Source organism: Streptococcus mitis (assembly GCF_901542415.1).
GTDB classification, from domain to species: Bacteria; Bacillota; Bacilli; order Lactobacillales; family Streptococcaceae; genus Streptococcus; species Streptococcus mitis_BL.
On record NZ_CABEHV010000004.1, the window covers coordinates 172072 to 1094817 of the forward strand.

At 39.2% G+C, this 922746-nt stretch carries 855 protein-coding genes, 7 tRNA genes, 1 other RNA gene, 20 pseudogenes, 1 riboswitch and 4 other annotated features (2 of these 888 cut by a window edge); of the genes and pseudogenes, 402 read left to right on the top strand and 481 right to left on the bottom strand.

What is annotated here, in order from left to right; all coding sequences use genetic code 11:
• Positions 1-100 carry the final stretch of an SGNH/GDSL hydrolase family protein gene (locus tag FQT24_RS01040; RefSeq protein ID WP_143951910.1) on the top strand. It extends 536 nt beyond the left edge of the window, so the window shows 100 of its 636 coding nt (coding positions 537-636); the start codon falls outside the window, past its left edge; it ends in the stop codon at positions 98-100.
• 61 nt (positions 101-161) lie between these two features.
• Positions 162-509: a transfer-messenger RNA gene (gene ssrA / locus FQT24_RS01045) on the top strand.
• 142 nt (positions 510-651) lie between these two features.
• Here ssrA and FQT24_RS01050 read toward each other — a convergent pair.
• The 6 genes from FQT24_RS01050 to FQT24_RS01075 form a co-directional block, all read right to left on the bottom strand.
• Positions 652-1734, bottom strand: a complete 1083-nt coding sequence (locus FQT24_RS01050) for a tyrosine-type recombinase/integrase (protein ID WP_143951911.1) — start codon at positions 1732-1734, stop codon at positions 652-654.
• A gap of 129 nt (positions 1735-1863) precedes the next feature.
• The gene (locus tag FQT24_RS01055) at positions 1864-2460 is read right to left on the bottom strand and encodes a CD20-like domain-containing protein (protein WP_143951912.1); all 597 of its coding nucleotides are present in this window, start codon (positions 2458-2460) and stop codon (positions 1864-1866) included.
• Positions 2461-2687: 227 nt separating this feature from the next.
• Entirely contained in the window at positions 2688-3122 is a 435-nt protein-coding gene (locus FQT24_RS01060; RefSeq protein ID WP_143951913.1) for a type II toxin-antitoxin system PemK/MazF family toxin, read from the bottom strand.
• A 260-nt stretch (positions 3123-3382) separates the two neighbouring features.
• Entirely contained in the window at positions 3383-3793 is a 411-nt protein-coding gene (locus FQT24_RS01065; RefSeq protein WP_260665972.1) for a hypothetical protein, read from the bottom strand.
• Positions 3794-3798: 5 nt separating this feature from the next.
• Positions 3799-4230, bottom strand: a complete 432-nt coding sequence (locus tag FQT24_RS01070) for a hypothetical protein (protein ID WP_143951914.1) — start codon at positions 4228-4230, stop codon at positions 3799-3801.
• A gap of 13 nt (positions 4231-4243) precedes the next feature.
• On the bottom strand, positions 4244-4999 hold the full coding sequence (locus tag FQT24_RS01075) for a S24 family peptidase (RefSeq protein WP_143951915.1): 756 nt from the start codon (positions 4997-4999) through the stop codon (positions 4244-4246).
• Between the two features lie 153 nt (positions 5000-5152).
• Between FQT24_RS01075 and FQT24_RS01080 the strand changes: the two genes are divergently transcribed.
• Positions 5153-5365 carry a hypothetical protein gene (locus tag FQT24_RS01080; protein WP_143951916.1) on the top strand — a complete coding sequence of 71 codons (213 nt, stop codon included), beginning with the start codon at positions 5153-5155 and terminating at the stop codon, positions 5363-5365.
• Here FQT24_RS01080 and FQT24_RS01085 read toward each other — a convergent pair.
• On the bottom strand, positions 5341-6021 hold the full coding sequence (locus FQT24_RS01085) for a DUF4145 domain-containing protein (RefSeq protein WP_143951917.1): 681 nt from the start codon (positions 6019-6021) through the stop codon (positions 5341-5343). The genes FQT24_RS01080 and FQT24_RS01085 overlap by 25 nt on opposite strands.
• Before the next feature lie 56 nt (positions 6022-6077).
• On the opposite strand from FQT24_RS01085, the gene FQT24_RS01090 reads away from it, so the two are divergent.
• Positions 6078-6260: a hypothetical protein gene (locus FQT24_RS01090; protein WP_143951918.1), complete on the top strand. Its 183-nt coding sequence runs from the start codon at positions 6078-6080 to the stop codon at positions 6258-6260.
• Between the two features lie 16 nt (positions 6261-6276).
• Complete coding sequence (locus tag FQT24_RS10950; RefSeq protein ID WP_260665973.1) at positions 6277-6399, top strand: hypothetical protein; 123 nt, start codon at positions 6277-6279, stop codon at positions 6397-6399.
• A gap of 19 nt (positions 6400-6418) precedes the next feature.
• Here FQT24_RS10950 and FQT24_RS01095 read toward each other — a convergent pair whose 3' ends face one another.
• Positions 6419-6715 (bottom strand): hypothetical protein, encoded by a 297-nt coding sequence (locus FQT24_RS01095; RefSeq protein WP_143951919.1) that lies wholly within the window; start codon positions 6713-6715, stop codon positions 6419-6421.
• Between the two features lie 140 nt (positions 6716-6855).
• On the opposite strand from FQT24_RS01095, the gene FQT24_RS01100 reads away from it, so the two are divergent.
• From FQT24_RS01100 to FQT24_RS01410, 65 genes are all read left to right on the top strand, one after another.
• Positions 6856-7032 carry a helix-turn-helix domain-containing protein gene (locus FQT24_RS01100; RefSeq protein ID WP_033675869.1) on the top strand — a complete coding sequence of 59 codons (177 nt, stop codon included), beginning with the start codon at positions 6856-6858 and terminating at the stop codon, positions 7030-7032.
• Between the two features lie 12 nt (positions 7033-7044).
• Positions 7045-7251, top strand: a complete 207-nt coding sequence (locus FQT24_RS01105) for a helix-turn-helix transcriptional regulator (protein WP_143951920.1) — start codon at positions 7045-7047, stop codon at positions 7249-7251.
• Positions 7252-7284: 33 nt separating this feature from the next.
• Positions 7285-8100 carry a replication initiator protein A gene (locus tag FQT24_RS01110; RefSeq protein ID WP_260665974.1) on the top strand — a complete coding sequence of 272 codons (816 nt, stop codon included), beginning with the start codon at positions 7285-7287 and terminating at the stop codon, positions 8098-8100.
• Between the two features lie 11 nt (positions 8101-8111).
• Positions 8112-8924: an ATP-binding protein gene (locus FQT24_RS01115; protein WP_143951921.1), complete on the top strand. Its 813-nt coding sequence runs from the start codon at positions 8112-8114 to the stop codon at positions 8922-8924.
• Positions 8924-9091 carry a hypothetical protein gene (locus tag FQT24_RS10815; RefSeq protein WP_185952523.1) on the top strand — a complete coding sequence of 56 codons (168 nt, stop codon included), beginning with the start codon at positions 8924-8926 and terminating at the stop codon, positions 9089-9091. The genes FQT24_RS01115 and FQT24_RS10815 overlap by 1 nt, the downstream gene beginning before the upstream one ends.
• Before the next feature lie 9 nt (positions 9092-9100).
• Positions 9101-9391, top strand: a complete 291-nt coding sequence (locus FQT24_RS01120; RefSeq protein WP_143951922.1) for a hypothetical protein — start codon at positions 9101-9103, stop codon at positions 9389-9391.
• A 63-nt stretch (positions 9392-9454) separates the two neighbouring features.
• Positions 9455-10165 carry a ParB N-terminal domain-containing protein gene (locus FQT24_RS01125; RefSeq protein ID WP_260665975.1) on the top strand — a complete coding sequence of 237 codons (711 nt, stop codon included), beginning with the start codon at positions 9455-9457 and terminating at the stop codon, positions 10163-10165.
• 100 nt (positions 10166-10265) lie between these two features.
• Complete coding sequence (locus tag FQT24_RS01130; RefSeq protein WP_260665976.1) at positions 10266-10550, top strand: helix-turn-helix domain-containing protein; 285 nt, start codon at positions 10266-10268, stop codon at positions 10548-10550.
• Between the two features lie 13 nt (positions 10551-10563).
• Positions 10564-10887, top strand: coding sequence for a hypothetical protein (locus tag FQT24_RS01135; RefSeq protein ID WP_143951923.1), 324 nt, complete (start codon positions 10564-10566; stop codon positions 10885-10887).
• A 144-nt stretch (positions 10888-11031) separates the two neighbouring features.
• Positions 11032-11367, top strand: coding sequence for a hypothetical protein (locus FQT24_RS01140; protein WP_143951924.1), 336 nt, complete (start codon positions 11032-11034; stop codon positions 11365-11367).
• A 32-nt stretch (positions 11368-11399) separates the two neighbouring features.
• Positions 11400-11873 (top strand): siphovirus Gp157 family protein, encoded by a 474-nt coding sequence (locus FQT24_RS01145; RefSeq protein WP_143951925.1) that lies wholly within the window; start codon positions 11400-11402, stop codon positions 11871-11873.
• A 10-nt stretch (positions 11874-11883) separates the two neighbouring features.
• Entirely contained in the window at positions 11884-12507 is a 624-nt protein-coding gene (locus tag FQT24_RS01150; RefSeq protein WP_143951926.1) for an ERF family protein, read from the top strand.
• Positions 12508-12510: 3 nt separating this feature from the next.
• Positions 12511-12933 carry a single-stranded DNA-binding protein gene (gene ssb, locus FQT24_RS01155; RefSeq protein ID WP_143951927.1) on the top strand — a complete coding sequence of 141 codons (423 nt, stop codon included), beginning with the start codon at positions 12511-12513 and terminating at the stop codon, positions 12931-12933.
• 257 nt (positions 12934-13190) lie between these two features.
• Complete coding sequence (locus FQT24_RS01160; protein ID WP_143951928.1) at positions 13191-13616, top strand: RusA family crossover junction endodeoxyribonuclease; 426 nt, start codon at positions 13191-13193, stop codon at positions 13614-13616.
• Complete coding sequence (locus FQT24_RS01165) at positions 13606-13815, top strand: hypothetical protein (RefSeq protein ID WP_143951929.1); 210 nt, start codon at positions 13606-13608, stop codon at positions 13813-13815. The genes FQT24_RS01160 and FQT24_RS01165 overlap by 11 nt, the downstream gene beginning before the upstream one ends.
• The gene (locus FQT24_RS01170) at positions 13787-14113 is read left to right on the top strand and encodes a hypothetical protein (RefSeq protein WP_185952524.1); all 327 of its coding nucleotides are present in this window, start codon (positions 13787-13789) and stop codon (positions 14111-14113) included. The genes FQT24_RS01165 and FQT24_RS01170 overlap by 29 nt, the downstream gene beginning before the upstream one ends.
• Positions 14106-14633, top strand: a complete 528-nt coding sequence (locus FQT24_RS01175; RefSeq protein WP_143951930.1) for a DUF1642 domain-containing protein — start codon at positions 14106-14108, stop codon at positions 14631-14633. Before FQT24_RS01170 ends, FQT24_RS01175 begins: the two co-directional genes overlap by 8 nt.
• Before the next feature lie 116 nt (positions 14634-14749).
• A complete protein-coding gene (locus FQT24_RS01180; protein WP_143951931.1) occupies positions 14750-15226 on the top strand; it encodes a class I SAM-dependent methyltransferase in 477 nt (158 codons plus the stop codon).
• Positions 15223-15483, top strand: coding sequence for a DUF1372 family protein (locus FQT24_RS01185; protein WP_143951932.1), 261 nt, complete (start codon positions 15223-15225; stop codon positions 15481-15483). The genes FQT24_RS01180 and FQT24_RS01185 overlap by 4 nt, the downstream gene beginning before the upstream one ends.
• Positions 15484-15506: 23 nt before the next feature.
• Entirely contained in the window at positions 15507-16154 is a 648-nt protein-coding gene (locus FQT24_RS01190) for a DNA methyltransferase (RefSeq protein WP_391592440.1), read from the top strand.
• Positions 16155-16175: 21 nt separating this feature from the next.
• On the top strand, positions 16176-16562 hold the full coding sequence (locus tag FQT24_RS01195; RefSeq protein WP_143951934.1) for a YopX family protein: 387 nt from the start codon (positions 16176-16178) through the stop codon (positions 16560-16562).
• Positions 16559-16912, top strand: coding sequence for a hypothetical protein (locus tag FQT24_RS01200; RefSeq protein ID WP_143951935.1), 354 nt, complete (start codon positions 16559-16561; stop codon positions 16910-16912). Before FQT24_RS01195 ends, FQT24_RS01200 begins: the two co-directional genes overlap by 4 nt.
• A 76-nt stretch (positions 16913-16988) precedes the next feature.
• On the top strand, positions 16989-17435 hold the full coding sequence (locus tag FQT24_RS01205; RefSeq protein ID WP_143951936.1) for an ArpU family phage packaging/lysis transcriptional regulator: 447 nt from the start codon (positions 16989-16991) through the stop codon (positions 17433-17435).
• Positions 17436-18516: 1081 nt separating this feature from the next.
• Positions 18517-19002, top strand: coding sequence for a terminase small subunit (locus FQT24_RS01210; RefSeq protein ID WP_143951937.1), 486 nt, complete (start codon positions 18517-18519; stop codon positions 19000-19002).
• On the top strand, positions 18992-20248 hold the full coding sequence (locus tag FQT24_RS01215; protein WP_143951938.1) for a PBSX family phage terminase large subunit: 1257 nt from the start codon (positions 18992-18994) through the stop codon (positions 20246-20248). The genes FQT24_RS01210 and FQT24_RS01215 overlap by 11 nt, the downstream gene beginning before the upstream one ends.
• A gap of 11 nt (positions 20249-20259) precedes the next feature.
• The gene (locus FQT24_RS01220) at positions 20260-21687 is read left to right on the top strand and encodes a phage portal protein (RefSeq protein WP_143951939.1); all 1428 of its coding nucleotides are present in this window, start codon (positions 20260-20262) and stop codon (positions 21685-21687) included.
• On the top strand, positions 21656-23554 hold the full coding sequence (locus tag FQT24_RS01225) for a minor capsid protein (protein WP_185952525.1): 1899 nt from the start codon (positions 21656-21658) through the stop codon (positions 23552-23554). The genes FQT24_RS01220 and FQT24_RS01225 overlap by 32 nt, the downstream gene beginning before the upstream one ends.
• The gene (locus tag FQT24_RS01230; protein WP_143951940.1) at positions 23538-23849 is read left to right on the top strand and encodes a hypothetical protein; all 312 of its coding nucleotides are present in this window, start codon (positions 23538-23540) and stop codon (positions 23847-23849) included. Before FQT24_RS01225 ends, FQT24_RS01230 begins: the two co-directional genes overlap by 17 nt.
• 51 nt (positions 23850-23900) lie before the next feature.
• On the top strand, positions 23901-24083 hold the full coding sequence (locus tag FQT24_RS01235) for a hypothetical protein (RefSeq protein ID WP_143951941.1): 183 nt from the start codon (positions 23901-23903) through the stop codon (positions 24081-24083).
• A gap of 258 nt (positions 24084-24341) precedes the next feature.
• Positions 24342-24908, top strand: coding sequence for a phage scaffolding protein (locus FQT24_RS01240; RefSeq protein WP_143951942.1), 567 nt, complete (start codon positions 24342-24344; stop codon positions 24906-24908).
• A 26-nt stretch (positions 24909-24934) separates the two neighbouring features.
• Positions 24935-25849: a capsid protein gene (locus FQT24_RS01245; protein ID WP_143951943.1), complete on the top strand. Its 915-nt coding sequence runs from the start codon at positions 24935-24937 to the stop codon at positions 25847-25849.
• 16 nt (positions 25850-25865) lie between these two features.
• Entirely contained in the window at positions 25866-26126 is a 261-nt protein-coding gene (locus tag FQT24_RS01250) for a hypothetical protein (protein ID WP_143951944.1), read from the top strand.
• Between the two features lie 17 nt (positions 26127-26143).
• The gene (locus FQT24_RS01255) at positions 26144-26497 is read left to right on the top strand and encodes a hypothetical protein (RefSeq protein ID WP_143951945.1); all 354 of its coding nucleotides are present in this window, start codon (positions 26144-26146) and stop codon (positions 26495-26497) included.
• A gap of 1 nt (position 26498) precedes the next feature.
• The gene (locus FQT24_RS01260) at positions 26499-26855 is read left to right on the top strand and encodes a hypothetical protein (RefSeq protein ID WP_143951946.1); all 357 of its coding nucleotides are present in this window, start codon (positions 26499-26501) and stop codon (positions 26853-26855) included.
• Positions 26842-27270 (top strand): HK97 gp10 family phage protein, encoded by a 429-nt coding sequence (locus FQT24_RS01265; protein WP_050253783.1) that lies wholly within the window; start codon positions 26842-26844, stop codon positions 27268-27270. Before FQT24_RS01260 ends, FQT24_RS01265 begins: the two co-directional genes overlap by 14 nt.
• The gene (locus FQT24_RS01270; RefSeq protein WP_143951947.1) at positions 27260-27682 is read left to right on the top strand and encodes a phage tail terminator family protein; all 423 of its coding nucleotides are present in this window, start codon (positions 27260-27262) and stop codon (positions 27680-27682) included. Before FQT24_RS01265 ends, FQT24_RS01270 begins: the two co-directional genes overlap by 11 nt.
• Positions 27669-27869, top strand: a complete 201-nt coding sequence (locus tag FQT24_RS01275; protein WP_143951948.1) for a hypothetical protein — start codon at positions 27669-27671, stop codon at positions 27867-27869. The genes FQT24_RS01270 and FQT24_RS01275 overlap by 14 nt, the downstream gene beginning before the upstream one ends.
• Positions 27869-29152 (top strand): phage tail sheath subtilisin-like domain-containing protein, encoded by a 1284-nt coding sequence (locus FQT24_RS01280; protein ID WP_143951949.1) that lies wholly within the window; start codon positions 27869-27871, stop codon positions 29150-29152. Before FQT24_RS01275 ends, FQT24_RS01280 begins: the two co-directional genes overlap by 1 nt.
• Positions 29153-29170: 18 nt before the next feature.
• A complete protein-coding gene (locus FQT24_RS01285; RefSeq protein ID WP_143951950.1) occupies positions 29171-29635 on the top strand; it encodes a phage tail tube protein in 465 nt (154 codons plus the stop codon).
• An 18-nt stretch (positions 29636-29653) separates the two neighbouring features.
• Positions 29654-30055, top strand: a complete 402-nt coding sequence (locus FQT24_RS01290; protein ID WP_049512800.1) for a phage tail assembly chaperone — start codon at positions 29654-29656, stop codon at positions 30053-30055.
• A gap of 165 nt (positions 30056-30220) precedes the next feature.
• Positions 30221-32059 (top strand): tape measure protein, encoded by a 1839-nt coding sequence (locus FQT24_RS01295; protein ID WP_185952526.1) that lies wholly within the window; start codon positions 30221-30223, stop codon positions 32057-32059.
• 24 nt (positions 32060-32083) lie between these two features.
• Positions 32084-32662, top strand: a complete 579-nt coding sequence (locus FQT24_RS10820; protein ID WP_185952527.1) for a hypothetical protein — start codon at positions 32084-32086, stop codon at positions 32660-32662.
• A gap of 14 nt (positions 32663-32676) precedes the next feature.
• A complete protein-coding gene (locus FQT24_RS01300; RefSeq protein WP_185952528.1) occupies positions 32677-33231 on the top strand; it encodes a hypothetical protein in 555 nt (184 codons plus the stop codon).
• Positions 33232-33266: 35 nt separating this feature from the next.
• Positions 33267-34724, top strand: a complete 1458-nt coding sequence (locus FQT24_RS01305; protein WP_049550857.1) for an IS1182 family transposase — start codon at positions 33267-33269, stop codon at positions 34722-34724.
• Between the two features lie 223 nt (positions 34725-34947).
• Complete coding sequence (locus FQT24_RS01315; RefSeq protein ID WP_143951951.1) at positions 34948-35913, top strand: XkdQ/YqbQ family protein; 966 nt, start codon at positions 34948-34950, stop codon at positions 35911-35913.
• Complete coding sequence (locus FQT24_RS01320) at positions 35914-36210, top strand: DUF2577 family protein (protein WP_049500563.1); 297 nt, start codon at positions 35914-35916, stop codon at positions 36208-36210.
• Positions 36207-36605, top strand: coding sequence for a DUF2634 domain-containing protein (locus FQT24_RS01325; RefSeq protein WP_000106741.1), 399 nt, complete (start codon positions 36207-36209; stop codon positions 36603-36605). The genes FQT24_RS01320 and FQT24_RS01325 overlap by 4 nt, the downstream gene beginning before the upstream one ends.
• Positions 36602-37657 (top strand): baseplate J/gp47 family protein, encoded by a 1056-nt coding sequence (locus FQT24_RS01330; protein ID WP_143951952.1) that lies wholly within the window; start codon positions 36602-36604, stop codon positions 37655-37657. The genes FQT24_RS01325 and FQT24_RS01330 overlap by 4 nt, the downstream gene beginning before the upstream one ends.
• On the top strand, positions 37644-38162 hold the full coding sequence (locus FQT24_RS01335) for a hypothetical protein (RefSeq protein ID WP_185952529.1): 519 nt from the start codon (positions 37644-37646) through the stop codon (positions 38160-38162). The genes FQT24_RS01330 and FQT24_RS01335 overlap by 14 nt, the downstream gene beginning before the upstream one ends.
• Before the next feature lie 10 nt (positions 38163-38172).
• Positions 38173-39321 (top strand): hypothetical protein, encoded by a 1149-nt coding sequence (locus FQT24_RS10955; protein ID WP_143951953.1) that lies wholly within the window; start codon positions 38173-38175, stop codon positions 39319-39321.
• Between the two features lies 1 nt (position 39322).
• Positions 39323-39721, top strand: coding sequence for a phage upper tail fiber protein (locus tag FQT24_RS01345; protein ID WP_143951954.1), 399 nt, complete (start codon positions 39323-39325; stop codon positions 39719-39721).
• An 8-nt stretch (positions 39722-39729) separates the two neighbouring features.
• Positions 39730-40125, top strand: coding sequence for a hypothetical protein (locus FQT24_RS01350; RefSeq protein WP_143951955.1), 396 nt, complete (start codon positions 39730-39732; stop codon positions 40123-40125).
• Positions 40126-40131: 6 nt separating this feature from the next.
• Entirely contained in the window at positions 40132-40803 is a 672-nt protein-coding gene (locus FQT24_RS10905) for a hypothetical protein (RefSeq protein WP_221928338.1), read from the top strand.
• Positions 40796-40948 carry a hypothetical protein gene (locus FQT24_RS10835; protein ID WP_162837272.1) on the top strand — a complete coding sequence of 51 codons (153 nt, stop codon included), beginning with the start codon at positions 40796-40798 and terminating at the stop codon, positions 40946-40948. Before FQT24_RS10905 ends, FQT24_RS10835 begins: the two co-directional genes overlap by 8 nt.
• Positions 40949-40958: 10 nt before the next feature.
• Positions 40959-41396, top strand: coding sequence for a coiled-coil domain-containing protein (locus FQT24_RS01360; protein ID WP_061759909.1), 438 nt, complete (start codon positions 40959-40961; stop codon positions 41394-41396).
• 17 nt (positions 41397-41413) lie between these two features.
• Positions 41414-41899 (top strand): hypothetical protein, encoded by a 486-nt coding sequence (locus FQT24_RS01365; protein ID WP_143951956.1) that lies wholly within the window; start codon positions 41414-41416, stop codon positions 41897-41899.
• Between the two features lie 4 nt (positions 41900-41903).
• Positions 41904-42236 carry a hypothetical protein gene (locus FQT24_RS01370; protein ID WP_143951957.1) on the top strand — a complete coding sequence of 111 codons (333 nt, stop codon included), beginning with the start codon at positions 41904-41906 and terminating at the stop codon, positions 42234-42236.
• 5 nt (positions 42237-42241) lie between these two features.
• The gene (locus FQT24_RS01375) at positions 42242-42955 is read left to right on the top strand and encodes a phage upper tail fiber protein (RefSeq protein WP_143951958.1); all 714 of its coding nucleotides are present in this window, start codon (positions 42242-42244) and stop codon (positions 42953-42955) included.
• Between the two features lie 2 nt (positions 42956-42957).
• Positions 42958-43320, top strand: coding sequence for a hypothetical protein (locus tag FQT24_RS01380; RefSeq protein WP_143951959.1), 363 nt, complete (start codon positions 42958-42960; stop codon positions 43318-43320).
• 13 nt (positions 43321-43333) lie between these two features.
• A complete protein-coding gene (locus tag FQT24_RS01385) occupies positions 43334-43591 on the top strand; it encodes a phage holin (protein WP_143951960.1) in 258 nt (85 codons plus the stop codon).
• Positions 43592-43593: 2 nt separating this feature from the next.
• Positions 43594-44460, top strand: coding sequence for a CHAP domain-containing protein (locus FQT24_RS11175; RefSeq protein WP_143951961.1), 867 nt, complete (start codon positions 43594-43596; stop codon positions 44458-44460).
• Positions 44461-44621: 161 nt separating this feature from the next.
• The gene (locus FQT24_RS01395) at positions 44622-44828 is read left to right on the top strand and encodes a hypothetical protein (RefSeq protein ID WP_084865372.1); all 207 of its coding nucleotides are present in this window, start codon (positions 44622-44624) and stop codon (positions 44826-44828) included.
• A complete protein-coding gene (locus FQT24_RS01400; protein ID WP_143951962.1) occupies positions 44812-45243 on the top strand; it encodes a DUF2335 domain-containing protein in 432 nt (143 codons plus the stop codon). The genes FQT24_RS01395 and FQT24_RS01400 overlap by 17 nt, the downstream gene beginning before the upstream one ends.
• Before the next feature lie 575 nt (positions 45244-45818).
• Positions 45819-47153 (top strand): Nramp family divalent metal transporter, encoded by a 1335-nt coding sequence (locus FQT24_RS01405; RefSeq protein WP_101776655.1) that lies wholly within the window; start codon positions 45819-45821, stop codon positions 47151-47153.
• 118 nt (positions 47154-47271) lie between these two features.
• Entirely contained in the window at positions 47272-48729 is a 1458-nt protein-coding gene (locus tag FQT24_RS01410; RefSeq protein WP_049550857.1) for an IS1182 family transposase, read from the top strand.
• Between the two features lie 113 nt (positions 48730-48842).
• Here FQT24_RS01410 and FQT24_RS01415 read toward each other — a convergent pair.
• Positions 48843-48930 (bottom strand) — tRNA-Ser (locus FQT24_RS01415).
• A gap of 161 nt (positions 48931-49091) precedes the next feature.
• On the opposite strand from FQT24_RS01415, the gene FQT24_RS01420 reads away from it, so the two are divergent.
• The 4 genes from FQT24_RS01420 (at position 49092) to FQT24_RS01435 (ending at position 55078) form a co-directional block, all read left to right on the top strand.
• Positions 49092-49832, top strand: a complete 741-nt coding sequence (locus tag FQT24_RS01420) for a DeoR/GlpR family DNA-binding transcription regulator (protein ID WP_000920651.1) — start codon at positions 49092-49094, stop codon at positions 49830-49832.
• Positions 49829-50740, top strand: coding sequence for a 1-phosphofructokinase (pfkB, locus tag FQT24_RS01425; RefSeq protein WP_143951963.1), 912 nt, complete (start codon positions 49829-49831; stop codon positions 50738-50740). The genes FQT24_RS01420 and pfkB overlap by 4 nt, the downstream gene beginning before the upstream one ends.
• On the top strand, positions 50737-52689 hold the full coding sequence (locus FQT24_RS01430; protein ID WP_143951964.1) for a fructose-specific PTS transporter subunit EIIC: 1953 nt from the start codon (positions 50737-50739) through the stop codon (positions 52687-52689). Before pfkB ends, FQT24_RS01430 begins: the two co-directional genes overlap by 4 nt.
• 85 nt (positions 52690-52774) lie before the next feature.
• Positions 52775-55078, top strand: coding sequence for a DNA translocase FtsK (locus FQT24_RS01435; protein ID WP_084819646.1), 2304 nt, complete (start codon positions 52775-52777; stop codon positions 55076-55078).
• 44 nt (positions 55079-55122) lie between these two features.
• On the opposite strand, the gene FQT24_RS01440 is transcribed toward FQT24_RS01435, so the two are convergent.
• Positions 55123-55551 carry a DUF6556 family protein gene (locus FQT24_RS01440; RefSeq protein ID WP_143951965.1) on the bottom strand — a complete coding sequence of 143 codons (429 nt, stop codon included), beginning with the start codon at positions 55549-55551 and terminating at the stop codon, positions 55123-55125.
• A 138-nt stretch (positions 55552-55689) separates the two neighbouring features.
• On the opposite strand from FQT24_RS01440, the gene FQT24_RS01445 reads away from it, so the two are divergent.
• From FQT24_RS01445 to FQT24_RS01485, 9 genes are all read left to right on the top strand, one after another.
• Positions 55690-56832 (top strand): cysteine desulfurase family protein, encoded by a 1143-nt coding sequence (locus FQT24_RS01445; protein ID WP_143951966.1) that lies wholly within the window; start codon positions 55690-55692, stop codon positions 56830-56832.
• A gap of 8 nt (positions 56833-56840) precedes the next feature.
• Positions 56841-58055, top strand: coding sequence for a tRNA uracil 4-sulfurtransferase ThiI (thiI, locus tag FQT24_RS01450; RefSeq protein WP_070527918.1), 1215 nt, complete (start codon positions 56841-56843; stop codon positions 58053-58055).
• 135 nt (positions 58056-58190) lie between these two features.
• Entirely contained in the window at positions 58191-59015 is an 825-nt protein-coding gene (locus FQT24_RS01455; protein WP_143951967.1) for an alpha/beta hydrolase, read from the top strand.
• A 20-nt stretch (positions 59016-59035) separates the two neighbouring features.
• Positions 59036-59776 (top strand): esterase family protein, encoded by a 741-nt coding sequence (locus FQT24_RS01460; RefSeq protein WP_000546817.1) that lies wholly within the window; start codon positions 59036-59038, stop codon positions 59774-59776.
• A gap of 12 nt (positions 59777-59788) precedes the next feature.
• Positions 59789-60955, top strand: coding sequence for an ATP-grasp domain-containing protein (locus FQT24_RS01465; RefSeq protein ID WP_143951968.1), 1167 nt, complete (start codon positions 59789-59791; stop codon positions 60953-60955).
• A gap of 159 nt (positions 60956-61114) precedes the next feature.
• Positions 61115-62020, top strand: a complete 906-nt coding sequence (gla, locus tag FQT24_RS01470; protein ID WP_000348095.1) for an aquaglyceroporin Gla — start codon at positions 61115-61117, stop codon at positions 62018-62020.
• Between the two features lie 123 nt (positions 62021-62143).
• Complete coding sequence (locus FQT24_RS01475) at positions 62144-62869, top strand: CppA family protein (protein ID WP_143951969.1); 726 nt, start codon at positions 62144-62146, stop codon at positions 62867-62869.
• Positions 62866-63801 (top strand): serine hydrolase domain-containing protein, encoded by a 936-nt coding sequence (locus FQT24_RS01480; protein WP_143951970.1) that lies wholly within the window; start codon positions 62866-62868, stop codon positions 63799-63801. Before FQT24_RS01475 ends, FQT24_RS01480 begins: the two co-directional genes overlap by 4 nt.
• 8 nt (positions 63802-63809) lie before the next feature.
• Positions 63810-64706 carry a DMT family transporter gene (locus tag FQT24_RS01485; RefSeq protein ID WP_143951971.1) on the top strand — a complete coding sequence of 299 codons (897 nt, stop codon included), beginning with the start codon at positions 63810-63812 and terminating at the stop codon, positions 64704-64706.
• 43 nt (positions 64707-64749) lie between these two features.
• On the opposite strand, the gene FQT24_RS01490 is transcribed toward FQT24_RS01485, so the two are convergent.
• On the bottom strand, positions 64750-65448 hold the full coding sequence (locus FQT24_RS01490; protein ID WP_143953007.1) for a GntR family transcriptional regulator: 699 nt from the start codon (positions 65446-65448) through the stop codon (positions 64750-64752).
• Between the two features lie 141 nt (positions 65449-65589).
• Between FQT24_RS01490 and guaA the strand changes: the two genes are divergently transcribed.
• From guaA to FQT24_RS01545, 10 genes are all read left to right on the top strand, one after another.
• A complete protein-coding gene (gene guaA, locus FQT24_RS01495; RefSeq protein ID WP_000065710.1) occupies positions 65590-67152 on the top strand; it encodes a glutamine-hydrolyzing GMP synthase in 1563 nt (520 codons plus the stop codon).
• A 366-nt stretch (positions 67153-67518) separates the two neighbouring features.
• On the top strand, positions 67519-68805 hold the full coding sequence (locus tag FQT24_RS01500; RefSeq protein ID WP_000169104.1) for a peptidase U32 family protein: 1287 nt from the start codon (positions 67519-67521) through the stop codon (positions 68803-68805).
• Between the two features lie 315 nt (positions 68806-69120).
• Positions 69121-69321 (top strand): F0F1 ATP synthase subunit C, encoded by a 201-nt coding sequence (locus tag FQT24_RS01505; RefSeq protein WP_001054560.1) that lies wholly within the window; start codon positions 69121-69123, stop codon positions 69319-69321.
• Between the two features lie 33 nt (positions 69322-69354).
• Entirely contained in the window at positions 69355-70065 is a 711-nt protein-coding gene (atpB, locus tag FQT24_RS01510; protein ID WP_000392870.1) for a F0F1 ATP synthase subunit A, read from the top strand.
• A gap of 13 nt (positions 70066-70078) precedes the next feature.
• Positions 70079-70573 carry a F0F1 ATP synthase subunit B gene (gene atpF, locus FQT24_RS01515; protein ID WP_001103468.1) on the top strand — a complete coding sequence of 165 codons (495 nt, stop codon included), beginning with the start codon at positions 70079-70081 and terminating at the stop codon, positions 70571-70573.
• Positions 70573-71109 carry a F0F1 ATP synthase subunit delta gene (locus FQT24_RS01520; protein WP_143951972.1) on the top strand — a complete coding sequence of 179 codons (537 nt, stop codon included), beginning with the start codon at positions 70573-70575 and terminating at the stop codon, positions 71107-71109. Before atpF ends, FQT24_RS01520 begins: the two co-directional genes overlap by 1 nt.
• Positions 71110-71123: 14 nt before the next feature.
• Positions 71124-72629: a F0F1 ATP synthase subunit alpha gene (atpA, locus tag FQT24_RS01525; protein ID WP_000996629.1), complete on the top strand. Its 1506-nt coding sequence runs from the start codon at positions 71124-71126 to the stop codon at positions 72627-72629.
• 15 nt (positions 72630-72644) lie between these two features.
• On the top strand, positions 72645-73523 hold the full coding sequence (locus tag FQT24_RS01530; protein WP_143951973.1) for a F0F1 ATP synthase subunit gamma: 879 nt from the start codon (positions 72645-72647) through the stop codon (positions 73521-73523).
• 191 nt (positions 73524-73714) lie between these two features.
• The gene (atpD, locus tag FQT24_RS01540; RefSeq protein ID WP_084926883.1) at positions 73715-75121 is read left to right on the top strand and encodes a F0F1 ATP synthase subunit beta; all 1407 of its coding nucleotides are present in this window, start codon (positions 73715-73717) and stop codon (positions 75119-75121) included.
• A gap of 10 nt (positions 75122-75131) precedes the next feature.
• Positions 75132-75551 (top strand): F0F1 ATP synthase subunit epsilon, encoded by a 420-nt coding sequence (locus FQT24_RS01545; protein ID WP_000068037.1) that lies wholly within the window; start codon positions 75132-75134, stop codon positions 75549-75551.
• 44 nt (positions 75552-75595) lie between these two features.
• Here FQT24_RS01545 and FQT24_RS01550 read toward each other — a convergent pair whose 3' ends face one another.
• Positions 75596-76609, bottom strand: coding sequence for a lactonase family protein (locus tag FQT24_RS01550; protein WP_143951974.1), 1014 nt, complete (start codon positions 76607-76609; stop codon positions 75596-75598).
• Between the two features lie 195 nt (positions 76610-76804).
• On the opposite strand from FQT24_RS01550, the gene FQT24_RS01555 reads away from it, so the two are divergent.
• The 6 genes from FQT24_RS01555 (at position 76805) to FQT24_RS01580 (ending at position 83560) form a co-directional block, all read left to right on the top strand.
• Positions 76805-78787, top strand: coding sequence for a peptide ABC transporter substrate-binding protein (locus tag FQT24_RS01555; protein ID WP_143951975.1), 1983 nt, complete (start codon positions 76805-76807; stop codon positions 78785-78787).
• A 117-nt stretch (positions 78788-78904) separates the two neighbouring features.
• Positions 78905-80071: an AI-2E family transporter gene (locus tag FQT24_RS01560; protein WP_143951976.1), complete on the top strand. Its 1167-nt coding sequence runs from the start codon at positions 78905-78907 to the stop codon at positions 80069-80071.
• Positions 80061-81290 (top strand): tetratricopeptide repeat protein, encoded by a 1230-nt coding sequence (locus tag FQT24_RS01565; protein WP_185952530.1) that lies wholly within the window; start codon positions 80061-80063, stop codon positions 81288-81290. Before FQT24_RS01560 ends, FQT24_RS01565 begins: the two co-directional genes overlap by 11 nt.
• 140 nt (positions 81291-81430) lie before the next feature.
• The gene (locus FQT24_RS01570; protein ID WP_049487112.1) at positions 81431-82072 is read left to right on the top strand and encodes an amino acid ABC transporter permease; all 642 of its coding nucleotides are present in this window, start codon (positions 81431-81433) and stop codon (positions 82070-82072) included.
• A 9-nt stretch (positions 82073-82081) separates the two neighbouring features.
• Positions 82082-82711, top strand: a complete 630-nt coding sequence (locus FQT24_RS01575; protein WP_143951977.1) for an amino acid ABC transporter ATP-binding protein — start codon at positions 82082-82084, stop codon at positions 82709-82711.
• A 9-nt stretch (positions 82712-82720) separates the two neighbouring features.
• Complete coding sequence (locus FQT24_RS01580; protein ID WP_143951978.1) at positions 82721-83560, top strand: amino acid ABC transporter substrate-binding protein; 840 nt, start codon at positions 82721-82723, stop codon at positions 83558-83560.
• Positions 83561-84109: 549 nt separating this feature from the next.
• Here FQT24_RS01580 and FQT24_RS01585 read toward each other — a convergent pair.
• Positions 84110-85276, bottom strand: a complete 1167-nt coding sequence (locus FQT24_RS01585) for an IS30 family transposase (RefSeq protein ID WP_143951979.1) — start codon at positions 85274-85276, stop codon at positions 84110-84112.
• 281 nt (positions 85277-85557) lie between these two features.
• Between FQT24_RS01585 and FQT24_RS01590 the strand changes: the two genes are divergently transcribed.
• Positions 85558-93303, top strand: coding sequence for a Rib/alpha-like domain-containing protein (locus tag FQT24_RS01590; RefSeq protein ID WP_143951980.1), 7746 nt, complete (start codon positions 85558-85560; stop codon positions 93301-93303).
• A 205-nt stretch (positions 93304-93508) separates the two neighbouring features.
• Here the strand turns inward: FQT24_RS01590 and FQT24_RS01595 are convergent, their stop codons facing one another.
• Complete coding sequence (locus FQT24_RS01595; protein ID WP_049551447.1) at positions 93509-94765, bottom strand: ISL3 family transposase; 1257 nt, start codon at positions 94763-94765, stop codon at positions 93509-93511.
• A gap of 598 nt (positions 94766-95363) precedes the next feature.
• Here FQT24_RS01595 and FQT24_RS01600 point away from each other — a divergent pair.
• The gene (locus tag FQT24_RS01600) at positions 95364-103508 is read left to right on the top strand and encodes a Rib/alpha-like domain-containing protein (RefSeq protein WP_143951981.1); all 8145 of its coding nucleotides are present in this window, start codon (positions 95364-95366) and stop codon (positions 103506-103508) included.
• A gap of 111 nt (positions 103509-103619) precedes the next feature.
• Here FQT24_RS01600 and lysS read toward each other — a convergent pair whose 3' ends face one another.
• The 5 genes from lysS to FQT24_RS01625 all read right to left on the bottom strand — a co-directional run bounded on the left by lysS (position 103620) and on the right by FQT24_RS01625 (position 108084).
• Positions 103620-105110: a lysine--tRNA ligase gene (gene lysS / locus FQT24_RS01605; protein ID WP_143951982.1), complete on the bottom strand. Its 1491-nt coding sequence runs from the start codon at positions 105108-105110 to the stop codon at positions 103620-103622.
• A gap of 137 nt (positions 105111-105247) precedes the next feature.
• Positions 105248-105865 carry a histidine phosphatase family protein gene (locus FQT24_RS01610; RefSeq protein ID WP_143951983.1) on the bottom strand — a complete coding sequence of 206 codons (618 nt, stop codon included), beginning with the start codon at positions 105863-105865 and terminating at the stop codon, positions 105248-105250.
• Complete coding sequence (locus FQT24_RS01615; RefSeq protein ID WP_143951984.1) at positions 105865-106347, bottom strand: aminoacyl-tRNA deacylase; 483 nt, start codon at positions 106345-106347, stop codon at positions 105865-105867. Before FQT24_RS01615 ends, FQT24_RS01610 begins: the two co-directional genes overlap by 1 nt.
• Positions 106347-107189: a DUF368 domain-containing protein gene (locus FQT24_RS01620; RefSeq protein WP_000954112.1), complete on the bottom strand. Its 843-nt coding sequence runs from the start codon at positions 107187-107189 to the stop codon at positions 106347-106349. Before FQT24_RS01620 ends, FQT24_RS01615 begins: the two co-directional genes overlap by 1 nt.
• 94 nt (positions 107190-107283) lie before the next feature.
• Positions 107284-108084, bottom strand: a complete 801-nt coding sequence (locus tag FQT24_RS01625) for a GH25 family lysozyme (RefSeq protein ID WP_143951985.1) — start codon at positions 108082-108084, stop codon at positions 107284-107286.
• Between the two features lie 155 nt (positions 108085-108239).
• Between FQT24_RS01625 and glmU the strand changes: the two genes are divergently transcribed.
• From glmU to FQT24_RS01660, 7 genes are all read left to right on the top strand, one after another.
• A complete protein-coding gene (gene glmU / locus FQT24_RS01630; RefSeq protein ID WP_143951986.1) occupies positions 108240-109619 on the top strand; it encodes a bifunctional UDP-N-acetylglucosamine diphosphorylase/glucosamine-1-phosphate N-acetyltransferase GlmU in 1380 nt (459 codons plus the stop codon).
• Positions 109620-109628: 9 nt separating this feature from the next.
• Positions 109629-110174 (top strand): NUDIX hydrolase, encoded by a 546-nt coding sequence (locus tag FQT24_RS01635; protein WP_143951987.1) that lies wholly within the window; start codon positions 109629-109631, stop codon positions 110172-110174.
• An 11-nt stretch (positions 110175-110185) separates the two neighbouring features.
• Complete coding sequence (gene macP, locus FQT24_RS01640) at positions 110186-110497, top strand: cell wall synthase accessory phosphoprotein MacP (protein WP_049532083.1); 312 nt, start codon at positions 110186-110188, stop codon at positions 110495-110497.
• A 16-nt stretch (positions 110498-110513) separates the two neighbouring features.
• Positions 110514-111206: a 5'-methylthioadenosine/adenosylhomocysteine nucleosidase gene (locus FQT24_RS01645; RefSeq protein ID WP_143951988.1), complete on the top strand. Its 693-nt coding sequence runs from the start codon at positions 110514-110516 to the stop codon at positions 111204-111206.
• A 76-nt stretch (positions 111207-111282) separates the two neighbouring features.
• Positions 111283-111774: a chromosome segregation protein RocS gene (gene rocS / locus FQT24_RS01650; RefSeq protein ID WP_000021242.1), complete on the top strand. Its 492-nt coding sequence runs from the start codon at positions 111283-111285 to the stop codon at positions 111772-111774.
• 97 nt (positions 111775-111871) lie between these two features.
• Positions 111872-112462 (top strand): 3'-5' exonuclease, encoded by a 591-nt coding sequence (locus tag FQT24_RS01655; RefSeq protein ID WP_143951989.1) that lies wholly within the window; start codon positions 111872-111874, stop codon positions 112460-112462.
• Positions 112463-112470: 8 nt separating this feature from the next.
• Positions 112471-114234 (top strand): glycerophosphoryl diester phosphodiesterase membrane domain-containing protein, encoded by a 1764-nt coding sequence (locus FQT24_RS01660; RefSeq protein ID WP_143951990.1) that lies wholly within the window; start codon positions 112471-112473, stop codon positions 114232-114234.
• A gap of 72 nt (positions 114235-114306) precedes the next feature.
• Here the strand turns inward: FQT24_RS01660 and FQT24_RS01665 are convergent, their stop codons facing one another.
• The 3 genes from FQT24_RS01665 to FQT24_RS01675 all read right to left on the bottom strand — a co-directional run bounded on the left by FQT24_RS01665 (position 114307) and on the right by FQT24_RS01675 (position 116072).
• Positions 114307-114606: a YbaB/EbfC family nucleoid-associated protein gene (locus FQT24_RS01665; RefSeq protein WP_000981526.1), complete on the bottom strand. Its 300-nt coding sequence runs from the start codon at positions 114604-114606 to the stop codon at positions 114307-114309.
• Between the two features lie 192 nt (positions 114607-114798).
• Positions 114799-115041 (bottom strand): type B 50S ribosomal protein L31, encoded by a 243-nt coding sequence (locus FQT24_RS01670; RefSeq protein ID WP_000710764.1) that lies wholly within the window; start codon positions 115039-115041, stop codon positions 114799-114801.
• A 95-nt stretch (positions 115042-115136) separates the two neighbouring features.
• Entirely contained in the window at positions 115137-116072 is a 936-nt protein-coding gene (locus FQT24_RS01675) for a DHH family phosphoesterase (protein WP_143951991.1), read from the bottom strand.
• A gap of 103 nt (positions 116073-116175) precedes the next feature.
• Between FQT24_RS01675 and FQT24_RS01680 the strand changes: the two genes are divergently transcribed.
• From FQT24_RS01680 to FQT24_RS01705, 6 genes are all read left to right on the top strand, one after another.
• Positions 116176-116619, top strand: coding sequence for a flavodoxin (locus FQT24_RS01680; RefSeq protein ID WP_143951992.1), 444 nt, complete (start codon positions 116176-116178; stop codon positions 116617-116619).
• Positions 116620-116734: 115 nt separating this feature from the next.
• Positions 116735-117001, top strand: a complete 267-nt coding sequence (locus FQT24_RS01685) for a chorismate mutase (RefSeq protein WP_143951993.1) — start codon at positions 116735-116737, stop codon at positions 116999-117001.
• Positions 116998-117372: a fluoride efflux transporter CrcB gene (crcB, locus tag FQT24_RS01690; protein ID WP_143951994.1), complete on the top strand. Its 375-nt coding sequence runs from the start codon at positions 116998-117000 to the stop codon at positions 117370-117372. The genes FQT24_RS01685 and crcB (FQT24_RS01690) overlap by 4 nt, the downstream gene beginning before the upstream one ends.
• Positions 117366-117695 carry a fluoride efflux transporter CrcB gene (crcB, locus tag FQT24_RS01695; RefSeq protein WP_143951995.1) on the top strand — a complete coding sequence of 110 codons (330 nt, stop codon included), beginning with the start codon at positions 117366-117368 and terminating at the stop codon, positions 117693-117695. Before crcB (FQT24_RS01690) ends, crcB (FQT24_RS01695) begins: the two co-directional genes overlap by 7 nt.
• A gap of 118 nt (positions 117696-117813) precedes the next feature.
• Positions 117814-118161: a 50S ribosomal protein L19 gene (rplS, locus tag FQT24_RS01700; RefSeq protein ID WP_001068669.1), complete on the top strand. Its 348-nt coding sequence runs from the start codon at positions 117814-117816 to the stop codon at positions 118159-118161.
• Positions 118162-118203: 42 nt separating this feature from the next.
• Positions 118204-118275, top strand: a tRNA-Arg gene (locus FQT24_RS01705).
• Between the two features lie 167 nt (positions 118276-118442).
• Here FQT24_RS01705 and FQT24_RS01710 read toward each other — a convergent pair.
• The 3 genes from FQT24_RS01710 to FQT24_RS01720 are packed head-to-tail and all read right to left on the bottom strand — an operon-like array spanning position 118443 to position 121607.
• Positions 118443-119441 carry an SAP domain-containing protein gene (locus FQT24_RS01710; RefSeq protein ID WP_143951996.1) on the bottom strand — a complete coding sequence of 333 codons (999 nt, stop codon included), beginning with the start codon at positions 119439-119441 and terminating at the stop codon, positions 118443-118445.
• 42 nt (positions 119442-119483) lie between these two features.
• Positions 119484-120290 carry a sugar-phosphatase gene (gene yidA, locus FQT24_RS01715; protein ID WP_143951997.1) on the bottom strand — a complete coding sequence of 269 codons (807 nt, stop codon included), beginning with the start codon at positions 120288-120290 and terminating at the stop codon, positions 119484-119486.
• Positions 120291-120302: 12 nt separating this feature from the next.
• On the bottom strand, positions 120303-121607 hold the full coding sequence (locus FQT24_RS01720; RefSeq protein ID WP_143951998.1) for an HD domain-containing protein: 1305 nt from the start codon (positions 121605-121607) through the stop codon (positions 120303-120305).
• Positions 121608-121678: 71 nt separating this feature from the next.
• Here FQT24_RS01720 and FQT24_RS01725 point away from each other — a divergent pair, with 71 nt between their 5' ends.
• The 3 genes from FQT24_RS01725 (at position 121679) to ffh (ending at position 124063) form a co-directional block, all read left to right on the top strand.
• Positions 121679-122056, top strand: coding sequence for a YwiB family protein (locus FQT24_RS01725; protein WP_143951999.1), 378 nt, complete (start codon positions 121679-121681; stop codon positions 122054-122056).
• A 91-nt stretch (positions 122057-122147) separates the two neighbouring features.
• Entirely contained in the window at positions 122148-122480 is a 333-nt protein-coding gene (locus FQT24_RS01730) for a putative DNA-binding protein (protein ID WP_000402066.1), read from the top strand.
• Between the two features lie 11 nt (positions 122481-122491).
• A complete protein-coding gene (ffh, locus tag FQT24_RS01735; RefSeq protein WP_000863612.1) occupies positions 122492-124063 on the top strand; it encodes a signal recognition particle protein in 1572 nt (523 codons plus the stop codon).
• Positions 124064-124158: 95 nt separating this feature from the next.
• Here ffh and FQT24_RS01740 read toward each other — a convergent pair whose 3' ends face one another.
• Positions 124159-125442, bottom strand: coding sequence for a uracil-xanthine permease family protein (locus tag FQT24_RS01740; protein WP_185952531.1), 1284 nt, complete (start codon positions 125440-125442; stop codon positions 124159-124161).
• 203 nt (positions 125443-125645) lie between these two features.
• Entirely contained in the window at positions 125646-126359 is a 714-nt protein-coding gene (gene rsmG, locus FQT24_RS01745; RefSeq protein WP_143952001.1) for a 16S rRNA (guanine(527)-N(7))-methyltransferase RsmG, read from the bottom strand.
• 93 nt (positions 126360-126452) lie between these two features.
• Between rsmG and FQT24_RS01750 the strand changes: the two genes are divergently transcribed.
• Both FQT24_RS01750 and htpX read left to right on the top strand, forming a co-directional pair.
• Positions 126453-127013, top strand: a complete 561-nt coding sequence (locus FQT24_RS01750; protein WP_125443150.1) for a LemA family protein — start codon at positions 126453-126455, stop codon at positions 127011-127013.
• A gap of 1 nt (position 127014) precedes the next feature.
• Positions 127015-127914 carry a zinc metalloprotease HtpX gene (gene htpX, locus FQT24_RS01755; protein WP_143952002.1) on the top strand — a complete coding sequence of 300 codons (900 nt, stop codon included), beginning with the start codon at positions 127015-127017 and terminating at the stop codon, positions 127912-127914.
• 45 nt (positions 127915-127959) lie between these two features.
• Here htpX and FQT24_RS01760 read toward each other — a convergent pair whose 3' ends face one another.
• A complete protein-coding gene (locus FQT24_RS01760) occupies positions 127960-129519 on the bottom strand; it encodes an ATP-binding cassette domain-containing protein (protein WP_143952003.1) in 1560 nt (519 codons plus the stop codon).
• A 330-nt stretch (positions 129520-129849) separates the two neighbouring features.
• Positions 129850-130161, bottom strand: coding sequence for a helicase BlpT (locus FQT24_RS01765; protein ID WP_223339921.1), 312 nt, complete (start codon positions 130159-130161; stop codon positions 129850-129852).
• 186 nt (positions 130162-130347) lie between these two features.
• Between FQT24_RS01765 and FQT24_RS01770 the strand changes: the two genes are divergently transcribed.
• From FQT24_RS01770 to carB, 6 genes are all read left to right on the top strand, one after another.
• Positions 130348-130890, top strand: coding sequence for a YceD family protein (locus FQT24_RS01770; protein WP_000773209.1), 543 nt, complete (start codon positions 130348-130350; stop codon positions 130888-130890).
• On the top strand, positions 130890-131519 hold the full coding sequence (gene nth, locus FQT24_RS01775; RefSeq protein WP_000244445.1) for an endonuclease III: 630 nt from the start codon (positions 130890-130892) through the stop codon (positions 131517-131519). Before FQT24_RS01770 ends, nth begins: the two co-directional genes overlap by 1 nt.
• Positions 131520-131729: 210 nt before the next feature.
• A complete protein-coding gene (gene pyrR, locus FQT24_RS01780; protein WP_143952004.1) occupies positions 131730-132251 on the top strand; it encodes a bifunctional pyr operon transcriptional regulator/uracil phosphoribosyltransferase PyrR in 522 nt (173 codons plus the stop codon).
• Positions 132252-132269: 18 nt separating this feature from the next.
• Positions 132270-133193 carry an aspartate carbamoyltransferase catalytic subunit gene (locus FQT24_RS01785; RefSeq protein WP_004260121.1) on the top strand — a complete coding sequence of 308 codons (924 nt, stop codon included), beginning with the start codon at positions 132270-132272 and terminating at the stop codon, positions 133191-133193.
• 49 nt (positions 133194-133242) lie between these two features.
• Positions 133243-134322, top strand: coding sequence for a carbamoyl phosphate synthase small subunit (locus tag FQT24_RS01790; RefSeq protein ID WP_050278219.1), 1080 nt, complete (start codon positions 133243-133245; stop codon positions 134320-134322).
• A 311-nt stretch (positions 134323-134633) separates the two neighbouring features.
• The gene (gene carB, locus FQT24_RS01795; protein WP_143952005.1) at positions 134634-137810 is read left to right on the top strand and encodes a carbamoyl-phosphate synthase large subunit; all 3177 of its coding nucleotides are present in this window, start codon (positions 134634-134636) and stop codon (positions 137808-137810) included.
• A 69-nt stretch (positions 137811-137879) separates the two neighbouring features.
• Here the strand turns inward: carB and FQT24_RS01800 are convergent.
• The 3 genes and pseudogenes from FQT24_RS01800 to tacF all read right to left on the bottom strand — a co-directional run bounded on the left by FQT24_RS01800 (position 137880) and on the right by tacF (position 140991).
• Positions 137880-138689: pseudogene (locus FQT24_RS01800) on the bottom strand (LicD family protein).
• Between the two features lies 1 nt (position 138690).
• Positions 138691-139494 (bottom strand): LicD family protein, encoded by an 804-nt coding sequence (locus FQT24_RS01805; protein ID WP_143952006.1) that lies wholly within the window; start codon positions 139492-139494, stop codon positions 138691-138693.
• A gap of 9 nt (positions 139495-139503) precedes the next feature.
• The gene (gene tacF, locus FQT24_RS01810) at positions 139504-140991 is read right to left on the bottom strand and encodes a type IV teichoic acid flippase TacF (RefSeq protein WP_143952007.1); all 1488 of its coding nucleotides are present in this window, start codon (positions 140989-140991) and stop codon (positions 139504-139506) included.
• Positions 140992-141431: 440 nt separating this feature from the next.
• Here tacF and FQT24_RS01820 point away from each other — a divergent pair, with 440 nt between their 5' ends.
• The 23 genes from FQT24_RS01820 (at position 141432) to ftsY (ending at position 165528) form a co-directional block, all read left to right on the top strand.
• Positions 141432-142139, top strand: a complete 708-nt coding sequence (locus tag FQT24_RS01820; protein ID WP_000638496.1) for an IspD/TarI family cytidylyltransferase — start codon at positions 141432-141434, stop codon at positions 142137-142139.
• 4 nt (positions 142140-142143) lie between these two features.
• Entirely contained in the window at positions 142144-143166 is a 1023-nt protein-coding gene (locus tag FQT24_RS01825) for a ribitol-5-phosphate dehydrogenase (RefSeq protein ID WP_000609877.1), read from the top strand.
• 16 nt (positions 143167-143182) lie between these two features.
• Positions 143183-144052, top strand: coding sequence for a choline kinase LicA (gene licA, locus FQT24_RS01830; RefSeq protein ID WP_143952008.1), 870 nt, complete (start codon positions 143183-143185; stop codon positions 144050-144052).
• Positions 144042-144920, top strand: a complete 879-nt coding sequence (locus FQT24_RS01835; RefSeq protein ID WP_000791828.1) for a DMT family transporter — start codon at positions 144042-144044, stop codon at positions 144918-144920. Before licA ends, FQT24_RS01835 begins: the two co-directional genes overlap by 11 nt.
• 11 nt (positions 144921-144931) lie before the next feature.
• The gene (locus FQT24_RS01840) at positions 144932-145621 is read left to right on the top strand and encodes a sugar phosphate nucleotidyltransferase (RefSeq protein WP_143952009.1); all 690 of its coding nucleotides are present in this window, start codon (positions 144932-144934) and stop codon (positions 145619-145621) included.
• An 87-nt stretch (positions 145622-145708) separates the two neighbouring features.
• Positions 145709-146557 carry a DNA-processing protein DprA gene (gene dprA, locus FQT24_RS01845; protein WP_143952010.1) on the top strand — a complete coding sequence of 283 codons (849 nt, stop codon included), beginning with the start codon at positions 145709-145711 and terminating at the stop codon, positions 146555-146557.
• Between the two features lie 268 nt (positions 146558-146825).
• Positions 146826-148913, top strand: coding sequence for a type I DNA topoisomerase (gene topA / locus FQT24_RS01850; protein ID WP_143952011.1), 2088 nt, complete (start codon positions 146826-146828; stop codon positions 148911-148913).
• Positions 148914-149018: 105 nt separating this feature from the next.
• Entirely contained in the window at positions 149019-149378 is a 360-nt protein-coding gene (locus tag FQT24_RS01855) for a YbaN family protein (protein ID WP_004258004.1), read from the top strand.
• Positions 149379-149470: 92 nt separating this feature from the next.
• Entirely contained in the window at positions 149471-150103 is a 633-nt protein-coding gene (locus tag FQT24_RS01860; protein ID WP_020902796.1) for a copper homeostasis protein CutC, read from the top strand.
• 43 nt (positions 150104-150146) lie between these two features.
• Complete coding sequence (locus tag FQT24_RS01865) at positions 150147-150803, top strand: MmcQ/YjbR family DNA-binding protein (RefSeq protein WP_143952012.1); 657 nt, start codon at positions 150147-150149, stop codon at positions 150801-150803.
• A 313-nt stretch (positions 150804-151116) separates the two neighbouring features.
• Positions 151117-152679, top strand: coding sequence for a 2-isopropylmalate synthase (locus FQT24_RS01875; RefSeq protein WP_143952013.1), 1563 nt, complete (start codon positions 151117-151119; stop codon positions 152677-152679).
• Between the two features lie 11 nt (positions 152680-152690).
• The gene (leuB, locus tag FQT24_RS01880) at positions 152691-153728 is read left to right on the top strand and encodes a 3-isopropylmalate dehydrogenase (protein WP_143952014.1); all 1038 of its coding nucleotides are present in this window, start codon (positions 152691-152693) and stop codon (positions 153726-153728) included.
• On the top strand, positions 153725-153994 hold the full coding sequence (locus FQT24_RS01885; RefSeq protein WP_143952015.1) for a DUF1294 domain-containing protein: 270 nt from the start codon (positions 153725-153727) through the stop codon (positions 153992-153994). Before leuB ends, FQT24_RS01885 begins: the two co-directional genes overlap by 4 nt.
• Before the next feature lie 3 nt (positions 153995-153997).
• Positions 153998-155380, top strand: coding sequence for a 3-isopropylmalate dehydratase large subunit (gene leuC, locus FQT24_RS01890; protein ID WP_143952016.1), 1383 nt, complete (start codon positions 153998-154000; stop codon positions 155378-155380).
• A 9-nt stretch (positions 155381-155389) separates the two neighbouring features.
• Positions 155390-155983: a 3-isopropylmalate dehydratase small subunit gene (gene leuD / locus FQT24_RS01895; protein WP_143952017.1), complete on the top strand. Its 594-nt coding sequence runs from the start codon at positions 155390-155392 to the stop codon at positions 155981-155983.
• A 27-nt stretch (positions 155984-156010) separates the two neighbouring features.
• Positions 156011-156790 carry an L-threonylcarbamoyladenylate synthase gene (locus tag FQT24_RS01900; protein ID WP_000160498.1) on the top strand — a complete coding sequence of 260 codons (780 nt, stop codon included), beginning with the start codon at positions 156011-156013 and terminating at the stop codon, positions 156788-156790.
• A 198-nt stretch (positions 156791-156988) separates the two neighbouring features.
• Positions 156989-157975, top strand: a complete 987-nt coding sequence (locus FQT24_RS01905) for a GMP reductase (RefSeq protein ID WP_143952018.1) — start codon at positions 156989-156991, stop codon at positions 157973-157975.
• Positions 157976-158041: 66 nt separating this feature from the next.
• Positions 158042-158113, top strand: a tRNA-Arg gene (locus tag FQT24_RS01910).
• Between the two features lie 284 nt (positions 158114-158397).
• Positions 158398-159096 (top strand): ribonuclease III, encoded by a 699-nt coding sequence (gene rnc, locus FQT24_RS01920; protein WP_143952019.1) that lies wholly within the window; start codon positions 158398-158400, stop codon positions 159094-159096.
• Positions 159087-162611, top strand: coding sequence for a chromosome segregation protein SMC (smc, locus tag FQT24_RS01925; protein ID WP_143952020.1), 3525 nt, complete (start codon positions 159087-159089; stop codon positions 162609-162611). Before rnc ends, smc begins: the two co-directional genes overlap by 10 nt.
• Before the next feature lie 11 nt (positions 162612-162622).
• A complete protein-coding gene (locus FQT24_RS01930; protein ID WP_143952021.1) occupies positions 162623-163417 on the top strand; it encodes a Cof-type HAD-IIB family hydrolase in 795 nt (264 codons plus the stop codon).
• Positions 163417-164235: a Cof-type HAD-IIB family hydrolase gene (locus tag FQT24_RS01935; RefSeq protein ID WP_000763438.1), complete on the top strand. Its 819-nt coding sequence runs from the start codon at positions 163417-163419 to the stop codon at positions 164233-164235. The genes FQT24_RS01930 and FQT24_RS01935 overlap by 1 nt, the downstream gene beginning before the upstream one ends.
• Before the next feature lie 3 nt (positions 164236-164238).
• Positions 164239-165528 carry a signal recognition particle-docking protein FtsY gene (gene ftsY, locus FQT24_RS01940; protein ID WP_143952022.1) on the top strand — a complete coding sequence of 430 codons (1290 nt, stop codon included), beginning with the start codon at positions 164239-164241 and terminating at the stop codon, positions 165526-165528.
• A 44-nt stretch (positions 165529-165572) separates the two neighbouring features.
• Here ftsY and zwf read toward each other — a convergent pair whose 3' ends face one another.
• The 3 genes from zwf to FQT24_RS01955 form a co-directional block, all read right to left on the bottom strand.
• Complete coding sequence (gene zwf / locus FQT24_RS01945) at positions 165573-167060, bottom strand: glucose-6-phosphate dehydrogenase (protein WP_143952023.1); 1488 nt, start codon at positions 167058-167060, stop codon at positions 165573-165575.
• A gap of 150 nt (positions 167061-167210) precedes the next feature.
• Positions 167211-167951, bottom strand: a complete 741-nt coding sequence (locus tag FQT24_RS01950) for an amino acid ABC transporter ATP-binding protein (protein ID WP_023946889.1) — start codon at positions 167949-167951, stop codon at positions 167211-167213.
• Positions 167951-170116, bottom strand: coding sequence for an ABC transporter substrate-binding protein/permease (locus tag FQT24_RS01955; RefSeq protein WP_143952024.1), 2166 nt, complete (start codon positions 170114-170116; stop codon positions 167951-167953). Before FQT24_RS01955 ends, FQT24_RS01950 begins: the two co-directional genes overlap by 1 nt.
• A gap of 173 nt (positions 170117-170289) precedes the next feature.
• Between FQT24_RS01955 and FQT24_RS01960 the strand changes: the two genes are divergently transcribed.
• From FQT24_RS01960 to FQT24_RS01980, 5 genes and pseudogenes are all read left to right on the top strand, one after another.
• Entirely contained in the window at positions 170290-171243 is a 954-nt protein-coding gene (locus FQT24_RS01960; RefSeq protein ID WP_143952025.1) for a CPBP family intramembrane glutamic endopeptidase, read from the top strand.
• A 76-nt stretch (positions 171244-171319) separates the two neighbouring features.
• The gene (gene uvrB, locus FQT24_RS01965) at positions 171320-173308 is read left to right on the top strand and encodes an excinuclease ABC subunit UvrB (RefSeq protein ID WP_143952026.1); all 1989 of its coding nucleotides are present in this window, start codon (positions 171320-171322) and stop codon (positions 173306-173308) included.
• A gap of 156 nt (positions 173309-173464) precedes the next feature.
• On the top strand, positions 173465-174583 hold the full coding sequence (locus FQT24_RS01970) for an AAA family ATPase (RefSeq protein ID WP_143952027.1): 1119 nt from the start codon (positions 173465-173467) through the stop codon (positions 174581-174583).
• The gene (locus FQT24_RS01975; RefSeq protein WP_143952028.1) at positions 174576-175409 is read left to right on the top strand and encodes a hypothetical protein; all 834 of its coding nucleotides are present in this window, start codon (positions 174576-174578) and stop codon (positions 175407-175409) included. The genes FQT24_RS01970 and FQT24_RS01975 overlap by 8 nt, the downstream gene beginning before the upstream one ends.
• A 293-nt stretch (positions 175410-175702) precedes the next feature.
• Positions 175703-175937, top strand: a pseudogene (locus FQT24_RS01980) (DUF1697 domain-containing protein); the annotation flags it as partial.
• A 589-nt stretch (positions 175938-176526) separates the two neighbouring features.
• Here the strand turns inward: FQT24_RS01980 and FQT24_RS01990 are convergent.
• Positions 176527-177320 (bottom strand): annotated as a pseudogene (locus tag FQT24_RS01990) (IS5 family transposase); the annotation flags it as partial.
• A 46-nt stretch (positions 177321-177366) separates the two neighbouring features.
• Here FQT24_RS01990 and FQT24_RS11215 point away from each other — a divergent pair.
• Positions 177367-177648: pseudogene (locus FQT24_RS11215) on the top strand (hypothetical protein); the annotation flags it as partial.
• A 23-nt stretch (positions 177649-177671) separates the two neighbouring features.
• On the top strand, positions 177672-178139 hold the full coding sequence (locus FQT24_RS02000; RefSeq protein WP_143952029.1) for an 8-oxo-dGTP diphosphatase: 468 nt from the start codon (positions 177672-177674) through the stop codon (positions 178137-178139).
• Here the strand turns inward: FQT24_RS02000 and FQT24_RS02005 are convergent.
• A pseudogene (locus FQT24_RS02005) lies at positions 178136-178213 on the bottom strand (DNA-binding transcriptional regulator); the annotation flags it as partial. The gene FQT24_RS02000 and the pseudogene FQT24_RS02005 overlap by 4 nt on opposite strands.
• A gap of 133 nt (positions 178214-178346) precedes the next feature.
• On the opposite strand from FQT24_RS02005, the gene FQT24_RS02010 reads away from it, so the two are divergent.
• The 7 genes and pseudogenes from FQT24_RS02010 to FQT24_RS02040 form a co-directional block, all read left to right on the top strand.
• A complete protein-coding gene (locus FQT24_RS02010) occupies positions 178347-179324 on the top strand; it encodes a LacI family DNA-binding transcriptional regulator (protein ID WP_143952030.1) in 978 nt (325 codons plus the stop codon).
• A complete protein-coding gene (gene rbsK / locus FQT24_RS02015) occupies positions 179321-180232 on the top strand; it encodes a ribokinase (RefSeq protein ID WP_143952031.1) in 912 nt (303 codons plus the stop codon). Before FQT24_RS02010 ends, rbsK begins: the two co-directional genes overlap by 4 nt.
• A complete protein-coding gene (gene rbsD, locus FQT24_RS02020; protein WP_000759835.1) occupies positions 180207-180605 on the top strand; it encodes a D-ribose pyranase in 399 nt (132 codons plus the stop codon). The genes rbsK and rbsD overlap by 26 nt, the downstream gene beginning before the upstream one ends.
• A gap of 13 nt (positions 180606-180618) precedes the next feature.
• Positions 180619-182097, top strand: a complete 1479-nt coding sequence (locus tag FQT24_RS02025) for a sugar ABC transporter ATP-binding protein (protein WP_033685159.1) — start codon at positions 180619-180621, stop codon at positions 182095-182097.
• A gap of 1 nt (position 182098) precedes the next feature.
• Entirely contained in the window at positions 182099-183043 is a 945-nt protein-coding gene (locus tag FQT24_RS02030; RefSeq protein WP_004248623.1) for an ABC transporter permease subunit, read from the top strand.
• A gap of 103 nt (positions 183044-183146) precedes the next feature.
• On the top strand, positions 183147-184112 hold the full coding sequence (locus FQT24_RS02035) for a substrate-binding domain-containing protein (RefSeq protein WP_000789622.1): 966 nt from the start codon (positions 183147-183149) through the stop codon (positions 184110-184112).
• Positions 184113-184189: 77 nt separating this feature from the next.
• Positions 184190-184330 (top strand): annotated as a pseudogene (locus FQT24_RS02040) (DNA mismatch repair protein MutT); the annotation flags it as partial.
• Here the strand turns inward: FQT24_RS02040 and FQT24_RS02045 are convergent.
• The 5 genes from FQT24_RS02045 to coaB all read right to left on the bottom strand — a co-directional run bounded on the left by FQT24_RS02045 (position 184327) and on the right by coaB (position 187354).
• Positions 184327-184842: a transcription repressor NadR gene (locus tag FQT24_RS02045; RefSeq protein WP_033685158.1), complete on the bottom strand. Its 516-nt coding sequence runs from the start codon at positions 184840-184842 to the stop codon at positions 184327-184329. The pseudogene FQT24_RS02040 and the gene FQT24_RS02045 overlap by 4 nt on opposite strands.
• Before the next feature lie 11 nt (positions 184843-184853).
• Complete coding sequence (locus tag FQT24_RS02050) at positions 184854-185381, bottom strand: ECF transporter S component (RefSeq protein ID WP_143952033.1); 528 nt, start codon at positions 185379-185381, stop codon at positions 184854-184856.
• Between the two features lie 173 nt (positions 185382-185554).
• Entirely contained in the window at positions 185555-186118 is a 564-nt protein-coding gene (locus FQT24_RS02055; protein WP_004254189.1) for an ECF transporter S component, read from the bottom strand.
• Positions 186102-186653, bottom strand: coding sequence for a phosphopantothenoylcysteine decarboxylase (gene coaC / locus FQT24_RS02060; protein WP_004254190.1), 552 nt, complete (start codon positions 186651-186653; stop codon positions 186102-186104). Before coaC ends, FQT24_RS02055 begins: the two co-directional genes overlap by 17 nt.
• 11 nt (positions 186654-186664) lie before the next feature.
• Positions 186665-187354 carry a phosphopantothenate--cysteine ligase gene (coaB, locus tag FQT24_RS02065; protein ID WP_143952034.1) on the bottom strand — a complete coding sequence of 230 codons (690 nt, stop codon included), beginning with the start codon at positions 187352-187354 and terminating at the stop codon, positions 186665-186667.
• A gap of 229 nt (positions 187355-187583) precedes the next feature.
• Here coaB and FQT24_RS02070 point away from each other — a divergent pair, with 229 nt between their 5' ends.
• The 3 genes from FQT24_RS02070 to radC all read left to right on the top strand — a co-directional run bounded on the left by FQT24_RS02070 (position 187584) and on the right by radC (position 192536).
• On the top strand, positions 187584-189254 hold the full coding sequence (locus tag FQT24_RS02070) for a formate--tetrahydrofolate ligase (RefSeq protein WP_033687058.1): 1671 nt from the start codon (positions 187584-187586) through the stop codon (positions 189252-189254).
• A 267-nt stretch (positions 189255-189521) separates the two neighbouring features.
• Positions 189522-191813, top strand: a complete 2292-nt coding sequence (gene pcrA, locus FQT24_RS02075) for a DNA helicase PcrA (protein ID WP_143952035.1) — start codon at positions 189522-189524, stop codon at positions 191811-191813.
• A 42-nt stretch (positions 191814-191855) separates the two neighbouring features.
• Positions 191856-192536: a RadC family protein gene (radC, locus tag FQT24_RS02080; RefSeq protein ID WP_143952036.1), complete on the top strand. Its 681-nt coding sequence runs from the start codon at positions 191856-191858 to the stop codon at positions 192534-192536.
• Here radC and FQT24_RS02085 read toward each other — a convergent pair.
• From FQT24_RS02085 to FQT24_RS02115, 7 genes are all read right to left on the bottom strand, one after another.
• Positions 192533-193222 (bottom strand): gamma-glutamyl-gamma-aminobutyrate hydrolase family protein, encoded by a 690-nt coding sequence (locus FQT24_RS02085; protein WP_143952037.1) that lies wholly within the window; start codon positions 193220-193222, stop codon positions 192533-192535. The genes radC and FQT24_RS02085 overlap by 4 nt on opposite strands.
• A gap of 17 nt (positions 193223-193239) precedes the next feature.
• Entirely contained in the window at positions 193240-193881 is a 642-nt protein-coding gene (locus FQT24_RS02090) for a redox-sensing transcriptional repressor Rex (RefSeq protein WP_000653417.1), read from the bottom strand.
• Between the two features lie 82 nt (positions 193882-193963).
• Positions 193964-194179 carry a DUF4649 family protein gene (locus FQT24_RS02095; RefSeq protein ID WP_000462491.1) on the bottom strand — a complete coding sequence of 72 codons (216 nt, stop codon included), beginning with the start codon at positions 194177-194179 and terminating at the stop codon, positions 193964-193966.
• Positions 194180-194186: 7 nt separating this feature from the next.
• On the bottom strand, positions 194187-194534 hold the full coding sequence (locus FQT24_RS02100; RefSeq protein WP_143952038.1) for a DUF1831 domain-containing protein: 348 nt from the start codon (positions 194532-194534) through the stop codon (positions 194187-194189).
• Between the two features lie 4 nt (positions 194535-194538).
• Positions 194539-195654 carry a cysteine desulfurase family protein gene (locus tag FQT24_RS02105; RefSeq protein WP_143952039.1) on the bottom strand — a complete coding sequence of 372 codons (1116 nt, stop codon included), beginning with the start codon at positions 195652-195654 and terminating at the stop codon, positions 194539-194541.
• Between the two features lie 9 nt (positions 195655-195663).
• Positions 195664-196623: a ribose-phosphate diphosphokinase gene (locus FQT24_RS02110; RefSeq protein WP_001283818.1), complete on the bottom strand. Its 960-nt coding sequence runs from the start codon at positions 196621-196623 to the stop codon at positions 195664-195666.
• Positions 196624-196735: 112 nt separating this feature from the next.
• Positions 196736-197305 (bottom strand): CYTH domain-containing protein, encoded by a 570-nt coding sequence (locus tag FQT24_RS02115; RefSeq protein WP_143952040.1) that lies wholly within the window; start codon positions 197303-197305, stop codon positions 196736-196738.
• A 128-nt stretch (positions 197306-197433) separates the two neighbouring features.
• Here FQT24_RS02115 and FQT24_RS02120 point away from each other — a divergent pair, with 128 nt between their 5' ends.
• From FQT24_RS02120 to FQT24_RS02170, 11 genes are all read left to right on the top strand, one after another.
• A complete protein-coding gene (locus FQT24_RS02120) occupies positions 197434-198105 on the top strand; it encodes a GTP diphosphokinase (protein WP_000171684.1) in 672 nt (223 codons plus the stop codon).
• Positions 198089-198907, top strand: a complete 819-nt coding sequence (locus FQT24_RS02125) for an NAD kinase (protein WP_060805292.1) — start codon at positions 198089-198091, stop codon at positions 198905-198907. Before FQT24_RS02120 ends, FQT24_RS02125 begins: the two co-directional genes overlap by 17 nt.
• Complete coding sequence (locus tag FQT24_RS02130; protein WP_143952041.1) at positions 198904-199800, top strand: RluA family pseudouridine synthase; 897 nt, start codon at positions 198904-198906, stop codon at positions 199798-199800. Before FQT24_RS02125 ends, FQT24_RS02130 begins: the two co-directional genes overlap by 4 nt.
• Positions 199801-199842: 42 nt before the next feature.
• Positions 199843-200817, top strand: coding sequence for a phosphate acetyltransferase (gene pta, locus FQT24_RS02135; protein ID WP_042900725.1), 975 nt, complete (start codon positions 199843-199845; stop codon positions 200815-200817).
• A 187-nt stretch (positions 200818-201004) separates the two neighbouring features.
• A complete protein-coding gene (gene mutY / locus FQT24_RS02140) occupies positions 201005-202180 on the top strand; it encodes an A/G-specific adenine glycosylase (RefSeq protein ID WP_143952042.1) in 1176 nt (391 codons plus the stop codon).
• A 55-nt stretch (positions 202181-202235) separates the two neighbouring features.
• On the top strand, positions 202236-202943 hold the full coding sequence (gene yycF, locus FQT24_RS02145) for a response regulator YycF (protein WP_143952043.1): 708 nt from the start codon (positions 202236-202238) through the stop codon (positions 202941-202943).
• The gene (vicK, locus tag FQT24_RS02150) at positions 202936-204285 is read left to right on the top strand and encodes a cell wall metabolism sensor histidine kinase VicK (protein ID WP_143952044.1); all 1350 of its coding nucleotides are present in this window, start codon (positions 202936-202938) and stop codon (positions 204283-204285) included. Before yycF ends, vicK begins: the two co-directional genes overlap by 8 nt.
• 1 nt (position 204286) lies before the next feature.
• Positions 204287-205096 carry an MBL fold metallo-hydrolase gene (locus tag FQT24_RS02155; RefSeq protein ID WP_143952045.1) on the top strand — a complete coding sequence of 270 codons (810 nt, stop codon included), beginning with the start codon at positions 204287-204289 and terminating at the stop codon, positions 205094-205096.
• A 90-nt stretch (positions 205097-205186) separates the two neighbouring features.
• Entirely contained in the window at positions 205187-205429 is a 243-nt protein-coding gene (relB, locus tag FQT24_RS02160; protein WP_000208079.1) for a type II toxin-antitoxin system RelB family antitoxin, read from the top strand.
• A gap of 1 nt (position 205430) precedes the next feature.
• The gene (locus tag FQT24_RS02165; protein ID WP_004239453.1) at positions 205431-205685 is read left to right on the top strand and encodes a type II toxin-antitoxin system RelE family toxin; all 255 of its coding nucleotides are present in this window, start codon (positions 205431-205433) and stop codon (positions 205683-205685) included.
• A gap of 45 nt (positions 205686-205730) precedes the next feature.
• The gene (locus FQT24_RS02170) at positions 205731-206504 is read left to right on the top strand and encodes a potassium channel family protein (RefSeq protein ID WP_143952046.1); all 774 of its coding nucleotides are present in this window, start codon (positions 205731-205733) and stop codon (positions 206502-206504) included.
• Positions 206505-206541: 37 nt separating this feature from the next.
• On the opposite strand, the gene FQT24_RS02175 is transcribed toward FQT24_RS02170, so the two are convergent.
• Together FQT24_RS02175 and FQT24_RS02180 are read right to left on the bottom strand one after the other, a co-directional pair.
• The gene (locus tag FQT24_RS02175) at positions 206542-206889 is read right to left on the bottom strand and encodes a thioredoxin (RefSeq protein ID WP_000434637.1); all 348 of its coding nucleotides are present in this window, start codon (positions 206887-206889) and stop codon (positions 206542-206544) included.
• Between the two features lie 111 nt (positions 206890-207000).
• The gene (locus FQT24_RS02180) at positions 207001-208719 is read right to left on the bottom strand and encodes a phospho-sugar mutase (protein WP_000121686.1); all 1719 of its coding nucleotides are present in this window, start codon (positions 208717-208719) and stop codon (positions 207001-207003) included.
• A gap of 153 nt (positions 208720-208872) precedes the next feature.
• Between FQT24_RS02180 and abc-f the strand changes: the two genes are divergently transcribed.
• The 11 genes from abc-f (at position 208873) to FQT24_RS02235 (ending at position 225101) form a co-directional block, all read left to right on the top strand.
• On the top strand, positions 208873-210774 hold the full coding sequence (abc-f, locus tag FQT24_RS02185) for a ribosomal protection-like ABC-F family protein (protein ID WP_143952047.1): 1902 nt from the start codon (positions 208873-208875) through the stop codon (positions 210772-210774).
• Between the two features lie 2 nt (positions 210775-210776).
• Entirely contained in the window at positions 210777-211640 is an 864-nt protein-coding gene (locus FQT24_RS02190; protein ID WP_143953009.1) for an Rgg family transcriptional regulator, read from the top strand.
• 76 nt (positions 211641-211716) lie between these two features.
• Positions 211717-212895 (top strand): MFS transporter, encoded by a 1179-nt coding sequence (locus tag FQT24_RS02195; protein WP_143952048.1) that lies wholly within the window; start codon positions 211717-211719, stop codon positions 212893-212895.
• 91 nt (positions 212896-212986) lie between these two features.
• A complete protein-coding gene (gene ligA / locus FQT24_RS02200) occupies positions 212987-214945 on the top strand; it encodes an NAD-dependent DNA ligase LigA (protein ID WP_143952049.1) in 1959 nt (652 codons plus the stop codon).
• Between the two features lie 116 nt (positions 214946-215061).
• Positions 215062-217341: a type I pullulanase gene (gene pulA / locus FQT24_RS02205; RefSeq protein ID WP_143952050.1), complete on the top strand. Its 2280-nt coding sequence runs from the start codon at positions 215062-215064 to the stop codon at positions 217339-217341.
• 313 nt (positions 217342-217654) lie between these two features.
• Positions 217655-219583, top strand: a complete 1929-nt coding sequence (glgB, locus tag FQT24_RS02210; RefSeq protein ID WP_143952051.1) for a 1,4-alpha-glucan branching protein GlgB — start codon at positions 217655-217657, stop codon at positions 219581-219583.
• Positions 219573-220715 (top strand): glucose-1-phosphate adenylyltransferase, encoded by a 1143-nt coding sequence (locus FQT24_RS02215; protein WP_049550962.1) that lies wholly within the window; start codon positions 219573-219575, stop codon positions 220713-220715. Before glgB ends, FQT24_RS02215 begins: the two co-directional genes overlap by 11 nt.
• Positions 220705-221844: a glucose-1-phosphate adenylyltransferase subunit GlgD gene (gene glgD, locus FQT24_RS02220; protein WP_049550963.1), complete on the top strand. Its 1140-nt coding sequence runs from the start codon at positions 220705-220707 to the stop codon at positions 221842-221844. The genes FQT24_RS02215 and glgD overlap by 11 nt, the downstream gene beginning before the upstream one ends.
• Complete coding sequence (gene glgA / locus FQT24_RS02225; protein WP_143952052.1) at positions 221841-223274, top strand: glycogen synthase GlgA; 1434 nt, start codon at positions 221841-221843, stop codon at positions 223272-223274. The genes glgD and glgA overlap by 4 nt, the downstream gene beginning before the upstream one ends.
• A 58-nt stretch (positions 223275-223332) precedes the next feature.
• Positions 223333-223977 carry a phosphoserine phosphatase SerB gene (gene serB, locus FQT24_RS02230; RefSeq protein ID WP_143952053.1) on the top strand — a complete coding sequence of 215 codons (645 nt, stop codon included), beginning with the start codon at positions 223333-223335 and terminating at the stop codon, positions 223975-223977.
• Positions 223978-223985: 8 nt separating this feature from the next.
• Positions 223986-225101: a glycerate kinase gene (locus FQT24_RS02235; protein WP_143952054.1), complete on the top strand. Its 1116-nt coding sequence runs from the start codon at positions 223986-223988 to the stop codon at positions 225099-225101.
• On the opposite strand, the gene FQT24_RS02240 is transcribed toward FQT24_RS02235, so the two are convergent.
• Positions 225098-225544 carry a DUF1694 domain-containing protein gene (locus FQT24_RS02240; protein ID WP_143952055.1) on the bottom strand — a complete coding sequence of 149 codons (447 nt, stop codon included), beginning with the start codon at positions 225542-225544 and terminating at the stop codon, positions 225098-225100. The two genes, FQT24_RS02235 and FQT24_RS02240, sit on opposite strands and share 4 nt — an antisense overlap.
• A 163-nt stretch (positions 225545-225707) precedes the next feature.
• Here FQT24_RS02240 and eno point away from each other — a divergent pair, with 163 nt between their 5' ends.
• The 6 genes from eno to FQT24_RS02270 all read left to right on the top strand — a co-directional run bounded on the left by eno (position 225708) and on the right by FQT24_RS02270 (position 232423).
• Positions 225708-227012 (top strand): surface-displayed alpha-enolase, encoded by a 1305-nt coding sequence (gene eno, locus FQT24_RS02245; protein WP_000022821.1) that lies wholly within the window; start codon positions 225708-225710, stop codon positions 227010-227012.
• A 269-nt stretch (positions 227013-227281) separates the two neighbouring features.
• A complete protein-coding gene (locus tag FQT24_RS02250; protein WP_143952056.1) occupies positions 227282-228541 on the top strand; it encodes a UDP-N-acetylglucosamine 1-carboxyvinyltransferase in 1260 nt (419 codons plus the stop codon).
• 15 nt (positions 228542-228556) lie between these two features.
• Positions 228557-229108, top strand: coding sequence for a GNAT family N-acetyltransferase (locus FQT24_RS02255; RefSeq protein WP_143953010.1), 552 nt, complete (start codon positions 228557-228559; stop codon positions 229106-229108).
• Entirely contained in the window at positions 229101-230378 is a 1278-nt protein-coding gene (gene spxR, locus FQT24_RS02260; RefSeq protein ID WP_143952057.1) for a CBS-HotDog domain-containing transcription factor SpxR, read from the top strand. The genes FQT24_RS02255 and spxR overlap by 8 nt, the downstream gene beginning before the upstream one ends.
• Before the next feature lie 15 nt (positions 230379-230393).
• Positions 230394-231254 carry a methionyl aminopeptidase gene (locus FQT24_RS02265; RefSeq protein ID WP_084887236.1) on the top strand — a complete coding sequence of 287 codons (861 nt, stop codon included), beginning with the start codon at positions 230394-230396 and terminating at the stop codon, positions 231252-231254.
• Between the two features lie 251 nt (positions 231255-231505).
• The gene (locus FQT24_RS02270) at positions 231506-232423 is read left to right on the top strand and encodes a bifunctional riboflavin kinase/FAD synthetase (RefSeq protein WP_143952058.1); all 918 of its coding nucleotides are present in this window, start codon (positions 231506-231508) and stop codon (positions 232421-232423) included.
• Positions 232424-232513: 90 nt separating this feature from the next.
• Here the strand turns inward: FQT24_RS02270 and FQT24_RS02275 are convergent, their stop codons facing one another.
• The gene (locus FQT24_RS02275) at positions 232514-233359 is read right to left on the bottom strand and encodes a YitT family protein (RefSeq protein ID WP_143952059.1); all 846 of its coding nucleotides are present in this window, start codon (positions 233357-233359) and stop codon (positions 232514-232516) included.
• Positions 233360-233499: 140 nt separating this feature from the next.
• Here FQT24_RS02275 and FQT24_RS02280 point away from each other — a divergent pair, with 140 nt between their 5' ends.
• The 8 genes from FQT24_RS02280 (at position 233500) to FQT24_RS11180 (ending at position 245912) form a co-directional block, all read left to right on the top strand.
• Positions 233500-234339 carry a DegV family protein gene (locus FQT24_RS02280; protein ID WP_143952060.1) on the top strand — a complete coding sequence of 280 codons (840 nt, stop codon included), beginning with the start codon at positions 233500-233502 and terminating at the stop codon, positions 234337-234339.
• A 107-nt stretch (positions 234340-234446) separates the two neighbouring features.
• Complete coding sequence (locus FQT24_RS02285) at positions 234447-234722, top strand: HU family DNA-binding protein (RefSeq protein WP_001284640.1); 276 nt, start codon at positions 234447-234449, stop codon at positions 234720-234722.
• 212 nt (positions 234723-234934) lie between these two features.
• The gene (gene ccdA2, locus FQT24_RS02290; protein WP_143952061.1) at positions 234935-235642 is read left to right on the top strand and encodes a thiol-disulfide oxidoreductase-associated membrane protein CcdA2; all 708 of its coding nucleotides are present in this window, start codon (positions 234935-234937) and stop codon (positions 235640-235642) included.
• A gap of 11 nt (positions 235643-235653) precedes the next feature.
• On the top strand, positions 235654-236220 hold the full coding sequence (gene sdbB, locus FQT24_RS02295) for a thiol-disulfide oxidoreductase-associated lipoprotein SdbB (RefSeq protein ID WP_143952062.1): 567 nt from the start codon (positions 235654-235656) through the stop codon (positions 236218-236220).
• A gap of 122 nt (positions 236221-236342) precedes the next feature.
• Positions 236343-237734 (top strand): APC family permease, encoded by a 1392-nt coding sequence (locus FQT24_RS02300; protein ID WP_001020315.1) that lies wholly within the window; start codon positions 236343-236345, stop codon positions 237732-237734.
• Positions 237735-237876: 142 nt separating this feature from the next.
• Positions 237877-238794, top strand: a complete 918-nt coding sequence (gene adcAII, locus FQT24_RS02305) for a zinc-binding lipoprotein AdcAII (RefSeq protein ID WP_000744914.1) — start codon at positions 237877-237879, stop codon at positions 238792-238794.
• A 7-nt stretch (positions 238795-238801) separates the two neighbouring features.
• Complete coding sequence (locus FQT24_RS02310) at positions 238802-241933, top strand: pneumococcal-type histidine triad protein (RefSeq protein WP_143952063.1); 3132 nt, start codon at positions 238802-238804, stop codon at positions 241931-241933.
• Between the two features lie 211 nt (positions 241934-242144).
• Positions 242145-245912 carry a pneumococcal-type histidine triad protein gene (locus tag FQT24_RS11180; protein ID WP_143952064.1) on the top strand — a complete coding sequence of 1256 codons (3768 nt, stop codon included), beginning with the start codon at positions 242145-242147 and terminating at the stop codon, positions 245910-245912.
• Between the two features lie 35 nt (positions 245913-245947).
• On the opposite strand, the gene pepT is transcribed toward FQT24_RS11180, so the two are convergent.
• Positions 245948-247171, bottom strand: a complete 1224-nt coding sequence (gene pepT / locus FQT24_RS02320; RefSeq protein ID WP_143952065.1) for a peptidase T — start codon at positions 247169-247171, stop codon at positions 245948-245950.
• Between the two features lie 153 nt (positions 247172-247324).
• On the opposite strand from pepT, the gene hemH reads away from it, so the two are divergent.
• Positions 247325-248419, top strand: coding sequence for a ferrochelatase (hemH, locus tag FQT24_RS02325; RefSeq protein WP_143952066.1), 1095 nt, complete (start codon positions 247325-247327; stop codon positions 248417-248419).
• A 43-nt stretch (positions 248420-248462) separates the two neighbouring features.
• On the opposite strand, the gene mscL is transcribed toward hemH, so the two are convergent.
• Positions 248463-248843 (bottom strand): large conductance mechanosensitive channel protein MscL, encoded by a 381-nt coding sequence (gene mscL, locus FQT24_RS02330; RefSeq protein ID WP_143952067.1) that lies wholly within the window; start codon positions 248841-248843, stop codon positions 248463-248465.
• A gap of 65 nt (positions 248844-248908) precedes the next feature.
• Positions 248909-249361: a GtrA family protein gene (locus FQT24_RS02335; protein ID WP_143952068.1), complete on the bottom strand. Its 453-nt coding sequence runs from the start codon at positions 249359-249361 to the stop codon at positions 248909-248911.
• A 28-nt stretch (positions 249362-249389) separates the two neighbouring features.
• Positions 249390-249486: riboswitch (PreQ1 riboswitch) on the top strand.
• Here FQT24_RS02335 and FQT24_RS02340 point away from each other — a divergent pair.
• The 4 genes from FQT24_RS02340 to dapA all read left to right on the top strand — a co-directional run bounded on the left by FQT24_RS02340 (position 249484) and on the right by dapA (position 252613).
• A complete protein-coding gene (locus tag FQT24_RS02340) occupies positions 249484-249993 on the top strand; it encodes a QueT transporter family protein (protein WP_143952069.1) in 510 nt (169 codons plus the stop codon). Its footprint overlaps the riboswitch before it by 3 nt.
• Before the next feature lie 98 nt (positions 249994-250091).
• A tRNA-Thr gene (locus FQT24_RS02345) sits at positions 250092-250164 on the top strand.
• 380 nt (positions 250165-250544) lie between these two features.
• Positions 250545-251621 carry an aspartate-semialdehyde dehydrogenase gene (locus tag FQT24_RS02355; RefSeq protein WP_000542464.1) on the top strand — a complete coding sequence of 359 codons (1077 nt, stop codon included), beginning with the start codon at positions 250545-250547 and terminating at the stop codon, positions 251619-251621.
• Positions 251622-251677: 56 nt separating this feature from the next.
• Positions 251678-252613 (top strand): 4-hydroxy-tetrahydrodipicolinate synthase, encoded by a 936-nt coding sequence (dapA, locus tag FQT24_RS02360; RefSeq protein WP_143952070.1) that lies wholly within the window; start codon positions 251678-251680, stop codon positions 252611-252613.
• Positions 252614-252659: 46 nt separating this feature from the next.
• Here the strand turns inward: dapA and mnmE are convergent, their stop codons facing one another.
• Entirely contained in the window at positions 252660-254033 is a 1374-nt protein-coding gene (mnmE, locus tag FQT24_RS02365) for a tRNA uridine-5-carboxymethylaminomethyl(34) synthesis GTPase MnmE (protein WP_143952071.1), read from the bottom strand.
• A gap of 137 nt (positions 254034-254170) precedes the next feature.
• A complete protein-coding gene (locus FQT24_RS02370; protein ID WP_054369854.1) occupies positions 254171-254353 on the bottom strand; it encodes a 4-oxalocrotonate tautomerase in 183 nt (60 codons plus the stop codon).
• A 122-nt stretch (positions 254354-254475) separates the two neighbouring features.
• On the opposite strand from FQT24_RS02370, the gene FQT24_RS02375 reads away from it, so the two are divergent.
• The 44 genes and pseudogenes from FQT24_RS02375 (at position 254476) to FQT24_RS02590 (ending at position 296666) form a co-directional block, all read left to right on the top strand.
• Positions 254476-255075 (top strand): thymidine kinase, encoded by a 600-nt coding sequence (locus tag FQT24_RS02375; RefSeq protein WP_143952072.1) that lies wholly within the window; start codon positions 254476-254478, stop codon positions 255073-255075.
• The gene (locus tag FQT24_RS02380; RefSeq protein ID WP_143952073.1) at positions 255065-255544 is read left to right on the top strand and encodes a GNAT family N-acetyltransferase; all 480 of its coding nucleotides are present in this window, start codon (positions 255065-255067) and stop codon (positions 255542-255544) included. The genes FQT24_RS02375 and FQT24_RS02380 overlap by 11 nt, the downstream gene beginning before the upstream one ends.
• A 9-nt stretch (positions 255545-255553) precedes the next feature.
• On the top strand, positions 255554-256633 hold the full coding sequence (gene prfA, locus FQT24_RS02385) for a peptide chain release factor 1 (RefSeq protein WP_001028815.1): 1080 nt from the start codon (positions 255554-255556) through the stop codon (positions 256631-256633).
• Complete coding sequence (gene prmC, locus FQT24_RS02390; protein WP_143952074.1) at positions 256633-257469, top strand: peptide chain release factor N(5)-glutamine methyltransferase; 837 nt, start codon at positions 256633-256635, stop codon at positions 257467-257469. Before prfA ends, prmC begins: the two co-directional genes overlap by 1 nt.
• Entirely contained in the window at positions 257453-258055 is a 603-nt protein-coding gene (locus FQT24_RS02395) for an L-threonylcarbamoyladenylate synthase (RefSeq protein WP_049515276.1), read from the top strand. Before prmC ends, FQT24_RS02395 begins: the two co-directional genes overlap by 17 nt.
• Before the next feature lies 1 nt (position 258056).
• Positions 258057-258488: a GNAT family N-acetyltransferase gene (locus tag FQT24_RS02400; RefSeq protein WP_143952076.1), complete on the top strand. Its 432-nt coding sequence runs from the start codon at positions 258057-258059 to the stop codon at positions 258486-258488.
• Between the two features lie 59 nt (positions 258489-258547).
• Positions 258548-259804 (top strand): serine hydroxymethyltransferase, encoded by a 1257-nt coding sequence (gene glyA / locus FQT24_RS02405; protein WP_143952077.1) that lies wholly within the window; start codon positions 258548-258550, stop codon positions 259802-259804.
• Positions 259805-259811: 7 nt separating this feature from the next.
• The gene (locus tag FQT24_RS02410; RefSeq protein ID WP_185952532.1) at positions 259812-260786 is read left to right on the top strand and encodes a nucleoid-associated protein; all 975 of its coding nucleotides are present in this window, start codon (positions 259812-259814) and stop codon (positions 260784-260786) included.
• Entirely contained in the window at positions 260786-261400 is a 615-nt protein-coding gene (gene pmp23 / locus FQT24_RS02415; protein WP_023940692.1) for a cell wall hydrolase Pmp23, read from the top strand. Before FQT24_RS02410 ends, pmp23 begins: the two co-directional genes overlap by 1 nt.
• A gap of 73 nt (positions 261401-261473) precedes the next feature.
• Positions 261474-262448: a DUF1002 domain-containing protein gene (locus FQT24_RS02420; RefSeq protein ID WP_143952079.1), complete on the top strand. Its 975-nt coding sequence runs from the start codon at positions 261474-261476 to the stop codon at positions 262446-262448.
• Between the two features lie 73 nt (positions 262449-262521).
• Positions 262522-263883 (top strand): 23S rRNA (uracil(1939)-C(5))-methyltransferase RlmD, encoded by a 1362-nt coding sequence (rlmD, locus tag FQT24_RS02425; RefSeq protein WP_143952080.1) that lies wholly within the window; start codon positions 262522-262524, stop codon positions 263881-263883.
• 208 nt (positions 263884-264091) lie between these two features.
• Positions 264092-264265, top strand: coding sequence for a hypothetical protein (locus FQT24_RS02430; protein WP_000159602.1), 174 nt, complete (start codon positions 264092-264094; stop codon positions 264263-264265).
• Positions 264262-265041 (top strand): replication initiator protein A, encoded by a 780-nt coding sequence (locus tag FQT24_RS02435; protein WP_033680337.1) that lies wholly within the window; start codon positions 264262-264264, stop codon positions 265039-265041. The genes FQT24_RS02430 and FQT24_RS02435 overlap by 4 nt, the downstream gene beginning before the upstream one ends.
• 98 nt (positions 265042-265139) lie before the next feature.
• The gene (gene dcm / locus FQT24_RS02440) at positions 265140-266498 is read left to right on the top strand and encodes a DNA (cytosine-5-)-methyltransferase (protein WP_143952081.1); all 1359 of its coding nucleotides are present in this window, start codon (positions 265140-265142) and stop codon (positions 266496-266498) included.
• Positions 266482-266931, top strand: a complete 450-nt coding sequence (locus FQT24_RS02445; protein ID WP_000645896.1) for a hypothetical protein — start codon at positions 266482-266484, stop codon at positions 266929-266931. The genes dcm and FQT24_RS02445 overlap by 17 nt, the downstream gene beginning before the upstream one ends.
• Complete coding sequence (locus FQT24_RS02450; RefSeq protein WP_033680335.1) at positions 266924-267304, top strand: thioredoxin domain-containing protein; 381 nt, start codon at positions 266924-266926, stop codon at positions 267302-267304. The genes FQT24_RS02445 and FQT24_RS02450 overlap by 8 nt, the downstream gene beginning before the upstream one ends.
• Positions 267305-267316: 12 nt before the next feature.
• Positions 267317-267550 (top strand): transcriptional regulator, encoded by a 234-nt coding sequence (locus FQT24_RS02455; RefSeq protein WP_143952082.1) that lies wholly within the window; start codon positions 267317-267319, stop codon positions 267548-267550.
• Between the two features lie 2 nt (positions 267551-267552).
• Positions 267553-268140: a CPBP family intramembrane glutamic endopeptidase gene (locus FQT24_RS02460; protein WP_143952083.1), complete on the top strand. Its 588-nt coding sequence runs from the start codon at positions 267553-267555 to the stop codon at positions 268138-268140.
• A gap of 402 nt (positions 268141-268542) precedes the next feature.
• On the top strand, positions 268543-269352 hold the full coding sequence (locus FQT24_RS02465; protein ID WP_045611615.1) for a MurR/RpiR family transcriptional regulator: 810 nt from the start codon (positions 268543-268545) through the stop codon (positions 269350-269352).
• A gap of 4 nt (positions 269353-269356) precedes the next feature.
• Positions 269357-270058: an N-acetylmannosamine-6-phosphate 2-epimerase gene (locus tag FQT24_RS02470; protein WP_143952084.1), complete on the top strand. Its 702-nt coding sequence runs from the start codon at positions 269357-269359 to the stop codon at positions 270056-270058.
• Positions 270059-270082: 24 nt separating this feature from the next.
• On the top strand, positions 270083-271000 hold the full coding sequence (locus tag FQT24_RS02475) for an N-acetylneuraminate lyase (protein ID WP_045611612.1): 918 nt from the start codon (positions 270083-270085) through the stop codon (positions 270998-271000).
• A 27-nt stretch (positions 271001-271027) separates the two neighbouring features.
• Complete coding sequence (locus tag FQT24_RS02480; RefSeq protein WP_045611610.1) at positions 271028-272569, top strand: sodium:solute symporter family protein; 1542 nt, start codon at positions 271028-271030, stop codon at positions 272567-272569.
• A 25-nt stretch (positions 272570-272594) separates the two neighbouring features.
• Positions 272595-273053 carry a NanQ anomerase/TabA/YiaL family protein gene (locus FQT24_RS02485; RefSeq protein ID WP_000587140.1) on the top strand — a complete coding sequence of 153 codons (459 nt, stop codon included), beginning with the start codon at positions 272595-272597 and terminating at the stop codon, positions 273051-273053.
• 1 nt (position 273054) lies between these two features.
• Positions 273055-275379 carry a sialidase family protein gene (locus FQT24_RS02490; RefSeq protein ID WP_045611606.1) on the top strand — a complete coding sequence of 775 codons (2325 nt, stop codon included), beginning with the start codon at positions 273055-273057 and terminating at the stop codon, positions 275377-275379.
• A gap of 37 nt (positions 275380-275416) precedes the next feature.
• The gene (locus FQT24_RS02495) at positions 275417-276526 is read left to right on the top strand and encodes a Gfo/Idh/MocA family protein (RefSeq protein ID WP_000248712.1); all 1110 of its coding nucleotides are present in this window, start codon (positions 275417-275419) and stop codon (positions 276524-276526) included.
• A 156-nt stretch (positions 276527-276682) separates the two neighbouring features.
• Positions 276683-277573, top strand: coding sequence for an ROK family protein (locus tag FQT24_RS02500; protein WP_045611605.1), 891 nt, complete (start codon positions 276683-276685; stop codon positions 277571-277573).
• 24 nt (positions 277574-277597) lie between these two features.
• Entirely contained in the window at positions 277598-277921 is a 324-nt protein-coding gene (locus FQT24_RS02505; RefSeq protein WP_000185368.1) for a hypothetical protein, read from the top strand.
• Entirely contained in the window at positions 277911-279902 is a 1992-nt protein-coding gene (locus FQT24_RS02510) for a V-type ATP synthase subunit I (protein ID WP_143952085.1), read from the top strand. The genes FQT24_RS02505 and FQT24_RS02510 overlap by 11 nt, the downstream gene beginning before the upstream one ends.
• Positions 279903-279917: 15 nt before the next feature.
• Positions 279918-280394: a V-type ATP synthase subunit K gene (locus FQT24_RS02515; protein ID WP_000400484.1), complete on the top strand. Its 477-nt coding sequence runs from the start codon at positions 279918-279920 to the stop codon at positions 280392-280394.
• Between the two features lie 33 nt (positions 280395-280427).
• The gene (locus FQT24_RS02520) at positions 280428-281009 is read left to right on the top strand and encodes a hypothetical protein (RefSeq protein WP_045611601.1); all 582 of its coding nucleotides are present in this window, start codon (positions 280428-280430) and stop codon (positions 281007-281009) included.
• Positions 281010-281073: 64 nt separating this feature from the next.
• Positions 281074-282081, top strand: a complete 1008-nt coding sequence (locus FQT24_RS02525; protein ID WP_045611600.1) for a V-type ATPase subunit — start codon at positions 281074-281076, stop codon at positions 282079-282081.
• Positions 282071-282391, top strand: coding sequence for a V-type ATP synthase subunit F (locus tag FQT24_RS02530; protein ID WP_045611598.1), 321 nt, complete (start codon positions 282071-282073; stop codon positions 282389-282391). The genes FQT24_RS02525 and FQT24_RS02530 overlap by 11 nt, the downstream gene beginning before the upstream one ends.
• Positions 282392-282453: 62 nt before the next feature.
• Positions 282454-284229, top strand: a complete 1776-nt coding sequence (locus tag FQT24_RS02535; RefSeq protein WP_045611596.1) for a V-type ATP synthase subunit A — start codon at positions 282454-282456, stop codon at positions 284227-284229.
• The gene (locus tag FQT24_RS02540) at positions 284230-285615 is read left to right on the top strand and encodes a V-type ATP synthase subunit B (RefSeq protein ID WP_000111248.1); all 1386 of its coding nucleotides are present in this window, start codon (positions 284230-284232) and stop codon (positions 285613-285615) included.
• Between the two features lie 22 nt (positions 285616-285637).
• Positions 285638-286249: a V-type ATP synthase subunit D gene (locus tag FQT24_RS02545; protein WP_000251932.1), complete on the top strand. Its 612-nt coding sequence runs from the start codon at positions 285638-285640 to the stop codon at positions 286247-286249.
• A gap of 88 nt (positions 286250-286337) precedes the next feature.
• Positions 286338-286736: pseudogene (locus FQT24_RS02550) on the top strand (ATP-binding cassette domain-containing protein); the annotation flags it as partial.
• A 595-nt stretch (positions 286737-287331) separates the two neighbouring features.
• Positions 287332-287631: a hypothetical protein gene (locus FQT24_RS02555; protein ID WP_000869763.1), complete on the top strand. Its 300-nt coding sequence runs from the start codon at positions 287332-287334 to the stop codon at positions 287629-287631.
• On the top strand, positions 287621-288109 hold the full coding sequence (locus tag FQT24_RS02560) for a hypothetical protein (protein ID WP_061425195.1): 489 nt from the start codon (positions 287621-287623) through the stop codon (positions 288107-288109). The genes FQT24_RS02555 and FQT24_RS02560 overlap by 11 nt, the downstream gene beginning before the upstream one ends.
• A complete protein-coding gene (locus FQT24_RS02565) occupies positions 288109-289986 on the top strand; it encodes a VirD4-like conjugal transfer protein, CD1115 family (protein ID WP_143953011.1) in 1878 nt (625 codons plus the stop codon). The genes FQT24_RS02560 and FQT24_RS02565 overlap by 1 nt, the downstream gene beginning before the upstream one ends.
• Before the next feature lie 20 nt (positions 289987-290006).
• Positions 290007-290249 (top strand): hypothetical protein, encoded by a 243-nt coding sequence (locus FQT24_RS02570; RefSeq protein ID WP_143952087.1) that lies wholly within the window; start codon positions 290007-290009, stop codon positions 290247-290249.
• 16 nt (positions 290250-290265) lie between these two features.
• Complete coding sequence (locus tag FQT24_RS02575) at positions 290266-291120, top strand: VirB6/TrbL-like conjugal transfer protein, CD1112 family (protein ID WP_001054256.1); 855 nt, start codon at positions 290266-290268, stop codon at positions 291118-291120.
• Between the two features lie 53 nt (positions 291121-291173).
• Complete coding sequence (locus tag FQT24_RS02580; RefSeq protein ID WP_001097589.1) at positions 291174-291533, top strand: PrgI family protein; 360 nt, start codon at positions 291174-291176, stop codon at positions 291531-291533.
• Positions 291484-293841: a VirB4-like conjugal transfer ATPase, CD1110 family gene (locus tag FQT24_RS02585; RefSeq protein ID WP_185952533.1), complete on the top strand. Its 2358-nt coding sequence runs from the start codon at positions 291484-291486 to the stop codon at positions 293839-293841. Before FQT24_RS02580 ends, FQT24_RS02585 begins: the two co-directional genes overlap by 50 nt.
• An 11-nt stretch (positions 293842-293852) precedes the next feature.
• The gene (locus FQT24_RS02590; protein WP_143952089.1) at positions 293853-296666 is read left to right on the top strand and encodes a phage tail tip lysozyme; all 2814 of its coding nucleotides are present in this window, start codon (positions 293853-293855) and stop codon (positions 296664-296666) included.
• Between the two features lie 34 nt (positions 296667-296700).
• Here FQT24_RS02590 and FQT24_RS02595 read toward each other — a convergent pair whose 3' ends face one another.
• From FQT24_RS02595 to FQT24_RS10845, 3 genes are read right to left on the bottom strand one after another with little or no spacing between them, the layout of a single operon-like run.
• On the bottom strand, positions 296701-297309 hold the full coding sequence (locus tag FQT24_RS02595; RefSeq protein WP_143952090.1) for a hypothetical protein: 609 nt from the start codon (positions 297307-297309) through the stop codon (positions 296701-296703).
• Between the two features lies 1 nt (position 297310).
• Complete coding sequence (locus FQT24_RS10840) at positions 297311-297475, bottom strand: hypothetical protein (RefSeq protein WP_000201399.1); 165 nt, start codon at positions 297473-297475, stop codon at positions 297311-297313.
• Positions 297476-297530: 55 nt separating this feature from the next.
• The gene (locus tag FQT24_RS10845; protein ID WP_185952534.1) at positions 297531-297848 is read right to left on the bottom strand and encodes a hypothetical protein; all 318 of its coding nucleotides are present in this window, start codon (positions 297846-297848) and stop codon (positions 297531-297533) included.
• Between the two features lie 187 nt (positions 297849-298035).
• Here FQT24_RS10845 and FQT24_RS02605 point away from each other — a divergent pair, with 187 nt between their 5' ends.
• From FQT24_RS02605 to FQT24_RS02650, 11 genes are all read left to right on the top strand, one after another.
• Positions 298036-298338 carry a lactococcin 972 family bacteriocin gene (locus tag FQT24_RS02605; RefSeq protein WP_185952535.1) on the top strand — a complete coding sequence of 101 codons (303 nt, stop codon included), beginning with the start codon at positions 298036-298038 and terminating at the stop codon, positions 298336-298338.
• A gap of 69 nt (positions 298339-298407) precedes the next feature.
• Positions 298408-300429: a bacteriocin-associated integral membrane family protein gene (locus FQT24_RS02610; RefSeq protein ID WP_143952092.1), complete on the top strand. Its 2022-nt coding sequence runs from the start codon at positions 298408-298410 to the stop codon at positions 300427-300429.
• 1 nt (position 300430) lies between these two features.
• The gene (locus FQT24_RS02615; RefSeq protein WP_000571283.1) at positions 300431-301072 is read left to right on the top strand and encodes an ABC transporter ATP-binding protein; all 642 of its coding nucleotides are present in this window, start codon (positions 300431-300433) and stop codon (positions 301070-301072) included.
• Positions 301073-301269: 197 nt separating this feature from the next.
• Entirely contained in the window at positions 301270-301680 is a 411-nt protein-coding gene (locus tag FQT24_RS02620) for a thrombospondin type 3 repeat-containing protein (RefSeq protein ID WP_143952093.1), read from the top strand.
• Between the two features lie 47 nt (positions 301681-301727).
• Positions 301728-307970, top strand: a complete 6243-nt coding sequence (locus FQT24_RS02625) for a DEAD/DEAH box helicase family protein (protein WP_185952536.1) — start codon at positions 301728-301730, stop codon at positions 307968-307970.
• Positions 307971-308044: 74 nt separating this feature from the next.
• Positions 308045-308329: a DUF5962 family protein gene (locus tag FQT24_RS02630; protein WP_000969637.1), complete on the top strand. Its 285-nt coding sequence runs from the start codon at positions 308045-308047 to the stop codon at positions 308327-308329.
• 13 nt (positions 308330-308342) lie between these two features.
• Entirely contained in the window at positions 308343-308639 is a 297-nt protein-coding gene (locus FQT24_RS02635; RefSeq protein ID WP_000998890.1) for a DUF5966 family protein, read from the top strand.
• A 392-nt stretch (positions 308640-309031) separates the two neighbouring features.
• Positions 309032-310615, top strand: coding sequence for an ATP-binding cassette domain-containing protein (locus FQT24_RS02640; RefSeq protein WP_143952095.1), 1584 nt, complete (start codon positions 309032-309034; stop codon positions 310613-310615).
• A gap of 261 nt (positions 310616-310876) precedes the next feature.
• Positions 310877-311449 (top strand): HesA/MoeB/ThiF family protein, encoded by a 573-nt coding sequence (locus FQT24_RS10985; RefSeq protein WP_260666096.1) that lies wholly within the window; start codon positions 310877-310879, stop codon positions 311447-311449.
• A gap of 34 nt (positions 311450-311483) precedes the next feature.
• Positions 311484-311999, top strand: a complete 516-nt coding sequence (locus FQT24_RS10990; protein ID WP_260666098.1) for a ThiF family adenylyltransferase — start codon at positions 311484-311486, stop codon at positions 311997-311999.
• Entirely contained in the window at positions 311992-312498 is a 507-nt protein-coding gene (locus tag FQT24_RS02650; protein WP_050218058.1) for a M16 family metallopeptidase, read from the top strand. Before FQT24_RS10990 ends, FQT24_RS02650 begins: the two co-directional genes overlap by 8 nt.
• 153 nt (positions 312499-312651) lie before the next feature.
• On the opposite strand, the gene FQT24_RS02655 is transcribed toward FQT24_RS02650, so the two are convergent.
• The 4 genes from FQT24_RS02655 to FQT24_RS02675 form a co-directional block, all read right to left on the bottom strand.
• Positions 312652-313869 carry a tyrosine-type recombinase/integrase gene (locus tag FQT24_RS02655; protein WP_001291561.1) on the bottom strand — a complete coding sequence of 406 codons (1218 nt, stop codon included), beginning with the start codon at positions 313867-313869 and terminating at the stop codon, positions 312652-312654.
• 81 nt (positions 313870-313950) lie between these two features.
• A complete protein-coding gene (locus FQT24_RS02660; protein ID WP_000814511.1) occupies positions 313951-314154 on the bottom strand; it encodes an excisionase in 204 nt (67 codons plus the stop codon).
• Positions 314155-314614: 460 nt separating this feature from the next.
• Positions 314615-314845: a helix-turn-helix domain-containing protein gene (locus tag FQT24_RS02670; RefSeq protein ID WP_000857133.1), complete on the bottom strand. Its 231-nt coding sequence runs from the start codon at positions 314843-314845 to the stop codon at positions 314615-314617.
• Complete coding sequence (locus tag FQT24_RS02675; RefSeq protein ID WP_000804885.1) at positions 314842-315264, bottom strand: sigma-70 family RNA polymerase sigma factor; 423 nt, start codon at positions 315262-315264, stop codon at positions 314842-314844. Before FQT24_RS02675 ends, FQT24_RS02670 begins: the two co-directional genes overlap by 4 nt.
• 504 nt (positions 315265-315768) lie before the next feature.
• Between FQT24_RS02675 and FQT24_RS02685 the strand changes: the two genes are divergently transcribed.
• Positions 315769-316122, top strand: a complete 354-nt coding sequence (locus FQT24_RS02685; protein WP_001227347.1) for a helix-turn-helix transcriptional regulator — start codon at positions 315769-315771, stop codon at positions 316120-316122.
• A 59-nt stretch (positions 316123-316181) separates the two neighbouring features.
• On the opposite strand, the gene FQT24_RS02690 is transcribed toward FQT24_RS02685, so the two are convergent.
• From FQT24_RS02690 to FQT24_RS02765, 14 genes and pseudogenes are all read right to left on the bottom strand, one after another.
• On the bottom strand, positions 316182-316367 hold the full coding sequence (locus FQT24_RS02690; RefSeq protein WP_011058338.1) for a cysteine-rich KTR domain-containing protein: 186 nt from the start codon (positions 316365-316367) through the stop codon (positions 316182-316184).
• Between the two features lie 100 nt (positions 316368-316467).
• Entirely contained in the window at positions 316468-318387 is a 1920-nt protein-coding gene (gene tet(M) / locus FQT24_RS02695; protein ID WP_000691727.1) for a tetracycline resistance ribosomal protection protein Tet(M), read from the bottom strand.
• Positions 318388-318402: 15 nt separating this feature from the next.
• A pseudogene (locus FQT24_RS11220) lies at positions 318403-318450 on the bottom strand (hypothetical protein); the annotation flags it as partial.
• A 313-nt stretch (positions 318451-318763) separates the two neighbouring features.
• Positions 318764-319696 carry a conjugal transfer protein gene (locus tag FQT24_RS02710; RefSeq protein WP_001224319.1) on the bottom strand — a complete coding sequence of 311 codons (933 nt, stop codon included), beginning with the start codon at positions 319694-319696 and terminating at the stop codon, positions 318764-318766.
• Positions 319693-320694 carry a bifunctional lytic transglycosylase/C40 family peptidase gene (locus FQT24_RS02715; RefSeq protein WP_000769868.1) on the bottom strand — a complete coding sequence of 334 codons (1002 nt, stop codon included), beginning with the start codon at positions 320692-320694 and terminating at the stop codon, positions 319693-319695. The genes FQT24_RS02710 and FQT24_RS02715 overlap by 4 nt, the downstream gene beginning before the upstream one ends.
• Positions 320691-322868: a CD3337/EF1877 family mobilome membrane protein gene (locus FQT24_RS02720; RefSeq protein ID WP_143952096.1), complete on the bottom strand. Its 2178-nt coding sequence runs from the start codon at positions 322866-322868 to the stop codon at positions 320691-320693. Before FQT24_RS02720 ends, FQT24_RS02715 begins: the two co-directional genes overlap by 4 nt.
• Before the next feature lie 2 nt (positions 322869-322870).
• Positions 322871-325318: a conjugal transfer ATPase TcpF gene (tcpF, locus tag FQT24_RS02725; protein WP_000331160.1), complete on the bottom strand. Its 2448-nt coding sequence runs from the start codon at positions 325316-325318 to the stop codon at positions 322871-322873.
• Positions 325302-325694: a conjugal transfer protein gene (locus tag FQT24_RS02730; protein WP_000723888.1), complete on the bottom strand. Its 393-nt coding sequence runs from the start codon at positions 325692-325694 to the stop codon at positions 325302-325304. The genes tcpF and FQT24_RS02730 overlap by 17 nt, the downstream gene beginning before the upstream one ends.
• Before the next feature lie 88 nt (positions 325695-325782).
• Positions 325783-326280, bottom strand: a complete 498-nt coding sequence (locus tag FQT24_RS02735; protein WP_000342539.1) for an antirestriction protein ArdA — start codon at positions 326278-326280, stop codon at positions 325783-325785.
• A gap of 116 nt (positions 326281-326396) precedes the next feature.
• Positions 326397-326618 carry a hypothetical protein gene (locus tag FQT24_RS02740; RefSeq protein ID WP_001009056.1) on the bottom strand — a complete coding sequence of 74 codons (222 nt, stop codon included), beginning with the start codon at positions 326616-326618 and terminating at the stop codon, positions 326397-326399.
• Positions 326619-326660: 42 nt separating this feature from the next.
• Positions 326661-327866: a MobT family relaxase gene (mobT, locus tag FQT24_RS02745; protein ID WP_000398284.1), complete on the bottom strand. Its 1206-nt coding sequence runs from the start codon at positions 327864-327866 to the stop codon at positions 326661-326663.
• 177 nt (positions 327867-328043) lie between these two features.
• Positions 328044-329429 carry an FtsK/SpoIIIE domain-containing protein gene (locus FQT24_RS02755; protein ID WP_000813488.1) on the bottom strand — a complete coding sequence of 462 codons (1386 nt, stop codon included), beginning with the start codon at positions 329427-329429 and terminating at the stop codon, positions 328044-328046.
• A 28-nt stretch (positions 329430-329457) separates the two neighbouring features.
• Entirely contained in the window at positions 329458-329844 is a 387-nt protein-coding gene (locus FQT24_RS02760; protein WP_000985015.1) for a YdcP family protein, read from the bottom strand.
• A gap of 15 nt (positions 329845-329859) precedes the next feature.
• Positions 329860-330174, bottom strand: coding sequence for a YdcP family protein (locus tag FQT24_RS02765; RefSeq protein WP_000420682.1), 315 nt, complete (start codon positions 330172-330174; stop codon positions 329860-329862).
• A 305-nt stretch (positions 330175-330479) separates the two neighbouring features.
• Between FQT24_RS02765 and FQT24_RS02775 the strand changes: the two genes are divergently transcribed.
• The gene (locus FQT24_RS02775; RefSeq protein WP_001223336.1) at positions 330480-331193 is read left to right on the top strand and encodes an insulinase family protein; all 714 of its coding nucleotides are present in this window, start codon (positions 330480-330482) and stop codon (positions 331191-331193) included.
• On the opposite strand, the gene FQT24_RS02780 is transcribed toward FQT24_RS02775, so the two are convergent.
• Positions 331156-332040 (bottom strand): helix-turn-helix domain-containing protein, encoded by an 885-nt coding sequence (locus tag FQT24_RS02780; RefSeq protein WP_000583376.1) that lies wholly within the window; start codon positions 332038-332040, stop codon positions 331156-331158. The genes FQT24_RS02775 and FQT24_RS02780 overlap by 38 nt on opposite strands.
• A gap of 1177 nt (positions 332041-333217) precedes the next feature.
• Here FQT24_RS02780 and FQT24_RS02785 point away from each other — a divergent pair.
• The 16 genes and pseudogenes from FQT24_RS02785 to FQT24_RS02860 all read left to right on the top strand — a co-directional run bounded on the left by FQT24_RS02785 (position 333218) and on the right by FQT24_RS02860 (position 345610).
• Positions 333218-333859 (top strand): hypothetical protein, encoded by a 642-nt coding sequence (locus FQT24_RS02785; protein ID WP_050078401.1) that lies wholly within the window; start codon positions 333218-333220, stop codon positions 333857-333859.
• 9 nt (positions 333860-333868) lie between these two features.
• A complete protein-coding gene (locus tag FQT24_RS02790) occupies positions 333869-334954 on the top strand; it encodes a thioredoxin domain-containing protein (RefSeq protein WP_143952097.1) in 1086 nt (361 codons plus the stop codon).
• Positions 334955-335004: 50 nt separating this feature from the next.
• The gene (locus tag FQT24_RS02795; protein WP_000152422.1) at positions 335005-335238 is read left to right on the top strand and encodes a DUF5965 family protein; all 234 of its coding nucleotides are present in this window, start codon (positions 335005-335007) and stop codon (positions 335236-335238) included.
• On the top strand, positions 335235-335618 hold the full coding sequence (locus FQT24_RS02800; RefSeq protein WP_000159212.1) for a DUF5945 family protein: 384 nt from the start codon (positions 335235-335237) through the stop codon (positions 335616-335618). The genes FQT24_RS02795 and FQT24_RS02800 overlap by 4 nt, the downstream gene beginning before the upstream one ends.
• Positions 335619-335655: 37 nt before the next feature.
• On the top strand, positions 335656-335928 hold the full coding sequence (locus tag FQT24_RS02805) for a hypothetical protein (RefSeq protein WP_000495446.1): 273 nt from the start codon (positions 335656-335658) through the stop codon (positions 335926-335928).
• Between the two features lie 70 nt (positions 335929-335998).
• The gene (gene pezA, locus FQT24_RS02810; RefSeq protein ID WP_022524938.1) at positions 335999-336475 is read left to right on the top strand and encodes a type II toxin-antitoxin system antitoxin PezA; all 477 of its coding nucleotides are present in this window, start codon (positions 335999-336001) and stop codon (positions 336473-336475) included.
• A complete protein-coding gene (pezT, locus tag FQT24_RS02815) occupies positions 336475-337245 on the top strand; it encodes a type II toxin-antitoxin system toxin PezT (RefSeq protein WP_143952098.1) in 771 nt (256 codons plus the stop codon). The genes pezA (FQT24_RS02810) and pezT (FQT24_RS02815) overlap by 1 nt, the downstream gene beginning before the upstream one ends.
• Positions 337246-337496: 251 nt before the next feature.
• Entirely contained in the window at positions 337497-338180 is a 684-nt protein-coding gene (locus tag FQT24_RS02820) for a LexA family transcriptional regulator (RefSeq protein WP_061425188.1), read from the top strand.
• 2 nt (positions 338181-338182) lie between these two features.
• Complete coding sequence (locus FQT24_RS02825; protein WP_061425187.1) at positions 338183-339598, top strand: Y-family DNA polymerase; 1416 nt, start codon at positions 338183-338185, stop codon at positions 339596-339598.
• Positions 339595-339960 carry a hypothetical protein gene (locus FQT24_RS02830; RefSeq protein ID WP_061425186.1) on the top strand — a complete coding sequence of 122 codons (366 nt, stop codon included), beginning with the start codon at positions 339595-339597 and terminating at the stop codon, positions 339958-339960. The genes FQT24_RS02825 and FQT24_RS02830 overlap by 4 nt, the downstream gene beginning before the upstream one ends.
• Positions 339950-340240 (top strand): DUF5960 family protein, encoded by a 291-nt coding sequence (locus FQT24_RS02835; protein WP_001080186.1) that lies wholly within the window; start codon positions 339950-339952, stop codon positions 340238-340240. Before FQT24_RS02830 ends, FQT24_RS02835 begins: the two co-directional genes overlap by 11 nt.
• Positions 340241-340530: 290 nt before the next feature.
• Positions 340531-340887, top strand: a complete 357-nt coding sequence (locus tag FQT24_RS02840; protein WP_005590090.1) for an SAG1252 family conjugative relaxosome accessory protein — start codon at positions 340531-340533, stop codon at positions 340885-340887.
• A 4-nt stretch (positions 340888-340891) separates the two neighbouring features.
• Positions 340892-341257: a MobC family plasmid mobilization relaxosome protein gene (locus tag FQT24_RS02845; RefSeq protein WP_005590092.1), complete on the top strand. Its 366-nt coding sequence runs from the start codon at positions 340892-340894 to the stop codon at positions 341255-341257.
• Positions 341244-343073, top strand: coding sequence for an SAG1250 family conjugative relaxase (locus FQT24_RS02850; RefSeq protein WP_129312890.1), 1830 nt, complete (start codon positions 341244-341246; stop codon positions 343071-343073). Before FQT24_RS02845 ends, FQT24_RS02850 begins: the two co-directional genes overlap by 14 nt.
• Positions 343074-343176: 103 nt before the next feature.
• Positions 343177-343401, top strand: a complete 225-nt coding sequence (locus FQT24_RS02855) for a helix-turn-helix domain-containing protein (RefSeq protein WP_000919629.1) — start codon at positions 343177-343179, stop codon at positions 343399-343401.
• 457 nt (positions 343402-343858) lie between these two features.
• A pseudogene (locus FQT24_RS02860) lies at positions 343859-345610 on the top strand (recombinase family protein).
• 101 nt (positions 345611-345711) lie between these two features.
• Here the strand turns inward: FQT24_RS02860 and FQT24_RS02865 are convergent.
• Positions 345712-347238, bottom strand: coding sequence for an IS1182 family transposase (locus FQT24_RS02865; protein WP_143952099.1), 1527 nt, complete (start codon positions 347236-347238; stop codon positions 345712-345714).
• Here FQT24_RS02865 and FQT24_RS11000 point away from each other — a divergent pair.
• From FQT24_RS11000 to FQT24_RS02960, 20 genes and pseudogenes are all read left to right on the top strand, one after another.
• The gene (locus FQT24_RS11000) at positions 347199-347384 is read left to right on the top strand and encodes a hypothetical protein (RefSeq protein ID WP_143952100.1); all 186 of its coding nucleotides are present in this window, start codon (positions 347199-347201) and stop codon (positions 347382-347384) included. The genes FQT24_RS02865 and FQT24_RS11000 overlap by 40 nt on opposite strands.
• Before the next feature lie 260 nt (positions 347385-347644).
• On the top strand, positions 347645-348046 hold the full coding sequence (locus FQT24_RS02875; protein WP_260666117.1) for a hypothetical protein: 402 nt from the start codon (positions 347645-347647) through the stop codon (positions 348044-348046).
• Positions 348047-348048: 2 nt separating this feature from the next.
• Complete coding sequence (locus FQT24_RS02880) at positions 348049-349410, top strand: hypothetical protein (protein ID WP_143952101.1); 1362 nt, start codon at positions 348049-348051, stop codon at positions 349408-349410.
• 176 nt (positions 349411-349586) lie between these two features.
• Positions 349587-350255, top strand: coding sequence for a hypothetical protein (locus FQT24_RS02885; protein WP_143952102.1), 669 nt, complete (start codon positions 349587-349589; stop codon positions 350253-350255).
• A gap of 34 nt (positions 350256-350289) precedes the next feature.
• On the top strand, positions 350290-350523 hold the full coding sequence (locus FQT24_RS02890; protein WP_143953012.1) for a helix-turn-helix domain-containing protein: 234 nt from the start codon (positions 350290-350292) through the stop codon (positions 350521-350523).
• 12 nt (positions 350524-350535) lie between these two features.
• Positions 350536-353070: pseudogene (locus FQT24_RS11005) on the top strand (DUF4268 domain-containing protein); the annotation flags it as partial.
• A 24-nt stretch (positions 353071-353094) separates the two neighbouring features.
• Positions 353095-353355 carry a DUF7662 domain-containing protein gene (locus FQT24_RS11260; protein ID WP_419991812.1) on the top strand — a complete coding sequence of 87 codons (261 nt, stop codon included), beginning with the start codon at positions 353095-353097 and terminating at the stop codon, positions 353353-353355.
• 62 nt (positions 353356-353417) lie between these two features.
• A complete protein-coding gene (locus FQT24_RS02900) occupies positions 353418-353732 on the top strand; it encodes a TfoX/Sxy family protein (RefSeq protein WP_006153684.1) in 315 nt (104 codons plus the stop codon).
• Positions 353733-354202: 470 nt separating this feature from the next.
• Positions 354203-354532 (top strand): annotated as a pseudogene (locus tag FQT24_RS02905) (GIY-YIG nuclease family protein); the annotation flags it as partial.
• Between the two features lie 62 nt (positions 354533-354594).
• Positions 354595-354759, top strand: coding sequence for a DNA polymerase I (locus FQT24_RS02910; protein ID WP_143952103.1), 165 nt, complete (start codon positions 354595-354597; stop codon positions 354757-354759).
• A gap of 122 nt (positions 354760-354881) precedes the next feature.
• On the top strand, positions 354882-359402 hold the full coding sequence (locus FQT24_RS02915) for a DUF3883 domain-containing protein (RefSeq protein ID WP_143952104.1): 4521 nt from the start codon (positions 354882-354884) through the stop codon (positions 359400-359402).
• Positions 359403-359809: 407 nt separating this feature from the next.
• Positions 359810-360442 carry an SAP domain-containing protein gene (locus tag FQT24_RS02920; protein ID WP_143952105.1) on the top strand — a complete coding sequence of 211 codons (633 nt, stop codon included), beginning with the start codon at positions 359810-359812 and terminating at the stop codon, positions 360440-360442.
• Between the two features lie 26 nt (positions 360443-360468).
• A pseudogene (locus tag FQT24_RS02925) lies at positions 360469-361283 on the top strand (ADP-ribosylglycohydrolase family protein).
• A gap of 138 nt (positions 361284-361421) precedes the next feature.
• Complete coding sequence (locus FQT24_RS02930; RefSeq protein WP_143952106.1) at positions 361422-362303, top strand: diacylglycerol/lipid kinase family protein; 882 nt, start codon at positions 361422-361424, stop codon at positions 362301-362303.
• 63 nt (positions 362304-362366) lie between these two features.
• Positions 362367-362852 (top strand): phosphoribosylanthranilate isomerase, encoded by a 486-nt coding sequence (locus FQT24_RS02935; RefSeq protein WP_143952107.1) that lies wholly within the window; start codon positions 362367-362369, stop codon positions 362850-362852.
• Between the two features lie 182 nt (positions 362853-363034).
• A complete protein-coding gene (locus FQT24_RS02940; protein WP_143952108.1) occupies positions 363035-364807 on the top strand; it encodes a glycoside hydrolase family 13 protein in 1773 nt (590 codons plus the stop codon).
• An 88-nt stretch (positions 364808-364895) separates the two neighbouring features.
• Complete coding sequence (locus FQT24_RS02945) at positions 364896-365207, top strand: hypothetical protein (RefSeq protein WP_000420556.1); 312 nt, start codon at positions 364896-364898, stop codon at positions 365205-365207.
• Between the two features lie 4 nt (positions 365208-365211).
• Complete coding sequence (locus FQT24_RS02950) at positions 365212-365928, top strand: alpha/beta fold hydrolase (RefSeq protein WP_143952109.1); 717 nt, start codon at positions 365212-365214, stop codon at positions 365926-365928.
• Positions 365929-366115: 187 nt separating this feature from the next.
• Positions 366116-366352, top strand: coding sequence for an AbrB family transcriptional regulator (locus FQT24_RS02955; RefSeq protein WP_000260601.1), 237 nt, complete (start codon positions 366116-366118; stop codon positions 366350-366352).
• Positions 366349-366762 carry a type II toxin-antitoxin system death-on-curing family toxin gene (locus tag FQT24_RS02960; protein ID WP_143952110.1) on the top strand — a complete coding sequence of 138 codons (414 nt, stop codon included), beginning with the start codon at positions 366349-366351 and terminating at the stop codon, positions 366760-366762. The genes FQT24_RS02955 and FQT24_RS02960 overlap by 4 nt, the downstream gene beginning before the upstream one ends.
• A gap of 187 nt (positions 366763-366949) precedes the next feature.
• On the opposite strand, the gene FQT24_RS02965 is transcribed toward FQT24_RS02960, so the two are convergent.
• The 3 genes from FQT24_RS02965 to FQT24_RS11015 are packed head-to-tail and all read right to left on the bottom strand — an operon-like array spanning position 366950 to position 368802.
• Entirely contained in the window at positions 366950-367765 is an 816-nt protein-coding gene (locus tag FQT24_RS02965; protein ID WP_143952111.1) for a TIGR03943 family putative permease subunit, read from the bottom strand.
• Positions 367762-368667, bottom strand: a complete 906-nt coding sequence (locus tag FQT24_RS02970; protein WP_143952112.1) for a permease — start codon at positions 368665-368667, stop codon at positions 367762-367764. Before FQT24_RS02970 ends, FQT24_RS02965 begins: the two co-directional genes overlap by 4 nt.
• On the bottom strand, positions 368668-368802 hold the full coding sequence (locus FQT24_RS11015) for an SPJ_0845 family protein (protein ID WP_143952113.1): 135 nt from the start codon (positions 368800-368802) through the stop codon (positions 368668-368670).
• A gap of 256 nt (positions 368803-369058) precedes the next feature.
• Here FQT24_RS11015 and FQT24_RS02980 point away from each other — a divergent pair, with 256 nt between their 5' ends.
• The 6 genes from FQT24_RS02980 (at position 369059) to FQT24_RS03005 (ending at position 376495) form a co-directional block, all read left to right on the top strand.
• Positions 369059-370375: a DUF1919 domain-containing protein gene (locus FQT24_RS02980; protein ID WP_260666696.1), complete on the top strand. Its 1317-nt coding sequence runs from the start codon at positions 369059-369061 to the stop codon at positions 370373-370375.
• Positions 370376-370476: 101 nt separating this feature from the next.
• Positions 370477-372606, top strand: coding sequence for a Tex family protein (locus FQT24_RS02985; protein WP_143952114.1), 2130 nt, complete (start codon positions 370477-370479; stop codon positions 372604-372606).
• Entirely contained in the window at positions 372593-373042 is a 450-nt protein-coding gene (locus FQT24_RS02990) for a SprT family protein (RefSeq protein ID WP_143952115.1), read from the top strand. The genes FQT24_RS02985 and FQT24_RS02990 overlap by 14 nt, the downstream gene beginning before the upstream one ends.
• A gap of 58 nt (positions 373043-373100) precedes the next feature.
• Positions 373101-373373 carry a PspC domain-containing protein gene (locus FQT24_RS02995; RefSeq protein WP_001085044.1) on the top strand — a complete coding sequence of 91 codons (273 nt, stop codon included), beginning with the start codon at positions 373101-373103 and terminating at the stop codon, positions 373371-373373.
• A gap of 373 nt (positions 373374-373746) precedes the next feature.
• Complete coding sequence (locus FQT24_RS03000; RefSeq protein WP_000173372.1) at positions 373747-374505, top strand: ABC transporter ATP-binding protein; 759 nt, start codon at positions 373747-373749, stop codon at positions 374503-374505.
• A gap of 1 nt (position 374506) precedes the next feature.
• Positions 374507-376495, top strand: coding sequence for an ABC transporter permease (locus FQT24_RS03005; protein ID WP_143952116.1), 1989 nt, complete (start codon positions 374507-374509; stop codon positions 376493-376495).
• A 194-nt stretch (positions 376496-376689) separates the two neighbouring features.
• Here the strand turns inward: FQT24_RS03005 and FQT24_RS03010 are convergent, their stop codons facing one another.
• Positions 376690-377385 (bottom strand): VIT1/CCC1 transporter family protein, encoded by a 696-nt coding sequence (locus tag FQT24_RS03010; RefSeq protein WP_050280690.1) that lies wholly within the window; start codon positions 377383-377385, stop codon positions 376690-376692.
• A gap of 513 nt (positions 377386-377898) precedes the next feature.
• On the opposite strand from FQT24_RS03010, the gene FQT24_RS03015 reads away from it, so the two are divergent.
• The 4 genes from FQT24_RS03015 to FQT24_RS03030 all read left to right on the top strand — a co-directional run bounded on the left by FQT24_RS03015 (position 377899) and on the right by FQT24_RS03030 (position 381038).
• On the top strand, positions 377899-378663 hold the full coding sequence (locus tag FQT24_RS03015; RefSeq protein WP_033685101.1) for a hypothetical protein: 765 nt from the start codon (positions 377899-377901) through the stop codon (positions 378661-378663).
• Between the two features lie 16 nt (positions 378664-378679).
• Positions 378680-379312: a hypothetical protein gene (locus FQT24_RS03020; protein ID WP_033685100.1), complete on the top strand. Its 633-nt coding sequence runs from the start codon at positions 378680-378682 to the stop codon at positions 379310-379312.
• 149 nt (positions 379313-379461) lie between these two features.
• On the top strand, positions 379462-380163 hold the full coding sequence (locus FQT24_RS03025; protein WP_143952117.1) for a response regulator transcription factor: 702 nt from the start codon (positions 379462-379464) through the stop codon (positions 380161-380163).
• Complete coding sequence (locus FQT24_RS03030; RefSeq protein WP_143952118.1) at positions 380160-381038, top strand: sensor histidine kinase; 879 nt, start codon at positions 380160-380162, stop codon at positions 381036-381038. The genes FQT24_RS03025 and FQT24_RS03030 overlap by 4 nt, the downstream gene beginning before the upstream one ends.
• Positions 381039-381077: 39 nt before the next feature.
• Here FQT24_RS03030 and FQT24_RS03035 read toward each other — a convergent pair whose 3' ends face one another.
• The 3 genes from FQT24_RS03035 to FQT24_RS03045 all read right to left on the bottom strand — a co-directional run bounded on the left by FQT24_RS03035 (position 381078) and on the right by FQT24_RS03045 (position 383700).
• The gene (locus FQT24_RS03035; RefSeq protein ID WP_143952119.1) at positions 381078-381830 is read right to left on the bottom strand and encodes an ABC-2 family transporter permease; all 753 of its coding nucleotides are present in this window, start codon (positions 381828-381830) and stop codon (positions 381078-381080) included.
• Between the two features lie 10 nt (positions 381831-381840).
• Positions 381841-382749 (bottom strand): ATP-binding cassette domain-containing protein, encoded by a 909-nt coding sequence (locus tag FQT24_RS03040; RefSeq protein WP_143952120.1) that lies wholly within the window; start codon positions 382747-382749, stop codon positions 381841-381843.
• 141 nt (positions 382750-382890) lie between these two features.
• Complete coding sequence (locus tag FQT24_RS03045; RefSeq protein WP_143952121.1) at positions 382891-383700, bottom strand: Cof-type HAD-IIB family hydrolase; 810 nt, start codon at positions 383698-383700, stop codon at positions 382891-382893.
• Between the two features lie 219 nt (positions 383701-383919).
• On the opposite strand from FQT24_RS03045, the gene FQT24_RS03050 reads away from it, so the two are divergent.
• The 6 genes and pseudogenes from FQT24_RS03050 to FQT24_RS03075 all read left to right on the top strand — a co-directional run bounded on the left by FQT24_RS03050 (position 383920) and on the right by FQT24_RS03075 (position 404541).
• Complete coding sequence (locus tag FQT24_RS03050) at positions 383920-384591, top strand: CPBP family intramembrane glutamic endopeptidase (RefSeq protein ID WP_143952122.1); 672 nt, start codon at positions 383920-383922, stop codon at positions 384589-384591.
• Positions 384592-384721: 130 nt separating this feature from the next.
• The gene (rexB, locus tag FQT24_RS03055) at positions 384722-387997 is read left to right on the top strand and encodes an ATP-dependent nuclease subunit B (RefSeq protein ID WP_143952123.1); all 3276 of its coding nucleotides are present in this window, start codon (positions 384722-384724) and stop codon (positions 387995-387997) included.
• Positions 387994-391644 (top strand): helicase-exonuclease AddAB subunit AddA, encoded by a 3651-nt coding sequence (addA, locus tag FQT24_RS03060; RefSeq protein WP_143952124.1) that lies wholly within the window; start codon positions 387994-387996, stop codon positions 391642-391644. The genes rexB and addA overlap by 4 nt, the downstream gene beginning before the upstream one ends.
• Before the next feature lie 17 nt (positions 391645-391661).
• Positions 391662-392840, top strand: coding sequence for a hypothetical protein (locus tag FQT24_RS03065; protein WP_143952125.1), 1179 nt, complete (start codon positions 391662-391664; stop codon positions 392838-392840).
• Positions 392841-393083: 243 nt separating this feature from the next.
• Positions 393084-398861: pseudogene (locus tag FQT24_RS03070) on the top strand (ZmpA/ZmpB/ZmpC family metallo-endopeptidase).
• A 43-nt stretch (positions 398862-398904) separates the two neighbouring features.
• Positions 398905-404541: a ZmpA/ZmpB/ZmpC family metallo-endopeptidase gene (locus tag FQT24_RS03075; RefSeq protein WP_143952126.1), complete on the top strand. Its 5637-nt coding sequence runs from the start codon at positions 398905-398907 to the stop codon at positions 404539-404541.
• Positions 404542-404871: 330 nt separating this feature from the next.
• Here the strand turns inward: FQT24_RS03075 and FQT24_RS03080 are convergent, their stop codons facing one another.
• The gene (locus tag FQT24_RS03080; protein WP_143952127.1) at positions 404872-405213 is read right to left on the bottom strand and encodes a type II toxin-antitoxin system RelE/ParE family toxin; all 342 of its coding nucleotides are present in this window, start codon (positions 405211-405213) and stop codon (positions 404872-404874) included.
• Entirely contained in the window at positions 405203-405490 is a 288-nt protein-coding gene (relB, locus tag FQT24_RS03085) for a type II toxin-antitoxin system RelB/ParD family antitoxin (RefSeq protein ID WP_143952128.1), read from the bottom strand. Before relB (FQT24_RS03085) ends, FQT24_RS03080 begins: the two co-directional genes overlap by 11 nt.
• A 348-nt stretch (positions 405491-405838) precedes the next feature.
• Between relB (FQT24_RS03085) and ylqF the strand changes: the two genes are divergently transcribed.
• From ylqF to FQT24_RS03105, 3 genes are read left to right on the top strand one after another with little or no spacing between them, the layout of a single operon-like run.
• A complete protein-coding gene (ylqF, locus tag FQT24_RS03095; protein WP_143952130.1) occupies positions 405839-406690 on the top strand; it encodes a ribosome biogenesis GTPase YlqF in 852 nt (283 codons plus the stop codon).
• Positions 406677-407456 (top strand): ribonuclease HII, encoded by a 780-nt coding sequence (locus tag FQT24_RS03100; RefSeq protein WP_143952131.1) that lies wholly within the window; start codon positions 406677-406679, stop codon positions 407454-407456. Before ylqF ends, FQT24_RS03100 begins: the two co-directional genes overlap by 14 nt.
• A 16-nt stretch (positions 407457-407472) precedes the next feature.
• On the top strand, positions 407473-409023 hold the full coding sequence (locus tag FQT24_RS03105) for a ClC family H(+)/Cl(-) exchange transporter (protein ID WP_143952132.1): 1551 nt from the start codon (positions 407473-407475) through the stop codon (positions 409021-409023).
• 662 nt (positions 409024-409685) lie between these two features.
• Here FQT24_RS03105 and FQT24_RS03110 read toward each other — a convergent pair.
• A complete protein-coding gene (locus FQT24_RS03110) occupies positions 409686-410456 on the bottom strand; it encodes a hypothetical protein (protein WP_260666133.1) in 771 nt (256 codons plus the stop codon).
• Positions 410457-410569: 113 nt separating this feature from the next.
• Between FQT24_RS03110 and FQT24_RS03115 the strand changes: the two genes are divergently transcribed.
• The 5 genes from FQT24_RS03115 (at position 410570) to xerS (ending at position 414752) form a co-directional block, all read left to right on the top strand.
• Positions 410570-410965, top strand: coding sequence for a DUF6680 family protein (locus tag FQT24_RS03115; RefSeq protein ID WP_143952133.1), 396 nt, complete (start codon positions 410570-410572; stop codon positions 410963-410965).
• A gap of 136 nt (positions 410966-411101) precedes the next feature.
• Positions 411102-411569, top strand: a complete 468-nt coding sequence (locus FQT24_RS03120; RefSeq protein WP_143952134.1) for a hypothetical protein — start codon at positions 411102-411104, stop codon at positions 411567-411569.
• Positions 411570-411896: 327 nt separating this feature from the next.
• A complete protein-coding gene (locus tag FQT24_RS11020) occupies positions 411897-412631 on the top strand; it encodes a hypothetical protein (protein ID WP_260666136.1) in 735 nt (244 codons plus the stop codon).
• A 106-nt stretch (positions 412632-412737) separates the two neighbouring features.
• On the top strand, positions 412738-413397 hold the full coding sequence (locus FQT24_RS11025) for an LA2681 family HEPN domain-containing protein (protein WP_260666137.1): 660 nt from the start codon (positions 412738-412740) through the stop codon (positions 413395-413397).
• A 284-nt stretch (positions 413398-413681) separates the two neighbouring features.
• Positions 413682-414752, top strand: a complete 1071-nt coding sequence (gene xerS, locus FQT24_RS03130) for a tyrosine recombinase XerS (protein WP_143952135.1) — start codon at positions 413682-413684, stop codon at positions 414750-414752.
• Between the two features lie 73 nt (positions 414753-414825).
• On the opposite strand, the gene FQT24_RS03135 is transcribed toward xerS, so the two are convergent.
• The 16 genes from FQT24_RS03135 to dhaK form a co-directional block, all read right to left on the bottom strand.
• Positions 414826-415815: a lipoate--protein ligase gene (locus tag FQT24_RS03135; protein WP_143952136.1), complete on the bottom strand. Its 990-nt coding sequence runs from the start codon at positions 415813-415815 to the stop codon at positions 414826-414828.
• Between the two features lie 59 nt (positions 415816-415874).
• On the bottom strand, positions 415875-417578 hold the full coding sequence (gene lpdA / locus FQT24_RS03140; RefSeq protein ID WP_143952137.1) for a dihydrolipoyl dehydrogenase: 1704 nt from the start codon (positions 417576-417578) through the stop codon (positions 415875-415877).
• 45 nt (positions 417579-417623) lie between these two features.
• A complete protein-coding gene (locus FQT24_RS03145; RefSeq protein WP_143952138.1) occupies positions 417624-418667 on the bottom strand; it encodes a dihydrolipoamide acetyltransferase in 1044 nt (347 codons plus the stop codon).
• A 337-nt stretch (positions 418668-419004) separates the two neighbouring features.
• Positions 419005-419997 (bottom strand): alpha-ketoacid dehydrogenase subunit beta, encoded by a 993-nt coding sequence (locus FQT24_RS03150; RefSeq protein ID WP_000448714.1) that lies wholly within the window; start codon positions 419995-419997, stop codon positions 419005-419007.
• Positions 419998-420012: 15 nt separating this feature from the next.
• Positions 420013-420981: a thiamine pyrophosphate-dependent dehydrogenase E1 component subunit alpha gene (locus FQT24_RS03155; RefSeq protein WP_143952139.1), complete on the bottom strand. Its 969-nt coding sequence runs from the start codon at positions 420979-420981 to the stop codon at positions 420013-420015.
• A gap of 153 nt (positions 420982-421134) precedes the next feature.
• Complete coding sequence (pdrM, locus tag FQT24_RS03160; protein ID WP_143952140.1) at positions 421135-422496, bottom strand: sodium-coupled multidrug efflux MATE transporter PdrM; 1362 nt, start codon at positions 422494-422496, stop codon at positions 421135-421137.
• Positions 422497-422537: 41 nt separating this feature from the next.
• Positions 422538-423806, bottom strand: coding sequence for a dihydroorotase (locus FQT24_RS03165; protein ID WP_084924455.1), 1269 nt, complete (start codon positions 423804-423806; stop codon positions 422538-422540).
• A gap of 12 nt (positions 423807-423818) precedes the next feature.
• The gene (locus tag FQT24_RS03170) at positions 423819-424283 is read right to left on the bottom strand and encodes an NUDIX hydrolase (RefSeq protein ID WP_001135781.1); all 465 of its coding nucleotides are present in this window, start codon (positions 424281-424283) and stop codon (positions 423819-423821) included.
• 9 nt (positions 424284-424292) lie between these two features.
• Positions 424293-424946: a uracil-DNA glycosylase gene (locus FQT24_RS03175; protein WP_143952141.1), complete on the bottom strand. Its 654-nt coding sequence runs from the start codon at positions 424944-424946 to the stop codon at positions 424293-424295.
• 61 nt (positions 424947-425007) lie between these two features.
• Positions 425008-425700 (bottom strand): pyrimidine 5'-nucleotidase PynA, encoded by a 693-nt coding sequence (locus tag FQT24_RS03180; RefSeq protein WP_143952142.1) that lies wholly within the window; start codon positions 425698-425700, stop codon positions 425008-425010.
• 124 nt (positions 425701-425824) lie between these two features.
• Entirely contained in the window at positions 425825-426043 is a 219-nt protein-coding gene (locus FQT24_RS03185; protein WP_143953015.1) for a hypothetical protein, read from the bottom strand.
• A gap of 48 nt (positions 426044-426091) precedes the next feature.
• Positions 426092-426304 (bottom strand): hypothetical protein, encoded by a 213-nt coding sequence (locus tag FQT24_RS11030; RefSeq protein ID WP_143952143.1) that lies wholly within the window; start codon positions 426302-426304, stop codon positions 426092-426094.
• Between the two features lie 580 nt (positions 426305-426884).
• A complete protein-coding gene (locus FQT24_RS03200) occupies positions 426885-427616 on the bottom strand; it encodes a hypothetical protein (RefSeq protein WP_143952144.1) in 732 nt (243 codons plus the stop codon).
• A gap of 750 nt (positions 427617-428366) precedes the next feature.
• Positions 428367-428741: a dihydroxyacetone kinase phosphoryl donor subunit DhaM gene (gene dhaM, locus FQT24_RS03210; RefSeq protein WP_143952145.1), complete on the bottom strand. Its 375-nt coding sequence runs from the start codon at positions 428739-428741 to the stop codon at positions 428367-428369.
• On the bottom strand, positions 428741-429316 hold the full coding sequence (gene dhaL / locus FQT24_RS03215) for a dihydroxyacetone kinase subunit DhaL (protein WP_143952146.1): 576 nt from the start codon (positions 429314-429316) through the stop codon (positions 428741-428743). Before dhaL ends, dhaM begins: the two co-directional genes overlap by 1 nt.
• A gap of 21 nt (positions 429317-429337) precedes the next feature.
• Positions 429338-430327 (bottom strand): dihydroxyacetone kinase subunit DhaK, encoded by a 990-nt coding sequence (gene dhaK / locus FQT24_RS03220; RefSeq protein WP_143952147.1) that lies wholly within the window; start codon positions 430325-430327, stop codon positions 429338-429340.
• Between the two features lie 153 nt (positions 430328-430480).
• Here dhaK and dhaS point away from each other — a divergent pair, with 153 nt between their 5' ends.
• Positions 430481-431011, top strand: a complete 531-nt coding sequence (gene dhaS / locus FQT24_RS03225) for a dihydroxyacetone kinase transcriptional activator DhaS (RefSeq protein ID WP_143952148.1) — start codon at positions 430481-430483, stop codon at positions 431009-431011.
• Positions 431008-431997, top strand: coding sequence for a DhaKLM operon coactivator DhaQ (gene dhaQ / locus FQT24_RS03230; protein WP_143952149.1), 990 nt, complete (start codon positions 431008-431010; stop codon positions 431995-431997). The genes dhaS and dhaQ overlap by 4 nt, the downstream gene beginning before the upstream one ends.
• Before the next feature lie 142 nt (positions 431998-432139).
• On the opposite strand, the gene FQT24_RS03235 is transcribed toward dhaQ, so the two are convergent.
• The 4 genes from FQT24_RS03235 to FQT24_RS03250 form a co-directional block, all read right to left on the bottom strand.
• Positions 432140-432634 (bottom strand): ClbS/DfsB family four-helix bundle protein, encoded by a 495-nt coding sequence (locus tag FQT24_RS03235; protein WP_143952150.1) that lies wholly within the window; start codon positions 432632-432634, stop codon positions 432140-432142.
• A 57-nt stretch (positions 432635-432691) separates the two neighbouring features.
• Complete coding sequence (locus tag FQT24_RS03240; RefSeq protein ID WP_143952151.1) at positions 432692-433186, bottom strand: YkgJ family cysteine cluster protein; 495 nt, start codon at positions 433184-433186, stop codon at positions 432692-432694.
• Positions 433187-433319: 133 nt separating this feature from the next.
• On the bottom strand, positions 433320-435053 hold the full coding sequence (gene ptsP, locus FQT24_RS03245) for a phosphoenolpyruvate--protein phosphotransferase (RefSeq protein ID WP_143952152.1): 1734 nt from the start codon (positions 435051-435053) through the stop codon (positions 433320-433322).
• 5 nt (positions 435054-435058) lie between these two features.
• Positions 435059-435322: a phosphocarrier protein HPr gene (locus FQT24_RS03250; protein WP_000146947.1), complete on the bottom strand. Its 264-nt coding sequence runs from the start codon at positions 435320-435322 to the stop codon at positions 435059-435061.
• A gap of 350 nt (positions 435323-435672) precedes the next feature.
• Between FQT24_RS03250 and nrdH the strand changes: the two genes are divergently transcribed.
• The 4 genes from nrdH (at position 435673) to FQT24_RS03270 (ending at position 440199) form a co-directional block, all read left to right on the top strand.
• The gene (gene nrdH, locus FQT24_RS03255) at positions 435673-435891 is read left to right on the top strand and encodes a glutaredoxin-like protein NrdH (RefSeq protein ID WP_000259243.1); all 219 of its coding nucleotides are present in this window, start codon (positions 435673-435675) and stop codon (positions 435889-435891) included.
• Between the two features lie 80 nt (positions 435892-435971).
• Entirely contained in the window at positions 435972-438131 is a 2160-nt protein-coding gene (nrdE, locus tag FQT24_RS03260; protein ID WP_143952153.1) for a class 1b ribonucleoside-diphosphate reductase subunit alpha, read from the top strand.
• Between the two features lie 194 nt (positions 438132-438325).
• Positions 438326-439288, top strand: coding sequence for a class 1b ribonucleoside-diphosphate reductase subunit beta (nrdF, locus tag FQT24_RS03265; RefSeq protein ID WP_000451386.1), 963 nt, complete (start codon positions 438326-438328; stop codon positions 439286-439288).
• A gap of 143 nt (positions 439289-439431) precedes the next feature.
• Positions 439432-440199 carry a DeoR/GlpR family DNA-binding transcription regulator gene (locus FQT24_RS03270; protein ID WP_000917575.1) on the top strand — a complete coding sequence of 256 codons (768 nt, stop codon included), beginning with the start codon at positions 439432-439434 and terminating at the stop codon, positions 440197-440199.
• Between the two features lie 104 nt (positions 440200-440303).
• Here FQT24_RS03270 and FQT24_RS03275 read toward each other — a convergent pair whose 3' ends face one another.
• From FQT24_RS03275 to FQT24_RS03295, 5 genes are all read right to left on the bottom strand, one after another.
• Positions 440304-440561 (bottom strand): DUF3884 family protein, encoded by a 258-nt coding sequence (locus FQT24_RS03275; protein ID WP_143952154.1) that lies wholly within the window; start codon positions 440559-440561, stop codon positions 440304-440306.
• 41 nt (positions 440562-440602) lie between these two features.
• A complete protein-coding gene (gene lacG, locus FQT24_RS03280; RefSeq protein WP_143952155.1) occupies positions 440603-442009 on the bottom strand; it encodes a 6-phospho-beta-galactosidase in 1407 nt (468 codons plus the stop codon).
• A gap of 462 nt (positions 442010-442471) precedes the next feature.
• Positions 442472-444163 carry a lactose-specific PTS transporter subunit EIIC gene (locus tag FQT24_RS03285; RefSeq protein ID WP_045611530.1) on the bottom strand — a complete coding sequence of 564 codons (1692 nt, stop codon included), beginning with the start codon at positions 444161-444163 and terminating at the stop codon, positions 442472-442474.
• The gene (locus tag FQT24_RS03290; RefSeq protein WP_001078320.1) at positions 444163-444480 is read right to left on the bottom strand and encodes a PTS lactose/cellobiose transporter subunit IIA; all 318 of its coding nucleotides are present in this window, start codon (positions 444478-444480) and stop codon (positions 444163-444165) included. Before FQT24_RS03290 ends, FQT24_RS03285 begins: the two co-directional genes overlap by 1 nt.
• Before the next feature lie 35 nt (positions 444481-444515).
• Entirely contained in the window at positions 444516-445352 is an 837-nt protein-coding gene (locus FQT24_RS03295; RefSeq protein ID WP_143952156.1) for a PRD domain-containing protein, read from the bottom strand.
• A gap of 317 nt (positions 445353-445669) precedes the next feature.
• Between FQT24_RS03295 and FQT24_RS03300 the strand changes: the two genes are divergently transcribed.
• Positions 445670-446836, top strand: coding sequence for an IS30 family transposase (locus FQT24_RS03300; RefSeq protein WP_143951979.1), 1167 nt, complete (start codon positions 445670-445672; stop codon positions 446834-446836).
• A gap of 293 nt (positions 446837-447129) precedes the next feature.
• Here FQT24_RS03300 and lacD read toward each other — a convergent pair whose 3' ends face one another.
• The 23 genes from lacD to gyrA all read right to left on the bottom strand — a co-directional run bounded on the left by lacD (position 447130) and on the right by gyrA (position 470786).
• A complete protein-coding gene (lacD, locus tag FQT24_RS03305; protein ID WP_061364270.1) occupies positions 447130-448110 on the bottom strand; it encodes a tagatose-bisphosphate aldolase in 981 nt (326 codons plus the stop codon).
• Between the two features lies 1 nt (position 448111).
• Positions 448112-449041: a tagatose-6-phosphate kinase gene (locus FQT24_RS03310; RefSeq protein ID WP_143952157.1), complete on the bottom strand. Its 930-nt coding sequence runs from the start codon at positions 449039-449041 to the stop codon at positions 448112-448114.
• A 10-nt stretch (positions 449042-449051) separates the two neighbouring features.
• Entirely contained in the window at positions 449052-449567 is a 516-nt protein-coding gene (gene lacB, locus FQT24_RS03315) for a galactose-6-phosphate isomerase subunit LacB (protein ID WP_001216910.1), read from the bottom strand.
• Between the two features lie 148 nt (positions 449568-449715).
• Positions 449716-450141 (bottom strand): galactose-6-phosphate isomerase subunit LacA, encoded by a 426-nt coding sequence (lacA, locus tag FQT24_RS03320; protein WP_143952158.1) that lies wholly within the window; start codon positions 450139-450141, stop codon positions 449716-449718.
• A 285-nt stretch (positions 450142-450426) separates the two neighbouring features.
• Entirely contained in the window at positions 450427-451323 is an 897-nt protein-coding gene (locus FQT24_RS03325) for an aldose 1-epimerase family protein (RefSeq protein WP_143952159.1), read from the bottom strand.
• Between the two features lie 203 nt (positions 451324-451526).
• Complete coding sequence (locus FQT24_RS03335) at positions 451527-453002, bottom strand: PTS galactitol transporter subunit IIC (protein WP_143952160.1); 1476 nt, start codon at positions 453000-453002, stop codon at positions 451527-451529.
• 47 nt (positions 453003-453049) lie between these two features.
• Positions 453050-453355 carry a PTS sugar transporter subunit IIB gene (locus FQT24_RS03340; RefSeq protein WP_000590547.1) on the bottom strand — a complete coding sequence of 102 codons (306 nt, stop codon included), beginning with the start codon at positions 453353-453355 and terminating at the stop codon, positions 453050-453052.
• Positions 453356-453393: 38 nt separating this feature from the next.
• Positions 453394-453870 carry a PTS sugar transporter subunit IIA gene (locus FQT24_RS03345; protein WP_000521974.1) on the bottom strand — a complete coding sequence of 159 codons (477 nt, stop codon included), beginning with the start codon at positions 453868-453870 and terminating at the stop codon, positions 453394-453396.
• A gap of 260 nt (positions 453871-454130) precedes the next feature.
• Positions 454131-455954 (bottom strand): translation elongation factor 4, encoded by a 1824-nt coding sequence (gene lepA, locus FQT24_RS03350; RefSeq protein WP_001047207.1) that lies wholly within the window; start codon positions 455952-455954, stop codon positions 454131-454133.
• 78 nt (positions 455955-456032) lie between these two features.
• A complete protein-coding gene (locus FQT24_RS03355) occupies positions 456033-456761 on the bottom strand; it encodes a metallophosphoesterase family protein (RefSeq protein WP_143952161.1) in 729 nt (242 codons plus the stop codon).
• A 1-nt stretch (position 456762) separates the two neighbouring features.
• Entirely contained in the window at positions 456763-458430 is a 1668-nt protein-coding gene (recN, locus tag FQT24_RS03360; RefSeq protein WP_143952162.1) for a DNA repair protein RecN, read from the bottom strand.
• A 6-nt stretch (positions 458431-458436) separates the two neighbouring features.
• Entirely contained in the window at positions 458437-458868 is a 432-nt protein-coding gene (locus tag FQT24_RS03365; RefSeq protein ID WP_020900686.1) for an arginine repressor, read from the bottom strand.
• Positions 458861-459676, bottom strand: a complete 816-nt coding sequence (locus tag FQT24_RS03370) for a TlyA family RNA methyltransferase (RefSeq protein ID WP_143952163.1) — start codon at positions 459674-459676, stop codon at positions 458861-458863. The genes FQT24_RS03365 and FQT24_RS03370 overlap by 8 nt, the downstream gene beginning before the upstream one ends.
• Complete coding sequence (locus FQT24_RS03375) at positions 459669-460544, bottom strand: polyprenyl synthetase family protein (protein WP_143952164.1); 876 nt, start codon at positions 460542-460544, stop codon at positions 459669-459671. The genes FQT24_RS03370 and FQT24_RS03375 overlap by 8 nt, the downstream gene beginning before the upstream one ends.
• Positions 460541-460753, bottom strand: a complete 213-nt coding sequence (locus tag FQT24_RS03380; protein WP_000043226.1) for an exodeoxyribonuclease VII small subunit — start codon at positions 460751-460753, stop codon at positions 460541-460543. The genes FQT24_RS03375 and FQT24_RS03380 overlap by 4 nt, the downstream gene beginning before the upstream one ends.
• The gene (gene xseA, locus FQT24_RS03385; RefSeq protein ID WP_143952165.1) at positions 460731-462071 is read right to left on the bottom strand and encodes an exodeoxyribonuclease VII large subunit; all 1341 of its coding nucleotides are present in this window, start codon (positions 462069-462071) and stop codon (positions 460731-460733) included. Before xseA ends, FQT24_RS03380 begins: the two co-directional genes overlap by 23 nt.
• A gap of 127 nt (positions 462072-462198) precedes the next feature.
• Positions 462199-462837, bottom strand: a complete 639-nt coding sequence (gene udk / locus FQT24_RS03390) for a uridine kinase (RefSeq protein WP_143952166.1) — start codon at positions 462835-462837, stop codon at positions 462199-462201.
• 110 nt (positions 462838-462947) lie between these two features.
• Positions 462948-463826, bottom strand: a complete 879-nt coding sequence (gene truB, locus FQT24_RS03400; protein ID WP_143952168.1) for a tRNA pseudouridine(55) synthase TruB — start codon at positions 463824-463826, stop codon at positions 462948-462950.
• An 11-nt stretch (positions 463827-463837) separates the two neighbouring features.
• Positions 463838-465112: a DUF2130 domain-containing protein gene (locus tag FQT24_RS03405; protein WP_143952169.1), complete on the bottom strand. Its 1275-nt coding sequence runs from the start codon at positions 465110-465112 to the stop codon at positions 463838-463840.
• Positions 465113-465207: 95 nt separating this feature from the next.
• Positions 465208-466488: an O-acetylhomoserine aminocarboxypropyltransferase/cysteine synthase family protein gene (locus FQT24_RS03410; RefSeq protein WP_143952170.1), complete on the bottom strand. Its 1281-nt coding sequence runs from the start codon at positions 466486-466488 to the stop codon at positions 465208-465210.
• 145 nt (positions 466489-466633) lie between these two features.
• Entirely contained in the window at positions 466634-467431 is a 798-nt protein-coding gene (locus FQT24_RS03415) for a formate/nitrite transporter family protein (protein ID WP_050090939.1), read from the bottom strand.
• A gap of 143 nt (positions 467432-467574) precedes the next feature.
• The gene (locus FQT24_RS03420) at positions 467575-468318 is read right to left on the bottom strand and encodes a class A sortase (RefSeq protein WP_143952171.1); all 744 of its coding nucleotides are present in this window, start codon (positions 468316-468318) and stop codon (positions 467575-467577) included.
• The gene (gyrA, locus tag FQT24_RS03425) at positions 468318-470786 is read right to left on the bottom strand and encodes a DNA gyrase subunit A (RefSeq protein ID WP_143952172.1); all 2469 of its coding nucleotides are present in this window, start codon (positions 470784-470786) and stop codon (positions 468318-468320) included. The genes FQT24_RS03420 and gyrA overlap by 1 nt, the downstream gene beginning before the upstream one ends.
• A 194-nt stretch (positions 470787-470980) precedes the next feature.
• Here gyrA and FQT24_RS03430 point away from each other — a divergent pair, with 194 nt between their 5' ends.
• Both FQT24_RS03430 and FQT24_RS03435 read left to right on the top strand, forming a co-directional pair.
• Entirely contained in the window at positions 470981-471967 is a 987-nt protein-coding gene (locus FQT24_RS03430; RefSeq protein ID WP_023942623.1) for an L-lactate dehydrogenase, read from the top strand.
• Positions 471968-472063: 96 nt separating this feature from the next.
• On the top strand, positions 472064-472273 hold the full coding sequence (locus FQT24_RS03435; RefSeq protein WP_143952173.1) for a hypothetical protein: 210 nt from the start codon (positions 472064-472066) through the stop codon (positions 472271-472273).
• Here the strand turns inward: FQT24_RS03435 and pyk are convergent, their stop codons facing one another.
• From pyk to FQT24_RS11035, 5 genes are all read right to left on the bottom strand, one after another.
• Positions 472274-473779, bottom strand: coding sequence for a pyruvate kinase (gene pyk / locus FQT24_RS03440; protein ID WP_143952174.1), 1506 nt, complete (start codon positions 473777-473779; stop codon positions 472274-472276).
• 58 nt (positions 473780-473837) lie between these two features.
• Positions 473838-474845: a 6-phosphofructokinase gene (pfkA, locus tag FQT24_RS03445; protein ID WP_000820871.1), complete on the bottom strand. Its 1008-nt coding sequence runs from the start codon at positions 474843-474845 to the stop codon at positions 473838-473840.
• A gap of 82 nt (positions 474846-474927) precedes the next feature.
• Positions 474928-478029, bottom strand: coding sequence for a DNA polymerase III subunit alpha (locus FQT24_RS03450; RefSeq protein ID WP_185952537.1), 3102 nt, complete (start codon positions 478027-478029; stop codon positions 474928-474930).
• Between the two features lie 124 nt (positions 478030-478153).
• Complete coding sequence (locus tag FQT24_RS03460; protein WP_260666183.1) at positions 478154-491590, bottom strand: mucin-binding protein; 13437 nt, start codon at positions 491588-491590, stop codon at positions 478154-478156.
• A gap of 66 nt (positions 491591-491656) precedes the next feature.
• Complete coding sequence (locus tag FQT24_RS11035) at positions 491657-492796, bottom strand: YSIRK-type signal peptide-containing protein (protein WP_260666185.1); 1140 nt, start codon at positions 492794-492796, stop codon at positions 491657-491659.
• Between the two features lie 230 nt (positions 492797-493026).
• On the opposite strand from FQT24_RS11035, the gene FQT24_RS03465 reads away from it, so the two are divergent.
• Positions 493027-495309 carry a Xaa-Pro dipeptidyl-peptidase gene (locus FQT24_RS03465; protein WP_143952176.1) on the top strand — a complete coding sequence of 761 codons (2283 nt, stop codon included), beginning with the start codon at positions 493027-493029 and terminating at the stop codon, positions 495307-495309.
• A 466-nt stretch (positions 495310-495775) separates the two neighbouring features.
• Positions 495776-496246 carry an arginine repressor gene (locus tag FQT24_RS03470; RefSeq protein WP_001043024.1) on the top strand — a complete coding sequence of 157 codons (471 nt, stop codon included), beginning with the start codon at positions 495776-495778 and terminating at the stop codon, positions 496244-496246.
• Positions 496247-496289: 43 nt separating this feature from the next.
• Here the strand turns inward: FQT24_RS03470 and FQT24_RS03475 are convergent, their stop codons facing one another.
• The 12 genes from FQT24_RS03475 to FQT24_RS03530 all read right to left on the bottom strand — a co-directional run bounded on the left by FQT24_RS03475 (position 496290) and on the right by FQT24_RS03530 (position 506580).
• A complete protein-coding gene (locus FQT24_RS03475) occupies positions 496290-496448 on the bottom strand; it encodes a hypothetical protein (protein ID WP_001808548.1) in 159 nt (52 codons plus the stop codon).
• Between the two features lie 9 nt (positions 496449-496457).
• Positions 496458-497768 (bottom strand): GTPase ObgE, encoded by a 1311-nt coding sequence (obgE, locus tag FQT24_RS03480; RefSeq protein WP_004248745.1) that lies wholly within the window; start codon positions 497766-497768, stop codon positions 496458-496460.
• Between the two features lie 63 nt (positions 497769-497831).
• Positions 497832-497966 (bottom strand): DUF4044 domain-containing protein, encoded by a 135-nt coding sequence (locus FQT24_RS03485; RefSeq protein WP_000863852.1) that lies wholly within the window; start codon positions 497964-497966, stop codon positions 497832-497834.
• Positions 497967-498024: 58 nt separating this feature from the next.
• On the bottom strand, positions 498025-498216 hold the full coding sequence (locus tag FQT24_RS03490; protein ID WP_161800596.1) for a PspC domain-containing protein: 192 nt from the start codon (positions 498214-498216) through the stop codon (positions 498025-498027).
• Between the two features lie 14 nt (positions 498217-498230).
• Positions 498231-499556 carry a glycosyltransferase family 4 protein gene (locus tag FQT24_RS03495; RefSeq protein WP_143952177.1) on the bottom strand — a complete coding sequence of 442 codons (1326 nt, stop codon included), beginning with the start codon at positions 499554-499556 and terminating at the stop codon, positions 498231-498233.
• Between the two features lie 15 nt (positions 499557-499571).
• Positions 499572-500615, bottom strand: a complete 1044-nt coding sequence (gene cpoA / locus FQT24_RS03500; protein WP_221928341.1) for an alpha-galactosylglucosyldiacylglycerol synthase — start codon at positions 500613-500615, stop codon at positions 499572-499574.
• A 113-nt stretch (positions 500616-500728) separates the two neighbouring features.
• Positions 500729-501058 carry a metal-sulfur cluster assembly factor gene (locus FQT24_RS03505; protein WP_000331925.1) on the bottom strand — a complete coding sequence of 110 codons (330 nt, stop codon included), beginning with the start codon at positions 501056-501058 and terminating at the stop codon, positions 500729-500731.
• A 14-nt stretch (positions 501059-501072) separates the two neighbouring features.
• Positions 501073-502182: an RNA polymerase sigma factor RpoD gene (gene rpoD / locus FQT24_RS03510; protein WP_000256769.1), complete on the bottom strand. Its 1110-nt coding sequence runs from the start codon at positions 502180-502182 to the stop codon at positions 501073-501075.
• A gap of 2 nt (positions 502183-502184) precedes the next feature.
• Positions 502185-503945: a DNA primase gene (gene dnaG, locus FQT24_RS03515; RefSeq protein ID WP_221928342.1), complete on the bottom strand. Its 1761-nt coding sequence runs from the start codon at positions 503943-503945 to the stop codon at positions 502185-502187.
• A 308-nt stretch (positions 503946-504253) separates the two neighbouring features.
• The gene (locus FQT24_RS11040; protein ID WP_260666195.1) at positions 504254-504502 is read right to left on the bottom strand and encodes a hypothetical protein; all 249 of its coding nucleotides are present in this window, start codon (positions 504500-504502) and stop codon (positions 504254-504256) included.
• Between the two features lie 199 nt (positions 504503-504701).
• Positions 504702-505478: a hypothetical protein gene (locus tag FQT24_RS03525; protein ID WP_143952178.1), complete on the bottom strand. Its 777-nt coding sequence runs from the start codon at positions 505476-505478 to the stop codon at positions 504702-504704.
• A complete protein-coding gene (locus FQT24_RS03530) occupies positions 505471-506580 on the bottom strand; it encodes an AAA family ATPase (RefSeq protein ID WP_143952179.1) in 1110 nt (369 codons plus the stop codon). Before FQT24_RS03530 ends, FQT24_RS03525 begins: the two co-directional genes overlap by 8 nt.
• A gap of 143 nt (positions 506581-506723) precedes the next feature.
• Between FQT24_RS03530 and FQT24_RS03535 the strand changes: the two are divergent.
• Positions 506724-507280 (top strand): annotated as a pseudogene (locus tag FQT24_RS03535) (IS30 family transposase); the annotation flags it as partial.
• A gap of 24 nt (positions 507281-507304) precedes the next feature.
• Here FQT24_RS03535 and FQT24_RS03540 read toward each other — a convergent pair.
• From FQT24_RS03540 to ybeY, 20 genes are all read right to left on the bottom strand, one after another.
• Positions 507305-508063 carry an ABC transporter ATP-binding protein gene (locus tag FQT24_RS03540; protein ID WP_143952180.1) on the bottom strand — a complete coding sequence of 253 codons (759 nt, stop codon included), beginning with the start codon at positions 508061-508063 and terminating at the stop codon, positions 507305-507307.
• Complete coding sequence (locus FQT24_RS03545; RefSeq protein WP_143952181.1) at positions 508060-508926, bottom strand: ABC transporter permease; 867 nt, start codon at positions 508924-508926, stop codon at positions 508060-508062. The genes FQT24_RS03540 and FQT24_RS03545 overlap by 4 nt, the downstream gene beginning before the upstream one ends.
• Before the next feature lie 75 nt (positions 508927-509001).
• Positions 509002-509997, bottom strand: coding sequence for a tryptophan ABC transporter substrate-binding protein (gene trpX, locus FQT24_RS03550; protein ID WP_143952182.1), 996 nt, complete (start codon positions 509995-509997; stop codon positions 509002-509004).
• 217 nt (positions 509998-510214) lie between these two features.
• Positions 510215-510432: a binding site (T-box leader), on the bottom strand.
• A 96-nt stretch (positions 510433-510528) separates the two neighbouring features.
• On the bottom strand, positions 510529-513225 hold the full coding sequence (gene ppc / locus FQT24_RS03555; RefSeq protein WP_143952183.1) for a phosphoenolpyruvate carboxylase: 2697 nt from the start codon (positions 513223-513225) through the stop codon (positions 510529-510531).
• 24 nt (positions 513226-513249) lie between these two features.
• Positions 513250-514473, bottom strand: coding sequence for a cell division peptidoglycan polymerase FtsW (gene ftsW / locus FQT24_RS03560; RefSeq protein WP_000703371.1), 1224 nt, complete (start codon positions 514471-514473; stop codon positions 513250-513252).
• 160 nt (positions 514474-514633) lie between these two features.
• On the bottom strand, positions 514634-515572 hold the full coding sequence (gene prsA / locus FQT24_RS03565; protein WP_045597054.1) for a peptidylprolyl isomerase PrsA: 939 nt from the start codon (positions 515570-515572) through the stop codon (positions 514634-514636).
• Between the two features lie 66 nt (positions 515573-515638).
• Positions 515639-516352: an O-methyltransferase gene (locus FQT24_RS03570; RefSeq protein WP_080702856.1), complete on the bottom strand. Its 714-nt coding sequence runs from the start codon at positions 516350-516352 to the stop codon at positions 515639-515641.
• Between the two features lies 1 nt (position 516353).
• Entirely contained in the window at positions 516354-518156 is a 1803-nt protein-coding gene (pepF, locus tag FQT24_RS03575) for an oligoendopeptidase F (RefSeq protein WP_033686622.1), read from the bottom strand.
• 18 nt (positions 518157-518174) lie between these two features.
• Positions 518175-519128, bottom strand: coding sequence for a competence protein CoiA (locus FQT24_RS03580; RefSeq protein ID WP_033686623.1), 954 nt, complete (start codon positions 519126-519128; stop codon positions 518175-518177).
• 73 nt (positions 519129-519201) lie between these two features.
• On the bottom strand, positions 519202-520062 hold the full coding sequence (gene tehB / locus FQT24_RS03585; protein WP_143952184.1) for an SAM-dependent methyltransferase TehB: 861 nt from the start codon (positions 520060-520062) through the stop codon (positions 519202-519204).
• 15 nt (positions 520063-520077) lie between these two features.
• Entirely contained in the window at positions 520078-520545 is a 468-nt protein-coding gene (gene smpB, locus FQT24_RS03590; RefSeq protein WP_001051750.1) for an SsrA-binding protein SmpB, read from the bottom strand.
• Complete coding sequence (gene rnr / locus FQT24_RS03595) at positions 520508-522862, bottom strand: ribonuclease R (RefSeq protein WP_143952185.1); 2355 nt, start codon at positions 522860-522862, stop codon at positions 520508-520510. Before rnr ends, smpB begins: the two co-directional genes overlap by 38 nt.
• 100 nt (positions 522863-522962) lie before the next feature.
• Positions 522963-523196, bottom strand: coding sequence for a preprotein translocase subunit SecG (secG, locus tag FQT24_RS03600; RefSeq protein WP_000282517.1), 234 nt, complete (start codon positions 523194-523196; stop codon positions 522963-522965).
• A gap of 39 nt (positions 523197-523235) precedes the next feature.
• On the bottom strand, positions 523236-523385 hold the full coding sequence (rpmG, locus tag FQT24_RS03605) for a 50S ribosomal protein L33 (RefSeq protein ID WP_001809104.1): 150 nt from the start codon (positions 523383-523385) through the stop codon (positions 523236-523238).
• Positions 523385-524584 carry a multidrug efflux MFS transporter gene (locus tag FQT24_RS03610; RefSeq protein WP_143952186.1) on the bottom strand — a complete coding sequence of 400 codons (1200 nt, stop codon included), beginning with the start codon at positions 524582-524584 and terminating at the stop codon, positions 523385-523387. Before FQT24_RS03610 ends, rpmG begins: the two co-directional genes overlap by 1 nt.
• A complete protein-coding gene (gene coaE, locus FQT24_RS03615) occupies positions 524571-525176 on the bottom strand; it encodes a dephospho-CoA kinase (protein ID WP_143952187.1) in 606 nt (201 codons plus the stop codon). Before coaE ends, FQT24_RS03610 begins: the two co-directional genes overlap by 14 nt.
• Complete coding sequence (mutM, locus tag FQT24_RS03620) at positions 525176-526000, bottom strand: DNA-formamidopyrimidine glycosylase (protein WP_143952188.1); 825 nt, start codon at positions 525998-526000, stop codon at positions 525176-525178. The genes coaE and mutM overlap by 1 nt, the downstream gene beginning before the upstream one ends.
• Before the next feature lie 48 nt (positions 526001-526048).
• The gene (era, locus tag FQT24_RS03625; protein ID WP_143952189.1) at positions 526049-526948 is read right to left on the bottom strand and encodes a GTPase Era; all 900 of its coding nucleotides are present in this window, start codon (positions 526946-526948) and stop codon (positions 526049-526051) included.
• A 16-nt stretch (positions 526949-526964) separates the two neighbouring features.
• On the bottom strand, positions 526965-527360 hold the full coding sequence (locus tag FQT24_RS03630; protein WP_000378157.1) for a diacylglycerol kinase family protein: 396 nt from the start codon (positions 527358-527360) through the stop codon (positions 526965-526967).
• On the bottom strand, positions 527341-527838 hold the full coding sequence (gene ybeY, locus FQT24_RS03635) for an rRNA maturation RNase YbeY (RefSeq protein WP_143952190.1): 498 nt from the start codon (positions 527836-527838) through the stop codon (positions 527341-527343). The genes FQT24_RS03630 and ybeY overlap by 20 nt, the downstream gene beginning before the upstream one ends.
• A 104-nt stretch (positions 527839-527942) precedes the next feature.
• Between ybeY and pavA the strand changes: the two genes are divergently transcribed.
• Positions 527943-529598 (top strand): Rqc2 family fibronectin-binding protein PavA, encoded by a 1656-nt coding sequence (gene pavA / locus FQT24_RS03640; protein WP_143952191.1) that lies wholly within the window; start codon positions 527943-527945, stop codon positions 529596-529598.
• Positions 529599-529653: 55 nt separating this feature from the next.
• Here pavA and FQT24_RS03645 read toward each other — a convergent pair whose 3' ends face one another.
• The 26 genes from FQT24_RS03645 to FQT24_RS03770 all read right to left on the bottom strand — a co-directional run bounded on the left by FQT24_RS03645 (position 529654) and on the right by FQT24_RS03770 (position 552658).
• Positions 529654-531366 (bottom strand): glucosaminidase domain-containing protein, encoded by a 1713-nt coding sequence (locus tag FQT24_RS03645; protein WP_143952192.1) that lies wholly within the window; start codon positions 531364-531366, stop codon positions 529654-529656.
• Between the two features lie 97 nt (positions 531367-531463).
• A complete protein-coding gene (locus FQT24_RS03650) occupies positions 531464-532450 on the bottom strand; it encodes a dihydroorotate dehydrogenase (RefSeq protein WP_185952538.1) in 987 nt (328 codons plus the stop codon).
• On the bottom strand, positions 532413-533213 hold the full coding sequence (locus tag FQT24_RS03655) for a dihydroorotate dehydrogenase electron transfer subunit (protein ID WP_143952194.1): 801 nt from the start codon (positions 533211-533213) through the stop codon (positions 532413-532415). The genes FQT24_RS03650 and FQT24_RS03655 overlap by 38 nt, the downstream gene beginning before the upstream one ends.
• A gap of 248 nt (positions 533214-533461) precedes the next feature.
• Positions 533462-533842 carry a lactoylglutathione lyase gene (gene gloA, locus FQT24_RS03660; protein WP_000157153.1) on the bottom strand — a complete coding sequence of 127 codons (381 nt, stop codon included), beginning with the start codon at positions 533840-533842 and terminating at the stop codon, positions 533462-533464.
• A 58-nt stretch (positions 533843-533900) separates the two neighbouring features.
• Positions 533901-534260 carry a 50S ribosomal protein L20 gene (rplT, locus tag FQT24_RS03665; protein ID WP_000124834.1) on the bottom strand — a complete coding sequence of 120 codons (360 nt, stop codon included), beginning with the start codon at positions 534258-534260 and terminating at the stop codon, positions 533901-533903.
• Positions 534261-534311: 51 nt separating this feature from the next.
• The gene (rpmI, locus tag FQT24_RS03670) at positions 534312-534512 is read right to left on the bottom strand and encodes a 50S ribosomal protein L35 (RefSeq protein WP_001125943.1); all 201 of its coding nucleotides are present in this window, start codon (positions 534510-534512) and stop codon (positions 534312-534314) included.
• Between the two features lie 32 nt (positions 534513-534544).
• A complete protein-coding gene (gene infC / locus FQT24_RS03675) occupies positions 534545-535075 on the bottom strand; it encodes a translation initiation factor IF-3 (protein WP_000848180.1) in 531 nt (176 codons plus the stop codon).
• 15 nt (positions 535076-535090) lie between these two features.
• Positions 535091-535222: a sequence feature (ribosomal protein L20 leader region), on the bottom strand.
• A 72-nt stretch (positions 535223-535294) separates the two neighbouring features.
• Positions 535295-537535, bottom strand: coding sequence for a DNA internalization-related competence protein ComEC/Rec2 (locus FQT24_RS03680; protein WP_143952195.1), 2241 nt, complete (start codon positions 537533-537535; stop codon positions 535295-535297).
• Positions 537519-538169: a helix-hairpin-helix domain-containing protein gene (locus tag FQT24_RS03685; RefSeq protein WP_143952196.1), complete on the bottom strand. Its 651-nt coding sequence runs from the start codon at positions 538167-538169 to the stop codon at positions 537519-537521. The genes FQT24_RS03680 and FQT24_RS03685 overlap by 17 nt, the downstream gene beginning before the upstream one ends.
• Positions 538170-538235: 66 nt before the next feature.
• On the bottom strand, positions 538236-538805 hold the full coding sequence (locus FQT24_RS03690) for a GNAT family N-acetyltransferase (protein ID WP_143952197.1): 570 nt from the start codon (positions 538803-538805) through the stop codon (positions 538236-538238).
• 106 nt (positions 538806-538911) lie between these two features.
• Positions 538912-539916 carry a PhoH family protein gene (locus FQT24_RS03695; protein WP_143952198.1) on the bottom strand — a complete coding sequence of 335 codons (1005 nt, stop codon included), beginning with the start codon at positions 539914-539916 and terminating at the stop codon, positions 538912-538914.
• 85 nt (positions 539917-540001) lie between these two features.
• The gene (locus FQT24_RS03700; RefSeq protein WP_001232089.1) at positions 540002-540217 is read right to left on the bottom strand and encodes a YozE family protein; all 216 of its coding nucleotides are present in this window, start codon (positions 540215-540217) and stop codon (positions 540002-540004) included.
• A gap of 8 nt (positions 540218-540225) precedes the next feature.
• Positions 540226-541080: an RNA-binding virulence regulatory protein CvfB gene (cvfB, locus tag FQT24_RS03705; RefSeq protein WP_143952199.1), complete on the bottom strand. Its 855-nt coding sequence runs from the start codon at positions 541078-541080 to the stop codon at positions 540226-540228.
• A gap of 59 nt (positions 541081-541139) precedes the next feature.
• Positions 541140-541697, bottom strand: coding sequence for a ribosome recycling factor (frr, locus tag FQT24_RS03710; protein ID WP_001262225.1), 558 nt, complete (start codon positions 541695-541697; stop codon positions 541140-541142).
• 8 nt (positions 541698-541705) lie between these two features.
• Positions 541706-542443, bottom strand: a complete 738-nt coding sequence (gene pyrH / locus FQT24_RS03715) for a UMP kinase (protein WP_000002996.1) — start codon at positions 542441-542443, stop codon at positions 541706-541708.
• A gap of 83 nt (positions 542444-542526) precedes the next feature.
• Positions 542527-543861 carry a methylenetetrahydrofolate--tRNA-(uracil(54)-C(5))-methyltransferase (FADH(2)-oxidizing) TrmFO gene (trmFO, locus tag FQT24_RS03720; protein ID WP_143952200.1) on the bottom strand — a complete coding sequence of 445 codons (1335 nt, stop codon included), beginning with the start codon at positions 543859-543861 and terminating at the stop codon, positions 542527-542529.
• A 284-nt stretch (positions 543862-544145) separates the two neighbouring features.
• Entirely contained in the window at positions 544146-545015 is an 870-nt protein-coding gene (rsmI, locus tag FQT24_RS03725) for a 16S rRNA (cytidine(1402)-2'-O)-methyltransferase (RefSeq protein ID WP_143952201.1), read from the bottom strand.
• A 2-nt stretch (positions 545016-545017) separates the two neighbouring features.
• A complete protein-coding gene (yabA, locus tag FQT24_RS03730; protein WP_000358227.1) occupies positions 545018-545335 on the bottom strand; it encodes a DNA replication initiation control protein YabA in 318 nt (105 codons plus the stop codon).
• 39 nt (positions 545336-545374) lie between these two features.
• Positions 545375-546265, bottom strand: a complete 891-nt coding sequence (locus tag FQT24_RS03735) for a DNA polymerase III subunit delta' (RefSeq protein WP_143952202.1) — start codon at positions 546263-546265, stop codon at positions 545375-545377.
• Positions 546262-546900: a dTMP kinase gene (gene tmk / locus FQT24_RS03740; RefSeq protein ID WP_143952203.1), complete on the bottom strand. Its 639-nt coding sequence runs from the start codon at positions 546898-546900 to the stop codon at positions 546262-546264. Before tmk ends, FQT24_RS03735 begins: the two co-directional genes overlap by 4 nt.
• Positions 546901-547119: 219 nt before the next feature.
• Positions 547120-547917: a pyrroline-5-carboxylate reductase gene (gene proC / locus FQT24_RS03745; RefSeq protein ID WP_143952204.1), complete on the bottom strand. Its 798-nt coding sequence runs from the start codon at positions 547915-547917 to the stop codon at positions 547120-547122.
• Between the two features lie 3 nt (positions 547918-547920).
• Positions 547921-549183: a glutamate-5-semialdehyde dehydrogenase gene (locus tag FQT24_RS03750; protein ID WP_143952205.1), complete on the bottom strand. Its 1263-nt coding sequence runs from the start codon at positions 549181-549183 to the stop codon at positions 547921-547923.
• A gap of 9 nt (positions 549184-549192) precedes the next feature.
• Positions 549193-550302 (bottom strand): glutamate 5-kinase, encoded by a 1110-nt coding sequence (gene proB, locus FQT24_RS03755; RefSeq protein ID WP_221928343.1) that lies wholly within the window; start codon positions 550300-550302, stop codon positions 549193-549195.
• A gap of 109 nt (positions 550303-550411) precedes the next feature.
• On the bottom strand, positions 550412-551302 hold the full coding sequence (locus FQT24_RS03760; protein WP_143952207.1) for an RluA family pseudouridine synthase: 891 nt from the start codon (positions 551300-551302) through the stop codon (positions 550412-550414).
• Positions 551292-551753, bottom strand: a complete 462-nt coding sequence (lspA, locus tag FQT24_RS03765) for a signal peptidase II (RefSeq protein WP_143952208.1) — start codon at positions 551751-551753, stop codon at positions 551292-551294. Before lspA ends, FQT24_RS03760 begins: the two co-directional genes overlap by 11 nt.
• Positions 551750-552658 carry a LysR family transcriptional regulator gene (locus FQT24_RS03770; RefSeq protein WP_143952209.1) on the bottom strand — a complete coding sequence of 303 codons (909 nt, stop codon included), beginning with the start codon at positions 552656-552658 and terminating at the stop codon, positions 551750-551752. Before FQT24_RS03770 ends, lspA begins: the two co-directional genes overlap by 4 nt.
• Between FQT24_RS03770 and FQT24_RS11045 the strand changes: the two are divergent.
• Positions 552651-552725: pseudogene (locus tag FQT24_RS11045) on the top strand (AraC family transcriptional regulator); the annotation flags it as partial. The gene FQT24_RS03770 and the pseudogene FQT24_RS11045 sit on opposite strands and share 8 nt — an antisense overlap.
• Positions 552726-552900: 175 nt before the next feature.
• Here the strand turns inward: FQT24_RS11045 and FQT24_RS03775 are convergent.
• The 5 genes and pseudogenes from FQT24_RS03775 to FQT24_RS03795 form a co-directional block, all read right to left on the bottom strand.
• Positions 552901-553311, bottom strand: a complete 411-nt coding sequence (locus FQT24_RS03775; protein ID WP_143952210.1) for a DUF5301 domain-containing protein — start codon at positions 553309-553311, stop codon at positions 552901-552903.
• Positions 553312-553636: 325 nt separating this feature from the next.
• Positions 553637-553930 carry a 50S ribosomal protein L27 gene (gene rpmA, locus FQT24_RS03780; protein ID WP_000916509.1) on the bottom strand — a complete coding sequence of 98 codons (294 nt, stop codon included), beginning with the start codon at positions 553928-553930 and terminating at the stop codon, positions 553637-553639.
• A 16-nt stretch (positions 553931-553946) separates the two neighbouring features.
• A complete protein-coding gene (locus FQT24_RS03785; RefSeq protein ID WP_000613699.1) occupies positions 553947-554291 on the bottom strand; it encodes a ribosomal-processing cysteine protease Prp in 345 nt (114 codons plus the stop codon).
• A 15-nt stretch (positions 554292-554306) separates the two neighbouring features.
• A complete protein-coding gene (gene rplU, locus FQT24_RS03790) occupies positions 554307-554621 on the bottom strand; it encodes a 50S ribosomal protein L21 (RefSeq protein ID WP_000109141.1) in 315 nt (104 codons plus the stop codon).
• A gap of 36 nt (positions 554622-554657) precedes the next feature.
• Positions 554658-554745 (bottom strand) — a sequence feature (ribosomal protein L21 leader region).
• Positions 554746-554809: 64 nt separating this feature from the next.
• Positions 554810-555495, bottom strand: a pseudogene (locus FQT24_RS03795) (YoaK family protein).
• 153 nt (positions 555496-555648) lie between these two features.
• Between FQT24_RS03795 and FQT24_RS03800 the strand changes: the two are divergent.
• On the top strand, positions 555649-556626 hold the full coding sequence (locus FQT24_RS03800) for a Gfo/Idh/MocA family protein (protein WP_143952212.1): 978 nt from the start codon (positions 555649-555651) through the stop codon (positions 556624-556626).
• A complete protein-coding gene (locus FQT24_RS03805) occupies positions 556623-557705 on the top strand; it encodes a DEAD/DEAH box helicase (RefSeq protein ID WP_084928601.1) in 1083 nt (360 codons plus the stop codon). Before FQT24_RS03800 ends, FQT24_RS03805 begins: the two co-directional genes overlap by 4 nt.
• A 152-nt stretch (positions 557706-557857) precedes the next feature.
• Here FQT24_RS03805 and tuf read toward each other — a convergent pair whose 3' ends face one another.
• Entirely contained in the window at positions 557858-559054 is a 1197-nt protein-coding gene (tuf, locus tag FQT24_RS03810; protein WP_001040726.1) for an elongation factor Tu, read from the bottom strand.
• 247 nt (positions 559055-559301) lie between these two features.
• Here tuf and FQT24_RS03815 point away from each other — a divergent pair, with 247 nt between their 5' ends.
• A complete protein-coding gene (locus FQT24_RS03815; RefSeq protein ID WP_143951979.1) occupies positions 559302-560468 on the top strand; it encodes an IS30 family transposase in 1167 nt (388 codons plus the stop codon).
• 336 nt (positions 560469-560804) lie between these two features.
• On the opposite strand, the gene FQT24_RS03820 is transcribed toward FQT24_RS03815, so the two are convergent.
• Positions 560805-561914, bottom strand: coding sequence for an AI-2E family transporter (locus FQT24_RS03820; protein WP_049551951.1), 1110 nt, complete (start codon positions 561912-561914; stop codon positions 560805-560807).
• A gap of 102 nt (positions 561915-562016) precedes the next feature.
• Here FQT24_RS03820 and pbp3 point away from each other — a divergent pair, with 102 nt between their 5' ends.
• Positions 562017-563258, top strand: a complete 1242-nt coding sequence (gene pbp3 / locus FQT24_RS03825; protein WP_143952213.1) for a D-alanyl-D-alanine carboxypeptidase PBP3 — start codon at positions 562017-562019, stop codon at positions 563256-563258.
• A gap of 197 nt (positions 563259-563455) precedes the next feature.
• Here the strand turns inward: pbp3 and sufB are convergent, their stop codons facing one another.
• The 19 genes from sufB to parE all read right to left on the bottom strand — a co-directional run bounded on the left by sufB (position 563456) and on the right by parE (position 584920).
• Positions 563456-564868, bottom strand: a complete 1413-nt coding sequence (sufB, locus tag FQT24_RS03830; protein WP_143952214.1) for a Fe-S cluster assembly protein SufB — start codon at positions 564866-564868, stop codon at positions 563456-563458.
• 56 nt (positions 564869-564924) lie between these two features.
• Positions 564925-565365 carry a Fe-S cluster assembly sulfur transfer protein SufU gene (sufU, locus tag FQT24_RS03835; protein ID WP_004261446.1) on the bottom strand — a complete coding sequence of 147 codons (441 nt, stop codon included), beginning with the start codon at positions 565363-565365 and terminating at the stop codon, positions 564925-564927.
• Entirely contained in the window at positions 565352-566578 is a 1227-nt protein-coding gene (locus FQT24_RS03840) for a cysteine desulfurase (protein ID WP_143952215.1), read from the bottom strand. The genes sufU and FQT24_RS03840 overlap by 14 nt, the downstream gene beginning before the upstream one ends.
• 10 nt (positions 566579-566588) lie before the next feature.
• Positions 566589-567851, bottom strand: a complete 1263-nt coding sequence (sufD, locus tag FQT24_RS03845; protein WP_143952216.1) for a Fe-S cluster assembly protein SufD — start codon at positions 567849-567851, stop codon at positions 566589-566591.
• Between the two features lie 27 nt (positions 567852-567878).
• On the bottom strand, positions 567879-568649 hold the full coding sequence (gene sufC / locus FQT24_RS03850) for a Fe-S cluster assembly ATPase SufC (protein ID WP_000114489.1): 771 nt from the start codon (positions 568647-568649) through the stop codon (positions 567879-567881).
• Positions 568650-568799: 150 nt separating this feature from the next.
• The gene (locus FQT24_RS03855) at positions 568800-568994 is read right to left on the bottom strand and encodes a DUF3272 domain-containing protein (protein ID WP_001081602.1); all 195 of its coding nucleotides are present in this window, start codon (positions 568992-568994) and stop codon (positions 568800-568802) included.
• A gap of 27 nt (positions 568995-569021) precedes the next feature.
• Positions 569022-570677, bottom strand: a complete 1656-nt coding sequence (gene dnaX, locus FQT24_RS03860; protein ID WP_143952217.1) for a DNA polymerase III subunit gamma/tau — start codon at positions 570675-570677, stop codon at positions 569022-569024.
• A complete protein-coding gene (locus tag FQT24_RS03865) occupies positions 570677-571174 on the bottom strand; it encodes a GAF domain-containing protein (protein ID WP_143952218.1) in 498 nt (165 codons plus the stop codon). Before FQT24_RS03865 ends, dnaX begins: the two co-directional genes overlap by 1 nt.
• Before the next feature lie 85 nt (positions 571175-571259).
• Positions 571260-572462, bottom strand: a complete 1203-nt coding sequence (rpsA, locus tag FQT24_RS03870; protein WP_143952219.1) for a 30S ribosomal protein S1 — start codon at positions 572460-572462, stop codon at positions 571260-571262.
• A gap of 161 nt (positions 572463-572623) precedes the next feature.
• Positions 572624-572695: transfer RNA gene (locus tag FQT24_RS03875), tRNA-Gln, on the bottom strand.
• 9 nt (positions 572696-572704) lie between these two features.
• Positions 572705-572785, bottom strand: a tRNA-Tyr gene (locus FQT24_RS03880).
• Between the two features lie 49 nt (positions 572786-572834).
• Positions 572835-573065 carry a DUF2969 domain-containing protein gene (locus FQT24_RS03885; protein WP_143952220.1) on the bottom strand — a complete coding sequence of 77 codons (231 nt, stop codon included), beginning with the start codon at positions 573063-573065 and terminating at the stop codon, positions 572835-572837.
• A 97-nt stretch (positions 573066-573162) separates the two neighbouring features.
• Positions 573163-575130 carry a peptide ABC transporter substrate-binding protein gene (locus FQT24_RS03890; protein WP_143952221.1) on the bottom strand — a complete coding sequence of 656 codons (1968 nt, stop codon included), beginning with the start codon at positions 575128-575130 and terminating at the stop codon, positions 573163-573165.
• Positions 575131-575152: 22 nt separating this feature from the next.
• Entirely contained in the window at positions 575153-576175 is a 1023-nt protein-coding gene (locus tag FQT24_RS03895; protein WP_143952222.1) for a branched-chain amino acid aminotransferase, read from the bottom strand.
• Between the two features lie 141 nt (positions 576176-576316).
• A complete protein-coding gene (locus FQT24_RS03900; protein ID WP_143952223.1) occupies positions 576317-578338 on the bottom strand; it encodes a thiol-activated cytolysin family protein in 2022 nt (673 codons plus the stop codon).
• Between the two features lie 328 nt (positions 578339-578666).
• On the bottom strand, positions 578667-581147 hold the full coding sequence (gene parC / locus FQT24_RS03905) for a DNA topoisomerase IV subunit A (protein ID WP_143952224.1): 2481 nt from the start codon (positions 581145-581147) through the stop codon (positions 578667-578669).
• Between the two features lie 384 nt (positions 581148-581531).
• On the bottom strand, positions 581532-582092 hold the full coding sequence (locus tag FQT24_RS03910; RefSeq protein ID WP_143952225.1) for a nucleotidyltransferase family protein: 561 nt from the start codon (positions 582090-582092) through the stop codon (positions 581532-581534).
• Entirely contained in the window at positions 582089-582949 is an 861-nt protein-coding gene (locus FQT24_RS03915) for an aminoglycoside 6-adenylyltransferase (protein ID WP_143952226.1), read from the bottom strand. The genes FQT24_RS03910 and FQT24_RS03915 overlap by 4 nt, the downstream gene beginning before the upstream one ends.
• Before the next feature lie 27 nt (positions 582950-582976).
• Complete coding sequence (gene parE, locus FQT24_RS03920; protein ID WP_143952227.1) at positions 582977-584920, bottom strand: DNA topoisomerase IV subunit B; 1944 nt, start codon at positions 584918-584920, stop codon at positions 582977-582979.
• Positions 584921-585055: 135 nt separating this feature from the next.
• On the opposite strand from parE, the gene plsY reads away from it, so the two are divergent.
• Positions 585056-585697 (top strand): glycerol-3-phosphate 1-O-acyltransferase PlsY, encoded by a 642-nt coding sequence (gene plsY / locus FQT24_RS03925; protein ID WP_143952228.1) that lies wholly within the window; start codon positions 585056-585058, stop codon positions 585695-585697.
• Between the two features lie 37 nt (positions 585698-585734).
• On the opposite strand, the gene FQT24_RS03930 is transcribed toward plsY, so the two are convergent.
• The 8 genes from FQT24_RS03930 to FQT24_RS03965 all read right to left on the bottom strand — a co-directional run bounded on the left by FQT24_RS03930 (position 585735) and on the right by FQT24_RS03965 (position 593488).
• A complete protein-coding gene (locus FQT24_RS03930; protein ID WP_055387421.1) occupies positions 585735-586691 on the bottom strand; it encodes an ABC transporter permease in 957 nt (318 codons plus the stop codon).
• A 2-nt stretch (positions 586692-586693) separates the two neighbouring features.
• The gene (locus FQT24_RS03935) at positions 586694-587752 is read right to left on the bottom strand and encodes an ABC transporter permease (RefSeq protein ID WP_023946477.1); all 1059 of its coding nucleotides are present in this window, start codon (positions 587750-587752) and stop codon (positions 586694-586696) included.
• Complete coding sequence (locus FQT24_RS03940; RefSeq protein ID WP_143952229.1) at positions 587745-589280, bottom strand: ABC transporter ATP-binding protein; 1536 nt, start codon at positions 589278-589280, stop codon at positions 587745-587747. The genes FQT24_RS03935 and FQT24_RS03940 overlap by 8 nt, the downstream gene beginning before the upstream one ends.
• Positions 589281-589423: 143 nt before the next feature.
• The gene (locus tag FQT24_RS03945; protein ID WP_143952230.1) at positions 589424-590476 is read right to left on the bottom strand and encodes a BMP family lipoprotein; all 1053 of its coding nucleotides are present in this window, start codon (positions 590474-590476) and stop codon (positions 589424-589426) included.
• An 89-nt stretch (positions 590477-590565) separates the two neighbouring features.
• The gene (locus FQT24_RS03950; protein WP_143952231.1) at positions 590566-590955 is read right to left on the bottom strand and encodes a cytidine deaminase; all 390 of its coding nucleotides are present in this window, start codon (positions 590953-590955) and stop codon (positions 590566-590568) included.
• Positions 590942-591604: a deoxyribose-phosphate aldolase gene (gene deoC / locus FQT24_RS03955; protein WP_143952232.1), complete on the bottom strand. Its 663-nt coding sequence runs from the start codon at positions 591602-591604 to the stop codon at positions 590942-590944. The genes FQT24_RS03950 and deoC overlap by 14 nt, the downstream gene beginning before the upstream one ends.
• 19 nt (positions 591605-591623) lie before the next feature.
• Complete coding sequence (locus FQT24_RS03960; protein WP_143952233.1) at positions 591624-592901, bottom strand: pyrimidine-nucleoside phosphorylase; 1278 nt, start codon at positions 592899-592901, stop codon at positions 591624-591626.
• On the bottom strand, positions 592898-593488 hold the full coding sequence (locus tag FQT24_RS03965) for a class I SAM-dependent methyltransferase (RefSeq protein WP_143952234.1): 591 nt from the start codon (positions 593486-593488) through the stop codon (positions 592898-592900). Before FQT24_RS03965 ends, FQT24_RS03960 begins: the two co-directional genes overlap by 4 nt.
• Before the next feature lie 183 nt (positions 593489-593671).
• Here FQT24_RS03965 and FQT24_RS03970 point away from each other — a divergent pair, with 183 nt between their 5' ends.
• Positions 593672-594838, top strand: a complete 1167-nt coding sequence (locus FQT24_RS03970; protein ID WP_143951979.1) for an IS30 family transposase — start codon at positions 593672-593674, stop codon at positions 594836-594838.
• A gap of 404 nt (positions 594839-595242) precedes the next feature.
• Here the strand turns inward: FQT24_RS03970 and FQT24_RS03975 are convergent, their stop codons facing one another.
• Positions 595243-595647: a hypothetical protein gene (locus tag FQT24_RS03975; protein WP_143952235.1), complete on the bottom strand. Its 405-nt coding sequence runs from the start codon at positions 595645-595647 to the stop codon at positions 595243-595245.
• A 201-nt stretch (positions 595648-595848) separates the two neighbouring features.
• On the opposite strand from FQT24_RS03975, the gene coaA reads away from it, so the two are divergent.
• From coaA to FQT24_RS03990, 3 genes are all read left to right on the top strand, one after another.
• Positions 595849-596769: a type I pantothenate kinase gene (coaA, locus tag FQT24_RS03980; RefSeq protein ID WP_049501762.1), complete on the top strand. Its 921-nt coding sequence runs from the start codon at positions 595849-595851 to the stop codon at positions 596767-596769.
• A 67-nt stretch (positions 596770-596836) separates the two neighbouring features.
• Positions 596837-597073, top strand: coding sequence for a 30S ribosomal protein S20 (gene rpsT, locus FQT24_RS03985; protein WP_001274000.1), 237 nt, complete (start codon positions 596837-596839; stop codon positions 597071-597073).
• 52 nt (positions 597074-597125) lie between these two features.
• The gene (locus FQT24_RS03990; RefSeq protein ID WP_143952236.1) at positions 597126-597650 is read left to right on the top strand and encodes a DNA topology modulation protein; all 525 of its coding nucleotides are present in this window, start codon (positions 597126-597128) and stop codon (positions 597648-597650) included.
• Between the two features lie 26 nt (positions 597651-597676).
• Here FQT24_RS03990 and deoD read toward each other — a convergent pair whose 3' ends face one another.
• From deoD to rpiA, 6 genes and pseudogenes are all read right to left on the bottom strand, one after another.
• Positions 597677-598387, bottom strand: coding sequence for a purine-nucleoside phosphorylase (gene deoD, locus FQT24_RS03995; protein WP_143952237.1), 711 nt, complete (start codon positions 598385-598387; stop codon positions 597677-597679).
• 402 nt (positions 598388-598789) lie between these two features.
• The gene (locus FQT24_RS04000; protein ID WP_143952238.1) at positions 598790-600073 is read right to left on the bottom strand and encodes a chloride channel protein; all 1284 of its coding nucleotides are present in this window, start codon (positions 600071-600073) and stop codon (positions 598790-598792) included.
• A gap of 2 nt (positions 600074-600075) precedes the next feature.
• Positions 600076-600885 carry a purine-nucleoside phosphorylase gene (locus FQT24_RS04005; RefSeq protein ID WP_143952239.1) on the bottom strand — a complete coding sequence of 270 codons (810 nt, stop codon included), beginning with the start codon at positions 600883-600885 and terminating at the stop codon, positions 600076-600078.
• Positions 600882-601443, bottom strand: a pseudogene (locus tag FQT24_RS04010) (DUF1697 domain-containing protein). Before FQT24_RS04010 ends, FQT24_RS04005 begins: the two are co-directional and overlap by 4 nt.
• Before the next feature lies 1 nt (position 601444).
• Positions 601445-602656, bottom strand: coding sequence for a phosphopentomutase (locus FQT24_RS04015; protein ID WP_143952241.1), 1212 nt, complete (start codon positions 602654-602656; stop codon positions 601445-601447).
• Between the two features lie 23 nt (positions 602657-602679).
• A complete protein-coding gene (gene rpiA / locus FQT24_RS04020; RefSeq protein ID WP_143952242.1) occupies positions 602680-603363 on the bottom strand; it encodes a ribose-5-phosphate isomerase RpiA in 684 nt (227 codons plus the stop codon).
• Between the two features lie 231 nt (positions 603364-603594).
• Here rpiA and FQT24_RS04025 point away from each other — a divergent pair, with 231 nt between their 5' ends.
• The gene (locus FQT24_RS04025) at positions 603595-603780 is read left to right on the top strand and encodes a hypothetical protein (RefSeq protein WP_143952243.1); all 186 of its coding nucleotides are present in this window, start codon (positions 603595-603597) and stop codon (positions 603778-603780) included.
• Between the two features lie 24 nt (positions 603781-603804).
• Here the strand turns inward: FQT24_RS04025 and FQT24_RS04030 are convergent, their stop codons facing one another.
• The 5 genes from FQT24_RS04030 to FQT24_RS04050 form a co-directional block, all read right to left on the bottom strand.
• Entirely contained in the window at positions 603805-604656 is an 852-nt protein-coding gene (locus tag FQT24_RS04030) for an NAD(P)H-hydrate dehydratase (protein WP_143952244.1), read from the bottom strand.
• A gap of 14 nt (positions 604657-604670) precedes the next feature.
• Positions 604671-605492, bottom strand: a complete 822-nt coding sequence (locus FQT24_RS04035; RefSeq protein WP_143952245.1) for a phosphate ABC transporter ATPase — start codon at positions 605490-605492, stop codon at positions 604671-604673.
• Between the two features lie 136 nt (positions 605493-605628).
• Positions 605629-606486, bottom strand: a complete 858-nt coding sequence (locus FQT24_RS04040) for a bifunctional methylenetetrahydrofolate dehydrogenase/methenyltetrahydrofolate cyclohydrolase (RefSeq protein WP_185952540.1) — start codon at positions 606484-606486, stop codon at positions 605629-605631.
• A 176-nt stretch (positions 606487-606662) separates the two neighbouring features.
• A complete protein-coding gene (locus FQT24_RS04045) occupies positions 606663-607397 on the bottom strand; it encodes an amino acid ABC transporter ATP-binding protein (protein ID WP_143952246.1) in 735 nt (244 codons plus the stop codon).
• The gene (locus FQT24_RS04050) at positions 607397-608080 is read right to left on the bottom strand and encodes an amino acid ABC transporter permease (protein WP_001011641.1); all 684 of its coding nucleotides are present in this window, start codon (positions 608078-608080) and stop codon (positions 607397-607399) included. The genes FQT24_RS04045 and FQT24_RS04050 overlap by 1 nt, the downstream gene beginning before the upstream one ends.
• Before the next feature lie 190 nt (positions 608081-608270).
• On the opposite strand from FQT24_RS04050, the gene FQT24_RS04055 reads away from it, so the two are divergent.
• The 5 genes from FQT24_RS04055 to FQT24_RS04080 all read left to right on the top strand — a co-directional run bounded on the left by FQT24_RS04055 (position 608271) and on the right by FQT24_RS04080 (position 612695).
• Positions 608271-608501: a DUF1797 family protein gene (locus FQT24_RS04055; RefSeq protein WP_000443570.1), complete on the top strand. Its 231-nt coding sequence runs from the start codon at positions 608271-608273 to the stop codon at positions 608499-608501.
• 226 nt (positions 608502-608727) lie between these two features.
• Entirely contained in the window at positions 608728-610986 is a 2259-nt protein-coding gene (locus FQT24_RS04065) for an ATP-dependent Clp protease ATP-binding subunit (protein WP_143952248.1), read from the top strand.
• A gap of 131 nt (positions 610987-611117) precedes the next feature.
• Positions 611118-611570, top strand: a complete 453-nt coding sequence (locus FQT24_RS04070; RefSeq protein ID WP_020902950.1) for an NUDIX hydrolase — start codon at positions 611118-611120, stop codon at positions 611568-611570.
• Between the two features lie 58 nt (positions 611571-611628).
• On the top strand, positions 611629-611928 hold the full coding sequence (locus FQT24_RS04075; RefSeq protein WP_000767189.1) for a DUF1827 family protein: 300 nt from the start codon (positions 611629-611631) through the stop codon (positions 611926-611928).
• Positions 611929-612062: 134 nt separating this feature from the next.
• A complete protein-coding gene (locus FQT24_RS04080) occupies positions 612063-612695 on the top strand; it encodes a GNAT family N-acetyltransferase (protein ID WP_143952249.1) in 633 nt (210 codons plus the stop codon).
• 51 nt (positions 612696-612746) lie between these two features.
• Here FQT24_RS04080 and ezrA read toward each other — a convergent pair whose 3' ends face one another.
• The 7 genes from ezrA to FQT24_RS04115 form a co-directional block, all read right to left on the bottom strand.
• The gene (gene ezrA, locus FQT24_RS04085; RefSeq protein WP_143952250.1) at positions 612747-614474 is read right to left on the bottom strand and encodes a septation ring formation regulator EzrA; all 1728 of its coding nucleotides are present in this window, start codon (positions 614472-614474) and stop codon (positions 612747-612749) included.
• A gap of 81 nt (positions 614475-614555) precedes the next feature.
• Positions 614556-616502, bottom strand: a complete 1947-nt coding sequence (gyrB, locus tag FQT24_RS04090; RefSeq protein ID WP_143952251.1) for a DNA topoisomerase (ATP-hydrolyzing) subunit B — start codon at positions 616500-616502, stop codon at positions 614556-614558.
• A gap of 14 nt (positions 616503-616516) precedes the next feature.
• Positions 616517-617080 carry an HAD family hydrolase gene (locus tag FQT24_RS04095; RefSeq protein ID WP_185952541.1) on the bottom strand — a complete coding sequence of 188 codons (564 nt, stop codon included), beginning with the start codon at positions 617078-617080 and terminating at the stop codon, positions 616517-616519.
• A gap of 85 nt (positions 617081-617165) precedes the next feature.
• Complete coding sequence (locus FQT24_RS04100) at positions 617166-617720, bottom strand: DJ-1 family glyoxalase III (RefSeq protein ID WP_143952253.1); 555 nt, start codon at positions 617718-617720, stop codon at positions 617166-617168.
• A gap of 10 nt (positions 617721-617730) precedes the next feature.
• Positions 617731-618954 (bottom strand): FtsW/RodA/SpoVE family cell cycle protein, encoded by a 1224-nt coding sequence (locus tag FQT24_RS04105; protein ID WP_143952254.1) that lies wholly within the window; start codon positions 618952-618954, stop codon positions 617731-617733.
• A 36-nt stretch (positions 618955-618990) separates the two neighbouring features.
• A complete protein-coding gene (locus FQT24_RS04110) occupies positions 618991-621441 on the bottom strand; it encodes a bifunctional DnaQ family exonuclease/ATP-dependent helicase (protein WP_143952255.1) in 2451 nt (816 codons plus the stop codon).
• 203 nt (positions 621442-621644) lie between these two features.
• Entirely contained in the window at positions 621645-622574 is a 930-nt protein-coding gene (locus FQT24_RS04115; protein WP_143952256.1) for a peptidase U32 family protein, read from the bottom strand.
• 139 nt (positions 622575-622713) lie between these two features.
• Between FQT24_RS04115 and FQT24_RS04120 the strand changes: the two genes are divergently transcribed.
• Positions 622714-623001 (top strand): DUF3270 domain-containing protein, encoded by a 288-nt coding sequence (locus tag FQT24_RS04120; protein ID WP_143952257.1) that lies wholly within the window; start codon positions 622714-622716, stop codon positions 622999-623001.
• Between the two features lie 33 nt (positions 623002-623034).
• On the opposite strand, the gene ciaH is transcribed toward FQT24_RS04120, so the two are convergent.
• The 17 genes and pseudogenes from ciaH to FQT24_RS04205 all read right to left on the bottom strand — a co-directional run bounded on the left by ciaH (position 623035) and on the right by FQT24_RS04205 (position 640307).
• Positions 623035-624369, bottom strand: coding sequence for a two-component system sensor histidine kinase CiaH (gene ciaH / locus FQT24_RS04125; protein ID WP_084947592.1), 1335 nt, complete (start codon positions 624367-624369; stop codon positions 623035-623037).
• Positions 624359-625033, bottom strand: a complete 675-nt coding sequence (gene ciaR / locus FQT24_RS04130) for a two-component system response regulator CiaR (protein WP_000590639.1) — start codon at positions 625031-625033, stop codon at positions 624359-624361. The genes ciaH and ciaR overlap by 11 nt, the downstream gene beginning before the upstream one ends.
• Before the next feature lie 108 nt (positions 625034-625141).
• Positions 625142-627688, bottom strand: a complete 2547-nt coding sequence (locus FQT24_RS04135) for a M1 family metallopeptidase (protein ID WP_143952258.1) — start codon at positions 627686-627688, stop codon at positions 625142-625144.
• Between the two features lie 121 nt (positions 627689-627809).
• On the bottom strand, positions 627810-628250 hold the full coding sequence (locus FQT24_RS04140) for an ASCH domain-containing protein (RefSeq protein ID WP_143952259.1): 441 nt from the start codon (positions 628248-628250) through the stop codon (positions 627810-627812).
• Entirely contained in the window at positions 628210-629094 is an 885-nt protein-coding gene (locus FQT24_RS04145; RefSeq protein WP_185952542.1) for a putative PEP-binding protein, read from the bottom strand. Before FQT24_RS04145 ends, FQT24_RS04140 begins: the two co-directional genes overlap by 41 nt.
• A 41-nt stretch (positions 629095-629135) precedes the next feature.
• Positions 629136-629864, bottom strand: a complete 729-nt coding sequence (locus tag FQT24_RS04150) for a GNAT family N-acetyltransferase (RefSeq protein ID WP_143952261.1) — start codon at positions 629862-629864, stop codon at positions 629136-629138.
• A 7-nt stretch (positions 629865-629871) separates the two neighbouring features.
• A pseudogene (locus tag FQT24_RS04155) lies at positions 629872-630351 on the bottom strand (NUDIX hydrolase).
• Positions 630352-630360: 9 nt separating this feature from the next.
• Positions 630361-631059, bottom strand: a complete 699-nt coding sequence (locus tag FQT24_RS04160) for a 3-oxoacyl-ACP reductase (protein ID WP_143952262.1) — start codon at positions 631057-631059, stop codon at positions 630361-630363.
• Positions 631052-631288, bottom strand: coding sequence for a DUF2829 domain-containing protein (locus FQT24_RS04165; RefSeq protein WP_020900648.1), 237 nt, complete (start codon positions 631286-631288; stop codon positions 631052-631054). The genes FQT24_RS04160 and FQT24_RS04165 overlap by 8 nt, the downstream gene beginning before the upstream one ends.
• Before the next feature lie 99 nt (positions 631289-631387).
• Complete coding sequence (locus tag FQT24_RS04170) at positions 631388-632314, bottom strand: aldo/keto reductase (protein WP_143952263.1); 927 nt, start codon at positions 632312-632314, stop codon at positions 631388-631390.
• A 91-nt stretch (positions 632315-632405) separates the two neighbouring features.
• A complete protein-coding gene (locus tag FQT24_RS04175) occupies positions 632406-633653 on the bottom strand; it encodes a DUF6287 domain-containing protein (protein WP_143952264.1) in 1248 nt (415 codons plus the stop codon).
• 107 nt (positions 633654-633760) lie between these two features.
• Complete coding sequence (locus tag FQT24_RS04180; RefSeq protein ID WP_143952265.1) at positions 633761-634576, bottom strand: hypothetical protein; 816 nt, start codon at positions 634574-634576, stop codon at positions 633761-633763.
• Positions 634573-634899, bottom strand: coding sequence for a PadR family transcriptional regulator (locus FQT24_RS04185; protein WP_000665423.1), 327 nt, complete (start codon positions 634897-634899; stop codon positions 634573-634575). The genes FQT24_RS04180 and FQT24_RS04185 overlap by 4 nt, the downstream gene beginning before the upstream one ends.
• 132 nt (positions 634900-635031) lie before the next feature.
• Positions 635032-637029 carry a methionine--tRNA ligase gene (gene metG / locus FQT24_RS04190; protein ID WP_143952266.1) on the bottom strand — a complete coding sequence of 666 codons (1998 nt, stop codon included), beginning with the start codon at positions 637027-637029 and terminating at the stop codon, positions 635032-635034.
• Between the two features lie 123 nt (positions 637030-637152).
• Positions 637153-638412 (bottom strand): ABC transporter permease, encoded by a 1260-nt coding sequence (locus FQT24_RS04195; RefSeq protein WP_143952267.1) that lies wholly within the window; start codon positions 638410-638412, stop codon positions 637153-637155.
• Between the two features lies 1 nt (position 638413).
• On the bottom strand, positions 638414-639115 hold the full coding sequence (locus FQT24_RS04200; RefSeq protein WP_000811472.1) for an ABC transporter ATP-binding protein: 702 nt from the start codon (positions 639113-639115) through the stop codon (positions 638414-638416).
• Complete coding sequence (locus FQT24_RS04205) at positions 639099-640307, bottom strand: efflux RND transporter periplasmic adaptor subunit (RefSeq protein ID WP_185952580.1); 1209 nt, start codon at positions 640305-640307, stop codon at positions 639099-639101. The genes FQT24_RS04200 and FQT24_RS04205 overlap by 17 nt, the downstream gene beginning before the upstream one ends.
• Before the next feature lie 290 nt (positions 640308-640597).
• Here FQT24_RS04205 and gor point away from each other — a divergent pair, with 290 nt between their 5' ends.
• On the top strand, positions 640598-641944 hold the full coding sequence (gene gor / locus FQT24_RS04210; protein ID WP_143952269.1) for a glutathione-disulfide reductase: 1347 nt from the start codon (positions 640598-640600) through the stop codon (positions 641942-641944).
• Positions 641945-642140: 196 nt separating this feature from the next.
• Positions 642141-642677, top strand: coding sequence for a biotin transporter BioY (locus FQT24_RS04215; RefSeq protein WP_143952270.1), 537 nt, complete (start codon positions 642141-642143; stop codon positions 642675-642677).
• A 53-nt stretch (positions 642678-642730) separates the two neighbouring features.
• Here the strand turns inward: FQT24_RS04215 and FQT24_RS04220 are convergent, their stop codons facing one another.
• Positions 642731-642946 carry a YdbC family protein gene (locus FQT24_RS04220; protein WP_000807422.1) on the bottom strand — a complete coding sequence of 72 codons (216 nt, stop codon included), beginning with the start codon at positions 642944-642946 and terminating at the stop codon, positions 642731-642733.
• Positions 642947-643044: 98 nt separating this feature from the next.
• Between FQT24_RS04220 and FQT24_RS04225 the strand changes: the two genes are divergently transcribed.
• A complete protein-coding gene (locus FQT24_RS04225; protein ID WP_143952271.1) occupies positions 643045-643365 on the top strand; it encodes a hypothetical protein in 321 nt (106 codons plus the stop codon).
• A gap of 30 nt (positions 643366-643395) precedes the next feature.
• Here the strand turns inward: FQT24_RS04225 and FQT24_RS04230 are convergent, their stop codons facing one another.
• From FQT24_RS04230 to rpsP, 8 genes are all read right to left on the bottom strand, one after another.
• Positions 643396-643734: an ATP cone domain-containing protein gene (locus FQT24_RS04230; protein ID WP_001196038.1), complete on the bottom strand. Its 339-nt coding sequence runs from the start codon at positions 643732-643734 to the stop codon at positions 643396-643398.
• A gap of 11 nt (positions 643735-643745) precedes the next feature.
• Positions 643746-644465 (bottom strand): tRNA (guanosine(37)-N1)-methyltransferase TrmD, encoded by a 720-nt coding sequence (gene trmD, locus FQT24_RS04235; RefSeq protein ID WP_143952272.1) that lies wholly within the window; start codon positions 644463-644465, stop codon positions 643746-643748.
• On the bottom strand, positions 644455-644973 hold the full coding sequence (gene rimM / locus FQT24_RS04240) for a ribosome maturation factor RimM (RefSeq protein WP_057487241.1): 519 nt from the start codon (positions 644971-644973) through the stop codon (positions 644455-644457). The genes trmD and rimM overlap by 11 nt, the downstream gene beginning before the upstream one ends.
• A 30-nt stretch (positions 644974-645003) precedes the next feature.
• Positions 645004-645792, bottom strand: coding sequence for an alpha/beta fold hydrolase (locus tag FQT24_RS04245; RefSeq protein WP_143952273.1), 789 nt, complete (start codon positions 645790-645792; stop codon positions 645004-645006).
• A gap of 97 nt (positions 645793-645889) precedes the next feature.
• Positions 645890-646747 (bottom strand): alpha/beta fold hydrolase, encoded by an 858-nt coding sequence (locus FQT24_RS04250; RefSeq protein ID WP_143952274.1) that lies wholly within the window; start codon positions 646745-646747, stop codon positions 645890-645892.
• 149 nt (positions 646748-646896) lie between these two features.
• On the bottom strand, positions 646897-647799 hold the full coding sequence (locus FQT24_RS04255; protein WP_143952275.1) for a DMT family transporter: 903 nt from the start codon (positions 647797-647799) through the stop codon (positions 646897-646899).
• A gap of 437 nt (positions 647800-648236) precedes the next feature.
• Positions 648237-648476 (bottom strand): RNA-binding protein KphA, encoded by a 240-nt coding sequence (gene kphA, locus FQT24_RS04260; protein WP_000379617.1) that lies wholly within the window; start codon positions 648474-648476, stop codon positions 648237-648239.
• A 19-nt stretch (positions 648477-648495) separates the two neighbouring features.
• Entirely contained in the window at positions 648496-648768 is a 273-nt protein-coding gene (gene rpsP, locus FQT24_RS04265) for a 30S ribosomal protein S16 (protein WP_000268760.1), read from the bottom strand.
• A 699-nt stretch (positions 648769-649467) separates the two neighbouring features.
• Here rpsP and FQT24_RS04270 point away from each other — a divergent pair.
• The 3 genes from FQT24_RS04270 (at position 649468) to FQT24_RS04280 (ending at position 651380) form a co-directional block, all read left to right on the top strand.
• On the top strand, positions 649468-650046 hold the full coding sequence (locus FQT24_RS04270; protein ID WP_143952276.1) for a hypothetical protein: 579 nt from the start codon (positions 649468-649470) through the stop codon (positions 650044-650046).
• Between the two features lie 2 nt (positions 650047-650048).
• Positions 650049-650273 carry a helix-turn-helix transcriptional regulator gene (locus FQT24_RS04275; protein ID WP_001041099.1) on the top strand — a complete coding sequence of 75 codons (225 nt, stop codon included), beginning with the start codon at positions 650049-650051 and terminating at the stop codon, positions 650271-650273.
• Between the two features lie 303 nt (positions 650274-650576).
• Entirely contained in the window at positions 650577-651380 is an 804-nt protein-coding gene (locus tag FQT24_RS04280; RefSeq protein ID WP_143952277.1) for a peptidylprolyl isomerase, read from the top strand.
• Between the two features lie 55 nt (positions 651381-651435).
• Here the strand turns inward: FQT24_RS04280 and FQT24_RS04285 are convergent, their stop codons facing one another.
• The 7 genes from FQT24_RS04285 to FQT24_RS04315 form a co-directional block, all read right to left on the bottom strand.
• Entirely contained in the window at positions 651436-652977 is a 1542-nt protein-coding gene (locus FQT24_RS04285) for an ABC-F family ATP-binding cassette domain-containing protein (protein ID WP_143952278.1), read from the bottom strand.
• A gap of 1 nt (position 652978) precedes the next feature.
• Positions 652979-653461 (bottom strand): VanZ family protein, encoded by a 483-nt coding sequence (locus tag FQT24_RS04290; protein ID WP_143952279.1) that lies wholly within the window; start codon positions 653459-653461, stop codon positions 652979-652981.
• Positions 653461-654546, bottom strand: a complete 1086-nt coding sequence (rlmN, locus tag FQT24_RS04295) for a dual-specificity RNA methyltransferase RlmN (protein ID WP_143952280.1) — start codon at positions 654544-654546, stop codon at positions 653461-653463. The genes FQT24_RS04290 and rlmN overlap by 1 nt, the downstream gene beginning before the upstream one ends.
• Positions 654547-654566: 20 nt before the next feature.
• On the bottom strand, positions 654567-655097 hold the full coding sequence (locus FQT24_RS04300; protein WP_070842581.1) for a YutD family protein: 531 nt from the start codon (positions 655095-655097) through the stop codon (positions 654567-654569).
• Between the two features lie 156 nt (positions 655098-655253).
• Entirely contained in the window at positions 655254-655859 is a 606-nt protein-coding gene (sodA, locus tag FQT24_RS04305) for a superoxide dismutase SodA (protein WP_000974733.1), read from the bottom strand.
• Positions 655860-656038: 179 nt separating this feature from the next.
• Complete coding sequence (holA, locus tag FQT24_RS04310) at positions 656039-657076, bottom strand: DNA polymerase III subunit delta (protein WP_143952281.1); 1038 nt, start codon at positions 657074-657076, stop codon at positions 656039-656041.
• A 31-nt stretch (positions 657077-657107) separates the two neighbouring features.
• A complete protein-coding gene (locus FQT24_RS04315) occupies positions 657108-658043 on the bottom strand; it encodes a dihydroorotate oxidase (RefSeq protein WP_143952282.1) in 936 nt (311 codons plus the stop codon).
• Positions 658044-658269: 226 nt separating this feature from the next.
• Here FQT24_RS04315 and gdhA point away from each other — a divergent pair, with 226 nt between their 5' ends.
• The gene (gene gdhA, locus FQT24_RS04320; protein WP_143952283.1) at positions 658270-659616 is read left to right on the top strand and encodes an NADP-specific glutamate dehydrogenase; all 1347 of its coding nucleotides are present in this window, start codon (positions 658270-658272) and stop codon (positions 659614-659616) included.
• Between the two features lie 258 nt (positions 659617-659874).
• Here the strand turns inward: gdhA and FQT24_RS04325 are convergent, their stop codons facing one another.
• The 31 genes from FQT24_RS04325 to FQT24_RS04485 form a co-directional block, all read right to left on the bottom strand.
• On the bottom strand, positions 659875-661896 hold the full coding sequence (locus FQT24_RS04325) for a UvrD-helicase domain-containing protein (RefSeq protein WP_143952284.1): 2022 nt from the start codon (positions 661894-661896) through the stop codon (positions 659875-659877).
• Positions 661897-661899: 3 nt separating this feature from the next.
• On the bottom strand, positions 661900-664125 hold the full coding sequence (locus FQT24_RS04330; RefSeq protein ID WP_143952285.1) for an AAA family ATPase: 2226 nt from the start codon (positions 664123-664125) through the stop codon (positions 661900-661902).
• A gap of 12 nt (positions 664126-664137) precedes the next feature.
• Entirely contained in the window at positions 664138-664908 is a 771-nt protein-coding gene (gene pezT, locus FQT24_RS04335) for a type II toxin-antitoxin system toxin PezT (RefSeq protein WP_143952286.1), read from the bottom strand.
• A complete protein-coding gene (gene pezA, locus FQT24_RS04340; RefSeq protein WP_000579600.1) occupies positions 664908-665384 on the bottom strand; it encodes a type II toxin-antitoxin system antitoxin PezA in 477 nt (158 codons plus the stop codon). The genes pezT (FQT24_RS04335) and pezA (FQT24_RS04340) overlap by 1 nt, the downstream gene beginning before the upstream one ends.
• Positions 665385-665537: 153 nt before the next feature.
• Positions 665538-665765 (bottom strand): hypothetical protein, encoded by a 228-nt coding sequence (locus FQT24_RS04345; RefSeq protein WP_143952287.1) that lies wholly within the window; start codon positions 665763-665765, stop codon positions 665538-665540.
• A 45-nt stretch (positions 665766-665810) separates the two neighbouring features.
• On the bottom strand, positions 665811-665987 hold the full coding sequence (locus FQT24_RS11050) for a hypothetical protein (RefSeq protein WP_260666252.1): 177 nt from the start codon (positions 665985-665987) through the stop codon (positions 665811-665813).
• A 347-nt stretch (positions 665988-666334) separates the two neighbouring features.
• Positions 666335-666703: a 50S ribosomal protein L7/L12 gene (gene rplL, locus FQT24_RS04355; RefSeq protein ID WP_001196965.1), complete on the bottom strand. Its 369-nt coding sequence runs from the start codon at positions 666701-666703 to the stop codon at positions 666335-666337.
• Positions 666704-666777: 74 nt separating this feature from the next.
• A complete protein-coding gene (gene rplJ / locus FQT24_RS04360) occupies positions 666778-667278 on the bottom strand; it encodes a 50S ribosomal protein L10 (protein ID WP_042900879.1) in 501 nt (166 codons plus the stop codon).
• Positions 667279-667316: 38 nt separating this feature from the next.
• Positions 667317-667452: a sequence feature (ribosomal protein L10 leader region), on the bottom strand.
• Positions 667453-667528: 76 nt separating this feature from the next.
• Positions 667529-668788, bottom strand: coding sequence for a TRZ/ATZ family protein (locus FQT24_RS04370; RefSeq protein WP_143952288.1), 1260 nt, complete (start codon positions 668786-668788; stop codon positions 667529-667531).
• A 114-nt stretch (positions 668789-668902) separates the two neighbouring features.
• The gene (locus FQT24_RS04375; RefSeq protein WP_143952289.1) at positions 668903-670651 is read right to left on the bottom strand and encodes an ABC transporter ATP-binding protein; all 1749 of its coding nucleotides are present in this window, start codon (positions 670649-670651) and stop codon (positions 668903-668905) included.
• 1 nt (position 670652) lies between these two features.
• On the bottom strand, positions 670653-672377 hold the full coding sequence (locus FQT24_RS04380) for an ABC transporter ATP-binding protein (RefSeq protein ID WP_143952290.1): 1725 nt from the start codon (positions 672375-672377) through the stop codon (positions 670653-670655).
• Positions 672378-672437: 60 nt separating this feature from the next.
• Entirely contained in the window at positions 672438-673376 is a 939-nt protein-coding gene (msrB, locus tag FQT24_RS04385; protein ID WP_143952291.1) for a peptide-methionine (R)-S-oxide reductase MsrB, read from the bottom strand.
• A 98-nt stretch (positions 673377-673474) separates the two neighbouring features.
• A complete protein-coding gene (gene thrB, locus FQT24_RS04390) occupies positions 673475-674344 on the bottom strand; it encodes a homoserine kinase (protein WP_143952292.1) in 870 nt (289 codons plus the stop codon).
• A 1-nt stretch (position 674345) separates the two neighbouring features.
• Entirely contained in the window at positions 674346-675632 is a 1287-nt protein-coding gene (locus tag FQT24_RS04395) for a homoserine dehydrogenase (RefSeq protein WP_143952293.1), read from the bottom strand.
• 152 nt (positions 675633-675784) lie between these two features.
• The gene (mecA, locus tag FQT24_RS04400) at positions 675785-676522 is read right to left on the bottom strand and encodes an adaptor protein MecA (RefSeq protein WP_143953020.1); all 738 of its coding nucleotides are present in this window, start codon (positions 676520-676522) and stop codon (positions 675785-675787) included.
• A gap of 314 nt (positions 676523-676836) precedes the next feature.
• Positions 676837-677871: a teichoic acid biosynthesis protein TarQ gene (locus FQT24_RS04410; protein ID WP_143952294.1), complete on the bottom strand. Its 1035-nt coding sequence runs from the start codon at positions 677869-677871 to the stop codon at positions 676837-676839.
• Positions 677864-679333, bottom strand: coding sequence for an O-antigen polysaccharide polymerase Wzy family protein (locus FQT24_RS04415; protein ID WP_143952295.1), 1470 nt, complete (start codon positions 679331-679333; stop codon positions 677864-677866). Before FQT24_RS04415 ends, FQT24_RS04410 begins: the two co-directional genes overlap by 8 nt.
• A 15-nt stretch (positions 679334-679348) precedes the next feature.
• Positions 679349-680335: a glycosyltransferase family 2 protein gene (locus tag FQT24_RS04420; RefSeq protein ID WP_143952296.1), complete on the bottom strand. Its 987-nt coding sequence runs from the start codon at positions 680333-680335 to the stop codon at positions 679349-679351.
• A 1-nt stretch (position 680336) separates the two neighbouring features.
• Positions 680337-681440, bottom strand: coding sequence for a glycosyltransferase (locus tag FQT24_RS04425; protein WP_143952297.1), 1104 nt, complete (start codon positions 681438-681440; stop codon positions 680337-680339).
• Positions 681430-682275: a LicD family protein gene (locus tag FQT24_RS04430; RefSeq protein WP_143952298.1), complete on the bottom strand. Its 846-nt coding sequence runs from the start codon at positions 682273-682275 to the stop codon at positions 681430-681432. Before FQT24_RS04430 ends, FQT24_RS04425 begins: the two co-directional genes overlap by 11 nt.
• A gap of 120 nt (positions 682276-682395) precedes the next feature.
• Positions 682396-683706, bottom strand: a complete 1311-nt coding sequence (locus FQT24_RS04435) for an LCP family protein (RefSeq protein ID WP_143952299.1) — start codon at positions 683704-683706, stop codon at positions 682396-682398.
• On the bottom strand, positions 683703-684551 hold the full coding sequence (gene pheA / locus FQT24_RS04440; protein ID WP_143952300.1) for a prephenate dehydratase: 849 nt from the start codon (positions 684549-684551) through the stop codon (positions 683703-683705). The genes FQT24_RS04435 and pheA overlap by 4 nt, the downstream gene beginning before the upstream one ends.
• Positions 684548-685024: a shikimate kinase gene (locus FQT24_RS04445; protein WP_143952301.1), complete on the bottom strand. Its 477-nt coding sequence runs from the start codon at positions 685022-685024 to the stop codon at positions 684548-684550. Before FQT24_RS04445 ends, pheA begins: the two co-directional genes overlap by 4 nt.
• Positions 685017-686300, bottom strand: coding sequence for a 3-phosphoshikimate 1-carboxyvinyltransferase (gene aroA, locus FQT24_RS04450; protein ID WP_143952302.1), 1284 nt, complete (start codon positions 686298-686300; stop codon positions 685017-685019). Before aroA ends, FQT24_RS04445 begins: the two co-directional genes overlap by 8 nt.
• Positions 686301-686390: 90 nt before the next feature.
• A complete protein-coding gene (locus tag FQT24_RS04455; protein ID WP_000065980.1) occupies positions 686391-686729 on the bottom strand; it encodes a YlbF/YmcA family competence regulator in 339 nt (112 codons plus the stop codon).
• Between the two features lie 10 nt (positions 686730-686739).
• Positions 686740-687843 (bottom strand): prephenate dehydrogenase, encoded by a 1104-nt coding sequence (locus FQT24_RS04460; RefSeq protein ID WP_143952303.1) that lies wholly within the window; start codon positions 687841-687843, stop codon positions 686740-686742.
• Between the two features lie 9 nt (positions 687844-687852).
• Positions 687853-689019: a chorismate synthase gene (gene aroC, locus FQT24_RS04465; RefSeq protein WP_143952304.1), complete on the bottom strand. Its 1167-nt coding sequence runs from the start codon at positions 689017-689019 to the stop codon at positions 687853-687855.
• Positions 689020-689028: 9 nt separating this feature from the next.
• On the bottom strand, positions 689029-690096 hold the full coding sequence (aroB, locus tag FQT24_RS04470) for a 3-dehydroquinate synthase (protein ID WP_143952305.1): 1068 nt from the start codon (positions 690094-690096) through the stop codon (positions 689029-689031).
• An 18-nt stretch (positions 690097-690114) separates the two neighbouring features.
• On the bottom strand, positions 690115-690969 hold the full coding sequence (locus tag FQT24_RS04475; protein WP_143952306.1) for a shikimate dehydrogenase: 855 nt from the start codon (positions 690967-690969) through the stop codon (positions 690115-690117).
• Entirely contained in the window at positions 690959-691636 is a 678-nt protein-coding gene (gene aroD / locus FQT24_RS04480; protein ID WP_143952307.1) for a type I 3-dehydroquinate dehydratase, read from the bottom strand. Before aroD ends, FQT24_RS04475 begins: the two co-directional genes overlap by 11 nt.
• Positions 691633-692796 carry a class I SAM-dependent rRNA methyltransferase gene (locus FQT24_RS04485; RefSeq protein ID WP_185952543.1) on the bottom strand — a complete coding sequence of 388 codons (1164 nt, stop codon included), beginning with the start codon at positions 692794-692796 and terminating at the stop codon, positions 691633-691635. Before FQT24_RS04485 ends, aroD begins: the two co-directional genes overlap by 4 nt.
• 149 nt (positions 692797-692945) lie before the next feature.
• Between FQT24_RS04485 and FQT24_RS04490 the strand changes: the two genes are divergently transcribed.
• On the top strand, positions 692946-695063 hold the full coding sequence (locus FQT24_RS04490) for an LTA synthase family protein (RefSeq protein WP_185952581.1): 2118 nt from the start codon (positions 692946-692948) through the stop codon (positions 695061-695063).
• Positions 695064-695130: 67 nt separating this feature from the next.
• Here FQT24_RS04490 and FQT24_RS04495 read toward each other — a convergent pair whose 3' ends face one another.
• A complete protein-coding gene (locus FQT24_RS04495) occupies positions 695131-696765 on the bottom strand; it encodes a hypothetical protein (RefSeq protein WP_143952309.1) in 1635 nt (544 codons plus the stop codon).
• Complete coding sequence (locus tag FQT24_RS04500; protein WP_143952310.1) at positions 696746-697495, bottom strand: ABC transporter ATP-binding protein; 750 nt, start codon at positions 697493-697495, stop codon at positions 696746-696748. Before FQT24_RS04500 ends, FQT24_RS04495 begins: the two co-directional genes overlap by 20 nt.
• 177 nt (positions 697496-697672) lie before the next feature.
• On the opposite strand from FQT24_RS04500, the gene FQT24_RS04505 reads away from it, so the two are divergent.
• Positions 697673-699127, top strand: a complete 1455-nt coding sequence (locus FQT24_RS04505) for an alpha-amylase (protein ID WP_143952311.1) — start codon at positions 697673-697675, stop codon at positions 699125-699127.
• Positions 699128-699216: 89 nt separating this feature from the next.
• On the opposite strand, the gene alaS is transcribed toward FQT24_RS04505, so the two are convergent.
• The 37 genes from alaS to murB form a co-directional block, all read right to left on the bottom strand.
• Positions 699217-701835, bottom strand: coding sequence for an alanine--tRNA ligase (gene alaS / locus FQT24_RS04510; protein WP_143952312.1), 2619 nt, complete (start codon positions 701833-701835; stop codon positions 699217-699219).
• Between the two features lie 20 nt (positions 701836-701855).
• Complete coding sequence (locus tag FQT24_RS04515) at positions 701856-702341, bottom strand: LURP-one-related/scramblase family protein (protein WP_143952313.1); 486 nt, start codon at positions 702339-702341, stop codon at positions 701856-701858.
• Between the two features lie 567 nt (positions 702342-702908).
• Complete coding sequence (locus FQT24_RS04520) at positions 702909-704231, bottom strand: ISLre2 family transposase (RefSeq protein WP_143952314.1); 1323 nt, start codon at positions 704229-704231, stop codon at positions 702909-702911.
• 311 nt (positions 704232-704542) lie between these two features.
• Complete coding sequence (locus FQT24_RS04525; RefSeq protein WP_143952315.1) at positions 704543-705319, bottom strand: Fic family protein; 777 nt, start codon at positions 705317-705319, stop codon at positions 704543-704545.
• A 64-nt stretch (positions 705320-705383) separates the two neighbouring features.
• Entirely contained in the window at positions 705384-705605 is a 222-nt protein-coding gene (locus tag FQT24_RS04530) for a hypothetical protein (RefSeq protein WP_143953022.1), read from the bottom strand.
• A gap of 52 nt (positions 705606-705657) precedes the next feature.
• Positions 705658-706464: a ParA family protein gene (locus FQT24_RS04535; protein ID WP_143952316.1), complete on the bottom strand. Its 807-nt coding sequence runs from the start codon at positions 706462-706464 to the stop codon at positions 705658-705660.
• 87 nt (positions 706465-706551) lie between these two features.
• Positions 706552-708228, bottom strand: coding sequence for a helical hairpin domain-containing protein (locus FQT24_RS04540; RefSeq protein WP_143952317.1), 1677 nt, complete (start codon positions 708226-708228; stop codon positions 706552-706554).
• On the bottom strand, positions 708219-708560 hold the full coding sequence (locus tag FQT24_RS04545) for a plasmid mobilization protein (RefSeq protein ID WP_391592441.1): 342 nt from the start codon (positions 708558-708560) through the stop codon (positions 708219-708221). The genes FQT24_RS04540 and FQT24_RS04545 overlap by 10 nt, the downstream gene beginning before the upstream one ends.
• Before the next feature lie 248 nt (positions 708561-708808).
• Entirely contained in the window at positions 708809-709117 is a 309-nt protein-coding gene (locus tag FQT24_RS04550; protein WP_143952319.1) for a hypothetical protein, read from the bottom strand.
• A gap of 48 nt (positions 709118-709165) precedes the next feature.
• Positions 709166-713563: a PBECR4 domain-containing protein gene (locus tag FQT24_RS04555; RefSeq protein WP_143952320.1), complete on the bottom strand. Its 4398-nt coding sequence runs from the start codon at positions 713561-713563 to the stop codon at positions 709166-709168.
• Positions 713564-713574: 11 nt separating this feature from the next.
• On the bottom strand, positions 713575-714924 hold the full coding sequence (locus tag FQT24_RS04560) for a hypothetical protein (protein WP_143952321.1): 1350 nt from the start codon (positions 714922-714924) through the stop codon (positions 713575-713577).
• Between the two features lie 17 nt (positions 714925-714941).
• Positions 714942-716777, bottom strand: a complete 1836-nt coding sequence (locus FQT24_RS04565) for a VirD4-like conjugal transfer protein, CD1115 family (RefSeq protein ID WP_143952322.1) — start codon at positions 716775-716777, stop codon at positions 714942-714944.
• Positions 716774-717322: a DUF3801 domain-containing protein gene (locus FQT24_RS04570; protein WP_143952323.1), complete on the bottom strand. Its 549-nt coding sequence runs from the start codon at positions 717320-717322 to the stop codon at positions 716774-716776. Before FQT24_RS04570 ends, FQT24_RS04565 begins: the two co-directional genes overlap by 4 nt.
• Position 717323: 1 nt before the next feature.
• Positions 717324-718217 (bottom strand): hypothetical protein, encoded by an 894-nt coding sequence (locus FQT24_RS04575; protein WP_143952324.1) that lies wholly within the window; start codon positions 718215-718217, stop codon positions 717324-717326.
• Entirely contained in the window at positions 718210-718449 is a 240-nt protein-coding gene (locus tag FQT24_RS04580) for a hypothetical protein (protein WP_143952325.1), read from the bottom strand. The genes FQT24_RS04575 and FQT24_RS04580 overlap by 8 nt, the downstream gene beginning before the upstream one ends.
• Positions 718450-718459: 10 nt before the next feature.
• The gene (locus tag FQT24_RS04585) at positions 718460-719116 is read right to left on the bottom strand and encodes a hypothetical protein (RefSeq protein ID WP_260666271.1); all 657 of its coding nucleotides are present in this window, start codon (positions 719114-719116) and stop codon (positions 718460-718462) included.
• A gap of 36 nt (positions 719117-719152) precedes the next feature.
• The gene (locus FQT24_RS04590; RefSeq protein WP_143952327.1) at positions 719153-721984 is read right to left on the bottom strand and encodes a phage tail tip lysozyme; all 2832 of its coding nucleotides are present in this window, start codon (positions 721982-721984) and stop codon (positions 719153-719155) included.
• A gap of 10 nt (positions 721985-721994) precedes the next feature.
• Positions 721995-724358 carry a VirB4-like conjugal transfer ATPase, CD1110 family gene (locus FQT24_RS04595; RefSeq protein WP_143952328.1) on the bottom strand — a complete coding sequence of 788 codons (2364 nt, stop codon included), beginning with the start codon at positions 724356-724358 and terminating at the stop codon, positions 721995-721997.
• Positions 724300-724674, bottom strand: a complete 375-nt coding sequence (locus FQT24_RS04600) for a hypothetical protein (RefSeq protein ID WP_143952329.1) — start codon at positions 724672-724674, stop codon at positions 724300-724302. The genes FQT24_RS04595 and FQT24_RS04600 overlap by 59 nt, the downstream gene beginning before the upstream one ends.
• Before the next feature lie 56 nt (positions 724675-724730).
• On the bottom strand, positions 724731-725480 hold the full coding sequence (locus tag FQT24_RS04605; protein ID WP_143952330.1) for a TrbL/VirB6 family protein: 750 nt from the start codon (positions 725478-725480) through the stop codon (positions 724731-724733).
• Between the two features lie 9 nt (positions 725481-725489).
• Positions 725490-725717, bottom strand: coding sequence for a hypothetical protein (locus FQT24_RS04610; RefSeq protein WP_000402890.1), 228 nt, complete (start codon positions 725715-725717; stop codon positions 725490-725492).
• A gap of 81 nt (positions 725718-725798) precedes the next feature.
• Positions 725799-726218 (bottom strand): hypothetical protein, encoded by a 420-nt coding sequence (locus tag FQT24_RS04615; RefSeq protein ID WP_050267430.1) that lies wholly within the window; start codon positions 726216-726218, stop codon positions 725799-725801.
• Between the two features lie 88 nt (positions 726219-726306).
• A complete protein-coding gene (locus FQT24_RS04620; protein ID WP_143952331.1) occupies positions 726307-728874 on the bottom strand; it encodes a G5 domain-containing protein in 2568 nt (855 codons plus the stop codon).
• 11 nt (positions 728875-728885) lie between these two features.
• Positions 728886-733358, bottom strand: coding sequence for an SspB-related isopeptide-forming adhesin (locus tag FQT24_RS04625; protein WP_143952332.1), 4473 nt, complete (start codon positions 733356-733358; stop codon positions 728886-728888).
• Between the two features lie 162 nt (positions 733359-733520).
• The gene (locus FQT24_RS11225; RefSeq protein ID WP_143952333.1) at positions 733521-735185 is read right to left on the bottom strand and encodes an SEC10/PgrA surface exclusion domain-containing protein; all 1665 of its coding nucleotides are present in this window, start codon (positions 735183-735185) and stop codon (positions 733521-733523) included.
• A 190-nt stretch (positions 735186-735375) separates the two neighbouring features.
• Positions 735376-735690, bottom strand: coding sequence for a hypothetical protein (locus FQT24_RS04635; RefSeq protein WP_143952334.1), 315 nt, complete (start codon positions 735688-735690; stop codon positions 735376-735378).
• A gap of 311 nt (positions 735691-736001) precedes the next feature.
• Entirely contained in the window at positions 736002-737147 is a 1146-nt protein-coding gene (locus tag FQT24_RS04640; protein WP_143952335.1) for a replication initiator protein A, read from the bottom strand.
• A gap of 4 nt (positions 737148-737151) precedes the next feature.
• Positions 737152-737316 carry a hypothetical protein gene (locus tag FQT24_RS10860; protein WP_016397553.1) on the bottom strand — a complete coding sequence of 55 codons (165 nt, stop codon included), beginning with the start codon at positions 737314-737316 and terminating at the stop codon, positions 737152-737154.
• Positions 737313-737591 carry a hypothetical protein gene (locus FQT24_RS04645; protein WP_050112809.1) on the bottom strand — a complete coding sequence of 93 codons (279 nt, stop codon included), beginning with the start codon at positions 737589-737591 and terminating at the stop codon, positions 737313-737315. The genes FQT24_RS10860 and FQT24_RS04645 overlap by 4 nt, the downstream gene beginning before the upstream one ends.
• Before the next feature lie 3 nt (positions 737592-737594).
• Complete coding sequence (locus FQT24_RS04650; protein WP_050112807.1) at positions 737595-737795, bottom strand: hypothetical protein; 201 nt, start codon at positions 737793-737795, stop codon at positions 737595-737597.
• Between the two features lie 76 nt (positions 737796-737871).
• A complete protein-coding gene (locus FQT24_RS04655) occupies positions 737872-738189 on the bottom strand; it encodes a hypothetical protein (protein ID WP_391592442.1) in 318 nt (105 codons plus the stop codon).
• A 140-nt stretch (positions 738190-738329) separates the two neighbouring features.
• The gene (locus FQT24_RS04660; RefSeq protein ID WP_143952336.1) at positions 738330-738581 is read right to left on the bottom strand and encodes a hypothetical protein; all 252 of its coding nucleotides are present in this window, start codon (positions 738579-738581) and stop codon (positions 738330-738332) included.
• A 149-nt stretch (positions 738582-738730) separates the two neighbouring features.
• Positions 738731-739801, bottom strand: a complete 1071-nt coding sequence (locus FQT24_RS04665; protein ID WP_143952337.1) for an ABC transporter substrate-binding protein — start codon at positions 739799-739801, stop codon at positions 738731-738733.
• Positions 739798-740571, bottom strand: a complete 774-nt coding sequence (locus tag FQT24_RS04670; protein ID WP_000712740.1) for an ABC transporter permease — start codon at positions 740569-740571, stop codon at positions 739798-739800. Before FQT24_RS04670 ends, FQT24_RS04665 begins: the two co-directional genes overlap by 4 nt.
• A complete protein-coding gene (locus tag FQT24_RS04675) occupies positions 740568-741374 on the bottom strand; it encodes an ABC transporter permease (protein ID WP_000753801.1) in 807 nt (268 codons plus the stop codon). Before FQT24_RS04675 ends, FQT24_RS04670 begins: the two co-directional genes overlap by 4 nt.
• The gene (locus FQT24_RS04680) at positions 741355-742512 is read right to left on the bottom strand and encodes an ABC transporter ATP-binding protein (RefSeq protein ID WP_000742895.1); all 1158 of its coding nucleotides are present in this window, start codon (positions 742510-742512) and stop codon (positions 741355-741357) included. The genes FQT24_RS04675 and FQT24_RS04680 overlap by 20 nt, the downstream gene beginning before the upstream one ends.
• A 159-nt stretch (positions 742513-742671) precedes the next feature.
• Positions 742672-743577, bottom strand: coding sequence for a UDP-N-acetylmuramate dehydrogenase (murB, locus tag FQT24_RS04685; protein ID WP_143952338.1), 906 nt, complete (start codon positions 743575-743577; stop codon positions 742672-742674).
• Positions 743578-743782: 205 nt separating this feature from the next.
• On the opposite strand from murB, the pseudogene FQT24_RS04690 reads away from it, so the two are divergent.
• Positions 743783-744948: pseudogene (locus tag FQT24_RS04690) on the top strand (IS30 family transposase).
• A 283-nt stretch (positions 744949-745231) separates the two neighbouring features.
• On the opposite strand, the gene FQT24_RS04695 reads toward FQT24_RS04690, so the two are convergent.
• Together FQT24_RS04695 and budA are read right to left on the bottom strand one after the other, a co-directional pair.
• Positions 745232-745984: a YhfC family intramembrane metalloprotease gene (locus FQT24_RS04695; RefSeq protein WP_143952339.1), complete on the bottom strand. Its 753-nt coding sequence runs from the start codon at positions 745982-745984 to the stop codon at positions 745232-745234.
• Positions 745985-745993: 9 nt separating this feature from the next.
• Positions 745994-746725 (bottom strand): acetolactate decarboxylase, encoded by a 732-nt coding sequence (gene budA, locus FQT24_RS04700; protein ID WP_000360314.1) that lies wholly within the window; start codon positions 746723-746725, stop codon positions 745994-745996.
• A 141-nt stretch (positions 746726-746866) separates the two neighbouring features.
• Between budA and FQT24_RS04705 the strand changes: the two genes are divergently transcribed.
• Positions 746867-748138, top strand: a complete 1272-nt coding sequence (locus FQT24_RS04705) for an aminotransferase-like domain-containing protein (RefSeq protein WP_143952340.1) — start codon at positions 746867-746869, stop codon at positions 748136-748138.
• A gap of 125 nt (positions 748139-748263) precedes the next feature.
• Here the strand turns inward: FQT24_RS04705 and FQT24_RS04710 are convergent, their stop codons facing one another.
• From FQT24_RS04710 to FQT24_RS04815, 22 genes are all read right to left on the bottom strand, one after another.
• The gene (locus FQT24_RS04710) at positions 748264-749079 is read right to left on the bottom strand and encodes an ABC transporter substrate-binding protein (RefSeq protein ID WP_143952341.1); all 816 of its coding nucleotides are present in this window, start codon (positions 749077-749079) and stop codon (positions 748264-748266) included.
• Positions 749080-749236: 157 nt separating this feature from the next.
• A complete protein-coding gene (gene phoU, locus FQT24_RS04715) occupies positions 749237-749890 on the bottom strand; it encodes a phosphate signaling complex protein PhoU (RefSeq protein WP_000946459.1) in 654 nt (217 codons plus the stop codon).
• An 11-nt stretch (positions 749891-749901) separates the two neighbouring features.
• Positions 749902-750660, bottom strand: coding sequence for a phosphate ABC transporter ATP-binding protein PstB (gene pstB, locus FQT24_RS04720; RefSeq protein ID WP_000133484.1), 759 nt, complete (start codon positions 750658-750660; stop codon positions 749902-749904).
• A 12-nt stretch (positions 750661-750672) separates the two neighbouring features.
• A complete protein-coding gene (gene pstB, locus FQT24_RS04725; RefSeq protein WP_143952342.1) occupies positions 750673-751476 on the bottom strand; it encodes a phosphate ABC transporter ATP-binding protein PstB in 804 nt (267 codons plus the stop codon).
• 10 nt (positions 751477-751486) lie between these two features.
• Entirely contained in the window at positions 751487-752371 is an 885-nt protein-coding gene (gene pstA / locus FQT24_RS04730; RefSeq protein ID WP_000543046.1) for a phosphate ABC transporter permease PstA, read from the bottom strand.
• On the bottom strand, positions 752361-753278 hold the full coding sequence (gene pstC / locus FQT24_RS04735) for a phosphate ABC transporter permease subunit PstC (RefSeq protein ID WP_143952343.1): 918 nt from the start codon (positions 753276-753278) through the stop codon (positions 752361-752363). The genes pstA and pstC overlap by 11 nt, the downstream gene beginning before the upstream one ends.
• A complete protein-coding gene (locus FQT24_RS04740; RefSeq protein WP_000746329.1) occupies positions 753278-754156 on the bottom strand; it encodes a phosphate ABC transporter substrate-binding protein PstS family protein in 879 nt (292 codons plus the stop codon). Before FQT24_RS04740 ends, pstC begins: the two co-directional genes overlap by 1 nt.
• Positions 754157-754376: 220 nt before the next feature.
• Complete coding sequence (locus FQT24_RS04745) at positions 754377-755681, bottom strand: RsmF rRNA methyltransferase first C-terminal domain-containing protein (RefSeq protein WP_143952344.1); 1305 nt, start codon at positions 755679-755681, stop codon at positions 754377-754379.
• Positions 755682-756455 (bottom strand): inositol monophosphatase family protein, encoded by a 774-nt coding sequence (locus FQT24_RS04750; protein WP_125411201.1) that lies wholly within the window; start codon positions 756453-756455, stop codon positions 755682-755684.
• The gene (locus FQT24_RS04755; protein ID WP_124787277.1) at positions 756445-756723 is read right to left on the bottom strand and encodes a UPF0223 family protein; all 279 of its coding nucleotides are present in this window, start codon (positions 756721-756723) and stop codon (positions 756445-756447) included. Before FQT24_RS04755 ends, FQT24_RS04750 begins: the two co-directional genes overlap by 11 nt.
• A complete protein-coding gene (locus FQT24_RS04760; protein ID WP_000631259.1) occupies positions 756723-757124 on the bottom strand; it encodes a Spx/MgsR family RNA polymerase-binding regulatory protein in 402 nt (133 codons plus the stop codon). The genes FQT24_RS04755 and FQT24_RS04760 overlap by 1 nt, the downstream gene beginning before the upstream one ends.
• A 208-nt stretch (positions 757125-757332) precedes the next feature.
• Positions 757333-757950 (bottom strand): TIGR01906 family membrane protein, encoded by a 618-nt coding sequence (locus tag FQT24_RS04765; RefSeq protein ID WP_124787276.1) that lies wholly within the window; start codon positions 757948-757950, stop codon positions 757333-757335.
• Positions 757940-758713, bottom strand: a complete 774-nt coding sequence (locus FQT24_RS04770) for a TIGR01457 family HAD-type hydrolase (RefSeq protein WP_124787275.1) — start codon at positions 758711-758713, stop codon at positions 757940-757942. Before FQT24_RS04770 ends, FQT24_RS04765 begins: the two co-directional genes overlap by 11 nt.
• Positions 758714-758723: 10 nt before the next feature.
• On the bottom strand, positions 758724-759461 hold the full coding sequence (locus FQT24_RS04775; protein ID WP_124787274.1) for an acyl-[acyl-carrier-protein] thioesterase: 738 nt from the start codon (positions 759459-759461) through the stop codon (positions 758724-758726).
• Between the two features lie 4 nt (positions 759462-759465).
• Positions 759466-760596: a radical SAM family heme chaperone HemW gene (gene hemW / locus FQT24_RS04780; protein ID WP_124787273.1), complete on the bottom strand. Its 1131-nt coding sequence runs from the start codon at positions 760594-760596 to the stop codon at positions 759466-759468.
• 175 nt (positions 760597-760771) lie between these two features.
• Positions 760772-767710, bottom strand: coding sequence for a YPDG domain-containing protein (locus tag FQT24_RS04785; RefSeq protein WP_143952345.1), 6939 nt, complete (start codon positions 767708-767710; stop codon positions 760772-760774).
• Between the two features lie 357 nt (positions 767711-768067).
• Complete coding sequence (locus FQT24_RS04790; RefSeq protein WP_125411286.1) at positions 768068-768457, bottom strand: YtxH domain-containing protein; 390 nt, start codon at positions 768455-768457, stop codon at positions 768068-768070.
• A gap of 15 nt (positions 768458-768472) precedes the next feature.
• Positions 768473-768856, bottom strand: a complete 384-nt coding sequence (locus FQT24_RS04795; RefSeq protein ID WP_000895040.1) for a DUF948 domain-containing protein — start codon at positions 768854-768856, stop codon at positions 768473-768475.
• On the bottom strand, positions 768857-769645 hold the full coding sequence (lgt, locus tag FQT24_RS04800) for a prolipoprotein diacylglyceryl transferase (RefSeq protein WP_084927363.1): 789 nt from the start codon (positions 769643-769645) through the stop codon (positions 768857-768859).
• A complete protein-coding gene (hprK, locus tag FQT24_RS04805) occupies positions 769638-770573 on the bottom strand; it encodes an HPr(Ser) kinase/phosphatase (RefSeq protein ID WP_185952582.1) in 936 nt (311 codons plus the stop codon). The genes lgt and hprK overlap by 8 nt, the downstream gene beginning before the upstream one ends.
• Before the next feature lie 129 nt (positions 770574-770702).
• Positions 770703-770879, bottom strand: a complete 177-nt coding sequence (gene rpsU / locus FQT24_RS04810; protein ID WP_000048054.1) for a 30S ribosomal protein S21 — start codon at positions 770877-770879, stop codon at positions 770703-770705.
• A 150-nt stretch (positions 770880-771029) separates the two neighbouring features.
• Entirely contained in the window at positions 771030-771737 is a 708-nt protein-coding gene (locus FQT24_RS04815; protein WP_125411285.1) for a glucosamine-6-phosphate deaminase, read from the bottom strand.
• 150 nt (positions 771738-771887) lie between these two features.
• Between FQT24_RS04815 and queA the strand changes: the two genes are divergently transcribed.
• Positions 771888-772916, top strand: coding sequence for a tRNA preQ1(34) S-adenosylmethionine ribosyltransferase-isomerase QueA (gene queA, locus FQT24_RS04820; protein WP_125411284.1), 1029 nt, complete (start codon positions 771888-771890; stop codon positions 772914-772916).
• Between the two features lie 77 nt (positions 772917-772993).
• On the opposite strand, the gene FQT24_RS04825 is transcribed toward queA, so the two are convergent.
• The 5 genes from FQT24_RS04825 to FQT24_RS04850 form a co-directional block, all read right to left on the bottom strand.
• On the bottom strand, positions 772994-773854 hold the full coding sequence (locus FQT24_RS04825; RefSeq protein WP_143952347.1) for a YihY/virulence factor BrkB family protein: 861 nt from the start codon (positions 773852-773854) through the stop codon (positions 772994-772996).
• 133 nt (positions 773855-773987) lie between these two features.
• Positions 773988-776042, bottom strand: coding sequence for a cation:proton antiporter (locus FQT24_RS04835; protein ID WP_143952348.1), 2055 nt, complete (start codon positions 776040-776042; stop codon positions 773988-773990).
• Positions 776043-776053: 11 nt separating this feature from the next.
• The gene (locus FQT24_RS04840; protein ID WP_143952349.1) at positions 776054-776308 is read right to left on the bottom strand and encodes a hypothetical protein; all 255 of its coding nucleotides are present in this window, start codon (positions 776306-776308) and stop codon (positions 776054-776056) included.
• Positions 776301-776858, bottom strand: coding sequence for a tRNA 5-(aminomethyl)-2-thiouridylate-methyltransferase MnmM (locus tag FQT24_RS04845; RefSeq protein ID WP_033679920.1), 558 nt, complete (start codon positions 776856-776858; stop codon positions 776301-776303). Before FQT24_RS04845 ends, FQT24_RS04840 begins: the two co-directional genes overlap by 8 nt.
• On the bottom strand, positions 776842-777798 hold the full coding sequence (locus FQT24_RS04850) for a tRNA modification radical SAM protein MnmL/YtqA (protein ID WP_143952350.1): 957 nt from the start codon (positions 777796-777798) through the stop codon (positions 776842-776844). Before FQT24_RS04850 ends, FQT24_RS04845 begins: the two co-directional genes overlap by 17 nt.
• A 91-nt stretch (positions 777799-777889) precedes the next feature.
• Here FQT24_RS04850 and FQT24_RS04855 point away from each other — a divergent pair, with 91 nt between their 5' ends.
• Complete coding sequence (locus FQT24_RS04855; RefSeq protein WP_143952351.1) at positions 777890-778249, top strand: DUF3397 domain-containing protein; 360 nt, start codon at positions 777890-777892, stop codon at positions 778247-778249.
• A 75-nt stretch (positions 778250-778324) separates the two neighbouring features.
• On the opposite strand, the gene FQT24_RS04860 is transcribed toward FQT24_RS04855, so the two are convergent.
• From FQT24_RS04860 to FQT24_RS04955, 16 genes are all read right to left on the bottom strand, one after another.
• Positions 778325-778636 carry a hypothetical protein gene (locus FQT24_RS04860; protein WP_143952352.1) on the bottom strand — a complete coding sequence of 104 codons (312 nt, stop codon included), beginning with the start codon at positions 778634-778636 and terminating at the stop codon, positions 778325-778327.
• A 474-nt stretch (positions 778637-779110) separates the two neighbouring features.
• Positions 779111-785683, bottom strand: coding sequence for a S8 family peptidase (locus FQT24_RS04865; protein ID WP_143952353.1), 6573 nt, complete (start codon positions 785681-785683; stop codon positions 779111-779113).
• A gap of 585 nt (positions 785684-786268) precedes the next feature.
• Complete coding sequence (locus FQT24_RS04875; protein ID WP_045611242.1) at positions 786269-787054, bottom strand: ABC transporter permease; 786 nt, start codon at positions 787052-787054, stop codon at positions 786269-786271.
• Position 787055: 1 nt separating this feature from the next.
• Positions 787056-787874, bottom strand: a complete 819-nt coding sequence (locus tag FQT24_RS04880) for an ABC transporter permease (protein WP_045606003.1) — start codon at positions 787872-787874, stop codon at positions 787056-787058.
• Position 787875: 1 nt separating this feature from the next.
• Complete coding sequence (locus FQT24_RS04885; protein ID WP_143952354.1) at positions 787876-788868, bottom strand: ABC transporter ATP-binding protein; 993 nt, start codon at positions 788866-788868, stop codon at positions 787876-787878.
• 435 nt (positions 788869-789303) lie between these two features.
• A complete protein-coding gene (locus tag FQT24_RS04895; protein ID WP_001019006.1) occupies positions 789304-790185 on the bottom strand; it encodes a class II fructose-bisphosphate aldolase in 882 nt (293 codons plus the stop codon).
• Between the two features lie 140 nt (positions 790186-790325).
• Positions 790326-791654 carry a sensor histidine kinase VncS gene (vncS, locus tag FQT24_RS04900; RefSeq protein WP_143952356.1) on the bottom strand — a complete coding sequence of 443 codons (1329 nt, stop codon included), beginning with the start codon at positions 791652-791654 and terminating at the stop codon, positions 790326-790328.
• Positions 791651-792307 (bottom strand): response regulator transcription factor VncR, encoded by a 657-nt coding sequence (gene vncR, locus FQT24_RS04905; RefSeq protein ID WP_024057458.1) that lies wholly within the window; start codon positions 792305-792307, stop codon positions 791651-791653. Before vncR ends, vncS begins: the two co-directional genes overlap by 4 nt.
• A 159-nt stretch (positions 792308-792466) precedes the next feature.
• A complete protein-coding gene (locus tag FQT24_RS04910) occupies positions 792467-796225 on the bottom strand; it encodes a LysM peptidoglycan-binding domain-containing protein (RefSeq protein WP_143952357.1) in 3759 nt (1252 codons plus the stop codon).
• Between the two features lie 357 nt (positions 796226-796582).
• Complete coding sequence (gene vex3 / locus FQT24_RS04915; RefSeq protein WP_143952358.1) at positions 796583-797962, bottom strand: ABC transporter permease subunit Vex3; 1380 nt, start codon at positions 797960-797962, stop codon at positions 796583-796585.
• A gap of 161 nt (positions 797963-798123) precedes the next feature.
• Positions 798124-798771: an ABC transporter ATP-binding subunit Vex2 gene (gene vex2, locus FQT24_RS04925; RefSeq protein ID WP_000173725.1), complete on the bottom strand. Its 648-nt coding sequence runs from the start codon at positions 798769-798771 to the stop codon at positions 798124-798126.
• A 12-nt stretch (positions 798772-798783) separates the two neighbouring features.
• Positions 798784-800061 (bottom strand): ABC transporter permease, encoded by a 1278-nt coding sequence (locus FQT24_RS04930; RefSeq protein WP_143952359.1) that lies wholly within the window; start codon positions 800059-800061, stop codon positions 798784-798786.
• 139 nt (positions 800062-800200) lie between these two features.
• Positions 800201-800286 (bottom strand) — tRNA-Leu (locus tag FQT24_RS04935).
• Positions 800287-800366: 80 nt separating this feature from the next.
• Positions 800367-800942 carry a cysteine hydrolase family protein gene (locus tag FQT24_RS04940; RefSeq protein ID WP_143952360.1) on the bottom strand — a complete coding sequence of 192 codons (576 nt, stop codon included), beginning with the start codon at positions 800940-800942 and terminating at the stop codon, positions 800367-800369.
• Positions 800942-801730 (bottom strand): GTP-sensing pleiotropic transcriptional regulator CodY, encoded by a 789-nt coding sequence (codY, locus tag FQT24_RS04945; RefSeq protein WP_000940721.1) that lies wholly within the window; start codon positions 801728-801730, stop codon positions 800942-800944. The genes FQT24_RS04940 and codY overlap by 1 nt, the downstream gene beginning before the upstream one ends.
• A gap of 255 nt (positions 801731-801985) precedes the next feature.
• Positions 801986-803560, bottom strand: coding sequence for a degradosome RNA helicase CshA (locus FQT24_RS04955; protein ID WP_143952361.1), 1575 nt, complete (start codon positions 803558-803560; stop codon positions 801986-801988).
• Between the two features lie 329 nt (positions 803561-803889).
• Here FQT24_RS04955 and FQT24_RS04960 point away from each other — a divergent pair, with 329 nt between their 5' ends.
• The 4 genes from FQT24_RS04960 (at position 803890) to FQT24_RS04975 (ending at position 808640) form a co-directional block, all read left to right on the top strand.
• On the top strand, positions 803890-805206 hold the full coding sequence (locus FQT24_RS04960; protein WP_004255717.1) for an FAD-containing oxidoreductase: 1317 nt from the start codon (positions 803890-803892) through the stop codon (positions 805204-805206).
• Positions 805207-805304: 98 nt separating this feature from the next.
• On the top strand, positions 805305-806648 hold the full coding sequence (gene murT / locus FQT24_RS04965) for a lipid II isoglutaminyl synthase subunit MurT (RefSeq protein WP_143952362.1): 1344 nt from the start codon (positions 805305-805307) through the stop codon (positions 806646-806648).
• Positions 806648-807430 carry a lipid II isoglutaminyl synthase subunit GatD gene (gatD, locus tag FQT24_RS04970; protein WP_143952363.1) on the top strand — a complete coding sequence of 261 codons (783 nt, stop codon included), beginning with the start codon at positions 806648-806650 and terminating at the stop codon, positions 807428-807430. The genes murT and gatD overlap by 1 nt, the downstream gene beginning before the upstream one ends.
• Positions 807431-807557: 127 nt before the next feature.
• A complete protein-coding gene (locus tag FQT24_RS04975) occupies positions 807558-808640 on the top strand; it encodes a M24 family metallopeptidase (protein ID WP_143952364.1) in 1083 nt (360 codons plus the stop codon).
• A 415-nt stretch (positions 808641-809055) separates the two neighbouring features.
• On the opposite strand, the gene FQT24_RS04980 is transcribed toward FQT24_RS04975, so the two are convergent.
• The 8 genes from FQT24_RS04980 to FQT24_RS05015 all read right to left on the bottom strand — a co-directional run bounded on the left by FQT24_RS04980 (position 809056) and on the right by FQT24_RS05015 (position 814637).
• The gene (locus FQT24_RS04980; protein WP_000814989.1) at positions 809056-809517 is read right to left on the bottom strand and encodes an ECF transporter S component; all 462 of its coding nucleotides are present in this window, start codon (positions 809515-809517) and stop codon (positions 809056-809058) included.
• The gene (locus FQT24_RS04985) at positions 809495-810268 is read right to left on the bottom strand and encodes a bifunctional hydroxymethylpyrimidine kinase/phosphomethylpyrimidine kinase (RefSeq protein WP_143952365.1); all 774 of its coding nucleotides are present in this window, start codon (positions 810266-810268) and stop codon (positions 809495-809497) included. The genes FQT24_RS04980 and FQT24_RS04985 overlap by 23 nt, the downstream gene beginning before the upstream one ends.
• Positions 810258-811007 carry a tRNA pseudouridine(38-40) synthase TruA gene (gene truA / locus FQT24_RS04990; RefSeq protein WP_143952366.1) on the bottom strand — a complete coding sequence of 250 codons (750 nt, stop codon included), beginning with the start codon at positions 811005-811007 and terminating at the stop codon, positions 810258-810260. The genes FQT24_RS04985 and truA overlap by 11 nt, the downstream gene beginning before the upstream one ends.
• A 99-nt stretch (positions 811008-811106) precedes the next feature.
• On the bottom strand, positions 811107-812258 hold the full coding sequence (locus FQT24_RS04995) for an MFS transporter (protein ID WP_143952367.1): 1152 nt from the start codon (positions 812256-812258) through the stop codon (positions 811107-811109).
• 126 nt (positions 812259-812384) lie between these two features.
• The gene (locus tag FQT24_RS05000) at positions 812385-813014 is read right to left on the bottom strand and encodes a Pr6Pr family membrane protein (RefSeq protein WP_049486841.1); all 630 of its coding nucleotides are present in this window, start codon (positions 813012-813014) and stop codon (positions 812385-812387) included.
• A 2-nt stretch (positions 813015-813016) separates the two neighbouring features.
• A complete protein-coding gene (locus FQT24_RS05005; RefSeq protein WP_001061584.1) occupies positions 813017-813355 on the bottom strand; it encodes a zinc ribbon domain-containing protein YjdM in 339 nt (112 codons plus the stop codon).
• 131 nt (positions 813356-813486) lie between these two features.
• Positions 813487-814158, bottom strand: coding sequence for a (d)CMP kinase (gene cmk, locus FQT24_RS05010; RefSeq protein ID WP_143952368.1), 672 nt, complete (start codon positions 814156-814158; stop codon positions 813487-813489).
• Between the two features lie 8 nt (positions 814159-814166).
• Complete coding sequence (locus tag FQT24_RS05015; protein WP_143952369.1) at positions 814167-814637, bottom strand: SAG1386/EF1546 family surface-associated protein; 471 nt, start codon at positions 814635-814637, stop codon at positions 814167-814169.
• Between the two features lie 45 nt (positions 814638-814682).
• Here FQT24_RS05015 and FQT24_RS05020 point away from each other — a divergent pair, with 45 nt between their 5' ends.
• A complete protein-coding gene (locus FQT24_RS05020) occupies positions 814683-814889 on the top strand; it encodes a ferredoxin (RefSeq protein WP_000705155.1) in 207 nt (68 codons plus the stop codon).
• A gap of 50 nt (positions 814890-814939) precedes the next feature.
• On the opposite strand, the gene FQT24_RS05025 is transcribed toward FQT24_RS05020, so the two are convergent.
• The 6 genes from FQT24_RS05025 to FQT24_RS05050 all read right to left on the bottom strand — a co-directional run bounded on the left by FQT24_RS05025 (position 814940) and on the right by FQT24_RS05050 (position 822048).
• Positions 814940-815905 (bottom strand): glycosyltransferase family 2 protein, encoded by a 966-nt coding sequence (locus tag FQT24_RS05025; protein WP_143953023.1) that lies wholly within the window; start codon positions 815903-815905, stop codon positions 814940-814942.
• Between the two features lies 1 nt (position 815906).
• On the bottom strand, positions 815907-816926 hold the full coding sequence (gene galE / locus FQT24_RS05030; protein WP_143952370.1) for a UDP-glucose 4-epimerase GalE: 1020 nt from the start codon (positions 816924-816926) through the stop codon (positions 815907-815909).
• Positions 816927-817028: 102 nt separating this feature from the next.
• Positions 817029-818132 carry an NAD(P)/FAD-dependent oxidoreductase gene (locus FQT24_RS05035; protein ID WP_185952545.1) on the bottom strand — a complete coding sequence of 368 codons (1104 nt, stop codon included), beginning with the start codon at positions 818130-818132 and terminating at the stop codon, positions 817029-817031.
• Positions 818133-818148: 16 nt separating this feature from the next.
• The gene (locus tag FQT24_RS05040; RefSeq protein ID WP_143952372.1) at positions 818149-818946 is read right to left on the bottom strand and encodes a Nif3-like dinuclear metal center hexameric protein; all 798 of its coding nucleotides are present in this window, start codon (positions 818944-818946) and stop codon (positions 818149-818151) included.
• Entirely contained in the window at positions 818933-819610 is a 678-nt protein-coding gene (locus FQT24_RS05045; RefSeq protein ID WP_143952373.1) for a tRNA (adenine(22)-N(1))-methyltransferase, read from the bottom strand. The genes FQT24_RS05040 and FQT24_RS05045 overlap by 14 nt, the downstream gene beginning before the upstream one ends.
• A gap of 101 nt (positions 819611-819711) precedes the next feature.
• Entirely contained in the window at positions 819712-822048 is a 2337-nt protein-coding gene (locus tag FQT24_RS05050; RefSeq protein ID WP_143952374.1) for a cation-translocating P-type ATPase, read from the bottom strand.
• A gap of 132 nt (positions 822049-822180) precedes the next feature.
• Between FQT24_RS05050 and FQT24_RS05055 the strand changes: the two genes are divergently transcribed.
• Positions 822181-822930, top strand: a complete 750-nt coding sequence (locus tag FQT24_RS05055) for a lysophospholipid acyltransferase family protein (protein ID WP_143952375.1) — start codon at positions 822181-822183, stop codon at positions 822928-822930.
• Between the two features lie 39 nt (positions 822931-822969).
• On the opposite strand, the gene FQT24_RS05060 is transcribed toward FQT24_RS05055, so the two are convergent.
• From FQT24_RS05060 to rpsO, 6 genes are all read right to left on the bottom strand, one after another.
• Positions 822970-823662 carry an alpha/beta hydrolase gene (locus FQT24_RS05060; RefSeq protein ID WP_049546486.1) on the bottom strand — a complete coding sequence of 231 codons (693 nt, stop codon included), beginning with the start codon at positions 823660-823662 and terminating at the stop codon, positions 822970-822972.
• Entirely contained in the window at positions 823643-824653 is a 1011-nt protein-coding gene (locus tag FQT24_RS05065; protein ID WP_143952376.1) for an ABC transporter substrate-binding protein, read from the bottom strand. Before FQT24_RS05065 ends, FQT24_RS05060 begins: the two co-directional genes overlap by 20 nt.
• Before the next feature lie 19 nt (positions 824654-824672).
• Positions 824673-825428: an ABC transporter ATP-binding protein gene (locus tag FQT24_RS05070; protein WP_125456118.1), complete on the bottom strand. Its 756-nt coding sequence runs from the start codon at positions 825426-825428 to the stop codon at positions 824673-824675.
• Between the two features lies 1 nt (position 825429).
• On the bottom strand, positions 825430-826476 hold the full coding sequence (locus tag FQT24_RS05075; RefSeq protein WP_143952377.1) for a FecCD family ABC transporter permease: 1047 nt from the start codon (positions 826474-826476) through the stop codon (positions 825430-825432).
• Between the two features lie 235 nt (positions 826477-826711).
• Entirely contained in the window at positions 826712-827323 is a 612-nt protein-coding gene (locus tag FQT24_RS05080) for a CadD family cadmium resistance transporter (RefSeq protein ID WP_143952378.1), read from the bottom strand.
• 830 nt (positions 827324-828153) lie between these two features.
• Entirely contained in the window at positions 828154-828423 is a 270-nt protein-coding gene (gene rpsO / locus FQT24_RS05085; RefSeq protein ID WP_001018251.1) for a 30S ribosomal protein S15, read from the bottom strand.
• A 502-nt stretch (positions 828424-828925) separates the two neighbouring features.
• On the opposite strand from rpsO, the gene FQT24_RS05095 reads away from it, so the two are divergent.
• Together FQT24_RS05095 and thrS are read left to right on the top strand one after the other, a co-directional pair.
• Complete coding sequence (locus tag FQT24_RS05095; RefSeq protein WP_000422773.1) at positions 828926-829249, top strand: MazG-like protein; 324 nt, start codon at positions 828926-828928, stop codon at positions 829247-829249.
• 53 nt (positions 829250-829302) lie between these two features.
• Positions 829303-831246, top strand: a complete 1944-nt coding sequence (gene thrS / locus FQT24_RS05100; RefSeq protein WP_143952379.1) for a threonine--tRNA ligase — start codon at positions 829303-829305, stop codon at positions 831244-831246.
• 255 nt (positions 831247-831501) lie between these two features.
• On the opposite strand, the gene FQT24_RS05110 is transcribed toward thrS, so the two are convergent.
• From FQT24_RS05110 to FQT24_RS05125, 4 genes are all read right to left on the bottom strand, one after another.
• Complete coding sequence (locus FQT24_RS05110) at positions 831502-832551, bottom strand: DUF389 domain-containing protein (RefSeq protein ID WP_143952380.1); 1050 nt, start codon at positions 832549-832551, stop codon at positions 831502-831504.
• Between the two features lie 290 nt (positions 832552-832841).
• On the bottom strand, positions 832842-834353 hold the full coding sequence (locus tag FQT24_RS05115; protein ID WP_004242726.1) for an ATP-binding cassette domain-containing protein: 1512 nt from the start codon (positions 834351-834353) through the stop codon (positions 832842-832844).
• Positions 834354-835152: 799 nt separating this feature from the next.
• Positions 835153-836127 carry a sensor histidine kinase gene (locus FQT24_RS05120; protein ID WP_143952381.1) on the bottom strand — a complete coding sequence of 325 codons (975 nt, stop codon included), beginning with the start codon at positions 836125-836127 and terminating at the stop codon, positions 835153-835155.
• Positions 836120-836797: a response regulator transcription factor gene (locus tag FQT24_RS05125; protein ID WP_125410095.1), complete on the bottom strand. Its 678-nt coding sequence runs from the start codon at positions 836795-836797 to the stop codon at positions 836120-836122. Before FQT24_RS05125 ends, FQT24_RS05120 begins: the two co-directional genes overlap by 8 nt.
• Positions 836798-836952: 155 nt before the next feature.
• Between FQT24_RS05125 and FQT24_RS05130 the strand changes: the two genes are divergently transcribed.
• Complete coding sequence (locus FQT24_RS05130) at positions 836953-838026, top strand: DUF2974 domain-containing protein (protein ID WP_143952382.1); 1074 nt, start codon at positions 836953-836955, stop codon at positions 838024-838026.
• 125 nt (positions 838027-838151) lie between these two features.
• Here FQT24_RS05130 and FQT24_RS05135 read toward each other — a convergent pair whose 3' ends face one another.
• From FQT24_RS05135 to FQT24_RS05145, 3 genes are all read right to left on the bottom strand, one after another.
• On the bottom strand, positions 838152-839171 hold the full coding sequence (locus FQT24_RS05135) for a YdcF family protein (RefSeq protein ID WP_143952383.1): 1020 nt from the start codon (positions 839169-839171) through the stop codon (positions 838152-838154).
• Positions 839172-839239: 68 nt separating this feature from the next.
• Positions 839240-839677, bottom strand: a complete 438-nt coding sequence (locus FQT24_RS05140; RefSeq protein WP_143952384.1) for an Rrf2 family transcriptional regulator — start codon at positions 839675-839677, stop codon at positions 839240-839242.
• Positions 839678-839752: 75 nt separating this feature from the next.
• Positions 839753-840595 (bottom strand): metallophosphoesterase family protein, encoded by an 843-nt coding sequence (locus tag FQT24_RS05145; protein WP_185952546.1) that lies wholly within the window; start codon positions 840593-840595, stop codon positions 839753-839755.
• A 111-nt stretch (positions 840596-840706) separates the two neighbouring features.
• Here FQT24_RS05145 and FQT24_RS05150 point away from each other — a divergent pair, with 111 nt between their 5' ends.
• The 4 genes from FQT24_RS05150 to FQT24_RS05165 all read left to right on the top strand — a co-directional run bounded on the left by FQT24_RS05150 (position 840707) and on the right by FQT24_RS05165 (position 843152).
• Positions 840707-841357 (top strand): metal-dependent transcriptional regulator, encoded by a 651-nt coding sequence (locus tag FQT24_RS05150; RefSeq protein WP_033686832.1) that lies wholly within the window; start codon positions 840707-840709, stop codon positions 841355-841357.
• A gap of 119 nt (positions 841358-841476) precedes the next feature.
• Positions 841477-842187 carry a nicotinamide mononucleotide transporter gene (locus tag FQT24_RS05155; RefSeq protein WP_185952547.1) on the top strand — a complete coding sequence of 237 codons (711 nt, stop codon included), beginning with the start codon at positions 841477-841479 and terminating at the stop codon, positions 842185-842187.
• Positions 842188-842306: 119 nt separating this feature from the next.
• A complete protein-coding gene (locus tag FQT24_RS05160; RefSeq protein ID WP_143952385.1) occupies positions 842307-842720 on the top strand; it encodes a hypothetical protein in 414 nt (137 codons plus the stop codon).
• An 18-nt stretch (positions 842721-842738) separates the two neighbouring features.
• Complete coding sequence (locus tag FQT24_RS05165; RefSeq protein ID WP_143952386.1) at positions 842739-843152, top strand: hypothetical protein; 414 nt, start codon at positions 842739-842741, stop codon at positions 843150-843152.
• Between the two features lie 38 nt (positions 843153-843190).
• On the opposite strand, the gene dtd is transcribed toward FQT24_RS05165, so the two are convergent.
• Positions 843191-843634 (bottom strand): D-aminoacyl-tRNA deacylase, encoded by a 444-nt coding sequence (gene dtd / locus FQT24_RS05170; protein WP_143952387.1) that lies wholly within the window; start codon positions 843632-843634, stop codon positions 843191-843193.
• 29 nt (positions 843635-843663) lie between these two features.
• Complete coding sequence (locus FQT24_RS05175) at positions 843664-845886, bottom strand: RelA/SpoT family protein (protein ID WP_143952388.1); 2223 nt, start codon at positions 845884-845886, stop codon at positions 843664-843666.
• Positions 845887-846213: 327 nt separating this feature from the next.
• Between FQT24_RS05175 and FQT24_RS05180 the strand changes: the two genes are divergently transcribed.
• On the top strand, positions 846214-847671 hold the full coding sequence (locus tag FQT24_RS05180; protein ID WP_143952389.1) for an N-acetylmuramoyl-L-alanine amidase: 1458 nt from the start codon (positions 846214-846216) through the stop codon (positions 847669-847671).
• Positions 847672-847923: 252 nt separating this feature from the next.
• The gene (locus tag FQT24_RS05185) at positions 847924-848553 is read left to right on the top strand and encodes an MBL fold metallo-hydrolase (protein WP_000690841.1); all 630 of its coding nucleotides are present in this window, start codon (positions 847924-847926) and stop codon (positions 848551-848553) included.
• A 128-nt stretch (positions 848554-848681) separates the two neighbouring features.
• On the opposite strand, the gene pepO is transcribed toward FQT24_RS05185, so the two are convergent.
• On the bottom strand, positions 848682-850574 hold the full coding sequence (gene pepO, locus FQT24_RS05190) for an endopeptidase PepO (protein ID WP_143952391.1): 1893 nt from the start codon (positions 850572-850574) through the stop codon (positions 848682-848684).
• A gap of 178 nt (positions 850575-850752) precedes the next feature.
• Between pepO and FQT24_RS05195 the strand changes: the two genes are divergently transcribed.
• The 4 genes from FQT24_RS05195 (at position 850753) to tpx (ending at position 854193) form a co-directional block, all read left to right on the top strand.
• Positions 850753-851475: a metal ABC transporter ATP-binding protein gene (locus FQT24_RS05195; protein ID WP_000619162.1), complete on the top strand. Its 723-nt coding sequence runs from the start codon at positions 850753-850755 to the stop codon at positions 851473-851475.
• A complete protein-coding gene (locus tag FQT24_RS05200) occupies positions 851472-852320 on the top strand; it encodes a metal ABC transporter permease (RefSeq protein ID WP_000559791.1) in 849 nt (282 codons plus the stop codon). Before FQT24_RS05195 ends, FQT24_RS05200 begins: the two co-directional genes overlap by 4 nt.
• A 31-nt stretch (positions 852321-852351) precedes the next feature.
• Positions 852352-853281, top strand: coding sequence for a metal ABC transporter substrate-binding lipoprotein/adhesin PsaA (gene psaA / locus FQT24_RS05205; protein ID WP_000733069.1), 930 nt, complete (start codon positions 852352-852354; stop codon positions 853279-853281).
• A gap of 420 nt (positions 853282-853701) precedes the next feature.
• Positions 853702-854193: a thiol peroxidase gene (gene tpx, locus FQT24_RS05210; protein ID WP_143952392.1), complete on the top strand. Its 492-nt coding sequence runs from the start codon at positions 853702-853704 to the stop codon at positions 854191-854193.
• 96 nt (positions 854194-854289) lie between these two features.
• Here the strand turns inward: tpx and FQT24_RS05215 are convergent, their stop codons facing one another.
• The 17 genes from FQT24_RS05215 to pbp2b form a co-directional block, all read right to left on the bottom strand.
• Positions 854290-856998: an ABC transporter permease gene (locus FQT24_RS05215; RefSeq protein ID WP_143952393.1), complete on the bottom strand. Its 2709-nt coding sequence runs from the start codon at positions 856996-856998 to the stop codon at positions 854290-854292.
• A 1-nt stretch (position 856999) separates the two neighbouring features.
• Positions 857000-857701, bottom strand: a complete 702-nt coding sequence (locus FQT24_RS05220) for an ABC transporter ATP-binding protein (protein ID WP_143952394.1) — start codon at positions 857699-857701, stop codon at positions 857000-857002.
• Between the two features lie 235 nt (positions 857702-857936).
• Positions 857937-860348 (bottom strand): glycoside hydrolase family 95 protein, encoded by a 2412-nt coding sequence (locus tag FQT24_RS05230; RefSeq protein WP_143952395.1) that lies wholly within the window; start codon positions 860346-860348, stop codon positions 857937-857939.
• Positions 860349-860400: 52 nt separating this feature from the next.
• On the bottom strand, positions 860401-861093 hold the full coding sequence (locus FQT24_RS05235) for a phosphoglycerate mutase (protein WP_000240129.1): 693 nt from the start codon (positions 861091-861093) through the stop codon (positions 860401-860403).
• Positions 861094-861239: 146 nt separating this feature from the next.
• Positions 861240-864032 carry an isoleucine--tRNA ligase gene (gene ileS / locus FQT24_RS05240; protein WP_143952396.1) on the bottom strand — a complete coding sequence of 931 codons (2793 nt, stop codon included), beginning with the start codon at positions 864030-864032 and terminating at the stop codon, positions 861240-861242.
• A gap of 252 nt (positions 864033-864284) precedes the next feature.
• Entirely contained in the window at positions 864285-865160 is an 876-nt protein-coding gene (locus FQT24_RS05250; RefSeq protein WP_143952397.1) for a DivIVA domain-containing protein, read from the bottom strand.
• 8 nt (positions 865161-865168) lie between these two features.
• Positions 865169-865954, bottom strand: a complete 786-nt coding sequence (locus FQT24_RS05255) for a YlmH family RNA-binding protein (RefSeq protein WP_143952398.1) — start codon at positions 865952-865954, stop codon at positions 865169-865171.
• Positions 865951-866214, bottom strand: a complete 264-nt coding sequence (locus tag FQT24_RS05260; protein ID WP_000576496.1) for a YggT family protein — start codon at positions 866212-866214, stop codon at positions 865951-865953. Before FQT24_RS05260 ends, FQT24_RS05255 begins: the two co-directional genes overlap by 4 nt.
• A complete protein-coding gene (locus FQT24_RS05265; RefSeq protein ID WP_143952399.1) occupies positions 866214-866747 on the bottom strand; it encodes a cell division protein SepF in 534 nt (177 codons plus the stop codon). Before FQT24_RS05265 ends, FQT24_RS05260 begins: the two co-directional genes overlap by 1 nt.
• A gap of 9 nt (positions 866748-866756) precedes the next feature.
• Complete coding sequence (locus tag FQT24_RS05270; protein ID WP_143952400.1) at positions 866757-867428, bottom strand: YggS family pyridoxal phosphate-dependent enzyme; 672 nt, start codon at positions 867426-867428, stop codon at positions 866757-866759.
• 4 nt (positions 867429-867432) lie between these two features.
• Positions 867433-868689: a cell division protein FtsZ gene (ftsZ, locus tag FQT24_RS05275; protein WP_049511014.1), complete on the bottom strand. Its 1257-nt coding sequence runs from the start codon at positions 868687-868689 to the stop codon at positions 867433-867435.
• Between the two features lie 17 nt (positions 868690-868706).
• The gene (gene ftsA / locus FQT24_RS05280; protein WP_004257776.1) at positions 868707-870086 is read right to left on the bottom strand and encodes a cell division protein FtsA; all 1380 of its coding nucleotides are present in this window, start codon (positions 870084-870086) and stop codon (positions 868707-868709) included.
• A gap of 214 nt (positions 870087-870300) precedes the next feature.
• Positions 870301-871005 carry a YwaF family protein gene (locus FQT24_RS05285; RefSeq protein ID WP_023946156.1) on the bottom strand — a complete coding sequence of 235 codons (705 nt, stop codon included), beginning with the start codon at positions 871003-871005 and terminating at the stop codon, positions 870301-870303.
• A 94-nt stretch (positions 871006-871099) separates the two neighbouring features.
• On the bottom strand, positions 871100-872473 hold the full coding sequence (locus FQT24_RS05290) for a UDP-N-acetylmuramoyl-tripeptide--D-alanyl-D-alanine ligase (protein WP_143952401.1): 1374 nt from the start codon (positions 872471-872473) through the stop codon (positions 871100-871102).
• Positions 872474-872557: 84 nt separating this feature from the next.
• Entirely contained in the window at positions 872558-873601 is a 1044-nt protein-coding gene (locus FQT24_RS05295; RefSeq protein WP_143952402.1) for a D-alanine--D-alanine ligase, read from the bottom strand.
• 174 nt (positions 873602-873775) lie between these two features.
• Positions 873776-874372, bottom strand: a complete 597-nt coding sequence (recR, locus tag FQT24_RS05300) for a recombination mediator RecR (RefSeq protein WP_143952403.1) — start codon at positions 874370-874372, stop codon at positions 873776-873778.
• Positions 874373-874382: 10 nt separating this feature from the next.
• Entirely contained in the window at positions 874383-876440 is a 2058-nt protein-coding gene (pbp2b, locus tag FQT24_RS05305) for a penicillin-binding protein PBP2B (RefSeq protein WP_143952404.1), read from the bottom strand.
• 190 nt (positions 876441-876630) lie between these two features.
• On the opposite strand from pbp2b, the gene FQT24_RS05310 reads away from it, so the two are divergent.
• Positions 876631-877482, top strand: a complete 852-nt coding sequence (locus tag FQT24_RS05310; RefSeq protein WP_143952405.1) for a MurR/RpiR family transcriptional regulator — start codon at positions 876631-876633, stop codon at positions 877480-877482.
• 15 nt (positions 877483-877497) lie between these two features.
• On the opposite strand, the gene FQT24_RS05315 is transcribed toward FQT24_RS05310, so the two are convergent.
• From FQT24_RS05315 to FQT24_RS05360, 9 genes are all read right to left on the bottom strand, one after another.
• Positions 877498-878382: an ROK family protein gene (locus FQT24_RS05315; protein ID WP_143952406.1), complete on the bottom strand. Its 885-nt coding sequence runs from the start codon at positions 878380-878382 to the stop codon at positions 877498-877500.
• A gap of 17 nt (positions 878383-878399) precedes the next feature.
• On the bottom strand, positions 878400-879317 hold the full coding sequence (locus FQT24_RS05320; RefSeq protein ID WP_143952407.1) for a dihydrodipicolinate synthase family protein: 918 nt from the start codon (positions 879315-879317) through the stop codon (positions 878400-878402).
• Positions 879318-879489: 172 nt separating this feature from the next.
• Positions 879490-880134, bottom strand: coding sequence for a YesL family protein (locus FQT24_RS05325; RefSeq protein ID WP_143952408.1), 645 nt, complete (start codon positions 880132-880134; stop codon positions 879490-879492).
• 19 nt (positions 880135-880153) lie between these two features.
• Entirely contained in the window at positions 880154-880606 is a 453-nt protein-coding gene (locus FQT24_RS05330; protein ID WP_143952409.1) for a NanQ anomerase/TabA/YiaL family protein, read from the bottom strand.
• A 271-nt stretch (positions 880607-880877) separates the two neighbouring features.
• Positions 880878-881717: a carbohydrate ABC transporter permease gene (locus FQT24_RS05340; RefSeq protein WP_033676563.1), complete on the bottom strand. Its 840-nt coding sequence runs from the start codon at positions 881715-881717 to the stop codon at positions 880878-880880.
• A 15-nt stretch (positions 881718-881732) separates the two neighbouring features.
• Positions 881733-882599: a carbohydrate ABC transporter permease gene (locus tag FQT24_RS05345; protein WP_153193231.1), complete on the bottom strand. Its 867-nt coding sequence runs from the start codon at positions 882597-882599 to the stop codon at positions 881733-881735.
• A gap of 221 nt (positions 882600-882820) precedes the next feature.
• Complete coding sequence (locus FQT24_RS05350; protein ID WP_143952410.1) at positions 882821-884149, bottom strand: ABC transporter substrate-binding protein; 1329 nt, start codon at positions 884147-884149, stop codon at positions 882821-882823.
• A 228-nt stretch (positions 884150-884377) separates the two neighbouring features.
• Positions 884378-885895 (bottom strand): PTS transporter subunit EIIC, encoded by a 1518-nt coding sequence (locus FQT24_RS05355; protein WP_000477437.1) that lies wholly within the window; start codon positions 885893-885895, stop codon positions 884378-884380.
• Between the two features lie 18 nt (positions 885896-885913).
• The gene (locus FQT24_RS05360; protein ID WP_001135679.1) at positions 885914-886612 is read right to left on the bottom strand and encodes an N-acetylmannosamine-6-phosphate 2-epimerase; all 699 of its coding nucleotides are present in this window, start codon (positions 886610-886612) and stop codon (positions 885914-885916) included.
• A 252-nt stretch (positions 886613-886864) separates the two neighbouring features.
• Here FQT24_RS05360 and FQT24_RS05365 point away from each other — a divergent pair, with 252 nt between their 5' ends.
• Entirely contained in the window at positions 886865-887719 is an 855-nt protein-coding gene (locus tag FQT24_RS05365; RefSeq protein WP_049551296.1) for a hypothetical protein, read from the top strand.
• Positions 887720-887796: 77 nt separating this feature from the next.
• Here FQT24_RS05365 and FQT24_RS05370 read toward each other — a convergent pair whose 3' ends face one another.
• Together FQT24_RS05370 and FQT24_RS05380 are read right to left on the bottom strand one after the other, a co-directional pair.
• Complete coding sequence (locus FQT24_RS05370) at positions 887797-890940, bottom strand: SIALI-17 repeat-containing surface protein (protein ID WP_260666337.1); 3144 nt, start codon at positions 890938-890940, stop codon at positions 887797-887799.
• Between the two features lie 564 nt (positions 890941-891504).
• Positions 891505-892485, bottom strand: coding sequence for an acetylxylan esterase (locus tag FQT24_RS05380; RefSeq protein ID WP_143952411.1), 981 nt, complete (start codon positions 892483-892485; stop codon positions 891505-891507).
• A gap of 369 nt (positions 892486-892854) precedes the next feature.
• Here FQT24_RS05380 and FQT24_RS05385 point away from each other — a divergent pair, with 369 nt between their 5' ends.
• Together FQT24_RS05385 and FQT24_RS11265 are read left to right on the top strand one after the other, a co-directional pair.
• Positions 892855-893766: an Rpn family recombination-promoting nuclease/putative transposase gene (locus tag FQT24_RS05385; RefSeq protein ID WP_143952412.1), complete on the top strand. Its 912-nt coding sequence runs from the start codon at positions 892855-892857 to the stop codon at positions 893764-893766.
• A 4-nt stretch (positions 893767-893770) separates the two neighbouring features.
• A pseudogene (locus FQT24_RS11265) lies at positions 893771-893874 on the top strand (Rpn family recombination-promoting nuclease/putative transposase); the annotation flags it as partial.
• Between the two features lie 499 nt (positions 893875-894373).
• Here the strand turns inward: FQT24_RS11265 and recG are convergent.
• From recG to nrdR, 14 genes are all read right to left on the bottom strand, one after another.
• Positions 894374-896389 (bottom strand): ATP-dependent DNA helicase RecG, encoded by a 2016-nt coding sequence (recG, locus tag FQT24_RS05395; RefSeq protein ID WP_143952413.1) that lies wholly within the window; start codon positions 896387-896389, stop codon positions 894374-894376.
• A gap of 18 nt (positions 896390-896407) precedes the next feature.
• Positions 896408-897511: an alanine racemase gene (alr, locus tag FQT24_RS05400; protein ID WP_143952414.1), complete on the bottom strand. Its 1104-nt coding sequence runs from the start codon at positions 897509-897511 to the stop codon at positions 896408-896410.
• A complete protein-coding gene (acpS, locus tag FQT24_RS05405; RefSeq protein WP_185952583.1) occupies positions 897501-897863 on the bottom strand; it encodes a holo-ACP synthase in 363 nt (120 codons plus the stop codon). The genes alr and acpS overlap by 11 nt, the downstream gene beginning before the upstream one ends.
• Before the next feature lie 44 nt (positions 897864-897907).
• Positions 897908-898939, bottom strand: coding sequence for a 3-deoxy-7-phosphoheptulonate synthase (locus FQT24_RS05410; protein WP_143952416.1), 1032 nt, complete (start codon positions 898937-898939; stop codon positions 897908-897910).
• 1 nt (position 898940) lies between these two features.
• Entirely contained in the window at positions 898941-899972 is a 1032-nt protein-coding gene (locus tag FQT24_RS05415) for a 3-deoxy-7-phosphoheptulonate synthase (RefSeq protein ID WP_143952417.1), read from the bottom strand.
• Positions 899973-900052: 80 nt separating this feature from the next.
• The gene (gene secA / locus FQT24_RS05420; RefSeq protein ID WP_004258556.1) at positions 900053-902566 is read right to left on the bottom strand and encodes a preprotein translocase subunit SecA; all 2514 of its coding nucleotides are present in this window, start codon (positions 902564-902566) and stop codon (positions 900053-900055) included.
• Between the two features lie 145 nt (positions 902567-902711).
• Complete coding sequence (locus tag FQT24_RS05425) at positions 902712-902999, bottom strand: hypothetical protein (RefSeq protein WP_185952548.1); 288 nt, start codon at positions 902997-902999, stop codon at positions 902712-902714.
• A gap of 139 nt (positions 903000-903138) precedes the next feature.
• A complete protein-coding gene (locus FQT24_RS11065; protein ID WP_000977067.1) occupies positions 903139-903486 on the bottom strand; it encodes a hypothetical protein in 348 nt (115 codons plus the stop codon).
• Positions 903487-903551: 65 nt separating this feature from the next.
• Positions 903552-903887, bottom strand: coding sequence for a hypothetical protein (locus tag FQT24_RS05440; protein WP_143953026.1), 336 nt, complete (start codon positions 903885-903887; stop codon positions 903552-903554).
• A gap of 85 nt (positions 903888-903972) precedes the next feature.
• Positions 903973-905283: a ribosome biogenesis GTPase Der gene (der, locus tag FQT24_RS05445; protein WP_001207696.1), complete on the bottom strand. Its 1311-nt coding sequence runs from the start codon at positions 905281-905283 to the stop codon at positions 903973-903975.
• 13 nt (positions 905284-905296) lie between these two features.
• Entirely contained in the window at positions 905297-906010 is a 714-nt protein-coding gene (locus tag FQT24_RS05450) for an NADPH-dependent oxidoreductase (RefSeq protein ID WP_143952418.1), read from the bottom strand.
• The gene (dnaI, locus tag FQT24_RS05455) at positions 906007-906903 is read right to left on the bottom strand and encodes a primosomal protein DnaI (RefSeq protein ID WP_143952419.1); all 897 of its coding nucleotides are present in this window, start codon (positions 906901-906903) and stop codon (positions 906007-906009) included. The genes FQT24_RS05450 and dnaI overlap by 4 nt, the downstream gene beginning before the upstream one ends.
• Entirely contained in the window at positions 906904-908073 is a 1170-nt protein-coding gene (locus tag FQT24_RS05460) for a DnaD domain protein (protein ID WP_143952420.1), read from the bottom strand.
• Positions 908074-908547 carry a transcriptional regulator NrdR gene (gene nrdR / locus FQT24_RS05465; protein ID WP_001203672.1) on the bottom strand — a complete coding sequence of 158 codons (474 nt, stop codon included), beginning with the start codon at positions 908545-908547 and terminating at the stop codon, positions 908074-908076.
• Between the two features lie 139 nt (positions 908548-908686).
• Here nrdR and FQT24_RS05470 point away from each other — a divergent pair, with 139 nt between their 5' ends.
• From FQT24_RS05470 to gggC, 4 genes are all read left to right on the top strand, one after another.
• Entirely contained in the window at positions 908687-909052 is a 366-nt protein-coding gene (locus FQT24_RS05470; protein WP_020901665.1) for a GntR family transcriptional regulator, read from the top strand.
• A gap of 4 nt (positions 909053-909056) precedes the next feature.
• A complete protein-coding gene (locus FQT24_RS05475; RefSeq protein WP_143952421.1) occupies positions 909057-909752 on the top strand; it encodes an ABC transporter ATP-binding protein in 696 nt (231 codons plus the stop codon).
• 15 nt (positions 909753-909767) lie between these two features.
• Positions 909768-910535, top strand: a complete 768-nt coding sequence (locus FQT24_RS05480; protein WP_143952422.1) for a hypothetical protein — start codon at positions 909768-909770, stop codon at positions 910533-910535.
• A gap of 139 nt (positions 910536-910674) precedes the next feature.
• Positions 910675-912222 carry a streptosactin export ABC transporter GggC gene (gene gggC, locus FQT24_RS05485; RefSeq protein WP_143952423.1) on the top strand — a complete coding sequence of 516 codons (1548 nt, stop codon included), beginning with the start codon at positions 910675-910677 and terminating at the stop codon, positions 912220-912222.
• A gap of 51 nt (positions 912223-912273) precedes the next feature.
• Here gggC and FQT24_RS05490 read toward each other — a convergent pair whose 3' ends face one another.
• Both FQT24_RS05490 and FQT24_RS05495 read right to left on the bottom strand, forming a co-directional pair.
• Positions 912274-912969 carry an LrgB family protein gene (locus FQT24_RS05490; RefSeq protein ID WP_001288952.1) on the bottom strand — a complete coding sequence of 232 codons (696 nt, stop codon included), beginning with the start codon at positions 912967-912969 and terminating at the stop codon, positions 912274-912276.
• Positions 912966-913340 (bottom strand): CidA/LrgA family protein, encoded by a 375-nt coding sequence (locus FQT24_RS05495; protein ID WP_143952424.1) that lies wholly within the window; start codon positions 913338-913340, stop codon positions 912966-912968. Before FQT24_RS05495 ends, FQT24_RS05490 begins: the two co-directional genes overlap by 4 nt.
• A gap of 282 nt (positions 913341-913622) precedes the next feature.
• On the opposite strand from FQT24_RS05495, the gene FQT24_RS05500 reads away from it, so the two are divergent.
• The 7 genes from FQT24_RS05500 (at position 913623) to queF (ending at position 917168) form a co-directional block, all read left to right on the top strand.
• The gene (locus FQT24_RS05500; protein WP_143952425.1) at positions 913623-914003 is read left to right on the top strand and encodes a MarR family winged helix-turn-helix transcriptional regulator; all 381 of its coding nucleotides are present in this window, start codon (positions 913623-913625) and stop codon (positions 914001-914003) included.
• A 97-nt stretch (positions 914004-914100) separates the two neighbouring features.
• Positions 914101-914322: a DUF4649 family protein gene (locus FQT24_RS05505; RefSeq protein WP_000570249.1), complete on the top strand. Its 222-nt coding sequence runs from the start codon at positions 914101-914103 to the stop codon at positions 914320-914322.
• A 15-nt stretch (positions 914323-914337) separates the two neighbouring features.
• The gene (trxA, locus tag FQT24_RS05510; protein ID WP_001029581.1) at positions 914338-914652 is read left to right on the top strand and encodes a thioredoxin; all 315 of its coding nucleotides are present in this window, start codon (positions 914338-914340) and stop codon (positions 914650-914652) included.
• Positions 914653-914852: 200 nt separating this feature from the next.
• Complete coding sequence (gene queC / locus FQT24_RS05515) at positions 914853-915506, top strand: 7-cyano-7-deazaguanine synthase QueC (RefSeq protein ID WP_143952426.1); 654 nt, start codon at positions 914853-914855, stop codon at positions 915504-915506.
• On the top strand, positions 915506-915949 hold the full coding sequence (gene queD, locus FQT24_RS05520) for a 6-carboxytetrahydropterin synthase QueD (protein WP_143952427.1): 444 nt from the start codon (positions 915506-915508) through the stop codon (positions 915947-915949). The genes queC and queD overlap by 1 nt, the downstream gene beginning before the upstream one ends.
• On the top strand, positions 915942-916658 hold the full coding sequence (queE, locus tag FQT24_RS05525; RefSeq protein ID WP_143952428.1) for a 7-carboxy-7-deazaguanine synthase QueE: 717 nt from the start codon (positions 915942-915944) through the stop codon (positions 916656-916658). Before queD ends, queE begins: the two co-directional genes overlap by 8 nt.
• Before the next feature lie 18 nt (positions 916659-916676).
• Positions 916677-917168: a preQ(1) synthase gene (gene queF, locus FQT24_RS05530; protein WP_000082587.1), complete on the top strand. Its 492-nt coding sequence runs from the start codon at positions 916677-916679 to the stop codon at positions 917166-917168.
• Positions 917169-917384: 216 nt separating this feature from the next.
• On the opposite strand, the gene FQT24_RS05535 is transcribed toward queF, so the two are convergent.
• Positions 917385-918053 carry an MIP/aquaporin family protein gene (locus tag FQT24_RS05535; RefSeq protein ID WP_143952429.1) on the bottom strand — a complete coding sequence of 223 codons (669 nt, stop codon included), beginning with the start codon at positions 918051-918053 and terminating at the stop codon, positions 917385-917387.
• Between the two features lie 254 nt (positions 918054-918307).
• On the opposite strand from FQT24_RS05535, the gene FQT24_RS05540 reads away from it, so the two are divergent.
• Positions 918308-919072 carry a (S)-acetoin forming diacetyl reductase gene (locus tag FQT24_RS05540; protein ID WP_000048147.1) on the top strand — a complete coding sequence of 255 codons (765 nt, stop codon included), beginning with the start codon at positions 918308-918310 and terminating at the stop codon, positions 919070-919072.
• A 107-nt stretch (positions 919073-919179) separates the two neighbouring features.
• On the opposite strand, the gene FQT24_RS05545 is transcribed toward FQT24_RS05540, so the two are convergent.
• Together FQT24_RS05545 and FQT24_RS05550 are read right to left on the bottom strand one after the other, a co-directional pair.
• On the bottom strand, positions 919180-919971 hold the full coding sequence (locus tag FQT24_RS05545) for a DUF2785 domain-containing protein (RefSeq protein WP_024057282.1): 792 nt from the start codon (positions 919969-919971) through the stop codon (positions 919180-919182).
• 11 nt (positions 919972-919982) lie between these two features.
• Positions 919983-920288, bottom strand: coding sequence for a winged helix-turn-helix transcriptional regulator (locus FQT24_RS05550; protein ID WP_260666697.1), 306 nt, complete (start codon positions 920286-920288; stop codon positions 919983-919985).
• A gap of 178 nt (positions 920289-920466) precedes the next feature.
• Between FQT24_RS05550 and FQT24_RS05555 the strand changes: the two genes are divergently transcribed.
• Positions 920467-920856, top strand: a complete 390-nt coding sequence (locus FQT24_RS05555; protein WP_143952430.1) for a nuclear transport factor 2 family protein — start codon at positions 920467-920469, stop codon at positions 920854-920856.
• 168 nt (positions 920857-921024) lie between these two features.
• Here FQT24_RS05555 and pepF (FQT24_RS05560) read toward each other — a convergent pair whose 3' ends face one another.
• On the bottom strand, positions 921025-922746 hold the 3' portion of the coding sequence (gene pepF / locus FQT24_RS05560) for an oligoendopeptidase F (RefSeq protein WP_143952431.1). 75 nt of this gene lie beyond the right edge of the window; 1722 of the gene's 1797 nt are visible here — the last part of the coding sequence; its start codon lies beyond the right edge, outside the window — the gene reads right to left on this strand; the stop codon is at positions 921025-921027.

The following is a 922746-nucleotide window of genomic DNA, read 5'->3' on the forward strand; positions in this document are numbered from 1 at the left end:
AGAAGGTCAACTCAAAAAAGATTATACAACTGATGGGTTGCACCTTAGTGTTCCCGGTTATCATGTTTTGACCAAAGCTTTGAAAGACTATCTTTTGTAGTTAGTTGATTTCCTTTTTGCGTTTTTGATTTAGATAAGGTATAATGGTTTTATTGTCTTTTGGGGTCGTTACGGATTCGACAGGCATTATGAGGCATATTTTGCGACTCGTGTGGCGACGTAAACGCTCAGTTAAATATAACTGCAAAAAATAACACTTCTTACGCTCTAGCTGCCTAAAAACCAGCAGGCGTGACCCGATTCGGATTGCTCGTGTCTGATGATGGGTCTTATTATTAGCGAGATACGATCAAGCTTTGTCTAGCAGTTTGGTAAGAGATTTATAGACTCGCAGTTCCTAGGCTTGAGTTATGTGTCGAGGGATTGTTAAAACAATACATAACCTATGGTTGTAGACAAATATGTTAGCAGGTGTTTGGACGTGGGTTCGACTCCCACCGGCTCCATTATTCCTTTGCATTCTTTTGCAAAACTTGGTAAAACGTTGTTAAATCAACGTTTTTTATTTTTGTCTTTGGTATTCCTTGGTATTCTTTTGCGAAAAAGGCAGACCCTAAAACAGACCCTCTTTTTGAAGAAGGTCTGTCGTGTTTAAAAATTAATATAATTGGCAAAGCGTTCTCCGATGTCGTCCTTTGCTTGCTTAGTTATGTGAGTATAAACGTTCATGGTCGTCTTCAAGTCGGAATGTCCTAACCGATGTTGGACTTGCTTCAAAGTCATACCAGCGTCAAAACAAAGGCTGGCATGTGTATGTCTGAATCCATGGATTTTAATTGGACGTAGGTCGCTACCTTCCACAATTTTGATAAGCCACTTTCTAGGAAGAGTGCTTGGAATTGGCTTTTTAAATTCATTTTCAAAAATGTATTTGGTGTTTGGATTTTGATTTTTCCATTTTTTCAAAATACTTTTTGTTTTCTTGTCCAGACTGATTAGCCGATTACTGCTTACCGTTTTGGTATTGCCTATCTCTTCGCCTGCAAAACCTCTTGTAATGGCCTTATTTATGTCAAGAGTATTATCTGTCCAGTCATTCCACTCAAGGGCTAAAATCTCCCCTTTTCGTGCCCCTGTGAAGGCCAGAAGACGGAATAGAGTTATCTTCTCTAGATCCTTTGTTTTGGAGACAAGTTTTAAAAATTTTTTCAGTTCGTCTTTGCTATAGAAGTCGCTCTTGTTATCTGATTTCTTTCTTGTTGATGTAATCACGCTGTCTACTGGATTGGTATCAATGTAACCATGTCTGATTGCATACTTAAAAACATTATTCATCAACCCCTTTAACTTACGGCCATAGACCAGTTTCTTCGACCACTCGTTAGCTTGTTCCTGCATTTGAAGTGGTGTTATCGTAGCTATCTTTCTATTGCCGAAAGCTGGATAGATGTGATTCTTGAAATTCCTAGATGTCTTGATGTATGTACTTTCTTGCACTGTCTCAGAATAATCTTTGAGCCATTTTTTTGCGATTTCCTCAACCGTGATTTCTTTCCTGCTTTGTTCTCCGCTTTCTATATCTTCCTGAAGTTGAAGTAGTGCTGCTCTTGCTTTAGCTTTAGTCGCAAATCCTCTTCGTTTAATATACTTGCCTTTTCCGTTTTCTTTTCCGACGTAAATTCTAAAACCAAAAGCCGTCTCGCCGTTTTTCTTTTTATAAGACTTTATTTCCATTGATTTTCACCTCATTTCTTGATAAAATGGGTACAAGAAAACGACCTTTTGAATGGTTGTTTCCTTATAGACGATATCCTCACACTCAAAATTTGGCGATGGCGAGTGTGGGGATTTTTTTATTTTGAATTATTCCAATCCGATGCCGACTTTAGCAGTCAATAAATAAGCACCATTTTCTTGTTTGCTAAATGTCAAAGTAATACTTCGGAGTTTTGTCCCTGCTGAAGAATATGAAATTGTTCTGCTTTCATGATCATTAACAGTAGTAGTGTTTATGCTATTTGGTTCTCCATGAACGCTAACAATATCATCGTAGTTAGTTCCACCAGCTCCATAATTCGTGATGTCACCCATCTGAAGAGCATCAAACTGTTCTTTTGTCCAGTTAAATTTAGCATCCTCTTCTTTTTGTGATGATTCGATAGAAGAACTTACTGAGCTAACAGTTTCTTCAACGTTTTTAGCAGCGTCGTTCAAAGCACGGGCATACATCAATTGCGTAGCGATAACAATAACCATTGACACAACTGCTAAGACTGTACCAATGATAGCCAACATTTTTGGTCTTTTTCTGTTAATGGCTAGACCTATCAAGCCCAATATAAGCGCTAAGATAGCAATAACAAAAGATAGATTGTTAATAATAGGCATCCAAGACCCAAATAGAGCAATCGCTCCAAAAATAATAGCCAAAATACCTAAAACTTTGCGTTCTTCATTCATAATGAAACCTCTCTCAGCTTTTAATGTGGATCAGTTATTGCACATTTTTTATTTCCGTTTTACGCAACTATTTCCAAAATAGGAATAGTTGTTAAATAAAAAATTAAAAGCCCAACTCATAAGAGCAGGGCTAGAGATGTCCTCTTGGGACAGTATCATCTATTTTGTCGTCAAGCGACTTTATGATTTAATTCTAACCCTAATTTTAAAAAAAGTCAATTTTTTATTTAATATAAATCTAGTCCAAGAACTTCTTTTATCTTGTCTAGTAGTTTTTTATGATCGTTTGCATCTAGCTTGTAAGCTGGTCTATAAACTTTATCATATAACTCTTTTCCCGCTGAATCTAGCATTACTTGTCCATCACTATCAGTCTTTTTCTTTGTTTTATAGACGATTTTCCGTTTGTCTATTTCTTGGATTTTTCGGACATAAGCATAAGCTTTTGGCTTGGAAGGAGTGTTTTGATATTTACTATTTTCAATCGTGATACCACCACGATATTTCTTTCCTGATTTTTTACCAGTTAAAGGTGCTACTAGAAGTGTCCCATCAGCTTTGTCAGGAATTGTTAAGATTATAGCGTAGTGTTTTCCGTAAAATTCATTCCCACCTTTTTGTGGGAAGTTGATTAGATAAACTTCGCCTTGTTGAAATTTCATATAATGCTCCAGATAATAAAATAAGGTGTACCTCTTAGAAGTACACCAGACCGTTTTGTCCTTGACGAACAAGGCTTTATAAGTAAATATCGTATCCTTGACGAACAAGGCTTTTGACATTATTAGTGTACTTCTTTTTTTAATTTTTGTCAAGTAGTTGTTTCCAAAATGGAAACAGTTGGTTTTTACTATTGATTTTATCTACACCATAAAATTAAATCGATTCCAACGATATGTAATGTTCAAAGAGAGTGTGGTTTTTATTTTTGGGCTAGGATGGCGATAATTGAAACAACAATCCCGATAATTGAAAGAAGAGATCCGATGGTTAATGCGATTAACCATTTTTTGTTTTCTTCTTTCTCTTTTTGTTGCTCCAGTTTGAAATCAGAGAACATTTTTTCCATTCGAAGTCCCATGTTTTCAAATCCGTCACGCATTTCAGTTCTGACTTGGTCGAATTTTAAATCAACTTTTTCAAAACCATGTTTGACATCAGAATTGATTTTATCAAGTTTTAAATCAATTTCTGTTTTAGTATACATTTCACGTTCCATACTTTGTTCCTCCTGAATCTTTGCTTTCATTATATCACCATTAGCATAATTTTGGGAACGCAATTCTGTGACTTTGTCTGTAGTTTTTGTTTTAAACTCGCTTGTACCACTCATGCCTGTTACCTCTTGTAAAGATAGATATATTGATGAAATTCATCGAGAACCTTTTGATATTCCGCGTCAACAAGTTTGAGAGTAATTCTATAATCACCTTGTTTTTTAGGGGTCAATCCAAAGATAAAACTTCCTGTAGTTATACCGTAATTATTTTTGGAGAAGATAAATTCTTCTTCATGGATGTATACGTTTGAAACGTGTATGAGTTGATCATGGAGTTGTCCATCTCCTTGAAAGAAAACATGGATTTGGTATTTGTAATTAGCTTTAATATTGAACAAATCAATGTCTACTCCAAGCGAAAAAGAAGCAGGAAATTCATCCAAAGAAGAAGCAGTTGTCAAAAGTTTTTCATTTTCTAAGTGTACAAAACGAATGTTCGATATTTTTTCATTAAAGGAAATTGAAGAAAATTCTTCATTTAATTCAACCATTGTTATTCTCCGTCTATTTTTCTCTATACAAATCTACGACTTCTCCAATGATTCGGAAGTCTGTTTCTGGTGTGATTGGCATATCTTTGTAATCAGGGTTCAAGCTATGTAGATAGGCTTGTTCTGTATCAATAACCAGTTGCTTGATATATGCCTCTCCGTTGTAGTTAAACACTCCGATAACACCATCATTCAAATCAACACTTGTCTGGATAAACACTAGGTCGCCATCATGATAATCAGGCTCCATGGAGTCACCTTTAATCGGAATAACAAAGTCGGCATCGACATCCACTGGCAAGTCAATCCGCTCCACTCGTACATCGTTCAAATACTGTCCAGTACCAGCAGAAGCAGCGTGGTCGTAGTAGTCGTAACCATAGAGTTGAACAATTTTCTCTGATACTTCGTTTATCTTCGCTTCTTCTGTATTCATTTGTGCTTCAAGTAGTTCTTCAGAAGTTCGTAATACAGTTTTTTTATTATCAGTATTTAGCTGCCTAGCCGTGTTTGTAATTGCTTCTAAAAGTGAGTCTGATGGTTGTGTGGTAGTAGCCTTATTTTCAATAAGGTCTGATTTATTTATATTGAAATAGTTTGCCAAAAGTTCAATCTTCCCAATCCGAGGATAAGTTATTCCTTTTAGCCAATCTCGGACGGTAGTATATTTCAAATTAAGGTCAGCGCATAGTGTATTCCTGTCTACCCCTTTTTTCTCCATATAAAAACTTAGATTGTTGGCAAAAATTTCTTTATTTCCGACTTTCATTTCCACCCCTCCTTACATAGTATATTTTACGGCAAAAACGCAAAAAAGTAAAGAATAAAATAAAAAATTGCGAAAAAAACGCAAAAAATACTTGACATTGCGGTTTAACCGCAGTATGATATAATCAAGCTTAAGGAAAAGGAGGTAAGGCAAATGATGGAACAAAAAGAAAAATACCACGATAGACGTGGTAGACCTGATGGGTTGACGGTTGAAAAAGTTATCCACCTTTCAATTTTGAGAGGAGAAGGAACTGAAGCGGATAGTATTCGAGTTGTCGAGCAGTATTACAATATGGACGGCATTCTAATATTTGAATTAGATCCTTGTTCTCCACATTATCAAGAATTTTTAGGTTTGCGTTGATCTTGTTTATCTTTGTCCAAATCTAAAATATCTTGTAGTAATTGCTCGTTGTCATGACGCTCGATATACCATTTTTGCATAAGTAATTCTATAAACTTCAGCAGCTTGTGAGCCTCATTCGGTTCGATATCCACTATAAGATTTATATCTTTTTCTGGATGGGCGCCAATATTCCCAAGTTTTCGTAGAGCATCGAGTACATTTTTAGTGCTAGGGTCAACAGACTCTTTTAAAGCGTCTATCTCATCTACTAACCTTGCTTTAGAAATTCCCCAAAAATCTCTAATCATTCCTTGTAGGCAACGTCTAGAGAGGGTAGCAGAAGCTTTGGGGCTTAGATTTAAGATAGCGTGAGCTTCTTCATAATCACTTCTGATAGCCTGAGGGATGTAGTCTGGATAGACTTTTGCAAGTGAAATAGGGTTGAAGTGCATAATACGATTTGGAAATTGACTACCAACGCCCACGATATCAATCGAAACTTTATGACAGTTTGGACACTTCATTGATTGTATTTTTATTTTATCACTCATATTTTCATCACTTATAAAATGTGAACGACGAATCAAAAAGTGGTGTTCGTCCTCTCGGAATGTATCGTAGTGGTTTGGGACAGAATAACCGCAAAATAAGCAGAATAGTTTACTAGAATCCATAAGATTTCTCCAATCATTTTATTTTGATTATACCACATTTGAAAGGGGGTGAGGAAATGAGACCAAGACGATATCCGTATAGTTTCAAACCGAATCTGATGAACATTTTAGATAGTCGCTTCTATACACGGCTAATTGTTGAAACAGAGGATGGAGCAAAAAAAATAGCAGAAGTCACACTAGATGATGTAACTCCTGCTGCAGGATATGTTGTAAGACTAAGACCAAATTATGACTAGCCTTTAGGAGGGGAAGATGACTGAAGAAGAAACAATCGAATTATTGAAATTCTTAATGACAGACTACGGACGAGGGTATCTATCTGGTTTAGCTAGCGGACTTTCAATACTTTTGAAAATTTTAAAAAAAGCAGAGTAAGTTCTCCACTTTCATCGAATTATTTTGATAGCTTATCTACAACTTTTTGAAGTTCTGCGATTCCGTTAACTGCTTTAGTAATATTTTTGATATCAACTTCGCCTGTAAAAAATTTTGAAGCGATGTCTACTTGTTGGCTTTGTTTCAAGGCATCTAGTTTCAATTCATGTTCTTTTTCAAGTCTCTGTAACTCATTTTCAGATTGTGTTTTTAATTCTTTTATTTTGGCATTTGTTTGATGTTTGTTAGTGAGATAAACAAGAAATGCAGGGACGCAGGAAGTTAAAAAAGTTATTGCAATTTGATTGAAATCCATAATTTTCTCCTTTCTGTTGGAATTTTGACTAAAACGTGAGAGATCTTAGTCAATAATGATTATAGCATAATCTAAATTAAATAACAATATGTAGTGTTTTTATATGTTTAAAACACAATATATTGGGAAAGGAACAATGTGTGTGGAAGAAGTTTAAGCATTTGTTGATTGAAAAAGGGATGACACAGAAGGCATTAGCTGAAAAAGCTGGTATAAGTCCAAATACAATCAGAAATATCAAAACCGAGCGTATTTCTTTTAAGAATATGTGTAAAATCGCTGATGCACTGGAAGTCAGCTTAGACGAATTAAGATAAGGAGGTAGGAACGTGCCGAAAATGACATTAAAAACACTAAGAACACTCAAAAACTGGAGACAAAGTGATGCGGCAGCAGCTGTGAATGTATCAGTTGATACGTGGGGGCATTGGGAACGTGGGATAACAGAACCTAGTGTTTCGAAAGCATATCAAATCGCTAGTGTTTTCGATGTATCAGTAGATGATATTATTTTTTTACCTGATATTGCGGTTTAACCGTAATAAAAGAGTAGAAAGGAGAAAGAATGATTGAAAATAAGCGAAGTCAAAAACAATGCTTTTTATCAGATGCCACAATGGCTTTATGAACCACCTTACAATGTGCTAAGTGATAAAGCTAAGCAGATATATATGTTTCTCTTCGATAGGCGCACTTTATCAATTCAAAACAAATGGTTTGATGAAAAAGGAGATGTGTTCGTTTACTTTACAAATGAGCAACTTATGGAGAAGCTTAATTGCAGTAACAAACCTATTATTCAAGCAAAGAAAGAATTGCATGATATCGGACTACTGAGAGAGGTTCGGCAAGGTGTGAACAAACCTAATCGTCTATATATTTCTGGAAGTGTAGAAAGTACACGTCAAGAAGTGTCAAAAGTACACAAAGGAAGTGTAGAAAGTACACGTCAAGAAGTGTCAAAAGTACACATAATCAAGACTGATAATATCAATACTAATTTATCAAGACTTACTGAACCAGAGGGTGCTGGTGGTAACTATATAGATAGTATAGAAGACGCACCCGCAGAAAATGACTTGGGAATTGTCTATAACTGGATTTATTCAGAGTTTGGAAGATACCCAACACCATTTGAGATTGAGGATTTGAAATATTTCTTGCAAGACCATAGTAAAGAGGTTATCAAGTTAGCAATCAAGGAATGCGTGGGAAATGGTAAGCCGTACTTCAAGTATCTCAGTAGCATTTTGAGAGATTGGAAGCAGAAGGGTCTAGTGACTGTTGAGTTGGTGGAGAATAGGCAGAAACCGAAGAAACAACCTGCTTATTCTGGTAGCGCTAGGGCAGTGCGTCAGGAATATCATGGCGAGTTGCCATTCTAGGAGGGGATAAGATGCAGAAATTAGGATTTGAACCGCTCCACTATGTGAATGAGAAAGAGATTTGCCAAAAGCATTCCTGCTTCATGTGGACGTTTAAACAACCAGTTCGGGCTACCAATCGGAAAGAACCGTATCAGCCTACGTTTTGCCCTGAGTGCAAGCGTGAAGATATGGAACGAGAGCAACTGCAAATGGTCGGAAAGGCTTATATCTCGTCTATCTTGAGTAACACGTTTGAAGTGTTAGCTAGAAATAGCTTAATGCCAAGCGATATGAAAGATGCTAGTTTCAGTACGTTCACTGTATCTAATGAGACAGACGAACACGCTAAGAACTTCGCTCTGAGAGTAGCAAGGCATTACTTCAAAGATGGACGAGGGAATGCAGTGATAGTTGGACAAGCTGGCAGAGGTAAGACACATTTAGCTATTGCGATTGCTAAGAAGTTGAATATAGATTTCAAGGCTAATAACAATCCCAAGAGTGTGCTATTTATGAATGTACCTGCTATGTTCCAAAAAATCCAGAGTGGATTTAATAAAAAGGACGCTCGGACAACTGACGAATGGCTTGACCTACTAAAAAAAGTCGACTACTTGATACTAGACGACTTTGGAAAAGGCGATCAGTCACAATGGAAGCAGGACTTTCTCTATAACTTGCTTGATTCAAGGGATAAGACGATTGTTACAACTAATTTGATTGGTAAGGACATGGTTCAGATATTTGATGCAAGTCTGGTTAGTCGAGTAGCCAAAGGTGCGAAAGAAATGACTTTCAAATATCCTGATAGTGCAGAAGACAGGAGGACATTACCATTTTGATGAAACAACAAACAAGACAAGAGCAGATAGACGATTTTGAAGAAAAGCATTACGGATTATCTAGCTTGCTGAAGGAGCGGTTGCTGATTACAAGTGACTACCAGTTCACAAGAAAGATGAATGAACTACGAACCTTTGCCAAAAATGGCGGGATTTATACGATTTAGGAGAGCAATATGGAGAGATACGAAATCCCTAAAGTTGAAATACCTTGCGAAGAATTTACAGATCACACAGATAGTTTTTTTCAATATCCAAGACATGAATACCATTTTGCTAACGGATATGGCGCTAGTGTGGTTCACAACAAGTATTCTTATGGGCTTGAATTAGCAGTCGTCAAACACAACAAGAAAACAGGTTCGTGGGACTTAGATTACAAGTCAGGAATAACCGATGATGTGATTGGTTACATCGAAGGCAGAGAGAAATTAGAAGAAATTCTTATTAAGATTTCAGATTTATAAACAAAAAAGCACCTGACTGCAATCAGGCACTTATCAAAAAAAACTTTACAAGAGGATTATAACATGAATATGAACTTAAATACAAATGAAATTTTAACAACTACTGATTATGATATGTTTCGCAAAATTAGTAATAGAAAAATAACTGAAAATCCTAAATTAGAAGAGGAGCTACTTTCTGAAGGTCAGCGTCAACCGATTTTGGTAAATCAAAAAATGGAAGTCATCGACGGGCAACATCGTCTTTATTACTTGAGAAAACATAGAAAATCAGTGCGCTACATAATTGACCCAACCGCTAATTTTAAGACGGTAATTTCAATGAACACATCGGCTGTCAACTGGGCATTACAAGATTATGTGTATTCGTTCGCTTTGGAAGGAGATCCTGAGTTTATTAAATTATCTAAATTTTTAGAAGAGAATGAATTGCTTAGTGACAAGATGGTTATCGTAGCTGGTTCGGGGAGACGTGACGGTACAGCGTCACAAGTAATCAAGAGATTAAGAAATGGCGATTATGTGTTTTCAAATGAAAAACAGTTAAGAGAGTTTTGTAAGTTCTACGAACGTGTTTTAAACGAAACAAAACTTCCTAATAAACCATTTCTGCAATCTGTTTTATGGACTTTGTACACAACATCTGTTTTTGATGAAAATAGAATGTTGACACAATTGAAAAAGTCGGATTTGACGTCAGAAGACATTGAAGGATTTGCGAAGAAAAAATTATTATTGAATTTTTTTAGAAATCTACAACGGAAGATGGAGTGATGATCACCCTTCTTTAATTCAATACTTCATCAACAGAAAAGGGTCGTTGACTATTCCTAGCTTGCCTAAACAAGATGAAGACAATTAAGAAGGAGAGGAAATGCCAATGGCTTTGGAATTGTTTGGAGAAGATTTCAAAAATGAACTGCTTGAAGAACTTGTCCAGTTGAATGTGAAAGCTATGACTGAAGCTAAACTACGAGTGGCAAGAGGTACAAACTGGGCTTCCATCAAAGATGTTCAGGAAAAGACGGGCTGGGGTCGCAAGAAAATCGAAGATTTCAGAGACGCAGGGAAGTTCCGCTATCAGCAAAATGCTAAAGGCGGTAAGTATTTATATGACTTGAACGATGTACTTAGATTTCAGAGTCAGTTAGCAAAATAAAGGAGAGAGAAAAATGTTTGAACCGCCATTAATTAATCAGCTTTTAGGAACTGGCGCAGTGATTTTGGGATTTATCGGTGCTGGGATTTTAGCACGACAAATGGAACTGCACGAACTTGAGAAACAACGAAAGTTGGAAGAACGTGATACGAAGATTATACAAGCGTTTAACGAAGCGGTTGAAATCGGTCGTGAACTTGAACGTGAGGAGATTCGTCAAAACATCCGTAGAGAGTTTCAAGGATTTACGTTTGATAACGAACGCCCTGAAGGTTTGAAGCCAGAGCCGTTAGCTTTGCCAGAACCTAAGAAGACGATTATGAAAGTATTGCATTGAGGCTGAAAAATGTATATTTGGGAATGCGCCTGCATTGATTGTGGGTATGAATTTGAATGTATAGATAGCTACGCACCTATTGAGTGTAAAGTGTGTGGCAGTTGTGAGTTGAACAATGAATTTAAAGGGAGGGCATACGACTGAATGACAGTAAGCAGAGAAATGGATAACCAAGAAGCGAATGTGTTGAACTACATAGTAAATCACGGGACTTTTGAACAGCCTGTTAGTTCGCTAACTATCAAATGGAAATTTAATCTATCTAAGCGTAGGCTTGAAATGATTATTGAGAGTTTGCGAGTGAATTTTGGACATCCAATTGTGGCTAAAAAAACTCAACCAAGTGGATATTATATTCCACGGAATGAGGAAGAGCGCCAAGCAGGAACTGCACCTTATCGCAGGCAGATTTTAACAGAGCAGAAAAATCTTTCAGCAGTTATGGCAGTGGATTTAGAAGAATATTGGCGCAGTGCATAGAACCGAAACGTATTGAAATAGGAGAAAATAAAATGAATGTTTACGATTTAGATAAAACATTAGATTGGCTTGAAAGTATGGAATTAGACGAAGAGACTCTACGAGATACTATTGAGTCAGTTGTAGAGGAAGCGGACATCAAACGGTTGATGAATAACGTGGCATGGGCTAATAGCAATGATAAAGCTTTGAAGGATGCTGCAAAGACGCAGAAAGATAAGATGACTGACAAGATTAGATCAGCAGAAAAGCGAATTGAACGACGAAATGAAGTAGCTTTTAGAGTGTTAAGCAGATTAGAGGAACATAAGTTAAAGACAGAAGAATATAGTTTCTGGGTGCAAAAGAATCCTGTAAAAATTGAATATGATGAACAAGCAATTCCAGATGAATATTTCAAGATGGTTCGTGAACTGGATAAAGACGCTATCAAGAAGGCATTGAAGGATGGAATTGAAATCTCAGGAGTTTCTCAAACTCAAACAGAAGGGGTTAGAATCAGATAGGAGTTAGGATATGAAAAAATCAGAAACATTAACAGAGTTCAGTAAGGCTTTTGCGAAAACTCAACAAGAAATGAAACAACCTTTAAAAGATGCTAACAATCCATTTTTTAAAAGCAAGTATGTACCGCTTGAGAATGTGGTAGAAGCTATCACAGAGTCAGCAAGTAAGAATGGTCTATCATTCACTCAATTTCCGTCAAGCGACGAAGCTGGGAATGTAACGGTTGGGACACTAGTAATGCATAGTTCAGGCGAATGGATTGAATATGATCCAATCAAAATGAAGCCAGTCAAAAATGACCCTCAATCAATCGGGTCAGCCATCACTTATGCTAAACGCTACGCATTATCTGCTATTTTTGGGATAACAAGTGACCCAGACGATGATGGGAATGAGGCTACGCAAACAAAAAAGAAAGCACCAGCTAAGAAAAAAGATGAACCTGTTATCTCAGTTGAAAAAGCAAACTACTACCTGAAAGAAATTGCTGCTATTTCTACTGAAAAAGGCAAAGAGGATGGTTCTATCGTTAAATGGTTCTTGAACCACCTTGGAGTAGTTGATTATAAGATGATTAAGCAATCACAGATTGAAGATGCAGATATGTTACTTGGGAAATTGAAAGGAAACTAGAAAATGATAAATAATGTCGTATTAGTTGGTCGTTTGACCAAAGACGCAGAGCTACGTTACACACAATCAAATGTGGCAGTTGCTACGTTTACTCTTGCAGTTAATCGCACATTTAAAAGTGAAAATGGGGAGCGTGAAGCTGATTTTATCAATTGCGTTATGTGGCGTAAGCAAGCTGAAAATCTGGCTAATTGGGCTAAAAAAGGCGCTTTAATTGGAATCACTGGACGCATTCAGACTCGGACATATGATAACCAACAAGGACAACGTGTCTATGTGACAGAAGTGGTTGCTGAGAATTTCCAGCTTTTGGAATCTAGAAAAGATGGTAGTCAACAAACAGTTGATAACCACGACCAGCAAGCACCGAATTTTGCAAGAAATTCAAATCCGATGGATATTTCAGATGACGATTTGCCGTTTTGATATTTGATAGATTGGAAAAATATGACTGAATTAGTAAAAGTAGATGTGCAGTGTCCGTTTTGTGGGGAATGTTATCACAGAATGGTTAAGATTAAACCTTCATCAATTCGTTGTAGAGCGTGCAGTAAATTCCTGCATTTGAAATGGACGGGCAACACACCGACAAGTACGAATAAAGCAGGTTTTGGGCGGTTAGCGTATGATCCGTATAACAACAACGAGGAGATTATGGAACTGAATGAGGTGTTCGCAAAGGTATGAAAGAACGATTGATTTTGAAATTTGAGTTGAACAGGAAACAGATGATCAACTCAAACGACAGACCTCACTTTCATCAAAAGGCTAAAATCACTAAGTTCTTACGGCAATTAGCTGAATACGAGGGCAACAATGTACTGAGAGATTACTTTGGGTTGCCTTATAGCGAGGACAAGCCTTGCAAGGTTAAGGTTCGGATATATCCTCCGACAAATAGGAAGTATGACCCACCGAATTGGTCACCAACAAGCAAGGCTTTGTTTGACGGATTGACGGACGCAAAGATTTGGACAGATGATAATTACAACGTGATTGTATCAACTGAGTTTATGCACGGTGGTAAGTCTGGAAATAAGAATTACAGAATTGAATTAGAGATTTATGAATATCACGAGATATTGCAGAGGATAGTAGATGGGATTTGACAAACAGATTGTGATTGACGGACTGAAACGTACGGTCGAGCAAAACGAAGAGAAGATAATCGAGTATTCGAAGCCGTGCGATTCACGGAAAAGACGCATTAGAGCGCTAGAGCGCGATTTGTTGAAGAAAAAGAATAAAGAATTAAAAAAGAAAGTAAAGGAGTTAGAGGATGATGGAAGATTTAAAGCAAAAAATTAATGCAGTATACAACTGGACGGTAGAAGACGGGAAGCCCAAACCTCCCAAGCAAAATTTACCACAAGCGGTGAAAGACCGGGCGAACTATTTTTGGGAAATGGCAGAAGATGGTATGACATTTACGGGAGTGATGGAATGCATCTTCGCTGATGAAAAGCCTACAGACTATGCTTTGGGAGCTACTAAGGGTTGGTTGCCAAAATCTAAGGAGTTTGATGATTGGGTTGGCTATTCGCCAAGCATGGCTCAGGTAGTTATTGCAGTTTATTTGATTTATGGAGGAAGGGAAGATGAATAAGCAGGAATTGATTGAGGGAATCGAAGCCGTACCAGCACATAATACAAGAACAAGACCTTGGATTGACAAGAGAGTTGTCCTTGATTTAATCAGACTACTAGACGAGCCGCAGAAAGTCAAAATTCCGCAGTGTGTAGCGGATTGGATTGAGAAATGTAAAACATTTAAGCATTTTACTGTGAGTCTATCTTTTGCATTGCAACCCATCGTATGGGAAGAAAATAATCTCTCTGACAAATGCATTGACTGGTTAATGGATGCAAATAATCAAAACACCTTCGCTCGTGCATGGCTTGACGGCTACGAGGTCGAGGAAGAAAAGCGGTATTTGGTTCGTTTTAAAGGATTAGATAAAGACTTAGAATACCTAAATTTTAAGCACGGTCATGTTTGGGTATTTAGCGACAATATAGAGAATGAGGAATATCGCACATGCCACACCCGCAAAGAACTCGAAGAAGCAGATTTCGGCTGGGTATTCGATTGCCCAGGGGTTGAGATTGAGGAGGTTGAAGAATGACAGTAGAACAATTCCTTCAATCGTTATCCCACCTTATGTGGACTTCATATTGGTCAGTAATTTTTTATAAGTTCTTTAAAAATAATAAAAATAATAAAGATTGAGGAGATTGAGTGATGGGAGATATACGAATACTAGATGCGTGCTGTGGTTCTAGGATGTTCTGGTTTGATAAACACGAACCACATACGACATTCATGGATATTAGGCAAGAAACATTTGAGATACATGGCAAAAAGGTCAATGTCAATCCTGATATTATCGGTGATTTTCGTGACATGCCATTCGATGATGAAACATTTAATCTAGTAGTATTTGATCCGCCACATCTAAAATGGGCAGGTCAAAACTCAATTATGCGATCACAATATGGCCAGTTGGATAAAGTTACCTGGTCGGAAGATTTAGCCAAGGGTTTTGAAGAATGTATGAGGGTTCTAAAAGTTGGAGGTACTCTAGTTTTTAAATGGTCTGATTGTCAAATCAACGTTAAAGAAGTTCTTAAATCTGTACCTTTTAAACCATTGTTTGGGCAACAAAGAGGTACTACGCATTGGATGACGTTTATGAAATTTGAGGAGGTCACAGATTGAAACGATTCATAGCTATCTGGATTTTATTATCTGCTGGATTGAATATCTGGCAGATGGACAGGATTCGAGATTTGGAAGAAAAGAAGCCGATGATTATCTATAAGGCCGATAACGCAGGCGCTGAGATATTTGGTAAGGTGGTCGAGAAAGGACGGCACGGCAAGCTATACACAGTGACTATCAGAGATTACGGGGTGTTCGTAGTTACTAGAGAGCAATTTGAGAAAATCAGAGTAGGGGATGAGGTGATGTTGTGAAATTATTTCTTCACGAAGATTGTATGGACGTCATGAAAAGATATCCTGACAACTATTTTGATTTATCTATTGTCGATCCGCCATATTTTTCCGGGCCAGAAAAAAGAAAATACTATGGTCGAAAAGTCAGTCCAATAGGTGTAAGCAAGCTGTATAGCGAAATATCAGAGTGGCAAATTCCAAATAGAGATTATTTTGATGAGTTATTTAGAGTTTCAAAAAATCAAATCATTTGGGGAGTGAACTACTTCGACTATTCTTTTGGTTCTGGCCGTATCGTTTGGGACAAAGTTAATGGTCATTCAAGTTTTTCAGATTGTGAGATAGCATACTGCAGCTTACATGATAGTACACGACTGTTTCGCTATATGTGGAATGGTATGATGCAAGGCAAGTCAATATCTGAAGGTCATATACAACAAGGAAATAAGACCTTGAATGAGGTTAGAATCCATCCGACACAAAAACCGATAAATCTTTATCTTTGGTTACTTCAAACTTACGCAAAAGACGGAGACAAGATTCTTGATACTCATGTTGGTTCAGCAAGTAGTTTAATGGCTTGTCAAGAATTAGGTTTTGAGTATGTAGGTTGCGAGTTAGATAGAGACATCTTTAATCTTGCTAAACAGAGACTCAATGATTATGAAAAACAAATAAAATTATTTTAAAAAGGAATAGGAGGCTTTGGGATGATACTGAAATTTAGAGCGTGGCACAAGACGTGGGAAGAAATGGGTCGGATAACCTTTATTCGTTACAAAAAATCAGGAGAAATAGCTCATCTATCTTTCCGTGGAAATACATATAGTGGGTTAGTGAAGCTTGACGAAATCGAACTCATGCAATCAACAGATATGGTTGATAGGAATGGCAAGATTATCTTTGGAGGCGACATAGTCAGAATGGCCAAAGATGTTTATTCTGAACCGACTTATTACGAGGTTGTAAGACATCGTGGCGGAGCCTATCGTCTTGAATCTAAACAACACGGATGTGAATTGTGGTTACGACATACGGATTGCGAGGTCGCGGGGAATGTATATGAAAACCCTGAGCTTTTGGAGGATAAGGAATGAGACCAAAAAGATACCCTTTCAGTGGTGCTAAAAAAGAGAGTGAAGCTAAGAAGATATCGTTAATGCTTAAAAAAGTCGATGAATCTGCCTTGAAAGGAAGTGTTTGGGCGGAGCCTCTACATCTCTATGGAAAAACAAGAGTTCATGTAGAGATAGAGGGTTATGGAAAGAAAATCACGACTGAGTTTAAAACAGATGATATGGATTTTTCCAAAAAAGCTTCATTCTTTAAGAGGGCATTATTCAAAAGAGCTGAAATGATGTCTCAGTTTGATTTTAGAGAAACAACAACAGAAGAATGGAACCGAATAATCTTAGAACTTTTGGATGCTATCAAACTTTGGGATTGAGATATAAAAAAAGCCAGCACAGCTGACTCCTTTGTGATATTCCGATAAAAATATTATATCATAAAGGAGCGATGTTGTGAGGTTATTAAAAAAGGTTGACGTGCAATTCACCAAGAGAAATGTCTATGACGTTCTAGAGAGTTATCGATCGTATGTCCGAATGGCAGGCGCTGAGTATTTGCCTAAAATCACAACGACCTACTCATTTGAACCAAAGACATTCACTGGTAAGAACACAGCTGCTGAGAATATGGTTATCGACCATGTGGATGCAGAGGCAGAGGTTTTGGAGATTGAGAGAGCAGTCAACTGCATTATGGATCCATATGTTCGGCAGGTTATCGCAAAGAAGTACATGGATATGGAAATCCAATTATCAGACAAGGTTATCTATATGGACTTAGGCTATTCTGAAAGTGAGTTCTACCGCATGCTTAGCAGAGGTGCTTTGGAATTTGCGGAAGCCTATCGAAAAGGTAAGCTGATTGTCTTTCGTAAAATTTCGGGAGATATTTGCGAGTAAATTGCTAGGAAATGGCTTATTTTACATGGTAAAATAGTATTGTCAAGTGATAGGTCAATTGACGTCTCCTTTATACTTTATTATATTTTTCCGAGGCTTCGGTCTCGTTTTGGCGGTGACAGGCAAGTGGTTTCTCTCCTATGTTTCCCTTGGTTCGATTCCGGGCATCGCCGTTAAAGACTACAAAAAATAAAAAAGGAAAACTTTCAAAATGATTACTAATTAACACGCAAGGTAGTAGTCACTTTGCATTTTTAGGGCTTAGCCTAGATAATCTGTGGTAACTCAGGAAAAGGATGTTTTTAAATCTATCAAACATCCTGCCAGCAATGGTCAATCTAAGCAATTTAATCTTAACTATTTCAGTTTTGGAATAGGTAGGCGAAGTTAAAGCAGAGAGATTCCAACGGCAAGGTGCTGAGGAAATGCAAACGTGGCAGTTTGGCTGTGAAACGAGTCTATAAGAGGAAAGAGGTATTTGGTTCGAGGTGCAACAAGAGCTTAATACCATATCTTACAAAAATTGGGCGCCTCCCAAAAGTATGTAAGGTGAGTTGATTGTCCGCAAAACAATCGATAACAAGCAGGCGCTGTGCATTTTGTTCTTCAAAAGAGAATGAAACACATGGCAATGCGTGTCTGTGATAGATGAAAGATGATTTTTATATTTTAAAAGCTATTCAAGATAGAAAAAACTCAAAAAAGCAAAAGGCATCGCCCGTCGTAAATGAAAGTGTACTTCGGCAATTAGATTGCCTACTCAAGTCTCGCAAGGATAAGAGTAAAGTCAAAGAGTAAAGCAGCTTAGACTTTTAGCGGGGTCTTCGTTAATTGAAAAATGGCTTAGTAGTTTGTGATGTAAGGAGTGATTGGTCTAACCAATCGTGCATGAGTGATACAAGTAGGAATATTTGTGGACAAGATAATAAACTATAAGTTATCGAAAGTCACTCGCTTAAAGCAGTAGTCTCATGCTGATTAATGGATATATGGTAGATGGATGACGTCACAGGTTCGAATCCTGTCGTTCCAATTGCGATTTTAATTCGCAGTGAGAGGTCTTAAAAAAGTCGCACATCGTGTGGCTTTTTTTGATTATTTGAAAGGTGGTGATGGAAAATTGAATGAAAGACAAAGACGATTCGCAGATGAGTACATCATCAGCAGAAACGCAACACAATCTGCAATAAAAGCAGGGTATTCTGATAAAACAGCGAGGTCTATAGGACAAAGATTGTTGACAAAAGTTGACATTTCTGAATACATTAAAAAACGTACAGAAGAACTTTTTGACGAACGTTCGATGTCAATCGCAGAAGCCTTGGCAATCTCTGCTAGTATTGCTAGAGGGGAAACTCAACAAGGCTATTCTAAAAAAACTGTAAAGACCGCTGAAGGTGTGGAGGTATCAGAAACGACTTATGAATTTACTCCGACAATTGAAGAAAGACAACGCTCTATAGACCACATATTCAGAGTGAATGGCGCGTATTTAGAGAGAAAAGAAATCGAGATGTCTTCGGTTGTTCAATTCGTTGATGATATAGGAGTTAGCAATGAAGCGTAGAATGAGCGAATTTATCCCAAAGGCTTTTTACTCTATGTGGCGTGCAGCATTCGACCCTAAAATCTTACATGTAGTTGAGAAAGGTGGGCGTGGTTCTGGTAAGTCAAGCGACCTCGGACACACTATCATTCAACTGATTATGCGCTATCCAGTCAATGCCGTATGTATTCGTAAGACGGATAATACCTTAGAACAATCGGTCTATGAGCAATTGAAATGGGCGATTAGTGAGCAAGGGGTTAGTCATTTATTTAAAATTAATAAGTCCCCTTTGAAGATAACCTATATCCCAAGAGGAAATTATATTATCTTCCGTGGTGCACAAGATCCAGAGCGTATCAAATCCTTGAAAGATAGTCGCTTCCCATTTGCGATAGGCTGGATTGAGGAGTTAGCTGAGTTTAAAACCGAAGATGAAGTAAAGACAATCACCAACTCCCTTCTTCGTGGAGAATTGGATGATGGTCTTTTTTATAAATTCTTTTACTCTTACAATCCTCCAAAAAGAAAACAGTCTTGGGTGAATAAGAAATACGAGAGTGTTATACAGCCTCCAAACACCCACGTACACCATTCGACTTACTTAGATAACCCATATATATCCCAAGCATTCATAGAAGAAGCAGAGGCCACGAGAGAACGTTCAGAGAAGCGTTATCGTTGGGAGTATCTGGGCGAGGCTATCGGTTCGGGTGTAGCACCATTTGAAAATCTGGTATTCCGCAAGATTACAGACGAGGAGATAGCAAGGTTTGATAACATTCGACAAGGTAACGACTTTGGATATGCTAACGACCCTTTGGCTTTTGTTCGCTGGCATTACGATAAGAAGAAACGTGTTATCTATGCAATCGATGAGATTTATGGCGTGAAGATTAGCAACCGTGAATTGGCTGAAAGAATCCGTGAGAAAGGCTATCAATCTCAGATGATAACCTGTGATAGCGCAGAACCTAAGTCGATTGATGAGTTAAAACTGCATCTAAATATTCCGCTTGTTCAAGGCGCGAAGAAAGGCCCTGATAGTCGTGAGTATGGAGAACGCTGGCTGGATGATTTGGATGCCATTGTGATAGATCCAGAACGCACACCGAATATTGCACGAGAATTCGAAAGTGCGGACTATGCAGTTGACCGTGATGGAAATCCCAAACCCAAGCTAGAAGAAGTAAACGACCACACAATCGACGCTACAAGATATGCGTTTGAAGACGATATGAGACAGCCAGGAATATCATTCTGGTAGGAGAAGGAGAAATGTTGAGTAATTGGTTTAAATGGTTAATCAGGCGGTTGTTGATTAAGAATACAACCCAAAATGAAATACTAGAGATTGAGATAAAAGAACACCAGAATTCTGAGAAAGTAAGCACAATGAAAGAAGCTTACAACTATTATCGAAATCGCACGGATATTCGAAATAAGAAGGTAGATGTGGATTGGCGGACGAATTCAAGGATTGAATTAGGTTTGTTTAAGAAACTGGTAGACCAGAAGGTCGGGTATTTATTTTCTAAAAAACCAACAATCTCTCTTGAAGGAGAAGAATCACAAGACTTTTTAGATAGCGTGTTTGACGAGGACCTTTTATCTACAATTAAGTCGCTCGGCAAGGAAGCAGTGATGAAAGGGATAGCTTACGGCTTGCCTTATTACGACGAGAATGGCCGTCTACGCTTGTTTAAAATCCCAAGTGAACAGATTATCCCTTTCTGGAAAGACGAGCGTCATTTGGAATTATCTGCCTTTGTACGTGTCTACAAACAAGCAGTTTATGAAAGCGGAATGAAGAAGACCAAAACCTTTGTAGAATACTACGATGAACAAGGAATTACAGATTATATCTGGACAGGTTCACACCTTGAACTCAATCCACTGTCTAAGGAGACCAAGGGGAATTTTTATTATGTCAACTCTGATGGCACACGGATTCCTTACACTTGGGAGAAAGTGCCTCTGATTCCATTCCGCTACAACGAGTATGAGGACGGTCTTTTAGTCCAAACCAAGTCTCTGATTGATAATATTCAACTTCAAATGTCTACTAACGCAGATATGTTGGCAGATATGCCGAAACTGATTTATGTTTTGAAAAACTATCAGGGCGCAGACTTGGGTGAGTTCATGAATAATCTGAATAAGTTCCGCTCTATTAAGGTTTCTAGTGATGGTGGTGTAGATACCCTACAAGCAGACAATGATACTAGCGGAGTTGAAGCGGATATCGAACGTTCTCGTAAGTTCTTGTATGAGGCTGCTCGAGCCATTGATACCCAAGATGATAATCTAGGCAATGCAAGTGGCCAAGCTCTTAAATGGCGCTATACAGACCTTGATTTGGACTGTAATGAGCTAGAAAACGAGTTTCAAAAAGGTATCAAGCAATTCCTTTGGTTTGTAGAACAGTATGCAGCTAACAAAGGAGTAGCATTTGACGCATCTAAATTTACTTATGTCTTTAACCGTGACATCATTTCAAACGAGTCTGAAGCCATTCAAGATTGTGTGAACTCAATCGGTATCTTAGATGACCTAAGTATTCGTGAACAACATCCATGGTATCAACCAGAGGTTGAGGAACGATTGAAAGAACAACAGGAACAAGGACAAGATCCATACTCTGAAACTAATTTCAAAAAGGTAGAGGATGACCATGACGACCAAGGACAAGAAAAAGATAGATGAGTACTGGACTGAGCGTGCTTTACAACAAGAACAAAACGCGCAGATAGTTGCTGATAGGTATATGGCCCAGATTGGTCAATCCTTAGCAGATTATAAACACCAGCTGGTTTCTGAGATTGAGAAGTTCTATGCCAGGTATGCGATTGATAATAAAATGACTCATGCAGAGGCCAAGCAATATCTGACGGATAAAGAGCGTAGAGAGTTTAAGCATGTAACTCTTGAAAGATTCCGTGAGATGGCCTTGAATCCTGACACACCGACACCGCTGTTGGATGCCTTGAGTTACCGCCATCGTATTAGTCGCAAGGAGGCTTTGCTTGCCGAAATTGAGCGTCTAACAGCTGAACTATATGGAAAGCCAGATGGTATACATGACAAGGTCACAGAGGCTCTGAGTGACGTCTACATCAAAGGTAAAATCCATCAAGCTAAGAACTTGGCACACTTCGGAATCATAGAAAAACCAATATTGGGTGTTGATGCAGTAAAACATAAGATGGGGAGTAACTGGAGTGGTAAAACATTCTCAACGAATGTGTGGGGGCATGATGCAGCTGTTTATAAATCTATCAGTGATACAATCAATAAAGGCCTAACAGGTGGCTGGTCTATTGATAGAATGGCTAGAGCTCTTTCTGAACGTACAGGAGTCGCCTATCATAGGGCTGATACGCTTGTCAGGACTGAGACGACCTTTTATAATAACCTTGCGACACTAGATTCTATCAAGGAATTAGGTGGCGACCACTACGAAATTGTAGCGGTATTAGACAGTCGTACAAGTGAGATTTGCAGATTAGAAAATCACGAGGTTCATTCTGTTAAGGAATATGAACCAGGTCGAACCGCACCGCCATTTCATGTTCGTTGTCGTTCTACTATCAGGCCTGCGGTTAAGTCTGATAAGCCTAGTCCTTACTTCAATATCTTGCAAAACGACGGCTCAGTAAAACTAGCCACTGAGCAACGTTCTTTGGACGAAATCTTTGCAGGATGGGAGCGTGAAGGGGAAGCGGTTAAAGAAAAACTGTTTGCGAAAGACTATAAGGAAGATACGAAATCTACGGATAAATTCTCTGAAGGATTAGATACAAAGATAAAAACTTTAGCAAATTTCTCTAATAATTCTAGAAAATGGTATAATGATTACGTAGAGAAAACTTTGTCTATTGAAGATATTGAAAATGTTAGCGAAAAATTAAAAGAAGTTTTCGCTAATAGCAGTTATGCTATGCGTTTCAAATCTGAAAATATAGATAAATTGATAGATTCAAGTAGATTTTTGAACCAGTTTGAAACTGGAACAAGCGGTGGTACTGTAAATGCGAAGTATCGTCGTCAAGCAAATGAACAACTTTTTGGTTTGCAAGGTAAAAGGCTGAAAAAACCTGAATTTGAAAAGTATGGCTACTTTGGAAATAAAGATCCTTATGAAGATTTTATCTATAATCTAAAAGCCTACGCTGGTGTTGAACAGTATGGTGATATTATCGTTCATTTTTCAAAAGAGAAAATAGCTGATAGAACAACCTTTACAATAAACAATAGTTTGGGTCCAGCCGCTTTCAAAGACCTTGTTGCTGACAATCCTAACAAACCTCGTCTTGTAGGAATCGATAAAGATTATCTGGAAGATTATACTTCTATCTTGAAAAACACGAATATAGACACTCCAGAAAAAGTAAGTAAATCATTAGGAATAAGATATGTTGAAGCTCAATATCATGGAGAAGTTCTCTTATCTGATGTTTCTAGCATGTATTTTACAGACAGCAAGCCAACAAATAAACAAGTGGAAGCACTGAAAAAAATCGGAATAAAATTATTTATGAGAGAAGGTGATAGATTTGTTCGAATTAAATAATATAATCGGGTTAGATGTTGCAAGGAAAAATGTGCTAGTAACCTTAGTGGACGGACGTTGCGCTTTGGTTGATTTGAAAAGAAGGGTTTTTGTTGTTGAAATCTTGTTAGATTCTTTTTACAAATGGATGGAATTTCCTAATTCTCCAAGTGAGGACGATATAGATACTGTAAGAGAAATACTGCAACATCCGGAAAATGTAGGTTATGGCCCTTTAGCTGAAAAATACATGTTGAATCCTAAAGTAAAAAGTGATTTCGACAAAATGAAAAAAGAAGCTGGATATAATTACTAAGAGCACCTAGAAGAATCTAAGTGCTTTTTTCGTACTCAGAAAGGATTAAAAATGGATACAGCAAGAATTGGGATAACTAACGTAGAATTTTCAGGATCAAGCGAAAATGACTCAGTAGACTCAGTAACAGTGAAATTAGAGTTAGATATTTATGGGACGGATATGTTTAGCGCGATTGAGTTACTACCTAAAATATTAACCGACATTCATTCATTATCGTATGAAGTTACTTGATTGTGACATTAAAAGGAGTAAAGACATGTTTATTTGGGATTGGGTATCAATCGCTTTCGGTTGGTTGGTATTTTTGTTTTTAATGCTGTTTATCATAGCATTTGTAAAACAAGTAGTCAAAGAAATCAAAAAATAACCTAACCGTATGGAATCCCGTACGGTTTTCTTTCGCCCTGGGCATGGCGTTAAAAGGCTTTTTTACTTTACCAAGATGTCGTGGTCGTTGCCACGTTAAACAAACGTACAGGAGGAAAAGAAATGAATCGTAAATTTTTGGAACAGTTAGGATTGACTGAAGAACAAGTTGAAGCAGTTATGACCGAACACGGGAAATCAACACAGGACCTACAAGCAAAGGTATCTGCTGCAGAAGATAATGCCAAAGGCTTGCAAGACCAGTTGAAAGAGCGTGATAAGGACATGAAACAGCTCAAACAAGACGCTGAGGGTAATGCTGACCTACAACAAAAATACTCAGACTTGGACAGCAAGTACAAGACACAACAAAAGGAACATGAACAACAACTCGAGACAATGCAGTTAGACCATGCTATTGAAATGCACTTGAGCGGTAAGGTTCATGACGCTGGAATCGTGTCTAGTCTACTAGATAAGTCTAAATTGGGATTAGGTGACAACGGAGCGGTGACTGGATTAGATGAACAGTTGACGGCTTTGAAGGAATCTAAAGGCTTTTTATTTACTCCAGAAAAGGCTGTAGAACCACATATCGCTGGTGCTAAGCCACACGGGACAACACAAGAAGAAACAGTTGCTAACGACCTGACAACGCAGATGATTAATGCGTTCACGTCAGATCTATAATCAAAAAATAGAAAAGAGGAACAGATATGCCAGCAACATTGAACTATGCAGAATCTTACCAACAAGGTTTGCAAACCCGCTACAGTGAAAACGGATTGTTATTCACTCAGAAACTTTGGAACTCTCCATCCAACACACTTTTGAAGTTCACAGGAGCTAAGGAAGTAAAAGTACCCCGTCTTTTGATTAAGGAAGGGCGTAAAGATCGTACACGTCGCACGATTACGAACATTGACGCTAACTATGAAAACCAATGGGAAACATACACATTGACCAATGAGCGTTACTGGTCAACACTAGTAGACCCATCAGATGTTGATGAAACTAACTATGTTACTTCAATTGCCAACATTACTAAGACATTCAACGATACTGAAAAAGTTCCAGAAATGGATAAATTTATGGTGTCTAAATTGTTCTCTCGTAAAAAAGAACTTGATACGGAAAGCAAACAAATTAAGTCATTGAATTTGACTGAGGAAAACTTCCTAGCAATCTTCGATGAGCTGATGGAACAAATGGACGAAGCTGGAGTACCAGCAGAAGGTCGTGTTATTTTCTGTACCCCAGCAGTTAAACGTATGATCAAGAACATCAAGCAATTTGGTCGTACAGTCAATATCCATGGCCAAGGGACAGTGATTGACCGTTCAGTTGGTCGTTTGGATGATGTGACTATTGAACCATCTATTCCATCTGATCGTATGAAGACCTTGTACAACTTCACAAATGGCGCTAAGGTTGACCCAACTGCTAAACAAATCCATTTCTTCTTGATTCATATTCCATGTATGGCAGCGCCACAAAAATATGAATTTGTAGGACTTGACGCACCAAGCGCTTCTTCAAGCGGTAACTACTTGTACTACGAACAATCTTACGATGATGTATTGCTATTCCAGACTAAACATGAAGGTCTAGCATTTGTCGTCGCACCTTAAAGAAGGAGGATAGAAAATGTTAACAGTAAAAAAAGACAATCGTGTACTAGATATTGATGAACTAGAAAAAGTAACCTTCCTTGAAGATGGTTACGATGTGGTTGAAATCCAAGATGGAGAGTATGTAGTCGTAGAGCCAGCGACTAACGGACGTACTTACACTATTCAAGAGTACAAAGCAGTAGTTGCAGAACGTGACCAGGCTCTTGCAGAACGTGATAATGCTCTAGCTGATCTTGAAAAACTATCTAAGAAATCCACTAAGGACGATAAGTAGAAAGAGAGGTTCTGCTGATGGAGAAGAGAACATCGGAAGAAATCCAAAAGCATAATGAAGATGCTAGACAAGCCTTGATTGACTTGTATGAACAACGTTATTCATGCTATCCAGAAGAGTTAGTAGTCGATGAAGTCATGCAGAACATTCTTAATTACTGTAATCGTGAGGATTTTCCTTTAGAGTTGCGATTTGTGGCCATTCAGATGGTTTATATTGTTTGTAATCCTGACCAAGCTGTCCAAGGTAAGAATATTTCCGTTGGAGATACTCGTGTTGAATTAGCTAAGTCAGACCTTGCCAGACATGCTGAAAGTGTTTTGCTGGACTTTACCAGTCAACTACAGCGGTTCAGAAAGTTGAGGTGGTAGGATGAATATCAATGATGTCCTATCTCGGGCAACGCCAAGTATTGAATGGACCTATGATAAAAAGATGGATGTGTTTGCTACTGTCGAGGGGACGAAGCCCAACGGAGCTGATTTTGTAGAATTCAAAGAAATCCACAAGAAGGTTCCCTGTCGTATCTCTGTTCGTAACTTAGTGAATACAGAGCAGAACGAAGCGCACCAACTCAAGACAGAACACAAGATTTTCTGTTCGCCTAAATTTGCTATAAAAGCCGGTAGTAAATTGATTGTGGACGGCGTTAAATACCTGACCAGTGAAGACCCGATGGTCTATGTCACACATCAAGAAATTGTGGTGAGACGACATGAGTGGCTATGATGATAGTGATGTTCAAGAGTTCTTGAAACGGCTTGAACGAGCTCAGGCAATTATTGATTCTGAGTTTATGCAGGCTGCTAAAGATATCGGCCTAGCCTTTTTGAAAGAGGTTAAGGAACGAACACCAAAAGGCTTAACAGGTAAACTCAATCAATCCTGGAAGATGGAAGTAAGCAAAAATGGGAATGTGTACGAGGTTATCGCATTTAACCCTATGGAGTATGCTTCTTTCGTCGAAAGTGGACACCGTCAACAAGTAGGGCGCTATGTCCCTGCAATTGGTAAGCGTTTGGTCAATCCTTGGGTAGAAGGGCGCTTCATGATGAGGCTGACAGAAGAACAGATTAAACAGAAAATCCCACAAATCACGCAACAAATCGAAGAGAGGCTAAAGGAGGAACTAGGTGGATTATAGTATTAGACCACTCGTCATCAAGCAACTCAAAGATGTGTTTGGGTGCAAGGTGTATGATGAACAGATCCAGCAAGGATTGAAAACGCCTTGTTTTATTGTAGATGTGAAACCTGTGACTCGGCAACGGTTAGCTAACCAAAACGATAAGCAGGTTTTTATTGTCTTGCTGCATTACTACACCGAAAAAACAACAGACTTATATCAGAAGTTTGAAGAGATTGAAGCGGTGTTTAATTCGCCTTCTTTTCGTTATTTAGGGGATCAATACCCTATCAATGATTTGAAGGTAGAATACAATGCCAATGACTTGATATGCACATTTACAATCACTCGATACGTTCGATGGGTTGAAGAAGAACCGACAATGCAAATATTAGAAAGGATAGGTGAAACTTCTCATGGAAATGAATGAAGAAGTAGGTTACGTAACCGAAGCAGTGGTAACAACCACTGAAGATAAATTTGGCAAAGAGGCACTACTCAAGTATTTTGAAGATGATGCAACTTTGTTAAACATTTTGCTGGAAGATGAACAGTCATACTCACTAGCAGAAGTAAGACGTATTTTAGAAGACTGGAGAAAGGGTGTGGCTAACTAATGGCGCAATGGACAGTACAGAATAAACGAGTTCCAAAGGCCTACATCAATTTCGTATCAAGAGATGATGTGATTATTCCTTTGGAAGACAATACGATTGCAGCAGTCATGATTGCTGGATCTTGGGGAGAACCTGGTGCTTTCACACTTGTTGACGGTACGAGCAACTTCCGTCGACTATTTGGTAAACCGATTGATGAACTTCTTCCGATTCGTGAAGCCTTGAAAGGAACTGGTAAGGTTCTTGTTTACAATGGTGTGAACAACACTGGAGTGCAGGCAACGAAAACAGAAAACAATATGGTCGTTACAGCTAAATACAAAGGATTGGCTGGTAACCATATTCATGTTATCTTCAAGAAACAAGTTGAGACTGGCTTTGAAGTGACAACTGTTTTCTTTGGAAAAGAAGTTGATAAACAAATCATCACAGCCTTGCCGTTTAAAAATGACTATGTGAATGTAACGGGTACTCTGACAACAGAAGATAAAACAATCTTGCTTGAAGGTGGTACCGATGGAGCTACAACCAATTCAGAGGTTGAAGATTTCCTAAATAAACTCGATACTCAAGACTTCCGTGTCTTGGCTTTAGGTACAGATGAAAGTGCAACGAAAGCACTTGTTACGGCTCACATCAAAAAATGGCGTGACGCTGGTCGTTCAGTCATTGCAGTATTGAATGACTACACGGACGCTGACGATGAAGGTGTTGTATCAGTCGGTAACGGAGTTACATTAAGCGACGGTACGAAACTAGGCGCTAAGGACTGTGTATACTTCGTAGCTGGTAAGTATGCAGGGGCTGGCTTGCAATCCAATACATTCAAGTCTTATCCAGGGGCTATCGACTGTGAACGTAAGAACGAAGCAGAGGCTGAAAAGCTCATCAATAAAGGTCAGCTTATTTTTGCTTATCGAAATGAAAAAGTTATTATCCTGTCAGATGTGAACTCATTTACTAGCTATACGGCAGAACACAGCCGTATTTTTGGTAAGAACAAACTTGTCCGCACTATGGATAATATCAATACCAATGTCAAGTATATCTTTGAGAACTACTTCATCGGTAAAGTACCAAACAACGTGAATGGTCGTGAGTTGTTTAAACAACGGATCATCACTATGGTTCTTGACCCACTTGCTCAAAAGCAGGCTTTGGAGTATAAAGCCAAAGATATTGAGATTTCACAAGGTATCACCAAAGAATCCGTTGTGGTTAACTTGCCAGTTGTCTTGACAGATGCTATGGAAATCTTGTACATGACGGTTATCTGTGATTAAGAAAGGAGAAACTAGCTAATGGCTATTATGAACCAATTAGATGCTCTGTCAGCTAAAGAAGGAACAGTCTTCTTTACAATAAATGACAAACAGTATGAACTAGCGGAACTTATCTCGTTAGAAGCAAAGGTTGAATACACAAAAGCTGATGTTACCCCTCTCAACTCTCGTATGAAGGGTGGTAAGATTGTCGGTGCAGAAGGTACAGGTTCCTTGAAAATGTACTACCACCGCCCAGAATTAAAGACTATGGCTTTAAACTATGTCAAACAAGGTATTTTGCCTCGTATTGATATCAAGTGTACCAACGAAGACCGTACATCTCGTGCAGGTCGCTATACCATCGTTTTGAAAGGGGTTCTGTTCAAAGAATCACTTATCTTTAAACTAGATGGGTCGGCGGATGAAGTTATTGACGAAGAAACGGACTTCACATTCCAAGATTTTGATATCCTATCAGAATTCCAAGAAATTAAATACTAACACAAGGAGGAAATAGCGGTGAGTGGATTACAAGCGTTTTTAAAACAAAATAAAAAGGGGGAAGAGACCAAGGATGTCTTGCTTCCTTCTTTTGAGGAACCAGTTAAAATTCGAGTGTTGAGTGCTCGTGAAGCGGACTTAATTAATGACCGTTGCTTTGTCAATAAGCCTGGTCGTAACGGACGACAAGAGCGTGTTTTTGACGGTGTTAAATATAACCGTGAAATCTGTATTGCGTCTATCGTGGTTCCTGACCTTAACGATAAAGAATTGCAAGATTCTTATGGAACAATGGGAGCTTCTGAGTTATTCGGTACCATGTTTAATTGGGGCGAAAGCGCCTTGATTTTGGAAGCTGTGACTGAACTTAGCGGTATCAACCAAACATTCCAAGACAAGGTTGACGAGGCAAAAAACTAATAAAAGAGGACGCGGAGGCACAACTTGCCTACTTCGCCCTCGTAAACTATTACATTCGTCCTAGTGAATTTGTGAATATGAATGTAGAAGAAAAAGCCTTTTTCGCTGCAGTCATGCATGAAGAGGCGAAACAACGTAAAAGAATGAAGAAGTGAGGTGATTCTATTGGCCAATATACAAACAACCATGTCTTTGACCGATAGAGTCACAGGCACTTTAAATAAAATCTATGCGACTATGGATCGTGTCAAAAATGCAGGTTCTGGCATAGATAAAGTCATGAAGGCTCAAGAATCCGCTATGAAAAAAGCTGGTGATTCTGGCCAATATTTTGTAAATAAAGCCGGGCGAGTCATTGATATCAACGGTAGATTTATAAGCAGTTCAACTCTAGCAGCTGCAGGACTAAAAAAAGAAGAACTAGCCCTACGAGATTTAGGGAATGCATCGAACCATGCTTCTAATAAATTAAGTAAGTTAGGATCTTTGAAAGGTCTATTGAAGACTGCTTTAGCTAGTATTGCAGCCGTTAAAACTGCCAAACAAGCTATAAATATGTCAGACGAGTATGCTAATATGCACGCCCGTTTAGATATGATTCGTGACGGTACGCAGACGACAGAGGAACTTCAAAAGTCTATTTATACATCCGCACAACGTACAGGTTCAGCCTATACAACCATGGCAAACGGTGTCGCTAAGATGCGGATGCAAGCTGGCGATGTTTTCCAAAACAACGGTGAAACAATTGCCTTTTTGGAAACTATGAACAAATCCTTTGTTGTTGGTGGTGCAAGTATTGAAGAACAAAAAAGCGCCATGCTTCAGCTTACTCAGGCTATGGCTAGTGGTAAGTTACAGGGCGATGAGTTACGTTCTCTAGCTGAAACTTCACCAGCATTAATCCAAGCTATTGCAAACAAGTTAGGAGTCAGCCGTGGCGAGGTTAAGAAACTTGGGGCAGACGGGAAGATTACAGCTGACATTGTAAAAACTGCCATGCTAGAAGCAAGTGATACAATTGACAAGCAGTTTCGTAATATGCCCTTAACTTGGGGCAGGGCATGGCAGAACTTCTTGAACTTTGTGACCAAGGCGATTGAGCCAATATCGATTAAGATTAATCAGATAGTGAACTCATCTGCTTTCCAACAGTTTGCCCAGATTGTAGCCACGGTGCTTCAATATGTCGTTCAAGCGGTTATCTTTGCTATGGATATGATTGGGGCTGTTTGGAGTATGTTGGCTCCGATTGCTCAATTTGTCATCGATAACTGGTCTGTGATTCAACCGATTATTATTGCCGTAGCAATTGCTATAGGAACTTATATAGTCGCAATGAACGCAGCAAGTATAGTGACCAATCTATTTAGTATTGCTACAAATGTTGCGAAATCTGCAATGGCTGGTTTGAATGCAGTGATGGCAATGAATCCAATCATGTTGATCGTCATGGCAGTCATTATTCTTATCGGCCTCTTCTATGCCTTGGTCGCATGGTTTAACAATCTTACTGGTGCAGCTTTATCAGCCACAGGAATTATCATGGGAGCGATATTTTACCTAGGAATGACCATTTGGAATATACTTCTTAGTATTGCCAATGCAGCTATCTGGGTAATTAATATGATGTTGCAGGGTGTCTTTTGGTATGTGAATACTGCAATAGCATTCTGGATGTTTCTCTATCAGGCTATCTTAACTATTTTGATAGGTATTTTAGACTTTATCGACGGGTTTGTTACTGGTGCAGTTAACTTATGGAATGAGATGTCTTTCCAAGTTCAAAGTGCTTGGTATGATATTGCCCAAGGTGGACGTGATATGGCTGTCGCTATTGCAGGATTTGTAGATAGCATGGTCAATAGTGTTATTAGTTCGGTTGAAGGGATGATTAACTCTGTTCTTAGCGGATTTAATAGCATGATTGGCTTCTTGAATGGTCTTGGGTTGAATATCAGTGCAGTTGGTTCGGTTTCGCTTGGTAGAACTAATTTCGCATGAGATGTAGCTGGTGCGATCGATAGCATGCAGAAACCAGTTAAAAAGACCTTTGAAGGTCTGCACTTAGCAGATGATCTCAAACAACACAAGGCTAGTTTAGAAACTCCGCACCTTGACACTCCGCAACTGGGTTATCTTGAACTTGGAGACCGAATGGGAGCTTTTAATAAAGGGTATGAAATCGGGCAAGGTATCGATAAGGCTGTCGGTGGTTTCTTCAAAGGAGCGGGCGATGCCAACGGTGCAGGAAATAATTTCTTAGGTGACCAAGGAAAGACACCTTACGAACTAAGCCCAGCAAGTTCAGTACCTGGACAAGGAGATGGAGGACAAGGTGGCGGCGGCCACAATCCTACTGGTGGTAAATTAGACAAAGTCGGCAAGATTGAAGATGAAATCAAACTGGACGATGAATACATCAAGTTAATTAAGGACGTTGCGACCATGAAGTGGCAACAGAACTTTATTACCTTGAAACCAGAGATTGTTACCAACATTGACTCCATTAATAACGCTGGCCAGTATGCCAACGTATTGGATGATTTGAATGCAACCATTGTAGACGCTTTGAATAACGGCGCTGACGGCCTTATGGCTTACTAGGAAGGAGGTAGCAGATGTTTATATTTATTGAAGGCATTAAATTGCCAGTGAATCCAGAAGAAATCAAACTGGAGGACAAACAAGGAATTGAGACAGTCGCTATCATCGATACTGGTAACGTTCCGCTTGTCGGAAATCCAGAGCTTCAATCGATTGAGTTTGAATCCTTTATTCCTAGTGGAAGATACGATGGAAACTACCAACGGAATAGCCGTGTTTCTCCAGAATCCTTTGTATCATCTATTCGTAAATTTAAGACGGAAGGCACTCCTATTCAACTCATGATTGGGGGTGCTTTTGGTTCTGCTATTAACGGGAAATTTCTAGTGGAGCAGTTCGATGTCTCTACTAAGACAGGATATGAAAATGACCTGATATACAAGATTAAGTTCTTACAATATCGGTCTCATAAACCACGTAAGGTCACTATTAAAGACAAAAAAGCACTTGAGGCTACTAAAAAGAAACCTCAGGCAAAAGCTACTGAAGAACGTAGCCCTACGACTGAGAAACCTGCTCAAAAAAGCCATACGGTTGTGAGGAGCCTACTGAAAAAGTCATCAAATTGATGGCTTTTTTGTTATACTAGAGATGAGGTGAAATGATGCTTGATAATCAGTTAACTATGGATGTCAGTCCTTATTCTAGTTTGTATGATATCGTGGTTCCTAAAAACCACTTTTTACGTCAGCTAACTGAACTCTGTGATTTTAGCTTTATTTATGATGAACTAGAAAAGAATTATCGTCCCGATTTTGGGCGTAAAGCTTATTCACCGATTATGATGTTCAAATATCTCTTGTTAAAAGATATTTATAAGTTATCAGATGTAGATGTGGTAGGACGTTCCTTGTCAGATATGGCCTTTAAATTTTTTCTTGGTCTAGCTCCTGAAGATTCTGTTATCGAGCCATCCTCTCTGACAAAATTTAGAAAGCTAAGAATTAAAGATGACAAACTGCTTGATGTATTGATTCAGAAGTCTGTTCAAATTGCACTCGAACATAACTTGATTAAGAGTAAAATCCTCATTGTGGATGCCACTCACACCAAATCTCATTATAATCATAAGAAACCCCAAGAAATCCTTAGAGAGCGTTCAAAAGCTTTACGTAAAACAATTTATCAACATTCAGAAGATATCAAAATAGAATTTCCAAAGAAACCTCAAGAAGATAACCTCGAAGCAGAGTTGACCTATACAGAGGAGTTAATGGCTGTGGTTGAAAAACACGAGGAACTCTTAGCCCTACCGGCTGTTTCTCAAAAGTTCAATTACCTAAAAGAGGCTGTCGAGGACGACTTAGAACATTTGGAAGCTTCTGTTAAGGAGGAGGCTAGGCTCGGACATAAGACAGCCGACAGCTCTTTCTATGGATATAAAAGTCATATCGCTATGACGGATGAACGGATTATTACTGCTTGTGTGGTTACTTCTGGTGAACAAAGCGATGGGAAATATTTACCTGAATTATATGCCAAAACAAAGGAAAATAGTCTGGACATCGAGACTATTATTGGTGATGCGGCTTATTCAGGAAAGGACAACATTCAACTAGCTCGCAAAGAAAAGATTCATTTGGTTTCAAAACTGAATCCTTCTGTTTCAAAAGGTTACCGTAAAGAAGAGGATGCGTTTGAATTTAATAAAGATGCAGGGCTATTTGTCTGTCCAGAAGGACACATGGCTGTTCGCAAAGCAAGGACAGGGAAAAAATATCAAAATAAGAATCAAGTTGTCACTCATTACTTTGACATTGAGAAGTGCAAGAGTTGCCTTTCCAAGGAAGGATGTTATAAGGAGGGGGCAAAGTCTAAAACTTATTCAATAGCCATTAAGAGTGACGACCATCTTTTCCAGAAGAAATTTCAGGAAACACCTTATTTTAAAGAAATGGCCAGACATCGCTATAAAATCGAAGCAAAGAATGCCGAACTAAAACAGAGACATGGCTTTGATGTCGCGAGAGCATCGGGTCTTTTCAGCATGGAGTTACAGGCAGCAACAACCATTTTCGTGGTCAATATGAAACGAATTATGACCTTAATAAATACAAAATAACCGAGGAATTCGCTCAAATTAACGAGAGATTCCTCGGTTTTCATTTCATTAAAAGTAAGAGACCTGTTTTTTCAGTGGACTCGGTTGTGAGCGGTGATACTCTGTGGGGGATTGCTCAGACCTTTTACGGAGATGGCAGCCGATATACTGAAATTTACGAAGCCAATAAAGACAAAATCAAAGACCCTCATTGGATTTATCCTGGACAGGAGTTCGTGATACCATGATGCAATTATTCTATCAGAACAATAAAACTGGAGATACATGGGATTTAGCTACTGTGTCTGAAAAGGTCGAATTCAAGACAACTAGAAAAGGGTCGGCTTGGAGCGTGGAGATTACCTTGTACAACTCTACAAAAGTAGCCTTTGAATACGGTTCTCCGCTCGCTTTTAAGCTAGATGATAAAGAGGTATTCTTTGGTTATTTGACGAAAATCAAGTACGAAAAAGATACCAAAACAACCTTGACCTTCCACGACCAGATAAAATACTTACTACGCAATATCAACTTTGTTGCTAAGGACAAAAACGTCAATCAAATCGTCTCGGCAATAGCAGGAGATTTTGATTTGAAGATTGGGGAACTAAAAGCCCCAGCCGTGACCTTATCCCCTCAACTAAAGGAGGACAAGAAGGCTCTGGATATTATCCAAGAGGCCATGGATGAGACCTTGGTGCAAAGTGGAGAATTGCTGGTTTTGTATGACAAGTTCGGAGAGTTGACACTAACGACTCCGAAAAACTTACCAATCCAGTACATTATCGGAAATGAATCCTTTATGTCTAGCTTTGAGTTTGAAGGTTCGATTGAGGATAGTGCTAATATTGTCCGCTTGATCCAAGAGAACAAAGAAACTAAAAAGAGAGAAGTCTACATCTATCAGGACAGCTACAACATCGGCGCCTGGGGAAAACTCCAGTATATGAAAAAAGTGGATGAGAAAGCGACTGAGGGGCAAATAAAGCAATGGGGCGAAATGCTCTTGAAGATGAAAAACCGTCCTAAAGAAACTTTCAGTCTAAAAGCCGATATTGGAAGTATTGACTTTTTAGCAGGCCATGCAGTCTATGTGGATGTTAAGGATATTGAGAAGAAGGGATGGTATGTCATTGAAGAGGCAACTCATTCCTTCAGTGCAGAAAAGCATACGATGGAAATTAAATTATTCATGGCAGGAAGTGAGTAGATGGAAGTAATAGAAAATCTAAAGAAATTGATTAGTAATTTCATTGAAAATCGCCAGTTCGCAAAGATAACGACTGGTGTAGTTTTATCGGTTTCTCCACTCAAAATCCAATTGACCAATGAGTTGATTTTAGATGATTCTATGCTTGCTGTCACATGGACCGATGAGGCATTGGATCCTGAGTACGTAGGTCAAACCCTTCATCTCATCAGACAAGATGGTGGAGGGTTTTATTATGTCTTGTACAAGAAAATTTTCCACTACAAGCGCAAAGTGAAAGGGGGTTCTGATGAATGAGTACTCCTAAAACAAACTTTTTAAACATCGCTAAAAATGTTGTCGAAGCTAAGAAACAGCCTAGCTTAACACTAGATGAAACCAATATCTTGCTAGAAACAGATGGCATTCATGCTCTGAAGCAATCAATCAGACGCATGCTGACAACTGAACGGTTCATCTATACAATTTATGATCATCGCTACGGTGTTGAGTTAGATGCTCTATTTGGTGGGGATATGGATTATGCCCAGATGGATATCGCTCGGCGCATAAAAGAGGCCTTGTATGAAGATGACAGGATTCATGAGGCTCACTCTTTTTCTACGAAGGTAAAGAAAGATGAATTTTACGTGCAGTTCATGGTTGATAGTGATTTTGGAACATTTGAAATGGATTTGGAGGTGAAACGATGATAAAGGTAAAAACATATCCAGAAATTTTAGAGGATATGCTGGCCTTGTTTGATGATAAGTACGACAAAAGACAAGGGTCTGTCTTGTACAATTTAGTAGCGCCTGCAGCTCGAGAAGTTGCCATTCAGTATACGGTCTTAAAATCGTATGAGGAAGTCAACTTTTTAGACACGAGTACAGGAATCTTCCTAACTCGATTATGTAGGCAGTTCGGAGTTGAACGTTTGCCAGCCACAGCATCAGTTCGATTGGTTCAATTCAAACAGGAAATCCCACTTGGAACCCGTTTCAGCGTGGTTAATAGTGAGTATAATTTCCGTGTTTTGGAACGCCGCTCTGGATTTGAGTATAGTGTAGTAGCTGAGCAAGTCGGAAATGCACCTAACTATGTAAGAGGTCAACTCATCAATATTGATGTGCTAAGTGATTTTAAAGGGGCAGAAATCGGCTCTGTTATCGTCGTAGGAGAAGACGAAGAGACAGATAAACAACTCCGCAAACGGACTATTGAGTACTTGAAAACACCGACTTTAAACGGGAACATTGCCCAATACAAGAAATGGGCAAGTGAGTTCGTTGGTGTTGGTTCAGCACTTATTGAACCACTTTGGAAGGGAGAAAACACGGTACGTGTATCTATTACGGATGCTGACGGCAATGAAGCAAGTCCAGAGCTGGTAAAGAAATTCAAGAATTACTTGGATCCTGAGCCAAGTGGCCATGGATTAGGTGTGGCTCCGATTGGTGCTTATGTAACCGTGCAGTCAGTAAGTGGCTACAATGTCCGTATTGCTGCAACTATTAAGATTGATGAAGATGTAGATGTCGAAACAATCAAGAATGAGGCGGGAGTACAACTCATTAAATACTTACGTGAAGAAGCATTTGAAGAGAAAGAGGTTCGGAACTATAAAGTTGCCACAATCATTGACAGAATCAATGGGGTTCGAGATGTGGACCGTATTTTGTTGAATGATAGGGAACAAAGTATTGAGCTTTCTACGAACATGCTTCCTAAGTTAGCGGAGGTAACTATCAATGTCGCACGTTAGATATCGTATGTTATCGGCTTTGCCAGAGGTCTTAGATCCAACCATCAATGATTTGTTTGAAGCTGAGATTCCAGAGCTGGAATTGATTACAGACTTAATCTTTGATACCAGACGGTTGATGTTGTTGCCAGAAGCGACGGAAGACTGGATTACCCGTTGGGAAAAGGCCCTTCAGGTAAAACCGAAAACAATTGATTTGGAAGAGCGAAGGCGGTATCTAATCACTTTAATTTCTTCCAAGATTAAAATCAACTCAGAGAGTTTACAAAAAATTACAAAGAGCTTTACGAATGTCAATAATTTAGTAACGGTCAAGGGTTCGGCGGTACATATCCGATTTTTAGGAGAACTACCGACTGGATATTTGAACCGTTTTTTAAAGTATGTGCGTGAATTGATTCCTGCTCATTTAGGGATCCAATTCTCGGTTGAAGCACCAATGATGAACGCGATTTATATCGGCGCTCATACATTCAGAGACGTTCGTTCAGTTCGATTTGAATAGGAGGAAATAAATGGGATATTTTATCCAGCCTATTGTGACCGATAAAGCAATTAGCGAAACAGCCTTAGCAATTCAGAATAGAGAACCACTGGTTTTTTCTCGAATAGCTTTGGGTAGCGGACGGCATCGGACGGATATTAGTAAGAAAAACAATATCGTACAAATTGTTCATTCACTGCAAGTGACACAGTCTTTAGCGACGGATGTAGCTGATACGATTCGTCTAACAGCGAGGTTTGATAATTCACGGATTGAACGTGAAATGATTGTGAATGAAATCGGTGTATTTGCAAAACGTGGTAATCATGAAGAGTTCATGTACATGTACACTTGGGCAGAACAGGGAGATGTGATTCCTCCCAAAACATCTGCTTACGTATATCGAGATTATGATTTCAACACGACTATTAGTAAGAATAGTCAGATTACCATTCAATACAATGCGACTGACTTGGTTTATGCAACTGTCCCTGAATTGAAAGCGACAGAAAGAAAGCTACAAACCAATATTGATAATCACATTAGAGACACTGCCCGTCACGTTTCTGACCAAGAGCGCACACGCTGGAATGGGAAAGCCGACGCAACCCACCGTCATAAGGTTGCAGACATCGACGGTCTTGAAGCGATTATTGGCAATCAAACAACAAATAAAGCGAATCAAGCAGACCTTACTGCTCACATCAATAACCGAAACAACCCACACAATGTGACGAAACAACAGGTTGGGCTAGGGAATGTCGCAAATGTCGAACAAGCAAGTAAAGTTGATTTTCAAGACCATTCGAACAACCGCAACAATCCTCACGGTGTCACAAAGACACAGGTAGGTTTGGGGAATGTTACGAATGTGGAACAGGCTAGTAAGCAGGAGTTCAACGCTCACGCAACTAATAGTAACAATCCGCACAATGTGACGAAATCTCAAGTTGGTCTGGGCAACGTAGACAACGTAAGACAAGCAAGCTATGAGTCTGTAGAGGCTTTGAAGCGTGAGGTTCAGGAACACGAAGATAGACTAAATGCTATCGAGTACATGTTCTTGCAGAACGATTTCACTGCTCCGATTCGTACGGAAGACGGTACAGAACATACCTTGCTTGCTGATGAAAACGGTCATGTGATTGTCGCAGATTGGAAATATAGAATGGAGGTATAATATGGCAGTAATTAGTACACAGACACGGAAAGTAACTGATTTACCACAAACATATCAGGTCAACAACTCGGACAACATCATGATTCATGATGGGCGTGGGTTGAAAAAAGTGTCTGTGCAAACTTTTAAAAACGGAGTGAGTCCAACTCCCTCAACCGCAACAGCTGGTTCAAACGGAGTTGTCAGACCTGATAATTCAACGATTACAGTCGATAATTCGGGTGTTTTACGAGTAAACAGGTCAGCGCTTGGGATTCCAAGTACACCGTCCGAAGTAGTTGCTCACAAGCTGATTAACCAAAACGGAAATCAGCAAATGAAGTATTGGTATGGGTCTAAAGCGCAATATAATGTAATTGGTACAAAAGATCCTAACACAATCTATGATGTTTATGAGTAGGTGATGCTATGGCTACAAGAGAAGGAATCTATGTCGGAGGGCATGAGATTGTAGAACGATATGTTGGCTCAAGATTGGTTTGGGAGAGGTGGGTATTTGTAAAACAAATAGACATCTCAGAAGAAGTTTCAATCAGTGGTGGCAGCGGATTAACAGTTTCTTTGGAAAAGGAACGAACTGGATATGGTTATAGTACAGGTCGTTGGGGAAATGGTAAGTTAATCATTGCAGGTCGAACAACATTAGTCAAGTCAGCAACAGCAGAAATCTATACTAATAGCTGGAACAACAGGACCTACTACAAAGTTACTTTAGAGTTTTACAATTCAACAGATAAAGATCAATTTTTGTCTAGTCGTAACTATCGTGGTCTTCAATTTTATTCTAAAGAGAAAAAGAGGTAATTTAACATGGAATTTGTATTAGTAAATAAATTTTTTAGAGTTGGCAAGACGGAAGTCTCTATTCAATGTGACAAGCCGTTAACTTTTTTCACTCGTGAGTTGGAGGGTGACCGCTTGGGTGATACGGACGAAACGCTCATTGAAGCAGTCAAAGAGATTCTACGAACCGAATTAGACCCAACAAGTGCCATTGTCAAAAACCAAGAACAATTGGCTAAAACAACTGCAGCCCTTGAACAAGCGAATCAGCTTATGGAAGGTATGCAGAAGGTCAGCTTGCATAATACTGACGATATCGAGGAACTCTTTGCACGCTTGGAAGTGCTTGAGAAACACAATGGTATCGATCATGAGCATGAGGACAAAGCAGAGGGGCGTGAGGAAGCACCTCACGTTGCCGAGCCAGAAACCCATCCTGCTGAACCTGCTCCAGTAACTCAACCAGTTCAACCAGAACCCCAACCAGCTACAGAAGTAGCCACAAACGGAGTTCCTAACGTGGTCGTATCTGAACCAGCACCAGCGCAACCAACTACTGAACAACCAGTAGCAGAAGCGCCTACACAACCTGCACCAGCAGTAGAACAACCAACAGAAAGCGAGACAGAACATGAAATTCCTACACCGACAAGCGAAGCGAGCACTAGTGAAAACAATGGAGGTAGCAACAATGAGTAAGATTACATTAGACCAAGCTAAAATCGACATGTACATCAACCTGCTTAAACGTGGAGCGATTGACTTTTCATTTGTCAATAAACGCTTCCGAGACCGTGTGCGTAAAGAATTGGAACGCCTTGGCTTGAGCAATTTGGCGAACTAGAGAGGTGTTTATGGACGTCTTACAACAGATAGAACATTTCTTCATGAACGTGCTACCATCGGCTTCACCAATTATCATCGCTTGGCTTAGCTACAAATTGCCGAAAAAAGCCAAAGAAGAGACGGAGAAAATCGTCTCGGAACTAACCGATGTTAAGAAACAGATTAAAGATGTCCAGACTACCGCTAAAGATAGCAATTCCAAAATCGACGAAGTGCAAGAAAAATTAAAAATACACGATGAGGCGCATCTAAATACCATGAAGTTGCGCCTTGACCGTGATATGCGACGAGCTATTAACAGAGGATATACCTCTAGAGATGAATTCTCCCTAGTGGAAAGCATGCATAAAAGCTATAAAACTCTAGGAGGTAACGGCTACATAGACCGTTTATTCAGCGATTTTGAAAAATTGGATATCAAAGAAGGCATCTTAATAGATGATTAGATAGAAAGGGGCGCAGAGTGGGTTGTAACAAACGTAGAGTTAATACAACCAATTTGGCTCGAATTGATGGTGGCGACCTTATTAAACAAGGGGATTTGTCTTCTACCTTTGGGTTTGAGTTGTTAGACGAGAATTACCGTGTCATGACTTTGTTTGAAGGTCAAGATGCGGTTGTCACTCTGACAAAGGGACAACGAAGATGGAAGACAACTGCTCCCGTCACTAGCCATTCTGTCAATTTCAATTTAGACAGTGTTCTACCAAGCGGAAAATACCGAGTGGAAATCTCGGTTGGAGGGTATATCTTCCCAAGCGATAGAGATACTTATATTGAAATTGAAGACTCAGATAGGGAATTGGTTACGGAAGATGTCTACACTTTGAAGGAGTTAGATATCGAAAAAGAAGTAAAAAAACAGCTTGCAGAAAGACCTGCAAGCGAAGGTGGAGCATGTCAGGAAATCCCTGACTTGCTCTTTTATTATAACTTAGGAAAGGTGTAAAACAATGGACACAACAAAATTAACAGCATTCGCACAAGCTGTCGGAGCAGATATCAAAGAAGTAAAACAAAGCGTCAGCACAAAAGTAGAATCTTCAGCAATGACGCAAGCTATCTCTCAGGCAGTCACTCAAGCTAAATCAGAAGTTAAAGCTGAAATCTTGGGTGAGTCTGTACCTGAAAATCTTGATACTTTGAAAGAAATTGCTGACAAAATCACGAACATGGGACAAGACGAAAACGGCGCACTCCTTGGAAAAATCACAGAAGTTGGTGGACGTGTAGACCAGATTGTCAATCTTGATTTGGTAGCGACTTACAACCAAGCGAAAGCGTGAAGCCTATGAATAACCTTGAAAGTCTAGCGGCTGAAATTGGTAAGGATATCAAGGGCATTAAAGAGCAACAGGTTACGAAAGATGAGCTGGAACAAAAAGCCTATCTGACAAGCCATCAATCCTTGTCGGGTTACGCATTGAAATCGGAGTTGTACAATGATATCCCAATTAAGGCAAGGATTAGTGCGTTAGAAAACCGTCCATCATTCGATACGCTGACACCGACTCAACGTGATAGATTGAAGGGTGAGAATGGTCATAGCTTAAGTGTCAATGTCCGTATCGAAGGATCTTATCGAAATGGCGCTACTAGCCAATTGAATCTGTTTGCGGATGTATTCTACGATGGCGAAGCAATCACGAGTGGTTATACTCTTGATTATTATTACCGTGGTTTTGGGAATAACAACTGGGGGGTATTGAGAAATCAGACTCCTGATTCAGCTGGTAAATTTGGAACATGGAGTGCTACCCAGCGCTCTGGTGGTTGGTTCGAAGTCCGCATTGAAGTGAATTACAGAGGTCTTAAGGCCTCTGGGTTCACTCATTTAGATAACGTAAACGATGGCCCCAGAGGAGCAAACGGAGCGCCTGGTCAGAACATCATCAACCAACAGGGACAACAAGCACTGAAGTATTGGGCAGGAACACAAGCGCAGTACGATGCTCTTCCAACCAAAGACCCTAACACGATTTATGATATCTTTAAGCAGGTGTAGTTATGAAAGATAGAATAAGGATAATGTTAGGCAATCAGGAGATTGTTAAGCGGTATATTGGCGATAGGTTGGTGTGGAGTGGTGGAGGAGAAATTTTATTAACAATAGAACCAAGTGGTTCTTCCGGTTATAAAGCTACTATATCTTTTTATCTACCCAATACATTAATCATACCTAACAATTTTGATTATAAACAAATAAAATCTATGCAAGCCGACGATAAACCACCTCTTTCATTACCAGGAATATCTTATCTTTATAATGATGGAAATTTTTTTGAAATAACATTAGTCGGAGATGACTCAATAGGGGGAAAAATAGAAAAATACACAAAAAAAGCAAAAATAATTAAATTTTTAAGGTAGAAAGGAAAAACATATGATTAACTGGAAACTACGACTAGAAAATAAATACTTTTACCTGTCTGCTATCCCAGCATTCTTGCTTGTTTTGCAAGCTGGTGCAGCAGTCTTTGGATATCGTCTTGATTTGGGTGATATCGGCAACAAGCTGATTTTGCTTGTCAATGCGGTCTTCGTATTCTTGACTGCAATCGGATTGGTCAATGACCCAACCACAAGCGGAATCACAGACAGCACACGAGCGCTAGAATATAAGAAACCAAGTGAGGAGTAGGTATGTCAAAAAAACAAGAAATGATTCAATTCTTCATCGACAAGGCCGATTCTGGCGATGGAGTGGATAATGATGGAGCCTATGGCTTTCAGTGCGCTGACGTACCTTGTTACGGCCTCCGTCATTGGTACGGTGTGACCCTTTGGGGCAATGCTTACGACTTGCTTGAGTCAGCACGTTCACAAGGCTTGAAAGTCGTGTATGACGCTGACTATCCAAAAGCTGGTTGGTTCTTCGTAAAATCCTACGTAGCTGGCGACGGTGTCAACTACGGGCATACAGGACTTGTCTATGAAGACTCAGACGGAAATACTATCAAGACGATTGAGCAGAACATCGATGGCAACTGGGACTACTTGGAAGTAGGTGGCCCTTGTCGCTACAACGAGCGCTCTGTCGATGAAATCGTTGGGTATATTGTACCGCCTGAAGAAGTCGAAATTGGCTGGCAACAGAACCAGTACGGCTGGTGGTGGGTTCGTGAAGACGGTACATACCCAACTGACAAATGGGAGAAAATCAATGACGTTTGGTACTATTTCAATGATAAAGGCTTCATGAAGCGTAGTACTTGGTTGAACTACAAAGATGCTTGGTACTGGTTCACGGATTCAGGGTCTATGGCTACTGGCTGGGCTCGTATCAATAACGCTTGGTATTACTTTGATGAAGACGGCAAGATGGTCACTGGTTGGATCAAGCATAAGCTGACTTGGTACTATCTTGACCGTAAGAATGGCAACATGGTATCTAACTCATTTGTCCAATCAGCGGACGGAAAAGGCTGGTACTACCTCAAAGCAGACGGAACGATGGCAGACAAACCAGAGTTCACAGTAGAGCCAGAAGGCTTGGTTACAGTTAAATAAATAGAAAGGAAACTTTCTAAATTGTTCTTTCTACCCCACAGGACTCGTTCTTGTGGGGATTTTTTCGTTAAAAAGAGTAAGAAACATTGACTTTTTTAAAGAAAGATGTCATAATCAAGTTAATTCAAAAAATATTATGGAGCGAGTAGGAGGAATTTGGTATGTTAAAAAATACAAAACAACCTCAATACTTTAAGTCTTTTTTACTTGGTATGACAGCAATTGTATTGCCTGTTTTTAGCTTTAACCAGAGCATTTCAAAAGTAAAAGCTGATACAGTCCCAGACTGGAAGAAAGTCAAAAGTGATTACAAGAAATCAACGATGGGCATTCAGAAAGAGGTAATGAAATTTGGATACCGAGAATAAAGAATTGATTGAAGTCAATAATATTGTTGATGAAGTCGAGCGCTTACCACATGAACAGCGTCAAGTAGTTCTGCAGAAGTTGGAAATCTATCAAGGTGATCTACCACATCCAGATATCCTCAAAGGATATCAAGAGCTATATCCTGATGCTGCACAAAAGATTATTGATAATGGTATTGCAGAAAGCCAACATCGTAGAGAGATGGAAGATAAATACTTATCAGGGAATATCTCTTCTCATAAATTAGGACAGCTATTTGGTTTTTTAATCGCCCTCGTTGTTATTATTGGTGGAATTTATTTAATAGCTACAGATAAACAAATTGCAGGTAGTGTTTTAACTGGAACTACTGCACTAGGGCTAATTGGTTTGTTCACAGGGAATAGTCAAAATAAAAACAAAGACAAAGAATAGTTCTTTCACCGCAGGCTTAGGCTTGCGGTTTTTTTGTTTGCTCTGAAAAAGGTTGGATTTAAAATCCAAGTAATGTAAATCGAATAAACGCTTTTTTGTTAAAGAGTTATAAAAGGAGTTACAAAATAAAATATAGCTTGATTTAATAGTGTATCAGAGACTCCCACCGGCTCCATTATTCCTTTGCATTCTTTTGCATTCCTTGGTAAAACGTTGTTAAATCAACGTTTTTTGTTTTTGTCTTTGGTATTCTTTTGCAAAAAAAGAATACAACATTTTGTTGTATCCTAAATATTAAATCAAGTCCTGAATTTTCTTAAGTTTTTATCATATTTTCTGTTATAATTAAGGTGCCTTAAGAAAAATAATGAAAAAACTAAATGTTTTTCATATAGTTTTCATTTTTGTGTTATAATTAAGGTGCCTTAAGAAAAATATTAAGGTGCCTTAAGAAAAATAATGAAAAAACTAAATGTTTTTCATATAGTTTTCATTGTTTTAATAGTTTAAAGTCAATCTTATTTTTCTCTAATAGAAAATAATGAAAAAGTAGGTTTAGAAAGAGGTAAGTATCTATGTCTTCTCATAAAAAAGTGTCACTCTCTGAGATTAATCAATCTATCGATACTCCAAATAACAATCATTTCTGGCAAAATTTAAATGCCTTTTTAGGTCCGGGTGCTCTTGTCGCAGTTGGTTATATGGATCCAGGAAACTGGATTACCAGTGTAGTCGGTGGTGCTTCCTATAAGTATAGTCTCTTGTTTGTTATCTTGATTTCATCTCTCATTGCCATGCAACTTCAGCAGATGGCAGGAAAGCTTGGTATTGTAACCCAGATGGACCTGGCTCAAGCAACGGCTCATCATTCACCTAAATGGCTTCGTTATAGTCTATGGGTGATTTTAGAATTAGCCTTGATGGCGACAGATCTGGCAGAAGTTCTAGGTTCAGCGATTGCTCTCAATCTTCTCTTTAAGATTCCGATTATGATAGCAATTCTCTTGACCGTGTTGGATGTTTTTCTCTTATTGCTTCTGATGAAATTTGGCTTTAAGAAGATTGAAGCTATTGTGACAACACTGATTTTAACCATTCTAGCAATTTTTACCTATCTGGTAGCTTTGTCACATCCAAGCTTCCAAGGAATCGTTGAGGGTTATCTACCGAATGCAACCTTATTTGAAAGTCCCTTGCCAGGGCATGAAAGTCAATTAACCTTGGCACTAGGGATCGTGGGAGCAACGGTTATGCCCCATAACCTCTATTTGCATTCTTCCTTGTCTCAAACTCGGAAAATCAATCACAAGGACAAGGATGATGTTCGAAAAGCGGTGCGCTTTATGACCTGGGATTCAAATCTCCAATTATCCTTGGCCTTTGTGGTTAACTCCCTTCTATTAATTCTCGGGGCGGCTCTCTTTTTCGGCCATGCATCTGAGATTTCTGCCTTCTCTCAAATGTATAATGCCTTGCAGGATTCTACTATTGCAGGAGCTATAGCTAGCTCGACCTTATCAACCTTGTTTGCCTTGGCTTTATTAGCCAGTGGTCAAAATTCGACAATTACGGGTACCTTGACTGGACAAATCGTTATGGAAGGTTTCTTGCATATGAGATTACCTCAATGGTTCATTCGTTTGGCAACTCGTCTCTTTGCCTTGTTGCCTGTCATGATTGTAGCGGTTCTGTTTGGTCATCAGGAAAAAACATTGGATCAGTTATTGGTTTATTCACAAGTCTTTCTTTCGATTGCTCTTCCATTTTCAATCTTCCCACTGATTTATCTAACTTCTAAGAAATCACTGATGGGAGAATTTACCAATGCCAAATGGAATACCATCCTTGGCTATATCGTTTCCATTATCTTAACAATTCTCAATGTGAAATTGTTATTTGATATTTTCTAAGAAATTCACCCGAGTTATAAAACAAGCATATAAGAAAAAAGATACCCAAGATTTCGAGCCTACTGAAAAAGTCATCAAATTGATGGCTTTTTTGTTATACTAGAGATGAGGTGAAATGATGCTTGATAATCAGTTAACTATGGATGTCAGTCCTTATTCTAGTTTGTATGATATCGTGGTTCCTAAAAACCACTTTTTACGTCAGCTAACTGAACTCTGTGATTTTAGCTTTATTTATGATGAACTAGAAAAGAATTATCGTCCCGATTTTGGGCGTAAAGCTTATTCACCGATTATGATGTTCAAATATCTCTTGTTAAAAGATATTTATAAGTTATCAGATGTAGATGTGGTAGGACGTTCCTTGTCAGATATGGCCTTTAAATTTTTTCTTGGTCTAGCTCCTGAAGATTCTGTTATCGAGCCATCCTCTCTGACAAAATTTAGAAAGCTAAGAATTAAAGATGACAAACTGCTTGATGTATTGATTCAGAAGTCTGTTCAAATTGCACTCGAACATAACTTGATTAAGAGTAAAATCCTCATTGTGGATGCCACTCACACCAAATCTCATTATAATCATAAGAAACCCCAAGAAATCCTTAGAGAGCGTTCAAAAGCTTTACGTAAAACAATTTATCAACATTCAGAAGATATCAAAATAGAATTTCCAAAGAAACCTCAAGAAGATAACCTCGAAGCAGAGTTGACCTATACAGAGGAGTTAATGGCTGTGGTTGAAAAACACGAGGAACTCTTAGCCCTACCGGCTGTTTCTCAAAAGTTCAATTACCTAAAAGAGGCTGTCGAGGACGACTTAGAACATTTGGAAGCTTCTGTTAAGGAGGAGGCTAGGCTCGGACATAAGACAGCCGACAGCTCTTTCTATGGATATAAAAGTCATATCGCTATGACGGATGAACGGATTATTACTGCTTGTGTGGTTACTTCTGGTGAACAAAGCGATGGGAAATATTTACCTGAATTATATGCCAAAACAAAGGAAAATAGTCTGGACATCGAGACTATTATTGGTGATGCGGCTTATTCAGGAAAGGACAACATTCAACTAGCTCGCAAAGAAAAGATTCATTTGGTTTCAAAACTGAATCCTTCTGTTTCAAAAGGTTACCGTAAAGAAGAGGATGCGTTTGAATTTAATAAAGATGCAGGGCTATTTGTCTGTCCAGAAGGACACATGGCTGTTCGCAAAGCAAGGACAGGGAAAAAATATCAAAATAAGAATCAAGTTGTCACTCATTACTTTGACATTGAGAAGTGCAAGAGTTGCCTTTCCAAGGAAGGATGTTATAAGGAGGGGGCAAAGTCTAAAACTTATTCAATAGCCATTAAGAGTGACGACCATCTTTTCCAGAAGAAATTTCAGGAAACACCTTATTTTAAAGAAATGGCCAGACATCGCTATAAAATCGAAGCAAAGAATGCCGAACTAAAACAGAGACATGGCTTTGATGTCGCGAGAGCATCGGGTCTTTTCAGCATGGAGTTACAGGCAGCAACAACCATTTTCGTGGTCAATATGAAACGAATTATGACCTTAATAAATACAAAATAACCGAGGAATTCGCTCAAATTAACGAGAGATTCCTCGGTTTTCATTTCATTAAAAGTAAGAGACCTGTTTTTTCAGTGGACTCAAGATTTCTTGGGTATCTTTTTTAAAATAAACGGAAGACATGGGATTCGAACCCACGCACGCTGTTACACGCCTACCGCGTTTCCAACACGGCCTCTTAAGCCTCTTGAGTAATCTTCCAATACTTACTCAAATAGTCTACCATAAAGGCCCCTATCTTGCAATAAAAATTCTAGAAATAAGAAAAATGATAGATTTTGAAAGAAAATGATAAAAAATGCTTGACTTTGAAAGAAAGTGTGATAGAATGAATAGTGTAAACGATAACAGGAGGTGATTCAGTGTTAAAAACAGAGCGGAAACAACTGATTTTAGAGGAGTTAAATCAACATCATGTAGTTTCTCTAGAAAAATTAGTTAGTTTGCTAGAGACCTCAGAATCAACGGTTCGAAGAGACTTGGATGAGTTGGAAGCGGAAAACAAGCTTCGTCGCGTGCATGGTGGAGCAGAATTGCCCCATTCCTTGCAGGAAGAAGAAACCATTCAAGAAAAATCTGTCAAAAACCTTCAAGAAAAGAAGTTGCTGGCTCAGAAAGCAGCCTCTCTCATTAAGGAACAAGATGTCATCTTTATCGATGCTGGAACAACAACTGCTTTTTTGATCCATGAATTGGTCAATAAGAATATTACTGTTGTGACAAATTCGATTCACCATGCCGCACAGTTGGTTGAAAAGCAGATTCCAACTGTCATGGTTGGAGGAAGTGTCAAGATGGCAACAGATGCTAGCATCGGGGGCGTTGCTCTTAACCAGATTAACCAATTGCACTTTGACCGTGCCTTTATCGGGATGAATGGTGTGGACGATGGCTATTATACGACTCCTGATATGGAGGAGGGGGCTGTGAAGCGTGCTATTTTAGAAAATGCAAAACAGACCTATGTCTTGGTGGATTCGTCAAAAATTGGACAAACTTGCTTTGCCAAGGTAGCACCACTCAAACGAGCTATTGTTATCACAAGTCAAGGGCATGAGCTCTTGCAGGCTATTAAGGAGAAAACGGAGGTAATAGAAGTATGATTTATACAGTCACACTCAATCCATCCATTGACTATATCGTTCGTTTGGACCAAGTCCAAGTTGGTAGTGTCAATCGTATGGACAGTGATGATAAGTTTGCTGGTGGGAAAGGAATCAATGTCAGCCGTGTCTTGAAACGTTTGGATATACCAAATACAGCGACGGGATTTATCGGAGGCTTTACTGGTAAATTTATCACAGATACCCTTGCAGAGGAAGAAATCGAGACATGTTTTGTCCAAGTGGCAGAAGATACTCGTATCAATGTTAAAATCAAAGCAGACCAAGAAACAGAAATCAACGGAACGGGTCCAAATGTGGAACCAGCTCAGCTAGAAGAATTGAAAGATATTTTGTCTAGTTTGACTGCAGAAGACACGGTTGTATTTGCGGGTTCAAGTGCTAAAAATCTAGGCAATGTTATCTATAAGGATTTGATTACCTTGACGCGTCAGACGGGTGCGCAAGTGGTTTGTGACTTTGAAGGACAGACCTTGATTGATAGTTTGGACTACCAGCCGCTTTTGGTCAAACCAAACAATCATGAACTGGGAGCTATCTTTGGAGTGAAACTCGAAAGTTTAGATGAAATCGAGAACTATGCTCGTCAGTTACTGGCCAAAGGAGCTCAAAATGTCATTATCTCCATGGCTGGGGACGGTGCCCTTCTTGTCACATCTGAGGGAGCTTATTTCGCAAAACCTATCAAGGGAACAGTCAAAAATTCAGTTGGTGCTGGTGATTCTATGGTTGCCGGATTCACAGGTGAATTTGTCAAATCTAAAGATGCAGTAGAAGCCTTCAAATGGGGAGTGGCTTGCGGAACGGCAACCACCTTCTCAGATGACTTGGCAACAGCAGAATTTATTAAAGAAACATATGAAAAAGTTGAGGTAGAAAAACGATGAAAATTCAAGACCTATTGAGAAAAGATGTTATGTTGCTGGATTTGCAAGCAACTGAAAAAACAGCTGTCATCGACGAGATGATTAAAAGTTTGACAGACCACGGTTATGTGACAGATTTTGAAACCTTTAAAGAAGGAATTTTGGCGCGTGAAGCTCTCACTTCTACAGGTTTGGGTGATGGTATCGCAATGCCTCACAGCAAAAATGCTGCTGTCAAAGAAGCGACAGTTCTCTTTGCCAAGTCAAACAAGGGTGTTGACTACGAGAGCTTGGATGGACAATCAACTGACCTCTTCTTTATGATTGCAGCTCCAGAAGGTGCCAATGATACTCACTTGGCAGCCTTGGCAGAATTGTCTCAATACTTGATGAAAGACGGTTTTGCTGACAAACTTCGTCAAGTAACATCAGCTGACCAAGTTATCGAACTTTTTAACCAAGCTTCAGAAAAAACTGAAGAGCCTGTTCAAGTACCTGCTAATAACTCGGGTGACTTTATCGTAGCTGTTACAGCTTGTACAACAGGTATTGCCCACACTTACATGGCTCAAGAAGCTCTTCAAAAAGTAGCTGCTGAAATGGGTGTTGGGATCAAGGTTGAGACTAATGGTGCTAGCGGTGTTGGAAATCAACTAACTGCAGAAGATATCCGCAAGGCTAAAGCTGTTATCATCGCAGCAGACAAGGCCGTTGAAATGGATCGTTTCGATGGCAAACCATTGATCAATCGTCCAGTTGCTGACGGTATCCGTAAAACAGAAGAATTGATTAACTTGGCTCTTTCAGGAGATGCTGAAGTCTACCGTGCTGCTAATGGAGCAAAAGCTTCGACAGCAAGCAACGAAAAACAAAGCCTTGGTGGTGCCTTCTACAAACACTTGATGAGTGGTGTATCTCAAATGTTGCCATTCGTTATAGGTGGTGGTATCATGATTGCCCTTGCCTTCTTGATTGACGGTGCTTTGGGTGTTCCAAATGAAAATCTTGGTAATCTTGGTTCCTACCATGAGCTAGCTTCTATGTTTATGAAAATTGGTGGAGCTGCCTTTGGTTTGATGCTCCCAGTCTTTGCAGGTTATGTTGCCTACTCTATCGCTGAAAAACCAGGTTTGGTAGCAGGTTTCGTGGCTGGTGCTATTGCCAAAGAAGGTTTTGCCTTTGGTAAAATTCCTTATGCCGCAGGTGGTGAAGCAACTTCAACTCTTGCAGGTGTCTCATCTGGTTTCCTAGGTGCCCTTGTTGGTGGATTTATCGCAGGTGCTTTAGTTCTTGCTATCAAGAAATACGTTAAAGTTCCTCGTTCACTCGAAGGTGCTAAATCAATTCTTCTCTTGCCACTTCTTGGAACAATCTTGACTGGATTTGTCATGCTAGCTGTGAATATCCCAATGGCAGCAATCAATACTGCTATGAATGACTTCCTAGGCGGTCTTGGAGGAGGTTCAGCTGTCCTTCTTGGTATCGTCCTTGGTGGAATGATGGCTGTTGACATGGGTGGACCAGTTAACAAAGCGGCTTATGTATTTGGTACAGGTACGCTTGCAGCGACTGTTTCTTCAGGTGGTTCTGTGGCTATGGCAGCAGTTATGGCTGGAGGAATGGTGCCACCACTTGCCATCTTTGTCGCAACTCTTCTCTTTAAAGACAAATTTACTAAGGAAGAACGCAACTCTGGTTTGACAAACATCATCATGGGCTTGTCATTTATCACTGAGGGAGCGATTCCGTTTGGTGCAGCTGACCCAGCTCGTGCGATCCCAAGCTTCATCCTTGGTTCAGCAGTAGCAGGTGGACTCGTTGGTCTTACTGGTATCAAACTAATGGCGCCACACGGAGGAATCTTCGTTATCGCCCTTACTTCTAATGCTCTTCTTTACCTCGTGTCTGTCTTGGTAGGAGCAATCGTAAGTGGTGTAGTCTATGGTTACCTACGCAAACCACAAGCATAAAAAATAGAAAAATGAAAAGATTGTACCGTTTGGTGCAGTCTTTTTCTCTTTCCGAAATGCCTGTGAAATATGGTATAATAGAAGAATGGCAAACAAGAATACAAGTAAAACAAGACGGAGACCGTCTAAAGCAGAACTCGAAAGAAAAGAAGCGATTCAACGAATGTTGATTTCGTTGGGAATCGCCCTTTTATTGATTTTTGCAGCCTTTAAATTAGGGGCTGCAGGTATCACCCTTTACAATCTAATTCGCTTGCTGGTAGGTAGCCTAGCTTATTTGGCAATATTTGGTATCCTGCTCTATCTCTTCTTCTTCAAGTGGATACGAAAACAGGAAGGACTCTTATCAGGATTTTTCACCATATTTGCTGGCTTACTCTTGATTTTTGAGGCCTACTTGGTTTGGAAATATGGTTTGGACAAGTCGGTCTTAAAAGGAACTATGGCTCAGGTTGTGACTGATTTGACTGGTTTTCGAACGACCAGTTTTGCTGGTGGAGGCTTGATTGGTGTTGGACTCTATGTGCCAACAGCCTTTCTCTTCTCAAATATCGGTACTTACTTTATTGGTTCTATCTTGATTTTAGTGGGTGCTCTCCTAGTCAGTCCTTGGTCTGTTTACGATATTGCTGAATTTTTCAGTAGAGGCTTTGCCAAATGGTGGGAAGGGCATGAGCGTCGAAAAGAGGAACGATTTGTTAAACAAGAAGAAAAAGCTCGCCAAAAGGCTGAGGAAGAGGCTAGATTAGAAAAAGAAGAGGCTGAAAAAGCCTTACTCGATATGCCTCCTGTTGATATGGAAACGGGTGAAATTCTGACAGAAGATGTTGTTCTTGACGTTCCATCTGTTCCGGAAGAAGAGTGGGTAGAACCAGAAATCATCCTGCCTCAAGCTGAACATGAATTCCCTGAACATGAGGAGGTCTTTGATGATGAAGATGTACAAGTTGATTTTTCAGCCAAGGAGGCTCTTGAATATAAACTTCCAAGCTTACAACTCTTTGCCCCAGATAAACCAAAAGACCAGTCGAAAGAGAAGAAGATTGTTCGAGAAAATATCAAAATCCTAGAAGAAACCTTTGCTAGCTTTGGTATCAAGGTAACGGTTGAACGGGCTGAAATTGGGCCGTCAGTGACCAAGTATGAAGTCAAGCCAGCAGTCGGTGTACGGGTTAACCGCATTTCCAATCTAGCAGATGACCTCGCTCTAGCCTTGGCAGCCAAGGATGTCCGAATTGAAGCACCAATTCCTGGGAAATCCCTGGTCGGAATCGAAGTACCCAACTCTGAAATTGCGACAGTTTCTTTCCGCGAACTATGGGAACAATCTCAAACGAAAGCAGAAAATCTCTTAGAAATTCCTCTAGGAAAGGCAGTTAATGGCACCGCAAGAGCTTTTGACCTTTCCAAGATGCCCCACTTGCTAGTTGCAGGTTCAACGGGTTCAGGGAAGTCAGTAGCTGTTAACGGCATTATCGCTAGCATCCTCATGAAGGCGAGACCTGACCAAGTTAAATTTATGATGGTCGATCCCAAGATGGTTGAGTTGTCTGTTTACAATGATATTCCCCACCTCTTGATTCCAGTCGTGACCAATCCACGTAAGGCCAGCAAGGCTTTGCAAAAGGTCGTGGATGAAATGGAAAATCGTTATGAACTCTTTGCCAAGGTGGGAGTTCGGAATATTGCAGGTTTTAATGCCAAGGTAGAAGAGTTTAATGCTCAGTCTGAGTACAAGCAGGTTCCGCTACCACTCATTGTTGTAATTGTGGATGAGTTGGCTGACCTTATGATGGTAGCCAGCAAGGAAGTGGAAGATGCTATCATTCGTCTCGGACAGAAGGCGCGTGCTGCAGGTATCCACATGATTCTTGCAACCCAGCGTCCGTCCGTTGACGTCATTTCTGGTCTGATCAAGGCCAATGTCCCATCTCGTGTTGCTTTCGCAGTTTCATCAGGAACAGACTCCCGTACTATTTTAGATGAAAATGGAGCTGAGAAACTGCTTGGACGTGGAGATATGCTCTTTAAACCAATCGATGAAAATCATCCAGTTCGTCTCCAAGGATCCTTTATCTCGGATGATGATGTTGAAAGCATCGTAAACTTTATCAAGGCTCAGGCAGATGCGGACTACGATGAGAGTTTTGATCCAGGTGAGGTTTCTGAAAATGAAGGAGAATTTTCAGATGGTGAATCTGGTGGTGACCCGCTCTTTGAAGAAGCCAAGGCTTTGGTCATTGAGACCCAGAAAGCCAGCGCATCTATGATTCAGCGTCGTTTGTCAGTTGGATTTAACCGTGCGACCCGCCTTATGGAAGAACTTGAGATGGCAGGTGTCATTGGCCCAGCTGAAGGTACCAAACCAAGAAAAGTTTTACAACAATAAAAAAATAGCTTCTTTCCAAGTTTGGAAGGAGGCTATTTTAGTGATTATTGATTAGTTTTATTTTCCGAAGTTGGGGTATTGGACTGTTTTTCATTTTCAGTAGTAGGCTTACTTGGAGCAGGAGTAGTAGATTCCTGAGTTGCTGCTTTCTGCTCTTCTTTTTTCTCTTCCTTGACGCTAGATTTTGGCGTTTCTTCTTGTTGTGTTTTTTCTTGGGTAGTGTTATTTTCCTTATTAGGGCTGGTGTTTTCCTGAGGGGATTCCTTTTGAATTTCTTTGACAATTGTTGTCGTCTGGCTTGTCGTAGGTTCTTTTTTAGTATTTTTGTTATTATCCAAGGCGTTCATGATAGTGATACTTGCGGTAATTAAGCCGAGGATACTACCGATAGTAGCAACGGTTTTTTGAAAGACTGTAAAGCCTTTTTTGATGTGTTCTGTTTTTGGTTTTGAAGTTCTACGATAATTAGACATGCATTCTCTCCTTTAATTAAAATTTATTATACCTCATTTCTTTAAAAAAATCTTAAAAAAAGAGGAATTGCCCTTTCTTGTCGCAAGCTTCGTTTCATGATACAATAGAAGGAGTGATTTTAGAAAGCGTGAGAAAACATGATTTACTTTGATAATTCGGCGACGACCAAGCCCTATCCTGAAGCCCTTGAAACCTATATGCAGGTGGCTTCAAAAATTTTAGGAAATCCATCTAGTCTCCATCGTTTGGGAGACCAGGCAACACGAATCTTAGATGCTTCTCGTCAACAGATTGCAGATTTAATCGGTAAGAAAAGTGATGAAATCTTCTTTACTTCTGGTGGGACAGAAGGAGATAACTGGGTTATCAAGGGTGTGGCCTTTGAAAAGGCTCAGTTTGGAAAACACATCATTGTATCAGCCATTGAACATCCGGCAGTCAAAGAGTCAGCCCTCTGGTTGAAAAGTCAAGGATTTGAAGTAGATTTTGCTCCAGTTGATAACAAAGGATTTGTAGATGTTGAAGCGTTATCAGATTTGATAAGACCTGATACGACCCTCGTTTCCGTCATGGCTGTGAACAATGAAATCGGCTCGATTCAACCTATTCAAGCTATTTCAGAACTATTGGCAGACAAGCCAACTATTTCCTTCCACGTTGATGCGGTTCAGGCACTTGCCAAGATTCCGACTGAAAAGTATCTGACAGAACGAGTGGATTTTGCGACTTTCTCTAGTCACAAGTTTCACGGAGTTCGAGGTGTTGGATTTGTCTATATCAAGTCTGGCAAGAAGATTACGCCTCTGTTGACTGGTGGTGGTCAGGAGCGTGATTATCGTTCAACAACTGAAAATGTGGCAGGAATTGCAGCGACAGCCAAGGCTCTCCGTTTGTCTATGGAAAAGCTAGGTTTCTTTACTAGCAAGACTGGGCAGATGAAGGCAGTGATTCGCCAAGCCCTTCTGGACTATCCAGATATTTTTGTCTTTTCAGATGAGGAAGACTTTGCCCCTCATATTCTGACTTTTGGAATCAAGGGTGTTCGTGGTGAAGTCATCGTTCACGCCTTTGAAGACTATGATATTTTTATCTCAACGACCTCTGCTTGTTCGTCAAAGGCAGGAAAACCAGCCGGAACCCTGATTGCTATGGGAGTGGACAAGGATAAGGCTCAGTCAGCTGTGCGTTTAAGCCTAGACCTTGAAAATGATATGAGTCAGGTCGAGCAGTTTTTGACCAAGTTAAAATTAATTTACAATCAAACTAGAAAAGTAAGATAGGAGCATTCATGCAGTATTCAGAAATTATGATTCGCTACGGAGAGTTGTCAACCAAGGGTAAAAATCGTATGCGTTTCATCAATAAACTTCGCAATAATATATCAGACGTTTTGTCTATCTATCCCCAAGTTAAGGTAACGGCAGATCGTGACCGTGCCCACGCTTACCTAAATGGAGCAGATTACACAGCAGTAGCAGAATCACTCAAACAAGTTTTTGGGATTCAAAACTTTTCTCCTGTTTATAAGGTCGAAAAATCTGTAGAAGTTCTGAAGTCTGCTGTCCAAGAGATTATGCAGGACATCTACAAGGATGGCATGACCTTTAAAATTTCTGGCAAGCGTAGCGACCACAACTTTGAGTTGGATAGTCGTGAACTCAATCAAACACTTGGAGGAGCTGTTTTCGAAGCCATTCCAAATGTGCAAGCTCAAATGAAAAGTCCTGACATCAATCTTCAGGTGGAAATCCGTGAAGAAGCAGCCTATCTTTCTTATGAAACCATTCGTGGGGCTGGTGGTTTGCCAGTTGGAACTTCAGGTAAAGGGATGCTCATGTTGTCAGGAGGGATCGACTCACCTGTAGCAGGTTATCTTGCACTTAAGCGTGGGGTGGATATTGAGGCTGTTCATTTTGCCAGCCCACCTTACACGAGTCCAGGCGCTCTTAAAAAAGCCCAAGATTTGACCCGTAAATTAACCAAGTTTGGGGGAAATATCCAGTTTATCGAAGTACCTTTCACAGAGATTCAAGAGGAAATCAAGGCCAAAGCGCCAGAAGCTTACTTGATGACTCTAACGCGTCGTTTTATGATGCGGATTACAGATCGTATTCGTGAGGTACGAAATGGTTTAGTTATCATCAATGGGGAAAGCCTAGGTCAAGTAGCCAGCCAAACCTTGGAGAGCATGCAGGCTATCAATGCAGTTACCAACACTCCCATCATCCGTCCAGTTGTGACAATGGATAAGTTGGAAATCATTGACATTGCTCAGGAAATTGACACCTTTGAAATTTCTATCCAGCCTTTTGAAGACTGTTGTACCATTTTTGCGCCAGATCGTCCGAAAACAAATCCTAAGATTAAGAATGCGGAGCAGTATGAAGCTCGTATGGATGTTGAAGGTTTAGTTGAGCGAGCAGTGGCTGGAATCATGATTACTGAGATTACACCGCAGGCTGAAAAAGATGAAGTCGATGACTTGATTGACAATCTTCTCTAATCAGAAAATCCAAAAGAATTTAGAAAGTTAAATGAAAAAGTTAGTTTTTAATCCAAAAATGGAAGCAAAACTGACTTTTTTTCTATTTTTATGATATAATGAGATAAAATTTTGAATATAGAGAGTTTTCTGACAATGAATCAATCCTACTTTTATTTAAAAATGAAAGAACACAAACTCAAGGTTCCTTATATAGGTAAGGAACGCCGTGTACGTGTTCTGCTTCCTAAAGATTATGAGAAAGACACGGATCGTTCCTATCCTGTTGTTTACTTTCATGACGGGCAAAATGTTTTTTATAGCAAGGAGTCTTTCATTGGCCATTCATGGAAGATTATCCCAGCTATTAAGCGTAATCCTGATATCAGTCGCATGATTGTCGTCGCCATTGACAATGATGGTATGGGGCGGATGAATGAGTATGCGGCTTGGAAGTTCCAAGAATCTCCTATCCCAGGACAGCAATTTGGCGGTAAGGGCGTGGAGTATGCCGAGTTTGTTATGGAGGTGGTCAAGCCATTTATCGATGAGACCTACCGTACTAAAGCTGACTGCCAGCATACGGCTATGATTGGGTCTTCACTAGGAGGCAATATTACCCAGTTTATCGGTTTGGAATACCAAGACCAAATTGGTTGCTTGGGCGTCTTTTCATCTGCCAACTGGCTCCATCAAGAAGCCTTTAATCGCTATATTGAACGCAAGAAACTATCGCCTGACCAGCGTATCTTTATCTATGTTGGAACTGAAGAAGCAGATGATACGGACAAGACCCTGATGGCTGGTAATATCAAACAAGCCTATATCGATTCGTCTCTTCGGTATTACCATGATTTGATAGCAGGTGGGGTACACTTAGATAATCTTGTCTTGAAAGTTCAATCTGGTGCCATCCATAGTGAAATCCCTTGGTCGGAGAATTTACCAGACTGTCTGAGATTTTTTGCAGAGAAATGGTAAGTTAGAAAAGGAGAAAGCCAATGCATATTGAAAACCTTAGCCACTGGAGTGGCAATCTTAACCGTGAAATGTACCTTAATCGTTATGGACATGCAGGGATTCCAGTTGTGGTCTTTGCTTCATCAGGTGGTAGTCACAATGAATACTATGATTTTGGCATGATTGATGCTTGTGCTTCTTTTATCGAGGAAGGCCGTGTTCAGTTCTTTACCCTATCCAGTGTAGATAGTGAGAGCTGGTTGGCCACTTGGAAAAATGGTCATGACCAAGCAGAGATGCACCGTGCCTACGAGCGTTATGTGATTGAGGAGGCTATTCCTTTTATCAAGCACAAGACAGGTTGGTTTGATGGTATGATGACGACAGGTTGCTCCATGGGCGCCTACCATGCAGTCAACTTTTTCCTCCAACATCCAGATGTCTTTACCAAGGTGATTGCTCTCAGTGGTGTTTACGACGCACGTTTCTTTGTCGGCGATTACTACAATGACGATGCTATTTACCAAAACTCGCCAGTAGATTATATCTGGAACCAGAACGACGGCTGGTTTATTGACCGTTATCGTCAGGCAGAGATTGTGCTGTGTACGGGTCTTGGTGCCTGGGAACAAGACGGTCTACCATCCTTTTACAAGCTCAAAGAAGCCTTTGACCAGAAACAAATTCCAGCCTGGTTTGCTGAATGGGGACACGATGTCGCCCACGACTGGGAATGGTGGCGCAAACAAATGCCTTATTTCCTTGGAAATCTCTATTTATAAAAGGAGTTACCTATGAATTACCTTGTTATTTCTCCCTACTATCCGCAAAACTTTCAACAGTTTACCATTGAGCTAGCCAATAAAGGTATCACAGTCTTGGGGATTGGCCAAGAACCATACGAGCAATTGGATGAACCTTTACGCAATAGCCTGACCGAGTATTTCCGTGTGGACAATCTTGAAAATATAGATGAAGTCAAGAGAGCGGTTGCTTTTCTCTTTTATAAACATGGCCCGATAGACCGTATTGAATCCCACAATGAATACTGGCTTGAGCTGGATGCAACACTCAGGGAACAATTCAATGTCTTTGGTGCCAAACCAGAGGATCTCAAAAAGACGAAATTTAAGTCTGAAATGAAGAAACTCTTCAAAAAAGCAGGTGTCCCCGTGGTACCAGGCGCTGTTATCCAGACAGAAGCAGATGTGGATCAAGCAGTGAATGAAATCGGTCTTCCAATGATTGCCAAACCTGATAATGGAGTGGGAGCAGCCGCAACCTTTAAACTTGAGACAGAAGATGATATCAATCACTTCAAGTCTGAGTGGGATCATTCAACTGTTTATTTCTTTGAGAAATTTGTTACTTCTAGCGAAATTTGTACCTTTGATGGTCTAGTGGGTAAGGATGGAAAGATTGTTTTTTCAACGACCTTCGACTACGCCTATACACCGCTGGATCTCATGATTTACAAGATGGACAATTCCTACTATGTGCTCAAGGATATGGATCCCAAATTACGTAAATATGGTGAGGCCATTGTCAAGGAATTTGGTATGAAAGAACGGTTCTTCCATATCGAGTTCTTCCGTGAAGGGGATGATTACATCGCCATTGAGTACAATAACCGGCCTGCAGGTGGTTTCACTATTGATGTTTATAACTTTGCTCATTCTTTGGATCTTTATCGTGGCTATGCTGCTATTGTAGCAGGGGAAGAGTTCCCAGCGTCAGACTTTGAACCTCAGTATTGTTTGGCTACTTCTCGCCGTGCAAATGCTCATTATGTTTATTCAGAAGAGGACTTGCTTGCTAAATATAGCCAGCAGTTCAAGGTGAAAAAAATCATGCCTGCAGCCTTTGCGGAACTTCAAGGGGATTACCTTTATATGTTGACAACTCCGAGTCGACAAGAAATGGAGCAGATGATTGCTGATTTCGGACAACGTCAAGAATAAGAACTCTCGGATTAAGGAAATGCACCTCCTTAATCCTTTTGTTTCAATAAGAGAAATAAAACCGCTTTCCCATATATTCTTTTAGAAAACCTGTTGCTAAAAGATATAAAAATTGATAGAATAAGGATTGTCTAAAAAATTTTAAGGAGAATCTATCAAATGGATTTCACATGGGCAATTAAATATGCCACTGAATTTTTGGCCACTGCTATTTTGATCATTCTTGGAAATGGTGCAGTTGCCAACGTTGAACTTAAAGGTACGAAAGGTCACCAAAGTGGCTGGATCGTTATCGCTGTTGGTTATGGTATGGGGGTTATGATCCCAGCCTTGATGTTTGGTAACGTATCAGGTAACCACATTAACCCAGCCTTCACTCTTGGACTTGCGATCAGCGGTCTCTTCCCTTGGGCACAAGTTGCGCCTTATATCATCGCACAAGTTTTGGGTGCTATCTTTGGTCAAGCCTTGGTTGTGGCAACACACCGCCCATATTACTTGAAAACTGAAAATCCAAACAACATTTTGGGTACTTTCTCAACCATTTCAAGTTTGGATAATGGTACAAAAGAATCACGTTTTGCAGCAACTGTTAACGGTTTTGTAAACGAGTTTGTTGGTTCATTTGTTCTTTTCTTTGCAGCTCTTGGAATGACTAAAAACTTCTTTGGTGCTGAACTAGTATCAAAAGCACAAGCGGCTATTAATGCTCAAGTTGCACAAGCAACTACTCAAGGTCAAACCATTCCTCAAGAACAAGTAACAGCAGCACTTGACCAAGCTAAAGAACAAGTAGCGCCATTTATGACATCAGGTCTTGGAATTGCTCACTTGGCACTTGGATTCCTTGTTATGGCTTTGGTAACATCACTTGGTGGACCTACAGGGCCTGCCTTGAACCCAGCCCGTGACTTGGGACCACGTCTCCTTCATGCTTTCCTTCCAAAATCAGTTCTTGGTGAGCACAAAGGTGATTCAAAATGGTGGTATTCTTGGGTACCAGTAGTAGCACCGATCGCAGCAGCAATTGCGGCAGTAGCTATCTTCAAATTCCTTTACCTATAAGAAATTGAAACCGAGGAAATCCTCGGTTTTTTAGATGAAATTTTACGAAAAAAAGGTAAATCTGAGCATAATTTCTTGTAAAAAATTCTAAAATCCTTTAAAATAAAAGAGTTGGAGGAATTTATGAATGTAAATCAGATTGTACGGATTATTCCTACTTTAAAAGTTAATAATAGAAAATTAAATGAAACATTTTATATAGAAACCCTTGGCATGAAGGCCTTGTTAGAAGAGTCAGCCTTTCTGTCACTAGGTGATCAAACAGGTTTAGAAAAGCTGGTTTTAGAAGAAGCTCCAAGTATGCGCACTCGTAAGGTAGAGGGAAGAAAAAAACTAGCTAGATTGATTGTCAAGGTGGAAAATCCCTTAGAAATCGAGGCCTTATTAGCTAAAACAGATTCGATTCATCAATTATATAAAGGTCAAAATGGCTACGCTTTTGAGATTTTTTCACCCGAAGATGATTTGATTTTGATTCATGCGGAAGATGACAGAGCAAGTCTAGTAGAAGTAGGAGAAAAGCCAGAATTTCAAACAGATCTGGAGTCAATTTCTTTAAGTAAATTTGAAATTTCTATGGAATTACACCTCCCAACGGATGTAGATAGTTTCTTGGAACTATCTGAAATTGGGGCGTCACTTGATTTTATCCCAGCACAGGGGCAGGATTTGACTGTGGACAATACGGTTACTTGGGACTTATCTATGCTCAAGTTCTTAGTCAATGAACTAGATATAGAAAGTCTTCGCCAGAAGTTTGAGTCTACCGAATATTTTATTCCTAAGTCTGAAAAATTCTTCCTTGGTAAAGATAGAAATAATGTTGAATTGTGGTTTGAAGAAGTATGAAGTGGACCAAGATTATTAAAAAAATAGAAGAACAAATCGAGGCAGGGATTTATCCCGGAGCCTCTTTTGCGTATTTTAAGGGCAATAAATGGACGGAGTTCTATTTAGGACAGAGTGACCCAGAGCATGGCTTGGATACTGATCCAGGACTGGTTTATGACCTAGCCAGTGTCAGTAAGGTTGTTGGAGTTGGCACCGTTTTTACCTTCTTGTGGGAAAAAGGCAAATTAGATATTGATAGACCTGTAACAGATTTTTTAGATGAGAGTGATTATCCAGATATCACTATTCGCCAGCTCTTAACCCATGCTACAAATCTGGATCCTTTTATTCCCAATCGTGATCTTTTAACAGCACCTGAATTAAAGGAAGCGATGTTTCATCTTAAGAGACGAAGTCAGCCAGCCTTTCTTTATTCAGATGTCCACTTTTTGCTTTTAGGTTTTATTTTAGAGAGAATTTTTGATCAAGACCTGGATGTAATTTTACAAGAACAAGTCTGGAATTTTTGGGGAATGGCTGAAACCAAGTTTGGCCCTGTTGAGCTTGCTATTCCAACAGTCAGAGGTGTAGAGGCGGGTCTGGTACATGATCCCAAGGCTCGTCTCCTGGGCAGACATGCAGGTAGTGCTGGTTTGTTTTCGACTGTAAAGGATTTACAAATCTTTTTAGAACACTATTTAGCAGATGATTTTGCAAGAGATTTGAGTCAAAATTTTTCTCCTTTGGATGACAAGGAACGTTCTTTAGCATGGAATTTGGAAGGAGAATGGCTAGACCATACGGGCTATACAGGTACCTTTATCATGTGGAATCGTCAGAAGCAAGAAGCGGTCATTTTCCTATCGAACCGTACCTATGAAAAGGATGAGAGGGCTCAATGGATTGTAGACCGCAATCAAGTGATGGACTTGATTCGCAAAGAAGAGTAAGGAGAGACATGTCAAATAGTTTAAAAGGGATTCTATTAACAGTTGTGGCTGGGATTGCTTGGGGTCTGTCAGGAACGAGTGGCCAATACCTGATGGCGCACGGAATTTCGGCTCTGGTTTTGACCAACTTGCGTCTTTTAATCGCTGGTGGAATTCTCATGGTCTTGGCTTATGCTACTGCAAAGGATAGAATGCTGGCCTTTTTAAAGGATAGAGAGAGTTTGCTGTCTCTTCTTATTTTTGCTCTGATTGGCCTCTTCCTCAATCAATTTGCCTATCTAACTGCTATTCAGGAGACCAATGCAGGAACCGCGACGGTGCTTCAGTATGTTTGTCCTGTAGGGATTTTGATTTATAGCTGTATCAAGGATAAGGTGGCGCCAACACTGGGAGAGATTATTTCAATCATATTAGCTATCGGAGGAACCTTCCTGATCGCAACACATGGGCAGTTGGACCAGTTATCTATGACACCTGCAGGTCTGTTCTGGGGTCTCTTTTCTGCTCTGACTTACGCACTTTATATCATTTTGCCCATAGCCTTGATTAAGAAGTGGGGGAGCAGCTTGGTCATCGGTGTGGGAATGGTCGTAGCAGGTTTGGTCGCCCTTCCTTTTACAGGAGTTCTACAGACTGCTATCCCAACTAGTCTTGATTTTCTCCTTGCTTTTGCAGGTATTATCCTTATCGGGACTGTCTTTGCCTATACAGCCTTTCTAAAAGGAGCCAGTTTGATTGGACCAGTTAAGTCAAGTTTGTTGGCTTCAATTGAGCCAATCTCTGCGATTTTCTTTGCTTTCCTAATTATGAATGAACAATTTTATCCAATTGATTTTCTTGGTATGGTCATGATATTGTTTGCTGTAACTCTGATTTCTTTGAAAGATTTACTTTTAGAAAAATAAAAAAAGACTCTTTGTCCGTGACAGAGAGTTTTTGTGTAGTAATCTAATTGTTTTCAAGATAAAATTCAAAGCGTTCGCCTACATACTGACTTTTTACGTATTCAAAAGCTGTCCCATCTTCTAGGTAAGAAACCTGAGTCAGCCCAAGAATAGCATGTCCTTTTTCAACTTTTAAATAGTGGGCAATTTTTTCTTTAGCAAGGCGCGCATAAATAGTCTGCTGTGATTTGCCGATACGGTAGCCATGTTTTTGTAAGGTTTGGAAGAAATGACTTGTGATTTCTTCTTTTTTAAAGTCCTTAATGAATTTTTCAGGAATAGAAGCAACTTCATAAACCAGAGGAACTTGGTCGGCATAGCGAACCCGTTCCATTCGGATAATATTCTCCGTTGGAGAAATTCCTAACTTTGCAACTTCCTGCTCATTGGGAATGGTTTTTCTGTAGGAAATGAGTTGGCTAGAGGGAACTTTACCTTGGGATTTGACAATTTCAGTAAAACTGGTTGTTCCTCGCATCTTTTCTTGTACTCGAGTACTAGACACAAAGGTGCCACTTCCAACTCTGCGCTCCAGAACACCTTCTTCGACCAAGAGGGAAATTGCTTGGCGGAGGGTCATGCGGCTGACCTCAAACTGCTCTGCTAAATCTCTTTCACTGGGAAGTCTCTCACCAATGGCCCAACGATTTTCGTCAATATCCTTTTTAATCTGATCATGGATTTTCATATAAGCGGGTAGCATATTTTTCACTTCATTTCTATCTTTTCTCTATTGTACCCTAATAAACAAGAAAAAGTCAATCTTCGCCTTGTTTAGTTGGTAATTCACTAGTATTTGTGATAGAATATTGAGAAAAGATATTTCTTTTGAGAAAGGAAAAAGATGAGCAACATTTCAACTGATTTGCAAGATGTAGAAAAAATCATCGTATTGGACTATGGTAGCCAATACAACCAGCTGATTTCACGCCGTATCCGTGAGATTGGTGTTTTTTCAGAACTAAAGAGCCATAAAATTTCAGCTGCTGAAGTTCGTGAAATCAATCCGGTAGGAATCATCCTTTCAGGTGGTCCAAACTCTGTATACGAAGATGGTTCATTCGATATTGACCCAGAAATTTTCGAACTTGGAATTCCAATTTTGGGAATCTGTTATGGTATGCAGTTGTTGACCCATAAACTTGGAGGAAAAGTTGTTCCTGCAGGTGATGCTGGAAATCGTGAATATGGTCAATCAACCCTAACTCACACACCATCAGCTCTTTTTGAATCAACACCTGATGAGCAGACTGTTTTGATGAGCCATGGTGATGCAGTTACTGAGATTCCTGCTGACTTTGTTCGTACAGGTACATCAGCTGACTGCCCATACGCAGCCATCGAAAACCCAGATAAACACATTTACGGTATCCAATTCCACCCAGAAGTTCGTCATTCTGTATACGGAAATGATATCCTTCGTAACTTTGCCCTTAACATTTGTAAGGCTAAAGGTGATTGGTCAATGGATAACTTTATTGATATGCAGATCAAAAAAATCCGTGAAACAGTTGGAGATAAACGTGTCCTTCTTGGCCTATCAGGTGGAGTTGACTCATCTGTAGTTGGAGTTCTTCTCCAAAAGGCTATTGGCGATCAATTGATCTGTATCTTTGTAGACCACGGTCTTCTTCGTAAAGGAGAAGCAGACCAAGTTATGGACATGCTTGGTGGTAAGTTTGGTTTGAATATCGTCAAAGCAGACGCTGCTAAACGTTTCCTTGACAAACTTGCTGGCGTTTCTGACCCTGAGCAAAAACGTAAAATCATCGGTAATGAATTTGTGTATGTATTCGATGACGAAGCAAGCAAGCTCAAAGATGTGAAATTCCTTGCTCAAGGTACCTTATATACAGACGTTATCGAGTCTGGTACAGATACAGCTCAAACTATCAAGTCACACCACAACGTGGGTGGTCTTCCAGAAGACATGCAGTTTGAATTGATCGAACCACTCAACACTCTCTATAAAGACGAAGTTCGTGCTCTTGGTACAGAGCTTGGTATGCCAGACCATATCGTATGGCGCCAACCATTCCCAGGACCAGGCCTTGCTATCCGTGTCATGGGAGAAATTACTGAAGAGAAACTAGAGACTGTTCGTGAGTCAGACGCTATTCTGCGTGAGGAAATTGCCAAAGCTGGCCTTGACCGCGATATTTGGCAATATTTCACTGTTAACACAGGCGTTCGCTCAGTTGGGGTTATGGGTGACGGTCGTACTTATGACTACACGATTGCAATCCGTGCTATTACCTCTATCGATGGTATGACAGCTGACTTTGCAAAGATTCCTTGGGAAGTTCTTCAAAAGATTTCTGTACGTATCGTAAACGAAGTAGACCATGTTAACCGCATCGTCTACGATATTACAAGTAAACCACCTGCAACAGTTGAGTGGGAATAGTCATCTAAGGACTAATTTATGTAGTTTAACGAGCCAGTATCTTTGAATACTGGTTTTTTACTTTATCTAGATTTTTGATTACTTGTTAAAACTGGGTGAATTTTCGATAGTTTATCAGCCATTATGAAAATCAAAGATCAAGCTAGGAAGGCAGCAGAAGGTTGCTCAAAGCACTACTTTAAGGTTGTAGATAAGACTGACGAATATATAATCCAAGGTGAAGCTGACCTGGTTTGAAGAGATTTTTGAAGAGTATTAAAAGATTAGAATTGTCAAAACAATCTGTCTAGGCTTGATTTTATGGTTTATTTACTATAAAATGAGAAGGAAAAACGTCAAACTTTTATATTGCAAATAGGAGAAAACATGACAAAAACATTAAAACGTCCTGAGGTATTATCACCTGCAGGGACTTTAGAGAAGCTAAAAGTGGCTGTTCAGTATGGAGCAGACGCTGTCTTTATCGGTGGTCAGGCCTATGGTCTTCGCAGCCGTGCCGGAAACTTTACCTTTGAACAAATGGAAGAAGGTGTCCAGTTTGCGGCCAAGTATGGGGCTAAGGTCTATGTAGCTGCCAACATGGTTATGCACGAAGGAAATGAAGCTGGTGCTGGTGAGTGGTTCCGTAAACTGCGTGATATCGGGATTGCAGCAGTTATCGTATCTGACCCAGCCTTGATTATGATTGCAGCGACTGAAGCACCGGGTCTTGAAATTCACCTCTCTACTCAAGCCAGTGCCACTAACTATGAAACTCTTGAGTTCTGGAAAGAATTGGGCTTGACGCGTGTCGTTTTGGCGCGTGAGGTTTCGATGGAAGAATTGGCAGAAATCCGCAAACGTACAGATGTTGAGATTGAAGCTTTTGTACATGGAGCCATGTGTATTTCTTACTCTGGTCGTTGCACTCTTTCAAACCACATGAGTATGCGTGATGCCAACCGTGGGGGTTGTTCACAATCTTGTCGTTGGAAATACGACCTTTACGACATGCCATTTGGTCAAGAACGCAAGAGCTTGAAGGGTGAAATTCCTGAAGAATTTTCAATGTCAGCCGTTGATATGTCTATGATTGACCATATTCCAGATATGATTGAAAATGGTGTAGACAGTCTTAAGATTGAAGGACGTATGAAGTCTATTCACTACGTATCAACAGTAACCAACTGCTACAAGGCGGCTGTTGATGCTTATCTAGAAAGTCCAGAAAAATTTGAATCTATCAAACAAGATTTGGTGGACGAGATGTGGAAGGTTGCCCAACGTGAATTAGCAACAGGTTTCTACTACGGTACACCATCTGAAAATGAGCAGTTATTTGGTGCTCGTCGTAAAATTCCTGAGTATAAGTTTGTCGCTGAAGTCGTTTCTTATGATGATGCGACACAAACAGCAACCATTCGTCAACGGAATGTCATTAACGAGGGGGACCAAGTTGAGTTTTATGGCCCAGGTTTCCGTCATTTTGAAACTTATATTGAAGATTTGCACGATGCTAAAGGCAATAAAATTGACCGCGCACCAAATCCAATGGAACTCTTGACTATTAAGGTGCCTCAACCTGTTCAAGCAGGAGACATGGTTCGTGCATTAAAAGAAGGTCTTATCAATCTTTATAAGGAAGATGGAACCAGCGTCACAGTTCGAGCTTAAGAAGCATGAAGGAAATGAATGATTTCTGGTTGCTTTCCCTTTAATTCTTCTTACTAAAAGAGCATTAGGTTAAAGAAAATATATTAATTTCCATCCGAGATTTCATCTCGGATTTTTTCAATATTTTTCAGAAATCTCTAGATAATGGTCGGATTTATTACAAGTTTTTTCCAAAGTTTTCTATATAATAGGCTTAAAAATAGTAAAATTGTAAATAATTTTCATTAAACGCTTTCAATGTTAGTAAAAAGTTGACAAATCCAATTTTTAGGACTAAACTAAGTAAGTAAATTTTAATTAAAAGGAGAATTCGTCATGAATTTAACATTTTTCGGTCTATGTCTTGCCTGTATGGGTGTATCTCTTGGTGAAGGTATGTTGATGAACGGTTTGTTGAAATCAGTTGCTCGCCAACCAGATATCATCTCAGAACTACGTAGTTTGATGATCCTAGGGGTTGCCTTTATTGAAGGTACTTTCTTTGTTACTCTTGTCTTTTCATTTATCATCAAATAAAAGAAGTATAAATTGAAAAAGGGAGGATTTTAGATGGAAGAAAGTATTAATCCAACCATCAATATTGGTCCTGTTACCTTTAATTTAACCATAGTAGTTTTGACTTTGTTGACTGTAGCACTTATTTTTGGCTTTATTTATTGGGCAACTCGAAATATGACTTTGAGACCCACAGGAAAACAAAATGTATTAGAGTATTTATTTGATTTTGTTGTTGGATTTACAAAATCAAACCTTGGTCCAATGATAAAGGATTATTCTCTCTTTTATTTCTGTCTATTCCTATTTATGGCCATTGCAAATAATATTGGCTTAATGGCTAGAATTCAGACTACAGATGGTGTAAATCTTTGGACCTCACCAACAGCAAATTTGTCATTTGACTTGGTCTTGTCTTTTACAATTATCTTAATGACTCACGTAGAAGGAATTCGTCGTCGTGGAATCAAAAAGTATTTAAAAGCATTTGTAACACCAGGTTTTATGACACCAATGAATCTCTTAGAAGAAGTTACCAATCTCCTTTCACTTGCATTGCGGGTCTTTGGTAATATCTTTGCAGGGGAAGTGATGGCAAGTATGTTAGTCCTACTTTCTCATCAGGCCTTCTATTGGTATCCTATTGCTTTTGGAACAAATCTAATCTGGACTGCATTTTCTGTTTTTATTTCTTGTGTACAAGCATATGTATTTACATTGTTATCTTCAATGTACCTAGGAAATAAAATTAATGATGAAGAATAGAAAGGAGTAGTTTATGAATGTAACAGTAGGTGAATTACTTGGTGATTTTATACTAATCGCTGGTTCCTTTATTCTCTTGCTAGTCTTGGTTAAGAAATACGCTTGGTCAAATTTGACTAGCATTTTCGAACAAAGAGCAGAAAAAATTGCAGCAGATATTGACGGAGCTGAACAAGCACGTCAAAAAGCAGAAGTATTGGCTCAGAAACGCGAAGATGAATTGGCTGGTAGCCGTAAAGAAGCTAAGACAATCATTGAGAATGCGAAAGAAACAGCTGAGAAAAGCAAAGCTAGTATTTTAGCAGATGCTAAGCTAGAAGCAGGACGCTTGAAAGAAAAAGCGAACCAAGAAATTGCTCAAAATAAAGCTGAAGCTTTACAAAGCGTTAAGGGTGAGGTAGCAGATTTGACAATCAGCTTGGCTGGTAAAATCATCTCACAAAACCTTGACGGTCATGCCCATAAAGAACTCATTGATCAGTATATCGATCAGTTAGGAGAAGCTTAATGGACAAGAAAACAGTAAAGGTAATTGAAAAATACAGCATGCCTTTTGTCCAATTGGTTTTAGAAAAAGGAGAAGAAGACCGTATATTTTCAGACTTAGCTCAAATCAAGCAAGTTGCTGAAGAAACAGGTTTACCTTCTTTTTTAAAAAAAGTGGCAGTAGACGAGTCTGACAAGGAAAAAACGATTGCGTTCTTCCAAGATTCAGTGTCGACTTTATTGCAAAACTTTATCCAGGTTCTTATCTACAATCACAGAGCAAATCTTTTTTATGATATTCTTGTAGATTGCTTGAACCGACTTGAAAAAGAAACAAATCGATTTGAAGTGACGATTACGTCAGCTCATCCTTTAACTGATGAACAGAAGAATCGCTTGCTCCCTTTGATTGAGAAAAAAATGTCTCTTAAAGTAAGGAGTATAAAAGAACAAATCGATGAAAGTCTTATTGGTGGTTTTGTCATTTTTGCCAATCACAAGACAATTGATGTGAGTATTAAACAACAACTTAAAGTTGTTAAAGAAAATTTGAAATAGAAAGTGGTGTTCTTTTGGCAATTAACGCACAAGAAATCAGCGCTTTAATTAAGCAACAAATTGAAAATTTCAAACCCAATTTTGATGTGACTGAAACAGGTGTTGTAACCTATATCGGGGACGGTATCGCGCGTGCTCACGGCCTTGAAAATGCCATGAGTGGAGAGTTGTTGATTTTTGAAAACGGCTCTTATGGTATGGCTCAAAACTTGGAGTCAACAGACGTTGGTATTATCATCCTAGGTGACTTTACAGATATCCGTGAAGGCGATACAATCCGCCGTACAGGTAAAATCATGGAAGTCCCAGTAGGTGAAAGTCTGATTGGTCGTGTTGTGGATCCGCTTGGTCGTCCAGTTGACGGTCTTGGAGAAATCCACACTGATAAAACTCGTCCAGTAGAAGCGCCAGCTCCTGGTGTTATGCAACGTAAGTCTGTATCAGAACCATTGCAAACTGGTTTGAAAGCTATTGACGCCCTTGTACCGATTGGTCGTGGTCAACGTGAGTTGATTATCGGTGACCGTCAGACAGGGAAAACAACCATTGCGATTGATACAATCTTGAACCAGAAAGGTCAAGATATGATCTGTATCTATGTTGCGATTGGACAAAAAGAATCAACAGTTCGTACGCAAGTAGAAACACTACGTCAGTACGGTGCCTTGGACTACACAATCGTTGTGACAGCCTCTGCTTCACAACCATCTCCATTGCTTTTCCTAGCTCCTTATGCTGGGGTTGCCATGGCGGAAGAATTTATGTACCAAGGGAAGCATGTTTTGATCGTTTATGATGATCTTTCAAAACAAGCGGTGGCTTATCGTGAACTGTCTCTCTTACTTCGTCGTCCTCCAGGTCGTGAGGCCTTCCCAGGGGATGTTTTCTACCTTCACAGCCGTTTGCTTGAGCGCTCAGCTAAAGTATCTGATGAGCTTGGGGGTGGATCAATTACAGCCCTACCATTTATCGAGACACAAGCAGGAGATATCTCAGCCTATATCGCAACCAACGTGATTTCAATCACTGATGGACAAATCTTCCTTGGTGATGGTCTTTTCAATGCAGGTATTCGTCCAGCCATCGATGCGGGTTCATCTGTATCTCGTGTAGGTGGTTCTGCACAAATCAAAGCCATGAAGAAGGTTGCTGGTACACTTCGTATCGACCTTGCTTCATACCGTGAGTTGGAAGCCTTCACTAAGTTTGGTTCTGACTTAGATGCGGCAACACAGGCTAAATTGAACCGTGGACGTCGTACCGTTGAGGTCTTGAAACAACCTGTTCACAAGCCATTACCTGTTGAGAAACAAGTAACCATTCTCTATGCTTTGACACATGGTTTCTTGGATACTGTTCCAGTAGATGATATTGTTCGTTTCGAGGAAGAGTTCCATGCCTTCTTTGACGCTCAACATCCAGAGATTTTGGAAACCATTCGTGATACAAAAGACTTGCCAGAAGAAGCAGTCTTGGATGCTGCGATTACAGAGTTTCTCAATCAAACCAGCTTCCAATAAGAATAGAGGTGTCAGATGGCAGTATCTCTAAATGATATTAAAACAAAAATCGCCTCAACAAAAAATACGAGTCAAATCACTAATGCCATGCAAATGGTATCGGCTGCTAAGCTAGGACGCTCTGAAGAAGCAGCTCGTAACTTCCAAGTTTATGCTCAGAAAGTGCGTAAACTTTTGACAGATATTCTTCATGGTAATGGAGCTGGTGGTTCAACCAATCCGATGTTGATTAGCCGTCCTGTGAAGAAGACAGGCTATATCGTCATTACTTCAGATCGCGGTTTGGTTGGAGGTTATAATTCTTCTATTCTGAAAGCCGTTATGGAGTTGAAGGAAGAATACCATCCAGATGGTCAAGGTTTTGAAATGATCTGTATCGGTGGAATGGGAGCTGATTTCTTTAAGGCTCGTGGTATTCAACCACTTTATGAACTACGTGGCTTGGCAGATCAACCAAGCTTTGATGAAGTCCGTAAGATTATTTCAAAAACTGTTGAAATGTACCAAAATGAACTATTTGATGAACTCTATGTCTGCTACAACCACCATGTCAATACGCTAACCAGTCAAATGCGTGTGGAACAAATGCTTCCAATTGTTGACTTGGATCCAAATGAAGCGGATGACAGTTACAGCTTGACCTTTGAATTGGAAACTAGCCGAGAAGAAATTTTGGAGCAGTTGTTGCCTCAGTTTGCAGAAAGTATGATTTATGGTGCTATTATCGACGCTAAGACAGCTGAAAATGCTGCGGGTATGACAGCCATGCAAACAGCGACAGATAATGCTAAGAAAGTCATTAATGATTTGACAATTCAGTATAACCGTGCCAGACAGGCGGCGATTACACAAGAAATTACAGAAATCGTAGCAGGAGCTAGTGCCTTAGAATAGGCTCTAGTCCAGCTCGTATGAAAATGAACTTATACTCAATGAAAATCAAAGAGCAAAGTAGGAAGCTAGCCGCAGGCTGTACTTGAGTACGGTAAGGCGACGCTGATGTGGTTTGAATTTGATTTTCGAAGAGTATTAGGACCTAGTTGAACTAGGAACCGACAGTATCTTATATAGAATAGGAGAAGGAGATGAGTTCAGGTAAAATTGCTCAGGTTATCGGTCCCGTTGTAGACGTCTTGTTTGCAGCAGGGGAAAAACTTCCTGAGATTAACAATGCACTTGTCGTCTACAAAAATGACGAAATAAAAACAAAAATCGTCCTTGAAGTAGCCTTGGAGTTGGGAGATGGTATGGTCCGTACTATCGCCATGGAATCAACAGATGGTTTGACTCGTGGAATGGAAGTATTGGACACAGGTCGTCCAATCTCTGTACCAGTAGGTAAAGAAACTTTGGGACGTGTCTTCAATGTTTTGGGAGACACCATTGACTTGGAAGCTCCTTTTACAGAAGACGCAGAGCGTCAGCCAATTCATAAGAAAGCTCCAACTTTTGATGAGTTGTCTACCTCTTCTGAAATCCTTGAAACAGGGATTAAGGTTATCGACCTTCTTGCCCCTTACCTTAAAGGTGGTAAAGTTGGACTTTTCGGTGGTGCCGGAGTTGGTAAAACCGTCTTAATCCAAGAATTGATTCACAACATTGCCCAAGAACACGGTGGTATTTCAGTATTTACCGGTGTTGGGGAACGTACTCGTGAGGGGAACGACCTTTACTGGGAAATGAAAGAATCAGGCGTTATCGAGAAAACAGCCATGGTATTTGGTCAGATGAATGAGCCACCAGGAGCACGTATGCGTGTTGCCCTTACTGGTTTGACAATCGCTGAATACTTCCGTGATGTGGAAGGCCAAGACGTGCTTCTCTTTATCGATAATATCTTCCGTTTCACTCAGGCTGGTTCAGAAGTATCTGCCCTTTTGGGTCGTATGCCATCAGCCGTTGGTTACCAACCAACACTTGCTACGGAAATGGGTCAATTGCAAGAGCGTATTACATCAACTAAAAAGGGTTCTGTAACCTCTATCCAGGCTATCTATGTGCCAGCGGATGACTATACTGACCCAGCGCCAGCAACAGCCTTCGCTCATTTGGACTCAACAACTAACTTGGAACGTAAGTTGGTACAATTGGGTATCTACCCAGCCGTTGACCCACTTGCTTCAAGCTCACGTGCCTTGGCACCTGAAATCGTTGGAGAAGAGCACTATGCAGTTGCTGCTGAAGTAAAACGCGTTCTTCAACGTTACCATGAATTGCAAGATATCATTGCTATCCTTGGTATGGATGAGCTTTCTGATGAAGAAAAGACCTTGGTTGCTCGTGCCCGTCGTATCCAGTTCTTCTTGTCACAAAACTTCAACGTTGCGGAACAATTCACTGGTCAGCCAGGTTCTTATGTTCCAGTTGCTGAAACTGTTCGTGGCTTTAAGGAAATCCTTGATGGTAAACACGACCACTTGCCAGAAGATGCCTTCCGTGGGGTTGGTTCTATCGAAGATGTGATTGCAAAAGCTGAAAAAATGGGATTTTAAGAGGTGATCTATGGCTCAGTTAACTGTCCAGATCGTGACACCAGATGGTCTCGTCTATGATCACCATGCCAGCTTTGTATCAGTTCGAACTCTGGATGGTGAGATGGGAATCTTGCCACGACATGAAAATATGATTGCAGTTTTAGCAGTTGATGAGGTTAAGGTTAAACGTGTAGATGATGAAAATCACGTGAACTGGATTGCAGTGAACGGAGGCGTTATCGAAGTTGCTAATGGTGTTATCACAATCGTTGCTGACTCTGCAGAACGGGCTCGTGATATCGACGTTAGTCGTGCAGAACGTGCCAAACTTCGAGCAGAGCGTGAAATTGAAGAAGCACAAGACAAACACTTGATTGACCAAGAACGTCGTGCGAAGATTGCACTGCAACGTGCCATTAACCGTATTAATGTCGGAAATAGACTATAAGAAAAAAATGAACTTGAGTTACCAAGTTCATTTTTTATGTTTTCTTAAGGGGCAAAACTGATGCAGACTGCTTCTGGGACATGGAAGTCATTAGAAAGTTCTGCTAGACGTCCAGATTCAGAATTGCGTTTAAAGACAGTTGCATTGTCAGAGTCCTGATGGACAGCAATAAGGAATTCTTGATCTGGTGTCAAATCAAAATCACGTGGAGTCTGACCATGTGTCGGAACGATTTCTAACAACTCTAGGCTACCGTCCGCAAGAATTGTATATACTGCGATAGAATCATGACCACGGTTAGAAGCGTAGAGGTATTTACCATCTTTAGAGAGACGAATAGCAGCAGTACCATTAAAGCCTTCATAACCGTCTGGTAGAGTTGAAATGACTTGCATGCGTTCAAATTCGCCAACACCATCGTAGATTAGAACCTCGATAGTGCTATTGAGTTCACAAATGAGATAAGCAATTTTATAATGGTTATGGAAAATAATATGGCGTGAGCCTGCTCCTGGCTGGCTATGATAGGTATAGAGCTTAGATAATTTTCCTTCTGAATCAAGATCGTAAGTAATTACTTGGTCAGTACCCAAGTCGCAGGTCACTAGATAGTGGTCAGGTGTTAAATCTGTATAGTGAACATGTGGAGAAGCTTGATTTTCATGTGGACCTTGGCCACTGTGTTGATCAACATCACTAAGTAGAAGATAACCATCTTCCTGACGTTTATAAACAAGGACTTGTCCCTTGTGGTAGTTGGCAGCATATACCAAATCACGCTTTTCATCCACAGCAACATAACAGTGGGGAGCTCCTTCTTCAACGACATGATTTAATAAAGTCCCGTCAGTTTGATAGGCTGCGACTCCCCCCTTATCGTCTTGACTACCAACGGTGTATAAATGTTGGTGCTGGTCAAAGGCAAGGTAGGTCGGACTTGGCTCAGGTGCAAAAAGTTCTAGATTTGAAAGCTGACCAGTTTCTGTATCAAAGTCAGCCTTGTAAATCCCTTGGGAAGTCCGACGTGTATAAGTTCCAAAATAAACAGTTTCTTTCATAACTTTACCTCTATATAAAGATAAGACTATTATATCACAAAAATAAGCCAATTAAAGACATCCAATTAGATGTAAGCACTTTAAAAAAATAATTGATTGGTTTTTTGAAAAATATAATAATATTGAAATTGTTTTCCTTACTTTTCTTCTTAAAAGTGCTATAATAATCCTATACAAATTGCAAAGGAGTTTTTTATGAAAAAACGTGTTTTCTTAGCAGCAGGAGTTGCTGTACTCTCGGCAGCTGTTCTAGCAGCGTGTTCATCTGGTAATGGGAATAAGGAAGCAAATAAACCAGTTACTTATGCCTATGTATTTTCATCAGATCCTTCGACTCTGGATTATACAGTTTCTGGAAATGTCAGCACTAAACAGGTCACAGGTAACGTTATTGACGGTTTGCTTGAAAATGACCAATATGGGAATCTTGTTCCATCAGTTGCAGAAGATTGGACTGTTTCCAAAGATGGTTTGACCTATACCTATAAAATCCGTCAGGGTGTCAAATGGTATACCAATGAGGGGGAAGAGTATGGTGAAGTCAAGGCTCAAGACTTTGTGACTGGTCTGAAACACGCAGCAGATAAGAAATCAAAGGCTCTTTATCTTGTACAGGATTCTATCAAAGGATTGGATGACTATGTAAATGGGAAAACAACAGATTTTTCTAGTGTTGGGGTAAAAGCAACTGACGATTATACTGTAGTCTATACTTTGAATCATCCAGAATCTTTCTGGAATTCAAAAACAACAATGGGAGTCCTTGCACCAGTTAATGAAGACTTTTTAGCTTCTAAAGGAGATGACTTTGGTAAACCCACTGATGTTACGAGCATTCTCTACAACGGTCCTTATCTCCTCAAGGGTCTTACATCTAAGTCTTCTATCGAAATGACCAAAAATCAAAACTACTGGGATAAACAAAATGTCTTTATTGATGATATCAAGTTATCCTTCTTTGATGGTCAAGATGCAGACTCTCTAGGACGCGGTTTTGATGAGGGACACTATCCAGCTGCACCACTCTTTAAAAACTCTGCTAACTATGAACGTCTAAAAGAAAAATACAAGGATAATATTGTGTATGGTCAACAGCGTGGAGGAGTTTTTTATATCTCAACCAATATCGACCGTGTAAATTACAATCACACTGCTAAAACAAGTGATACAGAAAAAACTTCTACTAAGAAAGCCTTGTTAAACAAAGATTTCCGTCAAGCCTTGGCTTTTGCGGTAGATCGTAAAGCAGGGATCTCTCAAGTATTTGGTGATGAAGTAGGACCTCGTAAGTTACGGACAAGTTTCACTCCTCCAACATTTGTACAAGTAGGAGATCAAACATTTGGTCAAGTTACTAAGACAGAATTGGATAAATTGGATAATGTCTGGAAAGATGTCAGTCTTGATGATGCCCAAGATTCACTTCATAATGTAGACAAGGCTAAAACTAAGTTTGAAGCTGCTAAGAAAACTCTTCAAGCTGATGGAGTACAGTTCCCAATTCATTTAGATTTGCCAATTTCTTCATCAAATCCAGATTTTATTCGTCAGGTTCAGTCTTATAAACAATCCATTGAGGAAGCCTTAGGCTCTGACAATGTAGTTGTTGATATTCAACAAGTTTCTGATGACGAATTGGGAAGTATGACTACTCTAGCTACTTCCAATGCAAATACTGACTGGGATATTAATGCAGTCAGTGGTTGGACTCCAGACTTTGCAGATCCATCGACTTATCTAGATGTATTTGATCCAACTTCAGGTCCAAGTCTCCTAAGTGCTCTTGGTGTGGCACCAGGAACAGACAATCCAGTTATTAAAACAGTTGGATTGGATAAATACAAAGAACTGATTGATGATGCAAATAGTGAGAAAACAGACCTTCAAAAACGTTATTCCAAATATTCTAAGGCCCAAGCTTGGTTGTCAGATAGTGCACTTGTTATTCCAGTATACTCTGATGGTGCTCAAATGCTAGTGACGAAAATGGTTCCTGGCAGTGGTGCCGGTGGCTGGGTAGGTGACAAGACTAGTGAAAATAGCTACAAGTATCTGAAAATCCAAGATAAGATTGTCACTACTAAAGAAATGGATGAGTTCCGCAAGAAATTTGCTGATGAAAAAGCCAAATCCAACGCAGATTATCAGAAGAACTTAGACCGTCATATTCAAGACTAATCGAATCTCCTCTTTTGAGGGGATTTTTTATGTCGCTGTCTCTATGTAAGCACTTTAAAAAAGAGTTATTTTGACCTAAAAATGGTATAATGAGAGAATGACAGAAAGGAATTATATATGGAACAAAAAGAGAAACATTTTAGCCTATCTTGGTTTTTTAAGTGGTTTTTGGATAACAAGGCCATTACGGTATTTTTGGTAACCTTATTATTGGGACTGAATCTTTTTATTTTAAGTAAGATTAGTTTTCTATTTTCACCTGTTTTGGACTTTTTGGCAGTTGTGATGTTACCAGTCATTCTATCTGGTTTGCTATATTATTTACTGAATCCCATTGTTGATTGGATGGAGAAACACAAAATTAATCGTGTTATAGCTATCACTATTGTCTTTGTCATCATCGCTCTCTTTATCATTTGGGGCTTGGCAGTAGCGATTCCAAATCTGCAACGTCAAGTTTTAACATTTGCAAGAAATGTACCAATCTATCTTGAAGATGCTGACAGGGTTATTGACGATTTGGTAACCAAGCGTTTACCAGATGATTTCAGGCCTCAGTTAGAACAAGTTTTGACAAACTTCTCTAGTCAGGCTACAGTTTGGGCGAGCAAGGTTTCTTCTCAGGCAGTAAACTGGGTGAGTGCCTTTATTAGTGGGGCATCTCAAGTGATTGTTGCCTTGATTATCGTTCCTTTCATGCTCTTTTATCTCTTACGTGATGGGAAAGGCCTGCGTCACTATTTGACCCAATTCATGCCAACGAAATTGAAAGAACCTGTTGGACAAGTTTTATCAGATGTGAATCAGCAGTTGTCCAACTATGTTCGAGGACAAGTAACAGTGGCTATTATTGTTGCGGTAATGTTTATGATCTTCTTCAAGATTATCGGTCTACGTTATGCGGTTACGCTGGGTGTTACTGCTGGTATTTTAAATTTGGTTCCTTATCTTGGCAGCTTCCTAGCCATGCTTCCTGCCCTAGTATTGGGCTTGATTGCTGGGCCAGTCATGCTTTTGAAAGTAGTAATTGTCTTTATCGTAGAACAAACTATTGAAGGACGTTTTGTCTCTCCATTGATTTTGGGAAGTCAATTGAATATCCATCCCATTAATGTTCTCTTTGTCTTATTAACTTCAGGATCCATGTTTGGTATTTGGGGAGTTTTACTTGGTATTCCAGTTTATGCTTCTTCTAAGGTTGTGATTTCAGCCATTTTTGAGTGGTATAAGGTAGTCAGTGGTCTATATGAATTAGAGGGAGAGGAAATCAAGAGTGAACAATAGTCAACAGATGTTACATGCCTTGGAGAAGCAAGATTTAACTAAGGCTGAGCACTATTTCGTCAAAGCTTTAGAAAATGATCCAAGTGACCTTCTATATGAGTTAGCTACTTATCTTGAAGGGATTGGTTTTTATCCTCAAGCCAAGGAAATTTACCTGAAAATCGTAGAGGACTTTCCAGAGGTTAATCTTAATCTAGCATCTATTGCTAGTGAGGATGGTCAGATCGAAGAAGCTTTTGCTTACCTAGAGGAAATCCAACCTGACAGCGACTGGTATGTTTCGGCTTTGGCTCTGAAGGCAGACCTTTACCAGCTGGAAGGTTTAACAGATGTGGCGCGTGAGAAATTACTGGAGGCTTTGAGTTATTCAGAGGATCCTCTCTTGATATTGGGCTTGGCAGAGTTGGATAGTGAGTTGGAAAATTACCAAGAGGCCATTCAAGGCTACGCCCAGTTAGATAATCGTACTATTTATGAGCAAACAGGCATTTCTACCTATCAACGGATTGGCTTTGCCTATGCCCAGTTAGGGAAATTTGAAACGGCTACAGAGTTTTTAGAAAAAGCCCTGGAGTTAGAATACGATGACCTAACAGCTTTTGAGTTAGCCAGTCTTTGTTTTGATCAGGAAGAATACCAAAAAGCTGTCCTCTACTTTAAGCAACTTGATACCATTTCACCTGATTTTGAAGGATATGAGTATGGTTACAGTCAGGCCTTACATAAGGAGCATCAAGTTCAAGAAGCCCTGCGTATCGCTAAGCAAGGCTTAGAGAAAAATCCCTTTGAAACTCGCCTCTTGCTAGCTGCTTCACAATTCTCTTATGAATTGCATGATGCTAGTGGTGCAGAAAATTACCTCCTTACTGCTAAAGAAGATGCTGAGGATACGGAAGAAATCTTACTCCGTCTAGCAACTATTTATCTGGAGCAGGAGCGTTATGAAGACATTCTAGACTTGCAAAGTGAGGAGCCAGAAAATCTTTTGACCAAGTGGATGATTGCTCGTTCCTATCAAGAAATGGACGATTTGGATTCTGCCTACGAGCATTACCAAGAATTAGTAGGAGATTTGAAGGACAATCCAGAGTTTCTGGAACACTATATCTATCTCTTGCGTGAACTGGGCTACTTTGAGGAAGCAAAAGTCAATGCTCAAGCTTACTTAAAACTGGTTCCAGATGATGTGCAAATGCAAGAACTATTTGAGAGATTGTAAGAATATATTTTTAAAAACTGTATCTAATCATTTTTGATAGATATAGTTTTTCTTTTTTAAAGAGAATTTTTTTACAAAAATTATTGGTTATTTTGTTTATTTATGCTATAATAGGAACAATTATTTTTAGGAGGTGCAGTATGTCTTATTTGTTTGAGATATTACCGAGTTTATTGAGCGGTGCAAGCATGACTTTACAGGTTTTTGCACTGGTCTTGATTTTTTCTATTCCCTTGGGCGTTTTGATTGCCTTTGCCTTGCAAGTCCATTGGAAGCCCCTCCATCATTTGATTAATATTTATATTTGGATTATGCGAGGCACACCCTTGCTCTTGCAATTAATCTTTATCTATTATGTGCTGCCAAGTATTGGGATTCGTTTGGACCGTCTTCCTGCGGCTATCATTGCCTTTGTGTTGAATTATGCGGCTTACTTTGCTGAAATCTTCCGTGGAGGGATTGATACCATTCCTAAAGGTCAATATGAGGCTGCTAAGGTCTTGAAGTTCAGTCCTTTTGACACAGTGCGCTATATTATTTTGCCTCAGGTGACCAAAATTGTTCTTCCCAGTGTCTTTAATGAAGTCATGAGTCTGGTCAAGGATACTTCCTTGGTTTATGCTCTAGGCATTTCAGACCTTATCTTGGCTAGTAGAACAGCTGCAAACCGTGATGCTAGTCTGGTTCCTATGTTCTTGGCAGGAGCCATTTACTTGATTTTGATTGGTATTGTGACCATTCTTGCCAAAAAAGTTGAGAAGAAGTACAGTTACTATAGATAGGAGGCTGCCATGTTAGAATTACGAAATATCAATAAAGGCTTTGGTGAAAAGCAAATTTTGTCCAATTTCAGTCTAAAAATTCCTGAAAAGCAAATCCTAGCTATCGTTGGGCCTTCGGGTGGAGGTAAGACAACTCTCTTACGTATGCTTGCAGGTCTTGAAACCATTGATTCAGGGCAAATCTTTTATAATGGAGAACCTTTAGAATTGGATGAACTGGAGAAGCGCAATCTACTGGGATTTGTATTCCAAGATTTTCAACTGTTCCCTCATTTATCTGTTCTAGATAATTTGACCTTATCGCCTGTGAAAACCATGGGAATGAAGCAGGATGAGGCTGAGCTGAAAGCGCGAGGTCTTTTGGAACAATTAGGACTGGCAGGACATGCAGATGCCTATCCATTCTCACTATCAGGTGGGCAAAAGCAGCGGGTAGCCTTGGCGCGTGCTATGATGATTGACCCGGAAATCATTGGCTACGATGAACCAACTTCTGCCCTAGATCCAGAATTACGCTTGGAAGTGGAAAAACTAATCTTGCAAAATAGGGAACTTGGAATGACACAGATTGTGGTTACCCACGATTTACAATTTGCGGAAAATATCGCAGATCAGATTCTCAAGGTTGAGCCCAAGTAGGAGGTGCCAATGACTAATAAGAAAATTGCTTTAGTATTGGTTTCGCTCCTAACCCTCTTTTTAACTGCATGTACTCAGAAGGCTAGTGATCCCAAGCAGGATAATTGGGATAAGTATCAAGAGCAGGGGACCATTACTATTGGTTTTGACAATACCTTTGTACCTATGGGATTTGAAGAAAAGAATGGCCAATATACAGGCTTTGATATTGACTTAGCACAAGCTGTCTCTGAAAAAATAGGTTTTAAGGTTCAATTTCAGCCAATTGACTGGGATATGAAGGAAACGGAACTACAAAATGGAACTATAGACGCCATCTGGAATGGCTATTCTGCCACTGATGAACGCCGAGAGAAGGTTGCCTTTAGCATTCCATATATGGAAAATCAGCAAGTTCTGGTGACGAAAAAAAGCCAGCAAATCCATTCAGTAGAGGATATGAAGGATAAGACCTTGGGAGCGCAAGCCGGTTCCTCTGGTTATTTAGACTTTGAAGCTCAGCCAGATTTACTGAAAAGTCGTGTCAAAGACCAGAAGGCTAATCAGTACCAGAGTTTCAATGAAGCCTTGATTGACTTAAAAAATGACCGTATTGATGCTTTGTTGATTGACCGAGTGTATGCCAATTATTATCTTCAGTCTGAAGGAATATTAAGTGACTACAATGTCTTTTCAGCAGGATTTGAAAGTGAATCCTTTGCGGTCGGAGTTAGACCAGCAGACAAGAGATTATTGCAAGCATTAAACCAAGCCTTTATTCAACTATACCAAGAAGGGAAGTTCCAAGAAATCAGCCAGAAATGGTTTGGAGAAGATGTAGCAACCAAAGAAGTGAAGGATGGAAAATAAAATAGATAGCAAGCCTAGTTTTGTCTTTAAAACTGGGCCTTGTTTTTTTATAGACTTTATTTTATAAAGCTGGAGGAACTTCTAGATTTTACAGCTATTTTGGGATCTTGTGCATCTAGCTTCATTCTGTAATCCCTTATCTATTGCTAAAAGTCAATGAAGACCTGATAAAAAATATCAGAAAATTCGTTTTTGTAATCAAATCATATGAGTAATCAAATAATATAGAAAACATGTGAATTAATATAAATTATATTTTTGTAAGGGCTTACTAGAAGATGGAGTTTGTGAAATTACGGTAAATTCGCAAACTAAGTTCCACCGCTAGTAGAAGTGGAAGTTAGTCTGATAAAAATCCTAAAAACCAGTGGAAATCCGTGTCAGGGTAAGTTCCACTGGTTTTACTAATGCTTGATTTCATCGCTTTTGTAACCAAAAGGAATCGAAAAAAAGAGCGCACAAAATCCCCTCATCTGAAAGCGTTTCAGATTAAGTTCCGCTATGGTGGAAGTTAGTGTGAGACGTTTGAATGCGGTTAAAGGTTAGTTTTTAGAACTTATGTTGGAGTAATTTCGAAGACTGACAGACGTCTTCTGCAGGTATTTTAGAAATACCTAGAAGCTTAGGAATCTCTTCTCCATAGGTAAAGGCAAAGAGCTCATAGGCTGACTTTCCATTCAAAGCAGCACGTTTGACACTGTTGACATGAGAGCAGACGAGATTGATGTCCTCTTGAGTTAAGTTGTCAAAAGCAGTTCCCTTAGGTAGAATGTCTCGAATCAGTGTGTGGTTTTTCTCAATTCTCCCTTTCTGGTCAGAGCGATTAGGGTCACAAAAGAAGAGTTTACTCTCTCCTCGCACATCCATTTCGATATCATCAACCCTGGCAAACTCTCCACCATTATCGGTAAGAATGACAGGAAAGAGTTGGAAGAAATCTTTATCAGCTTCATGAAGAGTGTTCTTGATGGTATAGAGGTGTTTGGTAACCTCAAGGGCAGTTTTATTATCCAGAAGCCTAGCGAAGATAAAGTTACAGAAAGACAGGTTGAAGGTAAGTAGGACTTTACCTCCCATCCTCCCCAGAACTGTGTCCATTTCCAGCCAAGAGTCTAGTTGATTAAGGACTAAATAGTTTTGGAAATCCTCATAGGAACGGCCTTTTTTAGCTTCTTTAGGGATGGAAGGTAGTTTCCTTTTCCGTCTTTCTTTGAATTTAACGGCTCTGGCTAGGTCAATATGAGCGATAGATAGGTATCCTTTTCGGATGTGTCGATAGACGGTTGAGGAACTGACATCAAGGTTATGAGTTTTGAGGATATGATAGATGTGTTGTCCCTTTTTAACACCATCAGAAATGACTTTGTCCATGTCCCAGAAGGCCTTGGAATTAAGGGGAGTTCCTTCACGAGCTTCGACAAGAGTTTGTTCGTACTGTTTTTGAGCTTGTTTAGCAAGGTAGAAGATTTTTTTAAATCCACAATTTTGTCTTCTTTTAGGGCATCCATTACAGACAAAGGGAGCCTTATCGAGTAAAGGGCAAGGAAGGTTATCGCATGTAGACTCTCGGACTTGTCTGTTTCGTTTGACTTCTTTGGAAACAGTAGTTGGGTCTTTTAGAATGGATTGTCCGATAGCTTTGAAGGTTTCACCGCGCTCTAAGCCTAATTGGATATCATTACGGTCTGAAAGGGTAAGGTGTTTATGTTTTGTCATAGTAGACCTCATTTCTAACTCAAACGTCTCACACTTAATTCCACCATAAAAATCCGTTTTAGACTAATTTCCACTTTGGTTGGGCAAGTGGAAGTTACTTTGAGAAATTAGCTTTGTGAAATTACTTTGGCGAGTATATCTCAAAATGCTTGATTTATATTCATAAAAAGAGTATAATGAACTGTTACCTTTTAAAATATGCCCATATATTTTAGGGGGGGGGCTTTTTATTTAGCCTTCTTGAATATATTAACTGATAATTATCAGAAAAGGAGTAAAGAATGTTTAAACTCAAAGGGCGTCATGTTCGCCAATCGCAAGTGGAGAAATTCACACGTTACAGTATTCGTAAGGTTAGTTTCGGTGCGGCTAGTGTGGCTGTAGCTACTGGATTGTTTTTCCTTGGTGGAGGAAGCGTCCAAGCGGCTGAACAACTAACTAATACAGAACATACAGAAGTTCAAAATCTAAATGATAAGCCGTCGGAACCTTCTAAGGAAGTTACTGGACAAGGAACTGCTACTGCTAAAGAGCCCGATGGACAAAATAATACTTCTGTAAAAGAGTCTGCTACTGACAAACAAACCAGTGAAGTTGAAACTCCAGAGGTAGTGACGGAAAAAGTTGCTGTTAATACAGCATCGTTAGAAGATTTAGTTGCTAAAGCTGAAAGTCGATTGAGTCAATTAACTGAAAGTAAGAGAACAAAATCATTCATCGATGATACTAAACTTTTGGTTAATAAAGCAAAAGAGCTTTTAAATGATGATACAAAAACACAGGCAAAAGTTGATGCACTTGCTAAACAACTTTCAAGTAGCCTTAGCGTTCTAAACAGTATCAAATCTGATGCAACTGAAGAAGAAAAAGTAAATAAAAACCAAGATCCACGTAATGGTCAAGCTATTCCTGGAAAAGGTGAGAGTGGTTTTAGAGGAGATACAGCAACTAATGATGCTACAGGTACATCTAGTAACGATGCTGCAGCTACTTCTACAACAACCACAGGAACAAGTGATACAATCACACCAACAAATCCAGCGCAACCAACTGCGAAAGATATTATCGGAAGTACAAGTACAGTATCACTCGAAAACTTTACTGGTTGGGATACCTATAAAATGCCATTTGGTAGTCACCATGATGGAGAAGGGGATTTAGGTGTTAATACGCAAGAGAAAAAAGCAGATGCTGCAGGCTTAGAGTTTAGAGTGTTCTCTGATCAAAGAGCTGCTACAAGACCAAGTCCTGGACCATCTAACTATACATATAATGGTAAAGAAAATGATGTAAAAGGACGTATTGATTACGGCTTGAAGTTACCAGCAGCAGAAGTTCAAAAACTTATCGAAGAAGCACCTCTATGGCGTGGAAAACTAAAATATAATAATACTAGAATTTCAAGTCAAGTCGCAGCGACTTACTATGGAAATGGACCATATGAATATCTGCTTTCTAGTATCTATAAACTTGGATATGAACAAGGAATCGATAAAGTATACATTAAAGATGTACGTAAACGTATTGAAGTAACAGAAGCTGCTAAAAAGGCTGGATGGACTGTTTCAGATTTCAATGTATTTAATTTTCCAAATGGTTTGTTTTATGATAAGGCAACGGATAGCGTGCAAGGGGTTGTAACTCATAGAAGCCCATTTAACTATCAACAAGTAAAAGCTCGAGTAACGTTTAAAAATACTATTACTGGTAAAAGTGTTACGATTCCACTAGATGATCATAGATTTGCTGGAACAGCATGGAAAGATGGAACACCACCTACCTTAGAAATCAACAATGCTGTTAAAGAAGGTAAAGTAGGAGAAGAACTAACGGTTCCAGTAGAATATAGAGATGCTGGAGCTTCGCATGCTGGAGTACCAAATGATAGAAAAGTTTCTTATACTTTAACGGATGAAAATGGAGCTCCAATTGGACGTACAACTACAATTACAGAAACTGTAGGACGTGCAATTCTTGGGGTTTCTGGAGCGAAGATTACAGGAACGACAGGTACCGATGCTGCTACTCCTACAGAATTAACAGGAAATGAGACAAAAATTCCAGGTGTCGGTTTTACTATTGCATCAGCTGATATGACTGAAAATAATCCAAATGGATTTAAAGGAACACCAACAGAAGCTGGAATTTACAGAGTTTCAATCTATGCAAGAGATTATAAAGAGACAAATGCCAATGAAGCATATGCACATGCAACATTTAAAATTGCACCTTCAGTATCTATAAAAAATGTTCATGCTTACGATACAGAAGTTCCGATTACAATTTCTAAAGGGGCTTCAGAAGCAACGATTACATTACCAGATGGAACAAATACAAAAATTGTTGCTAAAAATGGTAAGTGGGTTGTATCGGAAACAACAAATACAGCTGTAAATGTCAATGATGAAATTGGTACAGTTGGTGAAACTTTCAATTTAAAAGTTCTTCCAACAGCAACAGCAAATGCCGCAACAGATACGATTAACGTAACTGCAAATAGTGAAAATATAACAGCTACATTCACAAGAGCAGAAGTAACCTTAAAAACTAAACTTGAAGAAAATGTAACAGCATCATTTGATAAAACAACTGGTCGTTGGCATTTACCAAATGAAATCGCTGAGAAGAAAACTCCTAACAGCGATGGAACAACAACTTGGTTAAAACGTGACCTATATGTCGATGTGAATAAAGATGGCGAAACGATTTTTAATGTTTACGAATATACTCGTACATTAAATGCAGCAGGAAAAGTAACAGAAGTTAAAGATCCTACTCGTACGTTAACGACATATAAAAAAGAAAATACTGCGAACAGTTCAGCGAATTCAGCAACTGATACCAATAAAGGCATGGTTGTAACGGTTAGATACGATAAAGGCCTAAATAAATGGACTGCTGATGATAATTCTACTGTAACAGCAACGAAAACTGGAGATAAGTGGACGATTTCTACTACATCTGGGTTCAATGGAACAGTCGATGTAGTGCAAACAGCAAGTTCTTCAGATAAAGCGTCTGTATTAAATGATGCTCCATCTATTAGCTCCACTTCTTATACTACGGTAAAAGGTGCTACAGTAGACTTAGTAAAACAAAAATCAGCTGCAGTAACAATTACAGATAGAGAAGATGATGCGACAACTGCTCCAAATAAAAAGGAAACAACAGTTACGAAAGTAACATTAACATCTCCTTCAGGAACAGTAACAGAATATAGCAGTGCAGCAGAAGCAGCAGCTGTTAAATTATCAGAAGTAGGTACTTATACAGTTAAAGTTGAAGTAAAAGATAGTAACGGAAATGTCGTTACTGCAGATACTGAAACGGATACTGGAACAAATAAAGGTGCAGACACTGCTGTGAATTCAACTACTTATAAAATTACTGTAAAAGATCAAGAAACGAATAAATTGTATACAGTTGAAGATGATGCAGTAACAAATGATCAGTTGAAAGAAAAAGTAAACCCTACAGCTGTAGACGGCTTTACTTCGACTAAAAATGATATCACAGATCTCCCTGCAACTTCAGGTCAAGCTGGTAAGACATTATCAACTCCTGCAACAATTACGTATACAAAAGATACTGAAACAATTCAGGTAGAAACAAAAGTAGATGTTGTTGTCTTGCCGAAAGTAACACCTACAGGTGTAACAGTTCTTAAAGATAGTACAGGATTAGAAGAAGCTGTTAAAGCGAAAGCAGTGGAAGCCGCAAATGCTGTTCCAACTGATAAATTACCAGATGGTGTAACAGTATCTGTTAAGGAAGTTAAACAAGGAACAGTACCAGCAACAACTGCAACTGGAGTGCAAACTCCAGCAACAGTAGTAGTTGAGTATTTAAAAGATGGTAAAGTAGTTGCATCTAGAGAAGTAACAGTCCCAGTAACAGTAGTAGGTTCAACAGCTAAGAAATTAGTTGTATTTGAAGGTGATACAGTAACAAAAGACGATGTGAAAGGTGCTGTAACTGAAGGTACAGACGGAACAAAAGGTGAGCCTGTAATTGCTGATGACATTACTGCTACATCAGGAAATAAAGAAGTAACAGTCCCAGTAACATATGACAATGGTAAGTTAACTGAAACAGTGAAAGTTCCAGTAACAGTTTTACCAAAACCAGAAGCAGATGAAATTCTTGTTCCTAAAAATGGCAACAAAGAAAAAGCAAAAGAAAAAGTGCTTGCTCAAGCTGAAAAAGCGATTGCTGATGGAACATTTACAGGTAAACTACCACAAGGTGCTAGAGTTGAGATTGATAAAACAGCTCCAGTAACAGTTCCTGACTTAACAGATGATACTGAAGTAGATGTGACTGTTAAATACACTGTAGATGGTGAAGTGAAAACAACTACTGTTACAGTCCCAGTTACAGTAGTTGAAGGTGTACCACAAATTGTTCCAGTGGATGAAAACAACAAACAACCAGATCCAGAGAAGAGCATTGATAAAACAGATTATCCAGAAGGATCTACATTTAGATATAAGACTCCAGATGGACAAACATCTCCAATCGATGTAACAACAACTGGAGATAAGAATGTGATTGTTGAAGTGCTGGATAAAGATGGTAATCCTATTGCAGAAGTACCAGCAACTGTACGAGTTGTTGAAAGCTATCCACAATTTGTCCCAGTAGATAAGGATAACAAACAACCAGCTGTTGAAGGAAGTATTGACCCTAAAGCATTCCCTAAAGAGACAGAGTTTTCTTATGAAACTCCAGTAGATACAACAACACCAGGCGAAAAAGATGTTGTTGTAGTAGCAAAAATTGGAGATAAGGTTATTGCAAAAGTCCCTGCAAAAGTGATGGTTGTTGAACCGAAGACACAATATGTACCAGTTGATAAATCAAACAAACAACCAGATGCATCTAAGAGTGTTGATCCTGAACAATATCCAGATGGAGTAACATTCAAATATAAAACTCCAGTAGATACAACAACACTAGGCGAAAAAGATGTTATTGTAGAAGCAAAAGACGGAGAAGATAAACTTGTAGAAGTTCCAGCTAAGGTTAAAGTAGTGGAAGGTAAAGAACAATTAATTCCTGTAAATCCAACTGAGAAACCTCAAGCAAGAGACAGTATTACTCCAAGTGATTATCCAGAAGGTTCAACATTTGAATACAAAGTTCCAGAAGGACAAAAAGAACCATTTGATGCAACAACTGTTGGGGATAAACCAGTAACGGTTGTTGTAAAAGATAAAAATGGAAATGTATTAGTTGAAGTTCCGGCAACGATTAAGGTGGTAGAAGCTAAACCAACACCAATTGAAACGCCAGTAACGAATACACCTTTAACAAAAGAGGATATTGCTAAATTTGTTAAAGTTCCAGAAGGTGGAAAAGTAACCAATGTAGAAAATATTCCAGACTTGACAACTCCAGGTGAGAAAGATCCAGTTAAAGTCACTGTAGAATTACCAAATGGAAAAGTGATTACTGTTGACGTTCCAGTTAATGTAACTCCAGTTAATGAAATTGAAACGCCAGTAACGAATACTCCGTTAACGCCAGAGGATTATACAAAAGGAATCACGATTCCAGAAGGTGGCAAGGTCACAAATGTTGAGAACATTCCAGACTTAACAACTCCAGGTAAGAAAGATCCAGTTAAGGTAACAGTTGAATTACCAAATGGAAAAGTGATTACTGTTGACATTCCAGTTAATGTAACTCCAGTTAAGGAAATTGAAACGCCAGTAACGAATACTCCGTTAACGCCAGAGGATTACACCAAAGGAATTAAAATTCCAGAGGGTGGCAAGGTCACAAATGTTGAAAACATTCCAGACTTGACAACTCCAGGTAAGAAGGATCCAGTTAAAGTAACGGTTGAATTACCAAATGGAAAAACAATTACTGTTGACGTTCCAGTTAATGTAACGCCAGTTAAGGAAATTGAAACGCCAGTAACGAATACTCCGTTAACGCCAGAGGACTACACTAAAGGCATCAAGATTCCAGAAGGTGGCAAGGTCACAAATGTTGAAAACATTCCAGACTTGACAACTCCAGGTAAGAAGGATCCAGTTAAAGTAACGGTTGAATTACCAAATGGAAAAGTGATTACAGTAGAAGTCCCAGTGAATGTAACACCTGTTAAAGAGATTGAGACACCAGTCACATCTACCCCATTAACACCAGAGGATTACACTAAAGGCATCAAGATTCCAGAAGGTGGCAAGGTCACAAATGTTGAAAACATTCCAGACTTAACAACGCCAGGTAAGAAAGATCCAGTTAAAGTCACTGTAGAATTACCAAATGGAAAAGTGATTACAGTAGAAGTCCCAGTTAATGTAACACCTGTTAAAGAGATTGAGACACCAGTCACATCTACCCCATTAACACCGGAGGATTACACTAAAGGCATCAAGATTCCAGAAGGTGGCAAGGTCACAAATGTTGAAAACATTCCAGACTTGACAACGCCAGGTAAGAAAGATCCAGTTAAAGTAACGATTACCTTACCAAATGGAAAAGTAGTTACGGTAGAAGTACCAGTGAATGTAACACCAATTACACCAATTGAAACACCAATAACAAAAGAAAAACTGACTCCAGAGGATGTCCTAAAACAAATTAAGATACCAGAAGGAGCAACAGTTAAAGTAGGAGATCTCCCAGACTTAACAACACCTGGTAAGAAGGATCCTGTAAAAGTAACGATTACATTACCAAACGGTAAAGTTGTGATTGTAGAAATTCCAGTAAATGTTACACCTATTGAAGATATTGTTAAAAAACAAGGAGATCCAATTACTACTGAGGATGTTGAAAAACACATTCCAAAAGGAGTAAAAGTTATCAATATTGGTGATAAACCTACAACAGATATTCCAGGTGAAAGACCAAGTATCCCAGTAGAGATTGAATTACCAAATGGAATTCGCGTAACGATGAACATTCCAGTAATCGTAACACCGAAAGTAACACCTGTAGTAGTTCCAGTAGGAACACCAGTTACACCAGAAGATGTTCAGAAACATATTGAATTACCAAAAGGATGGAAAGTAACAAAAGTAGGAGAAATTCCAACAACAACTACACCAGGAACAAAACCAGTTGTTCCAGTGGAAATTGAATTACCAGATGGACGTAAGATTACAGTTGATGTACCAGTCATCGTAACGCCAACTGTTAGACAAATAGTTGTACCACAAGGAACACCGATTACACCAGATGATATAAAAGGTCATATTGACTTACCAAAAGAACCAGGATGGAAAATTGTAGAAGTAGGAGAAATTCCAACAACAATTCCAGCTGGAGTAAAACCAAGCGTTAAAGTGAAAATCAAAGTTCCAACTGGTGAGATTATTGAAGTAGATGTGCCTGTAATCGTAACACCGAAAGTAACACCTATTGTAGTGGAAGTTGGAACTCCTATTACAGAAGATGATGTTAAGAAGAAAGTCGATTTACCAGAAGGATGGGAAATTGTTGAAGTAGGAAAAATCCCAACAACTGAAACACCTGGAGCAAAACCAGTGGTTAAAGTGAAAGTAAAATTACCGGATGGTCGTATTATTACAGTAGAAGTACCAGTAACGGTAACACCTAAATCACAAAATGGTGGAGGAGCAATTGCTCAAAATGGAGATTCAACACAAGTGATTGTAACGGAATACCTAGATGAAAATGGAAACCGTATTACTTCAGATAAAGAAGGAAAACACAATCCAATAGAGTTGGAAGGATATGAATTTAGTCATTCAACAACGGATGCTAAAGGAAATACCCTACATCACTATAAGAAAGTGACAAACCCAATCAATCAAGAGCAACCAAGCTCTCCAGAGACTCCTACAAGTCCAGAAAAACCAGTAGCTACTCCAGTTCAGACAAGTTCTACAGATTCTAAACCAGTAGCTGTTGAAACAGCCGAAGCCAATGACAAGAAGGAATTACCAAATACTGGTACAGAAGATAAGGCTGGTCTAGCTAGTCTTGGACTTCTTGGAATGTTGGGTGCATTCGGACTCGTAGCTCGTAAGAAAAAAGAAGATTAAAGATTTGTCGATTATTTATCTTGTGTAATATTAAATCCAGACCTATATAAAAACTTTACGAAATAGTATTTGGATAATAATATAAAGATTGTTGATGCTGAAAAAATATCAGGATCACAGGAACGTATAGTATCAGTAACTTAAAAAAGTCTGATACTATGCGTTTTTTTAGGCTCTTTGTCAACTGTAGTGGGTTGAATAAAAGCTAAAACCGAGAAAGGACAAATTTCGTCCTTTCTTTTTTGATATTCAGAGCGATAAAAATCCGTTTTTTGAAGTTTTCAAAGTTCCGAAAACCAAAGGCATTGCGTTTGATAAGTTTGATGAGATTATTCGTCGCTTCCAATTTTGCGTTGGAATAGGGTAACTGAAGAGCATTGACGATTTTCTCTTTGTCCTTTAGAAAGGTCTTAAAGACAGTCTGAAAAAGAGGATGAACCAGCTTAAGATTGTCCTCAATGAGTCCGAAAAATTTATCTGCCTCCTTGTTCTGAAAGTGAAAGAGTAAGAGCTGATAGACATTGTAGTGGTGTTTCAAGTCTTCTGAATAGCTCAAAAGCTTGTCTAAAATCTCTTTATTGGTTAAGTGCATGCGAAAAGTAGGGCGATAAAATCGCTTATCACTCAGTTTACGGCTATCTTGTTGGATGAGTTTCCAGTAGCGCTTGGTAGCCTTGTATTCATGAGATTTTCGATGAAACTGATTCATGATTTGGACACGCATACGACTCATAGCACGGCTCATGTGTTGGACAATATGGAAACGATCCAACACGATTTTAGCGTTTGGAAAAAGCTGTTTAGCCAAGTCATAGTAAGGACTAAACATATCCATAGTAATGATTTTCACCTGACAGCGCACGGCTCTATCGTAGCGAAGAAAGTGATTCCGAATGATAGCTTGTGTTCTTCCTTCAAGAACAGTGATGATATTAAGATTATCAAAATTTTGAGCAATAAAACTCATCTTTCCCTTAGTGAAAGCATACTCGTCCCAAGACATAATCTCAGGGAGGTACGAAAAATCAGGCTTAAAACGGAAGTCATTAAGCTTGCGAATAACAGTTGATGTTGAAATGGCTAACTGATGAGCAATATCGGTCATAGAAGTCTTTTCAATCAACTTTTGCGCAATTTTTTGGTTGATAATACGAGGAATTTGGTGATTCTTCTTGACGATAGAAGTTTCAGCGACCATCATTTTTGAACAGTGATAGCACTTGAAACGACGCTTTTTAAGTAGAATTCTAGTAGGCATACCAGTCGTTTCGAGGTAAGGGATCTTAGACGGTTTTTGAAAATCATATTTCTTCATTTGACTTCCGCACTCAGGGCAAGATGGAGCATTGTAGTCCAGTTTGGCGATGATTTCTTTGTGTGTATCCCTATTGATGATATCTATAAATTGGATATTAGGGTCTTTGATATCGAGTAGTTTTGTGATAAAATGTAATTGTTCCATATGAATCTTTCTAATGAGTTGTTTTGTCGCTTTTCATTATAGATCTTATGGGACTTTTTTTCTACACAAAAAAGGCTCCATAAGATCCATAGGGGATTTACCCACTACAAATATTATAGAGCCCTTTTTATAAAGTTTTTAACTAATATAAATGTTTTACTTATTTATTGTAGATATGTTTTGTAATGATTGTGATACTTCTTTCAAGGAATATTTGGTAGGATTGAAGTGTAAATAGATTAACTAGGAAAGAAGGAAGTAAATGGAAGCCATTTATCAACCTGATTCGAAACAGGTTGTACTACTTGATGATAAATAATTAGCGCTAGGAACTAATAGCTGATTGGAAAATACATAGGCTAAATATTTATGTGATTTAAAATGTTATAAAAACGTAATTTTTCAGACAATAAACATCATGTTTCATAGAATGTAATATTTATAAAGAATAGCGAACAATATCCGTATATATATATATATATATATATACGGATATTGTTCCTTTTGTGATATAAAACTTTGCGAAAAACTCTATTGATTTATTAGATAAAAAGAGTATCATAATATATAATAAGATATTTATAACGGAGGAAATCAGATGTTTTATAAAGGTAAACATGATCGTGAAAAACAACTACGTTTTTCTATTCGCAAAGTAAGTTTTGGAGCAGCTTCAGTCGCGATTGCTGCTTTTATGATGTTTATTGGTGGAGGTACTGTTCAGGCAGATGCTATTCAAAGTAATGATAGTAGTGCTGCCTCAGTATCTTCAAATCATCAACAAAAGGAATATGATAAGAAAACAGATAATGAGGATAGAGTTAATACTTCTAATCTTAAGGTATCAGAAGCAACTTCTGAAAATACAGAATCTAAAGATGTTATTTCTTCAACTGAATCTTTTAATAATGAGAGTAGACAAGAGGAAAAACAGTTTATTAAAGCTGATACAAGTAAATTAGAATTAGCTGTTGCTCGTGTTCAAGCGTTACTTGAAAAAACTGAAGTGAATGAAAAAACAGAAGAAGTAATCAAAAGTGCGAATGAAGAATTAGCTAAAGCACAAGACTTATTATCTAATGATAAAGTAATACAGGGAGATATCGACAAAGAATTAAGTTCTCTTAATAATATAGATTTTATTCTTAAAAGTATACCAAAAGCATCCATTGAAAAGAAATTAGAAAAAGAAAAAGAAAACAAAAATCAAGATCCACGAAATGGAAAAGCCATTCCAGGAAAAGGAGAGAGTGGATTTAGAGAAGCTGTATCAAATTCTGCAAATACAATTAGTAAAGCGATAGAAGGACCAACAAATAATAATAAACTGGGTTATGGAAATAATCCCCAAAATGGAGTTTTTGAGAGTGCAAAAGAGCAATTTGGTGATATTAATTTTGATGATGCTGTAGTTAGTGAGAAAAAGGTTGAAAAACAATGGTCAAGAAGTACAGCATCAACTGGTGGTGAAACTAAAATTTTAGGTAGAATAACCTATAAATGGAAGGAAAAAGAAATCACAAAAGCTGATGCTGATACTAAAAATGCATTAAATGGATGGAAAATAGAAAGTGGAGAAAAGGTTACTGCAATTAAGCCAGTAGATCCTACAAATTTTGATACAAATAGACCTTCAGAATTTCCTCCCAAACCTTCGAAGATTTATGATTTAAATGGAAAAATTCCCAGGGATAATAATGAACAACCAAGTGATTGGCATCCATTAGGTGTAAATGCTGCCAATCAAAATTATGCGAATGGTGTTAATTATTCTGGAGTTGTTGGAACTCATAATTTACCTAAAGGATACTATTTAGAACTTGGGAAAAAGGGTACAAAAATTGCAAAAGAGTTTAATGTAAATGGAAATTCTCGGCTATTATTAAGCGCTATTACTGGTGGTGCTTACGGAGTAATGGGGACTGCCGGAACAGGTGAAAAAATAAGAATAACCGTCTATGATGCTGATACTAATAAAAAAATTTCAACAATAGAAGATGATAATCATGCTGGAATGGAAGAATCACATATATCTGTACCTACTGGAAGTGGAGGTAATGGAGATGGTTGGACCGAGTATAGAGCAATTTATGAAACTCCAAAAGAAACAAAACGAATTAAAGTTGAAATCGAAGCTTTGGATGATGGAACTGCTATCCATAATTCTTTTTTGAAAGGTGATAGTAACAGAAATATCTCTGTAACAGATGGATATTTTGTTGGAGCTGTAAATTTAACTGTTGGTACAGGTACCGAAATGACTACTAATGTTAAAACTAATAATAAAGAGGGGGGGTATGGAGATAAGAAACTATATAAATCTGATCAAAAAGGTGAATTAGAGTTTACAGTGAATAGTGTCGGTGGTATAAGACTTTATGGTCATGCAGAAACAGAAATTGAAGTTCCCAAAGGAGTAGAACTAGACACGGAAATTACTGCACCAAAATCAGATTGGATATGGTTTGGGAATGTACCAATTCATAAAAATAATATTTCGTATGATCCTGTAGGAAGAAAATTGCGAATAAAGTATCAAACTTCTCAAAAAAATAATGGTATAGGGCCGTACATAGGAATTGGATCGAATAGTAATAAAAATGATGGAGTTCGTTCTTTCCGAGTAAAATTTACAACATCTCCGGATTATAAAGGGACTGCGACTTTTAAAGTACGAACATTTTTACCTAACGGTTTACAAGATGCTGAGGAGAATAAAGTACTAAATACAGCAGATGTTACAAATGAAAATGGTAAGTATAGAAATACAGTATCTGGTGTAAGAAATTCTGAAAATCCAAACTACTATTATAATAAGACGATTTATATAGATTCAACAAAACCTAAAGCACCAACAGTTGAAACAATACATACCGATGGAGTGCAGGGAAATAGTACTAATAAAAATCAGGAAAGAAACCTCTTGATTTCTATTCCGGAGGAAGAGACAGGCTTAACTGACCCTGTAAGAGAGAAAAAGGATGTTATTGAAAACGATAAGAACAATAATAACAAGGATAATCAGCATAAGTTAGCAGACGATGAAGCTACAACAGAAGTTGAAAAAATTAATCATGCGATTGGTGGTGTAACTAGTATAACAGTAACATTACCAAACGGTGCGAAAACAATTAAATTAACTAAAAAAGGTGATGAATGGTACAAAGATTCTGAAAAATTAAAAAAAGTTGATGGAAAATTAGTATTACCTTTAACAGAAGATATTAATTTAAATGAAGCAAATAATGCTTTATCTCCTGACAAACGTATCAAAGTAACTGTTCAAGATAAAGCAGGAAATGATTCAGATGTTGCTTATGCGAATGTTTTAAATGAAGCTCCAACTTTAAATGTCAATAAAGATGTTATATATGTTCCTAAAACGGATGTGTCTAATAAAGTTAATACTGAAAAACTTTTGAAACAAGTATCAGATACTATTGTTGATGGAAAAGCAGGTATTGAAGTAGCTGATTTAGAAGATGATAGGGATAATAAGGAAACAACAAAACCAAATGTTTCAGTTATTGATGATCAGGTATTAGATACTTCTAAACCAGGTGTCTATACAGTAACTTTAAAGGCTACAGATAGTGAGGGAAAAGACTCAGTTGAAAAAAATGACGATACTGATAAATTTGATGTTGTAGTAGTTGAAGGAATTCCTCAAATTGTATCAGTTAGTGATAACAATATTCAACCAGATGTTCTGAAAAATATAGATAAAAGTCAATTTCCTGATGATGCTACATTTGAATATAAAGAAGAAGTCAATACTTCAGAGGCAGGGGACAAGAATGTTACAGTAGTTGTTAAAGACAAAGCAGGTAATAAACTTGTCGAAGTTCCGGCAACGGTACGGGTGGTAGAAAGTTATCCTCAGTATGTTCCAGTAAACAAAGAAGGTATCTCACCGAAAGATAGTATTGATCCAAGTAAATTCCCAGAAGGAACCACGTTTGAGTATAAAGAAAAACCGAATACTGGTTCCACAGGAGACAAAGATGTAACAGTTGTAGCTAAGCTAGGTACAGAAATAGTTGCAGAGATTCCTGCTAAAATTGTAGTAGTCGATAGTAAGACACAATATGTGGCAGAAAATAAAGAGAATACACAACCAGACGCCTCTAAGAGTGTTGATGAAGAAAATTATCCTGAAGGTTCTAAGTTTAAATTTAAAGAACCAGTTGAAACAAGTAAGGCAGGAGACAAGGAAACAACGGTTGTAGTAACGGATAAAGATGGAAATCCATTAGTTGAAGTTCCAGCAACTGTAGTAGTCGCAAAAGGTTATCCTCAAATTGTTCCAGTTAGTGAAGGGAATGAACAACCTAGTGTCAAAGATAGTATTGATCCAGATCAATATCCAGAAGGTTCAACATTTGAATATAAAGAAGAAGTCAATACTTCAGAGGCAGGGGACAAGAATGTTACAGTAGTTGTTAAAGACAAAGCAGGTAATAAACTTGTCGAAGTTCCGGCAACGGTACGGGTGGTAGAAAGTTATCCTCAGTATGTTCCAGTAAACAAAGAAGGTATCTCACCGAAAGATAGTATTGATCCAAGTAAATTCCCAGAAGGAACCACGTTTGAGTATAAAGAAAAACCGAATACTGGTTCCACAGGAGACAAAGATGTAACAGTTGTAGCTAAGCTAGGTACAGAAATAGTTGCGGAGATTCCTGCTAAAATTGTAGTAGTCGATAGTAAGACACAATATGTGGCAGAAAATAAAGAGAATACACAACCAGACGCCTCTAAGAGTGTTGATGAAGAAAATTATCCTGAAGGTTCTAAGTTTAAATTTAAAGAACCAGTTGAAACAAGTAAGGCAGGAGACAAGGAAACAACGGTTGTAGTAACGGATAAAGATGGAAATCCATTAGTTGAAGTTCCAGCAACTGTAGTAGTCGCAAAAGGTTATCCTCAAATTGTTCCAGTTAGTGAAGGGAATGAACAACCTAGTGTCAAAGATAGTATTGATCCAGATCAATATCCAGAAGGTTCAACATTTGAATATAAAGAAGAAGTCAATACTTCAGAGGCAGGGGACAAGAATGTTACAGTAGTTGTTAAAGACAAAGCAGGTAATAAACTTGTCGAAGTTCCAGCAACGGTACGTGTGGTAGAAAGTTATCCTCAGTATGTTCCAGTAAACAAAGAAGGTATCTCACCGAAAGATAGTATTGATCCAAGTAAATTCCCAGAAGGAACCACGTTTGAGTATAAAGAAAAACCAAATACTGGTTCCACAGGAGACAAAGATGTAACAGTTGTAGCTAAGCTAGGTACAGAAATAGTTGCAGAGATTCCTGCTAAAATTGTAGTAGTCGATAGTAAGACACAATATGTGCCGGTTGATAAATCTAATAAACAACCAGATGCATCTAAGAGTATTGATCCTGAACAATATCCAGATGGAGTAACATTCAAATATAAAACTCCAGTAGATACAACAACACCAGGCGAAAAAGATGTTATTGTAGAAGCAAAAGATGGGGAAGATAAACTTGTAGAAGTTCCTGCTAAGGTGAAAGTAGTGGAAGGCAAGGAACAATTAATTCCTGTAAATCCAACTGAAAAACCACAAGCAAGAGACAGTATTACTCCAAGTGATTATCCAGAAGGTTCAACATTTGAGTACAAAGTTCCAGATGGACAGACTGAACCGTTCGATGCAACAACTGTTGGTGATAAACTAGTAACAGTTGTAGTAAAAGATAAAAATGGAAATGTATTGGTAGAAGTTCCAGCAACGATTAAAGTAGTGGAAGCTAAACCAAAACCAATTGAAACACCAGTGACAAATACACCTTTAACAAAGGATGATATTGCTAAATATGTCAAAGTCCCAGAAGGTGGAAAAGTTACGAATGTAGAAAACGTTCCAGACTTAATAACCCCAGGTAAGAAAACTCCTGTTAAAGTAACTGTTACCTTACCAAATGGTAAAACAACGACAGTAGAGGTTCCAGTTAATGTAACTCCAGTTAAAGGCATTGAAACACCGGTTACGAAGACTCCACTAATCCCAGATGATTACACTAAGGGAATTACCATTCCAGAAGGTGGAAAAGTTACGAATGTTGAGAACATTCCAGACTTAACAACCCCAGGTAAGAAAGATCCTGTTAAAGTAACGGTAGAATTACCAAATGGCAAAACAATTACCGTTGATGTTCCGGTTAATGTAACACCAGTTAAAGGTATCGAAACCCCAGTTACGAATACACCATTAACTCCAGAGGATTACACTAAGGGAATTACCATTCCAGAAGGCGGTAAAGTTACGAATGTAGAAAACGTTCCAGACTTAACAACACCAGGTAAGAAAACTCCAGTTAAAGTAACGGTAGAATTACCAAATGGCAAAACAATTACCGTTGATGTTCCGGTTAATGTAACACCAGTTAAAGGTATCGAAACCCCAGTTACGAATACACCATTAACTCCAGAGAATTACACCAAGGGAATTACCATTCCAGAAGGTGGTAAGGTAACGAATGTAGAAAATGTTCCAGACTTAACAACGCCAGGTAAGAAAACTCCAGTTAAAGTAACGGTAGAATTACCAAATGGCAAAACAATTACTGTTGATATTCCGGTTAATGTAACACCAGTTAAAGGTATCGAAACCCCAGTTACGAATACACCATTAACTCCAGAGGATTACACCAAGGGAATTACCATTCCAGAAGGTGGAAAAGTTACGAATGTTGAGAATATTCCAGACTTAACAACGCCAGGTAAGAAAACTCCAGTTAAAGTAACGGTAGAATTACCAAATGGCAAAACAATTACTGTTGATATTCCGGTTAATGTAACACCAGTTAAAGGTATCGAAACCCCAGTTACGAATACACCATTAACTCCAGAGGATTACACTAAGGGAATTACCATTCCAGAAGGCGGTAAAGTTACGAATGTAGAAAACGTTCCAGACTTAACAACACCAGGTAAGAAAACTCCAGTTAAAGTAACGGTAGAATTACCAAATGGCAAAACAATTACCGTTGATGTTCCGGTTAATGTAACACCAGTTAAAGGTATCGAAACCCCAGTTACGAATACACCATTAACTCCAGAGAATTACACCAAGGGAATTACCATTCCAGAAGGTGGTAAGGTAACGAATGTAGAAAATGTTCCAGACTTAACAACGCCAGGTAAGAAAACTCCAGTTAAAGTAACGGTAGAATTACCAAATGGCAAAACAATTACTGTTGATATTCCGGTTAATGTAACACCAGTTAAAGGTATCGAAACCCCAGTTACGAATACACCATTAACTCCAGAGGATTACACCAAGGGAATTGCCATTCCAGAAGGTGGCAAGGTAACGAATGTTGAGAATATTCCAGACTTAACAACGCCAGGTAAGAAAACTCCAGTTAAAGTAACGGTAGAATTACCAAATGGCAAAACAATTACTGTTGATATTCCGGTTAATGTAACACCAGTTAAAGGTATCGAAACCCCAGTTACGAATACACCATTAACTCCAGAGAATTACACCAAGGGAATTACCATTCCAGAAGGTGGTAAGGTAACGAATGTAGAAAATGTTCCAGACTTAACAACGCCAGGTAAGAAAACTCCAGTTAAAGTAACGGTAGAATTACCAAATGGCAAAACAATTACCGTTGAAGTTCCGGTTAATGTAACGCCAGCTACTGGAATTGAAACACCTGTAACAGATACACCATTAACTCCAGAGGATATTGAAAAACATGTGAAAGTTCCTGAAGGTGGAAAAATTATTGGAGTAGGTGAAATTCCAAAAGTAAATACTCCAGGAGATAAAGGTACTGTCAAAGTTAAAATTGAACTTCCTAATGGTAAACAAATCGAAGTTGAAGTTCCTGTCAAAGTAACTCCAATTAAAGATATTGTGAAGAAATTGGGGGATCCAATTACAAATGATGATGTTGAAAAACATATTCAAATACCAGAAGGTGGAAAAATCATTAGTATCGGCGATAAGCCATCTACAGATGTACCGGGAGAAAGACCAAGTGTTCCAGTAGTAATCGAATTACCTGGAGGTAAACGAGTAACCGTTAAAGTCCCTGTTATTGTTACTCCAAAAACAACTCCTGTAGTGGTTGAGGTAGGAACACCGATTACAGAGGATATGGTGAAAAAACATGTTGACCTTCCAGAAGGATGGAAGATTACTAAAGTTGGAGAAATTCCAAAAACGAATACACCAGGAGATAAACCATCTGTAACTGTTGAGATTGAGTTACCGGATGGACGTAAAGTGACAGTAGAAGTTCCTGTGAAGGTGACTCCTAAATCTAATCATGGTAATAGTCACGGTAATAATGGTAGTTCAACAACTCATATCGTAACACGTTACCAAGATGGTGATGGTAAAGAAATTTCTCCAGAAGAAAATGGTAGCCATGGACCTAAGACTTTAGAAGGTTATGAATATACTGGCACTAAGACAGATAAAAATGGCAATGTGATTCATATCTATAAGAAAGTAGTTACCCCAACCCGTTCTGAGCAACCAAGCTCTCCAGAGACTCCTACAAGTCCAGAAAAACCAGTAGCTACTCCAGTTCAGACAAGTTCTACAGATTCTAAACAAGTAGCCGTTGAAACAACCGTAGCCAATGACAAGAAGGAATTACCAAATACTGGTACAGAAGATAAGGCTGGTCTAGCTAGTCTTGGACTTCTTGGAATGTTGAGTGCATTCGGACTTGTAGCTCGTAAGAAAAAAGAAGACTAAGAAAGATCCTTCCTTTCTAAGGTTCAATAGAAAAATAGACTGAGGTGAAAACTTCAGTCTATTTCTTTTTGCACCAAAAAATCCCCTGGCAAGTACCAGAGGATAAGAGTATTATTTCATTGTTGGGAAGAGCAATACATCACGGATAGTGGTTGTATCAGTGAGGAGCATGCAGAGACGGTCGATACCGATTCCCAAACCACCTGTTGGAGGCATACCATATTCAAGAGCTTCGATGTAGTCATAGTCGATGCCGGTTGCTTCATCGTCACCAAGTTCTTTAGCTTTAGCTTGGGCTTCAAAACGGCTAAGTTGGTCGATTGGGTCGTTCAACTCAGTAAAGGCATTACCGTACTCCTTAGTCATGATGAAGAGCTCGAAACGGTCTGTAAAGCGTTCGTCCTCAGGATTTTTCTTAGCGAGTGGAGATACAGCGACTGGATGTCCATAGACAAAGGTTGGTTGGATCAAGGTTTCTTCAACAAATTCTTCAAAGAAAGCATTGATAATGTGACCAACTTCAGTGTAGTGTTTCTCAACTGGAACTTTCTTCTCAGCAGCGATAGCTTTGGCTTCCTCGAAAGTCATGTCTTGCCAGAAATCTACACCAGTAATTTCTTTGATAGCATCCACCATGTGAACACGTTTAAATGGTTCGTTAATCTTGATTTCAGTTCCTTGGTAGTTAACTGGACCATCTCCTTTAACTGCCTTAGCAGCGTGTTGGATAATGCCTTCCGTCAAGTCCATGATATCTTGGAAGTCTGCATAAGCTTGGTAAACTTCGATAGAAGTGAACTCAGGGTTGTGAGTAGCATCCATTCCTTCGTTACGGAAGATACGGCCAATTTCATAGACACGTTCCATACCACCAACGATAAGGCGTTTCAAGTGAAGCTCGGTTGCGATACGAAGCACCATATCAATGTTTTGGGCATTGTGGTGGGTGATAAATGGACGGGCAGCAGCACCACCAGCTTCGTTGTGAAGAACAGGTGTTTCCACTTCAAGGAAGCCTTTTTGGTCAAGGTAACGACGAATTTCAGAGATGATTTTTGAACGAGTGACAAAGCGTTCGAAGCTTTCACGGTTAGAAATCAAGTCCAGGTAACGTTTACGGTAAATTGTTTCAACGTCTGTCAAACCGTGGAATTTCTCTGGAAGTGGACGAAGTGCCTTAGACAAGTGTGTAATGTGAGTCGCCTTGATAGAGAGTTCTCCCATATCTGTACGCATCACTTCGCCTTCGACACCAAGGAAGTCACCAAGGTCTGCTTTTTTGAAGATTTCGTAGTTTTCTTCGCCGACAGCATCTTTACGAACGTAGATTTGGATTTGACCCTCGCGATCTTGAAGGTGGGCAAAACCAACTTTACCTTTACCACGTTTAGTTACCAAGCGTCCTGCGATAGTAGTTGTTTCGTTTTTATCATGTAATTGTTCTTTATCGAGGTCAGCATATTTATCTTTTAATTCTTGAGAGTTAGCAGTACGTTCAAAACGTTTTCCAAAGGGATCGATTCCTTGTTCACGGAGCGCAGCCATTTTTTCACGGCGAACGATCTGCTGGTCATTTAGTTCTTCCATATGTTCTGTTGACATGGGATCCTCCTAGTTTTACTCAAAATTGAATACGATGAGTCATTTTTTGCGATACTCCCATTTTATCATAAATAGCCAAGAAATTCACGGATAATCTTTCAAAACTAAAAAGAACTTGACGATAAAATCAAGTTCTGTTATTGATAGGAAGTATCATTCCAAGTATCGAGAGTAAATGTTTCAAAATCATGGGTTTCTAAGATGGTCAGGCTGGCATTTGCTAGACCGCCGTCTTTACGAAGAAGAGGCTCTTTATAACCTAGAAGAGTACGAAGACTAGCAGTAAGATTAGCGCCGTGACCGACAATTAGAATACGCTCAGCCGGACTATCTTTGAGTGATTTGATAAATTGGATGGTCCGTTGAGTTGTGCTATAGAGGGATTCGGCTCCGAACATTTGAGTGTCAAACTTGGCAAGATTCGTACGGAAAGCTTTGATTTGTTGTGGGTAAATAGCTTCCAAGGTTGCAATCTTTAAACCTTCTAATTTCCCCAGCTGCCATTCACGGAGATTAGGAACACTTTCTAAAGGACAGGACGTCTGGAGTTGACTTTGGATAATTTCAGCAGATTTAACAGCTCGAGGTAAATCACTTGCATAAATCTGATCAAAAGGAATATCCTTGAGATACTGGCCGAGTTTTTTGAGGGTGTCAATGGATTCAGGAAGTAGGGGAGAATCGCCACTAGCACCTTGAAAGCGTCCTTCCTGATTCCAGACGGTGCGGCCGTGGCGGACAAAGTAGAGTTTCATTAATTGCTGTCCTCCAAAATATCTGCAAAGTCAGCCTTTACAAAGCTAGCCAAGTCTTGTGGTGCGACGATAATGCTGTGACCAACTTCGCCAGCAGAGACAATCATTTGATCCAAATCTAGAGCAATTTTATCGATAAAAATGGGATAATTGTGTTTCTGACGAATGCCGACAGGATTATTGGCTCCATGAATGTAACCAGTTGTTTTTTCCAAGTCCTTTTGTGGAATCATACTCACTTTTTTATTGCCAGAAATTTTGGCTAGTTTCTTTTCCGACAAGTGTTGGGTGATAGGGACAATTCCGATAATCGGTCCTGTTTTATCTCCCAAAAGCGCCAAGGTTTTGAAAATCTGATCTCGTTCATAACCTTGAGGAAGTTCTCCTTCTAGGGCATTGATTTGAATCCCCTGATGTGGGATACCTGCTTTAGACAGAATTTGTTCTACCAATGTTTTTTTGATTTTAACTTTTTTTGCCATTATTTATACTTATCCTCCAATTGGCTCATCCAAATACCAAGCCAGATTCCAAGTGCAAAGAAGAAGGCGATGATGACATACCCAACAAGAGAAATACCAGTGTATTGGATACTTTCAGCGTTTCCTGCATTTGGAATCAAGATCAAAAGAGTACTTGATAAGACGATTCCGATGATGAAATGATAGACGCGTGAGTGGTAGTTGTTTAAGGCATAATCCATCAATTTTGAAAAAATAACGAGAGTTGCGCCTGCTCCGATTCCAATCGGAAAGAAGGTTCCCAAGAGGTCAAATGTTTTAAAACCAGTCAACATAGGAGCATAGAGACCCAAAATCAAAAGTAGATTTGATGGACTGAGGCCAGGAACTAATACGCCAAGAGCTAGCAGTGCACCAGCTAGGACGAAATTAAGAAAGCTGGCACTTAAGGTTCCAACGACAAAATTTAAGGCATAGAGTCCTAATCCAGAAATGATAAAGGTTATCCAGAACCAAGCCAAATCAATCTTGTCTCGGTCAGATTCTCGAGTTGATTCTTTGAGAAGGCTAGGAACTGTACCAATGATGGCACCCGCAAAGCTCCATAAGACAAAGACCTGATAATTTTCAAGCAGGTATTCAATCGGGTAGGAAAATAAGCCGATTCCCAGAAGCATACCGATGGCAACTGGAATAAAGTACAAAACATTTTCTTTAAAGTCTTTAAAGGGATGAGCCAGAAAACCAATCATTCGTTCATAAATTCCTAAGATTGCTGCTAGAACCCCTCCGGAAATTCCCGGTAAGATAAATCCAAGAGCAATGACAATCCCTTTAATAACACGTGCTAACCATGAGAGCATATTTTTCCTCCAACTATTTCTATTTCAAAAAATCCTTACTATATTGTATCACAATCAAACACAAAAATAAAAAGCAAATGATAAACAAATGCTTTTAAGGTTTTAAAAAGAGTTTTCTAAAGGTTTCTTCTTTGTTCTTTAAGGCAGAGATAACGTTGATATCCAAATCGTGGTCAAAGCCAGCAATTTTTCCTTTAGAAGTGTACTGATGAATGTCGTAATCTAAATCAGTCTTAGGAGTTGCCTCGTAAAATCCTGAGTCAGAACCATAGGAAGGAATCCAAACAGAGGTAAACTTATCTGTATCAATACTGTGTTCTTCCATGAAGTAGACCCCAACGTAGATTCCGATGTTTTTGGCACCTAGGGATTCTAGCTTTGCCCGAAAGGCTTCAACCCCATCGTTCATATTGGACATGGTTTTGTCTTCCACATCTAGCCAATAGTAGCTAGGGCTGTATGGAGATGAAGCGTTATAAAAAACTTCAGCAGCTTTTTCCATTTCCTGTACATTTTTTCCAGCTACATAGGCATAGACACCAACTGGGACATTTCGTTTTTGAAACTCCGTGATATGGGTTTTAAAGGCCTTATCAACACCATTAACATAGGAAGCATCGTTCTCTTTGGACGTTTGAGCACCACTATGGACGCGAACAATAGCTCCAGAAATGTTTTGGGAGAGAGTATCGTAATTAATTTCCTCAGGACGTTGCCAACCAGAAACATCAATTACCGGTTTATCTATATTGTGTAGCGCTTGTGTTTCTACTTGCGCGATATTTGACTTTGTTTTTACAGGATGGTCCTCAAAACGAGGGCGATTCAGGATTAAAATGAAAATTATAATCCCAAAAAAACCAAATAAAATAAGCGGATTAATTTTCTTTCTCATATCTCATAATTTTACCTTAAAAATGGAAAAAAATCAAAAAAAACACTCAAAAAATGGGTTAAGGAAAGGACTTTAGAGCATTTTTTCATTCAAGAGCGCGGAATGATTTGAAATATGGTATAATAAAAGGGAATTTCTAGAGAAAAGAGAAGATTATGTCAAATTATGCCATTATTTTAGCGGCGGGTAAAGGAACTCGCATGAAATCTGATTTGCCAAAAGTGTTGCACAAGGTTGCGGGTATTTCTATGTTGGAACATGTTTTCCGTAGTGTGGGAGCTATTCAGCCTGAAAAGACAGTAACAGTTGTCGGACACAAGGCAGAATTGGTTGAAGAGGTCTTGGCTGGACAGACAGAATTTGTGACTCAATCTGAACAGTTGGGTACTGGACATGCAGTTATGATGACAGAGCCTATCTTAGAAGGTTTGTCAGGTCACACCTTGGTTATTGCAGGAGATACTCCTTTAATCACTGGTGAAAGTTTGAAAAACTTGATTGATTTCCACATCAATCATAAAAATGTGGCCACTATCTTGACTGCTGAAACAGATAATCCTTTTGGCTATGGACGAATTGTACGTAATGATAATGCTGAGGTTCTTCGCATTGTTGAGCAAAAGGATGCTACAGATTTTGAAAAGCAAATCAAGGAAATCAACACTGGAACATACGTCTTTGACAACGAGCGTTTGTTTGAGTCTTTGAAAAATATCAATACCAATAACGCTCAAGGAGAATACTATATTACAGATGTTATTGGTATTTTCCGTGAAGCTGGTGAAAAAGTTGGCGCTTATACTTTGAAAGATTTTGATGAAAGTCTTGGGGTAAATGACCGCGTGGCTCTTGCGACTGCTGAGTCAGTTATGCGTCGTCGTATCAATCATCAGCACATGGTTAATGGTGTTAGCTTTGTCAATCCAGAAGCAGCTTATATCGATATTGATGTTGAGATTGCTCCTGAAGTTCAAATCGAAACCAATGTTACCTTGAAGGGTCAAACGAAAATTGGTGCTGAGACTGTTTTGACAAGCGGTACTTATGTAGTGGACAGCGTTATTGGAGAAGGAGCTGTTATTACCAACTCTATGATTGAGGAAAGCAGTGTTGCAGACGGTGTAACTGTTGGGCCTTATGCCCACATTCGTCCAGGATCAATTCTGGGTGCCCAAGTCCATATTGGAAACTTTGTTGAGGTTAAAGGTTCTTCTATCGGCGAGAATACTAAGGCTGGTCATTTGACTTATATCGGAAACTGTGAAGTGGGTAGCAACGTTAATTTTGGTGCAGGAACCATTACAGTCAACTATGACGGAAAAAACAAATACAAGACAGTTATCGGTAACAATGTTTTTGTTGGTTCAAATTCAACCATTATTGCGCCAGTTGAATTAGGTGACAATTCCCTCGTTGGTGCTGGTTCAACTATTACCAAAGACGTGCCAGCGGATGCTATTGCTATTGGTCGCGGTCGTCAGGTTAATAAAGATGAATATGCAACACGTCTTCCTCATCATCCTAAGAATCAGTAGGAGCCTATCATGGAATTTGAAGAAAAAACGCTTAGCCGAAAAGAAATCTATCAAGGACCAATATTTAAACTGGTCCAAGATCAGGTTGAATTACCAGAAGGCAAAGGAGTTGCCCAACGGGATTTGATTTTCCACAATGGGGCTGTCTGTGTTTTAGCAGTAACGGATGAACAAAAACTTATCTTGGTCAAGCAGTACCGCAAAGCTATCGAGGCTGTCTCTTACGAAATTCCAGCAGGAAAACTTGAAGTAGGAGAAAATACAGACCCTGTCGCAGCAGCCTTGCGTGAATTAGAGGAAGAAACAGCCTATACAGGGAAGTTAGAACTCTTGTACGATTTTTACTCAGCCATTGGCTTCTGTAATGAAAAACTAAAACTATACCTAGCCAGCGATTTGACAAAGGTGGAAAATCCACGTCCGCAGGATGAAGATGAAACCTTGAAAGTCCTTGAAGTGAGCCTAGACGAAGCCAAGGAATTGATCCAATCAGGTCATATCTGCGATGCCAAGACAATTATGGCTGTTCAGTATTGGGAATTGCACAAAAAATAGAGGAGGTCAGTATGGGTAAACCTTTATTAACGGATGAAATGATTGAAAGAGCTAATAGAGGCGAAAAAATTTCAGGTCCTCCTTTGCTAGATGATGAGGAGACCAAGATTTTACCAACTTCATCTTCCCGTTTTGGTTATGCCAATCCTAAGGGGCATGGCTTTAGTCAGGAAACCTTGAAGATTCAGGTCGAACCGTCTATTCATAAAAGCCGTCGCATTGAAAATACCAAGAGAAATGTCTTCAATTCTAAGTTAAATAAAATCTTATTTGCAGTCATCTTTCTCTTGATTTTGCTTGTCTTAGCAATGAAACTGTTGTAATAGAAAAGGAAACGAAATGAAAATAGGAATTATTGCGGCTATGCCAGAAGAACTGGCTTATCTGGTCCAGCATTTAGACAATGCCCAGGAGCAAGTTGTTTTAGGCAATACCTATCACACAGGAAGCATTGCCTCGCATGAAGTCGTTCTTGTAGAAAGTGGAATTGGTAAGGTCATGTCTGCTATGAGTGTGGCGATTTTGGCTGATCATTTTCAAGTGGATGCTCTTATCAATACGGGATCAGCTGGGGCAGTAGCAGAAGGCATTGCTGTTGGGGATGTTGTGATTGCTGACAAATTAGCCTATCATGATGTGGATGTCACAGCTTTTGGTTATGCTTATGGACAAATGGCGCAACAACCGCTTTATTTTGAATCAGACAAAACCTTTGTTGCTAAAATACAAGAGAGTTTATCTCAATTGGACCAAAACTGGCACCTTGGTTTAATTGCTACAGGAGATAGTTTTGTTGCAGGAAATGACAAGATAGAAGCGATTAAGTCTCATTTCCCAGAAGTTTTAGCCGTTGAGATGGAGGGGGCTGCTATTGCACAGGCAGCGCATGCTCTTAATCTTCCAGTCTTGGTTATCCGAGCTATGAGTGATAATGCCAACCATGAAGCAAACATCTCTTTTGATGAGTTTATTATCGAAGCTGGACGTCGCTCGGCCCAAGTCTTATTAGCCTTTTTGAAGGCCTTAGATTAAGCGAAAATTTGACAGTTTTTCTAGCTTATGATAAGATTTAAGTAAAGAAAAGCTAGAAAACGTTTCAGAGGATATTATGAGTATTGAAATGACCGTCAGTGAGATTGCAGAGGTCTTAGGATTATCTCGCCAAGCAATCAATAACCGTGTCAAAGAATTACCAGAAGAAGACACAGATAAAAATGACAAAGGGGTAACAGTCGTTACCAGAAGTGGCTTGATTAAGCTAGAAGAAATCTATAAAAAAACGATTTTTGAAGATGAGCCTGTCAGTGAAGATGTCAAGCAACGTGAACTGATGGAGATTCTGGTTGATGAGAAGAATGCAGAAATTCTACGTCTCTATGAACAATTAAAGGCCAAGGATCGTCAGTTATCAGAAAAAGACGAGCAGATGCGTATCAAAGATCGTCAGATTGCTGAGAAAGACAAACAACTGGATCAGCAGCAACAATTGACCCTTCAAGCCATGAAGGATCAAGAAAATCTTAAGCTAGAGCTGGACCAAGCAAAAGAAGAAGTCCAATCCACTAAGAAAGGCTTTTTTGCTCGTTTATTTGGAGGATAATCAAGGAGCTGTTTAGGTTACATGCTAACCTGATGGCTTCTTTTGTTTGTGAATGCTATAGTTGATTAGAATAGAGACAGTAGAGGAGAAGGATAGAATGGAACGATTAGAAGAGTACATTGCTTTTGACTTAGAATTTAATCAGCATGAAGGGCAAACACACCTGATTCAAGTATCGGCAGTGCGTTTTAGAGATGGTCAGGAAATTGATGCTTATGATTCCTATGTTCATACCAGCGTTCCCTTAAAGAGTTTTATCAATGGTTTGACAGGGATTACAGCTGAGACTCTAAAAGATGCTCCACCAGTTGAGGAAGTTATAAAAGAATTTCAAGAGTTTGTAGATTCTTTACCAATGGTGGGGTACAACGCTGCTAAAAGTGATTTGCCTATTTTAGCGGAGCATGGTTTAGACTACAGCCAGCAGTATAAGGTGGACTTGTATGATGAAGCTTTTGAACGTCGGAGTTCGGATTTACACGGTATTGCCAATCTCAAATTGCAAACAGTTGCCTCATTTCTTGGATTTCAAGGTCAGTCTCATAATAGCTTGGAGGATGCTCGTATGACGGCGCGTGTTTACGAGTCCTTCTTAGAGTCAGATCAAGCTAGAGAATTGTTAGAGACGGAAAGTAGCCTATCAAACAATCCTTTTGGAGGCTTGGACTTGTCTCAATTATTTGACTAGGAGTGCCTATGAAACCTGAAAAACCTAAAAATCTAGGTTTTAAGCAGATATACTTTAATCTAGATAAAATACTCTTTCTCTTTTTCTTGATATTTATGATGATTGAGTTTGTCTGGTTACCACTTAATTCTTGGATTGCTGGACTGTTGCTCCGTCAGACAGGTTATCTCTTTCTTTCCTACAATAATATTTTCGCTATTATAAAGGGTTCTCCCTTTGTTAGTCTTGCTTTATTTGTTCTGGTAATCGTTAATTTACTGGTCGCCTATTACCAGATAGGACTTCTCTTTATTGGTGCTCGGCATTTATTATGCCATGAAAAAAGGACTTTGCTGGAGTACAGTCGTAAGGTCTTTCGCCAAAGTTTCTTGTTTATGAAGCAAGTCACGATTTTCAAAATGACCTTTATTTTCTTTTATATCATGATTCTTTTTCCATTGATTCGAAAGATTTTAAAGATTTATTATCTTAATAAAATTGTGATTCCGGAATTTATTGTAGCCTATGTAGAAGATAAATATTGGTTAGTCGGTTTGGTAGTCACTGTTCTGGCCTTACTACTGTTTTACATTTCAGTGCGTTTGATGTTTGCCCTACCTCAGCTTTTATTTGAGAAGAAAACAGTCAAAGAAGCAGTCAGATACAGTCTAGAAAAGACAAGAAAGTACTCCTGGTTTTATACTTGGAACTTGCTTTGGATTGTCGTCAAAACCTACCTATTTTTCATTCTTTTATTGATTCCAATCTTGGCAAGTCAGGCACTGATGGATGGTTTGACCCATAAGGAATCTCTTGTACTGGGAATTATCAACTTTGTCTTGATTAAAAATTTCCACTATATAGCCTTGACTTACTTTCTCATTAAGTTTGTTTCCTTCTTAACAGGAGAAGAACTAGAAATCACACCAAGGAGAAAGAAAGACCATTGGATGAGATGGGGAGTGATGGGCTGTGCTTGTATCTTTTTCACTCTTGAGGGTTATGTTTATTTAGAAGCTCCAGTCGCCAATAAACCTTTAATCATTTCTCACAGGGGAGTATCTAATAAGAATGGTGTGCAAAATACCGTTCAATCACTAGAAAAAACCGCTCAGTTATCTCCAGATTTCGTTGAGACAGATGTTCAGGAAACAAAAGATGGCCAGTTTGTCATGATGCATGATGCCAATATCAAAAATTTGACAGGTGTTAATGCTAATCCACAGGATCTAACTTTGAAAGAATTAACCAAACTTGATATTTCAGAAAATGGTTATCATAGCAAGGTGTCTAGTTTTGATGACTATCTCAATAAAGCCAATGAATTACATCAAAAACTTCTTATTGAGATTAAAACCAGTCGAAAAGATAGCCCAGATATGATGAAACGATTTATGGAAAAATATGGAACGGTTCTTAAGCAGAATGGTCATCAAATGCAATCTTTAGACTACCATGTGATTGATCAGGTTTTAGCCTACGATTCTCAAATTCCAGTCTATTTCATCCTACCTTATAATAGTATTTTTCCAAGAACCAAGGCTACAGGTTACACCATGGAGTATTCAACTTTAGATGAAAATTTTGTCAACAAGCTTTGGAATACAGATCAGAAATTGTACGTTTGGACCATCAATAGTTCAGAGTCCTTTGATAAATCAGTTCATTTAGGAGCTGATGGCATGATAACGGATGATTTGGAAATGATTCAAGATCAAGTTACCATTGCCCAAGAAGACCCAGAGTATACTGAATTGCTTTTCAAACAGGCCATGGAATTCTTTAATTTTTAGTAAGCAAAAAGAGGAACAGTTGTTCCTCCCACGATAGGCAAGTATTCATTTGAATGCTTGTTTTTTTAATGCTTAGAATGGCAATTTCCCAGCGAAAGCACCCAGTTTTTTCTTTGTAGTTTCATCAATTTGTTCAAGAGCAGAGTTGATGGCCTGAACGGTCATATCAGAAAGAGTTTCAAGGTCTTCTGGGTCAACGACAGCTGGATTGAAGTCAATGCTGACAACTTTTTTGTCACCTGTTAAGGTCGCTTGAACAAGGTCTTGAGCAGATTTGCCAACAAATTGCATAGCAGCAAGTTCAGCTTGACTTTGTTCCATTTGTTTTTGAAGTTTTTGTGCTTGGCGCATCATGTTTTGCATGTTCATCATGGTGATTTATAGTTTCCTTTTATCTTATTTTCTTTTTTATTTTATCAATTTTGAGGCTAAAAGTCTATTGTTAGTATAAATCCCCTAACATTAAATTACCGAAGAGATTTTCTAAGAGTATGAGTCTAGAACATAAAAATAGCAGTTGATTTGAAGAAACAAAAAAGAACAGCCGAAGCTGTCTTTTTATCATTATTTGAGACCGTATTTTTTGTTGAAACGATCCACGCGTCCATCTGCTTGAGTGAACTTTTGACGTCCAGTGTAGAATGGGTGTGAGTCTGATGAAATTTCCACACGGATCAATGGGTAAGTTTCGCCTTCGAACTCAACTGTTTCGTTAGAGCGTTTTGTTGAACCGCTAAGGAATTGGTAACCAGTAGTTGTGTCCATGAAGACAACTGGGCGATATTCTGGATGGATATCTTTTTTCATTTTGCAATATTTCCTTTCTGCCATGGTCTCTTTGCGAGCCATAGATTGTTACCATACTAGTCTATCAGATTCTGAAAAGTTTGGCAAGTATTTTATCAGTTTTTAAGCAAGTTTTTTAACTTTTGGTAGATGATTTCGTTTTCTTCAAGACTGTAGGAATTAGCACCGCTTGCTAGAGGGTGACCTCCACCATCATGTTCCTTGGCAATTTCATTGATAGGATGAATTTTACTGCGTAAGCGGACACGGTAGTGGCCGTCAGCCTGCTCCACAAAAATTCCCCAGAGACTCACACTGTCAATGCGTCCAGGTGCACCGACAATGGCTGCAGTTTCAGCATCGGTTACATTGAATTGTTTCAAGACTTCTTGACTCAGGATAACGCGAGCTACACCATTTTCATCCACTTCCAGATGGTCGTAGATGTAGCCTTGCAGTTTAGCAATTTTGTAACTCATAGTGTCCATTTTGCGGGTGAGGGCCGCAAAGTCAAAGTTATGTTCTCTCAAATAAGCGGCCAGTCGAAGAGTCCGTGCAGTTGTAGAAGGATAAAGGAAGCGACCTGTATCACCAACAATTCCTGCAAAGAGCAACTCAGCAGCACGATCTGACAAGGCCAGTTGAGTTGTTTGGGCAAATAGGGTAATCATCTCACTAGCGCTACTTGAACTAGTATCGACCCAAGACAAGTCACCGTATACATCATCATTTGGATGGTGGTCAATCTTAATGAGAAAATCACCTTGACTATAGCGCTTATCATCGATTCGAGCAGTATTCGCCGTATCACAGACGATGACAAGTGCCCCTTGGTAGACACTATCTTCAACAAGATCCATCTCAGCCATCCAAGTAAGAGTTGGTTCATCATAACCAACGGCTTTGATGGTTTTTTCAGGGAAATGATATTCTAGCAAGGCTTTCAAGCCCACTTGACTTCCCAAGGCATCAGGGTCTGGTTTCATATGACGGTGAATGATAATGGTGTCGTATTCTTTAATTTTTTCTAAAATTTGATGGCAAATTTCCATAAATAACCTCAATTCTTTCTCATTTCATTGTAGCACAAGAATTTTTATTTTTAAAATGAAAAAGATGTGATATAATGGAGAAAGATAAATTGAGGAGGACGATATGACATTAGCAAAAATTGTATTTGCCAGTATGACCGGTAATACCGAAGAAATTGCAGATATTGTAGCAGACAAATTACGTGACTTGGGCTTGGATGTTGATGTTGATGAATGTACAACTGTTGACGCTTCAGACTTCTTGGAAGCAGACATTGCTATCGTTGCGACCTATACTTATGGTGATGGAGAATTGCCAGATGAAATGATGGACTTCTACGAAGACCTAGCAGACCTCAACTTGAATGGTAAAATCTACGGAGTGGTCGGCTCAGGAGATACCTTCTACGATGAATTCTGTAAGGCTGTCGATGACTTTGACCGCGTTTTTGTAGCGACAGGAGCAGAAAAAGGTTCAGAGTGTGTTAAAGTTGATCTTTCTGCCGAGGAGGAAGATATTGAACGCTTGGAACAATTCGCAGAAGAATTGGCTGCTAAAGTAGGATAAGCATAAACGTGCGCTGATGCAATCAATCAGTGCATTTTTCTTACCGTGACTTGGGATTTTACTAGCCTATTTGGTGGCTTTTTGATACAATAATTCAAATAAAGGAGGAGACACTATGGATTTAGAGAGTATTCGGCAAGAGATTGATCAAATCGACAACCAAATTGTCAAACTGTTAGAAGAACGAATGCATTTGGTTGAGGGTGTAGTTGCTTATAAGAAAGCATCAGGTAAACCGATTTTAGATACCAAGAGAGAAGCAGTTATTTTTGAAAAGGTCAGAAATCGTGTAGAAGACAAGCGCTATCAGGAGACCATTGTCGCAACATTTACGGACATACTCAAACGTTCGCGTGATTATCAGGATCAAAATATCAAATGAAAAAAGAACAATTTTATCCGCTAGGAATTTTTCTAGCTGCCATGGTGGGCGGATTGGTTCGCTACCTAGTTTCCACTTGGTTACCAGCCAGTCCTGACTTTCCTTGGGGCACCCTTCTTGTTAACTATCTAGGAATTTTCTGCTTGATTTACCTTGTCAAGGGATATCTAGTCTATAAGGGGACAAGTAAAGGTGTTATTTTAGCACTGGGTACAGGTTTTTGTGGAGGTTTGACAACCTTTTCCAGTCTAATGCTTGATGCTGTAAAATTACTGGATACAGGGCGTTATCTTAGTTTAGCCCTGTATTTGCTTTTGAGCATCGGTGGAGGCTTGCTCTTGGCTTACTATTTGGGGAGGAAGAAATGGTAATCGTCTATCTTGCAATTGCTTGTGGCTTCGGAGCTTTAGTGCGCTATTTCTTTTCCCGATATAATCAAGCTTCTAAATTGCCCCTCGGAACGCTAATAGCCAATCTTTTGGGTTGTTTTTTAATTGGATTATTCTACAATCATGTGGAATCTAAGGAAGTCTATGCTATTTTAGCAACAGGATTTTGTGGAGGTTTAACAACTTTTTCTACCTTGAATGATGAACTGCAAAGACTGCTAAGTGATAAGAAGGTATTTTATTCTTACCTGACTTTGACCTACCTAGGTGGTTTGATTGCGATTTTTTTAGGAATTCTGCTATAAATTTCTTTACTTTTTTGTGGAAATTTGGTAAACTGTATTTTGTGTGTAATGGACGCACAAAAATACAGTTTATCCGCTGAGGAAGTTTCCTCAAGATTGACAAAGATAGGAGAATAAAATGAATCCATTAATCCAAAGCTTGACTGAAGGTCAACTTCGTACAGATATCCCATCATTCCGTCCTGGTGACACTGTTCGTGTACACGCGAAAGTTGTCGAAGGTAACCGTGAACGTATCCAGATTTTTGAAGGTGTTGTTATCGCACGTAAAGGTGCTGGTATCTCAGAAAACTACACAGTTCGTAAAATCTCTAACGGTGTAGGTGTTGAGCGTATCTTCCCAATCCACACTCCACGTGTTGAAAAAATCGAAGTTGTTCGTTACGGTAAAGTACGTCGTGCGAAATTGTACTACTTGCGTGCTCTTCAAGGTAAGGCAGCTCGTATCAAAGAAATCCGTCGTTAATTCGACTAAAAAACTCTGCTTTTTCAGCAGAGTTTTTATCTAGCTCCCTTAGTTCAATGGATATAACAACTCCCTCCTAAGGAGTAGTTGCTGGTTCGATTCCGGCAGGGGGCATGTAATTAGACATCAAAGAAGTTTGTCAAAAAGTCTTTGATATTAAAAGAACGCATAATATAGGGGATTTGTCTCCATAATATTATGCGTTTTATTATTGAAAAATTTGGGCAATCATCAGATAAAATTGAGACTATATCGAGTATATAAATGTTTGTATAATTAATTTATTCAACATCGTCAAGTTCTAAATTATTTGAAGGACTATAACATTCATATTTCTTTAAGTAATTGTTTATTTCTTCAGCAGTAGAACAAGGTAAATTAACTCTTAAATAGTCAATATCTTCTTTAGATAAAAAATGATTTGCATTCAAAATTGAGAAGCGAAATAATGCTTCATCAAAAGCAAAATCATAATCGTCATCAGATAATGATTCCATTAATGTTTGAATATGTTTTAGTGAGTAGTCAGGTATCGAATCGGGATAATATACTGGATAATCAGTGGCTGAAAAATTGTTTTCTAATCCTGAACTAGTAATTATCAAAGATTCTATGTAATATATTAAAGAATGTTTAATATTACCTTCTTGTTCCAAATGTCTTCCTTGAGCCTTTCGTGTGTTAGATAAACATCCAAAATCTCCTGATACAGTATTCCTATGAGCTTGTTTATTTAAGAGACTCCATTTTATATCACCAAAAGTTGCTTTAAAAGAGATATTATTTTTTTCTTTACAATAATCTTCCATAGTTATGTCTTTATCATAGTATGCTTTGATATAGTCTCTATGTTCGATAATAAGATTTTGTGCTTCTTTTGTTAGTTTAAATTCGAACGGAATATCTAATTTGTCAACGTTGATATTATTAATTATTCTTGTAATTAATTCTGCTTTTTTTCCAGAAGTAGGTAAATTATGTTTAGATAATATAGTTTTTAATTCTACTACTTTAAGATATGATAAAGTCTTATTTTTAGTGAAGTATCCTAATTTGTATAATTGATTGTGTGTAGATTCAGGGTCAATTTGAAGAGAGTATTTAAAATATCTTGGGAAATTATAATTTCTCCCTGTTTTTTGAGTCCAATCTATGAGTATGAGTTGCCCAGGAGTAAGGCCGCACTCTAATTTGTTTAGGTAAAAATTGTTACAATCAGAATTTGTGTCTCTATTATGATTATTTTGTTTTAAATTAAATAGTTTGCTAAAAAAATTCATTGGATTTTATTGCTAATCAATTCTTATTGAAAAATGATACTTTTACAGTACCCATGTACGGATGGCATGGGCAACACCGGATTCGTCATTTGTTTTAGTGATGTATTTGGCGATTTTTTTGATTTCTGGATTTCCATTTTCCATGACAACAGGGTTACCAACGACTTCCAGCATGGCACGGTCATTTTCTTCGTCACCAATAGCCATTGTTTCATCTTTGGTCAATCCGAGTTTTTCAGCTAAGTGGGTAATAGCTGAACCCTTGTCTACATTCTTTTTAAGGAGTTCGAGGTAGAAAGGAGCAGATTTGTTGATGGAGTAGCGCTCGTAAAATTCGGCTGGTATCTTTTCAATCGCAGCATCGAGGATTTCTGGTTCATCGATGAACATACATTTGACAATTTCTTTGTCAGCCATTTCTTCAGGAGTGCGGTAGAAAATCGGCATGCTGACGAGGGTTGATTCGTGCACAGTGTATTTTCCGATATTGCGATTGGCTGTGTAGATGCCGTCCTTGGTAATAGCGTGCATGTGGACACCGAGCTTACGACTGAGAAATTCTATATCAAGATAATCCTCATAGGTCAAGGATTCGCTGATAATCTCATGTCCTGTAGCAGTTTCTTGGACAAGGGCACCATTGAAGGTCACAACATAGTCACCCTCGTCTCTCAACTGCAAGTCGTCCAGAAGTTTGGCAACACCTGCGATAGGGCGACCAGTTGCAATGACGACTTTGACACCAGCTTCTTTGGCATCTTGGATGGCAGAAAAGACTTCAGGAGTGATTTCCTTTTGGCTGTTAACTAGGGTTCCGTCGATATCGACGGCGATTAGTTTAATACTCATAAATTTCCTCTTCTAGTTTTTATTTGGGGTAAAATGATCGTTCTCAATCAAGTGTAAAAATTGCTGGGTAATGCTTGCGAAGATACTGTTTTGGTCCAACATTTCTTTTGGAAAATAAAAGCGATTATCTCCGTGACGACTGCCAGCAAGGGATTGGACGATAGGAGACAGGCTAGAGAGTTCGGCCAGTTCTCCATTTTTTTGTAAAATCTCAATCTGTGTCCGTGGATTTTCAGATTCGGGACGATAGATATCATAAGGGAGGTCAAAGTTCTTATGAATGGCAGTATAGTAGTCGGGATCAAAGCCGATGTCTTCAACCAATTTTCTCATGCTAGCGAGTTTGTCTTGGTCTTCTTGTGAAAAAGTAATGGATTTAAAGACCTTGCGGTTGACAAAGCGTTGCGACAAGTCTGCGAGAATCTTGTCAGGACTGGTCATCCAGAGCTGGAAGTAGGTGTTCATCACACCATCATCCAGAGCCAGATAGTCAGATAAAGTTACATTTTTTTCGAAGAAAGGCAGGAGATGTGGAGAAGTTCGTGCAAAGAAATCCTTGTCCTTAGGATAGAGTTCCTTGGCGCGCTTGAGGAGATTCTGTAGGAGAACTTCCATAGCGCGTGTTGCAGGGTGGAAATAAACCTGCATATACATCTGATAGCGACTGAGGACATAGTCTTCGATGGCGTGCATGCCATTGCGTTGAAAGGCAATACCATTTTCGACAGGACGAATGACTCGGAGTATGCGAGTTAGGTCAAATTCCCCATAGGATGCTCCTGTAAAATAGGAGTCGCGCAAGAGATAGTCCATGCGGTCTGCATCAATCTGACTAGAAATGAGTTGCACGACCTGCTTGTTAGGATAGGTATGGTCGATGACACTGGCTACCTTTTCTGGAAAATCTGGCGCCACTTGTAGAAGAACTTGGTGAATCTCCGTTTCAGGACTTTGGATAATCTCCTGAGTAATAGCTTCGTGGTCTGTATCAAAGAGATTTTCAAAAGTATGGGAGTAGGCACCATGTCCAAGGTCATGTAGGAGAGCAGCGGTCATGGTCAAGAGAGACTCGGCAGGATTCCATTCTTCAGGATATTTTTCTACAAAAATCTCTGTGATACGTCGTGCAATTTCATAGACTCCTAGACAGTGAGAGAAGCGACTGTGTTCTCCACCGTGGAAGGTATAACTGGAAGTTCCCAGTTGCTTGATTCGACGCAAACGCTGAAATTCTTTTGTATTAATCAAGTCATAGATGATTTGATTATTGACATGGATGTAGTTGTGAACTGGGTCACGGAATACTTTTTCGTTCATATGACCATTATAGCAAAATCCTGCTCTTTTTGGTAAAATAGTAGGACAAGAGACAAGAAAGAGGACTTGATGTGAAGATTCGGATGCGAAATAGGATTCAGTTTGATGAGCAGTTGGAAGTGATTGACCAACTCTATGATGTGGAAGTGCATGAAAAAGGAGATTATAGCTACCTGCTTTTCTATAATGAGGAAAAGGAAAAAGTGGTTATTAAATTTCATGGTCAAGAACTGGTGATGAGCCGATTTTCTAATCCCAAGACCATTATGCGATTTTTAAAGGATAGTGATAGTTTAGCCTATATTCCCACACCTATGGGCATGCAGGAGTTTATCATCCAAACGAGCCATTATCAAGTTGATGGGCAAAAGATTGAACTAGATTATCAACTACAAAATCAAGAGGGACATCCCTTTGCCAGCTATCAATTGGAAATTACTTGGTGCTAGTCTCTTGTTTTTTTCAAATTTTTGCTAGCTATCTTCTCGGATTAGCCTGCTAATGTGGTAGATTAGGCTAATTTTTGGTATAATAAAAGTTATGGAAATTGAAAAAACCAATCGTATGAATGCGCTCTTTGAATTTTATGCGGCGCTTTTGACAGATAAGCAAATGAATTATATCGAGCTCTACTACGCTGATGATTACAGCCTTGCTGAAATTGCCGAGGAGTTCGGTGTCAGTCGTCAGGCTGTCTATGATAATATCAAGCGGACGGAAAAGATTCTGGAAGATTATGAGATGAAATTGCACATGTACTCGGACTACATTGTCCGCAGTCAGATTTTTGACCAGATTTTGGAGCGCTATCCCAAGGATGACTTTCTGCAGGAGCAGATAGAAATTTTAACAAGCATTGATAATAGAGAATAAGAGGAAGAAAAATGGCATTTGAAAGTTTAACAGAACGTTTGCAGAACGTCTTTAAAAATCTACGTAAAAAAGGAAAAATCTCTGAAGCTGATGTCCAAGAGGCAACCAAAGAAATTCGCTTGGCCTTGCTTGAGGCCGACGTTGCCTTGCCTGTTGTAAAGGACTTTATCAAGAAAGTTCGTGAGCGTGCAGTCGGGCATGAGGTCATTGATACCCTAAATCCTGCGCAACAAATTATTAAAATCGTTGATGAGGAATTGACGGCTGTTTTGGGTTCTGATACGGCTGAGATTATCAAGTCACCAAAGATTCCTACCATCATCATGATGGTTGGTTTGCAGGGGGCTGGTAAAACAACCTTTGCAGGTAAATTGGCTAACAAACTCAAGAAGGAAGAAAATGCACGTCCTTTGATGATTGCAGCGGATATTTACCGTCCTGCGGCCATTGATCAGTTGAAGACGCTTGGACAACAGATTGATGTTCCTGTATTTGCACTTGGAACGGAAGTACCAGCTGTTGAGATTGTTCGTCAAGGTTTGGAACAAGCCCAAGCCAATCATAATGACTATGTCTTGATTGATACGGCAGGTCGTTTGCAGATTGATGAGCTTTTGATGAATGAGCTTCGTGACGTGAAAGCATTGGCTCAACCAAACGAAATTCTGCTCGTCGTTGATGCCATGATTGGTCAAGAAGCTGCCAATGTTGCGCGTGAGTTTAATGCTCAGTTGGAAGTGACTGGGGTTATCCTTACTAAGATTGATGGGGACACTCGTGGTGGTGCTGCTCTATCTGTTCGTCACATTACTGGAAAACCAATCAAGTTTACTGGTACAGGTGAAAAGATTACGGACATTGAAACCTTCCACCCAGACCGCATGTCTAGCCGTATCCTTGGCATGGGGGATATGCTCACTCTGATTGAGAAAGCTTCTCAGGAATACGATGAGCAAAAAGCCCTTGAAATGGCTGAGAAGATGCGTGAAAACACCTTTGATTTCAATGATTTCATTGATCAGTTGGATCAGGTACAAAACATGGGGCCAATGGAAGACTTGCTCAAGATGATTCCAGGTATGGCTAACAACCCAGCCCTTCAAAACATGAAGGTAGATGAGCGTCAGATTGCTCGTAAACGTGCCATTGTGTCTTCCATGACACCTGAAGAACGTGAAAACCCAGATTTGTTAAATCCAAGCCGTCGCCGTCGTATTGCCGCAGGTTCTGGAAATACTTTTGTAGAAGTCAATAAATTCATCAAAGACTTTAACCAGGCTAAACAGCTCATGCAGGGTGTCATGTCTGGGGATATGAACAAAATGATGAAGCAAATGGGGATCAATCCAAACAACCTTCCTAAAAATATGCCAAATATGGGAGGAATGGATATGTCTGCCCTTGAAGGAATGATGGGACAAGGTGGGATGCCTGACTTGTCAGCTCTCGGAGGGGCAGGAATGCCAGATATGAGCCAGATGTTTGGTGGAGGACTCAAAGGTAAAATCGGTGAATTTGCCATGAAACAGTCTATGAAACGTATGGCTAACAAAATGAAAAAAGCGAAGAAGAAACGTAAGTAAGACAAAGGAAGGCCGCAGAGCTTTCCTTTTTTAGAAAGAAGAAAAATGAGCACTTCCGTAATTGGAAATGCTCGTTTTTTGATATGTTTAGACTTTTAGTCTTTATTTTCGTATGGCAAGATTAAGTTCAAAATAATTCCTGTCATGGCTGATAGGGCAGTACCTGAAAGGGTAACTGGACCAATTTTAAGGATAGCTCCTCCAAGTCCAAGTACCAACATAGCACTTGCGATGATTAGGTTACGCATTTGACTGAAGTCAACACGTTCTTTAATCAAGACTTTCAAACCGTTGCTGGCGATAACCCCATAGAGAAGGATTGACATACCACCAAGTACAGCGTTTGGAATAGTTGAAATCAAGGCAGTGAATTTACCAAGGAAGCTAAGGGCAATCGCGATAAAGGCAGCGTTACGGATAACTGAGACAGAAGCGATACGAGTCATACCGATAACCCCTGTGTTTTCTCCATAAGTTGTATTGGCTGGTCCACCAAGGAAGGCAGAAACTGAAGTTGCGATACCGTCACCAAGAAGAGTACGGTGAAGACCTGGTTCTTTCAAGAATTGACGGCCACAGATTTGACCCAAAACAGTATGGTCTCCAATATGTTCAGAAATTGTTACGATAGCGATTGGCAAGATAGCGATGGTTTCTGGACCAAAGTAAAGATTGTATTCTTTAAAGGCACCACCTGTGCTAAATGGCAAGTAGAAACCAGGGATTTCAAACCAGTTAGCTTTAAGAACTGGTGTAAAGTCAACCAAGCCAAGGGTTAGTGCGAAGAGGTAACCACCGATAATGGCAAAGAGGAATGGAATGATTCGTAGGAAGCCTTTTCCCTTTGTATTGATAAAGGCAGCAATCAAGAAAGTAACAACGGCTACAAGAGCATTTTTCCAATTTCCATCCGCTACAAGACCAGCGTTAGTAACAGCTGAACCTGCAAGCCCAAGACCGATAACGATGATCATAGGACCGATGATGATTGGTGGCAAGAGTTTATCAATCCATTTTGTACCCGCAAAACGAACACTTGCAGCCACAAGGACATAGATAAAACCTGTAAGGATAACCCCTGTTTGTGCAGCTGATACATCCCCTCCTAGTTCCTTCATAGCTAGGGACATAGCTGTGATAAAGGCGAATGATGACCCTAGATAAACTGGAACTCTAAAACCAGTTGAGATCATGTAGATGAGTGTTCCAACACCTGAAGCAAAAAGGGCAACAGATACAGGCATTCCCAAAATCAAGGGTACCAAGATGGTCGCACCAAACATGGCGAAAACGTGTTGGAAGCTAAGGAGAATTCCTTTTCCAGCTGAAGGACGTTGGTCAACGTCTAGTAACAAATCAACAGTTGATTCTTGTTTCATATAAACCTCACTTTTGGGCATCAAAAAAGAGCCCATTATTTTACAGCAATAGGCCCTCAGAGTAAGACTTCTCTAAAATCTAGACTTTAAAGAGTTTCAAGTATTTCTGCGTCTTCGTCACCTCACGGGATGACATTAAAAACCTTTGCTTGTGATAGTATAGCAGAAATTCCGAACTTTGTAAACATTTTTTACTAAAAAATTTAAAGCGGGCGTTTGTTGGGCATGCCAGCCTTTCTTGGATATTTATTTGGTGTTTCTTTTTTCTTTTCTACCACTGTGATGTAACGTGGATCTCCATTTGGTAGGGCGTAGCTGAGATTGTCTTCTACTTTACTAAAAAGGAGGTTGAGGGCATTCTTAGCTTCTAATAATTCCTCAGGAGCATTGCTAGCCTTGAGTGCCAATAGTTTTCCGCCAACTTTAAGGTAGGGAATAGTTAATTCAGATAGGACTTGCATACGGGCAACCGCACGAGCCGTTACAAAATCATACTGAGCACGGAAGTTTTTGTCTTGGGCCAAGTCTTCTGCACGTCCATGGTAGAAATGAACACCGTCCAAATCCAGTTCTTGAGCCAAAAGTTGGAGGAAGTTGATGCGCTTGTTGAGAGAATCAATGATGGTCACACCTAACTGAGGATAGAGGATTTTCATTGGTAGACTAGGAAATCCTGCCCCAGCTCCAATATCAAGCAATTTGATAGTTTCATTGGGAATCAAGCCTTGCAGAATAGGTGCAATCGAATCGTAAAAATGTTTGAGATAAACTTCTTCCTTGTCCGTAATGGCTGTTAAATTAATCTTTTCATTCCACTCGACCAAGAGCTCAAAATAGCGTTCAAATTGTTTTTTTTGCTGGTCCGAAAGTGGAAGGTTCTGCTCGGCAAGCAAGTTGTAAAATGTTTCTGGTTTCATAGTTTTTTCCTTCTTTAGTATCATCTTATTTTACCACAATCATTAAAAATTTGATATACTGGTACTAATCTAAAAGCAGAAAGGACTTATATAATGACTTGGATTATTCTTGGAGTTATCGCTCTTGTTGTTATTTTTGTGATTGTTAGCTATAACGGTTTGGTTAAGAATCGTATGCAAACAAAGGAGGCTTGGAGTCAGATTGATGTTCAGTTGAAACGTCGAAATGACCTCTTGCCAAACTTGATTGAGACTGTAAAAGGTTATGCCAAATATGAAGGTTCTACCCTTGAAAAGGTGGCAGAACTACGTAACCAAGTTGCGGCAGCGACTTCACCAGCAGAAGCTATGAAAGCTAGTGATGCACTTACTCGTCAGGTTTCAGGTATTTTTGCAGTTGCAGAAAGCTATCCAGATTTGAAAGCTAGTGCAAACTTTGTTAAATTGCAAGAGGAGTTGACAAATACAGAAAATAAAATTTCTTACTCTCGTCAACTCTACAACAGTGTTGTCAGCAACTACAATGTAAAATTAGAAACTTTCCCAAGCAATATTATCGCTGGGATGTTTGGATTTAAAGCAGCAGATTTCCTTCAAACTCCAGATGAGGAAAAGGTAGTACCTAAAGTTGATTTTAGCGGTTTAGGTGACTAAGATGTTGTTTGATCAAATTGCAAGCAATAAACGAAAAACGTGGATTTTGTTGCTGGTATTTTTCCTACTCTTAGCTCTTGTTGGCTATGCGGTTGGTTACCTCTTTATGCGATCTGGGATTGGTGGATTGGTTATCGCACTGATTATCGGCTTTATCTATGCCTTGTCCATGATTTTTCAATCGACAGAGATCGTCATGTCCATGAATGGAGCGCGTGAGGTGGATGAACAAACGGCACCAGACCTCTACCATGTAGTGGAAGATATGGCTATGGTGGCTCAGATTCCTATGCCTCGTGTTTTCATCATTGATGATCCAGCCTTAAATGCCTTTGCGACAGGTTCTAACCCTCAAAACGCAGCGGTTGCTGCGACGTCAGGTCTCCTAGCTATCATGAATCGTGAAGAACTAGAAGCTGTTATGGGACATGAAGTCAGTCATATTCGTAATTACGATATCCGTATTTCGACTATTGCTGTTGCCCTTGCTAGTGCTATCACCATGCTTTCTAGTATGGCCGGTCGTATGATGTGGTGGGGTGGAGCAGGTCGAAGACGAAGTGATGATGACCGAGATGGAAATGGCTTAGAAATCATTATGCTCGTAGTTTCTCTACTAGCTATTGTGCTGGCACCTCTTGCTGCCACCTTGGTACAACTAGCTATTTCTCGTCAGAGGGAATTCCTTGCTGATGCTTCCAGTGTCGAGTTGACTCGTAATCCTCAAGGGATGATTAATGCTCTATGTAAGTTGGATAATAGTAAACCGATGAGTCGTCCTGTCGATGATGCCAGCAGTGCACTTTATATCAATGATCCCAAGAAAGGGGGAGGGTTCCAAAAACTCTTTTATACCCACCCACCTATCTCAGAACGGATTGAACGTTTAAAACATATGTAAAAAAGAATCCAGAGGTTGTCTCTGGATTTTTGCTATGTTGCAAATTTATAAATCTTCTAAATTAACTACCTCCAGACCGTGTTCTGTTAAGCGATAGATGATTGAACAGACCTCTTTTAAGAAACGACGGTCATGCGAAACAGTGATGAGACCGCCTGGATACGTAGCAAAGAGTTTTCTGATTTGGGGTTGAGAAGTGGGAGAAAAGTTTCGTGTAGGTTCATCCAGCAGGAGAAAGTTTGGTTTGCGCAAGACTAAATCCAAAAGCAGGAGTTTACCCTGTTGCCCGCCAGATAAGGAGCAAATTTGATGCTGCATTTCCGGATAACTGAAATTGAGACTAGCTAGATGAGATTGGATTTTCTGAAGTTCCTCTTTTTCCCCAGTTTTACTTAGATAGTCTACTGGAGATAGCTCCAATTGTAGTTTTTTGTGATAATCTTGTGGCATAATACCAAGCGAAATTTCTCTTTTGGCGCTAAGCAGTTGTTGAAACTTGGCTAGCAGAGTCGATTTTCCAACACCATTTGGACCTATGATACCGATTTTTTCTTGGCCATGGACAGTTAGTTGTAGTTCCTGAGCCAAAACACGGTCGTCAATGGCCAAGTTTTCCTTTTCCAGTTGGATTAAGACTTTAGAGGCCGGTAATGGTTGTATGTCTGAGAAGAAAAGTCTGATTTCTTCCTCTTCAAGTGGCTTTTGGGTCATGGACTGAGCTGTCTTTTCAAAGCGTTTTTCTTGAGAGAGGACATTTTTCATCTTTTTAGCCAATAGGCGACCGGCAGTACTGTCTTTGGTAGCTCGAAGCGTAGTTTCTACATTTTGCTTGACTCGCCGATGTTTTTCCATGGTTTTATCGTAGGCTCTTTGGTCGTTAGCAGCTTGCTGGCTTTGTCTGACAAAATTAGCCTTTCTCTGCTCACTATAGCGATCATAGTCTAAATGCTCTACTAGCGTTTCTGCTTCTTTCCGGTGCTTGACCAGTCGCAAGTGGACAATGGTATCAGCCGTTTCAGAAAGAAAGTCTTCATCATGGGAAATGAAAATAACGGTTTGCTGAATCTTTCGAATCTGACCTTTTAGCCAATCAACCGTCTCAAGGTCTAGGTCATTTGAAGGTTCATCTAAAAATAAAATCTCAAAGGGTTTGGCTAACTCATGGATGAGCTGAATTTTCAAAGCTTCGCCACCGGAGAGGCTCCCGATCTCTTGGTCGCTTGCGAAACGATCACTATCAAAATGCAACTCTTCAGCTAAGCGATAAAGGATACTGTAGTCTAAATCAATAGAATCTAAAAAGAAGTAGTCGTGTAGAGATTGTTTTTTCAGCTCCTCGGGGACTTTTTGAGGAATATAGGCCAGTGACTGATAGTCAGACTGGACGTCTCCCTTTATAGTGAAATCATACAAAGCTTCTCCCATTACAATTTTAAGTAAGGTTGATTTGCCATTTCCTTCTTCACCAATAATAGCAACCTTTTCCCCGTCTTGGATAGTGATGGTTAGGTCAGATACAAGATCTCGTAGATCTTTGTTTTGCGTGATGGTCAGGTGATTGATTTTTATCATATTGTTGCCCTTTCTAGAATGTCGATAGTGCATAACAAAAAGCTCTACTTTATCTAGTAGAGCCCAAAGTCACTGTCGAAACTCTATTATCCTCGTTGAAAAACTCGTCAAACTAGCTTGGAGCTGCCTACCCCAACCCAAGAGGAGCATAGCTTTCTAGTTTTTTTATTTTCAATGAGGACAAGATACTAGAAACCTAGTATAAAAAGAGTACACAAAAAGAGACAAAAACAAGATCTACTAAATAAAGTTTCTTTACTTGATAGACTTAGTTGTTCATGTCTCCCTTACCTCCGAGTATTAGTACCTCTATCCTATACCTTTCAGGATATTTTGTCAACAGAAAACCGACAATTCTAATCTCTAGAATCCAAAAACAGGTCCATAAAGAGTTAGTACGTGTTTGACATGATCGTAATGGAACTTGTCATAGTTGCGCCAAGCGGTACGTGCTTGGTCGTTCAGTTTTAGGCTACCGAGGCCTATCAGAAGACTGGTACGTTGGTAAAATTTCTCAAGGTCAATTAAGATACTGTTGTTCAACTTTTCCGCTTTTTTGAGCTCTTTTATAGTAGTGTTTAGCAGCTCTTGTAGTCGAGTATCATCTGCAGTACCCTGTTTGCAGCTTTGGAAACTTTTATTTAACTCGGATAAGAGTTGGGTTGCATTAGTAATGAGTTATTTATCTTCCATGTGAACATCCTCCTTGCTCGGATGTATTATTGCCTATAGTATAGCACTAAAAAACAAAAATGTCATAGTGAATATGTTAAAAAATTGAATTTCAATTATAAAGTTTGCTGTGCTGATTTGTAGCCTTTTCATGGTATAATCAAGAGAGTAAATCTTTATGGAGGAAGTATGAAATTAAATATTCAAGAAATTCGTAAGCAGTCTGAAGGCTTGCATTTTGAACAAACGTTAGACCTAGCCGCAGACCTGCGTGCACGCAATCAAGAAATTTTAGATGTAAAAGATATCCTTGCAGTTGGGAAAGTACAGTACGAAGACCGGATGTATTTTTTAGACTATCAGTTGTCATATACCATTGTTCTTGCTTCCAGCCGCAGTATGGAGCCAGTTGAGTTGGCTGAGTCTTATCCAGTCACAGAAGTTTTCATGGAAGGCGCAACCAACCAACTAGATCAGGAAGTTTTAGACGATGATTTGGTTTTGCCTATCGAAAATGGGGAACTTGATCTTGCTGAGAGCGTATCAGACAATATCCTACTAAACATTCCTATCAAGGTCTTGACGGCTGAAGAAGAAGCTGGTCAAGGATTTGTTTCAGGAAATGACTGGCAAATCATGACAGAGGAAGAATACCAAGCTCAACAAGCAGTCAAAAAAGAAGAAAACAGTCCTTTTGCTGGCTTACAAGGACTATTTGATGGAGACGAATAATGGTCTTGTCAAAAAAACGAGCACGAAAGGTGCTAGAAGAAATCATTGCTCTTTTTCCAGATGCCAAGCCCAGTCTTGATTTCACTAATCATTTTGAACTCTTGGTTGCGGTCATGTTGTCAGCTCAGACAACGGATGCAGCGGTAAATAAGGCCACACCAGGTCTCTTTGCTGCCTTTCCAACGCCACAAGCCATGTCTGTTGCAACAGAAAGTGAAATTGCCTCACACATTTCTCGCCTAGGACTGTATCGAAATAAGGCTAAATTTCTAAAAAAATGTGCCCAACAGTTACTAGACGATTTCGATGGTCAAGTCCCTCAAACACGAGAGGAATTGGAGAGTTTGTCAGGTGTTGGTCGCAAGACAGCCAATGTTGTCATGAGTGTAGGCTTTGGGATTCCAGCCTTTGCAGTGGACACTCATGTTGAGCGTATCTGCAAGCATCATGATATTGTCAAGAAATCTGCTACACCGCTTGAGGTGGAAAAGAGGGTTATGGATATCTTGCCGCCTGAGCAGTGGTTAGCAGCTCATCAGGCTATGATTTATTTTGGAAGAGCCATTTGTCATCCTAAAAATCCAGAGTGTGACCAGTACCCACAATTATATGATTTTAGCAATTTGTAAGATGGAACATCGAAAGTTTTTGCTTGATTTTAAGCATGCTTTGTGCTATAGTATTTGATAACTAAATATTCCTTTAAACCTGTCCCGTGAGGCAGGCAAGGAGAACGATTAAGTAGAAGGGTGAAGTCTATACTGTTTCCAGTAGGGCTAGCTTAGCTATACATTTCAAGTCTCCTTGTTTAAGGAGACTTTTCTTTTTGGAGGTTTGTCATGAAGACAAAAGAAGTTGTAGACGAATTGACCGTCAAACGAGCGATTACGCGTATTACTTATGAGATTATCGAGCGCAACAAAGATTTGAATAAAATCGTCTTAGCTGGTATTAAAACTCGTGGTGTCTTTATCGCCCACCGTATCCAAGAACGTTTGGAGCAACTAGAAAATCTTTCAGTTCCAGTTGTGGAATTGGATACCAAACCTTTCCGTGATGACGTTAAAAGCGGAGAAGATACTTCTTTGATTTCTGTTGATGTGACAGGCCGTGAAGTTATCTTGGTGGATGATGTGCTTTATACGGGTCGTACCATTCGCGCTGCTATTGATAATATTGTAGGTCATGGTCGTCCTGCGCGCGTGAGTTTAGCAGTTCTAGTCGATCGTGGACATAGAGAATTGCCAATCCGTCCAGATTACGTTGGAAAAAATATCCCAACCAGTCGTTCTGAAGAAATCATCGTAGAGATGGCAGAACTTGATGGCAAAGACAGAGTTCTGATTACTGAAGAAGCTTAGAAAGCTAAAGGAGTAGCCATGTCAGAAAATCAACAAGCATTGAACCATGTGGTGTCCATGGAAGACCTCACTGTCGATCAAGTCATGAAATTGATCAAGCGAGGAATTGAGTTTAAAAACGGAGCTCAGCTTCCCTATGAAGACCATCCGATTGTTTCCAATCTTTTCTTTGAGGATTCTACACGGACGCATAAGTCCTTTGAAGTGGCAGAGATTAAACTGGGGCTGGAACGACTTGACTTTGATGTGAAGACCAGCTCGGTCAATAAGGGTGAAACACTTTATGATACTATCTTGACTCTGTCTGCCTTAGGAGTGGATGTCTGTGTGATTCGCCACCCAGAGGTCGACTACTACAGAGAGTTGATTGCTAGTCCGACGATTACGACTTCCATCATCAATGGTGGAGATGGTTCGGGACAACATCCTAGCCAGAGCTTGCTTGATTTGATGACCATTTATGAGGAATTTGGTCACTTTGAGGGGCTCAAGGTTGCTATTGCAGGTGACTTGGACCACTCACGCGTTGCCAAATCCAATATGCAGATTTTGAAACGCTTGGGAGCTGAACTTTACTTTGCTGGACCTGAGGAATGGAGAAGTCAAGAGTTTGCAGACTATGGACAGTTTGTAACCATTGATGAAATCATTGATCAGGTGGATGTCATGATGTTTCTCCGTGTGCAACATGAACGCCATGATAGTGGAGCTGTATTTTCAAAAGAAGACTACCATGCCCAACATGGCCTGACTCAAGAACGTTATGACCGTTTGAAAGAAACAGCAATCCTTATGCACCCAGCTCCAGTCAATCGTGATGTAGAAATCGCAGATCACTTGGTTGAAGCACCAAAATCACGGATTGTCCAACAAATGACCAATGGTGTCTTTGTTCGAATGGCAATCTTAGAATCCGTACTGGCGAGTAGAAACGCCAACTAAAACACAAGACGTTAAAAGACGCCAGTGAGCGTCCACGAGAGGTGAAAAAATGACAAAAAGACTTCTAGTATTAGAAGATGGAACAGTTTTTGAAGGCAAGGCCTTCGGAGCAGATATTGATGTAACAGGCGAAATCGTCTTTAATACAGGCATGACCGGATACCAAGAATCCATTACAGACCAGTCTTATAATGGGCAAATCTTGACCTTTACCTATCCATTGGTAGGAAATTACGGAATTAACCGTGATGACTATGAATCCATTATTCCTACTTGTAAGGGGGTTGTTGTTTTCGAAGAAGCACGTAGAGCAAGCAACTGGCGCAATCAAATGACCTTGGATGAATTTTTGAAAGCCAAGAAAATTCCTGGTATTTCAGGGATTGATACGCGTGCCCTTACCAAGATTATCCGTAAGCATGGTACTATGCGTGCAACTCTGACCCATGTTGGAGATAGCATGGATCATGTGACTGACCAGCTCCAGGCAACGGTATTGCCGACAGACAATATTAAGCAGGTTTCTACTAAAACATCCTATCCAGCTCCAGGAGTTGGTTTGAGCGTGGTGTTAGTGGACTTTGGCCTCAAGCACTCAATCCTACGTGAACTTTCGAAGCGCAACTGTAATGTGACCGTGGTTCCATACACGACAACGGCAGAAGAAATTCTTCATCTTAATCCTGACGGAGTTATGTTGTCAAATGGGCCAGGTAACCCAGAAGACGTTCCCCAAGCACTTGACATGATTCGCGGTGTGCAAGGAAAAATTCCAATCTTTGGTATTTGTATGGGGCATCAACTCTTTGCAATGGCAAATGGTGCTAAGACCTACAAGATGAAATTTGGACACCGTGGATTCAACCATGCGGTACGCGAAATTGCTACAGGACGTGTGGATTTTACAAGTCAAAACCATGGTTATGCAGTTAGCCGTGAGGATTTGCCAGAACACTTGATTATCACCCACGAAGAAATCAATGACAAGTCAGTTGAAGGCGTGCGTCACAGATACCAACCTGCTTTCTCTGTCCAATACCATCCAGATGCGGCCCCTGGTCCACACGACGCTAGCTACCTATTTGATGAGTTTATAGAGATGATGGAAGCTTTTAAACAATCAAACTAAGAACGAGTAAAAGCTCGTCGGAGAATTTATGTAACTGAACACGGACGGAAAGCTCGGAATTTAGATAAACCAACTGGGATTGTCAATCCTTCCTTGGTTTCCTAAAATTCAATCGCTTTCTATTCGTCCTTTGTATCTTATTTAATGTCGCCCTGTGAGGCGACGAATAGAAAGGAGAAGATACATTGTTCGCGGAAGTGAACACGCCCTAAGAACTGTGTGAAAAAGATAATCATCGTCTTGACGCTGAAGGCGTCTGCACCGAGTTTCCTATTTTCACTGTGTTCTTTACGGGCTTTGTATCATAAACTATGCCTAAACGTACTGATATTCAAAAAATTATGGTGATTGGTTCTGGTCCGATTATTATTGGTCAGGCTGCTGAGTTTGACTACGCTGGGACCCAGGCTTGCTTGTCTTTGAAAGAGGAAGGTTATGAGGTTGTCTTGGTTAACTCAAACCCTGCAACTATCATGACGGATAAGGAAATTGCTGATAAGGTTTATATTGAACCAATTACACTTGAGTTTGTGACACGTATTCTTCGTAAGGAGCGTCCAGATGCCTTGCTACCAACACTCGGTGGGCAAACTGGTCTTAATATGGCCATGGAATTGTCTAAAAATGGTATCCTTGATGAGCTTGGTGTTGAGCTTCTGGGAACTAAATTATCTGCCATTGACCAAGCGGAGGACCGTGACCTCTTTAAACAATTGATGGAAGAATTGGAGCAACCAATTCCAGAATCTGAAATTGTAAACACTGTTGAAGAAGCTGTTGCCTTTGCAGCGACAATTGGTTACCCAGTTATCGTTCGTCCAGCCTTTACACTTGGTGGTACTGGTGGTGGTATGTGTGCCAACGAGGAAGAATTGCGTGAAATCGCTGAAAATGGATTGAAATTGTCACCTGTGACCCAATGTTTGATTGAGCGTTCAATCGCAGGTTTCAAGGAAATCGAATACGAAGTGATGCGTGACTCAGCTGACAATGCTTTGGTTGTTTGTAACATGGAAAACTTTGACCCAGTTGGGATTCACACAGGAGATTCCATTGTATTTGCCCCTGCGCAAACCATGTCAGACTATGAAAACCAAATGCTACGTGATGCGAGCTTGAGCATTATTCGCGCCCTTAAGATTGAAGGGGGATGTAACGTTCAGCTAGCCCTTGATCCGCATAGCTTCAAATACTATGTCATCGAAGTAAACCCCCGTGTATCACGTTCTTCAGCCCTTGCTTCTAAGGCGACAGGTTACCCAATTGCCAAATTGGCTGCCAAGATTGCAGTTGGTTTGACTTTGGATGAGGTCATCAACCCAGTTACGGGTTCAACCTATGCCATGTTTGAACCAGCTCTTGACTACGTTGTTGCCAAGATTCCTCGTTTCCCATTTGACAAGTTTGAAAAGGGTGAGCGCCGTCTTGGGACACAGATGAAGGCCACTGGAGAAGTCATGGCAATCGGTCGAAACATCGAAGAATCACTTCTTAAGGCCTGTCGCTCACTTGAAATTGGGGTGCACCACAATGAAATGCCTGAACTTGCAGAGGTTTCTGATGATTCCTTGATTGAAAAAGTAGTCAAAGCCCAGGATGACCGTCTCTTCTACGTATCAGAAGCAATTCGTCGTGGTTACACACCAGAAGAAATTGCTGAATTGACTAAGATTGATATCTTCTATCTTGATAAACTCCTACATATCTTTGAAATTGAGCAGGAGTTGGGAGCTCATCCACAAGATCTAGACGTTTTGAAAACGGCTAAACTCAATGGATTTTCAGACCGTAAGATTGCTGAACTCTGGGAAACGACAGCTGATCAAGTTCGCCAACTTCGTTTGGAAAACAAGATTGTTCCAGTTTATAAGATGGTAGATACTTGTGCGGCAGAGTTTGACTCTGAAACACCATACTTCTATTCAACCTATGGTTGGGAAAATGAATCTATCAAGTCTGATAAGGAATCTGTACTTGTCCTAGGTTCTGGTCCAATCCGTATCGGTCAAGGGGTCGAGTTTGACTATGCGACAGTTCACTCTGTTAAGGCTATCCAGGCTGCTGGTTACGAAGCCATCATCATGAACTCAAACCCAGAGACTGTTTCAACAGACTTCTCTGTGTCTGACAAGCTCTACTTTGAACCATTGACTTTTGAAGATGTCATGAATGTTATCGATTTGGAGCAACCAAAAGGTGTTATCGTTCAGTTCGGTGGTCAAACAGCCATCAACCTTGCGGAGCCATTGGCAAAAGCAGGTGTGACTATCCTTGGTACACAGGTTGCTGACCTAGACCGTGCCGAAGACCGTGACCTCTTTGAGCAAGCTCTTAAAGACTTAGATATTCCTCAGCCACCAGGACAAACGGCTACCAATGAAGAAGAAGCAGTGCTTGCAGCTCGCAAGATTGGTTTCCCAGTTCTAGTTCGCCCATCTTATGTACTTGGTGGACGTGCCATGGAAATCGTTGAAAACGAAGAAGACCTTCGTTCTTACATGCGTACCGCTGTTAAGGCTAGTCCAGACCACCCAGTTCTTGTTGACTCATACATCGTTGGGCAAGAGTGCGAAGTTGATGCCATCTCAGACGGGGAAAATGTTCTCATCCCTGGTATCATGGAGCATATCGAACGTGCCGGTGTCCACTCAGGTGACTCAATGGCCGTTTACCCACCACAAACCTTGTCGCAAAAGGTGCAAGAAACAATCTCAGACTATACTAAACGCCTAGCAATCGGTCTTAACTGCCTTGGAATGATGAACATCCAGTTTGTTATCAAGGATGAAAAAGTCTACGTTATTGAGGTCAATCCGCGTGCTAGCCGTACGGTTCCATTTCTTTCTAAAGTGACCAATATCCCTATGGCTCAAGTAGCAACCAAGCTCATTCTTGGTCAAAAACTTGAAGAGCTTGGCTACCAAGATGGACTTTACCCTGAAAGCACCCGCGTTCATATCAAGGCACCTGTCTTCTCCTTTACCAAACTAGCTAAGGTAGACAGCTTGCTCGGTCCTGAAATGAAGTCAACAGGTGAAGTTATGGGTTCTGATACGACTTTGGAAAAAGCTCTCTATAAGGCCTTTGAAGCTTCTTACTTACACTTGCCAACTTTTGGTAATGTTGTATTTACCATCGCTGATGATGCCAAAGAAGAAGCCTTGGACTTGGCTCGTCGTTTCCAAAATATTGGCTACGGTATCCTCGCGACAGAAGGGACAGCAGCCTTCTTTGCCAGTCATGGATTGCAAGCCCAACCTGTTGGTAAGATTGGTGATGACGATAAGGACATTCCAAGTTTTGTTCGCAAAGGAAGAATTCAAGCTATCATTAACACAGTAGGAACGAAACGAACTGCAGACGAAGATGGTGAGCAGATTCGCCGTTCAGCTATTGAACACGGGGTGCCGCTCTTCACAGCCCTAGATACAGCTAACGCCATGCTCAAAGTATTGGAAAGCCGTAGTTTTGTCACAGAAGCAATTTAAATAGAAAAAAGAGAAGGTGTAAAAATCTTCTCTTTTTTGTTATATTTTTTCTTGTAAACTACTGCTTAATCAGCTTTTGCGATAAGCTTTAATACTGTGACTATACCACTCTTGCATTTCTTTTGATGGTGGTGTCATATAATCTCCATACATCTGGGTTAAAAATTGATCATATTTTTTAGGGACGGGCAACATACGGCCTTCAAACTCAGTTAAGACGAGTTCTTTAAAGGTATCAACTGGGAAGACTTCTTTCATACCTTCCTTACCAATCCCAATTCCTCCTTCATATTGAGGAGTGTTGGTTGTAGCATTTTTGACCAGCTGATCAATTTTCTTGTAAAAGTAGCGTGGATTGACAAATCGGAGGGCGTACCAGCTACATAATCTTAGAAAATCTTTTAACTTGCTGTCACCGTGAACTGCGCGTGATTTTTTGATATAAGCTAGTTGACGAAGGGCTACATACTTATAACTCTTGTCGACAATGCTCAAGTCTGTAAAGCGATCAATTGGGAAGACATCGATAAAGAGACTGGTGTCATGACGCTTGTACTTAACATGGTCTTCGATAACAGTAGAAGTATCCAAAATCGATGCGAAATTATGGAAGTACCAAGAAGAAGTGTTTTAGGAGAGAACCTTATAACGTGGATGGTCTTCTTCCTCAATAATCTTCAGTAAACGCTCATAATCTTCACGATAGAGAGAAATATCGATATCATCATCCCAGGGAATCATACCTTTGTGGCGGATAGCTCCAAGCATGGTTCCATAACTGAGAAAATAAGGAATATCATGTTTCTTACAGGTCTCATCAATATAGTCTAGCAAGGCCAGTTGAATTTCTTTAATTTCTTCTTTTACTAAATATTGCATCCTAATCCTCCAATTTATAAGCGTGAAATTCATGACTGTAGAAGCGTTTTTCTTCTGGTGGTAGGGTCATATAATCTCCATAAAATTGCGTCAAAATAGTATCAAATTTTTCAGGTGCGGGAAGGCTTAAATTTTCAAAGGGCAAATCAATTGATTTATCAAAAGTACCACTTGGGAAGACTTCCTTTTCCTTAAATTTAGAAGGGATAAAAGCCATATACTGCCCATTTTCACGACTATATTTTTGAATTTCTTTCTCGATTTTATGTGCGAAATAACGAGGAGAAACAGGTCGAAGGAGTAACCAGAAGGCTGTTCGTATCCAATCTTTTAAGAGGCTATCTTTATAGACAATATTTTTATGTTTACTGAAAGACAGAAGTTTGAAGCTTTCCAGCTTATAACAAATATCAATGACCTTAGGGTCATCAAAGCGATCCATAGGGAAAATATCGATAAAAACACCTGACTCATAGGTTTTTGTATTCCGAGTATCAATAATTTTAGTTGAACTGTCGGTGATTTTGATAAAGTTGTTAAAGTAGTTCTTATCTGTTTCTAAGGATAGGAGCTTATATTTGCTTTTTTCCTTTTGAAAAATGTTAATAAATCGTTGATAGTCTTCTCGAGGCATGGATAAATCAATATCGTCGTCCCAAGGGATAAAACCCTCATGTCGAACTGCCCCAATCAGAGTCCCGTAGTTAATAATATAGTTGATATTGTGCTTTTTACAGAGAGTATCAATATAATCCAAAATTTCTAATTCAATTTGTTTGGCATCTTCAATGGTTAGTTGTTTCATTCTAAACTCCTATGATCTTTTGAATTTATTTTTTAAGGCTAGGACATGGTTTAAAAATTCATAGAAAATGCTATCTTTGGTGAAGACAAGTAGACCAATATAAGAGATGGCTGATAGCAAGACAATCAAACCAGTATTAATCAAAAATGGCAAATTAATGATCATATCCACAGGATACAAGAAATTAATTAGGAAATAAATTCCTACAAAGGAAAGTGAAAAGAGCGAGTATCGAACAGTATAGCTAAAGATATGTCCCAAGTGAATAAGCTGTTTTCTATGGATGAAAATGATATAGAAAACAAGTAGAGAGACCTCTGATAGCATAGTTGTCAGTAAGTAGTATTCAGGAGCCACTATGTGGTTGAAAAAGAGGAGACTATTTAAGCCCAAATTGAGTAATCCTGCAAAGACTGTATAGACTGTGATTCGTTTTTCATAGCCATTTGTAAAGAGAATTTGGGAACCAAGAATGGTATCTAAGGCCAGGATAATCGTACGAAAAGCGAAGAGAGAGGTTAAGATACCGCCTCCGATATATTTTTCACTACCATAAAGTAGGATAGCATTTGGTCCTAAAACCATGAGTCCAAAGCTCAGTGGAATGATAAAGAAGTTAAAGATTCGACTACCTCTATTAACAAGTGCGACATAAGCTTCCTTATCGCCTTTTCCTAGATAGTAACTGAGACGAGGCACACTCACTCCGATAGCTCCTGTTACAACACCAGCTATAACGGTCACAATTCGCTGAGCCATGGTATAGTAACTAACGTTGACATCAATCCCTGTTTTAACGAGGAAGAGACGATCTAAAAAAGTGAAGAGCATATTGGCATTGGCAAAGACCAACATGGCTGTTAAAGGGAGAAAGAGCGGTTTGAAATCACTTATGTGAATCTTAACAAGCTTAATGTCTCTTTTAATCCAAAAATAACTAATCAGATAGTTAATCAGTGTCGATAAACTCATCACAAGTGTATAGACAACAATATCGTGTTCATTTTTGACAAACAGGAAAATAGAGACCAGCATCAGGATACGGATGAAGGCAGTCTTGTAAAAGAGAAAACTGTAATTTTCCAGAGCTTCATTAACCCATTCGATTGAAAAAATCTGGGCAATGAGTTGAATCCCCATAACAAGGTAGACTTTTTTGACGATTGGATTATCTGTAAATAAGAGAGGATAGGCTAGGATATAGACAGCGGTGGTCAAAATCGTACAAGCTATGCACAAATAAAAAAGACTAGAGAAGGTTCTATTCAGATCTTTTTTGTTATCCTTGACATTACTGATGGCCCGTAAACCGTAGTTATAGACTCCATAAGTTGCAAAGGGTAAGAAAAATGACAAAATTGTGTCGACTGAGTTGAAGTAACCATAGTCAGTTCGGTCCAAGACACGCGCGACGTAGGTACCAGTTAAGATGGGAAAAATAATATTCAAGACACGAATTCCCATGTAAGATAGAGCATTTAATTTTATACTTTTCATTCAATTTACCTCGTTTTTCATTATATCATAAAGTCAGCTAATAAGAAATGAAGGGCAGTAATACTCTTCGAAAATCAAATTCAAACCACGTCAGCGTCGCCTTACCGTACTCAAGTACAGCTTACGGCTAGCTTCCTAGTTTGCTTTTTGATTTTCATTGAGTATAAGTCAAGTAATCACTTTGAAGTTTCAAAGTTTGATTTTAAGCTTTCTTTAAGAAAACTATATTATTCTGAAGAACTCTAAAATTTCACAGCCATTTATTGGTAATGACTACCGAATTCCTAGTCATTACTAGAAATGGACTAGTTATTTTAAATAATAGAACTCCTTAATCCTTCTATTCTAGAACGGGAGGGCCGGTATTTCTTTCATGATAGGACTAGATTGTGGTATAATAGAGAGAATAAGTTTTTTTAGTAAGACAAAGGAGAAAATAGATGATTTATGCAGGAATTCTTGCTGGTGGAACTGGCACACGCATGGGAATCAGTAACTTGCCAAAACAATTTTTAGAGTTAGGTGATCGACCTATCTTGATTCATACAATTGAAAAATTTGTCTTGGAACCAAGTATCGAAAAAATTGTAGTTGGGGTTCATGGAGACTGGGTTTCTCATGCAGAAGATCTTGTAGATAAATATCTTCCTCTTCATAAGGAACGTATCATCATTACAAAAGGTGGTGCTGACCGCAATACAAGTATTGAGAAAATCATTGAAGCCATTGATGCTTATCGTCCGCTTACTCCAGAGGATATCGTTGTTACCCACGATTCTGTTCGTCCATTTATTACACTTCGCATGATTCAAGACAATATCCAACTTGCCCAAAATCATGATGCAGTGGACACAGTGGTAGAAGCGGTTGATACTATCGTTGAAAGTACCAATGGTCAATTTATTACAGATATTCCAAATCGTGCTCACCTTTATCAAGGACAAACACCTCAAACATTCCGTTGCAAGGACTTCATGGACCTTTATGGATCTCTTTCTGATGAAGAGAAGGAAATCTTGACAGATGCATGTAAAATCTTTGTCATTAAAGGAAAAGATGTGGCCTTGGCCAAGGGTGAATATTCAAATCTTAAAATCACAACCGTAACAGATTTGAAGATTGCAAAAAGTATGATTGAGAAAGACTAGTAAAATGATTAATCAAATTTATCAACTAACTAAGCCTAAGTTTATCAATGTCAAATATCAGGAAGAGGCTATTGACCAAGAGAATCATATCCTCATCCGCCCTAATTATATGGCGGTCTGTCATGCGGATCAGCGTTACTATCAAGGAAAACGTGATCCAAAGATTTTGAATAAAAAGCTTCCAATGGCAATGATTCACGAGTCATGTGGAACCGTTATTTCTGACCCGACGGGAACCTATGAGGTTGGGCAAAAAGTTGTCATGATTCCAAATCAGCCTCCTATGCAGAGTGATGAAGAATTCTATGAGAACTACATGACAGGGACCCATTTCTTGTCTAGTGGCTTTGATGGCTTTATGAGAGAGTTTGTTTCTCTCCCTAAAGACCGTGTGGTGGCTTATGATGCTATTGAAGACACGGTTGCAGCGATTACAGAGTTTGTCAGTGTCGGTATGCATGCCATGAATCGCCTATTGACCCTTGCTCATAGCAAGCGGGACCGAATCGCCGTTATCGGAGATGGAAGTTTAGCATTTGTGGTTGCCAATATTATCAACTATACTTTGCCAGAAGCAGAGATTGTGGTTATTGGTCGTCATTGGGAAAAATTGGAACTTTTCTCATTTGCCAAAGAATGCTATATTACTGATAATATTCCTGAAGATTTGGCCTTTGACCATGCTTTTGAGTGTTGTGGTGGTGATGGTACTGGACCAGCCATTAATGACCTGATTCGCTACATTCGTCCTCAGGGAACGATTCTCATGATGGGAGTTAGCGAGTATAAAGTCAATCTCAATACACGCGATGCCTTAGAAAAAGGCTTGCTCTTAGTTGGATCTTCTCGTTCTGGTCGCATCGATTTTGAAAATGCAATCCAAATGATGGAAGTCAAGAAATTTGCCAATCGTCTTAAAAATATCCTTTATCTAGAAGAACCTGTAAGAGAAATTAAAGATATTCACCGTGTCTTTGCGACCGATTTAAACACAGCCTTTAAAACAGTGTTTAAGTGGGAAGTATAAGTGCTGGAGGTTAATTGTGGAGAAAATCATTAAAGAAAAAATTTCATCCCTACTTAGTCAAGAAGAGGAAGTCCTCAGTGTTGAACAACTGGGGGGAATGACCAATCAAAACTATTTGGTCAAAACAACAAATAAGCAATACATTGTTAAATTCTTTGGTAAAGGGACAGAAAAGCTGATCAATCGTCAAGATGAAAAGTACAATCTTGAACTACTAAAGGATTTAGACTTAGATGTAAAAAATTACCTTTTTGATATTGAAGCTGGTATCAAAGTAAATGAGTATATCGAATCTGCGATTACGCTTGATTCAACGTCAATCAAGACCAAATTTGATAAAATTGCTCCAATATTACAAACGATTCATGCTTCTGGTAAGGAATTAAGGGGAGAATTTGCTCCTTTTGAAGAAATCAAAAAATACGAATCCTTGATTGAAGAAAAAATCCCTTATGCTAACTATGAAGCCGTTCGAGAAGAAGTCTTCTCCTTAGAGAAAAGACTAGCTGACTTAGGTGTTGACAGAAAATCTTGTCATATCGATTTGGTGCCTGAAAACTTTATAGAATCACCTCAAGGACGTCTATATCTGATTGACTGGGAATATTCATCAATGAATGATCCAATGTGGGATTTGGCAGCCCTCTTTTTAGAGTCCGAATTCACTTCCCAAGAGGAAGAAGCCTTCTTATCTCACTATGAGAGTGAGCAAACACCTATCTCTCGTGAAAAGATTGCGATCTATAAAATTTTGCAAGATACTATTTGGAGTCTATGGACTGTCTATAAGGAAGAGCAAGGCGCAGATTTTGGTGACTATGGTGTGAATCGTTACCAAAGAGCTGTTAAAGGTTTGTCATATTATGGAGGTTCAGATGAAAAATAAAAATGGAGTTTCTTTTGGTCTACTCTCAGGTATTTTCTGGGGTTTAGGTCTAACGATTAGTGCTTATATCTTTTCGATTTTTACAGATTTGTCGCCTTTTGTGGTGGCCGCTGCTCACGATTTCTTGAGTATCTTTATCTTACTAGCTTTTCTCTTGGTAAAAGAAGGAAAAGTTCGTCTTTCAATTTTCTTAAATATTCGCAATGTTAGTGTGATCATCGGAGCCTTGCTAGCAGGCCCTATTGGTATGCAGGCCAATCTTTATGCGGTTAAGTATATCGGAAGTTCCTTAGCTTCATCTGTATCGGCTATTTACCCTGCGATTTCGGTTTTATTGGCTTTCTTCTTTTTGAAGCACAAGATTTCAAAAAATACTGTATTTGGTATTGTCTTGATTATTGCAGGGATTATTGCTCAGACCTATAAGGTTGAACAGGTCAATTCCTTCTACATTGGGATTCTCTGTGCTTTGGTTTGTGCTATTGCATGGGGAAGTGAGAGTGTTCTTAGCTCTTTTGCCATGGAAAGTGAACTGAGTGAAATCGAAGCCCTCTTAATCCGTCAAGTGACTTCATTCTTGTCCTATCTTGTGATTGTGCTCTTTTCTCATCAGTCATTTGCAGAAGTGGCCAATGGACAATTACTAGGTCTTATGATTGTCTTTGCAGCCTTTGATATGATTTCCTACTTGGCTTATTATATCGCTATCAATCGCTTGCAACCAGCCAAGGCTACAGGCTTGAACGTGAGTTATGTAGTTTGGACTGTCTTGTTTGCAGTTGTTTTCTTGGGCGCACCGCTAGATATGCTGACAATTATTACGTCACTTGTCGTCATTGCTGGAGTTTATATTATTATTAAAGAATAAAGGAGATTCGTGTGAAAGCCATTATCTTAGCAGCGGGCTTGGGAACTCGCTTGCGTCCTATGACTGAAAATACCCCTAAAGCCTTGGTTCAGGTTAATCAAAAACCCTTGATTGAATACCAAATTGAGTTTTTAAAAGAAAAAGGAATCAATGAAATCATCATCATTGTTGGTTACCTTAAAGAACAATTCGATTACTTGAAAGAAAAATATGGTGTTCGCCTCGTCTTCAATGATAAATACGCTGACTACAATAACTTTTACTCTCTCTATCTTGTAAAAGAAGAATTGGCCAATAGCTATGTTATTGATGCCGATAATTATCTCTTTAAAAATATGTTCCGCAATGATTTGACACGTTCGACTTATTTTAGTGTTTATCGTGAAGATTGTACCAACGAATGGTTCTTGGTCTATGGAGATGACTACAAGGTTCAAGACATTATTGTTGATAGCAAGGCTGGTCGTATCCTTAGTGGTGTATCCTTCTGGGATGCTCCAACCGCAGAAAAGATTGTTAGCTTTATCGATAAGGCTTATGCAAGTGGTGAATTTGTTGATCTCTACTGGGACAATATGGTTAAGGATAACATCAAAGAGCTAGATGTCTATGTTGAAGAATTAGAAGGCAATAGCATCTATGAAATCGATAGTGTCCAAGACTACCATAAATTAGAAGAAATTCTTCAAAACGAAAATTAAAGATTCCAACATCTGGCTAAAATAGTCGGATGTTTTTTTGATTTTTTACGAATAAATAGATGAGTAGAAAAAGAAATGGAGTTATTTATGAAAATTACAAACTATGAAATCTATAAGTTAAAAAAATCAGGTTTGACCAATCAACAGATTTTGAATGTCCTAGAATACGGTGAAAATGTTGATCAAGAACTGTTGTTGGGTGACATTGCAGAAATTTCAGGTTGCCGAAATCCAGCTGTTTTTATGGAACGTTATTTTCAGATAGACGATACGCATTTGGAGAAAGAATTTCAAAAATTTCCATCGTTCTCTATTCTAGATGACTGTTATCCTTGGGATTTGAGTGAAATATATGATGCACCTGTGCTTTTATTTTACAAGGGAAATCTGGATCTCTTGAAATTCCCGAAGGTAGCAGTCGTAGGAAGTCGTGCTTGTAGCAAACAGGGAGTTAAATCAGTTGAAAAAGTCATTCAGGGCTTGGAAAATGAACTAGTTATTGTCAGTGGATTAGCAAAGGGCATTGACACAGCAGCTCATATGGCAGCTCTTCAGAATGGCGGAAAAACCATTGCAGTGATTGGAACAGGACTAGATGTGTTTTATCCTAAAGCCAATAAACGCTTGCAAGACTACATCGGCAATGACCATATGGTTCTAAGTGAATATGGACCTGGCGAACAACCTCTTAAATTTCATTTTCCTGCCCGTAATCGCATCATTGCTGGACTTTGTCGTGGCGTGATTGTAGCAGAGGCTAAGATGCGCTCAGGTAGTCTCATTACCTGTGAGAGGGCAATGGAAGAAGGACGCGATGTTTTTGCTATACCTGGTAGCATTTTAGATGGACTATCAGACGGTTGCCATCATTTGATTCAAGAAGGGGCAAAATTGGTCACCAGTGGGCAGGATGTTCTTGCAGAATTTGAATTTTAATACTCTTCGAAAATCTCTTCAAACCACGTCAGCTTCACCTTGCCGTAGGTATGGTTACTGACTTCGTCAGTTTCATCTGCAACCTCAAAGCAGTGCTTTGAGCAACCTGCGGTTAGTTTCCTAGTTTGCTCTTTAATTTTCATTGAGTATAAGAAGAAAGTCCGCTTACTAGATAAACTTTTCTTCTATTATAGTAGCTAAGTCTTGACAGTTATGGCAAAATGGTTTACACTTTATAAAGTTTATTACTTTGAAAAGGTGTGATACTGTGGCTACGGCAACAAAAAAGAAAAAATCAACAGCTAAAAAAAATCTAGTAATCGTGGAGTCGCCTGCTAAGGCCAAAACGATTGAGAAATATCTAGGCAGAAACTACAAGGTTTTAGCCAGTGTCGGCCATATCCGTGATTTGAAGAAATCTAGTATGTCCGTCGATATTGAAAATAATTATGAACCGCAATATATCAATATCCGAGGAAAAGGGCCTCTTATCAATGACTTGAAAAAAGAAGCCAAAAAAGCTAATAAAGTCTTTCTGGCGAGTGACCCGGACCGTGAAGGAGAAGCGATTTCTTGGCATTTGGCTCACATTCTCAACTTAGATGAAAATGATGCCAACCGTGTGGTCTTCAATGAAATCACCAAGGATGCGGTCAAAAATGCTTTTAAAGAACCGCGTAAGATTAATATGGACTTGGTCGATGCTCAACAGGCTCGTCGTGTCCTAGACCGCTTGGTGGGGTACTCGATTTCGCCTATTTTGTGGAAGAAGGTCAAGAAGGGCTTGTCAGCAGGTCGCGTTCAGTCTATTGCGCTTAAGTTAATCATTGACCGTGAGAATGAAATTAATGTCTTTCAGCCTGAAGAATACTGGACAATTGATGGCATCTTTAAAAAGGGAACCAAGCAATTTCAGGCTTCCTTCTATGGAGTAGATGGTAAAAAGCTAAAACTGACTAGCAATGACGAGGTTAAGGAAGTCTTGTCTCGTCTGACTAGTAAAGACTTTTCAGTGGATCAGGTAGATAAGAAAGAGCGCAAGCGTAATGCTCCTTTACCTTATACCACGTCATCTATGCAGATGGATGCTGCTAATAAAATCAATTTCCGTACTCGAAAGACCATGATGGTTGCCCAACAGCTCTATGAAGGGATCAATATTGGTTCTGGTGTGCAAGGTTTGATTACCTACATGCGTACCGATTCGACTCGTATCAGTCCAGTAGCGCAAAATGAAGCAGCAAGTTTCATTACGGACCGCTTTGGTAGCAAGTATTCTAAGCATGGGAGCAAGGTTAAAAATGCTTCAGGTGCTCAGGATGCCCACGAGGCTATTCGCCCGTCTAGTGTCTTTAATACACCGGAAAGCATCGCTAAGTATTTGGACAAGGATCAGCTCAAGCTTTATACCCTTATCTGGAATCGTTTTGTGGCTAGCCAGATGACAGCTGCTGTCTTTGATACCATGGCCGTTAAATTGTCTCAAAATGGGGTTCAATTTGCTGCTAATGGTAGTCAGGTTAAGTTTGATGGTTATCTTGCTATTTATAATGATTCTGACAAGAATAAGATGTTACCGGATATGGCTGTTGGAGATGTGGTCAAGCAGATCAATAGCAAACCAGAGCAACATTTTACTCAACCACCTGCTCGCTATTCTGAAGCGACACTGATCAAGACCTTGGAGGAAAATGGGGTTGGACGTCCGTCAACCTACGCACCGACCATTGAAACTATTCAGAAACGTTATTATGTTCGTCTTGTAGCCAAACGTTTTGAACCGACAGAGTTGGGAGAAATTGTTAACAAGCTCATCGTTGAATATTTCCCAGATATCGTAAACGTGACCTTTACAGCTGAAATGGAAGGCAAACTGGATGATGTCGAAGTTGGAAAAGAGCAGTGGCAACGTGTCATTGATGCCTTTTACAGACCATTCTCCAAAGAAGTGGCCAAGGCTGAAGAAGAAATGGAAAAAATCCAAATCAAGGATGAACCAGCTGGATTTGACTGTGAAGTGTGTGGCAGTCCAATGGTCATTAAACTTGGTCGTTTTGGTAAGTTCTACGCTTGTAGCAATTTCCCAGATTGCCGTCATACCCAAGCAATCGTGAAAGAGATTGGTGTTGAGTGTCCAAGCTGTCATCAGGGACAAATCATTGAACGTAAGACCAAACGCAATCGCCTCTTCTATGGTTGCAATCGCTATCCAGATTGTGAATTTACTTCTTGGGACAAGCCTGTTGGTCGTGACTGTCCAAAATGTGGCAACTTCCTCATGGAGAAAAAAGTCCGCGGTGGTGGCAAACAGATTGTATGTAGTAAGGGTGACTACGAAGAAGAAAAGATTAAATAAGAGGAGAGTCCTGAAAGTGAATTTCAGGCTCTTTCTGGTTGGAGCTTGACAAAATTCATCATTGTATGCGAAACTAGAAGAAGATTATTTTAACTAGGAGAAGTTATGCGTCTTATCTATCTAATTATTGGTTTCTTATCACTGGCCTTGGCTATTATTGGGGTTGTTTTGCCCTTATTGCCGACAACGCCTTTTCTTTTGTTGTCTATTGCTTGTTTCTCAAGAAGTTCCAAGCGCTTCGAAGATTGGCTTTATCATACCAAACTCTATCAAGCATATGTGGCTGATTTTCGTGAGACCAAGTCCATTGCGCGTGAACGTAAGAAAAAAATCATCGTATCTATCTACATCTTGATGGGAATTTCCATTTATTTTGCCCCTCTCTTACCAGTCAAAATCGGTCTGGGAGCCTTGACCATCTTTATCACTTATTATCTCTTCAAGGTCATTCCAGATAAAGAATAGTTAAAATAGTAGTTATTTCCCTTGATAAAAACGAAAGTATATTCACAACAATATGATATAATAAATTTAAAGTAATACTCAAGGAGAATCAAATGATTTACGAATTTTGTGCTGAAAATGTGACCTTGCTTGAAAAAGCGATGCAGGCTGGAGCTCGTCGAATCGAACTCTGTGATAATCTAGCAGTGGGAGGAACAACACCAAGCTATGGAGTAACCAAGGCAGCGGTTGAACTGGCATCTAACTACGATACGATCATTATGACTATGATTCGTCCACGTGGTGGCGACTTTGTCTATAATGACCTAGAAATTGATATCATGCTGGAAGATATTCGTTTGACTGCTCATGCTGGAAGTCAAGGGGTTGTATTTGGGACTTTAACAGCTGATAAGAAGTTGGATAAGCCTAATCTTGAAAAGTTAATTGCTGCATCAAAAGGAATGGAAATTGTCTTCCACATGGCCTTTGATGAATTGAGCGATGAAGATCAACTGGAAGCTATTGACTGGCTTAGTCAAGCTGGAGTCACTCGTATCCTAACTCGCGCTGGTGTGTCTGGCGACTCCTTAGAAAAACGTTTTGCTCACTATCACAGAATTTTGGAGCACGCTAAAGGTAAAATTGAAATTCTACCAGGTGGGGGGATTGACCTTGACAACCGTCAAACCTTTATCAATCAGCTAGGCGTGACACAATTACATGGAACCAAGGTTGTCTTTTAAAAAATAGAAAGGAACTGCTAGCTTTGGGTAGCAGTTTTCACTTATGTTTGAAATTTTTAAATCCTATCAGTTTAATCAAGAAAAGGCTCATGATTATGGTTTTGTAGAAAATGGTGGAGTCTGGACCTATAGTTGCCAAATTTTGCAGGATGACTTTGTCATGACTGTGTCCATCACTACTGATAATGTGAGTTTTCAAGTCTTTGACCAGGAGACTGGTGACCTCTATCCTCAAGTTCATATGGAAAGTATGACAGGAAGTTTTGTTGCAAGTGTCCGTGAGGCTTGTCTGGAGATTCTCTACCAGATTCGGAAGGCTTGTTTTGAGGTACAGGATTTTATCTGCCCTCAGACTAAGCGAATCATGACTCAAGTTCAGGAAAAGTATGGTAATCAGTTGGAGTATTTGTGGGAGAAATCGCCTGATACGGCAGTGTTAAGACATGAAGGCAATAAAAAGTGGTATGCCGTCTTGATGAAAATCTCTTGGGATAAGCTGGAAAAGGGCAGAGAAGGACAGGTGGAAGCAGTCAACCTCAAACATGACCAAGTAGCTGATTTACTTTCACACAAAGGCGTTTATCCAGCTTTTCATATGAATAAACGTTACTGGATTAGTGTGGCGCTTGATGATACTTTATCAGATAAAGAAGTATTGGAATTTATAGAAAAAAGTTGGAACTTAACCACTAAAAAATGAAACATTTCAATGGTTTTCAAGAACTTTCAATTAGCAAAATATTCTCTACTGAAGAAATTTTCAGAAAATATTGGATTTTTTCTTGACAAGCACTTTTGCCTATGCTAAAATACTAAACAAGATATCAAACGAAGGAGAAAGTCAAACATGAAAACAGCTAAGTTTAATCAATTTGCTTTGTTGTTGAGGTACTCGGGCTAGTGCAAAAAGCATTAGTCCTGTTTGGCTTACCAAGCGGGAGTGAATCAACATCTCGCTTGGGTTTCTGAGCGAGATGTTTTTTTAAAAGCACATTTGGAAAAGGGGAAATCTTATGAGAACAGTTGAATTTCTAGATACCAGCCTTCGGGATGGAGAACAGACACCAGGTGTTAACTTTTCAATCAAGGAAAAAATTGCCATCGCAAGACAACTAGAAAAATGGGGCATTTCAGCCATTGAAGCTGGTTTTCCAGCGGCTAGTCCAGACTCATTTACGGCAGTGCAGGAGATTGCTAAGGTCTTGAAGAAAACAGCGGTGACTGGTTTGGCACGTTCGGTCAAGTCTGATATCGATGCTTGCTACGAGGCTCTCAAGGACGCCAAGTATCCACAGGTTCATGTCTTTATCGCTACCAGTCCGATTCATCGTAAGTATAAGCTCAATAAGAGCAAGGAAGAGATTCTAGAAGCTATTAAGGAGCATGTTTCTTATGCCCGTTCTAAGTTTGAGATTGTCGAATTCTCTCCTGAGGATGCGACCAGAACGGAGTTGGATTTCCTCCTGCAAGTTGTTCAAACAGCGGTTGATTCAGGTGCATCTTATATCAATATCCCTGACACGGTAGGATTTACTACACCAGAGGAATATGGAGCCATCTTCAAATACCTGATTGAGAATGTCAAGACGGATCGCCAGATTATCTATTCGCCTCACTGTCATGATGATCTTGGGATGGCAGTGGCTAATAGCCTAGCTGCTGTCAAGAATGGGGCAGGACGAGTAGAGGGAACCATTAATGGTATTGGTGAGCGAGCTGGCAATGCTGCTTTAGAAGAAATAGCAGTGGCTCTCAATATTCGCCAAGATTACTATCAAGCAGAAACTAGTATTGTCCTAAATGAGACCATCAATACGTCAGAAATGGTTTCTCGCTTTTCAGGAATTCCAGTTCCTAAAAACAAGGCTGTGGTCGGTGGCAATGCCTTTTCTCACGAATCTGGTATTCACCAAGACGGAGTCCTTAAAAATCCTCTTACCTATGAAATCATCACTCCTGAATTGGTCGGTGTCAAGAGTAACAGCCTCCCACTTGGAAAATTGTCTGGTCGCCATGCCTTTGTCGAGAAACTAAGAGAATTGGCCCTAGACTTTACAGAAGAGGATATCAAACCACTCTTTGCTAAGTTCAAGGCATTGGCCGACAAGAAACAAGAAATCACAGATGCAGATATTCGTGCTCTGGTAGCTGGAACCATGGTTGAAAATCCTGAAGGATTCCACTTTGATGATTTACAACTGCAAATCCATGCAGATAATGACATTGAAGCGCTTGTTAGCCTGGCTAATATGGATGGTGAGAAAGTCGAATTTAATGCAACCGGGCAAGGTTCCGTTGAAGCAATCTTTAACGCTATCGATAAGTTCTTTAACCAATCTGTCCGCTTGGTATCCTATACCATTGATGCTGTGACAGATGGAATTGATGCCCAAGCTCGGGTCTTGGTCACTGTTGAAAACAGAGATACAGAAACCATCTTTAACGCAGCAGGCCTTGATTTCGATGTATTGAAGGCTTCGGCTATTGCCTATATCAATGCCAACACCTTTGTTCAAAAAGAGAATGCTGGTGAGATGGGACGCAGTGTTTCTTACCGCGATATGCCTAGTGTGTAAAGGAGAAGGCTATGACAAAGAAAATAGTAGCTTTAGCAGGGGACGGAATTGGCCCAGAAATCATGGAGGCTGGTTTAGAGGTTCTGGAGGCTCTAGCTAAAAAAACAGGCTTTGTCTATGAAATAGACAAACGACCTTTTGGAGGTGCAGGTATTGATGCTGCAGGGCATCCCTTACCTGATGAAACCCTCAAGGTATGTCGTGAAGCAGATGCCATTCTCCTAGCGGCTATCGGTAGTCCCCAGTATGATAGTGAAACGGTTTGGCCTGAACAAGGCTTGCTAGCCCTCCGTAAGGAACTCAATCTTTACGCTAATATTCGCCCTGTAAAAATCTTTGACAGTCTCAAGCATTTGTCACCACTCAAACCGGAACGAATTGCTGGTGTAGACTTTGTCGTGGTGCGTGAGTTGACAGGCGGGATTTACTTTGGAGATCATATTCTTGAAGAGCGAAAAGCGCGTGATATCAACGACTATAGCTATGAGGAAGTAGAGCGGATTATTCGTAAGGCCTTTGAAATTGCAAGAAATCGCAGAAAAATTGTTACTAGTATCGATAAGCAAAATGTGTTGGCGACATCAAAACTCTGGCGAAGAGTAGCTGAGAAGGTCGCACAGGATTTCCCAGATGTGACTTTGGAACACCAGCTGGTGGACTCAGCTGCCATGCTCATGATTACCAATCCTGCTAAGTTTGATGTTATTGTAACGGAGAATCTTTTTGGAGATATTCTCTCTGATGAATCAAGCGTTCTATCTGGCACACTTGGGGTTATGCCATCAGCCAGTCACTCTGAAAAGGGTCCAAGTCTCTATGAACCTATTCACGGTTCAGCTCCTGATATTGCTGGTCAAGGCATTGCAAATCCTATCTCCATGATTTTATCAGTGGCCATGATGTTGAGAGATAGTTTTGGTCGTTATGAGGATGCAGAGCGTATTGAGCGTGCTGTTGAAGCTAGTTTAGCGGCTGGCATTTTAACAAGAGATATAGGTGGACAGGCTTCGACTAAGGAAATGACAGAAGCTATTATTGCAAGGTTATGAAGTTAGACGAAAGAATTACTCTAGTCCTTTTGATTTGGAATGTCATGGTTTTCTTGATTTATGGCATTGACAAATCTAAGGCAAGGAGAAGAGTTTGGCGCATCCCTGAGAAAATCTTACTTATTTTAGCCCTTACTTGTGGTGGTTTTGGTGCTTGGTTAGCAGGAATCACTTTTCAACACAAGACTCGAAAATGGTACTTTAAAACGGTTTGGTTTCTCGGGATGGTGACCACACTAGTAGCCTTATATTTTATTTGGAGGTAATGGATGGCAGGAAAATCGATTTTTGATAAATTATGGGACCGTCATGTCATCACGGGAGAAGAGGGGCAACCCCAACTCATGTATGTGGACCAGCACTATATCCACGAAGTGACCAGTCCTCAGGCATTTCAAGGATTACGAGACGCAGGTCGTAGATTGAGACGACCAGACTTGACATTTGGAACCTTTGACCACAACGTCCCGACGGTCAATATCTACGATATTCGAGATGTCATTTCCAAGGCTCAAATTGATAAGCTGGCTGAAAATGTTGAGGAGTTTGGGATTGAACATGCGGCCCATGGTTCTGAAAAACAAGGAATTGTTCACATGGTTGGACCAGAAACTGGAAGAACTCAACCAGGAAAATTCATCGTCTGTGGAGATAGTCACACAGCAACTCACGGTGCTTTCGGAGCAATCGCTTTTGGGATTGGGACTAGTGAGGTTGAGCATGTCTTCGCTACCCAGACACTCTGGCAGGTTAAACCTAAGAAAATGTTGGTAGAATTCACTGGAGTTCCTCAAAAAGGAGTTTATTCCAAGGATTACATTCTCGCCCTGATTGCCAAGTACGGCGTTGCCTGTGGAGTTGGTTATGTCGTGGAATATCGTGGGCAAGCGATTGATGCACTAAGCATGGAAGAGCGAATGACCATCTGCAATATGTCCATCGAGTTTGGCTCTAAGATGGGAATTATGAATCCGGATCAAACAACCTATGACTATCTCAAGGGACGCGAATGTGTTCCAGAAGCTTTCAAGGAGGCTGTGGCGGATTGGAAAACAATTGTCAGTGATGAGGATGCCGTTTACGATAAGGTTATTCGGATTGATGTCTCAGACTTAGCTCCTATGGTAACCTGGGGAACCAATCCTGCTATGGGAGTTGACTTTGACAGTAGCTTCCCAGAAATTAAGGATATGAATGATGAGCGAGCCTACAATTACATGGACTTGGAGCCTGGTCAAAAGCCAGCTGATATTGAACTAGGCTATATCTTTATCGGGTCTTGTACAAATGCTCGTCTCAGCGACTTGCAACTGGCTGCGCGATTTGTCAAAGGAAAGAAAATTGCTCCTAATCTAACAGCTATCGTAGTTCCAGGCTCTCGTCCTGTCAAACGAGCTGCTGAGAAGTTGGGCTTGGACAAGGTTTTCCTAGACGCTGGTTTTGAGTGGAGAGATCCAGGTTGTTCTATGTGCCTAGGGATGAATCCAGACAAGGTCCCTGATGGTGTTCACTGCGCCTCAACCAGCAATCGAAACTTTGAAGACAGACAAGGCTTTGGCGCTAAGACTCATCTCTGTAGTCCAGCTATGGCAGCTGCGGCAGCTATTGCAGGGCGTTTCGTAGATGTTCGGCAAATGCCAGAAGCCCAGTAAGGAGAGGATATGGAGAAATTTACAGTTTATACGGGAACGACTGTTCCTCTCATGAATGATAACATCGACACCGACCAAATCCTACCCAAGCAGTTTCTCAAGTTAATTGATAAAAAAGGCTTTGGTAAGTACCTCATGTATGCTTGGCGTTATCTGGATGACAAGTATACTGAGGACCCAGACTTTGTCTTTAACCGACCTGAATATCGGAAAGCCAGTATTCTCATCTCAGGGGATAACTTTGGGGCAGGATCTTCGAGGGAGCACGCCGCTTGGGCTCTAGCGGACTATGGTTTTAAGGTTGTGATTGCAGGATCTTTTGGGGACATTCATTACAATAATGAACTTAATAATGGTATGTTACCTATTGTTCAGCCCAGAGAGGTTCGAGAGAAACTAGCTCAGCTACAACCAAGTGACCAGGTAACCGTGGACTTGGAACAACAAAAAATCATCTCACCAGTTGGAGAATTCACTTTTGAAATCGATAGCGAGTGGAAACACAAGCTCTTAAATGGTTTGGATGATATCGGTATTACCTTGCAGTATGAAAATTTGATTGCTGCTTATGAAAAACAACGACCAGCCTACTGGCAGGATTAGAAGAAAATTAGAAAAGGAAATAGAACTATGACAAAACACATTCAATGGAACGGAACTCTTTCACAAGAAGGCTATGACATTTTAAAAGGTGAGGGCGGATGTATTGTTTGCCCTACCAAAGTTGGTTACATTATCATGACCAGCGATAAGGCAGGACTTGAGCGTAAGTTCGCAGCCAAAGAGCGTAACCGTAACAAACCAGGTGTTGTTCTCTGCGGTAGCATGGATGAGCTTCGTGCTTTAGCACAACTTAACCCAGAAATTGAAGCCTTCTACCAAAAACATTGGGATGAAGATATTCTTCTTGGTTGTATCCTTCCTTGGAAACCAGAAGCTTTTGAAAAACTCAAAGCATACGGTGATGGTCGTGAAGAGCTGATGACTGACGTGCGTGGAACGAGCTGTTTTGTTATCAAATTTGGTAAAGCTGGTGAACAATTGGCTGCCAAACTTTGGGAAGAAGGCAAGATGGTTTATGCCTCATCAGCTAACCCATCTGGAAAAGGAAACCGTGGTAAAGTAGAAGGTATTGGAGAACGTATCGAAGGGGCAGTGGACCTTGTCATTGAGGCAGATGACTACGTTGCTTCTATCCAGCCTGACAAAACGATTGAAACTCGCTATGAGCAAGGTGTGATGGTCTCTATGGTTGATAAAGACGGCAAACTCATCCCAGAACAAGGAGGAGCTCGTTCAACATCACCAGCACCAGTTGTAATCCGTAAAGGGCTTGACATTGATAAAATCATGATGCACCTGTCAGACACCTTTAACTCATGGGACTACCGTCAGGGGGAGTATTATTAGAATGTAGAAGAAGTGGGGAGAAAACAATTTCCCCTCTTTTTTCTATTTACGCAAGAAAAATCCGAACATTATATTTTAATTTATAAAATTATTTGACAAAATCTGTACTTTAGTTTATAATGAATTAAGGAAACGTCGGAAAAGGCGTAGAGATGCGCAAGCATAGGTAGGTCATTACAAAAGAAACGAGACATCGATATGTTAAATGAATTTCCAATTTTTGATTACGAAGATATTCAATTGATTCCAAATAAATGTGTCATTAAAAGCCGTGCAGAAGCTGATACAAGTGTCACTCTAGGAAAGCACACCTTTAAACTACCTGTTGTGCCAGCTAATATGCAGACGATTTTGGATGAAAATGTAGCAGAGCAACTGGCTAAAGGTGGTTACTTCTACATTATGCACCGTTTTGATGAGGCTGGACGTATTCATTTTATTAAACGAATGCACGATCAAGGGCTTATTGCTTCTATCTCTGTTGGTGTTAAAGACTATGAGTATGATTTTGTTAGCCAGCTCAAGGCTGATGCTCCGGAATACATCACGATTGACATTGCCCACGGTCATGCGGATAGCGTGATTTCTATGATTCAACACATCAAAAAAGAATTGCCAGATACCTTTGTCATTGCTGGAAATGTGGGAACACCAGAAGCTGTGCGTGAATTGGAAAATGCTGGTGCGGATGCTACTAAGGTCGGAATCGGTCCAGGTAAGGTTTGTATCACCAAGGTCAAGACAGGTTTTGGTACAGGTGGTTGGCAGTTGGCTGCTCTACGTTGGTGTGCCAAGGCTGCACGTAAACCGATTATTGCTGATGGAGGAATTCGTACTCACGGTGATATTGCTAAGTCTATTCGTTTCGGTGCCAGCATGGTCATGATTGGTTCCCTCTTTGCAGGACACATCGAAAGTCCAGGGAAAACGATTGAAGTTGATGGTGAACAGTTCAAAGAGTACTATGGTTCAGCTTCACAATATCAAAAAGGTGCTTACAAAAATGTGGAAGGCAAACGTATCTTGCTTCCTGCTAAAGGTCATCTGCAAGACACTTTAACTGAGATGGAACAAGACCTTCAAAGTGCTATTTCTTATGCAGGTGGACGTCAGGTTGCTGACCTTAAACACGTTGATTATGTTATCGTGAAAAACTCTATCTGGAATGGGGATGCTTCCCACTAAGACGGGCTATCTCACTAGAAAAAAACTTGTTATTAGAGCAAATTTCTGTTATAATAAAACAAGTTTCCACCCTTAGTGTAATGGATATCACGTAAGATTCCGGTTCTTGAGATGGGGGTTCGATTCCCTCAGGGTGGATGTAAACGTCCTAAAAAAGCCTTTAATAGGGCTTTTTTCTTTACACTGCTCTAAATTTGTCCCTAAAACTGAAAATCAAAGAGTAAACTAGGAAGTTAGCCGTAGACAGTACTTCAGTACGGCAAGGCGAAGCTGATGTGGTTTGAAGAGATTTTCAAAGAGTTTAAAACTGAAAATCATATTCTATAGTATGCCCAAATCCCCTCCAGTTCCGTTTTAAAGTGACTCAGGGGGCTTTTTTTGATATAATAAAAAGGACTGTTATCAGTTAGAAAGAGGTTGGTATGAAAGAATTACAAACTGTACTAAAGAACTATTTTGCAATCGAATTTGCAGACAGAAATTTATTGGAAACTGCCTTTACTCATACAAGTTATGCCAATGAGCACCGCCTCTTAAAAATTTCACACAATGAACGCTTGGAATTTTTAGGAGACGCTGTTCTACAGTTATTGATTTCAGAATATCTGTATAAAAAATATCCTAAAAAGCCTGAGGGTGACTTGTCTAAACTCCGTGCCATGATTGTCCGAGAGGAGAGTTTGGCTGGTTTTGCGCGTGATTGCCAGTTTGACCAATTTATAAAACTTGGTAAAGGAGAAGAAAAATCTGGTGGTCGCAATCGTGACACCATTCTTGGTGATGCCTTCGAAGCCTTTCTTGGTGCTCTCCTTTTGGACAAGGATGTGGCCAAGGTCAAGGAATTTATCTATCAAGTCATGATTCCTAAGGTTGAAGCAGGCGAATTTGAGATGATTACAGACTACAAAACCCATCTCCAAGAGTTACTTCAGGTCAATGGCGATGTGGCTATTCGTTATCAGGTGATTTCTGAAACGGGTCCTGCACACGATAAGGTCTTTGATGTAGAAGTTCTTGTCGAAGGTAAGAGCATTGGTCAAGGTCAAGGTCGTTCTAAGAAATTAGCAGAGCAGGAAGCTGCCAAAAATGCCGTTGAGAAAGGGCTGGATTCATGTATTTAAAGGAAATCGAAATTCAGGGATTCAAGTCTTTTGCTGACAAGACTAAGGTCATCTTTGACCAAGGTGTGACGGCAGTTGTTGGACCCAATGGTTCTGGAAAGTCGAATATTACAGAAAGTCTTCGTTGGGCCTTGGGGGAGTCAAGTGTTAAGAGTCTCCGTGGTGGCAAGATGCCAGATGTCATCTTTGCTGGAACAGAAAGTCGCAAACCACTCAATTATGCTTCTGTAGTTGTGACTCTGAATAATCATGACGGATTTATCAAGGATGCAGGTCAAGAAATCAGAGTAGAACGCCATATCTATCGTAGTGGAGATAGCGAATACAAGATTGACGGCAAGAAAGTCCGTCTGCGTGATATTCATGATCTTTTCTTGGATACAGGTTTGGGACGAGATTCCTTCTCTATTATTTCCCAAGGGAAGGTTGAGGAGATTTTCAACTCCAAGCCTGAAGAACGCCGAGCTATTTTTGAAGAAGCTGCTGGAGTTTTGAAATACAAGACTCGTCGAAAAGAAACTGAGAGTAAACTGCAGCAAACTCAGGATAATCTAGACCGCTTAGAGGATATTATCTATGAGTTGGACAATCAAATCAAGCCTCTTGAGAAGCAAGCTGAGAATGCCCGTAAGTTTTTAGACTTGGAAGGTCAACGCAAGGCTATTTATTTAGACGTGCTGGTTGCTCAAATCAAGGAAAATAAGGCTGAACTAGAGTCGACAGAAGAAGAGTTGGCACAAGTTCAGGAACTCTTGACAAGCTATTACCAAAAGCGTGAAAAATTAGAAGAAGAAAATCAAACTCTAAAAAAGCAACGCCAAGATTTGCAGGCTGAAATGGCTAAAGACCAGGGTAGTTTGATGGATTTGACTAGTCTGATTAGTGATTTAGAGAGAAAATTAGCCCTATCGAAACTGGAATCTGAGCAAGTAGCCATCAATCAACAGGAAGCACAAGCCCGTTTGGCTGCTTTGGAGGATAAGAGAAGCTCACTCAGCAAAGAAAAATCTGATAAAGAAAGCTCTTTAGCACTTTTAGAGGAAAATCTAGTCCAAAATAATCAAAAACTCAATCGTTTAGAAGCTGAATTGCTAGCTTTTTCAGATGATCCTGATCAGATGATTGAGCTTTTGCGTGAACGCTTTGTGGCGCTTTTACAGGAAGAAGCGGATGTCTCAAACCAGTTGACCCGTATCGAAAACGAGTTGGAAAATAGCCGTCAGCTTTCTCAAAAACAAGCAGATCAACTACAAAAACTAAAAGAACAACTGGCTACAGCTAAAGAGAAGGCCAGTCAGCAAAAAGAAGAACTTGAAACTGCCAAGGAGCAGGTTCAGAAATTATTGGCTGACTACCAAATCTGTGCCAAAGAGCAAGAGGAGGAGAAAACTTCCTATCAAGCTCAACAAACTCAACTCTTTGACCGTCTGGATAGTCTCAAAAACAAGCAGGCTAGAGCCCAAAGTTTGGAAAATATCCTGAGAAATCATAGTAACTTTTATGCAGGTGTTAAGAGTGTTCTCCAAGAAAAAGACCGCATTGGTGGGATTATTGGGGCAGTCAGTGAGCACCTGACCTTTGATGTGCATTATCAAACTGCCCTAGAGATTGCCTTAGGGGCAAGTAGCCAGCATATCATCGTGGAAGATGAAGGGGCGGCAACAAAGGCAATTGCTTTCCTCAAACGGAACAGAGCAGGTCGTGCAACTTTCCTTCCTTTGACAACAATCAAGGCTCGTACGATTTCTAGTCAGAACCAAGATGCTATCGCTGCAAGTTCAGGTTTCCTTGGGATGGCAGATGAGTTGGTGACATTCGATACTAGACTGGAAGCTATTTTCAAGAACTTGCTAGCTACGACGGCTATTTTTGATACCGTAGAACATGCGCGTGCAGCTGCTCGCCAGGTTCGTTATCAGGTTCGTATGGTGACATTGGACGGTACAGAGTTGCGCACAGGTGGTTCCTATGCGGGTGGTGCTAATCGCCAGAATAACAGCATTTTTATCAAGCCAGAACTGGAGCAATTACAAAAAGAAATTGCTGAAGAAGAAGCAAGTTTTCGTTCAGAAGAAGCGTCTTTGAAGACCTTGCAAGATGAGATGGCTAGATTGACAGAAAGATTAGAAGAAATCAAATCTCAAGGAGAGCAGGCTCGTATTCAGGAGCAGGGCTTGGCCCTCGCTTATCAGCAGACCAGTCAGCAAGTTGAAGAACTAGAAACTCTTTGGAAACTTCAAGAAGAGGAATTAGATCGTCTTTCTGACGGAGATTGGCAAGCAGATAAGGAAAAATGCCAAGCACGCCTTGCTACCATTGCCAATGAAAAGCAAAATCTGGAAGCTGAGATTGAAGAGATTAAGTCTAACAAAAATGCCATCCAAGAACGTTATCAGAACTTGCAAGAAGAGCTAGCGCAAGCTCGCTTACTTAAGACAGAACTGCAAGGGCAAAAACGTTATGAAGTGGCTGACATTGACCGTCTAAGCAAGGAATTGGATAATCTGGATATTGAACAAGAAGAAATCCAGCGTCTTCTCCAAGAAAAGGTTGATAATCTGGAGAAGGTTGATACAGAATTGCTCAGTCAACAGGCGGAAGAAGCCAAAAACCAGAAAACAAATCTCCAACAAGGTTTGATTCGCAAACAGTTTGAGTTGGATGATATTGAAGGGCAACTAGATGATATTGCTAGTCATTTGGATCAGGCTCGCCAGCAGAATGAGGAGTGGATTCGCAAGCAAACACGTGCTGAAGCCAAGAAAGAAAAGGTCAGCGAACGCTTGCGCTATCTACAAGCTCAATTAACAGAGCAGTACCAGATTAGCTATACTGAAGCTTTAGAAAAGTCTCATGAGTTGGAAAATCTCAATCTGGCAGAGCAAGAGGTGCAGGATTTAGAGAAGTCTATTCGCTCACTGGGGCCTGTCAATGTAGAAGCTATTGACCAGTACGAAGAAGTTCACAACCGTCTGGATTTCCTAAATAGCCAACGAGATGATATTTTGTCAGCGAAAAACTTGCTGCTTGAAACCATCACAGAGATGAATGATGAGGTCAAGGAACGCTTTAAATCAACCTTTGAAGCTATTCGTGAGTCCTTTAAAGTGACCTTCAAGCAGATGTTTGGCGGAGGTCAGGCGGACCTCATTTTGACTGAGGGAGACTTGCTGACAGCTGGGGTTGAGATTTCTGTTCAACCTCCGGGCAAGAAAATCCAATCTCTCAATCTGATGAGTGGTGGGGAAAAAGCCCTGTCGGCTCTAGCTTTGCTTTTCTCTATCATTCGAGTTAAGACTATCCCATTTGTTATTTTGGATGAGGTAGAAGCTGCGCTGGACGAAGCCAATGTTAAACGTTTTGGAGATTACCTTAATCGATTTGACAAGGATAGCCAGTTTATCGTCGTGACCCACCGTAAGGGAACCATGGCTGCGGCTGATTCCATTTATGGAGTGACCATGCAAGAATCGGGTGTCTCAAAAATTGTTTCGGTGAAGTTAAAAGATTTATAAAGTATTGAAGGATGACAATTAAACTAGTAGCAACGGATATGGACGGTACCTTCCTAGATGGGAATGGACGCTTTGATATGGACCGCCTCAAGTCTCTTTTGGTTTCCTACAAGGAAAAAGGGATTTACTTTGCGGTGGCTTCAGGACGCGGATTTCTGTCTCTAGAAAAATTATTTGCTGATGTTCGTGATGACATTATTTTCATCGCAGAAAATGGCAGTTTGGTAGAGTATCAAGGTCAGGACTTGTATGAAGCGACCATGTCTCGTGACTTTTATCTGGCAACTTTTGAAAAGCTGAAAACGTCACCTTATGTAGATATCAATAAACTGCTCTTGACGGGTAAGAAGGGTTCTTATGTGCTAGATACGGTTGATGCAACCTATTTGAAAGAGAGTCAGCACTATAATGAAAATATCCAAAAAGTAGCGAGTTTAGAAGATATCACAGATGATATTTTCAAATTTACAACCAACTTCACAGAAGAAACTCTAGAATCTGGGGAAGCTTGGGTTAATGAAAATGTCCCTGGTGTTAAGGCCATGACAACTGGCTTTGAATCCATTGATATCGTTCTGGATTATGTCGATAAGGGAGTGGCCATTGTTGAATTGGCTAAAAAACTTAACATCAAAATGGATCAGGTTATGGCTTTTGGAGACAATCTAAATGATTTGCATATGATGCAGGTTGTAGGACATCCTGTAGCTCCTGAAAATGCACGACCAGAAATTTTAGAATTAGCAGAAACTGTGATTGGTCACCATAAGGACCAGTCGGTTATAGCTTATATGGAGGGTTTATAATGGCAGATATAAAATTGATTGCATTGGACTTGGATGGGACCTTGCTGACTACTGATAAAAGGTTGACGGATCGTACCAAAGCAACCTTGAAAGCTGCGCGTGATCGTGGTATCAAGGTCGTATTGACAACTGGTCGTCCTTTAAAAGCCATGGATTTCTTTCTCCATGAGCTAGGGACTGACGGCCACGAAGATGAGTATACGATTACATTTAATGGTGGTTTAGTTCAGAAAAATACAGGTGAAATCCTTGATAAGACAGTCTTTTCATATGATGATGTAGCACGCTTGTATGAGGAAACAGAGAAATTATCACTGCCTCTTGATGCTATCTCAGAAGGAACTGTTTATCAAATCCAATCGGACCAAGAAAGTCTGTATGCCAAATTCAATCCAGCTTTGACCTTTGTTCCAGTGGACTTTGAAGACTTATCTAGTCAAATGACTTACAATAAATGCGTGACTGCCTTTGCTCAAGAACCCTTGGATGCAGCGATTCAGAAGATTTCTCCAGAATTGTTTGATCAATATGAAATCTTTAAATCACGTGAAATGTTGTTAGAGTGGTCACCAAAGAATGTTCATAAAGCAACAGGTTTGGCAAAACTAATCAGCCATCTTGGAATCGACCAAAGCCAAGTTATGGCCTGTGGTGACGAAGCCAATGACCTCTCTATGATTGAGTGGGCAGGTCTTGGTGTTGCCATGCAAAATGCTGTTCCTGAAGTTAAGGCAGTCGCAAATGTGGTAACGCCAATGACCAATGATGAGGAAGCTGTCGCCTGGGCTATCGAAGAATATGTGCTAAAGGAGAACTAATATATGGGATTATTTGACCGTCTATTCGGAAAAAAAGAAGAACCTAAAATCGAAGAAGTTGTAAAAGAAGCTCTGGAAAATCTTGATTTGTCTGAAGATGTTGAGCCTGCCTTAACAGAAGCTGAGAAAGTTTCACAAGAAGAAGCAGAGGTTGAAAGTTCTGAAGAAGCTGTGTTTGAAGAAGAGGAAATCCAAGACACAGTTGAAGAAAATTATAATTCAGAATCAGTTGTAGAAGTTCCTCAAGGAGAAGTAGAAGAATTACCAAACTCAGAAGAAATCAAAGAGGAAGTGAATCTTGAGTTCATAGAAGCTGTAGAAGAAAATAATTCTGAAGTGCTTGAACCAGAAACTCCTCAAGCAGAAGAAACTGTTCAGGAAAAATATGACCGCAGTCTCAAGAAAACTCGCACAGGCTTCGGTGCTCGCTTGAAGGCCTTCTTTGCCAATTTCCGCTCTGTTGACGAAGAATTTTTCGAGGAACTGGAAGAATTACTGATCATGAGTGATGTTGGTGTCCAGGTGGCTTCTAACTTAACTGAGGAGCTACGCTACGAAGCCAAGCTTGAAAACGCTAAGAAACCTGACGCCCTTCGCCGTGTCATCATTGAGAAATTGGTTGAGCTTTATGAAAAGGATGGCAACTACGATGAAAGTATTCACTTCCAAGATGGCTTGACAGTCATGCTCTTTGTGGGGGTTAATGGTGTTGGGAAAACAACTTCTATCGGGAAACTAGCCCACCGCTACAAACAAGCAGGTAAGAAAGTCATGTTGGTTGCGGCAGATACCTTCCGTGCAGGGGCGGTAGCCCAGCTAGCTGAATGGGGTCGACGAGTAGATGTTCCAGTAGTGACTGGACCTGAGAAAGCTGACCCAGCTAGTGTAGTCTTTGATGGCATGGAACGTGCTGTAGCTGAAGGTATCGATATTCTTATGATTGACACCGCTGGTCGTCTGCAAAATAAGGATAACCTCATGGCTGAGTTGGAAAAGATTGGTCGTATCATCAAACGTGTTGTACCAGAAGCGCCGCATGAAACCTTCTTGGCTCTGGATGCATCAACAGGTCAAAATGCCCTAGTACAGGCCAAAGAATTTTCAAAAATCACTCCTTTAACAGGAATTGTCTTGACTAAGATTGATGGAACGGCTCGAGGTGGTGTTGTTCTAGCTATCCGAGAAGAACTCAATATTCCTGTAAAATTGATTGGTTTTGGTGAAAAAATCGATGATATTGGAGAGTTTAACTCAGAAAACTTTATGAAGGGTCTCTTGGAAGGCTTAATTTAATCAGAAGCAAAAATCCTGCAAGCTACAAACTTGCAGGATTTTTTTTATTCTAAACGGCCATCTTGACGATAGGCGATATCTGGTTGCCAAGTCCATTTGGCACCGAATTTTTCAAGTAAGTCAAAGCTTGCTTGAGGTCCCATGCTTCCAGCTTTATAGTCATGAAGTGGGGCACCATTTTCAGCCCAAAGTTCTTCGATACGGTCAATCAATTTCCATGACGCACCAACTTCATCCCAGTGGCTAAAGTTAGTTGAGTTGTTGTTTAGTACATCATAAATTAATTTTTCGTATGGTTCTGGAGAAGCACCAGTTGCGGTCGCATCTGTACGGTAATCCAGTGAGTTCGGAGCTAAGTTAAATTCTTCTCCTACTTGCTTTCCATTTAGACTGAGAGAGAAACCTTCTGTTGGTTGGATATAGATGGTCAAAATATTTGGAGCAAGTGGTTCTCCAAAGATAGAGTCCATTTGTTTAAAGACGATGTTGACATGAGTTCCTTTTTCAGTCAGACGTTTACCAGTACGGAAGAAGAAAGGAACACCACGGAATCGATCGCTGTCTACAAAGAAGGCACCAGATGCAAAGGTTTCTGTTGTTGATTCTGGATTTACATTTGGCTCGCTACGATAAGAGATATATTTCATGCCATCAATCTTACCTGAACGGTATTGACCACGGATAAAGTGTTCTTTAAGCTCTTCATCCGTTGGATGATAGAGGTTTTTAAAGACCTTAATCTTCTCAGCACGAATCTCGTTTTTTGTGAAGTTTGCTGGCTTGTCCATAGCAAGGAGAGAAAGAAGTTGTAGTGTATGGTTTTGTACCATGTCACGGAGTGCACCAGATTGGTCATAGTAGCCACCACGTTCTTCTACACCCAAGCGCTCCGCAAAGGTAATTTGAACATTGTCGATAAAGTCCTTGTTCCAAACGTTTTCAAAAATCAAGTTTGCAAAGCGAACTGCAAAGATACTTTGAATCATTTCCTTACCAAGATAATGGTCAATACGGAAAATTTGTTCTTCGTCAAATGTTGCTAGGAGTTCGTCATTCAACTTGCTTGCAGTTGCGTAATCTGTACCAAATGGTTTTTCAACGATTAAGCGCTCAAAACCTTTACCATCCACAATGTTTTCAGACTTGAGGTGTTTTGCGATAGTTCCAAAGAACTGAGGTGCCATAGACAAGAAGAAGAGCTTGTTGTGTTCAGCTTGGTACTTATCATTTAGTTCAGCCTGCAATTGACGTAGAGCAATGTAGTGTTCTGTATCGTTGACATCATGACTTTGATAGTAGAAGTGACTAGCGAACTCCTGAGCCTGTTCGGTACTATCTGCCAAATCAAGGATCGATTCGACTACAACAGATTCAAAATATTCCTTGCTCCAAGGACGACGAGCAGTTCCAATGACTGCAAAGTGCTCGGAAAGATTGCCGGATTTATAAAGTCTAAAAAGGGAAGGGTAGAGCTTGCGTTTAGCCAGGTCTCCACTCGCACCGAAAATTGTAACAATAACCTTAGATGACATCTAGCTACCTAATTTCTATTTTTATTCCTAGTCTTGCTAGGTATGAGGAAACCTCATTTCATAAACTTAATTCTAACATAATTTTCCGAAAAATCAAAAAATCCAATACGAGATAGAAAAAAACTGTAAGGAAATCCTTACAGTTTGAGTTTAGACGTTTAAGACCTTGTCCAAGAACTCTTTCAGACGTGGGTGTTGTGGGTTATCAAAGATTTGATCAGGTGTTCCGTCTTCTAGGAATTCACCGTCTGCAGTAAAGATAACGCGGTTGGCAACTTGACGGGCAAATCCCATTTCATGGGTTACGATAATCATGGTCATACCTTGCTCAGCCAATTCCTTCATAACGTTCAGTACGTCTCCGACCATCTCAGGGTCAAGGGCTGAAGTTGGTTCATCAAAGAGCATGATATCTGGGTTCATTGCAAGTCCACGAGCGATGGCCACACGTTGTTTTTGACCACCTGATAGGCTATCTGGGTTAGCATTAGCTTTATCTGCTAGCCCAACCTTCTCAAGCAACTCCATTCCCAATTTCTCAGCTTCTTCCCTAGTCATCAACTTGTGCTCGATAGGAGCAAAAGTAATGTTGTCCAATACAGACATATGAGGGAAGAGGTTAAAGTGTTGGAACACCATTCCGATATTTTCACGAACGTGGTCAACGTTGGTTGTTTTTTCAGTTAAGTCATAGCCGTTCACAGTGATGTGACCGCTCGTAACTTCTTCTAGAAGATTAAGGCTACGGAGGAAGGTCGACTTACCAGATCCTGAAGGACCGATGATACAAACAACATCTCCTTCATAGAATTTAGTTGTGATTCCTTTTAGAACCTCATTTTTTCCATAGTGCTTGTGTAAATCATTTACATCAATTTTTAATTTTGCCATTAACGAATCCTCTTTTCTAAGCGTTTCGCTAGTCTAGTCAAAAGTGTGATAATTACAAGATAGAAGATAGCAAGGATTGCATACATCTTGAAACTTTGGTAGTTACGGGCGATGATAATCTTACCAGTTTGGAAGAGTTCAACCAAACCGATAGCAGATACGATGGTTGTATCTTTAAGAGCGATAACGAATTGGTTAACAAAGTTTGGCAACATCAATTTAGTCGCTTGTGGCAAGATAATCTTACGCATGGTTTTTCCATAAGAGATACCCAAGCTTCGGCTGGCTTCCATTTGGCCAACCGGAACGGCCTGAATACCACCACGAACGATTTCAGCGATATAAGCAGCAGCATTGAGTGAGAGGGCAATAGTACCAGCTACGAAGTCGTTAATTGGACTTTGTTGTCCTGTGATGGACTCGATGAAGTTTGGAATTCCCCAGAAGATGAAGGCTGCAAGAATCATCAAAGGGATACCACGGATAACGTCAACGAAAATCTCAGAAATCAGACGAAGAGATTTGTAGGGGCTGACACTAAACATACCGAAGATAATCCCGATAACAATGGCAATAGCAAATGAGATAAGAGCTAGAGCAAGAGTGATACCAAGACCGCTAAGGAGCTGTTTGTAGTTGTTTTGAAGCAAGCCCCAGATAGTTGTCTCATCAACAGTGCTTGTTGAAGCAGTTGATGACTCACTAGCTAGGTATTTATCAAGAATCTTTTGAAATTCTCCGTTTGCTTTAAGGTTTGCAAGTCCGTTGTTGAACATTTCAATCAATTCTGGATTTGCTCCCTTTTTAACGGCAAAGGATGTTTCACCGATTGGAGTTCCAGCGATTGGAGTTTTCAATTTTTGTCCTTGACTGATAGAATATTTGAGGACAGGTTCATCATCCATAACGGCATCGATGGCACCAGTGTTTAAACTGTCATACATTGATGAACCATCAGCGAAGGTTTTGATTTTGTAACCGTATTTGCTTTGATTTTCTGTTAAGAAGGTTTGAGAAGCAGTTCCGTTTTTAACACCAACTGTCTTCCCTTTTAAATCTTCATAAGAAGCAATGGTGCTTGATTCTTTGACACCAAGGATTGTATTAGCAGTGTAGTATGATTCTGAGAAGTCAAAAGTTGCCTTACGAGCATCTGTGACAGACATACCAGCAATGATACCATCAGCTTGTCCAGCTTGAACAGCACTGATAGCAGCATCAAAACCAGGGTTGGTGATTTCAATTTCAAAACCTTGGTCTTTAGCGATGGCCTTAATCAAGTCCATATCAATACCAGTAAATTGGTTGCTTGAATTTTGGAAAACAAAAGGTGCAAAAGAAGAATCGCTGGCAATAATGTATTTAGCTTTAACAGGAATGGCTTTTAATCCTGCTAGAGTAGTTGTAGTTGGCACTGCTGAAGATGATGAAGCAGTCCATTTCTTGATGATTTTATCAAGACTACCATCTTTTTTCATTTCAGCCAAGGCTTGGTTAAATTCAGTGACTAGGTGCTCGTATTTGCTTCCTTTTTTAACACCGAAAGCAAAACTTCCTACAGCTTCACCATCCATTTCAATATGGAGGTCTTGACCTTGGTTAATGGCATATTCGATAACAGGTTTGTCATCCATCATGGCATCGATGGCACCAGCACTCAAGCTGTTGTTCATCAAATCACTAGTGTCAAATGTTTTAATAGTAAAGCCGTATTTATCTTTGATTGTTTCAAGAAAACGTTGAGCAGCAGTTCCGTTTTTAACACCAACGGTTTTGCCAGTTAATTGGTCATATTTACTAATCTTGTGTGCCTTTGTAGTTGCAATGACAACTTTTGTATCATAGTAAGTATCAGACATGGTGAAGACTTTTTCACGTTCTTTCGTCTTTGTCATCCCTGCCATGATAGCGTCAGCTTGACCAGCTTGAACCGCATTTACCGCTGCATCAAATCCAGGATAGGACATCTGAATGTTCCATCCTTTAATCTCAGCGACTTTGTTGATAATGTCAACATCAATTCCTTTATAAGTTTGATCTGAATCTTTAAACTCAAAAGGTGCATAGGCGGTATCAGACACAATCTTAATAGTTTCTGCCTTTGCAATACCTAATGAGAAAATTGGGAATAAAATTAGCAAAAATGCTAGAAATTTTTTCTTCATTTTTAGTCTCCTTTTCCGAATATTTTCCCATTATATCAGAAAAAACTAAAAAATGCAAATCTAGGAGCTTTTATGTTAGAAGATATAACATAAAAGCTTTTTATTTCTTTCTTGAACTGCTACCACAAAGTGCTATAATAATAGTATATAATGGAAGAAAAGAGGACGGAGATGTGAAGAACAAAAGAATTTTTAAAGACTTCCAAGCTTCTCAAATGCGGTTAAACCTCTACACAAGCCCCTTGTTAGCCTTTGCTTTTGTCTTTATAGGAGAGTTTGTGGCTTATACTTTATATGGTATTAGTTTGTTAGCTCTCATCGGACTTGCTAGAAATTTTGGAGAGGCTGGTCAAGCTTTTGCAACCTACTTGCAGACTTTGCAGCAGAGCTTGATGGATAAAACAAGTGACTTTCATTTAATCTTAGAATTGCTGGCCTTTGGTTTTATTCTCAACACTGTGTTCAGATGGACTAGAAAAGTTGAGAAAAGACCTATTCGAACTTTGGGATTTTATAAAGAAAATTTCCTCAGCTATCTTCTTAAAGGGTTTGGGCTAGGTCTGGCACTTTTTCTTCTGACCTTGTTAGGTTTAGTGGCCTTGGGGCAATATCGTTTTGAGTCTATTCACTTGAATCCTTATTCGCTTGCCTTTGTCATTTTTACCATTCCATTTTGGATTTTACAGGGGACAACAGAAGAAGTGGTGGCCCGTGCTTGGCTCCTTCCTCAATTGGCTTCAAGAACCAATCTAAAACTAGCTGTTGTTATATCTAGCCTATTCTTTACCCAGCTTCATGTGGGAAATTCTGGTCTCACACCTCTATCTCTAGTGAATCTCTTTTTATTCGGAGTTGCTATGTCACTTTACCTCCTCAAAACCGATACAGTTTGGGGTGTTGCAGGTATTCATGGGGCTTGGAATTTTGCTCAAGGAAATCTATTTGGGATTTTAGTTAGTGGTCAACCGTCAGGAACGTCTCTGATGACCTTTTTACCACAAGGTAATCAAGGCTGGTTATCAGGAGGATCTTTTGGGATTGAAGGTTCTATCATGACAAGTTTAGTCTTGTTACTGCTGATTGTCTATCTCGCTTACCAATTAAAGAAAGAAAATGAAAGGATGTGACTTCGGTCCGTCCTTTTCTTCGTGAAAATGCTATAAGTATGCTAAAATAGGAATAGCACATGGAAAGAGGATTCTTATGATCAATCGCATTACAGATAATCAATTTAAACTAGTATCAAAATATCAACCATCAGGAGATCAACCACAAGCTATCGAGCAGTTGGTTGATAATATCGAGGGTGGAGAAAAAGCTCAGATTCTGATGGGGGCGACCGGAACAGGGAAGACCTATACCATGAGTCAGGTTATTTCCAAAGTCAATAAACCAACTCTGGTCATCGCCCACAATAAAACTCTAGCAGGACAGCTCTATGGGGAGTTTAAGGAATTTTTCCCTGAAAATGCAGTTGAGTACTTTGTGTCTTACTATGATTATTACCAACCTGAGGCCTATGTCCCTTCCAGTGATACCTATATTGAAAAGGACAGCTCTGTCAATGACGAGATTGACAAACTCCGCCACTCAGCGACTTCAGCCCTTCTGGAGCGTAATGATGTTATTGTCGTTGCCTCAGTCTCTTGTATCTATGGTTTGGGTTCGCCCAAGGAATACGCTGATAGTGTCGTTAGTCTCCGTCCAGGTCTTGAAATTTCTCGTGATAAACTCTTAAATGACTTGGTCGATATTCACTTTGAGCGAAATGATATTGATTTCCAACGTGGAAGATTTCGTGTGCGTGGGGATGTGGTGGAGATTTTCCCAGCTTCCCGTGATGAACACGCCTTTCGAGTCGAATTTTTTGGAGATGAAATTGACCGTATTCGTGAGGTTGAGGCCCTGACTGGTCAGGTATTGGGAGAAGTGGATCATTTGGCGATTTTCCCTGCGACTCACTTTGTGACCAATGACGACCACATGGAAGTTGCCATTGCCAAGATTCAAGCAGAATTAGAAGAGCAACTAGCTATCTTTGAGAAGGAAGGTAAATTGCTTGAAGCCCAACGTTTGAAACAGCGGACAGAGTATGATATCGAAATGTTGCGTGAGATGGGCTATACCAACGGGGTTGAAAATTATTCTCGCCATATGGATGGGCGTAGCGAAGGTGAGCCTCCTTATACGCTTCTTGATTTCTTCCCAGATGATTTTTTGATTATGATTGACGAGAGTCACATGACTATGGGACAAATAAAAGGCATGTACAATGGAGACCGTTCGCGTAAAGAAATGCTGGTTAATTATGGTTTCCGTTTGCCATCAGCCTTGGACAATCGTCCCTTACATCGTGAGGAGTTTGAAAGTCATGTGCATCAGATTGTTTACGTTTCAGCGACACCAGGTGACTATGAAAACGAACAGACTGAGACAGTGATTGAGCAAATCATTCGTCCAACGGGACTCTTGGATCCTGAGGTGGAAGTCCGTCCGACTATGGGACAGATTGATGACCTCTTAGGTGAAATTAATGCCCGTGTTGAAAAGAATGAACGAACCTTTATCACCACTTTGACCAAGAAAATGGCAGAGGACTTGACCGACTACTTTAAGGAAATGGGCATCAAGGTCAAGTACATGCACTCGGATATTAAGACCTTGGAACGGACGGAGATTATCCGTGACCTGCGCTTGGGTGTCTTTGACGTCTTGGTTGGAATCAACCTCCTTCGTGAAGGGATTGACGTTCCTGAGGTTAGCTTGGTTGCCATTCTCGATGCTGACAAAGAAGGTTTCCTTCGTAACGAGCGTGGTCTCATTCAGACCATTGGTCGTGCTGCTCGTAATAGTGAGGGACATGTCATTATGTATGCGGACACTGTGACCCAGTCTATGCAACGTGCCATCGATGAAACTGCCCGCCGTCGCAAAATCCAGATGGCTTATAATGAAGAACACGGTATTGTGCCTCAGACAATCAAGAAAGAAATCCGTGACCTGATTGCTGTGACCAAGGCAGTTGCTAAGGAAGAAGACAAGGAAGTCGATATCAATAGCCTCAACAAACAAGAACGCAAAGAACTCGTCAAGAAACTAGAAAAACAAATGCAAGAAGCCGTTGAAGTGCTTGACTTTGAACTAGCAGCTCAGATCCGTGATATGATGCTGGAAGTGAAGGCGTTGAATTAGGGGAATTCGTAAATGTAGTGTGATAATGAATTAGACAATTTTTACTGATATAAAGCCCCATTTTTAATATACTGTGGGCATATCTTGCACTGAGTGAAAATTTATTGTATAATCAAAATATCCGTAATTTTTTTACGGCTAATAGGAGGTATAAAAATGTTACAAAAATTTAAGGTAAAAGGTTTTAAAAATTTTACATCACAAATTGAGTTTGATTTAACAGCTGGAAATTATTCATTTAATGATAGTATTGTAAAAAATAATATTGTTACTACTGCAGTTATATATGGTGATAATGCCTCGGGCAAATCAAACCTAGGTTTAGCTATAATGGATATTATAACTCATCTGACAGATAATGAAAAAAATATTAATGATTATAAAAAACATTTTTTAAATCTAGAAACTACGCCTGAGTATGCCAAATTTGATTATACATTTAATTTTAATAATCACATTGTAAAATATAATTATTGTAAAAAAGAGTATGATGTGATTTTATATGAAGAATTATTCATAGATAATGAATTGATTGTTAAATACGATAGGCAGGAGCAGATTAAAACAATAAATCTTAAAAATGGTGGTGAAATAAATTTTGAAAAATTAAGAGATGATCAATCACTGGTAAAACTTGCCTATGTTTATTCGACAGGTGGTGATCAGGAAGAAGATACAAAAGATGCTATTTTTGATAGATTTATTAAGTTTGTTGATTCAATGTTATCATTTGATTCAATTTATGGAAATCATTATCAAGGATATACGACAGGACGTGGACAAATCGCTGAAATGATTATTAAAAAAGATAAGGTTAAAGAATATCAACAATTTCTTTCTGAGGTTGGTATTCATTATGAATTGTTTGAAAAAGAGATTGATGATTCGAAACATATTTTTGCAAAATTTCCATCGGGAAAAGAGGCTAATTTCTTTAATATTATGTCTAAAGGAACTCTAGCTTTATCTTTATTTTTCATGTGGTATATGCAAATAGTAGATGGAATTCAATTTTTGTTTATTGATGAATTTGATTCTTATTTTCACCATAATGTATCTAGAGTGTTAATAAATAAATTAAAATTCTCACCGGTTCAAGTTGTTTTGACTACACATAATACTGCAAATATGTCTAACTCTATTTTAAGACCTGATAGTTATTTTACTATTTCTAATAATAGAATTGCTAATATTGCGGATCGTTCTGGTCGTGAAATACGTCAAGCACAAAATATAGAAAAAATGTATCGAGCAGGTAGTTTTGATAATGAGTAATATACTATTTATTGTTGAGGGTATGGTAGATGAGCCAAGATATATAAACCAATTTATTGAATATCACCAATCATGTATGGTAACAAATGGAAATAATGTTATTCCAATTGTTGTTCAGAGTTATGGGACATTAATATATGATTTATATAAAAGAATCTCCAAGTATTTAGAAGAGGATGAATTTGAAACGATTCCTGTCCTACTAGAAATATTAAAAGATAAGTCCATAAAGTATAGTGATGAGCTAGAAGATCATGAAAAGTTCTCGGATATTTTTCTATTTTTTGACTTAGATGCACATTATCACTACAAGAAAGATAAAAGGAATGATCAGGTTTATAAGGAGATTAATAAACTTTTGTCCTTTTTTAATGAATCAACTGACAAAGGAAAACTACTAATTAGTTATCCTATGTTTGAAGCTTTAAAATGCTTTAAAGATGATTTTATAAATGGGAGTAATGTATTGTGCCATTTGTTTGATATTTATGAGGTTAAGAAGAAAGGTAGCAGTACAACATTCAAGGAAAAATATAAGTGTATATCTTCGGAGAGTTATAAAAATCCGGATTATTCTAAAGAGAAGATTGAAAAATTGGTCCAATATTTTATATTGTGTTCTTTCTATTTGGTTGAAAATGAAATCGATATTTCCAATTCTGAAACTATATTTATAAAACAATATGAAAAATTAATTAATCCTAGTGAACAGGTTCTTATTTTATCTGCTTTCCCACATTTTATAATTGATATTTTTGGAATAGAGCCATATTGTAAAATTTGGGATTGGACTTTTACATTTAAAAATATTTCTGACTATAGTTAAAGCTCCTTATATTATTGATTGTCGGAAGTGATGTTACAGTAACACTACTGTTAATTAAGAAAAATATAACTAACTTGGATAGATTTAGCATTTTTATTGACTACTGCTATACTTACCGTATTACCTTATGTGAAAAAGATTGATATTACACAATTAGGTTCAGTGGAGTTTAGAAGCGGTGAACAAACTTCAAAAGAGAAGTAATAGAATATCATCAGATACAACTTACTATTTTAGCCTTACTGAATAGATAAAAGGAGCACTATAGGCATTATGCGCTTTTACTCCGTGAAATCAATATCGGTGGAAAAATCAAGGTCGTCATGTCTGATTTGAAGAAGGTTTGGCTGAGTTGAGTTTTGAAAATCCAGTTTTCTACATCAATAGTGGTAATCTTTTGATTTTCCTCTGCCTTTTGTCCTTGTCAACTCTTCCATGCTTGAAAAGGAAATAGCAAATCTACTTACATGGTGGCAGGATGAAACAGCCTTTCAGCTAGATGTTCTCTTTTTTCTACAAGCAACTAATTATCCGAAACGGTAAGACTTTCTAGAAGATAGTGGAGTTGGTGAATGAGAAGTAAGAGCGAAAATAAAAGTAAAAGTTCAGGAGAACAAGTTTAGTCTAGGGTTGGAAAAACATTGGGTAGTAGAAGCTTTTTAAAATTATTTAGTCTTAATAGTTGCTGTAATTAGTGTGGGATATTTAACTTTTGGTAATGAGAGCATTCCTGCTTCACTTCGTCATTTTAATTATATTAGTCCTTTATATGTATACTTGTTCCTATTGGTGCTTATTCTTTATTATTCTCGATTTGGTAGCTTGATTAAAGATGGAAATGTTCTTTGCAATCTTTAATCAGCTATGTTTGCTTTCCCATTTGTTACCTACCTAATCTCTTTCTTCAACCTATTATTTACTATGGTGATTTTAATATATAATAAAAAGGAGAAAAAACATTACCAAAGAAAATTTCTTAAAGGTATTTTCATTTAAAACACTCTATCTAGACTTGCTAACCTTTGTAATTCTTCATTTGATTTTGTTAGTTTTGGGTCTATCCTTTACTTCGGTCTTGTGGAATAGCTGGTTTTTTATTAGAGTTCCTGCGAAACCAGAATCCTAGTTCACTGTTGATAATGCCAGCAATCAAATTTATTCGTAATCCAAAGAGTTTACGTCGATTTCGATAGGTTGTTTAAAACATTTTAAACGTTTTTACTTTGTCAAAAATATTCTCAACCTTGATTCTCTCTTTAGATAGCACATGATTATAGGATTTATCTTCAAGAGTTAGTGGCTTAAGTTTCCTCGAAGTTTGCGCTTGTGAATACATCTTCATGTTTCCTTGATAACCACTGTCAGCCAAGATCTTACCAGCTTGTCCGATATTTCTGCGACTCATTTTGAACAACTTCATATCATGGCAATAGTTCACTGCAATATCCAAAGAAACAATTCTCCCTTGGCTTGTGACAATCGCCTGAGCCTTCATAGCATGACATTTCTTTTTAAAAGAATAATTGGCTAGTTGATTTTTTAGGACGATTGATTTTTACCTCTGTTGCATCCACAATCACCGTATCCTCAGCACTAAGATGAGTTTTTGAAATCGTAAAGCCACTTTGAATAAGAGTTGCTTCAACCCATTGACTCCGACGGATTAAGTTGCTTTCGTGAATGCCAAAATCAGCCGTAATTTGTTCATAAGTGCGGTATTCTCGCATGTATTGGAGAGTAGCCATGAGGAGGTCTTCTAGGCTTAACTTAGGGGTTCGTCCACCTTTTGCGTGTTTAAGTTGATAAACTGTTTTTAACACAGCTAACATCTCTTCAAAAAGTAGTGCGTTGAACACCAACAAGGCACTTAAATCGTGCATCAGTTAATTGTTTACTTACTTCATAATTCATAGTTTTATTGTATCATATTTTGTTTCGCAGGAAGTCTATTCGTTATTTGACTTTCTTTATACATCCATGGATAGTCTTTTTTAGGATAAGAGATTTTCATTGGTATCACCTCATTTTTGAATTATTCAATGCACTAGTGGCACTTTACTTTAGTTTTTCAGCCTTTTTGCTTTGTCAATCATTCTGAGTTCAGTCATTTCCATTAATATAGACTATCATATACAAAATAAAGAAATTATCATTGTCAGAGGTTTTGTAGCAACATCATGAATTGATCAATTCCTTTATCATGAAGTCAGCAGTAGAATACAACGAAGATCTGTTTTAATAACTTAGAAAGCGAGTAAATTTATGTCCCGTTCCCAATTAACGATTTTAACAAATATTTGTCTGATTGAAGACCTCGAAACCCAGCGCGTGGTTATGCAGTATCGCGCTCCTGAAATCAATCGCTGGTCTGGTTATGCCTTTCCTGGAGGTCATGTAGAAAATGGTGAGGCTTTTGCGGAGTCTGTTATTCGTGAAATCTACGAAGAAACAGGGTTGACTATCCAAAATCCTCAACTGGTTGGCATTAAAAATTGGCCTCTGGATACAGGCGGACGCTATATCGTCTTTTGTTATAAGGCGACTGAGTTCTCTGGTAGCCTTCGCTCTTCAGATGAAGGAGAAGTTTCTTGGGTGCAAAAAGACCAGATTCCAAACTTGGATCTGGCCTATGATATGTTACCCTTGATGGAGATGATGGAAGCTCCGGACAAATCTGAATTTTTCTACCCTCGCCGTACAGAAGACGATTGGGAGAAGAAAATCTTCTAGTCTTTTACTAAATAACCTAGCTGATCCAAGGCCTCCTCGATATAGTGGAGGTCTTGTTGTGTTTCGTATCTAATAGTAATAGGAGATTAGTAAAAACATGTGTACTCTGAAATAAATTTAAAATATTTCTAAAAAAGTATTGACAAAACAAAAGAAAACGCTTACTATATAAATAAGGGAACGGTTCCACAATAAAAAGGAGGAGTGATGACTACAATAAAACAGGTTGCTGAAGAAGCTGGAGTATCAAAGTCAACAGTTTCAAGATATATTTCGAAAAAAGGCTATGTCGGAGATGATGCGAGAGAAAAGATAAAAAATGCTATCAAGAAATTAAATTACACACCAAATGTATTAGCACAATCTTTAAAAACTAAAAAAAATCAAATGGTAGGACTCTTATTGCCAGATATTTCTAATCCGTTCTTCCCAAGATTGGTTCGAGGAGCCGAATCATATTTGAAAGATAAAGGTTATAGGATTATGGTTGGTACTATTTCAGATCATGATTCGTTAGAAGAATATATAAACCTTTTGTTAAAAACAAATGCAGCTGGTATTATAACAACCCTTGACTTTACAAAGGAATTTCCAAATCTAACATTACCTGTTGTTGTGGTTGACCGGATTAGTAAAGATACAGGCTATGGTGTTTTTTCTGATAATCAGTTGGGTGGACGTTTGGCTGCTAAAGCAATTTGGGATGCTGGCGCTGAGCAGGTTATGATCATCAAAGTTTTAGATGATAAAGCTGAGAATATTGTGGAACGATTTGAAGCAAGTTTAAACTATTTGAGGAATAAAAATTTAGAAATTTGTATTGAAGAAAGTGAAACTTTTGACTTTGAAAAAATTCAAAAAGAAGCTAAAGAGAATCTAAAAAGAAATCCAAATATTGATAGTATTATAGCACCTTCTGATATTCATGCGATAGCTTATATTCATGAAATTTTAGCAATTGGGAAAAAAATTCCAGATGATATTCAAATCATTGGTTATGATGATATTGTACTTAGTCAATTTATTTATCCTTCTTTATCAACTATCCACCAATCATCATATAAAATGGGAGAACAGGCTGCAAAGCTAATCTATAATATGGCAAATAAGTTCTCTATAGATGAAGCTAAAATTAAACTCCCTGTTAGGTACATAGAAAGAAATACATTAAGGAGAAAGAAATGAGTAAAATTGTTGTTGTTGGAAGCATTTCAATGGACTTAGTTATGAGAACAAAAAGGATTCCAGAAGGAGGTGAAACGATTTTTGGCGATTCATTTAATATAGTTCCAGGTGGAAAAGGTGCAAATCAAGCTGTAGCTATTGGTAGATTATCCAGTGTTGAAGATAATATTTACATATTTGGGAACGTAGGAGAAGATATTTTTTCAGCAGATTTATTAAGTAATCTGCAAAATAATGATATTTCTACAGCATATGTGGGAACGGTACCACAGTCTACAGGAGTTGCACAAATTACTTTATATGGAGGTGATAATAGGATTATTTATTATCCCGGAGCTAATAATTTAGTTAAAACAAATGATTGGAAAAATGAGTGGAAATTACTTAGTGATGCAAGTATTGTTGTATTACAGAATGAAATACCACATGAAGCCAACTTATCTATAGCTAAATTTTGCCAAGAAAATCAAGTTAAGGTTCTTTACAATCCTGCACCAGCTAGAGAAACAGACAAAGAGATGATTCCTTTTTGTGATTTTATTACTCCTAACGAGCACGAATGTTCAGAGCTTTTCCCAGATAAGAAATTAGAAGAAATTATTAAAATTTATCCTAATAAAATGATTGTGACATTAGGAGTTGAAGGTTCTATTTATTATGATGGGACAGCAGTTAAGAAAATTCCTGCTATAAAAGCAGAAGTAGTTGATACTACAGGAGCAGGAGATACGTTTAATGGTGCTTTTGCTTATGCTATCTCAAAAGGAAAAGAGATGGATGTTGCATTGTCCTTTGCAACGATTGCTTCACATCTTTCTGTTCAAAGATTTGGAGCGCAAGGAGGTATGCCGAGTTTGAAAGAAATAAAGGAGCATTCAGGATATGAAGAAATATGGGATTTTAAATAGTAATATAGCGAAACTAGCTGATGATTTAGGTCATATGGATTTGGTTTGTATCGGAGATTTAGGATTGCCAGTTCCAAAAGGTGTTGATAAAATTGATTTAGCATTAAGAAAAGGTAGTCCAAGTTTTTTAGAAGTTTTAAAAGAATATTCAGATCATGTACTTATTGAAAAAATTTTCTTAGCAGAAGAAATTAAGGAAAAAAACAAAGAACAGTGGCAAGCAGTTCTAGATCTTTTAGGATCGAATATAATTATTGAATATATTAGTCATGAAGAATTGAAAGCTATGAATACTAAAGTTAAGGCAGTTATTCGCACTGGGGAAGATACACCATATTCGAATATAATCTTGCAATCAGGAGTTATTATTTAGAAGGGGGTTGCCTATGAAAATTGAAATGAAGAACATTTCAAAATCTTTTGGGAATAATCGTGTTTTAGAAAGTATTGATTTGGTTCTTAATTCAGGAGAAGTTCATGCTTTAATGGGGGAGAATGGCGCAGGCAAATCAACCTTAATGAATATTTTAACTGGACTTTTTCCAGCTACTTCAGGAACTATTTTTATTGATGGAAAAGAAAAAACATTTTCTAATCCTCAAGAGGCAGAACGGTTTGGACTGAGTTTTATTCATCAGGAAATGAATACTTGGCCAGATATGACTGTACTTGATAATCTTTTTTTAGGAAGAGAAATTAAAAATTCGATTGGGTTTCTAGATAAAGTTAGTATGGAAAGGAAAGCTAAAGAAGCATTTAAACGTCTTAATATCTCTATTCCTCTCGATGCAATCATTGGTCAATTATCAGTCGGACAACAACAAATGATAGAAATAGCAAAATGTTTATTATCAGAAGTTTCCTTGTTAATTATGGATGAACCCACAGCAGCTTTAACTGATCGTGAAACTGAAACACTTTTTAAAGTGATAGAAGGATTAAAATCTGATGGTGTAGGTATTGTGTATATTTCACATCGGATGGAAGAAATCTTTAAGATCACAGATCTTATAACTGTTATGAGGGATGGGTTTGTAATTGATACCAAGAAAACGAAGTTAACTAATGCGGATGAATTAGTTCAGAAGATGGTAGGCCGTGAATTAGAAGATTATTATCCAGAAAAAAAGGCTGAGATTGGGAATATTGTTTTTCAAGCTAAGAATCTTTCTGGTGATGCTTTTACGGATATTTCTTTCTATGTACGTCAAGGGGAAATTCTTGGTTTTTCTGGTTTGATGGGTGCTGGTCGTACTGAAATAATGCGAGCAATTTTTGGAATTGATTCTTTAAAATCTGGTCAAATTATAATAAACGGAGAACAACTGATAATTAAAAATCCTTTTGAAGCAATTAAGCATGGAATTGGTTTCTTAACAGAAGATCGTAAAGATGAGGGATTGATTTTAGATTTTTCTATTAAAGATAATATGACTTTACCTAGTACTCGTGATTTTGTTAAAAATGGCATTTTCGATAATAAAACAAGTGGTATATTTGTACAACGCTTAATTGATAGGTTACAAATTAAATCAGGTTATCCAGATAAGGAAGTTGGGACACTTTCTGGTGGTAATCAACAGAAAGTAGTTTTAGCAAAATGGATAGGTATTGCACCAAAAGTACTGATTTTAGATGAGCCAACTCGTGGGGTAGATGTTGGAGCTAAGCGTGAAATTTACCAATTAATGAATGAATTAGCTGAACGAGGTGTACCGATTATTATGGTCTCTTCAGATTTACCAGAAGTGATTGGAGTCAGTGATCGCATTATGGTCATGCATGAAGGTAGAATTAGTGGGGAATTAACACGTCGAGAAGCTACACAAGAAAAAGTTATGCAACTAGCTACAGGAGGACAATAGTGTGAAAAATACTATGAAGTACATGTCAGAATTGACAACGGTAATAGCATTGATAATTTTAATGGCTGTCATCACTATTATCAATTCAAATTTTTTAACAGCAAATAATCTGTTAAATTTACTATTGCAAGTAACATCAAATGCACTGATTGCTTTTGGAATGACTTTTGTTATTCTAACAGGTGGAATCGATTTATCAGTAGGATCAATTTTAGCCTTATCCAGTGCGCTAACAGCAGGTTTATTAGGATCTGGAATGCCTGTTACGTTAGCAATTCTCATCTCTTTAATTTTGGGTTGCATTCTAGGTATGATGAATGGGTTATTGATTTCTTACGGGAAATTAGCTCCATTTATCGTCACTTTAGCGACTATGACTATTTTTAGGGGAGCAACACTTGTTTATACAAATGGGAATCCTATTACAAAAGGATTAAGTGATACATTCTTATTTCAATTTTTGGGGCAAGGTTACATAGTAGGAATTCCATTTCCTGTAATTATTATGTTTATTGTATTTATTGTTTTATATGTTTTACTTCATAAAACAGCATTTGGTAAATCTGTATATGCTATAGGGGGGAATGAAAAAGCAGCATATATATCAGGTGTGAAATTAAATAAAGTGAAAATTATCATTTATTCAATATCAGGTATTATGGCTTCAATTTCTGGATTAATTATAACATCACGCTTAAGTTCTGCTCAACCAACAGCAGGTGCTAGTTATGAAATGGATGCTATTGCAGCTGTTGTTCTTGGAGGAACCTCTTTATCTGGAGGTAAAGGTCGTATACTTGGGACTCTAATAGGTGCTTTAATTATTGGAGTTTTGAATAATGGACTTAATATTATTGGTGTTTCAGCATTTTGGCAACAAGTAGTAAAAGGAGTTGTAATCTTAATTGCTGTTCTGATTGATCGTTTTAAAGTTGTAAAACAGTAGAATAATTTTCAATTTTTTTGGAAATAGTAACAATTTATTAGATGACGTACAATAATCGGGATTGAAACTATCCCTATAGATATATATTACGAGGAGTAATAACATGAAAAATATTAAAAAAATTAGCATTTTTGCTTTGTTTGTAACATTTATTTTTGCTTTAGTAGCTTGTGGAAAAACTGGTTTAGGAAATTCATCAAATGATAATAAATCTACGACTCAAAAGTCGGCAAAAGAATTAAAATTAGGAGTTTCTATTTCTACTACTAACAATCCTTATTTTGTGGCTATGAAAGATGGCCTTGAAAAAGCTGCAGGGGAAAAAGAAGTAACTTTGAAGATAGCAGATGCACAAGATGATGCTGCTAGACAAGCAGATGATATTCAAAATTTTATTAGTCAAAATGTAGATGCTTTACTAATTAATCCAGTTGATTCTGATGCAATTGTTACATCTATTAAAGCTGCTAATAATGCAAACATTCCGGTAATCTTAATTGACCGCGGTAGTAATGGTGGTGAAGTCTTGACAACTGTTGCTTCTGATAACGTAGAAGCAGGTAAAATGGCTGCAGAATTTATTACCAAGCAATTGGGAGAAAAAGCAAAAACTTTTGAATTATCAGGAGTCCCTGGCGCTTCTGCAACTGTAGATAGAGGTAAAGGATTTGAACAAATTTCAAAGACAAATTTAGATGTTCTTTCTAGTCAATCCGCTAATTTTGATCGCGCAAAAGCTTTGAATACAGCGCAAAATATGATTCAAGGAAACAAAGAAGTACAAGCAATCTTTGCACAGAATGATGAGATGGCGTTAGGAGCTGCACAAGCAGTAAAAGCAGCTGGTCTTAGCAATGTATTAATTGTTGGTATTGATGGTCAACCAGATGCACATGATGCTATTGCAAAAGGTGATATTACTGCCACTATTGCTCAGCAACCAGCTAAGATGGGTGAAATTGCTATTCAATCAGCAATAGATCATTATCAAGGGAAAAAACTGGAAAAAGAAACAGTTTCTCCAATTTATCTTGTGACTAAGGATAATGTTGATCAACATAACTGGTGATATATTTTTAGTAAGCAAGTAGTTGTTAATTTTCATTCAATGTGGTTTTTAAATATCATTGTTACTATTTGAACTATTGGGTGCAAAAAGACCAGATTCCAAACTTGGATCTGGCCTATGATATGTTACTATTGATGGAGATGATGGAAGCTCCTGACAAATCTGAATTTTTCTACCGCCACCGTACAGAAGATGGCTGGGCGAAGAAAATCTTCTAGTCTTTTACTAAATAACCTAGCTGATCTAAGGCCTCCTCGATATAGTGGAGGTCTTGTTGTGTTTCGGCTTCAACTAGGTGGTAATGGATACCATCTGTCAATTCAGATAAAGGTTTAAAATCAGAATGCTCGACTTGTTCTAGAAAATGTTGCACATCTCTGCGACAAGACAGTTTAAGCAAGGTTTCAATTTCTCCATAGACGGGATGGTCAATCAAGGTATTTTGAACACGTCCACCATTATCAACGATAGCAAGGAGTTCTTGACCGATTTCTTCAACTTCATGTTTCACTTTGAAAAGTTTGTGAACATAAGGATTGGTTTCAATTTGCTTATAGACGTAGCCACGATTAGTGGATAGGATAGGAGCGCCATCGGCTCTCAAAATTGCAATGTCCTGCACAATGACCTGACGTGTGACATGAAAATGTTCCGCCAAACTTTGGCCATTAAGGGCTTTAGGAGCTTCTTTCAAGAGTTGGAGCAGAGCTTGTTTGCGATCTTTTGTCATAGCTTTTCCTTTTAACGGCGTTTTCGAAGCACTTTATAGACAGCTAGTGCTAATGTATAGTCTACCATACTATGGATAATTGTGCCAAATCCAACTAGTACAAATAGAACATAAAACATATTTTCTACATTGGTACCCGAAGTTGAATAAAAAACGACACAAGCTAATACTTCAGCAAGGGCATGGACAAGCGCTAACACAAAGTTGAAAACCCAGGAAGATTTTGGTTTATCTAGGGTATCGGGGAATTTTTGTAGGTAAAGAGCCCCCAAAGTCCCAAAAAAGATATGGGAAAAAGCTCGAAAAACGATAACCATGGGATAGCCAGCTATCAAAAATCCAAAACTAGAGGCTAGGATGACAAAAACAGCCATCAAGGGCGATAAGAACATGGCAATAAAAATAGCGATATGGCTCCCAAGAGTGTAAGAAGCAGGTGGGATGACAATCTTGAAAGGCATAACAATTGGAATCAAAATCGCAATAGCCGTTAAGAGGGCAGTCATTGTCATAAATTGTGTCTTTTTCCGTGTATTCATAAGAATCTCCTTTTTGACTGTATATACACTAGTATAGTATAACAAACAAGACAATAAAGCAAGGATTTACTTAAGTTTATAGGCCATTTTAAATTAAATATTGGTAAAGATTTCACTAAAAAAAACTGTATAGAGCAACATCTCCACCTTCAAGCTTGAAAGTGGAGATGTTTTTATTTTTTCAAAGTCTGTAGTCTTGGAACAATAGCTAGAGTAAGAATTGCGGAAATGACTAATTCGGCAATCGAATTTGTTGAGATAACGGTTGCTAGGAGTTTTTGGATATTACCATCAAAGACATTTCCAAAAAGGTAGAAAATTCCACCAAGTACAAAGACTGTGTTGGTAAGTGAACCTAGGGCACCAGCTAAAATCAGACCAGTCTTGTTTTTCATTAGTTTATAGACTAGATAAGGAGTTAAACCAATCAAAATACGTGGGACGATAGCAATGATAGCTGAGTAGATGTTCCCGTTTGGGACGAATGGTGAGAAGAGGTAGCTTGTTGGTAGAATCGTAATAGTGTTAACGGTCAAGCTAAGTAGCCCCATCAAAAATCCAAGTGTAACCCCAACTCGTGGACCGTAAATAATGCTGGCAATAATGACAGGAATATGAACGATAGTCGGTTTGATTGGGAATGGAAAAAGGTTAAAGATAAGTGAGCTCAGAAAGTGTATCACGAGCATGGTTGCAAAAAAGATAGCAATAGGTGCAATGTTAGAGCGTTTTTTCATCGAGAGTTTCCTTTATTCTTTCTAAAATAATTGTGAGGTCGGCTAAAGCTCCTCGTCCATGGTCGCCACAAGCTAGTAGGGATTCCTTAGGAGCAATCAGCTGATAGCCGTAGCTTTCTAATGTTTTCAGATTAGCCTGAGTTGCCGGATGGTCATACATTTTTGTATTCATTGCTGGTGCGATGAGTTTTGGGATATGACTTGGCAAGGCTAGAGCCGTACTGGTCACCATGTTGTCCGCAAAGCCGTGGGCTAGTTTTGCAATAGTGTTAGCAGTTGCAGGGGCCACAATAAATAAATCCGCCTTTTTTCCAAGTTCGATATGATTGACCTGATCAGGATAGGGTTCCTTCATGACATCCAAGTGGACAGGGTTCTGTGAGAGTACCTGTAGTGTCAAAGGTTGGATAAACTCTGTAGCAGCCTGAGTCATTAAAACAGTGACTTGGTGGCCTTGTTTTTTTAGAGAACTGACTAAATCTGCCGACTTGTAAGAGGCGATTGAGCCCGTTACAGCCAAGAGAATATGTGCCATAGCTTTCCTTTCTATGAATGATAGGCTTGAATTTTTTTAAGGAGGAGTTCTGCAATTTCTTCTTTAGTCTGGACTGTTTGAAGCTGATCTTTTTCAACAAAGATTGCACGATGCTGGTTTGCTGAGATTTGAGTGAGGTCATTTGCAATAATCAAGTCTGCTTGGTTATTGATAAGACTTTTTCTGGCAATCTCGATGAGATAATCCTCAGAGATATCAACCAGCAGTTTGAAACCAATCAGATGAATAGCAGGATTCCACTCCTTGACTAGAGAGATGATTTTGGGAGTCTTTTTTAGGAACAAAACCTGAACCTCATCAGTTGAAGAAATCTTAGCTTGATGATTTTGCTTGCTTAAAAATTCTTCTAGATTGGAGCTAGCCTGAACTTCCTCCAGCCCTGTCATATAGACAGGAGTGTAGTCAGATACGGCCATTGAGTGAATCAAGACCTGATAATCCTGAACACGTTCTTTCATTTCCAGAAGAAGGTTCTTGGTATTGTTAATTTCTCGAATACTTAGGTTGGGATGGGATTCTGGTTTCAAAGCTCTTTTTGTCGTTATTAAACAAACTTCATGCCCTGCAGCAAGCAAGGTTTCTGTGATGATTTTCCCCAAACGACCGGTAGAATGGTTAGTGATAGAGCGGACGCTATCGATGGCTTCACTGGTACCGCCCGATGTAACTAAAATTTTCATAGCACTATTGTACACAAAAATAAACGGTAAGTAAAATGAAAGCGATAAATTTTTGGTAAAAACGAAGATTTACTATAGTTTCAAACTATAAAGGCATATAAAATTTAAGAAAGGACTCTAAAAACCTTAAAAACAGGGATATTTACGAACGTTTAGAGAGTTTTAGGATGTTAAAAATCTTGTTTTGTGTTATAATGAGTTATCATATAAGAGGTTAGAGGAGTTTTGAATGAAAACAGATATTGAAATCGCACAGAGTATTGAGTTGAAGCCAATTGTTGATGTTGTAGAGAAACTTGGTATTTCTTACGACGATTTGGAGTTGTATGGAAAGTACAAGGCTAAGCTCAGCTTTGATAAAATTCGTGCAGTTGAGAGCAATCCAGTTGGAAAATTGATTCTGGTTACTGCCATCAATCCAACACCTGCAGGTGAAGGAAAATCAACTATTACCATTGGTCTTGCGGATGCCTTGAACAAGATTGGCAAGAAAACCATGATTGCTATTCGCGAACCATCTCTTGGTCCAGTAATGGGTATCAAGGGTGGTGCCGCTGGTGGTGGTTACGCTCAAGTTCTGCCAATGGAAGACATCAACCTTCACTTCACTGGAGACATGCATGCCATTACGACTGCCAACAATGCGCTTTCTGCCTTGATTGACAACCACTTGCACCAAGGGAATGAGTTGGGAATTGACCAACGTCGTATCCTTTGGAAACGTGTTGTGGACTTGAACGACCGTGCTCTTCGCCATGTAACAGTTGGGCTTGGTGGCCCTCTAAATGGTATTCCACGTGAGGATGGCTTTGACATTACAGTTGCTTCAGAGATCATGGCAATTCTTTGCTTGGCAACAGACATCGAGGACTTGAAACGCCGTTTGGCGAATATCGTTATTGGTTATCGCTATGATCGTACACCTGTTTCTGTAGGTGATTTGCAGATTGAAGGTGCTTTAGCTTTGATCTTGAAGGATGCGATTAAGCCGAACCTGGTTCAGACAATTTACGGTACACCTGCCTTTGTACACGGTGGTCCATTTGCCAATATTGCTCATGGATGTAATTCAGTCTTGGCAACTACAACAGCTCTTCACTTGGCTGATTATACAGTTACTGAAGCTGGTTTTGGTGCAGACCTTGGTGCTGAGAAATTCCTTGATATTAAGACACCAAACTTGCCAACATCTCCAGATGCAGTAGTTATTGTTGCAACCCTTCGTGCTCTTAAGATGAATGGAGGTGTGGCTAAAGACGCTTTGACAGAGGAAAATGTGGAGGCGGTTCGTGCCGGTTTTGCTAACTTGAAACGCCACGTTGAAAATATCCGTAAGTTCGGTATTCCAGCAGTTGTTGCGATTAACGAATTTGTATCTGATACAGAAGCTGAAATTGCAGCCTTGAAAGAACTTTGTGACTCAATCGATGTACCAGTTGAATTGGCTAGTGTCTGGGCTGATGGTGCAGAAGGTGGAGTAGCACTTGCCGAAACAGTTGTCAAAACCATCGCTGAAAACCCAGCTAACTATAAACGTTTGTATGACAATGACCTTTCAGTCCAAGAAAAGATTGAAAAGATTGTTACTGAAATCTACCGTGGTAGCAAAGTGAACTTTGAGAAGAAAGCTCAAACACAAATCGCTCAAATCGTTCAAAACGGTTGGGACAAATTGCCAATCTGTATGGCTAAAACTCAATATAGTTTCTCAGACAATCCGAATGCACTTGGAGCACCTGAAAACTTTGAAATTACCATTCGTGAATTGGTACCAAAATTAGGTGCAGGCTTCATCGTTGCCCTAACTGGCGATGTCATGACCATGCCAGGACTTCCAAAACGACCAGCAGCCCTCAACATGGATGTTGAAAGCGATGGAACAGTTCTAGGCTTGTTCTAGTATATTGCAATTGACTTTATACTCTTTGAAAATCTCTTCAAACCACGTCAGCTTCACCTTGCCGTACTCGAGTACAGCCTGCGGCTAGCTTCCTAGTTTGCACTTCGATTTTCATTGAGTAATAAATGAGTTTGGAAAAACTATCCAAGCTCATTTTTTTATCTAGATACAAGAAGTTGCCTTCTACACGTAACCAGTCTAGGTAAAGATATTTTCCCTGAATTCTGATATAATAGAAATATTGACTTCAAGAGTAAGGAAGAGAAGATGAACGCATTATTAAATGGAATGAATGACCGTCAGGCTGAGGCGGTACAAACGACAGAAGGTCCCTTGTTAATCATGGCAGGGGCTGGCTCTGGGAAGACTCGAGTTTTGACCCACCGTATCACTTATCTGATTGATGAAAAGCTGGTCAATCCGTGGAATATCTTGGCCATTACCTTTACTAACAAGGCTGCGCGTGAGATGAAAGAGCGTGCTTATGGTCTCAATTCAGCCACTCAGGACTGTTTGATTGCGACCTTCCACTCCATGTGTGTTCGTATACTACGTCGCGATGCGGACCATATTGGCTACAACCGCAATTTTACAATTGTAGATCCTGGTGAACAGCGAACGCTCATGAAACGCATTCTCAAGCAGTTGAACTTGGATCCTAAAAAATGGAATGAACGAAGCATCTTAGGAACCATTTCCAATGCTAAGAATGACCTGATTGATGATGTTGCCTATGCTGCTCAAGCTGGCGATATGTATACGCAAATCGTGGCTCAGTGTTATACAGCCTATCAGAAAGAATTACGTCAGTCGGAGTCGGTTGACTTTGATGATTTGATTATGCTGACCTTGCGTCTCTTTGATCAAAATCCTGATGTTTTGACCTACTATCAACAGAAATTCCAATACATCCACGTTGATGAGTACCAAGATACCAACCATGCCCAGTACCAATTGGTCAAACTCTTGGCTTCGCGCTTTAAAAACATCTGTGTGGTTGGGGATGCGGACCAGTCTATCTACGGTTGGCGTGGTGCTGATATGCAGAATATCTTGGACTTCGAAAAGGATTATCCCCAAGCCAAGGTTGTTTTGTTGGAGGAGAATTACCGCTCAACTAAAACCATTCTCCAAGCGGCTAACGAGGTTATTAAAAATAATAAAAACCGCCGTCCTAAGAATCTCTGGACCCAGAATGCTGATGGGGAGCAAATCGTTTACTATCGTGCTAATGATGAACTAGATGAGGCTGTGTTTGTAGCCAAAACCATCGATGAACTGGGTCGCAACCAAAACTTCCTTCACAAGGATTTTGCAGTTCTTTATCGTACTAATGCGCAGTCTCGTACTATTGAGGAAGCCCTGCTCAAGTCAAACATTCCTTATACAATGGTTGGTGGAACTAAGTTCTACAGCCGTAAGGAAATCCGTGATATTATCGCTTACCTCAACCTCATTGCCAATTTGAGTGACAATATCAGTTTTGAGCGCATTATCAACGAACCGAAGCGTGGAATTGGGCCAGGTACAGTTGAGAAAATCCGTGACTTTGCGAATATGCAAGACATGTCCATGCTAGATGCTTCAGCCAATATCATGTTATCTGGTATCAAGGGTAAAGCAGCCCAGTCTATCTGGGATTTTGCCAATATGATTCTGGATTTGCGGGAGCAACTGGAACAGTTAAGCATTACTGAGTTGGTTGAGGCCGTCCTAGAAAAAACAGGTTACGTCGATATTCTAAATGCTCAAGCGACTTTAGAAAGCAAGGCTAGGGTTGAAAATATTGAAGAGTTCCTCTCTGTGACGAAAAACTTTGATGACACCTCTGATGTGTCAGAAGAGGAAACTGGTCTGGATAAATTGAGTCGTTTCTTAAATGACTTGGCTTTGATTGCGGACACAGATTCAGGTAGTCAGGAGACATCAGAAGTTACCCTAATGACCCTGCATGCTGCCAAAGGTCTCGAGTTTCCAGTTGTCTTTTTGATTGGTATGGAAGAAAATGTCTTTCCGCTTAGCCGTGCGGCTGAAGATCAAGATGAATTGGAAGAAGAACGCCGTCTGGCCTATGTAGGTATCACGCGTGCAGAGAAAATTCTCTATCTGACCAATGCCAACTCACGCCTGCTTTTTGGTCGTACCAACTACAACCGCCCGACTCGTTTTATTAACGAAATCAGTTCAGACTTGCTTGAGTATCAAGGCCTAGCCCGTCCAGCCAATACAAGCTTTAAGGCATCTTATAGCAGTGGTGGGGTTGCCTTCGGTCAAGGTATGAGTCTTGCCCAGGCTCTTCAGGACCGTAAACGCAGTGCGGCACCAAAAACTATCCAGTCAAGCGGTCTCCCGTTTGGTCAATTTTCAGCTGGCGTAAAATCAGCGTCTAGTGAGACAAATTGGTCCATTGGTGATATTGCCCTCCACAAGAAATGGGGAGAGGGAACTGTCCTGGAAGTTTCAGGTAGCGGCGCTACGCAGGAATTAAAAATCAATTTCCCAGAAGTTGGTTTGAAAAAACTTTTGGCCAGTGTGGCCCCAATTGAGAAAAAAATCTAATTTTTCATCCTTCTCACGAATAATAAAGTGAGGAGGATTTTTATGTACAGTATTTCATTCCAAGAAGATTCACTATTGCCAAGAGAAAGACTTGCTCAAGAAGGAGTGGAGGCGCTCAGTAACCAAGAGTTGTTAGCTATTTTACTCAGGACAGGGACACGTCAGGCCAGTGTTTTTGAAATTGCCCAGAAAGTCTTGAACAATCTTTCAAGCCTAACGGATTTGAAAAAAATGACCCTGCAGGAATTGCAGAGTCTATCTGGTATCGGACGAGTTAAGGCCATAGAATTACAAGCTATGATTGAGCTGGGGCATCGTATTCACAAACATGAAACTCTTGAGATGGAAAGTATTCTCAGCAGCCAAAAGTTGGCCAAGAAGATGCAACAGGAATTGGGCCATAAAAAACAAGAGCACCTGGTGGCGCTCTATCTCAATACTCAAAATCAAATCATTCATCAACAGACTATTTTTATCGGTTCTGCAACTCGTAGTATCGCTGAGCCGCGAGAGATTCTTCATTATGCCATCAAGCATATGGCGACCTCTCTCATCTTGGTTCATAACCATCCTTCAGGAGCGGTAGCCCCTAGCCGAAATGATGATCATGTCACTAAACTTGTTAAAGAAGCCTGCGAACTGATGGGGATTGTCCTCTTGGACCATTTGATTGTCTCTCACTCCAGTTACTTTAGTTATCGTGAAAAGACAGATTTAATTTAAAGTTCATTAACGACATAGTCAAAGAGGTTTTTATCTTTGGGACGATTTTCAAATAGAAATTCTGGATGCCACTGGACACCGAGAAAGGCAACATCATCCGTACTCATGACAGCTTCAATGATACCATCCTTAGGATCATGAGCTGCAATCTTTAAGTTGGGAGCTAAATCCTTGATACTCTGGTGGTGAAAGGAGTTGATATGGGAGATTTCTCCATAGATTTCTCGAAGAACAGTATCTGGTTCGGTTACCAAGCGCTGGGTTGTGTACTCGGCTGAACAATCCTGCCAGTGGTCTTCGATATCTTGATACAAAGTTCCACCCATGGCAACGTTAAAGAGTTGAGTCCCGCGGCAAACAGAGAAAATCGGCTTTTGCTGTTTAATAGCTTCCTTGATGAGGGCCAGTTCGAAGATGTCTCTTTGAAGGTGGTAGTCATCGCTATCAATGGTTTTTGGTTCACCATAGAATTTTGGATCAACATTTTGCCCACCTGTCAAGATGAGCTTGTCAATCATACTGATATAGTGGCAGGCCATTTCTTGATCACCAATCGGTAGGATGATGGGAATTCCTCCAGCGTCTTTAACGCCTTCCACAAAGCCTTTTGCTACGTAGCTCATCATGATGTCATCATCTGGATGAGTTTTTTCGTTTCCTGTAATCCCAATAACTGGTTTTTTCATAAAATGATTTTCGCTTTCTAATCCTCTTTTCGCATGAAGTAGAGGAGGGTTTGGAGTTCACTTGTCAAATCAACATACTGAACGACCACGTCTTTTGGTAAATGCAGATGGACAGGTGAAAAACTGAGAATTCCTTTCACGCCAGCATCCACTAAGAGATTGGCAACCTCTTGTGACTTGACACTGGGAACGGTCAGGATAGCAGTCTTCACATCAGCATCCTTGATTTTATCCTTGATTTGAGAAATCCCGTAAATGGGAATTCCATCAGGAGTTTGGGTACCGACTTCGGGATGGTCATCTAGGTCAAAGGCCATGATAATCTTCATCTTGTTGCGCTCATGGAAGCGGTAGTGGAGAAGGGCGTGGCCCATATTTCCAATACCTACCAGCATGACATTGGTGATGGAGTTATCATTGAGCAAATCGGCAAAAAATGTCATCAGTTTTTTGACATCATAGCCAAATCCACGTCGACCCAGTTCACCAAAATAGGAAAAATCACGACGTACGGTCGCTGAATCAATCCCAATGGCCTCTGCAATTTGCTTAGAGTTGGCACGTTCAATCTTTTCTGCATGAAATCTCTTAAAAATTCGATAGTAGAGAGAGAGTCTTTTCGCTGTAGCTTTTGGAATAGCAGACTGTTTATCTTTCACAAAATCACAACCTTTCTATTCTTCTATTTTATAGAAACATTGTGAAAAAATCAACAAAAACAAGAAAAAACTAAGAAAAATCTTAGTTTTGATGTAAAAAATCTGCATGTGATAGAAAACGGTAGAGGTCTCCGACCAGTCCTTGGTAAACTTCCTGGCCCTTAAAGGTCAAAGAAGTCACATAAAGTGTATCTGGCAGGGTCACACATCCTGATAGAGCCAGCATGAGAGCCTCGTAATCCTCATACTTGAGAGTGCGCTCTACATGATAGCTGTCCTTATAGGTCAGTTCAAACATTTTGGCCCTATCTTTCCGATTTTGTAAAGACACCACGTTCTACCAAGCTATCCATGAGGAAGTAGAATTTTTCCTGATGAATGTGGTGGTCTTCTGATTTGAAAATATCAACTAGACGTAGCCCAAACTTGTCAGTGATATTGATTTTTGCACCTGTAAGTTCCTTGTTAATGATGATTTTGAGTTGGAAGCCTTCACCACTGTTCGGAACTTTTTCCAAAAGGCGAGTCAATTCATAGTTACCAACCTTAGTCTCAAAAAAGGTGTTGTCCTTAAGGGTGAATTTTTTAACAGAAGGGCTAAGAGTGTAGTCGAAACGACAATTTTTTAACTGAATGGTTTTTTCAAATGCCATATGGCTAACCTCCGATAATTTCTTTTAAGGTTTTTGCGAGGGTATGTAGATCTTCAACAGTATTTTCTGGCGACAAACTGATACGAACGGATTCCTTCAAGCGTTCTGAATTTGCCCCGTACATGGCCTCAAGAACATGGCTGGATTGTACAATGCCTGCAGTGCAGGCTGAGCCAGTAGAGATAGAAATTCCAGACAAATCTAGCCGAAGGAGTAAGAGGTCGTTTTTCTGACCAGGAAATCCAATATTGAGAACATAAGGGAGATGGTGTTCGCCTCTATTCAGGTAATACTGAACTCCCTCTAGCTCTGCAAGAAAGGAAGTTTCTAAATTTTGTACATGTTGAAAATGTTCTTCTTGCTTTTCTAAATTTTCTTTTAGGGCTACAACCATGCCTACGATGGCAGGCAGATTTTCAGTTCCTGCACGTTTTTTCTGTTCTTGGTCTCCGCCATGTAGATAGGAATCAAAGTCCATGCTAGATGCGTAGAGAAAACCGATTCCCTTAGGACCATGGAACTTGTGGGCCGAAGCAGTGAGAAAATCAATGCCCAATTCTTCTGGGTGTATAGGGATTTTACCAATAGCCTGAACTGCATCGACATGATAGGCAGCAGGGTGTTGCTTGAGTATTTGGCCAATTTCAGCAATGGGAAGTAGGTTTCCTGTCTCGTTATTGGCAAACATGGTAGAAACTAAAATCGTATCATCACGTAAGGATTCTTGGATTTGCTGGGCCGTGATCTCTTGATTTTCTGGCTGAATAATGGTTACTTCAAAACCAAAGTGTTGAACCAAGTAATCAATCGTTTCAAGGACAGCATGGTGCTCAATAGCAGTTGTGATGATATGTTTTCCTTGTTCTTGGTGACGAAGGCAGTAGCCAATGATGGCAGTATTGTTTCCTTCAGTCCCACCAGAAGTGAAAAAGATATGTTGAGGTTTTGTTCCCAGTAACTGGGCTAGTTCCTGACGGGCTTCTCTCAAGAGTTTTCCAGCTTGACGACCATGCCCATGAATACTAGAAGGATTTCCATGGGTTTCTTGCATAACCTTGGTCATCGCTGAAATAGCAACTGCTGACATGGGAGTCGTTGCAGCATTGTCCAAATAAATCAAAGAATCACCTTATTTCTTTTTGTTGTAGGCAAAGAGTGGGCTGACTGGTTTTCTTTCGTGGATACGGACGATGGCATCACCAATTAACTCACTAGCAGTGATGTAGCATACGTTTTTAGGAGTTTTTTCTTTTGTTGCTACTGAATCAGTCACAAGAATTTCCTTAATATTAGTATTGTCAAGAAGTTCAGCAGCTCCCTCAACGAAGAGACCGTGGCTAGAAACAGCATAAATTTCTGTAGCTCCTTCACGTTCAACGATTTTAGCAGCTTCAGAGAAGGTGCGTCCTGTATTAAGAATATCATCAATCAAGATGGCTTTCTTACCTTCAACATCACCGATAATATAACCTTCGTTGCGAGTAGCATCGTCTTGAGGGTAGTCGATAATGGCGATAGGAGCATCAAGATACTCAGCCAAGCTACGGGCACGCTTTACACCTGAATTTTTAGGGCTGACGACAACAACATCTGACCCAAGTAGGCCCTTATCGCAGTAATGTTTTGCAAATAGTGGCACTGTGAAGAGGTTATCGACAGGAATATCAAAGAAGCCTTGAACCTGAACGGCATGTAAATCAAGTGTAAGGATACGATCTACACCAGCCTTAACCAGCATATTGGCAACTAGTTTCGCTGTAAGTGGCTCACGAGGTGAAGCGATACGGTCTTGACGTGCATAACCAAAATATGGAAGAACAACGTTGATGCTGTGGGCACTTGCACGCACACAAGCATCGACCATGATAAGCAATTCCATTAGGTGGTTGTTAACAGGGAAACTTGTTGATTGGATGATGTAAACATCATAACCACGGACACTCTCTTCGATATTCACTTGGATCTCTCCGTCTGAAAATTGACGTGATGACAGTTTTCCAAGTGGGACACCAACAGCTTGAGCAATTTTTTGTGCAATCTCTTGGTTAGAGTTGAGTGCGAAAAGTTTCATATTTTTTCTATCTGACATTATAGACCGTCCTCTGTAAACTGAATGAAGCCAAGTCATTTCTTTTTTGTATATATTAACTTGGATTCGAGTATTTTTATCTTTTCTATTCTACCAAAAAATGGAGATTATTTCAGCTATTTTTCATGCTTTTGACAAATCGAACTAATTTTGAAGGAGCTTTTTGGTAGGAAATCTGATTTTCCTCTAAAAATTGTTGGAAATCCTGTTTCCCTTGCTCGTGATTTTCCACTTCAAGCTCTAATTCGTAATCTGTCATATCAAAGTATTGACTCTCATCTAGCGCCATGAGACCAATAGCTGTTTTCATTTCATAGCGAAGCGTTGTTAGACAACCAAGTACTTGCCATTTTTTACTTTGGATACCATGTTTTGCTAATTCATCTAGCACAAGCCCTTGAGGAAGTTCTTCCTTAGCCAGATAGTTTTCAGCATCTTTTAGTTGTAATTTTTGGTTGTATTCCATGTTTCCAATACTTTGTGGGACTTTGAGTGTCAATTCTGCCCAGTCTTCAAAGGTTCGAATACGCATAGCAACTTTCTTTTCTCGTAGTTCAAAATCAAGAGTATCGATGTAGTAATTTTTTTGAAGGACAGGAGTGACACTTGTGAACTGGTCTTTTAGACGATCATATTCATCTTTTTTCAATAGTGTTTTCAATTCAATTTCTAAATGTTTCATTTTTCTTACCTTTTCTTTATCTATGAAAGCGGATTATATGATATAATAGCATTGTATTTATTGTATATGAATCTGGAGAAAAAATCAAAGATATTTTTGAAGGATAATATGAGAACAAGGGAGAGTATATGACCTTAGAATGGGAAGAATTTCTAGATCCTTACATTCAAGCTGTTGGTGAGTTAAAGATTAAACTACGTGGTATTCGTAAGCAATATCGTAAGCAAAATAAGCATTCTCCGATTGAGTTTGTAACTGGTCGAGTCAAGCCAATTGAAAGTATCAAGGAGAAAATGGCTCGACGTGGTATTACTTATGCGACCTTGGAACACGATTTACAGGATATTGCTGGTTTGCGTGTGATGGTCCAGTTTGTAGATGATGTCCAAGAAGTTGTAGCTATTTTGCGTAAGCGTCAGGACATGCGGATCATACAAGAGCGAGATTACATTACTCATCGAAAGGCTTCAGGCTACCGTTCCTATCATGTGGTAGTAGAATATATGGTTGACACCATCAATGGAGCCAAGACTATTTTAGCAGAAATTCAAATTCGTACCTTGGCCATGAATTTCTGGGCAACGATAGAACATTCTCTCAACTACAAGTACCAAGGGGATTTCCCAGAGGAGATTAAGAAGCGACTGGAAATTACAGCCAAGATTGCTCATCAGTTGGATGAAGAAATGGGTAAAATTCGAGATGATATCCAGGAAGCCCAGGCTCTTTTTGATCCTTTGAGTAGAAAATTAAATGACGGTGTAGGAAACAGTGACGATACAGATGAAGAATACAGGTAAACGAATTGACCTGATAGCTAATAGAAAACCGCAGAGTCAAAGGGTTTTGTATGAATTGCGAGATCGTTTGAAGAGAAATCAGTTTATACTCAATGATACCAATCCGGACATTGTCATCTCCATTGGTGGGGATGGCATGCTCTTGTCGGCCTTTCATAAGTACGAAAATCAACTTGACAAGGTACGCTTTATCGGTGTTCATACGGGACATTTGGGTTTCTATACGGACTATCGTGATTTTGAGTTGGACAAGCTAGTGACTAATTTGCAACTTGATACGGGAGCTAAGGTATCTTATCCTGTCTTGAATGTGAAGGTCTTTCTTGAAAATGGGGAAGTTAAGATTTTCAGGGCACTAAATGAAGCCAGCATCCGCAGGTCGGACCGAACCATGGTGGCAGATATTGTAATAAATGGTGTTCCTTTTGAACGTTTTCGTGGAGACGGGTTAACAGTTTCGACACCGACTGGTAGTACAGCTTATAACAAGTCTCTTGGTGGAGCTGTTTTACACCCTACCATTGAAGCTCTTCAATTGACGGAAATTGCTAGCCTTAACAATCGTGTCTATCGAACACTGGGTTCGTCCATTATTGTTCCTAAGAAGGATAAGATTGAACTCATTCCAACGAGAAACGATTACCATACCATTTCGGTTGACAATAGTGTGTATTCCTTCCGAAATATTGAACGAATTGAGTATCAAATCGACCATCATAAGATTCACTTTGTCGCCTCACCTAGCCATACCAGTTTTTGGAACCGTGTTAAGGATGCTTTCATCGGCGAGGTGGATGAATGAGGTTTGAATTTATCGCAGATGAGCATGTCAAGGTTAAGACCTTTTTGAAAAAGCACGAGGTTTCTAAGGGACTTTTGGCCAAGATTAAGTTTCGAGGTGGAGCTATTCTGGTCAATGACCAACCGCAAAATGCAACCTATCTATTGGATATTGGGGACCGCGTTACTATCGATATTCCCGCTGAGGAAGGCTTTGAAACTCTAGAAGCTATCGAGCGCCCACTGGATATTCTCTATGAGGATGACCATTTTTTAGTCTTGAATAAACCCTATGGAGTGGCTTCTATTCCTAGTGTCAATCACTCTAATACCATTGCCAATTTTATTAAGGGTTACTATGTCAAGCAAGAATATGAAAATCAGCAGGTTCACATTGTGACCCGACTTGATAGGGACACTTCTGGCTTGATGCTTTTTGCCAAGCACGGCTATGCCCATGCACGATTGGACAAGCAGTTGCAGAAGAAATCTATCGAGAAATGCTACTTTGCTTTGGTTAAAGGTGATGGATACTTGGAGCCAGAGGGGGAAATTATTGCTCCGATTGCGCGTGATGAAGACTCTATTATTACTAGACGAGTGGCTAAAGGTGGAAAGTATGCCCATACATCATACAAGATTGTAGCTTCTTATGGGAATATTCACCTGGTCGATATTCGCCTGCATACTGGACGTACCCACCAAATCCGAGTCCATTTTTCTCATATTGGTTTTCCTTTGTTGGGAGATGACTTGTACGGTGGTAGTCTAGATGATGGAATTCAGCGCCAGGCCCTGCATTGCCATTATCTATCCTTCTATCATCCATTTTTAGAGAAAGACTTGCAGTTAGAAAGTCCCTTACCGGATGATTTCAGTAACCTTATTACCCAGTTATCAACTAATACTCTATAAAAAGTAATTCAGAGTATAATTTATTTTTAAAGGAGAAAACTCATGGAAGTTTTTGAAAGTCTCAAAGCCAACCTTGTTGGTAAAAATGCTCGTATCGTTCTCCCTGAAGGGGAAGAGCCTCGTATTCTTCAAGCGACTAAACGCTTGGTAAAAGAAACAGAAGTAATTCCTGTTTTGCTTGGAAATCCTGAAAAAATTAAAATTTATCTTGAAATCGAAGGTATTGAGAATGGTTATGAAGTCATCGACCCTCAACACTACGATAAATTTGAAGAAATGGTCGCTGCCTTGGTAGAACGTCGCAAGGGCAAAATGTCTGAAGAAGATGCACGCAAGGTTTTGGTTGAAGATGTCAACTATTTTGGTGTGATGTTGGTTTACTTGGGTTTGGTTGATGGAATGGTTTCAGGTGCGATTCACTCAACAGCTTCAACAGTTCGTCCAGCTCTTCAAATCATCAAAACTCGTCCAAATGTAACGCGTACTTCAGGTGCCTTCCTCATGGTTCGTGGTACGGAACGTTACTTATTTGGAGACTGTGCCATTAATATCAATCCAGATGCAGAAGCTTTGGCTGAAATTGCGATCAACTCAGCAATCACAGCTAAGATGTTTGGAATCGAGCCTAAAATTGCTATGCTAAGCTATTCTACTAAAGGTTCAGGTTTTGGTGAAAGTGTTGATAAGGTTGTTGAAGCAACTAAAATTGCTCACGACTTGCGTCCTGACCTTGAAATCGATGGGGAATTGCAATTTGATGCAGCCTTTGTTCCTGAAACTGCAGCTCTGAAAGCTCCGGGAAGTACAGTAGCTGGTCAAGCAAACGTCTTCATCTTCCCAGGTATCGAGGCAGGAAATATCGGCTACAAGATGGCTGAACGTCTTGGTGGTTTTGCAGCTGTAGGACCTGTTTTGCAAGGTTTGAACAAGCCAGTTAACGACCTTTCTCGTGGCTGTAATGCAGATGATGTTTACAAGTTGACCCTTATCACAGCAGCCCAAGCTGTTCATCAATAAGATTTAGTCCTCTTTCCCTTGGGAAGAGGCTTTTTATACTCAATGAAAATCAAAGAGCAAACTAGGAAACTAGCTGCAGGCTGTACTTGAGTACGGCAAGGCGACGTTGACGTGGTTTGAAGAGATTTTCGAAGAGTATTAATACTAGGAAAAGGACAGTTAGAATCTTCTGTGCTATACTAGAGATATGTTAGATTTGAAAGAATACGGTATCGTCATGTGGCCGAAGGAGAAGATCATTTCTTTTCGTGAGAAACTTCTCAACTGGTATGATGAAAACAAAAGAGATTTACCATGGCGTAGGAGTAAGAATCCTTATCATATCTGGGTCTCTGAAATTATGCTCCAGCAGACTAGGGTGGATACAGTTATTCCTTATTATGAACGATTCTTGGACTGGTTTCCAACAGTAGAAAGTTTGGCGAATGCGCCTGAAGAACGTTTGTTGAAAGCTTGGGAAGGTTTGGGTTATTATTCTCGAGTTCGTAATATGCAGGCTGCAGCCCAGCGGATTATGTCTGATTTTGGTGGTCAATTTCCAAATACCTATGAAGGAATTTCTAGCTTGAAAGGAATTGGTCCTTACACAGCAGGAGCCATTTCCAGTATTGCTTTTAACTTGCCTGAGCCAGCTGTAGATGGTAATGTCATGCGGGTCTTGGCGCGTCTATTTGAAGTCAACTACGATATTGGAATTCCAAGTAATCGAAAAATTTTTCAGGCAATGATGGAAATCCTGATTGACCCAGAACGGCCAGGTGACTTTAACCAAGCCTTGATGGACTTGGGCTCAGATATTGAGGCTCCTGTAAATCCCAGACCAGAAGAAAGTCCAGTTAAGGACTTTAGTGCGGCATATCAGCATGGCACAATGAACCGTTATCCAATTAAGGCGCCTAAGAAAAAGCCTGTCCCAATTTATCTTAAAGCCTTGGTGGTCAAAAATACACAGGGACAATTTTTGCTTGAAAAAAATGAAAGTGAAAAGCTATTGGAAGGTTTTTGGCATTTCCCCTTGATAGAAGTTGATAACTTTTCGCAAGAAGAGCAGTTTGACCTCTTCCATCAGGTTGCAGAAGAAAGTGTGAACTTTGGTCCAAGTCCAGAGGAGAGTTTTCAGCAGGACTATGACTTAGATGTTGATTGGCTTGATATTTATTTTGAGACTGTCAAGCTAATCTTTAGCCATCGCAAGTGGCATGTTCAAATTGTAGCAGGTCAGGTGACTGACTTCCATGATTTTTCAGATAGAGAAGTTCGCTGGCTTTCACCAGAAGAGTTTAAGAATGTTCCACTTGCCAAACCCCAACAAAAAATCTGGCAGGCTTATGCACAAGCCAACTTAGGCAGTAGTAAAGACTAGCTATTGTGTCTTCTTTTTATTTTTTTGGTATAATAGTAGAGAAAAAGGTGAAGAAATGAAAAAAATATTAATTGTAGATGATGAAAAACCAATCTCGGATATTATCAAGTTTAATATGACCAAGGAAGGTTACGAGGTTGTAACTGCTTTTAACGGTCGTGAAGCACTAGAGCAATTTGAAGCAGAGCAACCAGATATTATTATTCTGGATTTGATGCTTCCAGAAATCGATGGTTTAGAAGTTGCTAAGACAATTCGCAAGACAAGTAGTGTGCCTATTATCATGCTCTCTGCTAAAGACAGTGAATTTGATAAGGTTATCGGTTTAGAGCTTGGAGCGGATGACTATGTAACCAAACCCTTCTCAAATCGTGAGTTGCAGGCGCGTGTTAAAGCTCTTCTTCGTCGCACGGACTTAGTTTCTGTAGATAATCAAGATTCAGATGAAAAGAAAACCCAACCTTTGCAAATTGGGGACTTGGAGATTGTTCCAGATGCCTACGTGGCTAAAAAATATGGTGAAGAACTAGACTTAACTCACCGTGAATTTGAGCTTTTGTACCACTTTGCTTCTCATATCGGTCAAGTGATTACGCGTGAACACTTGCTTGAAACGGTCTGGGGTTATGATTATTTTGGAGATGTTCGGACTGTTGACGTAACCATCAGACGTTTACGTGAGAAGATTGAAGATACACCAAGTCGTCCAGAGTATATCCTAACACGTCGCGGTGTTGGTTATTATATGAGAAATAATGATTGAATTTATTAGAAAAAATATTCTTACTAGTGATTTTATCTTCATTTTAATTTTATTGGGTTTTATCTTGATTGTTACCTTGCTTTTGCTAGAAAATCGGCGAGATAATATTCGGTTGAAGCAAATCAATCAAAAGGTAAAAGACTTGATTGCAGGAGATTATTCTCAGGTATTGGATATGCAGGGAAGTTCTGAAATCACTAATATTACCAATAATCTCAATGATTTATCAGAAGTAATCCGCTTGACTCAAGAAAATCTGGAACAAGAGAGTAAACGATTACACAGTATCCTCTCTTACATGACAGATGGTGTCCTTGCGACCAATCGTCGTGGCAAGATTACTATGATTAATGACATAGCTAAGAAACAGCTAGGTGTTCAGAAGGAAGAAGTTCTCAATAAAAGTATTCTAGAATTGCTTAGGATTGAAGATGAGTATGAACTTCGTGATTTGATTACCCAAATTCCTGAACTCATGATTGATTCCCAGGATGCCAATGGTGAGTATCTGAGCCTTCGTGTACGCTTCGCCTTGATTCGTCGAGAGTCTGGCTTTATCTCAGGTTTAGTTGCTGTTTTACACGATACTACGGAGCAGGAGAAGGAAGAACGCGAACGAAGACTCTTTGTTTCTAACGTTAGTCATGAGCTGCGAACTCCTCTGACCAGCGTAAAATCCTATCTTGAAGCCTTGGATGAAGGTGCCTTGTCAGAACCTGTGGCACCAGACTTTATCAAGGTATCTCTAGACGAAACCAACCGTATGATGCGGATGGTGACAGATCTTCTCCATCTTTCACGTATTGATAATGCAACCAGTCATCTAGATGTCGAACTGATTAACTTTACTGCCTTTATTACCTTTATCCTTAACCGTTTTGATAAGATGAGGGGATCAGATGAAGAGAAGAAATACGAATTGGTTAGAGATTATCCGATTACCTCTGTCTGGATTGAAATTGATACAGACAAGATGACGCAGGTGATTGATAATATTCTCAATAATGCCATTAAATATTCTCCAGATGGTGGAAAAATCACAGTGACCATGAAGACGACTGATGATCAGATGATTTTGTCTATCTCAGACCAAGGATTGGGTATTCCTAAGCAGGATTTGCCACGTATTTTTGACCGTTTCTACCGTGTGGATCGTGCTAGAAGTCGTGCTCAAGGTGGTACCGGTCTAGGACTGTCTATTGCCAAAGAAATTATCAAACAACATAAGGGCTTTATTTGGGCCAAGAGTATATATGGTAAGGGATCAACCTTCACCATTGTGCTCCCTTATGATAAGGATGCAGTGAAGGAAGAAGTATGGGAGGACGAAGTAGAAGACTAGAATGAGTGAAACAGGCTTTAAATACAGTATTTTAGCATCGGGTTCCAGTGGAAATTCCTTTTATCTGGAAACCCCAAAAAAGAAACTTTTAGTGGATGCAGGCTTGTCTGGGAAAAAAATTACCAGCCTACTTGCTGAAATTAATCGCAAGCCAGAAGATTTGGATGCCATCCTGATTACGCATGAGCATTCTGACCATATTCATGGAGTGGGTGTTTTGGCACGCAAGTATGGTATGGATCTTTACGCCAATGAAAAGACCTGGCAGGCTATGGAAAATAGCAAGTATCTTGGCAAGGTGGATGCCTCGCAAAAGCATATTTTTGAAATGGGCAAAACTAAAACATTTGGAGATATTGATATTGAGAGTTTTGGTGTTAGCCATGATGCAGTCGCACCGCAGTTCTATCGATTTATGAAGGATGATAAGAGTTTTGTCATACTGACTGATACAGGTTATGTTAGTGATAGAATGGCAGGAATTGTCGAAAATGCAGATGGCTATCTTATCGAGTCCAATCATGATGTAGAGATTTTGCGAGCAGGTTCCTATGCTTGGCGACTCAAACAACGAATCCTATCGGATCTGGGTCACCTTTCTAACGAGGATGGTGCTGAAGCTATGATTCGTACCTTGGGAAACCGCACTAAGAGGATCTACCTTGGGCATTTATCTAAGGAAAACAATATCAAGGAACTGGCTCACATGACCATGGTTAATCAGCTAGCACAAGCTGATTTAGGTGTAGGAGTAGACTTTAAGGTTTACGATACCTCACCGGATACCGCAACACCATTGACAGACATATAGAAAGAACGCTGAGAAGGTGTTCTTTTTATATTGACTGAACACCTAAAAAGTAATACAATGGTGTTACTATTAAAAAAGGGAGTGCAAAAGATGACTACTATTACATTAAAAGTTTCTGAAGCTGATAAAACATTTATGAAAGCAATGGCTAAGTTTGAAGGAGTTTCCCTGTCGGAACTTATCCGCACCAAAACTCTTGAAGCTCTAGAAGATGAATACGATGCTCGTGTGGCAGATTTAGCCTATCAAGAGTATTTAGAAGACTTGGAAAAAGGAGTTGAACCCATTACTTGGGAAGAAATGATGCATGATTTAGGCTTGGAGGATGAATAATTTGTATAAATTAGTTCCAACAAGACGTTTCATCAAGCAATTGAAAAAATTGGATCGTTATACGCAGAAGATAATTACAAACTATTTACAAACCAATGTTTTGGAAGACCCAAGACGACACGGAAAGGCTTTGGTTGGTAATCGCGTTGGTCAGTGGCGCTATAGAATTGGTAATTATCGAGTTATCGTACAAATTGTAGATGATGAATTAGTCATTGCTACTTTAGAAGTTGGTCATCGGAGAGATATTTATTGAATTAAAGTTGAGTAATAACAGTATAGAAAGTGAGGAGTGTAAAATTTGAAGAAAAAATGGTTTTTTGCAGATTATTATGATACAACAATTATTTTACTTGCTTTAATCTCTGTTATTCTGGTATTACTTGGATTTGCTGAGATGATTGATTTAGACAGTCCTCCATACAGTATTATTGACTTGCTACTTTGGTTTGTGTTTGTGGTAGATTATGGTTGGCGGTTCTTTTCAAGTAAAGCAAAATGGAGGTTTATACTTGAAAATATCTTTGACTTGTTAGCTATCCTTCCTTTAAATGCTATTTTTACAGTATTGCGATTAGGGCGTATCTTCCGCTTAGCAAGGCTGACAAAATTACTGAAACTGACTCGTTTACTTAGAATAATTGGACTTACAGGTAAATTAGAAACAAAAATTAGTAGATTCTTACGGACAAATGGCCTGATTTATATCTTGTATGTTAATATTTTTATTGTTCTAGTAGGAAGTTCAATTTTATCTGTAGTTGAAGAAAAATCTTTCTCAGATAGTCTTTGGTGGGCTCTTGTGACAGTAACCACTGTTGGTTATGGTGATATTGTTCCAGTTTCCCTTTTTGGGAAATGGCTAGCTGTTTTATTAATGTTGGTAGGGATTAGTACAATAGGAATGTTAACAAGTGCCTTGACGAACTTTTTTGTAAAAGATAATCCAGATGAACAGATAAAACTTGATAAACTCCAAGACGAATTATCGAGCCAAAGAATATTAATAGAGAAGCAATCTGAGAAAATCGAAGAACTGCATCGGATGATACAAGATTTGCTTGAAAAAACGTAATTTTGACCATTTAAAAACCACTCGATGAGTGGCTTTTTTACAATCCTGCAAATTCTTTGATTTCTTGTGCTGACATTGAAGAGTCGCAACGGACATTGATTTGTCCATCCGCAATGTGAACGAAGCCTGGTACAGTTGGGATTCCGTAGCGTGAGCGGAATTCTTGCAACTCATTGAGTTGGCTTGGTTCTTCACTGTTGATGAAGTAGATGTGGGCTTTAGTTTCAGCTACGACACCTGCCAAGGTACCAGCAAATTTACGGCAGTAAGGGCAAGTTTTGCGACCGATAAAGAAGGTTGCAGTTTCTTTTTTATCAAGAGCTTCTTGCGCACGCGCAACTGTAGTGACTTCAAGGTCTTTGATATTATCTAAAAATTGTTCCATGAGATTACCTCGCTTTCATTTATAAGTCTAGTATGCCATAAAGTTTCTAAAATTGCTTAGATTTGATACGAAAAAAAGATGAGATTGCTTGGTCTCATCTTTTATAGGATTTTATTTTACAAAAGCATTGATTTCTGCTTCGATGTTAGCAATTTTAGCTTGTGATTCTTCGTTGGTTTCACCTACAACTGCAATGTAGAACTTGATTTTTGGTTCTGTACCTGAAGGGCGAACAGCAATCCATGAACCGTCAGCAAGTGTGTATTTCAACACATCACTTGGAGGAGTTGTTAAGTTTGTAACAGTTCCGTCAGCAGCAGTAGCTGTTTGAGCCTTGAAGTCTTCTACGACAGTGATAGCTGTTGCATTCCATTCTTTTGGAGCATTGTTGCGGAATTTAGCCATAATCGCTTTGATTTGTTCAGCACCATCGACACCTGAAAGGGTAACAGAGATAGTTTTTTCTGCGTAGTAACCGTACTCTTTGTAGATTTCTTCGATACCGTCAGCAAGAGTCAAACCACGTGAACGGTAGTAGGCAGCAAGTTCAGCAACGACAAGAACAGCTTGGATAGCGTCTTTATCACGTACGAATGGTTTAATCAAGTAACCGAAGCTTTCTTCAAATCCCATCATGTAAGTGTGATTGTGTTTTTCTTCGAATTCTTGGATTTTCTCAGCGATAAATTTGAAACCTGTCAAAACGTTGAACATGGTTGCGCCGTAGCTTTCAGCAATCTTCGTTACCAAATCAGTTGATACGATAGATTTGCAGAGAGCCGCATTTTCAGGAAGAGTTCCTGCGTTTTTGTGGGCTTCCAAGATGTATTTAGCCATGATAGCACCGATTTGGTTACCTGAAAGGTTGAGGTAGCTACCATCTTTTTGAAGAACTTCAACACCAACACGGTCTGCGTCTGGGTCAGTTGCCACAAGAACATCTGCACCAACTTGACGACCAAGTTCTTCAGCAAGAGCAAAGGCTGCTTGGCTTTCTGGGTTCGGAGATTTTACAGTTGAGAAGTCTGGGTCAGCAGTTGCTTGCGCTTCAACAACTTGAACAGAGTCAAATCCTGCTTGGGCAAGAGCACGACGAGCCAACATTTCACCAGTACCATGAAGTGGTGTGTAGACAATCTTCATATCTTTACCAAATTCTTCAATCAAGGCTGGGTTGATGTTAACGTCCTTAACTTCTTTGAGGTATTCTACATCGACAGCTTCACCGATGACTTCAATCAAGCCAGAAGCTTTTTCAGCTTCTACATCAGCAACTTCTACCGCAAATGGATTTTCGATTGCACGGATATAAGTAGTCAAAGCGTCTGCATCGTGTGGAGGCATTTGTCCACCGTCTTCACCGTAAACCTTGTAACCGTTAAATGGAGCAGGGTTGTGGCTTGCTGTGACCATGATACCTGCGAAACAGTTGAGATGACGAACTGCAAATGATAGTTCTGGAGTTGGACGAAGGCTTTCAAATACGTAAGATTTGATGCCGTGTTTAGCAAGAACTGCCGCAGATTCAAAGGCAAACTCAGGCGAGAAGTGACGGCTATCGTAGGCAATCGCCACACCGCGTTCTTTTTCGTTTCCACCTTTTGACTCAATCAAACGAGCCAATCCTTCAGTAGCTTGGCGAACAACGTAGATATTGATGCGGTTTGTACCAGCACCAATCAAGCCACGCATACCTGCAGTACCAAATTCAAGATTTGTATAGAAGGCATCTTCCTTAGTTTTTTCGTCCATATTTTCCAAATCTTGGCGAAGGTAGTCAGGAAGCTCCGCAAAATCAACCCATTTCTGGTAATTTTCTTGGTAAGACATTGAAATTCTCCTTTTTGTAAATTGTTTTAACCGTTCACATTATAGCACTTTTTAGCGTTTTAGTAAAACGGTAGCATAATTTTCAGAAAAGTAGTGACTTATGCCTGTTTATCGAGTCTTGAATGCCTTAGAGAAACATGCTATACTACTTGTATGATTATTTTACAAGCTAATAAAATTGAACGTTCTTTTGCAGGAGAAGTTCTTTTTGATAATATCAACCTGCAGGTTGATGAACGAGACAGGATTGCTCTTGTTGGGAAAAACGGGGCAGGTAAGTCTACTCTTTTGAAGATTTTGGTTGGAGAAGAGGAGCCAACTAGTGGAGAAATCAATAAGAAAAAAGATATTTCTCTGTCTTACCTAGCTCAAGATAGCCGTTTTGAGTCTGAAAATACCATCTACGATGAGATGCTTCATGTCTTTGATGACTTACGTCGGACTGAGAAACAACTTCGTCAGATGGAGTTGGAGATGGGTGAAAAGTCTGGTGAGGATTTGAATAAACTGATGTCAGATTACGATCGCTTATCTGAGAATTTTCGTCAAGCAGGTGGCTTTACCTATGAAGCTGATATTCGAGCGATTTTAAATGGATTCAAGTTTGACGAATCTATGTGGCAGATGAAAATTGCCGAGCTTTCTGGTGGTCAAAACACTCGTCTAGCACTAGCTAAAATGCTCCTTGAAAAGCCAAATCTCTTGGTTTTGGACGAGCCAACCAACCACTTGGATATTGAAACCATAGCCTGGCTAGAGAATTACTTGGTAAACTATAGCGGTGCCCTCATCATTGTTAGCCATGACCGTTATTTCTTGGACAAGGTTGCGACAATTACGCTGGATTTGACCAAGCATTCCTTGGATCGTTATGTTGGCAATTACTCTCGTTTTGTCGAGTTGAAAGAACAAAAACTAGCTACTGAGGCAAAAAACTATGAAAAGCAACAGAAGGAAATTGCCGCTCTGGAAGACTTTGTCAACCGCAATCTAGTCCGAGCTTCAACGACTAAACGTGCCCAATCTCGACGTAAACAACTGGAAAAAATGGACCGCTTAGACAAGCCTGAAGCTGGCAAGAAATCAGCCAACATGACCTTCCAGTCTGAAAAAACGTCTGGTAATGTTGTATTGACTGTTGAAAATGCGGCTGTTGGCTATGATGGGGAAGTATTGTCAGAGCCTATTAACCTAGACCTTCGTAAGATGAACGCTATTGCCATTGTTGGTCCTAACGGTATTGGTAAATCAACCTTTATTAAGTCCATTGTGGATCAGATTCCGCTTATCAAGGGAGAAAAGCGCTTTGGCGCCAATGTTGAGGTTGGTTACTATGACCAAACCCAAAGCAAGCTGACACCAAGTAATACGGTACTGGATGAACTCTGGAATGATTTCAAATTGACACCGGAAGTTGAAATCCGTAACCGTTTAGGGGCCTTTCTTTTTTCTGGAGATGATGTTAAAAAATCAGTTGGCATGTTGTCAGGTGGAGAGAAAGCTCGTTTGCTTTTGGCTAAATTGTCTATGGAGAACAACAACTTCTTGATTCTGGACGAGCCAACCAATCACTTGGATATTGATAGCAAGGAAGTGTTGGAAAATGCCTTGATTGACTTCGATGGAACTCTTCTATTCGTCAGCCACGACCGTTACTTTATCAATCGTGTGGCTACCCATGTTCTAGAATTGTCTGAGAATGGCTCGACTCTTTACTTGGGAGATTATGACTACTATGTTGAGAAGAAAGCAGAAGTAGAAATGATTCAAAGTGAGGAAGCTTCAACTAATAATCAAGTAAAAGAATCAAGTCCAGTTAATGACTACCAAGCCCAGAAAGAAAGTCAAAAAGAAGTTCGCAAACTCATGCGACAAATTGAAAATCTAGAAGCTGAAATTGAAGAGTTAGAAAGTCAAAGCCAAGTCATTTCTGAACAAATGTTGGAAACAAATGATGCCGGCAAACTCATGGAATTGCAGGCTGAGCTGGACAAAATCAGCCACCGTCAGGAAGAAGCGATGATTGAATGGGAAGAATTATCAGAGCAGGTGTAAAGATGGAAAATCTAGGAAAAGTATTTCGTGAATTTCGGACAAGTGGAAATTATTCTTTAAAGGAGGCGGCAGGCGAGTCCTGTTCAACTTCTCAGTTATCTCGCTTTGAGCTTGGGGAGTCTGACCTAGCAGTCTCACGTTTCTTTGAGCTTTTGGATAACATTCATGTAACAATCGAAAATTTTATGGATAAGGCAAGGAATTTTCACAATCATGAACATGTTGCCATGATGGGACAAATTGTACCCCTTTATTATTCAAATGATATTGCAGGTTTTCAAAAGCTGCAAAGTGAACAACTTGAAAAGGCTAAGAGTTCGACAAATCCTCTCTATTTTGAGCTGAACTGGATTTTGCTACAGGGTCTGATTTGTCAAAGAGATTCGAGTTATGATATGAAGCAGGATGATTTGGATAAGGTAGCAGATTATCTCTTCAAAACAGAAGAATGGACCATGTATGAGTTGATTCTTTTCGGGAACCTCTATAGTTTCTACGATGTGGACTATGTCACACGGATTGGTAGAGAAGTTATGGAGAGGGAAGAATTTTACCAAGAGATTGGGCGTCATAAGAGATTAGTGTTGATTTTGGCTCTCAATTGTTACCAGCATTGTTTAGAGCATATTTCTTTTGACAATGCAAGCTATTTTGAGACTTATACAGAGAAGATTATTGGCAAAAACATTAGTCTGTATGAACGAAATATTTTACATTACCTCAAAGGCTTTTCCTTGTACCAAAAAGGACAGTGTAAAGAAGGCTGTAAGCAGATGAAAGAGGCCATGCGTATTTTTGACCTACTAGGTCTTCCAGAGCAAGTAGCCTACTATCAGGGACACTACGAGAAATTTGTCAAAGATTAATTTTCCTGAATATGGGAAAAATGAGAAACTCCTCCAAATTTTGATACAATAGTTTCAAAATTTGAGAGGAGTTTTTATGAATCGATACGCAGTACAGTTGATTAGTCGAGGAGCTATAAACAAGATAGGAAATATGCTCTATGATTATGGAAACAGTGTTTGGTTGGCATCAATGGGAACGATAGGACAGACAGTTCTAGGGATTTATCAGATTTCTGAACTCGTCACATCCATTCTAGTCAATCCCTTTGGTGGAGTTATATCAGACCGATTTTCTCGTCGTAAGATTTTAATGGTGACAGACCTTGTTTGTGGGATTCTTTGTCTGGCTATTTCTTTTATAAGGAATGACAGCTGGATGATTGGAGCTTTGATTTTTGCCAATATTGTTCAGGCTATTGCTTTTGCCTTTTCTCGTACAGCTAATAAAGCCATTATAACTGAGGTTGTTGAGAAAGATGAGATTGTGATCTATAACTCTCGCTTAGAGCTGGTTTTGCAGGTTGTAGGTGTTAGCTCTCCTGTTCTTTCCTTCCTTGTTTTACAATTTGCAAGTCTCCACATGACGCTACTGCTAGACTCGCTGACTTTTTTCATTGCTTTTATTCTAGTGGCTTTCCTTCCAAAAGAGGAAGCAAAAGTTCAAGAGAAAAAGGCTTTTACTGGGAGAGATATTTTTGTAGATATCAAGGATGGGTTACACTATATCTGGCATCAGCAAGAAATTTTCTTCCTTTTGCTAGTAGCTTCCAGCGTTAATTTCTTTTTTGCCGCTTTTGAATTTCTCCTCCCCTTTTCGAATCAGCTTTACGGGTCAGAAGGAGCGTATGCAAGTATTTTAACTATGGGGGCTATTGGTTCCATCATTGGGGCTCTTCTAGCTAGTAAAATTAAAGCTAATGTTTATAATCTTTTGATTTTACTAGCTTTGACAGATGTCGGAGTTTTTATAATGGGATTACCACTTCCAAATTTGCTTTCCTTTTCTGGAAATTTAGTTTGTGAATTGTTTATGACGATTTTTAATATTCACTTTTTTACTCGAGTACAAACCAAGGTTGAGAGCGAATTTCTTGGGAGAGTACTAAGTACAATTTTTACCTTAGCTATTCTATTTATGCCTATTGCAAAAGGATTTATGACAGTCCTGCCAAGTGTACATCTCTCTTCTTTCCTGATAATTGGAAGTGGTGTTATCATCTTGTCTTGTATATCGTTTATTTATGTTCGAACTCATTTTGAAAAAGAGACATAAGTTTACTTGGACTTCAAAATAATTCCAATCTAAGTGTTTTTTCCGCCCTTCTCGTTTGTGAGAAGGGTTTAATTTATGGTAAAATGGTTTTATGAATAAAAGAATGAATGAGTTAGTCGCCTTGCTCAATCGCTATGCGACTGAGTACTATACCAGCGACAATCCGTCGGTTTCAGACAGTGAGTATGACCGTCTTTACCGTGAGTTGGTCGAATTAGAAGCTGCCTACCCAGATCAAGTGTTAGCAGACAGTCCGACCCATCGTGTTGGTGGCAAGGTTTTAGATGGTTTTGAAAAATACAGTCATCAGTATCCTCTTTATAGTTTGCAGGATGCTTTTTCACGTGAGGAGCTTGAAGCTTTTGATGCGCGTGTTCGTAAGGAAGTGGCCCATCCAACCTATATTTGTGAGCTGAAAATCGATGGCTTGTCTATCTCGCTGACTTATGAAAAGGGGATTTTGCTTGCTGGTGCAACACGTGGAGACGGTTCTGTTGGGGAGAATATCACGGAAAACCTCAAGCGTGTTAAGGACATTCCTTTGACCTTACCAGAAGAACTTGATATTACAGTTCGTGGGGAATGTTATATGCCACGCTCTTCTTTTGACCAGGTCAACCAAGCACGACAAGAAAATGGAGAGCCTGAATTTGCCAATCCTCGGAATGCGGCAGCAGGCACCCTGCGACAGTTGGATACAGCAGTAGTTGCCAAGCGCAATCTTGCTACCTTCCTCTATCAAGAAGCCAGCCCTTCAACTCGTGATAGCCAAGAAAAGGTTTTGAAGCACCTTGAACAACTTGGTTTTGTGGTCAATCCTAAGCGAATCTTGGCTGAAAATATAGGTGAAATCTGGGATTTTATCCAAGAAGTAGGACAGGAACGAGACAGTCTTCCCTATGATATCGATGGTGTGGTGATCAAGGTTAATGACTTAGCAAGCCAAGAAGAACTTGGTTTTACCGTCAAGGCTCCAAAGTGGGCAGTGGCTTACAAGTTTCCTGCTGAAGAAAAAGAAGCTCAACTCTTGTCAGTTGATTGGACAGTTGGTCGTACCGGTGTTGTGACTCCAACTGCTAATCTGACCCCTGTTCAGCTAGCTGGAACAACTGTTAGCCGTGCAACCCTACACAATGTGGATTATATTGCTGAAAAAGATATTCGTAAAGACGATACGGTCATTGTATATAAGGCTGGTGACATCATCCCTGCCGTTTTACGTGTGGTAGAGTCCAAACGGGTTTCTGAAGAAAAACTAGATATCCCTACAAACTGTCCAAGTTGTAACTCCGGCTTGTTGCACTTTGAAGATGAAGTGGCCCTGCGTTGTATCAATCCGCGTTGCCCTGCCCAAATCATGGAAGGCTTGATTCACTTTGCTTCTCGTGATGCTATGAATATTACAGGCTTTGGTCCATCTATTGTTGAGAAGCTCTTTGCTGCTAATTTAGTCAAGGATGTGTCAGATATTTATCGTTTGAAAGAAGAAGATTTCCTCCTTTTAGAGGGGGTTAAGGAAAAGTCCGCTGGTAAACTTTATCAGGCCATCCAAGATTCAAAGGAAAATTCTGCTGAAAAGTTCTTGTTTGGACTAGGGATTCGCCATGTCGGAAGCAAGGCCAGTCAGCTGTTACTTCAACATTTTCACTCGATTGAAAATCTGGCCCAGGCAGATCCAGAGGAAGTGGCTAGTATTGAGAGTCTGGGTGGTGTGATTGCCAAGAGTCTTCAGACTTACTTTGCTACAGATGGATTTGAAATTCTCCTCAGAGAATTGAGAGAAGCTGGGGTCAATTTGACCTATAAAGGTCAGACTGTAGCAGCAGACGCAGCCTTGTCAGGTTTGACCGTTGTATTGACTGGAAAATTGGAACGGCTCAAGCGCTCAGAAGCTAAAAGCAAACTAGAAAATCTGGGTGCCAAGGTAACAGGCAGTGTTTCTAAAAAGACCGACCTCGTCGTTGCAGGAGCAGATGCTGGAAGCAAACTGCAAAAAGCACAAGAACTTGGTATCGAAGTTCGAGATGAAGCTTGGCTAGAAAGTTTGTAATGATCGTTTAAAAACAGAGTTTAGATAATATGACTATGTTTATTAATTGAGACGAGATTGACAAAAAATTATTAGTGAAATAGAAAGAAAATAGAAGTAAAAAGGAAAAATAAACAATGTATAACTACCCTATGCGCATTCATTACCATCGCAAGAATGGAGAATATGACACTTGCTCTTTTGTAAAAAGTCAGGACCAGCGAATTGATTTGCTGACCTACAAAGAAGATTATTTTGGTGCCTTATTTAGTTTTGAACACCCAAGTGCTTATGCCCTAGAAAGCTTGAATTTTGTGGTTCATACAGGTCAAACCAGTAAGGAATATGCTATCCGTTTTAATCACTATCCTCTTTTAACAGAGGTCTGGATTTTGGAAGGGGATGATAGGATTTATTATTCTGAAAATCCTGCTATTGCAAGTCCTTTCTATAAAAATCAAAATCCTTTTGCCTTTGATAAGGCTATTAACAGTGCCAGTTTTGACCATCATTGGGGTTACCAAGGGGAATTGGGGTGCCATGTAGAGGATAATCAAGCTCATTTTGCTCTCTGGGCTCCAACAGCGACAGAAGTGCAGGTTGTCGTTTATGAATCAGCCGCTAATGATGCTCCTGTTTGGAAGACATTTGAGATGGAGAGAGGCAATAGCTATTCCTATAATCATAAGGACAATACAATCGGTGTCTGGAGTTTGGATGTTGAGGAAGATTTGACTGGAAAAACTTATCAGTATCAGGTCCAATTCCCTCACCACCAAACACTGACACGCGATCCTTATACCATCGCGACCAGTCCTGATGGCAAACGTTCAGCTATTCTGAGTCATGAAGAGAAGCAAGTTGCAAACTTCGAGGTTAAGCATGGTTCTGATGCTACTTGGCGCTTGGCAAATCCATGTAAGGCAGTTATTTGTGAAATGCACATTCGTGATTTGACCAAATCACCGACCTCGGGTGTAGATGAACATCTTAGAGGAACTTTCTTGGGTGCTGCTCAGACTGGAACGGTTAACCAGTACGGTCAGTCAACTGCTTTTGATTACATCAAGAAGATAGGCTACAATTATGTTCAATTGCAACCAATTGCAGACCGTCATAAAGAATATGATGAGGACGGGAAAGTAACCTATAACTGGGGGTATGATCCACAAAACTATAACGCACCAGAGACGAGCCTTTCTACTAATCCAAATGATCCAGCTCAGGTTATTCGCGATTTGAAGACCATGGTTCAAGCTTACCACGATGCGGGAATTGGTGTTATTATGGATGTGGTCTATAACCATACCTTCTCAGTTGTTGATGCACCTTTCCAAACAACAGTCCCTGATTACTATTATCGTATGAATCCAGACGGTACCTTCCAGAATGGAACGGGTGTTGGAAATGAAACTGCCAGCGAACATGAAATGTTCCGCAAGTATATGATTGATTCTCTTCTATACTGGGTGCAGGAATACAATATTGACGGCTTCCGTTTTGACTTAATGGGGATTCATGATGTCAAGACCATGCAGATGATTCGTCAGAGCTTGGATGAAATCGACCCTAACATTATCCTTTATGGAGAAGGATGGGATATGGGAACAGGTCTTGCGCCTTATGATAAGGCCAAGAAAGACAATGCCTACCAGATGCCAAATATTGGTTTCTTTAATGACAATCAGCGTGATGCTGTAAAAGGTGGAGAAGTTTATGGTGCTATCAAGTCAGGTTTTGTTAGTGGTGCTGCGACAGAGCCAATTCTAGCCAAAGCAATCCTAGGAAGTCGTGAATTAGGAACCTATACACATCCAAATCAAGTGCTTAACTATGTAGAGGCCCATGACAATTACAATCTTCACGATTTGTTGGCAACCCTACATCCAGACCAAAGTTCAGAGCAAATCATGCGCAAGGTTGAGACAGCCACAGCTATGAACCTACTCATGCAAGGGATGGCCTTTATGGAAATCGGTCAAGAATTTGGTCGTACCAAACTGGTTGCGACTGGTGAAAATGGTGAACTGACCCATGATGATAGAGAACGTGCTATGAATAGCTATAATGCTCCAGACAGTGTGAACCAAGTGAACTGGGACTTGATTAATGAGCGTCAAGATAGTATTGCATTTATCCGTCAGATGATTCGATTGAAGACAGAAAGCAGTGCCTTTTCTTACCCAACTTATGATGAAATTTACCATCATGTTTTTGTTCATTCAGCAAATGAACATAGTGGTTTGATTGTCTATGAGATTCAAGGGGAAGACCATTTACTGGTTGTATTTAATGCTAAAGGGCAAGACTTCCAGTTTGAAAATGCTGGAAATCTAGAACTATTAGTGACCAATAGCCATTTAAGTGATAAAGACATGGTTGGTGGCGTCAGTGCCAGCGTCTTTAAAGTTTTGTAGAATAGATTTACAATTTAAATTCATTTATGGTGCTTTATCTGTTAATAAAATCAGGAGATTCGTTTCCTGATTTATTTTTTTACTTAAAATTATATTTTTGTTAGCTAAATAACGAACTTTATGATAGTATTATAAAAAAACAATTCGTTTTCAAAGCGTTTCTGAAAATTTCTTGATTTACAAGTGAACACATCAGTGAATTTGTTGAAGACTTTCAAAAGATTTTTTTGCAAATTCCGTAATTTACTTGAATCTTCCCTAAAAAGGTAGTATAATAAATCTATAGAAAACGCTTACAGAAATAGGAGGGTGTATGGATAAGAATAATGCTTTAAAAACCTTTATGACAGGTGAAAATTTTCACCTCCAGCACTATCTGGGAGCTCATAGGGAAGAAAAAAATGGAGAGTATGGCTATACTTTTCGTGTGTGGGCGCCTAATGCTCAGGCTGTTCACTTGGTAGGGGATTTCACCAATTGGGTTGAACATCAAATTCCGATGGAACGGAATGAATTTGGAGTCTGGGAAGTCTTTACCAGTCTTGCTCAAGAAGGCCAAATTTATAAGTACCATATCACACGTTCAAATGGTCATCAGCTGATGAAGATTGACCCTTTGGCTGTACGATATGAGGCACGACCTGGGACTGGTGCTATTTTAACAGATATTCCAGAAAAGAAATGGAAGGACGGTCTCTGGCTAGCTCGTAGAAAACGTTTGAGCTTTGAAGAGCGTCCTGTCAATATTTACGAGGCTCATGCTGGCTCTTGGAAGAGGAATCCTGATGGCAGCCCCTATAGTTTTGCTCAATTGAAAGATGAACTCATTCCTTACTTGGTTGAGATGAATTATACTCACATTGAGTTTATGCCCCTGATGTCTCACCCACTAGGTTTGAGTTGGGGCTATCAGCTTATGGGTTACTTTGCTTTAGAGCATGCCTATGGTCGTCCTGAAGAGTTTCAAGATTTTGTTGAGGAATGTCACTTAAACAATATAGGCGTTATCGTAGACTGGGTACCTGGTCACTTTACTATTAATGATGATGCCTTGGCTTATTATGATGGAACACCGACTTTTGAATACCAAGACCATAATAAGGCTCATAACTACGGTTGGGGAGCTCTCAATTTTGACCTTGGAAAGAATGAAGTCCAGTCTTTCTTGATTTCTAGTATTAAGTTTTGGATTGACTTTTACCATTTGGACGGTATTCGCGTGGATGCAGTTAGCAACATGCTCTATCTTGACTACGATGATGCTCCATGGACACCTAATAAAGATGGTGGCAATCTCAACTATGAAGGATATTATTTCCTTCAACGCTTGAATAATGTGATTAAACTAGTTCATCCAGACGTGATGATGATAGCTGAGGAAAGTTCATCAGCTACTCAGATTACTGACACTAAGGATTCAGATGGTCTAGGATTTGACTACAAATGGAATATGGGTTGGATGAATGACATCCTCCGATTCTACGAAGAAGATCCGATTTATCGTAAATATGACTTTAACCTAGTGACTTTCAGCTTTATGTATGTCTTCAAGGAGAACTATCTCTTACCATTCTCACACGATGAAGTGGTTCATGGCAAGAAGAGTATGATGCACAAGATGTGGGGAGATCGTTATAATCAATTCGCAGGCTTGCGTAATCTCTACACTTACCAAATTTGTCACCCTGGTAAAAAATTGCTTTTCATGGGTAGTGAATATGGGCAATTCCTAGAATGGAAATCTGAAGAACAGTTGGAATGGTCTAATCTAGAAGATCCAATGAATGCTAAGATGAAGTATTTCACTTCTCAGCTAAACCAGTTTTACAAAGACCACCGCTGTCTGTGGGAAATTGATAACAGCTATGATGGTATTGAAATCATCGATGCGGATAATAGAGACCAGAGTGTTCTTTCCTTCATCCGTAAGGGTAAGAAGGATGATATGTTAGTCTGTATCTTTAACATGGCACCTGTTGAACGAAAAGATTTTACAATCGGACTTCCTGTTGCAGGGATTTACGAAGAGGTCTGGAATACTGAGTTAGAAGAGTGGGGAGGCGTTTGGAAAGAACATAATCAAACTGTGCAAACGCAAGAAGGGCTATGGAAAGATTATGAGCAGACCTTGACCTTTACCCTACCGGCTATGGGAGCAAGTGTTTGGAAAATCAAACGTCGCTTGAAACCTACTAAAACCGTCACAAGTAAAAACCAAAAAGGAGTAGAAAATGAAGAATGAAATGTTAGCTTTGATTCTTGCTGGTGGGCAAGGAACTCGTCTCGGTAAACTCACTCAAAGCATTGCAAAACCAGCTGTGCAATTTGGTGGGCTCTACCGTATCATTGACTTTGCTCTTTCAAACTGTGCCAACTCAGGCATCAACAATGTTGGAGTCATTACCCAGTACCAACCACTTGCTCTCAACAACCATATCGGGAATGGTTCAAGCTGGGGACTAGATGGTATCAATTCTGGTGTCTCTATTCTTCAACCTTATTCTGCAAGTGAAGGAAATCGTTGGTTTGAGGGGACTAGCCACGCTATTTACCAAAATATCGACTATATCGACAGTGTCAACCCTGAGTATGTCTTGATTCTATCTGGGGACCACATCTATAAAATGGACTATGATGATATGCTCCAGTCTCACAAAGATAATAATGCTAGTTTGACAGTCGCAGTTCTTGATGTTCCTCTTAAAGAAGCTAGCCGTTTTGGTATCATGAACACAGATGCCAATAACCGCATTGTTGAATTTGAAGAAAAACCAGCTCAACCTAAATCGACCAAAGCTTCTATGGGGATCTATATCTTTGATTGGCAACGTCTCCGCAATATGCTTGTTGCTGCTGAAAAGAGCAATGTCGATATGTCAGACTTTGGTAAGAATGTCATTCCAAATTACCTTGAGTCAGGTGAAAGTGTCTATGCCTATGAATTTAATGGTTACTGGAAAGACGTTGGTACGATTGAATCGCTTTGGGAAGCTAACATGGAATATATTTCACCAGAAAATGCCTTGGATAGCCGTAACCGTCAATGGAAGATTTACTCAAGAAACTTAATTTCACCACCAAACTTCCTCGGGGCAAATGCTCACGTGGAAGATTCCTTGGTTGTTGATGGCTGTTTCGTAGATGGAACTGTTAAACATTCTATCCTCTCAACAGGTGCGCAAGTTCGCGAAGGGGCAGAAGTAGTAGATTCAGTTATCATGAGTGGTGCAATTGTTGGTCAGGGAGCTAAAATCAAACGTGCCATTATTGGTGAAGGCGCAGTTATTTCTGATGGTGTCGAAATTGATGGAACAGAAGAAGTACAAGTTGTAGGATATGATGAAGTAGTGGGGGTAGCAACAGATGAAGATTGATAAATATTCTGCCATTTTAGGAAACACAGTTGGTTTTCATGATATGTCAACATTGACCGACCACCGTCCAGTAGCTAGTTTGCCATTTGGTGGTAAATATCGTTTGATTGACTTCCCGCTTTCAAGTCTTGCTAATGCTGGTGTCCGTAGTATTTTTGGTATTTTCCAACAAGACAATATCAGTTCAGTCTTTGACCATATCCGTTCTGGTCGTGAGTGGGGATTGTCAACTCTTCTTAGCCACTACTATCTAGGTATTTACAATACCCGTGTGGAAAGTAGTACAGTTGGAAAAGAATACTACCAACAGCTTCTTACTTATTTGAAACGTTCCGGCTCAAACCAAACAGTGTCACTTAACTGTGATGTTTTGATTAATATTGATCTGAACCAAGTATTCCACCTACACACTACAACAAAAGGTCCAATCACTGTAGTTTATAAAAAACTACCTAAAAAAGATATTTCAGAAGTAAATGCAATCTTAGAAGTGGATGAAACAGACCATGTCCGTTCTCATAAACTCTTTGATAGTAAATCATCAGATGAAGTTTACAATATGTCCACAGATATCTTTGTCGTCGATACACCTTGGTTGATTGAACGCTTAGAAGAAGAAGCTAAGAAAGAACATCCAGAGAAATTGCGTTATGTTTTACGGGATTTGGCGGTAAAAGAAGGGGCTTTTGCCTACGAGTACACAGGTTATCTGGCAAATATTCATTCTGTAGAGTCTTATTACAAAGCTAATAAAGATATGCTTGAATCTCAAAAATTCTACTCTCTCTTCTCACCAAATCAAAAGATTTATACAAAGGTCAAAAACGAAGAACCAACTTATTATGCTAATACATCTAAGGTAAGCACTTCTCAGTTTGCCTCTGGTAGTATCATTGAAGGTCAAGTGGCTAATTCTGTTTTATCACGTAATATTCATGTCCATAAGGATAGCTTGGTTAAAGATAGCATCTTATTCCCTCGTGTTGTTATTGGAGAAGGTGCTCAGGTAGAATATGCTATCTTGGACAAGGGTGTTGAAGTTGCGGATGGAGTTGTGATCCGTGGAACTGCAGAACATCCAGTCGTCGTTAAGAAAGGTGCTAAAGTAACAGAGGATATTCATTCATGAAAATTTTATTTGTAGCAGCTGAGGGTGCGCCCTTTTCAAAAACAGGTGGTTTGGGAGACGTCATTGGCGCTCTTCCTAAATCACTGGTAAAAGCGGGCCATGAAGTTGCAGTAATTTTACCCTACTATGACATGGTAGAGGCTAAATTTGGAAATCAGATTGAAGATGTTCTTCATTTTGAGGTGAGTGTTGGTTGGCGCAGACAGTATTGTGGGATTAAGAAAACAGTCTTAAACGGTGTGACCTTCTACTTTATTGACAACCAATATTATTTCTTCCGTGGTCATGTTTACGGCGATTTTGATGACGGAGAACGCTTTGCTTTCTTCCAACTAGCTGCCATTGAGGCTATGGAAAGGATTGACTTTATTCCTGATCTTCTCCATGTTCATGACTACCATACAGCTATGATTCCTTTCTTGTTGAAGGAAAAATACCGTTGGATTCAAGCCTATGAGGGCATTAAAACAGTTTTAACCATTCATAATTTAGAATTCCAGGGACAATTTTCAGAAGGAATGTTATGGGATTTGTTTGGAGTCGGCTTTGAACGTTACGCTGATGGCACCCTTCGCTGGAACAACTGTCTGAATTGGATGAAGGCTGGTATTCTTTATGCGGACCGTGTTTCAACCGTTTCACCTAGTTATGCTCATGAAATTATGACCAGTCAGTTCGGATGTAACTTGGATCAGATTCTTCGAATGGAGTCTGGCAAGGTGTCTGGTATCGTGAATGGGATTGATGCTGACCTTTATAATCCTCAGACGGATGCTCTTTTAGATTATCATTTTAATCAGGAAGATTTGTCTGGTAAAGCCCAAAACAAGGCAAAATTGCAAGAAAGAGTTGGCTTGCCAGTTAGAGCTGACGTTCCTCTGGTGGGAATTGTTTCTCGTTTGACACGTCAAAAAGGTTTTGATGTGGTGGTGGAAAGTCTTCACCATATCTTGCAAAATGATGTTCAGATTGTTCTTTTGGGAACTGGAGATCCAGCCTTTGAAGGAGCTTTCTCGTGGTTTGCTCAGATTTACCCAGACAAGCTATCAGCAAATATCACTTTTGATGTCAAACTTGCTCAAGAAATCTACGCTGCTTGTGACCTCTTCCTCATGCCGAGTCGTTTTGAACCGTGTGGCTTGTCTCAGATGATGGCTATGCGTTACGGAACCTTGCCATTGGTCCATGAAGTTGGTGGCTTGCGAGATACCGTTAAAGCCTTCAATCCAATTGAAGGAAGCGGTACTGGCTTTAGCTTTGACAATTTATCTCCTTACTGGTTAAATTGGACTTTCCAAACAGCTTTGGACTTGTATAGAAACCATCCTGATGTTTGGAGAAATCTACAAAAACAAGCTATGGAGTGTGATTTCTCGTTGGATACAGCCTGCAGGTCATACCTTGAGTTGTACCATAGTTTAGTTAATTAATAGATAAAATCGTATGATGACTTCATACGATTTTTGGGCTGTTTAGAGAGGAGAACTGATGTCTCAAGTAAAAGGTTTGTGTGTTATGGATGTTGATGGAACCTTAATCCTAGAAGAAGTGATTGATCTTTTGGGTAGAGAGGCAGGTCGTGAGGAGGAAATTTCACAGATTACAAGTCGGGCAATGCGAGGAGAGTTAGACTTTGAAAGCAGTTTAAGAAAAAGAGTGTCCTTGCTGGAAGGTCTTCCTGTTTCGGTTTTTGATAAAGTCTTCAACACTATTCATCTAACGCCAAATGCCCAGAAATTTATCTCTATTCTCCAAAAGAATGGCATCCTAGTTGGTCTGGTGTCCGGTGGTTTTACTCCAATAGTTGAGAGATTAGCAAAATCTCTTGGAATTGCCTATTTCTCTGCCAACCAACTGGAAGTCAAAGGTGGCTTTCTAACAGGGAAATTAGTTGGACAAATTATCAGTCCCCAGGTCAAAAAAGAGACTCTGGAAAAATGGAGAGAGAAACTGAAACTTACTAGAGAAAGAACAGTTGCAATCGGTGATGGAGCCAATGATTTATTGATGTTGAAGGCGGCGGGACTTGGAATCGCCTTTTGTGCCAAAGAAGTGCTCAAAAAAGAAATACCGAATCATGTTGACAAGAGGGATTTTTTAGAAGTTCTACCTTTGATTGACTTTTTAGAATGAGGGAAAATATGAAGATTGTAATTGCACCGGATTCGTTTAAGGAAAGCTTGTCCGCTCAACAGGTAGCTGAAGCAATAAAAAGAGGCTTCCAACAATCGATAGCAGATGTAGAATGTCTCCTCTACCCTGTTGGTGATGGTGGGGAAGGTACAGTAGATGCTATTCGGCATTCTATTGACCTTGAAGAAAAATGGATCAAAGTGACAGGATCTTTTGGACAAAAAGAAGCCATGCGCTATTTTCAAAAAGGGGAACTGGCTCTATTTGAAGTAGCTGATTTGGTTGGCCTTGGAAAAATTCCGCTAGAGAAACGAAATCCACTTCAAATCCAAACTTGTGGTATTGGAGAGTTGATTCGTCATCTCATTGCTAAAGGGATTACAGAAATCTATATCGGCGTTGGTGGCACGGCCAGTAATGATGGAGGACTGGGGATTGCTGCTGGTTTAGGTTATCAATTTTATGATAGGGATGGAAATGTCTTGCCGGCTTGCGGTCAATCCTTATTAAACTTAGGTTCTGTTTCAATAGAAAATCGTTATGAAATTCCTGAAGATGTTCAAATTCGTATTTTAGCAGATGTCGTGAGTCCCTTATGTGGATATCAAGGTGCGACCTACACGTTTGGCAAGCAAAAATGCCTAGATCCTACTATGTTTGAGGCCGTAGATCAAGCGATCCAAGATTTTTATGAAAAATTCTCACCTGTAACATTGGAAATTAAAGGAGCAGGAGCTGGTGGAGGCATTGCTGGCGGTTTGTGTGCCTTTGCTCAGGCAAATATCGTGTCTGGAATTGATACCTGCTTGAACTTAGTCAACTTTGATAAGAAAGTTTCACATGCTGACTTGGTTGTTGTTGGAGAAGGAAGGCTAGATCGTCAAAGCCTAGCAGGTAAAGCTCCTATTGGTGTTGCAAAAAGAACCCCTGTCGGAGTTCCTGTCATTGCTATTTGTGGTAGTCTTGCTGAAGATTTACCTTCCTTACCATTTGAGAATATCCAAGCGGCTTTTTCAATTTTGGAGAAAAGTGAACCTCTAGAAGATAGTTTGAAAAATGCCAGTCTCTATCTGGAGCACACGTCTGCCAATATTGGGCGTTTATTAAGTATGTGCAATATTTAGCCAAACCATTTTTTCCAGAAGGATGTTTTGGCTGGTTCTTCCTTTTTAACTTCCCAAAGTTTTGCAAAAGCAAGTCGAAGGTTCTTTTCTTCTACTTGAACTGGTGCATTGGTGTGGATAATAAGGCCAAAAGGAGAAGAAGTATGCTCTTCAGATACAATGGTAGCTTGACTATCAGTTTCTTTTGCTTCTTTTAAGTAGAAAACTTGTTTGTCAAATTCGATATTTGGTGAAATCTTCACAAATAGTGGTTCTGCTTTTTCCTGAAGATTTTCTAAAATAGATAAAAAGCCTTTTTCTAACTGAGGGCTATTTGCTGTGTCAATATCTGCATATCCAAGAACTCTTTCCTCAAAAGTGCCAAGATAGCGTCTTTGCTCATCTGGATTTAATTTTGGCCCACCATGAGCTTTTTCAAGTAATTGTTTTGATAAATCTGTCATGAAAACAGTATATCATAAAAGTTAGAATAAAACAGATAAAAGAAAGCGATTACTTTATAAAGTTAAGGAAAATTTGCACAAAGATAACGTTTTTTCTTGAAAAAGGAGGGTTTTTAATGTATTATAGAGGTGTAAAAAATTTAACTCATAAGGAGAGTAAAAAATGTCAATTATTACTGATGTTTACGCTCGCGAAGTCCTAGACTCACGCGGTAACCCAACACTTGAAGTAGAAGTTTACACTGAATCAGGTGCTTTCGGACGTGGTATGGTTCCATCAGGAGCTTCTACTGGTGAACACGAAGCAGTTGAACTTCGCGACGGTGACAAATCTCGTTACGGTGGTCTTGGTACACAAAAAGCTGTTGACAACGTAAACAACATCATTGCTGAAGCAATCATCGGCTACGATGTACGTGACCAACAAGCTATCGACCGTGCTATGATCGCACTTGACGGTACTCCTAACAAAGGTAAATTGGGTGCTAACGCAATCCTTGGTGTGTCTATCGCTGTAGCTCGTGCTGCTGCTGACTACCTTGAAATCCCACTTTACAGCTACCTTGGTGGATTCAACACTAAAGTTCTTCCAACTCCAATGATGAACATCATCAACGGTGGTTCTCACTCTGACGCTCCAATCGCTTTCCAAGAGTTCATGATCGTACCTGCTGGTGCGCCATCATTCAAAGAAGCTCTTCGTTGGGGTGCTGAAATCTTCCACGCTCTTAAGAAAATCCTTAAATCTCGTGGTCTTGAAACAGCCGTAGGTGACGAAGGTGGATTCGCTCCTCGTTTTGAAGGAACTGAAGATGGAGTTGAAACTATCCTTGCTGCGATCGAAGCTGCTGGATATGTTCCAGGTAAAGACGTATTTATCGGATTTGACTGTGCTTCATCAGAATTCTACGATAAAGAACGTAAAGTTTACGACTACACTAAATTCGAAGGTGAAGGAGCAGCTGTACGTACTGCAGCAGAACAAATCGACTACCTTGAAGAATTGGTAAACAAATACCCAATCATCACTATCGAAGATGGTATGGATGAAAACGACTGGGACGGTTGGAAAGCTCTTACTGAACGTCTTGGTGGTAAAGTTCAATTGGTTGGTGACGACTTCTTCGTAACAAACACTTCTTACCTTGAAAAAGGTATTGCAGAAGGTGCTGCTAACTCAATCCTTATCAAAGTTAACCAAATCGGTACTCTTACTGAAACATTTGACGCTATCGAAATGGCGAAAGAAGCTGGTTACACTGCCGTTGTATCACACCGTTCAGGTGAAACTGAAGATTCAACAATCGCTGACATCGCAGTTGCAACTAACGCAGGACAAATCAAAACTGGTTCACTTTCACGTACAGACCGTATCGCTAAATACAACCAATTGCTTCGCATCGAAGACCAACTTGGTGAAGTAGCTGAATACCGTGGATTGAAATCATTCTACAACTTGAAAAAATAAAATAGTCCAGTGAACTATTTTATCCCGAACCTTGAAATTCAAAAGTTCGGCCGTTGATTTAACAACGTTTCTAGCCCCTCGGATTTTATCCGAAGGGCTATTTTTCTATTTAGGGGGCAAAAAAGGGGCAAAACATTTCAAGACAGCTCATTTACCAATAAATCCTATTCAGCTAATATAATTGAAAATGATGGAAAAAAGGGTGAATTTATGATATACTTTAATGTAGGACCTTTTTAGAAATTTTGAAAGAGTATTAAAAATTTAAAATGAGAAAAATTGTTATCAATGGTGGCTTGCCCCTGCAAGGTGAGATTACCATTAGTGGTGCAAAAAATAGTGTAGTAGCTTTGATTCCAGCTATTATTTTGGCAGATGATGTTGTAACTTTGGATTGTGTGCCAGATATTTCCGATGTGGCAAGTCTTGTCGAAATCATGGAATTAATGGGTGCTACTGTTAAGAGATATGATGATGTGTTAGAAATTGATCCAAGAGGTGTTCAGAATATTCCAATGCCTTATGGGAAAATCAATAGTCTTCGTGCATCTTATTATTTTTATGGAAGTCTTTTAGGTCGCTTTGGTGAAGCTACTGTTGGTTTACCTGGTGGATGTGATTTGGGACCTCGCCCTATTGACTTACACCTTAAGGCTTTTGAAGCTATGGGAGCAACTGTTAGCTACGAGGGAGATAACATGAAGTTATCTGCTAAAGAAACAGGACTTCACGGCGCAAGTATCTACATGGATACGGTTAGTGTGGGTGCGACGATTAATACGATGATTGCTGCGGTTAAAGCAAATGGTCGTACTATTATTGAAAATGCAGCCCGTGAACCTGAGATTATTGACGTTGCTACTCTATTGAATAACATGGGTGCCCATATCCGTGGTGCTGGAACCAATATCATCATTATTGATGGTGTTGAAAGATTACATGGAACGCGTCATCAGGTGATTCCAGATCGTATCGAAGCGGGAACATACATTTCCTTAGCTGCAGCAGTTGGTAAGGGAATTCGTATTAACAATGTATTATACGAACACCTAGAAGGATTTATTGCTAAGTTAGAGGAAATGGGAGTTCGAATGACTGTATCCGAGGATAGTATTTTTGTCGAAGAACAGTCTAATTTGAAAGCAATTAATATTAAGACGGCTCCTTATCCAGGCTTTGCAACTGATTTGCAACAACCGATTACTCCTCTTTTGCTAACAGCTAATGGTCGTGGTACAATTGTTGATACGATTTACGAAAAACGTGTAAACCATGTTTTTGAATTAGCTAAAATGGACGCAGATATATCAACAACAAATGGTCATATTTTATACACAGGTGGACGTGGTTTACGTGGAGCAAGTGTTAAAGCGACTGACCTGAGAGCTGGTGCAGCTTTAGTTATTGCTGGTTTGATGGCCGAGGGACAAACTGAAATTACCAATATCGAGTTTATCTTACGTGGTTATTCTGATATTATCGAAAAATTACGTAATCTAGGAGCGGATATTAGACTTGTTGAGGATTAAACCGTAGAGGTGTTTATGAATATTTGGACCAAATTAGCAATGTTTTCTTTTTTTGAAACGGATCGCTTGTATTTGCGTCCTTTCTTTTTTAGTGATAGTAAGGACTTCCATGAGATAGCTTCAAATCCAGAAAATCTCCAATTTATTTTCCCGACTCAGGCAAGTTTGGAAGAAAGTCAATATGCAATGGCCAATTATTTTATGAAATCTCCATTAGGAGTATGGGCTATTTGTGACAAGAAAACTGAAAAAATGATTGGTTCAATTAAGTTTGAAAAGCTAGATGAAATTAAAAAAGAAGCAGAACTTGGTTATTTTTTGAGAAAAGATGTGTGGTGTCAAGGTTTTATGACTGAAGTTGTAAAAAAACTTTGCCAACTTTCTTTTGAGGAATTTGGCTTAAAACAATTATCCATCATTACCCACCTTGAAAATGAAGCTAGTCAACGGGTTGCTCTTAAGTCTGGATTTCGTTTGTTCCGTCAGTTTAAAGGAAGTGATCGCTATACAAGAAAAATGCGAGATTATCTTGAGTTTCGCTTTGTAAAGGGAGAAATTAATGAGTAAACACCAAGAAATTCTAAGTTATTTGGAAGAATTACCTGTTGGTAAAAGAGTCAGTGTTCGAAGCATTTCCAACCATCTAGGAGTCAGTGATGGAACGGCCTATCGGGCCATTAAAGAAGCTGAAAACCGTGGAATTGTAGAGACTCGCCCAAGAAGTGGTACTATCCGTGTTAAATCTCAGAAAGTTGCTATAGAGAGATTAACTTTTGCTGAAATTGCAGAAGTGACTACTTCTGAAGTGTTAGCTGGACAGGAAGGACTTGATAGAGAATTTAGTAAGTTCTCAATCGGTGCCATGACCGAACAAAACATCTTATCTTATCTCCATGATGGTGGGCTCCTGATTGTCGGAGATCGTACTCGTATCCAATTACTAGCACTTGAAAATGAAAATGCAGTTCTGGTTACAGGTGGATTTCAGGTTCATGATGATGTGCTTAAACTGGCCAATCAAAAAGGAATTCCAGTTCTGAGAAGCAAGAACGACACTTTTACCATTGCGACCATGATAAATAAAGCCCTGTCAAATGTACAAATCAAGACTGATATTCTGACAGTTGAGAAACTTTATCGCCCAAGTCATGAGTATGGTTTTCTGAGGGAAACAGACACAGTCAAAGATTATTTGGACTTAGTTCGTAAGAATCGTAGCAGTCGTTTCCCAGTTATCAATCAGCACCAGGTCGTTGTTGGGGTTGTTACTATGAGAGATGCAGGTGATAAGTCACCAAGTACTACAATTGATAAGGTCATGTCTCGTAGTCTATTTTTGGTTGGATTATCGACAAATATTGCCAATGTGAGTCAACGGATGATTGCTGAAGACTTTGAAATGGTACCGGTTGTTCGAAATAATCAAACATTGCTTGGGGTTGTAACCAGACGAGATGTCATGGAGAAGATGAGTCGTTCCCAAGTTTCTGCTCTACCGACTTTTTCTGAGCAGATTGGTCAAAAACTTTCTTATCATCATGATGAAGTAGTGATTACAGTGGAACCCTTTATGCTTGAGAAAAACGGAGTTTTAGCCAACGGTGTATTGTCAGAAATTCTGACCCACATGACTCAAGATTTAGTTGTAAATAGTGGGCGCAATCTCATCATTGAGCAGATGCTGATCTACTTTTTGCAGGCTGTTCAGATAGATGATATACTGCGCATTCAAGCCCGTATTATCCATCATACGAGACGGTCAGCTATTATTGATTACGATATTTATCATGGTCATCAGATTGTTTCAAAAGCAAATGTAACCGTTAAAATTAATTAGAAACTAGGAGAAAAGATGATAACATTAAAATCAGCTCGTGAAATTGAAGCTATGGATAAAGCCGGTGATTTCCTCGCAAGTATTCATATCGGCTTGCGTGATTTGATTAAGCCTGGCGTAGATATGTGGGAAGTAGAAGAGTATGTTCGTCGTCGTTGTAAGGAAGAAAATTTCCTTCCGCTTCAGATTGGAGTTGACGGTGCCATGATGGACTATCCTTATGCTACCTGCTGTTCTCTTAACGATGAAGTAGCTCACGCTTTCCCTCGTCATTATATCTTGAAAGATGGTGATTTGCTTAAGGTTGATATGGTTTTGGGCGGTCCAATTGCTAAATCTGACCTGAATGTCTCAAAATTAAACTTCAATAATGTTGAACAAATGAAGAAATACACTCAGAGCTATTCTGGTGGTCTTGCAGACTCATGTTGGGCTTATGCTGTCGGTACACCTTCCGAAAAAGTGAAAAACTTGATGGATGTAACTAAAGAAGCCATGTATAAGGGGATTGAGCAAGCTGTTGTTGGGAACCGTATTGGTGATATTGGTGCAGCCATTCAAGAATACGCTGAAAGTCGTGGTTACGGTGTAGTGCGTGATTTGGTTGGTCATGGTGTTGGTCCAACTATGCATGAAGAACCAATGGTTCCTAACTATGGTATTGCTGGTCGTGGGCTTCGTCTCCGTGAAGGAATGGTTTTGACCATTGAACCGATGATCAATACAGGTGACTGGGAAATTGATACAGATATGAAAACTGGTTGGGCGCATAAGACCATTGACGGTGGATTGTCATGTCAGTATGAACACCAATTTGTCATTACGAAAGATGGACCTGTTATCTTGACTAGCCAAGGTGAAGAAGGGACTTATTAATAAAAAGTGAAAAGACTGCTGGAAGTTCGTTTTGAAAAAATCCAGTATATTTTCTCATATTAAAACGCATTGTATCAAGTTTTAAGGGCTGATGTGATGCGTTTTTCTGATTTCAAGACTCTTCCCTCAATCTCTTGTTATTTATTAAGATATTAAAAAAAATTCTTATAAAATGGTACACTTCAGCTTAAAAAAACGACATTTCAGATTTTCTGTTCCAGAAATAGCTGTCACTATGATATAATTATTTTATGATTATTACTATTCCTATAAAAAATCAAAAAGATATTGGCACACCATCCGATTCGGTCGTTGTTCTCGGCTATTTTGATGGTATACATAAGGGACATCAAGAACTATTTCGTGTTGCCAACAAGGCTGCGAGAAAGGATTTATTGCCTATCGTAGTTATGACCTTTAATGAATCTCCAAAGATTGCTTTAGAGCCTTATCATCCGGATTTGTTTTTGCATATTTTGAACCCTGCTGAGCGTGAAAGAAAATTAAAGCGTGAAGGTGTAGAAGAATTATATCTCCTTGATTTTAGTAGCAAATTTGCTAGTCTCACAGCAGAAGAATTTTTTGCGACTTATATTAAGGCTATGAATGCTAAAATTATTGTTGCAGGTTTTGATTATACATTTGGTTCTGACAAAAAAACGGCAGAAGATTTAAAGAATTACTTTGATGGAGAAGTTATCATTGTTCCACCTGTAGAAGATGAGAAAGGAAAGATTAGTTCAACTCGTATCCGTCAAGCTATTTTAGACGGAAATGTGAAAGAAGCAGGAGAACTTTTGGGGGCACCGCTTCCATCAAGAGGTATGGTGGTTCATGGCAATGCTCGTGGTCGTACGATTGGTTATCCAACAGCTAATTTGGTGCTTTTAGACCGTACTTATATGCCAGCAGATGGTGTTTATGTCGTTGATGTTGAGATTCAAAGACAGAAGTATCGTGCTATGGCTAGTGTTGGGAAAAATGTGACCTTTGATGGAGAAGAAGCACGTTTTGAAGTCAATATTTTTGATTTTAATCAAGATATTTATGGGGAAACAGTCATGGTTTATTGGCTTGATCACATTCGAGATATGACCAAATTTGACTCAGTTGACCAATTAGTGGATCAGTTAAAGGCTGATGAAGAAGTAGCTCGGAATTGGTCTTAAGAGTTTGAGTAATTAAAAAAGAGGTTGTCTGTAACCCAAAAGATAGATGAATAAGTCTAACTTTTGAGGTCACTACATTACCTCTTTTTATTATTTTTCAAAGGTGAATCCTTCTCCAAGGATTTCATGGGCTTCTGTAATGGTTATAAAGGCTTGAGGATCGATTCGATGAATCATTTCCTTCATTTTCACAATCTCATTTCTACCGACAATACAGTAAATAATTTTCAAATCTTTTTGACTATAGTAGCCTTGACCAGAAATAAAAGTAACGCCTCTACCTAGGTCATCATTAATCGCCTTAGCAAGTTGGTCAGGACGTTCGGTAATAATCATAAAGCCTTTACCAGCATAGCCTCCTTCGCCAATCAAATCAATGACACGCGAAACGATAAAATCAAATAAGAGCGTGTAGGAAACCAATCTCAAGTCCTTGAAGATTAGGAGAATGAGCATGAGAATACAAAAATCTAAGATAAAGAGCAGTTTTCCCATTGATATATGAGTGTACTTGTTGAGAATACGAGCTACAATATCAGTACCACCAGTTGTACCTCCAGCATTAAAGATAATTCCAAGACCAATTCCCAATAGAATCCCAGCTATAAGGGCAGTGATTAGTAAATCACCTTGAAGATCAATATGAAGGGGAATACGTTCAAAAAAGGCCAACCAGGCGGACAAGGCTAAGGTTCCTAGTAAACTAGAATAGAGGGACTTTGCTCCAAAAATCTTCCAAGCTAGGATGAAAAGGGGAATATTAATCAGCAAATTCATAAGAGAAACAGGGATTTTAAAAAGATAAAAGGTGATGAGGGTAATACCTGTCGCCCCTCCCTCAAAGAGATGATGAGGAACTACAAAATAAGTTAGACCAAAAGCATAGATAGCAGCACCTAGTAAAATGGTTAAAATGGGATAAATTTTTTTAATCATAGGGACCTCTTTTCTTATAAGTAGATTATATCAAATTTTTAAGGAAAATTTGAATGACTCCATTAGGATTTTTAATCTTTTTTTGATATAATTAAAAGTAAGAAAACCAATCTGAATCCTAAAATAGAAAGATTGATACTATGACAAAAATTAAGATTGTAACAGATTCATCTGTTACTATTGAACCTGAACTAGTAAAACAATTAGATATCACTGTTGTTCCGTTATCTGTAATGATTGATAATGTTGTTTATTCTGATGCGGATTTGAAAGAAGAAGGTAAATTTCTTCAGTTGATGCAATCAAGTAAGAATCTTCCGAAAACAAGTCAGCCACCTGTAGGTGTCTTTGCTGAAGTTTTTGAAGACCTATGCAAAGATGGTAGCCAGATTCTTGCTATTCATATGTCTCACGCCCTTTCTGGCACTGTAGAAGCGGCACGTCAAGGTGCTAGCTTATCTACTGCCGATGTAACAGTTATTGATAGTTCCTTCACTGACCAAGCCCTGAAATTCCAAGTTGTTGAGGCTGCGAAGTTAGCACAAGAAGGCAAAGATATGGAGGAAATTTTAACTCGCATAGAAGAGGTTAAAAACCACACAGAACTCTATATTGGCGTTTCGACTTTGGAAAATCTTGTTAAAGGTGGACGAATAGGGCGTGTAACTGGATTGTTGAGCTCCCTTCTCAATATCCGTGTTGTCATGCAGATGAAAGACCATGAATTGCAGCCAATCGTTAAAGGTCGTGGAGCTAAGACCTTTAAAAAATGGTTGGATGAACTGACAAGTTCGCTTTCTGGACGTTCTGTAGCAGAGATTGGAATTTCATATTCTGGTAGTGCTGATTGGGCAAAAGAGATGAAAGAAAGTTTACAAGCTTATGTTGAAAAGCCAATTTCTGTTTTGGAAACAGGCTCTATTATTCAAACTCACACGGGTGAGAATGCTTGGGCTATTTTAGTACGTTACCATTACTAAAAAAATAAAGAAAATGGGAAGAAATAGCGTTTTTAACTTGACCTAAAAGGGATTTTAGGATATGATTATATTTGTTAATTAGAAATAAAATTGGAGGAATCATTAACATGGCAAACAAACAAGATTTGATCGCTAAAGTAGCAGAAGCTACAGAATTGACTAAGAAAGACTCAGCGGCAGCAGTTGAAGCTGTATTCGCAGCAGTAACTGAGTACCTTGCAGCTGGTGAAAAAGTTCAATTGATCGGTTTTGGTAACTTTGAAGTTCGTGAGCGTGCCGCACGTAAAGGTCGCAACCCACAAACTGGTAAAGAAATCAAAATTGCAGCTTCTAAAGTTCCAGCATTCAAAGCTGGTAAAGCTCTTAAAGACGCTGTTAAATAATCAACCTTCCAAAAGCCTATTGTATCAAGCTTTCTAGCTTGGGCAATAGGCTTTTTTTGTGTATAGGGGGCAAAAAAGAGACAGAATCTGAATGAACTAGTAGCGGAAAATCTTTCAAGTACAGACTAATTCAAATTGCGTAGCAGAAATCATACAAATGAAATTGATTATAGTAAAATAGGATTAGAATTATTAAGAAAGTTGGTTTTTTATTGGAAACGATAGTATTTTCAATCTCCGTTTTTTTAGCAGGGATCTTGTCCTTCTTTTCCCCCTGCATTTTTCCTCTGTTACCTGTTTATACTGGAATTTTATTGGATGATCAGGAAAGTGCAAAAAGCTTTTCTTTGTTTGGGAGAAAGGTTTCCTGGTCAGGTCTGATTCGAACTCTTTGCTTTATCGCAGGTATCTCTCTCATTTTCTTTATTTTAGGCTTTGGTGCTGGTTACTTTGGTAATATTCTCTATGCCAATTGGTTTCGTTACACCATGGGAACAATTATTATCATTTTAGGCCTTCACCAGATGGAAATTTTTCATTTTAAGAAATTAGAGGTTCAAAAAAGCTTTACTTTTAAGAAATCAGAAGCCAATCGTTATTGGTCGGCCTTTTTACTCGGTATTACTTTTAGCTTTGGTTGGACGCCTTGTATTGGTCCAGTTTTAAGTTCTGTTTTAGCGCTTGCGGCTTCTGGAGGCAATGGTGCTTGGCAAGGTGCAATCTATACCTTAATTTACACTCTGGGGATGGCCATTCCTTTCTTGATCTTGGCCCTAGCTTCAGGAGTAGTGATGCCTTATTTTAGTAAAATTAAACGTCATATGATGCTACTGAAGAAAATTGGTGGTTTCCTCATTATTTTAATGGGAATTTTATTACTATTAGGACAAGTAAATGTTCTAGCTGGAATTTTTGAATAAAGGAGAAAAAGATGAAAAAAGTAATGTTTGCTGGCTTAAGCCTCTTGTCATTAGTCGTATTGATGGCCTGTGGTGAGGAAGAGACTAAAAAGACTCAAGCTCCACAACAATCCCCAAAACAACAGCAACAAACGACTGTACAACAAATTGCTGTTGGGAAAGAGGCTCCAGACTTCACCTTGCAATCTATGGATGGTAAAGAAGTTAAGTTATCTGATTATAAGGGGAAAAAAGTCTACTTGAAGTTTTGGGCTTCATGGTGTGGTCCATGTAAGAAAAGTATGCCTGAGTTGATGGAATTAGCGGCGAAACCAGATCGTGATTTTGAAATTCTTAGTGTCATTGCACCAGGAATTCAAGGTGAAAAAACTGTCGAGCAATTCCCACAATGGTTCCAAGATCAAGGATATAAAGATATCCCGGTTCTTTATGATACAAAAGCAACTACATTCCAAGCTTATCAAATTCGAAGTATTCCTACAGAATATCTAATTGATAGTCAAGGAAAGATTGGAAAGATTCAATTTGGTGCTATCAGCAACGCAGATGCAGAAGCAGCCTTTAAAGAAATGAACTAGAATAGATAAAAATCTGATTACAAGAGAGTAGTCAGATTTTTTTAGAAAATTATTTTATAAATATTCACAATTCTCCTATATTTATGGTAAAATAGAATCATCATTTTATTTTGGAGTCAAAGATGAATATATTTAGAACAAAAAATGTTAGTTTGGATAAAACGGAGATGCACAGGCATTTGAAGTTATGGGATTTGATTTTGCTGGGTATCGGAGCCATGGTAGGGACAGGTGTCTTTACAATAACAGGTACTGCAGCCGCAACTCTAGCGGGTCCAGCCCTAGTGATTTCAATCGTCATTTCTGCCTTGTGTGTAGGATTATCAGCCCTCTTTTTTGCAGAATTTGCTTCACGAGTACCCGCTACAGGTGGTGCCTACAGCTATCTCTATGCTATTTTAGGAGAATTCCCAGCTTGGTTGGCTGGTTGGTTAACCATGATGGAATTCATGACAGCCATATCTGGTGTGGCTTCGGGTTGGGCAGCTTATTTTAAAGGCTTGCTCTCTCAATATGGGATAGCCCTTCCTCAGGCTTTAAATGGTACCTTTAATCCTCAAGCAGGGACATTTGTTGATTTATTGCCTATTCTTGTCTTGGTATTGGTGACCTCACTTGTTTTACTCAATGCTAAAGCAGCATTACGTTTTAATTCTATTCTAGTGATTTTGAAATTTTCCGCTTTAGCTCTCTTTATTTTGGTGGGAATTTGGCATATCAAGCTTGATAATTGGAGCAATTTTGCTCCTTATGGTTTTGGACAAATCTATGGTGCTAGTACTGGTATTATGGCTGGTGCGTCCTTAATGTTCTTTGGATTTTTAGGCTTCGAATCCATCTCTATGGCTGTAGATGAGGTCAAGACTCCTCAAAAAAATATTCCTAGAGGGATTGTCTTATCGCTTTCTATCGTAACCATTCTTTATGCCTTGGTGACGCTTGTCTTAACTGGTGTGGTCCATTATAGCCATCTAAATGTCGACGATGCCGTTGCCTTTGCCCTTCGTAGCGTTGGGATCAGTTGGGCAGCCAACTATGTATCATTAGTTGCTATCTTAACCTTGATTACGGTTTGTATCTCAATGACTTATGCCCTATCTCGTATGATTTACAGTTTAGCGCGTGACGGATTGATGCCTGCCGCCTTTAAAGAATTAACAAAGACTAGCAAGGTACCAAAGAATGCTACTATCTTGACCGGTCTAGCTTCAGCAGTAGCAGCAGGAATGTTCCCTCTTGCTAGTATCGCAGCCTTCTTAAATATTTGTACCTTGGCCTACTTGATCATGCTGGCTTATGGTCTGATTCGCTTACGGAAAGAAAAAGGAATGCCCAAAGCTGGAGAATTTAAAACACCATTGGTACCTCTGTTACCGATTTTATCAATCATCATTTGTTTATCCTTTATGTTGCAGTATAATATGGAAACTTGGATTGCTTTCCTAGTTGCATTGTTAGTAGGAAGTATTATTTACTTTACTTATGGTTATAAGCATTCTACCATAGAAGAATAAAGTGAGAATCTGTTGAGTTATTGGAACTTAGCAGATTTTTATATGTGAAAGAAATTTCAAATTTTTTCTAAAAATAGCTTGACAGATTAAATTTTTAGGAGTAGAATGTTTACCAGTTAATTAAATAGTTAAGGGGTTGTTTATGAAAAAACAGAGTTTATTTTTAGTATTGTTAAGTATCTTTCTTTTGTGTTTAGGGGCTTGTGGCCAAAAGGAAAGTCAGACTGGGAAAGGGATGAAAATTGTGACCAGTTTTTATCCTATCTACGCTATGGTCAAGGAAGTATCTGGTGACTTGAATGATGTTCGGATGATTCAGTCAAGTAGTGGAATTCACTCCTTTGAACCTTCGGCAAATGATATCGCAGCTATCTATGATGCAGATGTCTTTGTTTACCATTCTCATACGCTCGAATCTTGGGCAGGAAGTCTAGATCCCAATCTTAAAAAATCCAAAGTGAAGGTTTTAGAGGCTTCAGAGGGAATGACTTTAGACCGCGTCCCAGGGCTAGAAGATGTGGAAGCAGGGGACGGAGTTGATGAAAAAACGCTCTATGATCCTCACACTTGGCTAGATCCTGAAAAAGCTGGTGAAGAAGCCCAGATTATCGCTGATAAACTTTCAGAGGTGGATAGTGAACATAAAGAAACTTATCAAAAAAATGCGGAAACCTTTATCAAAAAAGCTCAGGAACTAACTAAGAAATTCCAACCTAAATTTGAAAAGGCGACTCAGAAAACCTTTGTAACACAACATACAGCCTTTTCTTATCTAGCGAAGCGATTTGGACTCAATCAACTTGGTATTGCAGGTATCTCTCCAGAACAAGAACCAAGTCCAAGACAACTAACAGAAATTCAGGAATTTGTTAAAACCTATAAAGTTAAAACGATTTTTACAGAAAGTAACGCTTCTTCAAAAGTAGCTGAAACTCTTGTCAAATCAACAGGTGTGGGTCTTAAAACTCTGAATCCTTTAGAGGCAGACCCACAAAATGACAAGACTTATCTAGAAAATCTTGAAGAAAATATGAGTGTTTTAGCAGAAGAATTGAAATGAGGAGATTATGAAAATCAATAAAAAATATGTGGCGGGTTCGGTGGCAGTTCTTGCCCTAAGTGTTTGTTCCTATGAACTTGGTCGTTACCAAGCTGGTCAAGTTAAGAAAGATTCTAATCGAGTAGCTTATATAGATGGTGATCAGGCTGGTCAAAAAGCAGAGAACTTGACACCAGATGAAGTCAGTAAGAGAGAGGGAATCAACGCAGAACAGATCGTCATCAAGATTACGGATCAAGGTTATGTGACCTCTCATGGAGACCATTATCACTACTATAATGGGAAGGTTCCTTATGATGCTATCATCAGTGAAGAACTCCTCATGAAAGATCCGAATTATCAGTTGAAGGATTCAGACATTGTCAATGAAATCAAGGGTGGCTATGTGATTAAGGTAGACGGGAAATACTATGTTTACCTTAAAGATGCGGCTCATGCGGACAATATTCGGACAAAAGAAGAGATTAAACGTCAGAAGCAGGAACATAGTCATAATCATAATACAAGTACTGATAATGCTGTTGCTGCAGCCAGAGCTCAGGGCCGTTATACAACGGACGATGGGTATATCTTCAATGCATCTGATATCATAGAAGATACGGGTGATGCTTATATTGTACCTCACGGCAATCACTTCCACTATATTCCGAAGAGTGACTTGTCTGCCAGTGAATTAGCTGCTGCCCAAGCCTTCTTATCTGGAAAAGGCAGTCGATTAAGTACGGTTGAATATCGTTCGAGCAGGGGAGAAACAAGATCTAATGTGAGAACGAGTCAATCTGAAGCTCCTCAAAATCCTACAACAGCTCCGGAGAGCCAAAGTGAGGATTTAGCTAGTCTTCTTCAAGAATTGTACGCTTTGCCACTTAGCCAACGTCATGTGGAGTCTGATGGATTAGTATTTGACCCAGCACAGATTACAAAACGTACAGCAAATGGTGTGGCAGTGCCTCACGGGGATCATTTCCATTTCATTCCTTATTCGCAAATGTCTGCCTTGGAAGAAAAATTGGCTCGAAATCTGCCAATTGGCGGTCAGCCAGTTCAAGGTCATTCTGATAATACGAAACCAAGCAGTACAGATAAACCAAGTTCAACACCAAGTTCACCGATTAAACCAAACTTTAATCTCAATACGCAGGCACCAAATCGAGGAACTGGGGGCGCTTATACAACGGATGATGGGTATGTCTTTAGTCCGACAGATGTGATTGAAGATACAGGTGACGCTTTTGTTGTACCGCATGGCAATCATTTCCACTATATACCTAAGAGTGATTTGTCAGCAGGAGAATTGGTTGCTGCCCAAGCTTATTGGAATGGTAAGCAGGGCTCACATTCTGCTACAAGCTCAAGTAAACCAAGTAGTAACAATCCAAATCCGGCTCCAGCCCAACCAAGTTTGACAGAGACTCCAAACTTGACTGTCACCCCAACTTATCATCAAGACCAAGGGGAAGATATCCCAACACTTTTAAGTGAATTGTATGCCAAACCTTTATCAGAACGACATGTGGAATCTGATGGCCTAGTCTTTGATCCGGCACAAATCATCAAACGTACAACTAACGGTGTCGCAGTGCCTCACGGAGACCATTATCACTTTATCCCTTACTCCCAAATGTCCCCTTTGGAAGAAAAATTAGCTCGTATGATAGCTGTCAAGGGACAAAATGGCAATGTTTTGCCAAGCGTCACTCCACTGAAGCCAGCGCCTACTACCAAACCTCAAGCGCCAGCGGAAAATAAAACGACTGAATTTGATGTCAAGCAGGTTGTTAGAAAAGTTGGCGACGGATATATTATAGAGGATAAGGGCGTTAGTCGTTATGTTCTTGCTAAAGATTTGGCCAAGGATAAGATTGATACTATTGAAAATCTCTTGTCTAAGAAAACTCAAGAGACACATGCGCTAGTTGCGAAGAAAGAAAATGTCGCTCCTCGTGACCAAGAATTTTATGATAAAGTATATAATTTATTGGCCAAGGCTCATAAAGCCTTATCTGAAAATAAAGGTCGCGTTTCTGATTTCCAAGCCCTAGACAAATTAGCGGAACGCTTGAACGATGAATCTTCTAATAAAGGAAAATTGGTAGATGATTTATTGGCATTCCTAGCACCAATTACCCATCCAGAGCGACTTGGCAAACCAAATGCTCAAATTGCTTATACAGACGATGAAATTAAATTAGCGAAAATAGCAGGCAAGTACACAACAGAAGATGGTTATATCTTTGACACTCGTGATATTACCAGTGATGAGGGAGATGCTTATGTAACTCCGCATATGACCCATAGTCATTGGATTAAGAAAGAGAGCTTGTCTGAAGCTGAAAGAGTGGCAGCTCAGGCTTATGCTAAAGAGAAAGGTTTGACACCTCCTTCAACAGAGAATCAGGGTTCAGGAAATACTGAGGTTAAAGGAGTAGAAGCAATCTATAATAAAGTGAAAGCAGCTAAGAAGATCCCACTTGATCATATTCCTTACAATCTACAACATACTGTTGAAGTTAAAAATGGTAGCTTAATTATACCTCATTACGACCATTACCATAACATTAAATTTGGTTGGTTTGATGAAGGACTCTATGAAGCACCTAAGGGTTATAGCCTGGAGGATCTCTTTGCGACTGTAAAATATTACGTTGAACATCCTGAAGAACGTCCTCACTCAGATAATGGTTGGGGAAATGCCAGCGACCTTGTTCGTAAAAATAAGGCAGACCAAGACAGTAAATCTGATGAAGATAAGGAAGATCGTCATGAATCAGACGAGTCAACTCGTCCTGAATCCAATGAAAAAGAAAATCATACAGGTTCAACCCCTTCAGTAGATAATCTTTATAAACCGAGCACTGATGAAGACGAGACAGAAGAAGTATCTAAAGATACAACAGACGAAGCTGAAGTACCTCAAGTAGAAACCGAAAAAGTAGAAGCCAAACTCAAAGAAGTAGAAGCTCTACTTGCTAAAGTAACGGATGCTAGTTTGAAAGACAATGTGACAGAGAGCCTATCTGGTTTACGAAATAATCTGAGTCTTCAAACCATGGATAATAATGGCATCATGGCAGAAGCAGAGAAACTACTTGCTTTGTTAAAAGGTAGTGAGTCAGTTACGACGAAACCAGAAGCATAAGTTTATCCTATTAAATCAATATGATGTAAGAGTCAGTAGCAATACTGGCTTTTATTTTTTTAAAATGACATAAAAATCTTGACAGATAAACTTAAAAAAGGTAAACTATTTACTGGTTAATTAAATGGTTAAATAACCGGTTTAGAAAAACTGTTTAACCGATAAAAAGAAGTTAAGAAAAAGCTTCATCATTTATTGAAATGAGGGATTTATGAAATTCAGTAAAAAGTATATAGCAGCTGGATCAGCTGTTATCGTATCCTTGAGTCTTTGTGTCTATGCACTGAACCAGCATCGTTCGCAGGAAAATAAAGACAATAATCGTGTTTCTTATGTGGATGGCAGCCAGTCAAGTCAGAAAAGTGAAAACTTGACACCAGATCAGGTTAGCCAGAAAGAAGGAATTCAGGCTGAGCAAATTGTCATCAAAATTACAGATCAGGGCTATGTGACGTTACACGGTGATCACTATCATTACTATAATGGGAAAGTTCCTTATGATGCCCTCTTTAGTGAAGAACTTTTGATGAAGGATCCAAACTACCAACTTAAGGATGGAGATATTGTCAATGAGGTCAAGGGTGGTTATATCATCAAGGTCGATGGAAAATATTATGTTTACCTGAAAGATGCAGCTCATGCTGATAATGTTCGAACCAAAGATGAAATCAATCGTCAAAAACAAGAACACGTCAAAGATAATGAGAAGGTCAGCTCTGATGTTGCTATAGCAAGGTCTCAGGGACGCTATACGACAGATGATGGTTATGTCTTTAATCCAGCTGATATTATTGAAGATACTGGTGATGCTTATATCGTTCCTCACGGAGGACACTATCACTACATTCCAAAAAGTGATTTGTCTGCTAGTGAATTAGCAGCCGCTAAAGCTCATCTGGCTGGTAAAAATACGCAACCGAGCCAGTTAAGCTATTCTTCAGCAGTTAGTGACAATAACACGCAATCTGTAGCACAAGGCTCAACTAGCAAGCTAGAAAGCAAAGTTGAAAATCTCCAAAGTTTATTGAAAGAACTCTACGATTCACCTAGCGACAAACGTTACAGTGAATCAGATGGTCTGGTCTTTGACCCTGCTAAGATTATCAGTCGTACACCAAATGGAGTTGCGATTCCGCATGGTGACCATTATCACTTTATTCCTTACAGCAAGCTCTCTCCTTTAGAAGAAAAGATTGCTAGAATGGTGCCTATCGGTGGAACTGGTTCTACGATTTCTACAAATGAAAAACCTAATGAAGTAGCGTCTAGTCTAGGAAGTCTTCCAAGTAATCCATCTATATTGAATAATGCTTCTTCAACGTTAAATAAGGAAATTCCTTCAACATCTGATGGTTATATCTTTAATCCTAAAGATATTGTCGAAGAAACTGCTACAGCTTATATCGTCAGACATGGTGATCATTTCCATTACATTCCTAAGTCGAATCAAATTGGACAACCGACTCTTCCAAACAATGGTCTAACAACACCTTCTCCATCTCTTCCAATCAATCCTGGTGTTTCACATGAGGAACATGAAGAAGGTGGACACGGCTTTGATGCTAATCGTATTATTGCGGAAGATGAGTCAGGATTTATCATGTCACATGGTGACCATAATCATTACTTCTTCAAGAAGGACTTGACAGCAGACCAAATCAAGGCAGCGCAAGACCACTTGAAAGGGGTAAATGCAGCAACACCAAATCCAGTTCATGATGACGATCACGATGAAGATCATCATGGACATCATCATGATGAAGACCATGATCACGGTTTTGATGCCAATCGTGTCATCAGTGAGGATGAACAAGGCTTTGTCATGAGTCACGGCGACCATAATCATTACTTCTTCAAGAAGGATTTGACAGCTGATCAAATCAAGGCAGCGCAAGACCACTTGAAAGGGGTAAATGCAGCAACACCAAATCCAGTTCATGATGACGATCACGATGAAGATCATCATGGACACCATCATGATGAAGACCATGATCACGGTTTTGATGCCAATCGTGTCATCAGTGAGGATGAACAAGGCTTTGTCATGTCACATGGAGATCACAATCATTACTTCTTCAAGAAAGATTTGACAGCAGAGCAAATTAAGGCAGCTCAGGATCATTTGAAAACACATCATGATGCAGAGCCTGTAAAACCTCTTGCTAAAACGGTAGAGTCTTTCTCAAAAGATGCTAGCGATGAAGAAAAGATTGCTTATATCTCTAAAACTTATGGTGTTCCACTTGAAGCGATTAGAATTTCAAACGGATTCTTTGTCTTTGGAAATCCAGACCAAGCCTACGATCCAACTCATATCCACCCATATGCTGTTCGTAAGGAACATGTTCGTTTGCCACTCCAAACTGGCAATCCAGAACTTGATTTCCTAAACGAACTCTATACCACTGCTTTGCGAGATGGTGTGTCTCCTTATAGCTTACAGGTAGAAAATGGTAGTTTTGTGATTCCTCATGGCGACCATAATCACTACATCAAGGTTCAAACGAAGGGCTATGAAGTAGCTTTGAAAAACAAGATTCCAGCCCTACAATCCAATTATCAACCTGGAGCTTTTGATGAGAAGGCAGTCTTGGAAAAAGTAGATCAACTTCTAGCTGATAGCAGAAGTATCTACAAAGACAAGCCTATCGAACAAAGACAGATTGAGTTAGCCTTAGGTCAGTTTACTGAAAACATGAAGAAACTGGCAACTAACTCTACAGCAGGTTATCTTGCAACACTGGATCTCTTTGATAAGCAATATATCCATATTGATGAAAGTGTCAAACCTGTTGAAACAAGCGCTCTAGATAAGAAATATCAGGCCTTGATTGATAAAATCAATACCTTGGATACAGACTCTTATGGACTTCCTAAGAAAGACCTTCTCGTTCGACTCCAAGAAGCTAAATTGGCTAAAGATGAGGCTGCTTTAGTAGCGGTTGAATCACAACTTCAAGCTCTTCAAGACTTTAATGATCGAACAGGTGTTACAACTGTAGAATACATCAAGTACTTCTACGAACACGTAAATGACGGTCGTTTGAGTGATGAACTTCGAAACAAAGTAGCTCAGTTGACTTGGACCTTGTATCAATCTCAATCCTTCCTTAAGGCAGCAGAATTGAACAAATTATTCCCAAGTATCTATCAGGCAAAACAAGAAGTGGAAGAAGCTTTGAAAGCTCAGCCAACTACTGCGAAATCAAGTCAGACAGTTCTAGATACTGAAAAAGTTGATAATCAAAGTGCCAAGACAGCTATTTATGGCTTCTTGAAAGAATTGTACGGAGACTTTATGCCTGAAGAGCATGTGAATCATGTCAGCAAGGAACAAGTAGAAAATCTCTTGAGCAAGGCAAATCAACTCTTGGAACAAATCCAAGAAGAAGGAATCAGACAATCCTTGGCAGAAGAAGTAGAAAATCTCAAAGTTGCTACAAACAAGGCTGATGCAGACTTGGATGAAGTAAATAGTCAGGTAAAAGATGTATTGACTCGTATCGCTAGCGCCCTTCAACAAGAGAAAGAAAATGCAGAGCAAGATCCTCAGACACTTGTACTCTATCAAAAACTTTACGATATCCTCATGTCACTTCACGCTTACTTAGAAAACAATAAGGGTTCTGATGAGGACTTTGATAAGGTAGATGCTTTACTAGATCAACTTTCTGCTAAGAGTAAAGATAAGGCTGCTTTACTTGAATTGACAAAAGCTATTCTGATCTTGAATCAAGAAATCAAGTCAAAATCAAGCGCAAGTGAAGAAACAACTCCAGCAACAAATGCCGAGGCAAATGGTGATAAGACAAGTGCTGAGAACCAACCAAACGCAGCTGCAGAATCTAACAGTGAAACTGCCAGCGACGAAAACAAACCGAGCAACTCAACAGATTCTAAACCTGCTGAATCAACTTCAGAAAAGGAAACAACAGAATCTACAACAAGTACTGGAAATCAAGAAAAACCAGCAGAATAAAAAGAAAGGCGAAGTAGCTAAGCTACCTCGTCTTTTTAGTCTTTATAAGCTACGATACCAATGATGGTATCAACTGCACGTTCCATGGTCTGAAGACTGACGTATTCAAAACGTCCATGCATATTTTCTCCTCCCGCAAAGATATTAGGAGTTGGGATTCCCATAAAGGAAATCTTAGAGCCGTCTGTCCCTCCACGGATTGGTTCGATTATAGGAGTAATCCCCAAATCTTCCATAACGGCTTTAGCAATGGTAATTGGAGTCATATCTTTTTCAATGACTTCTTTCATATTATAGTACTGATCTGTTAAGTTTAGGGTGACACGGTCGCTACCAAGTTCTTGATTCATCTTATCAGCGATAGACTGCATTGCTGCTTTACGAGCTTCAAAGGCATTTTTTTCAAAATCACGAATGATGTAGTTTGCACTCGCCTCTTCGACACTACCTGTCACATCCATAAGATGATAGAAACCTTGGTAGCCATCAGTTAACTCAGGTCGGTCATTCTCTGGAAGTTGATTATGAAAATCAATTGCTAGCTGGAGGGCGTTGACCATTTGCCCTTTGGCAGTACCAGGGTGGACATTACGTCCTTGGAAATGCACTTCAGCCCCAGCTGCTGAGAAGGTCTCGTACTGAAGTTCGCCCAGTGGACCACCATCAACAGTGTAGGCAAAATCCACATCAAAATCATCTGCATCAAATTTATTAGCACCAACACCGATTTCCTCATCTGGACCAAAACCAACACGAATCTCACAGTGTTTGATTTCAGGGTGAGCAGTTAGATATTCAATGGCTGTCATAATCTCAGCAATACCAGACTTGTCATCAGCCCCTAGCAAGGTTGTTCCGTCGGTTGTGATGAGCGTTTGTCCTGGATATTTTTCAAGACTCTTGAAGTCGGCTGGATCTAGTTTAAAACCAGAATTTCCTAGTTCAATCACACCACCATCGTAGTTTTCAATTACCTGGGGATTAACTCCTTCGGCATTAAAGTCAGCAGTATCCATGTGAGATATAAAGCCAATCTTACGTGTTAAAGATGGATCATTGGCTGGTAAGGTCCCAATTGCAAAACCATTTGGTAGATAATAAACATTTTGTAATCCAACACGTTTCATTTCAGGAATAAGAACATTTGTAGCAAAATCTACCTGACTCTGCGTACTTGGAGTAGTAGTAGAGCGTTCATCAGAGCGCGTGTTGACCTTAACGTAGGTTAAGAAGCGGTCCAAGAGATTTGGATAAGTCATAAAAAACTCCTTTTGAATTCATTTTTTCCATTGTATCATAGAAAAGAGAGAAAAACAAAAGACTGAAGTTAGGGAAATTCACTATGTTGGCGTTTACTTATTAATGAATTAATGATAAAATAAACTTGATAAAAATATCACAAGGAAGCAATTATGAAAAAAGCAATTTTAATGATGACTTTCGGTTCGCCAGAAGAGATTACCTTTGAAGGTGTGGCTGATTTTTTCACAAATATTCGTCGTGGAGTGAGACCTCAAGACCACGAGATTCAAACTCTCTATGATAATTATGTACTAATTGGAGGGACGCCTCTGCAAAGAATTACGCGCGAAGAGGTTGCCTTGGTAGAAGCTAGGCTAGGAAATGAATATAGTGTCTATTTTGCCAATAAGTTTTCTAGACCCTTTATCCTAGACGTGATTGGTCAGATGGAAGCAGACGGAATCGAGCAATGTATTTGTTTGATTTTGGAGCCTCATTATTCTTTTTACTCTGTCATGGGTTATGAGAAATTTTTAGAAAGCAAGCAAATTCAGTTTTTGGTCATTAAGGACTGGTATCAAGAAGAGGCCTTGCTAAACTATTGGGCAGATGAAATTACTAAGATTTTAAAAGATGAAGTGAAGCAAGATAGCTTTAAAGTCATCTTTTCAGCCCATAGTGTACCTATTTTTGCCTTGGATTTTGGTGACCCCTATATCGACCAAATTTTTGAAAATAGCAAGTTAGTCGCTGAAAAACTAGGCTTGAGTTCAGAGCAATATACTAACACTTGGCAGAGTGAAAGTGATATCGGGATTCCATGGATTAAGCCAGATGTCTTGGAGTATCTCAGAGAACAGAAAGAACATCCAGACCATTATATTTTTGTTCCCATCAGCTTCATTAGCGAGCATATTGAAGTCTTGTTTGACAATGATGTGGAATGTTATGACTTATGTCAGGAATTTGGGGTAAACTACCATCGTCCACCAATGCCAAATACAGATTCTCGTTTGATTGATGCCTTGGTTAATACAGTCAGAGCTAATGAGGACAAAGAGTTTAAGGAATTTCTCCCAGAAGAAGAAACCTTTGATGAGTTAGTTCCTTCAGATGAGACTAAAAATATCTTGGCCGAATCTCAAGATTTACAAATGCCGGAATTTGTGAAAAAACTGATTGAGAAAAAAGGTCGTGAAAATGTTAAGATGCCTTATCTTATTAAGAAAATGCTTGAGAAAGCAGGCAAGTTACCGAAAGAGTAAAAAGAAAAAAGGATTTAGCTTTGTGCTAGATCCTTTTAATCGATTATTTTTTCTCAAGAAGAGCTTTGATTTCTTGAAGTACTTCCAACTCAGTTGGACCAGCTGGAGCTTCCTCAGTAGCTTCTTCTTTCTTAGTAAGGCTTTGAGCTTTTTCAATACCTTTGATAACGAAGAAGAGAACAGTACCGATAACTAGGAAGTTGATCACAGCGCTCAAGAATTTACCATATGTAACACCATTCCAAGCAAGCTCAGCGATGTTTTGTACTTTCGCAGCTTCCAAGGCTGGATTCAAAATAAGTGGAGTGATGATATCGTTAACAAGTGATGTAACGATTGCACCAAAAGCAGTGGCAATGATCACACCGACAGCAAGGTCAACAACGTTACCACGAAGCAAAAATGCTTTAAGATCTTTTAACATTTTCATAATTTCCTTTCAAAAAATTCTTACACTTAATTATATATTAATTAAGAAGTTCTTGCAAGCTATATGTTTAAATTTTTTCTTATTTTTTTAAAAATAAATACCTTACTAAAAATGTAATTGAGGATAATTATCAAGAATTGTGCAATAACTGTTTCAATACTGTTTACCCTATTAATATTATTATTTACAAATTGCCCGATAATATTAGGAAACTGAGTTACAAAGAGAAAAGTTAAAAACAAGTCTAAAAGAAAAGTAGAAAGACGTGCTAGAGTAAATTTCACTAAACGGATTGGCCAATTCTGCCTAGCTTGCTTAAATACAATTGTATCATTTGTGATAAAAGCAAATAGGATACCGATACTATTTGCTAGTCCAGTTGCAAGGAGTTCTCTATGAGTTAGTTGATAAATGACTAATCGGGATAGAATCGAAACAAGAGTAGTTGCTATACCAAAAAAGAGGTAGGCAAAGAGTTCATTATCCAAGAGAATTTGAATACATTTTTTCATGCTTTTAGTATAGCATAAAGCAGGCTATTGTGCTATACTAGTAAGGTTGATTCAAGCAACCCTTGGTGCTTAGCTTCTTTCACCAAGCATATTATACGCGGGAAACCGCCAAAGGAGAAGAGATGAAAAAATTAACTATTCGTGACGTAGCAGATATTGCAATCGTCGCTGCTATCTATGTCGTTTTGACTGTTACACCGCCCCTAAATGCCATCAGCTATGGTGCTTATCAGTTTCGTATTTCAGAAATGATGAACTTTATGGCTTTTTACAATCCTAAGTACATCATCGGAGTTACCATTGGTTGTATGATTGCTAATTTCTTTAGCTTCGGACTCCTAGATGTTTTTGTTGGTGGTGGATCAACCTTAGTATTCCTCAGTCTAGGTGTTTGGCTTTTTGCAAAATACAGCAAGGATTATCTTTTTAATGGATTAATTCGAAAAGATCATTTCTTCTTTTCAATATCCTTTTCAATTTCCATGTTTACCATCGCTGCAGAGTTGAATATCGTAGCGCAATTACCATTTTTCCTTACTTGGTTTACAACAGGAATTGGTGAATTTGTCTCATTGATTATTGGAGCGATTATTATCGGTAAAATTGGTCGTCGAATCGATTTAACTAAATAGAAGAAGACAAGCTAGGTAACTCTTACCTGGCTTTTCTTATGGAAAATTTCTAAGGAAACTTGACAAGTTTTTCTAACTATAGTATACTTTTTAAGTAAGCTGATTTAGCTCAGTTGGCAGAGCGCATCCATGGTAAGGATGAGGTCGCCGGTTCAATCCCGGCAATTAGCATGAAATTTACAGGGAAACTCTTGAGTACAAGAGTTTTTTTCTTATGCTCGCGAGAAAAAATTCTGACTTTTGTATAATAAAAGTCATCCTGCAAAAATTTCTTATTGACAAAACCACTTATTTCTAGTAATATAATAGATGCGATGAGTCGATAGGTAGTCTTCGGATTACTATTGAGCATAAGGAGGTCATAACGCAGGAGCGGACCTTGATGAGTTGTGTGAACCTGCTCATCACATGAAGATGCCTCTTAGTCCCTAGTCTAGCGACTGGGGATTTTTATTTTCCAAAAAATGATGAAAAAGCTTTGCAATTCATGGAAAAAGTAGTATAATACATCTATTATAGAAATTTTTAGAAAATTCCGAAAGAGGTTATTTATGGGATATACAGTTGCTGTAGTCGGCGCGACAGGTGCTGTCGGAGCTCAGATGATAAAAATGTTGGAAGAATCAACACTTCCAATCGATAAAATTCGTTTACTTGCTTCTGCACGTTCAGCAGGCAAGACTTTGAAATTTAAAGACCAAGATATTACGATTGAAGAAACGACTGAAACAGCTTTTGAAGGAGTTGATATTGCTCTCTTTTCAGCAGGTGGTTCTACATCAGCTAAATATGCACCATACGCAGTTAAAGCTGGAGCGGTAGTAGTAGATAATACATCTTACTTCCGTCAAAATCCAGATGTTCCTTTGGTTGTTCCAGAGGTCAATGCTCATGCACTTGATGCCCACAACGGGATTATTGCCTGCCCTAACTGTTCAACAATCCAAATGATGGTAGCTCTTGAGCCAGTTCGCCAAAAATGGGGCTTGGACCGTATCATTGTTTCAACTTACCAAGCAGTTTCAGGTGCTGGTATGGGAGCAATTCTTGAGACACAACGTGAACTTCGTGAAGTCTTGAATGATGGTGTAACCCCACGTGATTTGCATGCGGAAATCTTGCCTTCAGGTGGTGATAAGAAACATTATCCTATCGCTTTTAATGCTCTTCCACAAATCGATGTCTTCACTGACAATGATTACACTTACGAAGAGATGAAGATGACTAAGGAAACTAAGAAAATCATGGAAGATGATAGCATTGCAGTATCTGCAACATGTGTGCGTATTCCAGTCTTGTCAGCTCACTCTGAGTCTGTTTACATCGAAACAAAAGAAGTGGCTCCAATCGAAGAAGTAAAAGCAGCTATCGCAGCTTTCCCAGGTGCTGTTCTCGAAGATGATGTAGCTCATCAAATTTATCCGCAAGCCATCAATGCAGTGGGTTCACGTGATACCTTTGTTGGTCGTATCCGTAAAGACTTGGATGCTGAAAAAGGAATCCACATGTGGGTTGTTTCAGATAACCTTCTCAAAGGTGCTGCTTGGAACTCAGTTCAGATTGCTGAAACTTTGCACGAACGTGGCTTGGTTCGTCCAACAGCTGAATTGAAATTTGAATTAAAATAGTCATATCGTTTAGGAGTTCAGTTGAACTCCTTCTTTGAAATAGAGAGGTGTTTCTCATGTCTTATCAGGATTTAAAAGAGTGTAAAATCATCACAGCCTTTATTACCCCCTTCCATGAGGATGGTTCTATCAACTTTGATGCCATTCCAGCCTTGATTGAGCATTTATTGGATCATCATACGGATGGAATTCTTCTCGCAGGGACGACTGCTGAAAGTCCAACCTTGACCCACGATGAAGAGTTGGAACTCTTTGAGGCAGTTCAAAAAGTTGTCAATGGACGTGTTCCTTTGATTGCGGGTGTGGGTACCAATGATACGCGAGACTCGATCGAGTTTGTCAAAGAAGTAGCAGAATTTGGTGGTTTTGCTGCTGGGCTTGCTATTGTTCCTTACTACAACAAACCTTCGCAAGAAGGAATGTACCAGCACTTTAAAGCCATTGCGGATGCTTCTGACTTACCTATTATTATCTATAATATTCCAGGTCGTGTGGTTGTCGAATTAACTCCAGAAACTATGCTTCGTTTGGCTGACCATCCAAATATTATTGGTGTCAAAGAATGTACGAGTTTGGCAAATATGGCTTACTTGATTGAGCACAAGCCAGAAGAGTTCTTGGTCTATACTGGTGAAGATGGAGATGCTTTCCATGCCATGAACCTTGGTGCGGATGGGGTTATTTCTGTTGCCTCTCATACAAATGGGGATGAGATGCACGAGATGTTTACGGCCATTGCAGAAAGCGATATGAAGAAAGCCGCAGCAATTCAGCGTAAATTCATTCCTAAAGTCAATGCCCTCTTCTCTTATCCAAGTCCTGCTCCAGTTAAGGCCGTTCTTAACTATATGGGATTTGAAGCTGGCCCAACTCGTCTACCTCTTGTTCCAGCACCAGAAGAAGATGCCAAACGTATTATCAAGGTTGTCGTAGATGGCGACTACGAAGCAACTAAGGCAACCGTAACAGGGGTCTTAAGACCAGATTACTAATAAAGACAATAAAATCCATGACCGAAACAACGATCATGGATTTTTCTTATTTTCCTAAACAGAATTGGCTAAAGAGCTGTGTAATGAGTTCATCTGGAGCAGCATCTCCAGTGATTTCTCCGAGAATTTCCCAAGTACGGGTCAAGTCAACTTGAAGCAAGTCAACTGGCATTCCCAGTTCAAGACCTTCATTAACAGCTTGTAGGCTTTCAACAGCCTTCTCAATCAAGGAAATGTGACGGGCATTTGACAAGTAAGTAGCATCTTGTTCAACAAAACCAGCATTTTCAAAGAAGAGGTTGTTGATTCTCTCTTCAATCTTATCGATGTTTTGGTTTTTAAGGACTGAAATACGAATAACGTCTTCAGGTAGTTCCGAAGTTTCAATCGCTTCAGGCAGGTCGGTTTTATTAAGTAAAATAATGCGGTTGGTTTCTTGACTAATTTCAAGCAGTTGTCTGTCTTGCGCAGTCAGTGGTTCACTGGCATTTAGCACTAGTAGAACTAAGTCGGCTTCCTTAAGGGCTTTTTTCGAACGCTCAACTCCAATTTGTTCCACGATGTCATCCGTTTCACGGATACCAGCTGTATCAATCAATTTGAGAGGAACACCATTGATGTTGACGTATTCTTCGATGACATCTCGAGTAGTACCAGCGATATCAGTGACGATTGCCTTGTCCTCGCGTAAGAGGTTGTTGAGAAGGCTTGATTTCCCAACGTTGGGACGTCCGATGATGGCAGTGGAAATTCCTTCACGAAGGATTTTACCGCGACGGGCTGTCCTAAGGAGATTGGTTAGCAATTGCTCAAACTCCATAGTCTTCTCACGGACAACAGCAGTAGTGGCTTCTTCAACATCGTCGTACTCAGGATAATCAATATTGACCTCGACTTGGGCAAGTGTATTGAGGATTTCTTGACGGGTATTGTTAATCAGGTCAGAAAGTGAGCCGTCTAACTGTTTAACTGCAATGTTCATAGCCTTGTCTGTCTTGGCGCGGATGATATCCATGACCGCCTCAGCCTGAGTCAAGTCCACACGTCCATTTAGGAAGGCACGTTTGGTAAATTCACCAGGTTCAGCCAATCGAGCCCCTTCACGAATCGCTAGTTGTAATATTTCATTAGTGACTGCAATCCCACCGTGAGTGTTAATCTCGATAATATCCTCACGAGTGAAGGTTTTTGGAGATTTCATGGCTCCCACTATGACCTCGTCCATGACTTTACCAGTCAGAGGATCAACAATGTGACCGTAGTTGAGAGTGTGGCTAGCAACCTTGCTCAAGTCTTTTCCTTTAAAAATCTTTTGCGCAATAGCAAAACTTTCTGTTCCGCTCAGGCGGACAATACCAATAGCCCCTTCACCTAGTGGAGTAGAGATAGCAGCGATGGTATCAAATTCACGTGTAATCATAATATTTCCTTTAATAAATAGTTCTTTTCTTGGGAATTTTTCCAAGTCTCTTTTCAAATTGTAACAAATTTGAACTATTTCTTCAATGGATGCTACTTGGAGATTGAAAAAGCCTAAGCAATTCTGCTTAAGCTAGCTTATTTGGTGCGCATTTCCCCTTGTGGGAAGTAAGTTCCTTCTGGCATGTCGTTGATGATGACATGGACAGCAGATTGAGGGGATCCAGTGTTACGAACAACAGCTTCCGTTACTTCCTTAGCAAGAGCTTTCTTTTGCTCGAGCGTGCGTCCTTCAAATAAATCGATGCGTACAAATGGCATAATAGCTTCCTCCACTAGTTTTGATTTCTTCTATTTTACCACATTTTGCCGTTTAAAGCTTAAGAAAATTATGATATACTAGAATGTAGCAAAAATTTAGAAATGGACGTGAAGTAAGAAACATGGCACAGTTGTATTATCGTTATGGGACCATGAACTCTGGTAAAACGATTGAGATTCTCAAGGTGGCCTATAACTATGAGGAGCAAGGAAAAGGTGTTGTGATTATGACCTCAGCTCTTGATACTCGTGATGGTGTTGGCTATGTGTCGAGTCGTATTGGCATGAAACGCCCTGCCATTGCGATTGAGGAAACAACTGATATCTTCGGCTATATCCGAGACCTATCTGAAAAACCATATTGTGTGTTAGTTGATGAGGCCCAGTTTCTAAAGCGTCACCATGTTTACGACCTAGCTCGTGTTGTTGATGAGTTAGATATACCCGTCATGGTTTTTGGTTTGAAAAATGATTTTCGCAATGAACTGTTCGAAGGTTCCAAGTATCTCTTGCTTTTAGCAGACAAGATTGATGAGATTAAGACCATCTGTCAGTATTGTAAGAAAAAGGCGACTATGGTCTTACGTACGCAGGATTGTGTGCCAGTATATGATGGTGAGCAGATTCAGATTGGTGGCAATGAAACCTATATCTCGGTTTGCCGTAAACATTATTTTGCGCCAATGATAACCTCTAACAAGGAGCAAAACTATGACAATTGAACTAAGAGATGTTACAATGGAAAATTATTTTGATGTTTTGAATTTGGATGTCAAGGAATATCAAAAACAATTCATTGCAACCAACGCAATTAGTTTAGCTGAAGCATACGTCTACACTAAAAATGGAGATTTTGTAGCTCCATTGGCAGTTTATGATAATGATGCAATTATAGGTTTTGTGATGATAGCTTATGATAAAAAGATCGGAATTAGTAGTGGAAATTATTTACTATTTCGTTTTATGATTGATAAGAATTTTCAAAATCAAGGATATTTTAAACCAATTATGGATAAAGTACTAGACTATGTTCGGACAGCGCCAGCAGGTTTAAGCAATAAACTTTGGTTGTCTTATGAACAAGAAAATGAACATGCAAGATCTTGTTACCTCAGTTATGGATTTAAAGAAACTGGGGAAATATTTGAGAACGAAGTGGTAGCAATCTATGATTTAACAATTGAGAAATAAGGAGAAAAAATGAACATTTATGATCAACTACAAGCTGTAGAAGACCGTTATGAAGAATTAGGAGAATTACTGAGTGACCCTGATGTCGTTTCTGACACCAAGCGTTTCATGGAACTTTCAAAAGAAGAGGCTTCAACTCGTGACACAGTAACAGCCTACCGTGAGTACAAACAAGTCCTTCAAAACATCGTTGATGCCGAAGAGATGATTAAGGAATCGGGCGGAGATGCGGATTTGGAAGAAATGGCTAAGCAAGAACTCAAAGATGCCAAGGCTGAAAAAGAAGAATACGAAGAAAAACTGAAAATCTTGCTCCTTCCAAAGGATCCAAACGATGACAAGAATATCATCCTTGAAATCCGTGGAGCAGCTGGTGGAGATGAAGCAGCACTTTTCGCTGGTGATTTGCTAACCATGTACCAAAAATATGCGGAAGCCCAAGGATGGCGCTTTGAAGTCATGGAAGCCTCTATGAATGGTGTCGGTGGTTTTAAAGAAGTGGTTGCCATGGTTTCGGGTCAATCTGTATATTCTAAGCTTAAGTACGAATCAGGTGCTCACCGTGTGCAACGTGTCCCTGTGACAGAAAGCCAAGGTCGTGTTCATACTTCGACAGCAACAGTTCTTGTCATGCCTGAAGTCGAAGAAGTAGAATACGATATTGATCCAAAAGACCTTCGTGTTGACATCTATCACGCCTCTGGTGCTGGTGGACAGAATGTCAATAAGGTTGCTACTGCCGTTCGTATCGTTCACTTGCCAACCAATATCAAGGTTGAGATGCAGGAAGAACGTACTCAGCAGAAAAACCGTGAAAAAGCCATGAAAATCATTCGTGCGCGTGTTGCTGACCACTTTGCACAAATTGCACAAGATGAACAAGATGCCGAGCGTAAGTCAACAATCGGTACTGGTGACCGTTCAGAACGAATTCGTACTTATAATTTCCCACAAAACCGTGTTACAGACCACCGTATCGGCTTGACCCTCCAAAAACTAGATACTATCTTATCTGGAAAATTGGATGAAGTTGTGGATGCCTTGGTTCTTTATGACCAAACACAAAAATTAGAAGAATTAAACAAATAATGAAATTAGCTCAATTATTTTCAGATTTTGAAGAAGAGTTGGTTAGACAAGGAGAGGAAGCTGAAAGCCTCTCTTTTGTCTATCGTAGCCTGAAAAATCTCTCTTTTACTGACTTTGTCTTTGCCCTCCAGCAGGAAGTGACGAAAGAGGAAGAAGTTTTTGTTAAAGGAATTTTCCAACAGTTAGCAGCTCATAAACCGCCACAGTACATCATTGGACAGGCAGATTTTTATGGAATGCAGTTAACAGTTGATGAGCGAGTATTGATCCCTCGTCCAGAGACAGAGGAGTTAGTGGAGCTTATTCTGGCTGAAAATCCTGAGACGAATCTGTCAGTTCTGGATATTGGAACAGGTAGTGGAGCTATTGCTCTCGCTCTAGCAAAAAACAGACCAGCTTGGTCGGTGACGGCAGCAGATATTTCCCAAGAGGCTCTTAACCTTGCTTCCGAGAATGCTAAAAATCAAAAACTTAATATATTTTTTAAAAAATCTGATTGTTTTGCAGAAATTTCTGAAAAATATGATATAATTGTTTCCAATCCACCCTATATCTCTCGTGAAGATGCGTCAGAGGTCGGCTTGAATGTTTTGCATTCGGAGCCTCATCTAGCTCTCTTTGCAGCCGAGGATGGCCTAGCTATTTACCGTAGAATTGCGGAAGATGCAAAAGACTATCTCAAAGATGGTGGTAAGATTTACCTTGAAATTGGATACAAGCAAGGTCAAAGTGTTCCTGAACTTTTTAGAAAGCATCTTCCTGAAAAACGAGTACGAACACTTAAGGACCAATTTGGTCAAGATAGGATGGTTGTGGTTGATGATGGACAGGATTAGACAAGAGTTGGAAAATGGTGGAGCTGTCGTTCTGCCTACAGAGACAGTTTACGGTCTTTTTGCTAAGGCCTTAGATGAAAAAGCAGTTGACCATGTTTACCAACTCAAACGTCGTCCAAGAGACAAGGCGCTTAATCTCAATATCGCTTCTTTAGAGGATATCTTGCACTTTTCTAAGAATCAGCCAACTTATCTTCAAAAACTTGTAGAGACCTTTTTACCAGGTCCCTTGACCATTATCCTTGAAGCCAATGACCGCGTTCCCTATTGGGTCAATTCTGGTCTTGCAACTGTTGGATTTCGGATGCCGAGTCATCCCATTACCCTTGATTTGATTCGAGAGATAGGTCCCTTGATTGGGCCATCTGCCAATATTTCAGGTCAGGCAAGTGGAGTGACCTTTAACCAAATTCTAGAGGATTTTGACCAAGAGGTTCTGGGTCTGGAAGACGATGCTTTTCTAACTGGACAGGATTCGACTATTTTGGATTTGTCTGGAGACAAGGTGAAAATCTTACGCCAAGGGGCGATTAAGCGAGAAGATATTCTTGCTCGGTTGCCAGAGATTTCTTTTGAGGAGGAATGAGATGTTAAGAGACTTAAGAGAAACTGATGTGAAAGCTATATGTGACATTAACCAAGAAGCTTTGGGTTATTCTTTTAGTCCAGAGGAAACGGCTAGTCAATTAGCTAGACTATCTCAGGATTCCCATCATTTCCTTCTTGGCTATGAGGATGCAGCTAGTCATGTCTTACTTGGATATGTCCACGCTGAGGTCTATGAATCACTTTATTCTAAAGCAGGATTTAATATTTTAGCTTTAGCAGTTTCACCTCAAGCACAAGGGCAAGGTATTGGTAAAAGCTTATTACAAGGGTTGGAAGAAGAAGCAAAAAGCCGTGGTTATGGGTTTATCCGCTTAAACTCTGCCGATCATCGTCTGGGTGCTCATGCATTTTATGAAAAAGTCGGTTATACTTGTGATAAAGTGCAGAAACGATTTATTCGCATCTTTTAGTTTATTTTCTTATTGTAAAACAAACTAAAGGACCAGTCACACTATAAAGGAGAAGACCTATGATTTTTGACAAAGACGATTTTAAAGCATATGATGCTGATCTCTGGAATTCTATTGCCAAAGAAGAAGAACGACAACAAAACAACATTGAGTTGATTGCTTCGGAAAACGTAGTTTCCAAGGCTGTTATGGCAGCTCAAGGGTCTATCTTGACGAATAAATACGCCGAAGGCTACCCAGGCCGCCGTTATTATGGTGGAACTGATGTGGTAGACGTGGTAGAAAGTCTAGCTATTGAACGTGCAAAAGAAATTTTCGGTGCAAAATTTGCCAATGTCCAACCACACTCAGGAAGCCAAGCCAACTGCGCAGCTTACATGGCCTTGATTGAGCCTGGCGATACGGTTATGGGAATGGATTTGGCTGCAGGTGGTCACTTGACTCATGGGGCTCCTGTTAGCTTCTCTGGTCAAACCTACAACTTTGTTTCTTACAGTGTGGATCCTGAAACAGAACTCTTGGACTTTGATGCTATCTTGAAACAAGCCCAAGAAGTAAAACCAAAATTGATTGTAGCAGGTGCTTCAGCCTATTCTCAAATTATCGATTTTTCAAAATTCCGTGAAATTGCGGATGCTGTTGGGGCTAAACTTATGGTAGATATGGCTCATATCGCTGGTTTGGTTGCTGCTGGTCTTCACCCAAGTCCAGTACCATACGCTCATATCACTACAACAACGACTCACAAATCACTTCGTGGACCTCGTGGTGGTTTGATTTTGACTAATGACGAAGAACTTGCTAAGAAAATCAATTCAGCTATTTTCCCTGGTATTCAGGGTGGTCCTTTGGAGCATGTTGTGGCAGCTAAAGCTGTTTCTTTCAAAGAAGTTTTGGATCCAGCCTTCAAGGAATATGCTGCTAATGTTATCAAGAACAGCAAGACTATGGCGGATGTCTTCTTGCAAGACCCTAATTTCCGTATTATTTCTGGCGGGACTGAAAACCATCTCTTCCTAGTGGATGTGACTAAGGTTGTAGAAAACGGAAAAGTTGCTCAAAACTTGCTGGATGAAGTCAATATTACCCTAAATAAAAACTCAATCCCTTACGAAAGCTTGTCACCATTCAAGACAAGTGGGATTCGTATCGGAGCAGCAGCCATTACTGCACGTGGATTTGGTGAAGCAGAAAGTCGCAAAGTGGCTGAACTCATCATTAAAACCCTTAAGAATGCAGAAAATGAGGCTGTATTAGAAGAAGTGAGAAGTGCAGTCAAAGAATTAACAGATGCCTTCCCATTATACGAGGACTAAAACTTTTATGGACATTTATATTAAGAAAGCCATTATCCATCAGTTTAGCCCGGATGATACCGAGCTGTTTCTAGCGGATAAGTTTCTCAATATCACTCCAAAAATCGAAGAATACCTGCGGAAAAAAATTGAACGTGTGTATTCAGATGAAGCCAAGACTGGGATTTTCGAGGAAGAAAATCCCTTCTTCAATCACATCACAGACGATTTGTTGGAGACATCAGTAACACTGGCTAATCTCTGGAAAGAGGAGTTCAGCATTTCCGAAAATCTCAAGACCAATGACTTGATTTTTGTGCAATTTTCTAAAGAAGGTGTAGAACATTTTGCTTTCTTACGAATTTCCCTGAGGGAGACTTTGACCCACCTCGGAGGAGAGGTTGATAATCCAATCAAGTTGACTCAGAATAACCTGCCGGGATTTGGAACAGGGGCTGATGAGGCCTTGGTGGTTAATCTTCAGAGTCGCAAGTATCATCTGATTGAAAAACGAATCAAGTACAACGGGGCTTTCTTGAACTATTTTTCAGAAAATCTTCTTGCTGTTGCTCCTAAGATTTCACCCAAGAAATCTATCAAAGAACTGGAAAAAACGGCCCAGAGAATTGCTGAATCTTTTAACACAGATGACTTTCAATTTCAATCCAAGGTCAAATCAGCTATTTTTAACAATCTGGAAGAAAGCAATGAATTATCGCCAGAAAAATTGGCCAACGACCTTTTTGACAACAATCTGACGGCTCGTTTGAGCTTTATTGACCAAGTCAAGGAAGCCGTACCAGAGCCTGTTCAGTTTGATGAAATTGATGCCAGTCGTCAGCTTAAAAAATTTGAAAACCAAAAACTCTCCTTGTCAAATGGAATTGAGCTCATTGTTCCTAATAACGTCTATCAAGACGCCGAGTCTGTTGAGTTTATCCAAAACGACAACGGAACCTACTCTATCTTAATCAAAAATATCGAGGATATCCAAAGTAAATAATGTTTAAACGAATTCGAAGAGTGCTTGTACTAGCAGTCTTCCTTTTTGCTGGCTATAAAGCTTACCGCGTTCACCAGGATGTCAAGCAAGTCATGACCTATCAACCCATGGTGCGAGAAATCTTGAGTGAAAAAGACACCCCAGCAAACGAAGAGCTTGTGCTCGCTATGATTTATACTGAAACAAAAGGAAAAGAAGGCGATGTTATGCAGTCTAGTGAGTCTGCAAGTGGTTCCACCAACACCATCAATGATAATGCTTCTAGCATTCGGCAAGGCGTTCAAACTCTGACAGACAATCTCTATCTGGCCCAGAAGAAGGGGGTGGATGTCTGGACGGCTGTTCAAGCCTACAATTTTGGACCTGCCTATATCGATTTTATCGCCCAAAATGGCAAGGAAAACACCTTGGCTCTGGCCAAACAGTACTCTCGTGATACTGTAGCTCCCCTGCTGGGTAATACCACTGGAAAGACTTATAGTTATATTCACCCCATTTCCATTTTTCATGGAGCCGAACTCTATGTAAATGGAGGAAACTATTACTATTCTAGACAGGTGCAACTCAACCTTTATATCATCAAATGTTTCACTCTCTTTTCAACATCTGGTTAGACCAGGTGTTTTTGTTATAAGTTTTTTTTAAGATAGATATATTACTCTAGAAAGGTAAAGGAGGAAATTCCCTATGAGAAAGAAACTCTTTCTGACCAGTGCTGCGGTCTTGTGGGCAGTAACAGCTATGAATAGTGTCCAAGCAGCAACAGATGTTCAAAAAGTCATCGATGAAACCTATGTCCAACCTGAATATGTCCTAGGTTCATCATTGTCTGAAGATCAAAAAAATCAAACCCTAAAAAAACTAGGCTACAATGCCTCAACAGACACCAAAGAACTCAAGACCATGACACCTGATGTCTATTCTAAGATTATGAATGTTGCCAATGACTCAAGTTTACAGTTGTATTCATCAGCCAAGATTCAAAAACTAGGTGACAAGTCGCCACTTGAGGTCAAGATTGAAACACCAGAAAACATCACTAAGGTGACTCAGGATATGTACCGCAATGCGGCCGTAACTTTGGGTGTGGAACACGCTAAAATCACTGTAGCAGCACCTATTCCAGTTACAGGTGAGAGTGCCTTAGCCGGGATTTACTATTCACTTGAAGCTAATGGAGCCAAGGTGCCACAGGCCAACAAAGACTTGGCTCAAGAAGAGTTGAAGGCTTTGTCCGATATCAATGCTGAAAACAAAGACAAGTCAGGCTATGACGCTAATAAATTAAACGTTGCCCTAGCAGATATCAAGTCAGGACTAGCCAAAGCTAAAGAAAGCAAGGGAAATCTGACAGAAGAAGATGTCCGTAAAATTGTTGAAGATACCTTGAAAAATTACAAACTCGATCAGGTCATAACAGGAAACCAGATCAATATCATCATCAATTTTGCTTTGAATCTCTCAAAGAGTGATATCCTCAGCAATGCAGACTTCACTAAAACCCTAAATGACCTTAAACAAAGTATCGTATCACAAGCTGGAGACAGTTTTAAAAATATCAACCTTAACTTTGATGCGGATAAGGCACTAGAGGACGGGGGTAACTTCTTAAGTTCCCTCTGGCAAGCCATTGCCAACTTCTTCAAGAGTTTTGGTTCTTAAGAAATTTCATGGTATAATAGATGGTAACCGTAACGTTGCCGTCTTTTTTGTCGGCCAATAGAAAGAGAAGAGAATGTTAAAGAAAAATGATATTGTAGAAGTTGAAATTGTTGATTTGACCCATGAAGGAGCAGGAGTGGCCAAGGTAGATGGTTTGGTATTTTTTGTCGAAAATGCTTTACCGAGTGAAAAAATTCTCATGCGTATCCTCAAGGTCAATAAAAAGATTGGTTTTGGGAAGGTTGAAGAATACCTTGTCCAATCACCACACCGTAATCAAGATCTAGATTTGGATTACCTGCGTTCAGGAATCGCGGATTTGGGTCATCTTGCCTATCCAGAACAGCTCAAGTTTAAAACCAAGCAGGTCAAGGACAGTCTTTACAAGATTGCAGGAATTGCTGATATAGAGGTTGCTGAAACGCTTGGTATGGAAAATCCAGTCAAATACCGCAACAAGGCACAGGTGCCTGTTCGTCGTGTTAATGGTGTTTTGGAAACTGGATTTTTCCGTAAGAATTCCCACGACCTCATGCCACTGGAAGATTTCTTTATCCAATATCCTGTGATTGATGAGCTAGTAGTTGCCCTACGTGATTTGCTCCGTCGTTATGATTTGAAACCTTATGATGAAAAGGAACAATCTGGCTTGATTCGGAACCTCGTGGTGCGTCGTGGGCACTATTCAGGCCAAATCATGGTTATCTTGGTTACAACTCGTCCTAAAATTTTCCGAGTGGAGCAATTGATTGAACAACTAATCAAGCAGTTCCCAGAGATTGTGTCTGTTATGCAAAATATCAACGACCAAAATACCAATGCGATTTTTGGTAAGGAGTGGCGTACGCTTTATGGACAAGATTTTATTACTGACAAAATGCTTGGCAATGACTACCAAATCGCTGGTCCAGCTTTTTACCAAGTTAATACTGAAATGGCTGAAAAACTCTATAAAACAGCAATTGACTTTGCTGAATTAAAAGAAGATGACGTGGTCATTGATGCCTATTCTGGTATCGGGACGATTGGCCTCTCTGTTGCGAAACACGTCAAGGAAGTTTATGGTGTTGAAGTCATTCCAGAAGCGGTTGAGAATAGCAAAAAGAATGCTCAACTGAACAATATTTCAAACGCCCACTATGTCTGTGATACGGCTGAAAATGCTATGAGAAATTGGCTTAAAGATGGAATTCAACCAAGCCTTATCCTAGTAGACCCACCAAGAAAAGGACTCACAGAAAGCTTTATCAAAGCAAGCGCTCAAACAGGAGCTGAACGCATCGCCTATATCTCATGTAATGTCGCAACCATGGCGCGTGATATTAAACTCTACCAAGAATTGGGATATGAGTTGAAGAAAGTACAGCCAGTTGATCTGTTTCCTCAAACGCATCACGTGGAGTGTGTAGTGTTGCTACAACGAAAAAAAGGGTAAAAATCCTTGATTTTAAGCTATTTTACAAGCATTTTGTATTTGTAGATAAAGGCAATTTTGACGTCAAAAAAGTCCTAAAAAGGCACATAGATGTATATGTATTTGTAGATGTCGTTTGCGCATCGGAAAAATGAATACAACAATAAATATTTATCTAAAGAGAGAACAATTGTATATTGTTCTCCTTTTTTTATTTTCAGGAGGGAAAATGACAAAAGAATTACAATCATCACGCTATATTGTCATTTCATTTTTAGTACGTGAAATGGGAATTGACATTGTTGAAGCCATCTCTCTTATGGCTGAATTGGAAAAAAGTGGCTTGGTTCAATTGGAATCAAGCGGAGATTTAACACTCAAAGAACTTGGAGGTGCGCTATGAAACGAATTACCGCAAATCAATACCAAACTTCAGAACGGTATTACAAATTACCTAAAATTCTTTTTGAGGATGAGAAATATATGGATATGAAACTAGAAGTAAAGGTGGCTTATTCTATTTTAAAAGATCGTTTAGAATTATCTCTTAGTCGTGGTTGGATAGATGAAGAAGGAGCGGTTTATTTAGTATTTTCTAATTCTAAACTGATGAGGCTGTTAGGTTGTTCGAAGTCAAAATTACTATCAATCAAAAAAATTCTAAAAGAATATGACCTAATTGATGAAGTCCAACAGTCTTCAAGTGAGAAAGGGAGACTAGCTAATAAGATTTATTTAGGGGAGTTGTCTACTACCCCAGTAGGTAATTCAAACAGGCCTAGTGTTAAAAAAAGACTAGGGCAGGTTGAAAATGAAACAGCCCCCGTCTTACATTCAGCCCCTAGTGAGACTGAAGTTAGTGAGACTAAATATAGTGAGACTGATTCTTTATTTATTGAGGATGAGGAGGATAGGAATACTCAACCTATCTTGAAAAGAAAAGTAGAAAAGGTCACAAAATATGATCGAGATTATATTTGGGGATTGGTACAAGATCAATTTAGACGAGAAGGTTTTTCTGAAACAGCCAGTGAAATTGCTATGACTGATTTTGAGAGAATCTATCAGTATGCTCTTGACAATGTTCGCTTTGTTAGACGAGCGGAAGTTTTGGCTGAATTTGTGTTTAATGGCTTGTATTCCGTTTGGAATAACCGTGTTAGAAAAGGAGGTGGTTAAATGTCGCCAATCGAGTGGATATTAGTTATGCTCATTGTCATTTCAAGTGGAGTGACAGTTCTGACAATGATAGTCGATAAGAAAGGGGTGATCAAGAAATGAGATTTATTGATTTATTTTCAGGTATCGGTGGCTTTCGACTTGGAATGGAAAGTGTCGGACACGAATGTATTGGATTTTGTGAGATTGATAAATTTGCTAGAGAATCTTATAAGTCCATTTTTCAAACGGAAGGAGAAATAGAATTTCATGATATACGAGATGTTTCAGATGACGAATTTAAAAAACTTAGAGGGAAAGTCGATGTCATCTGTGGGGGATTCCCTTGTCAAGCATTTTCAATCGCAGGAAGACGATTGGGATTTGAAGATACTAGAGGAACTTTGTTCTTTGAAATTGCTAGGGCGGCCAAACAAATCCAACCACGTTTTCTTTTTCTTGAAAATGTTAAAGGCCTACTCAATCACGATAAGGGACGGACGTTCACCACAATCCTTACCACGCTTGATGAATTGGGGTTTGATGTTGAGTGGCAGGTGCTTAACAGTAAGGATTTTGGCGTTCCCCAAAACAGAGAGAGGGTGTTTATTATCGGACATTCTAGAAAGAGAGGTACCAGACTCTTATTTCCTTTCAGACGAGAAGGTCAAGCAACTAACTCTGAGACTTTAAAAATATTAGGGAATTTGAATCCATCAAAAAGTGGAATGAGTGGTAAAGTCTATTATTCAGAAGGTCTTGCGCCAACCTTAGTTCGTGTAAAAGGAGAAGGATTTAAAGTTGCGATTCCTTGTATGACACCAGACAGATTAGAAAAAAGACAAAATGGTAGACGTTTCAAGGATAATCAAGAGCCAATGTTTACTTTAAATACTCAGGATCGCCATGGTATTGTCGTTGTTGGAGATTTACCAACTAGCTTTAAGGAAACTGGTCGCGTCTATGGAAGTGAGGGCTTATCTCCAACACTGACTACGATGCAAGGTGGAGATAAAATCCCCAAAATACTGATTCCAGAACCAATCCAATTTCTAAAAGTCCGAGAGGCAACGAAAAAAGGATATGCTCAAGCAGAAATAGGAGATTCAATCAATTTGGAGAGACCAAGTTCTCAGTATCGTCGTGGTAGAGTTGGAAAAGGTATAGCGAATACGTTAACAACCAGTGGGCAAATGGGAGTAGTAGTGGCTAGCTATGAAGGAGAAGATAAACAAGTTTATCATGTAGCCGGTGTCTTAATTGATGGGCAATTTTACCGTTTGAGGATACGACGAATCACTCCTAAAGAGTGTTTTAGACTGCAGGGCTTTCCTGATTGGGCTTTTGAAGCTGCTAGAAAAGTCTCTAGTAATAGTCAGCTCTATAAACAAGCTGGTAATAGTGTAACCGTTCCTGTGATTGCCGCAATCGCAAAGAAATTAAAAGAAATAGAGGAAAAAGATGAAAGCATTAAATAAAGAATCAATACTAGATTGTGATGAATTAGAAACAGAATTACATGATGCAGAAATCAGACAGCTGGATGAACAAATATTTTTGATGCCCAATTATCCATGTGAGTTTGAGGTGACATTTTTAGATGATTACCATAAAAAACACAACTACCCCCTATTTTACGAATCCTATCTTCAAAACATTATGGAATTCCTTGAAAGTCAGGATATAAAGAACGGAGCTGATGCCTTTGTAGATGATCATCAGAATCTTGTTTTTGTTTTATATGGACAAGGCTATCGAGCCGAGGGAAAAGAGGGAATACTTACAACCCAAGTAACTGTAAAAGCTTATGATGAAGACAAGAAACCGATTAACTTCGCAAATTTATTAGATTCCTTAATCGTCTCAGAATATCAAATGGAACCGAATCTTTGGGAGGTCTCTCATGATTGATCTATATCTAAGTAAAAATAGCCAAAGAAATCAACTTCTTTTGGATTTCTTTCAAAAGTATGGCATAGAGGTCACTCCTCATTCTATTTCTGAAATGACAAAGGATAAATTAATTGAGATGATGAGCTATTCTTCAGATTGTTTCGAGTTTTTATCTCCAAATTTATTACGTTTTAAGAATCGAGATAACCTAAAATTAACAGATTTTATCGAAATGATATTAAAAAATCCTGAACTAACCATCAGACTTCCTCTTGCGGTTTCAAATAAGCGAGTTTATCCAAATCTGAATCTGGAGGAGGCTAGAGCTTTATTGCCAAGAGATACGAAACAATTGATTTACATGGCACAAACACATTATTTATCTAACTAAAGGAGAAGCAATATGGATGAACGATTTTGGGAGAACTTGTCCATTATTTTGGCTGATAGAAATATTAGCTGGATTGAGTTAACCAGAAAAATGTTTGCGGGAGAGTTTCACTATCCAAGTGAATTGAACCGTTTGTATCAAAAGATACGCCACTACAAGATGGAACAACGAATGCCTCAAAGTCCATGGGTAGAAAGGATTGTGCAGGTATTAGATTTAGATTATGAAGATTTATTTCGGAGGTAACTATGAAAAGAATAATTCCAGTTTATATATTCCAACAAGTAAATGTCCTATTGGTATCTCTATACTTACTGAAATTTCTTTGTACCGGTGAGTTAATTATACTAGAGATTCTCTATGGTGCGTCACTCATTTCTTTTTTATGGATGTATGGCCAACGCAAACAAGCTCATAAGGTCAATATGAAATCTAGGATGAAATGGCTTGGTATTGGATTCATTAGCCTACTGATTATAAGTCTATGTTTTAGCCTAATCCATGCTCAAGGAACCACGAATCAAGCAAACTTAATTGGACTTCAACATCGAGTTCCTTGGTTTTCATTTTTATTGTTCTTAATCAATGCGAGTATGGTTGAAGAATTTCTGTATCGAGAAATTATATGGAATTTGGTGAGAAAATTAGATATTCGAGTTGCGTTGACAAGTGTTTTATTTGCCTTAGTACATCATCCAGGAACCATTCTAGCTTGGTGTTTATATGTTTCACTTGGGATGTTTTTAGGGATGGTACGCTATAAATCGGACTTATGGGGCAGCATGGGTCTACATTTGGTGTGGAACCTACTAGTTTATAGTTTGCTGCTTTTTTAAAATAGGTGATCTGATTTATCTCATAAATCAGTAGTTTTTATAGGATTATTTTTAATTCGGAAACAAAAATTTATTAACAGCATAAAATAAAGAAACTAGGAACATTTTTTCTATTTTTTTAGAAATAAAATGTTGTATTGAAATTCCGAAAGAAATAATAAAATCAAAATAAAAATTAATAAAATAGGTATATATGAACATATTATCAGCGACAAATGTTCTTGCAAGACATAAAATACAAATAAAAAGAATAAATAAATTCTATATTTTTATATTTGTTGTTCTGTTATAAAATGAAAGAAATTGGAAACTAGTTTCTAAATCATGAAAAATATTGAAAAAAAAAAAAATAAGTGTTAAAATAAATAATGTAAACGTTTACTTTAACAAAGGAGAGCTCATATGTTACTACAAAAAGAACTAATTCCAATGATAGAAGCTAACTTACCAAATATGGCATATTCTGAAAAAGACATTGCTATATTCTTCTTAAAACAGCAACCGCTGAATAATTATTCATGTGAGGCGTTGTGCGAATGCCTTAATGTATCCAAAGCAACATTGACTCGATTTGCGAAAAAATGTGGTTTTAAAGGTTTTAGACAATTCATTTTCAAATACCAAGAGATGATTCGTGAGAAAGAAAAGTTAGCATTGTATACAGAGGCTACAGAAAAAGTTTTATCCGACTATGAAGAAATGTTGAGGAAAACTTACTCGGTTCTTGATGAAGTTCAACTTGAGCGTATTGCTGAGATGATAGAAACTGCTGAGCGTGTATATCTTTATGGTGAAGGAAGTTCATTTCTTGCTTTACAAGAAATGAAGATGAGGTTTATGCGTCTCGGAGTCATTGGTGAAGTATTATCAGACGCGGATATGATTTTGTGGAATAGCTTATTACTTAATGAAAATTGCCTCGTCATTGGAGCATCCGTTTCAGGTCAAACTGATATTGTACTAGAAGGTCTTCAAAAAGCTGCGGATAAAGGCGCTAAAACAGTTTTAATGACTACAAGAAATTTTGACGAAGAAGTTTGTTTCTTTGATGAATTATTGTTATTAGCTTCGATCAATCATCTCTCGTATGGCAATCGCATATCACCTCAGTTTCCAATACTTTTAATTACAGACTGCTTATTCTCTCATTATCTGGAAAGTCCAGAGAGACAATATTATTACAATCAATCTATTATCCATAAGGAGGAATAATAAAATGAGCCAAATTTGGACTAAAGAAAAATTTATAAGTCAAGTCCATGGTGGAGTCATTGTTTCTTGTCAAGCTTTACCCGGTGAACCCCTTTATAATGAAGAATTTAGCTTGATGCCTTTTATGGCTAAAGCAGCTTTAGAGGCAGGAGCAGTGGGTATTCGCGCAAATTCTGTGCGTGATATTAAAGCAATTCAGAAAGTAGTAGATTTACCAATAATTGGAATTATCAAAAAAGATTATCCACCTCAAGAACCATATATTACTGCTACGATGAAAGAAGTAGATGAACTTGTAGAATGCGGAACAACAGTCATTGCATTTGATGCAACTTTAAGACCAAGATATGATGGCTTAGTTGTCAGTGAATTTATCAAAAAAATAAAAGAAAAATATCCTAATCAATTGTTGATGGCGGATGTAAGTAATTTTGATGAAGGTCTCTATGCATTTAAATCAGGCGTTGATTTTGTTGGTACAACATTATCAGGGTACACAAGTACAAGTGTACAATCAGATGAGCCTGATTTTGAGCTAATGAAAAAATTGGCTGATTTTAATATTCCGGTAATTGCCGAAGGAAAAATTCATTATCCAGAACAATTAAAAAAAGTTTATAGTTTAGGTGTTACCAGTGTTGTCATTGGTGGAGCGATTACACGTCCAAAAGAAATTGCTCAGCGATTTATTAATGTCATCAAATAAAAAACAATATAAAGGAGAAATCTGATGAAAGATTTAACTAAATACAAAGGCGTTATTCCTGCATTTTATGCTTGCTATGATGAAAATGGTGAAATTAGCCAAGAACGTGTAAAATCTCTGGTGCAATATTTCATTGACAAAGGTGTAAAAGGTATCTATGTAAATGGTTCTTCAGGCGAATGTATTTACCAAAGTGTAGAAGATCGTAAACAAATTATTGAAGCTGTTATGGAAGTTGCTAAAGGTAAATTAACAGTTATCAACCATGTTGCATGTAATAACACGAAAGATAGTATTGAATTGGCAAAACATTCAGAAAGCGTTGGAGTCGATGCTATTGCTGCTATCCCACCAATTTACTTCAAATTGCCAGAATATTCAATCGCAGCATATTGGAATGCAATGAGTGAAGCTGCGCCAAATACAGATTTTATCATTTATAATATTCCACAATTGGCAGGGGTTGCGTTGACTGGTAGTTTGTATGCAACAATGCGTCAAAATCCTCGTGTGATTGGAGTTAAAAATTCTTCTATGCCTGTACAAGATATTCAAATGTTTGTAGCTGCAGGTGGAGAAGATTACATTGTATTCAATGGTCCAGATGAACAATATCTTGGTGGTCGCTTGATGGGAGCAGAAGCTGGTATTGGTGGTACTTATGGCGTTATGCCAGATTTGTTCTTGAAATTGGAAAGTTTGATTCAAGAACGAGATTTAGATACTGCTAAAAAACTTCAATATGCTATCAATGAAGTTATCTATAAGATGGTATCAGGTAAGGCAAATATGTATGCTGTAGCAAAAGAGGTTTTGCGTCTAAATGAAAAACTTGATTTAGGTTCTGTTCGTCAACCCTTAGAAGCATTGGCAGAAGGTGACTTGGAAGTTGCAAAACAAGCAGCAGAACTTATTCAACAAGCACGAAAAGAATTTTTATAATAAATAAAATCAATATGGAGATATGTTATGGGCACAACAGGATTTACAATAATTGACTTAATTATCTTGATTGTTTATTTACTTGCGGTGTTGGTTGCAGGTATCTATTTCTCTAAAAAAGAAATGAAAGGAAAAGAGTTCTTTAAAGGAGATGGTTCTGTTCCTTGGTATGTTACTTCGGTATCCATTTTTGCCACAATGCTCAGTCCGATTTCCTTCTTGGGACTCGCTGGTAACTCTTATGCAGGTAGCTGGATTTTATGGTTTGCTCAATTAGGGATGGTTGTAGCTATTCCACTGACAATTCGTTTTATCTTACCTATCTTTGCACGGATAGACATCGATACGGCATATGATTACTTGGATAAACGTTTTAATTCTAAAGCACTTCGTATTATTTCAGCACTCTTGTTTATTATTTATCAATTGGGACGTATGTCTATCATTATGTACCTCCCATCAGCTGGTTTATCAGTATTGACAGGAATTGACATCAATATTTTGATTATTTTGATGGGTGCAATTGCAATTGTTTATTCTTATACTGGTGGTCTAAAATCCGTATTATGGACAGACTTTATTCAAGGTGTGGTTCTGATTAGTGGTGTCGTTGTAGCTTTATTTGTACTGATGGCTAATATTAAAGGTGGCTTTGGTGCAGTAGCAGAAACATTAGCAAACGGGAAATTCCTTGCTGCAAATGAAAAACTTTTCGATCCTAACTTGCTTTCAAACTCCATCTTCTTAATTGTGATGGGTTCAGGCTTTACAATCTTGTCTTCCTATGCTTCATCTCAAGATTTGGTTCAACGTTTTACTACAACACAAAATATTAAGAAACTTAATAAAATGTTGTTCACAAATGGAGTCTTGTCACTTGCAACTGCAACAGTCTTTTACTTGATCGGTACAGGCTTGTACGTATTCTATCAAGTACAAAATGCAGGTAGTGCAGCTAGCAATATCCCTCAAGACCAAATCTTTATGTACTTTATTGCATACCAGTTACCAGTAGGTGTCACAGGTTTGATCTTGGCAGCGATTTATGCAGCAGCTCAATCAACTATTTCAACAGGTTTGAACTCTGTTGCAACTTCATGGACATTGGATATTCAAGATGTCATTTCTAAAAATATGTCAGACGATCGTCGTACGAAAATTGCACAATTCGTATCTCTAGCAGTAGGTTTATTCTCAATTGTTGTTTCCATTATCATGGCTCATTCAGATATTAAATCTGCATACGAATGGTTCAATAGTTTCATGGGACTTGTACTTGGTCTACTTGGTGGTGTATTCATTCTTGGTTTTGTTTCTAAAAAAGCAAATAAACAAGGTGCTTATGCAGCGCTGATTGTATCAACCATCGTTATGGTATTTATTAAATACTTCCTTCCTCCAACAGCTGTTAGCTACTGGGCATATTCATTGATTTCAATTTCTGTATCAGTAGTGTCAGGTTATATTGTATCTGTTCTTACTGAAAATAAAGTATCTGCACCTAAATATACAACGATTCATGATATTTCAGAAATTAAAGCGGATTCAAGTTGGGAAGTTCGTCACTAGTCACTAATAGAAAAGAGAAAATAATATGATTATTTCTGAACAATCTGATTTTAGACGATATGCTTCTGTCAATAAACATTTTTCAAAAGTCTGTGATTTTTTAGAAAATACAAATTTGACAGATTTAGTTGATGGAAAAATTGATATTGACGGGGAAAATGTTTTTGCAAATTGTATGACTTATCTAGCTGATGGAGTTCCAGGAGATATTTTTGAAACTCATAAGAAATATTTAGATATTCATATTGTTGTTGAAAATACAGAAAAAATGGCAGTAACTTCCCCAGTTCGTGCTCAGTCACGTGTACCTTTTAGCGAAGAGAAGGATATTGCTTTTTACGATAGCAAAGACTATCAAATTGTTGAATTGCTTCCAGGGAATATGTTGGTGACTTTTGAAGAAGATCTTCACCAACCAAAGATTCATTGCAATGATGAAACTGTTAAAAAACTTGTTATCAAAGTTTTAAATGAGGAAAAATAAAATGAAAAAAAATATTAAACAATATGTAACCTTAGGTACTGTAGTGGTATTATCAGCATTTGTTGCTAACTCAGTTGCAGCTCAGGAGACTGAAACTTCTGAAGTATCAACACCAGAGTTGGTGCAACCTGTTTCACCAACGACTTCGATTTCGGAAGTACAACCTAAATCGGGTAACTCTTCGGAAGTTACTGTACAACCTCGAACAGTTGAAACTACTGTTAAGGATCAATCTTCCACAGCGGATGCGATTTCGGGAGTACAACCTAAATCGGATAATTCTTCGGAAGTTACTGTACAACCTCGAACAGTCGAAACTACTGTTAAGGATCCATCTTCTACAGCGGAAGAAACTCCTGTCTTAGAAAAAAATAATGTTACTTTAACAGGGGGCGGAGAAAATGTTACTAATGAGTTAAAGGATAAACTTACTAGCGGTGACTTTACTGTAGTGATTAAGTACAATCAGTCTAGTGAGAAAGGTTTACAAGCTTTGTTTGGAATATCTAATTCTAAACCTGGTCAACAAAATAGTTATGTAGATGTGTTCCTTAGAGACAATGGTGAATTGGGAATGGAAGCGCGTGATACTTCTTCCAATAAAAATCACCTAGTATCCAGACCTGCTTCAGTTTGGGGTAAGTACAAACAAGAGGCTGTGACTAACACTGTTGCAGTAGTAGCAGATTCAGTCAAAAAAACATATTCTTTATATGCTAATGGTACAAAAGTAGTAGAAAAGAAAGTGGATAACTTCCTAAGCATCAAGGATATTAAAGGTATTGATTACTATATGCTTGGGGGAGTGAAACGTGCAGGAAAAACGGCGTTTGGTTTTAGCGGAACACTAGAAAATATCAAATTCTTTAATAGTGCATTGGATGAAGAAACTGTTAAAAAGATGACAACAAACGCTGTTACTGGACATTTAATTTATACGGCTAATGATACAACAGGTTCTAACTATTTCCGTATTCCAGTTCTGTATACTTTTAGCAATGGTCGGGTTTTTTCAAGCATTGACGCTCGTTACGGTGGAACTCATGATTTCTTGAATAAAATTAATATTGCTACAAGTTATAGTGATGATAATGGTAAGACATGGACTAAACCAAAATTAACATTGGCATTCGATGATTTTGCGCCAGTACCATTAGAATGGCCTCGTGATGTTGGTGGACGTGACTTACAAATCAGCGGTGGTGCAACCTATATTGACTCTGTTATTGTTGAAAAAAATAATAAACAAGTACTCATGTTTGCTGATGTTATGCCTGCTGGAGTAAGTTTTAGAGAAGCTACTAGAAAAGATTCTGGTTATAAACAAATTGATGGTAATTATTACCTTAAATTAAAGAAACAAGGTGATACTGATTATAATTATACTATTCGTGAGAATGGTACTGTATACGACGATCGTACCAACAGACCAACTGAATTTTCAGTAGATAAAAATTTCGGTATTAAACAAAATGGTAATTATTTGACGGTAGAGCAATATTCGGTTTCATTTGAAAATAATAAAAAGACTGAATATCGTAATGGGACTAAAGTCCATATGAATATCTTCTACAAAGATGCATTATTCAAAGTAGTGCCAACGAACTATATTGCATATATTTCTAGCAATGATCATGGCGAATCTTGGTCTGCACCAACTTTATTACCTCCTATAATGGGACTTAATCGGAATGCGCCTTATTTGGGTCCTGGACGTGGAATCATTGAAAGCTCAACTGGACGTATTCTTATTCCGTCTTACACTGGTAAAGAGTCTGCATTCATTTATAGTGACGATAACGGAGCGTCTTGGAAAGTTAAAGTTGTGCCACTTCCTTCTAGTTGGTCAGCAGAAGCACAATTTGTAGAATTGAGTCCAGGAGTAATTCAAGCATACATGCGTACAAATAATGGTAAAATTGCATATTTAACAAGTAAAGACGCAGGTACTACTTGGAGTGCGCCGGAATATTTGAATTTTGTTTCAAATCCAAGTTATGGAACACAATTATCAATCATCAATTATAGTCAATTGATTGATGGTAAAAAGGCTGTCATTTTAAGTACTCCAAACTCCACAAATGGTCGTAAACACGGACAAATTTCGATTGGTCTAATTAATGATGATAATACAATTGATTGGCGTTATCATCACGATGTTGATTATAGTAACTATGGATACTCATATTCAACATTGACAGAGTTACCAAATCATGAAATTGGATTGATGTTTGAAAAATTTGATTCATGGTCTCGTAATGAACTTCATATGAAAAATGTTGTACCATATGTAACATTTAAGATTGAAGATTTGAAAAAGAATTAAAGCTGAAATTTAAATATATTGAAAGAGGATAAAAATTATGGTAAATTACGGTATTGTTGGAGCTGGATATTTTGGAGCTGATTTGGCTCGCTCAATGAACAAAATTGAAGATGCAAAAGTGGTTGCGGTATTTGACCCAAATCATGGAGAAGAAGTTGCTCAAGAGTTGGGATCAGATGTTTGTGCAAGTTTAGATGAACTTGTAGCACGTGAAGATATTGATTGTGTGATCGTAGCTTCACCTAGCTACCTTCACCGTGAACCTGTTGTGAAAGCTGCTCAACATGGCAAACACGTATTTTGTGAAAAGCCAATTGCATTGTCTTATGAAGATTGTAAAGCCATGGTTGACGCATGTAAAGAAAATAATGTTATCTTTATGGCTGGTCACATCATGAACTTCTTTAATGGTGTACACCATGCTAAAGAATTGATTACTCAAGGTAAAATCGGTAAAGTTCTTTATTGCCATGCCGCTCGTACAGGTTGGGAAGAACAACAACCAACTGTATCATGGAAGAAACTTCGTTCTCAATCTGGAGGACATTTGTACCACCATATTCATGAATTAGATTGCATTCAGTTCATCATGGGAGGACTTCCTGAAAAAGCGACAATGGTAGGAGGTAATGTATATCATAAAGGTGAAAACTTTGGTGATGAAGATGATATGCTCATTGTAAACCTAGAATACTCTGATGATCGTTATGCTGTTTTGGAATATGGTAATGCTTTCCGTTGGGGTGAACACTACGTCTTGATTCAAGGAACTGAAGGAGCTATCAAACTTGACTTGTTCAATACTGGAGGTACTCTTCGTGTTAAAGGTGAAGGAGAATCACACTTCTTGGTACATGAAACTCAAGAGGAAGATGATGACCGTACAGCTATCTATACCGGTCGTGGTATGGATGGAGCAATTGCGTACGGTAAACCAGGAGTACGTTGCCCATTATGGTTACAAACATGTATTGATAAAGAAATGGAATATCTACATGACATCATTAAAGGTGGAGAAATTACAGAAGAATATGAAAAACTTCTCAATGGTGTAGCTGCTTTAGAATCAATCGCTACCGCTGATGCATGTACTTTATCAGTTAAAGAAGATCGAAAAGTAAGTCTTTCAGAAATCACAAATGCTTAACTATTGTAAAACAGAATAGTAAATTCTTATCATTATATAATTTCTAAAGTTCTGTGATACAACTCATTGAATAAAGAAATAGAGATGGGACTGGGATAATGCCCAGTCCCATTTTTTATCAAAAAGTAATGAGATCAAAAATGTGGGAGTGATGAAATGAAGATTATAGGGATCGATATTGGCGGAACAACAATTAAGGCAGATTTATACGATGATTTTGGAACGAGTTTAAATCAGTTCAAAGAGATAGAAACAATTATTGACTATGATTTGGGAACGAACCAGATATTAAATCAGGTCTGTGATTTAATTGGTGAGTATATTTTAAATTATTCAATTGATGGTGTTGGGATTTCCACTGCTGGAGTTGTTAATGCTAATACAGGAGAAATCATCTATGCAGGCTATACAATACCAGGCTATATCGGAGTAAACTTTACTTCCGAAATAGAAAAACGTTTTGGGTTGTCTACTTTTGTTGAAAATGATGTTAATTGTGCTGCATTAGGTGAATTGTGGAAGGGACAAGCCAAAGATAAGAAAAATGTAGTAATGGTTACTATTGGAACAGGTATAGGAGGCAGTATTATTGTCAATGGACAAATTGTTAACGGATTTAACTATACTGCTGGTGAAGTAGGCTATATTCCTGTAGGTAATTCGGATTGGCAAAGCAAAGCCTCAACAACCGCATTGATTCATTTATATCAAAAGAAGAGCTTGAAAACTAATCAAACTGGACGCACTTTCTTTACTGATTTAAGTTCTGGAGATAAAATCGCTAAAGAAACTTTTGAAATTTTTGTAGAAAATCTAACAAAAGGTTTATTAACTATTTCTTATCTACTTAATCCAGAAATTCTCATATTAGGAGGTGGGATTCTGGCTAAAAAGGATATTTTGTTACCTGAAATTCAAAGTTCTTTAGCTAAAAATGTAATGGATAATAGGTTTTTGCCTAAAAATGTTGTAGCAGCTACATTAGGAAATGAAGCTGGTCGTATAGGTGCTGTAAAAAATTTCTTAGATAGAATTTCTAATAAATAGTGTGAAAGATAAGGAGGTGTCACAATGACTAACTCTGTATTTTCGACAATGCAAGATATTGAGAATGTTGCAACCGATATTATAAAATCATATGATAATGAGATTTATACGTATAAAGCTGTCTCCCAAAAAGAATTGGAAAAACTAGAAAAAAGTTATGATGAAAAAAGTCACGAAGAATTAATTTCAATAGAAAGCAATTTAGAAATGAAACAACAGAACCTCATTGATGAGGTTAATAAAACAATCAAGGAAAATGATGCAAAGATTCAGTATATTTCATCAAGTAGGAGAGGAGAATTTGTAGAAAAAATTATTGGTAGGGTGGTAGAAAAATATGGCTATTAGTCAGATGAAAAGAATTTCTCTACTATTTACTAAGAGTAGTCTTGATGATGTTTTAAAAACTATTCAAGAACTAGAGTCAGTGCAGTTCCGTGATTTAAAGGTTCAGGATAACTGGTCAGAAGCTCTAGAAAAAGATGAGGTTGTATTTCCAACTATTCAAATTTCTCATACTTCTAATTCCAATCATGGGTTTATTGAAGGAAATGATGCCTTGACTTATTTGTTGAATAAACAACAACATTTGGAAGCAACTGTAGAGAAATTACAAGAATACCTACCGAAAGAAAACACGTTTAAGTTATTACAGCAACCTCCGATAACAACCTCTTATGAAGAATTAGAAAAATTTGGTAAAGCTAATGTTGCTGAAGGTGTTCTTAAAAAAGTGAATGATCAAATAAACAGAGTTCATGAATTAGAAAGAAACATTCAAAGTAATAATGAGGAAATAGAGAGATTAATAAAGTGGGAAAAATTAGAAATTGTTCCTGCGCATTTAGAACAATTTTCTTTCTGTAGAGGAAAAGTCGGAACAATTCCAAGGACTGTAGATAATCGCTTATACAATAATTTTTTAGAAAACAATATCGAAGTTCAAGAAATATTTTCTAATGATAGAGAGTACGGTGTTGTTGTTTTCTATCAGTCCAGTTGCTCTATTGATTTTGATGACTACTTATTTGAACCATTTGATTATTCTAGAAAAGAATTACCGAAGCAGCGAGTAGTAGATTTGGATCAAGAAAACATGCAGTTAATAACTGAAAAAGAGAATATTATCGCATCGTTGCAAGATTCAAAGAAAAATTTGATAGATTTACAATGGCAAATTGACTATATTTTATCTATCTATGCTCGTCAAATCTCTAAGAATAACCTTTTGAGCACTCCGCATCTAGTTGCATTAGAAGGATGGATAGAAGAAACTCGTATTTTATATTTTATAAAAGTTATGGATGAGCGTTTTGGACATTCTATTTATATTTATGAATCGGAAACATTGTCGGATAATCAAGATGAAATACCTATCAAATTAACGAATCACTCTTTAATTGAACCATTTGAATTATTGACAGAAATGTATGCTCTGCCCAAATATTATGAGAAAGATCCTACACCTGTATTAGCACCATTTTACTTTACATTTTTTGGAATGATGGTTGCTGATTTAGGCTATGGTTTACTATTGTTTTTAGGAACAATGTTAGCATTAAAAATTTTTCATCTACCTTCAGTAACTAAGAGATTTTTAAAATTCTTTAATATATTAGGGGTAGCCGTTGCAATTTGGGGTGGAATCTATGGCTCATTTTTTGGATATGAGTTGCCATTTCATCTGATATCTACAACCTCGGATGTCATGACTATATTAGTAGTGTCAGTTGTGTTTGGATTTATTACAGTATTTGTAGGTTTGTTAGCTTCAGGACTACAAAAAGTAAGAATGAAGAAATATGCAGAAGCATATAATTCAGGATTTGCGTGGTGTGTCATTCTGCTTGGCTTGTTATTTATTGCTGTCGGAATGTTGATGCCTGATATTAGACCGTTATTTGTATTAGGGAAATGGGTATCTATTTTTAATGCTGTGGGGATTTTGATTGTTTCTATTATTCAAGCCAAAAGCTTGTCAGGTATTGGATCAGGATTGTTTAATCTATATAATATTTCATCTTATATAGGTGATTTAGTTAGTTTCACTCGATTGATGGCATTAGGATTATCTGGAGCAAGTATAGCATCAGCTTTCAATTTAATTGTTGGTTTGTTTCCGGGGACATTGGCTAAACTGACAATTGGATTAGTATTATTCATTCTTTTACATGCGATCAATATTTTTCTATCGTTACTATCAGGATATGTTCATGGAGCACGTCTGATATTTGTTGAATTTTTTGGTAAGTTTTATGAGGGTGGAGGAAAACCATTTCAACCTTTGAAGGCTTCTGAGAAATATATTAAGGTTATTACAAAGAATTAATGGAGGATATATATAATGGAACATTTAGCAACTTATTTTTCAACCTATGGAGGAGCTTTCTTCGCTGCATTGGGAATTGTATTGGCGGTTGGATTAAGCGGTATGGGGTCTGCTTATGGAGTTGGTAAGGCTGGGCAATCTGCCGCAGCTTTACTGAAAGAACAGCCAGAAAAATTTGCCTCAGCTTTGATATTGCAACTACTGCCCGGAACACAAGGATTATATGGTTTTGTTATTGGAATTTTAATTTGGTTGCAATTAACTCCAGAACTTCCTTTGGAAAAAGGCGTTGCTTATTTCTTTGTAGCTCTTCCAATTGCTATTGTAGGATACTTTTCGGCTAAGCATCAAGGAAATGTAGCAGTAGCGGGAATGCAAATCTTGGCTAAAAGACCAAAAGAATTCATGAAGGGAGCAATTTTGGCTGCCATGGTAGAAACCTATGCAATTCTTGCCTTTGTCGTATCATTCATTTTGACCCTTCGTGTATAAGAAATTAATTTGCTATTCAAAGGAGGTGTCTAAATGAGCAATTTAGAAAACTTACGAGAATCTGTTATTGAACAAGCTCATGAAAAAGGGCGTATGAAATTATTGGATTCCAAAAAGAAGATTGATGATGAATTTGAAATGCAAAAGTCGATCATTGTAAAGAAAAAAGAAGCTGAACATGAACGAAAGTTAAAAGATTTACAGCAGAAATATCAAATAATTTTTCAACAATTAAAAAATAAGGAACGCCAATCAACGTTAGTATCAAAACAGAAAATATTAAAAGAACTTTTTCAATCTGCTTTAATAGAAATGGAATCTTGGAATGCAGATAAAGAAATGGAGTTCATCTATCGAATTCTGGAACGATATTCACAACAAGAGGTCATAGTAACTTTTGGGGAGCGGACTTTAGCTAAATTCAATTTGGAACAATTAGAGAAATTGAAATTCTCTTTTCCAAATCATTTATTTAGTGAACAGCCTGTCTCAAATGAATCAGGCTTACTTATTTCAATAGGTAAAATTGATGATAACTATTTGTATAAAACATTAATTGGTTCGATTTCTAAGGAAGAAAGTTCAAGTATCGCAAATCAAATTTTTATCAATTAAGGATGAAATTGGTTAATTCTTCTTAGAAATTTGGAGTATTCCAATAAAATTAGAAAGGTATTTTATGGATACTAATCTTTTTTCAAAAATAAATACGACGATTTCGGTAAAAGAAAACGATTTTATTACAGAAGAAAAATTTCAAAAAATTATACAATCCAAAGATACGGAGACATTGGCATTTATCTTAGAAGCAACTCCCTATCATTTATCTATTGACGTTTTAGAAAATCCTAGTCAGACAGAGATTTCGCTAATGACAAAATTAGTCAATGATTATAGATGGGCCTATGCTGAAAGTCCGTCTGATAAAATTGTGACTTTATTTGCTTTACGATATGTTTATCATAATATCAAAGTTTTATTAAAATCTAAGGCGGCAATTAAGAAAGATTTTTCTAAATTATTAATTCCAATAGGGATTTTTGATATAGAAAGTTTAAAACATTTAGTTTCTTCCTTACATTCAGATACACTTCCTGATTTTATGGTTCATGAAGTAGAATCAATTTGGAATGAGTATGAAACTTTTAATAATATTCGTGTACTTGATGTCGGAGCTGATCTAGCATATTTTAAACATCTGAAACTTTTATCTAATGAGTTAGGTGGGGTGCTGTCTCAGGTTATTGTTGCAATGATTGACTTTTATAATATTATTACTGTAAAACGTGGTTTATCTCAAAATAAGAGTCATGGGGATATTTTACAATTACTTTCAGATGAAGGAAGTATTTCTGCTAAAGAATTTATATACATTGTAGAAAATCAAGAAATATTTGTGTGGTTCAATAAAATAAATCTAAGCTTAGATTCAATCTTTTCAACTTACGAATTGAAGATGCAGGACGCAACAATTTCATCTTCTGAGTTAGAATTTTTATGTGATTTACTATTGTATAAAACTTTAGATCAAGGAAGGTATAATGTAGATGGGCCGTTAGTTCTTGCTAGATATTTATTGGGATGTGAGTTTGAAGTAAAGAATCTTAGAATGATCATATCAGCTCTTCAAAATACAATTCCTTTTGAATCAATAAAAGAAAGGATACGCCCGCATTATGGAAGCTAATAAGTATAAAATTGGCATAATTGGTAGCTATGATATTATTTTACCCTTTAGCATGATTGGGTTTGATATATTTCCTGCCTATCAAGAACAAGAAGCTACAAATACTCTAAGAAAATTAGCTCAATCTGATTATGGTGTCATTTATATCACTGAAGACATTGCTTCAATGATATTAGATACAATTCGCCATTATGATTCTCAAGTTGTGCCTGCTATTATTTTATTACCGACTCATAAACAAGGTTTAAATTTAGGATTAAAACGTATAGAGGATAATGTAGAGAAAGCAGTAGGACACAATATTTTATAATAATGTACAAAATTGTCTGTAATATTATTCTATAATTTTTGGACTTAGTAAGGAGAATAACTTTGACTCAAGGGAAGATTATAAAAGTATCGGGACCTCTAGTTATTGCATCAGGTATGCAGGAGGCTAATATTCAAGATATTTGCCGTGTAGGTAAGCTAGGGTTAATCGGTGAAATTATTGAAATGAGAAGAGATCAGGCATCTATCCAAGTCTATGAAGAAACATCTGGTCTTGGTCCGGGAGAACCTGTTGTTACAACTGGAGAACCTCTCTCGGTTGAATTAGGGCCAGGATTGATTTCTCAAATGTTTGATGGCATACAACGCCCATTAGATCGATTTAAATTGGCTACTCATAATGATTTTCTAGTTCGTGGGGTAGAAGTTCCAAGTTTGGATAGAGATATTAAGTGGCATTTTGATTCCACTATAGCAATTGGTCAAAAAGTGAGTACGGGTGATATTCTTGGAACTGTCAAGGAAACCGAGGTAGTTAATCATAAAATTATGGTTCCTTATGGAGTATCTGGAGAAGTCGTTTCTATTTCATCTGGCGATTTTACAATTGATGAAGTTGTATATGAAATAAAAAAATTGGACGGTAGTTTCTATAAAGGAACGCTTATGCAAAAATGGCCTGTCCGCAAGGCGCGTCCTGTTTCTAAACGTTTAATTCCAGAAGAACCATTAATCACAGGTCAACGAGTTATTGATACATTCTTTCCAGTAACCAAAGGGGGAGCTGCAGCAGTTCCTGGACCGTTTGGAGCAGGAAAGACAGTTGTACAACACCAAGTAGCTAAATTTGCCAATGTTGATATTGTTATTTATGTTGGTTGTGGAGAACGTGGAAATGAAATGACGGATGTACTGAATGAGTTTCCTGAGTTGATTGACCCTAATACCGGACAATCAATTATGCAACGGACAGTTCTGATTGCTAATACTTCAAATATGCCTGTTGCTGCTCGTGAGGCTTCAATTTATACAGGAATTACCATGGCTGAGTATTTTCGTGATATGGGCTACTCTGTCGCCATTATGGCTGATTCAACTTCACGTTGGGCAGAAGCGCTACGTGAAATGTCAGGACGTCTAGAAGAAATGCCTGGTGATGAGGGTTATCCTGCTTATCTGGGAAGTCGTATCTCTGAATATTATGAAAGAGCAGGACGTTCTCAGGTTCTAGGGCTTCCAGAACGTGAAGGAACGATTACTGCTATTGGAGCTGTATCGCCACCTGGTGGAGATATTTCAGAACCAGTTACTCAAAACACTTTACGGATTGTGAAAGTTTTTTGGGGGCTTGATGCTCCGTTGGCACAGCGACGTCATTTTCCTGCAATTAACTGGCTTACATCTTATTCACTATATAAAGACAGTGTGGGCACTTATATAGATGGTAAAGAGAAGACAGATTGGAATAGTAAAATAACTCGTGCGATGAACTACTTACAACGGGAATCTAGTTTAGAGGAAATTGTTCGTCTTGTTGGGATTGATTCTCTGTCTGATAATGAACGACTAACGATGGAAATTGCTAAACAAATTCGAGAAGATTATTTGCAACAGAACGCTTTTGATTCGGTAGATACATTCACTTCGTTTGCAAAACAAGAAGCAATGCTAAGTAATATCCTAACTTTTGCTGATCAGGCAAATCATGCTTTAGAGTTGGGTTCTTACTTTACAGAGATTATGGAAGGTACCGTGGCAGTTCGAGACCGTATGGCGAGAAGTAAATATGTTTCAGAAGATAGATTAGATGAAATCAAAATTATATCAAATGAGATTACACATCAAATTCATTTGATATTAGAAACAGGAGGTCTATAAATGAGTGTTATAAAAGAATACAGAACTGCTAGTGAAGTTGTTGGGCCTCTTATGATTGTTGAACAAGTAAATAATGTGTCTTACAATGAGTTAGTTGAAATTCAACTTCATAATGGAGAAATTCGTCGTGGACAAGTTTTAGAAATCCACGAAGATAAAGCAATGGTTCAGCTTTTTGAAGGATCTAGTGGAATAAATTTAGAAAAGTCTAAAATTCGTTTTGCTGGTCATGCATTAGAATTGGCTGTATCTGAGGATATGGTTGGTCGTATTTTTAATGGGATGGGAAAACCAATTGATGGTGGACCAGATTTAATTCCAGAGAAATATTTAGATATTGATGGTCAAGCTATTAATCCTGTATCTAGAGATTATCCAGATGAATTTATTCAGACAGGGATCTCCTCTATTGATCATTTGAATACTCTTGTACGTGGTCAAAAATTACCAGTATTTTCAGGTTCGGGCTTACCTCATAATGAATTAGCTGCTCAGATAGCAAGACAAGCGACTGTTTTAAATTCTGATGAAAATTTTGCGGTTGTATTTGCAGCAATGGGTATTACTTTTGAAGAAGCTGAGTTTTTTATGGAAGAACTCAGAAAAACAGGAGCAATCGATCGTTCGGTTTTATTTATGAACTTGGCAAATGATCCTGCAATTGAGCGTATTGCAACTCCCCGCATTGCTTTAACTGCGGCAGAGTATCTAGCTTTTGAAAAAGATATGCACGTTCTAGTTATCATGACGGATATGACTAACTATTGTGAAGCGTTACGTGAAGTCTCGGCAGCTCGCCGTGAAGTTCCAGGGAGACGAGGCTATCCGGGATATTTATATACAAATTTATCAACTCTATACGAAAGGGCTGGTCGCTTAGTTGGTAAAAAAGGTTCGGTGACACAGATTCCTATTTTAACAATGCCAGAAGATGACATAACACATCCAATTCCGGATTTAACTGGATACATTACTGAAGGGCAAATTATTTTGTCGCATGAGTTGTATAATCAAGGTTATCGTCCACCAATCAATGTTTTACCTTCTCTCTCTCGATTAAAAGATAAGGGATCTGGAGAAGGTAAAACTCGTGGAGATCATGCTCCAACTATGAATCAACTGTTTGCAGCCTATGCCCAAGGGAAAAAGGTTGAAGAGTTAGCAGTAGTATTAGGAGAATCGGCTTTATCTGATGTAGATAAATTGTATGTGAGGTTTACAAAGCGTTTTGAAGAAGAGTACATAAACCAAGGATTTTATAAAAATCGAAATATAGAAGATACGTTGAATCTTGGGTGGGAATTACTATCAATTCTTCCTAGAACAGAGTTAAAACGTATCAAAGATGATTTGCTTGATAAATACTTACCTTTGGTAGAAGTTTAATCCGGAAATGGAGTGATTATCGATGGTACGTTTGAATGTAAAACCAACTCGTATGGAATTGAATAACTTAAAGGAACGTTTGAAAACAGCTGAACGTGGACATAAGTTATTAAAGGATAAAAGAGATGAATTGATGAGGCGATTTATTTCTTTGATTCGTGAGAATAATCAACTTCGGAAAGAAGTAGAAAGTTATCTAATTGATAATCTAAAATCCTTTGCAGTTGCTAAATCATTAAAGAATTCTCAAATGGTGGAGGAATTATTTTCAATTCCATCGAAAGAAATTGAATTATTTGTTGAGAAAGAAAATATCATGAGTGTAACAGTTCCTAGAATGCATATGAATATTACTTCTCAAAATGAGAACAGTGAATACAGCTATTTATCTTCTAATAGTGAAATGGATGATGTATTTGCTACAATGAATAGTTTAATTGATAAATTACTAAGACTGGCAGAAGTTGAAAAAACGTGTCAGTTAATGGCTGATGAAATAGAAAAAACACGTAGACGTGTAAATGGTTTAGAATACTCGATTATTCCAAACTTGTCGGAAACTATTCATTATATAGAATTGAAACTAGAGGAGGCAGAAAGAGCCAATTTAGTTCGTATTATGAAAGTGAAGTAGATCCTTTATTTAGATTATTAATTAGATGAACAAATATCAGCTTGGATAAGGCTTTAAGACTTTCTAAGCTTTTTTATTGACAGTATCAGGATATCTTTTTCAAAATTTTGGTTTGTTAGATAATGAAAATGTTTCTACTAATCTAGATTTAGGATTAGTAAATCTTAAATGTAAGTATATAGAAAAAGATAAGTTAAAAAAAGATGTATTAGCAAGAGTTGGTCTAACTCATATTCATCTGGAACAAAAGATATATGAATTGTCTGGCGGTGAAGGACAACGTGTTGCTTTAGCGAAAATCATTCTTAAAAATCCACCATTAATACTTGCGGATGAGTTGACTGCATCGCTCGATCCTACGACTTCACAAGGAATTATGAAATTATTATTAGATATGAAAAATGAAAATCGTCTAATCATCATTGCAACTCATAATCCCGATATTTGGAATCAAGCAGATGAAGTTATAAATTTAAATCAATTATAGTTACAGTCAATAGATATCTTCTATATTTTAAAGTTATTTTATCTGAATCCGTAAAAGCAGTTCAATCTTGTACTGCTTTTTTCTTTTACGACTTACGCTGTTTGGTTTCATGAGCAAGCCCCTCAAAGTGAACTAATAACAAATCATGAGAAGTGATAGTGATGAAATTTCTGTAACGGATGTAGAGCGAATTGCTGAACCATTAAATGAGTATCTCTCGAAGTAGATGCGTCTATTTTGACTTCTAGTCTGATAGAATGGTAGTTTGAAAATGTAAATGATAGCTACTGTTCATAAAACATAGAAGGTATGTAGGGTGTTGTGAGAGGAGCTAGAAATTAGTACTTACCTGATTATTCCAACAACTCCAAAGATGTGATAAAAATTTCAACTACTCTTATCTATAATAAAGATACCTGTTCTTTGAAAATTGAATCCACTCCGTCTTGATTAGCGTGCCTGTGTAAGTAGGGACTGAGAGTATTTCCCTGTGAAGGGCAACTGGCACAAGACGTGTGTGAGAATTTTCTAACAGACACGGAGTTTATCGTTACCAGACTTAAACGATGCGACAAACTAGATAAAGGAGTTAATCATGAAAGTAGTAAACTTGTATGATTTGAAACAAATGGGAAATAAAGGTGGTTGTACCATCCAATTGATTCATCACTTTCCCTTTGGTATGGGCTTAGGACATCTCAAAAAAGACTACATTGAATTTAAACGCGTTGGTATCGTTGATGGGAAAGCAGTAGAAGTTACTCTTCGAGAACCTTATTCGAGAGATCTACTGCAGGTTGTCAAGTCGATTAAGCAACGTCAGAAATTGATAGCTTATCGTTATAAAGAAGGAAAGCTGCTATTTGTTAAGAAGGAGGCATCAGATGTCCTCTGAACAACAGGAACGAATGGCAGTTCAATATGCAGAGCGTAGTCTTTTATTTACTGTAAGAAGTCTTTTAAAGATTCTAGAATGGTCTAGACGTCAGGCTTTAGCACAGGATTCCGCCTATAAGATAGGAGTGCAGAAATTAGAAGAATTGCTACAATCTCCTTATTCGATTGATACGATTAATCTGAAAAAAGATTTTTTAGACAAACCAATTGATATAGAGAAATTTAAGTCTTTTTTAGAAAAAGAAGAGATTCCTTTAGCCCTCGCTTGGCAAGGGGATTCTCTACATTTCTACACGAAAGACCGTTCGATTCTAGACAATCATTTAGACCATCTGTTAGAAAAAATGGTTAATGATCCGGAGAAATTAGCTGATTTTACCATGGATCAGTCATTAGACGATGCTATTGATGAAGCTAAATCCCAAATTACCTTTAGACAAGAAGGAGCCGTCAAACAGAAAGAGATGGTGAGATGATGTACAGTGGAAAGAAATTCCTACTATTCTCACTGTTAGGCATCTTACTAGGCTATCTTTTTCATCGTTTGACGCTTTTGTATGATTCCTATACTGGAAATAGCTTAGATAAATGGACTCATCTCCTGATGGAAGGTCAAGATGAAGTTATTCAGTCGCCATGGAATGTTTCCTTTACTGGAAAATCAAGTGCTTTTTTTCTACTAGGTTTTGTGATGATGTTACTAGTTTATCTCTATCTAGAGACTGGTAAAAAACAATACCGAGAAGGAGTAGAATACGGGAGCGCCCGTTTTGGAACTCTAAAAGAAAAGAAGCTCTTTTACGGTAAGGAATTTTCTCATGATACGATCTTAGCACAAGATGTTCGTCTGACATTATTAGATAAAAAACCACCCCAATATGATAGAAATAAGAATATTGCGGTAATAGGAGGTTCAGGAAGTGGGAAGACATTTCGCTTTGTGAAACCCAATCTGATTCAGATGAATAGTTCAAATATTGTCGTGGATCCTAAAGATCACTTGGCCGAGAAAACAGGCAAACTCTTTTTAGAACATGGCTACCAAGTAAAGGTGTTAGATTTAGTCAATATGAAGAACTCAGATGGCTTCAATCCTTTTCGCTATATAGAGACAGAAAATGATTTGAATCGCATGCTGACGGTTTATTTTAATAACACCAAAGGTTCTGGCTCCCGAAGTGACCCATTTTGGGATGAAGCTTCTATGACTTTGGTACGAGCTTTAGCCTCCTACTTGGTCGATTTCTATAATCCACCCAAAACAAGAGAACAGCTCATAGAAGAAAGTCGTTTAAGTCAAAAAGAATACCAAAACTTGTTGAAACGTCAAAAAAAAGAAGTGGAAGAGCGAAAAAAACGAGGGCGTTATCCAAGTTTTGCTGAAATCTCAAAACTCATTAAACACTTATCCAAGGGTGAAAACCAAGAAAAAAGTGTCTTAGAAATTCTATTTGAAAATTATGCTAAAAAGTATGGGACTGAAAATTTTACCATGCGAAATTGGGCAGATTTCCAAAATTATAAGGATAAGACTCTGGATTCTGTTGTTGCTGTAACCACTGCTAAATTTGCCCTCTTCAATATTCAAAGTGTTATGGATTTGACCAAAAGAGATACCCTTGATATGAAGACGTGGGGCAAGGAAAAATCAATGATTTACTTAGTTATCCCAGATAACGATAGTACCTTTCGCTTTCTTTCAGCCCTCTTTTTTTCAACCGTATTTCAAACCCTAACAAGACAAGCAGATATTGATTTTAAGGGTCAATTACCTCTTCATGTGAGAGTCTATTTAGATGAGTTCGCAAATATCGGAGAAATTCCAGATTTTGCTGAACAAACCTCAACAGTCCGTTCTCGAAATATGAGTCTCGTTCCTATTCTTCAAAATATTGCCCAACTTCAAGGGCTCTATAAAGAAAAAGAGGCTTGGAAAACCATTCTTGGGAACTGTGATAGCTTAGTCTACTTAGGTGGTAATGATGAAGATACCTTTAAGTTTATGAGTGGATTACTCGGTAAACAAACCATTGATGTTCGAAATACGAGTCGTTCCTTTGGCCAGACAGGTTCAGGATCCCTTTCTCATCAAAAGATTGCTCGTGATTTAATGACACCTGATGAAGTCGGAAATATGAAACGGCATGAATGCTTGGTTCGAATTGCTAATATGCCTGTCTTTAAAAGCAAAAAGTACAATTCAACTAAGCATCCAAACTGGAAATACCTAGCCAATCAAGAAACCGATGAACGGTGGTGGAACTATCAAATCAATCCTTTGAATCAAAGACAAGAAAATCATCTTGAAGGCTTTAGAATTCGTGATTTAACTTTTGAATCTAGTTTAAAATAAAAATAGAAAAGAGGAAATAGATGATTACGCATTTTAAAGGTTTTGTTTATGGAGTAGACGCTAGTGCCATGTTTGCACAAGCTATGTCTTTGTTACAGAAGGGATTGATTGCGGTTGGTGTCTTTCTCGTTGTTGTAGGGATTGTCAACCTTGCAACCAACATTAAAGACGGTGGACCAGGTGTTCGGAATGCCATTCTGGAAATTGTCGGTGGTGTTATGGTCGGGGCTGCTGGAGCCTTTGTAACCCAGATTTCAATTTAGGAGGATAAACAATGACATGAATCTTAGTTTAGTCTCACCCTTTGTTTACCTTGCATCTGAAAAAATATCAGCTGAAAATTTATTTGAAGGGTTTAATGTAGATTTACAATCTACGGTAGATTTGATTAAATCCCTATCTAGCTACAATCCAACAGTTTGGACTTATATGTCTAGTATTACTAAAAGTGTCATGCAGCCCCTTGGAGTTGCGATTTTATCAGTTGTTCTCATCTTAGAATTTTCGAAGATGGCAAAGAAAATTGCTAACTCAGGTGGAGCGATGACCTTTGAAGCATTAGCGCCGATGTTGATTAGTTATATTATGGTCGCAGTTGTAATTACCAACACTACCGTCATTGTAGAAGCCATCATCGGGATTGCGAGTCATGCCATTGAACAAGTGGCTTCGATTGTGGCTCACGGTGGGGCAAAGTATGATACCATCTCTGGATTAAAAGGTTCAGGATTTATTGGCCGGATGATTGTAGGCTTTTTCGCCCTCCTCATTTGGCTTGTTCGGATAGTAAGTGCAGCCATGGTCAATCTTTTGGTATCCATTCGATTTATTCAACTTTACCTTATGATTCCATTTGCCCCTCTTACGATTCCAACATTTTTAAGTGATGAGTGGAAGTCTATTGGTATTGGCTATTTAAAAAATATTATGGTCTATGCGGTACAAGGGGTTCTTATTTTTCTGATTGTTTCTCTTGTTCCTTTGTTTGAATCTGCTGGGAAAATAGCTGTTTCAAATGGTGCAGGAGTCTTGCAATCACTTGCGATTATGTTTGGTAGTTTAATACAAGCTATCTTACTGATTATTGCCCTCGTTGGTTCTCAACGTACGGCTCGCTCAATCTTAGGTATGTAATTAGATAAAGGCTAGGAAGTGATTGCTTCTTAGCCTTTTTAGAAAGGAAAGTCATGAATACACGTGTCTTTAAAGACATCTCAAAATACCAACACAGGGCTTGGTTAGGTTTCACCACAAGACAAATCATCTTTGTTTTACCAGCCTTTATTGTCACAATTATTGTTTTGGGCTTGAATCTCTTTTTCTGGCAATTTGGAGATTGGTTTGTTTACGGTTTTGTGTTTGCTTTTACCATCCCCCTAATGCTTTTTGGAGTCTATAAACCCAATGATTTATATTTTGAACATTATTTGAAATACCGTCTTCATTTTGAATTAACGGTTCCCCTACGCACAATTACAGGAAAGAAAGGACCTGAACATGAAAAGAAAATCAAATACATTAAAGAAACAAAAAACTTCAATGACTAATCAGAAAGAAGTAGTTAAAGGAAAAAAAGAGGAAGTGTTACCATCAACGGCTAATACGCTTGCCTATCAAGCCCTGTATCAAAATGGTCTGATGCAGGTAAAAGAAGATTATTTCTCACAAAGCTATTTACTTGGTGATGTCAATTACCAGACCGTTGGTTTAGAAGATAAGGGCGCAATCATTGAGAAGTATTCTGATTTGATTAACTCCCTAGATGACCAAACCAACTTCCAATTGACTATCTTTAATAAAAGATTGAATTTAGAAAAGTTTAGACAAAGTGTTTTGTATGAGGAAAAAGAAGATGGATATGATAGCTATCGTAAAGAATTGAATCGGATGATGAATCAGAATTTAGACAGTGGTGAAAATAACTTTTCAGCTGTGAAACTGATTAGCTTTGGTAGAAAGGATTCTAATCCCAAACAAGCCTATCGTTCCTTGTCTCAAATTGGAGAATATTTCAAGAGTGGTTTTTCAGAAATTGATGCTCGCTTTGAATCCTTGGCTGGAGAAGACCGTGTCAACTTGTTGGCCGATATGCTTAGAGGAGAACACCATCTTCCTTTTTCTTACCGTGATTTAACGAGATCGGGTCAGACAACTCGTCACTTTATAGCTCCTAACCTTTTGGATTTTAAAAACAAGAATTACCTACAAATTAATGACCGCTTATTGCAGATTGTCTATGTGAGAGACTACGGCATGGAATTAGGTGATCAGTTTATCCGAGACCTCATGCAAGGAGATTTGGAATTGATTGTAAGCCTTCATGCTCAAAGTTCGACTAAGGCAGATGCTATGAAGAAACTAAGAACAAAGAAGACCTTGATGGAATCCCAAAAGATTGGGGAACAACAAAAACTAGCTCGTACAGGTATCTATTTGGAAAAAGTAGGTCATGTTTTAGAAAGCAATATCGATGAAGCTGAAGAACTCTTAAAAACCATGACCGAGACAGGAGATAAACTGTTTCAAACGGTCTTCTTGATTGGGGTCTTTGGTCAGGATGAAGAGGAACTCAAACAAGCCCTAGATACGATCCAACAAGTGGCTGGCTCAAACGACCTAATGATTGATAAACTTCCATATATGCAAGAAGCAGCTTTTAATAGTTTGCTGCCATTTGGTTGTGATTTTTTAGAGGGAGTATCACGGAGTTTATTAACATCTAATGTAGCAGTGAACTCTCCTTGGACTTCAGTAGACTTACAAGACCGTAGTGGGAAATATTACGGTATCAATCAAATCTCAAGCAATATTATTACCATTGATCGTAGCCTATTAAATACACCGTCTGGTCTGATTTTAGGAACATCAGGAGCTGGGAAAGGGATGGCAACCAAGCATGAAATTATCACGACCAAAATCAAGGAATCTGGTGAAAATACTGAAATTATCATTGTGGATCCAGAAGCAGAGTACAGTGTCATTGGACGGGCTTTTGGTGGAGAAATGATTGATATTGCGCCAGATTCCCAAACATATCTCAATGTCCTTGACTTGTCTGAAGAAAATATGGATGAAGATCCTGTAAAGGTAAAATCAGAATTTCTTTTATCCTTTATTGGCAAGTTATTGGATAGAAAAATGGATGGAAGAGAAAAATCGATTATCGACCGAGTTACCAGACTCACCTATCAGTCATTTAAAGAGCCCTCTTTGGAAGAATGGGTCTTTGTCTTGAGTCAACAGCCAGAAGAAGAAGCGCAGAATTTGGCACTTGATATGGAACTGTATGTCGAAGGTTCTCTTGATATTTTTTCTCATAAGACCAATATTCAGACAGGATCTAATTTCTTGATTTATAACGTTAAGAAGTTAGGAGATGAGCTGAAACAAATCGCCCTTATGGTTGTTTTTGATCAGATATGGAATCGTGTCGTTCGGAATCAAAAATTAGGGAAGAAGACCTGGATTTATTTTGATGAAATGCAGCTTCTCTTATTAGATAAATATGCCAGTGATTTCTTCTTTAAATTGTGGAGTCGTGTCAGAAAATATGGAGCTAGTCCGACTGGGATAACCCAAAATGTCGAAACCTTATTGTTAGATCCAAACGGTAGACGGATTATTGCAAATAGTGAATTTATGATTCTCCTCAAGCAAGCAAAAAATGACCGAGAAGAACTAGTTCAACTCTTAGGCTTGTCAAAAGAACTCGAAAAATACCTTGTCAATCCAGAAAAAGGGGCAGGACTGATAAAAGCTGGTTCAGTTGTCGTACCCTTTAAAAATAAGATTCCTCAAGGTACTCAATTGTTTGATATCATGAGTACGGATCCTGATAAAATGGCTTCTAATTAAGGGGAAGGTAAATGAAGGATAAAAAAGAAATCATACGTGCCCGAAAGGCATTTAGAAGAAGCCTAAAAGATGAGAAAAAATTCTTGAAAAAAGGAAAGAAGGAGGTGAGGAAACAGAAAAAAGATTCCGCTGTACTGGATGATAAAGCATGGAAAAAAGAGATAAAGCAAAAGCTAGAGGAGATGAGAGAAGCTTCAAAGGAGAGAGTAAAACAAGCAAATGAAGACTACAATCATATTCTTCAAAATAGTCCTCCATCTCTTTTGAATCGCAAAGAATTAAGAGATAGACGATTGCCTCATGCTAGGAAACGATTGAAAATAGCCAAGAAGCAATTTAGAGAAGCCAAGGTAGAAGCAAAAGAAGAAAGAAAAGAGAGTCGTAAAGAAAGAAAAACCAATCAAAAATTTCTCTACGGTCAGGAATCGAAAGCAAAATCTAATTTTTTCTTTCAAGGGAAGAGTTTAGAAGAATTAAAAGCTAAGAAAGAAGTCAAGGCCGCAAAAGAGAATCTAAAATCTACTAAACAAGCCTATAAGTCCAAAAAAGTCAGTAGGAAAGCCAAAACTTTTCTTTATGTCCTTGGACGTGAAGGAGGAGAGTTAGCTTCAGAAAATGAAGATTTAGAAGGCTATCGCACACTTCAAGAGACCATTAGAAAAGGGAAACGCTACAGTCGGCTTTCTTATAACATTGGGAAAACTAGTGTCAAAACAGGACAAGCAACAGGTCGTTTTACCAAGAAAAGACTGACCAACACAAAAGAGCGATACCATCATTTTAAGGATGGAAAAGGATGGAAACTAGCGAAAGATAATCCAAGCTCCTTTAAAAATCGGTTTCGAAAATTAAAGAAACAAGGTCTTACAAGTGTCCGAAATATCTATCAAAAACTAAAAGCAGCCTTTTCCTTCTTTACATTTGCGGCTGGAAATCCTGCAACATGGATAGTTGGAGGATTAGTCTTTCTTCTCTTACTTATGATGAGCTTCTTTTTAGGATTTTCATCTGCTAGTTTGATTCAACAAGATGAATTTGAATTAACAAAAGCTTATACCCACCTAACTTGGGAAGATGCAGAACATACTCGCACAAATGACAAAGGAATTACTTATTACACAAAAGTTGATGATGTGATGGGGTATATGAACTTTAAATTCCATGACTATGAGTTAAACAAACCAGTTCACTTATTTAGTTCCGAAACTTACAAGGATTATCTGTCTACTTTGTGGCATGATTTAAACGATGGGGATGATTTGAAATCCATGCAAGACCTTTATGAAACTCCTAAGTATAAACTATCGAAAGACGATCAAGAGGAAATGAAGGAACTAAAAGAAGAAGGTGTCTATGCTTCCATGCAGGAATTGGACAATCCATTTGAGGGGAAAAGCAACGAAGATAGTCTAACCATGATTTATCGTTATGGATACTATGATTTAGACGGAAAACCTACTCTTCAGGAGTACATTCTACTAGAAGCGAAGGCTCACCAAACGATTGTCGCACCAATGGATGGGGTCGTATCACTAGATGGTGACAATATAATTCTCACTAACGGAAAAGGAGAGAATGAGAGTCGATTGACCTTGTATTCTATTCATAATGGCCGTGCGATTGAGGGTACAAGAGTCCTAACGGGTGATATTATTGGTGAAACATCAGACGATACAGGTTTGAAAGTTTCCTATCAAAAGTATAAGAACAAGAAAGAAAAATTGGTGTATGTCAATCCGCAATTTTATTTTCCCAAAGTCATTCAACTTCAGACAACTATCTTACCTGCCATTGGTCAGTTTGGTGGGGATGAGTTTGAACGAGCAAAACATATTTATGAGTTTTTGAAATCTCAAGGGGCAAGTCCCCAAGCCATTGCGGCTATTTTAGGAAATTGGTCGGTAGAGTCTTCTATCAATCCTAAACGAGCTGAGGGAGATTATTTATCTCCTCCAGTTGGCGCTACCGATTCCTCATGGGATGATGAAAGCTGGTTAGCGATAGGAGGACCAGCCATTTATAGTGGTGCTTATCCTAATATCCTTCATAGAGGTTTGGGGTTAGGGCAATGGACAGATACTGCAGATGGTTCAACACGTCATACAGCCTTGTTGAATTATGCACACGCCAAAAATAAGAAGTGGTATGATTTAGACCTCCAACTTGATTTTATGCTTCACGGGGATAGTCCTTACTATCAAAGTTGGTTAAAGGATTTCTTTGGAAATACGGGCAGTGCAGCCAATCTGGCCCAACTCTTCCTTACCTATTGGGAGGGAAATTCTGGTGACAAACTACTGGAAAGACAAACCAGAGCAACGGAATGGTATTACCAAATTGAAAAAGGCTTTAGCCAAACAAATGGAGGACAGGCAAAGAGTGACCCGCAATCCCTTGAAGGGGTTCGTGGAGACTTGTATGATCATTCTGTCCCTGGTGGTGGAGATGGTATGGCCTATGCCTATGGACAATGTACATGGGGTGTTGCGGCTCGTATGAACCAGTTAGGATTAAAGCTAAAAGGTAGAAACGGAGAGAAGATTTCAATCATTAATACCATGGGAAATGGTCAGGACTGGGTTGCGACAGCTTCAAGTCTTGGAGGGGAAACGGGCTCTATACCAAGATCAGGTGCTATTGTTTCTTTTGTAGGAGGTACACATGGTACACCAGCTATCTACGGTCATGTGGCTTTTATCGAGAAAGTATATGATGATGGTTCTTTCCTTGTGTCTGAAACTAACTATGGTGGCAACCCTAACTATACCTTTAGAAAAATCTCTCAAGCAGATAGTGCCATCAGTTTTGCTTATACGGTGAAATAAAAGAATCATGTCATCAGTTTAGGTGACATGATTCTTATTTTTTATAGAGTGACATATTTAATGCCATAGGCTGATAACTTACTTGATGATCATCTTTAATCAATTGACTGTAAGCAACAAATCCGAACTGTTCATAAAATTGAATGACTTTAGGATGATTGATACTATCTAAAAATACCATCTGAGTTCCTACAATTGCTCGAAATTCTTCAATTTTTTGAATTACAATTTCAAATAACTCTTGTCCTGATAGTTTATTTAGCTTTGTGTTTTTGCCGAATTGACCGATAAGTAACACAGGGAGATAATCAATATTTTTGGGACTTTTCCCTTTTAGGACGAGTTTCTTTTTTAAGGATTTCTCTAAATCAGAAATATCAACAACTTTGAGAGATAAACTAAAGAATCCTATGATGTTATTTGTTTCAGTTTCTTCAACGATAAAATTACGAGAACTATGTTGTTTTTCAAAATTGGGAGCTTTATCAGATAGATAAGTCAACATCTCTTCATTACCGTTGAAATCAACATTTTCTAAAATGATAGTTTTAAATAGCTCCTGAACTTGTTTCTCAGTTTTATCAGGAGCCAGCACTTGAATATTTTCAAGATATTGCTTAAGTGGTGTTACTTGAATTGTCATCTTACAGATACTTTGAAATGAGTTTATTTTTCGTTGGAGCGGTAGCGTCCTGTGATTCAATAGATTTCAAGACTGCTTGTAGCTTTTTAGATGGTTTATGATTAAGAATTTTTAGAGCATCTTCGTTTGTTAGTTTTATATCACGTGTTAAACTGATTGTAGCCATTTGTTCTACCTCCTGTTTCTACTTAAATTCATTATAGCTTATTTTGAACAAAAGTTCAATCTGAAGATAGTGTATGTTTTTTATAGTGTATAAATCCAAAATAAGTTTTTCTCTTGCGTTTGTAGCTCATATTCGTTAGAATAATGGTGTAGATGAGTGGTCGGCTCATGGTCAATCTGATAGTAATCTTGGACATAAGGGCCAAGCGGTGGCGGACACCAGAACGAAATCCGATAGCAATCTTGGACGTAAGGGCCAAGCGGTGGCGGACACCAGAACGAAATCCGATAGCAATCTTGGACGTAAGGGCCAAGCGGTGGCAGACACCAGAATAAACCGACTGACTGGGTGGCTTACAGGTTCTGTAAGTCATCTATTTTTTTTATTGTTACAATAGTTTATTTGAAAAAAATTTTCTGATTTACTTAAAATTAATTGACATATAATAGTTAAAATGTTATTATTGTTCTATAAAGAAATCGGTTTCAAAAAAAGAGAGAGGAGGATTTATTTTGTCGCATTGTTACTCAGGGTGTGCTTTTTTTGAAAGGAAAAATAAAATGAAAACGAAAAAACATAGATTACTCGCTCTAGCTCTTATTTCAAGCTTTACATTAATGGGAGCCGTATCAGCTGCTGTACAATATCCAGATGGAGGAGTATGGACATACGGAGAAGGCTCAGGAGGTGGTTGGGCTTTTTCAAATTACTATCATGGTAAAAAATATCATTATTCTTCTCTCGCAAGTAGATGGGATAGTCATTCAGATAAAGGAGAAGCACCTGCAGGAAAAACTTCAGAGGCTTGGATTTGGACTAAATTTGGGGAACAAGTATCATTTTACTATGACTATGACGACTAATATTTAGTTTTTTAGACAATTCCCCTTGTAAGAAATTACAAGGGGAATTTTGTTTACAAGGAGTCTACTATGAAGAAACTATTCATATTATTATCAACTTTTTTTCTCAGCTTCTTCTTTGCTTGGATTATAGTCTTACGTGCGCCACAATATTTATATGCAAGCTATGATTCCGTTTCTCTACTTCGTGTCAAAAAAGATACTCAGGAACCGACGCGTGAGGTATTTGAAAAGGAATTAGAGAAGTTTGTAAACTCAGAACAGAGTTTAATAGCTAGAAGAATTGTAGAGCCGAGTAAGGATGGGACGACTCACTTTACTTATGCAACTTATGGTCAGGGAACATTACCAAAAGAATTCCAAGAAGCTAGCCAAGAAAGTCGTGAACGTAGTGATCCACTAAATAGTTATCTCCTTTTATCAGGCTTCTTGACGAAAGAAAAGCTAGCCGATAAATTAGGAGATTTGGGTTATAAAGCAATTGCTGACCGAAAGACACCTCCTTATTCTCTTGCTTTTCGAATTTTACTAAATCCACTTATTTTAATTAGTTTAGCAATATTTGGCTTATCTTTCTTTGCTTTAGTGATTATCACTCGGATTAAGGAAATGAGAGTAGCAGGTATAAAACTCTTTTCTGGTCAGACACTCTTATCCATCATGGGGCATTCTTTATCGACTGATATCAAGTGGCTCCTTCTATCAGCCCTCCTTTCCTTCCTAGGTGGGGGAGTCGTTCTTTTTAGTCAAGGTTTGTTTTATCCTATCTTGTTAGCTACCTATGGTTTTGGGATTAGTTTTTACCTTTTGTTTTTATTGGGGATTTCAATTTTACTAATGCTCCTTTACCTAATGAGTTTGAGTTACAAAGCATTAGTTCCCGTTATTAAGGGGAGATTACCCCTTAAACGCTTGATGACTTTAACCCTATTGTGTCAGTTAGTAGCTGTTTTTACAGTAGGCTACGCTGTTAAGACGGGTTTGACGTCTTACCAACGATTGAAAGAACTTGAAATTTCAAAACAAGCATGGCAGGATAGAGCAGATTATTATCAAATTTCTTTTGGTTTAGGTGATAGAGGAAAAGATACAGAAAATCTGAATAAGTGGTATGAATTTTCCAAAGAAGCAGTTGAAAAAGAACAGGCTCTATTTGTAAAAGATAATCTCATTCATTTTGCAAATCCTCAAGGAAAAAATGAACAGGGAGAGACACTGGATACCTATAGTCCAGATGCTAATGTTCTCTATGTCAGTCCAAGTTATTTGGATAAGGAAAATGTGGCTGTAAATGATGAGACTAGACAGAAATTAGCTCATCTTCAAAAAGGGGAATTTGGACTTTTATTACCAGAATCTCTTCGCTCACAGGAAGCAGAACTTAAGAAAGTTTTTGAAGAAAGTTTAAACTATTACGGAAAATCAAGCGAGGATAAAAACGCTCCTTTAGAATATGAAATGAGAGCGATTGTTAGCTATCTTCCAACAGGAGAAAAGCGATTTGTTTATAATAACGGTGAAAGTCCAGTATCTATTCAGTACTTAACCGATCCGATTTTAGTTGTATTTACTCCAACATCTACAGGTGATAGTATCATTTCCAAATCTAGTTGGTCTATCAATGCTGGAAAGCAACTCTTTATCAAAGGATATGAGAGTGGTCTATCTCTCTTGAAGGAAGCTGGAATTTATGAGCAAGTATCTTATCTTAAAGAAGGAAGAAGTGTTTATCTAACTCGTTATAATGAAGTGCAAACTGAAACAGCAACTTTAATCTTAGGAGCTATTGTGGGGATAGCTAGTTCCTTGTTACTCTTTTATTCTGTCAATCTTCTATATTTCGAGCAATTCCGTCGAGATATCTTGATTAAACGAATTTCAGGTTTACGATTTTTTGAAACGCATGCTCAGTATATGGTTAGTCAATTTGCCAGTTTTGTATTTGGTGCTAGTCTCTTTATTTTACGCAGTAGAGACTGGGTAATTGGCTTACTCACTTTATTAGTCTTTCTAGTTAGTGCAGTTCTGACGCTTTACCGTCAAGCGCAGAAAGAATCTCGTGTTTCTATGACAATTATGAAAGGAAAATAGGATGATTGAACTAAAGAATATATCTAAAAAATTTGGAAGCCGTCAGCTATTTTCAGATACTAATCTTCATTTTGAAGGTGGGAAAATTTATGCCTTAATCGGTACAAGTGGCTGTGGTAAGACAACACTCTTGAATATGATTGGACGATTAGAGCCATATGACAAAGGGCAAATCATCTATGATGGCACTTCTCTTAAAGACATTAAGCCCTCTGTTTTCTTTAGAGATTACTTGGGATATTTATTTCAAGATTTTGGCTTAATTGAAAGCCAAACCGTCAAAGAGAATCTCAATCTGGGTTTAGTTGGTAAAAAGTTGAAAGAAAAAGAGAAAATCTCTTTGATGAAACAAGCTCTAAATCGTGTAAACCTATCCTATTTGGATTTAAAGCAACCTATATTTGAGTTATCAGGAGGAGAAGCACAACGTGTTGCACTAGCGAAGATAATTTTAAAGGATCCGCCTTTGATTCTCGCAGATGAACCAACTGCGTCGCTAGACCCCAAAAACTCTGAGGAATTACTTTCTATCCTAGAATCTTTAAAAAATCCGAATCGGACCATTATTATTGCGACCCACAATCCTCTTATTTGGGAACAAGTGGACCAAGTCATTCGAGTGACCGATTTATCACATAGATGATATAGCAAGATTCAGCTATAAGAAAGTTTTTGATTATATACCGCATAAATTCCGAATATCTGAAGCACTTGTTTATAATCACAATATTATTTGAGAACGTAGTTTTGGCTCGTTCTCTTTTTTGTTGTGATACTTCTTTCAAGGAATATTTGGTAGGATTGGAGTGAAAAAAGATTAACTAGGAAAGAAGGAAGTATATGGAAGCCATTTATCAACGTGATTCGGATCAAGATGGATTAACTGATGCTCAAGAATTAGCGCTAGGAACCAATCCTCTTAGCGCAGATTCTGATGGTGATGGTCGTTCAGATTTAGTGGAAGTAGAAGAAGGAAGCAATCCCTTAGAAAAGGATTTACAAGACATAGACCAAACAAATATAACTGAACCGTCTTCAGTATTTATGGAAATGAAACAAAAGATTTCAGATATGATGGAGAGTCACTACAAGGAATTTATACAGGCTCTGATTAGTATTGAAACAGGGATTGAAAACCAACAAGACCTAGAAGACTTATATACTTACTACATGAGAACAGATGCCGTTTCTCTTTTGTCTAGTGATTTAGAAACCGGTCCTCAAGAGGTTGAAATGGAGATAGAGTTGTAGGGGAATCATGTGATTCTCCTATTTTCGTATAGATGAAAGGAGCAAGTATGGAAGTAATGCAATTATTGGCTATGTTTCGTGGAACAATTCCAAAAGATAGGGAGAAAATGACCCTATTTCTTCGTTATCAAGCGCAACATTTTGATGAGAAATGGCAGGACTTGGTAGAGAATTTTTTGACTGAAGAGGGCAAGATAGAAGAGATTCCTCACGTCTATTCTTTTGATCAAGATATTGTTTCTTTCCTAGAGGCTAGTTCTGAAAACAATGACCAAGATTTAGAAAGTTACACAAGAAATTTTGGACAAGCGGGTCTAGATAAATTATCTCAATTAAGTAGTTGGGAGAAATACTTGGTGCTAGAAGTCGCAACCTATAATCTTTCCACTCGATTTTACATCCAATCTGAAAAAGAGAAGTTAGAACCATTAAGTGAGCTTGTATTTCATCAGAATCAGGATGTCAATTTAGTCAATGTCTATCGGGTTGCGAATAATCTATCTGACCGTGTTAGTAGAGATATAGAGGAATTTCTTCTAATGGTTGACTCAAAAGAGCTTAAAAAAGAAGTTCTTGAGATTCATTTTGAAGAAAAAGAAGGAGATGTTCTAGCCTATTTGGGTTCTGAATTAATGGCTACTTTAGATACCGTTACGGATCTTGTCCATCATGAAGAAAACTACACACAACTCCCACTGACACAAAAGCTGAAGATTATTACTCATTTTGATGAAGTAAAGGCTATAAGAGAAAAGTCTAAGCAAGTAGAGGAAGCAGTCTTACCTTTAGATAATATTGACCAGGTAGAAGAAAATGTGGAAGTTCATTCCCTATCTAAAGTAGATAAAATTGTAGAAGAAGCTTTGAGGGAATATCCGATTGGTTCACAAGTAAGTTATAAAGGACAAGTATTTCAGTTGGTTTCGATTGAAAATGCACAGTTAAATGACTTAGTTCGCCTAGAGCTATTCAATGATTCCAAGCAGTTATTTGAAGAGAATCCTATCTTATACTTGAACAGTTTGGAAGAGATTGAACAAGTATTGTCTCATGTAGAACTTGAAAAAGAAGATTCAGATATTGAGATTGAATCATCAAGTGAAAGCCAGGAAATAGATTTGTTTTCCTATCTGGAAGAGGATAATGAAAAGGAAAAGGATAAGGAAAAGGAAAAGGATAAGGAAACAAAACCTTTAATTTCAGGTATAGAAGAGACGGATGTCCCCGTTCAAGATTTTGTTTTTCCAGATGATTTAGAGGACTTTTATCCTAAGACAAATCGAGAAAAAATTGAAACGAATATCGCCGCAATTGAACTTGTTAAAAGATTAGAAAAAGAGGGACGACAAGCGAATCCAGAAGAACAAGAGCTACTAGCCAAGTATGTCGGCTGGGGTGGTCTTGCCAATGAATTTTTTGATGAAGTCAATCCAAAGTATGAATCAGAACGTTTAACTCTCAAGAGTTTAGTAAGTAAGTCAGAATACTCCACCATGAAACAAAGTTCTCTCACAGCCTATTATACAGACCCAATGATTATTCGCCAGATTTGGCAAAAATTACTGGATGATGGTTTTGAGGGAGGAAGGATATTAGATCCTTCTATGGGAACTGGGAACTTCTTTGCGGCGATGCCTAGCAGTATACGAGAGAAATCAGAACTCTATGGGGTTGAATTAGACAGTGTGACAGGTACAATCGCAAAACAACTCCATCCAAATGTCCATATTGAAGTGCGAGGATTTGAAGAAGTCCCCTATCAAAATAATAGTTTTGATTTAGTCTTAACGAATGTACCATTTGGAAATTTTCGCATTGCCGATAAAAATTATGATAAACCTTATATGATTCACGACTACTTTGTCAAACACTCACTTGATTTAGTAAGAGATGGAGGACAAGTTTCGATTATCTCTTCTATCGGGACAATGGATAAGCGGACAGATAATGTCTTACAAGAGATTAAATCCAATACTCATTTTTTAGGGGGAGTTCGTTTGCCGGATACGGCTTTTAAAAAGATTGCAGGTACTCGAGTGACCACAGATCTCCTCTTCTTTCAAAAGGATCAAGCAAAGAATCTTAATGAGGAGGAACTTGTTTTTAGTGGTTCTATTCCCTTTGAGGAGGATAAGCGTGTCTGGATCAATCCTTATTTTGATGGGAAATACAATACACAAGTTTTGGGTGAATATGAGGTACGTAATTTTAATGGAGGAACTCTCAATGTTAAGGGGGTATCAGAAACATTAGCTACTGACATAATGAAAGCATTAGAGAATGTGGAAGCACCTAAACAAATTGACAATTCTTTGAAAGCACCTGTTTTTATCAAAGAAGAAGTGGATAATTCTATCCCAAGTCGTATACGTGAGGACTTAGCGCTCTATTCTTTTGGATATGAGGGAAATCAAATTTATTACCGAGATACGCATGGTATTCGAAAAAGCTCAAAAGTAGACGAAATTAGTTATTATGTAGACGAGAAGGGAGAGTTTAAAGCTTGGGACAGTTCTTTGTCTGAACATAAAATAGACCGATTCGTGCAACTTCATTTGACTGATGAGGAAGCACTAGATGTTTACAAGTCAGAAGAAGCGAGTAAAAGGGGGAAATATAAGGGACTGTTCAAAAAAACTGTCTTTTATGAAAGTCCCTTATCGGATAAGGATATTAGTCGCATTAAGGGAATGGTTGATTTGAGAGAGACCTATCAATCCTTAATTGAAATTCAACGTCATCAAGATTATAGTCGGACAGATTTTCAGGTATTACTTAGTAAACTCAATCGTGACTATGACCGCTTTGTAAGTCAATTTGGATACTTGAATGCCTCAGTCAATCGGAACTTATTTGATAGTGACGATAAGTATTCTTTGCTTGCAAGTTTAGAAGATGAATACATTGATTCTAAAGATCAGAAAGTAAAATATAAAAAATCTTTAGCCTTTGAGAAAGCATTGGTTAGGCCGGAGAGAGTGATTGCAAGAGTATCAACGGCTCTAGATGCCTTAAACTCTAGTTTATCGGATGGTAGAGGGGTTGATTTAGACTATATGGTATCAATTTATCCCGAACATAGCCAAGCTGCTATTTTAGATGAGTTAGGTGACCAGATTTTAATAGATCCAGAAAGCTATTTAAGAGGGGAAAGAAAATATCTTTCTAAGAACCAGTTTTTATCAGGAGATATTCTCAACAAGATAGAAGTAGTTCAACTATTAGTGGAGGAAAACAACCAAGAATGTGACTGGCCCCATGCTTTAGATTTGTTAGAATCTGTTCGTCCTCCACGGATTCATCTGGCAGATATTGAGTTTAAAATAGGGTCACGTTGGATTCCTCAATCCGTTTATGGTAAATTTGCCTTTGAATGTTTTACCAATCGTGAATTTGAATTGTCTTCGCCAGATGTTGAACAAGTCATTGAAGTGAATCCTGTTGATGGCCAAGTTCATTTAAGGACATCATTTGTTTATCGCTATCCAAGTGCCAAAGATAGTAGTCTTGGAGTTAGTGGGTCACGTTATGATACAGGAAGAAAGATTTTTGAGAATTTACTTAATTCGAACCAACCGACGATTACCATGACTGTTACGGAAGGGGAAAAGAAAAAGACTATCACAGATTTGGAAAAAACCTCTGTTCTAAGAGCAAAAGAGCAGCATTTACAAGAGCTCTTTCAAGAATTTGTCTCACGGTATCCAGAAGTCCAACAGGTCATTGAGGAAAGCTATAATCGTCTTTATAATCGAACAGTTAGTCGAGAGTATGATGGTAGCCATCTAGTCATTGATGGCTTGGCACAAAACATCAGTCTTCGTCCTCATCAAGAGAATGCTATTCAAAGAATCGTAGAAGAAAAAAGAGCTTTATTAGCTCATGAGGTAGGTTCAGGAAAGACCTTGACCATGCTTGGTGCTGGGTTTAAATTAAAGGAGTTGGGGATGGTTCATAAGCCCTTGTATGTGGTGCCCTCTAGTTTGTCTGCTCAGTTTGGCCAAGAAATCATGAAATTTTTCCCTACTAAAAAAGTCTTTGTGACCACTAAGAAAGATTTTGTGAAGGCGAGAAGAAAACAATTTGTGTCACGTATCATTACAGGAGATTACGATGCCATTGTCATTGGGGATTCTCAATTTGAAAAAATCCCTGTCAGTAAGGAAAGACAGATGAATTATATCGAGGACAAACTCAATGAACTACGAGAGATTAAAACACATTCTGAAAATAAGTACACCGTTAAAGAAGCAGAGCAATCAATAAGTGGTCTTGAGAGACAATTGGAAGAACTCCAACGCTTTAATCGTGATAGTTTTATTGATTTTGAGAACTTAGGAATTGATTTTCTCTTTGTGGATGAAGCACATCACTTTAAAAATATACGTCCAATTACTGGACTTGGGAATGTAGCAGGTATTACCAATACAACCTCTAAGAAGAACGTGGATATGGAAATGAAGGTTCGACAGATTCAGGAAGAACATGATTTTAAAAACATTGTCTTTGCGACAGGAACACCTGTTTCCAATTCTATTAGTGAGTTATATACTATGATGAACTACATTCAACCAGATATCTTAAAACGCTATCAAGTTGATTATTTTGACTCTTGGGTAGGTGCTTTTGGAGAAATTCAAAACTCTATGGAATTAGCTCCTACAGGGGATAAGTACCAACCTAAGAAACGATTTAAAAAGTTTGTCAATCTACCTGAGTTGATGAAAATCTATAAAGAAACAGCCGACATTCAAACACAAGATATGTTGGATTTACCTGTTCCAGAAGCTCATATTATCCCTATTGAGAGTGAGTTAACTGAAAACCAGAAACTCTATTTAGAAGAATTAGTTATGAGGTCAGATATGGTCAAATGTGGAACAGTTGATCCGAGCCAGGATAACATGTTGAAGATTACGGGTGAGGCGCGGAAACTAGCTATTGATATGCGTTTATTGGACTCTAGTTATAGTCTAGCAGACAATCATAAACTGCTTCAGGTAGTGGATAATGTTGAAAGAATTTATCGTGAGGGAATGGAAAATAAGGCTACTCAGATGATTTTTTCAGATATCGGCACACCTAAGAAAAAAGATAATGGCTTTGATGTTTATTCTGAGATTAAGGCTTTATTAGTTGATAGAGGAATCCCTAGTATGGAAATTGCCTTTGTACATGATGCCAATAGTGATGAAAAGAAGAATAGCTTGTCTCGAAAGGTTAATGCAGGAGAGGTTCGGGTTCTTCTTGCCTCAACTGAAAAAGGAGGAACAGGTTTAAATGTTCAGAGCAAGATGAAAGCAGTTCACCATCTGGATGTACCGTGGAGACCAAGTGACATTCAGCAACGTAATGGACGTATTATCCGACAGGGAAATGAAAACAAGGAAGTGGATATTTACCACTATATTACCAAAGGTTCGTTTGATAATTATCTATGGGCAACTCAGGAGAACAAACTCCGTTATATTAAGCAGATTATGACTTCTAAGGAGCCGATTCGTGCTGCGGAAGATATTGATGAACAGACTATGACAGCTTCTGATTTTAAGGCACTAGCAACAGGTAATCCTTATCTCAAATATAAGATGGAACTAGAGAATGATCTAACTCTATTAGAAAATCAAAGACGCGCCTTTCAACGCAGCAAGGATCACTATCGTCATACAATCTCTTACTGTGAAGAAAATATGCCCATTCTTGAGAAACGATTAAGCAAGTATGAAGGCGACATTCAACAGTCTGAAATGTCGAAAGACCAATCATTTTCTATGACGATAGGTAAACAAGTTTTTGAGCAACGAGCTGAAGCAGGTGAATCCCTACACCGTCTTATCCGTCATAATCAATCTGACAGCAAAGAATTTCGAACCCTAGCAAGTTATCGAGGATTTGACATTAAAATGCTTAGTCTACCAACGAATCAGCCTCTTCCTGAAACCTTCTCTGTTAAGATTGTAGGAGAAAATCAGTATTCTGTCAGTTTGGATTTGTATTCTCCTTTGGGGACAATTCAAAGGCTTCAGCATACGATAGACCACATTAAAGATGACCAAGTGAAAACTCAGAACTTATTGGATGAATTAAAGGATAAATGGACTACTGCTAAGGTAGAAATTGAGAAAAATTTTCCAAAGGAAGAGGATTATCAAACTAAAAAGGCCGAATACGATGTACTCGCGCCATTGATTGAAACAGAAACGGATTTAGATATTATTGATCAGGCCTTACGACAATTCCACGAAAAAGGAAAAGAAAAGCAAGAACAACTTTCTTTTGAATTAGATTAAAAAATAGATATAAATAGCGGACAAGAAAAGAAAAGCGCGGTAGAATAAAGATAGAAAGAAACGAGGTAACGATTATGATGGAAGATACCTATTATCAATTAGAAGAGGCTTTGGTACAGGGATTTCAAACACCTGAAGAATACCAAGCCTACAAGGAGTTAAAGGAACATTATGAGGAAGTGACAGGGGATTACAGTTTTTCTAAACGAGAGCTCACTAGTCAATTGGAAATCGCTCTTCAGAATCATCAAGGTGTGGACTTTGAAGAACATGAAAAAGAAGAGTATTTGGACTTAGTTCAAAAATTAGAAGAGTTTGATTCCTCTCTTGCCACCCATTATCGTCAGTTGATTGATTAGAAAGGAGAAAGTCATGAATGATTTACTCCTTATCCCAGTAATTTTTTTAGCAGTAGGAGGAATTCTCATTCTTTTATGGAGACTCTTTCTTATTGCCAGTGGACTTTTCCTTATTGGTTTTATCAGTTTTCTTATTTTCGTGGAGGTCTATGGAATTTATCTGTTCTTTACTGAACCTAGTTTATATTTTGATGATATCAGACAACATGGTTTAACTAGTTTTACGGCTGTGTACTTTTTCATCAATCTGATGTTGGTTCTAGGATTTAGTTGGCGCTTCATTAACTCCATAAATAAGCATAAAATGTGAACTTTTTAGATAGTTAAAAGACTTTATTCAAAGGTAGGTTTGAATAGAGTTTTTTGTTGATGTGCTTATAATCCAGTCTCAATACTCTGTATTAGAAACAAAAAGAGATGAATTAAAATTAAAGTGTACAGAATGCTTTAGAGTTTCTATTTTTCTTATAATATATAGTAATTTCGGTACAAATTAACTTGTATATTCTATCTGGTTTAGTGTGATATATTCATTGTTAAATAAAAATATGAGTTCTCCTCTTATTTTAAAAAATAATTATTTTATAATTTTTTTTTATATTTAGTGTAAACTATTCATTGCGTCCCCAATACGGGAAGTTTGTTTCTGATTTTCATATTTGGATTATAATATTCTCATCAGAGTTACTTAAGGAGTAAGATATGAACCAGATTATGAAACAATATAAATTACTATATTTCTTGATTATTTTATTAAGTTTGACAAGTGCTCTTTTAATGACATTCTTCTCTCTGCAATTAGGAAGAATACTTGATAGTATATCTAATTCAAATAGTGGATTACTCTTTCATATCACTATTTCTGTAGGTTCGATTTTACTGTGGTTCTTGATTTCTTCTTCCTATACCTATCTTAAAAACGAATATGTAAAAAAAGTTATTTTAGATCTAAAAAGGCGTCTCTTATTACATTATTTATCGCGTGAATTTAACCAAACTGACAACCGTAACCATTCAGATTTCTTAAATAATATCACCAAAAACAGTGACCTTATTCAAGAAAATTTATTAATCCCTAAAATCTCTCTAATTGCAAATTTAGGGAGCCTTATCATGAGTGTGGTTGCTATTATTTATATAGAATGGCGATTAGCATTAGTCTTCCTTTTATTGTCGAGTATAACGGTTTTCCTATCACAAATTCCTGGAAAGTTAATGACTAAATCAACAAATAATTATTCTCTACAAAATAATCACTATTTGTCAAAAATGACAAACTTTATTAATGGTTTTGAACAAATTAAGTTATTAAATATTCAAAGCTGGACCCAAGAAAAAATTCAGGGAATCAGTTTAGAATTTGAAGAGTCCAGAAAAACATATCAATTCTTAAAAGACTTAGCTTCAACTACTGGAATTTTACTAAGTTTTGGCTCTCAACTATCCTGTATGGTCGCTGGTATCTTTTTTGTAAGAAATAACTTACTGACTATTGGATTACTAGTAGCAAGTATTCAATTATTAAACGGTGTTTTTGCTCCATTACAATCTATTCTTTACAATAAAAATTTAATCAGCAGTAGCAAGTCCATTATTGATAATATCCAGGAAAATCTATATGAGACAAATCAAGGAACTTCCCATAAAACAAGTACAATTGATTGTGATAACATTTCGACCATTTCTATTAGCCAATTACATTATGAAATTGAAAATAAAATATTATTTGATCATTTTTCCTATGAATTTAAAAAAGGCAAGCGCTATGCAATTATAGGTGCTTCAGGAGCTGGGAAAACAACTTTAGTAAAATTAATACTAAATTATTATCCAAAAAATCTTTATGATGGAGAAATAAAAATCAACGGAAAACAGAATATTGATATTTCCTCAGAGGAGTTATATAAAGATATTGCGTTTGTGCAAAAAAATGACTTTCTGATTGAAGGCAATATTCTAGAGAATATCAAATTGGCTAGAAACCTTCATTTAACTGAAAAATTAAGAAAATCCTTAGGTTTTAATGAAGACTTCCTTCGTAAAAACCTAGCTCAATCAAACCAAATCATTTCAGAAGGAGAAAAGCAACGAATTGATTTAGCTAGGTTTTTAGTCAAAACATATTCAGTTTATATATTTGACGAACCTACAAGTAACCTTGATCCAATAAAAGCAAAAGAAATAATGGATTACATTCTATCCATTAAAGATGCAATTGTTATTGTCATTACTCATGATCAAAATCCAGAAATATTGGAAGAGTTTGATCAGATTATTGTTTTATAATAGAAAGGAGGTGATGATCATGATTATGGAAGATTTCAACATTTTGGAGTTAGAATTTGAAGAAATTCGTGAAGAAGATACAACTAATTGGTACTTTATCTAAGATAATTTTAGATTTAGTTAATTTAAACTCTTAAAAAGAGAGTTTAAATTAGTTTGTATTAATAAAAAAGAAGTCAATAATATTAATCGACTTCTCGTGTATAACAGAAGCATGCATGTTCATCTTGCATGCTTTTATCAAATAGTTGAGGATATAAAATGGATAATTATTTCCCAAAATGGAACCAGGATAGAATCGTTTACCAATGGAAGAACGACAGATTAAGAATTGGAGCTGATGATGTTGATGTATTAGAAATTACAGGATACTCAGATTTTTGGTCAGATTTAATTTCTTGTTGCAATGGAATTAATAGCTTTGAAGAAATTAAAGATTTATTAAGAAAAAAATATGATATATCCGAAAATATTATAGAAAAATATATATCTAAATTTTCTGATCGTAATTTATTAGAAATATTAGATAGACCTGTAAATCAAATTGATCACTATTTAATTAATGAATCACTAGAAACTTATTATTCTAGTGAAGGTATTGGTGGGATTAAATTACTTGAAAAATTGAGTAATTTAAAAGTTACCATACTAGGATGTGGAGCCGGTGGTTCTCATATCGCATTACAATTAGCCCAATTAGGGGTAGGGCGACTTCATTTAGTCGATGATGATATTGTTAAAGAAAATAATATAAATAGGCAATCTATGTTTACCTTTAACGATATTGGTAAATATAAAGTTGACTGTGTAAAAGATTGTATTCTAAAACGGTAATTATCAGTGTGTAGTCACAAAAAGAAAATTAAAAATGAGCACTGTTGATGCTGTAAAAAAAGAAATTTCTGAAAGTGACTGGGTATTTTGTTGTATGGATGAACCTCCTTATATAGCACAAAGATTAGTAAATAGAGCATGCTATTTATTTAATATCCCTAGTATATACTGTTTTAGCCAACGTAGCGCAGGTAAACTCTTATTTTGTAATCCTAATATTCAAAATATAGGCTGTGTTGATTGTTTACTTTATGAACAAGATAGTGATAACTTTCAAAATTTAGTTAAAAAATTTTCAAACTATGATGGAAAATTAATAACTGCAAATATTTTAACTAATATTCTATTATTGTCATCATGGGTTGTGAAGAAATGGTTAGATTGTGTAACAGAGAAAAATAGTAATGTTTGGAATACTTTATTTAGATTTGATTTTTATAGTTTTAGGGAAGATGAATTCAAGCACTTCTCTAAGCAATCTCATTGTCCTACATGTGGTCATGATTTCGATAAAAGTAAACTCTGGGAGATTCTAAAAATTGATGAATAAGAAAATTATATTTAAAAAAAATCAAGCAAGTAAATTTGCATATTTTTCATTGATGTTTGTTGCAGGTACTAGTATTGAGCAAGTAAATGAATTAGGATTTTCACATCTTATTGAACATTTACTAATACGAGCAGGGAATGAACAATCACTAAATGAATTGTTTGATATGAATGGTGCAGCTATTAAAGGAGAGACATCTAGAGATTATATTAATTTAAGTGGTTACTGTCTAGCTGAAGATTTCAATAAAATTTTTAAAATACTGATAAGTAGGATTTTCAATCTTTCTATTACTGAAGATGAACTATTGAGGGAAAAGAAAATAGTCTTAATTGAATTAAATCAGTATGAAAATAGTAAAAAATCTATTAATGATAATCGAGTAATTTTTAAAAATAGTTCTTGGTCAATAGATATTATTGGTACTAGAGGTAATATTGAGTATGTTAGTTTAGAAACTATATATAAATTTTATATAAAACAAAGTATAAATTTCTAATTATCTTTTTATATTTTCTTAAATGCTCGTAAAGCCTTATTCTATGTGCTTTCGAGTATTTTTACTGTAGGAAGATACTTCACGTTTCTTTGCATATTTCCTCATGTCTTAGCTGTCAGAAGTGGTAAATAAGTAGTAAATTCATTTGTACTACTAAGCAACAAGACGCTCCTGTTGCTTCTCTTTATTCAAGCGTTTCATTTCTGCCATTGCAGAATCGAATGTTGCATGTGCGTAATAGTTCAGCGTCATGGCTATATTAGCATGTCCCATAATGTACTGTAATGCCTTTGGATTCATTCCTGCATTTGCATAGTTGGTACAGAATGTATGTCGCAAACTATGTGGAGTGATGTGTGGCAATTTATCCTCGTTATACTTATTGTATTTCTTAACAAGACCTTTCATCATGCCGTTGTAATCACTTGCCACTTTTGGATAGTTCTTTCTATTAAGAAAGAGGAAATCACTATATCCATCAATCTCAACACGCTTATCATTCTTTCGATTCGCTAACACTCGCTTAAATGCTTGATAGGCTTCTTCAACCATAGGAACTTGACGTTCGCCACTTTTGGTCTTTGGTGTTTCAATGTAGTACCCAATTTCAGTATCTCTCAATAGCTGATGGTCTATATTGACAAGACGATTCTCAAAATCTAAATCTGGAAGTGTCAAACCACCAAACTCTGAAATACGAAGACCTGTTTTTAAGAGTATCAGAATTTCATCATAATTTTTGCTGTAGGTTTTATCAGCTTTTGCAAAGGCTAACAGTTTTTCTTCCTGTTCTTCTGTTAGTACGGTCTTAGGGACAGTATCATCATCAAGAACTGCTTTCAGTTGAAAGTCAAATGGATTCTTCCGAACACAATCATCTTGTATAGCAATATAGAATGAAGCCTTTAAAGAACGTTTGTAGTTATTGATGGTTTGATAAGCATAACCATTTTCACTCATTCTAATAGCCCATTCTTTAGCGTCTGATGGCTTAATACTGTCAATACTTCTTACACCTAACTTGTCTTTCTTCAAAATATCCATAAGATATTTGCGTCCAGTTTCAGTGTTTTTTCTAACCTTTGGTCTTTGAGCGTTCTGTTTTGCGTAAAGCTGGCAGAGTGTCATTTTCTTTCCTACAACATCAATACCATCATGAATGTCTTTCTGTAACTCTGCGATTTTCTCTCTAAGTGAGATACAATCACGCTTTCCTGCTGGTACTCGGTCTGTAGCCACAAGTTTCCACGAGTAAACAAATTGCGGTTCTCCAAATGAATCTATATATTTGTATAAGTATCTTCCGTCTTTTCGTTGGCTCTCTCCAGTCTTTAAGATTCGACCTTTATTGTCACGTCTTTTTTCTGACATGGCATTTGCTCCTTTCCTTTATGGAAAGAGCCTTGATACGACTTAATACTATTTTATCATATACAAGACCCTTTGGCGACGCTAGATTGCGTCCAATGTATCTATAATTTTTTCAAATTGTTTTCGTTTAATCTGAATACGATTGCCATTCATAATCAGCCAATTTGCATTTTTATTTTCCTCTGCCAAGCGTCGTAGCTTGTTTTCGCCAATACGAAAATATTTTGACGCTTCTTCAATGGTTAGGGTATAACGTTCCCAAATAGGAATGTCAGTCTGCTTCATAAAATCCTCCTTTCCAAATCACTTATTTGGATTTCATAAAAGTTGTTTTACCAGCAATCGAACAGCTTTAGCAAAGCTCACGGGAGTTCCACCCCTGCATGGTTCTCATGTAGCCATACTCATTGCCTGCGACGGTTTTATCACGCTCGGACTATTGACTGTATGGGAGTATCATTATCACGATAAGAATGTCGTTGCAGGCAATCCTGCTAAAGATTGCTTCTCGGATCACTAACATGAATCGCTCGCTATCTTTATAAGATAGGTCATGGCGGTTAGTTCCGTTGGCTCTTTTCTTATCGAAACGTATTCGATTACTTTTATTCAGTTTTCAAAGAACAATGGCTCGTTAGCCTATCAAAACACATTGAAAGCTCAATATGCTTTGGTGGAATAACAAACCTCCCTGTTCGGGAAGCGTGGAATGGTTTAGCACGCTTCCACGAAAGGAGAGAGGATATTACTTAATTTCAAATGACAAAATCTTTGTAATCAGTCTGGTTTCCATTCTTCCACGTAAGACTTCATCAACGACCATACTTTGATTGCCATATTCATCTTTCATAAGTCGTAGGGAACGCTTCGTTATGTACCCTCTGTAATGATGTAGAATCTGGTTAATCGCTTCGGTATCGCCATCTGTTGCCTTTACAATGAGAGGAAAGGGAATCATAGGATATTGTGTTTTCATTCTTCAAATTCCTCCATAAACTTTTTAATTAAGGCTAGTCCACTGGTTCTATGCCGATAGACAGTAGAACGGTTCAATTTCAACAGGTCTGCAATTTCTGAATCGCTCATGTCCATAAAGTAAAACAGCAGTAGAATTTCACGTTTCTTGTCTGGCAACTCACGTAATGCTTCACTCAACAAATCATTTTCAACGCCTACTGATAACCCATTGAGTGTAAAAATCTGAAAGTCAGTTGAATAGTTATCTGTTGTCGCAAACTGGCTAACAAGATAATCGCCAACATCCGAAAAGGACACCTCACGCTTTGCAATCCTTGAAAGATAAAGCATATAATTCTTTCGCTCGTCTTCCATAGCACGTTTACAGATATAGTCAAACTGATTTTCTATTGTGGTCTGAAAAGAAGATGGTTTCATGTTTCTCACCCCCTTTCTGTCTAGGAAAGGAAGTGAGCCTTGCTCGTTTATCTCCTTTCACTCTTAGTCCCAATGTGAAAGGGGGATTTGTTGCATTACTGATAAATAAACTTTGTAAAAAAGTTCTGAATAGCCAAAAAAGCATATAAACAGATTTATTTCTCTGTTTACATGCTTCTGTTATTCTATCTATATGATTTATAAAACCACATTGGTGGACGTACTTATCTATTGCAGATAGACGACTTTTTTTGACAAGAACCCAATGTAAGGAAATTTATTGTATATGATGTACTTCATGGCGACGTTGACCTCCAACAAACCGCCATTTGGAAGTAATATACAATATTTTAACAGCGTAAATAGCACTACCATATAACGGTTTTTTTTATTGGCGTTTAGTAGTGCTTTTTATTAAATATAAACCTATAAACCATATAACACGTTTTTCTATACCTGTTTTTAATTCAGTAGGAACAATAAAATGTATAGAGGTGGTCTACTATGCGTAAAAAAGAAGATAAATATGATTTTAGAGCCTTTGGTTTAGCCATTAAAGAAGCTCGATTGAAACGAGGTTTAACTCGTGAACAAGTGGGAGCATTGATTGAAATTGACCCACGGTACTTAACTAATATTGAAAATAAAGGGCAACACCCCAGCATACAAGTTCTTTATGACCTTGTATCGTTACTTCATGTTTCCGTTGATGAATTTTTCTTACCTGCTAATAACTTGGTAAAAAGCACCCGACGATTACAGATAGAGAAATACATGGATAGCTTTACAGACAAAGAACTATCCTTAATGGAATCTTTAGCCAGCGGTATCAACGAAGCAAGAAACATCGAAGACTAATTAAAAGAATCCATACATAACGGAAAGAGCCGATAAAATGAGATTGTATTAATCTCATTTTATCGGCTCTGCGTCTTTGCGTCTGGCTCTGTAATCACAGTTACTTTGAACTGCTTTATTTCAATTAAATTTTCTTGTCTGCATTTCGGACAATAGAGGGGGAATTTTTTTAATTCAGTATCTTCCCTTATCTTTAATCGTGTTTTATTTCCACATACAGGACACAATATCCACTTGTAGTTTATAATAACTATCTCCTCCTTTACACTTTAATTCAAATCTTTATTAAAAAATATTTCATCTTATTTAACAAGAAACCATATTTATATAACAACATAAAATACACTAAGTTATTTTATTGAACATATATCGTACTTTATCTATCCGACTATTTGGACGACGGGGCTGGCAAACAGGTTCACCGGTAGTAACATGGTACCCTTTTAACTCTGTTAAACAAACACTACGTCCATTTGTAAAGAAAGTTAAATCACTACGATATTCTTGAATACACCGAGCAGGGATTTCTCCACTAAGAATGACCTCATTATTTTTCAATTGAGTGTCTACGATGTTCGCACAATATTTAGGAGCATCGTTGTATGCTCGTGAAAGATATTCCTGTGGCGCATAAATTTTAAAACTAAGATATGGCTCTAACAATTCTGTTCCAGCTTTTTTTAAGACTTGTTCCAATACAATAGGAGCAAGCATCCGAAAATCTGCTGGGGTACTAACAGGGCTATAGTATAAGCCATACTTAAAACAGATTTTACAATCCGTCACATTCCAACCATATAATCCTTGTTCGCAACCATAGCGTATCCCTTCCATAACTGCATTTTGAAATGATTGATTTAAGTATCCAAGAGAAACCGAGCTCTCATACTGCATTCCACTTCCCAACGGAAGCGGTGATACAGATAAACCAATGGAAGCCCAGAAAGGATTTGGCGGCACTTCGATGTGAATGGTATATTCTGCATTTTTTAACGGTCTCTCCATATAAATGACTGTAGGCTCTTTTAGTTCTATCTCCACATGATACTTTTCTTGCAACAGTGCACTAATCACTTCCATTTGTACTTTCCCTAAGAAAGAAAGTATAATTTCATGTGTCGTAGAATCCACGTAATATCGTAGAAGCGGATCACTATCTGAGATTTCCAAAAGGGCATCAAGCAACATTTCTCTCTGTTCAGGTTTACTCGGTTCAACAGTTGTTTGTAGTAGAGGGTGCGGATTTTCAATCTTTTTTCTCTGTGGCAATAGTTTTGTATCTCCAAGAACACTATTTAACTTCAAAAACTCATTTTGCAAAATAACAATTTCTCCAGAATAAGCTCTATCAATCTTACATAATTCACCATTTATTGAAGTATACATTTCTGTAACTTTTATTTTTTCTTTTTCTGATACTCTAACCGAATCTCGTAAATGTAGTACTCCACTATAAAGGCGTATATATGCAAGACGTTGTCTTTTTTTTGTATATTCAATTTTGAAAACATTTCCGCAAAGTTCAGACGGACCTCGATGTGTTGATGAATAAAATTTATTCGTAATCACTTCTATAAGGTTATCAATCCCTATATTGTTTTTTGCACTTCCGTGATAAACAGGGAACAGGGAACAATTATGAAATCTTATGCTTTCCTCTTGTTCGAGTTCCAATGCTTCTAATGATTTACCGGACATATATTTCTCTAAAAGGTCATCGTTTCCCTCTATTACCGTATCCCATTGTTCAGATTCGGTAAAGTTCGTCACACACATATTAGGATACAGTTCTACCTTCTGTTTGATTACAATTTCGGCAGAAAGTTTCTCTTTAATATCCTGATAAACCGTTGATAAATCAATTCCATTTTGGTCAATCTTATTGATAAAAAAGATTGTGGGAATCCCCATTTTCCTAAGTGCATGAAATAATATACGAGTTTGTGCTTGTACGCCATCTTTTGCAGAAATCAGTAGAATTGCCCCATCTAAAACTGATAATGAACGATATACTTCTGCTAAGAAATCCATATGTCCTGGCGTGTCTATGATGTTCACCTTCGTATTTTCCCACTGAAAAGAGGTTATTCCTGTCTGAATTGTAATTCCTCTCTGACGTTCTAAAAGCGTATTATCCGTCCTCGTTGTACCTTTGTCCACGCTTCCTAATTCTGTAATCGCTCCACTGTTATATAATAAGCTTTCTGTTAAGGTAGTTTTTCCTGCATCAACATGAGCTAAAACTCCAATATTAATAATTTTCATGTGATTTTCCTCCATTCAAAAACCCAAAAGGGCATAAAAATCCCAGTGATAAATACTTTTATCACTGGGATTTTTATGCATAACCATAGGTATACAAAGCATACAGATATTCTCTGGATACTTTAGAATCACATGATAAAGGTATTCTTAAACTGGGTACAAAAAACTAAGCCCTCCTAAAAAAGGACATCTAATTATTTGTTTCCGCTATCAAATTGACAGTTTATTTAAGAATACCTTGCCGCATATTTATTATCTCCTTTTAAATAGTCACTTAAATAATAGCACGTAAGAGCATATTTGTAAAGGAATCTCCAATTTTTTATCAAAAAGAGTACATGATTACAAAGTATCTGTAATCATGTACCAATATTTGTTATTTTACAATCTTCCAATTACTCCCGTTCTTTTCAAGTACCAAATCAAATTGAGATACCTGCGTTGCTTTGGTCTGCTGGTCGATATACTCCACTGTCAGCGATACCGTGACTTGATTATCCTTACGATTGTGAATAGGATTTACCAGTTCTTGAAAGATGTACTCTTTTCCGATTGGTTTTAATATCCCGTCATTCACATAGTAGGAAAGTTCACTGGCTGTCGCTGTAGGATAGAGCTTGAAGAACGTCGTTAAAAACTCATTGATTTCATTGGTTGTAATGGAATCAACCGTCCCCTCACTTTCAATGGCTTTTGGTTTATAACTTGATTTCTTAGGTATGTTGGTAATGGTCGGATTCTTAACCAGTACCATATTTCCAGAACCATCTACATAGACACTCACTATATAAGCAGAGTGGACGGTCTTTGTATTTTCTCCCTCTGTAATGAGCTGGTCTACACTGTAGGTTACATTAAACTCATTGTCGCCAGTTGGCTCTACCGTCCATATCTGAAATCCTCTTACAGAAGACGATACAGGAATATCTTTGCGTACTGTATCAACATTGAGAGCTTGAAGTTCATCTGTCAGATAGCCTTTTAGACTTTCCATTCGATTATCAATGGACTTATCGGATTGCTCCCATGAATAGTAGACTTTCGCAAAGTTCTCTACAAAATTTTCTACATGATGAGTATCAACGTATTCCTTTTCTATGATAGTTGTTTCGTGAATAGTATGAGTATCTATAGCTGTAAAGTGCTTGAATATCGCAAAGCTGAAACTAAGCCCTAAAAGTACCCACAAGGCAATCACAACCTTTTTATGAGGATTGACCTTATAGACACGAGGTTTCTTTTCCTTTGGTATCTGTTTTTCTTTATTCTGATTTTTTCTAAATTTCATCATTAAATCTTCCTTTCTCATTGTTTGATTCGTCCTGCTCCCACTAAATGCTGTTGCCAGTAGGGGCTTGTTAAGTCGGCATAACCGATTGGGTCGCCTGCATGAAACATACGGTTATTGCCAAGGTATATCCCAACATGAGTAATATAAGAGCCAGCGTTATAGGTAGAATGAAAGAAAACCAAATCGCCAGCTTGTGCTTCCGATAGTGGGATATGCTGGGTCACATCATATTGCTGTTGTGCGGTTCGTGGTAAGTTAATTCCAGCTTTTCCATACGTCCATTGTGTCAGTCCGCTACAATCAAAAGAAGTAGTCGGGGAAGCTCCACCGTAAACGTATCGCCAGCCCTCATATTTCAGTGCTTCGTCCATGATGGCTTGTACCGTATCATCATCAAACTCTGTTGTGACAAGATACTGCGTTACCAGTTGCACATAAAACATATTGCCATAGTTGTATCGCCAGCCCCCATTGATAGGTATGGCTATGGGATTGGGGTAAGACACTTTTTCGCCACCTGAATACTCTTTTGAGAAACTTTGAGCCAGTTCAAAGGTATATTTATTTCCACGATTAGCCACATACCCTAAGAAACCACCACCATAATTGTAGGACTGGATAACCGATTCTAAATCTACACTGAGCCTTTCGCTACTGGCTAATAATTCACTGAAATACTTCACACCTTGCTTAATGGATTCTTCTGTACTCAATGAATTAGGTGGAAGACCGAGGGATTCCGAGGACTGCATAACATCTTCCGCAGTACCGCCCGATTCCACCTGTATAATCGCAAGAAGTATGTTGACATATTCTTCAACGCCATATTCTTTGGCATATTTTTCTACCATAGGCTTATGAGCCAGCACTTCTGCGGAAACATTCACACCTCCATAATGAATATTGGAAATTCCGCTGTCCTGTTCATCTGAAAATAAAATGGCAACAAACAGAAGCAGTGAGAAGACCATCAAGAATAATCCAGAACCACCAATCACTAAAGTTTTCAACTTCATGGTTTCTTACCGACTTTCTTAATGGTGGCGGTTTTGATTGGTGGTCTACTTCTTGTATTTTGTAGTGGTACTCTTTGAACAGTAGACGGACGTTCTTTTGTGATTGGACGTTGTGAAGTTCTATCTGCTGTAGTGGTTGAAGTTGCTGGCTTTTGAACGGTTTTTTCTTGAACGGTATTGCCTTGGCGTTCCACTTTTGGACTTGAAAAATCGGACTTAACTGCTGGACGCTCTTGTTTGGCTTGTTGAGATTCCTTATATGAAGTATGAATATTAGACTGTTTTGAGGTCTGTTCATCATGATATTGTTCTTGTCTTGTAGTCGGTCTTTCATGAACAGAAGAAGCAGGCTGTTTTTTCTGTTTGACCTGTTCCATTTCAGAGCGACGCTTCGCAATGGTTTTTCGCCTTTGTTCCTGCTGTTCCTTGCGTCCACTGGCTCTGTCCGCTTTGGTTTGAGAAATACTACTGGTTAAATCACGGACATTCTCTTTTACTTTGGATTTTCCTTGATATACTGCATATCTTGCATTGGTCGGCAAATCTTTAACCTGTTCTTTCAAACCACTAGCAGTGTCTACCATTCTGTCTTTGGTATCAGCTACTGTACCGATGGTTTGACCGATACGTTTTCCAAGTGTTGATTTTTCCTTTCCGTCTGGTCGGGAGTGATCTGCTTGTGTCCTTGCAGAACTCCCCGAACCCGACTGTCCTTTTTTACCTGTAACAATGGCAGACCCAGCCCCTAGAGTAGTCATGGAACGTCCAAGTTTCCGCTGTAGACGGTGCATGTGAGCGTGCATAAGCATACGAGGTTTTCTCATCACACGACTTCCCACACTTTGAGAATCGTTACTCTGTAGAGAAAACATACTCATTAAATCGCCCAGCTTGAAGTAGATTCCTGCAAAGGTCACAATCTGTAGAAAAGCAATCAAAAAGAACGGATAACCAGCCGATAAGGTATAGAGCATGGTTGAAATACTAAATGCTGTCGTAATAATCAATGTGATTCCAGCTCGTGTCAAAATGGTATTAAAGAGCTTTGTTATGGCTCGTTTTGACATACCATCAAATGATGGAATCATGCTTAAAATAAAGCTCACAGGCAGAAACATAGCATAGATGATAAAAAGTACCTGCGAGAAAATCATGATTCCTGTTAATAGGAATACAAATATGGAAATCCCAATATTGAAGACAAATAGGAAGAAGACTGTACCTAAACGGTTAATGGTCTTTGTAATGGTTAGATTGGTATTGCTTCTGTCTTCAATTTCTTCCGCAACAATTTTTTCTCTGTCTTCGCCATTGTTGGAATCTGGGCTGGTGGAGAGCAGGCTTTCCACACGGTCAATACCGATACTTTCAATGTCTGAACTGTTGTATTGAAGCAGTAGCCACGGTTGCTGAACCTGTATGGAAAACAGGCTATCTCTGATTAAGTCCACGCTGTCCTTGCCTTGACTATCGGAATGGGGCATGACAATCTTCGTGCCAAGTGATAAACTGGCATTACTGATGTCTGATGAAAAGTCATTGATTTTTTTAATGTAGTCGGGAGCGTAGGCAATAAAGGAAGCCGATAGGATAAACACCAGCACAAAATTCATAATGGCATGAATTGCCTTTGTGGTTTCTCTCTTTATCAGTCCCGTATAGGCAACATAAACCCCAAGAACCAAAATCAAGAGTAAGAGGAATCCAACATAGAAACCCTCTGTTGAAAATCCGTTTGCACTCACACCAGCTAAGGTCTGCATATTCTTACCAATGGAATCTGCTGTAGCGGAAATGAAGTCTAAGGAATAGGCTTCCTGTACTAAGTAACCTGTCGCATTGGAAACATACAAACTGATTGTCCAAATAAAATTGGTAATGGCATATAGTCCATACATGACCTGTTTTCCAATCCCGTCCGACCAGTTCCACGGAAGCCAGCCCCAGCTATTATCCACATAAAAATCCAGTTGATAGTTTTCAAGTGGGTATCGGCTGTATTCATTTGCCACATTGACCGTATCATCTACCAAGCCCGCAGCTTGAACCACCGTTCCCAGCATGGCTAAAAGAAAAATGGCAATCACAAGTGTGAAAGCCACTGTCATTGCCACTTTACCTAGACGTTTCAGCGTCCAGTTTGATTTTATTCTGTTTACTATTGATGGTTTCACATTTACACCTCTTTTCGCACAGGTGGTCTGGTATCAAAGGCATGGAGCAGTTCTTCAAATACAGGGTGGAACTGTATCACACCGACACGACCATATAAATCACTGATAAGGCATTGCCCGTTTTCCAAATCACGCAATCGCTTCTGATTGTTTTCGTCCTCTGGGTCTACACCAAAAAAGGCTAAGGTCTTTTTAATCTCGTTAAGGTCAGTGGAACGAAATGCAAATTTTAAGCCGAGGTTATTTTTCAGTTTTTCATCTAAGAGGTCGTCTGTATTTTGGGTCACGAAATATACCCCAGCGTTCATAGCACGACCAGCCCGAACCAGCTTCATAGATAGTGTTTTTCCTTGTGCTACCTGTAAAAAGCTCCATGCTTCGTCTAAATCTACAATCTTGAAAATGCTTCGGTCTGTATGGATAAAGTCTAAAGCAAAGGTACTAATGACAATCAGCATAGCAACGGATAAAAGCTCCATAGTGGTATATTCCTCAAAGGAAGTTTCCTTGTCGGGAAGTACCAAGTCCGCAACCTGTATAATGTTCAGTTGTTTTTCTAAGCTGATAGACTGCTCCACATAACCATTACTGAATAATAAATGTGCAAAGTCATAGTCTGTAAAACTTTCGATATGGTCGGCTATACTGGTACTTAGTGGCGTATTCTCAACCCGTAATTCCTCAATCACTTTCATCAACCCTCGTACTTCACTATTGGTTACTGCACGAATGGCTTTTCTAAGGATTGGGAAGCGTTCCCCATCACGAGAGGAAATCCCCGTAAGGAATGTCAGAATATCAATAGCCAGTGATTCAGAATCTTTGGGATTTTTCATAATCACATAAGGGTCAAGTAAGCCTTTGTTTTTCTCATCAGAAGTCAGAGTGACGATATTGATTTCATGGGAAATCTCTGGCAAGGTTTCTTTCCATCTGCCACGTTCTGCTTTTGGGTCTACAATCACTGCTTGTGCCCCATAAAGCACCGCATAATAGACGATAAGGTTATTCGCAAAGGATTTACCACCACCCAGCGAACCAACAAAAGCCGACGCTAACGCATTGGTTACTGAACCCTTAACCCCTTGACTGGCAAGAGCAGGTTTCAGATAGACATTGCGTCCAGTATCTAAGCTGTAGCCAACATAAATCCCCTCATTTTCCCCCAGCATTTGAGTAGCACCAAAACCTAAACCAGCGAGGAAATCAGAGGTCACGTATTGAATATAATCATTCATATAACGCTTGCTGGCAGGTAAAAATTCTTCATGTAAGCCGAGCATATCCCCAAATGGTCGTACCAGTTTTACGCTTAAATCGTCATAAAAATCTTTCACTTCATTACAACGACGTTTGAGTTCGTCAAGATCATTTGCTGATACCCTTACCACATAAGACAGCTTGTACATAGATTCCTTGCTTTGGTCTAAATTGGTTTCCAGCTCATTCACACTTTCCAGAGCTTCCGCCACATTGGAGCTGGTTTCATTATCACTTTGCCAAGCGTGGTTATCCAAGTCTTTCAGTTCTTTCTTTTTATTGCGGACAGTAGATAGGGCTTTACGATTCGCTACAATTTCCACATTCATTGACGTATCAATCGGGAATGTAAATTGCTGTTGCTGGTAGTAGAAGATTTCAGAGGACGGGAAGTCCAGTTCTCCGACAATGCTGTTAATGGTAAAGTAAGCTACATAGACGGTTTCATCTTCCTGCTGGATTTTCAAATATCGCTGTTTTTCTTCCACCAAACAGCGAGTAGGCTTAATCAAGTCATAGTATTTAATCAGCGTTTCATTATCCAGCTTTTTCTTTGATAGATGGTACTCATACTCTTCATAGGCAGTGCCTGTCTGTCCGTAAAGGTGTTCAATCAGATAGCCGAAGTCGTCCTTATCTAACCTGCGGATTTTGAAACGACGAGAGATTTTATTTTCTAAGAGCTTTTCCATCTTCTGAAAACGCAGGATTTCATCATTACTCATACTAACAAAATCGCCCATCAGCTTATGGTTCACATCATAGACAAAATCAGACAAAGCATTTTTTGCTTCAACGGTAAGACTTTTCATAGAAAACTCCTGATCGTTGAGAAGCAACTTAAAGCCGATAAAGAAACGGTAGTTCACTTGATTTTCGCCAATCATGGATATTAAAGCGTCTGTCTGTTGGTCGATTTTGTCATAGGCAACCGCTTTGAGCTTGCCAGTGACTTCATTTTTGGAACGCTCTTGTGCAGAACGTATGCTGGATTCTGTACTGATTTGTAAAGCATGAATTTTGCCATCACGATTTTGTGCGATAAGCTGTCTGAAAGAATCATGCACTTGTATTTTCTGTTCTGGACTTAGAAATGAGTAATTGTAAGGAACAAGCTCATAGTAAGCATAACATTCCCCGTCTTTATTCCAGACGAGATTGTTTTCAATGTATTTAATTGGATATGCCATAAAATTCACTCCTAACTGCTGTAATGGCTTCTTGTGGCTGGTTTCTGCCAAGCGTTACTTTTTTTCCTGCATAGGTCAGCTTTGGTCGCAGTGCATAAGCAATGACAGACTTCAAAAATCCATAAGGCTTTTTACCATCAAAAGTTTTTGTAGACATAAACCATGTGAAAGCCACAGGAATCCCAAAGTATTTGAGAAATGCTCCCTCTATCATGGAAAGAGGGGGCAAGTTGCCAAGTATCATCACTGCAAAGAGTGACACGACAAACCATGTCATTTGCGTAAAGGTTATGGGAAACGGAAGTCTAAAATCATTGATAGAATACAGTACCTTTTCCACAGACCAGATACTGGTATAGCTTCGTATTTTCTTCATGTAATCAATCCTTTCATAAAAAATAGGGGTAGCTGATTGAGCCACCCCGTAAAATAGAAAATCTGCCAGTAGTAATGTACCGACAGATTTAATAGACGATTTCAAAAATCCCATGATTGGTTGAGATAAACGTTCCTGAAAGGTCTAAATCCCGACCATAGGCTTGATAATCAATATAGTTTTGAAGACTAGCTGGTACTTCGCCTAAAGCACCCGTTTCTTCAATGTAGTAGCGTGCCACGTCATACATATCATCACAATCGGAATGAATGATAATATCCTCTTGATGTTCGCTTAGTTCTTCAATGCTTGAAAAATGAGTGAGCAGAGCAGATAGCTCCGATTGTAATTCTTCGGGTAATTCCGATACCATTTCCCATAGTCGATTGAGTTCGCCAATGGAAGTGTATTCGTCAACCGTAAAGGGTAACTCGTAGTCATGAATGGCGTATTCCTCATATTCATCATTCAAGCCGATTTTCTCTTTGACTTCCTCAAAGTCAATGGGAAAGGTAAACCACGCACCGACCAATTCGCCCTCATTGTATTTGCCTAAATTCGCAATATAGACTTGCATATCGTCCATATATTCACGTCCTTTCTTTGTAGAGATTCAAAAATCCCTACCGCACTTCGTTTGGTGTACCATTCCTTTGCGGAACATAAGAAAACCACTTATATTCCACAAAAGAACGGTTTTATTTAAGCACCAATAATGCGATTGAATAGCTCTAGTAAAATGTCTTTTACTCCAGCAGCGTTGAAGACTAAGCCAACCGCAATAATCGCAATAATTAAAAAGCCAATCAGTTTGCTAAACTCACGCTTGAAGCCAAGATACAAGCCAATCACAACGATTGCTAAAAGCACCAGTGATTGAGCGTTTGATAGAAACCAGTTATAAAGGTTTTGTCCAAAATTCATAAAAATGTTCTCCTCTCTATATTCAATGAATTTGTATTTGAGTTATTTTTTTGTTGTTATCACGTCCTGTTCTTTTACTGACTGTTGCTTCAAAATCTGCTTGTGTCGGTCTGTCAGTTTCGCATGGTCGAGAATGTCTTTTACAACCTGCGTCTGGTTGATTTCATCAAGTTTAATCGCAACCTTTAAGGTCGGGGCAACTTGATGAGATAGCCAGTTCAGCGTCCTTTGGAAGGAGTAAGGCTCTGGTTTTGTGGTTAGTTTTAATCGTTCACGATTGTTCCCAATAAACCAAGCCCATTCTTCATTCAGTTTCCAATCAGAACGAGGTTTGGAATCGTCTTTATCTACAAAACGGATATACCGATTGATAATTTTAAAGGCGGTATGCTCTGGATTGTCATAGACGAGTAAATCACGGACTGCATAATAGGCACGCTCATTTTTCAATCGAATCTCAAAACGGTTTTTTACTTCTGCGTCTTCAATGGGAATATCATTTTTCTTGTACTGCTCGTAGTCCTTTTCATAGATACAGAAATAAACTTCACTTTGTAATGAACCGATATAGAGGGTGTTTCCCATACATTCCTTTTCCTCTTTGCGTACCAGTTCGCCACTGCGATAGCTTTTAAAACTGCGGAAGACGGAGATACATTCTTCCTGTTGGCACTTTTCAGTGAGTACAGGGATATTTAAAATCCCTGTCTTATCGTTAATGGCAAGGTCAAGGCGTTTCATCACACCGCCAGCCACCAAAACGTCCATAAAGAACTCATACCAGCTTCTTTGTTGTGCCAGAAGATAGCTTTCAAATTGTCTGCACCCACGACCTTTCAATTCCACCAGAACTCCTTTGTCCAGTTCATGGGAGCAAAGGACGAATATGTCGCCTAAAGCATAATGCTCTGAATAAGAATAGAAACCATAGTCCTCATGAAGAAAATAGGACAGTTTCAGTTGTAAGATGTTTTCGACCACCTGCTGTACGTCTGTTGTCGGAAAGCGAATTCTTACATAATCAAACAGCATTTCAAGGGGAGCGTCGGGATTGAAGCGTTCCAGAGCTTCCCAAAGGGACTGCTGTAAATCCTCTGATGGCTTGACTTTTCCTGTTTCAATATCGCTTAGATACTGCCTTGTAATACCAGTCGCAACAGCTAAACGGTTTTGAGATAGTCCATAAGCCAAGCGTTTTTCTTTTAAATGCTGTAACCAAGTTTGTTCATTCAGTAAAAATCCCTCCAATCAAAAAGGCGTATGTCAACTTTTAAAGCCCATTTGACATACGCTGAAATTTTGTAAATCCCTTGTAACCAAAGGATTTTCTAATGTTTTTTTGACTGTTTCCTGTCGATTTGTACCCCCCTGTTAGATACGGGGGGTTAAGTGCTGGCGTGGCTATTGCCACACCAGCCAGCAAGATCAGTCCACACCTGCGACTTCCGCTTCGCACGTCGCCTGCGTGGACTGTCTGCTGTTGGATAACTTTTTAATTTCCTCCAAGAAATCATATCCTTTTGGTACAAGGGGAGTATAAAACTCTGATATGACACTTGTTCCTACATCAACATAGCCACGACCTTTGATTCGCTTTAAGAAGAAATCCTTTTGTACGTCACTGCCAAACATCATGCCATAGCCCATTTCAGACATACGACCTAAAGCCACTCTGAAATTAAACTGATCACGGATTCCGTCGCCTAAATATTTTGCGTCTGGACGTTGACAAGCCAGTATTAGAAAGAAGCCAGCTTGACGACCTAACATGACAATCTGTTTCAGCTTATTCATAACTGCGGTGTTTTCTTTTGTTCCCAGCATTTCCATGAAAGCGACGTATTCATCAAAGATTAAGAAGTGTGCCGGGAGACCTAAGTAAGCATAATTTTTGCCAGTCTTATAGTTCTTCATCTGCTTCATTTCCTCACTACGTTTCATCATTTCTTCATAGAATGTTTCAATGCAAGAAAGCAAGTCTTCTTTTCTATAGTAGACATTTGCCATCACAGAACCTAAGTCCGCAAGATCAGCATTTTTCGGGTCAAGAATATACAGTTTTGAATCTGTATGAAGCAAGGCTTCAATCAGTGTCAGTATAAAGTAAGTTTTACCGCCACCTGTACCACCAGCAATCAACATATGAGGGAGCTTATCATATTCCCACCATACGTTTTTCATTAAGCGAAGTTTACCATCTTTAGCTTCTACTTCATCAATAGAAATACGACTGGCTATGGTGTCATAGAGCAAAGTATATTCCACATAGGAATCCTTTAACTCTTTATCCGTCAGCTCACAGTACAAGCCACTCTCTAATTTCTTTTCCAAGTGTAAGAGTTGGTCTTGATATTTTCCCAGCGTGATTTCCACCCGTATCTGTATCAAGCCATTTTTAAGTCGATAATACATTTTAGGGAAGTAGGTTATCTTTTCCTTTGTACGACCAGCACTATCTTTAAAGAAACCCTCTGTTTTGACCTGTTCAGATTCATACCACTTGTTTTCAAGTATCATCTTTGCCAGTTTTTGACGGTGGTAAAGTTGTTTAACCGTATCATAGCGAACCCGTTTGAATACAAACGCTACCAGCAAGCAGATAAGAATTGCGACACTGAAACTGATAATTAAATAGGGAATGTCAATCTTATCTGCTTGTGATAGGTTAAAATCCTGCCAGTTGATCTGCTGGATTGTCTTCACATGAAACAGTCCGACAACCAGCAGGAAAACAGGCAGGAGTGACGCTATCGTAAAATGAAAGACTAAATCTTTACCAGATGGGCGAATCCTTTTACCACGCTGTTTCATGCGAAAAAGTCTCCTTTCTACCTAGCGACTATTTGTCTTGTGTCGGTTCTTTCTTTGCTTGTGGTTGAGCTTTGAATGAACTAGAATCCTTTGTCAGCACAATATCGTCTGCCTTGATATACCAGTCAACATCTGCTCCTTGATAGGTGGCAGTAGCAACGGTGTCCGCAATGGGATTGATAAGTTCCACCCGTGCGTTATAATCAAACTCTTTCAAAGGCACGCTGGCAGGAATACTTACTTGAATCATGCGTCCTTGTCCTTTGGATTTTAAGTCATAGGTACGTTCCTTGATTTCATCTGAAACCGACCCGTCTTCATTTTGGATTCTCACTTCACGACGTAGAGCAGAGAATTTCAATTCTCCAAAAGTCGTGTCTTTATCTAATACAATGCCATTTGCTAATCTCATCATTTTTCCTCTCTTTCTTTATTCTTTTATCATGTCGTCAGCATGTAAAAGGTAATTTGTAAAACCACGAGTGCCGATTTTGTAGCCCTCTGCGGTAATACGTGGATTGACTAACTTCACACGTTCCTCAAAGCCGAAATGTTTTTCGCCAGCTTCAGCAGGAAGCACCACCACAATATCATCTGCTCTTTGAACATCAGAATAGAGATTATAGCTTCTTGATAAGACAGTTAGCCGTCCGTTGATTCTTCGCTGAACGACTTTATCCTCGCCAGCAAATTCTAAATTGCCGAATGTTTTTTCCATGTTGGGAATCACAAATTTAAGTTCCATATTTTTACCTATCCTTTCTTTTTTATTGGCTGAATGAATGTTTGATGGTCTTAAAGAGTGGGGAACGACCTTTTGATTCTTGATTTTTTGTTTTCATAAGTTCACTTCCTTTCAAAATCGGGTAAAAAAATAGACACCTCATTTTTTGAAGTGTCTACCTATTAAATATTCAAATTTTATTGGAAGTATCTTTATATCTTCACTTTTCAAGGATAAATCGTCGTATCAAAGCTCATTCATAAGTAGTAAATTAGTAGTAAATTGAGTGGTTTTGACCTTGATAAAGTGTGATAAGTCCAGTTTTTATGCGGATAACTAGATTTTTATGCTATTTTTCATATAAAAATATTCAAGCAGGAGAATTCCAGATTGCTATTGCTGGTCCAAGTTTTCTACAAAGTGAAATCATAAGTATTGAAAATATGTTACCTTTAAGTGGATCATCTGTAGAAATTAACTCTCCGGCTTTTTCAACTGGTTTAACGGAATTAGATAAACAACAAGAACTTTCTGAAATTTCTATGTATCTAGATATATCTGGTATGGTAGCATCATCTCATGAAATGGCAATGTTAAGTATCTTAAACTCGATGTTAACTGGTATTAAAGATTCATTATTAGGCCATAAGTTAAGGACACAAAAGCAATGGATATATAGTATTGTATCATACCCAATATTTTATAGTAATATGACTTTACTAAAAATAGTAACTATAACACCTACAATCTATAAGAAAAAATTGATTAAAACACTGGAGAACAATCTTGTTAATGAATCCGATTTATCTGATGAACTATTATTTTATAAGGCTAAAAAAAGAGTAATCAATGAATTGTACATAAATTGTGAAGTTAATAAAAATGAATATTTAAAAACAATTTGTAGAGAAAAATTATTTGATATTCCAAGTTGGGATAGTATTGCTGAAGAGCTGGAATTGATTTCTTTAGATGAATTAAAAAGTTTTTCAAAAAAAGCAATTATTCAAAATAGGAATTACCACATTGTAATAAAATGATAATATTTTTTTTGTAGTAATCTTTATAATTTTTGTATAATGTTTTATTGAATAATTCAAAAATTTTTAAAGCATCTTCTATTTTTAAAATTGATTTTTGATTATGATGAAATTTAAGTTCAAAAAATCCTTCTAAATACAAAAGAATAGTTTGTTCAAAAAAATCTGTGGAATTAGATAATATATTCTTAGTAGCTTGTTCTAAAAATAAAGCTTCCTCATATAAGCTGTTTTCAATCATAATAAGAAGTGAATTAAGAAGTAATTGAACGAGAGCTTGTTTATTTCTAGGTATAGAACTATACAACTTTCCTTTTTTAAGCGCCTCTTTGGCATATCTAAATAATAAATTTGGTAATATTGCTCGACAACAATTTCCAAGAATAAGAATTTCGTAATATCCCCAGTTTTCAACAGAAAATAAATAATTAGTAAGATAAGAGGTGTCTTGATTACTCAATTGATGAGTATTATCAATTCCATAGATAATACTTTCAATGAAAATAGCGTTTAACTTATGATAATGAGATTTGGTTTCTCTAAACAGTTCCATCTCTTTGCTTACCATATTAAGTAATGATTTGATTTCTTGATTGTATGCAGCCTGTTGAACTAAGCGTATCAAGGTATTGAAGTCTGAAGGCTGATAATTATTACATGAAAGCAAAAACTCCTCTAGTGTTACACCTATTTTTTCAAGTAGATATAATAATTTAAAAAATGAGATTTCTGTCTCTCCTAATTCAAATCTAGATATTTGAGACTTTGAAATTTCTGCACCTGCTAATGAAGAAATAGAAATACCTTTTCCTTCTCGTATTTTTCTATAAGTTTCACCTATAATCATATTTATCTCCATTTACCATAAAAAATCATTAGAAAGCGTGACAGATTATGAAAAAATACTATCAAATCTTTTTATTATTATTATTTGATATTATCATTATTATTGGATTATATCAATAACATTAATGAGTCTGGGTAAAAACTCAATTTCAGGAGTAAATGAAATGAATATTCCCATAATAAAACGCATTATATCAAGTTTTTTGGACAGCCTTTGTTCGAAAATTATTTTAACTCATAGTTGATGATTCCACAAATTGAAAAGTTTTAAACTTAGCATTTAAACGCTCAATTTTAATACGTATTACAACTATCTCTATTAAACTTCTTATCCTCTACAGTCGATACATGCTTTTTAGAATTTTTAACAGGAATGAAGGTTATATTATGAATATTCATAATGCATAAATAATCCAAATACAGAAAATCAAGTGATTGCTCTGGCAAACTTGACCTATCCTTTCTTAAAAAGAGTAAAATCATGTGTATGACCTTCTTAAAAAACTAATTAGCAGGCATGAAGTGGTGTTAAATCGAGTATGATTTGTGTCTTCATGGTGTGTCTCTTTTTTCCTGAATAATTTTACTTTGGTTTCTTTTAGGACGTTGAAATAGGACTTTCTATGACATCAATAGCTATAGTGACACTTGCTGCTTTTAAGTTGTCTAAGGCAAATAGACCTGAAGAACGAAGAGTATCTTCTACCAATATTATCGTTCGGTGACTGTCGCTAATCCAAGACCAAAATCAAAAGCTAGGAGACGTAGAGTTGGTCAATAGAATAAATAACGCAAGTTTAGCATCAACTGTTTTTATAGACTTAGCGTTTTTGGACGTCCTCCTTTATAGTGTTTGGTTTTATAAGCTTTATTTAGACAGGATATCTTCGTTGGGAAGGTGTCCTTTTTTACACTAATAAATAATTTAAAGTTCTCAGAAGTTAGTTGCATGATCTTTTGTAAATAGTTTTCTTAACTATAGTATAGCATAGTACAGTATGCATTTTATTTTTTTCCAATAAGTCTATTATACTTCAAAGACAGCTAGTTTTATTTTTTTCTCTGAACTGTACGATTTTGCGCCTGAAATGTAGGAATTACCTTTCGTTGTGATGTGATAAAACTTACAAGTTCTTTTTGTTATTCTTGACCTAGTTTTTATAGAAAGAAGGTCTAAGATGTTAAATAAAGTCAAAACTAAAGCCTTAATTAGTGTTGGAGCAGTGGCTGCAACTAGCTTTATTCTCATGATGGGATATACTGCTGGTCAACATTCTACTGCTAAACAAAGTCGTAAAGAGATTGAATTGGCTGCAGCTAAACTTGTAGAGGACAAACAAGCAGAAGATAAAGCAAGTATTTTGTCATCAGATACTGTAAAAGAATTTTTGACACAGTACTATACGAAAGAAAAGCTCGGAGAAAATAATACACGTATTCAACCTTATATGACTGAATCAGCTTATTCTCAAGAATTGTCAAGTCAAAATGATGCCATGAACCAAGTGTATAAGGATTATATTTTGGATTATCATTTTGAAAAAGCTGATATCTTTGTCAATCAGACTACGAATCAAGCCATTGCTATGGTCTCTTATAATGTAACCTATGTATCTGATTTAAAGAATGCCAACCAATCAAAGACCAATCAGACAGAAACCAGAACGGTTAAGTTGTCTTATTCGAAACTACCAGGTAAGTTATTGGTCAATCAAGTACAGGTTTGGAAATCTGGGTTAGATGATTTAGATAATGCAACTCCTAAAACTTTAGAAGAATCATCATCAATACCATCACTGCCAAATACTACGACAAAATGATGATATTGCATGGGAATAGAAGAATGTAAGCAAATTTCAATTCTTGATGTAGCCAATCGTTTAGGTATCTCCTTTAAACAAGTTTCGAGCAGTGTCTATGAACATCCTGAACACGATTCATTTCGGATTTTTTCAACTACCAATACTTTTAAATGGTTTTCAAGAGATATTCAAGGTGATGTCATTGATTTTGTTCGACTTGTTAAGGGAATTTCCTTTAAAGAAGCTCTAGCCTTTCTTTCTGAAGAACCTTTTCAAAAAGAAGCTATTCAAGAAAAAAGAGAGAGACCATTTTATTATCCTTTAAAGAGAGTAGAAGATTCTAACTGCAGTTTGACTAGATATTACTTAACAGAATGTAGAGGAATCTCAGAAGAAATCATACAAAAGATGATTCAACAAGGTTTGATAGCACAAGCTAGTTGGAAAACAAATGAAACAGTTGAACCTGTTAACGTTTTTAAAAGCTTTGATCATCGCCACAAGCTGCAGGCAGCAAGCTTACAAGGAATTTATAAGAATCACTCTCTTCCTAGAGAAAGGTTAAAAACGATTCTAAAAGGAAGCCATGGACATGTTGGAATATCCTTTGACATTGGTAAACCAAATAGACTGGTCTTTTGTGAATCGTTCATCGACTTGATGAGCTATTACGAACTTCATCAACAAAGTCTAACTAATGTTCGTTTGGTATCTATGGAAGGATTAAAAAGGTCTGTTGTTGCTTATCAAACTTTACGACTAATAGCTGAAGAAAATCAGAAGTTGGAATTTTTAGATACAGTAACACCTTCAAAGTTATTGCATTTGATCAATACAATTCGTGATACCACCACCTATTTCGATAATCATCCTGATTTATTGACACTTGCGGTAGATTGTGATGATGCAGGAAAAGATTTTTCTGATAAGTTATCTCAATCAGGATTTCCTGTTTTTCTGGATTTGCCTGATAATGAATCTGGGAAAGAAAAAGTAGACTGGAATGATGTCCTTAGAGAAAAGAAATCAGATTTACAATTGATGATCGAGACTGCAAAAGAGACATTGAGGAATCAACCAGTAAGACAAACCTCTCAATGTTTAGAATTGTGATAACAAAATCAAGATGTTTTAGCTAATATTAGAATGAAGGAGGATCGAATATGACCATTATTGAACGCTTAGAAGAAAAGGTCACTAGGCAAGAAAGCAAGGTAGCAAGAGAGACAGAAAAACTCGCTGCTTACAAAGAGCAACTGGAGACAGCGATGTTTGCGACGTTCAAAAGGCGTCAAAGCATTAGTCACATGAGTTTTGAAGAAGCTCTTGACCATGCCTTTGGTAGAGAAAGACAATTCGATGATTCTGAATTTAGAAAGGATGAAATGAGTGAATGACAAAAGATTGGAATTTTAATCAACCATTAGAGAGTAAATCAGAAAATCAAGAAGATCCAGATAAAATTGCGGCCTTATTTGGAAATCATCAAGGAGGTAATGATGTAAATTATGAAGCAGCTTTTCAAAAGCGAAAACAAGCACCTGTGACGGAATCAAATCCTAGTTCTAAACCTAAAGTTACAGAGGTTAGAACAGGAAAAGAGACAGATATCACTACAAGTTATCAGCAACATCTTAAAAGACTTATTGCGGATAACAATAGCGATATTCAAAGTAGTCAAAAGAAAATTGAAGAGCTACATACGTTGATCGACACAAAGAATAAAGACAATAAGAAATTGCAGTCCATTTATGATGCGATTTCCGAATTACACTAAGCAGTCCTGATAGGCTGCTTTTTTTGAGAGGTTATAGATGTTTACAACATTTTTTAAGAAAAATCACGACAATAGTGATGTATTTAAAAAGCTGATTCATAGACTATCTGATATGTCTGTCCAAGATCTTGAAAAAATAGACCGACTGCTAGATATCATTTTCACTCCAAATCAAGAATCACAACAACTAAAAACAGAAGCAACTTACAGAGAAGAAACTTTGGACGACACATTAAAGGAAGCTAAGAATCAACTTCATAAGGAACAATTGGAGAAGAATTTAGAGAGATTTAGGAAAAACAGCCAATAATGCACCAAAAATGGTGCATTTACTTTTTCTAAATGTTATAATGGTGGTATAAAAATAAAAGGAGTTTGCCATGATTGGAAAGAACATAAAATCCTTACGTAAAACACATGACTTAACACAAGACGACTTTGCCCGAATTGTAGGAATTTCTCGAAATAGCTTGAGCCGGTATGAAAATGGAACGAGTTCAGTCTCTACGGAACTAATAGACATCATTTGTCAGAAGTTTAATGTATCTTATGTCGATATTGTAGGAGAAGATAAAATGCTCAATCCTGTTGAAGATTATGAATTGACTTTAAAAATTGAAATTGTGAAAGAAAGAGGAGCTAATCTATTATCACGACTCTATCGTTATCAAGATAGTCAGGGAATTAGCATTGATGATGAATCTAATCCTTGGATTTTAATGAGTGATGATCTATCTGACTTGATTCATACGAATATCTATTTAGTAGATAATTTTGATGAAATAGAGAGGTATAGCGGCTATTTGGATGGAATTGAACGTATGTTAGAGATATCTGAAAAACGGATGGTAGCCTAATGGAAATCCAAGATTATACTGATAGTGAATTCAAACATGCTCTAGCACGGAATCTTCGTTCTCTGACAAGAGGAAAAAAGTCCAGTAAGCAACCTATAGCGATTTTGCTTGGAGGGCAAAGTGGTGCTGGTAAGACTACAATTCATCGTATTAAACAGAAAGAATTTCAAGGAAATATTGTTATCATAGATGGCGATAGTTTTCGCTCTCAACATCCACACTATTTAGAACTGCAGCAAGAATATGGCAAAGATAGTGTTGAATACACCAAAGATTTTGCAGGTAAAATGGTAGAGTCTTTAGTAACAGAATTGAGTAATTTGGGATACAATCTTTTGATAGAGGGAACTTTACGAACGATTGATGTTCCAAAGAAAACGGCACAACTCTTGAAAAGTAAGGGATATGAAGTACAATTAGCCTTAATTGGAACAAAGCCCGAATTGTCCTATCTGAGCACTCTTATCCGATACGAAGAACTGTACGCTATCAATCCAAATCAAGCACGCGCAACTCCAAGAGAACATCATGATTTGATTGTAAATCATCTAGTTGATAATACACGACAATTGGAAGAACTAGCTATCTTTGAAAGAATTCAAATTTATCAACGAGATAGAAGTTGTGTATATGATTCAAAAGAAAATACAACTTCAGCAGCAACCGTTCTTCATGATTTACTATTTGGAGAATGGAATCAAGTGGAGAAAGAGATGCTTAAATCTGGAGAAGAAAGATTGAAAGATTTAACTAATCGAAATGGTTTGTAGAGTTAGATTTTTAAAATAAAGTCTATTGGATCGTCAATTAAAAAATAACGATCCTTTTTTATACTCTCTATTTTCTTCTTCATATTTTTTCAAAAGTTTTAGCATTCTTCAGTCATGATTCCCTAACAATATAAGTACAAATTTAGCGCAGTTTATGATTATTTTAAATCTTTGGGGTTTATTAAACTCTTGATTTTTTCAAGAAGCTATGGTATTCTTTTGTTAGTTAATAAACTTACAAAGGAGAAAAGATGTTTTCACCTACTAAATTAAAAGAAAAAAGAGAGAGTCAGGGCTTATCTCAATCTCAACTTGCATCCAGTTTGGGAATTAGTAGAGCTTCGTACTTTAATTGGGAATCAGGTAAAACAAAACCGAATCAAAATAATCTAAGCAAATTGAGTGAGATTTTTAATGTAGACCCTCGATATTTTGAATCAGAGTATGAAATAGTAGAAACTTATCTCAAGCTAACTGAAAAGAATCAAAAAGCGACACTTCATTATGCAAAAGACTTATTGAACAATCAAAACTCTAAAGTTGTAGAAGTTTCTGAACGATTTGCTTATAAGGTCTATGAAAAATTATCAGCTGGTACAGGAACAGCTTATTTTGATGATGGTAATTACGATACAGTTTACTTCAATCATCAATTTGATTATGACTTTGCATCATGGGTGTTTGGTAATTCAATGGAACCGACATATGAAAATGGTTCTGTAGCCCTTATTAAGCAAACAGGATTTGATTATGATGGAGCTATTTATGCGATAGATTGGGATGGTCAAACCTATATTAAGAAAGTATATCGTGAAGAAAATGGACTTCGTTTAGTTTCACTCAATCGGAACTATTCAGATAAGTTTGCACCTTATGATGAGAATCCTCGCATTATAGGGAAAATCGTTGGGAACTTTATTCCTTTAGAGGACTAAGTATGAGTTGGTTTGATTATAGTCTCGAACCTAAAAGTGACATTGCCTTTATTGATATGAAATCTTTTTACGCAAGTGTAGAATGTGTAGATAGAGGCCTGCATCCACTTAAGACTTCACTTTGTGTTATGAGTCGTGCAGATAATTCTGCTGGTTTAATCCTTGCTTCCTCTCCTATGTTTAAAAAGGTATTTGGGAAATCAAATGTTGGACGTTCCTATGATTTACCATTTGATGTAAAGACTCGAAAATTTTCTTACTATAATGCTAGAAAACAAGGCTTACCGACAACGATAGATTATGTTCGTTATATAGAAGAATGGGCAAAATCAACAGTGATTGTTCCTCCGAGAATGGATACTTATATTGCAGTCAATATGGAGATTCAAAAAATCTTTCAAGATTTTGCGGCACCAGACGATATTTATCCCTACTCAATTGATGAAGGATTTATTGATTTAACCAGTTCATTAAATTATTTTGTGCCAGATAGAAGAATTAGTAGGAAAGATAAATTAGATATTATTTCGGCTGCTATTCAAAAAAAGATTTGGAGAAAAACAGGAATCTATTCAACTGTAGGCATGTCTAATTCCAATCCCTTATTAGCTAAGTTAGCACTAGATAATGAAGCTAAAAAAACTCCGACAATGAGAGCCAATTGGTCCTATGAGGATGTCGAAAAGAAAGTATGGACTATTTCTAAAATGACAGATTTCTGGGGAATTGGAAATCGGATGGAGAAGAGATTACATGGTTTAGGCATCTTTTCGATTAAAGAATTGGCAAAGGCTAATCCTGACTTGATTAAAAAAGAGCTTGGGATTATGGGACTAGAGTTATGGTTTCATGCCAATGGGATTGATGAAAGCAATGTTCATAAACCTTATAAGCCAAAATCAAAAGGAATAGGGAACTCGCAAGTTTTACCTAGAGATTATATAAAGCAAAGAGATATTGAAATTATACTTCGTGAAATGGCAGAACAAGTTGCGGTTAGATTGAGAAGAGCAGGTAAAAAAGCAACAGTAGTTTCTATACACTTGGGGTATTCTAAAGTGGAACAGAAGCGGTCTATTCATACTCAAATGAAGATTGAACCGACCAATCAAACAGCACTGCTGACAAACTATGTTTTAAAGTTATTTCACACTAAATATACTTCCGGGGCTATCAGGAATGTGGCAGTGAATTATTCCAGTTTAGTGGATGAATCCTTTGGATTGATTTCATTATTTGATGATATTGAAAAAATAGAAAAAGAAGAAAGGCTCCAGTCCGCAATCGATGCTATTCGAACAGAATTTGGTTTTACTTCACTTTTGAAAGGAAATGCCTTAGATCAAGCTTCTAGAACAATTGCAAGAAGTAAACTCATTGGTGGTCATTCAGCTGGAGGATTAGATGGACTAAAATGATGAATCGTTCTTATTTACCTTTTGAGTCTGCCCGAGTATATCAGGACCGTGGCATGGCTAAGTGGATGGGCTTCTTTTTATCAGAACATTCCAGTTCTCTTTGGGCAGAAAAAAATAAAGAAGATATCTCCATTTCCCTAACATTGGAAGAGAAAGTTCTATTTGTTCGTCAACTTTATACGAATGTATTCCCTGCAACTTTTGTTTTTAAGTTTTCTAATCAAAGAAAAGTAGTATCAGGTATTGTTAAAGAGATTGGAAAAGAGTTTATATCTATAAAATCAGACACTGGTTTTCTTCGATTAAGATGGGAAGATATACTCGATATCCAGATAGAAGGGGTGGATTTATATGAATCGTAAAGAATTATATGATGATAAATTACAGCTGGATTATTTTTCTGATTCTTATTTACGGTTTGAGTCAGATTTTTACAAATATTCCGCTCTAGATATACCATTAACATTTATCACTGATGATATTTTACGCACAATGGCTATGTCTCAAAAACATTATTTTAAACTTAACAAAAGCAAATCTTTAGACGGTCGTGACCATTATTTTGTTTTTTCTATCAAGATGAACAAAGACAGTAGTGGCATTAGACAGTATGAATATCAGAGACATTGTTTTAGTTTGTAAGAGTCCGACAGGGCTCTTTTTCTGTGATAATTTTATCAAAAAGTATTTGTTATACTTTTTTTAATTTAGATTTATCTTGGGGGTTTGGGGGCGTGCCACCACATTTTCATATCGTTTGTTTTTTGAACCGTGAGGTTTGAAATGGCAGGCGATATGATTTTTGGGATATTGTGGACACAATATCTGAGCTCGCAAAGCCTTACAAGATGATAGATTTTGTCTTTGCAAGTTTCCCGTGGTTAATACGGGGTCGGGGATTGTCCAACCATTGATGAAAGTGAGGAAATAGTATGTCAGAACAATACAGAGACATTCGCAAAGAGGTTAATTTAACCGCAAATGAATTGGAAATGATTGAAGTGATAATGAAAAATAAGGGATTTAAACATTTTTCGCCCTTTGCTCGAAATAAATTGCTGGAGGAAGAGTTTGAAATGACTGCTGAAAAGTGGTTTGCCCTCTGGCAATCCCAAAAACTAGAACAAATCAGTCGTGACGTTCATGATGTTTTAATAATAGCACAGTCCGAACATCAAGTTACCCAAGATCATGTATCTATTCTCTTAACCTGCGTACAGGAGCTGATTAAAGAAGTTGGAAACTCCATTCCCCTCAGCCAAGACTTCCGTGATAAATACATGAGGTGAGTACATGGAACATCGTTACCGAACCAATCTCAAGAAAGTGTTTCTGTCTGATAGCGAATTGAGTCAGTTGAAACATTGTATCGACCAAAGCGGTTGTCAATCTTTTTCAGAATATGCTCGACGAACCCTACTTGACCCTGGCATGAATTTCATCACCATTGATACAACTGGTTATCAAAATTTGATTTTTGAATTAAAACGAATCGGAAATAATATTAATCAAATAGCCAGAAGCATAAATTATTCGAATTTAATAACGGAAGTTGAGTTAAATGAATTGAGAAAAGGTATAGAAGAGTTAATAGTAGAAGTGGAGAAAGATTTTCTTATTCAATCTGAAAAATTGAGGAAATTTTATGGTCATCACTAAACACTTTGCGATTCATGGAAAAAATTATCGTAGTAAACTAATCAAATATATTTTGAATCCAAGTAAAACAAAAAATCTAGCACTAGTTTCAGATTTTGGTATGAGAAATTATTTAGATTTTCCTAGTTATAAAGAACTAGTGAAGATGTACAATGATAATTTTTTAAGTAATGATGGTCTTTATGAATTTCGTCATGATAGGCAAGAAGTAAATCAACGAAAAATTCATTCTCATCATATCATTCAGTCTTTTGCTCCAGATGACCATCTTACTCCCGAACAAATCAATCGGATTGGTTATGAGACAGTTAAAGAGTTGACAGGAGGTAGATTTCGTTTTATCGTAGCAACACATGTCGATAAAGGTCATATCCACAATCACATCATTCTAAATTCAATTGATCAGAATTCTGATAAAAAGTTTCTATGGAATTATAAGTCAGAACGTAATCTACGAATGGTTTCAGATCGTCTCTCAAAAATTGCAGGTGCAAAGATTATAGAAAATCGTTATTCGCATCGTCAGTATGAAGTTTATCGAAAAACCAATTACAAATATGAAATAAAACAACGAGTATATTTTCTAATAGAGAACTCGAAAAATTTTGAAGATTTCAGGAAAAAAGCAAAAGCTTTACATTTAAAAATTGATTTTAGACACAAGCATGTTACTTTTTTTATGACTGATTCAAATATGAAACAAGTCATACGTGATGATAAATTGAATAGAAAACAACCTTATAATGAAACTTATTTTAAGCAAAAGTTTGTTCAAAGGGAAATTATAAACATCTTAGAATTTCTACTTCCGAAAATGAAGAATATGAATGAATTGATTCAACAAGCAGAATTTTTTGACTTAAAAATAATTCCGAAAGAAAAACATGTTCTATTTGAATTTAATGGGATTAAGCTTTCAGAGCAGGAATTGGGAAAAACGAATCAGTACAGTGTTAGTTATTTTCAAGACTATTTTAATAACAAAAATGAAACTTTTGTCTTAGATAATAAAAATTTAGTTGAACTTTACAATAAAGAAAAGCTAATTAAAGAAAAAGAGTTGCCGACAGAAGAGGTGTTATGGAAATCCTATCAAGATTTCAAGAGAAATAGGGATACTGTTCATGAGTTTGAAGTAGAGTTGAATCTTAATCAAATAGAAGAAGTAGTAGACGATGGAATTTACATTAAGGTACAGTTTGGTATCCGACAAGAAGGACTTATTTTTGTACCAAATATTCAAATCAATATGGAAGAAGAAAAAGTTAAAGTATTTCTCAGAGAAACTAGTTCTTACTATGTATATCATAAAGATTCAGCAGAAAAAAATCGCTTTATGAAAGGTAAAACTTTGATTAGGCAATTTAATGTTCAGTATGAACCGCAGTATATGTATAGAAGAATTCCTCTAAGCAAAATTAAAGAAAAAATAGAACAATTAGATTTTCTTATATCTGAGGAAAATAGTCCGAATGATTTTGAAGATATAACAAATGATTTCATTGCCCAAATATCATATCTAGAGAATATGATTGAACAAGTTCAAAATAAAATTAATGATTTAACTAATTTAGAAGAAGTATTGTTGAATGATACGACAAATAGTTCTAGCAATTTAGAAAATAGTATTCAAGGTAAAAGTTCAGTAGATATAATAGAGAAGGATTTATACTTCTATAAAGGAAGAATTGAAAAACTGAAGGAACAACATAGAGAAGCAATAAATTTATTTGAAATGTTTAATAAAACAATAAAGAAATATAAGAAAAAACAAAATATGAAATCTATTGAGGAAAATGAGATACATTTAGAGTAAACAGTTTCCTAAAAATTATATATAGAATAGTTTCATGTGCCAATTTGTCACATATTTAAAAATAAGAAAATAACTATATTATACTTGTTTTAGGAGACAACAAATGTTGAAAAGGATTAGAGATTTACGTGAAGATGATGATTTGACACAAGAATATATTGCGAAAATCGTTTTGAATTGTACAAGATCATCTTATTCTAAAATGGAAGCTGGTAGCAGGCTAATCTCTATAAATGACCTTATCAAACTTGCAGATTTTTATAAGGTGAGTCTAGATTACCTTGTAGGTCGAGTGGATAATAAAGAAGACCATTACTCCAAAAAGTAGTAGGTTAAGAAAGCACATTGACAATTGAATAGTCCAAAATGGTACTTTCCTCATTTGTGGAGCAGTTTTGAATGGCTCGCCATGATAAGAGCGATATTAAAACCATCAATAAAATAGAGCGATACTTTATATGCCATGATACAAATGATATACAATGATACTTCTGACCGTTCAGGCTGCCAACGTAAAAGAGCAGCAAGTGAAATTCTTATGATGACTTCATCAGTCATGCCATGGAGGAGATTGATAAAAGATAAAAGGGAAGTGATTTTTTGAAATCAAATTTAGAAAATTATATAGTCGAGCTAGAGATGCTAAATCTATTATTCTTAAAAAAACTTATTAGCGAAAAAGAATATGAAAAAATAAAGCTGAAACTGCGTAAAATATACACAAATTAGCTGACCTTTTTTATTGGTTGCGGTAAAATAAATGCAGAGAAATAGGAGGTTAAGCCATGTCAAACAACGTTGAAATTATAAAAGCAAATCCTTTAGTAACTAGAAGAAATGATAATAGTGGTTCTTTATCGAGGAGAGTAGCAGCATATTGTCGTGTTAGTTCCGATAGTGATGATCAAAAAAATAGCTATGATTCTCAAGTTCGTCATTATAGAGAGTATATATCACAGCACCAAGATTGGATTTTGGTTGACATTTATGCTGATGAAGGGATTTCAGGAACTCAAGTTGGAAAAAGACAAGATTTTCAAAGATTGATTTCAGATTGCCTTGATGGAAAAATAGACTATATCATTACCAAAGCCATTGCTCGCTTTGCTAGAAATACATTAGATACTCTCAAATATGTTCGTTTGCTCAAAGATAAACAAATTGGTGTATTTTTCGAAGAAGAAAATATTGATACTTTAACTATGGATGGTGAGTTACTATTGACGATATTAAGTTCAGTGGCTCAACAGGAAGTTGAAAATACATCTGCCCATGTTAAAAAGGGTTTAAAAATGAAGATGCAACGTGGAGAACTTATTGGTTTTCAAGGTTGTCTTGGTTATGACTATAATCAAGATACAAAGTAGATATCAATAAATGAAAAAGAAGCCAAGATAGTACGTTATATTTTTGAACGATACATTGATGGTATTGGGGGTAGGGCAATAGCTAGAGAACTTGATGAACTAGGTTATAAAACTCCGAGAGGTCTTGATCACTGGCAAGATACAACAGTTTTAGGAATTATTAAAAACGAGAAGTATAAAGGTGATATTCTAATGGGAAAAACTTTCACTGTTGACCCCATTAGTAAGAGACGTTTAATAAATTTCGGTGAAGAAGATAAATACTACATTAAAAATAATCATGATGCGATAATTAGTCCAGAAATTTTTACACAGGCGCAAGAAATTCGATTACGGAGATCAGGAAACAAAAAAACCATAGCAAATATAAAAGGTAAACGAGAAAGATATTCAAGAATGTACCCTTTTAGCAGTAGATTAGAATGTGGTTTTTGTGGTACTGTTCTGTCTAGAAGAAGTTGGCACTCTAGTTCAGAGTACAAAAAGATTATTTGGCACTGTACAACATCTATAAAGAGAGGTAAAAAGTATTGCACTCATAGTAAAGGAATAGAGGAAAAAGCAATAGAAAATGCTTTTTTACAGAGCTACCAACAGTTGTTTTATGAAAATAATAACCTAACTGAAGACTTTCTTGAAATTATAAAAGAAGAGCTTACTGATGATACCTTAAAAGTGGAGTTGACAAAGATAGTTAGTAAATTAAATTCGTTGTACAAAAAAGAAGAAAAATTAGTTTCAATGAATCTAGATGGAAAAATAAGTGATTCTGTATATGAAGATAAATTCAATCAAATACAAATTGAGAAAGAAAAACTTTTAGAAGAAAAAGTAAACTTAGAAGTAACTTTAAAATCAGAAGTTGATATAAAAAGTAGATTAGAGAATTTTAAAGAAATTTTAACTTCACAAAAAACTTTGACGGAGTTTGACAAGGATATTTTTGAAAGTATCGTTGAAAAAATAATAGTAGGCGGAATAAATTCTGATGGAGAAATTGATCCAGCAATGTTGACTATAATTTTTAAAACGGGAGATTCTTCGACTAAAGATGCAAAATCTTACAAATCTAAAAGAAAGAATGCTAAAATAGATAATGATAAATTGTGTTTTAATTCCGTAACCGATGAAGAAAAAAAGTGTACAAATAAAGAAAACAACGCATGTTGAGTGTGTGAGCTTGTTGGAGAAACGTAGTTAATCCGAGCCTGAGACAAAATAGTTCTTAACCACAAAAAGCTAGAGATTTCCAATTGCGGAACTCTAGCTTTTTAATTTTGAGTCGTTCTCTTATTGTATTTTAGGAGGTTATTGGCCATGAGTACTAGTCCCATGTCAATTCTCACTTGACGCTTCCCTCTCAGATTACATCTCTTGTAACCCAAACAAGCCTTTATCTGCCCAAAGACAGGTTCCACATCAATCTTACGTTGAGAGAAAATCTGTCTACCTTCGGGAGATAAAAGCACCTGACATTCTTTAGCTTTCAAGTTTTGATAGCGTTCGTTCATATACAGTCCCTTTTGAGGGGCTGATTCAGGTTCATCAGCGTAGTAAACCTTGATTTCCTGTTGAAAGCCCGTCTGTGTTTTCTGATGTTTGATATGGTGAAAACGATAGTACCACCCTTCAGGATGCGTGTAGCTATCCTCCTTGTCATCATAGTGCCAATTCGCTAAGTTTCTAGCTGACTGTTTATACCCTCTCTTCTGTTCCTTATCAAACATGGCATATTTAATCAGATGGTTCACCTTCTTTTCATCTAAACGAAGGAGGTTCTCTTCACTTCCATATCCAGCATCTGCGACAACTGTCTTCAAGTCATGCGGATAGGTTTCAAGGAATGGCAGAAGAGTTTTAGTGTCTGTCGGATTTGAGAAGACATCATAGTGAAGAACAAATTGGTTTTCAGTAGCGATTTGAAGATTATAAGCAGCCTTGAGTTGGCCATTTTTCATATAATCTTCTTTCATGCGCATAAAAGTAGCATCTGGATCGGTTTTGGAAAAACTGTTACGCCCTTGAAATGTCTCCTGATAGTTCTCATATTTTTCAGCACGTACTGAAAAATCATCCTTGACTTTACGCAAGACTTTCTTGAGTTTACGACGCTGGGTTTTACGTTCATCCTTTCCTTTAACGGGTGTCTCCTCAATGCCCTGGTTCAGTTTTTCCAATTCTTCTTCAAGGACTTGAGCGAATGCAAGCAACTGCTCTGAGGAGATAGGATCTTGTGTATCCAGTTCGATAGCTTGATGGATAAGGGGAGTGATTTCTTCTTGAAAATAGACTTGTATCTGTTCTTGAAGTTTGGCGGAGAATTTCTCTGTCGCTTTCTTCCACACGAAACTATACTTGTTGGCATTAGCTTCAATCTTAGTCCCATCAATAAACAAGCAATCTAAGATCACTAACTCTTCCATTTTTAAACGAAGATTGAGGTCAATGAAAAGATTACGAATGAGTTCTTCCATCCCTTCAGCTACACGAAAACGATTGATGGTGCGATAGCTGACAATCAACTGTCCTGTTAGGTACTGCATAGCCAGATTTTCAATCATCATTTTTTCAATTTTTCGACCAGAGAAAATTCCTTGTGAATAGGCAAATAGAAGAGCAGATACAAGCATTTTAGGGTGATAAGACGGGCGACCAAAGGCATGATAGAAGGCATGGAAGTGACTATCTTCCAAGGTATTCACCACTTTTTCAATAGTAAAGACGAGATGATCTTGAAGCAATAAAGAACTGATTTCTAGTGGTAAAGTTGTTTGATTTGTGTTATAGTGAATATGCATGGGATAGCCTTTCTAAATGGTTTATTGGGCAATTCTATTTTACCAAGACTATCGCAACCATGCAAAAAAGCAACGGCAAATCCGTTGCTTTTTTTGAAGACAAGAGACTATTGTCCCAGACTCGTCCCGCAGATGCATCATGTTGATGTGTGAGTATTTCTCGTGACTGATAAAGGATAGGGTATAATTCATTACACTGTTTTGGGATAAATATTGTTAGACTGTAACTTTTATGTTGCAGTTTTTCAATTTATACATGGTATAATTAAAATAATAAAAGATTGAGGATTTTTTATGAGTAAAGAAGCAGTATTTCAAAATGTAGAATCACTACAACAAGTTGTAAACATAATTAATGAAGCAGCGGCAGCTCTTAATGATAAAACACGTACAATAAATTCCAGAAGTGTTAGCTGGTGCATTGGGGGCAGGTATTGGTGGGATAGGTTCATTCGCAGCTCTTTATGGTTTAGGTACTGTAGGGTTATCAGCGGCTGGCATTACTTCAGGTCTTGCAGCTATTGGCGGTGTCGTTGGAGGTGGTATGGTAGCTGGAGTGTTTGTAATGGCTGCTCCAGTCGTTGTATTAGCCGGAGGCGGTATATTATTAGCTTCTAATCTAAAAAATAAACAACTTAAACAGGAAAAAGAACGGTTATATAAAGAAGCATTGCAAAAACATGAAGCTATTATACAAGCTCTGAAAACTGAGGCAGATGCTGATAAGGAACGCCTAGATTATTTACAGAGTTTAAATATCCTCCTAACTCAAGCAATTAAAGATTTGAAAAACGATTTAGGGGACTAACAATGAGTAAATTCATTTATTCTGATGAAGAACAAAAATTCAATAATATTTTAACTCATCAAACCAAAGAGTTAGATTTAATAAACAGACCCGATATGTCTATTGCAGAAGAACGTATAGAGGAAAGCGAAAAATTATTGAGAGAGCTAGGCTATACTCTGTCTGATTTACCAATACTAGATACCGAAACTAATAAACAAACTATCGTTGTACCTAAATGGGAAGACTTAGTAATAAAAGCGGAGTGCGAAGTTGGTTCAATGAATGAACTAGATGCACTCTTCACAAATGAAGAATTGGAACTTAATCAGACAGTTATTCAATCATTGCAGGATGATTTTAACAACATTCATAAACTTGATAAAATTGATATATCGATTTGTGCAGGAGCTGGTATATTAGCAGCGATTGTTGATATTCTTTTAATTGGAATACCTGAGAAAACTCCGAATGGTTTAAAAGGTGGCCCTTTATCTAATTATGTAAGAGACTGGTTTAATCAACGATTTCCTGAAGAAGAAATGGAAAAGTTGGCAAATTCAAAGGTCAGTAAAGTTCCTTTTGATGCTCAAGATAATCGTCATACTAAAGTAAATGTTAATGGACTATCTGCATATTATCATAGATTGTTATCTCTTGGACATGATCCACTTCTTGGTTTAGTAATTGGTGTATGTGATATTCTAAATGGTAAGATGACTACTATTGATAAAACTGGAAAAATAGTTTCTCAATTTATGGAGAACTACACAGATAGAAAAGAAAGTGATATTTTTGCAGCAATAGCGAAGCAGATAATTCATTTTAAATCTGATATTACGACATCAATGGGATTACCTGCACCATTGATGGGATTATTTAATTTGCTTCAGTTTGGAAAAATTGGTGACGAGGATCAAACAATAGCAGAAATAGTACAAGGAATGTATTACGAAGGCTATGATTTCATTCATTTTAGTAGTATGGCTATTTCCACAATGATTATTGAAGTTATAATTAGAATTGGATACGCCCTTAAGAAAATCAACGAAGGACATTCAATAAAAAATTCTATTCCTTTTTCGTTGGATAGAGAGAAACATCCCAAATTACATACGATGCTATTTATTGGACATTCTATAGCCGCATCTGCTAATGCAGGGAAAATCTACTTTACAAAAAATCCAATGACAATAAATTACGCACAATGGATTGCTTTTGCAAAATATTCATACTCTCAGTTAAAGTGGGTGCTTATTGAGAAATCCGAATTGAGAGCTTCATATGTTTCTGATAAGATTTATAAGGAAACTCAGGAAGTTTATGATAAAGTAAATCTTACCTTTAATAACTTCAGTAATGATAGGGTAGTTATATTTGATTAAATTAATAAACTTAGATAAATGGTAAACAATAAAAAAAAGTCTATACAATCTATTGTCAATGATTCCAATATTTGGAACATTTTTAAAATTTTCAAGTAAGGGTGAAATGAGATTATGTAGCTTACTAAGCTATATGAAGGTGAAATGAATATATAAATATATTGTGGGGAATGATAATGGGATTTGTAAATGAAAATCTAACATATAGAGATGTTTTTGAATTTGATATTGATTTAATGAACTGTATTTTGAATAAATACGAAGATAGCGAAAAAGCTTGGGAAGTATTTTATGAATTTTATAAAGACCCTGATGGATACCCTTTGGAATCTCACAAGTATAAAACTATCGATGGTGTGAAATGTACTTGTGATGCTTTGTTATCCGTAAAACGAATAAAGGAACATGAAGGTTTTAATTCTAATTTTGTAGAAACATTTAAGAATTATCGTAGTAAACCGATTTTTTTCTTTCCTTGTGAAATGGGAGGATTAAACACGTCAAGATACTATAAGTTTTATGACCGGATAGACCATATGTTATTTGATTTGAAAAGAAAATGTGAAGGTAAAACTGATTGTAGATTAGAAAATACTTATACTAAAGCTGGAACTGCAAAATGGCTGGAACACTTCGCGTACGATTTTAATAAAATAGTTGAATGGTACGGATTAGAAAATTCCTTTGTAAGAAAAGAAAATGGAAAATGTAGAGTCTTCGATTTGGAAAAAAATGATGGTACATACATAGACAATTATAGTGCTTCTTATTCAAAATCATGGACAGAAACTTACTATAACAATATAAAAAACAGAATTGATAATTGGATTGAGAAACAATTATAAATGCTTTATTAGTTAAGTGGATGTAGGTCAGCACGTGAAAACATCCGATATGATTAAAGAGTTATGTAATAAAAAGAATATAAGTATATCTGAACTTGCCAGAAGGATTGGACAGACTCCTCAGTACTTTAGAAAGAAACTTAAAAGGGATACGGTTTCACTTGAGGAAATGAAACAGATAGGGGATGTGTTGGAAGTTACATTTGAGCAATCTTTTATTCTGCCTGATGGTGAACAGATAAAAACAAGTAACGAAAGTGAATGTTAGGAGGCAGGAATAATGGCTAATGAACTTCAACCACTATCTCTGTTATTTCAAAACAGATTATTCAGAATACCAGATTATCAGAGAGGGTACGCATGGCAGCAGTCACAACTTGCGGATTTCTGGGATGATCTAATTAATTTGCAGGACGGTAGATATCATTACACGGGCTTACTGTCTCTAAAAAATCTGAAATCGTCCGAGACAACATCATGGCGTAGTGACCTGTGGATGGTGTCGAAAGGATAGAAACCTTGCCACATTGTTGATGGACAGCAGAGACTTACCAGCTTTGTCATTCTTCTAAATGAAATCGTAAAGTACTCCAGAACCTTAAAGGAAAATGAAGGTTTATCTGACCGAGACATTGTACTTGGATACGAAACATTAGAGGATGTCATTTCCAAGTATATCTGTCAGCACAGACCACCGAATAAACAGATTACTACATACCTGTTCGGCTATGAGGTGGATAATCCAAGTTCCGATTATCTGCAGTATAGAATTTTCAATGAACCATATTCTGGGACTGTAAATGAAACGTACTATACAAGAAATCTTAAATTTGCAAAGAACTTCTTTAGAGAAAACCTGGTTGCTCTTTACGAGAACGAAGGAATGGATGGCATCAATGAACTGTATCTGAAATTAACTCAGAGATTGATGTTCAACATCCATGAAATCGATGATGATTATGACGTGTTTGTTGCTTTTGAAACCATGAACAATCGTGGTAAGAAACTTACGAATTTGGAACTGCTGAAGAATCGTTTGATATATCTGACAACACTTTATGCTGATGACAAGTTCGATAAGATGGACAAGGATAATCTTCGTAAACAGATCAACGATACGTGGAAGGAAGTTTATTATCAGCTTGGAAGAAATGAAAAGACTCCTCTTTCTGATGATGAGTTTTTAAGAGCACATTGGATAGCTTACTTTGCCTATTCTAGAAGAAAAGGTGATGATTACATCCACTTCTTATTAAATAAGTTCTCAGTAAAGAATATTTTTGAAAAGAAGACCGTTGTTGTATCAGGCGAATTTCCGGCAGTTGTTGGGGATAGTGAGTATGACCCTGATGTTGATATTGAGGACGAACCTGGCGAAGCAGATACCGTTGAGGTTTCTAAATTAGAACCATCAGAGATTTTGAACTATGTATACAGCCTTAAGGACATGGTGAAGTATTGGTATGATACCTTCTTCCCAATGCAGAGCGATAACCTTACTGATGATGAAAAGGTATGGGTTGACCGTTTGAATCGTATAGGAATCGGACACTTTAGGCCTTTAATAATGACAGTGATTGGTCGAAGGGACTTGTCGCCGGAGAAAAGAATCGAACTGTTTACAGCGGTTGAGAGATTCATCTTTATCTGTTTCCGTCTTGGTTACTTTAATGCCACATTCAGAAGCAGTGAGTATTATCGTGCTGCAAGAAGCATTTACCTTAAGGAAATGGACATTGATGATTTGATTAATGATATCAATGATACTACGGAAGCTAATATCGAGTATGCACTTCCGAACTTTATAACAAAGATTGAAAAGCACTTTGACAATAAGGGCGGTTTCTATTATTGGAATTCCATCAAATACTTCTTATATGAATATGAGTATCAACTTGCCAAGAAGAATAACCTGGATAAGGTAAGCTGGGAGATGTTTACAAAGACGGAAAAGGATAAGGTTTCTATTGAACATATCCTTCCACAGACTCCATCAAAATACTACTGGCGTAATCAGTTCCGCCAGTTTAGTAGTGAAGAGATTGATTTTCTGTCCGGTGCTCTTGGAAATCTTCTTCCTCTTTCACAGAGTATCAATTCTGCATTGCAGAATGACAGCTTTGAAGATAAGAAGACATCCAAGAATGGAGGACGAAGAGGATATCAGAATGGATCGCATTCCGAAATTGAAGTGGCACAGGAGATTGACTGGACAGCAGGTAATATCTATAAAAGAAGTAAAAAACTTCTGGAGTTTATGGAAAATCGATGGAAGTTCAGTTTTACCTCACAGCAGATGGATAAACTTATATATGTTACATGGGTAAACGATGGAAGAGCAATTCCAGCCTCGCTGCCTGAAGAAAAGGAAAAACCTGCTGAGTCATCTAAAAAGGAAAAACAGGTGACAAAACCTGTGGGTGATCTGGGTGAACTTCAGCTTCAATTTTGGGCAAACTTTGTGGATTACTGCAAGGCAGATGGTCGAGATAACGATATTGCACTTAGAAAACCGTTAGCACAGAACTGGTATGATGTTCCTGTGAATGGAGCAGATTATCATCTTTCGTATACAGTGACACGAAGTAAGTACCTCACTTTACTGATCTATGCCTATACCAAGAATGCATTTGAAAGATTGGAAAGTAAGAAGAGTGAGATAGAAGAAATCTTCGGTGACAAGCTAGACTGGTATTCCAGCCGGGAAGGCAGCGAGGCAAAACGCATCATTTACAAGCGTGAGGCTGATGTGTTCAACCCATCAAAGCAGGAGGAATATTTCTCCTGGATGGTCGATAAATGTGATGAACTCAGTAATGCACTTGTTCAGGTCGGTGAAATGGACGAAGAGCCAGTAGAAAAGGAAAAATTTTCAAAACTGAAACAGTACCTCGAAGAATGTGGAAAGACTGAACTTACATTATCCTTCGCAGATATTGAGTGCATTATTGGATGTACTCTCTGCAAGTCAGCATATAATTATTCAGCTTACTGGGCACCGTCACCGACACACACGATGCCAAATACAATCCTTGCAGCGGGTTATAAGGTTGCATCAGTAGACTTAATAGGAAAGTCATTGATGCTGCAGAGACAATAGAAAAATCACATTAACGAAGATTCGCAAAATTTACAAGGTTTATTATGAAGGAGGTAATCATAGTGAATGAATTTAATGAATTTGTTCGTGAGATTTTTTCTGCAGCAGGTGATATTGTCATAAGATCCATGATGGGCGGCTACCTTATATATTTTAACGGTAAGCTGATAGGTGACATTTGCGATAATGAACTATTTTTAAAGAGAACGCCGACATCGGACAAACTTCTTGCAGACTCAGAATTGCGTTATCCGTATGAGGGTTCAAAGACATTGATGTATGCATTCGACAGATTTGAGGATATGGATTTGATTACTGAGCTACTGAAAGGTATGTATGCGGAACTGCCAGAAAAGAAACCCAAGAAAGCTAAATGAGACAAACAAGCTTCAGTTTGTTGAATTTAGCAAGGTACAAGTTTTTATGAGATGAAGCCTATAAAATTTGTACGGATACTGTAGGGTAAGAAAAGAAAAAATATTTTCATTCTATAGTTTAAGTTTAAACATCAACTCTATCCCTTTCGTTCTATAATATAGGAGTATACTAGCACCACATGTCGAGTGTGTAGATCTGCTCACTCGCGTTGAACGTTGATATAATAAGGTTTTGAGCAACTTAGGGTAATTCCTAGGTTGCTCTTTTTTAGTCTAAAATGACGATTTAGGGACTAACCGTAGACTTGATAGAAATGCTTTCAAGCCTTGAGTTGACAGGTTTTACACCGTAGAGTTGATAGCTTAGATGATTTTGATAACGGTTACGTGATATAATATATTATCGAACTTTCAAGGGAGACATGATCATGAAGCAGATTTTTATTTTTTAGGATACACAGAAAGATAATATTTCATATTTTGAACGTGAGCCTGCAATTTTGGTTTCGATGATTCGAAGTGACCTTCCATATTTGAAAGAACAGGATTTAGTAAATTATCCAGCTGTTTACGTTTTGATAGGTGGGAATAAACGATATGTTGGACAGGCTGCCGGACAATCAATCTCGCTTCGGCTATCGCAGCATTTCCTTAAAGAAGACAAAGCTTGGGTTGAATCTGTTTTGTTCTTTGCAAGAGTTGATGGCAAAATGTCAAAAGCAGATACTGATTATCTTGAAAGAAGACTTATCCAAGATTTCCAAGAAAAATCCGACTATGAAATGATGAACTTGCAAGCCAAATATTTTCACTAAGAGATGAACGAGATGCGATTGCAAAGGAAATAGCAGCGAATGCTAATTTGCAACAACGGGTTGATGAGATGGAAGTCTTTGTAAAAGAACACGATGTCATCACCGAGTATAGCGAAGTGCTTGTTCGAAGGTTGATTGAGAAGGTCACCACTTTTGAAAAGAACATTGTTGTTGATTTCAAAAGTGGGGTGAGAGTGACTGTAGAAATTTAATTTGAATAGATAGAACTAGAAGTTAATTTGGGTAGCCATATTAACGTCTTTATTGATTGGATTTCATAAAATGATTTATGATATAATATATTATGTAAAAAATAGGATGGAGGCGAGGTTCTGTGAGCAAATGGAATACGATTGATGAATTAAGGGATATTTTTATTCGTAAATATACGAATTCTGAGTTGAGTAATGAACTTGAAAAGGCCTGCAGCGAAGAATATGAATTGATGCGTGATTATAATGGACGTCAGATTTTAGAGTTATTACAGAATGTAGACGATGCCTATGGAGATATAAAATCAGAAAACGACTCCAGCAATGATGAAGTGAAAGTTCGGATAACCTATAAAAATAATATTTTGGAAGTTGGAAATACAGGTACGTCATTTTCAAAAGATACAATTGAAAGACTGTGCTTAGGAAGAGCAAGCAACAAATCTTCACAAAATATTGGAAATAAAGGGACTGGTTTCCGTTCTTTGCTAAACGATGCTGAGTGGGTTGAATTGTATTCGGGAGAATTTGCTATTCGATTTAGTGAAGAATTCACGAAACGTCTGTTTGAACAATATGTATCTAGAGAGTCAGACAAATTCAGTGAACTAATTTTTGAACAGCAGAAAAATTGGAAAAAAGAAGATTACGATCTATGTTTTCCGATAATGAACTGTCCTCAACCAATAAACAAAGTTGATTCTGATTTTGATACGTTAATCCGAGTAAAGCTAAAAGAAACTAATTTAAGTAAAGGCACGAGTGTCGCTAAACAACTTCAGCAACCATTTTATAAGTCTTTGTTATTTTTACCCAATATAACAAAAATAGTTATTGAGACATCTGATGATGAAAAAATATCAGAGAAAATTGTCGATGGGCATGACGTGCTGATAGAAAAAAGTGACGTTAACGGTCCATCGTCGTCAGAAGAATATTTTGTTTTTGACAAAGTATCTAGGTTAGGAGATAAAGTTGCTAAAATTGCAATAGCTATTTCAAAAGATTCTCACTACGATTACTCCAAAGAAAAACTATATTGCTACTTTCCAGTACGTAATTTTGATACACCAATTCATGCACTTATAAATGCACCGTTTATAACAAATAATTCACGTGACGATGTTCCGGATGATAGCGAACAAATAAATAAGAGAATATTTACTGAAGTGCTCGAATTTATTTCTGAAGTAGCGGAAAAATTATCTAAGCCTGAATATGAAGACATAGCTTTAAAAATGGTAACTCCTTTTTTGGATAATAAATTATGGGATTCAGATGTCTTTGATTTAAAGAATAAATATCTAGGTTTTTTATCTAATGCCCCAATACTACCAACTGTAAATTTGCAATATATTTCTATCAAGGAGAAACCAAAACTTTTCTTTCAGGAATTCCCTGATGAGCTAATAGGTGAAACATTTTCCACTTTATTGCAATTGTTAGAAACAAATGAAAATGTCAAATTGATACAAGAACTTGCTGATTATAATGGATACACTGAGTTATCATTTGAGACAGAAGAGCTAGCTGAGAAAATTAACTTACTATCGTCTACTTGGGGAAACGGAGTAAGAACAAAGGTGTTTTTGTGGTGGAGTGAGCATTATAAAAATGATCAAATTATTCCTAAACTGTTAAAAGATATTAGTGATAATTGGGTGATGAAATCAGACAGGGTATTCTTACCTACAGATACAGGTATTACTGTGCTTCCAAAAGAATTGTCTTCATGGGTAAGATTATCTATACTGAATCAAACATATGTTGATGAGTTAATTGACCAAATTAAGAAATCATCAAATTGGCAAAATAAGTGGGAAGAAACAGCTAATGTATATAAAGCTGAACGTACAGGAGATAAACGTATTCTAGATGCATTCAGTGAAAAATATCTTGCAATTGAATTCACTGAGCAAAGCAGTTCAGATTTGATTATAGGGACAATTAATCGCCAAATTGATACTGTTGAAAAATCTATCAGTTTCATTAATTGGTTTTATGATAAATACAATGAAAAACTATTAGCTGGAAGTGAGTTGTCTAAACTCCCATTTAATCTTCCAAACGTTGCTGGTGGCATTCAGCCCTCTAATAAAATCTATCTTGGAAAAGAGTATGGCAATGAACTAGGAGATAAGCTTTTTCAAGGTACAGATTACATGGCATTGAAAAAAATAGATTGCTCTAGTTTTGCTAGGGAAAGTGATTTTCTATCATTTATTCTTAGATGTGGAGTTTCAAAATATCCTAAGATTTATGATAATAATTTTTTGAAAAATGATAATGACTTTAAAACATTTATTGAAAACAAATATAAGAATGAAATAAAATATAAGAATACTAATTATTTAACGTCTAAGGACATCAGGAATTTTAAAGAATTAATAGGCAAATTAGACACAAAAGACATTGTCAATTGGCTTGATCAAGATGAAGAATTGACAGATTTATTATCTTCGGTAAAAAAAGAATCAAGTGCAAGTCAGCAATCAAACTGGAACGGATTTTACTTTTATTCAAATGAGTATGTGAAATACATTTTGAATAAAACACCATGGATTGAAATTGACGGAAAGAAATATAGTCCCAGACAAATTGTGCTATATGAAAAGCTTAAGGCACACGTTCCGGGAATGTATGGAGTTTCTGAACAAAGCTTAATAGAACTCCTAGGACAACGCATTGTTGAACAGTTGGATTTCAAAAAAAATATGGCGATGTTTTCTGATAATGAGATGAAATCTATATTAGTCGAATTACCAAAATTCGATAAAGGTGAAATTAGTCGTAGATTATATAATGAACTTATCAGAAATAAAAAGGGAATGAGACCTACTTATTCTACCGAAGGATTATCAGTCTTAGCCAAAGATGGATTATTTTATCCAAATAAAGAATTAAGGTATGCTGATAAGCGACTGCCTAAATCAATAGAGAAACAAATGCGTTTTATTTACGTTCCTGAAAAAGCTAGTACTACGACGATATTTGAATGGCTTGGGGTTGAACGTTTTAAAACAAATTTAAAATTGGAAGTATTTGATCTATTGGAGGATTATTCTGAGGATTTCAAAAAAGAGATTGATGATATTAAAACCGCGGTATTATCTACGATAGATGACAATAGTAAAAATGTTAGTTCATTAAAACGTATTGAGATTATTCCATGCAGCAAAATAACTGCTAAAGATGAGCAAGATGGTCAGTCAATCGTTTTGGAAGATTATTATTTTGTAGAAAGTGAAGAAACATTCTATTTAAAATTACCTGTTAATCATATTGAAATTAGTCAATTACGTTTAATTGATACATTTTCTTCAGCAATCGTGGACATATTCAAGCAGGTGTTAAATCTAAGCTTAGATTTGAATTTGATTGAATTATTAATTTCCCGAGATACGGAACATAAACAAAGAAAAATAACTGAAGAATTCGGTGTAGATAGGTGGAATGAATCGTTTGAGCTATTGTTTAGCGAAAATGCTTTAAGTAAAAAAGTTAATGAATTTTTGTTATTAAATGGACTAAACGAAGAGGAATATTCTGGTATTTTTGAAATTGACTATTCATATGCATTAAAAGAAGAAGAGTATCAATTGTTAGCGATAGCACTAGAAAGCATTTCAAAAGATATTGAGGACTTGAATGGATTGTCAGAATTGATTCATTTGGATATTCGTGAATTTTGGAAACTGAAATTAAGATCTTATCTAGATAAGAAAGCGGAATATTACCGCCAGAGTTTATTTAGGGATGCAAATAAGAATAATGATGAAAAACTTAAAGAAACATTCCTAGAAAAAATTGGTAGATACAATGATTATCAATTTGAGATTTCTGAAATTCCAAATTCTGTTCAAGTTGACATTGAGAAAGAAAGTGAGAAGAGATTTCCAGAGCTAAGTGTGTCAATTACTGATAAGATTGACATTGATGGCTTGTATGATAATAATGTCGAAGAGTTAGTCACGGAGGCAGGCATCACAAAAGATGATTTTGATTATTATATTAGAAGTCATCAAAAAGTTTCTTCCTTACTGTATTTTGGTATTCCGTCCAATTTAAGAGAAGATATACTGAAATTCATTACTAAAGAAAATGATGATGATTTGAATGGAGGGAAATCCGGCTTCTCTATTGGAGAAACATCAACTGTTAAAATCATTCTTGAACCATCGAATAGTGTTAGTAGGAAAGGTAAGAACACACGAAATGGAGAAAGAAGTAAACGAGATTATGATAATAGAAATTCCGCAAATGATGATGCTGGTGAAACAGCAGAACAAATTGCTTACGCTGAATTGACTCAGAATCAAGAACTTGATGTAATTTGGAATTCGAAATATTCTAGTAAATCTTCAGACCGTAACAAACAGCCGCCAAATGGAATTGTTTGTGATATGTGGGTTCAAGACCCAGAGAAAGGGAATATGTACTTTGAGGTAAAATCATCAATTACAGAATTTGAAATGTCGATTAGTGAATATAATTCTATGTTAAATCACCCGGACTCTTACGAGGTCATTTTAGTCAATCGTGATACAAAAGAAATAAGTCGTCATAAATTTGATGAACTTGATGGATTGAAACAGGTAAGTAGTTATATTTTCAAATTTAAGCAAAAGAGAAGTGACGGTTGAGTGATTTGTTCCCACAAACCTATTCAATCTATCAACTCAAAAATCATAAACAACCATTATTATAGTAGGAGGATACAAAGTGTACTCTCAACGCATGTTGAGGCCGTACCATTGCTTGTCCGAGCTGAGGCATCAGCGAAGTAGGTGAAATTGTAAAAACTTTCATCTTAAGTAATTTTCCAAACATTTGGAATATAAGGAGAGAAAAATGATTTTAGAAACGGAGAGATTGATTCTTCGCCCATGGGATAGGACTCGGAGAATGAGGAGGGGGACCGACGAAATGATACGGTAAGTCCGAACAGCTGAGTGAGGGATTGTGAGCTGGAGTCCTAAGTATTAAAACCGACAAATAGTGAAGTAGTCTTTGAGGTGAAAAAGTAAATTGGTTTTAAGGAGGTATTATATTGATAGAAAGCAGACCTGAGTTTGATAAAATCACATCCTTTGATGAGTTTAATAAATACTATTGGTATCGTGATGAACTTTCACAACTATGTAAATCATTAGGATTAGAATATAGAGGTACCAAACAAGAACTCAATCATATTATTGAGCAGTACTTTAAGGGTAATTTGATTAAAAAATCGTCAATAAAAAGGAAAAAGAAACGAGTAGAAGTCGTTACCTTAAATACGCCCTTACTTGAATGTGGATTCTCCTTTAATACACACTTTAGAGAATATTTCTCAACTTTAACAGATGTTTCGTCCTTTAAATTTACTGCTGATATGGCGACTGCTTGGAGAAAAGTAAAAAGAGAAAATGATTTGAGTTTTACAATCCAAGATATGCTAAAAGTCTATTATGGAAATTCAGACTATGCCAAGTATGATCATTCGGTTTGTCAATGGAATCAATTTTTAAAGGATTTCTGTGCAGACGAAAATAGCCGCAACTACTCAAACAAGTTAAAAATAGCTTCTATTCTTTGGAAAGAAGTTAGAAATTCAAAAGTTGAAAAAATTTATTCAAAGAATCTTTTGGCTGAATATGCTGATAAAATAAACGAGTATGGGGAAGTAGAAAAAACAGGCTAAACCAATATTTCACATGGAGGAATCTTATGCTAGGAGCAATAATTGGAGACATTGTCGGTTCTGTTTATGAATGGAACAATATCAAAACGAAGGACTTTCCTTTATTTCGGAAGGATTGCTTTTTTACAGATGACACGGTTATGATCTGTGCTGTTGCAGATGCGATTATGAATGGGGGACAAAAAGACGACTTCATTGATGCTATGAAGAAATATGGTAGAATGTATCCTGATGCTGATTATGGTGCTCGCTTTAATGCATGGCTAAACAGCGATAATCGTGAGCCTTATAATAGCTTTGGGAATGGTTCGGCTATGCGTGTTTCTCCATGGACTGTAGTTTTTATGCTAGAACCGGAATGTGGCCATCATCTAGAGAATTTGCGAGTCTTTCTGCAGAGGTAACTCATAATCATCCAGAAGGTATCAAAGGTGCAATGGCTACAGCTGATGCTATCTTTCTGTGTCGTTTTTACTTTCGTGGTTATTGTAGAGAATACGAGCAACCAATTAAGGACAATCCTTGGGAGTGTAAAAGACGGATTAAGGATTATATAGAGAAGGCATACGGCTATAATCTATCTCAAACTTTAGATGAAATCCGACCTAACTATCGTTTTAACGAAACATGTTAGGAAACTGTCCCTCAAGCCATTATCGCCTTTCTTGAGAGTACAGATTTCGAAGATGCGATAAGAAGTGCCATCTCACTTGGTGGCGACAGTGATACTCTTGCTGCAATCACTGGCAGCATAGCCGAGGCAGCTTACGGAATTCCTGATTGGATAAAGGATAAGGCCTATTCTTACTTGGATGAACCCTTAAAGGATGTAGTTATGTGATGGGAAAATAGAATAAAAGTGTATTAATCTCCAGTACGTCAAATTTCTCTTTTCTGTAATTTCATTGTATAATGGGAGTACATTTACTTGCATACGACGAAATGTAACTATTTCTAACGAATATTAAGGAGAACATTAATGAAAAAAGCAATGGTAATTATCAACCCTACTTCTGGTGGCGAGAAGGCTTTGGATTACAAAGAAAAGCTGGAGAATAAAGTAAAAGAATATTTTGAGCATGTAGAAACCAAAATTACCGAAAAAGCTCTGGATGCAACACATTTTGCTGAAGAGGCTTCACGTGAGCAGTACGATGCAGTAGTTGTTTTTGGTGGAGATGGGACTGTCAATGAAGTTATTTCGGGTATTGCTGAGAGGGACTACATTCCTAAGTTGGGTATTATCCCTGGTGGTACGGGTAACCTCATTACAAAACTGTTGGAAATCAATCAAGACATCGATGGAGCTATTGAGGAACTTGATTTTAACTTAACCAACAAGATTGATATCGGTAAAGCAAATGACAATTATTTTGGTTATATTTTTAGTATCGGTTCACTTCCTGAGGCGATTCACAATGTTGAAATCGAGGACAAGACAAAATTCGGTATTTTAGCCTATGCTGTAAATACTATGAAGTCTGTCATGACGGATCAGGTCTTTAATATTAAGGTTGAGACAGAAAATGGAAATTATGTTGGTGAAGCTAGCCATGTGTTGGTTCTCTTGACAAATTACTTCGCTGATAAGAAAATCTTTGAAGAAAATAAAGACGGCTATGCCAACATTTTGATTCTGAAAGATGCTTCTATATTCTCTAAATTATCCGTCATTCCTGATTTACTAAAAGGGGATGTTGTCGCAAATGATAATATCGAGTATATCAAAGCTCGTAATATTAAAATTTCTTCTGATAGTGAATTGGAGTCGGATGTTGATGGCGATAAATCGGATAATCTACCTGTAGAAATCAAAGTCCTAGCTCAGCGAGTAGAAGTATTTTCAAAACCGAAAGAGTAAAAGATAAAAATTAGTTTATTATTCACAACGAAATTAAGTTCTATATCAACGATTGGAGGAGGAATGAATTCTCTATTTGATGAATTTCGAACAATTTGTTATCATTTAAACCAAATCGGAATCACACCGACTCTCATGGGGTCCTTGGGTTTTGAATACCGTTCAAATGAGGAATGGAGGCCGTCTGACATTGACATTCATGTGCCTGGTGATCCTAGAGGTTGGGAAGCACCTGATCATCTCAGAATTTATGAGTGGGACAAGATAATGAAAGTGATGAAACACTTAGGCTACGCCTTAATAGATATTCATGAGCATGAATTCCAAAAAGATGGTCTGAGTGTTGAATTCGGAAGTATCGATTCTTTACCTGATTTTGCAGGAGTTTCGGAATCGGATATAGAGCTGATTCATCTCGAAAACATCACTTTTCGCGTTCCAAGTTTGGAACAGTTTTTAAGTATTTATAAGGCTTCTTCCCAAGATTCTTATCGAAATGAGCACAATAACAATAAGGATTTTAAAAAAATTGAGTGGATGGAAAGATAGTTGTAAATCATCATTTGAAAAGTAGCAAGTTGTAAGACTGGCTGCTTTTTTATTTATAGAACCAAACCACTAGAATCTACGGACAAGCCTTGAAAATAAAATACGAAAGTAGTATACTGGGATTACGATTATGAAAACGTTTGCGCAATAAGATAAATAAAAGTGAATTAGGAGACAGAACAGTGGAATTAACAGCCATTTACCACAGACCAGAGTCGGAGTTTGCCTATCTTTATAAGGATAAGAAGCTTCATATTCGGATTCGAACTAAGAAAGGGGACATTGAAAGCATCAACTTGCATTATGGTGACCCTTTTATCTTTATGGAGGAGTTTTATCAGGATACAAAAGAAATGTCCAAGGTAACTTCTGATGCCATCTTTGATTATTGGCAGGTTGAAGTGTCCGTTGACTTTGCACGTATCCAGTATCTCTTTGAAGTCACGGATACAGAAGGTCAAAGTATTTTGTATGGCGATAAAGGGTGTGTGGAAAATTCTCTAGAAAATCTTCATGCTATTGGGAATGGATTTAAGTTGCCTTATCTTCATGAGATTGATGCCTGCAAGGTTCCTGACTGGGTTTCAAATACGGTATGGTATCAGATATTTCCTGAGAGATTTGCTAATGGAAATGCTCGATTAAACCCAGAAGGGTCATTAGACTGGGATTCATCTATCACACCTCAGAGTGATGATTTCTTTGGTGGTGATTTACAGGGGATTATTGACCATCTGGATTACTTGCAAGACTTGGGCATTACTGGACTTTATCTTTGTCCGATTTTTGAATCTACGAGCAATCATAAGTACAATACGACAGATTACTTTGAAATTGACCGTCATTTTGGAGACAAGGAGACCTTTCGGGAGCTGGTTGAGCAAGCTCATCAGCGTGGCATGAAAATCATGTTGGATGCGGTATTTAACCATATTGGTTCGCAATCGCCTCAATGGCAAGATGTTGTAAAAAATGGTGAGGAATCTGCTTACAAAGATTGGTTTCATATTCAAGAATTCCCAGTGACTACTGAAAAGCTAGCTAATAAGAGAGACTTACCCTATCACGCTTTTGGTTTCGAGGACTATATGCCTAAGCTAAATACAGCCAATCCAGAGGTTAAGGGCTATCTTTTAAAGGTTGCGACTTATTGGATTGAAGAGTTTGATATTGATGCTTGGCGTTTGGATGTGGCTAATGAGATTGATCATCAGTTTTGGAAGGATTTTCGAAAGGCAGTTTTAGCTAAAAAGCCTGATCTTTATATTTTAGGAGAAGTCTGGCATACGGCTCAGCCTTGGCTAAATGGAGATGAGTTCCATGCGGTTATGAATTATCCTTTATCTGATAGTATCAAGGACTATTTCTTACGATGCGTTAAGAAGACTGACCAGTTCATCGATGAGATCAATGGCCAATCTATGTATTACAAACAACAGATTTCAGAGGTTATGTTTAATCTCTTGGATTCTCATGATACAGAACGAATCTTGTGGACTGCCAATGAGGATGTTCAATTGGTTAAATCAGCCTTAGCTTGTCTCTTTTTACAAAAAGGGACACCCTGCATCTATTACGGAACCGAGCTTTCCTTGACTGGCGGTCCAGACCCAGATTGTCGACGTTGTATGCCTTGGGAACGTGTATCAAGTGACAATGATATGCTGAATTTCATAAAGCAGCTGATTAATATTAGAAAACAAGCGTCAGCAACCATTCAGCATGGTAAGTATGATCTTCAAGAAATCAAACCAGATCTAGTAGCCTTGGAATGGAAATACGAAGGACAGGTTCTCAAAGCTATATTCAACCAATCGACAGAAGATTATCTTTTAGAGAAGGAAACCGTAGCACTAGCGAACAATTGCAAAGAATTGGAGAATCAGCTTGTGATTTATCCAAATGGGCTTGTGATTTTCATTAAAGAGCAATTAAGAGTAATAGGAAAGTTGTAGTATAGAGAACATTTTACAAACAGACTATTTGTCGTCTTGCTACAATTGGTATATAATTTAACTTAGAGAAAAAAGGAGGACTGATCGAATGGAATTAAAAGATTTTACAGAAAAAGAACAGGAAATGATTAAGAAGGGACTTACGACGTCTAAGATTAGTGACAAGGAAACTGCTGAGAAGATTCTTGCACTAGTACCACAAGACTTGATTAAGCGCATTCCGTTTTTTGTCAGAAAACATGCTACGACACGTACGATTAAACGCATTTCAATTGAACACCCTGAGCTCTACGCTGCAGCTCAAACAAGTGGTGAGATTCCAGAAAAAGAACGCGAAGAATTGCGTCAGATTATCACAACTATCTTTGAACAAAAGATGAATAAGCATAGTATTAAGTAATTGGATGAGAACATTTTTTATTGGCAGTTTGGGAAGCAATGTCTATCATAGCAAGGATTTTCTTCAAGAGCTAGATTCGCAGGTCTATTTTCTAAATCCATATGAAAAGCATCTTCGAGATGAAACAGAATTGAAATCATGGTTTAAAAATGAGATTGTAGAGGAAGAATCTATTTATCTGATAGGCCATTCTCTTGGAGGAGATTTGGCTCGTTATCTCGCATCGGAATTTCAAGAAGTGAAGAAACTGATTCTTTTGGATGGTGGCTATCTAGATTTAGATAAGATTTTACCTTTAGATACAGAGTTAGAGGAAGCTAAAAACTATATCGAATCTCAAGTCGTTTCAGACTTAGCTCTTCTTATTTCTAAAGAGAAATCTGAAGCAAAGTATTGGTCAGAAAATATGGAGGAAGCTGTAAGACAGTCTTATCACTGGAATGCGGAATATAATAGATATGAGTTAGCTATAAATTCTGAAAATATAGAAGCGATTCTTCGACTACGGCGGAAAATCCAAGCTTTTAAGAGAGAAGTGGGGGATACCTTGTTTATCAGTCCTCGCTATCCTAATGAAGCTATATGGAGAGAGGAAGCCCTAAAAGAATTGCCAGACTGTTTTGATACTATTTTTCTAAAAAACTTTAGTCATGAGCTTTATATTGAAGCGCCTAAAGAAATCGCTAGTATGATTAATGAGTGGCTCGCTTATTCTCAATGAGCTACTTGTATTGCTTGAATGGCAAAAGCTTCGAAATCTTTCAAAATAGTGGCATTAATAACTTTTCAGAACCATAATATTTATTTAATCTGATGAATATTGTGATAGATATTGTTACTGGAACGAATTATCCCGCCATTGTAATTACCGTAATGATTTGTTATAATATGACAAAGGAGGAAATCATATGGTAGTAAAAACAAGAAAACAAGGAAATTCAATCACCATTACGATTCCAAGTGAATTTAATATTCCAAGTGGTGTTAAATACGAAGCTAAATTGTTACCAAGTGGTGAGATTATCTTTACTCCTGAAGAATTGGATCAGCAGGTTTCTTATATATCTGATGATGCCTTTGACCTAAATTTAGATAAAATATTTGACGAGTACGACGATGTTTTCAAAGCTTTGGTGGAAAAATGACAATCTATCTAACAGAAAAGCAAATTGAAAAAATAAATGTTTTAGCAATTCAACGGTATTCTCCAAATGAGAAAATTCAAACAGTTAGTCCTTCGGCTTTAAACATGATTGTTAATTTACCAGAACAATTTGTCTTTGGGAAGCCTCTTTATCCAACAATTTTTGATAAAGCAACGATACTATTTGTCCAATTGATAAAGAAGCATGTTTTTGCCAATGCTAATAAACGAACTGCTTTCTTCGTTTTGGTGAAATTTCTACAGTTAAATCGATATCGTTTTTCTGTAACTGTTGAAGAAGCGGTAAATATGTGCGTAACTATCGCAGTAGAATCCTTAACAGATGAAAGGTTAATCACTTATGCCAAATGGGTCTCTGAACATTCGTCTATAATTAATGGAAAAAATTAAGCTCAACTATTCAATTCATGTAAGTATAAATAAAGAGACAATATTAGAAATCTGTAATGCAGAAACGAATATTGTCTCTTTTTTATTGATGAGTGAGAATTTTTGGCGTCTTCCTACATCTCGTATAAACAAAAAACGAACGGGCTCTTTTTCTGTCATTCAGAAGAGAACTTGTTCGTTTTTTCTTTTAAAACACGCGATACACGTAGGGATTTTCTGGTTTATCAACTTTGGTAAAGCTATCGATTTCTAAGGTTGGGAGATTTTGTTTGAGTTCTTTATGGTAGTGATTGACCAGTTTTCCTTTAGCCGTTATCCAGGTGTTATTTTCATACTGTCGGGTATTTCCCTTGGTCAGCAATCCATACACACCTGAATCCGCAATACAGTGGATAATGCCGAAGCGGAACAAAAATTGGCTATTGGAGTGACTGGGGTCGTTATAGACAAAGCCTGTAAACTGGACTGTCTTGCCTTCAAACTCATCTGGATAGTCGTAGATGGCTTCCATGACTTCCATATAGTTTTCATTAGTGATCTGAATACTATCTTGGGACAAGTATTTATCCGCCGCCGTTCGCATTTCCTTTTCATAGGCTGTTTTTGAGAAATAAGAACTGGTATCTGGTTTCAAATATTGGCTTGTTGTCCCTTCGCTGGTCTGAATGGCTTGGTCTGTTCCTTCTGATAGAGGAAAATGATAACCTTTAGCAGAAACAGTCTGAGAATCCAAGCTAACAGTTGGGAAAGTTAAACCGACAACAATCGGAATAGCCAGAAGAGCAACACTTGTCACCTTGGCCAAGCGACCGTTCAAATGACTGTGGGTTTTGACTTGTTTCATCCAGATATACACTTGAACGATTGCCAAGATAAAGGAAAGCACCATGGAAATATAGGCCAGATAGGAATAGTGCATGTTGATGTACTGGTTTAATTTTCCCGACAGATGGAGATAAATGGTCAGTTCAAAATAGCCAGCTAAAACTAAAAATCGAATCATAGGATGACTCCAATCAAGAGAGAATAGACTAAAACGACCAGAGTCACAATCGTAATGAAGTGACTGATAAATCGTGCTTTCAAGTAATTTTTCATCATGAGAATATTTTTGATATCCAGCATTGGGCCAATGACGAGAAAGGCCAGAACTGGTGCCAAACCGAAACTTGAGAGAAGAGAAGCACCGATAAAAGCATCCGCCTCGCTACAGAGCGAAAGAAGAAAGGCCAAAAGCATCAAGAGCAAGATGGCAAAAAGAGGGGTCGCACTGATAGAAGTCAAAATGCGTGTCGGAACGTAGACTTGTATTATAGAGGCAAAGAGACAGCCAAATACCAAGTAACGTCCCGTATCAAAAAATTCATCAATGGCTTGCACAAAGACCTGAAAAACTTTTTTTGCAGGAGTTAAGTGAGAAAAATCATGCTCATGACAGGCAAAACGATTTTCTTTTTGAATGGGTTCTTGCCAAAAAAATCCCAGAAAAACCCCTAGTATCACAGCTACAACAATGGAACCCAGAGCTCGCAATAGGGCGATGTGGAAGGAGTTGCCAAAGGCAGAATAGGTCGCAAAGAGAACAATGGGATTGATGACAGGTGCTGTTACGAGAAAGGGAACAGCCGTGTAACTGGGAACCTTTTTTTCCAGAAAACGATTGATAATGGGAACAATTCCACATTCACAAGAGGGGAAAAGCATCCCGACAAAGGTCCCAAAAAAGATTCTCCCCCAACGATTTCGAGGGAGAAAATGATAAACTTTTTCAGGTGTGATATAGACTTCAATCAGCCCTGAGACAATACTTCCTATCAGCACGAAAGGGAGGGCTTCAATGATAATGGAGAGAAAAATGGCTCCAGTCTGAAGCACACTAGATGGGAGTTGTTGGAAAGCAGTCATCTAGTTTTTCTTTTCTGCTTTGTCTTTTTTCTCTTTGTCATCATCAGGGAAAGTGACTTGTTTCAAATCAGGGAGTTTAGCAAACTCTTCAAACATCTTGTCTAAATCGTCTCGTTTTGTAAATTTTACAGCCATAGATATACCTCGATTCTAAATTCTACCTCTATTATACTATTATTTTGAGGAAAAGGGAAAAGTTAAAATTTCAAATTGAGTAGCTAATAAATAATACAGCTTGATATCACATGATGTACACTATAATTGTGCTATAATTAAATAAAAGAAAATCATTATCAGAAAATTATAGGAGGTAGTCAAATTGACTGACTCAATTAGTGTTATTTTGTTACACCAAGGAGACAGAAATAGTTTATTAGAGTCTTTATCAATAGTGGATAGACAAACATTAAAAGATATAGAAGTTATTATTGTAAACCAATCCACAGAGGAAATAGATTCCATTAGCCAACAGATAGATCTAGCACTTGATATTAAGATTATAGGTGAGAATTCTTTTGCTGAGTTGTCTGATATGATTACGGGAGATTATATTACGTTTCTATCATCAAATGATTCATTATTTGATTGGACATTTGAAAAGATGTATCATGCGATAAAATTATCTGATTCTGATGTTGTTCTTGGTAATTTTGCTGATTTGGTTGATGGAGTATTTTACTTTTATCCTTGGGGTGATAATTGGTTGACAAAAAACTTAACGAACTATCAAGTTTTAGAAAAGATGGATGATACAGATCATCGAATTAGAAAACAATATTGCTCATTGTTCGGAAAATTATTCAATAGTAAACTTTTACGAAAAATAAATCAATTTGATATAAACAACCTTATTTGGAGACTTTATATTCAATCTAAAACTGCAACCTATATTAATTTACCGACATATATCTATAAACCTGTTGTAGATGTTAAACCTCTCAAAGATTCCTATAAAATCATATTAGAAAATTATGAAAATAGAATAAAAGATTGCGTCGTCTTAGAAAACTATGATATAGAAATAGCGAAAAGACAATATATTCAAGAATTGGCAAATTTTAGTGCTTGGTTAAAAAATGACGGTGAACATTTAGATTCTGAAATTGTTTATCATAAGTTGATAGCTGCAGAGAAAGGAATTTTCCCTTTTCTTGACCTTGATAGATTAGATTTCACGATTATAAGTAATAATTGTGTTGGAGGATTAATTTATAAACAACTTGGTTTTCAATATAGAACACCTTTTGTTGGTTTATTTATTCTTCCTGATGATTATTATAAACTTACAAAGGATTTTCGGTACTATATGGAACAAGAACTTGTTTTCGAAGAGGAACTTATTTCACCGAGCTGGACTCATGAAGTTTATCCTTTGGGACATTTAGGAGATATAGATATTCATTTTCTACATTATTCTAGTATTGAAGAAGCACGAACTAAGTGGGAAAAAAGAAAAAAACGTATAAATTGGGATAATATTTATTTTAAATTTGATAATAAAGATTCAGCTAGTGAAGAAATTCTAAGTAAGATGGATAATCTTCCCTATTCTAATAAATTAATTTTAGTCAATCGTCCATATAAAAACTTGAAAAGTCAATGTGTTATTCCAGGTCAGGAACATCTTCCAGAACTGGCTATTATGTCTGATCCATTAAATACTTTTGATATCATGGCTTGGTTAAAAAAAGGCGGCAATGCTCTATAAGTACAAGTTATTGCTCTATAGCATATAAATCTATTCCCTACATATTTTTTAAATGTTCTACGAGTTAATTTGAAACGTTTAGCTTGTGGTATAATAGGTTTATGGATAAAAAATATGAAAAAATCTCTCAGGATTTGGGAGTGACGTTAAAGCAAATTGATACCGTTCTAAGTTTGACAGCTGAAGGGGCGACAATTCCCTTCATAGCGCGTTATCGCAAGGACATGACTGGTAGTTTGGATGAGGTGGCAATTAAGGCCATTATCGACTTGGATAAAAGTCTGACAAATCTCAACGACCGTAAGGAAGCTGTTTTAGCTAAGATTCAAGAACAAGGCAAGTTGACCAAGGAGTTGGAAGAAGCTATCTTAGTTGCCGAAAAATTAGCAGACGTTGAAGAACTCTATCTTCCTTACAAGGAAAAGCGTCGGACCAAGGCAACCATTGCCCGTGAAGCAGGGCTTTTCCCACTTGCTCGCTTAATCTTGCAGAATGTAACTGACTTAGAGAAAGAAGCTGAGAAGTTTGTCTGTGAAGGATTTGCGAATGGGAAGGAAGCTTTGGCTGGTGCAGTTGATATCTTGGTCGAAGCCTTATCGGAAGATGTTACACTGCGCGCCATGACTTATCAGGAGGTGCTGAGACACTCTAAACTTACTTCTCAAATTAAGGATGAAAGTCTCGATGAAAAGCAGGTCTTTCAGATTTACTATGATTTTTCAGAGACAGTTGGAAATATGCAAGGCTATCGTACCTTAGCCCTCAATCGTGGGGAGAAGCTAGGTGTCTTGAAGGTCGGTTTTGAACATGCGACGGACCGTATTCTTGCCTTCTTTGCTACTCGTTTCAAGGTGAAAAATGCTTATATTGATGAAGTGGTTCAGCAATCTGTTAAGAAAAAAGTCTTGCCTGCTATCGAGCGCCGTATTCGGACAGAATTGACTGAAAAAGCAGAAGAAGGAGCTATCCAACTCTTTTCTGACAACCTGCGCAATCTCCTTTTGGTTGCTCCATTGAAAGGGCGCGTGGTTCTTGGGTTTGACCCAGCCTTTCGTACAGGTGCCAAGCTAGCTGTCGTGGATGCAACAGGGAAAATGCTGACGACTCAGGTTATTTATCCTGTCAAACCAGCATCAGCTCGTCAAATCGAAGAAGCCAAGAAAGATTTGGCAGATTTGATTGGTCAATACGGTGTAGAGATTATTGCAATCGGAAATGGAACGGCCAGTCGTGAAAGTGAAGCCTTTGTGGCAGAAGTCCTTAAGGATTTTCCAGAAGTCAGCTATGTTATCGTCAATGAAAGTGGTGCTTCGGTCTATTCTGCCAGCGAACTTGCTCGTCAGGAGTTTCCAGACTTGACCGTTGAAAAACGCTCTGCTATTTCTATCGCCCGTCGTTTGCAAGATCCTCTTGCAGAGTTGGTCAAAATCGATCCTAAGTCAATCGGTGTCGGTCAGTACCAGCACGATGTCAGCCAGAAGAAATTGTCAGAGAGTCTGGACTTTGTCGTCGATACCGTGGTAAACCAAGTCGGTGTCAATGTCAATACAGCCAGCCCAGCTCTTCTTTCCCATGTCGCTGGACTCAATAAAACCATTTCTGAAAATATCGTCAAATACCGTGAGGAAGAAGGAAAAATCACTTCACGTGCTCAAATCAAGAAAGTTCCTCGGTTAGGTGCCAAGGCCTTTGAGCAGGCAGCTGGTTTCCTTCGTATCCCTGAAAGTAGCAATATCCTTGATAATACAGGAGTTCACCCAGAAAATTACGTTGCCGTCAAGGAACTTTTCAAACGTTTGGATATCAAGGATCTGAATGAAGAAGCCCAAAGCAAACTCAAGTCCCTTTCAATTAAGGAAATGGCGCAAGAGCTAGACCTTGGTCCAGAAACTCTTAAAGATATCATTGCAGATCTTCTCAAACCAGGTCGAGATTTCCGTGATTCCTTTGACGCACCTGTGCTTCGCCAAGATGTCCTAGATATCAAGGATTTAGTGGTTGGTCAGAAGCTAGAGGGTGTGGTGCGTAACGTCGTTGACTTTGGTGCCTTCGTTGATATTGGGATTCATGAGGACGGTCTCATCCATATTTCCCATATGAGTCGGAAGTTTATCAAGCATCCCAGCCAAGTGGTATCCGTTGGTGATTTGGTAACGGTTTGGGTTAAGAAAATTGATACTGAACGTGAAAAAGTCAATCTGTCGCTAATCGCTCCAAATGAAACTGACTGATTACGTTAAGCAGGTTTCACTAGAAGACTTCGGCAGACCTTTTATCCATCATGCCCAGTGGAATAGGCGTCTACGTTCGACAGGTGGGCGATTTTTCCCAAAAGATGGGCATTTGGATTTTAATCCCAAGGTTTATCAGGAACTGGGTCTGGATGTTTTTAGGAAAATTGTCCGACATGAACTCTGTCATTATCACCTTTATTTCCAAGGGAAGGGATATCAACACAAGGATCGGGATTTTAAGGAACTTTTGAAAGCAGTGGATGGATTACGCTTTGTGCCCTCCTTGACAAATAGCCACTCTAAACCACTCAAGCTTTATCGTTGCCAATTCTGCCAACAAAGGTATCATCGAAAGCGAAAGATTGATACCAAACGCTATCGCTGTGGACTTTGTAGAGGTAATTTGCTACTAATAAATCAGCCTGAGGACTGATGAAAGCCGAGCCTACCCGTGATATACTATGTCTAACCTAGCAGAAAGAGGAAATATCATGAACAGTAAATTTTATAAAATGAGACGCAATCGCATGATTTCAGGAGTTCTGGCAGGTCTGTCAGATAAGTGGAATTTTGATGTTACCCTTGTACGTTTTCTATTTGCTATTTTTACAGTCGCAAACTTTGGACTTGGGGTGATTATCTATATCATCCTAGCTTCTATCATGCCAACCAAGGAAGAAATCGAAGCAGAAATGTATGGAACAGGCCCACGAAAACGCAAAGAAGCCCAAGCCATTGACGATAATGAAGGCTGGTTTTGGTGAGGTAGAAACAGTTATTTTACTGTTAGTCTATGAATTCGACTAATCTATTTTAACATTTCTTGAACCCTTGTATTTGCAAGGGTTTTCTTCTTGCCTTCTTTTTATGGTAAAATGTTTTTAATGAAATGCCTACATTTACTCCAATCTTACAAAAATGTAAGATTAAAGTCTCTTTTGTAAGGTTAGGTTATGGCAAGCGGTCTTTTTTTGATGTAAACTAGACTCATAAAGAACAAAGGAGTAACATCATGAAACAAATCTTACATAAGAAAACAAGAAAACCAAGCCACAAAGATATCGAGCGCGTTCAGCTGGGATGCGCTATGATGCAAGCAACATTTCATTTGATGGGATATTAAGAAAGGAGATTCTCATGACACTTTTAGATGTAAAACACGTTCAAAAAATTTATAAAACTCGTTTTCAGGGCAACCAAGTAGAAGCCCTCAAGGATATTCACTTTACCGTCGAAAAGGGTGACTACGTTGCCATCATGGGTGAGTCTGGTTCTGGTAAATCAACTTTACTCAATATTCTAGCTATGCTGGATAAACCAACTCGTGGTCAAGTTTACTTGAATGGAACTGACACCGCAACCATTAAAAATTCACAGGCTTCTAGCTTCCGTCGTGAAAAGTTAGGCTTTGTCTTCCAAGACTTTAACTTGCTAGATACTCTGTCTGTCAAGGACAATATCTTGCTTCCGCTTGTCTTGTCAAGAAGACCTATTACGGAGATGATGAAGAAATTGGTGGTGACAGCTGAGAATCTAGGTATCAACCAATTGCAAGAGAAGTACCCTTACGAGATTTCTGGTGGTCAGAAACAGCGTGTAGCAGTAGCCCGCGCCATCATCACAGAACCTGAAATTCTCCTTGCGGATGAGCCAACAGGTGCCCTTGATTCCAAGTCCTCTGCAGCCTTACTTGATGTCTTTGATGAAATCAATGAGCGCGGCCAAACCATTCTTATGGTAACCCACTCAACAGCAGCAGCTAGCAGAGCTAAACGTGTACTCTTTATCAAAGACGGCATTCTTTACAACCAAATCTACCGTGGAGAGAAGACAGAACGTCAGATGTTCCAAGAGATCTCTGATACCTTGACTGTCATGGCAAGCGAGGTGAATTAGTATGTTTCGATTAACCAATAAGTTAGCGGTATCGAACTTGATTAAAAACCGCAAACTCTACTATCCTTTTGCGCTGGCTGTTCTCTTGGCAGTCACCGTCACCTATCTCTTTTACTCTCTAACTTTCAATCCAAAGATTGCGGAAATTCGTGGAGGGACAACGATTCAGGCTACACTTGGATTTGGTATGTTTGTCGTCACCCTTGCATCTGCTATTATTGTCCTTTATGCCAATAGTTTTGTCATGAAGAACCGTTCCAAGGAACTAGGGATTTATGGAATGTTGGGCTTGGAGAAGCGTCATCTTATCAGTATGACCTTTAAGGAGTTAGTGGTATTTGGGATTCTAACTGTTGGAGCGGGTATCGGTATTGGAGCCTTGTTTGACAAGTTAATTTTCGCTTTCTTGCTCAAACTGATGAAATTGAAGGTTGAGCTGGTCGCTACCTTCCAAATGAATGTTGTCATTGCAGTACTTGTTGTCTTCGGTTTGATTTTCCTAGGCCTCATGTTCCTGAATGCCCTTCGAATTGCCCGTATGAATGCCCTCCAGCTCTCGCGTGAGAAAGCAAGTGGAGAGAAAAGAGGTCGTTTCCTACCTCTCCAAACTATTCTTGGTTCCATAAGTTTAGGGATTGGCTATTATCTTGCCCTTACGGTAACCGATCCTCTTACAGCCCTAACAACTTTCTTCCTAGCTGTTTTGCTGGTTATCTTTGGTACTTATCTATTGTTTAATGCAGGGATTACAGTCTTCCTACAAATCTTAAAGAAAAATAAGAAATACTATTACCAACCTAATAACCTCATCTCTGTTTCCAACTTGATTTTCCGTATGAAGAAAAATGCGGTGGGCCTTGCAACTATCGCTATCTTGTCAACAATGGTTTTGGTAACCATGTCAGCAGCGACAAGCATTTTCAATGCCTCAGAATCCTTTAAAAAAGTGATGAATCCGCATGACTTTGGAATTACTGGAAAAAATGTTGAAAAAGAAGATTTGGACAAACTCTTGAGCCAGTTTGCAAGTGATAAAGGTTATAGTGTCAAAGAGAAAGAAGTGCTTCATTACAGTAACTTTGGTATTGCAAATCAAGAAGGAACCAAGTTAACTATTTTTGAAAAAGGACAAAACCGTGTCCAACCCAAAACAGTTTTCATGGTATTTGACCAAAAAGATTATGAAAATATGACTGGTCAAAAACTGTCTCTATCAGGAAATGAGGTCGGTCTCTTTGCCAAAAATGACGGACTGAAAGGACAGAAAGCTCTAACTCTAAATGATCATCAATTTTCTGTCAAAGAAGAATTTAATAAAGATTTCATTGTGAACCATGTTCCAAATCAGTTTAATATCTTGACTACTGATTACAATTATATAGTTGTTCCTAATCTACAAGCTTTTTTGGAACAATTCCCAGATTCAGCTATCTATAATCAACTTTACGGTGGTATGAATGTAAATGTCAGTGAAGAAGAACAGCTCAAGGTCGCTGAAGAATATGAAAACTACCTCAATCAGTTTAATGCTCAATTAAACACTGAAGGTAGCTATGTGTACGGTAGCAATCTAGCAGATGCCAGTGCTCAGATGAGTGCCCTCTTTGGTGGTGTCTTCTTTATCGGTATTTTCCTATCCATTATCTTTATGGTCGGAACCGTTCTGGTCATCTACTACAAACAAATTTCTGAAGGCTACGAAGACCGTGAACGCTTTATTATCTTGCAGAAAGTCGGTTTGGATCAAAAGCAAATCAAGCAAACCATCAACAAACAGGTTTTAACTGTTTTCTTCCTTCCTTTGCTTTTTGCCTTCATACATCTCGCCTTTGCCTACCATATGCTTAGTCTGATTTTAAAAGTGATTGGTGTAATAGATACGAATATGATGTTGATTGTGACCTTGTCTATCTGCGCTATCTTCCTCATCGCCTATGTGCTGATTTTCATGATTACTTCAAGAAGTTATCGCAAGATCGTGCAAATGTAAAAAAAGATACCTCGACTTCAAAATCGAGGTATTTCTTGTATTTTATACTCAATGAAAATCAAAAAGCAAACTAGGAAGCTAGCCGCTGGTTGCTCAAAACACTGTTTTGAGGTTGCAGATAGAACTGACGAAGTCAGTAACCATACATACGGCAAGGCGAAGCTGACGTGGTTTGAAGAGATTTTCGAAGAGTATTAAATGCTGAAAAGTTGTCCTAGCAGGAAAGTAACGCCCATGGTCAAGAGGCCGATAGCGAGGTTCCGAATCATAGCTGTTTTGGTTGGGGCTTTTCCAAGTCTGGCACTAGTGTAACCAGTGAGAAGAAGGGCCACACCGACGATAAGGACAGTAGCAGGGATGCGGTATTCACTTGGGAAAATGGTCACTGACAGCATTGGAGGCAAACTTCCAAGGAAAAAGGCAACAAAACTAGAAATGGCAGCGTGCCAAGGATTGGTAAACTCTTCATACTCTATCCCATATTTTTCCTCTACCAAAGCCTTGAGTGGATTTTTAAGAAAGGCCTTGTTGGTCAAGAGCTGGGCAGAGGTTTCACATTCTCCATTTTGGATATAGGCAGCATAGAGGGATTTTTTGGCTAGTTCCATATCTTGGTCTAGCAAGAGTTGCTCACGCGCAACGGCTGCTTCCTCGGTATCTTTTTGAGTTGAAACGGATACATATTCTCCACCAGCCATTGAAAAGGCACCAGCTAAGATAGCTGCAAATCCTGATAAAAAGATAATCCAGATATTGCTCGTAGCACTAGCAACCCCGATAACCACACCAGCAATGGAAATAATTCCATCATTGGCACCAAGAACACCAGCACGCAGGATATTTAAACGACCTGCAAAATTTGAATCAATTTCGTGATTTGTTTCTGACATATTATTCTCCTTTTTATCCAGTATAAAGGAAAAATATAGGGAAATCAATCTTTTAAAAGTATCTGAAAAAAGTTGCACGATTTTAATTTTACGAGCTTTTTTTAAAAGTTAGAAACACCACTAGCTAGTAGAGAAGGATAAAAGAAAAGCAAAGCTGATAGACTAGTCCTTTTTCTAGTTATCTATGGTATAATAGGAGGTAGATTTACTAATCGGAGTAAGAAATATTTTATGATTAAACTAGTAGCAACAGATATCGGTATAAGTAAATTGATACAATAGAATATAAAGAAAGCCTTGGAAAAAAGTTGTTTTAAGGATTTTTACTGTCTATAGATAGAAGGAAATGGGTATCAGAAATACTTTGATTCTATGGAGACACCCTTGATTTGTTAAACGTTAAATTGTATGTTTCCAAAGTCAATCATCTTGAGACAGTATAAACGTATGTTATAAAATGCTATAATCATTCATAATATTTAATTTTAAATTACTGTATGCGAGGAATGGAATATGCCAAAATCATTTGATGAATTTTACTTTTACACTGCGGATAAGAAAGAAGATATTCAGATTTTAAATGATTATTTTGTAAAATATAAAAATCTAGGAATTTATCAAGATAATATGTTCTGCCCAGAGTGTAAACAAGCAGAGTTATCTTACATCCCTAAGACTTCACAAAGGAGAGCACATTTAAAAAGAAAGACTAGTTCTAAACACACTAATTGGTGCTCTTATCAATTTGATTATGCTAGCAAAGAGTATATAGAGGAATATTTTAAAAATCTTCGTGATGACCAAATTAAAGATAAGCTTGATGCCATGATGAGAAGTCTTTTTTTAAAAAAAGAATATTTGCCTCAAACACCGATAGCTCTAGGAGATTCTAGTGATGAAAATCCTGTAGTTCTGACAAGAAAGGTTGAAAGACAAGTACATCATAAATCTTTAAGAAGAAAAAGTATTGAAAAATGGCTAGATAAAAAACTTGAAGATGAACTTCATCTTTTCTATGGTAAAGTACGTTTAAGCATTTCAGAATGGCATAATGAACAAGGATATACTCTTTATTTTTTGAATATTTTTTGTAAGGATTCGAATAGGAAATGGAAAAAGAAAGCAAGTATATATCTTGGTGATAAAGTTTTGCTTAAAGTTGAAGAAGATACAGATTATTATTTAGTTGCAATTGGTCATTTAGATTTTTCAAAAGGATTTCCTCCAAAACTGAAGTTGGCAAGTAGACAAGCTTTCTCCATTGAGAAAGTTTTATGATAAGCAGAGGTGTAAAATGGCTTGGGTTGAATATTTAATTGATAGTTTAAAGAGAATTTTCTTAAAAAAGTCTATATCTGATTTTGAAAACGAAACAGAGAATGGAGAGGAAGGATATGATTCTAGATTTAATGATTCTACTTCAGAAGAACGAGGGATCAAGATTAAAACATATTATGAAAATTGGGAGAATCAGACATTTGAATCTCTATTAGAAGAGCATGGCTGTCTAGAATTAAAATTGCTGATTAATAATAATGAAATTTCTGAGAGTTTTAGTTTTTGTAATATTGGTATAAACTATAGTATTACCAAAACTGCAGATTTTAATTTCAGGTATAGAAGTATTAGTGTGCTACCTAAGTATAGAGAAAGAGGTGTATGTAGCTACTTGCTATTAAAATCAATTATTGTAGTTTTAGAAACACTAGAAAACAAAAATGTAGAATTTTCTTTAGTAAATACAGTAAAAATTGAAATTGGAGACAAATTTTCAATTTACGATTCTATTTTAACGGAAAAAATACCTAATAAAAATATGCAATATAGGGTATTTTTATCTGAAAATAGAGATACTGATTTAGCACAGTTAAGGGAAATGTACAATAGCAAACTAGAAAAAATAACTGCTAATTTAAAATTTGCTTAGTATGAAAGTATCGATCTAGTCATCATTTAATCAATATTTCATCTGAAAGAAATTATTTAGTTCACATAAAGTGTGTTGTTCTGCTTGAAAAATTGAGAGACTTTGAAACAATAAAACATGCTATAATAGTTGCAGAAAGGTTGGTATTTATGGCTAGGATATTGGTTATTGAAGATAATAGTGACATTCAGGAAATTTTGAGAACACTTCTTACTGAGGAGCATGAGGTGATTCAAGCCTTTTCTGGTACAGAAGGAATCATGCTTTTTGACCAAGGTGGGATTGACCTCGTTTTGCTAGATATCATGCTTCCTGGGAAAAATGGGGATCAGGTTTTAAAAGCCATCAGGGAACAAAGTCAAACTCCAGTCATTATGCTAACAGCTTTGAGCGATAAGAAGTTAATCAGTCAATACCTCTTAGACGGTGCCAATGATTACATAGTCAAACCTTTTGATTTGGACGAAGTCTTTGCAAGAGTTACTGTTCAGTTACGTCAAAGTGCAGAAAAACAGCCTGCAGAAATTGTAAAAACTGAAAATCTGCCACAAAACTTGAAAAATATCCAGTTTGATGCCGAAAGTTTTGAAATCAAAAATAGTCAGGAAACGATTCGTCTTGCCAAGAAAGAATGCTTGATTCTCCAAACTCTCCTCAAACATCCTAAGAAAATCTTCACCAAGGAAGAACTTTATGAATTGGTATGGGAGGACAACTACCTATCTGGAGATAATACCCTCAATACGCATTTGAGTAATCTTCGTAAAAAATTAAACCAGCTTGACCCAACTCAAGAATATATTGAAACCATTTGGGGCGTTGGGGTAAGATTAAAAGGAGACAATCAATGATCTACATGATAATCTTTATCCTACTGGTACTCCTGATTATTTTATCGATTGCATTGATTCGCTACCAACTAGCACTTAAAAACTTGAGTCAACAGATTGAAGACAAGATTCTCACAGGTAGTATGAAAAGAGTAGGGGTCAGCATTTTTTCCAAACATTTTTTACATCTCTATCAGCAGATTGAGAATTTATTTCAGGAAGTGGAACAATCTCGACTGGTTATGAAAAGGGAAAAGCAGACTCTAGATATGGCCATCAGCAATATCGCTCATGATATTCGGACGCCTTTGACTATCGCTTCAGGCTACACCCAACAATTGATAAAATCTCCTGAAGACAAAGCAGAAACCTTACAAAAAATAGCCCAGCATCTTGATTTAGTTTCCAAACGTTTGGAGGCTCTCCTAGAATACCGTCGTTTGATGGAAGGAGCTGTCAAACCGAAACTGGAAGAAGTGGATTTTTCAGCTTTTATCACCAAAAAGACTCTGGCTTATTATGATGTTTTTCAGGCGGCAAATATCATGCTTGATTTTAAGGTTGAAGCTGGTTTAACAATGAGGACTGATGAAGACTTGCTGGATCGAATTTTACAAAATCTGCTTGGGAACGTCCTAAAACATGGCAAGGAAGAAGCACGGCTATCTTTGAGAAAGGAAAAGGAACAGCTTGTCTTAGAGATTGCAAACCTTGTCAAACAGCCCATCAAAAAAATAGAAAATCTCAGCAACCGTTTTTATTCTGAAAATCTATCTGATACGGAAGAATCCTCTGGTTTAGGCCTTTATATCACTGAGGAATTATGCCATCTTCTCGGTGCAGAAATGAAACTAAGCACAGATGGGCAGTGGTTGTCGGTTTTCATTTACTTTTAACGAAAGAAACCTCCTCTGTAGGCTAGAGGAGGTCGTTTTTTATAGACTTTTCTTTTTAAAAACTGTCAATCCACTTAGATTAAAGATTACAATAACAGCTAAGGTAACTATAAGGGTGTAGAAAATGGATTCACTATTAGCAGTCATAGCATAGAAAAACTGCAATGATAAATATGGCAAAATTTTGATACTTGGGAAGATGAGCATTGGCATAGAAAGTAAGATGGAGCTGACCAAATATCCAATAAATACTGCAAGATAAGAATGGCTAACATAGAGGATGAAGGAAACAATGGAAAGCCAAGCAAGGAGGCAAAGAAATTGAAGGAAAATGGTTATCAATAGATTGCCAATAAAGCCATCAGGCATAGTTCCAAATCCATTTAAGATAGTTGCTGGAATAAAGGCAATCACAAGGCTGATGATAAGTTGCAAAAGTGCAATACAAGCCACTACAAAGCCTTTGGCAAGGAAAAACTCTATACGAGAAACCCCTACTGTCAAACTATTTTTATAGAGCTTTCCGATTAAATCAACACCGAGGACTAGACAAGTTAGAATAATACAGAGAAAAACGAGGTTTGAACCTTGACTAGATGCGTTAATCAGGGCTTGTACACCGTCCCAACCATGGGTTGGAATTTCTGGCTCTTCTGTCTGGATTGCCATCAGATGGCCAGTAGCTCCAATACTTGCGCCCATTAGCATGAGAGAAAAGAGAATGAACTCTGTAATCCAAAAACCTTTGGAACGGAAAAGACGGTAAAAGTCTGCTTGAATGGTATGTATCATGATGTTTCTCCTATTCGACCAATTGAGTGAAGTATTCTTCTAGATTTTGACGAGCGTAGTAAATCTCGTCAATAGCGACATCTGCCAAGGTTAATTCCTTAAGAATCTGTTTGACATCTTGTTCCTGACCAAAGATGTGGATTTCGTTTTCAGGATTGACAACCTTGAACTGGAGCTGGATTTGTTCTTTCAATACTTGACAAGCTTTCTCTTGGTCAGCTGTCTTAAGCACAATATAATCCTCACTCAGTGTTTCAAATTCAGCTTTGCTGATTTCACGGATAATCTTACCTTGATCTAAAATACCAAAGCGATTTGCTACGAGATAGAGTTCTGACAAGATATGGCTAGAGATGAGAATGGTTATCCCTTTTTCTTGATTGAGGCGTTGAATCATCAGACGAAATTCTTTGATACCGATTGGATCAAGTCCATTGATAGGTTCATCTAAGATTAGGAAGTCTGGTTTGGAAAGAAGAGCAATGGCGATGCCAAGTCTTTGCTTCATTCCAAGAGAGAAATCTCGAAAGACTTTTTTACCTGTATCTGACAAACCTACATAGTCCAGCGTTTCTCGAATAACTTGATCAGCATTTGGAATATGACGAATCATACAGTAATATTTCAGATTTTGATCGGCTGTTAAGTGATTATGAGCTACAGGTGATTCGATCACTGAACCTACTCGAGATAGAGCCTTGGTCCATTCATTTTCCGATTGGCTAGAGAAGAGGGAAACAGTTCCTTTATCCGCAAACAGTAGTTGTGTAATGATTTTTATTAAGGTGGTCTTCCCAGCTCCGTTCTTCCCGATAAGTCCATAAATATCTCCTTCTCTTATGGTTAGATGAAGATCCTGAAGAATGGCTTGTTTGGCAAAGTTTTTGGACAATCCATGAATGTCAAGTACTGTTTTCATGATTCTCTCCTTTTGATTTATTTTGTTAACTTTAGTATAAAGCATAGAAATCAAAGAAAGCTCAAGCATTTCTAAAGACTTTCTAAAGTTTTAGGAATTCTTAAATATCAAAACCCAGTTGACATGAACTGGGCTTCTTAATTATAGAATGTATTTCTCAATCGCACGCGCAACGCCGTCTTCTTCGTTGCTGGCTGTAACGTCATCAGCTAGGGATTTGACATAATCGCTGGCATTTCCCATAGCAACACCAAGGCCTGCAAATTGGAGCATTTCGATATCGTTATTGGCATCGCCCATGGCCATAATTTCTAACGGCTCAATCTTCAAAATTTCAGCTAATCGAGAAAGAGCGGTAGCCTTGGTCGTTCCAAGTGGCATGGCTTCATAAATAACAGGCTGTGAACGAACTCCACTAAATCGTTGGCAGAGTTCTATAGCAAAACGCTCTTCAAAATCATCTGTTTGCTCCTCTGTACCTAAAAACATACCTTGGAACATGCGGTACTTGCCACTGGTTGCTTCCTCAAGGGAGATTTCAGTCAGGTCTGAAAAGACTAGCTTGGCATCATTTTGAATGATTTCATTAGGCTTGCCACCGAGGACAAAATAATGCTCCTCATCAAAAAGAGTCAATTGAACATCACTCTTTTTAGCTAGGTCATAGAGGTATTCGATGTCAGATGAACTGAGTTCTTGCCAGTCAACTAGTCCCCAGTCACTGGTCTGGTGAGTTGAACAACCGTTATTGACAATGACATATTCGTTCTGGAGGTCAAGCCCCAGTTTTTTGTAGTAGGGAAGGACACCGAAAAGCGGGCGACCTGTACAGAGAACCAGTTTGACACCTTTTTCAATGGCTTGGTGAATAGCAGTAATGTGAGCTTGTGGAATTTCCTTGGCTTCATTGAGGAGGGTTCCGTCCATATCTAAGGCTAGTAGTTTAATCATAGATTTTCCTTCTTTATCTTTTGGTATTATTATAGCATATTTTGGAGAAGATGATGGTAAAAGGGTAGGGACTAATTGATTTTACAGTTTAGGATGTTTTGATGACAATTTATGATTTGAAGAGGATACTTTGAAAAAGATATGCTATATTAAACCTGTGATTCAATTAAGTAAACCATTATATTCAATAAGTTAGTCAAGAAAAACAAAGGATTTAATATGAAAAAACGGGCTATTCAAATTTTACTAGCATTGTCCTTAATTTTTTATAAATCAACTTGGTTTTGGAGGCTTTTCAATCACCTCGCAAAGCCCTATCTACCAGCAAGTCGTGAGTTTTTTCAGATTTTGCTTTTGATGGAGAGTGGAGTTCTTTTATTAGCGGTCATCTATCTACTAGTTTTTGCTGGAAAGAAAACTTTTCATTTCAAGTGGCAGCCGAGGTACTTTATCTACCTTTTACTGGGCTACATTATTTTGTATATGTCGGACTTCCTCTTGTCTTATTTCATACCCTCGTCTTCAAATCAAATTTCTTTGAATGAAACGATAGAAATGATGGGGAGACAGGAATTACCCTATTTCTTGCTCATAGTTTACTTCATCGGCCCTATTGCTGAGGAGTTGATTTATCTCGGTGTGCTTATGACAACCTTTTTCAAAAACTCACCTTGGTACGGAGATGTCTTGCTTTCTGCTATTATTTTCGGTTGTATTCATATCAATTTCGCTTTAACACCTCTTGCCTTTTTCATTTATGCTAGTGGAGGTCTTATTTTGGCTATATTGTATCGCATGACAAAAACTCTCTACTATCCAATAGTGGTTCATATCCTCATCAATATCACTGCCTTCTGGAACTTGTGGTTACTCCTATTTTCAGGAAGTTAGCTTACTAAAACAATGTCGGAATTTTCCGGCATTTTCTTTTCAATAGATGAGCAAGAACTGATTATTTACAGGATTGCTTAATTAAAAAATGGTATAATAAAAGGTAATGAAAAATTCCAACGAGGCAGAGATGAAACTACTTTATACTGATATTCGGACTTCTTTGACTGAAATTTTAACGAGAGAGGCGGAGGAGCTAGTTGCTGCGGGCAAGCGGGTCTTCTACATCGCTCCCAACTCTCTTTCTTTTGAAAAGGAACGCGCCGTGCTGGAATGTTTGTCCCAGCAGGCTTCTTTTGCTATTACCGTCACGCGCTTTGCTCAAATGGCTCGTTACCTGGTCTTGAATGACTTGCCTGCTAAGACCAGTCTTGATGATATCGGTCTTGGGATGGCCTTTTACAAGTGCCTTGCCGAACTTGATCCCAAAGACTTACGAGTATACGGCGCCATCAAGCAGGATCCTCAGTTTATCCAGCAGTTGATTGAACTTTACCACGAGATGACCAAAGCTCAGATGAGCTTTTTAGACTTGGAGAGTTTGACGGATGAGGACAAAAGAGCAGACTTGCTCTTGATTTTTGAGAAAGTAACGGCCTATCTCAATCAAGGTCAGTTAGCTCAGGGAAGTCAGTTGTCCCATTTGATTGAGGCTATTGAGAATAATAAGGTAAGTAGTGATTTTACTCAAATTGCTTTAGTCATTGATGGATTTACCCGTTTTTCTGCTGAGGAAGAGCGGATTGTGGACTTACTTCATGGCAAGGGTGTTGAGATTGTCATTGGGGCTTATACTAGTAAGAAATCCTATACCAGCCCTTTTAGCGAAGGTAATCTTTATCAAGCCAGTGTGGAGTTTCTCCATCATCTAGCTTCTAAATACCAAACGCCTGCACAAGACCTTTCTCAAGCTCATGAGAAGATGGATAGTTTTGACAAGGCCTCTCGTTTGCTGGAGTCTTCTTATGACTTTTCAGAGCTCACTTTGGAGGTCGGTGAGAAGGACCGTGAAAACCTGCAAATCTGGTCTTGTTTAACACAAAAAGAAGAGTTGGAGTTGGTAGCGCGTAGTATTCGTCAGAAATTACATGCCAATCCAGACCTTAGTTACAAGCATTTTCGTATTCTCTTGGGAGATGTGTCTTCTTACCAGTTATCTCTAAAAACCATTTTTGACCAGTATCAGATTCCTTTTTATCTTGGTAGAAGCGAAGCCATGGCCCATCATCCATTGACACAGTTTGTCGAGTCTATTCTAGCTTTAAAACGTTATCGTTTCCGTCAGGAGGATTTGATTAACCTCCTCAGAACTGGTCTGTATACTGATCTTAGTCAGGCTGATATTGACGCTTTTGAGCAATATATCCGCTATCTTGGCATCAATGGCTTGCCAGCCTTTCAGCAAACCTTCACCAAATCCCACCATGGAAAATTTGATCTAGGGCGTTTAAATGCTCTTCGTCTGCGTGTTTTAGGACCTCTTGAGACTCTTTTTGCTAGCCGAAAGCAGAAGTCTGAAAATCTCTTGCAAAAGTGGAATGTCTTTCTAAATGAAGGAGCGGTGACCAAGCAACTGCAAGATTTGACAGCCACTATGGAAACTCTTGAACAGGAAAGACAAGCAGAAGTTTGGAAGGCTTTCTGCCATGTTTTAGAACAATTTGCGACCGTTTTTGCTGGATCACAGGTTAATCTTGAGGATTTCCTAGCCTTGCTTCATTCTGGTATGAGCCTATCTCAATACCGTACCATTCCAGCAACGGTGGACACCGTTCTGGTGCAGAGCTATGATTTGATTGCCCCTCTGACTGCTGACTTTGTCTACGCCATTGGTCTAACTCAGGACAATTTACCAAAAATTTCTCAAAACACCAGTCTTTTGACAGATGAAGAGAGACAGAGCCTAAACCAAGCGACAGAAGATGGGGCGCAATTGCTGATTGCTAGCAGTGAAAATCTCAAGAAAAATCGCTACACTATGCTTTCCTTGGTCAATTCTGCTCGTAAGCAGTTGGTCTTGTCGGCTCCAAGCCTTTTTAACGAAAGTGAAAGCAAGGAATCAGCTTATCTTCAAGAGCTAGTCCATTTTGGATTTAGCAGGAAAGAGAAGAGGATGAATCACAAAGGGCTGTCTAAGGAAGATATGGGGTCATATCACAGTCTTTTGTCCAGTCTAGTTGCCTATCACCAGCAGAGCGAGACGAGTGATACTGAGCAAGATTTGACCTTTGTCAAGGTTCTGGCGCGTGTCATGGGTAAAAAACTAGAACAGCAAGGTCTGGAAAATCCAGCCCTCCCAACCAGTCCAAGCAGTAAGCAGTTGACCAAGGATACCTTACAGGCTCTCTATCCAGATGACAAGGAATTTTACCTGTCTACGTCTGGTTTGACGGAGTTTTACCGAAACCAATACAGTTATTTCCTCCGCTACGTGTTAGGCTTGCAGGAGGAATTACGTCTACGTCCTGATGCCCGCAGTCACGGAAATTTCTTGCACCGTATCTTTGAACGCGCCTTGCAGTTTCCTGACGAAGATTCCTTTGACAAACGTTTAGAACAAGCTATCCAAGAAACCAGTCAAGAACGCGAATTTGAAGCCATTTATCAAGAAAGTTTGGAAGCCCAGTTTACAAAGGAAGTTCTGCTTGATGTGGCGCGGACGACTGGACATATTCTCCGACACAATCCAGCCATCGAAACCATCAAAGAAGAGGCAAATTTTGGTGGCAAGGACCAAGCCTTTATTCAATTGGACAATGGACGCAGTGTCTTTGTACGAGGCAAGGTTGACCGCATTGACCGATTGAAAGCTGATGGGGCGATAGGGGTAGTAGACTACAAGTCGAGTCTGACTCAGTTCCAGTTTCCTCATTTCTTTAATGGGCTCAATTCCCAGTTGCCAACCTATCTAGCTGCCTTAAAAAGAGAAGGAGAGCAGAACTTTTTTGGTGCCATGTACTTGGAAATGGCTGAACAAGTCCAATCTCTGATGGCCGTTAAAAGTCTGGCAGGTGCAGTAATAGAAGCTAGCAAGTCTATGAAATACCAAGGCCTCTTTTTAGAAAAAGAAAGCAGTCATTTGGGCGAATTTTATAACAAAAACAAGGCTAATCAGCTGACAGATGAGGAATTCCAGCTCCTACTGGACTACAATGCCCATCTTTATAAAAAAGCGGCTGAGAAGATTTTAGCGGGTCAGTTCGCCATTAATCCTTATAGCGAAAATGGCAGAAGTATTGCCCCATATGTTCAGCAACATCAAGCCATCACAGGCTTTGAAGCCAATTACCATTTGGGTCAAGCCCGTTTCCTAGAAAAGTTGGACTTAACTGATGGCAAGCGTATGGTCGGAGAAAAACTCAAGCAAGCTTGGTTTGAAAAAATAAGAGAGGAGTTGAATCGATGAAGCCTATTCCCTTTTTAACTGAGGAAGAAATTCAAAAATTGCAAGAAGCTGAAGTAAATTCGAGCAAGGAACAGAAGAAAACTGCCGAGCAAATCGAAGCTATCTACACTTCTGGTCAGAATATCCTTGTCTCAGCGTCGGCTGGTTCTGGGAAGACTTTTGTCATGGCCGAGCGCATTCTAGATCAATTGGCGCGTGGTGTCGAAATTTCTCAACTCTTTATCTCAACCTTTACCGTTAAGGCTGCGACTGAACTTAAGGAACGTTTAGAGAAGAAAATCAGCCAACAAATCCAAGAAAGCAGCGATGTTGACCTCAAACAACACTTGGGACGCCAGTTGGCAGACCTACCAAATGCTGCCATCGGAACCATGGACTCTTTCACACAAAAATTCCTTGGCAAACATGGCTATCTGATTGATATTGCACCTAATTTCCGTATTTTACAAAACCAAAGCGAGCAACTTCTTCTAAAAAACGAAGTCTTTCATGATGTCTTTGAAGCCCATTATCAAGGTAAACAGAAAGAGATCTTTAGTCATTTGCTGAAAAATTTTGCTGGACGTGGCAAAGATGAACGGGGGCTACGCCAGCAGGTCTATAAAATCTATGACTTTCTTCAATCCACTAGCAATCCTCAGAAATGGCTGAGTGAATCTTTCCTCAAAGGCTTTGAAAAAGCTGATTTTACCAGTGAAAAAGAAAAACTAACTGAGAAAATCAAACAGGCGCTTTGGGACTTGGAAAGTTTCTTCCGTTACCATCTGGATAATGATGCCAAGGAGTTTCCAAAGGCTGCTTATCTAGAAAATGTTAAGTTGATTCTAGACGAAATTAGCTCCTTGAATCAGGAGTCCGATAGTCAGGCTTATCAAGCAGTGCTTGCGCGTGTTGTCGCAATTTCAAAAGAGAAAAATGGTCGGGCTCTGACGAATGCCAGTCGTAAGGCTGATTTGAAGCAACTGGTCGATGCCTACAATGAAGAGAGAAAGGCCCAGTTTACTAAACTAGGACAACTAGCAGACCAGATAACGATCCTCGACTATCAAGAACGTTATCATGGAGACACATTGGAACTAGCTAAGACTTTCCAAACCTTCATGAGTGATTTTGTAGAGGCTTATCGTCAGCGTAAACGCCAGGAAAATGCCTTTGAATTCGCTGATATCAGCCATTACACTATTGAGATTTTAGAGAAATTCCCACAAGTCCGTGAGGCTTATCAGGAGCGCTTCCATGAAGTCATGGTCGATGAGTATCAGGATACCAACCATATTCAAGAACGGATGCTGGAATTGCTGTCTAATGGCCACAATCGCTTTATGGTAGGAGATATCAAGCAGTCTATCTATCGTTTCCGTCAGGCAGATCCGCAGATTTTCAATGAGAAATTCCAACGCTATGCGCAAAATCCCCAAGAAGGCAAGCTCATTCTCCTCAAAGAAAATTTCCGTAGTAGTTCAGAAGTGCTGTCAGCAACCAATGATGTCTTTGAACGTCTCATGGACCAAGAGGTCGGCGAAATCAACTATGATAACATGCACCAGCTTGTTTTTGCCAATACCAAACTGACTCCCAACCCTGAGAACAAGGCTGAATTTTTCCTCTACGACAAGGACGATACAGGTGAGGAAGAAGAGAGTCGAACAGAAACGAAACTAACTGGTGAGATGCGCTTAGTCATCAAGGAAATACTTAGACTCCATCAAGAGAAAGGTGTTGCCTTTAAAGAAATTGCCCTTCTGACCTCCAGTCGCAGTCGTAATGACCAGATTCTCCTCGCCCTGTCTGAGTATGGAATTCCTGTCAAAACCGACGGAGAGCAAAACAATTATCTCCAATCCCTAGAAGTGCAAGTCATGCTAAATACCCTTCGTGTCATTCACAATCCCCTGCAAGACTATGCCTTGGTTGCCCTTATGAAGTCTCCAATGTTTGGATTTGACGAAGACGAGTTAGCACGCTTGTCCCTTCAGAAAGCAGAGGATAAAGTCCAAGAAAATCTCTATGAGAAACTGGTCAATGCTCAAAAACTGGCTAGCAGCCAGAAAAACTTGATTCACACGGCTCTAGCTGAGAAACTAAAGCAATTCATGGATATCTTAGCTTCTTGGCGCTTGTATGCCAAAAACCACTCCCTATATGACCTGATTTGGAAGATTTATAACGACCGTTTTTATTATGATTATGTTGGAACTTTGCCAAATGGTCCTGCTAGACAGACCAATCTCTATGCCCTAGCTTTGAGAGCAGATCAATTTGAAAAGAGCAATTTCAAAGGCTTGTCACGTTTTATTAGCATGATTGACAATATCCTAGAATCCCAGCACGATTTGGCAAGCGTGGCCGTCGCACCGCCAAAAGATGCAGTAGAGCTCATGACCATTCACAAGAGTAAAGGGCTAGAGTTTCCTTACGTCTTTATTCTCAATATGGATCAAGATTTCAACAAGCAAGACACCATGTCAGAAGTCATTCTCAGTCGTAAAAATGGACTAGGTGTCAAATATATTGCCAAGATGGAGACGGGAGCAGTTGAAGATCACTATCCTAAAACCATCAAACTCTCCATTCCTAGCCTGACCTATATGCAGAATGAAGAGGAATTTCAGCTGGCAAGCTATTCTGAGCAAATGCGTCTACTGTATGTTGCTATGACGAGGGCTGAGAAAAAGCTCTATCTTGTCGGTAAGGGTTCTCGTGAAAAGCTGGAAGCTAAGGAATACCCAGCAGCTAAAAATGGAAAACTAAATAGCAACACTAGACTTCAAGCCAAGAATTTCCAAGATTGGATTTGGGCTATCAGTAAAGTATTTGCCAAGGATCATCTCAACTTTAGCTATCGTTTTGTCGGTGAAGATCAGCTGACTAGAGAAGCTATCGGTCAGTTGGAAAACAAAAGTCCTCTCCAAGATAGCTCCCAAGCAGACAATCGCCAGTCTGAAACTATTAAAGAAGCTCTTGAAATGCTGAAAGAGGTTGAAGTCTATAATACTCTTCACCGCGCAGCCATTGAACTTCCTAGTGTTCAAACCCCAAGTCAAATCAAGAAATTCTACGAACCTGTTATGGATATGGAGGGTGTCGAAATTGCTGGTCAAGACCAGTCAGTAGGCAAGAAAACCAGCTTTGATTTGCCAGATTTTTCAACTAAAGAAAAGGTAACTGGAGCTGAGATTGGTAGTGCTACCCACGAACTCATGCAGAGAATTGACCTCAGTCAGCGACCAACGCTTGCTGGCCTGAAAGAAACTATCAAACAAGTTCAAACCAGCCAAGCTGTCAGGGAAAAAATTAATCTTGCTAAAATTCTTGCATTCTTTGACACAGAACTCGGTCAGGAAATTCTCGCTAATACCAACCATCTTTATCGCGAGCAACCTTTCTCCATGCTCAAACTAGACCAAAAGAGTAAGGAAGACTTCGTTGTCCGTGGTATCCTTGATGGCTATCTACTTTACGAGGACAAAATCGTTCTGTTCGACTATAAGACAGACCGCTATGATGAACCAAGTCAACTCGTAGACCGCTATCGTGGACAGTTAGCCCTATACGAAGAGGCTTTATCCCGCGCCTATTCGATTGAAAATATTGAAAAATACTTGATTTTACTGGGTAAAGAAGAGGTTAAAGTTGTAAAAGTATAATCTAGAAAGGAGACCCCATGACACTTCCAGTTAGAAAATCCCTGCATGATGCGGTTTTACAGGCTTCAAAATCTGATACTTGGGAACAAGCTACCAAGGAATGGAATGAAGTTTCCTTGATTTTTAACGGTATCGGCCGTAGCAATTGTGTCTGTGGGAATGCCATCAAGTACGCCTACGAACTCTTTAATGGCGTCACAGGCCAACGTCTCTTTCCGATTGGTAGCGACTGTGTTCGTCATTTTCATCGATTGACCCTTGACCAGCAACTGGAAGAGGAAGAAAAACTGCTTAGAAAGGTTGAAAATCTGACCAGAAAAGCCCATAAAAAGGAGAAAATCAAGGTCAATAAAAGTGACTTTGACGAGCGTCTTCTAAATTGGCTCTGGGAAAAAGGTGTTTTTAAACCCAATCGTGGCAATCAATTTGCACCTGAGAGAGACTACCAGCTTTTCCTAGAAGTCTTTCAAGGAGGAAGTTGGACCAAGGCAGAACCCAAGAAGAAAGCTCGTATGGAAGAAGTCCTTGAAAAGTGTATCAAACCCTTTTTACTTGGAAAATCAGATGACCAACTCTACCTTGTCAAGCTAGGCAAGGAGAAAATTGACTACGAACAAGAACTCCGTATCCAGGCAGAGAAAGAGCGCAAGAAGAGAGATAAAATCGCCAAGCAATATGCAGACAATCTGGTTCTAGCTATGGGCCCAGCAGAGCGTGCCTATCAAGATTACTTTGGCTTTACAGAAACCCTGACTCAAGAAGAACGTAAGTGGGAGAAAATACTTTTTGGTAAAAATCGAACAGAACGGGCTATCAAGGCCAAACAATACAAAAAAGAGCTGGAAAAAGACCAACGAATTACCAGTCGGGATCCAATTGAAAGAAAGCAGAAGCAGATCTGGCTCCTCAATTCCTATTTTCGTGAGCTTCCAGAAGAAAAAGCCCGATTTTCTAGGCTCTTATTAGAATATCGAAAAAGTGGAGAAGTTCCCTTTTCAACTGAATACCTGTCAGACAATCTGCTTGACTTTTTCTATAAAATGAAAGCTTTTGAGTTTGAAATTGCACCAGAACAAGTCCGAGACTTTTTAAAAGAAAGCCTTCAGACAGAACATCTATCCTCAGCACAAGAAAGCTGGATAGAAGGAATTCTCCTCAACTGCATCAAACCATTTTTAGAACGATTATTGATATGAGTAACACCTACCGTGGAAATTTCATGGTAGGTTACATTTTATCCAAAAAGAGAAAATAGGAAATGGCAAACCCTGCTCCTTCGTATTTTATATATAAAACAAAGTATGAAAGCGTAACTCAATTTTAAGACTTTTTGGTAAATTAAGAGTATAATTAAAGTGTGATGCCTTTTTTATAGATAATACACTAATATATTAAAGGTCTTCGTAACATAAATATAAATTTTATTTCAAGGAGGAATCATGGAAAAGTATTTTGGTGAAAAACAGCAGCGTTTTTCATTTAGAAAATTATCAGTAGGACTTGTATCTGCGACGATTTCAAGTTTATTTTTTATGTCTGTATTAGGTAGTTCATCTGTAGAAGCTCAAGAGACTAAAGGTGTTCACTATAAATATGTGACAGAGTCAGAGTTATCATCAGAAGACAAGAAGCAGCTTGTCTATGATATTCCGGCATACACGGAGAATGATGATGAAACTTATTATCTTGTTTATAAATTAAATTCTCAAAATCAACTGGGAGAATTGCCAAATACTGGAAGCAAGAATGAGATGCAAACCTTGGTTGCTGGTGCTAGCTTAGCTGCTCTGGGAATTTTAATTTTTGCCGTTTCAAAGAAAAAAGTTAAGAATAAAACAGTATTACATTTAGTATTGGTTGCAGGAATAGGAAATGGTGTCTTAGTTTCAGCTCATGCTTTAGAAAATAATCTCTTACTGAATTACAATACTGACTATGAATTAACCTAAGGAGAAAAATTACCTCTTCCTAAAGACATTTCAGGTTACACTTATATTGGATATATCAAAGACGGGAAAACTACTTCTGATTCTGAAGTAAGTAATCAAAAGAGTTCAGTTGCCACTCCTACAAAACAACAAAAGGTGGATTATAATGTTACACCGAATTTTGTAGAGAATCCATCAACAGTACAAGCTATTCAGGAACAAACACCTGTTTCTTCAACTAAGCCGACAGAAGTTCAAGTAGTTGAAAAACCTTTCTCTACTGAATTAATCAATCCAAGAAAAGAAGAGAAACAATCTTCAGATTCTCAAGCACAGTTGGCAGAACATAAGAATATAGAAGCGAAGAAAGAGGAGAAGGTTTCTCCAAAAGAAAAGACTGGGGTAAATACATTAAATCCACAGGATGAAGTTCTATCAGGCCAGTTGAATAAACCTGAACTCTTATATCGTGAGGAAACTATAGAGACAAAAATAGATTTTCAAGAAGAAATTCAAGAAAATCCTGATTTAGCTGAAGGAACTGTAAGAGTAAAACAAGAAGGTAAATTGGGTAAGAAAGTTGAAATCGTCAGAATATTCTCTGTAAACAAGGAAGAGGTTTCACGAGAAATTGTTTCAACTTCAACGACTGCGTCTGTTCCAAGAATAGTCGAAAAAGGTACTAAAAAAGCTAAAGTTATAAAGGACCAACCTGAGACTGGTGCAGAACATAAGGAAGTACAGTCTGGAGCTATTGTTGAACCCGCAATTCAGCCAGAATTACCAGAAGCAGTAGTCACAGAGAAGGGAGACCCTGCAGTCCAACCAGTGTTACCGGAAGCAGTAGTAAGTGATAAAGGTGAACCAGAAGTTCAACCAGCGCTGCCGGAAGCAGTTGTGACTGACAAGGGTGAGCCAGCGGTCCATCCAGAATTACCAGAAGCAGTTGTAACAGATAAAGGCGAACCAGAACAGGTAGCACCACTACCAGAATATACAGGTGTACAAGCCGGAGCTATTGTTGAACCTGAAAAAGTTGAACCTGAAAAAGTTGAACCGGAATATGCTGGAGTACAAGCTGGCGCTGTAGTTGAACCAGAGAAGGTAGAAGCACCGAAGGAATACACAGGAGTGCAAGCCGGAGCTATCGTTGAACCAGAACAAGTAGATCCACTGCCAGAATACACAGGAGTACAAGCTGGGGCAATAGTTGAACCAGAAAAGGTAGAGCCACCCAAAGAATACACAGGAGTGCAAGCTGGGGCAATAGTCGAACCAGAGAAAGTAGAAGCACCGAAAGAATATACTGGTAAAATAGAACAAGCAAGTGCAGAAGAGACTAAACCTGAAAATGAGGCAAGTCCTACAAATGGGGAAGCGGAACGTCCTAAAGATAAAATTAAAGAAGAAAAACAAGTCGACAAGAAACTAGAACTTAGAAATGTTTCAAACGTGGAATTATATACAGTAGAAAATAATAAATATCGACATGTAACTTCACTTGCGAGTGTTCCAACTACTCCAACTGATTACTTTATGAAAGTAAAATCAGAGAACTTTAAAGATGTTATGTTGCCAGTTAAGAGTATTGAGAGCGTTAGAAAAGATAATCAAGATGTTTATAAAATTGTAGGACAAGCTAATGATTTAATTCAACACGAAAACAATGGTACTTTAGAAAATTATACTTACTACCTACCTAAGACGGTAAGTAGTGAAAATGGAGTTTATACATCATTTAAAAATCTAGTAGATGCTATGAATAGTAACCCACATGGTACGTTCCGCCTAGGGGCGACTATAGATGCTCGTGAAGTAGATCTTCCAGATGGTAAAGAAAGTTATATTAATCACGAATTTAGTGGTACATTAATAGGTTCAAACAATGATAAGAACTATGCTATATATAATCTGAAAAAACCGTTATTTAATGCTTTAAGTCGTGCTACTATTCGAGATCTTTCAATAAAAGAAGCGAATGTTTCTTCTAAAGAAGATGCTGCCACAATTGCTAAAGAGGCGAATAATGGTACTACAATTACAAATGTTCATTCATCTGGTGTAATTGCTGGTGAGCGTAGCATTGGTGGTTTAGTTTCACAAATAACTAACTCTACAATATCTAATAGTAGTTTTACTGGTAGAATAACGAATACTTATGATACAAAAGCTACTTATCAAATAGGTGGTTTAGTAGGAAAACTTTCGGGAGTTAGTGCTTTGATTGATAGATCAATTTCATCTATCGATATGGCGACAAATGCTAATACAGGAGACCAGGTTGTTGGTGGTATTGCAGGTGTTGTTGATAAAAAAGCGACAATTAGTAATAGTTATGTTGAAGGAAATCTTAATAATGTAAAACATTTTGGTTATGTTGGAGGAGTTGCAGGGTATCTTTGGGATAGAGAATCATCAGATGAAAGAAACTCAGGTCAACTTACAAATGTATTAAGTGACGTTAATGTTACGAACGGTAATGCTATTGCTGGTTATGATTTTAAAGGAATAAGAGCAACTAACACTTATAGTAATAAAAATAATAAGGTAGTCAATGTAGTACAAGTAGATGATGAAGTACTAAGTAGAGATTCAGAAATACAAAGAGGAACTGTATTAGAAAATAATAAAGTTCTGGAGAAAAAAGCTGAACTTGTTCATAAAAATAATATTAAAACAGAAGACTTTAACTTCTCTTCTAAATATAAAACGGATTATAGAAATTTAAAAGATGCTGATATTTCTAGGTTGAAAGTATATAAAAATATTGAGAAACTATTACCTTTCTATAATAGAGAGACAATTGTTAAATATGGTAATTTAGTGGACACTAATAATGATTTATTTACTAAAGAGCTTGTGTCTGTAGTTCCGATGCATGAGAAAGAAGTAATTTCTGATATTAATAAACATAAAGCCAGTATTAATAAGCTGTTACTTCATTATTCAGATAATACTTCTCAAACATTAAATATAAAATATCTACAAGATTTCTCTAAAGTAGCAGAATATGAAATAGCTAATACAAAATTAATATACACACCTAATACGCTATTGCATAATTATGATAATATTGTAAATGCTGTTTTAAATGATCTTAAATCTGTTCAATATAGTTCAGCTGGAGTTAGAAAAGTCTTAGATATTTCTAATGACATAAAATTAACGGAATTATATCTAGATGAACAATTCGACAAAACAAAAGCAAACATTGAAGATAGTTTATCAAAACTTCTTTCTGCTGATGCAGCAATAGCTGAAAATAGTAATTCAATAATTGATAATTATGTAATAGAAAAAATTAAGAATAATAAAGAAGCGTTACTTCTAGGTTTAACTTATCTAGAACGTTGGTATAATTTTAAATATGATAATGCAAGTTCTAAAGATTTAGTATTATATCATTTAGATTTCTTCGGTAAGTCTAATAGTTCTGCATTAGATAATGTTATTGAATTAGGTAAATCTGGCTTTAATAATTTATTAGCGAAAAATAATGTAATTACTTATAATGTATTATTAGCGAAAAATTATGGAACTGAAAGTTTATTTAAAGCATTAGAAGGTTATAGAAAAGTATTTCTACCAACTACTTCTAATAACGGCTGGTTTAAAAAACAATCTAAAGCTTATATAGTTGAAGAAAAATCTACTATTCCTGAAGTAAGTTCTAAGCAGTCAGAACAAGGAACAGAACACTCTATAGGTGTTTATGATAGATTAACTAGTCCATCATGGAAATATCAAAGTATGGTCTTACCGTTATTAACTTTACCAGAAGAAAAAATGATATTTATGATTGCCAATATTTCAACTATAGGATTTGGTGCTTATGATAGATATAGAAGTCCTGAACATCCTAAGGGAGAGAAATTAAATAAATTTGTAGAAGATAATGCAAAAGAAGCGGCTAAACGATTTAGAGATCATTATGATTATTGGTATAAAATTCTAGATAAAGAAAATAAAGAAAAATTATTTAGAAGTGTCCCAGTCTATGATGCATTTAGATTTGGAAATGATAAAGATAATAAGTTACAAGAAGCTAATTTTGAAACTAATCATCCAGCTATTAAAAACTTCTTTGGCCCTGCTGGAAATAATGTTGTTCACAATGCTAATGGTGCATATGCAACAGGTGACGCATTCTACTATATGGCTTATCGTATGTTAGATAAATCTGGTGCGGTAACATATACTCATGAAATGACACATAACTCTGATAGGGAAATTTATCTTGGAGGATATGGAAGAAGAAGCGGCTTGGGACCAGAGTTCTTCGCAAAAGGCTTATTGCAAGCACCAGACCATCCAGAAGATGCGACAATCACCATCAACTCTATATTGAAACATTCAAAATCAGATAGTACAGAAGGACAACGATTACAAGTACTCGATCCAACTACGAGATTCAAAAACTCTGATGATTTGAAGCAATATGTCCACAATATGTTTGATGTCGTTTATATGTTGGAATATCTTGAAGGACAATCAATCGTTAAGAAACTGAATGTTTATCAGAAAATGGAAGCTCTCAGAAAAATTGAGAATAAGTATGTGAAAGATCCAGCAGATGGAAATAACGTATATGCAACAAATGTTGTCAGAGATCTAACAGTAGAAGAAGCTGAAAAACTACGTTCATTCAATGATTTGATTGATAATAATATTCTTTCTTCTAGGGAATATGCGTCAAAAACATACGAAAGAAATGGCTATTTTACTATAAAACTATTTGCGCCGATTTATGCAGCATTAAGTAATGATAACGGAACGCCAGGTGACCTAATGGGACGTCGTATGGCCTACGAACTATTAGCTGCTAAAGGCTTTAAAGATGGTATGGTACCTTATATCTCAAATCAATACGAAGATCTTGCTAAACAAAATGGTAAAAAAATAACTATTTATGGTAAAGACCGAGGATTAGTGACAGATGAACTTGTACTTCAAAAAGTATTTAATGGTCAATATAAAACTTGGACACAATTCAAGCAAGCTATGTACAATGAACGTGTAGCTCAATTTGATAGACTGAATAAAGTTACTTTTAATGATCCAACAAAACCTTGGACTAGTTTTTCTACGAAAACCATAAGTAGTGTTACAGAGTTGCAGCGATTAATGGATGAAGCTGTTCGAAAGGATGCAGATGAGGATAGTTATTCTTGGAGTAATTACAAACCAGAATTTGACAGTGCGGTTCATAAGTTGAAGAGAGCGATTTTTAAAGCTTATCTTGACCAAACCGATGATTTTAGAAGTTCAATTTTTGAGAATAAAAAATAGTGTTTACTATTAGGAAATAAAAAGCAAATGTAGAGGATTAGAATTGTCATTATTAAAAAAAGATAAATTTTCCATTCGGAAAATAAAAGGTATTGTTGGTTCTGTATTTCTTGGGAGTCTTTTATTTGCACCATCAGTTGTAGGGGCATCCACATATCACTACTTGGATTATGCTAATTTGACGCAAAATGAACGTGCTCACCTGAAATCAGGTACTCCTGATGAATCAAAAGAGTCATATGCCTTGGTTTATGAAAAAGACGCATTACCAAACACAGGAAGTTCTCAATCTATTATGACTGTATTTGGTTTATTGACCATCGGTAGTCTTGTTGTAGTTATTACAAAAGATAAGAGAAATAAAAAAATAGCTACATTTTTGATTGTAGGGGCGACAGGTTTAGTTACACTATCAACTGCTTCAGCACTTAATTTGAATGCTAACATCCATGAGTCTGGTCGTGATGGTGTGTTGCAAATTTCTGGTTACAGATATGTTGGTTACTTGGAGCTTGATGATAGAACTGTTTCGTCGGTTTCTCCGGCATCAACTGTTTCGCCAGTTGAGCAACCAAAAGTTGTAACAGAGAAAGGCGAACCAGAAGTTCAACCAGCATTACCGGAAGCCGTTGTGACTGATAAAGGGGAAGCGAAAGTTCAACCAACATTACCTGAAGCCGTTGTGACTGATAAAGGGAAACCAGAAGTTCAACCAGCTTTACCTGAAGCCGTTGTGACTGATAAAGGGAAACCAGAAGTTCAACCAACATTACCTGAAGCCGTTGTAACCGAAAAAGGGAAACCAGAAGTTCAACCAGCATTACCTGAAGCCGTTGTGACTGACAAAGGCAAACCAGAAGTTCAGCCAGCATTACCGGAAGCCATAGTCACTGAAAAGGGGGAACCGGAAGTTCAGCCAGCGTTACCAGAAGCGGTTATGACTGACAAAGGCAAACCGGAAGTTCAGCCAGCGTTACCAGAAGCGGTTGTGACTGATAAAGGGGAACCGGAAGTTCAACCAGCTTTACCAGAAGCGGTTGTGACTGATAAAGGGGAACCAGAAGTTCAACCAGCATTACCAGAAGCGGTTGCGACTGATAAAGGGGAATCGGAAGTTCATGAGAAACAAGAATATACAGCTCCAATTGACGGTAATCTTGTTGAACCAGAAGTTCATGAAAAACCAGCATACACGGAACCTGTAGGCACCACAGGAGTAGATGAAAACGGAAACTTGATTGAGCCACCTGTTATCGACATTCCAGAGTATACTGAACCAATATCTACAGTTTCAGAAGTTGCACCAGAAAGAGAAGAGTTGCCTTCTTTACACACTGACATTCGGACAGAGACTATTCCTAAAACGACTGTAGAAGAATCTGATTCTACCAAATTTATAGGCGATGATTCTGTTAAACAAGTTGGTGAGGATGGCGAACGTCAAATTGTTACTAGCTATGAAGAGTTACATGGCAAAAAAATCAGTGACCCAGTTGAAACCGTAACTGTGTTAAAAGAAATGAAGCCTGAAATTCTTGTAAAAGGTACAAAAGAAAAACCAAAAGAAAAAACAGCTCCTGTTTTGACCTTAGATAGAACAGATACAAATGTATTAGACCGCTCCGCAAATCTTTCTTATCATTTAGTTAATGCAGATGGAGTCAAAATCAATAAAATTACTGCGACAATTAAAGATGGAAATGAAATTGTCAAAACAGTAGATTTAACTTCAGAGCAGTTAAATAAGCAGGTAGAAGATTTAAAATTCTACAAGGACTATAAGATAGAAACCACTATGACCTATGATCGTGGTAAGGGAGAAGAGACTGCAACATTAGAAGAGAAACCACTTCGCTTGGATTTGAAAAAAGTTGAAATTAAAAATATCGCATCTACTAATTTAGTGAAGGTGAATGATGATGGTACTGAAACACCTAGTGATTTTATGAATGAAAAGCCTTCTGATGAAGATATTAAAAAAATGTACTTGAAAATTACTTCTCGGGATAACAAAGCAACTCGTTTAGCAGTTGATAAAATTGAGGAAGTAACTGAAGAAGGGCAAAAACTTTATAAAATTACGGCTGAAGCTCAAGATTTGATTCAACACATTGATCCATCTAAGGCGCGCAATAAGTATGTTTATTATATAGAAAAGCCCCATCCTAAAGAAGATAATGTCTACTATAACTTTAAAGAGTTGGTTGAGGCGATGAGAGCGGACATGAAAGGTACGTTTAAAATCGGTGCCGATTTGAATGCTACAAATGTTCCTGCTGCTGGTAAACAATATGTACCTGGTACATTCCAAGGTCATTTATCAAGTGTCGATGGTAAGCAATACACGATTCATAACATCGCTCGACCGTTGTTTGATCGTGTTGAAAATGGTTCAATTAAAAACATTAATCTAGGTAATGTTGATGTCAATATGCCTTGGGCTGATAATGTAGCACCTCTTGCTAATATGGTGAAAAATGCTACAGTTGAAGATATTAAAGTCACAGGTAGTGTTATCGCTAATAATAATGTTGCGGGCATCGTGAATAAGTTAGACCGTGGTGCGAATATGCGCAATGTTGCTTTTAATGGTAAATTACACGCTAGTGGAGATAAGGGGCAAAACCTAGCAGGGATTGTTGGAGAGATTTGGAAGGGGAACCTTGATAAAGCATTTGTAAACGCCACAATAACTGGTAAACGAGCAAAAGCAGCTGGAGTTGTATCTGTTTCAGATAATGGTATGAACAATTATACTGTGGGAACAGAAGGTAGTGTGCGTCATTCTGTCGCAAAAGGGACTATTGATATTGAAAATCCTGTTGATGTTGGAGGATTCATTAGTACTAACTGGGTGTTGGGAGCTATTGAAGATAATATTTCCATGATGAAAGTTTCCAAGGGTGAGATCTTCTTTGGTTCACGCAATATTGATGACGAAGACGGATATTTTTCTGGAAATCGATTGAATCGCGATTATGTAGTGAAAGATGTTAGTACAGGTTTGTCATCTTATCAACGTTCAAAACGAATCTCAATGATTTCCCAAGTAGAAGCAGATAAGAAAATTGAATCTTACGGCATATCCGCAGATAAATACGAAATCAACGAACCTATAGTCAACCGCTTAAATCGTTTAACAAGAAAAGAAGATGAATACAAATCAACGCAAGACTACAAATCCGAACGCGATTTAGCATATCGTAACATTGAAAAACTTCAACCGTTCTACAATAAAGAATGGATTGTCAACCAAGGTAACAAACTTGCAGAAGATTCAAACTTAGCTAAGAAAGAAGTCCTTTCTGTTACGGGGATGAAGGATGGTCAATTCGTGACCGATTTATCGGATATCGATAAAATAATGATTCACTATGCAGATGGCACTAAAGAAGAAATGGGGGTCACACTCAAGGATTCTAAAGTCCAACAAGTGCGTGAATATAGCGTATCTGGTCTTGGTGACATTGTTTATACACCAAACATGGTTGATAAAAATCGAGACAAACTGATTGCAGATGTGAAAGAAAGACTCTCAAGTATTGACCTAATTTCAGCTGAAGTACGCGCGCTAATGGAGAATCGTAATAAAGCTGAAGAAAATACCAATACACGTAAAGATGGATATATTCGCAATCTATACTTAGAAGAGAGCTTTGCCGAAGTGAAGCAAAATCTAGATAAGTTAGTCAAAGACTTGGTCGAAAATGAAGACCATCAATTGAATGGTGATGAAGCTGCGATAAAAGCACTTCTCAAGAAAGTAGAAACAAATAAAGCTAAAATCATGATGGCTCTGACTTATCTCAATCGTTACTATGATATCAAATACGGTGACATAAGTATAAAAAACATCATGATGTTCAAACCTGACTTTTATGGTAAGACACCAAGCGTTATTGACAGACTCATCAACATCGGTTCGAGTGAAAAGAACTTGAAGGGGGATCGAACTCAGGATGCTTACCGTGAAATCATCGCAGGTAATACTGGTAAAGGTAATTTGCGTAACTTCTTAGAATACAACATGCGTTTATTTACAGAGGATAAAGACATTAATGATTGGTTTATCCACTCAGCTAAGAATGTTTATGTTTCAGAACCTAAAACTACAAATCCTGACTTTGTCAATAAACGTCATAGAGTCTTTGATGGGCTAGATAACGGTGTTCATGGACGTATGATTTTACCACTTCTAACGCTTAAAGATGCTCATATGTTTCTAATTTCAACATATAACACGATGGCATACAGTTCATTTGAGAAATATGGTAAGTTAACAGAAGAATCTCGAAACGAATTTAAGAAAGAAATTGATAAAGTTGCTAAGGGACAACAAACTTACCTGGACTTCTGGTCACGTTTAGCATTACCTACTGTTCGTGATAGACTTCTTAAAAGTCAAAATATGGTACCGACACCAGTTTGGGATAATCAAAACTATCATAACGTTGAAGGTGTAAATCGTATGGGTTATGATAAGAACAATAAACCAATTGCGCCAATTCGTGAATTATATGGACCAACTTGGAAATTCCATGATACCAACTGGTATATGGGAGCTATGGCATCTATTTTTCCACAGCCTAATAATAATGATCAAGTCTATTTCATGGGAACGAATATGATTAGTCAATTTGGTATTTCAGCATTTACACATGAAACAACTCATGTTAATGACCGTATGTTATATTTTGGAGGAAATAGTCATCGTGAAGGCACCGACGTTGAAGCATATGCTCAAGGTATGTTGCAAACACCTGATAAATCTACAGGTAACGGTGAATATGGTGCTCTAGGTCTTAACATGGCCTATCATCGTGAAAATGATGGTGACCAATGGTACAATTATAATCCTGATAAGCTTCAAACTCGTGAAGACATCGATCGATATATGAAAAACTATAATGAAGCACTAATGATGCTGGATCATCTAGAAGCAGATGCAGTTCTAGAATCAGGGGTACCAGATATTAATACGAAGTGGTTCAAGAAAGTTGACAAGGCAATGCGGACTATTGACAATTTGAATAAGCTCAAAGCGCCGAATCAATGGGATAAAGTTCGTGATTTGAATGAAGAAGAAAAAGCTAAGAAGTTATCAAGCATCAATGATTTAATCGATAATAATTTTATGACAAAACATGGAAATCCAGGGAATAGAATTTATCGTCCAGAGGATTTCACTCCAAACTCAGCTTACGTGAATGTCAATATGATGGCTGGTATTTACGGTGGGAATACGAGTGATGGTGCACCTGGTTCATTATCATTTAAGCATAATGCTTTCCGTATGTGGGGCTACTATGGTTATGAAAATGGCTTTATCAGTTATGTATCCAATAAATACAAAACAGAAGCAGATAAAAACAACCATGGTTTACTAAGCGATAAGCTAATAATTAATAAAGTATCGCAAGGAAACTTTAAAACCCTTGAAGAGTGGAAGAGACATTGGTATGGAGAAATTCTTGCTAAAGCTAAGAAAGGCTTTGAAGGTATCGATATTGATGGCGTCCATATCAGTAACTATGATGAGTTAAGGCCTTTATTTGATAAAGCAGTCAAAGAAGATTTGAAAAAAACAGATGACTTCTCTCATACTGTAGCTCTTAAATCTAAGGTATTCAAAGCCCTTCTTAAAAACACAGACGGTTTCTTTGATCCTTTGTTTAAATGAATATAACAAATAGCTATTTAATATGATGCTAGACAAAAACTAGCTTTAAAATAAAACCACACAGTGATAATTTCAGTTTTATACTCATTAAGCTGAAAGAAACATTGTGTGGTTTTATTTTATAGTCAATTGAAACACGAAGAGGACATAAGAGACTCGTAAAAAGTATTGCACCTTGGTAATAAGTTAGAACAGTACAGTGTAGCTTCTAAAATATTATTAGAAATTGATTTGTTCATATTCTATTTCATTTCACTATAAAAAACTCTTGTTTATGATTTTTCATCTACAAGCAATTTGTAGTAGATAAAAAGACTGAGAGCTTACTTCTCAGTCTTGGATATGTTGAAAGAGGTGGTCGAGTTGGTTGAGGGAGTCGGTGCGTGAGTTAATAATTCTCAGAATATAGACTTCTTTTTCATGAATGAAGTAAAAGAGTAGGTATTGTTTGGAGGCAATCATTCTGAGAGTGTTTCCTGGATAGAGGGAGTAGCCGATTTTATGATCAAAATTAATACCGCCCTCTGGTGAGAACGTGAGTAGGTTGCTGGTTTGTTGGAGGCGAGTGATGACTTTCTTGGCTATGTTTTCACTGAACTCTGTGGAGTAATAGATGAAAATATCGTCTAAGCCTTGTCCGGATTGTTCTGTAAAGCGTACTTTATAGTCCATACTTTGAAAAGACCTCGTCTGCGTCATAGAAACGTTCTTCAATGATGTCTTGGTAGCCTTTATCTAGTTCTGCTTTGAGTTCTCCTAGGAAGGCTTCTGCTTTGAGTTGATCGGCTGTTTTAATTGGGAGACCTTTTTCAAGGACGATTTGTTCTACAAAAAGATTGAGGGCATCTGAAAAGCTGAGGTTTTTGCTTTCTAGGATAATTTTTGCTTCTTCTAATAGTTGGTTATTGACTCTGAAGTTATAAACTCGGTCTCGTGTAAGTGTTGACATGGTATTCCTCCCTGTAATGCTATTGTATTACACATATCTTACAAAAAAAGGTTAGAGAAAGTCAAGTATGTAGAAAATAAGGTATTGTCAGTTTTTCATTATGCTGTAGCTCTGTAGAAAGACAAATGAGTGAATGACAAAAGATTGGAATTTTAATCGGATTTGAAAGTTTCTTAAGATGGAAGCAAAAGCGGACAAAATAAAGAAGTCATGATATAATATAAGGTAGATTTCTATGTTATAAAGCAAGAACTGTTTGGACATCATTCATTTGAAAACTCTCTATGTTCAAACGATAGTAAAACAAAATAGGGGCTCTAAACCCTTGCTACGAAAGGAAAAAACTCAATGGCTACTATTCAATGGTTTCCTGGTCACATGTCTAAAGCGCGTCGACAGGTGCAGGAAAATTTAAAATTTGTTGATTTTGTGACGATTTTGGTGGATGCACGTTTACCTCTATCTAGTCAAAATCCTATGTTGACCAAGATTGTTGGTGACAAACCAAAACTCTTGATTTTAAACAAGGCGGACTTGGCTGACCCAGCAATGACCAAAGAATGGCGTCAGTATTTTGAATCACAAGGAATCCTGACACTAGCTATCAACTCTAAAGAGCAAGTAACCGTAAAAGTTGTAACCGATGCGGCCAAGAAGCTCATGGCGGATAAGATTGCTCGCCAAAAGGAACGCGGTATCAAGATTGAAACCTTGCGTACCATGATTATTGGGATTCCCAATGCTGGTAAATCAACTCTCATGAATCGTTTGGCTGGTAAGAAAATTGCCGTTGTCGGCAACAAACCAGGTGTGACAAAGGGGCAACAATGGCTCAAAACTAATAAAGACCTTGAAATCTTGGATACACCGGGAATTCTTTGGCCTAAGTTTGAGGATGAAACTGTTGCATTGAAACTGGCCTTGACAGGAGCTATTAAAGACCAGTTGCTTCCTATGGACGAGGTAACCATTTTTGGTCTGAATTATTTCAAAGAACATTATCCAGAAAAGCTGGCTGAACGCTTCAAACAAATGAAAATTGAAGAAGAAGCGCCTGTTATTATTATGGATATGACCCGTGCCCTCGGTTTCCGTGACGACTATGACCGCTTTTACAGTCTCTTCGTGAAGGAAGTCCGCGATGGCAAACTCGGTAACTATACCTTAGATACATTGGAAGACCTCAATGGCGACGATTAAAGAAATCAAAGAACTCCTTAAAACAGTCACGGAGTTAGTAAGCCCTATTTTTTTAGAACTTGAAAAGGATAATCGCTCAGGAGTTCAAAAAGAAATCATCAAACGTAAAAAAGCCATTCAGGCAGAATTGGATGAGGATCTTCGTTTAGAATCCATGCTTTCCTATGAAAAAGAACTTTACAAGCAAGGATTGACCTTAATTGCTGGTGTTGATGAGGTCGGCCGAGGTCCTCTGGCTGGGCCAGTAGTTGCTGCAGCCGTTATTTTACCTAAAAATTGTAATATTAGAGGCCTCAACGACAGCAAGAAAATTCCTAAAAAGAAACATCTAGAAATTTATCAAGCCGTTCAAAATCAAGCCTTATCAATCGGCATTGGTATCATGGATAATCAGGTCATCGACCAAGTCAATATCTATGAAGCAACCAAACTGGCCATGCAAGAAGCAATCTCCCAGCTCAGTCCTAAACCTGAGCACCTTTTGATAGATGCCATGAAACTGGATTTGCCAATTTCACAAACTTCCATCATTAAAGGAGATGCCAATTCCCTCTCCATTGCAGCGGCTTCTATAGTAGCCAAGGTCACACGTGATGAATTGATGAAGGAATACGATCAGCAATTTCCTGGCTATGATTTCGCTGCTAATGCAGGATATGGAACAGCTAAACACCTGGAAGGTCTCACAAAACTAGGAGTTACCCCAATTCACCGAATCAGCTTTGAACCAGTAAAATCACTGGTTTCAGGAGAAAAAGAAAGTTAAGTTAGAAGGAATGATTATGGAGGAACAGTCAGAAACACTCAGTTCCAAGAAAGAATTTGCCTTTGCCTCAAGTACCATATTATCCCAAGTTGGACGAGGAATCATCGTCGGTCTTGTCGTTGGGATCATCGTTGGATCTTTTCGGTTTTTAATCGAAAAAGGCTTCCACCTGATAGAAGGACTTTATCAAGATCAAGTGCACCTAGTGCGCAATCTTTTTATCATTGGGCTATTTTATTTAGTAGTTTGTTGGCTCAGTGCGAAATTAACTCGATCAGAAAAAGATATCAAAGGCTCAGGAATTCCTCAAGTTGAAGCCGAATTAAAGGGACTCATGACCCTCAACTGGTGGGGCGTACTTTGGAAAAAATATATTCTAGGAATTCTTGCTATTGCAAGCGGACTCATGTTGGGGCGAGAAGGGCCAAGTATTCAACTTGGAGCAGTCGGTGGAAAAGGTATTGCCAAGTGGCTTAAATCTAGTCCGGTAGAGGAACGCTCCTTAATTGCTAGTGGTGCCGCCGCAGGATTAGCCGCAGCCTTTAATGCACCAATAGCGGGTCTCCTCTTTGTCGTAGAAGAAGTCTATCATCATTTTTCTCGATTTTTCTGGGTTTCCACTCTAGCAGCCAGTCTCGTAGCAAACTTTGTCTCACTACTCATATTTGGCCTAACGCCCGTACTGGATATGCCAGACAATATTCCTCTCATGACGCTGGATCAGTATTGGATTTACTTGGTTATGGGAATTTTTCTAGGACTTTCCGGTTTTCTCTATGAGAAAGCTGTATTAAACGTCGGCAGAGTTTATGATTGGCTTGGTAAAAAAATCCGTTTGGATAGAGCTTATTATCCAATACTGGCCTTCATTCTCATCATACCAGTCGGAATCTTCTTACCCCAAATTCTCGGTGGTGGAAATCAGCTGGTTCTTTCCCTAACTGAGCAAGATTTTAGTTTCCAAGTTCTATTAGTTTACTTTTTGATCCGCTTTATCTGGAGCATGATTAGTTATGGAAGTGGCCTTCCAGGAGGAATTTTCCTACCAATTTTGGCGCTTGGTTCCTTACTTGGTGCCCTTGTTGGTGTTATTTGTGTCAATCTTGGGCTTGTCAGTCAAGAGCAATTCCCTATATTTGTCATTTTGGGAATGAGTGGCTATTTTGGAGCAATATCCAAGGCTCCCTTAACTGCTATGATACTCGTAACTGAGATGGTAGGTGATATTCGCAACCTCATGCCACTTGGATTAGTAACCTTGGTCGCCTACATCATCATGGATCTGCTCAAAGGTGCGCCAGTTTATGAGGCTATGTTGGAAAAAATGCTGCCAGAAGAAGCATCAGATGAAGGAGAAGTCACACTTATTGAAATTCCTGTATCAGACAAAATCGCTGGAAAACAGGTTCATGAACTCAACTTGCCACACAATATCCTCATCACGACCCAAGTTCATAATGGTAAAAGCCAAACGGTTAATGGCTCTACCAGAATGTATCTGGGTGATATGATTCACCTAGTTATTCCAAAAAGTGAAATTGGAAAAGTAAAAGATTTGTTGTTGTAGAGTATGTTACATAATTTATATTATGTATAAAGTTTATTTCTTAATTAAATATATTAGAAAACCGATTCTCAGTAATGGAGTCGGTTATTTTTTAAGACAAGATATTGAACACACAAATAATTGAACTTTGTAAAAAATAATACTATAATTAAGTTAGAAATGATAAAGCATAAAGCTAGAAAGGAGTTTACTGTATCAAATCTGTACAGTAAGAAAAAATCATGAATTTGTATCTCATAGCTCCTTATATAGCTCTTCAGTTATGTAGTATGAACAGAAGTTTAATGGGTGAGATTTTTATTACTTTCCTTATTCTGTTGACTATTTCATTCTGGTTTAGTATTTGGAAGCTAGAAAAAGCACTAGATAATGATTCATAATGAAACTCCAAAGATTTCTAAAACTAAAAGTTTATGTACAATTGACTAAACTAGAGCTAAACCATTGATACAATTGAATTAGAAGCATAAAGTACATTCTTTAAAAAGTGTACTTTATTTTTGTTTTGTACATTATTTTGGAGTGGTATTTTGTATATTTTCTAGTACATAATATACTCTAATCCGAGAAATTGATTTGTACATTTTCTACTCTAATAGGTGTAGAAGAAGTGGTGGTTCAATTGTACATTTTTAAAAATAAAGTAGCTGTTTTTTTGATAGCTACTGTTCTTGTGTTTGAACTTCTTTATTAAGTTCATTTAATAAATTGTTAATTTTTGATTCAACTGATACTCTTGTTACTTTTAAGATGTTTTCTGGTTTTAAAGAAGGATTGTTAGGATTGTTTACTTCAAAACAATTTTCGTAATTTTTCAATTCAGGGACTGCTTCGTACCATCTTTTGAAAGAACGAGTCAAGATTATTTTTACATCTTTTTGTTTGATACGATTTTTAATAATGTCAAAAAGAAATTTTTGAGTTGGAAGATAATCTTTTCCTGCTAGTTTATCACAACGGCCATCATAAGAGATAGAATGATAAGGAAAGAATTCTGCAAGAGCAATATTTTTAGTAATTGTCTTTAATGAAGTTAGAATTTCTTTTTTATCTATTATCCAATCTTTCAGTTTTTCTCCCCAGTATCCCAAATTACTATCAGTTGAAAATTCTAGAGCGTGAAAATTCGTTGAGTTTAATTCAAGATTGTTTTTTATTTTATTTGCGTATTCTGGATCTGATTTATAGTCATCTTCATAATCTTGACCGTAGCAAGGATTCAAGCTTAGAATAATCACATTAGAGTGTTGTATATCACCAACAAAGTGTTGAGGATAGACTTCAAGTTTTAAAGCGTAATTAAGATCTCCTTTTGATGGATAAGATTTTCTTTCGATAAACTGTTTAATGTATTTCCAGTCATCATCAGCAACTATTATTTTGCTACCATTGTAGTCTCTTGAAGCTACACCAATCCAAGGATTCTTCATCATACCAACCTCTATTCATATTTATAACACTATTTTAGCACAAACATGAATACTTCCTAAGATAAAAAGCAATAATTAATGATATAATAGTATTATAAAGCGAAAGGATATTAAGAATGGATATTAATACTGTAATCACTTCGATTATAACATCAGGGATTATTGGTGTCTTTATTTCAGAGTATTATCAACGAAAAACCTTGATTAAGAAAATGAAGAGGGATTTTGTTATCGAATTTTTTAGTTGTAGATTTATGTTGAAAGATGACCATAAAGGGGATACTACTGAGTTAAATAAAACATTGGGGAAAATCCCTATTATTTTTTCAGATAATAAAAAAGTGATTGAGTGTTACGACAATCTTTTTACTGACAATAGTAATAAAACCTTATTAAGATTGATTAAAGCAATGTGTAAAGATAAAAATGTGAACATTGATATTTCTAGTTGGGATGATGATATGATTATGCGAGTATTATCCGTTACCAAGGAAGAAAATAAACAATTATAGAGAACAGTAGGAGAATATTATTTTGTTGTGCGGATCTTCTCTTTAGTATTAATTGATCAATACTATTCAATAGACGCTATAGCCATTTAAGTCTATTACTATTAAAACTAATGAAATTCAGGAAGGGTGGTGTCTTATGAACAATAAGGTATATATGTTATCAAAAAAATTTCGTGAAGCAATTGAAGTGGCAAAAGAAGAAGGTTTACTAGATTCAGACCCAACCTTAAAAAATTTTCCGAGAGGGTGCTGTGGTTCTGGAAGTTCACTATTAGCTAAATTTTTGTATGAAAACGGCGTGTATACTTATGAAGTAAATGGTACAAAATACGGCGAAACTTCTTGGGATAATCAATCTCACACATGGTTAATGTTAGAAAATAATTACATAATTGACATTACTGGAAATCAGTTTAGAACAGATGCGGAATTTCTTTATTATTCAGAAAAAGTTTACTATGGAAAAATGGATGACTTTCATTTAATGTTTGATTATGATGAGAATGATATTAATGAATATGATGATTGTACACTACTAAGTGGTAAAGTTGGAGAACAATACTTAAGTATGTACAACGCGATAGTAGATTGTATTGAGTATTAGGTTTGGCCGTAAGTATTTAATAACTAAGTTATAGGGTTTCCTCGTTTGGTAGCTTTTAGAAAATTCATGATAATAACTATCTCCTAATTTTCGTCAGAAATCCGAGGCAAGAGTCAATCTTTTAGTCTCATGATTATGAAGAAGGAATTTTCAACACATTTATTTTTGTAACAGTGTAAAACCCATTCATTATCAAATAATAGAAAACTAAAGGATTTAAAGAGAATTTTAATTGGGACATGATAAAAGAGTTTTTATATGATATGTTAGTTGAAGAACAGGAAAATAAAGGAAAATTAAATTTAAAATCGAAATATTTAGTTTGGGATGAAGATGTTAACAAATAATCCAATTAATCATAATGTACTTAAATTGTCAATGGATTTCGATAATGCTTTTAAACATAAAAATATAGAGGAAATCTATAGACTAATAGAATTTGGAAAAAATATGGAAAATACTATTGATGATATTTCCAAAATTCAATTATTTTATTCTATTGGGACAGCATATGGTGATATATTTGAATTAAGTGATAACCTAGTATTCAACATAGATACCGATTATACAGTTCAACAAATTTATTACTTTAGAAAAGCTATCGAAATTTCAAATAATATTGATATAAATCCTGAGAACAATAGCTTTGTTCACCCGTTATTATGCTCACTTTACACTAATTACGCAAATCTATTAGATGCTTGTGGTAGAAAACAGTTAGCTATTAAGATGTATTGTAAATGTATACAAATCAATCTAAGATTCACAATGGCTAGTGGTAACTTGGCTATTTGTCTACATCATTATCGTAATTTTTTGAATGATAATGAACACCTTCACTTTATTAAAAAAATTAAAAATTTAATAGAAACAAGCATAACTGTTTCAGATCCAAACAGAGTTGATTATGCAGAAAAGCGATTTATTGAACTTTACGAACAATACCTTAATTATAAAGATTTAGATGAATGCTCTTGTAAAACCATCGATTATAATCCTAATTCACAAAAGTATCGCGAAAAAGTATCGCGAATGGTGTTGGAACAACGTGCTGTATCTTAATCCACTTAATGACTTACAAGCTGACGATATAAATAGATATGATGATAATCTTTTACTACCAAGTTTATTATTTCAATCGGATAAAGATTTAAACAAATATATTTCTATGTTTAATCAAATTAAGCAAGAATATGTTTATGCGCGTTATCTCTGTTTTAATAGCACCGAGAGTGATTCGGTTCATTATGCTGACGAGAATGTTAATCTTATTGATTGTTTAGACTACGTACAATACTCTATCAGAGTTGAAGGTTTAAAAGCGGCTTTTAAAACACTATATTCATTATTAGATAAAGTTGCAATGTTTATAAATGAATATTATTCTCTAAAAATTGAGACTAGACAAGTAAATTTTCATTCAATTTGGAGGTCTAATAGCGATTTAAATAAATGTATAGATAAGAACATTGGTCTGTCATCTATATTTTGGATAGCGAAAGATTTTGATAATGGTAATAATTCTTTAACAGCTAATCCAAACTCAAAGCGATTGAAAATTATTAGAAATTATTTAGAGCACAGGTTTACTAATATAACATTGAATTTTTTTGATGGAAGTGAAGATAATAATGAAACTAGACTGTATCTAACTGAATTTGAACTTCAAGAGTTTGCATTAGATTTATTAAATCTTGTAAGGGAAGTTATTTTTTCACTCAAAAATGCCATTCAAATAAGTGAAAATGAAAAACAATCTACTCTAAGTAATGATGTTGCTTTAATTCCGATAAATTATGAAGAAGTAAATTCGGAAGATAAATTATAGCATTGAGCATACAATTTATAGTCGTTATAAAAAGCAATAGTCTAAATTCATTTAACTAATCGACTTAACTAGAGCTAAACCATTGAGAAAACTGAATTAGAAGGATAAAGTACACTCATTAAGCAGTGTACTTTATTTTTGTTTTGTACATTATTCTGGAGTGGTATTTTGTATGTTATATAATCTTAAAAACTTCACAATATCTTTCCGAAAAACTATAATTTTCTTGAAAAATATATTAGTCTATGCTATACTACTAGTAGACTTATTTATGGAGAAAATACATGAAACGCGAGATTTTACTGGAACGAATCGACAAACTAAAACAAATCATGCCCTGGTATGTTCTGGAATACTACCAATCTAAGCTTGCTGTTCCCTATAGTTTTACAACCTTGTACGAATACCTCAAGGAATACGATCGATTTTTCAGCTGGGTTTTGGAGTCTGGTATTTCAAACGCTGATAAAGTGTCTGATATTCCTTTATCTGTCTTGGAAAACCTGTCTAAGAAAGACATGGAATCTTTTATCCTTTATTTGCGAGAACGTCCTTTGCTGAATGCCAATACAACCAAGCAAGGTGTTTCGCAGACAACCATCAATCGGACCTTATCAGCACTTTCTAGTCTCTACAAGTATCTAACTGAGGAAGTCGAAAACGACCAGGGGGAGCCTTATTTCTATCGTAATGTAATGAAGAAAGTTTCAACCAAGAAAAAGAAAGAAACACTTGCTGCCAGAGCTGAAAACATTAAGCAAAAGCTCTTTCTAGGTGATGAAACAGAAGGTTTTCTGACTTATATCGACCAAGAGTACCCACAACAGCTCTCAAATCGCGCTCTCTCGTCATTCAATAAAAATAAAGAACGTGATTTGGCCATTATCGCCCTTCTCTTGGCGTCAGGTGTCCGCTTATCTGAAGCTGTTAATCTGGATCTAAGAGATCTCAATTTAAAAATGATGGTTATTGATGTCACACGTAAGGGTGGAAAACGTGACTCAGTCAATGTCGCTGCCTTTGCTAAGCCTTACCTAGAGAATTATCTAGCCATTCGAAATCAACGCTATAAGACGGAAAAAACAGATACAGCCCTCTTTTTGACACTCTACAGAGGTGTTCCCAATCGTATCGATGCTTCCAGCGTGGAAAAGATGGTTGCTAAGTACTCTGAGGACTTCAAAGTACGTGTAACCCCCCACAAACTGCGTCATACCCTAGCAACTAGGCTCTATGATGCGACTAAATCGCAAGTTTTGGTCAGTCACCAGCTAGGACACGCCAGTACACAAGTTACTGACCTCTATACCCATATCGTCAATGATGAACAAAAGAATGCTCTAGAGAGTTTATAAAATACATAAAATAAATTATGTAATATATGATTTTTAAAAAAGAAGCTGGTCCTACAACCAACTTATTTTTGGTTTATTCAACTACCGCTTCAGCGATTTCTTCACGGCTAATACCAGCGAAGTAGCGTGTAATATCAATAGTTTCCAGAGCTTTAAGGACATCTTCGCGTTCGTATTTAACGCCACGAAGGACATCTTCTACAGCTGCAACGTCCTCGATACCAAAGAAGTCACCATAAATCTTGATGTCTTGGATTTTTGATTCGACGACATTAGCAAAGACTTCGACCTTACCACTGGTAAATTTTGTTCCACGACGGACGTTAAATTCTGGTGATTTACCGTAGTTCCAGTCCCAAGTGCCAAACTTAGTATCCTTGATGCGATTAATTTCGGCCAATTCTTCTTCTGAAAAGACGTATTCAGTCATCTCTGGGTATTCTTTTTTCATGTATTCCAATAGCAAATCACGGAATTCTTCAACTGTGATTTTTTCTGGTAATTCATTGACAATATTGGTTACACGGGCACGGACGGATTTCACACCTTTTGATTCAAATTTATCTTTTGAAACCTTAAGGGCGTTTGCTAAGACTGACAAATCAACGTCAAAGAGCAAGCAGCCGTGGTGCATGATACGGCCATTAATATAAGCTTGGGCATTGCCACAGAATTTCTTGCCATCAATCTCAAGGTCGTTACGGCCTGTGAACTCAGCTTTAACACCAAGTTGAGCCAAAGTATTGATAACTGGAGTTGAAAAACTCTTGAAGTCAAAAGCTTTGTTTTCATCTTTTTTTGAGATGATCGTGTAGTTGAGGTTATTTAAATCGTGGTAAACAGCTCCACCACCGCTGATACGGCGAACTACCTCAATGCCATTTTCGCGAACATAATCACGGTTGATTTCTTCGATAGTGTTCTGGTGACGACCAACAATGATAGATGGTTTATTGATCCAAAGAAGGAAGATTTGATCCTCATCCAAAAGATGTTTAAAGGCATATTCTTCCAAGGCGATATTAAAAGCAGTGTCGTTTGAATGATTGATAATATATTTCATGATATCCCTTTATACGATAGAGACTGGAAAATATCTTTCCAGCCTAGTCTATCTTCATTTTATTTTTTCTTAGGTGAATGGATGGCCATTCCTAGAACATCTGCAAACGCTTCGTACATCACTTCAGAGTAAGTTGGGTGTCCGTGAATTGTCTTCAGCATTTCCTCAACAGTGATTTCCATTTCGATGATGCTTGATGCCTCGTTAATTAACTCTGCAGCTGCAGGACCGATGATGTGTACACCAAGGATTTCCCCGTATTTCTTATCAGCGATAACTTTTACGAAACCTTGAGCAGCATCCGATGCAATAGCACGTCCGTTGGCAGCAAAGTTGAATTTACCGATGGCAATATCGTATTTCTCACGAGCTTGTTCTTCAGTAAGACCTACTGCTGCTACTTCAGGAAGAGTGTAGATGGCTGCAGGAGTCAAGTTCAACTTGGCAACAGCATGATTTCCTTTAAGGGCATTTTCTGCTGCTACTTCACCCATGCGGAAGGCTGCGTGCGCCAACATCTTCGTACCGTTGATGTCACCTGGAGCATAGATACCTGGCACAGAAGTTTCCATGTATTCGTTGACCTTGATGCGACCACGATCCAGTTCAAACTCAACATCGCCAATACCTTCAAGGTCTGGTACACGACCGATTGAGAGAAGCGCTTTGCTAGCGATGATATCGTCTTTTCCTTCAACCTTGATACGAAGTTGACCATTTTCCTCGATGATTTCTTGGAGCTTAGTGTCAGTTAAGATGGTCATACCTTTACGCTCAAGTATCAAGCGAAGGTTCTTAGATACTTCCGCATCCATAGCTGGCACGATACGGTCCATCATTTCGATAACAGTTACTTTTGAACCAAATGTCATGAAGGCCTGACCGAGTTCGATACCGACAACGCCACCACCGATAATAACAAGGCTTTCTGGAACTTCGTTCATTTCAAGAATGTCGTCACTGGTCATGACAAGTGGAGATTCCATACCAGGAACGTTAATCTTGCTGACTTTTGAACCACCAGCAAGGATAATTTTCTTAGTTTCAAGCAATTCTGAACCATTTACCAAGACGTTCTTGTCTTTAGTGATTGTACCAATTCCCTTATGAACAGTAACTCCGTAGCTACGAAGAAGACCTGCAACACCACCTACCAAGGTATTAACAACCTTAGACTTAGTTTCAAGGAGTTTGTCCATATCTACAGTGAAGTTTGGATTTTCGATAACGATACCACGGTTAGCTGCATGACCGATGTTTTCAATGATTTCAGCGTTGTGAAGGTAGGTCTTGGTTGGAATACATCCACGGTTCAAGCAAGTTCCACCGAGTTCAGATTTTTCAACAAGGGCAACCTTACCGCCGAGTTGGGCTGCTTTAATAGCTGCCACATATCCAGCAGGACCACCACCAATCACAACGATATCAAAGGCATCATCGCTCTTACCATCATCGTTTGAAGCACTTGCTGCAGGTACAGGACTAGCTTCTGGGGCTGCCGCTCCAGCTGTTGGGATGTTTTCCCCTTCTTCACCAAGGTAACCGATGACTTCCGTTACAGGGACAGTTTCCCCATCTCCTTTAAGGATGGCAATCAAATACCCATCTTCTTCGGCTTCCAATTCCATGCTGACTTTGTCAGTCATGATTTCCAAAAGGATTTCTCCTTCTTTTACAAATTCTCCGACTTTTTTATTCCATTGGACGATTTGTCCTTCTGTCATATCTACGCCGGCTTTTGGCATAATTACTTCTAAGGCCATGTCTTCCTTCCTTTATCTATATCTTTAAAATGAATACTCTTGTTCTTAAATCAACATTGAGATTGGATTTTCAATCAATTCTTTCAAGTCTTTCATAAACTTAGCACCAGCCATACCATCTACGACACGGTGGTCAATTGTTAACCCAAGACTCATGATTGGGCGAATGACAATCTCACCATTGACGACAACTGGCTTCTCGATTGTCGAGCTCACACCAAGGATAGCTGAGTTTGGTTGGTTGATGATAGGACCAAAGGACTGAACGCCAAACATTCCCAAGTTACTAATTGTGAAGGTTGAATTTTGCAGTTCGCTTGGAGCCAATTTACCATCCAAAGTACGGCCAATAACATCTTTGAATGCAACAACCAACTCTGACAAGCTTAATTTTTCAGCATTATAAACAACAGGTGTCATTAATCCATTATCCATCCCAACTGCCATGGCAAGATTGACATAGTTGTGAGTGATAATTGTCTTGCCATCTTCTGTCAATGAAGCGTTGATATAAGGATGCTTCATCAAGGTTTTCACAACAGCAAGTGAAAGAAGGTCTGTTACAGTAGTCTTCTTCCCAGTTGCTTCCATGATTGGCTCAAGAACCTTCTTACGAAGAGCCAGCATTTCAGTCATATCAACTTCATAGTTGAGTGTGAAGGTTGGCGCAGTTAGGTAGGATTCAACCATACGTTGGGCAATCACCTTACGCATTGGTGTCATTGGAATACGCTCAATTTCACCATAAGGAGTGATATTATCAGGAATCTCTTCCACTTTTTCGATTTGAGCAGGAGACTTGATAGTATTGTTTTCGATATTTTCAGGAAGCAAGGCTAAAACGTCCTTCTTCATGATCTTACCACGGTGACCCGTTCCTTGGATTTCCTGCCAAGCAATATTATGTTCGAGGGCAATTCGTTTTGCAAGTGGCGAAATGCGAACCACATTTGTGTCTTTATAAGTTTCCACGTCATCTTTGTGGACACGACCGTTTGCACCTGAGCCAGAAACGTCGTAGAGGTTGATCCCTAGATCAGCCGCTAACTTTCTAGCTGCAGGAGTCGCTCTTAGCTTGTCATCAGCCATGACCTCTCCAATTCTAATTATGATACAAAGGGCGTAAAAAGCGACTGAAAAATAGGAAATCGACGCAGACTTCGATGAAGTCAAGGAGATTTATCTTTTTTCCGAGCTTTTAGCCCGTGTTCAACTCTACAAGCAACTTGGATACAACACGTATCTCAAGTTGCTACGGTTGCCGCTATTAGGCGGTCAACCTTGTAGACTTACTAATTCATTCGTCGAATATTATCGATTCGACTCACTCATGTCGCAACTCTTCAAATCACTTGGATACAACACGTATCTCAAGTTGCTAAAGTTAAAAGCAACCATTGTTTTACATAATTTATCTTATGTAGATTTATTCTTTGTTATATGTTTTACGGATGGCATCTTTGATGCTTTCAACTGTTGGAATCATTGCATTTTCTAGGTTTTGCGCGTAAGGCATTGGCACATCTTCTCCTGCGCAACGGCGGATTGGTGCATCTAGATAATCAAATGCTTCTGATTCTGAAATAATTGCTGAAATCTCTCCGATATAGCCGCTTGTTTTGTGGGCATCGTTGACCAGAACAACCTTACCAGTCTTCTTAACTGAGTTAATGATGATATCCTTATCAAGCGGAACAAGGGTACGTGGGTCAACAATCTCAACTGAAATTCCTTCTTCAGCTAATTCTTCAGCTGCTTGAACCACACGGCGAAGCATTTTTCCATAAGTAACAACTGTTACATCTGTACCTTCACGTTTGATTTCGCCAACTCCAAGTGGGATTGTGTAGTCTGGATCAACTGGAACTTCCCCTTTTTGGTTAAATTCTGACTTGTACTCAAGAATGATAACAGGGTTATTATCACGGATAGAAGACTTGAGCAGTCCTTTCATGTCCGCAGGCGTACCTGGAGCTACAACCTTAAGTCCAGGGATGTGAGTAAACCAAGACTCTAGTGATTGCGAGTGTTGGGCTGCAGAACCAACTCCGTTACCAGCTGCACAACGAACAGTCATTGGAACCTGACCTTTACCACCAAACATGTAACGTGTTTTAGCAGCTTGGTTGACGATATTGTCCATGGCAATAACCGAGAAGTCCATGAAGGTCATATCGACGATTGGACGAAGCCCTGTCATGGCTGCTCCTGCTGCTGCTCCAGAGATAGCAGCTTCAGAAATCGGACAGTCACGGACACGTTCTGGACCAAATTCTTCGAGCATTCCCACAGAAGTTCCGAAGTCTCCTCCGAAGACACCAACGTCTTCTCCCATCAAGAACACATTTTCATCGCGACGCATTTCCTCAGACATAGCAAGGATAATGGTGTCACGGAACGACATTGTTTTTGTTTCCATTTTATCTCTTTCTCCTTAGTCTGCGTAAATATCTTCAAATGCTGATTCAAGCGGTGGGAATGGACTTTCCTCTGCAAATTTAACAGAAGCTTCTACTGCTTCCTTGACTTGCGCTTGGATTTCTTCCAATTCTTGGGCACTTGCAATAGTATTTTCAACGAGGTACTTGCGAAGATTTTCGATTGGGTCTTTTTGTTTCCACAATTCCACTTCTTCACGGGTACGATATTTACCAGGGTCAGATGATGAGTGACCAAGCCAGCGATAAGTTACACTTTCAATCAAGACTGGACCATTGCCACTGCGAACATGATCTACGGCTTTCTTGAACCCTTCATAGACATCGATGACATTGTTACCGTCTTCGATGAACATTCCAGGAATTCCATAAGCGGCGCTACGTTGATGGATATGTTCTACATTGGTCATTTTCTTGATATCCGCAGAGATACCGTAACCGTTGTTAATGCAATAGAAAATGACTGGCAGGTTCCAGATAGAAGCCATGTTCACTGCTTCGTGGAAAACACCTTCATTGGTCGCGCCATCTCCAAAGAAGCAGACAACGATTTTACCGGTATTTTGCATTTGCTGACTAAGAGCAGCACCGACAGCGATTCCCATACCACCACCTACGATACCATTGGCACCAAGGTTACCAGCATCAAGGTCGGCGATATGCATAGAACCACCTTTACCTTTACAGGTTCCAGTGTATTTACCAAGGATTTCAGCCATCATCCCGTTGAGGTCAATTCCTTTGGCAATAGCTTGTCCGTGACCACGGTGGTTTGATGTGATCAGATCATCTGGATTGAGAGCCAACATAGCACCCACGTTAGCTGCCTCTTCTCCAACAGAAAAGTGCGTCATTCCTGGCACTTTCCCTTTCTTTACTAATTGCGCAATTTTTAAGTCCATACGACGGATTTCTTCCATCTTACGGAACATCTCTAGCAAAAGATTTTTATCTAAAATTGACATCTTCTTGCCTTTCTAACTTTCTTCTTACCTTACTATTTTACCGTTTTTGGCAAATACTGTCAAAGTTTTTCTAAAAGAAATTTCACAAAATAAAAAAGAAAACCCCATGAAAACAAGGGATTTTCTTATCAAGAATATTTTTTCACAAACTTTCTAGTGTTTAGATTTTTCTAAAGATTCAAATCTCTTCATAATCACAGTTAAACGCCAACGATAGAGCGCCCCACTCACAATCAGACTAATAATCAAACCAATCCAGTAAGAATAAGCTCCAAAATCTGTGAGGGAATCAAATACCATAGCAACTGGGATTGCTACACCCCAATAACCAAGCAAACCAAGGTAAAAAGGAATAACTGTATCCTTATAGCCTCGTAAAATTCCCTGGAGCGGTGCCGCAAAGGTATCTGCTAACTGGAAGAAAAGGCTGTAAGTCAAAAAGCGCGCTGTCAAATCGATAAATTCTGGGTCGTTACCATAAAGACTAGCCACATTTCCTCTAAAAATGTAAAGGAAGGATAAGGTGAAGGCCGCAAAAATGAGGGCTGTCCATCTCCCTAGACCAATATAGGTTTTTGCATCACCAAATCGCTTGGCTCCCACCTCATAGGAAACGACAATGGCCATAGCCGATGAAATACTCATAGGAAAGGCGTACATGAGACTTGAAAAGTTCATAGCTGACTGGTGACTAGCGATAATCAAGGACGAGAACTTAGCCATAATCAAGCCAACGACAGAAAAGATAGCCACTTCCGCAAAGACAGTTCCTCCAATGGGCAGACCTAAGCGAACCCCTTCCTTGATTTTATCCATATTAAATGGAATGCGTTTCTCAAGATGCAATGCTTTGAGCTTCTCCTGTTTAAATAAAACCAGAATAGAAATCCCCAGCAAAACCCAATAAGCCAAGGAAGTCCCTAATCCAGAGCCAGCACCTCCCAATTCTGGAACACCAAAGGCACCGTAAATCAAGAGATAGTTAAATCCACTATTGAGAGGAAGTAACAAAAGCATGAGGTACATGGACAGTTTGGTCAACCCCAGCGAATCCAGCAAGGAGCGAATAACACTAAAAAGCAACAAAGGAATAATCCCAATAGATAAAAACCAAAGATAGCGAAACGCTACTGCTGCTACTGGTGCTTCTAGTCCAATATGATTCAAGACAGGAGGTGCCAGGAAAACTACCAGTCCCAGCAAGACCACAGATAGACCCAAGGCCAGATAGATGAACTGGTAAAAATCAGACGCAACCTCTTCCTTTTTCCCTCGACCAATATGGTGACCAATGATGGGCACCAAGGCTGATACAATTCCTGTTAGGAAGGTAAAGAAAGGATTCCAAATACTGGTTGCCATAGACACACCAGCCAAGTCCATTGTATTGTATTGACCTGTCATAGTCGTATCAACAAAGGAGGCAGAATAATTGGCAAACTGATAAATCAGGATAGGGAAAAATATCTTTAAAAATAAGATAAACTTGTCTTTAAAATGATGGGTTTGGTACATATAGGCTCTCTATTCTTTTTGTTTACAGAGCAGACTCCCACCTAGTTTTGATAGACGATTTGTCCCTTACAGATGGTGTATTTAACCTGCCCTTTTAAGGTTTCACCGATGAATGGTGAATTAGCTGCTTTTGAAGCAAAATGGGAGTCCACAAGACGGTCAGCCTTAACATCAAAAATAGTGATGTCCGCTGGGCCATTCTCAGCCAAGTAACCTGCTTCAAAGTTGTAAAGCTTGGACGGGTTGTATGTCATTTTTTCGAGTAATTCCATCAAGCTTAACTCACCAGCTTCGACCAAATAAGTCAATCCAAGAGATAGAGATGTTTCTAAGCCAGTCATACCAGATGGCGCTTTGGTAATATCTTCGACATTTTTCTCATCTGCATGATGAGGCGCGTGGTCAGTCGCGATAACTGTGATGACGCCTGATTTAAGACCTTCGATAACAGCACGACGGTCTGATTCCAAACGAAGTGGCGGATTCATCTTAGCATTGCTACCTTGTGTCAAAAGGAGCGCTTCTGTCTTAGAAAAATGCTGTGGCGCTACTTCTGCTGTGACTTGCGCACCTAGCCCCTGAGCAAACTCCACTACTTTAACACTTTCTTCCTTAGACAAATGCTGAATATGAACATGAGCCTTGGTTGCATAGGCAATCATGACATCACGCGCCATCATAGCGTACTCAGCCACCCCAGTCGCACCACAGATATGGAAATGTTCTTTAGCAATATTTTCGTTAAAGCCAAGAACACCGTTCAAACCTGGATCTTCCTCATGAAGACTAATAAAGGTATTAAGCTTTTTAGCTTCCTCCATGGCTTCCTTGACAACTTTACTACTTTCAAGTGGGATACCGTCGTCTGAGAAACCAACCGCACCAGCTTCTAAGAGTGCCTTAAAGTCAGTCAAATCTTGACCATTAAAGTTCTTAGTAATGGTCGCAACCGTCTTAACATTAATCTTCTCTTTAGAAGCTGACTGAAGAACTTCTTGCAAAGTCTCCACGTCCGAGATGGTTGGACTGGTATTAGCCATCATGACAACCGTGGTAAAACCACCTGCAGCGGCTGCTAGGGCACCAGTATGAATATCTTCTTTATGAGTTTGGCCCGGTTCACGGAAATGAACATGAATATCGACCAAACCAGGAGCAACTACAAGACCTGTAGCATCTAGAATTTTTGCTCCCTCTTCCTTGACCTCAGGCGCAATTTTGATAATTTTCCCATCTTGAACTAAGACATCACACACTTGATCCAAACCAGACTTGGGATCCATTACACGACCATTTTTGATTAGTAGCATCTGCTTTCTCCTTTATTCATAGAAATCAACTTGGGTATCCAACAATTTATCCCCATCATAGACAAACTTGGCTGAAAAGAAGGGTTTATCCTCTAAAAGCCACTCAACAAAGGTATGGTCACCTTCCCAAGTAGGCTTGCTCAAAACCTCGTCATAGGGAACCCATTCCAGCGTCCCCTCATTGCAGTCAATCAAGTCCCCCTCAAACTCTGTCACCTTAAAAACATAGGTGTACCAGTCTAAATCTGGTGTGAATTCAGGAAAAGTGATAACACCTTTTAGAACTGGCTTGGCTTTGAGCCCTGTTTCCTCAAGGATTTCACGCGTCGCGCATTCCTGAGGCGTCTCTCCTCTCTCTAGCTTACCACCCACACCAATCCATTTCCCTTCATGGACATCATTGGGTTTCTTATTACGATGGAGCATAAGCAATTCTTTCCCGTTATCAATGTAGCAAATTGTCGCTAACTGAGGCATATTCTCTCCTTATCTAAGCCAATCGATTGGCTCTTGTTCTGTTTCTTTTAAGAATGCATTGGCCTTGGAAAAAGGCTTAGAACCCCAAAATCCTCTATAAACTGACAAAGGACTGGGATGGGCTGATTCGATAATCAAGTGATGAGGATTGGTAACTAAGGCCTTCTTCTTACGTGCATAAGCTCCCCAGAGTACAAAAACGACTGGTCTATCTAGATGATTGACCACCTGAATCACAGCATCCGTAAAAGGCTCCCATATCTGACCAGCATGACCATTGGCCCGTCCGGCAGGAACCGTCAAACAAGCATTAAGAAGCAAGACTCCTTGTTCAGCCCAAGCTGTCAAATCATGAGATTTCTTAACCCCGATATCATCTGACAATTCTTTCAAGATATTTTGCAAGGATGGCGGAGCTGGGATAGAGTCAGGTACAGAAAAACTCAAGCCCTGCGCTTGACCTGGCCCGTGATAGGGATCTTGCCCTAGAATCACCACCTTAACGTCTTCTAGGGGTGTGGTCAAGAGAGCCTGAAAAACCTTTTCCTTGGGTGGATAAATAGTCCCTTGAGAATAGACCTGCTCCATAAACTGATTGATTTTCCCGAAATAACCCTCAGGTAATTGTGCCTTAATCAAATCATGCCAAGACGAGTGTTCCATAGCCAACTCCTTCGTTTTTACTGCCTCTATTATAGCAAAAAGTGGTTATGGAAACCACTTTTTACAGTTTATCTAAATAATCCAACAAGTCTTGGTAAGAATGAACTTCGTAAGTCGGCTGGGCTTGTGTGTGATTGTCGAGGTCATGAGGATTATACCAAATAGTGTCAATCTCAGCATTATTGCCACCTTGGATGTCTGCGGTTAGAGAATCTCCAATCATCAGCGTCTTTTCTTTACTAAATCCAGCAATTTGCTGGCCAATCTTTTCATAAAAGAGAGCATCAGGCTTTTGTGTTTGCAGCTGTTCAGAGATAAAGACTTGATTGAAATAAGGTGCCAGACCCGATTGAGCCAAGCGCCCTGTCTGAATGGCAGTAATACCATTTGTCGCAGCATATAGCTCATAATCACGCTCGATGAGGCTGTCCAAAAGTTCATGAGCACCCGAAATCGTTTGCCCCTGCTGAGCGAGGTAAAATTGATAACGCTGGGCTAGAAAACTACCGTCTTTTTCCTGTCCAAAGTGAGCAAATAAACGAGAAAAGCGCGTGTTAACCAGTTCTTGTTTACTAATTTTCTTTTGCTCTAAGTCCTTCCAGAGAGCCTTGTTCATAGGAACATAATAGTCTTTATAGGCCTGAATATCTGTAACCCCTTCTTCTTTTAGAAGTTGGGTCAAAGCCACATCCTCAGCAGCATCAAAATCAAGAAGAGTGTGGTCGAGGTCGAAAAGTAGAAATTTGTAGGACAATTTGAGGTTTTCCTTTCTAAGATAAACAACTTTCACTTCAGCCAGCTGTTTAATGTAAAAACTTAAAAGTGGTATAGTATCACAAAGAATAATCGTTCCAATTGATTAACTAATCCATACTATTCTAGTCAAGTTTATTTTTATTATAGAAAAATCTTCTATAAATTCGAGCAATAGTTAAAATACAAACAAATATAATTCCCAAAATAGATGACACTATTTTCACAAAATTCATTTCAGAGCCTATTACATAGATATGAAAAAGAGGGGCTAGTCCTACACATAGAGACAATAGATAACTGCTAAATCTTATCTCACCAATTCCTGCAATAAAATGTTTCATTTTAAATATTCCAATTTTACGTTTCATCTTAATAATCTACTATCAAATCTATTGACTTCTCTTTTTTTTGAAAAATCTTGACAGCAAATTTACTCCACTTAATGCCACTAAAATTTCAATGGGCAAAAAATAGTAATCCCATATCAAATGAGAAATCAGCAATGTTAGAAATAGTATGCAGTCAATATAACTATTCTGAAAATACTCTGTAATTACATAATACAGAAATACCACAACCATCAAAATTAAAACAACCATCATAATGCTATCATCCTATTCTTAATTTATTGTCACTTTTTCCATCCCATTCATCAATAGCATTAAAAAATCCAATCAAGAAATGATTACCCACTCACTAACGCTATTTCCAAAATTTAATTTTTAGGGGATTTAGCAACGCAATTCCAATTAGCAATACACCTAATATAAATAAAAGTATTTCCCAAAATTTATTCTCAGTTTTAATAAAAGGTATAAGATACATACTAATCAATATGGAACTTACTCCTAAAAGAGCAAAGACCACTCTGACTCTATCACTTATTTTAAACATATTTAATTTCCCATAAAATAAGCAAGGGCTACGTTTACTGTAACATTCCCCCGTCTTTATGTAGAGATAATCCCCCATCAAGACACCTCATTTCTTCTTACTCAATAGCAGCATAGTTATTTAGTGATACGAGTTTCATAAGATTTCTCCTCTTTAACGTTGCATGGTTAGGATAGTTTCCTAACAAGTGATCGTCAACTTTGTTTAAAGCACTTTGTTACCTAGATAAGATATCCTTTCTCTATCTGATTTGATTTTAAATAAAACTAAGATTTAAGCCTATTTATCTCACTTCTTATTTTTAAATAACTCATACTCTTTTTCTCTGATAAAGGGAAGGGAAAAATTAGAAAAAATTAGTAGAATTGAAAACAGATATCCGTCTTTTTGCATCACTAAAACATAGTCTAAAAATATATATACCATCAAATCTAGTGTGAAAAGAGAAAATATCCTCCTTTTCATTACCTTACTTGAATTAAAGATTCTGTTTAATAGAAACTTTATCGTAGTATCTACACAAATTTTTATCAAAAAAATAAGAGTCAGTACATGATTAGCAACTGTACCATGAAGAATAAATGGAAATACAGTTAATATAAAACTAGAAATCTCTAAATATTTTATCCAAGGAGATTGAGACATCTTACTTTTAAACTGACTGATTTTCCTATACTCGCTAGCTAATCTAGTATCAAAATCTTTACCAATTTTATTAAAGATTAAAAACTCCAGGATAAAATTACTTATTAATACGATATAAGTAGAAACGTTTCCTGGGAAAAATTTATTGATTAAAATTGGAAAACTCATTAACAGGATCGAGTTTATAGCCAAACAAATAGATACTATTTTATTCTTCACAGAGTATATAGGTAGCGATACTATTGAATAGAGAAACGCTAAAAAAATAAGCACGAAATACTCTGTGCTGCTAATTAGCGGCGCCCTTAATGATAAAAATAGATAGGCACCCCACACGATGATATGCGCTTTACGAATTGACTCTAGATTACTCATCTACCTACTCCTAATATTTAAAGGGAATCCATTTTTAGTTTACATTCTCTTTCAAACAAGTCATAAGCATTTTATGATATTTCCTTCTTCTACATTAGGTAAAGTTGAAATACATTTTTTGCAAGTGAAAATATTATTATTATTTGAAACCCCCAAATATCTATCCCTTTTCTAGACCTAAACCAAGTCAGATTAAAGATACAAATATAATGATAAGGCTTTCTTTTACTTTAGACTACCATAAAACAAGGAATCTTTCAACAAAATTCATTGGCAAACTACTATTCTAGAAGATTGACAGCTCAAATCTTTCAGAATAGAACTATCCTGACTATCGAACACCCTATCTTAATAAATATATATGTAATTCTAGACCTAGAATTCCTATAAACTAAATGTTTTCGCGCTATTCTAAGCTATTGATAGCCTTAAATGTTAATTTTTGAGCAATTCTAAAGCTAGAATAGTCCCGTCACAATCAGTTTTGAATTATTATACTCAATGAAAATCAAAGAGCAAACTAGGAAACTAGCCGCAGGCTGTACTTGAGTACGGCAAGGCGACGTTGACGTGGTTTGAATTTGATTTTCGAAGAGTATTAACAATTTAGAAACGCTATGATTCCACTCCTTTTACATTAAAAAGGAACTGCCCAAAGCAATCCCTTTCTGATTTTGAAATTTTTTACTTAAAATTTGATAGGTGAGATAATTAATAGCCCACCTATAAAAAGAGTTATAGTAAAATTTCTTATTTATTGATTTCAAGCTCCGACAACTGTGTTTGAATAACTGACAGTTCTGCACCAGCCTGAAGAAGAGCAGCTGCAGTATAGGCACCTTCTACAATTGGAACCCTGTTGATGATGATACTCTTATCACTGAAATCAGCCACCATTTCTAAGTTCATTTTAGCAGAACCTAGGTCAAAAAAAGCTAATAAAGTATCTTCTGGATTTTCAGAAACAACCCTATCTACTTGATCAAAACTTGTTCCAATTCCTCCATCTTCGGTTCCTCCTATATAAGTAATCGGAACATCTTTAGCTACTTCACTAATCAGTTCAACAAGACCTTGTGCAATGTTTTTGGAATGTGAAACGATAACAAGACCAATACTTCCCATTAAACCACCCCAGTTTCTAATAGAGCAGTAAAGAGTAATCCTGATGAAAATGATCCAGGGTCAATATGTCCAAGAGAACGCTCTCCTACATAAGATGCTCTTCCTTTAGTTGCAAGTAAATCTTTGGTAGCATTCACTACCTGATCAATAACCTCTTGAGTCAACTTGCCATCAGACAAAGCAGCAATAACAGGAGTCCAAACATCAACCATTGTCTTTTCTCCAACTTCTGCTTTCCCGCGTTTGACAATCATATCCAAACCACTTTGTAAGATTTCTTCTAATTTCGAATTTGAATCAGACTTGGCCATGCCCATAAAAGCAGAGCCATACAAAGGACCAGAAGCACCGCCTACCTTACTCAGTAGTTGCATTGAGACAAGTTTAAAAACATCACTACTTGTCTCAAATGGCTTTCCTTCTAAGTTTTCCATAACTGCAGCCATGCCACGCGCCATATTTCCACCGTGATCTCCATCTCCTATAGGTGTGTCTAGTTCACTAAGATAATCTTTCTGTTCTTGAATCTTTTCATTAAAAAGCTTCATCCATTCAAGAGCTTGTTCAGCATTCATGCGACATTTCCTCCTAAAGTTTTACCAAGCTGGTGTAGTAACAGGTGCATTTAGAGCATCCAACCACTCATCATATGCCAATCGAATCAATGTTAATGACAAACCAGCCATATCGATTGAAGTCATATAGTTTCCAATTTTCTTAAATGCCAACTGAACACCTTTTTCATGGAGCAATTTAGCCACATCATTTGCGAATACATATTGTTCCATAAGTGGCGTGCTTCCTAAACCATTAATGAGAAGACCATAGCGTTCGCCAGCTTTAAGTTGGAAACCTTCAGATAATTTTTCAACCAATTCTGAGGCCAATTGTGCTGAAGGTTGCATTTTCTCTTTCTTATACCCTGGCTCACCGTGAATACCAACTCCATATTCAAATTCATCGTCTTCTAAAACAAATCCTGGTTTGCCAACTTCAGGAACGGTTGCACCAGACAAGGCCAGCCCAATTGTTTTAATTTCTAACACAATTTTATCTGCCAAATCCTTCATTTCAGCTAATGATTTACCAGAACGAGCCGCAGCACCCAAAATTTTATGAACTAAAATAGTACCCGCAACACCTCGACGGCCCTGAGTATAGAGACTATTTTCAACAGCGATATCATCATCAACCACAACACTTGCTACATCAATACCTTCCATTTCAGCAAGTTCTTGTGCAATTTCAAAGTTCATGATGTCCCCAGAATAGTTCTTGATGACCATGAAAACTCCAGCACCTTCATCAGCCGCCTTAATGGCTTCTAAAATTTGGTCTGGAGTAGGCGAGGTAAAGACTGCTCCACAAATGGCAGCAGACAACATCCCATCCCCTACAAATCCTGCATGACTTGGTTCATGTCCTGAGCCTCCACCTGAAATGAGTCCAACTTTTCCTGTCTTTTCTGCCTTTCTAACGATAACATCAAAACCATCTAAGCGTTCTACCAAGTCATCATGCATGAATGACAACCCCTGCAACATTTCATCAACAACTTGTGTCGGTTCATTTATAATTTTTTTCATGAGAAACTCCTTTCGGCATCTACCTTTGTTTTCGCTTTCATTATATATTTTTTATTGCTGGCTGATAAGGGACAGATTCTTTTATTTGTCCCCTTTTAAACCCGTTTCAAACATTTTTTTGGTAAAATGAAGGAAGTAAAAGAAAGGTTTCCTATGGTATCATCACTCATTACAAAAAAACGGATTGCCAAAGCATTTAGAGACCTATTAGCTACTAGAGAATTTGACAAAATCTCTATTGTAGAGATCATGGAATCAGCTGGCATTCGTAGACAGACCTTTTATAATCACTTTCTTGACAAATATGAACTGCTAGACTGGATATTTGAAAATGACTTAACCGAGTATATCACCAATAACTTGGACTTCATTTCAGGCAAAAAACTATTACAAGAATTATTTTTTTATTTCGAACAAGAGCGTGACTTTTATATTCAACTTTTTGATATTCAAGGGCAAAATAACTTCTATGACCAATTTATCAGCTACTGTCGCTTGCTTGTATCAAAAATTTTAAGAGAATACGGTCAGATTGATATCGATTCATCTGCTTATACTTGTTTTTTGTTAGACTATCATTCACATGCTCTAGCAGAAATCGTGAAGGCTTACGTCAATAAAAAAAGTCCAGTTCCACAACCAGACTTTCTAATCATGACAATTATTGGAAAGAGACCACAATGACATTTATTTCAAATCATAAACAGAAAATTATTTCAAGTTACATTTCGGCAACTGTCAGCAGTCATCCTGAATTAGAAAAACACCCTACTTTACCACTAGTCTATCAAAAAAATCGCAATCCTCATCAGGTTCCAATATTGTCGGGTGGAGGTTCCGGTCACGAACCTGCGCATATTGGATATGTGGGAGAAGGAATGCTTACTGGTGCTATCTATGGCCAATTATTTACTCCTCCTACAAGAACTGAAATCTTAGAGTCCATTCGTTTTTTAAACAATGGTCACGGTGTCTTCATCATTGTAAAAAATTTCGAAGCAGACATCAAAGAATTTAGCTGGGCCATTAACACTGCTAGAAAAGAAGGAATTAAGGTCGGCTATAGTCTAGCACACGACGATATTTCAATTGAACCTCACAATAGATTTCAAATTAGAGGAAGAGGGCTTGCAGGGACAATCTTACTTCATAAAATCCTAGGATTTGCAGCTCAAAATGGTGCCAACATCGAGCAACTAACTGATTTAGGTCATCAGCTTGCTCCCGAAATCGCAACAATTGGCTTTGCAACGAAAGCTGCTAGTCTCCCCCAAGCCACCCTTCCACTATTTAACTTGGAAGAAGGAAATATTTCCTATGGTATTGGGATACATGGCGAAGAAGGCTATCGTATCGTCCCATTCCAATCATCTGAAATCCTTGCAAATGAAATTATAAGTAAATTAAGATTGCACTATCATTGGAAAAAGGGTGATCAATTTATATTGCTTGTAAATAATCTAGGCACTACCAGCAACTTAGAAATGGGCATATTTATCAATGATATCCTTCAACTCTTAGAAATTGAAGGAGTCACTATTACTTTTATAAAATCAGGAACATTTATGACTAGCCTAGATATGGCAGGTGTATCTGTAACTCTTTGCCCCGTAAAAAATAAACAGTGGTTAGAAGCGCTCAATGCTCCAACGACAGCTTTTGCATGGTAATTTGCTTGTATAACTCAAAAGGGCTACATCACTTGGTAGCCCTTTGCTTCTATCTTACATTTAAAAGAACTCATTCTTTCTATATCAAATAATCCATCTATACCTTACAATTCTTCCTATGCGCTTTGAGTTTTTTCAGAGCCTAATCATAGTGACTTGACGTGCTACTGGCAAAGTAGGAACCTAGACTTGTTCCTCCAGTCCACTTATAGACACCTTTTGTGAACAATTCGTCATTGCTAAAAACTTCTATCAACTCTAAAACCTCTCTATGTGATTGTTCTAGGAGTCTAGTCGCTTCTTCTAAGGAGGTTTTCTGGTGCTTCTTCCAAAAAGCGACATTCATTTCTCTATAAGTTTTCCAATTATAAGGTTCAGGGAGAAAAGGTCTTTCGTGACCTTCTTGATTAGAATGTACCCAAGTCAAAAGTAACTGCTGCCATTCATAAAGATGAATCAAGACATCCCGCAGATTCTTATCCCTTTTCCAGTGAGCCTCTTTTTTCTTTTGGTCTCTTGTAAAATCAAATGGAGTCTGTAGCTCATCTTCACTTAGTTTGGAGATGAAAAGATTGAGCTTTTCATAGTTTTCCTTAGAGGCCAGCACTAGCTCCTCTTTTGTTTTCGGTCTAGGCACAGGAATACTCCCTTCATATCTCTAGTTACTATTAGAAATTTTTTATCCTTTAAATCTCTATAACTTATCCTTTAATTTCTCAACAAAGAGATAGGCTGCTGGACAGGTTAGGGTATTCTTAATCGTTAGATGGTTGATTTGATGGATCTTTTTACGGTCTGTATGGGGAAATTCACGACAGGCCTTTGGACGAACGTCATAGATAGAACAGAGGTTATCTCCTCCTAAAAATGGGCAGGGCATGGATTTGAAAACCTTATCCCCATCTTCATCTACCTGAAGGAATTCAGCTTCAAAAGCTGGTAATTTCATCTTAAAGTACTTGGCAATACGAGTGATGTCTGCTTCCTTGAAGTCAGGACCCAATGTCTTGCAACAGTTAGCACAGGCAGTGCAATCAATCTCCTTAAAAACTTCTTGGTGAATCTGCTGGGCTATCTTATCTAAATTTTTTGGTGGCTTTTTCTTTAAATTGGCTAAAACTTTTCGATGCTCCTTCTGCTTTTGTAAGGCTAGCTGGTGGTAATACTCAATATCAATTTCTTTAGACATGATTTCTCTCTTATTCTATTTGTTTCCTTCTATTATATCATGCCCCTGACTCATTGAAAAGTGGACTTTACAAGACTATACTTTTCCAAAATGCGTCAAAAAACCTTGCAACTAAGTTACAAGGTTAATGACATTAATCGAAGTTAACGTATTCTTTTTGAAGCTCGAGAACTTCTTCCATTGTTGAACACTCTGTAAGGGCACGGTTAGCGTACTCTTCCATCTTAGCAGTGTCCAATTTCTTCATCAAGCTACGTGTACGAAGGACAGATGTTGCTGACATAGAGAATTCATCCAAGCCCATTCCGACAAGAAGTGGAACAGCTTTTTGGTCACCAGCCATCTCACCACACATACCAGCCCATTTACCTTCAGCGTGAGCTGCCTTGATAACGTTGTTGATCAAGCGAAGGATTGATGGGTTATATGGTTGGTAAAGGTATGAAACTTGTTCGTTCATACGGTCTGCCGCCATTGAATATTGGATCAAGTCGTTTGTACCAATTGACATGAAGTCTACTTCTTTTGCAAATTGGTCTGCAAGCATAGCTGCTGCAGGGATTTCAATCATGATACCAACTTGGATATCATCCGCAACTGCAACACCTTCAGCAAGAAGGTTTGCTTTTTCTTCTTCATAAACTGCTTTAGCTGCACGGAATTCTTTCAAAAGGGCAACCATTGGGAACATGATACGCAATTGACCATGAGCAGAAGCACGAAGAAGGGCACGGATTTGTGTACGGAACATTGCATCTCCAGTTTCAGAAATAGAGATACGAAGGGCACGGAATCCAAGGAATGGGTTCATTTCATGTGGCATATCGAAGTAAGGAAGTTCCTTATCTCCACCGATATCCATTGTACGAACAACCACTGGTTTACCATTCATTCCCTCAAGAACAGCCTTGTATGCTTCATACTGCTCATCTTCAGTTGGGAAGTCTTGAGAATCCATGTACAAGAACTCTGTACGGTAAAGTCCAACAGCTTCTGCACCGTTGTTGTTAACACCTTCCACGTCTTTTGGAGTACCGATGTTAGCTGCCAACTCGAAGTGTTTACCGTCAGCAGTCACTGTTTGAGCATCTTTCAAAAGTGCCCATTCAGCTTTTTGTTTAGCATAAGCTTCACCAGCTGCTTTAAATTCTGCCGCTTGTTCATCTGTTGGGTTGATAATCACTTCACCAGTAATTCCGTTAACGGCAAGGATATCACCGTCCTTCACTACTTCAGTGATGTTGTTTGTTCCCAATACAGCTGCAATTTCAAGTGTACGCGCCATGATAGCTGAGTGGCTTGTACGTCCACCGATGTTTGTTACAAAAGCTTTTACAAAGTTTTTGTCCAATTGAGCTGTATCAGATGGTGTCAAGTCATGCGCAATCACGATTACTTCTTCATTGATAGAAGCTGGGTTTGGCAATTTCTTACCAAGAAGGTTTGCCAATACACGTTTTGTCACGTCGCGGATATCCGCTGCACGTTCTTGCATGTATGGGTTATCTTCCATACCTTCAAAGATAGTGATGAACATGTCAGTCACTTCTTTAAGACCTGCTTCTGCATTGACTTTCTTAGCACGAATTGTTTCTTTAATCTGACCAATCAATTCTGGGTCAGCAAGAACCATCAAATGAGCGTCAAAAACTTGAGCCGCTTCTTCACCAAGCGTACCTACAGCTTTCTCACGGATAAGAGAAAGCTCGTTTTGAGAAGCTTCAAGAGCTACATCCAAACGAGCCTCTTCTGCGTTTGTATCTTCGACTGAAACAGTCTCGAATGACAAATCCGGTTGAACGAGTAGATATGCTTTTGCAACTGCAACACCGTCAGATGCTGCGATTCCTTTAAGCATTTCTGTCATTTCCCTTATGCCAATCCTTCTTTTTCCATTGTTTCTGAGATTGCAGCGATAGCGTCATCTGCATCTGCACCTTCAGCTGAGATAGTTACGTCAGCACCTTGGCCAACACCAAGACTCATAACACCCATGATTGATTTAAGGTTAACTGATTTACCTTTGTACTCAAGAGTGATATCTGAAGCAAATTTGCTAGCAGTTTGTACCAACAATGTTGCTGGACGTGCGTGAATACCTGTTTCTGCCACTACGTGGAAATCTTTAGAAGCCATAGTTTGACTCTCCTTTTGTTCTTTCTTTTTTGAGTTATATGTGATAACCCTTACAATTTGGTATTATATCATCTTCTAGGATTTTTTTCAAGCATTTTATGGGATTTATTCGATTTCCTTTCAGATAACTTGCTGAAAATCTTCTATTCTAGATAACAAAACACAGGATATAGTTTTCCAAAAAACTACTTGTAGGATATTCTTTGCTATTTTATAAACGAAACACTACATATTGTGTTTTGCTAGGTTTTGTAGAAAAACAGACCACTATATTTAGTTTTAAATCGTTGACAAAAATTTAATTTCTGATATACTAAGAAAGTAATCTATTTTGAAAAAGGAGTTACACAATGGTAACCGTTTATTCTAAAAATAACTGTGTCCAATGTAAAATGACCAAACGTTTCTTGGACAGTAATAACGTTGAATATAAAGAAATCAATCTCGATGAGCAACCTGAGTACATCGATCAAGTTAAAGAGCTCGGTTTCAGCGCAGCTCCTGTTATCCAAACACCAACTGAAGTCTTTTCAGGTTTCCAACCAGGAAAACTGAAACAATTAGCATAATCTTAGTACATCATCCAGAAGAGACTGCTTCTAGGGCTAACTTAGAAGCCTTTCTTTTGTAATTAGATAAGGGAAATTTTATGGGATTAAAACATCTTGAGGACGTGACTTACTTCCGTCTCAATAACGAAATCAACCGTCCTGTTAATGGACAAATCATGCTTCATAAAGATAAAGAAGCCTTGGATGCTTTCTTTAAAGAAAATGTAGTTCCAAACACTATGGTTTTTGATTCAATCAAAGATAAAATCAACTACCTCATTGAACACAACTACATCGAAACAGCCTTTATCAAGAAATACCGTCCAGAATTTTTGGAAGAATTGTATCAATTTATCAAAGAACAAAACTTCCAATTCAAGTCTTTCATGGCTGCCTATAAATTTTATAATCAATATGCTTTGAAAACCAACGACGGTGAATATTATCTTGAAAGTATGGAAGACCGCGTCTTCTTTAACGCCCTTTATTTCGCTGATGGTGATGAAGCTGTTGCAATCGATATTGCCAATGAAATCATCCACCAACGCTATCAACCGGCTACTCCTTCCTTCTTGAATGCTGGACGTGCTCGTCGTGGGGAGTTGGTATCTTGCTTCTTGATCCAAGTGACTGATGATATGAACTCTATCGGACGTTCTATCAACTCTGCTCTTCAACTTTCACGTATCGGTGGTGGTGTAGGAATTACCCTCAGCAATCTTCGTGAAGCTGGTGCACCTATCAAAGGCTATGAAGGTGCAGCTTCTGGAGTCGTACCTGTTATGAAACTCTTCGAAGACAGCTTCTCTTACTCAAACCAATTGGGTCAACGTCAAGGTGCTGGTGTTGTCTACCTCAACGTCTTTCACCCCGATATCATCGCCTTCCTTTCAACTAAGAAAGAAAACGCTGATGAAAAAGTTCGTGTAAAGACCCTTTCACTTGGTGTTGTAGTACCAGATAAATTCTACGAATTGGCTCGTAAAAATGAAGAAATGTACCTCTTCAGCCCATATTCTGTAGAACTTGAATATGGTGTACCATTCAACTATATCGACATCACTGAAAAATACGATGAATTGGTCGCAAATCCAAACATCCGCAAGACAAAAATCAAGGCGCGTGATTTGGAAACTGAGATTTCTAAATTACAACAAGAGTCTGGTTACCCTTATGTAGTCAACATTGATACGGCTAACCGTGCAAATCCTGTTGATGGTAAGATTATCATGAGTAACTTGTGTTCTGAGATTCTTCAAGTTCAAGAACCAAGCTTGATCAACGATGCTCAAGAATTCCTTCAAATGGGAACAGACGTTTCATGTAATCTTGGTTCAACTAACGTGGTCAACATGATGACTTCACCTGACTTTGGTCGTTCTATCCGTGCTATGGTTCGTGCCCTTACTTTCGTTACAGATAGTTCACACATCGTAGCTGTCCCTACTATCGACCATGGAAATAGCCAAGCTCATACTTTTGGTCTTGGTGCCATGGGACTTCACAGCTACCTTGCCCAACAACTGATTGAATATGGATCACCTGAGTCTGTTGAGTTTACAAGCATCTACTTTATGCTTATGAACTACTGGACCTTGGTTGAGTCAAACAATATCGCGCGTGAACGTGGTATTACCTTCCATAACTTTGAAAAATCAGATTATGCTAACGGAAGCTACTTCGACAAGTATGTAACTGGCGAATTTGTTCCAAAATCAGACCGTGTTAAAGAACTCTTCAAAGATGTCTTTATCCCAAGTGCTGCTGACTGGTCTGAACTTCGCGATAAGGTTCAAGCAGATGGTCTTTACCACCAAAACCGCCTTGCTGTAGCACCAAATGGTTCTATCAGCTATATCAACGACGTTTCTGCTTCTATCCACCCGATTACGCAACGTATCGAAGAACGTCAAGAAAAGAAAATCGGTAAAATCTACTACCCTGCTGCTGGCTTGTCAACAGAAACCATTCCTTACTACACTTCTGCTTACGATATGGATATGCGTAAGGTCATTGATGTTTACGCTGCTGCAACTGAGCACGTGGACCAAGGACTTTCACTCACACTCTTCATGCGTAGTGACATTCCAAAAGGTCTTTACGAATGGAAGAAGGAAAATAAACAAACGACACGTGACTTGTCTATCCTTCGTAACTATGCCTTTAACAAGGGTATCAAGTCTATCTACTACGTCCGTACCTTTACTGATGATGGTGGAGAAGTCGGTGCTAACCAATGTGAAAGCTGTGTGATTTAATCTTTGCTTGAGGAAACTACATTTTCTCAGATAAGTGATTCATTCACCCTGCTAAACTAAACTAGAATAAACATCTATACTATGAAATAACAAAAAGTCGGGCTTCCGACTTTTTGTGCGATACTCCTCTAGAATTATGATAAAATAGAAGTAATTGTGAGTTCGCAATACTAAACACAGAAAGAGATTTCAAAATGGAAACTTACTATAAAGCCATTAACTGGAATGCCATCGAAGATGTCATCGACAAATCAACTTGGGAAAAACTGACGGAGCAATTCTGGCTTGATACACGTATTCCCTTGTCAAATGACTTGGATGACTGGAGAAAGCTATCAAATGTAGAAAAAGACTTGGTAGGAAAAGTCTTTGGTGGTTTAACACTTCTCGACACTATGCAATCTGAAACTGGGGTTCAAGCCCTTCGCGCGGACATCCGTACACCACATGAGGAAGCTGTTTTCAATAACATCCAATTTATGGAATCTGTTCACGCTAAATCTTACTCATCAATCTTTTCTACCTTGAATACTAAGGCTGAGATTGAAGAAATTTTCGAATGGACTAACACCAATCCTTACCTACAAAAAAAGGCTGAGATTGTCAACGAAATCTACCTAAACGGTAGCCCACTTGAAAAGAAAGTTGCTAGTGTCTTCCTTGAAACCTTCCTCTTCTACTCAGGTTTCTTCACTCCCCTCTACTATCTCGGTAACAACAAGCTAGCCAACGTTGCGGAAATCATTAAATTAATCATTCGTGATGAGTCTGTTCACGGAACCTACATCGGATATAAATTCCAACTCGGTTTCAATGAATTACCTGAGGAAGAGCAAGAAAAACTCAAAGAATGGATGTACGACCTGCTCTACACTCTTTATGAAAACGAAGAAGGTTATACAGAGAGCCTCTATGACGGTGTTGGTTGGACTGAAGAAGTCAAAACCTTCCTTCGCTACAATGCTAACAAGGCACTCATGAACCTGGGACAAGATCCACTCTTCCCAGATTCAGCTGATGATGTCAACCCAATCGTTATGAACGGTATTTCAACAGGAACTTCTAACCACGACTTCTTCTCTCAAGTCGGAAATGGTTACCTCCTTGGTGAAGTTGAAGCCATGCAAGACGATGATTACAACTACGGTTTAGACTAATGTTATCTATTTTATAAGCAATAACAAATATCATGGTTTGTTTAAAACAACCATGATATTTTTGTTTTTGTTTTCTTTTGTTTTTTAAATTGATTGATTGAATACTTTATGATAAAATAGTAATAGAAATAGAGGTGATAACGATGTTAAAGCAGGAAAAACTAGATAATATTCTAGAAACGGTAAATACAAAGGGAACTATTACTGTAAAAGAAATCATGACTCGCTTGGACGTGTCAGATATGACTGCTAGACGCTACTTGCAAGAGTTGGCAGACAAGGATCTACTTGTTCGAGTACACGGGGGAGCTGAGAAAATTCGCACAGGTTCCATTTTAAACAATGAACGTTCCAATATTGAAAAACAAAGCTTACAGATTGCAGAAAAACAAGAAATTAGCCGTTTTGCAGGCCATTTAATTGATGAGGGTGAAACTATTTTTATCGGCCCTGGTACGACCTTAGAATCTTTTGCCCGTGAACTTCCAATTGATAATATTCGTGTTGTAACAAACAGTTTACCAGTCTTTCTCATCTTAAACGAACGAAAACTAACAGATTTGATTTTAATCGGTGGAAACTACCGCTCTATCACTGGAGCCTTTGTGGGAACACTAACCTTGCAAAACTTAGCCAATCTTCAATTTTCTAAAGCTTTCGTTAGCTGTAATGGTATTCAGGACAATGCGATTGCGACCTTTAGTGAAGAGGAAGGTGAATCCCAACGCATCGCCCTCAATAATTCCAATAAAAAATACTTACTAGCTGACAATAGTAAGTTCAATAAATTTGATTTTTATACCTTCTACAATATCTCTGATATTGATACCATCGTTTCAGATTCTAAACTGAGCAAAGAAACCTTCGAACAACTTTCAAAACAAACAAAAATTATTCTTTCTAAACCATAAAACTGAGGATTGATAAAATATAAAATGCGTCATATCAAGAAAATAAGAATCTTGATATGACGCATTTTTTGATGAAGATTTTTACAAAGAGTTTCCTAGATTCTTTATGATTTTTGAAACGGCATAAAATCTGAATCAAAGGAGATATTATCCCGTTCTTCAGGACTGATAAAATTTAAAAAGATATTTTTAAATTCTTCCAGCTCATAATCTGAATGACAAATCCATTCTTTACCGGTAGAGACATACCATTTCCCAAGTTCTTTCAGCTCCTCATTCGTCAAACAAGGTATTTGAGAACATTTATCAAAATTGATAATATAAACTTTTTCATAAATTGATTGGATAAAATCTTTGAACATCTTTTGCCTCACTAGAATTCTATATCTAATTACTAATTCTACTAGTCTATAATCTGACTTTCTGCTACTTTCTTGTACCAGTGAGCTGATTTCTTAGGATAACGTTCTTGAGTTTCAAAGTCTACATAGAAGAGACCGTAACGTTTTTCATAACCGTTTGACCATGAGAAGACGTCCATCAATGACCAAATGAAGTAACCCTTTACATTCGCTCCATCAGCAATAACATCAGACAAAACCTCTAAGTGTTGTTTGACATAATCAATACGGCCATCATCATAAACAGTGTTATCAACGAACTCATCTTTATACCCGAGACCATTTTCAGTGATGTAAATCTTCTTGTAGTTAGGATAATCTTTCTTCACACGCATGATTTGGTCATACAAACCTTGAGGGTAGATAATCCAATCCCAGTCTGTACGTGGTACATAATCAGGAGCTACACGACGACCAACACCTTTGATTTGGTATTTAGAGCTTCCTTTCTCACCCTTACCATTATGAATGATTTCTGTTTCGCCATCAAAGGCTTCCATCCAGTCACTCATATAGTAGTTGATGCCTAGAAAATCATTCAAGTCTTTTGCAGCTTCTAATGCTGTAAAATCTTCTTCACGAAGATCCAAACTACCACCATTGACTGATAAGATATGGTTGACACCTTCCATCGTTTCATCTGAATAGCGACCTAGATAAGTTGCATCCAAGATAAACTTATTGTGAATAATATCTTCCAACTCAGCTGCACGAACATCTGCTGGATTTTTAGGATCCAAAGGATACTTGGTTGGCAGTGCGTGAACAACACCAATTTCACCTTTATAACCTTTATCTTTATATAGCTTGACTGCACGCGCATGAGAAATCATCATATTGTGGTGCGATTGGAAAACTTTGGCAAGGTCGTACTGAATACCTGGAGGGAATTTTCCAACCAAGTATTGACCATCACCAATTGGCCCAATTTCATTAAAGGTTGTCCAATAGTTTACTTCTGGGAATTCTTCAAAACAGAAGGCAGCGTAGTCTACAAAGTGTTCAATATTTTCACGGTTTAAGAAGTCGCCATTTGAGTGGAGAGCTTCTGGCGTGTCAAAGTGATGAAGAGTTACAAAAGGCTCAACATGACGTTTGTGACACTCTGCAAATAGATTATGATAAAATTCAACACCTTTAGCATTTACTTGATCGTAACCAGTCGGGAAAATACGTGACCAGGCAATAGAAATTCGAATACCATTGACACCATACTCTTCTGCTAGCTTGAGGTCAACTGGGTATCGATTGTAAAAATCACTGGCTGGTTCGGCAGTGTACCAGTAGTTATCTTCAAGATACTTATCCCACGCAACTGGTCCTTTACCATCAGTATGTGTAGCACCTTCTGCTTGATAGGCAGCTGTTGCGCCACCGAAAATAAAGTCTTTTGGTAATGTTTTTGTCATTTTTTTCACCTATTTCTTGATTTAAATAAAGTAAAAGTGAGAGGAGAGGAGTCAGTGAGCCATCCTTCTCCATCTCACTTCTTGTACCAAGTCACCGAATTGTAACATGAGGAGGTAAAAACGATAGCTTTTTACCGACGAATTAATAAGGCGATTAGGAAATTTGCCATAGCGATTGCCGTAACGATAGGAGACTATTTCATAGTCCCTATCGTTAATCGAATTGTGACATGAGAAGGTAAAAACGATATCTTTTTACCGACGAATTAACAAGGCGATTAGGAAATTCGCCATAGCGATTGCCGTAACGATAGGAGACTGTTTTATAGTCCCTATCGTTAATCGAATTGTGACATGAGGAGGTAAAAACAATATCTTTTTACCGACGAATTAATAAGGCGATTAGGAAATTCGCCATAGCGATTTCCGTAACGATAGGAGACTGTTTTATAGTCCCTATCGTTAATCGAATTGAGCTTGTACAAATGCTAGAGCACCTTTTCCATCACGAGTTAATTTGATGTATTGAGCGCCTTCTGTCTTGGCAAGTTTAATACCGAGCTTATCTGTTTCTGCTTTCATGTCTTCAAAGTTTGAAGCAACTTGAGGGGCAAGGATAACTAGATCAAACTCTGGTAACATTTCACGGTGAGCACCATAGCCACCTGCTGCTGCTTTCACAGGGACATTGTATTCTGCAGCTGCCTTATTCAAAGCATTAGCAAGAAGTCCACTTGTCCCTCCACCTGCACAGAGAACGAGGACATTTGTTTCTTCAGTGATTGTATTTTGAGCTGCATCGACACCCGCTTTTTCAAGAATAGCATCTGCTTTTGCAGTGTTGAAGTTTGCAGCAACTTTGTCTTTCAATTCATCATTAGATTTACCTGAACGCTCTTCTTCAAGAATTTGTTCATCATAGACTTTAAGGAATGGATAGTAAATAACTACGTCAACCACGATTAGAAGGGCAGCAAGAATGAATGATAGAACTTGGAAGTTCGTACCAAGAACTAGACCTAGTGGAGCTGGAGTTGTCCATGGTAGATTAGCAGTAAATGAATTCATTCCAAGAGTTTCAATGAAGAATTTAAAGATCCAAACGTTTGCGATTGGAGCAAAGATAAATGGAATGAAGAAGATTGGGTTTAATACAAGAGGTGCACCAAACAAGATTGGTTCATTTACACCAAAGAAAGTTGGAACTACTGAAGCGCGTCCGATTGCACGGTTACGTTTTGATTTTGTTAACCACATGAACATGAATGGAACAACCAGTGTCGCACCAGTACCACCCATGGTAACGATAAACATTTGTGTACCAGAAGTAAGAATCTTGTCAGCGTGCATACCTTGTTGGAGAAGGTTCAAGTTGACTTCGGCATTGGCATAGGTAATTGCTGCGATAGCAGGTTCAACAATAGATGGACCATGGATACCAACAAACCAGAAGAATGCAAATGCACCAAAGATAATCGTAATACCTAGATAACCATCAGCAGCAGAGAATAATGGTGCAAAGAATTTACCGATTGATTCTGCTACGCTTGCACCAACAAAATGACGAGCTAGTAAATCAAGAGCATAAAGTGAAACAACTGAGAGAGTGAATGGAATCACATCTTTAAAGACTTGTGAGATATTTGGTGGAACTTCGTCAGGCATACGAATAGTGACGTTGTTCTTAACACAAACCTTATAGATGGCTACAGTAACAAAGGCAGCAAGGAAGGCTGAAAGCAAGCCTTTTGTTCCCAAGAATCCAGTAGCTAGACCATTTTCGATAGGATCAGCTGCTAACATCAACAAACCAACAATCGCTGCTAACAGTGTTGACATATAGTTGATTTGATTGGTTTTCTCCATGCTACGGTTTACTGAGTCAGTCAATGACTTAGCTGTTGTACCAGCTACCAAGAGAGCCAGAATACCCATAGAATAGCTATAAGGTTTCATCAGAAAGGCTACAACTTCATCAGACCATTTAAAGCCCCATGAGTTTGGTACAAAGGCAATCAAGATAAAAATACTTGAGAAGAGAATAACAGGCATACCTGCAATGAAACCATCACGAATGGCACGAAGGTAGATATTACGAGATAGTTTCTCAAAGAAAGGTTTTCCTTTCTCAATAAATGCAATTAGTTTATTCATTATTTAACTCCTCTCTTGTACAGTTCAATTAAATGGTGCATCAAATCTTTTAATAAGATAGTTGTCATCAAGTGGTCTTGGCCATGCATCATGGTTACACTATAGGCTAAGTCCTCACCAGAAGCTTCCTTAGCCAATAGACTTGTTTGCGCGTGGTGAGCCTCTGCAATACAAGAACCAGCTTCCTCAACTAAGCTATCTGCTTTCGCAAAATCACCAGCTTCAGCAGCCTTTAAAGCTTCCAATAGTTTTGAACGAGCATCGCCAGCATAGGCTACGATTTCAAAACCTAACAATGTTACTTCTTCTCTATTCATGATAGAATTCTCCTTATATAGTTTTAAATAAATTTTTATGACAATAAACGTTGGATATGTAGAACTAGATAAACTCGTTCACTTTTATACAAATCAAGACCCGTATGTTGCGTAATCACATCATAGATCTTGGAACCAATCTCGAACGCTTTTGGATAGGATTGTTTAATATGATCTTCCATATCCAGAAGTGATTGGTTATCATCTCTAGATCTGTCTAAATAATCCAAGAAATAATTCAAATGAATCATAAAACGATCATAGAAATGGTTATTCTCTTTAGTTCGTTGAATTGCATAGTCCGTTAAAACTTCTTCAACATTCCTGAGAATTTCTTTCCTCTTATCAATCGACTCCACAAGTTCCACTTCATTTTCACCTTCGGCATTAATGAAATGATAAGCAATCCGAATAATTTCGTCCTCAGGAAAATGATCTGCTAGCTTCTGACGGTAAATTTCAAATGCTTCATTTGCGATTTGAAAAGCGACAGGATACTTAGTGGAAATATCTGGCAGATTACTATCCTTGTACCTTCCTTGTGCTAGAGCTTGGTAAGAACAGTAAATATGATCTGTCAATGTTACGTAGAGATACTCTTGAATCGGATAATGATATTTCTTTGATAGCTTATCAATGATTTCATAAGTCACTGTGATAAAATCAAGCGGAACATCTTTGAGGAGAGCCATAAAGTTTTCTCTGGACTCTTCGGTCTTCATCCGAAAGATTTTCTCAACCTGATGTTCAGCAATCAAATCCCCCTTCTTCTTTCCAAATGTAATCCCTTTACCAATCACAATCACTTCTTCTCCTTTATCATTTCTGACAAGCGAGACATTGTGATTCATTGGATTTAGAATTCGATACATGTCAACCTCCTTTTATATCTTAAAGGTATATGAGTACAAAAAATGACCACAAATGAACTAGAAAATCAGCCGATTTCTAATTCACCTGTGATCATGCCTAATATTACTTAGTAACACTCACCTTGTATTAACTTGTGATTTAAGTATAGCACAAGTAAGTTATTTTGTAAACCTTTACATACAACTTTTTTTAAAAATTTTTAGAGCTAATTTCTCAAAGTAACTTCCACTTGCCCAACCAAAGTGGAAATTAGTCTAAAACGGATTTTTATGGTGGAATTAAGTGTGAGACGTTTGAGTTAGAAATGAGGTCTACTATGACAAAACATAAACACCTTACCCTTTCAGACCGTAATGATATCCAATTAGGCTTAGAGCGCGGTGAAACCTTCAAAGCTATCGGACAATCCATTCTAAAAGACCCAACTACTGTTTCCAAAGAAGTCAAACGAAACAGACAAGTCCGAGAGTCTACATGCGATAACCTTCCTTGCCCTTTACTCGATAAGGCTCCCTTTGTCTGTAATGGATGCCCTAAAAGAAGACAAAATTGTGGATTTAAAAAAATCTTCTACCTTGCTAAACAAGCTCAAAAACAGTACGAACAAACTCTTGTCGAAGCTCGTGAAGGAACTCCCCTTAATTCCAAGGCCTTCTGGGACATGGACAAAGTCATTTCTGATGGTGTTAAAAAGGGACAACACATCTATCATATCCTCAAAACTCATAACCTTGATGTCAGTTCCTCAACCGTCTATCGACACATCCGAAAAGGATACCTATCTATCGCTCATATTGACCTAGCCAGAGCCGTTAAATTCAAAGAAAGACGGAAAAGGAAACTACCTTCCATCCCTAAAGAAGCTAAAAAAGGCCGTTCCTATGAGGATTTCCAAAACTATTTAGTCCTTAATCAACTAGACTCTTGGCTGGAAATGGACACAGTTCTGGGGAGGATGGGAGGTAAAGTCCTACTTACCTTCAACCTGTCTTTCTGTAACTTTATCTTCGCTAGGCTTCTGGATAATAAAACTGCCCTTGAGGTTACCAAACACCTCTATACCATCAAGAACACTCTTCATGAAGCTGATAAAGATTTCTTCCAACTCTTTCCTGTCATTCTTACCGATAATGGTGGAGAGTTTGCCAGGGTTGATGATATCGAAATGGATGTGCGAGGAGAGAGTAAACTCTTCTTTTGTGACCCTAATCGCTCTGACCAGAAAGGGAGAATTGAGAAAAACCACACACTGATTCGAGACATTCTACCTAAGGGAACTGCTTTTGACAACTTAACTCAAGAGGACATCAATCTCGTCTGCTCTCATGTCAACAGTGTCAAACGTGCTGCTTTGAATGGAAAGTCAGCCTATGAGCTCTTTGCCTTTACCTATGGAGAAGAGATTCCTAAGCTTCTAGGTATTTCTAAAATACCTGCAGAAGACGTCTGTCAGTCTTCGAAATTACTCCAACATAAGTTCTAAAAACTAACCTTTAACCGCATTCAAACGTCTCACACTAACTTCCACCATAGCGGAACTTAATCTGAAACGCTTTCAGATGAGGGGATTTTGTGCGCTCTTTTTTTCGATTCCTTTTGGTTACAAAAGCGATGAAATCAAGCATTAGTAAAACCAGTGGAACTTACCCTGACACGGATTTCCACTGGTTTTTAGGATTTTTATCAGACTAACTTCCACTTCTACTAGCGGTGGAACTTAGTTTGCGAATTTACCAAAAATTTTTAGATTCATGTTCCTAACCTAGGAGGACTTGCTTACACGCGTTCTTTCCATGAAGTCGCTGTTGTTTGAAGAACTTTGTTGAGTTCGTCAATGTTTTCAAAACCAGTTGTGCGAAGCCATTCGCGAGCTGCTGCTTCACCATCTTTGATGTAAGCTTCAACTGATCCAGCCCATGTTGCACGGCCACAAAGAACACCATTGAAGTTTGCACCTGATTCATGAGCAAATACAAGAGTATCTTGGAAAAGTTTAGCTGATACACCAGCACTCAAGTAGATGTATGGCAAGTTAGTTGCTTCATCTTGTGCTTTGAAGAAGGCTGCTGCTTCTTCACGTGTATAAACTACTTCACCTTCAGCGAAGCCTTCAACATATTTAATGTTAACAGGAACTTCTACTTTCAAGACATCAATGTTGAAACGTGGGTCTGAGAAGACTTTCATAGCACCAATAACTTTGTGTGGTTTTACTTTCGCATATTCTACAGAACCTGCATCAGCAATTTTTTCATCGTAAGCAAGGATTTCAAGGAAGAATGGGATATCTTCAGCCACACATTCAGAACCGATACGTTCGATGTAAGCTTGTTTTTCTTGGTTGAGTTCGTCTGAGCTATCTAGGTCATAGTAAAGCAAGAATTTAACTGCATCTGCACCTTCTTCTTTAATACGTTTTGCAGACCAAACATCCAAGCAGTCTGGCAAGCGTTTTGTGCTTGTTGTGTCATAACCTGTTTTTTCATAAGCAAGGAGAAGACCAGCTTTTTCATCAAGAGCTTTAGTCGCTGGAAGTCCATATTCAGGGTCAAGGAGCATAGATGAAGCGTATTTAGTCAATTCATCCGCTACCAAGACTTTCAGTTCTTCCATTTGAGCCACTGTTGGTTCTTCTGTTTGGTGTTGAGCCATGAGGCGTTTTAAAGCACCACGTTGGTCAAATGCAAGAGCTGAGATGATACCATTTTCATCAGAAAGTTTTTCTAAGCGTGCACGTTTTTGTTCTGTTAAAGCCATTTTATACCTCTTTTACTATTAATTGATCATATAGAGCTTGATAGTTGGCCATGTTGACATGACCAGTCATTTTTTCTTGAGCATTGAGCATACCAAGGACATTTGCCTTGATGAGTAGTTCTGCATCCGATTCTTTATGAAGTAGTCCTGAAGAAATCCCTGCTACTGTAGAATCTCCAGATCCAACAGGGTTGACTACCTGAATTCTAGGAATATCTACCTTGTAGAAAGTGTCACCATGTTTGGCAAAGGCACCGTTGGCACCAAGTGAAACGATAATCCATTCAATACCTGCAAACAAAGGTTCTTGAAGGACTTCTTTTAATTCATCCAAATCCTCAGAAACTTCTCTTCCAAGAAGCTGGGACAATTCCTCATTATTTGGTTTGATGACGGTTGGTTTATGTGTTGATTCAAGAACCGCCTGAAGTGCTGTACCAGAGCAGTCCAAAACAACAGGCTTGCCAGCTTGATTAGCAAGTTCTACCAAGCTCGCATAGTAATCAACTGGAAGACCAGCTGGCAGACTACCCGATATGGCTACTACTTCAACCGAGTCCAGGAGATTTTTGAAATGTTCCAAAAAGTCTTGACCTTCTTGTTCCAATACTTCAGGACCTTTTTCAAGAACTTCTGTTTGGTTGTCTCCGTGGAGAATAGCGATACAGTTACGAGTCTCTCCCTGAATTGAGAAGAAATCTTTCTTTACTTGATCATCGATATTTTCAACCAAAAACTCACCAAGTTTACCACCCACTAAACCAGTAGCAAGAACAGAATCTCCGAATTCTGAAAGTACTCGGGTAACATTGAGTCCCTTACCACCAGCCGTTTTGGTTACATCCACCACACGATTGACAGTATCAATCTTCAACTCATCCAAGGGATAGGAAATATCAATGGATGGGTTCATTGTGACTGTTAAAATCATAGGTTACCTCTTAATCGTGGTATTCTCCGCGATCCCATTTTTCAAGGAATTCAGTGAAGAAGTTTGCGTCTGTTTGTTGAGCATTGTGACTTTCAAGGTGTTCAATTTTCGCAATCAATTTTTTGTTTTCTTCAGATGGTTTGTATTCAGCATGGATGAAAGCTTCGATGATATCACACATGAGCAGTTCACCAGTAATCTTACCACCAAAACCGATAACGTTAGCGTTCAATTGCTCTTTAGCATAAAGAGCTGTTGTCATATCACGAACCAAGGCAGAACGGACACCTGGAACTTTATTTACAGCATTGTTGATACCAACACCAGTACCACAGATACATACCCCAAGATCAGCTTGACCGCTAGTTACAGCTTCCCCTACTTTTTTACCAAAGATTGGGTAGTGAGTACGTGTGTGGTCATATGTACCAAAGTCAATGACTTCATATCCTTTTGATTTCAAAAATTCTGAAACCGCCATTTTTTCATCTGTTACGATGTGGTCACATCCAATTGCAATTCTCATTAGTTATTCCCTCCGATTAATTATATAAATCTAATATCATTTATCCCTACTCAAGAAAAATCAAGATTAGCTTAGGAAGCGAGCTGCAAGCATAACTGAGGTTAGCTAAAGTGAGCTGACAACAGATTATCTTGATTTTTGAAGAGTATTAGCACATTTTGTTCAACATGTCGACCCTAATTTGGTGACGTCCACCATCGTATTTACCGTTAACAAATCCTTTAGCGATGTTTTTAGCCAATTCATCACCGACAAGTTGTGCACCCATAGTGATCATACGTGAGTTGTTGTGTCCACGAGTCATATAAGCTGAACGTTCGTCAGATACTTCTGCAGCAACCATTCCTTTAATCTTAGTTGCAACCATAAATGGACCAGCTCCATAAGCATCAATCACAATACCAAGGTTTTGTTCTTCTTTGTTTACTTCTGCAGCAACAGCAAGAGTCACATCAACAAAGTCTTGACCTTCATCTGTAACATCCACAACGTGGAAGTTTTCTTTTTCCAAGAAGTCTTTCACAACTTCTTTCAATCTCAAACCTGCAGCATCTGCACCGATAACAATAGACATATTGTATACTCCTTTTTATTTTTCTAGGCTAGTAAAACCATTTATAGTTAGCAGTTTATCTACAAAAGGCTTTATAGCAGTTTATTGACAAATTGGATTGAATGAGATGGATTGCACCTTATTCAAGTTTAGGAAACCAGTTTCCTAGAAATAATCTTTCTACACGAAAGAGAATATAACAATTGATTATTTGTTTGTTACAAACATCATTTGTTGCTTACAAACATAATATACTCCTATTTCTCGGAAAAGTCAACAGTTAATGTTTGTTTTTGTGTTTTTTTACTAAAGAATTTCGATATCAAAACCAATTTGATCCACTTGGCCAGGTTCTAGGAGACGAACATTCTTCTTATCTTCTAGATGATCTCCTTCTTCAAGGGATGTTGACAAGCCAGACCATGGTTCAAAAGCAATGAAAGGTCCTTTGGTCAAAGTTGACCAGATAATGAGGTTTGGAAACTCTGCAAAGCACACTTTCAATCCCTTATCATGTTTACGAGAACGAAGGGCAATTGTTCTAGATTGCAATTCATCTAAGGTAACTGCATCTGTACTGAAAAGATCATAACTAAGATCTATTTCTTTTTGAGCCTCTAACCATGGACTTCTATCTTGAAAATCAAGCATACCCGTTTCTGGGAAAGGACGTGGAACAGAGCAAGTCTCCTCTTTCTCAAACTCTAAATAGTAATCTTCATAGACCTCATCATCCAGTAGAGGACAATTAAATCCTGGATGTCCACCAATGAAGTAAGGCATGACCTTGCTAGTTTCTTTATTGAAAATCTTGTATTGAGTCCGTACTGTCTTGGCAGAAAGACTGTAAGTGATTTCTAGGCGGAAATGATAAGGATAGTTTTGATAGCTATTCTCATCGTCTTCAATTGCAAAAGTTACACTATTATCTGTCTGTTCAACTAATTCAAATTCTTTCTTACGAACCAAACCATGACGAGGAATCTTTCCTTTACTTTCTTGTCCATTATCATCTATATAAAGTGCTATATCCTCTCTCAATGAACCACAAATAGGAAAGAGAACAGGAGCTTGTCCACTCCAATAAGTAGCATCCCCTTGCCACAAATACTCAAGTCCCTCAGCATCTTTTATAGAAGAAAGAGCCCCACCAAAACTGTTAAATTGAACACTTAATTGTTCTGATTTTAATTCAATTACCATTATTTTCTCCGATTTCTTGATAGTTTATAAAAAACTAGGCTGTCACTCCTAATGGTATGACAACCTAGTTTCAACAATTTACACTCTGCGAAAATCCAATTCAAACTTCGTCAGCGTCGCCTTGCCGTACTTTAGTACAGCCTGCAGCTAGCTTCCTAGTTTGCTCTTTGATTTTCATTGAGCTTACATTTTATAGGAGCGCATTATTTTGCTTTTGCTGCGTACTCTTCGTTACGTTTGATCATTTGTTTTCTGTACCATGCAAAGATACCGATATAGAATACAAGGAAGACTACAGCACCAAGGATTGCTTTGATATCACCAGTTGTAGTGTTACCAATTGTCCAACCAAGAAGTTTTTCGATTGGTCCTTCAAGAGTTGAGTGAGTGATCAATTGAGTTTCGCTCACACCTGCTGGGAAGGCACCTACACCTTTAGCAAGTTCTGTTGCAAATGGTGCGATAAGTGTACCTGAAAGAAGGAAGAGTGGCAACAAGAGTGTTCCGAAGATAATCATACGGAGCAATTTACCACGAGTTACAACCAAGAGAGCTGGAGTAACACCCATAGCGATGATACCTGCAAGTGGCAAGATACCATTTCCGACTTTTGAAAGAAGCACAGCTTCAATCAACATGATTGGTGCAAGTACGTTAGCACAAGCCCAGATTTCAGCACGACCAGCGATGAATGGCCAGTCAAGACCGATGTTGAATTTACGTCCTTGAAGACGTTTAGTAGCAACGTTTGTAATACCTTGTGAAAGAGGTTCTACGGCAGCGATGAACCATGAACCGATAAGTGAGAAGAGTTCCAAAGATACACCGGCTGTCAAACCAAGAGACAACCATCCTTTGATAACAAGACGCCATTTATCTGCATCTGCAACACCTTCAATTGGATGTGGAGTTCCCATAATACCGATAACAATACCAAGAATGAAACCGATGAAGAATTTAGAACCCCAGAAACCGATTTTTTTGTTCAATTTAGCAGCATCAAAGTCATATTTATCAAGACCTGGGAAGAATTTTTCAAAAATCTTATCCAAAACCATGATAACTGGGTTCATCATGTAGTTCATGTGAGTTGATGTCATTGGTGATGAACTTGGAGCGTTAAGAAGGTCATCAAATGTAGGTTTCATCAAGTCAGAGTTGATAATTTTCAACACACCAACAAGGACGATAGCTGCTGTAGCAATAAAGAGTGAAACTCCTTGGCTCACACCGTTGTTGTCTGCATACCATTTAATCAAAAGACCTGTGATAGACAAGTGCCAGATATCGAAGATATCGACGTCAAGTGTATCAGTTTTCTTCATAGCAAGCATTACTACGTTGACAATCAACATGATAAGCAAGAAGTAAAGTGTCCAAGCAGATCCCCAAGTGATTGTTGCAAGTGGTGCCCAACCAACGTCGGTAATACTCAATTGAATACCAGTATTTTCAACGAATTTTGCAAGTGATGCTGAGAAAGCACCATTTAGCATACCGATGATAGCACCGATACCAGTAAGAGCGATGGCAAGTTTGATACCACCTTCAAGCGCTTTGGAGAATTTCACTCCAAAAAGTAAAGCCAATACTGTCAAAATGATCAACATGATGACAGGTCCACCCATATCTAAGACGGGTGTAAAGACCTTTTTGATTAGGTCAAAGATTGCATCCATAACTGTTCCTCCCTTTTTATAGTTATATGAATGTTAACAAATTAAAATTAGCTTAATCCGTGTTCTTTAATAGCTGCTTCAATATTGTCAAATACTGGAGCACTCATAGCTGGGATACGGAATAAGATTGGTCCAGCTTCGATAACTGGGATACCTGGGTCAAAACCAAGATCTGTAGCAGCAATTGGTGTGAAGATGTCATAACCTTTGATAAGGTCTTCGTTAACGTCTTTTACCATAACTGCATCACAGTGAACATCAAAACCGCGGTTTGAAAGTTCTTCTTCAAGAGCACTTTTAATTTGGTGGCTTGAGTTAACACCTGCACCGCAGGCGGCAAGAATTTTAATCATATGGATTTCCTCCGATTTAATATTTTTAATAGACAAGATTAAGCGATTGCTTCAGCAATATAAGCATAGAGAGCTTCTGGTTCAGAAATTTTTGATAGGTCTTCAAGATGACCATTTCCAGTAAAGAAGTCCATCAACTGAGCAAGAATGTTTGTTTGACTTGAACTTGAGTTATTAATGATAAAGAAGAGCAAGGATACTTCTACTTCCTTATCTGGTGCAATCATATTGTGGAAAGTCACTGGTTTTTCTAATCGAACCACCACAACTTTTTCGGCTAGATTATGAACAATATCTGTATGAGGAATAGCCACATTCGGCAAATCCTTACCCAAAAATTCCATATCTAAGCCAGTTGGAAATGACTTTTCACGCGTGATCAAGGCTTCACGATAGGTTGGAGTTACGATTTCTCGTTCTTCCAATAAAGTTGCAACCTGATCAAAGAGATGTTCTTGATTATCCGCTTCTAAGCAAAACACAAGGTTTTTGTCAAAGAAATGATCTAATCCCATAAGGTTTTCCCTTCTTTCCATTAACTTTATGCTATAAGTATAACACTATATGAAACCGTTGTCAACGATTTTCTGTTGTTTTTTGTCTCTTTTTTTATATTTTTGTTGTTTTTATGGTTTGTTGTAAAAAAACAAACACATAAACAAACATTTCAAACATTTTTTCTGTTCTAGAAATTAAAAAAGCAGACCATTTAAGCCTGCTTTACGATTGATTCTTATATAAATTTCCTATGAAGAAGGAAATGAAATTAAACAACTTATTCTTCATCCATGCTCAAGACGCTAAGAAAGGCTTCTTGTGGAACTTCTACTGATCCGATAGCTTTCATACGTTTCTTACCAGCTTTTTGTTTTTCAAGGAGTTTACGTTTACGAGAAACGTCACCACCGTAACACTTGGCAAGTACGTTCTTACGAAGGGCTTTGATATCCGTACGAGCCACAATCTTGTGTCCAATTGCTGCTTGGATTGGAACTTCAAATTGTTGACGAGGGATGATTTTCTTAAGTTTATCAACGATGAGTTTTCCACGTTCGTAGGCAAAATCCTTGTGAACGATAAAGCTGAGAGCATCCACCTTGTCTCCATTGAGAAGGATATCCATTTTCACCAGCTTAGATGGGCGATACTCTGACAATTCGTAGTCAAAGCTTGCATAACCACGTGTTGAAGACTTGAGTTTATCAAAGAAGTCGAAGACGATTTCAGCCAGTGGAATTTGATAGATAACATTGACACGATTATCATCAATATAGTCCATAGTCACAAAGTCCCCTCGCTTGCGCTGAGCTAGCTCCATCACTGCTCCTACGAACTCCTGTGGTACCATGATTTGCGCCTTAACATAAGGCTCTTCAATGGTCGCAATCTTGGTAGGATCTGGGAACTCAGATGGGTTAGACACATCCATAGACTCACCGTCTGTCAAATTGACCTTGTAAATAACAGACGGAGCTGTCATGATGAGGTCAATGTTGAACTCGCGTTCCAAACGTTCTTGGATAACATCCATATGGAGAAGTCCAAGGAAACCACAACGGAAACCAAATCCAAGTGCCTGAGATGTTTCTGGTTCAAACTGAAGACTAGCATCATTCAGTTGCAATTTTTCAAGGGCTTCACGCAGGTCATTGTACTTGTTTGACTCAATTGGATAGAGACCCGCAAAGACCATAGGATTCATCTGCTTGTAGCCATGTAATGGCTCTGCCGCAGGATTGGTTGCCAAGGTAACGGTATCACCCACACGCGTATCCTGAACCGTCTTAATAGAAGCCGCAATATAACCAACGTCACCAGTCGCAAGGAAATCACGACCAACTGCCTTAGGAGTAAAAATTCCAACCTCAGTCACATCAAAAGTCTTGCCATTGCTCATAAGCTGAATCTTATCGCCAGGTTTAACCACCCCATCCATGACACGCACTTGGAGGATAACCCCACGGTAGGCATCGTAAACAGAGTCGAAAATCAAGGCCTTCAGTGGTGCCGTCACATCACCTGTTGGCGCTGGCACTTTTTCTACGATTTGCTCAAGGATTTCTTCAATACCAATACCAGCCTTGGCAGAAGCCAAAACTGCTTCACTGGCATCCAAACCAATGACATCTTCAATCTCTGTACGCACGCGCTCAGGATCTGCAGCTGGTAGGTCAATTTTGTTAATGACTGGCATGATTTCCAAATCATTGTCCAAGGCCAGATAAACATTGGCAAGGGTTTGAGCCTCAATCCCTTGGGCAGCATCGACTACCAAAATCGCTCCCTCACAGGCAGCTAGTGAACGTGAAACTTCATAGGTAAAGTCTACGTGTCCTGGTGTGTCAATCAAGTGGAAAATATAAGTTTCCCCATCTTTTGCAGTATAATTCAGCTCAATGGCATTGAGCTTAATGGTAATCCCACGTTCTCGCTCTAGATCCATGCTATCCAAAAGCTGGGCCTGCATTTCACGACTGGATACTGTCTCTGTCTTTTCCAAAATGCGGTCTGCTAGAGTCGATTTCCCATGGTCAATATGGGCGATAATAGAGAAGTTACGGATCTTCTCCTGTCGTTTTTTCAATTCTTCTAAGTTCATGATTCTCTTCCTTTCAGGGTATCTATTTATTATAAATTGTTTTTGACATTTTGACAAGACCATACCCTGCTAGGAGTACTAATCTTCAGCAACAAAGCCGTCATTTTCGATAAAGTGGTGTTCTGTCATTCCTTGGTCTGTAAAGACAATCCCGTGAAGGACACCACCATAGACAGCTCCTCCGTCCATCCCAACCTTGCCATCTTCTGTAGTCCAAAGCTCAGCAGTACCACGCTCTTGCTGTAACAAACCATAAACCGGTGTATGGCCGAAGACAATGATTTTTCCAGTATGATTTTCTGCTTCGTGGAATGGTTTTCTAAGCCATACTTTCTTGTAATCTGTGGTTTCATGCCAGTCATCCAAGGTCAAATCAATACCAGCATGTACAAAGATATACTTGTCTGTCTCTACTACAAATGGCATTTGACGAATAAATTCGACCAAATCTGCCGCTTCAGTAGCAACACGCTTAGCATCTTCAACCCCGTCAACTGAGGCATCAAAGGGACGACCTAGGATAGAATTAATGGTTGTATCTCCACCATTGCGACGATAATGGTCATAGCTTTCTTCTGGGTTATCGAGCCAAGTCAAAAACATATACTCGTGATTTCCTGACAAACAGATTGCCCCTTGATTATCGACCAAGTCCTTAACCATCTCTAGGACACGGCGACTATCTTCACCACGGTCAATCAAATCCCCTAGAAAGAGCAACTGGCTCTGACCATCCCATGTTTTGAGAAGGTCCTCCAGCATCCCAGCTTTTCCATGAACATCTCCAATTACATAATAGTCTGTCATCTTATTTCTCCCTGTTTCTCAACAATTCTCTGGCTTGCGTTAGAGCTGCTTCTGTCACATCATCACCTGCCAACATTTTAGCAACTTCCTCCACTCGCTCTTCAACCGTCAAGAGACGAACAGTCGAAACTGTTGAATGGTCATTGCTAATCTTCTCAATAAAGAATTGATAATCCGCAATCGCAATCACTTGTGGCAAATGAGAAATAGCCAGTACCTGACCATGCTGGCCAATCTTGTGAATCTTCTGCGCAATAGCCTGGGCAACACGTCCTGAAACTCCCGTATCCACTTCATCAAAGACAATACTTGTCTTGCCTTCTTTACGTGAAAAGGCAGACTTAATGGCTAGCATGAGGCGAGACAATTCCCCACCAGATGCAACCTTGACCAAGGGTTTAAAGTCTTCTCCAGGATTGGTTGAAATGTAAAACTCAACCATTTCATTTCCCTCACGACTGAATTTGCCCTTGCTAAAACGAACCTGAAACTGGGCTTTCTCCATATAAAGGTCTTGCAGTTCTTGTTTAATCTCTGCTTCGAGCTGCTGAGCCAAGTCATGACGAGCAGAGGCAAGTTGACCTGCTAAGTCGACAAGATTGACTTCTAACTTCTTAAGCTCTGCTTCCATGTCTTCAGACGAAAGGTTATTACCTGTCAAGAGATTGTATTCTTCCGTAATTTTGGCAAAATAAAGCAAGACATCGTCTACAGTCCCACCATACTTACGCGTGATAGTATGAAGGAGGTCCAAACGATTCTCAACCTGCATAAGACGACTGCCGTCAAAATCAAGGTCCTCAATAATAGCTTCCAAACGTTTGCTAATATCTTCTAAGACATAGTAGGTCTCAGACAGAGAGTTTGAAATTTCACGATATTCAGGATCGTACTCTTCGACACTTTCCATATCATTCATGGCCGAACGAACATTGGCCAGACTTGAAAAATCTTCATTGTCCAACATACTGTAGGCATTAGTCAGTGTATCCGCAATATTTTTATGGTTGAGAAGTTTATCTCGCTCTTGATTGAGAGCCAAGTCTTCACCTGCTTGCAAGTTTGCTGCCTCAATCTCTGCCATTTGAAATTCCAACATTTCAATACGAGACTTGTGTTCCTGTTGGTTTTTCTTGACTTCCAGAACCTGCTTGCGCATTTTACGGTAGGCATCAAAACTCGTCTGATAGGTTTCTTTTAGGTCCCAAAAAGCTACATCACCGAATTCATCCAACATTTGAATATGAAGTTGAGGACGCATTAACTCCTCTTGGTCATGCTGACCATGAATATCTACTAGATGTTGCCCAATAGATCGCAAAACAGACAGATTAACCATCTGGCCATTGACACGACTAATACTACGACCATTTTGCAGAATTTCCCGACGGATGATAATCTCATCACCCATTTCCAAACCTTGCTCATCAAAAATTTCCTGTAAAAGGCGACTATTTTCAACTGAGAAAAGCCCCTCAATTTCTGCCTTTGGCGCACCATGACGAATAACATCTGTCGTAGCACGAGCTCCCAACATCATATTCATGGCATCAATGATAATCGACTTCCCTGCACCCGTTTCACCAGTCAAGACAGTCATCCCCTTTTCAAAATTGAGGGAAATAGCCTCAATAATGGCAAAGTTTTTTATCGAAATTTCAAGTAACATATAGACCTACCAATTTTTTACTTGTTCAAAGATTTCCTCAGCTAGACTTTCACTTCTGGCAATGACTAATATCGAACTATCATCAGCTAAACAGCTAAAAATTTTGTCCGCAAATGTCTCTATTAACTGAGCTTTTACAAATGCTGTATTTCCTGGAATAACTTGGAGATTAATCATCTTATCCATCAATTCAGCTGACTCAATATTGTCTTCAGCCAGTTGCAAACTTTTTACGATTGATTTTGGTAATTCATAGACATAGGTGTTGTCTCTCAAAGGAATTTTAACAATACCTAGCTCTTTGATATCTCGGGATACCGTTGCCTGAGTGGCAGTAATGCCAGCCTCTTTCAAATGTTCTACGATTTCTTCTTGTGTGCCGATTTGATAATCTGTCACAAATCGTCTAATTTTTTCAAGTCTCTCTTTTTTATTCATTTTTAAATTGACTATGCGCCCTCTCTACTACTTCTTCAATCTCAGCAAGAACCTGGTTACTTGCTGACTCTTCTTTTTTCAAATACGCTAAAAACTCAATATTTCCATGACCACCTTGGATGGGAGAAAAGTCCAATCCAAGGACTGAAAAGCCTTCCTCTACTGCCATGGTTGTGACAGATTCAAGGACATTCTGATGAACCTTGGCATCGCGAATAATTCCATTTTTCCCAATCTGCTCACGTCCTGCCTCAAATTGGGGCTTAACCAGAGCCACGACCTGACCTTGATCTGCCAAGACACGGTGTAAGGCCGGAAGAATCAGACTGAGGGAAATGAAACTCACGTCAATACTGGCAAAGCTCGGTTCCTGCTCGAAATCAGTCTTTTCAGCATAGCGGAAATTGAACTGCTCCATGCTGACAACTCGCGGGTCCTGGCGTAGTTTCCAAGCCAACTGATTGGTACCAACATCAACTGCAAAGACTAACTCAGCACCATTTTGCAGCATAACATCGGTAAAACCACCAGTAGAAGCCCCGATATCAATCGTTGTTGTCCCTTCCACTGACAAATCAAAGACCTGCAAGGCCTTCTCCAGTTTCAAGCCACCACGGCTGACATACTTGAGTTTCTCCCCCTTGAGTTTTAGTTCGGTGTCATCTGGGATTTTCTCTCCTGGCTTGTCAAACCGTTCTCCATTCAGGACTGCTACGACTAGGCCAGCCATGACACCGCGCTTGGCCTGCTCTCTCGTTTCAAATAAGCCCTGTTTATAAGCTAGTACATCCACTCTTTCCTTAGCCATTGATTCTCAAACTTTCTACTACACTTACAATCGATTCTGTTTCAAAGGGAACCTGCTGGACAATTTCTTCTAATTTGGCATTAGCTTGATCCAAAGTCTGGTTACAAAAGGCAATGGCCTCTTCCAAGCCTAACAAAGCAGGATAGGTTGATTTTTCTGCCTGTAGGTCCTTTTGTGGTGTCTTGCCAATTTCCTCAAAACTAGCTGTCACATCCAGTACGTCATCTCGAACTTGAAAAGCAAGTCCGATTAATTCCCCAACAGTTTTCAGCTTCACCTGTATTTCAGGTGCCAATTCGGCTATAATAGCAGCTGCTTGGAAGGGATAAGCTAGTAATTTTCCAGTCTTATTAGCATGAATAGTCTGGAGTTCTTCCAAAGACAAATGCTGGTGTTCACCCTCCATGTCCAAAACCTGCCCTGCCACCATACCCAGACTACCTGAAGCAAGGGATAAGTTGGAAATCAAGTCTACCTTGATCTGACTTGGCAAATCTGCCTGCGCTATCAAGGCATAAGGATCTAGGAATAAAGCATCTCCAGCCAAAATGGCCATAGCTTCACCGAATTTCTTGTGATTGGTCAAGCGTCCCCGACGGTAATCATCATCATCCATAGCTGGAAGATCATCGTGAATCAAACTACCTGTATGAATCATTTCTAATGCTGCAGCCACCTGCGCGTGAGCAGGTTTGATGGTAACTTGTAAGGCTTCCAGAACTTCTAACAAGAGAAAGGGTCGAATACGCTTGCCACCAGCATGAATGGAATAGAGAACAGATTCTCGCAAACTAGAGGCAAACTGCTGGTCTCCATAAAAATCTTCTAAGGCTGACTCGACAAGAGCTAATTTTTCTTGCTTTTTCATTCAAAATCACTTTCTGTTCCGTCTTCTTGCATGACCTTGACCAAGGTCTTTTCAGCCTTGTCCAGCGTCGCTTGGAGCTCTTTTGACAAGACCATACCCTTTTGAAAGGCAGCAATCGCATCCTCCAGAGCAATTTCACCATTTTCCAAACTTTGGACAATGGTCTCTAGTTCTGCTAGATTTTCCTCAAATTTCTTTTGTTTTGACATCTTTAACCTCTAATTCTACTTGACCATCTCGCATCAAAAGCGTTACTTGGTCTTTTTTCTTCAAACTCTCAACCGAATCTACAACGGACTCTTCTTTTTTGACAATAGCATAACCACGCGCCACAATTCGGCTAGTATCTAACATCAGCAAGGCTTCCGAAAGTCGCTTCACTTCAGCAACCTTGGCATCATAAACCAGCGCCATTTGGCTACGTAGGAGCTTATCCAACTGGCCTAGACGGTCTTGATAACGTTGGATTTTGGTAACAGGTGATAATTGCACCAGTTGATGCGTCCTTGCTTGTACTACCTGTTGGTTCTCAGAAATCCGTGTTCGCAAACTTTGTTTTAAGCGCAGTTGCAGTTGGTCCAAGCGTTGCAAATAGCCATCATACAAACGCTCTGGCTGTCTAAAGATAACAGACTGACTGCATTTTTTCAAAGCTTCTTGTTTCTTCGATAGGACATTTCGGACTGCTGTTGCCATCCGTTTTTCTTGATTTTGCAAATGAGCTAATAGATCCAACTTGGTCACAGGTGTTGCTAGTTCAGCTGCCGCCGTTGGCGTCGCAGCCCGTCTATCTGCCACAAAATCTGCCAAGGTTACATCTGTCTCATGCCCCACACTAGAGATAACTGGCAAACGAGACTCGAAAATAGCTCGTACCACAATTTCTTCGTTAAAGGCCCAGAGATCCTCGATGGAACCTCCACCACGACCAATAATCAGCAAATCCAAATCGTCACGTTGATTGGCACGTGCAATATTTCGAGCAATTTCCTCCGCAGCCCCTTCACCTTGAACCTTGGTCGGATATAGGAGAATGTCGATACCTGGAAATCGCCTGCTGACGGTCGTGATAATATCTCGAATAACGGCTCCACTACGACTGGTTACTACACCAATTCGCTTAGAAAATTGGGGAAGAGGTTGCTTGAAGCGTTCTTGAAACAGGCCTTCTTCTGTCAATTTTTTCTTGAGTTGTTCAAACTGTATCGCAAGTGCCCCAACCCCATCAGGCTCTGCCTTTTCAATGATGATGGAGTAGCTACCACTCGGCTCATAAACCTGCACGCGCCCAATCACATTGATTTTCATTCCTTCTTCCAGATCGAAGCCTAATTTCTGATAAATCCCTGACCAAATGGTCGCTTGAATAACTGCATGGTCATCCTTTAGGGAGAAATATTGGTGAGTAGGTCGTTTACGAAAGTTGGAAACTTGACCAGTTAAATAGACCCGTTCCAAGTAAGGGTCTTTATCGAATTTCATTTTCAGATACTTGGTCAAAGTTGTTATCGATAAATACTTTTCCATCTCCACCTACTATTCATTTCCTTGCTCTTTCATGGGTATTATTATACCAAAAATATGCCTAAAAATCTTCATTTATGTACCATTATGAGGGAAAAATAGAAAAAGGAGGCAAGGCCTCCACGTCTGATTATTTGCTGTTACGAGCTTCTTCCAAAATCTTTTCAATCTTGGTCGTCAACAGGTCGATAGCAACTGTATTGCTGACCCCTTCAGGAATGACGATATCCGCATAACGCTTGGTTGGCTCGATAAACTGATGGTACATGGGTTTAACCACACCTAAGTACTGGTCAATAACGCTATCAAGGCTACGGCCACGTTCTTCCATATCGCGCTTGATACGCCGAATAATGCGCACATCATCATCCGTATCCACAAAAATCTTGATATCCATCAAATCGCGCAGACGCTTGTCCTCCAAGACCAAAATCCCCTCAACGATAAAGACATCTTGAGGCTCTTGACGATAGGTCTTGCTACTCCGTGTATGCTCTGTATAGTCATAAGTCGGAATGTCCACTGGACACCCTGCCAACAATTCCTTAATCTGCTCAATCATTAAGTCTGTATCAAAGGCAAAAGGATGGTCATAGTTGGTTTTGACACGCTCTTCAAAGGTCAAATGAGACTGATCCTTGTAGTATGAATCATGCTCAATCATGGAAATCTTTTCATCAGGAAAATGCGATAAAATGGCTCTGGAAACACTGGTCTTACCACCGCCAGAACCACCTGTCACTCCGATAATGATTGGTCTATTTTGCATGCTATCCTCCGTTTTTTTATCCGTGGTCTATTCTATCACATTTTTTGCAAAATTTATAGTCTGATTTTGGATAGTCTAAGGGAAACAACACTCCCTACACCTCAGTTAGACTAGCTAAAAACCTTCCTTGGCTTATAGAGATTGTCCCGTTTTTCTAGAATGGCTAGCAATGTATCGCCTTCAAAGGCAGCTAATTCTTGTTCTGTTTGTTCGAGTTCGATAAAACGACCAAAGCGTACTTCTGTAGCCTCTTCTGGACTTAGGAAAACTTTGACAAGGTCGCCTGTCCCAATCTCTAGAGGATGGAGAAAGTCCAATTGACCAGCATCCACTTTTTCAGTAATTTCTTCCAAGGTAAGAGCATCTTCTAGTTGCAAACCAGCTGCACTAGTCCGTGTCAAATGTGACATATGAGCCGCATAGCCAAGTTTTTCTCCCAAGTTAACCGATAAAGTACGAATATAGGTTCCCTTGCTACATTTCACACGAAAAGTAAAGCTTGCAAGATGACCCTCATAAGAAATCGGACTTGTCCGCTCAAAGCTATAAATAGTCACCTGACGTTCTGGACGCTCTACTTCCTGACCAGCACGCGCATACTCATAGAGCTTGCGACCATTGACCTTGACAGCCGAATACATAGGTGAAATCTGAGTAATAGGCCCAGTCAGACTAGCGATTGCTTCATCAACAAGCTTTTCATCCAAGTGCGATAAAACAGGTGTCTCTGCAACCACTTCCCCACTAGCATCCTCAGTCGTCGTGGAATAGCCCAGAGTGATTTCCCCCTCATAGACCTTGCCCTCGTCCTGCATAAACTCGACCATGCGGGTCGCCTTGCCAACCGCAATGGGCAAAACACCCACCACATCCGGATCCAAAGTCCCACCATGACCAATTTTCTTGGTTCCCAAAATCTTACGCAGTTTAAAAACCGCATCATGCGAGGTCATCCCCGCTTCTTTTTTTAAGTTGATAATACCGTTCATATCTTTCTTCCTCACTCCCCCTTCAGCTCTTCAAATTTCGCTTTCATGGTTGGATTTTTCCGGGTCAATTTTTTAACTGAAACATCTTCCAATTTGTTATTTGCAAGACGAAGTTGGTTTTCAGATGTTGTCAGGAACTTCTTAACCTCTTCCATACGTTTGATGGCCTTGTCGATTTCATCGATTGCCTTACCAAAATTGGTAGAAGCTGAATTATAGTTCTTGGCAAAAGCTAGCTTAAAGGCATCCAAGTCTTCCTCGAAATGTGTAATGTCAATATTTTGCTCCCGAACCAAGGCCAACTCCTGCTTGTATTTTAGGGAATTAAGTGCCGCATTCCGTAAGAGCCCAATCAACTGGATAAAGAATTGAGGACGAACCACATACATCTTTTCATATTCGTGGCTGACATCAACAATCCCCGTGTTAAAGTAGTCATTATTGGCCTCAAGCATAGTCACCAAAACCGCATATTCACAGTTCTTCTCCCGACGGTCCTTGTCCAATTCCTTGTAAAAATCTGCATTCTTGTGCTTCTTCTCTGTTCCGTCAGCTTCATTTTTCATCTCAAACATGATGGAAATAATTTCGACCCCATTTTCATCGCATTCACGGAAGATAAAGTCTCCTTTAGAACCACGCGCAGAGACCTTATTATCCTTCTCAAAGTAGGCATTTGGAAAGGCAAAACTGCGGACCTTGTTAAACTCACTTTCCGCATACTGTTCAAGACTTTCCCCAATCGCTTTTGTCGATTGTTGAGCCTTAAAATTCTTATAAAACTCGACCTGTTCACTAGCTGCCTTGAGTTGAGCTTCGTAGTTTTGCTTAACTGAAGCAAGAGAAAGCTCGTTTTCCTTTTCTTGCAGTAGGAGCTGATTTTTGACCTGATCCCGTTCTTTTTCTAGGTCAGAAAGGGTCTTTTGCAGTTGATTTTCATGCTCTAAACGCAAGGTTGCCAATTGATTTTCCAAGGCCTGTACTTCCTTGTCCTTAGCCAATAAAACCTCATAGCTTGTCTGTTCAACTTCTTTCTTGGCCAATTCTTTTTCTGTATCAAAGTTTTGGATTTGACTCTGCAATTGCGCAATTTCTTGGTCTTTTTGAGCTAGTTTAGACTGTTGTTCATTCATGGCCTTTTGCTCAGCCAAGGCCAGTTCCTGCTTCATCCGATCGTGCAATTCCTTATCAAACTCTGCTGTTCTCACTTGGGACAAAAGTTCAGCATACTGACTTTCATTTACTGTAAAAACTTCCCCACAGTTGGGGCATTTGATTTCGTTCATATCGTTCCTCTTTCTAGACTTCTTTAACCATTATATCATGCCTGCAGGAAAATCAAAAACAGCGAGTCGAAACCCACTGTTTAACTTCTCTTTCTTTAAATTTTTTCCAAGGCCAAGCGCAAGTCTTCAATCAAATCCTCTACATTTTCAAGACCGATTGACAAACGAATTTGGTTTGGTGTGACACCTGCTGCTTCTAGGTCTTTTTCTGACAATTGACCGTGAGTGGTTGTTGCTGGATGGACAACAAGCGATTTAGCATCTGCCACATTTGCAAGGTCAGAGAAGATTTCCAGATTATCAATAACCTTGCGTGCTTCTGCCTCCCCACCTTTGACATGGAAGGTAAAGATTGAACCCACACCTTTTGGCAAGTATTTCTCAGCCAAGGCATGATAAGGACTATCAGCCAATTTTGGATAGTTGACTTTTTCTACCTTAGGATGATTTACAAGAAAATCAACAATTTTCTCAGCATTTTGCACATGGCGTTCCACACGAAGAGAAAGGGTTTCCAGTCCTTGAAGCAAGAGGAAAGCATTAAATGGCGACAAGGCTGCACCTGTATCACGAAGCAATTGGACACGGACAGCGATAATAAAGGCTGCTGCACCCACATCACGAGTATAGCTCAAATTGTGGTAGCTTGGGTCTTCCTCAACAAATTGAGGGAATTTCCCTGAAGCTGCCCAGTCAAAACGACCGCTATCGACAATCACTCCACCAATAGTCGTACCATGCCCACCGATAAACTTAGTCGCTGAGTGAATGGCAATATCTACACCATGAGAAAAAACGTTAATCAAATAAGGTGTAGCAAAAGTATTGTCAGAAACAAGTGGAATCTGATACTTATGAGCAATCTCTGCCAATTTTTCCAGGTCTGGAATGTTAATCAAGGGGTTGCCCAATGTTTCAATCAAGACAAGCTTGGTATTGTCTTTGATCGCTGCTTCTACTTCCTCTAAATTATCCACATCCACAAAGGTAGTTGTGATCCCATAACGAGGAAGGGTTTCTTTCAAAAGATTGAAGGTTCCACCGTAAATGGTTGATGCTGCTACAACATGGTCACCAGCATGGGCAAGTGCCAAAATCGTATAAGTCACTGCGGCCATACCAGATGCTGTTGCAAGAGCTCCAACACCACTTTCAAGGGCAGCAATTCTTTCTTCAAAGGCAGCTGTTGTAGGGTTGGTGATACGAGTATAAATATTCCCTGGTTTTCTCAAGGCAAACAAATCGGCACCTTCCTGCGTGTCATCAAAAACGAAGGATGTTGTTTGATAAATCGGCACTGCACGAGACTTGGTAGCTGGATCCACAACTTGACCAGCATGTAGTTGTAGAGTTTCAAATTTAAAATCACGAGTCATAAGGCAACCTCCATATAGTTTGATTAAAGATATTGTAGCACTATCAAGCTATCCTGACCAATACATCTTTTCTATATCTTGATATATCAAAAAACTATTGCTATCATTCCCATATAAAAAGCACGAATCAATCGTGCTCATTTTCTTAATCTACATAAGTATCTTCATTTTTATTGAGGAAGGCATACGGAAGACCCATCAATAGGCCTCCTCCGATAAAGTTTCCGATGAAGGTTACTCCCCAGTGGCGAAGCATATTTCCAACACCGAAGTTCGCAATTGAATCCGCAGCAACACTGAATTTCACAATCGCAAAAGAAGCAAAGTTCGCAGCAATGTGCTCGTTTGTTAAGAATACAAACATGTAAATCGCTGACAACACAAGCCAAAGTTTGGCACCTCCATCTTTGACCAAAACAAATGAAAGAATCGCAATATTTACGAAAATATTTGCCAAAATCGCCTCAAGTAAGACTAATTCATTTGAGCGACCTAACTTCATCTCAACAACCCCTGAGATGAAACTATCGTGAGTCAGATTTGCATAGGCCGCTGAGTGGGCAAAGCCCCAACCTGCTATCAAAGCCCCTATAAGGTTGAACAAGGTACAGTAAAGTAAAATCTCAGCTGTTTTTCTCCAAGAGATTTTTTTCAAGAAACTACCAGCAGTCAAGAACATCATGTTTGATGTTACCAACTCGGCATTCAAGAAAACAATGTAGGCCAAGCCCCAAGCGAAAACAAATGGGAAGAGAAAGCGTCCACTACCAGGCGCAATTTTATTAATCAAGTCAGCCCCGACTGCACCTGCTGCTGTACTGAAGGTTAAAAATGCACCTGCAAACATAGAACGAATCGCATACTTAAATTTGCTTTGGCTATAAAGACTTTCTTTCTTCTTGCAAGCAAATTCAATCTTTGAGATAAATTCTGAAGAAACCATAATAAACTCCTAACATTTTTTTACCTGATAATTATATCACAAACTTTCAGTTTTAGGAAGCGTTTTCTGTATTTCATAACAGTTTATTTTGAAACTCAGCCTATAAAAAATCAGTAAAACCTAAGATTTTACTGATTTTATCTTTAATAACGTTGTTTATATGGTTGATTGAAGGCTGTTAGAACTTCTTCAGGTGTTTGTGAATAGTCTTTTGTATCTTTCAAATCACCTTTTACAATAATCCGCTCTGTCGCATCATAGTCCACACAAGTTACAAGTGTGATCTCATCAACACCACTACGGTCGTCAATCTCATCCACACGATCTGGTGTTACATGCTTGACCTCATGAATAACATAAGTATAAACCTTATCCTTATCAGTCAGATAAATTTTCATACCATTTTTAGCATGTGATAAGGGAGAAAATAGCATCTGACTGGCATTTTCTGCTGTAAAAATGTGATGACTAGCTAGTGAATAATTTCCTTTCCCCATCACTTGGTCACGCTTCATCGTACCAGCTCCATAGAAGAGATTGACATTATCAAGACCTTTAAAAATAGGCAAGTTAATTTCTACTTCAGGAATAGCAATCCCACCAATAACTGGTAATTTTTGCGAATTCCATTGTGAGGATAAGACAGCTTCTGATGAAATGGCTTTTACTGAGTCAAAGTCAAAATTACCTTCTGTATCTTGATTTTCTTCCAATTTTTCTTTTGATACCTGGCTAACTTGATACTTGTTAGTATTCCAAACCATGAAAATATCACGAATTTTTGAATTAAAGATTAATGCCAGTGACAAGAGGATTAAGAATCCTGCCAAGACATTGATTAGTAGATTTTTACGATTTGTTTTCTTTTTGTTCTTTTTATGAGACATTATGCTTCACCTTCTATTTCGTTTTCTGTCCCGACTTCTTCTTTTTCTGACGCTGCTACCGTTGTAAAGGTCACAATTTTAGCATCCTGATCCAAGCGCATCACTTTAACTCCCATAGTTGAGCGCCCTGTTTGTGAAATATTGGCAACGTTGGTTCGAATCATGACACCTGTATCAGTGATAATCATCAAATCTTCATCACCTTTCACAGTCAAGAGACCTGATAGAGGACCGTTTTTCTCAGCAATGTTGGCCGTCTTCATCCCTTTACCACCACGACCTTTAGTTGGGTATTCAGTAGCAACTGTACGCTTACCATATCCTTTTTCAGTAATGATAAGAACCTCATCTTGATCAGTAATTACGCTAGCACCAACTACTGTGTCTCCCTCACGGAGATTAACACCTTTCACACCAGTGGCAATACGACTCATGCCGCGAACGGCTGATTGATTAAAGCGAACTGCATAACCAAACTTGGTACCAATGATAATATCCGTATCCTCTTCTGTCAATAAGACATTAATCAACTCATCTTCATCCTTGAGGTTCAAAGCCTTGAGACCATTCTGGCGAATGTTAGCAAATTCCTTAACGCTGGTTCTCTTGACAATTCCATGACGGGTTGTAAAGAAGAGATAAGCATCATCACTGCGTTCAGATTCAACATTGATGATGGTTTGAATACTTTCACCTTCATCCAATTTCAAAAGATTGACAATTGGCAATCCCTTGGCAGTACGGCCATACTCAGGAATTTCATAGCCTTTCAGGCGATAGACACGACCTTTATTTGTGAAGAAGAGCAGGTGATCATGAGTGCTAGTCGACACTAACTCACGAACAAAATCGTCATCCTTAACACCAGTTCCTTGAACACCACGTCCACCACGTTTTTGAGCGGTAAACTCAGCTTGGTCCAGACGTTTGATGTATCCTTTGTTAGAAAGAGTGATCAAGACATCAGCTTCTTCAATTAGATCCTCATCTTCAAGACTCAAGACTTCACCAACCATCAATTCAGTACGACGTTGGTCGCCAAACTTACGCTTGACTTCATCTAATTCATCCTTGATAATTTGAGAAACACGTTCTGGCTTAGCTAGAATATCTGCTAAATCTGCAATCAGAGCCAAGAGGTCATCATACTCTGACTGAATCTTATCACGTTCCAATCCTGTCAAACGACGAAGACGCATATCAAGGATGGCTTGACTTTGACGCTCAGAGAGCTTAAACTTACTCATCAACTCGGCTTGTGCTTCCGCATCCGTTTCACTAGCACGGATGATGCGGATCACTTCGTCGATATGGTCTAATGCAATCAAGAGACCTTCTAAAATATGAGCACGCGCTTCTGCTTTTTCCTTGTCAAAACGTGTACGACGAACAACCACTTCTTTTTGGTGCTCGATATAAGCATCCAAAATCTGACGAAGGGACAAAATCTTCGGTACCCCATTTTGGATTGCAAGCATATTAAAACCAAAGTTGGTTTGCATCTGGGTCATCTTGAAGAGGTTGTTGAGGATAACATTGGCTGAGGCATCACGCTTGACTTCAATAACAAATCGAACACCTTCACGGTTTGACTCATCACGAACTGCTGTAATCCCCTCAATACGTTTTTCCTGAACCAAACGAACAATATGCTCATGCACCTTTGTTTTATTGACCATATAAGGAAATTCTGTTACAACAATACGCTCACGGCCAGTTTTAGTTTCTTCAATTTCAGTACGTGAACGAAGGACAATAGAACCTTTACCTGTTTCATAAGCCTTATGAATACCTGATTTCCCCATAACAAGAGCACCAGTTGGAAAATCTGGCCCAGGCAAGACTTCCATCAAGTCCTTAGTGGTCACTTCAGGATTGTCCATAACTAACTTCACTGCATCAATGGTTTCTCCCAGATTATGAGGTGGAATATTGGTTGCCATCCCAACCGCAATACCAGTTGCTCCATTAACCAAAAGGTTAGGAAAGCGTGCTGGCAAGACCAAGGGTTCACGTTCATTGGCATCATAGTTATCAACGAAGTCAACAGTATTTTTATTGATATCACGAAGCATCTCTAGAGCAATCTTGCTCATACGTGCCTCAGTATAACGCTGGGCGGCAGCACCATCACCATCCATGGAACCAAAGTTCCCATGACCATCTACAAGCATGTAACGGTAACTCCACCATTGAGCCATACGGACCATGGCTTCATAGATAGAGGAATCCCCGTGTGGATGATATTTACCCATGACATCCCCTGTAATACGAGCAGATTTTTTATGAGGTTTGTCTGGAGTAACACCCAGTTCATTCATTCCGTAGAGAATCCGACGGTGAACAGGTTTTAAGCCATCTCGAACATCAGGAAGGGCCCGCGCTACGATAACACTCATGGCGTAGTCGATAAAGCTCGTCTTCATCTCCTTTGTCAGATTGACATTCACTAAATTTCTATCCTGCATTAATAAATGCCTCATTTCACTATTAGTAATTAATTATATTATACCATAATGTCCGCCATATTTCAGATATCTAAAATCGCTAAAACGTTTACATCAAGAACTGCAAGGCATATCCGTGACAAAGCTTTTTAAAAGTGATAAAATTGAAATAACTGGGGAAATCCCTGAATAAAATTAAGGAGATGTTTAGAATAATGACTTCAACTAAACAACACAAAAAAGTTATCCTTGTCGGTGATGGTGCTGTAGGTTCTTCTTACGCTTTTGCACTTGTTAACCAAGGAATTGCACAAGAGCTTGGAATTATCGAAATTCCACAATTGCATGAAAAAGCTGTTGGTGACGCGCTTGACCTTAGTCACGCCCTTGCCTTCACTTCACCTAAAAAAATCTATGCAGCTCAATACTCTGACTGTGCAGACGCAGACCTTGTTGTAATCACTGCAGGTGCGCCTCAAAAACCAGGTGAAACTCGTCTTGACCTTGTAGGTAAAAACCTTGCTATCAACAAATCAATCGTAACTCAAGTTGTTGAATCAGGTTTCAAAGGTATCTTCCTTGTTGCTGCTAACCCAGTTGACGTCTTGACTTACTCAACTTGGAAATTCTCTGGATTCCCTAAAGAACGCGTTATCGGTTCAGGTACTTCACTTGACTCAGCTCGTTTCCGTCAAGCACTTGCTGAGAAACTTGATGTTGATGCTCGTTCAGTCCACGCCTACATCATGGGTGAACACGGTGACTCTGAGTTCGCTGTTTGGTCACACGCTAACATCGCTGGTGTAAACCTTGAAGAATTCCTTAAAGACACTCAAAATGTTCAAGAAGCTGAATTGATTGAATTGTTCGAAGGTGTTCGTGACGCAGCTTACACAATCATCAACAAAAAAGGTGCAACATACTACGGTATCGCAGTAGCACTTGCTCGTATTACTAAAGCAATCCTTGACGATGAAAACGCAGTACTTCCACTTTCAGTATTCCAAGAAGGTCAATACGGAGTTAAAAACGTCTTTATCGGTCAACCAGCTGTTGTTGGTGCACATGGTATTGTTCGTCCAGTAAATATCCCATTGAACGACGCAGAAACTCAAAAAATGCAAGCATCTGCTAAAGAATTGCAAGCTATTATTGATGAAGCATGGAAAAATCCAGAATTCCAAGAAGCTTCTAAAAACTAATTTAACTATAGACAACTCCTTGAATCATCAGGGAGTTGTTTTTTGTGTTTAAATTCAATATCTTATTAAGTTTGCTTGTTTCTTCTTAAAACTATCATGGCACGTGTAGGCCATAAAGACGCTAAAACAACGAATCAGATTTATACTCACGTTACAAAGAGCATGGAGCAAGCAGTGCTTTACGCACTTGATACCGTCGCATTGAATAGAAAGAAAAAGTTTTGCCCCCTTTTTGCCCCATGGACAAAAAAAGAGCCCATCATACAGGCTAGAAAGCTTGATATGATAGGCTTTTTCTTATTTTAATTAACGTACTGTGCGGATACGCATTGTGTTTGTACGAACAGCTTCTCCAACTGGTACACCAGCTACGATAACGATATCGTCACCAGATTGTACAAGTCCTGCTTCAACTGCTTTACGTTCAGCGATTTCGAACATATCGTCAGTTGATGATGGAGCATCTGTCAACATTGGGATAACACCCCAGTTCAACATCAATCCACGTTCTGTCAATTCGTCGAATGTCAATGCCAAGATGTCAGCATTTGGACGGTATTTAGAAATCAAACGTGCAGTGTGTCCAGTCTTAGTAAGAGTTACAACCAATTTGATATCCATTGAGTTAGTAGCATCTTTAACAGCTGAAGCCATTACTTCTGTCTTAGAGTTACGTTCAAATGAATCTGAGTTCAAACGTCCGTATTCGTTAAGAAGAGTTTGAGCGTTCTTATCGATTGTAGCCATTGTAGCTACTGACTCAAGTGGGTATTTACCGTTTGCAGACTCACCTGAAAGCATTGTAGCATCAGTTCCATCGATAACAGCGTTGAATACGTCTGATACTTCTGAACGAGTTGCACGTGGTTTTTCAGTCATTGTTTCAAGCATGTTTGTTGCAGTGATAACAACTTTACCTGCAGCATTAACTTTCTTGATGATCATTTTTTGGTAAACTGGAACCATTTCGAATGGTACTTCGATACCCATGTCACCACGAGCGATCATGATACCGTCAGCAGCTTCGATGATTTCATCCAAGTTGTCGATACCTTGTTGATTTTCGATTTTAGCGAACAATTGAACGTGTCCATTTCCAGTTTCTTCACAGATTGCACGAACTTCGTTCACGTCTTTTGCAGTACGTACGAATGAAATCGCGATGAAGTTGATACCTTGTTCAAGACCGAAACGGATATCATCGTTATCACGATCAGCAAGAGCTGGGAAAGGAATTTTAGTGTTAGGGATGTTAACACCTTTTTGTTTAGCAATTACGCCATCGTTTTCAACTTCAACTTCAAATTCACGAGTTGCATCGTCTTTAGCAACTACACGAAGACCAAGTTTACCATCGTCAACCAAAACTTGACGACCAACTTCAACATCATCATAGATATCAAGAGCACCAGCAACGTTCAATGCAATCACTTCACGAGTTGATTTGATTCCTTGTTTAGTTGCAACACGGATTTTTTCACCAGTTTTGTATGAATACTCTTTAGCTTCACCTTCGAACAATTCTGTACGGATTTCTGGTCCTTTTGTATCAAGAAGGAAACCAACTTTTTTACCTGCAAGTTTTTCTGCAAGTTTAACAGTTGCCATACGCTCACCTTGTTCTTGGTGGTCACCGTGTGAGAAGTTGAAACGGAATGTGTTAGCACCAGCTTCAATCAATTTAGCAATGTTTTTAGCTGAAGCTTCAACATCAAGTTTTTCACCCCAGTAACCATCATCACCGAATTTTTTACCACCACGGATTTCTACCGCAGGTCCCAAAGTTGCAACGATTTTTACACGTTTATTCATGATTTTTGTGACTCCTTTATATATATGACCTTTTTGGTCTTATTAACTAAATTATAAATTATGACAAGCAATTGTTCAATTGTGACAGGTCAAGATCAGCTTTGTGTGGATTATTTACAATAATCTTACCGTCTGCTGCCAAACTAAACAATGCTCCTTCTTCTGCAGTACCAAGAATTGGATTTTCAACCATTTTTTCGTTACGAATACCTACCGCAACACCACCGATACCTTTTTTAAGAAGTTTAACAGCATGGGCACCCATACGTGACGCCAATACACGGTCACGCGCAGTTGGAGAACCACCACGTTGAATATGTCCAAGTTCTGTCACACGAAGATCGGTCGTATCTCCAGCTTCTTTTAGTTTTTGAGCAAATTCATCTGCTGACATAACACCCTCTGCCAAAACGATGATATTGTGTCTTTTACCACATTCATAGCCAGCTTTGATACTTGCTACGATATCTTCAATTTTGAAGTCTTCTTCAGGGATGATAATTTCATCAGCACCAGTTGCGATACCCGCCCAAAGAGCGATATCACCAGCGTTACGCCCCATAACTTCGATGACAAAAGTACGACGGTGACTTAATGATGTATCACGAATCTTATCGATAGCGTCCATAGCAGTCGTAACCGCTGTGTCAAAACCGATTGTGAAGTCAGTACCAACGATATCGTTATCAATTGTACCTGGAAGACCGATAGCTGGGAAACCATGCTCAGTCAAACGCATAGCACCGTGGTAAGATCCGTCACCACCGATAACAACTACACCTTCAATGCCGTGTTTTTTCAATTGCTCAATCCCTTTAAGTTGCCCTTCAAGTTGAGCGAACTCTGGGTAACGAGCTGAGTGAAGGAAAGTACCACCACGAGAAATGATGTTTCCTACTGAAGCCGCATTTAAGGGATGAATTTCACCGGCAACCATACCAGCATATCCGTCATAGATACCAAACACTTCCATTCCTTCTGAAATTGCTTGACGAACAACTGCACGGATAGCAGCGTTCATACCAGGGGCGTCTCCACCACTAGTTAAAACAGCAATACGTTTCATATTGGTTTATGCTCCTTTTTCTTTTAACATTCTTCTTGATTATACCACATTTGATTTTAAAATTCTTCTATTTTCCGTATTTTTAGCGATAAATCGTTTTCATAACGATTTCATTCAATTTCTCCTCTAATTCATTGAATTTAGCTACAAAATGATGGGGAGAAACGATGGTTTTCTGTTCCTCTTCATACCTGATGATGACTGGTATTGGACCTTTATACTGGTCTAAAATACGTGAAATTTCTTGATCCGATTCATGATTTTTTACCTGTATCCAAAAGCGTTCAGCAACTGCTTCTCTTATTTCTTGTGCAATCATTTGCAGACGGCCATCACGTGACTGGACTTTCCCTTTGATATAGTAGAATGCCCCTTCTCTTACTTCCTGACCAATCTGTCGATATAAATCTGAAAAGAAGGTAACATCCAATTTTTTCTTACTGTCATCCACCTGTAAGAAAGCCATATTTTCACCCTTTTTGGTACGAATTACTTTTATCTTCTGAACTTCAACCAATATAATAGCATAGCTATTTTCTGATAAATTACTAATAGGAGTGATCGGATAAATAGCCTTACTTGCAATAGCTTGTAGGGGATGTTTGCTGACACCTATCCCTAAAAGCTCTTGTTCCATATAGAATTTTTCTTGTTCCGTCCAATCTTCCGATTCCTGCCAGCTATAAATTGTATCACCAAACAAGCTTCCTAACTCTTTCACAAATTCAAATAGATTAGATAAATTGTTGAATACTTTTTGACGATTTTTTTCAAATGAATCGAAAAGACCAACTTTTACCAAAGGTTCTAGCAAAGGAAGTTTCAGATAATTCTCAGGTAATTTAGCTATAAAATCTTCAATGTTCGAATAGGGTCTATTTTCAATGATCCAAAGCGCCAAATCCTTGCTGACTCCCTTAATCGATTTCAAACCTAGATAGATGGACTTGTTGGCAATTTTATCGTGATAGGGAATGGTATTGATGGATAGAGGCGCTACTTCAAAGCCTGCTTCTAGGGCATCTGTTAAGTAATCACTATTAGCAGAATTCAACATGACTTGATAAAAAATAGCTGGATAATGTGTTTTGAAATAGGCCAACTGAAAAGCCAAGGCTGAGTAGGCATAGGCGTGTGACCTGTTAAAACCATAACCAGCAAACTTCTCCATGACATCAAAGACCTGCTCTGCTTTTTCCGCAGTATGACCTGCTTTTAATGCCCCTTGGATAAAGGATTCTCTCATCTCATGCATGGCAGAGGCATCCTTTTTCCCCATAGCCCGACGCAAAATATCGGCTTTCCCAAGACTAAATCCAGCAAATCGCTGAGCTACCTGCATAACCTGCTCCTGATAGAGCATAATGCCATAGGTTGGAGCCAAAATATCCTCCAATACTGGATCCAGAACAGTCACTTCTTCCTGCCCATGCTTTCTTGCCACAAAATTATTGATATAGTCACTAGCACCTGGTCGATTTAGCGAAGTAGTCGCTACGACATCTTCAAAGCAGATAGGCTGAACGCGCTTGAGCAGGCGAATAGCACCAGGTTGCTCAAATTGAAAGATACCTTTTGTATTGCCAGAAGCAAATAAAGCTAACGTTTCTTTGTCTTCCAAATCGATTTCTTCTATTTTCAAGTGAATATCTTCTGTTTCAGCAAGCAACTCTTGCATTTTCTGAACAAAGGTCAAATTCCGTAGTCCCAGAAAATCCATCTTCAATAGCCCGCTAGATTCAACTCCATGTGCATCATACTGAGTCAGTGGAATTTCGTCACCATGCTTTAGTGGGATATAGTCTGTCAAATCTTGGTCACTGATTACAACACCAGCTGCATGGACAGAGGTTTGTCTTGGATATCCCTCAATCTTGCAGGCAATTTCAAAGGCTTTTTGGTATTCTAACTTACTATTGATTTGCTGACGAAACTGGAGATTCCCCTCATAGGCTGACTTGAGATTATCACGAAAACTGATTTTCTTGGTAATTGCAGATAATTCATACTCTGGCACACCAAAACGTTTCAAGACATCTCGGAGAGCTTGCTTAGCCCCAAAGGTAGAAAAAGTAACGATTTGAGCCGCATGTTTACTGCCATATTTATTACCAACATATCTGATAAAATCTGGACGATAAATATCTGGAATATCAATATCAATATCAGGCATGGTATAGCGTTCACGATTTAGGAAACGTTCAAAAATCAGATTTTTCTCTACTGGATCAATCCCTGTAATGTCTAAAGCATAGGAAACCAAGCTACCAACTGCGGAACCTCGTCCCATTCCCATATAATAGCCATTCGAACGTCCAAAACGCAACAAATCCCAGACAACCAAGAAATAATCATCAAAGCCCATATCATGAATAACAGCCAATTCTTGGTCTAGACGGTCTTGATATTCTTTACCAGTTAACCCCTTCTGAGCAAGCCCCGATTCAGCACGTTCTCTCAATTCTTCCACTGCTGGTCTAGACGGATTAAAACGAGGTAATTTTAAACTAGTATCCAAATCATAAGAAATAGCTGAAATAAGCTTTTCTAAGTTTTCCAAGGCTTGAGGAAAACATTCTTGGAATAGTTTCTCTAAAGAACTTGCTGATATAAAAACATCTTGTCTCGAACGCAAAGGAACTTCTCTGAGCGGTTGATTTTCTTTAATCGCTGTTAGTACTTGAAGAACTTCTCTATCCTTACTTTCAAATGCATTGACCCGATACAATGGCAAAATAGGATGATGAAATTCGCTTGCCAGTGTTTCTGGGTAAACACCAATATAGTAATCACAGCCTAGATTTAGCGACTCAAGCCCATCAAAATAAGGCACAATTACCGCAATATCCTCTAGGTACTGAGATAAAACTGACCAAGTTTTCTCCCCCTGCATCTTGGCTGTTGAAAGCTTCATCAACTGCTGATAGCCTACGCTAGATAGAGCTAAAAAGCGCAGATTCACATCCTTATCATCTACAAGCACATTCATTTCAAGCCCTAACAAAGGATGAATGCCATATTTTTTTGTAACCTCTAGAAAGTCGAAAGCCCCATAAAGATTGTCAATATCCATCACAGCCAGATGAGTGTAGCCATAGTCTTTTGCTACTCTCACATACTTGTCGATTGAAATGACGCTCTCCATAAAACTATAGACTGTTTTTGTATCTAGTTGTGCGATCAATTTACACTTCTCCTCTATCATTCTCACTATATTATACCATTTTCAAAAAAGAAAAGAACCTGAGATATTAAATCTCAAGTTCTTTCTTAGGCTGAATCAATCACTGTTTGAAAGAAAGTCTGAATTATTCTTCGTCTTTTCTTTTCTTACGAGCAATCAATCCGAATCCACTCAAAGCTCCTAGAAGTCCAAGTGCTGCAAGACTAGAGTGTGCTTCTGTACCTGTATTTGGAAGTTCACGTTGACCATCCATATACTGTGGTGTAGCAGGCTCTGCTGGTTGTTCAGGTGCCACTGGAACTACTGGTTGTTCAGGAGTCTCAGGTGTCACTGGAACAGGATTTGGTGCAGGACTAGGTTCTGGTTGAGGAGTTGGATTTGGTTGAGGTTGTGGAGTTGGTGTATTACCACCTCCGCCTCCATTGTTGCCACCACCATTATTTGGCTTAGGAACAGGGATGTACTTGATTGGCGTATCTTGAGTTGGATCTGCCGGTACAACCGGTACTTCATATCCTTTCGTTGGATCGTTTGGATCAACTGGTTTCAATGGATTTCCATTTGGATCTACAGGGATAAATCCTGGTACGTATGGTACACGTGGTCTATCTGTTCCTGGTTTCGTTGGATCTGTCGGATCGTTTGGATATGGAGTTGGTGGAACTTGTGTTTGTCCCTCTGGTAATTTTGGAATCCATGATCCAAGTTTGTCGTAAACAACTCTTTCAGTGATGTTTACACCTGCTGTTGCTTTAATATCTTTTTGAGATGATTCGATATCTCCGCCACGAGCGATATATCCATCCACTTTCGGTAACTTGTTACCATCTAAGATAGTATCATTGCCTACTACTATCCATTCACCATATGTGATATCTCCAGTTACTAGGTTCACTTTCGCAGTACGTTTGAACTTGATTGTTTCAGTGTGAGTAGCTGCGACTTCTTTTCCATTGCGATCCACATAAGTGATTGTACGAGTTGCAGTTGTTTCTGTAACCATATCTTTCACTGTTTCAGGCCATACTGGGCTGTTTGGATCTTCTGGGAATACTGGTTTACCTGGTTCTGGCGTTGATGGTGTTACTGGTTTCAGTGGGTTGTTTGGACCTACTGGTTTCGTTGGATCAGTTGGCACCTGTGGTTGATCAGGGCTATTTGGATCTGTAGGTACAATTAATGGAGTAACTTTAACGTTGAAGATTTGATCTTTATCTTTATCGTTGTCGAATACTCTATCTGTATCTGCTGAAGGGTAATCGTTGCTTGTTACAACATAACCTTTCTTAACAAGTTCTTTAATCTTGCTTTCAACATCTCCAGACTTAGTGAATTTAGATCCTGAATCTCCTTGATCTACTACTGGATCAGATACTACTTTACCATTGTTATCTACGAAGTTAGTGATAGCTTTTTGTTTATCATTTTCATAAACGATTGGTGTATCCGTACCTGGATCTGTTGGCACTGGTGGTACTTCATATCCTTTAGATGGATCTTTTGGATCCACTGGTTTCAACGGTACAAGTGGGTTAGTGTTTGGATCCACTGGTTTCGTTGGGTCTTGTGGAACTTTTGGTGTTGTTCCTGGGATATGAGGAATTACTGGTACTTTCGGACTATTTGGATCTTGTGGATCTGTTGGTTTCGTTGGACTTGGTGGTACAACTTTACCTGGATCTTGAGGATCATTATCGTAAGGCGTTGGAGTTGGTGGTGTTACACCTTCTGGTACTTTCGGTACAAGTCTTCCAACTGGAACGTAAACTACTTTGATTGTTTCATCTTTAGAGTTTTCAGTTAATCCTGTAGTTTCAGCTACTTCTTTTTGAGCTGGATCTTTCAGAACGTATCCTGGAACTACTGGTGATGTTACTTTATCAAATGTAGTATCGTTGTTTACTGGAGTCCATTTACCATATTCGATAGTGCCTGTAACAACGTTAATCTTAGCTTCACGAGTAAATGTTACTTTGTCAGTTGCTTTGTCTGCAACTTCTTTATCTGTACCATCTTCTACATAAGTGATTTTACGAGTAACGTGTTTAGTAGTTTCAAGTTTGTTAATTAACTCTTCAGTCCATTTTGGTCCATCAGGATTATTTGGATCGATTGGTTGTCCTGGTTTTGGAGTATTTGGATCGTCTGGATTTGTTGGGTCAAATGGTTTAATTGGCTCAACGTGTGGTATTAACACTACAGTGTATTCTTGATCTTTTCCAGAATCTTTGTCAAAGTTTCCGTTATTATCTTTACCATAGTTGTTGCTTACTAGATCATATCCTTTAGCAATTAACTTAGCAATTTCTGTAGTTACTTCTGTTGCTTTCGTTAATGGCTCACCTGATTTACCAGTTTCTTCGATGTTCGTTACACCTGGAATTGGGTTCCCACTTGGATCTACGAATTTCGTTACTGCTTTTTGAGTATCTTTTTCGTAATTGATTTCAGTGTTCTCTGTAGGTGTTGTAGGTGTTGGTGGTACATATCCTTTTGTTGGATCTTCTGGATCTACTGGTTTCAGTGGGTTTCCATTTGGATCTTTTGGTGTTGTTCCTGGGATATGTGGAATCACTGGTACGCTTGGTTTATTTGGATCGTTTGGATTTGTTGGATCGTTTGGATCTACAACTTTACCTGGATCTTTTGGATCATTTGGATATGGAATTGGATCGATTGGTGTTTCACCTTTCGGTACATTTGGCACCCATGTTCCTACTGGTACGTAAACTACTTTGATTGTTTCATCTTTAGAGTTTTCAGTTAATCCTGTAGTTTCTGCTACTACTTTTTGAGTTGCATCTTTCAGAACGTATCCTGGAGCTACTGGTGATTTCACTGCATCGAATGTAGTGTCTTTAGATGTCCAAGCTACATTAGGATCAACAATCTTACCAGTTACGACATTAACTTTCAAGTCACGAGTGAATGTTACTTTGTCAGTCACATCGGCTGTAGATTTATTTCCATCTTTATCTAAGTACTCAACTTTGCTTCCATCTTCTTTCACATAAGAAATTGTACGGTTAACATGCTTAGTTGTGTCTAATGACTTGATTAGCTCTTCTGTCCATTTTGGTCCATTTGGATTTTCTGGATCAATTGGTTGTCCTGGTTTTGGAGTATTTGGATCGTTCGGATTTGTTGGATCAAACGGTGGAACGTCTACAACTTTTGGTTTCACTGTTACTACGAAGTTTTGATCAACTTTTGTATCTTTATCGAAGTTCTTATCTGTCGCTGTTGTGAATCCGTCAGTTACTAATTCATATCCAAGTACTTTCAAGTCAGCAAGTTTATCTGCTGTTGAGTAGTTAATTGCTTCTCCAGATTTTCCTTCTAAGTTATCTGTGTGAAGAACAGTGTTTGCTCCTTCAACAACATACTTAACTGTTGCTTTTTGAGTATCTTTTTCATACTTAATTTCAGTATTTTCAGTTGGAGTCTTAGGTGTCGGTGGTACATATCCTTTAGATGGATCTGTTGGATCAACTGGTTTCAGTGGATTTCCATTTGGATCTTTTGGTGTTGTTCCTGGGATATGTGGAATCACTGGTACACTTGGTTTGTTTGGATCGTTTGGATTTATTGGATCGTTTGGATCTACAACTTTTCCTGGATCTTTTGGATCATTTGGATATGGAATTGGATTAATTGGTGTTTCACCTTCTGGTACTTTCGGTGTCCATGTTCCAACTGGTACGTACTCTACTTTGATAGTTTCATTATCAGATTTAGGAGTTAAGCCTGTTGTTTCTGCTACTTCTTTTTGAGCTGTATTTTTCAGAACATATCCTTTAACTACTGGTGATGTTACTTTATCAAATGTAGTGTCGTTGTTAACAGCTGTCCATCCACTGTCAGTGTCAGTTGCTGGTACATCTGCTTTACCGTCACCATTTGTGTCGTATCCTACTAGAGAACCATCTTTTGGATTTACAATTGCTGTACGTTTGAAGTTTACTTTGTCAGTTACTTTTGGTGCTTCAGTTGATGATACTTCTTCATCAGTACCAGCTTTAACGTAAGTAATTGTACGAGTTACTGTCTTAATGTTGTTTAGTTTATTAAGAGCATCTTCAGTCCATTTTGGTCCGTCCGGTTTATTCGGATCGATTGGATCTCCTGGGTTAGGGTTCTTAGGATCTTCGTTAGGGTTCTTAGGATCTGTTGGAGTTACTGGAACTGGTTTAGCTACTGTTACGTAGTAAACTTGAGACACTCCGTTTTCACCTTTATCATCAACGCTATCGAATTCTCCTTCTTTTCCTGGATATTCTTTTTGATCTGCTTTATTTGATACTACACTGTATCCAGATTTTTCTAATTCTGTAACAATCTTAGCGACTTCACCTGCTTTAGTGAATTTAGATCCTACATCTCCTGCTTCTGCGAATGAAGTATGAACTGCATTACCATCTTCATCTACGAAGTGAACGATTGCTACTTGAGAACCATCTTTAGCATAAACAATGTTAGTGTCTTGTGTTGGATCTGTTGGTACTGGTGGTACTTTATATCCGTCTTCTGGTCTACCTGGTGTTACTGGCTCTAATGGTTTACCTGTAGATGGATTTAATGGAGTTACTCCAGGTATATGAGGAATCACTGTTGTTGGTGTTCCTGGTCTTGTTGGATCCGTTGGATCTTTTGGATATACCTTAGGTGTTGTATCAGTTCCTGGCGGTACTGTTACTCCTTCTGGTACTACTGGTACATATGAACCAAGTTTCTTATACACTACTACTTCTGTAATATCTCCTGCAGTCTCTGTTACTTCTTTAGCTGGTACAGTTGCTCTGTCCACAATGTAACCGTCGATTGCTGGTGATGTTACTTCTTCGAATGATTGTTTATCTGGAGTCCAGTTTCCAAATGTAATCTTACCTGTTACAGGGTTGATTGTTGCTGAACGTTTGAATGTTAATGTTTTCTCTTTCTTGTCAGCTACATCTGTAAGTTTATCCGCTGGTACTTCTGTTCCATCTGAGTAGATGTACTTGATTGTACGTTTAACGTCTTCTTGAAGTCCGTTTTCTAACTCTTTGATTAACTCTGGTGTCCATTTTGGTCCGTCTGGATTTTGTGGATCGATTGGAGTATTTGGAGTTGGTGTTTCATTATCTGGACTTACTGGGATTTCTTTAACAGTTACTAACACTTTGTACTCTTGGTTTGTAGTTGCGTCTGCATCAAATGTTCCGTTTTCTGGATATCCATTTTCTACTACTGTGTATCCTTTAGCTTTCAATGCGTTGATTGTGTCTGTTACTGATTGTCCTTTTGTGAAGGCTTTTCCTGTATCTCCTGTATCAACGATTGATTTCGCTACTGCACCTTTTTCAGTCTTATCAGTTTCGCTGTTTACTTCGATGAAGTGAACTACTGCTACTTGTGATCCGTCTTTAACATACGTGATTGTAGTATTTTGAGTTGGATCTTTAGGTACTGGTGGTAAGTCGTATCCACCATTTGGATTTTTCGTTAATGGTGTTCCGTCTGGTCCTACTGGAGTTGTTCCAGGGATTTCAGGAATCGTTGTTGTAGTTGGAGTTCCTGGTTTTGTTGGATCTTCTGGAGTCGCATTTGGATATGGTTTTGGTGTCTTATCGAAGTCCGCTGGAGGTGTTACACCTGCTGGAACTACTGGCACGTATGAACCAAGTTTGCGGTAGATAATTGTTTCCTCTGTATCTTTATCTGTCGCTCCTACATTAGCATTTGCTGTGGATGTTTTCGCTGAAGCAATGTATCCATCTTTAGCTGGAGTTGTTACTGCAGTAAATTCTTTCGTTTCTGGTGTCCATTTACCATATTCAAGGGTTGCTCCTGTTACAGAATCAATCTTAGCAGTACGTGTAAATGTTACTTTTTGAACGTTGTCTGCAATTCCTGCATCTGATCCATCTTCAAGTTTGTAGTGAACTGTGTGAGTTACTTCTTCGATTAATCCTAATTCTTTCAACGTACGTTTCTTAGGATCGTTTTCTACTACTTTATTTGGATCTGGATTTTCACCTGGCGTTACTGGGTTTGGATCAACGTTTGTTGTTGAAGGGTTGTACACTACTGTTTCAACGATATCTTTATCTGTTGCTGTTACACCTGTTTTCTCAGCTACTTTTTCTACTGTTGGTGTGTAGTTCGTTACTGAAGGCGAGACTTTCTCAGCGAATTTATCACCATTTACTGGTGTCCATGGAGCTGCTTCTTTCGTAGTTGCATTCCCATCGTTATCTAAGTATGTTACTTCTCCAGTTACAGCATTTATTTTCGCTTTACGTGTGAATGTTAATGTTTCTTTAACTGGCTCTGCAGCTTTAGAACCGTCATTCTTCACGTAGTTGATTGTACGAGTAACTTGTTCTACTAATCCTAATTCTCCATAAGTACGTCCTTTAGGATCGTTTGGTACTTTATCCTCTGGTTTTGGTGTCACTGGTGTTTCAGGATCACGTGGTGTCGTTGGATTTGTTGGAGTTGGATTTGTTGGATCCACTGGATTGTTGTTTGGATCTAGTGGTTTAGTTGGATCAACTGGAAGTTCTTTACCTTTCACAATGACATAGTATTGTTGGCTAGGTACTTTCTCATCAGCTGCTCCTGTAGCTTTATCACTTACAGCATCAAATGTACGAGTTGCTTCTTTGTAGAATCCTTCTTTATCTGTTGTGTAAAGTGCATCTGTTGGAGCTACTACTTCATATCCTTTAGCTTCTAACGCAGCTTTAACTTTATCTACATTAGATTTGCTAATTTCTTTTCCTGTATCTCCAGTTTCAACTACTGATTCGTTTACTGAGTTACCTTTTTCATCTACAAAGTGTACTACCGCTACTTGTGATCCGTCTTTAACGTAGATAATTGATGTATCTTTCGTTGGATCTGTTGGTGTTGGTGGTACGTATCCTTTACTTAGATCGTTTGAATCAACTGGTTTCAATGGTTTTCCATCTGGTCCTACTGGTGTAGTTCCTGGGATTTGTGGAACGATTGGTGTTGTTGTTCCTGGTACCACTGGGTTCGTTGGATCTGGATCTTTAACTTTTGAACCATCTTGTGGATCATTGTTATAAGGTTTTGGATCTACGTTTGTGTTTGCTGGAGGTGTGATTCCATCTGGAATTACTGGTACATATTTACCTACTGTTTTGTAGACTACATTTTCAGTAATATCTTTATCAGTTGCTTTAACTTCTACATCTTTCTTGGAAGCTTCTACATCACCAGTTGCAACATATCCTGCTACTACTGGAAGATCAGCTTTACCTGCTAATGTAGTTCCATTTGTAGCTACCCAATCTCCATAAGTGAATTCTTTTGTAATTGGATCAATTGTTACTGGACGTTTGAATGTTACTGTGTTTGTAACTGTGTCAGCTGCTAATTGACCTGCTTTAGCAGCGTCTTCAGCTTTTAGTTCACTTGTTACATCTGAGTATTTGTACGTAATTGTACGTGTTACTGTTTCTGAACGAGCATCTCTTAACTTATCAATCAAGTCTTTAGTCCATTTTGGTCCATCTGGATTGTTTGGATCAATTGGTTTACCTGGTTGAATTGGGTTGTTAGGATCTACTGGTGTAGATGGATCATCATTTGGAACTTCATCAGTTGGTGTAATCGTTACTGGTTTAGCTTGACGATATACTACTGTTTCTGTAATATCATCTGCTTCTGCCGCAACTGTTACCGATGGTACTGTTGCTGTACTTGCGATGTAGTTTGCTACCGCTGGAATATCAGTTGCTGTTGGTGACGCTACTGCCGCAAGTTCCTTAGCTGGTGTCCAATCTCCGTAAGTAATGTCTCCTGTTACTAAGTTTACATTTGCTGTACGTGTAAATTCTGCAGTTTGTTCTACTACTTTTTGTGCACCTGTTGCTGGATCAATTACTGGAGTTCCATCTTCGTATACATACTTAATTGTACGTTTTACAGTATCTGAATTCTTCAGATCTTTAACCGAACTTGGCCATTTTGGTCCATCTGGATTACTTGGATCTACTGGTTGTCCTGGTTCTGGTTTCACATAACCTGGAGTAGTTGGATCAAATGATGGAATATCAACTACTTTAGCTTTGAATTTCACCACGTATTCTTGATCAACTGCAGCATCTTTATCGAATTTATCAGTTGATACAAATCCATTATTTACTAGTTCGTAACCTTTCTTAACTAGCTCAGCAATCTTATCAGTTACTGAAGTTGCTGTTGTAGCTGGGTAAGCTGCTTCTGATTTACCTGTTACTGCGATTGGATCTGCAAGACCTGGAGTAATTACTTTATCTGTATTAGTAGGGTCTACTTCTACGAATTTAACTACAGCTTTTTGAGCAACTGGAGTATAAAGTACTGTGATCTTGTAGTCATCTGCTTCTGCATCGATTGCTGCAGTCGCTTCTACAGTAGCATTATCTGGAGTATATCCAGTCACTTCTGGAGAGTTAACAAGGTTGAACTTATCGTCTTTTGCTACTTCTGCAGGTGTTAACGTTACACCAGTAGCTGTTCCACCTACCGGAGTCCATGGTCCAAATGTAACGATTGCTTTTTGAGCAGCTGTTGCATCTGCAGCTATCGCTTTGTTTGTGATGTAATCGTAGTAAACTGTACGAGCTTTGTATTCTTCTGGCGAATCATATCTACTAGCATCTAACACAGCTTTATAAGCAGCATATTCTGCTGGATACTCTTTCGCAGCTAATGTGTAGTCGATTGTACGGTCACGTTCAAAGTGAAGTGTTTCAGTCACTGTTGGTGCAGCCGTTGTTCCACGTTTATCTGCTGGTACATCATCTGTACTTGCATATTTGTATTCGATTGTACGTGTTACTTCTTGAGTATCTTTAATTTGACGAAGAACTTTTTTATGACGTAGGTAAACATTGAACGCTTGGTCTACATCTTTATCATCATCAAACTTACGTCCACCTTCAATAGCTGTACCTTGAGTATTGTTTGTATAGTCATCTGTTACTAATTCATAACCAAGGTCTTCATATTTCTTGATTGTGTCAGCTGTTAGGTAAGGAATCTTCGTATGAGATTTACCTTGAAGTTCTGGAACACTGTAAGTTGTTTTCGCATCCGCACCCGTAGTAGGAGCAGTTGCTGCTGTTTGAACTTCAAGAATACGAGCATCACCTGTCGCATCTAAGTCGATGTATGTTACTTTGGCTTTTTGAGTATCAGCTTTATAAACAACATACATATCGAAGTTGTCTTTGTCGTCTGATCTTATTGCAGAAGAAGCTGGTTTATACGTTCCTACATCTTTTGTATTTCTATCAATCGGTTTATAAGTACCAATTTCCTTAGTATCTTTAATATGAGCCATTTCTCCTGTTGCATTTGGAGCATTGTATTCTAAAGTTACAACATTCGCTGTATAACCTTTTACAGTAGGAGAAACTATACTATTCATCTCTTCGTTATTTTCTCCATGTTTCCAATCGGAAATAATCAATGTTCCTTGAGAGAATTTAGTACCTTTAGGTATTTCAGTTCCTGCTGTGTATTCTGTACCATTTACATCTCTAACTGTATTCGCAGTTACCATCGGTTGGTCTAATACACCATCTTCATCAAACATTTTATATGTACGAGTATAGTTTAGAGTTTGAGAACGTGTTACTGGTTCATTATTGATTGATAAAATTGGATTATTATTTTTATAAGAAGCTTGACTAGTAGCTGTTGCATCATTATCACTCTCATACACATAGTGAATTGTACGTGTAATTGATGCTTCTGTAGCTGGTGTTACTATTGGTGTGTATTTTGCTCTACCGTAATCAGTACCATATTTTTCTGTAACTTTATCATTTGCTACAACATCATTATAGTCTATATCTGGTTGTACTAAATCTACACCTGTTCCTCTTCCTACAAATCCAGGTTCTGGTGTAAATGTAACTTCACCTGTTGGTTTTCCACTTGCATCTTTCACAAGTTCGTATACCCCTTCACCTGTGATTGTTACTTTAGAATCGTTAGTGTTTGCCAGGTCATAACTACGTGGAACCTCTGTTATTGCTCCTGTTGTAGGATCAAGATGTGTTGCACTTGGTAATACAACTTGATTTAACGGTAATATTCTCTTAACTTTAGTACCTGCTGGAATCGTGTTAGTTGCACGATATTTACCATCAACTTTTACAACATCACCTTTTCCTACAATCTGACTAATAGATGTTTCTTTAGCCAAAGTAGAAATTTTTCCTCCACTTTCACGTGGAATAGTATCACCTGTATTATAAGTAACATTATTCCAAGTATTATTAGCTGTCGACACTAGTGAATTTTTAAGTTTAGCTCCTGTTGGAATTCTTCCTCTGGCAGGAATAGTAGTCTCTGTACCGTTGGCTAGAGTAACAACCGTGTCTGCTGTAACAGGATGAGGATCAACTGGACTAGATCCCGCTGGGATAGTTTTTCCAGTAACAAGTCGAACATTATTTACTACAACAGAACCTGTACCTGTTACTACCACATCTGCATCTTCAGCAATTTTCGCACGCGCTGGTAATTTATCTTTATCAGGAGTATATGTTACTACCTTCCCATCAGCAAGTGTTAATGTAGTAGCCTTACTTACTTCAGTATCTTTATCGTATGAAGATTTATTACTTTCTAAAGTATCCGCTAATTTTATACTCTTATTCTTATCTATGATTTCGAATTCATTAGCATACCTAGAATCTGTAATCTTATCTCCTGTTTCAGTTTCCACTGTTCCGTATACTGGGATTTGAGGTCTAGCACTTTGTTTTTTACCTTGAACATCAGTAGTTGTAGTATCTTCACCTATTGGTCTCACATCAATAACAGTTGGAATATAACTAGTATCCATTGTTTTATAACCATTATTTCCATTATTTGTATTTTCAAGAACCTTATCTTTTTCTGCTAATGTGGTAGATGCTTTAGAAGCCTCAATTGTATCATTATTAGCTTCCCATCCAGTTGAATTATTATTATCATCCCATGCACGTACTGCAATACCTTTCGCCGTTCCCACATAAGACTTATTAGGTTTAAATGTTAATGTAGTTTCATATAACCCATTTCCTACAGAAGTATTTTTACCTTCATTAGCAGGATTAACTTTATATGTACCTACTTCATTTCCTGCAGTATCATATTCTGTGTACTCACTTAATAAATATTCTATTTTCCCAGTTAATGGGTTTGTAACTTTAAGTCCTTTACCCAAAACTTTATTATTTTTATCTTTTACTGTTACATATTCTCCTGAATATACAGTGGCACCATTTCGTTCTACATGAACCTTGCCTGTAGAGTCTACACGATAATTTGCAGGTAATCCAGACTTATCAGCAATAGCTTCTTCTGACGCGACTTGCTTATCAGTTAGAACTATTTTCGGCGATAAATTCTCATTTTCAATTTGCGCCCATTTCGTATATTTAGAATCTTTATTTTTACCATTCGCTGTAAACATCGCATTAGTTGGTAGTGTAACTGTTTGTTCTCGCCCTTGATATCTTTTTGTCTCATGTCTAGTACCACGTGGCATGTGAACTACATGTGTTTGGAAATCCTCTACTTCCCCTGATGATGCCACGCCTGTTGGTTCTAGAATCTCATCTTTTGTTAATGAAATACGTAAACGTACTCCTAAGCTATCTGCTGAAGTATCTAGTAATTGTGGTGTGTTTTTAAATTTAATATTGTAAGTTCCATTTTTGTTAACTTCTACGATTTCTGAAGATTCATTAAGATCAAATTTACCGTTGTTGTTGAAGTCTACCCATCCACGGATATAAGCTTTATCATTATTAACACCTAGGTTAGCACGAACACCTTCAAGGACATATTCATTACCTTGGGCTTGACGTAATTTGTACTCAGTTGCTACCGCTGGATCAAGAAGTTGGCTTTCTCCTTCATCTCCCAGAGTACCTTCACCTAGAGCACCTGTTGTGTGGTTATAAACTCCACGAATCGGAAGCTTAGATACTGGGTTCGCCATCTCAATAACATCACCTTGATTTAAAAGTACACGTGTGTGATCCTCTTTTTCAATTACAGCATTACCATTCGGTAATAATAAGTATGTACCTGTTACACCCTTATCTGTTGTTACAACTGTTTTTCCTGATTCTAATGGTGTCTCTTTATATTTTTCTGATGTGATTAAGTCATCAAGTACCCATCCACCTGAAGGGTCAGTTTTTGTTGAACGGAAGTCTGGGTCTCCTTTAACATTACCTAAGTATGGCTGAGTAGCCGTTACCTGAGTTTTAACTCCATTCTTAACAACCTCTTTATTGAAATCCCCAATAATGTGCTGAGCTGATCCGTAAGATTGCGGAGCATCTCCTCCATCATAAATCATGAATCCAATTGTTCCTGCTTGTGCTCCTGCAGAGTTCAAGTACATTGATAGTGTCTTAACGTTTTGAGAAAGAGCGATTGGTAATGAGTTTTTAGAACCCATTGATGTATAGTTTGCTCCAAATGTATTAGTTCCGTATGCAATAGGTTTCCCTTTTTCGTCTAAGTTAACCCAATCTTTTGGATTATATCCCGCTTGCGCAAGACGTCCGTCAGCATTAACATCACTTTCTTTACTTGGATAAACTCCTTGAGCTGTTTTATCATCAATATCTTTTTGAAGATTTAATGCCATGAATTGTTCCCATTTCGTTCCATCTGTCTCGAATTGAACAATTTCTGTACGCCCTGCTTCTTCAGCATCAGCCGCAATTACGTTAACATCTACAATACGACCATTATATGTCGCAGAAAGAGCAAATGTTACACCAACGTTAGATTCATCACGTGATGATGTAAAAGCTGTAAGCATTTCACTTCCATCTGGATTTGTTGTTGGAATCCCTGCTATTCTCAAGTATGACCATTGAGTATCTTGAGATGTAATTAAGACATCCGCATGTCTTTGATTTCCAATTTTTTTATAAAGATTAGCTGATCCTGATGGTACAGCCTTACCATTCACATTAACATAAGAGAACCCAGTTTCAGCAAGTTTTGTCGCTGTTAAACCTTGACTTTCAATAGCTTTGTTATAAGCTTTAACCGCTTCATGATATTCACTAGCTTTCGCATAGTAGGCATCTGTATTAGCAAATGTTTCTGTCGGATATTCTGGTAGTGTTAATGCCACACCATTTACTGAAACAGCTGGGTTATTAGCAAATATTGTTTTATTATTTATTGCATTTTGTTTAAATTGTTTATCCTCAGCTTGTGCTTTTGATAATTGTCTCTCAGATCCCCAATCTCCATAATCACGTACAGCATTCACTGGGCCTGCAGCTGTTTTATTAGGATCAGATTTTACATCTTTTGAACCCAATTTAATTACTGTTGCTGTTAAAGCATATCCTTCAACTTTAGTTTTAACGTTGAATTTCATACCTTCTTGTAAAGCTTCGTAAAGTTCGTGGTCGTTTTGAGCTCCACCTGTGTAATATAGATGTTCTACATATTTTGCAGTTCCTGAATTTAAGAATTTATCATTAGTTGTTAGTCCTTTTGAGCCGTCTGCGTATGTCACATCACGAACCATTGTAATTTTACCAGTTACTGTATCTCCATTTGGATAAGTTACAGTTTTTGTTATCGGTTGCGCTAACTATCTTGCAGGTCCTACTACAGTACCGTTAGGATATGTGATCGATGCTGCTGCAAAGTCAAACCAGTTAATGTTGTTCTTAAGTTGCTCTAAGTTTTTAGTACCTGCAGTACCAACAACAGTATCTCCAGAAGCAATATCAGTTCTAACACCATTTAAAGTAACAGTTGCTCCACCTGCAGTTCCGTTTCCTTTTTTTACTACATCAATCATAGAAGGGTCTGTAATACTTGGGTTAGCATTCATGATTTCACGTTTAACCGCTGCTATCTCTTCATCCGTTAATTTATTAATATTTTTTACAGGAGTCTTAGTTGTTGGGGCTACGATTGCTGTATTGGTAGTAGTTTCACCTGCCAACACCGCTTCAACTTTACCTATGTGTCCTGCACGTTTCATCTCTGCGTAGACTGCTTCGATGGCAGATGAGATACGTTGGAGTTGGGCATTCAATTCTTCCTTAGTGATTTCTCCTGCAGCAAGAGCTTTCTTAGAAGCTTCGATTTGGACCTTAGCTGAAGCTACTGCAGTTGCGATTGCTTCTTTTCCAGCTTTATCTTCTGCCTTTTTATCCGCAAAGTTTGAGGCAGTTGTGTTCAATACTTCTGCTTCAGATGTCAACTGTTCAAGGACAGTTTTAGTAGCAGTAATTGGGTTTTCTGCTTTCTTTTCATCCTTTTTATCAGCTTTTTCATCAACTGCTTTATCAGCTTTTTTGTCAGTTGAAGGAGCAGTTAGTGTTGCTTTTTCTTTGTCAGCTGCTTCTGTTTTTTCAGTTGTAGCTGTCTCAGCTACTTTTTCATCTTTCTTAGATGCTTCAGCAGCTAATTTTGCAACTTCCTCATCACTCAAGGCCGGCTTTTCTACTACAGCCGCTTCTGTCGTAGCAGAAAGAGCTGGTGTCGTCACATTTGCGACATTCTCACTTACCTTATCATCTTTTGGAGCAGATGCCACAGCTTCTGTTTTATTTTCAGTAGCTGTTTCTTCTGCTTTGGCAGTCGTTTGGGCAGCACCCAAAATCAAGGCTGTCCCCAACAGCACACTCGCAGCACCAAAATGATACTTACGAATAGAGAAACGTTGGCTCAAGCCATACCAATCAAAAGATTTATTTTTTTGTCTTTTTGATTTATACATAATGTTCACTTCCATATTTTTTTATGTAACTTCGAATTACAATTATATAGTATATATTTTATCACAAAAACGCTATCAGTTCAAGAAAGAAATAATTATATATATATATATATATTAATCGTTTTTTAATATTATTTATATTTATATACTATTTTGTTTTTGACTTTATCTTGGTATTTTTTTTGCTTTTTTGATATAATAAATTGAAGTATAATTTTACTGGAGGTTTTATGCGTTTTAATCGATTTAGCTATTTAGCGCTACCTAGAGATACAATTATCTTTGAATTAAAAAAGTATGGATTTGATTTACCAGTCAACATCACAAATAAAAAAATGCTTGAAGCGTTTCTCATTCGTTTCTTTTTTAATTTTAAAGATAGCACCTATCCTCTATCCAGTTTAGCAGTTGATAAAGAAACTGACTTACTGACATTTTTTCAATCAGATAAAGAGTTAACTGCAGATATTTTCTATACTGTAGCCTTTCAACTTTTAGGTTTTTCTTATTTGGTTGACTTTGAAGACAGTGATGTTTTTCGTAAAGAGTCTGGATTTCCTATTGTATATGGTGACTTGATTGAAAATCTCTATCAGTTGCTCAATACTCGCACTAAAAAAGGGAACACTCTTATCGACCAACTTGTCAGTGACGGGCTAATTCCTGAGGATAATGACTATCACTACTTTAATGGCAAGATTTTGGCTACTTTTTCTAGCCATGATGTCATTCGAGAAGTCGTTTACGTTGAGTCTCGTGTCGATACTGACCGCGAAGGACTTCCAAACCTAGTCAAGGTCAGCATTATTCGTCCTCATTATGATGGACAAATACCTGCTATCATGACAGCTAGCCCCTACCATCAGGGAACCAATGACAAGGCTAGTGATAAGGCCCTCTACAAGATGGAGGGTGAACTTGAGGTCAAACCTGCTCACAAGATTGAGCTTGAAGAACCTCAACTCAATCTCGTCCAACCCCAAGGTCAAGCTGAGCTTGTGTCAGAAGCTGAGGAAAAGCTAACGCACATCAACGCTAGCTATACTCTCAACGACTACTTCCTTCCACGAGGTTTTGCTAATCTCTATGTCTCAGGTGTCGGTACCAAAGACTCTACTGGTTTCATGACTAATGGGGACTACCAGCAAATCGAGGCTTATAAAAATGTCATCGACTGGCTCAATGGCCGTTGCCGTGCCTTTACCGACCACACGTGCCAACGTCAAGTCAAGGCTGACTGGTCAAACGGAAAAGTAGCTACAACTGGACTTTCCTATCTAGGTACCATGTCCAATGGTCTTGCGACTACAGGTGTAGATGGTTTAGAGGTTATTATTGCCGAGGCTGGTATTTCTTCGTGGTACAACTACTACCGTGAAAACGGTCTAGTAACTAGCCCAGGTGGTTATCCTGGTGAGGACTTTGACTCCCTTGCTGAACTAACCTACTCTCGTAACCTCTTGGCTGGTGACTATATCCGTGGTAATGAGGCTCACCAAGCTGACTTAGAAAAAGTAAAAGAGCAGTTAGATCGCAAATCTGGTGACTACAATCAATTTTGGCATGATCGCAATTATCTGCTCAATGCCCATAAGGTAAAGGCAGAGGTTGTCTTTACTCATGGTTCACAGGATTGGAATGTCAAACCACTTCATGTTTACCAGATGTTTCACGCCCTTCCTGCTCATATAAACAAGCATCTCTTTTTCCATAATGGCGCCCATGTGTACATGAACAACTGGCAGTCCATTGACTTCCGTGAGTCCATGAACGCCTTATTGACAAAGAAATTACTGGGACAAGATACAGATTTCCAACTTCCTACTGTCATTTGGCAGGACAATACAGCCCCTCAGACTTGGCTATCACTTGGTACCTTCGGTGGGCAAGAAAACTTTGAAACCTTCTCACTTGGTCAAGAAGAGAAAGTCATTCAAAACCAGTACCCAGATAAGGATTTTGAGCGCTATGGTAAGACCTACCAGACCTTCAATACAGAACTCTATCAAGGAAAAACCAATCAGATTACTATTGACCTTCCTGTAACCAAAGATCTTCACTTGAACGGTCGTGCCCAACTCAATCTTCGTATCAAATCCAGTATAAATAAGGGGCTCTTATCTGCCCAACTGCTAGAATTTGGACAGAAGAAATACCTGCAACCTTATCCAGCTGTTTTAAGTGCTAGAACCATTGACAACGGTCGCTACCATATGTTGGAAAATCTCAACGAATTGCCTTTTCGTGAAAATACACAACGAGTCGTGACAAAAGGCTACCTCAATTTACAAAATAGAAATGATTTACTGTTAGTAGAGGATATTAAGGCAGATGAATGGATGGATATCCAGTTTGAACTGCAACCGACTATTTACAAGTTAAAAGAAGGAGATACTCTTCGTTTAGTACTCTATACTACTGACTTTGAAATCACCATCCGTGACAATACTGACTACCACCTGACTGTTGATCTTAAACAGTCTACTCTTATCCTACCTTGTCAAAAGATATGATATCAGACTTTCAATATGGAAGATTTCCACTTGAACAGTTGAAACAAACATAAACTTGGTATCAAATTCAATCCTAGTCTAGGCTCATGACATCCTACAACTGGAGCTTGGACAAATGATACTAAGACCCTAACCAACATGTGTACTTATTAATAATACACACTACCACACCACATGTTGGACAATCTCTGTGAATTAACATTAATCGTAAATTCACAACAAGTCGTGACAAAAGGCTACCCTAATGGAATGATTTACTGTTAGTAGAGAACACCAATGTAGATAAACGGATAGATACCCAATTCATCTACACTCAACTAGTGACAAGTAAAAAGAGTGGGATTTTCTCCATTTAGTCCTATACTACTGACTTTGAAATCATCATACGTGACAATACCGCTTACCACCCGACTGACGATTTCGTTCAGTCCACGCTTTCTGTATCTAATACAAGGAGTAACATTTTATGAATAAATCTGAACACCGACACCAACTCATACGAGCTCTTGTAACGAAAAACAAGATTCATACTCAAGCTGAGCTACAAGCTCTTCTTGCTGATAACGACATTCAAGTTACACAAGCTACACTTTCGAGAGATATTAAAAGCATGAACCTCTCAAAAGTAAGAGAAGAAGACAACTCTTACTACGTGCTCAATACAGGTTCTATCTCAAAATGGGAAAAACGTCTCGAAATTTACATGGAAGATGCTCTTGTCTTGATGCGTCCCGTTCAACACCAAGTCCTCCTTAAAACCCTTCCTGGACTTGCGCAATCCTTTGGTTCTATCATTGATGCTTTGAGCTTCCCCGACGCTATTGCTAGCCTCTGTGGCGATGATGTCTGTCTCGTCATCTGCGAAGATGCAGAAGCTGCTCAAAAATGCTTTGAAGAATTGAAAAAATTCGCTCCACCATTTTTCTTTGAAGAATAAGAAAATTCCGTGTCTCATGTGGCACGGAATTCTTTTATATTCTTTACTGAGATGGATTTTCTTTTTTAGTTCGTGCCAATCTCAGGGCACGATTTGGATTGAGACGATTAAATAGTTCTTCCAATTTCTTTTCATTCCAAACGTCTGCGGCAGAAACAAAATTGCCATCCGCATCTCGGAAAGATATCGGTTTATCTCCCATACCAATCTCCTAGTCTACAAATTCAAACTCAAATTTACCAATGCGGACCAAGTCACCATCTTTAGCACCACGCGCACGAAGGGCTTCATCAACTCCCATACCACGAAGCTGGCGAGCAAATTTCATGACTGATTCGTCACGATCAAAGTTGGTCATATTAAAGAGTTTCATCAGTTTTTCACCAGAAAGCACCCATGTAGCATCGTCATCACGACTAATTTCAAAGGCTTTTTCTTCCTCATCAAATCCATAGTAAGCTTCTTCTTCCATATCTGACTCGTCGTAGAGCAAGAATTCTGGTGTCTTGTCTAACAATTCAGCTGTAGCATCCAATAGCGTTGCCAGACCTTGCTTAGTCAAACCAGAAATTGGGAAGATAGCTGGTAACTCTTCAAATTCATCATAATTTTCAGCTAATTTTTTCTTAAACTCTTTAAGATTTTCTTGACTCTCAGGCATGTCCATTTTGTTGGCTACGATAATCTGTGGACGCTCCATGAGACGGAGGTTATAAGACTCTAACTCCTTGTTAATAGCAAGATAATCCTCATAAGGATCACGTCCTTCGCTAGCTGACATATCAATAATATGAAGGATGACACGGGTACGCTCGATGTGACGGAGGAACTGGGTTCCCAAACCAACACCTTGACTAGCGCCTTCAATCAAACCTGGTAAATCAGCTACTGCAAACGATTCACCTGATTGGGTACGAACCATACCTAGATTTGGCACAATGGTTGTAAAGTGGTAGGCACCAATTTTAGGTTTAGCTGAGGTAATAACACTTAAAAGTGTTGATTTCCCAACAGATGGGAATCCAACTAAACCAACATCAGCCAAGATTTTTAGTTCCAATTGTAACTCACGTTCCTGACCTGGTTCTCCATTTTCAGAGATTTCAGGTGCAGGATTTTTTGGTGTCGCAAAGCGGATATTTCCACGACCACCACGACCACCGTGGGCTACAATAAATTCCTGCCCATGTTCAATCAAATCTGTCAAGACCTTGCCAGTCTCGGCATCACGCACAGTCGTTCCTTGTGGTACTCGAACTCTAAGATCCTCAGCACCACGCCCATGCATCCCTTTGGTCATTCCTTTTTCACCAGAATCAGCCTTGAAATGACGGTTATAGCGGAAATCCATCAAGGTACGTAAACCTTCGTCTACAACGAAGACCACATTACCTCCACGTCCACCGTCACCACCCCAAGGACCGCCATTAGGGACATATTTTTCACGGCGAAAGGCAACCATACCATCGCCACCATTACCAGCCTTGACCTTAATCTTGGCTGTATCTAAAAACATACTCATTTTTTCTTCTCACTTTAAAAAAGGGCTGGGAAATCCCAGTCTCAAAATTTTCTTTAATCTATTTTATAGATTACTGAGGGCACCAATTGCAGTTGCAAAAATACCCAAAATACTTGCTACTAACATGATAAGTACGATAAGCAAGGTTAATTTCTCAAACATAGTTTTTTTACGTTTTCCATTATCTCCAAATGCCATTTTTATCTCCTTCGTTACATTCTATTTTCTATTATCTTAGCATGAATTCAGCTAGTTTTCAATAGTCACTTGCTACCGGCGCAATAATCCATAAAATGATATAAGCTACAATTCCTGCCCCATAACAAAATGCAAGAACACCCCATATTACACGAACAATAGTAGGATCCATATCAAAATAATTTGCGACCCCAGCACATACTCCAGCAATTTTTTGATCACTACCACTTCTCATCAATTGTTTTTTCATAGCTATTCCTCTTTCTATTCTTCATGGTCTCTCCAATAATCTCTGATGCTGATTAACTGTGTTTTTGAAGCCCTCAGCATTCGTCTAGAGCCTTTTACAGGCACAGCAACCACCTGTTGCGGTAAATACAAAACTGTCTTAAAGATACGCTGGCTGACCGTATCATCTTTTGCTAAATCTTTCTGGAAATTATTTGAAATAATAGCATCCAGATAAAATTCATGCACCCGTTTTCCAAAGTTCTCAGCTGAAATCTCGTATAATTTAGCTGATAAGGTATGCTCATTCATGTCTGGCGTTGCAATCAGGGCTTCTAAAATAGCCCCAGCCAAATCATGTTCACCGTAGTATAATGTTCCAAACATCTTATCATTGATCAGATTGTCCAGATAAGGATTTCCGTGAGCAATAACTGGCGTTCCACTGGCCAAGCTTTCCAAGTATGTCAAACCCTGCGTCTCACTCGTCGATGCTGAGATGAAGAAATCCGCTGCCTTATAGTAAAGAGCCGTCTCACTAGGAGCAATCATCCCTGTAAAGACAACAGAGTCTTGAATCTTTAGTTTCTGGGCTTGCTCTTTAAGATCATCCAGATAAGGACCATCCCCAGCTACCACCAGTTTAACCTTGTCCTCCTCTTTCAGAACTTCTGCAAAGGCTGCTAGTACTGCCTGAATATTTTTTTCATAGGAAATTCTGGAAAGACTCAGTAACATCTGTTCATCATCTTGAATCTCTAGTTTACTACGCAGTTCTTTCAGATTTTCTTGCTTTATTTCCGGACGCTCAAACTTAGCTAACTCAATACCAGTTGGAATAACCCGCTTTTCAACCTTGACTTTATAGTCAGATAGCAAGTCTCGGACAATCTCACTCGGGCAAATGACTCCATCTACATCATGCAAAAAACCTCTAACCAGATACTTGACCATACTAGGACGAATCAACATCCCCTTAGCAATATAATGTACATAGTCTTCATATTGGGTGTGATAGGTATGGATGACTGGAATCTTCAATTCACGCGCAATCCAAATCCCCAACAAGCCAAGAGAAAATTCTGTCTGAGTATGGATAATATCTAGTTGATATTGTTTAGCAATTTCAAGCGCCTTGCTAAAACCTCGGTAGGCAAAGCGACGATCCTTAAAAGCAAAGAAAGGAACACTTGGAATGCGGATAATTTGCCAATCTTCATAACGATTGACATCCTTATCTGTCGTTGTAAAGATAAAAACAGCATGTCCCTGCTTTTCAAGTTCGGTTTTCAAGGTTCGAATACTGGTCGCAACACCTGAAACCTGAGGAAAATAGGTATCTGTAAATAAACCAATTCTCATAGATTACCTCACTTTTTACTTTCTCCCTAAAGCGGCTTGTTTCTCATAAAAGTCCAACCAGATTTGCAATAGATGCTCTTCTGAATACTCTCTAGAAATATTCTTAGCTTTTTCTTTCAAATCTTTTAAAGCAACAGGATTTGCTTGATATTCCAAAATAGCTTTTTTCATCTCTTCTCTATCTGCTGTCTCCCGATAATTTCCCTCTAAAATCACCTTATAAAGATCTAAATCACGCAACATAATCGGAGCTTCACAACTGGCAGCTTCTAGGATAGTCATAGGAAAGAGTTCATTGTAACTAGGAAGCAAGAAAAGATCCGCTAGGGCATACAATTCGCGCATCCGCTCTGGCGATACAATTCCTGGAAAAATCAAATTTTTAGGGGGATTCTCCATGATTTTCTTGTAACGTTCATAACCATCTGTCATACCACCAAAAGAGAAACCACCGGCCCAAATAAAGGTAATCTGAGGCAATTCCTCAGCCAGACGGATAAAGTCATCAATCCCTTTACGTTTCTGAACTTGACCAGCACCTACTACGATAAACTGATTATCGCTAAGACCTAGCTCTTCGCGTAGTCGAGCCACCTCTTCTTGTGGAAGGGGATGCCATTTTTCCTTGTTGACAAAGTTAGGAATATAGGTAACTTTTTCACGTGGAATACCAGCTGCCACCAAATCCTCGATAAACATAGGATTGACCACCACCAAGTGCTCCATCCGGTTGTAAAAAGAAAATACATAGCGTTTCACAATTCCCTTTAAGAAAAATGGAATTTTCAAACTCCCCTCAAGTGTGTCAGGCAAGAAATGAACATAGCCAATTTTCCTTCCTGAGCGTTTCTTTTGGAATGTTGATAAATAATAGGGGAAATCAATGGTATGAAAGTGAGTCACATCTGCCTCTATTGGAAGATTTTCTGTAACAATCAATTGATCCTTGGCATCACGGTGAAGAAGACGAACTAATTCACGGTAAGCACCTGAAACTCCTTGTCCTGCTACTTTCTCACTTGAACTCAACATATTGATGCGTAATTTCTTTTTTTCCATGACTACTATTATATCATTTTCTTGGAATAAAATCAGCAAAAGAAAGGAGAGACTAGAGGAAAAGAGGGGAAATTTCCTCGCTCTTCCAATGGTCTCTCACATATTTTATATGATTACTTAATGCCTAGGGCAATGCGGGCATAGCGACTCATTTTTTCAACAGTCCAGGCTGGATACCAGACTAATTTAACCTCAGTATCCGTCACTTCTGGAACCTCTGTCATAGCATCATAAATCTGGTCTGTCAAAAGGTCTGCTAGGGGACAACCCATAGTTGTCAAAGTCATATCAATCTCTGTTTGCCCTGTGTCACCGTCAAAACGAATCTCATAAATTAAACCAAGATTGACAATATCGATTCCCAACTCAGGGTCAATAACTTCTTCCAAGGCTGATAAAATTCGTGTTTTGATGTTTTCAATTTGCTCTTCTGTATAAGCCATGTTTATCCTCACTCTTAGTCTTCAATAAAATCACGAAGCGGTTTGCTACGACTTGGTTGGCGTAGTTTTCTCAAAGCCTTGGCTTCAATCTGACGGATACGCTCGCGGGTTACGTTAAAGACTTTACCCACATCTTCAAGGGTACGCATTTTTCCATCATCTAGTCCAAAACGTAGACGCAAAACATTTTCTTCACGGTCTGTAAGAGTATCCAAGACCTCATCCAACTGCTCACGCAAGACGATACGAGTCGTATAATCCACTGGATTTTCAATCACTTCATCTTCGATAAAGTCTCCAAGGTGGCTATCGTCCTCTTCACCGATTGGTGTTTCAAGAGATACTGGTTCTTGGGCAATCTTCAAGATTTCACGAACCTTGTCTGGAGTCATATCCATACGTTCAGCGATTTGTTCTGGCGTTGGGTCTTGTCCCAATTCTTGAAGGAGATTACGCTGTTCACGAACAAGCTTGTTAATCGTTTCAACCATGTGGACTGGGATACGAATAGTACGAGCTTGATCCGCAATAGCACGAGTGATTGCTTGACGAATCCACCAAGTTGCGTAAGTTGAGAACTTGAATCCTTTAGAATAGTCAAACTTGTCAACTGCCTTCATCAAGCCCATATTTCCTTCTTGAATCAAGTCAAGGAACTGCATACCACGGCCAACATAACGCTTGGCAATGGAAACAACCAAACGAAGGTTGGCTTCTGCAAGACGTTGTTTGGCTTCGATATCGCCAGCTTCAACTGCTAGTGCCAATTCTTTTTCCTCTTCATTGGTCAAGAGAGGAACGACCCCGATTTCTTTCAAGTACATACGGACAGGGTCATTAACCTTAGCCGAAGTTGACCCAATCAAGTCCTCGTCACTGAGTTCTGGTTCTTCTTCAGCACTAAGAACACGCGCACTTGGATTTCCTTCGTTATCTGTGATAGAAATTCCTGCATCTTGAATCCGTTGCAAGAGATCTTCAATCCCATCAGCGTCCAAGGTAAAAGGAACGACAAGACTAGCATTGATTTCATCATCTGTTGCTGTCCCTTTTTGCTTATGATTACGGATAAATTCTGCTACTTGTACGTCAAATGTTGTTACTTCTTTTTGTTTTGTTACCATTATTACTCCATTCTTCTCTTTTGTGAAATTAAACGTTCCAATTCTTCTAAGGCTGTGTCGGTATCTCCTACATGGCTAGCTTCCTGCACCTTCTTTTTGATTCTCATATTGTCCTGATTCAAGAGAGCCTTGTTTCGAGTCATTTCTACTTCACTAAGTTCCTGCGGTGACATCTCAGCAGGCAAATCCTGAGCTAAGACTTGGTACCAAGCTCTTTCAACTTCCTCTGTCTGTTCTGCTAAAACTTCGGGAGGAAGATTGCCATACTGACCAAGCAAGTCATATAGAACCTGAAATTCAGGTGTGTCAAATGAAAAGTCTTCTCGCAAACGGTAATCGTTCAAAACAAGAGGAGATTCCATCATTCGATAAAGTAGATGAGCTTCTGCCCTCATAATAGCCGATAACTGCTTGGTGACAGGCATAGTGATTTGCGTCGGTCTGGAAATTCCTTCCATACGATTCTGCCTTTGCGCCTGACGACTCTCATTCACAATCTGCTCAATCTGAGCATAATCAAAGGACGCCAGACTGTCAGCTAAAATATGAATATAGCTGTTTTGAGCAGTTATGGACTTTTCTTGAACAATCAAGGGCGCTATTTTTTCAATAAACTCAATTTGAGCCTGCAGATTTTCACTATTTTCAGGTTTGTACTGGTGAATGTAGAACTCAATCGGACTAATACGAGTTTTTGTTAATAGATAGGCCAAGTCTTCTGGTCCATTTTTTTGTAGATATTCATCTGGATCCAAGTTATCAGGCATGCTGACGATTTGCACAGGCATATCACCAATTTCGTCCAGCGCTTTCAATGTCGCTGCTTGCCCAGCTTTATCGCCATCGTAAACAAGAACCAACTTCTTGGTTAACCTTTTCAGATGCTCAACATGCTCACGACTCAAGGCTGTTCCCATAGATGCGACAGCGTTTTCGATTCCAGACCGATAGGCTGCAATGACATCCATGAATCCTTCCATGAGGTAAATCTCACTGGCTTTTCCAGAAGATTTTTTAGCCCTATCCATATGATATAATTCGTAACTTTTGTTAAAAATTGCAGTTGATCGGCTATTTTTATACTTAGAAGTTTGTGAATCCGTTTTCTGCCAGATACGACCTGAGAAGGCAATAACCTTTCCCTGGTCATTTGTCAGGGGAAACATAATCCGATTGTGAAAGGTATCTACAAATTGATTTGCATCCGAAAGATAAAACAGTCCTGAATCTAGAAAATCCTCATCACGATACTGACCAGACAAACGTTGATAGAGATAATTTCGTTCTGGAGGTGCTAAACCAATCCGAAAATGTTTAAGCACTTCATCTGTCAAACCACGCTGATAAAGGTAATTTCTCGCTTCTTCTCCCATAGTCGTTGTCATGAGAATAGCATGATAAAATTTGGCAGCATCTTCGTGCATATCATAAAGAGCTTGGTGGGGTGAAGCTGGCTTCTGTTCACTATAAAGCGGTTTTTCCATCTCTATCCCAACACGCTGACCTAAGATTTGGACAGCCTCCATAAAGGGAACCCCTTGGTACTCCTCTATGAACTTAAAGACATCACCTGAGCGACCACAACCAAAACAGTGATAAAACTGCTTGTCTTCTACAACGTTGAAAGAAGGTGTTTTTTCACCATGAAAAGGACAGAGCCCTAGATAGTTCCGTCCTGCCTTTTGTAAAGAAATCACATCTCCTATGACTTCCACAATGTTGGCATTGTTTTTGATTTCTTCAATGACTTGTTTGTCAACCATACACAATACCTCCATCTTATCATAGTTTACTTTATATAGTATACTTTATTTCAGAAAAAAAGTAAACCATTTCATACGCTTTACATGATACTATTTCATAAGTTTCCAGCGATCATATAAAAGTGAATCTTTTGAGCAAATCGTTCTAATATTTGAAAGAAAAATAGAAAAAAATAAAGACTATTTCACTTGATCTTCGATGTTATTTTTCAATATCCTGCTAATATACTGACCATCTTTTCTACTGATGCAAGCTGTTGCATAAGTCAATGGTGCTTTGTATACCTCTCCTCTATATGATGGATCGGTCAATACAGGTATAGAATAATAGGCGTTCTTTTTATTTTAAGTTCAATAAACCATTTACCTCCTAGGTATTTACGGAAGGTTTCACCGATATAAACGGTCAAATAATCCAACATCTTGCGGTCTGCTATCAAAGCATGGTGGTCTTCGTAGTGAGCTAAGATCCAAGCCTCCAAATCATCCAAAGATTGCATGCTATAGTCTAAATTTAGCCCTTCTTTCTCCGCAAACTCCCTAGTAAAATAGTCCATCTTAAATCCAATTTGAAAAATCTATTCCTGAAAGTCTTCTTGTGTGTAAGCCATCTTCTTATCTCCTACTCCTATTAAATTTTTAGAATAATATATTAATTATGCTATAAATTTAATAGGAGTAGGAGATAAGAAGTATGATTTCGATTTCAATTATATCTTTAATACAAAAAACTTTCCACCTTAAGATCTACTGTTTTTATGCTCCTTCTGTATCATCCCATTTATCTACGATCTCTCTTTCGCAATCCTGAAAACTTGCTAGATCTGGGAAATCTTTTTCCGTCATATAATCTAGCAAAAATTCTGCTACACTACTAAAGACAAAGCTTCTTTCATTACACTTGAACGTACTCAATTGTTTTGCAAAAGTTTCTCTAGTAGAAACTTTTGCACGATACTCTTTAAAGTCAATAGTTGATAATTGATAAATCTCCCGACTAAGTAAGAGATGGTAGAGTTTAATCCATTCAATATCCTGCTCACCAAAGGCTTGTCCAAAAATAAAATGATCTTTGTGATTTTCACAAACAGCCTTAAAAGTTTTACCAGACTTCGTCTTTTTTTCATCTAATTTAAAATGATAAAAAGCTACTTTATCAGAAGTCTTTTTCTGATAGAGTTTGAGAGCCTCTACCATTGGATAGCTGATGTACAATTTCCCTGCACCTGTTTCATTTGAAAATTCATTTATCATCTCCGAAACTTCTCTACGAGATAAGTTGACAATGTCATTTTGTTCATCTTTTTCTTTTTCATTTTCTAACTCAAGAATGTAAGAAAATAGGTCAACATCATCTGCTTCATTTGCAAATGATTTTTTATACTCTGTGTAATGACGATAGAGAGAATAGATATTTGTTTCATAAGGATAGATCTGTGATACTTCAATTCCGATTGATTTAGCTATTTCTGATAAAAGTTTTGGTTCAGCTATCTTTCCTTCAACTACAAATACAATCCTGTTCTTACTCATCAAAAGCACCTGCATTATACATCTTTTCCAAATTATGAGCCATCCGTAATTCTTTTACGGTTAGAGAAGATAGTTCCTTAATCTGGTTGTTCTGTACGATAAAATAACAATCCGGTCGCAACAAATCATTCGACATGATGGTTGTATTGTGGGTTGTAAACACGGATTGAACTTCCCCATTTCTGATCTTTTTCAAAATGGTTTCCGAAACTTCATTATGGTAATAGGCATCAAATTCATCGACGACCAAAAAGGTGATATCACTAAGTTGAATCATCCAATAGAAGAAAACCATGATTACTTTAGTACCGTGCGAGGCCACGCTATAAATATTTACCTTTCGGTTTTTGAAACGAACCAAAATAACTGAATTACCTTCAGAATCTTCTCCTCTTTCTAAAAAATAGTTAATATCAAATTTATGTAAGAAACTTTCCAATTCTTCTAATTTACCTGCATCAACTATCGCTGATGCTATATAATCTTGACTAGATTTAAATCCCTGATAAAAATTCCCCTCTGAAGTTCCCGAACCAAAGAATAACATTCCCTCAACAAATTCTTTAAACTTCAAAAAAATACGGTTTGTTTCATCTGATAACTCTAAATTAGTGTTACTAAATATATATTTCACAAAAGATAAGGAGAGATCTCTAGTTTTTGTATTTAAATTTTCTGCACCAACCAACTGGACTTCACGCGTATCTGCCTGAAAATCCTCAAAAATAACGCGTTTATTATTGATAAATATCTCCTCATCAAATACCTCTGTCATATTTTTCTTTTTATAGCGATAGACGACTCGGTCTTCTTCAAACTTAAATTCATAAGAAAATATAGCAAAGTCATCCGAACTATCCAAATTTATATATTGATTGTAATGTTTTTCTTGTTTTGTGAAATCTGTTAAGTGAGTTGTGATATCCATCACCGCATAGGTCAGGTTAGATTTTCCTGATCCGTTTTTACCATAAAGAACTGAATTTTTCACAATTCCATTTTTGATACTTTTAGAATTAAAATTATATTTACCAGCAGACAAATCCCAAACAAATTCATTTTTAAAATTTTTGAAATTTTGTACCGAAAAACGTTGTAACATGACTAATCTCCTTAATCGTAATTTTTTTACGGTTGATTCATTATAGCATCTTTCCTCCAGTTTTCCAAGTCATAATAATGAAATTATGAAGATATTCACGCTCTTTACAAAAGATCTTAATGATATAATCTTCCCTTATATGACTAACCAAACAGAACCTCCTGTATCCTAGAAAAGGAAAAACTACTAAGAAACAGGCTAGCACCAATTTTAAACCCGCTGGTCAATCTATCGAACAGCGTCCTGAAGTTATCAATCTGCGATTGGGAAATGGGCATTATGAGATTGATACGGTTTACTTACAAGAGCGAAAAACTATTGTTTACTAGTCTTAACTGATCGAAGGAGTAGGCATCAGATTATCCGATTGATTCCAAATAAAAGCGCTGAGGCGGTCAATCAGGCTCTAAAACTCATCTTAAAACAACACAAGATTCTATCCATTACGGCAGATAATGGAACGGAATTCAACCGATTGTCTGATGTGTTTTCTAAGGAACATATCTATTATGCACACCCCTATGCCTCTTGGGAAAGGGGAACTAATGAGAGTCACAACAGGCTCATTCGTAGATGGTTACCTAAGGGAACTAAGAAAACGACTCCCAAAGAAGTCGCATTCATCGAAAATTGGATTAATAACTATCTTAAAAAATGCTTGAACTACAAGTCCCCCAGAGAATTTCTTCTTGACGGCTAACTTGAAATTTGGCTTTAAAATTATCTATTCAAAAAGTTGATAATAATCAGAGATTTTCATTTTTGCTTTATCTTCCTGGTTCAAATCTTGGATAATCCGTCCTTCTTTCATGACGATCAGACGATTGCCATATTTGAGAGCATCTTCCATATGATGGGTAATCATAAGCGCTGTCAGCTGATCTTTCTTGACAAATTCGTCTGTCAATTCCATCAAGGCCACACTGGTCTTTGGATCAAGGGCTGCAGTATGCTCGTCTAACAAGAGTAATTCAGGTCGCTTCAAGGTTGCCATCAAGAGACTCAAAGCCTGTCTTTGTCCACCAGATAAGAACTCAATCGGTGTATTCAAGTGTTTCTCAAGACCGTTTCCCACTTTTTCAATAGTTGCCTGAAACTCATCCTTATAGCTAGCCAGACGTCTCGGAAACAGTCCACGCTTTTCACCACGAAACTTGGCAATCAAAAGATTTTCAGCCACCGTCATACGAGGAGCTGTCCCCATCTTGGGATCTTGGAAGACTCGAGACAGATACTTAGCCCGCTTCTCTGGTGAAAACTTGGTAACATCTTCACCCAAAATACGGATGGTCCCACTGGTTAAGGACAAGGTTCCTGCAATAGTGTTAAAGAGGGTCGATTTACCAGCACCATTTCCACCTAAAATCGTGATAAAATCCTGTTCAAAAATTTCTAATGAAACATCATTTAAAATAATCTTTTCTTCATCAAAGCCATTTTTAACGACTTTGGTTGCATTTTTTAATTCTACAATTGCTGTCATTTGCTTAACTTGGCTCCTTTCAAGATTGTTTGCTTAAATGTTGGAATCATGAGGCAGACTGCTAAAATCACGGCGCTGTACAAACGAAGGTAACTTGTATTAAAGCCAAGCGCAATAACTGCCCACACTAAGAATTGATAAGCGATAGAACCTACAACGATGGCAACCAGACGCTCTGCCAAGCTCAAACTCTTGAAGATAACTTCTCCAATAATCAAGCTTGCAAGACCTACAACGATAACCCCAATTCCTCGAGATACATCGGCATAACCTTCTTGCTGGGCAATGAGAGCTCCTGCAAGGGCGATCACACCATTTGATAAGACCAATCCCATGAGCTCCATGCGTCCAGTATGAATCCCGAAACTTCTAGCCATATCAGGATTGTCACCTGTAGCAATATAGGCTTGTCCGAGTTTAGTGTCCAAGAAAAAGAGCATGAGAACAATAACAAGACTGACAAAGATGAGACCTGTCAAGAGTTGGTTCAAATCTGAATCAAAAGGCAAAACATGCTGAATTTGCTTAGTCCCAAGCAAGCCTAAATTTGCACGCCCCATAATCAAGAGCATGATAGAGTGACAGGACGTCATCACCAAAATCCCTGATAGCAAGGTTGGGATTTTCCCTTTTGTATAAAGAAGTCCTGCTGCCATTCCAGCCAAACAACCAGCTCCAACAGCAACAAGTGTCGCTAGAAATGGGTTCACGCCTTTGGTTATCAGAGTGACAGCAACAGCTCCCCCAAGAGGGAAGGAACCTTCTGTCGTCATATCTGGAAAGTTTAAAATCCTAAATGTCATAAAGATTCCCAGACCTAAAATAGCCCAGACAAATCCTTGAGAAATAATAGATAATATCATCTGTTTCTTAACCTTTTCTATATGATTTCTATTGTAAAAAATTGGAGGAGATGTCCCCAACTCCTCCATTACAGATTATTCAATCACTTGTCCTGCTTCCTTTAGAACAGATTCAGGAATCGTAATACCTAGCTCTTGTGCCAATTTTTTGTTAATTACTGACTTACCAGTTGAAAAGACATTGACTGGAGTTTCAGCTGTTTTTGCACCTTTCAAGACTTGTGCAATCATTTTACCTGTTGCCACACCAAGGTCGTGTTGGTCAACTACAACTGATGCCAAACCACCTGCTTCTACCATGGCAGTTGCGCTTGGATAGATTGGCTTTTTAGCTGATTGATTGCTTGATACAACTGTTGAAAATGCAGATGCGATTGTGTTATCGATTGGAATCCAGATAGCATCAACCTTGCTAGTCATAACGTTAACTGTTGAAGCAATTTCATTTGTTGAAGGAACAGCAAATGTTTCGACTGTCAAACCTGCTTTTTCAGCAAAAGCCTTAAATTCTTCTACCTGTGTTTTTGAATTGTCTTCGCTACTTGAGTAAAGAGCTCCGATTGTTTTCACATTTGGTGTCAAAGCTTTGATGAGTTCAACTTGTTGTTGAGCTGGATTGTGGTCAGATACCCCTGTAATGTTGCCACCTGGTTTTTTCAAATCTTTAACCAAGTTAGCACCGATTGGGTCTGTAATAGCAGCCATGATAACAGGTAGGTCTTTTGTGGCGCTTGCCAAACCTTGAGCAGCTGGCGTTGCAATACCAACCACAAGGTCATTCCCATTTGCAACCAATTGTTTACTCATTGTCGCAACCTTACTTTGGTCACCTTCTGAGTTCATAAAGTCAATTTTCAACTGATCATCTTTATAGCCTTCTTCTGCAAGTCCATCTTGGATCCCTTTATAAATCAAATCAAGAGATGGATGGCTCACAAACTGAAGAACACCAACTTTGGCAACTTTCTTCTCATTCTTAGCTTCTGGTTTATTCATTGAAGAGTAAATCAAGCTTCCTGCTACTAAGACTGCTAAGACAGCGATAATTCCAATTAAACGTTTATTTTTCATTCTATTTCTCCTTTTTTATTCCTTTAAAATACTTCACTTATCTAATACTCTTCGAAAATCTCTTCAAACCACGTCAGCGTCGCCTTACCGTACTCAAGTACAGTTTGCGGCTAGCTTCCTAGTTTGCTTTTTGATTTTCATTGAGTATAAACAAGTGACGCCATCGTTTTCTTTCCATACTAACCTCCATTAAAAAAGTCCTCACACAAAAAACTTGTGTGAGGACGTCGATGCGCGGTACCACCTCAATTATAGGGAATTTCCCTATCGCTCTGTCTCGCAATAACGAGATGCACTGTAAGGTGTGCTCACCGAATTTTTATGATTTCAAATTCTAAATAACATTCAGCCCAATTTTCATCATCATCACTTATCTGTTTTCAGCTACCACAGACTCTCTAAAAAGTTTGAATGATTACTTTTCTGAATGGTTAAATTATATCATTTTTCAACTACTTGTCAAGACTCTTTTAGCATTTTTTTGAAAGATTCAAAAACTTCCCCTATAGAAAAGAGGAAGTTTGAAAGACATCAGCCCGAATTACGCAATCCTGTCGCAATTCCGTTGATGGTTGTATGGATTAATTTTTCTTGATCGCTAGATAATTCTCCTCGGCGTTGACGTTTAATCAACTCCAACTGGATATAGTTGAGAATATTAAAGTAAGGCATACGATAATCCAAACTTGCTTTTAGATATGGATTTTCAGCTAAAAGTTCATCATAACCTTCGATAGCCAAGATGACTTCCTTGGTAACTTGCCATTCATTTAGAATAGTCTCATAGATTGCTTTTACTTCTTCATCCTCACAAAGTTTGGCATATTCAAAAGCAATGTTCATATTTGATTTTGACAAGACCATGTCTACATTTGAAAGAAGTGACTGGAAGAAAGGCCAGTTTTGGTACATATCTCGTAAGATAGCGATATTCTCTGGATTTTTATCAATAAATTCCTTGAAGCTTGAACCAACCCCATACCAGCCAGGGAACATGACACGACTTTGCGACCATGAGAAGACCCAAGGGATAGCTCGCAAACCACCGATTTCAGTAATAGTCTTACGAGCGGCTGGACGAGAACCGATATTAAAGCTTGAAATAGCCTTGATTGGACTTGACTCAAAGAAATAATCATAGAAATGGTCATTACCAAAGACCAAATCACGGTAGATATCATAACTACGGTCCACTACTTGGTCCATAATGGCTTCATAACGATTTGATGTATTGGTATCGCTCTTCTTCTGCGTAATCATACGGTTAATGGCTGCGGATACTAGCATTTCAAGGTTATAGTAAGCTGCGTCTTTATTACCGTATTTATTCCCAATTACTTCACCCTGCTCCGTCAAACGGATGCGATCCTTGATAGACTTGAGCGGTTGAGATGTGATGGCTTCATAGGTTGGTCCACCACCACGACCGACAGTCCCACCACGGCCATGGAAGAAGGTAACCTTAACGCCAAATTTATCTCCAATAGCAGTCAATTGTTGTTGAGCCTTGTAGAGGGTCCAACATGATGATAGATAGCCACCATCTTTATTACTATCAGAGTAACCAAGCATGATTTCTTGGTAGTTATTACGTGAAGCAATCCATTTCTTGGCAAGAGGAAGTGAAAGATATTCTCTCATGGTTTCTTCTGAGTGGTCCAAGTCCTCAATTGTTTCAAAGAGAGGAACGATTTGGACACGGGCTCTTTCTTTATCAACTAACCCTACTTCTTTTAGCAAGATAGCCAATTCCAACATGTCAGATACGCTAGTTGCATGTGAAATGATGGTCTGACGAATAACATCGTCACCCAATTTATCTTTCAAATTACGAGCAGCCTTAAAGATAGCCAATTCTTTTTCAAGTAACTCTGATTTTTCAACATGAGTAGCAGAAAGAATACGTGGATCTTCCTCCAATTCTTTCAAGAGAAGCTGGCATTTTTCTTCTTCACTGAGTTCGCTATAATGAGAATGAATACCTGCTGATTTCAAGAGTTCGGCTACACATGCCTCGTGAACACTAGAATCTTGACGCATATCAATAGATGCCAAATAGAAACCAAAAATTTCAACTGCTTGAATCAATTCAACAAAATCACCAGAAATCAGTGCCTCACCCTTGTTTTCCAAGAGGGAATCACGGATGGTAATCAAATCCTTATAAAAATCATTGGCTGTTTCATAGCGAGTCCCAACTTCCTTATCCTCAATCAGATAGGCTTTTGTTGCTTGGATTTTTGATTGAATATCAAACAGGGCACGACGATACAGCTCTTTTTCACGATAAATCGAGTTATCCTTAGATTGACGAGCCATTTCTCTGACTTGCTTGCTGACATTGACAATACTTGTTGAGAGAGAGAACTCACGATAAAGCTGATAAATCTTTTCATCATAGTAGTTCATGATGACTTCACACTGGGTCATAGCAGATTGTTTCAAGGTATCTGCTGTAACAAAAGGATTCCCATCACGGTCTCCACCAATCCACATTCCCATGGTAATTGGTTTAGGATGTTTCAACTCCAAGCCATGTTTTTTAGCTAGACGCTTGTACTCAGCAGTCAAATGAGGAACAGCTTTCAGGAATGAACTATTGTAGTATTCCATAACATTCGTGATTTCATTGGTTACTTTCAATTTCTTCTCACGAATCATATCTGTCTGCATGATAATCTCAATGTAACGACGGAGATCATTATGCCATTTTTCCTTATTAATCAAGCCTAGTTTCACATCACGATACTTACGCAAAAGGGTATGGATATGGTTTGTCAAATCCAACATACTCTTACGTTGTACTTGTGTTGGATGGGCAGTCAAAACAGGGACAACATTCAAGTGTTCTAGAATTTCAACCGCATTTTCTTTTTCTGCAACCATTTTGATTGTTGCTGACAATTTACCAAGATAATCTTGATCGATATTATTTTGGTGGTTGATTTCATAAGCCAAATCCACGTCTTCTGAAATATTAATCAAAAGGGGCAAGATAGAGAAATAACGTGAAATATATGCCATTTCATCATTTGTCAGACTAGTAACCAATTGGTTCAAGCCTTGATAATCTTCTTGAGTTGATAATTCTTTCAACTCCATGATTTTTTCAAAAGTCTCTGGGGCAAGCATGTTTTTAGTGATATCTTCTAACAATTCTGTTAAAATCAATACTTCTTCTTGCACGACAGCTTTATTACTATAGTTTTCTAATTTTTGAAGAGACATAGGTAATCCTTTCCACTCTCAGCTCTACATATAGTTTGATGAGTGAGCTTCTAACTCCTCATACAATTGGGCACGTTTTTCACTTGCATCAATATTTAAGACAAAGGCGATGGCTACAGACAAGACCAGAAGACTATTTCCTCCTTGCGATAAGAAGGGGAAGGTTACTCCTGTAGAAGGAATAATACCAGAAATTCCACCGATATTGACAAAGACCTGGACCAACATCATACCACCAACCCCAATCGCCATCATGGAATTAAAGGGATTCTTAGCACGAATACCGACTAGGATAATTCGCAAAATAAGGAAAAAGACAAGTGCTAAAATCAAGCTAGCTCCCACAAATCCAAACTCTTCAATGACAATTGAAAATACAAAGTCTGTATGGGCCTCTGGTAAATAACCACGTTTTTCGATTGAATTTCCTAAGCCTAGACCAAACCAACCACCATTTACCATGGCAAAGTAGGAATTTGCAAGTTGGTGGCCTGCTCCTGCCAAATCAGCAAAGGGATTAAAGTAGGCACTGAAACGCTTAGCAACGTAACCAAATACTGGAACTTTTGAAAACTTATCAACCCCAATCATAGAAATAGCTGATAAGGATAGGGCTGAAACTCCTACCAATACACCGATAAAGGCTATAAACCAACGATGAGCAATCCCACTAACTGTATACATAATCAAGGCAACCAGAGCTAGGATAGTCGCATTCCCCAGATCTGGGAAGATAGCCAAACTTCCTATCATTACCAAGAGGACAAAGCGCCAATCATTAAAAGCACGAGGAATCCATTGATTTTGAGTTAAAACTTGGAAATCGTAAATACCAATTTCATCTTGTTGTTTTGAAAAACGTTGGGCCAAGTACCAGACGATGATAATCTTCAAATACTCAGCTGGCTGAATGGTCAAAGGTCCTACTGAAATCCAACCATAGGCTCCATTAACTGGCGTACCAATTAAGCGAGCCAGAGCTAAGAGAATCAGCTCAACAAACATAACAATAAATAAAAGTCGTTCTTTTCTTAAAAAATTCAGTTTCAGCTTATATATCAAGGCAATCAATATTAAACTAAATATCCAAAACATTCCCTGACTTCGAACCAATTGGAGGGCACTTTTACCTTCTTCGATAAGAATGGCACTGGTTGTAGAATAGACTACAATCAAACCCAAAATAGATAAAAGTAAGTAAGGAACTAGAATAGAATAGTTTAACAGGTGCCTCTTACTAATCTTCATAGTATCACCAATCTAATGAGAACAAAAGAAATTATTCCCAAATTCCGTTTATTTTCTAGTTTTGATTGCTATTATACCATTTTTTCCGAAAGAAAAAAACTCTTACCCTTAAGATAGAAGATTTTCTCATAAGAAAAAGAGCACTTGGCTCTTTTCTGTTTTATTCTTTTGAAGAACTGCTTGAGCTTGAATCTCCACCACCGATGTATTGAGTGAAGATATTTTGGAAGGCTTGATCTTTAACCTTGATATTGGCTGCTTGCAATTCTTTTCCGATAATACTTTGAACAAATGATGCGTCGTTTTGTTTTTGAGTTAAGATAACAGTTTTTAATTTTTCTTTGTAATCGTCAATATTAGATGATTTTTCTGTTTTCTTAATCAGTTTAACAATGTAATATTGGCTACTGTATGCTTGTGTTCCAGTAACACTAATCACATCAGAAACACCGTTTACATCTAACGCAAAAGCTGCTTTCTTAACTTGATCTGGTACTTCTGTTGAAGCAGAATCAAAGGTGATTTCTCCACCATTCGCTTTAGTTTTCTCATCTGTTGAATTATCTTTGGCTAATTGAGCAAAGTCTGCATCACTAGCTTTGGCTTTTTCGAGGACTTCTTTCGCTTTATCCTCATTATCAAGACGAATGATTTGAGCCGTTACATCTGGAGTGTACTCGTCAAAAGCCTTCTTGTAAGCATCATCTGTCAATTCAGCTTCTGCTGCTTTCTTAACTGCCAACTCAACTAATTTACTTGTACGAATTTGAGCTTTACGTGTTTCAAGAGTCATTCCTGCTTGCGATAAGACACGTTGGTAGTTCTCACCATATTGTTTCTCTTCTTCGGCAATAGTATCGTTGACTTCTTTGTCATCTACTTCTGAGCCATATTGCTTCTCAAATACTTTTTGGATGGTCATGTTCAACAAGACTTGTTGTGCTGAAGGGTTGCTTTTCACTTGCTCATAAAATTGATGTTCTGTGATGACATCCCCTTTCATGCTGATAAGGTCTGCCCCTTCTGAACCTTTCGAACAAGCTGCTAATGTTGCTACTGATAATAATGTAATGGCACCTGCCAATAGTTTTTTCTTCATGTCTACTCCTTTGAGATAAGTGTTACCCTATCTATTTTACTATATTTTCTTAAATTTTTCTGAAAATCATTCGCTGTCAGGCAATTGAACATCTGCTACATTTTTACGAAGCATGAGAATTCCGTCCCCCAGAGGTACTAGTGTTGCGGTGAGTCCTGGATTGTCTAAGGTTGCATCAAATAGTCTTTGAAGTCCTCTGTAAATAGTTCGCTGACCACGACGGACTTCCATAATATCCTTGGCAACATCACCACCTTGGAAAATATCATCCAAAACAACCACACCACCAACTTCCAAATGTTTGAGGATTTCTGGAAGAAAGACGATGTATTTAGACTTGGCTGAATCCATAAAGACGAAATCATAGGACTCTGTCAGGGTAGATAAGACATCTACCGCATCTCCTTCTAGGAGTGTGATTTGCTTACGACTGTCAAACTGGGAAAAATTTTCCTTGGCAAATCCAATCATCTCTGGATTGCGGTCAATGGTTGTAATCTTGGCCTTTGGAGCATGTTCCGCCATCAAGAGAGCTGAAAAACCGATAGCCGTCCCAATTTCCAGAATGTTTTTAGGTTGCATGGTTTCCATGAGAAAACGGAAATAAGCAACCGTTTCATGGGGAATGATGGGAATATTTTCCTTACGGGCAAAGTCTTCCAATTCTTTCAAAGAGCCTGTGACTTGCTTTTGACGCTGACGCATCAAGTCTACAATTTCTTCTTTGACAACAGGACGACGCATGTTATGGTTGGCATTTTTACTATACGATTCAACCATCTTATGCCAATCCCAATTTTTCAACAAGTGCTTCAAACTCATTTAAACGACGTTCAAAGACTGCAAAGGCATCGTTGAGATAGTCTTCCTTCTCCATATCAACACCAGCTTTTCTCATGACATTAAGTGGATAGTCAGATTTACCTGCCTTGAGGTAGTCGATATAACGGTCACGGTCTTCTTGACTACCATGAACAATCTTTTCAGCCAGGGCTGAGGCTGCTGCAAAACCTGTTGAATATTGGTATACATAGTAGTTATAGTAGAAGTGTGGAATACGTGCCCACTCGTATTGGATTTCAGGATTATCTTCCTTACTCAAACCATAATACTCTTGGTTCAAGTCTGCGTAGAGTTTATTTAAGAAATCACTTGTCAAGACTTCACCATTTTGATCCGCTTGGTGAATCGCGTGTTCAAACTCAGCAAATTGAGTTTGGCGGAAAACTGTTCCACGGAAACCATCTAGGAAGTTATTGAGAATAGCAAAGCGCGTTGCGTCGTCTTCCACTTCTTCCAATAATTTCTCCGTCAAGATATTTTCATTGGTAGTTGATGCAATCTCAGCCAAGAAGATAGAATAATCCCCGTAAACATAAGGCTGCGTTTCGCGAGTATAGCTTGAATGCATACTATGACCTGTTTCATGAACAAGAGTAAAGAGATTGTCTAGATTGTCCTGCCAGTTAAGAAGCATAAAGGCATTGGTATCGTAAGAACCACCAGAGTAAGCCCCTGAACGCTTGCCTTGATTTTCGTAAACATCAATCCAACGCTCGCTGAAGGCACGTTTAACACGGCTCAAGTAATCCTCACCCAAGACTGCTAAGGCTTCTTCTGCTTTTTTCAAGGCTTCTTCATAAGTAAAACTATATTCAACAGATGAAAGTGGTGTGTAGACATCGTACATCTTGAGGTCTGAAATTCCCAAGATTTTTGAACGAAGTTCAAGGTAACGATGCAAGAGTGGCAAATGCTTGCGAACTGCTGCCACCAAATTGTCATAAACACTTTCTGGAACAAAATTAGCCGCTAGGGCTGCATGACGAGCACTCTTGTAGTTGCGAACTTTTGCTCGGTAGTTTTGGACCTTAACATTGGTTTGCAAGGTTTTGGCATAGGTATGTTGGAATTGTTCATAAGTCGCATAAAGAGCTTGATAGGCACCACGACGCACCTCACGATTTTTAGACTCCATCAAACGGGTGTAAGTCCCATGAGAGAGTTGCACTTCCTTACCATCATCGTCAAGAACATAAGGGAACACAATATCCGCATTGTCCAAGATAGCGAAGGTTTCACTTGCCGAACCAAAGATTTCCCCAGCTCCAGCCAATAGCTCTTCTTCGCGTTGTGATAGAACGTGTTCCTTGCCCTGCAAAAGCTTGTCAAAATAGTGTTGATAAACCTGCAATTTTGGTTGAGCTTCTAAAAAGTCAGCATACTGCTTTTCACTGATTTCCATAAATTCAGGTTCATAGAATGAAAAGGCTTGGTCTAGCTGGCTGTAGAGAGTCATGGCCTTGGCATAGTACTCTTGGTACTTGGCTTCACGTGTGTCTTGGTCATTCTTCATATGAGCATAAACGTAAAGCTTCTCCATTTGGCGTTCCATTTCAAGAGAAAATTCAGTAATTTCGAGTAGGCTATCCGCACTATCCAAGAGATGGCCTTCATACTGGGCTACTGTCTCCAATTTTTCTGTTAAATCTTTTAAGGCTTCTTCCCAAGCCTGGTCAGTTGGGTAAATCGTTGATAGATCCCATGTATCTTTTTCATTTATTTCATGTCTTTGTAATACCATTAGATTCCTCCATCCTTTCTATTCTACCATATTTTTCAAGAAATATTGCTGATAAAAGGCTGGTGGATAAAGCTTTTGCCAATCATTTTGAGGATTTTCTTGGTAATAGATTTGAAAATACTGATAATAGCGAGTCAAATCTTTCTCAATTTGGCAAAAATTACCTACTAGTGGTCTTATTTGTGGATACCATTCTTTTAGCCCATAAGTCAGGAGATTTTCTCCCTTTTGATATGCTTCTGCTTGTTCTTTCATCCAAAAGGGATTTTGATAGTACAGTTGTTGCTGAATATAGCGACAGATGTCCTTATCCTCAGAAACTGTAAAATGAGATATTTTTTGTTTCTTATAAGGGAAACGCAATATTTCCAATAAACTAGCTTGACCATAGAGAAATTCCTTGATTTGATAATGGAGTTTACCGCGGAGATCTTGGTGAATCAGGTATTTGAGTCTTAAAACTTGTTTTTCCTTGTCTACTTCCCAAACATAAAAGCCCATGTTGTGACTGAAATAGAGAAAACCTTCTTGTAGACGAGTCAACCGCTCCTTGAGCCAAAGTTTTTCTCCCAGCAACCACAGTACTTGGTAACCCTGACTACGATAGCCCTCGCTACGCTCTTTAAGAACCTTTTGAGGCAAGGGACTACATTGAACCTCTAAAGCTAGATTGCCATTTACAAACACATCCGCAATCTGTTTAAGCTCTGGAAGAGGGTATTCTAATTGCACCTCTGAATCTCTTTTCAACCAGTGATAAAGGACTTCCTTATTTTCCAAGTGTTCTTGACTTTCATTTTCAGAGGAATAATCACAGTCTTTTAGGGATTTGTGGGCAAAATGGGTCCGGACACTTGGTCCTTGACGCAAACGGAGCTGACCTCCACAAGCTGGGCAGGTGTATTCTTCCTTCTCAAGCTTATCCTCTAACACATTTACCAATTCTCCCCTAGCATCTCTCGCAACAAACATGATTTCCCTCCTTTTCTATATTATTCGTAAAAAAAGAAAAAAGATCAGGAAAATTCCTAATCTTCATTCATGTTTATTTGATTTTCTTAGCTAGCATGGTCGCAAAGCGTAGTTGAATACGATTGCCATTCTCATCGCGACGGTGAAGATGGCCAGGATTTTCATTATACTTAACCAATTCCCAGTCCTTGTAATAGTCTGCCAATTCCCCTTCTTTAAAGGTAAATGGGAAGTTCACTGAGCAAGGATAATCCTCCGTGTCCATAGCACAAACGATAAGATTATAACCACCGACCGTGGTATGCTCCTGCATATTTTTGATAATTGCAGGAATGCGATCTGCTTGCAAAAACATCAAAACAACTGTCGATACGATGAAATCATACGCTTGCCCAATACTGGCTGAATTGATATCGTAAAGACCAACAGGCATGTCCAAATCTTCCTGCTCGACAATGCTTTGCAAGATTTCAAGGGCTAGTTCATTTTGATCTACAGCTGTCACATCAAAACCTTGCTGGGCTAGAAAGAGTGCATTACGCCCCTGACCACAGCCCAAATCCAAAGCTTTCCCTGGTTTTACTGTCTGCATTGCCTCTAGGATCTCTGAATGAACAGGATTGGTATTGTATTTTTTAGGGAAATAATCCTCAGGTTTACAATAAAATTCCAAATACCATTCTACATCGTCTGTTACAGCCTCCACTCGGTGCCAGGCTTGAGGTTGCGCCATGGGATTGTCAGCTCCTGCTTCAAAGAGATGCTCAGCTAGAACCTCTCCATCCTCTGTTAATTCAATAAACTTGAGAGTTCCTTTTAAAACAGTAATCTTGCCCCAAGTCCCAACCTTGGTATTGTGTTTCTTCTGAACAGCCTCTGGCATGGTTTCTTTATTCCATAAGGGCATACGTTTATAGGCAACTAATTTTTCCATTTTCATTTCCTCTTTTTATCGCTGATTAACAGCTTTCATCACACGCGCAATATCGCGGTTTTGCTCACGACGTTTGATAGACTCCCGTTTGTCGTAGTCATGCTTCCCTTTAGCTAAACCTAAAAGGAGTTTAGCGTAACCATCTTTGATATAGACTTTAAGGGGAACCAGGGTCATTCCTGTACCTTTAGTCTCTTGCTCCAACTTTTGGATTTGCTTTTTATGGAGCAGGAGTTTACGACGACGTTCTGGTTCCTGATTCCAGATATTGCCCTCTTCGTAAGGAGCAATATGAACATTGCTCAACCAAACCTCCCCATTTTTTACTTGGGCAAAGCCATCCTTGAGATTGATTCGAGCAGCTCTCACACTCTTGATTTCAGTTCCAGTCAGGACCATTCCTGCCTCTAACGTATCTACGATAGTATAGTCGTGGCGCGCCTTTTTATTTTGTGCGACGACCTTTCCCTCGCCCTTTGCCATGCTTGGCTCCTTTCTTAGCTACTTCCTTGTAAAAGGGTTTCTTTCCTTTTTTCTTCTTGTCTTTTTGTGAATGCTTGCGCTTATCATTTGAGCGTCCTGATTTTCTCTTATCTTCCTTCTTATCTGAACGACGACTTGAACCACGCCCTCTATCATTACGATTAGACTGTTTCAAGCCTTTTTCAATCACATCAAACTCACTTGGAATATAAGAGAAGTCAATTTCACCAGTCATCTTATCCGCTCTTTCAACTCGAATACGAATCTGTTGTCCTACACGGAAGGTAATACCTGATTTCTCTCCACGAAGAGTCAAATCACGCTCATTGAAATGATAAAATTCAGGTAGATTAGTGATGTGAATCAAGCCTTCAACTGTGTTTGGCAATTCGACAAAGAGACCGAATTTAACAATGCTAGACACAACCGCATCGTACTCTTCACCCACGTATTCTTCCATGAACTCAGCCTTTTTCATGGCTTCGACTTCACGCTCAGCCTCAATGGCACGACGTTCACGGTTGGAAGACTGGGTCGCAATCTCTGGAATCACTTGCTCAAAATGCTCTGCTATTTCCTTAGAACGGCCGTAATCACGAATCATACGGTGAACAAGAAGGTCTGGATAACGACGAATCGGGCTGGTAAAGTGAGTATAATAGTCAGCAGCAAGGCCATAGTGGCCGTGATTGTGCTCTGAATAGCGAGCCTGCTGCATAGAGCGAAGAAGCATCATGGACAATACATCTGCATAAGGTTCTCCCTCAACAGCACGCATGATGTCTTGAAGTGCCTCCTGGCTAATCTCACTGGCAGTACCATAAATGCGCAAGCCAAAACTCGAAGCATAATCAATAAACTTCTGAACTTTTTCAGCCTTAGGCTCCTCATGGATACGATAAATGAAAGGTAGATCCAGCTTACTAAAATGCTCAGCAACTGTTTCATTGGCCATCAGCATAAAGGACTCGATCATGCGCTCGGCAACACCACGCTGACGAAGAACGATATCAACAGGCTTACCTTGTTTATCCACTAAAATCTTGGCTTCATTGGTATCGAAATTGAGGGCTCCACGTTTCACACGCATGTTTTCTAGAGTTTCATGAAGCTTGGCCATAAGTTCGATACTAGGAACAATTTTCTGATATTCTTGTCGCTTTTCCTCGTCGCCAGCTAGGATATCATTGACATCACTATAGGTCATACGGAAGCTTGTCTTGATAACTGTTTGTGTAATGGTGTAATTGACCACACGACCATGTTTATCAATCTCCATAATGGCAGACTGGGTCAGGCGGTCAACTTGAGGATTGAGGGAGCAAATTCCATTAGACAGTCGTTCTGGAAGCATTGGAACCACACGGTCTGTCACATAGACAGAAGTCGCACGGTTAAGGGCTTCCTTGTCAAGGGCAGAACCCTCGGTCACATAGTAGGAAACGTCTGCTATGTGAACTCCAAGCTCCAGATTGCCATTTTTCAAGGCCTTGATATGCACCGCATCGTCCAAGTCCTTGGCGTCAGCGCCGTCAATGGTAAAGGTAATCTCATCTCTCAAATCCAGACGACCTTCCATATCCTTTTGAGACGGAGCATCAGGCACACTTTCTGCTTCCTTAACAACAGCCTCTGGAAACTCTGAGACAATGTCCATAGATTCCAAGACCTCAAGAACATCAATACCGACATCCGTTGAATGCCCAACCACATCTAGTACACTCGCAACAAAGAAATCATGTTTCTTGCTTGGGTATTTATCGATAAAAACCTTGAGAACTTCTGTTCCCTCGAGTTTAAGGGCTGGTTTCTTAACATAGATGGGTTGACTGATTTTCTGATTTTTCGAACGGATGTAGCCAGCATACTTAGGTTTTTCCTGATCTAGAACGATTTGGCCGACAACTGTTGTCAGGCTGTGTTCTAGGATATCGATAATTTTGGCTTCTGCTGCTGTTCCCTTATTGCGGTCAGCGACTTTCTTAATCACTACCTCAACGGTATCGCCATCAATAGCATAGTTGACATCGTTTTTCCCTACAAAAAGGTCGTCCTCCTCGCCTTCCAGACTAACAAAGCCAAAGCCATTTTTATGGGCATGAAAAATCCCCTTGAGAGTAATCTCGTGTTTTTTCTTGACTTCCAAGGTCAGACTGCCATCTTCCTCAAAGCGTATCTGATACTTTCTTTCCATTAAGGACAAGGTTTTAATCAACTCACGAAAATCCTTGGAGCCGTCTTTTCCCAAAGCCTGAGCCAAGTCATTGACAGTCACCCTTCCCTTATCTTGTAAATATTCTTTTATTCTATCTTTCATATTTTCTTTCTAGATTTTTTATTTTCTTTTACTGTAAAACCTTCTAACATATCTTTTAAAAATAAAAAGAGGCAAAGACCTAGTCCTGCCCATTATTTTCTTATCTACTTGATAATACCGTCAATGCTAAGGCAATGGCTAGCCAGAAAAAGACTAAAATCCCTGTCAAACGCTGCATTACAGCTTCAAAACCGCGTGCTTTACTGCGTTCAAACAAATCACCTGAGCTGGCATCAAATACATTGCTGGATTGGTTTTTAGTTGGTTGCATGAAAATCGCAATCACAATCACAACAGATAATACTAATAAAATGGTTAATAATAGGTTATACATATCAAACTCCTTAAAATCCCTATTATTTTACCATAAAATCTACTTAGATTCAAGATGTAGGGTTACTTTTCTTTCCTTGGGACAATACTTTAAAACCTCAATCTTGTCTGGATGGGTTTTAGAATTTTTACTGGTTAGGTAATTGATACTGCCACAAGAGGAGCATTTGAGATTAATTTTTACTCGCACTAGATTTCCTTTACTTTTAATAATGTTCGAAATTGAAGCAGGTTAAAGAGACAACTAAAGGCAACACAAAGACTTGTCGCATAGAAGACTGCATGGTAGCCCAAATATCCTGCAACTGCGGATCCCGCCATGGGGCCAATCACTCCACCGAGGTAAAAAAAGACTTGGTTGAAGGCGAAAATCCTTGAAATTCCGGATTTTGGAGTCATTTTGCTAAGAAGGGCATTAACCCCTGGTATCAAGGCACCGGTTCCCAAGCCAAAGAGGAATCGATAGAGTCCTAGTTGAAGGGGACTAGAGGCATTGGCACAGAGGAGATAGATGATGACTGAATAAAGCTGGGCTACAACCAAGAGGCGATGATTGCCTACCTTGTCACCTAGCTTGCCCATGACTCCTGCACTCATCATACTGGAAAAGCCCATACTGGATACAATCAAACCAGATACAAAAAGAAGATTCTCTGTCTGGCCTAAGTCGCGTACATACAGAGCTAAGATAGGGCCGATTGATTGGGCTGAAAATTGGATGACAAAACTGGTCAGAAAGAGGTTGACCAAAAGATAGGGATATTTAACTGATGTAAATAATTCCTTTGTTGGGATGGCCTTTTCCTTGGCTACTGGTTGAAAATCTTCCTTGATAAAGCAAATAGTCAAAATAGCAGCTAAAAACAGAAAACTACCAACCATTAAAAAAACTGTACGAATACCAAATAATTCTGCGATAAAGCCACCAATAAAGGGACCAGTTAGAGTACCTGCAACTACGCCTGTAGATAAAGTACCTAAGGCAGAGCCTGATTTCTCCTTGGGAACCTGACTGGCTATCAAGGCCGTTGCATTGGGAACAAAACCCGCAAATACACCATTCAGTAAACGGAGAAAGATTAACCAATAAATATTTGGGACAAAGGCTAAGCCTCCCATAGTAATGGTCATGGCCAGGCCAGCCCGAATCATCATGAGTTTTCGACCGTATTTGTCAGCAAGGATTCCCCAGATAGGAGAAAAGAGCGCCGCGGAAATAGCAGAGACAGAAATTGCTAAGCCTGCATAAAAAGCGACTTGATCGCTCCCTACACCCAGATTTTCCACAAAAATGGGCATAAAGGGCACAACCAAAGAAATACTGGCTCCTGTCAGAAAATTACCAAACCAGGCAATGCGCAAATTATCCTTCCAGTTAATCTCTGTCATATTGCTTACCTCCCTCGAGAAGGATACTCACTTGAGTAAGAAGCTGGTCCAGATTTCCATTGTTATCTAAAACATGACTAGCCAAATCTTTCTTTTTCTCTAAAGGCCACTGGGCTGCTAGACGAGACTCAGCTTCATCCTTGGATAGCTGATCCCTTTTCATTAGACGTTCTACTTGGGCATCTCGGTCCACATAGAGCAACCACGTCTCATCAAACCAAGCGCTGTAGTCCTGCTCAAAAAGCAGGGGGATATCCATGAAGAAAATCTCTTCTGTCTGAGCAAACTGGTCTCTCAAGGCAGCCAACTCTTCACGAATAATCTCCCCTTGAGTTATCCTAGACCATTCCCGTTCTTCAGGATTTGAAAAGATGTGACTAGCTAGGAGAGGGCGATCGAGTTCTCCATTTTCAAGGATTACTTTTTGACCAAAATGCTGAACTAGAGCCTCAAACAGACGACCACCAGGTTTCTGTAGTTGGTGGACGACTGCATCGGCATCCACCACTTGAAAACCTTGCTCTCTTAGAAAATTTGTCACAGTTGACTTACCCGAGGCAATTCCCCCAGTAATTCCAATGATTTTTCCCATCAACCCCTCCTTTGGCACTGAGGACAAAAGTGAGTTCCTCGTCCGCCTAGTTGGATTTTCTCAATGATGGTACCACAGCGTACACATTCTTGACCAGTCTTGTCATAGACCTGATGAAAATCCTGCATGGTTCCATCTTCCCCAAAGGCATTGGTATAGGTCCGAATAGTGGAGCCACCTTTTTCAACAGCCTGTCCCAATACAGCAATGGTCTGGTCATGAATGGCAGTCGCTTCTGCTGCTGTCAAAGTCTGGGAAGGTCTAGCTGGATGAACCTGAGCTCGCCAGAGAACTTCATCCACATAGATATTGCCAAGTCCAGCTACCAAGGTCTGGTCTAATAAGTGGGATTTGATAGGTTTTTTAGACTTAGCTAGGGCAGCTTGAAAAACCTGCACATCAAAGTCTTGTTCGCTTGGTTCAGGACCTAATTTTTTAGAAATAAAGTAGGCATCCAAAAGGTCAGGGGACAAGAGTTCCATAGTACCAAACTTGCGTACATCCTCATAAACAAGCGTGCCACCGTCTTCAAACTGGAAGAAAACATGGGCATGCTTACGTTCAGGAACCTGGTCTGGATAGTAAAAATACTTGCCTTCCATGCGCAAATGGGAAATCAAGACCTTATCTGTCAGGTAGAAAATCAAATATTTACCACGACGTCCCATTGACTTGATAATCTGACCAGGCACTTCCTTTTGAAACTCTTCCAAGTCCGTCTTAATCATCTTGGGATAACGAATTTCTATACTCGAAATCTTCTTTCCCAAAATCAATTTTTCTAAGCCGCGACGAACGGTTTCAACCTCAGGTAATTCAGGCATAAGTCCTCCTTCTGTAAAAACAAGAAGCAGGCATGAGCCCACCTCTACTTAGTATTCTTTTTCATTATAGCCAAAGTCAGCTAAATCTAGCTTTTTATCGCGCCAGTTTTTCTTAACCTTGACCCAGGTTTCTAGGAAGACCTTGTCTCCTAGCATGAGTTCAATATCACGACGGGCCATACTACCAATTTTCTTAAGCATAGCGCCACCTTTACCGATGATGATCCCTTTCTGACTATCGCGCTCCACCATGATAGTTGCACGGATGTGAACCTTGTCTGTCTCTTCATCTCGTTTCATAGAATCCACAACTACTGCGACAGAATGCGGAATCTCTTCACGAGTTAGGTGCAAGACTTTCTCGCGAACCATTTCCGAAACCAAGAATCGTTCTGGATGGTCTGTGATTTGATCAGACGGGAAATATTGGAAACCTTCGTCCAGATTTTCACTCAAAATCTCCACTAGACGAGAGACGTTATTTCCCTGAAGGGCTGAGATAGGAACGATTTCCTTAAAGTCCATTTGATTACGGAAGTCATCAATCTGAGACAAAAGCTGGTCTGGATGAACCTTATCAATCTTATTGACCACCAAAATCACAGGAACCTTGGCAGCCTTGAGACGCTCGATAATCATATCGTCCCCCTTACCACGCGCTTCATCAGCAGGCACCATAAAAAGGACGGTATCCACTTCACGAAGGGTACTATAGGCAGATTCGACCATGAAATCTCCGAGAGCTGTTTTAGGTTTGTGAATCCCTGGTGTGTCGATAAAGACAATTTGCTCCTTATCAGTCGTGTAAATTCCCATGATTTTGTTGCGCGTTGTCTGCGCCTTGTCACTCATGATGGCAATCTTTTGCCCCATGACATGATTTAAAAAAGTTGACTTCCCAACATTGGGACGTCCTAAAATGGCTACAAAGCCTGATTTAAAAGTCATAATTTCCTCTTACTGTTTAAAATAATAAATCCCAGATTCGTGGGAGAAAAATCAATGCGCCTGTTAAGGCTGCAAAAAGAGAGACTACTAATACCGCGCCAGCCGCCATATCCTTGGCATTTTTAGCCAGCATGGAAAAGTGATAGTGACTGGCCAAATCCACCACATTTTCAATAGCAGAGTTGATAATTTCAAAAGCTACTACCAAGAAAATGCTCAATAGTAGAAAGAGCCATTCGATTCGTGACACCTGAAAAACAAAACCTGCAAGGATGACTACTAGAGCCGTCACGGCATGTTTTCGCATATTTCGTTCTTCCTTGATGGCAGTAAAAATTCCTGTGATGGCAAATTCTAAACTAGATATCAGGTCACGATTTTTCCATTTTCGTTTATTGTCTTGTGAGTCCATAGGCTGTCAAAATTTCTTCTTGTAAACCGAACATCTCCGCTTCTTCTTCCGGAGTGTAGTGATCATAGCCGTTGATATGTAAAAATCCGTGTACTGCCAAGAAGCCCATCTCACGCTCAAAGCTGTGGCCATATTCCTCGGCCTGCTCATGAGCCTTATCAATAGAGATGAACAATTCCCCAATATAGGCATCAAACTCAGCCATCATCTCTGATAATTCTGGATTTTCAAGTAAATCTTCTTCATCAAAGGCAATTTCCAACTCTGGTTTATACTCAAGGCTGATGACATCTGTCGGACGGTCCGTGTCACGGTACTCTAGATTGAGTTCATGACTACGCTCATTAGTCACAAAAGTGACTGCCATCTCCTTGTCTTCTTTGCCTAATTTTTGGGCTGCAAATTCCAAAATTTCTTGGGTTTGTTGCAACATTTCTTTTGAAACTTGACCAGTTTCATCTACCATTTCAATATACATGTGCTTCTCGTTTCTCTTTACTTGGCTTTATTATACCACATTTCCATGATTTTATTCTACCTTTTTGATATAATACTATGGAATACAATCACAAGGAGAGAACGATGTCATTTGACGGATTTTTTTTACACCACATGGTTGAGGAATTGCAAAGCAAGTTGGTCAATGGTCGCATTCAGAAAATCAATCAGCCTTTTGAACAAGAGTTGGTCTTGCAAATCCGCAGCAATCGCCAAAGTCATCGCCTGCTCCTTTCTGCTCACCCAGTTTTTGGACGCATTCAGCTGACCCAAACGACTTTTGAAAATCCAGCCCAACCTTCTACCTTTATCATGGTTTTGAGAAAGTATTTGCAGGGGGCCCTGATTGAGTCGATTGAGCAAGTGGAAAATGACCGCATTGTGGAAATCACGGTTTCCAATAAAAATGAGATTGGAGACCATATCCAGGCTACCTTGATTATCGAAATTATGGGTAAACACAGTAATATTCTACTGGTTGATAAAAGTAGTCATAAAATCCTCGAAGTTATTAAACACGTCGGCTTTTCACAAAATAGCTACCGCACCTTGTTGCCTGGATCGACCTATATCGCTCCGCCAAGCACGGAATCGCTCAATCCTTTCACGATCAAGGATGAAAAGCTCTTTGAAATCCTACAAACTCAGGAAACGAGAGCTAAGAACCTTCAAAACCTCTTTCAAGGTCTGGGACGTGATACGGCAAATGAATTGGAAAGCATACTGGTTAGTGATAAACTATCTACTTTCCGTAACTTTTTCAATCAAGAAACCAAACCATGCTTGACTGAGACCTCCTTCAGCCCAGTTCCTTTTGCAAATCAGGTGGGAGAGCCTTTTGCCAGTCTTTCTGATTTGTTGGATACCTACTATAAGGATAAGGCTGAACGCGACCGTGTCAAACAACAAGCCAGTGAACTCATTCGCCGTGTTGAAAATGAACTGCAGAAAAATCGCCATAAGCTGAAAAAACAAGAAAAAGAGTTACTAGCGACAGACAACGCTGAAGAATTTCGTCAAAAAGGGGAATTGCTGACAACCTTCCTCCATCAAGTGCCTAACGACCAAGAACAGGTTATCCTAGACAACTACTACACCAATCAACCTATCACGATTGCGCTTGATAAGGCCTTGACTCCCAACCAGAATGCCCAACGCTATTTTAAACGGTATCAGAAACTCAAAGAAGCTGTCAAATACTTGACTGATCTGATTGAGGAAACCAAGGCAACCATTCTCTATCTGGAAAGTGTAGAAACCGTCCTTAACCAAGCTGGACTGGAAGAAATCACTGAAATCCGTGAAGAATTGATTCAAACTGGCTTTATCCGCAGAAGACAACGGGAGAAAATCCAGAAACGCAAAAAGCCAGAACAATATCTAGCAAGCGATGGCAAAACCATCATCTATGTCGGCCGAAACAACCTACAAAACGAGGAGCTAACCTTTAAAATGGCCCGCAAGGAGGAACTTTGGTTCCATGCCAAAGACATTCCTGGAAGCCACGTCGTCATATCAGGTAATCTTGACCCATCTGATGAAGTCAAGACAGACGCAGCAGAACTGGCCGCCTACTTCTCTCAAGGTCGCCTGTCAAATCTGGTCCAGGTAGATATGATTGAAGTCAAGAAACTCAACAAACCAACTGGTGGAAAACCCGGCTTTGTCACTTACACAGGGCAAAAGACCCTCCGTGTCACACCAGACCCAGAAAAAATTGCATCCATGAAAAAATCCTGATTTTACTTGAAATCAGGATTTTTAACTTATACTCAAATCATATCCAATTATAGGACTAATCTTTACCACCTAGTTTCTCATTGATTTTCATCATCACACTAGCAATTTTTTCGCCCCAATAAGGGTCTGAGGCATATTCCACATTCATACCAGATGCCTTGTTTCCAAGGAAAGTTCTGCCCCTATCGATATAATTTTCCTTAATCCACTTGCTTGCACCTAAAATTCCCTTATCCACATCATCAAATGTCTTGGCAGAAAGGTACGGGGTCGTATCATAGGCTGTAATTCCAAAGAAATTATTCTTATCTTTGGCAATCTTGCTACGTCCCCAGTCGCTTTCTAAGGCACTATGGGCAAGGAGGTAAAGGGCATTGATATGATAATGTTCTTCGGCTTCCTTAAAAGTAACTCCCTTGTTCTCCAAGAGGCTATTATTAATATTTAGCAAACTAAATACCTTATCCAAGTCTTCAGCACTATAGTTTGTAACCTCTGTCAAATCTTTAAAAAGGAAGGGATTTTCAAGGTTAAAACCTTCAAAATGCAGGCCATCTGCCGAATAATATTTCTTGCCTACTTCCATATCAGAAAGATGAGCAGCTACTGGGATACTAGCATTCTGAGCCACATAGTGATAAAGACGGTGTCCATCACTCTCATAATAAGGGATAAAGTCCTTACTAGCATCTAGTGCTTGTAAATCTTCTGTTTTCATATAGCCTGACAAACCAGAAATAGTAATAGCCAGGCGCTTGTCATCACTTTTTCTATCCTTATCTAGCCAAACAACACTACCTTGCGATATATAGGACAGCTTTTCACCATCTGCATTATAAACATTTGCTGTGACAGGTACTACTTGATAGTAAGCAGCATTTTCGTTTGTAGCTTTTTCTCCAAGCCATTTACCATCGCTTCCTAGCTGATGACCATCAATAGTCTCATTTTTTGCCATGTAGCCACCGAATTTGAAGTAGTACCAGGCTTGATTTTTAGAATCGTATATCCATTCTTTCTCAGCCATTTTGCCATCAGATTTTAGATAAAACCATGACTCCTTATCCCAAATCCATTCATTGACTGCCATATAGCCACCGGATTTTAGATAATAATAGTGACCATTTTCGAAAATCCATTCTTTATCAGCATGATTTCCATTGTCTTTGATATAAAACCAAGATTGGTATTGTTTGTCAAAAAGCCAACCTTGCTGTACTTTAGCGCCACTAGCACTCACATAAGCCTGTTCAATCCACTGACTTGTCAGTAAATAACCACCGGATTTGAAATAATAGTCCTTGCCCTTAATTTGGAGCCATTCTTTCTCTGCGTGTTGTCCATCTGCTTTGATATAAAACCAAGCATCATATTGAGAATCATAGACCCAGTCTTCTATTACCTTGGCACCTGTAGCACCGACATAGGAAGCTCCTAGCCAAGCATTTCTTTTCATCTTTCCATCTTGGTCAAGATAATATAGGACTCCCTTGTCTTCTATCCATTCTGACTTGGCCATATAGCCACCAGATTTGAGGTAAAAATAGTCGTCACCTTGCTTTAGCCATTCATTTTCAGCATAGTTAGCATCTTCTTTTATATAAAACCAAGATTGATAGTGAGCATCAAAAATCCACTCATTAGCTGCTTGATTCCCATCTGCTTTCAGGTATTGTTTTCCTTGCCAAGTACCATCACTAGCCATTGCACTCTCTGGTCTGGCTAAGAAAAATAGCAGAGCTAAAAAAACAAATCTCAATTTCTTCATAAACTTTCTTCCTCTGTTCTTTCCATTTTATTGTATCAAAATTCTCTATAATCAATATTACAAACTGATAAAAAATCAAGAACAGATTGATTGCAGTTTACCTCAGAGACTCTTTTACTTCCTTGCGGAGATTTTCTAGACTGCTAATGCCGTATTTGTCCATAACCTTTGGTAAAGTTTCAATGATATCAGGACAGGCATATGGATTGGTAAAGTTAGCTGTTCCAACTCCGATAGCAGATGCTCCAGCCAGATACATCTCTAGGGCAGCTTCTGCCGAATCCACTCCCCCCATTCCAATGATGGGCAGGTCTGTTGTTTGGGCTACTTGGCGAATAAGCTTGAGGGCTACTGGAAAGACGGCTGGGCCTGACATCCCACCTGTTCCATTGGCCAAGATTGGTTTACGAGTTTTGAGGTCAAAGCGCATTCCAACTAGAGTATTGATCATGGTCAAGCCACTTGCCCCCGCATCTTCTGCAGCTTTTGCGACAGTGACGATATCCGTCACACTAGGGGTTAATTTGACATAAACTGGCACATCAGAGGCTTCTACCGCTGCTTTCACCACATCATAAGCTAAATCTGGATCTTGACCAATCAAAAGTCCGTGATTACAGTGGTCAACGTTGGGGCAAGAAATATTGAGCTCGATAGCCTTTACATTAGTTGCTTTAGAAATTCCTCGAGAAACAGCTGCATATTCTTGTTTTGAAAAACCCGCAACATTGGCGATAATAGGAAGATTTGGATATTCTCTTTCTAGCCAAGGTAGCTTTTCAGCCAAAACAACCTCCAAACCAGGATTTTGCAAGCCAATCGCATTAAGCATACCAGCGGGTGTTTCTGCCACTCTTGGAGTTGGATTTCCAAAACGGGCTTCAAGGGTTGTCGCCTTAATCATAATAGAACCCAAAAGGTCTAAATCATAATACTTGGCATACTCTTGTCCAAAGCCAAAACATCCTGATGCTGGAATAATCGGATTTTTCAAGTCCAAGCCTGGTAGAGAAACTTGTAAACGATTTCTAGTCATAATTTTCTCCTTATAATACAACTGTTCCTGTGCGGAAAACAGGGCCATCTTCACAGACGCGTTGACTAACCGTCTCACTTTCTGGCACTTTTAAGACACAGGCATAGCAAGCTCCCATCCCACAAGCCATACGAGATTCCAGAGATAGATAGGCTCTTGGGTGGTCATAAAAGGTTTGATTGATATACTTCATCATTCCAGGCGCCCCACATGAGTAAACAGCATCAAATTGACTTTCTAAATCCTTGATGACTACAGAGACATTTCCCTTAATACCATAAGAACCATCATCTGTCGTTACAAAGACCTGACCATATTGGGCCAATTCCTTTTCAAGGATAACAGCATCCTTAGTGGCAAAACCGAGAACTGTCACTACTTTCACACCACGCGCATGCAATTCCTTGGCCACCTCAAGCAATGGAGGTACACCAATCCCCCCTCCAACTAAGAGAACCTGGCTCTGCTCGTCTAGGTCAGACAAGTCAAAACCATTTCCCTGAGGACCCATCACATCAAGAGTATCTCCCTGACTTAAGGTTGAAAAAATAGCAGTCCCAGCTCCCTCAATCCGATAAATGAGATGACACTGCTTCTTAACCTTATCGATAGACGAAATTGAAATAGGACGACGCAAAAGATGGGCATCATCAGGCACACGAAGATGAAGAAATTGGCCTGCTCGCATGGCTTCAACCATTTCCCCTTCTAGAACTAATTCAAAGATTGCTGGCGCGATTTCCTCCTGTGCAACCACCTTCATGGTTTCCAAACGAATTGCACCCAAACGTTTCTTACATGTGGGATTCATGACTTTTCCTCCTTAAATTTTAAGGGGACCAGACAAAGAAAAGACCTTGCTAGTGCAAGGCCTCAGTTAAAATCGTACAACACAAGAGAGCACACTCAAAAAGTCTCCTCTAGAAAATTGCACTATTCTTTTATCTGACACCTTGTGAGTCTCTCTGGACTCCCCTTAAAGGTTAAATTTTTATTAGTATACTCTTTCAACTAAAAAAAGTCAAGTAGAAAACGAACATTCTACTTGACTTCACGAGATTATTTTTCACGAATAACTTCGACTTTGTAGCCATCAGGGTCTTTGACAAAGTAATAGTTAGGTGCAGTTCCTGGTAGGCCATTTGGCTCAGTAACTTCATAACCTTTGGCACTATGCTCTTGATGAAGCGCCTCAAGATCAGGTGTACTGAGGGCGATATGGGCAAAGCCATCTCCAACCACATATGGACCGTGATCGTAGTTATAAGTCAACTCCAACTCATAGTCATCACCCTCAAGACCTAGATAGACAATCGTGAAGGCATGGTCTGGAAAATCTCTGCGACGCAATTCTTTAAAACCAAAAGCATCTTGATAGAATGCAATTGATTTTTCAAGATTTTCTACTCGCAAGCAAGTATGTAGCATTTTTGAAGCCATATTTTTCTCCTTTATTTTTAAAAAGACTGGGACAATCCTGTTCCAGTCTTATCTGTTATTATTTACCAAGTTTTGCTTTAGCTGCATCTGCAAGAGCTGTGAAAGCTGCTGCATCGTTAACAGCCAAGTCAGCAAGCATTTTACGGTTAACTTCGATCTCAGCCAATTTCAAACCATGCATCAATTGTGAGTATGAAAGTCCGTTCATACGAGCTGCCGCATTGATACGAGTGATCCACAATTTGCGGAAGTCACGTTTTTTCTGACGACGGTCACGGTATGCATAGTAGTAAGAGTTCATTACTTGTTCTTTTGCAGTACGGAACAAGATGTGTTTAGCTCCATAGTAACCTTTTGCTAATTTAAGAATACGTTTACGACGTTTGCGTGATACAACGCCACCTTTAACACGTGCCATGTTTTATTTCCTCCAAATATTTCCTAGAATTGTTTACTTACAGTCAAGCTATTATTTCAAGCGAGTAAGCATTGCTTTGATACGTTTGTAATCTCCTGAATGCACCATAGATGCTTTACGAAGATGACGACGTTGTTTCTTAGTTTTTCCGTGGAAACGGTGAGAAGTGTAAGCACGGAAACGTTTAAGTCCACCAGAACCTGTACGTTTGAAACGTTTAGCTGATGCGCGGTGTGTTTTTTGTTTTGGCATGATTTTTTCTCCTTTATTTAACTTTCTGACAATTATTTTTTGTCAGTCGCTGGCGCCAATTGCATGAACATTTGACGTCCATCCATTTTAGCACGTTGTTCGATGATGGCAATATCTTGAGTTGCTTCAGCAAACTCGGCTAAAACTTTTGCACCAATCTCTTTATGGGTAATCATACGACCCTTAAAGCGAATAGATACCTTAACTTTATTTCCTTTTTCAAGGAATTTGCGTGCATTGCGAAGTTTTGTATCAAAGTCACCCTTGTCAATAGTTGGACTTAGACGAACTTCTTTCACAGTAACAACACTTTGTTTTTTACGTTGTTCTTTTTGCTTCTTCTGGTACTCAAACTTGAACTTACCGTAGTCCATAATTTTTGCAACAGGCGGTTTGGCTTGGGGTTGAATCAATACTAGGTCAACATTAGCGTTATCAGCCAAAGCTTGCGCTTCACTGAGTGGCTTGATGCCTAGCTGTTCTCCTTCAAGACCAATCAAGCGAACTTCACGTACACGAATCTCATCATTGATGAATAAGTCTTGCTTTGCTATGGTTTTCACCTCTTTTGTTTTATTAGAGAAAAACAATAGCGGACTCGTAAATATACAAGCCCGCACGTTATGATAGCGTTTCTTAGAAACTTTTCATCCGTAGGGCCAGGCAACTTCATGTCACAAGGCGAGAAGCTCTCACTTCTGCTTTTCTCAACTTTTATATGATACCAAGTTTTAGAGCCCTTGTCAAGATAAAAAGTTATTTTTTTGAAAAGTTTCTGCTCGTTAACCAACTGTTTCAATCTTCCAACTCTTCCAACCTTTAAACCGTATAGCTCCCTGCTGGTCAGTTCGGTAAACTTTGCTATTGATATCTTCCAGTCGGGTCAGGGTTTCCTGATGGGGTAGTTTGGTTCGATTGTTCTTTCCAACTGAGATAAGAGTAAGCTCTGGTTTGAGTTTTTCTAGAAAGGCTGAACTTGATGATTTTTTAAAGCCATGTTGACCAGCTTTCAAAACATCCACCTCTAGGTCAGGATATTGCATCAGCATGTCCTTCTCTCCTTTCTCCTCCAAATTTCCTGTGAAAAGAAAGTTTTTATCCAAGAGTTTTCCATACAAAACCAGGGAATCTTCATGATCTCCATCTCCAATTTTCCTTGGAGATAGGACTTCTAACTGACTTCCAAAAATTGGCAAGTTCTCTCCTGTTGTCACACTGCGCACCTTGGTTTGAGTTGCCTGTAGTTCTGCAACAAATTCCTTCTGTTTCAAACTGCCTTTGGACACTAAAATTTCGCCTACATGGAAAGCCTTGGTCACCTCCAACAAATCTCCAACATGTTCCTTGTTCGTATTGGTTAAAATCAGCTGGTCAATCTTGGCTACTCCTCGATTTTTGAGATAGGGTATCAAGGTTCGCTGGGCATTACTGGTCGTCGTCTTTTCTTGCCATTTTTCTATTTTCTTACTAGACTCTGCCTTGCCACCTACATCTATGAGAATGGTTTTCCCAGTTACATCCCGTAGGAAAATACTTTCTCCTTGCCCCACATCCAGCATGGTAATTTCATTTTCCAGTGGATGCTTGGTAAGGAAAAAGAGACCTGTAATCAATAAGCTTAACACTATTAGCCTTTTAATATTTTTCCTCAAATCATAGACCAAAGCCAAGGAAATTAACAATAAGATTAAAAGCCATGCATTGGGTTGTCCAAAGACAAGAGGCCTACTTGCCACCTGCGATACAAAGCGAATCATTCCCTCCAACCATTCAAAAATAAAATTCAGCTGAGTGACTGGATAGAGGAAGGAAAGGGCAAATAAGATAGACAAGAGTGGTAAGAAGATCAAGTCAAAAAGAAAGGAAAAGACAAAGGTCAAAAGGATGGACCAAGGCTGAAATTCCGCAAAATAGAAGGATAGAATGGGCAATATTCCCAAGGAAATGACTAGACTTTCTCTAGCAACAGCCTTAAGCCCCTCCCCTTCTTTGCTGGTCATGGTCAAGATAAAAGCATAGGCGCAGGACAAAACTCCTCCTGCAGTCAAGAAAAAGTTTGGCATGATAATAAAGAGGACAAGAACCGTCAAGGCAAAATTATCCAAGCCCTTAACACCATGTTGAGCCAGTAGCTTCTGCAAGAGACTGCGAATAACCGATGCTGAAAATCCTGTCAGCCCTGCATAGATAAGGGAAAAGGGATAAGTCAGCCATTTCAACTTTTCTTGGGTCAAACCCAATCGCAAGAGAAGTTTCTTAAATCCGTCCATGAAAAAGCCTACCTGCATGCCGGACAGGGCAAAAAGATGGATAATTCCTAGACTGGAATAAAGCTCATTCATCTCCTCAAAGTCTGTGTCCAGATGTCCTAATAGAAGCCCCGTCATGTAATTGCGCATAGGGCTTGTAAAATGTGTCTTAATCCAAACCACAAACTTTCGACGTAAACTGAACAGATTTTCACCTATATCCCAACTGCCAACCTTTTGGAGTGAGTGTATTTTTTTGATATTGAGAGTTTGGTAAATTCCCTGAGTTTTCAGATAGGCTTGATAGTTAAATCCACCAAAATTCCTCTGCCCCTCTGGCTCCGAAAGTTTTCCTTCTAGTTCTATCTCATGAAGGGCTGTTAAATCTTGAAAGGCTTCTTTCTCCTCTTCGGACTGGAGTTTATAATAGACTTGAAAAATTCGTCCATCAGACTTGCCACGAAAGGATAGACTATCACCATTAACTTTGATGGTATCTGGTAAAATCCGTACCCTTTCAACAGAATCCGCCAAATTTTGACTCTCTTGACTCTGTTGCCAATTTTGAAACAGAAACCAGAAGCCAAAGATTCCACAAATTACTAGAACTTTACCTGCTAATTTCCAAGGAAATTGGAAAAAGAGACAAACTAGCAGAAAAACGAAGCCCAATAAAGCAAGATAGGATGCTGAGAAAATAGCGTAATAAAGCCAAAGTAACAGAAAACTCAGGTAAATTAGTGGAATGGGGAAATTCTTAATCCACTGTAACATAATCTTTTAGCTTTTCTATGGTCTTGGCACCAATGCCAGAGACCTTCTTGAGTTCTTCTACTGACTTGAACTTACCATTTGTTTCACGATGGTCGATAATATCCTGAGCTCGTTTTCCTCCCAGTCCCTTGACCTGTTTAATCTCTTCCAGACTGGCCTTGTTGAGATTGATTTTCTTTTCCTTGCTCGTTGAAGAGGCCGTCCCAGAAGCAGTCTGTTGACTAGCTACTTCTTCCCCCTTAGTTGGAACATAAACCAGAGCCTCATCACTGATTTTCTGAGCTAGATTGAGCGACTTGCTGTCTGCTTGTTCTGTCAATCCACCTGCTTTCTGAACTGCATCATTGACTCGACTACCTACTGGCAAATCATAAATACCTGGCGATTTGACAGCGCCCTTCACATCTACTGTGATTAGATCTTGTTCAAGGGGTTCTTCCTTCTCTTCCTTCTTCACTTCCTTTTCGGATACCGAATCCTTGGAAACAGCTACAACTTCTGCTTGCAAATTCGTTTCCTTGACAAGTGTCTGTGGAGCTGGCTTTAGCAGGAAAAATCCTCCTACAAGCAAACCCAGACCCGTACAGATAACGATGATTTTATACTCTTTGATTTTCTCGATAATTGCTTCCATATTTTCTCCTCTCTTAGATTATTCGTAAGAGAAAGAAAAAACAGTTGAAAATGTCTTCTCAACTGCTTATTTATTTGCAAAATAGTCTTCCTTGGTCAATACATAGTGAACTCTTGTCACGATTCGGCCTTCTTCATGCTGGTCCATACAAGCATAAGCTTCTTCGTGGGAAAAACGCATACCTGATTTCTCCATGACCTTTCCAGATGCAGGATTGTCCTTATCATGAAGGGCAGTCACCTTATTCATCCCTATCTTCTCAAAAGCTAACTCAATCACAGCACGATTGGCTTCTGTCGTTAATCCTTGATTCCAATACTTTTTATTGATAATGTAGCCAATAGCTGCCTTCTTAAGAACAGGATCAATCTTGTGCAAGTCAATGGTTCCGATAAACTGACCATTGCTTTTTAGTTCTATTCCCCACCGTCCCAAGGGATTGGCCAAGTAGAACTGAGCAATGTTATTCTTGGTTTCTTCTAAATTTTGATTGGTTGGAAAAGTGTAACGTGTATTATCCTTGTCCGAGGCATAGGCAAACATTGCTTCCGCATCATCTAAAGTTACAGGTCTAAGCAATAAACGCTCAGTCTCCACTATTGGATACTGAGCTAGTTTTAAAAAGATTGATTCCATAGGATTCCACCACTTGAAAAGTTTCTAACTAAGATAAGGATATTGAATGAAACATTTAAAAAGCAAATTTATACTTAGTATTGAAATAACTTTAAGTACAAAAGAACTATCCCTCAGATAGAGGTTGAGGATCTAATTCTTCACGCTCTTCTTTTTTAACTGGAGCTGGTTCATAAGCTCGGATAATCTGAGCGACAACAGGATGGCGAACCACATCCTTGGCCGAAAAATGAACAAAGTCAATCTGATGGATGTTCTTGAGTTTTTCTTGAGCATCAATCAAACCGGACTTGACGTTGCGCGGAAGGTCAATCTGACTGATATCTCCATTGACAATCATCTTAGAATTAAAACCTAAACGAGTCAAAAACATCTTCATCTGCATGATAGTCGTATTTTGCGCCTCATCGAGAATGACAAAGGCATCATCCAAGGTTCGTCCACGCATATAGGCAAGGGGCGCAATCTCGATAATTTCACGCTCCATGAGTCGAGTTGTTTGGTCTTTTCCCAGAATCTGATACAAGGCATCATAAACAGGTCGAAGGTAAGGATCTACCTTCTCTTTAAGATCACCCGGAAGAAAACCTAGACTCTCGCCAGCTTCCACTGCCGGGCGTGTCAGGATAATTCGTTTGACTTGCCCACGTTTAAGGGCAGTCACAGCCAAAGTAACTGCAAGAAAGGTCTTCCCTGTCCCTGCCGGCCCAATTCCAAAGGTCACATCATGCTGTTTAACACTATCCACATACAGTTTTTGACCCAGTGTTTTGACACGGATAGGCTTCCCTGTATTGTCCTTTATAATTTCTTCTTCATAAAGGGCGACAAACTTGTCAATTTCATCGTTTTTGACCATGCTAATCGCAGTCACCACATCTGGAGTTCCGACAGTCATCCCACGATTCACCAAGACCATGAGGGCTTGGATAACCTGACGGGCTTCCTCACAGGCAGTCTCTTCTCCCAAAATCTGCACAATCTCTGTACGAGCATGAATCACCACATCAAGCTCTTCTTCCATCAAACGAAGATGGCGTTCATTGGAACCAAAAAGATGAAACAGGTCATCTGGATGACTCAGTTGAATGTCAATTGAATGTTCCTTCAAATAAAGAACCTCTCTAATCCTTTTATTTCTTTTTATTATAGCAAAGGGATGGAGAAATTACTAGCCCAAACCCAGTGAATCAATGCTAGTGTTCTAAGTATTCTTGCCAGATAGCGTCAAAGTCTCCTAGGTTGAAAGAGAAGCTGGCATGCTCCTCCAAAAAGCGACTGACCTCATCAAAATCATCTGTGTGTTTTGGGAAAGATGACTCTTCAAAAGCTAGGTCTGCCAAGATAGCTTTGGGACTGTTACTTTTAGGATTGCGCTCGGTCATGAGCCAAGTGTAAAATGATTTTCTCATAAGTCACCCTAAATCAACTCTGTACCAAACTGGTCTTGCTTGATTTTACCAGTCTTCATCAAGCCACCGAGTGCTTTCTTGAACTGACCTTTAGAAATGCCAAAGGTTGCCTTGATATCGTCTGGAGATGACTTATCATTTAAGGTCATGAAACCGCCATTGCTTTCCAAGTAAGTCAAAATCATCTGAGCATCATTTTCCAACATTTCAAAGGAACGTGGTTTGAGGGAGAGGTTCAACGTGCGGTCCACTTCACGGAAACCAATAACGCGCGCATCTAAAACTTGTCCTAAACGTGGCTCTGCATAGCGCTCGCTAGGATGGATAAAGCCAAGCATGTTATTTTCTGGCAGGTAAACAAAAGTTCCTGATAGCTTGAGGCGGTAAACAATGGCTGGCCAGTTTTGGTTCTGCATGTTGTTGTAGGCAGGACGAGCCAGACGTTGAAAGTCTTCTTGATAAGCCAAGAGTCCCCAGATACGGTCTTTCTTGTCCACTTCAAGACGGATGTAGAGTTGGTCGCCCTTCTTAGGCCAGAGTTCCTTGAGCTCAGGGAGGATATCGAGTGACACAACGATTTCCTTGTCAGGAAGGCCTGTATCCACAAAGACACCCAAGTCTTTACGAACTTCCGTTACAGTTCCCCAACCAAATTGGTCCTGAGTGGCAGTCACTTCTATGGTTGTCAGGCGGAGTTTTTGCTTCATGTCCGTATAGGCAAAACCTTTGACCGTATCCCCTACTGTATGTTGACCTTCTTCCTTAGCAAGAGCATAGGTTTGGCCATCCTTTTGCACAAAGTAAAAACGGTCGTTTTCATCGATGATCAGTCCAACGATAAAACTTGCAAGATTTGTATTCATATTTCCTTCTTTCGAATAAAACTCAGCCAGCAATGCCAACTGAGTTTTTCTGTTTATTTTTAGACTTCCAAGAGTTCTTTTTCTTTGTTGGCAGTCATGTCATCGATGTGTTTGACAGCATCGTCTGTTACTTTTTGAATATCTTTTTCAAGAGTCTTCAATTCGTCTTCAGTGATTTCTTTTGCTTTTTCTTGTTTCTTGGCTTCATCCATAGCGTCACGACGGATATTGCGGACAGCCACCTTAGCATTTTCGCCGACCTTCTTCACTTCTTTAGCAAGGTCACGACGAGTTTCTTCTGTAAGAGCTGGGATAACCAAGCGAATCACAGAACCATCATTAGCTGGTGTAATACCAAGATCAGAAGCGTTCAAGGCACGTTCGATGTCTTTCAATGAAGACTTGTCAAATGGTGTTACCAACAAGACACGCGCTTCTGGAATCGTAATTGAAGCGATTTGGTTAAGAGGAGTTTCTACTCCATAGTATTCTACATGTACACGATCAAGCAAGCTTGCATTGGCACGGCCAGCACGGATACCACCAAATTCACGAGCAAGTGATTGGTGAGACTGGGTCATTCTCTCTTTAGCTTTTTCAATAATTGCGTTAGCCATAATCTTTCTCATTCCTTTTCTTCGATATTATTTGAAACTGTTGTTCCGATATTTTCCCCAAATACGACACGTTTAATGTTACCTGGTTGGTTCATGTTGAATACAACCAAGTCAATGTCGTTGTCCATTGAGAGGGTTGAAGCTGTTGAATCCATTATACGAAGTCCTTTGTTGATAACATCACGGTGAGTCAATTCTTCAAACTTAACGGCTGTCTTGTCTTTCTTAGGATCGGCATTGTAAACACCGTCGACACCATTTTTAGCCATAAGGATGGCATCTGCTTCGATTTCAGCTGCACGAAGGGCCGCTGTTGTATCTGTTGAGAAGTAAGGTGAACCAATTCCGGCACCAAAGATAACGATACGGCCTTTTTCAAGGTGACGAAGGGCACGTCCACGTACGTAAGGCTCTGCCACTTGTTGCATGGCAATAGCTGTTTGTACACGCGTATCGACACCAACTTGTTGCAATGAATCTGCCATCACAAGAGCATTCATAACAGTCCCAAGCATTCCTGTGTAATCTGCCTGAACGCGGTCCATTCCTGCTTCTGCAGCAGGTTCTCCACGCCAGAGATTTCCTCCACCGATAACAAGGGCAATTTCGATACCTAAGCTATGAACTTCTTGAATCTCTTTTGCGATTGTTTGAACTGTTTGGATATCAATCCCTACGCCACGTTCACCGGCAAGGGCTTCACCTGATAACTTGATTAAAATACGTTTATACTTGGGATTCGCCATTTTTACTCTCCTTTTTTTATCCTACCTATTTTATCACAATTTCTAAGATTTTTATAGTATCATGAGCAATTCTTTCAAAAAAATTAGACCGTTAAAAATTCCTCTAAGTCGCTAAGGGCACGCTCTGCAATTTTTTCATAACGAGCCTTCTTATCACGGATACGTTCGCCTTCCAGATCCTTGATTATCCCAAAATTGACATTCATTGGTTGGAAATGTTTGCTGTCTGCATGGGTGATGTAATGAGCTAGACTTCCAATTGCTGTTGTTTCTGGGAAAATAGCCTCGCTTTCTCCCTTGAAAAGACGAGCAGCATTAATCCCCGCAACCAAACCTGAAGCTGCTGACTCTACATAGCCTTCCACACCCGTCATTTGACCAGCAAAGAAGAGATTTGGTTGTTTCTTAGAACGGTAAGTCTGCTCAAGAAGATTTGGTGAATCCATATAAGAATTGCGATGCATAACACCATAACGAACAAACTCCGCATTTTCAAGACCTGGAATCATTTGGAAGACACGCTTTTGTTCTCCCCATTTGAGGTGGGTCTGGAAACCGACGATATTATAGAGGCTACCAGCCGCATTGTCCTGACGAAGTTGAACAACCGCGTACGGTGTTTTGAATTCGCCATCACGAGGTCCTGTGTAGTCGTCTGGATACTCAAGCCCCACTGGCTTCATAGGTCCATAAAGCATAGTTTTAATGCCACGTTTGGCCATGACTTCGATAGGCATACATCCTTCAAAGTACTTTTCTTTTTCAAAAGAATTCAGCGGCGCTTCTTCCGCATTGACCAAGGCTTCATGAAAATCCATAAATTCTTGCTTAGTCATAGGCGCATTGAGGTAGGCCGCCTCTCCCTTGTCATAACGAGACTTGAGATAGACCTTGCTCATATCAATAGTGTTGACATCGATAATAGGCGCTGCCGCGTCGTAGAAATAGAAACCATCGCCGTCATTAAGGGCATGAATCTTCTCAGCTAGGGTATCGCCAGTCAAAGGACCAGTAGCGACAACCGTAATAACGTCAGTTGGCAATTCTGTAATTTCATCACGAATCACTTCAATCAAGGGATGGTTGGCCACTTTTTCAGTCACCATTTGGGAGAAACCATCACGGTCCACCGCAAGGGCACCACCAGCAGGAACACGTGTAGCTTCTGCTGATTCCAAGATAACAGAACCTAAGCGACGCATTTCTTCCTTGAGAAGCCCAACAGCATTTGTCAAAGCATCTCCACGCAAGGAATTGGAACAAACTAACTCTGCAAAATTGTCTGTTTTGTGCTGGGGTGTTGACTTGACACCACGCATTTCATAAAGTTTAACTGGAATACCACGCTCTGCGATTTGGTAGGCTGCTTCAGAACCTGCCAAACCAGCACCGATAACATTGATATAAGATTGAGACACGACACTAATACCTCTTTGGGAGTGTGAAGACAAGCTTCACATTGAAAAAGCCAATCAAACTTAAGAGCTTTCGAATTTCTTGGCTCAGGCTGAAAAAGTCCACAGGACTTACTTCGCTTTCGAGTTTCTTGGCTCAGGCTGAAAAAGTCCACAGGACTTACTTCGCTTTCGAATTTCCTGGCTCAGGCTGAAAAAGTCCCCCAGACTTTTTCACTCCCACAAATCTTTCTATTTTTTTCTTCTACTAGTATAACAAAAAAAGGGAAGAAGGCAAACTTCCCTGTTTAGTCATTTTCTTCCCAGTCATGGTAGGCTGCGTAAAGCTGGCTTTTATTCCACTGGTAAATCTTAGCGACTTCCTTGATAGCTTGATTTTTCTTCATGCCTTGCTGGATACGGGCTTGAATTTCTAAGAATAAGTCTTCCTCGTCTTTTTTTTCTACATCCTGACTGGCACCTTCAACGATGAGAAGGCATTCTCCCTTAAGTGGCGTTTCAGCTATGCTTTCCAGCAATTCAGAGATCTTTCCTCGTTGGTATTCTTCATAGATTTTAGTCAATTCCCTAACCAAGACGACCGAGCGGTCACCGTAGACTTCTAACATATTTTCCAAAGTATCTGCCACACGATGGGGCGATTCATAGAAAATCTGAGTTTCAGGATAGTCTTTTTTCGAGTCAAAAAATTGCTTTTGCTGGCCTGATTTTCTGGGTAAAAAGCCGTAAAAGATATGTGGCTGTGGCGCTAAACCACTGGCAATCAAGGCAGAAATTCCTGCAGAGGCACCTGGAACGGTGACAACTGCAATTTCTTCCTCAATAGCTGCCTTAACCAAATCATGACCAGGGTCTGAGATACTAGGCATACCCGCGTCGGATACCTGAGCAATACTTTGCCCTGCTTTCAGAGAATCAATCAAATCAGGAATCTTTTCCTTGGCATTGTGTTCATGAAAACTAATCTGCTTGGTAGAAATGTCAAAATGCTTGAGCAAAAGTCCTGTATTGCGCGTGTCCTCAGCAGCAATCCAGTCCACTTCTTTCAAGGTCTGGATAGCTCGAAAAGTCATATCATCTAGATTTCCAATCGGCGTTGCCACTAGATACAGCTTGCCATAGGGAGACTGCCCCTTAAAACTTTTTTGAATCTGCATGCCTACTCCCTGTACAACAACTCGTCACAGAACATACATTCCTCGTCCTGCTCTCGACGTTGTCCATAAAAATCATTACATACGTGAAAACCATCTTTATAAATTCGACGGACACTTTCGCGAACATGTTTGGCCTTGACAGGAGCGTCTGCTTCCACCTCGCCCAAGCGTTCACGCAACTTACTATTTTCCAAGCGAAGAGCTGTATTTTCCTCTACCAGGCTCTTGAGATTTTTCTTGATGGCTTCTACATCTGCCAAGGTTACCAATAACTGTTGGGAAAAATCATCCAGCGCGTCAAATAATTCTTTTTTGTCCATAAAACAGCCCTTTCCTTTCTTTATCGTTCATTTTTGAATTTATATTTCTTTCAAGACCAGATATTCCATGGCATTTTGAAAGCTGACATTAGCCTGCCACATTCTTCTAGCTTCTAGCAAATCTTGTAGAATCACTCTAACTCTTGCTTGCAGGAGGTCCTGCCCACAGAGGACTTCAAGAATCCGTAAAACCTGATCTTGTTTTTCCTTATCATCTGCCAAGTTGGCTAATTTAGCAACCTGCAGATAACTTTCTTTTTTCTTAGCCACTAACCAAGTCAGCAGGCGTTCACTTTCATCGACCAAGGTCCAAAAGCCTGCCTGATTAGCCAACTTTTCTGCTTCAGCTCGTGATTGACTAAACTGGGTTAAGAGAGTTGCTTTTTTCTTAACCAGCCCCATTTGTTCTAAGAGCAAGATGAGTTTTTCTGCTTGTTTTTTAAAGTGAAAAATTTGCGTCCGACTGCGGATTGTTGGTAAGATCTTTTCCTCATCGCTGGTCAAGAAGAAAATGTAAACCTCACTCTGGGGTTCTTCGATGACCTTGAGCAGAGAATTAGCCGCGTTAGGATGCATTTTCTCAGCTTGCTCGATAATAAAAACCTGCTGCTGGCTTTCAATCCCTGCTTGAGAAAACTGTCCCACCAATTCCCGAATGCGTTCTGTCTTGATGACCTGATTGACTGGCTTAATCAAAGTAACATCGGGAAATTCTCCCTGTTCAATCAGCTTACAATTTCGGCATTTCTCACATGGTAAGACGCCTACTTTATCTGTACAAAAGAGGCTCTTAGCCAAAAATTGCGCCATTTCCAAACTTCCAAAGAAACCTGAAAAGAGGTAGGCGTGATTGAGCTGGTTTTGTTCTAGAATACGGACAAAGCGGTCAAACTGATCTGGCTGCCAGGCCTTTAGTTGATCTTGTTTCATTTAGCTAATCCCATTCTGTCAAACAAGACAGCCTTAGTTGTTTCCACAACTTGCTCCAAAGGAAAACTAGCATCAATCTTGACAATACGATTTCCCTCTTTATCCAGAAGAGAAAGGTAGCCTTGTCGAACTTTTTTATGCAAGTTCAACCCTTCCAAGTCCAAACGATTGACCTCACGATTGCTATTAGCAGCAATGCGAGCCAGTCCTTCTTCCACATCGATGTCAAAATAGAGTGTCAAATCAGGTTTGAGTCCATCTGTCGCAAAGTGATTGAGCCAGCCAATGGCTTCAATGTCCAAACCACGACCAAATCCCTGATAGGCAACAGAACTATCGATGAAGCGGTCCATAATGACCAACTTACCAGCTTCAAGGGCAGGGAGAACTTTTTCCACCAAGTGCTGTCTGCGACTGGCGATATAGAGCAAAAGCTCTGTTTTAGCATCCATCTGAGTATGACTTGGATCCAGAATCACTTCCCGAATCTTCTCTCCTATCAAGACTCCGCCAGGTTCACGGGTCGTCAGCACTTCTACTCCTTTTTCCTCTAAAATTGGTAGCAGAGCCTCTAAAACACTGGTCTTGCCTGCTCCCTCTGGTCCCTCAAGAGAGACTAAAAATCCTTTTGACATGTCTAACTCATTTCTTTTTTACTACTTCTATTCTATCAAAAAAATAAGGGTTTGTGACAATCTTTTTGTCTTCTCATTTCATACTCAATGAAAATCAAAGAGCAAACTAGGAAGCTAGCCGAAGGCTGTACTTGAGTACGGCAAGGTGAAGCTGACGCAGTTTGAATTTGATTTTCGAAGAGTATCAACCACCATAAAAGAGGCAGACAAATCCACCTCTTATTTACCTAATTCTTGTGTTCGTTTGTAGGCTTGATGAACTGCATCCATGACTGTTCCTCGAAAAGCATGTGCTTCTAGGCTTGCTACACCAGCGATAGTCGAACCGCCTGGGCTACAGACTTGGTCTTTCAATACTCCAGGATGTTGCTGACTTTCAAGGACCAATTGCCCAGCTCCTACCACAGTTTGAGCTGCCATTTTCAATGCTATTTCTCGTGGTAATCCTGTCTGCACACCTGCATCTGCCAAGGCCTCAATAAAGAGATAGACAAAGGCTGGTCCACAACCTGCAAGACCTGTCGCCGCGTCGATTAATCCTTCTCCCAGTTCAACCAAGAGACCAGCCTTAGTTAAAAGCTGACAAAAGAGCTCACTGTCCTCAACCCTGCAATTAGGAGACAATGCATAACTAATCACTCCTTGACCAATAGAAGCAGGGGTATTGGGCATCATACGAATAATTCTGTGCTGACTTGGAAGAAGACTAGCGAGTTTTTCCAAGGTCAATCCAGCTGCCATGGAGATCAAAAGAAGACTTGCTCGTTTTTCAAGGATGGTCTGGTATTGAGAAAGCAGTTCAGAAAACTGAGCAGGCTTCACTCCTAGAAAAATCACATCTGCTTCTGCAAAAATTTCTTCATTGCTGGAAGCCTGACCACCAAAGTTGGCGATGAAAGCATCCACCTTGGCTTGACTCCGATTGGCAAGGAGAATCTGATCACCTGTCTTGACCTGCAAAACAGCCTTAGCCAGACTAGCCCCCATATTCCCTAAGCCGATAAATCCAATCTTCATCTCTTACTCCCTTATCTGTCCGTCACCAGTAACCACATACTTGTAGCTAGTCAACTCCTTCAAGCCCATGGGACCACGCGCGTGCAATTTCTGAGTAGAAATCCCCATTTCACATCCAAGACCAAATTGACCACCATCGGTAAAACGAGTTGAGGCATTGACATAGACAGCTGCAGAGTCCACCTGATCTGTAAAGTAAGCTGCAGCTTCAGCATTTTCTGTCACAATGGCGTCCGAATGATGAGTACTGTGGGCTTCAATATGGGCAACCGCTTCTTCTAAACTGCTCACAACCTTAACAGCTAGGACATAGTCTAAAAATTCAGTGTCAAAGTCTTGATCCTCAGCTGCTTGACCTGAAACAAACTGGCTTGCTTTGCTATCCAAGCGGAATTGAATTGGTTCCAACCCAGCTTCTTTTCGATTCTCAACTAGCACTTGCTCCAAGCGAGGAAGGAAGATTGCTGCCTTGTCTTCATGAACAAGGAGAACCTCCATGGCATTGCATACAGAAGGACGACTGGTTTTGGCATTGTTGATGATAGACAGTGCCTTGTCGTCATCTGCGTCCTTATCGACATAAACATGGACAATCCCAGTTCCTGTCTCGATAACTGGTACAATAGCATTTTCAACCACTGCATTGATCAAACCAGCTCCTCCACGAGGTATGAGAAGGTCTAGATAGCCCTTTGCCTTCATCATAGCATAACTACTTTCACGGCTAGTATCTTCCACCAGTTGAATCACATCTGGGTGAATAATAGTCATTTCCAAGCCCTTCTTCAAGGCTGTGACAATGGCATGGGCTGTTTGATAGGCGTCCTTACCACTACGAAGAACAACCGCATTTCCACTCTTGAGAGCCAAAGCAGCTGCGTCTGACGTCACATTTGGACGACTTTCATATATAATACCGATAACACCCATAGCCACACGTTTTTTGGTGATAACCAAACCATTTTCAAGATGATTGGTTTCTAAAACTTCACCGATTGGATCTGGTAAAGCAACCACTTCACGAATCCCACTTGCCATTGCTTCTATACGTCCTGCATCCAAATAAAGACGATCCAGCATCACATCTGAGATTTTACCCTTGGCCTCTTCCATATCGAGGGCATTGGCCGCTAAAATCTCCTCAGTAGCTACTAATAAGTGATTAGCCATGGCTAACAAGGCTTGGTTTTTCACCTCTTCACTAGCTGTGTTGATCGATTTTTTAACAGCCTGTACCTGTTCAAATTGTTCTTGTGTACTTACCATAGTTTACCTCTAAAATTCTGTAAAGAGTAGTTGGATTTCAGGAGTAATGGAAATCCAGTCATCACGGTGAATCAAGACACCCTTGGCTTTTTGAGAACGCAACATATCCTCCAAAGCAGATGCCCCAAATTGCACGCGTCCTTTTCCAAGTGATTTTCCACTTTCCTTGTCAAATACTGTCACGATATCACCGTAAGAAAATGCTCCTTCTGCGTCAACAATACCAGATAAAAGAAGACTCTTTCCATGTTGGGAGAGGGCTTCTGCAGCCCCTTTATCAACCCAAATAGAACCTTGACTCTGAGCATAAAAGGCCAGCCATTGTTTCTGGGTACGAAGTCCCTTCTCTTGAGCAACAAAGTAGGAACCATCCTTGGTCTCCTCAGCTGCCTCAATCATGGCATCTGACTTCAAGGATGAGCAGATATAAACAGGAACTCCTGATTCCGTCGCGATAGTTGCGGCTTTGATTTTGGTTAACATGCCACCTGTACCATTAGACGAACCTGCTCCACCGGCCATATCAATAATCTCACGATTGATAGTCTCAATTTTCTCCAAGCGTTTGGCTCTTGGATCTGAATTAGGATTTCCAGTATAAAGACCGTCTACGTCTGTCAAGAGGACCAAAAGATCTGCTTGGACCATGGCTGCTACCTGAGCACTTAGAGTATCATTGTCCCCGACCTTGAGCTCATCAATAACGACACTGTCATTCTCATTGATGATAGGAATCGCGCCACGGCTAAGTAGAACTGACAAAGCCTGATGGGCATTTTTATAACGGCGCTTATCCACAAAATCATCTTGGGTCAGCAAGATTTGTGCAGAAACGATTTGGCGCAAGAGAAGGTTGGTCGTGTATTCTTCCAACAAAAGCCCTTGTCCTACCGCTGCTGAAGCCTGTTTATCAGCAATCTTAGTCGGACGCTTTTTAAATCCTAAGGCCCCAAAACCTGCAGCAATGGCACCTGACGACACCAAAATCAATTCATGACCAGCCTCGTGCAGCATAGCCAACTGCTGGGTAATAGCCTTTACCTTACTACGTGATAAACTTCCATCCTCATTCGTCAGAGAAGAAGTTCCCACCTTAAAGACAATCCGTTTGTATTTCATAGTCTCACTCCGATTCTTCATATTTATCCATTATAACATGAATGGCAGGAAATAGAAAAGAGTTGATAGGAAAAAGGTCGAGACAAGTCATCTCAACCTTTTATCAAATCTAATTCTTTCTCAATCTCTCCAAGGTTTCCTTAAAAATCTCTGGGATATCTGCTGTAAATTCCAAAATCTCACCTGTTCGTGGATGAGTAAATCCTAGCGTCTTGGCATGAAGAAATTGTCCATGTCCTTTCAAAGTCTTGCGAGGGCCATAGACTTCATCCCCAGCGACTGGATGGCCGATATAAGCCATGTGGACACGGATTTGATGAGTGCGTCCTGTCTCTAGCTGCAACTCTACCAAGCTGTAATCACCAAAACGTTCCAAGACGTGGAAACGGGTCACTGCAGGCTTCCCTTTAGCAGTCACAGCCTGTTTCTTACGATCTTTTTCACTACGGCCAATCGGCGCTTCAATCACACCGCGATCATTAGGCAGATTTCCATGAACAATCGCCCAATATTTGCGGAGAGACTTTTTATCCTTGAGTTCTTGGGCAAGCGCTATATGCGCCTCATCATTTTTAGCAATCATGAGAAGGCCTGACGTATCTTTATCAATACGGTGAACAATTCCTGGACGCAGAACCCCATTGATACCCGACAAGTCCTTAATATGATACATAAGGGCATTTACCAGAGTTCCACTAATATGACCAGCACTCGGATGCACAACCATCCCCTGAGGTTTGTTAACGACAGCCACATCCTCATCTTGGTAGATGATTTCTAGTGGAAGATTCTCAGCCACATACTCTAAAACCTCTGGTTCTGGCACATGGTAAGTGACGATATCGCCCTCTTGGACAGTGTATTTAGCTTTCTTGACTTGGCCATTGACCAAGACCTGACCTGATTTAATTTGTTCATTCGCGAGACTGCGTGATAATTCTGTCAAATCCGACAAAGCCTTATCTAAACGCAGGCCACCAGTTTCAATTTTAATTTCCATTTATTTCCTCTTTTAGCATTGCAATCAATAAAATAATCACTCCAACCGTCAGATAGCTATCTGCCACATTGAAAATTGCAAAGTTGATAAAGTCAAGGTGAAACATATCCACAACAAAGCCCTGACTCACCCTGTCAATAAAATTTCCAAGACCACCTGCGATAATCAAGGTCAAACCCAAGACCATCCAGAGTGAGTCCTCCATGTGCTTATGTAGATACCAAATGGCACCTACCATAACGACCAGTGTAATAATAGCAAATAAGAACTGCTGATCTTGTAAGATAGAAAAGGCTGCCCCTCGATTTTGCAGGTAGGTCAAACTAATAAAATTGGGAATCCAAGAGCGCACTTCACCCAGTGGAATCTGCTGGACGATATAGGATTTAACTAACTGATCCAGCGCAATCAAAAGCAGTACAATGACTGCCACTATTCCTCTTTTTTTCATGATTTCCTCTTCTGATTAAAATATTCTTGCATGACTTCTACGAAAAGAGTTCCAGCCTGACTGAGCTCCACTTCCTCACGTTTAACATAGACCATGTGATTATCCAGGTCATCCTTGAGACGAATAACTGTGATGCCATTAACACTGTCACTATCTAAAAATCCAGAACCTGTCGCATAGGCGTCCGTCCGCTCCAAAATACCATTCAAGGTAGCACGGTCTGTCACATTAAACATCTGTGAGCTAGCGCTGGTATCGACAAAGTTCTCTGAATAATAAAGGTACTCATCTTTCTCTTGAGTGAAACGAACCGTCGGTAGATCTGCTAAATCCTCCATGACCAATTCATCTTTCTGAGCCAAAGGATGCCCCTCACGGAGATAAATATGAGTCTGGAAGGGAATCAATTCAATGACCTCAAGGCCTAACTTTTCAACCCGTTGCATAATCCCCTTTTTATTTTGATTGTTGAGGTAGATAATCCCAATCTCACTATGCCCTTGCGCTACCTCGTCTAAGATTTGAACAGTAGTTGACTCAAAAATACGGAAATTTTTGTAATCAGGATAGCGCTCTGAAAAGGCCGTAATAGTTGGTGGCAAGAAGTCATAGTGCTGACTAGCAATGGAAAATTCATCTTTTTCTTCTTCAGGATTGGCATACTGATTTTGAAAAATATCAAATCCTTTAACCAATTCTTGAGCTTTTTCATAGAATTCCATACCACGACGAGTCAAGAAAGTCCCTGAGCTGGTCCGACGGAAAATCTTAAAGCCCAACTCTTTTTCCAAATCACGAACAGAAATAGACAGACTCGGCTGACTAACATACATCTTTTCAGCAGCTTCACGGAAAGTGCCACTATTGGCAATGGCCACAACATAGCGTAATTGTTGAATGTTCATCTTCTACCCCCAACTTCTTTATCTTTTCATTATACCATATTTTAGAAGTTTTCCAAAAAGGAAAAAAGTATGGAAATTTTCAAGTCTCAATAAATACTCTAACATTCCAAGACAAGAATTAGAATAATGTCTTTTTTCAGTCCTTATCTGATTTCAAGCAAATAAAAACAGCAAATCCTTTTGATTTACCGTTTAAAAGATGATACAAGAAAAGCCTCTAACATTTTCTTTTTCCCTATAAATCAACTAGAAAAAATCTCTTCAATCCTATTGGCTATATCTGGACTTACTTCCCAAATACCAGCATAAGGTTGCTCAATATACTGTCTTTTCTTCTTAGTATATAGATAGACTGCACTATCCTTTTCTTCATTCTGATGATAAAACTTGATAATGATATAATCTTTAACATTTGTCGGTTGATCATTTACACTCTCCAAAGAGGTGGATTTTGACTGTTTCTGTATCTCCTCAATCAATTTTGAAATTTCTTCTCTCTTGTTGATAGTTTTAACATCTTCAGAGAGTTTTTTCTGCAGAGAAATAACAGAGATCTTTTCAGATTCAGGAAGAATAAGTTTTTTCTTACTAACACAAGCAGATAAAACAAGAAAAGAGATTGAACAGACTATTATGGTGATAAGATGTTTCATACAAGTTTACATCCTTTCATTCTTCTTACTTTTTCTCTGAGATACAATTATAGTATCAAACCTTAGCAATTTTTACAATATCTTATTCCCTTATAACATTCATTGCTGTTAAAGGTTTACATTCCACTATTTTATGATTGTATCTAAAAGATAAAGCAGCCGACAAGTTCGCTTCTTACATTGGTTTTTAAAATATGGGTATCAGCGTGGCTACCAAACAAAAAAAGAGGCTCTCCGAAAACTCGGAAAGCCTTATTTAATGCTACTTCTAGCTTCCTCACCTTTACATTTCAAGGCTCGGGATAAAAAGGTTCACTGGACCTTTTTATTTAGCGATTGGGTAAACAGAAACTTGTTTTTTATCGCGTCCTTTACGTTCAAAGCGTACTACGCCTTCAACTTTAGCGAACAAAGTATCGTCTCCACCACGTCCAACGTTTACACCTGGATAGATGTGTGTACCACGTTGACGGTAAAGGATTGATCCACCTGTTACAGTTTGTCCGTCAGCTGCTTTAGCTCCAAGACGTTTCGCTTGTGAATCACGTCCGTTTGATGTAGAACCTCCACCTTTTTTGTGGGCGAAAAGTTGCAAGTTGTTAAGAGTCATTTTTAACATAATGTTTTCCTCCGTGTTAGTTTTCTGTGATAACTCTGGTTTGGACGAACTCAGAAGAGTTCTCCGATAAGTTTGCCATACCTAAGAAAAATGATTCAAAGAATAACTGGGTCATTTCTCTCTGGTGTGAAGGAAGATCTTTTGGAATTTCAACCATCAGATAGCCACCTTCATCTTCGTTTAATTCTAGGATTGGTTCATAGCCTGCAAATTTCTCAATTGAATTGATAAAGTTAATGGCAAGCGTAGAAACCGATGCACACACGACATCTAAGCCGTATTCGCCACTCTCGGCGTGTCCAGTAATTTCCGCACTCCTCAGCTCGCCATCTTCGGCTCTCTCAAAGACTGCTTGTATCATGTGTTCTCCTTAAAATTAAGCGTTGATTGCGTTGATGACAACTTTTGTATATGGTTGACGGTGACCTTGTTTACGGTGGCTACCTTTTTTAGGTTTGTACTTGTAAGTAACAACTTTCTTTTGTTTTCCTTGTTTTTCAACAGTTCCAACTACAGTAGCTCCAGCAACAAGTGGAGTTCCGACAACAGTGTTTTCACCACCAACAAGAACAACTTCGTTAAAAGTAACTTCTTGACCAGCTTCAACGTTCAATTTTTCAACGTAAACTGCTTGACCAACTTCAACTTTAACTTGTTTTCCGCCAGTTTTGATAATTGCGTATGTGCTCATTATGCACCTCCTATGATTTTTATGGGTTTCCCCGATTTTTTTGTGAAGACTCGCCTAGCATCGTGGGACAAACCACTTAAACTTGAATAATCAAGCAACGATGTTCGTGCGGTTGCACAGGAACGTGCATAGTCAACTCTTCAAGTATAGCATATCTCCTATTTTCTTACAAGTAATAACACCTAAAATCAAGCTTTTTCTTTTACTTTTTTCGCCACGAAGCAAAAAGCATACTGAGGTAAAAAATGCTCATCATAATAGGAACACCGAGAATGGTCTTTTCATGATAGAAAATCGTCAAATAGGCTGAAAAGACAACGCCAAGGACAAAACTACTAAGCAGGCTTACAAAGATAATCCCTTCACGTAAAAATGGTGTGTGCTTGGTTCGGAAATAATCTCCAAAAGCCAGCATGGTCCGTTTGATATTCCCTGTCATAAAGGCATTATTGTAGGCAATACCCGAAACCTCACCAAAAGCAGTTGTCACCAAGCCCATACAAAAGGCTAAGGGCGGTACTAGATAGATATTATCTACAGTTTGCGGCACAAAACCAATAATGATTGATAAGATTGCCAAAGGAATCAATGACAGAATGGGCTTTTTCACAATTCTCAATTTTTCCTTATAAACAGTTAATAAAAAGACCCCCATCATAAAAGCTAGCAAGGTCATTACTTTGGCACTAGCATCTGAAACATTGTGTTGAATGAGCCCCACTGATAGAAAGACGACATTTCCAGTTTGTCCAGCAACAAGAGTATTCCCTCGCACAATAAAAGTATAGGCATCTACATATCCTGCACAAAAAGTCAAAAAAAGCGCTAGCCTCTTAGACTGACGTGATATTTTTCTTATAGGTAATAGCCTCATTTTTCCTCCCATTTCATTTACTCATCTCATTATTGTACCACTTTCTTTGGGAAAGTCCTAGTAGCTTATTTGAATTTTTTTACCCTCTGTTGGATAGTCCCGTCTATCTATGTTATAATGAAAGAAGGATTTGAAATCAGAAAAGGAGTAACTATGCTTAAATTAGGTGTCATCGGAACAGGGGCTATCAGTCACCACTTCATAGAAGCGGCCCATTCCAGTGGAGAATACAAGCTGGTCGCAGTCTATTCTAGAAAACTAGAAACTGCGGCAACCTTTGCTTCTCGCTATCAGAATATCCAACTCTTTGATCAAGTAGAGGACTTCTTCAAGAGTTCCTTTGATGTGGTCTATATTGCTAGCCCAAACTCCTTGCATTTTGCTCAGGCAAAAGCTGCCTTGTCTGCAGGTAAACATGTCATTCTTGAAAAGCCAGCCGTCACTCAGCCACAAGAATGGCTAGATTTGAGACATACAGCTGAGAAAAATCACTGTTTTATATTCGAAGCAGCTCGCAATTACCATGAAAAAGCTTTCACTATCATCAAAAACTTTTTAGCAGACAAACAAATTTTGGGAGCAGATTTCAACTATGCCAAGTATTCTTCCAAGATGCCGGACTTGTTGGCTGGAGAGACACCAAATGTCTTTTCAGACCGTTTTGCTGGTGGAGCACTTATGGATTTAGGGATTTATCCTCTCTACGCTGCCGTTCGTCTCTTTGGAAAGGCTCATGATGCAACCTATCAAGCTCAACAACTTAACAATAGCATGGACCTAAATGGTGACGGAATCCTCTTCTACCCAGACTTTCAAGTTCACATCAAGGCTGGGAAAAACATCACTTCCAATCTTCCTTGCGAAATTTACACAACAGATGGAACCCTGACTCTCAACACGATTGAGCATGTTCGCTCGGCTATTTTTACCGACCATCAAGGCAATCAAGTCCAACTCCCTATCCAACAGGCTCCTCATACTATGACTGAGGAAGTCGCTGCATTTGCACACATGATCCAGCAACCAGATCTGAATCTCTACCAAACTTGGCTGGAAGATGCAAGTTCAGTTCATGAGCTACTATATACTATGCGCCAGACTGCTGGCATTAGATTTGAGGCAGAAAAATGAAAAACAAACTACCAACTGAATGGCAAGAACTGAGTGACCAACTCGGTTTCCAAGAATTCACCCACATTCAAACTCAACTATTTGATCCTATTCTTGCTGGAGAAAACCTCCTAGGAGTGAGCCCAACAGGAACTGGTAAGACCCTAGCTTACCTCCTACCAAGTCTTCTCAGACTACAAAAGAAAAAAGCCCAACAACTCTTGATTCTAGCGCCTAATACAGAACTGGCTGGACAGATTTTTGATGTATGTAAAACGTGGGCTGAAGCTATCGGCTTGACAGCTCAACTCTTCTTATCAGGTTCGAGTCAGAAACGCCAGATTGAACGACTCAAAAAAGGACCAGAAATTCTGATTGGAACCCCTGGCCGTATCTTTGAACTAATTAAATTGAAAAAAATCAAGATGATGAATGTAGAAACCATCATCCTGGATGAATTCGACCAATTACTTGATGATTCTCAAATTCATTTTGTTGAGAAAATAACTCACTACGCACCTCGTGACCACCAACTTGTCTATATGAGTGCGACAACCAAGTTTGACCAAGAAAAGATTGCGCCTAACACACGTACCATTGATCTTTCTGACCAAAAATTGGACAACATCCAGCACTTCTACATGCAGGTAGATCAACGTCACCGAGTGGATATGCTACGAAAACTAGCTCATGTAGAGGATTTCCGTGGTCTGGTCTTCTTTAGCAGCCTATCAGACCTTGGAAACGCAGAAGAAAAACTACAGTATCGGGATATCTTGGCTGTTTCCCTAGCTAGTGATGTCAATGTTAAATTTAGAAAAGTCATCTTAGAAAAGTTTAAAGACAAGCAACTAACCCTGCTTCTTGCAACAGACCTTTTGGCTCGAGGGATTGATATTGATAGCCTAGAATGTGTCGTAAACTTTGATGTTCCTAGAGATATTGAAACCTACACTCACCGTGCTGGCCGTACAGGTCGCATGGGCAAGGAAGGTTATGTTATCACTCTCGTCACTCATCCAGAAGAAATCAAAAAACTCAAAAAGTTTGCAAGCGTACGTGAAATTGTCTTGAAAAACCAAGAACTCTATATCAAATGAAGCCCCCTTTGCTCTATGCACATCCGGTGTATGGAGCTTTTTTATGTAAACAATTCTTCAATTTTAGTTCAATATCAGAAAAAAGAACCTTGCAAAGCAAGATTCTTTTAGTGTCTGACTTAAATAATTGTTCTTCTGGGAACTAAATCGAATTAAGCTTCGATTTCTGTAACCATACCTGAACCAACAGTACGTCCACCCTCACGGATAGAGAATGTAGTACCTTGTTCTACGGCGATTGGGTGGATCAACTCAACGTCGATTGTCACGTTATCACCAGGCATTACCATTTCAGTACCTGCTGGAAGTTCAATTGAACCTGTAACGTCAGTAGTACGGAAGTAGAATTGTGGACGGTAGTTGTTGAAGAATGGAGTGTGACGTCCACCTTCTTCTTTAGTAAGGATGTAAACTTCACCTTTGAATTTAGTGTGTGGGTTGATTGAACCTGGTTTAGCGATAACTTGTCCACGTTCGATTTCGTCACGTTGAACACCACGAAGAAGGACACCTACGTTATCTCCGGCAAGACCTTCGTCAAGTTGTTTACGGAACATTTCAACACCAGTAACAACTGCTTTTTGAGTTTCTTCTTTGATACCAACGATTTCGATTTCGTCGTTGACTTTAACGATACCACGGTCGATACGTCCTGAAGCAACTGTACCACGTCCAGTGATTGAGAATACGTCTTCGACTGGAAGAAGCAATGGTTTGTCAGTGTCACGTTCTGGTTCTGGGATGTACTCATCAACTGTGTTCATCAATTCCATAACGATGTCTTCGTATTTAGTGTCACCTTCAAGGGCTTTAAGAGCTGAACCTTGGATAACTGGAAGATCGTCACCTGGGAAGTCGTATTCTGACAATAGGTCACGGATTTCCATTTCAACCAATTCAAGCAATTCTTCGTCGTCAACCAAGTCAACTTTGTTCATGAAGACGATAAGGTGTTTAACACCAACCTGACGTGAAAGAAGGATGTGCTCACGAGTTTGTGGCATTGGTCCGTCAGTTGAAGCTACTACAAGGATAGCTCCGTCCATTTGAGCGGCACCAGTGATCATGTTTTTAACGTAGTCCGCGTGTCCTGGAGCGTCGATGTGAGCGTAGTGACGTTTTTCAGTTTCGTACTCAACGTGCGCAGTGTTGATTGTGATACCGCGTTCGCGTTCTTCTGGAGCAGCATCGATAGACGCATAGTCTTTAGGTTGGTTAACTGATGAAGGCAAGCGACGTGCCAAAACAGTTGTGATAGCTGCAGTTAGGGTAGTTTTACCGTGGTCAACGTGTCCGATAGTACCAATGTTAACGTGTGGTTTACTACGATCGTATTTTTCTTTTGCCATTTGAGTAAAAGCCTCCAATAAAATATATTTTATAGATAGACAGTAGGCAATACAGTCTAACTTTCCTTACTATTTTATCAAATTTCAGCTAAATTGCAAGTGTTTTACAAAGTTTTTGTGAATTATTCTTAATCTGCTAATTTCTCAAAGTAACTTCCACTTGCCCAACCAAAGTGGAAATTAGTCTAAAACGGATTTTTATGGTGGAATTAAGTGTGAGACGTTTGAGTTAGAAATGAGGTCTACTATGACAAAACATAAACACCTTACCCTTTCAGACCGTAATGATATCCAATTAGGCTTAGAGCGCGGTGAAACCTTCAAAGCTATCGGACAATCCATTCTAAAAGACCCAACTACTGTTTCCAAAGAAGTCAAACGAAACAGACAAGTCCGAGAGTCTACATGCGATAACCTTCCTTGCCCTTTACTCGATAAGGCTCCCTTTGTCTGTAATGGATGCCCTAAAAGAAGACAAAATTGTGGATTTAAAAAAATCTTCTACCTTGCTAAACAAGCTCAAAAACAGTACGAACAAACTCTTGTCGAAGCTCGTGAAGGAACTCCCCTTAATTCCAAGGCCTTCTGGGACATGGACAAAGTCATTTCTGATGGTGTTAAAAAGGGACAACACATCTATCATATCCTCAAAACTCATAACCTTGATGTCAGTTCCTCAACCGTCTATCGACACATCCGAAAAGGATACCTATCTATCGCTCATATTGACCTAGCCAGAGCCGTTAAATTCAAAGAAAGACGGAAAAGGAAACTACCTTCCATCCCTAAAGAAGCTAAAAAAGGCCGTTCCTATGAGGATTTCCAAAACTATTTAGTCCTTAATCAACTAGACTCTTGGCTGGAAATGGACACAGTTCTGGGGAGGATGGGAGGTAAAGTCCTACTTACCTTCAACCTGTCTTTCTGTAACTTTATCTTCGCTAGGCTTCTGGATAATAAAACTGCCCTTGAGGTTACCAAACACCTCTATACCATCAAGAACACTCTTCATGAAGCTGATAAAGATTTCTTCCAACTCTTTCCTGTCATTCTTACCGATAATGGTGGAGAGTTTGCCAGGGTTGATGATATCGAAATGGATGTGCGAGGAGAGAGTAAACTCTTCTTTTGTGACCCTAATCGCTCTGACCAGAAAGGGAGAATTGAGAAAAACCACACACTGATTCGAGACATTCTACCTAAGGGAACTGCTTTTGACAACTTAACTCAAGAGGACATCAATCTCGTCTGCTCTCATGTCAACAGTGTCAAACGTGCTGCTTTGAATGGAAAGTCAGCCTATGAGCTCTTTGCCTTTACCTATGGAGAAGAGATTCCTAAGCTTCTAGGTATTTCTAAAATACCTGCAGAAGACGTCTGTCAGTCTTCGAAATTACTCCAACATAAGTTCTAAAAACTAACCTTTAACCGCATTCAAACGTCTCACACTAACTTCCACCATAGCGGAACTTAATCTGAAACGCTTTCAGATGAGGGGATTTTGTGCGCTCTTTTTTTCGATTCCTTTTGGTTACAAAAGCGATGAAATCAAGCATTAGTAAAACCAGTGGAACTTACCCTGACACGGATTTCCACTGGTTTTTAGGATTTTTATCAGACTAACTTCCACTTCTACTAGCGGTGGAACTTAGTTTGCGAATTTACCTTATTCTTAATCTACTAATCTAAACGGCACTTCCACTCCTATCACTTGCCTAAATAAAAAGAAAAATCAGGAATTTCCTGACTTTTACTTAGCTAATTCTCTTTCTCGTTCTTTCATTATTTTATGATTTTCATACAAACGTGATAAAAACTTAGAAATTTCTTTCAAGATAGAATAGGTTGGTACTGCGACAATCATGCCAATGACACCATAGATATTACTTGATAACAAAAGCAATACTAGAATCGTAATTGGATGAACCTTCATTACCCCACCAACGATTCGAGGGTAGAGGATATTTCCATCCACTTGTTGAATAATTAGCATATAAACAACTGCAATCAGCATTCTATGAGGATCAGTAAAGACATTAGCGATAATCATTGGAATCAAGCCAATACTTGGTCCTACATAAGGAATGAGATTGGCTAATCCTGAAAAGATGGCGAAGACCAAAGCATATTTTAAACCAATAATACTATATCCAATAAAGGCCAAACACCCAATAATAATCGCATCAATTGCAACTCCACTAATATAGCGAGCAATTGTCGCATTCAAATTCTTTAATAGGCCTGCAATATGTAGCTTATCTCTCTTTAAAACAGTACGTTCAAGCATCGGCAAGAACTTGTTACCGTCTAACAAAAAATAAATTAAGAACACAGGGGTCATGATAATAATCAAAACGGTACTAAAGAGCGCAGATAAGACACTTCCAACACTATTCGTCACACTATTTAAGATATTTTGTAGAATATCTACATAGGATAGATTTAATTGTTGAATTGTCGCTTGAATATCTATATTTTGAAAGGCTGGATAAGTAGATAAATCCACAATCAAATCTTGCAAACGACTATAAATTGTCTGACTTGTTGCTATCAAACTGGTCAACTGATTAATCAAAATCGGTAAAAGATAAACTACCCCAATAACTAGCCCCCAGACCAAGGTACACAAGGTTAGTAAAATACCAATGATACGGTTAATTTTGAAATACTTTTGTAAAAAATTTACAATAGGATTGGTCAAATAATATAAAAAACCACCTAAAAGAAAGGGAATCATTATAGTGTTTGCAACGCTTACAAAAGGTGTAATAATCGCTCCCATCTGTCTCCATAAATAGAAGATGATGGTTAATAGTAAAATCTCACTGGTCCAAAAAAATAATTTATTCTTACGAAACATGAAGTACCTCCATTCATCTATTTTACCACACTTTCAAAAAAGCTTCTTTCTTCTATCATGAAACTGGGAATATTTTTTTCTTTATGTTAGAATAAACTTACTATGAAAAAAATAATTTTAACTCTACTAAGTTTATCCGTAATTGGGTCAGCATCGACTGTTGCTGCTCAGGATTTTAATATTGCTGCTAAACATGCGATTGCTGTTGAGGCGAATACTGGTAAAATTCTCTATGAGAAAGATGCAACCAAGCCAGTTGAAATTGCTTCAATCACAAAGTTAATTACTGTTTATCTTGTCTATGAAGCCTTGGAAAACGGCAGTATTACACTATCAACTCCGGTAGATATTTCTGATTATCCTTACAAATTAACGACAAATTCTGAAGCGAGTAACGTTCCTATGGAAGCTCGTAATTATACCGTTGAACAGCTACTTGAAGCAACACTGGTATCTAGTGCCAACAGTGCAGCTATCGCCCTAGCTGAGAAAATTGCTGGCTCAGAAAAAGATTTCGTCGATATGATGCGCGCAAAACTCTTGGAATGGGGAATTCAGGATGCCACTGTTGTTAATACAACAGGTCTTAACAATGAGACTCTAGGGGATAACATTTACCCAGGATCTAAAAAAGATGACGAAAATAAGCTCAGTGCTTATGATGTCGCTATCGTTGCTCGTAACCTCATCAAAAAATACCCACAAGTCTTGGAAATCACGAAAAAACCTTCTTCTACTTTTGCTGGAATGACAATCACTTCGACCAACTACATGTTAGAAGGTATGCCTGCTTACCGTGGTGGTTTTGATGGACTGAAAACAGGAACAACAGATAAGGCTGGAGAGTCTTTTGTTGGTACTACTGTCGAAAAAGGCATGAGGGTTATCACAGTTGTTTTAAATGCAGATCATCAAGACAATAATCCCTACGCTCGCTTTACAGCTACATCTTCCCTAATGGATTATATTTCTTCTACATTTACACTTCGCAAAATCGTTCAGCAAGGCGATGCCTATCAAGATAGCAAAGTCCCTGTACAAGATGGAAAAGAAGATACGGTAACTGCAGTGGCCCCAGAGGATATCTATCTAATTGAACGTGGTGGGAATCAATCTTCCCAATCTATTCAATTCACACCTGATTCTAAAGCAATCCCAGCACCACTTGAAGCCGGAACAGTGGTTGGCCATTTGACTTACGAAGACAAGGATTTGATTGGTCAAGGTTACATTACCACAGAACGTCCTAGTTTCGAAATGGTAGCAGAAAAGAAAGTTGAAAAAGCCTTCTTCTTAAAAATTTGGTGGAATCAGTTTATCCGATTTATCAACGAGAAATTATAAAAAAATCGCGATTTTAAACCGCGATTTTTTTGTTACAAGTTCATCTTCAAAGTTCTTGATTTTGAGTAAATCTAATACTCAATAAAAATCAAAGAGCAAACTAGGAAGCTAGCCCCAGGTTGCTCAAAGCACCGCTTTTAGGTTGTAAATAAAGCTGACGTGTTTGGAGAGATTTTCGAAAAGTATAAAAACAAAGTTTACCCAACTGATCCTTCCATTTCATAGCTGATCAAGCGGTTCAGCTCAACAGCATATTCCATTGGAAGCTCCTTTGTAAATGGCTCTACAAATCCCATGACAATCATCTCAGTTGCCTCAGATTCTGACAATCCACGGCTCATTAGGTAATAGAGTTGCTCTTCTGAAATCTTAGATACCTTAGCTTCGTGTTCCAAAGCGACTTGTGAGTTGTGAATTTCATTAAATGGAATGGTATCTGATGCTGACAAGTCATCCATGATAATGGTATCACATTCGATGTGAGAGACAGATTTCTTAGAGTTTTTATTAAAGGTTACTTGTCCACGGTAGTCAACCTTTCCTCCACCTTTAGCGATGGATTTAGACACGATAGACGAGCTAGTATGTGGAGCGTTGTGGATCATCTTAGCACCAGTATCCTGGTGTTGCCCTGTATTGGCAAAGGCGATCGAAAGCATGGTGCCACGCGCCCCTTCTCCATCTAGGTAAACAGATGGATATTTCATGGTTGTTTTAGCTCCCAAGTTACCATCAATCCACTCAACAGTGGCATCTTTCAAGGCTTTAGCACGTTTCGTTACCAAGTTATAGACGTTATCAGACCAGTTTTGAATAGTCGTATAACGCATATAAGCACCATCTAAGGCAAAAATTTCTACGATGGCAGCATGCAAGCTGTTACTTGAATAAGTTGGCGCTGTACATCCTTCTACGTAATGGACACTTGCTCCTTCATCAACGATAATCAAGGTACGTTCAAACTGACCAGTATTTTCGTTGTTGATACGGAAGTAAGTTTGAAGTGGAATATCCACTTTGACCCCTTTTGGTACGTAGATAAAGGTTCCACCTGACCATACTGCTGAGTTAAGGGCAGCCAACTTGTTATCTGTCGGCGGTACCAACTTGGCAAAGTATTGTTTAAACAAGTCTGGGTATTCCTTGAGGGCAGAATCCGTATCTGTAAAGATAATCCCCAATTTTTGGAACTCTTCCTTCATGTTGTGGTAAACCACTTCTGACTCGTACTGGGCAGAGGCACCAGCTAGATAAGCACGCTCAGCTTCTGGTATCCCAATACGTTCAAAGGTTTCTTTGATTTTTTCAGGAACTTCGTCCCATGAACGGGCTGGTTTGTCAGATGGTTTTTGGTAGTAGATCAAGTCATCAAAATCAATCTCTGACAAGTCTGCTCCCCAAGTTTGCATGGGCATTTTTTTGAAGGTTTCATAAGACTTCAAACGGAATTCTAGCATCCACTCAGGTTCTCCCTTAGCAGCTGATAGTTCACGAATGACATCTTCGTTCAATCCTTTTCCTGTCGATAGGACAGGCTCTACATCATCATGGAAACCAAATTTATATTCACCAAGGTCAATTGGTTTTGGTTCTACTCTTTCTTCAGCCATAATATCCTTTCTTTCATTCTTCATTTCTACTGATTCATAAGACAAATAAACTTGCCTTACTTGTTTTCTTGATTTTCAATTGTTTTCTTCAGGGCATTCCAGGCTAGGGTTGCACACTTGATTCGTTGAGGGAATTTTGCAACACCTGACAAGAAAGCAGCATCACCAAGACTATCTTGTCTGTCATCTTTTTGCCCTTGAACCATTTCAGAAAAAATAGTCGCCAGTTCTAATATTTCTTGTTTGGTTTTTCCTAAAACGGCATCTGTCATCATGCTTGCAGAGGCAGTCGAGATGGTACAACCTGAGTTTAGAAAAGCGATATCTTCCAAGCGGTCATCTGCATCAAACTTGACGGAGAGATTGATGACATCTCCACAGGTCGGATTATTGAGACTGATTTGCTCAGCATCTTCTAACTTCCCTTGGTGATGTGGATTTTTCGAATGGTCCGCTACCACTGCCATATAAAGGCTATCTAGTTTAGAAAGTGCCATTGAAAAACTCCTTTGTCTTTTGTAAGGCATCGACTAGCTTGTCGCAATCTGCCTTGGTATTGTAGATATAAAAACTTGCACGAGCTGTTGCTGGAACATCCAAATACTGGAGCAAGGGTTGGGCACAGTGGTGACCCGCTCGAACAGCCACTCCTTCATAATCCAAAGCAGTCGCAAGGTCGTGAGGATGAAGGTCGCCTAGGTTAAAAGCAATGACACCTGAACGTTGAGCCAAGTCCTGTGAACCATAAATGGTCAGTCCTTCAATCGCCTGCAATTTAGGATAGACATACGAGATTAATTCCTGTTCATGGGCTTCAATGGCATCCATACCAATCTTTTCTAGATAATCCACTGCTGCTGCTAGTCCGATTGCACCTGCCATATTGGGTGTTCCAGCCTCAAATTTCCAAGGCAATTCCTTCCAACTAGCAGATTGCTCATAGACAAAATCAATCATTTCGCCACCAAATTCAACTGGTGACATTTGCTCCAGATACTTTTCTTTACCATAAAGAACACCGATACCAGTTGGGCCAGCCATCTTGTGACCTGAAAAGGCAAAGAAGTCCACATCCAAGTCCTGAACATCAATCTTCATATGAGGAGTAGACTGAGCACCATCCACCACCATGATGGCTCCCACTTGGTGGGCCATTTGAGTGATTTCTTTGATCGGATTGACAACACCCAGAACATTTGAGGCGTGAGCTAGGGAGACAAACTTGACTCTATCAGTCAATTTAGTTCGCAAATCATCCATATCCAGAGCTCCATTCTTAAGATAGACATAAACAAGTTCTGCCCCAGTCTTACGGCAGGCTTCCTGCCATGGAATGATATTGGAATGGTGTTCCATGACGGAAATCAAGACCTGATCTCCCTCAGTCAAGACTTCCTCTGCAAAGCGCGCCACCCAGTTCAGACTGGTTGTCGTTCCTCTAGTAAAGAGAACTTCCTTTGTAGACCCTGCATTGATAAACTTACCAATGGTTTCACGAGCAGCTTCATAGGAAGCAGTCGCCCGCTCCGCCAAGGTATGAACCCCACGATGAACATTGGCATTGTCGTTCTCATAGTAGCGGTTAATCGTCTCCAGAACTGCTAGTGGTTTTTGTGTCGTCGCGGCATTGTCCAAATAAACCAATGGTTCATCATTAACAATCTGGTCTAAAATTGGAAAATCCTTGCGAATCACTTCTACATCTAACATAGGCTACCCCTTAGCGTTTTGACAATTTTTCTTCGATAGTTGCAATCATTTCATCACGAACTTCCTTGACTGGAATCTCAACGATAACAGATCCAAGGAAACCACGGACAACCAAACGTTCTGCAGTTGCCTTATCCAAGCCACGGCTCATGAGGTAATACATATCTTCTGGATCTACCTGACCGATAGAAGCCGCGTGTCCTGCAGTTACGTCATTTTCATCAATCAAAAGAATTGGATTGGCATCTGAACGTGCCTGATCTGAAAGCATAAGAACACGACTCTCTTGTTGGGCATCTGCTCCCTTGGCACCCTTGATAATGTGGCCAATACCATTGAAGGTCAAGGTTGCTTTTTCAAGAATAACCCCATGTTGAAGGATATTTCCGATTGAGTTGCAACCATAGTTAGTCACTCGGGTATCAATCCCTTGTACCTGACGGCCACTTGAAAGAGCTACAACCTTGAGATCTGCATGGCTACCATTTCCAATCAAGTCGCTATCAAAGTCCGCAACGACGTTCCCTTCGTTCATGACACCGATTGCCCAGTCAATGCTTGCATCGTTGCCTAATTTACCACGACGGCTAATGTAGGCAGTGACATTCTCACCAAGACGGTCAATCGCAGCAAATTTTACTTGCGCACCTGAACGAGCAATTACTTCTACTGTGATATTAGCAGTTGCTTTGGCACTTCCTTCACCGCGTGACTCTAGACGCTCCAGATAACTAATCTTAGAATTTTTACCAGCGATAATCATAATATGCTTGTTAAACGGCACATCACTATCGCTGTCTTGATAGAAAATTCCTTCGATTGGTTCTTTAATCTCAACATTATCAGGAATGTAGAGAACAGCACCACTGTTGAAATAAGCTGTATGGTAGGCTGCCAACTTGTCATCGTCATACTTAACAGATGACATGAAGAATTCCTCAATAAGCTCTGGAATTTCTTCTAAAGCTGAGTGGAAGTCTGTAAAGACGACACCCTGTTCAGCTAACTCAACTGAAGTTTGCTCAAAAACAGTTTGAGTTCCTACTTGCACCAACTTCAAGTGATTATCTAGAGCTGTGAAATCTGGAACATTTGCTGATGGCTCACTTTCTGTAATCGTTCCATCACCCAGATTCCAACGGTGGAATTTGACACGCTCAATAACTGGTAATTCCAAAGTCTCAATCTTGTCAAAAGCTTTTTGACGGAGATCAGCTAACCAGCTTGGTTCAGCGTGCATTTCTGAAAAAAGTTTAATATTTTCTTTAGTCATTTACTTCTCCTAAAAGATACGAGGGAATTACAATTCTTCCTTGTAATCGTAGCCAAGTTCTTCAGCTAGTTTTGCGTATCCTTCACGTTCCAAACGCGCAGCCAACTCTGGACCACCTGAAAGGACAACACGACCTTCCATCATGACGTGTACCACATCAGGTGTGATGTAGTTCAAAAGACGTTGGTAGTGAGTGATAATCATAGCACCAAAGCCTTCACCACGCATGGCATTAACACCTTTAGAAACAACTTTAAGGGCATCAATATCAAGACCAGAGTCAATCTCATCCAAAAGGGCAAAAGTTGGTTCCAACATCAAAAGTTGAAGAATCTCATTACGTTTTTTCTCACCACCAGAGAAACCTTCGTTGAGGTAACGCTCAGCCATTTCTTCTTTCATGTTGAGCAATTCCATCTTTTCATCTAGCTTAGTGATGAACTCGCGAACTGAAATCTTCTCATCGTCTTCTTTACCAGCATTCATGGCTGCACGAAGAAACTCAGCGTTAGTAATACCAGGAATTTCTGATGGATATTGCATAGCAAGGAAAAGTCCCATACGCGCACGCTCGTCCACTTCCAACTCAAGGATGTTTACGCCATCAAACAAGACTTCACCTTTGGTAACTTCATAGTTTGGATTTCCCATGATAGCGGCAGAAAGAGTCGATTTACCTGTACCATTTGGTCCCATGATAGCGGCGATTTCTCCTGTTTTCAGGGTCAGGTTAACCCCTTTTAAAATTTCTTTTCCTTCAATCTCAACGTGAAGATCTTTGATCTCTAATACTGACATGATAGTTCCTTTCTTTTTCAAGGCCTTTACAGTGCTTACTGGAAACATACTTGATTTCCCTAGAAAATACGGTAAAAGGTCAATAAATATACTTTTATAGTATAACAAAAAAAAGCCTAAAAGGCTTTGATTTTGTCTAGAAGCTGAGGACTAGTCTTTTCCTTTTAAATGCTGGTCAATGACATCTACAATCTTGCCCATCAAGTAACTAACTCGGAAATTTCTAAAGAGCAAAATGGCCCAAAAGGCTGCCATAATATAGCGACCAGTCATCCAGGCTTCATTGAAAAAATAGGTCTCAGCAGCTGTAAACAGCGCAATGATAATAAATTGTTGTCTATTCATAAACTTATTGTATCATGAAATCTTTCTTTAGTCTTCCTCTACCTTCACTTTATCAGCCAAAAATTCAAATCCTTCTGGAATCAGACTTTCTTCTGCTTCTTTTTCAGTTTGAGAAGATTTGGCTTTGGCTGAAAAGGCTGCGCGAACTTCTTTCCATTCCTCCATGGAAATAGCTAAAATCTCAGGTGAAAAACCTGCTGCCTGACTGAGGATGTTGCCAAACATGGTATTGAGATTGTCCCGTTTCATGGTTTGACCAGCATTAAAGTTAGACTCAAAAGCAAGAATAGCATGGTGCTCATTGGCTGCAACCGGTTGAGAACCAACTAGCAGAGCCTTATCAGGACCTCCTAGACTTTCAATCACCTCTCCCCAGGCATTCTGTAAGCGAATCAGATTTTGACGTGCTAAATCAGGATTTTCAACGGCCTCTTGTAAGATAGATTGAACTTTATTACGATCCACACGATAGACTGTCTTGCCTACTACTGGGCGACTTGGAGCTGGACTGGTTGGCTTGGGTACAGTTCCCACATTTGCGAGTTCTTGTTTGAGACGGGCAACTTCCTGTCTCAGCGAATCAATTTCATGTTCAACTTCCCCAGAAAGAGCTGGTTCAGGCTTAATCTCTGCCAAACGGATAGTCATCATCTCAGCATAAATCTTAGGCTGCAAACTAGACTTAATATCTGCTAAACTGACTGTCGCCAAGCGAATCATTTCAAACAGATTTTCCTGAGGAAGACCCAAATTTTCTACAAAAACTGGACTATGATGAGTGTTTTCTCCCCCTGTTTGAACAATTAACAAATCTCTTAAATAGTGCAAAAGGTCGGTCACAAAACGAGTCATGCTCTTACCATTGTCAAAAAGAAGATTCAAGCAAGACAAAGCCTTGGGAACATCCTGTTGAGACAAGGCAGCCACATAATCATCCAAGGCTGATAGACTAATTGTGCCAGTAATTTCTTCAGAGATGGCAGTCGTCAGCTCGTTTCCCTGTGTCAAACTCAGGGCTTGATCCAAAATAGACAAGGCGTCCCGCATCCCACCTTCAGCTCGTCTAGCAATGATTTCCACAGCTTCTGGTTCAGAACTGATATTTTCCTTTTCTAAGATATAGTGGATATGTTCCTTAATATCCTGTGTCTTAATTGATTTAAACTCAAAACGTTGGACACGGGATAGAATAGTGGCAGGAATCTTGTGCAATTCAGTAGTAGCTAAAATAAAGACCACATTCTGTGTTGGCTCTTCCAGCGTCTTTAGGAGAGCATTAAAAGCCCCTGTAGACAGCATATGAACCTCGTCTATGATATAAACCTTATAACGGGCAAGACTAGGAGCATAGGTAGATTTATCACGGATTTCACGAATTTCATCAACCCCATTATTAGAGGCCGCATCCATTTCGATGACATCTTCTAAACTACCATCCGTCACTGCTTGACAAATATAGCAGTTATTGCAAGGTTCACCACCCACTTGATTGGGACAGTTCATAGCCTTGGCAAAAATCTTAGCCACACTGGTTTTTCCCGTTCCACGAGGACCAGAAAAAAGATAAGCGTGACTTATTTTCTCTTGCTCCACTGCTTGTTTAAGAGTCTTAGCCACAACTTCCTGTCCAACCAACTGGGAGAAGTTTTGACTTCTATATTTTCGATAAAGTGCTTGATACATTAGGCTTTCTCCCCAAACATTGTAAAGTCCCATTCTGTCTTTTCAAGCAAAATAGCGACAAATTGTTTCAAATAATCTCGATCCATAGCATCATAATCATCAAGCTCTGAAGAATCCAGATCCAGAACTCCAAGTAATTGACCATTCTTTATCATCGGCACAACAATTTCACTTTTAGCTCGACTATCACAAGAAATATAGTTGGGATAAGTTGTTACATCACCAACCAGAACAGTTTCCTGAAAATGAGCTGCCTCCCCACAAACACCTTTTCCCAGTGCAATACGTATGCAGGAAACACCTCCTTGGAAAGGACCTAGAACCAATTCCTTTCCATCGAACAGATAAAAGCCTGCAAATACGGTATTAGGTAAGCGTGATTTTAGAAGAGCACTGGCGTTGGAAAGATTAGCCAAAACATTGGTTTCACCATCCAATAAAAAAGAGAGCTCTTCATTTAACATTTGATAACGTGATTGTTTTTCTGATTCTAACATAGGACTATTATATCAAAAAAGGCTTACAGACAAAAGAAAAATCCCTTGTTTAGTAAACAAAGGATTTTGTGAATTTTCAATTTGATTAAAGTTCGATATCACCGAACAAGTCAGCCATTGAGAATCCTGTTTGTGTTTCTGGAAGTTCGAAATCACGTTTTTCTTGACGTTTTGGACGACGTGGACGAGCAGCACGTTTTTCTTCTTTTTGTCCTTCTTCTTGAGCTGGACGTTCTTCAAGAGCTTTGATAGAAAGTGATACACGTTCTGCGTCAGCGTTAACATCAAGGACTTTAACAGTAACTTCTTGACCAACAGTAAGAGCTTCTTTTGGATTTTCGATACGTTTGTGTGAAATTTGTGATACGTGAACAAGTCCATCGATACCTGGCAATACCTCAACAAATGCACCGAAGTCAGTCAAACGTTTAACTGTTCCTTCTACTACATCACCTTTAGCCAATTTTTGCTCAACGCCATCCCATGGTCCAGGTGTTGTTGCTTTAAGTGAAAGTGATACGCGTCCTTCTTCTTCGTTAAGATCAAGGATCTTCACTTCGATTTCTTCACCAACAGTTACAACTGATTTAGGTGAAACGTTACGTTCGTGTGACAACTCAGTCAAGTGAACCAATCCGTCAACACCACCAAGGTCGATGAAAGCACCGAAGCTTGTGATACGAGCAACTTTACCAGTTACTACATCACCAACAGCCAATTTACCGAATACTTCAGCACGAGCTGCTGCAGTAGCTGCTTCAACAACTTCACGACGTGAAAGGATGAAGCGGTTCTCTTTAGGATCAACTTCTTTGATTTTGGCATCAAATTCTTGACCTACGAAACGCTCAGTGTTACGTACGAAACGAGTATCCAACATTGAAGCTGGGATAAATCCACGAACACCTTCAAATTCTACTGAAAGTCCACCTTTAACGGCACGAGTTCCTTTAACAGTAACAACTTCTTCTTCGCGTCCTACAAGTTTGTCCCATGCTTTGCGAGCTTCAAGGCGTTTTTTAGATACAAGGTATGTAACTGTATCAGTATCTTTACCAACTACTTGACGAAGTACAAGAACATCCAATACTTCTCCTACTTTAACAAAGTCATTGATATCTGCATCGCGATCGTTTGTCAATTCGCGAAGAGTCAAGACACCTTCAACACCAGTTCCAGAGATTGCAACGTTAGCTTGAGTCGCATCAACTGTCAATACTTCAGCACTAACAACATCACCAGTCTCAACTTGGCTAACGCTATTTAGCAAATCTTCAAATTCGTTCATCTAAAAAATCCTCCAACAATCAAGTTTTTCTTAAACTTGACATACTTATAATTTTTTTCCTAAGCACCCGCAAGGACATGTTCATATCGTTCACGTCTTTCAATTATAAAAATAAAATACCCTAAGATATTTTGCTTTTTATCTTGATTATTACCTAAGAACTGGGGTAGCTGGATTCGAACCAACGCATGAGGGAGTCAAAGTCCCTTGCCTTACCGCTTGGCTATACCCCATTGATGAAATGGAGAGAGAGGGATTCGAACCCCCGAACCCGAAGGAGCGGATTTACAGTCCGCCGCGTTTAGCCTCTTCGCTATCTCTCCTACAATCAACATGGACTATTATATCATGAAAATTTCAAAAAAACAAGACTTATTTTGCTAAATTATAATTTTCAATCAAAATTTCCACAGCTTTTTCCAATTTTTTATAAAAACTATCGACATTCCCATTCTTTATGATGGCAAATTGTCCATCTAATTCGGCAATTTCTCCGATAACTTTTTTACCAATGGTCAAGGTATAGCCTTCAAAACTGTCTTTTCCTACATTAACTTCGGCATCTGCTACTTGAATTTCGATTTTTTTATCTTTCTTACTCATTTCATACCTCTCTTCACTTTTTCTATTTTACAAGAAAATCCTAAAACTAGCAAGAAAAAACTCTATATCAGGCTTGTCTGATATAGAGTTTTATGCTTTATTTAATGTGTTTTTCTAGTTCTTTTTGGTACTTACCGTTTGATTCCAATTTTTCTTTTTGCCATTTTTTCAGTGCTTCTTCATATTCTTTTGTTGTAACAATATCTTTTTGCAATTTCATTCCTTTAAAGATATATGGGTCACCCTTAATACCAACTTGTGAGTATGGTTTTGAGAATGGTACGACATTACTTACAACTGGAGAACCACCAGATGAGGCTGTTGGCATCAATAATGAACTATCTGTCAACCAAGCTTGAGCCTTGGCATATTTTTCATAGCGTTCTTCAAGATTTGTAGTTTCTGAATCTGCATCATCCAATAATTTCTTATATTGGTCCAAACCAAGTTTAGCTACAACATCCTTATCTTTTCCTTTAGTGATACCAAGGTGTTTCATAGCAGAACCTGATTTAGGATCCATGATATTCAAGTAAGAGGCTGGGTCTTGATAACTTGGAGCCCATCCTGTACTGTTCAAATCATAGTCTTTTTGAGAAGGAACACGCGCTTGAGAAGTGATAGTTTCCTTTTCATTATCTGTCATTTGAAGAACATCGATGACAACATTTTCAGCACCAAGAGTTGATTCGATAGACTGTTTGAAAGAGTTGCTTTGTTGAACGGCGATGGTATCTGTTTGTTCAACTGGGACATCCAAGTGAATTGGGAAGTTTACCCCTTTAGATTCCAAGTCTTTCTTAGCTTTTTCAAAGGCTGCTTTAGCCTTGTCAGTGTTGTAGATAGAATCCTTACCATCGACTAGCTCAACACCTTTCCATTGATCACCATAGTTCACCAACTCAGCTTGAGCGATGTGACCAAAGTTCTTACCACCTGCTTGTACAAAGTTATCAGGAACGAGACTGTTACGAATAATCTTATCCGCACCGTCTTCACCATTTAGCTGGGCAGCATAAGAATGGCGGTTGAAGGCAAAGTTGATAGCCTGACGGAAGTCCTTATTCAGCATAGCTTCTTTTGTAGAAGTCTTTTGTTCTTCACTTGTTTTCGCAGTTTTATTGTATGACTGACGATTTACGTTAAAGGTGAAGTAATAGCTACTTGAGTCCTGTGGGCTATAAGTAATTTTATCTCCGTATTGTTCCAAAGTTGAAGCAAAGTTTGAGCTACTTGGGAAGAGACGGGCTGTCGTATAAGCACCTGAAGAGAAACTACGAATCAACGATTCCTGATCAGAACCATCGTAGTAGGTCAATTTAATCTTCTCGATTTTTACCTTTTCTTTATCCCAGTAGTTTGGATTTTTCTCGTATTCGATCAACGATTTAGAAGTCAAGGTCTTCAAGATATAAGGACCATTGTAAAGAATCCCTGCTGGAGTAACTGCTCCATAATCTTTACCTGACGCCTTCAAAAACTCTTCATTTACAGGCAACATCGTTGCTGTTGTGACTTTAGAGTTCCAGAAGCTTTCAGGTTTGTTTAGGGTATATTCAACTGTGTAATCGTCCAAAGCTTTGACACCAACTGTAGAGAAATCATTCGTCTCACCAGTCATGTAGGCATCCAATCCCTTGATTGAATTTTGGATGAGAGAGACACCGTCTGACTTGCCGTCAGCTACGTGTTTTAGTCCTGTTACAAAGTCATGGGCTGTTACTTCTGCGTATTCTTCACCTTCTGAAGTGTACCATTTAACTCCTTTACGAAGTTTATAGGTATAAGTCAAACCATCTTTAGACACAGACCAATCTTCAGCCAAGGAAGGGATAACATTTCCGTATTGGTCGTTTTCCATCAAGCCATCAACCACGTTCCCGATGACATCTGTTGTAGATGTACGAGTCGCTATACTATAATCCAAAGATGCTGGATCTACTGCATAGACATATGAAAATGTTGTCGGTGCATCTGCTTCTTTATCAGCTTTTCCACAAGCCACTAAAAGAGCTGTTGTGCTCAGGACCACTCCTGCTGTTAAGAGCCACTTTTTCGATTTCATAAAAAATCTCCTTTAGTTAATTTTAATCTACTTTTACAATCCAACCTTCTGGCGCTTCAATATCACCAAACTGAATTCCTGTCAATTCATCATATAATTTACGAGTCACAGGACCTACTTCTGTTTCACTATAGAATACATGGAAATCATCACCATGTTGAATACCACCAATTGGGGAAATCACTGCTGCTGTACCACAGGCACCTGCCTCTACAAAACGGTCAAGCTTATCAATTGGGACATCACCCTCAATAGGAGTTAAGCCCAAGCGATGTTCTGCCAAATAAAGCAAGGAATACTTGGTAATAGATGGCAAGATAGATGGACTCAATGGTGTTACAAACTCATTGTCAGCTGTAATTCCAAAGAAGTTAGCTGATCCGACTTCTTCAATCTTTGTATGAGTTGATGGGTCTAGATAGATAACATCTGAAAAATGACGTGACTTGGCCAATTTTCCTGGCAAGAGACTGGCAGCATAGTTCCCACCAACCTTAGCCGCACCTGTACCATTTGGAGCCGCACGGTCGTATTCATCCTGAATCAAGAAGTTGGTTGGAACCAAACCACCCTTAAAGTAATTTCCAACTGGCATAGCAAAGATGGTGAAAATATATTCCTCTGCTGGTTTAACCCCGATAATATCTCCAACACCAATCAAAAGTGGACGAAGATAAAGGGTTCCACCTGTTCCATATGGTGGTACGTATTCTTCATTCGCGCGGACAACTGCCTTACAAGCTTCTACAAACATGTCTGTCGGAACTTGTGGCATCAAGAGACGATCACAAGTACGTTGCAGACGTTTGGCATTTTCATCAGGACGGAACAGTTGAATACTGCCATCCTTAGTACGATAAGCTTTCAAACCTTCAAATGCTTGTTGTCCATAGTGGAGACTTGGAGAAGACTCTGAAATATGCAAGGTTGCATCTTCTGTCAACTCTCCTTGATTCCATTGTCCATTTTTAAAATGGGCAATATAGCGATAAGGTAATTTCATATAGGAGAAACCAAGGTTCTCCCAATCAATCGTTACTGTCATATTCCACTCCTTATTCTAAAAACCTATTTCTTATATTCTACACTTTTTTTCTAAAATAGCAAGTATATTTTGTAATTTTCAGAAAATTTCTTCAATAAAAAGAACCAGCTCTTAGAACTGATTCCTTTTACAAGTGAAAAATTAGTTATTTTCAACTTTTTCATCGTATTTTGGTCTTAGTGTTGTACCTGAGTTAACAATGGTACGTTTTTGAACAAGAGGAAGGTCTGTGCGATTATAAACTGTACGCCACGGTTCCCAAACAAGACCTGTTTTTTCTTGAATCTTCACGCGTATGTTACGTACATTTCCTTTAAATTGAAGTTCAGTTTGGAAGCCAGCTGTTCTGTTTTTACCATTATCTTCCCATTGACGTGAGCGAATGCTTTCAATTCCATCCTTATCATAAGTTACTTCATCCCAGTAAACATAGTAACGAGCGATATAAGCTCCCTTATGCTGTAAATTGAGATAACCATTTTTGTATGAAGTCACTTTAGTTTCAATGTAGTCTGTATTACTTTGAATTGTAGCTACTTGATTATCTTTCAAGAATGCAGTCTTATAAGAAATTGGAACAGCAGGGTTTTGTGTACTGAAAGTAGCTCCTTCTTGAATCAATTTCTTCAAATCTTCTACTGTACCTGTCACAACACGTGCAGCGCCATCAGCATTTCCACCTACGATTGAAACTGTTACAGTTGTATTCTTCAAGACACGTGCCCACTCAGATTCTGGTTTAATAGGCACTCCTTTGATAACAGCATTGATCGCTGCTTTCAACTCTGTACTCTTGCTTGTTGTTTCAAATTTGACATACATTTGACGTCCGTATGAAACGCTTGACACGTATACAGGAGGTGTTTTGTCATCAATTCCACGTGCTTTCAATTGATCAACCGTTACTCCTGGGGCAAATACATCTGATGGATTTTTTGGAGCATCAAAGTTAGCAGTATAGTAAATTTGTTTAAAATCAACAACTTCAACTTGTTTTTCACCCTTGTTTACAGCTTCAAAGTCAATTTTCAAATTAACACCGACTTTTTCAAAATCACTTCCGAATTTTGCTTTCAATTGATTCATGCTGTAAGCAGAAGTTGATTCGTACTGCATACGTGCTGGAGCAGGATTTTTCGCAGCATATTTTTCATGCCAAAGATTTAACAAGGTATTCACACCTTCCTGCATACCACTTACAGTTGGATTAGCATCTACATAGCTATCTCCGCCTACCATTCCTGGTAAATCAACACTAATTCTACCTTTGCTACGATCTAAACTAATTTGTTGTGGTTTATTTTCTAGGAGGTCTTGATTTGCTTTAAACAAAGCACCTAGGAAGATATCTCCGTTACCATTAATGGCAACATCTGCAGAGCCATTAGAAAGGTTTTTCTTCACTTTTTCTACAACCACAAATTCATTTCCTTGTTGTTTTGTGCTTGTATTAGTGTAATTTTCTAATGCTTCGCCTTTTCTAGTTAAAATATTTAGTTTATCGTAATTTAAACCAAATAAATAGTTATTTAGTTCTGCAGTAAAGTCTGTTTTTGCTTTGCTTTCTGTTTTAACTTGGTTTTCTGTTACAGCACGATATACTTCAACTTCTGCCAAACTAAGAGGAGTTTTAGATTTATTTAATTCAATTTTTACATATCGTGCATTAACTCCTGAGAATTGAACATCAATTGTTGGTTGATTGTTTAAGCTATCGACATGTTGACGAGTTACTTCCTTACCATCTTTATCTAACAAAATAACATCAAAATTAGATAAACGATTTGCTACATCCCCATCTCCACGATTGTAAATACGAACAGTTCCCACACCTTCTTCTTTTGCTAGATCAACTTTCCACCAAGAATGATCTTGAAAATCTGTATGAGTAACTGAACGATTGTTCCAGGCATTATCACGATTACCGTCAACTGCTCTAGAAGCCTCCCCTTCATAAGCAGTCGAACTCTGACTTGCAGACTTATGAGCAGCAATATTTTCACCAGCAACTGCAGCAACGCTTGGTTCTGTTGCTTTTACTACATTTGTTTGAAATACAAGGCCAGAACCTAGCAAAAATGTTGCAATGGCAACACCACATACTCCAACGCTACGTTTACGAATAGAAAAACGAAATCCTTTATCTTGTTTGTTTTGAGACATACAAAACTCCTATATATTTGAACGAATTATTTCTCGAACGCGCTTTCTTGAAACAATAAGAGTATAACATAAAAATATTATATATGCAATCGTTTTCCTAAAAAATTATTATTTTTTATTAGCTAAACTTGTATAGATATCACTATATTAACAACTTCATATTTAAATACTCAAGCGGTCTATACCACTAAAAACAAGAAAACGAGCAGGCTCAAGTCCCTATCAGTTGGGCAGTAGCACTGTTCGTTTTTGTATATATAATCAAATTTAACGCTTAAAATATATAGTTTGATAATTTTCTCAATGAAAAGCTTTTCATTGTTGTTTATCATTTCTTAGATTCAAATTCTGTATAAGCTTCCTGAAGATAAGCATCAAAAACTTCTTCATCTGAAATTGTGTCAGAGATGAAGCTGCCGTTGCTTGTGCGTTCTGACAGGTTCAAGTCTTGCAATCGACTTTCGTAGATTGTTCCTTTGTTGGATTGAACAAGCAGAGTTTGGTCGTTCTCTTCCACTTCTGTACTGAAGAGGTCACCAACGAAGCCTTGTTCTGCAACCGCTCCTGCCAAGAAGACACGATGCGGTTTGTTTTTTAACTCACGCAAGACTTGTAAGCCACGTTTGGCACGACTTGTTGCCGGAATTTCGTCAATAGAAACACGTTTCAAACTTCCACGTTGGGTCAAGAGGTAGAAGGATGAGGTGTTACAGATAAAGGCGGATTGGAGAACATCATCTGCTTTCAGGTTCATAGCTTTGACACCTGCAGCCTTAGCACCGACAACTGGTACCTCTTCGATATTGAAACGAAGGGCATAACCATTTTGGCTAATCAAGAGAACATCATCCAGTTTAATCGGAGCCACTGCTACAATCTGGTCTGTCTCGTCTTTGAGCTTAGCATACTTTACAGACTTAGATTTATAGGTCCGCCATGGAGAGAATTCTTTGCGTTCTACACGCTTGATTTGACCGAAACGAGTCGCCGCAAAGTAGGTTGTCGCATCATCAAACTGATCCACTACTTCCACATAAAGGATTTCTTCGTTCGTTTCAAAGTTTGTAATGGTTTGGCTCAGATGTTCCCCGATATCCTTCCAACGAATGTCTGCCAATTCATGAATTGGTCGATAAATGACATTTCCAAGCGTCGTGAACATCAAAAGATGCTGGGTTGTCTTGGCAGATTGAACAAAAATCAAACGGTCGTCATCACGTTTGCCAATTTCTTCCAGCGTTGAAGCGGCAAAGGAACGTGGGCTGGTACGCTTGATGTAACCTGCCTTGGTCACACTGACGTAGGTATCTTCCTCGGCAATCAGACTAGCTGTATCAATTTCGATTACTTTCGCAGTGTCTTCTAAGCTACTCAAACGTGGAGTCGCAAATTTCTTCTTGACCTCACGAAGCTCTTTCTTCATGAGATTGTACATGGTCCGCTCATCACCGATAATAGCCGCAAGCATGGCAATCTTTTCACGAAGTTCTGCTTCTTCTTCCTGCAAGACAACCACATCGGTATTGGTCAAACGGTACAGTTGCAAGGTAACGATGGCCTCAGCCTGTTCTTCCGTAAAATCATAGCTAATCTTGAGATTTTCCTTGGCGTCCGCCTTATTCTCAGAAGCACGGATAAGCGCAATGACTTCGTCCAAAATCGAAATCACTCGAATCAAACCTTCGACAATATGGAGACGTTTCTCAGCCTTTTCCTTGTCAAAGCGTGAACGCGCCAAAATCACTTCGCGACGGTGGGCGATGTAGCTAGACAAGATTGGAACGATCCCAACCTGACGAGGAGTGAAATTGTCAATCGCCACCATGTTAAAGTTGTAGTTGATTTGCAGGTCCGTGTATTTGAAAAGATAGTTGAGAACCAGCTCCGTATTAGCGTCTTTTTTGAGCTCAATAGCGATTCGAAGACCGTCACGGTCAGACTCATCGCGAACCTCAGCAATACCAGCCACCTTGTTATTGACACGAACATCATCGATTTTCTTGACTAGATTGGCCTTGTTGATTTCATAAGGAATCTCAGTGATAACAATTTGTTCCTTACCACCTTTTAGCTTTTCAATCTCAGTCTTGGAACGAACAACTACGCGCCCCTTACCAGTTTCGTAAGCCTTCTTGATTTCATCACGACCCTGAATGATTCCTCCAGTCGGAAAATCTGGTCCCGGCAAGAATTCCATGAGTTTATCAACCTTTGCAGTTGGGTGGTCAATCATGTAAACCGCCGCATCAATGACCTCAGCCAAATTATGAGGTGGAATATCTGTGGCATAACCAGCCGAAATACCAGTAGAACCATTAACCAATAGATTCGGAAAGGCTGCTGGTAAGACAGTTGGCTCTTTCTCCGTGTCGTCAAAGTTCCAAGCAAAAGGAACGGTCTTTTTCTCGATATCCTGAAGGAGATAACCAGCAATCTCTGACAAACGTGCCTCGGTATAACGCATAGCCGCAGGCGGATCTCCGTCCATAGAACCGTTATTACCGTGCATTTCAACTAGAATCTCACGATTTTTCCAGTCCTGTGACATACGAACCATGGCATCATAGATAGAACTGTCACCGTGTGGGTGAAAATTCCCCATGATATTACCGACAGACTTGGCCGACTTGCGGTAGCTCTTGTCAAAGGTATTGCCATCCTTATTCATAGAATAAAGAATGCGACGCTGAACCGGCTTCAATCCATCACGAATATCTGGCAAAGCCCGGTCTTGAATAATGTATTTGGAATAGCGACCAAAGCGCTCTCCCATGATATCCTCTAGGGACATATTTTGAATGTTACTCATATAGGATACAGAGCCCGTAAAATACCAAGTGAAAATAGAAAATTCTTGAAGTAAGAAAGCTCAGCAGAGAATTTATCTTTTTCACGCATCATTTAGGGCGTGTTCAACTCCTTTCAAAGAATGTAGAGTAGATTTTTATGCAGTAAAAGATATTTTACGGGAATTAGTCCCATGTTCAGTTACCTTAAGGAACCAAACAATCCTTTCTGTAGTTTAAAGTGTTTAAAATTTATTGATTAGATTAGTATTAAGGAATTTCACACAGCATTTAGGGCGTGTTCAACTCCTTTCGAAGAATGGAGAGTAAATATTATGGAATAAGAAAAAAATATAGAGTAAGTGAGTTTCACCCAATTCCTGTATCGTCATTTCCACTTGAAATGTCTACTTCACAAATCCTCGTTTATACTTGATATGGCTGGCGATATTGCTATCTACATCTTTCCTATCCCAAAGTTGGAGTTCCCATGGGTAGTAAAAATTACTTTTATTTTTAAAATAGATATGAATACCTACATAGCCATCTTTATCACGTAAATACCAATTTTTTAGTCCGTAATTCTCTTGCCAATAATCTAATTTCTCCATGACTTGCGCTATTTCTTTGGAACTTAAAATCATACGAGCACCAAAAATATCATTAAGAATAGAATTCACAGGATAGCCCTCTTGACGCTCTGAAAAACGTGTAATTTTATCTAAAATAGACTCAGAAGTTTTGACACGATAAACATAGGCAATATCTTGAACATCTGCTTTCATCAGATAGTCATTAATTGACTCATGTAAGTTCAGACGGTAGGCCAGAATCGCTTTCGTCGGAACTTTTGAAAAGGTATGCTTGAGATTGATTTTTTCTACCTTACCCGTTTCAAAATAATCTTTAGAATATTCTAGATGAATACGATTAATCTCTGTAATGAGGCGTTCCACTTTTTCAATCATGAGTCTTCTCCTCTCGCTTTTTCATTTTTCCAGTTATTCCCAAACTTCTTCACTCTTTCCTCAGCATACTCAATCATCTTCTCAGCCACTTCCTTATCGTAGTCAAAGCCCATTTTTTGAGCAAGGGAGTGAGCTTCTTGGTGGAAAAGTTGCATCGTAGCAAACAAAGACTGAATGATTTTATCTAAACTTGCGAAATCAAGTAGACTTGAGAATTCCTTCTCTTTCTCAGTAGGTAAATAATTAAAGAGATACTTGCAATTTTTACCGATGTCAACCGCTCCCCTATCACTTGCGACCTGCCAAGCCAAGACCTTCAAGAGTTCTTGTTGGCAAATCCCGTAGAGATGGTCTATCGCGTAGATGACTTGCTTGCGACAAATCCCTTTAACCACGTAAGATGATACCCACCAAAATTCATTGTAGGAATTTTTAAAATCTGTCTCATTAGCTGGATGTATCCAGAAACGCTCTAGATTTGGAGAATAGGGTTCAAATAAATGTTCTGAATCTTCTAAAACAGTGAATCCTGCCTCACTATCCACCCACTCTTGAATTTGTTGTTTTGGACAGAGGGTTAGATCAATTCGATTTCCATCTTCAAAGAGCATGAGATAAAGACGACGGTGACCAAGGGTGACTTCTTGCTCAATAATGCGTTTGCCAAACCGGTCCAACCAAGATAAATCTGTAATCAGCTCGTCCAGATTCTCTACAACATAGACTACATCATAATCTTGAAACTCGTCTTTTGAAGTCTTTTGGTTTGTCCGTGAACCAGACATGGCCACAGCTTCTACTTGTAAGGTTTCGGCAGTCTTTAAAATTACATCAAGCATTTCTGCTTCAGTTCTCATGTTGATACCCATTCATTAAAAAGTGACTTAAAACACTGTCGCTTCTTCCAGCGTAAACTTGACATTATCTTCAATCCATTTACGGCGTGGTTCGACCTTATCTCCCATGAGAACATTGACACGACGTTCGGCGCGAGCTAGATCTTCAATAGTAACACGTATGAGAGTACGCGTTTCTGGGTTCATAGTTGTTTCCCAGAGTTGATCCGCATTCATCTCACCAAGACCTTTATAACGTTGGAGTGTAGCACCTTTACCGAACTGTTTGCGGAGTTCTTCTAGTTCACCGTCCGTCCAAGCATAAGCCACTTCTTCTTTCTTGCCTTTACCTTTTGACATCTTGTAAAGAGGAGGGAGAGCGATATAAACGTGTCCTGCCTCAACTAGCGGACGCATGTAACGATAGAAAAATGTCAAAAGCAAGGTCTGGATATGGGCACCATCGGTATCCGCATCGGTCATGATAATGATCTTATCATAGTTGGCATCTTCAAGGGAGAAGTCTGCTCCGACACCTGCACCGATGGTATAAATCATGGTGTTGATTTCCTCATTTTTGAGGATATCCGCCATCTTGGCCTTGGCTGTATTGATAACCTTACCACGAAGAGGTAGGATAGCCTGAAATTTACGGTCACGACCTTGTTTGGCAGAGCCACCGGCAGAGTCGCCCTCGACGAGATAGAGTTCATTCTTAGCAGGATTCTTAGACTGGGCTGGGGTTAATTTACCAGACAGCAAGCCCTTTTCTTTTTTATTTTTCTTACCATTGCGGCTTTCATCACGTGCTTTACGCGCCGCTTCGCGTGCATCACGGGCCTTGATAGCCTTGCGGATAAGGTTAGAAGCCAGTTCGCCATTTTCCATAAGGAAGAAGGTCAACTTATCCGCCACAATTCCATCCACAACTGGGCGAGCTAGTGGACTTCCTAGTTTGTCCTTGGTCTGACCCTCAAACTGCAAATGTTCTTCAGGGACTAGAATAGAGAGGACAGCCGCTAGCCCCTCACGATAGTCTGACCCTTCAAGGTTTTTATCTTTTTCCTTGAGAAGACCTGTCTTACGCGCGTAGTCGTTCATAACCTTGGTAATGGCAGACTTAAGTCCAGTCTCATGCGTTCCACCATCCTTGGTACGAACGTTATTGACAAAGGACAAAATATTATCTGAAAAACCATCATTGTACTGGAGAGCTACTTCCACTTGGAAACCATTGTCTTCACCTTCAAAGTAAAGAACTGGCGTTAAGGTCTCCTTGTCTTCGTTCAGATAAGAAACAAAGTCCTGCACCCCATTTTCATAGTGAAACTCGATCGCTTCATCTGTTCGCTCGTCCGTCAAAGACAAGGTCACATTTTTCAAGAGAAAGGCTGATTCATTAAGACGCTCTGAGATGGTATTGTACTTGAAATCTGTCGTAGAGAAGATCGTCGCATCAGGCATAAAAGTAACCTTGGTACCTGTTTTAGACTTGGGTGCTGTACCGATTTTCTTCAGAGTCGTGACAGGTTTTCCACCATTTTCAAAACGTTGCTTGTAGATTGCACCATCACGAGTGATTTCAACTTCTAGCCAGCTAGAAAGGGCATTAACAACGGAAGACCCCACCCCGTGAAGTCCACCTGATGTCTTGTAGCCTCCTTGACCGAATTTCCCTCCTGCATGAAGAATGGTAAAGATAACCTCAACAGTTGGAATTCCCATCGCGTGCATACCAGTTGGCATTCCACGTCCGTGGTCTTGAACCGTTAAACTTCCATCTTTATTAATGGTCACATCAATACGATCGCCAAACCCAGACAGGGCTTCATCGACCGCATTATCGACGATTTCCCAGACTAGGTGGTGGAGACCAGCACCATCGGTCGATCCGATATACATTCCTGGACGTTTACGGACCGCATCCAACCCTTCTAGCACCTGAATGGCATCATCATTATAATTGTTAATATTGATTTCCTTTTTTGACACAAGGAACCTCCTATTCGTTCATCTTTACTATTCTACAAGTTTTCCAAGGATTTTGCAAAATTTTTCTTTCTCCGCTGTGACAATTTCAGAAGAGATTCTCTGCCTTTCTTCTCCATTTCATGATATAATAGGAGTATGATTACAATAGTTTTATTAATCCTAGCCTATCTGCTTGGTTCGATTCCGTCTGGTCTCTGGATTGGACAAGTTTTCTTTCAAATCAATCTGCGAGAGCATGGTTCTGGTAACACTGGAACGACCAATACCTTCCGCATTTTAGGTAAGAAAGCTGGTATGGCAACCTTTGTCATTGACTTTTTCAAAGGAACCCTAGCAACGCTTCTTCCGATTATGTTTCATCTACAAGGCTTTTCGCCTCTCATCTTTGGACTTTTGGCTGTTATTGGCCATACCTTCCCTATCTTTGCAGGATTTAAGGGTGGTAAGGCTGTCGCAACCAGTGCTGGAGTGGTTTTCGGATTTGCGCCTGTCTTCTGCCTCTACCTTGCGGTTGTTTTCTTTGGAACCCTCTATCTTGGTAGTATGATTTCGCTATCTAGTGTCACAGCATCTATCGCGGCTGTCATCGGAGTTCTACTCTTTCCACTTTTTGGTTTTATCCTGAGCAACTATGACCCTCTATTCATCGCTATTATCCTAGCTCTTGCTAGTTTGATTATCATTCGTCATAAGGACAATATCGCTCGTATCAAAAATAAAACTGAAAATCTTGTCCCTTGGGGATTGAACCTAACCCACCAACATCCTAAAAAATAAAACGCCAGTTCATTCTGAACTGACGTTTTTTGTATGCTTATTTTGATTTGATATAGTTGATACCATCTGCTTTTGGTGCAACTGCTTTTCCAAAGAAGGCTGCCAAGACAAGAATTGTCAAAACATAAGGTGCGATTTGAAGATAAACCGCAGGCACTCCTTGTAGGAATGGCAATTGAGATCCGATAACAGCCAAACTTTGTGAAAGTCCAAAGAAGAGACTAGATAGCATGGCTCCGATTGGATTCCATTTCCCAAAAATCATCGCAGCAAGGGCGATAAATCCAGGTCCAACAATAGTTGTCACTGAGAAGTTAACTGAGATGGATTGAGCATAAATCGCTCCGCCAATTCCACCTAGGAAACCTGAAATAATGACTCCAAAATATCTCATCTTGTAGACATTGATTCCCAAGGTATCAGCTGCTTGAGGATGTTCACCGACAGAGCGGAGACGAAGACCAAATCGAGTCTTGAAGAGGATAAACCAAGCAAGGAAAGAGAAGGCAATCGCCAAGTAACCAAGAAGACTAGTTGACTTGAAGAAGATATCACCAATCACTGGGATATTTGCCAAGACTGGGAAGTCAAAGCGTCCAAAAGTTTGACTTAAGTTGTCGGTTTGTCCTTTGTTATAAAGAACTTTCACCAAGAAAACAGCCAAGGCTGGCGCCATCAAGTTCAATACCGTACCGCTGACAACATGGTCTGCACGGAAATGAACCGTCGCTGCTGCGTGGATGATAGAGAAGAGGCCTCCAACCAATCCTGCTACAAGCAAGGATAGCCATGGAGTTGCTGCTCCAAATTGTTCTGCAAATTCAAGGTTAAAGACAACTCCAGAAAAGGCACCCATAACCATAATTCCTTCAAGACCGACGTTTACCACACCACCACGTTCAGAGAAAACACCACCGATACTTGTAAAGATGAGGGGCGCTGAGTAAATCAGCATAGAAGACACCAAGAGGGTGAGCAAGGTTGTAATAGACATCTTTACTTACCTCCTTTAACTTGTTTTTTCGGTTTGACAAAGCGTTCAATAAGGTAATGAACACTGACAAAGAAGATAATAGACGCTGTTACAATGCTGACAAGCTCAGACGGTACCTGCGCCGCATTCATACCAGGAGCTCCAACTTGGAGAACACCAAATAAGAAGGCTGCAAATAGAATACCAATTGGTGAGTTGGCCGCAAGTAGACTAACTGCCATCCCGTTAAACCCGACAGCTAATGATGCCCCTTGAACATAGACGTTCTGGAAGGTTCCAAGTCCTTCAACAGCTCCACCAAGACCTGCCAAGGCACCTGAAATAATCATTGAGAGGATAATCGTTCTTTTTGCAGAAATACCAGCATATTCTGAAGCATGTGAATTAAGACCAACCGCACGGATTTCAAAACCAAGGGTTGTTTTCTTGAGCATGAACCAAATAACTGCAACGGCAATGATGGCAAAGAAAATACCAATATTCATCCGTGAGTTACCAGTCAACTCAGCCAACCAAGGTGTCTGATAGGTTGCATTAGCCCCAACACGAATGGTCGAATCTGTACTTTGCATGAAGTCTTTAGGGAAAGCATGGATAAAGGCATTCCCTACATACAAGACAATGTAGTTCATCATAATGGTTACGATAACCTCTGACGTCCCTAGATAGGCTCTAAGAATACCTGGAATCGCTCCGACAATCCCACCAGCAATCAAGGCAATCACGATGGTTGCTAGAATCATCAAGGGACGTGGCATATCTGGATGCGACAAGGCAAACCAACCACTGAGAATCCAACCAGCCAAGGCCTGACCAGGAAGCCCGACGTTAAAGAAACCTGCACGACTAGCAACGGCAAAACCAAGACCAATCAAGACCAAAGGTCCCATAGCACGGAAGATTTCTCCAATTCCACGCAGACTGCCAAAGGCTGTATAGAACAATTCTTCGTAGCCCCAAATAGCATCATAGCCGAAGATCCACATGACAATGGCTCCAAGTAAAATTCCAAGGAAGACAGAAATCAAGGGAACCGAAATTTGTTGTAATTTTTTAGACATCACTCTTCTCCTTTCCCAAGTTTCCACCAGCCATCAAGACACCAAGTTCTTGTTTATTGGTTGTTTCTGGTGATACAATACCTTGAATCTTACCATCGTGGATAACGGCAATACGGTCTGAGACGTTTAAAATCTCATCTAATTCAAAGCTGACAACAAGGACAGCCTTCCCATTATCACGCTCTTCAATCAAGCGTTTGTGGATATATTCAATGGCACCGACATCCAAACCACGAGTTGGCTGGCTGACGATAAGGAGATCAGGATCTCGATCAATTTCACGAGCAATAATTGCTTTTTGTTGATTTCCTCCTGAAAGAGCCGCTGCTGGAACAAACTCACTAGCAGCACGAACATCAAATTCTTCCATTAGCTTTTTAGCATAAGAAGTAATATTTGAATAGTTCAAAATTCCATTTTTACTATGTGGTTCTTTGTAGTAGGTTTGAAGGGCAATATTTTCAGAGATCATCATTTCCAAAATCAAACCATCACGGTGACGGTCTTCTGGAACGTGCCCAACACTCAACTCTGTAATCTGACGTGGGTGCAAACCTACAATTGAATCTCCTTTTAGCTCAATGCTACCAGATTCAACCTTGCGAAGGCCTGTGATTGCTTGAATCAGTTCAGACTGACCATTTCCATCAATCCCCGCAATACCAACAATCTCTCCCGCACGAACATCCAAGGACAGATTTTTCACAGCTGGGACACCGCGGTTTTCATTGACCACCAAATCTTTAATAGCTAAGACAACTTCTTTTGGTTGGGAGACTTGCTTCTCTGTTTTAAAGGAAACAGAACGTCCTACCATCATTTCTGCTAAATCAGCATTGGTAGCTCCTGCAATTTCGACGGTTTCAATTGATTTCCCACGACGGATAACTGTAACACGATCAGAAACTGCGCGAATCTCGTCCAACTTATGGGTGATCAAGATAATTGATTTCCCTTCTTTGACAAGATTTTTCATAATAGCCATCAACTCATCAATTTCTGATGGAGTCAAAACAGCCGTTGGTTCGTCAAAGATAAGGATATCAGCCCCTCGATAAAGGGTTTTTAAAATTTCTACACGTTGTTGGGCTCCAACTGAGATATCTGCCACCTTGGCAGAAGGATCAACAGCTAAGCCATAACGTTCAGAAAGAGCCTTGATTTCTTTGCTAGCTCCAGCGATATCTAATACACCATTTTTAGTTAATTCACTACCTAAAATAATGTTTTCAGCAACTGTGAAGGCTTCTACCAACATAAAGTGCTGGTGAACCATTCCGATTCCCAAGCTAGCTGCTTTAGATGGTGAATCGAGGTTGACAACTTGACCGTTGACCACAATTTCACCACTGGTTGGTTCAAGAAGCCCTGCTAACATGTTCATGAGCGTGGACTTTCCAGCCCCATTTTCTCCTAAAAGTGCATGAATTTCACCTTTTCGTAGGTGCAAGTTGATTTTGTCGTTGGCAACAAATTCACCAAACACCTTGGTAATATCACGCATCTCAATGACATTTTCGTGTGCCATATGCTCTTCCTTTCAGAGTCTTATTTTATTTCAATAAAACTTGCTAGTTTGTCTAGTAGCAAGCTTTACTGAGACAAAATGACTTTGTCTCAACTCTTAAAAAAGCGGCCGAGGGCCGCTTCCTAAGAAATGACTTCCATCCATTATTTTTCAGGAACTTTTACGCTTCCATCAAGGATTTTAGCTTTTGCAGCTTCGACAGCTTTTTTACCTTCTTCTGAAAGGTTTGTTACTGCCAAGTCAACCCCTTTATCTTTCAATGAGTAAACGATCACTTGACCGCCAGGGAATTCACCTTTTTCTGCCTTGTTAGCAATATCTTTTACAGTTGTACCAACTTGTTTCAAAGTAGATACAAGAACAAAGTTTGATTCTTTACCATCTTTAGAAGTGTATTTACCTTCTGCCTCTTGGTCACGGTCAACACCGATAACCCAAACTTTTTCACTTTCAGGACGGCTCTCGTTGAGTGATTTTGCTTCTGCAAAGACACCAGCACCTGTTCCACCTGCTGCCTGGTAAACAACGTCTGCACCAGCTGCGTATTGTGCTGCTGCAATTGTTTTACCTTTAGCAGCATCACCAAATGAACCAGCGTAGTCAACTTGAACTTTGATAGATGGGTCTACTGACTCAACACCAGCTTTAAATCCAGCTGCAAAACGTGAGATAACTTCAGACTCAATACCACCTACAAAACCAACTTGTTTTGTTTTAGTTGTTTTAGCCGCTGCAACACCTGCAAGGTAAGCAGCTTCGTTATCAGCAAATGTTACGCTAGCAACATTCTTTTGATCTTTAATCACATCATCAATCAAGACATAGTTCAAGTCAGAGTGGTCTTTTGCTGCTTCTTCAACCGCATTGTGAAGGGCAAAACCAACACCGAAGATTAGGTTGTAACTTCCAGCCGCTTGTTGCAAGTTGTTAGCATAGTCAGCTTCACTTGTTGATTGGAAGTAAGTGAAACCTTTATCTTTTGAAAGATTGTGTTCTTTACCCCAGTCTTGCAAACCTTCCCAAGCTGATTGGTTGAATGATTTATCATCAACACCACCAGTATCAGTGACGATAGCTGCTTTTGTCTTCACATCAGAAGATGAAGCTGCCTTACGAGAAGAGCGGTTACCACATGCAGCAAGTCCAACTGCTGCCACTGCAACTAGACCAAGGCCTAGCCATTGTTTCTTGTTCATTACTGAACCTCCTAAATAAGATGTGCAACGATGTTGCAAGTATGGATTGGTTGGCCACAAGGACCGTGCCACTCAGAGAGCGACTCAGACTAGTTTAAGTCTGTAAAAGAATATGGAAGTAATTCCCCGACCGTCATCTCGACCGTCGATTTATCTTTTGCGACTAAGGTCACTTTTAGATCTTGTTCAAAAAATTCAGCCATCACTTGGCGACAAGCACCACATGGTGAGATTGGTTTTTCAGTCTGTCCATAGACAATCAATTCTGAAAACTCTCTTTTGCCTTCGGAAACTGCTTTAAAAATTGCTGTACGTTCTCCACAGTTGGTCAAAGAATAACTAGCATTCTCGATATTGACACCTGTATAAATACTACCATCTTTTGCCACTAGAACAGCACTGACTGGAAAGTGAGAATAGGGTACATAGGCTTTCTTGCTGGTTTCAATTGCTAGTTCAATCAACTCAGTAGTTGCCATCTGCCAATTCTCCTTTTAGAATTGCTACCCCAGCTGACGTTCCAATACGGGTCGCACCTGCTTCCACAAAGGCAAGAGCATCTGCATAAGAACGAGCGCCACCAGCAGCCTTGACTCCCATATCAGGTCCAACTGTTTCACGCATTAATCTAACATCTGCTATCGTAGCGCCACCAGTTGAAAAGCCAGTAGATGTTTTAACAAAATCAGCTCCCGCTTTTTGGGCTAATTGACAAGCCAAAATTTTTTCTTGGTCTGTCAATAAGCAAGCTTCAATGATGACTTTAACCAACTTATCACCACTTGCTTCTACAACTGCTCGAATATCAGACTCAACCAAATCAAGATTACCTGATTTGAGGGCACCGACATTGATCACCATATCAATCTCATCTGCACCATGTTGGATAGCTTCTTTTGTTTCAAATGCTTTCACGGCTGAAGTTGTTGCTCCTAAGGGGAAACCTACTACTGTACAGACCTTGACATCTGTGTCTTCAAGCCCTTTTTTAGCATGTTCAACCCAGGTCGGATTAACGCAAACACTGGCAAAATCATACTCTCTAGCTTCAGACAACAAACAATCAATTTGATTTTCTGTCGCATCTTGTTTCAAAAGTGTATGATCGATATATTTATTTAATTTCATATTCGGATTCTCCTGCAGTTTATGAGATTATTTCTATAATTTCTCGTAAACTTTGCACGCTATCATTTATTTTAACATATTTTTGAAAATCTGTAACTAGCTGAGGAGAAATTTTTCCATTTGTGTATACTTTTGCAACAATTTCTCCCTTTTGAACGGAATCTCCAACTTTCTTTTCAAAAACAATTCCTGTTTCATAGTCTAAGGCATCAGACTTGACTGCACGGCCTGCACCCAGTCTCATGGCATAAAGCCCAAATTCCATTGCTGGGAGAGCTGAGATAATACCCGTTTCCTGGGCAGGGATTTCCACCACATGATCCACAGTGACAGGACGGTAGAGGTCTTCCAAGTCACCTCCTTGGGCTTGGACCATTTCCTCAAACTTAGCCAGTGCCTTACCATTTTCAAGATGTTGGCGAACTTCTTCAACTGTTTTATTTACATTTGCCAAGCCAAGCATAATTTGAGCCAATTCACAGATGAAGTGGGTAATATCCTGACGGCCTTGATTTTGTAAAATCTCCAGTGCTTCAAGGATCTCCAGACGATTTCCAATAGCACGCCCTAAAGGCTGGCTCATATCCGTAATGACTGCTACCGTTTTTCTACCAACTGCCTTACCAAGTTCCACCATGGTTTGAGCCAATTCTCGCGCCTCATCAACTGTCTTCATGAAGGCACCCTCACCGACAGTCACGTCTAGCAAAATAGCATCAGCCCCTGCCGCAATTTTCTTGCTCATCACCGAACTCGCAATCAAAGGAATCGTGTCAACAGTTGCGGTCACATCACGAAGGGCATAGAGAAGCTTATCCGCTTTGACCAGCTGGTCTGATTGCCCAATGACAGATACACCAATATCCTGAACTTGATGAATGAAATCCTCTTGACTACGTTCTACTTGATAGCCCTTGATTGATTCTAATTTATCAATCGTTCCACCCGTATGGCCGAGACCACGACCACTCATTTTCGCGACTGGAACTCCAAAACTCGCTACTAAAGGAGCTAAAATCAAGGTCACCTTGTCACCAACACCACCCGTAGAATGCTTGTCAACCTTAACCCCATCAATAGCTGATAAATCAAACTCTTGCCCTGTCTGAACCATTTTCATGGTCAAATCAGATATTTCTCGAGTCGTCATTCCTTTGAAATAAACAGCCATAGCAAAGGCAGACATCTGATAATCAGGGACAGTTCCTGACACATAGCCTTCAACTAGCCATTCAATTTCACTCGAAGTCAGTTCTTGACCATCTCGTTTTTTTTGGATTAAATCAACTGCTCTCATTCTTTCACACTTCTAAGGATATAATATCCCTTATCTTTTTTGACGATTTCACAATTGCCAAACACTTCCTCCATCTTTGACTTGGCGCTTGGAGCCCCTTGTTTTTTCTGGATAACGATTGTTAAATCTCCACCAGTTTCCAAGAAATCTTTACTTTTCTCAATGATTTCATGAACCACTTGCTTGCCCGCACGGATAGGAGGATTTGAAATGACATGGTCAAATGTGCCTTCAACTTGTTCATAGATGTTGGACTGGAAAATCGTCGCTTCTACTTTATTTCGTTCAGCATTTTGTCGCGCCAAATCCAAGGCACGATTATTGATATCGACCATGGTCGCCTGAACTCCAAAAGCCTTAGCCAAGGACAAGCCCAAAGGCCCATAACCACAGCCTACATCAAGGACAGTCTCGCCTTGGTTGACCTCTAGACACTTGAGCAAAAGTTGACTGCCAAAGTCAACCATTTTCTTGCTAAAAACCCCCGCATCCGTCAAAAAGGTCATTTTTTGTCCCAACAAGTCCACTCTCAACTCATGAATGTCGTGAGCAGCGTCAGGATTTTCTGCATAATACATTTTACTCATGAAACTATTTTACCATAATTTGCCTTAAATTGTAAATCGTTTACAAATTGATCATAAAACGAAAAAGACTGGCTAATTTCTCAAAGTAACTTCCACTTGCCCAACCAAAGTGGAAATTAGTCTAAAACGGATTTTTATGGTGGAATTAAGTGTGAGACGTTTGAGTTAGAAATGAGGTCTACTATGACAAAACATAAACACCTTACCCTTTCAGACCGTAATGATATCCAATTAGGCTTAGAGCGCGGTGAAACCTTCAAAGCTATCGGACAATCCATTCTAAAAGACCCAACTACTGTTTCCAAAGAAGTCAAACGAAACAGACAAGTCCGAGAGTCTACATGCGATAACCTTCCTTGCCCTTTACTCGATAAGGCTCCCTTTGTCTGTAATGGATGCCCTAAAAGAAGACAAAATTGTGGATTTAAAAAAATCTTCTACCTTGCTAAACAAGCTCAAAAACAGTACGAACAAACTCTTGTCGAAGCTCGTGAAGGAACTCCCCTTAATTCCAAGGCCTTCTGGGACATGGACAAAGTCATTTCTGATGGTGTTAAAAAGGGACAACACATCTATCATATCCTCAAAACTCATAACCTTGATGTCAGTTCCTCAACCGTCTATCGACACATCCGAAAAGGATACCTATCTATCGCTCATATTGACCTAGCCAGAGCCGTTAAATTCAAAGAAAGACGGAAAAGGAAACTACCTTCCATCCCTAAAGAAGCTAAAAAAGGCCGTTCCTATGAGGATTTCCAAAACTATTTAGTCCTTAATCAACTAGACTCTTGGCTGGAAATGGACACAGTTCTGGGGAGGATGGGAGGTAAAGTCCTACTTACCTTCAACCTGTCTTTCTGTAACTTTATCTTCGCTAGGCTTCTGGATAATAAAACTGCCCTTGAGGTTACCAAACACCTCTATACCATCAAGAACACTCTTCATGAAGCTGATAAAGATTTCTTCCAACTCTTTCCTGTCATTCTTACCGATAATGGTGGAGAGTTTGCCAGGGTTGATGATATCGAAATGGATGTGCGAGGAGAGAGTAAACTCTTCTTTTGTGACCCTAATCGCTCTGACCAGAAAGGGAGAATTGAGAAAAACCACACACTGATTCGAGACATTCTACCTAAGGGAACTGCTTTTGACAACTTAACTCAAGAGGACATCAATCTCGTCTGCTCTCATGTCAACAGTGTCAAACGTGCTGCTTTGAATGGAAAGTCAGCCTATGAGCTCTTTGCCTTTACCTATGGAGAAGAGATTCCTAAGCTTCTAGGTATTTCTAAAATACCTGCAGAAGACGTCTGTCAGTCTTCGAAATTACTCCAACATAAGTTCTAAAAACTAACCTTTAACCGCATTCAAACGTCTCACACTAACTTCCACCATAGCGGAACTTAATCTGAAACGCTTTCAGATGAGGGGATTTTGTGCGCTCTTTTTTTCGATTCCTTTTGGTTACAAAAGCGATGAAATCAAGCATTAGTAAAACCAGTGGAACTTACCCTGACACGGATTTCCACTGGTTTTTAGGATTTTTATCAGACTAACTTCCACTTCTACTAGCGGTGGAACTTAGTTTGCGAATTTACCACGAAAAAGACTGAAGAAAGCTAGTAAGTAAAATCTTTTCTTCAATCTCTTTCAACACTTATAGGTGAATGATAAGCCATTTAGAACTAGAAATATCATAATCAGGATATCACAAAAAGTTTATCATCTATAATCGGGTGTATTTATTATTACTATTTCTTAACCTTCAGATACTTAATTATCAACAGAATTCCCAACAAGATGTTTAGATAAAAGCCTAACTGATAAGTTTGTGTCAGAATTTCCAAACTTGTCCAAAGCCGTACCAAATCTTCTAGCGACATGCGGAAGAAATAACCCTCTGTAGCAATCCATAAAATCAAAAATAGATAACTTCCAGCAACTAGCCATTTCGTCCACCGTTTTTTTAGGAAGAAAGCAAGAAAGAGCGAACAGATAAAGATAGCTGTTACAATAGCATGTTCCATCAAAAAAGTAAGACCGTAATAGATTTCCACAAAGCGTCTACCATTATCCGCATTCGCCCCTTTTATAAAAGGTAGTGCAAAACTTAAAATAAAGCAGAGTTCCAATATGTAATGTTTTAAGATTTTCATAGTACACCTCCTATATGTTGTGAACTAAAAATCCTCCTTTTATTAGCTCATAAATCAGTAGAATCTATCTCCTACTTCATCATTAAATTGTTCAGTCTCTATCTATCTCTATTATACGATATTTGATTACTATCATCAAGAAACCGCTTTATTTTTTTAGCTTTTTATGGTATGATAGACAAAATATCTAGGGGAAAACACATGACCAACGAATTTTTACATTTTGAAAAAATCAGTCGCCAGACTTGGCAATCTTTACATCGAAAGACGACACCTCCTTTGACAGAAGAGGAATTAGAATCCATCAAAAGTTTTAATGACCAGATTAGCCTGCAGGATGTAACCGATGTCTATCTTCCCCTAGCCCATCTCATCCAGATTTACAAGCGTACCAAGGATGATTTGGCCTTTTCAAAAGGGATTTTCCTTCAACGTGAAAGTAAATCCCAGCCTTTTATCATTGGGGTTTCTGGGAGTGTTGCCGTTGGAAAATCAACAACTAGTCGCCTACTTCAAATCCTACTATCCCGTACCCTTACAGATGCTACGGTTGAGTTGGTAACAACTGATGGCTTTCTCTATCCCAACCAGACCTTGATTGAGCAAGGGATTCTAAATCGTAAGGGATTTCCTGAAAGCTATGATATGGAAGCTCTTCTCAACTTCTTGGACCGCATCAAAAATGGACAAGATGTAGATATTCCTGTCTATTCTCATGAAGTCTACGACATCGTACCTGAGGAAAAGCAAAGCGTCAAAGCTGCTGATTTTGTCATTGTTGAGGGAATAAATGTCTTTCAAAATCCACAAAACGAGCGTCTCTACATTACTGACTTCTTTGACTTTTCAATCTATGTTGATGCTGCAGTGGATGATATCGAGAGTTGGTATCTGGACCGTTTCTTGAAAATGCTGAGCCTAGCCCAAAACGACCCTGATAGCTACTATTATCGTTTTACTCAAATGCCGATTGGGGAAGTGGAATCCTTTGCCCATCAGGTCTGGACCAGTATCAATCTCACAAATCTACAAAATTATATTGAACCAACTAGAAATCGTGCGGAAGTGATTCTTCATAAAACAAAGAACCATGAAATCGATGAAATTTACTTAAAAAAATAATTTTCCCTTGTCAAAACGTAAGTTTTCAGATATAATGGTATAGTTAGTAAATATGGAGGTAAGAACATTGGCAAACATTAAATCAGCTATCAAACGCGCTGAATTGAACGTTAAACAAAACGAAAAGAACTCAGCTCAAAAATCAGCTATGCGTACTGCTATCAAAGCTTTCGAAGCAAACCCATCTGAAGAACTTTTCCGTGCTGCTAGCTCAGCTATCGATAAAGCAGAAACTAAAGGTTTGATTCACAAAAACAAAGCAAGCCGCGACAAAGCTCGTCTTTCAGCTAAACTTGCTAAATAAGAAACAGTCCATAGAGGCTGTTTTTTTGTCTCCAAATTGGAAAAGGTAGAAAATGAAAATCGCAATTATCGGATATTCTGGTGCTGGTAAGTCAACTCTGGCAACAACGTTATCTCACTGCTACTCCATCCCAAAACTTCACATGGATACACTCCAATTTCAACCCGGTTGGCAAGACAGTGACCGTGACTGGATGTTGGATGAGATGAAAAACTTTCTCACCAAGCATGAAGCCTGGGTCATCGATGGTAATTATTCTTGGTGTTTCTATGAGGAAAGAATGCAGGAAGCTGACCAAATCATCTTTCTCAATTTTTCCCCATTGACCTGTCTCTGTCGAGCCTTTAAACGTTACCTCACATACCGAGGCAAGGTCAGAGAAAGTATGGCAGCTGGTTGTCAAGAACAGTTTAATTGGGAGTTTATTCGATGGATTCTTTGGGACGGACGGAGCAAATCCGCCAAGGAACGCTACAAGTGGGTTCAAGAAACCTATCCAGATAAAGTTGTCATCCTCAGATCACAAAAGGAGATAGACCAATTTCTGGATAAGAAAAGGAAGTCCTCCAATTCATAAAGAAGGGCTTCCTTTTCTTGCTATAATTATTCTGCAATCAAAGTTTCTAATCCAACCTTCATCATATCGGTGAAGGTATTTTGACGTTCTTCTGCAGTTGTGTCTTCGTCAGGATTGACCAGGCTATCAGAGATGGTCATGATAGCTAGCGCATCAACATGGTATTGGGCAGCGAGATAGTAAAGCGCTGCTGCTTCCATTTCCACAGCCTTGACTCCCCATTTACCAAGTTCGATGTTCTTTTCAAAGTAGTTTGAGTAAAAGACATCAGAAGACAAAACGTTCCCAACGTGTGTGGTCATACCAAGTTCTTTGGCAATATGATAAGCCTTATCTAGCAAATCAAAACTAGCGATTTGTGGAAAATCGTACTGTGGCCAGTCATTACGGACGATGTTTGAGTTGGTTGCAGCTGCCTGCGCCAAAACTAATTCACGAACGTGAACATCTTCATTCAAAGAACCTGCAGTTCCCACACGGATCAATTTCTTCACACCGTAGTCTACGATCAACTCACGCGTATAAATCGAAATAGATGGCATCCCCATCCCAGTTCCCATGACAGATACACGGTGGCCCTTGTAAGTACCAGTGTAACCAAACATGTTACGCACTTCGTTAAAACAAACAGCATCTTCAAGGAAATTCTCCGCAATAAACTTAGCACGAAGAGGATCCCCAGGAAGAAGAATTTTATCAGCAATTTCACCCTGCTGAGCAGCAATATGGATAGACATAATATAAGATACCAAACCCGTCAAAAAGCAAAGGGAAAATAGGAGTTGGGTGCAGTGAGCGATGCTCGCTAGACCAACTATCTTTTTCCCACTGCTTTTAGGGTGGGTTCAATTCCTTTCTTTCTTAATTTTGATGATATTGAGAAGATTAGACCGGTTTCAATTCAAATCCGAACTCCCCTTCTCTTCTGAGTTTTTAGAAAAGTTTTCCGCTCGTGTTCAAATTAGAACATCTCGCTCTACCTTTCTTTTTTTATTTTTATATTTCATAGCTAGGAAAAATCGGATTCAACAATGACTCCGATAATCCTACTACATTTTTATTTAAAACAGTTATAAATAAATTGAGAGTATTTTTTTATCTTTTAAATCAAATCCTTGATTAGAAGAAATGGGCATTTCCTACCTAATTACTTTATTCTTTGACTTCTGACACAGTATGTTAGCCCAAGAAAAACGGTCTAATATTTTTGCAAATTCATAGGCTAAAACAGCTGTTACTAAGATATACGGAAGAGATTCTATACCTAGCCCAGTGAAGCCTATTACTAATCCAGTTGCAGACCAGGGAGCCCTCAAGGTCACAGACAAAAAGCAAACAGATCCCAAAAGCAAAATGCTTGGCTGGCTATCCCCACCTAGAATCATTCCAAAGAGAGCAGCTCCAGCCATCCCCAAGGCAAAAGATGGCGTAAGTGTACCACCATAGGCCCCTGCCCACAGAGTAATAAGAACAACTAATGCTTTTAATATAAACAAAAGGAGTACTGTTTTGCCATTGCTACCATTCAATACTTCCTGAGCCATCATACGTCCATTTCCAAGTAGATGTGGAAAATAACTTGCTAATCCAATAAGAAAAAGAAAAGCTGAGGGCAATGTTAGAAGTATTCGTTTATCTTTTATTCTGTTTGAAGACGCTGCCTTACTTAAGCGACCAAAAAGCCAAGCTAGTGGGGTTAAGAAAAGAAGTAATAAGGGAATAATCCATATTTGCTTTAATGACCATGTGATGACTGGAATCTGGTAGAGAGCCTGATCTGAAATAACCCAGCCTGCTATATAGGTTGAGACATAGGTAGTCAAACCGACTAAGACAAATCGTTTAATAGATAGATCAATTCCTAGGGTTTCAAAAACAAAGAAGACACTTGTTAATGGAACCTGATAGACAGCCGCTAAACCAGCACCAGCACCACAAGCAAGGAGAAAGATGCGATCCTTCATAGACAGTATACATATTTTTCCAATTGGCCCTGCAAATAGAGTTCCAATCTCTCGTGGCGCAGCTTCTTTACCAATAGGCGCTCCCCCTCCAACTGCAATGATCTGACAAATTGAATGAAATAGCTGTCTTAAAAAATGAAGCTTGTATTGTGAAGTCTCATCCTTCATCTGAGCTTTGATGGAATAAATCTTCGACCTTTTTTGCAAGAAGTACCAGACCAAGGATGAACCAAGACCCACAATTATTAAACTTAGTCCTATCCGTAACGAGGAAACTCCATCTGTCAAAAATCCAGTATGATGCTCTGACTGACCAAAAGCTAGCTCCTCCACCATCTCTAAAAGATAATGGAGAACTATACCAGATAAACCCGAAACTATTCCTTGCAGAATTACTGCTAGGAATAATCTAAAATTATAAGGAATCTTTCGAAAAATACTCCTCAATTCTATTAACATGATTACAATTCAGCAAGAATTGCTTTAAGCAAACCTTTGAAATCACCTTTAACACGTTCAGTCACTTCTACAACTTCTTCGTGGTTGAGTTCTTCTTGGAATCCAGCTGCAAAGTTAGTAATACATGAAATTCCTAGAACTTTCAAGCCAGAGTGGGCTGCTACAATAACTTCAGGAACAGTAGACATACCGACTGCATCAGCTCCCAGTGTCTTATAGGCACGAATTTCTGCTGGTGTTTCATAAGTCGGACCAGTAACACCGATATAGACACCTTCATCAAGTTTGATACCAAGTTTTTTAGCCACTTCATGGGCAGTAGCACGGTATTCTGGTGTGTAGGCCTTAGACATATCTGGGAAACGAGGACCAAATTCATCTAAGTTTTCACCCATCAATGGGTTTTGCCCCGTCATATTGATATGGTCTGAGATAGCCATCAAAGTGCCAGGCCCATAACCAATACCACCAGCTGCATTGGTTACAATGACACCTTCACATCCGAGGACTTTCATCACACGAACTGGGAAGGTCACAACTTCCAGAGGATTTCCTTCATAGAAATGGAAGCGACCTTGAAGAGCCAAGACCTTGCGCCCTGCAAGGTCACCATATACCAATTTACCAGCGTGACCAACTACTGTAGAGTGGCCCCAGTTTGGAATATCAGCATAGTCTACTACAACTGGATTTTCGATTTCTTCTGCCAGTTCTCCAAGTCCTGATCCAAGGATTAGACCGAACTCAGGTGCTTGGATCCCCTTGTCTTTCAGGAAGGCAGCTGTTTCATTGATCTTATCTAAAAATGTCATTGTGTGTCTCCTTTATTAGTTTTTTAGCATTTGACCGATTTTGTCAAAAGTTTTAGCATTACGAATGGTGATTTGGCGGTAGAAAGGCATCTTGAGTAAGTATTTGTGATAGGCAGTTGCATAGTAGGATTCTTCAGAGAATTTCCCCCAGAAAATCCCAAGTCTTCCAAAATGAACCACTTCATCTTTCAGTTCTAAACTTTCAACTTTCTCGATCACTTGATCCACATCCAAGCTCTCCGTGTAGAAGAGGACATCTTTTCGAGCTAGGTCTTTAGTCCACCAATCTGGCAGATTCTCCAGCTCTGCTTCATAGTCTTCCTGACTCAGCAAGGAAAAGTTCTGAATAAACGGATAATGGACTGCAAAGAAAGCCTCTAACTTTTCAACCAATCGGGCTTTGGGGTCTGTCGAAGTAAAGAAAATATTGCCACTGTTGATGTAGGTTTCAACCTTTTCCAGTCCCAATTCTTTCAATTCTTGACGAAGCTCCGCCATGACGACCTTATTCTTGCCACCAACATTAATGCCTCTCACTAGCAAAGCATAACGCGTCATCTTATACCAATTTATCTAAGAAACTTTCCCCAATCATGGCTGTTTCAACACCAAAGTTATCCGCAACAGTCGCTGAGATATCTGCAAAATGTCCTACTGGAATGACACCATTGCCTTTAAAGGCAGGGCTGTAGGCCAAAAGTGGAATATATTCACGAGTGTGGTCTGTTCCTGCGTAAGTTGGGTCGTTCCCGTGATCCGCAGTAATCAAGAGAAGGTCATTCTCTCTCATGGCTGCGATAATTTCAGGTAAGCGTTCATCGAACTCATGCAAGCAATCACGGTAGCCGTGAGCGTTGCGACGATGACCATAAAGGGCATCAAAGTCAACCAAGTTTGTGAATGAGAAGCCTTTTTCAAACTCAGCAAGGCCCATAGTCTTCAATAGTGTATCAATTCCATGACTATTTGACTTGTTGTGACCCATGTCATGGTTGATACCAGCACCGTTGAAGATATCATTGATCTTACCAACTGCGTAAGTATCGATACCAGCCTCGTTCAATTTATCCAAAACAGTTGGTGCAAATGGAGATACCGCCAAGTCACGACGGTTTGAAGTACGAGTAAAGTTACCTGGTTCACCTACATAAGGACGAGCAATGATACGTCCTAGAAGGGCTGGACGCTCAAGCGTAATCGAACGAGCGTATTCACAGATACGGTACAATTCGTCCAAAGGAATAATATCTTCGTGGGCAGCAATTTGCAAAACAGGGTCAGCTGAAGTATAGATAATCAACTCTCCAGTTTCCATCTGACGTGGTCCAAAGTCATCAATAACAGCTGTTCCTGAGTAAGGTTTGTTGGCTTCACGAATGATTTTTCGTCCTGAGAATTCTTCGATTTTTGTCAAGATTTCTTCTGGGAATCCGTTCCAGAAAGTATCGAAAGGCTCCGTAATGTTAAGTCCCATGATTTCCCAGTGTCCAGTCATAGTATCCTTACCAAGAGATACTTCCTCCAATTTTGTTGCATAACCTGTTGGATTGCTTTCAGCTGGAACAGTCTTAAGGGGAGTTTCACGAGGAATATTTCCTAGGCCGATTTTAGCCATGTTTGGCACATTCAAACCAACTGTTTTTGAAATGTGTCCCAATGTGTCAGAAGCCCCATCTGGAACCCCTGCATTGACAAAGTTATTAGCATCTGGTGCAGCACCAATTCCCACAGAATCTAGTACCACCAAGTGAATACGATTAAATTTTGACATAGTGTATCTCCTTATTATGTTGATTAGTTTGCTTTTGTTGAAGTTAAAATCTGAACCCCATCTCGTCCAGCAACGATGACCTTATCCACCATTTGGTTGAATAAACCGTGTTCTACGACACCAACGATATGGTCCAATTCTTGCCCGAAGGCAATTGGATCTTCAATGACATCCAAGGCAAGGTCAATGATAAAATTCTGCATATCTGTCACAAAACGTTGACCGTCTTTTTCACGGAAACTTGGTTTATAGCCAGCTCGCTCAAAACGACGAAATACTTGTTCTGCGCCATACTGAACTACTTCTACTGGCAATTTAAAAGCACCTAGTTTCTCGACCAGCTTGCTTTCATCCACTACCCAAATGTAGTCTTTTGAGGGCGTTGCAACAACCTTCTCCATCAGAAGGGCACCACCACCACCTTTGATTCCATTAAACTGACTATCCACTTCATCCGCCCCGTCGACTGTCACATCGACAAAGTCTACTTGGTCAATAGACTTGAGTGGGATATTAAGCCCTTCAGCCTGTTTACTAGTCACACTAGAAGTCGTTACAGCTGTAATCTGCAACCCTTCTTCCTTGATACGACGACCAATTTCTTCGACAAAATAATAGGCAGTAGAACCCGTTCCCAGTCCGACAATCATGCCATCATTGACAAATTCAGCAGCCTTGATACCTGCCATTTTCTTCAGATTTTCCACTCAAACACCTCCATTAAAGAGCTATTTCTATTATACCATGTATCCGTTTTTATTTCATGGATACACTAGAAAAAACCGAACATTTTTATTTTTATGTCCACCTTGTTTTGGTAGTTAGAATCTTAGTTATGAGAACTTGTAGATAAAAACAGGTCCTAGCCAAAAGCAACAACAGTTGATTTTTTATCATAAAGATGATTAAATAGTTAAGTACAGAAAAGGAGAAATAGAATGAACCCATTAGATTTGTTTAACCAAGTAAAAGAATTAATCGAAACAAAAGATTTCGAAGCTGCAAAAACATTTGTTGCAGAAAATCAAGAACAGCTTGGAGAATACTTCTCCCAAGCTCAGCAGTTGATTTCTGGTTCAGAAGGTATAGATGGCCTCGTTGGAAAGATTAAAGGATTTTTCTAAAAGATATAAAGGCGCCTGAAACGATCAGGTGCCTTTTTGAGATATTTTTTTCATTATTTTGGGAAGATGACTGCTGATTTCCGTCGGCAAGACCACATAATTTTCTTGAGATAGTTCTAGGGCTATGGCTGAATGAAGATGGGTCGCTACTATCACACGTTCATAGAGACTGGCCTGTCGGAATTGGCCTGCAAATCCTGCAATCATTCCAGCAAGAGTATCTCCCATTCCCCCAGTCGCCTGATAGGGACCGCCAACCTGTAACTGGTAATAATCAGATTGGCCAGCTTGCCAAATACGAGTAGCTGGACCTTTCTCTACCAAAATTGTTCCTTGAGAGAAGGAAGTTAGGGCACTAGCCGTTGCATCTTCGTTTTGCTTTTCAATAGCAATACCAGACAGCTTTTCCCACTCCTTTTGGTGGGGAGTTAGGATAAGCTGGTTAGATGGAAATGACAAACTTGTCCTAGCAAGAATGGTCAGGGCACCTCCGTCTACAATCAAAATCTGATTTTGACTTAAATTAACAAAGACTTGTTTTACTAGATTTTCTCCAAAAGCATCGTCTCGTAAACCAGGCCCCAGCAAAACAACTTCTGCCTTCTCCAACTGCTCTTTTAACAATTGCTGGTCTTGAAGATAAAAGGCCATAGCCTCAGGTAAATGACTGTGCAAAGCCGGGATATTTTCCCTATCTGTTCCAACAGTCACCAAACCAGCTCCACTTTTTACAGCTGCCAAAGCAGACATGATGATGGCACCACCATAAGGATAGGTACCACCTAGCAACAGCAAACGACCGTAGTTTCCTTTATGACTTGCACGAGAACGTTCAATAATGACTTTTTCTAGTAAGGTTTGATCAATAACTTTCATCGTTTTTTCCTCAACTATCCTTTATCTGATTGTTTTAAAACAACTTGATAGACTTTCTTAGTCCACTCTTCTAAGTCTTCTCCAGCATATTCAAGATAATGCACCCTATCTTGTATTTTAGTTGGAATAATATTTTCAAATTGGCTCTTATTATGAGTTGGAATAATGCAAATATACAACTCACTAAATAAATTCACCATGTCCTTAATTTTTGCAACATGGTAGCCATCAAAAATATAACCAGTAACTTTAATTAAATCTGTATAGATAAAATGAAAACTCACTCCAGGAATAAACTTGTCTTGTAATTCTTTCTTTGAAGGAGCTCGACCTAATAAACGCTCCATTGCTAATCGATAACCAGAACTTGTATTTGACCACCCTAACATGACATAGTCAAAATAATCTATCGGATCCGATGCAGCATTTCGACTATCCAAAACCAACTCCTCAGCATCTCGCCCAAAGGCTTTCACAGCAGATAAGAGCTGACCTGTTTTAAAGATAGAAATCGCTGCATCTATAGTCGTAGTATGACTACAGTAGTCTGAAGTCACTAACCTCTTATGTAGATCATAAGTCGAGGCTACTCTTTTATCTGTAGGGGTAAATGGTGGAAAAAAGGGATGCTGACAGATGTAATCTAAAATTTCTTTTTTTAAACAAGAATCAGCACACTCAATACTTGTTTGACGTTTATGAAGTTTTTCGTAAGCTATAAATTTAGCAATTTTTTCTAATTCCCACTCTTGAATATTTGGATAATAAATTAGTGCTAAGTAGTATATTCCATCCCATTGTAAACTATATTCCCCATTATAAATTTTTAAAATCATCTAATCACCTCACTCCATTATACAACAAAAAGGAGGCGCAGACCTCCTTTTATAAACTTATTTCTAAAATTTAATACTCATTTCTGCCATTTCAGATATAGCTATAAAAAATACACTCTCTTCAGCGATTTTTCTCTTATTTTCTATCCAATGTCCGAAGTGCTGCTTGATAAGTTTGTTCCATCAGCATAGTAATGGTCATAGGGCCTACACCTCCAGGAACTGGTGTGATGTGGCTAGCAAGTGGGGCAACTGCCTCATAGTCAACATCTCCACAGAGCTTACCATTTTCATCGCGGTTCATCCCAACGTCAATGACTACCGCACCTGATTTGACAAAGTCAGCAGTCACAAACTTGGCACGACCAATTGCGACCACAAGAATATCCGCTTTTGCAGCAACCTTAGCGAGATTATGGGTGCGTGAGTGGGTCAAAGTCACTGTAGCATTCTTTGCCAAAAGAAGCTGGGCCATAGGTTTTCCAACGATATTGGAACGACCGATGACAACCGCATTTTTACCTTCTAATTCAATCCCATATTCATGAAACATTTCCATAATTCCTGCAGGTGTTGATGGAATCATGACTGGATGACCAGACCAAAGGCGTCCCATATTTAGAGGATGGAAACCATCCACATCCTTTTCTGGGTCAATGGCTAATAGAACCGCCTCTTCATCAATGTGTTTTGGTAATGGCAACTGGACCAAAATCCCATGCCAAGCTGGATCCTGATTATATTTAGCAATCAGGTCTAACAATTCCTCTTGAGTAATGGTCTCTGGAACTCGCACTACTTCGCTACGGAAACCAGCCGCAAGAGCTGACCTCTCCTTGTTGCGAACGTAGACTTGGCTGGCTGGATTGTCCCCAACCAAAATCACTACCAAGCCAGGCACTAGACCTGTTTCTTCCTTTAATTTTGCAGTCTTTTCAGCCAACTGCCCCTGCAATTTGGCCGCTAAAGCTTTCCCATCAATAATCTGTGTCATATCATTTCTCTTTTCTTTCAAATATCTTCCATTATACCAAAAACTGTTGGTCCCCTCTAACACTTCTTTCCTAGGCAACCTTATAGTTTCAAACTATAAGAAAAAGCTCGGTTGAGCTTTTCATTAATCTATATTTTATATGTAAAGTTGACTACAAATAGCTAAACAAAGCTAACTTATAAAACCTTACTCAAGAAATCTTTAGTCCGTTGTTCTTGGGTTTGTTCAAAAATCTGTTCTGGTGTTCCGTCTTCAACAACCACACCGTCTGCCATAAAGATGACACGATCTGCCACCTCACGGGCAAATCCCATCTCATGTGTTACGATAACCATAGTCATTCCTGACTTGGCAAGATCTTGCATAACAGATAGAACCTCACCTACCATTTCAGGGTCCAAGGCTGAAGTTGGCTCGTCAAAGAGCAAAACGTCAGGTTCCATAGCCAACCCACGCGCGATGGCAATCCGTTGTTGCTGCCCACCTGACAAACTCTGTGGATAAGCGTCTGCCTTATCTGGCAAACCAACTTTTTCCAAAAGCTCTTGGGCTCTCTTCTCAGCCACTTCCTTGCTCTCACCTTTGGTCTTGATAGGTGACAAGGTGATATTTTCCATCACAGTCATATTAGGAAAGAGATTGAATTGTTGGAAAACCATGCCCATCTTCTCACGCATGGCAAAGAGGTCATTCTTCTTGTCCGTAATATCAACTCCCTCAAAGATAACCTTCCCTTTTGTTGCTTCTTCCAACAAATTCATAGAGCGAAGCAAGGTAGATTTCCCGCTACCTGAAGGACCAATGATAACGACAACTTCTCCTCTTTTAATCTCGAGGTTGATGCCCTTCAATACTTCATTCTTTCCAAATGATTTATGTAAATTTTCAATTTTTATCAAGGTTTCTGTCATTATTTCTTATCTCCTTGTCCCATACGTTTTTCAAAAGCTTTCAAGGCTACTGTCAAAATAGAGGTCATAATCAAGTAGTAAAAGGCTGCAAATAAAAGTGGTGTTAAAGGTAGATAGGTTGTTGTAGAAACTGTTGTAGCCCCGTTCCACAACTCCATAACACCGATAGCTGATAAGAGGGAGCTGTCCTTGATAATGGTGATAAATTCGTTCCCCAATGCTGGCAAAATATTTTTGATTGCTTGTGGCAAAATCACATATCTCATAGCATTTTTAGGACGAATCCCTAGCGAATAAGCCGCTTCTAGCTGACCTTTTGGAACCGCATTAATCCCAGCACGAACAGTCTCAGAAACATAAGCACCACTGTTCATAGAGATAATCAAAATCCCTGGAATCAGACGAGAAAAATCAACACCTAAAATTCCAACCTGAATAGTCGGAGCATTGATGTGCATAAGGGCAAAGGCAATCATAATCTGAACCATCATCGGTGTCCCACGGAAAATCCAAACGTACAAGTTGGCGAGCCAAACAAGCGGTTTAAACTTTGAACGTTGCCCAAAAGCCAAGACAACACCTAAAATGGTTCCCAAAAAGACAACACAGATAGAAATGAGAACCGTCACAACAGCCCCATAGTTAAAATAAGGTAAATACTTAGGTAAAAAAGAAAAATTCATAATCACACTGCTTTCTAAAATAGAATACTGTATGATTATAACATGTATTGAATTAAAATTCAAACTTTTTATTTGATTTATTCAAAAAAACTTTAAGCTGGTAGAATTAGCGAGAAATCTTAGTTTTTTCTAGTCAAGTTGGCCTCCTTTATGGTAAAATAGTAACGATAAGAAATGAAGGAGAATCAAAATGGAATCACATTTGGTTAGAATCATCAACCGCCTTGAAGCAATGGCAAAAGACGGCGGAAATTTAAAACGTAATTTTGAACGCGAAGGAGTTGTTGTTGCAGAAGTTGCATACAGCCACGACGAAGAAAACGGCTCAATCTTTACCCTTCGTGATGTCGAAGCTCGCGAAACTTATACTTTTGACAGCATTGACTTGATTGCAATGGAGATTTACGAACTCCTTTACTAATACAAAACAAGCTGGGATTACACCCTGCATGTCTAACCAAAATCCTTTTTGTCTCACAAATAGGATTTTTTTATTCCCTAAAATCTCAAAAATTTTCATTGTAACAACTTCTCAAAGCTTCAATCTTTTTACTTGCTTTACACCCCAATCCTGTTATAATGAGAGTATAGAAATTTGACTATTTTTGACCTTTGAACAGGGATAAAGAAAGAAATGAGGTAGATGTATGCTTTGTCAAAACTGTAAAATTAACGACTCAACAATTCATCTTTACACCAATCTCAATGGAAAACAAAAACAAATTGACCTCTGTCAAAACTGCTATAAGATTATCAAGACAGATCCTAACAATACCCTCTTTAAAGGTATTACGGATCTGAACAATCGTGACTTTGATCCCTTTGGTGATTTCTTCAATGACCTAAACAATTTCAGACCTTCTAACAACACTCCTCCGACTCCCCCAACTCAATCAGGTGGAGGTTACGGCGGAAACGGCGGTTATGGTTCCCAAAATCGTGGATCTGCTCAAACTCCACCACCAAGCCAAGAAAAAGGCCTGCTAGAAGAATTTGGTATCAACGTAACTGAAATTGCCCGTCGTGGAGATATAGACCCTGTTATTGGGCGCGACGATGAGATTATCCGTGTCATCGAAATTCTCAATCGTAGAACTAAGAATAATCCTGTTCTTATCGGTGAACCAGGTGTCGGAAAAACGGCTGTTGTCGAAGGTCTAGCTCAGAAAATCGTTGATGGCGATGTTCCACATAAACTCCAAGGCAAACAAGTCATCCGTCTAGATGTGGTTAGCTTGGTTCAAGGAACGGGTATCCGTGGACAATTTGAAGAACGCATGCAAAAACTCATGGAAGAAATTCGCAAACGTGAGGACATCATCCTCTTTATCGATGAAATCCATGAAATTGTCGGTGCTGGTTCTGCAGGCGATGGCAATATGGACGCAGGAAATATCCTCAAGCCAGCCCTTGCTCGTGGGGAACTGCAACTGGTCGGCGCTACTACCCTCAATGAATACCGTATCATTGAAAAGGATGCAGCCCTAGAGCGTCGTATGCAGCCTGTCAAAGTCGATGAACCAACAGTGGAAGAAACAATCACTATCCTCAAAGGAATTCAAAAGAAATACGAAGACTACCACCACGTTCAGTATACTGATGCTGCAATTGAAGCAGCTGCAACTCTTTCTAATCGCTACATCCAAGATCGCTTCTTGCCTGACAAGGCCATTGACCTCCTAGATGAAGCAGGTTCTAAGATGAACTTGACCTTGAATTTTGTAGATCCTAAAGTGATTGATCAACGCTTGATTGAGGCTGAAAATCTCAAATCTCAAGCTACACGAGAGGAAGATTTTGAGAAGGCTGCCTACTTCCGCGACCAGATTGCCAAGTATAAGGAAATGCAAAAGAAAAAGGTCACAGACCAAGATACTCCTATCATCAGTGAGAAAACCATTGAGCACATTATTGAGCAGAAAACCAACATTCCTGTTGGCGATTTGAAAGAGAAAGAACAATCTCAACTCATCCATCTAGCCGAAGATCTCAAGTCTCATGTTATTGGCCAAGATGATGCAGTCGATAAGATTGCCAAGGCTATTCGCCGTAATCGTGTCGGTCTCGGTACGCCTAATCGTCCAATTGGAAGCTTCCTCTTTGTCGGACCAACTGGTGTCGGTAAGACCGAACTTTCCAAACAATTAGCTATCGAACTCTTTGGTTCTGCTGATAGCATGATTCGCTTTGATATGAGTGAATACATGGAAAAACACAGCGTGGCTAAATTAGTCGGTGCCCCTCCAGGTTATGTTGGCTATGATGAGGCTGGGCAATTAACTGAAAAAGTTCGTCGCAATCCCTACTCTCTTATTCTCTTAGATGAAGTGGAGAAAGCCCATCCAGATGTCATGCATATGTTCCTCCAGGTCTTGGACGATGGTCGTTTGACAGATGGGCAGGGACGTACCGTTAGCTTCAAGGATGCCATCATTATCATGACCTCAAATGCAGGTACAGGTAAGGCAGAAGCCAGCGTTGGTTTTGGAGCTGCTCGTGAAGGTCGAACCAACTCTGTTCTCGGTGAACTCGGCAATTTCTTTAGCCCAGAGTTTATGAACCGTTTTGATGGTATTGTCGAATTTAAGGCTCTCAGCAAGGATAACCTCCTTCAGATTGTCGAGCTCATGCTAGCTGATGTTAACAAGCGTCTTTCAAGTAACAACATTCATTTGGATGTAACTGACAAGGTCAAGGAAAAATTGGTTGACCTCGGTTATGATCCAAAAATGGGAGCACGCCCACTTCGTCGTACTATTCAAGACTATATTGAGGACGCAATCACTGACTTCTACCTTGAAAATCCAAGTGAAAAAGACCTCAAGGCAGTTATGACCAGCAAGGGCAACATTCAAATCAAATCTGCCAAAAAAGCTGAAGTAAAAACTTCTGAAAAAGAAAAATAAATTTCTATAAAAAAGGAGTAGAAAATGAAATGTTTCTGCTTCTTTTTTACTAAAATAACTGTAATTTCTTGACAGCTCGTCCTTTGTCCATTATGATAATAATAACGATACTAGATAATGAGGAAAATGCAATGGCAAACCCAACTTTCGGAGAAAAGAAAGCAAATACAGACTATGTGTCACGCTATGGCGTATATGCAGTTATCCCTGATGCTGAACAAAAACAAATTGTTCTTGTTCAAGCACCTAATGGCGCTTGGTTCTTACCTGGTGGTGAAATTGAAGCAGGTGAAAATCATCAAGAAGCCCTAAAACGTGAATTGATTGAAGAGCTTGGCTTCACAGCTGAAATTGGTGCCTATTACGGACAAGCTGACGAATATTTCTACTCTCGTCATCGTGACACCTACTACTACAATCCTGCCTACCTCTATGAAGCGACTTCTTTCAAAGAAGTGCAAAAGCCACTAGAAGACTTTAATCATATCGCCTGGTTCCCTATTGACGAGGCTATTGAAAATCTCAAACGTGGTAGCCATAAATGGGCAATCCAATCTTGGAAAAAACAGCATAAGATTGACTAAATCAAGCTACTTTATTCAAAAAGTGCTATAATAGAATTAGAAAATCGGAGGAAATGTTATGAAGCTAATCAATACGACAAACTCACACTCGCAACTTGTTAAAAGCCAGCTAGAAAGTACAGACGCAACCCTTGTTGAGGTCTATTCTGCAGGGAATACAGATGTTATTTTTACCCAAGCTCCGCTTCACTATGAAATCCTCATCTCAAACAAACACCGCGCTATTCGAGAACCTGAAATCGAAGCTATTCAAGAATTTTTCTTGAAACGTAAAATTGATAAGGACTCTATTGATGAGGCCAATATCAAAACCCTCTATTCAGAAAAATTAATTGGAATTTCGATTCCAACCAAATAAAATCTTGGAGAGATTAGAAAGTGCTTTGAACCTTATGGAACAAAATTAGGTTTATTTAGCTTTTTAAATCATCTCCAATTTTTTATCTTCAAATCTTATCATACAAGATTTTGTAGATAATTAAGGAGACAAACATGGGAGACATCATATATAGAGAGGCAAGAATTGAAGAAAGCGAAAAAATTGGAAAATTATTAGCCAATTCCTTTCTTGACTATCCCTTTTTAACAATTTTAAAAGACGATTTGAAGAAACCTGACTCCTATCCTGCTTTTGTAGAAACATTGCAAATTCTGCTTACTAGAGTCTATATTAAAAAAGGAAACTGTTTAGTTGCGGAACAAGATGGAGAATTACTTGCAGTTGCCCTTTTGCAACAAAAGGATTTCTGTATACTATCCTATCTACGAAATGGTGGGACAAACATTTTTCGCTACATTCGACTGCAAAATCTCCTTAAATACTTTGACTTTGTAAAACGTTCCAAAAAGCATTTAGAAAAATCTGGAGAGTTTGATTGGTATTTGATGGCTTTAGCTGTCAATATAGAAAGTAAGGGACGGGGAATAGGTAGTACTTTTCTGACACAAGGGATTGAACCTTATGTCAAATCAAAAGGCTGTAAACACTTAGGTTTCATTACCAGCACAGCTAGAAATGCCTCATTCTACGAGAAAAACGATTATGTATTACTGGACCATATGGACTTAGAATACGGATCAAAATCAATTGGTAACTGGGCATTTTTAAAAACAATAAATAAATAAATAAAAAAGATTTGGTGCTGCTTATCACAGAACCAAATCTTTTTTATTATGTTAGAAACGAATCGTCTCACGTGTTTTTTCGTATGAAGTGACAAAACGGTTGGTTACACCTGGTTCTGCAACTTCCAAAGCTTGCGAAATTTTATCAAATGAAGCATGATAGTCAAATTCTTTTTCAAAAATTTCTAATGATTCATTAAAAGCTTCTTGAATTCGTTCATCAAATGAGCGGTAACGGTTCGAATACTGTAGCAATTGTTCTGTCAACGTTGCATATTGAACAATATTATATGTTTCTTCTTCAAGTGCTTCCATATCATTTGTTGCAATTTCAAGCATCCGGTTCACAGCTTCGATATTGACCCGAGCTTCTTCTAGTTCAGCCATCAACTCTTCAGTACGGTTACTTGCTGTAAAGAACGACTGTAAGAAATTCTGAGGAATACCTGGAAGATTGCGTTTTTCCATATATCTCTTAATTGTGTGAAGACGATTAACATAAACATTTGCCTTCTGGCGAGCATTGATATCATCTTTTTCAATCTGAGCAAGACGTTGACTAACCGCAACTTGTTCATCTTCAATTTCCTTCAAAGTCGCTTGTAAGTTTTCCAAACGATCTTCAAGGAATGAATAAGGTTCAGAATGTTCCTCTTGTTCAGAAGTTAGTTCCAATACAGATTCTTCTAAAGATTCTAACTCAGCTTGTAATCTATGAACATGACTAACATCTGTTTCAGATAGTAGGTAATTGTTACTCAATCGTTGAATATCTTCCACTAAAACAGCATTACTATCTTTCATGTGTTTCAAATATGTAGGAAGGGTTGCAACTAAGCCTACTACTACCTTTTGAGCTGCAATTTCTCGTGTAAAGATATCATAGAGTGCATTGATTTCTTCTTGAACTTGAGTATTTTCATACTCAGCATTATCCAACTCTAATTGTGCAATATTTTCGTGATTTTTCTTCAAAGCTTCATAAAGCAATTGGAAGCGAGATTCAATATCCGTTTCAGCAAAATGATAGTTAGCATCTAAAAGCTTACGGTAACCATCTTCCAAGTCTTCCAATTGATCAGGTAGCTCTTTAGATAATGTTTTTACAATTGCTGGCAAGCGGTCAACAATGTGAGTCAAAGCCAAGATATGGTTTTCAGCATTGTCCAAAATCACAGCTGCTTCTACTGGATCTCCAGACGAATTTAAAGTTACAAACTGAGAAAACTCTGATTGGATATTTTCCAATTGTTTTTCAATTTCAGATAAACCTTGGCCATATTCTTCAGAATGATCAGCAACTCTGTGTTGCAACTCCTCAAACAAGTCCAAGGTATGAAGAACACGTCCACTATTTTTAGACTCTTGTTTCTCCAAATCTGCTAAAGCATTGCGAATTGCCGCAATATCTTCTTCAATCAAGGTAATTTGGCTCTCGATTTGGTCAATTTGATGGCTGGCCTTGAAAAAACGGAATGAGTTATTGTAGCCTTCTGCCTCGAAAAGATTATTTTCGATATCGGCAAAAGAATTAAGAGATAAATCAACCCATTTTTGATTCCATTCACGGAAAGTCACCTGACTTTGTCCAATCAAGTGCATATTTTTTACAGCTTCAACTTCATCATTAACCGGAAGATTATAAAGCTCTTCTTTTTTCTCTTCTAAAATTGCTAGTTTACTTTCATTGCGTTTCCTTACATAAATTGCGATAGCATAAGCAATGACCAATAAAACTGCAACTGCAATTATCAAATAAATTACTAGTCTAGCAGACATATTAAACTCCTTTTTTACTTGAAACAATCGTAACGATTATATCATATTTTTTATACCAAGGGAACTACTTCTCCCTATTTTTTAGACATCAAGTGTACTATAGACAGCATTTTCTTCGATAAACTCACGACGAGGCTCTACTCGATCCCCCATTAACATATCAAAGATTTTATCTGCTTCTGCAGCATCATCCACAGAAACTCTAGCCATCAAGCGATGTTCGGGATCCATGGTTGTTTCCCATAACTGATGGTCGTCCATTTCACCTAGACCCTTATAACGCTGAATAGTCGGTTTGGTACGACCTTCACTATAACGGGCCAAGGCTTCTTGGAGTTTGATTTCTTGGTCTGCTCCTGGCTGGATATATTCTTTAATCTCACTTCCAACCTTGACTCCATAGATTGGTGGTTGGGCAATATAGACATAACCAGCTTCTAGAATTGGTTTCATATAACGATAAATCAAGGTTAAAAGAAGGGTACGAATGTGGGCTCCATCGACATCGGCATCGGTCATCAAAACGAGTTTTTGGTAACGGGCTTTTGAAACATCAAATTCTGCGCCAAATCCTGTTCCCATCGCTGTGAAAAGACTTCTAATTTCTTCATTAGCAAGAATCTTATCCATACTTGCCTTTTCAACGTTCAAAATTTTACCACGAATCGGAAGGATTGCCTGAAATTCACGGTTACGACCAGATTTGGCTGACCCACCAGCTGAGTCTCCTTCGACGATGAAGAGTTCTGTTTCGGCAGGATTATTAGAAGAACAGTCTGCTAGTTTACCTGGAAGGTTGGAAATTTCCAAACCAGATTTTTTACGAGTGACTTCTCGCGCACGCTTGGCAGCCACACGAGCCTTAGCAGCCAAAATTCCTTTTTCCACAATTCTCTTGGCAATCTGTGGATTTTCCATGAGGAAATCAGAAAATGCATCGCTGAAGAGACGATTGGTAATCTTGACCACTTCGCTATTTCCCAATTTGGTCTTGGTTTGTCCTTCAAACTGTGGATTTGGGTGTTTAACTGAGATAACAGCAGTTAATCCTTCACGAACATCTTCCCCTGTTAGGTTGTCTTCATTGTCTTTCAGTAACTTATTCTTACGAGCATAATCGTTGATGACACGTGTCAAGGCTGTACGGAAACCTTGTTCATGCGTTCCACCTTCATGTGTATGAATATTATTGGCGAAACTCATGACATTTTCATGGTAACCCGTTGTGTACTGCATGGCTACCTCAACTGTGATATCATTCATCTCACCGTCTGTATAGATTGGTGTATCAAAGATTACATCCTTGTTCTCATTGATATATTCAACGTAGCTAGCAATCCCACCTTCATAGTGGTAATGCTTGGTTTGTTCCAAACCTTCGCGCTTATCTGTGATGGAGATTTGAAGACCGCGATTTAGAAAGGCCAACTCTTGAATCCGTTTATTTAATTTATCAAAATCAAAAGTTGTTGTTTCCGTAAAGATTTCTGGGTCCGGTGTAAAGTGAACTGTTGTTCCAGTTTTATCCGTATCTCCAACCACCTCAAGATCTGCGACAACATGACCACGACGGTATTCTTGGTAATGAATCTTACCGTTTTTATGGACATGAACGTCTAATTGAGTGGAAAGGGCATTAACTACTGAAGACCCTACTCCGTGAAGACCACCTGAAACCTTATATCCGCCACCGCCAAACTTTCCTCCAGCATGAAGGACTGTAAAGACAGTCTCAACGGCAGGTCGACCTGTTTTTTCCTGAATATCGACTGGGATACCACGTCCATCATCAACAACAGTAATCGAATCATCTGGTTCAATAAAAACTTGAATATGGCTAGCAAATCCCGCCAAGGCCTCATCAATTGAGTTATCAACAATTTCCCAAACTAGATGGTGAAGACCTTCTTTTGAGGTTGACCCAATATACATCCCTGGACGCATACGAACAGCCTCTAGGCCCTCTAAAACTTGAATTTGACTGGCATCATAATCCTGTGCCTGCAGATTTTTGATTTCTTCTGTCATCTTTTTCCTTTTTCTTACATGTCTAATACTTGTCTTAAATTCACGATACTGGTAAACAAGTGGGTAGCTAGTCCTGCAGCTTGCCCGGCTTCGATATCAATTAATCGATCACCAATGACAAGGCCTGAACTAATTTGATATTTTTCTCTTAAATAAATCATGGACTCAGGGTTTGGTTTTCTCTTAAAGCCTGAGTTAGAAGTCACCACTTCTGTAAAATAAGCTGCTATAGAGGTTTTTTCTAAAATTTCCAAGACCTGATCATTTCGATGAGAAACCAAAAAATGACGGCCACCTTGATTGGAGATATCTTTCAATAAATCAGAAACTCCATCAAATAAAATCGGGTGTTCAAGTTCTCTGGCTTCATTTTCCTTGTACTTTTCTAAAAAATTCTCTAAGTTGGGAGCGAATGTCTCAATCGCAAAATCAGTAGAAACCTTTAAAGCCTGATAGACACTATCATGGTCTTGTGTGATGCCATACAATGCCAATGTTTCAACAAATGCAGCTGTTGAAGTTTCGTAATTATCCAGTAAAGTTCCACCTAAATCCCAGATATAATCGTGATATTTCATACCCTTTATTATAGCATTTTTTTATGAAAAAAGCGATGATTTCCCTGAGTTTTCCACATAAAAAAACGAGAGTTTGACTCCCGTTTTACTGATGTTTACCAAAGACATCTCGATAGAGCATTCCTGTTCGTAAAGTCTCTGCGTCTCCTCCTAGTTGGTCCACCAACTCGTAGGCAAAGGCAAGGGCTGTTGAGGGGCCTCGACTGGTTGTCAAATGACCATCTACCACTACTGTTTCCTTGACGTAGTGACCATCAAGGATTTGCTCTTGGACGCCGTCATAACAAGTGTACTGCTTGTTTTTCAATACCCCTGCTTGATTGAGGGCAATTGGTGCCGCACAAATGGCTGCCAGTTTCTTCCCTTTTTGCTCGAAGCTTTGCAACTCTTGAATCAAGGCCTGATTACCCCGTAAATGTGCAGAACCAGGCATTCCGCCAGGAAGGACAATCATGTCATAGTCGGATAAATCTCCCTCAAAGACACGATCTGCTCTTACTTGGATGGAATGCGAACCCGTCACTTGCTCTTCAAAACCAACCATATCACAAGTAATATTTGCACGACGCAAAACATCCACAACTGTCAAAGCTTCAATTTCTTCAAAGCCTTGAGCTAACATGACTGCTACTTTAACCATGATTTTCTCCTTATTTGATTTGTTTTAATACAACCTTTTTCCGTTTGAATGGAACTTTTCCGCTCTTTTCTTCAGCTAGGTTTGTCTGATAACTCATCGATAAAAGCAAGCCAATACCAATCAAGTTACTGATAATAGCCGATCCCCCTTGCGAAATGAAAGGCAAGGGAATCCCCGTCAAGGGAAGCAAGCCCGTCACAGCACCGATATTCTCAAAGATATGGAAGAGTAACATCATGATCAAACCTGTGGAAATATAGGTGTAGAACTGATTATTTGATTTAAGAGTAATCTTCAACATACGATAAATCAGCATGAGGTAAAGGGCAATAACAAGGACAGAGCCAATAAAGCCAAAATCTTCTGCAATGACCGTGAAAATCATATCCGACTCTCTAACTGGAATAAGCAGATTAGAAGCATTAAATCCTTGACCAAACAACCCTCCACTACCAATCGCAATCTGCCCTTGAGCCTGTTGGTAAGTGGTTGTTTGGGCGAAGTCAAATGGATTGAGCCAAGCCAAAATACGGTTAATTTGGTAGGTCGGCATTCCCAGTTGATGGAGAAAAGCCCGACCGTCCTTGCTGATAAAAATAGCTAAGAAACCAGCAATTCCTGTTACAGCAGTCACAAATACTGGGATAATAATTTTCCAAGAAACCCCCGATAATAAAACGATTCCTGAGAAAATGGCTACAAAAACCAAAGCCGTCCCCAAGTCACTTTGAAGTGCCAAAAGAACTAGGACTGGAATGGTAAAGAGAATCATCCAGAAAATCAACAAGAAGTCCAGCGGAACTGTGCGTCTCCATTCCTTATGTTTTTTGGTAAACTGGACAATCACACGAGCCAACATGAGGATATAGGATATCTTCATAAATTCTGACGGCTGGAACAAGGTAACACCATTTACCGATACCCAGTTTTTGGCACCCGTTGATGCAACTAAGCTTGGATTATAAAAGACAATCGGCAAGACCATAAGTCCCAAGCCTAAAATATACAGAAAGGGCGTCACTTTCCAAAGAAATTCTGTATTAAAGAGCATGACCACAAAACCAATCACAAGCCCCAAGGCAATCCAGGCGACCTGCTGCCCTAAAATGGGCAAAATATTGTTTGGATAATCATGACTAACGGCTATATAAATAGCCACCACGCCAATAACCAGTAGAAAAAACACTGGCAAGAGCAAACTATAATCGACTCTAGAGTCGAGAGAACGTTTCATATATACTAACCTTATACTTTCATACAATACTATTTATCAAAGTTCATTTAAAAATTTATCAATAGCCTCATCAACTTCGGATTTAGAGACGGTTTTAACAGTCGCTTCTTTTGCTAGAGAAGTCACAATTTGTTTGCCATACCGCTTTCCGACAATTCTCCTATCCAAAATAAGAGTTAAGGAACGTTGGTGTTCGCGTCTCATACTTCTTCCTAAAGCCTGTTTTAAACGAATAATGGCCATTGGCAATTGATAATCATAAAAGGCATTTTTCCCTTCCTGATTCAGTTCCTGATTAATCTTTTTCGTCAAGGGCTCTTGAGGATTTTGGAAAGGAAGTCTTGGTACAACTTGAATCACAAAAGGATGACTTGAAAAATCAACTCCCTCCCAGAAACTTGCCGCACCAAGCAGGATTTGTTGTTCACCTTTTTCAAATCGTTTCTTAAGCTGATGAACATCCCCATTTTTATACTGGGCCAAGTGGCTAACTGGAAGTAAATCTGATACTGCTAGAAGCATCTCTCTAGCAGTAAAGAGAACTAAAATCGGTTGCTGGAAATCTTGAACATCCATCAGCAAATCAGCTACCTCTTGAGCATAAACTTCTAAGGAGGTTTCTGTTACCAGGGGAAAATCTTTGACCAAGACTACTTCTTGATCCTGTTTTCCCCGTGCTTCAATCTTAACAAATTTGGCTTCAGGATAGCCTAAAAGATCTGCCAAAGAAACCCTCTGACTAATCTCAAGAGTGGCCGACACTCCCAAGACTTGACATGAATTAGGTGTTAAAGAAGATAAAAGAATACGGCCTGATTTCGTAGAAGAAATTTGAATTTTCTTTTGACTCGTTTCAGTTGCTTCAAGCCAGTAATCTCGGTCAGCTGTAAAATAGCGGACCAGTTCCCCAAAGCCTTCTATCTCTAATTCTGAAAAATACTGGTGGAGATTGGCAAGAGAATCTAAGATATTTTTCTTAGATTTGCCAGACTGAAATTGTTCTATCAAGTAGAGGCACTCAAAGCGAATACTTTCTAGTATTCGTTGTTGGACCTTATTTTGCTCCTCCAGTAAAGCCTTATCAAGCAAATCGATAATAGACTGGATATCGTAGGTCTCTTGAAGCAGATTTTCTAGAGCTAACAAAATCTTTTGAACTTCATCAATAATCAATAAACGGTCACTGACAAATTCAGGATTATCTTCCAGTCTGGTTACAAGATAGGCATGATTGGTCACTAAAAGCTTGCAGGTTTGTGCCCTTTCTTGACTACGTTTCCAAAAATCTTCTGTCATAAATAAGCTCTTGGATGATAAATTCCCATCATGACGAAGGTCTGTTAGAAAATGTTGGTAACGGTAGAGTTGCCCAATTTCATCCAAATCTCCTGTCTCTGTCTCAGTCAACCAGACCAAGAGTTGCATTTTAAAACGTCTAAATAAGCGATTTTCATCATTTTCCTGCAAGGAACGATAAAAGGCATCCAACTTCAGGTAATTTTGTGGCCCCTTTAAAGAATGAATATCTGTATGGAATACTTCCTTGAGACGTTTACCTTCTTCTTCCATGATTTGATTTTGAAGAATCTTTGTCGGAACGCTAAGGACAATCTGACGCTCTTTTACTTGGGACAAAGCGGGTAAGAGATAGCCATAGGTTTTCCCAATCCCTGTCGGTGCTTGAATTAATGAGACAGGCTCATCTTTCAATAGCAAACCGACCTCTTTAGCAAAACTTTCTTGCTCCTCCCTCACTTCAAGGTTCAACAGAGAAATATTTTTAGAAAAATCCTGAGATAGTTTTCGTGATTCCAGGGGAGCTGTAGTTTTCTTGAAATATAGCCCTTGAACTTCAACCAAGTCTAAAGAAGTCAGGGTAAATTGGTTGCGAAATATCTCCTCAATAACCAAGTAAGACTCATATAAGAGGGCGTCAGCCATTTCCAACAAGCGTTCCAAGAGTCCTTTAGGAAGCTGGGCCATCTTTTCTCGTAAAAAAAGAAGTAATTCCGCTGTAGCTTGGGCATCTGAAAGGGCTGTGTGAGCGTGTTTTAGAGGAATTCCTAATTCTCGACACAATATCGGCAAACTATATTTTTCCAGTTTAGGGAAAAAGACCTGAGCCAATTCGACCGTGTCAACACGAGGATTTCTTAGTTCATAGCCTTCAAAAAATAAATTTTCCGCCAAAAGATTGGCATCAAACTGAACATTATGGGCCACAAAAATCCCATCCGCCACCAAGTCAAAGATTTTTCTAGCAACTTGCGAAAAATCAGGTGCTTGCGCCAGACGTTTGTCAGTTATCCCTGTCAATTCTTTAATATGAGCATCCAAAGGTTCATGTGGATTGACATCCGTCGTATAGTGATCAACGATTTTTCCGTCCTCAATCACGACAATTCCCACTTGGATAATTTTAGCCTTACTACCTGTGCTAGTTGCCTCTAAATCAACCACAACATAGCGATTACCAATCGTTTTCATTATAAAAAATTATACCAAAAAAAGGGCCATTTGGCACCTGCAAACATAGGATAATTTTCAAACTCAAGAAGGTTACTTGTATGAAAAATTCCAGTAAACAAAGCATCCATCCTAGCCTACTGATTTTTTAAAAATGGTGAAGAAATAAGAAAAATTGAGAGAAGAAATGTTTGCCTCTTCCTTCTCTCAACGAATCATTTACTTTATTTAACCATGTCAGGATCGTAGTCATAAAATCCTGTATCAAGGAAACGGTTTTTAGGGTGAAGTTTACGCACTTCTTCATCCAGCAAGAAAGCTTGGTCATGGCTAAAGTTGCCCTCTTGAATCAAGCTACGCGCTTGGATAAAGAGTTTTGCAATCTCAACAAAGTTTTGTCCCGGAGTGTAAAGTCCTTCTAATTTCCAGTGAGTAAAGCCATGCTCTACCAATTCTGTTAATTTGGTCATCAAATCAAGGTCATTATTGGCAAAGATGTGGGTCCCATGATTGTCTTCAAAGATAGAGTAATGACTCTCTGGGTCACTTGGCTCTGCCAAGAAGAGGTCACGTTTACGCGTCTTTTCATCATCAATATGCGTAAAGTTATAGTAGTTTTGCAAGAGCGGACGTTTAGAATGGTGGATGACGCTAGCACCATAAACCAAAACTTCAGCAGGAATTTCCAAAATCTCCGGCATTTTGAAAAGTTCAGCTGATGGAATTTCACGCGCCAAAACAGCCTCAGATGCGCCAGCCTTTTGTCCCCAGAAGTTAATCTGACGACTGCTAGTTACCATAGTCGAAGCATCATAGATGGTCTTAAATGAATAACCATCGCGGTTGACCACGTAAAAGACACCTGCATCCCCAATCGTAATGTAGTCTGCCTTGATTTCTTCCAAAAAGTCTAAGAAAGGCTTGATACGGTCCATCATATCTTGGTGCATGAGGGCGTTAACCGCAACGATCAATTCCTTACCTGCTTCATGAACCAACTTAGCGATTTCACGCAATTGGTCATGACTAAAAGTTGTTGGCAGACGAAGGCCAAAATCTTTCTCACCGACATAGATACGGTCTACGCCAGCTTCGAGCAGTTGTTCAACTTGTTCAATACTTTCAGCAGTTGCTGTAATGATAATCTTTTCCATAAGGAAAATTATACCACATTTCTCCAAAATCAACCATTCTTTGAAAATGAAAAGGTACTTTATTCTTTTTGTAACCTTTCTGTAATAATTCCCTGCCGAAAAAATGATAAAATAGGTATGTACTGTTAAGGAGAGAATAATGCCCGTAAGAAAATTACAATCCTATGAGGTAGACTATCAAGAAGAATTAAACCAGCAGGTTCCTCGCTATCAAGATTATACACCTGAAGCGCAATCTGATGCTAATCTCAAGGAAATCCTATTTTTTGTTAATATCGCTGTTTTTTGTATCTGTATTGCTATCTTTAGTTTTATCTTTTTAGCATTAAAATTATCACCTGCTCTTGCCTTTGCTACAGCAATCGGATCCAGCTTACTTGTCTTAAAAGTTCAGCGCTTTATCATCAAACAAAAACGTAGAAGATAAATCCAAAATATCGCCCCATCTGGAGCGATATTTTTATTTTTTCTTTTTAGATGGTGTGTGGATGGCAATCTTCACTTCAAAGATTGTTCCCTTTGGTTTATTATCTTTAACAGTAATGGTTCCTTTTAGGGCATCTACAATTTGCTTGGCTAGGGATAATCCTAACCCAAAACCACCTTTTTGACGGGTTCTAGCCTTATCCACTCGATAAAAGCGGTCAAATATTTTCTTCTTATCTTCTGCTGAAATACCGACTCCATTGTCGGAAACTAGCAAATAAAGATTACGATCAGTCGCTGAGATAAGAAAATCAATTTCACCATCCTCCTCAGTATATTTGATGGCATTATCAAATAGGATGGTCATCAGTTGTTTCAAAAGAAGTTGATCTGTGACAATCGTTCGATGGATCCGATTTTCAAAACGAAAGACACGGTCATTTTCAGAAGCAATCATCTCATAGTTTGTGAAAGTCGTATTGAAAAAACTGGTTGGAACTTCTGCAAGTTCCGGCTTAATCCCATCATCTCTACGAGCTAAGTTCAGCAAGTTTGTCGTCAAAAAACGCATATTTCGGACTTCTTCCAAACTAGACGCAATGCTTTCGCTCACATCCATAATGGTTGCTTCTGGCTTACGAAAAAGGGTCTCTAAACGATTTTGCAAAACTGCAAGTGGAGTTCGTAACTCATGACTGGCATTTTCCACAAAGGACTGTTGCTTCTGCATGCTCTCAAGCAGGGGCCGAACACTGACCCTAGCTAGATAGAGACTGGCAAGTAAAGACAAAATCCAGAAACTAGCCATCACAATCACAATCAATTGCTCATGCTTTTGACTAGCCTGCTCCAACTGACTGGTATTAATCAAGACAGCTGCATACTTGATATTGGTTGAAACCGAACTGATATTGGTTTCCATCAAAATCATACGATAGATTTCTTCTTGTCCATAGCTATTAAAAACCTGAATCTGATAGATATGTCCTAGTTCTTTCTTCTCTAACTTAATCTTATCCAATCCCAAAAATCGATTTCCAGAAAGGAGCTGGGTAAAATTCTTATCAAAAAGAATGACTTCTGTGTTGGAACTGACATTGGGTTTTATCTCAGTCTTGCTAGTATCTGTAGCGGCATTCTCTAAATCTTTAATCTCTTCTGTTGCCCTATTTACAGCAAGCTGAATAACTGCTTGAGGATTTTCACTTAGTCCATGAAGCTTATCATCCACCGAAGTATAGAGACTCGAGTGCATGACCTGCAAAATAATCAGAGTCATGGTAGAGAAAATCAGAGTGAATACACCAAAGTTACGGATAAAATAACTAAAGTCATCCGCATACCATGTTTTTTTTAGTTTACTGAACATCTTTTAAAATATACCCAACACTGCGCAAGGTTTGCAAATTCTCTGCAAAAGTGGTTCCTTTTAATTTCTTACGGACTTTTGAAACATAGACTTCGACAACCGAAATCGTTGTATCACTATCAAATCCCCATAGACGATCAAAAATCTGAGTCTTAGGCAAAATAACATTTTGATTTTGAAGGAAATAAACTAATAAATCGAACTCTTTCCCCAACAATTCGACAGGAGTATCTTCGACTTTAACGGTATTAGTTGACAAATTAACCACAATATTTCCATAAGTCAAGGTGTTTTCATTAAATTTACCTGAACGTTTGAGAAGGGCTTGAATCCGCATTTTGAGTTCTTCTAGGTAGAAAGGTTTGGTCAGATAATCATCCGCTCCCAGTTCAAATCCATGTCCCTTGTCATCCAAACTTTCCTTGGCGGTCATGATCAGAACTGGAGTCGTAATCCCCTTTTCACGCAATTCTTTCAAGACTTGGAAGCCATTTTTTTCAGGTAACATTAAATCGAGCAAAATCAAGTCATAGACGCCACTTTCAGCTTCGTAGAGACCTTCTTCTCCATCAAATACCTGCATGACATCCGCAAAATCGTCTAAAAAGTCAAATACTGAATTTGACAGGCCTAGGTCATCCTCAACCAATAAGATTTTTATCATGAGAAACTCCTCCTTATTAAAACCATTATACCAAATTTGCCTTAAAAAAAACTCAACTCTCTGCATTTTACATGAGATAGCTGAGTTTTCTTTTTATTTTAGGCTTATTTATGCATTTCCGTATTGAAGAACGACTGCTTCCACTGCAGCTTTTTCACGGTTAATCAAGTCAACACGCGCTGCAATTTCCTTAATTCCCATACCGATGTTACGGCTAAGAGCAAGGTCAGAAAGTTGTGGCTCAAAGAATTCCTTGTACTCTGCCAAGCGTTGCTGAGTCTTAAATACGTGAGCAGGAAGTATAACAAAGCTATCAAAGCTCATATCTCCACCAAGAGCTGCCTTAATCCAAGCCCAGTTTTCACGAGCCCAAGACCATGCTGTTTCCTGAGTTGCTTGATGGCTTAAGAACTGGAAGTACCAAGCAGACAAGTCTTGTGGTTTGACCACAAATTTGTCCTTCCAAGAAATAATCAAGGTTTGGATATTGTCCGCATCTGTACTGTAAGCAAGAGCAGCTGCCAACTGACGTTTAAAGACAGCATCTGTTGCGTGAGTGTAAGTATCAAGATAAAGTGCTAACAAGTCTTTCGTCTCATGATGTTTCATCTCATTAATCAGAACTTGTGAACGAATAGCTGCAGGGAGTCCTGCAAGATTCTCCTTGTGAGCCGCGAAGATTTGGCTAGCGACTTGACTAGCTTCTGCATCATTTGAGCGAATCATCATAGAAACAGCCAACTGACGAACCAACTCATCCTCATCTGATTCTCCGTCTTTAGCTTCAAAACCAAGACGGCCATAGTTGTGACGAGCCAATTTAGCAACCAAGGCTTTGAAGGCTCCTTCAGCTTCTGTTCCTTCATCGATAAAGCGCTCAAGGGCAGAAATTACTTGAGAGACAGCTGAAACGACAAGGTAAGATTCTTCCTTAGCAAGTTTATCAAGGACTGGAAGCAAGTCTGCATAAGAAATGTGCCCTGCTTCAGCAAGCAGACGACGTTCTTGAACAATCTGCAATTTACTTGTGTTATCAAGCTCAACTAGGTCAGCAAGAACAGCATCTAACAAGTCTCCTTGATAGTCTGTAATGTAGTGGGCTGTATTTTCTGTGTTGAGACGAAGTGCTGTTTTGTTTTCTGCAAGAAGAGCTGCGTAGCCAGGGATTTCGATGCTTTCAGTTTCGAGTGTATCAGGTAAACCTTTCCAGTTGCTGTTTAGTGGCACAACCCAGAGACGGTTCTTGTCTTCGTGCTCACCGATGAAGAATTGTTTTTGTGAAATCTTCAAGACATCATTTTCAACTTTGACAGTGAGAACTGGATAACCAGGTTGTTCCAACCAAGAATCCATGAAGGCTGCGACATCACGTCCTGATGCTTGACCAAGAGCATCCCAAAGGTCACGACCAATTGTATTGCTGTATTGATGTTTTTCAAAGTAGGCATGCAAACCTTTGGCAAAATCGACATCACCTAGCCAACGACGAAGCATGTGCATGAGGCGACTTCCTTTGGCATAGACGATAGCTCCGTCAAAGAGCGTGTTGATTTCATCTGGATGTTTAACTTCTACGTGAACAGACTGAACACCATCAGTCGCATCACGTTTCAAGGCAGACGGAACACCACCTGTTTGGAAATCTTCAAAGATATTCCAGCTTGGTTCAATAGCATCCACACAGACGTACTCCATCATGTTAGCAAAGCTTTCATTGAGCCAAAGGTCATCCCACCATTTCATAGTAACAAGGTTACCAAACCACTGGTGAGCCAATTCATGGGCCACAACAAGGGCAACTTGTTGACGGCTGGCAAAGGTAGAGTTCTCATCCACAACCAAGTAAACTTCACGGTAGGTCACAAGACCCCAGTTTTCCATAGCTCCAGCTGAGAAGTCAGGAAGGGCGATGTGGAGAGATTGAGGGATTGGGTACTTAACTCCATAGTAATCTTCGTAAAACTCGATAGAGCGAACAGCGATGTCCAGTGAGAAATCAAGGTTAGATAGTGGATGGGCTTTGGTTGAATAGACACCGACGAGGGTACCGTTTTTAGTTTTAGCCGTCACACCTTGCAAATCACCTGCTACAAAGGCTAACAAGTAAGAAGACATGCGAGGTGTTGTCTCAAACTTCCAGATACCTGTTTCCTTACGGTTTTCAACATCGATTTCTGGCATGTTAGACAAGGCCAATTCATCTTCTGCTTGGTCAAAACGTAGAGAGAGGTCAAAAGTTGCTTTGGCTTCTGGCTCATCCACACATGGGAATGCTTCGCGCGCAAAATGGCTCTCGAACTGAGTAGACAAGACCTCCTTCTTCACTCCATTAACTGTGTAGTATGAAGGATAAATACCTGTCATGTTATCCGTGATTTTTCCTGAAAAGGCAATAACCAAGTCAACTTGACCTGCTTCAGCAAGTTCAATATGAAGGGCTTCATTGTCATGGTCAACTGTAAATGGGCGAGCTACCCCTACAACTTCTACAGAAGCGATTTCCAAGTCTTTTTGATGAAGGGAAATGCGGTCACTCTGTGCTTGACCAGTGATGGTCACTTTCCCAGAAAAAGTCTTGGTCTCACGACTCAAGTCTAAAAATAAATCATAATGTTCAGGAACAAATTGCTTAATAAAATGTTCAACTGCTTGCATAGTTTTCTCCTATCTAAGTTTAAGAGCTAGAGCTCTTCTTCAAACAAACTTATTATATCATGTTTTGCTGGAGAAAAAAGGATTGGACGGTGATTTCCAAAACTTTCTTCCTTCTAGCAATCTACAGTGGGTAGACCTTGCGAAATTCTTCTAAAACAACCTTGCTTTCAGGTGTAAAAGTCAGTCCTGCTTCTCTCAGCCACTCGGCGAAACAATCCTCATGAACCTGACGCCAATAGGCTAGGGATTTGTCACCTTCTCCTTCCTTAAAGGCATGTTGAGCAGAAACTTGATTGAAGGGCTGGACAGAAACCTTTGTAATTTCGACAATACAGACAGCCTGATTTTGACTATCTAAAATGACATCAAAAGTTCCTTCTTGAGGAAGAGACTCGGCTTCTAGTGCATAAAGGCCGTAGGCTGATGCTGTTGCTGTTTTTTCGCCTTTTAAAACCAAATCTGCTAAAAGGTCTGGTTCCACTCCAAAAGCCCAAGCATCGATTTCATCTCCTATAGAGGGGTTAATTTTCTTGTAGGCATTCCACATTTCTTGCGGTGTCATGGGCGCTCCTTTGTAATTTCTTACTTTCTTCTTTTATATGTTTGAGATGGTCTGGATAGCCAATTTCTAAATCAAAAATCTCTGGAATAGAGCTGTAATGGAGAATGCATTCGATACCCATCTGATTCATTGTTTGTATGAAAGAAACATTCAGATAGCCTGCTACAGCAAAGTCAATCTTTTTCATCCTTGCTTTATCCTGCATATCTCTTAGCATAGCTAACATTATTGGACTTTCCATATCATGCCATTGACTGTTTCTCACAGTCGCAAAAACAAAAGAAGTTAAATCATTCATTCCAACTACAATCTTTGAAATGCCCGTTTCCAGTATCCTATCTAAGTCAAAATACGCTGACGGCAATTCAATCATTGTGCCGATTTTCCCAGTAAAACCCTGCTGACGCAATACTGTAATAGCTTGCTTTAACTGCTCAGCATCATTGACAAAAGGAAAGATAATAGATAGATTGGGATTATTTTGATAAACTTCTGTAACGACATGTGCTTCAGCCTGAAATTCATCCGGACACGCCAGCAAACGCCTAGTTCCTCTATATCCAAATAAGGGATGATTTTCATCAAAATACTCTTTAGTCCCCTTTAGACAATTAGCTTCTGTATTCGTTAATTCAGAAAAACGATACCATACCTCTTCATCTGAGTACAAGAAGCAAATAGTGTTTAGATAATCTTTTACAAATTCCTGACAACTTGGTAACAGGATGTTTTGGTTGATCTCTCTCGACAAATACTCCCCACGAATCATTCCAATGTGGTGAAATAGTTGTGGGTAAACTTTTTCAAGAATTTTTTCTCCACTAAGGGCAAGTTGGTTTTTCATGTCCATTCACCTCGTCTTAAAAGATACAATATCATATATCACTACATGAAACTTTCCTCTAGTTCAAAAGCTTCATAAGGTTCAACTAACTCATATCCTAAAAATTCTGCTACTTTTTTGGAAGCCTCGTTATGAGCATCCCAAAGTGGAAACATATCTCTATTTAAACTCTCTAGAATCATTGCAGCACCAAGCTTTTTAGCAAATCCATTTCCTTGTTCGTTTGGTCTAGTTGCAACTTCCACTTCAACTGCTCCACGATAAACTAACCCTGAGGAAATTCCAGCAATCAGTTTATTATTTTTAAGAATCACAAAGCCAAATCCACCTTTTAAAACAAAATCCTGATAGGACTCAAAATCCCCCTGTAAATCTTGTGACCATTCTTCCTCAGAAAAGCAGTTATAAATATGATTATCAATAGACACAATATTGTAACCTTCCTCTAAATGAGTAACTAGATTATTTAAAAATTCAACTTGAAAATTTGCCTTATCTTTAAAAGAATAGCGAGTAAAAGAATTTAACCCCACTTTCCGATGCAGAAAATCTTGCCAATTGGTATTTTCTGAAATAATAATCTTATAATCTAAACCATATTTCCTAACAAAATCTTCCCAAAATCTGGAATCCAACTCCCCTGCTAGGTATAGAAAATTCCCAACATCATAAAAGCTTGTTGTCCTATCACTGTTTCGGTAGACAGTTCCGATTTGAGATTTAAGACCATAGAGAACCATATTTTTCTTCCATGTTTTAAATAGTTCCATTATCCCCCTACTTCACCTTCCAATTCATATACAAGGTCTTGTCAAGTTCTGGAAATCCTAATAATTCAGACTTAACCTTCAAGACCAATGGTGATGCATTTTCTTCTGTGATCTCTTGAATATCCATCCAAATATATCCAAGTGAATCATTCGCACCATCAGACACAGCTTCTGAAATCGTAACTTGAGGTGCACTCTCATTCATTTCAATATCATACAAGGCCATGACATGGTGAACCATAAAATTTTTTAACTCTTCCCTGACGAAAACATCGTAGATTCGAGGATTAGAGTAGCTTCTAACAGTAAATCCCGTCTCTTCCATAACTTCTCTAGTCAGCGTTTCCGTCAGTCCTTCACCAAGTTACTGTCTGCCTCCAGGTAGATCATACCGATGTAGATCAGGGCCTCTCGTTTTTTCAATGCAGAGTAACTTCCCATTTTCAAAGCAAACAGCGTAGACTCCAAAGTGTCTTTTGATTTCCATCAGATCCTCCTACTTTAAAGACCATCCGCCATCTATTGTCAGAATTTGTCCTTGCATGGCACTCGCTTTCCCACTTGCTAAGAAAAGGCTAATCTCTGCTATTTCCTCTGGCTCAATCCAGCGCTTGATTGGTGTTTCACTCGCCACCCAGTCTGCTAAGCCACCTGGTTCAAAGTCGTCAGCTGTCATAGCTGTCTTGACTGCTCCTGGAGCGATACCAAAGACCTGAATCCCAGTTTCAGCATAGTCTAGAGCCAACTGCTTGGTAAATCCAGCCAAGGCATGCTTAGATGAAGTATAGGCGTGACCACCACCTCCTGCTAGATTTGAAGCAATGGAACACATATTGATAATGGATCCTTTTTTATTCTCCAACATTTTGGTCAAATAATAGCGAGTCAACTCTACTGGAGTAACGTAGTTGATTTCAAAAATCTCTTGAATTTCCTGCGCTGATTGTTCCAACAGTGGTTTGTAATCATCCAAAACTCCGGCAGTATTGCACAAAATATCTACCTGAGGACACCAGTCAAAAATAGGCTCCAAGTCCAAGGTCAAATCTCTCTGAAAAAAGTGGAAATCACCCTCTAAGAGTGGATTTTCACCTTGGTCAACTCCATAAACTTGAAAGCCATTCTCTAAAAAGAGGCGAGCTTGTGCTAGGCCGATTCCTGAACTCACTCCCGTAATCAATACACGTTTAGTCATTCACTTCTACCCAATCTGTCGCCAAAACATCACAAGGTGTCGGACTCCACATGGAAAACCCTTCTCCCTCCCCGGAAACGTTGATTAGGAAATAAGGTGTCACTTCAAGTGCAACCCCATTTTGCTCGATAGTGTCAAAAAGTTGGACATAGTTTTCAGCACCTCCCCAACCAGTTCGTACATATTTTTTCTTATCCTTTAACCCAGGTAGAATTTCTTCAAATGTCATGTTTTTCTCCTTTAATATCAATAATTCTCCCCTTCATTATAACAAAAAAACCGCTTTGAAACGGCTTTTTGAATGTGATTTATTTACATCTGCTTCTACTTACGGCAAATTATTCCCTGCTGCAAGATAAATTTCATACCATTCTTTTCTTGTTAAGCTAAAGTTTGCCGCTTGGCTAACTTCTCTCAAGTGCTTAGGATTTGTGGTGCCTACGACTGCCTGCATTTTTGCTGGATAACGCAATATCCAAGAAATGGCAATAGTTGAAGGAGTTACTCCGTATTTAAAAGCTAAACGGTCAAGTACTTGATTCAAAGCTTGAAATTTCTCATTTCCAACAAAGTTCCCTTTAAAATACCCGAATTGTAAGACAGACCATGCTTGAATGACCACATCGTGTAATTTACAATATTCAAAAATGCTGCCATCTCGCATAGCTGCTTGACTACCTTCCATATTAACATGAAAACTTGATTCGAATCCTGGAGTAAAAGCCGCACTCAATTGTAGCTGATTAACAGCTAACGGCTGCTTGACATCTTTTTTAAGTAACTCCATCATCATAGGATTTTGATTAGAAACTCCAAAATTTCGAACCTTACCTTGTTTATAAAGGAGATCAAAGGCTTCTGCTACTTGGTCAGATTCCATCAAAGCATCTGGTCGATGAAGGAGCAAGCTATCTAGATGATCAATCTTCAATCTTTGCAAAATTCCGTCCACTGATTTTATAATATAGTCCTTAGAAAAATCAAAATAGGTAAATTCTTCTATGCGAATGCCACATTTGGACTGAATCCACATTTCTTCTCTTAAATCTGGACGATTTTTTAGGACAATACCTAACAGTTCTTCACAACGACCAAGACCATATATATCAGCCAAGTCAAAAGCATTGATTCCAACAGCAAGTGCTGTTTCTACAAGCTCTTCAACTTCTTTTACAGACTTATCTTCTATTCTCATCATTCCGAGAACAATTTCTGATAATTCTTTGTCATCTTGACCAAGAGTTATGTATCTCATCAAATTTTTCTCCTTTGATTCTACATTCTTCATTTAATTATAACAAAAAACCGCTTTGCAACGGCTTTTTGACTATGATTCTCCTATTATTTTACGGGATATCACTTGACTCTACTTTATAGTAATAAAAATCTTCATCATAATTTCCAGCTGATTGAGTAATAACTAAGCGTGGCCGTGAACTATCTGATTGATCACCCATTGGATTTTTAAAACCTATTTTAAATAATCCAATAGCCGCACTCGTATTACTACTTTGTAAACTAACATACGGAACACTGCTCTTCTTAGATGAATCTTTGATTACTTTAATCCTATTTCCATCCCCAGTTGTTCCATCAGAATTAATTATCAATTCATTTCCTCGACCGTTCTTCCATATTCCAACAAGTGTGGAAATATCACCATTTTCAATAGCTTCAATATCTAAATCAATCTTTGCAGAACTAATACTGTTATACTTTTCCCACCACGCTTCTTTATAAGGTTTTAAATAAGTCTTCCCATAAAGTATTCTGTTCTCTTGAGTTTTGTCATTATCTGGTCCAGTTTCATTAGCAGGGATAAATGTTAACACTAATTCTTGCCCAATATTTGCATTTTTATTATCTCCTACAAAATACACTTCATAATAATCATTAATTTTTTTCGGTGTTTTACTTCTATCCAACCCAAATTGGGCATGAGTAGAACCACTCCAGAAAATCCAATCTCCATCTTGATAAGACACTCTTGGAAAAACAGAAGTTATCCCTTTATAGTAATCTTCTCTCTTATACCCATACAAATTAAAATTTGATTCCACAATTGCTTTTTCTAAGTAGTCATTAGAATATGTCCCTTCAAAAGTACCTAAATCACTTTGAAGAACATTATCCTTACTACTTTTATAATAATCACTCCTACTAGCAAATACCATTTCATGATTCTTATATCCGTCAGATAAGGTGATTACCTTTAAAATTTTAGACGAATCGTCTACATTATTAACTGAAATAGATATTTTAAAATCCTTATTTCCGTCTGACTTATTAAATTCTGTAGCAGAATACCTATTGTTGCCATCTTCCTTCCAATCAGTAGAAAAATCTCCAAATACATTACCTTCGTCTGTATTATATGAAATTCTCCAATTCTGATTATTCTTAGTAACAGTAGCTTTCTCACCTGTAGAAGACACATAATCTCCCGATAAATCTAAAAAGTCTGACTTTATAATTTCCTCCGTATTTAATTGTTTTTCCTGCATGTCACTCTCTTTATGATTTCTATAAAGGAAAAACAAAACTAAACCTGTTAAAAGTGAAATAATCCCAAAAGATATAAATATTTTCTTCATTCTAAACTCCAATATATATAAAATATTTCCTTCATTTTACTATATTGCTAAAAAACTATCAAGGTAAATTATAAATAACAAAAAACCGCTTTGCAACGGTTTTTTGACTATATTTCATTCCATGTTATCTTCTTAAACCCATGAAACAAGACAAAGATTCCAATAAAGAGGACAGCTAAAGGAATAACTTTTGTAAGAAAAACATTTGAAATTCCCATCCACTCATAGTAACGGAGCAGAGAACCTACAATAAGGTGGGCAACAATCATACTGACAAATGGACGAAAAATCTCTTCTTTCCAATTCCAAATACTGATGACTAGAGAAAGCGTAAAGATAGATAAACTATCCCAGGGAGCAGGAAGATAAAAGGCTCCTTCTTGTACAAAACTTCCTATTCCTACATATCCCAGAACAACTAGCAGAACAAAAATCCCAACGACAATATAGGTGCCAATTTTCATCTTAGGAGAATCTTGGACTAGCCCCCAACGTAAGATTGTGGCCACAAGTCCAAATCCAATCAGAAAAAGAAGAAGTTGCCCTAAAAATGTGAGCAAATTGACTGTTAAGAGAGAACCTTTAGAAAAATCACTTAGTAGTTGATAATAACGTAATACCGCTAGGACAAGAATTGGCGTCAAAAGGGACTCCTTGATAGAACTGCGAGGTGCTTCCTTGAGCATCTCTTTCATTATTTTTTTAGGATTCTTACCTAGATAATCCTCTGCACTCATGCCATCTCGTTCTGCTTCTGAAAAATCTAACATCATCAAATAAATCTGCTCTCTGAGATAGTCTTCATCATAGAGAAATCCAGCAAGATTAAAACTATCCCACAGTTCCTCAAAATACTGCTGATTCTCCTCAGAAAACTCATGCAGCAAAGCGCTTGTTTCTTCGTAATACTTCATTTTCTTCATGGTTTACCCCCATTCTTAATCCCTTCAACTTTTTGACTCAAATCGTCCCATTGTTGCCAAAAGACTGAGACACGCTCTTCTCCTTCTTTCGTTAACGAAAAATACTTCCGATCTGGACCATCTGGTGACGGACGCATATCACCTCTTATCCATTGATTTTTTTCTAACTTTTGCAACAAAGGATAAATAGTTCCTGGAACGATAGTGTCAAATCCAGCCTCTCGCAAAGTTTGAACCAACTCATAACCATATCGCTCTTTTTGACCGATCATATCCAAGACACAACCTTCAAGAACACCTTTTAATAGTTGAGTTTCCTTCATCCCTTCCCCCTTCTATCTATTTTGTAATACCTACTAGTAGTTTCATCTATAATATACCACTTTCACACTAGTTTGTAAAGCATATTAGTTAAAGAAAAAAACAGAACTAGCATGAACTAGTCCTGTCTATTTTTACCCAATCACACTTCCGTTTGGTACAGCTGGATCAACTGTAAGAAGGGTTAATTGTCCATCATGTTCAGCTGAGAGAATCATCCCTTGGCTGACATATTTTTTCATCATTTTACGTGGTTTGAGGTTAGCAACGATTTGAACTTTTTTGCCGACCAATTCTTGTTCGTTTGGATAGTATTTTGCAATTCCTGAAAGAATTTGACGATCTTCTCCATCACCAGCATCCAATCGGAATTGAAGCAACTTGTCAGAGCCTTCAACTTTTGAAACTTCTTTGACTTCTGCAACACGAATTTCAACCTTGTCAAAGTCTTCAAACTTGATTTCTTCTTTGTTGAGTTTGAGTTCAACTTCGTCTGGATTCCATTCTTTTTCGACAGCTGGCTTGTTGCCTTCCATCTGTTCCTTGATATAGGCGATTTCTTCTTCCATATCCAAACGTGGGAAGATCGGATTTCCCTTAGCAACTACTGTTACACCTGCTGGGAAGTCAGCCAAGCTCAAGTTTTCAAGGCTAGAAACTTCTGCTAGACCAAGTTGAGTCAAGACTGCACGACTGGTCTCCATCATAAATGGTTCAATCAAGTGAGCGACGACACGAAGGCTGGCTGCCAAGTGGCTCATAACACTTGCCAATTGATCGCGGAGTGCTTCATCTTTTGCCAAGACCCACGGAGCTGTCTCGTCGATGTATTTATTGGTACGAGAAATCAGAGTCCAGACTGCTTCAAGGGCACGTGGATAGTCAACTGCATCCATGTATGTATGGTAGTCAGCGATTGATTGTTTTGCAACGTCAGCAAGAGCATGGTCAAACTCTGTTACACCTTCTACATAGGCTGGAATTTGTCCATCAAAGTACTTGTTAATCATAGAAACCGTACGGTTGAGGAGGTTTCCAAGGTCATTGGCCAATTCGTAGTTGATACGGCCTACATAGTCTTCAGGAGTAAAGGTTCCGTCTGAACCAACTGGAAGGCTACGCATGAGGTAGTAGCGAAGTGGATCCAGTCCGTAGCGCTCTACCAACATTTCAGGGTAAACGACATTTCCTTTAGACTTAGACATTTTTCCGTCTTTCATGACAAACCAACCATGGGCAATCAAACGATCTGGCAATTTAATATCCAACATCATAAGAAGGATTGGCCAGTAGATTGAGTGGAATCGAAGGATGTCTTTTCCTACCATGTGGAAGACTGTTCCATTCCAGAATTTGTCAAAGTTACCATGTTCATCTTGACCGTAGCCAAGCGCTGTCGCATAGTTCAGAAGGGCATCAATCCACACGTAGACAACGTGTTTTGGATTTGATGGTACTGGCACACCCCATGTAAAGGTTGTACGAGAAACCGCCAAGTCTTCCAAACCTGGTTCGATGAAATTGCGCAACATTTCATTGAGACGACCATCAGGAGTGATGAACTCAGGATGGGCTTTGAAAAATTCGACCAAACGGTCTTGGTATTTGCTGAGGCGAAGGAAGTATGATTCTTCAGAGACCCATTCAACCTCGTGACCTGATGGAGCGATACCTCCAGTCACATTTCCAGCTTCGTCACGGAAAACTTCTGCCAGCTGGCTTTCTGTAAAGAATTCCTCATCTGAGACTGAATACCAACCAGAATATTCACCCAAGTAAATATCATCTTGAGCAAGCAAACGCTCAAAGACTTGAGCCACTACTTTTTCATGGTAGTCATCCGTTGTACGGATGAATTTATCGTATGAGATATCTAGTAATTGCCAGAGTTCTTTGACTCCAACTGCCATCCCATCAACATAGGCTTGAGGTGTGATTCCAGCTTCTTCTGCTTTTTGCTGGATTTTCTGACCGTGCTCATCAAGACCTGTCAAATAAAAGACATCGTAGCCCATGAGGCGTTTGTAACGAGCTAGGACATCACAAGCGATGGTTGTGTAGGCAGAACCAATATGAAGTTTCCCAGATGGATAGTAAATCGGTGTTGTAATATAAAAATTCTTTTCAGACATAATTTTTCCTTTCCAGGCAAATGAAACCTGTTTTTCTAACACTTCATTATATCACATTTTTAATGATTTTCGATAGGGAAATCCATACAAAAACAAGATAGACAAGTGTCCATCTTGTTGATCTTATTCATAACGAAGGGCTTCGATTGGATCAAGTTTCGATGCCTTATTGGCTGGCAAGACCCCAAAAATCATACCAACACTAGCCGAAACTGCAAGACTAAATAGGGCAACTGGAATTGATACTCCCACCTCTATACCCGCAATCAAACCTTGTAAAAGTATACCAGCTATAGCGGTTAAGCCTGTCGCAATTGTCAAACCAATAACTCCACCTAGCAAGGTCAAAATCATGGATTCAATCAAAAACTGAATTAAAATATTAGCACGTGTCGCACCCAAAGCCTTACGGAGACCAATCTCACGGGTACGCTCCGTCACCGAAACCAGCATGATGTTCATAACACCAGTTCCTCCAACAAAGAGAGAAATTCCTGCGATGGCACTAATAATCGTAGTTATAAATCCAAAAAGTTGTTGTACTTCTTGGAAGGCTGCAGTCGCATCTGCCACCTGATACTCCCCTTGCTGAAGACCAGCAATCTCGGTCAATTTTCTAGCTAATTCTGGTCCCACTGTTGGTGTCAAACTGGTATCATTGACACGGAAGACAATATCAGAAATTTCATCCATATTGAAGTTATTGGCAAGAGAAATATTAGTCGTAATTGGAAGTCCACCAATACCAAAAGTCTTAGCAGTCTTGGCCTCATCGCTGGTATAGACACCAATGACACGATAGCTAAAGCCACCAACATCTATAACCTGGTTAACAGCTTCTTGAGCAGATCCAAATAGGCTATTAGCAAGTTCTTGGTCTAGCAAAATGACACTGGCCACATCTTTATAATCCTGAGCTATGAGACTGCGGCCTGCAACAATTTCATTTTCAACCGCCTTCATGTAAGTAATATTTCCACCTGTCAAGCTAGCTCGCTCCACTTTTTTGTCTTTATAAGACAGGGTGGTATTGGTCGAGTTGGTTACATAGTAACTGTCCACCCCTTTAACTTTAGCAGCCTCCTTGACCCAAGCTTCTTGTGGTTTTGGTGGCTCCACAGGAACATCCTCTTCTTTCCCAGAAACCGTCAAAGCTGATTGCTTTTGGGTAAAAGAACCATCTTTGCTTTTGATAGGCGAGAAAAAGACATGGATATTCTTCTGTGACTTGGTCATATTTTTATTGACCTGACGAGACATGGAATCTCCCAGAGCCATAATCACAACAACAGATGAAACACCAATGATAATCCCAATCATAGTGAGAAAAGAGCGCATCTTGTGGGCCATTATAGATGAAAAGGCAAATTTCAGATTCTGCATCTTAGTTTTCCTCCTTTTCTAACTGAGCACTGTCAGACGAAATAACTCCATCCCGAATGACAATCTGGCGTTTAGCATAAGCAGCGATTTCAGGCTCATGCGTTACCATAATAATTGTTTTTCCTTCATTATTCAGTTCAACTAATAATTGCATGATTTGGTTACCTGTTTTGGTATCCAAGGCTCCTGTCGGTTCGTCCGCTAGGATAATAGAAGGATTGTTTACCAAGGCACGCGCGATAGCTACACGTTGCTTTTGACCACCAGATAATTCCGAAGGCAAATGATGACTACGTTCTGTCAATTCAACCTTGTCTAAATACTCCTCAGCTAACTTGCGACGTTTTGAAGCCGAAACTCCCGCGTAAATCAAGGGCAATTCTACGTTTTGCAGAGCGTTAAGTTTAGATAGAAGAAAAAACTGCTGAAAGACAAAACCGATTTGTTGATTGCGGACCTTGGCTAGTTGTTTTTCACCAAGTCCAGCTACTTCTTGGCCTTCAAGATAATATTCTCCACTGGTTGGTGTATCCAACATACCAATCGTATTCATGAGAGTAGACTTACCCGAACCAGATGGTCCCATGATGGCAACAAATTCACCCTCATTCACTTCTAGGTTGATATTTTTGAGAACCTGCAGTTCTTGGTCACCGTTACGGTAGCTTCTGCAGATATTTTTTAGACTAATTAGTTGCTTCATCAGCCTTCACCTCTTTTCCTTCCTCTAGAGAAGACGTTGGGTTACTGATGACCTTGACTCCATTTGTCAGACCTGAAGTGATTTCTTGGTTGTCTGCATCAGCATTGCCCAAACCAACTTCCACTTTCTTGGCCTTTTTCTGCTCGTCAAGCACCCAGACATAGTTCTTATCATTTTCAGTCACAACACTTGTTAGAGGAACCAAAATGGCTTTACTCTTATTCTTAACCTCAACACTTACTGAGAATCCTTGTTTCAAATCACCGATTTCACTTGTAACATCGATGGTATATGGATATTTAGAACCAGAATTCCCACCTGCTGCGGCAGTAGCTGCACTTGCTGCTTCACCACTAGTTTTAGGATAGTCAGAGATATAGCTAATCTTACCTGTCCAGCTCTTATCTTGGTAAACTTTAGAAGTAAAGGTTACTTCTTGTCCTACAGAGAGGTTGGCAAGGTTATATTCAGATAGTTCACCCTTAACTTGCAAGTTTTCATTACTTACGACATGAACGACTACTTGACTAGCTCCTGTTGGAGATTTAGAAACATTGTGGTTGACTTCAACCACAGTTCCCTCCAGGGTACTGAGAACCGTCATGGCATCCAACTGACTTTGAGCCTTACTTAATTGCGCTTCTGCATCTGCACGAGCATCACGGGCATCACCTAGTTGTGCATCAATAGATGAAACTGCATTTCCTGAGACTGGAGCTGGAGTTTGCCCTGCAGCTCCTTCGCCTCCTGCTGGTGCTGGTAACTGTGGAGCCGGAGCTGAAGCGGCTTCATTTCGTGCTTGATTGAGTTCATTGATATGACGATCTGCCTTAGCTACTGCTCGGCTAGCTGAATCATAGGCCGCCTGGGCTTCTGAACTACTGTACTTGACTAAAGCCTGTCCTTCGCTGACCTTATCACCCACAGAAACAAGGATTTCATCTAAATCTCCCTTACTAGCATCAAAATAAACATATTGTTCATTTTTTGCTGTTACTGTCCCTGACAATAAAACAGAGGATGCCACGCTTCCTTCCTTGGCAACAACAAGATGAGTAGGCTCATCTTTTACCGTGGTCTGAGATGGTTGTCTAAAGAGCAAAATTCCCCCAGCACCTAATACAACTACACTGGCAGCACCGATTGCTGCATACAATTGCCACTTTTTAGCTTTACCATTCTTTTTCATAATGAAACTCCTTTTTGATTTAAAGTCCTTAACAATATTATATAAAAATTAGCAAATATAAACAATAACAGTTCAGAACGAAATAATGACATTTCGGGATTTGATTATTGTTCGGAATCTATTTTTATTACCATTGTACTAGTTATATAATACACTTTATTTTCCCTTTTTGCAAGCCTTTTCTTTAATTTTTTTGAACGTAGCAGATTTTTGCAATCAAATCAAAAAAAAGATAGAATATGACTATCAAAAAATGACACTCTACTATTTCACAGAGTATAAAGGAGTTTTCAATGAGAGAATATGACATCATTGCTATCGGTGGAGGTAGCGGAGGAATTGCTACCATGAACCGTGCTGGTGAACACGGAGCTAAAGCAGCCGTTATTGAGGAAAAGAAACTAGGTGGAACCTGCGTCAACGTCGGCTGTGTTCCTAAGAAAATCATGTGGTACGGGGCACAAATCGCTGAGACTTTCCATCAATTTGGAGAAGACTACGGCTTTAAGACTACTGATCTTAACTTTGACTTTGCAACCCTACGTCGCAATCGTGAAGCCTACATTGATCGCGCTCGTTCTTCTTATGATGGCAGTTTTAAACGCAACGGTGTAGACTTGATTGAAGGTCATGCTGAATTTGTAGATTCTCATACTGTTAGCGTAAATGGTGAGCTGATTCGTGCTAAACATATCGTGATTGCTACTGGTGCCCATCCAAGTATTCCAGACGTTCCTGGTGCTGAACTAGGTGGCTCTTCTGATGATGTATTTGCTTGGGAAGAATTGCCAGAGTCAGTTGCTATTCTAGGCGCGGGTTATATTGCTGTTGAATTGGCTGGCGTACTCCACACCTTTGGTGTCAAGACAGATCTCTTTGTTCGTCGTGATCGTCCTTTACGTGGTTTTGATTCTTACATCGTTGAAGGTTTGGTAAAGGAAATGGAAAGAACAAACTTGCCACTTCATACTCACAAAGTCCCTGTTAAGTTAGAAAAAACTGCTGAGGGCATTACCATTCATTTCGAAGATGGTACTAGTCACACAGCTAGCCAAGTTATCTGGGCTACTGGTCGCCGTCCAAACGTTAAAGGCTTGCAACTTGAAAAAGCTGGAGTAACTCTGAACGAACGTGGCTTTATCCAAGTGGATGAATACCAAAATACTGTTGTTGAGGGAATCTACGCTTTAGGTGATGTAACAGGCGAAAAAGAACTGACTCCAGTTGCAATCAAGGCTGGGCGTACCCTATCTGAACGTCTCTTTAACGGAAAAACAACTGCAAAAATGGACTACACAACTATTCCAACTGTTGTCTTTTCACACCCTGCTATCGGAACGGTTGGTTTGACAGAAGAGCAAGCTATTAAAGAATACGGTCAAGACCAAATCAAGGTTTACAAATCAAGCTTTACGTCTATGTACTCTGCTTGCACTGACAACCGTCAAGAAACACGTTTCAAATTGATCACAGCAGGTTCAGAAGAAACAGTTGTCGGACTTCATGGAATTGGCTATGGTGTTGATGAAATGATTCAAGGATTTGCTGTTGCTATCAAAATGGGAGCAACCAAGGCAGACTTTGATGCAACTGTGGCGATTCACCCAACTGCATCTGAAGAATTTGTAACTATGCGTTAATCGAAACAAAAGAAGCTGATACAAATGTGTCTGCTTCTTTTTTAATGTCTTACAAATCTACAAAAAAATTATCCAACTTAACCAATAAGCAAAATCGGCCGTTACAGTTTTTGTTACCTTGTTTTAAAAAATTGGTTGACAATAATTACTCTACGAGTATAATAGTTACTATACATCAGAAAAGAGGTTAACTATTTTGAAAAAAGCTCATATTTATGCTATCCCTGCTATTGGAGCTGCTCTCATTGCTGTTTTGGCACAAATCAGTCTTCCAATTGGACCTGTTCCCTTCACTCTGCAAAACTTTGCAATCGGCTTGATTGCAACTGTCTTTAGACCAAGAGAGGCTGTACTTTCTGTTGGACTCTATCTTCTTCTAGGTGCTATCGGTCTTCCTGTTTTTGCAGGAGGTGGAGCTGGTTTTCAGGCTTTAGTTGGTCCTACTGCAGGCTATCTTTGGTTTTATCTTGTTTATTCTGGACTTACATCCTCTCTAACCAACAGCAAGAGTAGTGTTGTCAAGATTTTTCTTGCAAACCTCTTGGGTGATGCCCTTGTCTTTGTCGGCGGGATTCTCAGCTTACATTTTCTTGCTGGAATGGCATTTGAAAAAGCTCTTGTTGTGGGAGTTCTTCCCTTTATCATTCCAGACCTTGGTAAACTTCTGGCTATTAGTTTTATTAGCCGTCCATTACTTCAACGCTTTAAAAATCAAGCTTACTTTGCTAACTAAAAAAGGATATCGAGTTGTCATGACTCAATATCCTTTTCATTCATTTTGACAACTTAGTTGCCTTTAAAGGCATCCACCATCGTTTGAAATTCTTCATTTGAGAGAGTGATCCCTTTACCCATTTTAGTATGGTCTGGACTCCAAGCACGAATATCAAACTTTGCAGGGGCTCCATTAAAGCTCACACGGTTGATTTCCTTGGTCCAACCTTTTTCGTTTTCAGAAAGAGTCAACAAGTGCTCTTCGATTTCAAATGTAAATTCTGCCATTTTCTTCTCCTTTTTTTGCTTTCATTTGATTATTCGTAAAATCTTGTAGATTTTAGGAAAATTTTATATAATATTGATATAAAAGAAGGGAGGCCACTATGAGACATAAATTCCAGCAAGTTCTAGATAAAATACATGACTTTTTAAATGGACATGACCAATCAGACCAGACTGAAAGCAACTCCCTTACAGCCACTATTGAAGAGGCTATCCAGAAACAAACCGCTGTTCACCTTATCTTGTCTGAGACAAGTTTTACAGGTGACATCATCAAATACGATCAGCAGCGCCAGCAAATTATCGTGAAAAATTTTGCCAAAAATGTGACCCGTATTATCCGCATAAGCGATATTCAGCGCCTGCGATTTGTCCCTTCAACTGTCCAAACAGCCCAAAAAAATAGATTTAAGAAAGAGTGAGATGTAGTTGCTTCATCCCACTCTTTTTTCTTAGCGAATTTGTTCAAAATGTAAATGAACTGCGATATGATCTCCATAACCACTTCTTTCCAAGTCACGTTGTAGACGATAGGAAATATAGTGTTCTGCGATGGTAATGTAACCTGCTCCCAGTAAACGATGTTCAACCAAAGACTGAATCATGCTGATGGTAGCACGTTCCACCTTGGCTTCTTCCAAATCCAAAACCACTTTCTTAGTGACTTGTGCAAGGTTTTGACGCAAATCATCTGTCAATACATAGACAGTCTGGGCTGCCTTTAAGATAGCTTGGTAAATCTTATCTGGATTAAATTCAGCAATTTCACCATCACGTTTGATTACTTGCATAGGTTTCTCCTTTATTCTTTGTTTTCTTTGATTTCTGCCAGCATTTTTTCTTCTTCTGCTGTCAGTTGATAATGTTCAAGCAAATCCGGTCTGCGCTCGTAGGTTTTCTTTAAACTCTCGTACAGGCGCCACTGACGAATTTTTTCATGGTGCCCGCTCATCAGTACATCTGGCACGACCATTCCTCGATAATCATAGGGACGTGTGTATTGAGGATATTCGAGAAGGCCAGAAGAAAAACTATCATCTTGGTGGCTAGACTCTTTGCCAATCACTTCTGGAATCAGGCGAACCGTCGCATCAATCATAGTCATAGCCGCCAACTCTCCACCAGTCAAGACATAGTCGCCCAGGGAAATCTCATCTGTCACCAAAGTCTTAATGCGCTCATCATAACCCTCGTAATGCCCACAGATAAAGATTAGCTCTTCCTCTTGAGCCAAATCTTCAGCATAAGTCTGATCAAATTTCTTCCCTGCAGGATCGAGGAGAATCACTCTCGGATTTTTCTTTTCAATAGCATCAAAGGCATCGAAAATGGGTTGTGCTCGGAGCAGCATCCCCTGACCGCCTCCGTAGGGCTCATCGTCTACATGACGGGCCTTTTCAGCATTTTCTCGGAAATTATGATACTGGATATCCAAGAGCCCTTTTTCACGAGCCTTTCCAACGATTGAGTGCTCCAGTGGAGAAAACATCTCTGGAAAGAGGGTTAAAATATCAATCTTCATCGTCTAACCCTTCTAAGATTTCCACATCGACGCGGTTATTTGGAATATCGACATTGAGAACCACTGGTGGGATATAAGGCAAGAGCAAATCACGCTTGCCTTTTCGCTTGACCACCCAGACATCGTTGGCACCTGGTTGCAGGATTTCTTTGATGGTTCCAATCAAGTTATCACCCTCATAGACTTCCAAACCGATAATCTCGTGATAATAAAATTCACCATCATCTAAATCGTTTAAATCTTCCTCAGCAACCTTGAGACTGTATCCCTTGTACTTTTCAATAGCATTGATATGGTACATATCTTTGAATTTAATAATGTCAAAGTTCTTCTGTTTACGGTGACTAGCGATGGTCACTGTTTGAACAAACTGATCTTTTTCATCAAACAAGGCTAGCTCAGTACCTTTTTTAAACCGTTCTTCTGCAAAATCCGTTACAGACAAGACTCGCATCTCACCCTGCAACCCCTGCGTATTGACGATTTTCCCAACATTAAAGTAGTTCATCTTGTCTCCTGTAGTCTCCTTCTTTCCATCTTATTCTGACAATTCTCGAATAATAGTCGCAATTTTTTCGGATTCAGACCACTGTAAATAATGGTGATTCCCTCCTAAAATGAGTTTAGTATTGGAAGTCCAATATTCTGATTCTCTGTACTCTTTTTCTCTATAAGCCTGACAAAAAATAAATACAGGGATATAAGATTCTATAGATACATTCTCAAAATCTTCCTCAGTAATCTCTCCAGATATCTGAAATCCTGGATCTTGATTTTCCAACTCTGAACCTTTTTCTTGCATTATTTCCCAGACTTCTTTATTAATTTCAGGGCTAAATGTTGCTTGAGTTAAGTTCTTAAAATAAAGTTCAGGACCAAATTCTTCAATCAGTCTCATTTGCTCTTCCATTTCTGGATAAGGATTTTCTGAAAAATCAGCAAACATGACGTTTTTAGTCGTCGGTTCAATTGCTACTAAAGCCTGACACTTAATTGATTTGTTGAGCAATTTACAAGCTAAAATTCCACTCAAACTATGTACACAAAGTATATATTCAGAAATCCCTAATTCTTCAAGTACTTCATAAACCGCATCTGCAAGATTATCTAGATTTTTTCCAGCTTGGTCATGAATCGGACTCCTACCTGTGTTCGGAAAATCAATTGTCAAATAACCAATTGTGGGCGGAAGTTTTTCGAGTATAAGTGAAAAATTTTCATAACTTGGTAGCAAACCTGCTCCATTTAAACAAATTAACACTTTCTTTTGCTTTTGATAAGTAACAGAAAGACTACCAATTTCTGTAGATACTTCAAACCTATTCATAAAGAAATCCACTCGTTCTATATAATGAATTATAAAAAATCCTTATCCTTTATTTTAACACGTTCCAAGGATTTTCACAAGTTGGATAGTTTTTATCTTACGTTCCTACTACTTCTTCAAAAAATTCACCAATAAGCTGATTAAACTCTTCAGGATGATCATTCATCGGTTGGTGTTTACTATCTGAAATCGTTACTTGACGCGCATTGGGATTTAAGGCAATGATACCATCGTAGATTATTTTTAGGTGTTTGGGAAAATCATTTTCGCCTCTTACTAATAGCATAGGAGGATTTCCATGATAACCCTCTATCTCATGAACAGCCAAAAAACCTGTGATTCCAAGGTTCAAAAAAACATCTCTCCCAGTTTCTATAATGGCCGTCTTGACTAATTCTCTTGTGATAGGATTATCTGTACACATTTTTGAGTTCTTATCTGCAATCAGCTTCCAAGGAATCGTTTTGTACATAAGGGAACTATATTTTATGCGATTTTTCTCTTTATCTGATAGGTAACGATGCTGTCCCCAACTATCTACCATGACCAAGGCTAGAACTCGATTTGGATGACGATAGGTGTACTCTTGAAGTGGATTCCCTCCCCAAGAATGACCAACCAATATCACCTTATCTAGCTGGAAATAGGACAAAATAGCATCTACATCTTGAACAGCGCCTTCCAAGTCAGGTAAACCAACTTTCATAGGTGATTCACCCTGTCCTCTAACATTGACAAAGTAGAGGTCAAATCCTTCAAAGGCATCATACTGGTGGGCCCACATCTGACTACGGCCACAAGCTCCATGATAAAAAATAATGTGGCCTTTACTTGCGTTTCCAGGACGATGATAAACAACCAAGTCACAATCTAAGACTGGTATAATGTGACGTACCAAAGTCTCAGGTTTTCTGTTATAAAAAGCAATAGCTTCAGCTATATCATTTTGCTTCATTATTACACTCTCTCCTCTTTATCCTAGTGTCATTCTTTTTATCTATTTTATCATGCTATATTAAAATCATCGTTTTCTAAACTTAAGTCCATTAAAAATTTTGAATTTTCTGTATTATTTAGATTAAGAAAAAGACTGCTCAGCAATCTTTACTTTTTTCTCATCAGATTCATGCCTAAAATTCCAGCAATAATCAAAGTTGCTCCGATTACATGGTAGCTATAAATTGGTTCGTGGAGGATAAGGGCTCCGGCTAGAATGGTCAAAACTGTTCCAAGATTACCAAAGACACTGACGGTTGATGCTCCAAGTCGAACAATAGCATAGATAGAGAGACTACCAGTAACGATAGAGGCTAGAACTCCCAAATAGAGAATTGAAAGCAGATAAGGAAGCTGTCCGAGAGGTGCAACGTAGGCTAATATGTTGCCATCTAGATAGTGCGAGGTCAGACTCAACGTATTAAAGGTGACGAAGCCAACAAATATCACAACAGCTGTCATATCCATGGCCCGATAGCGATCTCCTTTAGCCTTGCTGAGGATATTGTTTAGTGCATTGGCGAGAACAGATCCCAACATCAAGAGAAAACCAAAACTAGCAGTCTCAGTACCAAAGTTAGCTCCTTTACTAAGGAAGATGAAAACTACTCCTGCTACGGATAAAAATAAAAAGAACTTTTGAAGCAAGCTTGTCTTTTCCTTGAGAAAGGCCGATGCTAAAAGGAGCGTAAAAATCGGGACAAGAGCCTGTAAAATTCCAGCTTCAGAAGACGATATATACTGTAAAGCAAAGGATTGAAAAATAAAAAAGAGAAGTGGATAGAAAAGACTCATCGGAAGAATAGAAAAAATATCTTTTCTACTTAAACTCACTTTGATAAGTTTGGTTTGATGAAGAACGACCATTACTAAAGCTGCGATTGTATAGCGATGCGCTAAGTTTGTGAGAGGACTGGCATAGCCTAAAGCAATCTTAGTAAATAAAAAAGAAAATCCAATGATGGCTGAAAAGGATACGGCTGCTAGGTAAGCTTTTGTTTTCTCGTTCATAGACTGTTACTCCTTTTAAAAATAGCTATTCTAAAGATTGATTGACTAGAATTCTTTGAGACTGTCTTTCCATTGTAGCATAGTAAAATACTAGATGCTATTTCTAGGATTAGTATTTTATGCTTTCTATCACCGTTTATCTAGTTCATTGACTAAAAAGGACTCTACTAGTCTAGTCTGCCTTTCTCGTTCTTGTCTCACAAGTTCCAACTTATCTGCCTCTTGGAGATTCCTTACTTTTATAGCATAATCTACCATTTTCCTTGCTTTCTCTTTCTTATATTTACTAATACCTTCTTTATTAGTAAAAAATTGATTTCTTATCGTCTTAGATGTCCCCCTTCAAAAATCCTTCAAATCCCGATTATGCTGTTACTTGATGGATGCTATTTTACACTTCTCCACACAAAAAAAGCGAGACATCCGTCCCGCCCTTCTTATTTTTCGTCAATAACGATTCTTACTTTTTTGTCTTCAGTTGGGACAGAGTAGACAATCGTTCTTATCGCAGAAATAGTGCGACCCTTACGACCGATTACACGACCCACATCGCTTTGATCAAGATCCAAATGATATTCCAAAAACTCTGGTGTATCTTCAATCTTGATAGTTAAGGCATCTGGTTGTGAAATCAAGGGTTTCACAATCGCAATAATGAGATTTTCAATCGTATCCATCTGTCAACCTACTTTAAACTTATTTTGAGAATTTAGAATCGTGGAATTTCTTCAATACACCTTCTTTTGAAAGGATGTTACGAACTGTATCTGAAGGTTGAGCTCCATCAGCCAACCATGCAAGAACGCGGTCTTCTTTCAAAGTCACTTGGTTTTCAGCAACAAGTGGGTTGTAAGTTCCAACTGTTTCGATGAAACGTCCGTCACGTGGTGAACGTGAATCTGCTACGTTGATACGGTAGAAAGGTTTTTTCTTAGAACCCATACGAGTCAAACGGATTTTAACTGCCATTTTTAAAGTCTCTTTTCTTATTTTTTATTTCGGTGAAATAGCTGAGCTATTTAGCACATGTTCTATTATATCAGATTTCTGACAGGTGTCAAGAAAAAAACTTGACAGACTATAAAATTCTTAAACCATTTAGAAATTTGTTAGAAGTAGGAAATAAATGTTTGAAAGAGGCTATCCGTAAATACTATTTTAGAAACATTTTATAAAGAGCATCAAGTCAAACTCTTCATATCGCCTGAACGAGATTTGGATACTTGGCTTCTAAATCTCAAGCCTGTTCCCAAACGAAATATCAAGGATTTTAAGAATGATATCTACTAATTAATTTATAAAATATGAATTAATAGATTCTAAATAGGGGAATAATTTAGTTCTGTAAAAATTAACTTCTACACCTATAACGCTTATTCTGATAGACTTTATAACAGTCTAAGAAAAAAAGTAGAGATTCATACAGTATCTAGATTTTCCAAAAATTCTTTATCATCAAATATTATTAACGAAACTATCCAAATCAAATCCGATGCATTGCTTCAAAGAATTCTTTAGTTGTTTGACTATTGAGGGCTTTTATTAAAAAAATTTTTCAAATAATTGCCACCTTGGCACATAAATTCTTGCTTTCCAAATTCAAATGTGATATATTTATAACATAAAATTTAAGTGTTATATATTTATAACACAAAAAAGGAGTCTATCATGAAAAAAAGTCAAAAAATGCGTGGCCTCATTGCAATGATTGCCGTAGCTCTCTTTATTGATTTTATTGTTTTATTTGGTTCTAATCTTAGTTGGGGACCCAAGTTAGTTATTACTGGTATTTCAGTGTCAGGTCAAATTGTAGCTATTTGTAGCTGGCTACATAAGAGTCAGAAAGGTAAGGGAAAGATTATTTTTGACTTGTCTGCTAAGCTTTACACGATACTTGTGTTTGCAGCAAGCATTTTTTATACAGTAGGAATTTGGGTTGCGACCCCTAGCGTAAGTTCTGGTATTAAAGAATGGATTTTGGGAATTATCCTCGTTATTGAAATGATTGGATTTGGTTTTTTCTCTTTAAAAAATGTCAAGGAAACTCCGGACGAACGCTTTTATGCTAATTTAGCAAAGGCAGCTAGCTTGATGTTTGTTTTTATACTAGGCGCACTGATGATCCTAGCAGTTATCATTGGGTATATAGGGGCTCTCACTCTTTACATGGGCCAGATCTTTATTAGCATAGCTGCCTTGATTTGCATCTTTGCGGTTGTCTATTTTATCTTGGAACGTAGAGGATAAGCATGGCCAAAGAAAGCAAGATTATTACTAATCTCAAATCTGTTCGTGAGTCCACAGGCATGACCCAGCAGGAGTTAGCCGACCGCATTGGCATGCGACGCGAGACAATTCTGCACTTGGAAAATAACCGTTACAACCCTTCGCTGGAAATGGCTCTTAAAATTGCTCAAGTTTTTAATCTGAAAGTAGAAGACCTCTTTGAACTCAGACAGAAAGAGGAAGCATAATTCTTTTCGAGACCTAGTATTAAGTTCATTGACTAATTAGAAATTGAAGCCAAAAGAAAAATCCTTTGAAAATGTGCTCTTTTAAAATATAGTAATTCTTTCGAATTAACGTTTACTAATTGTGATGCTTTACGAGCTTTCTTAAGATCTGGTTCCCTAAATACTTTGAGTACACTTATGGCATTGATACCCCTAAGCAAGCGACTTTCTGGTTGGCTCCTCTAAAACTACCTTGTCACTAATATTTGAAATCCCCTTCTTTTTAGGGTACAATGGTAGAAATGAATTTTTGAGAGGAACAGTATGAAAAAACTAGCAACCCTTCTTTTACTATCCACTGTAGCCCTAGCTGGATGCAGCAGCATCCAACGCAGCCTGCGTGGTGATGACTATGTTGATTCTAGCTTAGCCGCTGAAGAGAGCTCCAAAGCAGCAGCCCAATCAGCCAAGGACTTAAACGATGCTTTAACAAACGAAAACGCCAATTTCCCACAACTATCTAAAGAAGTTGCTGAAGACGAGGCTGAAGTGATTCTCCACACAAGTCAAGGAGATATCCGTATCAAACTCTTCCCTAAACTCGCTCCTCTAGCGGTTGAAAACTTCCTCACTCATGCCAAAGAAGGCTACTATAACGGCATTACCTTTCACCGTGTCATCGATGGCTTCATGGTTCAAACTGGAGATCCAAAAGGGGACGGTACAGGTGGTCAGTCCATCTGGCATGACAAAGATAAGACTAAAGACAAGGGAACTGGTTTCAAAAACGAGATTACTCCTTATCTCTATAACATCCGTGGCGCTCTTTCTATGGCTAATACTGGTCAACCAAACACCAATGGTAGCCAGTTCTTCATCAACCAAAACTCTACAGATACCTCTGCTAAACTCCCTACAAGCAAGTATCCAAAGAAAATCATCGAAGCCTACAAAGAAGGGGGAAATCCTAGTCTAGATGGCAAACACCCAGTCTTTGGTCAAGTGATTGATGGTATGGACGTTGTAGATAAAATTGCTAAAGCCGAAAAAGATGAAAAAGACAAGCCAACTACTACTATTACTATCGATAGCATCGAAGTGGTGAAAGACTACGATTTTAAATCATAAAAACCAAAAAAATACAGTATCCACATTCGGTACTGTATTTCTTTTATCCTCATACTTAAGTTAGCTTGTTAAAATCCCAGATTTGGTCCATCCAGCCTTCATAGAAGTCTGGTTCGTGACAGACCATAAGAATAGATCCCTTGTATTCTTTGAGAGCACGTTTGAGTTCATCCTTGGCATCCACATCCAAGTGGTTGGTCGGCTCGTCCAACACTAAAACGTTGTTTTCACGATTCATCAGGAGACAGAAGCGTACCTTGGCTTGTTCCCCACCTGACAAGACCTGAATTTGGCTTTCGATATGCTTAGTTGTCAAACCACAACGAGCAAGGGCTGCACGAACTTCTGCTTGGTTGAGGGCTGGAAAGGCATTCCAAACAGCCTCTAGTGGTGTTTGACGATTTCCACCTTCTACTTCTTGTTCAAAGTAGCCAAGTTCTAGGTAGTCACCACGTTCTACTTCCCCAGCGATTGGCGGAATAATACCCAAGAGAGACTTCAAGAGAGTTGTTTTCCCGATACCATTTGCCCCGATAATAGCAACCTTTTGATTACGTTCAAAAGTAAGATTTAGTGGCTTGGTCAGAGGACGGTCATAACCAATCTGCAAATCCTTGGCTTGGAAAATAAAGCGCCCTGGTGTACGAGCCGGTTTGAAATCAAAGGATGGCTTTGGTTTCTCACTTTGCAGTTCGATAATATCCATCTTATCCAATTTCTTCTGACGAGACATGGCCATGTTTCGTGTTGCAACACGTGCTTTGTTTCGAGCGACAAAATCTTTAAGGTCGGCAATCTCTTTCTGCTGGCGTTCGTAGGCTGCCTCTAGCTGAGATTTCTTCATAGCATAGACTTCTTGGAACTGGTAGTAATCACCAGAGTAACGCGTCAACTGTTGATTTTCCACATGATAGACAATATTGATAACGTCATTTAGGAATGGAATATCATGCGAAATAAGGACAAAGGCATTCTCATAGTTTTGGAGATAACGCTTGAGCCAATCAATATGCTCAGCATCCAAGTAGTTGGTCGGCTCGTCCAAAAGCAAGATATCGGGTTTTTCAAGGAGGAGTTTAGCCAAAAGCACCTTGGTTCTTTGCCCACCTGACAAAGAAGTTACATCTGTATCCATGCCAAAATCCATGACACCAAGGGCACGCGCTACTTCGTCAATCTTAGCATCCAAGGTATAGAAATCACGACTCTCCAGACGGTCTTGAAGTTCTCCCACTTCTTCCATGAGAGCATCAACATCCGCTCCGTCTTCAGCCATTTCCATATAGAGGTCATTGATACGAGCTTCTGCTTTGAAAAGCTCATCAAAAGCAGTACGGAGAACATCGCGCACCGACTGCCCTTCAGCAAGGACAGAATGTTGGTCTAAGTATCCAGCAGTCACATATTTGGACCACTCTACCTTTCCTTCATCTGGCAGCATTTTACCAGTCACGATACTCATAAAGGTTGATTTTCCTTCACCATTGGCACCGATCAGACCGATATGTTCTCCCTTAAGGAGACGGAAGGACACATCTTCAAAAATTGCACGGTCACCAAAACCATGACTCAGATTTTTAACTTCTAAAATACTCATTTTAATTCCTTATCTTGTTTTTATGTAATTGTTTATAGAGAAACCAAGCCAGATAGCCACCCAAGGTATTGGTCCACAAATCATCAATCTCAAAGACGCGATTAAAATCAAAGAAAAAATCTAAGACTAACTGCGTACACTCAATTCCTAGGCTTATAAGAAAACTGAAAAAGATCACTTTTCTTGTCTTACGCAAATTTGGAAGGAGATAAAGGAGTTGGAAAATCAGAGGAAAAAGTAAGAAGACATTGAGGATATTTTGTAGAAAAAGCCAACATAATTGTCCTATGTCACTCACCTCACCCAGTTTCCAGAGAGAATTGAAAGGAGTCAAAAGAAAAACCAGGCGTCCAAGATGCTGAATACCTGGAGTTTCCACCCCCACGGGAGAATGTTCTTGAGGAGTAAAGCAAAAGTAAACGATACAAATACTATAGAAAATGACTCCCCAGACCAAAATACGATTATAAGTCTTCTTCATCATTAAGGATTGACTGCTGCGACTGCTTTCTGGCGGTCACGTTTCATTGTATTGGAACGCAATTGTCCACAAGCTGCATCAATATCAGTACCATGCTCTTGACGAACAACACAGTTAACACCTTTTTTCTTAAGCGTATCATAGAAGGCCAGGACGCGCTCTTTAGGACTACGGCTATATTGGTCATGCTCACTAACTGGGTTATAAGGAATCAAGTTTACATAAGACAATTTCTTGATATTCTTGAGCAATTCAGCCAATTCCAAGGCTTGTTCTACACCGTCATTAACTTCATTAAGCATGATATATTCAAAAGTCACACGACGATTAGTTGTCTCAATGTAGTACTCAATCGCTGCAAAGAGTTTTTCAATTGGAAAGGCACGGTTAATCTTCATGATGCTTGAACGCAACTCATTGTTAGGTGCGTGAAGGGAAACGGCAAGATTGACCTGAACACCTTCATTAGCAAAATCACGAATTTTATGGGCCAAACCTGAGGTTGAAACCGTGATGTGACGAGCACCTATAGCCATTCCCTTGTCATCGTTGATAGTACGGACGAAATTCAAGACATTGTTATAGTTATCAAAGGGCTCACCGATTCCCATGACAACGATATGGCTGACGCGTTCATCCTGACCACGCTCATCAAAGTATTTCTGAACCAGCATGATTTGCGCTACGATTTCACCGTTATTGAGGTCACGTTGTTTCTTAATCAAACCAGAGGCACAGAAGGTACAACCGATATTACAGCCGACCTGAGTGGTCACACAGACAGATAAACCGTAGTGTTGACGCATGAGTACTGTCTCAATCAGCATTCCATCTGGCAATTCAAAAAGATATTTAACTGTCCCATCAGCAGACTCTTGAACGATACGTTGTTTCAAGGGATTGACCACAAACTGGTCATTAAGCTTAGCAATCAAATCCTTGGAAAGGTTGGTCATCTCTTCAAATGACTGGACACGTTTACGGTAAAGCCATTCCCAGATTTGATCTGCACGGAATTTCTTTTCTCCCTGCTTCAAAACCCATTCCTGCATGGTTTGACGTGTTAAACTATAAATTGACGGTTTCATTTCTTCTCCTTATTCTCTACTCACTTCTGACGAATGACAAAATGACGTTGCCCCTTGTCCTCTTTCTGAGAATGCTGGTCTTTCTGACGACGTCTATTTTTCTTATCTGCATTCGGTTTTCGTTTGGTTTGAGTCGGTTTCTTTCCTTTTCTAGAAGGCTGTTCTTCTTCCTTCTTACGCATTTTCTTGTCAAATGATGCTCGCTTAGGAGCTTCATTTTCTAAGACAAAATAGGCACAACCATAACTACAATACTCTAAAAGGTAGTCTTGTAAACGACTGATTTTTTCAAGTTTTTCTTCTGTTCGATTATCCTTATAAAAACCTCGTAGGCGAAGCTGTTCGTTGCTCCAGTCTCCCACTATATAATCAAACTTGGTTAAGACTTCTGAAAAACGCTGATTAAAAGCCGTCACATCAAAGGCATCCTTGATATTTTCCACCAAGGAAAAAGCTATCCCTTCCGTTTCAACCTTGTCCCCGTGTAAATGAAACTCAGGACCAGGAAACTTGTTATAGTTGTATAATTCAGGTGCAATTTCTTTTCGCATAGATATCCTTTTTCCACGATTACTTAATAATTTATTCTACCATAATTTCTAGCAGTTAGCACGTTTCTCATAAAAATGAAAAAAGTCTGACGATTTTGTCAGACTCGAATCATATAACCTAAAAAAGAGAAGAACCATTCTTCCCTCCAACTATCATTATTTAGCAGCTGCGTACAATTCATCTACTTTGTTCCAGTTGATCACTGAGAAGAAAGCTTTGATGTAGTCAGGACGCACGTTGCGGTATTTCACGTAGTAAGCATGTTCCCAAACGTCCAAGCCCAAGATTGGTTTTTTACCTTCTGAGATTGGTGTGTCTTGGTTTGCTGTTGAAGTCACTTCAAGCTTCCCTTCTTTGTTGACAACCAACCATGCCCATCCAGAACCGAAACGAGTTGTTGCTGCTGCAGTGAAGGCTGCTTGGAATTCTTCAAATGAACCAAATGTTGCATCGATTGCTGCTGCAAGTTCTGCTGAAGGAGCTGTTTTCTCAGGAGTCATCAATTCCCAGAAAAGAGCGTGGTTCAAGTGTCCACCACCATTGTTAATAAGCGCTTGACGGATATCAGCTGGGATAGATTCTACATCAGCAAGCAAGGCTTCAAGGTCTTCACCGATTTCAGGGTGTTTTTCAAGAGCTGCATTAGCATTGTTGACATAAGTTTGATGGTGTTTGTCATGGTGCAAGTGCATTGTTTCCGCATCGATGTATGGTTCCAAAGCGTCGTATGCATATGGAAGATCTGGTAAGATAATAGCCATCTGTAATACCTCTTTTTCTTTCTATATGAAAATGATAACGCAAACATTCACTTTTTTCAAGTTTTTTGCTTATGGATGAAGAAATCACTGAAATACTTTCTAATAATACTCTTTGAAAATCAGCAAGAAACCCATGACAAAATAATAATCCTGACGCGGGTTGTAGTTTCAAAAAAATGTCAATTGACCTGACTAGCAATCTGTAAGAGTGCCTTTTCAAAAAGGAAACCTTTTTCATACAGACCTGTCTTAATCTGATAGTCTGTCTCAATCAAGTAGGAAATAACTTGTTTCAAAAAGCTCAAGGAAAGTCCTCTTGAATCTCTCAGCGCAAACTTAATCTGATAGGGATTTGGATTGCGTCCGAGAAAACTTCCTAGACTACTTGCAATCTGCGCTTCTGTTTGCCCAGACTCCGACAAAATCTTCACCTGAGTAAAAGTCCGAAATTGTCCTAGCATGACTGCAATCAACTTGATTTCATCTTCTCCTTGCAAGGTCAAGTCTCTAACCAAATCGCGCGCCTGGTCCATCTTTTTAGTCAGAATAAACTGAGTTAAATCAAAAATATTGTCCTGCAAGGTCTTGAGAATTGCGTTAACAATATCCTCTTCCTCGATAACAGAGTCTTCCTTATAGGACTGTAAAAAGAGGAGATTTTTCTGGATTTCGCTAAATTGAAAACCAGACTTGATGAGGAGATTTTCAAAAGAATGATTGGCAAACTGCAGACCTTGTTTCTGACTCCACTTTTGGAAATACTGGCGCAATTCTTGTTCTTTGGCTTCTACTGCATCAAAGACCTTGGCATCACGCTTAAGTAATTTTACCAGCCGTCTTTTGCTATCCAGCTTTCCTTCTGCAAAGATTATCAACTTGGTTGTTAGTGAAGGATTGTCAAAGTATTCCTCAAATGACTTGAGCTCATCATCTGTCAAAAAGCGTTTTTTAGCAGTCGTGATATCAACAAAATGGTCTAATATCACGATTTTTTCATCCGCAAAGAAAGGAAGACTGACCAACTCCAGTTCCACATCCTTGTAAACTACTTCTTTCATATCAAAGTAGGCAAAGTTGAGGTCGGCAGAATCATAACCAATCTGTTTCAATACTTGACTCTTCATAACTTCAAACTGACCCTGATCTGTCCCTGTAAATAGGCTCAGACTAGGTAAATTTGATAAAGTCAACTTCTGACTTTCTTCAATGGCTAGCATCTTCTCTCCTTTCTTCTGATTTTTAATGAATTTAATCAATATAGCGCAATTTCCCACGGAAATCTTCTAGGCTTTCGTACCCTTTTTCCGCCATGATTGCTTTCAGTTCATTGGTAATACGATCAAAAGCACCAACTCCTTCTTTGTGAAGGGTGGTTCCCACCTGCACCATACTTGCTCCACAGAGGATATGTTCAAAGGCATCACGACCAGTCAAAACTCCACCTGTTCCGATGATTTGGATTTGAGGATTTAAACGTTGATAAAAGGCGTGAACATTAGCTAGAGCAGTCGGTTTGATATACTCGCCACCAATGCCACCGAAACCATTTTTAGGACGAATAACGACAGACTCATCTTCTATACAAAGGCCGTTTCCGATAGAGTTGACGCAGTTGACAAACTTAAGAGGATACTTATTGAAAATAGCTGCCGCTTGGTCAAAGTGAACAATATCAAAATATGGTGGCAATTTAATTCCAAGAGGTTTGGTGAAGTAGGCAAATACTTCTGCCAAAATCCGGTCTGTTGTCTCAAAATCATAGGCAATCTGAGGTTTACCTGGAACATTTGGACAGGAAAGATTTAGCTCAGTCAGACCACGAAACTCACTCTCTTGGACTTTTTTCAAGATAGTATGGGTTTCCTCTGGAGACATTCCAACTAGAGATAGGAAGAAAGTCCGGTTCGGCTCTTTTTCCTGCAGATCCAAAAGATAGTCCAAATAATAATCTAAGCCATTATTCGGTAATCCCATAGAGTTGATAGAACCAAGTGGAACATCTTGATAGCGTGGTTCAGGATTTCCCTGACGAAAGTCCAAGGTCGCAGTCTTGGTCACAAAAGTACCTGCTGCTGAGTTTTTGACCTCTTCTAACTCCACTATCGTCATACAAGCCACACCTGCTGCATTCATCAAACAATTGTCAAATTCAAAACCAGCAATTTGTGTTTTCGTTGATACCATGATTCTAATCCTCCAGATTCCTTTTATTGCTAATATTATACCATATTTTCACAATTTCTCTTTGAGAAAGATATTTCAAAGAAAAAGGTTCGTATTTTATGAATTAAAGAAAAATCTGGAACTAAATTGATAGAATTTTTAGAAAATTTTTGTTTTTCTCTTTACAGTTAAAAAAAATTCTGCTATAATGACACACATAATTAAATTAGAATTTAAGGAGAACGATATGACATCTGCTAAAGAATATATCCAAAGCGTGTTTGAAACTGTAAAAGCTCGTAACGGGCATGAGGCTGAATTCCTCCAAGCTGTTGAAGAATTTTTCAACACTTTGGAACCTGTATTTGAAAAACACCCTGAGTATATCGAAGAAAATATCTTGGCACGTATTACTGAGCCAGAGCGCGTGATTTCTTTCCGTGTTCCTTGGGTTGACCGTGATGGAAAAATTCAAGTAAACCGTGGTTACCGTGTTCAATTCAACTCAGCTGTTGGACCATACAAAGGCGGACTTCGTTTCCACCCAACTGTAAACCAAGGGATTTTGAAATTCCTCGGATTTGAACAAATCTTTAAAAACGTTTTGACTGGACTTCCTATCGGTGGAGGTAAAGGTGGATCAGACTTCGATCCTAAAGGTAAAACAGATGCTGAAGTGATGCGCTTCTGTCAAAGCTTCATGACTGAATTGCAAAAACACATCGGACCATCACTTGACGTACCTGCTGGTGATATCGGTGTTGGTGGACGTGAGATTGGTTACCTTTATGGTCAATACAAACGCCTTAACCAATTTGATGCTGGTGTCTTGACTGGTAAACCTCTTGGATTTGGTGGTAGCTTGATTCGTCCAGAAGCAACTGGTTACGGTTTGGTTTACTACACTGAAGAAATGCTTAAAGCTAACGGCAACAGCTTTGCTGGTAAGAAAGTGGTTATTTCAGGTTCTGGTAACGTTGCTCAATACGCTCTTCAAAAAGCGACTGAACTCGGTGCAACTGTTATCTCTGTTTCTGACTCAAATGGTTATGTCATCGATGAAAATGGTATCGACTTCGATCTTTTAGTAGATGTTAAAGAAAAACGTCGTGCTCGCTTGACTGAGTATGCCGCTGAAAAAGCAACTGCAAGCTACCACGAAGGTTCTGTATGGACTTACTCTGGAAACTATGACATTGCTCTTCCATGTGCTACTCAAAATGAAATCAACGGTGAGGCAGCTAAACGTTTAGTTGCTCAAGGCGTTATCTGTGTATCTGAAGGTGCTAACATGCCAAGTGACCTTGATGCCATCAAAGTTTACAAAGAAAATGGTATCTTCTACGGACCTGCAAAAGCTGCCAACGCTGGTGGTGTAGCCGTTTCAGCTCTTGAAATGAGCCAAAACAGTCTTCGCCTCTCATGGACTCGTGAAGAAGTTGATGGACGTCTCAAAGACATCATGACAAACATCTTTAACACAGCTAAAACAACTTCAGAAACATACGGTCTTGATAAAGACTACCTTGCAGGAGCTAACATTGCTGCCTTTGAAAATGTAGCAAACGCTATGATTGCCCAAGGTATTGTTTAATACTCATTTGCTTAATCCTCAATCGCTACGATTGGGGATTTTTAGGTTGAGTTAAACGGTTGGGAAATTACTTACTCGCCAACTTTTTTGCCCCTTTTAGAACAAAAAGAAAAACCGCTACTCCTAAGAATAGCGGTTTAATCATGTTTTTAAGCTACTAATGTAGTTACTCTAATATCTAGTTTTTTTAAAACCTGATACTATACGTTTTATTGATTTTAAAGATTTTTTACCCAACCTCTCTAATTCTAATAAAAATTATTTTGTGTTTATATATTTAATATCATCAAAAATACTTTCAATATTTTCTAATATACTTTCATGTAAACTACAAATATAAATTACATGAAGATTTAATTTAGCTCTGGAACAAGCAACGTAAAGCAAATTACGAACTTCACTAAAGCGTTTATCCAAACAATCTGGATTCCCATAATTTTCAAAATAATATTTACAATAATCATTTTTTCTAGCAAAATTATCTTGTAATACAACAACTACATTATCAAATTCTAATCCCTTAGAACCATGCAAGGTATAGTAACTAATACTCTCTTGTTTCGAATCATCAAAAATATAATTATACCACTTGATAAATTGAGAAATATCTAGATTAAAAAATTCATCAATAACTGTCATTTCTCTTTCTGATTCCTCCGAATCTTGAGAATAGTAAAAATAATCATAAGCACGATTCTTTATATTCAACAAAATGTTCTCAGCAATATCATCTAATGAAAATATTTTTTTTAGAATATCATTACCTGAGATTGGTTCCTGAATATTTGTAATTTCATCAATGCATCTATCAATTGATAATGTAGATAGGTTAGGCTCTCTCAAATTACCAATAAATTGCTTCATTACTGCAAATGTTAGTTTTAGTTTATTCGATGTTATAAACTGAATAATCTCCCTAACCGTTGAATTATCATCCCTTACCTTTTGAATGAAGTCTATGAAAGTTAAAATCTCTCTCAAAAACCATCCCATATGCTGTAAATTTTTCTGTAAAAATTCATTAGACACATTCTCAAAGTTCGCACCACTAAATCGAGGGAACTTTTTCAATACTGATAATATTTCATCAAAACCTCTTGCTTTGGAAATATCATCATTTTTCATAAGAAGACAGGCCGTATTATTAATCAGGTGATTTTCCTGTAAAAAAGTATCTATATTAAAATCATCACCTGAGATATAAAAATTATAAGATCCATTATCAAAATCAGTATATATAGATTGTTGCCCAAAATTGTCGTTTCTAATTTTTTCAATCAACTCTACTATTTGCATAGAAGAACGCCGATTGAAGACTTTCTCAATACTCTTATACTCTTCTTTTTTTGGAAGAATCCCCACTCCCGAACCATAAATATTTTGCAAGGAGTCACCAAAAAATCCTACTACTAACTTTTTCCTAGAATTTGAATATTCCCTGATACTATCAATAATAGCAACAACTTTTTCATCTGTATCTTGGTACTCATCGATTAAAATATATGGATACCTATCCGAAAATAATCTCTTTAATATATCTTTATCAGTAATTATATTTTTACAGTAAAGTAATAATGTATCATGACTAATGACATAATTTTCAAGTTTATCACGGTTTTGAACTGGATTATAAATAATTTTTTTAGATTCTTTATCCTCAATATCCTTCAATGTTTTTGATAATCTACTCTTTTTATTAATGTCCTTAACCAGATTTTTAAAATTAGAAATATTACTGAGATAAGTCTCAAAGTAAGTATCATAATTTTTCATTGCATCTCTAAAATCTCTAGCAGAAGTACCGTAATAACTATAAAAAGTTTTTATAAAATCATCCTTACAAACAACATTTTGAAACTCAGGCAGAACCACATTACTAGAAAGAGAATTTTCATTTATTTTATAATCAATAGTATGGAGTTCATCAATTATTTTATTCTTATGTTCTATATTCAGTGACTCTTGCTGAATAGAAATAAATTCCCATAGAAATTCATGGATTGTAGAGACCAGTATAGCAGAATTTTTACCAAGCCGACTAAGAATCTCATCTTTTGCGGCATTAGTGTAAGTGATACATAAGATTTTTTGATTTCGTAATTTTAAATTTTCTCCCTCCGTCTTCAAAATATGTTCAATTGACTTTTGTAATGCATAGGTTTTCCCTGCACCAGCACCGGCATCAAAACAAAAACTCTCAAAGTTATCTAAACATTTATTAATTTTTTGCTGAATATCTAACTCTAGTTGTTTATTTTCTGGACTAATCGTATATGTCATAGTTTACTCCTTAAAATAACTACAAAGTGAGTTCAAACCTGATTCAATATACTGAGGTTGTTTGAGGCTAAAGTCGTTATCAGTTACAGATAAATATACAATCCCAGTAGAAAATCTTGATTTTCCATCAGATAATTTAACTTGATACATATAAGATTTATCGGCTATTTCTGATGTTTCATCAATATCACCAAAATACTTCATATTAGGATGGACATATTGTAGTGCTTTAATCAAGGATTTCTTGTATTTATTTTCATCTTCGTTTCCTGCATTTGTTAAAACAATTGCCTCCTCAAAACTAGTTGCGTAATATCCATTTATTTTGCCTTGAGAATACATTGAAATATTTTCACAAATAATAACTAACTCATCTTTATCAGCAAGCATTTCAATTAACTTTGGATTAATTTTGTCATATTTTGCCTTTTTATCATTTAGTTCTTTTTTTATAAAATATTGTAGAGTACCATTTGTAGTCAAACACTCCGTTGAATTTGCATATTGAATATTTAAATCATTAATATTGTATGAAAGGATATCAATCTTTTCCCCGTCTTCATCTTTCTCTTTTCTTTTCAAATCCATATCTGTAAAAATAACAGTTTTGATTCCTAACAAATCTAATAAACTCACGAACTGATGAGCATAGGCGCCATCAATTCTATAAACTTTAATATGATGATTTTTTAATATTGGATGTTTATCAATTTCATATCTTAAATAGGTTTCTTCTGAAACGCCCTCAACTAAAATGGCTGCATCAGCAAAGAAAATGTCTGACACCTCTAGCCTTAAATATTTCTTGATATATTCATAAGCTTTTTTGTCAATATCTACACCAGATACTATTGCGTCATCACTTATGTTTTTTATAATATTATTTACACCTGCTTGACCTAGATAACTAATATTATTTAGAGTGTTTCCTGATTGAATCTTACTGTTTAAAATATGGGTTGAGTGAGTTGTGATGATAATTTGAAAGGTATCTAGTTGTTGTTTTTTACCTAGTAATGTCGCAATTGCTTTTGAAATATTTTTTATAAATAACTCTTGCATCTGTGGATGCATAAATGACTCTGGTTCTTCAATACAAAGAATATTTACTGAACCATTAATATCTTTCTCACTGTATAGCTCAATATAATCAACAATCTTTGCGATAATTACCATCAAATTTGTATACCCCATACCAAACTGGCTCTCAGGTATGTTGTTATTTCCCTCTTGGTACTCATAAATAATACTATTTGCAAAAATTTTCTCTAAAGTTACATCTGGATGTAAATTCATCTTTAGATTCTTAGTTGATTCAATACTAGACACGGCGCTTTGAAGAATATCCCTTATATTGGCATCAACCATCCCCTTTACTAGATAATTAATACCACCAACTAAACTATTAATCTCTTCAATATCATTATTTTTTATATAAGTTGAAACTATTTTGTTGTAAGCTTGCGAAAGTGTCTTGTCATTTTTAACCGTATTCGCTTCTATTGTATCCACCTTAAACAATGAAGATAGAGAAAACTCTTTAGCTGGCTCCTCTCTTCCTATAGGATAAAAATTTAATACAAAGTAATTACTGCTAAATAAAGCTAAAAATTGTCGATATTGAAGCTCTTTTTTATATAGTTCATCGTACTGTTGACTATCATTAAAATAGCTAGTCTTAATTTTAACCAGATCTTCTAAAAAAGCTACTTCATCCACAACTTCATACTTAACATCGATAGTCACTTCAGAGATCTCTTGATTTTCATGAGTTTCAACTGTCTCTATACCACTTAAAATTAATATATCTTCAAAACTTGAAATCAAATCATTGCCATCATCAATTCCTAATATCAACTGAAATTCTAGTTTAGGAAAATGAGATTTATCAATATTTTTTATCTCTTCTTCAGATTTATTGACAATATTTTCATGATACCAATCTGATAATATTTTTAAATTAAAATCGGTGTGTTTGAAAATACTACGACTACCTGACTTGCTATTTTGTAGTGTATTTAATAATTTGACAATTGTACTTTTACCAGAATTATTTTTACCTACAATTAATGATGAACTTTTTGATATATACTCTTCTGTTATATTTAACTTTTGCATTTCATCTTCATCGCCTGACATTTCTGGCCATTTGCTATGAGCGAAGTTAATTACCTGAACCTCTTCGCCATATTTTCTATAATTTTTTATTGATAAACTTTTTAAATACATAAAAATTCTCTCCTATTTTGGGGTTCTCATACTTAACTCTCTCAACCGTTCCTGCCCTATCTTCAACATCTCTTTCTCTACCTGACTCCACTCCCCAAACAGTAACTCTTGAAGAACATTTGCTGCTGAAGTTTTATCTTCTCCTGAATCATATACACAACTTCTATCTCGTTGATAAATTTGAATTCTTTCAAAGATAGCTAGTTCTTCCAACTGTCGGGTATTATCAACTAGATGATTTACAATGAAATCATGATGTTCTTTTGGAGTTGCGCGTGCTTGATTTGGATTAATAGCGTACAGTTCTTCGTATCGCATAAGAGTGCTCAGATAGGACAATTCAGGCTTTGTAGCAATTAAAGCTAATTGTACTTCATATCCCTTATTTTTCAAGAGTTGTGCTGTTTTCTTTGGAACATCAATCGTTCGTAAAGTTCCCTCTATCAAAAGATTGTATCCCAAATTGCTTAATTCGGCTACTAAAGACTCTACCATTTTCCCTGCAAAATCCTTGGTGTATTCAACGCTATCTTTGCCATATTCTTGCTGAAGTTCTAAATAGTGTGGATGCTGAGAACGAAAACTATCGCCATCTATGATAACAATATTTCCTTGAAATTCTTTCTGTTTAATACGATGAATTGTAGTCTTGCCAGCACCACTTTGCCCTCCAAGCAAAATCGCTACAGGTTGCTTACTGGACTTTTTTCCTCTTGTCAGAGAACGAAGATTCCGTGCTAAAGCATGTTTGAATTCACTATCAGTATAATCTTGGATTTCCATTAAGCTACCATCCGCTTTTCAGATATCTCTAACATACGTTCAATTCCATCCAAATAACCGCTATATCTCTCTATTTCATCAAAAGTTTCTACTAAATAGATATTCGTATGAATCAAATCAGATAGATCATCACTCATTAAAATCCAAGGGTTAGATTCATCATCAATGCTAATTCCCTGACTATCTTGATAACGATAGAGTCGAGATAATAGATTAGCACCTCTTTCTTTCACAATTTCAATTTTTAAAGTCAATTCATAATCTTCAACAGGATTGAGCATTTTATCTTCTCCTACAATATCGACATAAGATACATTAAATTTCTGACAAATGATGTCAATTAATTCCGTAGAGACTGAGCTAGTTCCATTTTCATAACGACTCAGACTATTTCGTGAAATACCTACAATCCGTGCAAAGTCGTGTTGTGTTAAGTCATGTGTTTTACGTAAGGATTTTATGTTCTTTCCAATCATGGCAAACTCCTTTATTTTTCTAAATCCATTATAGCATAAAAAAGAATAATGCACCAAATTTGGTGCGTTATTTCTTGTTTTTCTAGCCTAAACTTTACTTCTAAAAAAAGCCACCTTAAAGAGTAATTCCTTTTTCGGTGGCTTTTCAAAATACTATACATTAAAATACTCTTGTTTAATTTTTGTAAGCAAATTGTTAGCAACAGAAGTTACACCAACATGCATCCGTTCAGGATCAGAATAATCTAGATTACGAGCATAGACTTCTGTAACAGTCTGAGCAATACGCTCATCCAATTTATAATTGGAGGCTTTTAATAGTGCTTGAAATAATTCTGAACTATATAGTTTAATATTATTTTCCAATGATACTACTTCCATTTTTGTAACTCCTCTCCTGTTTTTGATTGATAAACCTTCTTTATTTTAAGATTGGTTGTGAATGTATAATTGTTTAAAAGAATAGGGGTTTCTAAACTCAGCAAGCATTTCTTCTTTTGTAATTTCATTCTGACGAAAACGAGCTAAAGCTTGGGTTGGATTGGATTGGATTTTCATCAGTCTGAACACCATAGATAAAATCAAAATGGTGTTGTAATTCATCTGGATTTTCCCGATTTTGAAAGACAAATTCTGCAAAATCTAAATCTGACTCTGATTTTTTATGTTTTGCAAAATAATGACAACGATAGTCAGGATTCTTAAAAATTTCTACAAAATTTGAAATACGAAATTCTAATATAATTAGAATCTATACATAGTTTACTTCTGGTCATTTAAAACGAGCCCTGTTCTCCAAAATAATTTTATTAAAAAGAAAAACCCTGCCAAATTAATTTTTGGTAGGGTTTTTGGTAGGAAACTAAATTAATTTATCAGTTTCTAAAATGTGTTCACGATTCTAAAAGGCTGATACTATAGTATTCCGAATTCTAATTGGTATATGCCTCTTATTTAAGAGTAACTGAAGCTCCAGCTTCTTCCAATTTAGCTTTGATTTCTTCAGCTTCTGCAGTTGCAACGCCTTCTTTAACAAGTGCTGGTGCACCGTCAACAAGTTCTTTAGCTTCTTTAAGTCCAAGACCAGTGATTTCACGTACAACTTTGATAACGCCAACTTTTTTGTCGCCTGCAGATGTCAATTCAACGTCGAATGAATCTTTAGCAGCACCAGCGTCAGCAGCACCAGCTGCAGCAACAGCTACAGGAGCAGCTGCAGTTACACCAAATTCTTCTTCGATAGCTTTTACAAGGTCGTTCAATTCAAGGATTGAAGCTTCTTTAATTTCAGCAATAATGTTTTCAATGTTCAATGCCATTGTTATTTCCTCCAAATAAGTTTTAAATTTTATAATAGTTTTTTCGTAGCTAGGCTACGCTGCGTAGCTTAAGATTAAGCTGCGTCTTCTTTGCTTTCTGCAACCGCTTTGACTGCAAGAGCAACGTTGCGCACTGGCGCTTGAAGTACAGAAAGGAGCATAGAAAGAAGTCCTTCGCGGTTTGGAAGAGTTGCAAGTGCAAGAATCTCTTCTTTAGATGCGACAGCGCCTTCGATTGCACCACCTTTGATTTCAAGTGCTTCAGCGTTTTTAGAAAAGTCGTTCAAGATTTTCGCTGGTGCGATAACATCTTCATTAGAAAATGCAATTGCAGATGGTCCAACAAATACAGATGCAAGATCTTCAAGACCAGCTTTTTCAGCTGCACGACGTAAGATTGAGTTTTTAATGACTTTATACTCAACTTCGCTTCCACGAAGCTCACGACGAAGAACTGTATCTTGCTCAACTGTCAAACCACGAGCGTCTACAACGACGATAGCTGCAGCAGCTTTCATTTTTTCAGCTACTACGTCAACTAGTTCCGCTTTCTTAGCAATAATTGCTTCACTCATTAGTGTGTTCACCTCCGTAATTATTTTGCTTGGGGAATTTTTCCAAAAGAAAAACGCGCCCAAACCTAGACACGAAAGTACAATACGCTTCTTTTTACATGATACGTTTTGTCCTCGGTAGGATATTTATGAGTCCTGCTCCCCTACTGTCTTAGGCAGTTTTTTCAAACCGTATATAAGTATAGCATAGTTAAAAAAAGAATGCAAGATTTTTGCAAACTTTTTTTAAAATTTTTTCGTGATTTTTCTTCTAAAGTTCTACTGTCAGGACTTGACCTTGCTTAACAACCTGTTCTCCAGCAATATAAACATCATCAACATCACTGGACTTGACAGCATAGACTAGGTGAGAGAGCATATTTTCTTGGGGTTGAAGATGGATTTTCCCTTGTGGTTGGATGACCAGAAAATCTGCTTGCTTGCCAACTTCCAGACTTCCTATTTCATTTTCCATTCCAAGAACCTTAGCACCTTCTATCGTTAGAGCTTTGAGGGCTGTTTCGATTGGAAACTGGCTGGCATCTCCACTCTTCATTTTCTGTAAGAGAGCTGCTGTTCGTCCTTCCTCAAACATATCAAGGTTGTTGTTGGAAGCTACCGAGTCAGTGGCAATTCCGACTGCTACTCCTGCTTTTTGCAGTTGAATGATAGGAGCAATTCCTGATGCCAGTTTGAGGTTACTGATAGGATTGTGGGCGATAGCCACTTGAGAAGTCACCAAACGCTCAATTTCTCTCTCATTTAATTCGACCCCGTGAGCAAAGACGGACGGATGATCTAAGTAACCCAGTTCTTCTAGAAAAGCAAGGGGGCGTTTGCCGTAGCGTTTCAGGATAATTCCTGACTCCTCCTTGGTCTCCGCCACGTGGATATGGATAGGAATATTCAACTCTTTTGCCATATCTAAGCTTTCTGCCAGCAAGTCTCTACTACAGCTGTAAGGAGAATGTGGTGCTACCATAACCTTGAAATTTGGATTTTCATATCCTAAAATTTCCTCAATAATTGCTCGAGTTCTTGCAATGGTCTCAGCAGTTGTTTCTGCCCCTGAAGAAAAGAGGGTCGGCGAGAAATAACAACGCATCTTGGAATCTTTCACTGCCTGATAAATCCGTTCAATATCCACACCATTGGGATTATACATATCATTAAAGGTTGTTGTTCCTGACTGGAGCATCTCTGTCAGAGCTTCTTTGACCGCCTTGGTAGTCATGTCAGGAGTAAATCCTGCTTCTGCAGGCCAGATATAGTCATTGAGCCATTCATGGAGGTTGCTATCATCTCGGATCCCTCTCAATCCTGTCATAGCAGAATGGGTGTGACAATTGACCAAACCAGGCATAATCCAGGCTCCCTGATAGTCTATAATCTGCTCAGCTTGCTCTAAAATCTCTATCTTCTCTAGACCAACATAGACGATTTGAGAATCCTTAACTGCTAAGATTCCATTCAGATAAACATGAAAATCTTGATCACAAGTCACGATATTTACATGCTGATAGACTTTCATTCTAGGCTCCTTTTCTATAAGACAATTTACAGTGAATAATTTTTCTAGCTATTGTAACAAAAAAGTCACCTAAAGGCAACTTTTTTTGTCTATAAGATTTTAAAATAGAAAGGATTATTCAGAGCTAAAAGCTGCAGCTTGCTGCATTTGGTAATACTTGCCCTTTCTAGCTATGAGATCCTGATGGTTTCCATACTCCACGATGTCACCATCCACCAAGACAAGAATCAGATCCGCATCCTGAATGGTTGACAAGCGGTGGGCGATGATAAAGCTTGTGCGCCCCTTCATGAGTTTAGCAAAGGCATCCTGAACCAGCACTTCTGTCCGTGTATCGATGGAAGAAGTCGCCTCGTCTAAGATAAGAATCTTTGGAATAGCCAGAAAGACTCGGGCAATTGTCAAAAGCTGGGCTTGACCAACAGAAAGAGATTCTCCAGCATTTTCCAACTTAGTATCGTATCCCTGAGGCAACTGTTGGATGAAAAAGTCTGCATTGGCTGCTTTGGCAGCAGCAATCACCTGCTCCCGACTGGCTTCAGGGTTACCAAAGGCAATATTGTCATGAATAGTCCCTTGCTTAAGCCAGGTTTCTTGGAGCACCATTCCAAACTGTTGTCGTAAAGAGGCACGACTATAGCCATAAATGGATTTCCCGTCTAGCAAGATATCTCCCAAGTTAATAGGATAAAAACGCATGAGGAGATTGATAAGAGTTGATTTGCCAGCACCTGTCGGACCAACGATAGCCACCTTGATACCAGCTGGAATATCAATAGATAAATCCTTAATCAAAATCTTTTCAGGATGGTAACCAAAAGAGACATGTTTAAAGGAAATAGCTCCTTTAACTTGGTCACTGGTCAAGACTTCCTTACCAGTTTCAGCCAGCTCAGTGCTATCTAAGACAGCATAGACACGCTCTGCGCAAGCAAGAGCACTTTGCAATTCGGCTAGAACTGAGGAAATATCGTTAAAGGGCTTAGTGTACTGTTGGACATAATTCAAAAAAGTCACTAAACGCCCGATAGTCAAGGTAGAGCCTATCATGATACGATAAGCTCCCACTCCAGCTAGAAGCGCATAAATGAGCGCATTTACAAAGCGAGTCGAAGGATTAACTGTTGAAGAATAAAAGATAGCTGACTGAGAATAACCTGCATAATTGGCATTAGCCTCGTGCAGCCTTTGGATAAACTCTTCCTGAGCATTAAAGGACTGGATAATGGTCTGCTGGTTCAACGATTCTTCAATCAACTGAGTCTGAATCCCCCTCGTCTCTGTTTGCTTCTGGAAGAGATGATAGGATCTCTTGGCAATAAAACGTGAAATTACCATAGACAGTGGCGTCAACAGCAAGACTAAGAGAGTCATGAGGAGATGAATCTGAAGCATGGCTAGAATACTAACAAAAATCATCAAGACACCAATGAAAAATTGGTTAAAAATCATGGTCAAGCCAGTTGCCAACTGTTCGATGTCCGTGGTTACACGACTGACCATTTCTCCACTTCCTTGTCGATCCACAAAGGCAATCGGTAAACGATGGAGCTTATGGATGATTCGCTCTCGCAAGTCTCTGGTATAAGAAAAGATTAGGCGATTATAGAGGAGAGGATTGACCCACTGCACAAGGGTATTTCCTATGACCACCAAGATCATTTGGAGAAAAATCTGCCAAAAAACTGATGAAGAACCAGCCACCATGGCTTGGTCAATGACCTGCCCAATCAAGATAGGAAGATAAATTGATAAGGCAACCTGGGCAATAGTTCCTAGAAAGGCTAGGAAAAGGAGGAAGGGATGACTTGCTAAATCTTTTGCCAAACGTTTGAGCGTCTGGTTTGCAGTTTGTCGTCTCATACTAGTCCTCCTTACCATGTTGGGATGCATTGATTTCGCGATAAACTTGACTGGATTTCATCAAGTCCTCGTGCTTGCCGATAGCTAGGAGCTCCCCTTTTTCCAAGAGGAGAATCTGGTCAGCCATCTGTAAAGTCGAGGTTCGTTGAGAGATCAAGATTAAACTGGTATTTGGCAGATTTTCTCGGATAGCTTTCAAGAGCTTGGACTCGGTAATGGTGTCCAGTGCCGAGGTTGCATCATCTAGGATGAGAAATGGAGCCTGACGCAAGACTGCGCGAGCAATAGACAGCCTTTGTTTTTGTCCACCTGAGAAATTTCGCCCTCCTGCCTCAACAGTGGCATCCAAAACTCCTTCCTTTTCACTGACAAAATCCTTAGCTTGAGCAATCTCCAAGGCCTGCCAGAGTTCTTGGTCAGTCACTTCTTGATTTAAGCCAAAAGTCAAGTTGGAACGAATAGTCCCCTTAAAGAGTTCGACCTTTTGAGGAACATAGGCAATCCAAGACCGCCACTGCTCAAGATTACGAGGACTACATCCATCTCGATAAAGGTCAATGCTTCCCTTATCTATTGAATAAAGACCAAGTAAGACTTGCACCAGGCTTGATTTACCAGAACCAGTTCCCCCAATGATACCCAGGTTTTTCCCTTGCTTCATATCAAAGGAAATGTCTCTTAGAGAAGGTTGAGCTGCATCAGGATAGGTAAAGGTCAATTCTTGGACTTGTAAAACCTGCTCGCTGGTAACTTGCTTTTGTTCTAACTCTGAGCGGATGTCTTCGGGAGCTTCGACAAAGACCTCCTCAATTCGCTTGGCTGAGATATAGGACTGGTTGAGAGAATTTATCAGCATGGCTAGCTTGACCAATTCCACCAAGATCTGCAATAGATAATTGATAAGAGCAATCAAGGCACCTTGACTAAGCAAGCCTCCTTGAATAGAAACATATCCCTGCCAGATAACAACGAGGAGAGTTCCATTAACAATCAGATAGGTCAGAGGAGTTAATAAACTAGACCAGAAACCTGTCTTTTCTTGTAATCTAGCATAGACTTGGTTAAAAGTTTGAAAAATCTGTAACTCTCGTTTTTCTTGTCCAAAAGCTCGAATAACCCGCATCCCTTGTAATTGCTGGCGCGTTTCTTGAACCAGTTGATCCGTTTTCTTTCTCAGACTGCTGTAGAGAGGATTGACCAGTCGAGAGAGCCCTACAATAATAATGGTCAAAATGACAACCATGACCAAGAACCAGAAAGTCAGCTCAGCTGAGATTCTATAAGCCATAAAAATAGCACCAAAAACGATAATAGGCGCTCGTAAAAAGAGACGCAGGAATTGATTGATCCCAGTCTGAATCTGGTAAGTGTCCGAAGTCAAGCGAGTGACCAAGCTAGAAGTTGTCAAACGGTCTCTGCTGTCCTTAGGTAAAGATAGAATGTGACGATAAAGATCGTCTGTCAATTCTTTGGCAAATCCAACCGCAGCCTTAGCTGAGTAGAACTGGGCTATTAAGGCCACTACAACACCAATTACTGCAAAGATAAGGAGCAAACCAATCTGCATCCAGAGATGACCTTGATTTTTCTGGGGCAAGGATTGGTCAACAATCCCAGCAATCACCATGGGAACCAAGAGCTCAAAAACAGCTTCAAGCAGCTTGAACAAGGGTGCCAAAATTGATTCTTTGATATAGGGTTTGAAGTAAGATAATAGGTGTTTCATAAATCCCTTCTATTCTTATTCTGGAAATAAAGAAAGTGGGAAGTGCCCACCCTCTCTGATTTATTTGTTTAAGTAAGGTAGTAGATAGCCATATCCTGCTTCTTCCATCTCATCCTTGGATACAAAACGCAAGGATGCAGAATTAATACAGTAACGCAGGCCACCTAACTCCTGAGGACCATCTGTGAAAACATGACCCAAGTGAGCATTCCCCGACCGAGAACGAACCTCAATTCGCTCCATTCCATGACTGAGATCCTTGTAATAATGAATCAACTCTTTGGAAATCGGACGGCTAAAACTTGGCCAACCACAACCTGAGGCAAACTTATCCTTGGCAAAAAAGAGTGGCTCACCTGTCGTGATGTCTACATAAATTCCCTCTTCAAAGGTTTGGTCATAGGCATTGGTAAATGGAGCCTCTGTAGCAGCTTCTTGCGTGACACGATAGGACTCTTCAGTTAAGCTTTCCTTTAACACTTCTTGACTAGGCTTTTCATAGTTTGCTGCATCAATTAATGGCTTATCAGCATCAGTCACATCGATATGACAGTAACCTGAAGGATTTTTCTTAAGATAGTCTTGGTGGTAATCTTCAGCTAAAATATAGTGACGAAGTTTCTCCACCTCTACTGCAATCTTTCGACCAAGCATGCGCTCCTGCTCCTGAACAACTGTATAGATAGCTGGCAAGTCTGCTTCATTCTGGTAATATATACCGGTTCGATACTGACGTCCACGGTCATTCCCTTGTTGATTGACTGATAATGGAGCAATAACACGGAAATAATAAAGTAAAATCTCTCTGAGTGATACTGTCTTCTCATCATAAATCACTTGAACCGTTTCTGCATGGTCTGTTTCCTTGAGCAGCTGGTAATTGGTCGTTTCGACTTGACCATTAGCGTAGCCAACACTAGTTGCTAGCACTCCAGAAATGCGTGAAAAATATTCCTCTAGGCCCCAAAAACAACCACCTGCTAGATAAATTTCTGCCATCTTTATTTCTCCTTTATCAAGTTTTTAACTCAAATTCTTTTCAAAAAAAGGATAGGAAGCCCTCTAGTCAAGAGTTTCCCCATCCTATCATCTATTCTTTATTTTGCTTCGACACGGACACCTTGGGTATCAACTTTCAAGTCATGAAGTTTTCCTTTGAAGGGTTGCTTTTCCAATTCAGCCTTAATCGTTGGCATCTTGTCATGAGAAGCCAAAACCATAACTGTCGGACCAGCACCAGAGAGGTAGGTTGCATAGGCACCATTTTCTTTGGCTACTTGCTTAATCGTCGCAAATTCTCTCACCAAGTCCTGACGATAGCGCTCGTGGAAGAGGTCTCCCTCGATTGCTTGCCCAGCGGTCACCATGTCTCCTGCCAACAAGGCCGCAACCGCCACATTGGCGATAGAACTAGCTGCAACAGCTTCCTTATAGGACAATTTCTTAGGCAAGACACCACGGCTATCTCGAGTACGCAATTCATAGTTTGGAATGTAGGCTAGGAAATCACACTCTGGGAAGTCTGCTACGATAGCAGAAACTTGTCCATCAACAGAGCTTGCAATAACGAGATTACCATAAATGGCTGGAGCCACATTGTCAGGATGTCCTTCAATCTTAGTCGCCAACTGCAATTTTTCATGATCAGACAAGTTGAGATTCCCCAGTTGGTTTGCTAGTTCAATCCCAGCAACGATAACCGAGCTAGAAGAACCCAAACCACGCGCCAAGGGAACATCACTGGTCATTTTCAAACGTCTTGGTTGCAAGTCTGGTACAATTTGCAAAGCAATTTTTAGTAAGAGATTACGCTCATCATGGGGAATCCATTTGCCAATCTGGTGTTCAATCAACCACTCTTCTCGTTCTTCGCAGACCTCAATTTGAAGATACTTGGTTACAGCTACACCGACCGAGTCAAATCCTGGCCCGATATTGGCACTGGTTGCAGGTACAATAATTTTCATCTTATTCTCCTAGCACCTTGAAGGTATTCAAGAGGTCGAATTCTGAAACCTTCTTCAATTCAGCTGAGACATTTTCAAGTTGAGATTTATTAATCTTGTGTGTAATGATCACGACACGCGCCTTGTCACCCTCTTTGCCATCTTGAAGGATTTGTTTGAAGGAAATATCTTGGGCATTAAAGATTTCAGCCAACTTCAAGACCTGACCTTTTGAGTCTGGTGCCAAGATTGAGAAGTAGTAATTAGCTTTGACATCTTCTGGATTAGCCAAGACCAAGTCACGACTGTATTCGTTGAAGTCTTTACCGATGGTACCGTCATTCAAGCGACGAACGATACGGACAATATCTGCTACAACACTTGTTGCAGTTGGTTTTTGACCCGCACCTGGTCCGTAGTACATAGACTCACCAATACCAATAGATTCTACAAAGACAGCGTTCATTACGCCATTCACACTGGCAAGTGGATGCGCTTTAGGAAGGAAGGTTGGAGTCACTTCTGCAACAATTCCTGAAGGAGTTTCCTCGATAGAACCAACCAATTTCACTACATAGCCAAGTTCTTGGGCTACAGCTACATCTTCTGGTGTGATGTTACGAATTCCCTTGTGGGCTACATCATCAAAGGCAACCTTCATACCAAAGGCAAATTGGCTCAAAATAACCATCTTGTAGGCTGCATCAATCCCATCCACGTCATTGGTCGGGTCGCTTTCTGCAAATCCTAGTCTTTGCGCTTCCGCAAGAGCATCATCGTAAGACCAACCTTCTTCCACCATCTTGGTCATCATGAAGTTGGAAGTTCCGTTAACCACTCCAAGCACGCGCGTGACTTTATCAGAAGCAAACGAATTTGCCAATGTACGAAGAATTGGAATCCCACCAGCTACTGCTGCTTCGTAGTAAAGTGCTACATTATGCTCTTTAGCGATTTCTAACAATTCTGCACCATGGACAGCCAAAAGGTCCTTATTGGCAGTCACAACATGCTTTCCAGCTTCCAAGGCACGAGTGATAAAGGTTTTAGCAGGTTCAATACGTCCCATCAATTCCACTACTATGGTAATATCTTGGTCTGATAAAATATCATCCACATTGGTTACAAAGTTAAAGTCATTCCCTGCTGCAAGCAAGCGATTCTTTTCATCTTCATCCTTGACCAATACCTTGGCAACTTCAATCTCTGAATGTGCTGATTGATTGATTTTTTCTCCATTTTCCTTTAGGAGGAAAGGCACACCACTTGCAACGGTACCAAATCCTAGTAAAGCAATTTTAACTGTCATGTTTGTCTCCTCGAAATTTTCTAATATAGCCATTATAACAGAATTTTGTGAAAATTCCTATCCAAGAAAACCACTATTTATAGATAGAAAAGAAAAAAACGAACCATCTGATTCGCTCTTCTTAAAATCTAGAAATAGCTTTCCAGAAAGGATTATCCAATCTTTTGCAAATTGAGCACTGCATCGTGATTCAGCAAAACTTGACCATACTCTTGCAAGACTGAACGACTGATGTCACTATCGTCCGCAAACTCGCGCATACGAGCCAACAACCAAGCTGGATATGGACTTGGATGATTTTCAATATCCACTAAAATGGTCAAATAATAGCGCTCGTTCATCTTGTAGAGTTCAGAAGTTTCCATCTCAAAAGTCACTGTCTTGGCAAAAGCCACCAAGTCAGCCAATTTTGTAAAAGAAAGGATGTAGTAGATATAAGGCTCTTTCTTGCCTTCAACTTCTTGTTCAGCCTGCTCCTGCTCTTCTTCCTTGGCTTCTACTTGCTCTAAAGATTGAATCGCTTCGATATCATCCTTGGTTTTGTCCGCGATGCTTTTTTCCAAGGTTTTGATAAATTCATCTGGCGACATTTGGGCCAATTTTTCCATATCTGGTAAATCCGATAAGTCTTCAAAATCTAGATTTTGGTCAATCTTTGATTTGGTTACAAAGACATCGACCTTATCAGGTTTTGGAGTCACACGGAAGCTCAACATACCTGTATCCAAAAAGCTCTCAGGCATCTCTAACTCATCCAAGATAGCATAAAAGAACTCTTCTGTTTTTTCTTGAGGAACGAGAAAGTCAGCAATCTCCATGCCACGATCCATCAAATCCTCTAAAGACATCGTGATTTTCAAAGTTGTATCACTAATTTGTTTCATTTTCATTGCTAGTAACCTCATACTTTCAGTTCTATCTATTATACTAGATTTTTAAGATTTTATCAAAAGAAGGCTCCTCTATCGGGGTAGATTTTCCATAGGATAACTTCTGTAGAAGACTCTAATACTCTTCGAAAATCTCTTCAAACCACGTCAACTTTATCTACAACCTCAAAGCGGTGCTTTGAGCAACCTGCGGCTAGCTTCCTAGTTTGCTTTTTGATTTTCATTGAGTATAAGAGAAAATTTCTGCAAACAAATAGAAAAAGCCTTCAAAATCGGCTCTTAGCCAACCTTGAAGACCTAATACATCAGAAAGCTTATAGTTTAAAGGTTGCTACACCGAGGATAGAACGATTTAAGTTTCGAAGGATTTGAAGACTTTGCTCAAATTTCTTATAACGAGTTACTCCGTATTCTTCAACAAGAAGGACTGTATCTCTTTCCAAAAGAGATGGTACGTCCTGTAAATCTACAAAATGAATTCCTTTTAAAGCCTCTTGATTTTGTTTCAATTTATCTAGAATAGCTTTATTTGAGCTAATGATAGTCAATTCTTGTCCAGCATTTTTGTATGACAAAACATCTGCTAGGTTGGCAATTGTTGTAATCTCTGTTACAAAATCAATTTGATACTGAGAAAAATCACCTGCTCTATTGATTGTTGGATTAAAGAGATAAACTAACACATTTCCCATCACAACCAAAATCACACAGACCACTCCAATAACAGCTAAACGAAGAATCAGATTTTTCACATTTAAGCCGAGCGCTGTTTCACCATTTGCATTCAATTCTTTAGAGTTGATGGTTTCTAATTTTTCAATTTTCACATTTGCATAGGTATGTTTAAATTTCTCAATCAACCCATCAATTTTTCGCTCCAACAAGTCATTGGCATCTTTACTTGGTGTCAAAATTTTCACACCAACCCCTGCATCGTCAATCATATAGTAGACGGTCAATTTTTTCCACCAATAGTCATTCGTTGAATTTTTCAAGGTTGTTTCGGTCGTATCCAATTCACTGGCAATTTTTTTCAACTCACTGGGTTCTACATCATTAAAAAGATAAGCTCCATTCAAATTTCCATCAATCAATTTCCCATAAAAATCACTATAACCACCAATTTGATGATTCAAAATCGTTTTAGCTGAATCTTCTGGAGGAGTGATTTTATAGCTAAGATAAGTTGAATAACTTGTTGTGTCTTTGACAGTGTTTTTATTCTTAACTGCCTTAATTGTAAATGGTACAGCAATGAGAGCAAATAAAGCGATGAGAGCTAAAATATTTACTTTTCGTTTTTTATAAAGATTTGCAAACAAATCAGCTACTGAATAATGTTCAAACATGATTTTTTTCTCCTTTGTTGAGTAGATACTGGTTCTCTTTTGTAAGCATTTTTGCTACAAATATAATCACAAGAACAATTCCCCAGAATTGCATTGTAAATAGATTGAAGAAACTTTCTGAAAAGCTACTTCTTGGCATAAAGAATAGATTATTCAAGATGAGTAGGGACAAGGTAAATAGGATTGTTCTTGAACGATAGGCTACTTGCAGCATGGCTATGAATAACATACCTAGCAAGAGACTAAGTAGAAAGACTCCTATCATACCATAGTCTGTATACAACTCCATAATATAGCTACTTCCAATACCATGTCCTTTCAAGTATTCCTTGTTCAAGACTAGATAGGATAGATTGTGGGCATAACTATTACTATCAATAGCTAATTCCACACTATTGGTTGTATGTTCAAAGGCTTTTCCTCCGAAAATAGCCCCCAAACTTCCCCTCGCAAAATAATCAAGAACAGGACCAAAAGTAAAATTACGGAAATCTCGGTAAGGGAGGCTACTGTTAAATAGAAAACCTCGAGCTAAAACACCAAAACTAGTCCCTTGTTTATAGATAAAGTCAAGCAGGATATCCCAAAATCCTGTATGGGAAACTTGGACATTATCCCGTACATAATTGAGCACTCCCATCGCCAACATGAGAATAGGAGAACCTACAAAAATCGCCAACTTTTCTTTAAACCCAATCCATTTTCCTTTTTCAGTTTGCTCCCGCATAAAGTAATAAACAAAAGCAAATAAAATACTTAAAATAAAGGGATTTCGTGTTCCAATTGCCAAATGAATGGTATTAGCTGCTATAAAGGAGACAAGCACTGCTGTTGCCTGCAATTTCTTAGGCTTGGTTGCCAGATACATACACATTGCATAGACCGTAAAGGTAGACAAAATGTAGGTAAAATAAGGCAGTTTACTTTCAAAATTTGCATAGTAGGCATAATAGGAAGTCTGCAAGCGATACAGGAGCCGTTCAAATAACCGAATGAAATAGAAAGGATAGGTTAGAAGAAAAACTCCTAGCGATACAAAGCGCAACCGCTTGATATAAACCTCTTTTAGAGAACTTCCTATCTTGGGTACTTGTATTTTCTTCCTAGCTATAAAATAACGAGCCAGGATGCCTCCTGTCGTCAAGCCCAGAATCGAAACCATGACAACTATAAAGGCAAAACGATAGGCTATCGGATGATAGATATCCAAAGCACCATCTCTAAAATAATCAATGGTTGGCCTTGATACCAAAAAGACAAAAATGGTTAAAAAGAAAATAAAATGAATGATATAATACTTGATATCGTTCCAACAAGCAATTAAGCTACTAACCAGTAAGAACAATAAAGTAGAAAGCAAGCTAACATTGTTATTATTAAACAGGTACACAATTCCACTTACTAGCGTCAAAGCGTAGCTGACTATGGTCAAACTAAATAACAATCGTTTTCCATCAATCACTCGCTCACCCCCGTTCTAATGTAATTTTTTAGATTTTTCAATATTTTTCAGCAATAAGAATCGGTATAAGGAAATATTTAGGAATAGAGCCAAAGCACTAATTCTTCTGCCCTTACGGAAAATAGGATTCCTAGCAATAGCAATGGCATGGCCTTTTAAAAAACGATGAATCTGGGAATAGGCTTCAAACTGTTTATACTGATCATCTAGCAACATCTTATCCAGAATAAAGAAGTGGGCATAAGCCAATCTGAAAAAAGCAACCTCTTTCAAGTCAGGATAGTTTTTCACAACTTCATTGTAAAACTTTTGATAGATATCAATATAGGCTAAATCCTTCTTTGCATAGGGTTTAGTCGTAATACTATCCCCTCTATGGAAATAGTAATAATAGGGTTTGGTATTAACAACGTACTTCTTGGCCAACTTGATTAAATCAAAATGATAATAAGCATCTTCGTAAATCAATCCCTTTGGAAAGGATAGGGCAGTTGCAATCTCTCTCTTGATTAGCTTATTGCAGATCGTTCCAGGTATTTTTTCACCTATGAGGTATTCCCTCAGAAATGTTTGGGAATCACAGACAAAATAGTCATCCTGATTGGCTGACTGTGGGCTTTCATCATTAGCATAGACATTCATGACACCACAGCTCGAAACATCCGCATCTTCTTGAATTAATTGCTCATATAAGCTCTGAATCATTTCTGGATGGATATAATCATCTGAGTCAATAAAAATCAGATAGTCTCCGTGAGCCTGCTTCATTCCATCGTTTCGTGCTTGCGACAAACCTTCATTCTTTTTATGAAGCACTGACACCCTGTCATCTTGTTTAGCGATTGAATCACACAAGCGACCACTTTCATCCGTTGCTCCATCATCAACAAGAATGATTTCCAGATTCTGATAGGTCTGCTTCTGAATGGAAGCTATCGATTTTTCTAGGTACTGCGCCACATTATAGACTGGCACAATCACACTGATTAATGCAGTTTCCATGCTACTCCTCTAATAGTTTTTCTACTTGTTCGATTTGTTTGGCAATTGTGAATTGTTGAATGAATTGGCTAGCCTCATTGACATCGAAGTTTGAGGCAGAGGTCATGTAGTTCGTAATTGCCTGAGCTGCCTCTTGATTGCTCTCAATGATTTGTCCAAATCGTCCTTCTTGGGATAATTCCTCAGCCCCTCCGACATCCGTAGAGACAAAAGGAAGTCCCAGACTCAAGGCTTCCACATACACTCCAGGAAAACCTTCTTGTTTAGACATAGACAAGAGAACTTTCGTATGAGATAAATACTGATAAGGATTTTTTTGATAACCAAGGAAATGTACATAGTCTTCAAGCTCATATTCTTTGACGCGTTTTTTCAGTTCCTCTTCCATATCCCCAGCCCCGATAAAATAGAGATGATAGTTTTTTCCCTCTTGGTGTAATAATCGTATCACTTCCACCACACGGTCAGAACCCTTATTTTCCTCAATCCGTCCGATAGTACAGATACTTTGAGGCGCAATCTCGATATCGATCTTCTCTTGAGATTTTTCTAAAATAGTCTTAAAATCATATCCATTGTAGACCGTCTGTAATTTCGAAGCATAATCTGGATAGACTTCCTTGATAGAATTGCTGGTTTTATTCGAAATTCCTACAATGGTATCCGCAGCATCCAACTGGCGTCTATGTGATTCTCTTTTAGAGCTATCCTTAATAAATTCTTCGATACTTCCATGAATCCAGGAAATCTTCTTGACTTCTTTTCTTTTAGAGAACAAAAGTGGAGGATTCATAATAGTAAAGGAAACTTCAACATCATAGTCATCTCTTACAAGCAAGCGACGTGTCAATCTTGGAAAATAAATTCTCATTCTCCACAAAAGAGCTCGTAACCATCTAGCTTGGCGATAATCCTGAAGGGATTTTAAAATGCCTACATGCTTGGGAACAGATTCGTATCCCTTATCAAAATGTTCCATTTCAAGAATATCAATATCATACTTTTCTGGATCTAGATTTGAAACAATGGTAGATAGAATCTTCTCTGCTCCACCCCCGAGAGAAAAAGACCACATAAAAAATAATATTTTTTTCTTAGCCACCATATTCTCCCTTATATTCTGTATAAGACTTATCCATATCAGCGATGACAGCGTCATGATGTGGTAACTGCTTGTCTGCTGGTGGAGGTGTCATGTAGTCTCCAAAAGCAGTGCTGAGATAGGCATCATAGCCAACTGGAACGGGCATCTCTGTCTCTTCAAATGGCAAGAAAAGATTATCCTCAAAAGATTCGATTAGGTACTTGTTTCTCATGTAACCAGGACCCGAGCATAATTCCGTGATTCCATCGCTCTCAGCTAGACTGTACTTGATCATTTCTTTTTCAGCTTTTTTCCAAATGCGATAACGGAGAGATTTTGGAGTCAACCCCAGTAAAATACGGCTTCCCCACTTCATAAGTGCGCCATGTTTTTCTGGAATAGTTTGCGCACAAAAAAGAGAATAAATCAAGGCCCAACGAACCTGTTTTTTCCGCTCAGCTGGATTTTTAGGATAATAATCCAAAGGCAAAACATCCAAGGCCAGACCATGTGGCAATTCTAAATCCTGCTGATAAGGTTTGATACAGGTCGTTTCCTTATCACGAATGGTAATAAAAAGATTGCGGTCGACAAAATCCTTGTTACTCTTCGACAAGAAATAACGCTCATCTGCATAACGAGGCCATAATTCTGCTAATTTCTCATAATCTTTACGGGGCATAAAAAAATCTAGATCATCATCCCAAGGAATAAACCCCCTGTTTCGAAGGGCACCAATAGCACCTCCACCACAGAGATAACAAAGCAAATCATGTTCCTTGCAAAAAGCCACAAAATATTCAGCCATCTCCAGACTTCGAGCCTGAATTGCTTTTAAATCAGTCATATTGTTCATTATTCTTTCTATCGTATCGTTCCATTATACCACAAATAAGGGATGAAAATCTATTGCAGACTGTAAAAAATCAAAGCCTGACTGCTAGATAAATAGCCTTCAAACTTTGATTTTTCTATCTTATCTCATTCCCATTTGAGCAAGCTTGGTTTGATATTTATTTTGATCGACTTGGAGAGCTAAACCTCCATAGACATCATAGGCATCGACCCAATCACCTAGTTCTGGAACTGTTAATCTTTCAATGCCATTTTGCGCTCCATCTAGGAAGGATAAACCATTGGTCAGTAGGAAACCATAGGGAACATTCGTAGAGGTCATCCCAAAGACCTTACCAAGTGCTTCTGATCCAGTAAAGAGTTTGGTTGGATCCTTGAGTTGCTGCAGAACAGCTGTCAACACTTGCTGTTGTCTCTTGGTACGACCATAATCACCTTCGTCATCATCACGGAAACGTGCATAATTGAGCAAGGTTGATCCATTCATCTGCTGTTTTCCGACTTTAATCGTCTGGGTTGGAGACTCTGTTTCCGTAGCATGCAAATCATCTCCCACCGTAGCTTCGGTTAAGGGTTGACCTTCTATGGTTGAGAATTTGGCGTCAATCGTTACACCGTCAGGAAAGAGAGTGTCAATAGCGGTTGCGAAGGCCTGGAAGTCTACCAAGGCGTAGTACTTAATGTCCAAGTCAAAATTGTCTTTTAAGACTTTTCGGACCATTTCTGCCCCTTTTTGCCCCTCTTGTTCCCCCAACTCATAGGCCACATTCAACTTATTATCGGATTGCTTTCTACCGTTAATGACTTGGCTGTAACCATCTATATAAACCAAATTGTCACGCATAAAGCTGGCCAGCTTGATTTTTTTATCTGAGCCACCAACGTTTAGAACCATAATCGAGTCCGTTCTCGTCTCAGCACTGTTCTGGCCAATCCGTCCATCCGTCCCCATAATCAAAATATTGACCCCATCCTTTGTATCTTGACCATGAAAAACTTCTACTTGAGCTGCCTTAGCATTGGCAGGTTTGGTTGGATCCGCATTTGAATAACCTTTTAGGAACATAAAAATCATGCCAAAACCGACACAGGCTAAAAGAGCAAGCAATCCTGCAAAAATGCGCCCCCAACGAATCTTACGTTTCTTGGACTTAACCTTTGGAAGAGAATGGCTTTTCTGGTATTTTTTTGCACGACTACGGTTACCATAGGATGGAAGAGGAGACTGGTTGACTGGTTCCATGAAAGACTCTTCCATATCGTGATTTTCATTATAAATTTCTGGTGAAGCTTCACTACCACTAGCCATATTTAACTTACCTTGCAGGTAAGCAAACTCTTTTTTCTCTCGCTCATTGAGGTAATGAATGTTCTTAAAGAGATAGTCATAACGTAACTGCTCGTGATGGCTTAAAGGATTTTCTTTACTCATCTTTTCTCCTTTCCATGGTCTGATATTGGATAAATAGGATAGGCGCCCAGTACTTTATACTGGATTCCAATCGCCTCTAATTCTTTTTGGGCAAAGTGGACCAAGTCCTTATCCGCATAATCAACATCGATAATGAAAAAGTATTCTCCCAGTGCTGTCTTGAGTGGTCGACTTTCAATTTTTGTCAGGTCAATTCCTCTCCAAGCAAAGGTTGAAAGAGCCTTGTAGAGGGCACCGGGAAGGTTGTCCGGTAAGGTCAAGGCCAAACTCATTTTCTCAGTTTGTGCTTTCAAGGGAATAGAAGGCATTTCAGCTCCCAAAACCCAGAAACGTGTGAAATTGGCTTCCATTTCTTGAATATCCTCGGCAATCAGTTCTAAACCATATTCTTCTGCAGAACTTCTTGGTGCAATGGCTGCATAAGGCTGGTCTGGATGTTCGGAAATAAAACGGGCCGCATAAGCTGTACTAGCTGTTACCTCGATTTGGGCTTCTGGATATTGTTTATCGATGAATTTCTTTCCTTGAGCCAAAGCCTGAGGATGAGAAAAAATCTTTTCAATCTTAGTATGGCCTGGAACCACCATCAACTGCTGATGAATAGGCTGAACGATTTCTGCAACTGCTTGAATGCGAGCCTGATGAAAAAGGTAGTCCAAGGTTTCATGAACACTACCCTCGATAGAATTTTCAACTGGCACCACAGAATAGTCCACTAATCCTTGCTCATAGGCCTTGATGACATCTGTAATGTTGGCAAAGGCCTGCAATTCCTCCTGAGGAAAAGCTGTCTGCACAACGTGGTGTGAAAATGATCCCTTGGGACCTAGATAAGCAATTTTCATCTCAGTTCCTCTATAATTTCCTCTGGGCTTAACTCGGTCACATCTAAAACCCGACTAGCTACTTCCTCATACCAAGCCTGTCTTTCTTGAAAAATAGCTGCAAGTTCTTCCTTGCTATTATTTAGAAAAAGCGGACGCTGATTATCCTTATCAGCTGCGATACGGTGGTAGAGGGTTTCAAAATCAGCTTTCAGATAGATGTTATCAGAATTTGTCTTTAGTAAGTCACGATTTCGCTGAGAAACGACCACTCCTCCACCAGTTGACACAACTTGGTCTCTTTGTAGTAAATCTGCTAGAACTTCAGACTCTATCTGACGAAAGGCTTCTTCTCCCTTTTCCACGAAAAATTCCGCAATGGGCATGCCTAAGCGCTTCTCTATCAGAGCATCCATATCAAGGTAATTAGGGTCCAAGCCTCTTGCAATAGTCGATTTGCCAGCTCCCATAAATCCTAGTAATACCTTAGCCATGAATCAAGTTCTCCAAATCATCAAAGAAGCTAGGATAGCTGGTATTGATAGCTTCAGCACGATCAAGATCCACCTCTCCATTTGCAACCAAGAGGGCCGCGATAGCCGTCATCATGCCGATACGATGGTCTCCAAAAGTATTGACTCTAGCACCGTGAAGGGCTGATTTTCCTTTGATAATCATTCCATCTGCTGTAGGTGTGATATCCGCACCCATGCTATTTAAAGCATCTGCTACCACCTGAATGCGATCTGTTTCCTTAACCTTAAGTTCCTCAGCATCCTTGATAACTGTGACACCTTGGGCTTGAGTCGCAAGTAGAGCGATAACTGGCAATTCATCAATCAAGCGTGGAATCAAGGCTCCACTAATTTCTATTCCTTTCAAGTCTGAAGACTCAACAGTTAAGGTAGCAGATTTAGCGACTGGGTCAATATCAGTCATTTCCAATTTTCCACCCATGGCACGAATGACATCGATGATACCTGTACGCGTTTCGTTGATGCCTACATTCTTAAGCACCACACGAGAGTTTGGAACAATCAAACCTGCGACTAGCCAAAAGGCTGCACTGGAAATATCTCCTGGAACAACCACCTTTTGTCCTGTCAATTTTTGCGGTCCTTGGACTGTGATTTTCTTGCCGTCCACACTTAAATGGCCACCAAATTGTTGTAACATATCTTCAGTATGATTACGGGTGCACTCTTTTTCGATAATAACAGACTCCCCCTGAGCCTGCAAGGCCGCAAACATCAAGGCTGACTTAACCTGGGCAGATGCAATTGGCAACTCATAATGAATAGGTTTTAGGTTTTTCGTCCCTTTTAAATGAAGGGGAGGCAGGTCTCGCTCAGTTTGTCCTGAGATGCTGACACCCATTTTTTTCAGAGGAAGGGTCACACGGTCCATAGGACGTTTGGAAAGACTATCGTCTCCGAACATCTCTACTTCAAAATCTGTACCAGCAAGGACACCTGAAATCAGACGAATCGAGGTTCCAGAATTTCCCATATCAAGGGCATTTTGCGGCGCTTTTAAGCCATCCATGCCTACACCTTGAATGGTAATAACCCCATCTTTGTCCTCAATTTCAACACCAAGGTCACGAAAAACCTGCATGGTCGAAAGAACGTCTTCACCTCGCAGAATATCATAAACCTTGGTCTCACCCTCAGCCAAACTTCCAAAGATAATAGAACGGTGACTGATAGACTTGTCACCTGGAACTCGGATACTGCCGTGTAAGTGGCGAATGTTTGTTTTTAGTTTCATACTAGACCTCATACTTGCAATACTTTTACTTATTTTATCATAAAAAGCCAGAAATTCCTTAAAATTTCTGACTTTATGATAGTTATTTTCTTATTTTAGCAATTCTGAAACTGGTTCGAAAACAATTTTTTCAATATCAGAAAGGTAAATTGCCAATTGTTGTTGCTTGGTAAAGAATTCTGACAAAAGGCTGTTCCCCTGAATCTGCTTGCCAAAGCCTTCCATCTTAGCTTGGAAGGAAGCATCTGGCATTTGACCTGTCTGCGCTAGTCTTTGAATTTCCTCTTGGAAAGCAACATATTCTGTAAAGATTTTGCTTGCCTCAGCATCTGCTGAAATCGCATCTTTAGCTGCTTTGACAGCCTTGTATTCTGGTAATTCGCGTAGACCGCGACTGAGTTCATTTGCACTATCGTAAATATTTGACATAATTTTCTCCTTATTTGATAACGACTGTGTAGTCGGTGTTTTCTGTTATGAGGTTCTCAGCTCGTTCTAAATCTTGAGCGTTTTTAAATGAAATTTGTAGAATCCCGTGAATATCCTCACGGTTTTCCTCGTTGATATGAATATTGACCAAGGAAGTTCCACGTAGCAGTTCCAAAATCCTCAGGATAACATCTTCTTCATCGGGAACATCGACATAAAGGTCATAAGAGCTATCCACGCCACCACGCTTATGGATTTCCATAGCCTGACGTTGCTCACACGCTTGGTTGAAAAAGTTCCAGATTTGGTTTTCATCACCCTTGCTAATGGCCTTGCTAACCTCATCCAATCGTTCCTTGAAATCCTCAATTCGATCTAGAATAGTCTCACGATTGGACAAGAGAATGGAAGTCCACATACCTGGCTCGCTTTCCGCAATTCGAGTCATATCTCGAAAACCACCAGCCGCAAAGCGCCTTGCCATCTCATGTTCTTGAGCATAAACCGCGGTCTGTTCCATGAGACTGGAAGCCAGAATATGAGGAAAATGGCTAATCTGAGAAGTCACACGATCATGCTCCTTGGCATCAATCTCGATAAAACGAGCATGAAGACCTGAAAGCAGATACTTCATTTCCGCAAGTGTGTCAGAACTTGTCAGGTTCGAAGGCGTAAAGATATAATAGGCATTTTCAAAAAGATTGACATCCGCAGAAGCAGCCCCTGTCTTGTGACTACCAGCCATGGGATGGGCTCCGACGAAGCGAACAGGTTTGCCAGCCAAATATTGCTCCGCCACATCCACAATGGCTGACTTAGTCGAACCAGCATCTGAGATAATCACTCCTTCTTTCAAGTCCAAGTTAGCCAACTCCTTAATGAAAGCAATAGTTTGTTTGATTGGCAAGCTGAGAATAATGATATCTGCCAGAGGAGCAAAACTAGCAAAATCATCCGTTGCACGGTCAATCATGCCCTCTTTCAAGGCGACATCTCTCGAAGCTTGACTGCGATTATAACCTACAATTTCATAATCTGGATGATCGCGTTTGATCCCGAGTGCCATAGAGGCACCAATCAGACCAAGGCCTGCGATATAGACTGTTTTTGCCATAGGAACTCCTTAATAGTTCTTTGCATACTCTCGATGTTTGGATACCGCTTCTTTTAATTCCTCTAGATTGTCTGATGAGAATTTTTCAAGGATTTCTTGTGCCAGAACCGTTGCCACAACAGCTTCCATGACCACTCCTGCAGCTGGAAGAGCAGTCGGATCACTTCTCTCCACAGTTGCCTTGTAAGGTTCATGGGTTTCGATATCCACACTCATAAGAGGTTTATAAAGAGTAGGAATGGGTTTCATGACGCCACGAACAACAATCGGTTGCCCATTAGTCATACCACCTTCAAAACCGCCAAGATTGTTAGTACGACGAGTATAGCCGTCTTCTTTAGACCAGAGAATTTCATCCATAACTTGACTGCCTTTACGATAACCAGCTTCAAAGCCAAGACCAAATTCCACTCCTTTAAAAGCATTGATAGAAACAACGGCTTGTGCCAATCTTGCATCCAATTTTCTGTCCCATTGGACATAGGAACCAAGACCAACTGGAACGCCTCCGACGACTGTCTCCACAACCCCACCGATGGTATCACCGTCACGTTTGATTTGGTCAATGTAATCCTTGATTTCCTGTTCTCTTTCTTGGTTGACAATAGAAACGTCAGACTGGGCAGCTCGTTCCTTAATCTCAGCGACTGTGAGATTTTCAGGAACATCGATTTCCTTGCCACCAAAGACCACGACATGGTTGGCAATTTCCATATCCAACTCAGCCAAGAGGCGTTTGGCTACTGCCCCGACTGCCACCCGCATGGTGGTTTCACGAGCTGATGAACGTTCTAAAGAATTTCTCAAATCATCAAAACGGTACTTGATCCCCCCAACCAAGTCGGCGTGACCGGGGCGAGGATGGGTGATTTTTCGTTTGCTTTTAAGTCGCTCTTCAATGTCCTCCGCAGACATGATATCCAGCCATTTCTGATGGTCCTTATTGACGACATCCATGGTGATGGGAGCCCCTGTCGTCTTCCCATGGCGAACGCCTGAAGTAAAGACAACCTGGTCACTCTCAATCTTCATACGACCACCGCGGCCGTATCCACCCTGACGACGTTTCAAATCCTCATTGATGTCCTCTGCTGTCAAAGGAAGTCCTGCTGGAATTCCTTCAATGATAGCCGTCAGACGGGGGCCGTGTGATTCTCCTGCAGTTAAATATCTCATACACTCTCCTTATTTTACCAAGTAGTCTTTCATCTCTTCCAGAGAAACTTGGTGAATGGTCGCTGAACCAAGCTCTGGCACCAAGACCAATTTCAAGGTATTGCCACGCGCCTTCTTATCATGAGTCAAAGCCTGATAAAGCTTGTCAACATCCCAGTTTTCATAATCAACAGGCAAGCCAAACTTCTGACACATTTCTGTGATGGACTGGGTAATGCCAGCTGGCATGAGGCCTTTTTCCTCAGCCACCTTGGAAATCTGCACCATGCCCATGGCCACAGCTTCTCCATGCATGACCTTGCCATAACCAGCCGTCGCTTCAATAGCATGACCAATAGTATGGCCAAAATTGAGGTAAAGGCGAACACCATTGTCCAACTCATCCTCAACTACCATCTTACGCTTAACCTGGCAAGAATGTTCAATCAAGGTCTCTGCATGTTCCAGAATGCTCTCAACAGAACCATCCAGCTCCGTCAAAAGAGACCAAAGTGCTGGATCCTCAATCAAGCCGTACTTGATAACCTCACCCATTCCTTCAATCAATTCTCTTTTTCCGAGAGTTTCAAGAACAAGTGGATCAATCAGAACCCCGTCTGGTTGGGCAAAGGTACCCACCATATTCTTAGCAAATGGAGTGTTAACGCCTGTCTTTCCGCCGATAGAAGAATCAACCTGAGCTGTCAAGCTAGTCGGAATCTGAACAAAGTGAATACCCCGCATATAGGTAGAGGCTACGAAACCAGCCAGGTCTCCAACGACACCACCTCCGAGAGCCACGATTCCATCACTACGAGTCAGACCTTGCTTGACTAAAAATTCATAGACTTTCTGGACAGTAGTTAAATTCTTTCTTTCTTCGCCTTCTAAAAAGTCAAAAACTGCTACCTGAAAACCAGCATCTTCTAGGCTGAGCTTGACCTTCTCTGCATAAAGAGAAGCTACATGGTTATCTGTCACAATGACTACCTTTTGTGGTTGCCAGAGTTCTCGCAACCATTGACCAGCCTGAGCCAGACAACCTTTTTCAATCTGAATATCATAAGGATGATGAGGAATATCGATTCTGATTTTCATAGGAGAATCTCCCTTTCTTTATTGGTATTTTTCTGTTAAGGACTGCCAAATCTCTTCCGTCGGCATTTCCTTGCCTGTCCACAGTTGAAAGGCTTCTGCAGCTTGATAGAGCAACATTCCCAGACCATTGACGGCTGAATTACCCTGACTTCTGGCCCATTTTAAAAATGGCGTTTCAAAGGGTTGGTAAATGATATCTGCTACTAAAAGAGTTTCTGATAGGACAATGCTTTCAGGAACTGGGGATGATTTACCATCCATGCCCACACTGGTGGCATTGACAAGTAAATCCGACTCAGCAATCCTTGCTTGCAGTTCAGGAACACCTTCTAAAGCATACAAGTCCACTTTAAAGCCTGTCTTCTCCTGTAACTTGTCTAGATAAGGTCTTGTTTTTTCCATAGAAACTGAACGAACAAAGACCGAAATCTGACTGACGCCATCCAAAATAGCTTGCGCCAAGATAGACTTAGCCGCACCACCTGCACCCAGCAGGGTCATCTTTTTACCTGTAATTGTAAAAGAAGGCAAGCTCTTAAAAAATCCCTTGCCATCTGTATTATATCCAATTAAATTGCCATTCTCATTGACAACCGTATTGACCGCACCAATCAAGTGCGCTTCGTCACTCAGCTCATCCAAATAAGGAATCACCTGCTCCTTATAGGGCATAGACAGGTTGATGCCAAACATCTGGTAGCGACGAATATTAGCCACTGTTTCTGCCAAGTCACCTGCTTCAATCTCCCAAGCCACGTAAACACCATTTGTAGCTGTCGCCTCAAAGGCACTATTGTGGATAAAGGGGGAAATAGAATGCTTAATAGGATTGGCAACAACGGCAGCTAAACGTGTATAGCCATCAAGCTTCATCCAAAATCTCCCTGATTTTTTTCATGCTAGCTAGAGAAATCTGACCTGGGGCACTGGCCTCATCTAGACTAGCAAAAGACCAGCTCGAACCCGTCACATCCGCAGTGATACGAGAGACCTTGCCCACCTTGCCCATAGAAATGGTCACATATTCCTGCTCAGGATTGAGGGTTTTAAAGCCTCGTGTATAGTTCATCAAGTCTAGCACATCCTGCTCCGTGTGAGCCATCACCGCAACCTTAACAAGTTTTGGATTTAAGCTCGTCAGCTCTGACAAGATTTCCATCATGTTTTCGGGTGTTTCTTGGAAATTATGGTAACTCAAAACAAGATTTGGGAAGTCCAGCATTTCCTCAAAAACATCCTTGTAGCTATAGTACTCAAAATCAATATAGTCTGGTTGATAGAGTTGCGCCACTTTCTTGATTAGATGGATATATTCTTCTGGAGAAAGGTCGATTTCTCTCCCTTCAGCGCGAGTTCGCAATGTGAAAACCAACTCACGACCTGCAAATTTTTCAAAAATAGCTGGAGCTACCTGCAAAATCGCTTCTTTAGGCAGATAGTCGGCACGCCATTCAATGATGTCGGCATCCAGATACCTCGTAGCATCCAGAGCCTGAGCTTCCTCTAAACTTCTTGGCATTACTGAAACGATTAATTTCATTTACTAACCTTCATACTAATCACCTTGAGGTAATTACTACTTTCATCTTTTTTATTATAGGCAAAATCTGCTGGAAGACCGTATTTATTTAAAATCTGGTAACTTCTTCCTGCAAAACCTTTATCAATTTGTTCTGTAAATTTCTGGCGGGAAACATTGGCAGCATTGGTACTAGCAATGATAATCCCTCCCGGATTTAAAATCTCAAGACTCTGGGAAATCAACTTGTGATAATCCTTGGTCACAGAGAAGGTTTGTTTTTTGTTCCGAGCAAAGCTAGGCGGATCTAGGACAATCACATCGTAAGTCAAGCCTTTTCGCTTAGCATACTTGAAATACTCAAAGACATCCATGACTATAAAACGATGGTCGTCGGTACTGATTCCATTTGCCTGAAAATGCGCTTGAGACAATTCTCGTGAACGTTTAGCTAGGTCAACCGAAGTAGTCTGGCTTGCTCCTCCCATGGCCGCAGCTACTGAAAAGGCTGCTGTGTAGGAAAACATATTGAGCAAGGATTTACCCATAGCCAACCCATCCACTAGACTACCACGAACCTCGTGCTGATCTAGGAAAATCCCTGTCATCAAGCCATCATTCATAAAGACTTGATACAGAACACCATTTTCCAGAACAGTGAAAAAGTCAGGTGCTTCTTGGCCATAAACATGGGCAGATTCATAGTCCAAACCCTTAAAACGGATCTTCTCATAGGTCCCTAAAACCTCAGGAAAAACCTGTCTAAAGGCTTCTGAGATGGTCTGACGAATCTGATAAACATAAGAGTTATACCAAGAAAAAACAGCATAGTCGCCATAAAGGTCCACTGTCAGACCGCCAAAGCCATCTCCCTCTTGGTTGAAGAGACGAAAGGCAGTTGTCAATTCGTCTTGATAGTAGGCACTTCTCTTTTCTTTAGCTTGTCTAAACAGTGCTTCAAAGAAAGCTTGATTGAAGGTCACCTTATCTGTGCTCACAAACCAGCCCAAGCCCTTGTTTTGCTGAGAAAGGTAGGCAGTACCAAGAAAGTTTCCATCTTGACTATGAACTTCTACTTCCTGATCCTTGAGATGAACATCTGCAAGGTCGCTAGCTTCTAGTAAAACAAGCCCCTTGGAAAGCTTTTTTTCAACCCGTTTGTTGACTCTTATTCTATTCATAGTCACTATTATAGCAAATTTTGTGACAATTCTCAAAAAAGAAACTACCCTTGCTTTTTTACTCTAGTTTTAAAAAATGGTATACTAATACTAATAAAAACTTAGGAAGTAATTGTGTGAGAATCAATTTTAGCAAAATCCAAAAAGCCATGGGTACCAGACTGGGTTTTGTCCTAACCCTTTTAATCCTCTATTGGCTCAAAACCTTACTAGCCTATACCGTTGACTTTAATTTAGATATTCAATTGGGCAAGCTGCAAGGGAATTACCTTGCCTTTATCGCTTTTTTCAATCCCCTTCCCTTGGGACTCCTCCTGCTGGCTCTAGCCCTCTATGCTCGGTCAACCAAGATCTTTTATGGCCTTAGTATAGCTATTTATAGCCTTTTGTTCATTTGGCTTTATTCCAATATCTTTTACTATCGAGAATTTAGTGACTTTATCACGGCCAATACCATGAAAGTGGTCAGCAAGGTGTCTGTTGGTACTGCCGAACTAGAGTTACTGCGCTTTTGGGATTTCATCTATTTTATGGATTTCCCATTGCTGGCTTATCTTCTCTATAAGAAGCTCATCCAGCTGGATAGGAGACCTTTCAAATTCCGCTCCAGTGTTGCTATCACTGCTCTCTCAGCCCTGCTCTTTTCTGCTAATCTTTTCTTGGCAGAGATTGAACGTCCCGATCTCCTATCGCGAGGATTTTCTAATTATTATATTGTCCGCGCCCTTAGTTTGCCAGCCTTTCTAGGTTATAGTGCCAACCAATCCTACAGTACCAACAAAGAACGTGCCAAGGCCTCTGAGACCGACCTTCAACCTATTACAGATTATGTCCAAGAACATTCTGCTAAGCCCAATACAGACTATTTTGGCTTGGCCAAAGGGAAAAATGTGATTTATCTCCACTTGGAGAGTTTCCAACAGTTCCTACTTGACTATAAACTCAACCTAGATGGAACTGAGCATGAAGTCACTCCCTTCCTAAATTCACTCTACCATTCGCAATCAACCCTAGCCTTTTCGAATATCTTTAACCAAGTCAAGGCTGGTAAAACCTCAGATGCGGAAACCATGCTAGAGACCAGTTTGTTTGGACTTGACCAAGGTTCCTTTATGGTCAATTACGGTGGAACCAATACTCAGCAGGCAGCTCCTTTTATCCTATCAAAAAACGGCTATCATTCGAGTGCAGTCTTTCACGGTAATATCGGAACCTTCTGGAACCGAAATACGACCTATAAACAATGGGGCTACCAATACTTCTTTGATGCTTCCTACTTCACCAAGCAAGACAGTAGTAATTCTTTCCAATATGGTTTAAATGATAAAATCATGATGAAAGATTCTATCCAATATCTGGAGCACTTGCAGCAACCTTTTTATGCCAAGTATATCACGGTGTCCAATCACTATCCCTATGCTAGCAATCTAACAGGCGATGAGCTTGGTTTCCCACTGGCTAAGACCAAAGATGAAACAATCAATGGCTACTTCCAAACAGCCAACTATCTGGATAGTGCTATCAAGGCCTTCTTTGACTATCTCAAAGAAAGTGGCCTCTATGAAAAATCCATCATCGTCATCTACGGAGACCATTATGGAATTTCTAACTCCCGCAATCCTGACCTGGCATCCTTGATTGGCAAGACTTCTGAGAACTGGTCGAATTACGACAATGCCATGTTACAACGAGTGCCTTTTATGGTAGTCATGCCTGGTTATGAAAAAGGACAAATCATCAATACCTACGGTGGACAAATCGATATCTTACCAACTCTCGAACACCTCCTTGGTATTGAGTCCAATTCCTTCCTTCAAGTCGGCCAAGACCTCCTATCACCAGACCACCAAGACATCGTTGCCTTTCGAACTGCTAATTCTTTCGTCACACCAAAATACACCAGCTACGACGGACGAACCTACTACACTGAAAGCGGTCTTGAAATCAGCAATCTTGATGAACAAGCTCAGACTGAACTAGAAATTGTTCGTCAAGCAGCTAGTCAACAGCTAAAAATCAGCGACCAAATTCAAACTGGTGATTTGATACGTTTCTACCAAGCAGATCATCTTGGAAAAGTTGATACAGAAAGTATTTCTTACCTCAATTCCTTGCCAATTCTGCAAAAGATTGAGCAGGAAAAAGGTAGTCAATCAACCAGTCTCTTTAGCCAACGACAAGGTAAAACCAGTGCTGACCTTTTCAAGGCACCAAGTTACCAAGAACTCCACCCAGAGTCGGCAGAAACCGAATCAAAATCACAATAAAAGATGCTCTTCCGTCTTGGAGGAGCATTTCTTTTTATAAAATTTATCAAGCAAGCGACCAACTATCTCATCTTTTTTCTATTTCTGTCAATATGCGTGACAGGTAGTAATGATAGCCAAAAATAGCAAGACCAAGCAGGAGGATAAGAGCTCCTACTCCCAAGCTGATGGCAAGAACAGAGGAGAGAGACTGAACCAAGAATATGCTTCCGATTACAAGAGCCATCAGGATTGCACTATAAATTAAGAGTAAAACAATTTTGACTATACCATTTGAACGGTTCACCAAGTCCGTAATGCTACTCCAATTGGTTGACAGATTTTTCACGTCCTTAAAGTAATTGTGGCAAGAAAGGATGACACTGGCAAGGATCCATGCCACAAGAAGATAAATCATCGAAAGGATGGGCAAGCCTAAATATAGAGAAAGACCAAGTAAAGTCAGAACTGGTAAAAAGGACTGGACAGCAAATATAATCCAAAATTTCACTTTCACATAACGAGCAAAGTCAAAGGGTAAACTCTTAAGAAAATCAACATTTTCCCTCTCCAAGGACAAGGCAATTGAATGCAGGCTGGTGATATTGTTATTGACAACTGATATAAAGAGAGCTATAAAAAACAAGGGTAACCAGTATGGAGGATGAATGTCTGGAACTATCTGAGAATCTCGGATGTTGGAAATCAGACCGATCATCATGAGATAAGGAAGGAAAGCACTTGTAAAAAGCACTGTAATCACGCCAGTTCCCTGTCCCAAGAGGGTGAGGTGGTAGCGTAAAACCATACGGAAAAATCCCTTTTTAGTAGTTGAAATCCTCTCCTTACTGCGACGTTCTTTCTTGACCTTCTCCTCACTGTTAAGCAGAATCACGTCATAAAAATGAGGAAGAACCTTCTTTTTGGTCAGGTAAAGTAAGAAGACAGTTAGAGTTATCCAAGCGAGCAGACCCAGTATGGCTTCTGTCGAAAAAGGCTCCACTGCTATTTTGTAAAAGAGATGAAGAGGATAAAGGAGAAATGGAATGTCTCTAACTTTGTCAACAATACTTCCAAAAGTCGACTGTAGAAAGAGGACAAATATTAAAGGTATGAGAACTCCTATCCCAATCATCACATTCGCAAAAATAGACTGATACTTTCTGAAGACCCTAGTCTGAGCCAAGAAATGTACTGCCACTACCATCACTAAAGTAACAGAGACAAATAATAGGGCCAAGGACAGCAGCATCAAAGGCAAGCCAAGCCAAAGAGAAGGTGCTAGCCTAATGTAGAGGACTAGAAAATAAGCTAGGATTGGTACAATTCCAGGCAGAGCTGGCAAGAGGACAGACAGTCCTTTAGCAATTATAATCTCTGATTCTTTAAAGGCATAAGGCCTATACGATACCAAGTCCTTACTCTCATAAAAGACATTGTAAAATGCAGTGAAAGAAGTTGAAAAGGCAAGCACTAGTAAAATAGCAACCATGCTACTAAAAAAACTTGGTATTTCCTCAAAAGGAAAACGAAAAGCTATATTTATAAACATGAAAAGCATCAAGAGACTAGAAAAAATGTAAGAACTTAGGACTCTAGCGGAAACATTTACTTTTTTCCCAGGATTCTTAGCCTGCTTCTTTCGTAGGTTAGCCAGATTAGCTTCTTGAGATGAATAGAGGATATTGATATCAACTAATTTTTTAATGACCTTGAGACGCATCTGAAACCTCCTCTTTTCTACCGGCAAGGCTAAGGTAGATACTCTCCAAAGACTGGTCTGGATGGTCTTTTCTCAAGTCCTCTACGCTACCACAATAAATCAAATGCCCCTTTTTCAAAATAGCAATCCGATCACAGACTTGCTCAGCTACCTCTAGGACATGAGTTGAAAACAAGACTGTCTTGCCTTTTTGTGCATGTTCCTTCATCATTTGCTTCAAATCAAAAGCAGCCTGGGGATCCAAACCAGTCAAGGGTTCGTCCAAGACCCAAATATCAGGATCAGACAAGAGTGCCCCAATGACAAAGACTTTCTGACGCATTCCGTGAGAAAGGGTTTCAATAACCTGATAGCGGTTTTCAGCAAAATCAAAAACACTCAATAGCCTAGCTAGACTAGCCTCCAAATCAGAGCTAGTCAGATCATAGGATGAAGCAATCAATTCCCAAAATTCATTGGCCGTTAAGCGTAAAAATAAGTCAGGCGAGTCTGCTACGTAGCCAATCTTTCGTTTAATAGCTAAACGATTTTCCGATAACTCCTGACCGTCTACTAAAATACGACCACTGCTGGGCGAAATGATACTGACTAAGGATTTTATGGTGGTCGATTTCCCAGCCCCATTATGGCCAATCAAGCCCATAATCTCCCCATTTTCCATCTGCAAATTGAGATTGCTCAAAGCCTCTTTATTACCATACACCTTACTAACATTTTGAAATTCAATCATGGGATGACTCCTATCTTTATCTATATTACATACTATTATACTAGCACGTTGATACAAAAAATCAATACTTTATTTTAAGTAGTTAAAATAGTTTCCTTCTATCTTATGCAAACGTTGGCGCTAACCAATACTTTATGATAGAATAAAGAACAAGATTGACAAGTAAGAGGAAACATCATGCAAAATCAAACACTCATGCAATACTTTGAATGGTATCTGCCTCACGACGGCCAACACTGGACGCGCCTAGCTGAAGATGCTCCACACCTAGCTCATCTGGGGATTAGCCACGTCTGGATGCCACCAGCTTTTAAGGCAACCAATGAAAAAGATGTCGGCTATGGGGTCTATGACTTATTCGACCTAGGAGAGTTTAACCAAAAAGGTACTATCCGCACCAAGTATGGTTTCAAAGAAGACTATCTTCAAGCTATTCAAACCCTAAAAGCACAGGGAATCCAGCCTATGGCCGATGTGGTACTCAATCACAAGGCTGCAGCCGATCACATGGAAGCCTTTCAGGTTATTGAAGTGGATCCTGTAGACCGTACAGTTGAACTTGGGGAACCCTTCACCATCAATGGCTGGACTAGCTTTACCTTCGATGGTCGCCAAGATACTTACAATGACTTCCACTGGCACTGGTATCACTTCACAGGTACAGACTACGATGCCAAACGCCGTAAGTCTGGTATTTATCTCATCCAAGGGGACAACAAGGGCTGGGCAAATGAGGAATTGGTCGATAACGAAAATGGTAACTACGACTACCTCATGTATGCCGACCTAGACTTTAAACATCCTGAAGTGATCAAAAATATCTATGACTGGGCTGACTGGTTCATGGAAACAACTGGTATTGCTGGTTTCCGCTTGGATGCCGTCAAACACATCGACTCCTTCTTTATGCGCAATTTCATCCGCGATATGAAGGAAAAATATGGTGAGGATTTCTATGTTTTTGGTGAATTTTGGAACCCAGACAAGGAAGCCAATCTGGACTATCTTGAAAAAACAGAAGAACGCTTTGACCTTGTCGATGTTCGACTCCACCAGAATCTCTTTGATGCTAGCCGAGCTGGTTCTAACTACGACCTTCGTGGCATTTTCACGGATAGCTTGGTTGAACTCAAGCCCGACAAGGCTGTAACCTTTGTCGACAACCATGATACTCAAAGAGGACAAGCCCTTGAGTCAACTGTTGAAGAATGGTTCAAACCAGCAGCCTATGCACTCATTCTGCTACGCCAAAATGGACTGCCATGTGTCTTTTACGGAGACTACTATGGTATTTCAGGGCAGTATGCTCAACAAGATTTCAAAGAAGTCCTTGACCTCCTCCTAGCCATCCGAAAAGATTTGGCCTATGGAGAACAAACAGACTACTTTGATGACGCAAACTGTATCGGTTGGGTACGTTCAGGTGCTGAAAATCAATCCCCAATAGCAGTCTTGATTTCAAATGACCAAGAAAACAGCAAATCAATGTTTGTCGGCCAAGAATGGGCTAACCAAACCTTTGTAGATTTACTCGAAAACCACCAAGGTCAAGTTACAATTGATGAGGAAGGTTATGGACAATTTCCAGTCTCAACTGCTTCGGTAAGTGTCTGGGCAGCTAATACAATCTAATAGCTAATGATAATCAAGCCAGATCCAATCGGATTTGGCTTTTTGGCATTCACATAAAGACCTACCCAAATGGATAGATCTTTATTTTCTTATAATTTACCTGCTACTGCATCCAACAATTCTTGGATCTTAGCTTGGTTGCTTCCTCCTGCCATGGCCATGTCTGGTTTACCACCACCACGTCCATCGACGATTGGTGCCAATTCTTTGACAAGGTTTCCTGCATGAAGGTCTTTTGTCTTGCTTGCTACAAGGACATTGACTTTGTCACCGATAGCAGCAACAAGGACAAGAAGATCAGAGTAATCTTTTTGTTTCCAGTTATCCGCAAAGGTACGAAGAGCACCAGCATCAGATACAGATACTTGGCTAGCAATGTAACGGTGACCATTGACTTCCTGAACATCCTTGAAGATATCGCCTGCGGCTGCAGCTGCGGCTTTTTCTTTCAACTCAGCATTTTCTTTTTGCAATTGACGAAGTTGTTCTTGAAGTCCTTCTACCTTGTGAGGTACTTCCTTGACTTGAGGTGCTTTCAAGGTTGCTGCGACAGCTTTAAGAGCGTCTTCTTGTTCACGGTAGGCTTCAAAGGCTTCCTTACCAGTCACTGCCAAGATACGGCGAGTTCCTGAACCGATACCTTCTTCTTTGACAATCTTGAAGAGGCCAATTTCAGAAGTGTTGCCAACGTGGGTACCACCACAAAGCTCGATAGAGTAGTCACCGATAGTAACAACACGGACTTCCTTGCCGTATTTCTCACCAAAGAGAGCCATAGCTCCCATTTCTTTAGCAGTGTCAATATCCGTTTCAACTGTCTTCACTTCAAGAGCTTCCCAGATTTTCTCGTTGACTTGCTGCTCAATCGCACGCAATTCTTCAGCAGTTACAGCTTGGAAGTGGGTAAAGTCAAAGCGAAGGAATTCAACTTCATTAAGAGATCCTGCCTGAGTTGCATGGCTTCCAAGGATATTGTGAAGGGCAGCGTGAAGCAAGTGAGTCGCAGTGTGGTTTTTCATGACACGGTGACGACGATTTGTATCAATTGCCAAGGTATATTCTTGGTTCAAGGCAAGCGGTGCAAGAACTTCAACCGTGTGAAGTGCTTGTCCGTTTGGTGCTTTTTGAACATTGGTCACAGTAGCTACAACCTTGTCTGACCCATCCAAAATTTGTCCATGGTCAGCGACCTGTCCACCCATTTCAGCATAGAATGGAGTCTCTGCAAAGATAAGTGAGGCAGTTCCTTCTGACACAGCTTCTACTCCTGCATTGTCAGCCACGATAGCCACCAATTTAGAAGATAATTGGCTAGCATTGTAGTTGAAGACACTTTCTACAGTGATGTTTTGAAGGGTTTCATTTTGCATACCCATTGAACCACCTTTAACAGCTGACGCACGCGCGCGTTCTTGCTGTTCTTTCATGGCTGCTTCAAATCCTTCACGGTCAACAGTCATCCCAGCTTCTTCAGCGATTTCTTCAGTCAATTCAACTGGGAATCCATAAGTGTCATAAAGTTTGAATACATCTTGACCAGCAATGACAGATTGACCTTTTTCTTTCAAGTCAGCTACAATGCCTTGGGCAAAGTGTTGACCTGAGTGAAGGGTACGAGCAAATGATTCTTCTTCGCTCTTAACGATTTTTTCGATAAAGTCACGTTTTTCAAGCACTTCTGGGTAGTAGCTTTCCATGATTTTTCCAACCGTTGGAACAAGTTTGTAAAGGAAAGGCTCGTTGATACCCAATTTTTGACCATGCATAGAAGCACGACGGAGTAAACGACGAAGGACATAACCACGACCTTCATTTCCTGGAAGGGCACCATCACCGATAGCAAATGAAAGTGAACGGATGTGGTCAGCGATAACCTTAAAGCTCATGTTATCGCCATCTTGGTCATAAACCTTACCAGACAATTTCTCCACTTCACGGATGATCGGCATGAAGAGGTCCGTTTCAAAGTTGGTCTTAGCCCCTTGGATAACGGCCACCAAACGCTCCAAACCAGCGCCCGTATCAATATTCTTGTGTGGCAATTCCTTGTATTCGCTACGAGGAACAGCAGGATCTGCGTTAAATTGTGACAAAACGATGTTCCAGATTTCGATGTAACGGTCGTTTTCAATATCTTCTGCAAGCAGGCGAAGTCCAATATTTTCTGGGTCAAAGGCTTCCCCACGGTCAAAGAAAATCTCTGTATCAGGTCCAGAAGGTCCTGCACCGATTTCCCAGAAGTTGTCCTCGATTGGAATCAAGTGACTTGGGTCCACTCCTACTGCAATCCAGCGGTTGTAAGAATCTTTATCGTCTGGATAGTAGGTCATGTAAAGTTTCTCAGCTGGGAAGTCAAACCATTCTGGGCTTGTCAAAAGCTCATAAGCCCAAGTGATAGCTTCGTCACGGAAGTAATCCCCGATAGAGAAGTTCCCCAACATTTCAAACATGGTATGGTGACGTGCAGTCTTCCCTACGTTTTCAATATCGTTGGTACGGATAGCCTTTTGGGCATTGGTAATACGTGGATTTTCAGGGATAATAGTCCCGTCAAAGTATTTCTTAAGGGTTGCTACCCCAGAATTAATCCACAAAAGTGTTGGATCATTTACAGGAACCAAGCTGACTGATGGTTCTACAGAGTGACCTTTGGTCGCCCAGAAATCAAGCCACATTTGGCGTACTTGTGCACTAGATAGTTGTTTCATATTGTCTCCTTATTACTTGTTTAATTTGATTGGCTTTCCAGCATTTCCACATAGTCAATCGCGACACAGAGAGAAATGACTAGGTCTGCATAAGCGTCCTCAAGGACTGTTACGTTATAAGTAGAGGTCAGATGGAAGAGTTCTTTCCTGATTTCCGCGATCAACTGATCGCGATCATCCAGTAGTTTGAAATTCAAATCCCAGATATTGCCCTCGATACGAAGCCCCAGATTATCAAACTCATACTTATCTCGCCAGAAGGTCAACTTCTTACGAATGACAAAACTCGAGCCATCCCGAATCTGAATCTCAAAACGAGGAAGCAAGGTCAAGATTTCTTTACTGATCCGACTGACCTGTTCACCATTAGCATCATAGATGGTAAAGGTTTTAGGAATCTTAAAAAATGATCCCTCTACCTGATAGGCGATTTCTCCCCTGTCATCCTTGATAGCGAAGCGTTCGCCTCCAAGACGAAACTTTTGTTTGACAAGAAATGTTTTCATCAACACCTCCAAAAATCAAAAGACAAGCTCATATCACGAAGGGCGAAAAACCGCGGTACCACCTTCATTCAATGAACTTGTCATTCTCTTATTCTTATGCAATTGTATGATTGAGTAGCATGACTTCCTAGCTTAGATGGCTCGCAGCACCGCCATTTCTCTGGACTAAGACTACTGAAAATCAATTCTCAACTTTCTTATTATAACGTTTTTTTAAGCTTGCGTCAACTGGAAATCATCTCCAGTATGTGTCGTGATTTTTGAGAAATCCTAAATTTCCATATAAATACATGCAGATACACGAAAGGGCTAAACATTTTTGTATGCTCAGCCCTTGACAATGATTTTTTCTTATGCTATCATTTTAGTTGACTGAGTAATACAAGTGAGGTTTGTGTTACTCTGCGGAGTTGGAGGCTCATTTCCAACTCCTTTTTTCGTTGTTTTTATATCTCTATTATACCAAAATCAGGATAAATGTCAATTATTCCACGCCAAAAAAGCCCAAATCTCACTAGAAATTTTTGCTTATTTATATTTGTGTTTTCGTTAAAATTAGCACTTAAATTATTTCATCTTAAATATCTTTTCTATATTTTTATGTAAACGGGGAAGTTTGTAGTCTTTAGAGTCATTTTTAGGTCGAACACTATCCGCACTGATATGATCCAATGATGTATACTTATCATAGTCCCTCTTCCATTCTCCAAAAAATAAATCTCTTAATTTTCCTTCACGTTCTAACAATATCATATTCGCTACGGCTATCCCACCTTCACTTGTCCAATACATCCCTCTATGTTTCATTCTATACGTTATTTTTCTATGCTGGCTCTCCATAATCCCAATACCTGACTTTGGAAGTCCTCTCATCTCCGCTGGTTTCGTATACTGAAAATTTCTAATTAATCTACTCGAATAATATTCAAATTTTTCTTGTCCTTCTTCACTACTAACAAAAGATTCTATAGTATCTAGTGAACGACTTAATAATTTCTTATTATGCTCTCTAATAGCTTGAAATAAGTCTTCTCTCAACTCTCTCGGATAGGACTTTGTAAATTCTTTGATTTCTTTGTTCAAGTGATATTCGTCCCAAAAATGCTCATGCCTCTTAACATTAAATGATTTAGCAATTTCAGTAAATACATGTGGAGTATAGCCCTTGCCACAGTCAGAATTAGTAACTAGTACAGTCTCATTTGTAATTTCATATTCATTTTCCAATAAATCTAACAATTCTCTACGAGCTAAGCGATTATCCAATCGGATAAGCTCTTTTTTATTTTCTAGCTCAAAACGATTTGGGCCAATCTGTTTAGAACCTGTATGAACTACAAAATGTGATAAATCCATATTCTTTTTTTCAGAACCATCTTCAGTTGTTTTCACATATACACCATCTCCCTCTATGTAGATGATATCTGCTTTAATTTTTTCAATCTTCTTCTCTTCTTTAAAAAATCGATAATCATCCTTTTCTTCTAGTAATTGATTGGCTAATTTGACAACCTTATTGACTGTATCTTTAGTGACAGTTACATTATAAACCATCTCAATTGTCTCTCCTACCTGACGATAGGGTAGTTTTGTAGCTAGAACCGCAGCTTGATACAATAGTTCCTGTGAATGACGTACATTCTTTTCTAAGCCTAACATTTCATCAACTGGTATTCTACATTCACCATTCTTATACCAACGTTTTCTAGAAAAGGTCACTTCTCCAAATGTAAAAGCTACGGTACGTTCAGCTTGATTTTTACAACGATATCCTTTTGATCTCATACTAGAACTTATCGACTCATCATACTGTGCAATATGCTGTAAAAAATTTTGTTTTGTCTTTTCTTGTTCCTGACTACTAAATCTTAATTCATCAAATTGTTTCATACAATTTTCATTTCCCTTTCAATTCTTATGAAAATTGTATGATTTTTAAAACAAGTCATCAAATTTATTTTTGTTCCAATAATAAAATAGGCTGTTTCTTTAAATTAAAATCAACGCCCTATTTATTATTGAAAAATACTAAAGTGATTTAGTTAAGTACCACAAGTTCAAATGTTTCTATTTCAAGGTAAAAATAAAAGCCTGATATAAGAACCAGGCTCAGGACAGTTGTCAGAATCATCATCTCACAACTAATATAACAGTTTTTATAATTATAATTATATTTACAAATATAATTATTACACCTTTTCTTAGAATTTATCTGACTTTTTTATGAAGTCTCCCTCTTTTTCATCATTGATAGCTCCTTCAAATCCTTTATTTTTAAGATAATTCGTATAAAAAAGTTGCTCCGATTGGAAATAATCAAATAATGGCTGTCTGTTATCGTGAACCTGAAAGGCTTCGAGTGCTGAATAGTAAGTTGCCTTATTCGTATCATCCACAATAAAGGGGGTAATTCCTTCCTTCAAGCACTGTTTATACAAAAGTAATCGACCAATTCGACCATTGCCATCTGCGAAAGGATGAATCCTTTCAAATTGTGCATGAAATCTTGTTAAGTAGTTCAAATCTTTCTGCTGTTTTAAGCTATAGCCAATTATCAATGAAAGCATCTCATCTTCAGTCTGCTCAACAGAAGCTGTCGCAATTTTTCCTACCTCATTTTGCAACACTTTATAACGACCAACTGGAGCTATCGGATTATACTCAGAACTGGTGCCACTTTTTAGAATACGATGCAGGGTTTTAATATAGTCCTCTGTTAGTGGCTCATTAACGGTATCTAAAATATAATCAAAACATTTAAAATGATTATTCATTTCTACCAAATCATCAATTTTGATTCCTTTTGCATCAATATTTGCGATAGTCTTTGTCTCATAAATTAAGCTAGTCTGCTCTTCTGTCAGACGACTTCCTTCAATTCGGTTAGAATTATAAGCAAAGCGTTTCTGTGTAATATCATAAATACCACCGTGTACTTTTCCTTCTCTCTCTGCTAAGAGCCTTGTAATTAAATCCATTGTTTCTCCTTGTAGTAAGCAGTTGTAGTTATAGATATATTTATAGTTATAAATATATCTATAACTATAGTTCCTCGATTAATTTATCAAGATAATCTGATGCAGACTTTGCACCAGCTGCTTTTGCAACTTGATCTAACTTTTTCCGATTACTTGGCTTCAAAGTAAACTGGAATTGCTTCTTACGTTCAAAACTTTCAAAACTATCTATATCTGGAAGCTGTTCAGGTTGATGAGTTGCTTCAATAATCTGTGAAATTTCTTTTTCTTTCGGTGTAAATGCCATCATAATCTCCTTCTAATTATATTTATAACTGTATTTATGTTTACAAATATAATTATATTGTATCATAAATTCTTGAAAAAGTCTCCTCTAGCTCCATAAAAAACTTTTTATGTTTTTGATAAAGATCAGAATTCTCCTTCATATCTGCAATAGAGACCTTATCAATCGTGGAATGATTGAATAGCTCTTTTGCTGGTACAATCCCTAGAAGGTTATCTGTTCCCTTTTCTTTGGCTTCAAGTCCAAGGGCTTCCAGTAATTCTCTTGATGATCCATAGTTTGGTCGAATCATATTTGCTAGAAAATATAACTCAGCAGTAATGTAAGACTCTCTGGTACGATAATCGATTACATCCTTCCTGAAAGCTTCTAATCGAGTTGATAGATTGAATTTAGCATTATAACCAAACTCTGAAGGAGTCAAGGGACTAATAATAGCGTGACTGACCGCAACAGCATTTTTTGTAGCTGTCGCAAAGTCTGGTCTACAATCAATCAAGATATAGTCAAACTGACCCAACTTCTTCTTTTCGTAGTTATCTTCTAACCAAAGATAAAGGAGCATATTTTTCTTATCGCTGTTCTCTAAATCTCGCTCCACTGTATCCAACCGAACCGAACCTGGAACGAGACTAACATTTTCCTTGATGTGCTTAATATCCACATCGCCTCCTTTGAAAGCATTCGCAATTGTATTCTGACTTTCGTAAATATTGTAGCATTGAGTCAAATTACACTGATGGTCTAAATCTATAAAGAGAACCTTATGCCCTTTTCTAGCCAACCATTCTCCATAATTAAATGTCAAAGTTGTTTTTCCAACACCGCCTTTAATAGCAGCAAATGTGATAATCTTCATTCTATTTCTCCTTCTCTTTTTCTATACTTCTATTATACCATTATAATTATATTTGTCAATATGTGTATGTTTATATTTATAATTATTTTACAAAAAAGATTCTCTTTCCTTTCGCTGTTCCACATTTTTCTCAATGTCTTGATGTAACTTATAATCTTTTGTAATTGTTTCTACTCGTTGATATAAAGCTTGGCGCTCAAAAGTCACCTCCTTAACAAGTTTATCGATTTCAGATTTTCGAGTGCTAGGATCTACTCTCAGATCTTTCAGAATGGAAATAGCTAACTTCGATTCCTGAGGATCACTTGATTCCAATGCAAGAAATGCAGACTGAATTTTATTAAGCTCACCCAAGCGTTGATCTAATTTATCAAGCAAGTTATCTACTTCTTCTAGTTCTTCTTCAAAACGATTTAACAATTCATCAAATTGCTGTCCTTCTGTCACTCCATGAGCAGATAGATAATTGTATTCACGAACAAGCTGATCCAAACTGGAGATTTTCGGATTTTTTCGGACAATCATTTCTCCATTATCATATGACAACTGGGAAGCAACTGTTTCTCCCTTCATGTACCGATTCTTATCAGCGTGTTCAGGATTAACAAAATAGTAGAAATCATTTTTTCTGATAAAAATTTCATAAGATCCATCTTCTGCTTTTTCAATCTGATGAGCAGGAATCAGAATAGTTCCCTTATTTCTAATCCCAAATTCCATTTCAAGATAGATCCCATTCTTTGTTTCTTCCATCACCTGCCATTCTTCAACTGTGATTCTCATTTCAAAATCATCTTCTCGTTCCGCCACCATTTTTTCATATTCAGATTTAATTTCATCGACAGAGAAGGTCACCTCGTTAGCAACCACTTTCTCAGAAATTTTCTCTAAAGAATAATTTCCTTTTTTGGACAGTGTACGATCCCTCACATTTCTTGTTTGATCCCGATCAGTCAGACGATATTTTATTTCCTTCCCTGAAGTATCAACTTCAAGATTTAAAGCTCGTGCCTTAATCTTAAAATCCTCTAAAGAGGTTGAATGTTTCAAAAGAAAATCTAAGCGTGATTTAATTTCATAGCGAAAAGAATTTTTTTTGCGATAGGCATGATAGGTTTTTCGATTAGTCCATAATCTCTCCTTGAGAATTTTAGCTCCAGCCAAATCAGAATACTTGTTTGAAATATTAAATAAGCTTCTAGCAGTATTTTTCTGCCAACGAAACTTTTTTAATGTAACAGAATTAGTGGAATTGAAAATGATGTGATTGTGAATGTGCCCCTTATCCATGTGAGTCGCTATGACAAATTCATGTTGTCCACCAGTTAATTCTAAAATTGTTTTTCGACCAATCTCATGAATTTCTTGTGGAGTCAAATCATCTTCAGGAGAAAATGATTGGATGATGTGGTGAGCCAAAACCCGATTCGGATTGTGAATGTCAGATCGTTCTTTTGTCCCTGCTCGCTGAGCAGCATTCTTTTTTGTCAAAAGAAATTCTTCTGTCGCTGTGCTAGCGTCTGTAATTCCATAAGTAGATACCAGTTGCTTGACTACTCGGCCATCTTTAACCACTGCTGGAAATTCAAACTGTTCATCTTGTTCTAAAAAACTCGTTTTAGATGGATTCTCGATATAGCGTAAAGCATTATTTAAACTTTTCGTATCAGTCAGCTCGACCGTCTTAGCTTCATCCTCAATATATTTTGTAGATCGTCCTAAAGAAGCTACACCCTTTATTTGAAGAACCTTTGTTACAACCATCGCTCTTGTTCCTTTGTTTGATTTTCCTGTTTTTGGATAAATTGACTGACTGTATCTTTCAAATATTTCTGCAATTCAATAATCTGACTCAATTCATTTAGGCTAGCCTGGTCATCTTCGTTTACCTTTTTTGCGACCTGATTAATATTGACCCCTATCCGATTTATTTCCTTACGTAACTCTTTCAACTCTTCAAATTTTAAAATTTTGACCTCGCCCATAATCAACATAATTCGGGCAAAGGCATTAAAATTTGGCATTCCAGATTCTGCAACCTTTGTTGAAATAAACCGTGCCTCTTCTTCCGTTAAACGAATTTTTTTCTGAATCATTCGTTTTCTTTTTTCTTTATTTTTCAAAAAATCTTCACCTCTATTCTGGCAATTTTACTTGAGGGGCTCAGAGCCCTTTTCTTCTGGCAAGATTAGCACTTGGGTACCCAAATGCTGTTTTTAAAAAGGTCAAAGTTAGTCAGGGTGTCATCCCTGACTATTCTTGACTTTTTAAATCTTTGGGGAAATCCCCAATCCCCTAATCCCTGCAAGCAGGAATGTTGTTCTATAACGAGGGAAAAGTTTGACTAAACTTTTAAGTCTTCCAGTAGAAGCTCCATTGTATCAACCATCTCCATTTTAAGAATTTCGTCTCTTAGTTGTTCAAATCGTTCATCACTCATCCCTTCAATTTCTTTAAGTGCAATGGGATACATTTCTACTTCTTCTAGCTCATAGTTTATTTTAATTCGCATATCTCTACGAAGAATGTAAAGACATTCCTTACGTGAAATGTGCTGGTTAACTTCATTCACTTTGGGCGAATCTGTAGCCTCATCCTCAAAAAATATCTCCATTAAAAGATCAAAAGTTTCTTGTTTTAGATGTTCAATCATCTTCCGTTTCTCCTTTTTTGTTTTTCTTCCTACGAACTAATGCCTCCATTATCGAGGGTTGCTCAGGGACTTTTTTTCTTCCACCTGCTTTACAGCCTCCGCCTTTTGATTCCCCAACTGCTCAGATTTTTCTTTTGCCTGTTGGAGTTTATCAGCAAACTTATCTTTCGTCACAGTTTTATTTTTCACTAATTCTAACTTAGCATCCATCCGATCAATCAAACTTTTTGCTTCCTTCTGAACAACCTGCAGTTGTTCTACCATATCTTCAAAACCATTTTTATCTTTTGCCCAAATAGCCAAATAGCCAAAACTGTAGCTACTCGTATCAAAACCAAAATGATTAGCCACGACATAAGCGACACTTTCAGCTTGTAATTCTTGCTTACGATATTGGTCATCCCCATATTGGGCATTGCTTCCTCTATGTAAATCTGCATGAGCCATTTCATGAAAAATGGTTTTTAAAATCTGTTCTTGACCCTTTAATCCTTTTGAAATAACAATTCGATTTTCATCTGGAGAGTAATAACCATTTGTGCTCTCTCTTTTAATTTCTTCAAAACTGATAGGAACCTGATTATCCATTGAAACAGCTTTTGCTGCTCGGTACAAATCTTCATAATCTTTAACATCTCCAGTCAATTCATGAATTGCTTTTGGCAATTCTTTTCCTTCTGTTTGAGATACATCAAAGACATTCCCTAACTTAAATCGAGTAACAGTGACTTCCTTCTCTCCCATTTCATTTTCAGCTGGGGTAAAATCTAACTCTTTTTGATGAACAGGGATGCTTGTTTTCACTTGGTAAGGAACCCAAATCTTCAGAGCTTTTGAACCCTTTTTAACTGTTCTATCAAAATCTGTTTTCCATTTATTGAAACTAGCAACTTGAGAAACATTAGGATTTTGCATCTTCAGCAAATGAATATTGTTGAGTGAGTAGTTGTGAAACTTACTCATCGTATCCAAGAATGATTTAAACTGTTCTGAATCTAAATAGTTCTTCATTCCCTCTTTCAAGTGTTCAGCTAAAGCTTTTGTATCTTTATTTGCGACTAACTGAGAAATGGTTTGTTCTGAACTTTTAGTAGCAATTGCATCGGTTATAATAGCTCCAGTTTCAGCTTCAACATCTGTCCTTCTTTCTCTATCTTCCTGTTTTTTATGATGGTTAGAAGCACCGTTGTATGGATCTGTTCCCTGCAACATCTCATCAGAATTGGAAATACCATCACCATCCAAATCACGATCCCTCTCATCTTTTCGGTTATACTGATAAATTTTTTCGTATCGATTATCTAGTGTCTCTTGCGAATCTTTGACTTGTAATTTTTCAAATTCTTCTCGAACATTGGCAATAGTTTGTTCAACTTTTTCTGATAAATCATTCACTTCTTTTTGCCATTTTTCTACAAGAACTACTTGTTCCATTGGAGAATCCTTAACTCCCAACTTCTCAAACCAAGTAGATAGATTTTCGACCTCAACACTATCCATTCCATCAAAAGAAATAAATCCTAGACGACTATCATGACTACTATCTGTAAATCCAATTGGACTATTTTCCAAATCTCCAAACGGGAGTTGGGATAGAAGTTGATCTGCATAAAGAGCATCTTCCAAAGCGTAACTGAACTGAGAAATATCTAACTCACTCGCCAATCTCTCCAGATGATACTGATTGAATAATGCCCCATCTATCTTCATCAACTCTGGATGCTCTCGCATTTCTCGTGTTCCAAGTCTTTCTTTATGAGCGATTGGATTAATCTCCTCACCAATATTGTAACGGATGCTATCCTGAATCAGTTCACCGTCAGGACTGTATAAAGCAAATTGAACCTTTGTAATAGGTGTATAGGAAGCACCTTCTACCTGGTTCATTCGATCACTTACACTCACATGATGTTTGTCGTAATAGATATTATTCTGCTTATATAGCTCTGTTGCAAAAGACTGATAATCAACCAACTCTGCTTCACTAAAAGGTAAAATTGGCCCATCTTTATGCTTTTCTGCCCATTGAAGTCGGACATTGTAGGTCGTCTTTTCTTTTGAGAGTTCTTCATACTGCTTATTTTTTAAGACAGATAACATTTTCTCGCCACCATCTTGAACATATTCCTCATTAATTGAGAGTTGCTCAATGTGTCCATCCCTTTCTCTGTAAACACCGAGGATAATCTTTTCATCCAACGATTTAACATTAGTTGCAAGCTCTCCCTTGAGTTTCATAAGAGAGGCTGGAATTTTTTCGTTCCCAATATCTTTAAACAGTAGTAAGAAATCTTCATCTTTTGCTTTAATAGCTTCACTCATATTGAGATTGTGTAGCTTTTCAACACTACTCAAATCATCTAAAACAAAAGATTGTGGATCTAAAATATCTCGCAACATGGGAAGAACCTGCAATTTATCCTTAATTGAATTACTAACCAATATACCGTCAAAATGTCCCTGACCATTTGCAATATCATCTAGGAAATTTTCCGCTCCCTTTCCCTCTTCATAAGGTCTAATCCCTGAAAGATGGATAAAGTTATCCTTTTGAAAAGTCACCTGAAGCACATTTTCCTCTCCATGATCCGCATAAATAAAGCTAATCTTACTGTTAGCTACTTCATTTAAATACCAGAACGCTGTACTTTGTATAGACGGCGCATATTGATTTAATCGTCTTAAATCCGCTGGTGTAATCGGATGATAATTCGCTATTCTCCGTTGCACTTTATCATAATTTGTGCTAAACTGTAAGTAAGGATAGGATGATGTCGGGTGACTGGTAACAGTTTGCTCAAAGGTACTTGTTTCAAGTACAGGTAAGGTACTGCCTTCAGCTTTAGGCTGTAAAGAACCCGTGCCACCACTGGTCCTGTCATTCATTTGCTCCTGAGAACTTTCAGGAGCTTTTTCTTTACTCTGATTTTCTTCCTGCGCTTTATAAGTATCTCCAACAGGATCGGAAGGTTTTTCGTAGGTCACTGTTTTATCTGCATCAATGACCATCTGTTTTTTAGGTTCTACCGAGAAGCTAATATTATGCCAGTTCTGCTTCAGCCATTCCGCATCTTCTGGAGATAAATTGCTAGTATCTATGTTCAATACAGAATTCTGATTATCTTCAAGAACTCCTTCATCTTGATTTTTTTGTTTGGACAGTAACTTATTTACTAAATCTTCTTCATGTTCACTGCTATTCTCATACAATTTCGACATACTATCTTTTCTCCCTCTTTCTTGATTAATGATTGTTTGATATTCTTGACGGACTTCTTCCTTTGTCAATTGTCTATCTGACACAAAGGCTTTTACATCCTGTGTAGTTAGCTCTTGCGCTTTTCCAAGAGCTAGTTTCTTCTCAAAAAAGCCCTGGTAATACCAAGACTTTTCATCTACTGTATAAACATGTGCTAACTCTTTAGGAGTGTTATTCCCTCCCTTCAGAAAGTCATTCCAATCTTCCTTCTCCTGGTATCTCTGAACGATAGGTGGAATCGCAATCTGTACTGGAATCCCCTTTTCCTGCAGACTAGTTATAAATTTATAGCCAGCCATATCATTATCTACAGCCAGCGTAATCATATCTTGATTCTGACCATCTTTAAAATAGTTCGTTGTTCTAGCGACAGTTTCTAGAGCTTTTCCAGTATTCTGATTGACTTGATAGGATTTATCATTTATCTCTGCATACAATTCCATAAACCGTCTACTAATGATTCCTTCTTTTACTCCATCCATAGCTACTAAGCGGACATCCTGAAGCCTATCTTTATGAAGCTCATAGTAGCTCATTAGATCGATTGGAGCTTCCGCAAAGATCAAACGTTTTGGTGTTCCGATATCAATTGAAAATCCTAGTTGTCCGTCTGAATTTCTCATAATTTGTTTTAGTCGTCCACGTTCAGGATAGTGCTCCCGATTCTCTACTATTCCCTGAAGACTCGCTCCAGCTAAAAAGCCTGTGTTGTCCTTATACTTAAAGACAATCACAGGCTCAAAATAGTCTCCTTTTTTTCGGATTGCTTCCGCTATACTCCCTTGGCTAATAAAGAAGTTAATCGTATCATCTGAAAGGCCTCTCTGTGCCTTCAAATATCTTCTAGAGGCGCTGAAATCCTGACGCTCATATCTTTCCAAGTGATAGCTAAAAGGTTCTTTTGTGGCCGTCTGAGCTTCTACATCGACTGCCTTAAATTCTCCAGTTTCTAAAAAATGCATCGCTTCCTTGTAAGAAACACCTCGTATGGTTTGAACTAACTGAATGACATCTCCAAATTCAGTTCTTGAGTTCCAATAAAATTCATTTTTCTTTGTATCTATTACAAAGGAATCATGTTCTACCCAGTTATAGCTATGGCTCCCTGTACGCTTTAACTCCATACCTAGTTGTTCTGCAACAGAAATAATAGATAATCTTTTGGCTTCTTCTTTGCTTAACACCATTTGTTATCCCCCTACAATGAAAATTCTGGATCTTCTTTTTCTGCTACTATATCTTGTGTCTGTTCTCTCTCAAGTTCTTCTGCTTCTACAAAGCGTTTTAAATCAGGAATATGAAGCTGAGCTTGTTTTAGCTTATCATGAACTAACAAGTTCTCATCTATATGATAGACCGCTTCCTGATGGCCATTAAATCCTTTATCTAAATCAATATCATCAAAGCGGATAACAGCCAACTCTGTCAAACTTCCCTTATACCAAGCTCCAATCTCACTTTCAAGATAGAATCGAACGGATTCTCTATCTTCCGTCTTTGTATCCCGTAAATAAGCTAGTTCCCAGCTTTCTCCTTGAGAATAACCAACTACCTCTTGAATGATTAACTCCTTATTATTAGTGTCTAAAATCTGGTTAATATCTCCTAAACGTGGTACTAGAATTTCCTGAGCTAATGAAACGGCTTCTGTACGATAGTTGAAAAACTCATATTGTTCCCTATCTTCTACATAGTTCCTAACAAAATCTGAATAATGAGGGAAATGTTCCTGAAAACTAGGTGAAATCATTCCATAGATATAGGCTTGTTTTACTGTTTCAAACTGGGCTATTTGATAATATGAGGGGTCAAGCTTGCCCTCTTGATTCAATAGTTCCTTGATATTTTCTGGAAGTTGAATCGGTTCTGAATCTGGCCAAGTTTTCTTAGAATAGTTGATTACTTCTTCGTAAAGAATGGTATCGATCTCTGGATTCTCCATTTCAAGCAAAGTATCTACAATTTGAGCTGATTCTGAAAGATTGGAACGATAATCAGTAATCAAGCCATCTTTACGAACCTCCCACTCCTCAACCTGAGCATTTTCTGGAGTTCGTAGTAACAATACCTCCTCAGCTTCCGGATCAACTCCAATGACCTGATCGCCATTGGGTAGCTGATCCATCTCCAATTCTTTAATCTTAGCATCTAATTGATTATTAACCTGAAGCAAGTCTTGTTTCAAGTGAAATAATTCTTCTGCATTGGCTTGTAATTCCTCAAAATACTCTCTGGAGATTTTCACTGGTTGAACCAATAAATCTTTCTCTCGTTGCTCTCGAGGGTAAGAAAACAAGTAGGGAGCGACTTCTTTGAAGTCCTGGTAGTTCATCCATTTTATAGATTCTGTAACAATCATATTTTGGACATCAACGACATCTGTATGAGGAGTAATCCAACCAGCTAAAGCCAACTCTTTTACTGCTTCAGATAGGGGGTATGAAGGGATATGTTCTAAAATCCCCTCAAAATAACCAATTCCTCGTGCAGTTTCTTCCTCAACTTCACGCTTCATTCGTTTAAATTGTTTTTGTGGTAATGTATTCATTCTATTTCCTTTCTTTCCTAACTTACTTTAAGAGGCACTTCCTCAACTTCCTTAATCCCAATATGAATGACATTTTCTTCCCCAACCTGGTCTTTCCACTCATCAATATCGCTCAGATAGCGCTTGTATCGATACCAGTTGTCATCATTCGGTCCATTACTTAAGAGATGGGCTCTTGGATGCGTGTCCAGGTTAAATTTTTGATCCCGAAAAACATTTTGTTTGGATAGAAAGAGTAGGGCTTCTGTTGTTCCAATCGTGGCCACCTCATGCGGTGTTAACAATTCCCGACCAATTTTAGAGTTCTGCTTAGAACTGCTGGCATTTCTTCCTCTGCTCTCACTATAATTCTGATCATTCAAAGTTTGCTTCCCTGATCGCTCAGATAGGTACTTAAGCGTGTCTAAGTCATTGGAACCTAAATAAAGAATAGCACCACAGTTATTGATAATCGTCTTTGTATTTTCTTTACCATACAGCACTTCAATCTGACTTTGAGATTGTACCATCATCTTGATAGAAATCTCTCGAGAACGAATCACTGAGATAATTGGTGGTAAATTAGGAATCTTCCCAATCTGACCAAACTCATCCGCCCACACCTGTAGATGCAATAAATCTTCCTTGGTCTTTGTTGGATGATCGCCTAAAATAACTGCATCTGCAGTTTTTATTAGCACATCAAAAATGGTACTAAAAAGAAGGGCAGATAAGAACTGATAAGCTGGATCCACTTCTGGAATATGAATAAAAACTGCTGTCTTCTCAATATTCCATTTTTCAATCTCGAGTGTATCCTTTTCAATAATCTTTCTTAGTTGCTCATGATCAAATACTGAGAAGGTTGTTGCAAAGATAGCATAAACAGAAGCCCGTGTTTGGCCATCAAAGTTTTTATTGAATAGATCCCACTGCCTACTAGCATAATTTCCTGGGCTCCTTCTTTCCAGGTCTTCAAACATCAATTCAACAGGACTCTCCGCTTCTGGATGATTCCGTCTCAATTCTCGAATCATATCTGTAACCTGCCCTAAATTAGGCAGATAGTGATCGAGCTTACCATCAAAATAAAGATAGCCAATAAGAGAACGCATCAAGAGTTTATTTGCTGCAGGCCAAAAAGGATCACTTTCATGACCATTTCTGTTGAGAGACTCTGTAATTGCCTCTGCCACTCGGTCTATATCCATTTCATTATGAATATATCTAAAAACGTTGAAGCCATCTGAATTCAAGAAAGTAATCAGATCAAAAATCTTCATCTTATAACCCTTTTCTACAAGTGATTTCCCTGTTTCATGAATGAGAATTCCTTTGGTATCTGTAGTCACAAAACTAGAGTTTCCTTGTAAAATATTCGGCTTTACAGCACTACGTGTCTTTGAATCCCCTGTACCACCATACACCAGAATATTTTTATTAATCTGATTTTCAAAGCTCAATCGGTTATTAAATAGTCCCATCTGACTATTTTGAGTAAAGATCATATTCTTTTCAGGTTCTTCGTCTCGGAATCTCATCAACTCTTCTCTTGTCGCAAAACGAGCTGATCCATGTTCTTCTCCATAGCGGTAAGTCCCCGTATCAGATACTCTCAAATACAGTAGAAAAGCAATCAAAAATCCGCCCATACCAATTAATAAAGAAGCTGGAGTAAATTGAAAATCGATCCAAGACTTATCGTTCAGATGATCGCTCATCCAGTTAAGCTTTCCAAATCCAAATACATCCGTTACTGAATCAGTATCTGGTGCCAACAGCCATAGTTTAAAGAACCAATGAAAGAGGTAGAATAGACCAATTCCTAACAACAAATACGGTCTAAGTCTCCGTTTCTTCTTTTCTGTAATCACTTCATTTTTCCTCCAATCTGTGGTTCGATATTTTCTGGAAGAACAAACTCCTTCGTATGAATATTTACCTGGAGGGAAGAAATTTTCTCTTGTTCCACTGCTTTGAAATGTTGCAATTTCTCTTCAAAAGAAGTTGTTTTCCCATTTTTAAGGTTTCGCTCATTGAATCCTTTAGGATCTCTTGTGATACCTTCTAGGACATCCTTAAAGGCTTGTTCGACCACACCTTTATCTTTTGCATTAAAAGCAAGAGTTGTCTTTCCATCTGGATGAGTATAAAAAGAAAAGCCAATCCCGTATTGGCCTAGTTCTTTTCGAACTGCCTCGAGATTGACTTCATTATGTAGTAATTGCTGGACTTCTTTAGCATCTGCCGTTGCCATAAATTTATTCCAGTCTGTATCACCAGTAAAGACTACATTCTCCCCTCTGGCTTGATAAATTTCAACTGCCTTAGAGCTCACCAGGAAGAGTCCTTTTAAGATGATTTCTCCTGTCACAAGAGTTGCCCGTCCTAATTGGGCTACCACTTGTTCTTGTTCCATTTTAGCTCACCTCTTCAATTTTAAAATAAAGATCCTTCAGTTGACTAGCTTGTTTCTCTTTGGCAAGAATCTGTTTTCGCAACTCATTGATTTTGTTTTGGCACTCATTAATTTCCTCGTTTGCTTCCTTAATAAACTCTTCGTTAGACTGAATTTTATGTTTAATAGATTGCTTATAAGTAACCGTCTGAGCCTCAAAGCTATCAATAACCTCTGAAGGTAAATTTACTGAAGTCACATGAGAAAGGGAGAAGGAAGGCTCAACATTACACTTATCTTCTTTAACAGAAAGAGGTCTTTTCTCTTCCTGAGTTGATTTTTCAACAATAGAAACTACTTCTTGTGTAGACATATCTTGTGAAGCTTCTACTAGTTCTTCCTCTTTTTTATCCAACCTACTGAAGTCTTCTGTAGTCCATTCACTGGAAGAATAGGTATTTTTATCTTCCAAAGGTACTTCCTCTCCAACCTCATCTTGAGGCTTCTGAGAAACCAGCTCCGCAATCCTTTGTCGATTCCTATCTGCTTCTTTCTTTACCGTTAGATCTTCTAGTTCAGGAGCTGGTTCTGGTTGGGGGTGGGGGTGAGGTTCTGGTGTACCTAGTGAAGAGTTCTTTTCTTTATGTTTTTCTAAAAAATGAAGCAAACCTTTCTTTTTCTTTCCAGCACTCGTACCAAAATTTTCCAGCAACTGATCAATAATTCCAACAAAAGGTATTTCAAGTCTATCTTCTTGTAGGATCTCACCTTCAGAATTGAAAGAATAAAGTCGATAGATTCCGTTTATTTTATTACTCTTCATTCGCTCATTGATGATTTCTAGCCTTGAGAACAAGTCATCTCGGTGCTCAAATGTTTCCTCTTGATTAGTCAGTTGATTGATAATTTTATACATGGTTCACTCCTTGGTTACTTGATTGTGCTGGAAGAATGAGTTCCTTCATTTCCTGATAGGATAAGCCACTTTCTTCTGATAGTGCCACAAAAAGCTGTGCTTCCAAATCTTTTTCTTGATTTATGTAATTCTTGATTTTGTTATCTGCTTCTTCTTTTTGTCGTTGCGCTTTTTCCTTATCTTTTCTCACTTTCTCAAGTTTACCTTCAAGTTGTTCTATTTTTTTATTCATTCAATTCTCCTTATTGGTTACTACTAGTTGCGGTTGTTGGTTCAGAAGATGTAGGTGTTGCCGTTGATGTAGAGGAAACTGTAGTCGAGCTTGAACTGCTAGTATCTGTATAAGTTCCTATACTTTGTCCTCTCGCTTCAGTCAATACGATGGGCTCTATTTTATTGATCAATAGTTTCCCTGCTTTTTCTACGTAGGTCAACCGAATTGTCGCCTTAGTGCTACCAGTGAGCCCCTTAGAAGCCCTATTGTCTTTCTCTGTTAAGGTGGTACTAGTATATTGAACCTGAGCTAAAGCAATTTTATGTTGTTTATCAATGTATATAGATCCTGATTCAAAAGCTTGGTCAACCACATACCCCTTATAGGTCTGATTAACTGGTTTCTGTTCTTCTTGAATAGTTTCCTGATACATGGAATCCGTCATAAAAGGCTTATAGCGTGGTCGATTCTCTTCTAAATCCTTTTTGGTATAGTAAGCAATTAGGAAGTCCTCGACCTGCTGTTCAGTAAGAGATAGTTGTTCCTGCTGTTTCTCTTCTGGTTTTTGCTTCGCCTCTTCCTGAACTTGACTATTCTGTCTCAAATTCTGTTGTACTTGAGAAATAGAATAACCCAATACAATACATAAAACGGCAATGAATCCCATAAAAAATCCCTTTACCATTTTGATTAACTTTTGATTATACATTCTTTTCCTTTCTTATTTAGGGGTAACAAAATAGATACCTGATTGTGGTTTCAAAGTACGCCAACTTGATACATATAAACCACCAAAGTTCATTTCTGAAACTAAGAAGCTACCATCGCTATTAACGTACTCACAGAAAGCAACGTGACCATAGATTGGCGATGCCCCAGCCACACCATTCATGAATACAGCTGCAGAACCTGGTTTAGGAGTCGTTGAGATGTCATATCCTTGCGCTTGGCCACTATCAACCCATTGATTGGCATTACCTAGATAGGGATGAATGCCAACTCCAATTTGAGCAAAGCGATTATAGACATACCAAGTACAATTCCCTAGTTCATAAGCGTTACCTGAATAGCCTTGTCCTTCTAAAAGTGCTTGATCGGTAGGTAGTCCATAAGGTAGCTTATCTTTATATTCTGCTGGAACTTGCTTGCTAGAAACACCTGTCGAACCTCCTCCTTTATTTTTTAAGAAATTCAACCATTGACGGGCTGCATTTTGTCGTTCTAGAAGCTTATTACCTGGTACTCCCAACCAAGCGTTCAAGAAGTCCTCCGCAAGAGCTTCTACGGATCCAGTAGATGTTACAATTCTTCTGAATGCTGCACGTCTAGTTGGATCATCTTCCTCCAGAAGAAATTTTGTTTGGACTTCCGCAGACCAAATATCTCCATTCACAGATTTTGCAAAATTCCACAATGCAAGAGCACGAGGGCCAGTAAATTGACCAATCCCAATTCCGATATAGTGCAAACCATTGACTTGATAACCTCTTTCATTTAAAGGCAAGGTAGGGTACATAGCTTGAAAGGCTCCCCAGTTGCCAACTAGATTTTCTGCAGTTGGTTCTTTAGCAACTTTATCAAACTGATTATTGGTTAGAAAGTCTGTTTCATAGCGTTTAAAGGTGATGGAACTCTCAATATCAAATCCTCCCAAAACGGCTGCGATTCCTTCATCTGTTGCTTCTGGTATATTTTTTTTAATTGCATCTGCAAAAGCCCTTGCACGTCTTCCTTTATCTCCAGATGTTTCAATGTTACTGACAACAGATGTTGCTTGGGTATATTCTACACGCTGGAAGTAAAAACCGACATTGACATAAGTCCAGCTCTTCTTGATATTCCCATCTTTATCTTTCTTGTTTGATCGATCTGGTTCTAGCTTTTGATAATAAACAGTTTGATTTCCTTCAGATGCTACTTTCCCGATGATATCTCCAGATTTAACATGATCACCTGTTTTATAGCGAATCGTATCTACATTCTTATACAGAAACTTAGAATCCTGATCACTAATTTCTATGTCACTCCCCTTAACTTCAACTTTCCCATCTAAAACAGCTAACAGAGACTGACCTCCTGAGGCCTGCAAAACAGAGCCATTAAAAACTTCCGTCTTCGATTTATATCCAAAACGCTCAATAATCTGAAGAGGTGCTTGTGATTCAGGTTGTTCTTCTGTATAAAATGGATTATCTAGTTCTTGAAGCAACATATATTTTCCACTATCTCTAGCGATTTCTAAGAGTTGTTTATACTCCTCTAACTCGTCCTTGTCAAGCTTATAGAGATTATTTTTGGTATAAAGCTCTTCCATCGTTTTAAGATTGTCTTTATCCCCATTCAAATTCTTCCATAAGGTATCTAAGTAAAGTTTTCCACGATTCTGTTGTGAAAAATATTTATTCCCGTCTATACGAAGCTTATCTGAAATATCATCATACTTATAATTCAAGTACAAAAGTGGATCGTCAATTTTTGTCCAATAATCTACCTTGTCATTCGATTTTTCACGATCCAATTTTGAAAGATACAACCAGGTATCATTCAAATCAAATTCATCTTGACGGGTAATTCCTGAACTACCAATACCAAGTATAGCCAGAAACAAAAGCAGACCAAAAGCAATCAGATAAGCCTTTAAGCTAAATGGATTTTTGATAATAGCTTTAAGCGGTTTAGAACCTACACGGTAAAACTTCCTCGCTTTCTTAGCCACTTTTCCTGTTTTAGAAGCAGCCAAGCGTTTCTTATAATCCTGAATACGACGAGAGAGTTTTCCTTCCCAAGAAAATTCTCTTGGAGTTCGAGTGAAGCCTCTACCCTTAGCCTTATTGTAGACTCTATTTCCAAGGCTATAGCTCGATTTAACCATTCCTTGGCCAAGTTTACCACTATATTTCCCAATCGTTTTGATCCGTTTCCCTTGAATCTGAATATCCTGATACTGATTCTTAGTTCGGGCTATATCTGAAAGGGTATCATCCTGATGAGCTGTAGAACTAGCTTGTTGATTAGCAACTCGTTCTACTGATTGTTTAGTAGCACGAAGAAACTTCTTCTTGCGTGAACCACCATTAGCCTCTTGAGCGACTTTAAAAGTTCTTTTAGAAGTTTTTTTCTCCAGTTTCGCCTTATCTAATTCCTGCTTAAGGGATGTCTGTTTTTTATTGTTCCTATCTAATTCCTGCTTAAGGAAAACCTGCTTTTTATTGTTCCTATCTAATTCCTGCTTAAGGAAGACCTGCTTTTTAATTTCCTCTGGACGAAGTGCCTTTCCTTCTTTTCCAAGATTTCTTCCTTGTTTCTGGATATTCTTGTACTCTTTTTGGATTCTCTTATACTCTTTTTGTATTTTCTTGACCTTGTTCTTAGAAGCTCGAAATTGGCTTCGACTCTTCTTTACCAACTGACGTTTAGAGTGAGTCTTAGATTGTAACTTCGTAAGTTGTTTTGCGCTATCTTGTTGAACCGTTCGGTAATTCTTACGAACTTTTTCTAGCTTTCGATCCAACCTATGACCGATTGTTTTTGGTCTGGCTTTCTCCTGATCCATAGTGAGACTCCTAAGCGTCTGTTGCGACTAAGTTATACAACTTAGTATTCTTTGGTATTGGATTTTCAAATGGCACCACAACTGGCCCAGCTACGATTAAGCCAGTACCTTTAGCTTTTGGCCGTGCCAAGTAGCGAATCTGTTTATCAGTCAGATTGACAATCTCTTTTAGGATAGCCAAATCTTGGGGTTTTTGTTTGAGTAAAATCATAAACTCACTATTTGAGAGCAATTTCCGACCTTCTTCAACAGCAGCTAGCGTTTCTACGTTCTGGGTGATTCCTGTTGGAATCGCACCATATTTCCGAATCCGTGAATACAACGTAGTAAAGAAGTCTGCTTGAGCCTTATTTTTAAATAGAATCTGCATCTCATCAAAGTAAACCCATGTAGTACATTTCCCTTGATTCTCTACAATTTGATTCCAGATATAATCCTGAATAACCATTAAAGCAAACGGCTTCAACTTATGAGACAACTTCTTCAGATTAAAGATAACAAAGCGATGATTGAGATCCACGTTGGTATTGTGAGCAAAAATATCTTGAGAACCAGTTGTATAGGTTTCCACTGCCAAAGCTAAATCTTGAGCTTCTGGCTCTGGTTGTTCCTTCAATACCTGGTGCCACTCTTTTAATGTTGGGGTAAAATTCTCCGTCAAATAGCGTTCATAAGTCACACCTGTCACTCGGTCAATAATCCCAATCTGTGCATCTGTCACCTCTGACAGAATCGATTCAAACAATCCCATCAACAAGTTTGCTTTATCCCCTATTGGATCGTCATCCTCATCATCCAAACGATCCAGATCTGGTAGATCCAAAAGATTGATATGTGTTTTAGAACCAATCGAAATATCCACCATCTGAGCACCGAAAGCACGGCCAATATCAGAATATTCATCTTCGGGATCCACGATGATAACTCTGTCTTCTGGATATTTCAGTAAAGTTGGAATAACTTCTCCACCCTTTATTGTTGTAGATTTACCAGATCCTGAAGAACCTAACACAACACCTGAACCCGTGTTCAAATCACGTTTTCGATCTAGTGTAATGATATTGTTTGATAACTGATTTTGACCATAGTAGCGAGCGAGTGAGCTTTCAGACTTCAAGTCCACATTGGTAAAAGGGACTTGCGTAGCAATATTAGCTGTTGTCATCTTTCTCATGAAATTCTTCTTCACATTCAAGAAGCACTCACCGATAGGTAGAATCGTATTCAAAGCCTCCTCTTGATAATAATAAAGATCTTCAAACTCTACCCCTAATTTACGGCCAGCACGCTTAATCTTTTGTTCATTACGTTGTAGTTCCTCTTGGCTCTCTGCCTTAAAATACACTGCAATCAAACCAGAGAAGATTTTCTGATCATACTCAGTAATCTCGTCTCGCCACTTCTTGGTAGCTTCTGAGATTTCTTGGTCACGACCAGCCACAACCGCATCATCAAAGATACCAGATTGAGCTGCCTTGCGTTTAGAACGAAGTTTCCCAATTTCAGCATCTGTTTCTGCATCGTCAATCTTCTCTAAGATTTCAACATTCTCATAAGGTTCCGCATGGATAGTAATAGCTAGTTCAAATCCTAGTGTTGTTAAATCACGAATGAGACGATCGGACATCCAGTTAGGGTAGCGGTGTGCATAGAGTACCTTGACCCAACTATCATCTATAATCATGCGTTTTTCTTGAAATTCAATCCTTTTTGGCGCAATAAATGATTTAGTGGATAAACCTGTCAAAGCAATTTCTTTGTAATCGAAATTGACATACGGGTTACCTCGTAGTAGCTCAGAAAAGACTTTTAGACGATCCAAACCATTCATATCCCTAAAATTAATATCAGATTCCTGGAACTGAGTCCCAAGGGAAACTCCAATATCTTGTAGTAACAACTGCGCCTGTTTTCGATCATCAGCGTTCGTTGAAATGGTCACATACTTATGTACCTCGAAGTTGTTAGCGTGTGTTGTAAATCGCTCCTTGATCATCTCATTTAGCTCCTCACGATAGTCATCGTAGCCATCGTTTGTTTCTTCAAACAAAATATTCTGCAAGGAGTTATCCGATACTCTACGGTTAATTACTAAGAGTTGATAGTTACTGCCCTCATCCAGTGAATTGAGAGCATCCATCGTTGTATCGATGATGCTCTCTTTTTCATCTTGTTGAGCAGTTGAGTAAGAAGCATCTCCCAACATAAAGCTACGAGAATACTTCTCACGAGCAATGTGCATTAATCCATCTTCGTGCAGTAGTGTATAATTGATTGTATTTTGCGTCGTAGGTTTCATCTGACGACGCAAGCGCTCAATTCTTTTCTTTTCTGCGTTTTCTAGTTTTTCTCTTTTGCTTTTGAATAAACTCATCTTTCGTATACATTCCTACCTTTCCAAATTCTGTCTCATAAGTTCTTTGTTGGATTCGGAAAAAGAAATTAATTTTTTCTTTAATCCGCATTCGCTTAGTCATTCCCGTACCGTACATTCCTCCAGGAACAACAAATAGAGCATCCCAAAGATAGATGTACCAATCAGGTAAACCAAAGAAGTATATAGCAATTGTCCCTGAGACAGCTATTAGCAAACATACATAGAGAACAATCATTCTACCTGTTAATCCAAATAAAATCGGTCTGTCCTCTGTTTCAAATTCTCTTAAAAATTCTGATCCAATTTTTTTCAATTAGTTTCCTCTCATACAAACTCACATCGATTAATTCTAATTTTTCTACACATGGATTACACTCCTAAAAGTTGCTTAGCTTTTCGACTAGTTCCAACAAGTGTAAAGATGTATATAACACCTTTAGCGATTGAAGCAAATGCTGTTCCCCAACTTCCACTAGATCCTGCCGCAACTTTTAACATATCTGTAGTGACTAAACCACTATATACAACAGATACCACAATTAGAATAACTCCTATAAAGGCTGACGCTGCAAAATATTTTAGGAAGTTAATCGTAACAGAGCGCAACGAATCCATCATAAAGAAGGCTACTAACAATGGAGCTAGTGCTTTAAGCATATACAAATCCAAGTAACGTAAGAAAACAATAATCCCTAGAATAATGTTAGAAACTTTACCAACAATAAAGCCAACAAATCCAATAATTTGTTTTTCAAACCAACCTTTTCCACCAGAGATGTTTGAATCAATGGTCGTTTTAACAGTAGGTGTTACATGAGCAATTACCTTTACAATAATATTAAGTAATTCCAGAATGGCATCACAAATTTGGGATGAAGCAGAGATCATAATGAAAGCAAATAAATATTTCATGAAAGCCTCTAACCAAATCTTCTGTGTTAATGCTCCCCCTCTCGACTTGACCATTTGTGACCACGATGCCATTTCAAACCAGAAAAAAAGACCTAAAAGGATATACCCAATAGGTCTGACTGCATCAGCCATTATATTTACAGCTTGGTTTGTCGCAGAGCTGTAACTGGAAAGAGAACTAGTTAGCTCTCTAATATCTAAATTCATAGGCTACTCCTAAAATTTTAGCTGAGACAGTGATGCAACGACTGCAGCCGCAATCCCAGCAGAAGCAACAGCCAAGAATGCACCATTAATCATAGAATCAGACCCATCATCTTGTCTTTGCTTATCTTTATTCTTTCTTCCTTGAATATAATCAACCGCACCATTCCAGATCCAGATAAGACCTGTGATTGTTCCAACTACACCTAGACCAGTAATAATTTTTGTAATAATTTCCATTTTGTTTTACCTCTTTTAATTTCATTTCTTATAACAAAAGGCACTGCAGAGATTTCTACAGTGCCAAACACAATACTATTTTTATAATTCATCAAATTCTTCACGATAAATCGTCCGAACAGTAGCTACTAGAAGAGTAAGTACTATCATAATGGTAGCTTCAATATGTGGATATGGGAAAAAACTAACTGCCCCTTTGGGAGCTTCAAACACTTGACCAGAAGTCATCCATGGTTCAGTGGACCACCCCATAATATTAGGATAGTACCATCCAAGAATAGCTGATAAAAATTTTTCACTGGATTCTTTAAAAAGATAGTGTATGCCAGCTAACAACGCAATTAACACAAGTGTCAGGCATATCTTTCCTATAATCCAGAATAAAAACATACCGACAGCTGATTTCACAACATTAATACACCAAAGAACGATATAAAAGGGAGCTGTAAAAATCCTAATAATAGCCACCCATAACCAGGAAAAATCACTCCCTAATTTCATAACTCTACTCCTCCACGATTTATCGTTATTATAGCATAAATCGACAACCTTAACAATATTTTTTATATTGTTTTTACATTATATTTTACTACTTTTTATTTAATTTCCTATAGATTATTACAGAGATTCCTAATGCTATTCCAATAATTCCTGTCAAAGTCAAGAAATTGGATAAACTAGTTCCCGTATTAGGTAATACTTTTTCAACTTGGGTGCCTACTTCGATAATTTCATTTACAGGATCTACTTTTTCAAGAGTCGGTTTGTTTTCTTTTACCTCTCCAGTATCTGGGTCAAGATAATAAGTTGTCGTAATTGTTTCTCTACCTTTAACACCAGCTTGAATAATTTTTTCTTCACCTTTCTTTAAATCTTTATTTTCTCGTTTTTCAGTTTTAAATTCCGTTTCCATAATTTCAACTTTGGGCTTAGTCCCTACTGAAATAACTTCGTCTACAGATTCAGTTTTTTCAACCTTTGGTTCATCCGCGGTCACTTCTCCTGTTTCAGAATTAAAACTATAGGTAATCGTGGTTGTTTCATGACCTTTGCTACCTTTTGTAACAACTGTCTTTTTACCTGCTTCTGATTCCTTATCCTCAACATATTTTGTTTTGTAATCCAAATCTTTAGTTGTGACAATAGGCTTTGTTCCCACAGAAATCACTTCGTCTACAGATTCAGTTTTTTCAACCTTTGGTTCATTTGCGGTCACTTCTCCTGTTTCAGAATTAAAACTATGAGTAACAGTGCTTGTTTCATGACCTTTGCTACCTTTTGTAACAACTGTCTTTTTACCTGCTTCTGACTCTTTATCCTCAACATATGTTGTTTTGTAATCTAGTTCCTTAGTCGCAACAGCTGATTTGCTTCCTCTAGCCACTACTTTATCAACAGCTTCTTTAAGGACTTCCTCTTTTATAGATGGTTCATCTTTCGTTCGAACTCCTTTTTGAGTTACATAAGTTTTGGTAGTTCTTTTAACACCTACAACACCTTCAGTTAGAATTTTTTCTTGTCCAAACTCTAACTCAGGATCCTCTGTATAAACAGTTTTAAAAGCTATATCAGACTCTGCAACATCCACATCTTGCCCTTTTGTACCTTTTGCAATTACTTTATCCACGGCTTTTTTAAGGATTTTTTCTGTGGTGACTGGTTCCCCTACACGTTTACCTGATTGAGTAACATAAGTCTTTGTTATTTCTTTTTGACCTATAGCACCTTCAGTTACAACTTTGGTCTGTCCAATTTCTAACTCAGGATCCTCTGTATAAGTTGTGTTAAAAGGAATATCTTCTGTCTTCACCTCAACGTCTGATCCTTTAGTTCCTCTAAGAACAATGCGATCAACTTTAGGTTTTGTAATAGTAGTTGAAATAACCTTACCATCTTTTAGAGAAACCAATTGTGAACCCTCACTACCAGCTTGCTTTTCTTTCTCTTGACCAGCAGCCAGCGATGAATCCTCTTCATATTTGGTTTCAAAAGCAATTTTTTCAGGTCTGAGAGTATTGATTTTTTCATCTACTTTTTTACCATCTACTGTTACAGAACTGCGAATACTACGTTCTACAGACGGTGTACCAGTAAAAGTATAATTAACAGTATAGGAACCATTATCCAAATCACCTGACCAAGAAACGGTATTATTGGTGATAGTTAGAGGAGTTTTTTGACCATTAGGAGAAACTAATTCTGCTGAAGTTAATGTCAAATCTGCTTCCGGACTAATAGAGACGGTTCCTTTTTGTTTAATAGTTTTATTAACAACTACTAGCGCTGTTGACTCAAATAATTTAGCAATATCTTCTTGACGATTAGGTGTGTCTAACTTAGTGAAAACCTTAATATTCGGATGACCGGCTTTTTTAAGCTGACTTACAGATAACGCATCATTCCCAACAACACTATCTACAACCGTCATAAAAGTTTTAGCATTCGACTTTGCCCAATCTGCAAAACTAGTATCAATATTCTCATTAGTACCTGAAATACTAGTCCAATCATCTGTGAATTGAAGAACTGAAACTTGTTTATTTTTATTAGTTTGTGCTTTGTACACATCCTCAAAACCTGTTCCTATTGGAAAATTCTTTGAAACAGAATATTTCTTTGATTCTAGCAACGGTGAAACATATGAACTAATTAAAGAGCTTGACAATGACATACTATGTACTTCTTCGTTCGAATTTAACTCTTTTAATAAATCGATAGCTTCTTTTTTTGTCAATAGACGTGTTATATCAGAACCTTCTCTATCACCAATTTTATATGAATCTTCAGTATTTGTACCATAAAAAGCTACCATCACATGATCTTCATCAGTCAATTTATTCTCAATAACATAAATCATGTCATTAATTTGTTGTTTACGACCACCAGCAACACCATTAGCTCTTTCAAATTCAGAATCAGACAAAGACCCTGATAAATCAATAATTTGAATCAAGTCCATCGGATCATGATAAGTTACTTGTGATTTACTAGTTGTTGTTGTACCCGAAAACTTTAAACTGTTACTATAGCCATCCTCTTTCTCCTGTGCATAAACCTTTGTGATTTCTACAAACGGTGTTACAACTTCAACTAAATTCGGAAATCCTAGAACTGCCAGTCCTAAGATTACACTAAAACGCTTTTTCCATTTTTTCATAAATTTTTAACCTATTCTTTTTTCTTTCGCATAGATAAAGCTAAAGCGATTGTTCCCATAACCATTCCAAGAAGAGCTAAATTGTTGGAACTACTCATACCAGTATTAGGTAATTCCACTTTTGAAACTTCTTCTTTGGGTTCCTCGTGTTTCGGTTCTTCTGGTTTTGGTTCTTCCTTTTTCGGTTCTTCTGGTTTTACCTCTTCTGGAGTATGAGTCACAACCGTATTGGAAACAACTTCCACACCATTAACTGCATGAGAGTAAGTATTTTCTACTGTTCCTGATTGAATGCGTGTCATTTGTAGGTAAGCTTCTGCTTGAAATTCTGATGTTTCTAAAATAGACTTCAAGAAAGCATCATCAAAGCTAATATCTACTTTTCCTTTTTCTTTGTCTACTACCTGACTAGTATACTTAGTTAATTCATCTCCAGCTTTAAATTTTTGACCGTCACTTGTTTCAAAGTCTACAGTCGCAAACACTTGATATACACCTTGATACTCATCATGTGTTTCATCATAATCATCGCTAAACTTATACTCAAACAACTGCTCTGAGCGATCTCTTGGTATCAAGGAACCAACTAATTTATAATTAAATGTTTGATTCAGTTTGACCTCTTTTCCATCCAAGCTTTCTTTGCTTAGATGGTCGATTACAACATCTTTCTTTGGTTCAATCTTTGGAACATTATTGACTACTGTTTCAGTTACATAGGCCATACCAAAATCAATTTGATAAGCTGTATTTTCGTACTTACCACCTGTTTGACCCAATTCCTTCTTGACAGTCATTGGGTTGGTAATCGTCAGAACTTCTCCAGTTTGCACGTAGGTCTTGTAGAACTCCTCTGGATTCTCTGCCTCGAATACTTGAATCGCTCCTTTCGGAGTGAAATTGCTAGACTTCAGGGCTTCTTGGACACCTGATGGTGCCTTATCTAGACTCTCATAAAGAGCCATTTTCAAACCTTTAACTACTTGACCTTTAGAATCCGTTACTTGAACACCATCTTGATTGATTGTAACAGCTTCTTCTGGGTAATCATCAACGATATAGAACCCTTTACCAATACGGTCTTTATCTGCTTCAATGCCCTTGTATTGGCTATAATCTGCCGTTACCTTGTAGTAGTTGACAGAGCCTGCCAAGACCTGTTTCCCATCGATGTTAACACCTGCTTTATTCAGATTCTTCTTGGTAGGTTTCGCAGTAGGAACATTATTTACAACTGTATCTGTGATATAAGCTGAACCAAAATCAAGCTGATAAGCTGTATTTTCGTACTTACCACCTGTTTGACCCAATTCCTTCTTAACAGTCATTGGGTTGGTAATCGTCAGAACTTCTCCAGCTTGCACGTAGGTCTTGTAGAACTCCTCTGGATTCTCTGCCTCGAATACTTGAATCGCTCCTTTCGGAGTGAAATTGCTAGACTTCAGGGCTTCTTGGACACCTGATGGTGCCTTATCTAGACTCTCATAAAGAGCCATTTTCAAACCTTTAACTACTTGCCCTTTAGAATCTGTCACTTGAACACCGTCTTGATTGATTGTAACAGCTTCTTCTGGGTAATCATCAACGATATAGAATCCTTTACCAATACGGTCTTTATCTGCTTCAATGCCCTTGTATTGGCTATAATCTGCCGTTACCTTGTAGTAGTTGACAGAACCTGCCAAGACCTGTTTCCCATCGATGTTAACACCTGCTTTATTCAGATTCTTCTTGGTAGGTTTAACAGTAGGAACATTATTTACAACTGTATCTGTTTGATAACCGTTACCAAAATCAACTTGATAAGCTGTATTTTCAAATGATTTCCCTGTATTTCGCAGTTCTTCCTTAGTTACCATTGGATCAATAATTGTAACCGATTTCCCTGCTTTGATATACTGGTTAAAATAGGCTTCTGGATCATCCACTAAAAATACTTGGAAAGCACCCTTGGGCTTAATTTCAGAACTAGCAAGAAAAGCTTTTACCTTATCATTATCAACGGCATCTATAGAATCATACTGATACACTGAGATACCAGCAACTTCTTGTCCTTCACTGTCAATATAACGAATATCCGATTGATTAATCGTAACAGCCTCTTCTGGATAATCATCAATCGCACCAAATCCTTTTAGAATAGTAGATGAATCTGCCTTCATCCCCTTATATTGATCATAATCCAAGGTTATATGATAGTAATTCGTTGAACCAGCTAGAACTGTTTTACCATCAATAATAACACCATCCTTATTATGATTGTGTTTGAGAGGTGTGATCAAGTTGTTATTCGGATTGTCTGGATCGTTCGGTTTACCTGGGGTTGAAACCTGAACAATATTTGAATAACTTTCGTACTTATTATTAATTTTTAATTGGAAATTATTCTTGTAGGTTGCACCATCATTTATAACTTTTCCTACTAAAACTGGAGCTGGTACTTGTACTTCCTTACTTAAATCTTGATTAAGCTTAGATTTCAAACTTTCTAAGCCTTTCATTCGAACAACATGACTCGACTCGTCATAAGTTAATTCAAAATCTGAGCTAGCGTTCTTTGAAGCTTCTACATCTAGTACAAAACCTGAAGGCAAGGCATCTACAATCTCAAAGTCTGTAATAGCTTCACGATTAGCTGGAAGAGGCTTAGTTGTTAATTCCCACTGTACTGTTGAAAGCTTAGGCACATAGCTTTTATCAATAGATTCACCTGTAGAATTCTTTACAAACTTTTCAAGATCAGGTGTAGCCTGTAAACGTGCATATCTAACTCTAACTGTTGGAGCTGACAACAAAGATGGAATTTCTTTCTCCTTTGGCTCCTCTGGTTTTGGTGGTAGTGCTTCCTCTTCTTTCCCTTTTGGAGAACTTGGTGGAGTAGTTTCCTTCTCATAGGTTGGCTCAAATGGTTTTGTTAAGAAAGGTGCCTTTTTCAATTCTGCACCAGATCCCAAAATTGTAAACACGACATTTTGAGCATTTCCACTCGCATTCTCTGCATCCCATTCAGCACGAGTTCTTCCCTCTGTCGAACCAGGAGATGAGGTGTGAAGGTACGTTAGACTAGAGCCATATCCTACTGAAGCAAAAGAACCCTTAGGGATATCCGAGGTATCATTAACACCATATTCTACTCCCTTCATAACACGACCATCAAAATTTAAACCAGAGCCACTTGGATTAATAACCATTCCACGACCAGATGAACCATAACTCAAATTTGAGCCTTGCCCCCAATCGACATCTGTAATCACTGTACCAATTAATAAAGAAGCTGGTGTTGTCGTACCTTCAATATAAAAATCAAAAACCATTTCCAAACGGGTATGATTATTATAGACAAAGTAGAAACTTCCTCCATCTCCTCCCTTAAGATAAATATCCGGATCTGTCACAGGAACACCATTTTGAACTTCTCCTTGGTAGTCTCCTAAATCAGAAACCATGACTTTTGCCATAATCTTTCTACCATCTGTCAACGTTCCAATATTATGAATATAAAATGTATCTCCAACTTTTGGAGCTTTAATTACATCGTAGACTCCTGTACGATCTTTGCCAACTTGAGTTCCTTCACTCCCTGTTACATAAGTATCTGCATGATAGCCTAAAAATCCGTCCATGCTCTCGACTTGGAGATCATCATCTGGTACAACTGTAAAGTCAACATAATACTCCATCCCTTGACCAAATGTATTAAATTCTCCATAGACTTTAAAACCTGTATCAGATCCAAATAAAGGCTTGCTTGTTTGAATTGCCTCTCGCTCAGCTTTAATAGTTGCTAGCTTCTTTGTATAGTCTGTCAAAGAGTTTTCATAAGCTACTTTCTTAGCTGCATTTCGTTTTCGGATTTCTGCGTTCTCTTGATTAATACGATCTGTTTCTGCCTGATTCTCTCGTTGATTTTTTTCATTCTCTGCACGAATACTAGTATTCTTCTGATTAATTCGATTAACTTCAGCCTTATAAGAATCTAAATCCTTTTGATATTTTTCTTTCTTTGAAGCATTTTCTTCTTGGATTTTCTTTCGTTCTGCTTGATTCTGTTTCTTTTCTTCTATATATTTTTCAGTAACTTTCTCAACACTATCTGCTTGTGTGCGATAATCACTTTCGACTTCCTTTTGCTTTTTGTCCAACTCAGAGGCTGTACTTGCGATTCCTTTATCTACTACAGAATCAAATTCCACCTTCAATCCAGCTTCTTGTGCCTTTTTAACAGTTTCATCTAAACTAGAATGAGAAATAGAAACTTCTAACGTTCCTGTTTTTTCTTCACTCTTTCCTTGATTTTCAGTAGAAATACTGCTTGGACTCGTCTGGGCATAAGGCGCATTTGTGGCTGGATTTTCAGTTCGTTCATCTGCCATAACTGGACTTATCATACTTAAAGCTGCTAAACCTAGTATCACTCCACAAGTTCCATAAATTTTTGATTTCCGAATAGAGCCATATGTTTTTGTTTCTCTTACTTTGTGCATTCTATCTCCTCATATAAAATATAAATTAATATAAAATCTCAAATGTTATAAAACCTCAAATGTTGGCGCTCGAGGCCTCTTATAATATAAAATCATCTCTTTCCTTTCCAAAAGAAAAAAGCCAGTTTTCACTGACTTTTCTATACAATATTGTAATGAATTTTAAGAAATCCACTTACCAGAATAATCTAAACGATAACCACCAATCGTCTCATTTTGTGCCATCTTACCATCTGCTTTCAAATAATACCAAGCACTTCCGTCTTTGAACCATTGATCTCTCAGATAACTTCCATCTGATTTGAGATAGTACCAAGCTTTATAACTAGAATCGTATAACCACTCACTTTGTGCCATTTTCCCATCTGACTTAAGGTAGTAGCTTCCTTGCCAGCTATTTTGTGCATAGCTTCCATCTGATTTGAGATAGTACCACGCTTCATAGCTGGAATCGTATAACCACTCACTTTGTGCCATTTTCCCATCTGACTTAAGGTAGTAGCTTCCTTGCCAACTATTTTGTGCATAGCTTCCATCTGATTTGAGGTAGTACCAAGCTTTATAGTTTGTATCATAAACCCATTCATTACGTGCCATCACACCATTTGATTTGAGATAATAGTTCCCTTTCCAACCACTGACAAGAGCTTTTCCTGCATGATCAAAATAATACCAATGACTTCCCTCTTGTTTCCATTTGTCGCGCCAATCAGATGTGTTTTCAATCGGTTTAATAGGTTCTGCTTTCTTAGAATTATTTTCTTCTACAGTACTTTTACCTGTCTGGTTCTCCAACTTACTTTTTAAATCTTGATAAATTCTCTCTTTATTTTTGTAATCATTTTCTAATTTTTTTACAACCTGATAACGATTTGAAGATCTTGGATCCGTTACTGAAGCTGTACTAAAATTAGATTTCGTTGCTCGATTAATATTTTCCTGAGAAATAGTGATGAAATGAGCAGAGCTTACTGAGGAAAGACTAGAAAATGATAAGCCAAAATAATCTTTACTTGATGGATTCCCCCAGTTCAATCCTGCAATTGCTTGAGCATGTCCCCATTCAGTATCGTTTAACATAAATTCAACCATACCAGTATAAATAGCTTCTTTTAGCTGAGATTTGGTAGCTTCTCTTAACGCTACAGGTCGAAAGAATAAATTCTCATACAGTTGACCTCCTCTTTTTTCAGATTCAGCATCTGAGGTAGGCAAGCCATAGATTTTTGCAACTCGGTTGATACCTCCGGCATTGTGACCTGATACACCTAATGTGCTCAATTTAGATAATCCCCAATCATCTTTTACATACTCCTTTGCCACCTTATCTGCGAAGTCAAGTGCCGAAATTGAAACAGTTACACTACCAGTCCCAACTTGTGAGCGTACTTGATTTATTAAATCTTGAGCAAAAAATGATAGCTCTGTTCTAACCTCTAGCGATAAATTATTAACAACCAGACGTTCTCCCTCATCAGCAACATCTTTATGGAAACTATTTTGATTCTTTAATCTCAAACTTTCTGACTGCAAGATAGACTTCGCTCTATCACGTTCAGTCTGACTAATATTAAAATCAGAAAAAGCCGTCTTCAAAGCCTTTATATACTTATCGCTCAGTGTAATCGTATTGCTAGGTGAAGATGATAAAGCATTGTCATAGATATTTTTAGCTTGTTCATATTCTCTCTTAGCTTTAATCAATTCACTTTTTAAACTTTCTACTTGACTGCTCGTTGTACTATTCGCATACACAGGTTGACTATTTACTAACCCAAGCAACGTTACGCTGGCAGTTGTTGCCAAGATAGTTGTTCTCAATTTCATAATCTTATCTCCTTTTTGTTTAAAAACGTTCTTAAAATATTTATTTTATGCTTTTATTTTACCATTTTTAGAGTTTTTTCTCAATTTTTTCTTGATTTCCATTCATCTATCCGCTTAATCAAAGATAGGACGTTTAGAACAGCTAAAATCTCCTCTCCTTGATGAAACAGATAGATGAGGTTCTATCTGTTTAATGCTTCGTTGGACGATGATATCCTTTACCAGTCAGCAGTAAACGATTGGTATTTCCTTGTTTAATGCGTCTAGCCACTAGAACATCACCTCGTTTGATGGTGCGAATCTCTTTATAAATTTTTGAATATTCTACAATCATCCAAACTGTCTCTAGTTTACCTGCTAGATATCCTTTTTTAGATACCAAACCATATCTGCTGGTTAATTTGATTTCATCTCCATTATCAAGTCTTGCGGTTGCATTCCCTTGATTTCCTAAGCATCTAAGGTCAGCTAAAGTGACCTCTGTAACTAATTTTGATTGATTCATCTTGTCTCCTCCTTACTGAATCAAGGCTGATTTACAGCCATGCCGAGGTATGACGTACATACCTGCTGTATTTTTTACACACGGTTTTAAGTCTAGAAACCGCAAACTCCTTCAGCTTAGGCTTTGCCTGCTTTTACGTGGTGGAACAGCACTAGATATCCTTTTCTAGCCTACACACCGCCCTTGTTCTTCTTTTTATGCTTAGTTCCGCTAATCAGGACAGTGGGGGTATTTAATTTTCAAAGATCAAAAGTAGTTTTATGACTTGCTCAGGTCAAAAAAGCTAGATTTAATCTCATGTCATCTATAGCTTAGTTACTCAGATACCTATACTCTGCTTCTCTATGAGCTTGCATCTTGGCCTCGCTCTTACGTTCGCCAATCAAATTTTCAATAGATTGAATCAAGTAAGCAAAAGGACTATCACATTCAGGAATCCGTTCGATACAGTGAAGAACCTCACTACTTGTTATCCATCCTGTCTGAATGTATTGGCCAACAATCATCTTTTGGCGGTGAGTCATATTATAATGCTGGTACCACGGTAAATGATCTCGGTAGCTATCTGCAATTTCCTGCAAGAGAGAATAGACTTGAGGTTTGATAAATTTCTTCCCACTTGTTTTTTGAGAAGGAGTGTCACAAGTTCCAGCAGTCTGATCCAATTCCTTAGAATTGGAAGCAGGCTTTCTAGAACTATGTCTAGTACTATTATTCTCAGTATGACTCTTCTCAGTCTTAATAGGGTTAAAATTTTTTACCTCCGGAGGTAAAGATTTTTGACTTCCAAAATTCGTTGATTTAACAGCTTTTTTTGGAGGTAAAGATTTTTGACTTCCATAATTTATTGATTTGATAGGCTTTTCTAAAACAGAGTTTTCATCTTTCAAAATAGAAGATTCTTCTTCACTGCCTGGACGTTCAATTTCAAATAAGACACAACCTTTGTAATCTAAAGTTTTTACATGGTGGTAGACTACAGTTCCTTTGTCACGTCCTTTTTCTACGATTTTAGCATCATAGTGTTCATATTCTTGTAATTCAGCATTCACATTTTGAAGATACAAACGATTCGGACGATTCTTCCCTTGTTTCACTTCACGAAGCAATCCAAGCTCTTTCAATTCTTTCTTGATTTTCAATACAGTTGGCTTACTGCGATCTAAAATTTCCATTAAGTCCTCAACCGTATAGACAAGAAATACTGAACCATTCTCATCAACATAAGTCAGTTCACCGTTTCTGTAAGAATGAATACTCAACATACATCGATCATAGAGTACTCCATAAGCAATCTTGCCATCATTTGATAATTTCTTGGCATAGAGACTCGTCATCTTGATTTTCCCAGTAGGTTTCCCTTCAGCAGAAAATTTCTTCTTAACATTTACCATGAAAATTTGTGGGATTTGATAGAAGGTCTGTGTTGCTACTTGATTTACTGTAATATCAGCCATGTTATCACACCCCCATCATCACAGTACCATTTCCCATAGAGAACAGAACTCCCTCTCTCTCTAATTCTTCAACAGCCTTAACAGCCCGTTTTTTACTCATTCCTGTTTTTCTCATCACTTCGTTAACAGCTGCTTTTTTTGAAAATTGCACAAACATTTCTTTAGTCATTCTACTATCTCCTTTATCTGTCTCACTAATTTAAGTTCCTTTGAAAAGCAACTTGGACATTCAGATAGACCAAGCTGAAAATCCAAATGGTCAAATAAAAAGTTACATCGCTCACACTGCACTGTGCTTCTAAGTATTGTTTCACCTAACCAATCTCTTTCTACAACATCTAATACATCTCCACATTCAGGACAATGAATAGGCTTGAAAATATCATCTTCTTCCCATTTTTCCTCATAATCACAATCAAAACAAACGATTGTTTCCAACCACATGGATTAACTCCCTTCCAATGTTCCTTCTAATTCGCCTATCTTGAACTTAAATTCCTTGATTTTCTTTCTCACAAGATCACGTTCTGCACTCATTAGTTGTACCTCACTTTTTTTGTAAGGTTTTCTTAAGACTTCTAGTCTTGCCTCATATAGCTCCAGTGAACGCTTATAATAATTCAACATTTCTCTTTCTAGTCTTGTCATGCTATCTCGGCCTCTCTCGTTTCAAACAGAATCAAGTAACTCAGGAGTAAATTCCATCGTCGTCTACAGGGCTTCATCATAAGTCAGTTGGCTGGTTTGTCCCCATTCCCCATGTTCCATCTCTAGCTCTTCTGAAATACGGATAAGTGCCAAGCTTAATTCTAAGATATAATTCATGAATAACATCATCTTTTATGACTTTCCAGAAAATACTAGCGAGCTTATAATAATCGTTTCCAAGCCAAACTCTAGCAAGGTCATTGTCTGGAGATACTTTTTCATCAGAATTTCCTTCAGAAATACAATCAACCATATTTTCATTCTTATCAAGATATATTACATCGAAAATTTCTAGCGAATCAATATCCATAACAATTTCAATATTATCTGACATTTTTTCTCCTTAATTTTTGGCAACGAAAAAGAGAACGAATTTCCTCGTTCTCTACATATATTTATATATTTCTTGAATTTCTCAAAACTCTAGACACTTACTCATCTCCATTGAATCAGACCAATTCCCTACATCTCCGATTACTTTTTCAGGATATATTTTTTCTTACTGCCATTTTTCTTTTTATCCCAACTTTTATCCCACATTTTCGAATTGCTAAAAATAGCTACGAAAATATTCCAAAATATAAAGTTTCCTATCACCAAATATATAGACTCAGTTGTTAGGTATTTTCGATCCAAACCATCCTTTAGATAGAATAGTATATATGTTTCGTTAACAATCAAAAAGGTTGGCCAATAACTTTTTTTGAAAAAAGTACACATTTTCATGATTTGTTACCGCTTTCTGTAAGGTTAAGCTTAGTATACTACTAGGCAAGAAAATAAGCAACTAGAATAGAAAAAGATACCATTACTAAAATTGCCTTTTACATAAAAAAACGAACCAGCTGACTGATTCGTTTTCTTAAGTTCTACTCCTACTTCCGATACATTTTAAACTGTAGGAAGAGGTCGCTATATTTTCCTGTCCATTTATGGTCAAATTTCTCATAAACTTCTAGGTGTTTCATAGTTTCAGCGTCTGGATAGAAGGCTTTGTCTTCTTTTTTCTCCTCTGGGAGCAATTCCTTAGCTGGTAGGTTTGGTGTTGAGTAGCCGACATACTCTGCATTTTTGAGAGCATTTTCAGGTTTCAACATAAAGTTGATAAAGGCATAGGCGGCATCTTGGTTTTTGACTGTTTTGGGAATGACCATATTGTCAAACCAAAGGTTGCTGGCCTCAGTCGGTACCACATAGCGTAAATTTTCGTTTTTTTCTAGCATTTGGCTGGCTTCCCCTGAAAAGGTCACGCCGATAGCAGCGTTGTTCTGGATCATGTAGCCCTTCATCTCATCCGCCACAATAGCCTTGATATTTGGAGTCAGTTTGTAGAGCTTATCAACTGTCTCTTCCAACTGCTGGGTATCCTTGGAGTTGAGGCTGTAGCCGAGGGAATTTAGTCCGAGTCCCAGCACCTCACGCGCCCCATCAAAGAGCATGATAGAGTTCTTATACTCTGGCTTCCAGAGGTCATCCCAATGCTCAGGCACCTCATCTACCATGGTTTCATTGTAAACAATTCCCAAGGTTCCCCAGAAGTAAGGGATGGAGAATTTATTGCCTGGGTCAAAAGACTGGTTTAGAAACTCTGGTCCGATATTTTCGATTCCTTCAAGTTTTGAATAATCAAGCGGAACTAAGAGGTCTTCGTCCTTCATCTTGTTAATCATGTATTCACTAGGAATGGCAATGTCGTAGGTTGTTCCACCCTGCTTAATCTTAGTATACATGGCTTCGTTGGAGTCAAAGGTCTCGTACTGAACTTGGATTCCTGTTTCTTCAGTGAAATGCTCCAAGAGTTCTGGATCGATATAGTCACCCCAGTTGTAAATGACCAGTTTTTGACTATCTCGACTATTGATTTTACTGTCTAGATGAGTCGCAATTCCCCACAAGACCAGGATAATGGCTACGATTCCTGCTAAAAATGAATAGAGTTTTTTCATGCTTGCTCCTCCTTCTCACGTGAGATAAAGTAATATCCAACCACTAGGATAATACTAAAGAGAAAAACAAGGGCAGACAGAGCATTGATTTCTAGCGAAATCCCCTTGCGAGCACGAGAATAAATCTCAACTGATAGGGTTGAGAAGCCATTTCCCGTCACAAAGAAGGTCACGGCAAAGTCATCTAGCGAATAGGTGAAGGCCATGAAATAACCTGCAATAATAGACGGAGTCAGGTAAGGAAGCATGATTTCCTTGAACATCTGAAATTGACTGGCTCCCAAATCATAGGCCGCATGAATCATGTCGCCGTTCATTTCCTTGAGACGAGGTAAGACCATCAAGACAACGATAGGGATGGAAAAGGCCACGTGACTAGATAGAACGGTCAAAAAGCCAAGTGAAAACTTGAGTTGAGTAAAAAGAATCAAGAAGCTGGCACCAATCATAACATCAGGCGCAACCATGAGGATATTATTGAGTGATAGAAAGGCTTCTTGGTATTTCTTACGAGACTGGTAGATATAAATAGCTCCAAAAGTTCCGATAATGGTCGCTATCAAGGCTGACAGGAAGGCCAAGAAAAAGGTCTGAGTCACAATCAACATGAGACGACCATCGCCAAACATGGTTTTAAAATGGCTCAAGCTAAAGCCTGTAAAGCTGTTCATGTCGTTTCCTGCATTAAAGGCGTAGCCAATCAAGTAAAAGATAGGCAGGTAGAGGACAAGAAAGACCAGTCCCAGATATAGATTGGCAAATTTTTTCATCGTTCTCTCCTTTCCTTGGTCACCCACATGGTGATGAACATGGTCAGGATGAGAATCACACCGATGGTAGAACCCATACCATAGTTGTCATTGGTCAGGAAGTTCTGCTCAATGGCTGTACCTAGTGTGATAACGCGGTTTCCACCAATCAAACGGGTCAGCATGAAGAGACTCAAACTTGGGATAAAGACCGATTGGACCCCACTTCTCACTCCGTTCATAGATAGAGGGAAGATGACATGACGGAAGGTTTCCCACTTGGTCGCACCAAGGTCGTAGCTGGCATTGATGAGATTGTTATCCATATCGTCCAAGACATTGAAAATCGGCAAAATCATAAAGGGAAGCTCGATGTAGCTTGCGACAAAAATAAAGGAGAAATCGGTAAAGAGCAACTGTTGTGAACCGATTCCGATAAATTCAAGGAATTGGTTAATAGAGCCATTTTGACCAAAAATCCCAATAAAGGCATAAGCTTTGAGGAGCAAATTGATCCAGGTAGGCAGGATAATCAGCATAAGCCAGAGTTGACGGTGTTTGAGACGGGTCAAAAAGAGGGCTGTCGGATAACTGATAAGCAGGGTCACAAATGTCACAATCCCTGCATAAAGCACTGAGTTGAAACTCATTTTGAGGTAGGTCAAGTTTTGTGACGCAAAGTAAGATTTATAGTTTTCTAAACTGAATTGTCCTTCGATATTGAAAAAGGATTGACCGAAAATCAAGACCAAGGGTGCCAGAACAAAGAGTGCAATCCAGAGCATGTAGGGCACTACAAAGAGTTTAGAGCTTGTTTTCTTCATCTCTTTCCTCCTCGATTGCATTGATCAGACCTGCTTCTTGCTCTTCGATTTCCACGTATTCTTCGATACGGGCATCAAACTCTTCTTCTGTTTCATTGAGACGCATGATGTGGATGTCTTCTGGTTCAAAGTCCAAACCGATTTCCTCACCCACAATGGCCTTACGTGTTGAGTGGATCATCCATTCATTCCCAAGTTCGTCATAGGCGATAATTTCATAGTGAACTCCACGGAAGAGCTGGGTATCGACCTTAACTTGGAGCTTGCCTTCTTCAGGAAGGGTAATGCGCAAGTCCTCTGGACGAATCACGACCTCAACAGGTTCATTCGGCTTCATCCCCCCATCGACCGCTTCGAATCGTTTGCCGTTAAACTCAACCAAGTAGTCCTCAATCATGGTTCCTGGCAAGATATTTGACTCACCGATAAAAGTGGCAACAAAGTGATTGATCGGCTCATCGTAGATATCCACAGGTGTTCCAGACTGGACAATCTCGCCATCATTCATAACGAAAATCCAGTCACTCATAGCCAGGGCTTCTTCCTGATCGTGAGTGACAAAGACAAAGGTAATGCCCAATCGTTGTTGCAGTTCACGCAGTTCGTACTGCATATCTGTTCGTAATTTTAAGTCCAACGCTGACAAAGGCTCGTCCAACAAAACCACACGGGGTTGGTTGATAATGGCACGGGCAATAGCCACACGCTGACGTTGTCCTCCAGAGAGTTTACGGATGGAACGTTTTTCATACCCTTCCAACTGAACCATCTTGAGAACTTCCGCTACGCGTTTCTCGATTTCTTTCTTGTCAATCTTGCGCAAGCGGAGTGGAAAAGCAACATTTTCAAACACATTCATATGTGGAAACAAGGCATAGGATTGGAAGACCGTATGGACGTCTCGCTTGTTGGTTGGGATGTCATTGATACGGACACCATCCAGCAAAATATCTCCTGTCGTCGCATCCAGTAAACCTGCAATGATGTTAAGGATAGTTGATTTCCCTGAACCAGATGCGCCTAGAAGGGTATAGAATTTCCCTTCTTCCAACTCAAAGTTGATATCTTTGAGAACCTTGGTGTTGCTGTCTTCAAAAACTTTAGAGACGTTTTTGAATTCAATAATTGGTTTTTTCAATTGTCATTTATTCCTTCTTTTTCATAGATTAACAGATCAGGGCTCTGTCAGGCCACTACTACCTCGTGTAGGAGATTGAACTGCCTACATTCTTCTGCACTGACGATAGGCTTTCACCCCCTTTCCATGACATAGCAGCAGCTTTTTAACTAAAACTTCCTACTTGCTTTCACCCAAGATACGGACTTCTCTCTCAAGAGTGACGCCAGAGTGTTCCTTGACTTTTTCGATAACAGACTCAATCAAGTCCTCGTAGTCTTTAGCCGTTCCGTCAGCAACATTGATCATAAATCCTGCGTGCTTTTCAGACACTTCAACACCACCGATACGATAGCCTTTCAAGCCAGCTTCTGAAATTAATTGACCTGCAAAATGACCTACTGGACGCTTAAAGACCGAACCACAAGATGGATATTCTAAAGGTTGCTTGAGTTCACGTAGATGCGTCAAACGATCCATTTCTTGCTTGATAACCTGATGGCTTCCTGGAGCAAGGGCAAATTTAGCTGACAAGACAACTGCACCAGACTCTTGAATAGCTGAATGGCGGTAACCAAAAGCCAAGTCCTTGACAGACAGGGTCTCGATTTCTCCGTCCTTAGTCAAAATCTTACAAGACTGTAAGATGTGGGCAATCTCGCCACCATAGGCACCTGCATTCATAAAGACAGCACCGCCGACGCTCCCCGGAATGCCACAAGCAAACTCAAAACCAGTCAAACTATGACGAAGGGCAATGCGTGTTGTTTCAATCAAGTTAGCACCAGCTTCAGCTTCGATGGTATAGCCATCAACAGAAACATTATTGAGCTTGTCACACAAGATGACAAATCCACGAATTCCACCATCACGAACGATGATATTGCTGGCATTTCCAAGAACCATCCAAGGGATATTTTCTTGATTGGCAAATTTGACAACGCGAGCCAACTCAAAACGATTTCGTGGAAAGACCAAATAATCGGCCTCTCCACCTACTTTTGTATAACTATAGCTATGCAAGGGTTCCTTGAAACGGATATCAATCCCTTCTAAGATTTCAAGCATTTTTTCTTTTACTGACATGACACTCTTCCTTTTACAAAATTCATTCCATTATACCATTTTTAAGACCATTTGACGACCCTAAAAAAATCTTGGACTTATTTTAAATAAAAAGCTAATTTCTCAAAGTAACTTCCACTTGCCCAACCAAAGTGGAAATTAGTCTAAAACGGATTTTTATGGTGGAATTAAGTGTGAGACGTTTGAGTTAGAAATGAGGTCTACTATGACAAAACATAAACACCTTACCCTTTCAGACCGTAATGATATCCAATTAGGCTTAGAGCGCGGTGAAACCTTCAAAGCTATCGGACAATCCATTCTAAAAGACCCAACTACTGTTTCCAAAGAAGTCAAACGAAACAGACAAGTCCGAGAGTCTACATGCGATAACCTTCCTTGCCCTTTACTCGATAAGGCTCCCTTTGTCTGTAATGGATGCCCTAAAAGAAGACAAAATTGTGGATTTAAAAAAATCTTCTACCTTGCTAAACAAGCTCAAAAACAGTACGAACAAACTCTTGTCGAAGCTCGTGAAGGAACTCCCCTTAATTCCAAGGCCTTCTGGGACATGGACAAAGTCATTTCTGATGGTGTTAAAAAGGGACAACACATCTATCATATCCTCAAAACTCATAACCTTGATGTCAGTTCCTCAACCGTCTATCGACACATCCGAAAAGGATACCTATCTATCGCTCATATTGACCTAGCCAGAGCCGTTAAATTCAAAGAAAGACGGAAAAGGAAACTACCTTCCATCCCTAAAGAAGCTAAAAAAGGCCGTTCCTATGAGGATTTCCAAAACTATTTAGTCCTTAATCAACTAGACTCTTGGCTGGAAATGGACACAGTTCTGGGGAGGATGGGAGGTAAAGTCCTACTTACCTTCAACCTGTCTTTCTGTAACTTTATCTTCGCTAGGCTTCTGGATAATAAAACTGCCCTTGAGGTTACCAAACACCTCTATACCATCAAGACACTCTTCATGAAGCTGATAAAGATTTCTTCCAACTCTTTCCTGTCATTCTTACCGATAATGGTGGAGAGTTTGCCAGGGTTGATGATATCGAAATGGATGTGCGAGGAGAGAGTAAACTCTTCTTTTGTGACCCTAATCGCTCTGACCAGAAAGGGAGAATTGAGAAAAACCACACACTGATTCGAGACATTCTACCTAAGGGAACTGCTTTTGACAACTTAACTCAAGAGGACATCAATCTCGTCTGCTCTCATGTCAACAGTGTCAAACGTGCTGCTTTGAATGGAAAGTCAGCCTATGAGCTCTTTGCCTTTACCTATGGAGAAGAGATTCCTAAGCTTCTAGGTATTTCTAAAATACCTGCAGAAGACGTCTGTCAGTCTTCGAAATTACTCCAACATAAGTTCTAAAAACTAACCTTTAACCGCATTCAAACGTCTCACACTAACTTCCACCATAGCGGAACTTAATCTGAAACGCTTTCAGATGAGGGGATTTTGTGCGCTCTTTTTTTCGATTCCTTTTGGTTACAAAAGCGATGAAATCAAGCATTAGTAAAACCAGTGGAACTTACCCTGACACGGATTTCCACTGGTTTTTAGGATTTTTATCAGACTAACTTCCACTTCTACTAGCGGTGGAACTTAGTTTGCGAATTTACCTTTTAAATAAAAAAAGAGGTTTCCCCTCTTTTTATGATTTTTTGCAAAAGATTGCCTTGGTTCCATAGGCAAGCAGAACAAGTTCAAGTGCTAGGACAACTTCAACCAAGACTGGATTGGTCAACCAGCCAACTTGGGCAAGAGATGGTGCCAGGTCAAAGAAGGCATGTAGTCCATAGGCCGCTAGGAGATAAATCCATTTCTTCTGGCGAACAGCTTGGTAAACCCAAACAGTCAAGAGTAATTGGAAACCTAGCGCCAAGATTCGCTCAAAACCAAGCAAATAAATCTGCCAGACTGATAGCGACTGAATAGTTTTCAACATATTTTCAGACAGCAATTGCATAACCTGTGGATTTTGCGTTTGAACTGCTGAGAGAACGAAGTAGAGATTAAGCAAACTAGTAAGACCTAGGAAAATCAACTCCAAGCCACCATGACCTAACCCATAAGCCAAGGCGTCTGCCTTGTCCAAACTTCTCTTTTTCTCCAACCATTTGAAGAAAACAAGGCGAGCAGTTTCCTCAAAAAGGGCTGCCATGGCTAGACCATAGATGATGTAGACAAGCGGATGGTCTTGCAAGAGGGCAATACTACCGTCTTTTTGAGGGTGCAAAACCAAGATATGCACCAGTTTTTCTAAAATCTGTGAAGAGACAAAGAAGGCAACAGCCCCCAAGCCCAAGACAGCTAGATTAATCTGGTGTTTCTTTTTGGCATACCAAACGCTTCCTAGCAAGAAAGCTAGTAATAGCACCATGGTAATGATAATATGAATGGTCATTTTCTTCTCCTATTCCGCCTTTTCAATATCTTTTTTCATCTCGTCAACATTGAACTTAGCAAACAAGTATTGACGATCTTGGACTGGAAAACGTTGATCCAACTGGTCAACAGCTCCCACCTCAATAATGCCTTCCTTGATGACAAAGTCCATGACATGCCCACCAAAGGTCAAATCATCTGAGATGAAGTGCAGATGGTAGCCTGCCACACTAACCCCATGGAAAATCTCTGGGGTCCAGAAACCAACGATGGTTCCTGCCACATTGTCGCGACTATATTCAGGCTGATGGGTTGCGACCTCAGCAAACTTGGTATCTGGTGTCGACTTGGGAATCATGCGCACATGCATATGTGAAAATTCCCCACGAATCTTGATCGAGCGGAAAAGATTTTCCCCATCATAATAAGACTCAATTCGTTCTTCCAATTCCTTGTCTGTCATCTCAAAGCGCTGGCGGAAAATGACCTCTGCCTGATGTGGTACTACTGCTGCGTAAGGAATAAGGGCATCTGGTGATACTTCCACAATTTCTGGCTGCTCTCCTGATCCCTTGGCCTGATAAGCCTTGCCATCCAAGACAATCAATTCCCCATCAATAGAATCCAAGGTTCCCAAACCAAGGTCACCATGCTCTAGCAATTCTCCTACTGTCATGGTCCCACCATAAAGGCCAGCCATCAAGGCTCCAAGGGTATTGTATTGAAATAATTTCACTGGTTCCTGCACGTTCTTATCCATTCTCTTTCTTGTCTGTTATTCTATAAATGTTACTCCTAAGTATACCACATTTGCCCCTAGATGTGAACGAGAGAAACACTCTAGACATTGCCAAGAAGGAAAAAAAAAGGTACAATGTAACAAAATCAAGGGAGGTCTGGAATGAAGAAACAAAGCAAGTACCAAGAGGTTGTTTCCTATCTAAAAAAAGGTATCGAGTCTGGACGTTTTCCAACGGGTAGCCGCCTACCTTCTATCCGTCAACTGAGCCTTGACTTTCACTGTAGCAAGGACACTGTCCAACGAGCCCTGCTGGAATTACGGCACGAACAATACCTCTATTCCAAGCCCCAGAGTGGCTACTATGTCCTAGAACAAGGGCAACACCAGGATTTAGAAATCGAAGTCACTGACGAACATGCCAATGCCTATGACGATTTCCGGCTCTGTGTCAATGAAACCTTGATTGGCCGAGAAAACTACCTCTTCAACTACTATGACAACCAAGAAGGTTTAGAAGACCTAAGACAGTCCATTCACAAACTCCTCTTTGACCAAGCCCTCTACTGCAAGGCTGACCAACTGGTACTGACTTCTGGGACCCAACAAGCCCTTTTTATCCTCTCTCAAATTTCCTTTCCTAGCCAAGCCAAGGAAATCTTGGTGGAACAGCCGACCTATCATCGAATGAACCGTCTCTTGATTGCTCAGGGTCTGGACTATCAAACGATTGAACGAGGCATTGATGGAATTGACTTGGACCAGCTGGAAGGTCACTTCAAAACAGGACAAATTAAGTTTTTCTATACCATTCCTCGTTTTCACTATCCTCTGGGGCATTCCTATTCTGAGCAGGACAAACGGGCTATCCTTGACTTAGCTGCCAAGTACGGTGTCTATATCGTAGAGGACGATTATCTGGGGGATTTGGACTCTAAAAAGGGCCAGACCTTCCACTATCTGGATACAGAAGAGCGCGTTATTTATATCAAGTCCTTCTCAACCAGCCTCTTTCCAGCCCTGCGGATTACGGCTCTCATTCTGCCAAATGCTATCAAAAAAGCCTTTGTGGCCTACAAAAATATCCTAGACTACGACAGCAACCTTATCATGCAAAAGGCCCTGTCACTCTATATTGACAGTCAACTGTTTGAGAAAAATCGTCTGGCTCGCTTGGCCAATCAGGAAGCTTACCAAAAACAAATCGAGGAAAGACTAGCTAAAACACCTTGTCCCCTTCCTCATTTTCCCCTACACGATGGTTTATTGCTAGACCTGAGACAGTATCCTAAAATCGCCAGTCTCAAACACAGTCAACTGGGCTTAGACTTCTTTGAAGAGGCATATTTAAGCACCTGCCCTTATCAATTTGCCAAGGTGTCCTTAGACATTCTGGAAAAGGTTTTAAACTATTTAAAAGCAGAATTGGAATGACTTCCAACTCTGCTTTTTTCTTATACTCTTCGAAAATCTCTTCAAACCACGTCAGCGTCGCCTTACCGTACTCAAGTACAGCTTGCGGCTAGCTTCCTAGTTTGCTCTTTGATTTTCATTGAGTATTATTCTTCAACTTCTGTTAGGGTTGCTGCTTTTTCAAGATATTTTTGGTAGGTACCGTCATCCTTGAGTTTTTGGATGACCTTGTCCACCACTTCTTTCAAATCAGCACTATTTTTTCTAAGGGCAACGGCATTGGCTTCGCCGTCCTTCATCTTCAAGCTGACAGTTGCGACAGCTAGGTCCGCATTTTTAGCAGCATAGCTAAGAGCAACAGGCTCATCCATGTGAACAGCATCTACTTTTCCAGCCTGTAATTCATTGACTGCTTCACCCATATTGGTTAGGGAAGTCAATTGAGCTTTTGGCAATTGTTCCTTGACCATCGACTCTGGAACAGTCCCTTTTTGAGCTGCAATATTAGCACTTTCTAGGCTAGTTAAATCCTTGTATTTTTCTACATCAGTCTTACGAACCAAGAAACTAATCTTGTTTTCATAATAAGGAATTGAAAAATCAAAGACTTCTTTTCTCTCCTCAGTAGCGCTAATTCCCGCAACTGCTAGATCAGCCTTACCTGTCTGAAGACTAGTCAAGACATTGTCAAAACTCATGCTTGAGATTTCCAACTTAACTCCAAGTTCATCAGCAATAGCCTGTGCCATATCAATATCCGCACCGACTACCTGGTTTTTTCCGTCAACCAAGGATTGAAATTCAAAGGGTGCATAGTCAGGACTGGTCGCCACAACTAATTTTCCCTTTTGCTTAATGGCCTCAACAGCTGACTGAGAGCCGTTAGAGCCCGACTGGCAAGCCACTAAGAAGAAGCTTGCAAGAAAACTACATAAAACAAATATCCATTTTTTTGATTTCATAAATAAACAACCTCTCTGTTAATTTTGTATAATTATAACGCTATCCAAGATACTTGTCAAGTGTTTTTTGAATTTTTATCTTAAAAATATTTTTTTCATTCAATAAAAGGAGCTTTCGGTTGATTTCAAGCTCCTTTTTATACATAATTATCCTATTTTATAGTTCGACAATCTTACCTGTTTCAAAGTAAACAACCCATTCACAGATATTTTTTGCATAGTCTCCAATACGTTCCAAAAAGGCAATCACTTGGAAGTAATCGCGTCCTGTAACGATAGCATCTGGATTTTTCTTGATTTCTTCCGTAGCCAACTCACGAATGCTATCAAAGTAATGGTTGATTTTTTCGTCCATGGCTGCTACTTCATAGGCTTGGTCCACTGAACCATTCAGATAGAGTTCAAGGGCTGCTTCGACGAAATTCTTGACATCGCGACCCATTCTCTTGATTTCTTCTTCAACAGCTGGGATACGTTGTTCCCCCTTCATACGAATGGCTGCTTTTGCAATGGAAACAGCATGGTCTCCCATACGTTCCAAGTCAGATACGGCTTTTAAGACTGTCAAAACAGTACGCAAGTCTTGAGAAACAGGTTGTTGAAGGGCAATCATTTCAAATGATTTCTTCTCCAATTTTACTTCGTATTCGTTTACTTCTGCATCGTCTTCGATGACTTCCTTAGCCAAATCACGGTCATGCGTAACAAAGGCACGCACTGTACGATTGATTTGGGATAGCACTTCTTGTCCCATGGCATAGAACTGGTTGTGCAATTTCTCTAAATCTTCTTCAAATTGAGAACGTAACATCATTTATCTCCTTATCCAAATTTTCCTGAAATATAATCTTCTGTTTCCTTGTGTTGTGGGTTGAGGAACATCTTCTTGGTATCGTTAAACTCAATCAAATCTCCATCTAAGAAAAATCCTGTCTTGTCAGAGATACGAGAGGCTTGTTGCATAGAACGCGTAACCAAGAGCATGGTGTATTTATCTTTTAGGCCATACAAGGTTTCCTCAATCTTACCGGCCGAGATAGGGTCCAAGGCTGAAGTAGGTTCATCCAAGAGAATGATTTTAGGACTGGTTGCTAAGACACGAGCAACACAGACACGTTGCTGTTGTCCACCTGAAAGCCCGATAGCTGAATCATGCAGGCGGTCCTTGACCTCGTCCCAGATAGAAGCTCGTTGTAGGGCTTTTTCTACCGCTTCATCCAGAACCTGCTTGTCCTTCACTCCATTGATACGAAGCCCGTAAACAACATTTTCGTAGATAGACATAGGGAAAGGGTTTGGTTGTTGGAAAACCATACCGATTTCCTTCCGCAATTCAACTGTATCTGTACGTGGACTGTAGATGTTATGGCCATTATAAACTACCGAACCAGTTGTGGTCACCTCTGGATTAAGATCCCCCATGCGGTTGATAGCCTTTAGGAGGGTTGACTTCCCTGATCCAGATGGACCAATCAAAGCTGTAATTTCCTTAGGTTGGAAAGATAGGGAAACACTATTCAAGGCCTTTTTTTGATTGTAGTAAACGGACAGGTCTGACACCTGTAAAATCGCTTCTGTCATACTGTTTCCTTTCTATCCAAAGTGTCCTGTTACGTAGTCATTGGTTGACTGTAGTTTGGCATTTTGGAAAATATTAGAGGTCTTATCGTACTCGATCAAGTCACCCAAGTAGAAAAATCCTGTGTAATCACTGGCACGCGCAGCCTGCTGCATACTGTGGGTCACGATGATGATGGTAAAGTCCTTCTTCAATTCCAACATGGTTTCTTCCAGTTGGGCTGTCGCAATCGGATCCAAGGCAGACGCTGGTTCATCCATCAAGAGGATATCTGGTTTAACAGAAATAGCACGAGCGATACAGAGACGTTGCTGCTGACCACCTGATAGGGTCAAGGCTGACTTGTGCAAATCGTCTTTGACCTGATCCCAAAGGACAGCTTGACGAAGAGAGGTTTCCACAATTTCATCCAAGACTTGCTTGTCCTTAACCCCTGCACGTTCATGGGCAAAAGTGATATTGCGGTAGATAGACTTGGCAAAAGGATTTGGTCGTTGGAAGACCATTCCGATGTGCTTACGCATCTCATAGACATTAATTTCTGGACGGTTGACATCAATCCCTTGGTAGAGGATTTGACCTGTGACCTTGGCAATATCAATGGTATCATTCATACGATTGAGACTGCGGAGGTAGGTTGATTTCCCAGATCCAGATGGGCCAATTAAGGCTGTGATTTTATTTTTTTCAAATTGCATATCGATGCCCTTGATGGATTCTTTTTTACCGTAGTAAACATGTAAATCCTTGGTAGAGAGGACCACTTTCTCTTCAGGAAAGGTGATGATATGCTTTTCATCCCAATTATATTTTGACATGGCTTCTCCTTTAGGCAGCGGTTAATTTCTTATGTAGGTAGCTTCCGAGTTTGCGGGCTCCAAAGTTAAAGATGAGGATAAAGATGAGGAGCACTGCGGCAGAACCTGCTGATACGATGGTTCCATCTGGAATTGTTCCTTCGCTATTGACTTTCCAGATGTGGACAGCCAAGGTTTCTGCTTGACGGAAGATAGAGATTGGGCTAGTCACACTGAGAATATTCCAGTTAGACCAGTCTAGGGCTGGAGCGGATTGTCCTGCTGTATAAATCAAAGCAGCAGCCTCACCAAAGATACGACCAGAGGCTAAGACGACCCCAGTCACAATACCTGGAAGGGCTTCTGGAATGACCACATGGACCACTGTCTCCCAGCGAGAAATTCCAAGGGCCAAGCCAGCCTCACGTTGCGTATGGTGAACGTGTTTCAAACTGTCTTCAACATTACGAGTCATCTGAGGTAAGTTAAAGACTGTCAAGGCCAAGGCACCTGAGATGATTGAAAATCCATACTCAAACTGAACTACAAAGATCAAGTAACCAAAGAGACCTACAACCACTGATGGCAATGAAGACAAGATTTCAATACAGGTTCTGACAAAATTGGTCACAGGACCTTTTTTGGCATATTCAGCTAGGAAAATCCCAGCCCCCATAGACAAGGGCACAGAGATAATCAAGGTAATAACCAGAAGGAAGAAGGAATTATAGAGCTGAATTCCAATCCCTCCGCCTGCTTGGTAAGAAGATGATTTGCCAGTCAAGAAAGACCAAGAGATGTGGGGCAAACCACGAACCAAGATATAAAGAATCAAGGATGCCAAGATGGCAACGATAATTCCTGCAATTGAGTAGAGGACAGCTGTTGCAATTTTATCTAATTTCTTAGCGTGCATAGTTTTTCTTTCCTCTTTCTTTCGTAATCAATTTAATCACACTGTTGAAGGCCAAACTCATCAAGAGCAAGACTAAGGCCAGTGACCAGAGAACGTTATTGTCAACTGTTCCCATAACAGTATTTCCGATACCCATGGTCAAGACAGAGGTCAAGGTCGCAGCAGGTGTTGTCAATGAAGTTGGGACAACGGCTGAGTTTCCGACCACCATCTGAATGGCCAAAGCCTCACCAAAGGAACGCGCCATCCCAAAGACCACTGCTGTGAAAATCCCTGAACGCGCTGCCTTCAAGGTCACGCGCCAGATGGTTTGCCAGCGGGTGGCCCCCATAGCCAAACTAGCTTCGCGGTAGTGACGAGGTACCGCACGCAAGCTATCGGTTGTCATAAAGGTTACCGTCGGTAAAATCATGACAAAGAGTACGAAAATCCCTGACAGAATCCCAAAACCAGTTCCACCAAAGACACTACGTACAAAGGGAACTACGACCTGCAAACCGATAAATCCATACACAACGGAAGGAATCCCGACCAGCAATTCAATGGCTGGTTGCAAGATTCTAGCACCTTTTGGTGAGACTTCAGTCATAAAGACTGCCGCACCGATGGCAAAAGGAGTTGCGATAAGAGCTGATAGGATTGTGACAATGAAGGAACCCAAAATCATGGGAAGGGCACCAAATTGTTTACCTGAAGGATTCCAAGTTTGTCCAAAAAGGAAATCAAAGATATTAACCCCATTGACAAAGAAGGTCGACAAACCTTTTTGGGCAACGAAAATCAAAATCATAGCCACAATGATGACAATCAAAGACAGACAGGCAAAGGTCAAACCTTTCCCTAATTTCTCTAGACGAGAGTTCTTTGAGGGAGAAAGTAATTTTTTAGCTAATTCTTCTTGATTCATTATTGACTCCCTTCTAGTGCTGTCACCGTTCCTACAGCATCTTTTTCAACTTTCATTTCCTTGACAGAAATATAGCCCATTCCCTTAACGATTCCACTTTGCGCTTCATCTGAGAGGACAAAGTTAAGAAATTCTGCAACCAATTCGTTTGGTTGGCCTAAGGTGTACATGTGCTCATAAGACCACAAAGGCCAGTTATTGGTCGTAACATTTTCTGCAATCGGCTCATAGCCATTCAACTTCATACGTTTAACTGAGTCATCCACATAGGCAAAGGCTAGGTAAGAAATGGCTCCTGGTGTCTGAGAAACAATGTTTTTAACCATCCCATTTGAATCCTGTTCTTGACTCTGCACGGCAGATTGACCATCCATGATAACACTATCAAAGGTTGCACGCGAACCAGAACTTGCCGCGCGGTTGATAATGGAAATGGCTAGGTCTTTCCCACCGACTTCTTTCCAGTTGGTCACTTGACCTGTGAAGATGCTACGGAGTTGTTCAGTTGTCAGATTTTCAACATCAACTTCCTTGTTCACAATAACTGCCAAGCCCGCTACAGCAACCTTATGGTCCACTAGAGCGGATGCGTTGATACCGTCTTTTTCCTCGGCAAATACGTCTGAATTTCCTACATCAACAGCTCCAGACTGAACCTGAGACAAACCTGTACCAGATCCTCCACCTTGGACGTTGACTGTTTTTCCAACGTGCATAGAGCCAAATTCATCTGCTGCTGCTTCGACCAAGGGCTGAAGAGCCGTTGAGCCAACAGCTGTCATGGATTCTCCACGATCAATCCAGCTAGCACATCCCGCCAAAGAACCTGCCAGCAAAAGAGCTGCAAGGGATAAAGCGAGTTTTTTCCTTTTTTTCACTGTTTTTCTCCTTGAAAATAATGGTGAATGCTGTGAATTTTTTCAACTATTTATTTATGTTTTTCTTTTGAAAATTGGGAGCCAACTGAAGTTCTTTGCTTAGTTTTACTAGTCATTTGCTCAGTTACCTTGCCCACCAATTTCGACTTAAAATGAAAGACAATTTGAAAAAAATCCATACTTCCACTATAACATAGACAAGCTACTTTGACTAGCATTTTCACTTGAATCTAAGGCCTTTTGGAAAATAATTTTTCAAAACATTTCCAGTCACCTTAGCAAAGCCCAAACCATTGCCCTGAACCAAAACTTGGTACCAACCATTTGGCAGACTTTCCTCAAGCTGAACAGTCTCTCCAGCCACATACTTTACAAACGCTTCTTGGGCAATTTCAACCGACTGCTTGACCTGACTCGGTTTCAAGGCTAGGCCAAGAGCGAAACTGGGCTCAAAGCGTTTCTTCTTAAAGGTACCCAGATGCAGGCCATTGCGAGCAATCTTGAGTTTCCCTAAATCTGGCAAAAATTCTGGCAGGAGATAGAGTTGGTCACCAAAAGTCTGCAAGATTCCCCTTAGATTGATTTTCAGGTGTTTTTGGGCAAATTCCTGCCACAAAGTAACTTGTTCGCGGCTGAGATTGCTCTTACTTGCCTTAAATTTAGGAGCTGGATTGTCACCTCTAAATTGTAAATGAGCTACAAACTGCCCCTCTCCCTTAAACTGATGAGGGTACATCCGAGCTGTTTCTGGCAGGTCAATACCAGCTACCATTCCATTGATATGTTCAACTGGCAGCAAATCAAAATCATACTCTTCCAGTAGCCAATTGACAATCTCTTCGTTTTCCTCGGGGGCCCAGGTACAAGTTGAATAAACCAGACGACCACCTTGAGCTAACATGGTCACGGCATCTGCTAGAATTTCTCTTTGCAAGCTAGCACATTGACTCGGATAATCTAAGCTCCAATAGTCCATAGCATCTGGTTGCTTACGAAACATCCCTTCACCAGAGCAAGGAGCATCAAGGACAATGAGGTCAAAATAGCCTTTAAAAACCTTGGCCAAGCGGTCAGCAGATTCATTGGTCACCACGACATTTGTCGCTCCAAAGCGCTCCATGTTTTCTACTAAAATCTTAGCCCGTTTGCTTGAAATTTCATTGGAAACAAGGAGACCCTCCCCTGCTAGATAGGCTGCCAGCTGAGTTGATTTGCCACCCGGTGCAGCAGCCAAATCCAAGACTTTCATACCAGGACTGGGCTGGGCTACCTGAGCAACCATCTGAGCAGCAGGTTCTTGCGAATAAACTAAACCAGTAGCATGCTCAGGCGATTTCCCAGACACCTTCCCGTAGTGGCCCCAAGGAGTTTGAGGAATGGCATCAGAAAAGGAAACTGGCGCTTCTTTTAAAGGATTGATCCGAAAAGCCGAAACCGCTTCCTCCTCAAAAGAGGCAAGAAAATCTCTTGCCTCATCTCCTAGTATCTCTTCATATTTTTCAACAAATCCTTCTGGAAATTGCATTTAAGTTCTTTTCCTTTCGTAAATATAGGACTGAATTTCCTCCTGCATCTCAAGAGGTAGCATCATGACCGGCTGTCTGGTTTGAAAATTAGGAGTTTCACCAGAAAGGGTCACCACCCGATAGCCCAGACTTTCCCCTAAAATATTAGCGGCAGCATAATCCCATGGTTGCAGATAAGTGACATAGGTCAATAAATGCCCTGACAAAATCTTGGCAAAACTAATGGCCGCACTCCCATAGACACGAACACCGAGGACCGCTCGACTCAAATCAGCCAAGCCCCATTCATTGGTTTCCAGCATGCCACTATTCCCTGCAATAAGGAAATCTCCAAGTGGTTTTGGTTTAAAAGGAGCTAGAGGCTTATCATTTAGACAAACTGGAAAGGCTCCGCCACCGTGGTAACAATCCCCTTTGACCACATCATAAATGAGACCAAACTGACCTTGACCATTCTCAAAATAAGCCATCATAACAGCAAAATCTTCCTGCTGGGCTACAAAGTTATTGGTCCCATCAATGGGATCAATAACCCAAACCCTGCCCTCTTGAACCGAGGCTCGCAGACAACCTTCTTCAGCACAAATCTTATCCTCAGGATAACGGGATAAAATCTCACCAACCAAGAGTTCCTGAACTTCCTTGTCCAGTCTGGTCACCAAATCTGTTGGAGAGGACTTGGTCTCAACACACAAGTCTTCCTGCATGTGGTCAAGGATGTACTGGCCCGCTCTCTTAATAAGCTCTTTAGCAAATTCAAATTTACTTTCCAAGAGAAATCTTCCCTTCCCCTTTTTCCTTGGCAGTCTGAACTGCTCGATAAAGCGAATAGCCACTAACTGTTTCAAATTCTCGGCCCAAACGTTTTTCTTCGCTCTTGCTTGGCACGACCGCTTTGAATTCCTTATAGGATTCCAGTAACTTTTTAGCCTCTACCTTGCCCTCATAGGCAGCTTCAACATCATTAAAAAAAGAAAGCACTGAAGCAAGTTCTTCAGTGCTCCACGACAAATCTAGTGGGTAACTATACTGTTTGTTCATTAACTAATACCAGCTCTCATTCTTGCTTCTTTTAGTTCTTGCTTACGATAACTACGAGGGAGAAAAGCACGAATCTCATCTTCATTAAAACCGATTTGCATGCGTTTAGCATCGATAATAATTGGACGACGCAAAAGACTAGGATACTGCTCAATCAAATGAAGCAATTCCGATACCGAAATACTCTCTACATCAATATTCAATTTTTGAAAAATTTTTGAACGAGTTGAAATGATGTCATCAGTACCATTTTCGGTCAAGGAAAGGATGTGTTGCAATTCTTTTCTTGTTAAAGGACTGGTCATAATATTGTGTTCCACAAAGGGAACCTTATGTTTTTCTAACCAGGCCTTAGCCTTACGACATGATGTACAGCTCGGTGATAGAAATAGTGTAATCATGCTTTTCTCTTCTTATCTATACTTTGCTATTTCTATTATACACAAAAATAAAGCGCTTGACTAGCGATTTTTTAAAAAAAGCCTATTTTTCAAGAAAAATAGACTGTTTGCGAACGATTGATATATTCTGGATTTAGTTAATTCACTCTTAACGATGGTTTTAAATTATATGATTTTTTATATATACAAATTAAAAACGTCTTTCGTTTTACTTCCTACGACTTTTCAGGTACAGAAAACCAAAGAAGCTTTCATAGAGGGTGAAAAAGAGGAGGAAGGCATGAAGGAAGAAGGTCTCTGGCAAAATCAGAATCACTGGATCCTTAGCTGGGTCAAAAAGCCAGGTATCATCTCCCACAAAGAGAATTTGATGGAAAAGAGTAAAGAATTGGTCAAAACCAATCAAAACTCCCCCAAGACCAATCAATACAGGCAAGACAACTAAAGCCAGAAAATTTTTACGATAGAGAGACAAGAATCCCTTTTTCACAATTCCTTTGATAAAGAAATAGAAACTTGGCAGTGTCACTAAGGCTACTAGCTGAACCAAGTGAAAGAGGTTTTTGACCACCGCAAAATGGTGTAGCCCAGCTGCTGACGAACGAAAATCAGGCATCTGCAAGACCTGACTAAAAGGGTTGGTCAGGTAATTCATCAAGATATGAAAGTTGTACTGAATGGTTTCCGGTTTTAGATAGACTCGATTTGTTAAGTTCAACCACTGAATTTCCATAGGATAAAAGATCCAAGCCAGATAGATAGTCAGAAGGATTGAGAGGGAGAGGAGAAAGAACATAGAGCTCCAAAAGATCAATTTAGTTTTCATCAAAGTTCCACTCCGCAAGGCTAGAAACTACATGAGTCGGTGCGATTGGCAGGTCTGCTACTTCTTCTGCCTTGGTAAAACCTGTCGTCACCAAGAGCGTTGGAATGCTATTGTCAATTCCTGCTCGAATATCAGTCAAGTAATTATCCCCAACCATGATTAACTCTTCACGTTCCAAACCTAAGTGCTCAACCGCCTTGTCCATAATAATAGCATTTGGTTTCCCGATATAAACAGGCTTCACTCGTGTTGCTACTTCAAGAAGCGTAATCAGTGAACCAGCACCTGGCAAAAGACCCCGTTCTGTCGGGATATTGAGGTCAGGATTGGTTCCGATAAAGTGAGCTCCCTTTTGAATCGCAAGAGTTGCTGTCGCAAATTTTTCATAGTCGACTTGCCAGTCCAGGCCTACTACTACATAGGCAGGATTCTCCTTGTCTTCGACATAGCCCGCCGCCTTAATGGCATCTTTGAGTCCTGCTTCTCCGATGACATAGACGGTCTTTTCAAGCCCCAAATCATTCATATAATCGATAGTCGCCAAAGTTGCTGTGTAAACAGTCGATAGAGCTGTATCGATATTAAAATTCTGAGCCAACATCTGCTGAACACTCTCAGGAGTGCGGGTTGTATTGTTGGTCACAAAAAGATAAGGAATGTCCCGCTTTTTCAATTCATGGACAAAAGCCTCTCCTGCTGGAATTCGATCCTTCCCCTTATAAATGGTTCCGTCTAAATCAATTAAATAGCCTTTATATTTCATCTATTTCTTCCTAATCCTTTTTTATTTCTTGCCAAGTGATGATAGCTTGGGCATTGGTAGCCCCGTCGCTTGTGATCTCATGCTTGCTTTCCAGTCCAGTCCGTTCAACAGCCGATGTAATCACCCCACCTGGTCGAACTTCCTTGACATACTTGAGATTGATTTTCTTGGGAATATATTGGGTCAAAAAATCCGCTCCCATGACCTCAAAAATCCAATCCAGATACTTACTGTTATTGACATGACCATTCATATCCAAGTCGTAAAAACGAACATGGTAATCCTTGCTGACTGGCTCGTTCAAGGACTCATACTTTGGTCCACGGATGAGCTTTTTATCAAAATCAGACTGGTAAGGAGCCACAATCTCAGGTTCGACAGCATGGACTTTTCGACTATCTCGGTCCATGAGAACAAAGGTCGCCATCATGTGAATGAGCTCCTGCCCCGCTTCATCATAAATGGTAAAGCGACGGTAGCAAAAAAGTCGATTATAGCTCAGGGCTTCCGTTTCGATAGTGATTTCCTCTGCAAAACGAGGCAAACGAACCACCTCAATATCATAATCTGTGATAATCCAGACCAGATTATGCTCTTCCAAAATAGTCTTATCACTAACCCCCAACTCAATAGACTGCATCCCTGAAACTTGCAGGGATAGCAAAATCACATCTGGAAGCTTGATATGACCGTTCATATCAGCCATATCAAAAGGAATTTTCATATTCATTTGATAAGTTAAGCCCATCATCCTACTCCAAAATAAATCGTTCTGCTACAGTGTCTCCTAAAAAGAGACCTCTTTTTGTCATGCGCACGCGATCACCGTCTATTTGCATGAGACCTTGTTGAACCAAATCTCTGACAATTTCTCCATAAAGTCCATCGAAGGACCGTCCAAATTTTTCCTCAAATCGCGCCATGGAGACTCCTGATTTCTTGCGGAGGCCCAAGAACATTTCTTCTTCCATCTGCTCCTTTTGACTCAAGTGCTCTTCTGTGATGCGAGCATTACCTTCCTCAACAGCACTGAGATAATGACGAATCGGACCATGATTTTTATAGCGGACACCATTGACATAACCAGATGCCCCAGCACCGATGCCATAGTATTCAGCGTTGTCCCAGTACATGAGATTGTGGCGACTTTCAAAACCAGGCTTGGAGAAATTAGAAATCTCATAATGCTCAAAACCAACTCGCTCAAGCTCTACGATGATATACTCAAACATCTCAGCTTCCAGTTCCTCCTTAGGCAGAGGCAATTTCCCTCGTCGCATTCGGTTCATAAAGACCGTATGATTTTCTAAAATCAAGCTATACAGACTCATATGGGGAATATCCAGCCCAATGGCCTTAGCCACATTGTCCTTGACCTGCTCCATGGTCTGACCTGGCAGTGCATAAATCAAATCGATGGAGATATTGTCAAAACCAGCCAGTTTTAGACGGTCGATATTTTCATAAATATCCTTCTCCAAATGACTGCGCCCAATCTTTTTCAACATCTTGTCATCAAAGGTCTGCACACCTAGAGAGACACGATTGACAGCCGAGTTCTTCAAAACGGCTATCTTATCCGCATCCAAGTCACCTGGATTGGCTTCAATGGTCAACTCTTCTAAGGCAGACAAGTCCAAGTTTTTAGTCAAGCCATCCAATAAAACCTCCAGTTGAGAAGCTGACAAAGCTGTCGGTGTGCCACCACCGATATAGAGGGTTCTCAACTTTTGAATATCATAAGATTGAAACTCTTCTAACAGATGTTCCAAATAACTATCTACCGGCTGATTCTTGATAAAAACTTTTGAAAAGTCACAATAATAACAAATCTGGGTACAAAACGGGATGTGCACATAGGCTGACGTTGGTTTTTTCTGCATAGTAATTATTATACCACAAAAGCGAACAATACTTAGAATTCCGTTTAACAAAATTCTAGCATTGTTCGCTTTTTTTATCTAATCATTCTTTGTAGTTTATGGATAAAGCAACTCTCAGAATCAATCTAGTTTGTTGTTAAAATACAAAAGGATGAATGTTCATTTGACTAAATTTTTAGTCTTCTTTTTTCTTTCCAAGAGCAAGTCCGAGACCACCTAGCATACCAAGAAGTCCTAGAGATGCAAGAGTCGCATTTGATTCTGTTCCTGTATTTGGCAATACATTTTGAGAATCATTTGATTTAGCTCCATTATCATTAGTATTCTTAGTATCTACCTGATCTGCATTCGGAGTTAGAGTTTCTGGTGTTACCTTAGCTGGAGTTTCTACTGGAACTTCCACAGCTGGTTTACCTGGTTCAGTAATCTTACCTGTACCTGGAACTTTACCGTCTGGTAATTCGCTGTTTGGTACTTTACCTTTACCGTCTTCACCGATTGTAACAGTGATTGGGTTACCATCTTTACCTGGGATTTCTACCTTAGTTCCTGGTGGGTATGTTGAGCCATCTGGTTTCTTAGGTGTTACTGTAACATCACCTGTCTTAGGATCTTGTTCAACATCTACTGTTGGTGTCTTACGAGCTGGTGTTGTTACATCCACTGGTTGTGATGGTTTCTTGTTCGGTTCTGTTACTGTTCCTGTACCTGGGACATCTGTCTTAGGAAGATTGTCATTTGGTACTTCACCTGAACCATTGTCGCCAATTGTTACTGTGATTGTGTTTCCATCTTCACCTGGAATTTCTACCTTAGTTCCTGGTGGATATGTTGAGCCATCTGGTTTCTTAGGCGTTACAATCGCATTTCCATTTGGTTGTTGAGTAATTTCAATCTTGCCTGGCTTTTCAGTGACTGGTGTTTCTGGTGTTACCTTAGCCGGAGTTTCTACTGGAACTTCCACAGCTGGTTTACCTGGTTCAGTAATCTTACCTGTACCTGGAACTTTACCGTCTGGTAATTCGCTGTTTGGTACTTTACCTTTTCCGTCTTCACCGATTGTAACAGTGATTGGGTTACCATCTTTACCTGGGATTTCTACCTTAGTTCCTGGTGGATATGTTGAGCCATCTGGTTTCTTAGGTGTTACTGTAACGTCACCTGTCTTAGGATCTTGTTCAACATCTACTGTTGGTGTCTTACGAGCTGGTGTTGTTACATCCACTGGTTGTGATGGTTTCTTGTTCGGTTCGGTTACTGTTCCTGTACCTGGGACATCTTTCTTAGGAAGATTGTCATTTGGTACTTCACCTGAACCATTGTCGCCAATTGTTACTGTGATTGTGTTTCCATCTTCACCTGGAATTTCTACCTTAGTTCCTGGTGGATATGTTGAGCCATCTGGTTTCTTAGGCGTTACAATCGCATTTCCATTTGGTTGTTGAGTAATTTCAATCTTGCCTGGCTTTTCAGTGACTGGTGTTTCTGGTGTTACCTTAGCCGGAGTTTCTACTGGAACTTCCACAGCTGGTTTACCTGGTTCAATAATCTTACCTGTACCTGGAACTTTACCGTCTGGTAATTCGCTGTTTGGTACTTTACCTTTTCCGTCTTCACCGATTGTAACAGTGATTGGGTTACCATCTTTACCTGGGATTTCTACCTTAGTTCCTGGTGGATATGTTGAGCCATCTGGTTTCTTAGGTGTTACTGTAACGTCACCTGTCTTAGGATCTTGTTCAACATCTACTGTTGGTGTCTTACGAGCTGGTGTTGTTACATCCACTGGTTGTGATGGTTTCTTGTTCGGTTCGGTTACTGTTCCTGTACCTGGGACATCTTTCTTAGGAAGGTTGTCATTTGGTACTTCACCTGATCCATTGTCGCCAATTGTTACTGTGATTGTGTTTCCATCTTCACCTGGAATTTCTACCTTAGTTCCTGGTGGATATGTTGAGCCATCTGGTTTCTTAGGCGTTACAATCGCATTTCCATTTGGTTGTTGAGTAATTTCAATCTTACCTGGCTTTTCAGTTACTGGTGTTTCTGGTGTTACCTTAGCTGGAGTTTCTACTGGAACTTCCACAGCTGGTTTACCTGGTTCAGTAATCTTACCTGTACCTGGAACTTTACCGTCTGGTAATTCGCTGTTTGGTACTTTACCTTTACCGTCTTCACCGATTGTAACAGTGATTGGGTTACCATCTTTACCTGGGATTTCTACCTTAGTTCCTGGTGGGTATGTTGAGCCATCTGGTTTCTTAGGTGTTACTGTAACGTCACCTGTCTTAGGATCTTGTTCAACATCTACTGTTGGTGTCTTACGAGCTGGTGTTGTTACTGTTACAGTTACTGGTACTTCCTCTTCTGATCCATCTGGATATCTTACGAGAACTTTGCCTGTTACTTTATCCCCTGGATTCTTATCTGATGGAATGGTTACTGTTACTTTTCCTGTAGTTTTATCTACTGTGATGATTCCTGGTGTGCCACTTGTGTAAGTTGTTCCTGTTGGGATTTTCTTACCGTTTGCTTCACTTACTGGAATCTCTACTGATTCTCCTGGTTTACCACTTCCGTCATTGTACTTCGGTGTGTAATCATCTTTATCACGGTTGACTACTGTTACAGTGACTGGGACTTCCTCTTCTGATCCATCTGGATATCTTACGAGAACTTTGCCTGTTACTTTATCACCTGGATTCTTATCTGATGGAATGGTTACTGTTACTTTTCCTGTAGTTTTATCTACTGTGATGATTCCTGGTGTACCACTTGTGTAAGTTGTTCCTGTTGGGATTTTCTTACCGTTTGCTTCACTTACTGGAATCTCTACTGATGAGCCTGGTTTACCACTTCCGTCATTGTACTTCGGTGTGTAATCATCTTTATCACGGTTGACTACTGTTACAGTGACTGGGACTTCCTCTTCTGATCCATCTGGATATCTTACGAGAACTTTGCCTGTTACTTTATCCCCTGGATTCTTATCTGATGGAATGGTTACCGTTACTTTGCCTGTAGTTTTATCTACTGTGATGATTCCTGGTGTGCCACTTGTGTAAGTTGTTCCTGTTGGGATTTTCTTACCGTTTGCTTCACTTACTGGAATCTCTACTGATGAGCCTGGTTTACCACTTCCGTCATTGTACTTCGGTGTGTAATCATCTTTATCACGGTTGACTACTGTTACAGTGACTGGGACTTCCTCTTCTGATCCATCTGGATATCTTACGAGAACTTTGCCTGTTACTTTATCACCTGGATTCTTATCTGATGGAATGGTTACTGTTACTTTTCCTGTAGTTTTATCTACTGTGATGATTCCTGGTGTGCCACTTGTGTAAGTTGTTCCTGTTGGGATTTTCTTACCGTTTGCTTCACTTACTGGAATCTCTACTGATTCTCCTGGTTTACCACTTCCGTCATTGTACTTCGGTGTGTAATCATCTTTATTTGGACGTCCTACGACTACTGGAACATTTACTGTATCATGTGAACCATCTGGGTATGTGACTTTCACTACCGCATTTCCGACATTACCTGATGTATTTGTTGACGGTTTACTTTGTACCGTTAAAGTTCCTGGAGCAAAGTTTTGTACTTTAGCCTTCACTTCATCATCCGTAATGTTATGGTTATACGGAACTGTTAAGGTTTCTCCTGTTGGGTTGTGAGCGTCCGCTTGGCTTCGTACTGTAATTCTAATTTGTTTTGTAGTTAAACGATTGTTTTTATCGTACGCCTTAATTGTTACAGTATAATAACCTACTCCTGCTGTTGGTGTTCCTGTAATTTGGTTGTTCGCATATCTTAATCCTGCTGGTAAATTAGTTACTTCAATCGGATTATTATCGCGCATTCCTACTCCACCTGTATTATCTACAGCTGTTACTGGAATTGGCGTAATAGATTCATTTTTCGTTACTGTTGCGCTTTCCGCTGTAATTGTTGGTCCTGTTACGTCGGTTACTGTAACTGGTACATTTACATTGTCAAATGTTCCATCTGGGTATGTGACTTTCACTACCGCATTTCCTGCGTTTCCTGCATTCGCTGTTGATGGTCTACTTACAATTGATAAAGTTCCTGGGCCTGCATTACTTACTTTTGCTTTTAATTCCGCATCTGTAATGGTATGGTTTTGATTTACAGTTAATCCTGCTCCTGTTGGATTGTGAGCGTCCGCTTGGCTCCGTACTGTAATTGTGATTGTTTTTGTAGCCATATTCCCATTTTTGTCATAGGCTTTAATGGTTACTGTACTATTTCCAGGCGCTCCAGTCGGTGTTCCTGTAATTCGATTATTCGCATATGTTAATCCTGATGGTAATCCTGTTACTTCGATCGGATTATTATCGCGCATTCCAACTCCACCTGTATTATCTACAGCTGTTACAGAAATTGGAGTGATTTGTTCACGGCTTGTTACTGTAGCATTACCTGCTGTGATTGTTGGTGGTATATTGTCACGTTTAGTTACAGTAAAAGTAAAGCTCACTGGTGCCGCTCTGTGATTAGCATTATCCGTAGCATTAAAAGTAATTGTATTAGTCTTACCAACATCTTCTGCCGTTGTTGTAATCGTAATAGTTCTTATTTTTTCAGTATCAGTGTCTGTTGGTGAAGTTACAGATGCTTTCCCTGAAAAGACCCTAGTACCGTATTTTGTTAGAAAATCATTAGCATCAAGATTAACATGTTTATTATCTCTTGCTGTTACTGTAAAGGTTACATTTTGTCCTTCAACTACTGTTTGATTAGCTGGTGTAATAGCTAATGTTGGAGCTTGTGTGTCTGGTGCTTCTGTTGGTGTAACTGGATCACTTTTCTCAGAAACTACAACTCCGCCATTGTCAACCGTTGTTTCAGCTTTAAGAGGATTTCCTGGTAAAGCTCCGGACACTGTAATTCTTGCAGTTGTCCCATTTGATGTCCCTTGTCCAATTACACGATCTCCATCATATAATTTTACAACAGATCCATTTTTAACCCCGCTGCCTACATTAACTTCTATTGTTTGATTTGTTAAGCCTTTTTTGTTCACTACGCTCGTTGTAATCGTCGGTTTTTTAGGGTTAACCGTAAAGTGAACTTTTCCATCTGATCCTGAATTTGCATCTTTTGATGTAGAGCCATCTTGGTATCTTGCAATTGCTGTATAAGTAAACTTACCAGCATTTGCTGTACTTGGAGAATTATTTCCTTCCCAACTCCAGCTCATTCCAGCAGGGAAATCTCCACTGCCCTTACGCGTAATATATTTATCCGCTACAGGATTACCAGTGTTTGGAATGGTGTCTCCTACAACTTTTGTATGTCTGCTACCTTGGATAGGATATAGTTTTGCTTGTTTTTCTCTTAAGGTTGGTTGTACTGGTTGGTCTGGATAATCTGTATATTTTGGTTCACTTGCATCTTTTCCTGAAATGAATGTATATGCTTGGTTTGTAGTAAGTCCAAATGTACCAACAACTGCTAATGCAAAGGCCTCTCTTACCTGATCATCTGTTACTCCAGCTTTTAGCTTAGCTTTCACTTGCATGTGAATCGCAGAATCTCTATCCTCTGTTTTAACCCCAAAACCATAAGAGTATCGATTAAATTTGCTTTCCGTTCTTGTTACCGCATGAATTAAAAGTGGATCATTGCTATTCCCCTTAAAAGTATCACGCATATCTCGATTATATTCACCGTTATGTCTAATATCTAAAGCATTGAAATACGTTAATTTTCTCCAACCTGAACCATAATCAGTTGAATTATTTAAGAAATTAACATTATGAGTAGCAGTTCTAGTAAAGTTTTCTGGATTTTGAGAAAGCGTTCCAGAGTTACCATTTCTCGTATAAGTTTCAAATTTTAAATCTCTTAAAGTATTACCTTTATAAAGACCCTCGCTTGTTAAATCTAAAATTTGAGGTGGTAAAATTAATCGATAGATTTGATATCTACTTAGGTGCGCCATTGAGGCACCATCATTATTGAAGAAAACATCATAAACTACATAACGTTCTCCATCGATTGTTGTCGTTTTAGCGAACATATCTACTTTTTTTTCGGTATATTCTCTTAATCCATTTCTAACGACTCTGCTTCCATCACTCGCACGGTGACGTTGATAAATCAATAAGTTGTCACTTGAATCCCATCTTGAAGAAATTGAAGCCGCTCTTACATTTGTTCCTTCTTCAATTTTATTTCCGTTACGTGGGTCATTCTTACCTGAAGTTAGACGCAAAGTCGCTATCTTGACAGAATTAAATGTTCTTTTTACACGCTGATTCAAATCCTCAAGTTCATTAGATGTTACCCTAGTATTTGTCAATAACCCTTGAGCAAGTGAGAGAACTTCATTGGCTTTTTCCAACACTTCTTTAGTTGTTTCATTTTCAGGCAAATCAAGAAGCGCAGCTTGTAATTGATCAGTAGATAATTTTAAAGATTCTTTTTTCTCTGTTGTGCTTTTATCAGCTTCCTTGTTTTGAGAAGTAGATTTATCAGCTTCACTTAGTTCAGAAGTGATTTTATTATCTTTGATTTCAGTCTTATTTTCAGTTGCAGTTTCTTGAACCTTGTTTGATTCTTTAGTAGCATTTGATAAGACAGTTAAGTCACTTTCTAAAAGGGAAAGTAGTTCATCTACATCCTTCTGTGTTGCAGTATCACTATCTAGTAGGGCTTGTCCTTTTTGAACTCTGTCCTTAATCGGAGAAATAACTGACTTGTCAAGATCTGATTTCGATGAAAGAGTAGTCTTTAACTCTTCAACTACTTTTTTTAATTTCGCTTTATCAACCACTTTGACAACGTTTTCATTTTTGGTTGTCGTCTTCTTCTCCAAAGGATTCTGTGCAGCTTCTACTTTGATAGCAGTAGGTTGTTGAATCTCTGCGAGTGATTTATTCTTCTCTTTTTGATTATGCACATCTGTGGTATTTTGTGAGTTGTTTTCAATCACACTATCCGCACTAGCAACACGCGCACCCAAAAACATCAGTGCTGCAACAGCCACTGACGCCGCACCAAAACTATATTTACGAATAGAGAAGCGTAGAACCTTTTCACGTTGGTGACGCTTTACTCTACTTAGTGAATTCGATTTGTTTTCCATTTTTCCTCCTTATGTCAAAACACAAAATCAAATTAAAAAGCAATTTTTATAGCTAATCCCAAGTAGGAATATAACCATAAAAAATCACTATGATGAGCATTTTACACATCACAGCTATTACAGCTATTACAGCTATTACAGCTATTACAGCTATTACAGCTCGATTATACCACAATCAACATATTTAAATATAATATTATAAACATATTAAAATATTATATAACAAAAACAAATCTATTCATAGAAAAAGTATACTAATTTCTTTTTAATCGTTTTATCCACATAAAAAACCTATAAGCTCTATAGAGATATAATCCACTAGAGAGTTTATAGGATCTAGAATAGTTACTATTTATTTTATTCTTCTGTTATGTCAATAACAATCTCTTCTGATTCATCAAAAATTTCGGCCTTTTCTTGCCATTGCTCTTTTAGATTATTGAATCGATCTTTTGATGCTTCTGTCGCTTGACGAGCACATGATTTGACTTGAGCAAGGACGCTGTCCACAGTGATTTCACCTGACTCAACCTGTCCTTTGGTTTTAAGAACAAAATCTGTAGCCTGCTCCTTAACTTCTGTCAGTTTTTCACAGACCTGCTCCTTGGCATACTCAGGATCTTCTCTCAAATCATCTAGAAAATCTTGAGCCTGACTGCAAACTTGTTTGCCCTTGTCGCTTGTTAAAAACAAGGCAAGAGCTGCACCTGAAACGGTTCCTAAAAGGATTGAGGATAGTTTACCCATAAGGATTCTCCTTTTTTATTTTTTGAAAAATTTACTTGCAAGACGAAGAGCTGACAAACTTGCACCAGTCTTGAGTGTTTTTGAACCAGCTGATGAAGCTTTCTTGCTCAAGACACGCGCATGATCATTGAGGTCTGAAACAGATAGAGATAAATCTGCAACAGCACTAAAGAGTGGATCAATCGTTGCCACCTTGACATTGATATCATCTGCCAATACATTGACCTTAGCCAGCAATTCATTGGTATGATGCAAGGTCACATCTACATCTGAAGTTAAAGTTTTAATCGTCTTCTCTGTTTCATCAATCACACGTCCAAGCTTTTGTACAGTAATGATTAGATACACTAAAAATACAATCAAAGCAAGGGCTACAAGAATATATGCAACTTCTAACATTTACTTTTCCTCCTCTGTAACATAGTAAGGGGCCTTCTTTCGATTTTGATATAGAATGATAAAAATTCCAAGACCGATAAGGACAACTGATAGCCATTGAGACACTCGAAGTCCAAAGAACATAAGACTATCTGTCCGCATACCTTCGATGACCATACGACCGAAACCATACCAAATCAAGTAGAAAGCAGTGATATGACCTCGTCTAAGACTCTTCCATTTTCGTCTGAATATCAGAATCAAGGCAAAGCCAAGCAGATTCCAAAGAGACTCATAAAGGAAGGTCGGTTGACGGTAGCTCCCCTCAATATACATCTGGTCACGGATAAAGCCAGGTAGATAATCCAGATTATCCACTGCTGCACCATAAGCTTCTTGGTTAAAGAAATTGCCCCAGCGACCCAAACTTTGGGCTATCATGACGCTAGGCGCTGCAATATCTAGAAAATCCCAAGTATTAATGAGTTTACGATCAGCAAAGATATAAAGTACAAGAGCCCCAGTTATCAAACCACCGTAAATGGCCAAACCACCATTCCAAATGGCAAAAATTTCTCCCAAGTTCTGACTATAGTAATCAAAACGGAAAATGACATAGTAGAGACGAGCTCCTAAAATAGCCAGGGGAAAGGCTACTAAGATAAAATCTAAAATATCGTCTGGTATGATCTTCTTTCGAGGCGCTTCTTTCATGGTCAAATAAACTGCAAGAATCAAGCCTGTCACAATACACAAGGCATACCAACGAATAGCTAGAGGACCTAGATGAATAGCAATTGGATCAAGCATTAGGCACCTCGTTTTGAGCAATAAGATTTGTCAAGCGTTCTTCGAACAAACGCGTCGCATCAAAGCCCATTTCCTTAGCACGATAATTCATGGCAGCAGCCTCAATCACGACAGAGATATTTCGACCTGTTTTCACTGGAATGCGGATACGAGGAATGGCTACGCCAGAAATTTCTAATTCCTCTGCATTGTTTCCAAGACGATCAAAGGTTTTATGCGTATCATAATTCTCCAAGTAAACAGCCAGCTGGACTTGTGAAGAATCCTTGACCGCACTCGCACCGTAGAGGCTCATAACATCGATAATCCCAACCCCACGAATTTCAATCAAGTGTTTCAAGATTTCAGCTGGTTCACCCCAAAGAGTTAATTCATCCTTAGAATAAATATCTACCCGATCATCGGCTACCAAGCGGTGACCACGTTTGACAAGCTCCAGACCTGTCTCACTCTTACCGATTCCACTATCACCTTGAATCAAGACACCCATCCCATAAATATCCATCAAAACCCCATGAACACTGGTACGTTCTGCCAAACGAGAATCCAGGTAATTAGATAACTCTCCAGACAAACGACTAGTAGCTGTACGACTAGTTAAGATGGCAATCTTACATTCTCTGGCTGCCTTTAACATTTCTTCTGGAACCACCAAACCAAGAGCAACAATGACTGCTGGTGTCTCAGGTAGAAACATTTTTTTCAAAACTTGGTAACGGTTGTGAGAGGACATTGAAACGAGATAGGACCACTCCTTCATTCCCAAGAGCTGGATTCGCTCTGGCGTGTAGTAGTCAAAATAGCCCGTCATTTCAAGACCAGGTCGCGTAATATCCGCGGTATTGATTTCCTTTTCAAGTAATTCTGGTTCGCCATAGACAATGTCTAGTCTAAGCTTTTCAATCACTTCTTTTACTAAAACCGACATCATTTCCTCCTTCAAATGAGTTCTTCCCTCTATTATATCAAATTGTAGGAGGATATTTCAGATTTTTGCAAGCTTTGGAGTATTTATTTAAAAGAAAAAGACTAGATTTCTCTAGCCTTTCATTTCTAATTAGAATTTTTTACGTTTACGAGCTGCTTCTGATTTACGTTTACGTTTTACAGAAGGTTTTTCATAGAATTCACGTTTGCGTGTTTCTTGAAGAGTACCAGCTTTAGTAACCGCACGTTTGAAACGACGAAGTGCGTCGTCAAGAGATTCATTCTTACGTACTACTGTTTTAGACATTTTTTTCACTCCCTTCAAGTTCAATATCTATTATATTCTACACGTAAAAGGAATAATTGTCAAGAAAAAATGCGGTTTAATTTTGATTTTTTCTGCCATTTATACAAGTCGTGAAAGCATTAAATAGAAAAACTGAAAGAGTTCACTTTTTTATTTTTCAAGTAAACTAAGCGCTTCAGCATCTGCGATGATGGTCACATTCGGGTGATTTTGTAGGCTACTTGCTGGCAAACTCTCAGTCACTGGACCAGACACGGTTCCAGCAATAGCTTCTGCTTTCGACTCACCGTAAGCAAATAGAAGGATAGACTTGGCATCCAAGATATTCTTAATCCCCATTGAAATGGCTTGGGTTGGGACGTCTTCAATCTTGTCAAAGAAACGTGCATTTGCTTCAATAGTAGACTGATCAAGATCTACAAGGTGTGTTTGACTGTCAAATGGAGTACCAGGTTCATTAAATCCGATATGTCCATTGCGACCGATTCCCAAGATTTGGAGGTCAACTGGATGGTCGGCCAAAATTTGGTTGTAGCGTTCAACTTCAGCTTCAGCATTGTCCTTAACCCCACGAGGCAAGAAACTTTCTTTAAATGGTTTTTGGTTAAACAAGTTTTCTTGCATGAAGTAACGATAAGACTGTGGGTTGTCCCCATCAAGCCCTACATACTCATCTAGGTTGACACTGGTTAGATTTGAAAAATCAAGGTCGCTCTCAACAATTTCCTTGTAAAATTCAAGTGGACTGCTTCCTGTTGCAAGTCCTAGGGTTTGAGCGCCGTTGGCCAATTTTTCCTTCAAAATCTCAAAAGCAACTTTTCCACCTTCGATTTGGTTTTCAACTTTAATAACTTTCATCTTTTCATCCTCCGTTTTAATCTATATTTATTATATGGTATAGACCAATTCTTGTCAAGTGAAAACGATTTAATTTCTAAAAAAAGAGCGTCCAAACTTGAAACATGTTATAATGGATAGGATTAGAACTTAGAAAGAATGAACAGATATATGAATACAGCTGATTTTGATTTCCACTTACCCGAGGAATTGATTGCCCAAACGCCTCTTGAAAAACGAGATGCTTCTAAACTCCTCATTGTCAACCGTGAGACGGGAGAAATGCAGGATAAACACTTCCACTCTATTATTGATATGCTGGAACCTGGCGATGCCCTTGTCATGAATGACACCCGCGTTCTCCCTGCCCGCCTCTATGGTCAAAAGGAAGAAACTGGAGGTCATGTGGAACTTCTCCTGCTCAAAAATACTAGTGGAGATGAGTGGGAAGTTCTGGCTAAACCTGCCAAACGCCTCAAGGTCGGGACTCGTGTCAGCTTTGGTGATGGTCGCCTCAGCGCTGTCGTTACGGAAGAATTGACCCACGGTGGTCGTATTGTCCGCTTTGATTACCAAGGAATTTTCCTAGAAGTTTTGGAAAGTCTGGGTGAAATGCCGCTACCACCTTATATCCATGAAAAACTGGATGACCGCGAACGCTATCAAACTGTTTACGCCAAGGAAAGTGGCTCTGCTGCAGCACCTACTGCTGGTCTCCACTTCACCAAAGAACTGCTGGCAGAAATCCAAGCCAAGGGTGTTCATCTAGTCTATCTGACGCTTCATGTCGGGCTCGGAACCTTTAGACCCGTTTCAGTTGACAATCTGGACGAACATGAAATGCACTCAGAATTCTACCAACTTTCTGAAGAAGCAGCTACCACTCTTCGCTCTGTTAAAGAAAACGGTGGTCGTGTCATCGCTGTCGGAACTACTTCTATCCGCACCTTGGAGACTATTGGTTCCAAGTTTGATGGGCAAATCCAAGCAGATTCTGGCTGGACCAATATCTTTATCAAACCTGGGTATGAATGGAAGGTCGTAGATGCCTTCTCAACCAACTTCCATCTGCCAAAATCAACTCTGGTCATGTTAGTTTCTGCCTTTGCAGGTCGCGAATTAGTCTTAGATGCCTACCACCATGCCATCCAAGAACACTACCGCTTCTTTAGTTTTGGCGATGCCATGTTTATCTATTAATTTTCACAATCAAAAAAAGCGCATATTATCTGGCATTATAAAACCTTGATAGTATGCGTTTTGTAATATATAAAGAGTTAATTTATTCTAAAACTCGGATCTTTCAAACTCTGAACACTGGCATTGATCACTGCGCCGACAATTAAAATCTTAGCGATGAGAATAAACCAGAACATCATGACTACCACGACGATGGAACTGAAAAAACGCACATCCACTAGGTGATTGACATAATTGTTAATATAGACTGAAAAGATATTGAGCAGTAAGACCAGGGTAAACAAGACAAAGGCACTACCTGGCAATACATGTCGAATCCGTCGGACCTTAACATTGGGCAGGAAATAATAAAACATGACCAAGATTGCAAAAATCAAGGCATAGACCAAGGGGCCTGTCAGTTCTTGCATATAATCAAAGAGAGGACTATCCGATTTCCAGTAGCTTTTGATAAGGTTGAGGAGCATGCGGCCAAAGACACTGAGAAAGAGAGCTAAGGCAAAAAGGATTTGCAAGCCAAAACTGACTAGTAAACTCATCAATTGCTGGTAAATTAAACCTCTACTCTTAGCTACTCCATAGGCCTTATTAAAAGCTTTTTGGAGGTAATTCATGGATTTTGAAAAAGTCCATAAAGCTGATAAGACCGCAAAACTCAGTAAACCTGTTGATGGCTGAGTCAGAACTTCCATTACAATTTTTGCAACAACATCATAAACCGTATCAGGCAAAAAACTATTAGTCACGTTTAAAAAATTGGAAACTGGAATCTGAAAATAAGGGAGAATATTGACCACCACCAAAAGTAGTGGAAATATCGAGATCAACCAATAGTAGGCTACTGCGACACTGGTCAACTCACTATCTGATGCTTGATAATAATGCAAAAAAGCTTTTAATAAAGGCTTATCTATCAGCTCTTTCCACCACTTCTTCATGTCACACTCCTTCACTTACAATCTTATACTCAATGAAAATCAAAGAGCAAACTAGGAAGCTAGCCGCAAGCTGTACTTGAGTACGGTAAGGCGACGCTGACGTGGTTTGAATTTGATTTTCGAAGAGTATTAACTAATTTCTTCTTACCAATTCCACCATATCATAAGGCAGGGTATTGGCAGCTTCCTTCAAGGAATAGTTCTCTAAGTTATTGACATTTTGTCGTAACTTCTTGGCATACTTGGTCGTAATCAATCGTTTTTCTTCATATTCGAATATCAACTTGCGCTCCAGATAATAGCCTCTCAGCATTTCATCAATATTGTTGGGTTTGACACGATTGATAACCCGTTCGACAAAGGCACCACTGGTGATGATAGCTGTTTCACGGAGACGAGAATCCTGCATGAAGCTGATTAAAGAACTCTTATAAACCCCTTTAAGGTTCTCCAGACTTTCGATAATCATCTCAGTATTTTCTAAATAGAGCTCTGCAATTTGGTCATAGTCAAGGGCTCTGAGTTTCTGTGATTCTTCATTTCTCCAACTGCGAAAAGTCTTGCCTAAGGTAAAGACTTCGTGAAGGAGAAAACGTAAAATCCGCAAGGAAACAAGGAAATAATAGGTCAATCGTGAAGCAAACTTGCGATTGATACTTTGTTCCATGTTTTTCAGATAACGTTGGTAGACTCGATAGGCACGCTCACTCATCTTGCCTTCTTCGTAGGCCTGTTCCAAACCATCACTTTCAATACTGAGGATGAGAAGTTTCAAGGTCTCCCAGTCTTCTTGAGCCCCCTTATTTTCTTGACTCAAGATAAGATTTTCTATTCGTCCATGGTAATTGTCAATGGCTGCATAGAGAGGGAGCTTATTCTTATGAGTTTCAAGTTCCTTTTCTAACTCCGAAGTAACCTCATTCAAAATGGCGATATGCATGAGATAATCCTTGCTTTCTTCCTGTTCATCAGAAAGATGAGGCAAGACCAAGAGACCTGTTAAAAAGCTGACAAGCGTCACCCCTGCGACAAGGAAAAGTAAGAGAGGATATTCCTGTTCTAGATTACTTGGTATCAGAAGAATTGTAGCAATAGACACGGTTCCCTTAACACCTGAAAAGGTCAAAAGAAGCATGTCCTTCATATACTTATTTAGCTTTTTCTTGAGACGTCTAGTCCTATAGGCATAATAGCCATAAATCATGACAAAACGAATAGCAAAGAGGACAAAGGTAAGGGCTATAATAGATACCAATAAAAGTAAGGGATTATAGATTGGATTGGTCAAGATAGGTTCTGCTATCATTTCCAGCTCCATCCCTAAAATCACAAAGACAGAACCGTTGAGCATAAAATTCACTGTATGCCAAACCGTCTCGGTCACCGTATCCACTTGGGCTTCGAGGAGCGTAATTTTCTTAAAACGGCTTGCCTTTAGAATCCCAGCAACTACAACGGCAATAATTCCTGAAACGTGTACTTCTTCTGCTAGGAAGAAGGTTATCAAGGGCAAACTCAATTCCAGAAGGAGCTCACTAGCAATATCTGTTGCTCTCACACTTAGCAAGAAACTATGGAGGAAACGGTTGGTCATGGCTGTTAAAAAGCCAATCAAAAAACCGCCTAGTATTGAAAAGATGAGCGAACTACTCGCTTGCCCAAGGGAAAAGGCCCCAGTTGTCCAAGCTGTCAAAGCTACCTGAAAGGCAACCAAACCTGATGCATCATTCAAGAGTCCTTCACCCTTAAGGATATTGGACACACGCTTAGGAAAGCTAAAACGCTCCGAAAGAGAAGCAAAAGCCACCAAGTCCGTAGGCCCAAGGGCTGCCCCAACAGCCAAACAAGCTGCCAAGGGAAGGCTGAGCCAAAGAAGATGGGCCAAGCCACCCAAACTCAGGGTCGAGATGAAAATCACTGGAAATATGAGATAAATAATGATTCGCCAGTGTTTTAAAATAGCTGTAATGTCCGCTTCTTCCGACTCTCGAAAAAGCAAGGGCCCAATAACCAGTGCCAAAAACAACTCCGTATTGAGGTGAAAGTCGGTATTGGGTAAAAAAAGACCAATCACGATTCCCAAAAGAATCTGCACCAAAGGGAGAGGCAAAAAGGGCAGGAGCTTATTGGTTGTACTCGAGACAATCAAGACCAGTAAAAATAGGATGAGGTAAATCAGTAATTCCACGCACGACCTCCTTAATCTTTTTTACAACAGAATTCAAATATCTCCTTCTGCTCTCTGATTTTTTGGTCAATCTTGGAACAATCCTTGTGCTCAATTTTTCTCTGGCACCGTTCCATTTCAAGAGCAACTAATTTTTTCTTGATTTTAAGCATTTTTTTGCTCATATGCGCTTGGTCTAACACACCTACTGCTCGTTCGTGGTGGGTTGATTCAACAAAATTCTGGCGCATGGCATCCAGCTTTTCACGTAGGTATTGTTTATCCATGTCTATATCTCTCTAATTTTTCAATAATTACTAAAAATGGTGGGTTGTTAACTTGGTTTAAAGTTCGGTAAATAGCAGCTGTGTACTCTTGTTGGTTCAACTGGCTGACAAAATCCAAGACAGCATCCCTCTCGAGGTCGCCTCCTTCATGACCATAATAGATCATGATAGCAATCCGTCCACCTTTGACAAGCAAATGACACAGCTTTTCTAATGCTTCAATCGTTGTCTGAGGTTGGGTGATGACAGACTTATCAGCTGATGGCAAATAGCCCAGATTAAAAATCCCTGCTTTTGCTTCTGTCACAAACTGGTCCAGTGTCTCATGGCCTTGCAAGATTAACTGGGCATTTGTCATTCTAGCCTGGTCCAAACGCTCTTGCGTCTTTTCCAAGGCTTGCTTCTGAATATCAAATGCATAGACTTTCTTAGATAGTTTGGCTAAAAAAAGCGTGTCATGGCCATTTCCCATAGTCGCATCCACTACGATATCGTCCTGAGTTACAACCTCAGCCAAAAAATCATGTGCCATTTCAAGTGGTCTTTTCATTTTCAAACTCCTGTTTTACAGCCTTGCATCCTTGAACACTTCCACGACGTCGCATCTCCATCTCAATACTATTTAGAACTTCCCATTTATTGAGGCTCCACATAGGACCAATCAGCATATCTCTAGGTGCATCTCCTGTGATGCGATGGATGACGATATGCTTGGGAATGATTTCCAGTTGGTCACAGATGACCTTGACATATTCATCCTGACTCATTAGTTGCAAACGTCCCTCGTGGTAATCACGTTGCATACGCGTATTGGTCATCAGGTGAAGCAAGTGCAGTTTAATTCCTTGAATATCGTTATCCGTGACACATCGGCGGACATTTTCAATCATCATCTCATGGGTTTCACCAGGCAAGCCATTAATAAGATGGGAAACAATCTCAATCTTTGGATACTTTCTCAAACGCTTGACCGTTTCCACGTACAACTCATAGGAATGGGCGCGGTTAATCAGGTCAGAGGTTGTTTCATAAGTGGTCTGCAAGCCCAATTCTACCGTCACATGCATGCGTTCCGATAACTCAGCCAAATACTCGATAGTTTCGTCTGGTAAACAGTCTGGTCGCGTTCCGATATTGATTCCGACCACACCTGGCTCATTGATAGCCTGCTCATAGCGCTCTCGGATGACTTCCACCTTTTCATGGGTGTTGGTAAAATTTTGAAAATAAACCAGATACTTCTGAACATCCGGCCACTTACGGTGCATAAAGTCAATTTCCTTATAAAATTGCTCTCGGATAGGCGCATCTGATGCTACGATAGCATCTCCAGAACCTGAAACCGTACAAAAAGTACAGCCTCCATGAGCCACAGTTCCATCACGATTGGGACAGTCAAATCCCGCATCAATAGGGACTTTAAAAGTCTTTTCTCCAAAGAGTTTTCGATAATAATCATTCAAGGTATTATAAGATTTCATAACTTTCATTATAACAAAAATCACCCACAATCTCAAAAGCCTGACTTTCCTATAAATTCCTCTGTTTCTCGTTTCCATTAGCGATTTTTTATGATACAATATGGATATGATTTTAATGAAATTAGCATCTATTTTATTATTGATACTGACCTTAGTCGTTTGCATTATCATAACCAAACTTTTTAGATTAAAAAAACTAGGCCGAAACTTTGCGGATTTGGCTTTTCCAGTCTTGGTATTTGAGTATTACCTGATTACAGCTAAAACCTTTACCCATAATTTCCTCCCTAGACTGGGGCTAGCCCTCTCACTCCTAGCCATTGTTCTCATTTTTTTCTTCCTTTTGAAAAAACGTAGCTTTTACTATCCTAAATTCATCAAATTCTTCTGGCGTGCAGGATTCTTATTAACCCTTGTCATGTATATCGAGATGATTTTTGAGCTTTTAGTTCAAAAATAAAATCTTAAATCAAAAACACCTCAATCAAACTGAAATACAGTGATTGAAGTGTTTTTTTCTTTATATACTTTTTCATCAATTCCTATTTTCTTTATCAGGAAATAGACAGCCAATACCTACACAAGCTAGGACGCCTGCACCAATTACTAGACCACTTGAAATTGGCAACAGGTCCAAAATTACATTTGCGATGATGAAGGCAATAATCAAACACATGAGACTAGCCTTGTAGTCTTTTTTCAAAAGATTCTCTATAGTGAAAAAGAGGAACAGGCCTACCGGAATCAGGGCCCAGAGGTTGACATCCAAACTTGGCCAGCCAACAGAACCAAAATACACTACTGTCACTGCTGCTATTAAAAATACAATCCCCAATAATTTTTTCATTTCTTTATCTCCAATTTCGTTTTTAGAAACTTGAACCATCTGGTATCGACGCCTCACGTCCCTTACACCAATCATTATAGCAGAGGTCAGTTTCAAGAACAAGTTCTTTTGCCTATCTGGTCTCTATATCGGTCTAAGTGGTTGAACAGTTAAAAGAAAGAGGCTGAGGGAAAAACTACCTCCCAAATGAAAAGGAATTAAGCAACCAAACGCTACTTAATTCCTTGAAATTATCTCATCACCTCTATTAGCCTTTAAATTGTGATAGACTCTATTTGCTAATCAATATTTGTCAATATTAACCCTTTCAATCAATTCATTAGTTATCGAAACTAAGTCCATTAATAAAGCCTAAAAGAGTATCAATAGTAAAGTAAACTAAATAATTGAGTTATAAATGGCTATTTTCACAAAACTGTTTCATCATCACGCTATCTCAGTACATAAACCATTTTTTCATCTATAGCTTTGGTCTTAATCTTGATCTTTTTTCTTCAATCCAAGAAATGCACCTACGGTAAACATTATTCCAGCAATGAATGGTGTAAAACCTTCTCTAACTGTTCCGGTTTTTGGCAATCTATCAGAATTGTTAGTATCCGATTTACTATCGATATTGGTATGTTTATTAGCTATATTCTCTGGTTCATTAAGATAAACTTCCTTCTTATTTTCAAAGTTTTTATCATTTTTATCAGGAACTGTAGCTGTAACATCCTTAGTTGAATCAGATCTTTGACTTTCATCTAATTGACTATAATTTACTTGTACAGGAACTGTAGTTTTAACATCTTTAGTTGAATCAGATTTGTGTGAATGATTTTCTCTTTGTAAATCCTCTTTTCTATTACTTTGATTTAATTGACTAGGATTTGTCTGTGGGTTATCTTTCTTTTTGGATACATCAAAAGTAGGTTTATTTTCCTCTTCCTTTTTCTCCTCTATTTTCTTGAATACAGGTTTTATAAGGGTATCTTTTGATAGATTAATAACATAACCAGCATCTTTTTTCCCTTCGACACCAGAAATTTCCCAGCCATCAAATTGATATCCTTTTTCTAATTCACCCTCATAGACAGGTAAAATGAAATCTTCTTCCGACACTATCGTTGAACTCATTTCTTTTCCATTTTGAATGGTCACAGTCACCGTATGAGGTTTTAATTCGCTCACCTCTCCCGTATCTTTGTTTAAAATGAATTCTTTTACGGTTGTATTTCTTGCAAAATCTTTTACAACAATCTTAATGTTTAGTGTCTTATCTGTTAGTTGTTTAATATCATCAAATGATTTGTATTCTTTTCCATTTACATAAATATGTTTGTCTTGAATCTCACCATCGAATCCATTATTTCTTTTATCATTGATATTAAAGACTACAGATTTTCCGTCAGCATATTCAATACTAGTATTTCCCTTAGGATCAATGTTTACTTCTGGTTTAACATTATCATATAAAAATTGATAGTGTACTCCAACCGCTTTCGCATTCAAATCGCTATAGCCAGTTTTAAGATAAACATTTCCATCCATATCTGTTACCTTATCTGGGAATCCGTTTGCTTTATAGTCTTTCATTCCCCAGTCCATGATGTCACCGTCTTTAACATTAAGCTTAATGTTAAAATCTCTAGTGTTATCAATATGTAAATCTCCGTAGATTAAATAATTATCTACAACCGATTCATTAACTCTCAACTCCCAGTTAAAACCACCCTTATCAGAAATCTTACCTCTTAAATAGAATTCTGGATTTCGTACATAAATTTTATTATATTTAGATGGATTAAAGTAGTTCTTGTCCATTGAAAGGTTTACTGGTTTTGCATCAATAAATAACGTAGAGCCATCTTCTTTTATAGCCTCTACATTGGACTTATCCTCTCCAGTGTACTCTTTACCATCCTTACCAAATAATACCAGTTTAGAAGGATCTGTTACAAGATTTCCATCTTTATCGATTGCCTCCCCTTTATCGTTCATTTTAAAGGTAAACACTTGATATCTTACAATGTTAAAGCCGTCCAAAGCCGACATTAATACAGCTTGAGTACTTCTTCCATCTTCAACATTTCTACTATCAGTATAAATTATTTTTTCTGAAAGGACTCTTAGATTAGGATTGGTCTTTTGTATTTTTGCTATATCTTCCTTGCTATAGACTCCATTTCCTTCTAACATATCCGTTTTTCCAGGATTATAGGTAGTCACTTTTAGTGCATAGCCTTTTCTTAGAATGATGTTGTCTTTTAACAGATATTGTTGTTTTTCTGAATCAGAATAGATTTTACCAGATTCCATGTCCGTTAAATTGTTTGGTTTGTTTTTTGAAAGATCTCCTTCTCCTAATTCTATTACATTCCCATAACTTGATGCATACGGATATTCTGTCTTAGTTTCCTTATTTTTTTCAGGCATTCTAATCTTCGTTTCAGCTTTTATCTGATCATCATCTTTCACAAAGAATCTCATATCTCCTGAAAAAGCTAATCCATCCACAATATCATTAATATTAGCGTATAAATCAAATGTCATCGTTTTTGAATGTGAATCATACTTAGTCGTTTTGATTTCTATCGATTTATAGTTATTTCCATAATATACCTTGGCATTTTTAGAAACATTACTTATCTTTCCAAGAATTTCAAAGTGTCCATCTTTAGACGGGCTTAGAACACCATAAATTTTTGATTTGATTTCGTCAAGTTTTTCAGTTTCATATTCTAAGGCACTACCATCGTCATAAGCAATGATATTTCCCTTATCATCGTATTTATAATCGTATTCCTCTGTTCTCTTACCAGTTTCACTTGTAAAGTCATCAACTTCTCTAAATTTCTTTTTAATGAGTTTCTTCAAGTCTTTACTTTCAAACTCTCTAATTGTTGAAATAGTTTTATGAATAGTCAAGCTAGATTTTTCTTCAATAGACTCTTCATTGTCTTGATGATTTTCTTCCTCAGTTGTATCTTTTTTAAGACTATCCTCTTTTCTATTTTCTAAATTTTTAAATTTAGATTCGGAAATCTCGCCAAGCTTTTGGTATTTAGATGAATCTTGGTCAGGATCTACTAGATAATAGGAAATCATCCCCTTTTCATCAGCATGATCAGCAAATTTAATTCTATGAATCTTTGTGAAATTGCTAGAGCCATCTAGTGCAATGACTTCAATGATTTTTCCTCTTAAATCTCCTGCACCCTTAATTTCATAAATGGTATTTCCGTCTTTGTCAAGTTTCCTATTTCTTCCTTGACCCTCACCTGCGTAAGTTACTTCAAGATTTTTCTCAACCTCTCCATCTTCATTAACCAGAGCGGCGCCAGCATACCAAACTTCGTTTGCAATCTCGTCAAATTTTTCAGGATGTTCTTTTTGATCTCTCGCAAATAGGGTTTCATTCTTGTATTGATCTTTTACCTTGTGATAAGTATCCTTTGTAATCAGCTTAATTTTTTCAGGATTTGAAAAATCAACCGAAACAATCTTAGGGGCTGTGTTATCAATTTTTACAGGAATATAGGAAACCTGCCATGTATAATCTTTAGTTAATCTATATTTAAATTTATAGAAATATTGACCTTCTGCAATCGGTTCAAATTGACCTCTTATCTTAGTAGCAGGATCTTTGGTATCCTTGCTTTCTGGTGCATTTTCTTCTCTACCTCTAGGGTTATAGATGAGTCCATCCCACTTCAAGTCACCCCACACTTTTAGTTTAGAAGATTTGATTCCCTTTGCATCATTTCTCTTAGAGTTTAAAATTCCTTTAATAAAGTGTTCTCTCGAAATGACTTTTAAGTCTCTTTGATTTTCTCCCTCTTTATTTGTATTTACTATTGAAATCATTCCTTCTTCTGCACTTCTTAATACAAGTGGAGAAGGTGTTAATCCTCTCTCAAGTTGAGCATCTTGAGGATTTCCATTTGAATCTAAAGGATAAATTTTAGCAATATTAGAACCACTTGATGATGGTGCGGTGATCCCTTCGTTATTGAAAGCAAATAATTCTGGATTTTTATCTAGGGATGTTGTATTTTTATCTTTTCTATTTTGTATAACTCCTGCTGGATTAAATTTATCTATACCATGTTCTCCACCAATTCCCTTATTTAAGGTTCCTGGAATTTTTGGTTTACCATCATCATCATAACCTTCCATTGTTTTTGATTTTGAACCTTCTTCCCAGGCCCATTTATCAAGGATTGGTTCCTTATTCCAATCCCCAGCAAATCCCATTAGAGGCATCGATAAAGAAGGTTGGAAATTTGTTTTCTTACCATTGGAGTTTAGAGCTTCCATTTCTTCCACTGACTCAAAATGAATAAATGATTCTACAAATTTATTTTTGTTTTTAGCCTCCCCAACATTTATAACCGCATTTAAATCAAAGCTAGAATTTGGGCCTATAGTGAAAGTGTCATGCTCAAATGTGATATTTGCTCCTTTGACTTTTTCTGGGTGGATTTCTGGAACAATTTGCTTCCCATCTGGAGATTTTTCGTCTTTGTATGTTTCATCCAGTTTTAGTCTATCAGTTAGAGCATCTGTAGTTACCGCTGATGCTGAAACTTTAAAGGTCAAAGGTCTGTTTGATGTATTGTGAAGCTTAACGGTAAAGTATTTTTTATCTCCTTTTATTTCTTTAAGAGAAACAGAACCATAAGAGTTTACCAAGCCTTTAGAATCCGTGTTTTTGAAAGTCGCTACAACTTCATTTCTCAAAGCATTAGCAACATTAATTAGCCCTGCTCCTTGTTGTCTAGGTGATGCAAAGTATTGACTTTTTTCTTTCCAAGACGTTGCATCCATCATAGGCCGTGCAGTATTTTGTAGGGCTATTTTTGTAAGACTTGTAAGGTCTATTTTGTCATCTCCCTTAAGATTTTTCAAGGCAGGTCTTTCAAGCATTTCCTTTAACTTTGGTCTAATCAAAACAGTAGAAGCTGCCACGATTGGAGTTGCCATACTAGTCCCTGACATATAACCATAAGTTGATTTCCCATTAATGACATTGAGAGTGGATTTAATATTTTTACCTGGTGCTGAGACATCAGGTTTTAAAAGCAAATCTGTTCTCGGTCCCCAAGATGTGGATCCTGCTGGAACTATGACATCTTCTTTATACAATTCTTTGTCTGTGTCAGGTGCAAACTTAAAGTCAATCTCTTTTTCGTCACCTACATTCGGTTTATTAGAATTATAGCTGGCCATATCAATTGGATAGTATTGCTCCAATTTATCTTTGAAATCTTCCTTACTATTTCTTTTAACCTCAGTTTTTTTATCAGGATTAATCATGTTCCATAGTTTTACACCATCATCTCCTGAAATTGAAAATACTTGACTTTTAGTCCCTTCATCCGCTTCATATCCCATGGCTGGAAGCTCTGTCCAATTATCTCTGTTGTAGTAATTGACAGTATTTACAACCATAATGGCGCGTGCGCCCTTATCCGTTGCTCTTTTAAAAGCATCTTTTAAATCCTTGGTATAAATTCGATCCATTACTGCAATTTTGCCCTTAAGATCCAATCCTATCAAATCTTGGTCTTGACCTTTGCCTATATATACAAAGTTTAATTTACTAGGAGCTTTTGAACCGTCTTCATTTGTTATGATTTTATTCTTATCGAAAAAGGCCCCTATATTTCTGTATTTAAAATTTTCTCCACCTATGTTGACTTTATCAAACTCAACTGTCTGATTTTTAGCAGAAGCGACCGCTATCGCATCTTCATGTGCTGCAGTTCGCGTTACATTTCCAGTATCTGTCATTTTCAGATTATTATTTGCCACTAAATCCCATGAAGAACTTGAAGCAGAAGTCGCATAGTTACCCGTAGCTACAACCATTGGAATGCCTGCTTTTCTTAACGCTCTAATAGCTTCCCAATATTTCTCACCTACAAGACCTGTTCCTGTAAAGCCAGATGATACCGAAACAACATCGACATTGTGTTTGATCGAATCTTCAATAGCATGAAACATTGTTTCATCTCCTGCGAAGCCAGATCCTGCGTCAGAGTACATTTTATAAGAGAAGATCTGTGCATTAGGCGCAATTCCATCTATTCCGTTAAAGTTTTTAATATCTTTTTCAGTATCATTTCCCGCAAGAATCCCTGCAATATGCATTCCATGTGGATCAAAATAATCGCTTCCATCATCAGCTTTTTCTACAGTAATTTTACCACCATTATAATAATTGAAAGCATGAGGGATTTTATCACTCAACCAGAAATTTTTATCAGTACCTTTTAAGTCTTCTTTTTTGAATCTCATTGAGCCTTTAGCATCATCATCAATCCTCATGGCCTTATGCCTATAATCTGTCCCGGTATCGATATTTGAAATGACCATACCTCTACCATCAAAATTTTTACCAAATGGAGCATTGATAGATTTTAGGTAATCAATTGCCTCTTCAACTCCAATTTCCTTCCTAGCATGATTCATCATTGGCTGGACTTTTTGTGATCGTTCAACCGATGAGATACCTTCTATTAGTTTAATTTTGTCCAGATTATCTGGAGTTGTTTCTATTGCAACACCATTAAAAACTGTATCATAAGTATATAAAACTTTTGTATCCTTAAGATTGGATAATTCCTTGATTGCTTTTTCTCCAGATTCCTTATCTTTAAATTCAGCAATATAGACAAGTTTATCCTCTTTTTGGGGACTTTCTGGGTCTTTACTTGCAGACGAGTCCACTTTATCTTCTTTGGGTTGATTGGAATCTTCTTTGATTTTTTCTTCGTTGCTAGTGTTATTGTCTATCACAGATTCCTTACTAACAACTTCTTTTTCCTCAATAACTGTTGTTTTCTTCTCTTCAGTATTCTTGGAAGTTTCTATAGCATTATGAATATTTTCATGTTTTTCTTTATTTTCTGCTTCCTTATTTACTACTACTTTTTCTTTATCAGAGATATTTAAAGCATCTTCAGAGCTAGATGTGTCTGCTAAAATTACCTCATTAGGGACATATGCTGCTAAAATAATGGCAGCTGTGGTTAATGACAATACTGTACTTTTTTTCATTTTAATTCCTTACATATTTATTTAACTTCCAATAGATAGTAAACTTTAACTTTGCTAGCCTTTGTTATAAAAAGTTTTACTAAGTATTATCTAGGAAATAGAGTAGTACATTTATATATAATTGTTAGCTCTCTGAAAAATAGTATATCAATTAAAAAATTTTAAGTCAAGAAAAATTAATACGGGTTAATTTATTTTTTAACATATGTTAAAAATCAAGTCAAAAAGTTTCGTAGTTAACTGGGATACATTATAAGCACATTCACACCATCAAAAATAGTAGCAATCAACTTAAAGCACTAGCAACATCACAAAGTCAAACATCATTGATGAAATATCAGCGCTATTAAACAATATAAATAACCGCTAAGAATAAGACTTAACGGTTATCTTCTACATATCTATTTTTTCAAATCCTCAGTCGTTTATCTACCTATAACCTAGGCTTTACGAGTGCCTTGCTCTACCAACTGAGCTAAATCGGCGATTACACTTACAGTATAGCACTCTGAGAATAGGTGTCAAGAAATTTTCATCTCTATTAAAAAAAGCCTGTCCTGAGACAAGGCTTTGATATTCTATTATTTACGAACCCGCACTTTCGTAGGCATCTAAGCCCCTATCCCAAAGTTTAAGGGAAATGACAAAGAAAACAAGGGAAATCAACATCAAACCTCCGATGTTAAAGATTACATCCTTGTCCTGCAAGAAATAGCTAGCAGGATAGTATGCTGTAAAGGCAAAAGGTACAATAAAACTGATTAACCAACGAAGAAATGAATTATAAATCGAAATCGGGTACTTGGCAAAGTCATTGAACATATAAAAAATGTAAATCATGGCGCCTGACTGCTTGGTCCAAAAAGCGATACTAGCTGTCGCGATTTTCAAGGAAGTATAAATCAAGGTCGCAAAGGGAATACAGACTAGGAAAAGTAGGAATTTTGGAAGGGTCCAAGCAATGCTGGTCACAGTTGTTGCTAGTAAAATACCCCCGACCAAAAGTTCTCCCAAGGCATCAATCTGAAAGGTCTCAACTAGGATGTGAAAGAGAGGATTGATAGGACGAGTCAGATATTTGTCAAATTCTCCTTTTCGAACCAAGCGTTGACCTAACGCCCAGAGATTGTCAAAAAAGAGATGGTCCAAGCCCTTAGGAATCAAGGAAAAGCCATAAATAAAAGCAATCTCTTGAAAGGTCCAGCCTTCTAGGGATGGAATATGTTGAAAGATGACATTGAGAAACAAAAGGTTCAATCCTTGAGTCAGAAAGACTCCTAAAACCCCCACCACAAAATCAACCTTATACTCCATGATTTGCTTGATGTATTGTCTGATAAAAATCAGATGCATGCGTTGATATTTTTTCATACTAACCTCCTTGAATGGTAATAAAGGACTGGACTCGTTTCCAAATCAACTGAGACAAGCCCACCATCACTAAGAGCCAGAAAAACTGCAAAGCGAGCGCCTGAAGAATCTGATTGGCATCGTATTTCCCAACGATAATCATGACCGGAGTGTAAATCAAGGATGAAAAAGGCAGGAAGGACAGAATATCTGAAACAACCTTTGGAAAGAAAGCCAAGGGAATCAAACTTCCAGACATAAAGGCCACTATGGAAGTCTTGAGTAGATTGGAACCCCAAAGATTTTTAAACACAAAGGCTGAAAAACCAAAGCAGATATTAAAGAAAAAGTTGATCAGGTAGGCTAGCGTTAAGCTAAAAAGATAAAGGACAGTTAATCCCAGCACTTCTACCATCCCTTGCCCAGATAAGATTTTCATCAAAACAATGACACTTAAAAATGGAAGACCGACACTGATAAAAATCAACCACTTTGACCCAAGCTCGGTAAAGAGATAAGAAGCCGCAAAATGCACTGGTCTCAACAAGCGCATGATAATGGAACCATCCTTGACCTCCTCTCCAATCATAAAGGAAGAATCGGACCTAGTTAGAAGATTGGTCACAAAACTCATAATGATATAGAGGGTGATATCTGCCATACTAAAGCCCTGAATCAAGGACTCTTGCGAAGAATCAAAGACAGCCTTCCAGAGATAAAAGGCCACAAAAGCACCCATTACATCGCCGATCCGATAAAGAATAAAGTTGACTCGGTAAGTAATCAACTCCTGAACCCCTGCATTGATAAAGGGTTTATAACGTCTCCACAATTTGACCATCTTAGAGCTCCTTTCGGTAGAAGCGACGGATAATATCTTCAATATCCGTATCCACCATCTTCAAATCGCGGATTTCAAAATCAGATAGGGTTTGCTTGATAATGTCAGCTGACTGGTAGCGAGAACTATCGAATTCAATGTTGAGACTATTTCCTTGTCTGTCAATTGTCATATCCGAAAAGCCTTCATAGTGAGAAAGGAGATGACTTTGATCTGGTAGCAGTTCAAAGGAGAGTGTCTTCATCTTGCCAAAGGTTTCCTTAAGCTGGCTAACCGTTCCATCAAAAATCTCTTGCCCCTTATCAATCATAAAAATCCGATCACATAGTTGCTCAATATCACTTAAGTCATGGGTGGTCAAGAGAATGGTCGTCTCTTCCTCCTGATTGATCTGAGTAATAGCCCGACGAATATTATCCTTGACCGAAACGTCCAAACCAATGGTCGGCTCATCTAAAAAGAGAACCTTGGGATTGTGGAGCAAGGAAGCTGCAATGTCCGCCCGCATCCGTTGTCCCAGCGAAAGAGTTCGTACGGGATCCTTGATAAAGTCCTTCAAATCCAAGACTTCATTCAAAAAATCCATGCGCTTATGAAAGAGCGAATCTGGCACATCGTAAATCTCCTTTAAAACCGTGTAGGTCTCTTGCAGAGCCAAATCCCACCATAGCTGAGTACGTTGTCCAAAGACCACCCCAATATCCTTGACATAATCTTGACGATTGTCCTGGGGAATCTTGCCGTTAATCCGACAAAAACCAGATGTCGGTTTTAAAATTCCCGTCAGCATTTTGATGGTTGTCGACTTCCCAGCACCATTTGCTCCGATAAAGCCTAAAATCTGCCCTTTTGGAACTTCAAAAGTCAAATCCTTGACCGCTTCAAAGGTCTGCTTTTCAGGATGAATAAAGGAACGTAAAGCCCCCTTCAAGCCCGGTTCCTTAACAGTCTTCACAAAATTTTTCTGAAGATGTTCCACTTCTATCATTGCCATATCTATCTCCCTATGGTAAGGAATAGCAACATTGTATTTTGACTACAAATATTCTAAATCCTTACTTTCTATACCTTCTACATTTTATTGCTACAGAAGGCTTTATACCAACCTATTATAATCCAATAAAAACCATAATGCAAGCGTTTGCTTAAAATTTGTGAAATTGAAAATTTTTCTCTTAAAGTGGTATTTTTATACTCAATGAAAATCAAAGAGCAAACTAGGAAGCTAGCCGTAGGTTGCTCAAAACACTGTTTTGAGGTTGTAGATGGAACTGACGTAGTCAGTATCCTACACATACGGCAAGGCGAAGATGACGTGGTTTGAAGAGATTTTCGAAGAGTAGTAGTCCAAAATTCTGGTTTAATAGTCTCCTTAAAACGCCAAAAAACCCACCCAATGGGTAGGTTTTATCTGTATTGTTCAGCTAGATTAAGCTTTACCTTCTGAACCGAATACGTCGATACGTTCTTCAACTGATGCTTGGATAGCTTTTACACCGTCAGCCAAGAATTTACGTGGGTCGAAGAGTTTTTTCTTGTCGTATTCTGCTTCGTTTGCTTCGTAGTCACGAGCAAATTTACGAGTTGCGTTAGCGAATGCGATTTGGCATTCAGTGTTAACGTTAACTTTCGCAACACCAAGTTTGATAGCTGCTTGGATTTGCTCATCAGGAATACCTGAACCACCGTGCAATACGATTGGGAATCCTGGTACAGCTTCAGTCAATTTTTGCAAGTGATCAAGGTGAAGACCTTTCCAGTTTTCTGGGTAAGGACCGTGGATGTTACCGATACCAGCTGCCAAGAAGTCGATACCAGTTTCAACCATTGCTTTAGCGTCTTCGATTGGAGCCAATTCACCATCACCGATGATTCCGTCTTCTTCACCACCGATAGTACCAACTTCAGCTTCCACTGATACACCATTTGCATGAGCAAATTCTACAACTTTACGAGCTTTTTCAAGGTTTTCTTCAACTGGAAGGTGTGAACCATCAAACATAACTGAAGTATAACCAACTCGGATACACTCAAGTGCATCTTCGTAGTGACCGTGGTCAAGGTGGATAGCTACTGGTACAGTGATACCCATTGATTCAACAAGGTTAGCGATCAAGTTGCGAGCAACTTTGTAACCACCCATGTATTTAGCAGCACCCATTGAAGTTTGGATCAAAACTGGAGCTTTTTTAGCTTCTGCTGCGCGCAAGATAGCTTGAGTCCACTCAAGGTTGTTTGTGTTAAATCCACCAACTGCATAACCGTTGTCACGAGCTGCTTGGACAAATTTTTCTGCTGAAACGATTGCCATTTTATCAGGCCTCCTGTATATTTTTATGGGTCATCCCATTTACATTGTTCATTTTATCACTTTTTGACAAAAAAATCTAGTTTTTCCCGCAGTTTCGATTGAATTTCTTCTAGCTTCATCTATGTAAACCCTTTCTATCCCTAGTCTTGGGCGACTTTTGGAAAAGCTATGAAGAAAGTCAAACGATTCTCCTTCATCTCAAAACGATAAGGTAATTTTTCATGTTCTAATAGACTCTTGACCACAAAGAGCCCCATCCCAGAACCCTTGGCCTTGCGACTAGCATTGTCAGAAAAAGACTGGGCTAGTTTTTCTTGTTCTTCTGGACTGCAGCTATTTTCTATAAAAAGTTCCCCTTCTCTCTCTCCAATACGAACCAAACTACCTGGAGCAGAATGCTTGATGGCATTGCTGATAAGGTTAGAAAGAATCAACTTCATAACTGATGGGTTTAGATAAGCCTGCTGATGGGTTAAACTATTGTCTATCTGGAGTTCTCTTTCCTTGGCTAGTAAAGCATAATCTTGAACTAGACTTTGCGTCATCTGGTATAGGTCAATTTGTTCCCTATCATCTCTCAATTCCTGCACAGACGAGAGGGAAAGTATCTGCAGAACATGGTGATTGAGTTCATCCACAATCCCTAAGGCAACTCCCAGATAGTGGTCTCTATCCTTATAACGACTAACATTTTCTTTCATGTTTTCGATCAAGATTTTCAAACTAGCCAGTGGTGTTTTCAATTCATGAGAAGCCCCTCGTAGGAATTCGACCTTCATCTTTTCAAGCTGGAGAATAGCTTCATTCTTGTCATGCAAGTCCGCAATGACAGTCAAAAGATGCTGGTAGAGGCTATTGATTTGTTCCTTGAGATCACCAATCTCATCCCTAGAATCCACGCGCAATCGCACTTGGGCATCTAGTTCCATCATCCGACGGGTTACCCGCTTGATTTCCAAAATCGGGGCAACAATGGTCCGAGCATAGATATAGGCTACCAAAAGGGAAATCAGAAAGGATGCCAGCAAGGTATAGGGAAGAAACTGGAGACTGATTTGCTCTGCTTCCTTTTGCAAATCCATGGACGCTAAAAACTGGAGAGTCATGGTACCACCGTCCTGCGTTTTCACCTCGCGCTCCTCGATAAAAAGAGAGGTTGTCTGGCGATCTGTATCCAGAGGAAGGCTGTCCTTTACTTCTAACTTGTCCTCGGTCATCTCGCCCTTGACGGTCCCCTTGATATCACTAGTCTGAGAATACAAGTCTAACACTTGCTCGATGCTCTGCCTATCCTTACCTTCTAGGGACTGGGCAATGGCTGTCGCTTTCTGACCAATGGTTTCCTGACGATGACTCAGATAAGTAGAAGGAAAAAGAAAATAAATAGCCAAATGAAGGCAGATAACCAGAACACTAAATATCGAGAAGGTATAGATAAATATCTTTGTAAATAAACCTGTTCGTTTCATTTTCGCTCCAATTTATAACCAACATTGCGCACAGTGAGGATGCAATCCAAGTCTAGCTTTTTCCGCAGCTCCTTGATATAAACATCAATGACACGGTCAAAGGGAACCTCATCTGTCGCTTTCCATACGGCATCAATTATCTGAGATCGGGTCAAAGCCCGTCCTTCATTTTTCACCAGATAGTCCAAAATTTCCAACTCTTTAGCATTAACAGCCACTTCTTGACCTGCTAGGCTGGCACTGTAGCTCTCAAAGTCCACCTTGGTATCCTTATAGGAGAAGACTCGTCCTGTATCGTAGTAGCGCTTAAAAATCGCGTCTACCCTCACTTTTAAGAGGGAGAGGGAGAAGGGCTTTTCCAGATAGCCATCTGCCAGAGAGGCAAAGGCGCTCAGCTTGTATTCCTCATCCTGAAAGGCGGTCAGCATCAAGACAGGGACTTGGCTGGTTTTACGAATCTCCGCTAGGACTTCTAGGCCATTGAGCTTGGGCATCTGGATATCCAGTAAAACCAAGGCTATTTCATAGCTGGAAAATTTTTCTAAGGCTTCTTGACCGTCTGCTGCCTCAATGGTTTCATAACCGCAATCCGTCAAATAGTCACTGACTCCCTCACGGATCATCTCTTCATCTTCTACAATTAAAATTTTCATACTTTAACTGCTCTCTTTTTTATTTTTCTTAGAATAAATACCTACTCTATTTATTATAATCTCTTATTGGCCTTTTGTCTTTAAGAAACTTGCTACTAGATAAAACAAAGAGAGCCTATCGCTCTCTCTGCTCACATTTCACTCCCTATGGAATGAAAATTATTTAGCTGCTTTTGAAAATGTTACAACGTAGTTATAATCTTTCCCATTAGCTTGATAGACATAGTCCTCTTTGAAAGTATAGCCGCGTTTGCTCAACTCTTCTTTCTTAGCATCAACTTGGCTCTTGACTGCTGCTTTCACCTGTTCAGTTGATAAACCTTCCGCGATTTCAAGAGAAGTTCCATTGATATCTCCTAGGAAACCTGCAATATCTTTCATTTTATCAAAGTTATAAAATACATTTACTTTGACCTTTTGAGGAGCTGGCTGTTCTAGACTTCTACGATTTCTGCTAGCGCGCGGTTGAACTGCTGGAGCCATTCTGAAACCTGAAGTTCCTGTAGCCTCCTTAGTGAATGTGACAACGTAGTTATAATCTTTTCCATTATTTTTAGAGAGATAGTCTTCTTTAACAGTATAACCACGTTTACGTAATTCCTCTTTCTTGGCATCAACTTGGCTCTTGACTGCTGCTTTCACCTGTTCAGTTGATAAACCTTCCGCGATTTCAAGAGAAGTTCCATTGATATCTCCTAGGAAACCTGCAATATCTTTCATTTTATCAAAGTTATAAAATACATTTACTTTGACCTTTTGAGGAGCTGGCTGTTCTAGAATTCTACGATTTCTGCTAGCGCGTGGTTGAACTGCTGGAGCCATTCTGAAACCTGAAGTTCCTGTAGCCTCCTTAGTGAATGTGACAACGTAGTTATAATTTTTCACAGTAGTATCTTGTTCAAAAATAATGTCATTTTTCACATAATACCCTCTAGCAGCTAGGTCTTTTATCTTGGCTTGAATTTTTTCTTTTACTAATTCTTTTGCCTGTGCTTCACTCGTTCCAGCAGGAATTGTAACAGTGTTATCTTCTCCTGGGTCAGATAGGAAACCATGAATATCTGGCATTCCAGCGAAGTTATAGCTAATATTTACAGTTCCATCTGGTTCTGATGTTGAACGTGCTACTCTTCTTGCTCTTGCTTGAACTGATGGAGCATTTCTAAAACTTGAAGTCCCTGATGATGTTGTTTCTGGTTGTGGTTGTGCTGTTGGTGCTGATGAGTTATCTGTCCCTTCTGCTGAGGCTGGTTGCGTTGCTCCTGAAGGTGCTTCTCCTGAACCATGTCCTATTGCTGTGCTTCCATTGTCAATAATAGTACCTTCATTACGACCATTTGTTAAATTATCTTTATTGTAGTTTGGTGCTGGTAATTCTTCACCTGGAACATCAATTTCATCAATTTTACTTTGATACTCATCCGCAACAGCTACAGCAGCATCGTGATCTTTAGCATTATTTATTGCCGCTAATGCTTCTTCTTTTAATTCATTTAATTTTTCTTTTAATTTTGTTTTTTCTGCTTCATCTTTAACTTTTTCAATTTCACTATGTTTTGAAGCTGCAATTTTTTCAATAACATCTTTTCCATCTTTTTTTGCTTCCTCAAGTTTTTCATCTTTAGGTGCTACTTCTTCAGACGGAGTATCCTCTTTAGGTGCCGGAGCCGAATTTGGTGTTTCATCCTTTGAATCTACTGGATTTGATGTATCTCCAGTTTGATTAGTTGGTAGTTTATCCTCTTTGGGTATTGTTGCTTCTGGTTTTGAAGCTGGAGTTTCAGGTTGTTTTGTAGTCCCTGTGTTTGAAGTAGTACCATCTGTTACCGGACTTGATGTTGCTACATTACCTGAATCATTTGTAGCTTCCGCAGATGGAGTATTAGAAGGTTCTGACTTTGTTTCAGATTTACCTGATTCTCCAGCTGGCTGTGCAGTGGAATTGGTATCGCCTGATGTGACCGGTGCTTCTTCGCTTGGGGTTACCGGTGCCGGTGTCGCTGGTTCTTCCGCTTTCGGCGCAGGTGTCGTTGGTTCCTCTGATTTTGGTGCGAGTGCTACTGGCTCCTCTGATTTTGGCGCTGGAGACACTGGTGCCTCTGATTTTGGCGCTGGAGATACTGATTCCTCCACCTTTGGCGCTGGTGTCGCTGGTTCTTCCACTTTCGGCGCTGGTGTCGTTGGTTCCTCTGCTTTCGGTGCTGGTGTCGTTGGTTCCTCTGATTTTGGTGCTGATGCCGCTGGTTCTTCCACTTTCGGTGCTGGTGTTGCTGGTTCTTCCACTTTTGATGTCGGCGCTAATTGCTCGTCTGCTTTTGGTGCTGATGCCGCTGGCTCATCTGCTTTTGGCGCTGGAGACACTGGCTCATCTGCTTTTGGTGCTGGTGCCACTGACTCGTCTGCTTTCGGTGCTGGAGATACTGGCTCATCCACCTTTGGTGCTGGTGTCGATGGAGTCTCTTCTTTCGGTGCCGGTGTCACTGGCTCTTCCGCTTTTGGCGCTGGTGTTGATGGAGTCTCTTCTTTCGGTGCTGGTGTCGATGGCTCTTCCACTTTTGGCGCTGGTGTTGATGGAGTCTCTTCTTTCGGTGCTGGTGTCGATGGAGTCTCTTCTTTCGGTGCTGGTGTCGATGGCTCTTCCACTTTTGGCGCTGGTGTCGATGGAGTCTCTTCTTTCGGTGCCGGTGTCACTGGCTCTTCCGCTTTTGGCGCTGGTGTTGCTGGAGTCTCTTCTTTCGGTGCCGGTGTCACTGGCTCTTCCGCTTTTGGCGCTGGTGTTGATGGAGTCTCTTCTTTCGGTGCCGGTGTCACTGGCTCTTCCGCTTTTGGCGCTGGTGTTGATGGAGTCTCTTCTTTCGGTGCTGGTGTCGATGGCTCTTCCACTTTTGGCGCTGGTGTTGATGGAGTCTCTTCTTTCGGTGCTGGTGTCGATGGCTCTTCCACTTTTGGCGCTGGTGTCGATGGAGTCTCTTCTTTCGGTGCCGGTGTCACTGGCTCTTCCGCTTTTGGCGCTGGTGTTGCTGGAGTCTCTTCTTTCGGTGCTGGTGTCGATGGAGTCTCTTCTTTCGGTGCTGGTGTCGATGGAGTCTCTTCTTTCGGTGCCGGTGTCACTGGCTCTTCCGCTTTTGGCGCTGGTGTTGCTGGAGTCTCTTCTTTCGGTGCCGGTGTCGATGGAGTCTCTTCTTTCGGTGCCGGTGTTGCTGGCTCTTCCGCTTTTGGCGCTGGTGTTGCTGGAGTCTCTTCTTTCGGTGCCGGTGTCACTGGCTCTTCCGCTTTTGGCGCTGGTGTTGATGGAGTCTCTTCTTTCGGTGCCGGTGTCGCTGGTTCCTCTGCTTTCGGCGCTGGAGTCGCTGGCTCTTCCACTTTTGGCGCAACTGAGACTGAGGTTTCTGATTTCGGTGCTGATACTGCTGGTGTTTCCACAACTACTGGTGTCGTTTGTTTAACAGTAGTAGTTTGCTCTCCAGTTACAGTATCTGTCTTTGTTTCAACTTCATAACTTTGACGGCTACCAGAATTATCAATCGACACTTGCTGTCTTTTTACTTCTGTATTTCCATCTTTTAGAAAAGCCTCTTCGCTAAAATACAATTGATTATTAGCAAAAATCAAATCTCTATTTGCAATACGATTTATCTCAACCAAACTATCAACAGATAGCCCTGTTGCTCCACTAATAGCACTCAGTGTATCTCCCCACTTGATTGTGTAGTGTGATAAATTGTCTATATTTTGAATATCAGCTTTTACTTCTGCAACTGTTCTGGCTACCCAAACACCATCTTGTTCACTGGCTGACACAGTTGGAGCTAAAAAGCCCAGACCTAGCAAAATGACACCTGTCGCAACAATTGCACCAGTTCTCAATTTTCTAAAGCCACGTAGGGACAAGCTTCCTCTAACATTTGTTTGTCTCATAATGTTTATTTTTCCTCACTATTCTATATTTTCCAAAGTAGACCCTACCTAGGTCTACTAGCCTATGTTTGCGATATGGGTAGGCTTCTACAGATTTATCTATCTATTTTCAAGATAAGATTTCTATAGATTTTTATGCACAATTCCATATATAAGTTACGAAACCCCTTTCTAATAAATTCCATAGCTTTAGTATATCATATTTAAACAATAAAGTACAAAGAAAGCAACTGAAAGCAATGATTTTCACCACTGCTTTCGGTTCTATTTTGAATTGTTAAATAGCCATTCTCTATCCACCGTTCTTGAATAGAAAAACAAGATGCTGTCTCTATTTCCAGACTAATTTTTTCAAACTTATTCGCTATCCAGCAAGAGCTCTTTTGGTTGTTTTCTGAGGAGATTGCTTGATGCAAGCGCCATAACGAGAACCACTAGAACCAAGGCAAGGACGAAGACGATGATAAAGTCTGATGTCTGAATAGAAATATCTAGGCTCGATAAAGTCTTACTAAAGCCATCCACTTCTGCACCGCCACCAAGGTTAGAGGCTTGAGCTGCCTTGCTGGCTTGCTTAGCAACACCTGAAGTAACATTGGCAAGAACGGTGTTTCCGATTGCACGGGCAGTGTAGTTGGCTAGGAAATAGGATGCAACAAGAGCAGGGATGGCAATCAAGATGGATTCAGTGATGAATTGACCCAAGATACTTGCCTGCTTGAGACCAATAGAGAGGAGAATACCCACTTCCTTGCGACGGGCATTGATCCAAAGGCTGAGCAAGAGGGCAAGGAGAAGAACGGAGAAACTCAAGCTGCCCCAGAAGAGGAGGTTGGCCATCTTGTACATACCAGAGATGGATTGCTCAAGAGCTGGGTAGTTAGAAGAACTCTTAACGAGTGTATAGCTCTTCCAGTTGATACCACTGATGCCATTCAATTCTTTCATGGCATCATCCAAGTTCTTGTCCGCTGTTACAAAGAAGGTTGCGTCTCCATAAATAGCTGTGTCTTCTGTGTATCCATAAAGTTTTGCAGCCGTATGGATGTCTGTGATAGCTGTGTTTTCGTATAGTTCTTGGGAGTAGGTTACTGCCGACTTATTGTGACCATCAAAGAGTCCCTTAATTGTCACTTCAACTGTTTCCTTGGCTCCTTTTTCATTGTCTGCATCGTAGATATTGGAGTCTAGTTTAACCTTATCCCCGACTTTCCAGCCGTGTTTGGCTGCCAAGTCCTTGTGCAGGAGGATCTTGTCCTTGTCATCATTCGTTAGATGCTCTCCTTCGACCAGCTTATAAGAACCTGAGACAAACTTGTCTTCTTTTGAGGAGTCATTGACACCTGTAATCATCAAGCTACTTCCAAAATGTTTGGCACGGTCAGGTGTCAGATTTTTCTTGGTATCTGGCGTTTCGATGAGTTCATAGCCAGTCAAATCTCCGATAGCGTTGATGCGTTTCACATAAGACTCAATAGCCTTGTTTTCGGTGATTTTTTTGATATCCTCACCCTTGATATTCCCAGCACCACGTGGCGTTCCTTGATTAACGCGACGATTGATTTGCATGGAGAAACTGTTGGTAATATTTTTAAAGGTCTCCTGAGAAGCCTTGGCAGTAGCTCCCTTGATCGACAAGCCGACCAAACTCAAGCTCGCCATGAGGAGAATAATCAGGAAGATGACAATCGATTTGAAAAACTTCCTTGTAACATAGGCAAATGCGTTGTGTAACATAGGTTCCCTTTCTAGATTTTGTTCTATTTTATAGTTCTAATACTCAATGAAAATCAAAAAGCAAACTAGGAAGCTAGCCGTAAGCTGTACTTGAGTACGGTAAGGCGACGATGACGTGGTTTGAATTTGATTTTCGAAGAGTATAATTGAAAAAGCTCATATTATTTCGTAGTATTGCGAGTTTCAGTCAGTTTCTTGTCCTTCAACTCAAGTGTAATATCTGATGCTTGTGCCACTTCTTTGCTGTGAGTTACGACGATGACACATTTACCTGTTTTCTGGGCAAGTGATTTGAGCAGTTCGACAATATCTCCAGCAGTTTTAGGGTCCAGATTTCCCGTTGGCTCATCCGCTAGAATAACTGGAGCTTCTGATACCAAACTACGAGCAATAGCAACACGTTGTTGTTGACCACCTGATAACTGGAGAACATTCCGCTTGATCTGACTTTCATCCAAACCAAGCTCAAGCAGTGTATCCTTGCTTGCCTTTTTGTTGACCAAGCGGATATTTTCCAGTGGAGAAAGATAATCTATCAAGTTATAATTTTGAAAGACCAGGGAAATATGGTGCATACGATGGTAGGAATAGCCCTTCTTACGAATATCCTCTCCTTGGAAAAGGATAGAACCTTCAACAGGACTATCTAGACCAGCCAGTAGGGACAAGAGAGTGGATTTTCCTGCTCCTGACTCCCCAATAATACTGTAAAATTTCCCGGGTTCAAAATTATAATTGATCTGATATAGGACTGCTTCAGCAGTGTTCTTATAACGGTAGGTAAGGTCTTGTAATTGTAATAAAGTCATGATTTCTCCTTCTTAACTAATAGATGATAAAATTTCTTTAGGCGATTTTCTAAATAAGAATAGGAAACAAAGGGCTACAGATAAGCAACTAATCAACAACAGAAAGACATAGGACTCTGCAAAAGATAATAAACTACTTGATAGACCACTTGTTTTGGCTAGTGTATTTTGTAAGCTTGCCTGATCTCCACTTGCTAGTAGAGTTTGGAGTAGGTAGGATGTGATTGCGTTTCCTGTAGCAAATGCTGGAAGCAAAGCTCCGAGAGATACCAAAAATACCTCTAAACAGAACTGCAGGAAAATCGAACTCTTGCCTTTTCCAAGTGCCAGAAGAATCCCCACTTCGTAGACCCGTTCTCTCAACCAGAGAGACAAAACAAGAATTAAGGCTCCTGCTCCTGCTATCATAATCCCATAAAGGAAAATGGTCAGAAAGGTTTGGAAAGTTGCAACCGAGTCTTTGATTTGTTCAAAAGCCTTGTTTTCCTTTTCAACTTGATACCCTTGATTTTCCAAGGCCAAGTTTTCCACCTGCTTCATGAGTCCGTCCATTTCCTTAGGATTTTCTACATAGAAGCGAGCTGCACTGACTTGAGGTTCACTATTACCCAAAAGGCTTTGGCTACTCTCATAATCTGTAAAGACCTGGTTTTCACTGAAATCAGAAGACAAGCCTGTGAATTTCTCCTGTTTTTTACCAGAAAAGATTCCTACAATCTCAAACTCCACTGTTTGTCCTTTGCCAGATTCTGACTGTCCAGCATCCAAGCCAATCTTGTCATGAAGCGAAAGACCGTTCTTCTTAGCCAACTCTTCGTGGATCAAGATTTTCTTGAAATCTCCTTTTTGAAGGTGTCGCCCTTCTTTTAAGTTGAAAGCCGAGCTGGTAAAGGTCACATCCTTAGATGAATCCTCAAGAGCCGTTATGCTAACCAAGTTTTTGTCTGCAGCTGACAAATCATCACGCTCCACGCTCTGCTCGCCACTCACCGCTTCCTTGTCTTTTAGTTTTGCAATCGTCTCGAGTTCAGGAGAAACATTTTCCAGTCCCTTAATCTTGTTTACAGATGCTAGGTCTGACAACTTGAAGGTCTGACCATTTTCTATCTTCTTAATAGAAAAAGATGTATTGAGTGATTTGTAAAGATTGGTTTCAACTGTTTTGTTGGACTTCATCAGAGTCAAACAGGCTGAAATTCCAGCCAATAGGACCAATAAAATCAGAAATAAAATAAAACTTCTCAGTCGTTTTCTGCTGACATAAGCCCAAGCTCTTTGGATTGGATTCATTTGTCACCTCCATATTTGTAAGACTATTATAAAATCCAAATATGAAATGTCTATGAAATACAAAAAAAGAGCAAAATTTTTTTGCTCTACTTGAATTATATGAAAACAAAAGAGCTAGCCTAAGCTAACTCTTATCCTATGCGGAGAGAGGGACTTGAACCCTCACGACCTAAAGCGGTCACAGGATCCTTAGTCCTGCGCGTCTGCCAATTCCGCCATCCCCGCGTCGATTACTTTACTAGTATATCAACTTTTAGGATGCTTGTCAACACTTTTTTTCAATTTTTTTCATTTCATCAACCAAGTTACTCTGAAATTTCATTTAGATTTTCATCTACTAACTTAGCTCCGAGTGTATTTTTGAAATGACCTAGGGCAAATTGATGATTTTCAGGCCAGATAGATGCAACAGCCGGTTTAACAATCTCGATGTCATATCCTAGATTATAGGCATCTATAGCTGTATGCAGGACACAGATATCCGTCAAAACTCCGGTTAAAATAACTGTAGAAATTCGACGCTCTCTCAAACGGATATCTAGGTCAGTACCCGAAAAAGCTGAGTAATGACGTTTATCCATCCAAAAGACACGACTGTCTGAACCATGCTCTTGATAAAAGATCCCCAAATCTCCGTATAAATTCCGTCCACTAGTCCCAATCAAATTGTGAGGAGGAAACAGCTTGCTTTCTGGATGGAAACAATCGTTTTCTTCGTGAGCATCAATGGTAAAGAAGATGTAATCTCCTCGTTCAAAAGCTAGTCGAGTTACCTTGCTGATGGCATCCGAAATCGCCTGAGCTGGAGCACCTGCTGTCAGCTTCCCACTATCAGCAACAAAATCTTCTGTATAGTCAATCGAAATTAAAGCCTTAGTCATTAGTAATCTCTTTTCTTCACTTCTTCAAAAATATCTGAAATCAAAACCTTAAGATAGGTTCCCTTCATTCCAAGTGAACGACTTTCAATAATCCCTGCAGATTCAAGTTTACGAAGGGCATTGACAATCACAGAGCGAGTGATTCCGATACGATCTGCAATCACTGACGCAGTCAACTGCCCTTCATTTCCATTTAATTCCCCTAAAATAGCTGAAACAGCACGGAGTTCAGAGTAAGAAAGGGTATTAACCGCCATGGTAACAGCAGTACGGCGGCGAATATTTTTCTCATCTTCTTCGCGTTGGAAATTAAGGAGTTGAATCCCAACAACGGTACTGGCAATCTCAACAAGAATCAAGTCCTCGTCTTCGAATTTTTTATCATTGCGCCAAATAATCAAAGAACCAAGTCGAATCCCTGATACATGAATCGGTGCAATGGTCGTCAAACCATCTGGAAAGTCGGCACGACTTTCCACAGGAAAAATACTTAAATCATGATCAACTGTCAGATTGGCTTCTGTATCGTAAATCATGTTCGCACCTTGAATGTAGTCATCCGGGAAAATTTTAGTTTGAAAGAATTGCTCTACACGATCTGTATTGGTTTTGTAACGCATAAAATAGCCAAGGAGACGTCCCTTGCTATTAACGATACAGGCGTTACAGTCAATAATATCTGCCAATTGACGGGTAATCGCATTGTAGGGAAGTTCTTCCTGCAACTGCTCGTCTGAGCGCTTCAGGATAGAAGTAATTTTTCTAGTTTTTTCTAATAAATGTGCCATTTTTCACCTCGAATTTAATCGCTATCATTATAACATAAACAGCTTGAATTTTCAATTATTATCTGAAAATTGCTTATTTAATTGCAATTTGAAAAAACAAGAATATTTTTAATTAAATTGCTTCTTTTCTATTGACAAGCTCCCTATTTTTGTGTATCATAACATTACAAGAAGATAATATATCTATTTTATTTATCTCTCTTTTCCATTCGGTCTCCTTATATAAAAAAGCGATTCATTTTGAACCGCTTTTTCTTATTTATCGCCCTTGTTACGAATAACAAAGCCTGTTTGCTTTTCGCTTGAAGTATTGCGTGGTTTTTTATTATCCTTACGATAACGTTTTTCCTTATCAAAACGATCATTGCCACGACTTCCTTTTTTGAAATCATCACGACGACCACCACGACGGTTGTCTCCACGGCGATTATCACGACGGTCATCTCCACGACGACCTCCCTTACCTTTACCACCAAAGCCATTACCTGATGGTTTAAATGGCAGTGGTTTTTCACGTGCAATCTCCACTTCAGGAAGACTATCTGGATCTTGAACAGTCAGACTCAAGATATACATTGCCAATTCTTCTGGAGTAAATTCGGCAGCTAGCTTACGAGCATCCTTACCAAATTTCTCAAAGTTGGCACGGATAGTCTCATCTGCAAAATCACGTTCGATTTTCTTGAGAGCTACGTGTTTTTTTGCTTGGAAGGCTTCTTCTGCACTTGCAGGTTTGAGACCTTTCATGCGTTTCTTAGTCAAATTTTCAATGATTTGAAGATAGCCCATTTCATTTGGTGAAACGAAGGTAATAGACTGACCTGACTTACCAGCACGACCTGTACGACCGATACGGTGAACATAACTTTCAGGATCTTGTGGAATATCGTAGTTATAGACATGGGTCACACCTGAAATATCCAACCCACGCGCTGCAACGTCTGTCGCAACCAAAACATCGAGATTGCCATTTTTAAAGTCACGAAGGACACGAAGACGTTTGTTTTGGTCCAAATCACCATGAATTCCTTCTGCACGGAAGCCACGGATTTTCAAACCACGAGTCAATTCATCTACACGACGTTTTGTACGACCAAATACGATAGCAAGCTCAGGCTGTTCCACATCCATAAGACGTGTCATGGTATCAAATTTTTCTTGTTCCTTAACTCGGATATAGTATTGGTCAACCAATTCTGTTGTCAATTCCTTAGCCGCAATCTTCACATGCTCAGGTTCTTTCATAAACTGAACACCGATACGTTTGATGGCATCTGGCATAGTTGCTGAGAAAAGTAAGGTTTGACGGCTTTCAGGGACACGAAAAATGATAGCTTCAATGTCTTCAAGGAAGCCCATGTTGAGCATTTCATCCGCTTCGTCAAGGATAAGAGTTTCAATATCTTGTAATTTCAAGGCCTTGCGTTTAATCAAGTCCAAAAGACGACCTGGAGTTCCCACCACGATATGGGCACCAGATTTAAGAGCCTTAATTTGTTTTTCAATGCTTGATCCGCCATATACTGAACGGACTTTGACTCCCTTACTACGACCAAAGCGGAAGAGTTCTTCTTGACTTTGAACAGCAAGTTCACGTGTTGGAGCAATGACCAAGGCTTGGATGGTCGCTTCTTCTGTACGGATTTTTTCAAGGGTAGGCAAGCCAAAGGCTGCAGTTTTTCCTGTACCAGTCTGAGCTTGACCGATAACGTCCTTGCCTTCAAGGGCCAAGGGAATGGTTTGTTCTTGGATCGGACTGGCTTCTACAAAACCAGCTTTTTCAATCTCTGCTAGCAAATCAGCAGACAAGTTTAATTCATTAAATTTCACGTTATTCTTCTTTCTAAAGGTGGTGCGAAGCCACCCTATAGGGCTTAGTTTATACTTTTCTTTTTATGACGTATTTTCATATACTGGATATAAAATCGTGTTGCTTCTTTTCCACAAAAGAAAAGTACTGTTTTCTTTGCAACCTATCTAGTATAACACAAGAGAGAAGCAAAAGATAGCCCAATCCATCGATAATATCATGTAAACGATTTTTCTGAGAAAGTAAGGCTATAATTTCCACTATTTCATAAACTTTTTTAAAGCGTAGCAGAATTGTGCAAAAGTTTTTTTCTTGTGCTAGAATGAAATTCGAATAGGAGGAACTCTAAATGTTAACTTATGATTTAATCGTTATCGGATTTGGTAAAGCTGGTAAAACACTAGCAGGTAAATTGGCTTCAGCTGGTAAAAAAGTTGCCCTCGTTGAACGTAGCAAAGCTATGTACGGTGGAACTTGTATCAACATCGGTTGTATCCCAACTAAAACTTTGCTGGTTGCTGCTGAGAAAGACTTGTCTTTTGAAGAAGTGATTGCTACCAAAAACACTATCACTAGTCGCCTCAACGGTAAAAACTATGCGACTGTTGCTGGTACAGGCGTCGATATCTTTGATGCGGAAGCTCACTTCCTTTCAAATAAAGTCATCGAAATCCAAGCTGGTGATGAAAAGAAAGAACTGACTGCTGAAACAATCGTCATCAACACTGGTGCTGTTTCAAACGTCTTGCCAATCCCTGGACTTGCTACAAGCAAAAACGTCTTTGACTCAACAGGTATCCAAAACTTGGACAAATTACCTGAAAACCTTGGAGTCCTTGGTGGTGGAAATATCGGTCTTGAATTTGCCGGCCTATACAACAAACTTGGAAGCAAGGTTACAGTCCTAGATGCCTTGGATACTTTCCTTCCTCGTGCAGAACCTTCCATCGCAGCTCTTGCTAAACAATACATGGAAGAAGACGGTATTGAATTGCTTCAAAATATCCGTACTACTGAAATCAAAAACGACGGTGACCAAGTGCTCGTTGTGACTGAAAACGAAACTTACCGTTTCGATGCCCTTCTCTACGCAACAGGACGTAAACCAAACGTAGAACCACTTCAACTTGAAAATACAGATATTGAACTAACTGAACGTGGTGCTATTAAAGTAGACAAACATTGTCAAACAAACGTTCCTGGTGTCTTTGCAGTTGGAGATGTCAACGGTGGCCTTCAATTTACTTACATTTCACTTGATGACTTCCGTGTTGTTTACAGCTACCTTGCTGGAGATGGCAGCTACACACTTGAAGACCGTCTCAATGTACCAAATACTATGTTCATCACACCTGCACTTTCACAAGTTGGTTTGACTGAAAGCCAAGCAGCTGATTTGAAACTTCCATACGCAGTGAAAGAAATCCCTGTTGCAGCAATGCCTCGTGGTCACGTAAACGGAGACCTTCGCGGAGCTTTCAAAGCTGTTGTTAATACTGAAACAAAAGAAATTCTTGGAGCAAGCATCTTCTCAGAAGGTTCTCAAGAAATCATCAACATCATCACTGTTGCTATGGACAACAAAATTCCTTACACTTACTTCACAAAACAAATCTTCACTCACCCAACCTTGGCTGAGAACTTGAATGACTTGTTTGCAATTTAAGTTGAGATTTAATCGTATCGAACAGCCCTCTGAGGGCTGTTTTTATTTCTGCGAAATCTCAAATCTGTCTTTTCCCTCTTTTATGATATAATAGAAACATGAAATTAAAAACTACTTTGGGCCTCCTAGCTGGGCGTTCTTCCCACTTCGTTTTAAGCCGTCTTGGCCGTGGAAGTACACTCCCAGGAAAACTTGCCCTTCAATTTGATAAAGATATTTTACAAAACCTTGCTAAGAACTACGAGATTGTCGTGGTCACTGGAACTAACGGAAAAACCCTAACAACTGCCCTGACTGTCGGCATTTTAAAAGAGGTTTATGGTCAGGTTCTTACTAACCCAAGCGGTGCCAACATGATTACAGGGATTGCAACAACCTTCCTAACAGCCAAGTCTTCTAAAACTGGGAAAAACATTGCCGTCCTCGAAATCGATGAAGCCAGCCTATCTCGTATCTGTGACTATATCCAGCCAAGCCTTTTTGTCATCACCAACATCTTCCGTGACCAGATGGATCGCTATGGTGAGATTTACACAACTTATAAGATGATTTTGGATGCCATTCGTAAGGTGCCTACAGCCACTGTTCTTCTAAATGGTGATAGCCCTCTTTTCTACAAGCCAGCTATTCCAAATCCTGTAGAGTATTTTGGTTTTGACTTGGAAAAAGGACCAGCCAAACTGGCTCACTACAATACTGAAGGGATTCTCTGTCCCGACTGTCAAAGCATCCTCAAATATGAGCACAATACCTATGCCAACTTGGGGGCCTATATCTGTGAAAATTGTGGCTGCAAACGTCCTGATCTCAACTATCGCTTGACAGAACTAGTTGAGTTGACCAACAATCGCTCTCGCTTTGTCATTGACGGACAAGAATACGGTATTCAAATCGGTGGTCTCTACAATATCTACAACGCCCTAGCTGCAGTTGCTATCGCCCGTTTCCTCGGTGCAGATTCGCAACTCATCAAGCAGGGATTTGACAAGAGCCGTGCTGTCTTTGGACGTCAAGAAACCTTCCATATTGGGGACAAGGAATGCACCCTCGTCTTGATTAAAAATCCTGTTGGTGCAACTCAAGCTATCGAGATGATTAAACTAGCACCTTATCCATTTAGTCTATCTGTTCTCCTTAATGCCAACTATGCAGACGGAATTGATACTAGCTGGATCTGGGATGCTGATTTTGAACAAATCACTGACATGGACATTCCCGAAATCAACGCTGGCGGTGTTCGCCATTCTGAAATCGCTCGTCGTCTCCGAGTAACAGGCTATCCAGCTGAGAAAATCACTGAGACAAGTAATCTGGAACAAGTTCTTAAGACCATTGAAAACCAAGACTGCAAGCATGCTTATATTCTGGCTACCTATACTGCTATGCTTGAATTTCGCGAACTGCTGGCTAGTCGTCAGATTGTTAGAAAGGAGATGAACTAATGGTTTATACTTCACTTTCCTCAAAAGCTGGCAATTACCCTTATCAGCTCAACATTGCCCACCTCTACGGAAATCTCATGAATACCTACGGGGACAATGGAAACATCCTCATGCTCAAGTATGTGGCTGAAAAACTGGGAGCCCATGTGACCGTTGACATCGTTTCTCTCCATGATGACTTTGATGAAAATCACTACGACATTGCCTTTTTCGGTGGTGGTCAAGACTTTGAACAGAGTATCATTGCAGACGACCTACCTGCTAAAAAAGAGAGCATTGACAACTACATCCAAAACGACGGTGTGGTTCTGGCTATCTGCGGTGGTTTCCAACTATTGGGCCAATATTATGTTGAAGCTTCAGGGAGACGCATCGAAGGACTAGGGGTCATGGGCCACTACACCCTCAATCAGACCAATAACCGTTTTATCGGGGACATCAAGATTCACAATGAAGATTTCGATGAAACCTACTATGGTTTTGAAAATCATCAGGGCCGTACCTTCCTCTCAGATGATCAAAAACCGCTGGGACAGGTTGTCTATGGAAATGGAAATAACGAAGAAAAAGTCGGCGAAGGGATTCATTATAAGAATGTCTTTGGTTCCTACTTCCACGGGCCTATCCTCTCTCGTAATGCCAATCTAGCTTATCGCCTAGTCACTACTGCCCTCAAGAAGAAATATGGTCAAGACATTCAACTCCCTGCTTATGAGGACATTCTCAGCCAAGAAATCGCTGAAGAATACAGTGATGTCAAAAGCAAGGCTGACTTTTCTTAAACAAAGGAAAATGATATCAAAGAACTCCGTTATCTTGTCGGAGTTCTTTTTGTCTGTTCTTTTACCCTTCTCCCTTGCATTTTCTCTCATTTTTTGCCAAAATAGAGGGGTAGAAAGAAGGTAGCATATGTCTAAATTACAACAAATCGTAACATATCTTGAATCAGAAAAACTAGACGTCGCTGTCGTATCTGACCCCGTCACAATCAATTACCTCACTGGCTTTTACAGTGATCCCCATGAACGCCAAATGTTCCTTTTTGTCCTAGCAGATCAAGAACCCCTCCTCTTTGTCCCAGCCCTTGAAGTGGAGCGTGCAAGTAGCACAGTTTCCTTCCCAGTTGTGGGCTATGTGGACTCTGAAAATCCATGGCAAAAAATGAAACATGCTCTTCCACAGCTTGACTTCAAACGTGTCGCTGTTGAGTTTGACAATCTCATCTTAACAAAATATCATGGTTTAAAAACCGTTTTTGAAACTGCTGAGTTTGAAAACCTCACTCCTCGTATCCAACGCATGCGCCTCATCAAATCAGCTGATGAAGTGCAAAAAATGATGGTGGCAGGTCTCTATGCGGACAAGGCTGTTAAGGTTGGTTTTGATAATATTTCTCTTGATAAGACAGAGACAGATATCATCGCTCAAATTGACTTTGCCATGAAACGTGAAGGCTATGAAATGAGCTTTGATACCATGGTCTTGACTGGTGATAATGCTGCAAATCCACACGGTATTCCAGCAGCTAATAAGGTTGAAAATGATGCTCTTCTCCTCTTTGACCTTGGTGTTCTGGTCAACGGCTATGCGTCAGATATGACTCGTACAGTCGCTGTTGGTAAACCTGACCAATTCAAGAAAGACATTTACAACTTGACTCTTGAAGCCCAACAAGCTGCTCTTGACTTTATCAAACCAGGTGTGACTGCCCATGAAGTGGACCGCGCTGCCCGTGAGGTCATCGAAAAAGCTGGTTACGGTGAATACTTCAACCACCGTCTCGCTCACGGTATCGGTATGGATGTCCATGAATTCCCATCTATCATGGAAGGAAACAACATGGTCATCGAAGAAGGAATGTGCTTCTCTGTTGAACCAGGTATCTATATCCCTGGTAAAGTCGGTGTCCGTATCGAAGACTGCGGTGTTGTTACCAAGGATGGCTTTGACCTCTTTACAAGCACCAGCAAAGATTTGCTTTATTTTGATTAATATTCATCTAATACTCAATAAAAATCAAAGTGCAAACTAGGAAACTAGCCGCAGGTTGCTCAAAACAATGTTTTGAGGTTGTAGATAGAACTGATGAAGTCAGCTCAAAACACTGTTTTGAGGTTGTGGATAGAACTGACGAAGTCAGTAACCATACCCATGGCAAGGCGACGTTGACGCGGTTTGAAGAGATTTTCGAAGAGTATAAAATCTTCCCACAATAAAACGCATAGTATCAAAATTTTTCAACACCTGATACTATGCGTTTTTCTTATTTGAAAGACTTTTGACTCAGCCTCTTTATACTCAATGAAAATCAAAGTGCAAACCAGGAAGTTAGCCGCAGGTTGCTCAAAACAATGTTTTGAGGTTGCAGATGGAAGCTGACGTGGTTTGAAGAGATTTTCGAAGAGTATTACTTAATCTTCTTGATACTTTGACTAAGGATAAATCCTACAATCATCCCTACCATATTTTGCATGAAATTTGGTAGAATTTCTGGTAGGGCTGCAGCCCAGCCATTCATCAATGTAGAACCCAAGGCGTAACCCCCTACCATGGCAATCGTTGCTAAGATAAGGCCTAACCACTGAGTTTTTCCTTTAAATCCTGCGAAAAATCCCTGCAAGCCATGGTTGACCAAGCTAAAGAACATCCACTGAGGGTAGCCTGATAAGAGATCAATCAAGAAACCTGCTAGTCCTCCTACTACAGCCCCTTCACGACTACCAAAGTAGAAGGCCGTAAAGAAGACACCCGCATCTAAAAGAGTTAGAATGCCTGTCGGTGTTGGAATTTTTAAGAAATAACCTAGAACCACAGAGAGGGCGGTTAATAGGGATACAAGGGCGATTTTAGTTGTTTTGGTTTGCTTCATATTGTCTTACTCCATACTGATCTGCTTGTGCAATAGCACGATAAACGAAAGCCTTAGAGCTTTCTACTGCTGGTAAAAGTTCATCACCTTTAACCAAGTGACTGGCAATGCTAGAGGCAAAGGTACAACCTGCACCAGCATTTTGCCCTTGGATAACAGGATTTTCTAGGACTGTAAAGTTTTGTCCATCATAAAAGACATCTACAGCCTTGTCCTGACTAAGGCGATTGCCTCCCTTGATAATGACTGCTGGCGCGCCTAAGTCATGCAATTTCTGAGCTGCTGTTTTCATGTCTTCCAAGGTTTTAATTTCCTGACCTGCCAATAATTCTGCTTCAGGAAGATTAGGCGTAATCACACTGACATAAGGGAAAAAGCGAATCAACTCTTGGCAGAGTTCACTAACTGCTACGTCGTGCGTTTCCTTGCAGACCAAGACAGGATCCAGAACCACAGGCACTCCTTGGCGTTGCTTGATAAAGTCCAAAGCCTTCTCAGCCATACTGACAGTTGGTAGAAGACCAATCTTAATCCCTGCAAATTCCACATCACGCAAGCTATCTAATTCATGTTGAAAAATGGTATCGTCAGTTGGAAAGACTTCAAAGCCCTTTTCCGTCAAGGCTGTCAAACAAGTCACTGCTACAAAACCATGCAAGCCGTTCAAAGTATAGGTAGCCAAATCCGCGGACAAACCACCACCACTAAAAATATCATTTCCAGAAAGTGCTAAAATACGATTATTCTTCATAACGAATCTCCTTTAAATACAAACCATTTGGTGCTGCAGTGGGACCTGCAAGCTGCCTGTCCTTTTTCTTCAAGATGAGGTCAATCTGCTCTACTGGCATGCGGTTATTGCCGATTTTGAGCAGTGTCCCCACCATATTGCGAATCTGCTTATACAAGAAACCATTTCCTGAAAAGGTAAAAGTCAAAAACTGGCCTGTCTCATCAACCCTAAGACTAGCTTCTGTAATAGTACGAACCTTGTCCTCTACACTAGTCCCAGAGGCTGTAAAACCGGTAAAATCATGGGTTCCCTCTAGCTTTTTGATTGCAATCTGCATGCGTTCCACATCGAGTGGATAGGGAAAGTGAGTGGCATAGTGACGGCGCATAGGATTCTTGGGACGGCCCCTATCCACGATAAACTCATAGATCTTACTGTGCTTGGCATAACGGCAATGAAAATCATCCGCCACAAGCTCAATCGAAATCACATCAATATCTTCAGGGGACTGGGTGTCCAAGGCAAAGCGAAGTTTTTCCTCATCCATTTGATAGGGCAAGTCAAAATGAATCACCTGTCCCAGAGCATGAACCCCACTATCTGTCCTACCAGCACCGTGAACAGTAATGGCTTGCCCTTTATTTAACCTGCTCAAGGTTTTTTCAATTTCTTCCTGAACGCTACGCGCATGAGGCTGGCGCTGAAAACCAGCAAAGGCGTAACCATCATAGGAAATAGTTGCTTTATATCTCGTCATAGCTTCCATTTTATCAAGAAATTAGTCTGTAGACAAGGTCCTAAAACAAATATTGTCTGGGTACAAAATTCACAAAAAGAAAAACTTAGGAAACCAATCCTAAGCTCTCTTTTGAAGTAAGTACATGACAAAGATAGAGGTTACAATCAACCAAGATCCTAAGATGGCAAAGACCAACATCCCATTGTGAGTTAGTAAGCCAATTGCACCTAAAATAAATGGAGTGGTAAAGGCTCCGAAACTACATCCTAAAACTGCAAATGAAGTTGCTTGATTGAGGAGTTTAGCTGGAATTCGTTCAGAGACCAGTTGAAAGACCGTCGTCAAGGCTACACTATAGGCAAAACCAGCCAGAATACTTCCTGCCACTACCACCCACAAGGATGAAGACAAGGCAATCACGATTTGCCCCAAGCCGAAGGTAATACCAGACCAGAGGAGCAGTTTCTCTTTAAATATTGAAATCAGGAAAGAAAAACTAACACCAGCCACAATCCCGATTAACTGCATGACACTAAGAACAAAACTAGATAACTGGGCATCTCCCAGTCCTCTTTCCACCATCAAACTTGGAATACGGATGGTAATAGCTGTATTGGTACAAACTACAACTGCCGCTTCGATAGCTAGGATAAAAATCAAGCCTTTCATTTCTCGAGTTAAGCGACTTACTTCCTTCGCTTTTTTCTTGACTTCTTTCTTTTCTTTTCCATAAGGTACAAAGAGCAGATAAAGGGTCAGTACCAAAAATCCAGCACTATAGGCTAGGAAGGTAGCTGTCCAACCGGAGGCCAACAATTGGCCGACTGCCAAGGTAATGAGAGAAGCCCCAACGACCTCTGCAGAACCGCGTAACCCTAGCATCTGTATTCTCGTTTTCCCTTGATAACGTTCACTGATAATGGAAATGGCCTTGGCATTGATCATCCCAACACCCAAACCAAAAAGAATCCTTGTTCCAAAAACAAAGGGATAGGCTTGATACCAAAAGGGTGCTGTTCCACTCAGTGATAAAATCAGCAATCCCAAACTAATCTGTAATCGCTCAGGAAATATTTTTTCTAAGAAACCATTTAGTAGTAACATAATCATGATCCCAAAAGATGGCAAGCTCGCCAAGAGCTCAATTTGTTCCTTAGGATAGCCTTGATAATAGTCAAACATGGCTGGCAGGGCACTCGAGATGGAAAAGGACGTAATCAAAACGAGGGAGAGAGCCAAAATACTGGCCCGTTCTAAAAATTGTTTCATGAAATCTCTTTCTATATTTTCTCTTAATCTTCTGTCTCTTTTGATAGTTATCAAACAAGCAAGAAAAGAAGAAGCCTCTTTAGTGTATAGACTCCTTCTTAAACTCGAAAATGAATCCCTTGTATCTTAGGATGACTTTCTCTTGATTTGCTTGATAAAGTAGAAGATAAATCCTGCCACCATATAGGCAACAAAGATAATCAGACACCACTTGAACACGACATCCCAACCCTTGTTCACATTCAAAAAGAAGTAAGGGAAGGGACTGACCTTAGAATTAGGAACATCAAGTTTCAATACCAAGCCATTAAAAAGAGCAAAAATCATATACAGCAAGGGTAAAATCGTCCACACAACCGGATCCCAAATCTTGTATTGACCCTGTTTGTCAAAAAAGAGGGTATCTGCTAAAAACCAAAGGGGAACGATATAGTGGCAAAGGAAATTTTCTAGGGTATAGAAATTAGTCGCAATGGGCGCCAGGAGGAAATGGTAAATCACACAGGTAATCATGATACTCATAGTGACTCCACCTTTTAAGCGCAAGAGACTTGATCTTTGCCAGTTTTCACCTAAACGGCTCATAACCTTTAGGAGATAGAGCGTAAAAATCGCGACTAAAAGGTTGGACAGAACCGTATAATAGAGTAGCATCCCAAATCCACCATGCTTGGCGATTTCAAGATAAACTCCCGTAAAAGCCGCTAGAAACAAGAAGATACGGCTATAAAATACAAGTTTATAGTGTTTTGACATACTTAAATTTTCTTCACAAACTCTGATTTGAGTTTCATGGCACCAAAGCCATCAATTTTACAGTCGATATTGTGGTCGCCTTCTACGATGCGGATATTTTTCACGCGCGTCCCTTGTTTCAAATCTTTTGGCGCACCTTTTACCTTCAAGTCCTTGATGAGAGTGACTGTATCACCGTCAGCCAATTTATTTCCGTTGGCATCGATAGCAACAAGACCCTCTTCTACATCTGCAACTTCAGCAGGATTCCACTCATGAGCACACTCTGGGCAAACCAGTAGGGCACCGTCTTCGTAGACATACTCTGAGTTACATTTTGGGCAATTTGGTAGGTTGTTCATGGTTTCTCCTTATAATCATTCACTATTCTTTGAAAATCAAAATTTCTCGAACAGCAACTATTATACCTTAAAATCAGCATTTTGACAAATTTAGAAAAAAAACCGATATCAATCTATCGGCTTCTCTACATTTACATTCTTTTTTCAGCTTCTGCTTTGATTTTTTCAACTACTTCTTGAATGTTCAAACCAGTTGTATCAAGGTAAACCGCATCCTCTGCTTGTTTGAGAGGCGAAGTCTCACGATGACTATCCTTGTAGTCACGCGCAGCAATTTCCTCTTTTAGAGTTTCAAGGTCTGTTTCAATTCCCTTGGCAATATTTTCCTTGTAACGGCGCTCTGCTCTCTCATCGACTGAAGCTACTAGGAAAATTTTCAATTCTGCTTGTGGCAATACAACAGTTCCAATATCACGACCATCCATGACAATCCCACCTTGCTGGGCAATCTCTTGTTGGAGGGAAACTAGTTTCTCACGCACTTGAGGAATTGCTGCAATAGCTGAAACATGATTTGTCACTTCATTTTCACGCATAGGATGGGTAATATCCACATCTCCTACAAAGACAAGTTGTTCTCCAGTTTCTGAGCGCCCAAAACTGATTGGATGCTGGTCCAATAAGGCTAAAAGTTCCTCAATCTCTTCCACTCCTAACTGGTGTTTCAGAGCCATATATGTCGCTGCACGATACATAGCACCTGTATCTAGATAGGTGTAACCAAAATCCTTAGCAATAATCTTTGCGACCGTACTCTTACCACTTGAAGCTGGACCGTCAATAGCAATTTGAATTGTTTTCATATCAACTCCTATTTGATTTTAACAACATCACCTGGATTAGCAAACCAAGACCCTGTAGCCATATGACTAGGATTTAAGGCTTCTAACTGAGCAATCGAAATCCCAGCGCGAGCTGCAATGGCTGCTTCTCCTTCTCCAGCTAAGACTTTTGTCGTCCCTTCTGGATCTGTAGCTTCCTCCGAGTGTTCAGAAGAAGATTCTGAACTCTGTTCAGGCTGGGAACTACTAGAAGATGAAATCTGTACTACATTTGCGTCTGAATCGTGAAAATCTTTCAAGGCTGCTGTGCGATTACTCCCACCCGATGATAGATAGATGAGAACAATAATCATCACTACCACAATTACAAAGAAAATACTGGCTAGGATCGTCAAGACACGATTGGCTACTACATCTCTACCTTGAGTTCTCTTACGACGTTCTGATCTTGTTTCTTCTTGATTTTCATAAATATCTTCTTGCCACGGTTCTTTTGCCATACCTTACTCCTTGTTTTTTTTTACTTTTCTTATTACAATATAAATATGAAAATCACACTTATACCTGAACGATGCATCGCCTGTGGGCTTTGCCAAACTTATTCTGATTTATTTGATTACCATGATAATGGAATCGTGCGTTTTTACGATGATCCTGATCAACTGGAAAAAGAAATTTCTCCTAGTCAGGACGTCTTAGAGGCTGTTAAAAATTGCCCAACTCGCGCCCTGATTGGAAACCAGGAAGCCTAAATCAATGGCGATAACCCACTCCCTCTAGTTTAGCATATTTCCATGCAAAATTATAGTCTTTTCTCTTTATTTTTTTCTGTAAAATCAGGAAGGTCACTTTTTTCTTTGACGAGATAAAGTGGTCTTTTTTTAGTCTCTAGATAAATCTTACTGATATACTTGCCGAGAATCCCAATGGTCAAGAGTTGAATCCCACCAAGGAAGAGAATAACAGCCATCAGAGAGGTCCAACCTGATGTCGGATTGCCCAAAATGAGAGTCCGAACCACAACAAAAAAGGTCATAAGCAGAGAAATAAAACAAGATAGGAGACCTGCCACAAAGGCTATAATCAAGGGAAAATCTGAAAAATTAACAATCCCTTCAATGGAGTAGAAAAAGAGTTGCCTAAAACTCCAACTGGTCTTTCCAGCCTGCCTTTCGACATTTGGATAGTCCAAATAGTGAGTTTTAAAGCCGACCCAGGCAAAGAGTCCCTTAGAAAAACGATTGGACTCAGTCAAGCTTAAAATGGCATCCACTACAGATCTTCTCATCATGCGAAAATCACGGACACCTGACGGCAAGGCTACTGGACTAATTTTTTGCATAAGACGATAAAAGAGATTAGCACAGAAACTGCGAAAGAAGGGTTCTCCCCCTCGACTGGTTCTGCGTGTTCCAACACAGTCCAAGTCTGCATTTTTGTCTAGTAGAGCTTTCATCTCAAGCAACATACTAGGAGGATCTTGGAGGTCTGCATCCATCACCACCACCAAATCTCCTGTCGCATATTGTAAGCCTGCATAGAGAGCTGCTTCTTTGCCAAAATTTCGCGAGAAAGAAATATAATGAACTGCCGGATTTTGCTCCCGATAGGACTTTAATAGTTCCAAAGTCCCATCACTTGATCCATCGTCGACAAAGACATACTCTATTTCTGTTTCCAAATCTGGAAGTAAAGCTTCCAAAGCCTGATAAAAAAGAGGAAGTACTTCCTCTTCGTTTAAACAGGGGACAATGATTGACATCACCATCTTAGTCTTCAAATCCATTTGGATGCTTACTTTGCCAACGCCATGCGTCTTCACACATTTGGGTGATGCCGAGTTCTGCTTCCCAGCCGAGTTCTGCTTTGGCTTTTGCAGGATCTGAATAGCAGGCTGCAATATCACCTGGGCGACGGTCTACGATGCGGTAAGGAATTGGACGTCCGACTGCTTTTTCCATGTTTTGGATAATTTCAAGAACAGAATAGCCTTTACCTGTTCCAAGGTTATAAACGTTTAGACCTGAACCTTTTTGGATTTTTCTCAGAGCTGCAACGTGACCTTTAGCCAAATCGACAACGTGGATATAGTCACGAACACCAGTTCCGTCTTCCGTATCGTAATCGTCTCCAAACACTTGCACTTGCTCTAATTTTCCAACGGCTACTTGAGTCACATATGGCAAAAGATTATTTGGAATACCGTTTGGATTTTCTCCCAAATCACCACTCTCATGGGCTCCGATTGGGTTAAAGTAACGAAGTAAGACCACATTCCATTCTGAGTCTGCCTTGTAGATATCTGTCAAAATTTCCTCTAGCATAAGCTTAGTACGGCCGTATGGATTGGTCACTGAAAGTGGGAAATCTTCCAAGATGGGTACTGTGTGCGGATCTCCGTAAACTGTCGCAGAAGAACTGAAAATGATGTTTTTACAGTTGTTCTCTTCCATTACCTTCAAAAGACTAACAGTTCCAGCGATATTGTTGTCATAGTAGGCAAGAGGAATACGGGTAGATTCACCGACAGCCTTCAAGCCAGCGAAGTGAATGACCCCTGTTGGTTCTTCTTGCTTGAAAATATCTCTGAGAGTATCGGTATCACGGATATCTGCCTCATAGAAAGGCACTTCAACTCCTGTGACTCTTTCAACAACTTCTAAACTTTTTCTATTACTATTAACAAGGTTATCCACCACAACAACCTGATGACCTGCTTGGATTAACTCAATAACAGTGTGGGTTCCGATAAAACCTGCTCCACCCGTTACCAAAATCTTTTCTTGCATCTTTTTTCCTCGATTCTCGGATTATTTTTTCTTATTTTACCATTTTTGATAGGGAATGTCATTTGCCATCCTAGAGGGATGGCTAAAATTTCAGTAAAATATTTATTCGCTTTTTACCAGTTTGACATAGTTCTCAATTGGGTAGTTTAGAGGGTCCAAGGTCAATTTCTTTCCTTGAACCAGTTGAGCTAAATGGTAACCAATGATAGGACCAGTTGTAAGGCCTGATGAACCTAGTCCACTAGCCGCATAGACACCTGCTAAGTCTGGGACTTGTCCAAAGAAAGGAGAGAAATCACTGGTATAGGCACGGATTCCCACACGCTCAGCCCTTGAAATCGCTCTAGCTAAAACTGGATAGTGAGGTAAGGTTGCCTCCTCTATTTGCTGGAGCAAGGTGTCATCTACCGTCAAATCAAATCCCATGTCATTTTCATGGGTAGCACCTAATGATAATTTCCCACCTGCAAAGGGAATCAAATCCCATTCTCCCTCAGGCATGACAACAGGATAGTTTACCATGTCTTGCTCTACGTGATAATCTCGTAGTTGTCCTTTTTGAGGACGGACATCCACAGCATAGCCCAAGGGTTCTAACAAGTCCCCCAACCAAGCTCCCGTTGCCAAAATAACCTGATCAAATACCTCTTCGTCAATCTGGTAACCTGATGCTAAAGGTGTCAGAGTTACTTTTTCTTTGACCAGCTTGACCTGACTGGCTTCTAGCAAACGAGTGACCAAAAGCTGACCATCTACTCTCGCTCCACCAGAAGCATAGAGCAAGTGATCAAATCCCTGTAAACCAGGGAATAATTCATTAGCTGATGCTTGGTCCAGAATGGCTAACTGGCCTATCAAGGGAGATTCTTCTCTGCGATGGAATGCTAGTTGATAAAGTTCTTCCAACTTAGTTTCGTCCTTTTTAAGGAGAAAAACTCCCGAACGTTGGTAAAAGTCGATTTCTTGCCCTGACTTTTCTAAATCAGCCAACAAATCCACATAAAAATCAGCCCCCAAGCGCGCCATTTTGTACCAAGCTTTATTGCGACGTTTGGAAAACCAAGGACTGATAATTCCCGCTGCTGCCTTGGTGGCTTGCCCCTGTCCATGGTCAAAAACGGTTACTTCTAGGTCACTTTCTTTAGAGAGGTAGTAGGCAGCTGTTGCACCTACAATCCCTGCTCCGATAATGGCAACTTTTTTCATTGTTTTCACTTTCTAACTAGATATGGTGGAAAGGATTGGTCGATGCTTTACTAGGTACAATATCGATTGCCCAGCCTTTTTCCTCTTTCCATTGATTAAGAAGCTCTGCAATTTTTTCCACGAAAAGCACTTCAATATAGTGGCCTGGGTCCAATGCCAACAAACCATCAGACAGCATATCCTGAGCAGTATGGTAGTAAATATCACCAGTGATATAGACATCTGCCCCCTTTGCCAAAGCATCCTTATAGAATGACTGCCCACTTCCACCACAGATGGCCACTCTTGAAATAGGCTTCTGCAAATCGCTCTCTTGATAATGCACCATTCGAAGACTATCTAGACCAAAGACTTGCTTGACATTCTGGGCCAATTCCCCAAATGTCTGAGGCTGAACATTCCCAATACGTCCAATTCCACGTTCTGGACCTGTCTCCTGCAGATAGGTCGTTTCCTCGATACCTAGCATCTGACAGAACCAGTCATTGAGACCATTTTCAACGATGTCAATATTGGTATGGCTGACATAAACTGCGATGTCATGCTTGATGAGGTCGATGTAAATCTGATTTTGCGGACGGCCAGCTACCAAATCCTTGATGGGACGGAAAATCGGCGCATGCTTGACAATAATCAAGTCCACACCCTTTTCAATGGCTTCAGCCACCGTTTCTTCACGAATATCCAGAGCAACCATGACGCTTTGGATATCCTTGTCCAAAGTGCCAATTTGCAGGCCACGACTGTCTCCCTCCATGGAAAATTCCTGAGGGCAAAAGGCTTCATACGCGTTAATCACTTCACTTGCTAGCATGGAGAACCTCCTTGATGGCTTGAATTTTATCTACTAGAACTTGACGTTCCTCCAGATTTTTCTCTGGGATTTGTCCGAGGGCAAACTCTAGCTTAACAGCTTCTTTTTGCCATTTTTGGACAAATACTGGATTGAGCTCTTTAGACAAGAAGGGACCAAAGCGAACATCACTGGCTGACAGCTTCATTTGGCCTGCTTCCACCACCAAAATCTCGTAAAACTTGCCAGCTTCTTCTAGAATGCTTTCTGCCACAATCTGAAATCCGTTCTCTTGTAACCAGATACGCAAGTCGTCTTCACGATTATTGGGCTGGAGGATCAATCGTTCTACATGAGCTAACTTGTCCAAGCCTTCTTCTAAAATCCTAGCAATCAAACGACCACCCATGCCAGCAATAGTGATGACCGATACCTGATCTGCCTCTTCAAAAGCTGCCAAGCCATTGGCTAAACGAACCTGGATTTTCGCCTTTAGTCCGTGAGCCTCAACATTTTTAACCGCGGACTGGTAGGGGCCTTCCACCACTTCCCCTGCAATGGCACTTTTGATTTGTCCTCGTTCGACCAACTCGATAGGCAGATAAGCATGGTCACTCCCCACATCTAGTAAAATAGCCCCCTGTGGCACAAAGGAAGCCACCAATTCTAATCTCTTTGAAATCATCTTCTCTCTCTTTCCAAAACTCTGTTACCTCTTATTATACCACATTTCAGCTGGCAATCTTGCACCTAAAAAAAACGCAATCCACAGATTGCAGTCTTTCTTTATTTTCTGGCTTGATAACGACTGGTCAAGATGAAAATCACGGTAAAGACCAACATCATGACACCATAGACAGGCAATGTTTGTCCTGTTAATGTCGAAATTTCAAGCAATTTTTGGATTCTTGGGAAGAGAGCTGTGGCTAGGAAGCCTCCTACTGACCAAACAATCAAGAGGACACGCCATAGGGTAAATGGCATGCAGGCTCTAAATACGGATAAGAAACCAATTGACCCCAAGAGATAATAGAGGAGAGTTGAGATTTCTAACTCAGACCAACCTTGGCTACTTCCAACTATTTTCACAAAAAGAACGCTGAACACAACCATGAGAGCACTTGGTAGAGCGCGAAGCATGGATCTTCTGAGGAAGTTTGGCTCGACAGGTTTGATATTTCGCTCAAAAGTCAAAACGAATGGTGGGAAACCTTCCACAAATTGGTCAATCATGGTAATCTGGATTGGAATGAAAGGGAAGATCAAGATCCACTCAGACCGACCTAGTAAAGCACTGGCAATACAGATAACTGCGAGCAAGAAAGAATAGATGGTCTTTATCAAGAAAATCGGGGCGATATGGGCAATGTTATTGACCACGCGACGACCTTCAAAGAGAATCTCAGGAACATCATTAAAGTCTGAGTTCAAGAGAACCAAATTGGCAATCTGACGAGTCGCAGGATCTCCCTCAGCCATCACAATAGAACAATCCGCCTCACGAAGAGCCAAGATATCATTGACTCCGTCCCCGGTCATAGCCGTTGTATGCCCTGCTTTTTTCAGAGTTTGGATGATGAGTTTCTTTTGATGAGGGGAAACACGTCCGAAAATAGCTGTCTCCTCAGCCATAGCAACCAATTCCTCATCCGTGATTTTCGAGCAATCTACATAGCTGTGGTAGTCGGCAAAACCAGCCTTTTGGGCAATGCTGGAAACCGTAACTGGATTGTCACCAGATATAATCTTGAGTCCCACTTCCTGAGAACGGAGGTAGTCTAGTGTCTCAGCTGCTCCTTCTCGAATGGGGTCCAAAATCTCCAGCAAAGCTAGAGCTTGAATATCAGATGGTTTCTGTGGTTTGTGATGGTCTAGCTTTTCCTGACTGAGGGCTAAGACCAAGACACGTGAACCTCTCTCCAAGGCCTCCCTGGCTTCTGGGACTTCAGAATCCAGCAACATCTCAGGTGCACCTAAGAAAACTGTTCCCAAACCTTCCAATTCCATGGCTCCCCACTTGCGGTCGCTAGAGAAAGGAAGATTCGAAAGCATAGGATAGGAAACCTCTCCCACAAAACGCTGGCGAATAGCTTGAGCTGTTGGATTCTTATCCTCACTATGGGCCATATAGCTAGTCAGGATGCTAGCAATAGCTTCATCACCATAAGTTTCCGTCAGTGGAAGAACAGCCTCCACCTGCATCTTTCCTTGGGTAATGGTGCCCGTCTTATCCAGACAAAGCATATCCACGCGCGCCAAGGTCTCAACAGAGTACATCTCCTGCACCAAGACTTTTTTCAAGCCCAGCTTAATAACCGCAGTCAAGAGCGAAGTAATGGTCAAAAGGGCAATTCCCTTAGGCAACATTCCCAGTAGGGCTGTCGACGAATTTACAACGGATGACTTGAGAGGCAGGCCTTTTAACATCAAGGCTTCTAGCAAGAGAACCAGACCAAAAGGAATGATAATCTTCCCAGTAAAACCAGCTAACCTGTCCAGCGATTTCATGATACGTGAGTTGATCGGTTTAACGGTCTTGGCTTCCAGCATGAGTTTAGCAGCATAGTTGTCTGCCCCGACATGGTGAACTTGAGCTAAAACTGCCCCACTGGCTAAGAAACTTCCTGACAAAAGCAAGGCATCAACTTCCTTTTGCACCAAATCACTTTCCCCCGTCAACATGGCTTCATTGACTTCCGCAAAGCCTTCCAAAACCAAGGCATCACTGGGAATCTGCTCTCCAGCAGACAAACGAATGACATCTCCTAGAATCAATTCTTCAGGATTCAGAGCCACTTCTTGGCCATCACGAATAGTCTTGACCTTTTCCTTGCTCATGAGATTGAGCTTGTCCACCATGTGTTTAGCCCGCAGCTCAGTCACAATCCCAGAAAAAGCGTTAAAGCAGATAACAGCAAAAAAGACCAGATTGCTCCAAGCCTGCACAAAGGCAAGGGCCAAAGCAATGGCAAAGTTCAAAGCGTTAAAAAGGGTAAAGACATTTCGTTTAACGATTTGCCAAGTGCTAGTACTGGCCGATGCAGTAAAATCATTGACCAAGCCCTTAGCCTGTCTTTCCTTGACTTCTCTTTGGGTTAATCCCATAATCTTATTTTTATCCATAAATTCTATCATATCATTTTTTCTAAAAGAATTCTAATCTCACCCCAAATATGCACCTAGTCAAGGGAAAAGTTTGCCAGCCCTCCTTTGATAAGGTATAATAATAACAAGAAAATAATCGAAGGAGATCGCATGTTTTATACTTATTTACGTGGATTGGTTGTCTTGCTCCTATGGTCCATCAATGGCAATGCCCACTATCATAATACTGATAAAATTCCTAATCAAGATGAAAATTATATTTTGGTTGCGCCTCACCGCACTTGGTGGGATCCAGTTTACATGGCCTTTGCGACCAAGCCAAAACAATTTATCTTTATGGCCAAAAAAGAACTCTTTGCCAACCGTATATTTGGTTGGTGGATTCGTATGTGCGGTGCTTTTCCTATCGACCGTGAAAATCCTAGCGCCTCAGCCATCAAATACCCTATCAACGTCCTTAAAAAAAGTGATCGCTCTCTCATCATGTTTCCAAGTGGGAGCCGTCACTCAAACGATGTAAAAGGTGGCGTAGCTCTGATTGCCAAAATGGCCAAGGTCCGTATCATGCCGGTTACCTACACAGGTCCCATGACCTTGAAAGGCTTGGTTAGCCGTGAGCGTGTCGATATGAACTTTGGAAATCCAATCGATATCTCAGATATCAAGAAAATGAATGATGAAGGCATTGAAACAGTCGCCAATCGCATTCAAGCAGAATTCCAACGTTTGGACCAAGAAACGAAACAATGGCACAATGATAAAAAACCAAACCCACTCTGGTGGTTTATCCGCGTTCCTGCCCTCATCCTTGCCATTATCCTCGCTATCCTAACCATCATCTTTAGCTTTATCGCAAGCTTCGTATGGAATCCAGATAAGAAAAGAGAAAAACTTAGTTAAATACAACAATCCCTTGGCAAAAGCCAAGGGATAAATCTTTTATTCGATTTTCCATTTTTGAGCCAACCAGCTAGAAAAAGCTAGAAATCGTTCAGCTACTTGTTCATGGTGCCCATAAGGATCAAAGACAAATTGACCGTTCGGATAGCGTTTCTGAAGACTGGTATGGATCTGCTCAGCATAGACTGGTGCTTGAGCCAAGCGATTGCTATGATTGATTCCTTCTGTTTGACCGTTCTGTAAATACAGCAAACAGTCCAAATTTTTCACATTTTCTTCCTTGCAGTAAGTCACAAAATCAGGATACCAAAAGGAACCGCAGATCGAAAAGACACAGGAAACCTTGTCAAAGCTGAAAAGACTGTAGACTGCCGCCAAACCACCTAGTGAGTAGCCTCCATAAGCAAGGCGAGTTTCGTCCAGGCGATAAAGCGACTGCAACTTGTCTAAAAGACCTTCGAACAAATGATCATGATAGACCTTGGCCTGACCTCCAAAATCTGGAGCCCCATCTCTCAGAGCAGATGCCTTCCAGGGAGTGTAATCGTCTAAGCGATTTTTAGAGGTCAAGCCCACTAAAATCACAGATTCGGAAAGGGACGATAGGAAATCCAAGTTTCCATCATTCAATAAAATAGCCGGATAGGTTTGATTGGGGTCGTAGTTAGAAGGAAGGCTGATTTTGACTTGAATTCCTTCCCAATCAAACTCATTATTTATTGATAAAGTCATTGATTTTCTCAAGGGAATCAATCACTGCTGGACCATAGTCCATCAATTCATCGTAAGAGATGGTCATGATTTTTTGATTCTTAATAGCAGGAACGCTTTCCAGAACAGCATTTGCCTTCATCAACTCTACTGCTTTTTCATCCAATTTTTTATTGCGGTCGCTGGTTACATAGATAATCAATTCAGGATCCATTGACACGAGGTTTTCCAAGGTCAAGCCTGATGTCCCCGTAGCAACGTTTGTATAACCAAGTTGGTTCAGCAAACTTTCTTGCAAAGCAGACTTGTAGGCACCGAAGGTTTCATCATTATAAGCAACCATAATCAAAGCCTTTTTCTTTTCACCTTGACTTGCTGGATTTGCTCTCTTAACAGCGTCAATTTTAGTTTGTAATTGGGCTGCGTATTCATTGGCCTTGTCCTGAACATTAAAAATCATTCCAAGATTTTTGACATCTTCTACGATATTCCCCAAATCTTGCTGAATTGTTGAGAGAGAAGCTTTTTGAGTATAAACTGGGATTTTGTTTTCATTCCAAGTGCTAACTGTCCCCAAGGATTTTTCAGAAAACATCATGTTTCGACCCATCACAGCGTCTGGCTCATAAGAAAGGACTGTCTCTTGTGAGACTGTTTTTTTATCACCAATTTGAGGAATCGTCGCAATCGCATCCTTGTATTTGTCCGTCACAGCATTGTCTGGATTGAGCATGCCAACAATTTTATCCTTCAACCCCAACTCCAATAAGATTTCAGTAGTTGAAAGATTGTTGGTAATAACTTTTTCAGGTGCCTTGTCAAAAACTTGTTCGACTTCATTCCCTTTCGCGTCATAGGTCTTGACCGTTAACGGATAAGTCGTCTCTGCATTGGCCTTTTGAATTGTCTCTGTGCTAGACTGTGTGGTAGTTTTTTCTGTAGTAGTATTACCACAAGCTGCCATGGTTAGGGTAGCTACTGTTACCAGTAAAATGCTTAGTGTTTTTTTCATCTTGTTTTCCTTTTCATTCTTATAAATAGTGAATCATAGCTTGCTGATCCTCGGTCCAAGTAACCTGACTTTGAACTCCGTATACAGTTTGCAATGACTCAGAGGTGATGGTCTCCTTTGGAGTCCCTTGGTAAAGGATTTCCCCCTCTTTCATCAGATAGAGATAATCCGAATAGCGACAAGCAAGTTGAATATCATGTAGGACAGCTAGAACATTGACCTTGAGATTTTTCACAATGGCCAACAAGTCTAGCTGATACCTGATATCCAGGTGATTGGTTGGTTCGTCCAGGAGCAAGAGAGTCGGTTCTTGCGCCAAGGCGCGGGCTAGTAAGACTCGCTGTTTCTCTCCCCCTGATAAGGACGAATAGAGACGAGTTTTCTTCTCAAGCATATCCACCTTAACGAGGGCATCTTGAACGAGGGCATAATCCCTTTCCCTTTCCTTTTGTAGGAAAGAGAGGTGGGGAGTTCTTCCCAGCAAGACGAGTTCCTCAACTGTACAATCAAACTGCAGCTGGTTAAACTGGGTCACAACTGCCATTTGCTTGGCTGTTTCTTTGAGCGTCCATTGTTCCAGAGGCTTTCCATCTAGGCTTATCAATCCTTTGTCCGCCTTTTCCTGACGATAGAGGAGTTTAAGTAGACTGGTTTTCCCACTTCCATTTGGTCCTAATATCGTGTGAAATTGATTCCCTTCAACCTTAAGAGAGACTCCTTTGAGGATTTTTTTCTCTCCTAGTCCAAAATGGATATCCTGACAAATCAAGTCCATATCAGCCCCTCACCTCCCTTCGCCTACCTCCAACAATGTAGATAAAGAAGGGAGCACCTACTAAGGCTGTAAAAATACCAATAGGCAGCTCAGCGTTTGGGATGATGATACGAGAGAATACGTCTGCCCAGACCACAAAGAGGGCACCCAGCAAGGTTGCAACAGGAAAAAGCCTCTTGTAATTCGTTCCTACTAACCCTCGAGCTAAATGTGGAGTAATCAGACCGACAAATCCAATAATCCCACAGGTTGCCACTAAGACTGCTGTCAGCACAGCCACCATTGTCACATAAAGATACCAATAAAAGCGTAAAGGAATTCCCAAAGTTAAAGCAGCCTCATCTCCCATCATCATCGCATTGAAAACACGATACTGGGTAGAGAAAAATAGAAAGGCTATTCCTACTACTATAGTTGGCAGGACCAAGTCTGCCCAGGAAGTCCCAGCAAGCGAACCCATTGTCCAAAACTTAATGGTCATCACACTATCCGCATTAGCTCCAACTGAGATAATAAAGTTTGAAAAAGCCAGAAAGAGAGCATTGACCACCGTTCCCGATAAGATTAGACTAGAAGTCGTCATCCTTCCCTGCATAGAGGCAATGATGAGGACAGCAATTGTTGCCAAGATAGCTCCAAGAAAAGCTCCAAGGCTAATCATCACTTTTAAACCAAGAATGATGCTCAATGTTGCCCCTAGAGTTGCACCCGCAGATATTCCTAAGACATAAGGCTCTGCGATGGGATTGTTCACTGTAGACTGCATCACGCTACCACACATAGAAAGACCAGCCCCCACTATCAAACCTAACAATACTCGGGGGAATCTCATGTTCCATACAATGGCAAGAGTAGACTTGGAAACCTCTCCTATCTCAAGAGGAAATCCCAACCTGCTCAAAACAATCCGATAGGTATCTCCTAGATCAATCGCAACAGATCCCATTGAAACTGCTAGAAAGAGAGAAATCCCTAAAATACCTAGCAAAACAACTAAAAGTAACACAAATTGCTGGTCTTGTCGGCTTCCAGAAAATTTGGAAAGCATGCAAACCTCCTTTGATAGAATCTTAAAAATTTAGAAAATTCTCATGAAAAGTATACCATATTTTCAACAATGGAACAAGATGAGAACAAATGAATATAGTTGGTTTTATAGTGCTAGGAACCGTAAGTAAAGATAATACTTGAGTATATCGAGGTAAGGTGACAACGTAAAAAGCCCTCTGAAAATCAGAGAGCTGATTTGAGCTCGGGATAAAATCCTAGTGAAACAAAAAAATCTACACGGTCAGAAAAGTCTCTATCGTGCCATTTTCATACATGATGTATAGTCCAAGTAGAATGAATACTAAGGGCACAATGATTCGCTCGTATTTTTCAATTGTCTCGAATATTAACGGAATAGAGGATAATACCCGACTAATCTCGCATAAGATAATTATGCCGATTACAAACACAAGCAAGGCCACGAGGGTCTGTGACCAATCTAACGAAGCAAAATAAGGTATATAGATACCTAAATTATCTCCGCCAGACGCAATTGTCAGCAATGTAACTGTCCAAAACAGTTGATTTGCCTTGCTTTGTTCTAATCTTTCAATAATTTCTTCCTCTTCTTCCTCACCTTCTCCAACAATTGCAAAGCGAATCCCTAAATAGATAGGGATTAAACCAAGCAATCCAACCATCCATTCTTCAGGCACGAAATTAACGACATAAGCAGCAACTAAACTCGCCCCTACAAGTAAGCCTGTGCCTAGATATTGCCCCGCATAAATATGCCATTTTTGTTTGTTCTGTGATAGCTGTGCAAATAAAATAATTAAAATAATTAAATAATCGATACTGGTGGAAATATAAACACCAATAGCAGATATGATTGTCTGTGCCATAAAAAACTCCTGTATTAGTCAGTAATAAATCAGCAGATTTTAGGGAAGCACAGACACATTAATTTAGCTATCGCTAGTGGGTAATGTCGAACGTAGGAAAGCATTTTACTCCTCCTCAAAATGTAGTTACATAGTAATTTCTAACTGGAATTCGGTGACTACTTCCATGTAAAGTATAACATACTATACTTTACTTCGTAAAGTGTGGGCTCTCCGAGTAGCTACGCACCTTTATGGTGTAATTAGCTGATACCATTTGAGGTTTTTGTAGTCTCCAAAATTGTGACCGATAAAACCTCAATAAAAAAGCCCTCTGAAATCAGAGAGCTGATTTGAGCTTGGGATAAAATCCTAGTGAAAAAGATGAAACTCCTTGTGTTCATCGAACACTGTGTCATTTCCCTATTTTCATACGGATTTCTTACGCCCTTAGCATCATGATTCTTGCTGGATAAAACGTTTATAGACTAGACGGCGAGGAGAAGAATGTACGAAACTTTCAGTGAAACAAAAAAATCTCCCCGAAGGGAGATCATTCTGGTTTATTTTACCTTACAGTGCTAGGAACCGTAACCGAAGATAATACTTGAGTATACCAAGGTAAGTTGATAACATAAAAAAGCCCTCTGAAAATCAGAGAGCTAACTTGAGCTCTGTCTAAAATCCATACAAAAAAGCTACCCAATTTAGAGTAGCTTCATTATCAAGATATGCTCAATTGAACACGGCCTAAGCACTTGGCAAAAAAGATAAAATCTCCTAGAAACTGAAGTTTCTTCGTCAATTTTCCTATTTTTGCTTTGCGCTTTTGACGGCCTTTGTATCTTGAATTAGCGACGAAGTCCTAGAGAGTTGATTAACTCACGGTAACGGTTAACGTCGTTTTTACGCAAGTATGCAAGCAAGTTACGACGGCGACCGATTTTTTTCATCAATCCACGGTAAGTAGCGTGGTCTTTTTTGTGTTGTTTGATGTGTTCGTTAAGGTGGTTGATTTCCCAAGTAAGAACAGCAACTTGAACCTCTACTGAACCTGTATCACCTTCGTGACGTGCATATTGTGCGATGATTTCATTTTTTTTCTCTTTTGAGATTGCCATGATGTTTCTCCTTTTTATTTGGCTTCATCCGAGTGACAGGTTGGCATGCCTGCAACCAAGAAGAAGTTATTTGTCTTTACGACAATCCCTATTCTACCAATAACTAACATCTTTGTCAACAGATTTACTTTCTTTCTCTTTGCTTCACTAACACAATTAAGATTGTCAATTTCTGCTAATATTACCATAGCTGATTACCAACGCCTTTCCAACAAGGAAATTCAAAAAAATCTACAAATATCTTGAAAATTTTCACAATCATGCTATAATAATCCATAGAGACAAGTCACTTAGTTCCTTTCTACTAGAGAGTGCGTGGTTGCTGGAAACGCATAGGAGGCCTAAACTGATACTACTCGTTAGTTTTTTATGAAAACATAAAACGGTGGCCACGTTAGAGCCAATCAGAGGTGTCCCTCTTTTTTGAGGAACATAAATGAAGGTGGAACCACGTTGCGACGTCCTTTCGAGGATGTCGCAATTTTTTATGAGGAGGCTAACTATGGAGTTGCAAGAATTAGTGGAGCGCTGTGGGACAATCCGACAAGCTTATCACGAACTAGAAGTTAAGCATCATGATTCCAAGTGGACGGTAGAAGAAGACCTCTTGGCTTTATCTAATGATATTGGAAATTTCCAACGACTGGTGATGACAAAGCAAGGACGCTACTATGATGAAACACCCTACACACTGGAACAAAAACTTTCAGAAAATATCTGGTGGCTAGTAGAACTTTCTCAACGTTTGGATATAGACATTCTGACGGAAATGGAAAACTTCCTCTCTGATAAAGAAAAGCAATTGAACATTAAGACTAGGAAGTAGTCTGCAAAAAAGTCAATGCTTAGAAACTATGAAATAATAAAAAGGAGAACATCATGATTAACATTACTTTCCCAGATGGCGCTGTTCGTGAATTCGAATCTGGCGTAACAACTTTTGAAATTGCCCAATCTATCAGCAATTCCCTAGCTAAAAAAGCCTTAGCTGGTAAATTCAACGGCAAACTCATCGACACTACTCGTGCGATCACTGAAGATGGAAGCATCGAAATCGTGACACCTGATCACGAAGATGCCCTTCCAATCTTGCGTCACTCAGCTGCTCACTTGTTCGCCCAAGCAGCTCGTCGCCTTTTCCCAGACATTCACTTAGGAGTTGGTCCAGCTATCGAAGATGGTTTCTACTACGATACTGACAATACTGCTGGTCAAATCTCTAATGAAGACCTTCCTCGTATCGAAGAAGAAATGCAAAAAATCGTTAAAGAAAACTTCCCATCAATCCGTGAAGAAGTAACTAAAGACGAGGCACGTGAAATCTTCAAAAACGACCCTTACAAGTTGGAATTGATTGAAGAACACTCTGAAGACGAAGGTGGTTTGACTATCTACCGTCAAGGCGAATATGTAGACCTTTGCCGTGGACCTCACGTCCCTTCAACAGGCCGTATCCAAATCTTCCACCTTCTCCATGTAGCAGGTGCTTACTGGCGTGGAAATAGCGACAACGCTATGATGCAACGTATCTACGGTACAGCTTGGTTTGATAAGAAAGACTTGAAAAACTACCTTCAAATGCGTGAAGAAGCCAAAGAACGTGACCACCGTAAACTTGGTAAAGAGCTTGACCTCTTTATGATTTCTCAAGAGGTTGGTCAAGGGCTTCCATTCTGGTTGCCAAATGGTGCGACTATCCGTCGTGAATTGGAACGCTACATCGTTGACAAAGAGTTGGCTTCTGGCTACCAACACGTCTACACTCCACCACTTGCTTCTGTTGAACTTTACAAGACTTCTGGTCACTGGGATCATTACCAAGAAGACATGTTCCCAACTATGGACATGGGTGACGGGGAAGAATTTGTCCTTCGTCCAATGAACTGCCCGCACCACATCCAAGTCTTCAAACACCATGTTCACTCTTACCGTGAGTTGCCAATCCGTATCGCTGAAATCGGTATGATGCACCGTTATGAAAAATCTGGTGCCCTCACTGGTCTTCAACGTGTACGTGAAATGTCACTCAACGACGGTCACCTCTTTGTTACTCCAGAACAAATCCAAGAAGAATTCCAACGTGCCCTTCAGTTGATTATCGATGTTTATGAAGATTTCAACTTGACTGAATACCGCTTCCGTCTCTCTCTTCGCGACCCTCAAGATACTCACAAGTACTTTGATAACGATGAGATGTGGGAAAATGCCCAAACTATGCTTCGTGCTGCCCTTGATGAAATGGGCGTGGACTACTTTGAAGCCGAAGGTGAAGCAGCCTTCTACGGACCAAAATTGGATATCCAGGTTAAGACCGCTCTTGGTAAAGAAGAAACACTTTCAACTATCCAACTTGACTTCTTGCTTCCAGAACGTTTCGACCTCAAATACATCGGAGCTGATGGTGAAGAACACCGTCCAGTCATGATTCACCGTGGAGTTATCTCAACTATGGAACGCTTCACAGCTATCTTGATTGAGAACTACAAGGGAGCCTTCCCAACATGGCTTGCACCACACCAAGTAACCCTCATCCCAGTTTCTAACGAGAAACACGTGGACTACGCATGGGAAGTAGCGAAGAAACTCCGTGACCGCGGTGTCCGTGCTGATGTGGATGAACGCAATGAAAAAATGCAGTTTAAGATCCGTGCTTCACAAACAAGCAAGATTCCTTACCAATTAATCGTTGGTGACAAGGAAATGGAAGACGGAACAGTCAACGTTCGTCGCTACGGCCAAAAAGAAACACAAACTATCTCAGTCGATGACTTTGTTCAAGCTATCCTTGCTGATATCGCCAACAAATCACGCGTTGAGAAATAAGATATAAAACCTGGGATAAAATCCTAGCTACCTAAAAAGCAACAACTATTTCAGCTGTTGCTTTTTATATTTTTACTCAATGAAAATCAAAAAGCAAACTAGGAAGCTAGCCGCAAGCTGTACTTGAGTACGGTAAGGCGACGCTGACGTGGTTTGAATTTGATTTTCGAAGAGTATTATTTAATCCGAGCTAGTAGTGATTGACCAAACCACCACACAAGATTTGCTTTCATGAGTTGGATAAGGTCAATATCCTCATTCCTTGTCTGCTTCATTTTCTTTTACGAGATCTTTTTGTGAATCTTTTTCAGAGAGTTTTTGATCGATATACTTGTTAATGGTTTCATAAAATTCCTTGGTCATCTCACTATCTAATTTTGTCGAATTATGAACTTGATTGATTTTCAATTGGACAGATTGAATACCGTAAGAGGCTTGTTTTTGGTGGAGCGTTTCTAATTCTTCTTCTGAAATCGGATCTCCAACAACCGTCAAGACCAATTCATTGTTCCTTGACTTGTAGACTTGATTAATGACCGTGTGATTGGAGAACTCTTTTCCTACAAACTGTTTGATTCCTTCTTTTCGCGCTTGATCTATCGTCAGAGTGATTGCTGAATAGCTGGCTGGAAGAATCAATAATACAATCAAGGATAACAACCCAATTCTCATTTTAATATTTAACTCTTTAAATGAACTTAAGGGAGATTTTCTCATCATAATTCTTGTTCCAACAATATTGGTTAGCATGATAAAAACACAGTTGATCAAGAAAAGATAGAGAGCTCCAAATAAAAATCGTACATTTCCATTAGCTAAACCATATCCTGCAGTGCAGATAGGTGGCATCAGAGCTGTTGCGATGGCTACTCCTGGCACGATATTGTTTGCTTCTTTTTTCCTTGAACCAATTACACCTGCTATCCCACCAGCAATAGCGATGAGAACATCCCAAATGGTTGGAGAGGTTCGTGCAATCAATTCGCTACTTTCATAAGATAGGGGAGAAATCCAGAAATACAGAGCCGAGACAAGCAAACTGACCAATACTTGAGTAAATAAAACCTCTAGAGATTGCTTGATTAAACGCGTATCAAAAATAGCTAAACCAAACCCCAGTCCAACAATCGGTGTCATAAGAGGGGAAATCAGCATGGCTCCAATAATGACAGCTGTTGAATTCATATTTAAACCTATAGAGGCAATAAAAATCGCACACATCAAAATCACTGTATCTCTTAATCGAACATGAAGGTCATCATATAATTTCTCACGGTATTCACGTGTTGAATAGTTTCCGTTCATTGGTTACTCCTTTTATTTCATATAATCTTGTTTCTGCATGGATGATGGTAGATAGACTTCTGTTCAATCTTACATATTTTTCTTCTCACCTGTTATTCTTTTGAACATTATCTTTTAAGTATCCGTCAGTCCATCCTTAACATTATATCAAAAATTTTACAGTCTTTCTCTGACGAAATTTATCAATTGAACAGATAGATGAAGCAAGAAATTTTTGTTTCCTTATCCGAAGAAGGAAAAACGGTATCTCCTGAACCTTAATACTATGCGTTTTATTCTTTATAATTTAGCTATTTCAAAATTACAAGTTCTCCATTCTTAATTTCCCAAACTTGGTCAAACTTACTTAATAATTCGTTTTGGCGATGTAAAGTAACAATGACGGCACTTGGTAGTTCCAGAACTCTTTCCAATTCCATTTTAAACTGATTAGTATCCAAGGCAGAGAAAGGTTCGTCTAGGATAAGCAATGGATTTTTACGATTTTTCTCACGATTTAAATACATTCGTTGTTGCTGACCACCTGACAGGGATTGTGGTGGAATTTTTTCAAAATCTTCTTCTCTGAATTTTTCATTGAAACTATTGAATAGCGTTACATTATTTTCATAACTTGAAATAAATGTATGTTCTTGTTGCAGAATCATACCGAATCTTCCCCAAAGATGGTCCAAAACAAGCCCATCTAGCACAATTTGTCCTTCAAAATCTTCATCTGTTCCATTTAAAATGTTGAGAAGACTACTTTTTCCAGACCCATTCTTACCAATAAGCGCAATTTTATCCCCTTTTTGAATCGTAGCGGAAGTAATTATCAATTTTGATTCTCCCAGTTGTTTGGAAATGTTTTTCAAAGTAATCGTATCAAAAGAATGTTGAGGTGCTTGAACTGAAACGGGTCTCCCAACAATGTTTTGAAAACTCTTGATTACAGGCTTTACGGACTCTAACATTTGTAAATCATAAAGGATTTCCTGTATTGGTTCAGAAAAAGCATTAATATATCCGAAACTCGCCACCACCTCAGGAATACCGAGTTGCTGGTGAGATAGAGAGTAGGCTAAATAAATAAACAGAACAAGACTAATGAATTCAAAAGAAACACCTGTCAATAAGATGCCTGTAATTTTTGTCAAACCATACTTAAAATACTTATCCTGCAAATTCTTTAGAGAGCTCTTTTGTTGATTCAAAAAATGCGACATAGTTAGTTTATTTACCAAATGATGTCCCATGAGCAAATCCTCCAAAGTTCGATAGTAATCTCCTTGTTTTTTCAAGTAAACCTGTCTACGATTAGCGGTCAACTTCCCAACGATTTTAGGAATTTGAATACTAATTCCAGTGGAAAAGATTAAAATCAGTGATACAATAGGATTAATTGTTCTGCTAATAATGAAAGCGTAAATGATGATACGTAAAATTTGTTTGATAAAACTCATCAATGGAGGAAGGTAATCCTTTTCCAACGAATCTAGGTCATTAGATTGATAGGAAATATACTCTGCTACTGTTTTCTGCTTGAAATCGTGGTGACTGAGTCCCAGAAGTGAACGAAACCACTCATTTTTCAAAGTAGTCGAAAAGATAATCCCCTGCTTCCAATCAAGTATCATTTGGATATAGTTACAACTCAAATAGCCTGCCACTGACATAGAGTAACCATATAGAGCTACTTGATAATCCCCTTTGATTAATGCCTGCGTGAAATACGGTAACAAAGCTGTGCAGATATTCGATACTACACCAAAAAGAAAATTAAAGAAGAGATACCATCTAATAGTTTTAAGATATGGTAGCATATACGATACTCCTTGCTAATGCGTTTTTTTACATATCGCAGAACAATCTCTACTATTCCCTATTTCAGATAGTGCGATACTCGGACATTGAGTGCAATAATTGTAAATCACACAAGTACTGCCGTTTTTACTATCATTCAAAATATAATTTGCTATTTTGTAAAATATAGGTCTATCCCATGTTTCTTTGATAGATGTAAAATGAATATTTCCAATACTTCTATTGAAAGTAAGCTTTTTCAGTTTTTCTAACGATTTAGGCTATTTCGTGACACACCCACAATCCGTGAAAATTCTGGTTATATCAGATTATGTGATTTTCGTAAGAATTTTATATTGTCTCCAATCATGGCAGTCTCCTTTTACTTGATAAAACTATTATCAACATTTAGAAATTAAAAATTGGTTCAAAATCAATAGAATGTGTGTATTCGATACATTCAATAAATTCTTGGAAACAGTTCTACACCAGTTACACAAATCTATATACACCTATCTCATTCAAAATAAAAAGAAAGCTGCAGTTCTTTTAATCCTGTATCAACGATTCATTCTGAAATCGAATAGGAGACATTTCCCAAGTCTACAATTCACTTCATCTCAAATTAATTTTTGTAATTCACCCTTAGATTATAGATTTTATACTCAACAAAAGTATAAAGCATACAAAACTTCACTTTGAACCAGTATTTATACTATATTCTGTATTAAAAATTCTATTATTGGTTTTGTAAAAAACAGTCTTCAAATATCCTGAAATATAGCAAAAAGAGATTGGGTAAAAACTCATTGTCTCTTCTCACTCAAGGACTAAGTTCACTTGAGCAAACTGAATCCGCACTATCGTTCCTTCTCCAACCTCAGACTCGATGCGAATCTGGTGCCCCAGTTCTTCAGAAATTTTCTTAGAGAGATAGAGGCCAAGTCCAGATGACTGCTGGGTTAGGCGTCCATTATATCCTGAGAAACCACGTTCAAAGACTCGGAGGACATCACTGTTTTTTATCCCGATTCCCGTATCCTTGATACAAAGCTCTTGCCCGTCCATATAAATCTCCAGACCACCTTCCTTGGTGTACTTGAGACTGTTTGAGATAATTTGTTCAATGACCACTAGTAGCCACTTCTTATCCGTCACGATTTCTTTATCAAGGTCATGTAGATTGACATTTAGTCCTTTTTGAATAAAGAAAAGAGCATATTTACGAATTATTTCCTTGACCAAGTCCTCAATTTGAACCTGCTTTAAGACCAAATCATCATGAAAACTTTCTAAACGCAGGTACTGTAAAACTAGATTGGTATAGGAATCGATTTTGAAAATTTCCTGTTCTAACTGCTGCTTCAGTTGGCGGTCGGCTACTTCTGCAACTAAGAGTTGACTGGCTGCAATGGGGGTCTTTATCTGATGGACCCACAAGGTATAGTAATCCAGCAAATCCGTCAGTTTTCTTTCTGCGTCTGACCTCTGCTGATAGAGTTCCATCTCACGCGCCTCTAATTTTTCTGCTAAAGCTCTTTCCAAAGGAGATTTGGCCTCCCTCTCCCCATAGAGAAGTTCCTGACGATAGACCTGCATTTCTACCAATATGTCCCAAGTGAAAAATAAGATGGTTACAAAGCAACACAAGAGGAAAAAATAGAGAAAGTAAATTCCCAAACTGGCAAATAAAAACTGAAAGAGCAAAACTAGAAATGCTAAAGCAAGAAGATAGACAAACAGACGACTACGGGAGCGCAAATAATCTAGAAAAAATTGTTTCCAATCAAGCATGCTTCAGTCCGTACCCTATCCCTTTCTTGGTCTCGATAAATCCTACCAAGCCCTGCTCTTCCAACTTTTTACGCAATCGAGCTACATTAACAGATAGGGTATTGTCATCAATGAAAAAGTCACTGTTCCAAAGCTCCCGCATCAGGTCATCACGCGCTACGATGTTGCCCGCATGCTCAAACAAAACGCGTAAAATCTGGAATTCGTTCTTGGTCAAATTCAAGACTTGCCCTTGATAATGTAAGTCCATTGATTTGGTATTGAGGATAACACTAGCATATTCCAGTAAACTCTCGTCACGCCCAAACTCATAGGAACGACGCAACAAGCCCTGAACCTTAGCTAAAAGAACCTGCTGGTCAAAAGGCTTGGTCACAAAGTCATCCGCCCCCATATTGATTGCCATGACAATATCCATAGCCTGGTCTCTCGAAGACAGAAACATGATGGGGACCTTGGAAATCTTACGAATCTCCTGACACCAATGATAACCATTAAACAAAGGCAGTCCAATATCCATGAGAACCAGATGAGGTTCCGACTGAACAAATAGACTCAAAACTTCCATAAAGTCTTCTACCAGGACCACTTCAAATCCCCATTCAGAGAGCATTTTTCCGACTTGTTGACGAATAACCTGATCATCTTCTACTAATAAAATCTTGTGCATCTGATTCTCCTTTGCTATTATTATAACAGATTTTTCCATGCTAGAAGGTCTGAAACTGAATTTGAAAGAGCTTGTTTTTAGCTAGTACAAACAGGCAATGCTACTAGATAATTTGAGGGAAATTTGATAAGATAATTAAAAAGAAAGGAGCTCTTATGGCCAATATTTTTGACTATCTGAAAGATGTCGCACATGATTCCTTTTACGACCTACCTTTGAATGAATTAGACATTCTATCCTTAACAGAAACCACCTACCTCTCCTTTGATAATCTGGTCTCCACAACTCCTCAGCGACTTTTAGACCTAGCATCTCAGGTTCCAAGAGAATCGAACATGTTGACCAATAAAAATCGGCTCCAGTTGTTAGATGAATTGGCTCAACACAAACGCTTCAAGAATTGCAAACTCTCCCATTTTATCAACGACATCGACACTGAACTGCAAAAGCAATTTGCGGCTATGACCTACCGCCTCACTCTCGACACCTATCTGATTGTCTTTCGTGGGACTGATGACAGTATCATTGGCTGGAAGGAAGATTTCCACCTGACTTATATGAAGGAAATTCCTGCTCAAAAGCACGCCCTCTCCTATTTAAAGAACTTTTTTGCCCATCATCCTAAGCAAAAGGTCATTCTGGCTGGGCATTCCAAGGGAGGAAATCTAGCCATCTATGCTGCTAGTCAAATTGAGCAAAGCTTGCAAAATCAGATCACAGCAGTTTATACCTTTGATGCGCCTGGTCTCCACAAAGAACTGACACAAAGCGAGGGCTATCAAAGAATAATGGATAGAACCAAGGTCTTTATCCCACAAGGTTCTATTATCGGTATGATGCTAGAAATTCCTGACCGCCAAGTCATCGTTCAAAGTACTGCCTTGGGTGGTATCGCCCAGCACGATACTTTTAGCTGGCAAATTGAGAACAAACACTTTGTCCAACTGGATAAGACCAATAGCGATAGCCAGCAAGTCGATACGACCTTCAAAGAATGGGTGTCCACAGTCCCTGATGAGGAACTTCAGCTCTACTTCGACCTCTTCTTTGGCACCATTCTTGATGCTGGCATTAGCTCCATCAATGACTTGTCTTCCTTCAAGGCTATTGAACACATTCATCATCTCTTTGTCCAAGCGCAATCCCTCACTCCAGAAGAAAGGGAAACTATGGGACGCCTTACCCAGTTATTGATTGATACCCGTTACCAAGCCTGGAAAAATAGATAGTACCTTTCAAAAATCAAATGAATACAAAACAAAAGACCTAGAATACATACTTTCATGTGCATTCTAAGTCTTTTTTATACTCAATGAAAATCAAAGAGCAAACGAAGAGTATTAATAAAATCTAACTACCAAATAACCCCTTTATAGGCTAGCAAAATGATAGCTAATATCGGAACATAAAAGGCAAGGAAGAGCCATTTCATTTTAACACAAAGAGCTACGTACTCCCGAATAAAAGCAGACGGTATGTAGTAGCCTGCTGTCCTACATCCGAGTCCATCTCCCTTCATATTCAACTTACGAGCATAAGTACTAGTTCTAAAGACATGATAGTCATTTGTAACAAAGAGGAAACACGGATTTTCAACTAATTGTTCTCCAATTTCTTTTGAAAACAATAAATTTTCATAGGTTGTTCTGGACTTGTCTTCAAGAAGAACAGATTCCTTGCTGACATCTGTCTCTTCTAAAATATAGTTATAAATGGCCTGCGCTTCAGAAATTTTTTCATCTGCTCCTTGACCACCACTGGCAATAATTTTTATGTTAGAATTCTTAGACTTGTGGTAAGCTTCTACTGCCTTATCAATTCTCCTCTTTAGCAAAGGTGTTACCTTTTCTCCGCCTAATAAACCAGCACCGTGAATGATAATAAAATCATAATGCTTCTTCTTAGGAATAAAGAGATATAAAATAGAGTACAACATAAAACCCACGAAAGCAAAACCAAAAATAAAGTAAGAATAAACGATTAATACAAATAAAATGTTTAGAAAGTGATGTGTATAAAATAATTCATTTCGATCTCCTAATCGAAATGAAATCAAGGGAAAAAATACCAAAATGACTATTCCAAAAAGCGTTGAGAGATAATTGGCTTTTGAACGTCCCTCTCGCTTCAGCAGGATAACACCATTATAGATTAGAAAGATACCACTCAAAAAAATCAGAAACGGGAGTAAAACAAAGGCAACTACATAAAAAGCTAACTGAACATTCTCATACCCATTTTTATAAAAAAGGTGGGATAGAGAAATATAACTTGAAATGAGGGATAATAAAAATAATACTGGATTCCACAAACTTCTGTTATCTTTCCAAAATGACACTATAAAGGCTAATACAATTCCTATAACGAGATACATTTCTTCCTCCTTTAATAACTACATTTTATCATAATTATCCGGTGTAAAAAAGGGGGCATCCATCCCTCTTACTCCTTCATTTGACTCTCTGCGTCAGCCACGACTTGCTCTAGACTGGTCTGACCAAGTTCAGCCTCCATCGCCAACTGAATTCTCTCCAATTTTTGATCCAAAACATCATGAATATGAGCTCCTACAGGGCAATTTGGATTTGGATTGTCATGAAAACTGAAGAGTTGACCAGTCTTTCCAAGACACTCAACCGCTTGATAAACATCTAAAAGACTAATGTCCTTGAGATTCTTAACAATCTCTGTCCCACCTGTTCCACGCGCTACTGAAATCAGCTCTGCCTTCTTCAACTGGGACAAGGTCTTTCTGATAATGACAGGATTGACCCCGACACTAGCAGCCAGAAAATCACTGGTCACCTTGCTTTCCTGCCCCTTGAGAGCAATAATTATCAGCATATGAGTCGCAATGGTAAATCTACTTGGAATTTGCATCCTCTTCTCCTTTTTACGAGGCTCCCCTGCCTCTACTCTTCTTTTTCTTTTATTATACCCTTTTTAGTTGTAATGTCAATCATTACCACCTTTTAACCAGGCATCTAATTCCCTATCATAGCCCTCTTTCTGGGCCAATTCTCTCAAAAATTCCTGATGATGAGTATGGTGGATACCATTGACCAGACTTTCATAATAAACCTCAAAATAGGGAAGTTTAAGATCTTTAGCCAGCTGCAATTCAGCTGCCACATCGTAGTCCACCCGTCGGAAGTCCATATCTACCAAACCCTTGTCATCAAACTCCAAAATCATATACTGGGCCCGTAAGTCCTTCCGTAACTGGGCATCTAGAAAGAAAGGTTGCCCAATCGAACCCGGATTGACAATCAATTGTCCACCAGTCCCATAACGAAGCAACTGCTGGTGAATATGACCATAAACAGCAATATCACAAGGCGGATTGGTCACCAAGCGGTCAAAGTCCTCTTGTGCTCCAGTATGAATCAACTCACGCCCCCAATTCTTATCAGGCAAATGGTGGCTAATTCCCACCGTCAAATCCCCAAACTGACGATGAATCTGGAGCGGTTGATTGTGGAGCAGTTCAATTTCTTCTAGGGAGATTTCCTCTAAAACATACTGGCACTGGCGCAAGAGATAGCGTTGACTGGGACGAGTACTATCCAATTCCTTGCGGACACCATGCCAAAGACTGTCTTCCCAGTTTCCCAAAACTCTAGCCGTAATCGGTAATTGAGCCAACAAGTCCAAAATCCTTCTACGCCCTGTCCCTGGCATGAGAATGTCTCCCAAAAGCCAGTATTCATCCACTCCTAGCTGCCGAGCATCTGCCAAAACAGCCTCCAAGGCGGTGGTATTTCCATGAATATCTGAAAGAAGAGCTATTTTCGTCATATCCATCTCCTCGTTTTTTCTCTTGCAATAAGTATAACATAAAAAGTCACAGCTAGAGAAATCTAGCTTTTTTTGATATACTAGATAAAGATATTAGACAAGAGGATACGAATGACCCCGAATAAAGAAGATTATCTAAAATGTATTTATGAAATCGGCATAGACCTGCATAAAATTACCAACAAGGAAATTGCTGCCCGCATGCAAGTCTCTCCCCCTGCCGTAACTGAAATGATTAAACGGATGAAGAGTGAAAATCTCATCCTCAAGGACAAGGAATGCGGTTATCTACTGACTGATCTCGGACTCAAACTGGTCTCTGAGCTCTATCGTAAGCACCGCTTGATTGAAGTTTTTCTAGTCCATCATTTAGACTATACGAGCGACCAGATTCATGAAGAAGCTGAGGTCTTGGAACATACTGTCTCTGACCTGTTCGTGGAAAGACTGGATAAACTACTAGGATTTCCCAAAACTTGTCCCCACGGAGGAACTATTCCTGCCAAGGGAGAACTCCTAGTTGAAATCAATAACCTGCCACTAGCTGACATCAAGGAAGCTGGCACCTACCGCCTGACTCGTGTGCACGATAGTTTTGACATTCTCAATTATTTGGATAAGCACTCACTTCACATCGGTGATTCGCTCCAAGTCAAGCAGTTTGATGGCTTCAGCAACACCTTCACTATCCTCAGTAAAAACGAGGATTTACAAGTAAGTATGGACATTGCCAAACAACTCTATGTCGAAAAAATCAACTAATTTCTCAAGTAGCCTACCAACCCTGAAAGTTTTATTTTCAGGGTTTTATTTCTAACATTTGATTTTACTCTCATTTAGTTGTAGAATGTTTGTAAAAAACAAGAAAGATAGTTTAACCTATGAAGAAATCACTAAAAATTTTTGCTACATCCAAATGGTTTGACCTCTTTGGAGTTGCTCTGGTCGTTGGGATTGCGATTGCATCTGGTTACCTCAACTCCCGTCTTGATAAATTCGTAGACTGGGGACCATGGACAGCTCTTGTTCCCTTTGGATTGATTTCCGTAACCAACGTTGGGATTTCCATGTTGTCCACTCGTTTCACGGGGAAATTAAGCAAATGGGGAAATTACTTTGGTATTGTTAATACCATTTTGTCCGGTGCTATTGATTATATCCTTGGAAATAAGGCGGCCATCATTACCTATCCCGTCACCTTCCTCATTTATACCTTTGCTATTAAGAAATGGGAAGCTTCGCAAGAAGGCAGACCCAACCAAATGAGCCAAAAACAGGTAAAATTGGCGGCCATCATCATTTCCATCATCGCCTTCCTCTTTGCCTTTGTGACAAACTTTATCGGCTATGGAGGAAAGATGAATCTCCTTGCCTATGTAACAACCATTGCCTTTGCACTCTCACTCATTGCCAATGCTTTTAACGCATTGAAACTAACAACTCAGTGGGGCTTTTGGTTGATTTACAATTTCGTTCAGCTGACAAAAGCTGGTATTCAAGGAAATTTTGCCAATATCGGAAAATATATCTTTTATATCCTCAATGCAATCGGAGCTTTATTTGTCTGGAATGATGAAGAGGTGGAACAATAAGAAGGAAATCAAATAAAGAAATCTAACAGAATCTCCTTACTAAAATTTTTTATCATTTTAGTTGTAACTCCCATTCTTTTGGAGTAGAATGAAAATAGATAAAAGAAGGAGGTCTTGTCATGAAAAAACTCTTTAGAATCCATTTTACAGCAATTGCAGTTATCGATTTGCTACTATTCGCATTTTTTAGCAAAAGACCCGAGACATCTTCGGAGTGGCTCTTGCTCTCTGGTTTTATTTTCCTCCTTGCTCAGAGTCTACTACTATTTCGCTTGGTTGTCCGACTCAAACATCAATTCGCTGAGATTTATCCTCAAATCAATAAAAAGATTCGCTTCTACTATTTATGGGTTATCTCCATTGATTTTCTATTTTTTGTCCTTTTAACTTTCGTTAGTTCTCAGCGTTTTTCCTCTCTTATGCCAATCATCACTGCTTGTCATTCTACTTTATATTATATGACAGCTAACTACTTAAGAGAAAACTATCAAGACTTTTACGATAAACACATCTCTTTATGGGAGTGTCTCTAAGAAAAAGGAGGTTTTGGCATGAAAAAAATCATCCATATCAGAACCATTCAACTCCTTATCATCGATGGAATTATGCTGATATTTTTGACATTTAAAGCGGGGCTTACTTGGGACTGGATTTTGATTTATAGCGGTTGGATCATTTTCTTTCATCCTGTTCTATTGACCTATCTTTCTAACCAACTTTGTGACCACTTTAGTCAACTCTATTCCCAGATTAGACCAAGATTCTGGCGTTTTGCCTTACAAATCCTTCTATGGGATATCCTGATGATTCTCTCCTTGATATGTTTGAGTGGTGTGCCACTTTTCCTTCAGGGAACTCTCCTCATCCTAGGCCACCTCATCCCTTCCTATCGCATGAGTAAAATCCTGAAACAAGGCTTCCCAAAAGCCTATCAGAAATCGATTTCATTTTGGAGTATTTTGTAATAGATGAGAAAAACCAAGCCGTCTGGGCTTGGTCTTTCTTATCTATTTTTAGTATCAAGGATAATAGTGACTGGTCCGTCATTGACCAGCTCAACCTGCATATCCGCTCCAAAAATGCCTGTCTGAACGGGCACTTCTTGCGCTAATTTTTGATTGAAGGCATCATAGAAGTCTGATGCCATATCAGGCTTGGCTGCACCTGTAAAGGCTGGACGATTGCCTTTCTTAGTATCCGCAAAGAGAGTAAACTGAGAAATAGAGAGGATTTCTCCTCCAATATCTTTGACAGACAGGTTCATCTTGCCTTCTACGTCTGAAAAAATCCGCATGTTGATAAGCTTTCTCACAGCATAGTCCAAATCTTCCTCTCGGTCCTCTGGTCCAACACCAACCAGCAATAGGAGCCCCTGATTGATTTTTCCCTGAACCTGACCTTCTATACTCACTTGGGCTTTTGTAACCCTTTGGATAATGATTTTCATAATAGCCTTTCTAGTAAGAGCTAGGGCAATTAACCGTTAGTCCGTTTGACAGAGTAAACTTCTGGCACACTCTTAATCTTGTCCACGACCGTGGTCAATGTAGAGAGGTTGGCAATACCGAAGGACACATGGATATTAGCAAACTTCATATCCTTGGTTGGTTGGGCATTGACCGTTGAAATATTCTTGGTTGTGTTTGAAAGAACTTGCAGTACATCGTTCAATAATCCTGTACGGTTGAGACCATAGATATCGATATGGGCCATATACTCCTTATTTGAGTTTGAGTACTGGTCTTCCCATTCCACATCAAGGAGACGTTGCTCGTAGTTTTCTTGGGCGCGCAGGTTCATACAGTCCACACGGTGAATAGCCACACCACGGCCCTTGGTAATGTAGCCGACAATATCGTCACCAGGTACAGGGTTACAACACTTTGCAATCCGCACTAGGAGACCTGAGGCACCTTCAATGACCACACCACCCTCATGCTTGACCTTGAGGGTTTCTTTATTTTCAACCTTGACTTCGCCACCTTTGACAAGCTCTTCTGCTTCAGCCTTGGCCTTGGCACGCTCTTCTTCACGACGTTCCTTTTCAGTCAGACGGTTAAAGACGGTAATAGCACCGATTTCGCCAAAACCAATAGCCGCAAAGAGGGACTCTTCTGTCTTATAGCTGGTCTTTTGCAGAACTTGGTCCATATGGCGCTTGTCCATGAATTTATTGGCCACATAGCCATTTTCTTGGAACTGGGCCATCAACATCTCACGACCCTTGTTGACAGACAATTCCTTATCTTGGTTTTTAAAAAACTGACGAATCTTATTGCGCGCCTTGCTGGTCTTAACCATGTTGAGCCAGTCACGGCTTGGCCCAAAGGAGTTAGGGTTGGTGACAATTTCAACCTGATCCCCTGTCTTGAGCTTGGTTGTCAGTGGAACCATACGACCATTGACCTTGGCACCAGTCGCTTTTTCACCAACTTTTGTATGGATTTCATAGGCAAAGTCAATCGGTCCTGAATCTTTTGGAAGTGAACGGACAGCTCCATCTGGGGTAAAGACGTAAATTTCCTCAGCCAGATAGTTTTCCTTAACTGAATCGACAAATTCCTTAGCATCATCAGCCTGGTCTTGGAGCTCCATCATCTCCTTGATCCAGTTCATCCCAATAGCTGATTCCTTGCTGTTAACCTGCCCCTTAATACCTTTCTTATAAGCCCAGTGAGCCGCAACCCCGTACTCAGCCACCTCATGCATGGCCTTGGTTCGAATCTGGAATTCAATCGGTCCTTTTGGCCCATAAACAGTCGTATGGATAGACTGGTAACCATTAGCCTTACGATTAGCAATATAGTCTTTAAAGCGACCTGGCATCGGTTTCCAAAGCTCATGCACATAACCAAGCATGGCATAAACATCACTTTGGGTATCTAAAATACAGCGAATAGCAATCAGGTCATAGATTTCCTCAAAACGTTTTCTCTTATCCTGCATTTTGCGGAAAATCGAGTAAATATGCTTGGGACGACCGTAAATCTTTCCATTTAGATGACGATCTGTCGTATATTCCTCTAATTTTGTGACCACCTCATCCACCAAGGCTTCACGCTCTCTGCGTTTTTCCTTCATCATATGGGTAATCTTGTAAAACTCCGTTGGATTGAGATAACGGAATGATAGGTCTTCCAATTCCCATTTGACACTGGAAATCCCCAAACGATGGGCAAGCGGGGCATAAATTTCCATGGTTTCTTTGGAAATACGCTCCTGCTTGTCTTTTCGAAGATGTTTCAGGGTCCGCATATTGTGCAAACGGTCAGACAGTTTGACCAAGATAACGCGGATATCCTCAGACATGGCCATGAGCATCTTGCGGTGGTTTTCAGCCAATTGCTCTTCGTGAGACTTGTATTTAACTTTACCAAGCTTGGTAACCCCATCTACGATTACCCGCACATCAGGACCAAACTCTCTTTCCAAATCGTCCAAGGTCGCATCAGTATCTTCCACCACATCATGCAAGAAACCACAAGCTACTGTTACAGCATCCAACTTGAGCTTAGCTAAAATACCTGCCACTTGGATGGGGTGAATGATATAAGGCTCACCTGATTTGCGATATTGACCACTATGGCATTCAACGGCGTAAACCAAGGCCTTATGGACAAAAGCCACATCTTCTTCCGATAAATATTTCTGTGTTAAAGCGACAACTTCATCGCCTGTTAAATTCACTTCTTTTGGCATCTCTACTCTCCAATTCTTCCTACCATTTTATCACTTTTTTAAGAATATGAAAACTAGAAAAAGAGGATTCTGAAGCTATTCAATTTGTTGGAACGTATGATAGAATAAGATTCAAACTTAAAAAATAAAATTATCTGATTTTCATCTAACTTTTTTGAAATATAGTCTACGCTAAAAGTTAGTGAAATGAAAATACATTCTTCTTTTTTCAACAAGAAAAGGTTTGATATTTTGGTAATTTTCTAACCTTTTTAGTGTATAATGGTAATATAAACAGTTTTTTTACGATAATTACTGAAATTTCATCTCTCTAGAAAGGCATCTCATATGAAATCACACAAAGGACTGACACTTGTAGCTTTGGCTTTTCTTGGACTAACAAACCAAGTCGTTTTGGCTGATGAAACAAGTCACTCTACTACTAACCCTATGACTAGTTCAACTAGTAGCTCAATAAATACTTCCACTAGTCATTCTACTAACAGTTCTACAAATACTTCTGATAGTAGTTTTCAAGCTAGTACTGAAACTTCGTTGAGCACAGCTAGTTCAAGTGAACAAGAAACCAAGCCATCTCTTTCGACAGAAACTAAACCCAATCAACCTATACAAACTGGCTGGGTAAAAGAGGGGAACAAGTGGACTTTTTATAGTCAAACTGGGGTCAAATTTACAGATACTCTCTATGATGGTTATTTCTTTGATAGTCATGGCTACTTGCTTGAAAACACTTGGTACCAAATGGGAAATAATTGGTACTATATCAATGGTTCAGGTAAATATTTAGCCAACCAATGGAGTCAAATCAATGGTAAGTGGTATGCTTTTGATGACTACGGTAGAATGCTGGCCAATGTCTGGAAAGGCGATTACTACCTCAAATCCAGTGGTGCTATGGCAGATAAGGAATGGGTCTACGACCAAAGCTACTCTAGTTGGTTTTACCTCAAATCTGGCGGACGCTATGCCCAAAAACAATGGATTGGTTCCTACTACCTCAAATCTGGTGGCTACATGGCCCACAAAGAATGGATCTACGACCCAGACTATCAAGCTTGGTACTATCTTAAGGACGATGGTGTGTATGTTACAGGTACCTATACCGTGGACGGTAAAAACCAGCTCTTCCAAGGGGATGGAAAATGGGTCCGTGAGTTAACACAAGGTTTTCAAAAAGGACACTACTCTAAAACTATCTTTCTCGATCCAGGTCACGGTGGTAAGGACCGCGGGGCTTATTACTATGGCATAGCTGAAAAAGAATTGAACCTACAAGTTTATCGTAAGCTACGTAAACGACTAGAAGGACTCGGCTATACCGTTCTCACCTCTCGAGATAGTGATATAGACGTTGATTTTATTACCGAGCGTTCTCGTATGGTCAACAAGACCAATGCTGACTTTTTCATCAGCCTTCATTTCAATGCAAAAGGGAATGATACAACCGTTAATCTGGGTATCCAGACCTATTCTTACAAGGATGAACCTGGTTTCCCCAGCAAGATTAACAAGGATTGGCACAACAATCCTGAACGGATGAGTGAAAGTAATCGTCTCGCAGCCGATATCCATTCTTCACTGCTAGCTGAAACTGGAGCTAGAGATGCTGGGCTCTTGCAAGCAACATTTGCTGTTCTCCGTGAAACAGCTAAACCAGCTGTTTTGCTAGAGATGGGATATATGGATAATCCAGAAGAAAACCAAAAAATCCGCAGCAGTGACTACCAAGATAAACTAGTTGAAGGGATTATCAAGGGAATCCAAAAATATTATGCTGGAAATTAAAGCAGTTTAAGCCTCGAACTAACTCGAGGCTTATTTTTTATCCAAACCATCTTCTTTCTAGATCTATTTCCTTTTCCAGCTTATTCTCCCCAACTGTGCTATACTTAATTTATACTCAATGAAAATCAAAGAGCAAACTAGAAAACTAGCCGCAGACTGCTCAAAGCACTGCTTTGAGGTTGCAGATAAAGTTGACGCAGTTTGAAGAGATTTTCGAAGAGTATTAGTACATTCTTTGAGATTGGAGCTAGTATGAAAATCCATAAAACCGTGAATCCTGTTGCCTATGAAAATACCTATTACCTAGAAGGCGAAAAGCACCTCATCGTTGTCGATCCTGGTAGCGATTGGGACGCTATTCGTCAGACAATAGAGAACATCAACAAACCGATCTGCGCTATTCTCCTTACCCACGCCCATTATGACCATATCATGAGTCTGGACTTAGTTCGCGAAACTTTTGGCAATCCTCCTGTCTATATCGCAGAGAGCGAAGCTAGCTGGCTCTATACTCCTATCGATAACCTCTCTGGTCTCCCTCGTCATGATGATATGACAGATGTGATCGCAGAACCTGCTGAACACACCTTTGTCTTTCATAAGGAATATCAACTGGAGGAATTTCGTTTCACTGTCTTGCCAACACCAGGGCACTCTATCGGCGGTGTTTCTATCGTCTTTCCTGGTGCTCACCTAGTTTTGACAGGAGATGCCCTATTCCGTGAAACTATTGGACGAACCGACCTTCCAACTGGTAGTACGGAGCAACTCCTCCATAGTATCCAGACCCAACTCTTCACCCTACCAAACTATGATGTCTATCCAGGGCATGGTCCAGCTACGACCATCGCCCATGAAAAGACCTTTAATCCTTTTTTCTAGTAAAATGATGACAATGTCTATCGCATTTTAAGTACACTATCCAGCAAGTCTTTCCACTATAAAAGGCATCCAGTCAAGGTTTTCACACCTGATTGGATGCCTTTTTTCTGATGACTTGATTTTTTGCATTACCAAATAATCACGCGATCCTCTGGCGAACGCCACATACCATCTCCTTCTTTGACATCATAGGTTGTAAAGAAATCATCGAAGTTTGGTACTTGTACATTGACACGGAGTTTGGCTGGTGCGTGCACATCGACGCTAGCCAAAAGTTTCATAAATTCTGGACGACCTTTCATGCGCCAGATACGACCGAAGTTGTAGAAGAATTCTTCTGCTGAGAAGTCTGGTTCTCTCTTAGCTGCTTCAAGCGCTGCAGCGATTCCTCCCAAGTCAGCCACGTTTTCTGATACAGTCAATTTACCGTTGATGGTTGCTCCATAAGAATCCTGTCCATCAAACTGGTCAATGACTTTTTGTGTTTTCTCCTTGAAGGCAGCATAGTCGCTCTCTGTCCACCAATCCTTTAGGCTACCATTTTCATCAAAGGAAGCTCCGTTGGTATCAAAGGCGTGGGAAATTTCATGGGCAATAACCGCCCCAATACCCCCGTAGTTAGCAGAAGATGACTGATGCAAGTCATAGAAAGGTGCTTGTAAAATAGCTGCTGGGAAGACGATCAGGTTCTTCTGTGGATTGTAGTAAGCATTGACCATATGAGCAGGCATGCCCCATTCCTTGTAGTCTACAGGCTGGTTCCACTTGCTCCAACTGTGCTTGATTTCCACACGCGCAAAGGCAAGAGCATTATCAAAAAGACTAGCATTTTCATCCACTACCTTGTCCTTGTAGCGTTCTGGCAATTCTTCTGGGTAACCGATGTAAGGCTTGATAACATTGAGTTTGACAATGGCCTTGTCACGAGTTTCAGGAGTCAGCCAGTCATTCTTAGCCAAGCGTTCCTTATAAACATCAATCATAGTCGCTACTTTTTTCTCCACATCTGCTTTAGCTTCTGGAGAGAATTTTTCGTGGGCATACCATAGGCCTAAAGCTTGCTTGAAAGGACCTTGTGCCAGCTGGTAGGCTGCCTTGACCTTGTCTTTGGCTTCTGGAACTCCTGAAAGCGCACGGCTATAGGCACCTGACAAGACACGAATTTCTTCTGTTAAATAGCTGGTTGAGAGATTCACAACACTTAAAATTAAGGTTGCCTTGAGGATAGGCCATGCTTCTTCACTATAGAATTGGTCTGCTGCTTGCCAGAAACGTTCCTCGTCTACGATAACCTTGTCTGGTACTTGTCCAAGAACGACTTGGAAGAAGTCATCCAAAGGTAGGGCAGGCGCAAATTTCTTGAAATCTTCGTAAGCATATGGATGGTAGAGTTTAGCATATTCTGAACTTTCTTCATTAGAAAGCACCACTGCCGCAACTCGGCGGTCTAGTTCTAATCTCTTCTCTAACAAATCTTCAATTTCTTCATCAGAGAAATCATAAGCCTTGAGAAGATTTGCACTGCTTTCTTTCCAAAGAGTCAAGAGCTCTTCGCGTTGAGGATGGTCTTCTGCATAGTAGGTTGTATCTGGCAAGATAGTGCTTGGAGCACTGGCCCATAGAACATTGATTCTGGCATCCATGAAGTCTGGTGATACACCAAAAGGAAGGAAGTTTGGTTTGCCAGCAAGTTCAAACTCTGCTAATTTAGCAGTGAAATCTGCAAAAGTCTCTAATTCTTGGAATTCTTTAAGAAGAGATAAAACAGGTGTGATACCGTCAGCTTCTCTCTTGTCAAAATCACGAACTAGGCGGTGGTATTTGACAAAATTTGCCAAGATAGCATCCTCTGGAACATCTTGACCTGCCAACCACTTATCTGTAGTCGTAAGCATAAGTTCTTCAATTTCCTGATCTAAATCAACAAAACCTCCTGTTTGAGACTTATCTGCTGGGATTTCAGCTGTCTGTTGCCATTCTCCATTGATTGCATCATAAAAATCATCTTGATAACGTGTCATCTTGTTCTCGCTTTCATTTTTTAAGTTATTGCTAGCTTAACAAAAATTGCTTGGGAATGCAATTAAAAATGGACTTTCCTTTTTCATCATTTTCAGTTATTATTTTAAATTTTTCAAAAATTAACTTGACTTAATTTTTTTTTTAAGGTATATTAAGAGTAAGGAGGAATACAAGTTTATGATACGTATCGAAAACCTCAGTGTCTCCTACAAAGAAACGTTGGCACTTAAGGATATTTCACTAGTGCTCCAAGGACCAACAATTACCGGAATCATTGGTCCAAACGGCGCCGGAAAATCAACATTATTAAAAGGTATGCTGGGAATTATCCCACATCAAGGTCAGGCATTTCTCGATGACAAGGAAGTTAAAAAATCCTTACACCGAATTGCCTATGTCGAACAAAAAATCAATATCGACTACAACTTTCCCATCAAGGTCAAGGAATGTGTCTCGCTAGGACTATTTCCTTCTATTCCTCTCTTTCGCAGTTTAAATGCTAAACATTGGAAAAAAGTAGAGGAAGCCCTTGAAATCGTCGGCCTAGCTGACTACGCTGAACGTCAAATCAGTCAACTGTCTGGAGGTCAATTCCAGCGGGTCTTGATTGCCAGATGTTTGGTGCAGGAAGCCGATTATATCCTCTTGGATGAACCCTTTGTTGGGATTGACTCTGTCAGTGAGGAAATCATCATGAATACGCTGAGAGATTTGAAAAAAGCTGGTAAGACGGTTCTCATCGTTCACCACGACCTCAGCAAGGTTTCCCACTACTTCGATCAAGTCTTACTTGTCAATCGAGAAGTGATTGCCTTTGGTCCAACCAAAGAAACCTTTACCGAAGCCAATCTCAAAGAAGCTTACGGTAATCGACTCTTTTTCAATGGAGGTGACCTATGATTGCAGAATTTATCGATGGATTGCAAAAATTCCATTTCCTACAAAATGCCTTGATAACAGCTATTGTCGTCGGGGTCGTAGCTGGAGCTGTGGGATGTTTCATCATTCTACGTGGGATGTCACTCATGGGAGATGCTATTTCACATGCTGTCTTACCAGGTGTAGCCCTCTCCTTCATCTTAGGCGTTGACTTCTTTATCGGAGCCATTGTCTTTGGATTGCTAGCTGCTATCATCATTACCTACATCAAGGGGAACTCGATTATCAAAAGCGATACCGCCATCGGCATTACCTTTTCTTCTTTCTTAGCCCTCGGTATCATCTTGATTAGTGTCGCTAAAAGTTCAACTGACCTTTTCCATATCCTTTTTGGTAATATTCTAGCCGTCCAAGATACGGATATGTTTATCACTATGGGCGTAGGGGCGGTCATTCTCTTGTTAATCTGGATTTTCTTCAAGCAACTCTTGATAACTTCCTTTGATGAACTTCTGGCTAAAGCCATGGGAATGCCTGTCAATTTCTATCACTACCTCCTCATGATACTCCTGACTCTCGTGTCTGTGACAGCCATGCAAAGTGTTGGAACTATCCTGATTGTAGCCATGCTGATTACCCCAGCTGCAACTGCTTATCTGTATGCTAATAGCCTGAAAAGTATGATTTTCCTTTCCTCAACCTTTGGAGCTACAGCTTCAGTTTTGGGACTCTTTATTGGCTATAGTTTAAACTTAGCAGCTGGTTCTAGCATCGTACTTACAGCTGCTAGCTTCTTCTTAATCAGTTTCTTTATCTCTCCTAAACAACGATATTTGAAACTGAAAAATAAACATTTGTTAAAATAAGGGGCAAAACCCCAATAAATTGGAGGATCTAATGAAAAAATTAGGTACATTACTCGTTCTCTTTCTTTCCGTTATTGCTCTTGTAGCATGTGCTAGCGGAAAAAAAGATGCAGCTTCTGGTCAAAAACTAAAAGTTGTTGCTACAAACTCAATCATCGCTGATATTACTAAAAATATTGCTGGTGACAAGATTGATCTTCACAGTATCGTTCCGATTGGACAAGACCCACACGAATACGAACCACTCCCTGAAGATGTTAAGAAAACTTCTGAGGCTGACCTCATTTTCTATAACGGTATCAACCTTGAAACAGGTGGCAATGCTTGGTTTAGCAAATTGGTAGAAAATGCTAAGAAAACTGAAAACAAAGACTACTTTGCAGTCAGCGAAGGCGTTGATGTTATCTACCTTGAAGGAAAAAATGAAAAAGGTAAAGAAGACCCACACGCTTGGCTTAACCTTGAAAATGGAATTATCTTTGCTAAAAATATCGCCAAACAATTGAGCGCTAAAGATCCTAACAACAAGGAATTCTATGAAAAAAATCTCAAAGAATATACTGATAAGTTAGACAAACTTGATAAAGAAAGTAAGGATAAATTTAATAACATCCCTGCTGAAAAGAAACTCATTGTAACCAGCGAAGGAGCATTCAAATACTTCTCTAAAGCCTATGGTGTCCCAAGTGCCTACATCTGGGAAATCAATACTGAAGAAGAAGGAACACCTGAACAAATCAAGACCTTGGTTGAAAAACTTCGCCAAACAAAAGTTCCATCACTCTTTGTAGAATCAAGTGTAGATGACCGTCCAATGAAGACTGTCTCACAAGATACAAATATCCCAATCTACGCACAAATCTTTACTGACTCTATCGCAGAACAAGGTAAAGAAGGCGACAGCTACTACAACATGATGAAATACAACCTTGACAAGATTGCTGAAGGATTGGCAAAATAATCTAGATATTAGTTTATCTATTACTAGGTTCTTGTCTCTCTTTACATTACTTCTAATATTAGCTTTGTTAGTTCTATCTCTAGCTAAAAAAAGCCTTTATAAGAATAAAGATTTCTTAAATCAGTACGAACGAAGTGAGTTTTTACCAGATATTTCTCACTGTAGTGGTATCCTAGATAAGAACTTTGATCTTATCTAGGACGGAATTTTTGAGACCTAAGGCTCAAAAATTAGGGATGAAATTCCGAAGGAAGTTGCTCCCGTCCGCACTACCTTCGAGAAATATCAAATAGATAAAAAATCTGAAAAACGTCATTCTCACATGAGCTGGCGTTTTTTCTATGCAAACATTTCCGGTCAAATCATTGGAAAATTCCGACTGTTTCAGCTAAAATGGAAGAAAAAAGATTGGAGTATCTTATGGTAACTTTTCTCGGAAATCCTGTGAGCTTTACAGGTAAACAACTACAAGTCGGCGACAAGGCACTTGATTTTTCACTCACTACAACAGACCTTTCTAAAAAATCTCTGGCTGATTTTGATGGTAAGAAAAAAGTCTTGAGTGTCGTGCCTTCTATCGATACAGGTATCTGCTCAACTCAAACGCGTCGCTTTAATGAAGAACTGGCTGGACTGGACAACACGGTCGTCTTGACTGTTTCTATGGACCTACCATTTGCCCAAAAACGTTGGTGTGGTGCTGAAGGTATTGAAAATGCCATCATGCTCTCAGACTATTTCGACCATTCCTTTGGACGTGATTATGCTCTCTTAATCAATGAGTGGCACCTATTGGCACGCGCAGTCTTTATCCTCGACACTGACAATACGATTCGCTACGTTGAATACGTGGATAATATCAACTCTGAACCAAACTTCGAAGCCGCAATTGCAGCTGCTAAAGCCCTATAGAAAAAATCCTCTGTCACAAAGAGTTACCTACTCTTTGAAACGGAGGATTTTTTGTTTACGAGTAAATATAAGTTCAATCAGATAAAAACAACTACCTTACTCTACAGATTTCAAGGCTTCAAGCATATCAACCTTTCTCAGATGATGATTGACAAAGAAACCAAGTACGGTCAAAATGGTGCTTACTGCTACCACTGGGATTACATAGACTTCCCAGCCTACCTGCGGATAAAAGAGAATAGTCGCAGGCGAAATCATTTGAATCAAAAATTGGTGTAAATAGAAACCAGCTGCTAGACCAAGGACAATTCCCACAAGGGACAGCACAATCGTCTCACGGTAAATGTAGAGAGTGACTTCATTATTATGAAAACCGAGAACCTTGATAGTGGAGAGTTCACGGATTCTCTCAGCTACGTTGATATTGGTCAGATTGTAGAGGATCACAATAGCCAACAGAACCGATACGATGACCAAGATAGTCATGGTCTGATTGAGTGAGCTGGCGACGGAGTCAAAGAGTCGAATGGCTGAAGCATTTTGGACAACGCTGGATACCGCAGATTGATTCATAAGTAAGCCGGCCTGTCTTTCGATACTAGGAGCACTGGTATCCCTTAGACTAACCAGATAAGTGTTGGCTTGGGGTAGCTGGCCGTAAATTTGCTCATAGCTAGCATGACTCATATAAATAAAGTGACCAACGTAGTTCTCAGTAATAGCAGCGACCTTTAGTTCCTTACCTTCAATTTCTAGAGTCTGACCAACTTTGACACCGGCCAGCTGGGCGAGTTTAGCTGTAATGACAACTCCATCTTTTAATGTCAACTCTTGCTGATGATGTTGCAGATGAATAAAGGGAGTCAAATCCTCCTTCTCTGTCATCATAAGGGTAATGGTCTGAAGACCAGCCTTACCTTTGAAATCCTTGTCTAGCGTTTTAGAATAGATTTTCTGGTAGGCTTTGATGTCCTGCACTTTCAACACTTCTTCTAGATTTGCCTTGTCTTGATTGGTCGCACTCGGGTTTTCAGAGACAATCATCTGATACTGTTGGATTTGTTGAAACTGTCTAGACGGAACTCCTGCTACAGAGGATTGGATTCCCAAACCTGCAAAGAGCAGAGCGACTGAACCTGCCACACCAAAGATCGTCATCAACATCCGCTGCTTATAACGTAAGATATTGCGAGCAGTTACCTTATGAGTAAAACTGAGACGGCGCCAGATAAAACTGATGCGCTCTAGTAAGATTTTAGCTCCTTTAACAGGAGGTTTAGGCAGTAAAAGCTGGGCTGCTTCGTCATGAAGTTCTCTACGAGCTACCAAGTAAGCTGGTAACACACTCGCCAACCAACTCAAGACAAGAGCCAGTAAGCTATAGGTCCAATAGAACTGAATCTGGGTTTCTCCCACCACCATGCCTTTTGTGATAACACTTGAAATCACACCGGCTAGTAAATAATGTCCAAGTATGCTACCTAGAGCTGTTCCGACAGTTCCAGCTACTAAACCGTAGAGGAGAAACTTGGCAATAATATCCTTGCTACGATAACCCAAGGCCTTAAAAATACCTGCATGTGTTCTCTCTTCATCCACAAAGCGAGTCATGGTTGTAAAGGTCACCATAGCTGCTACGGCATAAAGCACTACAGGAAAGATATTGCCCACTGCCCGAATACTGGCTGAAGCATTACTGTACATGAGGTAGCCTTGACCGCCAGGCATGGTCTGACGATTATATACTTGATACTTGGGCTCAGCTAAATCATCCAAGACTTGCTGATGTTTTTCTAATTTTTCCTTTTCTTGGGCTAAATTTTGTTCAGCCTGCTTTAGTTTGTCCTCTTCCTTGCTCAATTCCTGCTTAGCTTGGGTAAGTTGAGCACTAGCCTGCTCTCTCTGAGCTTGTGGAAGCAAGGCTAGTTGACTTTCCTGAGCCTGTAAACGAGTTTGAGCAGCTGCTAAACGACGCTTGCCTTCTTGCAGATTAGTCTCAGCCTTGTCAAGGGTCTCTTGGCCTTTGTCTAAAGACTCTTGGCCTTCTTTTTTCAAGAGTTGCAGACGTGACTTGCCATTATCTGACAAAGCTTGTTCAAGGTCTTCCTGATGTTGCTTGGATTTTTCTTCATAAGCTGATGAAAAGGCATTTAAACCTGACAAATCTTGATATTTCAAACGAGCTATATTATAGACTTTCTGATCAAACTGACTAGGTAAAATCACTCCATAGGCTGTCAGAGTCCCACTTCCACTTCCTGCGTAGCCCATATCTCGCTGGGAGAGGATTTCAGCCGAATCCACAAAACCAGTAATGGTATACCTATGGTCTTTTAAAGAGGAATGACTGTTTTCTTTTTCTTTAAAACTAATCTCCTGTCCCACGCTATATTGACTCTGCAGATGACTGGCCAAAGCGATTTCCTGGTCTGACTGAGGAAGTCGTCCCTCTCTTAGCTGAAAGGTTGAAATTCGCTCTGGTTTGGAGTACAGCCGAATGGCATCCTGCCCATTCTCCATAGTCACATCTGTCAAATATCCAAACTCAACCTCTGCGCCCTCTATCTGTTCTAGTTCTTCTTGATCTGTTTGATCCAAACCATAATTAGACATAACTGCCAAATCCAAGGTTTGAGCAGTTGTTAAATAAGCATTAGCTGTCGCCTCCATGTTGGGGCTAGTCACTTTGAGGCCTACTAGGGCTAGAGACCCTAACATCATCAAGGTTAAGATGGATAAAAAACGCCCCTTGGAGCCTGTGAAAGACTGAATTAAGTCCTTCCAATAGGTTTTTCGCTTGATCATGCTAGTACTCCAATGTATCAATATCCTGAGGATGCTGGTTGAGCACCACATCCTTGACACTGGCATCGTGCATATGAATCACACGATCAGCAATGGGCGCCAAAGCTCCATTATGAGTCACGATGATAACAGTCGCTCCCTTTTGATGAGACATGTCTTGGAGAATCTTCAAGACTTGCTTGCCCGTCTGATAATCCAAGGCTCCTGTTGGTTCATCACAAAGGAGAATTTTAGGATTTTTGGCTACTGCGCGTGCAATGGAGACTCGCTGTTGCTCCCCTCCAGAAAGCTGGGCTGGAAAGTTATTGAGACGATGAGCCAGACCTACATCTGTCAAGACCTGTTCAGGATTCAAGGCATCTGTCACGATTTCTGAAGCCAACTCCACATTTTCCTTAGCGGTTAGATTGGAAACTAGATTATAAAACTGAAAAACAAAGCCTACATCATTGCGGCGGTAATTGGTTCTCTGGTAGGAACTATAATCTGCAATATTGGCACCATCAATCCAGATTTCCCCTTCATCATTGGTATCCATTCCCCCAAGAAGGTTAAGAACCGTTGACTTACCTGCACCAGATGCACCTAGAATGATAACCAATTCACCCTTTTCAATCTCAAAATTCACATCACGATTGGCCACAATCTCCGTGTCCCCAACCTGATAACGCTTGTAACAGTGTTTCATCTTTATATAAGCCATCAGACCCACCCTCTCTCAAACAAATTACTTCCTATTACCATTATAACGCTTTTTCAACTAGTTGGAAACTGCTTACATTCTCAAATCCTTATTAAAAGGCAGTCTCAACTCCTGCCTTCTAATACTCAATGAAAATCAAAGAGCAAACTAGGAAGCTAGCCGCAAGCTGTACTTGAGTACGGTAAGGCGACGCTGACGTGGTTTGAATTTTATTTTAGAAGAGTATAGTATCTTCTTAAAAATAAAATTGAACCAGATCACCTTCTGCTGTTGCCACCGAAATACAATCTTTCCCCATGCATTTCGCTTTTATTTTTTCTTGATTCACTTCAATCACACTTTTTTCAATACCTGGATAAGAAGCTCGCAATTCTCCCCCACTTCTTGATAAAATGGTCAACTGTAAGAGTTTTTTATCCGCCCACCTCATGCTAACTTCAAAATGTCCACGTGCCATTAAGCCTGAAACGGAACCTGTTGACCATGCATCGGGTAGGGCGGCTAGAGGTACCAGATAAGCTGTATGAGACTGGAGCAACATTTCTGCCATGCCACCAGTAGCACCAAAATTACCATCTATCTGAAAAGGAGGATGACTACACCAAAGATTTGACAAGGTAGATGACTTTAACTGCTCTGCTAATAATTTATGGGCTCGATTGCCATCTCCTAGACGCGCCCAAAGATTGATCTTATTGGCCTTAGACCAACCTGTGCCGCCATCTCCACGATCATTGAGGCTAGCACGCGCCGCTTCAAGATACTCTTGTCCCTTGTAGCTAAAGAGAGTTCCAGGATAGAGTCCCACTAGATGGGAAGTGTGCCGATGCTGAGCCTCCACTTTCTCATTTTGAAAATGCTGCTCTTCCTCCTCATACCACTCCCTGATTCGACTAGATTGAGTGATTTGAAGAGGATTAAGCAAGTCAAACTTCTCCTTGACCTCAGTCAACAAAGCCTCATCCAGTCCCAATTCCTGAGCAGCCTGAATAAAATCATGAAATAACTGCCAAATTAGAGATTGGTCATAGGTATTGCCAATCGAAATCGGCCCATGTTCTGGCGAATAAGACGGAGAAGAGACCCAACGCTGCGCCTGCTGATCCTTATGTAAAAAGGCATTCCAAAAACGAACTGTTTCCCTCAACATGGGATAAATTTTCTCCCTGAGATAGTCTTGATCCCTATAAAATGAATAGGCTTCATAAACAGTTTGCATCATCCAAGCATTGGCAGCTGGTGACCACCCCCAGTAATAATCCCAACCAGGTGCCGTCCAGCCAAAAGGAGTAGCTTGAGTATGAACCAACCAACCGTTCTCCTCACCTTCCTGAGAGACGATTCCTGCATACCTTGCAACCGCTAGACGACCATAGACACGCAAATCATCGATATAGTTGATGACTGGAAAAGCCGTCTCTAGAAGATTAGTAACATAGGCTAGCCAATAATTCATCTGCAGGTTGATATTCAAGTGATAGTCCGAATTCCAAGGAGGATTGTCGACCGCATTCCAGACTCCTTGCAAGTTAGCTGGTAGGGCATCTGGGCAATCTCTAGAAGAACTAATCAATAAGTACCGTCCATACTGGAAGAACAGCTCCTCCAAAGCCTGCCCCTCTTGTGGCTTATAATTTCTTAGCAACTTATCTGTAGTGGATGCATCAACATCAGCTCCCAAATCCAATTGAACACGTTGGAATAAGGCTTGGTAATCCTGAATATGCCTTGATTTCAATTTGGCATGGCCCTTTTCTTTAGCTATCTCCACCAAGTCCTTAACCTGTTTCTCTAAATCTATTTTCTTGCGATAATTGCTAGCAGGATTTTGGGCAAAGTCTGTCTTAGCAGCCAAGAAAAGATTGGCATAACTGGCTCCTGATATCTGAACCTTATCTACCCAAACTCTAATATCCCCATCTGTTTGCCAAGCTAAACAGCTAGCAAACTGCAGGCCATTGTCCTTAACCCTCCCCTTCATCAAGATATGAGAATCAGTAATATCCAACTTGCATTCCTTGTAATCAGATTTTTCCTGTTCATACTTTCCATCAGAAGCCAAATCACGACTTAGCGACAGTTCTATAGTAAAATCTAGAGTTTCCGCCCCTTCCTTAGTAAAGCGCTGAACCAAGAGATCATCTGGAAAACTGGCAAAGGATTCACGTTCAAATCTCGTTCCCTTATAGGCATAAGAAGTCGTCGCCAGTGCCTTACTAATATTCAGCTGTCTATGGTAATCCGTCACCTGAGACAAAGTCGTACCTTGCTGACTAAACTCAATGAAAATATCTCCAAAGGACAGATAGGTCCCATATTGACTCGTTTGGGGCCCAACTAGGTGCTGTTCAGCCAGTTCCTTAGCCCGATTGTAATCTCTCTTTTCCAAAGCCTGCCGAATCTCAGCTAAAAAACCATACTGGTCCTGAAGATTTCCACCCTGATAATCGGAACTATCAGGAAGTGGACCTCCAGACCAGAGACTTTTTTCATTAAATTGAATCCGCTCAGCCCCTATAAGCCCAAAGACTTTAGCTCCTAAAGAACCATTGCCTATCGGTAAAGCTTCTTCTTCCCAACCCTTATATGTTGTTGACGCTGGTTGCTTATAGGCCAATACATAATCTTGTTTTTTATTCCTTATCATACTACCATACTAACATAAAAAGTCTAGAAATCAATTCTAGACTTACAATTTTTTATTTTCCAAGGTAATATTCAGAAACTACGTTCAATTTTTCGTCAAATTCGAATACCAATGGTGGGAAGTTAGGGATTTCCACGTCCATGATTTCGTCATCTGACAAACCTTTGATGTGTTTTACAAGAGCACGGATTGAGTTACCGTGAGCTCCTACGAATACGTTTTTACCATCTTTAAGAGCTGGAGCGATTTTATCTTCCCAGAATGGAAGGGCACGTTCCAAAGTCACTTTCAAGTTTTCAGCATCTGGGATAACTGAGTCGTCAAGTGAAGCGTAACGACGGTCTGTGTGAGCTGAGTGCTCATCATCACGATCCATGTTTGGAGGCAATACATCGTATGAACGACGCCAGATGTGAACTTGCTCATCACCAAATTGTTCAGCAGCTTCAGCTTTGTTTTTACCAGTTAAACCACCGTAGTGACGTTCGTTCAAACGCCATGATTTTTCAACTGGAACCCACAATTGGTCAGAAGCTTCAAGAGCCAAGTTAGTTGTTTTGATCGCACGTTTCAATACTGAAGTATAAGCTTGGTCAAATTCGATACCAGCTTCTTTGATCAATTTACCAGCGTCAATCGCTTGTTGTGTACCTTTTTCAGACAAATCAACATCAGCCCAACCAGTGAAAAGGTTAGCTTTGTTCCATTCAGACTCACCGTGGCGAGCAAAAACCAATTTTACCATTAGATGGATTCTCCTTTAAATTTTCCGAGGTTTTCCCTCGTTTATCTATTCTATTTTACACAATTTTTCACAAAAAAGCTAGTCAAAACCAAAAAGGAAAGGACTGTTTGACAATCCTTTTCCTTATTTGTATCATACAACAAACCTTATTTCTCTTCAAATCCTTCTGCGACTGCGTCTGCAAAGTTTTCTTCTACGATGCTTGCACAATGGTCACAGATGACTGCGTGGTAGCTACGTTCTGCTGTTGTTGGGTCGATACGACGGCAACGGTCACATACATCACCTGCAGCGCGTTCTACTGTGAAGGCTACATCTTCGAAGCTAACGGTAGCTTCTGGAGCTGGTCCTTCTGCGATGGTCAATTCAGACACAATCAAAAGTTGAGCTACATTGCTGTTTACTGCTTCGAGTAGAGTTTTCACCACTTCATTTGGGTAAACTGTCAAGTGTGCTTCAAGTGATTTACCGATAACTTTGGCATTACGAGCCTCTTCCAAGGCTTTTTGAGCTTGTCCACGGAAGTCCATGAAGGCTGCCCATGTATCCAAGATTTCTTCTTGATTAGCAAAAGTTTCCGCTTCTGGCAATTCTGACAATTGAACAAAATCTTCGGCTTCAAATTCAAGATATGACCAGATTTCCTCTGCTGTGTGAGGAAGAATTGGTGTCAAGAGTTTGGTGATTTTGACAAGAATGTCATAGAAGACAGTCTGCATTTGACGGCGTTCCAATGATTTGGCACCTTCGATGTAAACAACATCTTTAGCAAAATCAAGGTAGAATGCTGACAAGTCAACGTTGATAAAGTTCACCAAGGCCTTGTAGATTGTCAAGAATTCAAAGTTTGCATAAGCATCACGAATGGTCTTGACAAGCTGATTAAAGCGAATCGTCATGTACTTATCAACTGAACGAAGCTCATCGTAAGCTACTGAATCTTGAGCTGGGTTAAAATCAGAGGTATTGGCAATCAAGAAACGAAGAGTGTTACGGATCTTACGGTAAGTTTCAGAGACTTGGCTCAAGATATCCATAGAGATACGCACGTCGTTGCTTGAGTCTACACTTGTTACCCAAAGACGCAAGATTTCTGCACCAAATTGTTTTTCAACATCACTTGGAGCAATGGTATTTCCAAGAGATTTAGACATCTTCTCACCTTTACCATCAAGGGCAAAACCTTGTGACAGAATTTGTTTGTAAGGTGCTACGCCATGGTTGGCAACAGATGTGATGAGTGATGAGTTGAACCAACCACGGTATTGGTCAGAACCTTCTAGATAAAGGTCTGCTGGGTAAGTCAACTCTGGACGGTTTACTACAACTCCATTCCATGATGAACCTGAGTCAAACCAAACGTCCATGATATCAGTTTCTTTTTTGAACTCACCATTTGGTGAACCTGGATGAGTAAATCCTTCTGGCAAGAGGTCTTTGGCATCACGTTCCCACCAAATGCTTGAACCATGTTCTTCAAAGAGTTGAGCTACATGCTCAATCGTTTCAGCAGTCATGATTGCTGTACCATCTTCAGCATAGAAGATAGGAAGTGGAACACCCCAGGCACGTTGACGAGAGATAACCCAGTCGCCACGGTCACGAATCATATTGTAAAGACGGACTTTACCCCATTCTGAATGGAATTTCACTTTTTCAATTTCATCCAAGATTTCTTGGCGGAATTTAGAAACTGAGGCAAACCATTGTGGAACTGCACGCCAGATGATTGGTTTCTTGGTACGCCAGTCAAATGGGTAGGAGTGAGAGATTTCTTCTTGGGCAAGAAGGAGGCTACCGAGTTTTTCAATAACTGTTGGAACCACCTTGTCATAGAATTGACCTTCAAACTCAGCGCCAGCATTAGCCATCATGATACCACGTTCGTCAACAGTAACTGCGACTTCAAGACCATTAGCAATACCAACATTGTAGTCATCCTCACCGAAACCTGGAGCTGTATGGACAATACCTGTACCAGAGTCAGTTGTAACGTGGTCACCAAGGATAACCAATTCATCTACAGCTGTATCCCATGGGTGTTCTGTTACGATGTGGTTCAATTCTTGACCACGGTAAGTTACCAAAACTTGAACATCAGCCCAACCAAATTTCTCAGACAAGCTAGTCAATAATTCTGCAGCAACGACAAACTTACGAGCTTCACCAGCAGGTTGAACCAAAACGTAATCAATATCTGCACCAACAGTTAAACCACGAGAAGCTGTGATGGTGAATGGAGTAGTTGTCCAGACAACGATGTAAGTATCTGTATCTAGAACACCTTTGCCATCTTTTACCTTATTGGCATAGTAAAGGGAAGTTGAAACTAAATCATGGTATTCAATCTCCGCTTCAGCAAGGGCTGACTCAGATGACCAAGACCAGTAAACTGGTTTTGCACCACGGTAGATATAACCTTTATTAGCCATCTCACCAAATACACGGATTTGGGCTGCTTCATAATCAGGAGTCAAAGTCACATATGGATTTTCCCAGTCACCAGAAACACCCAAACGTTTGAAGTCTTCACGTTGTTTATCTACTTGAGAAAGAGCGTATTCACGGCAAAGTTTCAAGTACTCAACCAAGTCCATTTCTTTGCGTTTGATACCTTGTTTTGCCAAAACTTGCTCGATTGGCAGACCATGTGTATCCCAACCTGGAATATAAGGAGCATAAAATCCTGACATAGACTTAGAACGAACAATGATATCTTTTGAAATCTTGTTCATAGCGTGTCCAACGTGAATATTTCCGTTCGCGTATGGAGGACCATCATGCAAGGTGAAATGAGGTTTTCCTTGGTTCAATTCTTGACGACGTTGGTAAAGTTTTGCATCTTCCCATTCCTTTTGCCAAACTGGCTCTTTGGTAGGAAGGCCTGCACGCATTGGGAAAGCTGTTTTCCCAAGGTTAAGGGTATCTTTGAGTTTCATGGTATCTCCTTTATAAATAATAACAAATTAAAAACCACGACTGCCAAAAAGGACGAAAATCGTGGTACCACCTTTATTCGGAAAAAGATTTAGTCTTTCTCCCTCTTATCCCGTAACGTGGGAAACGTCAAATCTTACTAGCTTCAGACTTGAGTTTTTGAGAGGATAATCTTATCAATAGGGATTACAGGACTCACACCATCTCCTGCTCGCTGGAAATATAAGGATAAGATATTGTTCTCAGATTATATCTTATAAAATTGTAACAGATTCTTGCGGTGCCGCAAAACCTGGTTCTGAGTTTACAGCTTCAGTAGCTGGTGTTGGTCCTGAATAATGGCTTGGAGCTACTTCTGGCTCTTCATACATTGGACCAACTGGATGAGCTGGACTTTCTTCAACAACCGGAGCTGGTGAAACCACTTGTTCCTGCTCAGCTCTTGCTTCGACTTCTGCAAGTTCCTTATTAGCCGCTTCGATGCGCGCTTGCAACTCTGCCATTTCCTCGGGAGAAAACTGGCGAGTAATATCAATTGGTTCTTCCTCTGGATGTTGTTGCAAGACAGAGTCACCTAAGACTTCGCTAACCACTTCTTTGAAGGCCTCATCACTTGTCTGAAGATAAGTCGCTGTTGGGCGAAGAATATCTTCCCAATCTGAAGATTCAACAATTGCTAACTGGCTCTCAATTGTAGATTTAAGACGTTGGTGGAAGACACGGCTCTTGTTCTTCAATTCTTCTGTTTCAACAGCAACCTTCTTAGCATTGTCAGTTGCTTGACGAAGAATTTCATTTGCCTTATACTTAGCTTCTTCCAACAAACGTTGGGCATCTTGCTCTGCTTGTTGGATAATATTGTTTGAACGCTCCGTTGCAGCTTGTTTTACTCGCTCTGCTGTATCTTGTGCAATCAATACAGATTGACTCAATGAATCTTTCATCTCATCAAAGTAAGACAAACGCTCTTCCAAACTCTTAATATGTAAATCCTTATCGTGATTAGCACGAACTAAATCTTCATAATCACGGACTACAATATCTAAAAATTCATCTACTTCTTCTGGGTCAAAACCTCTAAAGCGTGTGCTAAAGGTTTTATCTTTGATTTCTAACGATGTAATTGACATATTTTTCCTCACTTACTTAATAACAATTGGACCGTTAATTTCTTTTTATCTTTTTTTGTTTTCCCATTATCTCTAACGAGTTTCAATCGACCAAATTTCCTCACACTAATCAAATCACCAACTTGAACTGCATAATCTGATTTTTCAACTAAATGGTAATTCACTTGGACTGCCTGTTTTTCAATTAACTGACTTGCCTGATTTCTAGACAGCTTGAAGACACCTGCTAGAAAAACATCTAATCTAGAACTAGCGATACAAATATCTAATTCTTGATAATCTTCTACTGTAGCAATTTTCTCAGTAAAATTCCGTTCTTCTAGACGAACCGGTAAACGAGCAATTTTCGTAATACCGTCTTGAAAAAGGAGCATAAACTGTCGATTAATGATAATCTGTGCTCTCTCTTCGTTGACTAAGATATCACCAAATAGCTTCCTATCAATTCCCAGCTGATTTAAAACAGTCCCTAATATTTTTGCATGCGTTAGGCGTTCAAACTTATTAGGATAGACTATCTCTTGCAAGGATAGTTCAAAATCAGAGAATTCTGGCTCAAAATAATCAGGATACAGAAGAACCCGTACATATTCAGTTTCAAGAAACTGCCGACTGCTCATGTAGGAGATGCCGTTGGTTGATGCTAGAACCTTTAAAATCTTTTCTTGATGGGGATTTACAAAGGGTGTTAAAAAAGGAGAATAAGAATCTTCTACCTTTTTTATCCATTCTAAACCCTTATCAATAAAAGACGAATCATTCTTAGAAAAGTGTTGATAAATCATCTTGTTCATAGAAAGATCACTAAAAGTCGAATCAACTGTTCCCCTAGGAAGTGAACTAGTAATACCGCAATCCAGACAGACAAGTCAAGACCTGCAATCTGGAGGGGTAAACGTTGCAAGGGAGCTACTATTGGTTTCACTAAACTAATAATCAAGCGTCCAAGACGTGATTCATAAGCATTAGGAAACCAAGACATCAGAGCAAACACGATTAAAATCAGTGAATAGATATCCACTGCATTTTGAACAAAACGAATGAGAAAGATCATTATCTCACTCTCGTACGTTTCATATCAAAGCCAAATTCACCATTTTGTGATTCATCTGGAATTTTGATGTCTTCAATATTGACGACAACATCAACTGGTGTCAGCAGGTACATAGTAGATGCTACCTTTTTCATGTTACCAGCTAAAACGTGACGCGCCCCATCCAGATAATCCAAACAACGACGTGCTTGAACTTCTGTCATATATTGGAAATCAATCAAAATACTTTCGTTACCAGCTAATAAATCAACAATATCTGTGGCATCTTCGTATTTACGTGGATAACGAACATCAATTGTCACCTTATCAGTAGAACGTTGACTTTGCATAGCCAATTCTTGTTGACGGGCATGAAGACGAGTAATGTTTTTTTCTTTAGATTGAGTAGTCGCAGCTTGTTGAGGTAACTCTTTTACGGAAGGAACTGGAGTCACAATCGGCTCTTCAGCTTTAGGCTGATATTCAGTACCAACATCTTCTCCATCTTCTGTAAAATAATCTATAAATTTATCAAATCTATCTTTTAAAGACATATTTCTTTCCTATTTTAAAAATGCTGTACCAATTCTGACAAATGTTGAGCCAAATTCAATCGCTTCCTTGTAATCACGACTCATACCCATACTCAAATCCGTCATTGGCATATTGGGAATTTGTTTTTCTCTAATTTCTAGTTGCAAATCCTGCGTAGCTTTAAAAATTTCTTTCAACTCATCACTACTAGCTTCAAAAGGAGCCATGGTCATCAAGCCGACATATTCAATTTTATCTAAGGTGGCCAATTCTGGCAAGAGCTCTAATAGTTCTTCCCTTGAAAAACCATGTTTGCTCTCTTCCCTTGAAATATTTACTTGTAAGAAACACTTAACAACTCGGTCACTTCTTTTTTGAATTTCCTCTGCTAGCTTTAATGAATCCAAAGCGTGGAAATAATCAACATACTGAATGACATCTTTGACCTTGCGTCTTTGCAAGGTTCCAATCAAATGCCAGGTAATATTTCTATCTTTTAAAGCTTCATATTTCTCAAGAAATTTATCCACACGATTTTCACCAATATGATGCACACCTAGCGGAAGCAAAGCCTCCGCTGTCGGTACGTCTACATATTTTGTAACAGCAACAACCGAAACAGAATTGGCTTCTCTTCCTGACTGCTGAATTGCATCTTTTATTTGTTGAAAAACACGTTCTGTATTTTCTTTCAAATTCATTTACTTAACGATTTTTGAAAAATGGAGGAGTGTCTAATTCATCCTCATCGTGTAAAGATGGCGCTTCGAAACGTTCAACTGGTGATACCACTGAATCAGTTGGTCGAACAATTGTCTCACGACGCAAGTCCCAATCACCAAATGCTGAAGTTTGAGAAGTTTCTGTACGGCGAGGTGCTGGACTTGGAATTTCTGCAGTTTCAGCCATATCAAACTGACGATTATGATTGTGTGCATGACTAGGACTTACTTGTTCATGACGGACAGCTTGTCTTGGTGCATGGCCCACAACTTTTTCCACACGATCTTGACGAACACCAGTTGCAACGACTGTAACACGGATTTCATCTTTCATGTTTTCATCGATAGATGTTCCGAGCCAGATGTTCACTCCTTGACCAGCTGCTTGGTTGACGATCTCTGAAGCTTCTTCTGCCTCAATCAAAGTCAAGTCGAGACCACCAGTAACGTTGACGATGACATCCTCAGCACCGTCAATAGTTGTTTCAAGAAGTGGTGAGTAGATTGCCTTACGAGCTGCTTCTACCACACGTTCTTCACCACTACCGATACCGATACCCATTAGGGCGTTCCCTTTATTTGCCATAACTGTTTTCACATCGGCAAAGTCAAGGTTAATCAAACCAGGGTTTGTGATCAAATCCGTAATCCCTTGAACACCTTGGCGAAGTACGTTATCTGCTTCGCTAAGAGCTTCAAGAAGTGGAGTTTTCTTATCAACAATTTCAAGCAAGTTGTTGTTTGAAATAATCAATAGAGTATCTACATGCTCACGAAGTTGATTGATTCCTTCTACAGCGTACTGACCACGTTTGCTTCCTTCGAAACCGAAAGGACGTGTCACAACACCAACTGTAAGGGCACCTAAATCTTTAGCAATGCGGGCAATAACAGGAGCTGCACCAGTACCTGAGCCGCCTCCCATACCTGCAGTAATGAAGACCATATCTGCTCCAGTAATAGCTTGAGTCAAGGCTTCTTCGCTTTCTTCAGCTGCCTTTTGACCAACTTCAGGTCGACCGCCAGCACCCAAACCACGAGTCAATTTAGGGCCTAACTGAATTACAGTCTCAGCTTTTGTACTACTCAAAGCTTGTACATCTGTGTTTGCTGCGATAAATTCTACGCCTGCAACACCTTCGTCAACCATGCGGTTAATGGCGTTACCACCACCTCCACCAACACCGATTACTTTAATAACTGCACCTTGAGCTGCTGCTGTATCAAATGAAAATGTCATAGTTTATTTTTCCTCTTTTATTCATCAAACATGCTTCCGATTAAGCCACGGAAACGATCTGCGATTTTTGGTTTATTTTGAGAAGATACTTTATCTTCTTTCGGAGCAACTACGTTCGTAGAAGCTGATTGCTCTACCTCAGTATTTTGAACTGGTTGAATAGGGGTAGGTTGTGCTACTTGCGTAACGCGTTGAATCATCCCACCAAAATTAATTGGTTGGTGACGCAAAGTATCCTCACCCTTGACTGCTCTTTGTGCTAATAAATGCACCTCAGTCAATTGACCAGCAAATTCAGACAAGCTAATCACATGAGCGAAGGCAGGATTACGGATTCCAACTTGATTTGGAACGTAAAGTTTGACACCAACGCCAAAGACTTCCTGTGCAAGTTCTACAACACCTGGTAAAATAGCATTTCCACCAATCAGAACAATCCCACCTGGAAGATCCAACAAATGTCTTCTTTCCAACTCTTGTTTGATTTGTTCAAAAATGTGCTTAATGCGGGCTGAAATAATCTCTGCTAGGTAGCTTTCTGTAACTTCTACAGGCTCTACTTCACCAATTACTTCAACTTGGAAGGTTTCATTGCTTGCAAGTGAAGGGTAGGCTTCACCATAGTTTAATTTCAATCCTTCAGCTAATTTCTGTGAAGTCTTCAAGACTTTAGAGATATCTTTTGTGACATAATCTCCACCTTCTTGAAGAATATTTGTAAACTGGAGTTCTTGGTTACGGATTGTAGCAACAGTTGTTTGACCTGCTCCCATATCAATCACAGTAGCTCCAAATTCACGCTCTCCTTCGTTCAAGACTGAACGAACCAAAGCCAATGGTGAAATAATAATATTTTCAACTTGAACACCTGAGCGCTCAACTGTCTTGCGTAAATTGTGAAGAATAGTACGTGGACCTGTGTAAAGCAAACCACGCATTTCAAGACGAACCCCCATCATACCACGTGGGTCACGAATACCTTGGAAACCATCTACGATAAATTCTTCTGGAATAAAAGTAATGACTTCACGATCTGGTGTCATACTCTTTGTCAAGGCTGATTTAACAACATTTTCAACATCTTGATCTGTAATTTCTTTTGTATCAGATGTAACTGGAATCATACCTTGAGTTGGTTCTACTTGCAAAAGATTTCCAGGCAAACCAACATTCACTGATTTGATTGAAATGCCAGCTTTCTCTTCTGCTTGGGAAATAGCTGACTTGATAGCAGTTGCTGCTGCTTCAATATCAACGATAATCCCATCCTTTACACCTTTACTCTTGGCATTACTTACACCAATTACATTAAGTTCACCATTTCTATGCTCGGCAACCAACACTTTAATCGAATTAGTTCCGATATCTAAGCCTGTAAAAAAACCATCTCTAGCCATTACATCGCATCCTCTCTCTTCCAAGTTTCAAACTTCTATTCAATATAGCTAAAATAGGGCATAGCTATTCACAGAATATTATAACACAAAAAATCCAATCGTGCTTAGTTTTTCCTAAATTTACTTACCATTTTTTCACATTCTTTCCTTAGCTTTTTTTATTTTCCAAACAAGTTATAAAAAATCAGATTTATGAAAAAAAGAAAGCTCATTTCTAAGCTTTCTTTGCAATCATTTTTTCTGCTTCTTGTTCTAAAAATAGTTCCAAGATTTTCTTTGTTAACGTAATCGCTGCTGATAAGGCCAGGGAAACGATTAAATAATTAGCTACTAAGCCATGGTCTCCAACCAATGGTGGTTTTGTCAAGAATCCGTAATCTCCACCTGTTACTAAATTGACCACAAAAATCAAGGCATTTAGTGCAAAGGTCATGAGAAAAATTCCCTTCACATCCAGCAATCGCGCGTTATACTGTCTCAAGAGATAAACCAGTGAGTTCCCCAAGAGAGCTAAGTGCCCAAAGATAAAGGACAAAATGGCAATATGTGGGAAAGGATAGGGATCTGGCACTGGATAAACAAAGGCAGCTAATGTCCCAAATGTTCCTAGTAATGCAAAATACTGCCTATATTTAGACTGACCAGGAAGCAAGAGCACCACAAACATAGCCATACGGCAATGGTAAAAGGGTAAACTTTCTGACAGTGGCATATGATTGACCCCATACCAACCATAAAGAAGGATTAACTGAACGGCCTGCAAGATTTGGAAAAATCGTTGGTAAACCTTCTTTTCACGATAACGATAGGCTGTATAAAAGGTCAAGGCCAAGAGTGTAAATATACTGACATACCAATAAAGATCAAACTTGGGTGGCTCTGTTGCTTGGGTCGTAAAGAAAATATCCCATAAATTCATCTAGTATTCCTCATGATTCAAAATTTTCCTGCATTTTATTATACCATGCTATTTGTCAAAAATGAATTTAGAAATACGTAAATGTTTGACAAAATCACTTGGCTTCATTTTCTAAACTTTCTACTAATTTGGCTAGATTCATGGAGTTAGAGCCTTTGAGCAAAATTTGGTCATTGGCACTGAATCTTTCTTTAACCTGCTTAACTAGGGCTTCAAATTGGTCCTCGTTAGCTGTTTTCTTGAAGTAGTAAACGTGGCCGATTGGGAACATTTGACTAGCCAATTGGGCTAATTCAGCAATGTCTTCTCCATAGAAAATAACGGTATCAAGCACATCTGGCGAAAGGCTCAAAATCATCTGGTTATGGAGTTGAATAGACTGGTCACCAAGTTCCTTCATGTCCGCCAAGACAGCGATTTTCTTGCCACCTTCGTTGGCTGGAATGGCAGAGAAAGTCTCTAAAATCAGCTTCATAGCAGTTGGATTGGCATTGTAAACATCTGATAAGATATCTGCTCCATTGGCTGCTTTCTTCCATTCGGTACGGTTACGCGTCAATTCAAGATTTTGGAAAGCCTTATGAATTTGCTCCTCTGAAACCCCTTCTTGTAGGGCAACATAAGACGCAATCATAGCATTGGTGGCATTGTACTTACCAGTCACTGGCAAATCAAGGGCTTGCTCCAAGAAATTGGCCTTAAAGGTCAAGCTATCCTTACGCTCAACCAAGTCGGTAATTTCCAACTCTGCTCCTTGGCCAAAACGAACTACCTTTTTATCAGTTGGCAAGTAGTCCTCTACAATAGTGTCAGCTGGCGCTAAAAGCAAGGAATTCGAAGACATCCCGTCTGCAATTTGCATTTTTCCTTTAGCAATTTCAGAACGGTCTTTGAAAAAAGCCAAATGGGCTTCTCCAACCAAGGTCACGATGGCTGTTTTTGGACGAGCCAATTCAGACAAGAGATGAATATCTCCTAAGTGATCCTGCCCCATCTCCAAGACCAACTTTTCTGTTCCTTCAGGCATATGGAGAACTGTGTAGGGAAGACCAATCTCATTATTGTAGTTGCCTTGTGTCTTATAGGTTTTGTAGGTTGTTGATAGCAAGTGAGCTAACATATCCTTGGTCGTTGTTTTACCATTTGAACCTGTGACCGCAAAGACATCAACAGTCGTTTTTTCAAGATAGTAGGCTGCTAGTTTTTGAAAGGCAGTCAACACGTTGTCTACTAGAATGTAGGGATGATTTGCGATTTCTTTCTCAGACAGGGTTACAGCAGCACCATTTTCAAAGGCTGTTTCGATAAAGTCATGGCCATCACGCGCACCTTTGAGGGGCACAAACAAGTCCCCTTCCTCAATCAAACGACTATCAAACTCAGCCTTTTCTAAATGGATGTCCTCAAAGATGCTGACATCATTTTTCGCTCCAACAGCTTGGGCAACTTCATGGATAGTTAATTTCATTTCTACTCCTTTAAAAAGGGTCGAAGCCCGAGAACTCTAGTCACCTAGCAGTGATGGTTCTGGCTCCTACCCCTTCTTTCATTTTTATAGCAAATGCGCTTCGCGCTTGTCAAAACTTTCCTTGGCAAGGTCAACCAAACGCTCGATTAGTTCTGGGTAGCTGATTCCCATATTGTCCCAAAGAAGTGGATACATTGACCACTGGGTGAAACCTGGCATGGTATTGAGCTCGTTGAGGAAAATCTCTCCCTTATCTGTATAGAAGAAATCGCAACGAGATAGACCGAGGCCACCAATCGCACGGAAGGCTGTTTCTGCATTCTGACGCATGACAGCTACCACATCATCACTGATTTTGGCTGGGATATCCATGGTAATCTTGTTGTCAATATACTTGGCGTCATAGTCGTAAAAGGCAACATCCTTGACAACTTCTCCTGGCAGCGTGCTCTTAACATCGTAGTTACCCAAGAGACCAACCTCGATTTCACGGGCATTCACTCCTTGCTCAACCAAGACACGGCTGTCATATCGGAAGGCAAGTTCCAAAGCTTGGCGGAGTTCTTCTTGATTTTCAGATTTAGAAATACCGACACTAGAACCCATGTTTGACGGTTTTGTGAAGACTGGATAAGTCAATTTTTCTTCAACTTCGGCAATTTTAGCAGTCACATCATCACCTTCGACAATGGCCACATAAGGAACTTGGGCAATCCCGACAGATTCTAACACACGTTTGGTCGTGATTTTGTCCATGGCAAGGCTAGATGACAAGATATTACATCCGACATACGGCATTTTCAAAACTTCGAGGAAGCCTTGAACAGAGCCATCCTCTCCCATCGGACCATGAAGGACTGGAAAGACCACTGCACCTTCTTCGTAGATAGCACTTGGTGCAACTTTCTTATCCCAATCAATGGTTTCATTGGTCATAAGACGATACTCTTGACCTGGAGTCTGGCTAAATTCTTGCGTTTTAATAAAGTCACCTGACTGGCTGATGAAGAAAGTCTTGACTGTGAAACGGTCGTAGTTGACCGCACGCATCACACTCTCAGCTGAAAGAACAGAGACTTCACGCTCTGCACTACGTCCACCGTATAAAAGAATAATCGTTTGTTTCATATTATTTGTTCCAATTCTAATAGAATACTCGTTCTTTAGTATATCATATTTGCTTCTTTTTTGAAACTTGAACCTGATGCTGGTGCTCAAGAAATCTAAAAAGAGACCGATAAAACAACTGTCGGTCTCCGTGATTTTTATATAAATGAATTGAGTTTGTTAATTTGTCTAGACTTACAGCTCTGTCCGATTTTCAATGGCTCGTAAGAGTGTCACTTCGTCCGCATACTCAATGTCCGCTCCCACAGCAAGACCTCGTGCTAGACGCGTAATCTTGATCCCAGCTGGCTTGAGCAAGCGTGAAAGATACATGGATGTCGCTTCACCATCTGCTGTAGCATTTGTTGCTACGATTACTTCTGAAACTTCACTATCCATCAGACGAGTCATAAGACTCTTGAGATTGATATCGTCCGGACTGATACCATTCATGGGAGAAATGAGTCCATGCAAGACATGATAGAGTCCATGGTATTCTTGGATATTCTCCATGGCTGCCACATCGCGACTATCTTCGAGAACTAAAATCGTCGTCTGATCACGAGTCGGATCGGTACAGATAGAGCAAGGATCGTCATCAGTCAGGCGACCGCAGATGGAACAGTAGGTCAGCTCTCTCTTAGCAGAAAGGAGATTTTTAGCAAATTCATTGACATCGTCATCAGACATTCCAATAGTATAGAAGGCCAGACGGGTAGCCGTCTTAATCCCGATACCCGGTAACTTAGAATAACTGTCAATCAGCTTGGCAATAGGTGTTGGATAAAGCATAAGTTCCTTTCTAATTCATTGGATGATGTTGGTTATAGAGGTTGATAATATCGCGCGCAATGGAAGGTCCGACACCATTTGTAAGGTTGGTGTTATGAGGGAAGACAACAGCTACAGCGATTTGAGGATTATCTGATGGTGCATAGGCCACAGCATTGGTATTGTTAGCTTTTTGACCACCCTCAACATAACTTTCGGCAGTACCTGTTTTTCCACTAATGGATACCGCTGCGCCATTTGAAAAGGCACGACCGGTTGTCAAAGCACTACCACCATGTGACACTTGATAAAAGCCTTGTTGGAGGATGGAAACATCAGACTCAGAAATATTAATTTTATTCATTTCCTTGGTTTCAACAGATTGGATTAAGTTCCCTAAACCACCTTGTTCATTGTTTCCATAAATCCCCTCAACAATGTGAGGTGCAATCCGAACACCGTTGTTGGCAATAGTTCCAACGTACTGGGCCAATTGCATTGGGGTGTAGTTATCAAACTGACCAAATGCATTGGTAATGTAATTAGCAAAATTATACTCTTTTGGTATAAAACCAGTTGACTCATCTGGAAGGTCAATGCCTGTTGAGGCTCCAAGACCATATTCCGCAAATGTCGCACGAAGTTTCCCCATAGCGGATTCCAAATTGCTGGTTCCAACAAACATATTAGGTTGATAAGTTTGACCCATGATGCCCAAAGCCGTTTGGACCATATAGGTATTAGAAGAATACTCCAAGGCTTCCACCGCTGTAATCGGGAATGAACCGTAAGCTTGAGTATACCAAGAATTAATCGGAGCTGAACCTTGGAAGACAATCGGTTGGTCTGTCAAGGTCTGGTTCCCTGACAAGACTCCATTCTCCCAACCAGAGCTGATGGTCGCCGCCTTGACAACAGAACCCGGGACAAAGACATTGGTTACTGTTCCCAAGGAATCAGGTGTTAAATCTCCCGTTTTCAAGTCATGTTTTAGCCCTGACATAGACAAAACCGCACCTGTTTTTGGGTTAAGGGCGACTGCATACACACCTTCTGAATACTTGGCTCCTCCATTTCCCAGTTCGGAATTGAAGTAACTCTTAAGCAGATTGTCTACGCTATCTTGAAAGGCCAAATCAATAGTCAGTTTAATATTATTCCCTTTGGTACCATCTTCGATATTTTCGACACTTTCCATATTGCCATACTTGTCTAGATGGATTTCTTTCACCGAGCGTTTTCCTTGCAAGGTTTCTTCATATTGTTTTTCTAGATAAGAAGTCCCAACACGGTCGTTTAGAGAATAACCCTTTTTGATATAAGCATCTGCTTCTTCAGCTGGTAGACCAGCTTTTTCACTGGATACACTTCCTACTATAGACGAAAGAGAAGTCTCTAGAACCTTTCGATCCCACGAAGTTGAAATACTGATACCAGGTAAATTCTTAGAGGCCGAAGCAATCAAGGCAATCTGTGTATCTGACAAGGAATCTGTCGCAATGGTCCCTGTCGCAAAATTTCCAACTGCATTGAGTTGGCTAAAGAGATAAATTTCTTTCTTTTCGTCATCCGAGTAGGTCAATTGACCTGGATCGATACTTTCAACAGTATTATTGTAAAGCTCTGATTCAGATAATTGATTGCCATCAGAATCAAGTCGCTTCTCACGTGGTAAACTTTCCACTGCTTTCTTATAGACATCTTGATCTGCTAGATAATAGTCCGCCAACTGTCGATCAGTCAATGTTGGAGAAGTAACTCCCACATAAGCCAGCAACTTCTTGGCTGTTTCTTTTAAATCTGCAGCCGTCATTTTGTTGTTTCGAGTAAAGGAAACAACTTGTTTCACAGTATTTTCAACCAAAGGCTTGCCGCTGGCATCATAAATTTCGCCCCGAGCCGAACTAGTGGTCACCTTTGTTTTACTAGCAGATGCTAATTTTGTCTCATAAAAATCCTTGTTCAAAACCTGCATATAAAGCAGGCGACCTATAATGGCCATAAAGAGCAAAATGACAATCGAAAACAATAAATTAAGCCGAATCGGAATCGAATGGCTGTCAAATTTTCTCATACAAATCAGTCTCATTTCTATTTTAAGTCTTACTCTTAATTGTACCATAATTTGAGAAGAAAATTATGGAAAAGGAAAAAGCTTTTTTCCTTTTTACGGGAAAATACGATTTTATTTATCTATCCCTATATTATATGATATAATAAATGTAAAAGTTCGATGACCCAGTCTTTTTCCAATACGACTCATTTAAAGGAGCCTTTCTATGGACAAACCAGATATAGCAACCATCATTGATTCTCACTTCGAAGAAATGACAGATCTAGAGCAAGAAATCGCTCGCTATTTTTTACAATCTGAAACCATTGCAGATAATTTATCTTCTCAGCAGGTCACTCAAAAATTACATATCTCTCAAGCAGCTCTGACCCGCTTTGCTAAAAAGTGTGGCTTTACAGGTTATCGAGAATTTATTTTCCAATACCAACACCAAGCAGAGAAACAAGACACCCATTCTCACAAACACAGTCCACTGACAAAACGAGTCCTTAGAAGTTATAGCAATATGCAGGAGCAAACACAGGACTTAATTGACGAAGTCCAACTAGAACGAATTGCCCAGTTAATCGAAGATGCTGAGCGTGTCTACTTCTTCGGAACAGGGAGTTCTGGCCTCGTAGCTCGTGAAATGAAATTACGCTTCATGCGTCTAGGTGTGGTCTGCGAGGCCTTGACTGACCAAGATGGCTTTGCTTGGACAACCAGTATTATGGATGAGAATTGTCTCGTACTCGGTTTCTCTCTTTCTGGCACAACCCCTTCTATTTTAGATAGTCTATTAGACGCTAAGGAGATGGGAGCAAAGACTGTACTTTTTACAAGTGTTCCCAATAAAGATAGTCAGACCTATACGGAGACTGTTCTTGTAGCCACCCACAGCCAGTCTTCTTACATCCAACGTATATCCGCTCAACTTCCTATGCTCTTCTTTATCGATTTGATTTATGCCTACTTTTTAGAAATCAATCGTGAAAGCAAGGAGAAAATCTTTAACAGCTATTGGGAAAATAAAAAACTCAATGGCTATCGTAGACAAAAACGTATAAGAAAATCCTAGTTTGGTTGAACCAAACTAGGATTGTTTTGTTTTAAAGTGATAATAAGCACCCAACATACCTGCTGTATTTTGATGATGGGCAAATTCTAATCGTGTTTTTTCAGCAAGGCTTGGCACCAAAGCCTCTTTCAAGGCTTTGCGGATCTTGGGTTTGAGAATCGCCTCCTGTCCCATGATACCGCCACCGAGAATGACTACTTCTGGATTGGCCACATAACAAATATTAGCTAGACCTTTTCCTAGATAGTCAACCATGCGGTCAATACCATCCATGCAGAGTTTGTTCCCTTCAGTAGCTTCTTTAAAGATTCTACGACCATTCCACTGTTCGACTGGATCACCATGACCTGCTGCTACATACTCCACCAAGGCTGTTGTAGAGGCCAAGTCTTGGAAATCTCCATCCTGCATATGCATATAACCGACTTCACAGGCTGAATTGCTAAAACCATGGAAGACTTTACCATCCATAATCAAGCAACCACCGATACCTGTTCCAATAGTCAAGCAAAGGGTGACACTCGCTCCCTTGCCTGAACCAGATACCGCTTCAGCAAGACCTGCACAGTTGACATCATTTTCAATCTCACAAGGAATCGCAAAGCTAGTCTCAATTTCCTTTTTGAACTGGGTGCCTGCGTAGTTAGGAATCTGAGGGCCAGCATAGAAAATTTCCCCCTTATCTGGATCCACCATCCCAGCAGAAGAAATAGCAACTCCTGCTACTGGGCCTTTTTCTAAATAGCTGGCTACGATATCTTTGGTCTTTTGTAAGATATGAGGTCCACCTTTATGCGCCTCTGTTGGCATTTCATGCGATTCAACAAGTTGGCCTTCTTGGTCGATCAAACCATATTTGATATTTGTTCCACCGATATCAATTGCAACGTAGTGTGTCATAAATACCTCCTTATGGATTAGAGGAAGCGCTCCTTGGTTTCACGAATCAAGGCTGCAGCTGCTTCTACAACTGGACGATCTTCTTCAGTCACTGGTGTCAATGGTGAACGAACAGAGCCAATGTTCAGTCCTTCATTGATCTTCAAGACCTCTTTGATGACACCGTACATATTTCCATGTGCAGAAGTGAGTTTACCAATGATAGCGTTGATAGCGTATTGTAATTTACGTGCTGTTTCCAAGTCTTTATCAGCAATTAATTTGTTGAGTTTCAAGAAGAGTTCTGGCATCGCACCATATGTACCACCGATACCAGCTTTAGCTCCCATGAGACGACCACCTAAGAACTGTTCATCTGGACCGTTGAAGACGATATGGTCTTCGCCACCAAGGCTCACAAAGGTTTGGATATCTTGAACTGGCATAGAAGAGTTCTTAACACCAATAACACGTGGATTCTTCAACATTTCAGTGTAGAGACTTGGTGTCAAAGCAACACCAGCTAATTGAGGAATGTTGTAAATCACGTAGTCTGTATTTGGAGCTGCAGAACTGATATCGTTCCAGTATTTAGCAACTGAGTATTCTGGCAAGCGGAAATAAATCGGCGGAATCGTTGCAATAGCATCTACTCCTAAGCTTTCTGCGTGGCGAGCAAGTTCCATACTATCTTTAGTATTATTGCAAGCTACGTGAGCAATAATAGTCAACTTACCTTTGGCAACTGCCATGACTTCTTCTAAGATTAATTTACGGTCTTCAACGCTTTGGTAGATACATTCACCAGAAGAACCATTAACATAAAGACCTTGAACACCTTTATCAATGAAGTATTCCACCAAGGCACGCGTACGCTCTGGACTTACTTCTCCTTGATCATCATAACATGCGTAGAAAGCTGGAATGACACCTTCGTATTTTTTTAAATCTGACATAGATTTTCTCCTAAGATTTCTTTTTTTCTGCTAAAAGCAGGATTTATTCTTTACGTTTTTAGTATACACTTTATGAAAAACGCTTTCAATATCTTGTGTACACTTAGATTTTAGTTTCGATATGAATTTTGAAATGTTTATGGCTTGAAAGTAGTTTCATAGACAAGCCATCCTATTGGTATTTTGCGAAAATTTTCTCCATCAATCCAGTCTGGAGAAAGACCAAGAGCCCAAACCCAAAAAGCAGGAAGGCTGAGCCACCTAAAAGTAAACTGAAGGCGGACAGATAAAGAACCATCACAATAAGAAAGAGAATAGCTAACATGAGGAAGAACCAAGGAAAGTTAAAACTTGCCAAGATAAGTCCTTTTTGCAGCACTTCTTTCCAAGTCAAATCATAGCGTGCAGCGATGGGATAGCTAGCCAACATCACGATAGTGAGGAAGATAAGAACGCCTAGACAAATAGCTTTCACCATTTGGAAAGGCATAGCTGTCTGACCCCAGAAGAGATAGAGATCTAGAAGGCTTAATGAAACAATGCCTAACTCCAGCAAACCTAACTGAAGACCTAGCTTCAGATTTTGCTTGAAAGCTCTTAGATAGATTTTAAAGACAGGCACACGTCTGCTCTTCTTAATCTCAAACATAGTCTCGTAGAGGCTAATTTTAGCCACTCCAATCGTCACGATGGGCAAACAAGAGACGACAAAAAGAAGATTAGCTGTGACGATATCCAAGACCTTCTCACTAAAACGCATGAGAAAGTTATCTGTATCAAATGCTGCCTTGATAAGGCTTACTCCTTTTTGTGCCATGTTTGCTCCTCCTGATTTTTTAATCAATCAAAATTTTAAAGAGATATTTGCGAACCTTCTCTTCCATACCTGCATAGCCATTTGGCTGGTGAGGTTCTCCTGGGAAGAAAATCGCAAAATTGTGATAACCCAACAAGAGTGGGTAATGTTCATGACAATGAACAAAGCCAATGTCACTTGCTTCGTCGAATGCTACTGCCTCGTCTTTGATACGTGAACCGTAGCTCGAATATTCATGTCCTTCTACCAGCAAATGCAAATCTGCATAGTTTTTATGATGCTCAAATTGATCATTTTCAGCTTGATTGAGGACATTTTCCTGAACAACTAGAAAGACCTTGTCCCCGTCAATCTCATACTTACCTAATTCGAAATAATCCTTACGGTGCTGGTAGAGATAGTCGATAGCCTTGTCTAGATTGGGATGAATTCCTTTGTAAAAGGTGATGTTTTTCAAATCGTCAAAAATCATACTCTTTCCTTCGTTTCTGATAGTTAACTAAAATCATTCTTAAGTTTATAAGTGTCTAACAAAATCTCCAAGGTAAGAAAATACCCAACATTTTGTAGACACTTATAACCTCTATATTCTCTAAATCTATAAAATATATTTCTGTATCTTGATAGATTTATTTTCCTATACTCAATGAAAATTGAAGAACAAACTAGGAAGCTAACCGCAGGCAATACTTAAGTATGGCAAGGTGACGCTGACGTAGTTTGAATTCAATTTTCGCAGAGTATTAACCTTTGACCGCTCCCATAGTAATACCCTGAGTGAAGGATTTTTGGAAGACTAGGAAGACTGTTACGATTGGAACTGCTGCAAGAGCGGCACCTGCCATGATCAAACCATAGTTGGTTGCCATTTCAGCTTGCATAGTTGCAACCCCGAGTGAGATGGTCAAGTTTTGACGTGAAGTCAACATAACCAACTGCATGAAGTAGTCGTTCCATGTATTGATGAAGGTAAAGATTGCAAGGGCTGCAAATCCTGGTTTCACAATCGGGAAGGCTACGCTCCAGAAAGTACGAATCTCACCACAACCGTCGATTTTAGCTGACTCAAGCAACTCTGTTGGGATATTTTCACTAAATTGTTTCATGAGGAAGACCCCGAATGGCCATCCAATCAAAGGCAAGATAACTGCCCAAAGTGTATCATGGATTCCCATGAAGTTGACGATACGTACCAATGGTACAAGGACAACTTGTTTTGGAAGAGCCATGGCTGCAATAAAGATTGCAAAAAGAATGCGTTGACCATAGAAACGCTTTTTAGCCAATACATAACCTGCTAGAGAAGAGGTCGCACAGACCAAAAACATGGTTACCAATGAGATAAACACAGAGTTCCACATCCACTGCATAGCAGGGTTTTGCACCATAAGTTGTTGGAAGTTTTCCATGGTTGGCATTTTAGGGAACCACTGAGGAGGAATAACGATTGTATCAGGTTGTGATTTGAATGCCCCTGTCAAAATCCAGTAGAATGGAAAGATAAACAGCACGGTCAACAAGAGCAAAATAATAGTTGAAATAACAGTGAAAGCTGTTAAAGGTTTCTTTTGTGTAGATTGCATAGCCGTCTCCTTTCTTTAATATTCTACGTCGTTTCCGAGTGCTTTAAATTGAACAAAACTTACGATCGCAATCATGACTGCCAAGAAGACACCAATTGTGTTGGCATAGCCGTATTCTGTCAATTGGAAGGCTTTTTCGTACAGGTAGTACATCAAGGTACTTGTTGAGTAGTTTGGCCCACCAGATGTTAATAGTTGAATCAAGGCGAAAACTTGAAATGAGTTAATTGTTGTGATGATTGCGATGTAGAGAGTTGTTGGAAGAAGGCTTGGCCATTTAATCTTCCAGAAAACTTGAAATTCAGTTGCACCGTCTACACGAGCCGCTTCAACCAGTGAATTGTCAATATTCCCCATAGCAGCTATGTAGAGGATGATTGGTTGACCAACTGAAGTTGTCAAGAGGATAATCATAATTGCCAGTAATGCCCAGTGTTTATCTCCCAACCAAGAAATATTCTGGCTGATGATATGGCTTGACTTAAGGACAAAGTTTAGAATCCCTGATAATGGGTCATAAATCCATTTCCAAACAACTGTTACGGCAACACTACCTGTTACAACAGGAAGGAAGAAGACGAAACGGTAGAAAGATCTGGCAATAGCATTTTGATGGTAGGTTTGCGACGCCACAAAGAGCGAAAAGAGAACAACAATCGGTACAGATCCAACAACCAAAATAACTGTGTTAATCAAAGACTTCATAAAGACAGGGTCTTTAAACATACGAATGTAGTTGTCCAATCCCACAAACTCAAATTTAGTCATTGAATAGTTAAAGAAACTTGTAATGAATCCCATAATCATAGGAACCAATACAAAGATGACAAAGAAGAATAATACTGGTGCTAAGAAAGCGTAGGAAATCACTGTTTCCCGCATACGAATTTTATTGACTTTCACAGTCGGCACCTCTCTTTCACAAATAGAATATTTTGGATTTTCTTGAACAGTTTTAAAATCAAAATGAAATTTTTTAAGATTCGCTTATGTAAGAACTTCATTTTAATTTCGTGACAGTTTCTGATATTTCAAATAAAATCCTCCCTTTTCTTACATAGATTATGCACAGGGAAAAGGGAGGAGTCAATCTGATTCAGTGCTTATTGTTTTGTAGCTTTTTTAATTGTTTCGTTAGCTTTTTCAGTGAAGGCTTTTAAAGCATCCGCTGGTTTTTGATCGCCATTTGAAACTGATTGCAACATTGGGAACCATAGAGTTCTCATTTCTGCAAAACCATCAATTGTATTGTAGTATGGTGAGTAGTATTTAGTCCAACCACTGATTGTTTCCATACGTTTATCTTCATAAAGTTTTCCAAATGAAGTACGAACTGGGAAGGCACCTGTACGAACAACGTCTTTTGGACCCCATTCTTTGTCATCCGCGATGAATTGAACGAATTTCTTAGATGCTGCAACTTTCTTGTCGTCTTTGTTGTTGAATACTGCAAATCCGTTTACAAGGTATTCAAGAGCTGGTTTACCTGAATCTGATGGGAATGGTACTTCTACCACTTCTACTTTACTTGCTTCCAAGAGTTTAGCTTGGATACCGTTTTGAGCTGGCGCCCAAAGGATTGTGTAAGATGTTTGACCGTTGGCAAAGTTTTGGATATCTGCTCCACCGTCAAATTGTGAACCGTTGTTCAACAAACCGTCTTTGATCCAGCTAGCTGCTTTTTCAAGACCTTTGACGAATTTAGGATCATCAGTTGTATATTTTGTTACATCTTTATCTGTTACAGAACCGCCGTAAAGGTTTGAGATGAAGGCACGTGTTCCTTGGTCTCCCCCTTGACCAGAACTGAACAATGAACCTGGTGTGTAGCCTTTGTCTTTAAGCGCTTTCAAAACTTTCTCAAAGTCGTCTGTTGTCCAACCTTCTTTTACAAGGTTCGCAACTCCAGCATCTTCCAACATTTTCTTGTTCATAGCCATGTAGAATGGTGCTGAACTGATTGGATACATGTAGGCTTTGTCTCCAGCCTTACTTGCTTTTACAATGTTTTCATTGTTGACATCTTTAACAAAGTCATCTGTGAAGAGGTCATTCAAGTCAGCCAATTTACCATTTTTACCATATTGGATGATACGTCCTGGTGCGTCAAAAAGTACGTCTGGAGCTGTTCCTGCTTCGATGGCTGTTGTGATTTTTTCAGGACCTGACTTGAAGTCGATGGTTTCCAATTTCACTTTTATATCTGGGTTTGCTTTTTCAAACGCTTCGATGATTGATTTTTCATAAGTTCCAACACCGTCACCAGTTTTTTCTTGGGTAAATACTGGGAATGCCCACCAAGTGATTTCTGTTTTTCCGCTGTCGCTACCAGATTTTGCAGCATCTTTACTTCCGCCAGAATTTCCACAAGCAGCAAGACCAAGAATCGCAGCACCCGCAAGCACTGTACAAGCTAGTTTTCTAAATTTCATTTGTATTCTCCTATTTATAAGCGTATCCATATTGGATAATGAGCAAGTTTGCATCTGTATACGTTTTCATTTTATCCGACGCTTCCACCACTCTCCTCTGTTTTTTATTAAGTCAGTAAGTACTTATACTCTTCGAAAATCTCTTCAAACCATGCCAGCTTCGCCTTGGCGTACTCAAGTATAGCCTGCGCCTAGCTTCCCAGTTTGCTCTTTGATTTTCATTGAGTATTAATCATCTACACCTAAAATTTCATTAATACTATTTTTATATAAGATTGCTTTTGCTCCATATATTGCTTGAATACCACCCTTCACTTCTAAGACATCAACTGCACCAATTTGTTTTAAAAGTGCTTTATCAACTTGATGAACTTCTTTTACAGCTACACGTAAACGTGTCACACAAGCATCTACATCTTCTATATTATTTGATCCACCCAACGCTCTGATAATTTGTAGGCTATCCTGTTTTAAATGATCTGCAGTATTTGAAGTTGAATCTGTGGATTCAGAAATTTCTTTAGAATCTACTTCTTCTCCTCGTCCTGGCGTTAGAACGTTGAATTGAGTAATGAACCATCTAAAAACAATATAATACAGAACACTCCAAATAAGTCCAAATGGAATCTGAAGAACCCAATTCGTTTTAGCGTTCCCCTGCAAAATTCCAAATAAAGTAAAATCGATTACACCTCCTGAGAATGTGTTTCCTATTGAAATATTTAAGACGTCTGCAATAAAGAAGCTGACACCATCAAGGAATGCGTGTACAACATATAGAACCGGACTGACAAATAGAAACATAAATTCAATTGGTTCTGTAATACCGGTAATAAAAGATGTTAAAGCAACTCCAAAAAACAGACCCGCGTATTTTTTACGACGATTTTTAGGAACACTATGGTACATCGCTAAACAGGCAGCCGGTAAACCGAACATCATTGTTGAGAAACGACCTGCAAAAAACCTTGTTCCTTCTGTAAATAATCCAGAATGAGTCGGGTCGGCTAATTGAGCAAAAAATATTTTTTGAGCTCCAACCACTGTTTGTCCTGCAACAGTTTCAACACCACCAAGTTCAGTATACCAAAACATAGGGTAAATCATATGATGTAAGCCTACTGCTCCAGAAAGTCTCATTAAAAATCCATATAGAAAAGTTCCAATTGGACCCGCCTGAGAAATATATCCACCTGTAGAAACAAGAAGTTGTTGAAAAGGTGGCCAAATAACAAAGAAGACAAAGCCAATTAAGATAGAAGAGAACGATGTAACAATAGGAACGAAGCGTGAACCCCCAAAGAATCCTAAAGCGGAAGGTAATTGAATATTGTTATATCGATTGTGCAAATATACGGCAACTATTCCGACAACTAATGCTCCAATAACTCCAGTATCAATTGCAGATCCTTCTGCCATAAAAAGTTTTACCAGAGCTTTAATCGTTGCAGTCATAACTAAGTAACCAGTTACTCCTGCTAGCGCAGCGGTTCCTTTATCTCGTTTCGCTAAGCCAATACATAATCCCACACAGAGAAGTAGTGATAAATTACTGAATACAACCTCTCCTGCAGAGCTCATTACTTGGAATATTGATTGAAAAAAACTATTGTCTAGTATTGGATAAGTTGCTATCGTGGTTGGGTTTGAAAGTGCACCACCAATCCCCAAAAGTAGACCTGCTGCAGGAAGTATAGCTATAGGTAACATAAAAGCTTTTCCAACTTTTTGTAAAACTTTAAACATAAAATTCCCCCTTACATCTTATTTGAGACCAGCAACAAAGCGTTCTGTAATCTCTTTTGGTCTAGTAATAGCGCCACCAACAACAATACCTCGCACTCCATATCCTAGGATTTGTTTGGCTTGTTCTGGTGTATGAATTTTTCCTTCTGCAATGACATCTACACCAGCATCACAGAGTTTTTTGATCAATTCAAAATCGGGACCATCCACTTTAGGACTGTAAGATGTGTATCCTGATAAGGTTGTTCCGACAAAGTCAATTCCTGCTTCAACGGCTGCCAATCCTTCCTCGAAAGTACTTGTATCAGCCATCAAGAGCTGGTTAGGATATTTTTCCTTAACCTGACGAATGAACTCTTGAATCTCCAAACCATCATAGCGTTCACGCTTGGTACAATCCAGAGCAATGACCTCGATGTCCAGTTCTGCCAGTTCATCAACTTCTTTCATAGTAGCAGTGATGAAGGGTTCTTGCGGTGGATAATCTCGTTTTATTATCCCAATGATTGGAAGGTTTGTAACCTCCTTGATTTCCTTGATATCGCGAACACTATTTGCTCGGATACCGACTGCTCCACCTTGCTCAGCCGCTTTGACCAGCAATGGAATGACTCCTCCCGCTTCTGTATAGAGCGGTTCGTGAGGAAGGGCCTGACAAGAAACGATGATTCCATCTTTGATTTGTGCAATCAAAGCTTCTTTAGTAATCTGTGGCATCCTCTTTCCTCCTTTTCTTTGTTCTTATGAGGTCATTATATACCATTTGTTAAGCGCTTTCAATACTTTGTCATAGAATAGATTTCAGTTTCAAAAGTATTTTATAGAACAGCTGTTTCTGAAAGTAGTTTCAGAGAATTACGATTCCAATATTCTATAGAAATTTATTGTATCTATTAATCTGTTGAGTAGACCTATCTTTTTAAAAAGTGTATAATAAAAAACAAATATAATGATTGGATGCGACTGCTAATGGACGAACTAAAAAAGGTTATTACAGATTTAATTGGCAAAGATACTCTAAGTTCTTTCCTTCAACAATTTCCTAACTATTTTCCAATTATACAAAATAATCCCTATTTTTCAAATATAACTACAGGATTAATTATCAATACTATTTGGCAAGCTTTTCAATATAAAAATAATGATTTTAAGATTAATGATGTTATTTTAGAGGAAAAACACGTTCAGAAAAAAGACATAAAAGCTTCAATACCTCTAAGAAATTATTCATCACTTTCGAAGGGGAATCATACTTTTCCATATTTCGCTTTCTCAGAAATAGGTAATCTTCAATTTACTATAAATCAAAACACAAAATTGAAAAGTGTGAAATTAATTTATTCAATAGATGACCAACTTGAAAAGATTGATAATATTGAAAATTTGACTAATGTACTTAAATTTGAAAAATTAAAGCAAAAAAGTAGAAAAAATGAAAAAATTTTTCATTCTGATTGCCCATTAGTATTCTCTTCTGAAAATAAATTTCGATTTAAAAATTTTCTTGTTTGTGTAGACACAGGAAAAAAAGGTTATGATTGCTTTATCATCCAAACATTCCAAGCTGCACTATTTGAGTATTTCGTATTATGTGAAATCAATTCCAATTTAGAATTTGAAAATTTCAAAATTATTTTTCCTACGTATTCATTAAAAAATAGATTTAAAATGCAACATAGAATTATACGGTTAGATAATTTGGATTCACTAGTAGATGATTTTATCATTGATGGTAATTCATATAAAACTGGTGTACATACGCTTCATTTTAAAAATTTTGTAAAATTTTTTTACGATGCATATAACTTTCAACAATGTGACTAATTTAAAAAGAGGTAAGGTTATTTTATTCCCATTACCTCTTTCTATTTTTACAAAGCCAAATGATTAAAATTATTCTCTTATTCTTCTCTCTTTTTCCCCATTGCAAACAATCCAAGGAAGAAACCTATTAGTCCTAGGGAGGTAAGGACTACATTCTCCTTCTCCCCTGTACCAGGAAGTATCTGCTGAGCAAGAGTTACAGGAGAATCTGCTCCCTTATATTCTGCAAATTCATGTACAGCTACATCGGCTACATTCGTACCAACTTTGTACCTAGGGATTTCATGAACTGCTGTCTCCGCACCATTCACGCCACCTCTAAAATCTGGCTTAGCTACTGTAGGGGCTGGAGAATCTCCTAATGTGGATAGAACACCGCTGTACTCTGGAACTTCTGTAACAAGTGATTCGTCTCCGTTCACTCCGCCTGTAAAGGCATACTGTTCAACTGTTGGAGCCAATTCTTCTCCTGAGCTTGATAATGTATCACCCATATACTCTGGCTTAGCTACTGTAGGAGCTGGAGAATCTCCTAATGTAGATAGAACACCGCTATACTCTGGAACTTCTGTAACAAGTGAGTCGCCTCCATTCACTCCGCCTGTGAAGCTCTGTTTTTCAACTTTTGGGGCCGATTCTTCTGCTATTGCTAATGAACCCTTATACTCTGGGATTTCTAGTATCGGAGATTCACCTCCATTCACGCCACCTCTATACTCTGGCTTAGCTACTGTAGGAGCTGGAGAATCACCTAATGTAGATATAACACCACTATACTCTGGAACTTCTGTAACAAGTGAGTCTCCTCCATTCACTCCGCCTGTGAAGTCTGAAATGTGATGAACCTCAGCATCTGCTCCATTGACCCCGCCTCTAAACTCTGGCTTAGCTACTGTAGGAGCTGGAAAGTCTCCTAATGTGGATAGAACACCGCTATACTCTGGAACTTCTGTAACAAGAGATTCGCTTCCATTCACTCCGCCTGTGAAGTCTGGCTTATCTACTGTAGGAGCTGCAAAGTCACCAGATGTACCTAAAATACCAGAATCTTCTTTTCCACTATCTTTTTTGGGATCTAATTTCCCAGCTAAATCCTTATCCGAATCCTTCTTAGAAGGTTCCACTTCTTTATCTTCCACATAGACAGGATCTTTTGGTTGACCCTCAATATAAGAACGAACCCAATCCAGCTGCTCTTTTGATAAGACTAAACCACCACTGCGGCTTCCTACAACACCATTTTGGTGAACTCCAATTAAAGCACCTTTATCATTATAAAGACCACCACCAGACGCTCCAGGTTTCGTACCTCCATAGCTAATTCCCTCTATTCCAGAACCGAAGTCTGTAGTTCCTACTACTTTGCTATCTAAAACTGGACTTAGCTTGTTATCTGGAAAACCATAGACCGAAACTGAATTCCCCTCTACAACTTTTGAAGATTGTTTTACAACCTCTACAGGAGTTACTTCTTTTACTGCTTCTTTTAACCGAACCAAAGCTAAGTCATTTTTAAATCCAAATACTGAATCTTTCTTATTCCAATAAACAATATCATCATCTGAAAAATTCACAGATAACCCATTCGGTACGGTTGCTTTATACACCGTATTGGTGCGACCAGATTTAGTAATTACTTCAGAACCTTTAACTGTTAAGAAATTATGAGCGACTGTTAATACCAAATTTGGTGCAATTAAAGTACCTGACCCCGACCCATCTGGCGTTTGAATGTGCATTGTAGCATAGAAATTTTCTGGACCATTCGGAGCTTGTAATACCTCTTTACTAGGCACAGGTAAGTTCGATTTACCACTCAAATCAACCTTACCAACTTCAGTTCTTGCAAAATCCGAAGAAGACGTAGATGGAGGAGTTACCGAATCTACTACCGCTCTTATAATTGTATCACCCAAAGCTAACTTACTGACATAGTCATCAGACCAACTTGTATCACTTGCTAATTTGTTAATTGGCACTCCGTTATAGGATACTACTTTAGCTGTTGGGGAAGTTGCTATTAACTGTTTGAAGTCTGGATTTTGTCTTAAATGAAAATTCAAACCACTTCCAACAGGACCTTCCTGAACAACCTTATCTGAAATCAAGCGAGTTCCTTTAGTATCTTCCACTCGAAGTAAAACACGACCTTTTTCTTCACCTTTTACTAAAGTAGCTCGACCTTTTTCATCAAAACTATACAAAGCACCATCAATCTCAGACTCTACATCTTTTAAAGCTATATGATTTTCATCATAGTAGTAACGGTTTGCACCATCTATATACCAACCCTTTATACCATATTTATCAATCATAGAACGAATCCAAGCTCTGTGCTTTTCCGTAAAGATAGTACCACCGCCAATACGCTCACTCTCAGGAGCGTTTGAAGTATTTGTTCCGTGCTGGTGGATACCGACTACCTCTCCCTTATCATTAAACAAAGGAGCACCTGAAAAACCTCCTAAAGCTGAGGAATGATAAGTGACTGCACCATTATCTTTATTGATACTGCTCACAGTTGTTGAGACTGAATAAGCCTTACCGTCTTTCAATCGAGCTTTATTTTCTTTACTTAAATTTGGAGTAGAAAAATCATTGGGATATCCGACCATAGTGATTTTATCACCAGTAGAAACCTCTTTATCACTCAACTCTCTTGGAGAGTCCTCACCACCTGTCATAGCTTCTACAGGCTTTTTAGTTACCACTACTGCTAAGTCGTTGCTATAGTCTTTACCAAAGTCTTTACCGTTATACAAGTGAATAGAGTCTTTTTCAAGAGACTCGGATACCCCTGATATGGGTACTTTGTTACTCTTCTCTGTTTCTGAGTTCATCACAACATAACTACGAGCAGACTCTCCACCACGTAAGACCGCAGACTTGTCTTCTTGATTTTTATCATAGTAATTATGAGCTACTGTCACCATGACATTTGGCGCTACAAAGACACCACTACCAGAAGCCGTTTGTTTTCCACTTGTTCCGCTATCATAAGTGGTGTAAGTCATAGCAACACCTTCTGCAGATTTACTATGAACATCCACATCTTTTATATCGTTACCACCCTGAATAACATCAGCAGCAACGACTTCACCACCAATAACTGGTAAGTCTGGTGCAGCTAATCCAATCACCGCTGATAGTGTCAAACAACCAACCAAACCATAAGCTTTAGATTTACGAAATTTCCCTAAACCCTTTAAACATACAAACATGCATTACCTCACTTTAACTTTCAAAGTTAATTTATCCAAGTATATTCTAAAAAATAAAATATTACAGTTTCCATTAGCATAACATTCTCTACTTTGATTCTTACAATAAAAATAGCTATAGATTATTTTGTTCCTTTACAAATGCTCCTTAAGTACTGTATCTCCAGGAATATAGTTTTTACAAGATATTATCCTAATGAGAAAATTATCTTATACATAAACTTATATATAAATGTTCATTTGTAGCGAAACTGTATATTTTCTTATAAATTATAACACATTTCACAGACGCTTTCCAATGTATTGAAATAGCTTATACCAAACTAGATAGCAAAATGAATTGTTTTACACCAAGGTCAAGAAAAAAACTCATACTCAATAAAAATCAAAAAGCAAACTAGGAAGCTAGCCGCAGGCTACTCAAGACACTGTTTTGAGATTGCAGATAAAGCTGACGTGGTTTGAAGAGATTTTCGAAGAGTATGAATTTCAAAGTATATATGAACTAGAATATTTGCTGACTAGACTCTGTACAAAAAGAGAGCTACTGGGCTCTCTCATTCATTACTTCACATACTTAAAAGGAATCTCACTGCCACAGAGCCAATTGTAGACTTGGTCGTTGACAAAAACATTCATAGTTTCATGAGCATACTCTGGCATGATACGATAGGCCTTATCGCAAGTCAGACGATTGTAAATCGCAAACTGGGTAATAGGGTAGCAAACATCATCGTCCAAGCCCGTAATCATCTTAATCTTACCTTTGATACGATGGGCAAGATTTTTCACATCGATATAGGCAAGGGTCGCCATAATCTCCTCCTCAGTTTCATGGAAGGGGTCGTGAAACTTGAAATAACGAAAAAGTTCGTCGTAAGCCTCGCTAGTATTCCCAATCTCAAGCACTCGTCTGAAGTCTGACAAGAATGGATAGATGGCAACAGTTTTCTCAATTCGAGGATTGAGCGCCGCCGCAACCAAGGCTAGAGCCCCTCCTTGCGAGGCACCATAGCTAGAAAGTCGCTTCTCATCTACCTGAGGCAGACTAGCAACAATTTCAACCAACTGGTAAATATCCAGATAAACATCCTTATAAAAGAGGTGATCCCGACCTTCCACAGCACCACGGATAATATGCCCCTTAACGGTATTCCCTAGAGGAGAACGCAAGCCGTCTTGTGAATATCCCGACTGGCCTCGAACATCCATGGAAACAACACCGTAACCAGCTACGGTGAAAGCCAACATGTCGGCCCAGTCCCAGCCACGTCCCATATAACCATGGAAATGGAAGATTAGCGGAACCTTCTCCTCACTTTTTGGAAGAACGACGCGCGCATAGACCTTACCTTCATTGGTTCCTTCAAAGGTTAATTCATAGCACTTTACTTGAGGAATGTGGAAATCTCTTTCCTCCAACTGATAGGCTGGAATAGTTGAAACTTTTTTCACTTCCTCATCCCAGAAAGCATCAAAGTCCTCTGGAACCTCATCTCGTCCTTTATAAGTCTTAATTTCTTCTAATAAAGCTGGATTTTTCATAATATGCTCCTTCTTTTTTGTAATCGCTATCACCACTCTAGCATATCTAGAAAAGCAATGCAAGAAAGAAGGGTAATACTCTTCGAAAATCTCTTCAAACCACGTCAGCTTCGCCTTGCCGTATATATATATGTTACTGACTTCGTCAGTTCTATCTGCAACCTCAAAACAGTGTTTTGAGCAACCTGCGGCTAGTTTCCTAGTTTGCTCTTTGATTTTCATTGGGTCACTTCTAAAACTAACTTCCAGTTTTGGGAGAGAGAGGGAAGTTACTTTGAGAAGTTACGCTTTTTTACGAATAAATAGATAGAAGCACTAAATCTAGTCAACCTAGAGGTAAAAATGTGCTATAATGAAAGGAGAGAAAGAATGATTCTCAGACATCCGGGCATTAGCCCGACCAATGATTTAGTGGCTAAGAAGATTTTTAGCAACCCAGAAATCACTTGTCAATTTATTCGCGATATGCTGGACTTACCAGCCAAAAATGTGACCATTTTGGAGGGAAGCAATATTCACGTATTACCCTCCATACCTTATTCAGTGCAGGATTTCTATACCAGTATAGACGTTTTAGCGGAGTTAGACAACGGCACCCAGGTTATTATCGAAATACAAGTGCATCATCAGAATTTTTTCATCAATCGCCTGTGGGCTTATCTGTGCAGTCAGGTCAATCAGAATCTTGAAAAAATTCGCCAACGTGAAGGTGACACACACCAGAGTTACAAACATATCGCACCAGTATACGCAATTGCTATTGTGGATAGTAATTATTTCTCAGATGACCTAGCCTTTCACAGTTTCAGTATGCGTGAGGACACGACAGGTGAGGTTTTAACCATTACCAACAATGGTCAGGAAAACCATTTAGTTAAGATGGCGTTCTTGGAACTAAAAAAATACAGAGAAACCAGCAAAGATAGCATTCGCAAACCATGGTTAGAGTTTTTTGGGAATAAACCCTTTACTCAGCAACCCGAGCGAGCTATTAGCCAGGCAGTCCAACTGCTAGACTATAAGAGCTGGTCCGAGGAGGACAGGAAAATGTTTAGTCAACTACGTATGCGCGAAGAACAGGCATTGCTAGCACAGGACTATGCCTTGGAAACTGCTAGAGCAGAGGGCATTGAACAAGGCCGAGAAGAGGGAGTTGAACACGGTCTAGAGCGTGGGAAAATCTTTACCTTTCTAGATTTAGTACGCCAACATGTTTTAACTTCCGAATTTGCGAGTGAACAATTGGGTATGACCGTTGATGAGTTTGAGGCCTTGTTGTAAGACCAGCACTAACAGTCAGAAAAACCATCTAGTCAAGATGGCATTTTTGGAATTAAAAAATATAGAGAAACCAGCAAGGACAGGGTTCGCAAGCCGTGGTTGGAGTTTTTGTAAATCATTAAATCAATGACAGATTTTTCCGTAATAGATGGAAGAATCTGTTTTTTAGTTATGCTAGATGTGGGTTCTGAAATAGTAAGATATGGTGTATTGAAATAAGATATGAACAAAGAAATTAGGAAAGTCAAATTATAGTTAAATGAAATAAAAACTGAACAAATTAATTGCGGAATTCAAACTAATTTCTAACAATGTTTTAGAAAACACGGTGGACTATTCAAGATTCAATCTACTATAATTTCTAGAAATTTTTTAGAATCCGCAGTGTGCTATTTTAGATTCAATAAATTGTGCTTTTAAAAACGAAAAAAGAGCATTTCCGCCCTTTTTCTCCTGCTCAATCTTAGTTTTTTGCTTCTTTCTTCTGGAAAGTGGTTTGGTAATTTACTTTAATCGTTACTGTCATGTGAGAGTCCTCGTTTCTTTTTGATGACTCTAGTATAAGGGCCGAACCTGAAAGCTAGCTTAAGATTTCCTTAGAAAAAGCTTAATCTAGATGTTCTTTCTTCTCCAAATGAAGGGCAATCATGCGCCATTCTGGATCCTCTTGCCAAGCTTCTATCGAACTAATGTAACTAGCAACTTTTCTGGCTTCTTCTAAAATTGGAAAATCTTCAATAATATCAGCCACTTGGAATTCTGGAAGTCCTGACTGTCTGGTTCCAAAAATTTCACCTGAACCACGCATTTTCAAATCTTCCTCAGCAAGAACAAAACCATTGGTGGTTTCTGTCATGATGCGCATACGGTCTTTCCCAGAATCCGTCTTGGGATTGGCAACAAGAACTGCATAGGACTGCTTATCTCCCCGACCAACACGACCTCTGAGCTGGTGAAGCTGGCTGAGCCCGAAGCGATCGGCATCCATGATAATCATGACGGTCGCATTGGGAATATTGACCCCTACCTCGATAACCGTCGTTGAAACCAGAATATCCGTTTTTCGCTCTTTGAACTCCTGCATAATCTGGTCTTTTTCGTCACTCTTCATCTTACCATGTAGAAGAGCCACCTCTGCCTTACCAGCAAAATGAGCCGTCAATTCCTCAGATAAAGCAATAGCATTTTTCAAATCCAGAGCTTCTGATTCTTCAATCAAGGGAGAGATGACATAGGCTTGTGAACCTTTTTGAATTTCCCCCTCTAACCAAGTCAAGACCTGAGATAGTTGCTCATGCTTGATCCAGCGTGTCACAATAGGCTTCCGCCCTGCTGGCATCTGGTCAATAATGGAAACATCCATATCGCCAAATGCCGTGATAGCCAGCGTCCGTGGTATGGGAGTCGCCGTCATCATGAGGACATCTGGGTTGTCGCCTTTTTCTCTCAGAACACGCCTTTGCCCTACACCAAAGCGGTGCTGCTCATCGATGATAATCAAGCCAAGACGAGCATAATCTACCCCATCCTGAATCAGAGCGTGGGTTCCGATAATCAAATCAGCCTCACCCTTGGCAATAGTCTCCAAGACTTCTCTCTTTTCTGCAGCTTTCAAGGAACCTGTCAAAAGAGCCAGTTTCAAGTCTGGAAAAAGGTTCTGTAAACTCTCAAAATGTTGCTCTGCGAGGATTTCTGTTGGTACCATTAGGGCAGCCTGATAACCAGCTGTCACCGCCGCAAACATGGCCAAGCCAGCAACCACAGTTTTTCCGCTCCCCACATCACCTTGTAAGAGACGATTCATGTGGTGGTCGGACTTCATGTCTGTCAAAATTTCCTGCAAACTCTTTTCCTGAGCTTGGGTTAGGTCAAATGGCAGATTTTCTTTAACAGCTGTCACTTTTTCCTGAGACCAATTCAGAACCAGACCGCTTCCCTGAACTCTGTTTTTAGACTTGAGCGTCTGCAATTGCATTTGGAAATAAAAGAGTTCCTCAAACTTGATACGGCGAAGGGCCTGCTTGTATTCTGCCAAATCCTTAGGGAAATGCATGGCTCGAACTGCCTGACAACGGGACATAAGTTTGTATTTATCCAGTAAAGACTGGGGCAGATTTTCCTCAATCAAGAGGTCCAGCCCCTGATCAAAGGCTGTCTTGATGACCTTGACCAGACTTGCCTGACTGATTCCTTGAGCCAAACGATAGACAGGCTGGAGGTCATCTTCCACCTGAGCTAGGACCTTCATCCCAGTTAGACTAGCCTTGGCACGATCCCATTTTCCAAAGACAGCAAGAGTTGCTCCCAACTCTATCTTATCAGCCAGATAGGGCTGGTTAAAGAAATTCACCGCAAAAACGACTTCTCCCTGCTTAAGACTAAAGCGCAGGCGATTGCGCTTGAATCCATAATACTGGACACTGGCAGGAGTCACGACTTGACCAGATAGGACTGCCTTCTCCCCGTCCTCTAGTTCCAATACTTGCTTGGTTTTGAAGTCTTCATAACGGAAAGGAAAGTAGAGCAAGAGGTCTTGCAAATTTTCAATTCCTAGTTTGGCGTATTTTTCTGCTGACTTTGGTCCCACACCAGGTAAGACATGCAAGGGTTGATGTAGATTCATGCTCCACTCCTTTCTTTTCTAATAATATTCTCTCGGAATGCGGTCGCTGAGAAGACAAACCACCTCATAGTTAATAGTCCCACGGTAGGTCGCTACCTGAGTAGCTGTGATTTCCTTGCCCCCGTTAGAACCAATCAAAGTTACCTTGGTTCCCAGTGGATAAAGCTTAGGCAGACGAATGGTGATTTGGTCCATAGAAACCCGCCCAACGATTGGGCAAGCTTGGCCATCTACCAAGACGGAGAAATTCTGCATATCACGTGTCCAACCATCCGCATAGCCGATTGGCACGGTCGCGATGACTTGCTCGCTATCCGCTTGATAAGTTGCTCCATAGCCCATGCAAGCTCCAGCTGAAACTGTCTTGACATGGACTAAAGCAGACTCCAAGGTCAAGGCTGGTGTCAGGTCATAAGGCAAATCCAAAACCTCTCCACTTGGATTGAGACCATACATAGCGTCTCCCATACGAACCGCGTTAAAAATAGTCTCTGCATGCCAAAGAGTCGTTGCCGAATTGCTGGCATGAACCAGCTCTGGAAGACCTTTCATACTGGCCAAAATAGTTTTAAACCGTTCTAACTGTTCATTAAAGTAGGTATCTGATTCCTCATCTGCAGTCGCAAAGTGGGTAAAAATCCCTTCAACACGAGCACCATGTTGTTGGAGCAAATCTTGAGCCTGCTCAGCTTCACTAGCCTCTCGAAAACCAATCCGTCCCATTCCTGAATCAATCTTGAGATGGACTGTCAATCCAGTTAGGTCCGCTTCCTTATCTAAGAGTGCTTGAATCCACTCCAGTCCAGCCACAGTCAAGGCGATATCGTATTCTTTAGCAAGAGAAACAGCTTCGATTTCAGAAACTCCTAAAATAAGGATTTTCTTGCTGAGTCCAGCTTGTCTGAGTTCAATGGCTTCATCAATATTGGAAACGCAAAAGCCATCAACATCATCTTGAATCGCCTTGGCAACGGCAACAGCTCCATGTCCATAAGCATTGGCCTTGACCACAGCCCACTTGAGCGTTCCTTGAGGGATATGAGCCCCCATTTGCTGAATATTGTGTCGAATAGCTCCCAGATGAATCAGAGCCTTGGTTGGTCTATGTGGACTAGCTTTCATGATTTTCCTCCAAAATGACACTGGCTGTCACAAACTGATCTGTGTGGCTGATAGACAGCCAAATCCTTCCTGAAAATGGTGACTGACTAAAATAAGGCGCCCCGCGTTCATTGCTCAAGACTTCCAAATCCTGAAAACCAAGCTTTCCAACGCCCGTTCCCATAGCCTTGGAAAAGGCCTCCTTAGCCGACCAGCGACCAGCTAAATATTCAATCTGCCTGCGCCCTTTAAGACTGGTAAACCGTTCCATTTCCTTAGCGGTCAGCACGCGCTTGGCAAATCCTTCATGTCGTGTAACTGCGCTTTCTATCGAAGCCAATTCTTCGATGTCAATTCCATGTCCAACTATCATTCTCATCAAAAGGAGTTGAGATTCCCCAACTCCATCCTTTTCACTTATTTTGTCAAGGTAGCATAAATCTCTTCTACCAAAGCCTCTGTATTTTCCCAACCTAGGCAAGGATCGGTAATGGAGCAACCAAATACCTCTGGTTGATTTTGACGACCATCTGCTAGGTAAGATTCAATCATAAAGCCTCGAACTATCTTTTTAATCTTCTCATTCCAATCACGATTCTGCAAGGTCTTACGAACCACTCGAATCTGCTCCATATATTGCTTGCCTGAGTTATCATGGTTGGTATCAATGAGGATAAAGGGATTTTCAAGCCCCATAGTCTCATAGCGTTCAATGGCATTTAGCAAGGTTTCATAGTAAAAGTTAGGCTCATTTTTCCCATATTCATTGACTGCACCACGAAGGATGACGTGGGCCAAGGGATTTCCTGAAGTCTCAACTTCTTGACCATGGAAGAGGAAGGTCTGTTTATTTTGAGCGGCATAGATGCCATTAAACATAACACCAAGATTTCCAGAGGTTGGATTTTTCATTCCGACTGGTGCATCAATTCCTGAAGCCACAAAGCGGTGCTCTTGGTCTTCCACAGAACGAGCTCCTACAGCATGGTAGCTGACCAAATCATCTACCAAGACCAGATTTGACGGATAAAGCATCTCGTCTGCCGTTGTCAAACCAGTCTCTGTAATCACGCGGTAGTGCAACTGGCGCACAGCTTGCAAGCCGTTAATCAGGCTTGGAGCCTTAGAAGTATCTGGTTGGTGAACCAAACCTTTATAGCCGTCTCCGTTAGTACGAGGTTTAGCTGTATAAACACGCATAACCATGAAAATCTTGTCCGCCACCTTCTTCTGCAAGGCGGATAAACGGCAGGCATATTCCAAGACAGCCTCTTCATTATCAGAAGAGCAAGGACCAATCACCAAAAGGATACGGTCATCTTCCCCTGAAATAATGTCTGCCAATTCTCTATCACGACGCTCCTTTAGTCGCAAGGCTTCCGCAGACAATTGAGTTTCTGCCTTGATTGCTTCAATATCGATTTCTTGACCTTTTTCAATAAATGCCATCTTATTCTCCTAGCGTTTGGTAGATTTCTCTGACGAGGGCTTCCGTATTTTCCCAGCCAAGGCAAGGGTCTGTGATCGACTTGCCAAATACTTCTGGTTCGTTCTGACGACCGTCTTCTAGATAAGACTCAATCATAAAGCCACGAACATACTGCTTGATTTTTTCATTCCAATCACGGTTAATCAAGGTCTGGCGGACAATTCGAATCTGATCCATGTATTGCTTACCAGAGTTGTCATGATTGGTATCCACAATGATAAAAGGATTTTCCAAGCCCATTTTCTCATACTGGGCAATAGTATCCATCAAATTATCATAGTAGTAATTAGGAATATTCTTACCATACTCATTGATTGCTCCACGAAGAATGGCGTGCGAAAGCGGGTTCCCAGTTGTTTCCACTTCTTTTCCTAAGAAAAGGAAGCTTTGTTTGTTTTGAGCAGCATAAATCCCATTAAACATGACATTGAGATTTCCAGAGGTTGGATTTTTAAACCCAGTAGCAAAATCTGCCCCACTTGCCACAAAGCGGTGTTGCTGGTCTTCAACTGAACGGGCACCAACCGCCATGTAAGAAATCAAATCATCCACAAGCGGAAGATTTTCAGGATAAAGCATTTCATCAGCTGTTGTCATACCTGTTTCTGTGATAACACGATAATGAAGATGTCGAACGGCTTTGATTCCGTTGATGAGGCTAGGGGCTTCTGTCGCATTAGGCTGGTGAATCAAGCCCTTATAGCCATCTCCGTTGGTACGGGGTTTAGCAGTATAAACACGCATAACCATAAAGATACGGTCTGCCACTTCTTCTTGCAAAGCTGCCAAACGCTTAGCGTACTCAAGAACAGCTTCTTCATTGTCAGATGAGCATGGCCCGATTACCAAGAGAATCCGTTGGTCTTCTCCACGTATAATGGCTTCTAGCTCTTTATCGCGCTGAGATTTTCTCTCCAAAGCTTGGCCTTCTAATTTTGATAAGGCACGAACTTCTTCAATATTAATTTTAGGACTTTTTGCTGTAAATACCATAACTCATCTCCTTATAAATCAAACGGATACCAAGTAAAAATTTACTTTTCACAAGGTATCCGCCTCTAAACTATCTCATTTTATTGTCTTTTACCGTGACAGTTTTTAAACTTCTTACCAGAACCACATGGGCAAAGTTCATTCCGTCCAATCTGACTCAAATCCAAATCTTCTGGTATATTTGCTTGGTGGGCAGCGATATTACGGGTCGCTGTTGTACTGATATGGTGTTCTGCTTGTGGTCTTTCTTGTTCATGAATTTGTGCTTTCATCATCAAGCGTGTCACATCAAACTCAATCGAACCAATCATGTCATTAAACATACGGAAACCTTCTGCCTGATACTCGACAACAGGGTTGTTCTGAGCATAGCCACGAAGTCCAACCGCGTTACGTAATTGATCTAGGGCATCGATATGATCTGTCCACTTGTTATCTACCACTCGTAGAATCAAAACTTTTTGGAATTCTTTAACTGCTTCTTCATCGCGTAGTTTTGAAACCTGACTATCGTAAACTTGCAAGGCACGTTGGAAAAGTTCTTCCTTGATGGCCTTATCAGACAAGCCAGACAAATCTTCCATCGTAATAGAATCTTCTGGAAGCAAGTTGTACTTAGCAAAGTTCAAAATTGCTTCGAGTTTTTCATCTTGTTTGGCACGCGCATGACCATCAACGACACGACCAATCGTGCGTTTAATCATAGCCTGAATTTCAGGTGCCAAGTCACGATCTGCAGTAATGACGTCGTAACGTTGAGCGTAGATAATTTCACGTTGTTCACGCATGACGTCATCGTATTGAAGGACTTGTTTACGGGTATCGTAGTTATTTCCTTCGACACGTTTTTGCGCCGCTTCAACTTGACGTGTCAACATACGAGACTCAATGGCCTCCTCAGACATGTTCAAGCGTTCAAAGATTCCCTTCAAACGTTCAGAACCAAAACGTTTCATCAAATCATCTTCAAGAGAGAGGTAGAATTGTGACTCACCTGGGTCTCCTTGACGACCTGAACGTCCACGAAGCTGGTTATCGATACGACGGCTTTCATGACGTTCTGTACCAATAACACAAAGTCCTCCAAGTTCACGAACTCCTTCACCAAGCTTGATGTCGGTACCACGACCGGCCATGTTAGTCGCAATGGTAACAGCACCACGTTGACCAGCATTCATGATGATTTGAGCTTCTTTATAGTGGTTTTTGGCATTCAAGACTTCGTGAGGAACACCAGCTGCGACTAGTTTCTTAGAAATGTAGTCACTGGTTTCAACCGCTACTGTACCAACCAAGACAGGCTGACCTTTTTGGTAACGAGCTTTAACATCTTCGACAACCGCCTTAAACTTAGCCTCGATACTTGCATAAAGAAGGTCTGAGTGGTCAATACGTTGAACAGGACGGTTGGTTGGGATTGGAATAACACGAATGTTGTAAATTTCACGGAATTCTTCTTCCTCAGTCTTACCTGTACCCGTCATACCAGACAATTTCTTGTACATACGGAAAAGGTTTTGGTAAGTGATTGAGGCAGATGTCTTGGTTTCATCCTGAATTGGCACACCTTCTTTAGCTTCAATGGCTTGGTGCAATCCATCAGAATAACGACGACCTTCCATGGTACGACCTGTAAATTGGTCGACAATCAAGATTTCTTGCTCTTCGCTCACCACATAGTCAATATCGAGAAGCATGATGTAGTTGGCACGAAGGGCGTTATCGATAAAGTGAGTCAGAGCTACATTTTCGATGTCATAGAGATTGTCAAGTTTGAAGTAGCTTTCAGCCTTGTCAATCCCTGAATCAGACAAACCAATAGTCTTAGACTGCACATCGATGATGTAGTCGTCTTTGTCCAAAGATTTTACATAGTGGTCTGCCATGTGGTAGAGCTGACTGGTTTCAACTGCATTAGCACCTGATACGATCAAAGGTGTACGGGCCTCATCAATCAAGATTGAGTCAACCTCATCGACCAAGGCATAGTTAAGCGGACGTTGTACCATGTTTTCAGCACGAACGACCATGTTATCACGAAGGTAGTCAAATCCGATTTCTGAGTTGGTTGAGTAGGTAATGTCACACTCATAGGCTTCTTTTTTCTCCATTGGAGATTTGGCAGCCAAGTTAATCCCTACTGACAAACCAAGCCATGAGTACAATTCACCCATTTCAGTCGCGTCACGCTCTGATAGGTATTCATTGACCGTAACTACGTGAACCCCTTTACCTGAAAGGGCGTTGAGGTATACGGGCATGGTCGCAGTCAAGGTTTTCCCTTCCCCTGTACGCATCTCTGGCACGTCACCATGGTGAAGAACGATTCCCCCCATGACCTGAACCTTATATGGGAAGAGACCTAGGACACGTTTGGCACCCTCACGGACAACCGCAAATGCTTCATAAAGCAATGAATCCAGTGATTCTCCATTTTGATAACGTTCTTTAAATTCAACTGTTTTTGCTTTTAGTTGGTCATCTGTCAAAGCAGCCATTTGGTCTTCGTATTTGAAAACCTTGTCAGCCATCTTTTCCAGACGACGGATTTCTCCTTTATCATTTTCGATAATTGTTTTTAAAATATTAGCCATGTTTTTCCTTACTTTAAATTCCGAATATTTTAGAATGTTCTTTTAATTTTAGCACAATTACTGATTATTTTCAAGGAAGAATCCCCATTTTGAAAAGGAAAAAGAGGCTAGTTCCCAAGCTAACCTCTCTGATTTTTATGACTGATTAATTGCCAAAAATCGGCAAAATGGCAAATAGGATAAATAGATTTATCCAAAAAGAAAGACAACAGATAAGTCCAAAAACAAAGAGACTGACTTTCTTGGACAGCAAGGCCATCAAAATCGACAGAATTCCAAAAACTAGTAAAACTTTCTGCATGATTAAGAGATTGATAAATATTCCCAGAACTGGTTTATCCCAAGGAACAAAGAAGAAAGCCAGCCAGATCAGCAGAACTAAACCAATATAGACCTTAGAATAGCGTGTAATAAATGATTTTAGACGTTCCATAAGCAACCTCCTACAAATAGAAAGTAATATAATAATCAATGAAAATCAAAGAGCAAACTAGGAAACTAGCCGCAGACTGTACTTGAGTACGGCAAGGCGATGTTGACGTGGTTTGAATTTGATTTTCGAAGAGTATAAATCAATGCCTTCCACCGTTAGACTCCCCTAGTTCTCGTCTCAAGCGAAACATGTTTTTGAAAAAGATATAGTCTAACCAGTCACTGCCTAGAGATAAGACTATCAAAAGCAACCAAACACCCCAAGTACTAGCATCTGATACATAATTTAGAACAAAAGGGAAAAATAAGAATGAAAAAATTGTCATATCCAAGCTAAACAGAGCTAAAAGGGAAATATAAATCCAGTAGAAATAGTAGATAATGGGGAAAAACTTACTGTTTCTATCAGCATTATCTATCCAATAAAAAAAGTAAAAGCAAGGAAATAAGAGTATCAAATGAAACCAATTAAACGACAGTTTCATCATCGACACCTCCTCTTTAAAATTGTTTTCTTTAGTTTCATTCTATTAAATGTTCTTACCAATATAAATCAATGCTTTCCACCTTTAGACTTCCCCAGTTCCCGTCTCAAGCGAAGCATTTTTTTGAAAAAGAAATAAGTTAACCTATTCAGACCAATAGCTAGCAGGATAAAAAGAAACCAAATTCCCCATAACTTGATATCTGTCAAATTTCTCAAGACGATATTGAAAAACAGAACTGAAATAACTGTCCAAGCAAGGCTAAAAAGAGCATAGAGGGGGATGTAAAACCAGTAAAAATAGTAAAAAATTGGGAAAAATTTACTATCTCTATCAGCCTTTTCAATCCAGCTGAAAAAGTAAAACCAGGGAAATAAGATTATCAATTTAAACAAATGTTTCATCACCAGCCCCTCTCGATTTGACAGCGCTTTCTTTATCTTCATTCTATCAAAAAAATCTGGAAATGTCATTCCAGATTCTACTTTTTTATTTGCGTTTTCTTGCGATGAGATGGATTGGTGTTCCTTCAAAGACAAAGGCCTTGCGGATTTGATTTTCCAAGAAACGCAAGTAAGAAAAGTGCATGAGTTCTTCTTCGTTGACAAAGATAACAAAGGTCGGTGGTTTGGTTGCCACTTGAGTCGCATAGAAAATCTTGAGACGTTTTCCTTTGTCTGTCGGTGTTGGGTTGATGGCAATAGCATCCATAATCACATCGTTCAAGACAGCTGATGGGATACGTGTGTTTTGACTTTCGCTGATTTGCTTGATCATCTCAGGCAGTTTGTGGAGACGTTGCTTGGTCAAAGCAGATACAAAGATAATCGGTGCGTAAGGCAGGTATTGGAACTGCTCACGGATATCTTCTTCCCAGTTTTTCATAGTGTGGTTATCTTTTTCAAGTGTATCCCACTTATTGACCACGATAATCATCCCTTTACCAGCTTCATGGGCAAATCCTGCGATACGCTTGTCGTATTCACGGATGCCTTCTTCCGCATTGATGACCATCAAGACCACATCTGAACGGTCAATAGCACGCATGGCACGCATGACTGAGTATTTCTCAGTATTTTCATAAACCTTACCAGATTTACGCATACCAGCCGTATCAATCATGGTAAACTCTTGACCATCTGTATCTGTAAAGTGGGTATCAATAGCGTCACGCGTTGTTCCAGCAACAGGACTAGCAATGACACGGTCTTCTCCCAAGATAGCATTGATCAAGCTTGACTTTCCAACGTTTGGACGACCAATCAAACTAAACTTAATGACATCTGGATTTTCTTCTTCATATTCATTTGGAAGATTTTCTACAATAGCGTCTAGCACATCCCCTGTACCGATACCATGGACAGATGAGATAGGCAGCGGTTCACCCAAACCGAGAGCATAGAAATCATAGATATCATTTCGCATCTCAGGGTTGTCCACCTTGTTCACTGCCAGGATAACTGGTTTGTGGGTCTTATAAAGCTTACGGGCTACGTATTCGTCCGCATCAGTAATTCCTTCCTTACCAGACACAACAAAGACGATAACATCTGCTTCTTCCATGGCAATTTCTGCCTGGTGCTTGATTTGTTCCATAAAAGGAGCATCGACATCATCGATTCCTCCTGTATCAATCATGCTAAAAGAACGATTGAGCCACTCACCCGTTGCATAGATACGGTCACGTGTTACTCCTTCGACATCTTCTACAATGGAGATTCGCTCACCAGCGATCCGATTAAATAGGGTTGATTTCCCAACATTGGGACGTCCTACAATGGCAATAGTTGGTAGGGCCATAATTTCTCACTTTCTACAATAACTTCTTCTGTTCAAGATTTTTTCTAGTTGAGCTTGGTTCTGCTTGACCAAACTGTTCTGCTAGACGCTGACTCCAGCTTGTTGTCGCACGCGCCCCAGCATAGTCCGCCTGTACACGGTCATAAGCCTCAATCACATCAACTGTTTGTTCCTGATATTCTTCCTCAAAGATAACATTCTCTAGTGGCAGTCTTGGTTTCACATCATGATTTTGATTTGGCACACCCAGTGCCATCCCAAAGACAGGATAAGTGTAGTCAGGTAGGTTAAAAAGCTCTGCCACTTCTTCTGACTTGTAACGAACCAAGCCAATGATGACACCTCCATAGCCCAAACTTTCAGCTGCCAGCAGGGCATTTTGTCCAGCAAGAGCCGCATCGACCGAACTAATCAAGAGACCTTCCACCCCTTGAGGTTGGAATGTATCGGTATGAAGTCGGGCTCCCTTTTCTGCTCGGTTTAAATCTCCGACAAAGAGAAGGAAAACAGCTGACTGGCGAATGGCTTCTTGAGGCACCAATTCATACAAGGCATCTTTCTTCTCTTGACTTCGGACCACAATCACAGAGTAGGATTGGAAATTCTTCCAAGACGAGGCCATCTGGGCTGCTGTCAGGATTTCAGTCAAGTCTTCCTGAGGAAGGGCTTGCTTTTTAAACCTGCGCACTGAAGTATGAGCCTTCATTAATTTGATTGTTTCTGTCATCGACGGTTTACTCCTTCTAAACGAGTCTCCTCAGCCAAATAACGGATGCGTTCCATGACGCGTCTGGCTTCCCAGGTTTCGTCAGGTCCTTGTTTTACTTTAGCAAAATGCTTCTCCAAATCTTCAAAGTCGAAGTTGGAGGTGAAAAAGGTCGGTAAATTTTCCTGCATCCGATATTGGAGAATGACCTGCAGGATTTCATCACGCACCCAAGCTGTTGATTGCTCGGCACCAATATCATCTAAAATCAGGACTTCAGAAAGCTTAAGCTCATCCACCAAGGTCTTGACATTACCATCACCGATAGCATTTTTGACATCAATGACAAAGCTAGGATAGTGGAGGAGAGTTGATGAAACACCGCGTTTTTCTGATAAATCATGGGCTAAGGCAGCCACCATGAAACTTTTACCCACACCAAAGTCTCCATATAGGTAAAGACCTTTTCGAATAGCTGGATATTGCTCCACGAAGGCTAATAGCTTTTCAAAAACTGGCAAGCGACCCAAATCATCCAAGTCAACTTGAGCTAAACTAGCTTTCCTGAGACTAGCTGGCAGATTGATTAACTTGAGACGGTTCTTAATAGCCGCTTCTTTTTCCGCCGCGATTAGTTCAGGAGTTTCTTCATATGAAACGTCCGCATAGCCATGATTCATGACTAGTATAGGCTTGTAGCCTTTGGCAATATAATCTGTATCTCCTCGGAGAAACTTGTCACGCTCGGTAATGTACTGATTAAATTTGGAGATACTGCGATTCAATTCCTCTGGAGTAAGGGATTCTTGCTGGATAAAGGCCGCAACATCAGGATCCTTCATGATTTTCTGGACCAAATCTTGATAATGAAAACGGCTAGGTTGACGTTTGAGTACGTCTCCGACACTTTCCATCTAATCTCCTCCTTTTTCTAATCGAGCTAATAGTTCTTGTTTCTTACGTTCTAGTTCCAGACGAGTTTCCTCGCTGGTTTCATTCTTATAATCTGGATTGCTCCACTTGGGTACATTGGACTTGGTAGGACTGGGTTTACTGCTTTTTTGAGCCTGACTCTTTTGCCCACGTTCACGGATGCGCAAGACTGCCTCTTCTGCCGAATGAATCTTTTGGTATGCATAATCATTGGCTACCTTCATGGCATATTTCTCATTGATGTTTGCCGAATCTACCTTATTAAAGGTCAATAAGAGAATGATATTGATGACTTCATCCAGCAAGCCCAAGCCAGCCATCTGTTGCAAGAGTTCCCTTTCTGTTTGGGTAATGGTTCCCTTGCGTGTTTGCTTGATTTCTGCCAAGAACTGCAGGGCAGTTTTACTTTTGGCTTCTTTGATAATGGTCGTTTCCTTAGGACTAAAGTCAGAGGAAATCGGTTTTTGAGCAATTTTTTCCCGCATGCGTTTGGTTGAAATAACCTGGGAAACAGCTGTTGACTTGGCCAGTTGATAGGTTTCAAACCAAGTCCATTTCTTCTCCTCGGCAATGGCAAAGAGGTTCAAAACATCGGACTGCTCATCCGCAAAGCGAAGCCCATCACGAGCCATCAGCTGACGAAAATGATCCAAGTCAAAATCATTGGCCACTTTCTTCTTGAGACTAAGGTCTTCTTGACTTCCCAGTTCTGCCAAGTCTGGAAAGACTTGATTGAGTGAGACAGGTATTTCTTCTCCCTCAGCACTCTCAACTCTCAAATCCTCCACAGCTGCATCACCAATCTTTTTCTCTAAAAGTCTGCGATAAATAGGATGTTCCAAGAAGTCTTGACTAGATAGAGGAGCATGGAGAGCTAACTGATAAACATCACCCTTTTGATAGAGGGTCAAAAGATTGAAAGCAGATAGGATTTTCAGGGATTTTATCAGTCTATCCATCCCAAAATTGAGATGATTGAGAATGCTTGAAAAAAGATATTCCTTTCTGCCATTATCCCAAAAACTGATCGTATAAAGATAAAGGCTCAGTGCCTCCTGACCGATAATCGGGAGGTAGCACTGTACCAGAGATGAGGTATCTTGCGACACCCGATTATTCTTTAGATAAGAAAAACGGTCAATTGGCTTCATTTATCTTTCCTTTTTCTTTTTAGAGGACTGGGTGATTTGTTGGAGCAAGCTCTCTAACTCACTAACATCCTTAAAACTACGATAGACACTGGCAAAACGCACATAGGTAATCTCATCCAACTCAGCCAACTCCTCCATGACGAGTGAACCAATGTCCTCACTTTGAATTTCGTTTTCATTTCGACCACGGAGTTTCTGTTCGATACGATTGACTACCATGTTGATTTCATCACTTGACACAGGACGTTTCTGGGCTGAGCGGATAATCCCATTAAAGATTTTATCTCTGGAGAATTGTTCTCGTGTGCCATCTTTTTTAACAACCACTAAGGTTCTTTCTTCTACTCGTTCGTAGGTTGTAAAACGGTGCTGGCATTCGTCGCACTCACGTCTTCTACGAATGGTGTTCCCTTCTTCTGCTTGGCGACTATCGATAACACTTGACTTGGTAGCCCCACATTTTGGACAACGCATCCTTTCCCTCCTTATCGTTTTCTTTTCATTATACCATTTTTTAAACGATTCCCAAAACAATTCTACTTTTTGCTTGACAAGTTTTTTGTTTTGTTGTATTATTTAATTAAGACAACTAGATAAAAGAAAGGAGACCAAGATGTCCTGGACATTTGACAACAAAAAACCCATCTATTTACAGATTATGGAGAAAATCAAGCTTCAGATTGTTTCCCATACACTGGAACCCAATCAACAACTTCCAACCGTGAGAGAGCTAGCTAGCGAGGCTGGTGTCAATCCCAACACCATCCAAAGAGCCTTGTCAGACCTCGAACGAGAAGGATTTGTCTACAGCAAGCGAACAACTGGACGATTTGTGACTGAGGATAAGGAACTGATCACCCAATCGCGCAAACAACTATCCGAAGAAGAATTGGAACACTTCGTTTCCTCCATGACCCATTTTGGCTATGAAAAAGAAGAACTACCAGGCGTAGTCGGCGATTATATTAAAGGAGTTTAAGCCTATGTCATTACTAGCATTTGAAAATGTATCCAAATCATATGGAGCAACCCCAGCCCTTGAAAATGTTTCCCTTGAGATCCCAGCTGGAAAAATCGTTGGTCTTCTCGGTCCAAACGGCTCAGGGAAAACAACATTGATTAAACTAATCAATGGCCTCTTACAACCAGATCAAGGACGTGTCCTGATCAACGACATGGAGCCAAGCCCAGCAACCAAGGCCATCGTAGCTTATTTGCCGGATACGACCTATCTCAATGAGCAAATGAAGGTCAAAGAAGCCCTAACCTACTTCAAGACCTTCTATAAAGATTTCAATCTGGAACGCGCCCATCATCTACTTGCAGACCTTGGCATTGATGAAAATAGTCGTCTCAAGAAACTATCAAAAGGAAACAAGGAAAAGGTCCAACTGATTTTGGTTATGAGCCGTGATGCCCGTCTCTACGTTTTAGACGAACCCATTGGTGGGGTGGATCCAGCAGCCCGTGATTATATCCTCAATACCATTATCAACAACTACTCACCAACTTCTACCGTTTTGATTTCTACCCACTTGATTTCAGATATCGAGCCAATCTTGGATGAAATTGTCTTCCTCAAAGACGGAAAAGTCGTTCGTCAAGGCAATGTAGACGATATTCGCTATGAGTCGGGTGAATCCATTGACCAACTCTTCCGTCAGGAATTTAAGGCCTAAGCAAAGGAGATTATTATGTTTTGGAATTTAGTTCGCTACGAATTTAAAAATGTTAACAAGTGGTATTTAGCTCTTTACGCCGCCGTGCTAGTTCTTTCCGTTCTCATAGGAATGCAAGGACACTACTATAATTATGTATCTTTCAAAGATAGCCAACCTGTCTTACTTTTCTTTCTGGCTCTCGTCTTTGGTGGATTGATGATTACGCTTGGGATTTCAACCATTTTCTTGATTATTAAACGATTCAAAGGTAGTGTCTATGACCGACAAGGCTATCTGACTTTGACCTTGCCAGTTTCTGAACACCATATCATCACAGCCAAATTAGTTGGAGCCTTCATTTGGTCTATCCTTAGCTCCACTGTACTAGCTCTAAGCGCTTTTATTATTGTTACCATAACGGTTCCAGAATGGATATCAAATTCTGAGTTGATTCCACTTGTAGGAACATTCCTTCCTCAACTCTCTCTTATGGGGGTATCCTTCCTACTAAATACCATTTCAGGAATCCTCTGCATCTACTTGGCTATTTCCATCGGACAACTTTTCAATGAATACCGTACCGCACTAGCCATTGTAGCTTATATCGGTATCCAAATCGTCATTGGATTTATTGAAGTCTTCTTCAATACCAGTACTAACTTCTATATTAATTCACTTGCAGGATTTAATGATAATTTCTATATGGGAGCAAGCGTAGGCATTGTTGAAGAACTCATATTCATAGCTATCTTTTACCTCGGAACCTACTACATCTTGAGAAACAAGGTTAATTTGCAATAGTTTTAAAGTCTAGCGACAATAACTCGCTAGACTTTTTTCGTTCTCAGGACTTACATTTTTAATATGAAGTATTTAATAAAAAAGAGTATAATAACTTTAAAATTGATTACATGTATATCGATAAGGAGGGCAACTCTTTATGCTGAAAAGATTTGTTACTAAGAAGCACCTCATACTTTACTTCTTTTCTATTGCCATTACTTGGCTGGAAGCAATTATCACACCAGCCCTTGTTCAAAATATTGTTGCTAGTTTTACCAATCAAGAACTAGGCCTTCTTTGGAAAGTTTTGATTTTAGGAATCCTTGGTAATCTCATCCTCTTACTGGGTTTGGCTGGGAAACGTTATTACTACGCTCGTTTGATTACTGACTTCAAATATGGAATCAAGAGTGCTATTTTCAAGCGATTTTTAAACAGTTATGAGATTGATGAAAAAGATATCTTGTCCGACCTAGAAAACGACGTCAAGCAACTAGAAGAAAACTATATTGAGCCAACGATCATCATCATTTCTTCTCTGGGCCTTACCACTGTGTCCATTCTCTATGCCCTATGGACCAATTTTTACCTGGGCTTGATTTTCATCCTCTTCTACTCCTTTCCTGTACTCTGCAGTGCTATCGGATCAAAGCGTTTGGATTCACTTTCTGAAAAGCGGTCCACTGTTAACCAGAGCTACTTAGCAAGCTTGACAAATTTTATTGGTGGTAACCAACAAATTCGCCATTATCAGGGGCAAGACTACTTTTTTGCTCGCTATCAAAAGCAATTACAAACCAGTCTAGATACCGAAATTAACTATGAAAAGCAACGAACTTTAAACAGTCTCTTGATCAATAGCATCGATGCCTTTTGTTCTGTCACACCAATCGTCATCGGTGGCTTTATGACCTACTATAATTATTTAGATGCGGCGAGTTTTGTGGCCATCTATCTAGTTTCCCATAATATCGGCTATCAATTCCAAGAGTTGGCTTACTTTACCAACACCCGAAAAGCTACTCGAACTCTTCTCAACAAATACCAAGAACTTTTGGGCCAGTCTGACTCCACCTCTCCTAGAAGCATAGAAAATATTTTCCCTATCCAACTTAACACCATCTCCCTTGAAAAAGATGGGAATATCCTCTTATCTCCGATTTCCATACACATCAAGCAAGGAGAAAAAATCGCCATTATCGGGGAAAGTGGCTCTGGTAAAACAACCCTGCTCAATATCATTCATGGAAAAGAGACATCAACAAGTGGACAGATTAGCTTTGCTGGTCAAAACCTGTCACGTAAAGAAATCACAAGCTTTAGTTCCTATATCCTCCAAGATAGCCATTACTTTGACACGCTATCTCTGGACGACAATATCCTTCTAGGACTAGATAAAAATCCAGAGACTTTAAATCATATCCTCAAAAAAACAGGATTAGAACATTTGAAAAATCGAACGCTCAGCAATGATAGTCTGTCTGGTGGCGAGAAACAACGCCTCGAAATCGCTCGAGCCCTCTACCATGATAGCCAACTCATCTTAGCAGATGAGATTAAGGCCAATCTTGACTCGGAAAATAGCAGAAAAATTAGCGACTTGCTCTTCTCCCTACCTCAAACAGTCATTGAAGTCATTCACCACTACACGGAAGAAGACTTAAAACACTATGACCAAGTCATTCACTTAAGTAAAGAAAAGTAATAGTCTATAACATACGATTTTAAAAAGCAAGGAACCCGAATTCCTTGCTTTTTAACTCAATATCAAACTGGCTACAATAGGGCTGACAAAGACATAGAGAATACCGGTGACACCGATAGCCAAACCACCCATGGCTCCTGCTACAGAACCGTATCGAAAGGCTGTCCCTGTTCCAACTGCGTGGCCTGTTCCTCCAAGGGAAAGACCAACAGCTACTGGATCATCTATTTTCAACCACTTCAAAAGGGTTGGTCCGATGACACTGGTTAAAATCCCAGTCGCCACTACAACCACCAAGGTCACGGTCGTCAGACCTTGCAATTTTTCTGTGATTCCCACTGCCATGGCGGTTGTTACTGACTTAGGAAAGAGAGAAATGGCTAGGAAAAAGTCCATACCAAATATTTTCGCCACAAGGGCTGTGAAAGATGTATTGACAACTACTGCTAACAGACTACCAAAGAGAATACTCCGTGCATGGTGCTTCATCAAGTGAAAACTCTTATAAAGCGGAATCCCTAGAGCCACAGTCGATGGGACAATCAAGTTGTTCAAATAAACCCCACCTTGGTAGTAATCTTGGTAAGAAATACCCGTCACCTTTAGAAAGATGATAATGAAAACAGCTGACAAAAGCAAGGGCGTTGTCAATGGATGAGGAAAACGTCTGTAAATCAACATCCCCACTAGATAGGCTAAGATAGACAGGGCAAGCCCAAACAGGGGATTGGAAACAAATTCACTCATTTGGAATCTCCTTTCTCATAATCTCCCTCAAACCGTCTCTTGATAAACTGAACTACCAAGGCTATGAGGATAATATTGATGACTGCTGCAAAAAAGACAATCAAAACAATTGGCAAAAGATAGGGAGCAATCACATCAAACTTCTCCATGATTCCCACTGCTGGTGGCAAAAAGAGAATGGTCATATTGGCCAGCAAGAAGTTCCCTACCATGTTGACATGTCTGGTTCTCAGCCACTTGAATTGCAGGGCTAAAAAGAGAATGATTAAGCCGATAATACTGCCTGGGATGGGCAAATGAAAGAAACTGGAGATTCCCTCTCCGATTAGAGAAATCACAAAGAGAATCATTAATTGAACATATAATTTCATCCTAAACTCCACGAAATAGACTTCTTGCATACCAGTTTACTCTTTTTTCAGAAAATTTCAAGGAAATGCACAATAGATAATGAAAATTAGAGAGGAAAGGGGATACAGACAATTAAAAACTAGTGAAAACAGGCATGATTTAGGATACAAGATTTCAGCGTCCTTCTTGCCAGCTTTCTTGAAAAGTAGTATAATTATTGCATGCGCAATCATCTTGTGATACAGAGACTGTCCGTGAATGAACTTTCTTCTATTTATAACTCTAAAAAGAAAGGAGATACTATGACCTACTTAGAAAAATGGTTTGATTTCAATCGGCGTCAGAAAGAAATCGAAAGTCTCTTGGAAGAGACTGTTGCCCAGCAGAGTGAACAAAGTCTGACCTTGAAAGAGTTCTACCTGCTCTACTATCTGGATTTGGCCCAAGAAAAATCTCTACGCCAGATTGACCTGCCAGATAAGCTTCATCTGAGCCCGAGCGCTGTTTCTCGGATGGTGGCTCGCTTAGAAGCTAAAAATTGTGGTCTACTTAGTCGCAGGTGTTGTGATCAAGATCGACGCTCTAGCTTCATCTGCCTGACAAGCGATGGACAAAAGACACTAGCCTCTCTACAAAAGGCTGTCGAAGAAAGCTTGGAAACTGGTTTAAATTTCTTAATTTAAGATGATTTTAAAAAAGTTGCGTGCGCAATCATTTTTCTTGACATTCTCTTCTACAAGGAGTAAAATAAAGTCATCATTAAACAAAGGAGTTTTTAAAATGATTGAAATTACCTATCTAGATGCCAGCAAGAATGAAAGAACTGTCACCTTCGATTCTTATGAAGATTTTGATCGTTCACAACAAGCTTGCCTTATCGGCGTCGCAGACTACTACCCTGTCCAAAAATTAACTTACAACGGTCATGATTTGGACTATCATGGGACTTACGGAGATATCTTCTTCTATCTCAAGAAACAAGATTTAAGCCAATATAACTAAAAAAGGAGAAATACAATGGCAAAAGCAATTACAGATGCAACATTCGAACAAGAAACAAAAGACGGTTTGGTCTTGGTAGACTTCTGGGCAACTTGGTGTGGTCCATGTCGTATGCAAGGTCCAATCTTGGACAAATTGTCTGAAGAACTTTCAGAAGATGTATTGAAAATCGTTAAAATGGACGTTGATGAAAATCCAAACACAGCTCGTGCTTTTGGAATCATGTCTATCCCAACTCTTCTCTTCAAAAAAGACGGCCAAGTTGTAAAACAAGTTGCTGGTGTTCACACAGCAGAACAAATCAAGGCCATCGTTGCTGAATTGAGCTAATCACACTAGAGACCAAGTACTTTCTTTGGTCTCTTTTTTCTTGCCCTTTGCCATTTTTCAAAAAATATGCTAGACTGTAGGTAGAATATTACGATGTTTGGGACATGCCATCGCTAAAAAAACCTCTACTTGGTATTTTTTAGCTCCCTCAAGGGAGCTTTTTGCGTGCTCTAAACATTTCCCATTTTGGAAGGAGTACTATGAAACGTCAATCAGCCTTGGTCGTCTTTAGTGGCGGTCAAGATTCTACAACCTGCCTCTTTTGGGCTAAAGAACACTATGAAACGGTCGAAGCCGTCACCTTTGCCTACGGTCAACGCCATCATCTCGAAATTCAAGTTGCTAGAGAAATCGCTAAGGAACAAGGAATTCGTCATCACATCCTAGATATGTCCCTGCTGGGGCAAATCACTGAAAATGCCCTGACCTCTGATCTGGAAATTGAGCAAAAAGAAGGAGAGGTTCCCAATACCTTCGTTGACGGTCGCAACCACCTCTTTCTATCCTTTGCGGCAGTTCTTGCCAAGCAACGAGGCATTAAAGACATCGTGACAGGTGTCTGTGAAACAGACTTTTCAGGCTACCCTGACTGCCGGGATGTCTTTGTCAAATCCCTCAATGTCACCCTCAACCTTGCCATGGATTACGACTTCGTTATCCAAACACCTCTCATGTGGCTAGACAAGGCTGAAACTTGGGAATTGGCTGACCAACTCGGTGCCTTTGACTATGTTCGTGAAAAAACTCTAACCTGCTACAATGGGATTATCGGAAGTGGCTGTGGAGATTGCCCAGCCTGCCATCTACGTCAACATGGTCTAGATGCTTATCTCTCACAGAAAGGAGCGTCCTAATGTTTTTTGCACCTAAAGAAATCAAACAGGAAACTGGGGAATCGCTTGTCTACAATCCTCACAGAACCTTGGTATCAAAAGAATTTACCTTTGACGCTGCCCACCACCTTTTTCACTACGAGGGAAAATGCAAATCCCTGCACGGCCACACCTATCATCTGCAGATTGCTGTCAGTGGATTTTTAGATGAACGTGGCATGACCTATGATTTTGGAGACATCAAAGCGATCTACAAGAACTACTTAGAGCCCCACTTGGACCATCGCTATCTCAATGAGACCCTGCCCTATATGAACACAACTGCTGAAAATATGGTTTACTGGATTTTCCAAATCATGAATCAAGAGTTGCCAGACGAACGCGGTCTCCGTTTGGAATATGTTCGCCTCTATGAGACTCCAACTGCCTTTGCAGAGTTTAGACGGGAGTGGTTAGATGACTAGGGAACGTGTCCTTAAACTACCAGTTCTAGAAATTTTCGGTCCAACCTTTCAAGGTGAAGGTCGTGCAATTGGGCAGAAAACCATGTTTGTCCGCACTGCAGGTTGCGACTACCACTGCGACTGGTGCGACTCTGCTTTCACTTGGGACGGTTCTGAAAAGCCAACTCGCATGACAGCTGACGAGGTCATTGCTGCCTTAGATAAACTAGGAAGTTACGACTATGTAACCCTATCTGGGGGAAATCCTGCTATCCTAGCAGCCAATATGGCTGAACTGGTCACTAAACTCAAGGAACGCGGTATCACTCTGGCTGTTGAAACCCAAGGCTCTCGCTGGCAAAATTGGTTAAAAGACATTGACCAAGTCACCCTGAGCCCCAAGCCTCCCTCATCTAAGATGGAAGTCAACTTTGAGACCTTGGATTTTATCGTTTCCCAATTGGATCCAAATAAGGTTACCTTTAAAATTCCTGTCTTTGATGATGCAGATTTAGCCTTTGCCAAAGGGATTCAAGAACGCTACCAACCAGATGTTCTCTTCTTATCTGCTGGAAATCCTGAGCCCAAGGCTAGAGGCAATATTGTCCAAGACCAACTGGACCGCCTCAAAGAACTCTGGGAACGTGTCGCTGCTGACGACAGCTGGGGCAATGTCCGCGTCCTTCCTCAACTTCATACCCTCCTCTACGATAACCAACGTGGTGTTTAAGATTAGAAAGAAAAAATCATGTCACAACAAGAAGAAATGAAAAACCTCAGCCTACTAGGCAACAAAGAAACCAACTACATTTTCGAATATCAACCAGAAGTCCTCGAATCCTTTGACAATCGTCATGTGGAAAATGACTATTTCATCAAATTTAACTGCCCTGAATTTACCTCGCTTTGTCCCATCACTGCTCAACCAGACTTTGCAACTATTTATATTTCCTACATTCCTGACAAGCTCTGTGTCGAATCAAAATCCCTCAAACTCTACCTCTTTAGCTACCGAAACCACGGAGATTTCCACGAAAACTGTATCAACACCATCGGGAAAGATTTGGTTAACTTGCTAGACCCTCGCTATTTAGAAGTCTGGGGAAAATTCACTCCGCGTGGTGGCATTTCAATTGACCCCTACTACAACTACGGTAAGCCAGGAACTAAGTATGAAGGCTTAGCAGAACAACGCCTCTTCCAACACGACCTTTATCCAGAGAAAATTGACAACCGTTAAACTCATACTCAATGAAAATCAAAGAGCAAACTAGGAAGTTAGCCGCAGGTTGCTCAAAGCACTGCTTTGAGGTCGTAGATAAGACTGACGAAGTCAGCTCAAAACAGTGTTTTGAGGTTGCAGATGGACGCTGACGTGGTTTGAAGAGATTTTCGAAGAGTATAATAGAAAAAGCCCTGTTCCTCAAGATGAGGAGCAAGGCTTTTTGAGTTTCAATTATTCTTCTGTTCCTAGGAATTTTTTTGCAACGAGGGCTGCAAGAACTCCACCAGCGATTGGTGCAAGGATGAAAATCCAAACTTGTCGAAGGGCTGCACCACCTACCAAGACAGCTGGTGCCAAGCTACGAGCTGGGTTTACTGAAAGGCCAGTAATGTTCAATCCGACAAGAATCATCGCCATCAAGGACAAACCGATTACCAAACCAGCAATCGCGCCATTCCCCTTGCTTTCTGAAGTTACGGTCATGATAACCAAGACAAACAAGAAAGTTGCAATGACTTCAAACAAGAAACCACCAAAGACAGTGACACCGTTTGCCAAGGCATTTTCACCAAGACTAGCAGTTGACATACCTGAGTTTGCCAAGAGGAAGAAGACAGAAGCAGATGCTAAGAAAGCTCCAACTACTTGTCCAAGGATGTAGTTTACAAGCTCTGAAGATGACAAACGTTTGTTAACAAACATAGCGATCGAAACAGCTGGGTTCAAGTGAGCACCTGAAACAGTTCCGATTGAGTAGGCTGCAACCACGATGGCTAAACCAAAGGCAAAGGCGATTCCAAGGTGACCTAGGCCATCAAGACCATTTCCAAAAACAACAGCTCCTGTTCCGATGAACACAAGCATGAACGTACCGATTAACTCAGCAACAAATTTTTTCATTTTCTTTCTCCTTTTTTAAAAACTAAATACTAGTCTATCAAAAGAGGGAAAGGGTTTCAAGAAAATTGATTAGAAATTTTCAGGATAAAATTCTATAAAAACGGTAGTGTTTATTTGAAACATTTTTTCTAAAGGTATATAATGTCAATATAGTTCTAATAAGTTATTTATTCCCTAATTTGAACTAATTTTTACAACTTTGCTGTTCTTTTATGAACGTTTGAATGGTATCGTGGATACCAAGGAGGAATCATATGTCTAAAGTTGCTATTGTCACAGGTGCAGGTCAAGGAATCGGTTTTGCAATCGCAAAACGATTGGTTCAAGATGGCTTTAAGGTAGGAGTCTTAGACTACAATCCCGAAACAGCTGAAAAAGCTGTTGCCGAATTATCAGCTGAAAATGCCTTTGCTGTCGTGGCCGATGTTTCGAAACAGGCCGAAGTTGCACAAGCATTTCAAAAGGTTGTTGACCATTTTGGTGATTTGAATGTTGTCGTAAATAACGCTGGTGTTGCTCCCACTACTCCTCTTGATACAATTACTGAGGAACAATTTACACGCACTTTCGGTATCAACGTTGGTGGTGTCATTTGGGGTTCACAAGCTGCACAAGCGCAATTTAAAGCACTTGGCCACGGAGGTAAAATTATCAACGCAACCTCTCAAGCCGGTGTAGTGGGCAATCCAAACTTGACTGTTTATGGTGGTACAAAATTCGCTGTTCGTGGTATTACTCAAACATTGGCGCGTGATTTAGCAGACTCAGGCATCACTGTTAACGCCTACGCACCAGGTATTGTGAAAACACCAATGATGTACGACATCGCTCATGAAGTTGGTAAAAATGCAGGAAAAGATGACGAATGGGGTATGCAGACATTTGCAAAAGATATTACCCTAAAACGTCTATCTGAACCAGAAGATGTGGCTGCTGCTGTCAGCTTCCTTGCAGGACCAGATTCAAACTACATTACAGGACAAACCATTATCGTTGATGGTGGTATGCAATTCCATTAAGATACACAAAAAGAGGTTGGAAAATGATTCAACCTCTTTTATTAGTTTTCATTATTAGTTAGGAGGATACAATAGAAACTCTTTCAAAAAGTAATATTAGCTAATCCCTAGTATTGAAAAGACTGGATAGCTTCTTTCAAGTCATCTTGTAAACTATTTCTCTGGTCAAGTTGGACATAAACTTCCAACAGACAGGATCTGAAGTTGGAAAATTTATAAAAATCTTCCCTTTCTTCTATCGGAAAGTCAACAGCTTTTATCCAAGAAGCTACTTGCTCTTGCTCCAACTTCCCTTGTAAAATAGGTTCATAGATCACTCTGGCTAAACGCCAATCCTCATCATCTGTAAAGCGAATCGAAATTCTTTTAAATAGTTGGCCAAGTATATCAAATACTTCATGAACTCTGTTTTTAGGAAAGTCTGGATGACAAACCACCTCTGTCAGTAAATCGGCTCCATGTGCAAAAGCATGAACCCAACCATACTGACTTGAAAAACCCGTTGTATCCTTTTCTTTTGAAAGATAGTACAAACCTTGATTTAAAAGGACATTGCGAATTTCTGCTTTTAATCCCTGATAAAAAACCGATTGCTGGTTGGCGTCCGCCGACAAGAGATTTGCATAAATAAGCGCCCTAAAAGAACGTTCGAGTGTTGGCAGGCCTATCTTATCAATCTCTTTGTCTAGTCCTCCATCAGCTGAGACCACATCAGCAATGAAATGAAATTGTTCCTGTGTAAATAGCTCTTCCTGAATCCCTCTAGCAAAGCTTGTAAAAACAAGGTCATCACGAATTTCTGGAGAAGGATCTCCCAAATGATCAAGCAACCACTGGATTTCTTCCTCATGATAACTTGGTCTTTCTTCAGATATTTTTCTGAGTAACTCTTGATACATGGTCAATACCTCTACATTTCTAGCAACTTGATATAATCTAGACCCCATTTCTCGACAGCATCTAAAACAACTCTGAATTCCTGCCCCATTTCAGTTAAGCTGTACTCAACTCGTGGTGGAACTTCGGCATAGACCTTTCGTTGAACAATCTTATCCTTTTCTAATTGACGGAGATGACGGGTCAAAATAGTTTGAGTAATCCCAGGCAATAATCTCTGCAATTCTTTAAATCGTTTGGTACCCGTACTCAACTGATAAATGATTACCAGTGCCCATTTCCCCGTTAAAACCCTCTGCGTTGTTGCAAATGGACAAATACCCTACTCACTCACTTTATTTGTCATAAAATATCTTCTTTCTATTTTTTAAAAAAAAATTTATCTTTTAGTATCAATAAAAGTACCACTTTTGATACTAGCTATCAAAAAAGTGTCTACTTGTTTTTTTGTTTGTAACTGTTACAATTATATCATAAAAAAGAAATGGAGAATATATATGTCAACAAACTTAGAAATTTTCAATGCTTATAACCAAGCTTTAATTGCTGGTGACTTTCCTGGTGTCTTTGAAACGATGGCAGACGATATTGTCTGGCATCAACCTGGTAATCATAGTATATCTGGTACAGTTGTTGGTAAGGACAAGCTAGGAACTCACCTGGCTACATTTGCTGAGAAAACTAATGGAACCTTTAAGGTGGTAACAAATTGGGTTTCTGACAATAAGGATTTAATCGCAGCCAATGTTACTTTTCTTGGAACACGTGCTGATGGTACTGAACTCAATATGAACGGGATTGACCTCTTCCGCATTGAAGACGGAAAAATCAAAGAAGTTTGGCTCTTCTCTTCAGATCAAGCTGAAGAAGATAGCTTTTGGGGATAATTAAAGAGGCCAGAACAAAAAATTTTGATTTTAGGAATTCTTTATTCTAAATTTTTAAATCAATAGATTAGATAAAAAAGCGAACAAGACAGAATTCTGAGTGTCAGATAACTCGTTTTGTTCGCTTTTTATATTTAAGGTTAGACTTTTGTCCCAGACTCTTTTAATTTACTCTCCCAACTGGGCACTGTAGGCGATAATCTGATCAACTGTGTCAGACAAGAATTGGATTGTATCACGGAGTGGTTTATCTGTTGAAATATCAGCTCCGATAATCATAGCTGACTCAAGCGGTGTCTTGCTACCACCCGATTTGAGGAGATTGAGCCAATCTTCAGCTCCAGTTTCAGAGTTTTTAAGATGGAGGTAACCTGCAGTCGAGATGACTAGCCCTGCTGAGTAAGTGTAACTATACAAGCCCATGTAATAATGAGCTTGGCGCATCCAAGTCAGAGCTGCATCATCGTCAATTTCAATAGCATCTCCCCAGAAATCGGTCAAAACTTCCTTCATAATGCTGTTGAGCTTACTTGCTCCGAAGGTTTCTCCTTCTTCAATCAGTGTATACACCTTACGCTGGAAGGCTGCTTCCAAGAGGTGGGTAATAAAGTTATGGAAGTAGGTGTCTGTCAAGCGGTGAGCCAGAGCGAAGCGTTTTTGACGAGGGTCGTCAGACTGGTGCTCCAAGTAATCACTTAAAAGCAATTCATTGAAGGTTGACGGCGCTTCGACATAGTAAGTCGACATGTGGGCGTTGAAGTAGCTTTGGTGATTGTCTGAAAAGATGAATTGACCAGAATGCCCGATTTCATGAATTAAGGTATAGACATCGCTCAAACGACCTGTCCAGCTCATGAGGACATAAGGGTGCACGCGATATGGATCCGCCGCATAACCTCCGGAATCCTTGCCACTGTTAGCAGCAAAGTCTACCCAGCGCTCTTCTTGATAGCGAGCAACTTCCTGACAATATTCTTGTCCCAAAGGTTCTACCGACTTCATGACCAAATCATAGGCGTCGTCAATGGTCACTTGAGGATTGAGGGCACTATCCAAATCCAATTTCCAGTCTGCAAAGGTCATCTTTTCAAGACCATTTACCTTGGCAACATGCTTGAGGTATCTCTGAGCAACGGGCGCAAAATCCTTCATGATGAGGTCAATCTGGCGGTCAAACATGGCACGGTCCACTTCTTGTTCAGCCAGAAGATAGTCAAAAACAGAGTCGTATCCCTTCATATCTGCCAATAGTTTTTCAGACTTAACCTGAGCTAGATAGGCTGCAGCAGCCGTATTTTGGTGCTTACGAAGTCCTTCTGAGAAGGAACGGAAAGATTTCTCACGAACCTCAGCGTCCTCATGATTTTGGTAGAAATTCTCATAAGTCACAAAGCTGTTTTTGTAGGTCTTTCCATGGGCTTCAAAGTCAGCCATTTCGAAATCCCCAGCTCGCATTTTAGTGTAAATATCCTGCGGACTGTAGAAAACTTCACCCAGATTGGTCAAGGCCTTCTCCACATCAGCCCCTAGATAGTGGGCTTTTTTGATTTTGGCCTGACGAATGGCAGCTGTTAAATGAGGCAATTCACCCAAACGATTCAAGACTTCCTCGTCTGCTGCCACCAAGGCATCGTCAAAGAAGGTCAATGCTACGCTAGCATCTGTTTCAAATTCCATCCCAGCTTGGGCAATGTTAGCAAATTCGTCATTGCTATAATCTGTCGTCTGTGGCATAAAGCCATAGTTGCCAATATGGCTCATCTGAATGTAGATTTGCTCCAATTCCGCAAAGGCCTTTTCAAAATCCTCAAAAGTATAAAGATTACCCTTGTAATCACGGCTAAACTGGTTGATGTCTTCACGAGCCTTCTCGATTGCACGTAAGAAATC

Coding starts and splice junctions, on each gene's coding strand:
- FQT24_RS01050 (WP_143951911.1), bottom strand. CDS start 1,734: ATGGAAATAAAGTCTTATAAAAAGAAAAACGGCGAGACGGCTTTTGGT.
- FQT24_RS01055 (WP_143951912.1), bottom strand. CDS start 2,460: ATGAATGAAGAACGCAAAGTTTTAGGTATTTTGGCTATTATTTTTGGA.
- FQT24_RS01060 (WP_143951913.1), bottom strand. CDS start 3,122: ATGAAATTTCAACAAGGCGAAGTTTATCTAATCAACTTCCCACAAAAA.
- FQT24_RS01065 (WP_260665972.1), bottom strand. CDS start 3,793: ATGAGTGGTACAAGCGAGTTTAAAACAAAAACTACAGACAAAGTCACA.
- FQT24_RS01070 (WP_143951914.1), bottom strand. CDS start 4,230: ATGGTTGAATTAAATGAAGAATTTTCTTCAATTTCCTTTAATGAAAAA.
- FQT24_RS01075 (WP_143951915.1), bottom strand. CDS start 4,999: ATGAAAGTCGGAAATAAAGAAATTTTTGCCAACAATCTAAGTTTTTAT.
- FQT24_RS01080 (WP_143951916.1), top strand. CDS start 5,153: ATGATGGAACAAAAAGAAAAATACCACGATAGACGTGGTAGACCTGAT.
- FQT24_RS01085 (WP_143951917.1), bottom strand. CDS start 6,021: ATGGATTCTAGTAAACTATTCTGCTTATTTTGCGGTTATTCTGTCCCA.
- FQT24_RS01090 (WP_143951918.1), top strand. CDS start 6,078: ATGAGACCAAGACGATATCCGTATAGTTTCAAACCGAATCTGATGAAC.
- FQT24_RS10950 (WP_260665973.1), top strand. CDS start 6,277: ATGACTGAAGAAGAAACAATCGAATTATTGAAATTCTTAATGACAGAC.
- FQT24_RS01095 (WP_143951919.1), bottom strand. CDS start 6,715: ATGGATTTCAATCAAATTGCAATAACTTTTTTAACTTCCTGCGTCCCT.
- FQT24_RS01115 (WP_143951921.1), top strand. CDS start 8,112: ATGCAGAAATTAGGATTTGAACCGCTCCACTATGTGAATGAGAAAGAG.
- FQT24_RS10815 (WP_185952523.1), top strand. CDS start 8,924: ATGAAACAACAAACAAGACAAGAGCAGATAGACGATTTTGAAGAAAAG.
- FQT24_RS01120 (WP_143951922.1), top strand. CDS start 9,101: ATGGAGAGATACGAAATCCCTAAAGTTGAAATACCTTGCGAAGAATTT.
- FQT24_RS01125 (WP_260665975.1), top strand. CDS start 9,455: ATGAATATGAACTTAAATACAAATGAAATTTTAACAACTACTGATTAT.
- FQT24_RS01130 (WP_260665976.1), top strand. CDS start 10,266: ATGCCAATGGCTTTGGAATTGTTTGGAGAAGATTTCAAAAATGAACTG.
- FQT24_RS01135 (WP_143951923.1), top strand. CDS start 10,564: ATGTTTGAACCGCCATTAATTAATCAGCTTTTAGGAACTGGCGCAGTG.
- FQT24_RS01140 (WP_143951924.1), top strand. CDS start 11,032: ATGACAGTAAGCAGAGAAATGGATAACCAAGAAGCGAATGTGTTGAAC.
- FQT24_RS01145 (WP_143951925.1), top strand. CDS start 11,400: ATGAATGTTTACGATTTAGATAAAACATTAGATTGGCTTGAAAGTATG.
- FQT24_RS01150 (WP_143951926.1), top strand. CDS start 11,884: ATGAAAAAATCAGAAACATTAACAGAGTTCAGTAAGGCTTTTGCGAAA.
- ssb (WP_143951927.1), top strand. CDS start 12,511: ATGATAAATAATGTCGTATTAGTTGGTCGTTTGACCAAAGACGCAGAG.
- FQT24_RS01160 (WP_143951928.1), top strand. CDS start 13,191: ATGAAAGAACGATTGATTTTGAAATTTGAGTTGAACAGGAAACAGATG.
- FQT24_RS01165 (WP_143951929.1), top strand. CDS start 13,606: ATGGGATTTGACAAACAGATTGTGATTGACGGACTGAAACGTACGGTC.
- FQT24_RS01170 (WP_185952524.1), top strand. CDS start 13,787: ATGATGGAAGATTTAAAGCAAAAAATTAATGCAGTATACAACTGGACG.
- FQT24_RS01175 (WP_143951930.1), top strand. CDS start 14,106: ATGAATAAGCAGGAATTGATTGAGGGAATCGAAGCCGTACCAGCACAT.
- FQT24_RS01180 (WP_143951931.1), top strand. CDS start 14,750: ATGGGAGATATACGAATACTAGATGCGTGCTGTGGTTCTAGGATGTTC.
- FQT24_RS01190 (WP_391592440.1), top strand. CDS start 15,507: ATGGACGTCATGAAAAGATATCCTGACAACTATTTTGATTTATCTATT.
- FQT24_RS01195 (WP_143951934.1), top strand. CDS start 16,176: ATGATACTGAAATTTAGAGCGTGGCACAAGACGTGGGAAGAAATGGGT.
- FQT24_RS01200 (WP_143951935.1), top strand. CDS start 16,559: ATGAGACCAAAAAGATACCCTTTCAGTGGTGCTAAAAAAGAGAGTGAA.
- FQT24_RS01215 (WP_143951938.1), top strand. CDS start 18,992: ATGAAGCGTAGAATGAGCGAATTTATCCCAAAGGCTTTTTACTCTATG.
- FQT24_RS01220 (WP_143951939.1), top strand. CDS start 20,260: ATGTTGAGTAATTGGTTTAAATGGTTAATCAGGCGGTTGTTGATTAAG.
- FQT24_RS01225 (WP_185952525.1), top strand. CDS start 21,656: ATGACGACCAAGGACAAGAAAAAGATAGATGAGTACTGGACTGAGCGT.
- FQT24_RS01235 (WP_143951941.1), top strand. CDS start 23,901: ATGGATACAGCAAGAATTGGGATAACTAACGTAGAATTTTCAGGATCA.
- FQT24_RS01240 (WP_143951942.1), top strand. CDS start 24,342: ATGAATCGTAAATTTTTGGAACAGTTAGGATTGACTGAAGAACAAGTT.
- FQT24_RS01245 (WP_143951943.1), top strand. CDS start 24,935: ATGCCAGCAACATTGAACTATGCAGAATCTTACCAACAAGGTTTGCAA.
- FQT24_RS01250 (WP_143951944.1), top strand. CDS start 25,866: ATGTTAACAGTAAAAAAAGACAATCGTGTACTAGATATTGATGAACTA.
- FQT24_RS01255 (WP_143951945.1), top strand. CDS start 26,144: ATGGAGAAGAGAACATCGGAAGAAATCCAAAAGCATAATGAAGATGCT.
- FQT24_RS01260 (WP_143951946.1), top strand. CDS start 26,499: ATGAATATCAATGATGTCCTATCTCGGGCAACGCCAAGTATTGAATGG.
- FQT24_RS01265 (WP_050253783.1), top strand. CDS start 26,842: ATGAGTGGCTATGATGATAGTGATGTTCAAGAGTTCTTGAAACGGCTT.
- FQT24_RS01275 (WP_143951948.1), top strand. CDS start 27,669: ATGGAAATGAATGAAGAAGTAGGTTACGTAACCGAAGCAGTGGTAACA.
- FQT24_RS01280 (WP_143951949.1), top strand. CDS start 27,869: ATGGCGCAATGGACAGTACAGAATAAACGAGTTCCAAAGGCCTACATC.
- FQT24_RS01285 (WP_143951950.1), top strand. CDS start 29,171: ATGGCTATTATGAACCAATTAGATGCTCTGTCAGCTAAAGAAGGAACA.
- FQT24_RS10820 (WP_185952527.1), top strand. CDS start 32,084: ATGCAGAAACCAGTTAAAAAGACCTTTGAAGGTCTGCACTTAGCAGAT.
- FQT24_RS01300 (WP_185952528.1), top strand. CDS start 32,677: ATGTTTATATTTATTGAAGGCATTAAATTGCCAGTGAATCCAGAAGAA.
- FQT24_RS01305 (WP_049550857.1), top strand. CDS start 33,267: ATGCTTGATAATCAGTTAACTATGGATGTCAGTCCTTATTCTAGTTTG.
- FQT24_RS01315 (WP_143951951.1), top strand. CDS start 34,948: ATGATGCAATTATTCTATCAGAACAATAAAACTGGAGATACATGGGAT.
- FQT24_RS01320 (WP_049500563.1), top strand. CDS start 35,914: ATGGAAGTAATAGAAAATCTAAAGAAATTGATTAGTAATTTCATTGAA.
- FQT24_RS01325 (WP_000106741.1), top strand. CDS start 36,207: ATGAGTACTCCTAAAACAAACTTTTTAAACATCGCTAAAAATGTTGTC.
- FQT24_RS01330 (WP_143951952.1), top strand. CDS start 36,602: ATGATAAAGGTAAAAACATATCCAGAAATTTTAGAGGATATGCTGGCC.
- FQT24_RS01335 (WP_185952529.1), top strand. CDS start 37,644: ATGTCGCACGTTAGATATCGTATGTTATCGGCTTTGCCAGAGGTCTTA.
- FQT24_RS10955 (WP_143951953.1), top strand. CDS start 38,173: ATGGGATATTTTATCCAGCCTATTGTGACCGATAAAGCAATTAGCGAA.
- FQT24_RS01345 (WP_143951954.1), top strand. CDS start 39,323: ATGGCAGTAATTAGTACACAGACACGGAAAGTAACTGATTTACCACAA.
- FQT24_RS01350 (WP_143951955.1), top strand. CDS start 39,730: ATGGCTACAAGAGAAGGAATCTATGTCGGAGGGCATGAGATTGTAGAA.
- FQT24_RS10905 (WP_221928338.1), top strand. CDS start 40,132: ATGGAATTTGTATTAGTAAATAAATTTTTTAGAGTTGGCAAGACGGAA.
- FQT24_RS10835 (WP_162837272.1), top strand. CDS start 40,796: ATGAGTAAGATTACATTAGACCAAGCTAAAATCGACATGTACATCAAC.
- FQT24_RS01360 (WP_061759909.1), top strand. CDS start 40,959: ATGGACGTCTTACAACAGATAGAACATTTCTTCATGAACGTGCTACCA.
- FQT24_RS01370 (WP_143951957.1), top strand. CDS start 41,904: ATGGACACAACAAAATTAACAGCATTCGCACAAGCTGTCGGAGCAGAT.
- FQT24_RS01375 (WP_143951958.1), top strand. CDS start 42,242: ATGAATAACCTTGAAAGTCTAGCGGCTGAAATTGGTAAGGATATCAAG.
- FQT24_RS01380 (WP_143951959.1), top strand. CDS start 42,958: ATGAAAGATAGAATAAGGATAATGTTAGGCAATCAGGAGATTGTTAAG.
- FQT24_RS01385 (WP_143951960.1), top strand. CDS start 43,334: ATGATTAACTGGAAACTACGACTAGAAAATAAATACTTTTACCTGTCT.
- FQT24_RS11175 (WP_143951961.1), top strand. CDS start 43,594: ATGTCAAAAAAACAAGAAATGATTCAATTCTTCATCGACAAGGCCGAT.
- FQT24_RS01395 (WP_084865372.1), top strand. CDS start 44,622: ATGTTAAAAAATACAAAACAACCTCAATACTTTAAGTCTTTTTTACTT.
- FQT24_RS01405 (WP_101776655.1), top strand. CDS start 45,819: ATGTCTTCTCATAAAAAAGTGTCACTCTCTGAGATTAATCAATCTATC.
- FQT24_RS01410 (WP_049550857.1), top strand. CDS start 47,272: ATGCTTGATAATCAGTTAACTATGGATGTCAGTCCTTATTCTAGTTTG.
- pfkB (WP_143951963.1), top strand. CDS start 49,829: ATGATTTATACAGTCACACTCAATCCATCCATTGACTATATCGTTCGT.
- FQT24_RS01430 (WP_143951964.1), top strand. CDS start 50,737: ATGAAAATTCAAGACCTATTGAGAAAAGATGTTATGTTGCTGGATTTG.
- FQT24_RS01435 (WP_084819646.1), top strand. CDS start 52,775: ATGGCAAACAAGAATACAAGTAAAACAAGACGGAGACCGTCTAAAGCA.
- FQT24_RS01440 (WP_143951965.1), bottom strand. CDS start 55,551: ATGTCTAATTATCGTAGAACTTCAAAACCAAAAACAGAACACATCAAA.
- FQT24_RS01445 (WP_143951966.1), top strand. CDS start 55,690: ATGATTTACTTTGATAATTCGGCGACGACCAAGCCCTATCCTGAAGCC.
- thiI (WP_070527918.1), top strand. CDS start 56,841: ATGCAGTATTCAGAAATTATGATTCGCTACGGAGAGTTGTCAACCAAG.
- FQT24_RS01455 (WP_143951967.1), top strand. CDS start 58,191: ATGAATCAATCCTACTTTTATTTAAAAATGAAAGAACACAAACTCAAG.
- FQT24_RS01460 (WP_000546817.1), top strand. CDS start 59,036: ATGCATATTGAAAACCTTAGCCACTGGAGTGGCAATCTTAACCGTGAA.
- FQT24_RS01465 (WP_143951968.1), top strand. CDS start 59,789: ATGAATTACCTTGTTATTTCTCCCTACTATCCGCAAAACTTTCAACAG.
- gla (WP_000348095.1), top strand. CDS start 61,115: ATGGATTTCACATGGGCAATTAAATATGCCACTGAATTTTTGGCCACT.
- FQT24_RS01475 (WP_143951969.1), top strand. CDS start 62,144: ATGAATGTAAATCAGATTGTACGGATTATTCCTACTTTAAAAGTTAAT.
- FQT24_RS01480 (WP_143951970.1), top strand. CDS start 62,866: ATGAAGTGGACCAAGATTATTAAAAAAATAGAAGAACAAATCGAGGCA.
- FQT24_RS01485 (WP_143951971.1), top strand. CDS start 63,810: ATGTCAAATAGTTTAAAAGGGATTCTATTAACAGTTGTGGCTGGGATT.
- FQT24_RS01490 (WP_143953007.1), bottom strand. CDS start 65,448: ATGCTACCCGCTTATATGAAAATCCATGATCAGATTAAAAAGGATATT.
- guaA (WP_000065710.1), top strand. CDS start 65,590: ATGAGCAACATTTCAACTGATTTGCAAGATGTAGAAAAAATCATCGTA.
- FQT24_RS01500 (WP_000169104.1), top strand. CDS start 67,519: ATGACAAAAACATTAAAACGTCCTGAGGTATTATCACCTGCAGGGACT.
- FQT24_RS01505 (WP_001054560.1), top strand. CDS start 69,121: ATGAATTTAACATTTTTCGGTCTATGTCTTGCCTGTATGGGTGTATCT.
- atpB (WP_000392870.1), top strand. CDS start 69,355: ATGGAAGAAAGTATTAATCCAACCATCAATATTGGTCCTGTTACCTTT.
- atpF (WP_001103468.1), top strand. CDS start 70,079: ATGAATGTAACAGTAGGTGAATTACTTGGTGATTTTATACTAATCGCT.
- FQT24_RS01520 (WP_143951972.1), top strand. CDS start 70,573: ATGGACAAGAAAACAGTAAAGGTAATTGAAAAATACAGCATGCCTTTT.
- FQT24_RS01530 (WP_143951973.1), top strand. CDS start 72,645: ATGGCAGTATCTCTAAATGATATTAAAACAAAAATCGCCTCAACAAAA.
- atpD (WP_084926883.1), top strand. CDS start 73,715: ATGAGTTCAGGTAAAATTGCTCAGGTTATCGGTCCCGTTGTAGACGTC.
- FQT24_RS01545 (WP_000068037.1), top strand. CDS start 75,132: ATGGCTCAGTTAACTGTCCAGATCGTGACACCAGATGGTCTCGTCTAT.
- FQT24_RS01550 (WP_143951974.1), bottom strand. CDS start 76,609: ATGAAAGAAACTGTTTATTTTGGAACTTATACACGTCGGACTTCCCAA.
- FQT24_RS01555 (WP_143951975.1), top strand. CDS start 76,805: ATGAAAAAACGTGTTTTCTTAGCAGCAGGAGTTGCTGTACTCTCGGCA.
- FQT24_RS01560 (WP_143951976.1), top strand. CDS start 78,905: ATGGAACAAAAAGAGAAACATTTTAGCCTATCTTGGTTTTTTAAGTGG.
- FQT24_RS01570 (WP_049487112.1), top strand. CDS start 81,431: ATGTCTTATTTGTTTGAGATATTACCGAGTTTATTGAGCGGTGCAAGC.
- FQT24_RS01575 (WP_143951977.1), top strand. CDS start 82,082: ATGTTAGAATTACGAAATATCAATAAAGGCTTTGGTGAAAAGCAAATT.
- FQT24_RS01580 (WP_143951978.1), top strand. CDS start 82,721: ATGACTAATAAGAAAATTGCTTTAGTATTGGTTTCGCTCCTAACCCTC.
- FQT24_RS01585 (WP_143951979.1), bottom strand. CDS start 85,276: ATGACAAAACATAAACACCTTACCCTTTCAGACCGTAATGATATCCAA.
- FQT24_RS01590 (WP_143951980.1), top strand. CDS start 85,558: ATGTTTAAACTCAAAGGGCGTCATGTTCGCCAATCGCAAGTGGAGAAA.
- FQT24_RS01595 (WP_049551447.1), bottom strand. CDS start 94,765: ATGGAACAATTACATTTTATCACAAAACTACTCGATATCAAAGACCCT.
- FQT24_RS01600 (WP_143951981.1), top strand. CDS start 95,364: ATGTTTTATAAAGGTAAACATGATCGTGAAAAACAACTACGTTTTTCT.
- lysS (WP_143951982.1), bottom strand. CDS start 105,110: ATGTCAACAGAACATATGGAAGAACTAAATGACCAGCAGATCGTTCGC.
- FQT24_RS01610 (WP_143951983.1), bottom strand. CDS start 105,865: ATGAAACTCTACTTTGTCCGCCACGGCCGCACCGTCTGGAATCAGGAA.
- FQT24_RS01615 (WP_143951984.1), bottom strand. CDS start 106,347: ATGGCAAAAAAAGTTAAAATCAAAAAAACATTGGTAGAACAAATTCTG.
- FQT24_RS01620 (WP_000954112.1), bottom strand. CDS start 107,189: ATGCTCTCATGGTTAGCACGTGTTATTAAAGGGATTGTCATTGCTCTT.
- FQT24_RS01625 (WP_143951985.1), bottom strand. CDS start 108,084: ATGAGAAAGAAAATTAATCCGCTTATTTTATTTGGTTTTTTTGGGATT.
- glmU (WP_143951986.1), top strand. CDS start 108,240: ATGTCAAATTATGCCATTATTTTAGCGGCGGGTAAAGGAACTCGCATG.
- FQT24_RS01635 (WP_143951987.1), top strand. CDS start 109,629: ATGGAATTTGAAGAAAAAACGCTTAGCCGAAAAGAAATCTATCAAGGA.
- macP (WP_049532083.1), top strand. CDS start 110,186: ATGGGTAAACCTTTATTAACGGATGAAATGATTGAAAGAGCTAATAGA.
- FQT24_RS01645 (WP_143951988.1), top strand. CDS start 110,514: ATGAAAATAGGAATTATTGCGGCTATGCCAGAAGAACTGGCTTATCTG.
- rocS (WP_000021242.1), top strand. CDS start 111,283: ATGAGTATTGAAATGACCGTCAGTGAGATTGCAGAGGTCTTAGGATTA.
- FQT24_RS01655 (WP_143951989.1), top strand. CDS start 111,872: ATGGAACGATTAGAAGAGTACATTGCTTTTGACTTAGAATTTAATCAG.
- FQT24_RS01660 (WP_143951990.1), top strand. CDS start 112,471: ATGAAACCTGAAAAACCTAAAAATCTAGGTTTTAAGCAGATATACTTT.
- FQT24_RS01665 (WP_000981526.1), bottom strand. CDS start 114,606: ATGATGAACATGCAAAACATGATGCGCCAAGCACAAAAACTTCAAAAA.
- FQT24_RS01670 (WP_000710764.1), bottom strand. CDS start 115,041: ATGAAAAAAGATATCCATCCAGAATATCGCCCAGTTGTCTTCATGGAC.
- FQT24_RS01675 (WP_143951991.1), bottom strand. CDS start 116,072: ATGGAAATTTGCCATCAAATTTTAGAAAAAATTAAAGAATACGACACC.
- FQT24_RS01680 (WP_143951992.1), top strand. CDS start 116,176: ATGACATTAGCAAAAATTGTATTTGCCAGTATGACCGGTAATACCGAA.
- FQT24_RS01685 (WP_143951993.1), top strand. CDS start 116,735: ATGGATTTAGAGAGTATTCGGCAAGAGATTGATCAAATCGACAACCAA.
- crcB (WP_143951994.1), top strand. CDS start 116,998: ATGAAAAAAGAACAATTTTATCCGCTAGGAATTTTTCTAGCTGCCATG.
- crcB (WP_143951995.1), top strand. CDS start 117,366: ATGGTAATCGTCTATCTTGCAATTGCTTGTGGCTTCGGAGCTTTAGTG.
- rplS (WP_001068669.1), top strand. CDS start 117,814: ATGAATCCATTAATCCAAAGCTTGACTGAAGGTCAACTTCGTACAGAT.
- FQT24_RS01710 (WP_143951996.1), bottom strand. CDS start 119,441: ATGAATTTTTTTAGCAAACTATTTAATTTAAAACAAAATAATCATAAT.
- yidA (WP_143951997.1), bottom strand. CDS start 120,290: ATGAGTATTAAACTAATCGCCGTCGATATCGACGGAACCCTAGTTAAC.
- FQT24_RS01720 (WP_143951998.1), bottom strand. CDS start 121,607: ATGAACGAAAAAGTATTCCGTGACCCAGTTCACAACTACATCCATGTC.
- FQT24_RS01730 (WP_000402066.1), top strand. CDS start 122,148: ATGGAAATTGAAAAAACCAATCGTATGAATGCGCTCTTTGAATTTTAT.
- ffh (WP_000863612.1), top strand. CDS start 122,492: ATGGCATTTGAAAGTTTAACAGAACGTTTGCAGAACGTCTTTAAAAAT.
- FQT24_RS01740 (WP_185952531.1), bottom strand. CDS start 125,442: ATGAAACAAGAATCAACTGTTGATTTGTTACTAGACGTTGACCAACGT.
- rsmG (WP_143952001.1), bottom strand. CDS start 126,359: ATGAAACCAGAAACATTTTACAACTTGCTTGCCGAGCAGAACCTTCCA.
- FQT24_RS01750 (WP_125443150.1), top strand. CDS start 126,453: ATGACTTGGATTATTCTTGGAGTTATCGCTCTTGTTGTTATTTTTGTG.
- htpX (WP_143952002.1), top strand. CDS start 127,015: ATGTTGTTTGATCAAATTGCAAGCAATAAACGAAAAACGTGGATTTTG.
- FQT24_RS01760 (WP_143952003.1), bottom strand. CDS start 129,519: ATGCACTATCGACATTCTAGAAAGGGCAACAATATGATAAAAATCAAT.
- FQT24_RS01770 (WP_000773209.1), top strand. CDS start 130,348: ATGAAATTAAATATTCAAGAAATTCGTAAGCAGTCTGAAGGCTTGCAT.
- nth (WP_000244445.1), top strand. CDS start 130,890: ATGGTCTTGTCAAAAAAACGAGCACGAAAGGTGCTAGAAGAAATCATT.
- pyrR (WP_143952004.1), top strand. CDS start 131,730: ATGAAGACAAAAGAAGTTGTAGACGAATTGACCGTCAAACGAGCGATT.
- FQT24_RS01785 (WP_004260121.1), top strand. CDS start 132,270: ATGTCAGAAAATCAACAAGCATTGAACCATGTGGTGTCCATGGAAGAC.
- FQT24_RS01790 (WP_050278219.1), top strand. CDS start 133,243: ATGACAAAAAGACTTCTAGTATTAGAAGATGGAACAGTTTTTGAAGGC.
- carB (WP_143952005.1), top strand. CDS start 134,634: ATGCCTAAACGTACTGATATTCAAAAAATTATGGTGATTGGTTCTGGT.
- FQT24_RS01805 (WP_143952006.1), bottom strand. CDS start 139,494: ATGAAACAACTAACCATTGAAGATGCCAAACAAATTGAATTAGAAATT.
- tacF (WP_143952007.1), bottom strand. CDS start 140,991: ATGAAAAGTATAAAATTAAATGCTCTATCTTACATGGGAATTCGTGTC.
- FQT24_RS01820 (WP_000638496.1), top strand. CDS start 141,432: ATGATTTATGCAGGAATTCTTGCTGGTGGAACTGGCACACGCATGGGA.
- FQT24_RS01825 (WP_000609877.1), top strand. CDS start 142,144: ATGATTAATCAAATTTATCAACTAACTAAGCCTAAGTTTATCAATGTC.
- FQT24_RS01835 (WP_000791828.1), top strand. CDS start 144,042: ATGAAAAATAAAAATGGAGTTTCTTTTGGTCTACTCTCAGGTATTTTC.
- dprA (WP_143952010.1), top strand. CDS start 145,709: ATGAAAATTACAAACTATGAAATCTATAAGTTAAAAAAATCAGGTTTG.
- FQT24_RS01855 (WP_004258004.1), top strand. CDS start 149,019: ATGCGTCTTATCTATCTAATTATTGGTTTCTTATCACTGGCCTTGGCT.
- FQT24_RS01860 (WP_020902796.1), top strand. CDS start 149,471: ATGATTTACGAATTTTGTGCTGAAAATGTGACCTTGCTTGAAAAAGCG.
- FQT24_RS01865 (WP_143952012.1), top strand. CDS start 150,147: ATGTTTGAAATTTTTAAATCCTATCAGTTTAATCAAGAAAAGGCTCAT.
- FQT24_RS01875 (WP_143952013.1), top strand. CDS start 151,117: ATGAGAACAGTTGAATTTCTAGATACCAGCCTTCGGGATGGAGAACAG.
- leuB (WP_143952014.1), top strand. CDS start 152,691: ATGACAAAGAAAATAGTAGCTTTAGCAGGGGACGGAATTGGCCCAGAA.
- FQT24_RS01885 (WP_143952015.1), top strand. CDS start 153,725: ATGAAGTTAGACGAAAGAATTACTCTAGTCCTTTTGATTTGGAATGTC.
- leuC (WP_143952016.1), top strand. CDS start 153,998: ATGGCAGGAAAATCGATTTTTGATAAATTATGGGACCGTCATGTCATC.
- leuD (WP_143952017.1), top strand. CDS start 155,390: ATGGAGAAATTTACAGTTTATACGGGAACGACTGTTCCTCTCATGAAT.
- FQT24_RS01900 (WP_000160498.1), top strand. CDS start 156,011: ATGACAAAACACATTCAATGGAACGGAACTCTTTCACAAGAAGGCTAT.
- FQT24_RS01905 (WP_143952018.1), top strand. CDS start 156,989: ATGTTAAATGAATTTCCAATTTTTGATTACGAAGATATTCAATTGATT.
- rnc (WP_143952019.1), top strand. CDS start 158,398: ATGAAAGAATTACAAACTGTACTAAAGAACTATTTTGCAATCGAATTT.
- smc (WP_143952020.1), top strand. CDS start 159,087: ATGTATTTAAAGGAAATCGAAATTCAGGGATTCAAGTCTTTTGCTGAC.
- FQT24_RS01930 (WP_143952021.1), top strand. CDS start 162,623: ATGACAATTAAACTAGTAGCAACGGATATGGACGGTACCTTCCTAGAT.
- FQT24_RS01935 (WP_000763438.1), top strand. CDS start 163,417: ATGGCAGATATAAAATTGATTGCATTGGACTTGGATGGGACCTTGCTG.
- ftsY (WP_143952022.1), top strand. CDS start 164,239: ATGGGATTATTTGACCGTCTATTCGGAAAAAAAGAAGAACCTAAAATC.
- zwf (WP_143952023.1), bottom strand. CDS start 167,060: ATGTCATCTAAGGTTATTGTTACAATTTTCGGTGCGAGTGGAGACCTG.
- FQT24_RS01950 (WP_023946889.1), bottom strand. CDS start 167,951: ATGGCAAAATTAAAAATTGATGTAAATGATTTACACAAGCACTATGGA.
- FQT24_RS01955 (WP_143952024.1), bottom strand. CDS start 170,116: ATGAAGAAAAAATTTCTAGCATTTTTGCTAATTTTATTCCCAATTTTC.
- uvrB (WP_143952026.1), top strand. CDS start 171,320: ATGATCAATCGCATTACAGATAATCAATTTAAACTAGTATCAAAATAT.
- FQT24_RS01970 (WP_143952027.1), top strand. CDS start 173,465: ATGTTACAAAAATTTAAGGTAAAAGGTTTTAAAAATTTTACATCACAA.
- FQT24_RS01975 (WP_143952028.1), top strand. CDS start 174,576: ATGAGTAATATACTATTTATTGTTGAGGGTATGGTAGATGAGCCAAGA.
- FQT24_RS02000 (WP_143952029.1), top strand. CDS start 177,672: ATGTCCCGTTCCCAATTAACGATTTTAACAAATATTTGTCTGATTGAA.
- FQT24_RS02010 (WP_143952030.1), top strand. CDS start 178,347: ATGACTACAATAAAACAGGTTGCTGAAGAAGCTGGAGTATCAAAGTCA.
- rbsK (WP_143952031.1), top strand. CDS start 179,321: ATGAGTAAAATTGTTGTTGTTGGAAGCATTTCAATGGACTTAGTTATG.
- rbsD (WP_000759835.1), top strand. CDS start 180,207: ATGAAGAAATATGGGATTTTAAATAGTAATATAGCGAAACTAGCTGAT.
- FQT24_RS02025 (WP_033685159.1), top strand. CDS start 180,619: ATGAAAATTGAAATGAAGAACATTTCAAAATCTTTTGGGAATAATCGT.
- FQT24_RS02035 (WP_000789622.1), top strand. CDS start 183,147: ATGAAAAATATTAAAAAAATTAGCATTTTTGCTTTGTTTGTAACATTT.
- FQT24_RS02045 (WP_033685158.1), bottom strand. CDS start 184,842: ATGACAAAAGATCGCAAACAAGCTCTGCTCCAACTCTTGAAAGAAGCT.
- FQT24_RS02050 (WP_143952033.1), bottom strand. CDS start 185,381: ATGAATACACGGAAAAAGACACAATTTATGACAATGACTGCCCTCTTA.
- FQT24_RS02055 (WP_004254189.1), bottom strand. CDS start 186,118: ATGAAAAAACGCTCTAACATTGCACCTATTGCTATCTTTTTTGCAACC.
- coaC (WP_004254190.1), bottom strand. CDS start 186,653: ATGGCACATATTCTCTTGGCTGTAACGGGCTCAATCGCCTCTTACAAG.
- coaB (WP_143952034.1), bottom strand. CDS start 187,354: ATGAAAATTTTAGTTACATCGGGCGGTACCAGTGAAGCCATCGATAGC.
- FQT24_RS02070 (WP_033687058.1), top strand. CDS start 187,584: ATGAAAACAGATATTGAAATCGCACAGAGTATTGAGTTGAAGCCAATT.
- pcrA (WP_143952035.1), top strand. CDS start 189,522: ATGAACGCATTATTAAATGGAATGAATGACCGTCAGGCTGAGGCGGTA.
- radC (WP_143952036.1), top strand. CDS start 191,856: ATGTACAGTATTTCATTCCAAGAAGATTCACTATTGCCAAGAGAAAGA.
- FQT24_RS02085 (WP_143952037.1), bottom strand. CDS start 193,222: ATGAAAAAACCAGTTATTGGGATTACAGGAAACGAAAAAACTCATCCA.
- FQT24_RS02095 (WP_000462491.1), bottom strand. CDS start 194,179: ATGTTTGAACTGACCTATAAGGACAGCTATCATGTAGAGCGCACTCTC.
- FQT24_RS02100 (WP_143952038.1), bottom strand. CDS start 194,534: ATGGCATTTGAAAAAACCATTCAGTTAAAAAATTGTCGTTTCGACTAC.
- FQT24_RS02110 (WP_001283818.1), bottom strand. CDS start 196,623: ATGTCAGATAGAAAAAATATGAAACTTTTCGCACTCAACTCTAACCAA.
- FQT24_RS02115 (WP_143952040.1), bottom strand. CDS start 197,305: ATGAAACATTTAGAAATTGAATTGAAAACACTATTGAAAAAAGATGAA.
- FQT24_RS02120 (WP_000171684.1), top strand. CDS start 197,434: ATGACCTTAGAATGGGAAGAATTTCTAGATCCTTACATTCAAGCTGTT.
- FQT24_RS02125 (WP_060805292.1), top strand. CDS start 198,089: ATGAAGAATACAGGTAAACGAATTGACCTGATAGCTAATAGAAAACCG.
- FQT24_RS02130 (WP_143952041.1), top strand. CDS start 198,904: ATGAGGTTTGAATTTATCGCAGATGAGCATGTCAAGGTTAAGACCTTT.
- pta (WP_042900725.1), top strand. CDS start 199,843: ATGGAAGTTTTTGAAAGTCTCAAAGCCAACCTTGTTGGTAAAAATGCT.
- mutY (WP_143952042.1), top strand. CDS start 201,005: ATGTTAGATTTGAAAGAATACGGTATCGTCATGTGGCCGAAGGAGAAG.
- yycF (WP_143952043.1), top strand. CDS start 202,236: ATGAAAAAAATATTAATTGTAGATGATGAAAAACCAATCTCGGATATT.
- vicK (WP_143952044.1), top strand. CDS start 202,936: ATGATTGAATTTATTAGAAAAAATATTCTTACTAGTGATTTTATCTTC.
- FQT24_RS02155 (WP_143952045.1), top strand. CDS start 204,287: ATGAGTGAAACAGGCTTTAAATACAGTATTTTAGCATCGGGTTCCAGT.
- relB (WP_000208079.1), top strand. CDS start 205,187: ATGACTACTATTACATTAAAAGTTTCTGAAGCTGATAAAACATTTATG.
- FQT24_RS02175 (WP_000434637.1), bottom strand. CDS start 206,889: ATGGAACAATTTTTAGATAATATCAAAGACCTTGAAGTCACTACAGTT.
- FQT24_RS02180 (WP_000121686.1), bottom strand. CDS start 208,719: ATGTCTTACCAAGAAAATTACCAGAAATGGGTTGATTTTGCGGAGCTT.
- abc-f (WP_143952047.1), top strand. CDS start 208,873: ATGATTATTTTACAAGCTAATAAAATTGAACGTTCTTTTGCAGGAGAA.
- FQT24_RS02190 (WP_143953009.1), top strand. CDS start 210,777: ATGGAAAATCTAGGAAAAGTATTTCGTGAATTTCGGACAAGTGGAAAT.
- FQT24_RS02195 (WP_143952048.1), top strand. CDS start 211,717: ATGAATCGATACGCAGTACAGTTGATTAGTCGAGGAGCTATAAACAAG.
- ligA (WP_143952049.1), top strand. CDS start 212,987: ATGAATAAAAGAATGAATGAGTTAGTCGCCTTGCTCAATCGCTATGCG.
- pulA (WP_143952050.1), top strand. CDS start 215,062: ATGTATAACTACCCTATGCGCATTCATTACCATCGCAAGAATGGAGAA.
- glgB (WP_143952051.1), top strand. CDS start 217,655: ATGGATAAGAATAATGCTTTAAAAACCTTTATGACAGGTGAAAATTTT.
- FQT24_RS02215 (WP_049550962.1), top strand. CDS start 219,573: ATGAAGAATGAAATGTTAGCTTTGATTCTTGCTGGTGGGCAAGGAACT.
- glgD (WP_049550963.1), top strand. CDS start 220,705: ATGAAGATTGATAAATATTCTGCCATTTTAGGAAACACAGTTGGTTTT.
- glgA (WP_143952052.1), top strand. CDS start 221,841: ATGAAAATTTTATTTGTAGCAGCTGAGGGTGCGCCCTTTTCAAAAACA.
- serB (WP_143952053.1), top strand. CDS start 223,333: ATGTCTCAAGTAAAAGGTTTGTGTGTTATGGATGTTGATGGAACCTTA.
- FQT24_RS02235 (WP_143952054.1), top strand. CDS start 223,986: ATGAAGATTGTAATTGCACCGGATTCGTTTAAGGAAAGCTTGTCCGCT.
- FQT24_RS02240 (WP_143952055.1), bottom strand. CDS start 225,544: ATGACAGATTTATCAAAACAATTACTTGAAAAAGCTCATGGTGGGCCA.
- eno (WP_000022821.1), top strand. CDS start 225,708: ATGTCAATTATTACTGATGTTTACGCTCGCGAAGTCCTAGACTCACGC.
- FQT24_RS02250 (WP_143952056.1), top strand. CDS start 227,282: ATGAGAAAAATTGTTATCAATGGTGGCTTGCCCCTGCAAGGTGAGATT.
- FQT24_RS02255 (WP_143953010.1), top strand. CDS start 228,557: ATGAATATTTGGACCAAATTAGCAATGTTTTCTTTTTTTGAAACGGAT.
- spxR (WP_143952057.1), top strand. CDS start 229,101: ATGAGTAAACACCAAGAAATTCTAAGTTATTTGGAAGAATTACCTGTT.
- FQT24_RS02265 (WP_084887236.1), top strand. CDS start 230,394: ATGATAACATTAAAATCAGCTCGTGAAATTGAAGCTATGGATAAAGCC.
- FQT24_RS02270 (WP_143952058.1), top strand. CDS start 231,506: ATGATTATTACTATTCCTATAAAAAATCAAAAAGATATTGGCACACCA.
- FQT24_RS02275 (WP_143952059.1), bottom strand. CDS start 233,359: ATGATTAAAAAAATTTATCCCATTTTAACCATTTTACTAGGTGCTGCT.
- FQT24_RS02280 (WP_143952060.1), top strand. CDS start 233,500: ATGACAAAAATTAAGATTGTAACAGATTCATCTGTTACTATTGAACCT.
- FQT24_RS02285 (WP_001284640.1), top strand. CDS start 234,447: ATGGCAAACAAACAAGATTTGATCGCTAAAGTAGCAGAAGCTACAGAA.
- sdbB (WP_143952062.1), top strand. CDS start 235,654: ATGAAAAAAGTAATGTTTGCTGGCTTAAGCCTCTTGTCATTAGTCGTA.
- FQT24_RS02300 (WP_001020315.1), top strand. CDS start 236,343: ATGAATATATTTAGAACAAAAAATGTTAGTTTGGATAAAACGGAGATG.
- adcAII (WP_000744914.1), top strand. CDS start 237,877: ATGAAAAAACAGAGTTTATTTTTAGTATTGTTAAGTATCTTTCTTTTG.
- FQT24_RS02310 (WP_143952063.1), top strand. CDS start 238,802: ATGAAAATCAATAAAAAATATGTGGCGGGTTCGGTGGCAGTTCTTGCC.
- FQT24_RS11180 (WP_143952064.1), top strand. CDS start 242,145: ATGAAATTCAGTAAAAAGTATATAGCAGCTGGATCAGCTGTTATCGTA.
- pepT (WP_143952065.1), bottom strand. CDS start 247,171: ATGACTTATCCAAATCTCTTGGACCGCTTCTTAACCTACGTTAAGGTC.
- hemH (WP_143952066.1), top strand. CDS start 247,325: ATGAAAAAAGCAATTTTAATGATGACTTTCGGTTCGCCAGAAGAGATT.
- mscL (WP_143952067.1), bottom strand. CDS start 248,843: ATGTTAAAAGATCTTAAAGCATTTTTGCTTCGTGGTAACGTTGTTGAC.
- FQT24_RS02335 (WP_143952068.1), bottom strand. CDS start 249,361: ATGAAAAAATGTATTCAAATTCTCTTGGATAATGAACTCTTTGCCTAC.
- FQT24_RS02340 (WP_143952069.1), top strand. CDS start 249,484: ATGAAAAAATTAACTATTCGTGACGTAGCAGATATTGCAATCGTCGCT.
- FQT24_RS02355 (WP_000542464.1), top strand. CDS start 250,545: ATGGGATATACAGTTGCTGTAGTCGGCGCGACAGGTGCTGTCGGAGCT.
- dapA (WP_143952070.1), top strand. CDS start 251,678: ATGTCTTATCAGGATTTAAAAGAGTGTAAAATCATCACAGCCTTTATT.
- mnmE (WP_143952071.1), bottom strand. CDS start 254,033: ATGATTACACGTGAATTTGATACCATCGCTGCTATCTCTACTCCACTA.
- FQT24_RS02370 (WP_054369854.1), bottom strand. CDS start 254,353: ATGCCATTTGTACGCATCGATTTATTTGAAGGACGCACGCTCGAGCAA.
- FQT24_RS02375 (WP_143952072.1), top strand. CDS start 254,476: ATGGCACAGTTGTATTATCGTTATGGGACCATGAACTCTGGTAAAACG.
- FQT24_RS02380 (WP_143952073.1), top strand. CDS start 255,065: ATGACAATTGAACTAAGAGATGTTACAATGGAAAATTATTTTGATGTT.
- prfA (WP_001028815.1), top strand. CDS start 255,554: ATGAACATTTATGATCAACTACAAGCTGTAGAAGACCGTTATGAAGAA.
- prmC (WP_143952074.1), top strand. CDS start 256,633: ATGAAATTAGCTCAATTATTTTCAGATTTTGAAGAAGAGTTGGTTAGA.
- FQT24_RS02395 (WP_049515276.1), top strand. CDS start 257,453: ATGATGGACAGGATTAGACAAGAGTTGGAAAATGGTGGAGCTGTCGTT.
- FQT24_RS02400 (WP_143952076.1), top strand. CDS start 258,057: ATGTTAAGAGACTTAAGAGAAACTGATGTGAAAGCTATATGTGACATT.
- glyA (WP_143952077.1), top strand. CDS start 258,548: ATGATTTTTGACAAAGACGATTTTAAAGCATATGATGCTGATCTCTGG.
- FQT24_RS02410 (WP_185952532.1), top strand. CDS start 259,812: ATGGACATTTATATTAAGAAAGCCATTATCCATCAGTTTAGCCCGGAT.
- pmp23 (WP_023940692.1), top strand. CDS start 260,786: ATGTTTAAACGAATTCGAAGAGTGCTTGTACTAGCAGTCTTCCTTTTT.
- FQT24_RS02420 (WP_143952079.1), top strand. CDS start 261,474: ATGAGAAAGAAACTCTTTCTGACCAGTGCTGCGGTCTTGTGGGCAGTA.
- rlmD (WP_143952080.1), top strand. CDS start 262,522: ATGTTAAAGAAAAATGATATTGTAGAAGTTGAAATTGTTGATTTGACC.
- FQT24_RS02430 (WP_000159602.1), top strand. CDS start 264,092: ATGACAAAAGAATTACAATCATCACGCTATATTGTCATTTCATTTTTA.
- FQT24_RS02435 (WP_033680337.1), top strand. CDS start 264,262: ATGAAACGAATTACCGCAAATCAATACCAAACTTCAGAACGGTATTAC.
- dcm (WP_143952081.1), top strand. CDS start 265,140: ATGAGATTTATTGATTTATTTTCAGGTATCGGTGGCTTTCGACTTGGA.
- FQT24_RS02445 (WP_000645896.1), top strand. CDS start 266,482: ATGAAAGCATTAAATAAAGAATCAATACTAGATTGTGATGAATTAGAA.
- FQT24_RS02450 (WP_033680335.1), top strand. CDS start 266,924: ATGATTGATCTATATCTAAGTAAAAATAGCCAAAGAAATCAACTTCTT.
- FQT24_RS02455 (WP_143952082.1), top strand. CDS start 267,317: ATGGATGAACGATTTTGGGAGAACTTGTCCATTATTTTGGCTGATAGA.
- FQT24_RS02460 (WP_143952083.1), top strand. CDS start 267,553: ATGAAAAGAATAATTCCAGTTTATATATTCCAACAAGTAAATGTCCTA.
- FQT24_RS02465 (WP_045611615.1), top strand. CDS start 268,543: ATGTTACTACAAAAAGAACTAATTCCAATGATAGAAGCTAACTTACCA.
- FQT24_RS02470 (WP_143952084.1), top strand. CDS start 269,357: ATGAGCCAAATTTGGACTAAAGAAAAATTTATAAGTCAAGTCCATGGT.
- FQT24_RS02475 (WP_045611612.1), top strand. CDS start 270,083: ATGAAAGATTTAACTAAATACAAAGGCGTTATTCCTGCATTTTATGCT.
- FQT24_RS02480 (WP_045611610.1), top strand. CDS start 271,028: ATGGGCACAACAGGATTTACAATAATTGACTTAATTATCTTGATTGTT.
- FQT24_RS02485 (WP_000587140.1), top strand. CDS start 272,595: ATGATTATTTCTGAACAATCTGATTTTAGACGATATGCTTCTGTCAAT.
- FQT24_RS02490 (WP_045611606.1), top strand. CDS start 273,055: ATGAAAAAAAATATTAAACAATATGTAACCTTAGGTACTGTAGTGGTA.
- FQT24_RS02495 (WP_000248712.1), top strand. CDS start 275,417: ATGGTAAATTACGGTATTGTTGGAGCTGGATATTTTGGAGCTGATTTG.
- FQT24_RS02500 (WP_045611605.1), top strand. CDS start 276,683: ATGAAGATTATAGGGATCGATATTGGCGGAACAACAATTAAGGCAGAT.
- FQT24_RS02505 (WP_000185368.1), top strand. CDS start 277,598: ATGACTAACTCTGTATTTTCGACAATGCAAGATATTGAGAATGTTGCA.
- FQT24_RS02510 (WP_143952085.1), top strand. CDS start 277,911: ATGGCTATTAGTCAGATGAAAAGAATTTCTCTACTATTTACTAAGAGT.
- FQT24_RS02515 (WP_000400484.1), top strand. CDS start 279,918: ATGGAACATTTAGCAACTTATTTTTCAACCTATGGAGGAGCTTTCTTC.
- FQT24_RS02520 (WP_045611601.1), top strand. CDS start 280,428: ATGAGCAATTTAGAAAACTTACGAGAATCTGTTATTGAACAAGCTCAT.
- FQT24_RS02525 (WP_045611600.1), top strand. CDS start 281,074: ATGGATACTAATCTTTTTTCAAAAATAAATACGACGATTTCGGTAAAA.
- FQT24_RS02530 (WP_045611598.1), top strand. CDS start 282,071: ATGGAAGCTAATAAGTATAAAATTGGCATAATTGGTAGCTATGATATT.
- FQT24_RS02540 (WP_000111248.1), top strand. CDS start 284,230: ATGAGTGTTATAAAAGAATACAGAACTGCTAGTGAAGTTGTTGGGCCT.
- FQT24_RS02545 (WP_000251932.1), top strand. CDS start 285,638: ATGGTACGTTTGAATGTAAAACCAACTCGTATGGAATTGAATAACTTA.
- FQT24_RS02555 (WP_000869763.1), top strand. CDS start 287,332: ATGAAAGTAGTAAACTTGTATGATTTGAAACAAATGGGAAATAAAGGT.
- FQT24_RS02560 (WP_061425195.1), top strand. CDS start 287,621: ATGTCCTCTGAACAACAGGAACGAATGGCAGTTCAATATGCAGAGCGT.
- FQT24_RS02565 (WP_143953011.1), top strand. CDS start 288,109: ATGTACAGTGGAAAGAAATTCCTACTATTCTCACTGTTAGGCATCTTA.
- FQT24_RS02570 (WP_143952087.1), top strand. CDS start 290,007: ATGATTACGCATTTTAAAGGTTTTGTTTATGGAGTAGACGCTAGTGCC.
- FQT24_RS02575 (WP_001054256.1), top strand. CDS start 290,266: ATGAATCTTAGTTTAGTCTCACCCTTTGTTTACCTTGCATCTGAAAAA.
- FQT24_RS02580 (WP_001097589.1), top strand. CDS start 291,174: ATGAATACACGTGTCTTTAAAGACATCTCAAAATACCAACACAGGGCT.
- FQT24_RS02585 (WP_185952533.1), top strand. CDS start 291,484: ATGAAAAGAAAATCAAATACATTAAAGAAACAAAAAACTTCAATGACT.
- FQT24_RS02590 (WP_143952089.1), top strand. CDS start 293,853: ATGAAGGATAAAAAAGAAATCATACGTGCCCGAAAGGCATTTAGAAGA.
- FQT24_RS02595 (WP_143952090.1), bottom strand. CDS start 297,309: ATGACAATTCAAGTAACACCACTTAAGCAATATCTTGAAAATATTCAA.
- FQT24_RS10840 (WP_000201399.1), bottom strand. CDS start 297,475: ATGGCTACAATCAGTTTAACACGTGATATAAAACTAACAAACGAAGAT.
- FQT24_RS10845 (WP_185952534.1), bottom strand. CDS start 297,848: ATGACTTACAGAACCTGTAAGCCACCCAGTCAGTCGGTTTATTCTGGT.
- FQT24_RS02605 (WP_185952535.1), top strand. CDS start 298,036: ATGAAAACGAAAAAACATAGATTACTCGCTCTAGCTCTTATTTCAAGC.
- FQT24_RS02610 (WP_143952092.1), top strand. CDS start 298,408: ATGAAGAAACTATTCATATTATTATCAACTTTTTTTCTCAGCTTCTTC.
- FQT24_RS02615 (WP_000571283.1), top strand. CDS start 300,431: ATGATTGAACTAAAGAATATATCTAAAAAATTTGGAAGCCGTCAGCTA.
- FQT24_RS02620 (WP_143952093.1), top strand. CDS start 301,270: ATGGAAGCCATTTATCAACGTGATTCGGATCAAGATGGATTAACTGAT.
- FQT24_RS02625 (WP_185952536.1), top strand. CDS start 301,728: ATGGAAGTAATGCAATTATTGGCTATGTTTCGTGGAACAATTCCAAAA.
- FQT24_RS02630 (WP_000969637.1), top strand. CDS start 308,045: ATGATGGAAGATACCTATTATCAATTAGAAGAGGCTTTGGTACAGGGA.
- FQT24_RS02635 (WP_000998890.1), top strand. CDS start 308,343: ATGAATGATTTACTCCTTATCCCAGTAATTTTTTTAGCAGTAGGAGGA.
- FQT24_RS02640 (WP_143952095.1), top strand. CDS start 309,032: ATGAACCAGATTATGAAACAATATAAATTACTATATTTCTTGATTATT.
- FQT24_RS10985 (WP_260666096.1), top strand. CDS start 310,877: ATGGATAATTATTTCCCAAAATGGAACCAGGATAGAATCGTTTACCAA.
- FQT24_RS10990 (WP_260666098.1), top strand. CDS start 311,484: ATGAGCACTGTTGATGCTGTAAAAAAAGAAATTTCTGAAAGTGACTGG.
- FQT24_RS02650 (WP_050218058.1), top strand. CDS start 311,992: ATGAATAAGAAAATTATATTTAAAAAAAATCAAGCAAGTAAATTTGCA.
- FQT24_RS02655 (WP_001291561.1), bottom strand. CDS start 313,869: ATGTCAGAAAAAAGACGTGACAATAAAGGTCGAATCTTAAAGACTGGA.
- FQT24_RS02660 (WP_000814511.1), bottom strand. CDS start 314,154: ATGAAGCAGACTGACATTCCTATTTGGGAACGTTATACCCTAACCATT.
- FQT24_RS02670 (WP_000857133.1), bottom strand. CDS start 314,845: ATGAAAACACAATATCCTATGATTCCCTTTCCTCTCATTGTAAAGGCA.
- FQT24_RS02675 (WP_000804885.1), bottom strand. CDS start 315,264: ATGAAACCATCTTCTTTTCAGACCACAATAGAAAATCAGTTTGACTAT.
- FQT24_RS02685 (WP_001227347.1), top strand. CDS start 315,769: ATGCGTAAAAAAGAAGATAAATATGATTTTAGAGCCTTTGGTTTAGCC.
- FQT24_RS02710 (WP_001224319.1), bottom strand. CDS start 319,696: ATGAGAAAGGAAGATTTAATGATGAAATTTAGAAAAAATCAGAATAAA.
- FQT24_RS02715 (WP_000769868.1), bottom strand. CDS start 320,694: ATGAAGTTGAAAACTTTAGTGATTGGTGGTTCTGGATTATTCTTGATG.
- tcpF (WP_000331160.1), bottom strand. CDS start 325,318: ATGGCATATCCAATTAAATACATTGAAAACAATCTCGTCTGGAATAAA.
- FQT24_RS02730 (WP_000723888.1), bottom strand. CDS start 325,694: ATGAAGAAAATACGAAGCTATACCAGTATCTGGTCTGTGGAAAAGGTA.
- FQT24_RS02735 (WP_000342539.1), bottom strand. CDS start 326,280: ATGGACGATATGCAAGTCTATATTGCGAATTTAGGCAAATACAATGAG.
- FQT24_RS02740 (WP_001009056.1), bottom strand. CDS start 326,618: ATGAATTTTGGACAAAACCTTTATAACTGGTTTCTATCAAACGCTCAA.
- FQT24_RS02755 (WP_000813488.1), bottom strand. CDS start 329,429: ATGAAACAGCGTGGTAAAAGGATTCGCCCATCTGGTAAAGATTTAGTC.
- FQT24_RS02760 (WP_000985015.1), bottom strand. CDS start 329,844: ATGATGAGATTAGCAAATGGCATTGTATTAGATAAAGACACGACTTTT.
- FQT24_RS02765 (WP_000420682.1), bottom strand. CDS start 330,174: ATGGAACTTAAATTTGTGATTCCCAACATGGAAAAAACATTCGGCAAT.
- FQT24_RS02775 (WP_001223336.1), top strand. CDS start 330,480: ATGCGGATAACTAGATTTTTATGCTATTTTTCATATAAAAATATTCAA.
- FQT24_RS02780 (WP_000583376.1), bottom strand. CDS start 332,040: ATGATTATAGGTGAAACTTATAGAAAAATACGAGAAGGAAAAGGTATT.
- FQT24_RS02785 (WP_050078401.1), top strand. CDS start 333,218: ATGTTAAATAAAGTCAAAACTAAAGCCTTAATTAGTGTTGGAGCAGTG.
- FQT24_RS02790 (WP_143952097.1), top strand. CDS start 333,869: ATGGGAATAGAAGAATGTAAGCAAATTTCAATTCTTGATGTAGCCAAT.
- FQT24_RS02795 (WP_000152422.1), top strand. CDS start 335,005: ATGACCATTATTGAACGCTTAGAAGAAAAGGTCACTAGGCAAGAAAGC.
- FQT24_RS02800 (WP_000159212.1), top strand. CDS start 335,235: ATGACAAAAGATTGGAATTTTAATCAACCATTAGAGAGTAAATCAGAA.
- FQT24_RS02805 (WP_000495446.1), top strand. CDS start 335,656: ATGTTTACAACATTTTTTAAGAAAAATCACGACAATAGTGATGTATTT.
- pezA (WP_022524938.1), top strand. CDS start 335,999: ATGATTGGAAAGAACATAAAATCCTTACGTAAAACACATGACTTAACA.
- pezT (WP_143952098.1), top strand. CDS start 336,475: ATGGAAATCCAAGATTATACTGATAGTGAATTCAAACATGCTCTAGCA.
- FQT24_RS02820 (WP_061425188.1), top strand. CDS start 337,497: ATGTTTTCACCTACTAAATTAAAAGAAAAAAGAGAGAGTCAGGGCTTA.
- FQT24_RS02825 (WP_061425187.1), top strand. CDS start 338,183: ATGAGTTGGTTTGATTATAGTCTCGAACCTAAAAGTGACATTGCCTTT.
- FQT24_RS02830 (WP_061425186.1), top strand. CDS start 339,595: ATGATGAATCGTTCTTATTTACCTTTTGAGTCTGCCCGAGTATATCAG.
- FQT24_RS02835 (WP_001080186.1), top strand. CDS start 339,950: ATGAATCGTAAAGAATTATATGATGATAAATTACAGCTGGATTATTTT.
- FQT24_RS02840 (WP_005590090.1), top strand. CDS start 340,531: ATGTCAGAACAATACAGAGACATTCGCAAAGAGGTTAATTTAACCGCA.
- FQT24_RS02845 (WP_005590092.1), top strand. CDS start 340,892: ATGGAACATCGTTACCGAACCAATCTCAAGAAAGTGTTTCTGTCTGAT.
- FQT24_RS02850 (WP_129312890.1), top strand. CDS start 341,244: ATGGTCATCACTAAACACTTTGCGATTCATGGAAAAAATTATCGTAGT.
- FQT24_RS02855 (WP_000919629.1), top strand. CDS start 343,177: ATGTTGAAAAGGATTAGAGATTTACGTGAAGATGATGATTTGACACAA.
- FQT24_RS02865 (WP_143952099.1), bottom strand. CDS start 347,238: ATGCATATTCACTATAACACAAATCAAACAACTTTACCACTAGAAATC.
- FQT24_RS02880 (WP_143952101.1), top strand. CDS start 348,049: ATGAGTAAATTCATTTATTCTGATGAAGAACAAAAATTCAATAATATT.
- FQT24_RS02885 (WP_143952102.1), top strand. CDS start 349,587: ATGGGATTTGTAAATGAAAATCTAACATATAGAGATGTTTTTGAATTT.
- FQT24_RS11260 (WP_419991812.1), top strand. CDS start 353,095: ATGGACGAAGAGCCAGTAGAAAAGGAAAAATTTTCAAAACTGAAACAG.
- FQT24_RS02930 (WP_143952106.1), top strand. CDS start 361,422: ATGAAAAAAGCAATGGTAATTATCAACCCTACTTCTGGTGGCGAGAAG.
- FQT24_RS02935 (WP_143952107.1), top strand. CDS start 362,367: ATGAATTCTCTATTTGATGAATTTCGAACAATTTGTTATCATTTAAAC.
- FQT24_RS02945 (WP_000420556.1), top strand. CDS start 364,896: ATGGAATTAAAAGATTTTACAGAAAAAGAACAGGAAATGATTAAGAAG.
- FQT24_RS02950 (WP_143952109.1), top strand. CDS start 365,212: ATGAGAACATTTTTTATTGGCAGTTTGGGAAGCAATGTCTATCATAGC.
- FQT24_RS02955 (WP_000260601.1), top strand. CDS start 366,116: ATGGTAGTAAAAACAAGAAAACAAGGAAATTCAATCACCATTACGATT.
- FQT24_RS02960 (WP_143952110.1), top strand. CDS start 366,349: ATGACAATCTATCTAACAGAAAAGCAAATTGAAAAAATAAATGTTTTA.
- FQT24_RS02965 (WP_143952111.1), bottom strand. CDS start 367,765: ATGATTCGATTTTTAGTTTTAGCTGGCTATTTTGAACTGACCATTTAT.
- FQT24_RS02970 (WP_143952112.1), bottom strand. CDS start 368,667: ATGACTGCTTTCCAACAACTCCCATCTAGTGTGCTTCAGACTGGAGCC.
- FQT24_RS11015 (WP_143952113.1), bottom strand. CDS start 368,802: ATGGCTGTAAAATTTACAAAACGAGACGATTTAGACAAGATGTTTGAA.
- FQT24_RS02985 (WP_143952114.1), top strand. CDS start 370,477: ATGGATAAAAAATATGAAAAAATCTCTCAGGATTTGGGAGTGACGTTA.
- FQT24_RS02990 (WP_143952115.1), top strand. CDS start 372,593: ATGAAACTGACTGATTACGTTAAGCAGGTTTCACTAGAAGACTTCGGC.
- FQT24_RS02995 (WP_001085044.1), top strand. CDS start 373,101: ATGAACAGTAAATTTTATAAAATGAGACGCAATCGCATGATTTCAGGA.
- FQT24_RS03000 (WP_000173372.1), top strand. CDS start 373,747: ATGACACTTTTAGATGTAAAACACGTTCAAAAAATTTATAAAACTCGT.
- FQT24_RS03005 (WP_143952116.1), top strand. CDS start 374,507: ATGTTTCGATTAACCAATAAGTTAGCGGTATCGAACTTGATTAAAAAC.
- FQT24_RS03010 (WP_050280690.1), bottom strand. CDS start 377,385: ATGTCAGAAACAAATCACGAAATTGATTCAAATTTTGCAGGTCGTTTA.
- FQT24_RS03015 (WP_033685101.1), top strand. CDS start 377,899: ATGCCAAAATCATTTGATGAATTTTACTTTTACACTGCGGATAAGAAA.
- FQT24_RS03020 (WP_033685100.1), top strand. CDS start 378,680: ATGGCTTGGGTTGAATATTTAATTGATAGTTTAAAGAGAATTTTCTTA.
- FQT24_RS03025 (WP_143952117.1), top strand. CDS start 379,462: ATGGCTAGGATATTGGTTATTGAAGATAATAGTGACATTCAGGAAATT.
- FQT24_RS03030 (WP_143952118.1), top strand. CDS start 380,160: ATGATCTACATGATAATCTTTATCCTACTGGTACTCCTGATTATTTTA.
- FQT24_RS03035 (WP_143952119.1), bottom strand. CDS start 381,830: ATGATACATACCATTCAAGCAGACTTTTACCGTCTTTTCCGTTCCAAA.
- FQT24_RS03040 (WP_143952120.1), bottom strand. CDS start 382,749: ATGAAAACAGTACTTGACATTCATGGATTGTCCAAAAACTTTGCCAAA.
- FQT24_RS03045 (WP_143952121.1), bottom strand. CDS start 383,700: ATGATTAAACTACTAGCCTTAGATATGGACGGAACCCTCCTCAATGAA.
- FQT24_RS03050 (WP_143952122.1), top strand. CDS start 383,920: ATGAAAAAACGGGCTATTCAAATTTTACTAGCATTGTCCTTAATTTTT.
- rexB (WP_143952123.1), top strand. CDS start 384,722: ATGAAACTACTTTATACTGATATTCGGACTTCTTTGACTGAAATTTTA.
- addA (WP_143952124.1), top strand. CDS start 387,994: ATGAAGCCTATTCCCTTTTTAACTGAGGAAGAAATTCAAAAATTGCAA.
- FQT24_RS03065 (WP_143952125.1), top strand. CDS start 391,662: ATGACACTTCCAGTTAGAAAATCCCTGCATGATGCGGTTTTACAGGCT.
- FQT24_RS03080 (WP_143952127.1), bottom strand. CDS start 405,213: ATGGACTATAAAGTACGCTTTACAGAACAATCCGGACAAGGCTTAGAC.
- relB (WP_143952128.1), bottom strand. CDS start 405,490: ATGTCAACACTTACACGAGACCGAGTTTATAACTTCAGAGTCAATAAC.
- ylqF (WP_143952130.1), top strand. CDS start 405,839: ATGGCTACTATTCAATGGTTTCCTGGTCACATGTCTAAAGCGCGTCGA.
- FQT24_RS03100 (WP_143952131.1), top strand. CDS start 406,677: ATGGCGACGATTAAAGAAATCAAAGAACTCCTTAAAACAGTCACGGAG.
- FQT24_RS03105 (WP_143952132.1), top strand. CDS start 407,473: ATGGAGGAACAGTCAGAAACACTCAGTTCCAAGAAAGAATTTGCCTTT.
- FQT24_RS03110 (WP_260666133.1), bottom strand. CDS start 410,456: ATGATGAAGAATCCTTGGATTGGTGTAGCTTCAAGAGACTACAATGGT.
- FQT24_RS03115 (WP_143952133.1), top strand. CDS start 410,570: ATGGATATTAATACTGTAATCACTTCGATTATAACATCAGGGATTATT.
- FQT24_RS03120 (WP_143952134.1), top strand. CDS start 411,102: ATGAACAATAAGGTATATATGTTATCAAAAAAATTTCGTGAAGCAATT.
- FQT24_RS11020 (WP_260666136.1), top strand. CDS start 411,897: ATGAAGATGTTAACAAATAATCCAATTAATCATAATGTACTTAAATTG.
- FQT24_RS11025 (WP_260666137.1), top strand. CDS start 412,738: ATGTTTAATCAAATTAAGCAAGAATATGTTTATGCGCGTTATCTCTGT.
- xerS (WP_143952135.1), top strand. CDS start 413,682: ATGAAACGCGAGATTTTACTGGAACGAATCGACAAACTAAAACAAATC.
- FQT24_RS03135 (WP_143952136.1), bottom strand. CDS start 415,815: ATGAAATATATTATCAATCATTCAAACGACACTGCTTTTAATATCGCC.
- lpdA (WP_143952137.1), bottom strand. CDS start 417,578: ATGGCCTTAGAAGTAATTATGCCAAAAGCCGGCGTAGATATGACAGAA.
- FQT24_RS03145 (WP_143952138.1), bottom strand. CDS start 418,667: ATGGCTGATGACAAGCTAAGAGCGACTCCTGCAGCTAGAAAGTTAGCG.
- FQT24_RS03150 (WP_000448714.1), bottom strand. CDS start 419,997: ATGGAAACAAAAACAATGTCGTTCCGTGACACCATTATCCTTGCTATG.
- FQT24_RS03155 (WP_143952139.1), bottom strand. CDS start 420,981: ATGTCAATTTTAGATAAAAATCTTTTGCTAGAGATGTTCCGTAAGATG.
- pdrM (WP_143952140.1), bottom strand. CDS start 422,496: ATGTACCAAACCCATCATTTTAAAGACAAGTTTATCTTATTTTTAAAG.
- FQT24_RS03165 (WP_084924455.1), bottom strand. CDS start 423,806: ATGCTACTAATCAAAAATGGTCGTGTAATGGATCCCAAGTCTGGTTTG.
- FQT24_RS03170 (WP_001135781.1), bottom strand. CDS start 424,283: ATGCCTCAGTTAGCGACAATTTGCTACATTGATAACGGGAAAGAATTG.
- FQT24_RS03175 (WP_143952141.1), bottom strand. CDS start 424,946: ATGGAACACTCGTCTTGGCATGATTTGATTAAGGCACAATTACCTGAG.
- FQT24_RS03185 (WP_143953015.1), bottom strand. CDS start 426,043: ATGAAACATTTTATTGCAGGAATTGGTGAGATAAGATTTAGCAGTTAT.
- FQT24_RS11030 (WP_143952143.1), bottom strand. CDS start 426,304: ATGATGGTTGTTTTAATTTTGATGGTTGTGGTATTTCTGTATTATGTA.
- FQT24_RS03200 (WP_143952144.1), bottom strand. CDS start 427,616: ATGAGTAATCTAGAGTCAATTCGTAAAGCGCATATCATCGTGTGGGGT.
- dhaM (WP_143952145.1), bottom strand. CDS start 428,741: ATGGGAAGTATTGGTCTTGTTATCGTTTCACATTCCAAAAACATTGCA.
- dhaL (WP_143952146.1), bottom strand. CDS start 429,316: ATGAATGCTGAACAAGCTCTTGAATGGATGAAGCTTTTTAATGAAAAG.
- dhaK (WP_143952147.1), bottom strand. CDS start 430,327: ATGAAAAAAATTATAAATGAACCGACACAAGTTGTTGATGAAATGTTG.
- dhaS (WP_143952148.1), top strand. CDS start 430,481: ATGGTATCATCACTCATTACAAAAAAACGGATTGCCAAAGCATTTAGA.
- dhaQ (WP_143952149.1), top strand. CDS start 431,008: ATGACATTTATTTCAAATCATAAACAGAAAATTATTTCAAGTTACATT.
- FQT24_RS03240 (WP_143952151.1), bottom strand. CDS start 433,186: ATGTCTAAAGAAATTGATATTGAGTATTACCACCAGCTAGCCTTACAA.
- ptsP (WP_143952152.1), bottom strand. CDS start 435,053: ATGACAGAAATGCTTAAAGGAATCGCAGCATCTGACGGTGTTGCAGTT.
- FQT24_RS03250 (WP_000146947.1), bottom strand. CDS start 435,322: ATGGCTTCTAAAGATTTCCACGTAGTGGCAGAAACAGGTATTCACGCA.
- nrdH (WP_000259243.1), top strand. CDS start 435,673: ATGGTAACCGTTTATTCTAAAAATAACTGTGTCCAATGTAAAATGACC.
- nrdE (WP_143952153.1), top strand. CDS start 435,972: ATGGGATTAAAACATCTTGAGGACGTGACTTACTTCCGTCTCAATAAC.
- nrdF (WP_000451386.1), top strand. CDS start 438,326: ATGGAAACTTACTATAAAGCCATTAACTGGAATGCCATCGAAGATGTC.
- FQT24_RS03270 (WP_000917575.1), top strand. CDS start 439,432: ATGTTAAAGCAGGAAAAACTAGATAATATTCTAGAAACGGTAAATACA.
- FQT24_RS03275 (WP_143952154.1), bottom strand. CDS start 440,561: ATGTTCAAAGATTTTATCCAATCAATTTATGAAAAAGTTTATATTATC.
- lacG (WP_143952155.1), bottom strand. CDS start 442,009: ATGACAAAAACATTACCAAAAGACTTTATTTTCGGTGGCGCAACAGCT.
- FQT24_RS03285 (WP_045611530.1), bottom strand. CDS start 444,163: ATGAATAAACTAATTGCATTTATTGAGAAAGGAAAACCTTTCTTTGAG.
- FQT24_RS03290 (WP_001078320.1), bottom strand. CDS start 444,480: ATGAATAGAGAAGAAGTAACATTGTTAGGTTTTGAAATCGTAGCCTAT.
- FQT24_RS03295 (WP_143952156.1), bottom strand. CDS start 445,352: ATGTATCGAATTCTAAATCCAATGAATCACAATGTCTCGCTTGTCAGA.
- FQT24_RS03300 (WP_143951979.1), top strand. CDS start 445,670: ATGACAAAACATAAACACCTTACCCTTTCAGACCGTAATGATATCCAA.
- lacD (WP_061364270.1), bottom strand. CDS start 448,110: ATGGCTTTAACAGAACAAAAACGTGCACGCTTAGAAAAACTTTCTGAT.
- FQT24_RS03310 (WP_143952157.1), bottom strand. CDS start 449,041: ATGATTTTAACAGTCACAATGAACCCATCCATTGATATTTCCTATCCC.
- lacB (WP_001216910.1), bottom strand. CDS start 449,567: ATGAGAATTGCAATTGGATGTGACCACATCGTAACAGATGAAAAAATG.
- lacA (WP_143952158.1), bottom strand. CDS start 450,141: ATGTCTATTGTTATCGGTGCAGATGCTGCAGGTTTGAGATTGAAAGAA.
- FQT24_RS03325 (WP_143952159.1), bottom strand. CDS start 451,323: ATGGTAATTGAATTAAAATCAGAACAATTAAGTGTTCAATTTAACAGT.
- FQT24_RS03335 (WP_143952160.1), bottom strand. CDS start 453,002: ATGGATGCAATCTTTGACCTAATCAAAAAGGTCTTTACACCCGTCTTA.
- FQT24_RS03340 (WP_000590547.1), bottom strand. CDS start 453,355: ATGATTAAAATTCTTGCCGCCTGCGGTGCAGGTGTTAACTCAAGCCAC.
- FQT24_RS03345 (WP_000521974.1), bottom strand. CDS start 453,870: ATGGGATTAGATCATTTCTTTGACAAAAACCTTGTGTTTTGCTTAGAA.
- lepA (WP_001047207.1), bottom strand. CDS start 455,954: ATGAACTTAGAAGAATTGAAAAAACGACAGGAGAAGATCCGTAACTTC.
- FQT24_RS03355 (WP_143952161.1), bottom strand. CDS start 456,761: ATGACAGACTATTATGTAATTGGAGATGTTCATGGAAAAGCTGGGATG.
- recN (WP_143952162.1), bottom strand. CDS start 458,430: ATGTTACTTGAAATTTCGATAAAAAACTTTGCCATTATTGAGGCTATT.
- FQT24_RS03365 (WP_020900686.1), bottom strand. CDS start 458,868: ATGAATAAAAAAGAGAGACTTGAAAAAATTAGACGATTTGTGACAGAT.
- FQT24_RS03370 (WP_143952163.1), bottom strand. CDS start 459,676: ATGGCTAAGGAAAGAGTGGATGTACTAGCTTATAAACAGGGCTTATTT.
- FQT24_RS03375 (WP_143952164.1), bottom strand. CDS start 460,544: ATGAAAAAGCAAGAAAAATTAGCTCTTGTCGAGTCAGCCTTAGAAGAT.
- FQT24_RS03380 (WP_000043226.1), bottom strand. CDS start 460,753: ATGTCAAAACAAAAGAAATTTGAGGAAAATCTAGCAGAACTAGAGACC.
- xseA (WP_143952165.1), bottom strand. CDS start 462,071: ATGGAAAAGTATTTATCGATAACAACTTTGACCAAGTATCTGAAAATG.
- udk (WP_143952166.1), bottom strand. CDS start 462,837: ATGCAAAATAGACCAATCATTATCGGAGTGACAGGTGGTTCTGGCGGT.
- truB (WP_143952168.1), bottom strand. CDS start 463,826: ATGAACGGTATTATCAACTTAAAAAAAGAAGCGGGGATGACCTCGCAT.
- FQT24_RS03405 (WP_143952169.1), bottom strand. CDS start 465,112: ATGAACGAAATCAAATGCCCCAACTGTGGGGAAGTTTTTACAGTAAAT.
- FQT24_RS03410 (WP_143952170.1), bottom strand. CDS start 466,488: ATGACTCGTGATTTTAAATTTGAAACTCTACAACTACATGCTGGTCAA.
- FQT24_RS03415 (WP_050090939.1), bottom strand. CDS start 467,431: ATGGTTTCTTCAGAATTTATCTCAAAGATTGAATTTGCTTGCAAGAAG.
- FQT24_RS03420 (WP_143952171.1), bottom strand. CDS start 468,318: ATGTCTCATAAAAAGAACAAAAAGAAAACAAATCGTAAAAATCTACTA.
- gyrA (WP_143952172.1), bottom strand. CDS start 470,786: ATGCAGGATAGAAATTTAGTGAATGTCAATCTGACAAAGGAGATGAAG.
- FQT24_RS03430 (WP_023942623.1), top strand. CDS start 470,981: ATGACTTCAACTAAACAACACAAAAAAGTTATCCTTGTCGGTGATGGT.
- FQT24_RS03435 (WP_143952173.1), top strand. CDS start 472,064: ATGGCACGTGTAGGCCATAAAGACGCTAAAACAACGAATCAGATTTAT.
- pyk (WP_143952174.1), bottom strand. CDS start 473,779: ATGAATAAACGTGTAAAAATCGTTGCAACTTTGGGACCTGCGGTAGAA.
- pfkA (WP_000820871.1), bottom strand. CDS start 474,845: ATGAAACGTATTGCTGTTTTAACTAGTGGTGGAGACGCCCCTGGTATG.
- FQT24_RS03460 (WP_260666183.1), bottom strand. CDS start 491,590: ATGGTTCGTGATGTGACATACGCAGACGGCTCAAAAGGACTAACAACT.
- FQT24_RS11035 (WP_260666185.1), bottom strand. CDS start 492,796: ATGTATAAATCAAAAAGACAAAAAAATAAATCTTTTGATTGGTATGGC.
- FQT24_RS03465 (WP_143952176.1), top strand. CDS start 493,027: ATGCGTTTTAATCGATTTAGCTATTTAGCGCTACCTAGAGATACAATT.
- FQT24_RS03470 (WP_001043024.1), top strand. CDS start 495,776: ATGAATAAATCTGAACACCGACACCAACTCATACGAGCTCTTGTAACG.
- FQT24_RS03475 (WP_001808548.1), bottom strand. CDS start 496,448: ATGGGAGATAAACCGATATCTTTCCGAGATGCGGATGGCAATTTTGTT.
- obgE (WP_004248745.1), bottom strand. CDS start 497,768: ATGAGTATGTTTTTAGATACAGCCAAGATTAAGGTCAAGGCTGGTAAT.
- FQT24_RS03485 (WP_000863852.1), bottom strand. CDS start 497,966: ATGGCATTTGGAGATAATGGAAAACGTAAAAAAACTATGTTTGAGAAA.
- FQT24_RS03490 (WP_161800596.1), bottom strand. CDS start 498,216: ATGAAAAAACAATTGATGAGAAGTGGTAGTGATCAAAAAATTGCTGGA.
- FQT24_RS03495 (WP_143952177.1), bottom strand. CDS start 499,556: ATGAGAATTGGTTTATTTACAGATACCTATTTTCCTCAGGTTTCAGGT.
- cpoA (WP_221928341.1), bottom strand. CDS start 500,615: ATGGAAAAAAAGAAATTACGCATCAATATGTTGAGTTCAAGTGAGAAA.
- FQT24_RS03505 (WP_000331925.1), bottom strand. CDS start 501,058: ATGGCTTATACAGAAGAGCAAATTGAAAACATCAAAACACGAATTTTA.
- rpoD (WP_000256769.1), bottom strand. CDS start 502,182: ATGGTAACAAAACAAAAAGAAGTAACAACATTTGACGTACAAGTAGCA.
- dnaG (WP_221928342.1), bottom strand. CDS start 503,945: ATGGTTGACAAACAAGTCATTGAAGAAATCAAAAACAATGCCAACATT.
- FQT24_RS11040 (WP_260666195.1), bottom strand. CDS start 504,502: ATGGACTATTTTACTAGGGAGTTTGCGGAGAAAGAAGGGCTAAATTTA.
- FQT24_RS03525 (WP_143952178.1), bottom strand. CDS start 505,478: ATGAGTAAGAACAGGATTGTATTTGTAGTTGAAGGAAAGATAGCTGAA.
- FQT24_RS03530 (WP_143952179.1), bottom strand. CDS start 506,580: ATGTTACAACGTTTTTCGGTACAAAATTTCAAAAATTTTAAAAATGAA.
- FQT24_RS03540 (WP_143952180.1), bottom strand. CDS start 508,063: ATGACAGCAATTGTAGAATTAAAAAATGCAACCAAAGTCGTTAAAAAT.
- FQT24_RS03545 (WP_143952181.1), bottom strand. CDS start 508,926: ATGATATTATCTATTATTTCTCAAGGATTTGTCTGGGCTATTTTAGGT.
- trpX (WP_143952182.1), bottom strand. CDS start 509,997: ATGAAAAATAAACGTTTAATTGGAATTATCGCTGTCTTAGCAGTCTTA.
- ppc (WP_143952183.1), bottom strand. CDS start 513,225: ATGTCTCTTCAAAAATTAGAAAACTATAGTAATAAAGCTGTCGTGCAA.
- ftsW (WP_000703371.1), bottom strand. CDS start 514,473: ATGAAGATTAGTAAGAGGCACCTGTTAAACTATTCTATTCTAGTTCCT.
- prsA (WP_045597054.1), bottom strand. CDS start 515,572: ATGAAGAAAAAACTATTGGCAGGTGCCATTACATTATTATCAGTAGCA.
- FQT24_RS03570 (WP_080702856.1), bottom strand. CDS start 516,352: ATGGTTGAATCGTATAGTAAAAATGCCAACCATAACATGCGTCGTCCT.
- pepF (WP_033686622.1), bottom strand. CDS start 518,156: ATGGTATTACAAAGACATGAAATAAATGAAAAAGATACATGGGATCTA.
- FQT24_RS03580 (WP_033686623.1), bottom strand. CDS start 519,128: ATGTTTGTTGCGAGAGATGCTAGGGGAGAATTGGTAAATGTGTTAGAG.
- tehB (WP_143952184.1), bottom strand. CDS start 520,062: ATGGAAAAATTAGTTGCCTATAAACGTATGCCCTTATGGAATAAAGAA.
- smpB (WP_001051750.1), bottom strand. CDS start 520,545: ATGGCAAAGGGCGAGGGAAAGGTCGTCGCACAAAATAAAAAGGCGCGC.
- rnr (WP_143952185.1), bottom strand. CDS start 522,862: ATGAAAGATAGAATAAAAGAATATTTACAAGATAAGGGAAGGGTGACT.
- secG (WP_000282517.1), bottom strand. CDS start 523,196: ATGTATAACCTATTATTAACCATTTTATTAGTATTATCTGTTGTGATT.
- FQT24_RS03610 (WP_143952186.1), bottom strand. CDS start 524,584: ATGACAGAGATTAACTGGAAGGATAATTTGCGCATTGCCTGGTTTGGT.
- coaE (WP_143952187.1), bottom strand. CDS start 525,176: ATGGGAAAAATCATTGGAATTACTGGGGGAATTGCCTCGGGTAAGTCA.
- mutM (WP_143952188.1), bottom strand. CDS start 526,000: ATGCCTGAATTACCTGAGGTTGAAACCGTTCGTCGCGGCTTAGAAAAA.
- era (WP_143952189.1), bottom strand. CDS start 526,948: ATGACTTTTAAATCAGGCTTTGTAGCCATTTTAGGACGTCCCAATGTT.
- FQT24_RS03630 (WP_000378157.1), bottom strand. CDS start 527,360: ATGGACTCACAAGACAATAAACGAAAATGGAAAAATCGTGACCTGATA.
- ybeY (WP_143952190.1), bottom strand. CDS start 527,838: ATGTATATTGAAATGGTAGATGAAACTGGTCAAGTTTCAAAAGAAATG.
- pavA (WP_143952191.1), top strand. CDS start 527,943: ATGTCATTTGACGGATTTTTTTTACACCACATGGTTGAGGAATTGCAA.
- FQT24_RS03645 (WP_143952192.1), bottom strand. CDS start 531,366: ATGAAGAAATTGAGATTTGTTTTTTTAGCTCTGCTATTTTTCTTAGCC.
- FQT24_RS03650 (WP_185952538.1), bottom strand. CDS start 532,450: ATGGCCCTGTTTTCCGCACAGGAACAGTTGTATTATAAGGAGAAAATT.
- FQT24_RS03655 (WP_143952194.1), bottom strand. CDS start 533,213: ATGAATCCCACATGTAAGAAACGTTTGGGTGCAATTCGTTTGGAAACC.
- gloA (WP_000157153.1), bottom strand. CDS start 533,842: ATGGCTTCAAAAATGCTACATACTTGCTTGCGAGTAGAAAATCTTGAA.
- rplT (WP_000124834.1), bottom strand. CDS start 534,260: ATGGCACGTGTTAAAGGTGGCGTTGTATCACGCAAACGTCGTAAACGT.
- rpmI (WP_001125943.1), bottom strand. CDS start 534,512: ATGCCAAAACAAAAAACACACCGCGCATCAGCTAAACGTTTCAAACGT.
- FQT24_RS03680 (WP_143952195.1), bottom strand. CDS start 537,535: ATGTTACAGTGGATTAAGAATTTCCCCATTCCACTAATTTACCTGAGT.
- FQT24_RS03685 (WP_143952196.1), bottom strand. CDS start 538,169: ATGGAAGCAATTATCGAGAAAATCAAAGAGTATAAAATCATCGTTATC.
- FQT24_RS03690 (WP_143952197.1), bottom strand. CDS start 538,805: ATGGAATCAATCTTTTTAAAACTAGCTCAGTATCCAATAGTGGAGACT.
- FQT24_RS03700 (WP_001232089.1), bottom strand. CDS start 540,217: ATGAGAAAATCATTTTACACTTGGCTCATGACCGAGCGCAATCCTAAA.
- cvfB (WP_143952199.1), bottom strand. CDS start 541,080: ATGAATACAAATCTTGCAAGTTTTATCGTTGGACTGATCATCGATGAA.
- frr (WP_001262225.1), bottom strand. CDS start 541,697: ATGGCTAACGCAATTATTGAAAAAGCTAAAGAGAGAATGACCCAGTCT.
- pyrH (WP_000002996.1), bottom strand. CDS start 542,443: ATGGCGAATCCCAAGTATAAACGTATTTTAATCAAGTTATCAGGTGAA.
- rsmI (WP_143952201.1), bottom strand. CDS start 545,015: ATGCAGATTCAAAAAAGTTTTAAGGGGCAGTCTCCCTATGGCAAGCTG.
- yabA (WP_000358227.1), bottom strand. CDS start 545,335: ATGGACAAAAAAGAATTATTTGACGCGCTGGATGATTTTTCCCAACAG.
- FQT24_RS03735 (WP_143952202.1), bottom strand. CDS start 546,265: ATGAAACAAGATCAACTAAAGGCCTGGCAGCCAGATCAGTTTGACCGC.
- tmk (WP_143952203.1), bottom strand. CDS start 546,900: ATGTCAAAAGGATTTTTAGTCTCTCTTGAGGGACCAGAGGGAGCAGGC.
- proC (WP_143952204.1), bottom strand. CDS start 547,917: ATGAAGATTGGATTTATCGGCTTAGGGAATATGGGGGCTAGTCTGGCT.
- FQT24_RS03750 (WP_143952205.1), bottom strand. CDS start 549,183: ATGGTAAGTACACAAGAACAATTTGAACAGGTACAGGCTGTTAAAAAA.
- proB (WP_221928343.1), bottom strand. CDS start 550,302: ATGAAATACAAACGGATTGTCTTTAAGGTGGGAACTTCTTCTCTGACG.
- FQT24_RS03760 (WP_143952207.1), bottom strand. CDS start 551,302: ATGGAAATTAAAATTGAAACTGGTGGCCTGCGTTTAGATAAGGCTTTG.
- lspA (WP_143952208.1), bottom strand. CDS start 551,753: ATGAAAAAAAGAGGAATAGTGGCAGTCATTGTACTGCTTTTGATTGCG.
- FQT24_RS03770 (WP_143952209.1), bottom strand. CDS start 552,658: ATGAACATTCAACAATTACGCTATGTTGTGGCCATTGCCAATAGTGGC.
- FQT24_RS03775 (WP_143952210.1), bottom strand. CDS start 553,311: ATGAAACATCTTATCACCATAATAGTCTGTTCAATCTCTTTTCTTGTT.
- rpmA (WP_000916509.1), bottom strand. CDS start 553,930: ATGTTAAAAATGACTCTTAACAACTTGCAACTTTTCGCCCACAAAAAA.
- FQT24_RS03785 (WP_000613699.1), bottom strand. CDS start 554,291: ATGATACAAGCAGTCTTTGAGAGAGCCGAAGATGGCGAGCTGAGGAGT.
- rplU (WP_000109141.1), bottom strand. CDS start 554,621: ATGAGCACATACGCAATTATCAAAACTGGCGGAAAACAAGTTAAAGTT.
- FQT24_RS03800 (WP_143952212.1), top strand. CDS start 555,649: ATGCTTAAATTAGGTGTCATCGGAACAGGGGCTATCAGTCACCACTTC.
- FQT24_RS03805 (WP_084928601.1), top strand. CDS start 556,623: ATGAAAAACAAACTACCAACTGAATGGCAAGAACTGAGTGACCAACTC.
- tuf (WP_001040726.1), bottom strand. CDS start 559,054: ATGGCAAAAGAAAAATACGATCGTAGTAAACCACACGTTAACATTGGT.
- FQT24_RS03815 (WP_143951979.1), top strand. CDS start 559,302: ATGACAAAACATAAACACCTTACCCTTTCAGACCGTAATGATATCCAA.
- FQT24_RS03820 (WP_049551951.1), bottom strand. CDS start 561,914: ATGTTTCGTAAGAATAAATTATTTTTTTGGACCAGTGAGATTTTACTA.
- pbp3 (WP_143952213.1), top strand. CDS start 562,017: ATGAAAAAAATAATTTTAACTCTACTAAGTTTATCCGTAATTGGGTCA.
- sufB (WP_143952214.1), bottom strand. CDS start 564,868: ATGGCTGAAGAAAGAGTAGAACCAAAACCAATTGACCTTGGTGAATAT.
- sufU (WP_004261446.1), bottom strand. CDS start 565,365: ATGGCACTTTCTAAACTAGATAGCCTTTATATGGCAGTGGTAGCGGAC.
- FQT24_RS03840 (WP_143952215.1), bottom strand. CDS start 566,578: ATGTTAGATGTAGAAGTGATTCGCAAGGATTTTCCAATTTTAGACCAG.
- sufD (WP_143952216.1), bottom strand. CDS start 567,851: ATGACTAAAGAAAATATTAAACTTTTTTCAGAAATGCACGCTGAACCA.
- sufC (WP_000114489.1), bottom strand. CDS start 568,649: ATGTCAGTATTAGAGATCAAAGATCTTCACGTTGAGATTGAAGGAAAA.
- FQT24_RS03855 (WP_001081602.1), bottom strand. CDS start 568,994: ATGAATAGACAACAATTTATTATCATTGCGCTGTTTACAGCTGCTGAG.
- dnaX (WP_143952217.1), bottom strand. CDS start 570,677: ATGTATCAAGCACTTTATCGAAAATATAGAAGTCAAAACTTCTCCCAG.
- FQT24_RS03865 (WP_143952218.1), bottom strand. CDS start 571,174: ATGTTAGAATCAGAAAAACAATCACGTTATCAAATGTTAAATGAAGAG.
- rpsA (WP_143952219.1), bottom strand. CDS start 572,462: ATGAACGAATTTGAAGATTTGCTAAATAGCGTTAGCCAAGTTGAGACT.
- FQT24_RS03885 (WP_143952220.1), bottom strand. CDS start 573,065: ATGAGTAAGAAAGATAAAAAAATCGAAATTCAAGTAGCAGATGCCGAA.
- FQT24_RS03890 (WP_143952221.1), bottom strand. CDS start 575,130: ATGAAATCGAAAAAGTGGCTCTTAACAGCAGGAGTGGTCCTGAGCACA.
- FQT24_RS03895 (WP_143952222.1), bottom strand. CDS start 576,175: ATGACAGTAACGATTGATTGGGAGAACCTTGGTTTCTCCTATATGAAA.
- FQT24_RS03900 (WP_143952223.1), bottom strand. CDS start 578,338: ATGTCTCAAAACAAACAAGATAAAGGATTTCGTTTTTCTATTCGTAAA.
- parC (WP_143952224.1), bottom strand. CDS start 581,147: ATGAGTAACATTCAAAATATGTCCCTAGAGGATATCATGGGAGAGCGC.
- FQT24_RS03910 (WP_143952225.1), bottom strand. CDS start 582,092: ATGATTGAAAAAGTGGAACGCCTCATTACAGAGATTAATCGTATTCAT.
- FQT24_RS03915 (WP_143952226.1), bottom strand. CDS start 582,949: ATGAGAACTGAAGCAGAAATGCTTGATGTAATTTTAAAGACTGCCGAA.
- plsY (WP_143952228.1), top strand. CDS start 585,056: ATGATTACAATAGTTTTATTAATCCTAGCCTATCTGCTTGGTTCGATT.
- FQT24_RS03930 (WP_055387421.1), bottom strand. CDS start 586,691: ATGTCTATTACAACCTTGCTCACCCTCTTGGTGTCTTCTATGCTGATT.
- FQT24_RS03935 (WP_023946477.1), bottom strand. CDS start 587,752: ATGTCTAAAAAATTACAACAAATTTCGGTTCCCTTGATTTCTGTCTTC.
- FQT24_RS03940 (WP_143952229.1), bottom strand. CDS start 589,280: ATGGCACACGAAAATGTCATTGAGATGCGTGATATTACCAAGGTGTTT.
- FQT24_RS03945 (WP_143952230.1), bottom strand. CDS start 590,476: ATGAACAAGAAACAATGGCTAGGCCTTGGTCTAGTTGCAGTGGCAGCA.
- FQT24_RS03950 (WP_143952231.1), bottom strand. CDS start 590,955: ATGGCAACTACTGAGTTGATTGAACTAGCAATTGAAACCAGCAAGAAA.
- deoC (WP_143952232.1), bottom strand. CDS start 591,604: ATGAAATTAAATAAATATATCGATCATACACTTTTGAAACAAGATGCG.
- FQT24_RS03960 (WP_143952233.1), bottom strand. CDS start 592,901: ATGAGAGCAGTTGATTTAATCCAAAAAAAACGAGATGGTCAAGAACTG.
- FQT24_RS03965 (WP_143952234.1), bottom strand. CDS start 593,488: ATGAGTAAAATGTATTATGCAGAAAATCCTGACGCTGCTCACGACATT.
- FQT24_RS03970 (WP_143951979.1), top strand. CDS start 593,672: ATGACAAAACATAAACACCTTACCCTTTCAGACCGTAATGATATCCAA.
- FQT24_RS03975 (WP_143952235.1), bottom strand. CDS start 595,647: ATGAAAATCTTAAAACATTACATATTGGAACTCTGCTTTATTTTAAGT.
- coaA (WP_049501762.1), top strand. CDS start 595,849: ATGACCAACGAATTTTTACATTTTGAAAAAATCAGTCGCCAGACTTGG.
- FQT24_RS03990 (WP_143952236.1), top strand. CDS start 597,126: ATGAAAATCGCAATTATCGGATATTCTGGTGCTGGTAAGTCAACTCTG.
- deoD (WP_143952237.1), bottom strand. CDS start 598,387: ATGTCTATCCATATTGCTGCTCAGCAGGGTGAAATTGCTGATAAAATT.
- FQT24_RS04000 (WP_143952238.1), bottom strand. CDS start 600,073: ATGTTAATAGAATTGAGGAGTATTTTTCGAAAGATTCCTTATAATTTT.
- FQT24_RS04005 (WP_143952239.1), bottom strand. CDS start 600,885: ATGACATTTTTAGATAAGATCAATGAAACAGCTGCCTTCCTGAAAGAC.
- FQT24_RS04015 (WP_143952241.1), bottom strand. CDS start 602,656: ATGTCAAAATTTAATCGTATTCACTTGGTGGTACTAGATTCTGTGGGA.
- FQT24_RS04025 (WP_143952243.1), top strand. CDS start 603,595: ATGAACCCATTAGATTTGTTTAACCAAGTAAAAGAATTAATCGAAACA.
- FQT24_RS04030 (WP_143952244.1), bottom strand. CDS start 604,656: ATGAAAGTTATTGATCAAACCTTACTAGAAAAAGTCATTATTGAACGT.
- FQT24_RS04035 (WP_143952245.1), bottom strand. CDS start 605,492: ATGATTTTAAAAATTTATAATGGGGAATATAGTTTACAATGGGATGGA.
- FQT24_RS04040 (WP_185952540.1), bottom strand. CDS start 606,486: ATGACACAGATTATTGATGGGAAAGCTTTAGCGGCCAAATTGCAGGGG.
- FQT24_RS04045 (WP_143952246.1), bottom strand. CDS start 607,397: ATGACAGAAACCTTGATAAAAATTGAAAATTTACATAAATCATTTGGA.
- FQT24_RS04050 (WP_001011641.1), bottom strand. CDS start 608,080: ATGAATTTTTCTTTTTTACCTAAGTATTTACCTTATTTTAACTATGGG.
- FQT24_RS04055 (WP_000443570.1), top strand. CDS start 608,271: ATGGAATCACATTTGGTTAGAATCATCAACCGCCTTGAAGCAATGGCA.
- FQT24_RS04065 (WP_143952248.1), top strand. CDS start 608,728: ATGCTTTGTCAAAACTGTAAAATTAACGACTCAACAATTCATCTTTAC.
- FQT24_RS04070 (WP_020902950.1), top strand. CDS start 611,118: ATGGCAAACCCAACTTTCGGAGAAAAGAAAGCAAATACAGACTATGTG.
- FQT24_RS04075 (WP_000767189.1), top strand. CDS start 611,629: ATGAAGCTAATCAATACGACAAACTCACACTCGCAACTTGTTAAAAGC.
- FQT24_RS04080 (WP_143952249.1), top strand. CDS start 612,063: ATGGGAGACATCATATATAGAGAGGCAAGAATTGAAGAAAGCGAAAAA.
- ezrA (WP_143952250.1), bottom strand. CDS start 614,474: ATGTCTGCTAGACTAGTAATTTATTTGATAATTGCAGTTGCAGTTTTA.
- gyrB (WP_143952251.1), bottom strand. CDS start 616,502: ATGACAGAAGAAATCAAAAATCTGCAGGCACAGGATTATGATGCCAGT.
- FQT24_RS04095 (WP_185952541.1), bottom strand. CDS start 617,080: ATGAAATATCACGATTATATCTGGGATTTAGGTGGAACTTTACTGGAT.
- FQT24_RS04100 (WP_143952253.1), bottom strand. CDS start 617,720: ATGGTTAAAGTAGCAGTCATGTTAGCTCAAGGCTTTGAAGAAATTGAA.
- FQT24_RS04105 (WP_143952254.1), bottom strand. CDS start 618,954: ATGAAACGTTCTCTCGACTCTAGAGTCGATTATAGTTTGCTCTTGCCA.
- FQT24_RS04110 (WP_143952255.1), bottom strand. CDS start 621,441: ATGAAAACGATTGGTAATCGCTATGTTGTGGTTGATTTAGAGGCAACT.
- FQT24_RS04115 (WP_143952256.1), bottom strand. CDS start 622,574: ATGGAAAAGATTATCATTACAGCAACTGCTGAAAGTATTGAACAAGTT.
- FQT24_RS04120 (WP_143952257.1), top strand. CDS start 622,714: ATGCCCGTAAGAAAATTACAATCCTATGAGGTAGACTATCAAGAAGAA.
- ciaH (WP_084947592.1), bottom strand. CDS start 624,369: ATGTTCAGTAAACTAAAAAAAACATGGTATGCGGATGACTTTAGTTAT.
- ciaR (WP_000590639.1), bottom strand. CDS start 625,033: ATGATAAAAATCTTATTGGTTGAGGATGACCTAGGCCTGTCAAATTCA.
- FQT24_RS04135 (WP_143952258.1), bottom strand. CDS start 627,688: ATGCAAGCAGTTGAACATTTTATTAAGCAATTTGTTCCTGAACATTAT.
- FQT24_RS04140 (WP_143952259.1), bottom strand. CDS start 628,250: ATGACACCGCAAGAAATGTGGAATGCCTACAAGAAAATTAACCCCTCT.
- FQT24_RS04145 (WP_185952542.1), bottom strand. CDS start 629,094: ATGAAAAACCAACTTGCCCTTAGTGGAGAAAAAATTCTTGAAAAAGTT.
- FQT24_RS04150 (WP_143952261.1), bottom strand. CDS start 629,864: ATGGAACTATTTAAAACATGGAAGAAAAATATGGTTCTCTATGGTCTT.
- FQT24_RS04160 (WP_143952262.1), bottom strand. CDS start 631,059: ATGACTAAACGTGTATTGATTACGGGAGTGAGTTCAGGAATCGGCCTA.
- FQT24_RS04165 (WP_020900648.1), bottom strand. CDS start 631,288: ATGACATTTGAAGAAATTCTACCTGGGTTAAAGGATAAGAAAAAATAT.
- FQT24_RS04170 (WP_143952263.1), bottom strand. CDS start 632,314: ATGAGATACATAACTCTTGGTCAAGATGACAAAGAATTATCAGAAATT.
- FQT24_RS04175 (WP_143952264.1), bottom strand. CDS start 633,653: ATGAAGAAAATATTTATATCTTTTGGGATTATTTCACTTTTAACAGGT.
- FQT24_RS04180 (WP_143952265.1), bottom strand. CDS start 634,576: ATGAAGAAAATGAAGTATTACGAAGAAACAAGCGCTTTGCTGCATGAG.
- FQT24_RS04185 (WP_000665423.1), bottom strand. CDS start 634,899: ATGAAGGAAACTCAACTATTAAAAGGTGTTCTTGAAGGTTGTGTCTTG.
- metG (WP_143952266.1), bottom strand. CDS start 637,029: ATGTCTGAAAAGAATTTTTATATTACAACACCGATTTACTATCCATCT.
- FQT24_RS04195 (WP_143952267.1), bottom strand. CDS start 638,412: ATGCAGAATCTGAAATTTGCCTTTTCATCTATAATGGCCCACAAGATG.
- FQT24_RS04200 (WP_000811472.1), bottom strand. CDS start 639,115: ATGAAGCAACTAATTAGTCTAAAAAATATCTGCAGAAGCTACCGTAAC.
- gor (WP_143952269.1), top strand. CDS start 640,598: ATGAGAGAATATGACATCATTGCTATCGGTGGAGGTAGCGGAGGAATT.
- FQT24_RS04220 (WP_000807422.1), bottom strand. CDS start 642,946: ATGGCAGAATTTACATTTGAAATCGAAGAGCACTTGTTGACTCTTTCT.
- FQT24_RS04225 (WP_143952271.1), top strand. CDS start 643,045: ATGAGACATAAATTCCAGCAAGTTCTAGATAAAATACATGACTTTTTA.
- FQT24_RS04230 (WP_001196038.1), bottom strand. CDS start 643,734: ATGCAAGTAATCAAACGTGATGGTGAAATTGCTGAATTTAATCCAGAT.
- trmD (WP_143952272.1), bottom strand. CDS start 644,465: ATGAAGATTGATATTTTAACCCTCTTTCCAGAGATGTTTTCTCCACTG.
- rimM (WP_057487241.1), bottom strand. CDS start 644,973: ATGAACTACTTTAATGTTGGGAAAATCGTCAATACGCAGGGGTTGCAG.
- FQT24_RS04245 (WP_143952273.1), bottom strand. CDS start 645,792: ATGAATAGGTTTGAAGTATCTACAGAAATTGGTAGTCTTTCTGTTACT.
- FQT24_RS04250 (WP_143952274.1), bottom strand. CDS start 646,747: ATGAAGCAAAATGATATAGCTGAAGCTATTGCTTTTTATAACAGAAAA.
- FQT24_RS04255 (WP_143952275.1), bottom strand. CDS start 647,799: ATGAACGAGAAAACAAAAGCTTACCTAGCAGCCGTATCCTTTTCAGCC.
- kphA (WP_000379617.1), bottom strand. CDS start 648,476: ATGGATACGATTGAAAATCTCATTATTGCGATTGTGAAACCCTTGATT.
- rpsP (WP_000268760.1), bottom strand. CDS start 648,768: ATGGCAGTTAAAATCCGTTTGACTCGTATGGGTTCTAAGAAAAAACCT.
- FQT24_RS04270 (WP_143952276.1), top strand. CDS start 649,468: ATGAAAAAAAGTCAAAAAATGCGTGGCCTCATTGCAATGATTGCCGTA.
- FQT24_RS04275 (WP_001041099.1), top strand. CDS start 650,049: ATGGCCAAAGAAAGCAAGATTATTACTAATCTCAAATCTGTTCGTGAG.
- FQT24_RS04280 (WP_143952277.1), top strand. CDS start 650,577: ATGAAAAAACTAGCAACCCTTCTTTTACTATCCACTGTAGCCCTAGCT.
- FQT24_RS04285 (WP_143952278.1), bottom strand. CDS start 652,977: ATGAGTATTTTAGAAGTTAAAAATCTGAGTCATGGTTTTGGTGACCGT.
- FQT24_RS04290 (WP_143952279.1), bottom strand. CDS start 653,461: ATGATGAAGAAGACTTATAATCGTATTTTGGTCTGGGGAGTCATTTTC.
- rlmN (WP_143952280.1), bottom strand. CDS start 654,546: ATGAAACCGTCAATTTATAGTTTAACACGTCAAACCATGCAGGAATGG.
- FQT24_RS04300 (WP_070842581.1), bottom strand. CDS start 655,097: ATGCGAAAAGAAATTGCACCTGAATTATACAACTATAACAAGTTTCCT.
- sodA (WP_000974733.1), bottom strand. CDS start 655,859: ATGGCTATTATCTTACCAGATCTTCCATATGCATACGACGCTTTGGAA.
- holA (WP_143952281.1), bottom strand. CDS start 657,076: ATGCTAGCCATTGAAGAAAGTCAGAAGTTGACTTTATCAAATTTACCT.
- FQT24_RS04315 (WP_143952282.1), bottom strand. CDS start 658,043: ATGGTATCAACGAAAACACAAATTGCTGGTTTTGAATTTGACAATTGT.
- gdhA (WP_143952283.1), top strand. CDS start 658,270: ATGACATCTGCTAAAGAATATATCCAAAGCGTGTTTGAAACTGTAAAA.
- FQT24_RS04325 (WP_143952284.1), bottom strand. CDS start 661,896: ATGACATATACGATTAGTCCAGAAAATAAACAACTAGAGTTAGATATT.
- FQT24_RS04330 (WP_143952285.1), bottom strand. CDS start 664,125: ATGTATTTAAAAAGTTTATCAATAAAAAATTATAGAAAATATGGCGAA.
- pezT (WP_143952286.1), bottom strand. CDS start 664,908: ATGGAAATCCAAGATTATACTGATAGTGAATTCAAACATGCTTTAGCA.
- pezA (WP_000579600.1), bottom strand. CDS start 665,384: ATGATTGGAAAGAACATAAAATCCTTACGTAAAACACATGACTTAACA.
- FQT24_RS04345 (WP_143952287.1), bottom strand. CDS start 665,765: ATGGAAGTAGTATCATTGGAAAATAATATTAAACTATATAGTTCAGAA.
- FQT24_RS11050 (WP_260666252.1), bottom strand. CDS start 665,987: ATGAATTACAACACCATTTTGATTTTATCTATGGTGTTCAGACTGATG.
- rplL (WP_001196965.1), bottom strand. CDS start 666,703: ATGGCATTGAACATTGAAAACATTATTGCTGAAATTAAAGAAGCTTCA.
- rplJ (WP_042900879.1), bottom strand. CDS start 667,278: ATGAGTGAAGCAATTATTGCTAAGAAAGCGGAACTAGTTGACGTAGTA.
- FQT24_RS04370 (WP_143952288.1), bottom strand. CDS start 668,788: ATGAAAGTCTATCAGCATGTAAATATCGTGACTTGTGATCAAGATTTT.
- FQT24_RS04375 (WP_143952289.1), bottom strand. CDS start 670,651: ATGAGACGACAAACTGCAAACCAGACGCTCAAACGTTTGGCAAAAGAT.
- FQT24_RS04380 (WP_143952290.1), bottom strand. CDS start 672,377: ATGAAACACCTATTATCTTACTTCAAACCCTATATCAAAGAATCAATT.
- msrB (WP_143952291.1), bottom strand. CDS start 673,376: ATGGCAGAAATTTATCTAGCAGGTGGTTGTTTTTGGGGCCTAGAGGAA.
- thrB (WP_143952292.1), bottom strand. CDS start 674,344: ATGAAAATTATTGTACCTGCAACCAGTGCCAATATCGGGCCAGGATTT.
- FQT24_RS04395 (WP_143952293.1), bottom strand. CDS start 675,632: ATGACAGTTAAAATTGCTTTACTAGGATTTGGTACCGTTGCAAGTGGT.
- mecA (WP_143953020.1), bottom strand. CDS start 676,522: ATGAAAATGAAACAAATTAGTGATACAACTTTGAAAATCACGATGTCT.
- FQT24_RS04410 (WP_143952294.1), bottom strand. CDS start 677,871: ATGTTTGAACATTATTCAGTAGCTGATTTGTTTGCAAATCTTTATAAA.
- FQT24_RS04420 (WP_143952296.1), bottom strand. CDS start 680,335: ATGGAAACTGCATTAATCAGTGTGATTGTGCCAGTCTATAATGTGGCG.
- FQT24_RS04425 (WP_143952297.1), bottom strand. CDS start 681,440: ATGGTGGCTAAGAAAAAAATATTATTTTTTATGTGGTCTTTTTCTCTC.
- FQT24_RS04430 (WP_143952298.1), bottom strand. CDS start 682,275: ATGAACAATATGACTGATTTAAAAGCAATTCAGGCTCGAAGTCTGGAG.
- FQT24_RS04435 (WP_143952299.1), bottom strand. CDS start 683,706: ATGAGTAAAGAAAATCCTTTAAGCCATCACGAGCAGTTACGTTATGAC.
- pheA (WP_143952300.1), bottom strand. CDS start 684,551: ATGAAAATTGCTTATCTAGGTCCCAAGGGATCATTTTCACACCACGTT.
- FQT24_RS04445 (WP_143952301.1), bottom strand. CDS start 685,024: ATGGCTAAGGTATTACTAGGATTTATGGGAGCTGGCAAATCGACTATT.
- aroA (WP_143952302.1), bottom strand. CDS start 686,300: ATGAAACTAAAAACAAACATTCGCCACTTACACGGCAGTATCCGAGTT.
- FQT24_RS04455 (WP_000065980.1), bottom strand. CDS start 686,729: ATGTCAAATATTTACGATAGTGCAAATGAACTCAGTCGCGGTCTACGC.
- FQT24_RS04460 (WP_143952303.1), bottom strand. CDS start 687,843: ATGGCAAAAACAGTCTATATCGCAGGCCTTGGTCTGATTGGTGCCTCT.
- aroC (WP_143952304.1), bottom strand. CDS start 689,019: ATGAGATATTTAACTGCAGGAGAATCACACGGCCCCCGTCTGACGGCT.
- aroB (WP_143952305.1), bottom strand. CDS start 690,096: ATGAAAATCAGAATCGATATTCCTCATCATCCTTATGATATTCAGATT.
- FQT24_RS04475 (WP_143952306.1), bottom strand. CDS start 690,969: ATGAAGCTTGATGGCTATACACGTTTAGCTGCCGTTGTTGCCAATCCT.
- aroD (WP_143952307.1), bottom strand. CDS start 691,636: ATGAAATTAATCGTTTCAGTAATGCCAAGAAGTTTAGAGGAAGCTCAG.
- FQT24_RS04485 (WP_185952543.1), bottom strand. CDS start 692,796: ATGAATAGAATAAGAGTCAACAAACGGGTTGAAAAAAAGCTTTCCAAG.
- FQT24_RS04490 (WP_185952581.1), top strand. CDS start 692,946: ATGGGTACCAGACTGGGTTTTGTCCTAACCCTTTTAATCCTCTATTGG.
- FQT24_RS04495 (WP_143952309.1), bottom strand. CDS start 696,765: ATGCGTCTCAAGGTCATTAAAAAATTAGTTGATATCAATATCCTCTAT.
- FQT24_RS04500 (WP_143952310.1), bottom strand. CDS start 697,495: ATGATTGAATTTCAAAATGTTAGTAAGGTGTATGGTAATAAAGAGGCT.
- FQT24_RS04505 (WP_143952311.1), top strand. CDS start 697,673: ATGCAAAATCAAACACTCATGCAATACTTTGAATGGTATCTGCCTCAC.
- alaS (WP_143952312.1), bottom strand. CDS start 701,835: ATGAAACAACTATCTAGTGCACAAGTACGCCAAATGTGGCTTGATTTC.
- FQT24_RS04515 (WP_143952313.1), bottom strand. CDS start 702,341: ATGAAAACATTTCTTGTCAAACAAAAGTTTCGTCTTGGAGGCGAACGC.
- FQT24_RS04520 (WP_143952314.1), bottom strand. CDS start 704,231: ATGAAACAATTTGATGAATTAAGATTTAGTAGTCAGGAACAAGAAAAG.
- FQT24_RS04525 (WP_143952315.1), bottom strand. CDS start 705,319: ATGGATTTAATTACAAGGCTCTTAGCAGAGAGAGAAGGAAAAGTACAC.
- FQT24_RS04530 (WP_143953022.1), bottom strand. CDS start 705,605: ATGGCATTTACACCGAAAGAAAAAGAAATTTCACAGATTATTGAAGCA.
- FQT24_RS04535 (WP_143952316.1), bottom strand. CDS start 706,464: ATGAAGATTATCACATTTGCTGCTATTAAAGGCGGTGTTGGAAAAACA.
- FQT24_RS04540 (WP_143952317.1), bottom strand. CDS start 708,228: ATGGTTGTAACAAAGGTTCTTCAAATAAAGGGTGTAGCTTCTTTAGGA.
- FQT24_RS04545 (WP_391592441.1), bottom strand. CDS start 708,560: ATGATTCAGAAAAAAATTCGTTTAACGGAAGAAGAGGCACGGTTTATT.
- FQT24_RS04550 (WP_143952319.1), bottom strand. CDS start 709,117: ATGATTGAACATCTAAAACAAGAAACTTTTGATCTTTTAATGGAGATA.
- FQT24_RS04555 (WP_143952320.1), bottom strand. CDS start 713,563: ATGGTGTTAAGCAAAGAAGAAGCCAAAAGATTATCTATTATTTCTGTT.
- FQT24_RS04560 (WP_143952321.1), bottom strand. CDS start 714,924: ATGAATACATTACCACAAAAACAATTTAAACGAATGAAGCGTGAAGTT.
- FQT24_RS04570 (WP_143952323.1), bottom strand. CDS start 717,322: ATGGAACAAGAACAAGTGGTAGCCCAATTAGGACGGGCAACTCTTGTG.
- FQT24_RS04575 (WP_143952324.1), bottom strand. CDS start 718,217: ATGTATAAAATTATCAATCAACTGACTAATCAAGAGGAAACATTTGAG.
- FQT24_RS04580 (WP_143952325.1), bottom strand. CDS start 718,449: ATGAATAAAAAAATAGAACAACTTGAAGGTAAACTTGAGAAAGTGAGA.
- FQT24_RS04585 (WP_260666271.1), bottom strand. CDS start 719,116: ATGGTAAAGGGATTTTTTATGGGATTCATTGCCGTTTTATGTATTGTA.
- FQT24_RS04590 (WP_143952327.1), bottom strand. CDS start 721,984: ATGGATCAGGAGAAAGCCAGACCAAAAACAATCGGTCATAGGTTGGAT.
- FQT24_RS04595 (WP_143952328.1), bottom strand. CDS start 724,358: ATGAGTTTATTCAAAAGCAAAAGAGAAAAACTAGAAAACGCAGAAAAG.
- FQT24_RS04605 (WP_143952330.1), bottom strand. CDS start 725,480: ATGAATTTAGATATTAGAGAGCTAACTAGTTCTCTTTCCAGTTACAGC.
- FQT24_RS04610 (WP_000402890.1), bottom strand. CDS start 725,717: ATGGAAATTATTACAAAAATTATTACTGGTCTAGGTGTAGTTGGAACA.
- FQT24_RS04615 (WP_050267430.1), bottom strand. CDS start 726,218: ATGAAATTAGGGAGTGATTTTTCCTGGTTATGGGTGGCTATTATTAGG.
- FQT24_RS04620 (WP_143952331.1), bottom strand. CDS start 728,874: ATGAAAAAATGGAAAAAGCGTTTTAGTGTAATCTTAGGACTGGCAGTT.
- FQT24_RS04625 (WP_143952332.1), bottom strand. CDS start 733,358: ATGCACAAAGTAAGAGAAACAAAAACATATGGCTCTATTCGGAAATCA.
- FQT24_RS11225 (WP_143952333.1), bottom strand. CDS start 735,185: ATGAAATTGAGAACAACTATCTTGGCAACAACTGCCAGCGTAACGTTG.
- FQT24_RS04635 (WP_143952334.1), bottom strand. CDS start 735,690: ATGAATCAATCAAAATTAGTTACAGAGGTCACTTTAGCTGACCTTAGA.
- FQT24_RS04640 (WP_143952335.1), bottom strand. CDS start 737,147: ATGGCTGATATTACAGTAAATCAAGTAGCAACACAGACCTTCTATCAA.
- FQT24_RS10860 (WP_016397553.1), bottom strand. CDS start 737,316: ATGACTAAAGAAATGTTTGTGCAATTTTCAAAAAAAGCAGCTGTTAAC.
- FQT24_RS04645 (WP_050112809.1), bottom strand. CDS start 737,591: ATGTGGTTGGAAACAATCGTTTGTTTTGATTGTGATTATGAGGAAAAA.
- FQT24_RS04650 (WP_050112807.1), bottom strand. CDS start 737,795: ATGACAAGACTAGAAAGAGAAATGTTGAATTATTATAAGCGTTCACTG.
- FQT24_RS04655 (WP_391592442.1), bottom strand. CDS start 738,189: ATGTCAGATAATATTGAAATTGTTATGGATATTGATTCGCTAGAAATT.
- FQT24_RS04660 (WP_143952336.1), bottom strand. CDS start 738,581: ATGAAAATGTGTACTTTTTTCAAAAAAAGTTATTGGCCAACCTTTTTG.
- FQT24_RS04665 (WP_143952337.1), bottom strand. CDS start 739,801: ATGAAAAAACTCTATTCATTTTTAGCAGGAATCGTAGCCATTATCCTG.
- FQT24_RS04670 (WP_000712740.1), bottom strand. CDS start 740,571: ATGAAAAAATTTGCCAATCTATATCTGGGACTGGTCTTTCTTGTCCTC.
- FQT24_RS04675 (WP_000753801.1), bottom strand. CDS start 741,374: ATGAAGAAAACAAGCTCTAAACTCTTTGTAGTGCCCTACATGCTCTGG.
- murB (WP_143952338.1), bottom strand. CDS start 743,577: ATGTCAGTAAAAGAAAAAATGCTTGAAATCTTAGAAGGGATTGATATC.
- FQT24_RS04695 (WP_143952339.1), bottom strand. CDS start 745,984: ATGACCATTCATATTATCATTACCATGGTGCTATTACTAGCTTTCTTG.
- budA (WP_000360314.1), bottom strand. CDS start 746,725: ATGGATAAGAACGTGCAGGAACCAGTGAAATTATTTCAATACAATACC.
- FQT24_RS04705 (WP_143952340.1), top strand. CDS start 746,867: ATGAAGAAACAAAGCAAGTACCAAGAGGTTGTTTCCTATCTAAAAAAA.
- FQT24_RS04710 (WP_143952341.1), bottom strand. CDS start 749,079: ATGAAATCAAAAAAATGGATATTTGTTTTATGTAGTTTTCTTGCAAGC.
- phoU (WP_000946459.1), bottom strand. CDS start 749,890: ATGTTACGTTCTCAATTTGAAGAAGATTTAGAGAAATTGCACAACCAG.
- pstB (WP_000133484.1), bottom strand. CDS start 750,660: ATGACAGAAGCGATTTTACAGGTGTCAGACCTGTCCGTTTACTACAAT.
- pstB (WP_143952342.1), bottom strand. CDS start 751,476: ATGTCAAAATATAATTGGGATGAAAAGCATATCATCACCTTTCCTGAA.
- pstA (WP_000543046.1), bottom strand. CDS start 752,371: ATGCACGCTAAGAAATTAGATAAAATTGCAACAGCTGTCCTCTACTCA.
- pstC (WP_143952343.1), bottom strand. CDS start 753,278: ATGAATCAAGAAGAATTAGCTAAAAAATTACTTTCTCCCTCAAAGAAC.
- FQT24_RS04745 (WP_143952344.1), bottom strand. CDS start 755,681: ATGCAATTTCCAGAAGGATTTGTTGAAAAATATGAAGAGATACTAGGA.
- FQT24_RS04755 (WP_124787277.1), bottom strand. CDS start 756,723: ATGAACAAACAGTATAGTTACCCACTAGATTTGTCGTGGAGCACTGAA.
- FQT24_RS04760 (WP_000631259.1), bottom strand. CDS start 757,124: ATGATTACACTATTTCTATCACCGAGCTGTACATCATGTCGTAAGGCT.
- FQT24_RS04765 (WP_124787276.1), bottom strand. CDS start 757,950: ATGAAAACTAAATTGATCTTTTGGAGCTCTATGTTCTTTCTCCTCTCC.
- FQT24_RS04770 (WP_124787275.1), bottom strand. CDS start 758,713: ATGAAATATAAAGGCTATTTAATTGATTTAGACGGAACCATTTATAAG.
- FQT24_RS04775 (WP_124787274.1), bottom strand. CDS start 759,461: ATGGGCTTAACTTATCAAATGAATATGAAAATTCCTTTTGATATGGCT.
- hemW (WP_124787273.1), bottom strand. CDS start 760,596: ATGCAGAAAAAACCAACGTCAGCCTATGTGCACATCCCGTTTTGTACC.
- FQT24_RS04785 (WP_143952345.1), bottom strand. CDS start 767,710: ATGGAAAACAAATCGAATTCACTAAGTAGAGTAAAGCGTCACCAACGT.
- FQT24_RS04790 (WP_125411286.1), bottom strand. CDS start 768,457: ATGGGTAAACTATCCTCAATCCTTTTAGGAACCGTTTCAGGTGCAGCT.
- FQT24_RS04795 (WP_000895040.1), bottom strand. CDS start 768,856: ATGTTAGAAGTTGCATATATTCTTGTAGCCCTTGCTTTGATTGTATTT.
- lgt (WP_084927363.1), bottom strand. CDS start 769,645: ATGCTTGATCCAATTGCTATTCATCTAGGTCCTCTAGCTATTCGTTGG.
- hprK (WP_185952582.1), bottom strand. CDS start 770,573: ATGTCGGTTTTAGTAAAAGAAGTGATTGAAAAGCTTAGACTAGACATT.
- rpsU (WP_000048054.1), bottom strand. CDS start 770,879: ATGTCTAAAACAGTAGTACGTAAGAATGAATCTCTTGACGACGCACTT.
- FQT24_RS04815 (WP_125411285.1), bottom strand. CDS start 771,737: ATGAAAGTTATTAAAGTTGAAAACCAAATCGAAGGTGGAAAAGTTGCT.
- queA (WP_125411284.1), top strand. CDS start 771,888: ATGAATACAGCTGATTTTGATTTCCACTTACCCGAGGAATTGATTGCC.
- FQT24_RS04825 (WP_143952347.1), bottom strand. CDS start 773,854: ATGAAGAAGTGGTGGAAAGAGCTGATAGATAAGCCTTTATTAAAAGCT.
- FQT24_RS04840 (WP_143952349.1), bottom strand. CDS start 776,308: ATGGATAAACAATACCTACGTGAAAAGCTGGATGCCATGCGCCAGAAT.
- FQT24_RS04845 (WP_033679920.1), bottom strand. CDS start 776,858: ATGAAAAGACCACTTGAAATGGCACATGATTTTTTGGCTGAGGTTGTA.
- FQT24_RS04850 (WP_143952350.1), bottom strand. CDS start 777,798: ATGAAAGTTATGAAATCTTATAATACCTTGAATGATTATTATCGAAAA.
- FQT24_RS04855 (WP_143952351.1), top strand. CDS start 777,890: ATGGATATGATTTTAATGAAATTAGCATCTATTTTATTATTGATACTG.
- FQT24_RS04860 (WP_143952352.1), bottom strand. CDS start 778,636: ATGAAAAAATTATTGGGGATTGTATTTTTAATAGCAGCAGTGACAGTA.
- FQT24_RS04865 (WP_143952353.1), bottom strand. CDS start 785,683: ATGAAAAAAAGTACAGTATTGTCATTAACCACAGCTGCCATTATTTTA.
- FQT24_RS04875 (WP_045611242.1), bottom strand. CDS start 787,054: ATGAAAAAATATCAACGCATGCATCTGATTTTTATCAGACAATACATC.
- FQT24_RS04880 (WP_045606003.1), bottom strand. CDS start 787,874: ATGGTCAAATTGTGGAGACGTTATAAACCCTTTATCAATGCAGGGGTT.
- FQT24_RS04885 (WP_143952354.1), bottom strand. CDS start 788,868: ATGGCAATGATAGAAGTGGAACATCTTCAGAAAAATTTTGTGAAGACT.
- FQT24_RS04895 (WP_001019006.1), bottom strand. CDS start 790,185: ATGGCAATCGTTTCAGCAGAAAAATTTGTCCAAGCAGCTCGTGACAAC.
- vncS (WP_143952356.1), bottom strand. CDS start 791,654: ATGAAACGAACAGGTTTATTTACAAAGATATTTATCTATACCTTCTCG.
- vncR (WP_024057458.1), bottom strand. CDS start 792,307: ATGAAAATTTTAATTGTAGAAGATGAAGAGATGATCCGTGAGGGAGTC.
- FQT24_RS04910 (WP_143952357.1), bottom strand. CDS start 796,225: ATGAGACAAACAAATGTTAGAGGAAGCTTGTCCCTACGTGGCTTTAGA.
- vex3 (WP_143952358.1), bottom strand. CDS start 797,962: ATGTTACACAACGCATTTGCCTATGTTACAAGGAAGTTTTTCAAATCG.
- vex2 (WP_000173725.1), bottom strand. CDS start 798,771: ATGACTTTATTACAATTACAAGACCTTACCTACCGTTATAAGAACACT.
- FQT24_RS04930 (WP_143952359.1), bottom strand. CDS start 800,061: ATGAATCCAATCCAAAGAGCTTGGGCTTATGTCAGCAGAAAACGACTG.
- FQT24_RS04940 (WP_143952360.1), bottom strand. CDS start 800,942: ATGACTAAGGCTTTAATTTCGATTGACTATACAGAAGATTTTGTTGCT.
- codY (WP_000940721.1), bottom strand. CDS start 801,730: ATGGCACATTTATTAGAAAAAACTAGAAAAATTACTTCTATCCTGAAG.
- FQT24_RS04960 (WP_004255717.1), top strand. CDS start 803,890: ATGTTAACTTATGATTTAATCGTTATCGGATTTGGTAAAGCTGGTAAA.
- murT (WP_143952362.1), top strand. CDS start 805,305: ATGAAATTAAAAACTACTTTGGGCCTCCTAGCTGGGCGTTCTTCCCAC.
- gatD (WP_143952363.1), top strand. CDS start 806,648: ATGGTTTATACTTCACTTTCCTCAAAAGCTGGCAATTACCCTTATCAG.
- FQT24_RS04975 (WP_143952364.1), top strand. CDS start 807,558: ATGTCTAAATTACAACAAATCGTAACATATCTTGAATCAGAAAAACTA.
- FQT24_RS04980 (WP_000814989.1), bottom strand. CDS start 809,517: ATGAAGCAAACCAAAACAACTAAAATCGCCCTTGTATCCCTATTAACC.
- FQT24_RS04985 (WP_143952365.1), bottom strand. CDS start 810,268: ATGAAGAATAATCGTATTTTAGCACTTTCTGGAAATGATATTTTTAGT.
- truA (WP_143952366.1), bottom strand. CDS start 811,007: ATGACGAGATATAAAGCAACTATTTCCTATGATGGTTACGCCTTTGCT.
- FQT24_RS04995 (WP_143952367.1), bottom strand. CDS start 812,258: ATGAAACAATTTTTAGAACGGGCCAGTATTTTGGCTCTCTCCCTCGTT.
- FQT24_RS05000 (WP_049486841.1), bottom strand. CDS start 813,014: ATGTCAAAACACTATAAACTTGTATTTTATAGCCGTATCTTCTTGTTT.
- FQT24_RS05005 (WP_001061584.1), bottom strand. CDS start 813,355: ATGAACAACCTACCAAATTGCCCAAAATGTAACTCAGAGTATGTCTAC.
- cmk (WP_143952368.1), bottom strand. CDS start 814,158: ATGAAAACAATTCAAATTGCTATTGACGGTCCAGCTTCAAGTGGTAAG.
- FQT24_RS05015 (WP_143952369.1), bottom strand. CDS start 814,637: ATGGCAAAAGAACCGTGGCAAGAAGATATTTATGAAAATCAAGAAGAA.
- FQT24_RS05020 (WP_000705155.1), top strand. CDS start 814,683: ATGAAAATCACACTTATACCTGAACGATGCATCGCCTGTGGGCTTTGC.
- FQT24_RS05025 (WP_143953023.1), bottom strand. CDS start 815,905: ATGGTGATGTCAATCATTGTCCCCTGTTTAAACGAAGAGGAAGTACTT.
- galE (WP_143952370.1), bottom strand. CDS start 816,926: ATGCAAGAAAAGATTTTGGTAACGGGTGGAGCAGGTTTTATCGGAACC.
- FQT24_RS05035 (WP_185952545.1), bottom strand. CDS start 818,132: ATGAAAAAAGTTGCCATTATCGGAGCAGGGATTGTAGGTGCAACAGCT.
- FQT24_RS05040 (WP_143952372.1), bottom strand. CDS start 818,946: ATGCTAGCAAGTGAAGTGATTAACGCGTATGAAGCCTTTTGCCCTCAG.
- FQT24_RS05045 (WP_143952373.1), bottom strand. CDS start 819,610: ATGATTTCAAAGAGATTAGAATTGGTGGCTTCCTTTGTGCCACAGGGG.
- FQT24_RS05050 (WP_143952374.1), bottom strand. CDS start 822,048: ATGGATAAAAATAAGATTATGGGATTAACCCAAAGAGAAGTCAAGGAA.
- FQT24_RS05055 (WP_143952375.1), top strand. CDS start 822,181: ATGTTTTATACTTATTTACGTGGATTGGTTGTCTTGCTCCTATGGTCC.
- FQT24_RS05060 (WP_049546486.1), bottom strand. CDS start 823,662: ATGACTTTATCAATAAATAATGAGTTTGATTGGGAAGGAATTCAAGTC.
- FQT24_RS05065 (WP_143952376.1), bottom strand. CDS start 824,653: ATGAAAAAAACACTAAGCATTTTACTGGTAACAGTAGCTACCCTAACC.
- FQT24_RS05070 (WP_125456118.1), bottom strand. CDS start 825,428: ATGGACTTGATTTGTCAGGATATCCATTTTGGACTAGGAGAGAAAAAA.
- FQT24_RS05075 (WP_143952377.1), bottom strand. CDS start 826,476: ATGCTTTCCAAATTTTCTGGAAGCCGACAAGACCAGCAATTTGTGTTA.
- FQT24_RS05080 (WP_143952378.1), bottom strand. CDS start 827,323: ATGGCACAGACAATCATATCTGCTATTGGTGTTTATATTTCCACCAGT.
- rpsO (WP_001018251.1), bottom strand. CDS start 828,423: ATGGCAATCTCAAAAGAGAAAAAAAATGAAATCATCGCACAATATGCA.
- FQT24_RS05095 (WP_000422773.1), top strand. CDS start 828,926: ATGGAGTTGCAAGAATTAGTGGAGCGCTGTGGGACAATCCGACAAGCT.
- thrS (WP_143952379.1), top strand. CDS start 829,303: ATGATTAACATTACTTTCCCAGATGGCGCTGTTCGTGAATTCGAATCT.
- FQT24_RS05110 (WP_143952380.1), bottom strand. CDS start 832,551: ATGAACGGAAACTATTCAACACGTGAATACCGTGAGAAATTATATGAT.
- FQT24_RS05115 (WP_004242726.1), bottom strand. CDS start 834,353: ATGCTACCATATCTTAAAACTATTAGATGGTATCTCTTCTTTAATTTT.
- FQT24_RS05120 (WP_143952381.1), bottom strand. CDS start 836,127: ATGCTTGATTGGAAACAATTTTTTCTAGATTATTTGCGCTCCCGTAGT.
- FQT24_RS05125 (WP_125410095.1), bottom strand. CDS start 836,797: ATGCACAAGATTTTATTAGTAGAAGATGATCAGGTTATTCGTCAACAA.
- FQT24_RS05130 (WP_143952382.1), top strand. CDS start 836,953: ATGGCCAATATTTTTGACTATCTGAAAGATGTCGCACATGATTCCTTT.
- FQT24_RS05135 (WP_143952383.1), bottom strand. CDS start 839,171: ATGTATCTCGTTATAGGAATTGTATTAGCCTTTATAGTGTCATTTTGG.
- FQT24_RS05140 (WP_143952384.1), bottom strand. CDS start 839,677: ATGCAAATTCCAAGTAGATTTACCATTGCGACTCATATGCTGATAATT.
- FQT24_RS05145 (WP_185952546.1), bottom strand. CDS start 840,595: ATGACGAAAATAGCTCTTCTTTCAGATATTCATGGAAATACCACCGCC.
- FQT24_RS05150 (WP_033686832.1), top strand. CDS start 840,707: ATGACCCCGAATAAAGAAGATTATCTAAAATGTATTTATGAAATCGGC.
- FQT24_RS05155 (WP_185952547.1), top strand. CDS start 841,477: ATGAAGAAATCACTAAAAATTTTTGCTACATCCAAATGGTTTGACCTC.
- FQT24_RS05160 (WP_143952385.1), top strand. CDS start 842,307: ATGAAAAAACTCTTTAGAATCCATTTTACAGCAATTGCAGTTATCGAT.
- FQT24_RS05165 (WP_143952386.1), top strand. CDS start 842,739: ATGAAAAAAATCATCCATATCAGAACCATTCAACTCCTTATCATCGAT.
- dtd (WP_143952387.1), bottom strand. CDS start 843,634: ATGAAAATCATTATCCAAAGGGTTACAAAAGCCCAAGTGAGTATAGAA.
- FQT24_RS05175 (WP_143952388.1), bottom strand. CDS start 845,886: ATGCCAAAAGAAGTGAATTTAACAGGCGATGAAGTTGTCGCTTTAACA.
- FQT24_RS05180 (WP_143952389.1), top strand. CDS start 846,214: ATGAAATCACACAAAGGACTGACACTTGTAGCTTTGGCTTTTCTTGGA.
- FQT24_RS05185 (WP_000690841.1), top strand. CDS start 847,924: ATGAAAATCCATAAAACCGTGAATCCTGTTGCCTATGAAAATACCTAT.
- pepO (WP_143952391.1), bottom strand. CDS start 850,574: ATGACACGTTATCAAGATGATTTTTATGATGCAATCAATGGAGAATGG.
- FQT24_RS05195 (WP_000619162.1), top strand. CDS start 850,753: ATGATACGTATCGAAAACCTCAGTGTCTCCTACAAAGAAACGTTGGCA.
- FQT24_RS05200 (WP_000559791.1), top strand. CDS start 851,472: ATGATTGCAGAATTTATCGATGGATTGCAAAAATTCCATTTCCTACAA.
- psaA (WP_000733069.1), top strand. CDS start 852,352: ATGAAAAAATTAGGTACATTACTCGTTCTCTTTCTTTCCGTTATTGCT.
- tpx (WP_143952392.1), top strand. CDS start 853,702: ATGGTAACTTTTCTCGGAAATCCTGTGAGCTTTACAGGTAAACAACTA.
- FQT24_RS05215 (WP_143952393.1), bottom strand. CDS start 856,998: ATGATCAAGCGAAAAACCTATTGGAAGGACTTAATTCAGTCTTTCACA.
- FQT24_RS05220 (WP_143952394.1), bottom strand. CDS start 857,701: ATGGCTTATATAAAGATGAAACACTGTTACAAGCGTTATCAGGTTGGG.
- FQT24_RS05230 (WP_143952395.1), bottom strand. CDS start 860,348: ATGATAAGGAATAAAAAACAAGATTATGTATTGGCCTATAAGCAACCA.
- FQT24_RS05235 (WP_000240129.1), bottom strand. CDS start 861,093: ATGGTAAAATTGGTTTTTGCTCGCCACGGTGAGTCTGAATGGAACAAA.
- ileS (WP_143952396.1), bottom strand. CDS start 864,032: ATGAAACTCAAAGATACCCTTAACCTTGGGAAAACAGCTTTCCCAATG.
- FQT24_RS05250 (WP_143952397.1), bottom strand. CDS start 865,160: ATGTCAATTACATCGTTAGAAATCAAAGATAAAACCTTTAGCACACGC.
- FQT24_RS05255 (WP_143952398.1), bottom strand. CDS start 865,954: ATGAACAAGATGATTTATCAACACTTTTCTAAGAATGATTCGTCTTTT.
- FQT24_RS05260 (WP_000576496.1), bottom strand. CDS start 866,214: ATGATCTTTCTCATTCGTTTTGTTCAAAATGCAGTGGATATCTATTCA.
- FQT24_RS05265 (WP_143952399.1), bottom strand. CDS start 866,747: ATGTCTTTAAAAGATAGATTTGATAAATTTATAGATTATTTTACAGAA.
- FQT24_RS05270 (WP_143952400.1), bottom strand. CDS start 867,428: ATGAATTTGAAAGAAAATACAGAACGTGTTTTTCAACAAATAAAAGAT.
- ftsZ (WP_049511014.1), bottom strand. CDS start 868,689: ATGACATTTTCATTTGATACAGCAGCAGCTCAAGGTGCAGTTATTAAA.
- ftsA (WP_004257776.1), bottom strand. CDS start 870,086: ATGGCTAGAGATGGTTTTTTTACAGGCTTAGATATCGGAACTAATTCG.
- FQT24_RS05285 (WP_023946156.1), bottom strand. CDS start 871,005: ATGAATTTATGGGATATTTTCTTTACGACCCAAGCAACAGAGCCACCC.
- FQT24_RS05290 (WP_143952401.1), bottom strand. CDS start 872,473: ATGAAATTAACTATCCATGAAGTTGCCCAAGCTGTTGGAGCGAAAAAT.
- FQT24_RS05295 (WP_143952402.1), bottom strand. CDS start 873,601: ATGAAACAAACGATTATTCTTTTATACGGTGGACGTAGTGCAGAGCGT.
- recR (WP_143952403.1), bottom strand. CDS start 874,372: ATGCTTTATCCAACACCTATTGCCAAGCTGATTGACAGTTATTCTAAG.
- pbp2b (WP_143952404.1), bottom strand. CDS start 876,440: ATGAGACTGATTTGTATGAGAAAATTTGACAGCCATTCGATTCCGATT.
- FQT24_RS05310 (WP_143952405.1), top strand. CDS start 876,631: ATGGACAAACCAGATATAGCAACCATCATTGATTCTCACTTCGAAGAA.
- FQT24_RS05315 (WP_143952406.1), bottom strand. CDS start 878,382: ATGACACACTACGTTGCAATTGATATCGGTGGAACAAATATCAAATAT.
- FQT24_RS05320 (WP_143952407.1), bottom strand. CDS start 879,317: ATGTCAGATTTAAAAAAATACGAAGGTGTCATTCCAGCTTTCTACGCA.
- FQT24_RS05325 (WP_143952408.1), bottom strand. CDS start 880,134: ATGGCACAAAAAGGAGTAAGCCTTATCAAGGCAGCATTTGATACAGAT.
- FQT24_RS05330 (WP_143952409.1), bottom strand. CDS start 880,606: ATGATTTTTGACGATTTGAAAAACATCACCTTTTACAAAGGAATTCAT.
- FQT24_RS05340 (WP_033676563.1), bottom strand. CDS start 881,717: ATGCAATCTACACAAAAGAAACCTTTAACAGCTTTCACTGTTATTTCA.
- FQT24_RS05345 (WP_153193231.1), bottom strand. CDS start 882,599: ATGCGGGAAACAGTGATTTCCTACGCTTTCTTAGCACCAGTATTATTC.
- FQT24_RS05350 (WP_143952410.1), bottom strand. CDS start 884,149: ATGAAATTTAGAAAACTAGCTTGTACAGTGCTTGCGGGTGCTGCGATT.
- FQT24_RS05355 (WP_000477437.1), bottom strand. CDS start 885,895: ATGTTTAAAGTTTTACAAAAAGTTGGAAAAGCTTTTATGTTACCTATA.
- FQT24_RS05360 (WP_001135679.1), bottom strand. CDS start 886,612: ATGCCACAGATTACTAAAGAAGCTTTGATTGCACAAATCAAAGATGGA.
- FQT24_RS05365 (WP_049551296.1), top strand. CDS start 886,865: ATGGACGAACTAAAAAAGGTTATTACAGATTTAATTGGCAAAGATACT.
- FQT24_RS05370 (WP_260666337.1), bottom strand. CDS start 890,940: ATGTTTGTATGTTTAAAGGGTTTAGGGAAATTTCGTAAATCTAAAGCT.
- FQT24_RS05380 (WP_143952411.1), bottom strand. CDS start 892,485: ATGAAAAATCCAGCTTTATTAGAAGAAATTAAGACTTATAAAGGACGA.
- FQT24_RS05385 (WP_143952412.1), top strand. CDS start 892,855: ATGATTCTCAGACATCCGGGCATTAGCCCGACCAATGATTTAGTGGCT.
- recG (WP_143952413.1), bottom strand. CDS start 896,389: ATGAATCTACATCAACCCTTGCATGTCTTACCTGGTGTGGGACCAAAG.
- alr (WP_143952414.1), bottom strand. CDS start 897,511: ATGAAAGCTAGTCCACATAGACCAACCAAGGCTCTGATTCATCTGGGA.
- acpS (WP_185952583.1), bottom strand. CDS start 897,863: ATGATAGTTGGACATGGAATTGACATCGAAGAATTGGCTTCGATAGAA.
- FQT24_RS05410 (WP_143952416.1), bottom strand. CDS start 898,939: ATGGCATTTATTGAAAAAGGTCAAGAAATCGATATTGAAGCAATCAAG.
- FQT24_RS05415 (WP_143952417.1), bottom strand. CDS start 899,972: ATGGTATTTACAGCAAAAAGTCCTAAAATTAATATTGAAGAAGTTCGT.
- secA (WP_004258556.1), bottom strand. CDS start 902,566: ATGGCTAATATTTTAAAAACAATTATCGAAAATGATAAAGGAGAAATC.
- FQT24_RS05425 (WP_185952548.1), bottom strand. CDS start 902,999: ATGGAACGTCTAAAATCATTTATTACACGCTATTCTAAGGTCTATATT.
- FQT24_RS11065 (WP_000977067.1), bottom strand. CDS start 903,486: ATGATGAAACTGTCGTTTAATTGGTTTCATTTGATACTCTTATTTCCT.
- FQT24_RS05440 (WP_143953026.1), bottom strand. CDS start 903,887: ATGAAACATTTGTTTAAATTGATAATCTTATTTCCCTGGTTTTACTTT.
- der (WP_001207696.1), bottom strand. CDS start 905,283: ATGGCCCTACCAACTATTGCCATTGTAGGACGTCCCAATGTTGGGAAA.
- FQT24_RS05450 (WP_143952418.1), bottom strand. CDS start 906,010: ATGACAGAAACAATCAAATTAATGAAGGCTCATACTTCAGTGCGCAGG.
- dnaI (WP_143952419.1), bottom strand. CDS start 906,903: ATGGAAAGTGTCGGAGACGTACTCAAACGTCAACCTAGCCGTTTTCAT.
- FQT24_RS05460 (WP_143952420.1), bottom strand. CDS start 908,073: ATGAAGCCAATTGACCGTTTTTCTTATCTAAAGAATAATCGGGTGTCG.
- nrdR (WP_001203672.1), bottom strand. CDS start 908,547: ATGCGTTGTCCAAAATGTGGGGCTACCAAGTCAAGTGTTATCGATAGT.
- FQT24_RS05470 (WP_020901665.1), top strand. CDS start 908,687: ATGTCCTGGACATTTGACAACAAAAAACCCATCTATTTACAGATTATG.
- FQT24_RS05475 (WP_143952421.1), top strand. CDS start 909,057: ATGTCATTACTAGCATTTGAAAATGTATCCAAATCATATGGAGCAACC.
- FQT24_RS05480 (WP_143952422.1), top strand. CDS start 909,768: ATGTTTTGGAATTTAGTTCGCTACGAATTTAAAAATGTTAACAAGTGG.
- gggC (WP_143952423.1), top strand. CDS start 910,675: ATGCTGAAAAGATTTGTTACTAAGAAGCACCTCATACTTTACTTCTTT.
- FQT24_RS05490 (WP_001288952.1), bottom strand. CDS start 912,969: ATGAGTGAATTTGTTTCCAATCCCCTGTTTGGGCTTGCCCTGTCTATC.
- FQT24_RS05495 (WP_143952424.1), bottom strand. CDS start 913,340: ATGAAATTATATGTTCAATTAATGATTCTCTTTGTGATTTCTCTAATC.
- FQT24_RS05500 (WP_143952425.1), top strand. CDS start 913,623: ATGACCTACTTAGAAAAATGGTTTGATTTCAATCGGCGTCAGAAAGAA.
- FQT24_RS05505 (WP_000570249.1), top strand. CDS start 914,101: ATGATTGAAATTACCTATCTAGATGCCAGCAAGAATGAAAGAACTGTC.
- trxA (WP_001029581.1), top strand. CDS start 914,338: ATGGCAAAAGCAATTACAGATGCAACATTCGAACAAGAAACAAAAGAC.
- queC (WP_143952426.1), top strand. CDS start 914,853: ATGAAACGTCAATCAGCCTTGGTCGTCTTTAGTGGCGGTCAAGATTCT.
- queD (WP_143952427.1), top strand. CDS start 915,506: ATGTTTTTTGCACCTAAAGAAATCAAACAGGAAACTGGGGAATCGCTT.
- queE (WP_143952428.1), top strand. CDS start 915,942: ATGACTAGGGAACGTGTCCTTAAACTACCAGTTCTAGAAATTTTCGGT.
- queF (WP_000082587.1), top strand. CDS start 916,677: ATGTCACAACAAGAAGAAATGAAAAACCTCAGCCTACTAGGCAACAAA.
- FQT24_RS05535 (WP_143952429.1), bottom strand. CDS start 918,053: ATGAAAAAATTTGTTGCTGAGTTAATCGGTACGTTCATGCTTGTGTTC.
- FQT24_RS05540 (WP_000048147.1), top strand. CDS start 918,308: ATGTCTAAAGTTGCTATTGTCACAGGTGCAGGTCAAGGAATCGGTTTT.
- FQT24_RS05545 (WP_024057282.1), bottom strand. CDS start 919,971: ATGTATCAAGAGTTACTCAGAAAAATATCTGAAGAAAGACCAAGTTAT.
- FQT24_RS05555 (WP_143952430.1), top strand. CDS start 920,467: ATGTCAACAAACTTAGAAATTTTCAATGCTTATAACCAAGCTTTAATT.